We start from the raw sequence: 855,614 nt of genomic DNA, 5'->3' as shown, positions 1-855,614 counted from the left end.
AGATCAAGCCGATTTTGCGCCGGACACTCTTCACAACCCTCGTCCGGGAGAGCTTGCCAAAATGGGCATGAACATGCCGGAAGAAGACTTGCACTCATTTGTCCCGAATTATATTCGTTTGGCTGAAGCGGAGGCAAAATGGCTTGAAAAGCAAAAGGAACATGAAGAGGGCTGAAGATCAATGGAACGCATACAATATCGATTTATGAGAATCGAAGATATTGATGAAGTGATGGAGGTAGAACATTCGAGTTTCACCCTTCCTTGGACGAAAGAATCGTTTTATTATGAACTGGAACAAAACCATTTTGCCCATTATCTTGTGGTAGTGGTCAATGACAAGGTAGCCGGGTACTGTGGTTCTTGGATTATTTTGGATGAAGCTCATGTCACGAACATTGCCGTTTTGCCTCAATATCGAGGAAGAGGATTTGGCGAAGCTTTGCTGAGTAAAATGATGGAGTTGGCAAGGGAGCTTGGGGCGAAAACGATGACATTAGAGGTTAGGGTAAGCAATATGCCAGCTCAGTCTCTTTACAAAAAATTAGGGTTTCAAAAAGGAGGTATCCGTAAAGGGTACTATACGGATAATCAAGAAGATGCTTTGATAATGTGGGTGAACTTATAATGGAAAAGGATATGTACATTTTAGGAATTGAAACAAGCTGTGATGAAACGGCTGCTTCCGTTGTCAAAAATGGCAAGGAAATTCTCTCTAACAAAGTGGCGTCTCAAATAGAGAGTCATAAACGATTTGGGGGCGTTGTCCCGGAAATCGCATCACGCCATCATGTGGAACAAATCACGATTGTCATTGAAGAAGCGATGAAGGAAGCCGGTCTAGATTTTTCTCAATTAGACGCGATTGCGGTGACGAAAGGACCCGGTCTTGTCGGGGCGCTGCTCATTGGCGTCAATGCGGCAAAAGCGCTTGCCTTTGCTCATCAAATCCCTCTTGTCGGTGTGCATCATATTGCGGGCCATATTTATGCTAATCGGCTCGTAACGGATATGCGCTTTCCGTTGATAGCGCTGGTAGTTTCAGGCGGCCATACGGAATTAGTGCTGATGAGAGAGCACGGAACATTCGAAGTGATTGGGGAAACAAGAGATGACGCGGCCGGAGAGGCTTATGACAAGGTAGCCAGAACATTGAATCTAACCTATCCCGGAGGGCCGGTCATTGACCGTCTTGCGCATGAAGGAAAAGCATTGATCGATTTTCCGAGGGCTTGGCTGGAAGACGGATCCTATGATTTTAGTTTTAGCGGATTAAAATCAGCAGTCATTAATACTTTGCATAATGCGGAGCAAAGAGGGGAACAGTATCGCCCTGAAGATGTGGCTGCAAGTTTTCAGGCGAGTGTGGTAGAAGTATTGACTGAAAAAACAGTGAGAGCCGCCAAACAATTTCAAGTAAAACAAGTTTTACTTGCCGGGGGCGTGGCAGCAAATCGTGGATTGCGCAGCGAATTGCAAAAGAAAATGGAAGAATTGAAGGATGTAGAGTTAGTCATACCGCCTTTATCGCTATGTACGGATAATGCAGCCATGATTGCGGCTGCAGGGACCATTTTTTACGAAAAAGGAAAACGAGACGGCTATAACATGAACGCCTATCCCGGATTGGAACTGGATCACGTTTAATCTCATTCTTAGATGTGAAAAAAGGATTTTTCCGGGGATCCATCTTTAGAAAATAGTTCTGTTTCTAATCGAGATGAATAGTGACGTTTTTCGGCCGGCAGAAGGGCGCTGCCGGTTTTTTTGTCTTCCGGTGAGAATCGTGGAAGGGCTTTTTGGTGAAAAGCTGTGGAAAATAGAATCGTCAGGAATCACTATTGTTCATAACATGTGGATAATATGTGGAAAACAAAGTACGTTATGTTAAAAACTTTTTTTAAATGTGGATAAATTTCGAGGATAAATTTGGAATGTTGTCAATAAGTCTGTGGATAATGTGGAAAAATGTGACTTTTGCGGTTGTTTCAATGACAATAATGTGATTTATTTTGTGGATAATTAGGATGGCATCAATCCGTCTTGGCAGCGATTTTTTTGTTGATAAAATATCGGAAATAACGGTGTGGAAAAATCGTGTATAAGAGGATTTTCATTTATGGTGTAAAAATCTAAAGAGGCTGTAAGCAATGATGCTACAGCCTCTTTTTTCATAGAGAATACAGGATGTCCGAACAATGAGAACTATAAACTTTCCTGCAATTCCGTCCATTCCTCCATAAGCTGATCAATTTCTGCTTTCAGCTGTTCGATTTCCTGATTGATGGCATGTGCCTTTTCATAATCTTGAAATATGTCTGGCTGAACGAGCAGTGCTTCTTTTTCTGAAAGGAGCGTTTCTTTTTGTTCAATCGTTTGTTCAATTTCTTCAATTCGTCTTCTTTTTTTTCTCTCCGCTTTTTTCGCTTCTTTATCCAGTGCAAACGTGTTTTTCGAAGCGGTTGTGTCGTCATCAGAGGTACGGCGATTTTCTTGTTGTTCCAAAAGCGATAATTCCAGCTGTTCTTGTTTTTTGTTTACATAGTAATCGTAGTCTCCCAAATATTCAGTGGTTCCGTTAGGAGAAAGTTCAATCACTTTAGTGGCAATTCGGTTGATAAAATAGCGGTCATGGGATACGAACAATAATGTTCCCGGATAATCGATCAAAGCGTTTTCGAGTACTTCTCTGCTGTCAAGGTCAAGATGGTTCGTCGGCTCATCGAGAATTAAGAAATTGGCTTTCTTCATCATGAGTTTGGCAAGGGCCAGCCGCGCCTTTTCCCCGCCGCTTAAAGAGGAGACGGTTTTCAAAACGTGATCGCCTGAAAAGAGAAAATTCCCTAAAACGGTCCGAATTTCTTTTTCATTGTAATTAGGAAAATCATCCCACAGTTCATGAAGGACGGTTTTATTTGAAGTTAAATTGGCTTGTTCCTGATCATAATAGCCGATTTCGACATTGGTGCCGAATTGAACAGATCCTTTGATCGGCTGCAGAAGCCCAATAATCGTTTTTAATAGAGTGGTTTTTCCGACCCCGTTCGGTCCGACAAGCGCAATGCTTTCCCCGCGGGTTATGTTCAAATGGATATTTTCACTCACAGGACCGCGGCCGTATCCAATGGCTAAGTCTTTAACGCGCATCACTTCATTGCCGCTTTGCTTTGCAATTTCAAACGAAAATTGAGCCGATTTTTCATCCCCTGCAGGCTTTTCCATCAGCTCCATTTTTTCCAGTCGTTTTCTTCGACTCTGCGCTCTTTTTGTCGTCGAAGCGCGAGCGATATTTCTTTGGATGAAGTCTTGGAGCTTTTCAATCTCCTCTTGCTGCTTTTCGTATTGTTTCATTTCCCGTTCATATTGCTCTGCTTTTTGAATCAAGTAATCACTGTAGTTTCCATAATATTTTCTAGCCTTATGCCGGGAAATTTCGTATACTTGGGTCACTACTTTATCAAGAAAATAGCGGTCATGGGATACAATCAGAATGGCTCCCGGATAATTTTGCAAATATTGTTCCAGCCATGTTAAAGTTTCAATATCTAGATGGTTGGTCGGCTCGTCCAATATGAGAAGATCCGGTTTGGAGAGCAAAAGTTTCCCGAGGGCCAACCTTGTTTTTTGACCTCCGCTTAATGAGGAAATTTTGGTTTCATAATCATAGTCTTGAAAATGAAGACCGTGCAAAACGGAACGAATATCGGCTTCATACTGATAGCCGCCTTGTTCTTTAAATTGAATTTGCAATTGGTCATATTCTTTCACGATTTTCTTAAATTTTTCCGGATCGTTATAAACGGTCGGATCGGCCATTTGATTTTCCAAATCTCTCAGTTTCTTTTCCATCTCCCGCAGTGGGCCAAAAACGGACAGCATTTCATTCCAAATTGTCAAATCCGATTCCAAGCCGGTATCTTGAGCAAGATAGCCGATCGTCACATCCTTTGGCTTGATGATTTCGCCGGAATCATATGATAATTGGTCTGCGATGATTTTCAGAAGCGTAGATTTGCCTGCTCCGTTTCGCCCTACTAAAGCAATCCGGTCACGTGATTGTATTTCCAGTTTAATATTCGATAAAATAAGTTCAGAACCATAATATTTTGTGAGTTGAAGAACTTGCAGTAGAATCATTGTTTTATTCACCTCAATTGCTATAGTGTAAGTGTACCTTATAGCTCCTTAAATGGGCAATGGAAAGAAACAGAACGGGGGAAGTGTGAGACGGAAAGAACGGGAAATCGAAGCAATCTCTTCGGTCGTTAAGTCAAGCTGCCGGCAGGAAGCCACAACGAAGCATGAATTGACGACGATCTTCCATCCGCTGGACATACGTTTTAGATCGATGTCCACATTATACACAGACATTCGCAAAAAAATAGTGTATCATAATGGGGAGGCATTCATCGTGTCGAAATTTACTCATTTTAACGAACAGGGAAGGGCTAAAATGGTTGATGTCAGCCATAAACCAGAAACAGTCCGTACAGCCGCCGCCTGTTCAAGCATCCAAGTAAATGAAGAAATTTATGAAGCCATACAAAATGACCGGATTCAAAAAGGGGATGTGTTGGCCGTAGCACAAGTGGCCGGAATTATGGCGGCAAAGAAAACATGGGATATCATTCCAATGTGCCATCCCATTCCCATTAAGGGGATCGATATTTCCTTTTCGTGGGAGACATACAACGAGAAATTTACTTTGAAAATTTTGGCTAAAGTAAAGACCGTAGGAAATACAGGTGTAGAAATGGAAGCGTTGACAGCCGCTTCTGTTGCGGCTCTTACCGTTTATGACATGTGCAAAGCCGTAGATAAAGGGATGGTCATCGGACCGACCTACTTGCTCGAAAAAACGGGCGGTGTCTCCAGTCCGGACTATAACAGAGATCATCATTCATAGTTTTTGGAAGTTGTGGAGGAATGAGTATGAGTCAAGAAGCCATGAAAATTCCACAAGCGACGGCTAAACGTCTGCCTCTTTATTACCGATTTTTGCAGAATCTGTACGCCTCAGGGAAAGAACGAGTATCTTCAGCAGAATTAAGTGAGGCGGTCAAAGTGGATTCCGCCACGATCCGCCGTGATTTTTCCTATTTTGGCGCCTTAGGGAAAAAAGGCTACGGATATAATGTCAGCTATTTATTGTCGTTTTTCCGAAAAACGCTTGACCAAGATGAAGTGACAAGCGTCGCACTGATTGGCGTGGGGAATTTAGGCACAGCGTTTTTAAATTATAACTTTATGAAAAACAACAATACGAGAATCGAATGGGCGTTTGATATCGACAAAAATAAAATTGGCAAAAAAGTTGGCGATGTAGTGGTATATGATTTAGCTGAATTGGAGGAGCGATTGATGGGCGAGAATGTTCCGGTAGCCATTTTAACCGTTCCGGCTTCGGCCGCCCAAAGTATTACAGACCGTCTAATAAAAGTGAACATCAGTGGAATTTTAAATTTTACGCCGGCAAGAATATCCGTTCCTCCTTCCATTCGAGTCCACCATATCGATTTAGCAGTTGAATTGCAATCATTAGTATATTTTCTGAAAAATTATCCTGAAGAGGAAGAAGTGGAAGAGAAACTCGATAGAAAAAAGGATTTACATCATTTATGATAAAATGAAAGAGGTGGAATACATTGGGAATGGGACCGGGCAGCCTTATTTTGACTGCGATCGCAGCTTTATTAATCTTTGGACCGAAGAAACTCCCTCAGTTGGGGAAAGCAGCCGGGGATACATTGCGTGAATTTAAACAAGCAACTAAAGGCTTAGCAGACGATGAAAAAATGAAAAAGAACGACGACAAGTAATGATAGGATGAGCGATCATGAATCGAAAAGACATGACGGTACTGGAACATATCATGGAATTAAGAAAACGTCTCATCATTGTGATCGTTTTCTTTGTGATCGCTGTAATTGTGGGTCTATTTACAGCGGAGCCGATGATTAAATTTCTGCAGCATGCCGATCTGGCGAAAGAGTTGACGATGAATGCATTTCGCATTACGGATCCTATGAAAGTTTATTTTCAAATGTCCTTTGTGATCGCATGCATCTTAACTTCCCCAGTTCTTCTTTACCAGCTTTGGGCCTTTATCAGTCCCGGGTTATATGAAAAAGAGAGAAAAGTCACGTTAAGTTATATTCCGGCTACGGTATTGTTATTTCTTCTCGGCGTTGCTTTTTCCTATTTTGTTCTTTTTCCGTTTGTGCTTCGTTTTATGACAAACTTATCTGAAAAACTGGGGATTCATCAAGTCATTGGAATTAACGAATATTTTCACTTTTTGTTCCAACTCACTATTCCCTTTGGGATTTTGTTTGAATTGCCTATCGTGGTCATGTTTTTAACCCGGCTTGGCATCGTTACACCCAAGTTTTTGGCCAAAATACGTCGTTACGCCTATTTTGTCCTGCTTGTCATCGCGGGAATTATTACGCCGCCGGATGTGATGTCACAGCTCATTGTGACCATTCCTCTTTGTTTTTTATACGAAGTGAGCATTTGGATTTCGCGGATGTCCTATAAAAAAATGCAGAGATTAGAAAGGCAAAGAAGCGAAGAAATCGTGAATGAAAATTAATATCACGATCCGAGAGAAAGGCTGCTCGAGTTTCAGTGGAAGATATATCTCATATTGATTACGTGAAACGTTCAATAATCTGCTTGATAGTCTGTTCAAAAAACATATCCAGTATATACTAAAAGAATATACTAAGAGAAAAATAAAAACGAATCCTCTGCTCAAGCAGAGGATTTTAGTTTTGGCGCGAGGAGGGTGTTTACGAAAAAAATGAAAGCGATTTCTTTTTTGTGAAACAAAGAAGGCTTTCTAAACGAGAAGTGGTGACGAAAACCTAGCCGATTTCGGTTAGGTTTTTTTAAGAAAAAATTAAGAAAGGACCCGCATACTAGGCTTATCCAAATGACCAATGGATAAGAAAGGAGCAGGGATGTTGAAAAAATGGTGGATCCTTTTTGGGATTGTGATTGTCGTTATTGGAATAGGTGGATGGTTTTTTGCCAAAGGAAAAGAAAAGCCGACAATGGCACAGGTTCAAACCGCTTCTGTACAAAAAGGAAAATTGCAAGTGAAGGTGAGTGGTTCTGGGACTGTTCAACCTGTTACGAGTACGGATGTCAAAGCTGCTTCCAACAACGAAGTAGACGAAGTGCTTGTTTCTAAAGGAGAGAAAGTAAAGGAAGGACAAGAGTTGGCTACATTTACGGACGGCAGTGATATTACTGCACCGGCAGACGGAACCGTTACATCGATTGGCGTTTCGGATGGAGATCGTGTATCGAAAGGCCAAGTCATTGCTCACATTACCAATTATGATGATTTGCAAACAACGGTGCAAATTGATGAATTAGATATTCCAAAAGTAAAAGGGGGGCAAACGGCCAGTATAAAGGTCAATGCCTTCCCTGATACAACCTATACGGGGAAAGTGACAGCGGTTGCCAATGAAGGGACGGTATCCAATGGAGTCTCGACATTTGATGTGACGGTTCATATGAATAAACCAACGAATGTAAAAGTGGGAATGACAACCGAAGTCAGTATTTTAGTGCAAAGCAAAGACAATGCTCTCTATGTGCCGATTGAAGCAGTACACTCAATCAATAACGAAAAGTATGTAGTGGTTGAAAAGGGAGATGGCTCTGTCGCGCGGCAAACCGTGAAAACGGGAATAAGCAATGAAGATTATGTAGAAATCAAAGATGGTTTAACAGAAGGTGAGGTTGTCCAGCTGCCGAGAGTATCTGCATCGTCTTCGAGCAATGAACAAATGAGCGGCAGAAGAATGATGGGCGGAATGTCTGATATGGGTGGATTTGGCGGCATGAATCGCGGATTTAACAGAGGGAGATGATCGATGATGACTGAACCGATTATTCGAATGGAAAATATAACGAAATCATATTCGCTTGGGGGAGAAGTAGTTCATGCCCTGCGGGGGGTCTCTCTCCAAATTGGAAAAGGAGATTTTCTTGCGATTGTCGGTCCTTCCGGTTCCGGGAAATCAACATTGATGAATATCATTGGCTGCCTCGATCGTCCTGATGAAGGTCGTTATATCCTCGATGGAAAAGAAATAGATAAAATGATAGACAGTGAACTGGCAACTGTTCGAAATGAAAAGATAGGATTCGTTTTTCAAAATTTTCATTTACTGGCAAAATTAACGGCGTTAGAGAATGTAGAACTGCCTTTATTATATCGAGGAGTAAAGACAAAGGAACGACAAAAAATCGCTTATGAATACTTAGAGAAAGTGGGATTAAAAGATCGAGCCCGTCATTTGCCCAACCAGCTTTCTGGCGGACAGCAGCAACGGGTGGCCATTGCACGGGCTCTTGTCGGCACCCCGCCGATTTTGCTTGCCGACGAGCCGACAGGGGCTCTCGACAGCAAGACAAGCAAGGAAATCATTCAATTGATGAAACAATTAAATGAGCAAGGACATACGATTCTTCTCATTACACACGATTGGGAAGTGGCTAACGAAGCAAAGAGAATTGTTCGCATTCAAGACGGGCAGCTGTTTGAGGAAAGAGGTGATTTTGTTGGCAATTATTCCATCCATTAAAATGGCTTTCCGCAGCATTCAAGGCAATAAGCTTCGCTCCTTTTTAACGATGCTTGGCATTATTATCGGCGTCTCTTCTGTTATTGTTTTGATCTCAATAGGTCAAGGTTCGAGTAAAGAAGTGGCCAGTCAGATGAACCAGTTAGGGAGCAATTTATTAACAGTGAATGTGATGGATTCGGATCGTGTTCAATTGAAAATGGATGATATCGAAAAGTTTCGCGATATTACAGGCGTAAAAGAAATTGCTCCCGTTGTTTCCGGACGGGTCTATGTAAAAAATGGTACGACTTCGACACAAGTTTCTTTATTGGGAACGAGCTCTTCGTATCAAACCGTACGCAATGCACAAGTCAGCCAAGGTCGCTTTTTATCTGATATCGATGTAGAGTATCGGCAAAAAGTGGTGATTTTAGGATCTGACACAGCGCAAACATTATTTGGTTTTGATAATCCGGTCGGAAAATATATACAAGTGGAGGGCACATCGTTCAAAGTAATTGGAGTTCTGGCTTCAAAAGGCAGTTCGTTTGGACAAAGCGGTGATGATGTGATCATAATGCCGCTTTCGACAGCCCAGCGATTGGTTAAAAACACAAGTATTCAGACAGTATATGTTCAAGGAAAAGATGCAAGTGAAGTCCCGTTTGTTATGGCGCAATTAAAAAGAACATTAGCACGTCTATTCCCCAATGATCAAGATAGCTACAGCGTCTTTAACCAACAAGATTTAATGGAAACGATGAGTTCGGTTAACAATACGATGACGATGATGCTGGGCGGAATCGCAGGAATTTCCCTTTTAGTTGGTGGAATTGGGATTATGAATATTATGCTTGTGTCTGTTTCAGAGCGAACAAAAGAAATAGGAATTCGAAAAGCGATTGGAGCGAAGAGAAGAGATATTTTAATGCAGTTTTTGATTGAAGCTGTTGTGCTAAGCGCTCTAGGAGGTGCGATTGGAGTGGGATTTGGATTGGTCATTGGAAAGGGGCTTGCAGCTACGATCGGACTGTCTGTTTCTTATTCTGTCTCTGTTTGTATGGTTGCCTTTTTATTTTCTCTATTCATTGGAGTGGTGTTTGGCGTATTTCCTGCTAACAAAGCAGCAAAACTGGACCCGATTCAAGCTCTAAGATATGAGTAAAGTAAAAGTGCGCCATATGCTGCATACGGAATTGGGGAAACGCAAGTTTTAAGAACAATAGATATCTTAAAACCCGTGGTGCTAGATAAAACTCAGACAAGCATAAAAATAGCCCTTGCTGGCGGATCTCCAGTAGAATGAAAGTGTCACCCAACATTCGAAAGGAGAGATCCCCCATGCAAGAGCACTTTCATTTTACTACAGATCCAGCCAAACTTCAAAAACAATATGCCGCTATTTTCTGTTTTGTTTCTGCCCAACTGTCGTTGATTCAAATGTATCTTCATCGCCGCAACCGTCACTTGGTCAAGCAAGAAGACGAAGTGGTCATGGCGGTTCACCTTTTGGGGAAGCTGCTGGGCTTTTCTTCCGAACGAGCCTGGCATCGTTTTGTCACGGGAAATTTGTTCACAAACGGCTCGTTTCTTGAACGCTCCCGATACAACCGCCGCTGCCGGGCGCTTGGTTTCGCCATCAAATGGATCCGTCATGAGCTGGCGAAACGTGGCCAACACCATGCTTATGCGGTCGTCGACAGCTTGCCTCTTCCGTTGTGCCATCCCGCAAGAATGCAGCGCGTCAAGCGGTTTCGAGGGATCGCGGATATGGGGTATTGTGCTTCCAAAAAGCAATGGTACTACGGTTTCAAGCTGCATCTTCAAGTGACCAATCAAGGGCTGGCCATGGGCTATGTCGTGACGGAAGCGTCCTGCCACGACGTCAAAGCCGCTGAAACGGTGATGACTCAAATCCCTCATCCCTACAACTTTGGGGACAAAGGGTACATCAGCCACGCTCTTCGAGAAAAGCTGTACGAAGAACACCAAGCCGCGTTCTGGACACCGTCTCGACACAATCAAAAGCACGGCCCATCCAAGGCATGGGAAGAATGGATCAGGAAAAAACGCAAAGTCATCGAGACGGTGTTTTCGATTCTCGTAGACCAATACCGGATCACCGACATTCGAGCGAATTCCATGGCCGGGTTTGAAGTGGCACTCGATGGCATCTTGTTGGCTTATTCCTTGGTCACACTAGGGCTGGTTGAGCGCTGACACTCAACTAGCACCACGGGTATCTTAAAATCTCCTGCGAATGTTTTTTATTTGAAAAAGTGACTGGTCTTTTTAAGGGCAGATTCCATGGCGTAAGAAATTTGACAATCGAGCGGCAGAAAAAAATGAAAAAGAAATTCTAAAAAGCGATCGTTTTTGGCGACCGCTTTGTCTTATTATTAGAAGTAAGAGAAAGAAGGGAGATCCGTGAGATTATTAGTAGTTGAAGATCATGTAGATTTGTTGAAATCGATGATTGACATCTTATCGGATGAGTTTGAGATCGATAGTGCCACAGATGGCGAGGAAGGGTTATTTTTAGCTTTGCAAAATATTTATGATGCCATTATATTGGACGTCATGCTGCCGGGAATGGATGGTTTTGACATTGTGCAACGAATTCGGAAGGAAGAGATTGATACACCTGTTTTATTTTTAACGGCAAAAGATTCTCTCGAGGATCGGGTAAAGGGCTTGGATTTTGGCGGAGATGACTACTTAGTCAAACCGTTTTATGCTTCGGAGCTAAAAGCACGCATTCGAGCGTTATTACGGCGCAGTGGCAGTTTTACAACCAAACAGACTATTTGCTATCGAGGGATTGAGCTGTACGGAAAAGATAAGGATGTCATGGTAGATGGGCACCCTATTAAATTAACGGCGAAACAATATGAGCTATTAGAGTATCTTATCCATAATAAGGGAACCATTCTAACAAAAGAACAAATTTATGATCGGGTGTGGGGATTTGATTCGGATACAACGATTGCCATTGTCGAAGTATTCATTCATCATCTTCGCAAAAAGCTTGAACCGTTTGGCTATCACACAGATATTCAAACGGTTCGTGGCGTCGGATATAGGTTAACAGACCAGTAGGCAGGAGAGAAAACGATGTTTCAACGCACTCATCTTCGATTGACGCTGTTAAATTCTCTTGTTTTTTTCGTTTTAATTAGCTTATTAGGGACGGCCCTCTATTCATACATGCATGCTCGTTTATATAAAGACGTGGATGCATCGCTTATGCATATAGCGGAACGAGAAGCAGATAATGATAGACCGTGGGAAAAGGACGTTCCTTTTTTTCGGGATCCCCGTGTGTTTATCGTGTTTTGGAATAAAAAAGGAGAAATAATCGACTTAGGTCACGACGCAACCATTTTCACCCAAACGCCTATCGAGAAACCTAAACAATTGAACAAACTGTATGATATGAAGATTGAAAACTTTTATTTCCGAACGATTGCATTCCAAATGGATACGGAATTCGGAAAGATTACGGTACAAATTTTTCGAAGTGTCAATTCCGAAAAAGAGATTTTAGATAAGCTTTTATTGATCATTGTGGCAGGATGTGTGATCGGAGGACTGTGCGCCGTAGCAGCCGGATATTTTCTTGCGGGCCGAGCACTGGTGCCGATTCAAAGAGCATGGCAAAAACAGCAGCAATTTGTTTCGGACGCTTCTCATGAATTGCGGACGCCATTAGCAGTGATACAGACAAAAACGGATTTATTGTTCCATTCTCTTTCCTCGACCATTGAAGAAAAAATAATGGATATTTCCGTAATCGCGAAAGAATGTAGACGACTTTCCAAATTAGTCTCTAACTTGCTTATCTTGGCACGCTCAGATTCCAATCAAATAGAATTAAAAAAACAATCATTTCGATTGGATGAGTTGATTAGAGAGATTGCCGATACTTATTCAGAGATTGCTTCCTATCAACAGAAGGAAATAACGATAAACGTAGAATCCCCGATTTTATTTACTGCGGATAAAGAACGAATCCATCAATTACTGGTCATCCTATTGGATAATGCGATCAAATATACTAAAGAAGGGGGACGCATTTCCATCTCTTGCCGTCAAACTTCTTCTTCCATTACCCTTGAGGTGCAAGATAATGGAATCGGGATTGCCAAAGAAGAGATTCCGAAAATTTTTGATCGTTTTTATCAAAGCGATAAAGCACGGACGAAGTCAGATGGGGCAGGATTGGGACTTTCCATTGCCAAGTGGATTATTGAAAAACACAATGGAAAAGTAAAAGTGGACAGCCAATTAGGAGAGGGAACTCGCTTTGAAATGACCTTTCCAAAACAATCAAAAAGATGAAGGGACACCCGCATTTCTTGAAGTGACCCCTGTCAAGCAGACAGGAAATAAAAAAGGACACTTAAGCAGCCTGAGCCTTATATTCATAAGGGCTCAGGCTATTTTATGTGCGCCCGGCATGTACATGAACTATAGGGTGTAAGTCCCGAACCCCGAAGACAGAAGTAGAGGTTAGCCAAGAGCAAGGGTGTCCGTGGTGACGCGGAATCTGAAGGAAGCTGGAGGCAAAACACCGGTCCGAGGAACACGAACCTCATATAAGGCTAGGTATGATGGAGTGAGTTTGCATAACAAAACAAAGCTCTTTCTGTCGAAGGTCATATCGAGTAAATGAGGCGGATAGATGGTGTGAAAGTGCATGTACTTACCCGGGGAGGTCTGGCGGATAGGTGAAGTACTCTTCATAACCTACTTAGTGATAAGTAGCTGAACCGTCAGAAGTCAGCAGAGGTCATAGTATTAGTTGGTCTAGAACAACTAAGAAGGACCGAACAATTAAGAGAGAATAGCCCTTGGTATTCAGTGAGTCATGATGAACACAGAAAACGTAGTACCTCACTTGAGGGAGGAAGCGGTGAATCCCGTGGGAGACCTCTTGGAGGGTGGAGTGACCACTGGCATAAAGAGAACAGCTATTCACGGAAGTTATAAAGACTTGCGTCAATGATCTTAATTGAACCGCCGTATACGGAACCGTACGTACGGTGGTGTGAGAGGACGGGAGTTAATCGCTCCCTCCTACTCGATTTGTTTACTGATCATAAAGGGAAAGGAAATTTCCTGACTGATTAACAGTTTTTTTCGAGAAAAATAGTGAAAGCAATCCTACAATTAGAACACAAATACCGATAAAAAAGAGTTTGCTTCAATAAAAGTCCATAAGAATAAATAAATGCTAAAGACTAAGAAAAGCCATCCTATAATAGGATGTTCGAATATACTTTACGCATTAGATTCAATCTTTCTATCTAAATTTCTTTTTATTTCAAACTTTTATAAGTGAACATTATGGACATATTTTATTGACCGGTATTAAAGTCCAATAACCACATTCATATGGATATAAACTTTTAAATTAGAGCTTGTTTTAGTCTATTGATACCTTCTTTTATTTCCTCTATTGTTAGATTACCATATCCTAAAATGATTTTACTTTGATGCATTCCTTTGTGAATCGTATGAAGTTCTACTGGGTAAATTTTAACTTTATATTTTACCATTATTTCCTGTACCTTTTCATTTGAAAACTCTATATTTTGAAATTCAGCAATCAAATGCAGACCTGTTGAATCACCTGAAATTTTAACATTAGTACCAAACTGTTCTACTAAACATTTTTTTAAATGATCCCGACGTGTTTTATATATTTTTTTCATTTTTCTAATATGGCGTTCCAGATGTCTTTCATCTATGAAACGCGCAAGGGTAAGTTGTTCTAATGAGGGGGTGTGAAGGTCCGTAAACCATTTTAAATCTTTACAACGTTTTGTTAAAGAGAGAGGCAGAACTAAATACCCCAACCTTAGGGCAGGTGATAATATCTTGCTGAAAGTTCCAATATAAATCACCCTGTCTGGATCAAGCCCCTGAAGTGAATTAATTGGCGCTCCTTGATAACGAAATTCACTGTCATAATCGTCTTCTACAATAAAACAATCAACTTTTCTGGCAAATTGGATTAACTGAATTCGACGCTGAATAGGCAATGTTCCCCCAAGAGGAAACTGATGGGATGGAGTCACAAAAATAAATCTTGGTTTTTTATTTGGGGGGATTAAATCCGTTTTCATACCGTGTTCATCTACAGGTATAGGGTGGAGCATTGCCCCAGTGGAAGAAAAAATGGTTTGAATTTCGTGTGTAATAGGATCTTCAATCATTACTTCATCCCCTGGTGAAAGAAGTAGTTTTGCTATAAGGGATAAGGCTTGTGTTGCTCCAGATGTAATAACTAGCTGATCAGGATAACAATGTACCCCCCTTGTTCTCTTTAGATACCGAGACAGGATATGACGCAGTTCAATTCTACCTTCAGGGTATCCATAGCCAAATACGGAATGTGGAGTTTCTATACACACTCGTTTAGCGATTTGTCCCCATATATGCCTTGGAAACATGTCTAAAGCGGGGATACCGGAACGAAAATCTATAAAATCATTTCTTTCATCTTTCAAGTGCTGAATTTCAAAAAAAGATAAATAATCCGTTCTCTCTTGTTGACTTAAGTAGGCTCCTTCCGCAACATATGTTCCGGAACCTTGCCTTGCTTCAATGTATCCCTCTGCTAGCAATTGTTCATAAGCTTCTACAACCACATTCCGTGATATACCTAAATTGGAGGCTAGTTCACGGGTAGGTGGAAGACACTCTCCGGCTGCAAGTTCCCCATTTAATATTTGTGTACGAATTTGTTCGTAAACTTGTCGTGTTAAAGATATATCGAGTCTTCGATCAATAGTTATCAAAGCATTCTTATTCCCCTTTTATCTAAATTGGTACCATAAAAGTCAATAATAATTGGTCCTTATAACTACCATTTTATCATGCTAAATTATAAAAGGAAAGAACAATTACACATAATGGATATTCATGAAAAATAATCCTAATCGTTACGGGGGCGGGGGCAAAATGATCGTTGAAACCCAAGCAAAGGAGCAAAATCATCCCTTATTAAATTGGAATCAACACTTTTTATCATCCCTGGTATTTTTAGAACAACTTGAAATTGCTACTCTAGGCCCTTCTGGAACAAGTAGTGAGGCATCAGCTCAATACTTGCTTTCATCCTTAAAAAACAGTCATGGAAAGTATTCACTTTTCCCTACTTATGAAGAAGCTTATGAAAACTTAGTTTCAGGGACATCTAATATTCTTCTTGTAGCTAATGCCTACAAGGGAATAGATAAGTTTTACATGTCAAAAGATATCCAATTTTTATTTCCATTTGTCTTTGAAACACCTTTATACGGAGTTGCAAAAAGACCTTGTCAAGAATTGAATAGGAACCGTTCATTGGTTATTGCTACTCATCATGCTCCTTCTTGTCTTCTTCCTTGGTTCTTAGCCGATTTCGACATGAAATATGAGGTGTTATTTGTCAATTCAACAAGCGAAGCTGCTATCAAATTACAGAAAGGTGAAGTGGACCTTTGTTTAACAACTGTCAATGCAGCCCAAAAATATAACGTAGAATTCATTTCGCCGACCCGTACCATTTTAATGTTATGGTCCGTTTTTGGTAAAAAGTCAACAATCGTATCGTTCAAACTTTAACAATGGAGGAAAAAATCATGGAAATGAAATGTGTAATGGTTATTGATGCAGATTTACCTACAGGATTAATCTCAAATACTGCTGCGGTATTAGCCCTGACTTTGGGAAAGGAAATTGAGGGAATTATTGGTCCAACGGTAAAGGATGGAAGCGGTCATCCTCATGTAGGGATAACTACTACACCTATTCCTATTTTAAAAGGTGATTCCCTAAAAATTAAAGAGTTAAGGAACAAGTTATACGCAGAGGAATTTTCTGATTTATTTGTTGTAGATTTCACCAATGCGGCACAGACAACAAAAAGTTATGAGGAATATATCGAAAAAATTTCGACCTTATCAACAAACGATCTTGAGTATTTAGGATTGGCTTTATATGGAGACAAGAAAAAAGTGAATAAACTAACTGGAAGTATGGGGCTTCTCAGATAATAGGGGGAATCCAAGATGGGGAATCAAGTGAAAAATCAGTTAGACAATATGATTGTGATTCCAGGGGGGACTTTTCTTCGTGGCAGCAATGAATCGCCGGATGAACAACCAGTTAAATCCGTAACATTACACCCTTTTGCCATTGATAAAACACCAGTAACAAATAAACAATTTCGAGTATTTGTAGAAGCAGGCGGATATGAAAACCCTGTTTTCTGGCTTCCGAAAGGATGGGAGTATATCAAAACTAACAACATTAAATATCCAAATTATTGGTACGATGATCATTTTAATCAAGACGACCATCCTGTCACAGGAGTCAGTTGGTGGGAGGCAATGGCCTTTGCTACGTTTGTAGGCAAGACCTTACCGACCGAAGCGCAGTGGGAGTACGCATGCAAAGGAACGGATCAACGAAAATATCCGTGGGGAAATGAAGAACCAACTTCTGATCATGCAAACTTTGCTGTTGACTGCGATCCCGAAGAATTGAACCGTAGCTCAACCTCTGTTTATGCTTTTCCAAAGAATAAGTCCTTTTTCGGGTGTTTAGATATGGCGGGGAATTTTGCAGAATGGTGTTTGGATAATGTTTCTCTTAATTACGAATGGGATGAAACCAGAGTAAATCCATTATATCTTACGCAAGAAGAAGATTATCACATAGTTAGAGGTGGATGCGGACTACATAATGAAGATTTCATGAGATGTACAGCAAGAGACAACTATCCTGTTTCAGTTAGAGATAATTTAATTGGTTTTCGTTGTGTTATCAATACTATTTAAGGAGAGAGAAATGTGAATTACCCAATGCTTAAGACTCCAAATTTAGACCGAAAGCCATCTTCGCTTCGGTATTATCAAGAAGGTCCACCTAAATCTATTGATTTAGATACTTGGCATCTATCTGTTACTGGATTGGTAGAAAAAGAATTAACTTTTACCTATCAAGATTTATTAGAAATGCAACAAGTAGAGGAAAGTAGAAGAATGGTTTGTGTCTGTAATTGGAGTATTCGCCGTCCATGGAAGGGAATTTTGTTATCCAGCGTTATAGAAATGGCTGGAGTAACTAATCCTGAAAAATACTATTTAAAGCAAACTAGTATAGGAACTAAGGAAAAAGGTGTCTATGAATCAACTATTCCTTTAGGTGATGCTCTTTCCAGACGAGCATTGATTGTTCATACGGTTGATGGGGAACCTTTACCAATGGAACAAGGATATCCATTAAGATTATTCGATTTTGGGCTGTACGGATACAAAAATGTAAAAGGTTTAGCAAAATTGGAAGTAACAGAAGAATATCAAATTGGGGAATGGGAACGACGTGCGGGATACGATATCAATGGTATAGTTAGGCCTAAAAAATACTGGATTGCAGATTTGAAAAAATGGGGTTTTATAGAAAAACCAGGTGAAGTCACGGAATTTTAGTTTAATTGATGAAAAGGGGTATTTTTATGAGCCTAAAAAGAGATTTAGGGTGGAAAGAAGCTACTTCTCTAGGAACTGGAGCTATGGTAGGTGCTGGTATTTTTATTCTAAGTGGTGTAGCAACTGGAAAAGCAGGCCCAGCTGTGATGCTTGCTTTTGTCATTGCAGCAATCTTAGAGATTTTACTTGGATTATGTTATGCAGAACTAGCATCAAGATACCCTAGGGCAGGTGGTGCCTATGAATATGTTAGTCAAACAATGGGATCATTTGTTGGAACTCTAATTGGATGGTCATACTGGGGGCATGGCTTGCAGCAAGTAGTTTCGTTTCCCAAGGATTTGGGAATTATCTTCATTCTTTAACGGGTGCCCCTCCGTTACTGAGTGCGGTCATTCTTCTTCTTGTTTTAGGATTTCTAAATATGCTTGGAATAAAGTTTAGTGGTGTCGTTCAAGTGGGAATTGTAGTTGTTGAAATTATCGTACTTATTTTATTTTTTGCTCTAGGTTTTGGTCATGTGAATTATTCATTATATACACCGTTTGCCCCTAATGGCTATGAAGGAATACTTGCTGCCGCATTGGTTGGTTTTCTTTCCATGGTTGGCTGGGATGTAATTGTGGATGCTGGAGAGGAAATGAAAAATCCGAGTAAAACCATTCCAAAAGCCATTTTATCATCCATTATCATTGTACTTGTTCTGTACTCGGGACTATTATTTGTTTCAACAGGAGTTGTTCCTTGGCAGGAACTTGGTTTATCAAAAGTACCAGTCGCTTTAGCTAGCCAACAATTTTTAGGGGATTTTGGACCGACCTTAGTCAGTATAGTGATTGTTATAGCTTTACCAGCAACAGCCAATGCTTTTATCATATCGATTTCGAGAACTGCCTTTGCGATGGGTCGTAATGGATTATTACCGAAAAAATTTGGATTTATCCATCCTCGATTTCAGACTCCAGTTTTGGCAATATTGTTAGGGGTTAGCATACAAATTATGTTTACCCTTGTAAGTTCAATCAATATTGCTGTTAATGCAACTGGCTTTTTGTATCTCCTTACGTTTATTTTTACGATGATTGCCTTTTTTATTTCGAGGAGAAAAGTATCTGTTGAAGAAAGAGCAAATCAGTTTTCAGTCCCTATGTATCCTTTTTTACCAGCCCTTGCCTTAATTATTAGCATTTGTTTACTCGTTCCAGTTGGAGGGTCCGGTTTCTTTTCAGGATTGATATGGTTGTCAATCGGATTTGCTATCTATTTGTAAGCGTAAAATAATCCCCACCTTTTAATGATAGGGATTAAATACTATTATTGTGATAAGTTATTAAAAACCCGACAATTCAAAGGAATTGTTTTGGACCAAGGAAGTAGTTGATCAAGCTCATCCATATTGCTTATATCCATATTGGGAAGCTTTTCAAATAAGTAGCGAAGATAATAAAATGGATTTAATTTATTCTCTTTTGCTGTCTCCACAATACTGTAAATGATTGAGCTGGCCTTAGCTCCTTTCGGAGTATTGCTAAAAATCCAGTTCTTCCTACCGATCACAAATGGTTTAATGGATCGTTCACTTCGATTATTATCGATTTCTAAACGTCCATCCTCTAAAAATGCCACGAGTTTTTCCCATTGGTTGAGGCAGTATGTAATGGCTTGACCTAATAGACTCTTTGGTAAAACATTGCTTTTCTCTGTTTTTAGCCATGCTGAAAAAGCCTCCAACAATGGTTGGCTGTGTTTAAGTCGTTTTTTATATCGTTCTTCTGGTGTACATTCTTTCAAATCACGCTCGATGGCAAATAGCTGATTACAGAAATTGAGTCCTTCCCGAGCTGTGACTGCTGAATGACGTTTGGATTCAGGAAGTACGTTTAAAGCCTCATCGAACTTTCTGCGGGCATGAGCCCAACATCCAACTAATGTTACGCCGGATACCTTATGGTATCCTGCATATCCATCGACATGCAGGTATCCTTTAAACCCTTTTAGGAATTCTTTGGCATGTTCTCCTGCTCTAGTTTCCTGATAGTCATAAAGGACAAGTGGTGGATCCTCTCTTCCAGTCCGATAAAGCCACATGTAAGATTTCGATGTACTTGACCTTCCAGGTTCATGTAAAACCTGAACAGTTGTTTCATCCGCATGTAGAATGTCTTTAGAGAGGAGATGCTCTTTCATTCGTTGATAAATTGGCGCAAGCCATTTTTCGGCACCATAAAGCATCCAATTGGCCATGGTTTGCCTGGATAAGATCACACCTAATCGTTTGAACTGTTGTTCTTGGCGATATAGAGGTAGCCCCTCTACATATTTTTGATTCATAATATATGCCATGCTTGACGGTGAAGCTAAACTTTTTGGATACACAGATTTTGGGGCAGGTGCTGTAACGATTGGTGTCTCTATTTCATTACGCTCACAATGACGGCATCCATAGACATATCGAACGTGTTTTAAAACTTTGACTTGAGCCGGAATAATCACTAATTCTTGTCGTACTTCTGTGCTCATTTCGTGTGTTTTTTCACCGCAACACGAACAGACCTGCTCTTCTTCGGGTAAACGATATTCAATCGTTTCCATAGGCAGGTTTTCAAACGTAGCTTGACGTTGACCACGTTTCTTTTTACGACGATATGTAATTGTTTCAACAGTTGGCTCTTCGGCTTTTACATTAGACTCTACCTCTGCTTCATTGAATAAAGGTAGTTCTAATTGATTAGGATTTGTTTTTTCGCTTGAAGAGCCAAATTTTCGTTTTTGACTAAGACGATACTGTTCTTCATACCATCGTAATTTCGCCGTCAATTCAACGATTTGCTGTTGAAGTTTTTCAATTAATTCAAATGGGTTTTGGGTAGGATTCTTTAAATTTTTCATCATGTAGTAATAATTCGACGGTTTTAGCTATTTTCCTCCAAGGTTTTTGTTAAAAGTAAAAAATTCATATAACTGTTCTAGCCTTTACTTCTGGGTGTGCTTTCTTTTGCTCCATTGCAAGACCATCCAATAACCAGCGTAATTGCCGATAACTAATTTGTATCGTTCCAGTGTCATTTTCATTTGGCCATTGAAATTTTCCTTTTTCCAATCGACGATAATAAAGCCAAAAACCATTATAGTCCCAGTGAAGAATTTTTAATTTATCTCGCTTTCGATTACAGAACACAAAATAGCTTGATGAAAAGGGATCTAAATCAAATCCCTCTTTCACCAAAGCAGCTAATCCATCAATGGATTTTCTCAAATCAGTACTTCCTTTTGCCAAGTAAACTCGTTCAGCTCTTGTACCAACTAACATGTTGATTTCAACGTCCTAACCACTTCTGAAAGAAAGGCCGGATCGAAACCAGGTTTTACTTCAATTGAAATCCCACTAATTTCAATCCGTAATGAATTTTCAACTGTTTGTGAATGATCTTCTAGGGTAACGGATGCCCATTTTGTAGACTTTCCTTGATTTTTTATTGGATTTTCAATTTTTCTTAACCAGTATTTAAACTGGTGAATACTCCATTGATTTTCCTTGCACCAGTTTACTTGAGTTTGACCGCTTTTACGATAGTCAGCGATTCGTTGTTCCCAAACCTTTCGTAATTCAGGATTCTTAGGCATAAAAAAACCTCCTTCAATTTCATCTTGAGGAGATTATCTCATGAAATTAGCACATCAAGAAGGTGTCCAAGATTTGACGCTTACATCTATTTAATTCGTACTAAGTCAATTAAAGAAACTGATAGGATAAGAATAAAAGAGAATGAGGCTAAATTCTCTTCTGCGAAATGATATTGGATAAAACATTATTATAATTCTATAGGAGGTGTTTAATATGAAACCTAAAAAACAACTTTCGACAATAACACCCTATCATCCAGGAAAAACAATTGAAGAAGTTAAACGTACTTATGGTCTTAATCATGTAGTGAAACTTGCTTCCAATGAAAATCCATATGGTTGTTCTCATTACGTTCAAAAGTCAATTATGTCTGAGCTCAACAAACTATCCTTTTATCCAGACAGTCGGGCAGATAGATTAAGAGAAAAACTTGCTGATTCTATTGGAGTGAATGAAGATCAGTTTATATTTGGAAATGGAACTGATGAATTGATTCGGATGATATGTAGAGCTTACTTAGGATCGGATACAAACACAGTGATGTCAGATTTGACTTTTTCTCAATATAAACGAAATGCGATTATAGAGGGGGCAGAGGTCCGAGAGGTTCCCCATGTAAATGGTCGTCACAATATTATGGGAATGATCGATGCGACTGATAAAAAGACAACGGTCGTTTGGATTTGTAATCCTAATAATCCTACAGGTGAGTATGTTCGTAAAAATGAGCTCATAACACTTTTAGATGAGCTCAACAAAGACATCCTTGTAGTCTGTGATGAAGCGTATTACGAATACGTAGATGCAGACGATTTCCCGGATACAGTATCTTTAATGAATAAGTATCCTAATTTAATGATTTTGCGAACTTTTTCGAAAGCTTATGGTCTAGCAGCACTTCGTATTGGTTATGGTATTTGTAAAACGGAAGTAATTAATGTTTTAGAAACAGTGAGGGAAACATTTAATACTTCTCGTTTAGCCCAAGTGGCTGCTGTCGCAGCTTTTGAAGATCAATCCTTTATTAAAGAGTGTCACGAGAAAAATCGAAGGGAACTGCAACAATTCTATTCATTTTGTTGGAGATTTGGACTCTCTTATTTTCCAACCCAGACTAATTTTATATTTATTGATATGAAAAGAGACACAGATAGTTTAGCAAATCGTTTATTATCTAAAGGATTTATTATTCGTCCAGGTAGTGAGTTTGCATGCCCAACTAGTGTAAGAATTACGATAGGTAGCTCAGCACAAAACGATGATCTAATTGCACATTTGTCACAATTACTTCAGATGTCGGAAATGATTGAAAAATAGAGTTTTATATTGCGGCAGGAGGATAGAAGTATGCAAACAAACACGGATAAACATAAGATTAAAAAGGCAAAGTTCTCTGCAGAAATACGTTCAAGAACTAAGGAGCTACATAAGAGGAATAATTGGTATAATTTCTTTTCTATTGGCTATGATTGGGCTATTATTACATGTGCAATTGTCTTTGCTAAAACATTTCCTGACTGGTGGACCTATATCATTAGCATAGCTATTATAGGGAGTAGAATGAGAGCTTTCGACAACTTAATGCATGAAGCAAGCCATTTGTTGTTATTTAAAAATCGTATTTTGAATAAATGGATAGCTTGCCTGTTTGCTGCATTTCCTGTATTTACATCCTATACTACTTACTGCAATTCGCACTATTTACACCATAGGCACCTATGGGATATAGAAAATGATCCTGATACTAAAAGATATGCCCTAATTGGATTGGACAAACCACAAAATAATATAAACAGATTTATAATGAAACATATTATAAAACCACTTACATTAACACATGTTCCAAAATATATTTATGGCACAATTAAAGTAAATATCTTTTCAAAAGAAGAGCCTTGGTCAGAAAGAGTTGCTAAAGTTTTATATTGGTTGTCAATTATTACAATTAGTGTTACTTTCAACTTTTGGCAGGAATTAATTCTTTTCTGGTTTGTTCCTCTTCTATCCACATTTCAAATTATAAGATATTGGGCAGAAATGGCGGAGCATTCAGGTTTAAAAAATGAAAATGAACTATTCGCAAGTAGAAATACTTTTGGTAATCCAGTAGAAAAATTCTTTTTACATCCACATCATGACAACTATCACTTAGTACATCATTTGTTTCCAGCGATCCCCCATTATAATTTGAAAAAGGCTCATTTAATTTTAATGGAGGACCCAGCATATAAGGAAGCACACCATTGTACAGGCTTCTTTAGATCATTCCTACCTGGCTTTTATAGCGTGGTAGAAGATATATGTGGCCGTTACCTAGATAGACATAAAAAGAAAATAAGCTAATTGTTTAAGCGAAGGGGGAAAACATTATGTTAGCAGCACTAATTCACGGAATAGTATTAGCCTTTGGGCTAATACTTCCCCTTGGGGCACAGAATGTATTTGTATTCAATCAGGGGGCTTCTCAACCAAAATTTAGAGGAGCCATCCCAGTTGTAATTACAGCTTCACTTTGTGATACTTTACTCATTTTATTAGCAGTATTAGGGGTATCTGTTATCGTATTATCTGTTCCTGTTCTGCAAACAGTCATCTTTTCTATAGGGCTATTATTTCTTCTTTATATGGGGTGGTCTATTTGGAATAGTGATCCTGCAAACCTGAATCAACAAGAAGTAGCCATGTCGCCTAAGAAACAGATTTTGTTTGCTATGTCAGTGTCCCTTCTTAATCCCCATGCAATTCTTGATACGATTGGTGTGATTGGAACTAGTTCACTTAGCTATACGGGTACAGAAAAAGTAGGATTTACTGTCGCATGTATTGTCGTCTCTTGGCTTTGGTTTCTAGGTCTTGCAATAGCCGGAAAAGTAGTAGGTAACTTTGATACAGAAGGAAAGCTATTAAAACTGCTAAACAAAGTATCTGCAATAATTATATGGGGAGTAGCTTTATACATAGCTATTGAGTTGTACAATATGTTCTAGAAATACTAAAAGCTTTAAAGGGAATAACTCAGGATTTCCAACCTTAGCAGATTTTTTCGTCTTTTTGCTGGTAGGACGTAAACCTGTAGGCAGTGCCTTAGATGCCTTTGATAACCATATTTCTCCCTCAATTTCGAATCAATTTCGAATTGATTAAAAAACCTTATCATAAAAAATGATATATGGTTTATAATCGTTAATTAAGGGGGAAACTATTCATGACCACTACAGATAAATTAAATGATTCTCAGAAGAACCGGTTGAAAGACATATTATTAGACAAGCTTTCAACACTTCATAAAAAAAACTTCAGAAAAGCTTTGATTATCATCAATTCCATTCCCGAAAAGTGCCGTTTGGATCAAAAATCATACGACCATGCTGTTTTAAAAAAGGCAGATAAGAAAAAACTGCATCCAACGCGCCCTGTAAGAGGGGAGATTTATAATGTTCTCATCTCTGAAGATAACGTCGGGACTGAATTAAACGGGAATCACTTGTGTGTTATTATCTCGAATAAAAAGAAAAACCTATATTCTGAGAAAGTGAATGTGGTACCCATTGAGGGTGATGGTAAAAAAATCGATCCCAAAAACAATATCCAGTTAACAAACGCTGACCTTGAAGATGGAAATTTAGATAAAGACCCATCGAAAATCATCGGAGCTGATATTATGACGTTAGACAAGGCCAGGTTGGAACGAAGGATAGGCAAATTAAAAGATGACAAACTAGATGAAGTAATTGAAATGGTTAAAGCACAATTAGGTATTACCAACTAAAAGCTTGATTTTTTCTTGGTATTAGTGTATTATCAAGGTAAGAAATGAACGTTATCAAGCCCGATGGGCACCGGCTTAAATAAGCTTTTCAAGAAAGAGTCATTAGCATCTTTGTGATCTGGTGGCTCTTTCACCATTTATGTATCTAATTTTAACTTTTGCATATATTAGAATGTATAGTTTATCAAGCCTTTACGGCACCGGCTTCCTACGGAAGCTTTTTCAAGCTATACGCACAGAAGGTCCTAATTTTAATTAGGGCCTTTTTATTTTTGTAATGTGTTCATATTGAGTATAAGTGCCGATAGCAAAATGTTTTTCTCCTCGGTGTTAGGCAATTTATTGCTAGAAGCATGTATAAATTGTTGTAACCGTAAAATAGTTCCCACCTATTAACCAAAATGACTCTATGAGATAATCTCCTCAAATCAATATTTGAGGAGGTTTTTTGATGTCAAAAGCAGAATTGCGAAAAGAATGGGAACTTCGGATCGCCGATTTTAGGGCTAGTGGACAGACTCAATCCAAGTGGTGTGAAGACAATCATGTGAAGCTTCATCAGGAATGTTGGCCGTAAAAACCGTTCGTGTTTTTAAGGGGATTTGTCCTGGTATTCAGCACAGCTGCGTCCTGAAAAGTAACTAGAATCCGAACAAAAGTCTTATTTATTTACACACTTTCATCATTCATGATGGTATTAAGCATCTTTTAAGATGCTTTTTATGTGCGCCCGGCATGTACATGAACTATAGGGTGTAAGTCCCGAACCCCGAAGACAGAAGTAGAGGTTAGCCAAGAGCAAGGGTGTCCGTGGTGACGCGGAATCTGAAGGAAGCTGGAGGCAAAACACCGGTCCGAGGAACACGAACCTCATATAAGGCTAGGTATGATGGAGTGAGTTTGCATAACAAAACAAAGCTCTTTCTGTCGAAGGTCATATCGAGTAAATGAGGCGGATAGATGGTGTGAAAGTGCATGTACTTACCCGGGGAGGTCTGGCGGATAGGTGAAGTACTCTTCATAACCTACTTAGTGATAAGTAGCTGAACCGTCAGAAGTCAGCAGAGGTCATAGTATTAGTTGGTCTAGAACAACTAAGAAGGACCGAACAATTAAGAGAGAATAGCCCTTGGTATTCAGTGAGTCATGATGAACACAGAAAACGTAGTACCTCACTTGAGGGAGGAAGCGGTGAATCCCGTGGGAGACCTCTTGGAGGGTGGAGTGACCACTGGCATAAAGAGAACAGCTATTCACGGAAGTTATAAAGACTTGCGTCAATGATCTTAATTGAACCGCCGTATACGGAACCGTACGTACGGTGGTGTGAGAGGACGGGAGTTAATCGCTCCCTCCTACTCGATTTTTTTAGTAACGTTGGAGGTTATAAAAACGAATATATTTGTGTACGGCATCCTTGACCTCTTTGACTTTGCAAAAAGAGTGCAGAAGAAAGCACTCTGTCTTGAAATAGCTGAAGAAGTTCTCCATGCAGGCATTGTCCAAACTGTTTCTTTTCCTGGATATTCGGGTCCTTATGATCGACCGGGACGGCCTCTGGGAGAATGGCCATAACGTTCTTTATATTTTTCAAGCGCTTCCTGTCAAGTTAGAGCTTTGTTACAGAAAGGCTTGGTGTGCCCTTTTTACGATAAGTGTACGACTTCTTCCAGGGCCCGCGGAGAGGCTCAAAAAGGACGTCGATGAGGCGTCCCACGGATTTCATTCTAAAGGATCAAGTCCGTGGGATAAGAGATATTGGCTGCTTGCATATGTAGTATCCAGCATTCGTTTTCCCTCAATCTGGGGCAGATACGATATAACCGTGATCTTTTCCCGGGGATCCGAACCGGCTGGGGGTTGATCACCTTCATCATCGTTGGAAGAAACTTGAGCTTTCTGACGCTCTTGTTTCCCCTCCGCTGTCCGAGGTTTTCCCTTTCGTATCCGATTCCTGCCAATCTTTGCATACGTCGATCCAATCCTTGGCCTCAGAATAATTCCATAGATCTTCCGGACTCACTTCAATGGCGGAGTTGATGCTTCCGCATGCGGGAAAAACGGTTTTGAACCGCTTTAAGGACAGGTCCAAAAAGATGTCCAAATCATTGGCCAATCCAAAAGGGCAAACCCCTCCGACCGCATGGCCCGTTTGTTCGAGCACTTCCTCGGCGCTTAACATCCGCGCTTTAAAACCGAAAGTATGGCGGAATTTTTTGTTGTCGATTTTGGCGTCGCCGGCGGTCACGACCAACAGCGCACTGTCTCCTTTGCTCCGGAAGCATAAGGTTTTGGCGATGCGGGCCGGTTCTACGCCGATGGTCTGGGCGGCCTGTTCCACCGTGGCGCTTGAGGTATCGAAGACCATAATATCCTGATCCCGATTCCATTTTTTTAGATGGGCTCTAACACTTTCCAGGGACATCTGTCTTTCCTCCTTCATAGGTTCTATATGATTAATGTCTATCTTATCATAATAATTCGAATTTTGTGAGATTTGAGTCTTTTGGGGGCGTGATATTACGGAAGGACGCAAAAAGGACATCCTTGTATGCAGCCGCCGCAGATCGGATGTGATCTTATGGAAGGCATATATAAAGCCAGACCGGTGGCAATGTCCTGCTATCCCTTCGTGAACTTTCTTTTTTCTGTCCACTATAAGGGGATCATATCAACTTATAGGGTGTTTTCCTTTTTTAAGAAAAAGTTAAGCAAAGCTTGGCATAATGATGGCATCCTCAAATAAATGAAGAAAGGAGAGTCGCATATGAGAAGGGTACGTGCCCTTCATTTTTGGATCGGAGCAATAGCATCTTTGTTTTTGTTCATTGAATCAATAACAGGTCTCATTATGTATGTAACAGGAGAAGAGCGAGGAAAGGATGGTAGAATGGAACAGTTTCATGCAGTCAATACACAGCAAATGGCAACGAACTCTCAACAAAATGGACAATCAGGGCCTCCAGCTGCAGGAGAAATGAATGGGGGTTTTCCGAATAATGGGGGAGAGGGCCATTCATTACAAAGAGTGGTTCGTGAACTTCATACAGGCCCCATTGGTCTAGTGAGTTCGATCGGAATGATCATCATGACCGGGACTGGACTGGCTATTTCGATTCACATACTTCTAAGAAAACGAAGAAAGGCGAGACTTCGAAAATCTCTCGCTACATAAGATGAAGAAAGGGGGAGATTTTCCTTTTGACGCACTTCGTAAAAAAGGAATAAAGAGGTTGGCTTTCATAAATTAGCCGAGCCGTTGATAAAGGCCGCTGCCATGTTTGGTTTTATGTTTTGGTGAAAATGGGAAGATAAAGGGGGTGAGAAATCATCAATGGGCTGAAGAAAATCGAGGCTGTTAAATAATGTGAATCATTCTTTTTTTGCCGTATATGGGGAGCCTCGGCGAGGAGCGAAGATACGAACGAATGATCACATTATTACAGGGAAGCCTCCATTTTGCCCAAGCAGAAATAGAAAAAATTCGATTGTCAAAGAAAGATAGCATTCAATTGGCAGAACAATAAAATGAAGGTGAAAGGTAAGCAAATAGGATGGGTATATCGGTTCATGCTTACCTTTTTTCTTTTTGTGAAATTCGTGCCTTATTTTTTGTATCGGCTCTTCATACGGAAATAATAAAAAATGACTCGAATGCCGGATCCCACATCCAACGTCGCCAAAATAATGAGCAAGTACGTAAAAAAACCAAATCCATTGGAATTTACATTTTCAATAGCCATATAAGTAAAAAGGGAACCAAAAAGCAAATAAATGATTCCTGAGGATAGCAATGTTTGTTTCATTGAAAAAATCCTCCAATTAGTCCTTGAATGTGCTGAAGTTGGTCACGATAGAAAAGCTGTACGACGACCACAAGAGTATTCATGGCTACGTGGGCGAAAATAGGAACCAGAATTCTGCCTGTTCTTACATATAAAAAAGCGAATGTGAACCCCATCGCGCTATAAAGAAGAATATGTTCAAATTCCATATGCGCCATGGCGAAAATGACGGAACTGATCGTTGCGGCGATCCAAAAAGAAAAACGTTTGTATAAAGAGCCAAAAATGATTTTTCGAAAAACAATTTCTTCTAATATAGGTCCGAAAATGGATGAAACAAGCATGGAGGCCGGAAATGTTTTGATAATTTGAAGGATATTTTCCGTATTTTTCGAACCGGGATCCACACCGAAAAGGTTTGCTTCGATGTTGGCAGCGATGCCTTGGGCAAACAGTGCAAGAAATACTCCGGCGATCGCCCATACTATCGATTCTCCTGGAGAAGCCGGAGCTTTTCTCACCAATAAAGCATCAGTACGTGCTTTTCTTAAAATCAGCAAAATAATGATTAATGTAATGGAAAAACTGATGACAATCCAATATCCGGGGGCCGCTTGCCTCATAAAAACGGGGTCTTGTCCTGCCCTGATTCCGATTCGATAAACGAGCGGGACACCGATGAAACTGGATAGCTGCATAAGAATATAAGCAATTAAAATATAACCGTATTCTTTTTTCACTTTTTTATACTCCTTCTCTTATTCATTCATTATTTTCATTCTACTAGCAATTTACATCCCATTCAAATTCAAGAAATACAGGAATAAAACTAGTGGCCGGGGAGAAGATAACATCGGGCATTTTCCCCTCGCGCGGATAAGAGAATTCTGGCGAAAAATCTCGAATAAAATTTTTTGCATCATACTTGCAAAAGAAAGGGGTTTTATTTATTATTATTAATGTGTTAGCACTCAGGTGAATAGAGTGCTAACAATATAAATTACATATGAAAACAAGGAGGTTGTTTCACTTGTTAAAACCACTGGGTGATCGCGTCGTAATTGAATTAGTTGAAACGGAAGAAAAAACTGCAAGCGGCATTGTATTGCCAGATACGGCAAAAGAAAAGCCACAAGAAGGCAAAGTGATCGCAGTTGGAACAGGCCGCGTTCTTGACAGCGGTGAACGCGTTGCACCAGAAGTGTCTGTTGGCGACCGCATCATCTTTTCTAAATATGCTGGTACAGAAGTGAAATACCAAGGTACAGAATACTTAATCCTTCGCGAAAGCGATATTTTAGCAGTGATTGGAGAATAATAACGATTTTTATCATAATGACAATATTTTAACTAAGGGGGTTTTACAAAATGGCTAAAGATATTAAATTCAGCGAAGATGCTCGCCGTGCGATGCTCCGCGGTGTAGATAAACTAGCGGATGCAGTAAAGGTGACTCTTGGACCAAAAGGACGCAACGTGGTTCTTGAGAAAAAATTCGGATCTCCTTTAATTACAAACGATGGGGTTACCATTGCGAAAGAAATCGAATTGGAAGATCCATTCGAAAATATGGGAGCTAAATTAGTTGCTGAAGTAGCCAGCAAAACGAACGATATTGCTGGGGACGGTACTACGACTGCAACTGTACTTGCTCAAGCCATGATCCGTGAAGGATTGAAAAACGTAACAGCCGGTGCAAACCCTGTCGGCATCCGCAAAGGAATTGAAAAAGCGGTTCAAGTGGCTGTTGAAGAATTAAAAGCCATTTCAAAACCAATCAAAGGAAGAGAATCCATTGCTCAAGTTGCTGCTATTTCTTCTGCTGATGAAGAAGTTGGCGAATTGATCGCAGAAGCAATGGAACGCGTTGGCAACGACGGTGTTATCACGATTGAAGAATCCAAAGGTTTCACGACAGAATTAGATGTCGTAGAAGGTATGCAATTTGACCGTGGCTACGCTTCTCCATACATGGTAACAGATTCTGACAAAATGGAAGCTGTTCTGGAAAACCCATATATCTTAATCACTGATAAGAAAATCTCCAACATCCAAGAAATCCTTCCTGTTCTTGAACAAGTTGTACAACAAGGCAAACCGCTTCTTTTGATCGCTGAAGACGTTGAAGGGGAAGCTCTTGCAACACTTGTTGTCAACAAATTACGCGGTACATTCAACGCAGTTGCTGTAAAAGCTCCTGGATTTGGTGATCGTCGTAAAGCAATGCTTGAAGACATTGCTATTTTAACTGGCGGTGAAGTGATTACCGAAGATTTAGGATTAGATCTTAAATCTGCGACTATTGCTCAATTAGGTCGTGCCGGAAAAGTTGTAGTAACGAAAGAAAATACAACGATCGTAGAAGGAGCTGGCGAATCCAGCAAAATCGCTGCTCGCGTAAATCAAATCCGCGCTCAATTAGAAGAAACAACTTCTGAATTCGATCGTGAAAAACTTCAAGAACGTCTTGCTAAATTAGCAGGCGGAGTGGCTGTGATCAAAGTGGGTGCTGCCACTGAAACAGAATTAAAAGAACGCAAACTTCGCATTGAAGACGCTCTGAACGCTACTCGTGCAGCTGTAGAAGAAGGAATCGTTTCCGGCGGTGGTACTGCACTAGTGAACGTTTACAATAAAGTCGCTGCTATTGAAGCAGAAGGCGACGTAGCGACTGGTGTGAAAATCGTTCTTCGCGCATTAGAAGAACCAATCCGCCAAATCGCACAAAACGCTGGTCTTGAAGGATCTGTCATTGTAGAACGCCTGAAAAAAGAAGAAGTCGGAATCGGCTTCAACGCTGCTACTGGCGAATGGGTAAACATGATCGACGCTGGTATCGTAGACCCAACAAAAGTAACTCGTTCCGCACTTCAAAACGCAGCATCTGTTGCCGCTATGTTCTTAACAACAGAAGCTGTTGTAGCTGATATCCCGGAAGAAAACAAAGGCGGATCAATGCCTGACATGGGCGGAATGGGCGGAATGATGTAATAAACATCAAAAAACCCTTATATATCAAGGAAAGAAGGCTGTTTCGGCAGCCTTCTTTTTTTATAAAATCACAAATCACTCACATTTTTTGCGAATTTGTAATATTTAGGACGCTTCTGAAGTGGATTTTTATTTTTTCTGAAGCATTCTTTTTCATTTTTTCCGTAACGTGCATATAAATTTTCATGACTGTTTCCTTGTCATCATGTCCAACATGTTTCATGATTGTTGGAAGATCCACTCCGGCTTCGGCCAACACTGAAATATGTGTATATCTGAAAATGTGTGGAGTAGCATGTTTCTTAATATTTTATAAATCATTTTTTTCTGAAAAATCTTTTAAATGCATTTTGATAAACAATAAACTTAAGTTTATCCTTAAATAAAGGAGGTCAACTAAAGTTAATGTCTAAAATCGATTTAAGCTTATTAGTTACATTTTTAATCATTTTCCCTTTAGGGATGTATAAAGCTTTTTTTGAAAAAGGGGGTACTTTTTCGTTAATTTTTGGTATTTTGCTAATTGGCCTTTCTATATATCTAATATTTGAAATGAATAAGAAAAAATAATTAAATCAGAACATAACAATTTTGCTTTAATAAATTTGTTGTCCTTGATACCAAGAGATGGCGTTATATACTTGCAACAGTAGAGAAAATGGTAAAATCACTGAGAATTAACAACCGTGGTTGGTATTGGAGTATATTAGGGAAAATGATTAGTTGTGTTAGAAGTTATATTCTAATCAGGTGAATGCTGCTCGTATCGCAGAAGTTTTTTTAGTTCTCGACTAGCATTCAAAAAGATTGACGATCCTTGATATGCTTTTCAGCAGTGCTGGACAGAAATTGTAGAATCTCCTTATACCCATTGCAACAAACTATCAATTTTGGTGCCTTTTTGGTGCTGATTTATAAATTTTAGAGGTTTCTCGTAAGCCTCACCCTCACCAAACTTTTGGCAAACCTCTTTTTACGATCATCCTTAAGAGATAATTGGCGTCGCTGACCTGCTATTGGTTCAGGAGGAGTATTTGGTAGATACACAGATTCTTTATCACTTTTTTATTTTTGCGGGACTTACAGAGAAAAAAGAAAAGCCCCCGAGAGGGCTATCTCAATTTCTTTCACACGCATAATTGTCGTGATCTCTATCGAATTTAGGTTGATAAGCTGGATGACCAGCGGGAACTCCATCTGGATACACTTCTCTAAGCTCTGTACAATTTGCAAAATCTGTTTGGCCAGTACTTGGTGTTGTTGCAGAAGGAGCAGTTGGTTGTGTATTGGCGTTGTTATTAGAGCTAGAGCTTGATCCAACGCTTGTATGAGAACTTTGTGTTGAATGTGTTGAGTGTGATGTGTGTTGACTTGCGGTTTGATTAGCTGCACAACCATTGAATCCTTTATCCGTCACATAGCCTGGATCTGACCATATATTTAAGTGCTTGTTTTGAGCTGCTTTTTCATCATTTTCATATGTTGATAGATATTTGTACGGCGGGTCGTATATGTATGCAACACGGGCATATCCTTCTTTCAACAGTTCTTCTTGTACAGATTTACCGTCAACAAACACATATGCAAGTAGACGTCCGTATTTATCTCTTTCGCTGCCCTTGTCAAATTCAAGGTACAGATTGCCGCTATTTACTAATTCACGGTTTCTTTCTGCTGCAGCCTTAGCGTACGGTTGAACACATGTGCCAGGCTTTTTCGATTCTGGCGTATCAACAAGTAAATAGCGAACCGTTTCTTCTTTGCCTTTGTAGTTAACTTTGATGGTATCACCGTCTACAGTTTCAATGAGAGTAACTGGAATTAAGTTTTTATTCGTATCATCATAAGATGATGACTTTAATGACGGGGTAGAAACTGGTGTACGTTTTTCTTTGGAAGCATTATGTTCTTTAGTAGTTTTGCTATCATCTGATTTTTCTTTCGTCTCAGTAGAAGCAATTTCTGTTTTATTTGGATGTGATTTTTCATTCTCAAGATCTGGTGCATTTGACGCAAAAACTACAGATAGAACCAATAAAACAATTGATGCTAAGGAGAGTTGCTTCCAAGCCCGATTCCGTTTGATTCTCAAAATAATTGTGGCAATTAAAGCCGCAAGGAACGCAACTATAAAAAATACTGCTAATGTATTGAATGGTTCCTTTAGCGAAAACCATAAAAGCGTTAATAAAGAACCGAAAAGAAAAGTGGGCATCGAGATGGATTTTTTAGTTTTTTGGCTCATTAGGCCAATGCCTGCTATCATGGCCACAATCCCTATAACCCCAAAAATATTCATAAATATCCATTTAATGACTACTATTGCTAGAGATAATAATACCAGCAATAGTACGATTCCCAAGCAGCCTGCTATAATATTGGGCATTGAATAACACCCCTACTGAAAGATTTTGGATACAGAATTTATCTTTCACATGCGATAAAATCGTGATCCCTATCCAATTTTTTGTTCGCATCATATAAAGTTTGTGAAACATATGGCTTATAGCGCGTTTTTCCACCCTTGTTTTTTACACTTGCCGAACGGGCAACTCCACCTTTGTATACTTTGTTTAGTTCTGTGCAGTTTTTGAACGTTCTGGCTTTGACAGCTGCCTCTGTATCATGGCTGGAGTAAACAGAAAATCCTAAAATCAAACACCCAGAAGCTAAGATTCCAAACCATTTTTTCATGATGATTCCCCCTAAAGTAAATTTTGTATGTGAATTATAAAGGTTATCATAGCCGTTTCATTATTTACTTTTAAAGGGCAGGCTTCGAGAAAAGAGCTATCTTGGATAACACTCAAGCAAAGTTAATGAGTGTGTTAACAACATGATCTGAAAAAAGTACTTAATTAGCACGGTCGTTATTGGAAAGAAATAGCCTTTTCTCGTACATGAATTCATCACCAATAGACCTATGAATATAGTACTAGATAAAATGCAAAAAAATAAATCTTCAAGATAGGGTGCTTTTTAAGCTCTTCGAATACTAGTGGATCCGATCTTTTCCCAGTTACTATGTCTGCTCATTACGATGGAATGGAGGGCAGCACGCCTAGCAAGTTCTCTGTTATTCCAAATTATTATCCTAATTTTGTGATTTTTTCAATATAAAATTCCAATTTTACCATATTTTTATGATGAAAAGAATAAAATGGCTAATAAAGCAACTAGAGGGAAAGTTTTCTTTTCGATTTAACTAGTAATTTTCTTCAAAATGGGAATTAATTCTTGAAAGAAAGGCTTCACAATAAAGTCAGTGGCACCTAGCTTAAGAGCTTCCATGATCAAAGTTTTTTGTCCCATGGAGGAGCATATGACAACTTTGGCTTTCGGATTATGCTTTTTGATTTCATTTAAAGCGTCTAAGCCATTTTTATAAGGCATGATGATGTCGAGCAGTACAATATCAGGAAGAACTTTTTGATAGAGTGTAATGGCTTCACAACCGTTGGAAGCCTCAGCCACAACCTTGAAGTTGTCATTGGACAAAAGTTGTTTTAAATGATTCCTCATAAACTGAGAGTCATCAGCAATAAGGACAGTTGTAAACGTTTTTTTCAATTGAATTCAATCCTTTCCTAAAATTTAGGCAAATTTTTAAGAAAGGAATTTCAGTTTTGAACAAGATTTATCAAGAATAAATCTTGGCAGCCCGGCTACCATGACAATCTATAGATTGTTTTAGGCCCGTGGCTTTGCGTCTTTTACTTTCGTAAAATTTGCCCAATCGTATCATAACATATCGAATTTTGTCGATAAAGTTTTGTACTTTATAATAAAATGTTTACTTTTACGTCAAGAATAGCAAAGAGCAGATGGAAATGAAAAAGAGGAAATCGTATAAAACGTGATTGTAGCGGCAGCAAAAGCAGAAGAACATGAGAAAAGAGGAGTCGTGCCGCAGCGAGTAGCATTCAGAAGAGATATAATTTACAACACTTATGCTCATCATGTATAATAGTATTGAGTAATTCCATATGATAATAAAAAACGAAGGTGCGGCAACACCTTCGACTATACAATAGACGGTTCCCTTCAAGGGGGATCGACAAGGCAGAAAGAATCCATAATCCACCCGGTCTCGTTAACTCAAGGGTGGATTATTTTCTTTGGTGATATGACAGTATCGAAACAATGAGACTTGCGAAAGTGAGTGCAAACATCAATGCTTGAAATACCGTCATCGGCATCACCCCCTCTCTTTTAGGGGTAAAATGCCGACCACCCTTGAGCTTTTCCCGTAGCTATTGTGTTTCTATTATATCACGTGTTTATTTTTTTCATAGATTATTACGAACGTTTGTTCCTTTTTTACCAAGTTAATGATTTGATTTCGCGATTTTTGCATGTGATGAATCGCTTTTTTAATGATGGCAAGGGGGAGTTGTATTGGTAAAAAATAGATAGTACAAGGGAAGGCAGTGGAGAGTAAATATCTTTTGCTAAGTGAGATGGCTAGTCGCTTTTTCCTATTTCGATTGAAATATAAGCAAAGCATTTTGCTGGAATGTCGAGGGCTTTGTCACTGTTAATTCATAACAACACCCCTCTTCTTATTTAGTAGAAGAGGGGTGAGGGGATATTAGGCGTTGGTTTCTTCTTTTTCGTAAATCGGCACCCAGCCTTCAGTTGTGACAAAAATGCGTATGGCGACAACGCGACGATCTTCTTGCAGTGTAAAATAGTGGCGAGTATTTTCGGGAACGGAAATTAAATCGCTCGGCTCTAACTCGACGTCAAAAAACTTTCCGTCTTTTCCTTGAATCACAAAGATTCCGTGGCCGCTGACAATAAAGCGGACTTCGTCATCTGTGTGATGGTGTTCACGCTTGAAATTTGTGAGCAATTCATCCAAGTTCGGTGTATTTTCAGATAAAGAAATGACATCTTGCGCTTTATAGCCGCGACGTGCGGAAATATCCGCAATTTCCTCTTTAAACGTTTCTAAAATTTCATTTTTTTCTTCTTCCGTAAGCAAATATTTCTCACGCAAATGTTCCGGGAGTTTGGTAATATCCCATTTTTCGTAAATAACGCCTTGTTCGTCTAAAAATTGGATTACTTCTTCTTCCTTTGTAATTCTTTCATTTGTTTCATGTAAACGAATCGTTGCCATTTTTCTTCCTCCCTCAATAAAGTTTATTTTTCTCCCGAATACTCGCTTTTTCTCAAAATTTCATAGACACTTAATAGAATACACACCTCATTTAATGGATATATGTTGAATTTTTTTAAATAATTTACATGGTAGGGGGCATCCTATCAACCAAATTGTATTTATTTGGTAAAAATAAGGTATAACCGTGCTTCATCATCTCCACATCACTCACGGTCGCTAACCCTCCCACATCTCTCCGGATTGAATTCCATACATTCCTTCGTCCTGCGTATCCATGAGGTGGAGGTTGGATATGCTCCTTTGCTGGGTCACATGCCCGTATGGAATAAATAAGCTCCAACTCTGCACTATTGGTGTTTGTCATTTGAGATAATTACGGTATTCTGAAATGATTTCATGAACTTAATAAAGCCTTAAGCTGCCTGTAATGAATCGATTTGAGGCAAACCTCTCAATAACTTTGAACCATCAAATTCACACTGTTTTTGACCAATGACAAATAAGACACGTAGTAATTTACAACACAAGGCAATCAGTGACTGCTGTTTCTTCAAAGGTCGATCAGGACGCTTTGTGTAGTATTGATGCAGGGCTTTAAACGTTGGATTATGGGCAACGAGTGGACGAATGGCCAAGTATAAAGCTCTTCGCAATCGACTTCGTCCTCGTTTTGTGATCTTGGTTTGCCCCTTAAACTTCCCGGAACTATGTTCACGTAATGACAGCCCTGCCAGATTTACTAATTGCTGGGGATGACTATACTTTGTTATATCCCCGACCTCAGCGAAGAATAGCGCGACTGTTGTAGGACCTAAGCCTTGAATATTGATCATTTCCTTCGCTCCAGGTATCGTTACTACAAGTGCTTCCAGATCCTTATCTAACTGTCCTAATTGCTCTTTGTATAGCTCATATTGATCGAGTAAATAATCCAATTCACGTTTAGCAAACTTGATACCAATTTGGATACCAATGCTCTTTTTCGCTGCTTCTATTAACTTTGTAGCTCGTTTGATTCCTACACCACGGTTTACTTCTTGTTTCCATTTCGCAAGAACTTCTTCTGATGTCATTTCTTTAATCTGAGAGGGGAATGGAAAGTTTCTTAATGTACAAAGAGCTGCCTTTCCTTCCCAGTCTTTAAATACATCGAAAAACTCCGGAAAGTAACGCTGGATGTGATTTTGAATACGACCTTCTGTGATCATAAGCTGCTGGATGAGCTGATCTCTTAATTTGACGCCTTCTCTTAGCTCTGCATAGATGCCATCTAAGAGATTTGGTACGGAGTATCGCCCATCTTTAATCAGCTGTGCAATCACACGTGCATCTTTCGTATCGTTTTTAGTTGGAGAGTTATCATCCAGCTCTTTAGTTTTTTTGACATGCATAGGATTGACCAAGACAAAGTCATAACCTTTAGCAGTCAAGAAATAGGCTAGACTCAGCCAGAAATGACCGGTCGGCTCAACACCAAAAATGACATGTGTTTTTTGGTGTTCCTTTTGATGCCTCGAAACCCAATCAAGCAGTTTTTGATAGCCATGTATGCGATTTTCAAAGATCAGTCTTTTTCCAAATTCGATTCCTCGATCATCCTGAGCTCGAGCGACGTGTTTGTCTTTGGCGATATCAATGCCTACAATTAATGTTGATGGTGTAATTTGCGAGATTTTACGATTTTGCGTATAATTCATCTTGAGTCCTCCTTGGTAATTATTAATTCGGGGTCAATGCATTGACACCCTGTACTATACCAAGAGGGCTCTTTTTGTTTCAAACCTCAAATTTCTTCATTACAGGAATAGCTCCTTTATTTTTGCTTATCCCTTTTGTACTTTAAAGCGCAAGTGGGGTCAGGCACCTTAATTTGATATGATAACTGAATAAAAATTCATATGCTTCTAAATATTTTTTCGCTTCAAATGCGGTGCGTCCCCATACGGTAATGCCGTGATTGCGAATGAGGACGGCGCCTGCATCGTCATGCACATGCCGGGCGAATTCTTTCGCCAGCGTTGGAATATGGGCGTGATTTTTGATGATTGGAATGCGAATCACAGCGTCTTCTTCCCAAAGTCCGAACGCTTTAATAATTTCTTGATTGCTAAATTCCACTTCTCCAATGTCACCGTATAATTCAGAAATGACATTATTATCGATGGTATGGACATGGAGGCCGCAGCCTGCATTAGTTCTGTTATAAATTTCCACATGCAAAAGCGTTTCCGCTGAAGGTTTTAAATGGGTTTCTTCAGCCGGATAGCCAAGCGCATCTACGAGAAGGAAGTCTTCATCGGTTTGCTTTCGTTTATCTTTTCCGCTCGCGGTAACAAGAAAGTGGAGAGGATCATCGGAAACTTTAATCGATAAGTTCCCGCTTGTTGCAAAAAACCAATCGCGCTCGGCCAACTCCGCTTTCACATCGGCAAGTTCCTTCCATTTTTTCTCAAGTTCACTCATGCTCCCACCTCCAGCTTCTCAAGCACCTCCACTACATCAAAAAACGTGTTGAACGGTGAATGGGAAATGCCTAGTTTCTTGCACTTTTCCAGTAAAAAGTCGCGAGCAATGACATGGTCTGCTAATTTTGCCACTGCTAAATCCGTAATGGAATCTCCTATGACGATATGGAATCCATCCGGTTTTGAGTGCTTCCGCAGCAGCGACGGCTTGCAGCAGCCACAACCGTTTTGGCAATGCTCATCACACGAATAAGGCCAAACAATTTGAATGGTTTCATTGCTAAAGTCTGAGCCGTTGCAAAAAATGCGTTCTTTTTCGATAAGTCCTTCCAGAATCGGATAGACGAAAAAATCAATGCCGCCGCTCACTACATAGAGCGGAATGTCGTGTTGTCTTGTAAAATCGACAAATTCCCGAAAGCCGTCGCGAATACAGGCCGTTTGTAAAACGTAGTCCGTAATCTCTTCTTTCAATTCGGAAGAAAGGAGGGAAAACATGTTTCCGACACCTTCTTGAACGGTCAGCCGCTCCGCCAATATATCGTCTTTTAGCACTTCCCATTCCGGAGGAGCAAACTGTTTCATAATCGCAGCGATATTATCTTGGGTGGTAATGGTTCCGTCGAAATCGCAAAAAACGATTGGTTTTGTCATACTGCCACCTCGTGAGCGCCCCATAAATCAATAGCTTTTTTCAACTCTTCATGGTCTTTGGCAGCTTCTTCCAGGGTTTTTCCTGTCAGCACGGCCTCAATCGCCGCACGGAATGCTTTTCCGCCGCCTTCAGCTCCATCCGGATGGCCGTGTATTCCGCCGCCGGCATTAATGACGCTATCGATTCCAAAATCGCGAATTAAAAGCGGCACTAGACCTGGGTGGATACCCGCAGATGGAACCGGGAAAGATCGTTTCCAATGCTCATCTTCTTTCGTCAACTCGTCGGCAATGCCGAGCGCTTCCCTTCGATCAAGGGCGACGCTTCCATATGGCGATGGGAAAAGAGCAAAATCGGCTCCGGCTAATCGAAGCAATTTTCCAAGCAAGAGCGGGCTTTTGATGCCATAAAATTCGGATGGTGTAAGTGCACCGCTGACAGCTGGATGGGCCATAATCGGAATGGCAATGTCTTCATCTTCGCGCAAGCCTTGCAATACGTCTAATCCATAAGCGAACACGTTAAAAAGAATCACATCGGCACCGATTTCCGCCGCGCGTTTTGCTTTTTCTTTTAACTCGAATGTTTTGCCCGTTAAATTGACCGCATACAACGTTTTCTTTCCTGTTTTTTCGTATACGTCGTTCAGCACGGCTTTACCGTTGGCGATTCGCTTTTCAAACGGAGTTAAGTCATTTTCAAACAAAATTTCGTCGTCTTTCACGAGATCGACTCCGCCGAGGGCTTGTTGTTTTAACTGTTCCGACAAATAATCTAAATCACGCCCGATGACGCCTTTAAAAATGCTCATGAGAAGCGGGCGATGATCAGCGCCGACTTGTTGGCGAATTCCGTCTATTCCAAAGCGCGGACCGGGAAACTGTTTTTTTAATTCTTCAGAAAAAGAAAGATCGATCAGTTTCACTTCGCCATCGAGCGACAGCTTGCCGAATACGGTTGTTAAAATCGCTGGTAAATCGGCGCTGAAATTGAGGCTTGGATACGCAATGCGGACAAGTCCTCGCTTCACACGTTTGCCCAGATACTCATTGACTCGCTCGTCCTCTTCCAACGGTGTGACGCTCTCGACTTCTCCTTTATGCTTCTGCAATTGTTCTTTTTGCAGCTGCGGCAAATTGGTCCAAGAACCAACCGTGAGGCCAAGAGCAATTCCTTCTGCTTTTTTCTCCAAATCTTTCTCATCGTGAATAAGATAGGTGGCAATGACTTGGCTCATGTTCATCCCTCTTTCTAAGTTCAATAAAAAAACCTCTTCATAAGAAGAGGCTAGAGGTTCACACTCTTCTTATCTCTCAGCATATCGCTGCAAGAATTAGCACCGTGCTTAACGATTGTTAAGTCGGTTGCCGGGCTTCATAGGGCTCGTCCCTCCACCTGCTCTTGATAAGAATGCTTGAATCATGTATTGACTTTTCAAAATTTTCTTAGTATCGGTAAATTTGATTTGTATTATGACAGGAATTTTTATCGGTGTCAATCATTTTTTTGCGACATGGAAAAGACCAAGCTTCGCAATACGTTGGACAGCTTCTTCCAGCCGTTCTTCCCTCGTTAATAAACCGACGCGCACATACCCTTCTCCGTGTTTTCCAAATCCGATTCCGGGAGCAACCGCCACATGCGCTTTTTCAAGTAGAAAATCAGAAAATTGCTCTGATGTCCAGCCGTTCGGTACAGGAAGCCACGCAAAAAATGAGCCAGCAGGAGGCGTGACATCCCAACCGATTTGCGAAAGAGCACGAATAAACGTATTCCGTCTCGACTCGTATAGCGAAACAAGCTTTTTCACGCTCTCTTGTGAAGAAAGAAGCGCACAAGCCGCTGCCTCTTGAATCGCACCAAACAAGCTGACGTATAAATGGTCTTGAAGCAAGTTAATCGCTGCGATGACACTTTCATTTCCAACTGCGGCTCCCACTCGCCAGCCGGCCATATTAAAGGTTTTCGAGAACGTATATATTTCTATGCCGACGTCTTTAGCCCCTTCTGCTTGAAGGAAACTGACCGGTTTTTTGCCGTCAAATCCGATTGCCCCGTAGGCGAAATCATGCACGACGCAAATATCGTGTTTTGCGGCAAACGAAACGGTATCCATAAAAAATTCTTTTGACGCTACTGCTCCGGTGGGGTTATTTGGATAGTTTAAAAACATTAATTTTACTTTTTCCGCCACGTCATTTGAGACTTCGTTGTAATCCGGCAAAAAATGGTTTTGTGCGCGAAGCGGCATCATCGCCATTTCAGCTTGTGCCAAAGCGACACCCGACCAATAATCCGGATATCCCGGATCAGGAACGAGAACAAGATCACCCGGATTCAACAAACAGGTCGGAATTTCCACAAGTCCTGCTTTTCCTCCAAATAAAACCGCCACTTCTTTTTCCGGATCCAGTTTCACCCCATATTCACGTTCATAAAAGGCTGCGACCGCTTCTTTAAAAAACGAATAGCCGCGAAACGGCGAATATTTATGATAACGGGGATTGGCGACTGCCTTTTGCATCGCCTCCACAATATGGGATGGCGTCGGCTGATCCGGATTCCCTTGACCTAGGTTAATGACATCATGTCCTTGGGCTTTCACGTTTTCTACTTTTGAGACGAGAGACGCAAAAAACTGTTTTGGGAGTTTCTGCAGCAGTTCCGATTGTGCGAAATGTTTCATCGTTTACACCTACTCAAAATTTTCTTGAAATTCTAGTCAAACATCATATATCGTAAAAATCAAATTGTAAAGTCAAAATTTTTTGAGGTGAATGATTATGACATTCAAAATGGCTTGTCTTCAACTGGATATTGCTTTTGGCGCTCCGCTGGAAAATCGACAGCTTGTTCAAAACGAAGTAGAAAAAATAGCCGCTCAACACCCTGACATCATCGTTCTTCCGGAATTATGGACAACGGGCTATGATTTAACGCGTCTGGATGAAATTGCGGATAAGGAAGGCGAAGAAACAAAAGCATTCATTAGTGAGCTTGCGCGTCGTCATCGCATCCACATTGTCGCCGGTTCCATCGCCAAAAAAACAAATGATGGAACGACGAATACGATGTACGTGGCCGATCGAAACGGCGATATTGTAGGCGAATACAGCAAACTGCATCTTTTCCAACTGATGGATGAACATCTTTATTTGCGATCTGGAGATGCACCGGGACTGTTTACACTTGAAAATACATTATGTGCCGGTGTGATTTGCTACGACATTCGTTTTCCGGAATGGATTCGCGTACATGCCTTGCAAGGAGCAGAAGTGTTGTTTGTCGTTGCCGAATGGCCGTTGCCGCGTCTGTCTCATTGGCGTACGTTGCTTCAAGCGCGTGCCATTGAAAATCAATGTTATGTTGTCGCCTGTAATCGCGCCGGCCGTGACCCGAATAATACGTTCGCCGGACATTCGCTTATCATCGATCCGTGGGGGGAAATACTTGCGGAAGCAAAAGAAGATCCTTGCTCCCTCATATCCGAAATCGATTTGCAAAAAGTCAAAGAAGTACGTGAGCAAATCCCGATTTTTAGCGACCGTCGTCCAGGACATTACAGAACAAACGAAAAAATTTTTTAAAAAAGGATTGACAATCACTCGAACTTCGATGTATGATTTCACTCAAATGAGAATCCGCCGATAATTAAAGCAATAACGAAAATTCGAATAATAGCTGATCAATACTCTTATCAAGAGTTGGCTGAGGGAATTGGCCCAATGAAGCCCAGCAACCGACCGTAATACTATCGTGAGATAGGGCGCAGAAAAGCGCCGGAAGGAATCTTCCGCAAGGCACGGTGCTAAGTCCAACAGAGAGAGTCATTCTTTCTGAAAGATAAGAGGTGAGAAGAAGAATCTTCAAGCCTCTTTCGATAAACGAGAGAGGCTTTTTATGTGCGCCCGGCATGTACATGAACTATAGGGTGTAAGTCCCGAACCCCGAAGACAGAAGTAGAGGTTAGCCAAGAGCAAGGGTGTCCGTGGTGACGCGGAATCTGAAGGAAGCTGGAGGCAAAACACCGGTCCGAGGAACACGAACCTCATATAAGGCTAGGTATGATGGAGTGAGTTTGCATAACAAAACAAAGCTCTTTCTGTCGAAGGTCATATCGAGTAAATGAGGCGGATAGATGGTGTGAAAGTGCATGTACTTACCCGGGGAGGTCTGGCGGATAGGTGAAGTACTCTTCATAACCTACTTAGTGATAAGTAGCTGAACCGTCAGAAGTCAGCAGAGGTCATAGTATTAGTTGGTCTAGAACAACTAAGAAGGACCGAACAATGAAGAGAGAATAGCCCTTGGTATTCAGTGAGTCATGATGAACACAGAAAACGTAGTACCTCACTTGAGGGAGGAAGCGGTGAATCCCGTGGGAGACCTCTTGGAGGGTGGAGTGACCACTGGCATAAAGAGAACAGCTATTCACGGAAGTTATAAAGACTTGCGTCAATTATCTTAATTGAACCGCCGTATACGGAACCGTACGTACGGTGGTGTGAGAGGACGGGAGTTAATCGCTCCCTCCTACTCGATTTTTTTCCAAAGGAGGCGTTCCTACATGGCCGTTTCAAATCCATCCGCTTACGAACCATTAACAGAAAAAGACGCAATTTCTCTTGCCGTTCGCTTGCGCTTATTTTCAGAAGAAGCCCAGCTGGTATGCCGGGAAATTGGCGATGGAAATTTAAATCTCGTTTTCCGTATCGTTGACCAAAAAACAGGCAAAGGAGTGATTTTCAAACAAGCGCTGCCGTACGCGAAAGTCGTTGGTGAAAGCTGGCCTCTTACGTTAAAGCGTGCGACCATAGAAAGCAATGCGTTGCGTACATTTGCCGGCTTCGTTCCGGAATACGTTCCGGAAGTGTACCATTCCGACGAATCTCTTGCCATTACTGTCATGGAGGATTTATCTCATTTACAAATTGCTCGAAAAGGGCTTATAGAAGGAAAAACGTATCCGCTTTTGTCACGGCACATCGGTGAATACGTAGCCAAAACGTTATTTTATACGTCTGACTTCGGGATGAATCAACAAGAGAAAAAACAGCTGCTTCAAAGTTTTATCAACCCTGAACTATGCAAAATCACGGAAGATCTTGTCTTTACCGATCCGTTCTTTGATTATGATACAAACGATTTTGAAGAGGAGCTGCGCGAAGATGCAAAAGCGCTTTGGAACGATGATGAGCTTCATCTTGAAGTGGCAAAATTAAAGCGAAAGTTTTTAACAGAAGGGGATGCGCTGATTCACGGCGATTTACATACCGGCAGTATTTTTTGCAGCGATAAAGAGACAAAAGTGATTGATCCGGAATTCGCCTTTTACGGTCCTTTTGGTTTTGATCTCGGTCAGTTTATCGCTAATTTGCTGCTGAATGCGCTGTCCCGTCCGCAACAAGAACAAGAGTTTTTATTTGACCATATCGAAAACACTTGGAAAGTATTTGCAAGCGTATTTTCCGACCTTTGGGAGCAGCACAATGTCGAGCCTTACGCCAAGACATCGAAGTTATTGCAGGACGTTTTGCACCATACATTTGTCGATGCGATTGGATTTGCCGGATGCGAAGTGATTCGCCGCACCATCGGTTTAGCACATGTCGCTGACCTTGACGGTATTGAAGACAAAGAGGAACGCCTTCGTGCGAAACGCCGTGCCCTTCGTCTTGGACGCAGCCTTATTTTACAGCGACATTCGCTCAATGACATTCAAGAAGTTCGTCCGCTTTTCCTACAGGCATCATTGACACCGACTAACTAAACGAAAGGAAGACAGCTATGACTGAACGATTCATGATTCCGCGTTCGGTTGAATGGAACGATACGCATATTACGATTTTAAATCAGCAAAAGCTGCCGGAGGAGACTGAATATTTAGAATTAAAGGAAATTGAAGATGTATGGGATGCCATTTCGACCTTGAAAGTTCGAGGAGCTCCTGCGATCGGCATGACGGCTGCCTACGGGCTTGCTCTTGCCGCTCAACGTTACGAGGCAAGTTCGATGGCTGAATTTAAACAACAGCTTCACAAAGACATCGACTATTTAGCCAGCTCGCGGCCTACGGCGGTTAACTTGTTTTGGGCGCTGAACCGTCTTGCATCAAGCATTGGAGACGCCATTTCTGTCAATGAAGCGAAAACGATGCTCGTTCATGAAGCGATTCGCATCCAAGTGGAGGATGAAGACGTATGCCGCCGCATCGGGGAGCATGCACTGTCGCTTTTTAAAGACGGCGACCGCATCTTAACGATTTGCAACGCCGGTTCCCTTGCAACGGCTCGCTACGGTACGGCGCTTGCTCCGTTTTATCTAGCCAAAGAAAAAGGAGTTCATCTTCAAGTATTTGCCTCAGAAACGCGCCCGGTTTTGCAAGGAGCAAGACTCACCACGTGGGAGCTCATGCAAGCCGGTGTGGATGTTACGCTTATCACGGATAATATGGCGGCGCAGACGATTTACGCCAAAAACATTTCGGCCGTCATCGTCGGTGCGGACCGAATTGCCGCTAACGGAGATACCGCTAATAAAATCGGAACATTTGGACTGGCTTTATTGGCACAATCGTTCGGCATTCCATTTTACGTCGCGGCGCCATTATCCACGATTGATTTAGAAACCAAAACGGGAAGAGATATTCCGATTGAAGAACGGAATCCGGAAGAAGTTACCCATATCGCAGGCAAACGCATTGCTCCTGAAGGGGTGGAAGTGTACAATCCGGCTTTTGACGTCACCCCCCACGAACTGATTACAGCGATTATTACCGAAAATGGAATCATTGGCGAAAACTATGAAGCAGAATTGCCGGCATTATTTGAGAAGAGCGAACAAGTGGGATGAGGAGATTAAAAGAAGAAATGAAGTTTTGTGAAAGAACTTAATCATCACATGATAGAGAGAGTCCCTTTCCATCTCTGAAAAACAGGAGGGAGAGGGACTCCTTGCCGGTTTTACAAAGATAGCAGGTTGCTGCCTCTCGAAACGGAATGATTCATGATGTATGTTGTTGTTCTGAACGTTAATGGATGATTTATGTTCATTCGTCATTTTGACTGTCAAATAAGTGGATCAAAATTATTTTTGTAAAATATATTTCGACCTGATTTTTGACGATGTTGATTCTATCAGCATATCCTTATTTTTCTTCTATTTAATAGCGATTGTAATGAGAAAGCCTCAAAAGGAACGTACCCCATATGATATAATGCCGATAGAATAGGATCGATCCACAAAAATAAAAGCGACTTTTTTGATGGAAATATAGTAGCTAAGAAAGTCTAACAATAACCCTTCTTTATTATAAGAAGGTTAGATCCTTTTAGAAGAAATGGCCTTCGTTCTTTTCAAAAAATGTTTGAAAAAAGAAGCAAGGCTGCAATGAACGAATCAAAACGCTGAAAGAGAGCTTTCAGCGTTTTGATTCGTTATCGTTTTCTTCGCTGTCATCATGATGATGTTTATGATGCCAGTGGCCTTTTTCCGAGTGATTCCAATGAGGGGAAAAGCCGTTTTGCTGCAAGTGTTTGTAATGTTCTTCCAAATGGGAAATGATGTCATCTCCTTTTTCTTTAGAAATGATTCCGTATGCTACATATTGGCGAATTAATTCTTTTCTTTTTTCCAATAGTTCTTTGTGAAGTTTGTTCAGTTTGGCTTTTTGCTGTTCGGTCAGCTGGACAGGTTTTTCGTTGCTCTTTCCTTGATTTGTCTCTGCATGCACGGTTGAGGCAGCAAACATCGCAACGGACACGAAGATGATGGCCATGATTTTTTTGGGAAATGTAAACATAGGTCTATTCTTCCTTTCCTTTTTATTTGTAAGGTTCTGTTTTGAGAATGAGAGAAACGGTCAACCCATTTTAGCTTTCATCCACTTCATCGTAGGAAAGATGCGTGACTTCGGTAAATTCTCCTCTTTCTATTTCTTCTTCTGTTGCCCGCTGATCCAATTCTTCTTCATCGTCTATTCCGGGAGCAAAGGTCGGCTGCTGTTCTTTTTTCTTATTCAACATCTTGCTTCTTTCCTCCTTATGGCTGTTTTTTTTCTCGTTTCTTCTTTATAATGATCCTAAAAATAGATATTATACAAATAAAGCCATTTTTGAACGCTCTGTGAACAAAATAGGTAAACTTGTCTTATATTTGGATTTTTGGCGCACTTGATAGACATTATGAAACTTTAACAATGCTGAATAAGGTGTCTTGGATATATAATGAGAATCAAGAGTTTTGCAGTTTGATCACGTATAAAGTTCTTTTCCGGCTTTCATGTTCAACATATCACAGAGCCTCTCGAAGCAAACAGAAGGAAAAAGGAGACTTCGGCAATGGGGAAAAAAGCGTTGATCAATATCGATTACACTGTCGATTTTGTGGCGGATCATGGTGCTCTCACGTGTGGAAAGCCCGCTCAAATGATTGAGAATTTCATTACTTCTTTGACGGACACGTTTATTCAAAACGGCGATTTTGTAGTATTTGCAGTGGATATCCATAAGGAACAGGATCCGTATCATCCCGAAAGCCAATTATACCCGCCGCACAACATTGCCGGTTCGGAGGGAAGGAGGCTGTACGGTCAATTAGGGGAACTGTATGAGCGGATGAAAAACAAGGAAAATGTATATTATATGGACAAAACACGGTACAGCGCGTTTGCAGGTACAGACTTAGAGATTCAGCTGCGAGCTCGAGGCATAGATGAACTTCATTTATGCGGAGTTTGTACCGATATTTGTGTGCTTCATACCGCTGTAGACGCTTATAATAAAGGGTTTAAACTGGCTGTATACGAAAAGGGAACGGCAAGTTTTAACGAAGCAGGACATGATTGGGCGTTGAAGCACTTTCAACATGCACTCGGAGCAAAGGTAATTTCATGACGGAAACGGGGTTTGGACGATGAGAAAATATCAAGATGACAGTCTTGCTTTGCATACAGATTTATATCAAATTAATATGGCTAAAACGTACTGGGAAGACGGTGTCCATGAGAGAAAGGCGGTGTTTGATCTTTATTTCCGGAAAATGCCGTTTGGAAGCGGATACGCAATCTTTGCGGGGTTAGAAAGAATTGTTGAATTTTTAAAGAATTTTCGGTTCAGCGATAGCGATATCGCTTATTTGCGCGAAGTAGAAGGCTATGATGAAGATTTTCTTCAATACTTGTCGAATTTAACTTTTACAGGAAATGTACGGTCGATGAGGGAAGGAGAAGTGGTTTTTGAAAATGAACCAATTGTTACAATAGAGGCGCCTTTGATTCAAGCGCAGCTGATTGAAACGCCTTTATTAAATATAGTCAACTATCAAACGTTGATAGCCACGAAAGCCGCCCGCATCAAGCATGCCGTTGGGGAAGACTTGGTCATGGAATTCGGGACAAGAAGGGCTCAAGAAATGGATGCGGCCATTTGGGGAACTAGAGCGGCCTTTATCGGTGGATGCGGGGCTACCAGCAATGTCAGAGCCGGAAAGCTGTTTGGCATTCCGACAGCCGGAACACACGCTCATGCCATGGTACAAGCTTATCAAGACGAATATACGGCATTTCGCAAATACGCTGAATCCCATAAGGATTGCGTCTTTTTAGTGGATACATATGACACGCTTCGTTCCGGTGTACCGGCAGCGATTCGAGTCGCTAAAGAAATGGGGGATTCGATCAACTTTATTGGTATTCGTTTAGATAGCGGCGATTTGACCTATTTATCGAAAAAAGCGAGAGAAATGCTGGATGAAGCCGGATTTCACGATGCGAAAATTTTTGCTTCGAATGATTTGGATGAATACACCATTACGCATTTGAAAGCTCAAGGAGCCAAAATCGACGCTTGGGGGGTCGGGACGAATTTGATTACGGCGTACGACCAACCGGCGCTTGGAGCAGTCTATAAGTTAGCTTCGATAGAGAATGAGGCAGGGGAAATGATCGATACGGTCAAAATTTCCAGCAATGCCGAGAAAGTAACCACTCCGGGAAAGAAAAAAGTATATCGAATCATCAATAAAAGCAACCAAAAATCGGAAGGCGACTATATCACCCTTTATGACGAGAATCCCGCCGCAGAAGAAAGAATTAAAATGTTTCACCCTGTTCATACCTATGTCAGCAAATTCGTGACAAACTTTGAAGCGGTGGAATTGCAAAAAGATATTTTCATCAATGGCGAGCTAGTATATGAATTGCCATCGCTGGCAGAAATCCAATCTTTTGTCCAAAAAAATTTAGGCTATTTATGGGATGAATATAAACGAATTTTAAATCCGGAAGAATATCCGGTGGACTTAAGCGAAAAATGCTGGAATAATAAAATGAAAAAGATTCAAGAAGTGCGGGACAAAATTGTATCTAGTTTGTCAACCAAAACGAAAGGAGAAGGAGAAGATGACCGATTTACAAAAACGGATTATTGAGGAATTAAAAGTAAAACCGGTGATTGATCCAAAAGAAGAAATTCGCAAAAGCGTAGACTTTTTAAAAGCTTATTTAAAGAAATATCCGTTTATAAAAGGCTTCGTTCTAGGCATTTCGGGTGGACAAGACTCCACATTAACCGGGAAGCTGGCTCAAATGGCGATTAACGAAATTCGGGAAGAAACAGGAAAACAAGATTATCAGTTTACGGCGGTCAGATTGCCATATGGTACACAATTCGATGAAGAAGATTGCCAAGTGGCTTTAAACTTTATCCAGCCGGATGATGTCGTTACAGTGAACATTAAAGAAGCGGTAGATGCCAGTGAAAAGGCATTAAAGGATGCCGGCGTGGAAATTTCCGATTTTGAAAAAGGAAATCAAAAAGCTCGGGAACGGATGAAAATTCAATACAGCATCGCAGCAATGAGAAATGCAGTCGTACTGGGAACCGATCATGCAGCAGAAGCAGTCACAGGATTTTTTACAAAATACGGCGACGGCGGTGCGGATCTCGTTCCGATTTATCGTTTAAATAAACGCCAAGGAAAGATGCTGTTAAAAGAACTTGGGTGTCCGGAACGTTTATATAAAAAAGTGCCGACAGCCGATTTGGAAGAAAACCGTCCGCAGCTTCCGGATGAAGTCGCACTTGGTGTTACCTATGAAGAAATTGACGACTACCTGGAAGGCAAAACCGTTTCTGAAGAAGCGAGAAAAACGATCGAAGGATGGTTTTTAAAGACAGAGCATAAACGGCATCTACCCATCACGATTTTTGATGACTTTTGGAAATAATGGGTGCATTCTTCCTTTATATAGAAAAGACGGACAGAGAGCCTCGGTGAAGCTCCCTGTCTTTTTTGGTTAATGATAGCAGGAGAAGAGTTTTCTTCTTTATAACTTATTATCTGAATAATAAATCAATTGCAAGGCGGGTTGACCGTGGTTACAGATAGATATAAAATGATGACAAATTTGTTGCGTCTATGGTCTATCAGTATTACATCTACAATTCTTCGAAAAAATTGGATTGCTGCCGGATGGCTGCAATGAGATGGCAATAGTGGCAGCAAGAGAGACCTCCGTTGGTCTTCTTGAAAAGGCGGGTTTATAAAAGTCTATTAAGGACTTAATAGAGGGGGAAGGAATTCCCCCTGAATACTTTTTTGTGATCTCTTGGCTCTGTTACATGATTATTGGCTGGAGAAACTGTGCTGCATGGGAAATGCTTGCGTCATAGGAACAGAGCTTATTTTTTCATACATAGAGAGGTGGATATTGTGGAAAGAAAGAAGGAATGGGAAAACCAAGAGATGGTTGTCGTACTTGATTTCGGCAGCCAGTACAACCAACTGATTACGAGAAGAATTCGGGAACTTGGCGTCTATAGCGAACTTCATCCCCATACTTTGACGGCGGAAGAAATAAAAGCTATGAATCCAAAAGGGATTATTTTATCTGGGGGACCTAACAGTGTATATGCCGAAGATGCTTTTCGCTGCGACGAAGACATTTTTAATCTAGGAATCCCGGTGCTAGGAATTTGCTATGGAATGCAGCTGATGACAAAGCATTTCGGTGGAAAAGTGGAACCTGCCAGCAAACGGGAGTACGGAAAAGCGACCATCCGGGTACAAAACCAAAATCCTCTTTGGGATGGACTACCGGAAGAACAAGTGGTATGGATGAGCCATAGCGATTTAGTGATGGAAACTCCTGAAGGATTTACTGTAGATGCGGTAAGTTCATCATGTCCAATCGCGGCAATGAGTCATCAAGAACAACAATTATATGGGGTTCAATTCCATCCGGAAGTTCGCCACTCTGTCTACGGAAACGAGCTGCTTCGCAATTTTGTGTTCAACATTTGCGGCTGCCGGGGCGATTGGTCCATGCAAAATTTTATTGAAATGGAAATAGAAAATATTCGAAAAACCGTTGGCGATAAAAAGGTTCTTTGTGCCTTGAGCGGCGGAGTCGATTCTTCTGTTGTGGCTGTTCTTATACATAAAGCCATCGGAGATCAATTGACATGTATTTTTGTCGATCACGGTCTTTTGCGCAAAGGGGAAGCCGAAAGTGTAATGAAAACGTTCGCGGAAGGTTTTCACATGAACGTGATCAAAGTGGATGCAAAAGATCGCTTTTTGAACAAACTGAAGGGAGTTTCCGACCCTGAGAAAAAACGGAAAATTATCGGCAATGAGTTTATATATGTGTTTGATGACGAGGCGGCCAAACTGGAAGGAATTGAATTTTTAGCGCAAGGTACTCTGTATACGGATATTATTGAAAGCGGAACGGCCACAGCCCAAACGATTAAATCCCATCACAATGTGGGCGGGCTGCCGGAAGATATGGAATTTAAGCTGATTGAGCCGCTGAACACGTTGTTTAAAGATGAAGTGCGAAAATTGGGCACCGAATTAGGAATTCCGGATGAAATTGTTTGGCGTCAGCCATTCCCGGGACCGGGACTTGCCATTCGGGTTTTAGGAGAAGTAACGGAAGAAAAATTGGAAATCGTTCGGGAATCGGATGCTATTTTAAGAGAAGAAATTAAAAAAGCTGGTTTGGATCGCGACATTTGGCAATATTTCACCGTTCTTCCTAATATTCGCAGCGTCGGCGTAATGGGAGACGCGAGAACATATGATTATACTATCGGGATTCGTGCGGTTACTTCCATCGATGGAATGACCTCCGATTGGGCAAGAATTCCGTGGGATGTGCTGGAGACGATCTCGACACGCATCGTCAACGAAGTCAGCCATGTGAACCGTGTCGTTTACGATATTACCAGCAAACCGCCGGCCACTATTGAGTGGGAATAAAGACCCGCTATTCATCCGTGAGATACGGATGATCAGCGGAACGAATCGGGCATTTAAGGGCAGTCGGCCTCCAAAGGAACTCTTCAGTTTGCTGCCCTTAAGGCCGGATAAAACAAACGCGAATGATAATAAATGATTTTGAAATAATGTTCGTATTTTTATTGACATCGTCGTCATTTAGCACTACAATGTAGTTGAATTAAATAATTTGTCGCATTACGTCGTATAATTACGGGGATATGGCCCGGAAGTCTCTACCAAGCTGCCGTAAATAGCTTGACTACGAGGTAATGGAATGTAAACAGGATTGGATTCCCATCCTTTTATCTTTCTATCCTCAAGCCATACTCCGAACAAACGTTTGGAGTATTTTTTATTTTGCTCGGCGAAAAGCTTTAACACCCGAACGAAAATTTCGCTCGGCGGGCATCCCGTTGGCCAGTGTGGTTGCCTCGTGACGTATTTGTGATAATGGCGGAGGGGAATTATGAAAAATTATTTTCATTTTGATGAATTGGGGACGAATTACCGCAGGGAAATTATCGGTGGTATTACGACCTTTCTTGCTATGGCCTATATTTTGGTCGTGAATCCGCTCACTCTTTCGCTTGCATCAGTGAAGAATCTTCCGGATTCCATGCGAATGGACCACGGAGCGGTGTTTGTTGCGACGGCTTTATCTGCTGCTTTCGGTTCCTTGTTGATGGGATTATGGGCGAAATATCCGGTGGCTCTGGCGCCGGGATTGGGTTTGAACGCCTTTTTTGCTTATACGGTTGTTTTGAATTACGGCATTTCTTGGCAAGTTGCGTTGACAGGAGTATTTTTGGCAAGCCTCATATTTATTTTGCTCACGCTTACCGGAATTCGGGAAAAAATTATTAATGCTATCCCGGCTCAATTAAAACACGCAGTAGGAGCAGGAATTGGACTTTTTATTACTTTTATTGGTTTTCAAAATGCTGGAATCATCGTGAATAATGATGCGGTTTTAGTTGGGCTTGGCGATTTGACAAACGGCAATACGCTTTTGGCCATTTTCGGCATCATCATTACGGTCATTCTCATGACGAGAGGCATTAACAGCGCTGTGTTTATCGGAATGGTCATTACGGCTATTGTCGGGATGTTGACCGGTTTAATCCCTCTTCCGAAACATGTGATCGGCAGCATTCCAAGCATTAAACCGGTGTTTGGCGTTGCGGTGACTTCGATTTTCCATATGCCGGATCAAATTTTTACGATGCAAATGTTGATGGTGGTTTTGACCTTTTTATTTGTAGCCTTTTTTGATACGGCAGGGACTCTTTTGGCGGTTGCTCATCAAGCCGGATTGATGAAAAACAATCAATTGCCTCGAGCCGGAAAAGCGCTGTTTTCAGATGCTATGGCAGGAGCGATTGGTGCGGTGCTCGGAACGTCCACGACGACTTCTTTTGTGGAATCAACAGCGGGGGTAGCTGCCGGGGCCAGAACCGGATTTGCTGCTGTTGTCACAGGTGTGTTGTTTTTGCTGTCGCTCTTTTTCTACCCGTTGCTTTCGGTTATTACCTCACACGTAACGGCGCCTGCTTTGATTATTGTCGGTGTGTTGATGGTATCGTCTCTGGGGGAAATTGACTGGAAGAAATTCGAAATTGCTGTTCCGGCTTTCTTGACCGTTATTTGTATGCCTTTGACATACAGTATCGCGACAGGAATCGCGATCGGATTTATTTTCTATCCTATTACGATGATTGTAAAAGGAAGAGCCAAAGAAATTCATCCGCTTATGTATTTCTTGTTTGTTGTTTTCTTATTATATTTTATTTTCTTGAAATAGTAGGAAGGACGTCCTCCAAATGGGGGACGTTTTTTTGTAAAAAGGTTTTCATTGTATAAAGGCAAATCCTTGATTACAATATGGGTAGACTAATATAAGGAGGACGAAGCTGTTGCTTATTGCAGCGGTGAATCACAAGAGGAGATTTCAAATGGCTAAATATGTAGTGAAAAAAGTCCTTAATAATAATGTTTTGATCGCTGCTGATGACAAGAACAACGAAGTCGTACTGATTGGGAAAGGAATCGGTTTTCAAAGGAAAAAAGGAGATGTGATCCATCAAGATATTATCGAAAAAATATTTGTCCTCAAAAATGAAAATGAACAAGAACACTACAAAAAATTATTGCCCTACCTCGATGAAAAAACGCTGAATGTAATTATTTCCTCTTTAGAAATCATAAAAAAACGAACACGCGGCACTTTAAATGAGCATATCCACGTTGCGCTCACGGATCACCTGCTTTTCGCGATGAACAGGCTTATGAAAGGAATGGTTATTAAAAATCCTTTTCTAAATGAAACAAAAGCCATGTATCCTTTTGAATATGAAATCGCTGAAGAAGTAGTGGATTATATTCATGAAGCGGCCAACATCAAGCTGCCGGAAGGGGAAGTAGGCTTTATTGCTTTGCATATTCACAGTGCCTTAACAGATAAACAACTTTCGGAGATTAATCAATATTCCCAGTTATTGTCTACTCTTGTCCGCACAATGGAAGAAAATCTTGGAATGGAAATCGATAGAAATAGTGTGGAATATATGCGGCTCATCCGCCATCTTCGCTATACCATTGACAGGGTGCAAAAAGGGGAAACATTGGAAGAATCAAAAAAAATAAAAGAACTATTGAAAAAAGAATACCCTCTATGCTACAATCTTTCATGGAAGCTAATCAAAATTATGCAGCAGACGCTGAAGAAACCGGTTTATGAAGCGGAAGCCACTTATTTAACGATGCATTTGCAGCGTTTACGTGCGAAACAAAAGAATAGCAATTCTTTACGTGTTACTGATTCGATCAGGCATGAGTAAAGAAGTTGATAGAAACAAGAACGCAAGGGAACACTACCCTTTGTACTGCTTGTTTTTATTGCTTCTTCACTCATGCTTTTTTGTTTATGCAATAACAGAATGGAGGTAACGTATATGTTTAAGAAATTCTTCGGCGTTCTCCAAAAAGTGGGTAAAGCTTTGATGCTTCCAGTCGCCATTTTACCGGCTGCCGGAATTTTGCTTGCTCTTGGAAACGCTTTACAAAACCCGACGCTAGTCGATATTGCTCCGTTTCTGCATACCGGTTGGGTGGAAATGGTAGCAAAAGTAATGGAAGAAGCCGGTGGAATTATCTTTTCGAATCTAGCCCTTCTATTTGCCGTCGGGGTTGCCATTGGTTTGGCCGGAGGAGAAGGGGTAGCTGGACTTGCTGCAATCGTCGGCTTCCTGATCATGAATGTTACGATGGGAGTTGTGCTTGGTGTCACTCCTAAAATGGCTGCTCATGATCCTTCCTATGCAACCGTTCTCGGCATTCCTACGCTGCAAACCGGTGTATTCGGCGGGATTATTGTTGGTATATTAGCTTCAATTCTCTACAATAAATACTTTAATATTGAGCTTCCATCTTATTTAGGATTTTTTGCGGGAAAACGTTTTGTTCCGATTGTGACGGCTGTATCTTCTTTAATTCTTGGATTGATCATGATTGTTATTTGGCCGCCTATCCAATCAGGTTTAAATGCTTTCTCCAATAACTTGTTGAATGCAAACTTGACGTTGTCTGCCTTTATTTTCGGTGTCATTGAACGTTCGCTGATTCCATTTGGATTGCATCATATCTTCTATGCTCCGTTCTGGTTTGAGTTTGGACAATATACGAACAAAGCAGGAGAAGTGGTTCACGGAGACCAAGCGATATTTATGGCTCAAATTAAAGATGGAGTCAAGAATTTGACGGCTGGTACATTTATGACGGGTAAATATCCGTTCATGATGTTTGGTCTTCCTGCTGCTGCGCTGGCTATTTACCACGAAGCTAAACCTGAAAAGAAAAAAGTGGTTGGAGGTTTAATGGCTTCAGCGGCTTTGACTTCTTTCTTGACAGGGATTACAGAGCCGATTGAATTCTCCTTCTTATTCGTAGCACCTGTGTTGTTTGCGATTCACGCTGTTTTTGCCGGACTGTCATTTATGATTATGCATATTTTAAATGTCAAAATCGGGATGACATTCTCAGGGGGATTAATTGACTTTATTCTCTTTGGTGTTTTGAATCCACAAACTCATTGGTGGCTCGTGATACCGGTCGGATTAGTCTTTTCCGTCATCTATTATTTCGGTTTCCGATTTGCCATCCGCAAGTTCAATTTAAAAACGCCTGGTCGCGAAGATGATGAAGAATCGAACGATGGAAAAGAAACAGCAGATAGCGGATCTGGAGACCTTGCCTACAATATTTTGGAAGCAATGGGTGGACAAAGCAATATTGCTTCGCTGGATGCTTGTATCACTCGTCTGCGCGTTCAAGTAAATGATCCTAAAGAAGTGGATAAGGAACGTTTGAAAAAACTGGGCGCTTCCGGAGTATTGGAAGTTGGAAACAATATTCAAGCTATTTTCGGACCACGTTCCGACACCATTAAAACGCAAATGCAAGATATTATGAAAGGCAAAGCGCCGCGCAAAGCAACAACTCCTGATATGAATCAGGAAGTTAAACAGCAAGTAGAAGAAGTGAATCCAACGCCTCTTCAAAATGAAATTGACCGAAATGAAGCGATTATTTCTCCGTTAAAAGGGGAAATTAAGCCGCTTGCAGAAGTTCCTGATCCAGTCTTTGCAGAAAAAATGATGGGAGACGGCTTTGCTATATTGCCGGAAGAAGGAACTGTTGTATCGCCGGTTAACGGAAAAATTGTGAACCTGTTCCCGACTAAGCACGCAATCGGTATTTTGTCCGACGGCGGAAGAGAAATTTTGATTCACGTGGGTATTGATACAGTGAAACTGAATGGCGAAGGTTTTGAGGCGCTTGTAAACCAAGACGACCATGTTGAAGCCGGACAGCCATTGTTGAAAGTGGATCTTGACTTAGTGAAAAGCAAGGCTCCTTCTGTGATTACTCCAATTATCTTTACAAACCTTCAAGAAGGGGAACAAGTTGTAATTGAAAAGCAAGGTAAAGTCGATTTGAAAGAAGAAAACATCATTTCGATTCAAAAATAGCCCATCAGGATAGAGAGCGATGATTTCATCGTTTAACGTCCGCTGCATCGAAAAGGATGAAATATCCGGGTAAAGAAAGCCGTTCATGCTTTTGGCGTGAACGGCTTTCTTGTGTGCGCCCGGCATGGGTGTAATCTATAGGGTGAAAGTCCCGAGCTGCGAAGGCAGAAGTAGCAGTTAGCTTAACGCAAGGGTGTCCGTGGTGACGCGGAATCTGAAGGAAGCGGGCGGCAAACTTCCGATCTGAGGAACACGAACTTCATAGGAGGCTAGGTATCACTGGGTGAGTTTGCACAACAAAACAAAGCCCTTTCTGCCGAAGGTGATACAGAGTAAATGAAGCAGATGGATGGAAGGAAAGATTACACTCTTACCCGGGGAGGTCTGATGGATACGTGAAGTAGCCTTCATAACCTACTTAGTGATAAGTAGCTGAGCCATCAGAAGTCAGCAGAGGTCATAGTACGAATTGGTCTAGAACAATTCGGAAGGACTGAACAATTAAGAGAGAATAGCCCTTTGCATTCAGTGTGTCATGTTGAACACAGAAAACGTAGTACCTCACTTGAGGAAGGAAACGGTGAATCCCGTGGGGGACCTCTTGGAGGGTGGAGTGACCACTGGCATAAGAAGATAAGCTATTCACGGAAGGAAGAATAACAATGCTTTTGAATCAAATCCTGTCACGGGAGAATATGCTTTTAGCTTTACAAAGAGTAGAAAAGAACAAAGGTAGCCATGGAGTAGATATGATGCCCGTACAAAACCTACGTCAGCACATAGTCGAAAACTGGATATCCATTAAAGAGGCAATTCTCAAGGGTACCTATGAACCAATGCCTGTTCGAAGAGTCGAAATCCCGAAACCTGATGGCGGTGTTCGGTTACTAGGTATTCCAACCGTAACAGACCGTTTGATTCAACAAGCAATTGCCCAAGTATTATCGAGGATATATGACCCTATGTTCTCCGAACATAGTTATGGGTTTCGTTCAAATCGAAGTGCTCATGACGCAGTTAGGAAAGCAAAAGGCTATATCAGAGATGGTTATAGATGGGTAGTAGACATGGATTTAGAAAAGTTCTTCGATCGAGTGAATCATGACAGGCTGATGAGTACATTAGCCAAGACTATTAAAGAAAAGCCACTATTGAAGCTAATCCGCAAATATCTACAAGCTGGTGTCATGATTAATGGTGTGGTATCTAGGACAGAAGAAGGGACGCCGCAAGGTGGCCCCCTAAGCCCTTTACTTTCGAATATTGTACTAGATGAACTAGACAAAGAATTAGAGAAAAGAGGGCATAAATTTGTTCGTTATGCCGATGACTGTAATATTTACGTGAAGTCAAAACGGGCTGGTGAAAGAACCATGGCTAGTGTCAAACGATTTATTGAGGGAAAACTTCGTCTAAAAGTCAACGAGAAGAAATCTGCGGTTGACCGACCATGGAAACGAAAGTTTCTAGGATTTAGTTTTACACCTTCAAAAGAGCCAAAAGTTCGGATTGCCAAGCAAAGTCTAAAACGAATGAAGAAAAAGGTGCGAGAAATCACGTCAAGAAAAATACCATACCCAATGGAATATCGGATTAAGAAACTTAACCAATATCTACTTGGATGGTGTGGATATTTTGCATTAGCAGACACAAAGAGTATCTTTGAAGATTTGGATGGCTGGATTCGACGAAGACTCCGGATGTGTTTATGGAAAAACTGGAAGACCTCAAAGACCAGGATACGCAACCTCATAAAACTAGGAGTTCCTGAATGGAAAGCTTATGAATGGGGGAACAGTCGCAAAGGTTATTGGCGAATCTCAAAAAGTCCCATATTACACAGAACCCTTGGAAACTCCTATTGGAGTAACCAAGGGCTTAAAAGTCTACAGAAACGTTATGAATTCTTGCGTCATTTATCTTGATTGAACCGCCGTATACGGAACCGTACGTACGGTGGTGTGAGAGGACGGGGGTTAATCACCCCTCCTACTCGATTTCAAATCGTCAGGATCAAAAGGAGCTCAAATATTCTATAAACACAAATTGCCATTCGGTAAGAATTTAGAATAAGTAAAGGGAGGAAAGAAATCACACTTTAAACTTTGTTCATGGCCAGACGACTTTGTCATTTGGCCTGAAGGTCCTCTTTTATTATGCGGTTTTGGGTTAGGTTTTTATATTCATCCTGATGATAGTAGACGAATGATCTCCTTCCTTTTGGCTGTACAGGAAAGCTTTTTTACATCATGATCCTTTTAAGGGGGTATGAAGATGAAACTATGGACTATCCATCCTGTTGAAGTGTGGGAATGGTTGCAGCAACAAGGTTTTTATCGTGGTGCGAAGGAGCTTGTTTATGAAGATTTCCTCGATTCGTACGACTGGCTTATCATTGAAATGGAGAAACGATTGGGGCCAAGACCGGAAAAAGAATCGCACCCTGTGTAGGCATGGAAACAATGGAATGGCGTGCATATTCGTCCGGACCTCCGTTTTTCGGGTTTTCTGGAGAAAGGAACGAGAGGTGTACGTCTCGAAATAGACATACCTGATGAACAGGTTGTTTTGAGCGATTTTGATAAATGGCATTACGTACTGAATTATTGGTACCTCGAAGAAAATGAAGAAGACGGGGAATTATTCGACAAAGAAATAAAGAAAAGAGGGCTGGATTATTATCAGCAAAAGCCGCTTCCGGACCCTTATTATCATCAGAAAATTGTGGATAGCTGGAAACGTATTTTTGATATTGAGCCAAGGAATGAAGAGGAGAAAAGGAGCTTATCGATTCAAGCTACTTTCTGGGAGTTGAAATTGGAGCAGGTAAGGAAGGTGGATTTTTTTGTTGCAAGGTAGTGATTTTGTAAGGAGAGAGAAATTTTTTGCTTGATGGATTTCGAGAATGATTTTGTTGATTATTGCATCATAAGATCCAAAAATACCTGAGTACGGGAACCTCCTCGAAAGATGAATGACGTTTTCACGGATTAATCTGGAATATGACGGGTATTCGGCTCGGCGCATGATTTCTCTGACTTTTCCCGGTCCTTCTAAAATAATTTGTTGTAAAAATGTACTGTACGTCTCTTCTGTATTCCAAAATCCTGTTGACAATAAAGTAAATAATTATTTATTATTAACACGAGTGATAGAAAAAACATTATCTATTTTCATCAATATTTTAGGATAAAAAGTAAATATATATTTATTTCTTCATATAAATAGTAAATATATATTTACTATTTGCTTTATTCAATACAAGAAAAAGGAGCGTTTTTTATGCTTTCATCCGGGTGCAGTTTGGAATCTATCCGCTTAGTGTAGCCAGTACGCCTGCCGGTTTAGCTGTAGGACCTCAAGACAACTATGAGCAAATTCAAATGGCCTTAAAACGTCTACGAGGAGGAGAATCTAAATCGCTGTTGCCAAGAATTTATCTCGTTTATACAGGACCTGCTGATTCGGAAGAGAAGCTTTTGTCGATCGTGGAGAAATATGTTCGTTTGGGATTAATGGGGGACTTGGTAGTAGGTTCTTTGGCTCCAAACATAGAAATGAATCACTGGCTCGCGCTTTTTAGGAAAATCATTAGAGAGTATGGTTCTTATATTGATTCGCTGCAAATAACGAATGAACCTAATTTGAGCTTTATGGACGGATCAAACCCTAACATCCTGCCATTGTTGGTGCAGGGGGTTTTTGCAGCAAAAGAAGAAGCAGAAGCAGCGAACGTTCGTGTGGATATCGGATTTGGATCTGTGCTGGATAACGGTCCAAAAGTGGTTCCGCATTTCTGGGAAAACCTTGCTGAAATTGGCGGAGAGGTTTTCATAGATTCTTTGGATTATGTCGCGCATAATTTTTATGTAGATGTATTTGAACAGCCGCTCTCATTGGAAAAAGTCCCAGCTTCCGTTGAGGACTTGCTGCGGCGTTTTCGTGAAGTGAATCTGAAGACAGCCGGTATACCTGATTGCATCCCTATTCGCATTACCGAAAACGGATGGCCTACGGGCAAAAACCCTTTTGTAGGCAAAGACAGATCTTACGAACATCAATCTGAAGTACTAGAGACGATCATACGGACCGTTTATAATCTGCATCTAGAACTCAATATCACACATTATGAGCTTTTTGGTCTCAGGGATGCAGACAGTTCCAAAGATGATCTCTTTCACCAATTTGGCATCATGCGGGATGATTATACTCCGAAACCGGCGTTTTATACATTTCAGCATTTGATACAGGAGTTGGGAATTTGAAATGGTTCACAAAGCCGAGAGGCAGGTGCGGCAGATGATTATAAAGTTTTTACAAATCTATGTGGATCGGCTGTTACTGCTATAGGACAGAGAAGAACAAATCGTTATAGCATCTTGACAGAGAGGCTGTATGATTTAAAATAAAACGCAACAGTAAAAATACTCTATCCATAAATTGTACAGGTATCAATCGATATGGTCGAATGATGGAAAAAGGAAGCTGCTCTGATGAGTAAAAAGAAGATATTTGAGATGAAAGAAAATGAAACCATTGATCAACTACTGGCACGAATGTCCGAAGAAGGATATAAACCCGTTAGAAGAACGGAAGAACCTATCTTTCAAGAAAAGAACATAAACGGAAAAATAGAATATGTTCCTGTTGGGCGAATCATAAAGTTTGAAGGGAAAAAAGAAGGTTAAACCCGAACGTTTTCTATTAAGATTGTTTTTATTGTTCGAAAAATTTTGTTGACAATGGCTTGTTTTCATTGTTAAGATGGAGTTGTCAACTCAATAGCCCTCATATAATCACGAGAATATGGCTCGTAAGTCTCTACCCGATTACCGTAAATAATCGGACTATGAGGGAAAGTAGCTATCTGGAAAACTGTGAATGAAAGAGGCATCTTCAGGATGGCGATTGCACTATGTTCTGAAAGCCGTTCATTCCATGTGCAGCGCCATTGGAAGAAGAAATCTTTCTTCGATGAGTCCTGCCATAAAAGGCTTTTAATTGGTCTTTTCTTACCCGGATTCACTGCTTTCTCTCAAAGAAAGTATGTGAAGCCGGGTTTTTTGTTATATAAGACTGCATCATGTGGAGGGATGGAAATGCCGGCGGAAGTAGGAGTGATTATGGGAAGCGCATCGGATTGGGAAACGATGAAAAACGCCTGTGAAGTATTGGATGAATTAGAAATTGAATATGAGAAAAAAGTCGTTTCGGCACATCGCACTCCTGATTTGATGTTTGATTATGCCGAAAGTGCCAGAGATCGAGGGATCAAAGTGATTATCGCAGGAGCGGGTGGAGCCGCGCATTTGCCGGGGATGGTAGCGGCTAAAACGACTCTTCCCGTGATCGGAGTTCCGGTTCAATCCAAAGCATTAAATGGTTTAGATTCCCTGTTATCGATCGTACAAATGCCCGGCGGCATCCCGGTGGCTACAGTAGCGATTGGGCGTGCCGGCGCCACGAACGCCGGTTTGCTGGCAGCGCAAATATTATCGATTGAGAATCCCGACATTGCCCGCAAATTGGAAAACCGACGAATTGAGCTGAAAGAAAAAGTACTAGAAAGCAGTGATCAACTTGACTAATCCAGTCATTATGCCAGGAAAAACGATTGGAATTATTGGCGGCGGCCAGCTAGGCAGAATGATGGCACTGGCAGCAAAAGAAAAAGGGTTTCGAATCGCTGTATTAGATCCTGCGGAAGATTCTCCGTGCGGTCAAGTGGCTGATGTGGAAATTACGGCGGCCTACGATGACCAAAACGCTTTGGCGCGGCTTGCTCAAATAAGCGATGTGATCACGTACGAATTTGAAAACATCGATTATGAGTCATTGCGGTGGCTCGAGCAAAGAGCCTATCTTCCGCAAGGAGCCGAATTGATTCGCATTACTCAGGATCGGATTTTAGAGAAAGATGCGATCACAAAAGCGGGTGTGCCGGTGGCCCCTTATGAAGTGATTTACGAAGAAAACGAACTATATGATAAGATAAAAAAGCTTGGTTATCCTGCTGTTTTAAAAACCTCAAGAGGCGGTTATGACGGAAAAGGCCAGTATGTGATTCGCCGCGAAAGCGAGATCGAAAAGGCAGCCGAATTGCTGCAATCAGGTCCGTGTGTATTGGAAAAATGGATTCCATTTACGACGGAAATTTCAGTGATTGTATTTCGCAATCCGGATCGCGAAGTCAGCTTTTTGCCCGTTGGCGAAAATATTCATGTCGAGAATATTTTGCATCAAACCATTGTTCCGGCAAGAGTGGACGGGGATGTCAAACAAAAAGCGGTGAAATTGGCGCTCAAGATCGCCGACTATTTGGAACTGATCGGAACGCTGGCGGTGGAGATGTTCGTGTGCTCAAACGGTGAGATTTATATAAATGAACTGGCCCCCAGACCGCACAATTCCGGCCATTATTCGATCGAAGCTTGCGAGGCGTCTCAATTTGAACAGCATATACGAGCGATTTGCAATTGGCCTTTCCAGAAAACGGAGTTGTTAAAACCGGCTGTTATGGTCAATGTTCTAGGCAAGCATTTAGAGGGGGCGTTAAACGAATTCCATCGCCACCCGGACTGGTCGTTTCATTTATACGGAAAAAAAGAAGCGAAAGAGAAAAGAAAAATGGGGCATATCACCGTCTTGACCGACGATCTTGTGAAAACATTGCAAGAAATAGACGATAGCAGGATTTGGAGCGCAAAAGAAGAAAAGATCGGAGGCAGTATAAGATGATCGATCGTTACACCCGCCCGGAGATGGGGGCGATTTGGACGGAGGAAAACCGCTTCAACGCTTGGCTGGAAGTGGAAATTCTTGCTTGCGAGGCGTGGGCGGAACTGGGAGTCATCCCGAAAGAAGATGTGAAAAAAATCCGGGAGAATGCAGGCTTTGATATTCGCCGCATTAAAGAAATTGAAGAAGAAACTCGCCATGATGTAGTGGCCTTTACAAGAGCCGTATCGGAGACGCTTGGCGAAGAGCGAAAATGGGTTCATTATGGATTGACGTCTACTGACGTTGTCGATACAGCCCTATCGTACTTGCTTAAGCAGGCAAATGAGATTTTGCTAAAAGATTTGGAAAACTTTATTGAAATTCTTCGCCAAAAAGCGAAAGAACATAAATATACCGTGATGATGGGAAGAACTCATGGAGTCCATGCGGAACCAACTACTTTTGGGTTAAAGATGGCGCTTTGGCACGAAGAAATGAAGCGGAATTTGGAACGGTTCAAACGAGCGGCTGAAGGAGTGCAGTACGGAAAAATCTCCGGAGCCGTTGGCACTTATGCGAATATCGATCCATTTGTTGAACAATATGTATGCCAAAAATTAGGCCTCAAACCGGCGCCTATTTCCACTCAAACGCTTCAGCGCGACCGTCACGCATACTACATGAGCACGCTCGCTTTAATCGCGACGTCGATCGAAAAATTTGCCGTGGAAATTCGCGGACTTCAAAAGAGCGAAACGAGAGAAGTGGAGGAGTTTTTCGCGAAAGGCCAAAAAGGATCATCGGCCATGCCTCATAAACGGAATCCGATCGGATCGGAAAACATGACAGGAATGGCCCGTGTGGTAAGAGGGTATATGCAAACTGCATATGAAAACGTACCGCTATGGCACGAACGGGATATTTCCCATTCTTCTGCGGAACGCATTATTTTGCCTGATGCGACGATTGCCCTTAATTACATGCTCAATCGCTTCGGCAATATCGTGAAAAATTTGACCGTCTATCCGGAAAATATGAAACGAAATATGGAAAAGACGCTTGGTCTTATTTATTCACAACGCGTTTTGCTCGCCCTGATTGAAAAAGGCCTTACACGTGAAGAGGCATATGACACCGTTCAGCCGCGGGCCATGGAGGCTTGGGAAAAACAAGTGCCGTTCCGTCAACTAGTAGAAAGCGATGAAAAAATTACCTCGAAGTTGACAAAAGAAGAAATCGATGATTGCTTCGATTACCACTATCATTTAAAACATGTCGATACGATTTTTGATCGTCTCGGTTTGAACGACTAAGCAAAAGAGGCTGACTTTTAGGCTGTTTCTTGCGTTTGCAAAAAAGGCAAGAGGGCTTAAAGCGGTCGGCCTCTCTTAAAACCGCTGTATTCGGAAGATTATCAATATTCCAAAATGAGGTGGACAACTTGAAAAAAGGCGAGCTTTTGTATGAAGGAAAAGCGAAAAAGATTTATGCAACCGACCAAGAAGATATTCTATTCGTGGAATATAAAGATTCCGCGACCGCTTTTAACGGAGAGAAAAAAGCGGAAATTGCCGGAAAAGGAAGCCTCAACAACCAAATTAGCAGTTTTATTTTTACGAAAATGAAAGAAGAGTTGGATCTGCCGACTCATTTTATCCAACAAGTTTCAGATCATGAGCAGCTGATCAAACGAGTGAAGATTATCCCGCTTGAAGTCGTGGTTCGAAACGTTTCTGCAGGAAGCATGGCGAAAAGGCTGGGGATAGAAGAAGGGATCCCGTTAGAAGAGCCTATCATAGAATTCTACTTAAAGGACGACGAACTTGGGGATCCTTTGATCATAGAAGACCATATTCGCTTCTTAAAAATCGCTTCTTCTGAAGAAATGGAACAAATCAAAAAGATGGCGTTGAAAGTCAACCAGTTTTTAATTTCCTTATTTGATTCCTTAAATATTCGTTTGATCGATTTCAAATTGGAATTTGGCAAAGAGCCTCAAGGACAAATTTTGCTTGCGGATGAAATTTCGCCTGATACATGCAGGCTTTGGGAAAAAGAAACGAATCGGAAGCTGGATAAAGACGTGTTTCGCCGCAATCTTGGCAATTTAATCGATGCCTATACCGAAGTGCTTACGAGATTAGGAGGGAAAACACATGTATAAAGTGAAAGTTTTTGTGACACTCCGTGAAAGCGTATTGGATCCTCAAGGGGGTGCTGTCCAGCGTTCCCTTCACAGCCTTGGATTCGGACAGGTGGAGGATGTCCGTATAGGAAAATATATGGAGCTGACTGTGAAGGAGAGCGATCAAGACATCGATGTCGTGGTCAGAGAAATGTGTGAGAAATTATTGGCCAACCCGGTGATAGAGGAATTTCGTTATGAGATAGAGGAGGGTGTCATCCAGTGAAATTTGCGGTGATTGTCTTTCCCGGTTCCAATTGCGATGCCGATATGTACCACGCCGTCAAAGATGAATTGGGGGAAGAAGCGGAATTCGTTTGGCACGATGCTGATGATCTGAGCGGATATGACGGTATTTTGCTCCCGGGGGGCTTTTCATACGGCGATTATTTGCGGTCAGGCGCCATTGCCCGCTTTTCTAAAGTGATGGAAAAAGTGGTCGAAGCGGCAGAAGAAGGGAAACCGATTCTTGGCGTTTGCAATGGATTTCAGATTTTGCTGGAATCAGGGCTTTTACCTGGCGCCATGAGAAAAAACGATCAATTAAAGTTTATTTGCAAAACGGTAGAACTGACTGTAGAAAATAATGAAACGATGTTTACAAACGGTTATGAATTAGGGGAGACGATCCGAATCCCTATCGCTCATGGCGAAGGCAACTACTATTGCGATGACAAGACGATTGAAACGTTAAAGCTTAACAAGCGAATTGTCTTTACGTATCAGAACAATCCGAACGGTTCTGTTGCCGACATTGCCGGGATTATCAATGAAAAAGGGAATGTACTTGGGATGATGCCGCATCCTGAAAGAGCGGTGAACGAACTGCTGGGCAGCAGTGATGGCCTTAAGCTTTTCCAATCGATTGTCAAACAGTGGAGGGAATCGTATGCTACTACGCACTGAACCAAAACCGGATGAGATAAAAGAAAATAAATTGTATCGGCAAATGGGTCTTAGTGACCAAGAATTTGCGCAAATTGAATCGATTTTGGGAAGGCTTCCCAACTACACGGAAACCGGTCTTTTTTCTGTCATGTGGTCGGAACACTGCAGCTATAAAAATTCAAAAGTAGTGCTAAAAAAATTCCCCACAGAGGGAGAAGGAGTTTTGCAAGGACCGGGGGAAGGAGCCGGCATTGTCGATATCGGTGATGGCCAGGCAGTCGTTTTTAAAATCGAAAGCCATAACCACCCTTCTGCCATTGAACCGTATCAAGGTGCGGCAACCGGTGTGGGGGGAATTATCCGCGATGTGTTTTCCATGGGGGCAAGGCCGGTAGCTTTGTTGAATTCTTTAAGATTTGGAGAATTGGAGTCTTCCAGAGTCCGATATTTATTTCAAGAAGTAGTGGCAGGCATCGCCGGCTATGGAAATTGCATCGGCATTCCAACGGTTGGGGGCGAGGTGCAATTTGATCCTTCTTATGAAGGGAATCCGCTGGTGAACGCAATGTGTGTCGGCTTGATCGATCATCAAGATATTCAGAAAGGCCAAGCGGTAGGGGTAGGCAATTCCGTCATGTATGTCGGTGCGAAAACAGGACGCGACGGAATTCACGGGGCCACTTTTGCTTCGGAGGAATTAAGTGAGCAATCTGAAGAAAAGCGCCCGGCTGTTCAAGTGGGGGATCCCTTTATGGAAAAGCTGCTGCTAGAAGCCTGTCTTGAATTGGTGAAATCAGATGCACTTGTCGGAATTCAAGATATGGGAGCAGCCGGATTGACCAGTTCAGCGGCCGAAATGGCAAGCAAAGCCGGATCGGGAATCGAAATGAACCTCGATCTTGTGCCTCAACGGGAAACGGGCATGACTCCTTATGAAATGATGCTGTCCGAATCGCAGGAGAGAATGCTGATCGTTGTCAAAAAAGGAAGAGAGGAAGAAGTCGTTTCTCTTTTTCAAAAGTATGGATTGGAAGCAGTCGTCGTCGGAAAAGTAACGGATGATTCCATGTTGAGACTGACTCATCGCGGCGAAGTCGTAGCGGAAGTTCCGGTCGATGCATTGGCGGAAAATGCTCCGGTTTACCATAAACCTTCTAAAGAACCGGACTATTTCCGTGAATTTCAGCAAATCGATGCACCGGCACCTGAAGTGAAAGATTTTAAAGAAACGCTGATCAAACTGCTTTCGCAGCCGACCATTGCGAGCAAAGAATGGGTGTACCAGCAGTATGACTATCAAGTTCAAACGAATACAGTCGTAGCGCCTGGCTCAGATGCGGCGGTCATTCGAATCCGCGGGACGAAAAAAGCGCTGGCGATGACAACAGACTGCAATTCCCGCTATCTCTATCTTGACCCGGAAACAGGAGGAAAAATCGCAGTCGCTGAAGCCGCTCGCAATATTGTTTGCGCAGGCGGTAAACCTCTCGCTATTACGGACTGCTTGAATTTTGGCAGCCCGGAAAAGCCGGAAATCTTTTGGCAGCTGGAAAAAGCGGTGGATGGAATGAGCGAAGCCTGTAAGACGCTTCAAACTCCGGTCATCGGCGGGAACGTATCGCTTTACAATGAAACAAACGGTGCGGCAATATATCCGACTCCTGTCGTTGGCATGGTTGGACTGATTGAAGACGTGGCTCACATTACTAAACAAACGTTTGAACAAGCGGGCGATTATATTTACGTCGTGGGGAAAGCGAACAACGATTTCGGCGGCAGCGAACTTCAAAAAATGCTGGAAGGTCGTATTTTCGGTAAAGCGCCGGAAATCGATTTAGCGGTAGAACAAAAAAGGCAGCAAGCTATTCTGCAAGCTATTAAAAGGAAAACCGTACAATCTGCTCATGATATTTCCGAAGGGGGATTGGCTGTCGCGTTGTCAGAGTGTTTGTTTGGCACTGGCTTAGGAGCGGATATAAAAATTGAAGGCGAGGCCGTTTGCGAACTGTTTAGCGAAACGCAATCACGTTATGTGTTATCGGTGAAACCGGAACATCGCAGCCTTTTTGAAACGATTGTGACGGACGCGGTGTGCGTAGGCCGCGTTGTCGACGAACCGCTTTTAACGATTCGATCTGCTGAAAATGAATCGATTTTGCAGGCGCAAGTGAGTGAGCTTGAACAAGCCTGGAAAGGAGCTATCCCATGCTTGCTGAAATAAAAGGATTAAACGAAGAATGCGGAGTGTTTGGCGTTTGGGGACATGAAAATGCTGCTCAGATCACGTATTACGGCCTTCATAGTTTACAGCACCGCGGTCAAGAAGGAGCCGGAATTGTCGTAACGGACGGCTGCGAATTAAAGGGGTTAAAAGGGGAAGGGTTAGTGACAGAGATTTTCAGCCGTGAAGCCATCCACAATTTGCATGGATACGGTGCAATCGGCCATGTCCGTTACGCGACAGCAGGCGGAGGAGGGTACGAAAACGTTCAGCCCCTTCTCTTCCATTCCCAGACCGGGAGCTTGGCCCTCGCTCACAATGGCAATTTGGTCAATGCCACCATGCTCAAATATCAGCTGGAAGCTCAAGGAAGCATTTTTCAAACCAGTTCGGATACAGAAGTACTTGCTCATTTAATTAAAAGAAGTGGTTTTGTCCATTTGAAAGATCAGGTCAAAAACGCGTTAACCATGCTAAAAGGCGCATACGCATTTCTGATCATGACGGAAACGGAGTTGATGGTTGCCCTCGATCCGAACGGATTAAGACCGCTTTCCGTTGGACGGCTCGGGGATGCGGTGTGCATCGCTTCGGAAACATGTGCATTTGATGTTGTCGGTGCTCAATTCGTCCGGGAGGTGGAGCCGGGGGAATTGATCATCATCAACAATGAAGGAATGTATTCGGAGCCGTTTGCGTTAAAAAGCAATCAAGCCATTTGTACAATGGAATACGTTTATTTTTCCCGCCCTGACAGCAACCTTCACGGGATTAATGTGCATAGCGCCAGAAAGAGCATGGGGAAAAAATTAGCCGAAGAAGCGGGCATCGAAGCGGATGTCGTCACGGGAGTTCCGGATTCCAGCATTTCCGCTGCCATCGGCTATGCAGAAGCTTCCGGTATTCCATATGAACTGGGCCTCATCAAAAACCGCTACGTCGGACGCACGTTTATCCAGCCATCCCAGTCGCTGCGCGAACAAGGAGTGAAAATGAAGCTTTCTGCCGTTCGCGGTGTCGTCAATGGGAAAAGAGTGATTATGGTGGATGATTCGATTGTCCGTGGTACGACCAGCAAACGAATTGTTCAGCTTTTGAGAGAAGCAGGTGCCAAAGAAGTTCATGTTGCCATCAGTTCGCCCCCCATTACCCATCCGTGTTTCTATGGGATTGACACATCAACGAAAGAAGAATTAATTGCTTCTTCTCATTCTGTAGAAGAAATCAAACAATTGATTGGCGCGGATTCTTTAACTTTTTTAAGCCTTGAAGGAATGATCGAGGCCATTGGCCATGCAAAAGACGGAAATCATTGCGGGCAATGCTTAGCCTGTTTTACCGGAAAATATCCGACGGAGATATATCCCGCAGGAAAAGAACAGATGGTGACTTTATCTTAGTCGAAATGGTTTCCCAATACATTGTTAGAAGGACGCAAATGGAGGAGGACCGGGAATGGCAAAATCATATAAGTCGGCTGGAGTGGATATAGAAGCAGGGTATGAAGCAGTTGAACGAATCAAAAAACATGTCGAACGGACGAAAAGGCTTGGGGTGATGGGAGCACTTGGAAGTTTCGGCGGTTTGTTTGATTTATCCGTCCTCCAGCTTAAAGAACCTGTTCTCGTATCAGGTACAGATGGTGTGGGAACCAAATTAAAAATTGCTTTTATGATGGATAAGCACGATACGATCGGCATCGATTGCGTCGCCATGTGTGTCAATGACATCCTCGTTCAAGGAGCCAGTCCGATCTTTTTTCTCGATTATCTCGCTTGCGGGAAAAATGAGCCGGAGAAAATAGAACAAATTGTGAAAGGAATTGCTGACGGCTGCGAACAAGCAGGGTGCGCCTTAATCGGAGGAGAGACAGCAGAAATGCCGGGCATGTACGCTCCCGGGGAATATGATCTGGCCGGCTTTGCGGTAGGGGCGTGCGAAAAAAGCGAGCTCATTTCGGGAAGTGCAATTAGGCCAGGTGATGTTTTGATCGGTCTTCCATCAAGCGGAATTCATAGCAATGGCTATTCTTTGGTGAGAAAAATCTTCTTTGAAGAGCATCGATTGCACATCGACTCTCAATTGGACGGTTTGAAGGGGACACTGGGAGAAGCATTGATTGAACCGACACGAATTTATGTCAAGAAAATCCAAAGTATTCATAAAAAAGGTACAATTAAAGGGATGGCCCATATTACAGGCGGAGGCTTTATTGAAAATATACCTCGTGCTCTGCCGGCCGGATACGGTGCGGAAATTGCAGAAGGCACATGGGAAATACCAGCCATTTTCGAAGTGCTAAAAGAATATGGAAAACTGGATCGGAAAGAAATGTATAATATTTTTAACATGGGAATTGGGCTGGTCTTGATCGTCGCAGCAGCGGATGCGGAGTCTGTTTTAAATGATCTTGAACAAATAGGAGAAAAAGCGTTCAAAATCGGCCAGGTGGTTCCTCAAGAGGGAATCCGCATTTCCTGATTGGAGAGGTTGGATACTAATGAAAAAAGTGGCGATATTCGCGTCTGGAAACGGCAGCAATTTTCAGGCGCTGGCAGAAGCAAGTTTAAGAAAGGAACTAAACGCGGACATCTGCTTGCTTGTATGCGATCAGCCGGAAGCTTACGTAGTCAAACGGGCACGCCATTTGGGGATTCCTGTGTTTTCCTTTCGAGCAAAAGAGTATCCTTCCAAAGAGGCGTTTGAAAACGAAATTGCATCAGAGTTAGCCAAAAGGGGAGTCGAATGGATCATCCTTGCCGGCTACATGCGTTTGATCGGCTCTACACTCTTAAATCGTTATCGCAACCGTATCGTGAATATTCATCCTTCGCTTTTGCCGGCGTTTCCAGGAAAAGATGCCATTGGACAAGCTTTGGACGCTGGCGTAAAAGTGACGGGGGTTACCATCCATTTTGTCGATGAAGGAATGGATACCGGGCCGATCATCGCTCAACAAAGCGTCAACATTTTGGCTGAGGACACAAGAGAAACGCTTCAGAAAAAAATCCAGGCTGTTGAACATGAGTTATATCCGAAAACCATCAATGAATTATTGGATGAATAGAAAGGGAGATCAACTATGAAAAGACGGGCATTAATCAGTGTTTCCAATAAAGAAGGGATCGTGGAGTTTGCAAAAGGGCTAGTTTCTTTAGGATTTGAGATTCTTTCAACCGGCGGCACCAAAACGATCTTGGCGGAAAACGGAATCCCGGTCACAGCTGTCGAAGAAATAACTGGATTTCCGGAAATATTGGAAGGCCGTGTGAAGACTCTTCATCCTCTTATTCATGGCGGGCTGTTGGCGAAATGGGATCACGAACTGCATCAACGGCAAATGAACGAACAAGGAATTGAACCCATCGAAATCGTTTGCGTCAATTTGTATCCTTTCCAACAAACGATTGAAAAAGCGGATGTTACTCCGGAAGAAGCTATTGAAAATATTGATATCGGCGGGCCGACTATGCTTCGATCCGCAGCGAAAAACCATGAGTATGTCACGGTGCTGGTCGATGCGGCTGATTACGGAAAAGTGCTGGACGAGCTGAAAGAAAACGGGAAAGTCAGCAAAGAAACTAAGAGAAAACTGGCTGCCAAAGTATTTAGGCATACGGCTGCTTACGATGCTTTAATTTCGCAATATATGACCCGTCTTGCCGGCGAAGAGAATCCGGAGAGAGTCACTTATACATATGAATTGAAACAAACGCTTCGCTATGGTGAAAATCCGCACCAAAAGGCGGCTTTTTATCAAAAACCGCTCGGTTCGGATTTTTCCATTGCCAGAGCCAAGCAATTGCATGGCAAAGAACTTTCTTATAATAACATTCGCGATGCGGACGCTGCTTTGCAAATCATTAAAGATTTTCAAGAACCGGCTGCCGTTGCGGTCAAACATATGAATCCGTGCGGAGTGGGCATCGGGAATTCAATAGAAGAAGCCTACGCAAAAGCTTACGAAGCGGATCCAGTTTCTATTTTTGGAGGGATTGTGGCGCTTAATCGGCCGGTCGGAAAAGAGCTGGCGGAAAAACTGCATGAAATTTTCCTTGAGATTGTGGTGGCTCCTGAATTTTCAGAGGAAGCGCTGGACATTTTAACCAAGAAGAAAAATATTCGGCTGTTAGTCCTTCCGTTTACGGGCGAGAAGAAAAAAGAAGAAGTATTGACATCGGTTGAAGGCGGCCTCTTAGTCCAAGATCCGGATACGTTCTCGCTGGATGAAGCTGAGCTGAAGACGGTGACGAAGAGAGAGCCTACTGCAGAAGAATGGGAAGCTTTGAAGCTTGGATGGAAGGTAGTCAAGCATGTGAAGTCCAATGCCATCGTGGTGGCCAACAAAGAAAGAACGTTAGGAATCGGAGCAGGACAAATGAATCGCGTCGGCGCTGCCAAAATTGCTCTTGAACAAGCCGGCGACTTGGCAAAAGGAGCTTGCCTTGCTTCAGATGCCTTTTTCCCGATGGACGACACGGTAGAAGCTGCAGCCAAAGCAGGAATCACCGCTATTATCCAGCCGGGAGGATCGATCCGTGATGAGGATTCCATTAAAAAGGCGGATGAATACGGAATCGCAATGGTGTTTACAGGCGTTCGTCATTTTAAACATTAAACGGTTTGGGGAAGTATGAAAAGGCCCGACGATCGACAGTCTTGTTTTGACAGGGCTTTTTACCTCCCCTAATCTTTGAGGGCGAATGAGAATATGAGAAAAGAGGTGGCTGGTTTGAAGATCCTTGTGGTCGGCAGAGGCGGACGGGAGCATGCGATCTGCAAAAAGCTGAATGAAAGCGTGCTTGTTGAAAAAGTATTTTGTGCTCCAGGCAATGCCGGTATTGCTGAAGATGCGGAGTTAGTGAATATAGACGAAATGGATTTTGCCGGTTTAGCCGATTTTGCGGAAAGACAAGACATTGAATTAACGGTAATCGGTCCGGAAAATCCATTGGCTGTCGGAATTGTGGATTATTTTCAACAGCGTGGATTAGCGGTTTTCGGACCAAATCGAAAGGCAGCTCAGTTAGAAAGCAGCAAATCATTTGCAAAAGAATTGATGAAGAAGTATCAGATCCCTACAGCATCCTATGCCGTATTTGAAGAGTTCGAGGAAGCAAAAGCTTATATTGTCCAACACGGGGCTCCTATCGTGCTAAAAGCAGATGGGCTTGCAGCCGGAAAAGGGGTTACCGTGGCCATGACGTTGGAAGAAGCGTTATCGGCCCTTGAAGAAATGCTTTTGAATCAGAAATTTGGCGAAGCGTCGTCCAAATTGGTGATTGAAGAATATCTGCAAGGGGAAGAATATTCTCTGATGGCCTTTGTTCAAGGCGAAAAAGTATATCCCATGGTCGCTGCCCAAGACCATAAGCGGGCGTATGACGGCGATAAAGGACCGAACACAGGCGGGATGGGGGCTTATTCACCGGTCCCTCATTTGCCGGCTGACATCGTCGAACAATCCGTCCGCGAAATTTTGGAGCCATGTGCAAAGGCAATGGTGAAAGAAGGATGTCCGTTCACAGGGGTTATCTTTGCCGGCTTGATGATGACAAAACAAGGTCCAAAAACGATCGAATTTAATGCCCGTTTTGGAGACCCTGAAACTCAAGTCGTTTTGCCGCGATTGGAATCCGATTTGGCGCAGGTGTTTTTAGATGTGCTGGCTGGAAAAGATCCACAACTCAAATGGAAAGAGGAAGCGGTTCTTGGGGTTGTATTAGCTTCAGAAGGCTACCCGGGATCGTATCAAAAAGGAGTCCCCATCAAGGGATTAGATGAAATTGAGCAGGCGACGGTTTATCATGCGGGAACGATTCGAAGTGAGAAAGGAGCCATTTGTTCCGACGGCGGCCGCGTTCTGTTGGTTGCGGCTAGCGGTGCATCGGTAGAAGCAGCCCAGCAGCAAGTCTACCGGGAAATGAAAAAATTGGATCAGGCAGGATTTTTTTACCGAAAAGATATCGGTGCAAGGGCTATTGCTCGTTTCTCCTCTTAGACATGCGGAAAAAAATATAGATGAGAGCAGCAATACTTCCAATGAGAAGAATAAGTGCAAATGACGAGTGTGTGATATATTCCATAAACGTCCGATTGTACATTTTTCGTTCACTCCTTTTGGTCAGTTGAAATTGCCTTTCATAGTGCTTAATGCTTAACTCTTGTCATCAACCGCCTGATAGTTTCTTTTGAAACATTCAGGCGGCATTTCAAGATTGTTCAGGCTATTCGCTTTCTGTTTAAGTGCCTTCTTATTGGTAGACCGCGCCCTCCTATTTGAAAAAGACGTTCTGACGCAATTTAATGTTATTTAGACTGTCATCAATCTCGTGAAAGCTGATTTTGAAAAAAACTTCTCGAGGATTTAGATATTTATGACGGATTGTAAGGAATGTCGATGTCTTCCTTACGGTCCGCCTGATTTTGTTGATTCTGTTGGTTTTGCTGATTTTGACGGTTTTGGTTATTCTGCTGGTTCATGAAAGAACCGTTTTCCCATAGGTCGGTCAGCGGACAATATTGTAAAATTCCTTCTCCAACCCGCATGGCCCCTAGGAAAGCGATGAACAAATACGATTGTCGCCAAGGCTTTTTGGAAAGCTTAGCTGTCCCCCATGCAAGCATTGTGAGTCCGCAGGTTATTCGAATCAAAGCATTCAAAATGCCGATATTTTGTTTTACTTTCAAAGGGATCGCCTCTTTTCACTAAATTTTCAAACTTTACATTCTTTTTACCCTGAGTTTGTCGCCAAAATATGGTACTATTAAAATTACCATTTTTTCCTTGAATATCAGTAAACATCGCCACTGCAAAAAGCGGAAAAAGGATGATTCCGTTTTTGACATAGTACCGAATGAAACAGGCGGAATGTTTAGCTATTCACTTCATCTTTTCAGCAAAGGACAGTTTTTTCAATGACAGCTTTTTTTCATTCAGCAAAAGAGCTTTTTGTGTATGATTCATCCGTTCAGCATAAGCCCATATATTTAAAGAGGAGAACGGGAAGAATCCATAGTAGAAAGTTTTAATACAATTAGGAGGGCCCTTAATTATGTTAGAACAGCATTATCGGTGGAAAAACAGACAGCTCAGAGATCATGTGGCAGTGATTGACGGAGAAAAGCCTCCGAATATATTGCTGAAAAACGCGCGATTTTTGCATTCCACAATGCGAAGATGGATGGAAGCCAATATTTGGATCGCAAACGACCGCATCGTTTATGTCGGGGAGAAACTGCCGCAAAAGCTAGACGGATGTGAAGTAGTAAACTGTGAAAATTTTACGCTTGTGCCTGGTTACATTGAGCCGCATGTTCATCCTTTTCAACTTTATAATCCCCAGTCATTTGCCGAATATGCATCTCAATCAGGAACAACGAGTTTCGTCAGCGATAATCTTGTGTTGTTCTTGTTTTTAAAAAATAAGAAAGCGTTTTCTTTGATGAATGAGTTAAATAAGCTTCCGTTCTCTTTGTTTTGGTGGTGCCGGTATGATCCGATGACGGAACTGAATCAAGAGGATGAAAAATTTTCGCATAGAGATGTCAAATCATGGATTGAAAGCGGGTTTGTTATCCAAGGGGGAGAGCTGACTGGATGGCCAAAATTGTTGGACGGAGATGATATGATTCTTCACTGGATACAGGAAACAAAGAGGCTTGGAAAAAGAATTGAAGGTCATTTTCCGGGAGCTTCGGAGAAAACGCTTACGAAAATGACGCTTTTAGGAGCAGATGGCGACCATGAATCGATGACCGGAAAAGATGTGTACAAACGACTGATGCAAGGATATACGGTAGCTTTGCGCCATTCTTCCATACGTCCAGATTTAGAAATCCTTTTAAGAGAAATTCGGGAAATGGGTTTGGATCAGTATGATCAAATGACGTTTACAACGGATGGCTCTTTTCCCTCTTTCTATGAAGACGGGGTGATCGACCGTATGATCGCCAAAGCGTTGGAATTTGGCGTTCCGACGATGGATGCTTACCAAATGGCCAGCTATAATGTCGCAAAGCATTATCGAATCGATCATTATTACGGTATGATTGCTCCTGGACGAGTAGCCAATATTAATTTTCTGGAAAACGAAAACAATCCGACGCCTGTTTCCGTTTTGTCGAAAGGACAGTGGGTCAAAAAGAACGGAACGAAGGTGTATCATGGCCATCCGATCAAATGGGAAAATTGGGGCTTGAAACCAATATCGTTCCATTGGGATTTAAAAAAAGAAGATCTGCAGTTTTCAATGCCGTTTGGCATCCAGATGGTCAACGATGTTATTACGAAGCCGTATTCACTAACAAGGGATATTTCATTGGATCAACTTCCGGAGGATGATGAAAGCTTTTTGCTGTTATTGGACCGAAACGGACAATGGCGGGTGAGCACAGTGTTAAAAGGTTTTGACAATCGAGTGCAAGGTCTTGCTTCATCCTTTTCAAGCACTGGCGATATTGTATTGATCGGAAAACGCAAAGAAGAAATGCGTCGAGCTTTTCAAAGAATGAAAGAGATCGGGGGAGGAATTGTTCTTGCGGAAAACGGCAAAGTCATTCATGAAATCTCCCTTAAGCTTTCCGGCATGATGTCAGATCAGAGCATGGAAGAGTTGATCAAAGAAGAAAAAAGGATGAAAAAATTGTTAATCGACCGCGGCTATTCTTTTTCTGATCCTTTTTACACACTGCTTTTTCTGTCAGCTACCCATTTGCCGTATATTCGTGTTACTTCGCGCGGCATCTATGATGTCATGAAAAAAACTATACTCTTTCCCACTATAATGCGTTAAAATAATGAAATACAGACATATCAATTCCATTTTCAAAAATATCGGGAAAAGGAGTATGAATCGTTGATGCAAATTGATAAATTGCGCGGCAAAGAGTTGGATCAGCTTTTTCAGGCAGTTTTATCGTTAAAAGATTTAGAAGAATGCTATCGTTTTTTTGATGATTTGTGCACGGTTAATGAAATTCAATCTCTTGCGCAGCGCCTTGAAGTGGCCAGAATGCTCCAGGAAGGGAAAACGTACCACAAAATTGAGAATGAAACCGGCGCCAGCACCGCTACCATTTCCCGCGTGAAGCGCTGTTTGAATTATGGAAATGATGCTTATCGAATGGTATTAGATAGAATCAAAAATGAAAAAGAGCAAAGCGGCGAATGATGACGGGGGATTTTCCTCCGTTTTCTTGCTTCTAGCATGGCTTATTGGAGTTTGAAGCGATAAGGATTGCCCTTGAGTAGCCTTGCTACCAAGTATGAAGTTATTGAAAAAGAAAGACTTAATTATAAAAAATGAAGCGGGTGGCAATTATGTCAATCTTTCAATTAACGAATAGAAAATATAAGAAGATTGTGGAATGGGTTAGAGAACACAGTTACGGTATAGAATCCCTGGAAAAATGCGGGATTAATGATTTTGATTTTTTAGAAAATATATTAAAGGATAAGCAAATCGTTTGGTTGGGTGAAAATGGACATGGAATTGCAGAGCATAATCTTTTAAAATCCAAACTTATTGAATTCTTATATCACAAAATGGGATTCAAGGTAATAGCATTTGAAAGCGGCCTAAGTGAATGCTATAGCGCTAACTACTTTAAAGATGCTATTTCTGTAAATGAACTTATGGATAAATCAATATTTTCTTTATGGAAAACAGAAGAAACGCTACCTTTGTTTGAATTAATAAAAGGATCTGATTTGAATCTTATAGGATTTGATTTTCAACCTTCATCCAAACAAAACTTATTTGTAGATCTGTTGGACAAACTGGATATTGATTTACCCTTAAAATTCAAATTAAGTATAAAAGCTTTGGATAAAGCAACAATGGATTGGTATATGCGTATTGGTAAGTTAAAGGGAGAAGGGAAGAAAATACCAAAACATATTATGCAAGAGTATTTGGAAACCCAAAAAGAATTAACAGAATTGTTCTCCTCGCTACATAAGACATTAGAGGAGTTGGAAAAAGAGTTTATTAGCAAAGATATGCATATATATTTTCAATTAATTCAAAGAGTCATAGAAAATAGACGCCTTTTATTATCAAACCTTGCCACTGGACATCGTACTTATCAGAAAATTAGAGATCAAATTATGGCATACAATCTAGAATGGATTTGTGAAAAATTATACCCGAATGAAAAAATTATAGTATGGGCACACAACTCCCATATTTATAAAAATTATGAAAATTTAATCAAATACAAACCTATGGGATCATTAATGAGTCCAGAGATGGTTAGTAAATCCTATTATCTCGGACTGTTTATGTATGAAGGGAAGGCGGCCTTAAATAATAAAACAATATATGATTTAGTTAAACCTCCCAAAAAGAGTCTTGAAGATTATATGAACCATAATAAATCATCGATATCTTTCATTGATTTTTCAGATGTATCACCCAACGAATTGAACAAATGGATTTTTAACAAAACTCTTATATTAGAATCAGGAACAATGCAAAAATTAATTACTCCAGCGCAGCAGTTGGACGGTATTTTCTTTATAAAAAAAGTTTCACCACCTCATTATCTTTAAGATGACTTTCATTGTATGATCATCAGAAGTCTTCCTATAAATTGCCGTTTTTGGCTTTTAGCGGTCTATGGCTCATTTTGAAGCATTACAAATCAGTATGTTTGATGTCAAAGTGAACTTATATTTTTTCTTGTCTTGTAACGTACGTTGTTTAGTTGGATTACTTCTTTAGATATGCGTTTACTCTTTCTATCGCGGTGCAACATTTGTCTCTATACTACAATACATTTTTGACTTCTTTGATCTTTTGGACTTCTATTTCTCATGATCCTAGAGTATCAAACTCATCATCCAATTGAAGATTAAATCAGGAAAAGAGATTAACTTTTATACCCGAAATATTGACTCCAATCCACTTAAAAAGACAATCGGCTATATTGACAATTCAAGGCGTTGATTTTTACGCTAACAAATTCGTATTGGTACAAAGCGATTCCACCGCAATTTTTATATTCTGATATTTTTGAAAAAAATACTTTTATTATCCAATAAATGAGTATAAATCTTCAATATTTTTCGCTGTCCGGATAAGAAAAAGGCGTTCACAAATCAAAGGAGAATCGTTCGATGACCTGTGTGGGTGTTTTTGTCACCAAAAAGAAAACTGGTGTTTTATATTTTTGGGGATTTATGACAAAAAATAGAAACGCTTCATTTCCTTCTTTTCCGGTTTTAGCAGAGCAAAACAAATGCTATAATGGTTAGATGAAATCATGAAATGGAGGGCATTTGGATGTATGATGTGCGCGAGTGGCGCCATGTGTTCAAACTGGACCCAAATAAAGAAATAGATGATGATAGTTTAGAGAAAATTTGCGAATCAGGAACGGACGCGGTGATCGTCGGCGGCACGGATGGAGTCACACTCGACAAAGTGCTTCATTTAATGGCGAGAATCCGCCGCTACACGGTTCCTTGTGTATTGGAAGTTTCTACGCTTGAAGCGATCACGCCGGGGTTTGATCTTTATTTTATTCCCATGGTATTAAACAGCTCCAAAGTCGATTGGGTGCTGGGGCTTCATCATCAAGCGTTAAAAGAATACGGCGAATTAATGAATTGGGATGAAGTGCTCGCGGAAGGCTACTGCATTTTAAATGGCGATTCCAAAGCAGCGCAATTAACCGAGGCAAATACGGAATTAGATATAGAAGATGCTGTTGCTTATGCGCGTTTGGCGGAAAAGATGCTGCATTTGCCAATCTTTTATTTGGAATACAGCGGCACATATGGGGATCCCCAGCTTGTGAAAAAAGTAAAAGAAACATTGACCGATACGGTTGTTTTTTACGGCGGCGGCATACAATCTCCTGAAGAAGCAGCCGAGATGGGGGCGGTTGCCGATGTTATTGTAGTAGGAAACGTCCTTTATACCGATTTGGAAAGTGCTTTAAAAACCGTTGAAATGGTGAAAAAGATTCCGCGCCGGTAGAGAAAAATCGGTTATAATAAGAACAAATGTTCTAACGGTGGTGAAAACATGCAATTTTTAACGGAAAAGCTGTTAAGCGGATTGAATAAAGAGCAGCAGGAAGCGGTGAAAACAACGGAAGGGCCGCTTCTTATTATGGCCGGAGCAGGTTCCGGAAAAACGAGAGTACTGACCCACCGAATTGCCTATTTAATGGTGGAAAAAGCAGTCAATCCATATAATATTCTGGCGATTACTTTCACCAATAAGGCAGCGCGCGAAATGAAAGAACGTGTTGGCCAATTGATGGGCGGCGCGGCGGAAGAAGTATGGATCTCAACCTTCCACTCCATGTGCGTTCGCATTTTAAGAAGAGATATAGACCGGATTGGCTTTAACAGGAATTTTACGATTTTGGACACAACCGATCAGCAGTCCGTAATCAAAGGCATTTTAAAAGATAAAAATTTGGACCCTAAGAAATTTGATCCCAGAGCCATTCTCGGTACGATCAGTTCTTTAAAGAATGAATTGATCGATCCGGAATCTTACAGCAAACAAGCGGGCAGCTATTATGAACGGATTGTCAGCGAAGTATATGAAGAATATCAAAAACGATTGCGGAAAAATCAATCGCTCGACTTTGATGACCTCATTATGACGACGATTCATCTGTTCCAACGAGTGCCGGACGTTCTCGAGTATTATCAACGCAAATTTCAATATATACATGTGGATGAATATCAAGACACGAATAAAGCCCAATACTTGCTCGTAAAGCTTTTGGCATCGCGTTTTCAAAATTTATGCGTGGTCGGAGACAGCGATCAGTCGATTTATCGTTGGCGCGGGGCGGATATTTCCAACATTTTATCGTTCGAAAAAGACTATCCGAATGCCCGTGTCATCCTGCTTGAGCAAAATTATCGCTCCACTAAAAGAATTTTGCAGGCAGCGAATGAAGTGATTAAAAACAATTACAACCGCAAACCGAAAAAGCTGTGGACGGAAAATCCGGAAGGGAAGAAGATTGTCTACTTTCGGGCGGAAAATGAACAGGCGGAAGCTCAGTTTGTCGCCGGTAAAATCAAAGAGCTGGTCGAAAGCGGAAAAAGACGATTATCCGACTTTGCCATTTTGTATCGAACGAACGCACAGTCCCGTGTAGTCGAAGAAGTGCTGATGAAATCCAATATCGACTATACGATTGTCGGGGGCATTAAGTTCTATGACCGAAAAGAAATTAAAGATATATTGGCTTATTTAAGACTGATCGCCAATCCGGACGATGATATCAGTTTGCTTCGTGTCATCAATGTACCAAAGCGGGGAATCGGTTCCACTTCAATGGACAAAATCGCCCGCTATGCTCAAGAAAATGATCTTTCTCTATTTCAGGCATTGGAAGAAGCGGATTTTATCGGTTTAAGCCCGAAAATCACCAAAGCGGTACTTGAATTCCGTGATTTAATTAAGGGCTATACCCAAATGCAAGAATACTTGTCTGTCACGGAATTGGTGGAAGAAGTGTTGGACAAGTCCGGATACAGGGATATGCTGAAAGCGGAAAAAACGCTTGACGCTCAAAGCCGTTTGGAAAATATCGATGAATTTTTATCTGTTACAAAAGGATTCGAGGAAAACAGCGAAGATAAAAGCTTGATCGCCTTTTTAACGGATCTTGCCCTTGTGGCGGATATCGACCGATTAGATGAAGAGGACAACAATCAGCAAGCGGTTGTATTAATGACGCTCCATTCCGCGAAAGGGCTTGAGTTTCCGGTTGTCTTTTTAATCGGTATGGAAGAAGGCGTTTTTCCTCACAGCCGATCGCTTATGGATGAAGAAGAAATGGAAGAAGAGCGGAGGCTCGCTTACGTGGGGATTACAAGAGCGGAAGAGGAGCTGTATTTGACGAACGCTCAAATGAGAACGTTATACGGTAGAACCAATTTGAATCCTGTTTCCCGATTTATTCAAGAAATACCCGAAGATCTATTGGACGAAGTGGTGGTCGAGAAAAAACCTTTTACTCGTTTTCAATCCAATCTTTCAACTTCTTCTCAAAAAGCCTCTATTCGGCCAATGGCAGTTTCCACGGGAGGAGAAGAAATTCCATGGAAAGTCGGGGATAAAGCCGAACATAAAAAGTGGGGCATCGGAACCGTAGTCAGAGTAAAAGGCGAAAAGGAAAATATGGAACTCGATATTGCGTTTCCAAGCCCGACAGGAGTAAAGAGACTGTTGGCGAAATTCGCTCCCATTCAAAAAGTATGAATGGGGAATAATAGACTCATCTATCGTGAATATGAACATATGAAGCTTTTTTGAACTCTTTTCTTTTTGGAGGAAAAGAAAAGACTCACATGCGAAAGCGCATTTTCGTTGATGAATCATCGATTCGCCTTTGGCGAATCGATAAACGCTTGGTTTTGGATAAGTAGCAAAAGTAAGACAAAGAAAGGGCTGGCAAAATGGAGCGACATACGGCAGAAAAACGAGTAAGAGAACTCCATGAACGTTTAAATCAATACAGCTACGAATATTATGTGTTGGATCAGCCGACTGTTCCGGATGCGGAATATGATCGGCTCATGCAAGAATTGATCGAAATAGAAAATGCTTTTCCTGAATTGAGAACGCCTGATTCTCCGACTCAGCGCGTCGGCGGCCAGCCGTTGGAAGCTTTTCAAAAAGTTCGTCATGATATTCCGATGCTAAGCTTGGCGAATGCGTTTGGAGAAGGCGATTTGAGGGATTTCGATCGCAGAGTTCGGGAATCTTTAAACGAAGAATATTCGTACGTATGCGAGTTGAAAATCGACGGATTGGCTGTTTCCCTTACCTATGAAAACGGAGTGTTCATCCAAGGCTCTACTCGCGGCGATGGTGCAATCGGCGAAGACATTACGATGAACTTGCGAACCATCCATTCGATTCCTCTGAGGTTGAAAGAGCCGGTTTCAATCGAAGTTCGCGGCGAAGCGTTCATGCCTAAAAAATCGTTTGAAAAGCTGAATCGTGAACGGGAAGAGAGAGGGGAAACGCTGTTTGCCAATCCTCGCAATGCCGCTGCCGGATCGCTTCGGCAACTGGATCCCAAAATCGCCGCTTCCCGAAATTTAGATATTTTTCTTTACGGCATCGGCAACAGTGGAAATGTCAATATTCGATCCCATAGCGAAGGATTGGACTATTTGGACAGGCTCGGCTTTAAAACGAACAAAGAGCGGAGAAAATGCAAAGACATTGAAGAAGTCATCCAATATATCAAAGAATATACGGAAAAACGATCGACTCTTCCTTATGAGATCGACGGGATTGTAATCAAGGTCGATTCACTAGCCCAACAGGAAAAATTAGGGAGTACCGCCAAAAGCCCTCGCTGGGCCATTGCCTACAAATTTCCTGCAGAAGAGGTGGTCACCAAGCTTTTAGACATTGAATTAAGCGTAGGACGGACAGGCGTTGTGACACCGACTGCCGTTTTAGAACCGGTCCGTGTTGCCGGAACAACCGTGCAAAGAGCTTCCCTTCATAATGAAGATTATATTCGGGAAAAGGACATCAAAATTGGAGACGAAGTCGTCATCAAAAAAGCCGGTGACATCATCCCTGAAGTCGTGCGGCCGATCAAAGAGCGACGAAAAGGGGAGGAAAAAGAGTTTCACATGCCTGGCCATTGCCCGGAATGCGGCAGCGAACTGGTTCGTCTTGACGGGGAAGTAGCTCTTCGCTGCATCAATCCAAAATGTCCGGCGCAAATTCGTGAAGGACTGATCCATTTTGTCTCCCGAAATGCCATGAATATTGAGGGACTTGGTGAAAAAGTGATTGCTCAACTTTTCCGGGAGCAATTAGTGAAAGACGTGGCGGATATTTATCAATTGACGAAAGATCAACTGCTGCAATTGGATCGAATGGGTGAAAAATCTGTATCGAACTTATTAAAAGCCATTGAAGATTCGAAAGAAAACTCTTTGGAAAGATTATTGTTCGGCCTCGGCATTCGTCATGTGGGGGCCAAAGCGGCGAAAACGCTGGCTGTTCATTTTGAAACACTGGATCGATTAATGAAGGCAGACGTGGAGGAACTGACGGCGATTCCGGAAGTTGGGGAGAAGATGGCGGACGCCGTTGTCACGTATTTTCATCAACCGGAAGTACTGGGACTGATTCAGGAGCTTAAAGAAGCGGGAGTCAATATGGAGTATAAAGGGCCGAAGCCTGTTTCCGGAGATCAATCCAGTTCTTATTTTGCCGGAAAAACGATCGTACTGACAGGAAAACTGGAAGCTTTGACAAGAAATGAAGCGAAAGAAAAGATCGAGGCACTCGGAGGAAAAGTTTCCGGAAGTGTCAGCAAAAAGACGGATTTAGTCATTGCCGGTGCTGATGCTGGCTCGAAATTGGCTAAAGCTCGAGAATTCGATATTGAAGTCTGGGATGAAGAGAAACTGTTGGAAGAACTAAATAAATAAGAGGTGCGTTCGATGAAAAAGTGGTTAACGGTTGCCTTAGCGGCCTGCCTTTTGGCAAGTATAAGCGGCTGTGCACCGTCGTCCATTGATAAACAAAATCAGGTCGTTCAGAAAAAGAATGATAAAAAAGAAAAAGCGATCATTCCTAATTACCAAATTTCGGATCAATATTATAAAACGATTTTGCCTTTTAAACCAGGAAAAGCGCAAGGAATGGTCGTTCAAAATTTAAATACTCGCTATGACATCGATGAGTTTGAAACGGGATTAATGCGAATTGCAAAACAAGAGTTTTCGCCGGAAAAATATTTGTTCCAAGAAGGGCAATATTTGAGTAAAAAAACGATTGCTGCCTGGCTTGAGCGAAAATACACGAAGAAGCAGCTGAAAGAGCATGGACTTAAACCATCTGAAAATCTAGGATTAAACCCGATTGATGATGAAAAAGGTTCGATCGACGAACGGAATAAAAAAAGCCCCATTTATTTGGCACACATTTCGGAACAAGATTATTTAAAGCAAATGGATGATAACACGGTACAATTGGGAGGAGTCGTGATCGGTCTCGCTCTTAACTCGGTCCACTACTATCAGAAAGAAGAATACGGTGCTACGTATGACTTGAAAATTCCGCATAAACAAGTGGAAGAGCAAGGAAAGAAAATAGCGGATGAAGTAGCCAAACGAATTCGCAAAATAAAAGGCTTGGAAAATGTTCCGGTCGTCATCGCCCTTTTTGAACAAGCAAGCAAAGATTCTGTCGTGCCCGGACACTTCTTTGCCTACACTACGTTAGGAAAAGGAGAATCGACGATCAGCCATTGGGAAGGGCTTGATGAAAAGTATTATCTCTTCCCGTCAGACCAAGCAGATGCAGACCATCGCGATGACAATACCTACTTTTTGAATTTTAAAGAAGACGTCCAAAAATATTTTGACAATACGACAGGTATTGTCGGCCGTGCTTTTTATAAAGATGGCCAGCTGAACAATTTGCAAATTGACATCAGTATTCAATTTAATGGCGAAGCCGAAGCGATTGGTTTTACGCAATATGTTTCCGGCTTGATTCTCAACCATTTCCCGGATTATTACCCGATTGAAGTCAATATCAGTTCCGTAGAAGGCCCGGAAGCATTAATTGTGAAGAAAGCAAAAGCCAAAGAACCGTTCGTCCATATTTATGGGCAGTAAAGCCTTCCGAGAGCGTTGCTGCAGCTTTGCTTGATCCCCGCCTTTTATAAAGAGGCGGGGATTTTTTGATGTCCGGTAAAAGGGATGAACGAAAGAAACGGAGAAACTCAATTTTTTTCACGTGGGCTTTTTCAGTGTTGCTCAAGAGAAAAAAAGAGTCTGTTTTCGAGTTGGTAAGCTTGGAGGGAGGCTCTTTTCTTATGTCGAAAAATATCAGCCAAAAATTTATAAATAATTAGAAAATTTCACTTCCTTTCCCGGGTTATCTGTTATATAATACAAATAACAGTTTATAACTGTAATATAACAAAGAGGTGATAAAGAAGATGGCCACTCAAATAGCTGGGATTCAAGTAACTGGTCCGATGCGGCCCGGATATGAAGAAATTCTTACTCCGGATGCTTTGCAATTTATTGAACAGCTAGAAAGAAGATTTGGGCAGCGTCGAGTGGAACTTCTGAAAAAGAGAGAAGAACGTCAACGAGAGTTCGATCAAGGAAAATTTCCGACGTTCTTGAAAGAAACCGAATCTATTCGGAATAGTGATTGGGAAATTTCTCCCCTTCCTGAAGACTTGAAGGATCGCAGAGTGGAAATTACCGGGCCAGTTGATCGCAAAATGGTCATTAATGCGTTAAACTCTGGCGCCAAATGTTTTATGGCCTGTTTTGAAGATGCTACATCGCCCACTTGGGAAAATATCATCGAGGGACAGATCAATTTAAGGGACGCTGTAAACCGCACGATCACTTTCAAAAATCCTAACGGAAAGACATACGAATTGAAGGACAAAACCGCTGTATTAATTGTGCGCCCGCGCGGTTGGCATTTGGAAGAAAAGCATGTGTTGGTGGATGGACAACCTATCTCCGGGGCACTGTTTGATTTTGGGCTGTTTTTCTTTCATAATGCCGTGCGATTAGTGGAGAACGGTACAGGACCTTACTTCTACCTTCCGAAAATTGAAAGCCATTTGGAAGCAAGGCTTTGGAATGATGTCTTTGTTTATGCGCAAAAATATGTCGGCATCCCTAGAGGAACGATTAAAGCAACGGTTCTTATTGAAACGATCACGGCAGCTTTTGAAATGGATGAAATTTTATACGAATTGCGCGAACATTCCGCCGGTTTGAATTGCGGGCGTTGGGATTATATTTTCAGCTACATTAAAAAGTTCAGGAATCATAAAGATGTTATTTTGCCGGATCGTTCTACTGTCACCATGACCGTTCCGTTTATGCGCTCCTACTCGCTTTTGACGATCAAAACATGCCATCGCCGAAAAGCACCGGCCATTGGCGGGATGGCTGCGCAAATACCGGTCAAAGATGATGAAAAGAAAAATGAAGAAGCCTTTGCCAAAGTGCGGGCAGATAAAGAACGGGAAGCAAGAGACGGACACGATGGCACATGGGTGGCTCATCCGGGTCTTGTGCCGGTGGCAATGGAAGTGTTTGACCGGGAAATGAAAGAACCGAATCAAATTGAAAGCAAGAAATTGGAGGATGTCCATGTAACAGAACAAGATCTCGTCGAAGTTCCGGAAGGGAAAATCACCGAAGAAGGCGTCCGCATGAATATCAATGTCGGGATTCAATATATTGCTTCTTGGTTAAGCGGTCGGGGTGCTGCGCCGATTCACAATTTAATGGAAGATGCGGCGACGGCTGAAATTTCCCGCGCTCAGTTATGGCAATGGATCCGCCATCCAAAAGGAATTTTGGACGACGGGCGAAAGGTGACGAAAGAAATGTATGAACAATTTAAGCAAGAAGAGCTGGAAAAAATCAAGCAAGAAATCGGCGAAGAAGCCTATGCTTCCAGGAGATTCGATGAAGCCGTCGAATTGTTTGACAGACTGACGTTAAACGATGAATTTGAGGATTTCTTAACCATTCCTGGTTATCAAATTTTATAAATACGAATCTATGAAAATGGGAGGAATTGACAATGACAGATCCACGTGTACAAAAATTAAAAGAATCATGGGAAAATGATGAAAGATGGAAAGGGATTACTCGTCCGTATACAGCGGAAGAAGTGATCAAACTTCGCGGTTCGATTGATATTGAATATACACTGGCTCGCCGCGGTGCTGAAAAGCTTTGGAAACTGCTTCATACGGAAGACTATATCAATGCATTAGGAGCGTTGACCGGAAACCAAGCCGTGCAGCAAGTAAAAGCCGGATTGAAAGCCATCTATTTGAGCGGATGGCAAGTGGCAGCCGACGCCAACCTCGCCGGCCAAATGTATCCTGACCAAAGTTTGTACCCGGCCAACAGCGTACCGCATGTGGTCAAACGGATTAATCAAGCTTTGCAACGCGCCGACCAAATCCACCATTTAGAAGGAGACGACTCCATTGATTGGTTTGCTCCGATTGTGGCAGACGCAGAAGCCGGTTTCGGAGGACAATTGAATGTATTCGAATTAATGAAAGCGATGATCGAAGCAGGGGCTGCCGGTGTCCATTTCGAAGACCAGCTTTCTTCTGAGAAAAAATGCGGGCACTTAGGCGGAAAAGTGCTGCTGCCGACTCAAACAGCTGTACGCAATTTGATCGCTGCTCGTTTGGCGGCTGATGTAATGGGCGTACCAACTATTCTGGTAGGCAGAACGGATGCTCAAGCAGCTGATTTGATCACTAGCGATATTGACCCATATGATGCTCCATTTATTACAGGGGAACGCACGGAAGAAGGATTTTATCGCACGAAAAAAGGAATTGAACAAGCGATTGCTCGCGGACTTGCTTATGCGCCTTATGCTGACCTTATCTGGTGTGAAACTTCTGAACCGAACGTGGAAGAAGCTCGCCAATTTGCGGAAGCCATCCATGAGAAATTCCCAGGCAAGCTATTGGCATACAACTGCTCGCCATCGTTTAACTGGAAGGCAAAATTGGATGATAAAACGATTCTCAACTTCCAAAAAGAATTGGCTAAAATGGGCTATAAATTCCAATTTGTTACACTTGCCGGATTCCATACGCTTAACTACAGCATGTTCGAATTGGCAAGAGGCTATAAAGACCGTGGAATGGCTGCTTACTCTGAATTGCAGCAAAAAGAGTTTGCCAGCGAAAAATATGGATACACGGCTACTCGCCATCAACGCGAAGTCGGCACCGGCTATTTTGATGAAGTGTCCATGGTGGTTACAGGTGGAAATGCATCTACCGTTGCCCTTAAAGGCTCTACGGAAGTGGAACAATTCCAAACTCAACCTCAAAGATAATAAAGAAAAGAGCTTCGGATCTCATTCCGAAGCTCTTGTTCTTCATGTAGCCGTCACTTAATCTTCCGCTTCCAAGCCCCTTTACTCAACTAAAGGGGTCTGACCCCTTTTTTCAATTCTTTTGCCAACGTTTCTTCCATTAATTCAAACGTTTGTTCAACTTCTTTTTCCGGTTTGGCAGTCAGGAGGCTGACAATCCAGATTGCCAATGTGCTTAAGAAAAAGCCTGGAATCATTTCATACATAAAGTGTTTCAGGGCGGGGATGCTGATCCAGATGATCACCGTTACAGCTCCGACTATCATGCCTGCAAGCGCCCCCCATTTATTCATTCGTTTCCAATACAAGCTCAGCAATATCGCCGGACCGAAAGAGGCGCCAAATCCTGCCCAAGCGTTGCCTACTAAAGCTAAAATCGTATCGTTCGGCGAATACGATAAAATAATCGCGACAACGGCTACTAAAAGAACCGAAAGCCGTCCGATCAACACCAATTCCTTGTCAGAAACATTCCGCTTCACAAACGCTTTATAAACGTCTTCGGTCAAAGCGCTGGATGTGACCAAAAGCTGTGACGATATCGTGCTCATGATAGCCGCTAATATAGCCGCTAATAAAAAGCCGGTGATCAACGGGTGGAATAAGATCCTGGAGAACACGATAAAGATGGTTTCCGGATCGTGAAGAGGGTAATGTTTGACGAACATATAGGCAATCCCTGTAAGTCCGACAAGAACAGCGCCGCCGACCGTCATGATCATCCAGCCTATTCCGATCCGACGTGCCGTTTTCATTTCCTTGACAGAATGAATCGCCATAAAGCGGACAATGATGTGTGGCTGTCCAAAGTAGCCTAGCCCCCAAGCCAGAAAGGAGATAATGCCCATGATCGATGTACCCCTAAACATGTCCAGCAGTTTCGGATCCACCGAATGAATCACGCTGAAAACGGAGACGGGACCGCCCAAATCCAGAAAAACGACAAGCGGTACGAGAATAAGAGCAATAAACATGATCGTTCCTTGGACAAAATCGGTTAAACTGACAGCTAAAAATCCACCTAATAAAGTATAAAAAATGACGACTCCTGCTGTGAGAAAGGCCCCTAAATGATAGTTGAGGTGAAAGGCCGATTCAAACAGTTTTCCTCCTGAAACGATCCCGGCGGATGTATATAAGGTAAAGAAAATAATAATGACCAGCGAAGAAACAAGGCGCAGCAGCCTAGAACGGTCGATAAACCGATTTTCTAAGTAGTTTGGAATCGTAATGGAATCATTGGCGACATATGTGTACATTCGCAATCGCGGCGCCAAAAATAAATAATTGGAATACGCCCCGATGACCAGTCCGATGGCGATCCATGAACCGGAAATTCCGGTTGTGTACAAGGCGCCGGGAAGCCCCATCAATAGCCACCCGCTCATATCCGAGGCGCCAGCGGAAAGAGCGGTGACAGCAGGTCCGAGCGATCGGCCGCCAAGCATATAATCCGATAAATTCGACGTTTTCCTGTAAGAGTACCATCCGATAGCCAGCATGGCCAAAAAATAAATCGATATTGAAATATAAACGCCGCTCTCCATAAAATCCTCCTCTTGTAATATTTTTTTGAATTCTCAAATTTAAATCTTTCTATTATTTTATGAACCATAGAGCCGATTATACGGTGGCCAGCTTCTGTAGATCGGCCATTTCGTCCTTGAGAAAAAGGTCTTATAGAAAAATATTATATAATTTGGTATTTTGAGAAAACAAGTCATATAAAAAAGATTTTGGAAAAGAAATAGACGGAGATTTGTTCTCTACTCCGTCGACAATGTTCGTGGTACAATAAACATTGAGTGAGAAATTACGCTAATTTGTTGCTTTTCCATCTTTTATTTTGATATCATCAATATTATTGCAATGGCACGAGAATATTCTGGAGGTGAAGGAAATGTCACGAATTTCCATTGAACAAGTAAAGCACGTTGCTGATTTAGCGCGATTGGCGATTACGGAAGAAGAAGCTGAAAAATTCGCTACACAGCTGGATGCCATTATTTCGTTTGCGGAACAGCTGAATGAATTAGATACGACGAATGTAAAACCAACTTCGCACGTGCTGGAAATGAAAAACGTGCTGAGAGAAGATACTCCGGAAAAAGGGCTTCCTCGCGAAGAAGTTCTAAAGAATGCGCCTGACCACCAAGATGGGCAAATTCGTGTTCCGGCCATTATTGAGTAGAGGAGGGGTATGAATGGCACTGTTTGACCATAAGCTGACAGAATTGCACGATCTTTTACATAACAAAGAAGTAAGCGTCTCGGACTTAGTCGATGAAGCTTATAAAAGAATCAGTGAAACGGATGAAAAAATACAAGCTTTCTTAACTTTAGATGAAGAAAACGCTCGTAAAAAAGCGCAAAAACTGGACGAAAAGCTGGGCAGCGACGAAGAAAAAGGCCTTTTATTCGGAATGCCGATTGGAATTAAAGACAACATCGTTACAAAAGGTCTGCGCACAACTTGCGCCAGCAAAATATTAGAAAACTTCGATCCTATTTATGATGCGACCGTAATCGAAAAACTTCGGGAAGCAGAAGCCATTACGATCGGAAAATTGAATATGGATGAATTTGCTATGGGATCCTCCACTGAAAATTCCGGCTTCCAGCTGACTCGCAACCCATGGGATACAGAACGGGTTCCGGGCGGTTCTTCAGGAGGCTCGGCTGCGGCAGTGGCAGCGGGACAAGTTCCTTTTGCTTTAGGATCTGACACGGGTGGATCGATTCGCCAGCCTGCAGCCTTTTGCGGAGTCGTAGGATTAAAGCCGACTTATGGACGGGTTTCTCGTTTTGGATTAGTAGCTTTTGCTTCTTCTTTGGATCAAATCGGTCCCATTACACGCAATGTAGAAGATAACGCTTATCTTCTACAAGTGATCGCCGGATTGGATCCGCATGACTCTACATCAGCTAATGTAGAAGTGCCGAATTATGCGGCTGCACTAACCGGAGATGTGAAGGGATTAAAGATCGCCGTTCCAAAAGAGTATCTTGGCGAAGGAGTTCAAGAAGAAGTTCGACAATCCGTATTGAATGCTTTGAAAGTGCTCGAAAAACTAGGAGCCACTTGGGAAGAAGTATCGCTCCCGCATTCAAAATACGGAGTAGCTACGTACTATCTGTTGGCTTCTTCTGAAGCATCGTCCAATTTGGCTCGCTTTGACGGCATCCGCTACGGTTATCGGACGGAAAATGCCGAAAACTTGATTGAACTTTATAAGAAAACGAGAGCAGAAGGATTCGGCGACGAAGTAAAGCGCCGCATTATGCTTGGAACGTTTGCGTTAAGCTCCGGTTATTATGATGCTTATTACAAGAAGGCTCAACAAGTGCGTACGCTGATCAAAAAAGACTTTGAAGATATTTTTGAAACTTATGATGTCATCATCGGACCAACGACTCCGACACCAGCATTCAAAATCGGCGAAAATATAGACGATCCGTTGACGATGTATGCAAACGATATTTTAACGATCCCTGTGAATCTTGCAGGCGTACCGGGAATCTCTGTTCCATGCGGATTTTCTGCAGACGGATTGCCGTTAGGGCTTCAAATTATCGGAAAGCACTTTGACGAAAGCACCGTTTACCGCGTGGCGCATGCATTTGAACAGGCAACGGACTTCCATAAACAAAAACCGCAACTGTAAGGGGTGAAAAAGCGAATGAATTTTGAAACTGTGATCGGATTAGAAGTGCACGTAGAACTCAAAACGGAGTCGAAAATCTTTTCGCCTGCACCTGCTCATTTCGGAGCTGAACCGAACACCAATACGAACGTGATCGACCTTGGATATCCGGGTGTGCTGCCGGTGTTGAATAAACGGGCAGTAGAATTTGCGATGAAAGCGGCGATGGCGTTAAACTGCGAAATTGCGACTGAAACAAAGTTTGACCGCAAAAACTATTTTTATCCGGACAATCCGAAAGCCTATCAAATTTCTCAATATGATCAGCCGATTGGCCAAAATGGCTGGATTGAAATTGAAGTGAACGGCAAAAAGAAAAAAATCGGCATTACTCGCCTGCATTTAGAGGAAGATGCCGGGAAATTGACCCATGCCGGAAACGGTTATTCATTGGTTGACTTTAACCGTCAAGGGACACCTCTGATTGAAATCGTTTCTGAACCGGATATTCGCAGCCCGGAAGAAGCATATGCCTATCTGGAAAAATTGAAATCGATTATCCAATATACCGGTGTGTCGGATTGTAAAATGGAAGAAGGATCGCTTCGCTGCGATGCCAATATTTCACTCCGTCCTTACGGTCAAAAAGAATTTGGAACGAAAACGGAGCTTAAAAACTTGAACTCGTTCAACTTTGTTCGCAAAGGGCTGGAATTCGAACAAAAACGGCAAGAAAAGATCTTGTTGTCCGGCGGAGTCATTGAACAAGAAACTCGCCGTTTTGATGAAGCGACCGGACAAACGATCTTGATGCGCGTGAAAGAAGGATCGGATGATTACCGCTACTTCCCGGAACCGGACTTAGTAGAACTGTATATTGACGACGAATGGAAAGAACGGGTGCGCGCTGAAATCCCGGAACTTCCGGATCAAAGGCAAAAACGATATGTGGAAGAATGGGGTCTTCCAGCTTATGACGCCAAAGTTCTGACCCTTACAAAAGAAATGTCCGATTTCTTTGAAGCAACCGTAAAAGCCGGAGCCGATGCTAAGCTCGCTTCCAACTGGATGATGGGCGAAGTGTCCGCTTATTTAAATGCGCAAGGAAAAGAATTGCATGAAATCGCCTTAACGCCGGAAAGTTTGGCAGGTATGATTCGCTTGATTGAAAATGGCACTATTTCTTCTAAAATTGCCAAGAAAGTATTTAAAGAGTTGGTCGAAAAAGGCGGAGATCCGGAAAAAATCGTCAAAGAAAAAGGACTTGTCCAAATTTCTGATGAAAATGAACTGCGCAAATATGTACTGGAAGTGCTCGACGCCAATCCGCAATCGATCGAAGACTTTAAAAACGGAAAAGATCGGGCGCTTGGATTCCTTGTCGGTCAAATTATGAAAGCGACTAAAGGACAAGCTAATCCGCCGATGGTGAATAAATTATTGCTTGAAGAAATCAATAAACGTTAACATGCTTTATAATAAAAAGGAGGCGGCTCCGTTTAAGAGCCGGCCTCCTTTTTTGTGTGCGCCCGGCATGGGTGTAATCTATAGGGTGAAAGTCCCGAGCTGCGAAGGCAGAAGTAGCAGTTAGCTTAACGCAAGGGTGTCCGTGGTGACGCGGAATCTGAAGGAAGCGGGCGGCAAACTTCCGATCTGAGGAACACGAACTTCATAGGAGGCTAGGTATCACTGGGTGAGTTTGCACAACAAAACAAAGCCCTTTCTGCCGAAGGTGATACAGAGTAAATGAAGCAGATGGATGGAAGGAAAGATTACACTCTTACCCGGGGAGGTCTGATGGATACGTGAAGTAGCCTTCATAACCTACTTAGTGATAAGTAGCTGAGCCATCAGAAGTCAGCAGAGGTCATAGTACGAATTGGTCTAGAACAATTCGGAAGGACTGAACAATTAAGAGAGAATAGCCCTTTGCATTCAGTGTGTCATGTTGAACACAGAAAACGTAGTACCTCACTTGAGGAAGGAAACGGTGAATCCCGTGGGGGACCTCTTGGAGGGTGGAGTGACCACTGGCATAAGAAGATAAGCTATTCACGGAAGGAAGAATAACAATGCTTTTGAATCAAATCCTGTCACGGGAGAATATGCTTTTAGCTTTACAAAGAGTAGAAAAGAACAAAGGTAGCCATGGAGTAGATATGATGCCCGTACAAAACCTACGTCAGCACATAGTCGAAAACTGGATATCCATTAAAGAAGCAATTCTCAAGGGTACCTATGAACCAATGCCTGTTCGAAGAGTCGAAATCCCGAAACCTGATGGCGGTGTTCGGTTACTAGGTATTCCAACCGTAACAGACCGTTTGATTCAACAAGCAATTGCCCAAGTATTATCGAGGATATATGACCCTATGTTCTCCGAACATAGTTATGGGTTTCGTTCAAATCGAAGTGCTCATGACGCAGTTAGGAAAGCAAAAGGCTATATCAGAGATGGTTATAGATGGGTAGTAGACATGGATTTAGAAAAGTTCTTCGATCGAGTGAATCATGACAGGCTGATGAGTACATTAGCCAAGACTATTAAAGAAAAGCCACTATTGAAGCTAATCCGCAAATATCTACAAGCTGGTGTCATGATTAATGGTGTGGTATCTAGGACAGAAGAAGGGACGCCGCAAGGTGGCCCCCTAAGCCCTTTACTTTCGAATATTGTACTAGATGAACTATATAAGTTGAATTAAAGATTTACAACTGAACACACAAACGATCGATCGTTTGTTCTGGTTTCTGGTTGATTCGCTGAATAAAGGCTTGGACATTCTTTCTAATTTCTTGCACACTCGAATAGAACACGTTGTAAATCACGTCTGATTTCAGCCATTTCCATAGCCCTTCAATCAAGTTCAATTGCGGACTGTATGGTGGCAAAAAGACGAGCTCTAACCGATCTTCGTGTTCTTTTAAAAATGGCTGAATGAGTTTGGCATGGTGAATTCGAGCGTTATCTAAAATCATCACTATTTTGCCTGTGGGATAGCGTTCTAACACAAGTTGAAGAAATCGAAGAAATGTTTCCGCGTCATAGCATTCTTCTTCGATGCAAAACACTTCCCCTGTTTCGTAGTTCAACGTGCCAATCAGCTTCAGCCCTTGATGTTTTCCAAACGTCGGAATGATTCGTTGTTTTCCTTTGACAAACCATGTTTTTTGAATCGCTTGGTAATCACGAATCATCGACTCATCTTGAAAGAGGACATGGGCGATGTTCCCATCTACCAGTTTTTTTTTACTTCAGGGAAGGTGATTTCGACGAATTCTTTTTGTTTCTCTTCATCGGCATTGGCTAGTGTATAGGTCGGTTTCGTATAGCTTAGCCCTAACCGATGCAGAATGTCACTTGTTCCGCGAAGCGTGTATGTTGGCCCCCACTTTTGTTGAATGAGTTCAGCGATTATCGCAAGCGTCCAATTATATTTTGCTTCGAATCCCACATCTACGGGGAGCTGATGTTCAATGATCAAAGCCAGCTCTTTTTCCTGCTCAGGGGTCAATCGACGTGGGGCGCCAGGTGAGTATTTCATCTCCAGTCCATCAAGACCGCGCTGGGCGTAGGCATGAATATAGTTATAAATAGTTTTCTTGGATCGACCAATAATCGTTGCGATTTCTCCTTTGGTATATCCCTGCAAATGAAGATAAATCGCTTGGTAGCGTTCATATGCTCGTTTACTTTTTGCTTCTTTCATGGCAGTGGACAACTTTTCGATCTCGTCTTTGTGATTTGGCATCATATTTTCTCTCCGTTCCCCTATTTTCTCTTTGTATTTATTCGCCGTGGAACGGGAGAAAACCTTTATTTCAATTTATATAGACAAAGAATTAGAGAAAAGAGGGCATAAATTTGTTCGTTATGCCGATGACTGTAATATTTACGTGAAGTCAAAACGGGCTGGTGAAAGAACCATGGCTAGTGTCAAACGATTTATTGAGGGAAAACTTCGTCTAAAAGTCAACGAGAAGAAATCTGCGGTTGACCGACCATGGAAACGAAAGTTTCTAGGATTTAGTTTTACACCTTCAAAAGAGCCAAAAGTTCGGATTGCCAAGCAAAGTCTAAAACGAATGAAGAAAAAGGTGCGAGAAATCACGTCAAGAAAAATACCATACCCAATGGAATATCGGATTAAGAAACTTAACCAATATCTACTTGGATGGTGTGGATATTTTGCATTAGCAGACACAAAGAGTATCTTTGAAGATTTGGATGGCTGGATTCGACGAAGACTCCGGATGTGTTTATGGAAAAACTGGAAGACCTCAAAGACCAGGATACGCAACCTCATAAAACTAGGAGTTCCTGAATGGAAAGCTTATGAATGGGGGAACAGTCGTAAAGGTTATTGGCGAATCTCAAAAAGTCCCATATTACACAGAACCCTTGGAAACTCCTATTGGAGTAACCAAGGGCTTAAAAGTCTACAGAAACGTTATGAATTCTTGCGTCATTTATCTTGATTGAACCGCCGTATACGGAACCGTACGTACGGTGGTGTGAGAGGACGGGGGTTAATCACCATAGCCATCAAGTTAAGAATTTGATCTTTTTTCAGCGCCAAAAACATGGTATCCTTTCTAACGAAAATCATCGTTGGAAAGGATTATTTTTTGATGGCAAAAAAGATGAAGGCATGGATAAAAACGATTCGTCAACTCTTCTCCTATGAAGAACTGACTCGTCTGGCACGGAAAGTCGGATTCATTCAGCGGCAGCGTTCATTAACAGCGGAAGCCTTTCTGACGCTATGTGCTTGGGGAGACGGATCGCTCGCCTGTCAGTCGCTTCAGCGGTTGTGTGCCGATTTGGCGCTCTGGCATGATTGCTCTCTCTCGAATGAAGGACTGAATCAGCGGTTTACGCCTCGTGCCGTGGCGTTTTTAAAAGAGGTCTTTTTTACTCTCCTGATGCATCAACGTCCGGCACTCTCTTCCATCACCGAAACGTATCGCGCTTGTTTCACCCGTCTGCGGATCTTAGACTCTACCAGTTTTTTACTTCCGACCGACTATGGTGAGGACTATCAAGGTTCGGTTTCATCTGGCGCCAAAATCCAATTTGAGTATGAGCTGTTATCGGGAACCTGTCTTCAGCTGTGCGTCCAACAGGCCAATGATTCCGATGCCCGTTTTGCTTATCATACCCAGCACACGATTTTACCGAATGACCTTTGCATTCGGGATCTGGGGTTTTTTTCACTCGCCACGCTGGCGGAGATTGATGCTCGAGGTGCTTATTATATTACCCGGTTGCGTTCCGATATCAAAGTCTATATCAAGCAGGACGGGGAGTGGCACGAATGGGATTGGGAATCGATAGGAAATCGATTGGGCGAGGGGGAAGCCGTGGAAGTGGAACACGTGTATATCGGACACCAACGCCTGTATGTTCCGCGTCTGATTTTTCGCCGTCTCACGGCGGAAGAATGGGAAAAACGGCTGGCGTACGTGCGGAAAAAGGAAAAAAAGAAAGGGAAGGCGCTGTCACGCCAAACCCTTGAACAAAAGAAATATCACATCTTACTGACCAATTTACCACAAGAATCGTTTGATGCGCAACAAGTTTATGAGCTGTATTCGCTGCGCTGGCAAGTGGAGCTGTTATTTAAGGGCTGGAAATCCTTATTTGATCTTGACCGTGTCAAAAAGATGAAGAAGGAACGATTCGAATGCCACTTATATGGGACATTGATTGCCATTTTAGTCACGCAGACTCTTCTGTTCCAAGCCCGAAGGTATTGGCATCAACGGGAGGGAATCGAGATCAGTGAATGGAAAGCGCTTAATATCCTCCAATCGTATTGGCATCGGTTTCTTTTGCATCCCCAAGCGATGGAAACCGCCCTTCCATCTCTCCTGTCTCTGTTAAGGAAACACGCGAGGAAAGACCGAAGGAAAGGAGAGGAAACGGTATCGGATCTTTTAAAGAAATTGGGGATATGGTAGTGTGGGTCATGGATATAAATGCCAAATAACCCTCTTCTTGAGGGTTATTTGGCATGCCCAGCATTTGGTTTTCTCTTCATCCTTTGATTGATTTTTCGAACATGCGTATCATCCTAAAAAATTTTATACCGCTAACTTGACGGGTATGGGGTTAATCACCCCATAGCCATCAAGTTAAGAATTTGATCTTTTTTCAGCGCCAAAAACATGGTATCCTTTCTAACGAAAATCATCGTTGGAAAGGATTATTTTTTGATGGCAAAAAAGATGAAGGCATGGATAAAAACGATTCGTCAACTCTTCTCCTATGAAGAACTGACTCGTCTGGCACGGAAAGTCGGATTCATTCAGCGGCAGCGTTCATTAACAGCGGAAGCCTTTCTGACGCTATGTGCTTGGGGAGACGGATCGCTCGCCTGTCAGTCGCTTCAGCGGTTGTGTGCCGATTTGGCGCTCTGGCATGATTGCTCTCTCTCGAATGAAGGACTGAATCAGCGGTTTACGCCTCGTGCCGTGGCGTTTTTAAAAGAGGTCTTTTTTACTCTCCTGATGCATCAACGTCCGGCACTCTCTTCCATCACCGAAACGTATCGCGCTTGTTTCACCCGTCTGCGGATCTTAGACTCTACCAGTTTTTTACTTCCGACCGACTATGGTGAGGACTATCAAGGTTCGGTTTCATCTGGCGCCAAAATCCAATTTGAGTATGAGCTGTTATCGGGAACCTGTCTTCAGCTGTGCGTCCAACAGGCCAATGATTCCGATGCCCGTTTTGCTTATCATACCCAGCACACGATTTTACCGAATGACCTTTGCATTCGGGATCTGGGGTTTTTTTCACTCGCCACGCTGGCGGAGATTGATGCTCGAGGTGCTTATTATATTACCCGGTTGCGTTCCGATATCAAAGTCTATATCAAGCAGGACGGGGAGTGGCACGAATGGGATTGGGAATCGATAGGAAATCGATTGGGCGAGGGGGAAGCCGTGGAAGTGGAACACGTGTATATCGGACACCAACGCCTGTATGTTCCGCGTCTGATTTTTCGCCGTCTCACGGCGGAAGAATGGGAAAAACGGCTGGCGTACGTGCGGAAAAAGGAAAAAAAGAAAGGGAAGGCGCTGTCACGCCAAACCCTTGAACAAAAGAAATATCACATCTTACTGACCAATTTACCACAAGAATCGTTTGATGCGCAACAAGTTTATGAGCTGTATTCGCTGCGCTGGCAAGTGGAGCTGTTATTTAAGGGCTGGAAATCCTTATTTGATCTTGACCGTGTCAAAAAGATGAAGAAGGAACGATTCGAATGCCACTTATATGGGACATTGATTGCCATTTTAGTCACGCAGACTCTTCTGTTCCAAGCCCGAAGGTATTGGCATCAACGGGAGGGAATCGAGATCAGTGAATGGAAAGCGCTTAATATCCTCCAATCGTATTGGCATCGGTTTCTTTTGCATCCCCAAGCGATGGAAACCGCCCTTCCATCTCTCCTGTCTCTGTTAAGGAAACACGCGAGGAAAGACCGAAGGAAAGGAGAGGAAACGGTATCGGATCTTTTAAAGAAATTGGGGATATGGTAGTGTGGGTCATGGATATAAATGCCAAATAACCCTCTTCTTGAGGGTTATTTGGCATGCCCAGCATTTGGTTTTCTCTTCATCCTTTGATTGATTTTTCGAACATGCGTATCATCCTAAAAAATTTTATACCGCTAACTTGACGGGTATGGTTAATCACCCCCTCCTACTCGATTAAGCTTGAGGCGTTTATAATTCATCGAATCCGTTGTCAATCACATTGACTTTTGTATATTGACGCGACTTTTGTTCAAAGAAATCCGATTTTCCTAAGTCTACTTCTTCATACGCTTTAATCCACGGAAGCGGGTTGGTTTGATAGCCCGGAAACGGTTTTGAATCCGGGTATCCAAGCTGTTTGACGCGGAAGTTGGAATAAAACTTGACATAGGCTTCTACATCTTCAATGAAAATGCCATTTATTTTATTGCCGATCACTTCTCGTGCCCAATCAATCTCGAGTTCTGCCGCTTGTTTAAAAGTTTCTTTCACAAAGTGTTCCATTTCTTCATTATCATATTCCGGATATTCTTTTAATACTTCTTTAAAGATTTTCACAAACAAATCGACATGAATTTGTTCGTCCCGGTTAATGTAATTAATCATCGTGCTTGTCGCGACCATTTTTTGATGGCGAGCGAGATGGTAGAAGAAAGCGAACCCTGAATAAAAGAACAGTCCTTCCAAAATGACGTCAAACACGCAGGATTTCAATAAGTGCTCCACGGTAGGCTGTTCCACGAAATGTTTATACCCATCGGTGACAAACTCATTTCTCCGCTGCAAAGTAGGCTCGGTCCGCCAAAACTCAAAAACTTCATCTTGTTTTTGTTTCGGAACGAGGCTGGATAATATATAAGAATAAGAATGATTATGAATCACTTCCTGCTGAGCCAATATAATCATCAGCGCGTTTAAGCTGGAATCGGTCAAGTAATCGGCCACTTTTCCGGCATAATCGGTTTGGATGCTGTCAAGCAAAGCAAGAAGGCCGATGATTTTCAAAAAGCTGTCCTGTTCAGCAGGAGGCAGCTCAGGAAATTGTTTAATGTCTTGGGACATATTGATTTCAAATGGCGTCCAAAAATTAGCCAGCATTCTTTTATACTTCGGATAAGCCCAAGAAAAGCGGACATCATCCCAGTTTAAAATATTGGAGCTTTCACCGTTGACAATTTTCGTCGAACGGTTGGGAGCTTCACGATTGATTAGTTCTCTCTTTTTTAATCTTTCCATTTTCATATCCTCCTTGAAATCCAATGTCAGCTTGAGCACGATTCGCATTCTTCCATGATTTCCGACGAAGTGGACCGCAAATAATACGTAGATTTCAGTCCGGATTTCCATGCTTGCAAATGAAGATCCAGCAGCTGTTTCGCTTTAATCGTGTTTTGTACGTACATGTTAAAGGAAATCGATTGATCAATATGGCGCTGACGAACGGCGTTTTGACGGATGCTCCAATGTTGGTCGAGAAGATAGGCTGATTTATAATACCATGTCGTGTCGGCGTTCAAGTCGGGCGCTGTCACCGGTATCTTGTAATCTTTCTTTTCTTCGGCATAAAATTTTTGGAAAACCGGATCAATGCTCGGTGTGCTTCCGGCTATCAAGGAGGTGGATGAATTCGGAGCGATCGCCATTAAATAGCCGTTTCGAATTCCGTGTTCTTGAATGCTGCGGGCCAGCTGTTTCCATTTTTCATCTTTCAGATAGCCGCGTACTTCAAAATAGCGTCCGCTTTCCCAATCGGAGCCTTCAAAGTAAGGATAGGCTCCTTTTTCTTTCGCTAATTCCATGCTGGCTTGAATGGCATAGTAAGCGATAGTTTCATATAATTCATCCGCGTATTGAACGGCTTCATCACTTTCCCAGCGGATATGTTTCAAAGCGAGCAAATGATGCCAGCCGAACGTGCCTAATCCAACGGCTCGATATTTTTGGTTCGTGATTTGAGCCTGCAAAACAGGAAGATGGTTGATGTCGATCACATTGTCGAGCATTCGGACTTGAATTCGGATGAGACGTTCCAAGCATCCATCTTGAACGGCCCTTGCTAAATGGATGGACGACAAATTACAAACGACAAAATCTCCCGGAACTTTCTCCACATGAATGCGGCCGTCTTGGATATATTGTTGGGTCATGACGGTCGGGCTCATATTTTGGGCAATCTCGGTGCACAAATTTGTGGCGTAGATCATTCCTTTATGCTTGTTCGGATTCATGCGATTGGCCTCATCACGGTAGAACATAAACGGCGTTCCCGTTTCGAGCTGGCTTCTCATAATGGATTTCATAATTTCAATCGCAGGCACTTTTTCTTTGGAAAGCTGTGGATGGTTGACACATTCTTGATATTTTTCACGGAAGCTTCCCCGGCCTTTTTCTTCGTCATAATAATCTTCCAATGAGAAGCCCATGACGGTTCTGACCTCATGAGGATCAAACAAATACCAATCATCCCGGTTTTCGACGGCTTCCATAAAGAGATCGGGTATGCACACGCCCGTGAAGATATCATGGGTACGGAACCGTTCGTCGCCGTTATTCAGTTTCGCGTCTAGAAATGCAAAAATATCTTTATGCCAAACGTCCAGATAGACGGCAATCGCTCCTTTGCGTTGTCCGAGCTGATCGACGCTGACAGCGGTATTGTTCAATTGTTTCATCCATGGAATAACTCCTGATGAAGCGCCTTGATGGCCGCGAATGGCGCTGCCGCGGCTGCGGATTTTTCCAAGATACAAACCGATTCCGCCGCCATGTTTCGATAAATTGGCCGCATCGGTGTTGCTGTCGTAAATACCTTGAAGGCTGTCGTCTACTGTATCGATAAAGCAGCTGGATAATTGACCGTATTTTTTGCCGGCGTTGGCCAAAGTCGGAGTGGCTACCGTCATATAGAGATTGCTTAACGCCCAGTAGGCTTCTTTCACAAGCGTTAGACGTTTTTCTTTCGGTTCTTTTTGCATCAACGTCATGGCGATGATCATCCAACGTTCTTGCGGCAATTCCATCGTTCTTTTTTCATAATCTTTTGCTAAATACCGGTCATTTAATGTACGCAGCCCGATGTATGTAAATAGCTCGTCTTTTTTCGGATCAATAATAGATTCCAACTCTTCTATTTCTTGTTTGGTGTAGGTTTCAAGCAGAACAGAGTCGTAAATTCCAATCTCCGTCAAATGTTGAATCAACGGATAAAAAGGCCCGTAGCCTGTCTCGCCCGGATCATAGCCTCTGTTGGCTGCTGCTTCTGTATACAATAGTCCGGCAAACAGCTTGGCGGCTACAAACGTCCAATCAGGTTCTTCTACAGAGATAAAACCGAGACATTCCAAAATCAATTCCTCGGTTAACGCTTTGGTCGAAAGCCACGGTTTTTGCTCCGCCATCTGTTTGGCTTTTAAGGATAATATCGAAAAATCAAGCTGTGGATATTGGTGAGATAGTTTTTCAAATAAAAGCTGAAAAACTTGTTCTTTTGAATTGGTTGAGATCATGGTTTGGTCCTCCTTATCGTTTGAAAGAACAAAAAAAATCCGCCCGGAAATATGAGCGGATCAAACGATAGACAAAAAAGGCAGAGGTAACCTTTTTTCACTATCGTTTCATCTTCCCAAATCCCCGGAGAATTGAAACTTGACAAGGATGGCAGGTCTCCTGGCTTGTGGTCATCCTACTAGGGACCTTCCCATATCAGCACCGAACAGCAAACTGATACAGTGGTATTCCCGTTCGTCTCACTTACAGTTGCGGGGACAGCTCCGGAATTTCACCGGATTCCCTTTTAAGTCCAACGACACCATCGCTTGCAGCGAAACAATATATTGAAATCGTATGGAGTTGTCGATCTATATATTGTGATGATAAACTTTGCGCAAAGAATTGTCAAGAGGGCAGAACGCTTTATCGATAGTGATAAAGAAAGAAGAGAACCTTGAGTGAAGAAGTGCAAAAAAGAAATCCCCCTGTCATTTTCAAAGAGACAAGGGGAGAATGATGTGGAATATTCATTTACGATCCCAGAACTTTTGACAAGATGTTGACGGCTTTTTCGATTTCTGAATCTGAGACCGTTAATGGAGGAAGGAGGCGGAGGACATGAGATCCGGCTGTTAAAATCAGCAGTTTTTCTTTTCTTGCTTGAACGAGGAAAGGTTCTGCATTATCTGTAAGCTCTATACCGATCATTAACCCTTTTCCTCTAATAGATTTAACTACTTTTGCATCGGATAATTTCGTTTTCAACGAGTTTTGGAAATAAGCTCCTTTTCTCTCTACTTCATTTAGAAAATCGTTTTGGAAGATAATTTCCAATGTGGCTTTTGCGGCCCGGACAGAAACCGGATTGCCCCCAAAAGTGGAACCGTGAGAGCCCGGAGAAAAGGCTTGGCCTAGTTCTTTTTTGCCGATGATGGCACCTAAAGGCAGTCCGCTGGCGATTCCTTTTGCGACCGAGACAATGTCGGGATGCAGGCCATAATGTTGAAAAGCAAACGGTTTACCCGTCCGACCGATGCCGGTTTGAATTTCATCGATGATGAGGAGAGTTCCGTTTTCATGGCACAACGTTTCCAATGACTGTAAAAATTCCGGCGTGGCCGGATTTATGCCACCTTCTCCTTGGATAATTTCGGTCATCACCGCCGCCGTGTTTTCATCAAGCGCTGCTTTTAAAGCTTCGATATCGTTGAAAGGAACGTATTCAAATGTTTCCAGCATCGGGCCAAAGCCGACTTTGACTTTTTCCTGTCCGGTTGCGGCCATTCCGGCAAAAGTCCGACCGTGAAACGAATGTAAGAACGTGATGATTTTCGAGCGGCCGGTTGCCTTTCTGGCTAATTTGATCGCCGCTTCGTTTGCTTCCGCTCCGCTGTTGCAAAAGAATACAAGATCAAGACCGGATGCTTCCGCTAAAAGCTTGGCGGTTTCTTCTTGAAGTTTGCTTTGAAACAGATTGGAAGTGTGCCAAAACAGGTTGAGCTGGTCGATTACCTCTTCTTTAACAGTGGATGGTACATGTCCGAGATTGGTCACTCCGATACCGGCTGTAAAATCGAGATACTCATCGCCGTTTTGATCTGTCAGCCGCGATCCTTTCGCTTTTACGGGCTGCACTTCCCAGCGAGCGTATGTGGGAAATAAGTAACTCATATTGTCACCTTCTCTTTTGCAAATTGTGTTCCATGCCAATGGCCGCTTTTATAAAAACGCTTTTTCCCTGATACAATATGCACATGGCCCGTATTTTGGGAAGCCGCTTTTAATGCCGATTGGACTTTTGGAATCATTCCTCCTGTAATGACTCCGCTTTCCATAAGTTGATGGGCTTTTTCTTCTGTCAAACGGTCGATCAATCGGCCGGTTTGGTAGACCCCATCGACGTCCGTCACCATTAAAAAATGGTCCGCGTTGAGAGCCGCAGCCACCGCACAAGCCGCATGATCGGCATTGACATTTAAAATCCGGCCATCCGGACCGGAAGCAATCGGCGTTAAAACAGGCAAAAGTCCTTGTTCGGTGAGGCTGGACAGAAAATCGGCCTTGACGTTTGTTACATCTCCAACTAGTCCGTACTCTTCACGATTGATATAATCCGCCTCAAGCAAGTAAGCGTCGCTCGAATTTAAGCCGATCGCTTGGAAGCCGTGCTGCTGCAGCAGGTGGACCAATTTTCGATTGGTCTTGCCTGAAAGCACCAGCTCGGCTGTTTCCAGCACTTTTTCGTCGGTTATTCTTAAACCGTTTTTAAATTCAGATTTGATCTTGAACAGGTCGAGCATGGCGCTGATTTCCGGACCGCCGCCGTGCACGAATACAAGGCGGTAGCCGTCTTTTTCCATTTCTTTCATGCTTTGAAAAAAATCTTCTGATAAATGGTCCACCACACTTCCGCCGCATTTCACTACTGCCGTTTTCATTGGGATCCCCCTTTGTCATACCTTTCGTTATGTTCGATAACTGGCATTAATCTTCACGTAATCATAAGTTAAATCGCAGCCCCAGGCTGTTCCTGTCCCGTTTCCGACATTCAGACGGATCTGGATCACAACCGTTTCATTTTTTAAATACTCCGTGACGGCTTCTTCGCTGTAGGCTTGAACTTCGCTATTTTTCAGTATCCAATAAGGACCGATTGCAATGTCTATCTGATCCGGAAGAACGGTGGCTTCACTATAGCCGACAGCGCAAACCACTCTTCCCCAGTTCGCATCGTTGCCATAGACGGCGGTTTTCACCAAACTGGACCCAACTACCGTTTTGGCGATCTTTCTGGCTTCTTCGTCATTGGCTGCTCCTTCGACGTTGACTTCCACCAGTTTTGTTGCTCCTTCGCCATCGCGGGCAATTTTTTTCGCCAAATCTTCGCATACCATTTTGAATGCGGCTAAAAACTTCTGCCATTCCGGATGTTTTGGGGAAAGCGGGTTATTGCCTGCCAGTCCGTTGGCTAAGACAAGAACCATATCATTGGTGGAGGTATCGCCGTCTACGGTAATTTGGTTAAAAGTATCATCCGTAATTTCTTTCAGCGCCTGCTTCACATATCCGTCTTCAACAGCGGCATCAGTCGTGACAAAAGCGAGCATGGTGGCCATGTTCGGCTTGATCATGCCCGATCCTTTTGCCGCGCCTCCGATCGTGACTTTTTTTCCGTCAATGGTCGTTTCGACCCCGCAGCTTTTTGTGACAAGATCCGTCGTCAAAATAGACGTTTCAAACGAATTCGAATGCTGTTTAGAGGCAGCCGGTTTCAACATCTGAATTCCTTTTTTCATTTTTTCCATTTCTAAATATTCCCCAATGACGCCGGTGGACGCTACGGCCACATAATGATCGGGAATGCCGAATTTTTTGGCTACCCATTCTCGCGTTTGATAGGCATCCAACAGCCCTCTGTTTCCGGTGCATGCGTTAGCGCAGGCGCTGTTGACGAGAACGGCTTGCAGTTTATGTTCCTGGGCAAGGCTTTCCTGAGTAACCTTTAACGGAGCAGCTTGAAACACGTTCGTTGTGTAGACAGCTGCAGATTGGGCAGGCACTTCGCTAAAGATAATACCGAGGTCTTTTTTGGCATAACGCAGCCCGGCATGTACTCCGTCAGCGGCGAACCCTTTCGGGGAGATGATAGATCCGTTTTCCAGCTGATGGATATCGTACGGTTTTTTCAATGCTTGCATGTAAAACTCCTCCTGTTCATTTTCACGGGTATAAAGGAAAGCCTTTCAATCCGCTTGTTTCGTCAAATCCAAACATCAAATTTGCATTTTGAACCGCTTGACCCGCGGCTCCTTTCATTAAATTGTCAATAACCGAGACGATGGTGAGTCGGTTCGTTCGTTCATCCACGGCGACCCCGATGTCACAAAAGTTGGAACCAGCTGTTTCTTTCACACTTGGGAACGTACCAAGAGGACGAACGCGGACAAACCTTTCGTTCTTGTATGTTTCTTTGTACAATTCATATACTTGTTCGGATGTCGCTTCTTTGGCTAATGGAGCGTATATCGTGGCCATAATGCCTCTTGTAATCGGCAGCAAATGGGTTGAAAAGGTGATAGGTCCACTAGCCTTGTTCCAAAGTTCGAGCTGCTGTTCGATTTCAGGTATGTGTTGATGAGCATTGACTTTATAAATACGGAAGTTTTCATTCATTTCCGCGAAATGAACGTTCAAGGAAAGCCCTCTGCCCGCGCCGGAGACGCCGGATTTCGCGTCAACAATAATTTGCTGCACATCAATCCAATGTTCTTTGACGACGGGAGCAAGCCCCAGCAGTGTGGCGGTCGGATAACAGCCCGGATTGGATAAAAGTTTCGCCTTTTTGATGGCTTCTCGGTTCCATTCGGTCAATCCGTACACCGCTTGTTCCAAATAGAAAGAATCCGCCGGTGTTTTCTTATACCAATTTTTATAATCTTCAGGATTTTTCAAGCGCAAATCGCCCGATAAATCGACTATTTTTACATCATTCTTCAATAGTTCGGGGACCAGTTTTGCTGATGCTCCCGAAGGAACAGCTAAAAAGACAACGTCTGCTTCTTCTGCGATCTGGTCAGGATCTAATTTCGTAAGCTCTAGATCACATATATCAGATAAATGCGGATATTCTGCAGAAATCGGAACGTGGTCTTTGCTTGAAGAATACATTTTATTCAATTTCAAATGAGGATGATGGATTAATAAGCGTATCAACTCGGCTCCTCCATAGCCGGAAGCACCGACAACGGCAGCTTTCATCAGAAACCTCCTGAATTGTATTTTTATTTATAAAATCTCATAATTATAAGTAATTTTTTATAATTATAGAATTGTATGAAGCATAAATCAACTGTTTTTTTCTTGGATGAGAAAAATCAGGCGCATGACAAAAATAAAATTTCGGTTCATTTAATCAGCTAATACTCCAATCTTTTCTGTTTAAGACGTATTTTTTGCTTGATTGCACGGCCGACGCTTATTTCACCTTATGACTTGTTTTACGGATATGATTGTATATTTATTAATCATTTTGATAAAATATTCAGATTATTCCATCTTCTTCACAAGAGAAACTTATGAGTATCGCTTGAAGTTATGGTAAAATAAAGGAAAAGTCAATGTGCATCATTCATGTTTCCAGTTAGGGAAGAAACGGAGGAGTGTCGATGAATTTAGAGAAATGGTTTGAAAAAGGCATTACAGCAGAGCAATATGTCAAACAGATGGACGTCAACAAAGAAAACCTGCTTTTCATATACAACCAATTTACCATTCCGGAAGAGGAAGAGGATTTTATTAATGGTTTAAAAGAAAAAAAACTGCGCGTGATTGTGTTGACGGAAGACTGGTGCGGTGATTCGATGTTGAATGTTCCGATCTTGTTAAAGTTGGCGGAAGCCGCAGAGATGGACGTACGCTTTTTGTATCGGGATGAAAATCTTGAACTGATGGATCAATATTTAACAAACGGCACAACAAGGTCGATCCCCATTTTCATTTTTTTGAACCAAGATGGAGAAGAGGAAGCTGTTTGGGGACCTAGAGCGTCAGAAATTCAGCAGCTTGTGATCGAAAAACGTTCGGCGCTTCCGCCAATGGATCATCCAGACTTTGAGAAAAAGCATGAAGAAATGCACCAACAATTAAAAAACAGCTATTTGGAAACTGAAGAATATTGGTATGAAGTCTTTGACAGCCTGAAAACAAGGTTGGCTGAACGATTGTTTTAAAGCAGAAAAAAAGGACCGGTAAGAGAGCTAAGGGTTCTGTTTTCTTGACCATGCCGATACATGAAAGGGATTTCTTTGGCTTTTGAATCACCCGTCACTTGTCAGCATTTTTTTCGATCACGACGGCCGATGGAATTTCGTAGTCTTTATTCATGGGACGGGGCATTTTTATTTTGTATTCGCGCGGCAAAAGAATGGTATTGGAAATTTTCCCGTTTTGGACAAATATTAATAAATTAATATCGTCCCGGTTTGCTATACCAATATTTTGGATCTTTTTCCATTCCTGGCCGAGCACCTTTTTCTGTTCTTTTTCAACCGTATAAGGCGGGAAAAGAAAGACGTGGTCGAAATGCATATGTAAGTCTTTTTTAAAATCGACGTAAACGGAATTTTGATCTTTTTTTTCTATTAAAGAAAGCATAGTAGTTTCCGGACTTTCGTTGCTGGCTCGATCGCTTTGCGTATGTCCAAATAAGAGAAGCGAAAACAACAGCAAGTAAATAGGCAAAACGATCCGCTTGGCTCGTTTCTTCATATATGAAACTCCTTTCAACGGAAAGGTTTCCCCGAGCAAAGAAAGTAGAACCCTTCACCATAATACCATTGATCGTCACAGAATGTGTAACATTTTTGTAAAAAAGAAGAAATCCGTGCCATGCTGAACATTAGGCTCTATTATTCTTCCTTCAATCAATGAAGGAATAGAAAGAGAGTGAACGGTAAGATAGCCGGGCTTATGTAGGCATCTGTTTTGGAATCATCCCTTTTTTTGTCCCCAATGCAACCCTTTCAATCCATCACATGTTTTCTGTAGAATCCATCGTTTGTTTGATCCAACGGAAAATAGGAAGAGATTTATTTGTCACTCCTGTTGTCCTGTCTTAGCTGTTTTTCCTGAATGTTAGGCGAACGCCCTTTTTGGCATCGCATTTTTTGTGCCCCAACTCGTTTATCCTTTTATTTTTGTCCGCAGTGCCCCGTATTGGATATGCAGCTCAAACAAATGGTTTGAATGAAAAGATATACAGGCAGTTTATGCAGAGAGAGATGAAAGGATGAGCGAGTGCGGGCATATGTTAAAGAAAATCTATTTTTGTGAGAAGAATTTTTTGCGTTGCCAAGAGGAAGTGAAACGTTTCCAAAGAATCCTTCGATGTTTGAAGAAAGTGGATAAGCATTTGCACTTAGAGCTGCCAGTTGAAAGGGATGGGGGTGTAAATGAAGGGGGGTACAAAATTGATTCCTTCGTCCTGATAGGCTATGATGTTAGAGGGTAAATGCAAACACATACGACTTTAACAGATTAGGATGGGGAGTTATGAAAAGAGCGAGAATTATTTATAATCCGACATCAGGACGCGAATTGTTTAAAAAACATTTGCCGCAAGTCTTGCAGAAGTTGGAAAATGCCGGTTATGAAACATCCGCTCATGCGACCACCGGTGAAGGCGATGCGATCAGAGCTGCCAAAATCGCGGTGGAACGACGTTATGACATTGTGGTGGCCGCAGGAGGAGACGGGACACTCAATGAAGTCGTAAACGGGTTAGCAGAGCAGGAATATCGGCCAAAACTTGGAGTTATTCCCATGGGAACGACCAATGACTTTGCCAGAGCTCTTCAAATACCGCGTGATATTGAAAAAGCCGTCGATATCATTGTGAAAGGCGATACGCTTCCGGTTGATATCGGACGGATGAATGACCGCTATTTTATTAATATTGCCGGCGGGGGCCGGCTGACAGAACTGACATATGAAGTGCCCAGCAAACTAAAGACGATGATGGGCCAGCTTGCTTATTATATCAAAGGAATTGAAATGCTTCCGTCGATAAAGGCGACGGAATTGACGATTGAATATGATGGAAAATTGTTTGAAGGCGAAGCCATGCTGTTTTTAATTGCCCTGACCAACTCAGTCGGCGGCTTCGAAAAACTGGCTCCCGATGCGTCCATCAATGACGGTCTCTTTACTCTTTTAATTTTAAAGAAAACGAATTTAGCCGAATTTTTGCGAATTGCCACGCTGGCGCTGCGCGGAGAACATTTATCCGATGATCACGTCATTTATACAACGGCCAACCGGGTAAAAGTTCGTTCCTCTGAAAAAGTATTGATTAACTTGGATGGAGAACTGGGCGGAGAAGCACCGGCTGAATTTGAAAATCTTTATCGCCACTTGGACGTATTTGTACCCATTGAAAAAGTTCGTCCGCAAGATCGAGTGGATTGAGGTTGGCGAAAAGAATCTCATTTAAAAATGCGAATCCATTTTTAGATATTGGGGCAGGCTTAGGAAGCAAAGTCCGCCCTTTTGTTATGTGCACAAATCTAATCGGATATTGCGAATGGGAAATTGAGCTACTGATTTTATAGGAGATACCAAAGAAGGTGATAGGTTTGGCGAAAGTACAAGCACCGGTTCAATTAAATGAAAAGATCGAGGTTGTCTTCGATGATGTCACGCATGAAGGGCAAGGAGTGGCCAAGGTAGACAGCTATCCGTTGTTTGTTCCCGGAGCTCTGCAAGGAGAAAAGGGAATGATTCAAGTAACCAAAATCAATAAAAGCTACGGTTTTGGCAAAATCCTCGACATTTATGAAGAAAGCCCGGAACGCATGAATCCTCCGTGCCCGCTTTACCATGAATGCGGCGGCTGCCAGCTTCAGCATGTAAGCTATGAGGGGCAATTGAAAATAAAAGAAAAGCATGTGCAAGATTGCCTCGTGCGAATCGGAAAAATAACGGATGCGGAAGTCCTTCCGGCATTAGGAATGGAAACACCGTGGCATTACCGCAACAAGGCGCAAGTGCCGGTCGGTCAAAGAAACGGCAAGCTCATTGCCGGTTTTTACAAAAAACGCAGCCACGAGATCATGGAAATGGACGCTTGCATCATTCAGCAAAAGCAAACCGACGAAACGATTCAAGTCGTAAAAGACATTTGCGCCCGCTATCGCATTCGTCCTTACGATGAGAAACAGCATAAAGGCATACTCCGTCATATTATGGTCCGCTATGGCCGGACGAGCGGTGAGATCATGGTCGTCTTGATTACACGGACAAAAGACTTGCCGCATAAAAAGAAGATCGTACAAGAAATCAAAGCACGTGTGCCCGGGATCCGTTCGATTATTCAAAACGTCAACAGCAAGCGGACGAATGTCATTCTCGGCGACGAAACGATCGTTTTATGGGGACGGGATGTTATTTATGACTCGATCGGCGACGTTCAATTTGCCATTTCGGCCAAGTCCTTTTACCAAGTGAACCCTGAACAAACGAAAGTATTGTATGACAAGGCTTTGGAATATGCCGAATTAAAAGGCGATGAAACGGTCATCGACGCTTATTGCGGCATCGGCACCATTTCGTTGTTTCTAGCCAAAAAAGCGAAAAAAGTGTACGGCGTCGAAATCGTCCCCGAAGCGATTGAGGATGCGAAGAAAAATGCTGAACTCAACGGCATCACCAATGCCGAATTTGCGGCCGGAAAAGCGGAAGAAGTCATACCGGAATGGTACAAAAGAGGAGTCAAAGCCGACGTTCTAGTCGTCGATCCTCCTCGCAAAGGATGCGACCCGGCTCTATTGGACACCATCCTGCAAATGAAACCAAAAAAAGTCGTCTACGTCTCCTGCAACCCCGCCACACTCGCCCGCGACCTCCGCATCCTCGAAGACGGCGGATACAAAACAACCAAAGTCCAACCCGTCGACATGTTCCCGCAGACAGGGCATGTGGAAGCAGTGGCGCAGATAGTGTTGAGGGGGAATTAAGCAGAAGGAGCCGGAAATCAATCTTTAAAAGATTTTCGGCTCTCATCTGCTTTATTTCTTTTCCAGCTGTATAACCGGTCGCAATCACCACTTTTTTGGGATATTTCGACCAATCGACATCTTGTTCTAACGTATGACCTTGTTTTTTTCCTTCCGATCTCTTGGGACAGAAAGATCTTCCATACGACCATACTGCTTTGTCTAGTTTTTGAGAGTAATAGACGTTTCTCCTATTCGACGTTCCCTTTTGTTCCATTTCGAGGAAAGTCTGGATTTCTTCTTCATGATCCGCTCTAATTTTCCTTTACAAACTCACGAATAGCGTTTTCCAGTTGATTCATCCAATCAATATTCGATATCCTTTTAGATATAGGTAGGGTACTCCTTTCTCTAAATGATTGCTCAAATCAGAGAATAACTTACTTTTTTCTTTTGGTCTAACTAAATGCTTGCCATAAAATTTTTATACATCATCTCATCCATTCTCGTTAATGTTCATAATCCCTACTGATTTTAATTTAACATTCTTAATAAGTCCATAAGTGTTTTAGTCCTTTTTTCACTGTTTGACCATCTTTGATAAATGAGGTAAATCCTTCTCCGTTTCAAGCCCTATTCCGTGTTTTTTGACTAACTGCATGTTAGTTGAAACTATGTTATGACTTCTCCGTCTACTGATGAAACATCTGAATGCCATTTACATAAACAAAATCAACTTTTTTTATAAAAAAATCAATTTATACTTAGAATATAAAGTTAAAAATTTTTTCTATAAAATTGTACTGAAAATGGGGGCTTCATAAATGATTAAAACAATTTCCGATATTGCGAAGCTTTCTGGTGTAGCCAAAAGTACAGTATCAAGATATCTTAATGGCGGCTCTGTTAGTGAAGCAACAAAAAAAAAGATTGAACATGTGATTAAAGAGACTGGCTATATTCCAAATACATTTGCCCGAAGTTTAAAAGCAAAAAAGCCAAACATCATTGGGACCATTGTCCCTCGTCTTGATTCTTATGCGACATCACAAACATTGATTGGTATTGATGAACAACTTAGAAAATTGAATTATCAAATGTTAATATCCAATACAAGTCAAAATCTAAAACGTGAAATTGAAAATATCCATAGTATGGCTAGGCAAAAAGTGGCTGGAATTATCCTCTTAGCCACACAAATTACGGATACACATTTAAATACTTTTAATCAGTTGCAAATACCGGTGTTACTTGTTGGGCAACAACATAAAAATGTGTACAGTGTCATTCATAATGATTTTGAAGCAGCGTATGACTTAGGAAGGTATATATTATCAAAAGGGCATCGAAAAATAGCTTTTCTGGGAGTAACTGAAAAGGACGTTGCAGTAGGAGTAAAGCGAAAAGAAGGATTTAAGCGAGCAGTTCAAGAGGTTGAAGGTTGCGAAATAAAATTTTATGAAACAAGTTTTAAAATGGATGAAGCCATTCAAAAAGTTTCTTCGATTCTGGATGAATTTAATCCTACGATATTGGTATGTGCAACAGACAATATTGCCCTTGGCGCGATTAAGGCTGCCCATTTAAAAGGGATTAAAATACCGTCTGACTTGTCCGTAACAGGTTTTGGCGGGTATGATGTCACAGAAATTATTCATCCTGCTTTAACGACAGCTAAATTTTATTATAAAGAAGCTGGAGAAATGGCAGCACAAAGTATGGTAAAGCTTTTAAATGGAGAAAAAATTGCTCCTTTAATTTTGTCAAAGTATAAAATCATTGAGAGAGAGAGCGTTGACAATTTAATAAATCGTGATTTATAATCAAAATGAAACCGATTCCATTCGGAATCGTTTTATTCTTGCAGTGAATGGAACCGGTTCCGTCTTTTTCATTGTATTGGAACCGATACCAATCGAACTTATAATGAAAGGAGAATAAACATGGACTATAAGGAAAGTGCGGAAGCTATTTTACAGGCAATTGGGGGAAAAGAGAATGTTTCAGCGGCAACACACTGCGCAACACGACTCCGTATAGTACTGCATGATGAAAATAAAATTGACAAAGCTGCATTAGATCGTTTGGATCTTGTTAAAGGAACCTTTTCAACAGCTGGGCAATTTCAAATTATTTTAGGTTCTGGTATTGTAAATGAGGTCTATAAACCATTTATTAAACTTATAGGAATTAACGAAATGTCTACAAGTCAAGTAAAAAGCGCTGGAGTAAAAAAACAAAACCCGCTTCTCCGTCTTGTTAAACTGCTTTCTGATATTTTCGTCCCCATTATTCCAGCGATCGTAGCAGGTGGTTTATTAATGGGGCTAAACAACTTATTAACAGCAAAAGATTTATTTATACATGGCAAATCATTAATTGATGCAAACCCTGGAATTGCAGATTTAGCAGCCATGATCAATACATTTGCAAATGCTGCGTTTGTTTTCTTGCCAGTTTTGATCAGCTTTTCGGCTACAAAACGATTTGGTGGGAATCCATTTCTTGGAGCAGTCCTCGGAATGATTATGGTTCACCCGGACTTGTTAAATGCCAATGAATATGGAGCCGCATCATTAGCCCATAAGGTACCGGAGTGGCATATCCTTGGGTTTACGATAGAAAAAGTCGGTTATCAAGGAACGGTTTTACCTGTTCTTGTCTCATCTTTTATTTTAGCAAAAATTGAAATTTTCTTAAGAAAGATGATTCCATCTGCACTTGATAATCTATTAACACCATTGCTATCGATTCTAGTAACAGCAGTACTGACCTTTACTTTTGTAGGTCCATTAACTCGTACTGCTGGGAATCTTTTCACTGATGGGATTGTTTGGTTATATAGCTCAACAGGCTTTATTGGCGGTGGAATTTTTGGATTATTTTATGCTCCAATTGTTATTACGATGATGTATAAAAGTTTGTGTAAAGCATTTTGCTAGAACAAAAGAAAAAAGGTAGGGTATTCTCTGATTGGACGAAAAACATTCCAGAGAAAGGAGAACCCTACCTATGTCTAAAAGAAGTATACCGAATGTCGACTGGGCAAATCAACTGGAAAGTGTCATTCGTCAGTTTGTAAAGGAAAAATTAGAACTGATCATGCGGGAAGAAATCAAGAATTTCCTCGAAATAGAGCAGGCCGGAACATCGAATATGAGAAACGGCTACTATCAACGAAATCTAGATACGCAATATGGCCGGATTGAAGGTCTTTTGGTCCCTAGAGACCGAAACGGAGAATTTCAAACCCAATTGTTCGCTCCTTACCAACGCCATACGGGCTGGCTCGAGGAAGCCATCATCAAGATGTATCAAAGTGGTATGAGTACGCGTGAAATTGGCAAGTTTATTGAACGAATTTTAGGCAAGGCCTATTCTCCTTCAACGATCAGTCGTATGACCGATATCGTGAAAGAAGACATTGAGAAATGGCACAAACGTCCCCTGCACAAACGTTATTCTGTCTTATATTTAGACGGCTTGTATGTAAAACTTCGTCGCGATACCGTGGAGAAAGAAGTGGTTTATGTGGTGTTAGGGGTGAACGAAGAAGGATATCGCGAAATTCTTGATTTCTTTGTGGGAGGACAAGAAAGCGCCTATGTATGGCAGGAAATTCTTCAACACCTCTACCAAAGAGGCGTACAGGAAGTGCTTCTGGGCGTATTTGATGGCCTTCCGGGGCTAGAGGAAGCCTTTAAGGCTGTTTATCCGAAAGCCGATGTGCAGCGCTGTGTCGTTCACAAAGTCCGCAACACCCTAAATCGTGTTCGGAAAAAAGACCAATTCGAAGTGGCCGAGGATCTCAAGCTGATTTATCGTGCGCCGAATAAGGAGATGGCGTTACAAATGTTTCAACAGTTTGAGTCGAAATGGTCCAGCAAATATCCAAGAGAAGTTCAATCTTGGGCCAATGAGTTGGATGTCCTCCTTACATTTATGGATTATCCAAGCAGTATTCGAAGTGTGATTTACACGACCAATGCCATTGAACGAACGATCAAAGAGATTCGGAAACGTCTAAAGCCGATGAACAGTTTGAGTAGTTTAGAAGCCGCTGAAAAAATCGTGTATTTGACGATTCAAGATTTTAACGAGAAATGGGCAGGAAGAAAGTTACGAGGATTTGCCGAAGCGCATGAAGCTCTTCAACGAATGTTTGAAGAACGTTATTGTTAACCAAATATTGTAAATAAACAAAATAAGGGGATTCTCCCTTTCCACACAAGAGACTGAATATTCAGTCTCTTGTGTGGAGAAAATCAGTCCCCTATCAATTCAAATCCATTTCAGAGAAACCCTACCCCATTTACATTACACAAAATTCTTGACGGTACCGTTATTACTGGTATGCACCAAAGTTTTATTGCAATTGAAACCCAATTGTTAGCGGACATAGCGAAAACAGGCGGAACATTTATATTTCCAATCGCGTCAATGTCAAACGTAGCTCAAGGTGCTGCAACCCTTGCTGTTTTCTTTATTACAAAGGATAAAAAGTTAAAAGGTATTGGATCAGCTTCCGGAATTTCTGCTCTATTAGGGATTACTGAACCTGCTATGTTCGGAGTTAACTTAAAGTTAAAATATCCATTTATCGGTGCAATTATTGGTGCTGGAGTCGCTTCCGCATTTATTACATTTTTTAAGGTTAAGGCCATTGCACTTGGTGCTGCTGGTATTCTAGGTATTATTTCGATGAAGCCTTCTTCCATTCTTTATTTTGTAATTGGATTAGTCATTTCTTTTGTTACTTCATTTTCAGCGACTCTTGTTTTAGCAATACGAGAATCAAAAAAAGAGCAGTAGATGTTGAAAAGAAGGTACTATAAAGACAATAGAAGGAAAGGGGAATCAAATGTTCTCCTTTCGTTATTAAAGGAGTTTAAAGAACATGATATGGACAACAGAACAACGCTACCGTCGAATAGAGGAAGCGAGTGCGGAAGAACTTTCGGAATTGCGTGCAAAAGTAAAGGGCTGCAAATGGCGCCAAACCTTTCATATACAACCTGAAACAGGACTACTTAATGATCCAAATGGATTTTCTTATTTTAACGGGGAGTATCACTTGTTTTATCAGTGGTTTCCGCTTGGGCCTGTACATGGCTTGAAGTATTGGTATCATACGAAATCAAAGAATCTAGTTCATTGGGAAAATGTTGGGATTGGAATTGCGCCAACAAACGAGTATGATAGCCATGGCTGTTATTCGGGTAGTGCTATTGAACATGAAGGGAAATTGTATTTACTTTATACCGGAAACTCAAGAGATAGAAATTGGATAAGGCATTCTTATCAATGTCTTGCTATTATGGATCAAACAGGGAAGATAGAAAAACGAAAAGAACCAGTTATTCATCACATTCCGAATGGATATACAAATCATTTTCGTGATCCTAAAGTCTGGAAAGAAGGAAAAACGTTTTTTACTGTTATCGGTGCGCAAAGGGAAAATAAAACAGGGTGTGTCGTGTTATATAGCTCAAATGATTTAATAAATTGGAAATTTGAAGGAGAGATAAAAACGAATCTGGAGGCTTTTGGCTATATGTGGGAATGCCCTGATTACTTTGAACTTCAAGGTTATGGTGTTTTGATTTTTTCACCTCAAGGCATTGAACCATATGAAGATCACTATCAAAACCTTTATCAATCTGGTTATATTATCGGAGAAAAGCTGGATGTTGAGCGATTATCACTGTCGCATGCTCCTTTTCAAGAGATTGATAGGGGATTTGACTTTTATGCTCCTCAAACAATGGTGGATGGAAACGGCCGTCGAATTTTGATAGGCTGGATGGGAATGCCGGAAATTGAGTATCCAACTGATAAAAGCGGATGGGCCCATTGTTTAACCCTGCCAAGGGAGTTAACCATCAGTGATAACAAACTCATTCAAAAGCCGGTAAAAGAGCTTGAACTGCTTCGCAAGCAACAATATGAAATACAAGATGTTATTGATCAAGAAAAAAAAATGTACAACGGGTTTATTGGAACAACATTTGAAATGATTTGTGATTTTGAGAATTTTGATGCGAAAGAATTTGGTGTTGAGTTTAGGGTCGGAGATTGCGAGAAAACGATCATTAAGTATGATAGTATTCAGAAAAAGGTTATTTTAGATCGAACATTTTCTGGTCAACCAGTAGCAGAGGAATATGGGACGGTCCGAAAATGTTTTTTGGATGCAGCTAAAGTGAAGTTTCACCTTTTTGTGGACACTTCTTCTGTCGAGATTTTTATTAACGATGGAGAAGAAGTTTTTACGAGCCGGATTTTTCCACAAGAAGACAGTAAAGGAATTCGATTTTTTGCTGAGGGTGGAAAAGTATTACTTCATGCTACCAAATGGGATTTTGAGTAAGGGATAGGTGAAAAGGATGAGAAATTTCTATTCGATCGGGGAAGTATTAATAGATTTCATTCCACTTCAAAAGGGCAGAGCACTAAAGGATGTAGTGGGGTTTGAACGTCTTCCTGGAGGTGCTCCTGCCAATGTTGCTGTAGCCGTTGCGCGGTTTGGCGGCAAGGCATATATGATTACCAAATTAGGTATGGATGCTTTTGGTGATTTTCTTTTGGAACAATTACAACAAGCAGGCGTGAATACAGAAACAGTTAAACGAACAAATGAAGCAAACACAGGTCTAGCTTTTGTATCATTACGCCATGATGGTGAGCGTGATTTTTCTTTCTACCGCAATCCTTCGGCAGACCTTCTTCTTAGTGAAAAGGAGATTGAGGACGGTTGGTTTGAAGACGGAGATATTCTCCACTTTTGTTCTGTAGATTTAGTTGAAAGTCCGATGAAGAAGGCACATATAAAAGCGATTCATTTAGCAAAAGAAAAAGGAAGTATTATCAGCTTTGATCCTAATGTACGAATTCCTCTTTGGAATAACCCGGAAACATGTAGAAAAACAATTTTGGAATTTGTTCCAATGGCACATATATTAAAAATTTCAGAGGAAGAACTTGAATTCATAACAGGCATTTCCAATATAAATGAAGCCATTCAATCTTTATTTACCGGGGATGTTCGAGCAATTATTTATACTAAAGGTGCCGAGGGAGTAGAATTATATTTGAAAGGTGAAGTCTATCAATCACCCGGATATCGTGTAGAAGTACAAGATACCACTGGCGCGGGAGATGCCTTTATAGGTGGTTTCTTGTATCAATTGTTAGAAAAAGGGGTAAGACAAGAAACACTTGAAAAAATTCTGCGAGAGCATCATCAAGAAGTGCCATCTTTTGCCAATGCAAGCGGTGCCCTTACGACATCAGGAAAAGGAGCTATTCCATCCATTCCAACAAAAGACGAAATTAATTGTTTTCTCCAACATTCATAATTGATTCACCGTCATTAATGATTACCTTACTCAGTTTTTTTAAATACTAGGGACCAAATTGGAAGGAAACGCACATTTAGATTCGTTACGGTGAACCGTATCATAAATAGAGGCAAAAATTGTTGAAGATAAGGTGGAATTTTATTGTCGGAAGCGGGTATTGGCTGTGGATAATCAGTTTCATTATCCGCTTCACGATACAACATGTGGATAAGTACAAAGGTTTTAGAATGTTGACTTCTGTAAAATCGAATTCAAGTTCAATGTTTTTAATGGTTCTTGATTTTCCTGTTTGTTTAATTGTAATTTTATCGATCAATAACTGAAGTAATTGTTTTTGATTTTCTCTTGATGTCTGCTTATAAACGAATAGCTTTTCAAGTAACAATTCAATAAGCTCCGGTTGAATAACTTTTGAGTCAGAAGAACTCAAATGTAATGTAATCTCATTTTTCTTCTGTTCTAATTCTCTTTTTTCATTGGAAACCTTTTGTAATCTTTCTTGTAGGATATCTATCGGGAGTGTATTCTTTTCAAAAGCTTCCATATATTTGTCTTGCAATTGCTGGATTTCCAACAAGCGGTTTTCAATCTGTTCTAGTTCTTTATTCAGTTTGTTTAGAGAACTAGCAGAATTTGAATTTATTTCTTTTAATGTTTTATATAGCTTTTGTTTATTGCTAACGAGTTTTTTTAATTCTATTATTAACCTCGTCCTCTGCTTCATACGTTTTTACGGAATTCGCTTTACATGCTGCAGATCCTTTATTATGGAAATTACTACACACATAATATCGATGTTTTCGTTTCGTCCCATCCTTTCGTGTAGATGTCGTAATGGAAGGCTTAAACAGTTTTAAATAACTTATAAAAAGTTATAAAATTTTTATTTACTTTAATTTTTTCATGCTATATTTAATTTAAGGAGGAATATAGCATGAGATATTATAGCATTCATGAATTTTCCAAATTAATCAATCGAACGCCACAAACTTTAAGAAATTGGGACAAAAGTGGAAAATTAAAACCACATCATACTGGCTCAAACGGCTATAGATATTATTCTCACGATCAACTTAAAGAGGTACTTGGTATTAAAGAAACTAGTCAAAAAGTGGTTGGTTATTGCAGAGTTTCTTCTAATAAACAAAAAGATGATTTGCAAAGACAAGTTGAAAATATGAAAAAATATTTAGAATCGTTAAATGTTGAATATGAAATCATTCAAGACATTGGTAGTGGGATTAATTACAAGAAAAAAGGTTTGCGTCAACTAATCAAAATGATAAATAACAAAGAAGTAGATAAAATAGTAGTATTCCATAAAGATAGGCTTCTTAGATTTGGTTTTGAATTGGTTGAGTATATGGCAAACCTTAATGGGTGTGAGATTGAAGTTTTAGATAGCAATGAAAAAACAGATGAACAAGAACTTGTAGAAGATTTAATACAGATTGTTACAGTATTTAGTTGTAGATTACAAGGAAAACGTGCTAATAAAACTAGAAAGTTAGTAGATGAATTAATTGAGGAAAATGAGGAGTTGCTAAATGATAAAGTCAATAAAAGGGATGTTGAAACCAAATAATAAGCAAAAAACTAAATTATTTCTATATGCGAATACAGCTAGATTTGCTTATAATTGGACAATTGCAAAGCAACAAGAAAATTATCAAAATGGTGGTAAATTCATCAATGATTCAACTTTGAGAAAACAGTTTACTCAAATGAAAAAGCTTGATGAATTTAATTGGCTGAATAATGTAAGTAATAATGTAACGAAACAAGCTATTAAAGATGCTTGTGATGCTTACAAACGATTTTTTAAAGGACTATCAAAATATCCAAAATTTAAAAGGAAAAAGAAATCTATACCTAGTTTTTATCAGGATAATGTGAAAATCAAATTCACAAAAACACATGTTAAAGTAGAGGGATTTGCTTCAAGTAAAAAGTCGAATAAACAAAAGATAAATTGGATTCGATTAGCAGAAAAAGGACGTATTCCATTTGGTGAAAATGTTAAGTATATGAATCCTCGATTTACATTTGATGGTTTGAATTGGTGGGTATCTGTTGGAATAGAAACAGATAGTGATTATTCTCCTTCAAAAACAGAAGGGATAGGTATTGACTTAGGAATAAAAGATTTAGCTGTTTGTTCTGATGGTAAAGTTTATGGAAATATTAATAAAACAAAAAGAATTAGGCAATTAGAAAAGAAAAAGCGCAGGTTGCAACGTAAAATTTCAAGAAAATATGAAAAAGGAAGGGAGGGAAACCGTTACAGGAAAACCAACAACATTATAAAAAGTGAAAAGCAACTTTTAAAAGTTTCACGAAGACTAACGAATATTCGTCATAACTACATACATCAAATCACTTCTGAAATCGTAAACAGAAAACCAATGTTTATTGTTTTAGAAGATTTGAATGTAAAAGGTATGATGAAAAATAAACATTTAGCTGAATCTGTTCAACAACAGTGTTTCCATGAATTTAGAAGACAAATTGAATACAAGTCAAATTGGAATAATATTCGCTTCATTTTGGCGGATAGATGGTTTCCAAGTTCTAAGTTGTGTTCTTGTTGCGGAAAAGTTAAAAAAGACTTGAAGTTATCCGATAGAACTTTTGAATGCGAATGTGGAAATATTGTTGATCGAGATTATCAAGCGTCTATAAATCTTAAAAAATATGGTGAAAATGTTTTAGAATCTGCATCTTAACAATGCAAGTTAATGCAGACATGTACCGATTCGTTAGTCGGGAATTTACGACTTTGGAGTGTTACACCAAATGCAAGTAGCGATCTGTTTAATAGATAGACGTGAAAGCAGACACGATGAAGAAGTAATGAAACATAAAAGTTGTAGGAAATTATAACTTTTTATAAGTTTTCTGTAACGGGACCATTCCTTGACCGCAATCAGGGCAACGCAAAAGACTGCTAAGTAAAAAAGGTTCATTCGATTGGCGCTGTTTAAATGATTTGCTTTTTCTTCTTGCTTGAACTAAACTCCATAATTCATCTGAAATGATGGCTTCATGCTGCCCCTCAACAATGATAGGGTCAGGATTCTTTCCTTTTCTTCTCTTAGTGTCCCAATTTTCAATCTTTAACCAGCTAATTTTACCATTATAGATGACATTGTCTAAGATTGTTGCAATCCCATTTATAGAAAAATAACGGCCTTTTTTCGTTCGATACCCTGCTTTATTTAAGTAGTTTGCAATTGCCTTTAACCCCTTTCCGCTTGCATACATTTCAAAGACATTTTTACGATCTCTGCTTCTTTATGATTGATGACAAGTTGTTTTTCAACAGTATCGTAACCAAATACAGAACCACCATTCCATTGTCCCTCTAATGCTCTTTGTTTCATACCAAGTTTTACATTTTCCGATAACGTATTTCTTTCCATTTCCGCAATAGAAGCTATAGAACCTAAAAAAAGACCGAAATAAATCGGTCTTTTTTGTATGTCTTCTTCAACGAAACCCCCATTTGCACAATAAAAAAGGCGGCATCACTTATTGAAGCAGTGCCCCCGTTAGTTGTACAAGCGCCTATTCCAATGATTCAGAATAGTACGTACTATGTGTAAAACGACGAACTTCTCTTTTGTTTTCTTTGATTTTTTCGTGCAATCGCATTATTTGTCAACCGCAAAAACCATTTGAATTTGTCATACAGGGCTTGTCATCTTTATAACCTTTTGAAAGAAGGCGATTATAATCAGCAGGTTATAAAGGAGTGGAAATATGATTCTCTCTAAATTTGTAGATGAGCTCCCCGTTCCCCCTGTTTTAAAACCTCGATGGAAAGATCCGTTTCATACTTATTATGAAGTGAATATGACGGAATTTAAACAGTCGCTCCATAGCGAATTAAATGATACAACTGTATGGGGCTATGAAGGAAGTTATCCAGGACCTACAATTGAAGTAGAGAGCGGAGAAAAAGTGTTTATTAAATGGATGAACAATCTTCCAGATAAGCATCTTTTGCCGGTAGACCATACGGTGCATGGTGCCCATGTGGATGTACCGGAAGTACGAACGGTGGTACACGTACATGGCGCTAGTGTTGAATGGGAAAGCGATGGCTACCCGGAGGCTTGGTTTACACAAGGATTCAAACAAGTCGGTCCCTATTTTAGAAAGCAAATATATCAATATGATAATGACGATCGAGCTTGCACCCTCTGGTATCATGACCATGCGCTTGGTATCACGAGGCTCAATGTGTATGCTGGATTGGCAGGATTCTATCTTATCAGAGATCATCGGGAACGTTTATTGAATTTACCAAGTGGGAAATATGAGGTCCCTCTTATGATACAAGACAAGACTTTTCATAAAGATGGTTCTCTTTATTACCCGAAGCAGCCAGAAAAACCAGTCCCGGAATTAGAAACGTCGATCGTTCCTGAATTTTTTGGAGATACCATCTTGGTGAACGGAAAAGTATGGCCGTATCTAAAAGTGGAACCCCGTAAATATCGATTCAGGCTGTTAAATGCATCTAACACCCGTTTCTATAGGCTAAAGCTTGATTCGGGACAACTTTTTTATCAAATCGGGACGGATGGAGGATTCATGCAACACCCGATAGGCGTCAAAGAAATCACGTTGGCACCTGCAGAACGAGCAGATGTGATCATTGATTTTACCAATCTTGAAGGCAAGAATATGATCATGACAAATGATGCCCCCTCGCCATTTCCAACCGGAGATCCACCAAATGAAAATACAGGTACTGTGATGCAGTTTAGAGTGACTCTTCCACTGTCAAGTGTTGATACGAGTGTTATTCCGGCTTATATGATGCCTCTTCCCAAAATAAAAGAACAGTCCGCTTCAAAGAAACGATCCCTAACATTAAATGAGAATACGGATAAGTACGGGCGTAAAATCATGCTATTGGATAATAAACACTGGGATGCCCCTATAACAGAGAATCCTAAATTGGGATCAACCGAAATATGGTATCTTATTAACTTAACGGAGGATACACATCCTATTCATCTTCACTTAATTAATTTTCAAATATTAGACCGGAGGGAGTTCAATGTAGAAAAGTTTAAAAAGGAGAGAATGATCCATTATACTGGTCCTGCGTTGCCTCCCGAACCACAAGAACGAGGATGGAAAGATACAGTAAGAGCTAATCCTAACCAGGTCACTCGAATAATCATGAAGTTTGGTCCTTATACAGGGTTGTATGTATGGCACTGTCATATCTTGGAGCACGAGGATTATGATATGATGAGACCGTATATTGTTATCCGATAATAGACAGTTCTCCTTGAGTATGTACTTGAACTGTATCTATGCTCGTTAATATCCAATTAAACCGATGTTAATGTCTGGACAAATTGTTTTGTTAATTGAATTTAAATTTAGATTAAAGATAAGTGTCCCACGTACATCTCATTTTAATTAAATTTTCCTATCCTCAGTACTCATCCCATGTGAGTGCTGTGCGTTGATAGAGAGGATTAGAGAATAAGCAGATGGGTTCGAGAATCGGTAAAAGATTCTCGGACTCCCATTTGCTTTTATTTCGATTCGGTCAATGAACCTGGCGTTAGCTCTTTAAAGGACAAGAACTCTTAAAATTGTATTTTGATTATTTGTTGGCTAATCCATTCAACCAAATTTTGGTTAGAGATTGGTGTATGGAAAGAGGTTCCGTTCAAACTATATAGGATATTTCTTGATTGATTACGATTACTTTTTTCAATCAAATCGATCAACTCTTCTTTACTTAAATCAGCTTGATGAAAAAGAGAAAGAATTAAGGATTCATAGGACATGAATTGATACAATTGAATAAAGTCAAAAGTATTTTCGACATTAATTAATTCCATTAACCTCTCATTGTTTAAAAATGTCCTAAAGGGTCCATAAATTCCCTTTTCATCTTCACTGACGATATAAACAGGACCGAGATACAAGCTCAATAATACAAGGGAAAAAATAGTGATAAAACGTTCGCCGGCATTTTTTCCATTGGCCAAAATACAACCAATTAATGTTTCTAAAGCAGCTTCAGAATGAGAATCGATTTCTTTAATGGAATCACGTATTGTTTGATTTGTTCTTACAGTTTCTAAAGATATGTTTTTCAATATATTGAATGCGGCTTCTTTTGTGCCAATCATATCCCTTAATAATTCAAATATGATTTGTAAATCTGCTACGTATATTTCATGCTCTGTAGATAGAATTCGAAATAATTCATAATAGTATTTTTCAAATGCCTTTTCATCGGGTAAGTTTTTTGAGGCTTCTTCAAGAATGATGTCTGGAATGAGAATGATTTTAGATAGTTGAAATCCCTTTTGTATAATAAAAGGATTACACACAGCGTCCTTCCTTAGCTTTGACAGCATCATATTATCCATAATATACAGTGCTTGATTAGCGTATAAAGATTTTTTTAGGCTATCCATATGAAATTGGATAAAAGGTTTTATGGGACGGATCTTAGGATTTTCGATAACCTTCATTTTCACTTTCGCCCGCTAACTCTTTTCGCCAATCTAGCACTAAATGATATAATTTTTTATATTTATTGATGATGGATTGATAATCTTCTTCATTTAGGTTATTTTCCGCTTTTGATATCAAATTTTTATAATCGTCAATTTTAATTTTATTGCTAGCTGCAAATAAGGTTCGGTCTATTTCATCAGGCAGGTTATTTTTATAATCATAATCAATAATATCTTTAGCTTCATCAATGGTAATGAATTGATTTTGAGCAAGTTTTATTACGATTGCCTTATAAGGAACTTCAAAAACAGGAATTAAATGAACTGCAATGTCGGTTAAACTAAGACTGCTATCCTTTTTTAAAGATAGATATTTCCGATTTAAAATATGATCATTAATCAGAAGTTCACCTGCAAAAAGATTTGGCAGTCTCTCCTTTTCATCAAATATACTATCTATCTGAACCAAATTTTCTTCTTTTTTCTTCAACTTATCTTTATCAAAATAAAAGTGATAGAACTCATGCGCCCACATAAAGTTCTCATAAATTTTAGGTTGTGCTGTGTTGATTTGTATATAAAAATCCTGATTGTAATAAAAAACTAAACCGCCATAATCTGAATTTTTAATGGGAAATTCTAATACGCGTGCATTTTCATATAAATAAGTTTTAATGAATTCTAAAGGCTTAGAGGCAATAAGAGGATCACCGGAAGACTTTAACATCTCAATTTTTGATTTCACTTCAGGCAAATAATCTCGATTAAAATTGACTACTTTTTCTATATTCTCTTTATTGATCACGATATTCTCCTCCAAACATAACTGGTGGATGAGACAAAGGTTTGAGAACATCAATCAATTCGACGAATTCTCTAAAAACTTTCATCCCTTCTTTAAATGCTTCATTCACTTCTCCATTTAAAGAAAGTGCAGCAAAATCCATAAAATTTTGTTCTTCCATTTTTTCATTGACACCTTTAGGCAAATCCATTTCTTTACGATGAAAATAAAACGGATCTTTAATTCTAAACAGCTTTAACATTTTCTCCTCAAATTGATCCACATTTCCTTCACCTTTAAGAAATCTATAAAAAGCACCTTTGCTTATTCCTAATCGATCTATAACCCAGTTATGTTTAATACCTTTCGCATCTAAATATTTCCTTATATTTTCTCCAATTATTTTTTTGGCCTCGCTCATCATCACACCTCCAAGTCTTTTGGTATTCATTTTGTATACTTCTATATATTATTATATGCAATAAACGTAAAAAAGTACATTATCTTAGACGAAATAGTGCATGTTTTAAATACTATTATAAGATGAAGATGGGAACCATAAAAAGTCCGTACTTCAGCTAAAGCTTCTCCATTCTGAAGTTATGATTAACTTCTATCGGTAACAATATGAATTGTCTACACTCTCGGCGACGAAACGATCGTTTTATGGGGACGGGATGTCATTTATGACTCGATCGGCGACGTTCAATTTGCCATTTCGGCCAAGTCGTTTTACCAAGTCAACCCAGAACAAACGAAAGTATTGTATGACAAGGCTTTGGAATATGCCGAATTAAAAGGCGATGAAACGGTCATCGACGCTTATTGCGGCATTGGCACCATTTCGTTGTTTTTAGCGAAAAACGCGAAAAAAGTGTACGGCGTCGAAATCGTGCCGGAAGCGATTGACGCCGAACGAAACGGCATCACCAATGCCGAATTTGAGGCAGGAAAAGCAGAAGAAGTCATTCCAGAATGGTACAAAAGAGGAATCAAAGCCGACGTTCTAGTTGTCGATCCCCCTAGAAAAGGATGCGACCCAGTTCTATTAGAAACCATCCTGCAAATGAAACCAAAAAAAGTCGTCTACGTCTCCTGCAACCCCGCCACACTCGCCCGCGACCTCCGAATCCTCGAAGACGGCGGATACAAAACCCTCAAACTCCAACCCGTCGACAAGTTTCCGCAAACAAGGCATGTGGAGGCCGAGGCGGAGATAGTGTTGAGGGGAAATTAAGTAGAAGGAGCCGAAAATCAGTAAAAGATTTTCGGTGTTCCATCTGCTTTTATTTCGATTCGGTCGATGAACCGCGAGCGATAGCACTTTAAAGGATAAGAACTCTTCGAAGTTTTTCTTCAACTCTCAAAAAAGACAGAAGGCTAAGGCATTTCTCTATCTCTATCCATCTTCGACAAATTTTGAGGCGTGACAGGCACAGATCTCAGGACTAGGTTTGACACATTCGCCTTTACAATAAGGGCATTGTCATTTCACTACACGATCTTCCTCTAAGCTATATATCCCGATTTTTCGAGGGCTGTAAGTCGCATTGTAATGATGTTGGTCTTCCTCTGGTATTGGATCACCTTTTGAAGACAGGATTCGTAATGTGGACGGGTATTTCAAGTCATCAACCAAATTGACCACTACTTTACTCAAAAGGATTTAACAAAAGAATCAGAGAGTATAGTACATGAATCCATATTGAGAGGGAGATGAGCATATTTCAAAAAATGTCCGATTTTACCGGAAAATCTAATAGAATATACCGGTTATTTAAAACTTCAATGCAAACGAAAACCTTCCAACATTTATAAATATATTGCCGCATTAAAGGTATTCTTTGCATTTTTGCTTTCTAGAGGGATCATTAAAGACAATCCGATGGCACGTATCAAAATCGAAAAATTGGAATATGCTAATGGGGCTAATCAAATAAAATGGCTTACAAAAGAAGAACTAGACCGATTCATTGGTTATGTACAATTGGAGCCAAACGAATTCAAACGGCTGTGCAAATGCCATGATCGACTTAATGCTGGATGCAGGACTTCGGGTAAATGAGGTTGCTCCATTAGAAATAAACGACATCATATCTAAAGATAAAGGTGTTCAAGTGTGATCACTCGGGAAAGCAAGGGGAATAAGTTTGCCACTATATTACTGGTTCAAAAGCACGCCAGAAATTTACGTAAATGGCTGAAGTATCGAAAAAATTTAGAAATGTACATACATAAAGAATCCACACGGTTATTTGTATCCGAGCTAGGAATTCAAAAAATGCTGACTAAATACGCACGTCTTGCCAATATGGAGAACAATACTCCACACCGCTTTCGACATAGCTTCTGTAAGAACTTGGCCAATGCCGGAACGCCGATTGAAACTATTCGGAAATTTGCACGACATGAAAGATTCAAATAACAGTGATATATGTTGACTCATTATAGGAAGAACAGTTGGAGGCGTTGAGGAGGATATATTAATATTTGGTTTCAGTGAATAAAAATAATATATAATACTAAAGGACATAGCATAATAAGGGAATCAAAACTTTGACCCATTTCATTATGCCATGTCCGATATTTGCAATATTATCTTATTCAACATCTTATAAATTTATTCTTCATTTTAATACTATATTTTTTATCTGTATTTGTCAATGTAATTTTTTGTAGAAATTTATGGTATACTTTAAAAAAATCAATTAGATTGAGGGGAAAGAAGTGTCAGAAGAAAAGTTGTTAGGTGGTCAACGTTATTTTATTAGTAAGATCATGGAGTATTTTAATTATTCTAAATCCCAACAATCTCAAATGTTTACAAAAGCCTTACAGGAAAAGAGATATGATAGCATAACATTAATGTTTAGCGAATTTTTGGAAATTGAGCAAGATATTAGGGAAGGAACTAGTGATAAAACTAAATTAAAACATAGTTTAATCAGTTCAATGAAAAGTTTTTTATTTCATTGTAAACAGAATCCTTTATTAATAAAGGGAGAGTTAGCCAGGGATATAAGTTTTCTAGTTAAGAGAATTCAGGAATTTTTAAATGAAGGAGAAAAAGAAAAAGTAGATCAAGAGAAATTAAATACTATACGTATTTCAATTTCTAGTTTAGTAAAAAGATATGATTCTGAAAGTTTAATTGAAGAATATATTGATTTAATTTTAGAGGTTCCATTATCCTACAAAGAGATCGATTTAATAGTCCAGTATTTTATTAGTGAGTTATTAAATTTAGGATATTCGTTTAAATATCTGAGTGAATGGAAACAAAGTTACAAAGAATTATATCAATACATAAAAGATTTGGATAGAGAAGAATTGAGTAAGGCTCTATTAGCGTTTAAAGATTTGATTAAAGAACCTACTAAGTATTCTATAATTATAAATAGTTGGTTACCGGATGAATTAAAAAATGAGTTGGAAACGGAAGGATGTATTAATTTAAAATATAGGTATTGTAGACTGAATGAAAGTGAAGAGTATATCATTCGTGAAAGAAAAGATAAACTCCATTTTCGACAATCTGATAAATATCATAATTTAAAAGTCGAAGTTGTTGCTTATGATAAATATAAGGCTATAGAAAAAGTAGTTAAAAACTTAGAAAGTTATCTTGGAATGTATAAACATTATTATAATTTTGATAAAGTTGCGGTCAATGTACAATGTCTTTTATCAAATGGTTATAATGAATGGGTACAAATGAGAACTGATAATACTGACGCACAAATTTTTAATAATAGTATAAGTGCCAGAGAAAATGAAGACATTAAAGATTTTTTACTTTTAAGAGATAAAGTGAGAAAAGAAAATGGCCGTATTACAACTAGTATTAAGCAATTGAATAATTCACTTGAAATGCTAAAGAAGTCTATTGAAACATCACCAGAAAATCGATTACTCAATAATTGGTCCAGCCTTGAATATCTTTTAAATTCCTATGAGGGGAAAAGTATAATTAGTAAAATAATAGATATAGTGCCTAAAGTGATTAGTTTATATCTTGTAAAAGAGCGGCTTAATATATTTTGGGAGAGACTTTTAGCAAATAAGAGATTTCATGAAATAAATATAGTAAAAGAATTATTTTTTAAATGTTCTAAAGAAGAAGGAAAATACGATAAAAATAAGTTAGTAGATTTTTTAGGAGAAGAAGATAATATTAAAAGTTTATTTGAAAGTTTAGAAAAGGATGTAGTAATGCATAGAGAGATTGCTTTTATAAGAGAGGTTTTAACAGATTTAAGTAAACTTTTGAGAAATATCGAGAATTTACATGAACTGATTGAACATGATTTAACGCGCATATATAGAGTACGTAACAAATTAGTTCATTCTAATAACAACATCTTATTTAATAATATCGATATATTTACAATCCGTTTAAATAAATATATTAATTCTTTAATTGGAACTATTATACATTATCTAAAAAGACGTCCTGATCTACAAATATCTGAAGTATTAAATTCAATACATGAAACTTATGAATGGTATAAGAATTTTCTGAAAAGTGAGAGTGAAAAAACTAAAGCTATTAAGAAAGCAAAAGAGGAAGGCAAAGAAACGGGTAAGATAAGCATAGATATAAAAACAGCATCGTTTCCACCGTATTTATACATGTAGGTTGCAAATATAAAAACTTCAATTGATGGACAGTTCAATAAATTTTTAAACCAATACTATTTAGCGAGAAAGCAAATTATTTTTATGGAAAATGAAGAGTATGTAGCAAGATAAGTAATATAAATGAAAATTATTTGGAATAATTCGGAAAGCAAAGAGGTGAAGTTAATTGAACATGGTTAGAGTATTTGAAGAACAAGTTATTAAGATAACAGAACAAAAATTGAACGAAACATTAGAGAAGTTGAAGGGAGATAAGTTACTTCAGCGGAAATTCAGGGAATTGACTGATATTTCTGCAACATTAAAAAGGCTTGACGTAATTATAAAAGAAAGTTCAAGTTTGGATAGTAGGGGAAAATGGATAGAAAAAAGAGATAAACTTATGGAGAAACGTGATGAAATATACTTTAAGATAGAAAACGAAGGATTTGAACGTGAGTGGATAATAACAATTGTTAAGTATGAAAGTGAAAACTTAGAAAAAGTTCTAAATGATGCAAGGGAAAGTGCAAGAAAGAAATATTTTTGGGATGCAAGTTTTGATGATATTGATATATTTGATAAACGATGGGAGCTTGTAGAACAACAAATAAAACAAGCCAAAATGAATTATTTAGAAGGTGTATAGTAAGCAAAATGCAAGATTAGTCTTCTTACCTCCTAGTCTCTTTTTTTTCTCCTATGTAACCCCAAAATAAACAATTGCTAGTTAAAATAAACTCTAGCTATTCCGACTCTGATTTCGTTAAAAAAATCATTTGCGATTTCGGTTTTTTTCATGCCAATCCCTTGTCCCATCATTCTTTTCTCAATTTTCTCTTCTCTCCAAATATAAGCAAAACTATTTTTTAATGCGAAAAAAGAGGCGAAAAAACGGTCATTTTTGCATCAAAAATTGTCCGAAATTAGGTTTCTATAGCCAAACTGTATTTTAACTCGAACTTAAGAATGCGGGGTTGGGGCGGGGGACAACAACGATTGAAAATTCCCCAATTTCAACAAAATGAAATTCCCCATTTTGAACGTTTAATTCGATAACTAGGAAGGAAAAAGGCCTGCTTTTTTCTTTTCTCGGAGGCGGTAAGAATCGCCTTTGATGTTAAAGGTAATGGGGTGATGTAATAGACGATCTAAAATGGCTGTTGCTAATGATCGTCGCCGAATACTTTTCCCCATTTGAGATAGGATTTATTCGATGTAAGAATCATCGTTCCTTGTTCATATCATTTCGATTATGATTTAAAAAAACACATTCTCCGTTAGTTCATCAGAAGGGGATATCCTACCTCATCTATAAAGTATGTCTGGGCGACTCCAATGATTGACTAAACGTTCGAGAGTCCCTTTTTCGTTTGCCTTTCGGCGTTCTGCCACTAAATCGTCTAAAGCGGTGTATTCTTGAGTAATGGCTTCAATCGAAAAGGAAATGGCTAAATGTGTTTTTCCAACGCCCGGTGGTCCAAGAAAAATAGATTTTCTCCGTGGGCAAAACCGACATTTTGATAGTGTCATTGTGAAGAACGTTTATTTATTCAATGCGTACTATTCCTTTATATAGTTCATGTACACAGAAAAAACTTTTGGTTGTTGCTGCACATATAAAAGAAAACGATTGACGCGCTAGTCAAAAAGTCATATACTTTATTTAACACTGTTGTTAAATATTGAATTTGACATTTAAAAGGAGGTGCAATATGCAGCTCGGTGATATTGCCAAAATAAAGACGGGTCTTGTTTTAAGTAGGAAAAAAGCAGAAATGGAATATACGGCAAAGGCTACGTATAAACTGTTGTCCCTTAAAAATATAAGTGAAGATGGATTTATAGAAAATGATACATTTGAAGAGTTTATTAGTAATGATGAGTTAGAGGATCATTACTTTACCAAAGAAGGCGATGTATTAATGCGGTTAAGTCAGCCGTACACAGCAGTATGTATTGATAAAGAGTACAGCGGCTTGTTGATTCCATCCTACTTTGCCATTATCAAGGTGGATCGGTCAGAAGTTATGCCGCAATACATAGCTTGGTACCTTAACACGTTGAATGTGAAGAAAGAACTAGAGCGTTCTCAATCGGGTAGTCGGATACCGAGTACGAATCAACATGTTTTAAAAACCATTCCTATTATAGTAACATCGCTTTCAAAACAAAAAGCATTAATAGAACTATATCGGCTTCATCAAAAAGAAAAACGATTGTATAAGAAGCTGATTGAAGAAAAAGAGCTGCTATTTCAAGGAATTACTCAACAAATTTTAAATGATAAAAATTAGGAGGAAAAAGAATGGTTGAACAGACAACACAAGAGAAAATTAACCGCGTTTTATGGCAAGCTGCCGATACGTTTAGAGGAAAAATCGATTCATCAACTTATAAAGATTACATTTTAACCATGTTGTTTATTAAGTATCTGAGTGATACGTATAAAGAGAAATTAGAAGAATATACAAAGCGCTACAATGGAGATGAACAACGCATTCAACGTGCATTATCGAGAGAACGGTTTGTATTGGATGAAACATCCACCTTTGACTATTTATATAGTAAAAGAAATGATCCGGAAATCGGGGAGATCATCAACAAAGCGTTGGAACGAATTGAAAATGAAAACGCGGGGAAACTTCGCGGCGTCTTCCGCAATATTGATTTTAATTCAGAGGCGATTCTAGGAAAAGCAAAAGAGCGGAATGCCATGCTCCGGTCATTATTGGAAGATTTTAATCAATTATCTCTAAGGCCATCGCAATTAGGAGATGAAGATATTGTAGGGAATGCTTATCAGTATATGATTGGGCTTTTTGCCTCAGATGCAGGAAAAAAAGGTGGAGAGTTTTATACACCTGCCGAAGTATCAGAACTTTTGGCGCGACTAGTAAAACCACAAGAAAACGATCGTATTTATGACCCAACATGTGGTTCAGGTTCATTGCTGATTAAGGTGGCCAAACAAGTGCCAAGTAAAAAAGTGGCCATTTACGGCCAGGAACGGAATGGAGCTACTCACTCATTAGCATTAATGAATATGTATTTGCATGGCATTGATGATGCAAAAATTGAGTGGGGAGATACATTGGCGAATCCATTGCATTTGGAAGATGGCAAGTTAATGAAGTTCCAAGTCATTGTTGCGAATCCCCCATTTTCATTAGACAAATGGGCCATGGGATTTGCCGGTGAAGGAAATACAGATAAAAAATTTAAAATGGAAGCAAGCCTTGACCCATATAGAAGATTTGAATGGGGCATTCCGCCAAGTTCAAAAGGGGACTACGCTTTCGTTCAACATATGCTGTATTCATTAGCGGAAAACGGAAGAATGGCGACGATCCTGCCTCATGGTGTTCTTTTCAGAGGATCGAGTGAAGGAAAAATCCGTAAACAAATTATTGAGTTGAATCTGTTGGATGCTGTCATCGGGCTTCCGGAAGGTTTATTCTACGGTACCGGAATCCCAGCTTGTATCATGGTATTCCGAAAAGACCGTACACGAAAAGACGTGCTATTCATTGATGCTTCTGGTGAAGAACATTATGAAAAAGGGAAAAACCAAAACAAATTAAGAGAACAAGATATTGAAAAGATTGTGGAAACGTATGAGAAACGGGAAACGATTGATAAATACTCCTATGTTGCTACAATTGATGAAATTCGGGAAAACGACTATAACTTAAACATCCCTCGTTATGTTGATACATTTGAAGAAGAAGAACCTGTGGACATGGAAGCGGTGAAAGAAAATATCGCCAATATTAAGAAAGAGCTTAAAGAAGTAGAAGCACAAATGGAAAAGTATTTGAAAGAGTTGGGATTGTAGGTGGTATGCAAATGAGTGTTGGCAAGATATTATCCAGAAATGAAAATAAAATTGGTAAAATTACATTTCCCAATGATTGGTCTATATATAAATTGAGTGATATTTTAAAACTTGTAAAACGACCTATCAAAATGGAAGATCAAAAATTTTATAATTTGGTTACAATTAAAAGAAGATTTGGTGGAATGGTTAAACGAGAAAGGCTTCGAGGAAATCAAATACAAGTAAAGAGTCAATTTTCCGTTAAATCAGGAGACTTTGTAATCTCTAAAAGACAAATTTCTCATGGAGCATGTGCAATTGTACCTGAAAAATTGGATGGTTCTATTGTATCAAACCAGTAGCGTTGCATAAAAAAATTTAATGTTTGTCAAGCTCAACAAAAATTCCAGTTATTTCATGTAACTGAATATTCAGACATACAATCTTTCTAAGCAAGCTTAAAAGGACAATGACGTCTTAATCGGCAGTCCATTTCCACAATTTGGTAATATATTACAGAAACATTGGATCATAAACTAAATCGTCTAGGTGTTCCACCTCCCCTTCTTCAAATTGGTACACGATGGTTTCAAAATCTTTTTCCCAATGGTATTTTTTCCGACCGTTGGACGTTCGAATTGGCTTTTTAAAAAGGGAGCGAACAAAACAGTCAAAACCTTTAAAAAGCAGATTCTGTAAAGTTCGCTTGATCTCTAATAAAGGACCATCGTGATTCACTTTTAATTGGAGCATGGCCTGTAAGCAATAGGTGATTAGGGCGATCCAAATTTGATTGTAAACGGCATTTTGACTTTTTCCATAAAATCTTTTTATCTTAAGGTGCTGTTTCATCCATTTAAAGAAGGTCTCTATCTTCCAGCGATATCGGTATAAATCTGCAATCTCTTCCGCAGAAAGATCAAAGCAATTGGTTATGATGATCACGGGATTCCCTTCGCTGTCGACCGTTTCGATCAATCGGAGAGGATGAGTCATTTTGGTATGATTACGGTCATTTCCTAAAATGACAATCTGATCCCTATAAATCAAACGTTCTGGATTGGGAATCCGTTCCGATAAAACTTCAATCTCTGCGTTCTTTTTAAGCCGGGTAATGAATCGCACCCCTTCTCGGCATAAGCGGTCGAACTGTTTGTAATCGACATACCCTCGATCAAACAAGTAAATCGCATTTGGATCGATTTCAATGAGTTCGTCCATCTGTGTGCGATCGGCATGTTTCGCGGGTAAGATAATCCCTTGATCCGGAACAGTGATATCCTTCGTTACAACAACCTTTAAATGGAGTCGAACACCAGCCTTTGTCTTACGAAAAGTTGCCCATGGATATTGGCTCAAACTCATGCTCATCGTGGTAGAATCAATGACCAGAAGACGACCAATGTTTCGGATGATCGGGGCATTTTTCATTTGCCCTTGGATCTTTAAGACCAGATATTTAAATACTTTTTCAAACAGTTGAGGGGATAATTGGCCTAATTTGCGAGAAAGTTGCGAAGTACTAATTGCATCAAATTCCAGATATGTCTGCAACTCTTCCTTGTCTTTCAAATGTTTGGCCAATTTTGTTAAGCTTTCCAATTCATTTAACTGAGCGATGATACAAAGTTGTAAAAACTTATACACCGTTAATTTTTTAATGTATTTGTCAACGTCAATCACATTAATTAGTTTTGAAAAAGTTATTGGATCGATCTCTTTAAATAGTTCATTTATTGTGGATTCTGTGGTATTCTTATCCATAATGGTTTCTCCTTATTCTTAGGATTTGGATAGGACTGCCAATCCTAATTATAAGGAGTTTTTTTATATCCAAAAAGATGAAATTTAACATAAAATTGGGCTTGACAAATTAAAATTAACTTAATGCAATGCTACTGGTATCAAACGAATATAACATATTAAGAAATAAAGAAAATTTGGATTTGGAGTTTTTTAATTGGTACGTTCAACTTCCTTTTATGCAAAGGTACTTCTACCTTTCGAGTGACGGAGTTCATATCGAAAAATTGTTATTTAAACTTGAAGATTGGCTACAGCGAAAAGTATGTATACCAGAAGTAAAGGAACAAAAGAAAATAGCTAAAATTATTTCAACTTGGGACAAGGCAATTGAGCTAAAGGAAAAGCTAATCGAGCAGAAAAAACAGCAGAAAAAAGGGTTAATGCAGAAGTTGCTGACGGGTGAAGTGAGATTGCCTGGATATAGTGGGGAATGGAAAAAAGTTAAATTAGGAGAGATATTAAAAGAACGTAAGGAAACAGGTTACACTGAGTTGGAATTATTGGCAATTACCTCAAGTAAGGGTGTAGTTAAAAGAACTGAGGTGGATATAAAAGATAATTCTAGTGAGGATAAAAGTAAGTATAAAAGAATTTTACCCAATGATATTGGTTATAACACAATGAGAATGTGGCAAGGAGTTTCTGGAGTATCCAAATATGAGGGTATTGTAAGTCCAGCATATACAATTTTAAAACCAACTAATAAAGTAAATTCTAACTTTATAGGATACTTATTTAAGTTACCAAAAATAATAAACTTATTTAGAAGATATTCGCAAGGTTTGGTAAGTGATACATTAAATTTGAAGTATGAAAACTTAAAAGGGATTAAAGTAACAATTCCCCAAGATGTTGAAGAACAAAAAAAAATAGCAGAAATTTTACTAAGTATTGATAATGAGATAGAAATGCTCCAAGAATATGTTAATTATTTAAAACAACAGAAAAAAGGCCTTATGCAATTACTTCTTACGGGAAAAGTCCGAGTAAAGGTATAATCCCCTTTACTCTTCCCTTATTTTTTCAACAGGAGGCTTGAGGATGTCAAGGGAGAAGAGTTATGATGAGCGGTATATAAGCCAGGGTCCGGCCATTGAGGTGTTGCAAAAGTTAGGGTATCAATACCTATTACCGGAAGAAGCAGAAAGAATGAGGGGAAATCTGCATCATGTATTGTTGACAACCGTTTTAGAGGAAAAGCTAAAAGAATTGAATTCTTATGAGTATCAAAGTCAAATTTATCAATTTAGCGAATCCAATATTCGCCAAGCCATTCGTGATTTAGATGAGCCGCTGACCAATGGATTGGTGAAAACAAATGAAGTGATTTATGAGACCATCATGAACGGGAGAAGCTATACGGAGTTTTTGCCGGATGGATCGAAAAAATCGTTTACCATTCAATATATCGACTGGAACAACATCGAAAATAATGTCTTTCATGTAGTGGAAGAGTTTGAAGTGGAACGAATGGATGGGCGTGGAACTGTAAGGCCGGATATTGTGTTGTTTGTGAACGGGATTCCTTTTGCGGTCATTGAATGTAAAAAAGCGTCGATTTCTATGAATCAAGGAATCAGTCAAATGATTCGCAATCAGGGGAAAGATTACGCCCCACAATTATTTAAGTTTATTCAAATTGTGATGTCCACGAATAAAAATGAAACCAAATACGCAACATGCAATACTCCGAAAAAGTTTTGGTCTGTTTGGAAAGAAGAAAAAGAGGAATGGCTGCAGAACTGGCTGGATAAAACAGTGGAAGGCAGACTGCCAACCATGCAAGATAAGAACATCATTTCACTGTTTCACCCCGAGCGTTTGTTAGAGTTAACCCAGTTCTTTACCTTATTTGATAAAGACGTGAAAAAAGTAGCCCGTTATCAACAATACTTTGCCATTAAAGAAATTATAAAAACGATTGAAGAACGAGATGAAAACGGCAATCGTCAAAGCGGCGTGATTTGGCATACACAAGGTTCAGGTAAATCACTAACGATGGTGATGTTAGCCAAGTATATTTTATCTGAGCTGCGCGGTTACAATCCGAAAGTTATTGTCGTAACAGACCGAGTTGAATTGGATAAACAAATACATAAAACATTCAGCCATACAAGATTAAAAGCTAGTCGTGCAACTTCAGGAAGCCATTTGGTAGATTTAATAAATGATAACCATTCTGATATTGTTACTACCTTAGTTCATAAGTTTGATACTGCGTCTTCCAAACAAAAGCCAATTGAATCAAGGGATATCTTTGTTTTAGTCGACGAATCACATCGTACACAGTATGGCGAGCTTCATCTAAAAATGAAGAAAGTATTCCCAAATGCTTGTTATCTCGGCTTTACGGGGACACCATTAATGAAAAAAGAAAAGAACACATTGATCAAATTCGGCAAACTCATTCATAAATACACAATTGCCGATGGTGTTCGGGATAAAGCGATCGTTCCTCTTTTATATGAAGGAAAAATGGTGGAACAATCGGTGAATCAAAAGGCGATCGATCATCGTTTAGAAATGATTACACGCAATCTGAATGACAAGCAAAAAGAGGAAGTAAAGCAAAGATGGAGTAAATATGAAAAACTTGCTTCTTCGGAACAGAGAATTTATTTAATTGCGGAAGATATTAACAAACATTTTGTAGAAAACTATAAAACACAAGGAAGCCAATTCAAAGCGATGTTGGCCACCAATAGTAAAATTGAAGCGATACGCTATCTTGAGGCTTTCGAGGAACTTAGTGATTTGAATTGTGCCGTTGTCATATCCCCACCTGATCAACGGGAAGGACATGAAGTAGTAGATCAGGAATCGAAAGATAAAGTTCAGCGGTTTTGGAAGCGAATGATGGATCGCTACGGAACGCCTGAAAAATATGAGGATGCGATCAAAGATGAATTTGTAAACGGCGACGAACTGGATTTGCTGATTGTCGTGGACAAATTGCTGACAGGTTTCGATGCTCCTAGAGCAACGGTGCTTTATGTCGATAAGCCAATGAAAGAACATACTCTATTACAGGCGATTGCCCGGGTCAATCGTCTTTATGAAGGAAAAGATTATGGTTTAATCATTGATTACCGCGGTTTATTGGATAAACTGGATGAAGCCATGCAGATGTATTCCGGTGCAGGTTTGGAAAACTTTGATCCGGAAGATTTAAAAGGAGCCATTTACGATGTGATAAGCATAATCGGATCATTACGGCAATATTATTCCGATCTATGGCAAATTTTTGCACCAATTAAGAACAAGAACGATAGAGAAGAGTATGAAGTATGGTTGGAGGACGAGGAGCGCAGAGAAGAGTTTTATGGCGTTTTAAGCAATTTTGGCAGAAACCTTGGAATTGCGTTGGAGTCGGAAAAAATCTATAATACTTTACCACCTGAAGAACTTCAAAAATACAAAAAGGATTTCAAGTTTTTCCAAGATTTGCGGAAAAGCGTGAAGCTGCGTTATTCGGATACCATTGACCATAAAGAGTATGAAGCGAAAATGCAGAAATTAATGGATAACTATATCGCGGCAGAGGAAGTTATCCGCATTACCAATCCTGTAGATATTTTAAACGCAAAAGCTTTTGAAGAGGAATTGGAGCGTTTAGAGTCAAAGAGAGCCAAAGCGGATGCGATTCGTACTCGTTTAACGAAGAGCGTTCATGCAAAGTGGGATGAAAATCCATCCTACTATAAAAAGTTTTCTGAGCGCATACAAGAGGCTATTCAAGAATACAAAGATAAACGCATTTCGGAAGCAGAGTATTTAAACCGAATGAAGGAGATCATGAATGATTATCGTCGGGGTGAATCATCAGAAAGATATCCTGAAATAATAAAAGAAAACCGGAATGCACAGGCCTTTTACGGCGTAACGAAAGATATTTTGAGTGAAACAACAGAAACGGCCGCAAGTTATGACACGAATACTCTCGGAGATTTAGCCTTAAAAATAGATGAAATCATTCAAGAACACCAAAAAGTCGATTGGCATGATAATGTAGAAATCCACAATCGTATTGCCCAAGAGTTGGATGATCTCCTCTTTGATTTTAAAGAAAAGCATAATTTGGATATAGACTTTGATACGATTGACAAAATCATTGAGCAAATTAAAACGGTTGCTTTAAGACGTTACTAAGGGCGGGAACAGCATGGAAAAGCATCAAATCGAGTACGCCAATAAAGTCATTGATTTCGTCTTGAAGCGGAAAAAAGTGAAAAATGTGAATCTTAATATTAAACCAGATATGACAATTGAAGTCACTGCCAATGACAGAGTGCCGCTTGACTTTATTTGTGATTTTGTGAAAACAAAGGGTGCATGGATATTAAAGAATGTCAAGACGTTTCAAGATGTTCAGCCATATAGGCAAAGTGAAAGAGAATATGTTAGCGGCGAAACCTTTAAGTATTTAGGAAAGCAATATCGCTTACGGGTCATACAAGAAGAGGAAGAGAAGGTGAAATATTTTCGGGGGTTTATCTATCTTTACGTTAAAGACACAGAAAATGTCAATCGTAAAGCCAAACTAGTAAATGAATGGTATCGTGAAAAAGCTCAAAAAACATTCCATGAATCCCTTGATAAAATGTTTCCATTGGTTCAAAAATATGGAGTCGAAAAGCCAAATATGGATTTGCGTTCAATGAAAGCACGATGGGGCTCAGCTTTAACAGATAAAAAAACAATCTTATTAAACACTGAGCTGATAAAAGCACCAAAATACTGTATTGATTATGTTGTACTGCATGAGTTGATTCATTTTAAATACAACGACCATAGCGACAACTTTTATAAAATGCTATATTCTCTAATGCCCGATTGGGAAAAGAGAAAGGCAATATTAGATGAAGAAGTAGTTAAAGACTTATAGAAGTGAACTACTCGGTATAAAACAACTAGATAATAGCAACAGAAGGCAGTTCCATGACTCTTGAATTAGGAACTGCCTTTATACATTTCCAGTTGTTGGTTGTTTTCATTTTTAATGATGAATTATTTTCAAGAGGAGATTTTTATTATGGGGAAAAGAAAATCAAAACTTCAAAATCCTGACGATTATGCAAGATATGGCCCGATTAAAATTGCGAGATTTGGTAAAGAGGTTGTTTTGAGAAATAACATGACAGAAGAAGATTACCAAGATTATATCAGTAGTTTAGCAAAAGAATACCCTGAAATAAAAAGTAAAATAGATAATCTTGTCCATGAAATTCGTGATTTAGTAGTAAGTTATCATCCCTTGGAACTATTACATTATAGCTATGGGAATATGTTTATGTCTATGTTAGGTAAAGCATCCGAATTTCAATATGGCTTTGAAGAAATGGTTGCGGTACGAATGATTGACTATGTACAAAGTGTAATTGTTTCAAATCAACCAACAGAAAGTAAATATGAAAAAGTTGATATGGAAAAATGGCTCATTCTTTATGAAAAAGTATCTCAGCTTTACAGAAGTTTAAGTCAATATCATATTTATCATACAGCACATGTAATGAGCACAGATTTAAATTTCAATGAAGAGTACAATTCTTTATATGTACAAGCACAAGAATTAAGAACTAATGTAAGAGGTCATAGATACCCAGTGCATGAAATACAACATCATCATGATTTATTATCACCTCATGAGGAGGTTTTTCAAGAACTCTTTAATATTAGTATAAAAGAATTTCTTGATGGCCTTGAGAAAATACAAAATTCCTTGATGCGTGGATTAGATGATGTAATACATGATTTAGAATTTTTAATGGAAAAAACACTCCCTATTATGCAAAAGTTTGAGTTTCCAACTAATGAAAAAGAACTCAGTAAAGAAATGGAAAATTTATTAGAAGAAATGGGATTAATCGAAGTTAAAAATTCAATTATTGGTAGGTTTATGGGGTATGATCTCTTTGATGTCGAAAAAGTTTCCGGACTACCAAAGAATTTACTTAAGGAGTTGTCATGGAAAATTGGAGAAGAAGAGGAATTTTTCTCTGAGGGTGAATATGCAGGTTGGCCTCTAAGAAGATTGCCGACAGAACAACGCCCCTTTATTTGCGTAGAAGACAAAATCTATTGTTTTGATTTATATAGCCTTTTTGATAATTTATACAGAGTTATACAAAGGTTAATTTTAAGGCTTAAACCCGAATATAAAAATGAATGGAATAAGAAACAGAAAGAAGTATCAGAACAATTGCCCTTTAAACTATTTGAGAAAATACTTCATGGTGGAGAATCATATAAATCTATTTATTATCAAAGTAAAACAGGTAATAAGGGGAAAAAGCAGTGGTGCGAGTGTGATGGCATTATAATATTCGATGACCACTTAATTGTCATTGAGGTGAAGGCAGGATCGTTTACGTACACCCCACCTTCTACTGATTTCCAAGCCTTTATTAAATCAATAGAATCTCTTGCAATAAAACCATACGAACAAGCTAGTAGATTAATTGATACTCTTAAAACAGAAGGGAAGATTACTGTTTGTGATGAAAATCATAAACCACTAGTTGAATTAAGTTTACAGGATTTTAGACAGATAACACCTTGTAGTGTAACTATTGAAAATTTTAATGAATTTGCTGCTAGGATAAATAAGCTTTCTCCCATTGGGGTTGAACTTTCAGGAATTCCATCGTGGAATATCTCTATTGACGAATTACGTGTTTATGCTGATTATTTCGAATCACCTGGGATTTTTCTTCATTTTCTGGAACAACGTTTACGAGCAGCGACATCTAAAAATTTAGAACTTTACGATGAACTTGACCATTTAGGTTTATACATCGAACACAACGACTACATTAAAACAGCGGAGAAGAGAAATGGGAAATACGCTATTTGGCATGGCTATAGGGAGGAGTTAGATAATTATTTTTCTACTTTGATATTTCCAGATATATACAAACCAAAGAAGCCTCAACAAGAAATCCCAATTAGAATTAAAGAAATTATTGATGTGCTAGATAGACAGAGAAAAAAGGGGTTTACGAAAGTAGTTAGTACATTACTTGATTTAGATGGAGATTCCAGAATAGAAATAGATAAAAAGATTAATACATTGATGAAAAAACAGTTAGAAACGAAAAGGATTATGCCATTGAGTACTTTTGGGGAATCCAAAATTACTTTAATATGTAATCATGATGATGTTGCGGAATTTAGTGTTGAACAGGCTAAAGACTATATACTTGCAACATTATTAAAAGCAAATGATGATACTCGTTTAGGCATTTATTTAAAATATAATAGTAAAGGACAATTATATAATGTAGATTATGATTTTCTTTCAAAAGATGATATTCCTTCTGATAGGATTGACGAGATTAAAAAATTATCAGAACAATATGCTAAATCACGTATATCATCCTATATGAAACATAATGGAATAAAAAAAGTGGTACCGTCAAGAATTTTGTGTAATGTAAATGGGGTAGGGTTTCTCTGAAATGGATTTGAATTGATAGGGGACTGATTTTCTCCACACAAGAGACTGAATATTCAGTCTCTTGTGTGGAAAGGGAGAATCCCCTTATTTTGTTTATTTACAATATTTGGTTAACAATAACGTTCTTCAAACATTCGTTGAAGAGCTTCATGCGCTTCGGCAAATCCTCGTAACTTTCTTCCTGCCCATTTCTCGTTAAAATCTTGAATCGTCAAATACACGATTTTTTCAGCGGCTTCTAAACTACTCAAACTGTTCATCGGCTTTAGACGTTTCCGAATCTCTTTGATCGTTCGTTCAATGGCATTGGTCGTGTAAATCACACTTCGAATACTGCTTGGATAATCCATAAATGTAAGGAGGACATCCAACTCATTGGCCCAAGATTGAACTTCTCTTGGATATTTGCTGGACCATTTCGACTCAAACTGTTGAAACATTTGTAACGCCATCTCCTTATTCGGCGCACGATAAATCAGCTTGAGATCCTCGGCCACTTCGAATTGGTCTTTTTTCCGAACACGATTTAGGGTGTTGCGGACTTTGTGAACGACACAGCGCTGCACATCGGCTTTCGGATAAACAGCCTTAAAGGCTTCCTCTAGCCCCGGAAGGCCATCAAATACGCCCAGAAGCACTTCCTGTACGCCTCTTTGGTAGAGGTGTTGAAGAATTTCCTGCCATACATAGGCGCTTTCTTGTCCTCCCACAAAGAAATCAAGAATTTCGCGATATCCTTCTTCGTTCACCCCTAACACCACATAAACCACTTCTTTCTCCACGGTATCGCGACGAAGTTTTACATACAAGCCGTCTAAATATAAGACAGAATAACGTTTGTGCAGGGGACGTTTGTGCCATTTCTCAATGTCTTCTTTCACGATATCGGTCATACGACTGATCGTTGAAGGAGAATAGGCCTTGCCTAAAATTCGTTCAATAAACTTGCCAATTTCACGCGTACTCATACCACTTTGATACATCTTGATGATGGCTTCCTCGAGCCAGCCCGTATGGCGTTGGTAAGGAGCGAACAATTGGGTTTGAAATTCTCCGTTTCGGTCTCTAGGGACCAAAAGACCTTCAATCCGGCCATATTGCGTATCTAGATTTCGTTGATAGTAGCCGTTTCTCATATTCGATGTTCCGGCCTGCTCTATTTCGAGGAAATTCTTGATTTCTTCCCGCATGATCAGTTCTAATTTTTCCTTTACAAACTGACGAATGACACTTTCCAGTTGATTTGCCCAGTCGACATTCGGTATACTTCTTTTAGACATAGGTAGGGTTCTCCTTTCTCTGGAATGTTTTTCGTCCAATCAGAGAATACCCTACCTTTTTTCTTTTGTTCTAGCAAAATGCTTTACACAAACTTTTATACATCATCAAAAAAGTTGGTCGTAATGATAAGTGTCCCTGCGGAAGTGGAAAAAAGTATAAAAGATGTTGTGGAGCGTGAATTTTACGAAAAATAAAAAGTACAATGAAAACTTTGATAGCCATAATTGGGATCGGTGCCTGTCACTCCCTGAAATTGGTCGAATATTGATAGAGATAGAGAGTCGCTTTGGCTCTCTGTTTTTTGTCTCTTCGCTAATATGTTTGATTAGCATAGAATTCTGACAATACTATAGCTTAAGTAAGATATAAACCATCTCCTTCTTTATCTTTGAGATTCCGTGTCACGCGTCATCGCCCAAACTCCTTTATCAATCACAGGTATATGATCAAAAACTAACTTTTTCAAAAATACGGATACAGATCGATATATTTTTTGGTGATTATGGAAGTTAACCTTTTGAAGTGAGACATCAAATCCCTCTCATAGCAATTATCAGTAGAAAAATCTCTTAAACAAAGGACGCCCTCTCTTTGCCTATCAAAATGATATAATGAAAAGAAATGATGAATGAATCGGAGGCGCATGTTGAAGGGGCCTGACCCCAATGATGCTTTAAAGCGTTAAATTTTGACAATTTAAAGTTTGGCAAACGGAAAGGGCTGGCTGCATTCGAGCCTGAATGTTTGTGACCGTCAAGCATTCGTGCTATGATTTTGGGTAAACGACAGACAAGGAGGAATGGATGGCATGGTGACGAAAGTAGTGTTGAACGGTGTTGCTATTCAAGCAGAGGAGTTTGAAGAGGAAGTGATCCGTCAAAACGGCGTTCCTTTACATAAAATTCGTTTTGCTTTTAAGGTGAGAAGCGATGAATATCATGACATTGCGACGTTGCTGTATGAGAAAACGTTTGATGTTTCGGTTCCTGAAAAAGATTTGAATTTTAGGGGGACGATTCAAAATTATTCCACCTCAGTGACGAATTTGTATAAAGAAAATGAAGTTGCCGATTATCGATTAGAATTGGTGGAAACGAATTAAAAAGTGTTGCAGCTGCAAGATGGTGTTGGTAGGAACAGAGGGAGGCCGTATGTCGATTCAGGTAGAGCATTTGTACAAGCAATTTCGCGTCCATGTTCGGCAGCCGGGTTGGAAGGATGCGATACGCAGTTTGTTTAAACGGGAATATCGTACAGTGGAGGCGGTACAGGATATTTCCTTTACCATTCCTTCCGGAGAAATTGTCGGATTTTTAGGGCCGAATGGAGCGGGAAAAACAACGACGATTAAAATGCTGGCCGGGTTGCTTTATCCAACCGCCGGGCACGTTCAAGTGGCGGGATATGTTCCGTTTGAGCAGAAGCCGGAATTTAAGAAGATCATTAGTTTAGTGATGGGGCAGAAAAGCCAGCTCATATGGGATATTCCACCGATGGAGACATTTCTTGTCAATAAAGCGATCTATGAAATAGAAGACCGTGTGTTTCGACAAACGTTGCATGAACTTGTCGAGTTGTTGGAGTTGGAGCCGCTGTTAACGAAGCCGACCAGGAGTTTATCGCTCGGACAACGGATGAAATGCGAATTGGCCGCAGCGCTTTTGCATCGGCCGCAAGTTTTATTTCTCGACGAACCGACCATCGGTTTAGATGTCCATACGCAGGAAAAGGTTCGCCGTTTTATCGGCGAATATAATCGCGAGCACCGCACGACCGTATTGCTGACATCGCATTATATGGGCGATGTGACCGCGCTATGCAACCGGGTGCTGATTATCAATCATGGAAAGCTGTTGTATGATGGCGGACTGGATCGGTTGACGGAAAAATTGACGCCGTATAAATTGCTGGAAGTTCGTCTTGCGTCGATTCCGGATATTTCATGGGAGGCGTATGGCGAATTGGTCGAGGCCAAAGAGGGAAAAGTCACGCTTCGTGTAGCGAGAGAGCGCATTCCGGAGGTGTCCTCGCAATTTTTGCAGCGGTTTGACGTCCGCGATTTGAACATAGAAGACCCGCCGATGGAAGAAGTGATAACGCTCGCTTTTCAGGAGGGGTCTCATGTTTCGTAAATACGTCGTTCTTCTTCGGATGAAATATGTGGAGATGTTTGCTTATCGGCTGGCAACAATTGTCTGGATGACGGGAGCCATGGTTCAGCCGTTGATTACGATGATGGTATGGATGAATATCGATCCTCATCAGGAGAATGCGTTTATTTTTTACTTTGCGGCACTCATTTTCGTTGAGCGGATGACAAGCGCTTGGGATGTTTGGGAGATGGAGAGGGAAATTCGGGAGGGAACCTATTCTTATCAAATTGTCCGTCCCTTTCACCCCATTCATTGGGCGATTGCTGAGAATATTGTGTACAAAGCGTTATTTTTCGTGATTTTAGTTCCGGTATGGAGTATCCTGGCGATCTTTGTTCCGGCGCTGCGGCTGGGGCAAATAAACGGGACGCAATGGCTGCTCTTTTTTTGTGCGCTGTTATTGGGTGCGGTCATTCGATTTTTATTTAGTTATATGTTCGGTCTCTTAGGTTTTTGGATCACTAAAGTGACGGCCGTGTATGGCATGTTCGAAGCGGTGTCTCTCTTTTTATCGGGCCGCATTGCACCGCTGTCGCTGCTGCCGCCGTCTGTAAAAACGATCAGCTTGTATTTGCCGTTTCGATATATGGTCGGGTTTCCGATCGAAATATTGAATGGGGATATCCGAGGGCTGGATATCGTGTTCGGATTCGGATGGGCGGTTGCGTGGAGCCTGATTTTTATGCTCGCAGTAATGTTGCTTTGGAAGGCCGGACTCAGGAAAAACCAAGCGGTGGGGGGATAATGTGCGACGGTATTGGCGCGTTTTTCGCGAATTTTTTCGAACTTGTTTGGTAGAAGAACTTGAATATCGAAGCGAATTTATGGGAAATTTGCTGTCCAGTTTGTTTGGCATCGGGATGGCCATTTTGACGATCCAGGTGTTTTTTTACCAAACAGATCATCTCGGCGGTTGGGGATACGCGGATGTGTTGCTGCTTCTTGGTATCTTCAATGTGCTTCAAGGATTGATCGATTTTGCCTTGCGCCCGAACATGTCCCGTCTGCTGCAGCATATTCGCACAGGCACGTTTGATCATATATTGACAAAGCCGGTGGACAGCATGTTTTATGTCAGCTTCCGCCATTTAGTATTTTGGCGCTTGATCGATGTATTGCTCGGCATCGGTTTGATGATCTATGCGTTGATAGAGAAACATTATATGCCGTCCGTGTTGGATGCAGCGATGTTTATCGTAAGTATCGGGGCTGCTCTCGTCTTGATTTACGCGCTGTGGATGATGTTGATGACCACCTCTTTTTGGGTCATTCGCATCGATGATTTATCTTTTGTTTTTAATTCATTTTTTGAAACAACGAGATTTCCCATCAGCATGTATCGCAGCTGGCTCCGCATCGTGCTGACATACGTTTTGCCTGCCGCTTTTATTACCAGTACGCCGGCATTGTCTTTATTGGGAAAATGGAACGGGATGACCACCATTGCATCCATTATCCTTTCCGGACTGTTCTTATGGCTGTCTCGCCGGTTTTGGCGATACGCACTCCGGTCGTACACCAGTGCATAAAAGGGGCCTGACCCCTTTTGTGTTTTAAAGGGATAAAGTTTGCTTACGCCTATTGTCAAGAAGAAATAAATGATTTATGAAATCGCTAAGATTAGAAGCAGGATGGATGCGGTGTTCCAACAAAATAGAGTGCATGAAAAAAGAGGTAAAAGAAAAAGGCATGTTTTCCAATTGCGAAAACATGCCTTTTTTTGGAGAGAAATGTTATGAAAAATGGCTGGGATGGCGCGATTAGACCGTTTTTTAATTCAAAATGTTACGTTCTGCTTGCTCGGCGATGTTTCCACATCATGTATTGATAACGAATAAAGCAGCCGATGCAAAATCCCATTAGTGCAATACCTGCTGCCAAAACCACCATGATATTGAACACATAACCGGCAACATCCCAATGCAAATAATAGAATAAAAGCGATAAACCTAAGCATATCGTTGCAATCCATTGGTTAAAAATTTGCTGATCTTTATCTTCCTGAGGATATTGATTGAGAGGCTTCGATAAAAAACGTTTACTGAATACAATAATGGGATTTTGTTTTGTTGCGAGCGTATAGATCCCGATTAAAAATGGCAACAACAGCCACATATGAAAGAAAATCCCTAAAAGACCCGTCACGACAATAAACGTCTGATTGATTTGGACAAGCGGTTTCGGAATGCTCACCGCAATTCCCCCTTTCATTATAATTTATATTATACATAGTTTATTAGTCGGAATAAAGCCTCAGCCCTTACAGAAGGGGGAGGTCTGAATCCCCCGAAATGTATGAGACTGCAAAAAAGACCGTTAAGGGAAAAAAGAAAACCCGAAAGCAATCGAATAAAACAATGGCTGATTTTGTGTACGTTAAAAAATTTTTTCATTTTTTATGTAAGAGCATGAGCAATTTTTGTTGTCCGGCAAGGGTGAGAAACGGTAAAGACTCTGTTAAACGGATTAAAATGATCATATTAAAGCTAACTTATAATATGCATCAAGCTTTTGATTGCTTTGTAGCCAAAATTTATGCCAAAGCCTATTAAAACCAATCCCGCAATGACCGATAACCATTTTATGAAGTGTTGATTCGTAAATTTTCGCCCGAAATGGACGGATGCGGCAACGGTTATATCCCAAAGTGCAATTCCGATAAAAATAGCGCTGCTGTAAAGGAAAGACTGGCCTTGACTTACGGTATTAAGAGTAGTTGTCAGAACAGAACCATAAATGCCTATCCAAAAAATAATATTGAGCGGATTCGAAATAGCGATTAAAAATCCCGATAAAAATGACTTCGATATGCTTTCTTTTTGTATTTCGTCGGATATGTGGACTTCTTTAAAAGCCTCTCTTATGCTTTCGAATCCCAAGTATACCAGTATGATGAATCCGAAAATCCACATGATCAACTGAGCCATCGGTGTAGTCAAATAAGTCGATACACCAAAATAGATGAGAAACATTAATACGATATCTGCTGACATTCCGCCTAGACCAACCGCCCAAGAATGCCAAAATCCGTTTTTAATCCCCCTCTTAATCATTTCTATACTGATGGGACCAACGGGTATAGAAAGCGAAAGACCTAGAACGATGTAGCTGAAAATATTCACAATAAAAACACTCTCCCTGTCATTAAACGTCTTGCTGCACTTTTTTGGCAGTGTGTATAGATGGATTCCATTTCCATTTATTTTATCATAATTTTTTTATTATTCTTAAAAATTCTCCTTTCGCTTATCCTTCTAATTTCGTATCCGCTGTAAGATTGCAAGATGGTTGTCAAGTGCACGACGAGGAAGCATCTTTATTTCAAGGCCGAATACTCGGTAATTCTAAGGTCGAATATCTGATTTATGAAATTAAATGTTTTACACCTAAATACTAATCTAGGGAGCGCAACTCTTTCTATTGAAAATAAAGGGGAACATAAAAAGACCACCGAATTAGTAGCCTCATTCTTCAATGATTTAATCCAGAATTAGCATGTCTATGTTCTATCTCATTTTGAATGTTTGGCAATCAAAGTCTCCCAATCTTCAAATGACAATGTTTCGGTCAAATGTTTTAAATCATCTGGGACCTCTACGTAACACATTAATTCTAAGCTATTGCCATCGAGGTCATTGAAGTAAACCGAAGCATTCCCTTGATTGGGTCTTATAAAAGGCTTGTTAGTTGTTCGGCCGCCGTGAGGTACCGCTTCAATTTGCAGTGATTCGAGCCATTTTAAAGAATTCTTTAAATCCTCATAAGATACTCGGAAAGCAATATGCCTTAGTGATGGATGGTATGGAGTTCGGTATTCCTTTCCTTCCCACAGACCTAACCAGCTTTTTCCTTCTTCTATCCAGAAGAAAGCAATCTTTTCATAGCGCAAAGCTAATTTCAATCCTAATTTTTGATAAAATTCGATTGAAATGTCTAAGTTTTTTACAGGCAAATGCGCCTTATACAACCCTTTTATCATTTCTCCCACGCCTTTGTCATTGAATACACTCCCCATATCATTTTAACTAATAAGTATTCCGCCCCTCAAAAAATATTTACTTTATTGTATTATACAGGTAATCTGATTAATAAGATGATTGAGAAAATAAATATGAAGGGAGAACAATGAGAAATAAAAAATGGGTTTTCATTATTGGAATGTTGATTCTTATCGGAGGCGGCATTCTTACATACAAATTTTACTTTCAAAAAGCATTGACAGAAAAAGCAATCATGGACCACATAGAGGAAAAAGGATATACCGACAAGATTGAAAATAAAAAAATGGTTTACGACAGCAAACAAGGGGTTTATTACATGGTTGTTTACTACAAAGATGAAAAAGGAATCCGCTACGAATATTTTTGTAATGGCGGTTTGATTCCCGCTAATGTTTTCGTATTGGCATACGATCAAACCAATGCAGAAATAACGAAAAGCAAAGAGAAAGGAAAATATTTAGAGGAATGACTCATGTTGTATCAGGCAAATTCTTCACGCTCTTAAAAAGATGGTTGCTATTTAGTAATCCACTGCATTCATGCACAGCCTCCCTCGAACAAGTAGGAGTTCCAATTCAAATGCCGTGATTTTTACTGTTTTCAGAACGGATGGTTGGAGACCGCGCTCATTTCATTTTTTAACGGATTTCCGAAAGAAGTCTCCCATCCTCAAGGAATGTGCAGGGCGTAGCCCAATGAGTAGGTGGGAGATGAATTTCGGTTGGCTTTAGCCAAAGGTTTTGATATAATCAGTCTTATATATAAAAAAGGATTGATATATCAATGAAATTGGATAGTAATAATCATTCAGTGTTCCTATTACATTATCATCTTGTATTAGTTGTAAAGTATCGCAGAGAAGTGTTCACCGATAAAATATCTGATTTTGCAAAAGATATGTTCATTGAGATCGGAAAAAAATACAACATTACTTTGACAGAGTGGAATCATGATAAGGATCATATCCACATCCTATTCAAAGCACATCCTAATTCTGAATTATCGAAGTTCATCAATACTTATAAGAGTGCAAGTTCTCGACTGATAAAGAAAAACTTTCCTCATATCCGAAAAAGACTATGGAAAGAGATGTTTTGGTCAAGAAGCTTTTGTCTGCTTACAACAGGCGGTGCACCAATAGAAGTCATAAAAAAATACATTGAAAATCAAGGTCAGAAGTGAGGTGATTTGATATGGCCAAACAAAACAAAGCCTTCAAATTTCGTTTGTATCCGAATAAAGAACAGAAAATCCAATTAGCCAAAACATTTGGTTGTGTTCGCTTTGTCTACAATAAGATGCTGGAAGAACGTAAGGAAACGTATGAGAAATTCAAAAACGATAAAGAAACGCTTAAACAACAAGCATTCCCGACACCAGCGAAATACAAAGATGAATTTCCATTCCTAAAAGAAGTGGATTCTTTAGCTTTAGCAAACGCACAGATCAATTTGCAAAATGCTTATAAGAACTTTTTTGAAGGTCGTGCGGAGTTTCCTAAATTCAAAAGCAAGAAAAATAAACAATCTTACACAACCAATATGGTCAACGGCAATATTAAGCTAGAAAATGGTCATATCAAACTACCAAAAATCAAAAAGCCAATGAAAATGAACCGACATAGAGAAATACCTGCTGATTATAAAATCAAATCTTGTACTATTTCTAAAACAAAGACAGGTAAATATTATATTTCGATTTTGACAGAATACGAGAAAGATATTCAGTCAGTAAAGATTCAAAAAGTAGTTGGCTTAGATTTTGCTATGGACGGTCTATATGTCGAGAGTGAACAGGGTGAGAAAGCCAATTACCCACGGTACTATCGACAAGCATTAGACAAACTGGCAAAAGCACAACGAATTCTTTCTCGCAGAAAAAAAGGTTCTGCACGTTGGGAAAAACAACGTTTGAAAGTAGCAAAGTTACAAGAGAAAATTGCCAATCAACGCAAGAATTTTCTTCACCATAAATCAAAAGAATTAGCATCAACCTATGACGCAGTTATCATTGAGGACTTAGACATGAAAGGAATGTCTCAAGCCCTCAATTTTGGAAAAAGTGTTCATGATAATGGCTGGGGTATGTTCACTACTTTCTTAGAATACAAGCTAAAAGAACAAGGGAAACAACTTGTAAAAATCGATAAGTGGTTCCCTTCTACTAAGAAATGTTCTTGTTGTGGCAAGGAAAAAGAAATGCCATTATCTAAACGTGTATATGAATGTTCTTGCGGTTTTGTATTAGATCGTGATCACAATTCAGCAATCAATATCAAAAATGAAGGATTACGCATATTAGCATAAAGAATAATAACTTTCGGAACGAGAGGGTAAGCTCGGTCAATTTCTTATCGTTAGATAGGATTACCCGAGAAGCCCCCACTTCAAGCGACCCGCAAGGGTGGTAAGTGGAGGGTAGTTCACGAGAATCGCTGATAAATAAAGGGGGTGCCATCTTGGAGAATCCTCCATTTATAAAAACTCTTTTATGGTATTCTCAAAGTTGAATGTTTCAAGGATAGGATAATTCTTTTGAGATATGTTAATGCCGTATTCAGGAGTACTTTTTTGACCAGGCTTATCGTAATTCCTGTCTACAAACATTTCATTAGGCATTTCCCATGCTTTCGCAGGTATGAGAAAAATATCGGGCATTTTTCCTTCCTCAAAAATTAATAGAGTTAGATATAAATTTTTATTGGTGATGTCAAATTTGCTTTTGGGTACAAAAACATATCCTTTTCCTCTAAGAGATTTTACTTGAATCTCACAAAAGCGCCCCTTTTTATCTTTAACAATAAAATCTACACCATGGTCATCCACCTCGGTTGTGTAAACTTCTAATCCATATGATGCAAACTCCATTTTTGCAAAATACTCTGCATATCTCCCTAATTGTAAAGTACTAAGTTTGGTCCAATTGGTATTTGGCATATTTTTTCCTCCGTTGTAACTGTTTTTTCCTTTATGAGCAATTTCATCCCTCTGTTATTTTCCTAAGACCAAATCATAGCATAGAATAGTAGCGGATGAGTCCTGAAGAAATTCGATTATAAGTACTTGAATACACACAGCCTAATGCTCATTTTTTGAAACCATGTACGGAATTATCGAAGAATGGATTATACCGTTTGCATGATCGTTCTCTGTTCGCCAAAAGAGAAAATAGATTATTTTGCTAACCTAGATGAGATAATGTTTTTGGACGCATTAGTAGAAGGTTATGATGTTTTTGGTCATTTAGAACAGTATGTAGGGGATGAGTTCTTGGAATATCGGTTAAAGAGGCTAATAGAAAAAGGGGTTTTCGAGATGGAAGGCAGTCTAGAAGCCATGAGATGCTATAGTATTAAATTGAGATCGAAAAAATGAGATAGGGGTTCACACTGTTATTTTATTTATTATTCTTACAGGTTGAATGAAATTGGCTGAGTAGAATGAGGAAACCAACATTGATACGGAATAGAAGGGATCTAATAAAATGAAACAGGAGAAAAATACCTCCTGAATTTAAGTGGAATGGCCGTCTCCATATTGGATAGACAACCTTAATTTTTAAAGAACAATCATACAAGCTATTCTGGGAGTAGCAAAAGATAAACTTGGAATTTTGAAACGCGCACCAGAAATTCATTTCCCGCTGTCACTGGTGCTATCGCAACTTCAATGAATAGAAGAGGGGACCTCTATTGGAAGATTGTTAAAGAATAGACAAACCTTTTTAGTGGAAGACGATTATAATAGAAGTATATAAAATACTACTTTTATTTCATTCGTGGTCATTGTAAAGTGGACGGGATAAAACAAGAGAGCGGAATAAAAGACGGTGTCTGATTGGTTGGTGGTATGTTTTTCTCGCTTCGACACGTCTATGAACTTTCGCAGGAATCGAACAAGAGGAGTGAGAAGTGATGTCTTCTACTAAAAAATGGCTCATTCCAAAACAACATGGAGCGTGGGCGATGCTGACCATCCCCTTTTTTCTTGGAGCTTATGCGGGAGGGTTTACTTGGCTGCATATTCCGTTATTTATCGGTTGGCTGGCTCTGTATTTAGCCACCTACCCGTTATTAACAGCTATAAAATTAAAACGTAAGGAATACTTGCCGTGGTTTTATCGTTATAGTGTTGTTGCCGTCCTGATGTTTGTCATCCCCATCTATTATCAAGTAAAACTTCTTTATTTCGGTATTGCCATGGTTCCGTTCTTTATTATCAATATTTATTATGCGCGAAAGAAAAAAGAACGCGATTTTGTGAATGATGTTGCGGCCATTACAAATTTTTGCATCGGCGGTCTTGCCAGTTTTTATATGGGGAACGGCCAATTCACTATGACTGCGTTGGAATTGTTTATGTTTTGCTTTTTATTTTTTATCGGAAGCACTTTTTACGTAAAAACGATGATCCGTGAAAAAAATAATCCTGTCTATAAATGGCTTTCCTGGGGATATCATTTATTATTAATCATTGGATTAATCTATGCTCACTACCCGTTATTTGTACTTGCTTACATACCAAGTGTCATTCGAGCCTTTTATTTATATGGAAAGTCATTGCCTATAAAGAAAATAGGACTTTCAGAGTTTGCGAACGCCATTTACTTTTTTGCCGCTATGCTTCTACTGTTTCATGTTTAACGAAAAGCGGATTTCTTTGAATGCTGTTCTATTGCCAAGTAAATGAGAAGAGGGATGAAAGAGTCCCTCTTCAGGAAATAAAATCGCCAAAGAACCGGTGCGAACTTTTTGAAATTAGTTCTTTTTGAGACTTTCTCGCAATTGGTCAGCCGCTGATAATGCTTTTGGGTCTTGAAGAATATCCCCCGGTTGGTTTGTTTCCTTCGCCAAGAATATATCCTTTAAAAGCGATTCCCATAAAATCAAAGATATGCTGAAACTGCTGAACGAGCGGGAGTGCCTTCAAAGTTGGATGATCTCCCCCGACCGCAATGACATATGCTTCTTTTTCAGCCATTTTCGCTTTAAAGTCAGGATATTCAGGGTCTCTTAAGGTTTGTGACCAACGATCGATAAAATTTTTCATCGTTCCCGACATGCTGTACCAATAAACGGGGGTAGCAAAAATGAGAATGTCATGTGGTAAAACACGATCAAGAACCTTGTTGTAATCATCGTTTACTTTTGGAAATCCCTCATCTGCATGACGGCCATCTACAATCGGCCGAATGTCGTACTCATTTAAATAAATTCGTTCTGCTTCCAACCCTTCAATCGCCCGATTCGTCAGAATTTCGGTGTTGCCATTGGGGCGGGTTCTCCCGTAAATGACGGCGATGGACATGTTTTATACTCCTTTTTTTATCTTTAAAAAGCAATTCAATTATTTTGCCCTTATGATCAATGAATAGTGAAGCCTGACAGTCCTAGTATACTATGAGAAATGTATTCCTGTCGCATTTAGACCATTCGCCGAGTCAGTCAAGACTTTGTGGGAATTTTTTTGGTTCGCTGAAAATAGATGTAAGTCATAGGTTAGCGAACCATTTTTTTGAATTTCATCCGTAAGCGCTTTCGGACTCTCATCCCTTGCCATGACAGACGAATATGTATACCTTTTTTTACCATCCCTTGAATTCAGACAGGGCATGATAGATCGGAGTCCCGGACGATTGCTGTAAATATGGCACGTTATTCCGCGTTACCTCTGGAAGAAGACGGCGGATGCGTTGTTTCGCCTTGTTCACGATCGTCTGTTTGGTAGATGCCGTTTCCTCCGCCGGATGCGACGATTCTTCTCCTAAACGATGTCCGAAAAGACGAATCCCATCCATCCGGGCAATCATTGCCTTGAAAAACGCCCTGAGTCCCTTGTCTGTCCAACTGCGGCGGTATTTCACCCGATACGCCAGCTGGCTCATCACGCTTTCAGCCCTCCCCATCGGATACATGCCCGTTGTGTCCACTCCTTGCTCCTTCAGCCATTCCCGGTAATCACGGATGCATCCCGGCATCGATTCGATCCGGTGGATCAAGGCAGCCAGCTGTTGTTCTTTCGCTTCGTCCCCCAGCGTGCCGAGGGCGCTGTTCAGTTCCACAAGCAGCTTCTCTTCATCCTGCTTCGCCAGCTTTTGCCGAATCGCCTGCCACCGTGGATGGCCCGAGAGGCATTGGCGCAACTCACGCGCCACGTGGAATCGATCCAATTGGAAGCAGACCCGTCCTTTGAAATACTCCCGGCACGCGGTAATCCATGGAGCGCCGTCCCCGTTGATGACAAGAAGATCCCGACACGGATCATAGGCATATTCGTTCATCAAAAATTCCTCGAAGCCTTCCCACACCTCCCCCTTGCCTTCATGGACGTAATGGCGCTGATTCACGAATTCGATCCGTGAGCCGTTGCGCTTCCATCCTTCGTGAACGGTCAGGATTTTGTCTTCCTTGGCCCGTTTTCCCTTCCCTTGGAGAGAGACAAACAGTCCATCGGCCTCCACAAACAGCACCCGTCCATATCGCTGGTCAACCGGGCAGTGCAGCGGAACTTCAGCCTCGAGCACCAACTGGCGGATCGTCTCATGGCTCATCACCGGATACCCGACCATCTGGGCAAGCGTATGAGCCGCTTTGCGATAGGAAGAGCACTCCACAGCCAATCCCATCGCCGTTTCTTCTAGACAAGGGCTGATTGACTGCGATCCATCAAACGCTAAAAAGGAATCAAGCAAAAACGTGTAACGGTTTTGTTCTCGGTCTAAATAGTAGTTTCGCTCAAAGGTAACTTCGCCAAACAAGGTTTGAATCGTGGTGCGTCGTTTGTCTTTCAAGTGGTACCGGCGCTTGTCCCGGGTTTCCGCCAATTGTCGGTCGATGTCCTCCAACAGAGCCGTAAACAGCTCGGTGAAGGCGTTTTGCAAGGCTCGAAACAAATCAAGTTCGATCTCTTTCCATGTCAACGAATTTGTGGTAAGATGTTGTTGAATATTCATGGGACTCTCTCCTCCTGTTTGATGGTGTGAACAATGATCATCTTACCAGGGAGAGAGTCCTTTTTTCATGTTTCCTGCTTGGGATCCTACCGCGCTTTGCTTGGTGGCCCCGATGAGGGGGATTGCGAACCTACGTTCCCAACCCCTCATCGGTGAATTCTAAGAATTTCTCCCACAAACATTTTACTCACACCCATTCGCCCAATTTTAAATGAATTTCTTGACATTGCTATTTAGCCGTGGCGCGGCCTTTTTCCAGATTTTTTAGTCTATCGGAAATCAGAAAGCTTTGATATGGTATTGGCAAAACCAAATTCTTCTCTTCATAATGAAATGTTATATTATATAACGCGATAATGTTGCATTATTGACGATTATGTGAAATATGATATATTATATTATAAAAGCATATATGCGAAGCGTTTGAGGAAGTACTAAACGAAGTATTCAGGATATTTTAAATATTGAATAAGGTGGTGGGTTTTGGGGGGCAAACTAGTTCAACGTAATGCCGTTTCATTGATAAAAATACATTCTTTTTATTACAGAAAGCAGATTTTGCTGAAAAACTATTTACGCATAAAGAATAAGCTGTTGACACTTATTCATACTTTTTGGAGAGAGTAATGTTTTATAGGAATGATAGATTAAAAGCGATTAGCGAATAAAGAAAAACAGTCGAGCAGTACAAATCTTTTATCAAAAATATTCCGAAAAATAATATTTTTTTCAAATATTTTACTCCCGAAATCCTTGGGAATGATAGCCTTTACTTTATCTCTGATAAAAATAGAAGAGGGTGAAAGGATGCAGAAAAGTGTGGAGAATTTGAGACGGGAAATAGGGCTCTTCGCATTAACGTTGACGGGATTGGGCTCTATTATTGGTTCAGGTTGGTTGTTCGGTGCTTGGAAAGCGGCAAAAGTAGCTGGTCCTGCTTCGATCTTTTCATGGATTATCGGATGTCTGATCATCATTTGTATTGCCGTTTCTTATGCTGAGTTAGGAGGTATGTTTCCAGAGTCGGGAGGAATGGTGCGCTATCCTCAATATTCCCACGGCTCGTTTGTAGGGTTTATCGCTGGTTGGGCAAACTGGATTGCGATCGTATCTGTGATTCCGATCGAGGCAGAAGCTTCCGTACAATATATGAGCTCGTGGCCGTGGGCATGGGCGCAAAATATGTATGATGGCACCCATTTGACAACGTCAGGACTAGTCTTAGCGTTCTTTTTGGTCATCGGTTTTTTCTTGCTCAACTATTGGACGGTCGGATTGTTTGCGAAAGCCAACACCATTGTCACAGTGATCAAATTTGTCGTCCCGCTATTGACCGTTATCGGGATTTATGTCGTCGGATTTAAGACAACGAATTTTACGCATGTATCCGGTGGATTTATGCCGAACGGTTGGTCAGGCGTATTGACCGCGATTGCCACATCGGGTATCGTGTTTGCTTTTAATGGCTTTCAGACACCCATCAATCTTGCGGGAGAAGTGAAGAATCCGGGACGCAACGTTCCTCTTGCCGTCATTTTATCGCTGCTTACGGCGGGAGTGCTTTATTTCCTTCTTGAATTCGTGTTCATCGGCAGTGTTCCTTCCAGCATGTTGTCGCACGGATGGGCCGGACTAGAGATGAAGTCGCCGTTTGCTGATTTGGCGTTGGCTCTTGGAATCGGTTGGCTGGCGGTTGCGATGTTTGCTGATGCTGTGATCTCGCCTTCAGGTACAGGAACTGTCTACACTGCGACTACGGCAAGAATGATTTACGGGATGGAGAAGAACGGCTACTTTCCAAAGATTTTCGGAACCGTTCATCCATTATATAAGGTTCCGCGGCCTGCTATGTGGTTAAACTTAGCTGTGTCCTATTTGTTTATGTTTTTATTCCGTGGATGGGGAGAACTGGTGGAAGTCATATCGGTAGCGACTGTTGTCAGCTATATGGCAGGTCCGGTTACGGTCATGTCTTTGCGCAAGCTGGTTCCTGACTACCACCGTCCTTTGAAAACAAAAGGTTTAGCTGTCATTGCTCCGATTGCTTTTATCGTTTCTTCGCTGATTTTATATTGGTCCAGATGGCCATTAACCGGACAAGTTTTGTTCGTCATGCTCATAGGCCTTCCGATTTACTTTTATTATGAAGCGAAGCGAGGAAAGGAAACGTTTTTGAAAAATTTCAAGGCAGGGTTGTGGCTCGTTTGCTATCTTCTCTATATGATGCTCATTTCCTGTCTCGGCAGTAAACAATTTGGCGGATATAATATCATTCCGTACGGTTGGGATATGGTAGTCGTTGCGGTCAGTGCACTAGTGTTTTATGCGTGGGCGATTCGATCCGCTTACTTCACGGATCAATTGAAAGAAGCTAAAAGCCTCAATCAGCCAGTAGAATACGAAAACGAAAGCATAAAAAAAGTGGCTCAAAATTAAAAGTAGGAATGGCTTAGTTGGCTGAATAGAATCTAGGAATCGAAAAAATACCTTTATGGGATTGCACAAATGGCTTGAATCGACACAATAAAATAATGCAAGGAAAAAACACCTCCTGAATCGAATGGCCACTCCATTCGGTTGATAGGGGTGTTTTTTTGGGTGTCTATAAGGGCAAGAATGCATTGTTGGAATCCGAAGGTGAATTTTATGTCTGGTCAAAGTTCACGTTCCCTCCATACTTTCTAATGCCAATGAAATGTTTTTGCTGTCTCATCGCTGCTTTTTCAATAAAATAGACTAGCGATCGGGAAAAAATCGGTTCCCCTACATGGTATTTTCTTTTGAGTCAACTGTTACTGACCGAGGGCTGCCTGAAATCCAGCTTACAACCACTGTCGCCGCAGCATTTACGATCAACGCAATCATTCCGACGTTTAAATCTTGCATTGTCTGGGGCAAGGACGGGAACAAAGTACCAATGCCGCTGCCTGATAATGTCATATAAGCCGCCGTTGCAACCCCGGCTATAATACCAACAAACGCTCCTTGTTTCGTTACAAAATTGTTTTTCATCAAGCTGAGTACAAATGATGGGAACAGCTGCGTCACCAGACTATATCCCATGAGAAGCAAAGCAACGATCGTATTTCCTCCACGGAACGTAAAGTATAACGAAATCAAGGCAATGACAGGAACAAGATATTTCGCCAGTTTTGCAACTTGTTGGTCAGTGGCGGAAGGAGAAAATACTTTATAGACATTTTTCGATAGCAGCGTGGAAGCCGTCATTAATATCATCGAACCTGGAACCATGGCCGTCAACAGCCCGACGGCGCCGATCAGCCCGACGACCCAAGGATCAAATGTCTGAATGGACAAACGCAACAGCGCCAAGTCGGTATCCGATCCTTCTAAGTGCGGTATTTTTAAAATCGCCGCAAAGCCGACGAAAAAGACGAATAGAAGCAATAACTGATAAATGGGCAAAATAATGGCATTTTTCCGGAAAACATTGGCGCTCTTAGCTGAATAAATCGAACTGAACGTATGAGGCCACATATAAAAACCAAGAACCGTCAACAGTACGGTCGAAATGAACCATGATACGCTCATCCCCTTATTCGGCAAGGAGAGAAAACCTGGATTGGTTTTTTCGATCGCTTCAAACATCGGCCGAATTCCGCCATAGTAATGAAACGGCAGATAAAGACCTAAAAAGGCGATGACAATAAGAATCATGATGTCTTTCACTAGCGCTGTCCAAGCCGAACCGTGGATTCCTGAAATAATTACATATACTGTAACGGCAACAACGCCGATCCAAATAGCCGCCGTTTCTGAAATCGTACCATATGAAGCTTCAGAAACGATGATGCCCAATCCTTTTAGCTGCAGTACCAAATACGGAATAAGTGCCAGCACCCCAACCAGAGAAACCAGCACTCCTAACGCTTGGCTGTTGTATTTGCTGGCGAAAAAATCAGATTGGGACATAAGCTGATGTTCTTTCGCATATTTCCATACTTTTGGGAGCATCCAATACGACAGAACATATGCCAAGCAGCCGTACGCGATAATGTAAAACGCTGGCCCGCCTTTGCTGTATGCCCAGCCGCTGCCTCCTAAAAAGGTAAATGTCGTATAAATTTCGCCCGCCATGAGAAGAAAGACAAAAATGGTGCCAAACCCGCGGCCGCCGACTGTCCACTGTTCCAAATTCATATCTTTCCCTTTGCGCGCTTGCACCCCTAAGAAAAGGGAAAACAGCAGAAAAGCAAAAATCAACACCAACGATGTCTTCATGTTTAGTCTTCCTCCTTCACTTTCGGATCAAAACGATAAACAATCGCCATGATAATGGAAGTGATGATCACCCAGGCAACAATCCAAAAAAGAATAAACGGCAGGCCAAGTATATAGGGAGTCACTCTGTTGGCAAACGGGATACCGCCGAGAATGCCAAGAAAAGGGAGCAACATTAGCCAGCGGATTCCTTTCATTTTTATTTCCTCCTCTATTGGAATGATAGAAAACCTTTAGAACGCTTTCCTCACGGAGCTGGCGGATATTTCTATTCCTGATTCAAATTCGAGTATGTTATATAATATAACATAATTATCAGAATATTAAAATTATTTAATCGGATAAAAAATGACAAAGTCTGTTTGTTTTCTTCCAAAGCGCCTTTTTCATCAGCGGTATTCCGGTATTTAGGAGAATATCAGACAACAACAAGATTCTTTTTGTTATTTAGCTAAAACAACTACAGAGGACATTTTCTATATGCTCTAAATATCGATCTGCTGATGCAAGAAATGGCTAAAACCAGCTTCTAATAAAAGTGCAGCAGCAAGAGTGCTTTTTAAAAAGCATATTGATTTTTTTATAAAAAAAGAATGGAGAAATAGAGATTTCATTTCGACAAAAGATTGTTGAACCAGCATAAGGGGATATAGTGGAAAGGACCTTACATAGGTAGGAAATGTTTGTGTATTCAAAATGGTCCATCGTAAACAATGGATAAAGGCAGAATTTTACCATTTCCCTCTTTTAAAATCATAAACACCGTTCACATTTTTGAACGGTGTTTCATATGTGCGCCCGGCATGTACATGAACTATAGGGTGTAAGTCCCGAACCCCGAAGACAGAAGTAGAGGTTAGCCAAGAGCAAGGGTGTCCGTGGTGACGCGGAATCTGAAGGAAGCTGGAGGCAAAACACCGGTCCGAGGAACACGAACCTCATATAAGGCTAGGTATGATGGAGTGAGTTTGCATAACAAAACAAAGCTCTTTCTGTCGAAGGTCATATCGAGTAAATGAGGCGGATAGATGGTGTGAAAGTGCATGTACTTACCCGGGGAGGTCTGGCGGATAGGTGAAGTACTCTTCATAACCTACTTAGTGATAAGTAGCTGAACCGTCAGAAGTCAGCAGAGGTCATAGTATTAGTTGGTCTAGAACAACTAAGAAGGACCGAACAATGAAGAGAGAATAGCCCTTGGTATTCAGTGAGTCATGATGAACACAGAAAACGTAGTACCTCACTTGAGGGAGGAAGCGGTGAATCCCGTGGGAGACCTCTTGGAGGGTGGAGTGACCACTGGCATAAAGAGAACAGCTATTCACGGAAGTTATAAAGACTTGCGTCAATGATCTTAATTGAACCGCCGTATACGGAACCGTACGTACGGTGGTGTGAGAGGACGGGAGTTCATCGCTCCCTCCTACTCGATTGGCTCTCTTTTTATTAAATAAAGGAGTTGTTTAATCGATTTAATAAATCTTTGAATATTTCGCATTCTTCTTCCGTCCATTCTTCCAACCATTGATTGTATCTGGATAATCGTATTTTTTTGTCCATAGCAAGTTTCTCTTTTCCCGTTTCGGTAAGGTGAAAAAGAGTGGCTCGTCCATCGCTCGGATCTGCTAAACGTTCGATTAGTCCTTTGGATTCAAGTGAGGCCGCTTGTCTGCTGACGGTTGAAATATCAAGTTTCAGCACATCGGCCAGTGTCTTCAGCCGTGCGGATCCTAATTTATCGAGTTCTCTTAGCAGTAAATAAGTGGCCCGTTCAAAGATGCCTACTTTTTTATCTGTCTGTTCCACATAAGTGGCCATACGTATAAAGGTCGTCATTTCGTATTCGATTTGTTCAATGGCACGTTCTTTTTTTGACAATCTCATATTCCTCCTTAAATTGGCGCCGCTTTCAACTTCTAAATTCATTGACAATGAAAAATATTATTTTATAATACATATTATGTATGTAGTTGTATTATACAAGTATTTGAGTATTTTCTATTCCTATCATACATGATTACAACTCAAATTAAAGAGAGTGGGAGAAGGATTTTTGCGGATGAAGTGGATTCAAATTATTATTCAAATTTTTATTCTATACGGGTTTTCGTTTATTGGTGAAATGATTCACCGTGCTTTGCATTTATTGATTCCCGGAAATGTGCTGGGACTTTTATTATTGCTGCTTTGTTTATCTTTAAAACTATTTAAGCTGGATTGGATTGAACAAGGGGCTGGCTTCTTAATAGCATTTCTGCCTCTTCTTTTCGTTCCGTCCATGGTTGGTATTATGAATTACCCTACTTTGCTTTCCAAACAAGGAATATTATTGTTTATCATTATTGTTATCAGCACCGTTATCACCGCCACTGTGGCGGGCCATGCCAGTCAATTATTAGAAAAAGGGAAACGTAAAAGAAAGGATGAGCAACAAGCATGATGCAACAAGTTCTTGTCTCTATTTTCATGATCCTTATGACGATTGGAATTTATGTCGTGATGAGCCGGATATATTCCCGCTTTTCTTGGCCGCTGTTATTGCCTGTTTTGACCACGACCGTTGTGATCGTTGCCTTGCTGGTGAGTTGGCATATACCGTATAAAACGTATATGGAAGGCGGTAAGTGGATTAATTTTTTGCTTGGACCGAGCGTCGTGGCATTGGCCTATCCTTTGTATAAGCAGCGTTTTGTTTTGAAAAAATATGTTGTTCCTATTCTTGTAGGAGTTAGTGTCGGGTCGATGACCGGAATGTTGAGCGGCCTTTTCTTTGCCGAATTTTTTCATTTTGATCGTACTCTTATGTTATCAATCCTTCCAAAATCCATCACGACGCCGGTGGCCATTCAAATTACATCGAATATCGGCGGAATTTCCTCGATGACGATTGTATGTGTAATGGTGGCCGGTCTTACTGGTGCCATAGCAGGTCCTGCAATCTTAAAATGGATGCGGGTGAAAAGTGTACTTGGAAAAGGAATTGCACTCGGAAGCGCGTCCCATGTATTTGGCATTTCCAAAGCATCGGAATATGGTGAACTAGCCGTTTCCACAGGCTCCGTCGCCATGACCTTAAGTGCTTTAATAGGCTCCATTATCGCTCCGTATATCACCATGTTCTTTCATATTTAAAGGGGGACAGACCCCATACCCGTCAAGTTAGCGGTATAAAATTTTTTAGGATGATACGCATGTTCGAAAAATCAATCAAAGGATGAAGAGAAAACCAAATGCTGGGCATGCCAAATAACCCTCAAGAAGAGGGTTATTTGGCAATTATATCCATGACCCACACTACCATATCCCCAATTTCTTTAAAAGATCCGATACCGTTTCCTCTCCTTTCCTTCGGTCTTTCCTCGCGTGTTTCCTTAACAGAGACAGGAGAGATGGAAGGGCGGTTTCCATCGCTTGGGGATGCAAAAGAAACCGATGCCAATACGATTGGAGGATATTAAGCGCTTTCCATTCACTGATCTCGATTCCCTCCCGTTGATGCCAATACCTTCGGGCTTGGAACAGAAGAGTCTGCGTGACTAAAATGGCAATCAATGTCCCATATAAGTGGCATTCGAATCGTTCCTTCTTCATCTTTTTGACACGGTCAAGATCAAATAAGGATTTCCAGCCCTTAAATAACAGCTCCACTTGCCAGCGCAGCGAATACAGCTCATAAACTTGTTGCGCATCAAACGATTCTTGTGGTAAATTGGTCAGTAAGATGTGATATTTCTTTTGTTCAAGGGTTTGGCGTGACAGCGCCTTCCCTTTCTTTTTTTCCTTTTTCCGCACGTACGCCAGCCGTTTTTCCCATTCTTCCGCCGTGAGACGGCGAAAAATCAGACGCGGAACATACAGGCGTTGGTGTCCGATATACACGTGTTCCACTTCCACGGCTTCCCCCTCGCCCAATCGATTTCCTATCGATTCCCAATCCCATTCGTGCCACTCCCCGTCCTGCTTGATATAGACTTTGATATCGGAACGCAACCGGGTAATATAATAAGCACCTCGAGCATCAATCTCCGCCAGCGTGGCGAGTGAAAAAAACCCCAGATCCCGAATGCAAAGGTCATTCGGTAAAATCGTGTGCTGGGTATGATAAGCAAAACGGGCATCGGAATCATTGGCCTGTTGGACGCACAGCTGAAGACAGGTTCCCGATAACAGCTCATACTCAAATTGGATTTTGGCGCCAGATGAAACCGAACCTTGATAGTCCTCACCATAGTCGGTCGGAAGTAAAAAACTGGTAGAGTCTAAGATCCGCAGACGGGTGAAACAAGCGCGATACGTTTCGGTGATGGAAGAGAGTGCCGGACGTTGATGCATCAGGAGAGTAAAAAAGACCTCTTTTAAAAACGCCACGGCACGAGGCGTAAACCGCTGATTCAGTCCTTCATTCGAGAGAGAGCAATCATGCCAGAGCGCCAAATCGGCACACAACCGCTGAAGCGACTGACAGGCGAGCGATCCGTCTCCCCAAGCACATAGCGTCAGAAAGGCTTCCGCTGTTAATGAACGCTGCCGCTGAATGAATCCGACTTTCCGTGCCAGACGAGTCAGTTCTTCATAGGAGAAGAGTTGACGAATCGTTTTTATCCATGCCTTCATCTTTTTTTCCATCAAAAAATAATCCTTTCCAACGATGATTTTCGTTAGAAAGGATACCATGTTTTTGGCGCTGAAAAAAGATCAAATTCTTAACTTGATGGCTATGGGGACAGACCCCCATGCTGTTTTAAAGGATTAAAGTGGTAAATTATTGGGAATTAAATGCGATGGATTGTGTTTTTCAATTTGTTGTATGTGAAAAGGGGCAATGAAAGGGAAAAGAGGATCTCGAGCAGGATCATCTTACAGATTATGGATGTTAGGTCCTGTTTTTTCATGGAAAACAAAATTCCCATGAAAAATGTGCCATATAATCAGAAATCTGAGTTCTACATTTTATGAAACGGAGTCGTTAGTTGTTGGACGTTGGCTAACGGCTCTTATTTTTTTCTCATTAGATGAAAAAAGGGATAATTGTGGATTGACAATTGTTGTTTTCTTTATTTTTATTATTATCAATAATGATAATAATAAAAAGAGGTGAACGACGATTAAACAGTCAAAGGCAGATTTACTACTTCATCCGATCCGATTGCGTATTGTTCAAACTTTCACTGGGGGACGGCACCTAACTGCTCAACAATTAATCGAGTTGTTGCCGGATGTTCCGCAGGCTACATTATATCGACACCTTCATAAGTTGCATGAAGGCGGTATTATTCAAATTATTGATCAACGACAAGTCCGTGGAACGACAGAGAAAATTTACACGTTGGCAGAACAAGGAGCCAATTTGACAAAAGATGATTTGGCAAACTTCAGCCGAGAAGATCACATGCGGAATTTTTTGGCTTTTTTAGCTTCCATTCAATCTGACTTTCACAGATATTTGCAGCAAGAACACTTTGATCTGGAGGCGGATGGAGTCAGCTATCGAAAGGCTTCATTGTATTTAAGCGATGAGGAGTTTTCCCGATTGTTACAAGCAATTCGTTCTGTTGTTGAGCCGGCTCTTAAAAATCAACCGGCTCCTGGCAGGCGCCTTCGCACACTTTCAACGATCTTCATACCTCAGCCAGAACAAAAACCTTCAAACCATAAAGGAGAGGGGGAATAATCAATGCCGACACCTTTGAAAAACGAAAATACATTATCTGATCCATCCAATCAAAAAATGGCTCGTAGATTTATCCTTGCAATCCCTTTTTATTTAGCTGTTCCTATATCATTTGGGTTGTTTTTTTACCATGGTTTTAGCCCTATTCAATGGAAAGCATTTAGTTTGGGAGCTCTTGGCTGGGTGATTGCCCTTTTTCTACGCGGTCCAGTTACTGTATTGTTTAAGGGATTGTCTAAAGAAAAAGCCACACTTTTTGTTGGTTTATCTTCCGGGCCTTTGGAGGAAGGAGTTCGTTTGATTCTCTTGTTGCTTACTGGAACCTCTTTCTCCTGGGCGATTTCAGTTGGTCAAGGGTGGGCTGCGATAGAAGTATTATTTACGATCATCAACGGATTCGTTCTAATCCATATCATACAACGACAAGATGAAAAATCGATTCAAGTAAAAGAATTATTAGAATCAAAAGGACAACTTCGTTTAAGTCCATTGTGGGGTGTGGTGGAACGGATCTTTGCCAGTGCCTTTCATATTGGAGTCACACTACTTATAGCGAAAATCCCTTTGCTAACGTTCATTTTTGTTATTGTCCATAGCTTATTTAATTTAGTAGTTGTTTGGCTATCTCGTAAAAATATGTTGGCTGCACAATTATTCGTAGCCATTGTAGGGACAGCATTATTAGTAACGGGACTTATTGCATGGTAGTAGTAAAGAGTATGTTATCTATAAAGGGAAAAGGAGAAAAACGTATGTCTGCTAAACTATTCTGGAAGCAGTTTTGGGTTTTATTTACATTTAGTCTTTTAGGGGTGTTCATGATTATTCCGACCATTGAAATTACCCTTTCTCAAGTATTAAAAGATATTCCCAATAAACCTGATCTCCCTTTAGCTGTTTTAGCCGGATTATCTTTGATCAATCCGATTATTCTTTTAATCGTTGCGATTGTCATTGGCATTTTCCTCACGCCTCGGCTAGGTTTAAAATCGCATATCGTTGAAAACATGGCGAGAAAAACGAAATTATGGCCCTCCCTTCGATCAGACATAAATCAAGCTATCATGTTAGGAATGATGGTTACCGTCATCTACTACTTATTTGATTTGATCTTTCAACAGTGGCTTCCAAGCAGTTTTCATCTAAATACACAGTCCCGCAGCTTGGTCGTGACTTTGGGAGGTATTTTTTATGGAGGAATTAGCGAAGAAATAATGATGCGATGGGGACTCATGTCTTTCGTTGCATGGATGGGTTGGCGTTTCTTTCAACACGGAAAAAATCGGCCGAAACCGTGGATCATGTGGCTTTCCATTTTGATAAGTTCCCTTTTGTTTGGAGTAGCACATTTAGGGGCAAATACAGTTCTTGCACCACTGACATGGTTTATTTTCTGTCGTATGATGTTATTAAACGGGATAGCCGGAATCGTGTTTGGCTGGCTTTTCTGGAAGAGGAGTTTGGAAGCGGCCATGATGGCTCACGCAACGGTTCATATTGTAATCACTATGATGGTATGGTTAAAAGCAATGGTTTAACGGGTTCCTCAACCAAAATACTTCAATTCCATCCCAATCGTTTTTGTTTTTCCACCATTGAAGCATACTGCTAAAAATAAAGACTTTTAGAAAAAATGAGTTCCATGATCGGAGTAAATTGAATCTCCGTTTTTTTGTGTCTCATAGATATAGCTAGTCGAATCCTCACTCTGTCTTTCATTTTCCGCCGGAACCCCAAAAATGAATGAAATGACTTAAAAAAGAGAAGAGGCTCGTGGATCTGTTCTTTTTCTCGCACCAAATTTCCCCATTTTTAATAATGTCAACAATCAAATGGACAAATTTGATTTTTGTATTCATTGAACCTTGTAAATCCAACGATACAGGTATTTAGAATAAAAAAGCTATAGGCTACACGCCAATAGCTTTTTTAGAATCAGACCTACAAGAATTAAAATTTCAAAAGAATACATGACAACCCGGTACAGAATCCAAAGCAATCTCTTATTTGCTGTTATTGGATTCCATCTGTATTAACTCAGATCTTTCGCTGCTTGATAGATCAGTTCAAACAAATCTTCCAGCTGATCTTCTTCTACGCAGGAGAAAGCGATTCTTAAATCGGTTGAATTGATCGAAACCGTACCGACCCCATAGTTTTCCAACAAGTGGATGCGAAGTTTTTCGGCATCAACGTTTTTGAGTTTCAGGCACATAAAATAACCGGAATTAAAAGGATAGAAAGACCAAACTTCATTGTATTTCTCGTTATTCAATAAAATTTCTTTTACTTTATTGGCCCGTTTTTTCATAATTTGAAACTTGGCATTTTTTTGCTCAACAAATTGAGGGGATTGGATTGCTTTTAAAATAAAGGTTTGCGAAGGATGCGATGCACTGGAGATCGTCCCGCGAATGATTCCTTTTGTCTTTTCTTCCAGAACTTCCAACACCTTTGGACTGGAGCTTGCATAGGTGATAAAACCTACTCGAAATCCCCATACGAATTCTTCTTTAGTCGCTCCGTCAATTTTGATTGCCAAAACACGATCATGTAAGCCGGCCAGTTTAGCGAAGAGAGATTCTTTAATCGAGTCTTCATAGAACAATTGAAAATACGCATCGTCCGTCATGACGACAAGATTCATTCCTAGATTAGCGCATTCCTCGATCACTGACACAATGCTTTCTGCTTCTTGCTCGGTAGGAGTATACCCGGTTGGATTATTAGGGAAATTCAACAAAATAACCGCTTTGCCGTGATCTTTTTCTTTCAGAATGGCTTCTCGCAAGGCTTCTGCATGAAAGCGTTGGTTTTCATTAAATAACGGGTAAGTTTGTATTCTGGCTCCTCTTCTGATGCCAAATACGAATTTGTAATTGCCCCAGTATTTATCCGGTACAATGAGGGGATCATTTTGATCGACAAATAAATCCGCTACAATACTTAATCCATGGGTGAGAGCATTTGTAACGATGGGTTCCCCTATTGATTTCCCTTGTAAAGAAGGGTTTTCGCTGATCATTTTGTCTTTCCACGCAGATCGAAGCTCAGGCTTGCCTGCCGGTGGAGCGTATGTATATAAATCTTCAGGTTCATATGCGGAAAGAGTATCTTGAATTACCGGAAGATACATCGGTCTATTGCCTTCCGTTGCGATGCCAATGGTTGCATTATATCGATAAGCCTTTTTTTTGGCTTCAGCAGACTGGCTAAGGATTCCTTTAGGATAATATAAAGATTTGCCCAAGTCAGACAACATATCGTATACATGTTGATTTTCGGCAATAAGAGCGTTGTTTAACACGTTCGCAGCCTGATCCAATTCAACTCATCCCTTTCTTACTTTTCTCAATATTAACATATCGACCAACCAAATTCACTACTATTTATTTTACTTGTTGTTTTTCAAAAAATAAAATGGCGATCTTGTTAAAACTTTGTCAGCGAAATCGTTTATTAGGTCGATCACTGTAAGTACAAAACTCTTTATAGCCAAAAAGATTTTATTCAATGTGTTTTAAATATTCTGAATATATTATACGGCGATGGTAAACACGCTGCGAATGATCGCAGGCGCTATTGGAATGGCCTTCTTTGTCACGATTATGACGAATGAAGGAAAAGCGCATATACAAAATATTGTCGCTTCTCAACATATTTCTCCTGCCGATAAAGTGCATATGGCGATGGCGATTCACCAAGGAAGTGCGATGGGGATTCAAGATGCCTTCATGGTAGCTACCGGCTTGACCGTCATTGCTTTTGTCTTGTCCTTCTTTATTCGGCGGGTGGAACCAAAAGAAAATAGGATAACGAATCGTATAAGAACGAGAAAAAAACCAATTGCCGATGGAAATTTAGCTAAATAGTTCAGCTATTTATAATGAAAAAAGGCGGGAAATCACTTGCTAAAAGGATTCCCGTCTTTTTTTCGCACATTAATGGACAGCAAATTCTGAAATACAGGGCTGAAAGAAAAGATAAATCTTAAAAGCGCTAGGGATTGAATGGAAGTTTTATACTATTGCGCATGAATGAATGGAACAGTAATGGAAGAATAAAAGAGGCAGACGAAAAACTCTCGATTAGTTCCGGAATGTTGATGGCAATTAAGAGATGTAGTGTTTGGTAATTAAGAGTTTGCATAAAATAGTGCATATTCACCGCTTTACATGGAGTGACGGGTCTGATAGGCTAATCTGCCTATAAAAGCCATACGGACCGCCACTTTGCGATGAATTATACCCGCAGAGGCTCCATGTCAAGCGACTTTGCTTATGAAAATTTATACAGAGAGATGAATATAATTATTTGCCATTTGATGCATTTTTTGATTGCCAAAAACATCCGTAAAAAATCAGAATTTTCATATTTTATCTAAATGTTAGGAAGAGCGGCACCTAAATCATTTTCATGATGAAATTCAGGTTACTCTCACCATCATCAAAGAGAAAGGAAATACGATCTTTCTCCGCGGTTCTATCACCCTGTGATGAAACATAGTCGAAAATGGGTGGAAAGCGTTTCTCAAATGTTCATACTTAGGAGAAAAATCAGTAGCGTTGCATAAAAAAATTTAATGTTTGTCAAGCTCAACAAAAATTCCAGTTATTTCATGTAACTGAATATTCAGACATACAATCTTTCTAAGCAAGCTTAAAAGGACAATGACGTCTTAATCGGCAGTCCATTTCCACAATTTGGTAATATATTACAGAAACATTGGATCATAAACTAAATCGTCTAGGTGTTCCACCTCCCCTTCTTCAAATTGGTACACGATGGTTTCAAAATCTTTTTCCCAATGGTATTTTTTCCGACCGTTGGACGTTCGAATTGGCTTTTTAAAAAGGGAGCGAACAAAACAGTCAAAACCTTTAAAAAGCAGATTCTGTAAAGTTCGCTTGATCTCTAATAAAGGACCATCGTGATTCACTTTTAATTGGAGCATGGCCTGTAAGCAATAGGTGATTAGGGCGATCCAAATTTGATTGTAAACGGCATTTTGACTTTTTCCATAAAATCTTTTTATCTTAAGGTGCTGTTTCATCCATTTAAAGAAGGTCTCTATCTTCCAGCGATATCGGTATAAATCTGCAATCTCTTCCGCAGAAAGATCAAAGCAATTGGTTATGATGATCACGGGATTCCCTTCGCTGTCGACCGTTTCGATCAATCGGAGAGGATGAGTCATTTTGGTATGATTACGGTCATTTCCTAAAATGACAATCTGATCCCTATAAATCAAACGTTCTGGATTGGGAATCCGTTCCGATAAAACTTCAATCTCTGCGTTCTTTTTAAGCCGGGTAATGAATCGCACCCCTTCTCGGCATAAGCGGTCGAACTGTTTGTAATCGACATACCCTCGATCAAACAAGTAAATCGCATTTGGATCGATTTCAATGAGTTCGTCCATCTGTGTGCGATCGGCATGTTTCGCGGGTAAGATAATCCCTTGATCCGGAACAGTGATATCCTTCGTTACAACAACCTTTAAATGGAGTCGAACACCAGCCTTTGTCTTACGAAAAGTTGCCCATGGATATTGGCTCAAACTCATGCTCATCGTGGTAGAATCAATGACCAGAAGACGACCAATGTTTCGGATGATCGGGGCATTTTTCATTTGCCCTTGGATCTTTAAGACCAGATATTTAAATACTTTTTCAAACAGTTGAGGGGATAATTGGCCTAATTTGCGAGAAAGTTGCGAAGTACTAATTGCATCAAATTCCAGATATGTCTGCAACTCTTCCTTGTCTTTCAAATGTTTGGCCAATTTTGTTAAGCTTTCCAATTCATTTAACTGAGCGATGATACAAAGTTGTAAAAACTTATACACCGTTAATTTTTTAATGTATTTGTCAACGTCAATCACATTAATTAGTTTTGAAAAAGTTATTGGATCGATCTCTTTAAATAGTTCATTTATTGTGGATTCTGTGGTATTCTTATCCATAATGGTTTCTCCTTATTCTTAGGATTTGGATAGGACTGCCAATCCTAATTATAAGGAGTTTTTTTATATCCAAAAAGATGAAATTTAACATAAAATTGGGCTTGACAAATTAAAATTAACTTAATGCAATGCTACTGTAAAATGATAATTTAAGAGTTTTCTTTTCACATTTCTCATTAAGCTTCAAGATGTTGACGAAAGACTTCAGTAATATCTTCTTTTTTACTAGAGCTTCAACGATATCTGTTGTAAAATTATTCAATGGAAGACCTTCTTTCTTTGATTGGTGTGGTAACTTAATTCTACAAGAAAAGGTCTTCCTTTTTATTTAGACAAAATATTTTAAGCTCTCGCCTATAGTGTTTATATAGATGAAACAGTATAGAGAAATACAAATAGAAGGAGACTTTTAAAATGAAATGAAAACAGATAAAGTAAAAAATTCAAATAGCATTGCTAAAGGCATACTTATTACCAGTATTTTATTACTGCTTGTCATGGCTTTATTAAATGCAAAGGGAGTTTACGTGCAAATAGCCACTCCACCTAACGGAATCAGTCATAAAACTTTATCTACTTTACTAATAATTGCAATGGTCATTTCATTAGTTTATTTATTAAAAGATAAAGTAACTAGAGGAATTGTTATTGGAATAGGGGCATTTTTTATTTTAATAAATAGATTGCCGGAGTTATTAACAGGTGTAGAATATACGACTTTTTCTTCTCCTGATAATGAGCATAAATTTGTAGTCATTGAAAAAGGCATTGGTCAACTCTACCAATTATCGGATTCAGGGTTATTTCTGACTTATTTAGCAGACATTCATACTGACGATGGATATAAGCCATTCTCCAATGGAGCCTATAAATTAATATGGATTTCAGATGATAGATTAATAATACATTATGCTTTTGATTATATGGATGAGAATAATTATGATAACTATAGAAAAATTTCTGTTCAATATAAACGAGACTAGATTTTCTGAGCTAAAATGAAAAGGTTAATCTTAAGAATCGATTAACCTTTTAATTGATTTTATATTTTCATACCATTAAGGATTACTCTTCGTTGGTTTTTTGAATTAGAATATCTTTAAAAGCCTTTGCAACTTCTTTACCTTGTTCTTCTGTATAATAGGGAGTATTAAAGGCATTCTTAAAGAGTGATCTCATCTCAAAGATACCCAGTTCATTAGATGTTAATAAGTAAGTACTTTGAGCTTGTACTATATTTGGATCCCCTGAAAATCTATTTTCAAAATACAGACTAAATCACTGTTTATGTTTTCATAGCTTTTTTTTATTTGTCATAATTTTTAATTTACAGAGATATGATGATAAGAGCAGGCTATAAAAGGGGAGTGCGCTTGATGGCGGATTTTGAAAAAGCGGCGAAATTTGAACATGGTTTTTGGCTTCAAATATTGGGAGATCATGCTCGATTTATACACGATTCACTCGCTCCGCAAGAAAAAAAGGAAATCGAACGGGCCCATTATTTTATTAGCATCGATTTCTTTTGCACGTTCTTCTAAATTTTTCACGGCGATCATTATGCGGTGACACCGGGTACGTTTGAAGAATTTGTAGATGATGTAATTCCGATTTTACAAGATCGAGGTCTTGTGCGGAAGGAATATGAGGAAGGCACTTTTCGGAAAAACTTATTTGGATACGACCATTTGCCGGACCATCACCCGGGACGCCAGTATCGAAATCGTTTTTCTTTTCAAAGGAGTACATAAGGATTGTTTCACCAAAACTATTAGAGGGAGCGCAATCACTCCCTCTATAAAGAATATGCTTTATAATGGAAATTAATTCAGCGGCTAAAACCTCGACCCAAAACATAACGAAAGGGGCTCGATTCAATAGACTATGGACAGACGTTTGATCCTCTTTTTAATCTTCTGTTAAAGCAGGGAAATGAGGAAGGATGTATTCGCCTAGTTCTTCAATGACTTCTTCAATCGGGCGTCGTCCATATTTCAAATTGATGATGATATGATTGACTCCCACGTCGTTAAGTGCTTGCAAAAATTCAATCAGGAAGTTGCGTCCGATTCTAAATCCAAGATGGATCGGGATAGGTACATGATTCGGATCCTCTGTCAAATCAATATAAAGAGATTGAGTAAAAGGCTTAAATTCATCTGTTAGAGACCGCCAATTTTTAATCAGTTCCGCTTGGTAATGAAGTGGTCGCGGATAATAAATCCATCCATCGCTGTTTGCTGCAATCCATTCAGGAGATTGAGAACTATGACCGGTTACCATCACCGGAATGGAGGATAAATTCGGCTTTGGTAAAAGGTCTCCGTTCATTAGGTCGACTCGGGAAGTATGAATTCTAGGGAAATTTTTTGCCCATACTTCTCTCATGACCGCTATAGACTCTTGAAATAAAGTACCGCGATCATTTGCATCTACCGAAAAAGCCGGAAATTCAATAGGGCGGTCGCCTGTTGCCACACCGAGAATGAGTCGTTCACCGGAAAGCTTATCAACAGAAGCTGCCGCTTTTGCCACATGGAGCGGATGGCGCAATGTTAAAATAATGCTTGCGGTTCCAAGGGCAATTTTCTCTGTGTGGGCGGCTATAAATCCGAGATAAGTAAATGGATCATACATTTGTCCCACGTCGCCGAAATTAGGATCGCGTAAAGGAACGTCTCTGGCAAATACGGCGGCAAATTTTAGTTCTTCTGCTCTTTTGGCTAGTTTTATTTGCTTTTCTATATTCATTTCAGGGACGTCGCTCATATAGGATTCAATAGGGAAGAACAGCCCGAGAGTGAGTTTGTTCTCTTGATACATCCGTTTATATCCTCTATGATTTTGAAATTTTTCCATCATTAGACCTCAATACCTTTCTGTGTATTAGATAGAATATCATCATCATTTGATGAAGGATTGATGCTTCATTCGATCACTCATCCATGCCGATTGTCGGCTAAGGCGAGTGATCGTTCTGTCTATTCCAAGCCTCATGTTGTTCCAAAGAATATTTTTAAATTATTCATTTTGGTTGCTTTTCATTACGAATCATAAAGCTTGCCATGGATCAGCGAATATTAAGCGACAATAGAGTCAGAAGCACCCTCTTTTATCACCTTATCGATAATTCCGCTGCCAAGACAAACATCATTGTCATAAAATACAACGACTTGTCCCGGTGTCACCGCTTTTATCGGTTGTTCATATTCCACTAAAGCGGTTTTGTCCGGACGAACATGCACTTTTACTTTTTGGTCTTGTTGACGATATCTGAATTTGGCCGTACAAGAGAATGATCGTGGACTGTCATCTTCGCTGATAAAGTGTACGTCGGAAACGATGGCAGCATTTGAGAAAAGGGCAGGATGGTCTTTGCCTTGAGCGACGATTAACGTATTGTTATTTAAATCTTTATCTACGACAAACCAAGGTTCGCCGTTGCCTTTTGCTCCGATGCCGAGTCCTCTTCTTTGTCCGATCGTATAGTACATTAATCCTTCATGCCGTCCCAGCACTTCTCCATTGATCGAGCGAATGACTCCGGATTGTGCAGGAAGAAAATTCTTTAAAAAACTTTTGAAGTTTCTTTCTCCGATAAAACAAATACCGGTGCTATCTTTTTTATTGGCAGTAAAAAGGTTTAATTCCTTAGCGATTTTTCGCACTTCATCTTTCGTTAACTCTCCGAGCGGGAATAGAACTTTTGATAATTGTTCTTTCGTTAATTGGCTCAAAAAATAGCTTTGGTCTTTTTTCGAATCTTTTCCTCTTAATAAATGGATTTCGCCGTTTTCTCTATTGACTCTGGCATAATGTCCCGTCGCGATGTAATCTGCATCTAAAGACAGAGCAAAGTCTATAAAGGCTTTAAATTTGATTTCCGTATTACACAAAACATCTGGATTGGGGGTTCTTCCTAATTTCAGTTCTTCCAAAAAATAAGTGAAGACTCGATCCCAGTATTCTTTTTCAAAATTGACACTGTAGTAAGGGATTCCTAGTTGATTCGAAACTTTTTTTACATCTTCATAGTCTTCCGTAGCTGTGCAGACACCATCATCATTTTTGTCATCCCAATTCTTCATAAAAACGCCTATAACTTCATATCCTTCTTTTTTAAGAAGGTAGGCAGCAACGGAAGAATCGACTCCTCCTGACATTCCTACAACGACTCTTTTCTTTCGACTCATGATTACCACCTTAACTGAAATATTTTTTGTTACAGTTTTCGTTAAAAAAAAATTATCTTTTATTAATTTTATTTATAATATCTTGTATCGTAATCCCTTTTAAATAATTCATCAGATGTTTCTCGGCATCGTCAAAAATATTGATCAGTATGGAAGACAAATTTTTTCCTACAATACAGTTTTCATTTGCTTCGGGACATTTTGGTACCAGTGTGCCTTCGCTCGTAAGCATAAAGATTTTGTCTAATGTGATATTTTCCGCTTTTTCTTTTAAAGAAAATCCTCCTTTTGCTCCTTCTTTTGATAAGATAATTCCTTCTTTTCGAAGCAAACTTAAAATTTTTCTTAATCGCGCAGGATGAACAGTTACGCTGTGGGCAATGTCTTCGCTCGTTACAATCTGTTCAGATCTTGTGGCCAAATAAGTAACGCAGTGGACTGCAATAGAAAAATCACTATTCAATCGTATTACCTTCTTCCTAAATGTAATAATAAATATTACAGTTAACTATGTCAACCTATTAATTTTCATCCTTATCGTTGAAACGGTAAAATGGTAAACTTTTAAGATTAAAGTGATGAATCATGATGGTATTAATCTTGCGGATTGTTAAGAAAGGACGATACATTAAGCACCCACATTCATTTTATTAAATCCATCGTACGAGAGCAAGGACGTATCATGTATTAGCATACGGAGCACCGAGAAAAAGAGATATCATCGTACCATGATGTGGAATGTTTGAAGAATTAAGATATAAAAGAAAATTCCTGAATGCCGTGTATGATCTACAAATATACTGTATAAAAAACCATTTGATTTGAGGATGGAGAATCGATTCGTACGACCATAATGAACACTAGCTCTTTAAATGGCCAACAGAGAAAAAACGGACAGGTGATGTCTAATTATTTCCATCTATCTGCCTACACTTCATTCACCACAGTCATAAGAACCGTCCATCATTTTTCCATATCATCATTGTGTTTGGGAAATTCGGGAATAGATTCCAATCACAATCCAAAGGTGTGGTCATATGTCTTTTTCACCAAAAGCGATGATTCGCTTTAATAAAAAAACGAAAGAGTTTCACCTTCAAGGAAAAGATTTCAGCTACATTATCAAAATTTTGAAAAACAACCAGCTAGGGCAACTATATTTCGGAAAAAAAATACGCGATCGAAAGTCTTTTTCCCATCTATATCCAATTCGACCAAGACCCTTGGTTGCCTGTGTGTATGAGGGGGATTCGTTTTCCCTTGATACTTTAAAACAAGAGTATCCTTCTTATGGTACGACTGATTTTCGTGAGCCCGCGTTTCAAATTCTTCAGGAAAATGGAAGCCGTATTACGAATTTTGAATATCAACATCATAAAATTTATAAAGGAAAGCCGAAATTAGAGGGGCTGCCGGCAACGTATGTGGAAAAAGGCGAAGAGGCGATTACGCTTGAAATTTCGTTGTACGATAAACTGATCGACACCGAAATTCAATTGCTTTACACGGTTTTTAGCGAGTGGAACGCCTTGGCCCGAAGTGCGAGAGTGGTCAATCATGGCCAGCAAGCTTTAAACTTGACCAGAATAATGAGCGCCAGCATCGATTTCTTCGACTCACAATTTGAAATGGTTCACCTCTCCGGATCATGGGGGAGGGAGAGATATGTGAAAATGAGAAAATTACAACCTGGCATTCAGAGTATTTCGAGCACACGGGGGGCGAGCAGTTCACAGCACAATCCCTTTATCGCTTTGAAAAGACCGGATGCCACAGAACACCGAGGGGAAGTATATGGGTTTAGCCTCGTCTACAGCGGAAATTTTTTGGCACAGGTGGAGGTCGATCATTACGATGTCGCTCGTGTCACAATGGGCATCCATCCTTTTGATTTTAACTGGCTTTTAGGACAAGGAGAAAGTTTTCAAACGCCGGAAGTGGTGATGGTCTACTCTGATCAAGGACTGAATGGGATGAGCCAAACGTATCATCAGTTATATCGCACGAGATTAGCAAAAGGTTATTGGCGAGACAAAGAAAGACCGGTGCTTATTAATAACTGGGAAGCCACTTATTTTCATTTTGATGAAGAAAAACTCATTAAGATTGCTAAAACAGCGAAAGAGTTGGGCATTGAACTGTTTGTTTTGGATGACGGCTGGTTCGGAAAGCGAAATGACAGTAAAACCTCGCTCGGAGACTGGTTTGTGAATAATCGAAAGCTGCCTAGCGGAATCACGGGGCTGGCTCAAAAGATCAATGACTTAGGAATGAAGTTTGGACTTTGGTTTGAGCCTGAAATGGTTTCCAAAGATAGCCGATTATACGAACAACATCCGGATTGGGTGATCAAAGTGCCGGGGCGGAGGATGTCCCAAGGGAGAAATCAGTATGTATTGGATTTCTCAAGAAAAGAAGTGGTCGATCATATTTATGGAATGATGGCCCAAATTCTTCGGGAAGCACCGATTTCTTATGTGAAGTGGGACATGAATCGCTATATGACAGAAATTGGATCGGCTGATTTACCTCCTGAACGTCAAAGAGAAGTTCCCCATCGTTATATTTTAGGCGTGTATGACCTATACGAAAGATTGACGACGGAATTCCCACATGTCCTCTTTGAGTCTTGTGCCGCTGGCGGGGCCAGGTTTGATCCGGGTATGTTATATTATGCGCCGCAAACATGGACGAGTGACAACACAGATGCGATCGAACGTTTGAAAATTCAATACGGAACTTCTTTTCTCTATCCTTTAAGCGCAATCGGCGCCCATGTTACGTCTGTTCCGAATCATCAAGTCAAAAGGATCACGAGTCTTGAGGCAAGAGCACATGTGGCGTTCTTCGGAGTATTTGGCTACGAGCTGGATGTCACGAAGCTATCAGAGAAAGACAAACAAAAAGTCAAAGAACAGATTGCCTTTTATAAGAAAAATAGGAAATGGATCATGAATGGAACGTTCTATCGAATAAGAAGCCCTTTTGAAGACGATGGCAACATCGTAAGCTGGATGGTAGTTTCTGAAGATCAAAAAGAGGCGCTTGTTGGGTATTATCAAGTGTTGGGAACGGCTAATCCGGGATTTTCCCGTATTTTGTTAAAAGGTTTGCGAACAGATTATGAGTATGAAATCGAAGGAATAGACGGTACGTATTTTGGAGACGAACTGATGTACGTCGGCCTTCTGTTGGAAGATGCAAAAGGAAAAGGGGACTTCTACTCCAAAATTTATAAATTAAAAGCCATTCAAAGTGATGAAAAAGTGGGGATGAAAAATAGATGAAACGACAGATGGCCCACTTTGATGATTGAAAAAGGAAAACACTTTTTTAAAATAGAATGTGACGAAGCATAATGGGTTGATTTACGGTTGCTTTATTTGACAAAATGGCGCTTTTTCAACATGATTGTAGATGGAATATTTCGCTGAACGGGCTTGTGATCCCTTACCGGAATTCCTATTAGGATGCCCGACTGCACGTGAACGAGTTTTCTTTAAGCTAAGGGAATCACGATTCGAAAAAGCCCGGTTCGTTTCATAACCATCCAGGGAGTCCCTCGAATGGCGGGCGTCTCCCTAGATGGTGGATATTTCATTATATTTTATTTGGATAAAGGAGCTTTTTTTATGACGTCACGATCTATTTCCCCTGATTTTGACCCGTGGGAATCTTATATGGATATTGAACAGCACGGATCATATGTACTTTCTAACGTAGAGTTTACTACTACTTATCTTTGCAATATGCGATGCGCCCATTGTGCGGTAGGGTATACGCTGGCTGCGAAGGATCCGGACGCTTTGCCTGTAGAACTATTGATCCGGCGCTTGGAAGAAGTGCCGACTTTGCGCGCTATCAGCATTACAGGTGGAGAGCCGATGTTGTCGAAAAAATCGGTGGAAAACTATACATTGCCTCTATTGAAATATGCGAAAAGCAGAGGGCTTTACACACAAGTCAATTCCAACTTGACGCTGCCGGCAGAACGGTATGAACAGCTGGCGCCGTATATCGATGTTTTACATATTTCCCATAACTGGGGAACGATTGAAGAATTTAGCGAAACCGGTTTTGCGATGATGGATCGTAAACCGCCAATGAGTAAAAGAAAGGCCATGTTTGAGCGGATGATTGAAAATTCCCGTCTTCTTGCTGAACAAGGAGTCAAGATTTCTGCGGAAACGATGCTGAATAAAAAGACGCTTCCTTATTTAGAGAAGATACATCGCCAAGTGGTGGAGGAAATGAAAGCTTTTCGCCACGAGATACATCCGATGTACCCAAGCGATTTTGCTTCCAACCTTCACTTGCTCTCGTTAACGGAAATTCGAGAGGCCATCCATCACTTGCTCGATATCCGCAGCCAGGATGTTTGGATGTTGTTTGGCACGCTGCCGTTCTATCCATGCAGCCGCAATCCGGAAGATCTCCGCTTGCTCGAACGACTTTATCAGGAAAAAAATGTAACCGTCCGTAATGATCCGGATGGACGCTCTCGGTTAAACGTCAATATTTTTACAGGCGACGTTATTGTGACTGATTTTGGCGACACACCGCCTTTTGGCAATGTACAAACAGATACGCTTTCCGCGGCATTTGAACGCTGGCTTGATTCCAAATGGGCGAAAGAACTTCATTGCCATTGCCCGCAAGCCCGCTGTCTCGGTCCAAATGTACTTGTGAAAAATGCCTATTATCCAACGGTCTCTTTCCGAGATCGAAAAGCTCTTATTGCTCAATAAAAGAACATCCAATCGGGGTCTTTCCACAACTAGAAATAGTGTTGGGAGGACCTCTTTTGATTTCAGAAAAGGGGAGGCCAAAAAGAGCAAAAAGGGATTGAAGTTGAGCCATCCCATTGTTCAATATAAAGTTTTGTCGTTATTGCTCATTTTGATCGTTGTCATAAATGCGACGAACATTGTTGTCTTTTGTGTTTTTCAAGTTATTATTACTGAAGTTGTTATCAATCAGGTCGTTATTATTGAAATTGTTATTCGTTGGGTTGTTATTCGTTAAGTTATTGGGATTGAAATTGTTGTTCGTTAAGTTGTTGTTACTTATACTGTTGTGATCGTTGGAATGGATATTGCTGCTGTCAGCGTGATTGTCATGGCTATTTTGTGTACGGAAATCTTTCGTTGACACAATCTCATCTTCTTCGCCGAATTCGGAGCTAAAGGCTGGATTGTGGCGGGCTTCTCTGCCGTTGTTTTGGTCTTCATTGAACACACTTTTGTTTATATAGCGATGGAAGAATATTTCGGCAATCGCTAAAATCAAAGCAGACCAGAAGCTTGCCCAGCCAAGGGAAATGTTTTCATTTATAATACCGCTTCCGACGGCCCATATTAAAATGTACGCCAATACAAAATCGGAAATGGTAGCGGCTGTATTTCCGAAACGCGGAAGAATAAAAAGATCACTCAACATATAGGATACGACTGTCACAATTAAGCTTATGGTAAAATATTCACCGAAATCCACCCTGTAAAATAATCCAAGCACGAATGCTAATATGATCATGACCATGACAAACTTTACGATTAGTGCTCTTACGTGTTCCATCCATAATCCTCCTTTTTGAAGTCAATCTTAGGTTGGCTCCGAAAAAGGGGATTATTCATTCACCTCTCGTTTTCCAATCTTTCCCGTTGTCGAAAAATCTACACCTTTATTTTTCAACTGTTAAAAACGTAAAAAATGCAAAAAGAAGCAGTCTTGATTTCCAATTAAACCGGGGTTGGCAAGAAACGGTGCAGAAGGAATTCAACCATTCATTTAAAATGACAGATTCCTACTGGTTTACACGAATGAGGAAGAAAATTGATGCTTTTGAACAAATATTTCTGTCTAAATTTCCCGGGCAATTTCTGTTGTTGTCGAACAATAATGAAGCATACATCTGCTTTGATCTAGTTATGTAGGAAATATTTTAAATTGCGGAAGAAAGAATTCGACAAAGAAGCCCTTTTTGAAAGCGGAAGTCAGCTTTCCCGCCAGTGGAAAATGGATTAGGCCAAAATAATTAGTGAAGATAGATGTTTAACGTCTTTCCGAAAGAAGTCTCCCATCCTCTAGGAATGTGAAGGTGCGAATAGCACCAATGAGTAGGTGGGAGATGAATTTCGGTTGGCTTTAGCCAAAGTTATTTTTCCAATCCCTTTCTCAACAATTCTAAGATTGCGGCTGTTCTAGTTGGAATCCCATTTTCTTTTTGATATTGCTCCAATTTTTCTAATATCGTCTTAGGCATACGAATTTCTACACGTTCTTTCTCTTCTCTCATGATTATCACCTCATATTGATTGTACGGATTTTTTACGGTATAATCAATATATACGAAATTTTTCCGCACAAAGTGAGGTGAATTGATATGGCCAAGCAAAACAAAGCTTTCAAGTTTCGTTTGTTACCAAACAAAGAACAATCCGCATTATTAGCTAAGACATTTGGTTGTGTTCGCTTTGTCTACAATAAGATGTTAGCTGAACGCAAAGAAACGTATGAAAAGTTCAAGGATGATAAAGAATTGCTTAAAAAGCAAAAGTTTCCGACCCCTGCAAAATATAAAAGTGAATTTCCATTCCTAAAAGAAGTGGATTCTTTAGCTTTGGCAAATGCACAAATGAACTTACAGACTGCTTATAAGAATTTCTTTGAAGGAAATGCGGATTTTCCAAAGTTCAAAAATCGTAAAGCAAAACAATCCTATACAACTAATATGGTCAACGGAAATATTAAGCTAGAAAATGGTCATATCAAACTGCCAAAAATCAAAAAGCCAATAAAAATGAAACAGCATAGAGAGATACCTGCTGATTATAAAATCAAATCTTGCACTATTTCTAAAACAAAGACAGGCAAATACTACATTTCAATTTTGACAGAATATGAGAAAGATATTCGTCCAGTTAAAATACAGAAAGTTGTTGGTTTGGATTTTGCTATGGATGGTCTATATGTCGAGAGTGAACAGGGTAAGAAAGCCAATTACCCACGTTACTATCGGCAAGCCTTAGATAAATTAGCAAAAGCACAACGAATTCTTTCTCGAAGAAAGAAAGGTTCTGCAAGATGGGAAAAACAACACCTGAAAGTGGCTAAGCTACATGAAAAGACAGCGAATCAGCGCAGAAACTTTCTTCATCATAAGTCAAAAGAATTAGCAACAAACTATGACGCTGTGATTATTGAGGACTTAGACATGAAAGGCATGTCTCAAGCCCTCAACTTTGGAAAAAGCGTTCATGATAACGGCTGGGGGATGTTCACTACTTTCTTAGCGTATAAGCTAAAAGAACAGGGGAAACAACTTGTGAAAATTGATAAGTGGTTTCCCTCCACTAAGAAGTGTTCATGTTGCGGCAAGGAAAAAGAAATGCCATTATCTGAACGTGTATATAAATGTTCTTGCGGCTTTGTATTAGATCGCGATCACAATTCAGCAATCAATATCAAAAATGAGGGATTACGCTTATTAGCATAAAGAATAATAACTTTCGGAACGAGAGGGTTAGCTCGGTCAATTTTCTGTCATTAGACGGGATTACCCGAGAAGCCCCCACTTCAATCAAACCGTAAGGTGGATAAGTGGAGGGTAGTTCACTATATGGATTTTTTCCAAAAATGGATTTACAAGATAGACTTAAATGATAAGATTTTTGGACGCAATTGAAGTTTGTGGCGGTGTGAAAATGGAGAGGAGATTCTTGTGGATCCGTCATTTAGCCATTGCGGTCAAAATAAAAAAGGAGAGGCTATTAGCGGGAAAATAACAAGGACCGCAATGGAACATACGGAATTCATGTTATGTGTCTTGAATTTATGAAGCCATAAAATACTTTTTCAAAAACTTCGCCCATAAAGCGTGACCTTTCGTGTTCGGCAAGCCGTTGCTTTCATCGATGTAATCTTTCAGTTTGTCAGAGGAGTAGTCCGGCCAAACTTTCCAATGATCTATGTAGTTCAATCCTTCTGTTTTTGCGAATTCCTTAAGCGATTTGACTTGCTCCGGATAGTTGGATGCACCGTAAATCGGATTTGGCGGCTGGATCATCACGACTGCATGTTCGTTCTCCGCTTTGACGTCACGCACAAACGTCTGAATAACCGTATGGTTGTCTTCTACAGACACTTTGCCGTTGTCAGCCCATGTAAATGGCTCGAACAGAATCATATCCGGCTTGGAAGCGGCAATTTTCTCTATCTCCCCATTTTGAAGAAAGTCGAGTGATGTCCCTTCTTCTTCCCAAATCGATACTTTCAGTACCGGGCTGTAGGCGGTCTCCAGCGCTTTCTTCAATTGAACAGACCAGCTGTTATCCTCTTTTCCAAGTGCTTTAGAGCCGACAATGGCTACTTGAAATGGCTTTCCGTCATGGAATGATTTTGCCAGCTGTTTGCGAGCCTGATCCGGCCAATGACTCGACAAATCTTTCCAACTTTCGTTTGATCCGTTTCCGGAAACGGGTGTCACCACAGCGGTTGAATCGACGGTCGTTTTTTCTTTCCAATACCAATAGCTTGCCAGTAAAAAAAGGGCAACGACTACAGCGAATAACAACGTCATCAAATTTTTCATCCATAATCCTCCAAAACGATCACTATTTTCAAAAAGTTTTTCTAAAATCTTTCAAAAGGGTTTAAATTCAAGTACTAACGATAACATTTTTCAATAAGATTATGACAAGGTTTATCAAAATTAGCAACTATGATATAATTTTTCCTGTTTAATAGTATCTTAGAATCATATAGTATAAAGTCCTCGGACTTTGGACTTATTTATACTTACTAAGGGGTTTAAATTCAAGTACTAACGATAACATTTTTCAATAGGATTATGACAAGGTTTATCAAAATTAGCAACTATGATATAATTTTCCTGTTTAATAGTATCTTAGAATCATATAGTATAAAGTTCTCGGACTTTGGACTTATTTATACTTACTAAAGGAGGACATTATGGAAGAAACGATCAGCCTGCGAGATTTAATGGAAACTCTGAAAAAACGGCTGCGTCTGATTGTGTTGATTACGGTACTGGCAGCCCTGATAAGTGGATTAGTCAGCTTTTTTATTCTTACTCCGATTTACCAGGCTTCTACGCAGCTGCTTGTCAACCAGTCAAAAAACGATCAGCAAATGTACGATTTCAATCAAGTGCAGGCCAACTTGCAGCTTGTGAATACGTACAGCGTGATTATCAAAAGTCCGGCCGTTTTGGAAAAAGTTATTAAAGAATTGAAATTGGATATGACGACTGACACGTTGAACCAAAAAATAACCGTCGACAGCGAGCAGAACTCTCAAGTACTGAACGTATCGGTTCAAGACCCCGATCCTGACAAAGCAGTGTTAATTGCGAATAAAATAGCGGAAGTGTTTAAACAAGAAATTGTGAAAATTATGAATGTCGATAACGTTAGCATTTTATCTAAAGCCGATTTAGGAAAAGACATGACGCCGGTGAAACCGAAACCGCTCCTAAATATTGCGATCGCTGTAGTCGTCGGTTTAATGGCAGGTGTAGGGCTAGCCTTCTTACTGGAGTATTTAGATAATACAATCAAAAACGAACAAGATATTGAAAAACGATTGGAACTTCCGATTCTCGGCATGGTTACCACGATTTCAGAGGAAGATATCAAGCTAGCCACCCAACGTTCTTCACATCGAAAACAAGTAAGGGGTGAGACATTTGGCTCGTAAAACGAAAAAAATAGACAATAAACGAAAATTGATTGCAAAGTTGAACCCAAAATCGCCTATTTCAGAACAATACAGGACGATTCGTACTAATATTCAATTTGCATCTGCTGATAGCGAACTACGCTCCTTTATGGTGACATCTGCAAGCCCGGGAGAAGGAAAATCGACGACAGCTGCTAACTTAGCCATTGTTTTCGCCCAACAAGGAAAACGCGTCTTGCTTGTGGATAGTGATTTGCGAAAACCGACTATGCATTATACGTTTCGTGTAACCAATACGGTTGGATTGACCAATGTTCTTACGAGACAGGCATCGCTGGTAGAAGCGGTTCAAGCAACCGATGTTGAGAAGCTCGATCTTTTATCTTCGGGCCCGATTCCACCTAATCCAGCTGAGCTGTTAAGTTCGAGGATGATGGAACAAATGTTGGCGGAAGCATACAAACAGTATGATCTCGTCGTATTTGACTCGCCCCCTGTTTTGGCGGTCACTGATGCTCAAGTGCTGGCGAACCAATGCCAAGGTACGGTGCTGGTTGTCAAAAGCGGAGTAACGGAATTGGAAAATGCTCTTAAGGCGAAAGAATTGCTTCAAGCGGCGAAAGCAAAGTTGTTGGGCGCTGTTTTAAACAGCAAAACGATGAAAAGTTCAAGCTATTACTATTATTATGGAGAAAAATAGAATGGAAACCACTGAGAGATTCTATATTTTCTTACATAGTCTTTGAAAATATTTAAAATGGATTCCGTGCAACAATCTGTTCATTTCAGTAAAATAATCTTAAATCGGAAAGTAGGAAGAGACGATGATCGATATACACTGCCATATATTACCTGGGGTGGACGATGGGGCTCAAACTTTGACAGAAGCAGCTGCAATGGTCAAACAAGCAGAAAAAGAAGGAATTCATACGATCATCGCCACTCCCCACCATATGAACAGAAAATATATTAATCGTAAATCAGAGATTGTCGCAAAAGTAATGGAAGTAAATGCGCATTTGGAACGGGAAGGGATTAATGTAACGGTTCTCCCCGGACAAGAGGTGCGGATTTACGGAGAACTCCTTCAAGACTATGAAAATGGGGAAATCTCCACTCTTGGCGGGGATTCCTCTTATGTATTGGTGGAATTTCCGTCCGGTTATGTTCCAAAGTACGCGGAACAGCTCCTTTTTGACATGCAAATGAAGGGGCTAGTGCCTGTCATTGTTCATCCCGAACGAAACCAAGAACTAATCCAGGACCCGGACAAATTGTATAATCTAGTTAAGAGCGGAGCGGCAGCGCAAATTACCGCTGCCAGCCTCACCGGCTATTTCGGGAAAAAAATTCAGAAATTTACGGAACAGCTGATTGGCGCCAACTTAGCGCATTTTATTGCTTCGGATGCACACAATACAAACAAACGCCCGTTCAAAATGATGGAGACATTGGATCGACTTGAAAAAGAATTTGGAATCGATTATGTCTATTACTTTCAAGAAAATGCAGAATTGGCAGTCAGCGGTCAGAATATCATGAAAGAACCGCCGCAACAAATTAAAAAGAAAAAATTTCTCGGGCTATTTTAACAGAATATCGGGTTGGAGCCTTAGCCCGAATCAACAACAATGTTTGAATCGAACCTCTTTTCAACAAATCAACTGAACTATCCATAAAAAATAACCATTAGGTAGGGATTCTATGCCTGAGGGAGTGGCTCTTTCATAAAAGTCGGTCATCGAGAGAAACGTGAGAGATGGCTCGTGACCTAACTAATTTTACTTTGTTAAAATACAAACATAATCAACTGCATTTTGCGTATATTTTATAAAAATCCGTTATTCGAACAAAACCCATCGGCATTCTAAAAAATTCAAACGAAAGGAAGTATGCGGTTTGAAAAAGGTACGTAAAGCGATCATACCGGCTGCCGGGCTCGGCACTCGTTTTTTGCCCGCAACGAAAGCCATGCCGAAAGAAATGTTGCCGATTGTGGACAAGCCGACTATTCAATACATAGTGGAAGAGGCAGTAGCATCCGGGATCGAAGATATAATCATCGTTACTGGAAAAGGTAAACGAGCGATTGAAGACCATTTTGACAATGCCTGGGAGCTGGAGCATAATTTGGCGGACAAAGGGAAGCTCGATTTGTTGGAAAAAGTCAGGTATTCCTCCAATTTAGCTAACATCCACTATATACGCCAAAAACAACCCCTCGGTTTAGGCCACGCCGTATGGTGCGCCCGCAATTTTATCGGGGATGAACCGTTTGCCGTTCTATTAGGCGACGATATTGTTCAAAGCGATACGCCGTGTTTAAAGCAATTAATGGATCAATTCGAACAAACCCATTCTTCCATTATCGGGGTTCAGGAAGTTCCGGAAGAAGAAACACACCGCTACGGTATTATCGACCCGGCTGGAAGCCAAGGGCGCCGCTACCAAGTAGAAAATTTTGTGGAAAAGCCGGCACCGGGAACAGCTCCATCTAATTTGGCGATTATTGGCCGTTATATTTTAACGCCGGAAATCTTTTTGTTTTTAGAAAAACAAGAGCAAGGAGCCGGAGGAGAAATTCAACTGACGGATGCCATTCAAAAGTTGAATCAAATTCAGCGAGTATTTGCCTATCAATTTGAAGGCAAGCGATATGATGTGGGCGAGAAGCTGGGATTTATTCAAACCACGATTGAAATAGCATTACAAGATTCGGAATTAAAAGAGCCACTGTTGAAAATCATGGATAATATTTTAAAAGAAACCAATCTGAATAAAGTGAATATGTAAGAAAGAAAAAATGAAGAAAATTAGCTCGTTTAGCTATAGTCAATTTGTGAATAGTCACTTAACCCGATTCTTTTGTCGTTCTATACAACCTCAGAATCGTCATTTTGAAACAGTTGGGGAAAAGATCGTGATTTTACCAGCTGTTTCTTTTTATTCTTCCTTTGCTCGGGTGATCAAAAAAGTCAATGAATCGCATTCCTTTTAAGAAAGACGGTTGTTTACTGTATAAAAAAATAAAAACGAATACAAAGAACCGAAAAGTTTGACCCAGTTAAGATATGCTGTGATTTCGATGAATTATTTTAAAATAATGGTAGAGAATCTTTTTGCTAAGATGAAATATATAAGTTGAATTAAAGATTTACAACTGAACACACAAACGATCGATCGTTTGTTCTGGTTTCTGGTTGATTCGCTGAATAAAGGCTTGGACATTCTTTCTAATTTCTTGCACACTCGAATAGAACACGTTGTAAATCACGTCTGATTTCAGCCATTTCCATAGCCCTTCAATCAAGTTCAATTGCGGACTGTATGGTGGCAAAAAGACGAGCTCTAACCGATCTTCGTGTTCTTTTAAAAATGGCTGAATGAGTTTGGCATGGTGAATTCGAGCGTTATCTAAAATCATCACTATTTTGCCTGTGGGATAGCGTTCTAACACAAGTTGAAGAAATCGAAGAAATGTTTCCGCGTCATAGCATTCTTCTTCGATGCAAAACACTTCCCCTGTTTCGTAGTTCAACGTGCCAATCAGCTTCAGCCCTTGATGTTTTCCAAACGTCGGAATGATTCGTTGTTTTCCTTTGACAAACCATGTTTTTTGAATCGCTTGGTAATCACGAATCATCGACTCATCTTGAAAGAGGACATGGGCGATGTTCCCATCTACCAGTTTTTTTTTACTTCAGGGAAGGTGATTTCGACGAATTCTTTTTGTTTCTCTTCATCGGCATTGGCTAGTGTATAGGTCGGTTTCGTATAGCTTAGCCCTAACCGATGCAGAATGTCACTTGTTCCGCGAAGCGTGTATGTTGGCCCCCACTTTTGTTGAATGAGTTCAGCGATTATCGCAAGCGTCCAATTATATTTTGCTTCGAATCCCACATCTACGGGGAGCTGATGTTCAATGATCAAAGCCAGCTCTTTTTCCTGCTCAGGGGTCAATCGACGTGGGGCGCCAGGTGAGTATTTCATCTCCAGTCCATCAAGACCGCGCTGGGCGTAGGCATGAATATAGTTATAAATAGTTTTCTTGGATCGACCAATAATCGTTGCGATTTCTCCTTTGGTATATCCCTGCAAATGAAGATAAATCGCTTGGTAGCGTTCATATGCTCGTTTACTTTTTGCTTCTTTCATGGCAGTGGACAACTTTTCGATCTCGTCTTTGTGATTTGGCATCATATTTTCTCTCCGTTCCCCTATTTTCTCTTTGTATTTATTCGCCGTGGAACGGGAGAAAACCTTTATTTCAATTTATATAGAAATTTCGTTGGACTCAGGGAAATATGGATATAAGCATTCATTACTGAGTAGATATACTGCTTTTAACCATTAAAAGGATTTTTTTAAACGAAAGTTGAATCCTGCAAGTACAGCCATTCTCTATTTTTCTTTGTCATTCACTTGTTTTTTGAATGTATAAAATGGGACGCGAATAGAATGTAATATTCAACTGAACTTTTTTGTGATCGATTCCGTTTTTTCTTTTAGAGGTCATTATAAAAAGAGTTTGGATTCAGATTTGTACTTTTTTCGTTTTGCGTTTTTCATTAAGTTTGTAAGCAGAGTTTTACCGGCTCTCTCTGTAAAGAAAGAATTTTGCTATGCTTTTTTATCATGCAATCAAGAAGACTATGATTGAAAAGGAAAATGGGGTCTTCATGGTGAATTAAGAATTGTACTTCGGTGATTGGAAAATATTTCATATAAAAGGAAGCGTTGTCTAAAGCGCTGTCAGCCTACGAATAGTTTGATGACTAATCAGCGGTATACTTTTAATACAGGATGATCATTTTAGCTCGACTATGGTTAGTGGTGAGGAAAAGATCAGAATGTTCATGTATGCAGTATTTTAATGATTCTATTGGGGAGTTGGAGGGGAACAATATGACTTGGAAAACGATCTATGAAAAATGGACATCTTATCCAAATTTAGATCCAGTTTTAAAGAACCAGTTGGATGGTATCAAAGATAATGAAAAACTGTTGGAAGACAGCTTTTATAAGAGTCTTGAATTTGGGACAGGCGGCATGCGCGGGGAACTCGGACCTGGTACGAATCGAATGAATCTTTATACGGTTCGGAAAGCTTCAGAAGGGCTGGCGCAATACATAAAGTCTCAAGGTGAGGAAGCGGTGAAGCGCGGCGTGGCAATTGCCTACGATTCCCGCCGGAAATCGCCGGAGTTTGCTTTGGAAGTGGCGAAAACGGTGGGGAAACATGGAATTCGCGCCTTTTTGTTTGAAAGTTTGCGTCCGACTCCCGTATTGTCGTTTGCTGTCCGCCATTTACACACATTTGCGGGTGTTGTTATTACCGCTAGCCATAATCCTCCTGAATACAACGGTTACAAAGTATATGGACCGGACGGCGGACAATTGCCTCCTGCTATGGCGGACGAATTGATTCGCTACGTTCAAGCTGTCGAAAATGAGTTGACGGTGGAAGTGGCAGAAGAAAAAGACCTTGTCCATAACGGCCTTCTCACGTATATTGGGAGCGAAGTGGATCAAGCGTATCAACAACAATTACAGACGATCCGTCAGAACAAGGAAGTCGTATCTTCTGTGGCTGATTCGTTGAAAATTGTTTATACGCCGCTTCACGGTACGGGAAATATCCCTGTTCAGGAAGGATTAAAAAACTTTGGCTTTACGAACATCACCGTGGTGAAAGAGCAGGAGCAGCCTGACAGCCATTTTTCTACGGTTCAATCTCCCAATCCGGAAGAGCATAGCGCTTTTGAACTGGCGATCCGTTATGGGGAAAAAGAAGACGCCGATCTTTTGCTGGCCACGGATCCGGATGCTGACCGTTTAGGTGTGGCTGTGAAAAATGCACAAGGCGACTATCATGTGTTGACCGGAAATCAAACAGGAGCGCTTTTGCTTCATTATTTGTTGACGCAGAAGAAAGCCAACCACACGCTTCCTGAAAACGGCGTGGTGATCAAAACGATTGTGACATCGGAGCTAGGCAGGGAAATTGCCAAAAGCTTTGGCATTCCAACGATTGATACGTTGACTGGATTTAAATTTATCGGCGAAAAAATCAAAGAATTTGAACAGACAGGAGAACATAGCTTTTTATTTGGCTATGAAGAAAGCTATGGCTATTTGATCGGCGATTTCGTACGCGATAAGGATGCTGTTCAGGCAGCGGTGCTGGCAGCCGAAGTAGCAGCGTATTACAAAGCACAAGGAAAGAGTTTGTATGACGGTCTGATGGATATTTTTGAACAATACGGCTATTTCCGTGAATCACTGCGGTCGCTGACTTTGAAAGGAAAAGACGGATCGGAGACCATTGCCGCCCTGATGGATAAATTTCGCGAGTCTTTTCCTGCCCAAGCGGCCGGATCCCCGATCGTCGCAGTGGAAGATTACCTAAAAGGTGTACACATGGATCTTACAGAGTTAAGTCACAGAAAGATCTCGTTGCCGTCTTCCAATGTTCTGAAATATTATCTTCAAGACGGATCTTGGTTTTGCATTCGCCCGTCCGGAACGGAGCCGAAAGCCAAGTTTTATTTCGGCGTGAAAGGAACGTCCTTGCAAAACAGTGCCGAACGATTGGCACGACTGGAAGAAGACGTTATGCGATGGGTGGAAAATGAACTAAATCAAATCACTGTTTACTAAGACAAAAGGGAGATGTCAGCAATGATTTTAGTTGTTGGCGGCGCCGGATATATCGGCAGCCATCTTGTGAAGGAACTTGTAGAAACAAATGAAGTCGTCGTTCTTGATAATTTATCGACGGGGCACCGTTCGCTGGTGGATCGCCGTGCACACTTTGTTGAAGGAGATCTTGGCGATAAAGCGGTACTCGATAAATTATTTTCAAATTATCCGATTGAAGCGGTGATGCACTTTGCTGCCAATAGTTTGGTGGGGGAATCAGTGCAGCATCCTTATAAATATTACCAAAACAATGTGGCGAATACTTTGACGTTATTGCATTCGATGATCGACCACGGTGTAAAGAACTTTATCTTTTCGTCGACGGCGGCCACTTATGGGATCCCGAATGTGGAACTGATCGATGAACAGCAGCCGACCCAACCGATCAATCCTTATGGTCGTTCGAAGCTGATGGTAGAACAGATTTTGTCCGATTTTGCCGATGCGTACGATTTGCATTATGTCGTTCTTCGCTATTTTAATGCAGCAGGCGCACATGAATCGGCAGAAATTGGGGAAGCGCATGATCCGGAAACGCACTTAATCCCGATTATTTTGCAGCATTTGCTTGGCCAGCGTCCGAAAATCTCTGTCTTTGGCACTGACTACGATACGCCGGACGGAACGTGCATCCGCGATTATATTCATGTTACCGATCTCGCTCGAGCCCATATTTTGGCGCTGAATGCCTTGTTGTCGGGCGAAAAGAAATCAGCAACTTATAATTTAGGAAATGGAAAAGGCTATTCCGTAAAAGAAGTGATCGATACGTGCGAACGCGTCACCGGACGTAAAGCTGTCATTGAATATACAGATCGCCGTCCTGGTGACCCGGCTAGACTCGTCGCCACTTCTGAAAAAATTTACCACGAACTAGGTTGGAAAGCGGAATACGGCTTGGAGGAAATCATCGCCTCCGCATGGAAGTGGCATAAAAAGGGATTTATCGGCAAATAGGAAAGGAATAGTGAAAGGGACATTGCCAAAAACGGATGTTTTGAGCAATGTCCTTTTTCTTTTCCGGAGTCGTTTCTCGAAAAATGAAAGAATAATCGTTTTGTTTAGCATCATTCATCCGGATGTAATAAACTTCTAATGGATTTTATGAACAAATTTTTATTTAATCGCCTTTGAAACGATCCTTCAACAATTTCCAGCGTCGGTGCAATTTTGAAGCGATTTGTTTAGAATGGGAGCAATTTGATTTGAATGATCATCGGCTGGCTTTCTTAACGACATTTTGCCGATCACGCTGAAACGTGTATAAGTAAAGAGTATGTATCCTGAGCGGCTGGAAAACATTTTATGTAAAGCTTTCAGACGTTTAACCAAAGGAAAAAGAAACCAAAAAATTGAAAACAATTTCCTGATTTACCTTGACTTGTATACCAGGTTCGGGTATACAATCAAATTAAGAATTCATTATTTAATGAAAATTTTTATTATGACGTGGTTTTGTTTGTCATTTAGCAACGGGAAAGGAAACAGATTACGTGGACACACATTGAGCGTGTACATATTGTATAAGGATTAGAATGTAGCGGAACGATGCTGAAGGTACGAGAATGTTTTTTGGCGTGAAGTAATTTTTGGTTTCAACTTGGTCATAGAGTGTCTTTAAAAAGATGGATGGAGATGTGTCCATAAGAGGGAACAGGAGAAATTCAATAGGAAGGGAGAGAGCGCATTCAGAGTCAAAAGGCCATTTAATCGGTCCGCTGCAGTGGTGTTCACGATTTAAACGAGGAAAGCGCTTTTTTAGGTGGAAACGGTTCGTTTGTATATAGGAAAGGATCATAAGTTTTGAAGAATGTCATAACCGCGGCTCAAGATCGGAGTGATCGGTTTTTCTTTTTGGTTACTAAATAGTCGTTAAGAACTACATAATGGCAAAAACGCAAAGAGATTGATGGGTAATAAGACCTAAAAAAGCGGTGAAGCTTCTACTTTTATCCCGTTCTAAACAATCTTTTGATACACACAGCTAGACTCGTTTTACTTTAAGTAGTTTGTCAAAGGGTGAATCTCAAAAACTATTAATGAAAGAGGTATGAAAAGTGAAGATAAAACTATTCAGCGGATTGAGATCAAAACTCATCGTTTCTTTTGCTGTTATTTTACTGCTTCCTTCGATTGTTGTAGGATCATTGGCATACAATTCGGCTAAAGATCAAATTCAAAATCAAATTTTCACAAGCGTTAATGAAAATGTGAAGCTAGTGAACACACTTATTGACAACAGCATCAAACCAAAAGTAAATGATATCGATTACTTTTCGAAAACCGTCTCATCTCGTCTGTATAAAGGCGATGACAGTCCCAAACTTCGCAGAATTTTTAAAGAATATGTAGATTTGCATCCGGAAGTAGTGAGTATTTTTGTCGGCACTAAAAATGGATTATATGTTCAAATGCCAAGATTTAAGATGCCTTCCGGCTATGATCCGAGACAGAGATATTGGTATTCGGAAGCTATGAATCATAAAGGGCAAGTAGTAGTGACGGATCCTGAAAAAACGGCCTCTACTGGTGAAACTGTGGTCACCATATGCAAAACAACCAATGATGGTTCTGGCGTCGTGGCGATTAATATAAGATTAAACAAGATTAAAGATTTAGTGGAAAAAGTGAAGGTGGGAAAAGAAGGGTATGCGTTCCTGATCGATCGTAATAAGAAGATCGTTGCCCATCCTAATCTAAAATCCGGATCAAAAGCAGACAGCAGCTTTTATGATAAATTATTTGCTAGTAATACAGGGGAATTTCATTATACTTTGAATGGCAAAGAGAAATTATACAGTTATACGACGAATCCGTTAACGGGATGGAAAGTAGTAGGAAATATGTCGATCTCCGAAGTGGATGATGCCGTTGCGCCTATTCTCCATAAAACGTTGCTCGTGATCATCATTTCTTCTGTTCTTGGGGCGATAATCGTCTACTTTATTATCTATTCCATTCTTGCCCGTCTTAGAGTATTAAAAAATAAAGCGATTACCATCAGCAGAGGCAACCTCACTGAACAAATTGAAATAAAAGTAAACGACGAGATCGGTCAATTAGGCCATGCTTTTAATCAAATGCAAGAAAATCTACGTACATTAATTCAAAAAATAGAACTCAGTGCGGAACAAGTCGCTTCGTCCGCTGAGGAATTAACAGCGAGCGCTGAACAAACAAGTTTAGTTACTGAACAGGTCGCATCTTCCATTCAAGAGGTGGCAAGCAATGCGGAAACGCAGACAAACGGTATTGATAAAAATGCTCAGTCTTTAAATACAATCTCATCAGGAATTACAAAGATTGCCGAAAATTCCATGAATGTAGCGGAGCTTTCTAAACAATCCACATTGCAGGCGGAAGAAGGAGAAAAGGCTGTTCAGAAGACGGTCGATCAAATGAATTCCATTCATGAATCCGTTCAAGTGTCAGAAGAGGCTATCCAATCTTTAGCAGAGCGTTCAAAGCAAATTGGAAAAATATTGGATGTTATTACCGGAATCGCAGACCAGACAAATCTTCTGGCTCTTAACGCCGCCATTGAAGCAGCTAGAGCTGGCGAAGAAGGTAGAGGTTTTGCGGTCGTAGCGGAAGAAGTCCGAAAATTAGCCGAGCAATCGCAAGAGTCGGCGAAGCAAATTTTTGAATTAATTCAAGGAATACAACAAGATACAGGCAATACGGTACAAATTATGTCTAAAACGACAGAAGATGTAGAAGAAGGGTTAAAAATCACCAATGAAGCCTTTGAAAAGTTTGAGGGAATTTTACATAGTATGAGAGAGGTTGCTCCTAAAATCCAGGATATTTCCTCAACGGCGCAAAAAATATCCGCCGAAGTCCAAGAGGTTGCGGCAATGGCCAATGAATTGGCCAATATAGCGCAAAACAACGCAGCCACATCCGAAGAAGTAGCGTCTTCAACGGAAGAACAATTAGCTTCCATGGAAGAAATCTCAGCATCAGCAAAATTGCTTTCTTCTATGGCGGAAGAGCTCAAAGAGGTAATTTCTAATTTTAAATATTAACCCATTTGCATGTTCGCAGAATAGTACAATGAAGAATGAAAACTGAAGGTTCAAGAAAGGACATCGCCGTAGGGCCATGTCCTTTCTTCGTGTGCGCCCGGCATGGGTGTAATCTATAGGGTGAAAGTCCCGAGCTGCGAAGGCAGAAGTAGCAGTTAGCTTAACGCAAGGGTGTCCGTGGTGACGCGGAATCTGAAGGAAGCGGGCGACAAACTTCCGATCTGAGGAACACGAACTTCATATGAGGCTAGGTATCACTGGGTGAGTTTGCACAACAAAACAAAGCCCTTTCTGCCGAAGGTGATACAGAGTAAATGAAGCAGATGGATGGAAGGAAAGATTACACTCTTACCCGGGGAGGTCTGGCGGATATGTGAAGTACTCTTCATAACCTACTTAGTGATAAGTAGCTGAACCGTCAGGAGTCAGCAGAGGTCATAGTATTAGTTGGTCTAGAACAACTAAGAAGGACCGAACAATTAAGAGAGAATAGCCCTTGGTATTCAGTGAGTCATGATGAACACAGAAAACGTAGTACCTCACTTGAGGGAGGAAGCGGTGAATCCCGTGGGAGACCTCTTGGAGGGTGGAGTGACCACTGGCATAAAGAGAACAGCTATTCACGGAAGCTATTCACGGAAGTTATAAAGACTTGCGTCAATTATCTTAATTGAACCGCCGTATACGGAACCGTACGTACGGTGGTGTGAGAGGACGGGAGTTAATCGCTCCCTCCTACTCGATTCCATGTATAAGGATAAATGTTGTTTTTTCGTCTTGGGCAGGTTGTTTGAGATGATGTCTGTCAGATGGCATTCATGTTTATTCGCTTTGTAAATTTTCCTTTAGCATATGTGTCACTTTTGCTTTTTCTTCGTCAGGAACAATCAAATAATAAATGCCGTTGATCTTTTGGCCTGTTCCTTTGATTTCATAATTTTCTACGTTGGATAGACAGCTGCGGTAATTGGCTCGAATATTCATCATATCCTGAAAAGTTAGATTCGTTTTTACGTTGTTGCCTAGCGTATTCAAAATATCTTGATAATGAGTCACAGAGGATATACTGGTAGCTTTGTGCAGAATGGCTGTTATGACTTGCCGTTCACGCTGATTTCGGCCAAAATCCCCGTTTGGATCCAAATGGCGCATTCTGACATAACCTAGTGCTTTTGGTCCGTCAAGTTCAATCTTCCCTTTTTTGTAATGATAGCCTTTTTTGTAATATCCTTCATCGTACCAATCCAGATGATTATCAACGGTAATACCGCCGACGGCATCGACTAAACCACTTAGCGCTTCCATATTAATGCGGATAAAATAGTCAATAGGGATACCTGTAAACTGTTCAACGGTATTGATTGCCATCTTTGTTCCACCGAATGCGTATGCATGATTTATTTTATCCATGGTTCCTTTTCCGACGATTTTTGCTCGCGTATCCCTAGGAATGCTGACCATTTGCATTTTCTCTTTTTGCGGATTAAGCGTCATGACAATCAAAGTGTCGGAGCGGCCTCTGTCATTTTTACGCTCGTCCACTCCCATAAGAAGAATGGAAATAGGTTCGCTTTTTTTCGTTTTATCCGACTGGCCGCGGCCATTATCGAAAGGAATGTTTTGATGCATTTTATCAGCCGCTTCTTTGGCGGAATGATACAAATAATAGGCATAGCCACCCCCGCCCAAGACGATTAAGACCACTATAATGGACAGGATTTTCAACAGTTTTTTCAACATATGGGATTCCTCAACTTTCACCTTAGAACTATGGTTGAATTATACCATATTCATAGGGGGCCTGACCCCATACCCGTCAAGTTAGCGGTATAAAATTTTTTAGGATGATACGCATGTTCGAAAAATCAATCAAAGGATGAAGAGAAAACCAAATGCTGGGCATGCCAAATAACCCTCAAGAAGAGGGTTATTTGGCAATTATATCCATGACCCACACTACCATATCCCCAATTTCTTTAAAAGATCCGATACCGTTTCCTCTCCTTTCCTTCGGTCTTTCCTCGCGTGTTTCCTTAACAGAGACAGGAGAGATGGAAGGGCGGTTTCCATCGCTTGGGGATGCAAAAGAAACCGATGCCAATACGATTGGAGGATATTAAGCGCTTTCCATTCACTGATCTCGATTCCCTCCCGTTGATGCCAATACCTTCGGGCTTGGAACAGAAGAGTCTGCGTGACTAAAATGGCAATCAATGTCCCATATAAGTGGCATTCGAATCGTTCCTTCTTCATCTTTTTGACACGGTCAAGATCAAATAAGGATTTCCAGCCCTTAAATAACAGCTCCACTTGCCAGCGCAGCGAATACAGCTCATAAACTTGTTGCGCATCAAACGATTCTTGTGGTAAATTGGTCAGTAAGATGTGATATTTCTTTTGTTCAAGGGTTTGGCGTGACAGCGCCTTCCCTTTCTTTTTTTCCTTTTTCCGCACGTACGCCAGCCGTTTTTCCCATTCTTCCGCCGTGAGACGGCGAAAAATCAGACGCGGAACATACAGGCGTTGGTGTCCGATATACACGTGTTCCACTTCCACGGCTTCCCCCTCGCCCAATCGATTTCCTATCGATTCCCAATCCCATTCGTGCCACTCCCCGTCCTGCTTGATATAGACTTTGATATCGGAACGCAACCGGGTAATATAATAAGCACCTCGAGCATCAATCTCCGCCAGCGTGGCGAGTGAAAAAAACCCCAGATCCCGAATGCAAAGGTCATTCGGTAAAATCGTGTGCTGGGTATGATAAGCAAAACGGGCATCGGAATCATTGGCCTGTTGGACGCACAGCTGAAGACAGGTTCCCGATAACAGCTCATACTCAAATTGGATTTTGGCGCCAGATGAAACCGAACCTTGATAGTCCTCACCATAGTCGGTCGGAAGTAAAAAACTGGTAGAGTCTAAGATCCGCAGACGGGTGAAACAAGCGCGATACGTTTCGGTGATGGAAGAGAGTGCCGGACGTTGATGCATCAGGAGAGTAAAAAAGACCTCTTTTAAAAACGCCACGGCACGAGGCGTAAACCGCTGATTCAGTCCTTCATTCGAGAGAGAGCAATCATGCCAGAGCGCCAAATCGGCACACAACCGCTGAAGCGACTGACAGGCGAGCGATCCGTCTCCCCAAGCACATAGCGTCAGAAAGGCTTCCGCTGTTAATGAACGCTGCCGCTGAATGAATCCGACTTTCCGTGCCAGACGAGTCAGTTCTTCATAGGAGAAGAGTTGACGAATCGTTTTTATCCATGCCTTCATCTTTTTTTCCATCAAAAAATAATCCTTTCCAACGATGATTTTCGTTAGAAAGGATACCATGTTTTTGGCGCTGAAAAAAGATCAAATTCTTAACTTGATGGCTATGGGGCCTGACCCCCTTAATGCTTTAAAGTATTAAGGGGGTCAGGCCCTGTCATCTTCGATTAGATCTTTTATTGGTACTTGTGTTCTTTCTTCCAATAGTGGGTTTCTGGCATGGACGGTGGCCAATTTTGTGTTTTCGTCCACTCCGTCAATCCAAACGGAAGTTCCTTCATATAAAACTTTAATATCGGCAGGTGAAGAAAGTATTTGTTTTACACGTTTTAATTCCATTGTTCGGGCCTCCAACTTTTAAAGAGTTATTTTCAGTTTTTGCGGCATGGACGTTTTTATTCATTTTTGATGATGAAAGGGGGGCGTTTAGATGCATGCAGCGAATGTAAGGATGTCGCAAGGAATTTTTAAAAAGTCTGGATGTCGATATTTTTCGTGTTGGCCATTCGATTAGGAAAAAGATGAGCAACAAGAAAAAAGACGGTTCCTTTAGGACCACCGTCCTTTCTACACTGTATTGCAGATGTTGTTCTTTTCATTTATTTTCAAAAGAGCAATCATCTCCATTTTCTTTTTTAATAAGGCTGCCATTTGAGTTTCTTTGCCTCAGCAAATCTTTTTTCCACATTCGGCCAATACACTACATTCCACCATTGATCTACATATTTTCCTCTGTCGTTTTTATATTGTAAATAATAAGCATGTTCCCAAACATCGAGAACGAGAAGAGGAATGGTATCCCATTGAGTTAAAAATTGATGCCGTTCTGCTTGCAAAATTTCCAGTCTTCGCGATCGGGGCGACCAAACTAAAATGGCCCATCCCACTCCTTCGACTTTTTTGGCTGCTTCTGAAAAATGCTTTTTAAATAACTCGTAACTGCCGAAATCTTTTTCGATTTGAGCAAGCAGCTCTCCCTTCGGATTTCCACCACCTCTAGGATTCATGATTTCCCAAAAGATCGTATGCAAATAATGACCCGATCCGTGAAAAGCTGCTTCCCGTTCCCAATGTTTGATTAAATCGAACTGATTTCTTCTTCTTGCTTCTCTCATTTTTTCTTCTGCTGTATTTAGCCCGTCTACATAGCTTTGATGATGTTTTGTATGGTGAAGTCTCATAATTTCTTCGCTAATATACGGTTCCAAGGCATTATATGCATATGGCAATGGCGGAAGCACGTGTTTTCCGATCGGCACAGATTCACGAATTCTTATTTGATTTCTTTCAAAAAGTTGAACGACACGATGGTTCATTTGCCGGACAGTACGTTGAAGTTCGGACACAACCGGCTCACTTATGTTTTCTTCCTGAAGTTGATGTTTCACGTCATGATAGACACGATCAATCTCAACCAACATATTTGGATCAACTTCCATCTCTTGTTCATCAAGAAAATTTCGTATGTTTTGCAGCCAGCTTTGCACTTCGACTAAATATTGTTGCGCTTTTTCTTCAAAATCCATCCTTCTCCCCCTCAAACGTCTTTTCTTTTTCTGTTTGTTCCAAGATAAAACCCATTTTTAGGTAAATAACGCTTTATCCTTAATGTATTAATGAGAAATAGGAAGGTGACACTTAGGACCGATATAAAAAATTCCTTCAATGATGAACAGAAGGTTTGGTTCATAGAACTAGACAACAAGGTAATAAATAGCAGCCACTAACGAAAAAAATTTGATAAAATGCAAACGCAAAGTATAAAACAAATCGGGAGGAAAGCAATGATAAGAAAAATATCGACAGTCGCAGTGTATGTGGAAGATCAACAAAAAGCAAAAGAGTTTTGGACGAAAAAAGTCGGATTTGAGGTAATGGCAGAGCATCCAATGGGGCCCAATGCTTTTTGGCTGGAAGTGGCTCCGGCCGGTTCTGAATCTCATTTAGTAATTTATCCTAAATCCATGATGGAAGGCTGGGAAAACAGGAAAGCCTCATTGTATTTGAATGTGAAGATATAATGGGAACATATGAAACGATGAAGAAAAACGGCGTTGAATTTTTAGGAGAGCCGAAAAAGATGCAATGGGGCACCTATGTCCAATTTAAGGACAAAGACGGCAATGAATTTTTGTTAAAGGGCTGAGAGTGATTTTCATCAGAAACTCAAGGGATCATACGGTAAAAGCGGCAAAGGTCAGCTTCCTCTAGAGAGGACTGGCCTTTGCCTATATATATCTTTGAGCGAATCCACTACAGTATTTCTGATTCAGAGAGAGCTTTATGCCTTTGCAGATGGATGCACACTCAGCTGCCGTTTTAACGCTTTACGAAGTTTTGGAACAAGGGCAAGCGACAAAGTGGTGACGATGAGATCAAGAGGCAAGTAGGCGGCCATCCAAGACCATGCCACAGCATAACTGAATCCCTTCGGTGCATCAAGCCAAAACGTAAGGGCAAAGTACATAAAATTAGTGCCAATCATGTAGTTCAAGAAAAGACTCGACAGACCGGCGCATATGTAAGCCCATTTCGAGGGCTTTTCTTTTTGCAAGCATTTGCCCACGGCATACGCCACAAAGATAAAAGAAATCACAAAGCCGAAAGTCGAGCTGAATATGCTTGAAAGTCCTCCTTTAAATTCAGCGAAAACAGGAATGCCCATCAAACCGACAAAGACATAAGCAGTCATGGCCAAGGCTCCTAATCGCCTTCCGAGAATTCCTCCAGCTAAAATGGCAAACATCAGTTGTAGTGTGACCGGAACGCCGCCGATGGTCAGATAAGGCGATACATTGGCGCCAACGGCCATTAAAGCAACAAACATTCCGCACAGCACCATTTCTTTAGGTTTCATAGAAAATCCTCCTCATTCTCAAAATTTCAATAATTGTGTATTTTTCTTTTATATGTTAACATTTTTTTTAAAAGGTTTACAAATAAAGGGGGATTATGATGTCAGCTATTTTTTTAACAGGAACGGATACGGATATAGGAAAAACCGTTATCACAACATTGCTTGTTCACTTTTTTCAAAAAAGGAACATTCCCATTTTTTCTTTTAAGCCCATTCAAACAGGGGCCATTCAGCGCAATGGGGAATGGTATGCACCCGACCCTGTAGTGTATGAAAAGGTAACGAAACCGACATCTCACAATGAGTTTTATGGAATTCTATTAAAAAAAGCCAGTTCACCTCATTTGGCTGCCCACCTGGAAGGGGTTCAAATTCCTCTTCAGGAAATCAAAAAACAGATCGCTTCTTTAGAAACGAAATACGAACATCTCATTCTTGAAGGAGCGGGCGGTTTATATGTGCCCATCACAGATGAAGGATATTGCATGATTGATTTTATGCAAGAATTGTCTTATCCTGTCATCCTAGTGGCAAGAGCCGGGCTTGGAACGATTAATCATACCGTTTTATCGATAGAGGCATTGAAAAAACGGAATATTCCGATTGCGGGCATTATTTTTAACCAATTAAATGTGGATGACCATGAAATTGAAGAAGATAACCGTATAATGGTCCAAAAATTAACGGATGTGCCAGTTATTGGATCTGTTCCTTATCTGGACAACCTGATCGAGCATTTGAAAGAGGAAGAGGTAAGGGATCAATTGATTTCGAATTGGGATGAAAAGCGTTTGAAAGGGGTGCTTTTAAATGACGCCGGATCAGCTATTAAGTAAAAGCAAACAGTATCTATGGCTGCCTTTTACTCAAATGAAAGATTATGAACACGATCCTCTGATTATTGAAAGCGGAGATGGGGTGCGGCTAAAAGATATTTATGGAAATGTTTATTTAGACGGCAATTCTTCGCTTTGGCTTAACATTCATGGTCATCGTAAAAAAGAACTCGATGAAGCCATTAAAGAACAGTTAGATAAAATCGCGCATTCTACTTTGCTTGGAGCGGCGAATGTGCCTTCCATCATTCTGGCGGAAAAATTAATTCAAATTTCACCGCAGCGGTTGAAAAGGGTATTTTATTCGGACAGTGGGGCAGAGGCGGTGGAAATCGCGATTAAAATGGCCTACCAATATTGGCAAAACAAAGGAATCAAAGAAAAAACCAAGTTTGTAACGTTAGGGAACGGCTATCATGGCGATACAGTCGGAACGATGAGCGTCGGGTCCATTGATCTTTATCATAAAGTGTATACATCATTACTGTTTGATGCTTTTGTTGCGCCGTTTCCTTCCGCTTATCATCATCCGTCAGGCGATGAAAAAACGGCTAAAGAGGAAGCGTTACATAGTTTGCGGCAATTATTTTCCAACCACCATCATGAAATTGCAGGCATGACAGTGGAATCGATGGTTCAAGGAGCAGGCGGCATGAATGTAATGCCGAAGGGGTATTTGAAAGAAGTCGAAAACTTATGCCGCGAGTTTGACATTTTGTTCATTGTGGATGAAGTGGCGACAGGATTTGGTCGTACGGGAAAAATGTTTGCCGTCGAGCATGAAGGAGTCCAGCCGGATATTATGACGGTGGCGAAAGGACTGACAGGAGGATATTTGCCAGTGGCCGCTACACTAACCTCTGAAGAAGTGTATGAAGCCTTTTATGGCGAGTATGAAGAGTTAAAAACGCTGTTTCATGGACACTCTTATACAGGAAACCAGCTAGGTTGTGCCGCTGCCATTGCCAATTTGGAGCTGTATGAGAAAGAAAATATTGTTCAACAAGTACAAGAGAAAAGCGAATATGTGTCTCAACTTTTAGAAAAAGTATCCTTGCTTGAACATGTTGGCGATGTTCGTCAGCTCGGACTTATTTGCGGGATTGAGCTTGTTCAAAATAAACAGACGAAAGAGCCCTATCCATGGGAGAAGCGTGTTGGATACCAAGCTACATTAAAAATGAGAGAATTGGGCATGATTACAAGGCCGCTTGGGGATGTGGTCGTCTTTATGCCTCCTCTTGCTGCCTCATATGAAGACTTAAAGCAAATGGTGGATATATTGTATCAAGGCATTCTTTGGGCAACGACTGAATATGCGATAGAACACGCATGATCGCAACAAAAGGGCGTCTTATAAGGGCGCCCTTTTATCAATTCTTCTTTGTATTCCATCCATGCAAAAGAAAAAACAGCTCCGGATGGGAACTGTTTTTGTTTCTTTTGCTGAAAAGCCGCTTTTGCCGTAATTCTAATTAAGAAAGTTTTAAACCACACTCCTCCAAGTGGGTGCTCGCAAAAACGTTCCTGTCTTCCTTCTTGTCTAAAGACAAAGGCCTGACATTCCGGTTTCGATATAAAACTCCCTTTTTCAGCTTAAAGGTTAAAACTTTATTAACATTACGTACAACGCAGCTTGTATTCCTATATTAAATGAAAAAGAATAAGAAGGCAACAGAAACGCATGTCCTTACTTATACTATTTTCATTGCTTGAAAGTTGGCGAGAACATTTTGCAAGGATGTTTTTCTATATGGTGTATGATAGAAAATTTTTGGAACATGACTGAAAAACGGTGACTGTTATAAAAGAATATTCAAAAAGTACTTTTCAGAAAGACGATATTTTAGGTATGTCTTTCGAGGCGCAAGCATAGAAAAGAAATAGGACCGAGAGAATAGTTGTGTCCTAGATCAAAGGCAGAGTATGAAGGCCTTAAAGGAGGGGAGAAATTTTGAATAAGAATGACAGGCAGCTTCAAGCGGAAATGGAGAATATAGTAGCGGATGAAGGGGTGGTTACGCGCTTTAGGCTTTATTCCGGTCCTATGGCTAAAATTGTCGTGGCCATCGCCGTCATATGGGCGCTTTTCCAAATTTATGTGTCCAGTTTCGGGATCATGGACGCTGTAAAGGCACGTGCATGGTTTTTCGGATTTTTGGCTGTTTTGATTTTTTTATGGATTCCGGCAAGGAAAAACGAAGGAAAAACGCGTCGGCTTCCCACCGTTTGGGATTGGATTTGCGTTGTCGCGACCATCATGGCTATTGGATTTTTATTGTTTAATTATGATGACTATGTCGAAACCGGTGTTCATATCCAAGCGGATTATTGGTTTGGCGGGCTTGGGATTTTGATCGCTTTCGAAGCAGCTAGGCGTGCTGCAGGGAATGTGATGACGATTTTGGCTGCTCTTTTTTTGCTGTATAACTTTTTCGGTCAGTATCTTCCCGGAACTTTTGGAATTGGAAATCTAGGGTATGAACGTGTGGTAGACACCATGTGGTGGGGGGCCCAAGGGATATTTGGAACGGTCATTGGAGTGGCGGCCACTTATATTTTTTTATTTATTTTATTTGGCGCTTTTTTAAGGCGCAGTGGTTTTATTGATTTTATCAACGATTTGGCTCTGGCAGTCGCCGGCCGTTCTGCTGGTGGTCCGGCGAAAGTGGCCGTGATCGGAAGCGGGTTTATGGGAATGATTAACGGCAGCGGGGTGGCCAACGCTTCATCGGTTGGAACTGTGACGATCCCCCTTATGAAAAAGGCCGGTTTTAAGCCTCATTTTGCCGGTGCAGTCGAGGCGGTGGCCGGAACGGGAGGGGTAATCGCGCCGCCTATTATGGGGGCTGCCAGTTTTGTGATGGCCGAGTCGTTGGGAGTTCCGTATCGAACGATTATGCTAGCCGCTGTGATTCCAGCTATTTTTTATTTTTTTATGTGTTTTCTGTCGGTGCACTTTGAGGCGAAAAAATTAGGAATAGAAGGAATGCCTAAAAATCGGCTGCCCAATATATGGTTGGTATTGAAACAACGAGGGCACTTGTTGATCCCGGTTGTTGTCATTGTTGCATTTCTTGTCAGTGGAACAACGCCATTGTATGCGGCGGTGTGGGCAATGCTATCCATTGTTGTCGTCAGTTGGTTCAGAAAAGAGACGAGAATGGGTTTGAGGGAAATATTGGAAGCGCTTGCGGAAGGGGCGAAAGGTGTTTTAACGGTCGGAGCGGCTTGTGCGATTGTCGGGGTCATTATCGGTACCATTTCATTAACCAGCATTGGTTTGACATTTGGCAATAACATTTTGGAATTGGCAGGCAATCATCTTTTTCTTATAGCATTCTTTACAATGATCATTTGCATTATTTTGGGAATGGGAGTTCCGGTAACGGCTTCTTACGTAATAACGGCAACGATTGCCGCTCCTTTATTGGCCAAAATGGGCGTTCCGCTATTAGTGGCTCATATGTTTGCTTTTTTCTTTGCTGCCTTATCCGATATTACTCCTCCGGTCGCACTTGCTGCGATGGCATCCGCGGGAATTGCAAAGGCGCCGTTTTTTAAAGTCGCGTTAACGGCTGTGAAGCTCGGAGCCATTGGCTTCATCATCCCTTATTTCTTTCTATACAATCCGCTTTTATTGTTTATGGGTGGAAGCATGATGAACACCATTATTGCTGCCATTATCGGCCTGATTGGAGTTGTGGCTCTTTCCGCTGGGTTTGCCAATTGGCTTTTGATCAAAACGAATATAGTCCAGCGGCTGATGCTAATAGCAGCAGGCTTATTGATGATTGATCCTCATTATGTGACAGATTTGATTGGGTTTGTTCTTCTTGTAAGCGTGTACATTTGGCAAAAGAAAAAGAGAAATAATGAAGATCAGTCGACTGGTCTTGAATCGAACTCTTTTACGGCACTTACTAAGAATTCGAGGGAGGATGGAAGATGAAAAGAAAAGGTTTTCTACTTGTATCAGTTTTCCTTTTCTTGTTTGCGTTAGTGGGATGCAATAGAGGAGAAATGCAATCTTCAGTCAGCCAAAAACAAAGCTCATCCGATGGGAAGCTGGTCATTAATTTTGGCACCGGAACGACTACGGGGGTTTATTATCCTTTAGGAGCTACATTGGCGAAAATATGGAACCAACAAGTACCGGGTGTAAAAGTATCATCCCAAGCTACGGACGCTAGCGTGCAAAATTTGAATTTGATGATGCAAGGAAAACTGAATATGGGGATTACTACATTTGGTGTTTTACATGATGCCTACACCGGAAAAGGCGCTTTTAAAGGACGTGCCTATAAAGATGTTCGCGTATTAGCAGCACTTTACCCGAATATCGGACATATTGTCACCCGTCAAGGTGATATTCATTCTGTCGCTGATTTGAAAAACAAAGGGTTTGTTCCGGGGGCTCCAGGAAGTTCAACAAAGGTAGTAGCCGGGCAAATTTTATCTGCCTATAAAATGACATTTGACGACGTAAAAGCTCAATATGTCGGATTTACCGAAGTGACTGATTTAATGCGGAATAAACAAATTGATGGTGCTTTTATTGAGGCGGGAGTTCCGAATTCTGCAGTTGTTGAAATTTTGACCACAGCTAATGGAAAATTATTAAGTATTGGAGATAAAGAAATTCAATTTATTACGAAACATTATCCTGGTTTTTACAAATATACCATTCAGGCAGGCACTTATGAAGGGCAAGCGCAAGATGTCCATACGATAGCCGAGGGGAATTTGATTGTGGTTCCAAAAGATCTTCCTCAAGAAAAGGTGTATGAATTGACCAAGACATTATGGGAAAACGTGGACACGATCACGAAAAACATTTCTGCAGCGAAAGAAATGAAATTGGAAACCGCTACAAAAGGACTTTCCAACATCCCGCTTCATAAAGGGGCAGAAAAATATTACAAAGAAAAGGGGATTCTCCACTAAACAGATCGGAACGATTTTTAATTAATAAGAAGGAAACGAGAGATGGTTTCCTTCTATTTTTCTCGGGGCGCCCTTTTCCCCTTAAGCGGCTACGGGGCGTGGCCATGTGATCCATCATGCTTCATAGATTGTCATTTTAAAAAGATTTTTTCTATTCTGGTCCGCATGAAAAATCATCAACTTGATAACCTCGCACGACCTCCATGCAAAATCAAAAGAGGAAAAGCCAAAAAGGCACCGAATAGCGGAGAACTACAGCACTTGGTGGAATCACCGTTCTTTTTTTAGTTTTCGGTGCACTCGGCTTTTTGGCAAGTCCTTCGATCATGATCGATGGGGGATAGCCCCATCTCCGACAAAAGATAAACCTGTTAGTTTCATATTTGACGCTTTTGCCGAAAAAGAAATAGATATCTATTTTTTTAGGATGAACGAGACCTATCCTCCGATATATTTTTGGTAAAGCGACCTAGCGTGTTTTTGGTCGGATTCACCATGGATGATGGCCCTGCCGTCTCGAAATAGAACGACTCTTTTTCCTTCCAACTGTAGAACAATTAAATAAGGGTTTTCGTTTACGATTTCAAATCTTTCCTTCAATGCCGGCAAGTTGATTTTATGCCGTTGTCCGGGCCGGATTTGAACAGCGTCGCGGCCGCACAGTACTTCCGCTTTTCCCCAGTTTTCATATTTTAAAAACGGGTAGCTGGGACGAATTCCGCAAGACGGGCATTCCGTTTTTTTCAGTGAACGAACGTTGATTTGTGAAAATTCATTTTTCCAAAGATCAAAGGAAATGAGTGTTTTCCGTACATGCTGTTTCTGTCCGGACAAAATTTTTAGCGCTTCTGCGACTTGATAAGTGCTGACCATTTGGACGGCGGGTGAAATAATTCCAACGGTATCACAATTTTCTCCGTTTAACGGTATTTCTTCCATCAAACAATGAAGACAAGGCGTTTCACCGGGAAGAATGGAAAGCGATACGCCGTATGAGGCGACACAGGCGCCGTATATCCATGGGATCTGATGTTTTTGTGCAAAGTCATTGATCATCATGCGAGTCTCGAAGTTGTCGAGCCCGTCGATGATGACATCTACGGGCAAAAGCGATTCTAATGTGTTTGGATTAGCTTCTTCAAGTTTCGCATCAATGACTACATCGCGATTGATAGCCTCTAATCGTTTTTTGGCTGCCATTACTTTCGGCAAATTTTCTTCTGCATCTTTTTCAGTGTAGAGCTGCTGGCGATGGAGGTTGCTTAGCTCAACGTAGTCTCGGTCTACGATTGTCAGCTTGCCGACTCCGGCTCGAACTAACATTTCTGCGCTGGCGCTGCCCAAAGCCCCCATGCCGATAATCGCAGCATGGCTGTTTTGAATACGTTTTTGCCCCTCTTGACCGATTCCTTGGAAGAGAATCTGACGGGAATAGCGCATGTCGCTCACAACCGGATCAATCCTTCCATTGGACTGCTGGCTTCGGCATAGTATTTTTTGCTGATTCGGCCAGCCTCAAAACCAAGCCTTCCGGCGATTACGGCATATTTCATTGCTTCGGCCATTTTGACAGGATCTTTTGCCCCGGAAACGGCAGAGTTTAATAAGACGGCATCGGCTCCCAGTTCCATCGCGTAAGCCACATCTTTCGGGCTGCCAATTCCCGCATCTACAATCACCGGCACATTAGCTTGCTCTATAATATGAGATAGATTGAAAGGATTGATAATTCCTAATCCAGTACCGATTGGCGCTGCCCCCGGCATAATAGCGTGGGCTCCTAATTCTTGGAGGCGTTTGGCCAGCACCACATCATCGGACGTGTAGGGAAGAACCGTAAAGCCTTCTTCCAGCAATTTTTCTGTCGCTTTCAACGTTTCGACTGGATCGGGAAGCAGTGTTTTATCACAGCCGATCACTTCTACTTTAATCATATCGCACATTCCGGCTGCTTTAGCGAGTTTTGCAATCCGAACGGCTTCTTCCGCCGTTTTGGCACCGGCGGTGTTGGGCAGAAGCGTAAACTTGGAAAGGTCGATATTTTCCAAAAAATTAGGCTGTTCAGGATCAAAAATATTCATTCTTCTTACGGCAAACGTTAATACTTCCGTCTCGGATTTTTGAATGGCTTCTTTTTGAATGACTGCACTTGGGAATTTTCCGGTTCCTAAAAATAAGCGAGAATGAAAAGTGTAGGACCCAATTTTCAACATGATGTTATCCTCCTCCGACAAAATGAACGATTTCTAATACATCTCCTGATTTCAATCGAAATTGCCCGTGCTGATCTTTGTTCAAAATCTCACCGTTCATTTCGACTACCAGTTTTTTGTCTTGAACTTGCAAATGCTCTAATAAACGCTCGACTGTACGGATATTTTCCGGTATTTCTTTTTTTACACCGTTGATCGTTACGATCATGGAATCACTCCTTTTTGTGAGTGGCGTCCGGGATCAAAGGCGTCTTTCCACTCTAAATGGCCCGCTTTCCCCTCTATTTGATCCGCCATCCAGACACCGGTTAACGCTGACAACAATATGCCGTTGCGGAAATGTCCGGCTGCCAGCCACAGTCCTTTGAAGTCAGGATGGGGTCCCAGATAGGGAAGACCGTCTATCGTTTGCGGACGGACTCCTGCCCAAGCTCTTAACCATTCTGCAGAATGGAGTGCTGGTACGATGCGGCATGCTTCATCTGACAATCGACGAATGGCTTCAAATGAGACTTTCTTATCGTAGGTACCTGCACGTTCCGTTGCACCAATAAATATTTCTCCATTGGCTTTTGGGACGATGTAAACAGTTGATGAATAAATAGTCGATGTGATAATCGGCTTTTCCGGTCTGACAGCAAGGATCTCTCCTTTAACTGGAGTAAACATCGGCAACGAAACTCCGTCTGGAAGGGAGAGATGGGGAGTAAAGGCACCCGCTGCGATCACGATATGTTCGGCATAAAAACGGCCGGAAGTTGTTTCTACTCCTGTTATTTTTCCGTTTTGTTCCAATAATTCTTTGACCCATGTAAATTCATAAATATCTGCTCCTAAATTGGAAGCTCCTTTGAAAAAAGCTTTTGTGAGCTGAGCTGGCATGACTTGTCCATCCTTTGGAAAAGAAGCGGCACCGACTATTTCAGCTTTCAATTCTGGTTCCATTTGATATACTTGATCGGCTGAAAGCCATTCTGCCGGCTCGTCTTGTTCACGATGCCATGCAATTCTTTCTTTCAACATGTTTGCTTCTTTCTCGCTAAATGCGATCCGTAACATACCATTTTTAAGAAACTCAACAGGCTGGTCGGAAACTTGTTCAATCTCAGGAACTAATTGATCAAAATAATCACGGCTTTTGCGGGCGAAATCAAAAAAGGCTCCGTCTATTCTCGGTTCTACTTGTGCTCCCAGCATTCCGGCTGCCGCGCTTGATGCTTCAGAAGCAATTCGTTCTTTTTCCAGTACAGCAACGCGATAGTTGCGTTTTGACAACTGATAGGCGATCGAGCCGCCATTGATGCCGCCGCCTATAATAATGACATCATATTTCTGCATGGTGACGCCCCTCTCACAATGATTGTTTGTAAGCTTTAGCCGCTTGTTCAGGAAACTCGGCTTCATACACTCCGGAAAGAACCGCAACTCCCGACGCTCCGGCTGCCAGACACTCGGGAACGCGTTGAGGAGTAATGCCGCCAATGGCAATAACGGGGATTTGGACTGCTGAAGAAACGGCTTTCAAAGCAGCTAATCCTCTCGGAGGGAGACCTGGTTTGCTTTTAGTGGGATAAATATGTCCAAAAATGAGGTATTGAGCGCCTCTCTTTTGTTTATCCATGGCTGATTCGACGCTATGTACGGAATACCCCTTTGTTAAGAAACAATCATGATCTCTTTCCTCGTGAGACTTTTCCGGAAAGTGCACACCAAGAACACCAAGCTGTAAAGCTAAATCAGGTTGATTGTTCAGAATGATTTTCGTTAACGGAACTCCATGTTTTTCTAAATCTGCAACTCCTTTTTTGATCATCTCTGTACTCCAACTGCGCTCTCGAATATGAATAAAATCCACCCATGGTTGAATTCGCACGGTGATCGAAAGCCAATCTTCAAAACTCTGTTTTCCTGTGGAAATGACGTGCAGCGCTTTTTTCATCGTCATTTTCTCCTTGATGAAAGTTGAATGGAAAAACTTTTAACCAATTCTGTGCAGTAAAAAACCCGCTTTCCAATGTTGGAAAGTGGGCTAAGAGCTCTCAAAGTATAATGGAATTATACTCCACTTTCCTACGCTGGTATCAACCAGATCAGGTTCGAAGGGTTTTAAAGTAACACTTTAATCTCAGCCGATCACTATCGGCACCCCTAGTGGCTGTTATTTGCTTATGATGATTGTTTTACGATCCCAATGAAAAAATTTAAAATAATAAGGAATATTTTTCTTTATCAAAATCTTAAATCTATATTGAAAGGTTGTCAATAGTCGTTTCAAAGTTTCTGGACGATAGGTGAAAGAAGGTGGCGAAATGTTGTGTCGTTGAAAAAGGGAATGGGGAAAAAATAAAGAAGGCGCCCCGGAAGTGTAGCGGGAGGCCTTCTAAAGAGATGATGTCCATCTTTTAGAATAAGCAATTATTTTGCTTTCTTCAGGCTTTCGGGGATCTTAGGTGCATGTGCGAGCGGGCTGGAAGCTTGCACAAACACTTTTGCCATTACGCGGGTAGTGTTAGACAGAACTTTAGCTGCTTTTTTCACAATACTCACCTCCTTTCATGGTGAAATTGTTTAATTTATGGATAAACTTGATGCCTGCCGGTGTCAGCAAAAGGGCTTGCAGCAATGCGCCGAACACGAAACCGGGCGCGGAAAAAATATAGTAGATGACAAAGGTAAAGATAACCCACAATATGGCAGCACGTTTCTTTTTTTGTTCCCACTGCTTTGAATGTTTGATTTGATGCGGTTCATAGTAAGGAGCAAATCTTGCGATCAACAAGAGACTGACAACAAAGTAGCAAAAAAGTAAAATAGGCGATACAGGGAGCCAAACGAACGTCAGAACAAGAAGCGAGCTTGTAATCGAACAGGCGATAGAGCGATCTAAATGGGCGCCGCCCGTCAATATCCGAAGAATCATAAAAGACAACGTCACTTCAACAGTCAACAGCGGCACTCCGATGATCCAGCCAACAATCAGCAAAAGAAGAAACGTAAAAAGAAGATTGAATAGAATCGTAAACCCGAATACGAGCACGTCATGAGGTTCTGTTTCTTCAGGATTTATTTTTTTGATTTGGTCTGCCAATGCAACTGCCCATTTTTCAAACATACGACTTCCTCCTTTATAATGACGGGCAGCGGATGGATAGCCGGACTGGTTTTAGCTCGGTTTCAACCACTGCTTGATCTTGCTTAAAGTGTTGAAGAGCATCAAACAATTTCAAGTTTGTCTGAAGGCGATCCAGTACAAGTTGGCTGGATATCAAATAGGTAATATCTTGAGTTCCTATATGAACATGAAAATAGATTTTTTTTCTACGCTGGAAGGAGACTGGTAAAGCGCTAGAATTAAATCGTCCATGATCATGCTCAGATAGCGGACTTGCCTTAATGTTGCAGCCACATTTCCTTGAATTTCGGCCGTTGCGACAATGGCAACTTCCAACAGTTCAGCTAGTTTTCGTTTATTTACTAGAAACGCATAGAGCAATTCATCTAAGTTCTCTAAACCGGCGCGAAAATCAGACTCAACAAGCCAAGAAGCGGCTTTTTTTCGAAGCAGCCGATTGTTTTCCAAATATTCTTTAATAAGAAGCGTAGAAGATTCTCTCTCACAAAGTTTTAAGATGGCATGGAAATGGTCTTCATAATCCGTTTTTAATTTTTCAACAATAATGGCGGTTTGTTCTTCTTGGTCCAAATAAAATTTTTTGGCCTCTATGATATGCTTCACTTGAAATTGAGTGTGCAAAATCAAATAAATGGATAAAATAATAAACAAAATAATCACACAATACAGCACAAACGAAAATTTAGAATTCATTTGTTCTGTCAACATGGCAAAAACAGACAGGCAAATAAATAGAAATGTCAGCAGGGAATTAATGATAACGATCGCCCTAAACTGATGGTTTTGATTGTGCGTTTTTAAAAAGTGACGAAAGTCAGTCAAATGATACTGATATCTTTTTAATAGATAGCTAATAGCCATGACGAATAAAAATGTAATCGTTCGAAGCAGAAACGGCAAATTAGAGAATGAAAATAAAATTTTAAAGTAGTTAACAGTAGATATGGATTTTACCACTTCCGTTATTAATAGTTGAATGAAGGAATAAAACCCGTATCCGATGCTTGAAATGACAATCGTTTCAAGCGAGTTTACTTTATACAACCATTTCACCAAGCAAAGCAATAATAAAATTTGAACGGCGATAACAAAAACGGTCGCTAAAGGTGTGAATCTTAATAAAAGTGATGCGACGCTCATAATGATGGATAGAAAAAGAATCGGTTTTATATAAATGCGATAAGGATACCCTAAAAACACAACGGGGAACGTCAAAAGAGCAATCCATTCAAATAATGAGATAACAAATGTGAATAAGTAATCCATCGCGATGGCTCCTAACCGCAAGAATATTAGAATAATAATTTTAACTTTTGTGATATATTTGCTGGCTTTGTGGAATTTTGACTGTGACTTGGGCCCCTTTCGTTGGATGATTTTGGATATCCAAAGTTCCATTCAGCGTTTCAATAATCGTTTTGCAGATTGGCAATCCGATGCCGGTTCCTTCATCCTTTGTTGTGTAAAATGGATAAAAAATCTGTTCGAGATGTTCGGGTGAAATTCCCGGACCGCTGTCAATGATGAAGATCATCACGAATTTGTTTTCTTTTTTGGTGATAATCTCGATGGTGCCGTTTTCTTGTATTGCTTCCACTGCATTTTGGATCAAATTGATCAGCGCTCTCTCAAATCGGCTGGCATTTCCGGTTATATACGTTTCATCCGCTAAATGAGAATGGAACTGGATATTCGAAGGAGCAGTTTGCAAGGAAAAAATATGGACTATTTTTTCAATGCTATGTTTGACATCAATAATGGAAAGATTGTCTTGGTGCAAATAAGACTTTGACAGGCTAAGAAGCTCTTGAATAAGAGACTCCATTCGCAGCGCTTCTTCTTTAATGATCGATGTATAGTGTACGGTAAACGGGTCTGACTTGATGATTGGATTTTCTTCTAAAAACTGGGCAAAACCAATAATCGATGTCAGTGGATTGCGTATTTCATGAGCAAAAAAAGCTGCCATACGTCCAATCGTTGCATGATCGTCTTCTGATTTCTTGGATACTTCGTCATTTGATTCTTTAGGATCTTTTTCGACCTCGACAGGAATGTGAGAGTCCTTTTTTTTCAGCCATTTTTGGATTAAATTGTTCATATATGAAGTAACACTCCTAAAAAGGCCCATCTATTTTCCTAAATCAACGTTAGGAAAATACAGGAATTTTATTCTTTGAATTCTACATGATTTGTCATGATTCCTTCTTTTCGATGAAAAAAATGGATCGCTGTCAAAATATTTTTCAGCCAATATTTTTCAGCATAAAATGACATCTTTTTATGGCTTTTCAAATTGAAGGAAGCAGATTCCGGTTGCATGTGAACGCTCTTCCTGAAAATAATTTTTGCGCCATCGAACTTCTTTTGGTTTGAAAGGCATAAGCGTTCCAGAGGCAAATTAAATCTCCCATGGCGTTTTCTGTTCAATCGAAGCCTTTTTGGGCGAAATAAGCAATTGCTTGCAAAAGTAAAGGGTCTACTCCTATATTCCTTTTTATGGAAATAGAGAGCAGACCCTTATCATGCAAGCCATGAAAAAATATTTATGGCTGCATGCGTCTTGTTAAAAATTTATAAAGCGGAATTCCCGCTAAAGCGACGAGAATGGACAAGAAAGAATCTATCGGCTTGTCGACTAGTGTACTGCCGACAATATAAAGAGTTCCAACGATCGCCACGATAGGCGTCAGTGGATATAATGGTACTTTATACAAGCTGTTTTGTCGTCCGTCTTCTTTTTTCCGAATCAGAAAAACCGCATAAAAAGCTAATCCGTAAAACAAGAAGACAACGAATATAGCGATATCGGACAGCCTGTCAGGATTGCCCACCAGCATAAATAAGATAGCTAAGACCGTTTCAAACAAGGAGGCATATAAAGGAGTTTGGAATTTAGGATGGACTTTGGACAACCATTTTGCGCCAGGAAATAATCGATCTTCTGCCATAGCAAAAGGGATGCGTGGAAAAGTCATGATCTTTCCGTTCAGACAGCCAAAAATGGAAATCAATATTCCAATCGCAATTAATTTACCGCCGATATCTCCAAACAAAATCGAAGCGGCAGTATGGGCAGAGTTCGGCCCTAACTCAACGATCTTGCTTGCCGGGAGAACGTGAAGGAGAGCGACATTCACTGAAAGATAAGCTATCATCACGACGGCGATTCCCGTAATAATCGCTTTCGGAAGCGTTTTGGACGGATTTTTCATTTCACCGGCCATAAAACCGACATTCATCCAGCCGTCATAAGCCCAAAGGGTAGCTAAAACGGCCGCCCCCATACTGATCGATTGGCTGTTTCCGCTGCTCATTCCTGTAATATGACTATCTCCATGCCAAATTCCAAAAACGGCAATCATGGCGATAGGAACAAGCTTAGCTACTGTGAGGAGACTTTGAATGAAGCCGCCTAGATTCGTTCCTATTACGTTAAGGATAAATAAAAATAGAACGGAAGAAACGCCGACGAAAAGTTTGCCGGTTTCCGACCAGCCGACCAGATCTGCCACAAGTGAACCGAAATATAATCCGAGAGCTCCAATAACCGCCGGCCCATAGATAATGGTTTGCATCCAACCGCATAAAAATCCCCAAAATTTTCCGTACACTTCTTCCAAATAAGCGTACAAGCCGCCAGTCTTAGGAATTTTTACACTGACTTCCGCAATCGTTAATCCACTTGCCAACGTAATGATACCGCCGATGATCCAAGCCCAAAGCGCCATTGTAGATCCGCCTGAAGAGGCAAGGACAATTCCCGGCTTCATAAAAATTCCTGAACCAATAACTGTTCCGATCACGATAGACGTTGCAACCACAAAACCGATATTTCTTTTTAATTGAGTATTTTCCACGATGTTCACCACACAAGGACAAATGTATTTTGATGACGGTTTTTGTTGATTATACCACGAAATAATATGAATTCCTTTTATTTGAAAATTTAAATTTTTATATGTAATACACAATATTTAATGAATTGGACATTTTGGAAATATAGTATCATTCGATTTTCTCGATGGTTGATTATTAAACGAAAGACCAATTGGTTTAGGGATTTGAGAAGTCAGGAAAGATAAAACAAATCGTGGAAACATCATGTCAGTGAAAGGTTTTCACTATTTTATGGCGGGGTCTATCAGCGAATGATTGAAAGAGGATCGACTGCTATTTTGTTATCTGTCAAACAAAATAGCAGTTGTTGATCCATTTGGCTGATTACGGTTTTAATCCTAGAGCAGCTCCAAACCATTGAGAAGCGATCGTAAAGCAAATGTATGCGCATAGTTCACTGATTTGTTGCTCCGTAAAGGTAATTTTCAACAATTGAACAGTAGAATTTCCGGGCGAACCGTTCGTTTTCAACATGACTTCCGCGAAAGCGGCAGCAAGACTTGTAGATTCATCCAACTTTGATAAATCGGGCTTTCCTTTCGCTTTGCAATATTCGCATTGGTTTTGCTGCGCCAATGATCTTCTGATTTGTTCCTTTAAATCAGCTGAAAGTAATGAATCTTCCGAAAGCACATTGCTTAGTGCGTTCCATTTTTCTAATATTTCCTTATTGTGTCCTAACAGCTGTTGAAAGGGGGTTTCCCCATTTTTTGAAAATGAAATTCTAGCTTCCATATTCTCACTCCTTTTCTTTTATTATAAAATGTGGATATTGAATTACCATTTCAAATATAATGAAAATAAAAATAATATGTTTTATATGAAATGAATTTTAAAAGGATGGTTTGTAAATGAAAATAGATGAAATCGATATACGAATTTTGCAGGAATTGAAGAAAAATGCACGGTTGTCGATGAGAGAACTAGGCAAAAAAATAAACCTTTCCCCTCCGTCCGTAGCAGAGCGGGTAAGACGATTGGAAGATCAAGGTGTCATTGAAGGATATACGGTTTCCATTAATCGAAAAAAATTAGGGTTTGCGATCGATTGTTTGATGGAAGTATCGATTAAAAATGGCGAATATCAACGATTTCAGCAATATATTGAGAGTCATCCTCGGATGGTGTTTTGTTATCGAATTACTGGGGAATCTTGTTATATGGTCAAGCTGTCTGTCGTGAGTTTAAAGGAAATAGAGGATTTTATTAATGAGGTATGTACTTTTGCTAAAACCGTTTCCCATATCGTGATTTCGGAAGTGAAGCCCCAACCTGATGCAGAGTGGCAGCTGCCTATTTTACAAAATGAAAAATAGAAAGGCGGGGATTTGGCTTTATTTTGAATCATTTTTGCCTTGGGGAAAAGGGGAATGCTTGCTGTCAATTTTTTAATAAACAGAATTATCGAATAAATATGCCTGTTGTTATTTTAAAGATATTTAGAAATAATTTTTATTTAGTATAATGAAATAGGATAGGACAATATTCAAGCTGAATCAGGGGTGTTAATGTGATACAAGCTATGAAAAATCAGAGTAATCTGCGCCCCTGTCTTTATATTGGTTCATCAGTGTCGAGATAAAGACCACGTTAATTTCTTATTTTTAAAAGAAGGGTGCAACGATGATGGATGCAGTTTTTACTCCACTTGGAGATTCAGCCGTGACGATTGATTTCGGAGAAGGAATCTCATTAGAGAAAAACCGAAAAATTTTGAATCTGGCAAACGCCATAAATGAGAAGCCGTTTCATGGATTTTTAGAGGCCGTTCCTGCATATACAACTTTAACGGTTTTTTACAATCCAGTTGAAGTGGGCGGGAATGATCCGTATGAACAGGTTTGCCAACAATTGAAGGAGCGAATGAATCATGGGATCCAGTATAAGATTCCGGAAAGAAAAGTGTGCATTCCCGTTTGTTATGATGAGGAATTTGGTCTTGATTTAGAAGAAGTGGCCAAATCAAACGGCTTATCAGTCGAAAAAGTGATTGAAATTCATTCATCCGCCAGCTATCACGTTTATTTTCTTGGCTTTGCCCCAGGGTTTCCTTTTTTGGGAGGAATGGATCCATCCATCGCGACTCCAAGAAAAAAATCACCCCGACTGAAAGTTCCGGCAGGTTCGGTTGGAATTGCCGGATATCAAACAGGGATTTATCCGATAGAAACACCTGGAGGCTGGCAGATAATAGGCAGAACTCCAATTTCTTTATTTCATCCTGATCGAAATCCGCCCACCTTTTTGCTTCCGGGTGATGAGATTCGATTTGTTCCGATTACAAAAGACGTTTATGAAAATTGGGAGGATCAAACATGGGAATTCACGTCACAAAAGGAGGAATGTTAACGGTTGTTCAGGATTTGGGGCGATTCGGATACCAGTCCTACGGTTTTATTGTAAGCGGCGCTATGGATGCTTTTGCCATGAAAATAGCGAATATCACGGTAGGGAATCCTGAAAACGAAGCGGTATTAGAAATGAATTTCGTCGGACCGACATTGCTGTTTGAGGAAAATATGGTGATCAGCTTATTTGGTGCGGATATGTTGCCTGAAAAAAATGGAGAGGCGATTGCACACGGTAAACCGATCTCTGTGAAAAAAGGAGATGTTCTTCGGTTCCATGCGGCGGTGAAAGGAAGCCGCTGCTATTTAGCCGTAAAAGGAGGGTTTGATCTTCCCTCAGTCTTAAACAGCAAAAGTACTCATTTAAGCGCAAAAATTGGCGGGTTTCATGGAAGAAAACTCGAGTCCGGGGACAGGATTCCGATTCGACAGCCCAGCCGGATCCTTCCTGTTTCTTGGGGAATTGGAAACAGCTATCACCATTATATAGGGACGGAAGACCATACGATTCGATTTACGAAAGGGCGCCAATATGATTGGTTTACGGAAGAAGCGATTTCCCGATTTCAATCCGAGACGTTTCGAATTACTCCTCAGTCGGATCGAATGGGATATCGTTTAGAAGGACCTTCCTTAAGTTTGAAGAAAAACAAGGAATTAATCACAGAGGGAGCAACATTCGGCTCCATACAAGTGCCTCCGAACGGTCAGCCCATTATCTTGATGGCCGACAGACAACCAACGGGCGGCTATCCAAAGATTGGCCAGGTGATTCAGGCGGATTTGCCGAAACTGAGTCAAATGCGGCCCGGAGATACGATCCAATTTCAGGAGATTAGCTTGAAAGAAGCGCAGCAAATACTGATCCAAGTCCATCGAGAGATTGCGTATTTAAAAGCGGCTGTCACATTAAAATGGAAGGATGTTGCCTATGTTTAAAGTGGATCTCAATTGTGATATGGGAGAAAGTTTTGGTCGGTATACTCTTGGCAATGACAAAGAAATGATGGCTTATATCTCCTCGGCCAACATTGCATGCGGTTTTCATGCAGGCGATCCGAACATCATGGATCAAACCGTAAAGCTGGCATTAGAGCACGACGTAAGTATTGGCGCCCATCCCGGTTTATTGGATTTACAAGGCTTCGGCCGAAGAAATATCCAGATTACCCCTGAAGAGGCTTATCAGCTGGTAGTCTATCAAGTGGGTGCATTGCAAGGATTCGTTCAAGCGAATGGTGGAAAACTCCATCATGTGAAACCGCATGGTGCGCTCTATAATATGGCCGCCGTCCATAAAGAACTGGCGGATGCTATTGCCTTGGCCGTTTACCGAATCGATCCTGAAATCGTACTGTATGGACTTTCAAACAGTGAATTGACGAAAGCAGGTGAAGCGATCGGTCTTAAAGTCGCTCATGAAGTGTTTGCTGATCGCACTTATCAAAAGGATGGAACATTAACGCCGAGAAACATGCCGAATGCTTTGATTACGAGTGAAGAAGCCGCCACTCGACAAGTTGTGAAAATGGTAAAAGAACAAAAAGTGGTCACAGCCGATCATCATGAAATCAGTATTCAAGCAGATACGATTTGCCTCCATGGAGACGGAAGGACTGCTCTTTTATTTGCCAAGCGTATTCATGAAATATTTCAAGCAGAAGGAATTAAAATCGAGACCGTCTAGAATTCGATAAAGGAAGAAAAGAGAATGGGCCTTTACTGGGACAAGAAACCAAGGATTGATTGTTTCCGCTTTTTAGCCCGTTTGTGATAGAAGAATCAATAGCGACACTGTACCGAATCCTTTGTTAAACTTTCAGGCTGGTCCCACTGTTGTACCGGTGGACCAGCCTGGTGAATTCAAGAGTTTACCAGCGGTGTGCTTTCGCGTTTCTTCTTAAAATAAAATTGGTTTTTGACATTTCGGTATGCCCATTCACTTGTGATTTGGAGCGTTTTGGTCTTGTCCAATTGTGGTGAAAAAGTTCTGAGTGTGGATCGAGCTGATCTTTATAACTCATCTTATCACCTCTTTGAAAGGATAGGCGATATTCAACGAGGAATATCATATATAGTTTTTGTAACATCGAAAGAAATATTCTTTCGATGAAGCATTGGTGCTTTTCTAATTTTCCCAAAATAAAATAAGAGGGAGGAAAAGCGTACTGTTTGCCGATAGCGCCGTTTTTGAGACAGATCAAAAGATACTCGGCGGCTAAAGCCATTGATAAGGAATGAAAAACTTGTAAGATTTTGTGACATGTAATACAATAAAGAAAACAATAAAAATTCTAATAATTAAAACTAAATAAAAAAAGGGGGATTTGTCGAGAATGATGAATTATGGCGATAATTGGAAAGTTTTTTCAATAACATAGGTGTTTTCATTTCAAAGATCGAGGAAAGGCAAGTAGAGGGGCTTTCGCCGGATATTTCTGTTTTATATTTAAGGAATTTTCAGATTCTTTTCAAAATGGTTCTGGTTTTGTTGAATTTTATTGTATAATAGTAAGAAATAGCATGAGTGGTGGAGTGAAGGAAGAGTGTGAAACAGGAAAGTCTTCCTAAAACTCTTTTTTTGTTTGCTGAAAATAATTTTTCGACGGACAAGCTCCCTTATTTGCATATCATTTGTTCTCTTGCCATTCTGTCCAATCGGCAGTGTAGCTGAGGCGAAAAACGTTCTTTAAGGAACAGGAAAAACAAAACTTTCCATTACACGGAAGCAGTGCGTATGAAAAGAAAGGATGAAACAAATGTCAGATAACAGATCTTTGCAGCGTGGTTTAAAGAACCGGCATATTCAGCTAATTGCTATTGGGGGGGCAATCGGCGTAGGGCTGTTCTTGGGTTCAGGAAAATCGATCCATTTTGCCGGGCCTTCTATTATGCTCGTTTATTTGATTACGGGGATTATGCTCTTTTTCATGATGCGCGCATTGGGAGAATTGCTGCTTTATCGGCCGACGACAGGTTCGTTTACGGATTTTGCTGAAACGTTTATCGGACCGTGGGCAGCGTTTATTACAGGTTGGACCTATTGGTTTTGTTGGATTGTGACCGGAATAGCCGAAATCACAGCCGTAGGTTTGTATGTGAAATTCTGGTTCCCCGACTTGCCTCAATGGATCCCTGCGCTTATATGTGTTCTTGTATTGTTTGCGATCAATATGGCAACAGTAAAAGCGTTCGGAGAGATGGAATTTTGGTTTGCGATTATTAAGGTTGTGACGATTGTAGCCTTAATAGTCATTGGATTGATTTTGGTTTTTACCGGATATAAAAGCCACGACACCCATGCTACGTTTTCTAATCTTTGGAGCCACGGCGGGATTTTTCCGAATGGAGTTTCCGGATTTCTGCTGGCTTTCCAAATGGTCGTGTTCGCCTATGTTGGAATTGAACTTGTGGGGGTGACAGCCGGTGAAGCGGAAAACCCGGAAGTTACTTTGCCAAAAGCGATTAACAATATACCCATTCGCATTTTGATTTTTTACATCGGCGCTTTACTTGTCATTATGTCGATTTATCCGTGGAATGGGGTCGATCCGAACAGCAGTCCATTTGTGAAAGTGTTTTCGCTTATCGGCATTCCTGCTGCTGCAGGTATTATTAATTTTGTCGTGCTGACTTCAGCAGCTTCTTCCTGCAACAGTGGTATTTTTAGCACTAGCCGAATGCTTTATACGCTGGCAAACGAAGGAAAAGCGCCGAAGAAGCTGAAAGAGCTGAATGATCAAAGCGTTCCTGCACCTGCTCTTATCACTTCAACGCTTGTGCTTTTGATCGGTGTTTTATTAAACTATTGGCTGCCGGATCAAGTGTTCACGTTGGTGACGAGCATTTCAACCATTTGCTTTATATGGGTATGGGGCGTTATATTAATCGCTCATTTGCGATTCCGGAAATTGAAACCGGAAGAGGCTGAGAAAATTTCATTTAAAATGCCGTTTGCTCCTGTTTCAAACTGGATTGTGCTAGCCTTCTTTGTATTTATTCTTGTCGTGCTCGGACTGGCCGATGATACGCGGGTAGCTTTGTTTGTCACCCCGGTATGGTTTATTCTTCTGGCCATTGCGTATGGAATTACGAAGAGAAAACAAAAAGGCGCGTTGTAAAATTTCAGTCCTTTAGATGCAAGAACCCCGTTCCGAATTTGGAACGGGGTTCTTTTCGGGCATCGGCGGCCGAAATATCTACGGATGTCGTGAGATTAATATTGCCGATACACATAAGGATCTTTCGGTTTTGGTATTTCTTCCCATTTGGTTACTTTTAAATAAGGAATATTTTCTTTAAATGGCTGATAATAAGTGGTTTCCAGCGTTCCTTCTACTTGCAGCCATTCATCTTTGTGTATTTGGGACTTCACGTCTTTTGGAAACTCGACAAGCATTCCATATACTCCGGCATCGGCAATGCAATGGATAATCCCGAAGCGGAGAACAAATAATTGATTGTTTTCAATGTCATCTGTTCGATATGCGAATCCTTTTAAAACAACTTTTTTGTCAATAAAATTGCCCGGATGGTTATAAATGGATTCCAACGCTCGAAAATAATGTTTATCGTCCAGAACGATCCGGTTTTCGGATCCATATTTTTTCAAATCATTTTTGTCCATTTGTTTATAGGCAATTTTGTCGTAATAAGGGCTGGCATCTGGACGTAAGATCTGATGGTTGGCATATTGATCGGTATCGTTGTCGATAAAAGAAAAGTGAAAACCTTTCGCTTTTACGATTGTGGAGTCCAATGTTGCTGCCGGCAAAAAAATGCCCGTTATGATAGGAATCAGCATCATAGTATAAGTGAATACTTTTTTTAAAATCGTATCTTCGTCATGGGAATGATCGTGGCCATGGTCGTGATCGTGATTGTGATCTTTACGTTTATCGCCTCTTGCCCATTGAATCAATTGATACAACGTTAAAAAGCCCATCAAAAAGATCATGCTGAAGGAAAGATACGAATATTTCATATTAATATATTTGCTGATATCTCCTTTGGCGTGAAGCATCATAAAAAAATACGTGAAGCCGAATAAAATGATAATCCTGAGCATGATAAACACCTCCTATACAAAGTCCTCCGTCAATCGCTTGAAAAGGTAATTCCGAAAAAGCCTATGTTTTTTTGATGTCTCCTGGCTAGATCATTAATGCTCCGACAAAAACACATACAGCTATCAGTGAAACAAGCACAAACACAAACCGTTTTTGAAAAGCATCAAGCATCATGAATAAATTTTTGATATCCACCATCGCTCCAAACACTAAAAAAGCAATAATCGGACCTGTTCCGAAAAGCCCGGAAAAAGAAGAGGCGATAAATGCATCGGCTTCTGAACAAATCGACAGGATAAAAGCCAGCGCCATCATGACCAAAACGGCCGTTACTTTCGAATGACCGAATTCAAGCAAAGCGCTCGTTTTGAAAAAGGTTTGCATGGCAGATGAAATCAGCGCCCCAAAAATTAAAAATTTCCCAACAGAGAAAAATTCGTCAATGGCATGGTCGATGGTTCCAACTATTTTCGAGCGAAGGCTCATTTTATGAGATCCATGTGAGTGATTGTGAGAAAGATGATCCATCACCTTTCTTAATTGTTGGTCATTAAATAAATAAGAAATGGCAATGCTTACGACTATGGAAACTCCAATGGCTAAGCTGCAGCGATACAGTGCCATTTTCCAACTGTCCCCGAAAGCGACGAAAGTTGAAAATATGACAATAGGATTTATAATCGGGCCGCTCAACATAAAAGCAATGGCGGCATGGAGAGGAACATTTTTTTGTACAAGTCGTCGTGTAATGGGAACGATGCCGCATTCGCAGCCAGGAAACAACGATCCAATACAAGAGCCAAGAGCGGCGGAAGCAAAACGATTGGCTGGGATCATTTTGGCAATCATTTCCTCTGTTACAAACATTTGAATCAACGCTGACAAAAATACGCCAATGACAACAAACGGCAAAGCTTCAATGATGATACTGATGAAAATGGTATTCATTTGCAATAAAGTTTGACTCATTGATTTCCACCTCGAATATTCTGGTGTAAGTCTAGACGAACACAGGCTAGAAATACACTCAAGCACAACAAACAAAAGCTTAAAAGAAAGAGTATAAAGGATTCCGTCATGAATCTGAAAGAACTCTGCTTCAAATCCTTCGTATGATCCAATAATATTATCAGATGTTTTTATCAAATCACTATCCATATCAACAGTCAAGCAATCTGTTAATCTAGCGGAATTTCTCAATGGTCCATAGGAAATATGAGAGTCATTCTTGACGATGACGATACATATCCACAAAGTAAAGAATGCCATATGTCATCATATCAAAATGGATCGATTCATACGAGTGGAAAATAGTAGACATTTAAACAAACTTTTAAATATCCTGGTTAAAAGAAAATGGTCAACGAAATGAGAGGAGAAGCGTAAAGCGAGACTTAGAATTTGGACCGATATTATGGAGATTAGCTGAAAGAAATGGGCTTCAATGAACAAAGCCCGCGATAAGATTTCTTATCGTGGGCTCCTGCTCAATCGATTATTTATTGATTGATATTGTAAAAGGCTTTCTTCACGTCGATCTTTTCTTTGATCACCTTATTTTTGTAAAGCCAATCGTTAACATGTTCCCAAACTTCTTGGTCTTGATAGCCAAATGGCTTGTCTTTGCTGTTCATTAAAGGAAGCAGGATATTCAAACTTTTTGTTTCTACTTGTTTATCAAGAGGGAAACTGTCGTTTTCATGGTCAAGCAGAATCTTTAAACCGGCTTGAGGGTTTTTAGTAACTTCTGATTGCCCTTTTGCAACAGCTTTCCAGAACTTTTTATACACATCCTTCTTTTCTTGAAGTCCTTTTTCGCTTGCAACCAAAACAAGCTCATAATAATCAGGAACGCCATATTGAGCCGGGTTAAATATCCGAACAGGATGTCCTTCTTTTTCTAAAAGGATGCGTTCATGATTGATATAGCCGCCAATAATGCCATCTACTTTCTTGGAGGTGATCGCCGGAATTAAATCAAAGCCGACATCCGTCATTTTGACTTTTTTTGGATTGCCGCCGTCTGTTTGGATCATCGTATTTAATATGGCTTGTTCTATATCGATAGATGAATAGCCGATATTTTTTCCTTCCAAATCTTTAGGACGGTGGATTGAGCTGTTAGTTGGAACCATTATACAATCAAGTGGATGTCTGACAATGGCCGCTAAAGATACAACCGGAATTCCCTCAGCACGGGAAACGATTAATTGCGGCTGGTAGCTAATCGCTAAGTCGACTTTTCCTGCCGCGACAAGTTTCAACGGATCGTTGGTTTCAGCTGGCATTTTAATGTCAACATCAAGCCCTTCTTTGGCAAAATACCCTTTTTCTTTCGCTGTATAAATGGCGGAATGGACAGCATTTGGATACCAATCCAGCATGATCGTTACCTTTTGCTTTCCATCCTTAGTCTTTGCTGTATCTTGTTGTGAGGAACAACCCGCTGCAATCAATACGAACAACAAACTTACACCAATCAATCGGATGATTTTTTTCATGATTCAACACCCATTTCTATGATTTTCTATTCCATTTTAAAAAGCTTTTTTCAATGAAAGTGGCTATACTAAATAAAACCAATCCTAGAACCGTTAATAAAGAAACGGCTGCAAATACCCCTTCGGCATTTAAATTTCCCGACATTCTTCTCGTGTAATATCCAAGTCCTTCGCTGGCTCCAAGCCATTCACCGATGGTAGCGCCAACGATGGAATAGATAACCGCCATCTTGATGCCAGAAAAAAGAGAAGGCATGGCGAAGGGAACTTCTACTTTTATAAATATTTTCCATTTGGACGCGCCCATGGACCGTAACAGATCCACATAATCTTGATCGATATTTTTGAATCCATCATAGCAGCTGATCACGATAGGGAAAAAAGCAACCAGCACCGTTACAGCGATTTTGCTCCAAATGTCGTATCCAAACCAAAGGACAAAGATGGGCGAGAGGGCAATGACAGGAATCGTTTGAGAAAACAAGACAAAAGGATAAAGCATTTTTTCTACCAGCTTGGAAAAGTGCATGGCGAGTGCGATGGTGATCCCGCCTGCGAAAGAAAAAGCAAAACCGATCAAAGCTTCTTTCAACGTTGCCGGTGTATGTACCCATAACAAAGCCTGTTTCTGTTCGTAAAGCATTTCTAACACTTTGGAAGGAGCAGGAATGATAAAAGATGGGACTTTTCCGGTTCTTGCCGCCCACTCCCACAGAGAAACGACAATGATGACCAAGAGCCCGAATGCTCCATAATCTGCTAACAATCTCTTTAACTTACTCATTGGCAATCTTCTTTTCTATTGTTTTTCGATAGGTTTGTACTTCTGGCCAATAAACCATGTCGACACTCCTAGGTCTAGGCAAATCCACGATGATTTCTTCCACTTTATGGTCAGCGTGTAACAGCAAAATTTTATCGCTTAACAAAATGGCTTCTTCTAAGTCATGTGTGATAAATAAGATGGTGTTGTCCAATTCCTTCCAAATCGATAACAGCCAATCGTGCATTTCTCTCTTTGTCAAAGCGTCAAGAGCAGCGAAAGGTTCATCGAGGAGCAAAACTTCGCTTCCCATAAAAAGTGTTCGCAGAAATGCCACCCTTTGTCTCATGCCTCCGGAAAGCTGTTTTGGCAAAGCGTTCTTCCAACGGATCAAGCCAATGCGTTTCAGCCATTCTTCAGTATCGGCTTTCGTCAAGTTTCGCTTATTTTGAACTTCCAAAGGGAGCATGATGTTGTCTATCACGGTACGCCACGGAAGTAGTAAATCTCGTTGGGGCATATAACCAACACTACCGGGGCCCGGTGTTTTTCCGTTGACGGAAATGATCCCTTCCTCACATGGAAACAAGCCGGCAATCAGTTTTAATAGTGTACTTTTTCCTGTCCCGCTTTTTCCGATTAATGAAACAAATTCTCCTTTTTCGATATGAGCGGAAAAGTTAAAGATGACCGGTTTTGTTTCACCGGGATAGGTATAGGAAACATTTTCTAAACACACAGACATTTTTCGTGTTCCTCCTTTCCTCTTGAGTTTTCCTTTTCTCTTTGAGGTGGGAATGATGAAAAAAACCCGCTCTTCAGCCTAAAGAGCGGGTTCATCTTCAATGTCCATTTCAAAAAGACTCCACCACTTCCCTACGCTGGCATTACCCATCTCAGGTTCAAAGGGTTTAGAACGAACGTTCAATCTCAGCCTTGTCGGCTCCCCTAGTGTGTTGTAAGCAACTATTAAATTCTTATAGTCTATCGTAGCAAAATCATTCAGAAAAGTAAAACGTAATCGAAACATTTTGTTATAAAAAACTTTTTCATTCAGTATAAATGAAAGGTTTGTTTTAAAATATGAAAAATTTATAAACATTATATAAATTCAGATAATTATTATCCGTTATGGAGTATAATGGTTAAAAATTGGAAAGGGGAGAATCTCTTTGAAAAAAGTGGTAAATTTAATTACTAAAAAAACGATGGCAATCGCTCCGGCTTATGATCTTGAACATGAATCCATCATTTATGAAGTGGACCGCACGTTTTTCAGCAAAAAACGTCCGCTGGAAATTTTGGATGATGCCTGCATTTGTCGTTGTTCCACTTATGAGGGAAGAATTCGTGCTGTCCGAAGAAAATTAGGTCACTATAAAAAAACTCCTCTGATGATTTCTCCGGATGAAATGCTCTACGCCTTTCCTACTAAATCACCTGAACGATATGATTGTATATGGGTTTTTCCGCGTCATGTGAAAGATTGGAGAGAGGCAGGGGAGAATGCGTTGATGGTTCGATTTTTTAACGGATTGGAAATTACCGTCAATTGTTCCTCTTACACTTTCAAGCGTCAAAAAGAAAAAACAGCGGACTGCTTAATGCACTTTTCTGATCCTCCGTTTGTACATATTAAAGGGTTTTCAGCAATCAAAAAGGAAACGGAGAAGATTTAAAATTTACTTTTCATTTGCCATAAGGGAATCCTATTTTTAGGATCAGCTCTTTTGGAGCGATTCTTTCTTCATCAGTTTTTCTGATTTGTTTTTGCACAATTTTGCAAACGATTTCTTTTTGTGGGGTTGATGTACTGAAAGGCTGATTCACTAGAGCTGTTTTTCTTTTAGAAAGGATTTTGCTGTGAATCAGCTTTTTTTATTTTACCGAATCGTGTATGGAAATTCTTTAATAGTGCCAAAACAAGATGAAGATTGAATTGGGTCAAAAGTTCTAAAATCTAGTGGGCGATCATAAATGAGAAAATATGATGATGCACCGATAACAAGAAAGAATAATAGAATTTTTGGAGGAAATGGAATCAATGATCGTAAAAACGAAATAATTAGTAGTTGCATTATTTTTCGTTATTATTCTATAATTTTTAGTGTGATAATTGAATAACGAGTTAAATCCTCATCAATTGATGAGGTAGAGGTCGCGGCTTTTATGAGTAATTCGGACGAGATGCTGAGAACATTGACGACTCCGAACGAAAGGAAAAGCCGCCGAAGTCCGTCCTGTTCTCAGAAGGCGCGGGCTGGGGCTGTTTCCGAATAGGAACAGAACTGTCACGCTTTTCACCCGCAAAGCGTGGAGCACTACTGAAGAAGCATGATGAGGGGTATTTTTATATTTGCGCCATCGAACCTTCTTCGGTGGCGCTTTTATTATGTGCGCCCGGCATGTACATGAACTATAGGGTGTAAGTCCCGAACCCGAAGACAGAAGTAGAGGTTAGCCAAGAGCAAGGGTGTCCGTGGTGACGCGGAATCTGAAGGAAGCTGGAGGCAAAACACCGGTCCGAGGAACACGAACCTCATATAAGGCTAGGTATGATTGAGTGAGTTTGCATAACAAAACAAAGCTCTTTCTGTCGAAGGTCATATCGAGTAAATGAGGCGGATAGATGGTGTGAAAGTGCATGTACTTACCCGGGGAGGTCTGGCGGATATGTGAAGTACTCTTCATAACCTACTTAGTGATAAGTAGCTGAACCGTCAGAAGTCAGCAGAGGTCATAGTATTAGTTGGTCTAGAACAACTAAGAAGGACCGAACAATTAAGAGAGAATAGCCCTTGGTATTCAGTGAGTCATGATGAACACAGAAAACGTAGTACCTCACTTGAGGGAGGAAGCGGTGAATCCCGTGGGAGACCTCTTGGAGGGTGGAGTGACCACTGGCATAAAGAGAACAGCTATTCACGGAAGTTATTCACGGAAGTTATAAAGACTTGCGTCAATTATCTTAATTGAACCGCCGTATACGGAACCGTACGTACGGTGGTGTGAGAGGACGGGAGTTAATCGCTCCCTCCTACTCGATTTAAAGCTATAGGGATCAACGAGTTTTAAAAAACAAATTGTTCAGGCAGTCATCACCGCTTTTTATCTGCAGCAGAATGATGGCAAAGGAGTGTTTAGTTGAATGGTGAAAGTACAAGACAGTAGAAATGCGACGGAGACGGGCAAGTTAAAAAGAGGACTTCGATCGCGTCATTTAACAATGATTTCTCTTGGGGGCACAATCGGTACGGGATTGTTTCTGGCCAGCGGCGGAGCGATCCATACGGCAGGACCAGGAGGAGCGTTGTTGTCTTATTTGATTATTGGAATTATGGTGTACTTTTTGATGACGAGTTTAGCGGAAATGGCTGCCTATATGCCGATTACAGGAAGTTTTAGTACGTATGCGACTGAATTTGTTGATCCTGCTTTAGGATTTGCCCTCGGCTGGAACTATTGGTATAACTGGGCCATTACCATCGCCGCAGAATTATCTGCTGTTACCATGATTATGAAATTTTGGTTTCCGCATAGCCCCTCATTGCTTTGGAGCGGACTTTTCCTATTGATTATGTTTATATTGAATTATTTAGCAGTAAGAGGTTTTGGGGAAGCAGAATATTGGTTTTCCCTTATTAAAGTAGTGACGGTCATTGTCTTTATCGTCATGGGCACTTTAATGATTTTCGGAATTATTGGCGGAGAAGCCGTTGGATTTAAGAATTTTACGATCGGCGATGCTCCTTTCCACGGTGGATTTATGGCGATGCTTGGTATTTTTATGGCGGCCGGATTTTCTTTTCAAGGTACTGAGCTTCTTGGGATTACGGCCGGTGAAACCGATGATCCGGAAAAAAATATTCCAAAAGCGGTCCGACAAGTATTTTGGCGTATTCTCTTATTCTATGTATTAGCTATTTTAGTCATTAGCCTTTTGATTCCTTATACGAATCCGAACCTTGCGAACGACGACGTATCTGTCAGTCCGTTTACGCTTGTCTTTCAAAAAGCAGGGGTTGCTTTTGCGGCATCTGTCATGAATGCCATAATTTTGACGGCGGTTTTATCTGCCGGAAACTCTGGAATGTACGCTTCGACAAGAATGTTGTGGAATTTGGCTATGGAAGGGAAGGCACCTAAATTTTTAGCCAAATTGGACAAACGAGGAGTTCCTGTTAATTCCTTGATTGTCACTGCGCTTGTCGGCTGTCTTGCCTTTTTGGCTTCCCTTTTTGGTGATGGGGTTGTGTATACATGGCTGCTAAACGCTTCCGGCATGACGGGATTTATCGCATGGCTTGGTATTGCTGTCAGCCATTACCGGTTCCGCAAAGCTTACGTTGCCCAAGGCTACAAGTTGGAAGATCTTCCTTACAGAGCGAAGCTTTTCCCGTTTGGTCCTATTTTTGCTTTTGTACTCTGCACAATCGTTATTTTAGGGCAAAATTACTCTGCCTTTATCGGCGATAAAATTGATTGGCACGGCATATTAGTTTCCTATATTGGCATTCCTGTTTTTCTCGTATTTTGGTTTGGCTATAAGATTGTAAAGAAAACAAAAGTGATTTCATTAAAGGATGTTCAATTCAAAAAAGTTTCATAAAAATTGTTTCTCCCCGCATATTCATCCTTGCGGGGATTTTTCTTGATTACAGGATCTATTTTAGTTTATGTCGTTTTTTGTACTGGTAGGCTACGCAAAAAAGGAGAACAGGTACCTATAGGCAGTAGCACTGGGATTCTATTCCGTAAAGTTAGACCTAACTGACGATTGAAAGGAAAGAGTGAAAATCGTATACAATCATAAAGAAGAATTATCGGTAATTCGGACACCCAAAAATGGTGCTGTATCCATTTCAATTGGAATTTCGACAATATACAATAAATGAAAGGCAAAGAGCGTAAAAAAAGAACCTTTGAAATATCAAAGGTTCCATTCGTTTATTGATCGGGAAGACAGGATTTGAACCTGCGACCCCTACGTCCCGAACGTAGTGCTCTACCAAGCTGAGCTACTTCCCGGTATTTTTTCGACATTGATTATTATATACCTTATCACTGATTTTGTGAACTGCCTAAAAGTTATTTTTATTTTCGAAATTTTTTGTAACAGATTGATCGTTATAATAGTAAAAATAAAGAGCACCGACGGAAAATCGGTGCTCAATAGGTAGGTGTGGTAGACCTCGTGGTTTACCAACCAAAACCTTATCGCAATTGAAAGAATATCAGATTATGTCGAACTTTGTCGATGAAAAAATAATGGTTATACTTCCGATTTGTGGGAATTGTTGTTTGCGAAGTTATGAAACATGGTGTGGATATGTGGATTACCTTTAAATTCACATCTGCGAAATAAACTATGAACTTGTTCTTCCGCTATATCTATGTCGATGAGGTGTAATTCCTTCTATGTTGGTTACCCCCTCAAATTTGTGATAATGACCGCCTTCAGAAAGTGGAATAGCCGGACCAGTAACCCCGCGGATCATATGTCGATGTCCATCATTAAAAGAAGTAAAAGCAAAATATCTATGTGTATGTTGAGATGTGTTTAGGGCGGGTTCAGTAATTCCGATAAATCTATGGTTATGCCCCGCGTTATAAGAGGTAGCTCCTCTAAAGCTGTGGACATGGAGAGAGATAAGCCTTCCGTCCCATGAGTTGACGTAAAGTGGATGGGAATGAACGGGGGCAGAATCATTCGAATGATACGTGTATCCGGAAACGGGTATCTCCATCAGCAAAACTCCTTTTCATTTTTTTATATTGTATGGGAAAAAGTCTAAAAAAGAGTGGGGATTTGCCTGAAGTGGATAGAACGATAGTTTGGCGGAATGATAGTGGTGGGTGAGCACCATCATTCGCACATCCACACTTATGTTCGACAATCAAACAGACATTCGAACAGATGGTGTAATATCGTTGGATAAAATGGCATTCATAAACTGGAACGACCCAAAGTTCCAAACGGAAATGAAACGATTCCGAATAAAGGTTTAATGAAGGTGCGATGGGGCTAAGCAGAGAGCCGAGACCTTCATTAAATACGAAACGGGCATGAGAGCTGGATTTGAATACATCCTTGGCATCGTTAAATAGACGGCTTGGAATGTTTAAGAGTTTGGCTGCAAAGAATGGAAAGATGAACGAGAAACAAAATTTCTGGTTGTGCCTTTAAAAAATTTACAGATTGTTTCGGAACGATAATAAGGTTGTTTTCAGTGACGCATAGCTTCCTATAGCGGCATAGCCATAGAACCATCCCATAAAAATGCCCGCGATCAAGTGGTGGCGATGGCTGATGAACACAGAGAACAGCAATCCAATGATGACCGCTACCGCCGGTACATATTTTTTAGGGACTTTCAAAAAAATCTTTATAACTTGAGTTAGAATGAATACAACAGGTACAGCGATGAAAGCATCCCAGACATTTGTTTGTATGACAGGAAAATGGAAATTCATTCATTTCATCCCTTTCTTTCGTATGAGTAGTATTTGTTTATTTGTCAGGAAATAAACCATTTAGGTGCTAGTAGACCCGGATATTGAAGTTTGGGACATCCATACAGGAATGCAGCCTGTCTTGCAGAATATTTTCGGCAGAATATTTTCTAAAAGGCTTTTAACGTCTTTCCGAAAGAAGTCTCCCATCCTCTAGGAATGTGAAGGTGCGAATAGCACCAATGAGTAGGTGGGAGATGAATTTCGGTTGGCTTTAGCCAAAGTTATTTTTCCAATCCCTTTCTCAACAATTCTAAGATTGCGGCTGTTCTAGTTGGAATCCCATTTTCTTTTTGATATTGCTCCAATTTTTCTAATATCGTCTTAGGCATACGAATTTCTACACGTTCTTTCTCTTCTCTCATGATTATCACCTCATATTGATTGTACGGATTTTTTACGGTATAATCAATATATACGAAATTTTTCCGCACAAAGTGAGGTGAATTGATATGGCCAAGCAAAACAAAGCTTTCAAGTTTCGTTTGTTACCAAACAAAGAACAATCCGCATTATTAGCTAAGACATTTGGTTGTGTTCGCTTTGTCTACAATAAGATGTTAGCTGAACGCAAAGAAACGTATGAAAAGTTCAAGGATGATAAAGAATTGCTTAAAAAGCAAAAGTTTCCGACCCCTGCAAAATATAAAAGTGAATTTCCATTCCTAAAAGAAGTGGATTCTTTAGCTTTGGCAAATGCACAAATGAACTTACAGACTGCTTATAAGAATTTCTTTGAAGGAAATGCGGATTTTCCAAAGTTCAAAAATCGTAAAGCAAAACAATCCTATACAACTAATATGGTCAACGGAAATATTAAGCTAGAAAATGGTCATATCAAACTGCCAAAAATCAAAAAGCCAATAAAAATGAAACAGCATAGAGAGATACCTGCTGATTATAAAATCAAATCTTGCACTATTTCTAAAACAAAGACAGGCAAATACTACATTTCAATTTTGACAGAATATGAGAAAGATATTCGTCCAGTTAAAATACAGAAAGTTGTTGGTTTGGATTTTGCTATGGATGGTCTATATGTCGAGAGTGAACAGGGTAAGAAAGCCAATTACCCACGTTACTATCGGCAAGCCTTAGATAAATTAGCAAAAGCACAACGAATTCTTTCTCGAAGAAAGAAAGGTTCTGCAAGATGGGAAAAACAACACCTGAAAGTGGCTAAGCTACATGAAAAGACAGCGAATCAGCGCAGAAACTTTCTTCATCATAAGTCAAAAGAATTAGCAACAAACTATGACGCTGTGATTATTGAGGACTTAGACATGAAAGGCATGTCTCAAGCCCTCAACTTTGGAAAAAGCGTTCATGATAACGGCTGGGGGATGTTCACTACTTTCTTAGCGTATAAGCTAAAAGAACAGGGGAAACAACTTGTGAAAATTGATAAGTGGTTTCCCTCCACTAAGAAGTGTTCATGTTGCGGCAAGGAAAAAGAAATGCCATTATCTGAACGTGTATATAAATGTTCTTGCGGCTTTGTATTAGATCGCGATCACAATTCAGCAATCAATATCAAAAATGAGGGATTACGCTTATTAGCATAAAGAATAATAACTTTCGGAACGAGAGGGTTAGCTCGGTCAATTTTCTGTCATTAGACGGGATTACCCGAGAAGCCCCCACTTCAATCAAACCGTAAGGTTGATAAGTGGAGGGTAGTTCACCGACAAACAGTCTTCTTGATTCTTCACTTTCCTTGAATCCATTTCATTCATTTGCTATAATGAGTGACATTCTAACTATAAAATTTTTAGCTATATATCTTGATTTCGAAATATTAGAGAGCAGAATATATTCGAATGAAGAGGAAGTCTGATGTCGAAAACATTGAATTGGGGCTCACCATGAAATGTTCCAAAATGTGATGAACCACCCGGCCTTCCTCGGAACTTGTAGAAAATGGATGCTTTCAAAATAATTGGAGCCCAGAAAAGAAGAGGAATCGTGCTGTTTGTCTTATAATTCGGAAAAAGAAGGAGGGAGAAATCTTTGTTAACGATCGATCCATTATCTTTGCCGGAAAAGGAAAATTATAAGTTTTTAACGGGAGGAATTATTCCCCGCCCCATTGCGTTTGTTACCTCTTTATCTAAGGAGGGTGTATTGAATGGCGGGCCGTTTAGTTACTTTAATATCGTGGCCGCTAATCCACCGCTTTTGTCCATTTCGGTGCAAAGAAACAATGGAATGAAAAAGGATACGGCGAGAAACATTTTAGAAACGGGTGAATTTGTTGTTCATATTGTGGATGAAAGCAATGTGGAAAAAGTCAATCTGACGGCTGCTACCCTTCCGCCGGATGAAAGTGAAATTGAGTTGGCCGGACTGACCCCTGTTGAAAGCACAAAAATTTCTGTTCCGGGAGTCAAAGAGGCGAAAATTCGAATGGAATGTGTGTTGGAACATTTGCTCGAACTTGGCGGCAACGGAGAAAACGCTGCTTGTGATTTGATTATAGGAAAGATCGTTCAATACCATATTGACGAAAATCTTTATCATAAGGGAAGAATAGATGCCCGCCAATTGAAAGCTGTCAGCCGATTAGCCGGAAGCGATTATGCAAAACTTGGAGACTTTTTCTCTATCGAACGGCCGAAATGAGAAGAGGAAACCGAAGGAGATTTCATTTTTGGCGTTAAGGCTATTATCCCTGGTTTCCAACGGCAGAATTTGTAAGAGTATCTTTTGAAGGAATGGCGCAATGATTCGGATGAAAAATCGCCATGGATAAAGCGGGAAAGGTCATCATCGAGGGAATGGCGGCCAAACACAAGTGTGATATCATGATTCCACGGAAATAGAAAGATGCAAAACGATAAATACCGGAATAGCGATGTTATTCATTGGAAAAACACAGCCCCTCTTCACCCTAAAGAGGGGCTAAATGGAAACAGAGGAATAAAATTACTTATAAGTGAATCAGTTCATCTTTCAGAGTAAAGTCCGTTTTATTCTTTTTTTAGAAGCATTTTTTCAATTTGCTCACTCTTTAAAGGTTTGCTAAATAAGTACCCTTGTCCAAGGTCACATCCGTATTGCGCAAGGATTTGAAGCTGATCTTCGGTTTCGATTCCTTCGGCCACTACACGTAAATTTAAATTATGGGCAAGGGAAATAATAGAATGTACAAGAGAAGCATTTTTTTGATTCGTTAATTCTTCGACAAATGATTTGTCTAGTTTTAAAACGTCGACTTGCAATTTCATTAAATACGACAAAGAAGAAAAACCGGTTCCAAAATCGTCAATGGCAATTTGGACTCCCATTTGCTTCAGCTTTTGGATCGTTTGAATTGTCGTATCGAAATCTTGAATCATCGTGCTTTCTGTCATTTCTAATATAAGATATTGAGGTTCGATCTCTGCTTTTTTTATTAAGTTTAATATGTCTTCGACTAACGTTCCTTTTTCAAAATGCTGAGGCGAAATGTTGACGGAAACGGGAACCTTATGAAAACCAAGCAATTGCCATTTCTTCATTTGCTTCCCAACTTGTTCAAGAACCCAATGTGTAATGGGAACAATTAAATCTAATTCCTCCGCACGAGAAATAAATTCACTCGGGGCGATCATTCCTTTTTGAGGATGGTTCCAACGAATTAAGGCTTCTAAAGATTCAATCCGTTTCGTTAATAGATTAAATTTCGGCTGATAGACTAAATAAAATTCGTTATTAAGGATGGCTCTTTGAATATCACTTTCGAATGAATCGTTGAAATCCGTTAGCTTGCCGCAAAATTGATAATTGTTCTTCCCGAATTGTTTCGCTTTGTGAAGAGCTTGATTTGCATGTTTTAATAATGTGGAGATATCTCCGCCGCAATTTGGATAGATGCCAATTCCAATAGAAGAAGTCGTCTTAAATTCATGGTTTTTGATTTTCCATGGCTCTTGCAGTGCCGATAAAATTCGTTTTGCCAGATTGCCCACATCTTCGATCGAAATTCCTGTAAGCAAGATCGCAAATTCGTCTCCGCTCAATCGCGCCAATGTATCTTCTTTACGAATGCATGCTTTCACCCGTTTCACAAACTGGATCAATAACTCGTCTCCTACGTCATGGCCTAACGTATTATTCACCCATCTAAACTGGTCTAAATCCAAAAACATGACAAAAAACGGTTCTTGACGGCTTTTAGCTTGATTCATCGTATGGTGGAGGCGTTCCATAAATAAGCGGCGATTGTAGGAACCGGTTAGATAATCATGGAAAGCCATGTTTTCTAATTCTGCTTCATATTGTTTTCGTTCTGTCACTTCTTTTGAAACGCAAAGAATGTGATGAAGCTCCTGGTTCTCGCCATACACGGGTGTCATCTTTGTTTCTAGCCAAATAAAAGAACCCTCTTTATGTTTAAAACGGAATTCCACCGAACTATGCTCTTTTGTTTTTAAAACGTTTTGAAAACACCTAACCACTCGTTCGATGTCTTCTTTGTGAACAAGTTTATAAGGGAATTCGCTTCCTTCATTTAGAACGATTCCTAAAACGGTACGATGTGAAGGAGAAGAATATAAAATATTCATATCAGCGTCAAGAAGAGAAACGAGGTCGGTCGTGTTTTCCGCAATTAATCGATACTTCGCTTCATATTCCTGTAATTTTCTTTCCTCTTTCACAATAAAATTTTGTAAAAACGCTATTATATAGGCCGTTTTCACTTGCTCATTATCGATAAGCGAGAGATTATTATCCACATCTGTTAAATTTTCATCATTACGGCCAAAAATCGTGTCAACCAGTTCGGACGTTCCGTCTAACTCGATCTGGAATGACTTTTTCAATGACGTCTTATTTTCAGGAATATCCACAGAAAGATTTTTCCAAAGCACTTCATTTTCTGAATAATCGTATGTCGATTTTTGATTTATTTTTTGGAGATTGACAATCGATTCGATTATATTAGAAAAAGGGTCTGGAATTTCTTTTGCACGAATTCGTTCATTTTGGCTGCTCTTTTGTTCAGTCATGTTTTGGGCAATCCCCAATACACCGGTTACAGTATTGTTCACAATAATCGGAATATTGGTTAGTTTAAGCAATACACGCTCTTTTTTCTGATTATAAATGGAACATTGGTAGTGTCTGATTTCTCCTTGCAAGACAGCATGGAAATGTTCCATTGCAGACGCCAGACTATCAGGTGTTATTAAGGAAGCAAATGAACAGTTCATAAGATCTTTCCATCTATATCCGGTCACTTGTTCAACCGAGTGATTGGCCTTTAAAATACGACCCTTCAAATCCAATTGGAAGATAAGAACGGGATGGTTTTTTGCTGCAGATTGATGATACTGTTGGCTTTCTTTGAACTGATGCTCTTTTTCCGTTTGTTCCGATATCTCTTTAAAAATCCCCATAAAGCCTATGATTTCTCCGTTTTTATTTTTTATGGAGGAATACAAAGTGTTCACATGAAGCAGTCTGCCATCTTTTCGTTTCCATGTTGTTCGATGAAAAAGGAAATGATTTTCTTTTTGCAATAGGGTGGTCCGATTGTGGCATTCTTCCTCAAAATGACCCGGCGTGAGCTTTAAATGATGAATAGGGAGCCCAACGACATCTTCTTCTTTCCAACCAAATAACGAGGTAAAGGAAGGGTTGGCGCGGATGATGTTCCAATTGGAATCCATTATCAATATCCCATCCGATGTCGCGGCGAAAAAAGATTCAAAAATGGAACGCAAAGGAATGAAGTCTTCCTCGATTTTTTTTCGTTTGTTTCCAACTCTTCCGATCACTATCATATGAGTACATTTTCCTTGGGAATTGAAAATAGGGGTGATCGCCAATTCACTTACATTCTGACCGATGATAGACTGAATTCCGTTATTATACTCTAAGCAGCGGGCTGAAATGAACGCTTTGTTTAATGCATCATGGAGGTTTGACGCATACGGGTCGGGAAGCACTTCTTCCGCAAATTTTCCGTATTTTTCTTTGTTGATACCGACTTTAAAAGCTGTTTCATTTGCTGTCAGCAATTGAAACTTTCCATCTATGACTTCAAAAAGGAGGGAAAAATCTGTCATTTGATGAAAAGCTTTCTCAATCATTTCTAATAAAGTAGAATTTGACATATTGAAACCCCTTTTAGTATAATATCAAATTCATCTATCTTATTTTCTTTATGTTGATAATTTTTTAACTTTTTCACGAAAAAATACACATCTATTTTATCTATAAGAGTGTGTATAAAAGGTTTGTAGAAACTTTCTTATTATACTTTTTTTACATATTAATACAAAATACTACAAATGACAACTGACAAAGGCTGATTGAGTCGAGTTTTTTCAAATTTTCGTTTTTTTGCATGAAATTAGGACATTATAAAAATTTTATTGAAAGCGTTATAGCAATCAAAAAATGATTTTCTTATGGATTTTTTGCGCAACTTACCTGTGGATATTTCTTTTTCGTTTTTTACTATGAAAAAGCGATTGGAAATCATAAAATCTGAGAGGTTTGGAAAGGATAGGTACTTTTTGTATTAATTGAATTTGAAGAAAGTATGCAAATCATTTTATATTGTAAGAAGTGATGCGTTCAGGAAGCGCTTGAACGAATTGGGATGAATAGACTATACATCGAGGTAGACGTATGCAACCGAATTTATCCCGTACCGAACCAAAATCGGAGCGATTCTATATTAGTGTAAAAAGGAAGTTTTGGATAAGCCATGCTGTTTCCATTGGATGGATGTTTTTTTCTATTTATCTTTCTCTCCCTTGGTTGAAAGATCTTTCTTCCATTCTTTCTTTTCCTTTGGCACTCCTCGTGATTGGCGGAATTGCTTATATTCCCGGTTACATGAATGCTTTTTTGGTCATCAGTTTATTGCTTGATAGACAACCAGCTTTTAAGAATGAATTTCCTTCTGATCCAGTGACTTTGCTTATCGCAGCTTATAATGAAGAAAAAACCATTTATAACACGCTGCGATACGTGGCCGCTCAGGACTATGGTGGAAAAATGAGCATAATCGTTGTTAATAACCATTCAACAGATCACACGGATCAAGAAATTTTGCGAGCTAAACAAGAATTCGATTTGGACATGACCATTTTACACGAAGAAAAGCCGGGAAAGTTTCATGCCTTGAATAAGGGATTATGGTATGTGACGACACCTTATGTGATCACTTTAGATGCCGATACATTGCTTCATCCATCTGCTGTTCGCTATTTAGTTGCCAGAATCAAAAGCAGTCCTCTGGATGTCTGTGCGGTCGCTGGTTCGGTGCTTGTTCGAAACAGCCGCGAAACGATTTGGACGAAAATACAAGAGTGGGATTACTTTCTGAGTATTGCTTCAATTAAAAGATTACAAGGATTATATCAAGGTACATTGGTCGCGCAAGGTGCTTTTAGTTTATTCAAGACTGACTGTATACGCGAAGTACAAGGATGGCCGGATGCTATTGGAGAAGACATAGTTTTAACGTGGAGACTTTTACGTAATGATTGGAATGTGTATTATGAACCTCTGGCTGTTGCCTTTACAGATGTCCCCACTACCTTTAGCCGCTTTGCGAAACAACGTTCTAGATGGGCTAGAGGAATGATTGAAGGATTAAGTGAAGTCAAACCATGGAGACAGCCGAAATTATATTGGAAGTACTTAACCGGAATTAACTTCTTGATGCCTTATCTGGATGTTGTTTACACTTTTTGTTGGATTCCGGGATTCGTATTGGCTTTTTTGGGCGTTTACTGGATTGCAGGCCCCATGACGCTAACGGTTTTGCCTTTAAGCATTGCTAGTTATGCCTTGCTTTATCACTATCAAAAACATTACGTATTTCGAAATCTTCATCTAAAGGTAAGAAAAAATAAATTAGGCTTTGTTTTATTTCTTCTTTGTTATCAAATGGTGATGTCGCCGGTTTCTGTGATGGGTTACTTGCAAGAGTTTTTCAAATGGAAACGTGTTTGGAAGTAAAGACTTTTTCTATTTAGTGTACTCTCTAATAGAAGAGAGTTCTTTTTTTACTATCTGACGCATCTTCCGTGAAATCTCGGTACCGTCAAGAATTTTGTGTTATGTAAGATAGATAGGGTATCTCTGAAATGGATTTGGAATGGATAGGGGTTCGATTTCCTCCACACAGGAGACTGAATATTCAGTCTCCTGTGTGGAAAGGGAGAATCCCTTTATTTTGTTCGTTTACAATATTTGGTTAGTTATAACGTTTTTCAAACATTTGTTGAAGGGTTTCATAGGCTTCAGCAAATCCTCGTAATTTTCGTCCTGCCCATTTCTCATTAAAATCTTGGATGGTCAAATACACGACTTTTTCAGCGGCTTCTAAACTACTCAAACTGTTCATCGGCTTTAGACGTTTCCGAATCTCTTTGATCGTTCGTTCAATGGCATTGGTCGTGTAAATCACACTTCGAATACTGCTTGGATAATCCATAAATGTAAGGAGGACATCCAACTCATTGGCCCAAGATTGAACTTCTCTCGGATACTTGTTCGACCATTTCGACTCAAACTGTTGAAACATCTGTAACGCAATCTCCTTATTCGGTGCGCGATAAATCAGTTTGAGATCCTCTGCCACTTCAAATTGATCTTTTTTCCGAACACGATTTAGGGTGTTGCGGACTTTGTGAACGACACAGCGCTGCACATCGGCTTTCGGATACACCGCCTTAAAGGCTTCCTCCAGCCCCGGTAGTCCATCGAATACGCCCAGAAGCACTTCCTTGACGCCTCTTTTGTAGAGCTGTTGGAGAATCTCCCGCCATCCATAGGCGCTTTCTTGTCCTCCCACGAAGAAATCCAGAATTTCTCGATACCCTTCTTCATTCACTCCTAACACCACATAAATGACTTCTTTCTCTACCGTATCGCGGCGAAGTTTCACGTACAAGCCGTCCAAATATAAGACAGAATAACGTTTGGATAGTGGACGATGGTGCCATTTCTCGATGTCTTCCTTCACTACATCGGTCATACGGCTGATCGTTGCAGGAGAATAGGCATTGCCTAAAATTCGTTCAATAAACTTGCCAATTTCACGCGTACTCATGCCACTTTGATACATCCTGATGATGGCTTCCTCGAGCCAGCCCGTATGGCGTTGGTAAGGGGCAAACAGCTGCGTTTGAAATTCCCCGTTTCGGTCTCTTGGAACAGAAAGTCCTTCGATACGACCATACTGCGTGTCTAGGTTTCGATGGTAATAGCCGTTTCTTCTATTCGACGTTCCCTCTTGTTCCATTTCGAGGAAAGTCTGGATTTCTTCCTTCATGATCAGCTCTAATTTTTCCTTTACAAACTCACGAATAACGTTTTCCAGTTGATTCATCCAATCTATATTCGATATACTTTTAGACATAGGTAGGGTACTCCTTTCTCTAAGATTTTTGCCAAATAAGAGAATACCCTACCTTTTTCTTTTGGTCTAACTAAATGCTTGACACAAAATTTTATACATCATCGAAATCTCTATGGGGAAAAGTCTCCTTCTGTTTCCTGCGATATTTTTGCATCTAAAAATAGTTGTTTTATTCAAAAATGAAGTGGATAAAGGATGGAAAAAGAGACGCCGATTCAAGCCATGTGATATGATAGAAAAAAATGGACGATTTTGATGTAGAAAGGAAATCATGAAATGTATATAGCGGTAAAAGAAATTGAACTATCCTATGCTGACACGGATATGATGGGCGTCATCTATCATGCGAATTATATTAAATGGCTTGAATTGGGAAGGGAAAAGCTCATAAAGGATGTCGGCTTTGACTATTTGGACATGGAAAAAGCGGGGTATTATGCTCCGGTATACAATCTGAATATTACTTATAGAAAATCATTAAAGCTCGGAGATAAAGTGTTTGTTAAGACGTGGGTTGAAAAAAATCAAGGCTTAAAGACAGAATACGGTTTTCAAATCGTAAACGGAGATGGGGAAGTATGTGCGGAAGGAAGTACGACGCACATCGTGGTTCGCAAAGATGAAAAAGGCGAATTCAAGCCTGTTCAATTTAAAAAAGCATTTCCTGATTGGTTTCAAAAATATGAAGAAATAAGGAAAAAATAATAGACAAGCTCTTAAAACACGAAGATTTTTTCTTCTTGCCGGCAAAACGTCGGCCGGCCTGTCCTGCTTCAAAGTATGATATAGTAAGAATGCGGGAAAATTAGAAAAAATAACAGGATTGAATATGGCGATTTCATCGTTGTCCAGTAAAGGTGGGAAAAAAATGAAATGCGTGATTTTGGTTGGCAGCCCGCTGCGGCCCAGCCGATCTGATTCGATCGCCGATTTTTTAAAAAACCGTTTAGAATCGATCGGACATCAAGCGGAAGTGATATCCATTCGGGACTTGCCGGCTGAGGATGTTTATTATGCTGATTTTCATAGTACGGCTATCCAACAATATAAGCAAAAAATCGAAGAAGCGGATGGATTCATCGTGATATCCCCGGTTTACAAAGCATCCATACCGGGCGCATTAAAGGCGTTTATCGATTTGCTGCCAATGGATATTTTAAAGGGAAAATCAGTGTTTCCGATCATGGTAGGAGGAACGATGTCGCACTTGCTGACGATTGAATATGTTCTAAATCCGCTTCTTTCAGTCATCGGGGCCACTCAAATTGCCCGCGGCGTTTACATTCACGACTCGCATGTGCAGATGAAGGAAAATGGAGAAGTCGTCATCGATTTGGATATTCAGGATAGACTGAACAACAGTTTGGCTGATTTTATCAGATTTTCTCCATCATAACCGAAACCTGCCGATATAGGCGGGTTTCTTTTCAAGCAAATACAGAAAAATGAGTGTGGGGGATGGGAACATGACAGATCATTGGAATGTCCAGCTGTATGATAGCCAACATTCTTTTGTCTCGCAATATGGGACAGAGTTGATAGACTTGTTGGCTCCGCAAAATGGGGAGCGCATTTTGGATTTGGGGTGTGGAACTGGAGATTTGGCCAATCAGCTGCATATGTTAGGGGTGGATGTAGTTGGAATAGATTCATCCGGAAACATGATCGAACAAGCACGAAAAAAGTATCCTCATCTTGAATTTCAGCAAGCGAATGCGCTTGATCTTCCTTTTAAGGATGAGTTTGATGCCGTGTTCTCCAACGCCGTTCTTCATTGGATTAAACCGCCGGAACAAGCGCTTGAAGGCATTTACAAAGCGCTGAAAAAAGGAGGCCGATTTGTGGCAGAGTTCGGTGGAAAAGGGAATGTCCAAATGATTGTCAATGCTGCGATTGAAATATTCAGAAAAATGGGAATAAAAAATACTGATGCGCGCATTCCGTGGTATTATCCAAGTGTCGGCGAGTACACTTTTTTGATGGAGCGATATGGTTTTCGGGTGGCCGCAGCGTTTCATTTTGACAGACCTACTCCATTATTGGGCAAGGAAGGTTTGCGGAATTGGCTTAAAATGTTTGGAAATCCGATGTTTCAAGATCTGGACGATGAAACAAAAGAAGAGATTATTTTAGATATAGAAGCGCTTTTGAAAGAAAAAATGTTCAAAAACGGTCAATGGATGGCTGATTATAAAAGGATTCGGGTCGTAGGTCTTAAGGAATAGAAGGTTCGTTTTAGGAAGAGTACTAGGTCTTGGAATAGAGGCTATAATCTACAAAAGCCTTTCGTTCTTTAGCAGTGTGAAAAGGAGGAGAGGCTTTTTTTATCAAGAAAAATGTCGTTCTTTCTTCCTGAAAGAAATCGTCGATCTTGTGAATAATTTTGATTAAAAATGAAAGAATTTGATAGAAATTTATTGATGTTTGTAATCGGTTCCATTACAATATAAGTGTAGAGAAAAAGAAAGAAAGGATTCAGAGGTGGTTTTGTGCTGACGGAAGAGAGACACCGACTGATTTTGCAAGCGCTTAAAGAAAAAGAAATAGTAAAAATAAGCGAACTTACAGCTTTAACGGATGCTTCCGAGTCTACGATTAGAAGAGATTTGACGTGGCTGGAAGAGAAAAAGTTTTTAAAGCGCATTCATGGGGGCGCGGCTCGACTTCAAGGAAAGTTGACGGAGTTAAGCGTTCCTGAAAAATCATCCAAAAACATTCAAGAAAAAAAGCAAATCGCTCAATATGCGGCAAGCATTGTGGAAGATGGCGATTGTATTTACTTGGATGCCGGCACAACGACGATGCAAATGATTGAATGGTTAGAAGGGAAAGATATTGTTGTTGTGACCAATGGTTAAAATCTTGTCGAACTTCTTTTGAAGAAAGGCATCCGAACCTATTTAATTGGAGGATTTGTCAAGCCGAAGACAAATGCTATGGTTGGCAGAGGGGCCATTGAATCGATTCGACAATATCGTTTTGACAAGGCGTTTATTGGTACGAACGGTGTCCATCCCCAATACGGTCTCACCACACCTGATCCTGAAGAAGCCCAAGTGAAGAAACAGGCAATCGACTTGTCAAGGGAGGCGTATGTACTGGCGGATGAAGAAAAATTTGGCGAAATTTCTTTTTCAAAAATTGCGGAGATAGATGAAGTCATCATCATCACAAATTCTCTTGAGGACGATCAAAAAGTAAGTTTTGCGAATCAAACGATGATAAAGGTTGTGACAACATGATTTATACCATTACATTAAATCCTTCCATAGATTATATCCTGGCAATGGATCGCCTCGAACCGGGGAGTTTGAACCGATCCACTCACGAAACCGTTCTCCCGGGAGGCAAAGGAATCAACGTATCGAGAGTGTTGAAGCGATTAGATATAGACAGTACGGTTTTAGGTTTTGGCGGCGGATTTACAGGACGCTATATTGAGGAATATCTTCGGAAAGAAGGCATTTCTTCCCGCTTGGTTCCTGTAGACGGATTGAGCCGCATTAATGTAAAAATTATGGCTGATCAAGAAACGGAGATCAACGCGAACGGTCCGGATATTCAAAGAGCTGATTTAGAAAAACTTTTACAGACAGTAGCTGGTTTAACAAGCGGCGATGTACTAGTTTTGGCAGGAAGCATTCCGGCTTCCATTCCGAAAACCTTTTATCAAACGATTGCAGAAACGATTCGAGGAAAAGACGTTCGGCTTGTTGTCGATGCTGAGAAAAACTTGTTGGAACCGGTGCTCGATTATCGTCCGTTTCTCATTAAACCGAATCATCATGAACTTGGACAAATATTTCAAGCCACGATCAAGACGGTGGAAGAAGCTGTCTATTATGGAAAGAAGCTGCTTGAGAGAGGCGTGCAGAATGTGATCGTTTCTATGGCTGAACAAGGGTCCGTCCTCTTAAATGAACAAGGCGTTTGGCAGGCGACTGTACCTAAAGGCGAGCTGAAAAGTTCGGTTGGGGCCGGAGATTCTACGGTCGCCGGATTTTTAGCTGGCATAGAGCGCGGCTACAGTCTTGAAAAATCTTTTCAGCTTGCCAATGCTGCAGGAAGCGCGACTGCTTTTTCCATCGGGCTTTGCACGAAAGATCAAGTAGAACAACTTTTTGATCAAGTCAAGGTCAAAAAGATCATGTAGGGGGAATAGGTGATGAAAATAACAGAATTGTTGACAAAAGATACAATTCAACTAAATTTAAAAGCCCATTCCAAAGAAGCCGTGATCGATGAATTAATTGACGTTCTCGATAAAGCTGGAAAATTAAACGATAAGAAGGCTTTTAAACAAGGCATTTTAAAAAGAGAAGAAGAAAGCACAACGGGGATCGGTGAAGGAATTGCCATTCCCCACGCCAAAACGGCCGCGGTAAAAACACCCGCGATTGTGTTCGGGAAATCAGAAAACGGTGTGGACTATGAGTCGCTTGACGGCCAGCCAGCCTATTTATTTTTCATGATTGCCGCGACGGAAGGTGCCAATCAAACCCATTTAGAAGCATTGAGCCGACTGTCCGGCATGTTGATGCATCCTGAGGTGAGGGAAGGGCTGATGCAAGCCAAATCAGCAGACGAGGTCCTCTCTCTTATTGAATCGTTCGACCGTGAAGATGAAGAAGAGCAACAAAAAACAGCTTCTTCTTCCGCTTCGAAAGGGAAAATATTGGCCGTTACCGCTTGTCCGACGGGTATTGCCCATACGTATATGGCGGCAGATGCTTTAAAATTGAAAGCAAAAGAAATGGGCATTGATATAAAAGTAGAAACAAACGGATCTGGCGGAGCAAAAAATGTATTGACTCCGGAAGAAATTGCAGAAGCGCCTGCGATCATTGTTGCGGCGGATACAAAAGTGGACATGGACCGTTTTGACGGAAAGCCGGTGATTGAAGTTCCGGTTGCGGATGGAATTCGTCGTCCTGAAGAGTTGATTGAAAAAGCCATCAAAAAAGATGCGCCGATTTATCACGCAAAAAACAGAAAAAATGACGGTTCGGATTCCGGAAAAAATAGCTCAAAGGGATGGGCAGGTTTTTACAAGCATTTGATGAATGGCGTTTCCAACATGCTTCCATTCGTAGTCGGCGGCGGTATTTTGATTGCGATCTCCTTTATGTTTGGCATTCATTCCGCTGATCCGAAAAGTCCGGAATACAATAAATTTGCCGAAATCATCAATACAATCGGCGGTCAAAACGCGTTTATGTTAATCGTGCCTGTGTTGGCTGGTTTTATTGCGATGAGCATTGCCGATCGTCCTGGATTTGCGCCTGGTATGGTTGGGGGATTGATGGCTTATAACGGGCATGCCGGATTTTTGGGCGGCTTGATTGCCGGATTTTTGGCTGGTTATATCGTTGTAGGCATTAAATATGTATTTAGAAATTTACCGCAGGTGTTTGATGGATTGAAACCTGTCTTGATCTACCCGCTCTTGGGGGTCTTCTTGACGGGGCTGATTATGTACTTTTTAGTGGAACCGTTAAGCGACGTCAACACCGGATTGCAGCATTGGCTGAACGGATTGGGAACAGGCAACTTAATTATTCTGGGACTGATCCTAGGCGCTATGATGGCCATTGACATGGGAGGTCCGATCAACAAAGCGGCTTATACATTTGGACTTGCAATGATTGAAGCGGGAAACTTCTATCCGCATGCAGCCATTATGGCCGGCGGTATGGTGCCTCCGCTCGGGCTTGCCCTTGCAACGACTTTCTTCCGAAACAAATTCACGGATCAAGAAAGAAAAGCTGGTTTTACTTGCTATTTCATGGGAATTTCCTTTATTACAGAAGGTGCCATTCCGTTTGCGGCATCGGATCCGCTGCGGGTCATCCCGGCAACGGCGATCGGTTCCGCAGTAGCCGGAGCGCTGACTATGGCTTTTCATATTGGGCTTCCGGCTCCGCATGGCGGAATTTTCGTCTTCCCGGTTGTTCAAGGAAACGTCTTCTTGTATATTCTTGCGATTCTCATCGGTTCGATTGTGACGGCTTTGATTGTGGGATTCTTAAAAAAACCGGTCAAATCGCAAACGAAATAAAACATGTAGTCCCCGTGCTGTTAAGGCACGGGGCTTCATTTTCTTTAAACACTTTTCCGATGTGCGGGATTCAGAATCCGCCCAAGTCAGTCCATCAAAGGTTTGATGCTAAAAAAGAAGGTGCTGAACTGGAAGACTGCACTATGTAATGATGGCAAGGGGCTGTTGCCGAAAGGAGCAATCTCGTTTTTCAGAAATGGGTGAGAGGCGGATAAAAATTCAGATATACGATTGCCATAAAGCATTGGATAGGAGGACTTTCGTAAAATCTTGCTTCATTGTCGCCATGCTTGTTTGGTGGTATGATACATATACTATATCACTTTGACCGCAAGAAAGGATGCAATTCATGAAAACCTTGGTATTAGCAGAAAAGCCTTCGGTAGCGAGGGACATTGCGAAGGTTCTTAACTGTAAGAAAAAAGGAAACGGTTTTTTGGAAGGCAGCCATTATGTCGTCACTTGGGCTTTAGGTCATTTAGTGACGCTGGCTGATCCGGAAGTTTACCATCACCAATATAAAACATGGAGATTAGAAGATTTGCCAATTATGCCTGAAACATTGAAATTGGTCGTGATCAAAAAAACGGGCAAACAGTTTCAAACAGTGAAAACGCAGATGAATCGAAAAGATATAAAAGAGATTGTCATCGCAACGGACGCCGGTCGTGAAGGAGAGTTAGTCGCCCGATGGATTATTGAAAAAGCTCGAGTAAAAAAGCCGATAAAACGTTTATGGATTTCTTCTGTCACCGATAAAGCGATCAAAGAGGGGTTCCGGCATTTGCGGAACGGAAAAGATTATGAAAACTTATATGCTTCCGCTGTAGCTCGGGCAGAAGCGGATTGGCTTGTCGGAATCAATGCTACTAGAGCACTGTCGACAAAATTTAATGCCCAGCTTTCTTGCGGACGTGTTCAAACACCGACGCTTGCCATGATTGCCCGCCGAGAAGAAGAAATCAAGTCATTCGTTCCAGAGCGATTTTTTGGCATCAAAGCGGTTACGGACCATTTTGCGTTGACATGGCAAGACTCTCGATCAAAAGATCAAAAGACGTTTTCCAAAGAAAAACGCGATGCCATTTTGGCGAAATTAGCCCGGAAAAAGGCAGAAATCATTTCTGTGAAAAAAACACATAAAAAAAGTTATCCGCCTGCATTGTATGATTTAACGGAATTGCAGCGCGACGCCCATAATAGATTCGGATTTTCAGCAAAAGAAACTCTTTCCGTTTTGCAGCGGCTTTACGAACACTATAAACTGGTCACTTATCCACGGACGGATTCACGGTATTTATCAAGCGATATTGTGGGAACGTTGAAAGAGCGTGTGGATGCGGTCAGCGTCAGACCTTACTCCACTTTTACAGCCCGGTTATTAGTTCGTCCGATCAAAGGCAACGCTTCTTTTGTAAACGACCAAAAGGTATCTGACCACCATGCTTTAATTCCGACAGAAGAAATGCCCAATTTGGATCAGCTAAGCGACAAAGAGCGGAAAATTTATGATTTGATTGTCAAACGCTTTTTGGCGGTCCTGTACCCGCCGTTTGAATATGAACAAACATCGATTCAAGCACGTATTGGCGATGAGATCTTTACAGCCAAAGGGAAAAGAGTGCTTTCGATAGGCTGGAAAGAAATATATGGAAAAGAAATAGATGACGAAGAAGACGGAGATCAGCTGCTTCTGGAACTCCGTGAGGGAGAGTGGATTCCTGTCATCAATCTTCAGCCAACGGAAGGAGAAACCAAACCGCCTGCTCCGTTTAATGAAGGCACGCTTTTATCAGCGATGGAAAATCCGGCTAAATATATGGAAAACAAAAGCAAAGATTTGATTCAAACTCTTGGGAAGACAGGTGGATTAGGGACGGTTGCGACACGAGCGGATATTATTGAAAAGCTGTTTCATACTTTTTTAATTGAAAAGAAAGGAAAAGATATTCATATCACTTCAAAAGGAAAACAGCTTTTGGATCTTGTCCCTGACAAATTAAAATCGCCAGCCTTAACCGCCGAATGGGAGCAGAAACTAGAGGCGATTTCTAAAGGAAAGCTGTCGAAGCAAGCCTTTTTGCGTGAAATCCGCACCTATGCCAAAGGCGTGACGTTAGAAATTAAACAGAGCGATAAGAAATTTAAACATGATAACCTGACAGGAAAAAAATGTCCAGAGTGCGGGAAGCTTCTTTTGGAAGTGAACGGGAAAAAAGGGAAAATGCTCGTTTGTCAGGACAGAACATGCGGATATCGAAAACAAATCTCCAAATTAACCAATGCCCGCTGTCCGCAATGCCATAAGCGACTAGAGCTCCGCGGAGAGGGCGAAGGGCAGCTCTTTGTGTGTACGAATTGCGGATTTAAAGAAAAATGGGCGGCCTTTAACGAAAGAAGAAAAAAAGAAAAACAAAATCAAGCTTCGAAAAAAGACGTGGCGCGTTATTTAAAAAATCAAGCAAAAGAAGAACCTGTAAATACGGCACTCGCGGATGCGTTAAAGAAGCTAAAACTGAAATGAAATAATGTGAAACGTGATTTCTCTTCTCAGATGGCTTTTTACGGAGAGATCACGTTTCATTTCGGGTTTCGGCATACTCTTTTGTTCGGCTATCGGGAGGAAAAGATCGTGGATCTCCTATGAGTCGAAAAAATCCTTTTCTTTCCCGTTTGGCTTTCTTGTATTATAATTTAGTGAAAGTACTCGAAACAGGAGGGTGTGCCGATTGCCTATTAATATTCCAAAAGAATTGCCAGCAAGAGAGATTTTAGAGAAAGAGAATATTTTTGTAATGGATGACGAAAGGGCTCGTACTCAAGATATACGGCCTCTTAATATTGTGATTCTGAACTTGATGCCGGAAAAAGAGAAGGCAGAGACACAGCTTCTGAGACTTCTGGGAAATACGCCGATTCAAGTCAATATTACCTTCTTACATACGGCCACACATAAATCCAAAAATGTAAGTAAGCATCATTTGGACCAGTTTTACACAACTTTTTCGAAAATTGAAAATCGTCGTTATGATGGGATGATTATTACAGGGGCCCCGGTAGAAACGATGGAATTCGAAGAGGTGAATTATTGGGAAGAATTAACGGAAATTATGGAATGGTCCAAAACCAATGTTACATCTTCACTGCACATCTGCTGGGGAGCACAGGCGGCTCTGTATTACCATTATGGTATTGAAAAGTTTGAATTACCCGAAAAATGCTTGGGTATTTATGAACATACCATACATTATCCGACTGTCAAACTTGTCCGCGGGTTTGACGATGTGTTTTCAGCTCCCCATTCCCGCTACACGGACGTTGAAAAACAGCAAATCTTAGAACATCCTGACTTGCTTCTGCTGGCGTCATCAGAAGAAGCCGGACCTCTTCTCATTATTTCGAAGGATGCGAAGCATATTATGATTACCGGACATCTGGAATATGAAACTGAAACGCTGGCGGAAGAGTATAAACGCGATATACAAAGAGGGATTGATATTCATATTCCGGAACATTATTTTCCTAATGACAATCCTAATAAACAGCCGCGCAATACTTGGCGTTCTCACGCTCATCTGCTTTTCTCCAATTGGCTGAACTATTATGTGTACCAAGAGACGCCGTATATTTGGGAATAAAAAGAAATGTTCAAACGGTATGGCTTTTGTATCAATAACAGTAGAACTCCTGTTTATTGACAGCCATACCTTTTTATTTGGGTACGGATTTCGGCCATTATCATTGATTTAAGAATATGATCCATGATCGGTTGGAAATAACTTTCATCTACTGAAAGGTTAGCACGTTTCGCCCTTTATAAAATATCACCGAAATGGATTGGAACGTCTATCCTTTATTCGTCACCAAAAAGTATAAAAACCAAACCGCATGATTTTGTTCATCAGCAGCTGCACGTCGAAACACTTCTTTTATATACGGATCCATACTTTTTTCCATTATATCCAGGTAAAAATCGACTGTATTTTGTTCATCTTCCAAAGCATATTTTAATCCTTCCACATAGGTATTCGGACATTCTTCCGGCTTTTTTAGACTGGGCTGTTTGCCGGTCAGATGGATATATAACTGTGTAAATCGTTGATAATGTCTGACTTCATCGCTGCGAATTTCCAAAATTTTAGCTTTTTCCTTTTTTGTCGGAGCCATGTTGGCTAACTTGGCATAACATTGAATGGCGCTATATTGTCCATTTATGGCTTTTTCAATTTTTTGTACGAATTTGTCCACTTGTCTGTAAAGTCTGGTGGATGGATCGTTATTTGTGTCCATATAGACTACCTCCCCAACGTTTACTCCCTTTATACTATGGCGAATGTAAAAATGAGGTGAGTGTTTATATAAAATGTCTTTAAATGAAAAGCTGCCGGAAAGCATGACGATGGTACAGATAAACACTTTTTTAGAAAGTTTGAAATGGTGGGGAAGATGATGCGTTCAGTGGCTCTCCGCCGTTTAAATCGGGAATGGTCATGTAAGTCCTTTTGGTTTGGCGCGCTGAACGATGACCGTTATTCAATATTAATAGAATGGAATTGATAGGAAAAAATCCTTACACGTTGCTGTTTTAAAAACGGATTTTTTTAGTCAGCAAATGCTGTTGTTTCTATTTGTTTGAATGATTAAGATGAAATCAATACCAAGTTTTCTTGGCATACGAAAAAAATGATGAATGGAAAAGAATACTTGGAAAGTCTGAGAGACAACAGAGTGGTTTATTTAAACGGAGAAAAAATTGATGATGTAACGGAACATCCTGCATACCAAAATTCAGCCCGATCGATCGCGCGGATGTATGATGCTCTTCATGACGAAAAACAGCAGCCGATATTGACGACGGTAACCGAAGAAGGAATCAGAACCCATAAATTTTTTAAAGAACCGAAAGATGCCGATGATTTAATTGGAGCAAGGGATGCAATCGCAGAGTGGTCTAAACTGAATTATGGATTTATGGGCCGAACACCGGACTATAAAGCCTCTTTTACTGCCAATTTACGAGCGTTTGCCTACTACTATGAAGGATTTGAAGATAGCGCCCGCCACTGGTACGAAAAAACCATAAAAGAAGTTCCGTTTATTAATCATACCATTGTGAATCCTCAAGTCGATCGTTCCAAACCTCTTCATGAAAATAAGGATGTATTGAATGTTGAATATGAAATCATTCAAGACATTGGTAGTGGGATTAATTACAAGAAAAAAGGTTTGCGTCAACTAATCAAAATGATAAATAACAAAGAAGTAGATAAAATAGTAGTATTCCATAAAGATAGGCTTCTTAGATTTGGTTTTGAATTGGTTGAGTATATGGCAAACCTTAATGGGTGTGAGATTGAAGTTTTAGATAGCACTGAAAAAACAGATGAACAAGAACTTGTAGAAGATTTAATACAGATTGTTACAGTATTTAGTTGTAGATTACAAGGAAAACGTGCTAATAAAACTAGAAAGTTAGTAGATGAATTAATTGAGGAAAATGAGGAGTTGCTAAATGATAAAGTCAATAAAAGGGATGTTGAAACCAAATAATAAGCAAAAAACTAAATTATTTCTATATGCGAATACAGCTAGATTTGCTTATAATTGGACAATTGCAAAGCAACAAGAAAATTATCAAAATGGTGGTAAATTCATCAATGATTCAACTTTGAGAAAACAGTTTACTCAAATGAAAAATCTTGATGAATTTAATTGGCTGAATAATGTAAGTAATAATGTAACGAAACAAGCTATTAAAGATGCTTGTGATGCTTACAAACGATTTTTTAAAGGACTATCAAAATATCCAAAATTTAAAAGGAAAAAGAAATCTATACCTAGTTTTTATCAGGATAATGTGAAAATCAAATTCACAAAAACACATGTTAAAGTAGAGGGATTTGCTTCAAGTAAAAAGTCGAATAAACAAAAGATAAATTGGATTCGATTAGCAGAAAAAGGACGTATTCCATTTGGTGAAAATGTTAAGTATATGAATCCTCGATTTACATTTGATGGTTTGAATTGGTGGGTATCTGTTGGAATAGAAACAGATAGTGATTATTCTCCTTCAAAAACAGAAGGGATAGGTATTGACTTAGGAATAAAAGATTTAGCTGTTTGTTCTGATGGTAAAGTTTATGGAAATATTAATAAAACAAAAAGAATTAGGCAATTAGAAAAGAAAAAGCGCAGGTTGCAACGTAAAATTTCAAGAAAATATGAAAAAGGAAGGGAGGGAAACCGTTACAGGAAAACCAACAACATTATAAAAAGTGAAAAGCAACTTTTAAAAGTTTCACGAAGACTAACGAATATTCGTCATAACTACATACATCAAATCACTTCTGAAATCGTAAACAGAAAACCAATGTTTATTGTTTTAGAAGATTTGAATGTAAAAGGTATGATGAAAAATAAACATTTAGCTGAATCTGTTCAACAACAGTGTTTCCATGAATTTAGAAGACAAATTGAATACAAGTCAAATTGGAATAATATTCGCTTCATTTTGGCGGATAGATGGTTTCCAAGTTCTAAGTTGTGTTCTTGTTGCGGAAAAGTTAAAAAAGACTTGAAGTTATCCGATAGAACTTTTGAATGCGAATGTGGAAATATTGTTGATCGAGATTATCAAGCGTCTATAAATCTTAAAAAATATGGTGAAAATGTTTTAGAATCTGCATCTTAACAATGCAAGTTAATGCAGACATGTACCGATTCGTTAGTCGGGAATTTACGACTTTGGAGTGTTACACCAAATGCAAGTAGCGATCTGTTTAATAGATAGACGTGAAAGCAGACACGATGAAGAAGTAATGAAACATAAAAGTTGTAGGAAATTATAACTTTTTATAAGTTTTCTGTAACGGGGAATTTGGAACAAACGGCTGCTGATTTATCTTTATCCGTTAGCGGTTTAAGATACCGCATTCATAAAATTGAAACATTGCTTGATCAAGAACTTCGCGATCCCGTCGGCAATTTTCATCTTTTATTGGCCATTCAAGCTCTTATGATCATGGGAGAATTAGAGATTTAATGTTTTTCTTGCTGATTGGCTTTTATTTTTTTTGTCCATAAAAGGAATTTTCTTAAAAATGTCGAATTATAAAGAATATTACATAATTTTAGGGGTGAAGGAAATGACATTTAAAACAGCCGATCTTTGGGATGAGTTCAATGAAGAGCTGCAAGCATGCAAATTGGCCTTTCATTCTTATGGCAAAAAAAAGCGTTTTTCAGGCCCGATCGCAACGGTAAAGGTGTTTGAGGATAATGTTTTAGTGAAGGAAGCACTTCAATCCGTTCCGAAAGGGAGTGTACTCGTAGTGGACGGGGGTGGCTCTAGGAACTGTGCTTTGTTGGGAGACCGCTTAGGTGAAATTGCCCAAAATCGTGAGCTTGCGGGTGTGATCATTAATGGCTGCGCGCGGGATACCGCCGATCTTGCCGAACTAGAAATTGGGGTTTTTGCAATAGGAAGCATTCCGGTGAAAAGTAAAAAAGAAGGAAAAGGGGAACGGGATATTGTTCTTCATTTCGGGGAAGTAGAATGGGTTCCAGGTCATTATGTGTATGCTGACGAAGATGGAGTAGTATTGTCTCCACGTCCGCTTGTATAAGGCTTCTTTTGGCGGTCACTCTTTTTCCGGTCGGTCATAAACTAAGATAACAGCCTATGGAATGGGGGATTGATGATGATGTACGGACATCCCTATGATCGCCAACTATTCAGTCCAGAAACGGATTGGAGAAGGAATAAGGGTGAAATATTCGGTATTCCACCACAGCATCAGCCGATTCAGCCCGGCGTCGAATTATAGAGGAAGCGGGGAATTAAAGAATAAGACGGTGGTTATCCCCGGAGGCGACAGCGGAATCGGAGCGGCTGCGGCCATTGCGTTTGGAAAAGAAGGAGCGGATGTAGTCATCGCCTATTATGCTGAATATGAAAACGAAGACGCATTTCGTACAAAAAGAAAAATCGAAGAGTCCGGACGTCGCTGTCTTTTGATTCCGGGAGATTTGAAAAATGAAAGGCATTGCCGCGAAGTAATCGGTAAAGCGATTGATGCGTTTGGAAAACGTGATATTTTAGTCAATAACCATGCTGTTCAATTTCCGCAGAATAGCCTTCTTGATATAACGTCGGAACAATGGGATTTGACGTTTAAAACAAATATTTATTCTTTTTTTTATTTAACAAAAGCGGCGCTGTATTATTTGAAAAGAGGAAGCTCCATTATCAATACAGCCTCTGTGGTTGCGTATGAAGGAAACGATCTTTTGCTGGATTACACAGCTTCAAAAGGAGCGATTGTAGGATTTACACGCGCCCTTGCCAAAAATTTAGTTCGAAAAGGGATTAGAGTGAATGCGGTTGCTCCGGGGCCGATTTGGACACCGCTGATCCCTTCCAGCTACTCGGCGGAATATGTGGCGACGAAATTTGGAAAAGACTCGACGATGGGGCGTCCTGGACAGCCATTTGAATTAGCGCCCGCTTACGTCTTTTTGGCATCCGATGATTCCAGTTATGTGACAGGTCAAGTGGTCCATGTCAATGGCGGTATTATAACGGGATCATAATTCTTTACTGTGAAACAAAACTGGAAAAAGTGTGGGAAGTCCGCTGAAATGCGGGCTTTCTTTTTTGTGTATTAGACATCAGGAAGATTATCCGTTTGTTTTTTATACACTTTCACACCAAAGAGTAGCAGTTGGTTCAAAAATAGAACCATTTGTGAATATTCGATTTCATATGTATTAAAAGCAAAAGGGGCCACTACACAACTTTCTTCGGATCATAGATTGATAGATTTTGGACAGCTGTTCTTTTTTTCTATTTGCGGTCATATGTTCAATAGTGGACAGGGGTTAGAGAAGGAGAGGACGTATGACTTCATTTTTTAAAGGAACATTGATCCTGGCAGTGACAGCATTTTTTGGGGAAACGCTTGAATTTTTAACGAATATGGTGTTGACAAAAGAACTTGGTGAAATTGGGATGGGGAAATACATGGCGATTTTGCCTTCCGTATTTCTTTTTGTCGTAATTGCCAGCTTAGAACTGCCTGTTTCTGTTTCCAAATATATTGCGGAACTACAGAGGGAGTATCATAGGAGTACTCTCCAGCATGCCATGAGACTGGCGACGGTTACCACCAGTGTTTTAATGCTGTCCGCTGTGATTGTTTTTACGTTTTTTCCCGTTTTTCACGGTTACCATCCGATGATTCGTTGGCTGACGCTTATTCTCATTCCCGTTATTTCCTTTACTTCTGTTGCAAGAGGATATTTCATGGGAATACAGCAAATGAGAAAGATTGCGTTCGCCAATTTTGTGCGAAAGTTTTTTCAGCTGCTATTGCTGGTCGTTGTATACCGCTTTTTTGATTTTGATCGGGAAACATCAATATTAGTAGCGTTGGGAACATTGATAGCCAGTGAAATAGTGGTGTTTTTATATCTTATGCGTGCCTATGTTCTCTACATGAGGCAGATGAAAAATATTCCTTATAAAGAAATGGCGAGAAAAACCGTTACCAAAAAGTTATTGGGAATTTCATTGCCGACTACGGGGATGCGCATTTTTAATTCGGTGATTAATGCCATTCAGCCTTTTCTCATTTCATATGCTTTAATGTTGGGAGGTGTTGAAGAGAAAACGGCTACGGCACAATTCGGTATGGTGGCTGGAGTTGCGTCGACGATCGGTTTTTTTCCCGCTTTTATCGCTCATTCTTTGCTCGTCATGCTCGTTCCGACTGTTTCCGAAGCATATACTAGAGGGGAAATCGGCAAATTGCAAGGACTATTGAAACATGTTATTGTCATCACTATGCTGTACGGATTGGCTGTATCGTTTGTTTTGTATTTTTACGGCGGAGCGTTAACGAAACTATTTGGCACTTCTTTGCTGGCTTATTACTACTTGCAGTTGATGATCCCTTATTTTTTATTTTTTTATTTGGCGATCCCTATGCAGGCTTTTTTAATTGGCATGAATTTAGTGAAAGACGCATTTTATCATTCGGTATGGTCAACACTCATTTCCAATTTATTTATTTTTTGGCTTGGATCAAACAGTCACTTGCAGATGGCCGGAGTCATTATCGGCATGAATATTGAAGCAGTATTGCTTGCTTTTCTTCATTACACCACCATATATAAAAAGCTGCACATTTCTTTTTCAAAAAAGCAAAGTTCTCTTTCCGAAATGAACTGGGGCAACAGAAGAGCCTAGCTGTTTGTTGGGCAAAAAGTTGAAATCGATTTGGTTCTGGAAAACAAGAACAAGGAAAGCCGAGTTTGGTATTAATAAAAATGAAATCGGCTTCCCGTATAGTTTCTTCACATACTCTTTATGTTTCTTGATGATTCAGGAATTTTATCTATGCGTGAAGCATCACTGGAATTGAGCACTTGGCGGAGTTCATGGAACAGAAAGCTGCCGAAAAAGCCGATGAAAATGACGATAAAGCCAATGACCGTAAACCACATAAACGCCATGCCGCGTCGCTCCTTTCGAAAGATAATGAGGGGATATCTAACGTTATTTTACATGAATTTCCTGCCGGTTTGGGATTGAAAATTATTTTCGATTAGTTACTAACTCAACTTTCGCAGTGAAAAATTTATGAATAATCCTTGATTTGATAGGTTTCTTTGGGTATCTCATATTCACTTGACACTGAAAAAATTCGTCTAAAAAACAAAAAGACACCTCTTTCTTTTGGTAAACTATTGGTGACCAAACCAAAAACCAAAGAAAGAAAGGTGTCACCATTATGATAACGAAAAAAGAGTATTTTGCGCAATTACCAAAAGAAATAAAAGACGGATTTTCTGAATTACAAATTGGTAATCATTTAAGAAAAGCAGGAATTATCAAGGCTTGTGGTTATTCTTGTTTATCGATTTTTCAACTATTATTTCTTCTTGTTTTTCAATACAGAAACTGGTACCACGCCTTACAAAGCAAAAAGGCTGCCGATTTACCAGGAAAAGATACCATTTATCGTTTTTTGAACTCGTCTACGTATAACTGGAGAACCTTTTTACTATCTCTGAGCTCCGAAGTGATTCGTCGTGTGAAACAAACGATTTCGAAGCGCCGTGTTACCGTGTTTATTGTAGACGATTCGATTTATTCTCGTAACCGTAGTAAATCGGTTGAGCTTCTAGCTAAAGTATTCGATCATTCCACTCGTCAGTTTGTCAATGGTTTTCAACTATTAACGCTCGGATGGTCCGATGGCTTTACATTTGTACCTATCGATTTCGCTCTTTTGAGTTCAGCGAACCAAAAGAATCGCTTGAACGAAATCCATTCGTCCATTGATAAACGAACCACAGGCTACAAACGACGGCTCGAGGCATTGGAAGCAAAACCAAACATGGTGTTGAAATTAGTAGAACATGCATTGGATAAAGGAATTTTCGCTGATTATGTGCTCATGGATACATGGTTTACTCATGCCCCGTTGGTGGAGAAGATTCACTCCAAAGGCCTTTTTGTCATTGGTATGGTCAAACAGCTGAAACAACGGTATCTTTTCAACGGAGAACGTTTAACCTTGGAACAACTGTATCGAAAAGCGAAACGAGACATTGGCAAAAAAGAAACACTCGGCTCGATTCACGCAACCCTTCATACGGGTTTACCAGTGAAAATCGTGTTTGTGCGGAATCGAAACAACCAAAGTGAATGGCTAGCCATTTTGAGTACAGATACCACGCTGTCTAATGAAGAAATCGTTCGAATCTATGGGATGCGTTGGGACATTGAAACCTTTTTTAAATTCAGTAAATCGTTTTTACATTTAGCCAAAGAGTTTCAAGGTCGTTCCTATGACATGATGATTAGCCATACTACCATTGTCTTCACTCGGTATATCTTGATTGCTTGGCAACTTCGGAAAGAAGAGGATCCGAAGACCATGGGCAACTTATTCTTGTTTCTATGTGACGAAGTAAAGGAGATGGACTTTAAAACGGCTTTACTACAATTGATTTCTCTTTTCCAAACTTTGGCTGAAGCTAAGGTTTATTTGAGTATGGACATTTTTCAGTGTCAACTGTCCAATTGGATTACTTCTTTACCTCGTTATATCAAGGACTGTCTTCATATTTCTGTGTGCGAAAGTTGAGTTACTAAAAAATAAAAAGAATGTTTTCAAAGCACTCATTTTGGATCCAGCTTGGGTAACAAGAAAAGCATTTGAAAAAGGAATGATAAATATCTAGGAGAAACGTCAACCTATAGCGGATGGTTCTTTTGTAGAAAAGTCCTATTAAACGTTCTTAATGGTTAGGGCAATAAAACGGCGATTCGAAATACTACCGGCATGAAGAGATGGGGGAGGTTTATTTAAGCGTCTCCTTTAGAGGGTCTTTCGCAAACGTCGCCATGGCAAAGCGAATCTGGGACGATTTTTCTTTTTTTGGCGATCTTTTTGTATGCCCATTCGCCTAATCCGCTAGCCTTCAGAATATAGAAGAATGGAAGAAATAACCATAAAGATGGAGTTCTTTTGGCCATTAGCCAAAATGCGTCAAACCCTTTTACATATCGAAAATCGTTTTTCAGCCGAGCATGCATTTCTGTCGCCAGTTTATCAAGCGCAATACGTTCCTTTTGATAATGATCGCGAAAGGACCGAAATTCGATTAACGAGAACCAATCAAGTTTGGACCATTTATCGGCAACACCAGTGCAAAGTCCGCACCAGCCGTCGTACAATACGACGATTTTCCAGCGGTCTTTTAAAACCATGAGGATCGCTCTCCTTCATTTCATAACTGTCTGGAATGGATTTCCATCAGTGATGTCTTCAAACATGGAGCTGATTGATTTTGACTTCTCCTTGCGCTTCTTTCTCTTAAGGATAACATATTTTGGTGAACAAATGGATCGAAATGGTTGATCTGTAAGAGAGCAGCTTGAATCCTAAACAGCCGGAGAAAGATCCCCGACTGCCAACGATTTATTTTGAAAAACGCTGAGGCAAATGGTTATTCGAATAAAAGAGCTGCTTCTGTTCAAACATTTTCGTAGCCGTTAATAATCAAATCTAGTTTTCCTGTCGATGGATCAATGGCTAGTCCGTGAACAGGAATATCATTTGCAAACAACGGGTGCCGTTTAATCATATGTACGCTTTCCGATACGCTTTTTTCTACGCTTTCAAACCCGTTCAACCAGTGATCAAGATCGATTCCAGCGTGTTTTAATGTCGAGAACGTTTCTTCTTTAATGCCGCGTTCTTTCATATCCGCCAAGATGGTTTTGCTTTTTAATGCACCCATTCCACAATCGTAATGGCCGATCACGAATACTTCATCCGCTTGCAGTTCGTAAACAGCTACTAGTAAGCTTTTCATGACCATTCCGAAAGGTTCGTCTACAAGAGCGCCGGCACTGCGCACCATTTTGACATCGCCGTTTTTTATGTTCAGCGCTTTCGGAAGCAGTTCTACTAAACGTGTATCCATACAAGTTAAAATGACGCACCGCTTATTTGGAAATTTGGATGTTTCGTATTTTTTGTATTCTTTATTTTCAACAAACTTCTCGTTAAATGATAGAATGTCATCCAATAATGACATAATGAACCCCTCCCGGTTATGATTTGATACTCTTTTATTTTAACGGAAATAACTAGGAATGAACAGTTTTTGTAAATGAATGGGAAGAAAAAAGGAATGCAACTTAATTCAGGAAATGGAAGGAGAATGCGGCGACGAAAAACCATCTCGGAAGGGTAAAATCCGCTTTTGAAAAGAAGCTTTAGGTTTGTGAAAAAGAAAGACGAATATGCGGCCATGTTCATTAAGAAAACAGCTCCGGAAACTACCGGAAGCTGTTTCTTTTACAAATTTTCATTTTGCTGGCCGATTTCTGATCTGCCGATTAGTTCATTGGCAGCTTCTTGATCCGAATGCTCATTGACGGAGTCTCCCGGAGCGTATTCATTAATATCAGAATGGATGCCATATGCCGGCTGTTTAGGGATAAGAGGATGATCCTTGCGCTTGCCTTTCGCCATTTATTCCTAACTCCTTTTCTTTTTAATATGGAGAAAAGAGGCAGGAAATATTCATGATTCTACATTAAAGTAGCGGGCATCCGGATGGGCAAAAACAATCGCAGACACGGAAGCTTCCGGTTCCATCATATAGCCGTCGGTTAAATGTATTCCTATTTCTTCCGGTTGAAGAAGGCGAAATAATTTCTTTTGATCTTCTAAATTAGGACAGGCCGGATAACCAAAAGAATAACGTTGTCCTTGATATTTGGCCGCAAATCTGTCTCTCATAGTAAAATCAGTTGGATCCGGAAATCCCCAGAAATCACGCATTTCTTGGTGAAGGCGTTCGGCAAACGCTTCTGCCAGTTCCAACGCTGTCGCCTGCAGCGCATGGCTTGCTAAAAATTTTCCTTTTGCTTTCCATTCATTCGCTTTATCACGAACACCAAATCCGGCGCTGACGACGAACAAACCGACATAATCCATCAATCCGCTTTCTTTTGGTTTTAAATAATCGGCAAGACAAAGATATGGTTCTTTCTTTTGACGAGGGAAGGAAAAACGTTCTATCACCGTCTTTTGATCGGCGGGATCATAAATGATCACATCATTTCCATCCGATTGGGCCGGGAAAAACTGATACATTCCCTTTGGTTTTAAAATACCTGAGAAAAGAAACTCATCGATCATTTCCATTAACGCCGTTGCTTTTTCGTCGCCTTGCGCAAGCATTTTGTCTACTTTCCCTTTCAAACCAAGATGGTGTCCGATCAATGTTTGCAAGTTAATGTAAGGCTTCAAATACGCAATGGGATAATCAACGAAAAGATGTTTTTTCGTGTCTCTTGGCACAAATACCGGTACATCTTGACGCACAGTTTTACTTGTCTTTTCCATGACCGCAACAGCGGCTGATTGAATGGATGTTTTTTTCCGTTCCGTTTCTGCTCTTTTGACTTGCTGGGCTTCAAGCTCCAGTAAAAGATCTTGCTTTTCTTCTTCATTTTGCAGACGGTTGGCAAGAGAAAGACCTTCCATGGCATCTTTCGCGTACAAAACAGGTCCTTCGTATTCAGGCGATATTTTCGTTTCGGTAAAACGTCTGGAAAGTGCTGCACCGCCGACTAGCACCGGTACGTTGATTCCAGCTTGCTTCATATCTTGAACGGTCATCACCATTTGTTGGGCAGATTTTACGAGCAAACCGGAAAGACCGACAATGTCGGGTTGTTCTTTTTGAACTGCTTGAATAAGTTCAGAAGGAGCTACTTTAATACCTAAGTCGATGACTTTGAAACCGTTGTTGCTTAAGATGATGTCGACTAAATTTTTGCCGATGTCATGGACATCGCCTTTAACGGTGGCCAGCAAGACTTTTCCTTTTCCGCTGTCATTGTCTGATTTCTCCATGAACGGTTCTAAAAAGGCAACGGCTGCTTTCATTACTTCAGCGCTTTGCAATACTTCAGCGACAATCAACTGGTTGTCATTAAAAAGACGGCCGACTTCCGCCATTCCGTCCATCAATGGTCCGTTGATGATGTCCAGAGGCGTTTCAAATATTTCAAGTGCTTTTTGTAAATCAGGAATAAGACCTTCCTTTGTACCTTCGACTATATAATAGCGAAGACGTTCTTCTACTGTTTTCGGAAGTTCTTGAACTTTATGTTCCTTCTTTTTGTCACGGTAAAATGCGGTAAAAGCAGCCAGTGTGTCATCATTGGTTTCAAACAGCAGTTTTTCGGCCAGATGTCTTTCATCTTCCGGAATAGATGCATAGCGCTCCAGCTTTTCGGTATTGACGATGGCGTAATCTAACCCCGCCTGGGTGCAATGGTAGAGAAAAACGGCGTTTAATACTTCTCGTCCGACGGGAGGGAGGCCGAAAGAGACGTTGCTGATGCCAAGAACGGTCAAGCAGCGCGGCAGTTTTTCTTTTATTAGCCTGATTCCTTCAATCGTTTCCTGTGCTGATCCGATATATTGTTCATCCCCGGTTCCCACGGGAAAAACTAACGGGTCAAAAATGAGATCTTCCGGTTGAAGTCCCCATTTATGAACTAATAAATCATAAGATCGTTCAGCGATTTCTAATTTTCGTTCTCTTGTCACGGCCATTCCTTTTTCGTCAATGGTGCCGACCACCACCGCTGCACCGTATTTTTTGATCAGGGGAACGACTTTTTCAAATCGTTCTTCGCCGTCTTCCAAATTGATCGAGTTGATGATCGCTTTGCCTTGTGAATAGGTAAGGGCTTTTTCGATGACTTTTTCATCGGTGGAATCGATGACAAGCGGGACTTTTACTTTTTTAACTACTTCTTTTATAAAATTTTCCATATCGCTTAGTTCGTCTCGATCCGGATTGGCGAGACAGATATCGATTACGTGGGCCCCGCCTTTGACTTGAGCGCGGGCAATTTCGGACGCTTCTTCATATTTTCCTTTGATAATCAGCCGCTTGAACTTTCTAGAACCAATGACATTCGTTCTTTCACCGATAAAAAGAGGCCTCATCGAATCATCATAAATAAGTGGTTCGATGCCTGATACGGCATGGCCGTGGGGCTGATTCGGCCGTTTTCGGGGCGGGTACGGTTTGACGGCTTCGCTGATCGCTCGAATATGCTCTGGTGTCGTTCCACAGCAGCCGCCCACTAGATTTAGCCATCCTTTCTCAGCAAACCCGGCAATTTTTTTGGATAAGGATTCTGGAGTTTCGTGATATTTTCCTTCTTCATCCGGCAATCCCGCATTTGGATAACAGCTGACAAATGATTGAGCCAGCCCCGAGAGTGAACGGATATGGTCCGTCATAAATTCCGGTCCTGTTGCACAGTTCAATCCAACAGACAAAGGGTTCATATGCTCTAAAGAGAGATAAAAAGCTTCGATGTTTTGGCCGGCCAATGTAGTCCCCATTGGTTCAATCGTGCCTGAAATCATCAAAGGAAGAGTTTTCCCCGTTGCTTTAAAAGCTCTTTGTATGCCTAGAAAACCGGCTTTAACGTTGAGCATATCTTGGCCGGTTTCAAGAAGGAGCAGGTCGCAGCCGCCGTCAATCAGACCTCTTGCTTGGATTTCAAAATGCTTGCTGAGCGATTCAAAATCGATGCCGCCGGTTACAGATAACGTTTTGGTCGTAGGCCCCATAGCACCAGCCACAAAACGCGGCTTTTCGGGTGTTGAAAATTCGGCAGCAGCTTTTTTGGCGATTTCGGCTGCTCGGCGGTTAATTTCATAAGCTCTATCGCCGAGATTGTATTCATTCAGAACAAGCGGTGTTCCGCCAAATGAGTTGGTTTCAATAACATCGGCACCGGCTTCCAAATAAGAGCGGTGAATCCATTCGACCACATGAGGGGCTGTGATGTTTAAAAATTCATTACAGCCATCATACTGCTCGCCTCCGAAATCGTTCGATGTAAGGCCGGCTTGCTGAATCATGGTTCCCATTGCTCCATCGATGATGAGGATTCGTTTTTCTAGTTCGTGTTCAATTGGATGTTGTAATTTCGGCATGGACAGTCTCTCCCTTTTTTGCATCTTGTTCCCGAATATAGCGAGCCAAATCGGCTGTCATTTCATAACGAAGGAAAGGAGTAATGAGATAAATTCCGTTAAAATACCGAAGAGCAGTATCGATTAATTCTTTGGCGATCTCAATTCCCGTTTGCTGGGATTTTTCTTTATCTCCGTCGAATGCTCTCATTCGCTCTATAATTTCATCGGATAATTTTATGCCTGGCACTTCATTATGCAAAAATTCTGCGTTTTTGAGGCTTGTTAATGGCATAATTCCGATGAAAATAGGGACATTTAAGTGTTTCGTTGCTTCGTAAATTTCTTTTATTTTTTCCTTTGTAAAAACCGGCTGTGTGATAAACGAATCGGCTCCGCATTCTATTTTTCTTTCCATCCGTTTGACTGCTTTTTCCAGTACGCGGACATTCGGATTAAAAGCAGCGGAAACGGAAAAATGAGTTTTTTGTTTTAATGGTTTCCCGGAAAAAGAAATCCCGTTGTTCAATTGCTTAATTAATGAAATCAGTTCCAAACTGGAAACGTCGTATACGCTTGTGGCACCGGGAAAGTCACCCACTTTTGTCGGATCGCCTGTAATGACAAGAATATCATGAATACCTAGGGTGCGGAGGCCCATCAAATGCGATTGCAGTCCTATTAAATTGCGATCTCGGCAGGTTATATGTACGAGCGGGCGAATATGCTGGTTGGCCTTTACTAAAGCCGCCATTGCCATGTTGCTGATCCGCGGTGAAGCCAACGAATTATCGGCCATTGTAAGCGCGTCGATTCCGACTTCTTTAAGTACTTGAGTCCCTTTAAAATATTGAAAAGTATCCAAATGTTTCGGAGTATCCAATTCTACGATAATCGTCCGTTTTTTCTTCGCTAGTTCGTGAAGAGGGGGATCGAGCGGTGCCGGTGGTTCTTTTACAATGATCGGTTTTTCAGGTTTCACCGATTTTTGATGAATGGGAGAAAGGCCTGATAATGCTTTTTTGACGGCTTCAATATGTTTCGGCGTTGTGCCGCAGCATCCCCCGATAAGACGGACTCCTTGATTGCGCAATTTTACCGCCGCTCTTCCGAAATACTCGGCTTCCGATTCATAGATCACTCGACCGTCTTTCACATCCAGCAGGCTGGCGTTAGGATAAGCGGAAAGATACGCTTTTTTGGGCAATGTAGCTTTTTCAAGTGCTTGTATCATATGGTAAGGTCCAAGTCGACAGTTCACACCCACCAGATCTGCCCCGTGATCTTCCAAACGGTGGAGAGCTTCATTCAGAGATAGACCGTTTTGAAGGACACCGGGTTCATGCATGGACACTTGAGCGATAATTGGAATGTTTGTTAATTTTCGAGCTATTTTTAAGACGGTTGTCAATTCTTCAAAGTCATAGTAAGTTTCGAGAAGCAGTCCGTCTGGATTTTCATTCAATAAACTTTCTGCTTGTTCTAGGAAGGCCTCTTTTATATCAGCCAGTGAGCAGGTATCTTTACGGAAGCCGCGAATGCCCCCAATTGTACCGAAAACAAACGTTCCATGATCAGCTGCAGCTTTTTTGGCAAGACGGACAGCCGCTTTATTTATTTGTTTGACATTTTCCTCCAGTCCGTAACGACGCAGTTTTACAGCGTTGGCACTGTAAGTATTGGTTTGGATGACATCGGCCCCGGCAAGAATATACTCTTCATGTATTTTGGAAATGATTTCTGGCTTGGTAATATTCAATTCTTCATAACAATAGTCAATTCCATATGAATAGAGGAGCGTGCCCATTGCGCCATCGGCTGTTAAAATCTCTGTTTTCAATCGATCCAAAAATCCCATGCGTGTTCCTCCTCTCATTACGGATAAAATGAAAAAAGCCTTCCGTAAGAAGGCTTTTGATGGATGATGTCCAAAAAGATCCTTCTTATCTTCCAAACTCGAAAGTTTGCTGGATTTAGCACCTGGCCAATTCGGCTGGTTGCTGAGGATTCATCGGGCCAGTCCCTCCACCTCTCTTGATAAGAAATCTATGAAATTTTTTTCGTATTTTCAGATTTATTAAATTAATAATAGCTTTTCTTCAGGCAGCGGTCAAGAGAATTTTTGGCAGATCGCATGTTCAAAAGCTAGCTGAAATCATTCATTCTGAAGAAAAGAAATCAGAAAAGTCTTATCTACGGCGTTCTAAAGAAGGTTTATATGAGGGGCTTAATAAGATCGAAAAAAAGTCTGTCTCCGAAAAGCAGGAGGGATGAGGACCTGCTTTTTTTAATCGGAGAGACAGACTTCTTTAACAAGCGTTAATTTTTTACTTTTTTTAACTGAGGGATGACATGCAAAGACCGGCCTGTACCAATGGCGACTGATTCGAGCGGACTTGGTGCGAGGTTTACGGGGACAATCATCTGGCTTGCCAACCATTCTTTTAAACCGTTCAGCAGGGAAGCTCCTCCTGTTAAAATAATTCCTCTGTCAACAATGTCACCGCTAAGTTCCGGTGGTGAATTTTCCAGCGTAGCACGAACTGTTTCTAATATTTGTAAAACGGTTTCCTTTATCGCTTTCTGAATTTCTAAGGAAGTAATAGTAATCGTTTCGGGGAGTCCCGTTACTAAATCCCTTCCGCGAATCTCCATTTCTTGGATATCATGATCGATGGGCGCATATCCAATTTCTTTTTTCAGCATTTCTGCGGTCGGTTCGCCGATTAGCAGGTTGTACTCTTTCCGTACATATTGAATGATATCTTCGTCCATTTTGTCTCCGCCAATTCGAATCGAATTGCTGCACACCACTCCGCCATAGGAAATAATGGCCGCTTCAGTAGTGCCTCCACCGATGTCGACAATCATATTAGCAATCGGTTCATCTACCGCCAAATCTGCTCCGATGGCCGCTGCAATCGGTTCTTCAATCAAATGGACGGTTTTCGCTCCGCAGCTTCGAATAGAGTCTTCAATCGCTCTTTTTTCGACTGTTGTCGCTCCAGATGGGGCGCAGATCACGACATTCGGCTTTCGCAAGGTGATTCCAAGCGCTTTGTTCACTTTTTTCATGATGCTTTTTAGCATTTCCGTTGTCACTTCAAAATCAGCAATAACACCATTTTTTAATGGACGAATAACGGAAATGTTGGCGGGGGTTTTTCCGATCATTTTTTTTGCTTCTGAACCTATTGCCAATAATTGTTTCGTATGTATATCAATCGCTGCTACAGAGGGTTCGTTTATAATAATTCCTTTATTTTTACTATATACAAGGGTATTGGCCGTGCCTAAGTCAATTCCAATATCTTGAGAAAGCACCTTTTATACCTCCATTTCGAATAAGCCAAACAAATTTGACGCATGTTCAGAAGAATCATATCGTCTTTATCCTATAAAAGTATACAAGTTTTTTTGTTGAAAAGTATATGGGTTTTATTGTCAAAATATGTTGTTACAAATGTAGAAGATTTGTAACAATGGCGGGATGAACGAATCTATCAGCATTTTCGACATAAGGAGAGGGGGGAATGTGCTTGCTGTTGTTTATAAAACTTAATCTTTGTAACTTTATGTAAAAGAATGTCGCAGCAGAATTTCGCCATTCAAGTTTTCTTCAGGACGTGTTTACGTTAATAGAGGCATTTATCATTTTGAAATGCCATTTTTAAAGAATGAAAATCGGACTATTCTATAAATCTAATGAGCTTATTCCGACTTAGGAGGATTGTAGGACTATGTTTCACGGTTTTGGAGGAGCCGAAAAAAAAAGGAAAGGGCCGGAGTTCCTCGTAGAAATGTGAGCGGAGAGCAAGTGTAGTATAGTATCAAGATTGAAGGATTGGAGAACTCCGGCCTTTTGAAAAATTACTTATTCCATTTTGGAGAAAAATTCAGCTAGTTCTTGGCTGTGAAGTTTCCGTGCTTTCCGATGTTCTGCCCGATTGAGAGCTGTTTCATTCAGCCATTTTTCTTCTTCAGATTCCGGAACCACTTCAGGCACTTCTGTCGGTTTTCCGTTTTCATCAAGGGCAACAAAAGTTAAGAAAGAGAGAGCCGCAACTGCTTTTTCACCCGTTAATAAATTTTCGGATGTTACTTTTACGAATACTTCCATGCTTGTCCGACCAGTATATGTGATTCGAGCTTCTAATGTCACAGAGTCACCGCTGTTAATTGGTTTAAGGAAATCTACGGAGTCCGTTGAAGCAGTTACAACCGGTCTTCTTGCAAATTTAGTTGCGGTTATAGTGGCGATATCGTCTATGTATGCCATCAACTTTCCGCCGAATAAAGTACCATGTTGGTTTGTATCCGGTGGAAGGACAAAACTTGTTTTGACTGTTAGAGTATCACGCATTGGTATTTTCTTTTTCATGAATCTTTCACCTCGTGGACTATTGAGTTGCTAATAAAATGTTACGTTCACTTATAATCTTAACATGAAACTTACGAACAATGCATTTTGATTTTATTATCTATATAAATTGAAATAAAGGTTTTCTCCCGTTCCACGGCGAATAAATACAAAGAGAAAATAGGGGAACGGAGAGAAAATATGATGCCAAATCACAAAGACGAGATCGAAAAGTTGTCCACTGCCATGAAAGAAGCAAAAAGTAAACGAGCATATGAACGCTACCAAGCGATTTATCTTCATTTGCAGGGATATACCAAAGGAGAAATCGCAACGATTATTGGTCGATCCAAGAAAACTATTTATAACTATATTCATGCCTACGCCCAGCGCGGTCTTGATGGACTGGAGATGAAATACTCACCTGGCGCCCCACGTCGATTGACCCCTGAGCAGGAAAAAGAGCTGGCTTTGATCATTGAACATCAGCTCCCCGTAGATGTGGGATTCGAAGCAAAATATAATTGGACGCTTGCGATAATCGCTGAACTCATTCAACAAAAGTGGGGGCCAACATACACGCTTCGCGGAACAAGTGACATTCTGCATCGGTTAGGGCTAAGCTATACGAAACCGACCTATACACTAGCCAATGCCGATGAAGAGAAACAAAAAGAATTCGTCGAAATCACCTTCCCTGAAGTAAAAAAAAACTGGTAGATGGGAACATCGCCCATGTCCTCTTTCAAGATGAGTCGATGATTCGTGATTACCAAGCGATTCAAAAAACATGGTTTGTCAAAGGAAAACAACGAATCATTCCGACGTTTGGAAAACATCAAGGGCTGAAGCTGATTGGCACGTTGAACTACGAAACAGGGGAAGTGTTTTGCATCGAAGAAGAATGCTATGACGCGGAAACATTTCTTCGATTTCTTCAACTTGTGTTAGAACGCTATCCCACAGGCAAAATAGTGATGATTTTAGATAACGCTCGAATTCACCATGCCAAACTCATTCAGCCATTTTTAAAAGAACACGAAGATCGGTTAGAGCTCGTCTTTTTGCCACCATACAGTCCGCAATTGAACTTGATTGAAGGGCTATGGAAATGGCTGAAATCAGACGTGATTTACAACGTGTTCTATTCGAGTGTGCAAGAAATTAGAAAGAATGTCCAAGCCTTTATTCAGCGAATCAACCAGAAACCAGAACAAACGATCGATCGTTTGTGTGTTCAGTTGTAAATCTTTAATTCAACTTATATAAATAAATTTTTTGCAATACGATATTTAGGATTGTATTTTCATTCTTTATTGTGTATAAATATTAATTATAAAGGTTTTTATTTTACGAAAGTTTTTAATATTGACATGATCAATTAAAAAAACGTTCAAAAAAGGATAGTACATTGGAAAGGGAGTGTTTATAAATGGCAATCGTTCATACGGTGACAGCCGAACAATTGAAAGGAAAAGATTTACTGACTCTTGCTGATTTTACTCCGAATGAAATTTCTTATTTTATAGAATTAGCAGCTGATATGAAAAAAAATCCTTCCGCTTATTCTGAAAGTTTAAAAGGGAAAATTCTCGGGATGATTTTTGAAAAAAATTCGACTCGTACGAGAGTCTCTTTTGAAGCTGCCATGATCCAGCTCGGGGGGCATGGAATGTTTTTGGATTCGCAGCATACTCAAATAGGACGAGGAGAAACAATCGAGGATACAGGAAAAGTATTGTCGAGATATCTGGATGGGATCATGATCCGGACGTTCGGACATGACAAAATCGAGGCGCTGGCGAAAGCAGCCGACATTCCTGTCATCAACGGATTGACGGATTTATCACATCCTTGTCAAGCGCTTGCAGATTTGTTGACGATTTACGAATGGAAAGGAGGGTGGAAAGGGGTCAAGTTAGTATATGTAGGAGATGGAAACAATGTTGCCCACTCTTTAATGATAGGGGCGGCTTTGACAGGAATGGAATGTGTTGTGGCGACTCCGAAAGGATTCGAGCCTGACCCGCAAGTCATGAAAAAAGCACAAGCATTGGCAGAAAAAACGGGGGCTTGTATTACCTACTTAGAAAATCCGAAAGAAGCAGTGAAAGAAGCAGATTTTATTTACACAGATGTGTGGGTCAGCATGGGACAGGAAAAAGAACAGGAAGAACGAAGGAAGATATTTATTCCTTATCAGGTAAATCAAGGACTTTTCCAATATGCTAAGCCGGACTGTAAATTTATGCACTGCTTACCGGCTCACAGAGGAGAGGAAGTGTCCGCGGACATTATGGATGGGCCGTCATCCATCGTTTTCCAAGAAGCGGAAAATCGTTTGCATGCTCAGAAAGCTGTTCTCTATAGTTTATTGCAAGATTAAAAAGTACAAAAAAAGAGGCGAACTTAAAGGTCGGCCTCTTTTTTGTGCGTATTTCAGGTTATGGCAAAAAAGTCTCTCCCATTAAATAACGGTCGATTTCTCGAGCTGCTTCACGGCCTTCGTGAATGGCCCAAACGACCAAACTTTGCCCGCGGCGCATATCTCCGGCAGCGAACACGCCCTCCACGTTCGTTGTATATTGGCCGTATTTTGCTTTCGCAGTATTCCGGCTTGTTTTTTCTACTTGAAAGGCATCAAGAAGTTTTGGTTCAGTTCCGGTGAATCCAATGGCAATTAATACTAGTTGAGCCGGCCATACTTTTTCCGTTCCCGGAATTTCTTTCATTGTATAGGTTCCGTCTTCATGATAGGTTTTTTCCATTTGAACCGTATGCAATTCTTTCACATGGCCATTTTCATCAGCCACAAATTTTTTCGTTTGAATTAAATATTCGCGTGGGTCTTCTCCGAAAACCGCAGCGGCTTCTTCATAGGCATAATCTAATTTAAAAGTATTCGGATATTCCGGCCATGGATTGCGTTCCAATCGTGAATCAGGCATTTTTTCATGCTTTCCAAATTGGACGACGCTTTTGGCTCCTTGACGCAAAGCCGTTGCTACACAGTCAGCTCCCGTATCTCCGCCGCCGATGACAATAACATCTTTTCCTTCCGCGGAAATCACTTCTGTTCCGTCCAACAATCCTTTAATGCTTTTCGTTAAATAATCCATGGCAAAATAAATGCCTTTTGATTCACGGCCCTCTATTAATATGTCGCGATGTTTTTGAGAGCCGGCGCATAAAAGGACTGCGTCAAACGATTCCTTTAGTTCTTCGGCGCTGATATCTTTTCCGATTTCCGTGTTTGTCACAAACGTAATGCCTTCTTGTTTCAGTAAATTCACGCGTCTGTCTACGGTAGATTTTTCAAGCTTCATGGAAGGAATCCCGTATGTCAGCAATCCTCCGACACGATCGTCTTTTTCAAATACGGTAACCGTATGACCAGCTTTATTCAGCTGATCGGCAGCCGCAAGACCGGCAGGACCTGATCCGACTACGGCCACTTTTTTCCCCGTACGCACTTTGGGAGGGTTTGGCTTAATCCATCCTTCCTGGAATCCTTTGTCAATGATCGCTTTTTCAATAGATTTGATTGCCACCGGATCATCGGAAAGGGCGACAGTACATGATCCTTCGCAAGGTGCAGGACAAACGCGTCCGGTAAATTCAGGGAAGTTGTTTGTTTTCAAAAGCCGTTCTAATGCTTCCTGCCAACGGTTTTGATATACCAAATCATTCCATTCGGGGATTAAGTTATAAAGAGGGCAGCCGGAAGGCATCCCTCTTAATTCCATTCCCGTATGACAGAAGGGGGTTCCGCAATCCATGCAGCGGGCGGCTTGAATCTTTAATTCGTTCTCGGAGAAAGGGAGCTGATACTCATTCCAGTCCTTGATGCGAACTTTTGGATCACGTTCCGGTGCTTTTTTTCTTTTATATTCCAAAAAACCTGTTGCTTTTCCCATGCTTCTAACCCCTTTCTCTACTAATTGATGGCTTCTATCATTCGCTGATTGTCAGATATGGTCTTTTTTTCGACAGTACTTTCAAGAAAAGCGGCGTATTCAGCTTCAGACTGCGTCTTTCCTTCCAAAATGAAATGTTGGATTTTTTGTTTCATTTCTTTATATTCTTTAGGAATTATTTTTATAAAGCGGCCGGATGTTTTGCTCCAATTGTCGAGAATTCGTTTGGCCAACGGGCTGTTTGTGTAGTCAACGTGTTTTTTTATAAGAGATTTCACTAAGTCTTCATCTTCTTTTGACAACGATTCAAACAGAAGAGATGATTCTCGGCATTGACGTTTCGTCAATCCAGGCGTTTTTTCATAGATATATACGACGCCGCCGGACATTCCGGCTGCAAAGTTTTTCCCAACATCGCCGAGTATGACGACATTGCCGCCGGTCATATATTCACAGCCATGGTCTCCTACACCTTCGACCACTACGTCGACTCCGGAATTTCGAACGGCAAAACGGGCTCCGGCTTTTCCGTTGATATAAGCTTCACCGCCGGTCGCTCCATACAGGCAAACATTTCCTGCGATAGTCTGTTCTTCCGGAACTAGGCTGAAAGATGAATCAGGGCGAACAATCAGTTTTCCTCCCGATAAGCCTTTTCCAAAGTAATCGTTGGCATCTCCGTCTACCGCTAATGTCAACCCTTTAGGAGCAAAAGCACCGAAACTTTGTCCGGCCGAACCTTTGAATGTAAATTGGATCGTATCTTCAGGAAGACCTTCAGCTCCGTATTTTTGGGTAATCAAAGATCCCAAAATGGTTCCGGTAGCCCGATTGATATTGCGAATTGGAAAACTTCCTTTTACAGGTTTTTTCCATTCGATTGCAGGTTGAGCAGCGGGAACCAACTTTTGAAGATCAAGCGTTTTTTCAAGTTGATGATTTTGGTTCTGCGTTTTGTGCTGGGATTGATGCTTTGCTTCTTCCGGTACATACAGAAGCGGCGACAAATCTAGATATTTGGCTTTCCAATGACGTTTGGCCCGTTCATGAACTTTTAAGAATTGTTTTTGTCCAATCATTTCGTCCATCGTCCGGAATCCCAATTGTGCCATAATTTCGCGGATTTCCTGGGCGACAAAGTGCATGTAATTCACGATATGATCAGGCGAACCGGAAAATCGCTTTCGCAGTTCTGGATTTTGGGTTGCCACTCCTACAGGACAAGTATCCATATGGCAAACCCGCATCATAATGCACCCAAGCACGACAAGAGGTGCAGTGGCAAATCCGTACTCTTCAGCGCCTAAAAGAGCAGCGATGACGACATCTCGGCCTGTCATCATTTTGCCGTCTGTTTCAAGGGTTACGCGATCACGGAGACCGTTCATCAGCAAGGTTTGATGTGTTTCGGCAAGACCGATTTCCCAAGGAATTCCGGCATTTTTAATGCTTGATTTCGGCGATGCGCCTGTGCCGCCTTCATATCCGCTAATCAAAATGACATCGGCAAGCCCCTTGGCCACGCCGGTTGCGATTGTTCCTACACCGCTCTTGGAAACTAATTTCACGTTGATGCGAGCTTTCGGATTTGCATTTTTTAAATCGTAAATCAATTGGGCTAAATCTTCGATAGAATAAATATCATGGTGAGGAGGAGGAGAAATAAGTCCGACTCCGGGTGTGGCACCACGAACGTCCCCAATCCAAGGGTATACTTTTTTTCCCGGCAAATGACCTCCTTCACCCGGTTTAGCGCCTTGTGCCATTTTGATTTGAATTTCTTCGGCGTTCACTAAATAATGACTCGTTACGCCAAATCGTCCCGATGCCACTTGTTTGATGGCACTCCGGCGCAAATCTCCGTTTTCATCCGGCGTGTAACGAGAAGGGTCTTCGCCGCCCTCGCCGCTGTTGCTTTTACCTCCAATGCGGTTCATCGCAATCGCCAGCGTTTCGTGAGCTTCTTTACTGATGGAACCGTACGACATGGCACCGCTTTTAAAGCGTTTGAGAATGGATTCGACAGGTTCCACTTCGTCTAAAGGAACTGCGGGTCTTTTGCCAAAGTTGAAATCGAGAAGACCCCTAAGGAAAAATGTTTGTTCTTCTGAAATCATTTTTGAGTATTTTTTATATAGTTCATAGCTATTTTGCCGTGCTGCTTGTTGTAAAGTATGAATGGTTTTCGGATTAAAAGCATGAGCTTCTCCCGTTCTTCTCCATTGAAATTCTCCGCCGGAATCAAGGGAAGTATCCTGGAATTCACTTTTATGAAATGCTTGGCGGTGGCGGAGCAGGGTTTCTTCGGCAATCACATGAAGCGTAATCCCGCTTAATGGAGAAACGGTACCGGTAAAATAGCGGTCCACTACTTCTTTTCCGATGCCAACCGCTTCAAAAATCTGGGCGCCTCTATAGCTTTGTACAGTGGAGATACCCATTTTCGACATGATTTTGACAACCCCGTCGATGCTCGCTTGCAAATAGTTGCTGATGGCTTGTTCAGCGTTTATTTCTTTAATAATGCCTTTTTCCACCATGTCTTCAATAGACGAAATGGCAAGGTATGGATGAACTGCATCTGCTCCGTATCCGATTAAACAAGCAAAGTGATGAGTGTCTCTGGCTTCAGCCGTTTCCACAATAAGGCTTACTTTCGTTCTAAGCCCTTTTCGCACTAAGTGATGATGAAGACCGCTGACTGCGAGCAAAGCAGGGATGGCAGCGAAATCTTCGTTCACTCCATGATCGGATAAAATTAACAACGAATACCCTTCCTCAATTGCTTCTTCCGCTTCTTGGAACAGCCTGTCTAAAGCCGGTTCAAGGGCTTGAGGGGAAGAAGCGTCAAATAAAATAGACAGAGTTTTCGCACGAAATTCTTTAAACCGATTGCCGATTAAAGCAGCTAAATCTTTTTCAGAAAGAATAGGTGATTCAAGCCGAATTCTCCGGCAGCTCTGTTCGGAAGGCTCGAGAAGATTTCCTTCTCTGCCAAGGAGCGTCATGGTTGAAGTCACAATATCTTCTCGAATGGCATCAATCGGAGGGTTCGTCACTTGTGCAAACAGTTGTTTAAAATAATTGTAGAGAAGCTGAGGACGTTCCGACAAAACGGCGAGCGGGGCATCATATCCCATGGATCCGATCGGGTCCTTTTTTTCCGTCGCCATTGATTTAAGATTTTTCGTCAGTTCCTCATACGTGTAGCCAAAGGCTTTTTGCCATTTTACAATTTTTTCGGATTCTAAACGCGTTTCCACCGGTTCGAAATCATTTAGATCGGATAGGTGGACAAGATTTTCGTCGAGCCATTTGCGGTAAGGTTTTTCAAAAGCAATTTTTGCTTTGATCTCTTCGTCGGAAATGATGCGGCCTTCTTCAAGATCAATCAAAAGCATTTTCCCCGCGTCTAAGCTTTGTTTGGAAATGATTTTTTCCTCTTCGACAGGTACGACTCCTGTTTCAGAAGAATAGATGATTAAATCGTCTTCCGTTATATAATAGCGGGCAGGACGCAGTCCATTGCGGTCCAAAATGGTTCCGATTTTTCGACCGTCCGTAAAGGAGATCGAAGTAGGCCCATCCCAAGGCTCCATTAGGCAACTGTGGTATTCATAGAAAGCAAGCTTTGGATCTTCCATTTGCCTATCATGATCCCATGGTTCCGGAATCAGCATCATCGCAGCGTGAGGAAGCGAACGGCCCGATAATGTCAAGAATTCAAGTGTATTATCCAACATGGCGGAATCGCTACCGCTTTCGTCGATAATAGGCAAAATCTTTTCGTAGTTGTCCCCGAACACTTTAGAGTAACTTGCCTTTTCGCGGGCACGCATCCAGTTCACATTTCCTCTCAGGGTATTGATTTCTCCATTATGAATTAAATAACGGTATGGATGAGCACGCTCCCAGCTGGGGAATGTGTTGGTGCTGAATCGAGAATGAACAAGGGAGAAAGCAGAAGTATAGGCTTCGTCGGAAAGATCCAGATAGTATTGATCGATCTGCTCCGGAAGAAGCATTCCTTTATATATGATCGTTCTTGTCGACAGGCTCGGAACATAAAAGCTGCCGTTAATTGCCGGATCCTCTGCGATCGCTCGTTCAATACGTTTTCGAATGATGTATAGTTTTAATTCAAAATCTCGTTCCGATTGGATCTCTTCGTTTTGCCCGATAAACAATTGCATGATGAAAGGCTCCGTTTTTAAAGCGCCTTCGCCAATGACGGAAGAATCGGTTGGAACTTCACGCCATCCGAGCAGCGACTGTCCTTCTTCGCCAACAATCCGTTCAATGTGCGATTTAGCGCGTTCCCGTTCGGATTGGTTTTGTGGCATAAATAACATTCCTACTGCATACTTATGCATTTCTGGTAAATGAATATTAAGCTTTTCGCATTCTTTTCTAAAGAATGAATCCGAGATTTGAAGCATAATTCCCGCTCCATCTCCCGTTTTTTCATTCACGTGGCCACCGCGGTGTTCCAATTGGCACAGCATGTATATACCCTGCTTTACAATGGAATGAGCAGGTTTTCCTTTTATATTTGCTATAAATCCGATTCCGCAAGCGTCATGTTCGTTTTGCGGATTGTACAGACCTTGTTCTTTTGGATAGCCATAGTGTTTCATCGGCTGCACCCCCATTTTGTGAAAAGATTTACTGAGCAGGTCTTAAAAAATTTCCATCGGTGGGCTTATGCGGATGATTTTTAAAAGTTGATTTTTTCGTCACCCGCGGATTTTGAGCTTTGAAGGTGGAAATTTTGCGGACGGTTAAAAGCAGGTAAATTTAAATTGTTTCTATTTTTCAGATAACAGTACTTATATTGTATATTTCTTTATTAATGCTAACAATATATAATTAAGAATAAAACAATCTAATTTTGATATTAATATAGTTTTTGCTTGATAGACGGGAATTTTACGACAGATCATGAAAAAAAGAAAAGGGGAGAAGAAGATTGGAACTGCGCCAAATTAAATATTTTATAGAAGTGGCCAAGCAAGAACATGTGACTGAGGCAGCCAATCAGCTTCATGTTGCTCAGTCGGCGGTGAGCAGACAGATCGCTCGGCTGGAAGATGAGCTCGGAGTCGTTTTGTTTGCCAGAGATGGTCGAAATGTCAAGTTAACTCATATAGGCAAAATTTTTTTAGAACATATTGAAAATGCAATGGAGGAGATCGACAAATCGGTTAAAGCAGTCAAAGACTACTTAAATCCAAAACAGGGAATGATCCGAATTGGTTTTCCTAATTCATTGGCCGCTAAAACGCTGCCGAGAGTAATATCCGCATTTAGAAAACAATATCCGGAGATTGGATTTAAATTTTGGCAAGGATCCAATAAGGAATTGCGAGGACTGGTGGAAAACGGGGAAATTGATTTGGCGTTTGTTTCACCGGTTCCGACGGATTCCAAAATAAACACCCATATTTTCTTTTCTGAAAGGATGAGAGCTCTACTCCCGTTTCATCATCCTTTGGCCCAAAAAAAAGAAATTCGGCTTTACGAATTGAGAAAAGAGCCATTCGTACTGTTTCAAACAGGTTACGATATGAGAAAAATGGTGATGGACGCTTGTCGGCAAGTAGGATTTGAGCCTGATGTCGCATTCGAAAGCGAAGATATCTATACGATAAAAGGCTTAGTGGAAGCGGGGCTTGGGATTAGTCTTCTACCGGAGTCAACGCTTGATGAACAATCCAGCCCTGAAACCGTGAGCATCACGGTGAGCGATCCGATCATAACCAGGACAGTAGGGGTTATTTACCCGAAAAGCCGAGATCTTCCGCCAACGGAAAAACTCTTTTTTGATTTTCTCAAACAATATTATGAACGGTTGAATCAATTTAGTTTTTAGGATGAAGGGGGAAAAAGAGAAAGGCTCTGTTCTTGGTTCCTTTTAATCAAGCGCCTTTCTGAAAGGCTGATCGCCGATTTGTTTAGGAAGGACGAAAATTTTGGATTCGAACAGAGCCTTTTAAATCCTATTAAAGTGGAGCAAGTTCATTCCATTAGATTCAGATTGAATGGAATCAAAGTTATTTTTAATAATGGAACGTTCCAATAAAGGAATTTTTTTAAAATGCCCAATTTCCATTGCGGAAAATCGGTTCGGTCTTTCCGTCTTTGGTGATGCCGTCAATATCCATGGATTCTGATCCGATCATAAAGTCCACGTGGGTGATGCTTGTATTCAGTCCGTTTTCTTCCAATTCCTCTTTCGACATTTGCTTCCCGCCTTCGATGCAAAAAGCATAAGCGCTTCCGATCGCGAGGTGGTTGGAGGCATTTTCGTCAAATAATGTATTGTAAAAAAGAATTCCCGATTCAGAGATAGGTGAGTGGTGGGGTACAAGCGCTACTTCTCCTAAATAATGAGATCCTTCATCTGTTTCTACCAGTTTCTTTAGTATTTCTTCTCCTTCTTTCGCTTTCACATCGACAATTCTTCCGTTTTTGAATGTAATGGTAAATCCATCGATAATATTTCCTCCATAGCTCAACGGCTTGGTATTAGATACATATCCATTGACTCCCGTTTTTTTGGGCGCTGTAAATACTTCTTCCGTCGGCATATTGGCCATAAATGCCACACCGTTTTCATTGATGCTTCCAGCTCCCACCCAAATATGGTTTTCAGGGAGCTCAATGGTCAAATCGGTGCCGGGTGCTTTGTAATGAAGCTTATGAAACCTTTTTTGATTTAAATATTCAACTTTTTCATGAAGAATCTTATCATGTTTTTGCCAAGCCGCAATGGGATCCGCTTGTCCAATTCTTACTGCATCAAAAATGGCTTCCCATAATTTTTCCACAGGTTTTTCTTCGTTTGGAAAAACTTTTTTGGCCCATGCTTGTGAAGCGGCAGCGATGACCGTCCAACTGACTTTGTCCGATTGAATGTATTGCCGGAACTTTGCCAGAGCTTGGCCGGCGGCTTTTTGAAAGCGGCTGATGCGATCAGGATCGACTCCTTTTAAAAGGTCGGGACTGGAAGAAAGTACGGAAATAAACGCCGCTCCTTGTTCAGCCAGTTCTTCTTTTTCTTTTGCCCGCCAAATCGGATAATCGTCGAACGCTTCATCTGGCGCCAGCTCATATTTCATTCGGGAGATGGCGTCATCGTGCCAATCGACATAGACATGTTTGGCGCCGGCTTCATAAGCTTTTTTGGTAATAAGCCGTACGAAGTCAGCCGCTTCTAGACCAGCATTAATGACGAGTGTTTGTCCTTTTTGAATATTGACGCCAACCTTTACTGCCAATTCTGCATATTTTTCTAATTTTGTTTGAAATAGTTCCATCTAATCCCCTTCTTTGCTAAAGTGTCCTCTTTATTGTATCAAGACTTTCAGTTGAATCAAAGCAACCCTCGTTTCCCGCTTTCGGTTGAGAAGAAACTGTGCCATAATGCCAATGGAAAGGGGGAATATTTTTGTTTCAATTGAAACGTGTTTACGAAGTGGCTTCAAAACAAGATGGGAAAAGAATATTGATTGACCGGCTGTGGCCGCGAGGGTTATCAAAGGAGAAAGCACAAATCGATGAATGGATGAAGGAAGTAGCACCAAGCCATGAATTAAGGAAATGGTTTCATCAACATCGAAGCAAATTTTTGGATTTTAAAGAAATGTATTGGAAAGAACTTCAAAGCGAAGATCGGCAAAACTCGATTTTAAAACTCGTGAAAATGGGTGAAAATAATACTGTCACATTATTATACGCTGCAAAAGAACCGGTTCGCAATCATGCAGTTGTACTGAAAGAGTTTTTGGAAAAACAGAGCGAAACGTAATTACGTTTCGCCCTGTTTCATAAAGTGTATTCGATAGCTTTTAGGGTCAGCGACCAAATCGGCCAGTGTATACTGATCTAAAACGTGAAGATAGGCGGCCAGGGCTTCGTGCAATATGTGCCGCAAAGTACAGACAGGGGATATCACACAAACATTATGGTCGGAATCAAAACATTCAACAATACGAAAATCTTCTTCTGTTTGTCTCACAACGGCTCCGATATTAATATCCTTTGGTTCCTTTGCAAGCCGTATTCCGCCATTTCGTCCGCGGATCGTTTTGATAATCCCCATTTTCCCTAGTCCGTAAATGATTTTCATTAAATGATTTTTGGAAATTCCATATACTTCGGAAATTTCTCGAATGCTGGACAGTTCATCATTGCCTTTGGCTGCTAAAAATATCAGAACTCTTAATGCGTAATCTGTATAAGAAGTAAGTCTCAATGACATCACCTAAACATTTTCATTTCTAAATTCCCTATTTCAAGGCAACTCTTAGTATCACTATATTATACCCCATTTGAATAAAAAACACTAAATGTGAACGTTTTATTAAAGATGTATTTTTGATATTGCTTTCAGCACTAATTCCCTCTATTTTAAAGATGCAAATAAAATACTTCTTTTCAGGAGATGAAAAATATGTTATCTCAAGAAACAATTGACATTGTGAAATCCACTGTCCCGATTTTGGAAAAAAGAGGAACAGAGATTACTTCTCATTTTTACAAAAGAATGTTTTCCAACCATCCGGAGCTGCTCAATATTTTCAATCATGCGAATCAACAGAAAGGCCGGCAGCAAACCGCGCTGGCGAATGCGGTACTTGCCGCTGCCAAGCATATTGACGAATTGGAAGCGATACTTCCGGCCGTGAAGCTGATTGCTCATAAACACCGCAGCTTGGGGATCAAACCGGAGCAATATCCGATTGTAGGCGAAAACTTGTTGGCAGCGATAAAGGAAGTGCTGGGGGACGCTGCAACCGATGAAATTTTGTCTGCCTGGGAAGAGGCATATCAAGAAATTGCGAATGTCTTTATAAAAGTAGAGAAGGAACTTTATGAAGAAGCAGAAAATCAAAAAGGCGGTTTTAGAGATTTCAAAGAATTTGAAATTATAAAAAAGGTGCCGGAAAGTTCTCTTATTACTTCTTTTTATTTAAAACCGAAAGATGGTTCGCCCGTTCCGTCCTATTTGCCGGGACAATATATTACGATTCGTTTGAGAATTCCGGGAGAAAAGTATTTGTTTAATCGCCAATACAGTTTATCTTGCGGTCCTTTTCATGATTATTTCCGCATTTCCGTGAAAAAGGAAGCTGATCATGAACCGTATGGAAAAGTATCCGTTTATTTGCATGAACAGGCCAAAGAAGGCGATGTGATCGAAGTGAGTGCTCCCGCAGGAGAATTTGTATTAAATAAGGAAGAAACGAATCCGGTTGCCATGATAAGCGGCGGCGTTGGCATTACTCCGATGATGAGCATGCTGGAAACGTTGGCGAGAGAAAACAGCAAACGAGAAGTAACGTTTATTCATGCTGCACGCAACGAAAAGGCCCGGGCTTTTTCAGACGAAGTCGATCGTCATATAAGCCGACTCAAGAACGGGAAATCTTATATCGCTTATTCATCGAAAGAAAATGAAAGCACTGTATGCGATCACCTTGGACATATCGACAAAGAGTTTTTGCAAAGAGTGCTTCCAAAAAACAGTATCTGTTACGTATGCGGTCCGGTTCCATTTATGCAGTCCGTTATTCAGCATTTAGCGGATATCGGGATTTCTGCGGAAAACGTCCGTTATGAATTTTTCGGTCCGGCGCTTCAGCTGGAAGTAAAAGCTATGTAACGTCTTCCCTGAACAGGCTTTGAGAAAAAGCCATTAAACGGAGTATACGCAGAAAAAAAGCGGAGTTCTTGCGTGGACTCCGCTTCTTGCCTTGATTGGGCATCCCGCTAGATGTTAGTGGACCCCTCTTTTTTTAAATTGTCCGCCTTTTACTTCCGCCACTTCACCGATGGCGAGAAAGGCGTTCGGATCAATTCGGTCGACGATTGATTTTAATTGCGCCTCTTCCAAGCGGTTGATGACGCAAAAGATGACTTTTTTGCCCGTTCCTTTATATCCGCCTTCCCCGTTCAAGTAGGTGACGCCTCGTCCTAAATTGGTTAAGAGCGCTTCTCCAATTTCGGTATCACGATCACTGATGATCCAGACAGAACGTGATTGCTCCAATCCTTCCACCACGATATCGATCATTTTGAATGCGATAAAGTAAGCAATAAGGGAATACATGGCATGATCCCAGCCGAAAACAAATCCGGCGCTTCCAAGGATAAAAATATTAAAGAACAAGACAATTTGTCCGACAGATAATGCCGATTTGCTGCTGATTAAAATCGCTAATATTTCTGTTCCATCGAGGGCGCCCCCGAACCGGATGACAAGACCGACCCCTACTCCGATCGTAATTCCCCCAAAAACGGCTGCTAAAAGGATATCGTCAGTAATACCGGCAACAGGAGTAAGCAGCGAAGTAAAAACGGATAGAACGATAATCCCGTATAATATGGAAATCGTAAACCTTTTTCCTAATTGTTTGTACCCGATGATAAAAAAAGGAATATTGAGAACAAACAGGAAAATACCCAGTTTTACATCTAATAGGTGGGACAAAATAATGGAAATGCCTGTAATGCCGCCGTCGATGATGTGATTAGGAACTAAAAAGATTTCCAATCCCACTGCCATTAAAATGGCGCCTAATGTAATAAAAATGCCGTTAATCAAAATAGATTTTTTGGATAACTTTTGGTATTCCACATTCTCCATTCGCATCTTTCCTTTCTATAACATTTATTTTTATAGGTTGTTTTGAAACTTTATTCATGCACGTCACCAATATATTGGAACGTTGCTTCGAATCAAGAATCATCTCCGAAATAGGCAGACAGCAGAGAAAAGCGGGAATAAAGGAAGTTTGAATGAACACCGAAATCATTCGGTAGGACAGAAGATTTTTAATGGGGAAACAGTATCCTTTTCTATAAAAGGGACAACTTTTCCATCATGCTGCCACTATATATACAAAAATGATGATTTGATCGTCTTCCAAGTGCTGCTCATTCTAAATGTGATAAATTAAAAGTGAAAAATATGAAACCTTTTTTTCATGAGGAAAATAAATGTGCAAAACTTGTGGACAATGATAGGGATCGAACAGATAAAACATGAATTACGTGCTCGTTAACATAAGTATACCATATTGATCCCCTATATTTAAAAAATTTGGACTTTCGACGAGTTTATTTTATTTTTAAAACTTTTATGCAACATGCAAGAATGCAGATGGAGGGGATTGGGCGATGTTTTTCGTTATGACGTGTAATCAATGGCAGTAAAAGACCTATTTCATAGATAGTGAGGGAAGTGATTTGACAACGGCAGTAGGTATTACATTATTAGTAGTAGGAATTGCTCTTTTACCGTTTGGAGTGATTTATTTTAAAGATAGCTGGAAGGAAATAAAAGAGTTATCTCCAAGCGCCAAAAAAACCGCAATATTTTTGGAAATACTGGATTTATTCACTGCACCCATTGGTGGTTCAACTTCTCTGCTTTTTCTTTCCTTAATATTTATTATCGGAGGTATAGGCTTGGTTTTTTTGGAATTTCTTTAATGGTAAAAAAGGATATTGCTGTGACAGAGCTCGTTCTTCGGAATGGAAAATATAGTACAAATTTAACACGGGGGAGTTTTAGTGGATTATTTTACTTTACTGGCGGAAGAAAAAATCAAGGCAGCTTACGAAAAAGGAGAGTTCGATGATCTTTCGGGGAAAGGGAAGCCGTTGAAAATGGACAGCATGGTGGAAATTCCGGAAGACTTGAGAATGGCTTATCGAATCATGAAAAACGCAGGATATATGGAGGAAGAAAAGGAGATTCGAAAAGAGTTTTTGACAATCGAAGAACTGATCCGGCAATGCCATGATGAACAGGAAAGAAAAAGACTGGAAAAACAATGGTCCCAGCGGCTCATTCAATACAATCAACTGCTTTCTAAAAGAAAAATAAAAACGAATTCGTCTCTATTTAAAAGATATGAGCAGAAGATCGAAAAAAGGATCATCGGATCAAACGGTAATTCTTGATGTAAAGAAGTCATAACTTTGGTTTAAACGTAGGAAAAAACCATCGTGATTTCAATGAATTGTCCTTTTTGCGTTAAGGTTTGTCAAATTTAGTCGATATTAAAAATAGCAGTACGTTCATTGGCGGTCCATGACAATAGAAATAGAAATTTAGTAAATAGGGTGAGAATGATGGATAAGACAACAATTATTGGAGTAATACTCGGAATTATTGCCATCGGAGTCGGTATGGTGCTTAAGGGGGTCAACGTTTCGGTATTAGCGAATCCTGCCGCTTTTTTGATCATTATTGCAGGGACTATAGCTGCTGTGACCATCGCTTTTCCAACGAACGAAATAAAAAAAGTTCCAAAATTGTTTGCGATTATTTTTAAAGAGCAAAAATTAATGAGTCGGCTTGAGGTGATTCGTTTGTTTTCGGAGTGGGCGGAAATTGCCCGCAGAGAAGGTCTTCTTGCCTTGGAAGCAAGACTGGACGAGATAGAAGACCCTTTTTTGAAAAACGGTTTGAGTCTGGCCGTCGACGGCCAAAATGCCGACTATATCCGCGATGTCTTAACAGAAGAGATTGAAGCAATGGAGGAACGCCACAAAGTTGGAATTTCCATTTTTTTGCAGGCGGGTACATATGCTCCTTCGCTTGGGGTGCTTGGAGCGGTAATCGGATTAATAGCTGCCCTCGGAAATATGTCGGATACGGATGCATTAGGGCATGCCATTTCGGCAGCATTCGTGGCTACCATGTTAGGGATTTTTACCGGATATGTATTGTGGAATCCATTTGCCAATAAATTAAGACGAAAATCGCAGCAAGAAGTTCAATTAAAAGAAATGATGATAGAAGGAATTTTATCGATCATCGAAGGAGAGGCCCCTCGCACTATTGAACAAAAATTGTCTTCTTTTTTGCCTCAAGAGGAACGAAAGAATATGATGATGGAAGCGGAAGGTGTCGGTCAAAATGGCGAAGCGTAAAAAAAAGAATGACGATGAGCATATGAGCGAATCTTGGCTGCTTCCTTATTCGGACTTATTAACTTTGCTTTTGGCGCTATTTATTGTCCTTTTTTCCATGAGCGCGGTCGATGCGAAAAAGTTTCAAAAATTTGCTCAGACTTTTAATGATATATTTCAAGGCAGCACAGGGGTCATGGATTTTTCCGATACGATTCAAACTCCGGTTCCGTCCCCCGACGGTAAGGCGAATAAAGATGACATTCTGAACAAAAAAGATGAAAAAGAATTAAAACAAGTAGAGGGAAGAATCAATCAATATATCGAAAAAAAACATTTGACGAATAAAATTACCACGTCCTTGACAAGCGAGGGACTTTTGTTGAGAATTCGAGATAATGTATTATTCGACTCCGGAAAAGCGACCATTCGGAAAGAGGACGTTCAAATGGCTAGAGAACTGTCAAATTTACTTGTCATGAATCCTCCTCATCAAATCATTATCAGCGGACACACCGATAACGTTCCGATTAAAACGGCTTCATTTGAATCCAACTGGGAATTAAGCGCTATGAGGGCCATCAATTTTATGAAAATTCTTTTGGAAAATCCGAAATTGGACCCGCGCCAATTTAGTGCCAAAGGATACGGCGAATACCAGCCGGTTGCAGACAACTCTACCCCGGAAGGAAGGGCTAAAAACCGACGCGTCGAAGTACTCATTATGCCGATCAATCAACAGAAGAACGTACAGCAATAAGCATAATGTTTGTTTAATAAACAAAAGAAGGGGTACAATAAATATCGGATAAAGTCGTAAAGGAGGAGAACAAACGATGGGTAAAAAAATTGCCGTATTGGTAACAGATATGGTGGAAGACTCTGAGTACACTGAACCTGTAAAAGCCTATAAAGAAGCAGGCCATGAAATTGTCAATATTGAAAAAGAAAAAGGGAAAACGGTAAAAGGCAAACATGGCGACGCTGTTATTACGATCGATGAAAGCATCGATAACGCGAAAGTGGAAAATTACGATGCTTTGTTGATCCCGGGAGGATTTTCACCAGACATATTACGTGCCGATGACCGGTTTGTTCAATTTGTTAAAGATTTTATGGATTCTAAAAAACCGGTATTTGCGATTTGCCATGGTCCACAGCTCCTCATCACGGCGAAAGCTCTGGAAGGAAAAACGGCTACTGGCTATAAATCCATTCGTGTTGATATGGAATACGCCGGCGCTCATTATAAAGATGAAGAAGTGGTTGTAAGCGACAACCAATTAGTAACGAGCCGGACACCAGACGATATTCCGGCGTTTAATCGCGAATCCTTGAAACTTTTGCAATAGAACATTTTTACGACATGAAGAAGGCATTAGTCAAGGGTTTGACTTGCTGACACGACGAGAAATGATTGTGTCAGCGAGTCAAACCCTCCATTTTTTTTGTAAAAGTAAAGAAAAAAAACATATAATAAACATAGAATATTGAAACATATCATTGTGCGTTTCCTTAAACTTGAGAAATGAAACGGAGCAAAAAAGAAAGGTAGGATTTTCATGATCGTATTGAAATCTCCACGTGAGATTGAAAAAATGCATGAAGCGGGAAAGCTTCTTGCTTCCACCCATAAAGAAATAGCTAAACTGATTAAGCCGGGAGTGACAACTTGGGACATTGAAGTTTTCGTGGACGAATATTTGAAAAAACACGGAGCGACACCGGAACAAAAAGGATATCGTGGCTACGAATATGCAACTTGCGCGAGCGTCAACGATGAAGTATGTCATGGATTTCCCCGGAAACAAGCGTTAAAAGAAGGAGATATTGTCACGATTGATATGGTGGTCCGGTTAAACGGCGGGCTGGCAGATTCGGCTTGGTCTTATGCTGTTGGAGAAGTCGATCCACAAACCCAAAAATTATTAGATGTAACGAAGACAGCGTTATATAAAGGAATCGAACAGGTGAAAATAGGAAATAGAATTGGAGATATTGGCCACGCTATTCAAACTTATGTGGAGGCGGAAGGTTTTTCTGTCGTTCGAGATTTTATCGGCCATGGAATAGGTGCGGTCATTCATGAGAAACCGGATGTTCCTCATTTCGGCTTCCCTGGAAAAGGTCCGCGCATAAAAGAAGGGATGGTCTTTACGATTGAACCGATGGTGAACATAGGCCATTGGGCAACGAAAATGGACGCTAATGGCTGGACGGCTAGAACAATGGATGGATCGCTGTCTGCTCAATATGAGCATACGATCGCTGTTACAAAGGACGGAATTCTCATACTAACCGATCAAGAGGAAGAAAAAACTGCCGGCTCCCACTAAACCGGCAGTTTTTCCTTACTTTCTCAAATATCCGAGTTCTTCCACAATCGCTTGCATCTCATTAGGGCTGAAATGATTTTTTCTCTGTACTAGTTCATAAATTTCTTTTAGTTCTTCATATTTGTCGGAACTAAAATTAGTAGATTTTAAAGCATCACCGTTGACCATTTTTAGCTTTTCTTTAATCTTTTCCACCATAAACTCAATATTTTCTAATGTGTTTTTTGAGAGATCCACTTGATCCATCCTTTCCCTTTTCGGCTAGTACTTATTCATATATTTTCATGTTTTTTCATTCCTGTCAAACCGAGCGAGAAGAGACAGGATCTATGGTTTGAAAGCCGAAAGGTCGCTTTCGATCGTGTTCTATGAACAATGACAAAGAAATACCACTATTTCTTTGTCGTTTTTCAATGAAAAATTTTGTAGAATAATGATAATACCATTTGCTTTAAAGAAAGGAAGGGTTGGATTGATTCACGTCTTGTTTGTCTGCTTAGGAAATATTTGTCGTTCTCCCATGGCTGAGGCGATGTTTCGCGACATGGTAAAACGAGAAAAGTTAGATCAAAAAATTGCGGTTGACTCAGCCGGCATCGGCGGCTGGCATATCGGAGAATCTCCTCATCATGGAACGTTGTCCATATTAAAAAAATATCAAATTAACCATGAAGGGCTTGTCGCCCGCCAAGTACAGCGAGAAGACTTAAACAAATTCGATTATATTGTGGCGATGGATCAAAGCAACGTGGATGATTTACATAAGCTTGCTGGAGATGCTTCCACTACACACATCATTCGTTTGCTTGACTTAGTGGAAGAATCTGAGCAAAAGGATGTGCCTGATCCTTATTTCACCGGTAATTTTGAAGAGGTTTATGAGTTGATCAAAAAAGGCTGCGACCGTCTGCTTGCGCTAATTAAAAAGGAACATAACCTTTAAGGGGGTAAAAAAATGGGGAGAAATAAATTCTTTGTAGGAATGTTTATCGGTGCTGCCGCAGGGGCTGCTGTCAGTTTATTGGACAAGTCCACACGCTCTAAAATGTCTAAAGTGTGCCAATATGTTGTCCAAATCGCAAAAGATCCAAATCGCATCATTTCTTCCACTAAGGAGATAGTAGAAAAAGCTAAAGAAACGGTCAAACAAGTGAATGAAGATGTTGGCTTTATCCGTGAAAAAGTGGAGGATCTTCGTGATTTAACACCGCAAGTGAAGGAATTGCTGACGGAAGCAAAAGATACGTTTTTGCCTGAAAAAAAGGATGCATCCTATCAAGACATCCATAACGAAAAGGAAACGACGGAAAGCGGAAAGTAGTGGACTATGGTTGGGATCGGTGCGCTGAAGGGTATCTGGATGAAAAGGTCATGAAAGGCTCTTGAACGGTCAAAAAGATAACAGAGAGCAATAAGCGAACAGAATGATAAAGCCGGAGCTGCTGAACCTGAAAATCCGCTTGATCGATTCCATAACTTCAATACGTTTTATGCAGCAACTCATAAAAAAAGGGGAGCGTTTTGGCCGCTCCCCTTTTCGATTTCTCGTTTTTTAATAAGCTTTTAATTCTTGTGCTTCGAACGCTTTTTCTTTTGGAGATTTCAAAAGCCGAAGCCCGTTTAAAATCACTAAGATCGTGCTTCCTTCGTGACCGATCACTCCGAAAGGAAGATCGAGAATTTGAAGGAAGTTGGAGCAAATTAACAACATAATGACTGCGATCGAAAAGACGATATTTTGTTTTACGATTTTATTCATTCTTTTGGAAAGCTGAATCGCATTGGCAATTTTGGCTAAATCATTTTTCATCAAAATAATATCAGCCGTTTCAAGCGCTGCGTCTGTTCCTTCTCCCATGGCAATTCCAACGTTTGCGGTTGCTAAGGCAGGGGCGTCATTAATGCCGTCGCCAACCATTGCGACCGTCCCGTATTTTTCCATAATTTTTTTCACATAGTCCGCTTTGTGCTGGGGCAGGCATTCGGCAATATAACCGTCTAAGTGAGCTTCTTTCCCGATGGTGTACGCTGTTTTATCGCTATCTCCGGTCAACATAATCGTATAAATTCCTTCTTGGCGCAGAAGATCAATGGCTTTTTTGGCATCGGGCCGAATGCTGTCTTTCAAAGCTAAGAGAGCAGCAATTCCGTTCGAATCGCGGACAAAAACGACGGTTTTTCCTTCTGACGCCAACTCTTTTGCTTTTCCATTTGCGAAAGAAAGCGCCTCATCCTTACCGACGAATTCCGCTTTGCCGATTTTCCATTCTTCGCCTCCCATCGCTGCCTTTACACCAGAACCGGCCACGTCTTCCAATTGGTCTACTTCTAAAAGCGGAATTTCCTTGTCTTCGGCAAATTTTACGATAGCCTGTGCAAGCGGATGATTCGATTGATTTTCAATTGAAGCGGCCATTTGAATAAGACGCGCTTCTTCTAAGCCGTTCCGGACAATGATGTCTGTTACTTCCGGTTTTCCTTTTGTCAGCGTACCGGTCTTGTCAAATGCGATTGCTTTTAAATGGCTTAAATTTTCTAAGTGAACACCGCCTTTTACCAAGATTCCGTTCCGGGCGCCATTAGAAATAGCCGCAAGAGTAGCGGGCATAATGGATGCGACTAGGGCGCACGGAGAAGCGACAACTAAAAGAACCATTGCGCGATAGAACGTTTCATTCCAACTCCATCCAAACAAATAATGAGGTAGAAACATCATCAGCAAGACAACCGCCAACACGACTTTGACATAGTGCCCTTCGAATTTTTCAATAAAAAGCTGTGAAGGTGATTTTTCGCTTTGAGCAGATTGGACAAGCTCAATGATTTTTTGGAATAGAGTTTCATTCGATCGTTTCGTAATTTCAACAGTAATGGAGCCATTGATATTGACGGTTCCGGCAAAAACTTCTTCACCCAGTTGTTTCGTTACGGGCATGGATTCCCCAGTAATCGCCGATTCATCTACAGAAGAGCTTCCCTTTACGATCCGGCCGTCAGAAGGGATACGTTCACCCGGTTTCACGATAATCAAGTCGCCGATATTAAGACTGGAAACGGGAACTCTTTCTAAATTTCCGTTGGTGATTCGCCACGCTTCTTCTGGCTGCAGATCCATTAAGGAAGAGATTTCTTTTTGGCTTTTATTCATGGTATACGTTTCTAAAGCTCCGCTGACAGAAAAAATAAAAATTAAAACAGCTCCTTCTGTCCAGTATCCGATGCTCGCTGATCCGATGGCTGCAACAATCATTAATATTTCTACATTTAATTCTTTATTTTTTATGGTTTCTTCAATGCCTTCTTTTGCTTTGGCAAACCCGCCGATAGCAAACGCCAGCAGGTAGAGCACACTTGGAACCAGTCCGGCATGATTATTTTCCGTTATCCAAGCTGCTAAAATAAGCAAACCGCTTAATAAAGCTGCCATTAATTCAAGATGCGGTTTCAGTTTCTCCAACTTCGCCATTTTCGTTTGAACGATTTTTTTATTTGTCAAAGCATTCGCATCTGCGCTCATCGTGACCCTCCTTGTTTAATTGAAAATAAACTCTTTTTAATTGAGAATAATAATCACCTTCATTATATTGATAATAGCATTAAAATAAGTAATATAAGGTGATTAATATATTTTTTAAATTAAAATTATTATAATGTAGCTATATATTAACATATATTGTTTCAGATGTGAAGAATAAAAACCAGAAAGATTTCTTATATTGAAAAAGCGGGATAGAACTCATTCCAGAAAAAGAACTTTCGATTCGGAAAAAGGGGTTGCATCTTCTTTACAAGCAATGAAATTGAAAATAATGAATAGTGATAAAAAGGCAAGACAAAAAAATTTGATGTATAATGTATAAAAATGGTATATTCAAAAATGTTATGAAAAAGGGACTAAAAGCTTAACGGCTTTCATAAGAAGTGAAAAAATTTATAATAGAAACTTGGAAAAACATCTGACAAGCCTTTTTAGCGTTTTGCTTAAGACCAACCTTCTTGGAAAAATTCAATACCGGATTCCTGTACTCGTGAAATTATTTAGAAAGAAATGAGGTTTGTTTATGAATAAGATTTTTGCCATTATGGTATTTGCCGGGGTTCCTTTGTCCGTTATAGGGGCTCTGCTTCATTGGCCAGCTGTCATGATGTTTGTCGTTTATTGTTTCACCATTATTGCATTGGCCAGTTATATGGGCAGAGCGACAGAAAGTTTGGCCATTATTGCCGGGCCCAGAATTGGCGGACTTTTAAATGCGACATTTGGAAATGCCGTTGAATTAATTATTTCTATTTTTTCTTTAAAAGCGGGTCTTGTTGAAGTTGTATTGGCTTCTTTGACTGGTTCGGTTTTAGGAAATCTGCTTTTAGTTGCCGGGCTTTCCTTTTTTTTAGGGGGACTGAAATTTAAAAGGCAAAAGTTTAATGTGTATGACGCCAGACATAATTCCGGGCTGTTAATGTTTGCTGTCATTGTGGCCTTTGTTATCCCGGAAATTTTTTCATTAAAGATGACTGGAGACAAAACTTTTTCATTAAGCATTGGGATTGCAGTAATCATGATTCTCTTGTACTTGGCTGCCTTGTTCTTTAAATTGGTTACTCATCGCGGAGTGTATCATTCCACACAAGAAAGTCAAGAAGAGCATGAAGAGCCGGAATGGAAAAAAGGGAAAGCCATGGTTATATTGGCGTTGGCGACGATTGCAGTGGCTTACGTTTCTGAAAATCTGGTACATACATTTGAAGTTGTGGCGGACAAATTCGGCTGGAGTGAATTGTTTATCGGGGTCATTATAGTCGCCATAGTCGGAAATGCAGCGGAGCATGCTTCTGCCGTTCTTATGTCCATGAAAAATAAAATGGATATCGCAGTGGAAATTGCCATCGGCTCTACACTCCAAGTAGCTATGTTTGTAGCGCCGATATTGGTGCTTGCATCGATGTTTTTTGAACATTCTATGCCGTTAATCTTTACGTTGCCAGAATTAATTTCCATGGTCACGGCCGTCTTGTTGACGATTGTCATCCAAAACGACGGAGAGTCGAACTGGTTTGAAGGGCTGACATTAATAGCCGCCTATTTCATAATGGGAATAGGATTTTATTTGCTGTAGCGAACAAAATCTGGTATGGAAGAATAAGCAGTGATTAAAAATTCTATTTTTATGAAAGAGATTGGTCTATTCTCAAACGCTGACAATTAGTCAGCGTTTTTCATTTTCATAAGCTTTTTTACCTATAATAGCCGTTCTCTTTTTTCTTGAAAAAGGGATAGGAAAAAGAATATGGGAAACTCTATAAAAAAGTAGACATCGAAGAGAAGGGAGTAAAGCATTCATGAAAGTGTACCGCATTGTCCTGATAACTTTCTTTCTATCCCTGTTCACCGTAACGGCTGCGGAGGCGGCCAAAAAAAGCGATAATCGGCATTATCAAATGCCTTCATCTGTGATGAATATAGCGAAAGAAAACACCTATCCGAACCCGACGCAAGATCTCCCATCTTTGCAGCCAAGCGAATTTACGAAGGATTTGCTGAGTACATCTAAAGTGAAAATTGAAAATCCCGATTTAATTCGAATGTTGAATGAAACATCCATTAACAAAACACCCTTTGCTATCGGATTGAGAGCCACTATTTATTTGGGGGAATGGCCTCTGAATTATGAATCGAGCGAAACGGTTCCCAATTGGGAATATCAAAAAATCAATACGAATTATTTTGATAACCGCGGCGGTAATGCCAATTACAAAATCCATTATGTACAGGAAATGCAAAAACAGATCAAAGGCGGTTTAACCGCTAAAATTCCTCATGCAGATGATGTTCAAAAAATGATGATGCTGACTGCGGCACAAAAAACAAAACTTCCACTTTCATTTTCAACAACTATTGGAGCCGGTACGAAAAAAAGCCAGGTTTATAATATCCCGGCACAAAGGCTTGGCTATTTATATGCATACGCACCCGCGGTGAATGAAAAAGGAAAAGTTACGTATGGAGAAGTATTTATTGTACTGAAAGGAATGAAAAGATCGATTGTTGTCAAGAATGTAACCTCACAAGGAATTGGAGCGTGGATTCCCATTCAGGACCATGTGACGTTTGCCTTCGTCACATCGAGCGAACCTAAATAGAAAGAATAATGAAGGCCAGAACCAAAGCAGGAGGATGAACCATTATCATCCGCTTGTGTTAGGTGTCTGGTCTTTTGTTGGAAACAGGGTTTCTTGCGATGCAAATTGCTTTTTTGAAAAAGCTTGATTATGATAAAAAAGAAGGGAGAGAAAATAGTGGGGAAAACAATTTATGATACAAATAAACAGCTGAGCTATTTAAAAGAGAGACTGAACATGTTTTTGACGGTATTGGATTCATTGGAACCAGAATCAACGGATATTGAAGATATCGATCGATTAATTCAAATCGTCGAGGAAATAGAAGAAAAATACAAGCAGTTTCGTGACAGATAGCAGCCGTTTTTTTTTTTCGGCTGCTTGATTTATTTTAAGGGATAGGTTCTTTTTTCCACTTATGAACGTTTCACCCATTTAGTGCTGCATGAAAAAAGAAGAGCTTTGCAAGGCATCTTTCGTGACTGCAAGCACGGCGTTTCCATAAACTTTTTTGTAACCGATTCCATATTTGTCTTTTCAACCTTCAGCTCACAAAGTATAATGATAGGGGGAATTTTTTGTCTATTTTGTCAATACATATTTTTTGCAGTAAAAGGGAGAGGGGAAAACATGGATTTCGAAAAGTTTAAAGAGAGTATGTACCAATTGATTGTAGAGACTTCCACTAATTTGCCAAAAGATGTCCGCCGAGCCATTTTGGCTGCTAAAAGGAAAGAAAATGCCGGTACAAGAGCGGCTATGAGCTTAGCTACTATTACCCAAAATATTCAAATGGCCGATGACAATGTTTCGCCTATTTGCCAAGATACGGGACTGCCTACTTTTAAAATCAAAACACCAGTCGGAGTGAACCAAATCAAGTTAAAACAGGCGATTTATGAGGCGATCGAACAGGCGACAAAAGATGGGAAATTGCGTCCTAATTCGGTCGATTCCTTAACGGGCAAGAACTCCGGAAATAATATTGGAGCCGGGACGCCTGTCATTAAATTCGAGCAGTGGGAAGAAGATTATATAGATGTCCGTTTGATTTTAAAAGGCGGCGGATGCGAAAATAAAAACATTCAATACAGCCTGCCTTGTGAATTAGAAGGATTGGGAAGAGCGGGACGTGATTTGGACGGTATTCGTAAATGTATTTTGCATGCCGTTTATCAAGCTCAAGGACAAGGCTGCAGCGCCGGATTTATTGGAGTCGGAATCGGAGGAGATCGTTCATCCGGATATGATTTAGCGAAAGAACAATTATTCAGACCGGTGGATGATGTCAATCCGAATGAAGATTTGCGCAAGCTGGAAGAGTATATTATGGAAAATGCTAACAAGCTAGGAATCGGAACGATGGGATTTGGAGGAGAAACGACTCTCCTTGGCTGCAAAATTGGCGTCATGAACCGAATTCCTGCCAGCTTCTTTGTTTCCGTGGCTTATAACTGCTGGGCATTCCGCCGTCTCGGCGTTAAGATTGATCCGAATACTGGAGCCATTTCCGAATGGTTGTATCAAGATGGAGAAAAAGTCACTTTTGAACTATCGGAAGCAGAAAAAGAAACGGCAGCATCTAATGAAGATTCATCGAAAAGAAAAGTCGTCACTTTAGAAGCGCCGATTACGGAAGAACAAATACGCCAGCTGAAAGTAGGGGACGTTGTTCAAATTAACGGTATGATGTATACAGGCCGTGATGCCATACACAAATACTTAATGGATCATGATGCACCAGTTGATCTAAACGGTCAAATCATTTATCACTGCGGTCCGGTCATGCTGAAAGATGACGAAGGAAATTGGCATGTCAAAGCGGCTGGTCCGACTACTTCGATTCGCGAAGAGCCTTATCAAGGAGACATTATGAAAAAATTTGGCATCCGTGCCGTGATCGGAAAAGGTGGCATGGGACCGAAAACGTTGGCGGCGTTAAAAGAACATGGCGGCGTATATTTGAATGCTATTGGCGGTGCTGCGCAATATTATGCGGATTGCATTCAATCAGTAGAAGGCGTGGATTTAATGGAATTTGGCATTCCTGAAGCCATGTGGCATTTAAGAGTGAAAGGATTTACAGCCGTTGTCACGATGGATTCCCACGGAAATAGCTTGCATGAAGATGTGGAGAAATCTTCATTGGAAAAATTGGCGCAATTGAAAGAACCAGTATTTCAATAATCCTAGTCGGGAGGGTGGCTTTTCGTCATCCTCTTTTTTTATTTTACAACTTACAGAAAAAGGAATGGAAAAGTCGGCATGAATCCTTTTTTTTCACAAAAAATAGGCAAGACAGATCCTATATTTCATGGCAGGAAAGCAACAAGAAATACGTTGTAAAGGAAGGATAACATGCGAAGACGTACGCTGATAGTATGGATAAGCGCGCTTTTGCTGGCATGTTTCATGGCGACGCCTGCATCGGCGCTTTCTAATCAACCCATTCACTGGGGATTTAAAAAAGCTCAAAACGGAAAACCGGCAGAAGCGGGACAGGAATATGACGAGCTGTTGGCCAAGTACGGCAGTTATTATAAAGGGCCAAGCAACAAAAAAATTCTTTATTTAACGTTTGATAATGGATATGAAAATGGCTATACAGCTCAAATTCTAGACGTGCTCAAAAAAGAACATGTGCCGGCCGCCTTTTTTGTAACAGGCCACTATTTAAAAACAGCCCCCGAACTGGTGCAAAGAATGGTGAAAGAAGGGCATATCGTTGGAAATCATTCTTGGAGCCACCCTGACTTAACGCAAGTGAGCGACGAAAAACTAAAGCTGGAATTAAAGAAAGTAAAAGAGGAAACAGCCAAATTGACGAAGCAAAAAGAGATGAACTATATGCGTCCACCGCGGGGGATTTTAAGTGAGAGAACATTGGCTTTGGCGAAAGAGGAAGGATATACCCATGTTCTTTGGTCGCTTGCATTTGTCGACTGGCAGACCAATAATCAAAAAGGGTGGAAATACGCCTATCAAAACATCATGGCTCAGGCTCATCCGGGCGCGATTTTATTGCTTCATACTGTATCGAAAGACAACGCAGAAGCTTTAGAAAAAGTCATCCAAGATTTAAAAAAAGAAGGCTATCAATTTAAAAGCTTGGATTATTTAACAAAAAGCCAAAACAAAAAGAAGTGATCCCATAACCCCCACCAGCAGCGGACTATGATCGGGATTGAGTTGGCTCTCGCAAACCATATTTTTGGGGAGGTGTCGTCCATAAATTTGGATAGAAGGACTGGTTGAAATAACCACCCTATAAATATGGTAAGTGTTGGAAATGCCTAAACTGTTTAGAAATGATCTCGGTATTGAACCGGGGTCATTTTTAAATTCCTTTTGACAACAACCATGATGATGCTTTTGACTGCTTTAATGCTTACAGTTTCACATCTTTTAGATTTTACTTCACCCTTTAAATAGCAGAATAAGAATTCAGTTGAGCATTATCCCGACCATTTCCTTTCTAAATATTTGATGAATCCCCTCATTTATTACTTTATATTGAAAAAAGGGATAATTGTAATGGAACCCTTTTTTTGAATGAAGGAACGCTTCAGGGCAAATTGATTTGAATATAGCTTCTTTAAGTTTTTCTAAGGTTCTAAAAACAATATCTATCTATAAAGAAGCGGATAAATAATGGGTAAGTATCTCATTTGTACTTCCATTGAATACAGGATAAATAGTCTGTTTGACCATATGCATATATAGATAAGACATTTTTTATCAAAGGGTTCGCCTCATAGGTAAATCGCCAACGATCTAAGCATTATTAACAGTTTTTTATTTTGAATACATAGAAAAACCCGAATAAGGAGCACAGTTTTCATTCTTGTCCAATATTCGGGTTATGGTTCATCAATCAACACCTTTTTTTATTTAATAAACAGTTTATTCAATTAACTGAAGGGGATAGGTTAATGTTTTCTACATTTTTTTCTTAAAAATTCGCAATGAAATAAAGAAAATGATAACGCCTACGCACAAAATGATAAATTGTATTCCTGGTTCTCCCTTAGTTATGACATCATAAAAAGTCCATATTAATAGAGCTAAGGAATAGAAATAGGATAAAATTTTTGTCGATTTATCAGCTTGATATCGTTCCATTTCATCCGCTTTCCTCATTTTATTTTTCCCTCCCATATAAAAATAACTCATCTACAGTGGTATTGAGGACTTTGGATAACTTAAATGCTAACTCTAAAGTTGGATCATACTTGTCATTTTCAATGGCATTTATAGTTTGCCTTGTTACATTACATTGTTCAGCTAATTGGGCTTGAGATAGCATTTTTTGTTCTCGAAGCAATCGAATTCGATTCTCCATCACGTTAACCGTCCTTTTTTTATAATACTTAATACTTGTTATGTCAAAAGTTTTTGACATATTTATTATATAATTTTCAGACAAAAGTGTCAAAAGTTTTTTGCATGATTGAACGAAAGGCTTGGGTTAGGATGTCCTCTTTCATATATATCAATACTTAGTTTTTTCTTTACATGGGTAAGATAAAGAGGAAGTCGAAAAAGAAATACAGAACGTTTGCGCAGCCATTGATGTATCTCTAAGTAAGTAGGAGACGATATAACAACATAAGGTTAATTATGAACAACTAAACTACACACGAGTCGATGTTTGATAAGGTCGATTGTTACATTAAAGCTTTGCCACCGAGGCAACCATTTTTAAATAATAACTTTCATTCTTTCTTCGAGAGGCCACATTTCTTTTTCTTTCTACCGTCAGTTGGATCTTATCCGCCCTTTAAGCATCCAGTGATGACCTTTTTGATAAAATCACCTACAAGGCGATTCCGGTAAGTGCTTGAAGACTTTTCACAAATTTTTTGCCATAACTCCAATATGTTACGGATTTTCTCTGAATAGGTAGACCTGCATTTTTACTAAATATTTCAATTAGATTAGACGTTTGGACAAAGATTTCTAGTGCTATCAACTCACAGAGGAAAACATAACAGCATTTATGTAAAAAACTTTTTACTTAATGTATTTTTTTATATATAATGAATGTAAAGAATTTTTTACCTTCCCATTATTTTTCATTAGATTTTCTAATAAACTAGTAAATTAACAATTGCAGATGTTTATTGCTTACGAAATTTTATAATTGCCCAGTCTTAACAAAAAGTGATTGAGAATAAACAGTTCTCTTATCAACTTTTTGTTTTTTATGGCTCTATGTCAATTGTTGGGGTACACTTATCGAAGTGCCCCTTTTTTTGTAGTTGACTAGATGAGTGAACATAAAGCTTTATTTCTTAGTCTCTTAAAGTTCCGAATGCCATATGACATTCGTTTGATGACTTTTATCTTGTTGTTGATCCCCTCAATAAATCCATTCGTGTAAGGGAAGAGAAAGGAATTTAAGATCTCCTTTTCCCAGTTTTTGAATGTTCTTTTCATGTATTGATATTCTTCGAGTCCCGATTCCTCTATGACCTTATAGAGGTGCTCAAGGTTTCTTTTGGCGTTTGTTTTGTCACTTTCCTTCAGCCACTTATGGAAGGTCTCTTTTACGATATAGGCCTTCTTTAAGTCAGGGGCCAGTGAAAAGAAATAGTTCAGCTGTTCCATTTCATCTGCATTCAAATGGGCATGTGGCTTATGAAGCAGATAACGCAACTTCTTCATGGATTTACGATCCTTCTCTTGAAAGTTTTTCTGGACTCTCTTCCTTACCCGTTCCAATGCCCAGACATTATGCCGAACATAATGGAATCGATCGACCACCAGAATCGGTTTATCAAAACTTTTCAAAGCGAGCGTCTTGTAGGGCTGCCACATATCCATGACCACCATCTGTATTTTCTCCCTTGGAAGTGTACGGAAGTATTCCTTTAGGGTGGATAGATTCCTGTTAGGAATGATATCGTAAACCCTTCGGTTTACAGGATCGCCAATGATACATTGGTACTTGCCCGTTTCAGAAGTCCCTTTCAATTCATCAATGGCCAGAACTTTCGGGAGGGCCTTATTGTCATAGGAATAGTACTTGTCAAAGAGCCGAATGACGGTGGAATGCCCAAGTCCTGTTTCCTTGGCAACCTGCTTAAAGTTATACTCCCTCACTTTAACCAAAAGAGCTTGGAGGAGTCGTTTCGTGTGGCGCTGGTAACGTTCTAGAAAAGAATAGGGTTCGTAGAACCGTTTTCCACAGGACTTACATCTGTATCGTCGCTTTCTCAAGATGAGAAAGCAATATTTTTCAAAGACCTTTACATCACGAATCTTTTGAATCCGATCATCATGGACAGAGGAAGTTTCCTTCTGACAGCAGGGGCTTTTTTGAACTTTTACAGGCGTTTGAATATGGATTTCAAAGTGAGTGATTTGGTCCACTACATGAGTGATTTCAACATCTTCTAACCCAAGCAGTTTTGTGATAAAATGAGAATGCATTTACGAAATCTCCCTTTCTATGTAGTCGGCCAACTATCATTTTAAAGGGAGATCTTCGTAAGTGCTTTTATTTTGTCTGAAAAGTCTCTTAACCCCAACATTTAGTATAGAACCTAAAAAATTTCTATCCAAAATTTTGTGTTTTTATAGTTAAAACTAACAATTTTATGAAATTTTATAAATAATCTGTAAAAATATTGTAAAATAGATGGTTGTTTGGTAATATTTTCTATGATTTGTTAGAGATTTTGTGTGATAAAAAGGGGGGATCTTTTTAAATTTTTTTCCGTTTTTTAAAAGTTTAATGGAAGGAGGCATAGTCCATAAATAAGGGCGTAATATTATGGAATTGGAACGGACAGAAAAAGTAAATACAAAAAAGAAATGGATCGTGGCCGGGATTGCTGTTTTAATCCTCTTGGTGGTCGCGATAAATGTGATTTTTATGGAAAAAAGAAAGAACGAGACAAAGTCCGTTCAGCTGATGAGTGTCACAAAAAGACCAATTAGTAATACGAAACTGATTTCCGGCCAAGTTGTGCCAGGAAAAGTAGAAACAATTTATCTCGATCCTTCCAAAGGGAAGATAAAGGAAATCTATGTAAAAGAAGGCCAAGAGGTAGAAAAAGGCCAAAAGCTGTTCACTTATGAAAATGATGACTTAAATCTACAATTAAAACAAGCAAGCATTGATAAAAAAATAACGATGTTGAATTACAATCAAGTGAACGACAAAATCAAAGCTTTGGAAAAAGAAAAAAAGGCTGCAAGCGACAATTCATCATTAGAATCTCAATTAGAGGAGCTGGAAAGTCAGAAAAAAACCATTGAGTTAGAAATGGAAAAAAATCAATTGCAAGAAGAAGAATTACAAACCAAATTAAATCAATTAACGATACATAGTCCTATAAATGGTTATGTGAAAAATTTGCATCAAGATTTAGAAGAAAGTACTGGGATTACAGATGAAGGAACTTCTTCAGAAACGATGGGTCTTCAAGGAACGCCTATCATGAATATTGTCTCGAAAGAACCATTTCAAATTCAAGGAACTTTAACGGAATTGCAAAAAGCACAAATACAAGCTAATCAGCCGATTAAAGTAACTGCTAATGCTGTACCCAATAAATCTTGGAATGGGAAGATTGTAGAGGTAAGCGAGTTCCCTGCAGCAACTAATCCAGGAACTGGACAGTTTTCCGGAGAAGCAGGACAATCGACGTCCAATCTTTCTTATTATACCTTTAAAGCAAAACTTCATTCTCAAGAGGGATTATCTCCAGGGTATCATGTAGCCATTCAGGTCGTCTTGTCCTCTAAAAAAGTATTGACCGTTCCGCAAAACAGTGTTCAGGAAAAAGGTGGTTCTACCTTTGTATATGTCATGTCAAAAGGAAAAGTGCAAAAGCGGAACATTACTACTGGGATTAGCACGGGAGAATGGACGGAAGTAGTAGATGGTTTAAAAGAAGGAGAAAAAGTGGTGAAAAATCCTTCTCACACGATGGATTCGGGCATGGAAGTGGAGATTAAATGATTAGCTTAAAAAATATTCAAAAGAACTACTCACAAGGATCTTTAGAAGTTTCTGCTCTTCAAAATATCAACCTGGAGATTGAACAAGGGGAATTCGTTTCCATCATGGGGCCATCCGGTTCAGGAAAATCGACACTTATGAATATTATCGGTTGTTTAGATCGTCCCACTAGTGGAAGCTATATCCTTAATCATATCGATGTTTTGAAGGCAGAAGAATCCAAAATGGCTCTTATTCGAAATCAATATATCGGATTCGTATTTCAACAATTTCACTTGCTGCCTCGTTTATCAGCTTTAGCCAATGTCGAACTCCCTCTTCTCTATGGCGGAATGAGAAAAAAAGAAAGACAAAGACGTTCGATAGAAGCCTTAGAAAAAGTGGGATTGGCTGATCGTATGAATCATTTACCTAATCAACTATCGGGAGGACAAAAACAGCGTGTGGCGATTGCTCGAGCGATTGCGACCAAACCAACGTTAATTTTGGCCGATGAACCGACAGGAGCTTTAGATTCTACCGCTAGTGAGCAAATCATGAACATTTTTACTCAATTAAACAAAGAAGGAATCACCATTATCATTGTCACACATGAAAAAGAGGTAGCTGCTTATACTTCACGCCATATCCATATTAAAGACGGAAAAATCATACAAGACGAGAGGTATAGTCTATGAATTTGTTAGATAGCATTAAAATAGCGCTCACTTCTATTCTCTCTCACAAAATGCGTTCTATTTTAACCATGTTGGGAATCATTATTGGGGTTGGTTCCATTATTGCGGTAGTAGCGATCGGACAGGGAGGCTCTGAAGCATTAAAATCCCAATTGGCGGGTTCGGGCAATAATACGTTAGAAATTCAATTTCAACCGGATGAGGACGAACTATCGGATCTATCTATAAATGACGCTCCTACTTTTACACAAGAGGACTTATTTCAATTAAGGAAGATACCTGAGATTTCTCACGTTATTCCTACTAATACAAGCATGGATTCGATTATGATTGGAGATAAACCAATCAATGCCAGTGTAACAGGAATTATTCATGACTATTTTGCGGTTCATTCGGTACAAGTAACAAAAGGACGCATGTTGTCTGAACATGATTTTTCTCAATCGAATAATGTTGTGATGATCAATGAGAAAGCAGAACAAGAATTTTTTAAAAGAGATCGTTCTGTCGGTTCCATTATTACGATCAAGGGGCAGCCGTTTCAGGTTGTAGGCGTTTATAAGACGGGAAATCCATCATTTGGATTGGATTCACCAGAAGTGCTTTTACCGATATCCATTTGGCCTGCGCTATTCGGAACCGATGAAATTCAATCCGTTACCATTCAAACCAAGAATGTGAATCAATTAGAGCTTGCCGGTAAAAAAGCAGTCAATATGCTCAATCATACGAAATCAGCTGATCTAAAAGGGAAATATGTCATATTTAATCTGGAAACGTTAAAACAAGGGATTTCAAAAATAACGAATATTATGACCATGATTATCGCCGGGATTGCGAGCATTTCTTTGCTTGTTGGCGGAATAGGTGTGATGAATATTATGTTAGTATCCGTCACAGAGAGGACAAGGGAGATTGGGATCCGAAAAGCGTTAGGAGCATCAAGAGGAAAGATTTTATTACAGTTTTTGATTGAATCGATGATGCTGACCCTTTTAGGCGGAATAATTGGCATCGGTTTAGGAGTAGGGGGAGCTTACATCATATCCGCCTTTGCCCATTGGCCTCCCCTCGTATCGCCTCAAGTGGTCATAGGAGGAGTATTATTCTCCATGGTTTTAGGCATTATTTTTGGATTAATTCCGGCCAATAAAGCGGCTAAAATGGAACCCATTGAAGCTTTACGCTATGAATAATGGAAAGGAAGAGATCAGATGGAAACAAAAGTTGAAGTGAATCAAGAGATCATGAAAAAACCTTCTTTAAGCGGCATGATTTTTTCTCCAGTTGTTCAGTTTGAAAGAATGAAAACAAACGCGCCAATAGGGCTCCCTCTTTTTTATATGATGGTGTTGTTTGCGATTGCTGGAGGGATTGGCGGATATATAGGTTTAAACAGTACCGCTTTAAAGGAGTTGGATATTCACGTTCCGGCCGCTTTTACGATTGGAACAGCTGTTATAGGAAGCATGTTTTCAGGTATCATCGGTTTTTTATTAACAGCTCTATTTTACAAAATCTGCATGATGTTGATGGGGAATGATACAAAGTATAAAAAACTATTTGCCATTATAGTGTATGCAAGCGTGATTTCTGTCATAGGCGGTATTATAAATGAAATCATTAACCTCGCAGTAGGTGCAGACAAAGTCACTTCCTTTACAAGTCTTGCCCCTCTCGTTACGGGAAATAAAACGTTGCATGCCATAGCTCAAAACTTCGATATTTTTCGCATTTGGTACTATGTCGTTCTAGGGATAGGTTTGCATGTAGCAGCAGGATTAAGCAAAAATAAAGTGGTGATTCTTCTCGTTATTTTATTCGTCATCGTGGCCGGCATTAGCAGTTTAGGAGCATTCCTACCTGGTCAGTAAACACTGTATTAGTGATTTTTAGGAAAGTAGCAATTTCATATGAATTTTATTTAATTATATGGATGATTCTCTTCAAGTAAAAAGGTACCGTCAAGAATTTTGTGTAAGAGAGTATTCTCAGATACGTTTTTTTAATCTTGGAGGAGGTGTTTAGTTGTCTTATATGAGACTGAATATTCAGTCTCATATAAGACAACTTAGTCTCCCTAGACTCTGTTCTTCATGAATAAAATTTGGTCTTTCAGTATCTTTCTTCAAACATATCTTGAAGTGCCTTGTATGCCGTAGAAAACCCTTTAAGTTTTCTAGTGGACCATTTTTCATTCAAGTCCTGTACCGTTAAGAACGTGATTTTTTCTGCTGCTTTAATACTGGTTAAGCTGTTCATCGTTTTGAGTCGTTTACGTATATCTTTAATCGTTCGTTCAATCGCATTGGTCGTGTAGATGACACTACGAATACTGGTCGGATATTTTATGAATGTTAGGAGGACATCTAAATCCTGTTCCCAAGATTGGACTTCTCTAGGATACTTTTTAGACCACTTGTCTTTAAACTCATGAAAGGCTTGAATGGCTACGTCTCTTGTTATCGAACGATAGATCAGCTTTAGGTCTTCAGCCACTTCAAATTGGTCTTTTTTCTTTACCTTGTTTAACGTATTTCTTACTTTGTGGACCACACATCGTTGAACATCGGCTTTCGGATAGACGGCTTTAAAGGCTTCTTCAAGACTTGGGAGTCCATCAAAAACACCAAGTAAGACTTCATGAGCACCGCGTGTATAAAGGTCTAGGAGAATCTCTTGCCAGCCATGCGCGCTTTCTTGTCTCCAACGTAAAAGCCAAGAATTTCACGATAACCTTCTTCATTGACACCAAGAACAACGTAAATGACTTCTTTGGCATACGTATCAAGAATTATAGCTCTCATTGGTGTTTTTAGTATCATTTTCACGGGGGTGGCTTTTGCTTCCAGTGACAGCTACAATGGTTATTTTACTACCGCCGTTATGACAGCTGGTTCATTGAATGTAACGGATGGAAGTATTTCTGTTAAACACTCTCAAGAGTATACTTTAGGAAGAACTGTTTCTATACAGGCTTTCCGTAAAGGTTTGCTTGGCTAAAGTTATCAGAAGACTGTTGGTACAGTATCTTCAGATGTAACAGGTAAATCGTTAAGCACTAGTGGTCTTTCAGATGGTACCTACAAGTTAAAGTTTGTCGAAATAAGTGGCAAATGCATAGGATGTAGAGAAATCCATGTTTGGGGCAGTTGGAGCAATTAATATAGACGATTAATAAATCTATTTTTTTGTATAATTAAGATACCGTAATGAATTGAGGTGGATGAAGTGCTAACAAAAAATACACAGATGAATCGTGATCAAATAGAAATGATAGCTTTAGACCAACTTGTACCTGCAGATCATTTGGTTCGTAAAATCGACGCTGCGATTGATTTTTCATTTATCTATTCGCTTGTTCAAGACATGTATTCATCGGAAAGAGGTCGACCAAGTATTGATCCAGTTGTATTGATTAAAATGGCTTTCATCCAATATACCTTCGGTATTCGTTCCATGCGAAAAACTATAGAGGAAATCGAAACGAATCTGGCTTACCGTTGGTTTCTTGGATTTGGTTTTTATGATAAGGTACCTCACTTTTCAACGTTTGGGAAAAACTACGAGCGACGCTTTAAGGATACAGACTTATTTGAACAGATATTCTATCGCATTTTGAAAGAAGCTGCAGATAAGAAGCTGATAAGCAGTGAGCATGTCTTTATTGATTCTACTCATGTCAAAGCGAGTGCGAATAAGCATAAATTTGAGAAGAAAGTGGTTCGAAAAGAAACGAAAGCCTATCAAGCACGTCTACAAGATGAGATAAATGCTGATCGAGAAGCACATGGAAAAAAGCCATTTCCTCCAGATAAATTTGGGAAAGAAGAATATAAAGAAATAAAAGAAAGTACCACTGATCCGGAAAGTGGTTACTACGTAAAAGACGAGCGAACAAAACAGTTTGCTTACTCATTCCATGCTGCTGCGGATCGAAATGGCTTTGTTTTGGGGGCTATTGTAACGCCAGGGAATATTCATGACAGTTCCGTATTGGAGCCGCTTCTTGAAAAAGTCATAGAAAAACATGGAAAACCGGTTGTAGTTGCTGCTGACGCTGGATATAAAACTCCCGCCGTTGCCCAATACATATTTGAAAATGATATGACCCCTGCTTTACCTTATACTCGCCCTCGTACAAAGGATGGTTATTTCAAAAAACATGAGTATGTTTACGATGAATACTACGATTGTTATCTTTGTCCGCAAGGACAAGTGTTAAAATATGCAACTACGACGAAGGAAGGCTATCGTCAATATTTTTCTGATCCAGTCCAGTGTAAAGATTGTCCATTCCTCTCGAAGTGCACCCAAAGTAAGGAGCATAAAAAACTAATTCAGCGACATGTATGGGAATTTTATTTAGAGGAAGCTGATCATCTTCGGCATACACAAGAGAATAAGAGCATTTATGCAAGACGGAAAGAAACTATTGAACGTGTTTTTGCTGATGCAAAGGAAAAGCATGGTATGCGTTGGACAACCTTAAGAGGTCTAAAAAAATTGTCCATGCAGGCGATGCTAACTTTTGCTGCAATGAATTTGAAAAAGATGGCTTGCTGGACATGGAAAAGTCCAGCAATAACATAAAATAGACCCCTCTAGGGGTCTATTCCAAACATTTGAAAGCATAAAAGTGACAAAAGGCATCCGAATACACACATTCGGATGCCTTTTGTCTACACTCTGAAAAGAGATAGTTCTTTCTATCTCTTTTTTTTCTTAGACGGAATAAATAACGATGATGTATAAAATTTTGTGTCAATCATTTAGTTAGACCAAAAGAAAAAGGTAGGGTATTCTCTGATTTGGCAAAAATCTTAGAGAAAGGAGTACCCTACCTATGTCTAAAAGTATATCGAATATAGATTGGATGAATCAACTGGAAAACGTTATTCGTGAGTTTGTAAAGGAAAAATTAGAGCTGATCATGAAGGAAGAAATCCAGACTTTCCTCGAAATGGAACAAGAGGGAACGTCGAATAGAAGAAACGGCTATTACCATCGAAACCTAGACACGCAGTATGGTCGTATCGAAGGACTTTCTGTTCCAAGAGACCGAAACGGGGAATTTCAAACGCAGCTGTTTGCCCCTTACCAACGCCATACGGGCTGGCTCGAGGAAGCCATCATCAAGATGTATCAAAGTGGTATGAGTACGCGTGAAATTGGCAAGTTTATTGAACGAATTTTAGGCAAGGCCTATTCTCCTTCAACGATCAGTCGTATGACCGATATCGTGAAAGAAGACATTGAGAAATGGCACAAACGTCCCCTGAACAAACGTTATTCTGTCTTATATTTAGACGGATTGTATGTAAAACTTCGTCGCGATACCGTGGAGAAAGAAGTGATTTATGTGGTGTTGGGGGTCAACGAAGAAGGATATCGCGAAATTCTTGATTTTTTCGTAGGAGGACAGGAGAGTGCCTATGGATGGCAAGAGATTCTTCAACAGCTCTACAAAAGAGGCGTACAGGAAGTGCTTCTGGGCGTATTTGATGGCCTTCCGGGGCTAGAGGAAGCCTTTAAGGCTGTTTATCCGAAAGCCGATGTGCTGCGCTGTGTCGTTCACAAAGTACGTAATACCTTAAATCGTGTTCGGAAAAAAGATCAATTTGAAGTGGCAGAGGATCTCAAACTGATTTATCGCGCACCGAATAAGGAGATTGCGTTACAGATGTTTCAACAGTTTGAGTCGAAATGGTCGAACAAGTATCCGAGAGAAGTTCAATCTTGGGCCAATGAGTTGGATGTCCTCCTTACATTTATGGATTATCCAAGCAGTATTCGAAGTGTGATTTACACGACCAATGCCATTGAACGAACGATCAAAGAGATTCGGAAACGTCTAAAGCCGATGAACAGTTTGAGTAGTTTAGAAGCCGCTGAAAAAGTCGTGTATTTGACCATCCAAGATTTTAATGAGAAATGGGCAGGACGAAAATTACGAGGATTTGCTGAAGCCTATGAAGCCCTTCAACAAATGTTTGAAAAACGTTATAACTAACCAAATATTGTAAATGAACAAAATAAAGGGATTCTCCCTTTCCACACAGGAGACTGAATATTCAGTCTCCTGTGTGGAGGAAATCGAACCCCTATCCATTCCAAATCCATTTCAGAGATACCCTATCTATCTTGCATAACACAAAATTCTTGACGGTACCTAAATAACACTAACATTAAATTTAGGTTATAATAGACCTGAATTTTATTTAAGTTGGTGATTATTTATGCGTACCAAAAATAGATTAAATCCAATCGAATCAAAATACTTTAGACCCGAGATAACTAATTGTCCAGAATGTGGTAATAAATTAGTATACTGTCACCCTGTTTGGAGAAAAACAATTTCTACCCTAAAAGGTGAATTTAAAATCATAAATCTAGGATACCGATGTGAGAATAACTCCTGTTCTAATGACACCGTATATCGTTCAGCTGAAGCCGAACAATTAAGTATGAAGCACATTACTTATGGAATGGATGTCATCGCATATATCGGATATTTACGGTTTAAAGAACATAAGACTCGATCTGAGATAGCTACTATCTTATCGGAAAAAGAAGTAAAAATTTCTGAGAGGCAAGTACAGAAACTTTATGAAAGATATGCGTTATTACTGCGGGCAAGCGTTAAAGAAAATATGAAAGAGACATTAGAAAATATTGTGAAAGAACATGGAGGACTTGTCTTATCTATTGATGGTGTCCAACCCGAAAAAGGTAACGAAACATTGTATGTCATCCGTGAAGTTCTTAGTGGTACTATTTTAGCTGCACATAATTTAAAAAGCAGTGCTTCTCAAGAACTGATAGGTATTATTCAACCCATTTTAGACTGGGGTTATCCAATCCAAGGTTTTATCAGTGATGGGCAACAATCCATTCGTTTAGCAATTGAACAAATAGTTCCAGATATTCCGTATCAATATTGTCAGTTTCATTACTTTAAAGACATAGCCAAACCATTAGTTGAAAAAGATAGAAAACTAAAAACGAATATCAAAAAGAAGCTAAGGGGAATAAGGGAAGTTGAAAGAAAAATTGAAAATTCTCCATCTAAAAACATAGAAGAAGAGGTAGCAAGTGACTATATTGCGGCTATTCGATCCGTTCTTCTAGAAGATGGTAAGCCACCATTCGAATTACCAGGCACTTGTGTTTTTGAACGAACGAATGCGATTAAAGATTCGATTGAAAAATGCCTGGATAAAAAAGGGGACTCCTCTACTTGAAAATTTGTTCAGAATAGTCAGAAATGTGGATAACTATAAGGAAGATTATCAACTCGTAAAACGTTGGGATACACGATTTAAAAGGATTGCCACCATTATGGAACCTTCTGAGAATAAAACAAGTTTTTGGGTCGAAAACAGATTGAAGCAATATTTAAACCAAATGGAAAAAGAGCTTAATCGGAAAGAAGATCAACCGTTTGTAGAGAACCTATTAAAGTATAGTAAAGGATTTTGGAAAGGACTTTTCACCTTTTATGATTATCCACTTATACCGAGAACGAATAATGATTTAGAACTCTTTTTTAGAAGAATAAAGCAAAAACACCGAAGAATCACAGGTAGTCGGACTTGGAATCGATATATTATCCGACACGGTGAAAACATTGTATTTGTAGAAAATGTCTCTAATGAACAGGAAGGGCTACAAATGATAAAAAATGTTAATTATTCAGCATATAAAACTGAAGCGAATAAATGGGAACAACGTATTGGCGAGCATATAAAACAAAGAAGATTCAAAAAAGAACCAAATGAATATTTAAACACTATTGAAGAGAAATGGAAAAGGCACAACTAATTTATTGTGTTGGTTGTGCCGTCTAAGTTTTTTTTGAAGAGGTGAAGATAATGACTGTTAAAATATTAAAACAAATCGGTATTTTTTTAGTGTGTTTGATTGCTTCCCAATTTATCATGTATTACTTTGTAGATGATTATATTATTAATGTTGTTTCAAGTGCCATTATTTTTATTTCAGGTAGATTAATATTAGCCGTTGTATTATGGGTTGTTGTGAATCTACTATTTGGATCTAGAAAATCAAACTTTAGTATAAAAAACTATCGGACGCAGTTCGTTTCTTTTTATATTATTTATTTAGTATTTTTAGTATCGATTGTGTTTTTTAAGGATGGGGTTTACCATCGACAATATAACTTCATTCCATTATTAAATCTTTTTAAACACCAAAATGTGAATAATAACATTTTCATTATCAATATCATTTCTAATATATTCATGTTTATTCCGCTAGGGATCGTTGCTTTGCTATTTACCAAAAATAAGATATTTAATTCTTTACAAGTGTTTTTATATACAAGCTTATTTATTGAGTTAATACAGTTTATTTTCAAAAGAGGAGTATTTGATATTGATGATATCATTCTAAATACCATAGGGGGATTCATTGGTGTTTATTTGACCTATAAATTTTTATCAAAAGCGAAAAATCAATCTAAAAACCAATCACCATATAAAAGCTAGTCAAAACATAAACCAGAACTGTTGGATTGTCTGAGAAGATATGAGTTTTGACGAAACAAACTGTTATTGGAATAAATCTTTTTTTGATTCATTTTACATCTAATTTCAAACAACCAACTTCGTATGAATGTTTTTGGCAATTAAAAAATGAATCAAATGGCAAATAATTATATTCATCTTCCTGTATAAAGTTTCATAAGCAAAGTCCCTTGACATGGAGCCTCTGCGGGTATAATTCATCGAAAAGGGGCGGGCCGTATGGCTTTGCTAGGCAGATTAGACTATCAGACCCGCCACTCCATGTAAAGCGGTGAATATGCACTAGTTTATGCAAACTCTTAATTGCCATCAACAGTATGAAGCTGGTTGTTTTTTATTAAAATTGATTGTTGATTTTATATATAATTTTTTGGCTAGTTGTATAATCAAATGCAACAAGCATAAAAAATGAAAAACCATAGATAAACCACGTATGATTAAGTCGACTAAAACAATATCGATACGGAGGATTTATCTATGGCAATTACTAATTCTACCATAGGAGCTCGGCATTTCAAACACTTAACGGCTTATGACCGTGGGAAAATTGCGGCCTTACACGCTGCTGGTAAGACTCAACAGGAGATTGCAGATTATGTTGGTTGTCACAAAAGCACCATCTCCCGTGAGTTAAGAAGAGGTACAGTGCCACAAAGAAAAAGCAACGGGAAAATTGTTCATGTCTATTTTCCAGACACAGGTCAACTTCTCTATGAGAGAAACAGGAAAGCCTGTGGCCGCAAGCTAAAACTAGACGATGCCATCGAGTTTATTAAGTATGCCGAAACTCAGATCCTTGATAAGAAATGGTCTCCTGATGCGGTATGTGGGAGAGCCAAACGTGATGGGAAATTCAAAGACAAAATGGTTTGCACCAAGACCCTTTATAACTATATTGATCTAGGACTTATAGGCGTTAAAAACATTGACCTACCTATGAAAATTACCCTGAACACCAAGAAAAAACGTAACCGGAAGAATAAGAAGATCTTAGGACGCAGTATCGATGAGCGACCAATTGAAGTCAATGAACGCCAAGAGTTTGGTCACTGGGAAATTGATACGGTTATAGGCAAGAAGACTAAAGATCAGGCCTTATTGACTCTTACTGAGCGCAAAACCCGTAAAGAAATAATTTTGAGAGTGACAGCCAAGGATAGTCTATCCGTTTCAGAAGTCATATCTCAGTTGAAAGTGTCTTATGGTAATCGGTTCTCTAAAGTGTTTAAAACCATTACGGCTGATAACGGTTCTGAATTTGCTGACCTCGGCCTTAGTGTTGAAAAAGATCTAACAGAGGTTTATTTTACACACCCTTACACATCCTGTGAACGAGGAACCAACGAGCGTCATAATGGCCTTATTAGGCGCTTCATACCAAAGGGGAGACCCATTTCCTCTGTGGCAGACGAAACCATTACCTATGTTGAAAATTGGTGTAACCATCTTCCAAGGAAGATCCTCAATTATCGTACACCTGAGGAGTGTTTCCAAATAGAGTTAGCTGGCTTAGCTTCTTAACCTTAAGCCAGCTAACCCAAAGGGTTGGTTTTTAGCAACTTGACAAAGAGCCTCTGCGGGCATGGCTACCAGCCATGAAGCCAGGTATACGGTACTGGCTGGGCCAACCAGGCTACCATGCCCACCACTCCACGTCAAGTCGCGCAGAGTGTCCCGATTCTACTTAATCATGGGTTATCTGGTCTTTCAATACTTGTTGCATTTAATATTGCAATTTAAGTATATAATTTTTTATTCTTAAATTGCAATATTAAATGCAACACCTGATGATGACCCTAATAAACTGTTGTCGAACATGAAAATTAACTGATATAGGACTCACTCCGCGCAATTTTATATGGAGCGGTAGGCATGATCGCCTCCTTAGATGATGCCGATGTTGGAACTCTGGCTTCTCGACAGGAGAATCATGCCTGCGGAGGCTCCATGTCATGTTAGTTGCCTAAACACTCAACAAACTGACCCGTGCTGATGAGTTTAAGAGGCCAACAGGGCCAGCTCCTCCTTGAAGAATCCATCCGGTGTCCTCTATCCTAGGATCCTCCTTTAAAGGCGGTTGCACCAGTTTTTCGCATAGGCGATGGTCTGGTCGAAATGGATTCCCCTTAGGGATGAAGCGCCGTATTAACCCATTTTGGCGCTCATTGGTCTCCCGTTCACTGGAGGTATATGGGTGGGTGAAATAGACTTCAGTTCTTTTTTTAAGCACTGTGGCAAGGTGGCAAATTCTGACCCGTTGTCAGCAGTGATGTTTTTGAAGACTTTCGGGAATTGCTCACCATAGTCCTTCTTCAAGCACGAAATAGCATCACTGATGGACGGTGCATCCTTTGCATCGACCCTTATAATGATCTCCTTGCGTGTCTTCCCGTTCAGTAATGGTCAACAAGGTCTGGTCGTTCGACTTTTTGCCAATGACGGTATCGATCTCCAAGCGGTCGAATTCCTGTCGGTCGTTGACTTCGGCCGGTCGTTCTTCAATACTCCGACCCAGGACCCTTTTATTTTGGTAGGACTGCTTCTTCCTGGTGTTGAGTCGAACTTTCATTGGTAGCAATACCAATAAGCCCTATGTCTATATAGTTATAGAGTGTCTTGGTAGGAATAAGGGCACCTTCAAATAGGCCGTGGCGCTTTTGGCATAACACAGACTTCATCAGGTGACCAACATCTCTTAGGATTTTGGCTTCTGCAAACTGGATGAATTTCATTTCGTCATCCAACTTAAATTTGGCATCACAGGCTTTCCGGTTTTTTTCGTATACCAGTTTGTCCGTATCCGGAAAATAAGCTTCAAATAGCTTTCCATTTGTCTTCATCTGAGTCACGGTGCTTCGTTTTAACTCCCGGGAAATGGTGCTTTTATGGCAGCCCACCGCATCAGCGATGGCTTGAAGTGATTGTCCCTCACTATTTTCCCGCTATCAAAGGGTGTAAGCTGTTTAAATAGGCGTTTTTTTGGTGGTATACTGTGTTTGAGCCATAAATAAAAACTCCGTATCGATTTTTGTTTTGGTCGACTAGAGCATACACGGTTTATCTATGGCTTTTCACGTTTTAAGACTTGTAGCTAGCCTCTTTATACTATTTTTTATGTAAATATGTTGTCATTAGAACAAAAGATGATCCATAATGAAGACCGTAATATTGGCTGCATGCGCTTTAAGAACAGAAAGCGAGTGAAGAAACGTGAGTTCCAATCAACAAGTGAAAATTAAAAAACACCAGACTTTTCCGCTTACGATTAAAAGACTTGGAATCAATGGAGAAGGAGTTGGATATTTTAAACGGCAAGTTGTATTTGTTCCCGGCGCGCTGCCGGGAGAAGAAGTAGTGGTGGAAGCGACAAATGTGCATCCCAATTTTACGGAAGGGCGAATCAAAAAAATCAGAAAGAAATCCCCTTTTCGTGTAAAACCCCCATGTTCCGTTTATGAGATATGCGGAGGCTGCCAGCTGCAGCATTTGTCCTACGAACGTCAATTGGTCGAAAAGCGGGATATCTTAATTCAAGCTCTTGAACGCCATACCCAGTTTGATATAACACAAATCGAAATTCGGCCAACCATCGGCATGGAAGACCCGTGGCACTACCGGAATAAAAGCCAATTTCAGCTTGGAAAGCAAAAGGAGCGGGTGATTTCAGGGCTTTATCAATTGAATTCTCATAAGCTGGTCGATATTTCAACATGTATCGTTCAGCATCCAGAAACGGATAAAGCGACGCAGATTATTCGAGAAATCTTGTCCGACTTGCACATTCCTATTTTTGACGGACGCACCAAAACTCCTGCTGTTAGAACCATCGTCACTCGAATTGGGACAAAAACCGGCCAAATTCAAGTGGTTCTCATTACTACTCATAAAGAACTTCCGAAAAAACAACTCATTGTGGATGAAATCAAAAAAAGACTGCCAAACGTTGTCTCCATTATGCAAAATGTGAATCCAAAAAAGACATCGCTGATATTCGGAGAGAAAACGTATTTGTTGTATGGAGAGCCTTCCATTACAGAGCAATTGGAAGAATTCAGTTATGAACTGTCCGCGCGTGCATTTTTCCAATTAAACCCTGAACAAACGATCAAGCTTTACAACGAAGTGAAAAAAGCAGCTTCGCTCACCGGAAAGGAAAAAGTGTTAGATGCTTATTGCGGGGTTGGAACGATCGGACTGTGGCTTGGAAAAGACGCTAAAGAAGTACGTGGTATGGATGTCATCCCGGAAGCAATAGAAGATGCCCGTAAAAATGCCGAAAAGCATGGCATGTCGCATTTTGTGTATGAAACTGGAACAGCTGAAGAGTGGCTGCCAAAATGGAAAAAACAAGGTTGGATACCGGATGTTGTGGTTGTTGACCCGCCTAGATCCGGGTGCGACCGGGAATTTTTGAAAACCATCATGAACATAAAGCCTAAGAGAATGGTGTATGTTTCCTGCAACCCTTCCACGTTAGCCAAAGATTTGCAGACGCTAAGCCCATTGTACAAAATCCATCACATCCAACCCGTCGATATGTTCCCAATGACCGCACATGTTGAATCCGTCACACAGTTGGAATTAAAGTGTAAGGAATAAATAAAGTCCTGCCATATAAAATAAAGTCGTAGCAAAATCAAAATAAAGTTGTGCAAAAGGGCAGGAGCAAGGCAGGGGAAAGGAAAGAGGGAAAAGGGAAAATCCTTTATCCTCAAGCCTTTTCCCCTATTTTCTATCACGACTTTATTTTCAAACATAATAAAGTTCTGCCAGAAAAAATCGAAGCAAAAATCGAGAAAATGAGCGATTCGTGAACGACTTTATTATGAATGGAAAAATATAGGAGGCGTAGGAATGCGGGTTGAAGGGGTGGAGAGTAGCAGGAGTTTATTATGACTGAACATAGTTAGGATGAAAAAAGAGAAAAAATTGCATGGGAAATGGGGTGAACCATGTTTCTCTTTTTTCATTTAGGGAATAGGGGACAGGAAAAGAATAATTCCAAAAAACATGTGGAAATCAAACATGTTAAGATGCAATATTGGCTTACATGAAAAACTTTAAGCAGAGAGTAAAACCAATCCCCTTACTATTTTTTAAGTTCATAACATGAAGGAAACATTTTCTAAATTTCTTTATATGGTATAATAACTCCAAAAGGAGGGGGAGCATGGAAAAAAGACCTTTTGAACGTTGTCCATTTTGTAATGTTGATTTAGTCGTAGAGTTCCAAGAAAAGAATGAAGTGAAATATGGTAGCAAGAAAATTGGCATTTATAACAGAGAACTCGATAGGGTAACCCACTTTCAATGCCCTGTTTGTAAAGGGATATGGGAGAGAAAATAATGAAATAGGGAAGAAGATAATGTTAGAAGGGGAAGGAAAACGTTGTTTCAAAACGGAAACCGATTAAACGGAAATTTTTTTTGGCGATGAATACAAACATAAATTCTTTATTGATTATTTTTATTTTGTATTAGACCAACTTTATCTGATTTATGAAAAAGAATGAAGTTTTTTTATGATTAATAGTACAATATCTTTTAACGAATCAACCATATTCGCTTTGCAAGTTGTTTTAGAAACTTTAACTAATATTGGGTATCTCTCTTCATTGGTTCTTCGTATGAGGAAGGTGTTGGCATAGGAACTTTTACTCGTTTTAGGGTCTTTTTCACTTTGGGCAAGTTTTTTCTCTTAGTGTTATCTGTTTTCCTCTTTATCTAAATAAGAAATCGCTTTATTCATTTTATCGATGATTTCCTTCACGCCCCAATCGTGAACGGATGTACGAGGCTGTAAATGATTTATCTTCCTCGTTCGTTTTAATCCTCTTGTGTTCGAACGACTTTGTTTCTCACTACTTTCTAATAAAGTTTTTAATTCACTTATCGTTTCTTTTGGTAAGTGTCGAAGAAATGTTTCTAATCCTACATTATACAAAAGTAGCAGCAACAATTCGATACGTTCCTGTTCACTCCACAACAAATTCCCTTTTATTAATTCCAATTTTCCAGAGATGTACCGTTCGTATTGTGAATAGGTAATGGTTTGTGGATTTTTGGAAGGAATCAACTTCATTTTCCCATCTCCTTACTGTCCTGTTTATCTATATCTTATTTTGTTATTGCTCTTTTTTTGTTGTACATAGGTTTTCACTTCATCAGAAAGATTGGTATTCATTTGGAGTTCTTTTGCAACCACATGTAGCATCTTCTCCACATCTTCTAACCGATAACGGTCAAGACGAGTAAGCGAGTGAGAAACGATTTCTTTGGCAACCTCTCGTTTCAAAAATGGAGCAACTGCCCCGACTTTATTTGCTACTTCTAACGAGAGCTCTGCTGTTTTTTGGCGATAGCTCTCGTTCCACCCTGTTGTTGAAATCTCCACTCTTTTTGCAATTCATGAAGGAATTCTGCGAAAGATACGACTTGCTCTTTTCCCATCCCTTCGTTCATCGTGAATACCTCTTTTCTGTTAAGTTTGTTTGTATCTTATCTTAATTATAGTACCTTCTTCTTTAAAATGTTAAACAAAATAAATAAAGGTGTGGTTACTGCGTGAATAACATGTGGCTAAAATACGGTGGAAAAGGAGAAATTTATATTTCTCCGGCCTTTTCCCTGTTTTTATAGCACGATTTTATTTTTATAATAATAAAATTGTGACAGAAATAAATTGAATCAAAAATCGAGTGAGTTTATTTTTTCGGAACACAGTTACAGGGTAAAAAGAGGTAATAGACAATGACCTCTGTTTCTCTTTTTTTAGGAATAAGGATATATGGGGGAAGCCTTGTTTATTTTACTTGATATCATTCAGAAAAATGTTTATGGTTAATTTAAGGTAACCACATTTATTAGAAACAAGGATGGGAAACAACATTACATGAAGACTTTTTGTATTCATAACAAAAGTCCATATTTCATACAGTAAACGCTCAGTCATACGACTGGGCGTTTTTAATTGTGTTTATTTCCTAACCGTATTGAAAGGGGAGATTAGGCTGAAGCTCAAAAAATGATATCGAACTTATAGCTTTCTTTAAAAATGAAAATCTAATTCAAAAGGAGAGGTTATTGATGAATGAAAAACTTGCTGTATAGATTGTTCGAGCAATTATTCGCGATATTTATGGGAGATATGGTATGGAGCAATATTTCAGGAGTACAGAACCGAGAATGTTAGTTAATATTTATGAGAAATGGATACACGTTGTTTCCATTGAACTTAAAAAAGCTGGAGTGATAAATGAAATCTATGAACCCTTAAACACAGAGGAAATGAGTTTTGCGGATATTGTCTATCGAGTGGATTATTACTTGATAGACGAGGAGAGGGAAAGTGGAGAGTAAGCGTCAAATCTTGGACACCTTCTTGATGTGCTAATTTCATGAGATAATCTCCTCAAGATGAAATTGAAGGAGGTTTTTTTATGCCTAAGAATCCTGAATTACGAAAGGTTTGGGAACAACGAATCGCTGACTATCGTAAAAGCGGTCAAACTCAAGTAAACTGGTGCAAGGAAAATCAATGGAGTATTCACCAGTTTAAATACTGGTTAAGAAAAATTGAAAATCCAATAAAAAATCAAGGAAAGTCTACAAAATGGGCATCCGTTACCCTAGAAGATCATTCACAAACAGTTGAAAATTCATTACGGATTGAAATTAGTGGGATTTCAATTGAAGTAAAACCTGGTTTCGATCCGGCCTTTCTTTCAGAAGTGGTTAGGACGTTGAAATCAACATGTTAGTTGGTACAAGAGCTGAACGAGTTTACTTGGCAAAAGGAAGTACTGATTTGAGAAAATCCATTGATGGATTAGCTGCTTTGGTGAAAGAGGGATTTGATTTAGATCCCTTTTCATCAAGCTATTTTGTGTTCTGTAATCGAAAGCGAGATAAATTAAAAATTCTTCACTGGGACTATAATGGTTTTTGGCTTTATTATCGTCGATTGGAAAAAGGAAAATTTCAATGGCCAAATGAAAATGACACTGGAACGATACAAATTAGTTATCGGCAATTACGCTGGTTATTGGATGGTCTTGCAATGGAGCAAAAGAAAGCACACCCAGAAGTAAAGGCTAGAACAGTTATATGAATTTTTTACTTTTAACAAAAACCTTGGAGGAAAATAGCTAAAACCGTCGAATTATTACTACATGATGAAAAATTTAAAGAATCCTACCCAAAACCCATTTGAATTAATTGAAAAACTTCAACAGCAAATCGTTGAATTGACGGCGAAATTACGATGGTATGAAGAACAGTATCGTCTTAGTCAAAAACGAAAATTTGGCTCTTCAAGCGAAAAAACAAATCCTAATCAATTAGAACTACCTTTATTCAATGAAGCAGAGGTAGAGTCTAATGTAAAAGCCGAAGAGCCAACTGTTGAAACAATTACATATCGTCGTAAAAAGAAACGTGGTCAACGTCAAGCTACGTTTGAAAACCTGCCTATGGAAACGATTGAATATCGTTTACCCGAAGAAGAGCAGGTCTGTTCGTGTTGCGGTGAAAAAACACACGAAATGAGCACAGAAGTACGACAAGAATTAGTGATTATTCCGGCTCAAGTCAAAGTTTTAAAACACGTTCGATATGTCTATGGATGCCGTCATTGTGAGCGTAATGAAATAGAGACACCAATCGTTACAGCACCTGCCCCAAAATCTGTGTATCCAAAAAGTTTAGCTTCACCGTCAAGCATGGCATATATTATGAATCAAAAATATGTAGAGGGGCTACCTCTATATCGCCAAGAACAACAGTTCAAACGATTAGGTGTGATCTTATCCAGGCAAACCATGGCCAATTGGATGCTTTATGGTGCCGAAAAATGGCTTGCGCCAATTTATCAACGAATGAAAGAGCATCTCCTCTCTAAAGACATTCTACATGCGGATGAAACAACTGTTCAGGTTTTACATGAACCTGGAAGGTCAAGTACATCGAAATCTTACATGTGGCTTTATCGGACTGGAAGAGAGGATCCACCACTTGTCCTTTATGACTATCAGGAAACTAGAGCAGGAGAACATGCCAAAGAATTCCTAAAAGGGTTTAAAGGATACCTGCATGTCGATGGATATGCAGGATACCATAAGGTATCCGGCGTAACATTAGTTGGATGTTGGGCTCATGCCCGCAGAAAGTTCGATGAGGCTTTAAACGTACTTCCTGAATCCAAACGTCATTCAGCAGTCACAGCTCGGGAAGGACTCAATTTCTGTAATCAGCTATTTGCCATCGAGCGTGATTTGAAAGAATGTACACCAGAAGAACGATATAAAAAACGACTTAAACACAGCCAACCATTGTTGGAGGCTTTTTCAGCATGGCTAAAAACAGAGAAAAGCAATGTTTTACCAAAGAGTCTATTAGGTCAAGCCATTACATACTGCCTCAACCAATGGGAAAAACTCGTGGCATTTTTAGAGGATGGACGTTTAGAAATCGATAATAATCGAAGTGAACGATCCATTAAACCATTTGTGATCGGTAGGAAGAACTGGATTTTTAGCAATACTCCGAAAGGAGCTAAGGCCAGCTCAATCATTTACAGTATTGTGGAGACAGCAAAAGAGAATAAATTAAATCCATTTTATTATCTTCGCTACTTATTTGAAAAGCTTCCCAATATGGATATAAGCAATATGGATGAGCTTGATCAACTACTTCCTTGGTCCAAAACAATTCCTTTGAATTGTCGGGTTTTTAATAACTTATCACAATAATAGTATTTAATCCCTATCATTAAAAGGTGGGGATTATTTTACGCTTACAGTGGAGAGGAATAAGGAGGAAAAGAAAATGAACAAACTATTCGAGCGTGAAGAAGGTACAATCGATAAAAATGTTTTTTATGGTGAAATATCCGAATGGCTAAGAGTATCATCTGTACATTCTAAATTATGCGAATTACTTTTGGATGAAGCGGATAGAGAGGAAGCATTTTTAGCAAAGGAAAACGAAATATCTGAATACCTAATGGAGAGGTAAAGGCAGGATAAAATAAGTAAATCAAGGGGGAACAAACATGTCAAACTTAATTCCAAGAACTGAGGGGCAAAAAATAACGTATAAAGATTTGGAACAGTTTCCAGAAAAGATAGAGCTGTTCAACGGAGACTTTGGGTTTACAGAAAGTGAAAAGAAGATTTTGTTACTGGCGTGTATCACAAATTTCGGTTTGAAGTTCTTGATAGATACTCTTCCGAATGAATCTTTAAAGGAACTTAAAGACTTGTTAGATAAAAAATCATGAGAGCGATTAGACATAAATTTTATATCGGACAATTAAGGTGAAACGGAAATATAGAAAGGAGATAAAAATGAAAAGATGGATGAATGAATTCAGTGACAAAGAGTGGATTCAAGAAAGGCTGGTGGAAGTTATTGGTGACTTGTTGATGCTTGGGATAGGGCTTGTAGGAGCGTACTATATACAAGTGTTTATCATGTAAAGAGGGGACATTTTTTTCATTATCTCATCTACCAACTCAGCCAAATCATGAAAAGTGATATCGAATGGTCGCTTAATGACATTGAAACGCTTTTTCGTCTACTTCTTTTGGTTACTGTTACTTTTTCTTTGTTTCATCTATATAAATTGAAATAAAGGTTTTCTCCCATTCCACGGCGAATAAATACAAAGAGAAAATAGGGGAACGGAGAGAAAATATGATGCCAAATCACAAAGACGAGATCGAAAAGTTGTCCACTGCCATGAAAGAAGCAAAAAGTAAACGAGCATATGAACGCTACCAAGCGATTTATCTTCATTTGCAGGGATATACCAAAGGAGAAATCGCAACGATTATTGGTCGATCCAAGAAAACTATTTATAACTATATTCATGCCTACGCCCAGCGCGGTCTTGATGGACTGGAGATGAAATACTCACCTGGCGCCCCACGTCGATTGACCCCTGAGCAGGAAAAAGAGCTGGCTTTGATCATTGAACATCAGCTCCCCGTAGATGTGGGATTCGAAGCAAAATATAATTGGACGCTTGCGATAATCGCTGAACTCATTCAACAAAAGTGGGGGCCAACATACACGCTTCGCGGAACAAGTGACATTCTGCATCGGTTAGGGCTAAGCTATACGAAACCGACCTATACACTAGCCAATGCCGATGAAGAGAAACAAAAAGAATTCGTCGAAATCACCTTCCCTGAAGTAAAAAAAAACTGGTAGATGGGAACATCGCCCATGTCCTCTTTCAAGATGAGTCGATGATTCGTGATTACCAAGCGATTCAAAAAACATGGTTTGTCAAAGGAAAACAACGAATCATTCCGACGTTTGGAAAACATCAAGGGCTGAAGCTGATTGGCACGTTGAACTACGAAACAGGGGAAGTGTTTTGCATCGAAGAAGAATGCTATGACGCGGAAACATTTCTTCGATTTCTTCAACTTGTGTTAGAACGCTATCCCACAGGCAAAATAGTGATGATTTTAGATAACGCTCGAATTCACCATGCCAAACTCATTCAGCCATTTTTAAAAGAACACGAAGATCGGTTAGAGCTCGTCTTTTTGCCACCATACAGTCCGCAATTGAACTTGATTGAAGGGCTATGGAAATGGCTGAAATCAGACGTGATTTACAACGTGTTCTATTCGAGTGTGCAAGAAATTAGAAAGAATGTCCAAGCCTTTATTCAGCGAATCAACCAGAAACCAGAACAAACGATCGATCGTTTGTGTGTTCAGTTGTAAATCTTTAATTCAACTTATATATTTAATTTTAAAATACATGTAACGAAACCCTGTCGGTTTGGTTTATTTAAAAGGATTATTTATGAGAACAACTACCTTCTTGCATTGACCAAGCTTTGGGTGGTTGTTTTTTTGTTTTCTGATTACTTGGTTATGTGAAACATTTTTTATGAGAAAAAGAGCGAAAAAGGTAATAAAATATAGAAAAACCATTTTTCAACTTCTTTTCCAGTAACGAATAATAGCTTAAAATAGAGTTATATGTTAGAAAATTTTGATTTATTTATGTTAATTATTTTTTTGTCAGAATTTTATATGGAGTGGGATAAAAATGGAAAACAATAAAATTATTTTTTTGTCATATAGCTGGGCTAATGATAAATGTGCGGATTTATTAGATGAGAATTTAAGTTCGTTTGAAGGAATCGAGATTAAAAGAGATAGAAGAGAAATAGATTATTCTCAAGACATTGAAGAATTTATGAAAACTATTAGGAAAACTGACCACGCTATTTTACTAATTAGTGATGATTATTTGAAATCGACAAATTGTATGTTTGAAGTATCTCAAATCATTAAAGATGATGAATATATTAATAAAATCACACCAATTATTATTGGAGATACATCAATTTATCGAGTAGAGGATAGACTCAAGTATGCAAAATATTGGAACGATAAATATAACTTTTTGAACAAAGAAATAAGGGATTTAAATATTGAAGATAACATATCGCTAATTCAAGAACTTAAAAAGGTTAAAATAATTTGTTCGGCAATTGATGAAATACTAAGTGTTTTGAATAGAAAACAATACTATAATTTTGAAAAACATTTTCAAAACGAATTCAATGACATCTTCAAATCTTTAAATTTAGAAAAAGCCCCAAGAAAGAAGGCTTATGCAGTTGTGGAAAATAAAGAAGAAAGTTTTGATTATACTATTTATAAATTAAAGGATTTGAGTACAGCAGGAGCAAAGAGGTATTCAGCTTCAATCATCTTGAATGAAAAATATACAAAAGAGCAAATTAAGAAACTAATATCATTTGTTACAAAGGAAGTTAAAAACGAGAAATATCAAAGAAATAACAAAGTCAAAAATAGACATTCCAATAAGGTAGCAGATGTGGTTTGGTTATTTATTGCTAATGATTTATTTGATGTGCAAACTACAAATTGGATTTGTAGAACCTCTTGGATTTCCGATACTTTAGATGTGCAGTTTAAACCACTACCTTTAAGAGGAAATGACATTATTGAAGATATTCAAATAGAATGGAATGAATCTTATGAAAGCCTCAAATCTTTTTATAAAAATAATCAAGGAAATAAGGGTGAACTATTAGAAACCTTAGATAAGCTGTCATCTGAAATGCAGAATTATGGAGAAAAAGTAATAAACAACTTTGAAAAATATAAAAATTCAAAGATAACTGAAGAGGAATTTATAAATCGGATGCAAAGTATGGAAAGGGATGTTAAAGAGCTATATTTTGAGTTTAATAATATTCCGTTGCCTACAGAAGATATAAGAAATTTTAAAAGTCTTTGCGGTGAATTATTTTCAGTCATTGATAATATGTTTTTATTTTATTCAAAAAAAGGAATTGATACTTGGGATTCAAAGAGTAGAGAGTGGCAGATATCAAAGTCTATCGAAGAATTTAATAAATTAGTGCCCGTTGTTAAATATGAGAGAGATAAAATAAATTGATTTGTTATTAGAAACTTTAGCTTTACGCTCAATGCCCTTTTCCGATTAAATCAAACAGATATTTACTGAAGAAATTATAAATAACTCAAAGGATGGAGTTTGAATGGAATAATTAGGGATAATTGCGCCTTGCCAATTCTAGACAAGGCTTTTTGTGTGCAAAACTGCTGAATCATGTTCTAATCCTGCTCTACCAATGAATATTTAAGTCTCGCAAATCTATAATGTAAAAATCCTTAATTAAACAGGATTTCTATTTTAGAAAAATCAAACAGGATGCTCTAATCGAAATGATTAGACAAATTTAAATGGAGGAGAAATGATATGAGTAAAAATGGTAGAGCAGTTAGTAACAATTTTGGGTCGACTTTAAGGTACTGGCGTGAAAAACGGGGCTACTCTTTACAACAACTTTATGAAAAAACGGGGGTTAGCACTGGCTACCTTAATAGGCTTGAGAAGGGGGAAAGAAAAGCACCATCTGTTCCGATTGCTTCTAAAATTTCCAAGGCCCTTGGAATCCCGCTATCTTTATTGTTGGATATTTCAACAACAGAAACTTCAGTACAAGAAGCTCCTATGATAACAGAGTTAATCTTGTACAATGACTGTAAAATTGACGAACATAATTTGATTAGTAAAGATGCGAAAGAAGCTCTTGTAAAGATTATTGAGTTCATAATTGAAATATCTTGGGATGAGGATAGTAAAATTAAGCAATTATTTGACCTTTCGGAGCTGATTGATGACTTTAAACAGGTAAGTAAATAGATTTTGAAGCAGGGGACCCTTTTATTTGGGTCTCTTTTTTTCAAGAATTACTTTGTCTCTTTGAGCGATAGACGGAACATGGCGTTCGTAGAATTGCGGTTTAGCGAGAATAACAGCACAATATACAACGCTATTAAAGAAAAAGAGGCCCTTATTAAAGAAAGAATAAGGGAAAAAGTAGTATTTAAGGATAACTCGATTTTGGTAAAAGCGTTTAAGGATACGGTAGAAGAACTGGTAGATATTTTTGAGAAAATGATTATTGCTTTCTCGAATTACACTTATTATTTCTATGAGGAGCACATGTGGCAGTACCATAGTGAAGGAGTATAAGAGAGGAAATAGGCATTGGAAAAACCAGTGCCTTTTTATGTTATGCAAAGGGGTTTTTGTTTTAGTAAGGATAGAAAAGAACGCTAAAAATGCGTTTGTTACATAAATATATTGCAACAATGCTGAAAGAAGTAATAAACAGTTTATGATATGTTCATACGATTTTAGCAACTCTTCGAAGCAATTACATAAGAAATAAGGAACAATTATGTCAGACTATGATTTATTGTTAAAAACTTATCACAAATATTAGAAATAATAATTTTTTACCAAGGATAGTTTTGGGCGGTTTAACTACAATGGAAGAATCGTTGGTTTTATGCTTCTATATTTTCTCTTGTTGAAAGCGAGAGAATAATCCAATTAAATGCCTTGAAAAAATGGATTTTTTCCATTTAATTAATTATTTGTTATAATTTTGACTATAGTATATTGGTTAGTATCGAAATTCCGTTATCCCATAGACCAATTGAGTGTTGAATTTGTAGGAAATACTGAGTGTTAAGACTTCATTATGGGGGATTTAGCTATGATAAACAATTGGCAAATTCCACGCAATAAGCGGAAATTATATCCAGTAGTTGATATACTTTCACTTTTTACCATACAAACTTTAGGGGAAAATTGGAGCAGCAACTTGAAACGGCAATTGGATTTTGAAGCTGAATTAGAGCGCTATGGTCTTAAAAGACCAGGACAAAGGCGTGACAGACGGGCAGGTGGAGCACGAACATATGAATCTTGGCTATATAATTTAGGGCTTATCTTTAAGGAAACAGATAGTGGAATTATCAGAACAACATTAGCAGGAGAGGCGCTCTTAGCCGGACAGCCTCCTGTGCCTATTATTACAAATCAACTAATGAAATTGCAATATCCCTCCCCGTACTCTATTAGAAGCAGAGTCAATATTCATTACCGTTTTCAGATTAGACCATTTAGATTTTTGCTGCGACTACTTGCAGATAATAGAATTCAGATGTTGTCCAAAGAGGAAATTGGACGCTTTGTAATTACAGAAGGGGAGAACGAATCAAGGAGTTGTTTTGAACATGTAGTGCAAAGGATAATTAGCTACCGTTCATATGGGGATGCAGTTTTACCTCCCGACTTTGAAGAGCGGTATCAAAGTAGTACAACAGGTTTGCGTACAAGAGAACAGACATTGTCTTATTTGGAGGACATAGCAAATACATTCATAAACTATTTAGAGTACACACAACTTATTAAAAGAAACTCAAATGGTAGTATTTATATACCACAAGAAAGAATCAGCGATGTTGAAGCAATTTTAAACGATGGTACAAGTCTAAGAAGGCTTGATACCAATCATCCTTACGGAATAGAAAACTTTCAAAGAAATTTTGGATTGGCTCCTGGACAGAATCGAGACAACAGAAACTTTGGTGGACAAACGGTTACCGACACTCTATATAGAGAGAGACGAATTAGGAGTGATTTGTTGCACATTGCTGGAACGAGACCAGTTACCAGCATTACAACGTCTTTAGTTCGTGAAATTGCTGATTCTACTGGATACACTGTTCGGGAAGTAGAAGATGCATTGGAGGGCTTCCGTCCAGATACTTTCAGTCAATTTGAGGCGAGTTATTTAAACATGGCAATAAGCGGACCGGAACTTGCTACTGAATTTGAAATTGCAACTCGTGGAATCTTTGAACAATTAGGATTTCGTGCTGAACATGTCGGTAATCATGCCTTACATCCTGACGTATTTGTAGAGTCGCCATTAAATTACTCTGGAATAATAGATACTAAAGCGTACCGAAGTTATGTAATCAATAATGACCATAGAAATAGAATGGTCAACAATTATATACCGACATATCAAAACCAGTATGGCAATATCGAGTTTTTTATGTATGTTGCTGACGGATTTGGTAGCAACATAGATTCTCAGATTCAAAATATTGCAAACAGGACAAATGTAAATGGCAGTGTAATTACTGCCCGTAACGTTATCAGACTGCTTCAACGTAACTACACTAATCCAATTGACCATAATACATTAAGGACTCTGTTTACGAAAAACTCACGTATTTTGATGGCAGATATAGACTCTTTATAGACTCCCTATTTAGGGGGTCTTTTTTAGACAAGACTTGTCAATTCTCAACCAAGCATTTATAGTGTATAATTTAATCTACCGAACAAAAGTACGAACATTTGGAGTTGACATGAATGATATTCAAAAAAGGAGAGCTGTTTTGTGGTCCTGGCGGTTTAACGCTTGGTGCAAAAATGGCACAAGTTGAGAAGGATGGAGTAATCTACAAAGTTGAACATGAATGGGCAAATGACTATGATGAAGATACCTGCGAAACTTACCGCTACAATATATGCCCTGGCAAGCCAGAAACAGTTATGTGCGAAGATGTACGCAAATTAGATATCACCAAACTCCCGAAGATAGATGTCTTGGCATTCGGTTTTCCTTGCAACGATTTTTCCATTGTAGGGGAGACAAAGGGATTAGATGGAGAATATGGACCATTATATACCTACGGAATAAAAGTTCTAAAATATCATAAGCCTCAATGGTTCATAGCGGAAAATGTAGGCGGTTTAGAGTCTGCAAACGAGGGACAGGCATTTATCAAAATACTCCAAGAGATGGAGGATGCTGGATATAATATTACTCCCCATCTTTACAAATTTGAGGAATATGGAGTGCCACAAGCACGTCATCGGATAATCATTGTAGGCATCCGCAAAGATTTTGGCTGGTCATTTAAAGTTCCGAAAGCTCCCTATAAAAACCCTGCAAATTGGAAAACATCCCGCCAAGCATTAGAAGAACCGCCTATTCCAGAAGATGCCTTTAACCATGAATTTACAAAGCATCAAAGTAAAGTAGTAGAAATGCTGAAACATATTCCGCCTGGAGAAAATGCTTGGTATGAAGGAATACCTGAACACCTAAGATTGAATGTGAAGGGGGCTAAACTATCGAATATCTATAAGCGGTTAGACCCTAATGCACCTGCTTATACAGTCACGGGTAGTGGAGGTGGTGGTACACATATGTACCATTATGATGAACCGAGGGCTTTAACTAATCGTGAAAGGGCAAGGTTGCAGACGTTTCCAGATTGGTATAAATTTATAGGCGGTAAGGAGAGCGTAAGAAGACAAATTGGAATGGCAGTTCCACCAGAAGGAGCAAAGGTAATTATTGAAGCTGTTTTAAAATCCTTTGCTGGAATCCCATATGAAACCGAATCTTCTAAGTGGGAAGACGAGCTTCGCGAGATGTTATCAGCAGGGAAAACACAAAAAAGCAGAAAAAGTTCACCAACAAAACAAAAAGCAAAAAAGCAAAGTAGTGTCGAAGCCCCTAACGAAGAACAGATTGCGTTTTCAATATAGCATTTATTCAGCCTTGACTAACTGCCTTATAGTCAAGGCTTTTTATCTTGGTTTTTAACCTTATCTATAAAATTTGAGATGTCATCGACTACAGCATCTAAATCCTTCTTTATTTCATGTTCCCAAATTCTTTTTACATGCCAACCATTCTTTTTATAATAATCATTTACTTCTTTATCCCTTTGTTGATTGCGTAAAAGCTTCTTATCCCAATATTCTTGATTGCTTTTTGGTTTTTTGCCATGTATGGGACATACATGCCAAAAACAGGAGTCTATAAAGATGGCTATTTTATATTTCTTTAAGGAAATATCAGGTTTGCCGAAAAGGGTTTTATCATTTTTTCTAAATCGATATCCCCTCCTCCATAGTTCTTTTGTAAGGCGATTCTCCAACGTTGACTGAGAACGGATAGCTTTCATAGTTTTTGTTCTATTTTCTTTGGACATATTATCTGCCATAAAGTTTCTCCCTTCATTCATCCCTCTACTTAAGTACCGATTTTACAAAATAAAATTAGTTATAATAAGATTAGTCAATAATATTTGAAAAGTAAATCTATTTTAAGTTACAATAAAGGGAACATATGTTTTTGTTTGGGTGGATGGTAGATTTCTTTCAAATGTTATATAGATACAGATTAATTTTCCAACATATAAATAAAAAATTTGGGACGTTCTTTTATCTATCACAAACGTCTTACTTATGTCAGCTTTTCAATTTATATTTATATATATAAATTGAAATAAAGGTTTTCTCCCGTTCCACGGCGAATAAATACAAAGAGAAAATAGGGGAACGGAGAGAAAATATGATGCCAAATCACAAAGACGAGATCGAAAAGTTGTCCACTGCCATGAAAGAAGCAAAAAGTAAACGAGCATATGAACGCTACCAAGCGATTTATCTTCATTTGCAGGGATATACCAAAGGAGAAATCGCAACGATTATTGGTCGATCCAAGAAAACTATTTATAACTATATTCATGCCTACGCCCAGCGCGGTCTTGATGGACTGGAGATGAAATACTCACCTGGCGCCCCACGTCGATTGACCCCTGAGCAGGAAAAAGAGCTGGCTTTGATCATTGAACATCAGCTCCCCGTAGATGTGGGATTCGAAGCAAAATATAATTGGACGCTTGCGATAATCGCTGAACTCATTCAACAAAAGTGGGGGCCAACATACACGCTTCGCGGAACAAGTGACATTCTGCATCGGTTAGGGCTAAGCTATACGAAACCGACCTATACACTAGCCAATGCCGATGAAGAGAAACAAAAAGAATTCGTCGAAATCACCTTCCCTGAAGTAAAAAAAAACTGGTAGATGGGAACATCGCCCATGTCCTCTTTCAAGATGAGTCGATGATTCGTGATTACCAAGCGATTCAAAAAACATGGTTTGTCAAAGGAAAACAACGAATCATTCCGACGTTTGGAAAACATCAAGGGCTGAAGCTGATTGGCACGTTGAACTACGAAACAGGGGAAGTGTTTTGCATCGAAGAAGAATGCTATGACGCGGAAACATTTCTTCGATTTCTTCAACTTGTGTTAGAACGCTATCCCACAGGCAAAATAGTGATGATTTTAGATAACGCTCGAATTCACCATGCCAAACTCATTCAGCCATTTTTAAAAGAACACGAAGATCGGTTAGAGCTCGTCTTTTTGCCACCATACAGTCCGCAATTGAACTTGATTGAAGGGCTATGGAAATGGCTGAAATCAGACGTGATTTACAACGTGTTCTATTCGAGTGTGCAAGAAATTAGAAAGAATGTCCAAGCCTTTATTCAGCGAATCAACCAGAAACCAGAACAAACGATCGATCGTTTGTGTGTTCAGTTGTAAATCTTTAATTCAACTTATATAGAAAAGGGGGAAGGTTAATTATGTGGGCTGATAATGCTTCAAGAATAGACATGTTGGCTTATGAACCCTATGCAAATCTCATTTGTGAAATTGCAACAAACGAACGAATGAATCCGTTGACAATAGGTTTATTTGGCAACTGGGGAAGTGGCAAATCTACTTTACTGCATTTAATTGAACAAACAACAAAAACAATAGGCGTTCATATTTAGAAGGGGTTAGAAAAAGCTCTCGACTATAAGAAAGCCTTAATGATGGATAACACTTGGGTATGGCATGAATGTCTCGAAGTAGCAAAGAATGATGAAGTAAAAGAAATTCTTCTTAATATTCACGAGAAAATGAAGGATGTAGTGCAAATTTCCATTTTAGTTGATGTTCCAGAATCAAATAAACAGTTAAACTATAAACTTCAAGATGGTCTGTTTATAAATAAAGCTACACAAGAAGCAGAGGATATTAAACTTATTCAAGATTAGATTAACAGCTTTCCACTAATAGAATGGTTTTGGGTGGACTTTTACTTAACTTTACTTTTAAGAAATTAAGTGAACCGTCAAGACAAGATAAATTAACTGCCTTTGAAATAGTGAGAGACTTATTAGAACCGTTCGAGTATCGGATTAAATAGTGTTGCAAATGAAACAAAAAAGTTAGTAAATCTTGAAAGTGGTGAATTATCATGGATGCTTTTGAGCATTTAAGAAAATGGCAGAATATGATGAATAATATAAACAGTAGTCAAAGAATGATAAATCAAATGACAAGGACCAGTGAATTAGCCAGTAAACTAATAGTCAGCTATCCTATGGGGCAAGAAAGAACTGTAATAAAAGCCAGTAGTTTAGTCAGTGAAATGAGAAATAGTGGTCTCATAGCCAGTTACCATGCGGAAAATGTAAATGCCATAGGAAAAGTTAGTACATTAGCTCGTGAAATGGCAAAAAGCAGTGCAATGGCCCGTTATTCTACGGAGCAACAAAGAGCCTTAATCAAAGCAAGTAGATTAGTAAGTGAATTAGCTAAAACTAAAAGTGGTCTAATAGCTTATTTTTCTAATAATTCAGTAAGATTAATGGCAAACATTCCGCGCCATGACTTTTCTAAAATAGCAAAAGCAATAACTCTTTTAAACACTCATAAGGTTGGTTTTTCAAACACTCATAAGTTTTCTTCTTTTTTCAATCATCTATCTTCTAATATAAATGACTCTTTCGTTGAGAAATTAAATGAATACGTTCAGGATAAGAAAGAGGATGAGTTTGAGGAAATTGAAGGATTGCAAGAGAATTTGCAAGTGGATATTAAACAACCAGAATTTTTCAACTTAGCTCTTAAAACCAACATTATCCTTGATTTAACAGATGCTGATGTTCAGGAAGGCAAGTTAGACGAAGAAGACGTGAGTGCTTGGAAAAAGGTCTTAACTCCAATTTTAACAGTTCTCGGTCAGCTATTTCTTGCTTGGGCATTTAGCGATACACCAATTCAAGAAACAAATATCTATAAAAGCATTGAAAGTATTATTCAATATGTCGAAAAGATGAATATAGATATAGGTGACCAAGAACAACAACAGAAACTCCCAGAGAAAGAGTCGCAGTAAATCTAAGTATTGCAAGAAATTTTGAAGAAATGCTAGGGGCTTAACTCATAAACTTCCTAAAAGTCATAAGCCAGAACCAAAGCTATTATTGATAAAGCCACATGCTCTTTGGATTTCATTCAATTCTACTTTGAGTTCCTCGCTTTGAGATTTGTAATCACCATTGAGTTCGGGTTTTTTGTTAGTTAGGAGCAACAAGTCAAATCTAACCCTTAGGGAGCATCTCTTAAGTCGTCACTTCGACACTTAACAACTGATATTGTCCACTTTTAATCTTGAGTATAGCTCCGTATTTAAGCAGTCTATTAATTCTTTTTGATATGTTTTAAGGGGTTTATCTAACCTGTTTGAAAGCTTTTTTTGTGAGATGTTAGCTACTTCATTTTCATCTTTAAATTTATTAAGTATATTAGTCAAAGACAAGTCTGTTTCCATCATTTTTTTGAAGACTTTATAAAATCATCCACTATAAAGCACTATCCTACTTAAAGTAAGTTGTTTCTTATAAAATCCCTTGACTTCAATAAATCACTAAACTGCTTGTTACAAGGGAATAAATTTGTTCTATAAGGTTTGAGTGAGCACAACGAAAAGAGCCATTCATAATGATGGCTCTAAAATAATTGATTAATTAAATCTATATCCTCTTCAGAAAGTTTTTCGGCTACATCGTTAGTTTTCCAAGAGATGTTTTCTAATAAGTTTTTGTTTTGAAGGAGCTTGTACACAATTTCCTCCACTTTAGCCTCTAAATCTGAAGAATTCTGTTGATTGTACATGTCAGCTTCAATTAACTTGCATAAATAGCTGCTGATATTATCTTTTGTTTTAAGATATTCGTAGAGGTGGAGTGAGTTTTGCTTGAAACTTATCGACACTTTATATTTAGACAAGTTTCTTCACTTCCAAAATTTTATAGAAGCTAAGAACATTGGAAAACTGGCCGTCTTGTTCAATTATTGCTGAAGGATATTGTTTTATAATTTCTTCCTTTAGTAAAAGAGAGCCTCCTCCACAAAATACAACGGTAGTATTGTTAAAACTAAGCCCTCTTGATTTGGCATAGTTTAATAGTTCAGTTACATGAGCAGTGATTAGGCCTTCAATAATTTCTTTGCTGTCTTCCTGTTTAGTACCGTTGGCATATAGATAACAACCATCTTTTAAAATCTGTTCCACATCCTCATCTGAAACAGATATACCATATCGGGATGTCAATTTCTCTGCAATTTTTGAGCGTAGGATATTGATTCCACTATTGCTGATGACCATTGTGTCCAATAATGGAACAAGTCCGTTGAACGAGCAATAGTTTACGTTTAGGCCGCCAATATCGACAATTAAGCTACGCTTTGTTTTGAAATCTCCTATTCTTGTATAAATCGGACCAGTACCTTCTGGCAACAAAATCACTTTTTCAATTCTAAATATAAACGCTCTGCCATTAACTCTAAGGCTTATGGCTCTTTGCTGATTTTGGATAAATTGTTCATAATCATCTTTAAGAATAGCGTTTTTGTAAATATTGAGAGGAACATTCACTGCAAGACGTATATTCGGTATGCCAATATTCTTTGTATTGGCTTTTTCAATGAACTTTGTAATTGCCAGGTAGATACACAGCAAATGTTCCATTGAATGTTTAGTAATATCATAACTTGTTTTATTTTCGGCTACCATATCACCTATAAGATAGGTGTTTCCTTCAAATTCAATGATATAGCTATTCGCTGTGATGTCTATCCCTAAATTCTGAATCTCCTGTATCTTTGTTCTAAACTGTATTTTGTGTAGAGTTCCGTTAATTGAGCAAACACTTTTTGTTGTGTGTTTTCCACTATCAACGGCAATTGCTAAATAATTAATCATATATTTCAATTCCTCCTTTAAAATTTTTGTTTTTATATCATAAGCAGATTAAAGGAGAAAATTCCGAAATGGAGGACTATCCTTGTCGTATAAGGTGCGAAGAGGGCGGATATAGCCGAGGACAGGAATTACTTAGTAATAGTCCGTCCGTAACGGTTAAGAATTTCGGAGTAAAAATTGCTGAATTTTTTAATGTTTGTAATTGTGATGACTAATGGGAACAAAACTTTTAAGAGGCCATACAAGGTTTTAGAGTCGTTTTCGGTAATTAGGATGGCTCAAGTGGTAAGGAGCAAAGTATAAATACGTTGACTTAGAGGATACTGTTTGATTTGGATAATAAATTTTAATAGTGTTTGAATCATATCAACTTTTTAATGAGTTTTATATGTTGTTATAGTTACAAAAATGAAAAGTGATTTTTATTGTTAAAAGAGGAGTTAAACCCAGATTTATCAAGGTTTTACGCCCTATTGCAACTTTTGGAAAACATAAACCTATATATTAGACGCAAAAACATATAAAATCTATTTCAAAAGACTAAAGTACATTAAAATGTTTTTGCGGATAAACACAAAAGGTAAACACAAAAGTAAATAGCAAATGTCGTATTACTTTTTAAGAACTCTATATGCAAAAATGTCGCCATAAATTTCAAAATCCCAAGGGACTATAACAAAGTCATGGCACGATACTGCCATACTACGAAAAATCTAAAATAAACTTGAAAGGAAAATCAAACTATAACATAAACGTGTAACGGTACTTTCACTTTTAAATACGACATTTGCGGAAGTAATATTTAAAAAGACATATTAGAGCAAAAACATCATTTCCAAAAACTATAATCGCTATTCTTGTACTAAGCAAAACCAGATGAAAGCAGAAAACCTCCGAATACCAAAAAAAGTTATTAAAAGTAATTCTTTTTTCTTAAAACTTCATAGAAATTTAAGCATTAGTTAATAAAAATGTATGAACTTTTATACATAATCTATGAAACAGTTATAAAAAGTAAATATACCAACTGCTAATTGTAAAATATTAGGGTAAGACGTTGTTCGACAGATAATCTATAGGGAAAATTATCAATCCAATTTATACTCTTCTACAATAGACAGTACTTAGTAGAGGAGGAAGTATAAATTGGAGAAATCATTAAAAACGCCTAATTTTGAAGAGTTGCGATTACAAATTTTTGACATTAGCAGATGGAATGATAAGATGTTTTTTGTTTTTGGTTATGAGGCAGGATTGGGGAAAAGTAGGAAAGTACAGCAATTCTTAGCTGAAGTAGAATATAAGTCATTATACGTGCAAAAGTTCGAAAAAGACGGGGAATTAGATGCTACTGTTGAGAGAGTAAATTTATTGGCTGGGAAGAGAGTAGCAGAGAGATTTGCAGGGGATGATACTAAATCTAAAAAGGCAAGAAAAAAGGCAATTGAGGCGAAGGTTCTTTGTATTACTCACAAAATGTACTCGCAAATTTGTAGGGGACTGCACAAGGACTTGATAGAGGGGCGTAAAATTTTGTGTATAGACGAATATCCAGATTTATTAGTTCCGATAACAGTAGCAAATCAGGAAATTGGGCAGTTATGGACAGATATCTATGAATATGGATTTACTGAAACTGATGAACTCGCCAGTCAGTTGAGAGCGATGTTAAATCAATACTCAAATGATTATAAGGTCTTGAAAGATAATGAGATGGTATTTATCGACTTTGGGGCGGAGAAATTCGACAAGTATAAAGAAATAGTTGGAAATTTATTAAAAAAGGTAAAGAAGAAAGAACATAAAGAATTATTATTTAAGTTTCAGCAAATTCTTAATAATGGCTGTTACTACTATGAAAATGCCTTCCACACATTCGATTCCTCAGCCAAGTTTGTTATGCTTGAGTGCAATATCATATTGGATGCGAATGCAGAGTATGATTTTAGATACTCTTTATCCAATAAATTTTCAGTAAAGAAACAGCCCAAATTTTATGATTACTCGCAAGCAGAATTTTTCCATTATGAGCTGGATACGAGTAAAAAAGCATTAACAAAATATATTAATCTTCAGTAGCATTGCATTAAGTTAATTTTAATTTGTCAAGCCCAATTTTATGTTAAATTTCATCTTTTTGGATATAAAAAAACTCCTTATAATTAGGATTGGCAGTCCTATCCAAATCCTAAGAATAAGGAGAAACCATTATGGATAAGAATACCACAGAATCCACAATAAATGAACTATTTAAAGAGATCGATCCAATAACTTTTTCAAAACTAATTAATGTGATTGACGTTGACAAATACATTAAAAAATTAACGGTGTATAAGTTTTTACAACTTTGTATCATCGCTCAGTTAAATGAATTGGAAAGCTTAACAAAATTGGCCAAACATTTGAAAGACAAGGAAGAGTTGCAGACATATCTGGAATTTGATGCAATTAGTACTTCGCAACTTTCTCGCAAATTAGGCCAATTATCCCCTCAACTGTTTGAAAAAGTATTTAAATATCTGGTCTTAAAGATCCAAGGGCAAATGAAAAATGCCCCGATCATCCGAAACATTGGTCGTCTTCTGGTCATTGATTCTACCACGATGAGCATGAGTTTGAGCCAATATCCATGGGCAACTTTTCGTAAGACAAAGGCTGGTGTTCGACTCCATTTAAAGGTTGTTGTAACGAAGGATATCACTGTTCCGGATCAAGGGATTATCTTACCCGCGAAACATGCCGATCGCACACAGATGGACGAACTCATTGAAATCGATCCAAATGCGATTTACTTGTTTGATCGAGGGTATGTCGATTACAAACAGTTCGACCGCTTATGCCGAGAAGGGGTGCGATTCATTACCCGGCTTAAAAAGAACGCAGAGATTGAAGTTTTATCGGAACGGATTCCCAATCCAGAACGTTTGATTTATAGGGATCAGATTGTCATTTTAGGAAATGACCGTAATCATACCAAAATGACTCATCCTCTCCGATTGATCGAAACGGTCGACAGCGAAGGGAATCCCGTGATCATCATAACCAATTGCTTTGATCTTTCTGCGGAAGAGATTGCAGATTTATACCGATATCGCTGGAAGATAGAGACCTTCTTTAAATGGATGAAACAGCACCTTAAGATAAAAAGATTTTATGGAAAAAGTCAAAATGCCGTTTACAATCAAATTTGGATCGCCCTAATCACCTATTGCTTACAGGCCATGCTCCAATTAAAAGTGAATCACGATGGTCCTTTATTAGAGATCAAGCGAACTTTACAGAATCTGCTTTTTAAAGGTTTTGACTGTTTTGTTCGCTCCCTTTTTAAAAAGCCAATTCGAACGTCCAACGGTCGGAAAAAATACCATTGGGAAAAAGATTTTGAAACCATCGTGTACCAATTTGAAGAAGGGGAGGTGGAACACCTAGACGATTTAGTTTATGATCCAATGTTTCTGTAATATATTACCAAATTGTGGAAATGGACTGCCGATTAAGACGTCATTGTCCTTTTAAGCTTGCTTAGAAAGATTGTATGTCTGAATATTCAGTTACATGAAATAACTGGAATTTTTGTTGAGCTTGACAAACATTAAATTTTTTTATGCAACGCTACTGATTAATCTTACAGAAAATGTTTTAAAAGAGATATCACTGGAAGGAAGAAGAGGTGTATTGTTCATAACAGATAAAGGAAATAAGGAGCAAGTAGAACAAGCAATTGAGGATTATTTTAATAATAATTTGGAAGAGACTAAAGAGACGTCTGTGTTTTCTGTTTCAACGGATTATTTTGGAAATTTGGTTGGAAAAAATTGTTACAGAACGTTGGATACAGTTATTGTGCTGAAGACCCCCAATTTTAATTATTTAACTCAACTTTCGCACACAGAAATATGGAGACAGTCCTTGATATAACGAGGTAAAGAAGTAATCCAATTGGACAGTTGACACTGAAAAATGTCCATACTCAAATAAACCTTAGCTTCAGCCAAAGTTTGGAAAAGAGAAATCAATTGTAGTAAAGCCGTTTTAAAGTCCATCTCCTTTACTTCGTCACATAGAAACAAGAATAAGTTGCCCATGGTCTTCGGATCCTCTTCTTTCCGAAGTTGCCAAGCAATCAAGATATACCGAGTGAAGACAATGGTAGTATGGCTAATCATCATGTCATAGGAACGACCTTGAAACTCTTTGGCTAAATGTAAAAACGATTTACTGAATTTAAAAAAGGTTTCAATGTCCCAACGCATCCCATAGATTCGAACGATTTCTTCATTAGACAGCGTGGTATCTGTACTCAAAATGGCTAGCCATTCACTTTGGTTGTTTCGATTCCGCACAAACACGATTTTCACTGGTAAACCCGTATGAAGGGTTGCGTGAATCGAGCCGAGTGTTTCTTTTTTGCCAATGTCTCGTTTCGCTTTTCGATACAGTTGTTCCAAGGTTAAACGTTCTCCGTTGAAAAGATACCGTTGTTTCAGCTGTTTGACCATACCAATGACAAAAAGGCCTTTGGAGTGAATCTTCTCCACCAACGGGGCATGAGTAAACCATGTATCCATGAGCACATAATCAGCGAAAATTCCTTTATCCAATGCATGTTCTACTAATTTCAACACCATGTTTGGTTTTGCTTCCAATGCCTCGAGCCGTCGTTTGTAGCCTGTGGTTCGTTTATCAATGGACGAATGGATTTCGTTCAAGCGATTCTTTTGGTTCGCTGAACTCAAAAGAGCGAAATCGATAGGTACAAATGTAAAGCCATCGGACCATCCGAGCGTTAATAGTTGAAAACCATTGACAAACTGACGAGTGGAATGATCGAATACTTTAGCTAGAAGCTCAACCGATTTACTACGGTTACGAGAATAAATCGAATCGTCTACAATAAACACGGTAACACGGCGCTTCGAAATCGTTTGTTTCACACGACGAATCACTTCGGAGCTCAGAGATAGTAAAAAGGTTCTCCAGTTATACGTAGACGAGTTCAAAAAACGATAAATGGTATCTTTTCCTGGTAAATCGGCAGCCTTTTTGCTTTGTAAGGCGTGGTACCAGTTTCTGTATTGAAAAACAAGAAGAAATAATAGTTGAAAAATCGATAAACAAGAATAACCACAAGCCTTGATAATTCCTGCTTTTCTTAAATGATTACCAATTTGTAATTCAGAAAATCCGTCTTTTATTTCTTTTGGTAATTGCGCAAAATACTCTTTTTTCGTTATCATAATGGTGACACCTTTCTTTCTTTGGTTTTTTGGTTTGGTCACCAATAGTTTACCAAAAGAAAGAGGTGTCTTTTTGTTTTTTAGACGAATTTTTTCAGTGTCAAGTGAATATGAGATACCCAAAGAAACCTATCAAATCAAGGATTATTCATAAATTTTTCACTGCGAAAGTTGAGTTATTTAACTTATGCCCTCACTAATTTTTTTTACAAATTCCATGACAACCTTCCAGTTGGTACTATCTCTATTTTTAAAGATGAAGATGTGGAACGAATCAGAAACTCCACAATTGCAGGAGAGATTTATCAAGGAATCAGAAGAATTTCACGAGAAAATCCTGCAGACGCAAAGATATATGTATTTTCAAATAACCAAAAAGTAATCGAAACCGTTTTAGAGCAATTACCAAAGATTAAATATAATAAATGTCAAATTAATGTTGAGAAGAGAGAAAAGGAACAGTCAAATAAAACACAAAAAAAACTAACTGAATTTGAAAAGAAGATTGCAGAGGTTAAATCTATTATTATTAAAGCTAAACAGTCCGGAATAACATGTATGAAGAAAAAAGAACTTAGAAATCAAGTTGATATTTCAGATAAGTCAAATTTCTCAAAGATATTAAAAGCACTTCAGCCATTTCTAACAATAAATAAAATTGAAAGCAAAGGTCAAAAACTTGTTTTTAAATAAATATGCACAGTTTTTATGAAGGATGTCTTTTATAGGCATCCATTTTTTTATGTAATCATGAATAGTTGTAAAATCCGTTCGTTGTTTAACAGAGAAATAATCAGATTTATTTGAACTGTAGGCATCTTTTTTCTCTTAAGGATACATGGTACAAAAAACACTGTGGGTATATTTCATTTATATCTGAATCTTGTTAAAGATTTTGTTTTATCCAAACACTGCATGTATTTAAATAAAAATGATGATAACAAAGCAAAATTGTCATAAACAAACAAGACCTTTGTTTTTTTGAATAATTAAAAATTGTATCAAATGGCAACTAAGGATTTTCATTTGAATGTATAAATTTTTAAACCTTAAGTCGCTTGATATGGAGCCTCTGCGGGCATATTGCAAAGGAACAAGCCGTAGGACTTTGCAAGGCACACGAGCTTATCATATTTGCTACTCCTTTTAAAGCGGTGAATATGCACTAATCGATGCATACTCTTAATTGCCAAACACTGCATTTCTTAAATGCTATCAACAACTTTGGAAAAAATGTCGTTGTTATTATCCATTTGTTTTAAATTACAAAGGTCTTCGTTATAAAGAACTGCGGGTTTTTAATGTGTACACAGATTCAATATCTTTGTAGATGATTTAATGTATAAGCTTTTTGTTATCAGCTATGGTGTAGTACGAGAACATGTTTATAATTTTTTCTTTCAAGTTTTTTGGTATCAAAAGAATTTTTTTAAGTAATTACGACATGTAATAGCGAAGGCGTTAGTTATAGTTCCTACGCCTTTGGTATCTTATAAAAGACATTTGGTTCTTACTATTGCAGGTACATGTACATACTGTCATATTATAGTGATTATTTGGCAATTTGGTTTTTTATCAAAGAAATTTTGAGATTATGAGGAAAACATCAAAAAAGTTGTATAAAAATGTTACCTTCCTCTATAGAAGATATAATTCAAAAACAACTTTTTTGAAAGTATTGAAACATAATTCTTCTCATTTCTTAAATCAAGCGAACAAGCAATACCACTTCATTGTACTAAAGCTAAAACATGGTTGAACTGCTAAGCTACTTGTAACACTGAACAATTTAGGTAAGATGAGTTTGAAAGCAAAAAGTTTTATTGGAGGTGGTAAGTTGACAGTTGCACAAATCAAACAACAAATAAAAAAATTGAAAAAGAAATTTTTACTTACTCTATAAATAGAAATAAAGAAGCTGACGAGCTATGGAGATGGAAAATAAAGTGGAGAATTTGAAAGAGGTGTTCTTGGAGAGTTCTTTCATTGATAGCAGTGTAAAGGAACTGGAAGATATTCGCTTTAGATTATTAGAAATGGGAATTCATCTTGAAATCAGTATTAAAAAAGATTTGAGTGAGAATGTATTAACCGAAATAAAGAAACACAACTGATTTCGGCAGCTTCATTATCAAGTTCAACAAACTTTCGCTCGTCAATATTGCAGAGCCGTATCGCAAGTTCCAACCAGCTTCTAACCTCATCCAAAGAACATTTTGCATTATCATAAAAACTAACTTCTTTTTTCGGAAAGATAGTTCCGTTCCCTTCGGCTAAATTGCCCGAAACCGAAGCGACCGCCCTCAATAGCTGAGATTTCAAATTATACTCCTCGAACTTCGGAAAATTTTTTGCATTCCATAAAGCGAAACAGCTAAATTTACTGCTCTCTCCCAAACTTTTAATTGTTTGAAATCTTTTATAACGATTTCATCTTTTTAGCAACGTGTTTCACTGCATTCTCTCCCTATTTTTATGCAATTTCATATAACTTAAAATTATAATCGAATTAATGAGGAAAATCTTAAAAGAAAGTACTTAAGCCCTAAACTATAAAATTATTTTGCTCTTGAGTCTGATAAATTCTATTCGGTCAATTTCGTTCAGAGAACAATAAAAGTTTCGATGCCATGATTGATAAGTTGTTTGCCTCCAGGAATGGAGACAGCAGGCGATGACAAGAACAGAAGATATATTGGATGATTAATTATACAGGGCAATTGAGAAGATTACTAACTAAGGATTGGCAGAATGTATTAAATTTGAGCAAGTAGTATTAAAATGGTTAGAACGAACTGGATGGAAACGAGAAGTGCACAAACAGATTTTGAATGAATTAAGGATGGTTTCAAAAGATATGGAAAGAGATATAGTAGGAATGGTCAGGAAATAGTTTAGTAGAATAAAATCATATTTTCTCATATTTTCTCTAAAAAATATTAATATAATTATTGACTTATTCATAGAGATATGATAGATTAATACCATAAGTTATTTATATGTAATTATTTCCTATAGTCTATAATTTTTCAATATATTTTATTTATTTAACTTTTTTTAATTTTATATAATAATAAGTAACCAGATAAAAGGCTGGATTACTTGAGTGTATTGTTTATATATAAAGTTTAATGTCTATAACTGCGATTCAAAAGGGGTAAGTATATCCTTTTAAATGTAGTATAGGGGTTTGTTTACCCTTTGGTTATTGATATAATCTATTTAACTTAAACACACTCAAGTAATTCAGTCTTTTTTTGTTGTTCCTGGTCCTTGAAAACCTTATATTTTTACTCTTCACTATTTCATTTTTATATAAGGAAGATGATTATAATTTCTCAATCATCCTACTTATAAATTTTTCATAAAACTGGAGGAAAACATTATGAACAACTTTCATGAGGAACAATGTATTACTGTTTCTTTAGACAAAAGGTTGGTAAAATGTTTGCTCATTTCCTGATGGGGTTTTGCGTATTGGTGAACAAACAAGAGAAAGTGAGTAAATATAAAGTTTATTATGTACAACCTAATGACATCTGTGGCTACAAGAGCTGAGTTGAAAAGAATTTAAGGTACTTTTTGATGAGGTTCTGCGTTCAATTAATTAGGAACATTATGAGTTTGAGGATAATGAAGAAAAAAATGTAATTGAACAGAATAAAAGTATTGTTGATGCACTCATGGCACTTAAGAGAGTAAGTTTTAGACATTATAAATTGAGAAACTTTATTGTATTTAAAACAGTAAAACTAATCAAATTTTTAAAAACTTTAAATTTGAAGAAGATATAGAGATAAAAATTGAAGAAAGAAGGGGTAGAACATGTTGAATAAAAATGATTATTTGTGGCAATTGGATTTTATGGTGTTGTTAGATGTTGGAGAATTATTAAATAGTAGTAGAAGTGATAGGAGTTTATTTGCAAGAAGAACCATTCAATTGAAAGACGGAAGTATTCGTAATGCCATTACAGGCAATGCTATTAAGCACGTTTATGTGTCGTATCTTCATGAATTAATCACACCAAAGGAAAAATGTGATAAATGTAAACTTCTATCACCTATGAAAAATGGAAAAATTAAAAGTCCAGATAAACGCTTTAGTGCCAGTGGAAATCGAGTCAAAGAATGTTCGATTTGTGACATTTCAGGGTTTATGAATGCGGAAAAAGACAACAAATTGGAAAAACGAAAAACCGTTGCTTCTTTTTTTTGGGCGATTGCCAAAACAGATACTCGGCAGGAAGATGTCCTTCCGATTCGCTCTTCGGAATATGCAATGATGATAGAGTTAGACCTTCATCGTATTGGATTTGATGATGAAAAACAAGTGTATGTCTTAGATAAAGAAGAAATCAAAAAACGTATTAGGATAGCGTTAAAAGGTGTAGAAAATTTACTCATTCGCTTTGGTGGTACACAAACGAATGCGAACCATCTGCATATTCGTGGGATTTCAGGAATTGTGACCGAAAAAACACATCGAATGCAACGTATGACTAAGTTTAGTCCGTTAAATGATAATTTTGTGGAAGAAAACCAAAAGTGCTCTGATGTTTCTTATCCAATTAGTGGGATAGAAGACCTTCACCAATTAATTAATAAATTGACAGATGAAGAATACTTGGATGCTATGGTGGAGCGAAATATGGAATTTGTAAGAGAACACTTTGCATAATAGATTTATAATGTAGCTCAAATTGGGGTATTAATAATTTGCAGAATAATTAAGAAGATGCTAGTTAAAATGAGAACAATAAATAAAAGTGATAATCAATAGATATGATAGAATTGCAAGAATGTTAGCGACTAAAAAACTTGACCACATTTCCTCAATTATTAAGCTTTAGTTTGGAATTGAGTTCGATTGGGTCTTAATCCAAATGAAGATGAATTTACAATTTATCTTGAAGGGGGGCGAGGAGATTTATTTCCATCATACTTATTCGATGATTGAATTGATTAATTGTGATGCCACTGACAAGCATAATTTTCTTGGTAAGAAAGCCCAAGTTGATTTTTAAAAAAGGTTTTTTATAAACTTCAGGCTTTTCTTTTTTTATTGTTGACTAAAAGTATGAGGAGAAAGGCGAATTTCGTTAAATTAGGAGAAGACAAGAGAACTTGAAAGAATAGATTGAAGCAAATTAATCTATAGTAAATCAAGATGATAAAAAAGGGGGGCATATAAATGGTACCGTCAAGAATTTTGTGTTATGTAAGATAGATAGGGTATCTCTGAAATGGATTTGGAATGGATAGGGGTTCGATTTCCTCCACACAGGAGACTGAATATTCAGTCTCCTGTGTGGAAAGGGAGAATCCCTTTATTTTGTTCGTTTACAATATTTGGTTAGTTATAACGTTTTTCAAACATTTGTTGAAGGGTTTCATAGGCTTCAGCAAATCCTCGTAATTTTCGTCCTGCCCATTTCTCATTAAAATCTTGGATGGTCAAATACACGACTTTTTCAGCGGCTTCTAAACTACTCAAACTGTTCATCGGCTTTAGACGTTTCCGAATCTCTTTGATCGTTCGTTCAATGGCATTGGTCGTGTAAATCACACTTCGAATACTGCTTGGATAATCCATAAATGTAAGGAGGACATCCAACTCATTGGCCCAAGATTGAACTTCTCTTGGATATTTGCTGGACCATTTCGACTCAAACTGTTGAAACATTTGTAACGCCATCTCCTTATTCGGCGCACGATAAATCAGCTTGAGATCCTCGGCCACTTCGAATTGGTCTTTTTTCCGAACACGATTTAGGGTGTTGCGGACTTTGTGAACGACACAGCGCTGCACATCGGCTTTCGGATACACCGCCTTAAAGGCTTCCTCCAGCCCCGGTAGTCCATCGAATACGCCCAGAAGCACTTCCTTGACGCCTCTTTTGTAGAGCTGTTGGAGAATCTCCCGCCATCCATAGGCGCTTTCTTGTCCTCCCACGAAGAAATCCAGAATTTCTCGATACCCTTCTTCATTCACTCCTAACACCACATAAATGACTTCTTTCTCTACCGTATCGCGGCGAAGTTTCACGTACAAGCCGTCCAAATATAAGACAGAATAACGTTTGGATAGTGGACGATGGTGCCATTTCTCGATGTCTTCCTTCACTACATCGGTCATACGGCTGATCGTTGCAGGAGAATAGGCATTGCCTAAAATTCGTTCAATAAACTTGCCAATTTCACGCGTACTCATGCCACTTTGATACATCCTGATGATGGCTTCCTCGAGCCAGCCCGTATGGCGTTGGTAAGGGGCAAACAGCTGCGTTTGAAATTCCCCGTTTCGGTCTCTTGGAACAGAAAGTCCTTCGATACGACCATACTGCGTGTCTAGGTTTCGATGGTAATAGCCGTTTCTTCTATTCGACGTTCCCTCTTGTTCCATTTCGAGGAAAGTCTGGATTTCTTCCTTCATGATCAGCTCTAATTTTTCCTTTACAAACTCACGAATAACGTTTTCCAGTTGATTCATCCAATCTATATTCGATATACTTTTAGACATAGGTAGGGTACTCCTTTCTCTAAGATTTTTGCCAAATCAGAGAATACCCTACCTTTTTCTTTTGGTCTAACTAAATGCTTGACACAAAATTTTATACATCATCATATAAATGAATGCTAAATATGGATGGAATAATTTTGCGAACGAAAGGATGGATGATGACAATAAAAAGCTAAAAAAATTAAAGAGTTATCGAACCCAATTAGTTGTTCTAATCGTTCTTACGATGGTTATTGACATTAAGGATTTTATGGCTAAAGAGACTTCATTTTGGAGTGGGGTACTTACGGGGATAGTTTTAGTCTTTTGTACAGTCGCATTTAGTATTAGTTACAAACTAAGTAAAAGCATTAGAAATAGAATGGAAATTGAGAAGAGACAACGTTAGAATTGATTTTGTGTTTCGGATAACAACGTAAGATTAGACGCTTTTAGAATGGAATAAATATAACAGTAGAGAACGCTCCATCAATAAAAGGTGTACTCATTTATGTATTATTAAAGGTGCATCTGTTTACGCTTTCCTTGTAGATAAAATGTAATGGACACAAGATAGTAGCACTCTTGTTGGCTATAATTTTCTTGAACAATCAATTGTTGTAGACGGAGGAAATAATAAAAATAAAAGCTTATATAAATGAACTTTCAGCTTGTCGGTCAAAGTCGACAAGCTAAAAGCTGTAAGTCAAATAAGATTTACAGGTTTTTTATTTTTAAAGGATTGATTACTAACGAAGAAAAAAGAAAGCTCTTATTTCGTATTACTCACTGTCTTAGTATGCGTTGAATATGCATGCACACGTTTGTTCAAAGCCTCTGTTTTATCATCCACATATTCAAGGATTTTCCCACTAAGTCGCTTTTGGCCTTTTTTAGTTAAGTTCAAATATAATTCTTTTGCTCTTGTTTCAAGCTATTTAATCGCCGACTTACTTTTTGCAGCTTCATGAGAATTTGATTTAGTGTGTCTTCCGTATTCAATTCTCCCTATTAAATTCATTCAATTATACTATATTCTAAATGTAAAAAATCAAAATTCCGTTCTGAACGGTCTTTTTTTAAGTGTTTCAAAATTTCCGTTCTGAGGGGTCACTTTCTATAAAGTGTTCCAAAATTTCCGTTCTGAGGGGTCACTTTCTATAAAGTGTTCCAAAATTTCCGTTCTGAGGGGTCACTTTCTATAAATAAAAACAACAATCGAGATTTTCCGAATTAGGTCTCTGATTGCTTTCATGCTATATAATTCAGACCTTTTCAGTTTTTCAGTCATTGACATATCTGAATTCAACAAACTCTAAATGTCAAGAGCGAAATGTTTCTTATTATGAACTTTACAAAATCGGGTTGTGTAAAGTAAAGAATCCTATAAAATCAATTTTCTTGAATGTGTACCTTTTTTGTTTAGCTTTGTACTTTACAAAAATTTCATGTTATAATGTTTTTGTAAAGTTGTGGAAGGTAGGGGATTTCCCATAAACGTAGTCAATCCTATACGCGATAGGAAGAAATTGGGAGCCGTGAAAGCGTATTTAAGAGGAAAAAACAAAAGAGATTATTTATTGTTTATGGTTGGCATTTCTTCGGCTCTACGAATAAGCGATATATTAAACTTAAAAGTGAAAGATGTATGGACTGGAAAGAAACCTGTAGAATATATTGATTTGAATGAAAAGAAAACAGGGAAGTACAAACGGTTTCCAGTTACCCCAAATTTAAGCAAAGCAATAAAAGAGTATATGGCTGAGTATAATGGTAAACCTGATGATTATTTATTTGTAAGCCGCGTTGGCCAGAATAAGCCAATTACCCGTCAATATGCCAATTTAATGCTAAATAATGCTTGCGATATGGTTGGAATAACTGAACCATTCGGAACACATGGCATGAGAAAAACATGGGGATATTGGGCGTTTAAACAAGGGATTTCTTTGGATTACATATCTATTGCTCTTAACCATCGCTCAATTGCTGAAACGAAAAGATATCTTGGTCTGTTGCAAGAAGATTTGGATAATATATACCTTCAAGTAAACTTATGACCAGTTTCTTCTTTAATAATATAGAGACATCAAATATCAAAGTGCGTTTGTATTTAGGCTATGCCGTTTAAAAAAAAACGGAGGGTTGCCTAAAGTACAAATGCACTTTTTTGTTGACTAATTTAACTGTTTTATCGGGGGGAAAATCATGACAAGAAGCAATGGAATTTGGAGCAGAGAAAAATTAAATAGATATATCAAAGAAGGAAGAGGACAATCAGCAACTGGGAAAGATTATCGACCTTGGGTCATGGTACACGAGTTCCCCTCAGTTGGAAGGGCCTCTCGTATTCTGGGTATTAAGACCGGGCGAATCCATCATTTACATTCTGATAATCAGCTAAGAGCATTTTTTATATTTGAGTTTTCAGATAAGGTAGTTGATATTCGGGAAAGCTACCCTCTCTTGGATGTCATGGAGGTCATTGATGATAAAGAAAATTTACGCTTCGATAAGTTTTGTTCTAAAGAGACAGGTGAGCAATTAGTGATTTGTACAAATTTTGTTTTAACTCTAGAGATTCTGACGGAAATGAAAGACATGTCGCAAGAACAATAAAAAATACTTCTGAACTGAATAAAAAAATTACATTCGAGAAGCTGGAGATAGAGCGAAGATATTGGGAAGCTAAGGGAGTAGATTGGAAGATAATTACCGATAAACAATTGCCAAGACAAGTTGCCAAAAATATTGAATGGGTCAGAGAAACTTTGCTGGAGGATAGTGAGGTCGATAAAGAACTACTATCAAAGATTTTGCTTAATTTTCTTTTAAGAAATCTTGAAACGCCTTTAAAGGAGTTGCTAAAAAATTTCGACAAGTCGGAAGGAGTTAATACTGGAACAGGGTTATATCTCTTTCGATATTTAATTGCAAAGAAAGAAATCAAAGTGAATATGATTGAAAAAATCAATCTTGCTCTTAAGGTAAAAGATTTAATTTTGTAGTAAAAAAGGGGTGTAGAGTTTTGAAACTGGCAGAGAATATGTTGCTCAAATACAGTAGTGGTAAAGTGATAAGAGTCTTATATATCAATCAGATTACTTCTATTGTATATGTGATTGATATGGACAGCAACAAATGGCCATACCCCATGGAAAAAGAAACGTTCCTAACCCTTCATAAAAATAAAGAAATTATTGCGATGGATGAAGACGTTTATAGCAGAGTGGTTCTTGAAGAAGAGCTAAGTGAAATTGAAATATTGAAAAGAGACTATTCATGGGATGTTGTTATGTACTTTAAGAACACATTGGCAGATGAAGAACGCATGTATATCAGCAAATATCGGCAAAAGGCAATGAAAGAAACGATGGCTACTTTTGGTATAAGTTACAACGGATTAAAGAATTATATAATCAGATATTTTAAGGGTGGAAGGACTAAAAGCAGTTTGATACCCAACTTCTTTAGATGCGGTGCGAAAGGGAAGGAGCGAAAGGTTGGAGAGAAAAAACGTGGTCGCCCCCGATTAAACAATAAAAATGGCGGAGTGAATATTGACGATAGGATGAAGAAAATATTTAGAGTGGGTTTGAATCGCTATTACTACAATGAAAGGAAAAACTCCCTTAAAACAGCCTATGAATTAACTTTGAGGGATTTTTTTGCAACTGAATCAATGCAGGAAAATGGGGTTAAGATACCGATATTGCCTAATGCAGAAAACTTGCCAACCTACAACCAATTTCTATATTGGTTTAAGCGCATGAACAATAGTAAGAAAGAAATTATCAGAAGAAGCGGTACAAGAGTATATCAACAAAATTACAGAAGTATAATTGGGGATTCGACTCAGGATGCTGGAATAGGTCCTGGAACGCTTTGGCAAATTGATAGCACTGTATTCGATATATATTTAGTTTCATCCTTTAATCGGGACATAATTGTCGGTAGACCTATTTTGTTTCTGGTAGTAGACGTGTATTCTCGTGTCATTTTAGGATTCAATATAAGTTTTGAATCACTTAACTCATACACTGGTGCAATGGTAGCACTTGCTAATAGTATGACATCGAAAAAGGATTTGTGCAGAAAGTTCGGTATTGATATTACTGATGAAGAGTTTCCGTACTGTGTGCCTCAACGAATTTTGGCAGACCGAGGTGAGCTTGTTGGTCGGCAAATAGAAAATGCAATCGAGAATTTAGGGATAACTATACAACAAACTCCTCCTTATCACGCAGATTATAAAGCGATTATAGAATCCGCCTTTAATTTGCTGAATCTAAAGGTCAAGCCCTTTGCGGATGGAGTAGTTATTGATGGGAATAAAAAAGGTAAAGAGCGTGGAGAGCAGGATTACCGACTTAAGGCTACTCTAACAATTGAGGAATTCACAAAAATTATCATCAAGTGCATTTTATTTCATAATACCCACCACGTTTTGAATGATTATGTCTTAGACGAAACGATGTTGGAAGAAAAAGTAGAGAAAATCCCTATCAAGATATGGGAGCATGGATTGAAACATAAAAAAGGTCAATTACGAATTCTTCCAGAGGAAGTCATCAAAACGTATCTCTTTCCGTCAGATTATGCAACTGTAACTGCAAGGGGTGTATCCTATCGAAAATTATTATACGCATCGGATAATGCCTTGCAGAATGGTTGGTTCCAAAAAGCAAGAATCAATGGTAGTTGGCGTGTAAAGATTTGTTATAACCCCTCTGATTTATCGTCTATTTATATTTTTAATGAGGGTGGTGAGGGTCTACGTAAGTTCGACCTATTAGACCACCTTTCTATGTACACAAATAAAGGGTTAGATGAAATAGAACAACTAAAAAAGCATGAGCAAGAAATGGATAATAAGAATAAAGAAAAGGAGCTGCAAGAAAAACTCAAACTTTATAGCGATATAGAGAACATTGTAAAAGAAGCCAGAGAAAAAACAGAATCTGAAAGAGACTATAGCAAAAGCAATTCTCAAAGAATTAAAGGTATTAAAGAAAATCAAAAAAATGAGAGATTATTACAACGCGAGAAAGCAAAAGAAGAATTAGCAATGAAAGAGATTGTCGATGAATTCACCGATGAAGTAGACGAGTTTGCCTTGTTTAGAGAATTATCAGGTGGATATTGGGAGGAAAGTGACGATGGCCGATAAAATTTTTTTGGATAATGGAATGGAAGCCTACATGGCTTCCTACAATGAATTTCCCCTGGAGGAATATAACAACAATCCATTTATACAGGCACTTCCTCCATTACTGGACAAACAAACGATTATCAAGAAATTAATGTTACCCACCTCTTTTAAACCAGAAGAAAGAGACTTGGACAGTTCGTATAGACTTCATATGGTACACAGACTGTATAAATTATTTCAGCCTTTGCCGATTCACGTAGATATTTGGAATATGATTTTTTCATTATTATATCAAGGGTACATAGCGAGAAACCCCTTTGACAAGGATTACAGAAGATATATCACTCAAACGGGCAAGCAAATTATAAACAGGACTTACGACATAAACAGCAGAGCAAATTTTAGAACCACTGCAAGTTGTGCAACGCTTATCGGGTATTCAGGCATGGGAAAAACAACAACAGTAAATAGGATTCTAAGCAACATCCCGCAAATCATCGTACACAATTATTACAATGGGCAACATTTCAATCAAATTCAGCTATCCCATTTAACTTTGCAGACTCCACATAATTCCAGCCTTAAAGCGTTAACACTGCAATTTTTTATGAAGGTAGATGAACTCCTTGGAACTAATACTTTCCAGAAACATGTTTCACGTAATCTGTCTACCGATGCAATGTTGCCTTTGATGGGGCAAGTTGCCCACAACGTAGGCTTAGGAATGCTGGTAATCGATGAGATTCAGCATCTTCAAAATCGAGGAGTACAGCAGATGATGAACTATTTTGTAACTCTCATGAATTCGTTTGGTGTTCCTGTGCTCTTTATAGGTACACCAGCTTCTTATTCTATTTTTCAAAATGAGTTTAGAATTGCAAGACGAGTTTCGGGAAATGGAGAAATTATTTGGAATAACATGGAGAATGATAAAGAATTTCGATTCTTATTAGAGTCCATTTGGAAGTATCAGTGGAATTGTAAATTTACACCACTTACTGAGGAAATGATAAATGTTTTCTACGAAGAAACTCAAGGAGTATCAGACTTAATCATCAAGCTTTTTACAAATGTTCAATCATTGGCGATTAAGAGTGGGAAAGAGGAATTTACGCTTAGTATGGTGAAGAAGGTCGCAAAAGAACAGTTCAAGTTGATGAAGCCGATGATTGAAGCCATTAAATCGAAAAATCCCTATAAAATGGCCCAATTTGAGGATTTAAGAAAAATGGAGATTTCTGATGTTGCTACTCGAAAGAAAGAAAAAGCTATTCAAAGTCCATTAAAAATCACCAAAGTCGAAAACGAAGTAAATCAAAATCATAGTCCCCAAAAAACAATAGTTCCTAAAGAACAAAAAATGAAAAAGGTTGATGATTATGACGAAGGTGATTTAAGGAATCTGTTCAAACAAGCAAGTAAACGTGAGAAGTCTTCTTATCAGCTTTTATTAGAGAATGGATTTATAGATGATATGGGTTTTTGGAAAGAAGGTATCGTAAAATGATAAATTTCTTGCCTTTGATATATCAGGATGAGTTATTTTTTAGTGTTATTTGCAGGTATAAGCAAATGTGCGGTATGGTAAGTAAACGTGCTTTAGAATTGGACTTATTCCAAATACATAATAGGATGGGGAGGAAATCTGTTCTATTCCCACAAAACCTAATTACATTCGTGGCTAATCTGCCTCCCAATTCTAAGCTATCTGCTCAAGAAATCATTTTGAATCACACAATGTATCCATTTTATACAGCCTTTTTATCAAATGAAAAATCCGATTCAATATTTAAAAGTATGGCAGAAGGGCTTGGGAAATCTATTGAAAATATGGTTGGAATGTCTGGAAGCAAAGTTAAGTCAAATAATTACTTGAAGTATTGTCCTCTTTGCTTTAAAGAAGATATGGAACAGTTAGGAGAAAGTTATTGGCGTAGACTGCCGCAAGTTCCTTGTGCTTTTTACTGTCCGAAACATCATGTTCTTTATAAAAATAGCAATGTATTGATAACAGACAGTCGAGTTGATTATTTGTGTGCGGATGAGGATACTTGCAATACCGACTTAGCAGTAGACGTTTATCCAAATCAATTTAAGGAACTTAATTTGAAGTACATAGAAAATGCTTCATACTTATTGTTTCATAATCAAAAGAGGAGGGACCCCTCATTTATTATCAAATTCTACATTGATAAATTAAGAGAAAGGGGATTAGCCTCTATGGGAGGTTCATTATATATAAATAAATTGTTAGAGGCTTTTTTGCGCTTTTATCCATCAAACTATTTAGAGCTTATGCAAAGTAGTATAGATATTGAAAAAGAAGGAAATTGGCTAAGGCTATTTGTTAGGAACAATAACAAAAATAGAAGTCCATTACGACATCTTCTCTTTCTGCAATTTTTGAATGTTGGTGTTGAAGAACTGTTTGAGAGCAATAAAGTAATTGGGAAGCAAACCATTGTTGTAAATCGTACCCCTTCTTATTCAATTGAAGAAAGAAGAAAAGAATGGCTAAAACTAATTGAGGAGAATCCAGGAGCTAATCGCAGTGAATTAAAAAGAATAGGAAAAGGGCTTCATACATGGATTTATACCCACGACAGACGCTGGTATGATGAAGTAACCCCAATTGCTAAAACAAGAAAGAAAAAAGCTGAAACGGTAGATTGGGGGAAACGGGATGATGAGTGTTTAGCACTTGCAAAAAAAGCTGTTAAAAGGCTCTTACATAAAGAAGGGAAACCAATTCGTATTATTCCAAGCAATATAAGAAGAGAGATTGGTGCAAAGCGATGGTTTTATAGTGAGAAACTTGTGAAAACTCAACAGTATCTAAAAGAAGTAACAGAAGATATAGAAAGTTATCGAGTGCGGAAGATTAAATGGGCGATTGATGAGATGGTAAAGCGTGGTGAAAAATTAACAGTTTACAAAGTTCAGTTGTATGCAGGATTTAGTGGAGGAATCAAGGAAGTAAGAAGTTTAATAGAGCAAGAACTTGCAAGGTATTATTAAATAGTGAGATATTATGCTTTATCAGAATCTCTATAATTTTATCTCTGTTATCGTTAACTGTTGATTTTCAATCAAATGGAAAGCTACCTTATGATGATAAGGTAGCATTTTTTGTACTTATCTTACGCACTATCCTTTTCATCAATTGGAAATGTCGTATTTTTAAAGAACTGTTATAACATATATCTTATATACAAGCACATATATGGTTCATGTAATACCCCATATGTAAATTCAAAACCTAACTTTTTATAAATGATATTACTCTTTCTGTATCCTGTGAAATTAAAGTTTCATTTTTTAATTCCTTGTCAACTTTATCCCACTCAAATGGATACGGAAATAATAGTATGAAATCTACTAAAATATATCTCTAATGGCTAATGTGCCATACCCATTACCTCTAAATTCTTTATCAATTTAAAATCCTATCAAGATATGCTACTCTTCCGTATACAGTTGTTGTTTGAGGATGATAGGCTTTGAAATACTCTTCATCAAGTGAATTTATATATCTTATTGATTTAAAAGATTCCGATTGCCTATCGTCATATCCTTCTTTAATTTCAAAATCAATTACCTCTTCATCAATAATAAAAATATTTGCCCAACCAATATCTATGGTATTTTCTTTCTCGTCGAATCCATTTATTTTTATATTTAAGTTTAATGGCTCTATTTCCATAATATTACTTTCCGAAAATGGAGAATTTATCTCAATACTGCAATACCTACCGATATCCATTCAAAAACCCCCTATATTTGTATTTGCTATAAAGCACATTACTATACATGAATGCTAAATATCACTTTCCTTCAGCAACTATCCTATTCAGTTGCTTGAAAAAAGAACTACATCCCCTTATTAAAGTAAAGCACCCGTTAGCCGACCATGAAGCCAGTTTTACTACAGATGATGGAAGCTAATCCATCCTGCTGTGGGAGTTAAACAAGCAGAATATCGTTCTCATTAAACTAAAACTTTTTAACTCCTGCATAAGCTATTTTTAACTATTCTCGCAGTTGCTCATTTTCATCCTCTAACTTTTGATTTTCCATTTCAGTAATTCAATAAAAGCGCCTTTTTCTTTTATTTTTAATGAAAACCCATTATTGTAATAAGAAATGACGTGCCAAAATTGTTATCAGTTTGTATGTTATTTCTTATTGGGATTAGAGGGACCAGTTAATCATTTAAAAAGATGGTGTATAATGATATTGGTTTATTTTACCACAAAAAAGTGAGGGGGTATTGTTGTGTATATTGCCAGATTATATATTAAGAATTTTAAGTGTTTTAGCGAATTTGAGATAGAATTTAATGAAGGTTTAAATGTTATTATCGGTAGCAACAATGTGGGAAAAACAACCATTATAAAAGCAATTGAATACATTTTCAACAGAGCTGTATCGGAGCCACTATCTATTGATGATTTTAATAAAGAACTTAACGATTTAGATAATCCCCCTGAAATTATAATATCTGCCACCTTACGCTCTTCACACAATGACACCTTAGCAGATAAAGCGATAGTAGCAAGCTGGCTTACAAAATTAGAATCACCTTGGGAAGCAACTCTTACTTATAAATACTTTCTACCAGAATCGAATTGGAAGGAATATAAAGATGCTATAAAAAAGACACAAAATCATAAAGAAAGATGGGGTGTACTTGAGAATTTTTTAAAGAAGTACGTATCCAGAATATATGGAGGAAAAATTGAAAATAAAGTAAGGGCTGAAACAGAGTATTTAGAAAAAATTCATTGCGAGACCTTAGATGCACTGAGAGATGTAGAGAGCAAGATGTTTACAGGAAGAAATACTCTTCTTAAACAGCTATTAACACATTTTAAAGATAATGAACCAAACAATCAAAAAAATTCCGATTTCCTACTAAATTCTCAACAAGAGTTTAAAGAGTATTCTGGTAAAATTGTTAGAAATATAGTCAATCGTCTGAACAGAAAAGAAATTCTTCGCTTTGCTCAAAATACTGGTGCATCAATTGGGGGAGAACCAGATATCGATGGTCGATTAGAAGAATCAGATGTACTTTCAATTCTACGGCTAATTATCCGAAATGAAACGGGGATTGAAATTCCTATCATTAACAACGGTCTGGGTTATAATAACCTAATTTATATGTCATTAATTTTGGCGAAATTCAAAATGATTACATCTGAGGAATATGGCGAAAACGCAAAAATATTTCCAATATTGTTAATAGAAGAGCCAGAAGCACATCTGCATCCCGCCTTACAATATAATTTTCTAAAGTTCTTAAAAGAAGAAACCGATAAACAGACGTTAAGTCGTCAAATTTTTATTACTACTCATTCAACACAAATAACATCAGCAGTCGGATTAGATTCAATTATTTGTCTTGAGAGAGAGAATGAACAAAGAGTGCAAGCAAAATATCCGAGTAAAGTGTTTTCAGATAGTCCAAGCGACCAAAAATCTAAAGGATATATAGAACGTTTTCTTGACGCCACCAAATCGGCTATGTTGTTTGCAAGGTCTGTTTTACTTGTTGAAGGTATGGCAGAGCTGATTTTGTTTCCTGTATTAGCAGAATCGGCGGGATATGATTTAGAAAGGAATCATGTTGCCATTGTTCGTGCAGATGCTTTGACATTTTCTCATTTCATAAAAATGTTTGGTGCAGGAATTAGTCCAGAGAATAAGAAATATGCGTTAAAAAAGAGAATAGCCTGTGTAATCGATACTGACCCATGTAGAAAGCCAAAGAAGGTGGAGAAAGGTAAGAAAAGAACTTGGAAGTCGTGTTATCCCTTTGAATTACATCAAGACCATGACAATTATGAATACAAGATTTTTTCTGATGCTCTTAATAATCTTAAAAAAATTGCAGAAGATTGTGTTAATGTTGAGATTTTTTATAACGTGACAGGTAGAGGAAAGACATTTGAATATGATTTAGCTTGGGAAAACGTAAGCGTCAAATCTTGGACACCTTCTTGATGTGCTAATTTCATGAGATAATCTCCTCAAGATGAAATTGAAGGAGGTTTTTTTATGCCTAAGAATCCTGAATTACGAAAGGTTTGGGAACAACGAATCGCTGACTATCGTAAAAGCGGTCAAACTCAAGTAAACTGGTGCAAGGAAAATCAATGGAGTATTCACCAGTTTAAATACTGGTTAAGAAAAATTGAAAATCCAATAAAAAATCAAGGAAAGTCTACAAAATGGGCATCCGTTACCCTAGAAGATCATTCACAAACAGTTGAAAATTCATTACGGATTGAAATTAGTGGGATTTCAATTGAAGTAAAACCTGGTTTCGATCCGGCCTTTCTTTCAGAAGTGGTTAGGACGTTGAAATCAACATGTTAGTTGGTACAAGAGCTGAACGAGTTTACTTGGCAAAAGGAAGTACTGATTTGAGAAAATCCATTGATGGATTAGCTGCTTTGGTGAAAGAGGGATTTGATTTAGATCCCTTTTCATCAAGCTATTTTGTGTTCTGTAATCGAAAGCGAGATAAATTAAAAATTCTTCACTGGGACTATAATGGTTTTTGGCTTTATTATCGTCGATTGGAAAAAGGAAAATTTCAATGGCCAAATGAAAATGACACTGGAACGATACAAATTAGTTATCGGCAATTACGCTGGTTATTGGATGGTCTTGCAATGGAGCAAAAGAAAGCACACCCAGAAGTAAAGGCTAGAACAGTTATATGAATTTTTTACTTTTAACAAAAACCTTGGAGGAAAATAGCTAAAACCGTCGAATTATTACTACATGATGAAAAATTTAAAGAATCCTACCCAAAACCCATTTGAATTAATTGAAAAACTTCAACAGCAAATCGTTGAATTGACGGCGAAATTACGATGGTATGAAGAACAGTATCGTCTTAGTCAAAAACGAAAATTTGGCTCTTCAAGCGAAAAAACAAATCCTAATCAATTAGAACTACCTTTATTCAATGAAGCAGAGGTAGAGTCTAATGTAAAAGCCGAAGAGCCAACTGTTGAAACAATTACATATCGTCGTAAAAAGAAACGTGGTCAACGTCAAGCTACGTTTGAAAACCTGCCTATGGAAACGATTGAATATCGTTTACCCGAAGAAGAGCAGGTCTGTTCGTGTTGCGGTGAAAAAACACACGAAATGAGCACAGAAGTACGACAAGAATTAGTGATTATTCCGGCTCAAGTCAAAGTTTTAAAACACGTTCGATATGTCTATGGATGCCGTCATTGTGAGCGTAATGAAATAGAGACACCAATCGTTACAGCACCTGCCCCAAAATCTGTGTATCCAAAAAGTTTAGCTTCACCGTCAAGCATGGCATATATTATGAATCAAAAATATGTAGAGGGGCTACCTCTATATCGCCAAGAACAACAGTTCAAACGATTAGGTGTGATCTTATCCAGGCAAACCATGGCCAATTGGATGCTTTATGGTGCCGAAAAATGGCTTGCGCCAATTTATCAACGAATGAAAGAGCATCTCCTCTCTAAAGACATTCTACATGCGGATGAAACAACTGTTCAGGTTTTACATGAACCTGGAAGGTCAAGTACATCGAAATCTTACATGTGGCTTTATCGGACTGGAAGAGAGGATCCACCACTTGTCCTTTATGACTATCAGGAAACTAGAGCAGGAGAACATGCCAAAGAATTCCTAAAAGGGTTTAAAGGATACCTGCATGTCGATGGATATGCAGGATACCATAAGGTATCCGGCGTAACATTAGTTGGATGTTGGGCTCATGCCCGCAGAAAGTTCGATGAGGCTTTAAACGTACTTCCTGAATCCAAACGTCATTCAGCAGTCACAGCTCGGGAAGGACTCAATTTCTGTAATCAGCTATTTGCCATCGAGCGTGATTTGAAAGAATGTACACCAGAAGAACGATATAAAAAACGACTTAAACACAGCCAACCATTGTTGGAGGCTTTTTCAGCATGGCTAAAAACAGAGAAAAGCAATGTTTTACCAAAGAGTCTATTAGGTCAAGCCATTACATACTGCCTCAACCAATGGGAAAAACTCGTGGCATTTTTAGAGGATGGACGTTTAGAAATCGATAATAATCGAAGTGAACGATCCATTAAACCATTTGTGATCGGTAGGAAGAACTGGATTTTTAGCAATACTCCGAAAGGAGCTAAGGCCAGCTCAATCATTTACAGTATTGTGGAGACAGCAAAAGAGAATAAATTAAATCCATTTTATTATCTTCGCTACTTATTTGAAAAGCTTCCCAATATGGATATAAGCAATATGGATGAGCTTGATCAACTACTTCCTTGGTCCAAAACAATTCCTTTGAATTGTCGGGTTTTTAATAACTTATCACAATAATAGTATTTAATCCCTATCATTAAAAGGTGGGGATTATTTTACGCTTACGGGAAAACTATTCCAATTCGATTTTGTTTGATGATATTAAGTTGGAAGATTTTGATTCTTTAAAGAGCAGTGATTGGTCATCAGAAGAAAAAGAGAGAGCAAGATATGCCGCATCATATTTAAAGTATGCGGATAGAAGGAAAGGTGAGTTAGCACTTGAAATTGCTCATAGATTGAAAAATGATAAATCGGCTAAGTTAATTCTGCCAAATCATATTGAGGCTGCTTTTAATTGGGTATGTTATAAGGAATGAGGGGATTACTATGCTTCAAAGTGATGATACTATTATCATTGATTCTGAATTTTTAATGGACAAGGAGGACTTACATAAACATTTTAAGGTAATTGCAGGTCCAGGAGCAGGGAAGACTCATTGGCTTATAAAACATATTAGAAACGTTTTGCAAAATTCTGAGCGACTTGGAAAGGTGTCAAAAATTGCATGTATTACATATACTACGGTTGGTACTGAAGAGATTATCGAGCGATTAGGGACAGATATTCAAAGAGTTGAGGTTTCAACTATTCATAGCTTTTTGTATAAAAATGGTAAGCGTAAAATAATCCCCACCTTTTAATGATAGGGATTAAATACTATTATTGTGATAAGTTATTAAAAACCCGACAATTCAAAGGAATTGTTTTGGACCAAGGAAGTAGTTGATCAAGCTCATCCATATTGCTTATATCCATATTGGGAAGCTTTTCAAATAAGTAGCGAAGATAATAAAATGGATTTAATTTATTCTCTTTTGCTGTCTCCACAATACTGTAAATGATTGAGCTGGCCTTAGCTCCTTTCGGAGTATTGCTAAAAATCCAGTTCTTCCTACCGATCACAAATGGTTTAATGGATCGTTCACTTCGATTATTATCGATTTCTAAACGTCCATCCTCTAAAAATGCCACGAGTTTTTCCCATTGGTTGAGGCAGTATGTAATGGCTTGACCTAATAGACTCTTTGGTAAAACATTGCTTTTCTCTGTTTTTAGCCATGCTGAAAAAGCCTCCAACAATGGTTGGCTGTGTTTAAGTCGTTTTTTATATCGTTCTTCTGGTGTACATTCTTTCAAATCACGCTCGATGGCAAATAGCTGATTACAGAAATTGAGTCCTTCCCGAGCTGTGACTGCTGAATGACGTTTGGATTCAGGAAGTACGTTTAAAGCCTCATCGAACTTTCTGCGGGCATGAGCCCAACATCCAACTAATGTTACGCCGGATACCTTATGGTATCCTGCATATCCATCGACATGCAGGTATCCTTTAAACCCTTTTAGGAATTCTTTGGCATGTTCTCCTGCTCTAGTTTCCTGATAGTCATAAAGGACAAGTGGTGGATCCTCTCTTCCAGTCCGATAAAGCCACATGTAAGATTTCGATGTACTTGACCTTCCAGGTTCATGTAAAACCTGAACAGTTGTTTCATCCGCATGTAGAATGTCTTTAGAGAGGAGATGCTCTTTCATTCGTTGATAAATTGGCGCAAGCCATTTTTCGGCACCATAAAGCATCCAATTGGCCATGGTTTGCCTGGATAAGATCACACCTAATCGTTTGAACTGTTGTTCTTGGCGATATAGAGGTAGCCCCTCTACATATTTTTGATTCATAATATATGCCATGCTTGACGGTGAAGCTAAACTTTTTGGATACACAGATTTTGGGGCAGGTGCTGTAACGATTGGTGTCTCTATTTCATTACGCTCACAATGACGGCATCCATAGACATATCGAACGTGTTTTAAAACTTTGACTTGAGCCGGAATAATCACTAATTCTTGTCGTACTTCTGTGCTCATTTCGTGTGTTTTTTCACCGCAACACGAACAGACCTGCTCTTCTTCGGGTAAACGATATTCAATCGTTTCCATAGGCAGGTTTTCAAACGTAGCTTGACGTTGACCACGTTTCTTTTTACGACGATATGTAATTGTTTCAACAGTTGGCTCTTCGGCTTTTACATTAGACTCTACCTCTGCTTCATTGAATAAAGGTAGTTCTAATTGATTAGGATTTGTTTTTTCGCTTGAAGAGCCAAATTTTCGTTTTTGACTAAGACGATACTGTTCTTCATACCATCGTAATTTCGCCGTCAATTCAACGATTTGCTGTTGAAGTTTTTCAATTAATTCAAATGGGTTTTGGGTAGGATTCTTTAAATTTTTCATCATGTAGTAATAATTCGACGGTTTTAGCTATATAAGTTGAATTAAAGATTTACAACTGAACACACAAACGATCGATCGTTTGTTCTGGTTTCTGGTTGATTCGCTGAATAAAGGCTTGGACATTCTTTCTAATTTCTTGCACACTCGAATAGAACACGTTGTAAATCACGTCTGATTTCAGCCATTTCCATAGCCCTTCAATCAAGTTCAATTGCGGACTGTATGGTGGCAAAAAGACGAGCTCTAACCGATCTTCGTGTTCTTTTAAAAATGGCTGAATGAGTTTGGCATGGTGAATTCGAGCGTTATCTAAAATCATCACTATTTTGCCTGTGGGATAGCGTTCTAACACAAGTTGAAGAAATCGAAGAAATGTTTCCGCGTCATAGCATTCTTCTTCGATGCAAAACACTTCCCCTGTTTCGTAGTTCAACGTGCCAATCAGCTTCAGCCCTTGATGTTTTCCAAACGTCGGAATGATTCGTTGTTTTCCTTTGACAAACCATGTTTTTTGAATCGCTTGGTAATCACGAATCATCGACTCATCTTGAAAGAGGACATGGGCGATGTTCCCATCTACCAGTTTTTTTTTACTTCAGGGAAGGTGATTTCGACGAATTCTTTTTGTTTCTCTTCATCGGCATTGGCTAGTGTATAGGTCGGTTTCGTATAGCTTAGCCCTAACCGATGCAGAATGTCACTTGTTCCGCGAAGCGTGTATGTTGGCCCCCACTTTTGTTGAATGAGTTCAGCGATTATCGCAAGCGTCCAATTATATTTTGCTTCGAATCCCACATCTACGGGGAGCTGATGTTCAATGATCAAAGCCAGCTCTTTTTCCTGCTCAGGGGTCAATCGACGTGGGGCGCCAGGTGAGTATTTCATCTCCAGTCCATCAAGACCGCGCTGGGCGTAGGCATGAATATAGTTATAAATAGTTTTCTTGGATCGACCAATAATCGTTGCGATTTCTCCTTTGGTATATCCCTGCAAATGAAGATAAATCGCTTGGTAGCGTTCATATGCTCGTTTACTTTTTGCTTCTTTCATGGCAGTGGACAACTTTTCGATCTCGTCTTTGTGATTTGGCATCATATTTTCTCTCCGTTCCCCTATTTTCTCTTTGTATTTATTCGCCGTGGAACGGGAGAAAACCTTTATTTTAATTTATATATTTTCCTCCAAGGTTTTTGTTAAAAGTAAAAAATTCATATAACTGTTCTAGCCTTTACTTCTGGGTGTGCTTTCTTTTGCTCCATTGCAAGACCATCCAATAACCAGCGTAATTGCCGATAACTAATTTGTATCGTTCCAGTGTCATTTTCATTTGGCCATTGAAATTTTCCTTTTTCCAATCGACGATAATAAAGCCAAAAACCATTATAGTCCCAGTGAAGAATTTTTAATTTATCTCGCTTTCGATTACAGAACACAAAATAGCTTGATGAAAAGGGATCTAAATCAAATCCCTCTTTCACCAAAGCAGCTAATCCATCAATGGATTTTCTCAAATCAGTACTTCCTTTTGCCAAGTAAACTCGTTCAGCTCTTGTACCAACTAACATGTTGATTTCAACGTCCTAACCACTTCTGAAAGAAAGGCCGGATCGAAACCAGGTTTTACTTCAATTGAAATCCCACTAATTTCAATCCGTAATGAATTTTCAACTGTTTGTGAATGATCTTCTAGGGTAACGGATGCCCATTTTGTAGACTTTCCTTGATTTTTTATTGGATTTTCAATTTTTCTTAACCAGTATTTAAACTGGTGAATACTCCATTGATTTTCCTTGCACCAGTTTACTTGAGTTTGACCGCTTTTACGATAGTCAGCGATTCGTTGTTCCCAAACCTTTCGTAATTCAGGATTCTTAGGCATAAAAAAACCTCCTTCAATTTCATCTTGAGGAGATTATCTCATGAAATTAGCACATCAAGAAGGTGTCCAAGATTTGACGCTTACTAAAAATGTCGTAAAACCCTACTGCTACTTATTACGTAATTTAGACGGGACTATATTAGTAAATATAGATGAAATGGATGGACATGAGGAAAATAAAGTATCTAATGGAATGCTAATGAAATGGAAAAGGGCTAATAACTTGAACTATATGAAAGATAACAACAAAATTAGGGAATGTTTAGAGGCATTGGAATGGTATTTAGAGGACGGTGAACTTAGATTACGAGTTCGCAGAAATGTTAATAAAAAGATAGATGGGTATTATATTAGAAACGAGTATTTACTTTCTTATAAACAGTTATCTTGGCAGAAGGGAATAATACATCACGAAGATGTTCTCTATTTTTCTTTTAAAATATTGAAAGAGTTCCCCATCTTATTAGATTGTTTATCAGCTAAATATCCGTTCATATTCTTGGATGAATTTCAGGATACCAATCCGATTCAAACGGAGATTATTAAGTGGTTAGCGGATAAAGGTTCTGTGGTAGGAGTAATAGGAGATTCAGCCCAATCAATATTTGAATTCCAAGGTGCATCCAGAAAAGATTTTATGGCGTTTTCTCTTCCTAACCAACTAAACTTTAAAATAACGCAAAATAGAAGAAGTAGCCCAAGTATCGTTAAAATACTTAACTTTATACGAAAAAATGATTCTTTAGAACAAATGCCCATTAGGGAAGGGAAAAATTATCCCGTTATGTTCATGGAGTATAATGATGACGATATTACGGAGTTAATAGAAATTTTTCATAGAGAAAGAGAAAACAAAAACCTCAACAATGATTATTGTGTGTTAGCCAGATATAATGATACGGTAAAAATCCTAAAAAATGCAAAAATATTGAATGTATGGAACACTTTTTTTGAAACAGATTCGTCAAAAAGAGATAAGTTCATTAGAAATATTATATTGGCAAGACAGTTTGGAAAAGAAGGACGTTATGAAGTGGCTGTAAAACAAATGATGAAAGTTTTTACAACTGGTCGAAATAAATTATTGAAATCCCCTTTCCGTCAGGGACAAACCATAACGTCTATGCAAAAAAGAAGCCTGGCTGTCAGTTTATTGGAGTATATAATGAATTATCCAAATAGCATTGAAAATATCTCACTGTATAACTATTATAATGATTTATCCTTATTTTTAAGTAAAGCAGGTTTTAAAATAATGAATTATGGAAGAGGAAAGGCTAAAGACTTTGCTGAAACAACAATGATGTCAGATTTAATTAATGACCTTAAAATGCCTGAAGAAAAATCAAGCAAAATTAGAACCATGCATAAGGCAAAAGGAGCAGAGTTTGAGTCAGTTCTTGTATTCTTAGACAAAATAGAGTTATTAGAGTTATTACTTAGTCCAGATATTAATAGTAATGAGGATGAAATAAGAATATTGTATGTTGCTTTAAGTCGTGCCAAGGACTTTTTATTTATTGCTACCCCACCTTTAACAGCAAACCAAAGGAATCGACTTGAAGAATTAGGAATGAAATTGGTATCAAAGCGGTAGGTGAAGAACAGTTGATTTAGAGGACAAGCTCTGACTGACATAGTGGAGATATAAGGGGAATTTTTTATCTTTTTTGAGGATTGAAGGAGAAGGGGAGTTTATAACGTTCAAAAAAATCGGATAGAGGACTGAGGTAGACGAGTTAAGTTTTATATTACTTCAGTTTTTTATCATTTGGGCAAAGAGTTCATATTTTAGAAATGGTGCTTTCATTTGAGGAACTATACTGCTCGAAGAAAAAGAGAAGACGGTAGCAATGAATTTGATAAGGAATCAAGAATTAATAACTTGTAACATGTGTGGGATATGTTTTTGAGTTTTTTAATCGGTATTTAGATATTACAAAAGTGGAAGAGCAGACAGCATTTAAATAATGAAAGGCTCGAAAAATATAGAAAGCGGTTACGTCTATATGATACAGATATTCAAGAATGGTTAGTCAACATTTATTCAGATTACGATAAACAAATTAATCGTTCTATCATTCATTTCCTAAAAAAGAGGAGCTTTTCCTCCACTATACCACTGACTAAGAGTTTAGAAGTGCGTTGGACGAATGTTATCCTAATCTTATAAAGCAATGTTCTTTTTTGAAAATCAAACGGAAATGTTATTTTTGTTTATCCAAGGTGATGGCTACTTTAGCATAAATGCACAAATTGTATAGGTTTTTCTGTCTAAAAAAGGTTTAAAATCTTAATACATGTTTCCTCATAAATAATTATTGAAAAATCGGTCTAATACTACTTTAATTCATTGGTTTAATAATTAATACATTAGAGGGAGAGAGGCCCGTGGGAAGAAAGGTAATATTAAGCAGAAAAGGTTTTGACGGGACAACGGGAGGAAAAGCAAGTCTAATAATAGATGGTAAATTGGTTTCGTTACCGATTCCAAGGGCTGATTCAGGTGATTTTTACAAAAATTTGATATTCTCTCCAACTGAGAGTTATTTAAAGGTTATGAAGGATTTAGGGATAAAGCTATATTCAGAAGCCCATGTGGACCCTGATATAAGAAAGTCCATTATACCACATCGACCAGAGAAATGGCGGGGATTGTTTGGACAAAGTGGAACTTCACAAGGGACATTACGTAATAGGCAAGTTGGAAAAGGGGATATTTTCTTATTTTTTGGTTGGTTTAAAGAGGTAAGACGAATTAATGATGTTTATCAATATTGTCCTGATGCTCCTGATATACATGCTATTTTTGGGTACTTAGAAGTAGATTGTGTATTTGACATACAAGCAGGAGCTTCTGTTCCTGACTGGATGAAATATCACCCACATATAAGGGAAAGAGAAGAGTACGGAACTCAAAGAAATGCAATTTACATGGCAACGAAAAGTTTTTCAAAATTTCCTCAGAAACAAGGGTGGGGATGTTTTAGATATGACAAACGACTTGTTCTGACAAAAGAAGGAGCTAAAAAGCGGTCTCTTTGGGAACTCCCACCTTGCTTTCAGGGAGAACATGAGAATTTTACTTGTGGTATAAAAAAGTGGAAAATTCTTCAGAATGGGGATGTAGAAATGCAAACAAATGGAAGAGGTGACCAAGAGCTTTATATCAGCGATAAACCTGAAGTGGTTGCGTGGGCGGAAAATTTAATCTCATCTTGTGCAGTATATGAATAGTGGCGAGAACAGGATAAGGATAAAGATTTAATCTTGTTTAGAGTAAAGAAAATCATTGCAATTTACAATATGTGAAAGGTAGTTATCATAATGTTAGGAAAATAAATCGAAAATGAGTTTATTGTAACCTTACCGAATGAAAAGGTAAAACTTATAGTATTTCTCTTCTTCATTGTTCTTGTTGCTTGTAATCACTCACCATTAGATAAAATCAGAGAACACGACATTAAAAATGGTGGACTCTATTATGAACAAAAGAAATTAGACAGCTTAGGTATTAAAGGAATTAACAAGGACAAGGACGGTAATATCCATTTTTATGTTGAAGAAATTAAACCAGATACGAGGAAAAAAATTGAACAGAAATTACTTGAGATTTTTGGTCAAAAAATCGACTTTATCCTTCACGACACTGATGAAATAACCGAGCCATCCCATTAAATAGCTACAAAGAAATTGCCTCTGGCTTCGTTGCCAGAGGCAATCACAAATTAACATAATCTCAATTTTGTTGTATCAGTGAGTTTAGTCTTGCTGAATCTTACTGTCCCATTAGCCAACCATGAAACGAGCTTCACTACAGATGACGGGAGGTAATTCGCTCTTCCATGAGAGTTGAACAAGAAATCAACAACAAACAATAACCGAGTCCTAATAAAGAATTTTCATTATATACGTAGTTGTAGGTGCCTTATTTAGTCAGTGTCTTCATATAGTTTTTTATTTGGTGGAACTTGATTAATGAATGCTTTATCAGTTCCTAATCTTATAGCAATTTTCCCATTATGTTCAAAAAACACGATATCTTCTTCATCAGAAGAAGGGAGTGGAATATGGATTGCTTCTTCATATTCCATCTTTTTATATCTCAATTTAGACAAATCCAACTTTTTATATTGTTTCATTTCATGTAAAATACTGTGTGCATCTTGAAAGGTTCGGATGAAGTCATCATCATAAAGTAAAAACATTTTCACGATATCAACGAATTTGTTTTTTTCTGGTATCCAAAGTAATGTTTCCTTATTAAAAGCTATCGTAATTTGGTACTGTCCTGTGTTGAAATCCTTATAAAAATTAATTGCAACATCACGCATCATTTCAATCCTGTCTTTATCATAGGTAAAAGCCTTTGCTTTATTTATAGGTTCTGGAGCGAAACTTAAATTACTGATTAAACAGTTAAACCCGTCATTATCGTGATGTTCTACTATGAATCCATTCTCTGTTGATTGCTTCAGTATATCTTCTCCGTACCAATGTGCCATAATAAATCTATGTAAGTACATTTTTAATTGTGGAGAATAAATGTATTCACCGTTAATAACCCATTTGACTGCATTAATCTTTTCCCACAGTTCCTCTGTGTAATCGGTATAGCCGAGCTTGTTTCTTTTGTCACTTTTAAAAACTATCCTATCTCCTTCACGAAATATTTTCATGAATATTCACCCCGAAAAGAGAGAGTTATGTTATTTAAACCTGTCTTGATAATAGACTATATTTATCATTATAAAATAGATGGTATATGCAGAAATATGTTTATTATAGTATCAAGTTAAATAATTTTAATAATCTTGTCAGAAAAAAATTAATTGAAGAGACTATATACGTATGTCGATTGGAGATGGCTGTTTTGAGTATAAGTGAGGTTAAGCAGTTTATTGAACAAAGAGTGGAAAGTTCTTCTGTTTGGATTAATGGAGAGCTTTATCCCTTATTCAACGATAATGTAACAATGAGTCGTGAAAACTTCATAAATCAAATCGTATTTGAAGTGTACTATGATGCATATTTGAAACTTGCCCCTTCCATGACTTTGAGGGAGTTTGCTAAACAAAATAGCTTTAAAGGGCGTTTTGACAGCTTTGAAAGCTATTATAAGAAAGTGCAACGTGATTACCAATCGTTTCAGAAACACAAAGATAACCAATACTTAGAAATTTGTAGATATTTCGGATTTTTTGATAATATTCAGCTATACGATAATATTCAATATCAAAAGCTTTCGGAGATAAAAGCAAGAATAGAGGGACATAAACTAAAGAAGTATCAGATATTTCAGTTGTTGAGAGTAATGGACTATGATGTATTTGAAAGTATTAAAACAGGGGCGATATGCAACAGTAAAAAGAAGGCGAGTGCCGAGGTCATTAAATTATTAAACAGTATCAATGATGTTTATGATGAAATTAGATACTCCAAAGATATGACATACTTTGAAAAAGGGGTTCAGTTTTTTCAATTAGAGAATTCAATTCGATATGAATTTTTTTATCGAATAATAAAATTGCTGAGAAAAATTGAAGTACCTCAGAAGGGCAAAGGAGTAATCAGGCAAAATCTAAAGAAATTGATTGCTGTAACAAATGGGTATGCCTTATATGAAACCGTTTTATATTAGGAAACCATGATTACTTTAATAAACTTGAAGAAGTAGCAACAACAGAAAATTATTTATTGAAGGTTGTTCACGAAATCTACCAAGAAATTTTCAATCTTAGTGAGATTAAGTACGAAGTAAAACAGGATGTCAAAAATAAATTTAATTTCAACAATAACTCTTTTGAAAATGACGATGTAGAAGAATTTATGGAAAACTATATTGGAAAGGGACAACATATAATCAATAATAAAACTATTGATAAAAATGATGTAAAGCATTTTCGGGATTTATACAAGAGTGAATTATGATAAAATCCCGTTTTTTGTCCTTAATACACTTCCCTGCATTATTTTATATTAAATATACAGCATAATACAGGGAGGTTAAGTTTATGTTAATTCTTGAAGATAAAGAAGGTAGACAAATAAAGGCTTATAAGACAAAAGAAATGTCCACTGAAAGTTATGATTATTCAATTCACCGTACCAAGAAGGATTCTATTGACGGCAAATCATATCGATTCCATTATTACAATTATGGAAGTAACTTTTACTTTTATTATCCAGAAAGCCGTAGATGGTATAAAATAACTTACTTTGACGAGGAGAATCTAAATTTTAAAATTGTGGGGAAGGTAAGGGAATAGAATGATAAATCTCTCTTTCCCTAATCCCTATATCCTGTTACTATGTAAGGAATAAATAAAGTCCTGCCATATAAAATAAAGTCGTAGCAAAATCAAAATAAAGTTGTGCAAAAGGGCAGGAGCAAGGCAGGGGAAAGGAAAGAGGGAAAAGGGAAAATCCTTTATCCTCAAGCCTTTTCCCCTATTTTCTATCACGACTTTATTTTCAAACATAATAAAGTTCTGCCAGAAAAAATCGAAGCAAAAATCGAGAAAATGAGCGATTCGTGAACGACTTTATTATGAATGGAAAAATATAGGAGGCGTAGGAATGCGGGTTGAAGGGGTGGAGAGTAGCAGGAGTTTATTATGACTGAACATAAAGTTTTAGAACTTAAATAAACTCTTGCCATTCACGATAAACTCCTGCCAAAATGAAAACAAAGTTGTGCAAATGTGTTGGAAAAGGCTTGAAGGAGAAATCCTTCTCCTTCAAGCCTTTTGCCTATCTTCTGTCATGTTAGGTTGCGAAAAATGTTGCTGACAGGAAAAAGAATTTCTCTGCGGACACCTACGCAAGATGATCTGCCAATTCTGTATAACCTGATATATGGTGTTGAGAATCCAGAATGGAAAAAGTACAACGCTCCTTATTATCCGCTTGAATTTTGCACTTTTGAAAAGTTTTCTAAGAGAATGGAAGAAAGAATGAATGTTACGGATGTACCAAGTCAAATGATAATAGAATGTCAAAATCAAATTATAGGTATGGTTAGCTATTATTGGGAGGATAAGCGTACACGATGGCTTGAAATGGGAATCGTCATATATTCTCCTGAACATTGGAATGGTGGATTTGGAACCGAAGCATTATCTTTATGGATTGACTATCTCTTTGAAAATTTAACCATCGAGAGAGTGGGTCTGACGACTTGGTCCGGAAATCCACGAATGATAAGATGTGCGGAAAAATTAGGAATGCAATTAGAAGGGAGAATGAGAAAATGCCGCTACTATAATGGCGAATACTATGATTCTATTCGGATGGGCATTCTTCGAGAGGAATGGAATGGTTTTAAAAAGAATAATCCCTTATTCGATTCCCATGAAAGAACGAGTTAATGTTTATATCTGCGATGAAGGTTTGCTTCATGGTTAATGGCAGGAGAGTTGAAGTAATATATGGAGAGGAGGAATTATTAGTGACCGAAACAGTTGTGACCATTACAACAGATCATTTGGATCAATGTATTGAACCTTGGAATGAAAGTTGGCCGTATGAAACTGCTAAATAAAGGCTTACGAATTTGTTACATACTCCTAAATTTACGGGATTATTTTGGAAAAGTAATGATAACCTGAATCCGTGATGAATTGAAATCGACTTTGATTTTGTTGTAATTTTGATGGATTGATAATCCATAAAACCCTTTTTATGCTTATGACCTATGTCATCTCTATTTCCGAAAATGGAACAAATCTCTTTTTTAGGTATACGAACCAAAAAAATAGACAAAAAAGCACAGGGAGTGACGTTGGACATTAGTGCCCGAACATTCGTTCGTTATCTTACCTCTCTCCATTTCTGATAGACGTTCAGTAGGGGCTCGCTATAGCCACTCCTTCGCGTCAGTTTCATCCAGGTCTGTCGTGATCGACGGACGAGTCGCCCTGCCATCGTGATCACCGTCTGAATAATCGTCTTGATGCGGCGGCGTTTCACTTTGTGGTGCAACGGATGTCTCGGATCGCTTAATAGATCTTGTCCAATCAGACGAAGAAGATTGTAAACGAAGGCTCCCATGACCAACACGAGCGCATTCGTTTTCATCTTCCCAGATGGAAGCCGCTCTAAATCTAAGTCGCTCTTCAGTTCGCTATGAAACTGTTCGCATGTCGCATGGTCATGATACAACGCGAGCACATCGCTCATTCGAACATGCTCGTATCCTTTGAGCCGCACCCAATAGCTTTCCACTTCATAATCAGGAACGAGCATCAGCTGTCCATTGCGTTCCATCGTCCGTTCCGTCACTTGGGTGACTTGAACGTACGTATACGTGTTTCCATCGATCGCTGCCTTCTGTGGAAGGCATAGCTCATAGGTTTGTACTCCTTCGCTTTGTCCATCATCGACACGTTTGCCCTTTTGCGAAGCGATCTGGAACCAAAGCGCTTTCGATTCTCGGCGTAAGTTTCGCTTGATGACAAAGTCCACGTCTTCCTTTAGGCATACGTGCACATTCGCTTCTGCATCGTTTCCTGCATCCATGCGAACAAGCAGACGAGATGAAGTCAGTTGACGAGCTCGACGGATAGCGGTGACTAAAAACGAGGGCATGTTGTCTTGCACATGTTGTTTCCCTGGACGCAACTCGGCATGAACGAGATACCCTTCCTTCCCTGCATACGCAAACAACGGTGTAAAACCGTCAAATCCTTTATACGTTCGACTGACTCCTTCTTTTTTCGTATCGGAGTTGTCAAATGGGGAACCATCTATATCAAGGGGAAGCCATGTCGTCTTTCCTTTGGTCCAACAAGGGGACAAAGTGGCATGTCGTTGAATCAACAGACGTATGGACTCCTCCCAAAGAATCGTTTCGGTCATCGGAAGACAAGCGAGCTGATCGAGTCGTTGTCGCAAGGTTGGAGAGGAAGGCACGTGCTGAATCCCCATCGATGCCGAAAAGATATCGTCCTGACGATACGCTTCGATATGATCGAAATCCGTTTTTCCTGTGGCAAGCAAGCCAATCATCGAGCGAATGACATCGCTATGGGAAATGTGCACTTCTCGACGAACCGTTGGAAGCCGAAGTGCGTTTACCCGTTTATCCAGTTTCGTTCGATGGAGTAAGTAGCCAACGAGAGCAAGCCCAGCACTTGGGGTAATCGCTTCATCTGTCAATACAAACCGAATCGGGAAATCTTTCATCACATCACCTACTTGATGAAGAATCGTCAACGTCGTTTTTCCTTATCGTATCAACGGTTTGCGACCATTGTAAAGATGTTTTGTCACGGATTCAGGGATAAAACTACAATTGGTTTTATAGCAGGAAACAGCAAAACAACTTATCAAGGACTTTTTATTTAGCAGAATTATGTATCAATCATGAAATACAAGGAAAAGGTTGTGGCTCTAAACTTCTCCAATTTTTAGAGAAAGAATTGCAGAAAAAACATTCAAGGCATTTATCTTTTAACTTCCAATGGGATGACTGGCAGATCATTCATGTTTAAAATCAAGCATCATTTATGGTCCTATTCTTTTAATATATTGACACTTTCCTTTCCCTATCGTTTAAAGTACTTTCCCTTCTCTAACTTTAAATTCCCCTTTCATTCTAAATTAGTTAGACAATACGGCGAGTTTCGCCCATTTTTTTTGAAATGCAAAGTTATTTGATACGATTAGATTTTGCTGAAGTGAGTGTGAGCGCTCGCAAGGAACATTTTTTTCTGTTGCCAACCGTTAAGACAAAATCAGGACAAAAATCTTTTATATAGAATGCTCCCTTCATTCATACACCTTTTTGCACTTAAAGTGAAAAACTATGTATTAATTTTCTATTAAAAAAATATATTATAAATCTGAAAAGAAAAATGATTGCGTTTTCAAAGTTGTGATTGAAACGGGGGGCAATGTGATGATGAGATCATGGCTGGAATTGGAAGGAAAGGTAGCAATAGTGACAGGAGGAGCATCAGGTATTGGACTTCATATTGCAAATCAACTCGTTCATAACGGTGCTCAAGTGGTTGTTTGTGATGTAAATGTTGAAACAGGTAAACAAGAAAATGGAATTTATCACATTCAATGTGATGTCACAAACAAACAAAGTGTTCAAGCAATGGTTTTAAAGACGATTGAAATGTTTGGAAAGATAGACATTTTGGTTAATAATGCAGGAGGGAATTTACCGCGCCTCTTAGTGGATTATCGTGGAGAAAACAGTAAGTATGAATTAAGCGAAAAAGATTTTGATTTTATGGTAGCTGTTAACCAAAAAGGCCCTTTTCTCTGTGCACAGGCAGTTGTAAGGGAGATGTTGAAGCACAATAAAGGGGTTATAATTAACATTTCATCCGAAGCGGGCATGGAAGGTTCGGCCGGCCAGAGCTGTTATTCGGCAACAAAAGGTGCTTTAAATGGTTTTACTCGTTCTTGGGCAAAAGAATTAGGAAAATTTAATATCCGAGTCGTTGGTGTCGCACCTGGTATTAACGAAAAGACGGGTTTAACCAATTTTGAATATAATCAGGCGCTCGCATACACTCGCGGAGTGACCGTGGATGATCTAGAAACAGACTATGCCAAATCTATTCCGCTTGGTCGAGTTGGTAAACTAGATGAAATAGCTGACTTAGTGTGTTTCCTTGCTTCAGATCGAGCAAGCTACATTACTGGGACGACCATAAACATTACTGGAGGCAAGTCCCGGGGATAGATCGTTTTATTTGCGATGACTTTTGATTCCACTTATCAAAGGTGGGATGTAATGGTGGATTGTTATGCGGAAGACAAGATATATCAAATCCTCTGTTTAGGAGTGAAAAAACAATATTACTCACTTGATTCTTTGGCACAAAAGCTTGGAGTAAGTACGAGGACTGTTCGAAACTATATTAAACAAATAAATAAAGATTTAAAAGGGATTGCTTATTTCAAGAACATGAGAGGAAAAGGGTTCTATTTATATATAGAAGATCACGCAAAATTTGAAGAGAGATTCAAAAAAATTTCTCAACAATTATACATCATGGATACACTTCAAAAACGCCTAGCTTTTATTATCCAGCATTTAATGACAGAAGATAGCAACAACACGATTGATGAATTAGCGTTCAAAATGAATATTGGCAGAACGACATTGATTAATGATCTGAAAAAAGCTGCTGCGGTATTGAATCCATATCAATTAAAAATTATTGGAAAGCAAAATAAAGGTTTGTATTTAAGTGGTGAAGAACTGAATTTACGGCTTTTTGTTATAGAAAATATTTACGACTATTTGTACAGTGATTATCCTCTTGATAAAGAGATCAAGGAGATTGTTTTACAAACATCTCAGAGTTATGCGATCGAATCTTCTTCGCAGGAAATGATTTTAAAATTCGTTACGTTGATGTTAGATCGGTTATTAACCGAACATCCACTGGATCACATTAATGAGAAGTATTACAAATTATTAGAGACAAAAGAGTTTAAGATAGCCAAAAAAATGGCTGACTTAATAGAGGCAGAGCTGAACATTGCTATACCTGTACCGGAAATTATTTTTATCACATTACCAATAGTGGGTAGAAGAACACCGGCGAATACCAAGTCTATGGCAGAGATCACCATTACTGAGGAAATTAAAGCATTAATGAGTTTCATTATTGAGAGACTTGATTCAGAGCTGAATATTAAGCTAAATAATCAGACTTTGATGAAAGATATCGAATATCACTTGACGTTCATGATAAACCGTTTGATATTCGACATTCGCTTAAAAAATCCTTTGTTGGGAGATATCAAAAGGAAATATCCGGTTGCCTATAAAATGGCCGAAGTGGCGGGGAAAGTGATTGAAGAAAAGTATGATATTTCAGTTTCAGAGGATGAACTTGGGTATTTAGCTTTATATTTTGGAGTATTCATAGGAGAAAACGAAAATAGAGAAAAGTACTTGCGGAAAGTAGCGGTGGTTTGCGGTACTGGAAGAGGAACGGCACGTATAGTTGTTATTCAATTACAGAGAGTGATTGGAAATCATGTATCGATTGATTTATTTTCAGATAATGAAATAACGAAAGAAATTTTATCTGATTATGATCTAGTGTTTTCCACAGTTAATATACCATTTCCATTAGAGCAGCCTTTAATTCAAGTAAGTGAAATTTTTGATGAAGCTTTTGTGGCAAAGGAAGTGGAGAAAGTCGCTCTTTATAAAAAATATAATCTGCCTCGGGTTAAGTTACAACATTCAATACTTAGTGCACTCATGGATGAAGATCGATTTTTTATACTAGATCACAATAAGGATTACTGGGAAAATATTTGCGTTATAGTTGACAGCTTATATGAAAAAGGCTACGTGGATGTGGAATTTAAAAAACGCCTTAAAGAACGGGAGGAAAAGGGAACAACTATATTTGATAGTTATATCGCACTCCCTCACACTCTGAATTATGCAACGGAGGAGATCATTTTATCATTAGGGGTCTTTGGCTATCCTTTGAAAACGGTTTCTGGTAAAGAGATTAAATTAATTTTTTTACTTGGGGTACCTCAACATATGAAACAAGATTCAAGTTTATTAGTCAAAGTCTATGATGAAATTATTGCTATTGCGGGTGATCAAAAATTAATAAATGGACTGGCGATGTCAAAAAGCTATACGGAAATATCCCGATTACTTGAGCATAACGTAAGGGGATGGTAAAGAAGTGTTTATCATAATGTTGTTCATGGCAACTGCATTTTTGATCCAGTTGGTACTTGGATATTTTCAAATTCGAAATTTTGCAAAGACATATGTAGAATTACGGCGCAAAGGAAAGGTAGCGATTGGAAGAAGACCAGGAAAATTTAGAGCAGGTACGATTGTTTTATTTGCGGTTAACAATAAGGGAGATATCCTTGATGTGAAAAAATTGCAAGGTATCACCGTATTTGCTAAATTCAAAAAATTGCAAGGATTTGAGAATGAAAATATTTTATCTATCAATAGCAGTGATTTAAATCATTTTAATAAATTAGTACGTGTTGCTATTGAAGATGCCATCAAAAATTACAAAATCATCATGAATGGGGGAGAAATACCAGAAAAGATGAACGCTTACAGACGAATCATTACAAAAGCGGAAAATCTCTTGATGGAAAAAAATAATGTGGGGTGAATCAAATGGAGTTTTTAGTTAAATTTGCTGAAGGATTTATGAATCTTTTTAAAACAGGTGCGCAAACTTTTACTTCATGGATGACCAATATCATTCCTGTCGTCTTGCTTTTATTAGTAGCTATGAATACATTAATTCGTTTAATTGGTGAAGAAAGAGTAAATTGGTTGGCGAAAAAATCCGGAAAGAATCCTATAACTCGTTATATGGTACTTCCATTCTTTGGGACTTTTATGTTAGGAAATCCAATGTCATTGTCACTTGGTCGTTTTCTGCCTGAGAAATATAAACCAAGTTATTACGCATCCGCTGCTTATTTTAATCATACTAACAACGGTTTGTTCCCTCATATAAATCCGGGTGAACTATTTGTTTACTTAGGTATTGCAGCCGGCATCGAGAAATTAGGATTAAGTACAACGGAATTAGCTGTTCGCTATTTATTGGTAGGTTTAGTTGCCAATTTTATATCTGGTTGGGTAACGGATTTTACAACTGCATGGGTATCCAAGCAGCAAAATATGAAATTAAGCGATGAAATCAAACTACAATGAATAAAACGTATGAAAAAAGGAGAGGGTTTTCCCATGGCCGATTATCAGTCAACAGAAAAGCATCCATCTCATAAAAAATATAGATCGATTAAAGTGGTAAGAGGAAATGGCGGATTTGGCGGGCCGCTTATTATCACACCAACTGAAACTAGAAATAAAATTGTTTATATTACAGGCGGAGGGACTAAACCAGACATTGTAGATAAAATCGCTGAGTTAACAGGCGCAGAACCGGTTAATGGTTTTAATACCACTGTTCCAGAAGAAGAAATGGCTGTAGTCATCATTGATTGCGGCGGCACACTTCGTTGTGGAATTTATCCACAAAAAAGGATCCCAACAATTAATATTATGCCAACAGGCAAAAGTGGACCTTTAGCAAAATATATTACGGAAGACATTTATGTATCGGCAGTTGGACTAAAAGAAATCCAGCCTGTCGAGGAGAAGATGAAAGAGCTTCCGCAGGAACAATTAGAACAGCCAGAAGAGAAAAAATACAAATATAGTACGGATAAGAAAATTTCGGAAACAAAAGCATTGGAAGAAAATAAAAGTTTGTTAACCAAAATTGGATTAGGGGTAGGTAGAGTTATTAATACTTTTTATCAGGCGGGTCGTGATGCCGTTCAAACACTCATTACCTCTATCATTCCATTTATGGCGTTTGTATCTCTGTTAATTGGCATTATCCAAGGATCAGGGGTTGGCAATTGGTTTGCAAACATGATGTCTCCTCTGGCAGGTAATATCTGGGGGCTTATCATTATCGGTTTTATTTGTTCTCTACCGTTTTTGTCGCCTTTACTTGGTCCTGGAGCAGTTATCGCACAAGTTATCGGTACATTGATTGGTGTAGAAATTGCCAAAGGCAATATTCCGCCAAATTTAGCACTGCCGGCTTTATTTGCCATTAACACACAGAACGCTTGCGATTTTATTCCCGTAGGACTAGGGTTAGCTGAAGCAGAACCGGAAACAGTAGAGGTAGGGGTGCCCTCAGTACTGTACTCTCGATTTTTAACAGGAGTACCGCGTGTATTTTTAGCCTGGCTAGCAAGTTTTGGTTTGTATTCTTAATCCTTAATCATTTTTCCATTGATGAGCTAGTATATGGAATAATTTTTAAAGAAATATAAAAGAAAGATATAGGAGGTTGGCGGCACGGATTAATGCTAGTGCCGGATCGTATGAAAAAAATTTACGAAAACACCATTAAAAGTGTTGGTCCAATGGCGAAAGAATTTTTTTCAGAAAAAATGTTGATCTTGTTTGGTGACAGTGCACCGGATGAACTTAAAGATTATTGTTTTGTCATTGATGTTGTGGAAGTAAAAGAAGAAATTCAAGCGGGGGACGTACTGTATATTGATGATGAAAAATTCACCATTACGTCTGTAGGCGATGTAGTCTGTCAAAACCTTAGTAGGTTAGGTCACATTACTTTAAAGTTTGATGGTTCTACAAATCCTCAATTGTTGGGAACATTACATTTAGAACAAAAAGAATTACCCAAAATCGAAGCAGGTACTAAACTTAAAATAATGAAAGAATAATAAGAGTTGGTTGAAAGTGATGATATTAATAACTTTGTTTGGCTGTTAGTAATCTCCTAATCTAGTTCATATTTATTGAGGATGTGGTTCCAAGTTTATGCGAATATTTTTTGATTGCGGTTGTTGCTACTAATCCGTCAATGATGGGCAAAGAGAATCAATCTTATTTAGATTTTCGTTCAACTCTTTAAGGATATCTCGATATAAAAAGAGTGAAAAACTTTATATGTTGTGATTGTTTAATCAAAACGAAAACGTTTTAAATGATTGATTACAAGTTTGCTGGAAGTGTGGATCGAATTCATAAAACCAGAATATCTGCTGTTCCAGTGATTGTTTCCATCCCTTGGAGATCTATTTTAGGTATTTCCGAGGTGATGGATTTTTTTATGTATGAATGTATGGATTAAGTGTTTTACAACATGTTCTTTATAAGTTAGAGATTCTCTTTTGGAATAAATAATTTTCTCATAAGAATGCATCTGACAGGACGATTTTTGCCGGATAGCATTGGAAAATGACCTTTTAGCTTTATTATGAAGACAGCCATTGAAAGGACGAATACAATTTAAGTAGCAAGAAATGTATGTATAGAAGGAGGATGGGGGAATGAAAGTGTCTTTAGATATTGACAATGACTACGATGAGACGACCGTGACCATTCACTGTAAAGAAGTCGATGACACAATTAAAGAAATTCTTGATTTCTTAAAAGGAATGGAAACGGAATTTATCGTGGGTAAGAATGGGGATATGAATTATATTTTAAAGCCAAATGAAGTTCATTTTTTTCGTACAGAAGGAGATTTTGTTCAGGCTGTCACAGCTAAAGGAACATTTAAATTGAAGGAAAAGCTGTATGAGCTCGAAAAATTGCTTCCCTCTAACAAATTTGTTCGCATTTCTAAGTCCGTTATTGCCAATCTCCATGAGTTGAGTCGATTTGAAGCATCGTTCAACGGCACTCTATGCGTTTATTTTAAATCAGGAGAGAAAGAGTATGTTTCGCGGCATTATGTCCAAGCAATTAAAAAAGCATTAAAAATGAACAGGGGGAAAAAAGAATGAAAGCTTTTTTATACAGAAGCATCATTGGAATATTGATCGGTTCCTTTGTGTCCGTCATGGTCACCGGCTGTATCATTTATTTCGGTCATATACAAGTTATTGATGGTGAAATTTTTATTAAAAACTCGCTGGGCTCCATATTTTGTGGATGGTTTTTTACCGTATCTCCGCTTTATTTTGAAATAAAATCACTCCGTCTTTCGCAGCAAACGGCTTTGCATTTTATTACCATCATCGTGCTGTATTTTAGCTTGTCCTTAGGAATTGGATGGCTCCCCTTTGATATAAAAAGCATCTTGATTTCAGCAGCTATTTTTATAGCCATCTATATAGTCATTTGGGTCAGCTACTATTTATATTACAAAAACTTGGCAAAACGAATGAATGAAGATTTAAAGAAAATATAATAAAACATTCCCTTCAAAAGCGGTTTTGAAGGGAATGTTTCTTTTATTGAATACATTATTTTTAGGTGGAGATGGATCGATTGCTTCAAGTGTCAATTTTGCACCGGAATTATCGCTAGGCATTTATCAAGCGTTTCAAAATGGAGAAATGGAAACGGCCTTAAAGCTCCACCAGCGCTTGGCTTACTTGCCTCTTTTGTATAAACTGGATTCGCCGTTTGTCAATGTAGTGAAAGAGGCGATTGCACTGAGAGGCATCAATGTTTCAACGTATGTTTTGCCGCCTGCCCGACCACTTGATCCGCTTAAAAAGGAAGAACTGAAAAAAATATTGCAAAAAGCTGGAGTTTTATCATCGTCATAATCAAGAACGGCCCGATCTGTTCATCGACAGATACGGGCCGTTGAAGTTTTCGTGTTGAACGTTTGCTTTCTATCAGGGGGTATTATTTTGCCAAGTTTTTTTCGAATTGGATAAGAAATGAAATTTTCAACAAGAGATTGTACCAATGCAGTGCAGAATAAAAAGCTGCAGCTGGAAACAAGAGAAGGTTACATAGGTAATGGATTCAAAATGCGGATGATCCATCATGATGGATTCTCATTCCGGGGATGAATGTTTTTCTGGATTGGTTGCATACTACGGAAAGAAGAAAGGAGTGGAAGGGATGCTATCACAAGACCAAATTACCGATTTTCGGGGGCGGCTGTTAGATGCAAAAAAGGATTTAGAAAAAAGGTTACAAATGAACGATCGTTATAATCTAGAAAGCGGGCATCCTCACAGTTCGGTGGGCGAACTGTCCAGCTATGATAACCACCCTGGGGATGAAGGTACAGAGCTTTTTGAAAGGGAAAAAGATTTGGCGCTGGACGAGCATTCCCGACTCGAATGGCGGAATATTCGTCGCGCGCTTGATGCCATAGAGAATGGAACGTATGGAATATGTGAGAAATGCGGAAAAGAGATACCGTATGAACGACTGGATGCACTCATAACCGCAACCACATGTAAAGAACATTCACCGGATCAGGAAATATCACGTTCTCGTCCGGTGGAAGAAGAAGTATTAACGCCTCCATTCGGGAAATTTGATGGTGACGATCGAGATGAATCGGTTGCTTTTGATTCGGAAGATTCTTGGCAAGCAGTGGCGGAATGGGGAACTTCAGAAACGCCGTCGGATTTTATTGAATCTCCGCTTCATTATAATGATATGTATATTGAGTCGGAAGAAAATGTTGGATATGTAGAAGATTATGAGAATTTTATCGGAAATAATATTGTTGGAAAAGGGATCAAGGTGTACCCAAATGATCAACATGAGATATTCGAAGAAGCTCTTGACGAGGAAGGAATCATGACTACTTTCGGCGATCTCCATCCTTTTGAACGAGAACCTTATGTCGAAGATAAAAAAAGAAAACGAACCCGTGACGAATAAGAGCGGATTTTTCGTTGTGGTGGATCGCTCCATTATTTTGGCTGCTTTTGAAAAAAGGAAAGCAGCTGTTGATGTTTGTTGAGACAAAACCGTTCAGCATATTTCGTTCAAAAAAGGAAAAAATAAAAAAGGGGGGAATGATCATATGGGAAAAACAAAGGCCGGAAATGCCAACGCGCAGCGCAACAACCAGGCAAAGCAAAAAAACGGTTATCCTAAAATCACTAATTATGCTCAAATGGAAGCAGAAATCATGCGTGAAAAAAAGCGGGATTAAAGGAATTGGAGATGTCTTGTTTTACCAGTTGAATAATTTTAATATAAAGAAAATTATGAATATCCACAATATACACAATCATATTGTGGATATTATTTTGAAGAGCACCAGTCGGGATGGACTGGTGCTTTTTGTGTGCGCCCGGCATGGGTGTAATCTATAGGGTGAAAGTCCCGAGCTGCGAAGGCAGAAGTAGCAGTTAGCTTAACGCAAGGGTGTCCGTGGTGACGCAGAATCTGAAGGAAGCGGGCGGCAAACTTCCGATCTGAGGAACACGAACTTCATATGAGGCTAGGTATCACTGGGTGAGTTTGCACAACAAAACAAAGCCCTTTCTGCCGAAGGTGATACAGAGTAAATGAAGCAGATGGATGGAAGGAAAGATTACACTCTTACCCGGGGAGGTCTGATGGATACGTGAAGTAGCCTTCATAACCTACTTAGTGATAAGTAGCTGAGCCATCAGAAGTCAGCAGAGGTCATAGTACGAATTGGTCTAGAACAATTCGGAAGGACTGAACAATTAAGAGAGAATAGCCCTTTGCATTCAGTGTGTCATGTTGAACACAGAAAACGTAGTACCTCACTTGAGGAAGGAAACGGTGAATCCCGTGGGGGACCTCTTGGAGGGTGGAGTGACCACTGGCATAAGAAGATAAGCTATTCACGGAAGGAAGAATAACAATGCTTTTGAATCAAATCCTGTCACGGGAGAATATGCTTTTAGCTTTACAAAGAGTAGAAAAGAACAAAGGTAGCCATGGAGTAGATATGATGCCCGTACAAAACCTACGTCAGCACATAGTCGAAAACTGGATATCCATTAAAGAAGCAATTCTCAAGGGTACCTATGAACCAATGCCTGTTCGAAGAGTCGAAATCCCGAAACCTGATGGCGGTGTTCGGTTACTAGGTATTCCAACCGTAACAGACCGTTTGATTCAACAAGCAATTGCCCAAGTATTATCGAGGATATATGACCCTATGTTCTCCGAACATAGTTATGGGTTTCGTTCAAATCGAAGTGCTCATGACGCAGTTAGGAAAGCAAAAGGCTATATCAGAGATGGTTATAGATGGGTAGTAGACATGGATTTAGAAAAGTTCTTCGATCGAGTGAATCATGACAGGCTGATGAGTACATTAGCCAAGACTATTAAAGAAAAGCCACTATTGAAGCTAATCCGCAAATATCTACAAGCTGGTGTCATGATTAATGGTGTGGTATCTAGGACAGAAGAAGGGACGCCGCAAGGTGGCCCCCTAAGCCCTTTACTTTCGAATATTGTACTATATAAATTGAAATAAAGGTTTTCTCCCGTTCCACGGCGAATAAATACAAAGAGAAAATAGGGGAACGGAGAGAAAATATGATGCCAAATCACAAAGACGAGATCGAAAAGTTGTCCACTGCCATGAAAGAAGCAAAAAGTAAACGAGCATATGAACGCTACCAAGCGATTTATCTTCATTTGCAGGGATATACCAAAGGAGAAATCGCAACGATTATTGGTCGATCCAAGAAAACTATTTATAACTATATTCATGCCTACGCCCAGCGCGGTCTTGATGGACTGGAGATGAAATACTCACCTGGCGCCCCACGTCGATTGACCCCTGAGCAGGAAAAAGAGCTGGCTTTGATCATTGAACATCAGCTCCCCGTAGATGTGGGATTCGAAGCAAAATATAATTGGACGCTTGCGATAATCGCTGAACTCATTCAACAAAAGTGGGGGCCAACATACACGCTTCGCGGAACAAGTGACATTCTGCATCGGTTAGGGCTAAGCTATACGAAACCGACCTATACACTAGCCAATGCCGATGAAGAGAAACAAAAAGAATTCGTCGAAATCACCTTCCCTGAAGTAAAAAAAAACTGGTAGATGGGAACATCGCCCATGTCCTCTTTCAAGATGAGTCGATGATTCGTGATTACCAAGCGATTCAAAAAACATGGTTTGTCAAAGGAAAACAACGAATCATTCCGACGTTTGGAAAACATCAAGGGCTGAAGCTGATTGGCACGTTGAACTACGAAACAGGGGAAGTGTTTTGCATCGAAGAAGAATGCTATGACGCGGAAACATTTCTTCGATTTCTTCAACTTGTGTTAGAACGCTATCCCACAGGCAAAATAGTGATGATTTTAGATAACGCTCGAATTCACCATGCCAAACTCATTCAGCCATTTTTAAAAGAACACGAAGATCGGTTAGAGCTCGTCTTTTTGCCACCATACAGTCCGCAATTGAACTTGATTGAAGGGCTATGGAAATGGCTGAAATCAGACGTGATTTACAACGTGTTCTATTCGAGTGTGCAAGAAATTAGAAAGAATGTCCAAGCCTTTATTCAGCGAATCAACCAGAAACCAGAACAAACGATCGATCGTTTGTGTGTTCAGTTGTAAATCTTTAATTCAACTTATATACTGTAGTTGAGCAATTTTAATTACAATAATTACCATGTAAAAGAGACAAACAGGGTACCCCTTATGCCACGTGGAGCTGTTTTTTCACGGTATCAATGGGAATATTTTGTTTCGCTGCACGGTAAATGAACTCCACGAGGCTATGTCCTTTTCTCTTGCGCAGAAGATCGAGCCCATCAGAAAAATCGCTGTTCGACTCGAACATGCTGTACACGTAAGCAAGCTGCACCAAGATCCAGTAGCGTTTCACCGCCCGACGTCCGCGAACGCGGTATCCATCGAGTTTCAGCTGGTCTTTCGCTTGACGGAAAAAACATTCGATCGACCAACGCTGGGCATAGTAGCGCAAGATCTCTTCATCGCTTAGATCCCGGTCGGTGCTCAAGACGCAGTGAAGATGTTCCGATGTCATCGGCTGATCGGCTTTCCAAGCGAGCAGCACCACGGCATCATCGAGACCTTTGAGAGAGCCTTCGTAGCGATAAACCCGATAACACTCTTCTCCCACCGTGACGAGGTGAGTGTCTTTCGGTTCGATGTAGCGGGCAAACTCCCTCACCTGAACCGCAATGCCTTTTGGATAAAGAAGCCGATTGGCCTTGAGCATTGCGATTACGTGGAATCCCTTTTTCAGACAAGCTTCCACGAGCGTTTGCGATGGATACCAAGAGTCCATCAGCACATAAACAGGACGGTGTACATCCAAAGAAGAAAGCATCTCGATCGCGAGTTCCCCCTTGCTTTTCCCAGCCGCCTTGTCGTAGAGGCGGAACGCAAAGGGAAAAGCCTGGGTCATCGTATGAACCATGAGCCAAACGAGAGAATGTCCCCAGATCGACTTTTTCTCTGTGTGAGAATAGTGCCAATCACACCCTTGAATGGCGTGCGTTGCCTGTGACGAAGGCTTGGTTTTTTGGCAAATCGTATCATCGATCGAAACAAAAAGGGGTTGATTCTCCTGTTTGGCGATGCGTTCGACACGACGAAGCATCCACTGTTGAAGTTTGCGAAGCAGCGTCTCTTCATCCCAAGGGCTTTTCGTGAAAAAATGGCTGAGTGTCGTGCGGTGGTTCGGATGAAAGCTCCAATGATGAAGATCGGTCAATGTTCCCGCAAATCCTTTGGTGGTCAGCGCATCCACGATATGAACGAGATGCTTCATGACAGGTTTTGAAAAATAAAGTGCCAACCCCAACATCGTGAAAAACTTGTGGATTCCTTGATGATGTGCTAATCTATTCATGAGACATGAACCTCCTTGTGAATAGTTTTGGTGACACATCTATTCTAATCAAGGAATCGGGTTCATGTCTCTTTTTTTGTTTGGTTGTAAATTTATGTTAGCGAATTTGCTCATCTACAGTTATATAGATGAACTAGACAAAGAATTAGAGAAAAGAGGGCATAAATTTGTTCGTTATGCCGATGACTGTAATATTTACGTGAAGTCAAAACGGGCTGGTGAAAGAACCATGGCTAGTGTCAAACGATTTATTGAGGGAAAACTTCGTCTAAAAGTCAACGAGAAGAAATCTGCGGTTGACCGACCATGGAAACGAAAGTTTCTAGGATTTAGTTTTACACCTTCAAAAGAGCCAAAAGTTCGGATTGCCAAGCAAAGTCTAAAACGAATGAAGAAAAAGGTGCGAGAAATCACGTCAAGAAAAATACCATACCCAATGGAATATCGGATTAAGAAACTTAACCAATATCTACTTGGATGGTGTGGATATTTTGCATTAGCAGACACAAAGAGTATCTTTGAAGATTTGGATGGCTGGATTCGACGAAGACTCCGGATGTGTTTATGGAAAAACTGGAAGACCTCAAAGACCAGGATACGCAACCTCATAAAACTAGGAGTTCCTGAATGGAAAGCTTATGAATGGGGGAACAGTCGCAAAGGTTATTGGCGAATCTCAAAAAGTCCCATATTACACAGAACCCTTGGAAACTCCTATTGGAGTAACCAAGGGCTTAAAAGTCTACAGAAACGTTATGAATTCTTGCGTCATTTATCTTGATTGAACCGCCGTATACGGAACCGTACGTACGGTGGTGTGAGAGGACGGGGGTTAATCACCATAGCCATCAAGTTAAGAATTTGATCTTTTTTCAGCGCCAAAAACATGGTATCCTTTCTAACGAAAATCATCGTTGGAAAGGATTATTTTTTGATGGCAAAAAAGATGAAGGCATGGATAAAAACGATTCGTCAACTCTTCTCCTATGAAGAACTGACTCGTCTGGCACGGAAAGTCGGATTCATTCAGCGGCAGCGTTCATTAACAGCGGAAGCCTTTCTGACGCTATGTGCTTGGGGAGACGGATCGCTCGCCTGTCAGTCGCTTCAGCGGTTGTGTGCCGATTTGGCGCTCTGGCATGATTGCTCTCTCTCGAATGAAGGACTGAATCAGCGGTTTACGCCTCGTGCCGTGGCGTTTTTAAAAGAGGTCTTTTTTACTCTCCTGATGCATCAACGTCCGGCACTCTCTTCCATCACCGAAACGTATCGCGCTTGTTTCACCCGTCTGCGGATCTTAGACTCTACCAGTTTTTTACTTCCGACCGACTATGGTGAGGACTATCAAGGTTCGGTTTCATCTGGCGCCAAAATCCAATTTGAGTATGAGCTGTTATCGGGAACCTGTCTTCAGCTGTGCGTCCAACAGGCCAATGATTCCGATGCCCGTTTTGCTTATCATACCCAGCACACGATTTTACCGAATGACCTTTGCATTCGGGATCTGGGGTTTTTTTCACTCGCCACGCTGGCGGAGATTGATGCTCGAGGTGCTTATTATATTACCCGGTTGCGTTCCGATATCAAAGTCTATATCAAGCAGGACGGGGAGTGGCACGAATGGGATTGGGAATCGATAGGAAATCGATTGGGCGAGGGGGAAGCCGTGGAAGTGGAACACGTGTATATCGGACACCAACGCCTGTATGTTCCGCGTCTGATTTTTCGCCGTCTCACGGCGGAAGAATGGGAAAAACGGCTGGCGTACGTGCGGAAAAAGGAAAAAAAGAAAGGGAAGGCGCTGTCACGCCAAACCCTTGAACAAAAGAAATATCACATCTTACTGACCAATTTACCACAAGAATCGTTTGATGCGCAACAAGTTTATGAGCTGTATTCGCTGCGCTGGCAAGTGGAGCTGTTATTTAAGGGCTGGAAATCCTTATTTGATCTTGACCGTGTCAAAAAGATGAAGAAGGAACGATTCGAATGCCACTTATATGGGACATTGATTGCCATTTTAGTCACGCAGACTCTTCTGTTCCAAGCCCGAAGGTATTGGCATCAACGGGAGGGAATCGAGATCAGTGAATGGAAAGCGCTTAATATCCTCCAATCGTATTGGCATCGGTTTCTTTTGCATCCCCAAGCGATGGAAACCGCCCTTCCATCTCTCCTGTCTCTGTTAAGGAAACACGCGAGGAAAGACCGAAGGAAAGGAGAGGAAACGGTATCGGATCTTTTAAAGAAATTGGGGATATGGTAGTGTGGGTCATGGATATAAATGCCAAATAACCCTCTTCTTGAGGGTTATTTGGCATGCCCAGCATTTGGTTTTCTCTTCATCCTTTGATTGATTTTTCGAACATGCGTATCATCCTAAAAAATTTTATACCGCTAACTTGACGGGTATGGGGTTAATCACCCCCTCCTACTCGATTATAATTTCCGCTTTTGTGAGTTTACCCTTTGATCAGCGGCTTCGGATCGTGACTGTGCTTCCAAGTCAGCGTGATCCGCCAATTCTTGTGAATACTCCACATCTCTGCCATCTGTTTTCAAGTTTTTCGGAACTTGAGGAAGCTTTTGTTTATTTTTGTCTCTTGTTTTTTGACTATGTGCGCGGCCCATTTCGAAAACCCCTTTCGTAAAAGTGGCGGCAATAAGCTCCGCATTTATACTTTTTCCGAATGGGTTCTTTTTATCCAGGTGTCCCCTTTAGCTTTTAAGTAGAAAGGAAATTTGCCGCAATGCCCGATTGTTTTTGCCAAGTTTCATTTTTTAGCAATAAATATTATCGCTCTTTTTTCGTAAATCCGCCGGCGCGGTCTGCCATTTTAAAATCGCGTGCATAGGAAATTTCTTGAGCGCGTGAAAGTGTGCTTTTTATTTTATTTTGCTTTCTCTTATCCAAATCGGATCATCCTTTCGTGGAAAATATTGTTTATTCTTATGTTTTCCTTTTTCTTGAGAGTCATACCAAGGGTTTTTACAACAAAGCAAAAAATTTATAATGTTATACAGAGGCGTAAAGAGGTGAAATCAGAGTGAAGGTGATTACGAAAATATCCGTCCAGCAAAATAACAAAGAGCGGTACAATATTTTTATCAATGAAGCCTTTGCCTTTAGTGTGGATGAGGCCGTTTTGGCACGTTTCCGACTAAAAAAAGGGATGGAGCTAGAGGAAGAGGACGTTGCTGAAATTTTGCATGCGGATGAGGTTCGAAAAGGCTACAAAGATTCGGTCTATTATTTGGCAAAAAGAATGAGAACCGAGAAAGAAATTCGAGAATTTTTGCGAAAAAAAGAATACAACGACGAGGTCATTGATCTCGTGGTCCAAAAGCTGTATGTACAACATTATCTTGATGATCGCGATTTTGCCAAGGCCTATGTCCAAACTCAAATGAAGACAACAGATAAAGGGCCGATTGTGGTGGCGGGGGAACTGGCGCAAAAAGGCGTGGATCAGAGTATTGTGGAACAAGTGCTGGAGCTATATGGAAAAGAGGAGCAAGTAAACAAAGCAACAAAACTGATCGGAAAAGTATTTCAACGGAATTCTAATGAAGCTTTTCTTCAAAAAAAGCAAAAAGCGATTCAGCTTTTAAGGCGTAAAGGATTTTCCAGTGAGGTCATTTCCGAAGCGATCGCTGACAATATACAAAAAGACGAGGAAAACGAAAAAGAAGCGCTGTTTTACCAGACGGAAAAGGCATTTAGACGCTATCGGAGCGAAAGCGGGAACGAGCGTTTTCGAAAAGTTCAGCAATATTTGTATCGAAAAGGATTTTCAATGGAAGACATTCAGCAAGCGGTCGAGCAGTTCAAGGAAAAGAATGATTTTATTTGAAAATTGTTCCGCTTCTTTGCTTGCTGGAACGTCCATTTTTAGACAAAGAATACCAAGCTGAGCCAATCTTTTTTATCCTTGAATCCATTCTTGAGAAAAATACTAGCACCACGGCAATTGACATTTTCTTATAATTGGACACGTTATTTTCTTTTATCTTTTTTCATCATTAGCGATTCAAGACAAAGGTGCGGTAAAATGAAAAAGAATTATTGAAAGGGCTATTTGAGGCTGCTTTGAAAATGGTTCTTTCTTTTATGAGTGTTGGTGTATGAACCTATGAGCAAAAAAGTATGGGAGAAGGTGGACAATGGTGGAAAAACGCTACAGCGAAATGAGCGAATATGAATTAAAACAGGAAATCTCTCGTTTAAAAGAAAAAGCCCGCAAGGCCGAACAATTGGGAATGGTGAATGAATTGGCTGTGATGGAGAGGAAGGCGGCCATGGCTGAAGCTTACCTTCTCAATCCGGATGATTTTAAACCGGGTGAAGTATATGAGATTGCAGAAGATCCGGGGAACTATTTTAAAATCGACTATTTAAAAGGAGTTTTCGCTTGGGGGCACCGTCTGAATGGGAGCGGCCAGGAAGAAGCTTTGCCAATTTCGCTTTTAAGACGCAAGTCGGATGCATAATTGAGTAGGAGGGAGCGATTAACTCCCGTCCTCTCACACCACCGTACGTACGGTTCCGTATACGGCGGTTCAATTAAGATAATTGACGCAAGTCTTTATAACTTCCGTGAATAGCTGTTCTCTTTATGCCAGTGGTCACTCCACCCTCCAAGAGGTCTCCCACGGGATTCACCGCTTCCTCCCTCAAGTGAGGTACTACGTTTTCTGTGTTCATCATGACTCACTGAATACCAAGGGCTATTCTCTCTTCATTGTTCGGTCCTTCTTAGTTGTTCTAGACCAACTAATACTATGACCTCTGCTGACTTCTGACGGTTCAGCTACTTATCACTAAGTAGGTTATGAAGAGTACTTCACCTATCCGCCAGACCTCCCCGGGTAAGTACATGCACTTTCACACCATCTATCCGCCTCATTTACTCGATATGACCTTCGACAGAAAGAGCTTTGTTTTGTTATGCAAACTCACTCCATCATACCTAGCCTTATATGAGGTTCGTGTTCCTCGGACCGGTGTTTTGCCTCCAGCTTCCTTCAGATTCCGCGTCACCACGGACACCCTTGCTCTTGGCTAACCTCTACTTCTGTCTTCGGGGTTCGGGACTTACACCCTATAGTTCATGTACATGCCGGGCGCACATAAAGACTCCCATCCCAATAGTAAGGGATGGGAGTCGCAGGATTTCATGAAAGAAACGGATTGTAATTGGAAATCGTGCTAAGGCTCATTAGACCATTCTCTTTGGCCTGAAGCTTGCATACGTTCTTGAGGATGCGTGTTGGTTGTTCCGTCCGCCCGCTTTGAAGCGTATTCCGCCTTTGCTCGAGGCTCGCCCTCGAATTTATGGCTGTTTAGGTTCGGGAAATTTTTAGCTTTGTTCCGCATCGCCGTAGCCTCCTTTTTACAAAGAGATCATCCTCTCTTTGCTTTTTTAGTATCGGTAAAATATGAACAAATTATGATAAAATCACGGCGACGTCAACTATCTAAGAAGCAGGGAGCGCTTTTTTTCTTTTGTATGAAGAATGTACGTATTTAATGGGAATTCGGGATGAAATCCAATTTTTTTCGCAGTTTTTCTTCGCTGAATACCCATCCGGTATAGGATCCGATGATGTTATAATCTAGATCAAGCTGCACAACGGCGACAAAAGGATAGTGCCCATTGTTTCGATAACGCAAATCGATAAATTTAATTTCATAACAGTCATCATATTTGGACAATTCCCAGCGGTAAACGGGTGAAAAGTTTAGAAAAGCCGATAAGTTTTTATCTTTTTTCGCGGCCTCTAAGAGTGGAGTATCAGGTATAGGCGTTCTTTTGAATTTATCCAAAATGGTAATCGAACGGCGATATCCTCTTGCCACATAGAAATAGTCAGGTGTTTTCACGGCAATCCGCCATATAAAAAAACGGATCGTCGGAGCAATGATAATTTCTTCTGCATCCGGTATCAATTGCCTGACTGCTGAACGGATAGTCTGTTGGACTATAAATCTTACTATATAATAGAATGGGATCAGTACATATATGGTTAAAAACGTGATGCCGGGGTTGAATCCGTTGATCCATAGAATAATCCCGACCACATGAACCGCGAAAATAAAAGGATCAAAAGTATTGATCGTTCCAAGCGCCAGCCATTTGGTGGAAAACGGCCTCAGTGCCTGTGTGCCATATGCGTTAAAAATATCGACTAAAACATGGAGAAAGACTGCTAATTGGGTCCACATCCATAAATGAAATAAATTGACTTCCGGAAAAAGAGGCCCCAATACAGCACAAATCAATAAAGGCCACAATAGAACAGCGGGGATCGAATGGGTAATTCCGCGGTGATTTAGAATATAGACGGCATTGTTCTTTAATTTTAAAATGGTATCGATATCAGGAATTTGTGATCCGACGATAACTGATGCTAAAACAACGTTTGACGAAACGGTGCTATGGGAAATGACAGGATCCAGTGTGGATAAACCCCCTAGCGCAATTCCCATCACGAAGTGTGTTCCAGTATCCAAAAGGATTTCCTCCTTTGACATCCATCCTTGTTAAAAAAATGATAATGGGAATAAAAACGGATTGCAATGCAAGATATTGCCATTTGAGAAAATTTCAAAAGCCGATGGCGGCCGATTTTGCTTCTTTTCTACAAGCTAATTGAACAACTACCGTTAATGTACTGAACGAAAAGATATTTTGATTCCACGATTGTCTGAGAACGTCTCAATTTAATTTTTTTCATAGTATTCCCATTTTGTCTCAATATTAACATCACGGAGGTAAGCAGTGAAGGGCATGGATTTAAAAGAGATTGATACGGAAAAATTTCAACATGACTTACTGGAATGGTATAAACGTGAAAAAAGGAATCTTCCTTGGAGAAAAGAGTGTGATCCTTATAAAATATGGGTTTCAGAAGTCATGCTTCAGCAGACAAGAGTAGAAACCGTGATTCCTTATTTTGAACGGTTTATGGAAAAATTCCCAACTTTAGAAGCCTTGTCGGAAGCGGAGGAAGAACAAGTTTTAAAAGCCTGGGAGGGTTTAGGGTACTATTCAAGAATTCGAAACCTTCATTCAGCAGTAAAAGAAGTAAAGGAAAAATATGGAGGGAAAGTCCCGGATACATTGGAAGAGATGACTTCTTTGAAAGGTGTAGGCCCGTATACAGCGGGGGCTGTCTTAAGCATTGCATATGGTAAACCTTATCCTGCCGTTGATGGAAATGTCATGAGAGTCGCGTCTAGAATTTTATCGATTTGGGAAGACATTGCTAAACCGGCTTCTCGAAAGATATTTGAAGAAGCCATACATCGTCTTATGTATACGGAAGATCCTTCTTCGTTTAATCAAGCATTAATGGAATTGGGCGCTTTAATTTGTACTCCGACATCTCCGTCTTGTTTATTATGTCCGGTTCAAGAACATTGCCATGCATTTGAAGAAGGGGTTCAAGAAGAACTCCCTGTCAAAACGAGAAAGAAAAGCATGAAGCTTGTTCATATCGGAGCGGTTGTTTTGAAAAACAAAGAAGGTAAATTCTTGATCCATAAGCGGGAAGCAACCGGATTACTTGCAAATCTTTGGGAATTCCCTAATTTTGAAATGACCTCATTTTTAGATCCTGAAACGCGACTCCGTAAATTATTGGAAGAAACATACAAAATAGACTCTTTGATCCATAACGGCACATTTGCAAAAATCCAACATGTTTTTTCTCATTTGACTTGGGACATTGATGTTTACGCCGGCGAGATACAAAATGAGATACCGGAAGACGAAAGAGTGAAGCTGGTCAAACCCGAAGAGATTCAGGATTTTGCATTTCCGGTATCCCATCAAAAGATTTGGAAAGAATACAAAAGAACGATACGAGAATGAGAATCACCCCAAGCGTAAGCCTTGGGGTGACTTGAATTCTCTTATTTGACGGTATTTTATTAATCAGAAAATCACAAGAAGCCGTGTTTATTCTAATCCGGATTCCGCACCTTTTGTGAGACCGCCGCGCCTCATGATTTCTTCCGTAATTTCACGATGAAGCGTCTGTCCTTCTGCATTTAAATAAGGCATGATTTGTTGGAGAGCGTGATGAAAATAAGAAAGCTCCTCTGTTTTCCATTTGTTTTTTGGCGTCATCGATAATTCTGTCATATCATGACCGGTATACATTGTACTACCTCCGTTTCCATAAGTACTGTTAGTTTTCAATGAAACAGCTTTTTTTATACGAATGTGGGCATCTAAAAAGAGTTGTCCGACTTTCCAAGAAAAAGTAAAATAGAGGGGATATTCCATGCTGCAAAAACAGGGGATATTCCATGCTGCAAAAACGGTCCATCACATCCTCTTCAAGAGTAATGATAAACGGATAACAACACATTTGACTGACTTTAAGCAGAGAAGAATTTAGAATCTTCATCCGAAGGCAATGATACATAGGCTAACTTGTTTTATAAAAAATGGGAATAGGGAAGAAAGGATGAAAAAAATGAGCAATAAAGTTGCATTAGTAACGGGAAGCAGCCGAGGAATCGGGAAAGCGATTGCGATAGAATTAGCGAGAAAAGGCTATGATGTAGTGGTAAATTATGCTCGCAGCAAATCAAAAGCTTTGGAAACAGCAGAAGAAATTGAAAAACTGGGCCGAAAAGCGCTGGTTGTAAAAGCCAACGTGGGGGATGTCGAAAAAATACGTGATATGTTTCAGCAAATTCAAGAAGAATTTGGCCGTTTGGATGTATTTATTAACAATGCGGCCTCCGGTGTTCAGCGGCCGTTGATGGAGTTGGAAGAGAAGCATTGGGACTGGACCATGGATATTAACAGCAAGGCGCTCCTTTTTTGTGCACAAGAAGCGGCGAAATTGATGGAAATCAATGGAGGAGGAAGCATCGTCAGCATCAGCTCTCTCGGTTCCATTCGCTACTTGGAAAATTATACCGCTGTGGGCGTTTCAAAAGCGGCGGTTGAAGCTTTGACGAGATATCTTGCAGTGGAACTTTCGAAAAAGAATATTGTGGTCAATGCGGTATCAGGCGGCGCCGTTGATACGGAAGCATTAAAGCATTTTCCGAATAGAGAAGAAATGCTGGAGGATGCGAAAAAGAATACACCTGCCGGAAGAATGGTGGAAATTGAAGATATTGTGAATACGGTTATGTTTCTGATTTCGAAAGAAGCCTCGATGATTCGCGGGCAAACCATTATTGTCGACGGAGGCAGATCACTGCTCGTATAAAAATATTTTTAACTTTGTTTGGATATTTTTCACCTCGATGGACAAATTAATAACCGTGGAGGTGATAATGATGGCAAAACAAAACCAATTCACATCTAACACAAACGCGGAAAAAGTAAAACAACAAAACGCTGCATCTGCTCAAGGATCTAAATTTGGAACAGAATTCGCTTCTGAAACAGATGCACAGCAAGTAAGACAACAAAATGCTGCGTCTGCGAAAAACCAATCTCAATCTCAACAATCTTCTTTTGCGACTGAGTTTGGTTCTGAAACAGATGTGCAAAAAGTGAAACAACAAAATCAACAAGCAGAAAGTCGCAAAGCGCAAAATTCAAGCGGCTCAAATCAACAAAATCAATAAGTACACAAGGGAAGAGATACATAGTAGTATGTGTCTCTTCTTTTTTTAGTTGGAAAAGATGGAATCAATCATCATTATATGAAATCATCCTGCGAATGAAAAGTTAAAATTTTCGATGAAAATGTTGAAGAACCGACAGAAAAAGAGAAAGGAAAAAGGGCGGCTGGGAAGAAGTTAATAGAGGAGGATGTGACCGTTTGAGGGGTGATGATGATGTTAGATCGTTTTAATGTATTAGTAAAGGAACAAATGAAAACGATGGAGAAACTGTTGTTATTGCAACAGGAAATAGAGCGGTGCCAGCAAATGGAGAAAGAATTAAAAGAACTTCAGGATATTGCCGGAATGGAAAACCTTGAAAGTGAAATGGACGAGATGAGAAAAAAATTAAAGGAAATACAAAAGGTCTTTGAAGCCCAAACGGACGAAGTGATTCGTACTTATCAAGAGCAAACAGGCGTGAAATTATGAGCGGCGGCGAAAACCGTGGCTCTCTTTTGTTTTAATTTTAATGGTGAATCGTTATAATATGAAAGTAGAATTGTTTTTTCCTCCTCTTAGGGAAAAGACTGGTGAAATTTCTTTGATACGAAAGTAGGGGACAATCATGGTATTTCCCGCTGAAGGAGAAACCATACAAATTCATAGTTATAAACATGATGGCCATATTCATCGGATTTGGGAAGAAACGTTGGTTTTAAAAGCGACAGAACGTCTTGTCATTGGAGGCAATGACCGAACCATCGTTACGGAGTCCGACGGCAGAACATGGATGACAAGAGAGCCGGCCATTTGTTATTTTCATGCTGAGCATTGGTTCAATATTATTTGTATGATAAGAGAAGATGGGATCTATTACTACTGCAATTTAAGTTCTCCGTTTGTTTATGACTATGAAGCGTTAAAGTATATTGATTATGATCTCGACATTAAAGTGTTTCCCGATATGACCTACTCCCTCCTGGATGAAGATGAATACGCTGAACATCGAAAGCAAATGGGTTATCCTGATGTGATTGACCATATTTTAAAGCGGAATGTGGACAAGCTAATCAAATGGATTGAACAGCGCAAAGGTCCATTTGCACCTGATTTTGTAGACATATGGTACGATAAATATCTTTTCTTAAATAAAAGAAGGTATGGGGTCTGATCCTAAAGATGAGTCAGCCCCTTTTTCCATGGAAAAATAAAGAAGAATATTGATTTTTTGATGTAAGGAGGGGGAAATTTGGGAAGCATACGTAGATATATGAATTTTGTAAAACCATACAGGCGAGAAATTATCTCAACTTTGTTTATCGGGGCCATCAAATTTGCCATACCGCTCCTCATTCCGATTTTCATTAAATATGTGATTGATGATATCATAGGAAATCGTGAATTATCCACCGATATCAAAATCCATAAGCTTCTTTTTGTACTGGGAGTCATGTTTTTTATTTTTGTCGTATTGCGGCCGCCTGTTGAATATTTTCGACAATATTTAGCCCAAAGCACTGGAAATAGAGTGTTGTATGATATTCGAGACCGACTCTTTGAGCACATTCAAAAGTTAAGCTTTAAATATTATTCTAATCATCGGGCGGGCGAAGTGATTTCCCGGGTAATTAATGATGTAGAACAGACGAAGGATTTTGTGATTACAGGATTGATGAATATTTGGCTCGATTTGGCAACCATTTTCATCGCTGTTGGACTCATGCTGTCGATGGATGTCAAATTGACCATTGTTTCGCTTTTAGTATTTCCTCTTTATGCTTTTTCCGTCAAATATTTTTTTGGAAATTTAAGAAGACTGACAAGAGTGCGTTCGCAGGCGCTGGCAGAAATGCAAGGTTTTCTGCATGAACGAGTGCAGGGAATGCCTGTTATTAAAAGTTTTGCCATCGAGGACTTTGCCCAAGATCAATTCAAAGACCAAAATTCAAATTTTTTGGATAAAGCCCTCTATCAAACGAATTGGACAGCCAAATCATTTGCAGTCGTGAATACCATTACCGATTTAGCTCCTTTGATTGTCATTGCTTATGCCGGGTTTCAAGTGATTCACGGCCATTTATCAGTCGGAACGATGGCCGCATTTATTTCTTATGTAGATCGTTTATACGATCCTTTAAGAAGGCTTGTCAATTCATCTACCACCTTAACTCAGGCCATAGCTTCCATGGACAGAGTGTTTGAGCTGATCGATGAGAAATATGATATTACGGATCGTCCTGATGCCATTGAATGCAAGGATGTAAAAGGAAATATTGTATTTGATCATGTAAGTTTTGCTTACGATGAAAATGAACCGGAAGTGTTGAAAGATATCGACCTTGAGATTAAAGCGGGTGAGACGGTTGCTCTTGTCGGAATGAGCGGAGGGGGCAAATCTTCGCTAGTAAGCTTGATTTCGCGTTTTTACGATGTGACAAAAGGAAGAATTTTATTGGACGGTGTAGACATTCGCGATTTTAAAGTTCGGAGTTTACGTGATCATATCGGAATGGTGCTTCAAGATAATATTTTGTTCAGCGATTCTGTTAAAAACAATATCCTTCTCGGACGTCCGGATGCAAGTGAAGAAGAAGTGATCGCTGCAGCTAAAGCCGCAAACGCTCATGACTTTATTATGAATTTAGTCGATGGATATGACACGAAAGTGGGCGAAAGAGGGGTAAAGCTTTCAGGCGGGCAAAAACAAAGAGTCGCAATTGCCCGAGTGTTTCTGAAAAATCCTCCCATCTTGATATTGGATGAGGCTACTTCAGCGCTTGATTTAGAAAGCGAACATTTAATTCAAGAGGCACTGGAAAAGTTGGCAAAGGATCGGACCACTTTTATTGTTGCTCATCGGCTTTCTACTATAACTCATGCGGATCGAATTATTTTGATTGAAAATGGCCAAGTCGTTGAATCGGGCACTCACGAAGAACTTATGGCAAAACAAGGGAGCTACTATAAACTCTTTCAAGTGCAACAGCTGAATTAGAACGTAATCATGGGATACAGAAGGACTTTTTGAAACAAAAAAAGAAAAAGTCAGGAGAGAATATTTCGTTTCTTCCTGACTTTTACTCGTTTTCTTCTTTTATTTTCACTTCATTTTCCGACTTATGAAAACTTTGGAAGCTGTGAATCAGCATATCCAGATGCTCCACTTGTTCGCCATACTCTAAGATGGAGGTGACGATGTAGAGCAAATGGAAGGATTGGGTATCCTTGCTTCCGGAGTACTCTTCAATAATTTCGTCTAAAAATGCATCCATAAATTCCTTGCGGTTTAAATACACATCATGGACTTCTTCCAGCTCCGTTTTTTTCTTCGCTTTTCCAACAAACTTCAATAATATTTGCTCATGGTAGCTGATTAACGCATCGAGCATTTCTTGAATTCTTTTTTGAAGTTCCTCTGGAAGCTGCTGGATTTCATTTTCATAATGGTGAAGCCGTTTTAAAATCTCAAAGCTTTTTTTGACAGCAATGATCATTTGCCTGTAAATCACAAGTCGGCGATTTTTCGCAGTATGGCTGATTTTAAATGTATTTCTGTCTTCTTTGTACAATTTATATAACTCGTCCGTTTTGTATAATCGCTCGCTAATCTTGGATATGTCGAGTTTCAACAGTTGATAGTCAGAGGCATTTCGAGTGCTCAAGCGAATCCATTTCAAAATGTCCTCTGTCACGTTGTTTATATGCAAAAAAAGTTTCGTCTCATATTTAGGCGGCATAAAAATTAAATTGACGACAAAAGCGGCTAAAATTCCAAGCATAATGGTTCCAAAACGGAGGAGAGCAAATTGGATAAACTGTTCGTTTTGAACTTCCATAATCGCGATAATGGTCACTAGTGCCAAACCGACCGTATTATCAAGTTTTAATTTTAAAATAATGAGAATCGCGACAATAGAAGCCAGACCGACAAATACGATATGGTTGCCGAAGAAAACGACAGTTAGAATGGCAATGGCAGCACCAATCGCATTTCCTTGAACTTGTTCGACAATGGTTTTATAAGATCGATAAATAGTTGGCTGTATAGCAAAAACGGCTTGTATTCCGGCAAAAACAGGAGATGGCAATTGAAGAGCGCGAGCAATGGCCAATGCCAGGACAATCGCAATTCCTGTTTTTAATATGCGGGCACCAAGCTTCATAGCGCATTTTTCCTTTCTTAAGTTTTTACATGTAATGAAAATTGCTTTTCAAAAACGTCAAACGCTGACCTGGGAATGATATTATCTCCCTTTTTATATGATGTTTGATTTTCTCTATTTATCCCTACTTTGAATGTCCTTTTTTGTGATGGATCGTCTGAAACATTATTGTACTATACAATGGAAAAATAAGAATATCAAGAGATGTAGCCTTTTTTTGAAAAATAAAATTTTATCCAGTTTTTGCTTTTCATGAATTGGTCATTCTTGTTTTTGAAAGGTAAGTAAAACGAAGCGAAAAACGGCGAGATGATTAAAAGGAACGGTCAAGACAGGAGCAGAAGATTTTTTTGAACCTTAATGGAGTAAATGGAATTAGCGTCTATTTAAAACTGAATAAATTTACTGGCGATTTGCCCTTGACCTCCGTTGGCAAATAGCCGAGAATACCGTTTTTTTACGGGGGATAAGAAAAAGCGCCCTGTCAAAGGACGCTTGCAAACATGATAGCCGTTTCAACATGAAACTACCAGTTGGATATTATTTTATTTCTTGAGACATTTTTTCAAAAGCTCGCTCTACTGCTTGGATGGTTGTCCGGATATCTTCTTCCGTATGAGCGAGAGTAATAAACCAAGCTTCATATTTGGAAGGAGCCAGGTTAATGCCTTGATGAAGCATCAGTTTGAAAAAGCGGGCAAACCGTTCGCCGTCGCTTGCTTGCGCTTGAGTATAGTTTTCGACCTTTTCATCCGTAAAGTATACCGTAAGCGCACCTTTTAAACGGTTAATCGTAATCGGGATTTGATACGTTTGTGCTGCTTTTAAGATTCCTTCTTCCAACATAGCTCCAAGCCGATCGAGGTATTCATAGACACCGTCTTGCTTTAATACTTCCAAGCAGGCAATTCCCGCCAAAATAGAAGCTGGATTTCCGGCCATCGTTCCTGCTTGATAAGCTGGACCGAGAGGAGCTACTTTTTCCATGATATCCACTCTTCCGCCGTAAGCGCCAATTGGAAGGCCTCCGCCGATAATTTTTCCCATGGCTGTTAAATCAGGAATGACTCCGAGCAAATCTTGAGCTCCCCCGTACATAAAGCGGAATGCCGTAATGACTTCATCGAATATAAGCAGAGCGCCTGCTTTGTGCGTTAATTCTTTCACTTGTTCTAAAAATCCCGGCTTCGGCTCTACGATACCAAAGTTTCCGACAATCGGTTCAACTAATACAGCTGCTACTTCATTGCCCCATTTATCAATGGCTTCACGGAACGATTCGACATCGTTGTATGGAACGGTAATGACTTCTTTTGCGATGCTTTCCGGAACGCCCGCTGAATCAGGTGTTCCTAAAGTAGAAGGCCCTGATCCTGCCGCTACTAGCACTAAATCAGAATGTCCGTGATAACATCCTTCGAACTTTATAATTTTGGTTCTTCCGGTGTAGGCTCTTGCGACGCGGATCGTGGTCATCACAGCTTCGGTTCCGCTGTTGACAAAACGAACTTTTTCCAGCGAAGGTATGGCTTCTTTTAACATTTTGGCAAATTTCACTTCAAAAGGAGTCGGCGTTCCGTATAAAACCCCATTTTCCGCTGCTTTTTGAATCGCTTCGGTAATATGGGGGTGGGCATGTCCTGTAATGATAGGACCGTAGGCTGCCAAATAATCAATATATTTATTGCCGTCAACATCCCAAAAATAAGCGCCTTTTGCTTTTTCCATCGCAACAGGTGCTCCACCGCCAACTGCTTTATAGGAGCGGGACGGACTGTTAACGCCGCCGACGATATGTTCCAGCGCTTCTTTATGTAAACGTTCTGAATGGGTAAAGTCCATAAAAGTATTCCTCCTGCCGTGTCATAACTAATATTAAGTGTTTCATATATATTATTACATATTTCCTACCCATTTTCATAAAAATGAAATTTTCAGCGGCAAGCGTTTCAGGATCACTCTTTATCTTCTTCTTTTCGTTTTAATAACATTCTATCGGTCGGTGAAAGGTAACAGGAGGGTTATCGGATGCCGTATTTATTAATGGCCGCAGTGATTATTTGTATGACACTAAGTTTGCGCGAATTGTTTGTTCCTTCTAGATGGAAGTATAAAAAATTGTCTTTTGAAAACTTTCTCTTATTGGGATTATTATATGTGACGATCATGATCGGTTTTGGCCTTCTTTATTTGCTTTTAGAAATGCAAGGTTATGCCATTTTGACCGGAAAAGGAACGTACAGCGAAAGTTTTTTCGAAAAGCTCCATACCTCTCTTTATTTCAGCGGTATTACGTTGTTCACAGTCGGTTACGGAGATTTAGTTCCAAACGGTGTAGGGCGCTGGATTGCGCTAGTGGAGGCATGGCTGGGTTATACCATTCCGGCAGCTTTTGTCGTGAAAACTTTCATTGATTGGGAGAAATAATGTGAAACTTCCATCAGCCGAGCGGATAGTAAATAGAACCAAATGGATAAATAGGAGACGTTTCCCCCGTCAAGAAAGGAGATTTGCGGGATAAATTCAATTGCAAATTGTTTTAAAATTGGATACGCTAAGTTCAAAACGAATGGAGGGATTACATATGACATTGGCAATAGGTGAAGCGGCTCCTGATTTTGAACTTCCGGCCAGCAATGGCGAAAAGGTAAAATTATCGAATTTCAAAGGGAAAAATGTGGTGCTGTATTTTTATCCGAAAGATATGACTCCCGGCTGCACGACAGAAGCGTGTGACTTTCGGGATTATCATGATGAATTTTCCAAATTGAATGCCGTGATTCTGGGAATTAGCACGGATTCTTTGGACAAACATAAAAAATTTATTGAAAAGTACGATTTGCCTTTTTTGCTGTTGGCCGATGAAGACCATCAAGTATGCGAACTTTATGGCGTTTGGAAGTTAAAAAAGAATTTCGGAAAAGAATATATGGGAATCGAGCGTTCGACATTTGTCATCGATCAACAAGGAAGACTTGCAAAAGAATGGAGAAAAGTAAAAGTAAAAGGACATGTTGAAGAAGCTCTGGAATTTATTAAAAATGAGCTCTCGTAGCCTATTTTTAGAATGAGAAGGCAATTGTCCATGCATTATGTAGATTAAAACATACTGTAAAGTAAGGGCATACCTCCTCATGAAATAAATGTTTAGGGCCGGATCCACCGGTCCATTTTTCTTTGAACAAAAATATCGGGAGAAAGCAGCTATTCTTACAAATTTGCTTCAGCGCTTTTCTTATTTGTATTTTCTTCCAGTAAATCATGGTAAAATGGGCGTGGAGGCCAATTAACGATAAGAAATCTAAAATTTCCATAACGGAATAGACAAAATCAAGTGGAGAGGAGCAAAAAAAGTGGAAGTTGTTTTTTCATTTTTTCCGCCGGCTGATTTAAGAGAACAATTAATCAATGAATTTCCCGATTGTCATTTTCAATTTTATCGAAAAATTTCTGAAGCGGAATGGAAAAATGCTGAAGTCATCGTCACATACGGCGAAGATTTGTCAGAAAAAATCATTCATTCATCGCCGCGTCTACGATGGATTATGGTTTGTTCGGCAGGCCTTGAAAAAATGCCGTTTCAAGCTATCAAAGCAAAGAATATCCTCGTGACAAATGCCAGGGGAATTCATAAAATCCCAATGGCTGAATTCACATTAGGTCTCATGCTCCAACATGTTAAAAGATACCCTGAGCTCGCTGATTTCGAAAAACAAAAATTTTGGAATAAAAAACTGCCTTTGCAAGAATTGGCGGAAAAAGAAGTGCTTGTATTGGGGACGGGTGCCATCGGAAGCGAAATTGGCAGGCTTTCCAAAGCATTTCGAATGAAAACAAGCGGAGTTAATCGAAGCGGGAAACCAGTGGACTATTTTGATCGCATCTATACGTTTCAAGATTGGAACATTGCGCTTGGCACGGCCGATTTCATTGTCTCTGTTCTTCCAAGCACGACGGAAACCCGTTATCTTTTAAGGGAAAATCACTTTCAAAGCATGAAAGACACAGCTGTCTTTATCAATATCGGGCGGGGAGACCTTGTAGAAGAAAAAGTGTTGTTAAATGCTGCAAAACAGAATCAAGTGGCCCATATTTATTTGGACGTTTTTGAAAAAGAACCCCTTCCCCCGGAACATGAATTTTGGACATTGAATAATATTACGGTAACGCCGCATATATCCGCGATGTCGAAAAATTACTTGCCAAGAGCGTTTGAAATATTAAAACACAACTTATCTACATATATTACAGGAAGAAAAGATTTTTGGAATGTGGTCGATCTGGACAGGGGGTACTAGCGTTGAAAATTTATACGAAGACAGGAGATAAAGGAACAACTTCGCTTATCTACGGGCAAAGAGTTTCAAAAACCGATGCCCGCGTAGAAGCATATGGGACATGCGATGAGGCGAATACGCTCATTGGTTTATCGCTTAGCTATTTCGTGCATGAATCATTTGACGGAAAAGAAGAAGTAGCAAATGTTTTACAGCAAATTCAAACAGAACTTTTTTACGTTGGTGCAGAATTGGCTACTCCTCCCGAAAAAGAAGTGAAGTGGAAATTAAAAGAAAATAATATCCAATTTCTCGAAAAGATGATTGATCAATGGGATGGGAAATTGGAACCATTAAATAATTTTATTTTGCCCGGGGGCCATCCCGCGGGAGCCGCGCTTCATGCAGCCCGTTCTGTTGTCAGAAGAGCGGAACGAAAAGCGGTAAAAGTAGAAAAGGTAAATCCTCTTGTTCTGGCTTATTTAAATCGACTTTCCGATCTATTGTTTGTCGCAGCAAGATATATAAACGCTAAACTTGGGCAAAAAGAGAAGAAACTTTCTATAGAATCATGAGAATTTTGGATTGAAAACATTGACAAAATCACTATTTCATTAGTACACTTATTATAAAGATTACAAATTGAGAACGATTTTTATGTTAAAGTGAGGTGCATGACGGTGGCGCAGGAACATCTTAAAGAAGCTTTAGAAACGTTAAAAGATTCTGGAGTACGTATAACTCCTCAGCGTCATGCAATACTTGAATACCTGGTCCAATCCATGTCACACCCAACTGCGGATGAAATTTATAAAGCGTTAGAAGGTAAATTTCCCAATATGAGTGTGGCAACCGTTTATAATAATTTGCGAGTATTTCGTGAAGTTGGATTAGTGAAAGAGCTGACCTATGGCGATTCATCCAGCAGATTTGATTTTGTAACAACCGACCATTACCATGTCATTTGTGAAGAGTGCGGCAAAATTGTCGATTTTCACTATCCCGGACTGGACGAGGTTGAACAATTTGCTTCGCATGTTACTGGTTTTAAAGTTAGTCACCATCGGATGGAGATTTACGGGATTTGTCCGGAATGCAGTGCCAAAAAAGAAGTTCATTAAAAAGAATTGTTCTAAAAAGGAACAATTCTTTTTTTGCTATTTATTTCGTTTTTTTCGATTGTACTCCTCATTAAACTCTTTGCCCTCCAAAGAAGGATCGAGCGTAAGGGGCTCTCGGCAATACATGCACATATCTACTCTGCCAAGCATTTTTGTTTGTTTTCCACAGTTTGGACAAACCACCACAACCGCCCTTGTCGAAAGCATTCCAATCCAAAAATACACAACGACACTCGCCATGATGCTTAAAAATCCCAGCATCATAAAAATCGTCATGATCAATGGATGATTTCGAAAAAATAAACCTATATAAATTGAAATAAAGGTTTTCTCCCGTTCCACGGCGAATAAATACAAAGAGAAAATAAGGGAACGGAGAGAAAATATGATGCCAAATCACAAAGACGAGATCGAAAAGTTGTCCACTGCCATGAAAGAAGCAAAAAGTAAACGAGCATATGAACGCTACCAAGCGATTTATCTTCATTTGCAGGGATATACCAAAGGAGAAATCGCAACGATTATTGGTCGATCCAAGAAAACTATTTATAACTATATTCATGCCTACGCCCAGCGCGGTCTTGATGGACTGGAGATGAAATACTCACCTGGCGCCCCACGTCGATTGACCCCTGAGCAGGAAAAAGAGCTGGCTTTGATCATTGAACATCAGCTCCCCGTAGATGTGGGATTCGAAGCAAAATATAATTGGACGCTTGCGATAATCGCTGAACTCATTCAACAAAAGTGGGGGCCAACATACACGCTTCGCGGAACAAGTGACATTCTGCATCGGTTAGGGCTAAGCTATACGAAACCGACCTATACACTAGCCAATGCCGATGAAGAGAAACAAAAAGAATTCGTCGAAATCACCTTCCCTGAAGTAAAAAAAAACTGGTAGATGGGAACATCGCCCATGTCCTCTTTCAAGATGAGTCGATGATTCGTGATTACCAAGCGATTCAAAAAACATGGTTTGTCAAAGGAAAACAACGAATCATTCCGACGTTTGGAAAACATCAAGGGCTGAAGCTGATTGGCACGTTGAACTACGAAACAGGGGAAGTGTTTTGCATCGAAGAAGAATGCTATGACGCGGAAACATTTCTTCGATTTCTTCAACTTGTGTTAGAACGCTATCCCACAGGCAAAATAGTGATGATTTTAGATAACGCTCGAATTCACCATGCCAAACTCATTCAGCCATTTTTAAAAGAACACGAAGATCGGTTAGAGCTCGTCTTTTTGCCACCATACAGTCCGCAATTGAACTTGATTGAAGGGCTATGGAAATGGCTGAAATCAGACGTGATTTACAACGTGTTCTATTCGAGTGTGCAAGAAATTAGAAAGAATGTCCAAGCCTTTATTCAGCGAATCAACCAGAAACCAGAACAAACGATCGATCGTTTGTGTGTTCAGTTGTAAATCTTTAATTCAACTTATATATGTACATTATCAAAAAACCGATAAAAATTAACGAAAGTGCAAAAGTACGAATACGGTTAATCTTACTTTTATAATTTTTGGCCATCCCATCCCCTCCTAACGTAACTATATCATACTTTACGCTTTGAAGTCGGTTAATGTTTTAAAAGGAATAGAAGGAAAATCAGCAGTTTTTGTCGAAATTAGTAGAATGAAAAAATTTAATGGAGGAATTTTTTATGGAGGATATCCTTCGGCCCATTTATCAAGAGAGAGCGAGCTCAAAAAATACGCTTGGCATTTTATCCATCGAAAAAAGAGAAGGATGGAATTATCGAGAAGAAACATTTGACAACATTTTATTAGTAATTGCAAAAGAAGTCGAAAAAAATTTGCTGGTTAAACATTATGCATATCAAGATAAGAAAGCCGCTCTCTATATTGTGGACGAAGAGCAGTTGAAGGAATGGCTTCTTTTAGGAACGAATCGAAAAATATTGAACTGGCTTTCCGATGGGAAAATTGTGTTTGACCGGAATGACTATGTTCATCGATTGAAAAATGAGTTACGAGAACCTTCTGCCAATGAAAGAAATTTGAAAATGGCGATTGAATTTTCAAAGATTATCAAGTCCTACACAGATGGAAAAGCATTTTTTCATAATGGTCATTACATGGATGCATATCATCATATTTCCCGCTCTCTTTATCATTTAGCATGCTTGGCGATCATCGAAAAAGGATTTCAACCGGAGCAGACAATGTGGGATCAAGTGAAACAATTGAATCCTGAAATTTACAAACTATACGAAGAACTGCTGACCAGCAACGAAAATATAGAAAAACGGTTGGAACTTCTTTTCTTGGCGAGTGAATTTCTTATTCATTCGCATACGGAATCCGGTGTTTCTCATTTTCTAAATGTTTTAAGAAAAAAAGACTACTGGTCTATTGATGATTTGATAAACCATCCGGAAGTAAAATATTACGCTATCGATTTGGAAACCCTCTTGGAGTATTTAATTCATCAAAATTATGTGCGGATTGTTCAGGCAGAAACGAAAGGAATTCATATTTATCATCGCTTCTATAAAATTTTTCTTAAAATTTTTGGCTAGTTGTATAATCAAATGCAACAAGCATAAAAAATGAAAAACCATAGATAAACCACGTATGATTAAGTCGACTAAAACAATATCGATACGGAGGATTTATCTATGGCAATTACTAATTCTACCATAGGAGCTCGGCATTTCAAACACTTAACGGCTTATGACCGTGGGAAAATTGCGGCCTTACACGCTGCTGGTAAGACTCAACAGGAGATTGCAGATTATGTTGGTTGTCACAAAAGCACCATCTCCCGTGAGTTAAGAAGAGGTACAGTGCCACAAAGAAAAAGCAACGGGAAAATTGTTCATGTCTATTTTCCAGACACAGGTCAACTTCTCTATGAGAGAAACAGGAAAGCCTGTGGCCGCAAGCTAAAACTAGACGATGCCATCGAGTTTATTAAGTATGCCGAAACTCAGATCCTTGATAAGAAATGGTCTCCTGATGCGGTATGTGGGAGAGCCAAACGTGATGGGAAATTCAAAGACAAAATGGTTTGCACCAAGACCCTTTATAACTATATTGATCTAGGACTTATAGGCGTTAAAAACATTGACCTACCTATGAAAATTACCCTGAACACCAAGAAAAAACGTAACCGGAAGAATAAGAAGATCTTAGGACGCAGTATCGATGAGCGACCAATTGAAGTCAATGAACGCCAAGAGTTTGGTCACTGGGAAATTGATACGGTTATAGGCAAGAAGACTAAAGATCAGGCCTTATTGACTCTTACTGAGCGCAAAACCCGTAAAGAAATAATTTTGAGAGTGACAGCCAAGGATAGTCTATCCGTTTCAGAAGTCATATCTCAGTTGAAAGTGTCTTATGGTAATCGGTTCTCTAAAGTGTTTAAAACCATTACGGCTGATAACGGTTCTGAATTTGCTGACCTCGGCCTTAGTGTTGAAAAAGATCTAACAGAGGTTTATTTTACACACCCTTACACATCCTGTGAACGAGGAACCAACGAGCGTCATAATGGCCTTATTAGGCGCTTCATACCAAAGGGGAGACCCATTTCCTCTGTGGCAGACGAAACCATTACCTATGTTGAAAATTGGTGTAACCATCTTCCAAGGAAGATCCTCAATTATCGTACACCTGAGGAGTGTTTCCAAATAGAGTTAGCTGGCTTAGCTTCTTAACCTTAAGCCAGCTAACCCAAAGGGTTGGTTTTTAGCAACTTGACAAAGAGCCTCTGCGGGCATGGCTACCAGCCATGAAGCCAGGTATACGGTACTGGCTGGGCCAACCAGGCTACCATGCCCACCACTCCACGTCAAGTCGCGCAGAGTGTCCCGATTCTACTTAATCATGGGTTATCTGGTCTTTCAATACTTGTTGCATTTAATATTGCAATTTAAGTCTTAAAATTTTTTCATAAAAACGAAAAAAAGTGATTGACGTAATTATGTTTTCTTGTTATAGTAATAAACGTCGCTGCTGGATGTGATTGAAAACAGCAACGGCTCAAAAAAATATTGACAGTGACTTTAGTTGTATGATATTATTGAAAAGTCGCTATCATTAGATGGATCCTTGAAAACTGAACAAAACGAAGCGTAAACCAATGTTTCAATCGAAACAAGCCAAGTCAAATTTCTTTTGGAGAGTTTGATCCTGGCTCAGGACGAACGCTGGCGGCGTGCCTAATACATGCAAGTCGAGCGGACTTTCAAGAAGCTTGCTTTTTGAAAGTTAGCGGCGGACGGGTGAGTAACACGTGGGCAACCTGCCTGCAAGACGGGGATAACTCCGGGAAACCGGGGCTAATACCGGATAATATCTTCCTTCGCATGAAGGAAGGTTGAAAGGCGGCGCAAGCTGCCGCTTGCAGATGGGCCCGCGGCGCATTAGCTAGTTGGTGAGGTAACGGCTCACCAAGGCGACGATGCGTAGCCGACCTGAGAGGGTGATCGGCCACACTGGGACTGAGACACGGCCCAGACTCCTACGGGAGGCAGCAGTAGGGAATCTTCCGCAATGGACGAAAGTCTGACGGAGCAACGCCGCGTGAGCGAAGAAGGTCTTCGGATCGTAAAGCTCTGTTGTCAGGGAAGAACAAGTACCGTTCGAACAGGGCGGTACCTTGACGGTACCTGACCAGAAAGCCACGGCTAACTACGTGCCAGCAGCCGCGGTAATACGTAGGTGGCAAGCGTTGTCCGGAATTATTGGGCGTAAAGCGCGCGCAGGCGGTCTCTTAAGTCTGATGTGAAAGCCCACGGCTCAACCGTGGAGGGTCATTGGAAACTGGGAGACTTGAGTGCAGAAGAGGAGAGCGGAATTCCACGTGTAGCGGTGAAATGCGTAGAGATGTGGAGGAACACCAGTGGCGAAGGCGGCTCTCTGGTCTGTAACTGACGCTGAGGCGCGAAAGCGTGGGGAGCGAACAGGATTAGATACCCTGGTAGTCCACGCCGTAAACGATGAGTGCTAAGTGTTAGAGGGCTTCCACCCTTTAGTGCTGCAGCTAACGCATTAAGCACTCCGCCTGGGGAGTACGGCCGCAAGGCTGAAACTCAAAGGAATTGACGGGGGCCCGCACAAGCGGTGGAGCATGTGGTTTAATTCGAAGCAACGCGAAGAACCTTACCAGGTCTTGACATCCTTCGCTACCTCTAGAGATAGAGGGTTCCCCTTCGGGGGACGGAGTGACAGGTGGTGCATGGTTGTCGTCAGCTCGTGTCGTGAGATGTTGGGTTAAGTCCCGCAACGAGCGCAACCCTTGACCTTAGTTGCCAGCATTCAGTTGGGCACTCTAAGGTGACTGCCGGTGACAAACCGGAGGAAGGTGGGGATGACGTCAAATCATCATGCCCCTTATGACCTGGGCTACACACGTGCTACAATGGATGGTACAAAGGGTCGCGAAACCGCGAGGTGGAGCCAATCCCAAAAAACCATTCTCAGTTCGGATTGCAGGCTGCAACTCGCCTGCATGAAGCCGGAATCGCTAGTAATCGCGGATCAGCATGCCGCGGTGAATACGTTCCCGGGCCTTGTACACACCGCCCGTCACACCACGAGAGTTTGCAACACCCGAAGTCGGTGAGGTAACCCTTACGGGAGCCAGCCGCCGAAGGTGGGGCAGATGATTGGGGTGAAGTCGTAACAAGGTAGCCGTATCGGAAGGTGCGGCTGGATCACCTCCTTTCTAAGGAAGAAGAAAAGCAGAGGCGACTGTTCAGGTGCGACAAGCACAAGACAGCTTGCGAGGAGGTAGTATTTCAACCACCGCAGCAAGATGGATTGTGACCTCGAGCACCTAGGAGCCGGAGCTGGACAGATATGAAGGAGCGCTTTCGTTTTGTTCAGTTTTGAAGGATTTCATCCTTCCAAGTTGTTCCTTGAAAACTAGATAGAAGAAAGAAGCAGCATAAACCGAGTATCGCCATCTAGGATAAAACCAACATGGTTAAGTTAGAAAGGGCGCACGGTGGATGCCTTGGCACTAGGAGCCGATGAAGGACGGGACTAACTCCGAAAAGCTCCGGGGAGCTGTACGTAAGCGTTGATCCGGAGATTTCCGAATGGGGAAACCCGCTGCCCGTAATGGGGCAGCATCCTTGCCTGAATCCATAGGGTAAGGAAGGCAACCCGGGGAACTGAAACATCTAAGTACCCGGAGGAAGAGAAAGCAACAGCGATTCCCTGAGTAGCGGCGAGCGAAACGGGAACAGCCCAAACCAGAAGGCTTGCCTTCTGGGGTTGTAGGACACCAATGGTGGAGTCACAAAGGAACGAGGTAGACGAAGAGGTCTGGAAAGGCCCGTCAGAGAAGGTAACAACCCTGTAGTCGAAACTTCGTTCCCTCCCTGGTGGATCCTGAGTACGGCGGGACACGAGGAATCCCGTCGGAAGCTGGGAGGACCATCTCCCAAGGCTAAATACTCCCTAGTGACCGATAGTGAACCAGTACCGTGAGGGAAAGGTGAAAAGCACCCCGGGAGGGGAGTGAAAGAGAACCTGAAACCGTGTGCCTACAAGTAGTCAGAGCCCGTTTACGGGTGATGGCGTGCCTTTTGTAGAATGAACCGGCGAGTTGCGATCTCATGCGAGGTTAAGTCGAAAAGACGGAGCCGCAGCGAAAGCGAGTCTGAACAGGGCGCATGAGTATGGGGTCGCAGACCCGAAACCAGGTGATCTACCCATGTCCAGGGTGAAGGTGAGGTAACACTTACTGGAGGCCCGAACCCACGCACGTTGAAAAGTGCGGGGATGAGGTGTGGGTAGGGGTGAAATTCCAATCGAACTTGGAGATAGCTGGTTCTCTCCGAAATAGCTTTAGGGCTAGCCTCAAGGGAAGAGTCTTGGAGGTAGAGCACTGTTTGGACTAGGGGCCCTCATCGGGTTACCGAATTCAGACAAACTCCGAATGCCAGTGACTTATCCTTGGGAGTCAGACTGCGAGTGATAAGATCCGTGGTCAAAAGGGAAACAGCCCAGACCGCCAGCTAAGGTCCCAAAGTATACGTTAAGTGGAAAAGGATGTGGAATTGCTTAGACAACCAGGATGTTGGCTTAGAAGCAGCCACCATTTAAAGAGTGCGTAATAGCTCACTGGTCGAGTGATTCTGCGCCGAAAATGTACCGGGGCTAAACGTATCACCGAAGCTGCGGGTGGACACCTTCGGGTGTCCGCGGTAGGAGAGCGTTCTAAGGGCAGAGAAGCCAGACCGGAAGGACTGGTGGAGCGCTTAGAAGTGAGAATGCCGGTATGAGTAGCGAAAGAAGGGTGAGAATCCCTTCCACCGAATGCCTAAGGTTTCCTGAGGAAGGCTCGTCCTCTCAGGGTTAGTCGGGACCTAAGCCGAGGCCGACAGGCGTAGGCGATGGACAACAGGTTGATATTCCTGTACCACCTCTTTTCCGTTTGAGCGATGGGGGGACGCAGGAGGATAGGGTAAGCGCACTGTTGGATGTGCGTCCAAGCAGTGAGAGGGGCAGCGAGGCAAATCCCGTTGCCACTAACCTCAAGCTGTGACGGCGAGGGAATGATAGTACCGAAGTTCCTGATTCCACACTGCCAAGAAAAGCCTCTAGCGAGGAAAAAGGTGCCCGTACCGCAAACCGACACAGGTAGGCGAGGAGAGAATCCTAAGGTGTGCGAGAGAACTCTCGTTAAGGAACTCGGCAAAATGACCCCGTAACTTCGGGAGAAGGGGTGCTTTTTGGGGTGCATAGCCCCGAGAAGCCGCAGTGAATAGGCCCAGGCGACTGTTTAGCAAAAACACAGGTCTCTGCGAAGCCGTAAGGCGAAGTATAGGGGCTGACGCCTGCCCGGTGCTGGAAGGTTAAGGGGAGCGCTTAAAGCTTTGCTTGAAGGTGCGAACCGAAGCCCCAGTAAACGGCGGCCGTAACTATAACGGTCCTAAGGTAGCGAAATTCCTTGTCAGGTAAGTTCTGACCCGCACGAAAGGCGTAACGATCTGGGCACTGTCTCAACGAGAGACTCGGTGAAATTATAGTACCTGTGAAGATGCAGGTTACCCGCGACAGGACGGAAAGACCCCGTGGAGCTTTACTGCAGCCTGATATTGAATTTTGGTACAGCTTGTACAGGATAGGTAGGAGCCTTAGAAACCGGAGCGCCAGCTTCGGTGGAGGCGCCGGTGGGATACTACCCTGGCTGTACTGAAATTCTAACCCGCACCCCTGATCGGGGTGGGAGACAGTGTCAGGTGGGCAGTTTGACTGGGGCGGTCGCCTCCTAAAAGGTAACGGAGGCGCCCAAAGGTTCCCTCAGAATGGTTGGAAATCATTCGCAGAGTGCAAAGGCAGAAGGGAGCTTGACTGCGAGACCTACAAGTCGAGCAGGGACGAAAGTCGGGCTTAGTGATCCGGTGGTTCCGTATGGAAGGGCCATCGCTCAACGGATAAAAGCTACCCCGGGGATAACAGGCTTATCTCCCCCAAGAGTCCACATCGACGGGGAGGTTTGGCACCTCGATGTCGGCTCATCGCATCCTGGGGCTGTAGTCGGTCCCAAGGGTTGGGCTGTTCGCCCATTAAAGCGGTACGCGAGCTGGGTTCAGAACGTCGTGAGACAGTTCGGTCCCTATCCGTCGCGGGCGCAGGAAATTTGAGAGGAGCTGTCCTTAGTACGAGAGGACCGGGATGGACGCACCGCTGGTGTACCAGTTGTCTCGCCAGGGGCACCGCTGGGTAGCTATGTGCGGAAGGGATAAGTGCTGAAAGCATCTAAGCATGAAGCCCCCCTCAAGATGAGATTTCCCATTTCTTCGGAAAGTAAGATCCCTGAAAGATGATCAGGTAGATAGGTCCGAGGTGGAAGCGTGGTGACACGTGGAGCTGACGGATACTAATCGATCGAGGACTTAACCAAATGAAAGAGCGAGATCGGTAAAACTGCTTCTTCTATCTATTTTTGAAGGAAGATATCTTGATAACGCTTTATAAAAAGACCTATAAATTCTTTAAAATTCCTATTGAAAATTAAATAAAATTCGCTTAAGATAGTAAATGGTGTTTGTCCGGTGATAATGGCGAAGAGGTCACACCCGTTCCCATCCCGAACACGGAAGTTAAGCTCTTCAGCGCTGATGGTAGTGAGGGGATTCCCCTTGCGAGAGTAGGACGTTGCCGGACGATATTATTCCGCAGTAGCTCAGTGGTAGAGCAATCGGCTGTTAACCGATCGGTCGTAGGTTCGAATCCTACCTGCGGAGCCATATGGAGAGCTGTCCGAGTGGTCGAAGGAGCACGATTGGAAATCGTGTAGACGGTTAACGCTGTCTCAAGGGTTCGAATCCCTTGCTCTCCGCCATTATAAGTTGGCCCGTTGGTCAAGTGGTTAAGACACCGCCCTTTCACGGCGGTAACACGGGTTCGAATCCCGTACGGGTCATCCTCAATGGAGGTTTAGCTCAGCTGGGAGAGCACTTGCCTTACAAGCAAGGGGTCGGCGGTTCGATCCCGTCAACCTCCACCATCTATATCGTCGCGGGGTGGAGCAGTCTGGTAGCTCGTCGGGCTCATAACCCGAAGGTCGCAGGTTCAAATCCTGCCCCCGCAATTGAATGACATAGTATTTCTTTCATACATACTCAACGTGTCAGCATATCTTAAAACAAAGGTCCCGTAGTGTAGCGGTTATCACGCCTGCCTGTCACGCAGGAGATCGCGGGTTCGATTCCCGTCGGAACCGCCATAAAATCATCGGCTCGGTAGCTCAGTCGGTAGAGCAAAGGACTGAAAATCCTTGTGTCGGCGGTTCGATTCCGTCCCGAGCCACCATGTTGCCGGCTTAGCTCAATTGGTAGAGCAACTGACTTGTAATCAGTAGGTTGTGGGTTCAAGTCCTACAGCCGGCATCAGTGGAGGGGTAGCGAAGTGGCTAAACGCGGCGGACTGTAAATCCGCTCCCTCAGGGTTCGGCGGTTCGAATCCGTCCCCCTCCACCATTCATAGGGGCATAGTTTAACGGTAGAACAGAGGTCTCCAAAACCTCCGGTGTGGGTTCGATTCCTACTGCCCCTGCCATATTATAATGGCGGCTATGGCGAAGTGGTTAACGCATCGGATTGTGGCTCCGACATTCGTGGGTTCGATTCCCACTAGTCGCCCCATATTAAAAGGAATCATTGGGCTATAGCCAAGCGGTAAGGCAACGGACTTTGACTCCGTCATGCGCTGGTTCGAATCCAGCTAGCCCAGTACGCGGAAGTAGTTCAGTGGTAGAACACCACCTTGCCAAGGTGGGGGTCGCGGGTTCGAGTCCCGTCTTCCGCTCCAATGAAGGCGGCATAGCCAAGTGGTAAGGCAGAGGTCTGCAAAACCTTTATCACCGGTTCGAATCCGGTTGCCGCCTCCATATAATAAGCCGATGTGGCGGAATTGGCAGACGCGCACGACTCAAAATCGTGTTCCCTTGCGGGAGTGTGGGTTCGACTCCCACCATCGGCATGGAATATTGAGATAAGGGGTTCCACTGTGTGGAACCCCTTGTTTTTATATTTGGCTCTATGTCAATTGTTGGGGTACACTTATCGAAGTGCCCCCTTTTGTAGTTGACTAGATGAGTGAACATAAGGCTTTATTTCTTAGTCTCTTAAAATTTCGGTTCTATACTAAATGTTGGGGTTGAATCTTTTCAGCCACGAAATGAAATTCCCTAATATGAACGTTCATTCGATGACAGATTGGATAAAGGCCTGTTTTTTCTTTTGCAGAGGGCGGTAAAAATCGCTTTTGTAATCGCATGAGGGTTTATTTCTCCTAAAATATACATTTAAGCTCAATTGATGAGGATTTTAAGCTTTTTGGTGAAACGGATATCAGCAAAACATCGGTTCTCGTAATCAAAAAAAGAGCAAAGAGTCAAAGGCGTATGTATTAAAGGGGAAGGTACTTTTATAGGTTGGAATAAAGCACGATCTCTTACGGTTCAATTAACTGAATTCACTTTATTTATGAAATTTTTTAAAATATACTTTACTAATCGGAATAATATGATTAAAATAAAAAAACAAAATAACGTAGAATTGACGTTCAATAACTCCTGATGCATCTATGTTCGGGAGCTTTTTATTTTTTATTAAAAAAGGGGTGGAGAAGATGAACATTGATCATATTGAAGCTTTTATGTATGTCGTCCATTTTAACAGCATTCATAAAGCAGCGAACGCTTTGTTTTTATCACAGCCAACGGTTACGGCGCGGATCAAAGCATTGGAACGAGAATTGGATACAGAACTGTTTGAACGGGAGGGTAGAGGCATCAAGCTGACGGAAAAGGGGGAAATGTTTATTCCGTATGCTGAGCAGATTATCCGCACTTTTCAGCAAGGAAAAAAACTATTGAAAAAAAGAGCGGATCAGGAAGAGGTAGTCATTGGGGCCAATATCATTACATCTCAATATTTTATCCCCATTGCACTGCCGCTTTGGAAAAAAGCACATCCGGAACTCCGGTTTAAATTTATTTCAGCGTCTAACGAGGTGCTAGTAGATAAGCTGCTCCAAAAGCAGATTGATGTGGCGTTCATGAAAGAAGTGTCGCATCAAGCATTGCAGCATCAACCGCTTCTTGACAATTCAATACGGCTTGTCGTAAAGCCGGGACATCCTTTTCAGTTTCAGTCAAAGTTATCCGCACAGCAATTGGCTCTTGAACCAATGGTCTTTTTTGAATGCGGAGCGTTCGACTGGAATCGTGTACACAAAATTTTTGAAGTGGCGAACGTGGAACCGCGAATTGAATTTCACGTGGATCATCTTGAAGTGGCAAAATCACTCATTCAAAGCGGCAACGGGTTCGGATTTCTGCCATATTTATGCGTTAAACATGAACTGGAAACAGGCCAGCTGGTGGAAGTCAATGTCGATCATTTGATGATGCTGAAACAGCATATTCATGGAACATATTATGGACCGGAGCTTCCTTTTTTATGGAATGACATTCTTTTGTCGATTGAACAATTTGAAAAGAATGCTGTTTCATCATTCTCTCAAACAAATTGATAAATTTTATTAATGAATCGCTTAAATCTTTCTATCGCTTGAAGTATTGCTTTTTCGCTATTTCCGATGATAGGATAAATACCAACAAATAAAACAAATTAATCACACCTGTAAACTGAGAATAAAAACAGGAGGAAAATGGATATGAGTTATCAGCTTGGATTGTTAGATCAAAGCCCGATCCTTGAAGGCTTTTCAGCTGTTGAAGCCTTGCAGCAAACCGTTCGCTTGGCCCAAAAAGCAGAAGAATGGGGTTACTCGCGCTTCTGGGTGTCGGAGCATCATCATTCGGAACAGGTAGCGGGGTCGTCTCCGGAAGTTTTAATGTCATATTTGCTTGCCAAAACGAAGTCGATTCGCATCGGATCAGGAGGAGTCATGCTTCAACATTATAGTCCTTTTAAAGTTGCGGAAAATTTTCATGTTTTGTCTACTCTTGCTCCCGGAAGAGTCGATCTTGGGATCGGGAAGGCTCCGGGCGGCCTGCCGTTATCGACAAAGGCGTTGCAGTTTGGCACCGTGAATGACGGACAAGATTTTGAAGAAAGGTTTCTTTTTTTGAAAAAATTAATTGAAAATTCAGTGGATGAAGATCATCCGCTCGCCGGTATTGAAGCGACACCTATACCGCCGGAAAAACCCAACCTTTTTTTACTCGGGGCCAGTCGCAGAAGCGCTCAGCTGGCAGCTGACCTTCAAGTTCCTTTTGTATTCGCCTTGTTTATTAATGGCGACGTAAAGGTGCTTGAAGAATCGGCGCACGTTTATCGCAACGGCTATCCGGACGGACGTTTTCTGCTATCCCTTGCAGCAGTCGCTGCCGATTCGCAAAAAGAGGCCGAAGAACTGGCGAAAGATCAAAAAATGTATAAAGTCCATCTGCAAAGCGGACGTATTGTCACGGTCTCTACATTGGAACAAGCACATGCTTTCGGCAAACAAGCGGAGCAATCTTATGAAGTAGAGGAACAAGCGAGCTATATCATTGCCGGAACCTCCGTCTATGTAAAAAAAATCTTAAATAAATTCCATGCATCCTATCAAGTGGATGAATTTATTTTGCATTCCCCTGTTCAAAAGGTAGAAGAACGGATTCGGTCTTTTCAGCTGTTAAGTCCAAACGGCTCGAATGACAACTCTTTAACCGAAGAAGAGGGTGAAACTTATGTCTCATAAAAAACAGATTCAATTTGGGATTATGTTGCACGGCCCGGGAAGTCATATGAACGCCTGGAAAGATCCAAGTGTTCCAAAAGATGCCAGTGTTAACTTTCAGTATTACAAGTCTATTACTCGACAAGCTGAAGAAGCCGGATTTTCTTTCGCTTTTGTTGCAGATGGACTATATATAAATGAAAAATCCATTCCTCATTTCTTGAATCGGTTTGAACCCATCACCATCTTATCTTCTCTCGCGTCAGTAACATCGAGAATAGGGCTGGTCGGTACGATATCAACCACTTACAGTGAGCCATTTACGGTTGCCCGCCAGTTAGCATCGCTGGATAAAATCAGCGAGGGACGTGCTGGATGGAATGTTGTCACTTCTCCTTTAGAGGGATCTGCAAAGAACTACAATAAAGGTGAACATCCATCGCATTCTCTACGATATGAGATAGCGGCAGAATTTTTACAAGTAGTAAAAGGATTGTGGGATTCATGGGAAGACGATGCTTTTATACGAAATCGGCAAACCGGACAGTTTTTTGATCGAAATAAGGTTCATGTATTGAATCATAAAGGTCGTTTCTTTTCTGTCGAAGGACCGTTAAATATTGAACGTTCGAGTCAAGGGCAGCCCGTCATATTTCAAGCAGGTTCTTCTGAAGCCGGTAAAAATTTGGCTGCAAAAGAGGCGGATGCTGTTTTTACCAATGCAGAAACGCTCGAACAGGCCCAAGCTTTTTATAAGGATGTAAAACTGCGGGCAGAAGCAAACGGACGGAGCAGAGACGAGATTCTCATTTTCCCGGGGATTCATCCGATTGTCGGTGCAACTATAGAAGAAGCGGAAGAAAAATACGAAGCGATTCAAAACCTTGTGTCGATTGAAGAAGCTCTCGATTATTTAGGACGATACTTTGATCACTTCGATTTCAGTGTATTTCCGCTTGATGAGCCGTTTCCTGATATAGGCGATGTCGGGAAAAATAGCTTCCGGTCGTCAACCGATCAAATTAAGCAAAATGCCCGCGAAAAGAACTTAACGCTTCGAGAAGTGGCCTTGCAAGTTACGACACCGAAAAGCGTTTTTTTCGGTACGTATGAGCAAGTAGCCGATCAATTGATTGCCTGGGTGGAAGGAAATGGAGCGGATGGATTTATTTTTGCCCCGCCTGTTCTCGGCAGCGGCTTAACCGATTTTATCCGGCACGTCATTCCGATTTTGGAAGAACGCGGCTACTACAGCAGGGAGTACAGAAGTGAAACATTAAGAGGAAACTTAGGACTGCCGTTTAAAGAAAATCGCTATGTAAACAAAAAAGAAAATCATTTTATTAACTAGGGAGGAACGATAAATGGGAGAGAAAGCGTTATCAGTAGTGGTTTGGGCAAAAGAAGGATGTCGTTATTGTGAAGAAGTAAAACAATTTTTAGAAGAAAAAGGTATTCGTTATCAAACGGTGGATGTAACCAATCATGATGAACTCCGTGATATTTTAGAAATTAAATATGGTATCTGGCATGTACCAATTGTTGAAATCGGTCGTGGAGACGTGTACGAAGGTATCACGAAAATCGGGATCACAAATCTTGAAAAAGCATTGAGTACTCATTAGTAATCATATGTTTCATTTTTGATTTAAAACCGACTAAATGAATTTGTTTAATGATGATTAATAAAAGTTCGCCTGTCTTTGCGATAAAGCTTTATAAGCGTGCCGGCATATTCATGAGTACAATATAAATTTTTTATATCAAACTAGCTTACTATAGTTGGCAATCTATTACTTTTTGATTGCTATTTGTTGAAAAAGGATGTGTGTTCTTTCATCAAGTGTTTTCCGTTTTTTACAACAAACGATACGAGAAAATGAGCTAACACTGCCCTTTTCGGCAAAAATTATTAAGAACCGATTGTGAGCAGAAATGGTGAGTGGAGGAAAGAGGATGAAGAAAAAGATATGGTTTATTGTGACATTGCTATTTACATTTTTTCTGGGAGCTTGCTCGCCAAAAGAAGGAGCAGTTTCATCAACTGATGCCAATGCAGATTCGAGTTCCAAAGATACAAAAAAAGGGGTACAAACCATCATCGTTGGTACCGGAACACAGTTTCCTAATATATGCTTCCTTGATAAAAACGGAAAATTGACTGGATATGATGTAGAGCTCGTTCGTGAAATTGACAAAAAACTTCCTGAATATCAGTTTAAATTTAAAACGATGGAATTTTCTAATCTATTATTAAGTCTTGAAACAAGAAAAATTGATTTTATTGCCCATGAAATGGAAGTAAATAAAGAGAGGAAAGCCAAGTTCCTGTTTAACAAAGTTCCTTACAATGTTTTCCCTCTAAAAGTAGTGGTTCATAAAGATAATAACGATATTAAATCGATTAAAGATTTAAGAGGTAAAAAAGTCGTCGTAAGTGCCACAAGCAATGCGGCCGTTTTTCTAGAAAAATACAATAAAGATCATAATGCAGGCATTAATATAGTGTATTCTGGCCAGGGATCAGATGATACAGTCAACCAAATACGTACAGGAAGGGCAGATGCGACCATTTCAACACCATTTGCCGTTGATTTCTTGAACAAATCAGCTGATGCACAAGAAAAAGTAGTGGGCAATACCCTTTCCGACTCGAAAGTGTATTTCTTATTTAGAAAGGATGAAACGAAACTTCAAAAACGTGTTGATGAAGCTCTTCGAGAACTGAAGAAGGAAGGCGTTGTGAAAAAATTGAGCCAAAAATGGCTGGGAGCGGATTACTCAGTTGGGTTTTAATTTGAACGATGAAATAAAAGGAGGGATTTAAGGATTGGGTAAAGCATTTGACATTACATTAGTCGGTGATTTTATACCACAGCTTATTCAATATTTGGGTGTCACTCTTCAAATTTTAGCCGTTTCTATTGTACTTGGAATCATTATAGGAATCATAGCCGCTATCTTGCGGCTTTTCCGCATTCCAATTTTGTCGCAGCTGGTGGTCGTCTATGTTTCTTTTATTCGTGGCACACCGATATTAATTCAGCTATTTTTGATTTTTTACGGTATCCCTTCATTATTTCAATTAATCAATATCGATTTGTCAAAAGTGGATCCTTTATATTCTGTCATTGTTGCTTATGCATTCAATAATGGCGCCGTTTTTTCCGAAATATTTAGAGGAGCCGTGCAAGCCGTTGATTATGGACAAACGGAAGCTGCGTATTCTGTCGGGATGAGTGAGTCGCAAAATTTTTTCCGCATCATTGTTCCTCAAGCCGTTGGTATTGCATTCCCGAATATTGCCAACACCGTTATTAGTTCGCTGAAAGATACATCTTTAGCCTTTACGATCGGTGTGATGGATATGGTTGGTCGAGGAGAAACATTGATTGCTTCCACAACTCACGCACTGGAAGTATATATTTCACTTTCAGTTATTTATTACATTGTGGTTGTCCTTCTTGAAAAAATATTCTGTTGGTTTGAAAAACGGGTAAATCGACATAAGTCCGGGGAAGTTTCTTCGGTATAGCCAAAACGGTGTAAAGGAGGGATGGAATTGGTCATTGATATTCCTTTTATATGGACGGCATTGAAGGAAATTATTAAAGCACTTCCGCTAACTTTGATGCTGACAGTCATACCACTTATTGTTGGATTTTTCATTGGACTGGTTGTAGCTCTTATTCGCGTGTATGAAGTAAAGGGGTTGTCTGCTGTTGCAAATGGATATGTTTCGTTTTTACGAGGAACTCCAATTATTATGCATATAATGCTCATTTATTTTGGGCTGCCGATGCTCCTCCAAGCGGCAGCTCCGAAATTAGCCATTTCATCTATTCCCGTTAGTGTATTTGTACTGACAGCTCTTTCATTAAGTGCCGGCGCCTACTTATCTGAAGTCATTCGCTCAGGCATTATTTCTATTCCGAAAGGCCAGGCTGAAGCAGCGTATTCAGTTGGTATGAGCACGTTTCAAATGATGGTTCGCATTATTCTTCCACAGGCTTTGTCGCAATCCATTCCTAATTTTACTAATATTTTTATCGGTTTTTTGCACACAACCTCTATTGCCTTTATAGTTTCAGAAAAAGAATTGACGGGAGCAGCAAAAATTGTTGCATCAAATAATTTAAAGTTCCTCGAAGCATACATCGCAGCGGGAATCATTTATTGGGTGGTTACAATTCTAGTTGAATCGATTTCATTGTTATTGGAGAAAAAAGCCACATTCTATGCTAGGGGAGGGGTTCGATGATTTATTTACACGGTATAAAAAAAGCATTTGGGAATCATGAAGTTTTAAAAGGGATAAATTTGACTATCGAAAAAGGAAAAGTCGTTACAATTCTAGGTCCAAGCGGTTCCGGGAAAACGACTCTGTTAAGGTGCATAAATTTTCTTGAAAAACCGGATGAAGGAATCGTTCAGGTAGGTGATGTAAAGGTTGAAGCAGCCAAAGCAAACAAAAAAGAAATTCTTTCATTAAGAAAACAATCAGCGATGGTTTTTCAACATTATAATTTATTCGCTCATAAAACAGTCCTTGGAAATGTAATGGAAGGACTGATTGTGGCTAAAAAAATGAATAAAAAGGAGGCGAGGGAACGGAGCGAACAGGTGCTTGAAAAAGTCGGATTATTGGATAAATTAAATTATTTTCCAAGTCAACTTTCGGGAGGTCAGCAGCAACGTGTCGGCATTGCTCGTGCTCTTGCGTTAAATCCGGAAGTGATTCTTTTCGATGAACCGACTTCGGCGCTTGATCCCGAGCTTGTCGGAGAAGTACTGGCTGTCATTAAAAATATTGCCGATGAAGGGATTACCATGCTTATTGTGACACATGAAATGAATTTCGCCCGCGATGTATCGGATCAAGTGTTGTTTATGGATGGCGGATTGATTATAGAAAAAGGCTCGCCCTATGAGATTTTTACAAAGCCAAAAGAAGAACGGACACGAAAATTTTTAAAGCGGATTTCAGGGGAACCGTCTGTCAGCTGGCTTCAGGAAACAGCACATTAAATAAGAAGGGAAGGATTGTAAACGTGATCCATAATGTACAGATACGTGACATGTTGGTTGAGGAAAAAGAAGTAGTTCGTCAGCTTCTAATTGACAGCTATCGCCAGTATGAGTCTGAATATCAAGATCCCGATGTTTGGACCGAATATTTAGACCATATTGCGTTTTCTGTGGATAATCCGGATGTGGATCGGATTTTGGTGGCGAGAAGCGGGCGGGATATTCTCGGGACGCTGCAGCTGTTCGAGTCCTCGGAAAAGGCGTATGACCGGCCGGAACTGAACATCTTTTCTCCGATCGTACGGCTGTTGGCGGTTCATCCGAAGGCAAGAGGACATGGAATTGCACAAAAATTGTTAAAAGAGAGTATTCGATATGCGCAATCAAAAGGAGCGGCAAATTTGTATTTGCACTCAAGCGATAAAATGCAAAAAGCCATACAGTTGTATGAATGGCTCGGATTTAAACGAGATAAGTCCAAGGACTTTCAAAACCATGATATTTTAGTTAAGTGCTTTCGATTTGATATTAAAAAGGAGGCATCCGTTTATGAGTCCATCTAGTCTGGAAGACCGCTTAATTGCGATCCGACGCCATTTGCATCAATATCCGGAGTTGTCAAAAGAGGAGTTTGAAACGACAAAATCGATCGAGAAGTGGCTTCGTGAAGAGGATATTGACATCAGAGAAACTTCGCTAAAAACGGGTGTTTTTGCGGACATAAAAGGGAAAACACTCGGGCCTACGATTGCCGTACGCGCGGATATCGATGCACTTCCAATTGAAGAAAAGACAGGTTTGCCCTTTTCGTCCAAAATAAAAGGAAAAATGCATGCGTGTGGCCATGATTTTCATACTGCGGCTGCCATTGGTGCCGCTTATTTATTAAAAAAGCATCAGTCCGAATTAAATGGAACAATCCGTCTTCTCTTTCAGCCGGCTGAGGAATCAGGTGCAGGTGCAGATAAGGTAATCAAAGACGGTCAGCTTGAAAACGTCGATGCAATCATTGGTCTTCATAACAAACCGGATTTGCCGGTGGGGACGGTCGGGCTCAAAAATGGTCCATTGATGGCAGCGGTTGATCGATTTCAAGTGGTCATTCGCGGAACAGGATCTCATGCAGCCTTGCCGCATAAAGGAAGAGATCCCATTATCGCGTCCGCACAGCTTATTACCGCTCTGCAAACGATTGTCAGTCGGAACGTATCACCTTTTCAAAGTGCAGTGGTCAGTGTAACAAAATAGAAGGTGGAAGCACATGGAATGTCATTCCGGAGGATGTAACGCTTGATGGCACAATCCGGACATTTGATTCCGTCATTCGTGAAGAAGTGAAAGAGCGCTTTTATACAGTGGTGGAGCATATTGCGAAGGTTTATGCACAGGAATTTGTGATTCGCTGGTTTGCTGGACCGCCTCCGCTCATCAATGATGAAAAGGTGACTGAAACGGCACGCCGATCAGCGCAAAATCTATCCCTTCATGTCATTGATCCGGAACCGTCAACAGCCGGAGAAGATTTCTCTTACTACTTACAGCAAATTCCCGGAACATTTGCCTTTTTCGGGTCAAACGGAAACGAAGATTGGCATCATCCATCATTTACTGTTGATGAAAAGGCCATTATCAAAGCTGCTTATTTTTTATATGAAACAGCTAAAAACCTGCTTATTGAATACAGCCAAGTTAAGGAGAAACAAAAGAGCCATTCAACTTTCTGAAATGGACCGAATCCCCCGACGTAGACTGATAACAAAAAGACATTTTTCATGTTCTTAAGAGTCTGCATAGAGGGGGATTCTTTATAAAAAAAGGGCCATTCTAAAAAATGATATGTCTTTAAAACACTTTTATATTTGTAAAAAAAGATATGGACATTTTATATAAAATGTATTAAGATAGTACTTGTCTGAAAAACAACTATAAAAACATTAGGCCGATGTGGCGGAATTGGCAGACGCGCACGACTCAAAATCGTGTTCCCTTGTGGAGTGTGGGTTCGACTCCCACCATCGGCATCATACTTAACGAAAAGCCTGTAAAGTCAATGCTTTGAGTCGTTCAGAGCATTGACTTTTTTGTGTGCGCCCGGCATGGGTGTAATCTATAGGGTGAAAGTCCCGAGCTGCGAAGGCAGAAGTAGCAGTTAGCTTAACGCAAGGGTGTCCGTGGTGACGCGGAATCTGAAGGAAGCGGGCGGCAAACTTCCGATCTGAGGAACACGAACTTCATATGAGGCTAGGTATCACTGGGTGAGTTTGCACAACAAAACAAAGCCCTTTCTGCCGAAGGTGATACAGAGTAAATGAAGCAGATGGATGGAAGGAAAGATTACACTCTTACCCGGGGAGGTCTGATGGATACGTGAAGTAGCCTTCATAACCTACTTAGTGATAAGTAGCTGAGCCATCAGAAGTCAGCAGAGGTCATAGTACGAATTGGTCTAGAACAATTCGGAAGGACTGAACAATTAAGAGAGAATAGCCCTTTGCATTCAGTGTGTCATGTTGAACACAGAAAACGTAGTACCTCACTTGAGGAAGGAAACGGTGAATCCCGTGGGGGACCTCTTGGAGGGTGGAGTGACCACTGGCATAAGAAGATAAGCTATTCACGGAAGGAAGAATAACAATGCTTTTGAATCAAATCCTGTCACGGGAGAATATGCTTTTAGCTTTACAAAGAGTAGAAAAGAACAAAGGTAGCCATGGAGTAGATATGATGCCCGTACAAAACCTACGTCAGCACATAGTCGAAAACTGGATATCCATTAAAGAAGCAATTCTCAAGGGTACCTATGAACCAATGCCTGTTCGAAGAGTCGAAATCCCGAAACCTGATGGCGGTGTTCGGTTACTAGGTATTCCAACCGTAACAGACCGTTTGATTCAACAAGCAATTGCCCAAGTATTATCGAGGATATATGACCCTATGTTCTCCGAACATAGTTATGGGTTTCGTTCAAATCGAAGTGCTCATGACGCAGTTAGGAAAGCAAAAGGCTATATCAGAGATGGTTATAGATGGGTAGTAGACATGGATTTAGAAAAGTTCTTCGATCGAGTGAATCATGACAGGCTGATGAGTACATTAGCCAAGACTATTAAAGAAAAGCCACTATTGAAGCTAATCCGCAAATATCTACAAGCTGGTGTCATGATTAATGGTGTGGTATCTAGGACAGAAGAAGGGACGCCGCAAGGTGGCCCCCTAAGCCCTTTACTTTCGAATATTGTACTAGATGAACTAGACAAAGAATTAGAGAAAAGAGGGCATAAATTTGTTCGTTATGCCGATGACTGTAATATTTACGTGAAGTCAAAACGGGCTGGTGAAAGAACCATGGCTAGTGTCAAACGATTTATTGAGGGAAAACTTCGTCTAAAAGTCAACGAGAAGAAATCTGCGGTTGACCGACCATGGAAACGAAAGTTTCTAGGATTTAGTTTTACACCTTCAAAAGAGCCAAAAGTTCGGATTGCCAAGCAAAGTCTAAAACGAATGAAGAAAAAGGTGCGAGAAATCACGTCAAGAAAAATACCATACCCAATGGAATATCGGATTAAGAAACTTAACCAATATCTACTTGGATGGTGTGGATATTTTGCATTAGCAGACACAAAGAGTATCTTTGAAGATTTGGATGGCTGGATTCGACGAAGACTCCGGATGTGTTTATGGAAAAACTGGAAGACCTCAAAGACCAGGATACGCAACCTCATAAAACTAGGAGTTCCTGAATGGAAAGCTTATGAATGGGGGAACAGTCGCAAAGGTTATTGGCGAATCTCAAAAAGTCCCATATTACACAGAACCCTTGGAAACTCCTATTGGAGTAACCAAGGGCTTAAAAGTCTACAGAAACGTTATGAATTCTTGCGTCATTTATCTTGATTGAACCGCCGTATACGGAACCGTACGTACGGTGGTGTGAGAGGACGGGGGTTAATCACCATAGCCATCAAGTTAAGAATTTGATCTTTTTTCAGCGCCAAAAACATGGTATCCTTTCTAACGAAAATCATCGTTGGAAAGGATTATTTTTTGATGGAAAAAAAGATGAAGGCATGGATAAAAACGATTCGTCAACTCTTCTCCTATGAAGAACTGACTCGTCTGGCACGGAAAGTCGGATTCATTCAGCGGCAGCGTTCATTAACAGCGGAAGCCTTTCTGACGCTATGTGCTTGGGGAGACGGATCGCTCGCCTGTCAGTCGCTTCAGCGGTTGTGTGCCGATTTGGCGCTCTGGCATGATTGCTCTCTCTCGAATGAAGGACTGAATCAGCGGTTTACGCCTCGTGCCGTGGCGTTTTTAAAAGAGGTCTTTTTTACTCTCCTGATGCATCAACGTCCGGCACTCTCTTCCATCACCGAAACGTATCGCGCTTGTTTCACCCGTCTGCGGATCTTAGACTCTACCAGTTTTTTACTTCCGACCGACTATGGTGAGGACTATCAAGGTTCGGTTTCATCTGGCGCCAAAATCCAATTTGAGTATGAGCTGTTATCGGGAACCTGTCTTCAGCTGTGCGTCCAACAGGCCAATGATTCCGATGCCCGTTTTGCTTATCATACCCAGCACACGATTTTACCGAATGACCTTTGCATTCGGGATCTGGGGTTTTTTTCACTCGCCACGCTGGCGGAGATTGATGCTCGAGGTGCTTATTATATTACCCGGTTGCGTTCCGATATCAAAGTCTATATCAAGCAGGACGGGGAGTGGCACGAATGGGATTGGGAATCGATAGGAAATCGATTGGGCGAGGGGGAAGCCGTGGAAGTGGAACACGTGTATATCGGACACCAACGCCTGTATGTTCCGCGTCTGATTTTTCGCCGTCTCACGGCGGAAGAATGGGAAAAACGGCTGGCGTACGTGCGGAAAAAGGAAAAAAAGAAAGGGAAGGCGCTGTCACGCCAAACCCTTGAACAAAAGAAATATCACATCTTACTGACCAATTTACCACAAGAATCGTTTGATGCGCAACAAGTTTATGAGCTGTATTCGCTGCGCTGGCAAGTGGAGCTGTTATTTAAGGGCTGGAAATCCTTATTTGATCTTGACCGTGTCAAAAAGATGAAGAAGGAACGATTCGAATGCCACTTATATGGGACATTGATTGCCATTTTAGTCACGCAGACTCTTCTGTTCCAAGCCCGAAGGTATTGGCATCAACGGGAGGGAATCGAGATCAGTGAATGGAAAGCGCTTAATATCCTCCAATCGTATTGGCATCGGTTTCTTTTGCATCCCCAAGCGATGGAAACCGCCCTTCCATCTCTCCTGTCTCTGTTAAGGAAACACGCGAGGAAAGACCGAAGGAAAGGAGAGGAAACGGTATCGGATCTTTTAAAGAAATTGGGGATATGGTAGTGTGGGTCATGGATATAATTGCCAAATAACCCTCTTCTTGAGGGTTATTTGGCATGCCCAGCATTTGGTTTTCTCTTCATCCTTTGATTGATTTTTCGAACATGCGTATCATCCTAAAAAATTTTATACCGCTAACTTGACGGGTATGGGGTTAATCACCCCCTCCTACTCGATTCTAGTCGATGAATGACATAAACGGATGAAGAGTGACAACGTCCACGTCATCCAATTGCTGCTAGCTGACCAAAAAAGTTTGTGCTTAAAAAGAGAGGGGTTTGTCGTTCAAATGAGATGTTGTCATTTTTTCATTCAATGAACCGTAAGATAGAAACAACTGCCAGACCATTTTTTAGTATTCGCGTATTGGCGGGAGTCAAGATGACGCCATCGTTTCTATAAGAGAAGAATCGCAGAAGGAGGAGTCCGGAAAGAACATGAAAACGATATTTAATAGTTTTGAAGAGGCGATTCAAGATATTCAAGACGGCATGACTATTATGGTGGGCGGTTTCGGTCTCGTAGGGATTCCTGAAAATTTGATTAAAGCGCTCGCCGAATCGGGTGTAAAAGATTTAACAGTGATTTCTAATAACTGTGGTGTAGATGATTGGGGATTGGGGCTGCTTTTAAGAAATAAACAGATCAAAAAAATCATCGGTTCTTATGTTGGGGAAAATAAAGAATTTGAAAGACAAGTTTTATCGGGAGAAGTGGAAGTGGAACTGATTCCGCAGGGAACATTGGCGGAAAGAATTAGAGCAGGAGGAGCTGGAATTCCTGCATTCTATACTCCTGCTGGTGTAGGCACCCCCATTGCGGAAGGACGTGAAGTCAGAACCTTCCAAAACAAGAAATATTTATTGGAATACGGGATGACGGCCGATTTTAGCTTGGTTAGGGCTGCAAAAGGAGACAAAATGGGAAATCTTATTTACAACAAGACGGCTAGAAACTTCAATCCTATGATGGCAGCAGCCGGAAAAGTAACGATTGCGGAAGTAGAAGAATTATACGAAATCGGTGAACTCGATCCGGATCAAATTCATACGCCGGGAATTTATGTTCAACATCTTGTAGTCGGAAAACAAGAAAAACGAATAGAACGATTAACCGTCAGCCGTTAAGAAGTGATGGATTTACCTAAAGAGGAGGGATGCAAAACATGGTGGTGAAAGAAGATAAAACGAAAATACGTGAAAGAATTGCTCGCAGGGCGGAAAAGGAAATCCAAGACGGATATTACGTGAATTTAGGGATAGGGATGCCGACGTTGGTCGCGAACTATGTTTCCGAACATAAACAGATCGTATTGCAGTCAGAGAACGGTTTACTAGGAATAGGTCCTTATCCCAAGAAAGAAGAAGTAGATCCGGATCTCATTAATGCGGGAAAAGAAACCGTGACGGCTATAAAGGGGGCATCTTATTTTAGCAGTGCAGAATCTTTTGCCATGATTCGAGGCGGGCATCTTGATTTAGCGATTCTCGGGGGCATGGAAGTTTCTGAAACAGGAGATTTGGCTAACTGGATGATACCCGGAAAAATGATTAAAGGGATGGGGGGAGCCATGGATTTGGTCCATGGTGCCAAGCGGATTGTCGTGATTATGGAACATACGAATAAATATGGTGAACCGAAAATTCTAAAAAAATGCTCCTTGCCATTAACAGGACAAGGTGTCGTCAACCGGATTATTACGGACCGAGCCGTAATCGATGTCACAAAAGAAGGATTAAAGCTAGTGGAAGTCGCAAAAGGATATACAGTTGAGGAAATCATTGAATCTACTGAACCAAATTTAATCGTTCCTGACGATATTTTGCTAAACGCTTTTTAATTGATTGAGGGGTAAAAGGATTCAAAATCGTAAAAATCGAAGAAATGCACGACTGGAACCATTTTCATAAGCCTTCCTTTCTACAGGAAAATGGCAGACGAGGACGATTTAAAGTCATCTTCCCTTTTTGGTGTGCAAGTTGACTCTAAACACCGGCAATCCTATTCCATTCTTTTTTCAAGAGACTTCTACCATTGCAGAAGTCTTTTTTTGTGCGCTTGATATGGGTACAGTAACAGTCTATGGAATTGGAAGGAAAATTTATGATCTCGAGAACCGAAAGTTTTATAAACGGCTAGGTAAATTGAATGGGACTGCATAATAAGGTGTACTGCCGGAGACGTATTTTGCTTTTATAATGATAGAAGTATACGTTTGATGGGAGGGGATGAAGGGTGATGATTCAAAATGAGAAAGAGATCATTCAACTGATAAAAGAAGATGAGTGGATGATGGATATATTAAGAGCAGTAAAATCATTGCATTTACCTGATTGGTGGGTCTGTGCCGGATTTGTTCGTTCGAAAATATGGGATGTGTTACACGGCTTTAAAGAAAGAACGCCTATTTCAGATATCGATGTCATCTATTTTGATGATGGCAATACGGACGAATTAGAAGAAAAGAAGTTAGAAATGAGATTAAGAAATATATCCTCCCTGACATTCCTTGGTCAGTGAAAAATGAGGCAAGGATGCACGTTATCAATAGTATTCTTCCATCGATGCGATATCCAAGTTTCCAGAAACAGCAACCTCTTTAGGAGTAAAATTGGATGAAAAAGAGGACAGCCTCTTGGATGCTCCTTGGGGAATAAATGACGTGGTGAAATTGGAAGTAAAGCCGACTCCCTATTTTAAAGAGTTAAAAGAACTAGCAAAGGTTTACGAAGAACGGATAACGAAAAAGAATTGGAAAGCTATTTGGCATAAAGTGAAAGTTTATCATATTGAAAATTCGAACTAAAGTCTTTAAAAGAACTGAATTTTGAGGTGCGAAGCGATGTATAGGCGGCTATAGCGAAAACAGATCTGATAGAATTATTTTTGCATTTATATTTACCTGTGTGTATAATTATTAAAAATTATGGAGGGAAATTGGAATGTACATACCAACAGCTTTTAGGGTCAATGATCAATCAAGATTAGTAGATTTTATTAAAGGTAACAGTTTTGGAATTTTATTTTCTCAGGAAGAAAGCGGGCCGTCAGCAACGCATTTGCCTTTTTTCCTGGATGAAAAAACGGGGGATAAAGGTGTGTTGATTAGCCATATGGCGAAACAGAATCCTCATTGGAAAAAATTAAACGGCAAAGAGGTTCTTGTCGTCTTTCAAGGTCCCCACGCTTATATCTCCGCTTCTTGGTATAAAGATCCTAACACGGTGCCTACTTGGAATTATGTAGCAGTCCATGTATATGGGACCGTTCAAATCATAGAGAAAAAAGAAGAAATGGTGGAACGGATGGAAAAGACGGTTCATTTTTATGAATCATCTATGCCCGACCCTTGGGACACTCCATTTGATGATGAATTTATAGATGGCTTACTGAATGGGATAGTTGTATTTGAAATCTTAATAAACAAGATGGAAGGAAAATGGAAATTGAGCCAGAATCACTCAATAGAAAGGCAAAAAAATGTTATAAATGGCTTAAAAACAAGCGGCCAATATCAGTCAGCAGAATTGGCAAAAATAATGGAACGGAATATGAAACTGCAAAGATAATATATCAACAAATTGAAGCGTTTGTATAAGTTTTACATACTTTGTTACTCTTAGAACTTGTTTTGGCGGCGAACCAAAAGGTTTTGTTTCTCATCGCTTTCATTGACATTCTAGCGGGGAGATAAAGTTAATGGAAAAGAAGGTGTGCGAATGTTTGGAATAACTGGTTACGGTATTTATTTGCTTACGTCCTTATTATTAAACGTAACTCCCGGGACTGACACCATGTACATTATCAGCCGAAGTACATCACAAGGCAGAAAAGCAGGCTATTACTCTGTCCTTGGAATTTCAACGGGTGCTTTCATCCATACTTTATTAGCCGCTTTTGGTCTATCGATTATTTTGGCAAAATCTATTGTGCTATTCACAGCCATAAAATTAATTGGTGCTGCTTACTTGATTTATCTTGGCATAAGAATGTTGCGTCAAAAATCACCGATGAATTTTGAATCTTCAGCATTACAGAACATGGAATTAAAAAAGATATACATGCAGGGAGTTTTAACCAATGTTACAAATCCAAAAGTAGCGCTATTCTTTATTTCTTTTCTTCCGCAATTTATTCGTCCTGATAATCCTTATGGCCCCGTTCCTTTTATTCTTTTAGGAATTTCGTTTATCATGACAGGCACTATTTGGTGTTTTATCATTGCTTATTTTGCTTCATTCGCGACTAAAAAACTAAGAGAAAATGCAAAGATAGCAGACTTATTAAACAAATTAACGGGGATTGTTTTTATAGGGTTAGGCATCAAACTCTTTCAAACAAAAGCGTCACGATCATGATGATTCCCTTATTCAGCTTCTTTTCATTATTTTAATAAGGTTATCCCAACATAGCGGACATTTCATGAATTTTATTGATGACAATAGTTGAGATAGAAAAAGAAAACTTTCTGCTTAAAAAACGAAATTTTATGAAAAGTACTTATCTTTTTTGTTTCAAACCATAAATAATATTCAGTAAAATGGGGCATTTTGTGTAGAAATGATAATTTACCAAATGCCCTTTTCTTTTAGAGATTTTATGTGTATCATGACTGTTGTTTGTGCAAGTCTTAAAAGTCATATATCTTAAACACAATAAAACAGGAGTGAGTACTTTGTCACAACAGGAGCTAAAAAAAGAAATTGGTTTCTTGGCTGCTTTAACTACAGTTATTGGCACTGTAATTGGAGCCGGTGTTTTTTTTAAGCCAACTGCAGTATATGGTGCCACCGGGACAGCAAGTTTAGGGCTGCTTGCATGGCTGATTGGAGGAGTGTTAACTATTTGTGCAGGATTAACGGCAGCTGAATTATCGGCAGCCATTCCGGAAACAGGCGGCATGATGGCCTATTTAAAGCGTACATATGGCAATTTAACGGCATTTTTATTGGGGTGGGCACAAACGATTATTTACTTTCCAGCCAACATTGCTGCACTTGCGATTATTTTCGGAACCCAAACGGTTAGTCTGTTTGGATTAAATGCGAATGAACATAGAATGATGATTGTGGGAATAGCGATTCTAACAGCCACCTTTATCACCCTTATGAACTTTTTAGGTGCTAAAGCTGCTGGGAGCATTCAGACTGTTTTTACTATATGTAAATTACTTCCTTTAGCTCTTATTTCTATTTTTGGATTGCTGCACGAAGGGAATGTAACTTTTCAACTGTTCCCGATTGAAGCAGGACAAGATAAAGCTTTTATATCGGCCCTTGGATCTGGATTGCTGGCAACCATGTTTGCTTATGATGGATGGATTCATGTAGGGAATATCGCTGGAGAAATGAAAAATCCAAAGAAAGATTTGCCTAAAGCAATTATAGTAGGGCTGTCGAGTGTCATGGTCGTTTATTTATTAATTAATATTGCATTCCTCTTAGTTATGCCGGCAACAGCTCTTGCAGGGACTGATACACCTGCGTCTAATGTAGCAAACGTTCTTTTTGGTACGATGGGTGGAAAATTGGTTAGTATCGGTATCTTAATTTCGGTATTTGGCAGCATTAATGGATATACAATGACCGGAATGCGAATCCCTTATGCAATGGCATTAGAAGATCAATTGCCTTTTAGCAAATGGTTTGCTACGTTATCAAATAAAACGCGAATCCCGTATAATTCCGGAATATTCATCTTGCTGGTTGCGATCATGATGATGCTAATAGGTGGATTTAATACGTTAACGGATATGTTAGTGTTTGTGATATGGATATTCTATACGATGACTTTTCTTGCCGTCATCATTTTGCGCAAAAAAGAACCGAATCTTGTGCGGCCTTACAAGGTGCCGTTATATCCTGTCATCCCTATCATAGCGATTATTGGCGGGTTATTTATCGTGATCAACACCTTATTCACACAAACGATCCTAGCGTTATGTGGTCTCGGTTTAACTGCTTTAGGTCTTCCAATTTATATGCGTAATAATCATTAAACAAAATTAAAAAATTAAAAATAATTAAGTATATAACAGACGCAAGAAATGAATATCTTTTGAAAAAACTTCTTAGCCCTCGATGACTTCAGTAGGAATTGTCGAGGGTTTTGTGTTAAAATGGCGTGCAATGAGCCGATGTTTCTCGCGTGCCGGTCCGCTCTGTTTTTTGATCTAAAAATTGAATGGAACCTTTAAAAAAGGGCTTCACTGATGAATGGTTTGTGAGTTAAACAGTGAATATCTTAATAACTTAAAAGTGAAAGTTATTTCTGCCAAATTTTTTTAAATAACTTAGTATATGTTAATGCAAGTACGGATTGCAAAATCAGGAATAAAGATAAACAAAATATTTGTACATTATGGTCTAATACACTTAATATTGCCATAATCAAGCCGACTAAGATAAAATGACCACTTAGGAAAGGCATCACTTTCATTAATATTTCGAATTTTTTGTCCATTCAACCCATTCCCTTTTGTATTTTCCATTTCTTTTAGTCCGAATTTAACCTTGTACTTACCGAAACGCATAACTTGTTTAGAACCACGGTGTACACAAGTATAGCCATCTTTATTTTTGCATACAGTTCGTTTTTGAAAAACAGGTTCACTTGCTGAAAATGACATAAGAGAATGGTTAAAGAACCCTTTTTAACGATGTTGTTCAGACGAATTCAATTTTTAAATTTTGCTATTATAAAACATCCAAATAAATGTTTTATCTTATACCATGTAACGTTAGCTGGTTTATCAAAAATCAACAGAGTTATTCCATAGCCTTTGTTTTAATAAATACATCGGCAGTTCAAGGCTTATCCGTTTTCAATTCTTTGCGCTTATTCGGTGTTTCTGCCAAGGTGGCGTGGATAAGATCAGAGATTTCAATCGTTTCGTTTTATTTATATGATTCTCTAAATGGACCAATATTCCTTTTATATATTAGTGTATCATCTTTTGACCAGTGTCTGAAATGGTTGCTTTACATATTGAGTTTAGCGGTTATTTTGAGAAAATCTATTGCGCTATAAACGGCTAAGCCTTGATGCGTCATGGAGTGACTCTTTTCCCAAGAATGATTAAATCTTTTTCAACGCCGTCTAATTCTGCGACGTTTGGCAGGTGGGCCCATTTTTCAAATTCAAAATGTGAAAAAAGTTGAAGGCTCGGCTTGTTATGTCCAAATATAAACGCAAGCAAGGTTTTTATTTGAAGTCTTGGGCAAGCATCTATTGCTTTTTGGAGCATATATTTTCCAAGTCCTTTTCCTCTGAAATCCGGGTGAAGATAAATGCTGATTTCTGCTGTCGAGTGATAAGCCGGTCTTCCATAAAACGATTGAAAGCTCAACCATCCGACTATTTTTCCTTGATGGTCTATTACCCATAAAGGTCTGGAAGAAGGAGAGTGCTCTTTAAACCACTGTGTTTTGCTTTGAACAGAAACAGGTTCTAAATCAGCCGTTACCATTCTGCTTGGAATGGTAGAGTTGTATATCTCTACAATGGCAGGCAAATCGCTGAATTCGGCATCTCTCACGGCAATATCTGATAACATGAACAACACTCCCACATTACGGACAAATTGATTTATTAGGACAATCTTAGTCACTTGTATTTTATGCTAGAGGATGATATACAGAAAATCAATATGAAACTTGAGCGAGTCAAATGAAATCACGATAAACTCTTTCATACATAGTCCGGGAGTTCAGAAAAATTCTAGTTTGAAAGCAGATATTTTTATTCACAAGGACCTTTCATATTGATATTTCAAAAGAACTCACTCTAATATTTCTGCAACGACTCCACAATCATGATTACGATTTTATTAACGTTCCTTGATGGAAAAACATTTGCCATCTTCCATCACGAAATTTCCAAATCGAGCTGCGTAAAGTATCTTGCATTCTTGTATCATCTTTTACACGAAATGTCGGTAACACGGCATTTTCTGATAAAGGATTTATCTCAAAATCATAAAGAGTCATTTTCCTTATACTAAGTCCGCCCTCATCGACACAATCCTTTTTATGCCAAATATTCCCTGGATTTCCGGATTCAAAAAAATCGTCAGTTGAACGAATTTCCGGTTTTAACAACATTTGTTCTAATTGACATAAATGCTTTTTTAAAGCGGATTTGTTTTCTATTTTTATCCTCCTTTGGATTGATTATTGCATCTCATTATACTTTGTCCGTAATGGGGGTGAAAAAGAAAATCAACGAAAAAGAAAAAAAACGAAAAAAATATTTGCAAAATCTTGTCGGATCATGTACAATAATTATTGTTCGATAGCAATTGCGGGTGTAGTTTAGTGGTAAAACCACAGCCTTCCAAGCTGTTGTCGTGGGTTCGATTCCCATCACCCGCTCCATATACATATTGTGATCAACGCAGTATTTTGTTTGTAAGAAACAAAGTATTGCGTTTTTTTGTTATATGGTTAAAATATAGCCGACTCTCTTTTTCGACTGAAAGGTGATCCGTGATGGATTATAATCAATTAAAACAGGACATTATTGCCTATAGCAAACAGATAGGCATCGATAAAATAGGTTTTGCTTCTGCAGAGCCTTTTACCGAATTGAAAAATCGTCTGATCCGTCAGCAGGAGCTTCAATTCCAATCGGGATTTGAGGAGCCTGATATCGATAAACGCACTAATCCCGCCTTGATATTTGACCAGCCACGATCCATTATCGCGATTGCGTTGGCTTATCCATCAAAAATGAAAGAAACGCCAAAAGGAAAAAAGGGGCTTCGACGTGGAACTTTTTGTAAAGCCTCTTGGGGATTGGACTATCATGTGATTTTAAGAAATCGCCTCGAACAATTGGAGGAATTTATCCGTTCCAAAGTTCCAGAAGCCAGGATGAAATCGATGGTCGATACGGGCGAATTATCCGATCGTGCTGTAGCGGAAAGAGCGGGCATCGGCTGGAGCGGGAAAAATTGTTCGATTATCACCCCGGAATTTGGTTCTTACGTTTATTTGGGAGAGATGATTACCAATTTGCCTTTTGAGCCGGATCAGCCGTTGGAAAGCCGCTGCGGTACATGTACAAAATGTTTGGACGCTTGTCCGACGGGGGCTTTGGTTCAAGGAGGACAGTTAAACGCTAAAAAGTGTATCGCTTTTCTTACACAAACAAAGGATTTTCTTCCGGATGAATATCGAGATAAAATCGGCAACCGCTTATACGGCTGTGATACATGTCAAACCGTCTGCCCTGAAAATAAAGGGATTGATTTTCATTTGCACGAAGAAATGGAACCGGATCCTGAAACAGCAAAACCATTGCTTGAACCGTTGCTTGACATCAGCAATAAAGAATTTAAAGAGAAATTTGGCATGGTTTCCGGCTCGTGGAGAGGAAAAAAGCCAATCCAGCGGAATGCCATCATTGCCATTGCCCATTTTAAAGAAGAAACTGCCATTCCTTCTTTAGTGGAAGTTTTGCAAAAAGATGTTCGTCCTGTGATACGGGGGACCGCAGCTTGGGCGATTGGAAAAATAGGCGGCGATCAAGCAAAGTCAGCGCTTTTGGAAGCGAAACAAACGGAAACGGATCCCGATGTTTTGAAAGAAATCGAGAAAGGGCTGCAATATTTTTCTTCCTAATTAGAGATTTTAGTGGATTCTTCCCTGATATCGCCACATAGGCTTTAACGGGGAGGGATTTTTTTATGGAATCACAGCTTCAAAAACTTTTGCAAAATCGATTGGAACAAGTTGTTGAAAATGAACAGAGGAATGTTTCCGATGAAAAATGGGAAAGAAAGCGAAAGCTTTTGGAACGACGAAACGCGAAAATCTTAAAGGCGAAAGGAAAAGGAAACATTATCCATAAAACAGATCGTGAAGTGTTTTACACTCTTCATTTACAATATTTGATTAAACAAAATCGTTTTTTTTATATGGAAGAAGAAATAGAACATCGAAAAGCTATTTTTTGGGAACAAACGGTGATCAAGGACGAAGAAATCATTCCCTCCTGGGAAACCGAAAGATATTCGATTGAGTCGATGGAAGAATGGGAAGACACAGCAGAGCGGGCGGGATTTGAATATAATCGGCTAAAAGCGGTTCAATATGCGGAAAGATGGTGGAATAGCTATAATCCCGCTTACAAAAAGTTTCATGTCAATTGTACTAATTTTATTTCGCAATGTTTAAAAGCCGGCGGCGCACCGATGAGAGGATATCCGAATCGGGGCCAAGGCTGGTGGATGCAAAACGGTTCGTGGAGTTACAGTTGGTCGGTCGCCCATTCGTTTCGAATGTATTTAGGCCGATCCAAGACGGGGCTAAAAGCGAATGAAGTCCGCAATGCCGCTGAATTGCAGCTGGGAGACGTGATTTGCTACGATTTTCAAGGAGATGGACGGTTTGATCATACGACCATTGTCACCGCTAAAGACGACTATGGAATGCCTTTAGTCAATGCTCATACTTCCAATAGCCGCATGAGATATTGGAGCTATGAAGATTCAACGGCTTACACTCCCAACATTCAATATAAGTTTTTTGCCATAAACGATCAAAGTTGACGGGGAATCGTATATGCTATAATAATGGCAGACTTTATTTTAGAGGTGAAAGCATTGTGGCAAATCATGTAGTATTGTATCAACCAGAGATTCCTGCGAATACAGGAAATATTTCTAGAACTTGCGCGGCTACGGATACAACACTCCATTTAATCCGCCCGCTTGGTTTTTCAACGGAAGACAAAATGTTAAAAAGGGCCGGACTTGATTATTGGAAATATGTCAATATCATTTATTATGATTCACTCGATGAATTTTTTGAGAAAAATCCGGATGGAGAATATTATTATATAACGAAATTCGGCGAGCGATATTATAATTCGTTTGATTTTAGCGATACGAGCAAAAATCATTATTTTATCTTTGGAAAAGAAACGACCGGTTTACCGAAAGAATTGCTGGCAGCCAACAAAGAGCGTTGCTTGAGGATTCCTATGAACGATAAAGTAAGAGCTCTCAATTTATCGAATACGGCGGCTATTTTAGTATATGAAGCGTTAAGACAACAGCAATTTCCTCATTTAACATAAGAAACCGGGCATGTCCCTGTTTCTTTTTTCTGTTTTAAATCATTTGAAATTTTTCCGATAAGGGTTATAGTAATACATAAAGCTGGATAAGGTATGCTCCATTTGATTTCGGGAGGTGAATGGGGATTTGGCTTTTTTTGGTTCGTTATCACAACCAAATGAGAATGGCAAAGATTTCATTCATTCTCCCTTTGTCTCGTGACATTTTGATCGTCCGGTAATCACGAGATTCAACAACAGATTGAAAGAATATGTCCTCTTTGATCGGAAGGATTTTCTTGATTGCGCCGTTTTTTTAAAAACGAGGTTCTGAAAGTGATGTAGCTTTTCATGACTGCAGGAGAGAATCATTTAGGAAAAAGTTTCTATTTTATCTTTAGAGAGGGGATGTAGCAGCGTTGAATACCACTATTGAAACGATCTTGGCTCATCGGTCTGTAAGAAAGTTTAAGAAGCAGCCGCTCACTACGGAACAGATCGAAACGATTGTCCGTTGCGCTCAGTCAGCTTCTACTTCCAGTTTTATTCAGGCGTATACGATTATTGGTGTTACAGACACGGATAAAAAACAAAAGTTGGCCGAACTGTCTGGAAATCAGCCTTATGTAGCGGAAAATGGCCATTTTTTTGTATTTTGCGCCGATCTTTATCGCCATGAGGTTATTGGTGAAATCGAAGGCAGAGACGTCATTCCTTCGCTTGAAAGCACAGAGAAATTTATGGTCAGTTTAATAGACACGGCATTAGCGGCGCAAAACGCTGTGATTGCCGCAGAATCAATGGGCTTAGGCATTTGTTATATCGGCGGACTCCGCAACCGTCTCGAAGAAGTGAAAGCGCTTTTGCAAATTCCTGAAAGGGTGATACCGTTATTTGGATTGGCCGTTGGCTATCCGGATCAGGAAACGGATAAAAAGCCGCGTCTTCCGCTTCATCACGTTTATCAAGAAAATCTTTATAACAGCGATAAAGAAAAGATCCAAAAAGATTTAGAAGAATATAACAAAGTAGTCGCCAACTATTATAAAGAAAGAACGGGAGGGGTTCGAGAAGATACTTGGACGGGCCAAATGTCCAATATGCTTTCCAGAAGAGTCAGAATGTATATGAAAGAATTTGTGGAAAAACAAAAAATGGATTTGCGCTAGGAAAGTTCCCCATTCTGTTGGATGATTATCTTGCCTTTCGGCGCAACTTATATCAGGGTGCCGTATTGATTGTGAAACGGCACCCTTAGTTCAATGATCACCAAAAAATACCGATTAATACGATAGCTCCTAGAACAAAACCGCCGATTTGACCGATGATAGCAGGATTAAGAACGGGTTTGTCTTGATTTTCCCTCAATACAGCAACCTCTTTTTGAAGTTGCTCCACTTGTTCTGAGAGCTTTTGAACAGTATGGTTCAAATCATCGATGATTTGCTCAAGGTTTTTTTGTTCTTCAGTCATCATATTCCCTCCCTCAATAAAGTTTATTTTTCTCCCGAATACTCGCTTTTTCTCAAAATTTCATAGACACTTAATAGAATACACACCTCATTTAATGGATATATGTTGAATTTTTTTAAATAATTTACATGGTAGGGGGCATCCTATCAACCAAATTGTATTTATTTGGTAAAAATAAGGTATAACCGTGCTTCATCATCTCCACATCACTCACGGTCGCTAACCCTCCCACATCTCTCCGGATTGAATTCCATACATTCCTTCGTCCTGCGTATCCATGAGGTGGAGGTTGGATATGCTCCTTTGCTGGGTCACATGCCCGTATGGAATAAATAAGCTCCAACTCTGCACTATTGGTGTTTGTCATTTGAGATAATTACGGTATTCTGAAATGATTTCATGAACTTAATAAAGCCTTAAGCTGCCTGTAATGAATCGATTTGAGGCAAACCTCTCAATAACTTTGAACCATCAAATTCACACTGTTTTTGACCAATGACAAATAAGACACGTAGTAATTTACAACACAAGGCAATCAGTGACTGCTGTTTCTTCAAAGGTCGATCAGGACGCTTTGTGTAGTATTGATGCAGGGCTTTAAACGTTGGATTATGGGCAACGAGTGGACGAATGGCCAAGTATAAAGCTCTTCGCAATCGACTTCGTCCTCGTTTTGTGATCTTGGTTTGCCCCTTAAACTTCCCGGAACTATGTTCACGTAATGACAGCCCTGCCAGATTTACTAATTGCTGGGGATGACTATACTTTGTTATATCCCCGACCTCAGCGAAGAATAGCGCGACTGTTGTAGGACCTAAGCCTTGAATATTGATCATTTCCTTCGCTCCAGGTATCGTTACTACAAGTGCTTCCAGATCCTTATCTAACTGTCCTAATTGCTCTTTGTATAGCTCATATTGATCGAGTAAATAATCCAATTCACGTTTAGCAAACTTGATACCAATTTGGATACCAATGCTCTTTTTCGCTGCTTCTATTAACTTTGTAGCTCGTTTGATTCCTACACCACGGTTTACTTCTTGTTTCCATTTCGCAAGAACTTCTTCTGATGTCATTTCTTTAATCTGAGAGGGGAATGGAAAGTTTCTTAATGTACAAAGAGCTGCCTTTCCTTCCCAGTCTTTAAATACATCGAAAAACTCCGGAAAGTAACGCTGGATGTGATTTTGAATACGACCTTCTGTGATCATAAGCTGCTGGATGAGCTGATCTCTTAATTTGACGCCTTCTCTTAGCTCTGCATAGATGCCATCTAAGAGATTTGGTACGGAGTATCGCCCATCTTTAATCAGCTGTGCAATCACACGTGCATCTTTCGTATCGTTTTTAGTTGGAGAGTTATCATCCAGCTCTTTAGTTTTTTTGACATGCATAGGATTGACCAAGACAAAGTCATAACCTTTAGCAGTCAAGAAATAGGCTAGACTCAGCCAGAAATGACCGGTCGGCTCAACACCAAAAATGACATGTGTTTTTTGGTGTTCCTTTTGATGCCTCGAAACCCAATCAAGCAGTTTTTGATAGCCATGTATGCGATTTTCAAAGATCAGTCTTTTTCCAAATTCGATTCCTCGATCATCCTGAGCTCGAGCGACGTGTTTGTCTTTGGCGATATCAATGCCTACAATTAATGTTGATGGTGTAATTTGCGAGATTTTACGATTTTGCGTATAATTCATCTTGAGTCCTCCTTGGTAATTATTAATTCGGGGTCAATGCATTGACACCCTGTACTATACCAAGAGGGCTCTTTTTGTTTCAAACCTCAAATTTCTTCATTACAGGAATAGCTCCTTTATTAAAAAAATATTCGGAATAATTATTGGTGAAAAAAGCTGAGCGTACAAACCGCCCAGCCACTTGTTCTGCCACGTTTCTAGTTGTATGTAAGAGATCAAAACTCCATGATTACTTTTTGTTTACCCCTGGCTTGTCATTGTAGCCGGCAGTAAAAATAGCGGTAAGAAACGAGAGGATAACCACCATAATAAGCAGAAATTTCATAAAATTATAACTCCTCCTTTATTAACGTTCTGACGATTTATCGATATTATATCGTAAAGAATTGGAAAAGTGAATGCGCTTAAAAAATAAGAGAGAGAAATTCGGCAGAGAGACGGGAAACATCATTTGAAACGACAGCGATTTTGTGTTTTGGGCATGTTTAAATATCCGATGGCATAGATTATATTAATCGTTCTCTCAATAAGGACAGGGGGATGTTTATATTGGATATTTTAAAAAAGGTTGAGCAGTATCGGGAGAAAGAAGAAAAGCTAAGATGGGAAGGCACATTTGCTGAGTATTTAGAGATTGTGAAGGAAAAGCCGTGGGTCGCTCAGTCAGCCCATTCAAGAGTGTATAACATGATAAAAGATGCGGGGTTTGAAGAGGTTGGGGGAAGAAAGAGATATAAATTTTTCAGCAATGAATTATTTGGACTGGAGGAAGCGCTGGAAAGATTAGTGGAAGAATATTTTCATCCGGCGGCGAAAAGGCTTGATGTCCGGAAACGGATATTGTTGTTGATGGGGCCGGTCAGCGGGGGGAAATCGACGCTTGTCACAATGTTGAAAAGGGGTTTGGAAGCCTATTCCCGTACTGAAAGGGGCGCGATTTACGCGATTAAAGGATGCCCCATGCATGAAGATCCTCTACACCTTATTCCTCAACATCTTAGAGAAGATTTTTATAAGGAATACGGAATTCGGATTGAGGGGAACCTATCTCCTCTGAATATGATGAGATTGGAAGAAGAATACGGTGGAAGAATAGAAGATGTATTGGTAGAAAGAATCTTTTTTTCAGAAGACAAACGCGTCGGAATCGGCACATTCAGCCCGTCAGATCCGAAATCTCAAGATATCGCCGATTTGACAGGAAGTATTGATTTCTCGACGATAGCCGAATATGGCTCAGAGTCTGATCCCCGAGCTTATCGGTTTGACGGCGAACTGAATAAAGCAAACCGTGGTCTGATGGAATTTCAAGAAATGTTGAAATGCGATGAAAAGTTTTTATGGCATTTGCTTTCTTTGACGCAAGAAGGCAACTTTAAAGCAGGACGTTTCGCTTTGATTTCGGCAGATGAATTAATAGTGGCACATACGAATGAAACCGAATACCGTTCTTTTATTTCCAATAAGAAAAATGAGGCGCTGCATTCACGGATTATCGTCATGCCGATTCCATACAATCTAAAAGTGTCCGAAGAAGAAAAGATCTATGAAAAAATGATCCGCGAAAGCGATGTCGCCGATGTCCATATAGCCCCGCATACGTTAAAAGTCGCAGCGATGTTTACGATTTTAACTCGATTGAAAGAACCGAAAAGGGGAGATATTGATTTAATCAAAAAAATGCGTCTATATGATGGAGAGAATGTAGAAGGCTTTAATGCGGCAGATGTAGACGAATTAAAGAAAGAATATCAAGATGAAGGAATGAGCGGAATTGACCCGCGTTATGTCATTAACCGGATTTCATCCACCATCATTCGGAAAGAAGTGCCATCTATTAATGCGCTTGACGTGCTGCGGTCTTTAAAGGAAGGATTAGATCAGCATCCTTCCATCACGAACGAACTACGGGAAAAATATTTGAATTTTATCTCTTTAGCCCGTAAAGAATATGATGAAATCGCCAAGAAAGAAGTGCAAAAAGCTTTTGTTTACTCATATGAAGAATCCGCTAAAACCTTGATGGATAATTATTTGGATAATGTAGAAGCGTATTGCAATAAAACGAAACTCCGTGATCCGCTTACAGGAGAAGAAATTAATCCGGATGAAAAATTAATGCGCTCTATTGAAGAACAGATCGGCATTTCTGAAAATGCGAAAAAAGCATTTCGAGAAGAAATTCTGATCCGCATTTCGGCTTATGCAAGAAAAGGTAAACGGTTTGATTACAATTCGCATGATCGCTTGCGTGAAGCCATTCAAAAGAAATTATTTTCTGATTTAAAGGATGTTGTGAAAATTACAACTTCCACCAAGACGCCGGATGAGCAGCAGCTCAAGAAAATTAACGAAGTGGTTGCAAGGCTGATTGACGACTACGGTTATAATTCAACTTCAGCCAATGAACTTCTGCGCTATGTAGGCAGCTTGCTAAACCGTTAAACATTTGCGGTTAAATTGGTTATGAGCCTCAATATTTTTTGAAAAAGAATAAAAGATCTGGCCGGACCTTTCAAAGATTTGGAAGGTCCGGCTTTTTTAATGAATAAAGTAAAGTACTGTCTTTCTTTAGGAAAAAGAGTTTTCAAATGTACAAAAGCCCGGCTTTTTTAAATTACTGCAACTCCCTCCAAAGAGGTTGTCAGAAAATATTGTGCAAATAGAAAGATAACTGTCTATACCATAGATTTATTTTCTCAATATGATACGTATAGACCAAAACAGAAGGAGATGTATTTATGAAAATATTGCTTGCTACGTACTGGGCCGTTCCGCACGTAGGGGGAGTATGGGGCTATATGAAGCAGCTTAAAGAAAAGCTTGTGTCTTTAGGACATGAAGTGGATTTGCTAGGTTACAGTGAGAATAATGAGTATGTTTACATTGTGAATGAAGATCGAAGGTTAGAAAAGGATAAGGTGCTTCCTTTGCTTAACGCAAAACTAAACGAACAAGTTTATCCGGCTATTCATATCAATCCATTGATAAAATATACGGAATTTCAACGTTACTTTTTTGAATTAGCTGCTGCCTATTTAGGTTTGGACAAATATGATGTGATCCATACACAAGATGTCATTTCCACTGCAAGTATTCAGAGGGTAGACCTAAAGGACCTGCATTAGTCGCTACCCTGCATGGTTGTGTGGCTCATGAGATTAGACACCAATTAACCACCATTCATAAATCACCGACTTCTCACATGGCTCGGGCATATTTTGATGAGCTCGAACGTACTGGAGCGTCATCTGCTGAATTTACGATTGTAGCCAATAATTGGTTAAAGAATATTTTAACGAATGAGTTTCTTGTTCCTGATGAACAAATCAAAGTATACCACTATGGATACGATGTAGAGAATTTTATAAAACGAATGAAGGAGAAATCTCCTGTAAAACGTCCGGATGACAAAAAAGTGATCATTTTTACAGGGCGGCTTGTGGAACTGAAAGGGGTTCACCATCTCATATCCGCTCTTGGCCAATTGAAAGAAAGTCGAAATGATTGGGTTTGTTGGATTGTGGGAGACGGAGACAAGAAAGCAGAGTTACGAGTCCAAACTAAAGCCTTAGGTTTAGAAGAAGACGTATTGTTTTTTGGAAGTCGAGATGATATTCCTGCTTTATTGGCTAATTCAGATATTTATGTTCTTCCAAGCCTCTTGGAAAACCAACCTTTATCAGTAGTCGAAGCTCAAATTGCCGGAATGCCTGTGATTGTTAGTGATGCAGGGGGATTGCCGGAAATAGTGGAGCATCAAGTGACAGGATTGATATCACCTGCGGGAGACAGTGAAGCTTTATACCAAAATTTAAATTTATTACTAGACGACGAAAAGTTAAGGAAAACTTTAGGGAATAATGCCAGCAAATGGGGAAGGAACCATTGGGCTTTAGATAAAGGGGTTAGCAACGTACTAGATGTTTACCATAGCGCTATATCTAAATTGAGAAAGGACGAAGAGAATGTCTCGGCTAATAGACTTCATTAAACGTTCTTTGCTCACCTTGCTTCCTAAGGAACTTCAGTCGTTTCTTCCAAAGAAATTTCAGGCATGGCTTCAAAGGACTGAGGACAGTACGGAAGAGAAATCAATGGTAGGTTCTTTGCCGCAAGGGTCTGCATCGCCTAGCCTCGTCGCAAAGGATGCCATCCCAAAAATGAGCGGAGAATCTTATAACTCTTTATTTCCAACTCCGAAAATATTTGTGGATCATCGGATTTGGGAAATCATTAAAAATTCTTTGCCGGAAGACTATGTGCTTCCTAACCCAGTGATAAAAGCAATTTTTGAGCCGATGAGCGGAGATTCCTATAACTCATTGTTTTCGACTTCGTTGTCCACTCCGGATGTGTTTGTGGACGATCGTGTTTGGAAGCACATTAAACATTCATTGCCGGAAAACTATGTGCTTCCCAACCCGGTGACAAAAGAAATTTTTGGACCAATGAGCGGAGATTTTTACAATTCATTGTTTTCGACTCCGTTGTCCACTCCAGATGTGTTTGTGGACGATCGAGTTTGGAAGCACATTAAAAATTCATTGCCGGAAAACTATGTGCTTCCCAACCCGGTGACAAAAGAAATGTTTGAACCGATGAGAGCAGATTCTTATAACTCATTGTTTTCGACTTTGCTTTCCACTCCGAACATGTTTGTGGATGATCGTGTTTGGAAGCACATTAAAAATTCATTGCCGGAAAACTATGTACTGCCTAATCCAGTGATAAAAGAAATGTTTAAACCGATGAGCGGGGATTTTTATAATTCATTATTTTCGACTCCGTTGTCCACTCCTGAAGTCTTTGTGGATCACGAAGTTTGGGAATCAATAAAAGCTTCTCTACCCCCAGACTATGAACTCCCTAACTCTGTGATGAGGGACGTCCATTAATTCCATTCGTACTAGTTCTTCATTGGGCTGCTCAAAAAACTTAGGTGAGAAAAGTTTCAAAAAGGATCTTTTCAAGTACGGATTTAAAATCACCAAAAAAGCCCCGCCTCACTTTTATCGTGAGAGCGGGACTTTTTGTATGAAGGATCATCAGTCCCCCAAATGTTAGGAAACTTTTATTGGAGCCAGAAATAAAAATAAGTCTGTTATTGCGCAAGTGTTGGATTGCTTCCGGAGATTTCGTAGTCTGTTTGGTTTTTCGTGATCGTAATCATGCTGTTTATATTCAGAAGATCGTCAAGTTCACTTTCTTTTTCAATGACGAATTGAGTTTTGCTATAAAGGTCTCCTTCGAAAATGGTAAATAATAAAATCCCGTTTAGCAAAGAGTTTATATCATTTCCATAGGTAATGACCTCTGTTTCACCGGGATCAAGTATAAAGGAAACGGTCCCATCTTGGTTTAATGGTTCATCTCCTTCACGAATAAAGAGAGTAATCTGCAAAGTAGCCGGGCTATCATTCACAAATGTCTTTGTACCTGCCATAAATTTATTACCCTTTTTTCCATCATCTTATTCTCACAACAAGGATTTGCAAGGGTAGATATAATAGTTGGATTGATCATTTCAATTCAAGTTGATAGAGGTAGTAGATAATGGCAGGCCAAGCCGTTTAACTAACACAAAAAAGAGAATACTATGGAGAAAAATTCTACTACTGTTTGACTTTGAGAATCTATTGATTTTAAGAGATAGGATCGATACCTTAAGGTAAATCCAATCGGGAAACGGCTATAGAGTTTGCCGATCAGTCCTTATAGAGGGTGTGATCCATTGCAGATAATAGAGATGAAATAAGACTTATGCTAGATTATAAATTTCTCCATTTAGACAATTCTGTAATGTCTTTAGCAGCAAAACGGTTTTCTAAAAAGTCTTTCCTCCATCGCTATCCTTCTTTTTTTTCGATTCCATCCGATTTGTTTGATGGGACTTGTTTTACGCTTTGTACCCCTTTCTTATTCCAAACTATTTTTCTGTACATTAGGCATACTCCTTGTACCCCTTTCTTTAAAGCTTCATACGATGATAAAAAAGTTATAAGGAGCATAAATCATGAAGGCTGTTGTAACCGGTGGGGCCGGCTTTATCGGTTCTCATCTCGTTGAAGAACTGCTTCTTCAAGGTGCGAAGGTGCATGTATTGGACAACTTAGTATCTGGACAATTGAAAAATGTACATCCGCTTGCCGTCATGCATATCGAAGATATACGCAGTCAAGGGGCCAAACAAATCATTATGAGAGAAAAACCGGATGTCGTATTCCATCTGGCGGCTCAGGCAGATGTAGGGCAGTCAATTCGTGAACCAAAATATGATGCTGACATGAATATCAATGGAACCATCAATATCTTGGAAGCTTGTCGTGAGGCTTCTGTGAAAAAAGTAATTTTTGCCTCTACCTCTGGGGTTTACGGGAATTTACAAAAAGATTTGATTTCAGAAAAGGACTTGACAATGCCTATTTCTTACCACGGTTTATCGAAATTGACAGCCGAGTCATATATCCGCTTATTTCATCAGCTTTATGGACTATCCTACACCATTCTCCGTTATGGCAACGTATATGGCCCTAGACAATCCGCAAAAGGAGAAGGAGGAGTCATTGCGATCTTTTTAGACAGAATCAAAAAAGGAATGCCTTTAATGATACACGGTGACGGTGAACAAACACGAGATTTTGTTTATGTAAAAGATATTGTTCGTGCAAATATCGCTGCTGTGGAGAAAGGGGATCAGGAAACGATTCAAGTCAGCACCGGAAAAAGCATCTCCATCAATCACTTAGTGAAAATGCTGACGCAAATTTACGGCTCCCCAATTGAGACGATCTACACACATGCAAGAACGGGCGATATTAAACATAGCTGTCTCGATAATAAAAAAGCGCGTCAATTGTTGCAGTGGAATCCACAGGTTGATATTTTCAACGGATTAACAGAAACTTATACCTTTTCATGATGATGAAAATCGTCAGTCAAACACTTTTGAAAGATAAACATTTTTTGTTTTGCTATAAAAGTTTGCACATAATGTTCATACAAAATAGGATGATGGACGACCATTAGAAATGATTTTTTATAAAATCTCGTATTCCTCCCTGTTACGGATTAGTCGAATATGGAAAATTTGTTCTATTTCTCATTGAAACCTGGATTAAATACACATTTTTCTATCGTTCGAGTTTCTGCCCTCTCATTTTTTCATGATGCGGAATTAACTATGGATAGGATATTAGAAAAATATTCGTCTTTTCTGGATTTAAGTTGGATAAGCTTTCATTCGTTTTTGGGGAATTGAGGAAATAAAAGATGAGCTATGCAATGCATAACGGGACCTCACATTGGAAATACGTTTTTCATTTTTTTAAGGAGATGGGAATATGAGTTTAGAAGATATTAAAGGTACTTATGACTCTGTATTTAGTTTAGGAGATCTTTGTTTGACATCCATTCAGCTTAAGAAAAATAATTTGAGACCTTTTTCGGGAGTGTTGGATTGGATGGCATCTCCTTCTTTATAAAATGTCAACCGTCTTTTGAAAAACCGATTTGTCGGTTTTATGGACCTGCCTAATTTAAGAATTATAGGTTATGCTTCTGATCAGCTAATTTGTGTATCGGATGACGGCTATCAAATAGTTTCCAATCATGATTTTGAAGTTGGAAAAAATACACTTTCACATTTGGGCGGTTACCCTGAAGTTAGAGAAAAGTTTGATAGACGGATAAAGCGCTTTTTAGAGAAAATGGAGACCAGCAAACGGATCCTTTTTGTTCGAACAGAAGGCACGTTTGAAGAGGTCTTAGAGCTTGAGTCCATTTTATCCAAAATGGTGAAACATGATTTTCGAATACTCATCGTCAATCATACCGATGTCAGCGGCCTGACCGAAAAAAATTGGCCTATTGAAAGAGTCAGCGTGGTTGAACTTCCGAATCGGGACATTTGGAATGCGAATGATCATTTTTGGAAAATGATGTTCGACGGAGTTCAACTGAGCGGAAAATAAAGGACTAAATACTGGACAATTCTACCGTAACAAGAATGGAAGATTCCTAAACGGAACAGTCGCCTGAAACAACAGGTGTTTCATCTAGAATGAATCTATCAGGAGGTCAAGTAGATGTTTCAAAATAAAGTGATTTTGGTGACCGACGGGACAGGCTCATGGGGGCATGAGCTCATAAACCAGTTATTATCGCTAAACCCTAAAAAAATCATTATTCTTTCCAGAAACGAAGCCAGTCAAGTACAGATGAGTAGAGCGATTGAAGACCCTCGATTGTGCTTTTGCATTGGTGACATTCGAGACAGGGAAGCGTTAGTCAAAGCTTTTGAAGGTGTCGATTATGTGTTTCATTTAGCTGCTTTAAAACACGTCCCCGTCTGTGAAGAACAACCTCTCGAGGCATTGAAAACAAACGTGCTAGGTACACAAAACGTAATTGAAGCTGCATTAGAAAATAGAGTAAAGAAGGTCATCAACGTATCGACCGATAAAGCGGCAGACCCCATTAACTTCTATGGGATGACAAAAGCCATCGGTGAAAAATTAGTGGTATATGCGAATCAGATCAGTTCGGATACCCAGTTTATATTCTAGGAAGTAATGGAAGTGTGCTTCAATTATTTATGAATCAAATCAAAAAGAAAGAGATCAAAATTACGGATAAAAGAATGACACGTTTCTTCTTAACCAGGGAAAATGGTACCGTCAAGAATTTTGTGTTATGTAAGATAGATAGGGTATCTCTGAAATGGATTTGGAATGGATAGGGGTTCGATTTCCTCCACACAGGAGACTGAATATTCAGTCTCCTGTGTGGAAAGGGAGAATCCCTTTATTTTGTTCGTTTACAATATTTGGTTAGTTATAACGTTTTTCAAACATTTGTTGAAGGGTTTCATAGGCTTCAGCAAATCCTCGTAATTTTCGTCCTGCCCATTTCTCATTAAAATCTTGGATGGTCAAATACACGACTTTTTCAGCGGCTTCTAAACTACTCAAACTGTTCATCGGCTTTAGACGTTTCCGAATCTCTTTGATCGTTCGTTCAATGGCATTGGTCGTGTAAATCACACTTCGAATACTGCTTGGATAATCCATAAATGTAAGGAGGACATCCAACTCATTGGCCCAAGATTGAACTTCTCTCGGATACTTGTTCGACCATTTCGACTCAAACTGTTGAAACATCTGTAACGCAATCTCCTTATTCGGTGCGCGATAAATCAGTTTGAGATCCTCTGCCACTTCAAATTGATCTTTTTTCCGAACACGATTTAGGGTGTTGCGGACTTTGTGAACGACACAGCGCTGCACATCGGCTTTCGGATACACCGCCTTAAAGGCTTCCTCCAGCCCCGGTAGTCCATCGAATACGCCCAGAAGCACTTCCTTGACGCCTCTTTTGTAGAGCTGTTGGAGAATCTCCCGCCATCCATAGGCGCTTTCTTGTCCTCCCACGAAGAAATCCAGAATTTCTCGATACCCTTCTTCATTCACTCCTAACACCACATAAATGACTTCTTTCTCTACCGTATCGCGGCGAAGTTTCACGTACAAGCCGTCCAAATATAAGACAGAATAACGTTTGGATAGTGGACGATGGTGCCATTTCTCGATGTCTTCCTTCACTACATCGGTCATACGGCTGATCGTTGCAGGAGAATAGGCATTGCCTAAAATTCGTTCAATAAACTTGCCAATTTCACGCGTACTCATGCCACTTTGATACATCCTGATGATGGCTTCCTCGAGCCAGCCCGTATGGCGTTGGTAAGGGGCAAACAGCTGCGTTTGAAATTCCCCGTTTCGGTCTCTTGGAACAGAAAGTCCTTCGATACGACCATACTGCGTGTCTAGGTTTCGATGGTAATAGCCGTTTCTTCTATTCGACGTTCCCTCTTGTTCCATTTCGAGGAAAGTCTGGATTTCTTCCTTCATGATCAGCTCTAATTTTTCCTTTACAAACTCACGAATAACGTTTTCCAGTTGATTCATCCAATCTATATTCGATATACTTTTAGACATAGGTAGGGTACTCCTTTCTCTAAGATTTTTGCCAAATCAGAGAATACCCTACCTTTTTCTTTTGGTCTAACTAAATGCTTGACACAAAATTTTATACATCATCGGGAAAATGCAATCAAGTTGTTAATAAAAGCTGCAACAATAGGAAAAGGCGGAGAGATTTTTGTCATGAAATCATCCGCATGGAGAATTCTGGATTTGGCTGAAGTGTTGATAGAAGAGTCCGGGGAGAGAGATGTCAAAGTTGTCGAATTTGGAGCTAGACCGGGAGAAAGATTCCATGAAGTTCTGATTTCTGAACATGAAAGCCAAAATACAGTCGTCTATGATGAAGACTTCTTAATTGTTCTTCCTACGATCAACATTCCTGGGTTAAAACAGTTTTATGCTGATTGTTTACCTGTAAAAGGAAATTATTCTTCCAAAGAATTTTTGATGACAAAAGAAGAAATCAAACAAATGTTGGTGGAAGGCGGATTTTTAAAATAAAGGCATTGGTGCTATTCAAAAAGGGTAGCACCGTTTGCCTTTCTCATTTAGAACGAATAAGGTATCTGTGTACCAAAACAATGCAAAGTAAGGAATAAGAACGATTAACAATAGTCAGCTTATTCTACGGAAAACCAATACGATTTGTTCCCTTGAATCTGCGTTTATTCGCAGAATCTTTTTTATCAAGCAAGTTGGCTAATGGTCATTTTGTAAGAATGAGGGGCAAAGACCACTGTACTGACAACATCATAAGATTAATGGAATTCAAATGTGTTGCTCTATATCAGATAAACCAGAAAAAGAGCTGATCATGAAAGGAGCAGCCCATTCCGTCATATTCGATCTGCTTGTCCAACCTGGATTTTCTCCTTTTGGATGATCTTTTTGTCAACTCTTTGTGTTTCTTGCATAGGATAAAGTAATCAACCTGTAGGATCAAAGTGTATTGATTATGACAGTCATCATATTGTATGAAAAATTATGAAAAAAGTGAAAACCATTTTAGGAGGGGAGGAAAAGAATCAAATGGATAACCATCAGTTTGCGATTTCAAAAGAAGATTGGTCCCTCCATCGCAAAGGGTATGAAGATCAACAGCGACATAAAGAGAAAGTGCAAGAAGCTATTCGAAACAACTTGCCCGATTTAATTACGGAAGAAAGCATCATTTTATCCAATGGCAGGGATGTAGTGAAGATTCCGATACGTTCATTAGACGAGTATAAAATCCGTTATAATTACGATAAGAACAAGCACGTCGGCCAAGGAAACGGAGACAGTAAAGTCGGAGATGTCATTGCAAGGGATGGCAGCAGCGAACGAGGAGCTGGAAAAGGCCAAGGTGCAGGGGATAAACCGGGAGAAGATTATTATGAAGCGGAAGTTTCTATGGCTGATTTAGAAGAGGCATTTTTTGCGCAGCTGGAACTTCCTAATTTAAAGCAAAAGGAACAAGAAGATCATACTGTTGAGAAAATTGAATTCAACGATATCCGCAAAACGGGATTGATGGGGAATATTGATAAGAAAAAAACGATGCTCACCGCTTTTAAAAGAAATGCATTAAAGGGTGAGCCAAGATTCCATCCGATTATTCCGGAAGACTTGAAATTTAGAACTTGGAACGAAGTGCAAAAGCCCCATTCCAAAGCAGTGGTGCTGGCCATGATGGACACGAGTGGATCTATGGGGATATGGGAAAAGTTCATGGCTAGGAGTTTTTTCTTTTGGATGACCCGATTTTTACGAACGAAATATGAAACGGTAGAGATTGAGTTTATCGCCCATCATACGGATGCAAGAGTAGTCACGGAAGAAGAGTTTTTTTCCAAGGGCGAAAGCGGGGGGACGATTTGTTCTTCTGCCTATCGAAAATCGCTGGAACTAATTGAGAAAAAATACCAACCTTCTCGGTATAATATTTATCCTTTCCATTTTTCTGATGGGGACAACTTGACTTCCGATAATGCAAGGTGCATCAAACTCGTCAAAGAAATCATGGCTGTGTCGAATATGTTTGGTTACGGAGAAGTCAATCAGTACAGTCGCCATTCCACCTTAATGTCCGCCTATAAAAACATCAAAGACGAAAAATTCCGTTATTTCATTTTAAAACAGAAAGAAGATGTATTCCACGCCATGAAAAGCTTTTTTCATAACGATGATCAGTCCAAAGTGTTGGCTTAAGTCTCATAAACAAAATAAGCTTTGGGTGCATCGGAGAGATGGCATCGGAGCTTTCTTAATAACCTGTTAAAATAATGGAAACCCACAGAAATTTTAAATGAATTCTGTGGGTTTTTTTAGTGATTAGGCTTTCTTGAATCCGGAAGAAAATAGTCTAACTCCATTTTTCAGATGGGGACAACTTGACTTCCGATAACGCAAGGTGCATCAAACTCGTCAAAGAAATCTGGCTGTGTCGAATATGTTCGGCTACGGAGAAGTCCATTAGTACAGCTGCCGTTCCACCTTAATGTTCGCTTATAAAATCATCAAAGACGAAAAATTCCGTTATTTCATTTTAAAGCAGAAAGAAGATGTATTCCAATTTTATTGAAAATAGCGTTTTTCACTCCCGTCAGACCGATTCTTTTTTAGCTTTTGATTTCGTTTCTTCTTAAATAAAAATTTAAAGTATCTGGCATCTCCTTTGTTGAGCCGAGTCCACTTGCGGCTATTTTCAAAAAGGATCCATTTGAAGCTTTCATTTATTTTTTTGGTATTAAGAAGTATTGTCCAAGTAAATGTGTGCCGCCATTATTTTTACAGAAAAATATCATATTTTTATCAAAATTTGTAAAAAATCTACACAAAATATTTTTCCTTTACTATAATGGTTAGGTGGGAAGCTCACGATATTTGCATCACTTTGGAGGAAACGCCCATTTTACATCGTACGGTTTATTTTGAAGTTAATTGTTTGAATATTAATAAATATCTTAAATAATGTTTATGAGAAACAGAAATTGGTGATAAAGAGGATTGTTTTTTGGCGCAAACTGTTTCATTGTACATTTTTCTAGAATTCGACAGAAAGGAGGAGATTATGACTGGGATGATAAAGGAACCAACACAACAAATTTCGCCGAAGGCTGTGAAGATGTGGCGAATAAGTGACGCCATCACGTATTTCATTGCACTTTGCATCCTATTAATCCTTCTGTATCTTCAGCAATATTATGGGTGGAAAAGTTGGATAGGTCTTATTCTCTATGTTCTTTTAATACTCCTCATTATTTCCTCCATCGTTGAAATCGTGATTGTACCTATTTATCGACAGCGAACTTGGCGCTACGAAGTCGACGAGAAATACATACAATTGAAGTATGGAGGAGTATTAAAGAAAACTCATTTAATCATACCTATGACGAAAGTGTTATACGTCAATACGAATCAAGGTCCGCTCTTGCGAAAATTTGATTTGTCGACGATAAAGATAGGGACGATGGCTTCCGTGCATGAAATACCGGCTGTTCCTGAAAAGAAAGCAGCGGAATTACGGGAAAAGATTGCTGTTTTAGCGGGAATTAGTGAATCAAATGAATAGGGGGTCCTATTCCTCCATGAACAGGGAAACAACAAATAATAAAGCTCATCGAATACATCCGCTATGGATCGTCTATTCGATTGGCAAGTCCGTAAAGGAATTGGTTTTTTTTGTTATTGGTCTTATGATTTATATACGTTCAGATTCAGATTCTATTTTCTTCAAATTGGGAGTTTTAGCCGGAATTCTCTATTTGATTTATAAAGTCGTTTCTGTATTGTTAGAATGGTTCCATTTCAAGTATTTATTTACGGACACGGAATTGTGCATTCATGAAGGACGATTGATCCTGGAAAGCCGTTATATTCCATTGGAGCGGATTCAAGGCATCAGTCGGAATACACCTTTGTTTCATCGTTTGTTCGGACTCACCTCTCTCTTGCTGGATACAGGTGCAGTCGGCAATAAATCCTCCGTCAAACTTGAAATGATCACCTGCAAAGAAGCCGAACGAATACAAAAATATTTTAGTCATGCCGATTATTTGGAACGAGACGTGAGTAAATATAACGAGGGGACATTAAAAGCGAACCTGCCGGAACATTCCTCAAGGAAGAAGCATTATGAAATGACTTCTAAAGAAATATTTGTGGCTTCCGTTACGTCGCTTCATTTACTTATTTTGATTTCGCTGCTTTATACCTGTTATTCGAATTTAAATGATTTTTTGTCCATAGACCCATATATAGAGGCTGTTCTCTCCTTCTTTCAAAAATCTTGGTTATTAACGGCCGTTGGTATTCTTGCTCTGTTGGTATTATCAATGGCTTATGGTTGGGGAAGGACTTTCATTCGGTATAGAAATTTTGAGGTTACTTCTGATCAGCAGCGAATTTTTATTAAAAAAGGTTTGTTTCATCAGACTGAATTTTCCATTCCAAAGGAAAAAGTTGAAGCCATCATTTTAAATACAAAATTTCTTCAAAAAATCTTGGGAATTGTGGAGGTGGGAATTGTAAGCACAGCTGAAGAGGATGATGAAGAGATGAAAACGGCCAATATACTTTTTCCTTTTATTCATAAAAACAAAGCTTTACTACTGATATCTGAGATTTTGCCTACATTTAAAGTGGAAACGGACATGGTGAATCTTCCTCGGTCAGCTATTTTTGTAAAATTAGTGCGGACTAGCTATATTTGGATCGCAGCAGGAGCGATATTCTACTTCTGGCCAAGACTCTGGTATGTTCCGCTTGCTTTTCTAGTTCTTACTCATATTTCCCAACTATTAAGTGGTTTATCTAATGGCTACAAGCTTAGTGGCCCTTTTATCCAACTTCAAAGTGGATCTTTTTCCACAAAATTATTTATCACAACCCGAATGAAAATTGAAGAGTTAAAAGTAACAGAATCAGTACTACAGCGTAAGTTTGGCCTCGCTTCTCTTGAAATTTTTACACGTTCTAAATCCGTTCAAGTGTCGAAAATTTCGGATATTCCGAAAGATGTGGCAATTAGCTGCTATCAATGGTATGGAAAGAACGGAGGAAACAAGGGATAATATAAGGTTTCATGTATTGAATAAAATTTAGGATTAATACAATTTAAAGAATTGGTTATATAAAAGAGATAAAATTTCATCATGGGGTGTTATTTTTACATAACCGTGAAAAATGAAAAGGAGAGAGTTTTTTGAAATCTATACTACCACCACTAATTTTCGGGCTCATTTTATCCATAGTCTGGGGGTATTTCTCGGATTTAAGGCAAGGAGAAACACGAACGTTCATTATTAGGATTATTGTTGTGCCTTTGATTCTAATACTATTTAGCAAGATGCGCGAAGCTAAAAAAAAGTAAGTATTTTTAAACTCCCTTCTACGGTCTAAGAATTTTGTTTTGATTTTTAATGGTACCAAATCCTTTTGCATTTCATCATCATGGACTGAAGAAATTATCTTTTGACAGCAGGGCATTTTGGACTTTTGCTGGCGAAAGGATTTTAAAGTTTTTCAACCAAGCAATTTTATGATAAAAGGAGATTTCATATACGAAATCTTCTTTTCGATGTCGTTGTCGACGATCCTTTTAAAGGAGAATCTTCGTAACAGCATTTATTTTTCAAGAAAAATCTCTTACCCCCAAGATTTAGTATAGAATCAAAAAGAAAAACGGTGAAAAAGCTGTTTAGAAACGCTAAACAGCTTTTCTCGTTTTTTACGGAATTAAATATCTCCACAGCTTTTCGCTCTATTCCTTATCTTCTTTCTTTGGCATTCTCATTTTTTGTACCAAAAGAAGAACTTGTGTTTGGCTATTCATGATCATCCATCGTTTTCCTGTCTTGATAGGCGAATTTTATCTGCGTTGTCAGGATGCTGCCTTCAAATTAGATTCTTTGCCTGTTTTCGTTTTTTTGAATCCATTGCGTTGCCTTTCAGGGAGTTTAAACGGGTTGAACTAAGTTATATAGGATATGAAAGGAATTTAACCCACTATGGATCTTTACAGATGGATAAAATTAGAAATCATAAAAAAAGATCTTTTTTATCATTCTAAAAGTGTAACTTAAATTAAAGGAGGAATCACCCATGACTATCATCAGTCAAGTGAAACAAACTCTAGCCGGATTAAAAAGTGCACAAGCGAGCTTCGAAACCTTTGCACTAGGAACCGATAATCAACAAGCTAAACAACTTTATCAAGATGCTGCCAAACAAACACAGCAACTAGTTGACAGCCTTTCTGCTCGTGTTCAACAAATTGAACAAGAAGAACCTCAATACAAACAACAATAATGTACAAATTAGATAAAAAGGTTGGTTGGATCAACCAACCTTTTTTACACCTTTAAACGAAACGTGATGAGTACATGTATCTAAACGGCAAAACAACAATTGATATAGTTTAGGATATACCGAATATCTGAATCAGATAAAAAGACCAGTACTGAAAAACTGTAATGAAGCTTGCCTTATCGGGCAGGCTATTCCAATGTTTATGATCATGATTCTTAATAAAGCGAGGTGGTTTTTGATGTTGACGGGGCATCGTACTTGGGTTTTCGATCAAAAGCCCGCCATTATTTCTACTGGTACAGTTGGTGGACCTTTTGAAGCGAACGGAATGCTGGCGTTAGATTTTGATCTGCTCCATTCCGATTTATGGCTAGGTCAAGATTCTTATGAAAAAGCCCACAAGATCCTTTTAGAAGAAGCCTGTCAAAAAGCCATCGAAAAAGCCGGTCTTCAAAAAGAGCAAATTCAGTTTTTCCTGGGGGGAGACTTGATTAATCAGCTTACCCCTACCAGTTTTGCTATGCGCACGCTAGGAGTGCCTTTTCTCGGTTTGTTCGGAGCCTGTTCAACATCGATGGAGGGACTGGCTCTTGGTGCTTATATTGTTAATAACAAAGGAGCCGACTATTTGTTAACAGGTGCTTCTAGTCATAATGCAGCGGTTGAAAAGCAGTTCCGTTATCCAACGGAATACGGTGGACAAAAACCGCCCACTGCACAATGGACGGTAACGGGTGCTGGAGCTGCTTTGTTAAGCAGTGCTGGTGACGGTCCTAGGGTTACGTCTGCTACGATTGGTCGTGTTATTGATATGGGGATGACCGATCCGCTGAATATGGGAGGGGCAATGGCTCCGGCAGCTGTGGATACGATAGAAGCACATTTAAAAGAACGAAATGTTGACCCCTCTTACTATGATTTAATAGTGACAGGAGACCTTGGTCAAATTGGACATGATATTTCACTTGAACTATTTCATAAACACGGCACCCCTATTCGTGAAGAACAGTATCAAGATTGCGGGCTCATGATCTACCGGGAAGATCAGCCGGTCTTATCTGGAGCGAGTGGTGCAGGATGTTCCGCGACCGTCGTTTACGGCCATTTGTTAAACCGAATGAAAAAAGGGGAGTTAAAACGAATGCTAGTGGTCGCAACGGGTGCTTTGTTATCGCCCTTATCCTTTCAGCAAAACGAAACCATCCCTTGTATCGCACATGCGGTGTCGATTGAATACGAAAACGGGCCATAAATGGCATTTTTCTTATCTGAAGAAGCTTTTTTGTTAATTGACTTCTTTTTGGAGAAAAAAAGCTGTCAATAAACGGCTGCGACACCAAAATCTCAATTTTTGTATGGGAAATCATTTTTCGGTTTTTAGAAAATTTTCTCTGTTCATATGTAAATAGGAGATGCCTAAAACTAAAAGGTGTAAGGAGAGGATACGATGACCATTGCATCGGAAGTGAAACAATGTATGGCCAGCCTTAAAGGGGTAGAAGCTAGCCTGTCCAGTTTAGCATTGCGCACCCAAGATGACGAATCAAAACGTACATTACATGAAACGATGATGATCGTCCATGAAGTGGTGGAAGATATCAAAAACCGTGTTGGAGAGTTGGAACGAGAAGAAACTCAGTACAAAGGGTTTTAAGATCACCTATTCTTTTGATGGAGGTGTTGCGTTGTGCCCAATTGGTTAGATGTTGTGATACGGTCCATATTGTTTATGATTATTCTTTTTTTAATCACAAAATGGCTGGGGAAAAAACAAATATCTCAACTTTCTTTTTTTGAATATGTAAATGGTATCACCATCGGGAGTATAGGAGCAGAGGTTGTGACTGGACTTGAGCAAAAAATCTCATTGGGGATCATAGCGATCATCACTTGTGCGGCTATCCCTTTTTTGGCGGGCCTGTTATCGTTAAAGAGCAAAGGGTTCCGCGGCTTTATTGAAGGAAAAGGGTCGATTTTTATCAAAGATGGAAAAATCATGGAAGACAATTTAAAAAAGGAAAGATACTCGACAGATGAGTTGTTGGAATTGCTTAGAAAGAAAAACGTTTTTCAGGTGTCGGATGTGGAATTTGCCGTTTTAGAGCCAACGGGAGATTTATCTGTCTTATTGAAGAAAGAAAATCAACCTTTGACGGCAAAAGATTTGAATATGTCGGTTGCTACGGTGAAGGAGCCTCAGACGGTTATTATGGACGGAAAAATACTGGATGAGCCGCTCACCACGATTGGCCGAAGCAGGAGATGGCTAATCACGGAACTGGAAAAACTGGGAGTGACTATCGATAATGTTTTTCTTGGACAGGTCAATTCCTATGGCGAATTAACGGTCGATCTTTATGATGATAAGCTTAAAGTTCCATCTCCGCAAGAAAGACCATTGATTCTCGCCACTATGAAAAAATGCCAGGCCGATTTAGAGTCATTTGCCCTTGGAACCGAAAATAAAGAAGCTAAGGAACTATACAGGAAAAATAGCGAAAAATTGCAAAAAGCAATTGAGAAAGTATCCCCTATATTAAGAAATTAGAACGTGTGTATGAAGAATCGTTTATTTTGGCTGATTCAATCCGATGCCCTTATGGATAAAGAAAAAATATCGACGAATACAGCAAGAAGCCTGACTGGAAGAGCTGATAACGACCGCTGGATGGTGAATTTCAGTAAATACCGAAGAAGGACTTTTTATCTCGATCAGGATCATCCGTAAGAAAACCATCTTGCCACAACAAAAATACTCTGACAAAGAAATGATTCCATCAACTTTTTGAAATACAGGATTTTCTATACGATGTATTATTTAAAGCAAGCCTCCATTCACAAAAGGATACAAAACATCTGCAATTTAAGAGAAGTACATTAGCCTGGCAAAGACGGGTATCTCCAATAAACACTACGACCTCCGTATCATCGTCATCTCGTTTTTTGAAAGTCAGTATGATTGATATGGTTTTTGTCATTTTTTATGTTCACGACAATTTCTTTTTTGAAACGGATCATTTTATTTAACATTTGAATACTAAGGAAGTTTTCTCATTATATTTAAAGGTGTAAGCAAACTTTATAAAGAGAGAGAAAAAATAGACATTCATCTTTTTGTCCAGTCGACGATCTCAGATGTGTTTTCCTAAAAAACAAAACCGCCAAGCGATCAGCCGGCGGTTTTGTTTACATACGTTTTTTATTTTCTGATGAAACGTTCGATTCGTTAATCCATCATTTTCGTCAACTTATTAGACAATGTCAGTAAGACTAATCCTAGTAGAATAGCAATTCCTCCGATAAGACTAAATACTTCCAAGTACCCTAGAGAGTCTGTATAAGTGGCGAGTTTTCCAGCTAAAATGTTAGCAAATCCGCTGGCAGAGAGCCAAACCCCCATCAATAAGGAAGCCAGTTTGACCGGAGCGATTCGGCTCACGACTGAGAGACCAACTGGTGATAGGAACAGTTCGCCAACCGTATGGAATAAGTACGTAAACACAATAAATAACAAATTGGCTTTATGTTGAATATTATTCGGATCGCTGCCCGTTTTCATCACGGCTAAGACAAGCACAAAAAATCCCAATCCAAGCAGCATCATGCCGACCGCCATTTTCGTCGGGATCTTCCAATCGCCGCGTTTGGATTTGTTTAACTTCATCCAAAAGGCAGAAACAACTGGAGCTAAAAGGACGATAAACAGAGGGTTTACAGATTGAAACCAAGATACAGGAATCGTCCATCCGAATATTTCCCGATCAATAAATTTTTGAGTGTACAGTGTCATAGAACTTCCGGCTTGTTCAAATCCTGCCCAGAAGAAAACGACAAACGCAGCAAGGATAAAGATCACCGCTGTTCTTTCTTTTTCTTTCTTCGTAAGCGGTTGAGATTGTTTGATTCCTTTATTGCTCTTTTTCGGCTTACCAGTCGGTTTTTTACCGATATCGCCTAAAAATCGATTGCCAAGCGCATTGAAGATAATTTGTCCAATGATCATCCCAATGGCCGATACAAGGAATCCATACTTATAACCGTATTGGATAAAACCATTCATCGTTTTAGCAAACAAATCTTCTGACACATAACCAACAATGAGCGGAGAGAAGAAGGCCCCAACATTAATACCCATATAAAAAATGGTAAACGCAGCATCACGGCGGGGATCGTTTTCGGAGTAGAGGTCACCGACAATAGTAGAAATATTCGGTTTGAAGAATCCATTTCCTATAATTAGAAGGGCTAAACCTGTATAAAGAAAGGTGTGGTTTTGATGGGCAAATAAGGCCAAATTCCCAAGCGCCATTGTCAGTCCACCAATTGTAATGGCCAGCCTTCGACCTAGAAAACGGTCTGATAAATATCCACCGAGCAGCGGCATAAAATAGACGGCCCCAGTAAAGAAACCATAGATGAGCATGGCCGATTGTTCTTTCATCCCTAAACCGCCGGCTGCAACAGATGCAGTTAAATATAAAACAAGGATGGCTCTCATTCCATAATAGCTGAAGCGTTCCCACATTTCCGTCATGAATAGCAAATACAATCCAGGGGGATGTTTCGACTTTTTCTTTGGCCCAGGAATGTTATAATCTTGTTGTTGTACAATGGTTCCCATAGACGTCCTCCTATAAATATTTAAATTGTCTAAACTATGTGCAATATATTAATTTAATAATATTTAATAATCAATATATGTAGAAAAAGAAATAATTTTATAAATCAATAAAAAAATAGGAAAATTAAAATAAAAATTGGAAGAATTGCGTAAAATCAATGTTTTCAATAATTTTACATGGACAGATATGGAAAAAGAAAATAAAAGTAAAACTATTTTTATTATTCTTTTTATTTTCTGATAGAAAAGAAACAGAGGTTTGTTGTTTATATTTTCTTAACGGGTATAGTTTGTGAAGGCAATTGATCCCCTTCCCGAAAATGGAGAGGGGATCGTGGGAAATCCTATGTCATGCGATTTTTTCAAGAAAGGACTTAATGGGATGTAAATGCCAGCTGACAGAAAAATAATACGGCAAACAAGTACATCAAAGGATGTACGGCGCGCCATTTTCCTTGAATGACTTTTAACAAAGGATAAGAGATAAATCCGAAAGCAATTCCCGTTGAAATACTGGATGTAAGGGGCATGCTTAAAATAATGAAAAAGGCCGGAAATGCTTCATCCAGTTCGTTCCAATTGATTTTAGATATATTTTTCATCATCAGGCTGCCTACAATGATTAAAGCCGGTGCAGTAATAGCGGAAATTTCGGAAACGGCGCTTACTAATGGGCCAAAAAATGCTGCAATCGCAAACAAAACGGCGGTAACAACTGATGTTAAACCCGTTCTTCCTCCAGCTGCAACGCCTGTCGATGATTCGATATAAGCGCTTGAAGGGCTGGTACCGAACACGGCCCCAACAGTCGTTGCGATGGAATCAGACAATAATGCTTGTCTGGCGCGCGGCAAGGTATGTCCCTTCATTAATCCCGCTTGATGTGCGACTCCTATAATGGTTCCCGTTGTATCAAAAATGGTCACAAGCAGAAATGAAAACACAACGGAATACAAGCTGTAATGGATCACATCACCAAAGGCAGCAATCGGATTACTGATGGCAAGCTTTTCGGGAAACGATGGCATGGAAACGATTCCTTCATGAAAATTTAGCTGACCGGTAAAATAAGCAACGATTCCGGTGAGAATCATTCCGATAAACAAAGCGCCACGCACATTCAACACCATTAACATAATGGTGACGGCCAAACCGAAAAGAGCCAAGAGCGATGAAGGGCTGTGAAGATCGCCTAAGCCTACTAAATTTTCTTTATTATCCGCAATGATTCCCGTCATCCGTAAACCCAGAAAAGCGATAAATAGTCCGATGCCTGCTGTTATTCCATGTTTCAAGTTATCAGGAATCATTTCAATCAATTTTTCACGGAATGAGGTTAATGATAAAATGACAAATAAAATTCCAGAAACAAATACTGCCGAAAAAGCGGTCATGTAAGTAATATCATGATGAGAGCCAACGACAGAATACGCAAAATAAGCATTTAACCCCATTCCAGGAGCGACTGCAATAGGATAATTGGCCATGAGCCCCATCCATAAAGTACCGACAATGACGGCAATAATGGTAGCAATAAAAACTTGATTAAAAGGCACGCCGGCATTATGAAGAATGACAGGATTCACGACCACGATATAGACCATCGTTAAAAATGTCGTAAGTCCTGAGATTACTTCTGTTTTAACGTCTGTGCCGTTTTCTTTTAGTTGAAACATCGTTGTGAAATCCTCCAATTAGTATACTTTCATCCATCTGTTCGTAGTCCTTCCAATGATCAGGATTAAATGCGAACAATTTAAACACACAAATATTATAATATTCGTTTTTATTGGGTAAAGCAATAGGGAAACCTTGAAAAATTTTTTATCGATATAGTTTTTTGCTTTTGTTGCGATCCAAACTCTATTATTTGAAAAAGCTTTTAAACGAAAACGATTGAGATTTCCTATTGAAAAAAGTGTACGGACATTGGATATCATAAAAAATAAAAGAGGTGTTTGAATATGCCGGGAGATAAAGCCGAAAAGGTGCTTGTCATGATCATGATGATCATAGCGTTTCTTTTGTTGATTACCATTTTGCGAAGATACGTGTTTTCTTAACTGTTTGGGAGGAATTCTTAAGAAAGGCAGGTTTGAAAACGAATTTCAAACATATTAGGAAGATTCTTTGAAAGGCCAAAACCTCTCCCTTTCTTCGGCGTTCGCCTAAAAAAGAGAGAGGTTTTTAAGGTTATGTTAAAAAAACGAATTTAAAATAAAGAAAATGATGGCGGCAAGGGTAGCTGAAACGGGCATTGTAATCACCCAAGTAATGACCATTCTTTGGGCCGTATCCCATTTTACTCCGCGAATTCTATGAGCAGACCCTACTCCCAAAATAGAAGAGGAAATAACATGTGTGGTGCTGACGGGTAAGTGTATATAAGTTGCCCCGAAAATAATCAGCGCAGAACTTAGATCAGCAGATACACCGTTGACCGGCTTAATTTTCATTATTTTTCCGCCGACGGTTTTGATGATCTTCCAACCGCCGATGGATGTTCCAAGCCCCATTGCGGCTGCACAGCTGATCTGTACCCAAAGGGGAATATCGGTTGTAGTGTGGTAATGGTTCGTGATTAAAGCCATAGTGATGATCCCCATTGCTTTCTGGGCATCATTGGCACCATGTGTATAGGCTTGAATCGCCGCAGTTACCACTTGAATGAGACGAAATCGTTTATTCGTTTTCGCTAAATTATTTTCTTTGAAAATCACTTTGAAAATGCTGTAAATGATATAACCCACAGTAAATGCAATGATTGGCGAGAAGATTAAGGCTTGAAGTATTTTTAAAAATCCCGAATATTTTATGGCTGTAAAACCCGATGCCGCAATGGCTGCACCTGCAACAGCACCAATAATAGCATGGGAGGAGCTGCTAGGGATTCCAAAATACCAAGTAATCAAATTCCATAAAATAGCAGCGAATAAAGCTGAAATAATGACAACAGATCCGTTATTCAATGTAAAAGGGTCAACAATATCTTTTGTGATAGTTTGAGCGACACCGGTAAAAGTCATCGCTCCCAAGAAGTTCATGATAGCCGCTAAAAAAATAGCTTGACGTGGCTTCAACGCTTTTGTAGAGACTGAGGTTGCAATGGCATTTGCCGTATCATGAAAACCATTGATAAAATCGAATAATAATGAAGCAATGACAATCAAGATTGTTGTAACTAATATATAGTCCATTTAATTGAAACGCTCCTTATGCATTTTTCATTATGATTTGTTCAAGAGTATTGGCAACGTTTTGGCAATGGTCAGCAATATTTTCAAACCCTTGGTAAATATCTTTTAATTTAATCAGTTTAATGGGGTCTTTTTCAACATCGAATAAGTTTTTGGTGGATTTTCGCCAAATACCGTCGCAAAATGTTTCATATTCTTTGATTTTAATGGCGTGTTGGCGGATTTCCGGCAAAGTTTTAGTAGAAAGGAGGCCGACCGCTTTATCGATTTCAACTGCACAATTGCGAAGAGCGTCTATAAATTTCATCATATATTCATCAAAATGAGTAATGGAATACATTTCAAAAAGTCCGGCGGTTTCTTCGTAGCCGTCAAGAACGTCATCCATAGTCATCGCAAGAGCTAAAATATCTTCTCTCTCAATTGGAGTGATGAATACGTGGTTTAATTCGGTAATCACTTGATGAACAAATGTATCACCTTTCGTTTCAAATCTTTTCATCTCTTCCGAAAAAGCTTTCAAATCTTGTTCATTATTCAATTTATAGTCTGCAAAATAATTGGCACTTTCCAGCAAATTGCTTGAAATATTGGCCAAAAGTACATTAAACTTGTCTTTTTTACCTTTAAACATTGTTGGGAACCTCCTATAGATTAAAAAAGTACTGAACATGCATTATTTTAGCTTAAAAAGGAGAAAGAGAAAAGTTAATGTCGAAACTTGTTCGAAAATATTTTTAAGGGGCCTGACCCCTTTTCTACTTTAAAGTACCAAGGGGGTCAGGCACCTGTGTTAAAATAAAGTAAAAAATGAAAGTGGGGGTTCTATATGGTAAGCAGTTTACAGGATCATGTGACATTACATAATGGAGTAAAAATGCCTTATGTTGGTCTTGGCGTATATAAGATGACTGACAATGACGAAACGATAAACGCTGTCAAAGCAGCGCTTGATTATGGATATCGAATGATCGATACGGCAGCTTTTTATCAAAATGAGGATGCTGTTGGAAAAGCGGTGAAAGAATCCGGTCTATCTCGGGAAGAAATATTTATTACTTCAAAAGTATGGAACAGCGACCAAGGATATGATTCAACGTTAAAGGCATTTGAGCGTTCTTTAAAAGAATTAGATATGGATTATTTGGATCTTTACTTAATCCATTGGCCGGTAAAAGAAAAATATTTGGAAACATGGAGAGCAATGGAACGTTTATATAATGAAGGAGTTGTAAAGGCAATCGGTGTCAGCAATTTCCAAATCCATCATCTTGAAGATTTAATGGCGAACAGCCAAGAAAAACCGGTGGTCAACCAAGTGGAGCTCCACCCACATTTGAGCCAGGAACCTTTGCGTACATTCTGCCGTGATCATGAAATCGCAGTGGAAGCTTGGTCTCCGTTAGCTAGAGCACGGATACTTGATCAAGAACCGATCCTTAAAGAAATAGCGAAAAATCATGGGAAAACGGAAGCTCAAGTGATCCTGCGCTGGCATCTGCAAAACGAAGTGGTGATTATTCCTAAATCAGTGCATCCGGAACGAATTAAAGAAAACGCTGAGTTATTTGATTTTCAACTTTCCCAAGAGGAAATGGCGCAGATTAACAGCTTGAATAAAAATCATCGCTACGGGGCTGATCCTGACAATTTTGATTTTTAAAGTGAAAAAGAGAGTCGGAAATCGACTCTCTTTATGTGCGCCCGGCATGTACATGAACTATAGGGTGTAAGTCCCGAACCCCGAAGACAGAAGTAGAGGTTAGCCAAGAGCAAAGGTGTCCGTGGTGACGCGGAATCTGAAGGAAGCTGGAGGCAAAACACCGGACCGAGGAACACGAACCTCATATAAGGCTAGGTATGATGGAGTGAGTTTGCATAACAAAACAAAGCTCTTTCTGTCGAAGGTCATATCGAGTAAATGAGGCGGATAGATGGTGTGAAAGTGCATGTACTTACCCGGGGAGGTCTGGCGGATAGGTGAAGTACTCTTCATAACCAACTTAGTGATAAGTAGCTGAACCGTCAGAAGTCAGCAGAGGTCATAGTATTAGTTGGTCTAGAACAACTAAGAAGGACCGAACAATTAAGAGAGAATAGCCCTTGGTATTCAGTGAGTCATGATGAACACAGAAAACGTAGTACCTCACTTGAGGGAGGAAGCGGTGAATCCCGTGGGAGACCTCTTGGAGGGTGGAGTGACCACTGGCATAAAGAGAACAGCTATTCACGGAAGTTATAAAGACTTGCGTCAATTATCTTAATTGAACCGCCGTATACGGAACCGTACGTACGGTGGTGTGAGAGGACGGGGGTTCATCGCTCCCTCCTACTCGATTCGATGATGGGAAAACCGTCAAACACGTTATCCAACGGAGATGCATGACATTGAATGGCTTCGTCTGTAAAAGGGTGAATAAATTCCATTTTTTCCGAGTGCAAAGCAGGCCGATGGAAGACCGGTTTACCGCCGTAGAGAATATCGCCGGCAAGCGGATGCCCAATGGAACTGAAATGAACTCTGATTTGATGAGTTCTGCCTGTTTCAAGCCGGCATCGGATCAAGGTTAATTTTTGTTTTCGATCGACTTCCAAAACTTCATAATGAGTAACCGCTGACTGGCCGGATGGGGAAATCCTTCTTCGTGTTGGGTGATGGCGATCCTTTCCGATCGGCTTGTTGATCGTCCCCTTCGTTTGAAAAAGAATTCCGTGAACGATGGCCACATATGTCCGCTTGATTTCTTTTTTTTCGAGCAAATAAGATAAAGTCGAATAGCTGAGAGGATGTTTTGCAAATAAAATAGCTCCGGTTGTATCTTTGTCCAATCGGTGCACATGTCGTACAAACCCTATATCTCCGTTCACGCACAAGTGCCCTGCCACCATATGTAACAACGTATCAGCATCTTCAGGTGAATTGGGATGAGTGGTGATCCCGGCTGGTTTATTCACAATGATGAGATGATCATCCTCCATTAGAACTTCAATGGGCTGAAAGGAAGGGGGAACGGGCAAGGGGCTTTGATTAAATAAAGGCAGCTGAATGCGGTCTTTTTCTTGTAGTACCACGGACAGTGATACAGGTTTTCCATTTAAAGAAATGGATTGGTTCATACGCCATTCATGAAGCAATTTTTTGGGTATTCTCCATTTTTGCTGTAAAAATTCAGCAATTGTAAGACCGGAGAAGCTTTTAGGGATGGTGATTTCTCCAATTTCCCCTTTTCTGATTGTTTTCATTCTATGGGATCGTCCTTTCTGGTGTGAATTACCGCCCTTAATGATTCAATAATCCCTAGGTATAAAACCTAGGGATCTTGAATTTTATTTTTTGATTGTTTGTTCTAAAAAGCTCCGTAATTTTTCTTTTGGTTGTTCTCCGACAAGACGAGATTTTTCTTTTCCTTTTTCATAGTACACAATGGTTGGGGTATATTGAATATGATAGTCATCCCATCCTTGATCAAACTCGAGCAAATTATATTGATAAACGTGTACGTTCATGTTTTTTGCTAAAGGCATTAAAATCGGCGTCGTTTTTTTGCAATGAGGGCATGTTGGACTGTAAAAGTAAACGACCAAACTTTCTTTTTGATCCAGTTTCTTTTTTAGTTCATCAGGCAAAATCAAATTTTGATAATTCGAGTCATGCAATTGGTCAATGGTTTCAGGATGGAGATCGGTCTTGCCATATGGATTGTTTTTGGCTTCTTCATTTTGCTGATATTTGGTGATAAAAAAGATGGCCGCAAATAACACGATCACAATAGCCAGAAATATGATTACCTTTTTCAATGTACTTCCTCCTTCCATTTTTTATATACAATGACGCTTGAAACAAAAATAATGATAAAGGCTACAAGCGCCAAAAAAGGAATGGTGATAAACCCAAACCAATCTATGTATTCCGCCGTGCAGGGGATTCGCCCGCAAGCAGGTGCATGATCAGAGAAAAATGATATTTTTTGTAAAGAATAATGGTATAAAGAAATGGACCCGCCAATGGCAGATAAGACAGAAGAATAGATTGCCATACGATAATCTTTTCTTACAACGGCCATCCCTAAAAATACAGTGAGCGGATACATACAAATTCTTTGATACCAGCAAAGTTCGCATGGTTCATAACCCCTGATTTCAGAAAAGTATAAACTTCCCATCATGGCGATGACAGAAGCTCCCCAAGCGAGAAATAATAGATTTTCTTTCAAATTTTTCATAATATCCTCCCCAGATAAGCTCTTCTCAAAATTATAGTATTGATTGAAGAAAAAGAAAACGTACAAAACATAAAATAATCAAAAGTAACCGCATGTTCACTTTTTTATAACAGGAAATAGTTGAAAAGTATTGGATTGCTTGCGCTGTAGTTCTTTCAAAAGATTTTCTTGTTCATACCAAAGGACTGTAAAACGGGAGCAATAGGTTCTTAAAAATAATGAGGAAAAGCAAGGACCAATTTCCAAACCTGCAATATTTTTGTTGCCAATTTGGAAAAGATAGAGCTGTGAAAGAAATAGAAACGGCCGACAACTCAAGAATATAATCCTATATGGCTGAATGAGCAAAATAAAAATATATGTAAGAAAATGGATGACAGAAAGGCTTACCTTAAGAGGCAAGCCTTTGGTTTGGTGGAATTCTCAGGACTAAAAAAATGCTTCTTCAAAGGGATGTGTGACGCTAAACGTGTTGTTCGCATGCTCAATATAGTGAAGCAATGCATATAAACGACGCTCTATCACAAAATAATCATGGGAAAAGTAATTCGCATGCAAGAAATGTTCAATTTTTTTAGCTAAAAAATGGTCTTTTGTGCGCACCATTAAAATTAGCAAATTATCCCATTTTGACCGGTGGATATAGAATAAAGCACGATCGTAATCGACTTTGTCCAAGCGGCTTTCCCTCCTTGTATAGGAGTTGTTATTAGTGTATGTGATTTTCGTCAACATCCACAAAGCAAATGTTGGTCGGTCTGTAAAACAAATTGGATATGCAATCGGCTTTTGTTGACTAGATGCTTTTTTATGGCGACTATCAAAAGAAGCGACATTGTTGCTGTCTCATTTACATGAGCTGTTCAAATTGATTCGCTTCACCTTTTGCGCCCTTCACATTTTGTTTTTTGGAAAAGGCGTGAAGGCAGCGATTCAAGATGAAATTGGAATGGACGTAAATGGCTGGCTTCGCCACTTTCTTATTCTATTTTCATCAAACCTCCTTTGTTCTCATAAATTGTTATAAGAACAAAGGGGGGAAAGCGAATGCTGGAAAATGAACAAAAACAGTTGGAATACGCCATCGAGGAAATTACGGAAATCGCCAGCGGTTTTGGACTGGACTTTTACCCGATGAGGTACGAGATCTGCCCTGCTGAAATTATTTATACATTTGGTGCATATGGGATGCCGACTAGATTTTCTCATTGGAGTTTTGGAAAGCAATTTTTTAAAATGAAGCTTCATTATGATTTAGGTTTAAGCAAAATTTATGAGCTTGTCATCAATTCCAATCCCTGTTACGCGTTTTTGCTTGATACCAATTCTCTTATTCAAAATAAATTAATCGTTGCCCATGTATTGGCACACTGCGATTTTTTCAAAAACAATGTTCGTTTTCAAAACACTAATCGAGATATGGTCGAAAGTATGGCGGCGACCGCAGAGAGGATCCGTCATTATGAAATTCAGTACGGAAAAAAGGAAGTGGAGAGATTTATTGATGCCGTTTTGGCGATAGAAGAACATATTGATCCGTCTCTCATGAGACCTCAACTGGCGTGGAGTATAGAAGATTTAGAGGAGTGGGAGGAGGAAGAAGATTCAAAACCGGCCTCTCCATACGATGACTTATGGTCGCTGGATGAGAAAAAGCCGGTAAGGAAAGATGGCGAAAAAAAGAAGAAAAAATTTCCTCCTCAACCTGAAAAGGATTTAGTGTTGTTTATTGAACAGTACAGCCGGGAATTAACAGAATGGCAGCGAGATATTATGACGATGATCAGAGAAGAAATGCTATATTTTTGGCCGCAGCTGGAAACGAAGATTATGAACGAAGGTTGGGCTTCGTATTGGCATCAACGAATTATCCGGGAATTAGATTTAACTTCAGATGAAGCCATTGAATTTGCCAAATTAAATGCCAGTGTCGTTCAGCCATCTCGAACAAGCATTAATCCGTATTACCTCGGTTTGAAGATTTTTGAAGACATTGAAGAACGTTGGAACCATCCTAGTGATGAAATGAAAAAACACGGGGTTGTTCCTGGTTCCGGCCGTGATAAGATATTTGAAGTTCGAGAAATTGAATCGGATATTTCATTTTTGCGCAATTACTTAACAAAGGATTTGGTGATGCGCGAAGACATGTTTCTTTTCCAAAAACAAGGCCATGATTACAAGATTGTGGATAAAGAGTGGAAAAATGTTCGCGATCAGCTGGTGAATATGCGGGTAAATGGCGGATTTCCCTATATAACCGTCAACGATGGCGACTATTTAAAAAATGGGGAATTGTATTTAAAGCACTGGTATGAAGGGATTGAACTTGACTTGAATTATTTAGAAAAAGTGCTTCCTTATATTTATCAATTATGGGGCCGCCCCGTTCACATGGAAACAGTCGTAGAAGAACGGACCATGCTGTTTACCTACAACGGCCGAAGCATTCAAAGAAAATATTTATAGGGGCCTGACCCCCTTGATGCTTTAAAGTATAAAAGAGGTTAACAAGATAGGTTCAAAATAAAGAATTTGTGCAACATAAATGGTATGACGTGTGTTGATTGGCGTTATACCTTTTTTACTGTGAATTTCTAAAAAGGATAAAATAAATTTTTGAAGATAAGGTGAAAAATATCGTAAGATGGAATTGAATTCAATATTTTTTAAAAATGTATTAAAGTGGGATTGAGAAATGATGGAGAACGCAGGCAATCCAATAATTACAGAGGTTGAATTGAAAAACGTCCATAAAACTTTTATGAATCATAATGAGGCGATCCATGTATTAAAGGGAATAAGCGGGAAAGTTCCAAAAGGATCTATTTTAACGATTATAGGACCTTCAGGATCAGGAAAAAAGCACGATTTTATCATTATGCAATTTGCTTATCACTCCTGATGAAGGGGAGGTTCATATTCAGGGGAAAGAAGTGCGGAAGTGGGAAGTCCAAGAACTTAGGCGTCGAGTGGGTATTGCCTTTCAAAGCGCACCTATGCTGACAGGGACGTCATTAGAAAACCTTACACTGCCTGCTCGTTTGCAAGGTCGAACTTTGAACAATCCTGAAAAATATATGGAATACGTTGGATTATCGAAAGATCTTTTAACAAGGGAAGCAAAAGAGCTTTCAGGCGGACAGCGGCAAAGATTGTCATTAGCTAGAACATTGGTCAACAATCCTTCCGTTTTATTGCTTGATGAAGTCACTTCCGCACTTGATTCCATCTCTGGACATGAGATTGAAGAACTCATTTTAAGACTGAATCGTGAACCTTTCTAAATATGGGTAACGATGACGATCAAGGCTTAAGATAATTGAAAGCGCTATCATAACAGCTAGCAACTTGTTCGGTAGATGAACGAGAGGAGTGATATTATTTTATCATATAATTTTTGAATATTAAATAAATTTAAAATTTTCATCTTTGTTTCGCATAGAAGAACAACCAAGTTGTTGGCGTTTCCCCCATTTTCTACCCTTATGTTAAAGCAACTGATTTTCAGCAAATAAACAGGGGGTATGAATGATGGCATCCGTATCAGCCGAAACAAAAACGATGGATTGTTTGCATTTTATCAATGGAAAGTATTGTTCTTCTGTGGATCATAAAACGTTTGAAAATATTAATCCAGCAACAGAGGAAGTGATCGGGACGGTGGCGGAAGGCGGAAAAAAAGAAATTGATCTTGCCGTCGCCGCCGCAAGAAAAGCATTAAATGGACCCTGGAAGGAAATATCCACACAAGAAAGATCGAAAATCATCCGCAGAATTGGCGATATTATTTTGAAAAGAATCGATGAACTAGCCATATTGGAAACGTTGGATACCGGCAAACCGCTTTGGTTGGCTAAACAACTGGATATCCCGAGAGCCGCTTATAATTTCCATTTCTTTGCCGACTATATGATTTCAGTGGGTACGGAAGCCTATGAACAAGACAATATAGCGATCAATTATGCCGTTCGCCGTCCGGTAGGAGTTGTTGGATTGATTAATCCTTGGAATCTGCCGTTGTTATTGCTGACTTGGAAATTAGCTCCTTGTTTGGCTGCCGGAAATACAGCTGTTATGAAACCGGCAGAATGGACGCCGATGACAGCGACTTTATTGGGGGAAATTTGTAAAGAAGCAGGCGTTCCGGATGGAGTCGTGAATATAGTGCATGGTTTTGGTCCCGATTCAGCAGGCGCAGCTCTTTCCGAACATCCGGATGTAGATGCCATCAGTTTTACCGGTGAAACGTCAACGGGGACCGTCATTATGCAATCAGCTGCCAAAACGTTGAAAAAATTGTCTTATGAACTGGGCGGGAAAAACCCCAATATTATTTTTGCAGACTCGGATTTGGATGAAGTCATTGAAACAACCATCAAATCCAGTTTTATCAATCAAGGTGAAGTTTGTTTGTTTGGCTCTCGCATTTATGTCGAACGTCCGGTTTTGGATGCATTTATGGAGAAGTTTGTTCAAAAAACAAAAGAACTTATGGTCGGTGATCCTTTAGATCCTAACAGCAAAGTGGGAGCATTGATTTCGAAAGAACATTATGAAAGAGTATCGAGCTATCTTAAAATTGCCCAAGAAGAAAGCGGAAACATTGTGATAGGCGGAAAACGTCCGGCGGGATTGGACAAAGGTTATTATTTAGAGCCAACTATTTTCGCTGGATTGGATCGGAATTCCCGCTGTGTCAAAGAGGAAATTTTCGGTCCGGTTGTCACCGTTCTCCCCTTTGACAAAGAAGAGGAAGTGATTGAACAGGCGAATGATACCCACTATGGATTAAGCGCAACCATTTGGACGAATGATCTGCGCCGTGCCCACCGGGTGGCCAGGCAAATAGAAGCAGGAATCATCTGGGTCAACACCTGGTTTTTGCGCGATTTACGCACACCTTTTGGAGGCATGAAAAGAAGCGGAATCGGCAGGGAAGGCGGAATGCACAGCTTTGAGTTTTACACTGAATTATCCAATATTTGTATAAAATTATAAGGGTGATAAGATGGCACAAAATCAGATTCAACTGCTGTCACAGCAATTGTTGGATGCAGAGAAAACAAGGAAAGGGATCGAGCCGTTCACCAAGACATATCCACAACTGACGGAAGAAGAAGCTTATCAGATTCAGCTGCTGAACATACAAAAAAAGCTCAATGCCGGCGAGAAGATTGTTGGGAAAAAAATTGGGTTGACGTCTCTTGCTATGCAAACGTTATTGGGGGTCAACGAACCTGATTATGGGCATTTGCTGGATGGAATGATTTTAGAAAACCATGGGATACTTTCATGGCAAAAAGTTTGCCAGCCGAAAGTCGAGGCAGAAATTGCTTTTGTGCTAAAGAAAGACTTAACAGGACCAAATGTGACGGAAGTAGACGTTTTGCTGGCCACTGATTATATAGTGCCGGCATTAAAAATTGTCGATAGTCGAATTCGCGATTGGGATATTCAATTAGTAGATACAGTAGCAGACAACGCTTCCTCCGGGTTTTTTGTGCTTGGTGGAAGCCCGACTTCCATAGCAGATCTTGATTTAACAATCATTGGGATGGCTCTGTATAAAAATGGCGAATTGATAAATACAGGTGCAGGTGCAGCTGCCATGGGCCATCCGGCAAAATGCGTTGCCTGGCTTGCCAACAAATTGCATGATTATGGCATTTCATTAAAAGCAGGCGAAGTGATTTTATCGGGAGCTTTGTCCGCAGCGGTAGCGGCTGAGCCTGGAGATTATTTTCACGCCAAACTGGTCCACATAGGCGAGGTTAGTATGAAATTTGGTGATTAAAAAACAAAGGGGGCTTTCAAGTGAACAAAGTGAAGGTTGGAATTATTGGCTCCGGTAATATTGGCACTGACTTAATGTATAAGATCGAAAAAAGCGATGTTCTCGAAATGTCCACTATGATAGGAATAGATCCGGATTCAGAGGGATTGAAACGAGCCAAAACACGCGGTTACACCGCTTTTAGCAATGGAATTGAAGGGTTTTTGCAGCATCCAGAATTGGCGGATATTCTTTTTGATGCTACAACGGCTAAAGCTCACGATTACCATAATCAAGTATTAGGGAAGCTTGGAAAACAGGTGATTGATCTAACCCCTGCTGCTATAGGTCCGTTTGCTGTTCCTGCCGTGAATTTAACCGAGCATTTAGATCAGCCGAATGTCAATATGATTACATGCGGAGGACAGGCAACCATTCCTATTGTCCATGCCATTTGCCGCGTTGTTTCTGTAGAATACGCAGAAATTGTCGCGACGATCGCCAGCAAAAGTGCGGGTCCGGGAACACGAGCCAATATTGATGTGTTTACGAGAACCACGGCAAGAGGAATCGAAGTGATTGGTGGAGCGAAAAAAGGCAAGGCGATTATTATCTTAAATCCGGCAGAACCGCCGATCATGATGCGCGATGCCATTCATGCATTGGTAGAGGAAGAAGGAAAAGAAAAAGAAATCACTGAATCGATAAAAAAATTGGTAACCAAAGTTCAAGAGTATGTCCCGGGTTATAGACTGAGAACCGAACCGATATTTAAAGGCAAACGAGTATCTGTATTTATTGAGGTGGAAGGAGCGGGAGACTTCTTTCCTCCGTATTCAGGGAATTTGGATATAATGACGGCATCTGCCCGGAAAGTGGCGGAAGAATTTTCCAGAAAAAACTGTCGCATTTGCAGAAACAGTGAAGGGGGATTGAAAATGGCACATTTAACGGTTGTGGATGTGACGTTAAGGGACGGAAGCCACTCTATGAAACATGCTTTTACCGAAAAACAAGTGCGGTCGACAGCTCGTGCACTGGATGAAGCGGGAGTCCCATATTTTGAAGTATCCCATGGGGATGGTCTTGGCGGATCTTCTTTGCAATACGGATTTTCAAAAGTGAACGAAATGAAATTAATTGCAGCAGCAAAAGAAGAATGTCAGCAATCGAAAATTTCTGTTTTGCTTTTGCCGGGAATTGGCATTAAAGAAGATTTAAAAGAAGCGGTCCAAGCAGGAGCAGATATGGTTCGTGTGGCGACACATGTGACAGAAGCCGATGTTGCCAAGCAACATATTGAATTAGGGAGGAATCTTGGTTTAAAAACAGTTGGTTTTTTGATGATGGCTCATTCGGCGTCTACTTCCAAACTGGTGGAACAGGCGAAATTGTTTGAAAGCTATGGAGCTGAAGTCGTTTATGTAACAGATTCGGCGGGGGCATTGCTGCCTCACGAGGTAAAAGAGAAAATTGCCGCGTTGCGAAGCGAGCTGGGAGTGGACATTGGTTTTCACGGACATAATAATTTGTCGTTGGCTATGGCGAATACATTAGCCGCTATAGAAGAAGGAGCGACATATATTGACGGCAGTCTGAGGGCGTTGGGAGCGGGAAGCGGAAACACACAAACAGAAGTAATGATCGCAGTGCTAAATCGACTGGGTCATCAAACCGGCATTGATCTGTATAAGATTATGGACGCAGCGAATATTGTGGCAGACTATATGCCTCGTCCTCAAGAAATTACCGGAGCCAGTTTAATTTTAGGTTATGCCGGGGTATACTCCAGCTTTTTATTGCATGCTAAGGAAGCAGCAGAGCGTTTTCAAGTAGACGAAAGAGACATTTTGGTGGAGCTGGGCAAAAGAAAAGTGGTTGGGGGACAAGAAGATATGATTCTACAAGTGGCTTCGGAACTAGCATCAAAAGTGAAAACATTCATCTAGGGGGAAAGGAATTTGGATAGGAAAAAATACTGGGAATTATCGGAATTTTTAATCAATGCTGAAAAAGAAAAAAGAGAAGTCGTCCGGCTGACTTCTGAAATTCCAGACTTGACGCCTGAGCAAGCGTATCGAATTCAGGAAGAGCTGGTTAATTTGAAATTAGCAAACGGACATCGGATAATCGGGCCCAAAATGGGGCTAACGAGCTTTGCTAAAATGCAGCAAATGAAAGTCAATGAGCCGATTTATGGCTATGTTTTGGATGATATGTTGATTGAAAGCGGAGAAACCGTCTCTTTTTCCGAATTCATCCATCCAAAAGTGGAAATCGAAATCGCCTTTTTCCTTGGAGAGGATATAGAAGGCCCTAGCGTCACAAGTGCTCAAGTGATGTCGGCAACGGCTTATGTCGCACCGGCTCTTGAAATTATAGACAGCAGATATAAAAATTTTCAATTTACACTTCCTGATGTCATTGCCGATAATGCATCCGCTTCCCGTGTGGTCATTGGAAATAAGTTGACGCCTGTTTCTTCCTTGAAAACGGACTTGGAGCTGACCGGGGCTGTATTGTACATTAATGGGGAATTAAAAGCGAATGGTGCGGGTGCCGCGATATTAAATCATCCGGCCAATTCCATCGCTGCCCTTGCCAATATGCTGGCCCGCTCCGGCAAAAAGCTTCAAGCAGGAGATATCATTTTGGCAGGAGCGATCACAGAGGCGATTATGCTTGCAAACGGAGATGTTGTCCATGGAAAGTTGGATCAATTAGGGGACGTTTCCTTCGCAGTCCGCGACTAATTTTGAGGAGGATTTCAAATGCCATTTATTCAGATTCATTTACTTGAAGGCAGATCAGAAGAGAAAATCAAAGACGTGATTAAAAATGTCACAGACTGTGTCGCTGATACTTTAGATGCGCCGCTGGAAAGTATACGTGTCGTTGTGACGGAGATCCCTCCCACACATTGGGGCACAGCAGGCAAAACCAAAGCGGAAAGCAAATAAAGAACCGCAAGAGAAAGTATTCTTTTGTTCCATATCATAAAGACCCTATTGTCTTATTCAGATAAAAATGGATCGTTTTCTTTTTTAAAAGGGGGACTTTACAGTTTCTTTCTTAAGCTGCTGATTTGTAGTGAATATCAATTTCATGATGATAACCATCTGCTGCCAGTATTTATTAAGCGGTTGCATGTAATTAAAAGATCATGTTTTAACCAATATACGAATCAATAAAAAGAACGAATCGGGAATCTTGCTGAGAAAAAGCAATAATGGAAAACGACGATGAGAAGACGAGGTAACAATGAATGGATTTCTAGAAAAAGTTGACAAAGCGGAAAAATGTCAGTTTCTAACCATGTTTTTCCGCTTTTTTCATGTATTCTGAAGTTTTTTCGAAAATGGAATTTGAAAAAAGTGTCTTCACTGCTTTCATGAATTCTGTAGGATCATTGAATTTAACCAGTTTTTTCCGTCCTGTTTTGGAAAAGCGGACTCTCATCTGTTTATCCGTGACGGAAAGAGTTTGATCGCTAAAACATTGGGCGATTAATGGAGAACTATTAAACGGGGATTTTTCATGAAACGTAATTTGTTCTTTGATATCCGTTAATTTTTTCCAAGGGAGCTCCTTCAACGAAAATGCATATTTGATGATCCAGTGTTCTTCCGATTTCATTTCGAGCACGTGTGTACCCTTTGGAGTTTGTAAACGGCGAGCTCGAAAACTTCCTGCTGCCGAGGATACAGCCATCCCGTCAATCTGAATGGGGGATAGAGCAAGTTGATTGCCAAATCCGGCATCTACCAACCATAAAGAATCTCCGAGATCGAGAAGAATTAAAACATGAGTGCCATCAAGGGCCCAATGGTTTCCGTTCGAAATGGTGCCGGAAACTAATTTTACATTGTATCCTTCTTCCTTCAGTTGCAAATAAAGATATGGGTTTAGCTCATAGCACAACCCGCCCCGATATTGGGAAAATTTTTGAAAAAGAAAAGTTTCTGTGATTGGCATCGTATTTTGAGTGACGACATCAAGATTTTCGAAAGGATATTGGCTGGCGAATTGTCTCAGTGTACAGCTTATTTTCTCAACAGTGCTGTTGTTTTCAGCCCCCGGTTTTGCTGTTGCCATGTGGATCACCCCTGAACTTATTGTAGTCTTTTCAGTTTTAAACCTGCAACCATTTCACTGTTTCGTTGTTCAGACATTATTTGAAGACATGTCATCATGGTCAAAGTAGTGCAAAGATGTGAGTGGTATTGTATAATAAAAATAAATGAAAATTAATAAAAATTGTGTCACATAACAACTTCATTAGGTCCCCTCTTCAAGGGGATCATGAGGCAAAGGGGAGTCATACATGAACCTGGGATTTGGTGAGATTGCTCTTATTGTTATTGTTGCGTTGTTGATTTTTGGACCTGCTAAACTCCCTCAATTAGGAAAAGCCGCCGGACAAACCCTTCATGAATTTAAAAAAGGCATGAAAGGTATTTTGGATGATGAGGAGGAAGGAAAAGAAAAAGAAAATGCAGTCGTGAAAAATGAAAAGTCCCGATAAATCGGGATTTTTTTCTGGATGGAAAGGATGAGAATGAGGATGAGGATGAAAAGAATTTTTAGTCTCTTAACTATAGCTGTACTGCTGATTGTAGCAGGTTGTTCCGGAAAGTCGTCAGGAGGAGCGCAGGATACGGCGGGAACACAAGATAAAGCAGAAACGAAGAACATTACCGTCTCAGCGGCGGCCAGTTTGCAACCCGTTCTTGATGAGCTCATTGCCGAGTTTGAAAAAAAACATAAGGATTTTCATGTTACTGTAAACTACGGTGGTTCTGGAGCGTTAGCGCAGCAGATTTCTCAAGGAGCTCCGGTAGACTTGTTTTTATCGGCATCCGCAGATAACGTTGATCAATTAAAGGAAAAGAACCTTGTCAGCAAGGACGTTTTGTTATTAAAAAATGAACTTGTTGTAGTTGTGCCAAAAGAGGGAGCGCAATCGATTTCTGATATTAAAGACTTGGCGAGCAAAAATGTGAAAAAGATCGCCCTTGGAACTCCGGAGACTGTTCCCGCTGGCAAATACGCTGAACAAACGTTGAAATCTTTAAAATTATGGGATGATTTAGACGATAAAATCGTTTATACGAAGGATGTCAGACAGGCTCTGAATTATGTGGAAACCGGCAGCGTTGATGCAGCGTTTGTTTATAAAACAGATGCTCTGTCTTCCAAAAAAGTGAAAACGGCTATAGTAGCAGATCCAAAACTGCATGATCCTATTGATTATGAAATGGCGGTTATTAAACATAAACATGAACAATGGGCGAAAGATTTTGCTAGCTTCTTACAGGACAAGCATTGCCAAGACGTGTTTAAAAAATACGGTTATTTAATCCCTTCCAAGGAGCATTCATAAATGGCAAGTTCTTTATGGGAACCGATTTTTTTATCCCTAAAGCTCGCTTTTGGAGCAACGATTATCGTGCTTATTTTCGGTCTGGCGGCGGCAAAATGGATGACTGCCTATTCTTTTAAAGGAAAGTTGCTGGTCGAGCTATTGTTTCTTTTACCGATTGTTTTACCGCCGACAGTTGTAGGGTTTATATTAATCGTATTGCTTGGCGGAGATTCTATACTTGGGCGGGCGGTTGAGTCGATTTTCGGCCAACCGCTTATGTTTTCGCAGTGGGCTGCTCTAATTTCTGCTACGGTTGTATCTTTTCCGCTCATGTACCAATCGCTAAGCATCGGATTTCAAGAAATTAATCAAGAAATCATTCAAGCTGCCCGATTAGACCGTGCATCTTGGCTGCAAATATTAATCTATATTGAACTGCCGCTTATATGGAAAGCGGTAATGGCGGGAGTCTTTTTAAGCTTTGCAAGGGCATTGGGCGAATTTGGCGCTACGCTTATGTTCGCAGGAAATATCCCTGGAAAAACTCAAACCACCGCCATCGCCATTTATATGGCGATGGAAAGCGGGGATATGAAAACAGCGTGGACGTTGGTTATCGTGTTGATGTCGATTTCATTTGTATTACTGTTTGTCGTCCAGATGCTGAAGAAGAAATCATCTTAATATAATAGGAGAATCCTAGGTTGAATGATTCTTGTTCCTTACTGAGTTTCCGCTTCCCCCCTCGTTCCCCTGAGATTTTGCTTTCGGCTTTTCCCTTTCTTTTTTACAAGTTTCTTGGCAGAAGTTTGATTTTTCCACACGGAATGGGACATAATCATCAAGACAAAAAAACAGCAACAAGAGTAAAATCAATGAGACATTAGTCTCCAAACGGGCCGTTAAGGAGAGGAAAATCATGTAGTAATGGAAGTTTTTACTTTCAAAAGAACAACTTTTGTTGAAATTCATTATGTTATAATGTTTTTCAGCGTAAGGTGCTTTCATTGCTCCATGGACTTTTGTTTACGGCTGTAAAAATAGCCTTGAGCAAATGAAATCCGTTTGGCAGAAACATGTCACTAAAAAGAAATGGAATCAAGTAATCAAAGCTGATTTTAAAATCCTTTATGGACTAGTGTAAACAACAGGGGGAACCAAAAAAGACATGGGAACATCTTTAGATACAATGAAGAACATTTGGAGAAAATTCCATCTAACCCAAGTGTTTATTTTGCTTCTTTCTATTTGCGTTCTTTTATTACTGGGATTTGTGATCTATTTTATGAAATCAGCAGATGTCGAGTCTTTAAAAAAAGGTCTATCCCAGCAAACGATTATTTATGACAAAGACGGAGACGTTGCCAGTAAATTATCAGCTAATCGCTCAGATAGTGTGCCGATCAAGAAAATACCGGATTCTTTGCAAGACGCTGTGGTTGCGATTGAAGACCATCAATTTTACAACCATAACGGATTTTATTTAAAAGGAATGCTGAGAGCGTTTGTGCAAGATATACTGCATGGAGGAGCAGTCCAAGGCGGAAGCACGATTACGCAGCAGCTGACGAAAAACGCGCTGCTTTCACCGGAAAAAACGTTAAAGCGAAAAATTGAAGAACTTTTTCTTGCGATCCAAATCGAAAAAGTGTACAAGAAAAAAGAAATACTGGAAATGTACTTAAACACCATTTACTTTGGGCAAGGTGCATGGGGAGTACAAAATGCATCGGAAAAGTATTTTGGAAAAAATGTGCAAGATTTGAATTTGAGTGAATCAGCTTTGCTTGCCGGTCTCATTAAGGCTCCGTCCGCCCTTGATCCGTACAATCATTACGAAGCGGCCATCAAACGCCGCAACGTCGTACTGGACCAAATGGTGAAATATGGGTACATCACACAAGAAGAAGCGAATAAAGCCAAAAGTACGACCATTGTATTGAAAGACGGAAGCAAGGACCCGCTAAAAGAAAAATACCCTTATTTTGGCGATGCTGTTATTGAAGAAGCTGTCAATCGCTATGGCCTTTCTCAAAAAGATCTTTTGGAGAAAGGATATAAAATTTACACTACGATGGATCAAAATATCCAATCTCAATTGGAAAAAGTGTATAAGGAGGATTGGCTTTTTCCAAAAGGTGTACATGGCGGGGATGTTCAAAGCGCGGTCGTTATGTTAGATCCACATAATGGAGGGGTTTTAGGGGTTGTAGGAAGCCGTGGAGAACATGTATTCCGTGGTTTCAGCTATGCTACGCAAATGAAAACTTCTCCTGGATCTACGATTAAGCCTCTCGCTGTTTATACACCGGCTTTAGAAGAAGGATATCAACCAACGAGCATGCTGAAAGATGAAAAAATGAAATTTGGCGATTATGAGCCTTCCAACTATGACGGAGTGTACAAAGGAGAAGTTCCAATGTACGAAGCGGTCGAAAAATCGCTGAATGTACCGGCTGTTTGGCTTTTAAACGAGATTGGATTGGATAAAGGCGTGGATGCTTTAAAACGTTTCGGAATCCCTCTTGAAAAAGAAGACCGGAACTTGAGCATCGCTCTTGGCGGAATGTATAAAGGGGTCTCGCCATTGCAAATGGCGTCCGCCTATTCGACGTTTGCCAATGGTGGGGTTCGCCAAGAAGGACATTTTATCAGAAAAATTGTGGACCCTGACGGCAAGGTGGTAGCAGAGTGGAAAGGCGAAGGAAAGCGCGTTACAAGTAAAAAAGTAGTTGATGAAATGAATTCTATGCTGTTGAACGTAGTCGCAGAAGGAACTGGAAGAAAAGCATCGATTCCAGGGTATAAGATTGCCGGAAAGACAGGCTCTACTCAGGTGCCGATTGAAGGCGTGGATGGAACAAAGGACCAATGGTTTATTGGGTATACGCCAAACGTGGTGGGAGCTGTCTGGCTTGGCTTTGACAACAACAACGATTATTTGACCAGCAACAGTTCTGATGGAGTAGTCCCAGTATTTCGGGAGGTCATGGAAAAAACGCTGCCGTATATAAAAAATGAGTCATTTGATGTAACTCCTATTCAAAAACAAGTAGAGAAAAAGAAGAAAAAAGATTGGAAAGAAAAACTTATCGAAGAATGGAAGAAGCTTTTTTAAAGGCCCTAAAGGCCTCTTTTGAACAAAAAATCCGACGAGATAAAACCTTTCTCTCGTCGGGTTTTCTCTGTTTTCGGGAGTTTCATTTTGAAGCGGGCGGATTGTTAGGGTTGGCGCTTGCTAATGGAAAAGACGTTTTTTTGCTTTTGTCTGATTGGGATGATCGCGGAATGGGAGAGGCTTCTGCAGGAAAAGCAAGCCGAGCGAGACACCGCAGCGAGGTTCAAGCAAGCGAGGTCGTGTATCGCCTGGGTAAAACGAGTGAATTTCACGATCACCAGCTTGTTCGATATAAAGATTTACATGAAAACAGGGATGCTCCTAGGTCATTTTGACTTTTGAGACGGCAAAAAAGAAATAGTCACGGAAATTACTTTTTTTCACGATGTAGGGAAGTGATTGGTTGGGATCGTTCGTTTTGAAAGGAGAGAGAAAAGCGGATTTATCTGTCATCCCAATGGAAAGTTGAAATTTTTTAAAATGGTTTTTCCAGCTGTCCGGCAGTTTTGGTGGAGTGCTCTTTTAAAAGAACGGTGATAGAGAGAGGGATGATAGAAAAAATTTAAAAACGAGTGAAAACAAGAGAATAGCGCATTTGTAAGCGGTAACAAAATAAATGTATGATTCAAAAAAGTCAAAAAATTAACCATAAAGGTATTGACCAGAACGAAAAACAGCTGTATTATTTACCTCAATTAAACAATATTCTGATACGGCAGACCAATAAAATTATTCAAAAATTTTTCCGCCATTTAATTTCTATTTTTTAACTATCAAGGAGTGAACAAAAGTGAGTGAGCAATGGATCTATTTAAACGGCAAATTGGTAAAAAAAGAAGATGCGGTCATTTCAGTGTACGACCACGGCTTTTTGTACGGAGATGGCGTATTTGAAGGCATCCGGATGTATAAGGGAGTGGTATTTCGATTAAAAGAACATATTGATCGGCTTTACGACTCCGCCAAATCCATTATGTTGAATATCCCTAAAACAAAGGAAGAAATGACTCAAATCATTGTGGATACGCTAAAAAAGAATGAGTTGGAAGATGCGTATATTCGGGTGGGCGTTTCGAGAGGGGTCGGTGACTTGGGTCTGGATCCGAACAACTGTAAAGGACCTCAAATTATTGTCATAGCTGAGCCTCTTGCTCTTTATCCTAAAGAATTATATGAAACTGGAATTGAAATTGTGACGGTAGCAAGTCGACGAAATCGTTCGGATGTGCTTCCACCACAAGTGAAATCTTTAAACTATCTAAATAATATTCTTGTTAAAATTGAAGCACAGTTGGCTAACGCCAGTGAAGCGTTGATGTTAAACGATCAAGGTTATGTGGCGGAAGGTTCGGGAGATAATATTTTTATCGTAAAGAACGGAGTCGTAAAAACACCTCCTGCTTACGTCGGTGCACTGGAAGGAATTACAAGAAATACAATTATTGAAATTGGAAGAAAATTGGGATTTGATGTCAGGGAAGAAACGATGACGCGTCACGACGTGTATTCGGCGGATGAAGTCTTTTTAACAGGTACGGCAGCGGAAATCATTTCGGTAGTGAAAGTGGACGGAAGAGTGATTGGGGACGGAAAACCTGGTGAATATACGAAGAAATTGTTGGATGCATTCCGTGAATATGTGACAACGGACGGAGTAAAAGTGTATTCAGAAACAAGCGTTCATGCTGGTTGAGGCTTCGGAGGAGATATGGATGCGCAGTGACATGATAAAAAAAGGGATTGACCGAGCCCCTCATCGCAGCCTTTTATACGCGGCAGGGGTCAAAACAGAAGATTTAAACAAACCGTTTATCGGTGTGTGCAATTCGTATATCGATATTATTCCGGGACATGTCCATTTAAAAGAATTTGCAGAAGTGGTCAAAGATGCCATAAGAGAGGCTGGCGGTGTCCCGTTTGAATTTAATACGATCGGGGTAGACGATGGAATCGCCATGGGGCATATCGGAATGCGGTACTCCTTGCCCAGCAGGGAATTGATCGCCGATTCGGCAGAGACTGTCATCAATGCCCACTGGTTTGATGGAGTATTCTTTATTCCCAATTGCGATAAAATAACGCCCGGTATGCTAATGGCGGCGGTTCGGACCAATGTTCCTTCCGTTTTCGTATCCGGAGGGCCGATGGAAGCGGGCAGAACAAGAGCAGGAAAACCGCTGTCGCTTTCCTCGGTGTTTGAAGGAGTCGGAGCACGATTATCCGGAAGAATTTCGGAAGAAGAATTTGAGGAAATTGAAAGAAATGCTTGTCCGTCTTGTGGTTCTTGTTCGGGGATGTTTACTGCTAACTCAATGAATTCATTGATGGAAGTGCTTGGCATGACGCCTCCGGGCAATGCAACGATTGTCGCCACTTCTTCGGAGCGGCGCAGGCTTATTAAGGAAGCCGTCCAATATTTAATGGAGTTGATCGAAAAAGACATCCGACCGCGAGACATTATTACACCTGAAGCTATTGATGATGCTTTTGCCCTTGATATGGCAATGGGCGGTTCCACTAATACGGTTCTTCATACGTTGGCCATCGCAAATGAGGCCGAAATTGAGTACGATTTAAAGCGAATCAACGAGATTGCCAAGAAAGTTCCTTATTTAGCCAAAATCAGTCCTGCCTCGGACTATTCGATGCAGGATGTTCACAGGGCAGGGGGCATTAGCGCAATCATTAAAGAATTGTGTGAAATGGATGGAGTAATCCATAAAGATAGAATCACGATTACCGGAAAAACTTTGTATGAAAATGTAAAAGATGCCGAAATATTGGATGATCAAGTCATCAGAAGAAAGGAAAATCCATACAGTGCTGTCGGCGGACTTTCCATCTTGTATGGAAATATTGCTCCGGATGGAGCCGTCATTAAGGTAGGGGCTGTAGATCCTTCCATCAAGACTTTCCTTGGAGAAGCGATCGTGTTCGATTCGCAGGATGAAGCGTTGAAAGGAATTCACAGTGGATTGGTCCGAGAAGGGCACGTTGTTGTCATTCGATATGAAGGACCTAAAGGCGGACCGGGGATGCCGGAAATGCTTGCTCCTACTTCAGAGATTGCCGGAAGAGGGCTCGATAAAAAAGTGGCTCTCATAACAGATGGAAGATTTTCAGGTGCTTCCCGTGGCATTTCTATAGGTCATATATCCCCTGAAGCTGCTGAAGGCGGTCCGATTGCTTTCATTGAAAATGGAGATCAAATCTTGATCGATCTGGAAAATCGAACGATCAATGTGTTGCTGACAGAAGAAGAAATGACAGAACGAAAGAGACGTTGGGTTCAGCCTGAACCGAAAATTAAAAAAGGTTATTTGGCGAGATATTCCAAACTTGTCACTTCCGCCAGCACAGGCGGGATCATGAAAATTTAATCGATGCAAATCGATGACGAGGTAAAAGTTGCAGGAATTCCGTATTCACAGAGAGCCGGTTGTTGCTGAGAGCCGGTAATACTACCTGCAGCGACATCCCCTCTGAGTGCCGATCTGAACGGAAACTATTAGGATTGGCCGAGTATTATATACTCGTTATCAAAAAGAACAATGTGTCAGTCATTGTTCATGAGGTGGCATTCGTGAGAATGTCATGAATCAGGGTGGTACCGTGGAAAGAATACAGCCTTTTCACCCCTGCGCTATAGGATTAGTAGGCGCAAGGAGTGAAAAGGCTTTTCTTTTTGAGTCAAAAAGTCTAAAGGATGAAACCAACCAGTTGGAGGGAGAATCAATGAGGGCTAATGCAAAAGCGGAAACGGAATCTGTAACGGGGACAATGACAGGTGCAGAAATTCTGATTGAATCATTAAAAAGAGAAAACGTGGAAATCATTTTTGGATATCCTGGTGGAGCTGTATTGCCAATATATGATGCGTTATATAAAAATCCGATTCGCCATATACTGGCAAAACATGAGCAGGGAGCCATTCATGCCGCTGAAGGATACGCGAGAGTATCAGGTAAACCAGGAGTTGTCATCGCTACATCGGGACCTGGTGCAACCAATTTAATTACGGGAATTACAGATGCCATGATGGATTCGTTGCCGCTTGTTATTTTTACAGGTCAAGTCGCCACAAATGTAATCGGCTCAGATGCCTTTCAAGAAGCAGATATTATCGGCATCACGATGCCAATTACTAAGCACAATTATCAAGTTCGTAACTTGAATGACTTGCCGAAAATCGTAAAAGAAGCCTTCCATATTGCGACCACTGGCCGACCGGGGCCTGTATTGATCGATATTCCAAAAGATATCGCCAACAATGAAACACGTCCTTCTTTTGATCATACAGTGGAGTTGCCGGGATATCAGCCTACAATCGTTCCGAATATTTTGCAAATCAGAAAATTGACGGAAGCGATTGCAACGTCGCAAAAACCAGTGATTTTGGCAGGGGCTGGTGTGCTTCATGCTCAAGCTTCCGATGAACTGTTGGCATTTGCTGAGGAAACCAATATACCGGTTGTCAATACACTGCTTGGTTTAGGATCATTTCCGGCCGATCATCCTTTGTTTCTTGGAATGGGAGGGATGCACGGAACCTATACGGCCAATATGGCCATGTATGAATGTGACTTGCTCATTAATTTTGGCGCAAGATTTGATGACCGCTTAACGGGAAATTTAAAGCATTTTGCTCCAAAAGCGAAAGTGACGCACATTGATATTGATCCAGCAGAAATCGGAAAAAATGTCGAAACGCATATCCCGATAGTAGGCGATGTAAAAGAAGCCTTGAGCCAATTGTTGAAAGAGGATAAGGAAATTCCGGAAATCAATGAATGGCTTCTTCACTTGGAAAAATACAAACGTGATTTTCCGCTTTGGCTTTCAGACGCTGAGGAGGGAATTTCACCACAGCGTTTAGTGAAAATGATCCATAAGTTTTCGAAAGGTGAAGCGATTGTTTCAACAGATGTGGGCCAGCATCAAATGTGGGTTGCCCAGCATTATGGATTTGTCCGTCCGAACCGTTGGATCACGTCTGGAGGACTGGGAACGATGGGATTTGGTCTTCCGGCAGCCATTGGAGCGCAGTTTGCTGAAGAGGAAGAAACGGTGGTGGCGATCGTTGGAGATGCCGGATTTCAAATGACGCTTCAAGAATTAGCGGTCATAAAAGAATTCGATTTGCCTATAAAAATTTTCATTTTTAACAATCAGGCGTTAGGAATGGTTCGGCAATGGCAAGAAGCCTTTTATGAAGAACGTTATTCCCAATCCTTAACTCCTGTGCAGCCTGACTATGTGAAGCTTGCTGATTCATATGGCATTCGCGGATTTAAGGTTTCAACCGAAAAAGAAGCGGAAGAAGTCATTCGCGAGACATTCAATGATCGCCAACCGGTATTAGTCGACTGTCGAATCAAGCCGATGGAAAAAGTATTTCCTATGATAGCACCGGGAAAAGGACTACATGAAATGATTGGGGTGAAACCATGAGGCGAATTGTGACCGTATCAGTGTTAAATCAAAGCGGAGTTTTGAATCGAATCACCGGTCTTTTTACAAGAAGACAATTTAATATTGAGAGTATTACGGTTGGACCGACAGAGGCGGAAGGAATTTCAAAAATGACTTTTGTCGTGAATGTAGAAGATGACAGGAAAATGGAGCAATTGACTAAACAGCTGAATAAACAGATTGATGTTTTGAAAGTTTCCGATATCACTGATCAAGCGATCGTCATTCGAGAACTGGCATTAATCAAGGTTATCAGCACTCCTCAAACACGAGGAGAAATCAAAGGAATTATTGAACCTTTCCGGGCAACGATCGTCGATGTAGCAAAAGACAGTGTTACCGTACAAATTGCTGGAAATTTTGAAAAAGTAGAAACGATCATTGATTTGCTTCGCCCATATGGGATTAAAGAAATATCCAGGACCGGGATCACGGCATTGCCGAGAGGTTCACAAAAATCAGTCACTGATTTCAAGCAATATACCATCTTAAATTAAACAGGAGGATGAAAAAAATGGTAAAAGTATATTATAACGGAGACATTCAAGAATCAGTTTTAAATGGAAAGAAAATTGCTGTCATTGGATATGGTTCCCAAGGCCATGCTCACGCTCAAAATCTTCGAGACAGCGGCTATCAAGTGGTGATCGGACTTCGTCCAGGTAAATCATGGAAACAAGCGGAACAAGATGGTTTTGACGTAAAAACGGTGAGAGCCGCAAGTGAAGAAGCCGATCTTATTATGATTTTACTTCCTGATGAGCGCCAGCCGGAAGTATACAAAAATGAAATTGAACCGGCTCTGTCTGCTGGAAAATCGCTTGTATTTGCTCATGGATTCAATATTCACTTTCGTCAAATTGTACCGCCGAAAGATGTAGATGTCTTTTTGGTTGCGCCAAAAGGGCCCGGACATTTAGTGAGAAGGACATATGAAGAAGGCGCTGGTGTTCCGGCTTTGATCGGCGTTCACCAAGACGTAACAGGGGATGCTAAAAATTTAGCGCTTGCCTACGCAAAAGGAATTGGTGCGGCTCGTGCCGGGGTTTTGGAAACTTCCTTTAAAGAAGAAACAGAAACAGACCTTTTTGGAGAACAAGCAGTATTATGCGGGGGAATGACTTCATTAGTGAAAGCTGGATTTGAAACGCTTGTAGAAGCTGGATATCAGCCGGAAATTGCTTATTTTGAGTGTTTGCATGAATTGAAGCTCATTGTGGATTTAATGTATGAAGGCGGATTGGAAAATATGAGGTACTCCATTTCGGATACGGCACAGTGGGGGGATTTTGTCTCCGGACCACGAGTCATCAATGAAGAAACGAAGAAACGGATGAAAGAAGTATTGAGCGACATTCAAACCGGGAAGTTTGCGAAAGGATGGATTTTGGAAAATCAATTGAACCGTCCTGAATTCAATGCCATTAACGAACGGGAAAACAATCATCTGATTGAAGTAGTGGGCAGAGAACTTCGAGAAATGATGCCATTTGTCAAAAAACCATCAAAGAAGGAAGTGGGAGCCGGTGCGAAAAATTGAAATCTTTGATACGACATTAAGAGATGGCGAGCAATCAGCTGGAGTGAATTTGAACACATTAGAAAAAATAGAAATCGCTAAACAATTGGAAAAGCTGGGAGTCGACTGCATTGAGGCAGGCTTCCCGGCTGCTTCTAAAGGAGACCTGGAAGCAGTAAAATTGATTGCCGATACGATCCGCGACAGTTCCGTTACCGGATTGGCTCGATCTACAGAAAGTGATATCGATGCTGCTTGGGAAGCCCTCAAGGATTCTGAAGAACCTCGCATCCATATTTTTATTGCCACTTCACCCATTCATATGAAGTATAAACTGAAAATGTCTCAAGACGAAGTAGTGGAAAGAGCGGTTCGGGCTGTTTCCTATGCGAAGAAAAAATTCCCGAAAGTTCAATTTTCGGCAGAGGATGCCTGTCGCTCAGACCGCGAGTTTTTAGTCCGTATTCTCAATGAGGTTATTCAAGCCGGGGCGGAGATCATTAACATTCCAGATACGGTTGGCTACATTACGCCGCAGCAGTATGGAGAATTGTTCCAATTTTTAAGGAATAATTTACGGAATATTGACAAAATTACTTTATCTGCTCATTGCCATGACGATCTCGGAATGGCCACGGCTAATTCGCTTGCCGCGATTGAAAACGGAGCTAGTCAAATCGAAGGAACGATCAACGGCATCGGGGAACGAGCCGGTAATGCTTCACTTGAAGAAGTAGCTGTGGCTCTTCATATACGGAGCGACTATTATCAAGCGAAAACGGGTCTTGTTTTAAATGAAATAAAGCGAACGAGCGATCTTGTCAGCAAATTGACCGGAATGATCGTGCCGGCCAATAAAGCGGTAGTGGGTGATAATGCCTTTGCTCATGAATCAGGCATTCATCAAGACGGGGTATTAAAAGAAAAAACAACGTATGAAATCATTACTCCTGAACTTATTGGCGTGAATTCAAACCGATTAGTTCTGGGCAAACATTCCGGCCGCCATGCTTTCAGAAATAAAGCCATTGAATTGGGCTTTGAATTGACCGATGAAAAATTGAATGAAGCCTTTACAGTATTTAAAGATTTGGCGGACAAAAAGAAAGAAATTACAGATGCTGATTTATTCGCCATTCTTACGGATAAACAAACGGAAACGGAAATGAAATATACATTGAACCGCGTACAAGTTCAATACGGCACTGACAATATTCCAACAGCGACGATTGCTGTCACGCTGGCGGACGGTTCACAAGTGAGCGAAGCCTCTACAGGATCGGGAAGTGTGGAAGCGATCTATAACACGATTGAACGGATTTTCGGCCGGTCAGTAAAGCTATTAGACTATAAGATCAACTCGGTTGGAGGGGGACGCGATGCTCTTGCCGATGTCTATGTCCGAATTTCTTGCGATGGACTGGAAACAAGCGGAAGGGGAACAGCACAAGATGTGTTGGAAGCCTCAGCCCGTGCATACTTAAATGCCGTCAATAGAATTCTTTCGCTTGAAAGTTTAAAAGCGATCCAAAAAGCAAATGTGTCGATTTAATTTACTGGAGGGGTTGAAATGAAAAAGAAAATTGCGGTTCTGCCGGGTGATGGAATCGGCCGAGAAGTGGCAAAAGGAGCAGTCGAAGTGTTAAAAGCGGTTGGCGGTCGGTTTGGACATGAATTTGAAATGGAATTTGCCAACATCGGAGGGGCTGCAATTGATCAAGAACAAACACCTCTTTCGGAAAAAACGATTGATCTCTGTAAACAAAGTGACGCCGTATTGCTGGGAGCGGTGGGAGGTCCTAAATGGGACTCCCTCCCCGGCCATCTGCGACCGGAAAAAGGACTGTTAAAGATTCGGAAAGAACTTGGTCTATTTGCTAATTTACGCCCGGTAAAAGCCTTTCAAAGCCTTCTTTCTTCTTCTCCTCTGAAAAAGGAAATTGTTGAGGATGTCGATTTAATGATTGTCCGGGAACTGACAGGCGGATTGTATTTCGGAAAACCGAGCGAGCGGCGGGGAGAAAATCAAGAAGTGGCTGTTGATACTTTGCTTTATACAAAAGACGAAATAAAAAGAATTGTAGACAAAGCGTTTCAAATCGCTAAAGTAAGAAGGAAAAAAGTTGCATCCGTTGATAAAGCAAATGTGTTGGAATCAAGCCGAATGTGGAGGGAAGTAGTGGAAGAAACAGCTGTCCGCTATTCGGAGGTGGAATATGAACACATGTATGTTGATGCAGCCGCTATGAAGCTTATTCATAACCCGAAAGACTTCGATGTAGTGGTCACGGAAAATATGTTTGGAGATATTTTAAGCGATGAAGCGTCTATGATTACCGGCTCTTTAGGCATGCTGCCGTCGGCCAGTCTAAGGGAAGACGGATTCGGGCTTTATGAACCGGTTCATGGATCAGCACCTGATATTGCAGGACAGGATAAAGCCAATCCGTTGGCGATGATTTTATCTACTGCTATGATGCTGAAATATACTTTTGGATTCAATCATGAAGCAGAAGCAATAGAACAAGCGGTGGACGATGTATTAAAGGATGGATATCGAACGTTTGATTTACGCCATACGGGAAGCCGTGTAGTGGGAACGGAAAAAATGATTGATCTGGTTGTGAAGCGAGTTCAAGAAGATCGTGCGATTGCTTCTACCATGGCTTAACAGATTATGAATCGATAGCAATTGTCCATGTACATAGAGACTGTGGAAAGAAGCGTTTATTTGACCTAGTTTCCATACCAATTCATAGAGGAGGGACAGCCATTGCAGCCGAAGACAATTATTGAAAAAATATGGGAACAGCATGTGGTGCATCGTGAGGAAGGAAAACCGGACTTATTATATATTGATTTGCACTTAGTACATGAAGTCACATCTCCTCAAGCTTTTGAAGGACTCCGCATGAAAAATCGAAAAGTGAGACGGCCCGATCTGACATACGCTACGATGGATCATAACGTTCCTACGATGAACAGACATATTGTAAACGATCCTATTTCAAAAACGCAGATGGAAAAATTATATGAAAACTGTAAGGAGTTTGGCATTGAATTGGCGGATATCAACCATCCGGATCAAGGAATAGTCCATGTGATCGGTCCTGAGCTTGGGTTGACGCAGCCGGGGAAAACCATCGTATGCGGTGACAGCCATACTTCTACTCATGGAGCATTTGGCGCTCTCGCATTTGGAATCGGGACAAGCGAGGTCGAACATGTATTGGCGACTCAAACTCTTTGGCAAGCAAAACCAAAGACGCTGCAAATCAAAGTGAACGGGAAACTGGGATTTGGCGTGACGGCCAAAGATTTGATTTTGGGCATCATATCCAAATTTGGAATTGATGCCGGAACCGGCTATATTATCGAGTATACGGGTGAAGCCATTCGCAAACTTTCCATGGAAGAACGGATGACTGTTTGCAATATGTCCATTGAAGCAGGAGCCCGTGCCGGTCTCGTTAGTCCGGATGAAGTGACATTTAATTATTTAAAAGGTAGAAAGTATGTTCCAAAAGGCGAGGAATTTGAAAAATTAGTGGAATATTGGAAGACATTGGCGACGGATGAAGGAGCTGTTTTCGACAAAACGCTCGAAATTGATGCTTCAGAAATTGAACCACAAGTGACGTGGGGAACAAATCCTTCGATGGGTACAGGAATAAGTGGAATTGTTCCTTTTCCTGAAAAATTCGAAAGAGCACAAGACCGTGAAGCGGCGGCAAGAGCGATCGAATATATGGGGTTAAAGCCGGGAACGAGAATGGAAGACATTCCGATTGACTATGTTTTTATCGGATCCTGTACTAATTCCAGGCTGAGCGACTTGCGGTCAGCAGCAGAGGTTGTCAAAGGGCGGAAAGTCCATAATGGCGTGAAAGCGATTGTTGTACCTGGTTCTCAGTCTGTCAAAAAAGCAGCTGAAGAAGAAGGGTTAGATCGAATTTTTACAGAAGCAGGATTTGAATGGCGTGAATCCGGATGCAGCATGTGTTTGGCGATGAATGAGGACATTGTTCCAGCAGGAAAGCGTTGTGCTTCCACTTCTAACCGAAATTTTGAAGGGCGCCAAGGAAATGGTTCTAGAACCCATCTGGTCAGCCCTCCTATGGCAGCGGCTGCAGCCATAGCGGGAAGATTTATGGATGTTCGCAAACTAACTGGAATTTATCAATAGGAGATGTAGCCATATGGAACCAATCAATAAGTTTAATGGGATTGTTTGTCCTCTGAATAGAACGAATGTCGATACGGACCAAATTATACCGAAACAGTTTTTAAAGCGAATTGAGCGTAAAGGCTTTGGCCAGTTTTTATTTTATCATTGGCGTTTTGACGACGACGGCAATGTGAGGGAAGATTTTATTTTAAACGATCCTCAATATAAAGACGCCAGTATTTTAGTGGCAGGAGAAAACTTTGGTTGCGGTTCTTCCCGTGAACACGCTCCGTGGGCTTTAATGGATTATGGCTTTAAAATCATTATTGCCCCCAGCTTTGCTGATATTTTCTATAATAATTGTTTGAAGAACGGACTATTGCCGATAAAATTAACGGCAGAAGAGGTGTCTCTGCTGTTGGAAAAAGCATCAGAACCTGGCTACCGTCTCTTTGTGGATTTGAAAAACCAGCATGTGACGGATCGAAAAGGATTTTTGGCTACGTTTATGATGGATCCTTATTGGAAGGAAATGCTGTTAAACGGATGGGATGAAATTGCCGTCACTCTTAATTTAGAAGATGAAATTCGAGCTTATGAGGAGAGAAGGGAAAAAACAGTACAGGCGAAATAGGCCTAATCTTCATCATCGAAGTGATGACAAAAAAAGCTGCCGGGGGTTGGCCCCGGCAGCTTTTTCGTTTATGTGCGCCCGGCATGGGTGTAATCTATAGGGTGAAAGTCCCGAGCTGCGAAGGCAGAAGTAGCAGTTAGCTTAACGCAAGGGTGTCCGTGGTGACGCGGAATCTGAAGGAAGCGGGCGGCAAACTTCCGATCTGAGGAACACGAACTTCATATGAGGCTAGGTATCACTGGGTGAGTTTGCACAACAAAACAAAGCCCTTTCTGCCGAAGGTGATACAGAGTAAATGAAGCAGATGGATGGAAGGAAAGATTACACTCTTACCCGGGGAGGTCTGATGGATACGTGAAGTAGCCTTCATAACCTACTTAGTGATAAGTAGCTGAGCCATCAGAAGTCAGCAGAGGTCATAGTACGAATTGGTCTAGAACAATTCGGAAGGACTGAACAATTAAGAGAGAATAGCCCTTTGCATTCAGTGTGTCATGTTGAACACAGAAAACGTAGTACCTCACTTGAGGAAGGAAACGGTGAATCCCGTGGGGGACCTCTTGGAGGGTGGAGTGACCACTGGCATAAGAAGATAAGCTATTCACGGAAGGAAGAATAACAATGCTTTTGAATCAAATCCTGTCACGGGAGAATATGCTTTTAGCTTTACAAAGAGTAGAAAAGAACAAAGGTAGCCATGGAGTAGATATGATGCCCGTACAAAACCTACGTCAGCACATAGTCGAAAACTGGATATCCATTAAAGAGGCAATTCTCAAGGGTACCTATGAACCAATGCCTGTTCGAAGAGTCGAAATCCCGAAACCTGATGGCGGTGTTCGGTTACTAGGTATTCCAACCGTAACAGACCGTTTGATTCAACAAGCAATGGCCCAAGTATTATCGAGGATATATGACCCTATGTTCTCCGAACATAGTTATGGGTTTCGTTCAAATCGAAGTGCTCATGACGCAGTTAGGAAAGCAAAAGGCTATATCAGAGATGGTTATAGATGGGTAGTAGACATGGATTTAGAAAAGTTCTTCGATCGAGTGAATCATGACAGGCTGATGAGTACATTAGCCAAGACTATTAAAGAAAAGCCACTATTGAAGCTAATCCGCAAATATCTACAAGCTGGTGTCATGATTAATGGTGTGGTATCTAGGACAGAAGAAGGGACGCCGCAAGGTGGCCCCCTAAGCCCTTTACTTTCGAATATTGTACTAGATGAACTAGACAAAGAATTAGAGAAAAGAGGGCATAAATTTGTTCGTTATGCCGATGACTGTAATATTTACGTGAAGTCAAAACGGGCTGGTGAAAGAACCATGGCTAGTGTCAAACGATTTATTGAGGGAAAACTTCGTCTAAAAGTCAACGAGAAGAAATCTGCGGTTGACCGACCATGGAAACGAAAGTTTCTAGGATTTAGTTTTACACCTTCAAAAGAGCCAAAAGTTCGGATTGCCAAGCAAAGTCTAAAACGAATGAAGAAAAAGGTGCGAGAAATCACGTCAAGAAAAATACCATACCCAATGGAATATTGGATTAAGAAACTTAACCAATATCTACTTGGATGGTATGGATATTTTGCATTAGCAGACACAAAGAGTATCTTTGAAGATTTGGATGGCTGGATTCGACGAAGACTCCGGATGTGTTTATGGAAAAACTGGAAGACCTCAAAGACCAGGATACGCAACCTCATAAAACTAGGAGTTCCTGAATGGAAAGCTTATGAATGGGGGAACAGTCGTAAAGGTTATTGGCGAATCTCAAAAAGTCCCATATTACACAGAACCCTTGGAAACTCCTATTGGAGTAACCAAGGGCTTAAAAGTCTACAGAAACGTTATGAATTCTTGCGTCATTTATCTTGATTGAACCGCCGTATACGGAACCGTACGTACGGTGGTGTGAGAGGACGGGGGTTAATCACCCCATACCCGTCAAGTTAGCGGTATAAAATTTTTTAGGATGATACGCATGTTCGAAAAATCAATCAAAGGATGAAGAGAAAACCAAATGCTGGGCATGCCAAATAACCCTCAAGAAGAGGGTTATTTGGCATTTATATCCATGACCCACACTACCATATCCCCAATTTCTTTAAAAGATCCGATACCGTTTCCTCTCCTTTCCTTCGGTCTTTCCTCGCGTGTTTCCTTAACAGAGACAGGAGAGATGGAAGGGCGGTTTCCATCGCTTGGGGATGCAAAAGAAACCGATGCCAATACGATTGGAGGATATTAAGCGCTTTCCATTCACTGATCTCGATTCCCTCCCGTTGATGCCAATACCTTCGGGCTTGGAACAGAAGAGTCTGCGTGACTAAAATGGCAATCAATGTCCCATATAAGTGGCATTCGAATCGTTCCTTCTTCATCTTTTTGACACGGTCAAGATCAAATAAGGATTTCCAGCCCTTAAATAACAGCTCCACTTGCCAGCGCAGCGAATACAGCTCATAAACTTGTTGCGCATCAAACGATTCTTGTGGTAAATTGGTCAGTAAGATGTGATATTTCTTTTGTTCAAGGGTTTGGCGTGACAGCGCCTTCCCTTTCTTTTTTTCCTTTTTCCGCACGTACGCCAGCCGTTTTTCCCATTCTTCCGCCGTGAGACGGCGAAAAATCAGACGCGGAACATACAGGCGTTGGTGTCCGATATACACGTGTTCCACTTCCACGGCTTCCCCCTCGCCCAATCGATTTCCTATCGATTCCCAATCCCATTCGTGCCACTCCCCGTCCTGCTTGATATAGACTTTGATATCGGAACGCAACCGGGTAATATAATAAGCACCTCGAGCATCAATCTCCGCCAGCGTGGCGAGTGAAAAAAACCCCAGATCCCGAATGCAAAGGTCATTCGGTAAAATCGTGTGCTGGGTATGATAAGCAAAACGGGCATCGGAATCATTGGCCTGTTGGACGCACAGCTGAAGACAGGTTCCCGATAACAGCTCATACTCAAATTGGATTTTGGCGCCAGATGAAACCGAACCTTGATAGTCCTCACCATAGTCGGTCGGAAGTAAAAAACTGGTAGAGTCTAAGATCCGCAGACGGGTGAAACAAGCGCGATACGTTTCGGTGATGGAAGAGAGTGCCGGACGTTGATGCATCAGGAGAGTAAAAAAGACCTCTTTTAAAAACGCCACGGCACGAGGCGTAAACCGCTGATTCAGTCCTTCATTCGAGAGAGAGCAATCATGCCAGAGCGCCAAATCGGCACACAACCGCTGAAGCGACTGACAGGCGAGCGATCCGTCTCCCCAAGCACATAGCGTCAGAAAGGCTTCCGCTGTTAATGAACGCTGCCGCTGAATGAATCCGACTTTCCGTGCCAGACGAGTCAGTTCTTCATAGGAGAAGAGTTGACGAATCGTTTTTATCCATGCCTTCATCTTTTTTGCCATCAAAAAATAATCCTTTCCAACGATGATTTTCGTTAGAAAGGATACCATGTTTTTGGCGCTGAAAAAAGATCAAATTCTTAACTTGATGGCTATGGTTAATCACCCCCTCCTACTCGATTTATTCCATGAGAAAATAGGATTCTTTCTTAAATCATGATGAGCCTTTTTTCAATGGTTATCCTATTTGCATGTATAATAAATGGAACAAGGGTTCTTTTTATGTGAAAGAGGCCGAATGCAAAACAGAAAGAAGGTTGCAAACGAATGAAATTGTTTTATGACACGATCCCTTATTCAAAGGAACGGTTTTTTCGGAAATTTTGCCGATTAGTAAAGGCAAAGTCGCATTATGCTTTGCTGGAAAGTGGATGATCCGGCCGATACAGCATCGCTGGAATTGAACCTTTTGCCGTGATTGAAGGGCAACAAAATGGGATTCAGGTGACAATGAATGGCCGCGATAAATGGATGGAAGGTCAACCGCTTCGAATGATTGAACAATGGCTGCGACCTTATAAACTGGATCCGGCTCCGGGACTGCCTGAATTTCAAGGCGGATTAATAGGCTTTATAAGCTATGATTATGCTCGCCTTATTGAAAAATTGCCCCATTTAGCGCAAGATGATCTGGACCTTCCGCTTATATATTTTTATTTTTTTCGAGAATGGGTCGTTTTTGATCATGAAACGAATTGTCTGTGGGTGATGACATTAGCTGAATCTGAGGATAGTCGTTATGGTTTGGATACGTGGAAGGAAATGTGGCAATCCGAACTGAAGGAAAGCGAAGAGATCGAATCACCTGTTCCTGCTATTTCGGGAAAAGATCTTGAAGTGTCGCTGTCGGAAAAAGAATTTATTCATGCAGTGGAAAAAATTCAAGAATACATTGCCAGCGGGGATGTCTTTCAAGTCAATTTGTCCGTTCGCCAAGCGAAAATGCTGCATGTCCCGGCTCTTGAAGTGTACAAAACATTACGCAGCATCAATCCTTCTCCGTATATGGGATATATACACTCCAACGATTTTCAAATAGTATGCGGATCTCCGGAGTTGTTGGTGAAAAAGACCGGACAAAGGGTAAAAACGCGTCCGATTGCCGGCACCCGTTCTCGAGGAAAGAACGAGGAGGAAGATCAGATTTTGGCGAATGAATTGCTCGGAAACGTGAAGGAACGAGCGGAACATGTCATGCTGGTGGACTTGGAACGAAACGATTTAGGACGGGTATGTCAGTACGGCACTGTTCGGGTCAATGAATTGATGACGATCGAAAAATATTCCCATGTCATACATCTAGTATCTGAAGTCGAAGGGATATTGGCAGAAGAAAAAAATGCTTTTGACGTGATTGATGCCGTTTTTCCGGGAGGGACGATCACAGGTGCACCGAAAGTTCGGACGATGGAAATCATAGAAGAATTGGAGAATGTTCGCCGAGGAGTTTATACAGGATCGATCGGCTGGATCGGGTTGAATGGCGATATGGATCTTAATATTGTGATCCGGACGATGATTGCCAAAAATGGAAAAGCCTATGTGCAGGCTGGGGCAGGTATTGTTCTGGATTCCCGACCTCAATATGAATACAAAGAATCATTGAAAAAAGCGGCGGCACTATGGAAGGCAAAAGAAATGGCAGAAAAAAAGGAGGCGCTCACATGATTTTAATGATCGATAATTATGATTCCTTTACTTATAATCTCGTTCAATACATAGGGGAGTTAGGAGAAGAGATCATTGTAAAAAGAAACGATTGTCTCTCGATTGGCGATATAGAAAACCTTTCTCCTGATTTTTTAATGATTTCACCTGGGCCCTGCACGCCAAATGAAGCAGGGATAAGTTTGGAGGCTATCCGCTATTTTGCAGGCCGTATTCCCATTTTTGGAGTTTGTCTCGGACATCAAGCGATAGCGCAGGCTTTTGGCGGAAACATTATTCGGGCAGAAAAACAAATGCACGGAAAAACATCTGCCATTTTTCACGACGGCCGCACTATCTTTGACGATGTTCCTAATCCGTTTCGAGCCACTAGATACCATTCGCTTATAGTGGATAAAGACTTTCTTCCGGACTGTTTTGAAATCTCGGCATGGACGGAGGAAGGGGAGATTATGGCGATACGTCATCGATCCTATTCGATAGAAGGTGTCCAATTTCATCCAGAATCGATTTTAACGGAATTCGGTAAGCAGCTTCTGTCCAATTTTTTCAATACTTATCGAAAGCAGGAAGCGAACGGGGGACTGACAAGATGATCGTCTATCTCAATGGTCAGTTTATAGAAAAAGAAAAAGCGATGATCTCGCCGTTTGATCATGGATATTTATATGGTCTCGGCGTTTTTGAGACCATTCCTACATATTCTGGTCATCCTTTTCTTTTAGATGACCATCTTGAACGCCTTAATGAAGGATTAAAAGAATTGCGTATTCGTGCATCGATTACGCGGAAAAAAGCGTTGGACATTATTCAGGAACTTTGCCGACGCAATGGGCTGCCGGATTCGTCGGTGCGTTTGAATGTTTCGGCGGGACTCGGAGAGATGGGAATGCAAATCGAACCATATCATCGACCTACTATTTTCGTTTTCCAGCGGCCCTTCAAGCGTCTCCATGCCATGAAAGAAAAAGAAGCAGTCTTATTAACATTGCCGAGAAACACGCCGGAAACGGGAAAACGATTAAAATCTCACCACTTTCTGAATAATGTGGCCGCAAAATGGGAAATGGGAAGCAATGGAGAACAAGAAGGCATTTTTTTGACGAAAGAAGGGCATTTAGCGGAAGGCATTGTATCCAATTTTTTTTGGGTAAAAGAGGGAACGATTTTTACTCCTTGTTTACAAACAGGAATTTTAGATGGTGTCACGAGACGATTCATTATGAAATTGGCTGAGCGACTTCATATTCCGGTGCAAGAGGGATATTTTTTCCCGGAAGAATTGGATCATGCAGAAGAAATCTTTTTAACCAATTCCATTATTGAAATTGCTCCAGTTCGAAAAATGGGAGATCGTTTTTATCCGGGAATCCGAGGAAAATACGTGCGTACACTTTGGGAGGAATACCAGCGTTATTCCTCTTATTTATGGTCAGCAAAAGCATTATCCGTTTAAGTAGTAGAATAATCTTTTTCGACATTTGAACACAAGGCTAGGGAAAAGAAAGATCGGGTTTTGGAAGCTGTGTTTAAGAATAGCGTATCTTGAAAGATCTGATAGAAAATTTGCAATTGCATAAAGGGAGCCAAAAACAGAATTTGATGAAATTTTTTAAAACCAAAAAATTGACAGAATTCTTATGATAAGACTATGATAAAAATGGTTTAACAGTTAAAAAGAACGGTCATGTTAGGAGGATGGGAAATGGAGTATCGTATTGAAAAGGACACCCTTGGCGAAGTGAAGGTTCCGAAAGACAAATATTGGGGTGCGCAAACAGAAAGAAGTCGAAATAACTTTAAAATTAGTATAGAAAAAATGCCTCTTGATCTCATTTATGCTTATGCTCATTTAAAGAAAGCAGCGGCTGTTGTGAATCATGAGTTAGGAAAATTAAGCGCTGCCAAAAAAGAAGCTATTGTGCAAGTATGCGATGAGATTTTAGAAGGAAAATGGGATGAACATTTTCCGTTGTCTGTTTGGCAAACAGGAAGCGGCACTCAGACGAACATGAATGTCAATGAAGTTATTTCTCATCGCGGGAATGAACTGTTGCATAATGAAGAAACGATTCATCCAAACGACGATGTCAACATGTCTCAAAGTTCAAATGACACATTTCCTACAGCCATGCATATTGCCGTGTACAATGCCTTTCAAAAACGGCTTGTCCCTGCGTTGCAGCAATTAAAGGCCACACTGAAAGAAAAAGAAGTTCAATACATGAAATTGATCAAAATCGGAAGAACTCACTTACAGGATGCTACACCATTAACGTTAGGGCAAGAAATTTCAGGTTGGCGGACCATGTTGGAGCGGACGGAACAAATGCTGAAAGATTCCTGTGCCTACATTCTAAATCTGGCTATTGGGGGAACCGCCGTTGGAACAGGAATCAACGCCGACCCCACATTTGGCCCCAAAGTGGCAAAAGAACTGGAGAAACAGACAGGATATCCGTTCCGATCTTCTGATAATAAATTTCATGCTTTGACAAGCCATGATGAAATCGTTCACTTCCACGGTGCATTGAAAGCGTTGGCGGCGGATTTAATGAAGATCGCCAATGATATTCGTTGGCTTGCAAGCGGGCCGAGAAGCGGACTGGGAGAATTGACGATTCCGGCTAATGAACCGGGAAGTTCGATTATGCCAGGAAAGGTAAATCCTACTCAATGCGAAGCAATTACCATGATAGCGGCTCAAGTTTTTGGCAATGATGCTACAATTGGATTTGCCGCCAGTCAGGGAAATTTTGAATTAAATGTTTTTAAACCGGTTATTATATATAATGTTCTCCAATCCATCCGATTATTGGCAGACGGAATGGTTTCTTTTGAAGAGAAATGTGTCCGTGGTATAGAAGCCAATCAAGAAGTGATCGATAAATTAATGAATCAATCTTTAATGTTGGTCACGGCCTTAAACCCATATATCGGTTATGAAAAAGCAGCCGAAATTGCAAAATTGGCGTTTAAAGAGGGGACTACATTAAAAGAAGCCGCATTAAAAACTGGATATGTAACAGAAGAACAGTTCGATGAATGGGTGGACCCATCCAGAATGATTCATTTGTAGGCGAAAGCCTTAAGCTAGTTATGTTCTTTTTTTAAAAGAAGGTCTATGATTTAGTGAAAGGTTACTTAGTTGACTTTAATCGTTAATGGAAGAAGGAGAGGCATCAGAAAAGATGCCTCTCCACAGCCATATCCTATTCAGTTATTGTTGTTGACCTTGGTAACCGCTGATTTGTTGTTGAGCTAAAGAAACCAAACGTTTTGTAATTTCTCCCCCTACAGAACCGTTAGCGCGGGAAGTCGTATCTGCTCCAAGATTGACTCCAAATTCTTGAGCGATTTCGTATTTCATTTGGTCGATAGCTTGTTGAGCGCCTGGTACTACTAATTGGTTGCTGCTATTGCTTCTATTTGTTGCCATTTTAAGTTCATCTCCTTATTGTATTTTTGGGTTAGGCTGGAATTGCACCAGACTAAAGGAATCAATTTTCCTTTCCGCTTGGCTAACCCGAGATGTTGTGAATGAATGTTATGATTGGCTGGCTGTACTAGTATTATGTTTCGGTTTTTTTGTATTATTCGAAGATCGGCAAGGTAGTTATTTCCTTTTAAAAAAGGAGAAACCCGCTTCTTTATCAAAACGTGCCGACTCCTGAAACGAAGATCCCTCCTACAATTGAGTTGCCGACGACTCGTCTATTGCGGCGGGATCTTCTTTGTTAAAATTATTGGTTCGGAGGTTCTTCTTCTACGAATGGATGGGCTTCTTCGATATTCGCCCTATTTCCATGCAAATGAACTGATCCTCCGGAAAGCCCTTCATTAATCATGCGATCCACATCCAAAAATAATTCATCTTTTCCTTCAAAGTTGGTATCCGGCAAAAAGGATGCTTCCTGTTTTTTTATTCCCATTTTCATCTCCTCCTTAGTTTTTATTTTTCCGAAGAAGAAGGAAGAATATTCTTTTGACCAGACAAACCTATTTTTTTCCGGTACTTCGATCTTCATGTTTCGCGCATAATCAGCTGTTGGCTGCAGCGATCTATATGAACGCAGAAAATAGAAATAAGGCACTTTTCAACAGATAAAGTGCCTTAATAAATGGAAGATGCGTTTTTTCTTATCGTGGGAAAAAACTTCAATCATCCTTTTGCGCCTTCAAAATTTGTTTTTTCGAAAAATAATTGCGTTATATGTTCTAATCGTTTCTTTTCAATTTCGATTTCGTCAAAACTCATCGGTTTTGCATTGACTTCAAATAATACTAATTCTCCTGTCTTTTTTTTGCCGATATCCATTGAAAATTCCCCGAAAAAATCAAACTCTTTAGAAAGTTGATGGCCGCAGGCGTTGGCCAGATTTGAAATTTGTTTTTCTAATGCCGGGGAGGCAAGATGTTGAAAGGGTATTCGTTTTCCGCCGTTTGTCGTATGTGTGGTAATCTGCTGCTTGGTTGATACTCTGACTCCGATACCAGTAACGATGTAGTTTTTGTTTTGATAGTGGACAAGAACGCGAAAATCGTATTTATTTCCATTTATTTTTTCTGTTTCCACCGCTTCTTGAAGAATATATTGTCCTGTCCATTCCTCTTTTCTGTCAGCATAGCACGATTCAATGGAAGGATATTGACGTTTTTGATGTACATTTTGGCAAGTGACGGCTCCGTTTTCCCCAAGTATTAACAAATCAATTCCATTTCCTTGAGAAAGGGATCGATGTTTTGCGTACAACCGTTTTTTTTTCTGACAAAAAGGATTGAAACGAGTCCAAATTTTGAAAGGGACGGGTTTCTGGTAAATAGTCGGATAAAAATTTATCTTTCTTAAAGGCCTGGTATACTTCCCATTTATTAAGATAAGAAGGATTAAAAAAAGGAATGCCTTTATTTCCCAGAATGCGAACGAAATTTTGAAAGGAGCGACTTTTTTCTTTTGCTCTGCTCGGCATTCGATTGTAGACTAAATCGGGAAAGGGGAACCTGGCATCGACCCAAGTTTCTGATTCTATGTGATAAATGGAGCCGTCGATAAAATTATCGTTGATTCCATCGAGGCAAAAAATAAAAGAAAGCCCCCCTTTTGCCTGCAGTGCCATTTGTATGTTTTTAAAAAGCGGGATGTTTCCATAATAAGTGCCGTCCGCTGCACAACCGGTTAAAATTCCAACCAATGGCCCGATTTTTCCTTTTTTTGGAGTAACGGTAAACTCTTTTTCCGTTTTATTGCCATTTTTAAGAGGATGCAACTCGTCGGAACCAAAAATAAAAAAGGTGTGATCGGAATTATTGTGGTGCCATTTTTGATGATCGGCATCATAATAAATGTTCATAGGAAAGCTCCTCTTCATCCAAAATGGATTTTTCCATCAAGTAAACACTAAACAGTAAAGACATTTTGCGAGTTAATTGCTCGAATTTTTTTAAATCTGGATGAATAAAAATGGATCTTCCAGGTTTGGAATTGACTTCAAAAAACCATACTCGTCCTTCTCGATCAATTCCAAAGTCGAATCCGATTTCGGCTACGATTCCGTCTATTTGAGTGTCCACCGCTTGAGAAAGCGTTAGGGCGGCCTGTTCTAATTTTGACTGGTAAGTTTCCAATAAAGCTGGTTCCGGAAAAATTTCTTCTAAGCTTTTTACTTCTCCGCCGTTTTTTAAATGGGTTGTCACGCTTCCTTTTCCGGCTACTTTGGCGGCCATTGCGGTCACTTTCCATTGTCCGTCCAAATCCTTATTGGTGTGGACGCGAAAATCAAGCGGTCTATTGTCATGGCGTAAAAGAGAAATTCCTTGCTGTAAAAGCATTTGCGGGAAAGTCCGTTTCGAAAAACGAGAAGAAACAAATTCATGCAAATTCTTGACTTTTAGCAAATGGTTGCCTTTTTGGTCATGAAAGCGGCAGTAATAAACTTGGTCCTTATCCTGTATAAATTGGTAGATCCCTTTTCCTGAACTGCCGTTCATTGGCTTCAAATAAATATTTTTCCAACGATTTAGCATGGCTTTTAATTGGTCTATGGATGTGAAAACTTCTGTTTCCGGCAGATATGGCTTGGCATCCTTATTTTGTTTCAAATATTCAAAGATTTCGTGTTTATTGAAGAACCCCGGGTTATACCAAGGAATTAAATAATCCGTTTGCAGTTTTTTCTTGGCTTTTCGGTAAGAAGGATTTTTTTCGCTTCTACGGTTCGGCAGCCGGTCATAGATGACGTTTGGAAAGGGAAATTGGTTGATCTTCCATTTATTTTCCGAAAAGTAATAGCCGAAAATGATCCCGCTGTCCCAGTCGATTTGCTGTTCCCCGAAAACATACGTAATCACACCCAAGGAGTCTTGCAAGGAGAGCAGTTTTGCAAAAAACTCTGTTCTCTTGCCTATTGGCCTAAGAGGGAAAGGGGTGAATCCAGATGAAAAAATGCCGATTAAAGGACCAATGATATACGTATCTCCGGATATAAATAAGTGACACGATTTTGCTTGAGATGGGACCAACAGTTTTTCTGCAAGAGCAGAACTAATGGATAGGATATTCCGTCTGTTCATATGGATGTTGGACAAATTTTCTTCTACTTTCGTACCAAAACAAATTCTGATTTTTTCAGACGGAGGTTTTTGCAAATCTTTTGGGAGATAAATAAATTCTTTCTCATCTTCTACGATTTCGAGACGATAGAATTTTTTCATTAGACCACCTCATGAAGAATTTTTCGTATAACGAACGAAAGTTTGCTTCAGTCATTTCATTCATCACGGTTCTGTTCATCAAATTCCATTCTTTCTCTCCACTTTTTTCCGGAAATGTAAAAAATAGACATCGCGGACGGGCGAAAAGTGTTCGTATGAATGGCTTCTTTTTTGGACGGTTTTGAATTCACCTCAATGAGCCAAATTTTCCCCTTTTGATCGATTCCGATATCTACTCCCAATTCGAAAAAGTTTCCATCTGAACGCTGATGTACAGCTTGCGCCACCTTTACAGCAAGTTGTATCATCGTTTGATATATATGAAAAAAATCGGTCGGGAAAAATTTCTTTAAGATGGTTTTTGGTTTTTCCAAATGCCCTCCTTGAGAAATATTGGAAACAATTGCTTTGTTTTTCCCGGTTCGAGCGACAATGGATGTTACTTTCCAGCCATGATCGCCTTGCCAATGGCAAAGCAATCGAAAATCCAGCAAGCAATCTTGTGGCGTAAGAAGGTCAATTTTTTTTGAATGAGAAACGAAGAGGGGTCTAACGAGTGGAATAGTTTTGTTAGAAAAGGTTGGATTTCCATGGTTTCATCCATATCAAGCATTTCTCCGGTTGATCGGATGAACATTTTTCCATCTTTTTGTTCAGCATAAATAATGTCTTTACCTTGGCTTCCTTCGATCGGTTTTATATAAACCGGTGAATTTGCCAGCATTTGCAAAAGAGAATCTTTCGTTAAAAGTTTTGTTTCTGGCAGATAAGGACGGATATCGTCACTCTCTTGAAGAAGCTCAAAAACTTTCCACTTATCCAAAAATGATTCGTTAAAAAAGCAAATGTGGTGATTCTTTACTACTCTCTTAACGTTTCGAAACGCACGAGAAGTTTCTTTTTTTCGCGAGTGTATTCGGTTGTAGATGACATCCGGAATCGGAAGGGTTTCTTTTTTCCATTCATGTTTTTCTTGATAATAGCCTTTTTCTTTATAAAAGTCGTTCAAGTTGGCAACATACATAAAGCCGCCTTTTTTTCGGAATATTTGATCCACTTCTTTGCAAAACTCTTCAATAGAAGGAAATTGTATGTTTCCTTTTGAGCCTTTTATTTCCGTTAAGATGGCAATCACCGGACCTAAAAAAAGCGTGGCCGAATCCGCCGCAAAGTAGCCTTGCCATTTTCGCTCTAAAAAGATTAAATTTCTTTTACCGTCGTTTTTCATTTGAAACCAACTCTCATTGGTCCGTTCCGCATCTTGTTTTTTAAGATCGAACTTCCAATGGCCTACACATAATTTCAATGGATTTATGTTTAAGGCTTCAGTTGGAATAAACGAAATTTGGACGGATTTTTCATCTTGCCATTGTTCTATTTTTACATGCAAGTCGAAAAACATACGCGATTCCCCGTTTGCACTTTTTCCGTGTGAAATTTTATAATGAAGCAATGGGCAATTGCTGATGTTTTCATCGTATGAAGGAAGAGCGTAAAAGGTTCATATGTCGAAAACTCGGGAAGGAGATACGAAATGTCAGGTTCTTTACTTGTATTATTTATGGTCATAATCGGAGCCGTTATTGGCGGAATTACGAACGCCATTGCCATTTTAATGCTGTTTCGCCCTTATCGCAGTCTGTATATCGGGAAATGGCATATTCCCTTTACACCCGGATTGATTCCGAAACGGCGAAAAGAAATTGCTTTTCAGCTTGGGAAAATGGTATCCGATCATTTAGTTACGCCACAAAGCATTCAAAAGAAATTTCAAGATCCGCAATTTCTTCAAGATATGACCTCGCTCGTTCAACAGGAAGCAAAACGATTGTTCACTTCAGAAAAAACAATCAAAGAATGGATGGAATTGGCCGGGGTGCAAGATCTGGAAAAGCGATTGGAAAGATATCTGAAAAAGAAAATGGAAAAAACGATTGTGGAAATGGGGAATTCTTATTCAAGCCAGACTATTAAAGATGTCCTTTCGCCTGAAACGATTCGAAAGTTGGAAGAAAAACTCCCGGATGTGAGCGCCTATATTTTACAACATGCAATGAACTACTTTTCAAGTTCGGATGGTAAACAAAGAGTGAAAAAAATGCTGGATGACTTTTTGGCGGAACGAGGCATGATGGGAAGTATGCTTCAAATGCTTTTGGGCAATTCCTCGATTGTCGATAAAATACTGCCTGAAATGATGAAATTTTTACGCAATCCAGGGACGAATGAAATACTTCTTTCTATCATAAGGGCTGAGTTTGAAAAAATGTTGGAATGGAAATGGGAGCGTATTTTGTCGGAATGGCTGGATAAGAACACGGTAGAGAAAGGAACGGAATTTATCGTTCATCAGTTCAACACAGAAACATTTTTTCAAAAAACACTCTCTGATCTGCTGAATTCTTATGAAGAAGAAATTTTAAAGCAATATATCCCAAGGCTAGTTGAAAAAGCAGCCCCATTTTTTTCGAATCGTATCCAAACCATTATAGAAAAATTACGGATCGCGGATATTGTCCGTGAAGAGGTAGAGTCTTTTTCCCTCGAGCGTATTGAAAAAATGGTGATTGAAATAGCTAATAAAGAATTAAGGGCTATTACTTATTTAGGTGCATTGTTGGGAGGAGTCATCGGCTTGCTGCAAGGGTTTGTGACGTTGCTGGTTCCATAAGAAATCAAAGTTGTCAGGAACATTCTCGCTTTCTAGTTCATAATTTGCTATAGTTGAGTGGCAGTTTTAGTGAAAGAAAATATAGAAAAAACGGCTGATGGCAATATTGTTGTCCTATTTACGGGTGGATGGCATAGCCAAACAGGAGGAGGGTCCTGCATGGAAAATCTTTATGAGAATGCTCGAGGCTTGGAAAAAGCTTTGCGTCAAAGCGACGAATATGTGAATTTAAAAAAATTATTTTATGCAGTGAATAATGATGAATCAGCAAGAAATTTATTTGAGAACTTCCGCAATATTCAAATGCGTTTGCAGGAAAAACAAATGATGGGGCAAAACATTTCAGAAGAAGAAGTGATTCAAGCACAAAAAGCGGCAGCTCTTGTTCAGCAGAACGGAAAAATTGCACAATTAATGGACGCAGAACAGCGGATGAGTACGGTTATTAATGAACTGAACAAAATTATAATGAAACCGCTCGACGAATTATACGGACCGTTCAACGGATAAAGAAAAGAGCGGCTGATGGTTTTCGCATAGAAATATCGATAGTGGGGGATTTTTTATCCTCCACTATTGTGATTTGTTCTTTTTATATGACGAATCAAAAAGAGAAACCTTATGGGATTGTCATTGTCTTCATGTAGTTTCAATGAAAAAAAGTAAAAAAATTATTGACTTATTATAATATAGGTGCTATTATTCTATATGTCACTTCGATGGTAAGTGAAAGTTCAATAGAATTTAGCGATTGAACAATGATTGCCATACTATGAAAGATACGATGCGATGATCCTTGAAAACTGAACAAAACGAAGCGTAAACCAATGTTTCAATAGAAACAAGCCTAGTCAAATTTCTTTTTGGAGAGTTTGATCCTGGCTCAGGACGAACGCTGGCGGCGTGCCTAATACATGCAAGTCGAGCGGACTTTCAAGAAGCTTGCTTTTTGAAAGTTAGCGGCGGACGGGTGAGTAACACGTGGGCAACCTGCCTGCAAGACGGGGATAACTCCGGGAAACCGGGGCTAATACCGGATAATACCTTCCTTCGCATGAAGGAAGGTTGAAAGGCGGCGCAAGCTGCCGCTTGCAGATGGGCCCGCGGCGCATTAGCTAGTTGGTGAGGTAACGGCTCACCAAGGCGACGATGCGTAGCCGACCTGAGAGGGTGATCGGCCACACTGGGACTGAGACACGGCCCAGACTCCTACGGGAGGCAGCAGTAGGGAATCTTCCGCAATGGACGAAAGTCTGACGGAGCAACGCCGCGTGAGCGAAGAAGGTCTTCGGATCGTAAAGCTCTGTTGTCAGGGAAGAACAAGTACCGTTCGAACAGGGCGGTACCTTGACGGTACCTGACCAGAAAGCCACGGCTAACTACGTGCCAGCAGCCGCGGTAATACGTAGGTGGCAAGCGTTGTCCGGAATTATTGGGCGTAAAGCGCGCGCAGGCGGTCTCTTAAGTCTGATGTGAAAGCCCACGGCTCAACCGTGGAGGGTCATTGGAAACTGGGAGACTTGAGTGCAGAAGAGGAGAGCGGAATTCCACGTGTAGCGGTGAAATGCGTAGAGATGTGGAGGAACACCAGTGGCGAAGGCGGCTCTCTGGTCTGTAACTGACGCTGAGGCGCGAAAGCGTGGGGAGCGAACAGGATTAGATACCCTGGTAGTCCACGCCGTAAACGATGAGTGCTAAGTGTTAGAGGGCTTCCACCCTTTAGTGCTGCAGCTAACGCATTAAGCACTCCGCCTGGGGAGTACGGCCGCAAGGCTGAAACTCAAAGGAATTGACGGGGGCCCGCACAAGCGGTGGAGCATGTGGTTTAATTCGAAGCAACGCGAAGAACCTTACCAGGTCTTGACATCCTTCGCTACCTCTAGAGATAGAGGGTTCCCCTTCGGGGGACGGAGTGACAGGTGGTGCATGGTTGTCGTCAGCTCGTGTCGTGAGATGTTGGGTTAAGTCCCGCAACGAGCGCAACCCTTGACCTTAGTTGCCAGCATTCAGTTGGGCACTCTAAGGTGACTGCCGGTGACAAACCGGAGGAAGGTGGGGATGACGTCAAATCATCATGCCCCTTATGACCTGGGCTACACACGTGCTACAATGGATGGTACAAAGGGTCGCGAAACCGCGAGGTGGAGCCAATCCCAAAAAACCATTCTCAGTTCGGATTGCAGGCTGCAACTCGCCTGCATGAAGCCGGAATCGCTAGTAATCGCGGATCAGCATGCCGCGGTGAATACGTTCCCGGGCCTTGTACACACCGCCCGTCACACCACGAGAGTTTGCAACACCCGAAGTCGGTGAGGTAACCCTTACGGGAGCCAGCCGCCGAAGGTGGGGCAGATGATTGGGGTGAAGTCGTAACAAGGTAGCCGTATCGGAAGGTGCGGCTGGATCACCTCCTTTCTAAGGAAGAAGAAAAGCAGAGGCGACTGTTCAGGTGCGACAAGCACAAGACAGCTTGCGAGGAGGTAGTATTTCAACCACCGCAGCAAGATGGATTGTGACCTCGAGCACCTAGGAGCCGGAGCTGGACAGATATCAATTGTACGCTTTCGTTTTGTTCAGTTTTGAAGGATTTCATCCTTCGCACTTGTTCCTTGAAAACTAGATAGAAGAAAGAAGCAGCATAAACCGAGTATCGCCATCTAGGATAGAACCAACATGGTTAAGTTAGAAAGGGCGCACGGTGGATGCCTTGGCACTAGGAGCCGATGAAGGACGGGACTAACTCCGAAAAGCTCCGGGGAGCTGTACGTAAGCGTTGATCCGGAGATTTCCGAATGGGGAAACCCGCTGCCCGTAATGGGGCAGCATCCTTGCCTGAATCCATAGGGTAAGGAAGGCAACCCGGGGAACTGAAACATCTAAGTACCCGGAGGAAGAGAAAGCAACAGCGATTCCCTGAGTAGCGGCGAGCGAAACGGGAACAGCCCAAACCAGAAGGCTTGCCTTCTGGGGTTGTAGGACACCAATGGTGGAGTCACAAAGGAACGAGGTAGACGAAGAGGTCTGGAAAGGCCCGTCAGAGAAGGTAACAACCCTGTAGTCGAAACTTCGTTCCCTCCCTGGTGGATCCTGAGTACGGCGGGACACGAGGAATCCCGTCGGAAGCTGGGAGGACCATCTCCCAAGGCTAAATACTCCCTAGTGACCGATAGTGAACCAGTACCGTGAGGGAAAGGTGAAAAGCACCCCGGGAGGGGAGTGAAAGAGAACCTGAAACCGTGTGCCTACAAGTAGTCAGAGCCCGTTTACGGGTGATGGCGTGCCTTTTGTAGAATGAACCGGCGAGTTGCGATCTCATGCGAGGTTAAGTCGAAAAGACGGAGCCGCAGCGAAAGCGAGTCTGAACAGGGCGCATGAGTATGGGGTCGCAGACCCGAAACCAGGTGATCTACCCATGTCCAGGGTGAAGGTGAGGTAACACTTACTGGAGGCCCGAACCCACGCACGTTGAAAAGTGCGGGGATGAGGTGTGGGTAGGGGTGAAATTCCAATCGAACTTGGAGATAGCTGGTTCTCTCCGAAATAGCTTTAGGGCTAGCCTCAAGGGAAGAGTCTTGGAGGTAGAGCACTGTTTGGACTAGGGGCCCTCATCGGGTTACCGAATTCAGACAAACTCCGAATGCCAGTGACTTATCCTTGGGAGTCAGACTGCGAGTGATAAGATCCGTGGTCAAAAGGGAAACAGCCCAGACCGCCAGCTAAGGTCCCAAAGTATACGTTAAGTGGAAAAGGATGTGGAATTGCTTAGACAACCAGGATGTTGGCTTAGAAGCAGCCACCATTTAAAGAGTGCGTAATAGCTCACTGGTCGAGTGATTCTGCGCCGAAAATGTACCGGGGCTAAACGTATCACCGAAGCTGCGGGTGGACACCTTCGGGTGTCCGCGGTAGGAGAGCGTTCTAAGGGCAGAGAAGCCAGACCGGAAGGACTGGTGGAGCGCTTAGAAGTGAGAATGCCGGTATGAGTAGCGAAAGAAGGGTGAGAATCCCTTCCACCGAATGCCTAAGGTTTCCTGAGGAAGGCTCGTCCTCTCAGGGTTAGTCGGGACCTAAGCCGAGGCCGACAGGCGTAGGCGATGGACAACAGGTTGATATTCCTGTACCACCTCTTTTCCGTTTGAGCGATGGGGGGACGCAGGAGGATAGGGTAAGCGCACGGTTGGATGTGCGTCCAAGCAGTGAGAGGGGCAGCGAGGCAAATCCCGTTGCCACTCACCTCAAGCTGTGACGGCGAGGGAAATATAGTACCGAAGTTCCTGATTCCACACTGCCAAGAAAAGCCTCTAGCGAGGAAAAAGGTGCCCGTACCGCAAACCGACACAGGTAGGCGAGGAGAGAATCCTAAGGTGTGCGAGAGAACTCTCGTTAAGGAACTCGGCAAAATGACCCCGTAACTTCGGGAGAAGGGGTGCTTTTTGGGGTGCATAGCCCCGAGAAGCCGCAGTGAATAGGCCCAGGCGACTGTTTAGCAAAAACACAGGTCTCTGCGAAGCCGTAAGGCGAAGTATAGGGGCTGACGCCTGCCCGGTGCTGGAAGGTTAAGGGGAGCGCTTAAAGCTTTGCTTGAAGGTGCGAACCGAAGCCCCAGTAAACGGCGGCCGTAACTATAACGGTCCTAAGGTAGCGAAATTCCTTGTCAGGTAAGTTCTGACCCGCACGAAAGGCGTAACGATCTGGGCACTGTCTCAACGAGAGACTCGGTGAAATTATAGTACCTGTGAAGATGCAGGTTACCCGCGACAGGACGGAAAGACCCCGTGGAGCTTTACTGCAGCCTGATATTGAATTTTGGTACAGCTTGTACAGGATAGGTAGGAGCCTTAGAAACCGGAGCGCCAGCTTCGGTGGAGGCGCCGGTGGGATACTACCCTGGCTGTACTGAAATTCTAACCCGCACCCCTGATCGGGGTGGGAGACAGTGTCAGGTGGGCAGTTTGACTGGGGCGGTCGCCTCCTAAAAGGTAACGGAGGCGCCCAAAGGTTCCCTCAGAATGGTTGGAAATCATTCGCAGAGTGCAAAGGCAGAAGGGAGCTTGACTGCGAGACCTACAAGTCGAGCAGGGACGAAAGTCGGGCTTAGTGATCCGGTGGTTCCGTATGGAAGGGCCATCGCTCAACGGATAAAAGCTACCCCGGGGATAACAGGCTTATCTCCCCCAAGAGTCCACATCGACGGGGAGGTTTGGCACCTCGATGTCGGCTCATCGCATCCTGGGGCTGTAGTCGGTCCCAAGGGTTGGGCTGTTCGCCCATTAAAGCGGTACGCGAGCTGGGTTCAGAACGTCGTGAGACAGTTCGGTCCCTATCCGTCGCGGGCGCAGGAAATTTGAGAGGAGCTGTCCTTAGTACGAGAGGACCGGGATGGACGCACCGCTGGTGTACCAGTTGTCTCGCCAGAGGCATCGCTGGGTAGCTATGTGCGGAAGGGATAAGTGCTGAAAGCATCTAAGCATGAAGCCCCCCTCAAGATGAGATTTCCCATTTCTTCGGAAAGTAAGATCCCTGAAAGATGATCAGGTAGATAGGTCCGAGGTGGAAGCGTGGTGACACGTGGAGCTGACGGATACTAATCAATCGAGGACTTAACCAAATGAAAGAGCGAGATCGGTGAAACTGCTTCTTCTATCTAGTTTTGAAGGAACAACAATCGTTCCGACAACTTCATACCGTCTGGTGGCGATGGCGAAGAGGTCACACCCGTTCCCATCCCGAACACGGAAGTTAAGCTCTTCAGCGCCGATGGTAGTGAGGGGTTTCCCCTTGCGAGAGTAGGACGCTGCCAGGCAAACAATAACCCGACGAGAAAAAATATTTTATCTCGTCGGGTTTTCTCTATGTGCGCCCGGCATGTACATGAACTATAGGGTGTAAGTCCCGAACCCCGAAGACAGAAGTAGAGGTTAGCCAAGAGCAAGGGTGTCCGTGGTGACGCGGAATCTGAAGGAAGCTGGAGGCAAAACACCGGACCGAGGAACACGAACCTCATATAAGGCTAGGTATGATGGAGTGAGTTTGCATAACAAAACAAAGCTCTTTCTGTCGAAGGTCATATCGAGTAAATGAGGCGGATAGATGGTGTGAAAGTGCATGTACTTACCCGGGGAGGTCTGGCGGATAGGTGAAGTACTCTTCATAACCTACTTAGTGATAAGTAGCTGAACCGTCAGAAGTCAGCAGAGGTCATAGTATTAGTTGGTCTAGAACAACTAAGAAGGACCGAACAATTAAGAGAGAATAGCCCTTGGTATTCAGTGAGTCATGATGAACACAGAAAACGTAGTACCTCACTTGAGGGAGGAAGCGGTGAATCCCGTGGGAGACCTCTTGGAGGGTGGAGTGACCACTGGCATAAAGAGAACAGCTATTCACGGAAGTTATAAAGACTTGCGTCAATTATCTTAATTGAACCGCCGTATACGGAACCGTACGTACGGTGGTGTGAGAGGACGGGAGTTAATCGCTCCCTCCTACTCGATTTTGGGACCTTCTTTCTAAAGCAAGCGGTTCTTTTACGCTTGTTTCAGAAAGTTATGGGAGATGGCAGCCAGCCCCATATTCGATGTTCACTTTGGTCAGCCCATGCAAAATCTCGGAACGACCGATTAGCTTTGATGAATGAAGTATCCAAGATTGAATAGGTTTTCTGTCCCGATCTGAACAATTGTAACCGGCTTCAGCAGTCCGTTTTTCATATGATCTTCTTTCATCCGCATAAATGGAAAAGGTGATTTTTTTGCATTTGTCTAAGTTACATTTTACTGCGATGATCGCGAAATTGGCGAGACTCCTGCGAGAAAAGCGAGCCAGGCGAGACCCCGCAGCGAGGAACGAGCGAGGAGGCTCGCGGATCGCCCGCGGAAAGCGAGTGAATTTCGCGATCATCAAAAAGGCGGTGCCCCTGGGTCATTTTGCCTTGGCTGCCAGTCTGTTCATTCATAGCGAGCGGGAATAAGTTCTAATTCTGCTTGTTCCTTCATAAAAGTATAAAGAGACGGTTCGATAATAAGGGGGAACATCGATGGTCTATCGTTTACTGGCGGTAAACATAGATGGAACAATACTTCAGGACAATGGCCGTTTAAATAAGATGACGAAAGAAGCAATTGAATATGCGCAAGAAAAAGGAATTTATATTTGTTTAGTATCGGGAAGACATTATCCTTCCGTAAAAAAAGTCGCTAAATCGCTGAAAGTAGACAGCTGTTTAATTGCTCATCAAGGAGCTTTTGTAGCAAAGCAACTCGATAAACCAATCTTATTGAAACGAATTCAAGAAGATATTACGTATGAACTCACCCGTTTTTTAGAATCCTTTCATTGTCGTATTTGCTTATCACATGAAAAATTTTCTGTCAGCAATAAAATGGATTTGCCCGATTCTCTAGTTGGAAGAACGGTTTGGCAGCGCACGAATAATCGTATGCTATACCCTCAATACTTTGTGGAGTCTGTAAGCAACTATTTGGAAAAAGAGCCGGTCTCTCCTCCTAAAATGGAAATCATTTTTCAGAATCCTAGAGATTTGGAAGATGCAAAAAAAGCGATAGAAGGCATGTATGATGAAGTGGCTGTCATCCGCACGGATCAAAACCGTTTCGATATTGTCCCAAGCGGGGTGTCGAAGTTTCAAGGACTGGTGTACTTATGCGAAAGAATAAATGTTTCGCTAAAAGAAGTGGTCATGATTGGGTCTGGCATCGACGATTTGCCTCTCTTGCACAATGCAGGTCTTGGGGTTGCCATGGGCAATGCTCCTGATCATGTAAAAGAAGCTGCTGATTGGGTGACAAGATCCAATCAGGAAAATGGGGTATCTTATGTCGTGAAAGAGTTATTTAGGAGACAGCGGCCGATCCGATTTTTAGAAAAAATGGATCACTTAAAATAAGTCGCATCTTTCATCGCCCTTGTTTCGACAAAGGGCGTTTTTTTATGGCTAATAGTATATGGGAATTATTCGAGATTTTTCAAATGAGGAAATATGGATTTGTTCTGTTTTATCTGTAGGCTTTTAGGTGAACAAATGGATGGATCCTTGACCGATGGACGATTCATTCAGTAAACTAAAAAATAGTTTACATATTGAAAGGTGATACGATTGAATATTCTTGTGACAGGCACAGTAGATGAACGTTTGCATAGACCTCTTCAACTAATTGCCAATTTATTTTTTGAAGAGACCGATATTCTTTTGGAAGAGGAGAATCTTCCCGACGAGATCCTCAAAGTGAAATTGGATATCCAAGCCAATTCAGTCATAAAAGTAAAAATGGCTTTATCGGCGCCAGACTCCGCGAAGATCTATCAATCTTCAGTAGAAAAAGCGGCGGATCCAACCCAAACGGAAAAAGAATATTTTAAGCAAGTTAAAAAGGCTGTATCGCACGCATTTCTTGAAGTGCTGCAACAATATACCGGAATCCGGCAGCAGTGGGGATTTTTAACCGGCATTCGTCCAACAAAGCTGCTCCATAAAAAATTGCGGAGCGGGATTTCTAAAGAAGAGGCTCATGAACAATTAAAAAAAGAGTATTTAATTACGGATGAAAAGATTCAATTAATGGAGAAAATTGTGGATCGACAACTAACGATTGTCCCTGATCTTTATCATTTGCAAAATGAAGTGAGCATTTATATTGGCATACCGTTTTGCCCAACGAAGTGCGCTTACTGTACTTTTCCTGCTTTTGCAATCCAGGGAAAACAAGGGAGAGTGGCTTCGTTCTTAGGCGGTCTTCATTATGAAATGGAGAAAATCGGCCAATTTTTAAAAGATAACGGTATAAAAATCACAACGATTTATTATGGAGGAGGCACGCCAACTTCGATCACCGCAGAGGAAATGGATCTTTTATATGAACAAATGTATCGATCATTTCCGGGGGTTGAGAACGTAAGAGAAATTACCGTTGAAGCAGGCAGACCCGATACGATTACGCCAGAAAAACTTGAAGTGCTAAAAAAATGGAATATTGACCGGATCAGCATCAATCCGCAATCTTACATTCAAGAAACGTTGAAAGCCATTGGCCGCCACCATACAGTGGAGGAAACGATTGAAAAATTTCACTTGGCTCGAAGCATGGGAATGAATAATATCAACATGGATTTGATTATCGGTCTACCTGGTGAAGGAGTGCGGGAATTTCAATATTCATTAGATAAAACAGAAAAACTAATGCCAGAATCTCTGACGATTCATACCCTATCGTTTAAACGTGCATCGGTCATGACCCAAAATAAAGACAAATATCCGGTGGCAAGCCGGGAAGAAGCAGAAGAAATGATGAAATTGGCCCAAGACTGGACCGCAGCGCACAACTATGTTCCTTATTATTTGTACCGGCAAAAAAACATTTTAGGGAACCTTGAAAATGTCGGATATGCCTTACCGGGGCGAGAAAGCATCTATAACATTTTGATCATGGAAGAAGTGCAGACTATCATTGGATTAGGATGCGGGGCAGCAAGCAAATTTATCGATCCGGAAACTGGAAAAATTGAACGTTTTGCTAATCCGAAAGACCCGAAATCGTATAATGAACGTTACGAAGAATATACAGAAAAAAAGCTTCAGATTTTACAGCAGCTTTTCTGCAAAAAACAGCCTGCTTGATAAGGCTGTTTTTTGATTTGCATGGAAAAACATGATGGAGACTTGCGGGAGAGAACTATTAACATCAAGGCAGATTGATGAAAGAATCGATAGAAAGTCATGCTGAATTTCAAAGTTGAAGAAGTTTAGCCTTCTCATAGAGTTTCTTTTTTATGAGTGAAACAGCAAAAGTTTTCCTGCTGACGATGTGCATCGGTGCGTGTAATCGGAAAAGCCTTTTTCCTTTAGAATTTGGCTGCCTTTTTCTTTAGCCTCATGGTCGTTGGCTGCTTCAAACGTATCATCTAATAACTTTTCACCATTTTTTTGGAAGACAGTCAGCGTATATTCTTTCACGGCAGAAACCTCCCAATATTCACCTAATTAAAAATAAGAATATTTAAAATATTTTGTTTAAACATTGTAAACGATTCTCGCTTATTTTTCAATGGATAAGTTTTTGAATATATAAATTGAAATAAAGGTTTTCTCCCGTTCCACGGCGAATAAATACAAAGAGAAAATAGGGGAACGGAGAGAAAATATGATGCCAAATCACAAAGACGAGATCGAAAAGTTGTCCACTGCCATGAAAGAAGCAAAAAGTAAACGAGCATATGAACGCTACCAAGCGATTTATCTTCATTTGCAGGGATATACCAAAGGAGAAATCGCAACGATTATTGGTCGATCCAAGAAAACTATTTATAACTATATTCATGCCTACGCCCAGCGCGGTCTTGATGGACTGGAGATGAAATACTCACCTGGCGCCCCACGTCGATTGACCCCTGAGCAGGAAAAAGAGCTGGCTTTGATCATTGAACATCAGCTCCCCGTAGATGTGGGATTCGAAGCAAAATATAATTGGACGCTTGCGATAATCGCTGAACTCATTCAACAAAAGTGGGGGCCAACATACACGCTTCGCGGAACAAGTGACATTCTGCATCGGTTAGGGCTAAGCTATACGAAACCGACCTATACACTAGCCAATGCCGATGAAGAGAAACAAAAAGAATTCGTCGAAATCACCTTCCCTGAAGTAAAAAAAAACTGGTAGATGGGAACATCGCCCATGTCCTCTTTCAAGATGAGTCGATGATTCGTGATTACCAAGCGATTCAAAAAACATGGTTTGTCAAAGGAAAACAACGAATCATTCCGACGTTTGGAAAACATCAAGGGCTGAAGCTGATTGGCACGTTGAACTACGAAACAGGGGAAGTGTTTTGCATCGAAGAAGAATGCTATGACGCGGAAACATTTCTTCGATTTCTTCAACTTGTGTTAGAACGCTATCCCACAGGCAAAATAGTGATGATTTTAGATAACGCTCGAATTCACCATGCCAAACTCATTCAGCCATTTTTAAAAGAACACGAAGATCGGTTAGAGCTCGTCTTTTTGCCACCATACAGTCCGCAATTGAACTTGATTGAAGGGCTATGGAAATGGCTGAAATCAGACGTGATTTACAACGTGTTCTATTCGAGTGTGCAAGAAATTAGAAAGAATGTCCAAGCCTTTATTCAGCGAATCAACCAGAAACCAGAACAAACGATCGATCGTTTGTGTGTTCAGTTGTAAATCTTTAATTCAACTTATATAGATTGTCGGATAATCTGTCTCCTTTGCAAATTGGCCAAAATATCTTTCAGTTTTCACTGTGATGAGGCTAGATTTCAATAGAAAATCTTTCATAATAAAAGTATAATGAAAGAACATACATTCGATTTTTGGCTTGGAGGGAATGCCATCGTGAAACAAATTCGATTTATTCATACGGCGGATCTGCATTTGGATAGTCCGTTTATCGGTTTGGAACAGCGCCTGCCTCCGGAGTTATTTGCAAGAATACGAGAAAGTACTTTTCGTTCTTTTCATAGAATCATAGATGAAGCCATCAAAAGAGAAGTGGATTTTGTTCTTGTATCGGGTGATCTATTCGACGGTGAAGACAGAAGCATTAAAGCACAGGCTCGGCTGCAAGCAGAAATGAATCGATTAAAACAGCATGGCATTTCTGTATATATTCTTCACGGAAATCATGATCATTTAAACGGCCAATGGGTGTCGCTGAAATTGCCATCCAATGTTCATGTTTTTTCTTCTCAAGTAGAAGCTATTCGCCATCAGACAAAAGCGGGAGCGATTGTTCACTTGTATGGATTCAGTTATGATAAACGCCATGTATGGGAGCGGAAAATAAACGAGTACCAAAAGCAAGACGGAGCGGATTTTCATATCGGTTTGCTTCACGGTTATGAGGAAAGCGGAAAATCAAGCCATCAACCTTACGCCCCATTTTCAGTCAATGATCTGCTGGAAAAACAATTTGATTATTGGGCGCTTGGACATATTCATCAAACAAAGATTTTACACAAAGATCCTTATATTCTCTATCCCGGGAACATTCAAGGACGTCATCGAAAAGAAATTGGAGCGAAAGGCTGTTATCTCGTTGAATTGGATCAAACCGGAACGCGCCTTGAATTTATTGAAACGGCTGATATTCAATGGAAAAAAGAAGTCTTGAAGCTATCGGAAGAGGAAAGTTTTCATTCTTTTTTCATGCGTTTGAAGCAGATGATGGAGGATAACCGTCAAACGAATCAAGGTGTCATGCTGGAAATTCAGTTGGAAAATGTGTCTAATCGAGAAATAAGAGATAAAATCACGAGCGGAGAATTATTGGAAACTCTGCAAGACGGCGAAGATCTAAATGAGTTGTTTGTTTGGGTACATCGGTTTATCATCGATCCGCAGCATCCTCTGAAATTCAAAGAAAATCATCCATTTTATCGGGAATTTGAAAAGCAGACGGCGTCTTTAACAAAAGAAGATTGGGAAGAGGCGCTTTCCTCCCTTTATTTTCATTATAAAACGAGCCGCTTCTTAACTGATCTGACGGAGGAAGAAAAAGAGGAAATGTTAGAAGAAGCGAAACGCTTGATTCAAGAAGGATTGGCAGAGGAAGGAGCAATGAGCGGTGAGAATTTCTGATCTTCATATATACGGCTTTGGAAAATTGGAAAATTTTTATTTAAAGGACTTGAAATCATTGCAGCTCATTTACGGGGAAAATGAAGCGGGAAAATCGACCATTATGGCGTTTATCCATGCCGTTTTATTCGGATTTCCTACCAGACAAGCAAAGAATTATGAACCGAAAACCCATTCCAAATATGGTGGGAAATTGACGCTTGAAACCGTGAATATGGGCAAAGCAGTCATTGAAAGAGTGAAAGGAACATCCTCCAGTTCGGTGACAGTAAGGCTCGACGATGGAACGATAGGCGGTGAAGATCTTCTACGTCGACTGTTAAATGGAATGGATGAGAACTTTTACCGTTCTATTTTTTCATTTGACGTCCATGGTCTGCAAAAACTTCACCAATTAAAAGAGGAAGATATCGGCCGCTTTTTATTTTCCGCCGGAACCGTCGGGACAGATTCCTTATACCGGCTGGAGAAAAAACTGCAGAAAGAAATGGAAAAGCTTTATAAGCCAAACGGACGAAATCCGGTTATTAATCAAGAATTACAGACATTGAAGGAACTGGAGGCAGATGTTAAAAAAGGGAAAAAGAAAAATGACCAATATCTTCATGTTTTAGTAGAAATCGAGAATCACAAACAGCATTTATCAAAGCTGTCCGTCGAAGAAGGGAAATGTCAAGCATATTTGGAAAGACTGGCAAGAGAAGAAACCATTAGACCGCTGCTTATGGAAAAACAGCGGTTGGAAGAAGAAATGAAAGCCATCGGAGAAGTGGCATTTCCGGTGGATGGCATTTCCCGGCTTGAAAAGCATTTGGATCGGCTCCATCATTTAGAAGGGATGATTTCTGCTTTACAAGAAAAGATCGATTGGAAAGAAAAGCAAATCCGGCGATGGCAAAACGACCTTTTATCCCTGGAGGAAGAGGCGGCCATTGAGGCAAGTGCGAATCAAAGTGCCGAGTATAAAAAGTGGCAAGAAGATTGGCAAAATGATCAAATGAAAATCTCAGAATTAAACAGTCAATTGGAAGAGCTCAAGACGTATCTTCATTTTGAACATTTCACGGACGAAGAAATTTATCAGATTGATACGAGTATGGATGTAAAACGACGAATTAAGGAGGAAATTCAAAAGCTTATTCGTCTCATTTCGCAAAAAGAGCACATCGAAAAAGCTTTGCAAACTAACCGCAGCGAGCTTCAAACGGCGGAAAAGGAATGTGAGAAGATTGAGGAGCTGTTATTGCCGGAGCAAGAATTTCGAACGCTGCAAAAAAAAGCGGAAAACCAAACTGAAAAAGAATCTTTGGCAAAGGAAATTCGTTGGCTTGAACTACAACTACAAAAAATCGAGACAGAAAAACAGGCAAAAAAGAGGAATAAGCAGCCTCTTGCCGCCGGTTTCGTTTTTGTTTTTTCAATCGTTTTAGCTCTATGGCTTGTCATTCAACACGAGTGGCTTCTGCTTTCAGTACCTTTTTTTGGATTTGTTGCCGCCTTTTTATTATGGACGAAAAAAACTCCGGATCTTTTGGAAGAACAAGAAAAAGAGCTAAAAAAGGAAATCAATCAACGTAAGAAAGAAATTCAGGAAATGGGGTATCTTCTGACAAAAGAAGAGGCCTCTATGTATCGAAAACAAACCGAACTGCGGGACAGATGGAAACAATCGATTATGAGACTGGAACAATTGGAGCAGCAAAAGAGTAAGCTGATTTCGGACAAAAAGGAATGGGAGCGGGAATTTTCTGAAAACTTGTTGAGAGTTCAAAGAATTCAGCACAAGCTTTGTTTTCCGAAAACAATGGAATGGAATATTTTGGATGAGGCGTTTGAAAAACTTTTAAGTATGAAAGACATCATTCGTCAGAAAAAAATATGCCAAGAAAGAATGAAAGAAATGGAAGAGTCTATTCAAAGATGGAAAGATCAATTGCATCGATGGACAAAGACTCTTGGTTTACCGGACCACGATATAGAATATGTGCTGTTTCAATTAAAAGAACAGTTGAAAAGAAATAAAGAGAAAGCCTTGCAAATAAAGGAAACGAGCAAACAAGCAGAGCAGTATAAAGAGGAGCTTCAGGCAGTGATAAAGGAAAAAGCTGAATTTGAAAGGGAAATTCAGAAACTGTTTGCGTCCGCTAATACGGAAACAGAAGAAGATTTTCGGAAAAATGGGACTCAATGGAAAAAACTTGAACAGTTGAAAGAACGTTTAGCACTCATCCATCGTCAGGTGCCTGACAGCCCGGACCTTCTATTTCCGCTCGATCAGCCCGCAAAATGGAAAAAAGCCAAACTAGAAGTCGAAGAAAAGTTGAAAGAACTAGGACAGGAGAAAAAAAGAGTACAGGCAGATCTAGCGAAATGGGAGTATGAGAAAAAGGTTTTAGAAGAGGGCGGGACTTACGCAGAACGGCTTCATCTTTTCCATCTTCAGCGGTCGGTAGTAAACGAAAAAGCAAAAAAATGGGCGCAGCTAGCGATTGCAAAACATATCTTTGCTAAAACGGTGAAGCATTTTAAAGATCAAAAACTTCCACTTGCTTTGCAAAAAGCAGAAGAACTTTTAAGCATGTTGACAAATGGACGGTATATTCACCTTTATACGAATGAAGAAGGAAAGTTTTATGTAAAACGAAAAGATGGGATGTTTTTTGAACCGCAAGAATTAAGCCAGGCCACCGGTGAACAGGTGTATGTGTCCCTTCGTCTTGCTCTCGCTTCCGTCTTGCAGGAAGAATATCCATTTCCGCTCATCATTGATGACGCCTTTGTCCATTTTGATCATAAACGAATGTCCGCAGTGGCAGAAGTATTAAAAGAGGTTAGCCGCCATACACAAATATTGATTTTTACATGCCATCAACATGTTAAAATGTATTTTCCGGAAACTTCTATTATTCATTTAGAAGAACCTGACTGGGCGAACGTAACAAAATGATCAAAATAAATGAGCTGGCTGCAGAATCGCCGTCTGCCTATCCATATATTTGTTTGCCGATTGGGTGAAACGGAATTTTTATATAAAGTTTTAAAAAATATTTGGGAACCATTTTTGAACGAATGGCTGCCCATGAGTTTTCTTTTACATTCGCTTCCTTCAGGATGAATAATCAAATACTGTTTATGTGATATAATGGTGTCGATTAAATCCATTGCCGGTGTACAGGAGGAAAAACTGAATGGTTCAGGGAATTATCCATTATGAGGCAGGACAGTCTGTCGATTGTTATTTATTGATTAAATCCATGACGAAAAGCACAGCCGTCAATGGAAAACCGTATTTAAACTTGATTCTTCAAGACAAAAGCGGTGAAATTGAAGCGAAACTATGGGATGCGACAGAACAGGATGAAAAACAATATCGGGCGGAAACGATTGTAAAAGTGCTCGGAGATATTCAAAATTACCGCGGGCGAAATCAACTAAGAATTCGGCAAATCCGACCGGCCTCCGAAAATGAAGGAGTCAAAATTCAAGACTTTGTTATGTCGGCCCCGATGCATTCGGATGAGATGGCAGAAATCATCACTCAGTTTATTTTTGAATTGAAAAATCCTAATATCCAAAGGATCACTCGTTACTTGCTGAAAAAATATTCTGAGCCTTTTTATCAATATCCGGCAGCTACTAAAAACCATCATGAATTTGTATCCGGATTAGCTTATCATGTCGTTTCCATGTTAAAACTGGCAAAGGCCATTGCGGATTTATATCCTTCTTTAAATCGGGATTTGCTCTATGCCGGTGTGATTCTTCATGATCTGGGCAAAGTCATTGAGTTGTCGGGCCCCGTTGCGACTACCTATACGGCTGAAGGAAATTTGTTGGGGCATATCACGATCATGATCAATGAAATTGCCAAGGCGGCCGAAGAGCTGGGCATCGAAGGAGAAGAGGTGTTTATTCTCCAGCATATTGTTTTAAGCCACCACGGAAAGCCGGAATGGGGGAGCCCGAAGCCGCCGTTAATCAAAGAAGCGGAAATTCTTCATTACATTGATAATATTGATGCGAAGATGAATATGCTGGATCGAGCTTTAGAAAAAACGAAACCGGGAGAATTTTCCGAGCGAATTTTCGCTATGGATAACCGCTCTTTTTATAAGCCAAAGTTTTAATTAGTATATTCGATTTCATTCCTATTTCACTTTTATGCTTTCAAATGTTTGGAATAGACCCCTAGAGGGGTCTATTTTATGTGTGCGCCCGGCATGGGTGTAATCTATAGGGTGAAAGTCCCGAGCTGCGAAGGCAGAAGTAGCAGTTAGCTTAACGCAAGGGTGTCCGTGGTGACGCGGAATCTGAAGGAAGCGGGCGGCAAACTTTAAGGTCTCTCGGAACACGAACTTCATATGAGGCTAGGTATCACTGGGTGAGTTTGCACAACAAAACAAAGCCCTTTCTGCCGAAGGTGATACAGAGTAAATGAAGCAGATGGATGGAAGGAAAGATTACACTCTTACCCGGGGAGGTCTGATGGATACGTGAAGTAGCCTTCATAACCTACTTAGTGATAAGTAGCTGAGCCATCAGAAGTCAGCAGAGGTCATAGTACGAATTGGTCTAGAACAATTCGGAAGGACTGAACAATTAAGAGAGAATAGCCCTTTGCATTCAGTGTGTCATGTTGAACACAGAAAACGTAGTACCTCACTTGAGGAAGGAAACGGTGAATCCCGTGGGGGACCTCTTGGAGGGTGGAGTGACCACTGGCATAAGAAGATAAGCTATTCACGGAAGTTATAAAGACTTGCGTCAATTATCTTAATTGAACCGCCGTATACGGAACCGTACGTACGGTGGTGTGAGAGGACGGGAGTTAATCGCTCCCTCCTACTCGATTATTGCTGGACTTTTCCATGTCCAGCAAGCCATCTTTTTCAAATTCATTGCAGCAAAAGTTAGCATCGCCTGCATGGACAATTTTTTTACACCTCTTAAAGTTGTCCAACGCATACCATGCTTTTCCTTTGCATCAGCAAAAACACGTTCAATAGTTTCTTTCCGTCTTGCATAAATGCTCTTATTCTCTTGTGTATGCCGAAGATGATCAGCTTCCTCTAAATAAAATTCCCATACATGTCGCTGAATTAGTTTTTTATGCTCCTTACTTTGGGTGCATTTCGAGAGGAATGGACAATCTTTACACTGGACTGGATCAGAAAAATATTGACGATAGCCTTCCTTCGTCGTAGTTGCATATTTTAACACTTGTCCTTGCGGACAAAGATAACAATCGTAGTATTCATCGTAAACATACTCATGTTTTTTGAAATAACCATCCTTTGTACGAGGGCGAGTATAAGGTAAAGCAGGGGTCATATCATTTTCAAATATGTATTGGGCAACGGCGGGAGTTTTATATCCAGCGTCAGCAGCAACTACAACCGGTTTTCCATGTTTTTCTATGACTTTTTCAAGAAGCGGCTCCAATACGGAACTGTCATGAATATTCCCTGGCGTTACAATAGCCCCCAAAACAAAGCCATTTCGATCCGCAGCAGCATGGAATGAGTAAGCAAACTGTTTTGTTCGCTCGTCTTTTACGTAGTAACCACTTTCCGGATCAGTGGTACTTTCTTTTATTTCTTTATATTCTTCTTTCCCAAATTTATCTGGAGGAAATGGCTTTTTTCCATGTGCTTCTCGATCAGCATTTATCTCATCTTGTAGACGTGCTTGATAGGCTTTCGTTTCTTTTCGAACCACTTTCTTCACAAAGCTTATTCGCACTCGCTTTGACATGAGTAGAATCAATAAAGACATGCTCACTGCTTATCAGCTTCTTATCTGCAGCTTCTTTCAAAATGCGATAGAATATCTGTTCAAATAAGTCTGTATCCTTAAAGCGTCGCTCGTAGTTTTTCCCAAACGTTGAAAAGTGAGGTACCTTATCATAAAAACCAAATCCAAGAAACCAACGGTAAGCCAGATTCGTTTCGATTTCCTCTATAGTTTTTCGCATGGAACGAATACCGAAGGTATATTGGATGAAAGCCATTTTAATCAATACAACTGGATCAATACTTGGTCGACCTCTTTCCGATGAATACATGTCTTGAACAAGCGAATAGATAAATGAAAAATCAATCGCAGCGTCGATTTTACGAACCAAATGATCTGCAGGTACAAGTTGGTCTAAAGCTATCATTTCTATTTGATCACGATTCATCTGTGTATTTTTTGTTAGCACTTCATCCACCTTAATTCATTACGGTATCTTAATTATACAAAAAAAGACTGTCGGCAAATCCGGTTTTTTCGGATTTGTCGACAGTCTGAGACCTCTTTTTAGAGGTCTTTTTTTAAGGGAAGAATTCCTTTTGAAAGTGGAAAAGATAGATCGTGCGGCTCTCTTTCTCCCCATTCCATTCTGATATTTTTCTTTATCATGACGTTTCGTTGCGGGAGACCTGAATGACGTCTAGTTGGCGGTAACAGAGGATAATGGAAAAAATTATAGGAATAGGCAACGTTTCCGTCTCATAAGATGTAGTAAATGCGGACAAGTTAGGAGAGGTGGAAAATGACGGTACCGTTTTGGATGTATTTCGTTGTGGCAGGAATATTTATTAGTGCATTTATGGTGATTAAAACGGCGAGAGAAGATCGGAAGGCAGACCAGGAATGGATCGAAAAAGAAGGCGAAGTATTTATAAAGAGGATGCAAGAAGAGAAAAAAAAGAAACAGAAACAAGATCAGGAACAACAAGGAGCATAAACGTAAAAGGCGCTTCAAAAGAATTCTTCTTTTGGAGCGCCTTTTTATATGGCTAGTCCGAATCGTGGAAAAAAGGCGAATGAAAAATTGATTGCGAGAAGAAGAAAAGGCATGCTGCACTTGTTCGCTTTCAAAAAAATGCTGCCTTTCTGAAACGAAAGGCGTTCCGTTTCAAAAAAGCAGCACACATTATTATTTCACATTATTATTTATTGGAGGTTGCTTCGGAAAACAAACCATTAAAGTCTTTGTCTTCGACTTTTACATTAGCATCTTTCAGCACTTCGTTAAGTTTTTTCTGCATCTTAGTTTGATCGACTTTCGAGAGTTTCAGTTCTTCTTTCAATTGATCTTTTACTTCGTTAAACGGTTTTTTCTTTTTCTTATCTGTAATTTGGATAATATGGTAGCCGTATTCTGTTTTAATCGGTTTGCTTATTTCTTTGACTTTCAAAGTATCAAGCGCTTTAGTGAATTCAGGAACAAATTGCTTGCGGCCTTGGTAATCGATCCATCCTAAATCTCCTCCATTGTTGGCGGAAGCTGTGTCTTTGGAGTATTTTTTGGCAAGATCCTCGAATTTGGCCCCTTTATCCAGCTGCGCTTTTATTTCATTTGCCGTTTTTTCATCATCGACTAATATATGGCGGACTTTGATTTCCGGCCGCCATTTTTTATAATAATTTTTCAATTCTTGATCGCTGATTTTAATATCGGCCGTTGCCGCTTTTTGCTCTAATAGTTCCAATTTTAAGTAGTCTTTAAATCCCTTTTCGTCCATGCCGTATTGGGCGAGGAACGCTTCATATTGTGAACCAAGTTGGTCTTTTATTTTTTGAAGCTTGTCATTCAGCTCTTTATCCGAAACTTTATATTTTTCAGATAAAACTTTTTTGTACACCAATTCTTGCAACGCTTGTTGTGTTTGTTGAGGATATTTTTCTTTCATAGCGTTGTACAGATCTTCTTTTGTAATATTTCCTTCATTCGTTTTTACAACGGTATCATCTCCGCCGTTTCCGCATGCAGCAAGAACAATCATCCCGGCTGACAACGACAAAGAGAGAATCCATTTTTTCATTCGTTCAACAACTCCTACACTTAATTTCATTTTTATATTCTTTATCCACATAGACATACTATATCACAATTATGCGGAATTACCAAAGTTTTTCTTTTTTATGACCGACAAGAAAATAGGCGTTTGCTTCAGTCAAAATATACCGGGTTACATACGATACAAATAACAGAAAAGGAGGTATGGCGGGAATGAAAAGTTTTCCGCTGAAAGAGTAGGTCCTAATAGGGTTAGTCAGTTGAAAAATCCGGATTAGAATTTGGCAGAAAACAAGAATGTTTGGAAACTTCTGTTGTCGAAGCCATATTGTTAAATCCTTTCTAATCAGGTTTAATCATCTGATGACCTATACAGTCGTCTTCAAGCGGGAAAAAGGCCTAAACCAAAAATAAAACAAATGAATAGTATGATATAGACCAATGTGTAAGGAGGTGATCGGTATTGGGTGCAGCTTATGGCGGAGGGTTTGCATTAATTGTGGTGCTCTTCATCCTTCTCATCATTGTTGGTGCAGCATGGCTATATTAACAAATGAAAAATGTGAAAATAAAGGAGGAACTCGGATATGTCTGGAGCATATGGCGGAGGATTCGCACTTGTCGTTGTGTTGTTCATTTTGCTTATTATCATCGGTGCATCTTGGATTTACTAGATATTGGAATAAAAGCCAGGCGATGCCTGGCTTTTATTCCACTTATGTATAGAGAATTTCGATATAAGAAGAAATGAGCAGAATAGTGATTAAAATGTTAATCGTTCTAAACACTTTCGGCTGGCGATCTTCCGGTATGTCTTTTTGCATACATAGCGTGTTGGTAAGTCTATTGATATTGTATAAAATGAAAATAGAAAATAATATGAACACGAAGATTACTGACATGATGCTCCCTCCTTTTTCATAACCTTATTCATCAGGGTGATAAATAGAATATTTAGGCACCTCACAATTAAAAAGATAACGATTAGGCATGTTGAGGCTAATTCATGTGCATGATTTCGAATGAAAATGGTTTTGTATACCGAGGAATTAAACGAAATTTTCAATAAATAGAAATTTTTGTTATGTCAGATGTCAAAACGGATCAATAAACCTAAAAATGATTGCGAAAAGGATGCTACCATACTTTACGACGAAATAAGCAAAAAATCAATAGAAAATAAATGATTTGGATGGCCGTTGAGCAAGCTTTTTTGGATCAGCGTTCTTTTAACGTCTTTCCGAAAGAAGTCTCCCATCCTCTAGGAATGTGAAGGTGTGAATAGCACCAATGAGTAGGTGGGAGATGAATTTCGGTTGGCTTTAGCCAAAGTTATTTTTCCAATCCTTTTCTCAACAATTCTAAGATTGCGGCTGTTCTAGTTGGAATCCCATTTTCTTTTTGATATTGCTCCAATTTTTCTAATATCGTCTTAGGCATACGAATTTCTACACGTTCTTTCTCTTCTCTCATGATTATCATGCACAAATGAACTTACAGACTGCTTATAAGAATTTCTTTGAAGGAAATGCGGATTTTCCAAAGTTCAAAAATCGTAAAGCAAAACAATCCTATACAACTAATATGGTCAACGGAAATATTAAGCTAGAAAATGGTCATATCAAACTGCCAAAAATCAAAAAGCCAATAAAAATGAAACAGCATAGAGAGATACCTGCTGATTATAAAATCAAATCTTGCACTATTTCTAAAACAAAGACAGGCAAATACTACATTTCAATTTTGACAGAATATGAGAAAGATATTCGTCCAGTTAAAATACAGAAAGTTGTTGGTTTGGATTTTGCTATGGATGGTCTATATGTCGAGAGTGAACAGGGTAAGAAAGCCAATTACCCACGTTACTATCGGCAAGCCTTAGATAAATTAGCAAAAGCACAACGAATTCTTTCTCGAAGAAAGAAAGGTTCTGCAAGATGGGAAAAACAACACCTGAAAGTGGCTAAGCTACATGAAAAGACAGCGAATCAGCGCAGAAACTTTCTTCATCATAAGTCAAAAGAATTAGCAACAAACTATGACGCTGTGATTATTGAGGACTTAGACATGAAAGGCATGTCTCAAGCCCTCAACTTTGGAAAAAGCGTTCATGATAACGGCTGGGGGATGTTCACTACTTTCTTAGCGTATAAGCTAAAAGAACAGGGGAAACAACTTGTGAAAATTGATAAGTGGTTTCCCTCCACTAAGAAGTGTTCATGTTGCGGCAAGGAAAAAGAAATGCCATTATCTGAACGTGTATATAAATGTTCTTGCGGCTTTGTATTAGATCGCGATCACAATTCAGCAATCAATATCAAAAATGAGGGATTACGCTTATTAGCATAAAGAATAATAACTTTCGGAACGAGAGGGTTAGCTCGGTCAATTTTCTGTCATTAGACGGGATTACCCGAGAAGCCCCCACTTCAATCAAACCGTAAGGTTGATAAGTGGAGGGTAATTCACTTTTGGCCTATATGATTCTGTCCTTTTTCCTTCATTATTTTTCCAAGCGAAAAAAGCAATCATAACATTTCTCCAGCGGTTTGCCTGCCGCTGGATTTTTTTATTGTTTTTTGCTATTTTGCATTGCAAAGTAGTTCGTTTTTTGATAAACTAACTTGCATAACAAAGTAGTTGAAATGGGGGTGGAGGGATGTCCATTCGAAGCCAGTTACTGAAAGGCATTTTAGACGGCTGTGTGCTGGCTGTGATTGAAAAAGAACCGGTTTATGGCTACATTCTTTCAAAAAAACTTCAGCAAATAGGCCTCCAGGAAATTAGCGAGGGGACGCTTTACCCGGTTCTGTTGCGCCTGCAAAAGAACGGCTGGATCCATGGAGAGATGCGACCATCCGATTCCGGGCCAAGCCGCAAGTATTATGAATTAACGGAGAAAGGAAAATCCGCGTTAGATGAGATTACAAAAGAGTGGCAGCAAATCGCAGCCCCTGTTCAACTTTTATTGAAAGGAAGAAGTGAGGATGCTTAGTGTAAAACAGTTGATTGAGGAAAACAACCGTAAACGGCAGAAACTGGCACCTGAGAACAAAAAATTTTACGACGATCTGCTTGTCTACCTTCGCCTGCAAACCGTTTTGTCCGAGCAGCAAACAGAAGAAGTGCTGATGGAACTGCTTGACCATCTGCTCGAAGGCCAAAAAGAAAACAAGACAGCTGTGCAAATGTTCGGCGGTGACCCGAAAGCATTTGCCGACGAAATCATCAGGCAACTGCCGAAAGAAAACAAACGCAATATGGTTTCTTTTACAATCAGGATAATGATCTTGCTTTTGGGGATTGATTTGGTCATTAATGGCATTACTGCTTTTGTTGTTGAACGGTTCTTTTCCAGACCTTTGCCGCCGTTTTATCCTGTACCCGCGGCCCTGAACTTTTTTATTGCCGGGCTATACGTGATCTTTGCCATTTGGTATATCTTTCGTATCTTGAAAAAGAGTTTGTTTAAGGAAAAAACAAAAAAGGAGCAAATCCTAACTTTTTTGAAAACAGATGCCGTAATCTCTGTTTTTCTGGGCGGCGTTATGTTGCTGGATAAATTCATGCCAAAAATCGGCCCGTCCTTTTCTTATCCGTGGTGGTTGCCGCTCGTTTTAGGTGTGGTGAGTTTAGGGGTTTACTATAGCTGGGAGAAAGCAGCAAAGTCCCGGGGGATATAGTTCTAGCGTGCAATAAATCTGTTGTTCAAAAGCCCGTGTGCGGTTTCGCCACGGGTTTTGCATGCGCCAGCTATGCTGCACGCAATTGCAAAAAAAAACAGCGGGGATCGTGAAAGGTTCTTCATCAGATTGATGAAAGACAAAACGGGCGGCCAGTATTCTCGAACTGTCCCTCATTGAATTGATGAAGGACAAAAAGGGCCTTCAAATTTCCCTCCGGGGTCAATTGATGATCTCATACACGTGCTCCTTTCTGTATACAATTGTATACGAATTGTCGAGAAAAAATTGATAACAAACAGAAATGATAGATAGTAGGAAAAGCAATCTTTGTGATATACTATTTGAAAAAGGAAGGAGGTAAAATAATGGATGAGATTTTGCAGCAAATTCTTCATGAATTGAGAGATTTAAAAAGTGATGTGTCCGGTTTAAAGAGCGATGTTTCCAGCTTAAAAGCAGGGCAGGAACGCATTGAAACGAAAGTAGACAACCTTGCTTTGGAACTGCGAAGCAATTTTAAATTCACAAACGATAAACTGGAAGAACATAAAAGCATTTTTACAGTTGTTTCAAATGAAATCAAAGGCATTAAGGGCGATATTGAGTTTCTTAGCGGGAAATCCGGCAAGCATGACACAGAAATTAACCATATTATGAATATGTTAAGAGGTTAATGTACATGCACCCAACCCGGGGGCTTTTTGTTTCTACAAGTAGGGCTTGCTGAACGAATCAAATTTGGCTTGTATCTGACCAAATTTGATTCGTTCAGCAAGCCCTAAATAGAGCACGGGGGGATGTAGTGAAAAAATTAACCGAAGAAAAATTTTTGCTCATTTTAAATGCTGATGCGAGAAGCCGGTTGCTGACATTTTCCGATCTGCGGAAATTTTTATGCGCATTGTTTGTTTATTCTTTGGTGATGATCGGAGTCGCATACAAAGTTGTAAATGGCGGAAATATCGGATGGGAAAACTTGTCTCCTTTTTGGCAACGGGTATTTCGCCTTGAAATCCTGTTGTTTATCGTGCATGTACTTTCAATCCTTTTATCTACTCCGAGCCGTCCTTTCAGCTGGAGGTTCCCAAGTATTGCCGCCGTTATTTTTATGTACAAGGCTGCGTTTGACGCATTTGTTGCATTTATGATGTTAGCAAAAGACAAGCATATTGATGATGTTTACGTCTGGACGGCGCTGTACAGTATAGCGGCTTGTGTGCTTTTTCATCTTTTCTTTCTTTATTTTTGGATCAGAAAAAGGATCCATCTGCAGGAGATCGGCAATCTAGAGGTAAAAACGTACAACAAGCAGTCATTCCGACCCTTTACCGTTATCAATTGTATGCGGTGAACAACCGCGTGAAAAACTTGGCTATATATCCACATACGGATTGGGAAAAGGTGAGTGTCACATCCGAAAAAGCGGACACCCAGGAATAATCCATAAAGGCCCTGTCTTTGGCAGGGCCTTTTCCTTTCCGGCTTGCCGGGATCGGGAGAGCAGAGCGTCTTTTTAACGGCTTTCCGAAAGAAGTCTCCCATCCTCAAGGAATGTGAAGGTGCGAATCGCACCAATGAGTAGGTGGGAGATGAATTTCGGTTGGCTTTAGCCAAAGTTATTTTTCCAATCCCTTTCTCAACAATTCTAAGATTGCGGCTGTTCTAGTTGGAATCCCATTTTCTTTTTGATATTGCTCCAATTTTTCTAATATCGTCTTAGGCATACGAATTTCTACACGTTCTTTCTCTTCTCTCATGATTATCACCTCATATTGATTGTACGGATTTTTTACGGTATAATCAATATATACGAAATTTTTCCGCACAAAGTGAGGTGAATTGATATGGCCAAGCAAAACAAAGCTTTCAAGTTTCGTTTGTTACCAAACAAAGAACAATCCGCATTATTAGCTAAGACATTTGGTTGTGTTCGCTTTGTCTACAATAAGATGTTAGCTGAACGCAAAGAAACGTATGAAAAGTTCAAGGATGATAAAGAATTGCTTAAAAAGCAAAAGTTTCCGACCCCTGCAAAATATAAAAGTGAATTTCCATTCCTAAAAGAAGTGGATTCTTTAGCTTTGGCAAATGCACAAATGAACTTACAGACTGCTTATAAGAATTTCTTTGAAGGAAATGCGGATTTTCCAAAGTTCAAAAATCGTAAAGCAAAACAATCCTATACAACTAATATGGTCAACGGAAATATTAAGCTAGAAAATGGTCATATCAAACTGCCAAAAATCAAAAAGCCAATAAAAATGAAACAGCATAGAGAGATACCTGCTGATTATAAAATCAAATCTTGCACTATTTCTAAAACAAAGACAGGCAAATACTACATTTCAATTTTGACAGAATATGAGAAAGATATTCGTCCAGTTAAAATACAGAAAGTTGTTGGTTTGGATTTTGCTATGGATGGTCTATATGTCGAGAGTGAACAGGGTAAGAAAGCCAATTACCCACGTTACTATCGGCAAGCCTTAGATAAATTAGCAAAAGCACAACGAATTCTTTCTCGAAGAAAGAAAGGTTCTGCAAGATGGGAAAAACAACACCTGAAAGTGGCTAAGCTACATGAAAAGACAGCGAATCAGCGCAGAAACTTTCTTCATCATAAGTCAAAAGAATTAGCAACAAACTATGACGCTGTGATTATTGAGGACTTAGACATGAAAGGCATGTCTCAAGCCCTCAACTTTGGAAAAAGCGTTCATGATAACGGCTGGGGGATGTTCACTACTTTCTTAGCGTATAAGCTAAAAGAACAGGGGAAACAACTTGTGAAAATTGATAAGTGGTTTCCCTCCACTAAGAAGTGTTCATGTTGCGGCAAGGAAAAAGAAATGCCATTATCTGAACGTGTATATAAATGTTCTTGCGGCTTTGTATTAGATCGCGATCACAATTCAGCAATCAATATCAAAAATGAGGGATTACGCTTATTAGCATAAAGAATAATAACTTTCGGAACGAGAGGGTTAACTCGGTCAATTTTCTGTCATTAGACGGGATTACCCGAGAAGCCCCCACTTCAATCAAACCGTAAGGTTGATAAGTGGAGGGTAGTTCACAAGCACCAAACGTACCGTTCATCTTGTCTTTTAGGAATAGCTTAAATTCAAGTTTTACTGTAAGATAATATTGAATGGCCCGGTAAGTATGATTGACTGTTCGAAATAGAGCGTCTATTTGTGGTATGGTGAAATGACATGGAGGATATTATAAAACGATTGGAAATGTTGGAATACCATCAACAACTGTTGATTCAGATGGTCGATAAGAACCGACATGAATTTGATTGGCTGATTATAAAAAATCGGCTCACAAAAGAGGAAACGGCCGAATTTTTTGAACTTTGTGAGGAGTTGAACAAGAAATATCAAGAGCAAAAAGCGGACGGATTTGTTTTTCATGTTCCGCTTTTTCAAGAATTTGAAAAAAGGCTTCATTCCAAGTTGGATTGTAAAGAGGTCATCGCTGCATGCATAAAACAAGGGCTCTATAAAGAATTAATGATTCAGCTGTACAAAAATCTTTCCAACTAACTCGTTATTTTTTCGGTGGGTTCGTTCGTGGAAATGAAGGTATCTTCCTTCTGAAAGTTTTCGTCTATGTTTTGAAGGGAGGTTTCGATAATTTCCATGAAATCGTCCCCGTACAAATTTTTAATGATCACACTGAGTTCTAAAAAATCAGGAAATTTACCAAACAGTTTATTTAGGGGCAGTGCCGCTTGCACGACGGAATTGGCTTCCGGATTAAATTTTTCCATTAGGTCATGAAGGATCGTTTCCCCTTCATTTGTCAACTCAACATACGTATTTCGCTTGTCCGATTCTTTCTTGGAAAATTTTAAATAGCCTTGTTCTTCTAGTTTCTTTGAAAAGTTAAAGGCAGTGGAAACGTGCATGACGCCAAACTTAGCGATATCAGAAATAGAGGCTCCTTTTAAATGATAGGCGATCCATAAGATATGGTGTTCATTAATGTTAAGGTTATACGGTTTGATCCATTGCTGCCAATCTTTTTCAACCGCTTTCCAAAGGGCCTTGCTTAACTGTGCTACTCTTTGGGAAAATAGCATTACCTCATGTATGGAAACTTCTTGCTTTTTCACTTTCTATCACCTTCTTTTTAAAATTGAACAGGTTTTTCTGAAAGTATTCTCTAACAATATTATGCCAATAAAATAAAAATTAATAAAGATATAAATTTACTAAATTTTCAAAAAGTGGACAATCCAATAAACAAGATTGTCCACTTTCATAAGTTTCGCATGCTGTTATAAGAAAATACCTTGTTTTCCTGAAAAAACTTATGATGTATTCCGAATGTGGCAGGGCTTACGCTTCACCTGCCATAAGGACGACAAGTGCTAGTCAAAAAGCCCTGTATACTTCACGCTTGGGGAATGGATTCTATGAGGATTTGGGTGTTATCCATTCTTTTTCGTTGTCTCCTCCAGGTTTTGGATCGAAATTTGGACGTTGTGAATTCCTTCTTCAATTGCCTTTTTATTTGGTTGAATGCTTTTTTGCCATAATTCGATGCTTTCTTTTATTTCTTTAGAGATCTGAGGGAAAGCCGTTTTTCCTTCTTGTATAAAATGAGTGACCGCTTGTTTTACCTGTTCGGTATTGCTTATGAATTCCTTCGCTGTTTCTTTCATAAAATCCTTTGTTTTTAACATATTTTTTTTGACGTCTTTTCCAGAAGAAGGAGTGGTAAGGAGCGTTGTAATGGCGCCTGCAACCCCTCCGACTAAAAAGCCCGCCAACCAATTCGATCGTTTCATAATCATTCACCTCTGGCTGATATTTCGTATTTTGAGATTGAAAGTCCCTCATTTCATATCTTCAGTTGCAGTTGAATAGGATAGAATATTCATTAAATTCGAATCCCTTAAGAAGAGTATACAGACTTCTTTTGAAGAAAATCAACATTCTATGTCCGGAAGATCAGTCAGCGGGCTGGTGAAGGAGGAATTTACATGAGAGGGGTTTTGTTCTTTGCGGTTATTCTCGATTTTCTTTTGTTTCTTGGTCTGTGTCGCTCGCTTCTATTATTGTCCAGGCCGGGTATATATCCCCCGAAAAAGATGGTGAAAAAACGTGTCGGCGCACTTGGAGCCGGAACTGTTTTCGTATTTGTGATCATCATTCTCCTTTATGTAACATGAAAAGAATTGGTAAACAGGGGATAAGTGAGGGAAAAACGATGGTGGCTGGAGACTGGATCGAATATGGTTTTTCGGCCATAATACACAAAAATGCCTGGCCGCCTCCGTAGACTTAGAAGCATGACGGAAGGTTAGGAAGTGGCCAGGCATTATTCATTAAATCGATGCTTTTAAGCTTGATGCCCAACGTTTGAGCGTTTCATTATCGATTGGGCAATAGGATAAATAATAAACATGGCAACGGCATTTAAGGCCATAGCAGGCAGAACGACGGTTCCGAATAAAGCGGTAAAAGGTCCGGGCAGACCGACAATCAAATAGGCTGAAGTCAAAAAGACTGTTCCGGAGACAATAGTGCCGACAGCCGTCAATATGGCTGCTCCGAGTGTGTTTTTGCTGTACTTTGCCGTAAGGGCAAGCAATCCGTAAAAAATGAACGCCGTAACCGGTTTATCGATTAGATTCGGAAGGAATCCTCCAGGAAATGCCGTGGTCAATCCGGAAATGACCCCAGTTGCTAAACCAATCAGCAAAACGTTTTTGGCGTTTGAAAATAATAGAATGCCGAGAAACATCATCGTAAGCATCATATCTGGCTTCATACCTAAGAAAAAAGCAGGGATGATTGCATGAAGAACTGCTCCCATACCCACTAAAATGGCTAAACTAACAAGTGTTTTCGTATTCAATTCTCTTCTCTCCTCTGCTAAACTAATCTCTACACTAAAACTCGATTTTAGTGGTTCGAATTCATTTTACCACAAATTCTTTGCTTTGCTCTCAAATAAGAATTCTCGTTTCATTTGCTATTTTATGTGCTGATGAATGGTCGATGCGATGTCTTGAAGTTCGTCGAAAGTATAGTCGTTTTGATGCGATTTCCATACAGCCCCGAATCCATCTCCTTTTCCGTAACGAGGAAGCAAATGGATGTGGAAATGAAAGACTGATTGTCCGGCCGCTTCTCCATTATTGTTTAATAAATTTAGTCCGATCGGTTGATAGGCTTCTTGAATAGCATTCGCTATTTTCGGCACAGCTTGGAAAAGCGATCCAGCAATTTCTGGAGTTAGCTCAAAGAGATTCTTTTTATGTATTTTTGGTATGACCAGTGTATGCCCTTTTGTTACTTGGCTGATATCCAAGAAAGCAAATACATTTTCATCTTCATAAACTTTTGCTGACGGGATTTCTCCGTTCATAATTTTACAAAAAATACAATCACTCATATTCACTCATCCTTTCTTTCATTTCATGATAAATGGCATGTATGCCGCTCTTTGCTGAATGGATCAAATCTTATGGACACACGTCGAGTCAAAAAATCACTGGCTTTTTTGGATTTTTTCGATGAAATGGCATGGATTTGAATGTATTTTATCATAAAAGCAGGGGGATCTAAATAGGGAACCGTGCATTCGAAATGGGAGCCATGAAAAATGCTCCGGTTAGCTTTGGACTGAGGGGATATTTTGCCGCCAATAAAAAGCAGCGCAGTTAGAAAACGATCTTGAATCATGAAAAGAACCTTTTCTTTTAGTGCCAACTCCAAAGCATTTTCTATAAAAGAATGGCTCAAAGCGGAGCGGACCGGAATGTTTTAAACGTAAGATCATGGCTGTTTTATTTTCTGATCTGATAGGGTTCAAATGGATGATTTTTATGTTGAGGACATAAAAGAAGACAGGATGCTTATGCATCCTGTCCCTTGAAGGGGATTGGTCATTGCTGATCTGCAGTGCAAAAGTCGTTTTTCGTGTTCAAGCTAATCATCCCCTTGCTGGAATGTTTCTTGCTTTGACACTGTTTAGATCTAACACAAACCCGTTTTTGGCAAATTCGTGAATGAAGACTTTATGGTCTTTCATACTTATTTGCATTGGAGTTTGTGGATCGTGCGACTTTACTGTCTGCCGTAATCACCTCATTTTATTGAAGGCGAATCAATTGACCATAAGATAGGAAAATGCGGTACTGGTCTTTCACAACCACCCCGTTTTACTATTTGGTTAACCCCTTCGAATATTAGAATGCACAGAAATTTTTTCTTCATACATACAAGTGATGAAATTTTGTCTGAAAAATTGTCAAGAATCATTTATCAAGTCTAAAATAGGTTAGGGTAGACTTGAAATAGCTGTTTTTGCGAAATGTTTGTTAAAATAAGATGAACTTAGAAACAAAATACTGCATGTTTTTGTTAAATGGTTTAATAAGTGTGTCTTCTTTAAAGTGATCTGAATGTCACCATAACGAAATGAATGGAACACAAATTTTCTTCTATTGGAGGAGGATGGAGAGTTTTCAAACGAATTTTTGGGCAATCAAAAACAGAAAGGATGTGGAAGAATGTCGCTATTGAAAGTCGACCAATTGACTGGCGGTTATACAAGAAAGCCTGTGTTAAAAGATGTGTCTTTTACTATTGAAAAAAATGAAATCGTTGGTTTGATTGGTTTAAACGGCGCCGGAAAAAGTACGATTATTAAGCATATTATCGGCTTAATGGAACCGAGGCAAGGAGAGATTACCATCAATGGACTATCTTTGAAAGACAGCCCGGAGCAATATCGCAGACAGTTTTCTTATATACCGGAAATGCCGGTGTTGTATGAAGAATTAACGTTGGAAGAGCATTTGAAAATGACGGCGATGGCTTACGGATTAACAGAACAAGAATACAAAGAGAGGATCGATCCGCTTTTAAAGGAATTTCGAATGCAAAAAAAGCTTCATTGGTTTCCTGCTCATTTTTCCAAAGGAATGAAACAGAAAGTAATGATTATGAGCGCCTTTTTAACGGAACCTCATTTATATATTATTGACGAACCGTTTTTAGGGCTTGATCCGCTCGGAATTCAATCGTTATTGGAGTGGATGGAAAAAATGAAGAAACGAGGGGCGGGCATATTAATGTCCACTCATATTTTAGCAACAGCCGAAAAGTATTGCGATTCGTTTATCATATTACATAACGGGGAAATCCGCGCAAAAGGAACCATTCAGGACTTGCGGGAACAGTTTGGCATGCAGGGAGCTTCTCTCGATGATCTCTATATTCAACTGACAAAGGAAGAAGAAAAATGAAAACTGTTCAGCAATTATGGAAAGAGCGATTAAACGGCTATTTATCCGAGATGCGCAAATATTTGCGCTATATATTCAATGATCATCTGCTATTTGTGCTGATTTTTGGGGTCGGAGCCGGTGTCTACTATTACAGTCAATGGGTAAAAACGTTGGATCCTCATTTTCCAGCCCCGTTTATCATGGCGCTGTTATTGGGGGCTATTCTGGCGTGGTCTCCGATTTACACGTACTTAATGCGAGCGGATATCGTCTTTCTGCTTCCGATGGAGGAACGATTAAAAGGCTATTTTCAAAAAGCCATTGTATCTAGTTTTGTCTTTCAAAGTTATTGGCTGATTTTATTTCTTGCTGCTTTAATGCCCATGTATGTAAAAGTCAAAGGAGTCAGCTATGCATCGTTCTTTTTGTGGCTTGTGATCTTATTCATTTTGAAGTTTTGGAATTTGTTTGTCCGTTGGAATGTGCAGAAGTTTCAAGAGAAAAATATACGTCTTGTTGATCTGATCGTTCGTTTTGTTCTCAATGCAGTTTTTTTATATCCGCTGTTCAGCCGGACAAACTGGCTTCTTTTCGTCATTGGAGCGTTTCTTTTGATCGTTTATGCCGGCGTTATTCAAAACAAGAGCAGGGAGCATATTTTAAAATGGGAAATGCTTGTGGAACTAGAAGAAAAAAGAATGATGGCTTTTTATCGCTTTGCCAACTTGTTTACGACGGTCCCTAATCTGCAAGGAGACGTAAAAAGAAGAAAATGGCTGGACTTTCTGTTTAAAAAGATTCCATATGGCTCCCATCATGTTTATACGTATTTGTTGTCACGTACTTTTGTTCGTGTAAATGAATACATTGGATTGTTTGTTCGCTTGACGCTCATTGGTTTTCTTTTGATCAGTTTTAGCCATTCATTACTATTCAAAGTCATCATGGCGCTCTTGTTTATTTATTTAACAGGATTCCAGCTTTTTCCTCTTATCCGTCACCACGATGAAAAAATTTGGATGATGTTGTATCCTGTTTCGAAAGAAAGAAAAAAAACAGCTTTTATGCTGCTTTTGAGGCAGTGTCTTGGATTGCAGGCCTTTTTGTTTGCGGGGGCGGCGGGTTTTCGTTCATGGTTTGAAAGTGGAATCATACTTGGAGCAGCCGTCTTATTCGTCTTTTTGTTTACCGAAATATACACTCCCCGCAAGCTAGCTAAAATGGAAAACTTGTAAGACCGTTTTCTGGCATCTGGTTTAGATTTTGTAAGTACTTGAAAAAAGGGAATTCATTCGTGATGCAGCAATGTTTTTTCGTGGATACTGCTTCTTAGATGGCGGTCATAGCTTAAGGGCATGCCGTCTGCTGAAAATCATAATAGGAATACTGCGACAATGGTTGTCACCAAGAGGCCGAAGCATACAGGAATTAAATTTCTTCGTGCCAGTTCAAAAGGATCGACATCGCATATGGCCGCAGCAGGAATCAAAGCCCAAGGAATTAAAGTGCCTCCTCCAACCCAAATCGCTGCTACTTGGCCGAGAGCCGTTAATATGGCTGTTCCGCCTGACAGAGAGTGGGAAAAAATTTTAGCGATTGATCCGGCAAGAGAAATGCCGGAGAATCCTGAACCATCTAGGCCGGTAATGGCCCCGATGACGGTCATAGTCACGGCCCCCATTTCTTTCGTCAAGGGGACAAGGGAAGCGAGAGAAGCGCCAAGGTCGTTGACAATGCCATTGGATGTATGAGGAAGGTAGTCGCCGATTATTTTCGAAAAACCGGCATCGCCTAGATAAAAGAAAGCGGCAATGGGAATAACAGGTGAGAATACTTTAAAACCAAATTGGAATCCTTCCATTAAAAATTGGGTGGTTTTTTCTAACCCTTTCCCTTTATAGCTGATCAACGCGATCAGGAAGAGAATAATAATGGCGGTTCCCCCGATAAGTGCTGTTGCGTCTCCGCCTTGTAAGTGATAAAAAAACAGGAAAAATATATCAATGGCAAAAAAGAGTGGTATCAGGATCGCAAATATTTGCTTTGTTCTGAAGGAAAGGGAGGTGTCAATTTTATTCTCTTGACGGTTGGTGGAAACGAGGCTGCTGCTCGAAAGCTTTCCTTTTTTCATATCGATTTTTAGCTGAATGAAAGCCACTAGTGTGGTGGAGATTCCCATAACGGCTACGAGAGGGAGGCTGGCATGAATCACATCTTGGACGGCAATTCCTGCTGCGTCGGCCGTTAATTTAGGAGCTGCCTGAATGACGAAATCGCCGGAAAGGGCGATTCCATGGCCGAATAAATTCATGGCCATTGCCGCGCCGATGGCAGGCAACCCTGCTCGTATCGCAACCGGAACAAGTACAGCTCCTAATAAAGCAACTGCCGGTGTCGGCCAAAAAAACCAGGAAATTAACAACATTAGTAATCCGATGATCCAGAATCCTGTGTCAGGAGAACGGATGAATTTTGTAAATGGAGCAATGATGACTTCGTTGATTCCAGTTTTCATTAAGCTGTTGCTCATGGCGACAATCATGGAAATGATGAGAATGGTCGGCAACAGCTCCGAGATTGCGTATACGAAACTGGTAAATATACTGATGATCGACGCGGTGACTGATCCGGTAGCTGTAAAAGCGATGAAAAAGATGCCGATAATACATAAGATCGTCGTATCTTTGCGGAGAATCATGAAAAGGATCACGAGTGCGATAAAAAGAACGTACACCCAATGAATCAACGTTAAGTCGATTGGCATGTTGTATCTACTCCTTTATTCACAGACTTCGCTAGGCGTTTATCACACTATTTTGTTTCAAAGTATGAATCATCCTTAGAAGTTGTGAATGAAAGGAGCGTCGAATGAAGAAATGATTGAAAGAAAAAAGAAAGACGTTATTTCCTTGAAAATGTGAAATTTTAGCAGCCCGACAGCGTAGTTTAAATAATCACTTTGGTGCTTGATCTAAGACTGTAGTAAAAAGTTTAGTTGTAGCGACCATCACGACGTGGATTACGATTGTTCTTCTTTCGGTATTAAATAGGTTTTGACGTAAGAAGGACGAGGGAAAATGGTGATTTTACTCTTCGTTCCTTTTTCAGTTTCTTGTTTAGAGTGGGCTTTTTCGAACGCTTGGGATTTTTTCCAGTTTTGAAAAGACTGTTCGTCTTTCCAGCAAGTCAATACAATATATGTATCTGATTTCAAAGGGCGAAGGAGTCTAAAGGCTTTATAGCCCGGCATTTTTTCAAGATTGCCCGCTCTGTTTTTGAATCGGTATTCAAAAACAGGGCGGCCTTCATCCGTAACGGGAATATGGTTCATGACAAAAAAGCCGCTTTTTTTGTCTAAAAGGCCAGATGAATCAATCACTTCATACGATCTGGGGGATTGGAATACGGATTTTTTCTCGGTTTCGTGAAGGAGTAAAGCGCTTTCTTCGTTTTCCATAAGGATCATCGTTTCGTGTTCATATTTTTGGAGAATCGTTTGTAAATAATCGAACGTCCCGGTGGTCATGTAAATATTCATCTTTTCACCCCATTTTCTTTTTTGAAAAGGACTTTTGTGAACTGCGCAATTGGAAAGGACATGGAATCCGCCTTTAGTCCATCGTTCTCATTGGCATTTTGCCCATATATCAGAATAAAAGGGCTATCTGCTTTTATGAACTTTCCAATATTTAGTTTAAAATTTCCATACTGTGAGTTCAATGAAACATTATAAACAAAATCGGCGGTTTTATGACATTTCACTCGCTTGCCTATACAATTTACTCAAAAAGCACTATAGTGTAAAGCATGTAATAGATCGTGAGAATGAAGGATCGCCGGTTGCAACGACCTATATTTATTTAAATGTAAAAATGTGATTTCTCTTGAAAATCATTCATAGCTTTTTCATTTTGAATACGACTTTACTCATATGAAAGGTGGAAGATAAATACATGAGAGTGGTAAATGATACTTTAATCAAGGCTGCTAAAGGAGAGCCGACAGACTATGTGCCGGTTTGGTATATGAGGCAAGCAGGCCGTTCGCAGCCTGAGTATCGGGCGTTAAAAGAAAAATATTCATTGTTTGAAATTACACATCAACCGGAATTATGCGCCTATGTGACAAGATTGCCTGTTGAACAATACAATGTGGATGCAGCCATCCTTTATAAAGATATTATGTCGCCTCTGCCGGCGATTGGAGTGAAAGTAGACATTCGATCGGGAGTAGGTCCGGTTATTGACAATCCGATTCGTTCTCTTACGGATGTGGAAAAACTTGGCCAAATCCATCCGGAACAGGATGTGCCATATGTACTGGAAACCATTCGAATTTTAACGAAAGAGCAGCTGACGGTTCCATTGATCGGATTCGCCGGTGCACCTTTTACGTTGGCCAGTTATATGATTGAAGGAGGTCCATCCAAACATTACAACAAAACTAAAGCGTTTATGTATGCGGAACCTGTCGCTTGGCACGCTTTGATGGACAAGCTGGCCGATATGACTATCGCTTATGTTCGGGCGCAGATCAATGCGGGAGTAAGCGCCGTTCAAATCTTTGATTCTTGGGTAGGAGCTGTAAATGAAGAAGATTACCGTGTATACGTGAAGCCAGCTATGCAAAAAATTTTTAGTGAACTAAAAAATGAGCATGTTCCGCTTATCATGTTCGGAGTTGGTGCAACTCATTTAGTAAAAGAATGGAACGACCTTCCTTTAGACGTCATTGGTCTTGATTGGAGAATGGAGATTCGCAAAGCAAGAGAATTGGGAGTGACAAAATCGCTTCAAGGCAATTTAGACCCGGCAGTGCTGCTTGCTCCTTGGAAAGTGATAGAAGAAAAAGTGAAACGGATTTTAGATCAAGGTTTGGAAACACCGGGATTCATTTTCAATCTTGGTCATGGAGTTTTTCCTGAAGTTCAGCCGGATACTTTGAAAAAGCTAACCGAATTTATTCATGATTACAGTTCAAAAAGAGTTTAAAAATAAAAGAAACTTATTTTTTGTAAATTTCCTTTCATTTTGACAAAATAATTAATTGAGGTGGCTCTTATGGAAAGGAAAAAGATAGGATTACTTGTTATGGCATACGGCACTCCAAACAATGAAGAGGATATTGAACGGTATTATACGCATATTCGACATGGAAGAAAACCATCGGAGGATATGCTGGAGGATTTAAGAAGACGTTATAAGGCGATTGGGGGAATTTCCCCGCTTGCAAAAATTACGAATGAACAAGCTGAAAAACTAACGGCTCGATTAAATGAACTTCAAGATCAATTGGAATTTCGATTATATATTGGGTTGAAGCATATCGAACCATTTATTGAAGATGCCGTAAAGCAAATGCATGAAGACGGTATAGAAGAAGCCGTTTCGATTGTACTTGCTCCGCATTTCTCTTCTTTCAGCGTGAAATCGTATAACGAAAGGGCAAAATCGGAGGCAGAAAAGCTTGGCGGACCAAGGATCAGCTCGATTGAAAGTTGGTATCGTGAGCCGAAATTCATCGATTACTGGGTGAATCAAATCAAAAAAGTTTACGAACAAATGCCGGATGAGGAGCGCAAATCTTCTGTCCTGATTTTTTCTGCTCACAGTCTTCCAGAAAAAATATTGCAATTTAACGATCCTTATCCAGAACAACTGAAAGAAACAGCTCAATTGATCGCTGATAAGGTGGGGGTCAAAGATTATGCCATCGGATGGCAAAGTGCCGGAAATACCCCTGAACCATGGCTTGGACCGGATGTCCAAGATTTGACAAGAGATTTGCATCAGAAAAAAGGATATAAAGCGTATGTCTATGTGCCAGTCGGATTTGTTGCCGATCATTTGGAAGTATTATATGACAACGATTATGAATGTAAAGTAGTCACACAAGAGATCGGTGCTTCCTATTATCGGCCGGAAATGCCTAATGCAAAGCCGGAATTTATTGATGCTTTAGCAACGGTTGTTTTAAAACACATAAATAAATAAGAAGTTTTAGAAGAAGGCGATGTATGGTGAGTGAATCAAAAAAAGTGACGGTCATAGGCGGAGGAATTACCGGATTAACAGCCGCTTATTATTTGCAAAAAGCGGCTCAAGAAAAAAAACTTCCATTGGAAGTCACATTAATTGAATCCTCCCCTAGACTCGGAGGAAAAATCCAAACGATCCGCAAAGATGGATTTATAATTGAAAGAGGGCCTGATTCTTATCTGGCTCGAAAAAAAAGTGCAACTAGACTGGCAGAAAATGTGGGGATTGCGGATCAATTGGTCAGCAATGCGACCGGTCAATCTTATGTGCTAGTAAATGAAAGGCTTTATCCCATTCCCGGCGGTTCTGTTATGGGAATTCCAACACAAGTATTCCCTTTTGTTGTAACCGGATTATTCTCTTTTACCGGCAAACTAAGAGCCGCTTTCGATTTTCTTTTGCCTCGTTCCAAACCGCAAAAAGATCAAGCTTTGGGACCATTTCTTAGAAGGAGATTCGGGGATGAAGTGGTGGAAAATTTGGTTGAACCCCTTTTATCCGGAATTTATGCAGGGGATATCGACCAAATGAGTTTAATGGCTACTTTTCCACAATTTTACACAATAGAACAAAAATATCGCAGTTTAATCTTAGGAATGAAAAAAACGACGCCAAACTCCTCCCAAAAGCCAGCGGGCGGGCAAAAAAAAGGCGGATTTCTCACTTTCCGTCACGGATTGGAAATGTTAGTGGAATCTGTAGAAAGTCAGTTGATAAAAAGTTCAGTGTTAAAAGGAACACGTGTGGTGAAAATTGAAAAAGAGGAAGACCAATATCGTTTGCTTTTGCATAACGGTGAAGCACTTCGCACAGATAGCGTAGTTCTTGCCACACCTCATGGAGTTGTTCCGGATATGCTTCCACAATACGATTTCTATTCTCCATTGAAAGATATGAAATCCACTTCGGTCGCAACCATCGCGATGGCTTTCCCCTCGGAAGCGATTGAACAAGACATAGACGGAACAGGATTTGTGGTATCGAGAAACAGCGATTTCACTATTACGGCCTGTACGTGGACTCATAAAAAATGGCCTCACACGACTCCAAAGGGAAAAGTATTGCTGCGCTGCTATGTAGGGCGTGCCGGTGACGAAACGGTAGTGGACTTATCAGATTCGGAACTTGAAAAAATTGTATTGGAAGATTTAAATAAGACGATGAATATTTCCATGAAACCGGATTTCACGATTGTCACCCGTTGGAAAAACGCCATGCCGCAATATGCGGTAGGACATATAGAACGGATGGAAAAGATTAAGCAAAGTACGCAAAAGGAATTGCCGGGTCTTTTTTGGGCAGGAAGCTCGTATGAGGGACTCGGTGTTCCGGATTGCATCGACCAAGGCGAAGAAGCTGTGGAAAAAGTATTGGCTTTTTTAGGGATGAATGGGAAATAGGCCGCTGATTGGCGGTCTATTTTTTTGTCTTTTTGATGGAAAAATTTGGAAAAAAGCAGTATTTTGACGTATCGATATCATTGCAAAGAATGATCAAGTGTGATATAGTATTTTTCGTTGAAACTAAATGACTAAATTATTATTTTGGTCATTTTGCGAGGTGATAAAGTGTCTGTCGATCGAAAAAAGCAGATTCTGGATGCGGCGGCCAAGTCGTTTTCATTATTTGGATACAAGGCCACTACGATGGATCAAGTAGCAAAGCTTGCGAATGTTGGAAAAGGGACTATTTATAATTTTTTTAAAAATAAAGAAGACTTATTTCACGAAATTGTTTCTTCATTAATTGCAGAAATGAAAGAAGCGGCAGAACAATCATTTGATGAAGAAGATTCATTCGTTGAAAAAGTTCATCGTGCTTTGTATCAGGTGCTCGATTTTCGGAGAGAACATCAACTCACCATCAAGCTCTTTCAAGAGGCGAGAGAAATGGGGACACCGGCCGTTTTAGAGGTAATGGATAAAATCGAACGTTCCATTTTAGATTACATCCGAGATAAAATCGAAATGGGAATAAAACACGGAGAAATTAAGAATTGCAATCCTGAAGTGACAGCTTTTGTCATTCTAAAAACGTATATTTCGTTTATTTTTGATTGGGAGAGGGATCATGAACCCCTTGAAAAAGATGAAATCGCTCGATTGTTTGACTTGTATTTTTTTCAAGGACTGTCCAAATAGGAAAATCTTTCTCTTTTTCTCGGTGATGACGAAATGAAAAATGAAAAATTGGGAAGGGGATTGTCGTGAACCGTTTATTGATTGTGGCTGAGTTGAAAGAGATTTTCCGAGATCGAAAAAATTTGTTGATCCCGATTTTTGCCATTTTATTTATCCCAATCCTTTATGCAGGAATTTATTTATGGGCGTTTTGGGACCCCTATGGACATTTGGAACGACTTCCCGTCGTCGTAGTAAATCGCGATAAAGGCGCCGGTTTTTCCGGAGAAAAGCTGCAATTAGGCGACGAAGTAGTAAAAAAATTAAAAAAGAGCGATGATTTTGATTTTCATTTTGACAATAACCGGGAAAGGGCTTATAGAGATTTAAAACATCAAAAATATTATTTATTGGTGGAGATTCCGAAAGATTTTTCAAAAGATGCTACGACTCTGTTAGAAGATCATCCCCAAAAAATGAGTTTGAAATATGTTCCGAATGAAGGTTATAACTTTTTATCGGCGCAAATGGGAAGAACAGCCATGAAAGAAATACGCGCATCGATTCAAAAAAATGTGACAAAAACTTATGCCGATACGATGTTTCGAAAAATTCGCGAGGCTGGAAAAGGGATGGACGAAGCCAGCAAAGGCGCTGGAAAATTGAATAAAGGCGCTGTCCAGCTTGCAGGCGGAGCAAAGCAGATGAAAGGCAATTTGGAGAAACTGGCAGAAAAGTCGTTAGAATTTAATAAAGGCATCCTTTCTGCCGATAAAGGATCGCAAAATCTCGAAAACGGCGCTGAACAATTATCTTCCGCATTGAATCAGCTTGCCTTTGGCCACGACAAACTGTACCAGGGCGCTAAGGATGTCCAAAAGGGAACGGAACAATTAGCCGGAGGAATCGGTCAGTTGTCTCAAGGCTTAAATACGGTTGATGGCAAAATGAGCCAGCTGTTAAATGGAACGAGACAAGCTCAATCGAGTGTTGAGCAATTTTCAGGTCAAATGCCGAAACTGCAAAGCAGCGTTAAGGATTTGGCTGCTGGAGCTGAGCAGTTAAATTCGGGTGTAGACAGCTTCCAGCAACAATTAGTGAGCCAACTAAACAGCGCTTTGGATGATTCTGCTCAAAAACAAGAGCAGGCAACGCAGCAAATGATCGGTCAGTTAAAGCAGACTCTCTTGGCGCAAGGTTTACCGGCTGATCAAGTCAATTCTATTATTCAACAATTTCAACAACAGCTTCCGGATCCAACACAATCGGTCAATCAGCAAAAGCAGAGGATCCAGCAGCAAGTAGCCAGCGGTTTCAGCCAATTAAAATCTGGAAGCAAGGAATTGGCGACTGGTGCTCAATCTCTTAACAGCGCCATCAACAGCCAACTTGCTCCCAATATTCAGAAACTGAATGGTGGGTTAAAACAAATCACTGCCGGCCAAGAAAGCCTTCAATCGGGCATTCATCAGCTGGCGAATGGTTCCAACGAATTAAATGCGGGGAGTCAAAAGCTTTTAGCAGGTGAAAGCCAACTAATCTCTAACATGGGGATTTTTAATGAAAAAATGGGCGAGTCAGCAGCCGGCTCTGCCAAACTGACGAACGGCGCCCATCAATTAAATACAGGCCTTTCTCAGTTGTCATCAGGCTCACAAAAAATCTCTGACGGCACTAAACAATTGGCAGCAGGGGCCGATGCGCTCGCAAAAGGTTCCGGTCAATTAGAAAATGGTACAAAAGAAATGCACGATAAGTTAAGCGACGCTTCCAAACAAGCCAATTCTATGAAAGCGGGAAAAAACCAATCCAATATGATGGCAGAACCTGTAAACGTCAAAGAAAAACCGATTAATAAAGTACCTACCTACGGCACTGGTTTGGCTCCGTATTTTATCTCACTCGGACTTTATGTCGGGGCATTAATGATGACCATTGTTTATCCTGTTCGAACACCTCTTGGCAAACCTAAAAATGGTGTATCCTGGTTTTTTAGCAAATTTGCCATGATGGGGCTTATCGGAGTACTGCAGGCACTGATTACCGCGGCCATACTGCTTCTTGGCTTAAAGTTAAAAGTTCAAAGCGTACCGTTGTTTATTGCTACTACGATTTTAACCAGCTTAGTCTTTATAGCGATCGTTCAAATGTTAGTAACGATTGGTGATAACCCTGGCCGTTATGTTGCTGTTTTAATCTTAATCGGCCAATTAACGACAAGTGCCGGTACTTTCCCGTTGGAGTTAGTTCCAAAATGGTTTCAAATGGTTCACGCCTTTTTGCCGATGACCTATAGCGTCAATGCATTCAAGGCGGTCATTTCAAGCGGAGATTTTGCTTATATGTGGCACAATCATGTTATTCTCTTGTTATTTATGGCGTTATTCATGGCCATTACACTTCTCTTTATGATGATCGTGTTTAAGCGTCAATATGCTGATCATTTGCAAACAGCGGAAGAAGCATCATGATTGAGTGTGTTCATTCCTTGGGCTGTCGGCAATGCCGACAGCCTTTTTTAACGCGATAAAGATTCAGAATTTTTATAGATTTTTCCGAGGAAGAATCAAAATTGGTTTACAATAGAGTGGAAGGACATGTTTTGTCTTTGGTATAGTGAAAGGACTATTGAAGTGTTGGATTTTTTTGCTTTTTATCGAGTGAAAGCACTGCAGCTATCAGAGCAATATAAGCAGTATGCCTTTTACACAGATCATAAAGGACAGGAAGAGGTCAAAGTGCAGCAAACTTTCCCTTAATGTCCATTTGATTAATGCGGGGATCACGCTGACAGAAGTTTTACTAATGGAAGAGGTGATTGAAAACATGAAATTGACGATCATCGGCCCGTGGGGCGGATATCCAAAAGCGAATGAAGCGAGTTCAGGTTATTTATTGCAGCAAAACGGATTCAATCTTTTAATCGATTGCGGAAGCGGCGTCCTATCTTTTTTACAAAACTATATAGAGCCAGAAAATTTGGATGCCGTGCTGATTTCCCATTATCATGCTGACCATGTAGCGGATATCGGTGTACTGCAGCATGCTTTACTTATTAGGAAATACTTCAATAAAGAAATCAAGACGCTTCCTATCTATGGCCATCATGAAAGTGAAGACTATCGATCATTAACGTATAAAAACATCACAAAAGGTTCGGTGATTGACGAAAACACTGAACTTTCCATCGGCCCTTTTTCCGTAAGTTTTTTAAAAACACGTCACCCTGTTCCTTGTTATGCGATGAAAATAGCATCAGATGAAGGCACATTGGTTTATACGGCTGATTCCGCTTATCAAGAAGCATTTGTGGACTTTGCGAAAGATTGCGATTTGCTATTATGTGAAAGTAATTTGTTTAGCGGAATGAACGGAAATCAGGCCGGACATATGACAAGTACAGAAGCAGGGAGGTTGGCAGCACGATCGGGGGCGAAAAAACTAGTGTTGACCCACTTGCCTCAGTACGGCAGTTTGCATCAGTTAAAAGAAGAGGCTGAAAGTGAATTTAATGGGCCGGTCATATTGGCAGAAAAAGATTTGCAAATAATGGTTAAAAAGTGACAAAATCCAGTTCGCCCAGTCTTGTTTCTGAAAATTTTACGTTGATTTTGATCTATTTTTGATCATTTTAGGGAATGAAAAACATATGAAAGAATGAGAAGGAGTATATTGATAAAAAAGTTTTTCTGATCAGTTTTAAAACCGTGCGGAATTTGAATTTTGTGATGAGTCGTGATGGCAAAGTTTCAAACTCTTGCTGAGCGTTTGTAATTGTTGTTCTTCCTTCATGTTTGACGCTTGTTTTCACCTGTGATGTGGCGAGCGGATGATACGAGTTCAGGAAAAAGAAAATGTGAGCTGTACGGATAAGAATGGTTTAGGAAAAAACTTGCAAGGATGATGATGTGTTTTTTTCATACTATAAAGAATGAAGAGGTGCTGATTTCATTTTAAATGGAAGGAAGGGCTTTTCCATGACTTATGACTGCATTATTATTGGCGGAGGCATTGCTGGTCTGCAGGCGGCCATTCAACTAGGACGCTATCAACATCGTGTGTTGGTCATTGACGCTGATCAAGGCCGCTCCGTATTATGCCGCAGCTTTCATAACCTTTTAGGCTGGCCCGATGGTGTCAGCGGACGGACATTGCGAACCATTGGAAGAAATCAAGCGGAAAAATTAGGAATCGAATTTCGGAACGGATGGGTAGTCGATGCCCGTTCTGAGTCGGATGAATTTCTGTTGTTTTGTGATGATGGTTCGTCTTTTCGAGCCAAAAGGCTTCTTTTTGCTACCGGTGTCATGGATCGTCTTCCTCCGTTTCCTAATATCATTCCTTGTTTAGGAATCAGCGCTTATATATGCCCTGACTGCGATGGTTTTGAAGTAAAAGGGCAGCGAGTGATTGTGATGGGGTCAGGAGATGCCGGAGCCAACTTAGCGTTGGCGCTTACTTATTTTACCACTGATATTTTCTACGTTGACCATGAACAGGCAGGCATCAGCCAACGTGTGATGGAAAAGCTAAGACATAAGAATATCCATTATGTGCCGGTGCCGATAAAAGAGGTATTGGCCGATGGTTCCCAATTTAAAGGTGTTCATCTTGTGAATGGAGGATGGATTCCGGCGGGACGGTGCTTTCTTGGATTCGGCGGAAATGAAGTTCGTTCAGCCTTAGCGGAAAAATTAGGGGTAAAACTTCATAAAAATCGGCATATTCTCACTGATCCGCGCACAAAAATGACTAATGTCAAATATGTTTGGGCAGCAGGCGATGTAACGGTTCATTCCGAGCAAACCGCCATTGCGATGGGAGACGGGATCCAAGCAGCCATTTGGATTCATAAAAGCTTGATTTCAAATGTGCTGGAGAATATGCATTAAATACAGATGATTTCGTATTATTTGTTTGAAATATTGCGGTGTAATGGGTTTATAAAACTTCCCCTCTGTTTGGAGGATGCTTTCAGTCGTTCGCACAGCAGAGAAGTACGAGGATCGAATCATGACTTTCGATTGGGAGACTATTTAGGGAGGTTTGACCTCCGTTTCTATCTTGATTTTTACCAAAAAAAGAACATAATGGATAAGAATGCGGTTCTATTTCATTGATTCTAATTTGACATCGACTTGTTGTGGATTATTCGTGGGATTGATCATTCATTATTTGAATCGAGATGCACGGCTACTTTCCAATATCCGAAAAAAAGGCTTTTGCTTTGCTTTTTTTCTGTTTGGGGCTTTTTTGCAAGAATGCAGGCAAGAAAGTTCATGAAAAAACTTTTGGTGCACATATGTTGTATGGAAGAGCCGGTGATAACAGCTGGGATTCTGTTTTTTTCTTGCTCTATAGAAAATAATGGTCCACACTTTTCATGAGAACCTTTTTTCCGATAAAATAAAAATGGTACTGGAAAAAGAAAAATCAAAGAAAGATAGATTGTGTAGGTTCTAGAATTGGAGGCGAATCAGATGGATTTCGTTAAATACGAGCAAGAAGGCTCCATTGCGTACATTACTTTTAATCGTCCCGAAGAATCCAATTCCTTAAATGAAGAGATGTTGAAGGATTTGGAGCAATATTTGGATGAAATTCGTGTGCGTACCGATATTTCCATCGTGGTTTTACAAGGAGAAGGTGAGCAAGCTTTTTGTACAGGAGTCGATTGGGGCGAAGAAGCTCTTTATTCAGATGAACAGAAAAGAAAATTTCAAAATAAAATCCGAGAAGTGCTGTTGAAGGTGGAGGAACTTCCTCAGCCAACTATTGCGGCCATTAACGGAGCGGCTTTTGATGAAGGTTTTGATTTGATTCTCGCATGTGATTTCCGTTTTGCTTCAAGACATGCCGAAATTGGCTTTAATCAAAAGAACCCTGGAACGATTCCTTATGCAGGAGCTGTCCGCAGGCTTCCTAAACTGATTGGGGAAGGCAAGGCTTTAGAACTGATTTTAACAACTAAAATTTTAAATGCCCATGATGCTTATGCATATGGATTATTGACAAGGGTATCACCCCCTGAAAAGCTTTTCGAACGGGTGAAGGACTTCGCAGAAGAACTTTCCATTTTCAAGGCGGACGAGCTTCGGAAAATTAAGGCGGCTGTGAAAAACGGTGGTCACCCGAATCTTTTTTAAAATATCGTCCATTCTTTTATTAAACTGGTAAAATCGCATACTTGCGGTTTTACCTTTTTCTTATAGGTCTGAAACGGCGCCGTCATGGAACCTATCCAGTGTTTGGGGCGGTAATGGGCATGTGCTTTTTGTTTTATGAAAGGCAAGAAAGTGATTATTTGTTTGACCATTATCCCATGAATAGATCATGGGGGATTTTTCTTGAAAGAGCCATGCTTCTTTCCGTTAAGAGGAACGGTAAAATGTTTTTGTCCTATTTTACAATGAAAATTTGGGAAGAGTTGTGCAAAGAAATTGCTTGTTCTATTTTGAATGAATCCAAACTACACATAATAGTAAGGGACAAAGATAGGAAAGGGGGATGGGAGAGTTGAAAAAATGGGGTCTGTGGGCAATAGCTGCCTATCTATTGTTTGGCTTATGCATATATTATTACTTGTTTGTATTTGCCAACAGCAGTGTACCGGATATATATAAAGGAACGAGCGCCGATCCGGCGACATTTTTAAAATCTCGTGAATTAGTTCTAAGCGAGGAATATTCAAAAATTCGGGATTTGTTGTTCTTTTTGTCCACACCTTATGAATGGCTTCTTTATTTGTTTATTCTCATCTTTGGAGTTTCAACTGTTTTTGAAAAATGGGCCAATCAAGCATCCCGATTTCAGTTCGTTCGGAATGCTGTTTATTTATTCTGGTTATCTCTCCTCACATTTGTATTAATGTTTCCTATTCGATATTTGTCGTATCATTTTTCGAAAACCTATCATATCTCAGCTCAAGAATTCGGCGGATGGATGAAAGACAACGTGATCGATTTTTGGGTCAATTATTTGATCATGTTGGTATTAGTGACGATTTTGTATGCGCTCATGAAGCAGTTTCCAAAAAAATGGTGGCTTGCTTCTTGGATCTTATTTGTTCCGTTTACCTTTTTTTTAATGTACGTACAGCCGGTATGGATTGATCCTTTGTATAACCACTTTTATCCGATGAAAGACAAACAATTGGAATCTAAAATTTTGTCATTGGCTGATAAAGCCCATATTCCGGCGAATCATGTGTATGAAGTGGATATGTCGGAGAAAACTCATGCTTTAAATGCTTATGTGACGGGAGTAGGTTCTCATTCTCGGATTGTTTTATGGGATACGACTCTTCAAAAGCTGAATGACAATGAAATTTTGTTTATCATGGCTCATGAGATGTGCCATTATGTTGAAAAGCATATTTATTTTGGCATTGCCGGCTATTTGCTTCTCGCGTTCGTCGGTTTTTGGATTACAGCCAAATGGATGGCGCGATGGATTGATCGCCATGGCCAAAAGCTCCATATCCAATCGATCTCTCAATTAAGAACATTGCCGCTCTTCTTGTTGATTATTTCCATATTGGTGTTTGCATCCAGTCCTATTTCCAATCTGGCTTCCAGGTATGAAGAAACGCGTGCGGACCGCTATGCAATCGAAATGACGAAAAATAAGGAAGCAGCCATAGAATCATTTCAGGAATTGACAAAATCGGGACTGAGCCAAGTGAATCCGCCGCTTCTGGTGAAAATTTTTCGTTATACCCATCCTACGATGCTTGAACGGATTCATATGGTGGAAACTTATCCAATAAAACAGAAATAATTTGGAACAGCCGAAAAAATGGCAGTTCATGATCAAAAAAGTAGAAGGTAGAATGTCATTCTTATTCGGAAAGAAAGAATTTCATAGACAAAGCGCTAATCCCTTGGGTTTTGTTGTTGGTTCCCAAGGGATTACATTTTTTCCGGATTTATTGTTTCTCTTTCTATAAAAACGAATGGCTAATGACTCGTTTCCATGCATGTATCCATTCATGAACACTTGCATTCTTATTCGCAATGATTGTGGAATGTCGGTTTTTTACAAAAACAAGTGGGGGAAATGCTCAAAAAGGTTCCCGTATCTGTTAAGGATACGGGATATTTACCGTTTGTCCGGGGAAATCCTTATGATGATTATGAGTTGGTTTTACGTGAGGATTAATGTAGAGAAGTATCTTTTTAAATACCAAAGCGTTTTTCTAATTCAATCAATTTGGCGGAAAGTTCAAGGAAGGATTCTCGATCTCTTGCATCCAATGTTTTGTCGATTTCTTCCATCAGCTGTTTCTTTTCCTTGTTCAACAAGATTTCATTCAAAAGCATATCGATGTAAACATCAATCATATTCTCGTGGCTGAGTGGCGCTCCATTCGACTTCATCATCTCGGTATAAGATCTTTTATTTTCCATTTCGCTCACCTCGAATGCCTTTTTTTTATTATATGGAATTTGAGACAAATATTCAACTGAAATTTTATAATTTTTTGAAAAATTTTACCTGAAAAATGAAAAATCGGTGTTTTTTGAAAAGGAATGAGACATTCATTTGAAAAGATGGTATGATAATCAAAAAATAGAAAAAGAAGAAAGGAGAAAAATGGCTATGGAAAAGGAAAAGAAAAACAAAATGATGTTAGAATACGAGATCAATCCCTTAACTATGATCATCCTTCCGGCAGAATATGGACAAAAAGTGTATTCCAAAATTATGGAAGTAGAGGATGAATATATTTCACCGATGAAGCCTTTCGATGTCGTCAAAAGAAGCTGCAAGTACTATGGAGCGTCTTATTCAGGCAGGAGAGAAGGGACCCGACAATTAATCGGCATTACCCATAAAGCTCCGATCATTGTGGACCCGTTTCATGCGATTTATTTGTTTCCTACATTGTCTCCTGCAAAAAGCGACTGCATATGGATCAACCACGAACATGTGGCGGCTTATGACCGAGCTGATGCCTATGAAACATCCGTCACCTTCAGCAATGGAAAATCACTTCGTCTCCCCATCTCCCGAAGCTCCTTTGAATCACAGTTTATGCGTACTGCCATGCTGAGAATTCGTTTTGAACAAAGAATGCAACATATTGAAAAAAAATATGGGATGAATGCAGACAAAAGAATGGCGTTAGAAGGCTATCACCCTTATCATTTCAGGTAAAAGAAGTCCAGAGTGGAACACTTTGTTCTTTGCTCCATTAAAAGTAAAAGGCATGTGCTGACGGAAAGGTTTATTCCTCAAAGTTGGACGAGTGATCCATTGCGAAATGTAAAGGAATGGGCCTTTCTTGCCAGCATGATCTTTCTTAAACACGGATCTTCCCTTTATGCGAAATAAGAGTTTGTTTTTATCCGTTTGATGGATTGGCTGAATGAGAGGGGTTATGATATCGTTCGAACAAGTAATATTTCATTAACTCTTCTACTTTATTGCGAAGTCTCGGATTAAAGTAATTATGATACTCTTCATAGCCGTTATATAAAAATACATACATCGTAAATAAATCATCTGATCGGACTTTTTCCGCTTTCATGCGGCGGTCCCGCATATATTTGCGGGTGTTCGCCAAATCTTTTTGTACCTCTTTTATCGTTTGGGCGATCCAATCTATATAAGGATTTCTCAGCTTAAAAGGGCTTTTTTCCACCACTTTTAGATCTTTATTTAAAACGGTTAAAAGCATAGGCAAATAAATAGCTTGTTCTAAAACATCACGGTCATCAGGAGGAATCCTTGTCATCTTTACTCTCCCCTAAAAGAACATTTGTTCGTATATATTTTACTGAGATGAAGCCATCATTTCAAGTATTCACGCCATGACTCTTTTCCATGCTTTTTAGGTGTAAATGTTTAAAATAAATGATCTCGTTATGATAAAATAATAAAGTCATCTTCTTTTTGTCCGGAAAATCTGCCGGATTTTTGATAATGAATGTGGAAAAATGATAGTGATAGGGGTTAACAGAGGATTGAATGAGAGGAAAAGGAATTAAATGGATTTTGAGACTCTGACAAATGGGTTTACACTTGAACACGTAATGGACTTAATCCGAAAATATCGTTCATTTGGGCCGATACCAGGAATTTTGCTTCCCATGATGGAGGCGTTTTTTCCGTTTTTGCCTCTGTTTTTATTTGTAATGGCCAACGCCAACGCTTTTGGTCTCTGGTTAGGATTTTTGTTTTCCTGGGTTGGAGCTGTTGCCGGCGCTTTGCTTGTTTTTGGATTGATCAGGAAATTCGGGCAAAGAAGAATGCTTCGCTTTCTGAAAAATCATCCGAAGGTAAGCAAATTGATGAACTGGCTGGAAAGACATGGGTTTGGCCCGCTCTTTTTATTGATGTGCTTTCCGTTTACGCCGTCTGCTCTCATCAATATAGTGGCCGGGCTTTCCAATATAAAAAAATACCAGTATTTCATAGCTGTAGTGGCTGGTAAAATGGTGATGATATTCACGATCAGCTTCATTGGCCATGATGTCGTTTCCCTTATTAAAAAGCCGCTTCGGACCGTGATCGTGGTGATCGTGATTTTTATCCTTTGGCTTGCAGGGAAATGGCTGGAATTGCGATTGAATGAAAAAGAACACAAAAAGGGAAAGCAACCTGGTACATAAAAAAGAAAAAAGGACTGTTCTCCTGCTTGAAAACGGACTTCAGTGGAGGACGGTCCTTTTCGTCATTGCATAAATCGTGTTGGAAAAACCAAACTAATTCCTGATATTTGCTACATATCAGGAGGGATGCAGGTGGGGCAAATAAAGCTGACAATGCCGGAAAAAATAAGCCTGATTCTCAAAATGGTGATTGGATCAGCCGTTTCATGGGAATCGGCCATTTTATTTGGTTCAAAATATCCTTATTTAGGACCGATTTCACTCATTCTTTGTTTACAAACGACGATCATGAAAACGATCCAATTTGGAATCGCTCGAATCGTCGGAACGATCATCGGGGCAGCGTCTGTTTTCATTCTCTCATCTTCTTTGCATGCGAATGCCTGGTCATTGGCTATTGTCATGCTGGTCAGTCTTGTCATCCCTCTCCTTTTAGGGGCTGATGGCATTATGCTGCACCAAATTGCACTAAGCGTACTGCTCGTTTTTGCATTTGAGCATAAGCTTGAGGGATATGGATTGGATCGAATCAGAGATTCCATCATTGGGGTAGCCGTGGCTCTGTTGCTGCAACAATTCTTCCATCCGCCTAATTTAACAAAAAAAGCAATGAAAGAAGTGGAAGAATTGCCTGAAATATTAGCGGATAAACTGAAATCCTTGGCAGTCTGGCTTGACGCAGGAGCCCTTTTCTTGTTGGAGTCTTCCCTCCGCAATTGGAATGACGGAAAAACAATAGCAAATATTGCATTTCATAAGAATTATGAGAACCCTGAATCCGTGACAAAACATCTTTACAATGGTCGCAAACCGTTGATACGATAAGGAAAAACGACGTTGACGATTCTTCATCAAGTAGGTGATGTGATGAAAGATTTCCCGATTCGGTTTGTATTGACAGATGAAGCGATTACCCCAAGTGCTGGGCTTGCTCTCGTTGGCTACTTACTCCATCGAACGAAACTGGATAAACGGGTAAACGCACTTCGGCTTCCAACGGTTCGTCGAGAAGTGCACATTTCCCATAGCGATGTCATTCGCTCGATGATTGGCTTGCTTGCCACAGGAAAAACGGATTTCGATCATATCGAAGCGTATCGTCAGGACGATATCTTTTCGGCATCGATGGGGATTCAGCACGTGCCTTCCTCTCCAACCTTGCGACAACGACTCGATCAGCTCGCTTGTCTTCCGATGACCGAAACGATTCTTTGGGAGGAGTCCATACGTCTGTTGATTCAACGACATGCCACTTTGTCCCCTTGTTGGACCAAAGGAAAGACGACATGGCTTCCCCTTGATATAGATGGTTCCCCATTTGACAACTCCGATACGAAAAAAGAAGGAGTCAGTCGAACGTATAAAGGATTTGACGGTTTTACACCGTTGTTTGCGTATGCAGGGAAGGAAGGGTATCTCGTTCATGCCGAGTTGCGTCCAGGGAAACAACATGTGCAAGACAACATGCCCTCGTTTTTAGTCACCGCTATCCGTCGAGCTCGTCAACTGACTTCATCTCGTCTGCTTGTTCGCATGGATGCAGGAAACGATGCAGAAGCGAATGTGCACGTATGCCTAAAGGAAGACGTGGACTTTGTCATCAAGCGAAACTTACGCCGAGAATCGAAAGCGCTTTGGTTCCAGATCGCTTCGCAAAAGGGCAAACGTGTCGATGATGGACAAAGCGAAGGAGTACAAACCTATGAGCTATGCCTTCCACAGAAGGCAGCGATCGATGGAAACACGTATACGTACGTTCAAGTCACCCAAGTGACGGAACGGACGATGGAACGCAATGGACAGCTGATGCTCGTTCCTGATTATGAAGTGGAAAGCTATTGGGTGCGGCTCAAAGGATACGAGCATGTTCGAATGAGCGATGTGCTCGCGTTGTATCATGACCATGCGACATGCGAACAGTTTCATAGCGAACTGAAGAGCGACTTAGATTTAGAGCGGCTTCCATCTGGGAAGATGAAAACGAATGCGCTCGTGTTGGTCATGGGAGCCTTCGTTTACAATCTTCTTCGTCTGATTGGACAAGATCTATTAAGCGATCCGAGACATCCGTTGCACCACAAAGTGAAACGCCGCCGCATCAAGACGATTATTCAGACGGTGATCACGATGGCAGGGCGACTCGTCCGTCGATCACGACAGATCTGGATGAAACTGACGCGAAGGAGTGGCTATAGCGAGCCCCTACTGAACGTCTATCAGAAATGGAGAGAGGTAAGATAACGAACGAATGTTCGGGCACTGATGTCCAACGTCACTCCCTGTGCTTTTTTGTCTATTTTTTTGGTTCGTATACCTAAAAAAGAGATTTGTTCCATTTTCGGAAATAGGAGATGACATAGGTCATAAGCATAAAAAGGGTTTTATGGATTATCAATCCATCAAAATTACAACAAAATCAAAGTCGATTTCAATTCATCACGGATTCAGGGAGAACCTTTCAAATGAAAAATTTTACTTTCCGGCTATGTGGCATGCACAGCATCTACTCTCTGTTCTAAAACAACACCCGCTTGCCGCCGCTCTTTGAATCGGCTGGATACATGCTTTGACAACAGCTTTAATTTCTCAGTAAGGTTTAGCTTAAACTGCTGTTTCATGACGGTGGATCAGCATTTGATCATAATCCGGAGTATAAAATCTATGTTGGTAGGAACAGAGAGCAAAAATGCATTGATTTCGTTTGGCTATTTCATTATCACCCCTTCGTGATTCCTTCTTCCATCCACGATTTTAGTCGTCCGTAAAACCTCAGGATCCTGCAGTCTCCGTTTTTTTTGCAACCTCTTTTTGTACCAGTCATGCTGCAATATTCCCAGCAGCGCAAAAAATAACAAATAGTATGCGTATAGGAACTGTTCTGTTTTTCCGCTCACAATAGGATCGGTTAGAGAGATCACTTTTGCAAAGGTGATAGATAAATCTGCCATATTCAGCTGCGGTTCCCCTTTAATAAACTTTCCTTTTTGTCAAACTGGATAATTCTTTAAAAGTGAAATTTACGTGTTGAACAAGATTGTATTTGACAATACGAACATATGTTTGTTATTCTGGTAACAATAGATGTTGGTTCGAATGACAGGAATCAATGGCCGTCGGACAAAACAAAGAATTAGGTCATTTCAAAAAGGATACGGCGTTTTTTTATGTATTATAATGGGTATGACAGTCAAGGTACCATGAAACCGAAGAGGTGATCGCATGTCTGTTCGTTTTATTTTAGGACGTTCCGGAACCGGAAAAACGAAGTTCATATTAGATGAAATTACTCACCAATTAATCGAAAATCCATCTGGAAAGCCGATTGTTTATATAGTCCCTGATCAAATGACTTTTTTATCTGAATACACGCTTGTGAATACCCCGGGATTGAACGGCATGATGCGTGCTCAAGTTTATAGTTTTTCTCGTCTTGCATGGAAAGTTCTTCAAGAAACGGGAGGATTCGCTCGGATTCACTTGTCTTCAGCCGGTTTAAATATGCTGATTCGAAAAATCATCGAAGAAAGGAAAGAGAATCTGCGGCTTTTTGCTAAAATAGCGGACAAATCGGGGTTTATTCAGCATGTGGAAAAAGCGCTTATTGAACTGAAACGCTATTGTGTTGGCACTGATGAACTTGCGGCCAGGAGAACGGAGTTTGAGGAAAATGGAGAGGCCCATCTTTTGATTGATAAATTGCACGATCTCCACTTGATTTACGAAGAGTTTGAAAATCATCTCGTTGACCGCTATATAGCATCGGAGGATTATTTTCAATTATTGGCGGAGTCCATCCAAAAGTCGGAGTATTTGCAAGGCGCTCAAATTTATATCGATGGATTCCACAGTTTTACTCCCCAAGAATACTTGGTGATCTACGAATTGATGAAAGCTGCATCTCAAGTTTCGATTGCGCTGACGCTGGATCGTCCTTATTCAGAAGAACTTCCGCGAGAAACGGATTTGTTCCGGATGACTGGCGAAACTTATGCTTCCTTGTGGGAAATGGCCCGCGATTCCGGGATATCGACAGAAAATATCATGATGACGGAGTTTGTTCGCAGCAAGGAACAGAGTCTTATTCATTTGGAACGCTTTTTTGACAAAAGACCGGCCAAGCCGTTTATTGGAGAAGGCGCGCCCGTTGTTTTCGAGGCGGCGAACAGGAGAGCAGAGATTGAAGGAGTGGCAAGAGAAATCCGAAGACTTGTTCGTGAACATCATCATCGCTATAAAGAGATAGCAGTGTTGGTCAGAAACGGACAAGATTATCAGGAACTGATTGAAACTATTTTTTATGACTACGAGATTCCGTTTTTTATTGATCAAAAACGAACCATGTTAAATCATCCTTTTATTGAATTGATTCGTTCCAGTCTTGAAATTTTAACTAGCTTTTGGCGTTATGAACCGGTTTTTCGCGCTGTCAAAACAGAGCTTCTTTATCCTTTCAAGATGAAAGCAGAGCAGATAAGGGAAAAAATAGACCGGTTTGAAAACTATTGTTTGGCTCACGGAGTGAAAGGGGAACTGTGGACAACAAAAAAACGCTGGGTTTACAGAAGATACAGAGGACTTGAGCTGACGGACGCACCGCAAACGGACGAGGAGCGGGCGATGGAGGAAGAAATAAACGAATTGCGGGATATGATTCGAACGCCTGTTTTACGGCTCGATCGACGGTTTCGTCAAGCGAAAAACGGAAGAGATTTTTGCGAGGCGCTTTATAAGTATTTTGAGGAACTGGATATTCCGGCGAAACTGGAAAGACTCAGTATGGAAGCTGAAGAAAACGGGGATTTACTGGCAGCTCGTGATCATGAACAAGCGTGGAATGCTATCATTGGATTGCTGGACGAGTTTGTAGAGATGCTTGGCGACCAGCCTTTTACGCTGAAGAAATTCGCAACGATCCTCGAAGCGGGCATTGAATCGATGCGATTTACCAATGTTCCACCATCTGCCGATCAAGTCATCATCGCCGATTTGGAATTGTCACGTCTTTCGGATATCAAGACCGCATTTATCGTCGGAGTGAACGATGGAGTTTTGCCGGCCAAAATGGCAGAGGAAGGGATTTTGACGGATGAAGAGAGGGAACGGATGGCTTCATTAGGGATGAAGCTTGCACCAACGAGCAAAACCAGGTTGCTGAATGAAGAGTTTATTGCTTACAAAGCGTTTACAACTCCATCTGAACAACTTTATCTATCTTACCCGATCGCTAATGAAGAAGGGAAAGCTTTGCTTCCTTCCCTCTACATCAAAAGAATGAAGGAAATATATCCGAATATAAAAGAACAGCTATTGTTGAACGATCCTTCCGAACTGGAGGAGCAGGATCAACTGTCTTACATTTCCCATCCGGGGACGGCTATTTCGTATTTAACGTCTCAAATTCAGCTTAAATTACGGAATTATCCAATGTATTCCATTTGGTGGGATGTCTACAATTTTTATATGAGCCACCAAGATTGGAAGTGGAAGGCAAGGAGAATTTTGTCCAGTTTGTTTTATCGAAATGAAGCGAAGAATTTAACAGAGGAAACAAGCAAAGAGCTTTACGGAGACCATATTTTGGCTAGCGTTTCGAGAATGGAGCTTTTCCATGGCTGTCCGTTTTCCCATTTTGCTCGATTCGGGCTCGGTCTTCGAGAACGAGAGGTGTTCCGTTTAGAAGCTCCCGATATCGGTGAGCTGTTCCACGGAGCGTTAAAATGGATGGCCGATGAAGTGAAAAAAAGAGGTCTCGGCTGGAAGACATTGACGAAAGATCAGTGTGCGCAATTGGCAAGAGAATCGATTCAATATTTGGCGCCAAAGCTGCAAAATCAAATTTTATTGAGTTCGAACCGCTATCATTATATTAAGAAAAAGCTTGAATCTATTATCAGCAAGGCTTCTTACATTTTAAGCGAACATTCACGGGCAAGCGGGTTTGAGCCAATCGGGCTGGAATTAGGATTTGGACCAAAAGCAGAACTTCCGCCTTTTACGTTCACTTTGAAAAACGGCATCAAAATGGAGCTGGCAGGAAGAATCGATCGTGTTGATAAAGCGGAAGAAAACAGTAGTGTATTTTTAAGGGTGATTGATTATAAATCCAGCAGCAAGGATCTTGATTTAACAGAAGTTTATTATGGTCTTGCTCTTCAAATGTTGACGTATTTAGATATTGTGTTGGCGAATTCGGAACAGTTGATAGGAACCCCTGCATTGCCTGCCGGAGTGTTGTATTTCCATGTCCATAATCCGATGCTGAAAACGAATAAAATGCTGACGATGGACGAGGTGGAAGAAGAAATTTTTAAACAATACAAAATGAAAGGACTTGTGCTAAGCGATCCGAACGTGGTCCGATTGATGGATCAAACTTTGGAAACGGGGGATTCGGCCATCATTTCCGCCGGACTGAAAAAAGACGGAACGCTTAACGCGCGTTCAAAAGCAGCTTCTGATAATGATTTTGAATCGCTGAGAAAATATGTACGGAAGTTCTATGAAAAGACCGGCAATGATATTGTCTCCGGGAAAATCGATATTGCCCCATACAAATATAAAAAGAAAACACCTTGCGAATTTTGTTCTTTCCGTTCACTGTGCCAGTTTGACCCAAGTTTTGAGGAAAATCGATATCGAATCATCATACCTCTAAAAGATGAAGATGTATTAAAGTTGATACGCGAAAGGGGCGAGCAATGATGGGTAAACATCCAATTCCGTTAAAACCGGATCATGTAAGTTGGACAGACGATCAATGGAAAGCGATCATGGCGGACGGACAAGATATATTAGTGGCCGCAGCGGCAGGCTCTGGAAAAACGGCTGTCTTGGTGGAACGGATTATCCAAAAAATCACCAGTCGCAAAAATCCGGTGGATGTGGATGAATTATTGGTGGTCACATTTACAAATGCTTCTGCTGCAGAAATGAAACATCGAATTGGACAGGCTTTAGAAGAAGCCGCCAATCAGCAGCCAAATTCAGAGCATTTGCGTAAACAATTAGGCCTTCTGAACCGAGCGTCCATTTCCACTCTTCATTCTTTTTGCTTAGAAGTGATTCAAAAATTTTACTATTTGATCGATATCGATCCGGCGTTTCGGATTGTTGAGAATATGGAAGGAACGCTTCTTCGAGAGGAAGCGCTCGATGAACTTTTTGAAGAAGAATACGGAAAAGAAGGAAACGATCGCTTTTACCAATTGGTTGAAACTTTTTCCAACGACCGTAGCGATGCAGAACTTCAGGATTTAGTGAATAAGTTGTATTTTTTTTCACAATCTCATCCGAATCCGGAATTATGGTTGGAACAGTTAGCCGATATGTATGATGTGAATGAAGAGGATTCCATAGATGAATTACCGTTTTTAGGGGCACTGAAATTTGAAATTGGACTGCAGTTGGAAATTGCCTTCCAGCTCCTTCGCGAGGGATTAGAGCTGACGAAGAGGCCGGGTGGTCCGGCTCCTCGGGCGGAAAACTTTTTGATTGATCTGGAGATGGTCGAAAGCCTTTTAGCCGCAAAGGATTCTTGGCAAGATTTATACGAAAAGTTTCAAAACGTGACTTTTGATAGATTAAAAAGCTGCCGAGGATCAGAGTACGACAAAACCCTCGTGGATGAATCAAAAAACATACGGGATCAGGCGAAGAAAATCATACAAAAGATAAAAGACGACTATTTTTCAAGAAATCCTCGCTACTATTTACGGGATTTGAAAGAGATGAAAGACGTTGTCGAAACATTGGCTTATTTAGTAAAAGCGTTTATGAACCGCTACCAAGAAAAAAAGAGAGAAAAAGGGCTGGTCGATTTCTCCGACCTGGAACATTATTGCTTGGCGATTTTGACGGAATCGGAATCTAATGGCGAGCGAGTACCTTCGGAAGCCGCTTTGTATTATCAACATCGATTCAAAGAAGTATTGGTGGATGAATATCAAGATACGAATCTAGTTCAAGAAGCCATTCTTCAACTCGTTTCCAAGAGACCGGGGACAGACGGAAATTTGTTTATGGTTGGAGATGTGAAGCAGTCTATTTATCGTTTCCGACTGGCAGAACCAAATCTGTTCTTAGAGAAATACCGCCGGTTTACGGCAGACGGGGAAGGAAGCGGGCTAAAAATCGACCTTTCGAAAAATTTTCGCAGCCGGTATGAAGTCCTTGCAGGAACGAATTTTCTTTTTAAACAGATCATGGGTGCTAAAGTGGGAGAAATTGAATACGATGAACAGGCGGAACTTGTTAAAGGTTCATCTTATCCTGAAGAGGAAGAATATCCGGTAGAAGTGGTCTTGATGGACCAAGGAGAAAAACAGGAACGCGCTGTTTCGACCGAGGAATATGCGGATCAAGCTTTATTCGACGAAGAAGATTTGGAGCAATCGCAAATCGAGTCGCGATGGATGGCGGGGAAAATCCGGGAATTAATTTCGGAACGAAAACCTATTTTTGATCCGAAAACGCAAACTCATCGCCCGATCCAATACCGGGATATCGTTATTTTATTGCGGTCCATGACGTGGGCGCCAGAGATCATGGAAGAATTTAAAAAGGCCGGAATACCCGTTTATGCCGATTTGTCTACTGGATATTTCAATGCGACGGAAATCGCTATTATGATGTCTCTTTTAAAAGTCATCGACAATCCTTATCAAGATATACCTCTTGCTTCCGTTCTTCGCTCGCCGATCGTAAACTGTTCAGAAGATGAATTGGCAAAAATCCGCCTTCATTCTAAAAAAGGAAGCTATTATGATGCACTAAAAGCCTTTATTCAAGCGGTTCCGAAACCGTCTGAAGAAGAACTCCATGAAAAAGTGAGTTTATTTGCAAAAGAGCTTCCTAAATGGAGATCGAAGGCACGTACGGGAAGTCTTTCAGAACTGATCTGGCAGCTATATCGTGATACAGGATTTTATGAATTTGTGGGCGGGCTCCCTGGAGGCAAACAGCGGCAAGCCAATTTAAGGGCATTATACGATCGCGCTCGCCAATATGAAAGCACATCATTTCGAGGGCTGTTCCGGTTTTTGCGCTTTATTGAACGGATGAATGAACGCGGGGACGATTTAGGAGCTGCACGAGCTCTTAGCGAACAAGAAGATGTCGTTCGACTTATGACGATACATGCAAGCAAAGGACTGGAATTTCCTGTCGTCTTTGTGGCCGGTCTTGGCAAACGGTTTAACTTCGAGGATCTTAAAAAATCGTATTTAATGGACAAAGAGTACGGATTTGCCAGCAGCTATGTAAGTGTTGAAAAAAGAATCAGTTATCCAACGATTATTCAAATGGCCTTTAAAAGAAAAAAAAGGTTGGAATCAATAGCTGAGGAAATGCGGGTGCTATATGTTGCCTTAACCCGTGCGAAAGAAAAGTTATATTTAATAGGAACGTTAAAAAATGCCGAAAAGGCCATATCTTCTTGGAAAAAGGCACTAAGCCGGTCGGACTGGTTATTGAGCGAATACGACAGGGCCAATGCCAATTGTTATTTGGATTGGATCGGTCCGGCGCTTGTCCGTCATAGAGACGCATGTTTACTTCATGAAGATGAAACGGACTCTCCTTCGGAAATACAAGAAATTTGGCAGCATCCTTCAAAATGGTTGGTCCATCTTTACCATAAAGATGAGTTTAAAGAAACAGTAATGAACGAGAGTCAAGAAGAAAACGGATGGGCTGAACTGGTGGAAAAAGGAAAAATCGTTCCGTTTGAATCTTCATTTCAAAAAGAGATTACAAAGCAATTGGAGTGGAAATATCCATTTGCTGATTCAGTGCGGCTTCGTTCTAAACAATCGGTTTCCGAACTGAAAAGATTATTTGAAATGCCTGACGAATCAGCTGGTACCGATCTTATTCGCCGACATGAAAAACCTATTTTTGAGCGGCCGAAGTTTATGCAAGAAAAAAAATTAACACCCGCTGAAATAGGAACGGCCATGCATGCTGTCATGCAGCATATTCCGCTAAGCGTTTTTCCAACGAAGGAATCGATCATTGAATTGGTTGCTCAGTTGCAACAGAAAGAATTGATTACCGCTGAACAAGCGGAAGCGATTCATATTGAAGAAATTCTAGGTTTCTTTGAAACTTCTGTCGGAAAACGCCTTATCCGCGCTGATCGAATTTGGCGAGAGGTGCCATTTAGTATGGCGATAGAAGCGAAGGAATTGAACGAAAAATGGAAGGATGTAGCGGATTCCGTTTTAGTTCAAGGCATCATTGATTGCTTATTCGAGGAGAATGGTCAGCTTGTTTTGTTGGATTATAAAACAGGTCGAATGGACCGATTCGTAAAAGGCGGGAAGGATGTTGTTCAAGTATTGGAAAATCGCTATCGTATTCAAATAGCTTTATATACAAGAGCGGTGGAGCAAATTTTAAAGCGGCCGCTTTCTGAAGCCTATTTATACTTTTTTGACGGTGGCCGTCTTATAGAGATAAACGAGCGATTATGAAAGGAACCACATCCGCTTCACGGATCATCAATAAGCCGGCTGAAAGCCGTAAAAAGAAGGGGCTTTTAGCCGGCTGTATCTTTATGATCAATTATTTCCAGCAAGAGGCTGGTCGAAGACACTTGTTGTTATAGTTGGATTCGTGCTGAGCCCTGAATAGGTCACGATAAATGGTCCGGTATTAAAACCGCCGGCGCCTGCCGACGTTCTTGAGGCTGATTTTGGCGAAATAAAAGCGGTATCGCCAAATTGCACCACTCCGTTGCTCACGTGTATGAATTGGGCAGATCCGATTACAGACGGCATATCAAACATCCTTTGGCATAAGATTTTTCGTCTCCATGTTTTTAACGTTTTCAATGTTTTCAATATGACGAATATGTTTTACTCTTGAATCAAAAACACCGTTAACTAGCGAACCAATTTGAATCACTGCAGACGCAGATGTTCCGATGATGGAAAGATTTCCAACATGGATGACGGGGTTTACATGGAACATTTGGACTGAGTGTCCCGGTTCTCCAAGCTGAAAATGAAGAGGTTCCGAAAAAATCGGAAAAGATAAAAAAGGATATTCATCTAAAAAGAAAAATTGCTTTGTATGCTGAACGGCCAATACATTGGCTCTTGATGCGATATTTTCGACATCGCCGATATTGAAAACCGAACTGAAGAGAAGAGTCGTTAAATGAATATTGTCTACTACAGAAGACCGGACTGGCATAATACGATTACCCCCTAGGTGAAAATGGAACAAAAGGTCCCACGATCAAAGCTTCCGGAGGGGTATCGAAAGCGGAAAACAGTTGGATTTGGTTCGCATCTCCAATTAATACAAGCGAAGAACTGGATACACCAGTAATTTTAATATTGGCAACTTTTAATTCATGGTTGCTGACTTGGAGGTTCATTGAATGTTCCACCTTTCTGGTCAGGCATGGCAGTTAAAAAGCGGGCAATAGCTTGTTGAATATCCAATTTTGTTTTTTCGAGCACCTCTTGTTGTATGAGAGAAGAGTCTTTATGACGGTGAGCGAGCTGTTGAATATAAAATTGTATACGTTCCGGCAATTGTTTAGCAAGATCGGTTTTGATGACTGAGTAAACGGAAGGCTCTACTTTTCGTTTTTGAAGAACTTCCTGATGGCGGAGCCAGTCCGGCAGTTCATTATTAATATATTCATTCATGGCAGCATACGTGTTTAAAAGCAGTTGGGCGTACTCAAGCGGAGGCATGGCTGATTGGTCAGAAAAGGGAAGAGCCATATCAGCCATTTCTGCCGTATCTGCGGGATTCATACCAATATTCAACGTCCCTTCTAACGTATCGACTTTCAACTGATCAAATCGATATTCCATTTTTTCCACGTTCATAACCGGTTGCTTTTTCATGTCTTGCAATTGATCTTTAATAGATTGTATTTCCCGTTTCAGCACTTCAATTTTTTGATGCTGCTCTCCGATATATTGATATAATTGATGGAAAATAGAAGAGTAATTATACATTTTATCACCTCAACATTACGCAGTAGGCGGCTGCAGCGGGACAAGTATGGGCATTGTGGAATATTGCTTGTTGAGAATGTTTTGTGACAATTCGGGAGCCGGTTCTGTAAATCCGCCGGTATTATATAAATTGGCAATAGACCGACTGGAGCCGAGCGTACCGATTTGAAGTACGGAAGAATTGGTCATGCTGCCGATTTTGATCATACGAATTTGAATTGATTGTTGGACGTAAATATTCATAAAAAATCCCTCTTTAAAGGTTAAAGTTTATGCCTTGGTCGATTCCATCGTTGTCCAATGTGTTAGTGGCTGAATATTGGTTATAAATGGCCAAGCCATCTCCGGTATTGAATGATCCGGCGCCGGAAAAGGTTTTCGTATTGGAAATGGGGCGAATTTGTATGACATCCCCGATATGAAAGACGCCACTCGAGCTGACATTTATCACTTGAACGGCACCCACATAAGCTGGCATCGCCGTTCACATCCTTTTTTGAGAGTCTTGATTCTGATCATAAGTTCACCGTTTGATTATCAATAGACTATTCGAATTTGATGGCTGTTATTGTCTGAATCCAGGATTCAGCATCTGGCTAAGCCGTGCGTTCTGCTTTATTATATGTGGGGGTCGGGAAGATGTGATACTAAGCCTATAGAAAAAATAACTGGTCGGATTGCCTGGATGTTTGAAAATGATGATTTGGAGGAATGGTAATGGGCGAGGAAAATAGAACGCCGCTTCATCCCAATAAACGGATATTGTCGCTGGATGTCATGAGAGGGATATCGCTGCTTGGCATTTTCTTAGTCAACATGATTTCTTTTCATTCTCCTTATCTTTATTATGATCCTTATCATTGGTGGAATAGTCCGAGCGATTATGCCCATTATGCGTGGATCGATGTTTTGGCCCAAGCGAGTTTTTATCCGTTGTTTGCCATGCTGTTCGGATACAGCATGTCTTTGCAGCAAGAAAGATTGAAACAGAACTTTTTTTTGCTGGAGTCAAAACGTCTGTTGGTGCTGATGGTGGCAGGAATTCTTCATATCGTATTTATTTGGTCTGGAGATATCTTATTGAATTATTCGGTATGCGGCTTTCTTTTGCTTTTGTTTATGAAAGGACGAGGACGTACCTTAATCATATTTGGCAGCGTATTATATCTTATTCCGCATTTATTCTTAAGCATTCTATTGATTATGACATCGATCATAAATCCTGAAAGCACTGCTTTTTGGTCGGATATGAACGGCATTCAACATTCTATTCAAGCATACAGTACCGGTTCTTTTTGGAGTATTACGAAGCAGCGTCTCGTTGATTGGTATTCTGTCAACGGCTCGACTCATTTTTTTTCGGTGCTTTTGTCTATTTTTCCTATGTTTTTGATAGGGGCGGGGGCCGGAAAACTTCATTTGGTTGAATCAATTGAAAAGCATAAAAAGCTCAATCTTACTTTGCTGCTTATGTTCATGGCAGCAGGAATCTTCTTGAAATTGCTTCCATTCTTTTTTGGTCAGAACATGGCTTATCAATATGTGCAAGATTCACTTGGCGGACCGTTGCTTTCCGTTGCTTATGCATTTGCTGTCATGATCATTGTCCGCAATCCATACGGCCAGAAATACAGCAAATGGATCGCACAGGCGGGAAGAATGTCGTTGACGAATTATTTATTTCAATCTTTGATAGGGTCTTTGCTTTTTTACCATTATGGATTAGCTTTATATGGTAAAATAGATTTAATCACCGGCTCGTGGCTGGCATTTACCCTTTATCTCATCCAATTGATTTTATCGGAAATGTGGCTCTCCAAATTTCAACAAGGGCCTTTGGAAAACGTGTGGAAAATGCTGGTCTACGGCAGAAAAACAGCATGACGGGGAAAATAGATGGGGGTGAAGGACATGAAATGGGTCAGTTTCCGTACGGGGAAATATGATGGCTATGGCGTTTACGATGAACAAAAACAATTGATTTTGGACGTAAAAAAAATGGATGAACAAAGAAACGGCTATTCCGATCTTCCTGAACAGCTTGTAGAGGCGTTAGGATTAGGAGATCTCTTCTTGCAAAAAGTACATACTCTATTAAACTGGGAGCAGGGTCAACGTAACCGTCCGTGGGCGTTCAAATGGGAAGATGTGGAACTGTTGGCCCCCATTCCGCGGCCATTAAAAAATGTGATTTGCATTGGAAAAAACTATCGAGATCATGCGGTGGAATTGGGTGGAAAAGATGGGGTGCCTGAACATCTGATCGTTTTTTCGAAAGCACCGACAACCGTCACTGGTCATCTGCATCCGATTCCTGCTTATACGGATGTGACGGAAGCCCTTGATTATGAAGGTGAATTGGCCGTTATTATTGGTAAAAAAGGAAAAGGAATTCAAAAAGAAGAAGCTTTAGATTATGTCTTCGGGTATACCATCATTAATGACGTGACGGCAAGGGATTTGCAAAAGCGTCATGTACAATATTTTCTGGGAAAAAGCCTTGACTGTTCATGCCCGATGGGACCTTGGATTGTCACGAAAGACGAGGTGCCGGATCCAGGCAATTTGGGCATAGAAACAAGAGTGAATGGAGAAGTGAGGCAAAAGTCTAATACCCGACATTTTATTTTCTCGATTGAAGAAATAATAGAGACCCTTTCTAAAGGGATGACATTGGAACCCGGAGATGTGATCGCAACGGGAACTCCTGCTGGTGTTGGCCTCGGTTTTCAACCTCCAAAACTCTTAAAGGCCGGCGACGTTGTTGAAATTACCATTGAAGGCATCGGAACACTGAAAAACCAAGTGCAGTAATAGGGAATTTGAATCAGCCGACGAACATTGAACGGCGACGGTGATTAGGAAAAGTCTGTTTTGGCAAATGGTGTTGCCGACGAATTCCACCGGGTGAACGGTTTTTAAGCTTCTAAAATCCATATGAATGGAAAAAACGTTTTGAAAATGATTAGCCTTTTAAGGATGAAAGAAAAAGAGGGAGGAAACATCTTCATGGAAAGTGTTCTTTTTTATAATACCCATTTGCATATTACGACGTGGGTCATCGCCATTATATTGTTTCTCGTTGCTCTTGGACTGTCGAGAGGTCAAAACAAAAAAAGTTTGAATATAACGCATATGATCTTGCGCTTATTTTATGTATTTGTCTTTCTGACGGGTTTGTTCCTGTTTATGAAGAATCATGCCATCAATGAAATGCTGTACGGAATAAAACTGTTGGTTGGATTGATCGTGATTGGTATGATGGAAATGACATTGGTTCGTTTAAAAAAAGGAAAGAGTGCAACGGTTTATTGGATCATTCTGATTTTGGCTTTGATTGCCGTATTTTATATTGGATTTAAGCTTCCGCTTGGCTTTCATTTCTTCTCTTAAAAAAGAGCGGATGGATTTTTTCAAACGATGTCCAGCCACTTTTGGAAAAGGAAAATATTTGCTTTTTGATAGTTTCCGTCAAAGAGATCCAATTTTGAAATTACGACATCTATGTTGTAAAGATGGAGATGGACAAGTTAAGGCGAAGTTTCCATCTCTTTTTTAGCGTATGTAAACGGAATAACGAAGTTTGAAAGAAAAAAATCCCGTTTTCGTAATGATTCCGGGATTTTTTTATTCCAGTTTTTCTAAAATAATTCTTTTTCCGGTATTGATTGTCAGTTCAAACCGGTCGCTTCTTTTCTCCATATAGCTGAAATGATGGTGTACGGAGCATATTTGGTCACCGTTATCGAAAATGATAAAATTCGTTCCCTGACGAATGTCATTCCGATTTAAAAAGGCCAAGTGATTATAGCAATAAATACAGTCATAAATGGAAAACTGCATGCTGTTCAATCCGGAAAGGAAGTGCAAAAAGGCGTCATCGTTTAATTCATCCAACAGCAATTCCAACGAATATATAAATTAAAATAAAGGTTTTCTCCCGTTCCACGGCGAATAAATACAAAGAGAAAATAGGGGAACGGAGAGAAAATATGATGCCAAATCACAAAGACGAGATCGAAAAGTTGTCCACTGCCATGAAAGAAGCAAAAAGTAAACGAGCATATGAACGCTACCAAGCGATTTATCTTCATTTGCAGGGATATACCAAAGGAGAAATCGCAACGATTATTGGTCGATCCAAGAAAACTATTTATAACTATATTCATGCCTACGCCCAGCGCGGTCTTGATGGACTGGAGATGAAATACTCACCTGGCGCCCCACGTCGATTGACCCCTGAGCAGGAAAAAGAGCTGGCTTTGATCATTGAACATCAGCTCCCCGTAGATGTGGGATTCGAAGCAAAATATAATTGGACGCTTGCGATAATCGCTGAACTCATTCAACAAAAGTGGGGGCCAACATACACGCTTCGCGGAACAAGTGACATTCTGCATCGGTTAGGGCTAAGCTATACGAAACCGACCTATACACTAGCCAATGCCGATGAAGAGAAACAAAAAGAATTCGTCGAAATCACCTTCCCTGAAGTAAAAAAAAACTGGTAGATGGGAACATCGCCCATGTCCTCTTTCAAGATGAGTCGATGATTCGTGATTACCAAGCGATTCAAAAAACATGGTTTGTCAAAGGAAAACAACGAATCATTCCGACGTTTGGAAAACATCAAGGGCTGAAGCTGATTGGCACGTTGAACTACGAAACAGGGGAAGTGTTTTGCATCGAAGAAGAATGCTATGACGCGGAAACATTTCTTCGATTTCTTCAACTTGTGTTAGAACGCTATCCCACAGGCAAAATAGTGATGATTTTAGATAACGCTCGAATTCACCATGCCAAACTCATTCAGCCATTTTTAAAAGAACACGAAGATCGGTTAGAGCTCGTCTTTTTGCCACCATACAGTCCGCAATTGAACTTGATTGAAGGGCTATGGAAATGGCTGAAATCAGACGTGATTTACAACGTGTTCTATTCGAGTGTGCAAGAAATTAGAAAGAATGTCCAAGCCTTTATTCAGCGAATCAACCAGAAACCAGAACAAACGATCGATCGTTTGTGTGTTCAGTTGTAAATCTTTAATTCAACTTATATAGACTAGACTTTTTTTTATCCTCAGCTGATCGGAATCATGCAACATAATCAGCTTCGATTCAGTTTGAACGGCACCGTCAGCGGTAAGAATTCCATGGATCCATTGGTGTTGGCGGTAAAGCTGTACTTCTTTTTGTTCAAACAATTCTAAATTGATGGCTTCATCACTTTCGTCATCAAAAAAGATCCATTCTTGACGTATATATTCCACCACTCCTTGTTGATAAGACCGGATTTGTTGTTCCAACAACTGATTCCTGTCCCACTTTCCCATTGATGATTCTCCTGTCGTATTAAACGGATATTTTCATTTATTGACAATTTCCTACCTTTTCATTCATGGAAAAGGACAATGAACATATAACGGGTCCTTTGAATAGAATGATTAGGCAAATATCCATTCTATTTTTTCAAAGGAGGCACTCAACTATGTGCGGGATAACAGGATGGGCAGATTTCAAAAAAAATTTAAGGCCTTTTACGGAACAAATCGTGAATATGACAGAAACATTGCAAAATCGCGGACCTGATCAGACGAATTATTTTCAGCAGGATCATCTATTGTTTGGCCATAAACGGTTGATTGTGGTGGATCCTGATGGTGGCAGGCAGCCCATGACGAAAACACACAACGAAAGAACGTACACGATCATCTACAATGGCGAGTTATATAATACGGAAGATATCAGAAAAGTTCTTTTATCAAAAGGATATGCATTTCAAGGTCACTCTGACACAGAGGTATTACTTACTTCTTTCGTAGAATGGAAAGAAGATTGTTTGGAATACTTAAATGGGATTTTTGCTTTTGCCATATGGGATCATGAGAAGGAGAAGCTGTTTCTTGCGAGGGATCGTGTCGGTGTTAAGCCGCTCTTTTATACTTTAATCGGATCAAGCTTCGTTTTTGGTTCGGAGATCAAAGCGATTTTAGCCCATTCGGATACGAGAGCGGAAATTGACAGAGAAGGATTGGCGGAAGTGATGGGTCTTGGTCCTGCACGAATTCCCGGGTCAGGTGTCTTCCGAAACATAAAAGAATTAAAGCCGGGGCACGCTTTGGCTTTCTCAAAAGAAGGGCTGAACATTTGGCGATATTGGAACGTGAAAAGCGACATTCACCAAGATTCAATGGAAGAAACGATTGAAAAAGTACGCTTCCTCGTTCAAGATGCGGTCACTCGCCAACTCGTATCGGACGTACCGCTTTGTACGTTTTTATCAGGGGGAGTCGATTCCAGCGCCATCACGGCCATTGCTTCACGCTCGTTTAAGGAAAAACGGAAAGGCACTCTTCACACTTATTCCATCGATTATGAAGAGAATGACCAATTTTTTCAAGCCAATGATTTTCAGCCTAATGCAGACGGTCCATGGATTAAACTAGTTTCCGACCATTTAGGGACGATTCACCATAATTGCGTCATCTCACAGGAAACGTTGAAAAATTATTTGCCGGCTGCCGTTCATGCTAGAGATCTTCCGGGAATGGCAGATGTTGATTCTTCTTTGTTATGGTTTTCACAAGAAATTAAAAAAAGTTTTGTCGTCGGGTTATCAGGGGAATGCGCGGACGAAATTTTCGGAGGATATCCTTGGTTTCATCGATCGGACGATTTTAATCGCGAAGGTTTCCCGTGGATGAGAGCAACAAATGAAAGAGAACAGCTGTTAAATGATGAATGGAGGAAAAAATTAAACTTAAAAGAATTTGTGCTCCATCAATATCGAGAAGCGGTGAAAGAGGTTCCCGTTTTAGAAGGGGAAAATTCGATTGATGCGAGAAGAAGGGAATTGTTTTATTTGAATTTGACTTGGTTTATGCCGGTGCTTTTGGACAGAAAAGACCGGATGAGTATGGGAGCCAGTCTGGAAGTAAGGGTTCCATACGCTGATCATCGCTTGGTGGAATATGTTTGGAATATTCCGTGGGAAATGAAAATGTACGGCAACAGGGAAAAAGGATTGCTTCGTAAAGCGTTGGAAGGGATTCTACCTGAAGAAGTGCTTTATCGTAAAAAGAGTCCGTATCCTAAAACCCATCATCCCGGTTATACAAAAATTGTAAAAGAATGGGTTTCTCAGCTGTTGGAGGACCGGTCGAGTATTTTGCATGAACTGTTGGATAAAAAAACATTGGAAGAACTGGTTGAAACAGAAGGAAGGGCTTTTCAAGTGCCATGGTACGGCCAATTAATGACAGGGCCTCAGCTTTTGGCGCATCTCGGTCAAATTCATGTTTGGTTTCAAGATTATCATATTCAAATTGTAGATCGATAACAAAAAGTAGAGGGGGCCCGGCTCAGGCAGGCTCCCTTCAATATATTTTGCATCCAAAATAGGAAAGGTTCTATACGAAGATCGGTATGATGAATTAAAGCTTTCGACTAGTGCTCTCTAAATTAAAAAATTCAGTTTCTGCTGCAAATGATATTGGAGCGAAATCCTTTGGCAACAACGGGTGAAAGAGATTCCTGATTCATGCGGTATTCATTCATTTTTTGGCATCGTTTTTTAGAACGATGTTCAATGGATCAGATGGCTTTGTTTGACTTTTTGAACAAAGACTTTGCTTAATCGGTTTAGCGGAGCTTTCAATGTCATTCCGAATACGAGCATCATCAAACCGTAAATGGACAAGATGAAGAGATCCTTTCTTACAATATCCGGCAGCATCCCGCCAACAGATTCCCGCAATAAGCTGATAGCATAAGTAAAAGGCAAAAATGGATGGATCTTTTGAAAAAAAGGCGGGGCAACTTGAATGGGGAATGTTCCGCCTGATGCAGAAATTTGAAAAACAAGCAATATGATTCCCAGCGCTTTCCCGACATTGCCAAACATTGAGACCAATGTATAGACGATGAAAATAAAAATCGAGGCGATGAATACGCTGAACAGTAAGAACATCGCTTTTTCTTTCGCAAAAACGTGGAGAATATATAAATCTCCGATTGATACAACGAGGGACTGCAGCAAGGCAATCGTCCAAAAGGTCAGCAAGCGGCCAAAATACACGTGCCAGCTTTTATAGTTTTCGCTGCCAGGAACATCAACGGATAATAACGATATTAACAGCATGGCCCCTACCCAAAATGATAACACTGTATAAAAGGGGGACATGCCGGATCCGTAATTAGGAATCGGAAAGAGTGGATGTTCTTCAAGCAACACCGGTTTTTTGAAAAAATCACTTTCTTTTTCCACATCATTTTTTAACAGCTGAATGATTTGATAGATATTATGTTTTTGCTCAAAATCCCGTATTCTGTTTGCCATTTCTCTTATCTTTCGTTCAGACTCGGGCAAGTGTGTTTGGGCGAAGGAGATCTCTTCTATCCCAAAATGAATCCCCTTCGAAGCATCGGCTACTATTTTATAGGCATCCGGCAAGCTTGCGTTGGCTTCTTTCAATAACTGGCCGGCATATTGATTGTCCCTGATCGCACGAGAAATAGCGTTTCGAACAGCGGGAACTACGACAGAATCATAGTTCGCCATTAAGTTGGATAAAGTATCAGAAGACTGTTGAGAGAGCTCATCAAGACGCGATAACAGATCAGATCCAGGATTTTCTCCTCTTTTGACTAGATCCAACGCTTCATTGCTTAGACGAATTTCGGTTTGAAACTGACTCTTGACTTGTTGGAGTTTATTGATTATTGGATTCAGTTCTTGCGAATGGCCAAGGTGATTCATGTTTTCCATTACATTTGTCAAACTGTCGATTAAATCGATGCCTCGTTCTAAACGATGCTGTAATTGATCGGCATCCGACTGCAACTTTGAAAGGGAAATGGGCTGGTTTTGAAGTGTGTCGTAAACATCATGCAACGTCATAGCTGTTTGCTCTAGCGTGATCAAATCCTGCTTTATGGTTGGTTCCGATTTCTTTAAAGTGTTTCTAGTAGTTATGAGAAAGGTTGACAGTCCGTTAGAAAACTGCATTCCATCTTTGGTCAACACGGAAACAACCGGCAATGCATTTTGAGCTTTTCGGACAATCGATTGTGCTTTTATGGCATCTTCATAAGCTGTATCCACCGCTTGATGAATTTCCGGAAGCTTTGCTTCTAAGAAAAAAAGAAAATGCTTTAAATGTTCTATTGTACCTAATTCTCTCTCCAATTCTATTCCTAATTGATTAAAAACGGTGAAAAGGGCTTTGCTGGATGTTTTGATAAATTCTTCATTTATATTTTCGACGATCGTGCTTGCTCCCGTTTTCGTCATTTTCGGGGCAATAGCATTCAATTTTTCATTGACCGTAAACTTGATCACGGGTTTTTCGGGTGTTTCCTTTAAAATCGACGTGAGTTTATCGGAAAAATCTTGAGGAATGATAAGGCTGGCATAATAATGGCCTGTTTTTACCCCTTGTAAAGCTTCCTCTTCATCGACAAATCTCCATCCTAAAGCTTGATTTTTTTTCAGTGATTGGACTACTTCATTTCCAACGTTCAAATAGCGACCTTGTAATGTGGTGCCTTTGTCATTATTGGTTACCGCAACCGCAATCCCTTTTGTATGGCCATACGGATCCCAAGACGCCTTAATATTGAACCAAGCATAAAAAGAAGGAAGAATGATAAGAGCCAAAATGATCACAGAAGCAGCCCAGTTTTTCACAATATTTTTAATATCCATGCTGTATATTTGTATGACTTTATTCATCTAACTTCACCAACTGAGAAGGAATATGAACCATCTTTTTTATGTAGGATGGCTGATCGGGGGAATACTTATGCATTAAACGGCTGAATTTCTTTTAATTATTAAATCCTATTTTTCAAAAACAGAGGAAGAGATAAAAATTTTAAAGTATTTCATCGACACATGAACGACATTTATCGATTTTATGTGAGATTATCTGACAAATCACTCGTGAGTTTACATAAAAATTGCTTTTATACACAAACCGTTGAACAGATTACGATTTGGAACGGAAATAAAAATAATTCAATTGAAAATTGATCGTTATATTCTGATTTTATATAATATTAACAATATTCATTGAAATGTTTTGAAAAGGTGAGATTGTCTAATGGATATGCAGTCCGAAATACTTGATGCGATTGTAAAAAAATCAAAAGATAATATTGTGATTACAGACGGAAATGGCGTTGTGCTGCGCGCCAGCCCCAATAGCTACGCCATTTATGGAAGCAGCACTGATGATTTAATTGGAAAGTCTGTTTATCAACTTGAAGAAGATCATATTTTTTCTCCTTCCGTTACGATAAAAGTTTTAAACGAGAGGAAAGAAGTGCGCGTCATGCAAAATACAAAAACCGGGCGTTCTGTTATGGCTATCGGTCTTCCCATTTTTGATCGATCGAATGAAATTATTCGGGTAATCAGCTTTTCACATGATTTAACGGAAATCGAACAATTAAAAGAGGAATTTAAACAATTACAAAAAAAGATTGAAAGATATGAAACGGAAATTCAAGAACTTCGAGACAATGAACAAATCGAAGGCAATACTATTCTGAAAAGCAAAGCCATCCAGCAAATCTGGCAGCTCATTAAGCGTGTTGCCAAAACAGATGCTTCGGTTGTTTTTTTAGGTGAATCCGGTGTTGGAAAAACTCACTTTGCTCGTGCACTTCATCAAGCGAGTGAAAGAGCAAATGAAGCTTTTATCGATGTAAACTGCAGTGCGATTCCCGAATCTTTATTTGAGTCTGAGATGTTTGGATATGAACCTGGTTCTTTTACAGGAGCCAGTAAAAAGGGCAAGACGGGGTTAATCGAACTAGCTGATCAAGGGACATTATTTCTTGATGAAATCGGTGAAATTCCTTTATCTATGCAGTCAAAATTGTTAAAAGTGATTCAAGATAAAGAAGTCATTCGAATTGGAGGAGTAAGACCGAAAAAAGTCGATTTCCGTTTAATTACTTCAACCAATCAAAATTTATCGGAAATGATAAAACATGGCTCGTTTCGACAAGATCTTTTTTACAGATTAAGTGTCATCTCGATCACCATACCTCCTTTAAGGGAACGGAAAGAGGATATTGCAATGCTGGCCTATTACTACTTGCAAAAATTCAATGAAAAGTATCGTATGAGAAAATCTCTTCATCCTGCAACGATTGATAAGCTTATTCATTACCACTGGCCGGGAAATGTGCGGGAACTTCAAAATATGATGGAACGCCTTGTGATTACTTCGGAAACCAATATCATCCATCCAGACAATCTACCCTCGGACATTCAAATGGATCGTACACAGAAAACGGATTCTTTATTATTGAAAAACATGAAAGGGAAAACTTTACGAGAAGCAATGGAAGAAGTAGAAATTTTGTGGCTAAGACGTGCCGTTAAGCAATGTAAAACAACATACGAAATGGCGGAATTCTTAGGAATCAGCCAATCCAATGTTGTCAGGAAGCTAAAAAAATATCGAATTAAGTTAAAACCATATCAACATTTATAATTCTTTCTTTCGATTGTAAGCAACTGCCACATTAATGGAACTTTATCCGAGAACTTTTTCATTTTGATTTCTACGAAAATTTATTGTTCATATAACAAGTTAAATCGGTTCGTATTTATCGGCATCAAACCTGTGTAATCGGCGCGACAAAATATATCTGTGGGGATGAAAAAAATTTGCACAAAAGAATAGGATCAGAACTAAAAAATTCCCAATCAAACGATTGGGAATAAATAATCTGATTCTTATAACCGGCATATGCTGAAAACGTGATGATGGATGTTTCGCCTTCACCGGAAGTTGACAAATTGGACATCGATCGGAAGATCCGCTTCACGGATGGCAGCGATGATTTTTTGCAGGTCATCTTTGTTTTTACCCGTGATACGGATTTGATCTTCTTGAATTTGTGATTTTACTTTTAGACCTGAATTTTTTACAATTGTGTTTATTTTTTTGGCGTTTTCTTTATCGATCCCTTGTATCAATTTTGCCCGTTGGCGTACCGTACCACCGGAAGCTCCTTCGATTTTGCCATAATCGATATTTTTAATGGGTACGCCTCGTTTAATTAATTTGCTTAAAAGAACGTCTTTTAATTGATTGAGTTTAAACTCGTCATCTGAGACTAGTACCAGCTCATCTTTTTCAAGCGAAATATCGCTTTTGCTACCTTTAAAATCATAGCGGTTTTGGATTTCTTTTAGTGCAATGTTGATTGCGTTTGTAACTTCCGAAAAATCCACTTTTGATACAATGTCAAACGAATTCTCTTTTGCCATGAAACAACCTCCGACTATAAACGATTTCTTCCATTATAGTAAACAAATTGCAAAATCACAATCAATAAAGGGGTCACATCCAGGTGAGAAAAACGCTGGATGCGGCCCCTTTTTAGCAATCACGACGGTGTGTAAAGACATAATAAGAGAAAGGTCGATCATAAATGATCGGTTTTTTTCGAGTATTGGTTTTTCCCTGCTTCTCGGTTTTTCTCTTCTAAAATGTTCTTTTCTTCACGAGATGCTTGCCGATCTCTTGCTTTTTTGTCATTGTCGGATGTTCTTGGCATGATTTTTCTCCTTCCTTCACATTTTCAGGGATAGTATCACCCAAAAAGTTGATAATATGTGTAACAGGAACGGAGAATGGAATATGTTCAATCTTTTGTGCTGCTGTAATTTAAGTGCATATTAAAAGTCGCTTTTTCTAAGTTCGTTCAAAAAGAAAATAGCCAAAGTACCAGGACCGGCGTGGGAACCGATGGCCCCTCCGGTTGAGTGAATGAAAAAATGTCGGCATCCAAAGCGCTCTTCGATCATTTGTTTTACTTCGAGCGCGGTTTGTTCGTCGTCGCCGTGACTGATTCCAATCATTTGGGATGAAAGATCCGCTCCGCGCTCTTCCATTAAATCCAGCATCCGCTTAAACAGTTTTTTTCGGCCTCGGATTTTTTCGATCGGCACTAATTTTCCGTCCTCCACATGCAGAAGCGGCTTGATATTTAGGAGACCACCTAAGAAAGCGGAGGCCCGGGATAATCTTCCGCCTCTTGCCAGAAAATCTAAATCTTCTACCGTAAAAAGATGCTCCATATGCCGGCAGCGGAATGTGATCTCTTCGACAATGGATTCTTTTGAGGCGCCGCTTTCTAACATTTTAGCGGCTTCGATCACTGCCAGCCCTTGGCCGAGAGACGCACATTTAGAGTCAATAATGGTGAGATCAAGGGATGGGTAAGTTTCTTTCACTTGATCCCGGATCATGACCGCCGTTTGATAGGTACCGGATAATTCGGAGGAAAAAGCAATATAAATCCCTGAATCTCCGCTTTCAGCCAGCTCTGTAAAATGCTTCATAAAAACCTCGGGAGAAGGCTGTGAGGTACTGGGAGATGCTCCATTCCGAATCGCATCATGAATGGTTTTGGGATCAATTGAAAGGATATCTTCATATGCCTTGTTTTCTAATTGAACGTTCAACGGTATTAACGTAACGGAATGCTCCTGAAAAAAAGAAAGCGGAAGATCACTGCCGCTGTCGGTAAATAAACGAATTGCCATATATAATCACCTACCAATCAAAAGTTGTTAACCTTAGTGTATCTATTCTTTTGCCCCTTGACAATGCTTATGGAAAGAGCATAAGGTGAATAAGTACATCAGGCAAGATCAATCAGGAGGAAACAAAATGGATACCATCAAAATAGGAAATGAGGCAAAAAAAATCGTAATTGTCGTATTCGGTGCTTTTTTAAACGCACTGGCAATGAATTTATTTTTAATTCCAGCAAACGTATATTCTAGCGGTTTTACCGGTATTGCGCAATTATTGTCCAATCTATTGCAGGAATTTACGAAGATTCACATTTCGGCAGGTATCTTTTTATTGATTTTAAATATTCCTGTGGCCATTTTGGGTTGGAAAAAAGTTGGAAAATCTTTCACCTGTTACAGCTTTCTTTCTGTGGTGTTGATGTCTTTTTTTCTTCAGTTTCTCCCGGTTAAAGCGTTGTCTCATGATATTTTACTGAATGCTGTTTTTGGAGGCGTAATAGCGGCTGTCGGAATCGGTTTGACACTTAAATACGGGGCCTCCACTGGAGGTCTTGATATTATCGCGATGGTCCTTTCCCGCATGAAAGATAAGCCGGTTGGCACTTATTTTTTTCTGATGAATGGGGCTATTGTTTTGACCGCGGGATACGTATTTGGATGGGAAAAAGCGCTTTATACGATTGTTTCTTTATACGTTTCCACCCGAATCATTGATGCGATCCATACTCGATACGCAAAATTGACAGCCATGATTGTCACGGACAAGCCGGAAGAAATGAAACAAGCGATTTACAGAAAACTGGTCAGAGGAATAACGGTTGTTCCGGCGAGAGGGGCTTTTTCCAATAAAGAGAAACAAATGATGATGATCGTGATCACACGCTATGAATTGTACGATTTGAAAAAAATCATTCAAAGTGTCGACCCCAAGGCTTTTACCAATATTGTGGAAACAGCGGAAGTGGTCGGCTTCTTCCGAAAAGACTAAACATCAAGCTGAATTCCAGACAGTGGAATCTAGATGGATCGCCGTTCGCATTATAAACAGCAGCAAATCTTTTCCATAAAATTGGATGAGGAAGAGTCTGGGCCCGTTCAAGCAGGACTGTGATATGAGCCGCTCAAGCAGGCTCCGTCCTGTATGAATGACGGGCCCCTTGCGCGGCTTGAAGGCTGGTATTAAGAAAGGGTGTACTTCGTTAGACAAGTATTGTATTTCCTTGACGTTTTTTAGTTCAGCCGAAAGTTCGTGATGATATCATAGCTAAATTTCTTCTATGTCACTTCGGGAACTGTTCATTTTTGCGGCTTCTGCTTCGGCATATGTCATATGGTAGGGAATTTTCAACGCATGTTGTTGAACGGAGTTTTTCCCGTCATGGATAAATCGTTTTGATTTATTCCGTTTGCCCATTCGATCCACCCCTTTTTATTGATGAACGAAAATTCGTTCTTTTACATTGTTCCTCATCATCTAGTGCTCCACACACGTACTTTCTCCCTGCCTTTCCAGCTCCTGCATCGTTCGTTCATGGGGGCGAGAATGTTTTTTTGGTCATCATCGATCGGCCTGAGGAATCGCATTTTATGTCATGAATCATTTGCAAAAGTCCCTTTTTTTTACCCACCAATCTGTCAGATTAGGTTGTTTTTAATCTATTCATAAAATTGATTCAACATGACGAACGAAGAAATAAGAAAAATGAAAAAAGTATAGGAAATTTTTGGACTATCGATTATGATACATAAAGAAAGGAAAGGGAGGATTCGTCAAAATGATGATCGTTCAAAAAGAATATGTGAACAATATTCCGGTCTTGCATGTAGTGAAACAATCATTGTTGGATCAAAAAATACCGTTCATCATATTCATCCATGGTTTTCAAAGTGCAAAAGAACATAATCTTCATTACGCTTATTATCTAAGCGAAAAAGGATATCGGGTTGTTTTGCCGGAAGCCTCTTTTCATGGAGAGCGGGAAGAATCCATATCGGAAAGGGAGCTAACGTATCGATTTTGGGACATTGTGGTAAACACCATCCAAGAAATAGAAGCGATTAAAAATCATTATGAACAAAGGATAGATGAGGGCCGGATCGGCGTTGCCGGCACATCTATGGGAGGAATTGTGACTTTAGGAGCTTTAACGCAATATTCTTGGATTAAGGCGGCTGTCAGTTTGATGGGGTCCCCGGTGTATGAGGATTATGCCCGCCGGCAAATCAGCGAAATTCAAAAGCGTGGATACCATATTCCTTTTACGGAAAAGGAACTGGAAAAAACCTTTAATAGGCTGCGGACCTACGATTTAAGCCAGCAGCCGGAAAAACTAAAAGGGCGTCCTTTGATGTTTTGGCACGGAAAAAATGATCCGATCGTTCCTTTTCAAAATGCCTATGATTTTTATTTGTCCAACCGGGATCAATATGAAAATCATCCCGAAGACCTCTTTTTTATGCTGGACGAACAAAGCGGCCATAAAGTGTCTCGTTCCGGAGTATTAAAAACAGTGGAATGGTTTTCCGAAAAACTGTAATCAGAATGAATGATTTGATTACTACCGTAGGTTATGATTAAAATAGTGTTAAATAACGAAAAAGGAGTGAGGGAAGTGGATGAGGCTTTAAAAGAGAATATTCTCGGTGCACTTGAACAGGTCATCGATCCGGAAATCGGCATTGATATTGTGAATCTTGGCCTAGTTTATGGTATAGATATGGACGAAGAAGGAAAAGCAACGATCACGATGACTTTGACGGCAATGGGATGTCCGCTTGCTTCCACCATTGTGGATCAAGTGAAATATGCGTTGAGCGATATTCCTGAAATTAAGGATGTCGATGTGAATATCGTTTGGAATCCACCGTGGACAAAAGATCGAATGTCTCGCTACGCTAAAATCGCATTAGGAATTCCTGATTAATCAATAAATCTGTGTATAGTTCCAAAGAAAATCGTTTATAGAAGTGGAACTGATGAGTAAGAAAAACCACCTGCGCATTGGTGCGCAGGTGGTTTTTCTGTAAATGAACCATCCGACAAATCCATTATTGCCGTCCTGGCAAAAATATTTGCTCCTTCTATCTAAATGTCGGGCACCTTTTATATTCATTTTCTCGCATGTGTTTTTTATTAGAAACAACGGAGTAATGATAATGGTTGGAATGGATGACGGAAATAACCGTGTATAGATAATAGCGGGAGGCAAATTCTATGTACAGGCGCAAATATGCGTCAAAAAACAACGTCGTTTATGCGGAGGGGCATGCGTTGGGACAAAAAAGGCAATTTCATCCCGGAGAAAAAGCGCCGAATAACGGAATTTATGTAGAAGTAGGGGATACTGGAAGCAATGTGGTGAATCCAAAGCAAATCAAATTGGCAAAAGGCGACCGATTCCCGGAAAACTCAAATGACGAACGAATATGGACGTATAAACGGAAACCGTAATGTATGACAAGCAAGCCATCCGGAGACGGATGGCTTTACAGTTAAATCGGAAAAGTGAATAATGAATGTTGGAAAAAGGAATGAAAAACGGATGGAGGGACCCATATGGATATCCAGCGGATGACGTATGCGCTTCAGGAAGGAATGGCGGAAGCTCAAAAATTGGCAGAGCAACAACAAAATACAGAAATGGACTTACCTCATCTGTTTTATGCGTTATTGAACAAAAGCGATAGTTTAATGGCCCATATTTTTGAGCGGGTCGGGTTGTCTAAAGAAGAAATTATCCATTATTTTCAAAAGCGGTTGGACGAATGCCCAAAAGTCAGCGGAGAAGGCGTCCAGTACGGCGCCTATCTTTCTAATCATCTGCAGATGCTTTTTCAAAAAGCAGACAAGGTGCGGGAGCAATGGAAGGATGATTATCTTTCGGTAGAACATGTGGTTTTGGCAAGCATGGATTTACCGGATCACGACTGGAAACAGTTTTTACATAAACATCAAGTGTCAAAGTCGCAGTTGGCTGCTGTTATTAAAGAGATAAGGGGGAATGAAAAAGTGGCAACCCAAAATCCGGAAGCCGTCTATGAAGCATTGAAAAAATACGGACGGGATCTTGTCGAGGAAGCGAGACAAGGAAAAATGGATCCTGTCATTGGCAGGGACAGCGAAATTCGCCATGTGATCCGGATTCTGTCTCGGAAAACGAAGAATAATCCGGTTTTAATCGGTGAACCGGGTGTTGGGAAGACCGCGATTGTGGAAGGCCTTGCCCAAAGGATTGTCCGCAAAGATGTCCCTGAAGGATTGAAAGATAAAACCATTTTTGCTTTGGATATGAGCGCGCTGATCGCTGGAGCCAAATTTCGGGGCGAGTTTGAAGAAAGGTTAAAAGCGGTTTTAAATGCGGTTAAGAAAAGCGAAGGGAAAATATTGTTGTTTATTGATGAACTGCATACGATTGTGGGCGCCGGAAAAACAGAGGGAGCCATGGATGCAGGGAATATGTTGAAACCGATGCTGGCGAGAGGCGAACTCCATTGTATTGGGGCCACAACATTGGATGAATACCGTCAATATATTGAAAAAGATCCGGCGCTTGAACGTCGTTTCCAGCAAGTTCTCGTTCAAGAACCGACAGTGGAAGATACGATTTCGATTTTACGGGGCTTAAAGGAACGGTTTGAAATTCACCACGGCGTTAATATCCATGATAGGGCTCTTGTAGCCGCCGCAACGCTTTCTAACCGTTATATTTCCGATCGGTTTCTTCCTGATAAGGCGATTGACTTGGTTGATGAAGCGTGCGCTTTGATCAGGACGGAAATCGATTCGATGCCGACAGAATTGGACGAAGTGACGAGAAGAGTGATGCAGCTTGAAATTGAAGAAGCTGCCTTAATGAAGGAGACGGATGATGCCAGCAAAGCACGCCTTGAGATATTGAGAAAAGAATTGGCGGATTTAAGAGAAACAGCGAATGAAATGCGGGCAAGATGGCAGAAAGAGAAAGAGGCTATTCAAAAAGTTCAGGAAAAACGCGAACTGTTGGAAAGACTTCGCAGGGAGCTGGAATTGGCGGAGAACCAATATGACTTAAATAAAGCAGCTGAATTGCGCCATGGAAGAATTCCCCAAGTAGAAAAAGAACTGAAGGAACTGGAAAACGAAGCCGCAACGAAACAGGACGAGAATCGGCTTCTTCGGGAAGAGGTGACAGAAGAAGAAATTGCGGGGATCGTTTCCCGGTGGACAGGCATACCCGTTACCAAGCTTGTGGAAGGAGAAAGAGAGAAATTACTGCGATTAGAACAAATTCTCCAAAACAGAGTAATCGGCCAAGAAGAAGCAGTGAAGCTGGTGAGTGATGCTGTACTGAGGGCAAGAGCGGGAATCAAAGACCCAAATCGTCCGATCGGATCGTTTTTATTTCTTGGTCCGACAGGCGTCGGAAAAACAGAGCTGGCAAAGACACTCGCAGAGGCATTATTCGATAGCGAAGAGCAAATGATTCGGATCGATATGTCCGAGTATATGGAAAAATTTTCTGTTTCGCGTTTAATCGGTGCTCCTCCTGGATATGTCGGCTATGAAGAAGGGGGCCAACTTACGGAAGCCATTCGCCGTAAACCTTATTCGGTTGTTTTATTGGATGAAATAGAAAAAGCGCACCCGGAAGTATTTAATATTTTGCTGCAAATGCTAGATGACGGTCGAATCACGGATTCACAAGGAAGAACGGTTGATTGCAAAAATACGGTTGTCATTATGACTTCCAACTTAGGCTCTTCCTACTTGTTAGATCGAAAAGAAGAAGGAGACATTCAACCGGAGACAAAAGAAAAAGTATTGAACGAATTAAAGCATCACTTTCGCCCGGAATTTTTAAACCGTGTGGATGATATTATTTTGTTTAAACCGTTGACGATGGAGAACGTAGAAGCCATTGTGGAAAAATTGCTCAGTGAACTAAAACAAAGACTGAAAGATCAGGAATTGGATCTTAGAGTCACGGAAAACGCTAAGAAGCTCATTGCGAAAGAGGGATTCGATCCGGTATATGGAGCCCGGCCATTGAAACGGTTCATTCAACATCAAGTAGAGACTAAGCTGGCAAGGGCGATTATTGCCGGAGATATTTTGCCAAATAAAGAAGCGGTGATTGATGAAGAAAACGGAGAGCTCATTGTCCGTTCTTCCTAAATAGACGGGGAGATCTGTTCGCTCACACCTTCATAGCTGAAGTATCCATTTTGGACATTGATGAAGGATGCCACAAGCCAAAAGGGGCGACCTCATCGGCCGCCCCTTTTGGACTCAATGTTTTTCAACCGGTTCGTCCGGAATCAGCGAGCTTAACAAAAAGATCAGAATCGCAAAGACAAACGTTAAAAGAAGGCTGAGACTGAAATTAAACGCTGCTCCGGCCATGGCTCCCACAACATATACGAGCATTAAAGACAAAAGGAATGCCCATACCAGTGTCATAATGAAACGCATCGGTTATTCACCTCGTTTTATAAATCAGTATGTACCTATTATACCTCTATCTTACCACACTTCCGTTCGATGATGAAATCTTTCTTACACATTTGAAACTCCTCCGTTTTGAATAGGCTGATTCCTTATCGAAAAATCTGTTGACTTCATACAATATTAAGACTCACTATGCAAAAGGAGAAGTTGATCATGCAGCAAAAGATATTTCAGCATGATAGAGAGTGGTGCATTGTTCATTATCCAGTAAAGCCGAACGGTTTTGCCGTTATGATTCTAGGAGATCAAAACCATTATGTCACAGAAAAAGGGAGTTTTTGGATGGAAAACGAAACTAGGAGGGATTGGATTGACCAGTTGACGAAATCCGGCTATCTGGTATTTTATTCCAGCGAAAAGGCTGTGGAATCTGCATTGAACTTATACCACTATATAAAAAGACAGGAGATTATCAATCAGCGTATTCATATTCTAGCTGAGGGAACCGGAGCGCTTTTACTAAAAAACATGTTAACGGGTATTCAGTCCAATTTGCGCTGTGCAGTCGTCATCACTCCGTGCATTTCCCTACGATTGCATAATGAGCAAGAAAGAAAACAGAAGTTCTTCTTGAAAAAGTTCAGGAAGGAAATTTCTGTGGCTTATCAGGTCGAAGAAAAGGAATGGGAAAAAGTGATCCAAAAGGATACGGTCATCCCGCTGATCAAAACGAAAAATCCCCTTTATTTTATAGAAATCATTGGACACCCATCGTATAAAGGACAATTGGAAATCGTCCAATCCGTTTGTAAAGAACGGATGAGGAACCATTTGCCGGTAAAACTCGAATTCTTTTTGCCGGAGAAGCGGCCGCTTATTATTCGAAAATGTTTGCGATATTTTCGCGAGCATGAAAAAGAATTATAAACCGGAAACGAACGGTTCATAAAAAAAGAAGGATCCTCACAAAAAAAGGTCGCATATGCTCTACCAAAAGAAGCTTAAATGAAAGAGTTTCCTCGCTTAAGTTCATTTTTTACTAAAGATCCTTTAACAGCTAAGATTGGGAAGCATAAAATAGCCATATGGGGAATAAGGGGGATGCCTGTGAATGATGCAGTTGTGTTTTCCGGTAATTCGTTTATTGGATTTGAATTGTGCCGAGTCTTTTTAGAGGAAGGAATGACGGTCCTTGGCTGCGATGAAGATGAGCTGGATGAGGATCGTTTGTTGGAGATAGGGAGAAATGCTAATTTTCAATATCAAAAATTTCATCATATTCAAAGACCTGAGCACATACCATCCCCATCTTATCTCGTTTTTTCTTTTTATGATGGTTATTACCACCGAAAAGAAAACGCTTGGAAGGCGATCAAGCCCGTTGTTGAAAAAAGTTTGGATTGGAAAAAACATCATTTTATCTTTCTGTATCCATCTATTTGGTTGAAAAGAAAAGAAAAACATGATTTATACGTGAAGGCGGAGGAACTCCGAAAACAAGCTGAAAAAGAAAAAGCGCCCGTAACTGTTTTTTATTTACCGACCGTTTTCGGCCCTCGCCAGCCCAATTCTTTTTTATTGGCGGAAGCGATGACCAATCCTGCTTTTCAATGGGAACAAGCTTGCATTGATGAGGATTTTGAGGATGCTTTATACGTAGAGGATGCCGTCGACGTCATCAACAGGCAAAAAGAAAAGTCTAATACTTTTATCCTGGTAAATGCCAATCCGTCGAGCTGGGAAGCGGTTATGAGCCGTGTGATCCATGACGAAGAACAAATAAACGCTTTAAAAAAACGCTGTAAAGATCAATCACGAAATGCCTATCCTTTTGAAACCTTGCAGGTTGAAAACAAATTACCTATAGACGAAGCAGTACAAAAGCAAATTATTCATATAAAAAAACGAGAGATTTGTGATTTCCCCTTTTTTAAGTTTTAGAAGAAGTGTAGAATAAAGACGGGTTCAAATCGGGTACTTTTTCCTAGTGAAGAAATGGGAAAGATTCGTAAATCTCATTTTTCTTTTAAAAGAGTTGGAGGGGGCGTGCTTTATGGATTTTTCTCTTTTTATACACGTACTCCCTTTAACATGTTAGAGCATCAACGCATATTTTGTGCTTTAACAGCTTTTACCTGAAGTGAGGGTTTGGAAAGAGGGAGTTCTCGAAATGGCAAAAAAAGTCGCAGTTGTAATTATAGTGATGATCTTATTTGCTTTGCTATCTTCTTGCAAGAAAGAAGATGATAAAGGACATCTTCAAAAAGTTGGAATACTGGTACCGGAAACCATAAATGATCAAGTATGGGGTACAAAGGGATACAGTGGTATGCTTCGCATTCAAAACCGTTTCGGTGTGGATGTTTATTACAAAGAATGGATGAACTCAAAAGTGCTGACGGAAAAAGCAGTAGAGGAATTTTCGCATAAAGGGGTTAATTTAATTTTTGGACATGGGAGTGAATATGCAGAAGACTTTAATCAAATAGCCTCTAAATTTCCAAATATCCATTTTGTCAGTTTTAATGGGAATGCCAAGTGCAAAAATACGACAAGCCTCAAGTTTGAAGGTTATGCTATGGGATTTTTTGGAGGAATGACGGCCGCCCATGAAACGAAAACAAAAAAGATCGCTGTTCTTGCTACCTATAAATGGCAGCCGGAGATCAAAGGGTTTGTGGATGGCGCCACATATGAAAATCCTGACGTTCAAGTGTTTAAACAATATGTCGGAAATTGGGATGACACAGATCAGGCGCTTCATTTGCTGGATGGGCTGATTGACAAAGGGGCGGATGTCGTGTATCCGGCCGGCGACCGCTACAGTGTCCCGGTTATTCAAAAATTGAAAGAAAAAGGATTATATGCCATTGGCTATGTGTCTGACCAATCGGATTTAGGAAAGTATACGGTGCTTACAAGTACTGTACAGCATGTTGATAAACTTTATGAAGTAGCCGCCGCGCGTTTTGCAGAAGGAAAGCTTCCTCCTGGAAATTTGTATTTTGATTTTCAAGACGGTGTCATTACGATGGGTAAATGGAGTCCCGTGGTTGATAAACCATTCCGAGACCGGTTGAATCGCGATATCGCCATTTATACCAAAACAGGAAAGCTGCCAAGCAAAAGTGATAAGGGAGGCATTTAAATGAATGAACAAAAAAATATGGAATTCGTGCAAATGGCCATGAAATACTTACCTGAGGCGCAAGAAAAATTAAAGGAAGCGGGAATCAAACTTTCCATGGAGTTGATTCAGCCTTTTATGGATCTGTTTTTGAAAGTGATGAACGAAGCATATGAACTAGGGAAAAAAGAAGCCTTAAAAGAATAGGAATGGAAAAGGGGGGAATCCTATGATAATAGGGTTCTCCCCTAAATCATAGACCGCTTTTTTGCCGCAAGTATTGAAAGTCCATCCATTTCATCTTCCTGTTGGACGAATGAAAAGTTTTTTTATTTTTTGATCCATTTTTCCAATAACGGCGTGACTTTATTCAAAAGCGGTTTAAAATGCCCAAAAGAGGACATCAATATATCTATTTGATTCATCAATTCCATAAATTCAACGTTTTCCAGATCCGTCTCATCTTTTTTGTTCTCCGATTTTTTTTCGCCATTGCGTTCATGTCGGCCAAACATCAGTTTGTCAAAAGGGTGTATATTGGTTTTTTGCTTCTCTTCCTCTTCCGTGCTCATAAGTCAGCTACCCCCTTTCCTTCTACCTTTTAGTTTATGTGTCTCAATCAAAATGGAATGGATAGAGTCCTATAGATATAGTGGGTTGAGGAAAAAAGTTTGCAAGACAAAAGTATTTTTGTTAAGATTAGTACCAGGTAATAATATGTGCTTATACCACTTTCTATAAGTCAATAGGCACTCAAAGCGTATTTTTCGCAATGAGCGCTCGTTGAACAAAGTTTTAAGAAGGAAGGGAAGCGTGTTGAACGCAGGAATTATTGGAGTTGGTCGCTACGTACCAGAAAAGGTTGTAAAAAATACAGATTTAGAAAAAATCATGGATACGTCTGATGAATGGATCCGTACGAGAACGGGAATTGAAGAACGGAGAATTGCCGGAGACGATATGGATACATCCGATATGGCGTTTGAAGCTGCGAAAAACGCCATTGAACATGCCGGAATTTCTCCAAAAGAAATAGACTTAATTTTAGTGGCTACTGTCACTCCGGATCAGCCCTTTCCAACGGTCGCATGCATGCTCCAAGATCGATTGGGGGCAACCAATGCGGCGGCGATGGATATTAGTGCTGCTTGTGCTGGTTTTATGTACGGGCTGGCAACCGCCCAACAATTTATCGTTTCAGGTACTTACCGTTACGTGTTAGTGGTGGGGGTTGAAAAACTTTCGAAAATCACTGACTGGAGCGATCGGAATACAGCTGTACTATTTGGCGATGGAGCTGGGGCAGCCGTAGTAGGACCTGTTTCTGAAGGAAGAGGAATTCTCGCTTTTGATCTCGGTGCGGATGGATCCGGCGGGAAATATTTGTACCAAGACCGATATATTCATATGAACGGTCGGGAAGTGTTCAAGTTTGCGGTTCGACAAATGGGAGAATCCTGTATTCGTGTGATAGAAAAAGCGGGACTTTCTAAAGAAGATGTCGATTTTCTAATTCCTCATCAAGCCAATATCCGGATTATGGAATCTGCTCGCCAACGCTTGGAGCTTCCTGTTGAAAAAATGTCGAAAACCGTTCATAAATACGGAAATACTTCTGCTGCCTCTATTCCAATTTCGCTTGTGGAAGAACTGGAAGCTGGTAAAATAAAAGATGATCAGGTTATCGTGATGGTAGGATTTGGAGGTGGTCTGACATGGGGAGCTGTTCTTCTAAGATGGGGACGGTAAAAATAAATCTTCTTGAACTCGTAAAGGAGATGGGGTAATGGAGAAAAGACGTGTTGTTGTAACCGGGCTTGGTGCGGTTACACCTGTTGGATTAAATGTTGAAACTTCTTGGGAAAATATCATAAACGGAGTAAGCGGGATTAAGCCTCTGACAAGAGTGAATCCTGATGAATTTCCTGCTAAAGTAGCAGCTGAAATAAACGATTTTAATCCGGAAGACTATTTAGAACGAAAAGAAGCAAGAAAAATGGACCGCTTTACTCAGTATGCCGTAGCTGCTGCCATTCAAGCTGTAAAAGATGCTGATCTAGTCATTGATGAATCAAATGCAGAACGAGTGGGAGTGTGGATCGGCTCCGGCATCGGCGGCATGGAAACATTTGAACAGCAGTTTGAAACATTCCAAAAAAGAGGTTACCGCCGAGTCAGCCCGTTCTTTGTTCCGATGATGATTCCTGATATGGCAGCCGGCCAAGTTTCTATTCTACTTGGTGCCAAAGGAATTAATTCCTGTACGGTGACAGCTTGTGCAACCGGCACAAACTCTATCGGTGACGCTTTTAAAGCGATTCAGCGCGGAGATGCCGATGTGATGGTGACGGGCGGTACAGAAGCTCCTATCACTCGTATGAGTATTGCTGGTTTCAGCGCCAATACTGCTCTTTCTACAAATCCGGATCCAAAAACGGCCAGCCGCCCCTTTGATGCAAATCGCGATGGTTTTGTCATAGGGGAAGGTGCAGGAATTATTGTTTTGGAGGAACTGGAACATGCATTAAAAAGAGGAGCGCGAATTTATGCTGAAATCGTTGGTTATGGCATGACAGGCGACGCTTATCATATTACAGCTCCTGCTCCGGGAGGAGAAGGAGGAGCGCGGGCTATGAAAAAGGCGCTCCAGGATGCCGGTTTAAAACCGGAAGATATTGATTACATTAATGCCCATGGAACAAGCACGCCGTACAATGATAAATTTGAAACGGCGGCCATTAAAACGGTTTTTGGTGAACATGCATACCGTCTAGCTGTTAGCTCCACTAAGTCCATGACAGGGCATTTGCTTGGTGCGGCCGGGGGCGTGGAAGCTATCATCACCGTCCTTTCAATAAAAAATGATATCATGCCGCCGACTATCAATTTGGAAACAAAAGATCCGGATTGCGATCTCGACTACGTTCCACATGAAGCAAGAAAACAAACGGTTCGCGCAGCCATCAGTAATTCATTCGGATTTGGCGGACATAATGCCACGATTGTTTTTAAAAAATATGAACAGTAATGGGTTTATGTCTTAAACGATTCATTTTGAATGTGTAGGATAAGATGATGGAAACCCTCCAAAAGGACAGAACGTGTTTTTCCGTTCTGTCCTTTTTTAATTTAGCCAATAACTGAAACCAAAATGAGACGATTTCGTTTTCGCTAACCTTGTGAAGAAAAACATAGATAAGAGAGCGATCCTCCCTGAATCATTTTGGAAAGCAAGGGCTTAGTGGCCTTGCTTTTTTGTGTCTTTTGAATGGTTTTGAACATAAATATAAATACATAAAAAGGGAGGATGCCTTTCATGGGTGTATACAATACGAAAGAATGGCTAATGAGTCATTGGGACGAGACACTCGAATGGACGAGCAAGATCGACGGAATCTCAGAACGGGAAGCGATTTCGTTTTATCGCTATTTACAGCAGCACGGCATGTTTGCGCCTTCCAAACGAACAAGATCCACTTTTGAGGGTCTTGTACAGAAAAAAGCTTGGAAGGAAATGGAACGTCTTTTTTTAAAATATAAACAGCTTTGGAATGGTCCCGATATCGGCATTTATTTGTTTCCTGTTCAATCTAATTTTTCCCTTTTTGGAGACAGACCGAACAAATCGGGTCTGGCTCTAGGCGACAAGATGTTTTTGTTTTTATCTCCCGACATTGACAAAGAACAATGGGAAGCCGTGTTTGTTCATGAATATCATCATTGTGCTCGTATGGAAAAATTGGAAAAAAGAGAGGAAGAGTATCGACTTTTAGATTCCATTTTGTTTGAAGGACTGGCGGAGTTTGCCGTGAAGGAATATGTAGGAGAAAAATGGAATCCCTCTTGGTGCAAACAATATACGTCGGCTGATATAAAAAAATGGTGGCGTTCTTATGTACAAGATCACCTCATGCTGTCCAAACAAAATCCTGTTCATGATCGAATTTTATATGGGAAAGGCATGCTGCCGTCTATGCTTGGGTATGCGACGGGATTTGCCATTGTTGAGGAATGTGCAAAAAAATGGAAGAAAGGGACAAAGGAAATGCTTGCTCTGCCTGCCGAAACTTTTTTGAAAGAATGGAATCAATGATCACCTGTTTCCATCTCCCCATATAAAGGGGGATTTTTTGTTTTCAGTAAGGTTGAAAAATGTCTAAACGGTTTTAACGCAACGGAAATTCGTTGATCACATTTATGAATGTGAAAATTTGATTTTGAAAAAAGAAAGCATGTCGAGGGAATATCGCTTTCGCATAATAACGGGATTTCAGGAATATACATGAATCAAAAACGTTGGACAAGCCAACAGAGAGAAAATGGCGGCGAGGATGGAAAAAGGTGGGGAGAATCTTTTTTTGGCTTTTCGGATTCGGATTATCGGTGGCCGGCGGGGTCAGCATAATCTTGTATGTGAATTTAATGGCTGCAGGGCTGACGTTTGTTGAATACGTGAAATTTCTTGCGAAAAAAGGGAATTGTTATTTGTTTGTACTCGGATTGATCATCATCAGTCTTTCCATTTACTATCCACAGCCAAAGAAGAAAAAATAAGAACACATTCAAAAACATCCCCCTACAGGAATAATTTAACTTTCTTTTGCCCATACTGTGTGACAAATGAAGAAGATGTAAGGGGGACTCTACATGTTGTACTTGCATGATGTCTGGGTAAATTGGTTTGAAGGTGAGGAAAACGGATATAATGTCTGTCCGTTTCATGAATGGAGGAAAGAGGACGCTATTGAATTATTAGACCAGGTGCCTCTTTTGAAAGTAAATAAGCTATTATACCACTTTATTGAAAATGATATGTCTGATTTGCCGAAAGACTTATTAAATGAAGTCTATCAAAAAGCCTATTTAAGAAAAAACCATGAACGCATCCAGTTGGATTATGCATTCGTTGTAACAGACGGAGCCGGTATTTTGGCTGTTGATACTATGGGCTACACCATCCCGATTCGAAAAAGCCGTTTGATTCCCCGTCAGGAACAATTAGTATACGAAATGATTGAAAATGAAGAAGAAGCAAACTTCGAATGGGAATTAGCTCATAAAGAGAAAGAACATCATATTCTTTCTCCTCTTCCGGATCAAATGTTCGGACTGACCAGGAAAGAAAGACAGCTGAAACAACTTTTGTTTATGGCTCTTGATCAACTTCAGTCTTCCAAAAATACAGCGGAAATTCGCTATTGGTATACAGAATGGGCGCCGGAAAAATATGCGCAAATTCAAGAAATGAATTTCGATGAAGCATGGAACGCTCTCTATGAAGAAACGAAAGTAGGCTGGACCGAAAAACATATGCAGCTTTGCGAAAATATTATTCGGGGACAAGCCTTTTTTGAAAAACTGTGGGAAATGGAAAATCGTTCTTCGAAAGTGAATTAAACGACGAGGCTTTGCAGGAGCAAAAGGTTATTCCAGACGGAAGATGAGTGCCATCTTTCTGCTATTTTTTTGAATCTTTCATGAAAAACACCGGCCGCGGGATGAGTCCCGCGGCCGGATTTTTTATCTTCTTCTTTTTCTTCCGAGTCCCATGGCATTTTTCATTTTTTGCAGCATTTTATTGGCCACATAGTTTGCTTTTTCTGCACCGCGGTCGAGAATTTCATCCAGTTCTTCAGAATCGATGAGTTCAGCATAACGTTGTTGAATCGGCTTTAGCTCTTCGATAATTAATTCCGCCAAATCTTGTTTAAATTCTCCATACCCTTTACCGGCGTATTTTTCTTCCAACTCTTTGATGGAAATATTTCCGAGAACGGAATAAATCGACAACAGATTGGAAACTCCGGGCTTGGCCTCCCGATCATAGCGGATAACCCCTTCGGAATCGGTAACGGCGCTTTTGATTTTTTTCTCGATGAGTTTTGGTTCGTCAAGCAATGTGATAAACGCTTTTGAATTCGGATCGGATTTGCTCATTTTTTTCGTAGGATCTTGGAGAGACATGACACGTGCTCCGGCTTTCGGCAAGCGGATTTCCGGAATGGTAAAAATATCGTTGTACTTTTTATTAAATCGTTCCGCCAAATCTCGCGTTAATTCGATATGTTGTTTTTGATCTTCTCCCACAGGCACTAAATCGGTATTATACAATAAAATGTCGGCTGCCATTAATGGAGGGTATGTGAGAAGACCGGCGGAAACCGCTTCTTTGCCGGCTGATTTATCCTTAAATTGTGTCATACGCTCCAATTCGCCGATATAAGAAATACATTGAAGAATCCAACCGGCTTCCGTATGGGCAGGAACTTCGGATTGAATGAAAAGAGTCACCTTTTCCGGATCAAGACCGACCGCCAAGTACAATGCCGCTAAACTGCGGATGTTTTTGCGAAGCTCAAGACGATCTTGCGGAACAGTAATGGCATGCTCATCCACTATGCAAAAATAACAGTTGTACTCGTCTTGCAGTTCAACAAATTGCTTCATTGCCCCAATATAGTTTCCCAGCGTAATCGTTCCGCTAGGCTGAATACCCGAAAAAATTGTTTTCATCATTTTCTACCTCCATCATACATCCTAAAATTTTTTGATCCATAAAAAAACCATTCGTCCGTAAAGATTAGGGACGAATGGTTGTTCCGCGGTGCCACCCTAAGTTGCTCGCATGGAGCCACTTTGTTTCCATTCACATGGAATCCTTTTAACGCAACGGAATGCGCCTCTTCACTACTAAGCTTGAAGCCGTTCGCAAAGGGAGCTCGAAAGTCCATTCCAGCCGTCCAATTGTTTGTTTCCACCGACCACAAACTCTCTGGAAAACCGGTTATCGGCTGTACTCTTCTTTCTCATCGCTTCAATTATGTGTGTTCCTGATTATAACGAATTTTTAACAAGGATTCAAGCGGCTCAAGGGGAAAAGAGAAAGGCAATCATCAAATCTAAAACCACAAAAAAACTGCCTGTGATGATCAATGGATTCGTGAAACGAATTTTTCTTTTGCCAGCATCTAAACGTGAAACTACCGTTTGATCGACTGGGTCAAATTGTGAAACATACTGGCCTTCTTTGGACATTTTTCTTATTTGTTTAAAGCTATTCATGATTCCGTCAAAAAAACCTCCACCATAAACGAAAAGAAAGAGACCGATCGTCAAGAAAAAGAGACCGATCAAAAACGTGGCGTTGACAAAGCTAGTAAAAAAAGATTGCGGATCTATCAAAGAATACAAGGCAGAAATCAATATGTTAACAAAGAATAAAATAAAAACCGTCTTCATGAACAACGCTCCCTATGATATCGTAACAATCTTTTGCAGGTTGCAATCGCCGTTTCTACCTTTAAGTATACTTGTGATGAAAACGACAGACAATGATCGGTCCACTTTAAAATCCATTATTTTCATGAAATGATCCTCATATTATTTTAGAAAAATACATCCATATCATGAATAGAAAATCAATTTAAAAGTTTAAACTAAGGAAACATATTAAAGCGTTACCATTTTAATTTAAAGAAGGAATTCTGTTTAATCATTATTTAATTAATATACTGTAGTTGAGCAATTTTAATTACAATAATTACCATGTAAAAGAGACAAACAGGGTACCCCTTATGCCACGTGGAGCTGTTTTTTCACGGTATCAATGGGAATATTTTGTTTCGCTGCACGGTAAATGAACTCCACGAGGCTATGTCCTTTTCTCTTGCGCAGAAGATCGAGCCCATCAGAAAAATCGCTGTTCGACTCGAACATGCTGTACACGTAAGCAAGCTGCACCAAGATCCAGTAGCGTTTCACCGCCCGACGTCCGCGAACGCGGTATCCATCGAGTTTCAGCTGGTCTTTCGCTTGACGGAAAAAACATTCGATCGACCAACGCTGGGCATAGTAGCGCAAGATCTCTTCATCGCTTAGATCCCGGTCGGTGCTCAAGACGCAGTGAAGATGTTCCGATGTCATCGGCTGATCGGCTTTCCAAGCGAGCAGCACCACGGCATCATCGAGACCTTTGAGAGAGCCTTCGTAGCGATAAACCCGATAACGCTCTTCTCCCACCGTGACGAGGTGAGTGTCTTTCGGTTCGATGTAGCGGGCAAACTCCCTCACCTGAACCGCAATGCCTTTTGGATAAAGAAGCCGATTGGCCTTGAGCATTGCGATTACGTGGAATCCCTTTTTCAGACAAGCTTCCACGAGCGTTTGCGATGGATACCAAGAGTCCATCAGCACATAAACAGGACGGTGTACATCCAAAGAAGAAAGCATCTCGATCGCGAGTTCCCCCTTGCTTTTCCCAGCCGCCTTGTCGTAGAGGCGGAACGCAAAGGGAAAAGCCTGGGTCATCGTATGAACCATGAGCCAAACGAGAGAATGTCCCCAGATCGACTTTTTCTCTGTGTGAGAATAGTGCCAATCACACCCTTGAATGGCGTGCGTTGCCTGTGACGAAGGCGTGGTTTTTTGGCAAATCGTATCATCGATCGAAACAAAAAGGGGTTGATTCTCCTGTTTGGCGATGCGTTCGACACGACGAAGCATCCACTGTTGAAGTTTGCGAAGCAGCGTCTCTTCATCCCAAGGGCTTTTCGTGAAAAAATGGCTGAGTGTCGTGCGGTGGTTCGGATGAAAGCTCCAATGATGAAGATCGGTCAATGTTCCCGCAAATCCTTTGGTGGTCAGCGCATCCACGATATGAACGAGATGCTTCATGACAGGTTTTGAAAAATAAAGTGCCAACCCCAACATCGTGAAAAACTTGTGGATTCCTTGATGATGTGCTAATCTATTCATGAGACATGAACCTCCTTGTGAATAGTTTTGGTGACACATCTATTCTAATCAAGGAATCGGGTTCATGTCTCTTTTTTTGTTTGGTTGTAAATTTATGTTAGCGAATTTGCTCATCTACAGTAATATACTAATAAGATTGTGTATCGAAATATAAAAAAATTAGTTATTGCAAAAAAGTTAAAATAGATTATAATAATTATCAAATCTTTCGAAAAAATAGGAAGATACTATCATAAAAGGAGGTCAAATTCCCTATGAAAAAGAAGTTCTCTCTTTTTCTCGTTCTCTTGCTTGCTCTTGGCACGGTGTTGACTGCATGCAGCGGCAGTAAATCCGGCGATGGCGGCAAAAACGGGGACAATGCCAAAAAAGATCAAGTATTAAATCTGGTTGAAACGCAGGAAATACCGACGATGGATTCTGCGTTAGCAACTGATGTTGTTTCCTTTACTGCTTTAAATAATGTAATGGAAGGGCTTTATCGTTTAGGAAAAAACGATGAACCTGTAGAAGGAATAGCGGAAGGGGAACCGCAAGTCAGCAAAGATGGAAAAACATGGACATTTAAACTACGCGATGCGAAATGGTCCAATGGAGACCCGGTAACAGCCGGCGATTTCGTATATGCATGGAGAAAAGTAGTGGATCCGAAGACTGCCTCTCAATATGCATACATAATGTATGACATCAAAAATGCACAAGCGATCAATGAAGGAAAAATGAAGCCGGAACAATTGGGAGTAAAAGCGCTGGATGATAAAACGCTTCAAGTGCAGCTTGAGACGCCAATACCATACTTTAAAAATCTTCTAACGTTTGGAACATTCTTGCCTCAAGACGAAAAATTTGTCAAAGAACAAGGCAAGAACTACGGTTTAGAAGCTGATACCACTGTTTACAACGGCCCGTTTGTTCTGTCTTCTTGGAAGCATGACGACAAATGGCAAATGAAGAAAAATCCGAATTATTGGGATAAAGATTCTGTAAAACTGAAAGAAGTTAATGTGAAAGTCATCAAAGATACGCAAACTGGAGTGAACTTGTATGAAAGCAATGCCACTGACCGCGTCAATCTCGATTCTGAATTTGTTGATAAGTATAAAAATGACAAAGATTTGAAATATGAAAAAGAAGCAACTGTTTTCTTCCTGCGCTTCAATGAACAAAATCCTGTATTGAAAAATGTGGATGCCCGCAAGGCCATCAGCATGGCTTTTGATAAAAATCAATTTACCAAAGTCGTTTTAAATAACGGATCTATCCCTGCTGATTATTTTGTTCCGGCAGAATTTGTCAAGGGGCCAAACGGAAAATATTTCCGAGATGAGAATGGAAACTTTAATACGTACAACGTAAAAGAAGCGAAAAAATATTGGGCAAAAGCGAAAAAAGCGTTGGGCAAAGACAAAATCACTTTAGAACTGTTAAATTATGACGATGACTTGTCCAGAAAAGCAGGCGAATATTTAAAAGAACAGCTGGAAAAGAACTTAAAAGGATTAACGGTTAATATTAAACAACAGCCGTTCAAACAAAAACTTGACCTTGAAGCCAAAATGAATTATGATTTCTCGCTTGCCGGCTGGGGACCAGACTATGCCGATCCGATGACGTTCATCGATATGTTTGTAACCGACGGCGGAAACAATGAAATGCATTATTCTAATCCTGAATATGACAAGCTTGTCCAAGAAGCCAAAACGACTTATGCTCTGCAGCCGGAAAAACGTTGGGAAGCGATGCTAAAAGCAGAAAAAATCCTTTTGGATCAAGATGCAGCCATCGCTCCTGTTTATCAAAGAGGAAGAGCAGTATTGCAGCGTCCGTATGTAAAAGGATTGTTGAAACATAAAGTAGGACCTGAACTATCTTACAAGTGGGTATCGATTCAGTAGAGGAATGAAGCTGGCCTTGAAAAAGGAGGGTGTGTGCTTAAGAGCATATGCTCTCCTTTTTCCCTAGTGGAGAAAATTGTTCTGAATATAATAAATTGACAAAAAATTGTTGAGTTTTGTCGTAACGAAAAGAGAATGGAGGTTATCGGATGTTAAGATATACCATCAGGCGTATTGTTTATATGCTTGTGACGATGTTTGTGATTGCAACGGTCACGTTTTTTCTTATGAAGCTTCTGCCTGGCTCTCCGTTGCATAATCAAGAAAAACTTTCACCGGACCAACAAAAAATCATTCTGGAAAAATATGGATTAAATGATCCGCTCCCCGTTCAATACGTTCGCTATATGGGGAACTTAGTAAAAGGAGATTTAGGAGTGTCATTCCAATATAATAACCGTCCGGTGTCGACGATGATTGCAGAACGGATTGGTCCTTCCGCCGTTTTAGGGTTTCAGGCTGTCGTGTTTGGCACCATTGTCGGCATTTTGCTTGGAATCATCGCAGCCTTAAAGTATAACACGATCGTGGATTATGGAGCTACCACTATTGCCGTTCTGGGGATTTCCATTCCTTCTTTTGTTTTTGCGGGATTTCTCCAATACTTTTTGGCGGTGAAGTTTCCGATCTTTCCGGTAGCGGATTGGGGCGGGTTCAAGTACACGGTGTTGCCGTCGCTTGCTCTGTCCGTACCCGTTATTGCCACCGTAGCCCGTTTTATGAGAACGGAGCTTTTGGAGATTTTATCATCAGATTATATTATGCTTGCCCGCGCAAAAGGGGTTGGAAAGCGGGATATTATTTTGAAGCATGCGCTGCGAAACGCGCTTATCCCCATTATCACGTTGCTTGGTCCAATGATTGTGAACATTATAACCGGATCTTTAGTTATTGAAAATATTTTCGGAATTCCTGGTCTTGGGGATCAATTTGTCCGTTCGATTATGACGAATGACTTCGGCATGATTATGGGGACTACCTTGTTTTACAGCGCTCTGTTTATTTTTATGGTTTTTGTTGTGGATATTTTGTACGGAGTGATTGATCCGCGTATCCGTTTGACAGGAGGGAAGAAATCATGAATGCTGATCGTTTGCCGGACTTGAATCATCTCTCAGACGAACTGTTTGTTCCTGTTGAAAGAAAAGAGGAACAATTAGAAACTATCGAACGTCCAAGCTTGAATAATTGGCAAGATGCCTGGATTCGACTGAAAGGAAATAAAGGAGCTGTTGTCGGTTTAATTTTGATCATTTTGATTTCAGTGATGGCGATCATTGGGCCTAGCCTGTCCGGACACACGTATAAAGAACAAAATGTCGCTCATGCGAAACTTCCGCCTAAAATTCCTGGATTGGAAAAAATTTCGTGGCTGCCGTTCAACGGAAAGGATCAAGACGGATTTGATATGTACAAAGCCAAAAATGTAAAAGAATATTATTGGTTCGGTACGGATGAACTGGGACGGGATTTATGGACAAGAACTTGGTATGGAACCCGCATTTCGATTTACATCGGTATTTTAGCTGCGGCCATCGATTTGCTGATTGGCGTTTTATATGGAGGCATCTCTGGTTTTTATGGAGGAAAAGTGGATGATATTATGCAGCGGATCAGCGAAGTGTTGATGGGAATTCCGCAATTAATTATTGTCATTCTCTTTATCCTCGTGATCCAGCCGGGAATTATGTCGATCACATTGGCGATGGTCATTACCGGCTGGGTGAATATGGCGAGAATTGTCCGCGGACAAATATTGAAATTGAAAAACCAAGAATTTGTTCTCGCTTCCCGAACGCTGGGTGCTTCCAATAAGAGATTGATAATCAAACACTTGATTCCCAACATCGTGGGCCAAATTGTTATTACCACTATGTTTACGGTTCCGAATGCCATTTTCACCGAGGCGTTTTTAAGTTTTATCGGCTTGGGGATTCGGCCGCCGGAAGCTTCACTCGGCTCATTGGTGAACGACGGATTCAAATCCTTGCAAACGAATCCTTATATGCTCATCATTCCATCTGTCATCATCAGCTTGTTGATCTTAAGCTTTAACTTATTGGCAGATGGATTGCGTGATGCGTTAGACCCGAAGATGCGTAAGTAAGAAGAAAGAGGAGAATCGAAATGGAAAATATACTCGAAGTTAAAAATTTACATGTTTCCTTCGATACGCATGCAGGAGAGGTTCAGGCTGTTCGGGGGGTGGATTTTGAATTAAAAAAAGGAGAAACGCTGGCCATCGTGGGAGAATCCGGGTCGGGAAAATCGGTGACCACTAAGGCCATTATGCGTTTAATTCCCAGCTCGTCTGGTTCGATTAAAGAAGGAGAAATTTTATTCGCCGGAAAAGATCTGACGAAATTATCGGATTCGGAAATGGACCAAATCAGGGGAAAAGAAATTTCGATGATTTTTCAAGATCCGATGACATCGCTGAATCCGACGATGACCATCGGAAAACAAATTATGGAACCTTTAAGAAAACATCGAAAACTGTCAAAAGTAGAAGCGAAAAAAAAGGCGATTGAGCTTCTGCATTTGGTTGGTTTGCCTCAACCGGAAGCGCGCTTTAAGCAATACCCTCATCAATTTTCAGGCGGACAAAGACAGCGAATTGTGATTGCCATTGCGCTTGCATGCAATCCGAAAATTCTCATTGCCGATGAACCAACGACGGCTTTAGATGTGACCATCCAGGCACAAATTTTAGAATTGATGAAAGATTTACAACAAAAAATGGAGACTTCCATCATTTTCATTACCCATGATTTAGGAGTGGTCGCCAATGTAGCGGATCGTGTCGCGGTCATGTACGGCGGGCAAATTGTCGAAATTGGAACAGTGGACGAAATATTTTATGATCCAAGACATCCGTATACATGGGGGCTTCTTGCTTCGATGCCGAGCATGGAGATCGATCAGAATGAGGAATTAAAAGCGATCCCCGGTACTCCCCCGGACTTGCTTCGTCCACCTAAAGGCGATGCTTTCGCTTTAAGAAGCGAATATGCTTTGAAAATTGATTTTGAATATGAACCGCCTGTTTATAAGGTTTCGGATACCCATCTAGTGAAATCGTGGCTGCTTCATCCGGAAGCACCGAAAGTGGAGCCGCCTGAAATCGTGAAACAGCGTATCCGCTTGATGCCAGGCAATTATAAGGAACCGTTGCTCGTGAAGGGGGTGTAGGAAGATGACAGAAAAATTATTGGAAATCCAAAACTTGAAACTTTATTTTAACGAAGGTAAACCGAACATGGTAAAAGCGGTAGATGATATATCGTTCGATATCTATAAAGGAGAAACGCTTGGCCTTGTTGGAGAGTCGGGATGCGGAAAATCAACGACAGGAAGAACGATCATTCGTCTATATGAAGCGACAGGCGGTAAGGTTTTATTTCAAGGAAAAGATGTACACGGCAGAAAATCGAAAAAGGAATTAAAAGAATTCAATCGGAAAATGCAAATGATTTTCCAAGATCCTTATGCATCCCTGAATCCACGGATGAAAGTCGCTGATATCATCGCGGAAGGCATCGATATTCACGGATTAGCGAAATCCAAAGAAGAACGAATGGAAAAAGTATATAAATTACTGGAAACAGTTGGATTAAAAAAAGATCATGCAGACCGATATCCTCATGAATTTTCAGGCGGACAGCGGCAAAGAATTGGAATTGCACGCGCTCTTGCAGTGGAACCGGAATTTATTATTGCGGATGAACCGATTTCTGCGTTGGATGTTTCCATTCAAGCACAAGTAGTCAACTTACTAAAAAAATTGCAAAAAGAAAAAGGGCTGACGTATTTATTCATCGCTCATGATTTGTCCATGGTGAAATATATCAGCGATCGAATTGGTGTGATGTATTTTGGCAAATTAGTGGAACTGGCACCAAGCGAGGAACTGTATCGGAATCCTCTTCATCCTTACACCCAATCCCTTCTCTCAGCCATCCCGCCGCCGGATCCTGAAAGTGAACGTTCGCGAAAAAGAATTTTGTATGATCCGAGCGTCCACCAATACGGACCTGATGATCAATTGGAAATGCGGGAAGTGACTCCCGGACATTTTGTCTATTGTTCAGAAAAAGAGTGGCATCAGTATAAAAACAGTCTAAACGAGTAATTTTGCATTCAAAAGACTGGAATGGTACATCGTAAGAACGTTTGCGAAAAGCGATATTCTTTATATGAGGAAACACGATCCTTTTTCAGGGGATCGTGTTTTATTTGCACACATGTATAAGTCTAAAGTTCCAATTAAGAAGGCAGCAGTCCGAGATAGCCTAACGGAAGTGCGTACATTGAGGCGAAATCCTACGGAAGAGGACGGCAAACTTCTGATTGAAAGAATACGGATTACCCGTTTTTCATCATCGTATACATTATCAGCGGGGAATAAAAGGACATTACACTTCATCCTGATTATGTTTGTACCTAATGTACAAGCGCACGTTTTAAATTCGTAGCTCCTGTTGTCCAAGATCCATTTATCTGTTTCCATATTGGTTCATTTCATTTTTTGAGAATCATTCTTTTGTGGGAGCAGGCTCTTTCGGCATCCCGATGGTTTGGATTCTTTCTTGATGTCTGTCAAAATAAAAATCAACATCACTTGGCTCCGAGCAATTTGGAGCTTTTTATCTTTGAGCTATGTTATATTACAGGACATAGTCGGATTATCTCGAAATCCGTCGCTTTTCCTTCTTATTTCAGTATGAAAAATGAACAGAGTAATTTTTTTTAAAAAGTTTTATTGCAGCTATTTCCGAATATGTTTGAACAAATAGACATAATAAAGCGATTTCAATAAACAGATAAATCTAAATTAAAGAAATATTGATATTATTTTAATAAATTGATATACTCTAAAATAGAGTAGTGCAATGTTCTTAAATGATGGAAGACTTCATCGAGAAAGGAATACAACAAAGGAGGTGTTGATGTGATCTCGTTCCGACATGTGAACAAATATTACGGAAATTTTCATGTTTTAAAAGATATTAATCTTGAAATCAATGAAGGAGAAGTTGTCGTGGTGATCGGTCCTTCCGGATCGGGGAAAAGCACGATGCTCCGCTGCATCAATCGTTTGGAAGAGATTACGGATGGCGAACTTCTCGTTAGAAATCTTAAAGTAAATGACAAAAAAACTGACATCAACGAATTGCGAAAAAATATCGGCATGGTCTTCCAACATTTCAATTTGTATCCGCATAAAACAGTTTTGCAAAATATTACTCTTGCGCCGATTAAAGTGCTCGGCATGGGCAAAGAGGAAGCAGAGAAAAGGGCTATGCATTACCTGGAAAGAGTGGGCATCCCGGATAAAGCGAATTCGTACCCATCGCAATTATCGGGCGGCCAGCAGCAGCGTGTGGCCATTGCCCGCGGGCTGGCGATGGAGCCGAGCATTATGCTGTTTGACGAACCGACTTCCGCGCTTGACCCGGAAATGATCGGGGAAGTGCTCGATGTTATGAAGTCGTTGGCAAAAGACGGCATGACAATGGTGGTCGTCACGCATGAAATGGGATTCGCCCGTGAAGTAGCAGACCGCGTCATCTTCATGGACCAGGGGAGGATCATCGAAGACAACACGCCGGAAGAATTTTTCAAAAACCCGCGTGCGGAACGGGCGCGCACCTTTTTGAACCGTGTTCTCAATCATTAAATATATATAGAGGGGGATTAGAATGAGAAAGATGAAAAAATGGTTTACAGTGGGCTTGATTTTTGTTTTAGCGGCCGCTTTGATGGCGGGCTGCGGCAAGTCAAAAACGACGAGCGGCAGCAGCGATGATCCGATCCAGCAAATCAAAGACAAGGGGAAAGTGGTTGTCGGAGTCAAATATGATACATATTTATTTGGCTACAAAGATCCGAAAACCGGAAAAGTGGAAGGTTTTGATATTGATATTGCTAAAGCGATTTCTAAGAAAATTTTCGGCGATAAGGTAAAAGTGGAACTCAAGGAAGTCACGTCCAAAACACGGATTCCGATGTTGCAAAACGGTGATGTAGATATGGTCGTCGCCACTATGACGATCACGCCGGACCGCAAAAAAGTCGTCGATTTCTCGGATGTCTACTTTGACGCCGGTCAATCGCTCCTTGTGAAAAAAGGCAGCAAGATTCATAGCGTCAAAGATTTGAAAAAAGGGACAAAAGTATTGACGGTAAAAGGTGCGACGTCCGGAGACAACGTCAAGAAAGCCGCACCGGATACGCAAGTGCTCGAGTTTGAAAACTACCAGGAAGCATTCACAGCTTTGAAATCCGGAAAAGGCGATGCGCTGACAACCGACAATTCGATTCTTTATGGCATGGCTGCTCAAGATCCGGATTATCAGGTCGTTGGCGGTACATTTACGAATGAGCCGTATGGCATTGCGATGAAAAAAGGGAATACGAAACTCGTGAAAGCTGTAAACAAGGCTTTAAAAGAACTGAAAGACAGCGGAGAATATGACAAAATCAAAAATAAATGGATCAAAGAACAATAATCCAGAAAGGGGTGGGCAAATTCGCCCATCCCTTTCCACTGATGTGCGCCCGGCATGTACATGAACTATAGGGTGTAAGTCCCGAACCCCGAAGACAGAAGTAGAGGTTAGCCAAGAGCAAGGGTGTCCGTGGTGACGCGGAATCTGAAGGAAGCTGGAGGCAAAACACCGGTCCGAGGAACACGAACCTCATATAAGGCTAGGTATGATTGAGTGAGTTTGCATAACAAAACAAAGCTCTTTCTGTCGAAGGTCATATCGAGTAAATGAGGCGGATAGATGGTGTGAAAGTGCATGTACTTACCCGGGGAGGTCTGGCGGATATGTGAAGTACTCTTCATAACCTACTTAGTGATAAGTAGCTGAACCGTCAGAAGTCAGCAGAGGTCATAGTATTAGTTGGTCTAGAACAACTAAGAAGGACCGAACAATTAAGAGAGAATAGCCCTTGGTATTCAGTGAGTCATGATGAACACAGAAAACGTAGTACCTCACTTGAGGGAGGAAGCGGTGAATCCCGTGGGAGACCTCTTGGAGGGTGGAGTGACCACTGGCATAAAGAGAACAGCTATTCACGGAAGTTATAAAGACTTGCGTCAATTATCTTAATTGAACCGCCGTATACGGAACCGTACGTACGGTGGTGTGAGAGGACGGGAGTTAATCGCTCCCTCCTACTCGATTGAACCGTAAAGGAGTGAAACAGGTATGCTCGATTTTTCGATCCTCACCGACTATCTCGATTTATACATGCAGGGCTTCGTCAATACGATTAAAATCAGCATTATCGGCCTGATTGCCAGTTTCATTCTTGGCAACATCATTGCCGTTTTCCGGCTGGCCCCTGTCAAGCTGCTGAATTTTATCGGCGCCTTCTACGTGGAAGTAGTCCGCAACATTCCGTTAATTCTGATCGGTTTCTTTTTCTACAACGGGCTCAGTTATTTCCATATTAACTTAAGCGGATTTATCGCAGGGACCATTGCGCTTTCCATCTACACAGCCGCCTTTATTGCAGAAGCCGTGCGTGCCGGCATCCAATCGGTCGATAGGGGACAGCTTGAAGCTGCGCGTTCCACAGGCCTGACTTACATCCAGGCGATGCGTTATATTATTTTGCCTCAAGCGATCAAAATCGTAATCCCGCCGATCGGCAACCAATTCCTGAACTTGGTTAAAAACTCTTCCATTCTTGGGGTTTTTGCAGGGCTCGACCTTATGTACTACGCCGATATCATCCACGAAAAAACGTGGATTACGTTTGATACGTATATTTTTGTCGGCATGTTTTATCTGGTCCTGACCATTCCGCTCAGCTTGCTGGTCAACTACCTGGAACGCCGGTTGGCAAGAAGCGAATAACGACGCATAAACAAATCATTTGGAACGATACAAGGAGGGGAACGTTATGGACTTTGCCGGAGCTTATTCAGGCGAAAATTTGGCTTATTTACTGCAAGGCTTTGCGGTGACATTGAAAGTTGCCGTTGTGTCCATTATTTTAAGCTTCATCTTCGGCTGCGTACTCGGCATTTTGCGTTACACAAAAATTCCGGTTTTATCGAGTGTGGTTGCGCTTATAGTGGAAGTCATCCGGAACTTGCCGCTGATTTTGATTATTTTCTTTACATATTTTGCTTTGCCGGAAGTCGGCATCAAAATGAGTGTTACGATGGCGGCGATTGCAGCCTTGACAGTGTTCGAATCGGCCATGATTGCCGAAATTGTGCGCGGCGGCTTGAACTCGATTCCAAAAGGGCAGATTGAAGCCGCCCGTTCATCAGGCCTTAATTATATCCAAACGCTGTGGCATATCATCCTGCCGCAAGCTTTGAAAAAAATGATCCCGCCGCTTGTGAGCCAGTTCATCTCGCTGTTAAAAGATACTTCTCTTGCGATTATCATTTCGCTGCCGGAACTTTTGCACAACGCAAAAGGCGTCTACAGCGGGGAAAGCGGCGCAAAATACATTATCCCGATTCTGCTTCTTTCCGCATTTATGTATTTCATCGTCAACTATTTGCTGTCCATCTTGGCCAGAAAACTTGAAAAACGCCTTGATCCGGATCGCTCCACCGCCAAGCAGCTCGCCAACACGACTGAAAACATGATTTAAAAGCGGAAAAAAGGTATCCCAAAGCGATTGGGATACTTCTTTTTATAGTAAGATTTGTTTTAAGCTTTAGATGGATTTTGCTGGATTTCTGCCAAATGTAAAAGAGTAAACGCCAGTGATGGACGAAATCAACTAGGACCGCGCCACCTTCTCCTACTCGATTGGAAAATGTGACTGGCTGAAGTAAAGAGGAATCGAATTCTGTCTGTCATCCGTATATCTTACTGGACAATAATGAATGAGGAAGGAAAGAAAAAGAATATTTTAGAGAATTTTAGGAAATCTATATCAAAAATATTGAATATGGTGTATAATACATAATGTATCTTCGCTCCAAAATTATTTTATCTTTAAAATATTCATTTATTGATATTCCTCAAGATGAAGCAAGTATTATTAAAATTTAAGGAGTGTGATTGAGGAATGGTAACAATATACACTTCACCAAGTTGTACATCTTGCCGAAAAGCAAAAGCATGGTTGGAAAAGCATGATATTCCATATACGGAACGAAATATTTTTTCCGAACCTCTCACCATTGAAGAAATTAAAAGTATTTTAAGAATGACGGAAGATGGAACGGATGAGATCATCTCTACCCGTTCGAAAATATTCCAAAAATTAAACGTTGATTTGGATGCTCTTCCGCTTCAAGATTTGTTTGAATTGATCCAGGCTAACCCTGGTCTGTTAAGAAGACCGATTATTATGGATGAAAAGCGCCTTCAAGTGGGATACAACGAAGATGAAATTCGACGCTTTTTACCTAGAAAAGTACGGACATTCCAATTGTTGGAAGCTCAAAAAATGGTGAACTAAGCTTTTGCTTCGATAGACGGTTTTCGATAGGGCTGGTTTTCTTTAAGAAAATCAGCCCTATTTTTGTGAGCTTTTCCATATCCTAGTGACATGTGACTCCAAGAATTATACAATGAATGGTAATCATAAATGGATAAGGTGGTCAAGATGAAGAATCATTTTTCTTTCGATCCCATTATAATAGACAAAAAGAACAAGAAAAAGAGGCAATTTTCATTGGACAAAGGAGAAAGACATCCACATGAATAAACTTTGGCTTAGAATCTTCTTAACCTTTTTTGCGCTTTTGTTGGCCGTTCTCCTTGGGATTGGGTTTGTCATTGCGGACATCATGAAAAATACTTACATGGATATGATCCGAAACCAATTGTCCCAGACCGCTGATATCATTGTCAAAACGGTTGACACCAAGTCCATGTTTCAACATTCAAATGAGCTTCAAAACTATATTCACCACTATTATTCTTATCACGATCCGCGGATCACGATTATTAGAGCAGATGGGAAAGTGCTTGCAGACTCCGACCGTGATCCTCGCAAAATGGAAAATCATTCAAACCGTCCCGAATTTCGTGAAGTGATTCGCGAACATCGTTCATATGGGGAATCTATTCGCCGCAGCCCGACGCTTGGCTATAGCATGATTTACATAGCGAAACCGATCCAAAAAGACGGAAAGTCCATTGGCGTTGTACGGATTTCCGTTACTTTAAAAAAAATTGAACACACGCTCGATCAACTATGGATCAGTCTCGGTTTGGCCATGGTGATGACCTTAACGGTTTCCGGATTCATCGGATTCAGAATGGCTAAACGGTTTACACGGCCGATTGAAGCGAGCATTCAAGTTGCGAATCGCCTAATTGAAAAAGATTATGACAGCAGAGTGAAAACAAAGGCGAGCGGCGAGTTGAAACAGCTCGTGAATGCGATCAATGACTTAGCCATCAGTTTAAAGCAGCAGATGGAAGAAATCCGTGAAAACCAGCAGCGGCTGACTGGGGTATTGGCTAATATGGTAAGCGGCGTCATGCTCATTAACCCTGCTGGAAGAATTACTCTTGTCAACAGGGCGATGGAAAAAATTATCGGTGCTTCTTCTGAAAATTTAATTGGAAAGCTTCATATCGAAGCGGGGAAAAACTTTGGTCTTAGCCAGCTGATAGACCGTTCATTAAAAGAAGGAGTGCACATTCATGAAGAAGTGCATATTTATTATCCGAAAGAAAGGATACTGGATGCGCATATTGCCCCATATGTGGGCGATCATGAAGAAGTAAAAGGAGTCATAACCGTTCTTCATGATATTACCGATATTCGCCGGCTCGAAAAAATCCGCAGCGAGTTCGTAGCCAATGTTTCCCATGAATTAAAAACACCGGTGACTTCATTAAAAGGATTTGCGGAAACTTTGTTAGACGGGGCCATGTATGATGAAGAAACTTGCCGTTCTTTTTTAAAAATTATTTACGAAGAAAGCGACCGGCTGCATCGCTTAATTTCAGACATTCTGGATTTATCCAAAATTGAGCAGCAACGATTGCCTTTAAAGCCTGAGCCTCTCAACGTATCACAGGTTATTAACGAGACGGCGGAGACCATCCAAGAGACGATTCATAAAAAACAGCTTCATCTGAGTCTTCCGGATCATAAAGAAGTCGTGATCGAAGCGGAAAAAGATCGTCTGCAGCAAATCATATTAAATCTTTTAACGAATGCCGCGGCTTACACACCTGAAGGCGGGTACATCGATATAGAACTGCATGAAAGAGAAAAAGAAGTGGACATTGTCATAAGAGATACGGGAATCGGCATTTCCAAGCAAGATTTGCCTAGGATCTTTGAACGTTTTTACCGCGTGGATAAAGCAAGATCCCGTCAGTCTGGAGGAACAGGTCTTGGTCTCGCCATTGTAAAGCATTTAGTGGAGTCCCATCATGGCACTATTCAAGTAGAAAGCGAGGAAGGAAAAGGGACGGCATTCACCATTACTTTGCCGAAAAAGCAAATAAAATCGTAACTATGAACCGCACCCATCTCATTCATGGTGCGGTTTTTTCATTTCTATTTAATCGCTGTTGATCTTACTTAGACAAGAGCTTTGTTTTTACAGCTTCACAACAGTAAGAAACAATAAAAATGACCGTCTTTACAATTTCTTAACATTCTATTAATACAGGCTTAATACCGCCCCATTATCTTAAAACTTGTAAGAGAGAACAGAACCTTATTAATTCATAGGGGGAAAAAAAATGAGAAAAAGATTTATCGCATTGTTTACAATGGTACTGCTATTTGCCTTCGCGGCAGCAGGATGCGGCAACAATTCAAATAAGGATGCCGGCACTCCTAGCAAAACCGACAATAACAATGGAACAGCTCAATCTGGTTCCATTACGGCGGTAGGATCTACTGCGTTACAACCTCTTGTACAAGAAGCAGCTACTGATTATATGAATAAAAACTCCGGTACAACGATCAATGTACAAGGCGGAGGGAGCGGAACAGGCTTAAGCAAAGTGCAAGAAGGTGCTGTCGATATTGGGAACTCCGACGTGTTTGCTGAAGAAAAAGACGGTATTGACGCCAGCAAACTAGTTGATCATAAAGTCGCTGTTGTAGGAATGGGACCCGTTGCCAATAAAGATGTGGGTGTAGATAATCTGACGAAAAAACAATTAATCGACATCTTTACTGGAAAAGTGAAAAACTGGAAAGAAGTTGGCGGTAAAGATCAAAAAATCGTTGTCATCAACCGTGCAGAAGGATCTGGAACAAGAGCTGTGTTTGAAAAAACGGCATTGGATGGAGCAACACCGATTAAATCCCAAGAACAAGATTCTTCCGGAACGGTTCAAAAAATCGTTAGCGAAACTCCAGGAGCAATTAGTTATTTAGCATTTTCTTACTTCAACGATCAAATGACTGCTTTAAAAGTGGACGGGGTTGAACCGACGGAACAAAATGTAGAATCAGGAAAATGGAAAATCTGGGCATATGAACATATGTATACAAATGGCGAACCAACCGGATTAACAAAAGATTTTCTTGATTATATGATGTCCGATGATGTTCAAAACAGCCTTGTTAAAAAATTAGGTTATATACCGGTATCCGGAATGAAAGTTGAACGTGATGCAAAGGGAACGATCACCCAAAAATAATTTTTGGGGGGTCTCTCCCCATAGCCATCAAGTTAAGAATTTGATCTTTTTTCAGCGCCAAAAACATGGTATCCTTTCTAACGAAAATCATCGTTGGAAAGGATTATTTTTTGATGGAAAAAAAGATGAAGGCATGGATAAAAACGATTCGTCAACTCTTCTCCTATGAAGAACTGACTCGTCTGGCACGGAAAGTCGGATTCATTCAGCGGCAGCGTTCATTAACAGCGGAAGCCTTTCTGACGCTATGTGCTTGGGGAGACGGATCGCTCGCCTGTCAGTCGCTTCAGCGGTTGTGTGCCGATTTGGCGCTCTGGCATGATTGCTCTCTCTCGAATGAAGGACTGAATCAGCGGTTTACGCCTCGTGCCGTGGCGTTTTTAAAAGAGGTCTTTTTTACTCTCCTGATGCATCAACGTCCGGCACTCTCTTCCATCACCGAAACGTATCGCGCTTGTTTCACCCGTCTGCGGATCTTAGACTCTACCAGTTTTTTACTTCCGACCGACTATGGTGAGGACTATCAAGGTTCGGTTTCATCTGGCGCCAAAATCCAATTTGAGTATGAGCTGTTATCGGGAACCTGTCTTCAGCTGTGCGTCCAACAGGCCAATGATTCCGATGCCCGTTTTGCTTATCATACCCAGCACACGATTTTACCGAATGACCTTTGCATTCGGGATCTGGGGTTTTTTTCACTCGCCACGCTGGCGGAGATTGATGCTCGAGGTGCTTATTATATTACCCGGTTGCGTTCCGATATCAAAGTCTATATCAAGCAGGACGGGGAGTGGCACGAATGGGATTGGGAATCGATAGGAAATCGATTGGGCGAGGGGGAAGCCGTGGAAGTGGAACACGTGTATATCGGACACCAACGCCTGTATGTTCCGCGTCTGATTTTTCGCCGTCTCACGGCGGAAGAATGGGAAAAACGGCTGGCGTACGTGCGGAAAAAGGAAAAAAAGAAAGGGAAGGCGCTGTCACGCCAAACCCTTGAACAAAAGAAATATCACATCTTACTGACCAATTTACCACAAGAATCGTTTGATGCGCAACAAGTTTATGAGCTGTATTCGCTGCGCTGGCAAGTGGAGCTGTTATTTAAGGGCTGGAAATCCTTATTTGATCTTGACCGTGTCAAAAAGATGAAGAAGGAACGATTCGAATGCCACTTATATGGGACATTGATTGCCATTTTAGTCACGCAGACTCTTCTGTTCCAAGCCCGAAGGTATTGGCATCAACGGGAGGGAATCGAGATCAGTGAATGGAAAGCGCTTAATATCCTCCAATCGTATTGGCATCGGTTTCTTTTGCATCCCCAAGCGATGGAAACCGCCCTTCCATCTCTCCTGTCTCTGTTAAGGAAACACGCGAGGAAAGACCGAAGGAAAGGAGAGGAAACGGTATCGGATCTTTTAAAGAAATTGGGGATATGGTAGTGTGGGTCATGGATATAATTGCCAAATAACCCTCTTCTTGAGGGTTATTTGGCATGCCCAGCATTTGGTTTTCTCTTCATCCTTTGATTGATTTTTCGAACATGCGTATCATCCTAAAAAATTTTATACCGCTAACTTGACGGGTATGGGGTCTCTCCCTTTTTCTTACTTGTATTGGAAAGGGGAAACCGAATTGAGCGACAGAGTAGTTGAGTGGACAAAAATGAAGAGTGCTCGTGCGAAATCAAAAATATGGATTGAGCGGCGCGGGAGAATGGTGACACTTTTATGCGTCGCCTTTATGGTTTTTGTGGCGGCCTCTATTTTGTATTTTGTGACATCAAAAGGATTGAGCACGTTTGTCATCAATAAAGCAAGCATTACCGACTTTCTTTTTGGAAAAGATTGGGATCCGGGGAAGCTGGATAAGGAAGGGAAACCGGTAGTCGGCGCATTGCCGATGATTGCAGGATCGTTTGCCGTCACGCTGTTTTCTGCTTTAATTTGCGCTCCATTTGCTATTGGCGGGGCTGTGTTTATGACGGAAATTTCCCCGAAATTTGGGAAAAGAATTTTGCAGCCAGTCATTGAATTATTGGTCGGTATTCCTTCCGTTGTTTATGGATTTACTGGCTTAAGCTTGGTAGTACCTTTTTTAAGAGATCATTTTTCAGGCAGTGGATTTGGTATTGCCGCGGCGACGATCGTATTGACCGTCATGATTTTGCCGACGATGATGAGTTTATCGGTGGATGCCATTCTGGCGGTTCCGGCTTCGTTAAGGGAAGCATCGCTCGCATTGGGGGCCACAAGATGGCAAACCATTTATAAGGTAGTACTCAGGACAGCGCGCCCTGGCATTTTGACGGCTATGATTTTTGGAATGGCTCGAGCGTTTGGAGAAGCTTTGGCTGTTCAAATGGTCATCGGAAACTCGGCCGTGATTCCAAAATCGTTGATGGAACCAGCTTCCACCTTGACGAGTATTTTGACAATGGGTATGGGAAATACCGTTATGGGCCAAGTGGAGAATAATGCATTGTGGACTTTGGCGCTTATCTTATTATTGATGTCTTTAATTTTTATTATGATTGTAAGGATTTTGGGACGCAGGAGGACTTTTGAATGAAAGCGAAAATAGCTGATCGTGTAGCAACGGTTGTATTTTATATCATCGCGCTATTGCTCGTGCTTCTGTTGGCAGGGCTTCTTGGTTATATATTGCTAAAAGGTCTTTCGCATATTTCCTGGCATTTTATTACATCGCCTCCGGAAAGTTTTCAAGCGGGCGGCGGAATTGGACCTCAGTTGTTTAACTCACTTTATCTACTGGTGTTGACGATGCTCATTAGTATCCCTCTGTCACTTGGTGCCGGAATTTACATGGCGGAATATGCGAAAAAAAATATATGGACGAATATTTTGAGAACGGTCATCGAAGTACTATCGTCTTTACCGTCCATCGTAGTAGGATTGTTTGGTTTTCTCTTTTTTGTTATTTCGATGGGCTGGGGATTTTCCATCTTATCCGGTGCATTAGCATTAACATTGTTTAATTTGCCTCTTATGGTGCGGGTAGTGGAAGATTCGATAAGGGGAGTTCCATCTTCACAAAGAGAAGCAGGTCTAGCCCTCGGCGTTTCCAAATGGGAAACGATTAAACACGTCTTGCTGCCGGCTGCACTGCCTGGAATCATTACCGGTATTATTTTGGCATCAGGAAGAGTTTTCGGTGAAGCGGCCGCTCTCATTTATACCGCAGGAATGAGTTCTCCTAATCTGGATTTTACCAATTGGAATCCATTCAGCCCAACCTCTCCGTTAAATCCGCTGCGTCCTGCTGAAACTCTGGCTGTCCATATTTGGAAAGTAAACGGCGAAGCGGTGATACCGGATGTTAATGCCGTATCTAGCGGGGCTTCTGCTGTACTTGTGTTATTTATATTAGTCTTTAATGTCAGCGCCCGTTGGATTGGAAAAAGAATTTATCGGCGGATGACATCAAGCTAAGGGAGGAAGAACAGAATGGCGACGACAACACTGATGAAAGAAAATAAAGCGAGCAGCAACGTTCGCTCAGGAGTTATGAAAATGACAGTCCCCGACAGCAGTTCTGAAAATCAATTAAAGAGTGAAAACGTCGTTTTAAAAACGAATAGTTTACGTGTTTTTTACGGAAACCATCTGGCGATCAAGAATGTCAGCGCCTCTTTTATGGAAAATCGGGTAACGGCTCTTATCGGTCCATCCGGATGCGGCAAATCCACCTATTTGCGAAGTTTAAACCGTATGAATGATGAAATTCCCGGATGCAGAATAGAAGGAGAAATTTTATACAGAGGCATCGATTTAAATCATCCGCAAGCGAATGTATTTGATATCCGGAAAAGGATTGGAATGGTATTTCAACGGCCTAATCCTTTTGCTAAATCCATTTTTGAGAATGTGGCTTTCGGACCGAAGCACCATGGCGTCAAAAATAAACAGCTGTTAGAGGAAATCGTTGAAAAAAGCTTACGGAAAGCAGCATTGTGGGATGAAGTGAAGGACCGGCTTCATCGTTCCGCGTTGGCTTTATCAGGAGGCCAGCAGCAACGGTTATGCATAGCAAGAGCTTTAGCAATGGAGCCAGACGTTTTATTGCTGGATGAACCGGCTTCGGCACTTGATCCTGTTTCAACGGGCAAGGTAGAAGAATTAATCGAAGAATTGAAAAAAGATTACACGGTGATCATTGTGACGCACAATATGCAGCAAGCCGCACGGATTTCCGATTATACGGCCTTCTTTTATATGGGGGAACTCGTTGAATTCGGGGAAACAACAGAACTTTTTACAAACCCGAAAAAGAAGCAAACGGAAGACTATATTACTGGAAATTTCGGTTAAAGTTTCAATCGGAGGAGAGAAGAAGATGGCCATTGCGACCCAACAACAATCCATTATTCAGGCCCGAAATGTCAATGTTTATTATGGTGACTTCCATGCGTTGAAAAACATTCATTTTGAAGTGAAAAAACATCATATTACTGCACTGATTGGTCCATCCGGATGCGGCAAATCCACTTTTTTGCGTACTTTGAACCGTATGAACGATCAAATAGCCGGATTTCGCGTCGAAGGGGATATCATCATTGAAGGCAAACCAATATACAGCCCTAAAACTGATGTCGTTCAATTAAGGAAACGTGTCGGCATGGTATTCCAACGGCCCAATCCGTTTCCTATGTCCATTTATGACAATGTTGCCTATGGACCGAAGATCCATGGAATAAAAAAGACTCGCGACTTAGATGAAATAGTGGAAAAAAGTCTTCGATATGCTGCTTTATGGGATGAGGTTAAAGACCGTCTTCATACTTCAGCTATGGGGCTTTCAGGTGGACAACAGCAGCGTTTGGTGATAGCGAGGGTGCTTGCGGTCGAACCGGAGATCATTTTAATGGATGAACCAGCTTCCGCGTTGGACCCTATTTCTACTGCTAAAATAGAAGAATTGATTTTAGAGTTGAAAAAGTCCTACACCATCGTGATAGTGACGCACAATATGCAACAGGCGGCGCGTGTTTCGGACGAAACGGCCTTTTTCCTAAATGGTCAAGTTGTTGAATTTAACGATACGGAAACGATTTTTACTAATCCACAAAGAAAAGAGACAGAAGACTATATTTCCGGTCGTTTTGGATGATTTATTTTTCAGACAGGACAAAAGCGGTCGAGAAAAAGGATAGGGGGTTCGGCTAAAGTGCCTAGAAAATTATTTGAAATTCGTTTGCAGGAGCTGCATGAGACGTTGTTAAAAATGGGACTTCTGGTGGAAGAAGCGATTTTTAAAAGCGTGCATTCGCTGGTCGAAAAAGATTCGGAGCAAGCAACAAATGTCATCCATAACGATCCGAAGATCAATGATTATGAAATTGAAATTGAAAAGAAATGCTTTGAGTTGATCGCAACGCAGCAGCCGGTTGGCACTGATTTAAGGAAGATTGCGACCATGTTGAAAGTGGCAACCGATTTGGAACGGATGGCTGACCATGCAGTGAGCATTGCAAAAATCACCATCCGTTTGGAAAATGAAATTTATTTAAAACCGCTCATTAAAATCCCCCAAATGGCAGAATGTGTGAAAGAAATGGTTCACGAAGTGCTTGAAGCCTATATTTCCTTAAACGAGCTGACGGCGGTGAAAGTGTCCGAAAGGGACGACATGGTAGACCGTTATTTTTCACAGATTGTATTAGATTTAGTGGAAGACATGAAACAAAATCAATCACAAATTCATCAAGCGTCGCATCTCCTGCTTGCTGCTCAGCATTTGGAACGAATCGGAGATTATGTGACAAATATTTGCGAATGGATTGTGTATTTGAAGACAGGTACCATCGTTGAATTAAATAAATAGAACCATTATGAAACAATCATTTTTTAAAGCATGCTGATAAAAAGGCGTGCTTTTTTTATGTGCGCCCGGCATGTACATGAACTATAGGGTGTAAGTCCCGAACCCCGAAGACAGAAGTAGAGGTTAGCCAAGAGCAAGGGTGTCCGTGGTGACGCGGAATCTGAAGGAAGCTGGAGGCAAAACACCGGTCCGAGGAACACGAACCTCATATAAGGCTAGGTATGATTGAGTGAGTTTGCATAACAAAACAAAGCTCTTTCTGTCGAAGGTCATATCGAGTAAATGAGGCGGATAGATGGTGTGAAAGTGCATGTACTTACCCGGGGAGGTCTGGCGGATATGTGAAGTACTCTTCATAACCTACTTAGTGATAAGTAGCTGAACCGTCAGAAGTCAGCAGAGGTCATAGTATTAGTTGGTCTAGAACAACTAAGAAGGACCGAACAATTAAGAGAGAATAGCCCTTGGTATTCAGTGAGTCATGATGAACACAGAAAACGTAGTACCTCACTTGAGGGAGGAAGCGGTGAATCCCGTGGGAGACCTCTTGGAGGGTGGAGTGACCACTGGCATAAAGAGAACAGCTATTCACGGAAGTTATAAAGACTTGCGTCAATTATCTTAATTGAACCGCCGTATACGGAACCGTACGTACGGTGGTGTGAGAGGACGGGAGTTAATCGCTCCCTCCTACTCGATTTTGGAAAACTCAAGATTCGAAAGAGAAAAATAAAAGGATCTAACAGCTGATTTTTTTAAGGAGAATGAATGATGGTTGATTGAAACAAAAAGTTATGTGAAAATATGTTAGAAAATAAAAAAATTTCATCATTTTTTCACATATTTTTGATCATACATATTGAAACGTGGGGAAAAGAAAGCTACCTTTGAAAAGGAAGGAGGAATTGTATGATTCCGGTTGAAAGACAGCGGCAAATTGTAAAATGGCTTGAGACGGAAGAATTTTTAAGTGTAGCGGAAATAAGCAAGAGGTTAAACGTTTCAGAAATGACTGTTTATAGGGACATCAATGCATTAATGGATCAGAAAAAGATTGTGAAAACTTCGAGAGGGATTACAATACGAAAAGAGACGCAACCGTCTCACAACATCTGTTCTTATTGTCATAAAACATCCACTAGCCGGCATAGCGTCCAAATTATCAGGGTGGACCAGCGTATTGAAGAAACTTGCTGTCCACATTGCGGACTGTTGAGATATGACGATATCGAAGAAGACGTTTCGCAAATTCTTTGCAAGGATTTTCTCAACGATACAACTATCAGCGCTAAAACAGCTTACTATTTAATGGATGCCGATATTGATATGCATTGCTGCTATCCTCAAGTCCTTGTTTTTCAATCACTGAAACAAATTAGACAATTTCAAACTGGTTTTGGCGGGCAAATTTATACCTTTGACGAAGCCATCCAAAATATTCAACGAAAAATGAAAGGTTTCAGCTCAAGCTGCTGCGATTAAGGCATGATCACATTGGGAGTTGGAGACTTTGAAAAGTATAAAAGTCGGTTTAGCGATATTCATTATTTTTATGCTGTGTGTTTTTCATCCTTCGTTGTCGCAGGCTCATGCCTATATCATTCAATCTTCCCCGTCAGAGAATGAGGTATTGGATAAGGGACCAGCTAATGTAAAAATTACGTTTAATGAAGCCGTACAGCCCGTTTTTCATTCATTGAAAGTATTGGATGAGAAAGGAAAAAGAGTCGACAGGGGGGACGGACATGTTGAGAAAAACCATCCTTCTATATTGACAGCCAGCTTAAAAAAGAATCTACCAAAAGGTACATACGTGATCCGTTGGAAAGTGATTTCCGGCGATGGGCATCCTGTGGAGGGGACGATTCCATTCCGGATCGGAGACGGAAGCCAAAGCAATGCACCGTTGGCAAACGAAACAAAAGGATACTTTCCAAAAGCGGATATGATTTTAATTCGATGGCTGCAGTATGTGAGTTATGCTCTATTGATCGGGGTGATCTTTTTTCAGTTATGTATTTTGCCCCCTCAAAAAAATAGCCTCGAATCATTTCTCAGCCGCAGGAATTTGCTAGTTTGGATATCGGCTGTCGGAATAACTGTCAGCATCCTCCTTTCCTTGCCGTTGCAGGCAAAATTGGCCGCCGATGTAAGCTGGTTGAACGCTTTTCAGTTTTCATATGTCAAAAATACACTATTTTATACGAATTTCGGACCTGTTTTTTTAGCGCAATGGATCCTTTTAATCTTTCTGTATCTTTTTCTGATAAAGGCTTTGCGCCATGACCGCAGCGGCTGGCTGATCGCTTCTTGGATGGTGGGGTTCGGACTGCTTTTAACAAAGGCATTCATTGGACATGCGGCCACAGCTGAACATCGATTGTTGGCGTTAATGGCTGACTTTCTCCATTTAGCCGCAGCATCGATTTGGCTCGGATCGTTGTTGTCCATATGTTTTCTGTTGCCGGCCAGTTTGTCTCAACAGGATCAAGAAGATCATAAGTCTTCTTATTGGAAGGCCATTCATCGCTTTTCCGTTTGGGGTATGGTCATTTCAGCGATTATTCTTGCAACGGGACTTTACAGCGGCTCGATTCATATTCCTAACTGGCATTCAGTCATTTCAACGACATATGGCCGCTTTTTTCTGGCGAAAGTCTTTTTATTTCTAGTGATGATGGCGTTTGCTGCTTATCATTGGGTTCGAGGCAGAAAAAAAGAAAAAATATTAGGGCGAACGGTTTGGATAGAATTCTCCGTCGGAATTTTGACGTTAGCTGTTGCCGCCATGTTGGCCAATATGCCTACTGCCTTCGAGGCAAATGGAGCTTTTCATGAAACGAAGAAAACAGAAAACGGCTATGTAGTTTCTTTGAAAGTAGACCCAGCTGACGTTGGGAAAAATTCATTTTATATCAATATTGTTAATAATCAAGGGAAATCCGTTCAAGGGCTTCAGCAAGTGGTGATGACATTGAATTCATTAGATATGGATATGGGAAATACAACGATTCAAGTACCAACCAAATCCATGGGATCCGGCTATGTAACTGGAACGATCCCTATGGAAGGGGATTGGAAAATACACATTCATGGTTTGACCCAAACGTTTGATTCGATTGATGCTGATTTTCAACTTTATATAAGCGATAAAAAATAAAAAGGAGTGGTTAAGATGAAACAATGGATTCGTAAGATCAGTAAAACGGCTTTGTTGCTTGCGGCAACCTTTTTCTTTTTCAACGGCATGGCCAGCGCCCATGTGACAGTGAATCCAAAAGTATCCACACCGGGAGGATGGGAAACGTATACGATCAAAATTCCGGTTGAAAAAAATGTTCCTACAACGAAAGTGGTTTTAAAAATACCGGCAGGAGTGGAGTTTGAGTCTTATCAGCCGGATCCAAACTGGAATATAAAAACAGAAAAAGATTCTTCCGGAAAAGTCAATACGGTGACTTGGGAAGCGAAAGGCAATGGAATATTGCCGGGACAATTTGAGCAATTTCAATTTATCGCCAAGAATCCGGATAAGGAAACGAAAGTGGCGTGGAATGCGTATCAATACTATAAGGATGGAAGCATTGTGGAGTGGACAGGAGCGGAAAACACAGATACACCGCATTCTGTAACAGAAATTACAGCATCGCCGCAAAAAACGGTGCAATCCGATGAGCAAGGTCACGACCATGATTCACCTGTTACATCTCTTTCTGATGAGAAAAAACAAACAGATCACAATGGGTCGTCCGCAGAAACGGTTTCTGTCGTGCTGTCGATCGCTGCTGTTGTTCTTTCTTTGATAGCCTTGATAGTGGCAAGTCGAAAAAAACGCTCATAACAAGTATTTTTTAAAAGGGACAGGGGATGCCTGTCCCTTTTTGAATATAAAGAAGGGAAGAGATTGGATCATTCTTTTTTAAAGCGTGTGGAACGAACGGTTTTTTTGCTAATTTGTTGTTCTTTCTAAAAAAGAAAATTCATTTAGGTCAAATCAATCATTTCCACTTGAATATTTTAAAAATTTTAGATAGAATGACAAAACACAGTTCATTATGTTTTAGGCAAAGCAAGGAATTTTCGTATTGGGAGGGATTTTTATTTCCCTTTCCTGATGTTTTATCATAAAATAGAAGTACAAGGTAAAAATAATTGTAATGCAATCACCAACGAACAGAGCAGTGCTCGGGGGTGCAGTCCCTTCATCACCTTATATCCAGAAGGGAGAGGTAATCAATGGACATAGAACGTATAAATGAAAATACAGTCAAGTTTTACATTTCGTATGTTGATATAGAAGAAAGAGGTTTTGACCGCGAAGAAATCTGGTATAACCGGGAACGCAGTGAAGAACTCTTTTGGGAAGTAATGGATGAAGTGCATGAGGAAGAAGATTTCGCTGTGGAAGGACCGCTCTGGATCCAAGTGCAAGCTTTGGAAAAAGGGCTTGAAATCTTAGTGACGAAAGCGCAAATCTCCAAAGACGGTCAACGTTTAGAATTGCCCATTCCAGAAGAGAAACTACGAGAATTCCCGATGGATGAGCGTTTTGAAGAGCTTTTAGACCAGCATTTCCACATTCGACCGTTAGACAGTGATGAAGAAGATTCTTTAGAATTTTTGCTGGTATTTAATGATTTTGAAGACTTGATCGGACTTGCTGCCCAGCCAGGTCTGGACGATTTGCAAACAAAGCTTTTTGCCTATGACGATAAATATTATGTATATGTCGAATTTCCTGAGGAATTGTTTACGGAAGAAGATATCGATAATTATTTAAGCATTTTGCTTGAATTTGGGAAAGAAACCAATACGACGATCCATGTTCTGGAGGAATACGGAAAAGTCATTATAGAAAACGATGTATTCCGTACACTGCAAAAGTATTTCTCTTAACCGTATGTCCAAAATGATGCCGATTTCATACGAAATCGGTTTTTTTGTACGGTTTTTCGGTTTTTTAAACGGCGCAGGGATTTGAAGCATGAATGTCGTAATCTAAAGGTTAGGAGGTGAAGAGGTGTTTACTGCCTATGATGAAAAAGGTACAGCCGTTCATTTATTGTCTTGCCGTGATAAGGAGGCATTAAAGCGATGGAAAAAGGAAAAACGTTTTTATTGCCCTTGTTGCCGCTCTCCGCTCACATTAAAAATCGGTTCAACGAAGATCCCTCATTTTGCTCATATTTCCAACCAAAAATGTCCTGCTTCTTCTGAGCGGGAATCGGAACGGCATTTATCGAGCAAACTTCTTCTTTATAAATGGCTTCGAAATCAACGACTCGATGTCCAATTAGAAGCTTATTTACCCTCCATTCAGCAGCGCCCCGATTTGCTTTTGAAAAATCCGCCTTTGGCAATTGAAATCCAGTGTTCTCCCCTTTCTGTCTCTCTTTTTCAAAAACGAACGGACTTTTATCGAAAACACGGCTTAAAGCCGCTTTGGATTTACGGAGGTCAGACCGTTTCACAAGATCGTTTTCGTCTTTTTTCTTTTACTTCTTTTCAACAAATGTTTTTTCAATACTCACCGCACTGGGGGTATTGGTTTCCTGCCTTCCAACCAGAAATGAAAATGTTTCATTTTTATCTTTTCCTCTTTCCATTTTCGCCGGTCAAATTTTTCGGCGTACAAGTGAGCTTATTGATGGATCAGCTTGCTTTTCCGTTCTCTCTACGTAAACCGAGTGTCTCGCGCTGTTTTACCATGGCTCAGTGGCTTGAGGAAAAACGACGGTGGATCAGCCGTAAAATTCGTTATTCCAAAGCTTTCCGTGATCCGTTTTTGAAAACCGTTTATTTCAACGGCCAAAATCCTCAACTTCTTCATTCTTGCATAGGACTTCCCGTCAAACATAGCATCTGGATTCGAAGCCATCCCGTCGAATGGCAATATTATTTATGGTCCGATTTGCTTTACCGTGTCAAGATCGGTCAAACCGTTCATATTAAACAAGGATTAGTAGTTTTACTAAGACGTGTAAAAAAAGGGGAGTTGGTGATTCGCGAGTTTCCCCTTATTGAACCGATAACACTAGAAAAGACGGTATTTCAATATTTTCAATTACTTGCAAGCATGGATATTTTACTGAATATAGGGGGAGGAAAATTTAAAGTGCAAAAGAAAGCAATCGACGCTTCCACGGTGGACAAGCAGTATCAAGAGGAGAGGCTATTGCTGAACAAATATAAAGAGATTATATTAAATTCACTCCAAATTTGAGCACTCAAGCAGGATAATTTCGGCAATAAGTGTAAAATATATAGTGAAACTCTCATGCGAAGAGATGAACAAAAAGTATGGAATGCTGACGTTTTCGATGGAGGGATATTGATGACAGAAACACAGGCAAAGACGTTGCCTTCTCGCAATGAAGTGCCGGAAGAGCTGAAATGGAGGCTGGAAGATATATTTGCCTCCGATGAAGAATGGGAAAAAGAATTCGAAGCCGTTAAAGAATTGGCGAAAAAAGCAGCTACCTTTAAGGGAAAGTTGGGAGAAAGTGCAGATCAATTGTATGAACTCCTGACTTTTCAAGATGAATTGCTGCTGAGGATGGGAAAATTATATGCCTATTCTCATATGAGATATGATGAAGATACGACAAATTCATTTTATCAAGGGCTGGATGCGCGTGCGAAAAGCTTGTATTCACAAGTAGCCAGCAGCCTTTCTTTTGTCGTTCCGGAAATATTGAGCATCGATGAAAGCAAACTTGAAAAGTTCTTAGAAGAAAAAGAAGAATTAAAACTGTATCGCCACGCCATTGAAGAAATCAACCGCGAGCGCCCTCACGTTCTTGATGCCGATCAAGAAGCGCTGCTGGCCCAAGCTTCAGAGGTAATGAGTGCTTCCAGCAATACGTTCGGCGTTTTAAATAATGCCGATTTGGAGTTTCCGGCCATTGAAGACGAGAATGGGGAAAAAGTACAAATCACCCATGGCCGCTTTATTCAATTTTTGGAATCAAAAGATCGCAGAGTGCGCCGCGAAGCTTTTAAAGCGGTTTATGAAACATATGGAAAGTTTCAAAACACATTTGCCAGCACACTGAACGGCCAAGTAAAACGAGATAATTTTTATGCAAGGGTTCGAAATTATGAAAGTGCCCGCCAAGCGGCTCTGTCTTCTAACAACATCCCGGAGAAGGTGTACGATAATTTAGTGGAGACAGTGAATAAACATCTTCACTTGCTTCATCGCTATGTGGATTTGCGCAAAAAAGTGTTACAACTCGATGATCTTCACATGTACGACCTATATACACCACTCGTACAAGATGTCGATATGAATGTAACTTACGAGGAAGCCAAAGACTATGTATTGAAAGGTTTAGCTCCTCTTGGAGACGATTATTTGAATGTCTTGAAAAAAGGCTTTGAGAATCGTTGGGTGGATGTTGTAGAAAATAAAGGGAAGAGAAGCGGAGCCTATTCTTCTGGATCCTATGGAACGAATCCTTATATTCTTTTGAACTGGCAAGACAATGTGAACAATCTGTTTACGCTTGCACATGAATTCGGTCATAGCGTTCACAGCTACTATACGAGAAAAAATCAGCCGTTTGTGTATGGCGATTATTCCATCTTTGTGGCGGAAGTTGCTTCGACATGCAATGAGGCGCTTTTAAATGAGTATTTATTGAAAACGTTGAAAGACGAAAAAGAGCGGATGTATATTTTGAATCATTATTTGGAAGGATTCCGAGGCACAGTCTTCCGTCAAACCATGTTTGCTGAATTTGAACATATCATCCATCAGAAGGAACAAAACGGCGAAGCATTGACATCTGAGCTATTGACTAAGGAATATTATGAATTGAACAAGAAGTATTTTGGCACGGGGATGACCATCGATAAAGAAATCGGTTTAGAATGGGCGCGGATTCCGCATTTCTACTACAATTATTACGTATATCAATACGCAACTGGATTCAGTGCAGCCCAAGCTCTAAGTTCACAAATATTAACCGAAGGGAAACCGGCAGTTGATCGTTACATCAATCATTTCTTAAAAGCGGGCAGTTCCGATTATCCAATTGAAGTGCTGAAAAAAGCAGGGGTTGATATGACGACACCTGAACCAATTGAACAGGCTTTGAAAGTATTTGAAGAAAAGCTGTCCGAACTCGAATCATTATTAGAGCAATAACAAAGGAGAAATAGCGGCCATCAGTGGGGATTTCTCTCCTCTGATGGTTATTTTCGCTTAACAGGGATGGTGAACGTTCCATTGAGCATTGGGAAAACATTACTTCTTTCCTTGAAATTCTCCATCATTTCCCCGCAGAAATTCATAGTTTTTAACGAAATCCTTTAAAACGTTTTCGATCGTTCAGATAACTAATAAATAGAAAAATCACAATAAATAAAATGGGGGAAGTAATGTAAAGGGGTACTAACTTCATAAGTCCAAGCAAATTGATCAATAATGTCAATAGAAGCAGAATGGTAAGAAATAGAATGGGAAGTTTTTTCAATCGAAACAGCCTCCTTCGCTGTTTTTTGCTCTATTTCATTATTATGAAAAGGGCATCCCATTCATTCGAATAAGGGGAAGAGCCCATCTTGATGTGCTCTTTTTCTAACATTCATTCGGAATTTGACAAATCTGTGAAAATTCGAGCAAACTCTTGAAAACTAAAAAAATAATTGATATATTAAAAACGTGAAGTTGATCACAAGCAAACATATACCCCTTTGTTTGACCGTGAAAAATTTCTCCCATCCCCTTTGTTCGAGAAAAGGCCTTGCAGTTTGTCACTGCAAGGCCTTTTCTCTTTGTGATGGACATTGACGAAAATCTAATAAAATAGTGTTCATTTCATCTTATGGTCATTTTAATCCTACTTTTTGGGGGCAACAAAGCTCCGGTGAATGGCTGTTGTTTAATGAATGAATGTTTGTTTTTGGACGGAAGAATAGAAAGTACTAATAGGCTGGAGAACAGGTAAGTCGAATAGATTTTTAGATGAGGGGAGTCGATAGGAGGGGAGAAAGGCGGTATTAGGAAGATCGGACATAGACTGTTTTAGGCTTTATTTTTAAAAGGAGCTATCCGAGAGAACATTCTTCGTTGATATGGTGGAAATGCTATGTCCATTCGTTCAATGAAAGGCTGATTTTGTATCTACCTTGCACGTAAAGGTTTCCATTCATAAAAAAGTGGGGAAGATGTTTCCCCACTTCTAATTTTTTCACTTTAAATTCAGCAGCTTTTGTTTTAGTTCGTTTTCCATTGTGGAAAGCTCTTGCTCGACTTGGTAACGTTTGGCGCGGCCTTCTTGTTGTATGCGCAACACTTCTTCTAATGTCGAGATCAAGTTTTCTTGAGTTTTTTTCAGTGTTTCAATATCGACGAGGCCTCTTTCGTTTTCTTGAGCCGTTTCGATGGTGTTTGCTTTTAGCATTTCAGCATTTTTCAGCAATAATTCATTCGTTGTTTTGCTGACTTGTTTTTGAGCTTCTACTGCATGACGTTGGCGAATCAGCGTTAACGCAATCGCGATTTGATTTTTCCACAACGGAATCGCCGTCATAATCGAGGATTGAATTTTTTCAGCTAATGTTTGGTTTGTATTTTGAATTAATCGAATTTGTGGTGCGCTTTGGATCGTAATTTGACGGCTTAATTTTAAATCGTGCAGACGTTTTTCCAGTCGATCAGCGAACTGCACCATATCATTTACTTCTTGATAAGCCATTTGGTCGCCGGATGTTTCCGCTTTTTTCCTCAGTTCCGGAATGATCTTCGTATGAAGTTCCTCTAATTTTAACTCGCCTGCCGCAATATAAATATTCAAAGCATGGAAATAGTCTTTGTTTTTCTCATACAATTGTTCTAACAATTGGATATCACGAAGCAATGTTTGTTTGGCAAGATCGAGTTTCACGCTAATGCGTTCGATTTGAGCGCTCGTTTTTTGATATTTGGATAATATTTCGTGAACCGAATGAGAAATTTTCCCAAACATCCGCAGGAAAAAGTTTTTCTTTTCCGGCTGCAGCTCTTCAGGGTTTACTTGTTCGAGCTTTTGCATCAATTCGCTTAAAATATCGCCGATTTCGCCAATGTCTTTATTTTGTACATGTTCAAGCATCGTTTGCGAGAAATGGAGTAATTTAGATTGCGCTTGCGTTCCGTATAAAATGATGGCTTGATGATCGGTGGGATCAATTTGTTTGCTCAGTTCATATGCTTTTTGACGATGCTCTTCAGGCAAAATGTCGACTAAACGGTTAGAATCGGCTTTATGGCCGACTTCCGTTTGATTCTCTTTTTGATCCAATATAAATTCGTTGCTTCCAAAAGGGTTGGCAAGTAAATCATCGATTCCATCACTGGAATGTTCAGGGGTTAACGATTTTTTTTCATCTGTCATTTTGTGCTGTTTCTCCTTTCATGACGTGAGAGCGGGTGTTTATGTCTGAGGGAGCGTTTTGCATATTCCAGTTCAAATTGGAGTTCATCCATATCGTTTGAAAGCAGTTGATATAAATCTTTCTCCACTTCATGATGCAATTCCTGTAAAGTGCGCTTCGTTTCTTGAACGCTTTGTATCATTTCTTTATTTTGAACGGGCTGTGTATTTAATAAGGCGTATTTTTCAATGAGTTCTACCATTGAATCCAGATGAACATAAAAAAATGACTCTGCCTGATAAAATCGCTTCGGTTCTTTTTTTATGAGACTATATATTTTTCTGACTAATTTGTACATGTCATAAAACAGTCTGAACGTATCGATTTGGCGAACACTTAGAAAAGCTTTTTGAAGACGTTTCATTTTTAGCTTCGCTTCTTTTAAATTTTTGCGGATAAAGCGATATTCTTTTCTTGATAAACCTTGCTGTTTCAAAAACTTTCCAGTCATCATCCATTTTAGCCATTGGTAGATCACGAAGCCGGCAAAAATGGAAACTGCCGATGATAACCAAAATAAATGATGAAACAGAAAATATACGAGCGCCCAAATGAAGATCATCGACGGTATGGTAATGAGAATCCGAATCAAGAGATCTAAAATCCATTTCACTTTTCGGCAACTCCTGTCTATATTTGTCGTTCTTCTATTGTATACGATTCAAATGAAAAAAAGGATTCATCACTACTATATCAAAGATTAACAAAATGTTCATAATGATGAGAAACAAAAAATCCAAAAGAGGGTGGGCTTCATTGGGAGAGAGGAAAGCACGGTAGGATTCTGTGCAGGGTGGAATGGAAACGTTGTAAAGTAAAAGAAGATCGTTCATTCACAATGCTTTGCAACGTGTACATACACTGCTTCAAAATGCATTTTGAAAAATTTCTCCATAAAAAATAAAAAGCAAGTGATCCTTTTGTAAAAGAACACTTGCTTTTTAACCGATATATTTCCAAAAAACCCCGTGCTTTGCAGGTATTTTTTCCACTTTTCTTTGAAGCATAAGCTTCTTAAGCTCTTTTTCAGCATCGGCCGTCTCCCAATCATAGACAACAGCCACTTCTTTAGTGGCCACGAATTGATAATGTTTCAAAAATACTTCGAGCGGGGGTGGAGATAAAGGCTCAGGCGTTTCCGGCAGCATCTCTTGGATAATTTGAACATAAATTTCATATGGATAAGTTCCAGTAACTTTAATTCCTTCATCTTCGATATTCTCATTAAAAAACACCAAAGTTGGAATTTCATCTACTTCCATTTCCGAGGTGATTTTTAAATCGCATTGAAAAGCTTTTACTGCCGGATCGGCATGCAAATCGTTTTTAAATTCTTCTACATCGAGATTCGCTTCTTCTGCACTTTGTACAAGAACATCCATCTTCGTCACATTTTGTTTTTCTAAAAACAATCGTTCTTGCACCTTTCTTAAAAATCGGCTTCCGGCTTTTCTGCCTTGCAATTCGGCTGCTTTAATGGCTACAGAAACGATATAAGGAGAGGAAATAGGATTTTCCAGCCAGAGAGTTCCGTCACAGGACATCCCCGTCCGGCTTGCTGTTCTTTCCCAATATTGGGCCATGTTTTCATGCCTTTTTTTGCCGATATTTAATGCTGTCAATTTTCCCGTTAATATGTGTCTAAGACGAAAATACTGTCCATATTCAATGTGCAGTTTCTTTAAAATCGGTTCCAACGCCCAACATTGAGGACACAACGGATCAATAAAAAAGTAGATTTCCAGCGGTTTCTTTTCTTTGCTGCAGCAATTTTGGAAAAAAAATATTTGTTCCACTATACTTCACCTTGTTCTTCGGGTGTGTTGATCATATGATGGGCCGTCAGCGTCAGTCGCATTAAGAGAAATTCACGAAATTCCCCCGCCAGTCCCACTTTATCCATTGCCCTTTTCATGCAGTTGAGCCAAGCTTCTGCACGTTTCGGTGTAACCGGAAAATTCATGTGCCGCGCTCTTAACATGGGGTGTCCATGTTCTTGAGAGTATAAAGGAGGCCCACCTAAAAATTGGGTCAAAAATTGTTTTTGTTTTCTGGCTGTTTCGGTTAGGTCATCAGGGAAAATAGGGGATAAATCAGGGTCTTTAGCCACATTGGCATAAAAAGCGTCTACTAAATCGGAAAGTTTCTTTTCACCGATGACATCATAAGGCGTTACCGCATTTTCAACCATTATTCAGGCTCCTTCAATCCTTAGTGTTAGTATTTTAAGCTTATTGTATCAGTGATAGAAAGAGAACTCAAACAAATAGCTTTTAACGGTGGGTTCGGTGCCCTCATCAACGTTAGCGTTCAAAATGCACCTAAGTTTCGCCGCAACGTATTTGCACATAAAAGCACATGCAAATTGCAAAAAGATAAACATTTTTCAAAAATAGTATATCACATTTGGTGAAAAAGCGGAAAAAAGACCGGCGATAGATTTCAGCTCCCAGCTTCTGAAATAAGGTCGAATAGATGCTCAATCTCTTTCATATCCTGTTCAAGAAGATGGAAACTGTCATGCCGGATTTATATTATATATTATGCATAAAAATGTTGAGCAATATTGCGTACATAATTTTCCGTTTCTTGAAACGGCGGGATGCCTCCGTATTTTTCTACGTTTCCGGGACCGGCGTTATAAGCGGCTAGGGCAAGCTCAATATTATTGTCAAAGCGATCGAGAAGCTGCCGCAAATATTTGGTCCCCCCAAAAATATTTTCTTCGGGATCCATTGGATTGCTGACTCCAAGCGATCTTGCTGTTGCGGGCATCAACTGCATCAATCCTATTGCGCCGGCGGGGCTGACGGCGTTTGGATTGAAATTAGACTCTTGTCTGATGACGGCTTGAATCAGTTTTTTCGGAACGTGGTACGTTTCAGCCGCTTTCGTTATGTATTCATCAAAATCCGTTTTTACAGAAGAATCGTCTGTAGAAGCGATCATATCTGCGCCGGGCTTAGTGATCAAAGGAGGAGCCGAATGATGGTTCTCATAATCTTCTATGATTTCTAAGCCTTCTTTTAACGCTTCCTGGAAAATGACGCCAAATGAATTCAGCGGTTCCTCTTGAAAAAGTGTTTGTGACGACATGGATTGAACGGGAGAAGAGGCGATATTGCCAAGAGCGTTCAATTGCGTGATAAGCCCCAACCAATTGTTATTGACCATAATCCTTCCTCCTTGCTTCGTTATTTCGACATCAGTGCGTTATAAAAACGTTTGATTTTATTTTCCGTTTTTCTGACCGGGATACCGTATTGCTGCAATAGTGATAAGAATGTTTCTTTTCCGACATCATAATTTTCTACTTCATATTCTAGCTCAAAATCTTGAGTATTTAAATACCAACTCTTGTCCAATACGAGAATGCCATCTTTGTAAGGAATTTCAGCACGGCAAGTAGTCAGAGTGCCGAAGCATTTTAATTCTGAAAGGGGAACAGAAGATTGAATCAATGCCGACTTCACTTCTCCATCGGGGATCATGCCGGAAGTCAGCATCATGGTCGCTTCTTCCGAATTTAAAGTTTGATTGGTTTCAAGAAGGCCTTTTTCGTAAGGCTGTTTTAATGTAAGTTCAAAATGGTTGTTAGTTTCGCGAATTCTTAAAGCCATTTTATTTTCTTTCAATAAAAAAGAAGGTGTATCAAAATAATGGTTTTTATGCGAAAAAAAGTCGTTTTGGCTGACGCGGAAACGGTCGGTCAAACGATGGAATTCCTCTTCGGTCAACAGATTTTTAAACTCAATTTCTAGCTGCTTAGGCATGAAACATTCCTCTTTTCCGTTAAAAAATGATAATATAATTATGTCTTGAATCATGAAAAACATCAATGATTGCATCAAAAGTCCTGGAAGGGAGACAAAAGATGAGAAAGAAAATTCACTTTACAAAGTCCGAATGGGATGGGAAAAATCTCATTCTGAAAACGGATCAAAAGGAGACTTTTCCTGCTTTGAAAGCAAGCGGACAAATGATCGTCGATTCCGATCAATTCGCTTTTATTTATTTGGCGGAAGATAAAGACGAATATATATATCTTTACATACACGAGCCTGTTTGGGCGGATTTACATAAGGTGCTGCAAACGGACGCAGCAGTGAAAGCCGATATTGAAGGAGAAATATTGGAATTAACTCAATTTTCTGATGAACTTTCCTATTTAATCCACAACATAGAAGGAAACAGCAATTATGGAGAAGAAATGGTGGCAAAAGTAGAATCTGTTTTTTTCGAAAAGTAACGGCCGGTTATATAGAATAGGGGAAAAGAATATTTTCCTCTTGTGAGGTGAAGAAAGTGAATCACTGGGATCAATTTTTAGCGCCTTATAAGCAAGCTGTAGATGAGCTGAAGGTGAAACTGAAAGGGCTGCGGTCACAATTTGAATTGATGAACATTCCTTCTCCTATTGAGTTTGTTACCGGGCGGGTGAAACCGATCGCCAGCATCTTGGATAAAGCCAATCAAAAAGGGATTCCGCTGGATCAATTGGAAACACAAATGCAGGATATAGCTGGCTTGCGGATGATGTGCCAATTTGTGGACGATATTATGAAAGTGGTAGAACTTTTGCGGATGCGAAAAGATTTTACGATTGTAGAAGAAAAAGATTATATTTCAAATAAAAAACCAAGCGGCTACCGTTCTTATCATGTGATCATCGAATATCCCGTCCAAACGATTTATGGAGAGAAAAAGATTTTAGCCGAGATTCAAATTCGTACGTTGGCCATGAATTTCTGGGCTACGATCGAGCATTCTTTGAATTATAAATATAAAGGGCGTTTTCCGAAAGAAATCGAAATGAGGCTGCAGAGAGCGGCAGAAGCAGCCTTTCAGTTGGATGAGGAAATGTCGCAAATTCGAGAAGAAATTCAAGAAGCGCAGGCTTTTTTTACAAAGAAGAAAGAAGCGAAAAAGGATCACAATGACAAAATATCGGATCAAAAAGGGGGGACAGAAAAATGAAATTTGCGATCACGTCCAAAGGAGATGCGAAATCCAATGCGCTTATGCACAAAATCCGAACGTATTTGCAGGATTTTGATTTAACCTATGACGATAACCAGCCTGATATTGTCATTTCAGTAGGGGGAGACGGCACGCTGCTGTATGCTTTTCATCGCTACAGTTCAAGGCTTTCCAAAACGGCTTTTGTCGGAATACATACGGGACATTTGGGATTTTATGCCGATTGGGTTCCCGAAGAAATCGAAAAACTGGTCATTGCGATCGCAAGAACCCCCTTTCAAGTGGTCGAATATCCCCTTCTTGAAATCATTATTCGCTACCAGCACGGAGGAAAAGAAACGAGATACTTGGCTTTGAATGAATCGACGGTGAAAAGCGTGGACGGTACTTTAGTGATGGATGTGGAAATCAGAGGATCCCATTTTGAACGCTTTCGGGGAGACGGACTCTGCGTCTCGACCCCTTCGGGAAGCACCGCGTATAACAAAGCGCTTGGCGGAGCCATTATCCATCCTTCTATTAGGGCGATTCAAATTGCAGAAATGGCTTCCATTAATAATCGGGTATTCCGGACAGTCGGCTCTCCGCTGATTTTGCCTTCTCATCATACGTGTATGCTAAAGCCGGTTAATAAAATGGATTTTTTGATTACCATTGATCATTTAACACTTCTCCACAAGGATGTTAAATCGATTCAATATCGGGTAGCGAATGAAACGATCCGTTTTGCCCGTTTCCGCCCTTTTCCGTTTTGGAAGCGGGTGCGTGATTCTTTTATTTCCGAAGATTAACAACGGTGAGGAGCAATATGAAAACCTTTATGCCTTTTCAGCTTGAGTGGGTCATCCATGAAGATGCCGATGGTCTTCTCATTAGAGAATTTTTAGGAAAACAGCATATTTCCAAGCGAGCTTTAACCGCAATCAAATTTTCGGGTGGAAAAATAATGGTTGATGGCAAGGAGCAAAATGTCCGCTATCGCCTGAAGAAAGGGGAGCGACTGACTGTCGTGTTTCCCCCGGAGATGCCATCTGAAAGTTTGCAGGCGGAAAATATTCCGCTTTCGATTGTGTATGAGGATCCATACTTACTCGTGATTTCCAAACCTGCAGGAATGAATACAATTCCTTCCCGGGAGCATCCTTCGGGAAGCCTTGCAAACGCACTATTGGGTTATTATGAAAAGAAAGGGATTCAGGCGGCTCCCCATATTGTGACAAGGCTTGATCGTCACACGTCAGGTTTGGTGCTGGCGGTGAAAAGCCGCCATATTCATCATCTTTTCAGCGAAATGCAAAAAAGGCGCGGTGTGAAAAGAACGTATCAAGCCCTTGCGGAAGGAATTTTTTTAAACCATCAAGGAACGATCGAACAGCCCATTGGAAGAAAAGAGTCGAGCATTATTGAACGCACTGTAAGAGAAGATGGCCAGTATGCCTGTACACATTACGAAGTGCTTAGGCAATACGACCAATTTGCCCATGTCCAGCTGACATTGGACACCGGACGGACGCATCAAATTCGCGTCCACCTGTCTTTTATCGGACATCCGCTGTTGGGAGATGATCTTTACGGCGGGAATACGAGCTTCATTTCAAGACAGGCCCTCCACTGCGCTAATCTTCAATTTTACCATCCTGTATTCCAAAGGGATATGGAGTTTAGTGAACCGTTGCCGTTGGATATGAAACAAATTCTTGCTTTCCATACTAAGATCGACCTCTAGTCCCAGTGGAATCTCAAGAGTTAATCCCATGTTTCTCGAAATTTTTCGGGGACGAAGGGCATCGTGGAAGGAACGCTCACCGTTTCGAGTTCGGGCCAACGAAAAGCGGTGAGGGCTCCGCCAAATACAGCCCCTGTATCGATATTGGCAGTTCGGTTAAGAATTCGTGGTTCTTTTACAGGAGTGTGTCCGTAAACAATCCAGGCTTTTCCTCGATAATATTTGGCCCAGTCTCTGCGAACAGGAGTTCCGTCCGCATGTTTTTCACCGGTAATGTCGCCGTACAAGACGAAAGTTTTGACGCGTTGATTGTATATTCCGATATCTTGTTCACGAATGCCGGCATGCGCGACAATCAATCGGCTTTCATCTAGAATTTGATAAAGAGGAGCATTTTCATAGAGTTCCATGAACATGCGCCGATAATGGGCGGCATTTTTTTCGGGGAGAGCCTTCAGTTCGGCTACAGTCGTTTCCAACCCATGGGAAATTTGAACACGATTTCCGAGAAAGTAGCGGTACAGCTTGTTGCAGTGGTTGCCTGGCGAATAATAACCAAGTTTTTGTTTCCAAAGCAGGTAGACTGTTTCTATCACTTTCAGAGACTGAGGCCCCCTGTCCGTCAAATCTCCAACAAATGAAAGCACCCTTCCCTTTGGATGGACAGGAATGTCTTTTTTCCAGTCGTATCCAAGTTTTTCGGTCAGCTCTACCAATTCTTGAAAGCACCCATGAATGTCTCCAATAATATCGATGTTCATTTTCAATTCCCCCAAGTCGTCGTGTTTCTTTTTATTCTTTCCTTTTTGTCCATTGAGAAGTACATATTTCGTCTTTTTTCATTATTCAAAATAAAACATAATACGTGGAAAAAGAAATGAATTAAAAAAAGCAATAAGGAAAACGGATAGAACGCAGTGTTTTTTGATTCCCTTGCAGAATCCGGAAGCCCTTTTTATCAGGGCTTTTTTTCTGTATGGAAACATGCTAAACTTTTTATCAGGTTCTAATAACTTGTATTAGGAGGAAACGGAACATGGATCTTTTAAAAGGAAAAACGTTTGTGGTGATGGGGGTCGCGAATAAGCGGAGCATCGCATGGGGCATTGCTCGTTCCCTTCATCAAGCTGGGGCGCGTCTTATTTTTACATACGCAGGAGAACGTCTGGAAAAAAGCGTGAAGGAACTAGCAGAATCTTTAAACGAGGACTCGCTTGTTTTGCCGTGTGATGTCACCAATGACGAAGATATTAAAAAATGTTTCGCGGAAATAAAAAATCGCGTCGGGGTCATTCATGGTCTTGCGCATTGCATTGCCTTTGCCAATAAAGAGGATTTAAGCGGAGAATATGTGGACACTTCCAGAGATGGATATCTTCTCGCTCAAAATATCTCTTCCTATTCATTAACCGCCGTCGCCAGAGAAGCGAAAGAGCTGATGACAGAAGGTGGAAGCATCGTCACAATGACGTATTTAGGCGGTGAACGAGTGGTAACCAACTATAATGTGATGGGTGTGGCTAAAGCAGCTTTGGAGGCAAGCGTGAGATATTTGGCTGCGGATTTAGGGAAATATGGAATCCGTGTCAATTCGATTTCGGCAGGACCTATTCGTACACTATCGGCAAAAGGGATCAGCGACTTTAACTCGATCTTAAAAGTTATTGAAGAACGCTCGCCGCTTAGAAGAACTACTACACAAGAAGAAGTTGGCGACACGGCTGTATTTTTATTCAGCGACATGTCACGTGGAATCACCGGCGAAAATATACATGTGGATTCTGGTTTTCATATTACGGCGCTTTAATCGAGTCGATAGGCTGGCTTGGAAAGGATGCTCTTTTCAAGCCAGCTTTTTTCTATTTATCAACAAATGGGCGGTCGCAGCATACAATGAGGAAGGTTCGATCAGAATGGAGGGTTGAGAATGGAACAAAGCCAAAGAACCAAACAGTCGAGACCGCCTTTATTGTATATCAATCAGCCTAAATTTCCCCTGCCGAACACTCCGATGCAAAAGCAGTACACGATGGAAATACAGAGGAACGAGACTGTTGCAGAACCACCTATCTTGAACGCGGCAAAAGAACAGGACAATACCTTCCGCTAAAGCGGACAAATTGGATGACCATAAAGACGATTCTAATCATCATAGCGGATGATGCCACATAGACATCAAACGAAAGTAATCAAAATGAGGAATCGTCCAATGGAGCAGATAGCCTACTTAAAAATTTTCAGTCAGCATTCATTCATTGAAAATAGTAGAATCCTTTACCGGAGCACTCTATTAAAAAAGGATCGAAAGTATCAAGATAAATTGAAATAAAAACCTGTCTGTTTGGATCCCCTCAAGGTAGACAGAAAAAGAAAACAAATGATTCTGTTTACGATTGAGGAGGCTTTTTTATGGAGAAATAAGGAAAAACATATGAAGCGGCATGCAAGAAAAAATCTACTGGCTTATATCTTAAGAATGGGAGATTTGAGGCGCAGCAAAAAATAAGGAATCGATCATGCGATGATTCGCCGCCGGGTGAATCTTTTTTATTTGAGAAATTAAAAGGTTTTGAAGATAAGTCTGAATAGGCAGAAACGGAGAATTCGTTAACAGAACTCTAAAAACATAAAAAGAATAAGAAAAAGCATACATAGTAGTTTCGTTTTTATCTCCTATTCGTTTTTTTGCTTTATAATAAAATGACGATATTATTTTATTTTGGAATAAAAGGATATTGAAGAGCAAAAAAATGAAGGGCCTTATGCTCGTCCTTCTCATCCTGATCGGAGGAGGTTTTCTAACGGACAAGTTTTACTTTCAAAAAGCTGCAGCACAAAAAGCCACAATGGATCATATCGGAGGAAAAAGGATATGCCGACCGGATAGAATCTAAAAAGATGGTTTATGACAGTAAAAAGGGGACTTATTATATGGCTGTTTACTAAAAAGATGAAAAAGGCGTTCGTTATGAATATTTTTGTAATGGCGGTTTATTCCCTACTAAAGTTTTTGTAGCAGCATATGATCATCATGATTCAATTGAAAAAGGCACGAAAGGAAAAGGGAAATATTTAGAGGAATAATAAGCAAGCAGAAAATGGAGAGAAGGATAATGGATAAAAAGATAAAAGAAAGCAAACTTTTAAAAAAATACGACGAATTTAACATAGGGATTGTGTGCGCGCTTATTCTTTTCATTTGTGGGCTTTTAAGAGTCAGTATCTCTATTCAACTATTTTTATTGTCGCTAGTGGCGCTGGTAGACTTAATGGTGGCGGTGATAACGAACAAAAAGAAAGAGATGATCATGGATATTTGTGCCACCGTCCTTTTATGGATTGGCGCTGTGTTTTTAAAATAAAAAGAAAGGGGGAATCATGAAGGAGAAAAGAAATCATGATTTACTGAAGTATGGTTAGAGATTATTTTTGGGTAATGGGATCATTTAGTTTGATACGACTTTTGAACGTAATGCGGCTTTTTGCCGAAGCGTTTATTTGAATATTCGAAAAATAATGTTGCTATCAGTCTATCATTTCGACAAGAACTTTTGTGTTTAATGCAAATTTGAACCTAACTATCTTTTTGTATCTGAAGAAAGCTGTTTGAATTTGAAAGAATGAATTCTTTCTCTTTAACCAAATGGTTTAATATAGGTGTGATATCTGTTATATTTAACTAATTGGTTAACCATAATAAAGATGATCATTTAAATGAAAGTTTTATGCATTAGCTGTTTCTGAAAGTAGGACAGCTACTAGCGAAACCGTTTGATCTGTTTTTGGCTTCTATTTCAAAACAAGTGAAGATTTTAGAGCGAGCGAATTAGTCCATAAGATTGTAAATGGAAAAACTCACACGTGTTACTTAAATACCGCATCATTATTTCAAGCTACAGAATGGCTGCTTTTTTTGAGAAATTTTGGAGTAAACGTTTTGATCTTCTTGAGAGTGAATTATAAAAAAACAATAAAAAGAATATTAAATCACCCGTGGTACTAGATAAAATGAGATCAGCATAAAAATAGCCCTGCATGAAGGATCTCCTTTAAAATGAAAGTGCTACCAAACATTCAATAAGAAGGCAGTGTCAACAAAATCGTCTATAATATATAGATTGTTTCCAATAACTCAAGGGATTATTTTGGCAGTGTTGAAAAAGAGGTTGAAGAGCAGCATACTGTTGCCCTGGCAACCTCATTATTCAACGTTTAAAATGAGCAAAAGAAATTTTTCCTTCTGATTTTGAGCGGTAGATCCCCGAATCTGTCCCCAAAAATGAAGCGGAATTTTTGCATTTAGCAAGTCATTTATACACATAACGAAAGAAAATCCCGCTTGTGTTCCTCATTTAAGACACATATTTGTTAAATTTTTGAATGTCGATTCACAATCAGTTCGGTCTTCTTATTTTTATTTCCGTTTTTTGGAAAACAAACGTGAAAAAAAACCTTTTTGTTTCTCTTTTTCTGCCATGGCGGCTTCGATTCTAGCTTTCCTGATTTCTAAAGCTTGATTCAATGATTTCATGAGTTGTCGATCACGTTTCTCCAATGACTCTTTGATGAATATTTCTTGTTCTTGAAATCGTTCCGTTAATTGTCTATTGAGCTCATTGAGTTCTCGAAGCTCTTTTACAATATCTTCCATCATGTTGAGTCCAATTGATTCATTAACTCATTGAATCGGTTATCATATTGTGTTATATCGCTTGATTCTTGTTGATTTGACTGGACTTGTTTAAGTGTTTTGCCTTCCGCTTCACTTTGTATTTTTTGTTTCTGATTGATTACGATCATTTTCGCCATACGTTCCACTGGCACAGCACTTTTTTTAGATAAACTCTTTACTTCTTTGAAAACAAACACATCGTTATCCGTATAGATCCTGGATCCATTCTCGGTTTTCCTGAATCTATAACCTGCTTTTTCCAATGCTTGTGCATATTTTCTTACCGTCGATTCCGCTATATTGACCATATTCGCTATATCTTTAGTACTGTATTCTTTCCCTACATTATCGCTATTCATGTCCCAATCCCCTCGGATACACATATTTCAACACGGGCCATATCGTGTCCTTCAAAATCATCACACAATCTCGTTTCAACCTTTATCCAACTCATTTGTAATCTATACAATTCATGTTTTAATTGTGTGTTTTTCTCGCCTAGAACGAAAACAGTTTTTTCTTTGTTCACTATAAAATTAAGTAGCTCATCCTTTTTAATGAATTTAGCCATTGAGTTATCCATTATTTAATGAGCTAGGATCCAATCATGGATTTTGTCATGTAAGTGAACTGAATTCAAAACCATTTTTTATGATCAATTAGATTATTTGAACAACCACAGTGCACTCATTGTTAGTCGCGATAGGAGAACATGGCTTTTACCAGATGCGGATCTTATAGTTGTTAACCATTTCCATTATAAAATAACGGGTTTGGAAAAAAATAAGACTTAGTTAACAAGCAATGTTGAGGAGATGACGTTATGAACATCGTAAAAGGAATTATGGCCATATTTGTTCTTTTCCTTTGTCTTTCCGGATGCGGCGGCATGGGCAGCAATCACACAAAAGACAGTCAATTGGCGTTGATGAAAACGACGGATCCCGAACCGATAAAATTATCCGACTCTTCCTCTAAGAAAGTAGCTGCCATTAAAAAAGAAGTCAGCCGGATGAATGAAATTTATGATGTTTCTGTGGTGGAAGGGAAAAAGGATATACTGGTTGCTTATAAAGTAAGGCATTTGTCGAGATTTAAAATGAAAACCATCGAAAAGAATTTAAAAGAGAGACTTGAGAAACAATATCCACACGATCATTTCGTTGTCTCAAGCGACTATAAAATATTTTTGGAATCCGTTAGATTGAAGGAAGATTTAGATGCAGGAAAAATATCCAAAAAAGAAGCCAACAAGCGTTTTCGGAAAATAATAAAACTGTCAAAAGAACTTACATAAAGGAAGGAGTATTCAAATGCCGAAACAGCAAAAAACCATGGTTCAACAGGAATATGAAGAAATTGAAAAAAAATATGAAACGAAAAGACCAGTGTTAAAAAATTGCCTGCGGGCTTTTTTCGTAGGAGGGCTGATATGCGCCATCGGACAAGCGATCACGTATTTTTATATTTACTTCTTCGATTTTACAGAACAAACAGCGGGAAATCCGACTGTTGCTACCCTTGTATTCCTGTCGATGCTCCTGACGGGATTTGGGGTTTATGATAGAATCGGTCAATTTTCAGGCGCAGGCAGCGCAGTTCCGGTTACAGGATTTGGAAATTCAGTTATTTCTGCAGCCATTGAGCACCGAACTGAAGGATTCGTTCTAGGAGTAGGCGGCAATATGTTTAAATTGGCCGGATCGGTCATTGTGTTCGGTGTTTTTTCAGCCTTTGTGATTGCTTTAATTAAAACACTTTTGTTCAAATTCGGCGTTTTGTAATAAGGATGAAACATTCAAGTTCGATAGATCTGCCTATTTTTAGGCGCCTTTACACCGCAAAAATAAAGATGAACCATACGATTTCATTGTTCGCAAATGCTGTAAGAGGCGTTGGTCGATGAAAGCGACATAACAAATTGAACAGAAAAGGAGTGATCCATATGATCGCCATGTACTTTTGGGCTTTTGTCGTCGGTGGAGCGATTTGTGTTCTCGGTCAGCTTCTTTTTGACGTTGCAAAATTATCACCGGGCCATACGATGTGTTTATTGGTTGTTTTAGGTGCTATTGTGTCCGGATTTGGACTGTATGAACCGTTGATCGATTTTGCCGGTGCGGGTGCCACTACTCCGATTACCAATTTTGGCAATTCACTTGTACAAGGAGCGATGCAAGAGGCAAGACGTCACGGCATTGTAGGGGTATTAACAGGAATGTTTGAAGTAACGAGTTCAGGAATTTCCGCCGCCATCATTTTTGGATTTATCGGTGCACTGCTATTTAAACCAAAGGGATAATCAAACTTTCATGGCAAAAGCCTATACAAGAACGTACACCTCGACATATGTTATTAATGAAATCACAAAGTGAGGTGACGATCATGGGCTTCGGATTTGGAGGATACGGTGGCTACGGCGGCTTTGGTGGCTGCGGTTGTGGCGGCTACGGCGGCTATGGCTACGGTGGTTTTTATGGCGGCTCTACGTTTGTGCTAATCGTCGTGCTTTTCATCTTATTAATCATAGTTGGCGCAAGTTTCTGCTAATTAATGTGTTCACCTATATGGAAAGGCAGAGGGCAACTGGCTCTCTGCTTTTTCAATTGTTGAGGAATTCAGGCTTTCTTTTGGTGCACGAAACGCTAAGGATTGAATATGATAGCAGTAGCCAAAAGGAGGTCGGTAGAGAAAATGGATAATCAATTTTTTAAGAATATCGAAAAGAAAACAGGCGTCAATATGAAGGATGTCTTTGAATTGGCAAATTCTCTACAAAATGCTGATTTTCGAGATGAAAAAACCGTTCGCCACGTCATCCGCCGAGTTTCACAAATCGCGAACAAACCTGTTTCCAAAGAAATGGAGGATAAAATTGTTCGAACGATTATAAAAGATGGGAAAAAATTAGATTTCAATACAATTTCCCAAATGATGAACAAAAAGTCAGGGAAATAACTTGCTGACTGCCACTAAGTGATGAAAACATTGAAAAATGATTGAATTTTTTGGAATATTATATATAAACAGTGATCGAACATAGACGGGGGCAACATCCCCCGTTCTATGGATTTGCGGCACCTACTATAGAAAAGGAAGTGAATGATTGTGGGCTATATCAATCCTAATCTTTCGTTTCATACTATCCAGTATCATGAACGGATTAAAAATCAAATGGCACGGCCTTATCAAATTCAAAGCATTCATCCTATAAAAATGAAATCCCCGTTTCAGAAGATGCTTGATAAAAAACTACCGTTGCCAAAAAAGAAAAAACATTCTAGTACCATGACGGAAAAAGAACAAGATATGAGAAAAAAGATCGATTTACGTTGGTAAAATGCCGGACATCCATGACGTTCATTAACCATCATACATAAACTAGGCAACCGTTTAGAGGGCGCTGCACATAATGGGAGGTGGATACTATGGTTAGTATTCACTTTTTGTGCGTTGAAATGAAGAAGGAAGCGAGCACAGTGCTCACATAGGGAGTTTGACAAAACTTTTCAGGTCATAATTCTTTCATCATTGTTTTATGAGGGATTCCGGCATCCATAAACTCTTCGGAGACAACTTTATATCCAAGCTTTTCGTAAAAAGGGATGGCATGGACTTGGGCATTAAGCTTTAATGCCGGAACGTTTTGGCTTCTAGCGTATTCCTCGATGGCTTCCATAATCGCTTTGCCGGCACCTGATCCGCGCGCTTCAGGAAGAACGCAAATCCGCTCTGCTTTTCCTTTGCCATCCACTATCCTGAACCTTCCGGCGCCTGCCGGATCTCCATGATGAAGAAGGAGAAAATGGACTGCTTCCTTTTCGTATTGGTCGATTTCCTCTTCTATTGGTACATGTTGTTCTTCCACAAATACTTTTTTTCTAATTTGAAAGACTTGTTCAAGCTCATGTTTTGTTTCAACGACTTTCACTTGCATGGGCTTATTCCTTTCCTAATAAGAATGTTTCATACACTGTCCACTGTCCGTTTTCCAATTGATACAGTAAATGGAATCGGTCTACTGTTTCTGTATGATCAATGCCAAGCATTCTAAGCGATCCATAAACATCGGAATGCTCATCATTCGATAAATCTTGCGCGATCGTAATGTGGGGCACAAAAGCGTATTTCGTATCATCGTCAGGAAATTGTTCATGAATATCTTGATACAGTTTTTCTAATTCTTCCGTCGGTTTTACTTTAAAATATACGACGTTGTTAACCGGTTGGAAAGAGCTTACCTTGAAGACATGCAACGTTAGGGGCTTCGATTTTTTGGCAATCCCGCTTAGTTTTTGTGCGATTTCGCTAATTTTGGCTTCATCCGCTTCAAATGGATCTTTTAAAGTCAGATGCGGAGGGATTAACGAATAGTGGGAATCATATCTTTTTCGATAGGAATTGGCCAAATCTTGGAGTTTTTTCGACGGGAATATCACAATTCCATATTTCATATTTTCATCCTCCTCACTATGCCTTCATTAGACATATGTAGTTTATTATAACAAATTTTCAAATGATTCAAAACTTATAGTTTGAAAATTCAAATGGCAAACATTTTCCGAAGAGCTCTTTTTAAATCAGGCTGCCAATATTTCCAAGAATGGTGCCCATCGAACTCATCATAAAATGGATTTAATCCCTTGCTTTCCATCAGCAAATGGAGCTCCCGATTCGGGCTTAAGAAATCCTTTACCTGTCCGTTTGTCATTTTCACCGCTGTTTCTTGTTGGCCGATGATATGATAAATATCCAAAAGATGCATTTGGTCGTTGTTCTCAACGGCTTTCAAAACTTTTTCGTCCACATATGGAGAATAAAGGATGATTTTTCCAAAAATATTCGGATACTGAAGCGCTGTCATTAAAGAAACCGTTGCCCCTAAAGAATCTCCGGCTAAACAGCGGCTCATGCCCATTTGGTAAGTGGGGTAAGCATCGTCGAGGAAAGGTACCAATTCATGGGCAAGGAAGCGGATGTAAGCCGCATTCTGTTCCCCATCCGGATGGTATTTCCTCCGACGATCCTGAACATTTCTATAAGGAATACCCGCGATAATAATGTTTTCAATTTCTTTTTTCCCAAGCAGCTCATCGGCTAAACGAGGAATTCTTCCTAATTGAAAATAATCTTTGCCATCTTGTGTGATCAGCAAAGAATATTTGGAAAGCGGCGAAAAAGAGGGGGGCAAATAGACAAGAACAGGGATTTCTTCGTTCAATTCTTTTGAAAAAATAGTATGTTCTGTAACCGTTCCGCGTTGTTGAGACATTTGTCAACCCTCCAGTAAATAAAGTCAAGCATTTTTTTCGGGGCATTCCTTTTATTCCGGTATTTGTTTGAGTCATCTGGAACAATGGCGACCAGATGAGGGAAGATAGCGAAAATAACTATTGGATGAACATTTGCCTATCTAGTTTACCATAAAAATGCAAAATTTTCTTATAAGTTTTATTCCTCCAGATGGGAAAAAAGAAAAGTTTCTTCTAGTTCATTTTATCGTCAACGAATTTTTGTCAGAAAAGGGGATGATCTGGTTCAGCCGGCTGACCGTCTTTTTGAACGTTTCATTTGGTGAAAGCGGCTTGGAAACGCGGACAGTATGTGGTCGATGGAAAATCTTCGCAAGTCTTGGCGCATAAAGCAGTAGGCGAGGATGGAGTGTTCATTTAGGTTGAGGACAAGAATGGTTCGCTGAGAAAATTTTCCGTGTTTGGATTCGTAAATGATCGTAATGGGGAACCGCTCCCGCATGCTTCTTCTGAAAAGAGATTCCATTTGGTCGCACCTCCTTGTCGTGAATTATATAGAACGTTTGTTCGGTTGTCAATGAAGCGTGAGGTTGTATTTTTTTCCAAAGGACTTTTAAAAAAGATTGCAATTCATAGAACTCCCATGATTCCTGGGCGGAAAATTATCATGCAGCAAACGGACGAGTTTTTGTCTTGTTCGAATAAACCTGTCAATTGGCCAGTAAAATGGAATAAAAGCGTTTTAAAAAGAGGGGGATCAGGGGAATGGGCATTCAAACAGTAACAGGAGAGCTGGCTCCTGAACAGTTGGGAAAAACGTTGATGCATGAACAATTCTTTTTTGATTACGCGGGATTTCAAGGAGACCGGACGTTGGCGGGAAGATCAAAAGAAACGCTGTTGGAAGAAGCGTCCCAAGCGGCAGCGATTATGAAAAAACACGGCGTGAAGACGGTAATTGACCCGACACCTAGTGATTGCGGACGTGATGCGACAATTTTGAAAGCGTTATCAGAAAGAACCGGCATTCACATTATTTGTGCATCAGGCTATTACTATGAAGAGGAAGGCGGTCCGGCGTATTTTAAATTCCGCCAAGCGCTTGGCACAGCCGAACAAGAAATTTACGACTTGCTGAAAACCGAAGTGACGGAAGGAATTGAAGGGACGGGCATAAAAGCAGGGGTGATCAAACTTGCCTCCAGCAAGGATCGAATCACACCTTATGAACGAATGTTCTTTGTAGCAGCGGCGCAAGTTCAAAAAGAAATCGGCGTCCCGATTGTCACCCATACACAAGAGGGCACAATGGGACCGGAGCAAGCCAAACTTCTAGTCGAAAACGGCGGCATTCCGGAAAAAATTATCATCGGACACATGTGTGGGAACAACGATATCGATTACCAACTTCGGACGCTGGATTATGGAGTCAACGTTGCCTTTGACCGCTTTGGACTGCAAAATTTGGTTGGAGCTCCAACGGATGACCGCCGCATTGGAACGTTTATGGGATTGATTGCGCTCGGATTTGAAGACCGTTTGTTCCTCTCTCATGACACAGTCAACGTTTGGCTGGGACGACCGCCGCAAATGCCTCCGGAAATGAAAGAAGCTCTGAAAAACTGGCAGCCCGGACATCTTTTCGAAAATATCCTTCCGAAAATGAAGCAAGGCGGATTAACCGATGAACAAATCGATAAAATTTTTGTACGAAATATTCAAAGAGTATTCTCCTAAACCATAAATATCACTTCTTAAAAAGAGGTTGTTGTCATTGGGCAATTCATTATATTCATCCTTTTTCATAGAGAATGGCTCCTGTAATGGTGGTTTCATCCCCATTTAGCAGTTCGAATGGAGTCATTCTCTTTTATATGGAAATGGATAGGTCTTTCCTAATATAAACCCTGTTTCATCGGTGCACGATGAAAATGACAAAATTCAATTCTAGTATTTTTGAACTATTTTTGAAATTTATTGAATAGATAAAAATAAAAGGAGTTTTGATGATACAATGAACGTGTAAAGAAAATAAAGAGGGGGAATCCTCATGAAAGGTGCAAGATGGCATAACGTTCGCGACATTCGAGTGGAGGAAGTGGAAGAACCGAAAGTAGAAAAAGGAAAAGTAAAAATCCAAGTGGAATGGGCAGGAATCTGCGGCAGTGATTTGCATGAATACGTTGCCGGTCCTATTTTTATTCCTGTCAAAGAACCTCATCCTATCAGTAAAGATGTAGCTCCTATCATTATGGGACACGAATTTTCGGGACGAGTAGTGGAAGTGGGCGAAGGAGTTACGAAAGTAAAAGTAGGAGATCCTGTCGTTGTAGAACCCATTCTTCGCTGTGGAAAATGTCCTGCATGTAAACAAGGAAAATACAATCTCTGCGAAAATTTAGGATTCCACGGTTTAGCCGGAGGAGGCGGTGGATTCTCTGAATATACTGTAGTAGATGAATACATGGTTCATAAAATGCCAGAAGGCCTTTCTTTCGAACAAGGGGCACTTGTGGAACCGGCAGCTGTAGCTTTACACGCCGTAAGATCGAGCAAAATTAAGGCCGGTGATAAAGCGGCTGTCTTTGGAACAGGTCCAATCGGGCTTCTTGTCATTGAAGCTTTAAAAGCAGCCGGTGCTTCCGAAATATATGCCGTAGAAGTTTCAGAAGAACGTCTTCAAAAAGCGTTGGAACTCGGCGCAACTGCTGTCATCAATCCGAAAAATGAAGATCCCGTCCAAAAGCTTCTCGAACTGACCGATGGAGGCGTCGATGTTTCCTTTGAAGTAACAGGAGTGCCGGCTGTTTTACAACAAGCCGTTGACAGTACGGCGTTCGAAGGAGAAACAGTGATCGTTAGTATTTGGGAAAAAGAAGCGAACCTTTTGCCCAATAACATCGTTTTAAAAGAAAGAAACGTAAAGGGAGTCATTGCATACCGCGATATCTTCCCGGCAGTCATGAATTTAATGAAACAAGGTTATTTCCCAGCTGAAAAGCTTGTAACGAAAAAAATTAAACTGGATCAAATTGTAGAAGAAGGATTTGAAAAACTCATCAAAGAAAAAGATCAAGTGAAAATTTTAGTCAAACCAGAATAAATTCTGAAACTTGCAGCAATATCCCCTTAGAAAGCAGTTATCTTGCGCTACCCTTTGATCAGACGTTTTCGTGAGAGGTGTCAGACCTCTGATGCTCCCAACATCGGAGGCCGCGCGCCTTTCTTTTTTTATATTTTATCATTCTACTTATTTTAATATGTTCTTGCAATCAGTAAAAATACGGGAAGAAGCTCCTCGAATCATTTGATTTACTGGATAGGAGCTGCAAAAATCCAATTAGTACGCATTTAAAGGTATGAAAATTCTATCATTTTAAAAAATTCCTCATAAGTTCAAGTGTCTACATCATGATAAACGCGCTAAATTTCGTTATAAACGTACAATCATTAATGTAATGGACGGATTTTTTGTGACCGCATGCCTCTCGAAAAGACGTCTGGAAATTCTGTGAATTTTATGGGTTTCAGACTTGCGCACAGAAAAAACTTTGGGGGTCTGATACGAAAGCAACATTGTTGATTCAATGGAAATTATTATGGAACAATGTAAGTATAAGCAGAAGTTTTTTATATTTCGCTTTTAATCTTTTCGAGTACTTTCGCTAAATCTCGGTGAATCATCCGGCCGCTAAACCGCATCACTTTCCAGCCGTTTTTCCGCAGATAAGCGTTTTTACGTCGATCATGTGCTTTTTGTTCAGGTGTTGAATGATACGCTTTACCGTCGCATTCAATAGCGATTTTATACGTTGGCAGCGCAAGATCGATCCGGTATTTACCACATGGCACTTGCGATTTTACATAATAGCCGTTTAGGGACAGCGCATCGTAAAGTCGCAATTCGATAGGACTTTCGCATTTTTGACGATCAAGATCGCCGATGACCGAATAATCTTTTTCGAGTTTTAAGGCGAGGATATAAAAGACAAGACCAACGCTTATAAGGCCGAAAAATACGATGTAATCTACCATGTTAATCACCTCAATGTATTAGTATGTCCATTTTTATCTTTCCGGAAACAGGCAATTTATACGCGGGTTCTTTTTAAAATCTTTGAAGGTTTTTCGAGAACTATATAGAAAACAAACTGGGAAGATAACTACTAATAAGGAGGGAAGATATCATGTCGCAAGAATTTAACGTGACATTGAAAGAAGCAACACAATAAATTTTACAATAATTGGTATGTAAGAAAAATTTGGTAATTATGAGAAAATATATAGGCCTTGATTAGATAAAGTAAACAAGGGTGAAATTCAGTCCATAAAAAGAGGATATAGAAAAAATTTCATTAATTTGTGAGAAAAATCGAATAGTATCACGAGTAATTTCGTTAATTGATCGTGGAATTCCGCATTTATCTAAATACTCGGTAAAACACGAATAGTTGTCGCGGTATTTTTTTAGAGTGTTAGGCGCTTGATCTTCCGCCTTTTTGATTGCAAAGAACGTTTCGGAAAGATCGTCTAGGTTGATCGCGGTTTTCCTCACGACATGTTCGTTCATTGTTTCGCATGAAAAAACACGCTCCTTTTCGAAGCGTGCAACATACCGGGTTAAGTAGGGTGAAACCTTTCGGACGAGTCTGCGCTTATGTCAACGTAAACAAAAAAGCGTCAAACCATTGAAAGTCACGGCTTGACGCTCGTTCAATGATTCCGACTGGTCTCGAACCAGCGACCTCCACCCTGTCAAGGTGGCGCTCTCCCAGCTGAGCTACGGAATCGACAATCAGTATTCGTTTAACTGACATGTATTATTTTATTGGATGCATAAAAAATAGTCAATACTTTTTATCCTATTTTTTTGCATTCGTATTTTTCCTTAAATTGCAATATTAAATGCAACAAGTATTGAAAGACCAGATAACCCATGATTAAGTAGAATCGGGACACTCTGCGCGACTTGACGTGGAGTGGTGGGCATGGTAGCCTGGTTGGCCCAGCCAGTACCGTATACCTGGCTTCATGGCTGGTAGCCATGCCCGCAGAGGCTCTTTGTCAAGTTGCTAAAAACCAACCCTTTGGGTTAGCTGGCTTAAGGTTAAGAAGCTAAGCCAGCTAACTCTATTTGGAAACACTCCTCAGGTGTACGATAATTGAGGATCTTCCTTGGAAGATGGTTACACCAATTTTCAACATAGGTAATGGTTTCGTCTGCCACAGAGGAAATGGGTCTCCCCTTTGGTATGAAGCGCCTAATAAGGCCATTATGACGCTCGTTGGTTCCTCGTTCACAGGATGTGTAAGGGTGTGTAAAATAAACCTCTGTTAGATCTTTTTCAACACTAAGGCCGAGGTCAGCAAATTCAGAACCGTTATCAGCCGTAATGGTTTTAAACACTTTAGAGAACCGATTACCATAAGACACTTTCAACTGAGATATGACTTCTGAAACGGATAGACTATCCTTGGCTGTCACTCTCAAAATTATTTCTTTACGGGTTTTGCGCTCAGTAAGAGTCAATAAGGCCTGATCTTTAGTCTTCTTGCCTATAACCGTATCAATTTCCCAGTGACCAAACTCTTGGCGTTCATTGACTTCAATTGGTCGCTCATCGATACTGCGTCCTAAGATCTTCTTATTCTTCCGGTTACGTTTTTTCTTGGTGTTCAGGGTAATTTTCATAGGTAGGTCAATGTTTTTAACGCCTATAAGTCCTAGATCAATATAGTTATAAAGGGTCTTGGTGCAAACCATTTTGTCTTTGAATTTCCCATCACGTTTGGCTCTCCCACATACCGCATCAGGAGACCATTTCTTATCAAGGATCTGAGTTTCGGCATACTTAATAAACTCGATGGCATCGTCTAGTTTTAGCTTGCGGCCACAGGCTTTCCTGTTTCTCTCATAGAGAAGTTGACCTGTGTCTGGAAAATAGACATGAACAATTTTCCCGTTGCTTTTTCTTTGTGGCACTGTACCTCTTCTTAACTCACGGGAGATGGTGCTTTTGTGACAACCAACATAATCTGCAATCTCCTGTTGAGTCTTACCAGCAGCGTGTAAGGCCGCAATTTTCCCACGGTCATAAGCCGTTAAGTGTTTGAAATGCCGAGCTCCTATGGTAGAATTAGTAATTGCCATAGATAAATCCTCCGTATCGATATTGTTTTAGTCGACTTAATCATACGTGGTTTATCTATGGTTTTTCATTTTTTATGCTTGTTGCATTTGATTATACAACTAGCCCATTCGTATTTTTTCGTATTTTTTTATCTGTAAAATCAAAGGTTTTCCATTTTATGCATGAAAAGCACTTATTTAATGATAACCCGTGGTGCTAGTTGAGTGTCAGCGCTCAACCAGCCCTAGTGTGACCAAGGAATAAGCCAACAAGATGCCATCGAGTGCCACTTCAAACCCGGCCATGGAATTCGCTCGAATGTCGGTGATCCGGTATTGGTCTACGAGAATCGAAAACACCGTCTCGATGACTTTGCGTTTTTTCCTGATCCATTCTTCCCATGCCTTGGATGGGCCGTGCTTTTGATTGTGTCGAGACGGTGTCCAGAACGCGGCTTGGTGTTCTTCGTACAGCTTTTCTCGAAGAGCGTGGCTGATGTACCCTTTGTCCCCAAAGTTGTAGGGATGAGGGATTTGAGTCATCACCGTTTCAGCGGCTTTGACGTCGTGGCAGGACGCTTCCGTCACGACATAGCCCATGGCCAGCCCTTGATTGGTCACTTGAAGATGCAGCTTGAAACCGTAGTACCATTGCTTTTTGGAAGCACAATACCCCATATCCGCGATCCCTCGAAACCGCTTGACGCGCTGCATTCTTGCGGGATGGCACAACGGAAGAGGCAAGCTGTCGACGACCGCATAAGCATGGTGTTGGCCACGTTTCGCCAGCTCATGACGGATCCATTTGATGGCGAAACCAAGCGCCCGGCAGCGGCGGTTGTATCGGGAGCGTTCAAGAAACGAGCCGTTTGTGAACAAATTTCCCGTGACAAAACGATGCCAGGCTCGTTCGGAAGAAAAGCCCAGCAGCTTCCCCAAAAGGTGAACCGCCATGACCACTTCGTCTTCTTGCTTGACCAAGTGACGGTTGCGGCGATGAAGATACATTTGAATCAACGACAGTTGGGCAGAAACAAAACAGAAAATAGCGGCATATTGTTTTTGAAGTTTGGCTGGATCTGTAGTAAAATGAAAGTGCTCTTGCATGGGGGATCTCTCCTTTCGAATGTTGGGTGACACTTTCATTCTACTGGAGATCCGCCAGCAAGGGCTATTTTTATGCTTGTCTGAGTTTTATCTAGCACCACGGGTTAATGATAGGGTTTTGCTGTCTTATGTTCCCTTTACTCTTCTAATAATTTCTGAACGTCTTGCTCGAAATCAACCGGTTCTTCCCATGGTTCATATCTATCCACGACTTGACCGTTTTTGTTAATTAAATATTTGGTGAAATTCCATTTAATATCATCGCCGACCAGCCATTCAGGATAGTCATTTGCCAATTTTATTTTTAATAGCTTTTCTGTCATATTCGATTCATCAAATCCTTGGAACGGCGCCTCTTGTTTTAAATAATGGAACAAAGGATGAGCGTCTTTTCCGTTTACATCGATTTTTGCAAACATTGGAAACGTGACGCCGTATTTTAATTGGCAAAAAGAAGCCGCTTGGTCGCTTGTTCCAGGCTCTTGTTGATCAAACTGGTTGCATGGAAATCCCAGTATTTCGAAACCTTTCTTTTGATATTTTTCATACAGCTTTTGCAATTCCTCAAATTGGTATGTAAAGCGGCATTTACTAGCCGTATTCACTACTAAGAGCACTTTTCCTTTAAATTCTTCTAAAGAAACTTTATCACCGTATGCATTCTCTACTTCAAATTGATAAATGGACATGGGGAACACCTCTTTCATCTATTATTATTTAATAATTATTATAATATAAAAATGCAGATAGGCAAAAAAATTGCTCACAATGGCATGTTTGGAAATGCCTGCCCATAAATCAAAACATTTGAAAGAGAGTGCCTGCCTATTTTTTTAATTGGAAGCATTTATTTCCTTTTTAGATCAGCAAGATTGCGATCGGCTTGGTGAAATGTCTTCTTATTGTGAAATTGTACATTTTATTCTCCACTTTCGTTGCAGTATGAATGTTCCTATATAAAAAAATTCATAAAAATGTTCTGAATTAAATTAATTTTAATTTAAATGTATTAATATATAAAAAGAGCATTCCTGTTTTATCTATCTAATTATGAAGAGTGTTTTCTCCTTAATAAATGACGATCGAAATAAAAAGGATTGCTGCTGACTGGGTATGTTTCAATTATCTTAGTTTTTGGAGTGACTTTAAGCAATACCGGTCGTATTTTTATTGTTTCCCTCTGTTTTTGCCAGCAATAGTTGGAACTTTTTTTCTCTAATATCCATCCCGATCCTGACGATATTCATTTGGTATCTGCTAAACAAGCAAGAAGGTGGTTTTTTTGAATGAAATGCAATTAGATAACGGGGTTTATTATTTATGTCCTTCTAGATGTTAATTGTTTATTTGGTTACAAGAGAGAAAGAATCAATAAAAGGGAGCATTGATTTTTATGAATATATGCTGATTCTTCAATGGAATTCTTTGGATATTATCCCCGCGACAATACGGATTGCGGTTATTTTTTCAGACCCTGATGCTCGAGAAGGATCAGTTCTCCTAATAGGAATGCAATAAATTGGAAAATGATGAACTGATGATTGAACCGCTTTGTACGGTTCGGTTTCCAATGGACGGGGTTGATGGTAAAATATTTTTGGAAAATAAGCGATTTTTTTCTTTGCACCTGTTAGAAGAAAAACTCTGTCAACCCCAATAAAGGCTGGATTAAAACGGATTCATAATTTACAAAGATGTTGATGGCGCAGCTATAAAGATATGAAATAGAAGAAATATTATATTGATGGAATTGCTGCTTCAAAAAACATATCGGACGGACCAAGAAGACGTTGGTTTCAATATACGGCAAGCAGCATGTTCCTTTGTGGCGTACGGTGTTAAAGTGGATGCCACGTAGCTTTTTCGGCGATAATGCTTATTTATGAAAGCGGGTACAAAACGTGACGAAAAAAGAACATCTCGTTGGAAGAATACAAGAAACACTCTAAATAAGGTTTTAATCGCATCGGATTGCGAAAGGGCAGTTCCTTGTTCTCCTCGAAAAGCTACAAATCGTTCGAAAGATTTATAAATTGATATCGAAAAATCTGCTGCCGGAAAAGAGATCATTTTTCATGTGCAAAATAAACTAGTACAGCGCAATTAAGGAACTACAAGAATGGCGGTTCAATGGTAAAAGCGCACCACAACTCAACCTATAAAAAAGCTGATTTAAAGCCTTGGTTTTTGTGTTTCCCGGGGTCTTGCTTATTACTTCTTAACTGCAACAGTATTTCACCATTGAAATTTACCAGCTTTTAAATAGGATATAACTAATCATATAATTGTAAATAAATATTTTAATCTTTTGATAATAGTGATACACTATAATTGGTTATATTTGATCCAGAAAAGATGTGTGACAAGGTTGCTCTATGGCTTGTTGTGAGCGCATACATCTTTTCTGTAAATCTTAGGGTATAAGGACGGGACTTTAAATATGAGTAACAGACATACTACAACAGACGTTATCTTAATTGGTGCCGGCATCATGAGTGCGACGTTGGGAACGCTGCTGAAAGAATTGGCACCGGATTGGGAAATTACAGTTTTTGAGAAGCTCGACAAGGCAGGTGAGGAAAGCTCTAACGAATGGAATAATGCGGGAACAGGACATTCTGCATTGTGCGAGTTGAACTACACTGTCGAAAAACCGGATGGATCCATAGATATCAGCAAGGCTATCAGAATTAATGAGCAGTTTCAGGTTTCAAAACAATTTTGGTCTTATCTTGTAAAAAACAATCTGATACGTAATCCTCAGGACTTCATCCGGCCATTGCCCCATATCAGTTTCGTACAAGGGGAACAAAACGTACAGTTTTTGAAAAAACGTTTTGAAGCATTGTCCGACAATCCTCTGTTTCAAGGGATGGAATTTTCCGATGATCCGGGAAAACTGAAGGAATGGATTCCACTTATGATGAAAGACCGGACAATCAATAAACCGATAGCGGCAACAAGAATCGAATCCGGAACTGACGTCAACTTTGGCGCATTAACGCGCATGTTGTTTGACCACTTAAAGAATCAAGGCGTCGATATCCACTACAAACATAAAGTCCAAGATATTAAACGTACCAGCGACGGATTATGGGAATTGAAAGTAAAAAATCTCGATAGCGGTACTGTCGAACTCCATACTGCAAAATTCCTCTTTATCGGCGCCGGCGGCGGAAGTCTGCCTTTACTGCAAAAAACCGGCATTCCTGAAAGTAAACATATTGGAGGATTTCCGGTAAGCGGATTATTCCTGGTATGTAACAATCCGGAGGTTGTAGCGCAGCATCATGCAAAAGTATACGGCAAAGCTGCAATTGGTGCTCCTCCAATGTCTGTTCCGCATCTTGATACACGATTTATCGACAACAAAAAATCATTGCTCTTTGGACCGTTTGCCGGCTTTTCGCCAAAATTCTTAAAAACCGGTTCAAATCTGGATTTATTTGCTTCCGTAAAACCGCATAATCTCGTAACGATGTTGGCGTCAGGCATCAAAAATATGTCATTGGTAAAATACCTGATCCAACAACTTATGTTATCGAAAGAAAAGCGTATTCAAGAGTTGCGAGAGTTTGTCCCGAACGCTAAAAGCGAAGATTGGGATATTGTAGTAGCGGGTCAACGTGTACAAGTAATCAAAGATACGGAGACCGGCGGCAAAGGAACGCTTCAATTTGGTACAGAAGTTGTTAGCGCCGCTGATGGTTCGGTCGCTGCATTGCTCGGTGCTTCTCCGGGTGCTTCTACTGCCGTTCACGTCATGCTTGAGGTTATCAAAAGATGCTTCCCGCAACATCTAAATGCGTGGGAACCGAAAATAAAAGAAATGATTCCTTCTTACGGCGTGTCACTATTGCAAAACCCAGAACTTATTCATGAAATTCATGCATATACTGCGCGGACGCTTGCATTAGAGGAAAAAAAACAAGCAAATCCGGCGTAACCGAAAAAACCGTATATGAAAGGAAGCATCATTTGCCGTTTTAGCAATGGATGCTTCCTTTCGTTTTTTCAAGTACCTTGATTGGTTTAGTCGACAGAAGTCAATTGATGACAGAAGAAGGGGTTAATAGGTGACTTAACGATGTAACTAGTGGGCAAGAAAAGGATTTTGCAATCAGTATTGATCGCAGCTTGAAGAAAATAATACAACAAAAGAAAGGTATAATGAAAAATCGGCGTGATTCTAACTGCTTGAATATTTCGTATAATGCTGTCTAAGGGGGTATATTTAAATGGAAATAGTTTATAAATACAATGAACCGGTAAAAGCGGAAGACGTTATACAAGTATTTAGGAATAGTGGCATTACTCGCCCGATTGGTCAAAAAGAGCGGATTCAGAAGATGTTGGATCATGCCAATCTTATTCTGACGGCTTGGGACCATAATAGATTGGTTGGAATAGCCCGCGCATTAACGGATTTCAGTTATTGTTGCTACCTCTCTGACTTGGCTGTCGATCAAGATTATCAAAAAAGAGGGATTGGCAAGGAACTCATAGAGAGGATAAGGGAAATTATCGGTGAAGAGGTCGCCCTTATCCTGTTATCGGCACCAAGTGCAATGGATTATTATCCAAAAGTTGGTTTTGATAAGGTTGATAATGGTTTTATTATTCGCCGTAAGCGTTGATGGCTGTGATTTTGTTTGTAAAAATCCACAAGATCATTTAATACGGCTTTATCAAAAATAAAAGCTGATTTATTCAGCCCGACAGCCCGAAGCTGCACCTTGAAAAGCTTTATGTCATCCAGTCAACTACAAAAAAGAGGGCGCTCGATAGTTCACCCCAACGGATTGACATAGAGCATTTCATTCATTCAATATGATCTATATTAAAAGTGCTCTAAATTTTTAAATTACTTTTTTTATTAGGTAACTGGTAAACAAAGAAGTATAGTATTTCCACTATTATCCCAAGTACGAATAAGAATATGGCTATGTACAAGACGCCTAGATTGCTAGCTGACAACTTATCGGAGAACTTTGTGTAAATAGTGGCAAATAACCAACATAAAGTGAATGTGAAAGCATATTTAACAACTGTAGATAAGAACTTATTTTTAATTTCATTTAAGTTTTTAGACAATAGTTCTGCAACGAGAAAAAAAGCGGTCACATAACCGATAAAATTCAGGGTGAACCATAAATTTTCTATGAACCTTCCATTTTCAATGTTCACTTCAGGAAGGGAATTTAAAAATTTCAAAACAAAGAAAAAGATTGAAACCGGTATTGATAAAATGACTAGACAAAGGATTGCGACAAGTATAAGGGCAATTATGGCATCGCTATAGTATTATCTCTTTTTGCTCATTTTAGGATCCCTATCCTACAAATAGTTACAGTATTGTAATGATTATACATTTGATCTATGTTAAAACAAAAGTATATTCCATCTTTCAGCATTGACGAGATTGTTGACGAAAATAGTCAGCAATCTTCATTTTTGCACAGAAACTACGAATTTCAAAAAATGGAAAAAGCAACTTTTAATACTATTATCGATCGTAGATTGTCAGCCTTGACAGGATAGGGGGCGCTGTTTTGAGACCAAACGGAATGGCGAACTGTCAGACCGTTATGGCCCCAACGATTCTGGCGCTTTCCTTTGTGTTGATATTGTCCAAAAGGTAGCGTTTTTTATAAAATGTGATCCGCATTCTTTTCTCATTTATATAAATTGAAATAAAGGTTTTCTCCCGTTCCACGGCGAATAAATACAAAGAGAAAATAGGGGAACGGAGAGAAAATATGATGCCAAATCACAAAGACGAGATCGAAAAGTTGTCCACTGCCATGAAAGAAGCAAAAAGTAAACGAGCATATGAACGCTACCAAGCGATTTATCTTCATTTGCAGGGATATACCAAAGGAGAAATCGCAACGATTATTGGTCGATCCAAGAAAACTATTTATAACTATATTCATGCCTACGCCCAGCGCGGTCTTGATGGACTGGAGATGAAATACTCACCTGGCGCCCCACGTCGATTGACCCCTGAGCAGGAAAAAGAGCTGGCTTTGATCATTGAACATCAGCTCCCCGTAGATGTGGGATTCGAAGCAAAATATAATTGGACGCTTGCGATAATCGCTGAACTCATTCAACAAAAGTGGGGGCCAACATACACGCTTCGCGGAACAAGTGACATTCTGCATCGGTTAGGGCTAAGCTATACGAAACCGACCTATACACTAGCCAATGCCGATGAAGAGAAACAAAAAGAATTCGTCGAAATCACCTTCCCTGAAGTAAAAAAAAACTGGTAGATGGGAACATCGCCCATGTCCTCTTTCAAGATGAGTCGATGATTCGTGATTACCAAGCGATTCAAAAAACATGGTTTGTCAAAGGAAAACAACGAATCATTCCGACGTTTGGAAAACATCAAGGGCTGAAGCTGATTGGCACGTTGAACTACGAAACAGGGGAAGTGTTTTGCATCGAAGAAGAATGCTATGACGCGGAAACATTTCTTCGATTTCTTCAACTTGTGTTAGAACGCTATCCCACAGGCAAAATAGTGATGATTTTAGATAACGCTCGAATTCACCATGCCAAACTCATTCAGCCATTTTTAAAAGAACACGAAGATCGGTTAGAGCTCGTCTTTTTGCCACCATACAGTCCGCAATTGAACTTGATTGAAGGGCTATGGAAATGGCTGAAATCAGACGTGATTTACAACGTGTTCTATTCGAGTGTGCAAGAAATTAGAAAGAATGTCCAAGCCTTTATTCAGCGAATCAACCAGAAACCAGAACAAACGATCGATCGTTTGTGTGTTCAGTTGTAAATCTTTAATTCAACTTATATAGATGGTATTTTTTAGTGTGAAGTACGGAATCAAAGTGAAGGGGCTTTTTTGGAAATGTTTATTGTTCATAATGAAAAATTTATCTTTATATGAATAAACCAATTAATTGACACAATCGACATGTTGTATTTATAATGGTTACAACGACGATGGAGGGACAATCATGAAGAGAATCAGCAGCCGGTTTTCAGTGGCGGTGCACATCTTGTTGTTGGTGCATCGGTATCCTATGCTTACTTCTGAAGAAATTGCGGGCAGTGTGAATACAAATCCAGCTTTCATCCGAAAAATCCAATCGAAATTAAAAAAAGCGGGATTGATTGATGTGCGGCCCGGTGTGGGTGGCACTTATCTTTTAAAGGATGTCGATGACATTACGTTGCTGGATGTTTATCATGCTGTTGAGGTAGTAGAACAGAATGAACTGTTTCATTTTCACGAACATCCTAATCCGAATTGTGAAGTCGGAGCGCATGTGGAATCGGTTTTTCGTTCCCATGTAAGGAAAGCCCAATTAGCCATGGAAAAAGAACTGGCACGAACCACTTTAAAGGAATTAACGGAAGAACTGGGGAAAAAAATTAGCGCTGATTCATGCTAATTTTTTTAATTAAGTTGTATCCAAATTGTTTACATCTAAAGTTTGACCTTCATCGTTGGAATAAAGAAAAACAAAAAAACGACTTGAAAGGAGAAAATATAATGAAAATTGGTATTATTGGGTCAGCTGGAAAAGCAGGGAACCTTATTTTGAAAGAAGCTTTAAATCGAGGCCATGATGTGACAGCCATTGTTAGAAATGCATCGAAAGTAAAAGAAAATGTGAAAATCATTGAAAAAGATCTTTTTGATCTTACTACAGACGATTTGAAAGCATATGATGTCGTTGTCAATGCATTTGCTGCACCCATTGGACAAGAACATCTTTATATTGATGCAACCAACGCTTTGATTGAAGTTTTGAAAAACGCTCCGAATACAAGATTAATAGTGATCGGCGGCGCAGGCAGCTTATATGTAGATGAAGAAAAAACCACTCCATTATACAAAACTCCTGATTTCCCGGACTTTATTTATCCTACTGCTGAAAACGCAGCGAAAAGTTTGGAAATTTTGCAGCAAACGGATTCTATTAAATGGACGTTTATCAGCCCGGCTGCTGAATTTGACTATGAAGGGAAAAGAACAGGCAGCTATCAAAAAGGAAAAGATCATTTGATTTTCAATTCCAAAGGAAAAAGTTATGTAAGTTATGCTGATTTTGCCATTGCGCTTGTAGATGAAATTGAAAATCCGCAACATATCAATGAAAGATTTACGGTAGTTTCGGAATCTGAATAATCAGGGTTAATGTTTGCATTTGAAATAAGAAGTTTGGAAATAGACAATCGATCATCATTAAAGAGTCTGTCCCAACAAAGGACAGGCGCCTATTTGCATTTCTTCCCTCGATGCTCATCAATCAAGCTCAGCACCAATTCTTCAAGAGAAGCATACAAATGCAAAAAATAGGTGGAAGAATGGGCAGACCACAAGCAAATGACAATGGACAGTGAATGAAAGCGGGAGAATGGCCGCAAATGGCGACTGGTGGTGCTATTACTGTTTTGTTTTTTAATCCCGATCAAGAAAGTCCGCTGTGATGATTCTTCATTGTCTTAAATAGGTTCCCCTATTCATTGCAAGTGCCCTTGTCATTCAGACCACTCCAATTCCAATCTCGATGATGTTGATTTGATCAAAAATTTGAAATAGGCGCTCTTTCGAAAAAGATTCATGACAATTTCATACATGCGGACCATACGAATGTCGAAAAATAATAGCAACTGGTTTTCGTGAATGGGGGAACAGCAAAAAATTTGTCGTTTAATCTACCTGTTAGAAGGGTATAGAAAAAGGGGAGGTGTTGTTGTTGATTGTATTTAAGAATGTGACAAAGAAGTATGAGGACGGTTTTGTCGCCATTAAAAACCTTAACTTGACCGTTCATGACCACGAATTGTTTGTGTTGATTGGTCCTAGCGGCGGCGGGAAAACGACGACGATGAAAATGATGAATCGTTTGATTGAGCCTACAAGCGGTGAGATTTTCATCAATGGCGAAAACATTGCAAAGAAAAATCCGGTGAAGCTGAGGAGAAATATTGGCTATGTCATTCAGCAAATCGGATTAATGCCGCATATGACCATTCGCGAAAATGTAGCTCTCGTTCCAAAGCTAAAAAAATGGGACGAAAAACGCTACATGAAAAAAGTGGATGAATTAATTGAAATGGTTGGTTTAGATCCTAAGGAAGTGGGGGACCGTTATCCGGATGAATTATCGGGCGGGCAGCAACAAAGAATTGGTGTAATACGGGCATTGGCTGCCGATCCTGAAGTGATTTTAATGGATGAACCGTTCAGCGCCCTCGATCCAATCAGTCGTGAACAATTGCAAGAGGAGCTGACCAGACTTCAGCAAGAATTAAAAAAAACGATTGTCTTTGTGACTCACGACATGGATGAAGCGATCAAAATCGGGGATCGCATCTGTCTCATGAAAGATGGAGAAATTGTTCAATTAGATCGGCCGGAGGTCATTTTACGCCACCCTGCCAATGAATTTGTCCGCCAATTTATTGGAGAGGAACGTTTGCAAGATGCCTCTAATATACCTGATTTAGAAGAATTGATGATTCCGCCCATTACAGCTTATCCGACAAGAGGATTAGCGGAAGCGTTAAAATATATGCGCAACAAACGGGTAGACCATTTGGTGATAGTCGATCGATACAATCAATATTACGGCGTCGTGAATATTTGGGATATGAGAAAAGCTTATAAAGATGAACAATTGCATCTTATTGATATCGTTCAGAAGGACTTTCCTACTTTGAAAACCAGCGATTCTCCAGAAAAAGCACTGCAAATGGTGAACGAATCCAAAACGGGATTTGTGCCTGTTTTAGATGAAAAAAATAAAGTGAAAGGGATCATAAATCGCTCAAGCATTGTCAGTTATGTTGTCAGTCAATTGGCGATGGATAAAGGAGAGTGATTTACATTTATAATCTATGGAAAGAAACAGTCAATGTATTTTCGAATAAATGGAATGAGATTGGAAAACTGTTGTTTGAGCATATCTATTTGTCGTTTGTGGCGATTGCGATTGCCATTGTCATAGCGGTACCGCTTGGGATTTATTTAACGAGACACAAGAAATTAGCAGATCCCATTATTGGCATAGCTTCAGCCGTTCAAACCATACCAAGTCTAGCTTTGTTAGTATTTTTAGTTCCTTTTATTGGAACGGGAAAGCTGCCCGCCATTGTGGCATTAACGATATATGGGCTTCTTCCCATTCTTCGCAATACGTATTTAGGAATATTAGGTGTAGATCGCAGCACCGTTGAAGCTGGTATTGGTATGGGAATGACCAATAGACAAGTATTATGGATCGTGGAATTGCCGTTAGCACTGAATGTCATTATGGGAGGAATCCGTACAGCGTCCGTATTGGTTATCGGAGTGGCAACGATGGCCGGTTTAATTGGTGCTGGTGGATTAGGCGATTTCATCTTTAGAGGACTGCAAACCTATAATTCAGCCCTTATTTTGGCAGGTGCCATTCCTTCAGCTATTCTTGCGATTGTTTTTGACCAAATTTTGAAGCGAATTGAAAATTGGGCGAAACCGGGAACAAGAAGAAAAAAATGGCCCAGAAGTGTTCAGATTTCTTTACTTTCCGCTATAATCCTTGCGATAGCAGGCATTTCAGGATATGGAATTTATCAATCAAAACAGAGAGAAAATACGATTGTCATTACGGGGAAAAGCTTCACAGAACAAGAAATTTTAGTCCATATATATGGTAAATTAATTGAAGATCGTACGAAACTACATGTTCAGTACCAATCTTTTCTTAGCGGAACGGTGCCGGTATTTGAAGGAATGCGAAAGGGCGATTATGATTTAGCTGTTGAATACACTGGAACTGGTTTGATGAACATCCTAAAAGAAAAAATCCATACAACAGATCCAAATGAAGTCTATCATCATGTAAAACAACAGTATGAGAAAAAGTATCATTTAATCTGGTTAAAACCAATTGGATTTAATAATACGTATTCACTTACCATTCGCAATGAGGATGCGAAAAAATGGAATGTAAAAACCATTTCGGATCTTGCGAAAAAAGCACCCCAATTAACTCTTGCTTCCGATCCTGAATTTTTAGAACGAAAAGATGGATATCCTGGTTTACAAAAGAAATATGGAATTCATTTTAAGAAAACGTCGACGATGGATCCGGGAATTATGTATAGTGCATTAAAAAATCATAAAGTAGATGTGATTGATGCCTATACAACAGACGGACGCATACCAGCTTTCCATTTATATGTGCTAAAAGACGATAAGCATCAATTTCCTCCTTATAATGCAGCACCGGTTATACGCGAAGAAGTGCTGAAAAAACATCCGGAATTGGAAAAAGTGATTAATTTACTTGCAGGAAAGATCACAAATGAAAAAATGCAGCAGTTAAATGCAGAAGTCGATTTGAAAAAGAAAGATTATGATGACGTGGCTGAACAATTTTTAAAGGAGGAGGGGTTAATTCAAAAGTAATCCTCTTAATGAGAAAAAATGTAGAGAGGAATGAAAATGGGGCCCTCTCATAAGTCGGTTAAACCGGCTTATGAGAGGGCCTTTTAAGTTGATTCACAACTGGATAAAAAATGCTATAAAATTAGAGACTAAATTGTATTGGGAAGCTTTTCACGCCAAATACAAATGGACTTTGAATGGGTTCAAGTTCTGTATGTTTTGCTAGTTCTAGTTTAGAGAAAGTGGTTAATAATACTGAAAGAGCAACTTTTGCTTCCAGTCGAGCTAAAGGAGCGCCTAAACAAAAATGGATGCCATATCCAAAACCTAAATGTGGATTTGGGTGGCGTTCCAGCATAAAACGATCCGGTTGTTCAAACTTTTGCTCATCCCGATTAGCTGCCGCTACCCAGCTAATCACTTGAGATCCCTTGCGAATCGTATGGCCTCCAATTTCGACATCTGCCGTCGCAGTACGTCCAATTGCTTGGATTGGAGGATAGAATCGAAGAGTTTCTTCAATTAAGTTGGGAACCAAAGAAAGATTTTTTTCGGACTGTTTCTTGAGTATTTGTATCTTCTACCATATATCGAACAGCATTCACAATGAGATTCGTTGTCGTTTCATTACCCGCGACTAATAATAAAATACAGAATCCGAGCAACTCTTCTTCCTTTAGTCTTTCTCCGTCCACTTCTGCTGCCAATAATAAAGAAATTAAATCATCTTTTGGGCTTCTTTGTCGCTCCTGTATGATTTCTTTAAAATAGTCATTCAGAAACTTGGCTCCTTCACGTCTTCTTTTCATCATCATATTGAAGGCCTCGTTCGAATCATCCTCGGCTCCAGACACAAGAATATCAGAATAGTTTTTAAAAAGTTCCCTATCTTTTGCCGGAACTCCCAATAATTCCGCAATGATAATGACGGGAAGCGGAGCGGCAAAATCATGAATCATTTCCAATGTTTCTTTTTCCTTTGCTTGGTCCAACAGGGAGGTTGTAACGTCCTGAATTCGTTGAGAGAGCTCGTTGACAGCTTTGGGAGTAAACGTTTTATTAATAAGATTTCTCATTTTTGTATGTTTGGGAGGATCCATTATCAATATACTGTTTCTTTTGTCGCCGATCCCACGATTAGATGAAAATAATGTTGGATTTTTTAAGATGAAAAGAACATCTTCGTATCGAAATACATCCCAACATTCTCGAATGGGGTCATATCTTACCGGTGTTTTTTTTTTTCGCAAAGTGTTATAAATAGTAAAAGGAAACAACTGATCTTGTACAGATTGAATCTCTTTCATAGGAATCAGATTTGCGTAACGTTTTGTTTCGTAGGAGTTTTTTTTGCAGTGGCTATGATTTCATCTCCTTTAATTTTTATCGGGAATATTCGCTAGTAATGTTTTCCTTTTTTTACCATAACATTCTAAAAAATTACTATCAACAGAAATATTATGCAAAAAATGTCAATCAATCAAAATGCCTAAAAATTTGATTTTGATCCATATCTCCTATTGGTTTTTTTGAATACCATGGTGGAGGTTGGTTCCATTTGCATAACGTTTATGGCGCTTTTTTGCGTTCCAACTAAAATCTATCAAGTTGAACTACTATAAATATAGTTAGTACATATGACAGCCAATAAAGGAAGGAAAAAGAGGATTTACTTGAAATGTAATATAGAAGTTGAGGGATTTTAAAAACGAAAGATATATAATGGAACTTTTATTCAGCGGTATGAAGGAATGAATATAATCTCATCTTAATCGTCGTAGTTTTACTTACGTGCTTCTTGGTTTCTTCAATTGGAAACATTGGTATCAGGAACGCGGGCAAGAATGATCATGCCAATGATGAAGAGAATAACAAGGCTAAACACACCTGCATTGGTGTTTCCTGTGAGCTGTGCTGTGAAACTGACTAATAATGGACCTAAAATAGAAGCAAACTTTCCGAAGATGTTATAAAATCCGAAAAATTCATTGGCGTTCTTTTTGGGAACAAGCTTCGCAAAATATGAGCGACTTAACGATTGAATGCCTCCTTGAGAGCTCGCAACAAGCATCGCTAATATCCAGAAGTCCAACGTTGTTTTTAAGAAGTAGGCATAGATGCAAACGATGATATAGACGAAAATGCCTGCATAAAGCATCTTTTTCTCTGTGAATTTTTCGGCCAATCTCCCGAACAGAATGGCAAACGGAGCAGCAACGACTTGGGTGACAAACAAAATCACTAACAGATCGGAAGAACGGATGCCTAAATCCGTTCCATACGCTGTGGACATCGTAATGACGGTACCGACACCGTCAATATAGAAAAAATACGCGAGTAAGAATAAAAACAGAGTGCGGTACTTTTTGATTTCTTTTAGTGTTTTCAGAAGCCGTTTAAAGCTCTCTGCAATGGGATTCGCTTCACGTTGAATATAAAAGCGCTGCCGGACGTTTCGAAACATCGGTATGGTGAATAATCCCCACCAGATGGCGGTCATAAGGAAGGCTATTTTGCTTGCAGATGCGGTGGAAAGCGGAATTATTTTACTTTGAGCTAAAATAATGATCGCGATGCTTACGATAAACGGGATTGTGCTGCCGATATAGCCAAAGCTAAAGCCGCGAGCAGATACACGATTCATGCGTTTATCTGTGGTTACGTCGACAAGAAAAGCATCATAAAACACAGTGGCCCCGTTCGATCCGATGGCAGACATGGTATAAATGATTAACAAGATAAGCCATTGATCACTTGGGATAAAAGCCAATAAAGCCGTAAAGGATACACCTAGGGCAAAAAAGAACGCAAAAAACCGTTTCTTCAATCCTTGATAATCGGCAATGGTCCCTAAAATAGGCCCTAACATGGCTAAAATAAAGGTGAAAATGGAGATGGTATAGCCTAAGTAAGCCGTAGAATCAGCAGCGCTGACCCCGGCATTTTGGGCAGCCGCTTTATAATATAAAGGAAAGACAGCTGTCGTAATGATAAGAGAATAAGCAGAGCTTGCCCAATCATAGAAAACCCAGCTGTTCTCTTCTGTTGTAAACTTTTTCATCATTTTGCCCCCCAAGTAAGCCCTACCTATCTCACATTTTACTTAAAAATTCGTTTGAAAAGACATAAGATTTAAAATTTAACATTCTTTACAAAAAAATAAATTTTTTAAGTTGGGATTCTCCTGTGTTGCTGACAAAATGTAAAAAAAACTCCAATGTAAATGTTATCAATGGAATATAATTCTAACCTTTGAGATGTGATTATTGCCTTAAAGTGTGGAGATGTCAATGTTGTTCCAGGAATATACAGTAAAAAAACAGATTTCTCTAAAACATACTTATTTAATGGAGCTATCTACCTCCAGAATGAAAAAGAGAATGTGCCGAAAGTAGTTATGTTATGGCGGTAAGAAAAAGAAATACGGAACTCTTAAATTTTTTGAATGATATGATATTAAAATTTCGAGAAACAGGTAAGATTCAAAAAAATATCTAGGAAACCGAAACTATATAAATTGAAATAAAGGTTTTCTCCCGTTCCACGGCGAATAAATACAAAGAGAAAATAGGGGAACGGAGAGAAAATATGATGCCAAATCACAAAGACGAGATCGAAAAGTTGTCCACTGCCATGAAAGAAGCAAAAAGTAAACGAGCATATGAACGCTACCAAGCGATTTATCTTCATTTGCAGGGATATACCAAAGGAGAAATCGCAACGATTATTGGTCGATCCAAGAAAACTATTTATAACTATATTCATGCCTACGCCCAGCGCGGTCTTGATGGACTGGAGATGAAATACTCACCTGGCGCCCCACGTCGATTGACCCCTGAGCAGGAAAAAGAGCTGGCTTTGATCATTGAACATCAGCTCCCCGTAGATGTGGGATTCGAAGCAAAATATAATTGGACGCTTGCGATAATCGCTGAACTCATTCAACAAAAGTGGGGGCCAACATACACGCTTCGCGGAACAAGTGACATTCTGCATCGGTTAGGGCTAAGCTATACGAAACCGACCTATACACTAGCCAATGCCGATGAAGAGAAACAAAAAGAATTCGTCGAAATCACCTTCCCTGAAGTAAAAAAAAACTGGTAGATGGGAACATCGCCCATGTCCTCTTTCAAGATGAGTCGATGATTCGTGATTACCAAGCGATTCAAAAAACATGGTTTGTCAAAGGAAAACAACGAATCATTCCGACGTTTGGAAAACATCAAGGGCTGAAGCTGATTGGCACGTTGAACTACGAAACAGGGGAAGTGTTTTGCATCGAAGAAGAATGCTATGACGCGGAAACATTTCTTCGATTTCTTCAACTTGTGTTAGAACGCTATCCCACAGGCAAAATAGTGATGATTTTAGATAACGCTCGAATTCACCATGCCAAACTCATTCAGCCATTTTTAAAAGAACACGAAGATCGGTTAGAGCTCGTCTTTTTGCCACCATACAGTCCGCAATTGAACTTGATTGAAGGGCTATGGAAATGGCTGAAATCAGACGTGATTTACAACGTGTTCTATTCGAGTGTGCAAGAAATTAGAAAGAATGTCCAAGCCTTTATTCAGCGAATCAACCAGAAACCAGAACAAACGATCGATCGTTTGTGTGTTCAGTTGTAAATCTTTAATTCAACTTATATAGAACTAATAACCCATAAAAATAGAAAAATTTAAACTTTATTATTGAATTTTCCAATTAAATGATTTACTATGAAATTAAGATCATATCACAGCAATGATCTTAGGGTTACTATGATAAGGGCTTTCTACTTTAGGGGTAGAGATGTCCCGCGGCGTTGGGGATCGCCTATTGCCCTTAAAGGGCACTCCCCATTTTAATTTCTATGCAAACCTAGACCTTAGCGAAAGTGCTGAGGTCTTTTTTATTTCATCATTTTAAAGGGAGAGGGAATTTCTATGAATTATAAAATGGGTCTAGACATTGGGATCGCATCCGTCGGCTGGGCAGTGATTAACCTTGACCTGAAAAGAATTGAAGATTTAGGAGTTCGTATTTTCGATAAAGCTGAGCACCCTCAAAATGGGGAATCATTAGCGCTCCCTCGCCGTATTGCCCGTTCTGCAAGACGGCGCCTTCGCCGTAGAAAACATCGGCTCGAGCGCATTCGCCGCCTGCTCGTTAGCGAAAACGTTTTAACAAAAGAAGAGATGAATTTACTATTTAAACAAAAAAAGCAAATAGATGTATGGCAGTTACGCGTCGATGCATTGGAACGAAAACTAAATAATGATGAACTTGCACGCGTGCTCCTGCACTTAGCGAAACGAAGAGGATTTAAATCCAATCGAAAAAGTGAGCGCAACAGTAAAGAAAGCAGTGAATTTCTTAAAAATATAGAAGAAAATCAGAGCATTTTGGCACAATATCGCTCAGTAGGTGAAATGATTGTGAAAGACAGCAAATTTGCTTATCATAAACGCAACAAGTTGGATAGTTATTCAAATATGATTGCTAGAGATGACCTTGAACGGGAAATCAAACTCATTTTTGAAAAACAGCGGGAATTTAACAATCCTGTTTGCACTGAAAGATTGGAGGAAAAGTATTTAAACATATGGTCGTCGCAAAGACCTTTTGCTTCTAAAGAGGATATTGAAAAGAAAGTGGGATTTTGTACATTTGAACCAAAAGAAAAGCGTGCTCCAAAAGCAACGTATACATTCCAATCTTTTATTGTTTGGGAACATATCAACAAATTGCGTTTAGTTTCTCCAGACGAAACAAGAGCTTTGACAGAAATAGAGCGCAACCTTTTGTATAAACAGGCCTTTTCGAAAAATAAAATGACTTACTATGATATCCGTAAGTTGCTGAATCTATCTGACGATATACATTTTAAAGGACTTCTTTACGATCCGAAGAGTTCTTTAAAGCAAATTGAAAACATTCGTTTTTTAGAGCTGGATTCTTATCATAAAATTCGTAAATGTATTGAGAATGTTTACGGGAAAGATGGCATACGGATGTTTAACGAAACCGATATTGATACATTTGGTTATGCGCTCACAATCTTTAAAGATGACGAAGATATTGTTGCATACTTACAAAACGAATATATAACAAAAAATGGGAAAAGAGTGAGCAATCTTGCTAATAAAGTATATGATAAGTCGCTAATTGATGAACTTCTTAATTTATCTTTTTCAAAATTTGCTCACCTTTCCATGAAAGCAATTCGAAACATACTGCCTTACATGGAACAAGGGGAAATTTATTCAAAAGCATGTGAATTAGCAGGATACAATTTCACTGGACCTAAGAAAAAAGAAAAGGCTTTATTATTACCTGTTATTCCAAACATTGCAAACCCTGTCGTAATGAGAGCTTTGACACAATCACGTAAAGTTGTTAATGCGATCATTAAAAAATATGGTTCACCTGTGTCGATTCATATTGAACTGGCCAGAGATTTGTCTCATTCGTTCGATGAGAGAAAAAAGATACAAAAAGATCAAACGGAAAATCGAAAGAAAAACGAAACAGCAATTAAACAACTTATAGAATACGAATTAACAAAAAATCCGACTGGTTTAGATATTGTCAAATTTAAACTTTGGAGCGAACAGCAAGGAAGAAGTATGTATTCACTTAACCCCATTGAACTTGAGCGTTTGTTAGAACCGGGCTATGTTGAAGTTGATCATATTTTACCATACAGCCGAAGTTTAGATGACAGTTACGCTAATAAAGTGCTTGTTCTAACAAAAGAAAATCGTGAAAAAGGAAATCACACCCCTGTTGAGTATTTGGGGCTAGGATCAGAACGGTGGATTAAATTTGAAACGTTTGTTTTGACCAATAACCAATTTTCTAAAAGGAAGAAACAAAATTTGCTACGTCTACGATATGAAGAAACGGAAGAAAAAGAGTTCAAAGAGCGAAATTTAAATGATACAAGATACATCTCTAAATTTTTTGCCAACTTTATTAAAGAGCATTTAAAGTTTGCTGATGGGGATGGTGGACAAAAAGTATATACAATAAATGGGAAAATTACAGCGCACCTGCGCAGCCGCTGGGACTTTAACAAAAATCGTGAAGAGTCGGATTTGCACCATGCTGTTGATGCTGTTATCGTTGCTTGCGCTACTCAAGGGATGATTAAAAAAATAACGGAATTTTATAAAGCTAGAGAACAAAATAAGGAGAGCGCAAAGAAAAAAGAGCCTATCTTCCCGCAACCTTGGCCGCATTTTGCTGATGAATTAAAAGCGAGACTATCAAAATTTCCGCAAGAAAGTATAGAAGCTTTTGCACTTGGAAATTATGATAGAAAGAAACTCGAATCGTTGCGTCCGGTTTTTGTATCACGAATGCCAAAAAGAAGTGTAACTGGAGCAGCTCACCAGGAAACGTTACGTAGATGTGTGGGTATTGATGAACAGAGCGGCAAGATTCAGACAGCTGTCAAAACAAAATTATCTGATATTAAGCTCGATAAAGATGGCCATTTCCCTATGTATCAAAAGGAAAGCGATCCACGCACTTACGAGGCAATTCGTCAGCGGCTTCTTGAACACAACAACGATCCGAAAAAAGCATTTCAAGAACCATTGTATAAGCCAAAGAAGAACGGGGAGCCTGGTCCGGTAATTCGAACCGTGAAAATTATTGATACGAAAAACAAAGTCGTTCATCTAAATGGAAGCAAAACGGTTGCCTACAACAGCAACATCGTTCGTACGGATGTATTTGAAAAAGACGGAAAATATTACTGCGTCCCAGTTTATACAATGGATATTATGAAAGGCACTCTTCCCAACAAGGCTATTGAAGCAAATAAACCTTATTCCGAATGGAAAGAAATGACCGAAGAGTACACATTTCAGTTTAGTCTTTTTCCAAACGATCTAGTAAGAATCGTACTTCCAAGAGAAAAAACGATCAAAACCTCGACCAACGAGGAAATAATCATCAAAGACATTTTCGCTTACTATAAAACAATAGATTCCGCAACTGGAGGATTAGAATTAATCAGCCACGATAGAAATTTTTCTTTAAGAGGCGTCGGTTCAAAAACCCTCAAACGATTCGAGAAATATCAAGTGGATGTACTTGGAAACATCCATAAGGTGAAAGGGGAAAAGAGGGTTGGGTTGGCGGCACCTACTAATCAGAAGAAAGGGAAAACTGTCGATTCGTTACAATCAGTTAGTGATTGAGCAAGAAGAAAAAGTGGCGATTCCGTTAGAGGATATATGCTCGATTATGATTGAAGAACCTGCGGTAACTATTACATCCGTCGCATTAAGTAAAATGGCTGAATACAACATTGCTTTAATTACATGTGACAAAAAACGCCTGCCGAACGGGGTATTACAACCGTTTCAAAAACATTCTAGACAGTTAAGCGTGTTGCATATGCAGTACGCTTATTCCAAACCATTCAAAAAACGCATATGGCAACAAATCGTTATTCAAAAATTGGTCAACCAAGGAAAATGCCTAGAATTGCTAAACAAAGAGGGAGCAGAAGAACTGTACCGCATCAGTAAGACCGTCGATTCAGGAGATATGAATAACCGCGAAGCATATGGAGCCAAAAAGTATTTTCACTACTTATTTGGCGATCAATTTACCCGCAGAAGCGATAATACGATCAATACTGCATTAAATTACGGATATGCGATCATGCGGGGAATCGTCGCAAGATCGCTGGTCAATTACGGTTTCTTTCCCTGCTTAGGGATTTACCATGATAATGATTTAAATAAGTTTAACCTTGCAGATGATTTTATGGAAGTTCTGCGTCCTCTTGTCGATCTATATGTTGCACAAAAAATCAATATTGATGACGAATTTTCTCCGGAAATTAGAGCAGACTTATATAATTTAGCAAATGCGGATATATTAATAAATAACGAAAAACTTACGGTAGTCAATGCTGTGGAAGAAATGGCCAAAAGCTTTGTCACGGCCAGTAAAAGTCAAAATCCTTCATTTTTAAAACTTCCTGAACTGCTCCCTATTCAATTACACGTGTATGAGTAAATTCATGAGATTGCTCGTGTTTTTTGATTTACCAGTTGTTACGAATAGGGAGAAGCGTGAATATAGACGCTTTCGTACATTTTTGTTAAATGAAGGATACGACATGTTACAGTATTCCGTGTACAGCCGCATTTGCAACGGACATGAAGCAGCCGACAAACACTTGGCAAGATTGAAAAGAAACCTACCTCATCAAGGATCTATACGGGCAATGATGATAACAGAAAAACAATATGCAAAAATGCAATTACTATTAGGAGGACCTACTCAAAAAGAAAAAGTATTGGCTTCAACACAGCTTACACTTTTTTAAAAAAAGAAATACATTTACCCAATTATTGACCTTTACTCCTTATTTTTTTCGAATGAAAAAAGCCTGTAGTCCTTGAGATTACAGGCTTTTTCGATCACGTATCATATCACAGCAATAATCTTAGGGGAACTATGACGTCCATTCTGTGTGAATTTTATTTTGTTTTATCATATCACAGCAATAATCTTAGGGGAACTATGACTTTAAGATATAATCATTTGATGTGCTTTGAATCATATCACAGCAATAATCTTAGGGGAACTATGACAATTGTGAGACACATCATGACAGGGATTTGATCATATCACAGCAATAATCTTAGGGGAACTATGACTTTTTTGGCGGGAAAAAACCAACGATTTTTATCATATCACAGCAATAATCTTAGGGGAACTATGACTCAGTATACACAGTTTAACACGAAAAGAGAATCATATCACAGCAATAATCTTAGGGGAACTATGACTATCCGGTAAGAGTAACTGTGGTAAACGGAATCATATCACAGCAATAATCTTAGGGGAACTATGACTTTCACGATCATTTTCCATGGTCACTTCTGATCATATCACAGCAATAATCTTAGGGGAACTATGACAGGATTTGTGATATATAAAATCGTCAAAATATCATATCACAGCAATAATCTTAGGGGAACTATGACTTTTGTGAAGGTTTCACTATCCTTAAATTGATCATATCACAGCAATAATCTTAGGGGAACTATGACCAATAAATGCACTTGCAAGAACATCTTTAGATCATATCACAGCAATAATCTTAGGGGAACTATGACATATTCAGTGACCCAAGGTGAGCAGCCAAAATCATATCACAGCAATAATCTTAGGGGAACTATGACTGATCAAGTTGGGTAAAGCCACACGAATTAATCATATCACAGCAATAATCTTAGGGGAACTATGACTATCTACACGATTGCCACAGGATTTACTTAATCATATCACAGCAATAATCTTAGGGGAACTATGACGGAATCGGAACATGAATAAAAAAGAAGTGTATCATATCACAGCAATAATCTTAGGGGAACTATGACGTTTTGGCGACAGATGTCTTTTAATTCAGAATCATATCACAGCAATAATCTTAGGGGAACTATGACGTATCCGTTGTTTCTACTCGAACATCTATGATCATATCACAGCAATAATCTTAGGGGAACTATGACCGTTATTAAGTGAATAAATGTATAATGTTTATCATATCACAGCAATAATCTTAGGGGAACTATGACATTACTGTGACAGAAGGTTAAACGGAATGAATCATATCACAGCAATAATCTTAGGGGAACTATGACTTATCTGTTGCTTTATGAAAGTTTACCTTAATCATATCACAGCAATAATCTTAGGGGAACTATGACGTCCATTCTGTGTGAATTTTATTTTGTTTTATCATATCACAGCAATAATCTTAGGGGAACTATGACTTTAAGATATAATCATTTGATGTGCTTTGAATCATATCACAGCAATAATCTTAGGGGAACTATGACAATTGTGAGACACATCATGACAGGGATTTGATCATATCACAGCAATAATCTTAGGGGAACTATGACTTTTTTGGCGGGAAAAAACCAACGATTTTTATCATATCACAGCAATAATCTTAGGGGAACTATGACTTTTTTGGCGGGAAAAAACCAACGATTTTTATCATATCACAGCAATAATCTTAGGGGAACTATGACACTAGAACCGTCAATAAACTCATGGAAAAATCATATCACAGCAATAATCTTAGGGGAACTATGACATAAACGTGTGGATTTATACAGTGGCTCTTATCATATCACAGCAATAATCTTAGGGGAACTATGACGTACTCATTGAAATGAGCATTTTGCATATTTTTTGACCCAAGAGCCATAAGGATTTCAAAGACACAAAAAAGGACTTCACCCCTAAAATGTAGAATTTTTGAAGTGACGAAAGCACAAAAATTCAAAAGGAGGAAGTCACTTTGTATATTCTACAAGAAAGCCTATTTTCCTTTGAAGAACTGCAAAAATTAGAGTCAAAAGAGAAATTACCTATCTTTTTTAGCTCGCTTGATTTACGCCCTTATGCTAAACAGTTGAGAAGTTCTTCACCCCGAGGGGCTGACGGTCATTCCAGAGAAGGGATTCTAAGGGCTCTCATCGCTGCCCCACTCGAAGGCATCGACACCTTTACCGCCCTTCATCATCGATTGGATAAAGACCTTCGTTTCCGTTATCAATGCGGTTTATCGATTGATCGCCCCGCACCGTCTATCTCCACTCTCAGCCGGGTTTTTGCGGCACTTACCAAAAAAAAGCTGGCTGAAAAGATCTTCCTTGACTTGGTACAGTTAGCTCAGGAGGAAGGAATAATTGACGGCAGCCACCAGGCCATCGACAGTGCCGCCATTGATGCCTATGAAAAGAAACAGCCCAAAAAGCGTAGTGAACAAACGGGTAATGCCAATTGGGGCGCAAAATATGATTCCTTCGGCAATAAAATTACCTGGTTTGGCTATAAGATGCATCTTTCAGTCGATACCGCAAGCGAACTGCCAATGGCCATAAAAGTAACCCCTGCCCATGTGAACGATGGAGAAGTCGCACCAGAATGAATAGAGCAAGTGGCAGAGCGTACCAAATCCAAAATTGAATTTCTGATCATGGATGGCGGATATGACCAACTAAAAAACTATGAATCAGCCAAAAACATTGGAGCGCAAGCCATTATCCCGCTCAATTTGCGCAACGAAAAAGAGCCTCCTGAAGGGATTTCTTCCAATGGAACTCCGCGTTGTTCCATGGGTTATGAAATGACTTATTGGGGAGCTGATAAGGACCAGCTCAAGTTCAGATGTCCTCACGCAACCGGCAAAGTGGATTGCCCATTAGGAATGGCAGCCTGTTCATCTTCCAACTATGGAATGGTGGTAAAAGTCGACATCAAAAAGGATGTGCGCCGATATTCCAATCCGCACCGTGATACAAAACGTTGGAAAGAGCTTTACAACGAGAGGACAAGTGTAGAACGCTGTAATTCAAGAATGAAAAGCTACCTTACGGCGAACTCCCTACATGTATGGGGAATTGAAAAAGTAAAGACCCATATTTACCTGAACGCTATTGTATTACTTGTTTCAGCGCTAGCGATGGCAAAGGAAAATAAAGGGAAGAAAGCCGCTTAAAAAAATTCAATGTGAAAAATTCTGTAGGTATGCCCGAAAACAAGATTATTGTAATATTTTGTAAAATAACATGCTGGTAGCTATTTGTCGAGTGCTTTATTTTTTATACTTTTATCCAAAAAATCTAATTTTGCAAAATGCTCAAATAAATACGACGTTTTCCATCATATCACAGCAATAATCTTAGGGGAACTATGACTGTAGATGTTCATCAATATCCCGCCTCCTGATCATATCACAGCAATAATCTTAGGGGAACTATGACTTATGGTTTAAATTACGTTGCAAGTTTAGTATCATATCACAGCAATAATCTTAGGGGAACTATGACTTGGACGGAAGCCTGGCGAGTTTAAAGTTGATCATATCACAGCAATAATCTTAGGGGAACTATGACTTTACCTTATGCTTATCAGCTGCCAGAAGAATCATATCACAGCAATAATCTTAGGGGAACTATGACTGCAGGGCTGCATAGTAAAGCTGAGCGCATATCATATCACAGCAATAATCTTAACCTTATGTTAACAGTCCGGCTTATATGGCAGGTAAAGTCTCGGTTTTTACGGATGAAAGGGAGAATCGATGCAATGTGATTTCCGGCCTGCTTCCAATCCGGAGATTTACTCCTGTTTGGCCAAGTCCTTCATTGATATAAAAAGGTTTTCCTTCATATAGGTGTAAGCCTTTTATCATGTTCATCCTGGCCAATTTCCCCATTTTCAATAGATGATAGGCTTTAGGATAACAGATTTGTCCGCCATGGAAATGGCCGGCCAATAAATAGTCAAAATGGAATTTTTTCATATGAAGGACAATATTGGGGTCATGAGTTAACACCAGGTTTATTCCGTCAGGCAAGTTTGTATAAGAAGAGACCAGATTGCTGCGTCTGGTACAGAAATCATCAATCCCAATAATATTGACCGTTTTTCCGTTTACGATGATCTGTTTGTGATCGTTTTGAAGAACGATGACGTCGTATTGTTCAAGAGTATGGACAAGCTGCTGTAAATCATTTTCCTTCAAAATATAATCGTGATTCCCCAACACAGCGTACATTCCGTATTTTGCCTTTAATTGACGAAGGGATTCTAAATATGGACCAAGCTTTGGGATGGTTCGCTTGCGGTCGAGGAAATCTCCCGTTAATGCAATCAGGTCGATTTTTTCATCCTTTAACGTTTCATATAGCTCATCTGGGGGAATGGAGATATTTTCAAGATGAAGATCTGAAAGCTGCAAGATATTTAAAACTTGTGAATCTCCATAATCATGTTTTTCGCCGATCACAATTTTATTAAACACAACATCTTTCGTATTTTTATATGCCCGCTGAATCAACCAATAGAGAAAAAAAACTATTCCGAAAAAAATAAATTTCAAAATTGTCACCCCCGCTCTTTCATTATACAGAGAAATAACTTCATTTCTCATGGGTAATTGATGGAACAATTGACATGGAGGTTTTTAACAAAAAACAGGAAAAGAAAAAAGCAGGTATATTATGAGACTATTAGAGGTGTGATATGGAACGACGGAAAAAATCTTGTTTTTGCCATTTTTGCAAATTCCATCAGGTCATTATCAAGCTGCTAAAGCATTGATTGAAGGGATGGAAGAAAAACAGCCTCCTATCCATTTTGAGGTAGCCGATATTCTTTCTTACAGCTACGGGAAAATAGAATGTCTAGTTTCCGGAACATATCTGAAATGGATTAAAGCCTTCCCTGATCTTTACGGCAGGATATACCGCAACAATGTGTATAACAACCTATCCGAAAACCAACGCTTCCGACTTTACGAACGATTATTTTTAAAACAAATGAGAAGACTTTTAGTGGAAAAACAGCCTGATCTCATAGTCTGCACCCATGCTCTTCCGTCTTATCTGTTAAATTCTTTAAAAGAAAAAGGAGAAATATCGATCCCTATTATTAATGTTTATACAGATTATTTTATTCATCATGTTTGGGGAATACGGCATATTGACTATCACTTTGCACCTACATACGAAACTAAAGAATTTTTGAAGCAAAAAGGAGTAAAAGAAAACCGGATTTTTCTCACAGGCATTCCCACACATCCTAAAATTTTAAAACCACGAGAACAAAAAAGCTTTGAACCACCGTTACGTTTATCCATTCTCATTACAGGCGGAAGTTTGGGCGTCGGACCAATAGAAGATTTAATTTCCAAGATTAAAGGTGACAACAAATTTCATTTTTATATATTGTGCGGTACAAATAAACGATTGTTTCAAAAAATCCAAAAGCTGCGTAAAAACAACATTACCCCCTTAGAGTATATTCAATCCAGAGAGCAAATGAACGATTTGTACGACAAAGCGGATGCCATTATCACGAAACCCGGCGGTGTAACGGTGAGTGAATGCCTTTTGAACCATCAGTGAAGGACGAAAATAAACCTTCACTGATGGAAGTTTCCCTTCAAAGCATCTACATCAATGTCTTCAGTGCTTTCGCAAACTGCTGAATTCCTTCTGTAATGGAATCTGTATTGACACGACCGTAAGTGAACCTTATATATCTACGATGAGAGCCTAGTGTATTTCCAGGGTGAAAACCATTCCGTTTTTCACGGCTTGTTGAAATAATACTTTTTCATCTATTTGTTCATTTTGTATTTTGCACCATAAATGAATGCCTCTCTTTGGAATGAGAAAATAGATGTTGTCGTTTAATTCTTTCTGCAATGACTCAATGGTTAAATCTCTTTTTTTCTTCAATTCTATCTTCAAGTTCTCAATATGTTCATTGAAATGCTCAGATCGTAATAGATTAGCGGCAATCCATTGCGGTAAATTCGGCTGTCCAAAATCCATTTGTTGTTTAACGTCCGTTAGTCGGTTAATGACATTTTGCGGCCCTAAAATCCATCCAATTCGAAGTCCTGATGCGACGATTTTGGCTAAAGAACTAACATAAAGAACGAGGCCTTCTTGATCCATGGATTTCAATGTAGGTGCGGGAGGTTGATGATAGCCGAGAAGGCTGTATGGATCATCTTCGACAATGGCGATTCCATATTTCGTGCATATATCCATCACTTTCTTCCTTTTATCGAGGTCTAAGGAAACACCAGTCGGATTGTGATAAGTAGGATTTAAAAATAACATTTTGAGACGATGCTTTTTGTGTATAGCAATGATCTGTTCAGGATCGATTCCATTCTTATGAACTGGAATAAAATGGGTGTTGAGCCCTTTAGAATGAAAAATAGGTAATGAATAAGCATAGGAAGGATCTTCGATTGCCACCGAATCTCCGGGATGGAGCAGTCCGCGGATAATAAGATGAATGGCTTGCTGAGCTCCTGATGTAATTAGAATGGAAGAAGGGGTGGATTCAATTTGACGGTATGGTTTCAGATGATCGGAAATGGCTTCGCGCAGTTGGAGATTTCCCTGAACATTTTCATAGCCTAAAAAATCGTTTTTGAACAGGGTGTCAGAAATGCTCTGCATCAATTTTGCAGGCCATAAATCGGCGCTTAATTCTCCGATCGCAAAATTGATCAGTCGATCATCGGAACCTATATAGCGGTAAATTTGCTGGTTTAAAGGATTATTTGGTTGATCAAAACCTTCTTTTACATATTGATCCCAATTTGGCACTCGACCGTGCCCGTTTTTCCATACTTTTTTATTCACAACTGTTCCGTATCCTACAATACGCTTGACAAGACCGGTCGAACGCAGCTCTTCAAAAGCAGCATTCACGGTGCTTCTGTTCACATTGAGTTGATGTGCTAATTCTCGTTCAGAAGGCAATCGGCTGTCCGGTGGAAACTCTCCGTTGATAATTCTGGATTCTAAATAATTGGCAATTTGCTTATACAATGGCAGTTTGTTTAATTTATTCGGTCTCCATGCCATTGCAAAACCTCCTGTTACAAGCCATTCTGTTTTTGTGTAATATTATTTAACATTATAAACCGAGAAAAAAGCAACTTTCCCCTTGAAAAAAATTCGTTGATTCATAGAAAAAACTAGGTGATACCAAGGGTTTGAGAGTGGATAAAAAATGGTCGGCAGGCGTAGAACCGATTGTTCAAATCAATTTACGTGATCGCAATCGCTTGGGAATTCAAAGTGATTTGCTTGGCCTTGCCGCTTTAGGAATTCGCAACATTACTATTTTAGGAGGATATCCTGCCAAAGTCGGCACTGAACCGGATGCTAAGGAAGTGTACGATCTTCCGACGATGGAATTGGTGAAATATGTGAATCGATTCATTCAAGAAGGAAAGCTTTTTGACGGCACTGTCATGGAGGAGCCTCCTCAAATGACGATTGGAACAGTGGAAAATATTGTGGGAAAACCTGTGAAAGAATTAATCGACCGTCTCGAAGCAAAAGTGGAAGCGGGTGCCCAATTTGTACGGACACAGCTCGTTTTCGACTTGGATATATTGGAAGAATGGATGGAGGAAGCCCGTCGTCGCGATCTGCATAACCGAATCACCATCATGGCTAGCATTATGCCGTTACGTGACCTTGCTCACGTCGAGAAAGCGTTAAAAATACCGGGGGTTGCCGTACCTGACTGGGTGAAACAACGATTGGCTGCCCACAATGACAGGGAGGAAGGACTCAAGATCGCCACGGATATTATGAAGAAAGTACGTGAGATTGAAGGAATTCGCGGCATCCACATTCGTCCGCTTGGAGGAGGAGAAGAAAGCATTGGAACCATTATTGAAAATGCAGGTTTCACTTCTTTAAAAACAGCTGTTTCGTGAAAAGAGAGAGTAAGTGTAAGAAATGCTTGAAAAGATGTCGCCATATTCTTCTTGCAGTAAAATTTTTCGAATAGGCAAGCGGTTCGGCAGTTATCACCGTTTTACACCAGTGAATAATGGAAACAACCTCAATCTTAAGGACAATCGTATTCATCATGTCGTATGAATACGGACAATTGAATACGATTATACCGACAAAAAGAAGGGACGACTTCCCTTCTTTTTGACAAAGTCTTTTTTTCAGTAAATGGAGTTTTTGATCTCTAATCAATGATCAAGATCACTCACTTCTGATACTGAATGATTCGCTATCGTCTGTTAATGGAACCTGGAAGCAGAAAAGAAATTCGGAGCGCCATATGAATACGCACATGTATCGAAGAATAGTTTTTACAAAAGGATGATACAAAATGACCCAATTCCAAAGGCTTATGAGCAAGTTGCAAAATACTGCTGTGCTGCAACGCAAAAAAGCGATTTATCCCCCATTGTCCGTATTTAAAGATGTATGGAATTTTCATTTCGTGCTTGATCCCATAGGGGATGATGCGGCGATTTTGACAACCGATGATGGATATCTTCTCTTTTCTTGTGATGGCATCCTGCCGCAGCTAGTCAAAGAAGAGCCTTTTTGGGCAGGATATTGCGCGGTGCTTGTCAGTGTAAGCGATATTTACGCAATGGGCGGCAGGCCGATGGCCATTGTGAATCTGCTTAGTGCTCCTGATGAAGACTTGTCCGTTTTAATTGCGGAGGGTATGGCAGAAGGGTGCCGCAAACTTGGAGTGCCAATGGTGGGAGGACACTTTTTCCCGGAGGAAGCACCCGGAGTGGCAACAGCCATTATCGGGAAAGCCAATCAAGTGCTGAGAGCAACACAAGGAAAACCGGGACAATCCATCATCATTGCCATTGATATAAACGGAAACCCGTATAAACACTATTTACAGTGGAACAGCACTAGTATGCTGGAGCCTCGGGAGTTGCAGAGAAAATTGGAAGTAATGCCGAAGTTGGCCGAATCTGGGCTTATTTATGCGGCAAGAGATATTAGCAATTCCGGCGTACTCGGAACTGTAGCGATGCTGGCGGAAAATTCAGGATGCGGGGCGGTTATCAACCTAGAGGCCATTCCCATTCCTCCTTCAGTAGAAATGGAAACATGGCTGCAAATGTATCCTGGTTATGGGTTTGTTTTAACGGTCAATGAAGAGGATGAGGAAAAAGTGATCCGTTGTTTCCAGGATGAAGGCATTGCCGCCGGCGTGGTCGGGCAATTGAAATCCAACTTGAATATTGTGGTGACGTCAGGAGAAGAAAGCGCCGTTTATATTGATTTGTCTAAAGAAGCATTGGTGGTGGGGAAAAATGGAATATGATGTTCGAGTGAAGGTGGCTGCCGTTCAATTTGAACCTGAACAAGGACAATTGGATGAAAATCGGCGCCAAATGTTTGAAAAGGCCGTAGCAGCTGCCAAACAAGGAGCAAAGCTCATCGTGTTTCCGGAAATGGCAACGAGCGGGTACGTGTGGGAAAACAGAGAAGAAATTAGCCCCTTTGTTGAATCGATTCCGGGAGAGACAACAGATATGCTTTCCGCCGTTGCGTCACAGTATGATTGTTACATTGTTACTGGAATTCCGGAGAAGGATCATAATACAGGAGTCTTTTATAATTCCGCTGTTTTAATCGGTCCGGAAGGAGTTGTCGGGAGTTATCGAAAAACCCATTTGTTTTCGGCAGACCCTAGGTGGGCGCGAGAAGGAAAAAATGACATTCCTATTTTTGATACACCGATCGGCAGAATCGCCATCCTCATTTGCATGGATGCGATGTATTTTGAGCCGGCTAGGCTGGCTGCTTTAAAAGGGGCCGATATCATGGCTTTTCCGACTAATTGGGTTGGCCGAGGAAACAAGCCGCCAAGTAAAACGTGGCGATTAAGAGCTAAAGAAAACGGATTATATTGGATTGCGGCCAATCGTTGGGGAACTGAGCGTGGTGCTCGATTCACCGGGGGAAGTGCGGTCATTGATCATTCGGGAGAAGTGATTGATTCGCTTATTTCGGGAGATGGCATCGTATTTGGAGAAATTAAACTACCTGTCCATCAACAGAAACAGATTTTGAAAAATCGAAAACCGAAAGCTTATCAAGATATTCTGCTCAATACTTATCTTTGGGAAGAGGGAGAAACAAGAATTTCGCCTAAACGGGAGCCTTTTGATATTCTCACTATTTCTTTGGAGTATCAACAGTCCATTTCTTTTATCGAAGACCAACTTCGTCATATGATACAAACGTTTACATTTACGAGCTCTCATCGCCTCATTATTCTTCCGGAAATCACCCTTTTTGAAAAAGAGATACAATTTCATGATTATCAGCATGTATTGGAAAAGATCGCTTCCGAATTTAGCGTTTATATAGTCGCTTCCATGAAAATGGAAAATCGTCGAGCTAATAGTCTGCTTGTCGGTCCTTCCGGTTGTCTTGGGAAATATTCGCAGGTTCATAGTGATCAAGAAGACGATTCAGTGAAGTCCTCTTTTTCGACCGTTGAGCTGCCGTTTGCAAGGGTTGGGCTTCTTACAGGAGAGGATATGCTATTCCCTGAATCTTACCGCGTTCTTGCCAAACAAGGAGCGGATATTATTGCGGCTTCTTCCGACGGAAATGAACATTATGATATTTGGATGCAGCGAATCTGGGCATATGAAAATGATGCCATATTGGCAGCGGCCGCACCTCCTTCGTCCGAAAAAAGCATGATATTCTTGCACAGTCAAGTTTCGCTCGATTTAAAAGAAGGGGAGTCGCAAATTTTATTTCAGCGTTTTACCCCAGATATGACCGCTAAAGTGAGAAGACGCCCATTTCTTAGACGACTGAATCATCATTTGTATGATGGCATTGTACGCAATCCTATTTATACGAAAGCAGGTGCAAATCGTTGAAACTATTAGGAATATCAGGAACGATTATAGGAGCGAAGACAGCTTCTCTTGTTCATCAAGTACTTGAGGAAGCCAAAAAAGTCGACCATGAATTGGATACAGAGCTATTGGATTTAAGACAGTATCAATTGGAATTTTGCAATGGGAAGCCGTTGACAGAATACAACCATGATACGCAAAAAGCTATAAATGCCATTGCTTCGGCTGATTGCTATATCATCGGGACACCGATTTTTCAGGCTTCTTTATCCGGTGCATTAAAAAATTTATTGGACTTAGCACCGGTAACAGCTTTTCGGAACAAAGTCATCGGCTTTGTGGCAACGGGCGGTACTTACCAACATTTTCTAGTGATTGAAAATCAATTAAAGCCGATCGCAGGGTACTTTCGAGCTTATACTGCACCTGAGTATGTTTATGCCCATAGGGAACATTTCAACGAAAGAAATGTCATCATCGATGGAGAAGTGAGGGAACGAATCCAGAGATTAGCAAAGCAGGTCGTGATTATGTCAAAAGCCCTATCCCCGGTTTCTATTTAGATGATCAATAATGTTTCCTTGATTGTTGTTAAAATCATTATTGTATAAAAGCAGGTCCTTGCCATTCGGGGCAGGACCTTTTGTTTGTATATATGCAAGATGCATGAAAAAGTTTTCGGCTAAAAAGTGGCAGACATGTATAAAAAGTTGTAAAGTTTCATTAAATACTGCCGATAATGAAGTATGTCTACTTGAAAACACGGATTATTCTTTTCCAAATAAAAATGGTAGACAAAAAAATAAAAGTACGGTATTATAATCTCGAATTAAAGATATTTAATTTAGAGACAATTTCATTGGTATGAAATTGCTGTTATTAAGACAACAATAAAATATCTTTAATTTAATATAAATGAAGAAAGGTGGAACAAAAATGGCAAAAGTTTTATACATCACAGCACATCCGCTTGATGAAACACAATCTTACAGCATGGCTGTAGGTAAAGCGTTTATCGACACATATAAAGAAGTCAATCCGAATGATGAAGTCATTCATATTGACCTTTACAAAGAAAATATCCCACAAATTGACGCCGATGTATTCAGCGGATGGGGAAAACTTCAATCCGGAAAAGGATTTGAAGAACTGACTGCAGAAGAAAAAGCAAAAGTAGGACGTCTTGCTGAATTAAGCGATCAATTTGTAGCTGCAGATAAATATGTATTCGTTACTCCAATGTGGAATTTTTCATTCCCGCCTGTAATGAAAGCATATATTGATGCAGTGGCGGTAGCAGGAAAAACATTTAAATACACTGAACAAGGATCCGTTGGATTGCTAACCGATAAAAAAGCGTTACATATCCAAGCTAGCGGAGGTATTTATTCAGAAGGTCCTGCAGCTGAAATGGAAATGGGTCATCGCTATTTACAAGCGATTATGAATTTCTTTGGCGTTCCTTCTTTTGAAGGATTGTTTGTTGAAGGACAAAATGCTATGCCTGATAAAGCACAAGAAATCAAAGAAAAAGCGATTGCTCGTGCAAAAGATTTAGCTCATACATTCTAATTTCAACCATCAGGCATTTGCTTCCACACCCGATAGATGAAAAAACAGGCTGGTTCAATACTCTTTAGCGATGTTGAACTGCCCCCTGTCAAGTAGACAGTAGAAATAATAAAAATATACCTAAACGGCTTTAGCTCTATATTCCATGGGGCTAAGGCCGTTTAATCTTTTTTGATACCTTTCATAATTATAAAAATGGATGTACTCATCAATCGCAAGAGATAATTCTTCAAATGTCTGATACTTATATAAATAATACTTCTCGCATTTGAGCGTTCCCCAAAAAGATTCCATTGGTCCATTATCAATACATCTGCCTATTCGTGACATACTTTGCGTCATCCCTGCTTGGTCTATCCTACGTTTAAAACCATGAGAGGTATATTGGAACCCACGGTCACTATGAATAAGTGGATGCTCTCCATTTAAAAGTGCGGTGGCTTGATCCAACGTTTTGAAAACAAGATGATTATTATTGAAATGTCCTAAAACATAGCTAACAATGGATCCATCATATAGATCAAGAATGGCTCGTTGTCATTTCGATTCCTCCATCGTTTGCTCATCCTGATGGATCCATCATATAGATCAAGAATGGCACTTAAATAGGCTTTCTTGGATGAACCATATTTTAATTCTGTGACATCCGTTACCCATTTTTCATTTGGCTTTTCCGCTGTGAATTCACGATTCAATCTATTTTCTGCAACATGTTGAGGGGTAGAACGCTTATAAGATTTCTTCTTTTTTCGAATAACCGATTGTATACCGGCAACTTTCATCAGTCTATAAATACGTTTGTGATTGAAGATCTGACCAAACTTTCGATTTATATTCAAAGCCATTCGACGGTAACCATAGATGCCATCTACTTTCTCATGGAGAACTTTCATCTCTTTTACGATTTCTTTATTCTGAAGTTCTCGGGAAGAAGGCGAACGTTTCAACCACTTATAGTAAGCAGCTCGTGAAATACCAGCGATTTCACATAATAAGAGAATGCTTAGGTGTTCTTTCTCATGAAGTTCCCGGATGGCGACATACTTGTCTTCAAATCGGATTTGGTTTATTTTCGCCTCCTTTCGATTTCCTCTAACTTTTTTATCGAACCTTAAGCCTTTTAAGCACGGATAGGCCGACTGAAAGAATAGACAGTTTATAACGGCTTTAGAACAAAACAGAAACGAAGATTCGTAATCATCATTTAAATTTGAAAAAAGGGGTATATTAAATGAGTTTAACTGTAAATCCAGTCGAACAGCTATACAATGAAGTAAAAGAATTTCGAAAAGCTGAGCATTCCGTTAATCCTTTATTTTTAAATCGCTGGTCTCCTCGCGCATTTTCCGATCGGAAAGTTTCTGATGAAGATTTGTATAGTGTACTTGAAGCAGCTCATTGGGCTCCTTCTTCCTATAATGACCAGCCTTGGCGTTTTATTGTGGCGAAAACATCTGAGCAATTAACAACTTTCCACCAATTTCTTCATCCTTTTAATCGAACTTGGGCAGAAAAAGCTCCCGTTCTTGTTCTAGTTGCTTCAAACAAACAAAGAGAGAATGGTGATCCTAATGGTGCACATGCGTTCGACACTGGCGCTGCTTGGGGATATTTAGCAATTCAGGCCACTTTGCTCGGTCTTGTAACACATGCCATTGGAGGATTTGATCAAGAAGAGGCTCGCAGATTGTTAAATATTCCGCAAAATTTTGATCTACATGCCGTGATTGCTATTGGTTATCAAGGCGAAAAAAAAATACTTGATGAAAACTTGCAGAAGCGTGAAAATCCAAATACGAGAAAACCTTTAAAAGAATTGGTTTTTGAAGGGAAAGTGAGCTCGTAAAATTCTTAAGATGAAGGGTTTCTATAATCCATTTCAGTGTGGATTTCATTCTAAATCAGAGTAGAGTTTGCTTATTGGAAAAATCTTGAGGCTGCTAGGTCATACGAATCCTCCTGTGCAATTGAACAAGTAGTCTTGATATGTTAAAATGAACAAAAATAGTCATTATTACGATTTTCGGGAAAATTTTTATAAAATCGAATCGTTATACACCACTAGGGGTGCTTTTGAAAAGCTGAGAGAGGCATAATGGCCTTAACCCTTATCACCTGAACTAGGTAATACTAGCGTAGGGAAGCGGTGTTGTCGTCATCTTTTTCGAAAGACATGCTTTGTTTTTCGATTGGATGATGCCGTCGCCACTTCTTTGAACAAGAAGTGGTTTTTTTATGCATATAAGGGGGAGAGTATTCGGTGAGCCAAAATTTACATCGGATTGTTGAACAAGTCGATCAACGAAAACAAGAATTGATTGATCTATTGAAAAAGCTTATTTCTTTTAGAACTCCTGCCCCGCCGGCCAGAAATACAAAAGAAGCGCAATCATTTGTGGCAGAATTCTTGAAGAACCTAGGTTTTAAGATTGATATGTGGGATGTTTATCCCGGTGATCCTAATATGGTGGGAGTTTTAAAAGGAAAGAACTCCCAAAATTATAAGAGTCTGATTGTAAATGGTCATATTGACGTCGCAGAAGTGGATGAAAATGAGGACTGGGAAGTGAATCCTTTTAAACCAGTAGTGAAAGACGGAGTAGTAGTGGGGCGTGGTGCTGCAGATATGAAGGGCGGGCTAGCCGGAGCACTGTTTGCTATTCAATTGCTTCGTGAAGCAGAGATTGAATTGCCAGGGGATCTCATCTTTCAATCGGTTATTGGGGAGGAAGTAGGCGAAGCAGGAACGCTGCAATGCTGTAAACGCGGGTACAAGGCTGATTTTGCAGTTGTTGTAGATACAAGCGACTTACATATTCAAGGACAAGGCGGTGTTATTACCGGCTGGATCACTGTTAAAAGTAAAGAAACGTTTCACGATGCAATGAGAAGAAACATGATCCATGCCGGTGGGAGATTGTTTGGCGCAAACGCGATTGAAAAAATGATGAAAGTAATAGAGGGGTTACAGGAGCTGGAACGTCATTGGGCTGTAACGAAAAGTTATCCGGGATTCCCTCCGGGATCCAATACCATTAACCCGGCAGTGATTGAGGGCGGAAGACATGCCGCTTTTATTGCGGATGAATGCCGATTAAGGATCACGGTCCATTATTATCCGAATGAATCTTATGAAGAGGTTGCAAAAGAAATCGAGGAGCATCTAAAAATGGTAGCTCAAGGAGATGTGTGGTTAAGAGAAAATCCCCCCACTTTTAAATGGGGGGGCACTTCCATGATTGAAGATCGCGGTGAAATTTTTCCATCGCTGGAAGTGGATCCTACGCATCCCGGAGTACAATTGTTAGCCTGTTCGCACCGAGAAGTTTGTAAAACCGATCCTATCATAGATGTGTCCCAAACAGTCACTGACGGTGGATGGCTAGGTGAAGCCGGTATTTCTACAGCGATTTATGGACCGGGTGATTTGCACAACGCTCATGCTGTGAATGAACATCTATCGATTGATCAATTGGTCGATTATACGAAAGTCATGTTGACCTTTATTTATCAATGGTGTCATACGAAATCCGATGGACAAAAGGAGTGGCTATGATGAAATTTAGTAAAAGATTATACGAAAAAATACAACCTATTTGGAGAAAGAATCATTCTCATCCCTTTGTACAGGAAATGGGGGATGGCTCTCTTGATCCAAGAAAATTTCGATTTTATATGATTCAAGATTACCTATACTTGATTCAATATTCCAAATTATTTGCATTGGGTGCTGTTAAGGCTGATGATGTAGAAACAATGGGGAAATTTTCAGCGCTTTTGCACTCCACCATCAATGAGGAGATGTCTCTTCATCGCCAATATGCGAAACGATTTGACATTAGCGAAGAGGAGCTTGAAAAAGCCAAACCTTCTTCCACTACGCTGGCATATACGCATTATATGCTGCATGTCGGCCAAAATGGTACGCTTGCGGAACTTGTATCCGCTATACTTCCTTGTATGTGGAGCTATTGGGAGATTGGAAAAGAATTAAGCCGTTTGCCGGGGGCAAGTGATCATGAACTTTATGGGGAATGGATTCAAATGTACAGCTCGGAGGAATTTGGAGAACTCGCTCAATGGTGTATCCATCTTCTCGATGATCTTGCAGCAGGAAAACAAGAATCAGAACTTGCGAGACTGGAAGAAATTTTCTTGAACACGACTCGATTTGAATACATGTTTTGGGAGATGGCTTACAACGAGGAAATGTGGCCAACTGAACGGGAATGATAAAGTACTGACGACTTGCCGGAATATCATAAAACCCTCACGCTGTGCGATGAGTACTATTTTATATATGAAATAGATGGTGTAAAAAATTTTATGGATTATGCCGAAAATGATAGCAGAAATGACAGCTATAGATATCCCGAACGATGATTGGTGTTGATGAAAGTTGACGTTTCAAAGGATTTTTTCGTTTTAGAACGCATTCAGCAAACCATTTCCAGCCTCCCGGGAAAAGCGGGAGGTTTATAGGTAAAGAAAAGTTTTAAATATGAAGGAGATCTTCAATACAGTGGCGAATATGTTGGATAGGCTTAGAGGAACCTTACCCAAGTCATTTTTCATGCGTATAATGACATTGAATCCTCCTCATCATCAAAATGATAAAGCATTTATTAAACTCTTTTTATAGGCATCTGCTTAAAATGGAAGGTTACATACATACAAGTCCTGTACGGGCAATTTTGTGTCGTGTTTGGACATTCTTGCTGCGTTCTTGTTATAAAATGAATGGAAGGAGCTTCTGTTCGCGGGATGATTGAAATAAGCTATGAAAATGGTCAGATAAATCGTGATTGGGTGAAAAAATACTATTTTCAAAAAATACGTAGGGAGAGAAACTATGTCTTATAAAATCGTCTTTTTCGATATTGACGGCACATTAGTCAATAAAGATTCGACCATACCTCTTGACACAAAAGAGGCCATTCGAAAGCTGAAAGAGCGAAACATTGAAGTGTCTTTTGCGACTGGTAGAGCCCCATTTCATTTTCGTCATATTGCTGAAGAATTAGGAATTGATTCTTTTGTAAGCTTTAACGGTTCGTATGTTGTATATAAAGGGAAAGTCATCTTTGAAAAACCGATTCATCCCGCCAGTTTGGAACAATTGGAGCAATATTCCCATCGATTCAACCATCCCATCGTTTATTTGAGCCATAAAGAATGCTATGCGAACAAAAAACAGCATCCCCATGTAGTCGAAAGTTTTCAATTTCTCAAGCTGGAGTCGCCTGGTTTCCAACCGTATTATTGGAAGTATACTAGTATCTATCAAGCATTGCTCTATTGCCAAGAACATGAAGAGACTCATTACCTTGAGAAATTTAACGATCTTTCTTTTATTCGTTGGCATCCGTTGTCGATGGATGTGCTTCCTTCCGATTTATCGAAGGCAAAAGGGATTGCAGCTATGCTGCAACACTTGAAACTATCCCCTGATGACGCGGTAGCATTCGGAGACGGTTTAAACGATAAAGAAATGCTTTCTTATGTTGGAATGGGCATTGCGATGGGAAACGCCCATGAAGAGGTAAAGCCTTTTGCTGATTTCACGACCAAGCACGTGAATGATGGGGGTATTCGATACGGGCTGGAGTATTTAGAGCTGATTTAACGGTACGATGAGTTCAATCGGTGTGTATTTCTTACCATTTTATAGGGGAATATTGAACGGTTTTTTGTAAGACGCTATACATTGCCCTCAAAAGAAGCAATTTTTTTCAGAAGAAAAGGGTTCAAACTAAAAAATACTTACAGTTTAAAGCAGAATTCGATCTAGTTTTTAAAATGACGGCTTGTCGACAAAGTCAAAATTGCTTGACAGTCTGCAAGCCTTTTATTATTGGTTAATTCACAATGAATAAAAGTTTTATCTTAAACGTGTCATTGCTTCTTTATAAGAATCATGATGTTGTTTTCCATTAGGCTATTCAATAGACAAGACGTTTCAATAATAAGAGGGAAGACATTTTTTCTATTGTCTTTACGTTTGTATGCGTCTTAAATTGCAATATTAAATGCAACAAGTATTGAAAGACCAGATAACCCATGATTAAGTAGAATCGGGACACTCTGCGCGACTTGACGTGGAGTGGTGGGCATGGTAGCCTGGTTGGCCCAGCCAGTACCGTATACCTGGCTTCATGGCTGGTAGCCATGCCCGCAGAGGCTCTTTGTCAAGTTGCTAAAAACCAACCCTTTGGGTTAGCTGGCTTAAGGTTAAGAAGCTAAGCCAGCTAACTCTATTTGGAAACACTCCTCAGGTGTACGATAATTGAGGATCTTCCTTGGAAGATGGTTACACCAATTTTCAACATAGGTAATGGTTTCGTCTGCCACAGAGGAAATGGGTCTCCCCTTTGGTATGAAGCGCCTAATAAGGCCATTATGACGCTCGTTGGTTCCTCGTTCACAGGATGTGTAAGGGTGTGTAAAATAAACCTCTGTTAGATCTTTTTCAACACTAAGGCCGAGGTCAGCAAATTCAGAACCGTTATCAGCCGTAATGGTTTTAAACACTTTAGAGAACCGATTACCATAAGACACTTTCAACTGAGATATGACTTCTGAAACGGATAGACTATCCTTGGCTGTCACTCTCAAAATTATTTCTTTACGGGTTTTGCGCTCAGTAAGAGTCAATAAGGCCTGATCTTTAGTCTTCTTGCCTATAACCGTATCAATTTCCCAGTGACCAAACTCTTGGCGTTCATTGACTTCAATTGGTCGCTCATCGATACTGCGTCCTAAGATCTTCTTATTCTTCCGGTTACGTTTTTTCTTGGTGTTCAGGGTAATTTTCATAGGTAGGTCAATGTTTTTAACGCCTATAAGTCCTAGATCAATATAGTTATAAAGGGTCTTGGTGCAAACCATTTTGTCTTTGAATTTCCCATCACGTTTGGCTCTCCCACATACCGCATCAGGAGACCATTTCTTATCAAGGATCTGAGTTTCGGCATACTTAATAAACTCGATGGCATCGTCTAGTTTTAGCTTGCGGCCACAGGCTTTCCTGTTTCTCTCATAGAGAAGTTGACCTGTGTCTGGAAAATAGACATGAACAATTTTCCCGTTGCTTTTTCTTTGTGGCACTGTACCTCTTCTTAACTCACGGGAGATGGTGCTTTTGTGACAACCAACATAATCTGCAATCTCCTGTTGAGTCTTACCAGCAGCGTGTAAGGCCGCAATTTTCCCACGGTCATAAGCCGTTAAGTGTTTGAAATGCCGAGCTCCTATGGTAGAATTAGTAATTGCCATAGATAAATCCTCCGTATCGATATTGTTTTAGTCGACTTAATCATACGTGGTTTATCTATGGTTTTTCATTTTTTATGCTTGTTGCATTTGATTATACAACTAGCCCGTTTGTATGCGTAAAAATCTTTCTTGAGAATATATTGTAATGGCAGCAAAGTTCGTTTATAATACGTTATAAATCGTAATCATTACGATTTATAACGAATCTAGTATATCGTAATGATTATAATTATCAATTGATGAATGTTGGATGATGAAAAGACTTATTTTTAAAAGGATGAAAAAAATGGCTAAAAAATCAAAGATCGTAAAAGAAAAAAAACGTCAAGAAATGGTTGAGAAATATGCCGCCTTGCGCAAGGAATTAAAGGAAAAAGGAGATTATGAGGCATTGCGAAAGTTACCGCGTGATTCATCTCCAACGCGATTGAGAAATCGATGCGAAATAACTGGGCGGCCACGTGGATACTTAAGAAAATTTAAAATGTCACGCATTGCTTTTCGTGAGTATGCTCATAAAGGTCAGATTCCGGGCGTGAAAAAATCAAGCTGGTAATTTTCTTTGATTCAATGGACTAAGATTTAGAAGTGAAATCATTTTTGCAATCATTTTTGCAATGAATAATCGTGTTCTTTTCTTTTTCAAGAAAGTAAAAGAATAAAGAATAGAACTTTTACTTGACTACACTGTAATTCTAATAGTATTATTCTAACACGACAAAATCGTAATCATTTTGATTTGCGAATATCCATTCCATTTAGATAAATCGATAAAAAAGGAGAAAAGAGGATGAAACGCTTCCGATTCAAGGTTTTCTTGGCATTGCTGATGTGTTCATTAGCGATTGCAGGATGTAGCAACGATGAAAGCCAATCTAATTCGAAAGATTCTAAGCTACATATTGCGACTACATTCTACCCTATGTATGAATTTACGAAAAACATTACAAAAGACAAAGCGCAAGTAGATCTTTTAATTCCTGCCAATGTTGAGCCGCATGATTGGGACCCATCTCCTAAAGATATCGAAAAAATTCAAAAATCAGACCTGCTGATTTATAACAGCCCTGAGCTGGAAACATGGGCTCCTGATCTCCAAAAAAGTATAAATAATGTAAAATTTGTGAATGCTAGTAAAGGGATTTCTTTGATAAAAGGGGCTAAAGAGGAAGAAGAAGGAGATAAAGGATCTCATTTAGATCCTCACGTATGGCTGGATCCGGTATTAGCTCAAAAAGAAGTGGAAAACATTACGAAAGCCATTATGGCAAAAGATCCTGAACATAAAGCCTATTACGAAAAAAACAGTCAAGAATACATTCAGCAACTGAAACAACTTGATCATTTATACCGCACGACACTTGAAAAAGCACCAAAAAAGGAATTTATTACACAACATACTGCTTTTAGTTATTTAGCTAAAGAGTACGGGTTGAAACAAGTTCCCATTTCGGGACTTACTCCTGAACAAGAGCCTAGTCCGGCACGATTAGCGGAACTCAAAAAATTTGCCAAGAAGCATCAGGTGAAAATCATTTATTTTGAAGAGATTGCTTCACCTAAAGTAGCTCAGACTTTGGCGAATGAGGTAGGTGCGAAAACGGAGGTATTAAGTCCTTTAGAAGGTTTAACCAAAGAAGAGCAAGATAAAGGTCTTAATTATGTGAAAATCATGAAAAGAAATCTAGACTCTTTGAAAAAATCATTAATGAATCCATAATTTTGTGCAGAAGTCATTAATTTTATAAGTGTGCGTCTTTGAAAAATAGGCGCCCACTTTTTATTTGTTCTATAGGAAAGGGGGAGAAGCTGTTGAAATTAGTATCTTTAGATCATGTTGTTTTTGGATATTCGCATACTCCCATTTTAAACGGAGTGTCCTTTGAGATTCATAGCGGGGAATTTGTAGGAATTACAGGACCAAATGGAGCTTCTAAATCAACGATGCTGCGTGTGATGCTAGGTTTGCTAAAGCCTTGGGAAGGAACGGTTACCATCAGCAAACAAAATATTCAAGGAAAACGATTAACCATCGGATATGTGCCTCAACAAATCGCCTCTTTTAATGTTGGTTTTCCAAGCACCGTATTAGAGTTAGTTCAATCGGGAAGGTTTCGACGTGGGAAGTGGTTAAAGAAATTGAGTCAAACCGATCATAAAAAAGTAGAAAATGCGTTAAAAATGGTGGGAATGTGGGAATTTCGCCATCATAAAATCGGGGATTTATCAGGTGGTCAAAAACAAAAAATTTGTATTGCACGAGTATTGGCGTCTGATCCGGATTTACTCGTATTGGATGAACCTACAACAGGAATGGACTATGAAAGCCGGCAAGGTTTTTATAAATTTATGCATCACCAAGTCAAACAACATCATCGCACGGTCATTATGGTGACTCATGAGCAGAATGAAGTAGAACCGTATTTAGATAAAATCATCCATTTAGAAAGGGGAGAGCAAGGCGGATGGAAATGTTTAACCTGGAATTCATGCAACGGGCGTTTTGGGCTGGCGGATTAATTGCCATTATCGCTCCAATGCTCGGAGTTTTCCTTGTTTTAAGGAGACAAGCTTTAATGGCTGATACATTATCTCATATTTCTCTAGCCGGGGTAGCCATTGGATATTTCATCCATTCGCCTATTATACTGTCCAGTATTTTAGTCGTTATCGCAGGAGCCATTGGAATTGAATATATGAGGAGGGCGTATCGAACCTACTCAGAAGTATCCATCGCTATTTTAATGGCAGCAGGTTTGTCATTCGCTTTGTTCCTGTTAAGCTTGACAGAAGGCGGAATGACCACAAATATTGAACAATATTTGTTTGGCTCGATTGTGACCATTACGGATCGGCAGTTATATGAAATGATAGGAGTCACAATACTCTTGTTGCTTTATTTTCTTTTTTTAAGAAGGCCTTTATATTTGCTTACATTCGATGAAGATACTGCTTTCACCAGTGGGGTGAATACGAACCTTTTATCGCTGTCTTTTAGCGTCATGACAGGATTGTGCATTTCAATTATTATCCCCATGGTTGGAGTGCTTCTAGTCTCAGCACTATTGGTTCTGCCCGCTGCTTTTGCTATCAGAATGGCAAAGGGATTTAAAATGGTGTTCATCACAGCGATTGCAGTAGCAGGAATCAGCATCTTTTCCGGACTTATTTCATCCTATAAGCTGGGGACTCCACCCGGGGCGACGATTACATTATTGCTTGTTGTCATTTTATTGGTTGGATTTGTGATTCAAAAATTATTATTACAAATAAAGAGATTCATAACACATCAACCTAAAAATATGGATTCCTGATATTCCTAGAACAAAATGAATTCATTAGGCTCTTTCCAACTTTTTCTGTTCAAATATTTGAAAGATCAAGTATGGTATGTGTCAAGGAGCTTAAGCAAGAACTCTTGCTTAAGCTTTTATACTTTATGCTCGCATTCTGCCTGGCTATCTCTTTTGAAAGATATTAGTTATAAAGATGCAGATAACAAAACCTCCGTTTGATTAGAAAGATGGAAGAAGCCCGATAGGTTTAACTTAATCTTGTTTAATATTTTCTGAAAAAACAAAATATTTTATAGAGCATTTTGCAAAATTAGATTTTTTGGATAAAAGTACTGTAGATGAGCAAATTCGCTAACATAAATTTACAACCAAACAAAAAAGAAGACATGAACCCGATTCCTTGGTTAGAATAGATGTGCCACAACTACTCACAAGGGGGTTCATGTCTCATGAATAGATTAGCACATCACCTAGGAATCCACAAGTTTTTGACGATGTTGGGGTTGGCACTTTATTTCTCAAAACCTGTCATGAAGCATCTCGTTCATATCGTGGATGCGATGATTACAAAGGGCTTTTCGGGAACACTGACCGATCTACATCACGGGAGTTTTCATCCGAACCATCGCACGACACTCAGCCATTTTTTCACGAAAAGCCCATGGGAAGAAGAGACGTTGCTTCGCAAACTCCAGCAGTGGGTGCTTCATCGTGTCGAACGCAGCTCGAAACGAGAGAATCAACCCATTTTTGTTTCGATCGATGATACGATTTGCCAAAAAACGAAGCCCTCGTCACGGGCAACACACGCCATTCAAGGGTGTGATTGGCACTATTCTCACGCAGAGAAAAAGTCGATCTGGGGACATTCTCTCGTTTGGCTCATGGTTCATACGATGACCCAAGCGTTTCCTTTTGCCTTTCGCCTCTACGACAAGACGGCGGGGAAAAGCAAAGGGGAACTCGCGATCGAGATGCTTTCTTCGTTGGATGTGAGTCGACCCGTTTATGTGCTCATGGACTCTTGGTATCCATCGAAAACCCTCGTGGGAGCCTGCTTGAAAAAAGGGTTCCACGTCATCGCGATGCTCAAGACGAATCGGATTCTCTATCCAAAAGGGACGGCCATTCAAGCAAAGGAATTTGCCAAATCTATGGAGCCACGGGATACCCGCCTCGTCACGGTGGGAAAAGAGCGTTATCGGGTGTATCGCTACGAAGGTGCTCTGAACGGTCTCAAGGATGCCGTGGTGCTGCTCGCATGGAAAGCCGATCAGCCGATGACACCGAAACATCTTCATTGCGTCTTGAGCACCGATCGCGAGCTAAGCGATGAAGACATCTTGTGCTACTATGCCGAGCGTTGGTCGATCGAATGTTTTTTCCGTCAAGCGAAAGACCAGCTGAAACTCGATGGATACCGCGTTCGCGGGCGTCGGGCGGTGAAACGGTATTGGATCTTGGTGCAACTTGCGTATGTGTACAGCATGTTCGAGTCGAACAGTGATGTTTCGGATGGGCTCGATCTCCTGCGCAAGAGAAAAGGACATAGCCTCGTGGAGTTCATTTATCGTGCAGCAAAACAAAATATTCCCATTGATGCCGTGAAAAAACAGCTCCACGTGGCATAAGGGGTACCCCGTTTGTCTCTTTTTCGTATGGTAATCATTGTTAATAAAAATGCTCATCTACAGTAAAAGTATAAAAAATAAAGCACTCGACAAATAGCTACCAGCATGTTATTTTACAAAATATTACAATAATCTTGTTTTCGGGCATACCTACAGAATTTTTCACATTGAATTTTTTTAAGCGGCTTTCTTCCCTTTATTTTCCTTTGCCATCGCTAGCGCTGAAACAAGTAATACAATAGCGTTCAGGTAAATATGGGTCTTTACTTTTTCAATTCCCCATACATGTAGGGAGTTCGCCGTAAGGTAGCTTTTCATTCTTGAATTACAGCGTTCTACACTTGTCCTCTCGTTGTAAAGCTCTTTCCAACGTTTTGTATCACGGTGCGGATTGGAATATCGGCGCACATCCTTTTTGATGTCGACTTTTACCACCATTCCATAGTTGGAAGATGAACAGGCTGCCATTCCTAATGGGCAATCCACTTTGCCGGTTGCGTGAGGACATCTGAACTTGAGCTGGTCCTTATCAGCTCCCCAATAAGTCATTTCATAACCCATGGAACAACGCGGAGTTCCATTGGAAGAAATCCCTTCAGGAGGCTCTTTTTCGTTGCGCAAATTGAGCGGGATAATGGCTTGCGCTCCAATGTTTTTGGCTGATTCATAGTTTTTTAGTTGGTCATATCCGCCATCCATGATCAGAAATTCAATTTTGGATTTGGTACGCTCTGCCACTTGCTCTATTCATTCTGGTGCGACTTCTCCATCGTTCACATGGGCAGGGGTTACTTTTATGGCCATTGGCAGTTCGCTTGCGGTATCGACTGAAAGATGCATCTTATAGCCAAACCAGGTAATTTTATTGCCGAAGGAATCATATTTTGCGCCCCAATTGGCATTACCCGTTTGTTCACTACGCTTTTTGGGCTGTTTCTTTTCATAGGCATCAATGGCGGCACTGTCGATGGCCTGGTGGCTGCCGTCAATTATTCCTTCCTCCTGAGCTAACTGTACCAAGTCAAGGAAGATCTTTTCAGCCAGCTTTTTTTTGGTAAGTGCCGCAAAAACCCGGCTGAGAGTGGAGATAGACGGTGCGGGGCGATCAATCGATAAACCGCATTGATAACGGAAACGAAGGTCTTTATCCAATCGATGATGAAGGGCGGTAAAGGTGTCGATGCCTTCGAGTGGGGCAGCGATGAGAGCCCTTAGAATCCCTTCTCTGGAATGACCGTCAGCCCCTCGGGGTGAAGAACTTCTCAACTGTTTAGCATAAGGGCGTAAATCAAGCGAGCTAAAAAAGATAGGTAATTTCTCTTTTGACTCTAATTTTTGCAGTTCTTCAAAGGAAAATAGGCTTTCTTGTAGAATATACAAAGTGACTTCCTCCTTTTGAATTTTTGTGGTTTCGTCACTTCAAAAATTCTACATTTTAGGGGTGAAGTCCTTTTTTGTGTCTTTGAAATCCTTATGGCTCTTGAGTCAAAAAATATGCAAAATGCTCATATAGAAATGGCTTTCTTCATTCAATCTTTACATTGTTTTTCATTGATTATTTTCGTTCTGTCAGCCGCAAAAAAGAATATATATAGTAATAGGTTTGGTAAATAGTAATCATTCCGATTTAAAACTGCTTTGGTGAAGACTTTTTCAGTTTAAGAAAGTATTGCGATCAACATCTAATCTAAATGCGATTTAAATCTTTATTGGAAAAGGAGCAGCAAAATGAAAAAACCCGTTTATATCATGAGTGGATTTTTAGGAAGCGGAAAGACTACAGTTCTTCTGAATCTAATGGAAGCATGCAAAAAAAGAAATCAAAAACCGGCTATCATTCTGAACGAACTGGGGTCGGTCAATGTCGAAAGCCATTTATTCGAAGATCAGCGTGTCATTGAAATATTAGACGGATGTATTTGTTGTACCATTCAATCCAATTTTAAAGAAACATTAGATCAGCTAATGAAAGAACGGGAAACGTTTGATGTTTTATTCATTGAAGGAACAGGAGTAGCAAATCCGATTGAATTAATGGAAGTTCTGTTACAGCCAACATATAGTAAAGTATTTGACATTTTCTCCATTATTAGCGTCATTGATGCAGGAAACTTTTTATCCCATCTTAGCATTTTCTCCTCGTCTTCAGAGTTAATTCAGCTTCTGAAAGATCAAGTTCAATGTGCAACTTATATTGTTATGAATAAATTAGACCAAGTGTCTAAAAATAAACTTCATAAAATCGAAGAAAATCTTCATCAATTGGTGTCAGAAGAAGTTCCAATTCACTTTACTACTTTTGGAAAAATTCCTATTAATGAAGTATTTATGAAGCGTTTTACGATCAATCATTTGTCTCATGACAGAAAAGGTGATGTTCATGAACACGTTCATCATCATGCATTCATTGAAGCAGTGAGAATTGAAAATGTGTCTGCTGCATCTAAAAAAACGTTGGTGAAATGGCTGAACTCTCTTCCCGATGAGTTGTATCGCGCCAAAGGAATTGTCAGATTAGAGGGGAAAGAAGATTTCTATCAAGTACAATATTCACCAAAAAACGTGAGAATGTACCCTATTCGTACAAGAAATCAAAATATGATTCCGAGTATGATTTTCATTGGAGAACATTTCGCTATTCAAAAAATAAAAGAACAGTTTGAACATGAGTTCTCTTCATGACCATAACTTTTTGTCATATAGGAAGAGAAGCTATTTGGAGGTTTCTTTTGCCTGAAAAGGTTTTCTTCTAAATGTCGACAAACTCATCTTCTCAAGTTGGGTTTGTCTTTTTTGAGAGGTGGCAAGGGAAACATTTCCATACACCAATATATAAAATTTAAAGGGGTTTTTCCGTCCGTTGAAATGGGTTGATCGTTTTGCGTCTTTTGCTCTATTCCTTGGGGAAAAGCTATGTTTGATTTGATAGGGAATCTTCTATTAGTTTCTGTCATTTTTTATCCGATTTTTCATAGACTATTAAAAAAGTGATCAAGATTGGCGGAGGAAAAACAATGATCGTTTCCTATTTGTACACTTTCGTAAGAAATATTATTGGTTTTTTGTTATTTATTTGTCTGATCTATTTGTTTATTCATGACCCATCCAAAATCGACATTGCCTTGCCGGATTCTATCAAAAATCAAATGACAATTTTTCTGAGTATTTTGTTGGAATCCTTTCCTTTTATTCTTATAGGCGTCTGTTTTTCCGCTTTGATACAAATTTTTATTCCTGAAAAGGTCATCCAAAGGATATTTCATAAACGAGGACTTTTCATGTTATTGCCGGCTGCACTATTAGGTCTAGTATTTCCAATATGCGAATGTGCCATCATCCCGGTCATTCGGCGATTCATTCAGAAGGGGATGCCGCCGTATATCGGAGTCACGATTTTAACGGCAGTTCCTATTATAAATCCGATTGTTTTCTTTTCTACCTATTATGCTTTTCAAGGTCAACGAGAAATCGTATACCTACGAATGGGACTGGCTTTTTTCATTTCCATTGTCCTTGGCATTTTGATGTTTATCTGTTTTCGCCGCTACAACCCTATAAGAAATAGGAGAGAGGTAGTCGTACAAGGGGAGGAAAAGATAGAGGATTATCCTAATAAAGGAAAACAGTTTTTATATCATGCAATAGATGAGTTTTTTGAAACAAGCAAATATGTGATCATTGGATCTTTATGCGTCGTCATTTTTCAATCTTTCGTGAAAAGAGATTGGCTGTTATCGTTGAGCCACCATGATCATGCGTCTCCTATTATCATGATGGGAATGGCCTATCTTCTCTCTATTTGTTCAGAGTCTGATGCCTTTGTAGCCAAAACGTTTGTGAATACATTTTCTTATAGTTCGATTCTGGCCTTTTTAGTATTTGGACCGATGTTAGATTTGAAGAATACTCTGATGTTATTTTCTTACTTTAAAACACCGTTTGTTTTGACTCTCATTCTGTTTATGGTTGCAGTGGTTTATCTTTCCGTTCTTTATTTACAAACAGCGTATTTATAGGGGAGAGAAGGAGCTTGAAAAACGTTTTTAGCGAAAGATTTCATGCTTATCTTCGAGGACTGATTTTAATAGGATTTGCTTTGTTATGGCTGAAATTGTTATTAACCGATCAAATATTGAATTATATTTCTCCGAGGATGTTACCTTTAATCTCATGTTCCATCTTATTATTTTTAATTTTAGGCATTATTCAAATTGTACGAAGCACTTCTGATGAAGAGACAAATTATCATTGCCAGTGTGGTATAGATCATCAAGAAAATTCTTCGTTTGCCCAAAATATCGGTCTGTATTCCATGATGTTTTTTCCTCTTCTTATAGGATTTATTTTTTCAAACCATGTTATGGAAAGCTCCGCTGTGAAGAATAAAGGCATCCAATATAGCTTGGTGAAGCAAAAAGATGATTCAAAAAATCTTTCCGGCAGCAGCAGTGCCCATTCTGCAAAGAACGAGAGTGGGGATATAAACGGTTCAAACGATGGATCAGCAGGAAAAAGGACAATCGTTGTAAATGATGCCCATTATGTTGACACCCTCAGTATGATCGATGAGAACCTAGATCATATGATAGGGAGAAAAGTGGAAATAACAGGATTTGTGTATCGCGAAGAACAATTTCGTCCCAATCAATTAGTGGTTGCCCGGTTTGTTGTTTCTTGCTGCATAGCCGATGCTTCTGTCTATGGATTATTGGTAGAGGGAGACAATCTGGCCAACTATAAAAAAGATACATGGGTCAAAGTAACCGGTATTTTATCTAAAGTGAATTATCAAAATAATATACTGCCTAAGTTAAAGTTAGAAGATATTCACGTTGTTCCCCGACCGAAAAATCCTTATGTTTACGAAACATATAAGCAAATTGAATAATTTTTCCATGTTATGGTGGTTTTAGGTTCAAATTCTAATCCATGTTATACATCATGATAAGACCATTCAGGAGTTGGTATGGGCAATAGGTGCTCTGCAGCGAATTTGCTTCCCCATTGTTTTGTCTTATTTTGTTCAGTACTTTAGCCTCATCGTAAAATCAATCCGCTTTTTCATGGAATTTTGAATTTTGATATAATGAATCACATCATTCCATCTTTTCGATGAGTCCGTAAGCACTATTTGTATGAAAAGCGGAAATGAAAGTATATCCACCGAAATTTGTCATTCTATCAAAATGACTGGACCATCTTTTAATCAGGGAAGAGTCATGTAAAAATCGTACCGCACGCAACCCCATTCTTTATTGCTTGCTTCAGGTCGATTCAAGTATAGAGAAAAGAAGAGGGTTGCGTGTTTTCTTTTTACCGAGATATAGATCCGTTTGAAAATAGATTTTCCGAAAGCAAAGGAAGAAATGCCGCAAAACGGGAACAGCTTCTGGTGACGGATTGATGACTTTCCTATAGATGAAAGAAAATTATTTTAAGCCTGTATTGGCTTTGACCGTCACTTCAGCGAATTTTTTGTCATCTCGTTTTGGCGACAAAACGGTACCTAAATAAGCTCCTAAAAATCCGATTGGCACGGATATGATGGCAGGATTGGTTAATGAAATAAGCGGTTTTCCGACTATAATCGCGGCGCCTGGTTCCGGAGCGATCACGTTTGGACTTATGATGACGAGTATAAGGGATGAAGCCAGACCGGAAAGCATTCCTGTAATGGCTCCTGCCGTATTAAACTTTTTCCAGTAAATCGTAAATAGAATGACGGGCAAGTTGGCGCTGGCTGCCACACAAAATGCTAATGAAACGAGAAAGGCCACATTCATTTTTTGGGCAAATAAAGCTAAAATGATGGATAATGCAGCGACGGAAATACAAGAATAACGAGCAGCTGACACTTGTTGTTTTTCCGTTATGTTTCCTTTTTTGATAATCTGCCCGTAAATATCATGTGCAAAAGCGGAAGCCCCCGATAAAACGAGCCCGGCTACAACCGCTAAAATCGTTGCAAAAGCGACGGCAGATACGAAAGACATGAGGAAGTCTCCGCCCAACACTTGCGCCAGCAACGGAGCGGCCATATTCCCTGCTGCGTTCGCTTGAATGATTTTTTCGGACCCGACAAAGGCAGCGGCGCCGAAGCCCAGAAAGATGGTCAAAATGTAAAACAATCCCACGACCCAAGTGGCCACAGCGACAGAACTGCGGGCCGTTTTTGCGTCCTTTACGGTGAAGAAGCGCATTAAAATATGAGGAAGGCCTGCTGTTCCAAGTACTAATGCCAGCGTAATCGAAATCGTATCGATCGGATCTTTATATTTAATTCCCGGATGCAAAAAGTTTTCGCCATGAGGTGTAGCGTTTTTTACTTCAGTAAACATATTGAATAGGTTAAAATGAAATTTCATTAAAACTAAGAAAGAAATAATGACCGTTCCAAGCATTAACAAGGCGGCTTTAATGATTTGCACCCAGCTTGTGGCGGTCATTCCGCCGAACAGTACGTAAATTGTCATCATGATGCCGACAATTAAAACGGCGATCCAATAATCAATGCCGAGCAATAATTGGATGAGTGCTCCCGCCCCGACAAGTTGGGCGATCATATAAAAGATCACGATGGCAATAGTGTTGATGGCGGCAACCGCGCGGATTTTCTTTTGGTTGAACCTAGCGGTAATCATGTCTGCCAAAGTATATTTTCCAAGGTTTCTCAATGGCTCCGCCACGATGTACAGAACAACTAAATAGGCAACAAGATAGCCAATACTGTAGAAAAACCCGTCAAATCCGTTTAAGGCAATCGCTCCGGCAATTCCCAAAAAGGATGCGGCAGACAAGTAGTCGCCCGCAATCGCCAAACCGTTTTGCCAGCCGTTGAGTCCGCCGCCGGCTGTATAAAACTCGCTAGCCGTTTTGGTTCTCTTCGCTGCCCAGTACGTAATCACAAGGGTAATGCCTACAATAATAACAAATAAAATAAATGCCGTTATACTCATACGTTACTCCCCTTGTTTTTATATTCTTCCAAAATGTTTCCTGCCATATCATCGAATTTGTTTGCCTTTTTGACATATACCGTACAAAGCGTCCAAGTCATGATAAATTGGGCAAAGGCGAAAATCCAAGCCCAAGAAATATCGCCGATGGCATAGTGGTTTAACATTTTAGTAAATGAGGTTAGAAAAGGAAGCGCAAAGTAAAAAACGAGAAAGAATACTGTGAGTGGTACAAGAAATTTTCTTTTTGATTTAACAAGATGTTGAAATGGTTCGCTGGCAGCGATTTTTTCGTAGTCGATCGTTGTGCTTTCCAACGGGGATGATGATTGCAACTCTTTGTTTTCCATATTCGTCACTCCTTTATAAATGATTCAGTTCTGAAATCGTTTACATATATCAGAACCATGAGTTTATTTTAAAAAAACAATGGTCCATACGCAATATATTTTTAGAAAATTTTGATAATTTAAGTGGGTATTATCATTCTCAGCCGCTATGCTTTAAATTTTCTGGGGCAAGGAGTACTTTAGTAAACCAACTCATGGATTGGAGAAAAACTCAACGAGGCCTTTTATATGATAAGGAAACCTTTTTGACATTTCTTGTATGCATCACAAAATAATGAGGACAAAAAATAAGTATCGATAACCGAAAAACGGCGAATCATAACCATTAGGGAGGGATACTAATATGGCTCAAGATGTTCTTTGTGAAGTTCATAATTGTATATATTGGAGCAATGGAAACAAATGCAGTGCAGATACTATTTATGTGGTCAGTCACAAAGGAAAACAGGCATCGAGTACTGAAGAAACAGATTGTAAAACATTTAGACCAGAAGCTTAATTCGCTAAGGGGTAGCCAATATTTGGTTACCCTTTATTGTTTTTAGATGATTTACATTCGAATTTGAATCATTCATTTCTTATTTTATGGCTTTTATCCCAAGCATATGGGATTCATTTGTAGGTACTTTGTCATTCGTTCTATTAATGGATGACGGGTCAGTTTTTTGTTTTGAATTTGATCTTGAAAACAGCAAAAACTGGGGAAAAATTTTAAGGGTTGAAAACCTTTTTAAAGGGTGTGGGGAGAGTTATACCGTTTTTTCTAATTTAGGAAAAAATTATCATTTTTTCAAAAAGATATTGACTATGATAATCATTATCAATTAAGATAATACTTGCAATCGATAATGAAAATCATTCTCAATATATGAATTGAAACCCCCTCTTTCTGTTATGAATGGAGAATGAGAAAAATAAAGGAGTGGTGAAGGATGAAAGCACCTGTTTTTGCACATATAGGAAATCAAGACCTATTGGCGATGCAAGAAAAAAGAGAATCGAATGCCAGGTCATATCCAAGAAGGCTCCCTCTTGCGATTAAAAGAGCTGAAGGCATTTATATAACAGATATGAATGGCAAGCAGTACATTGATTGTTTGGCAGGTGCGGGTACGCTGGCATTGGGTCACAATCATGAAGTGATACGAGAAGCCATTGAAAAAGTCCTGCAAGCGTATGTGCCATTGCATACGCTTGACCTAACCACACCAATTAAAGAAGCCTTTATTGATGAACTATTTGCTTCTTTACCTTCTTCGTTTGCTGAAAAGTCAAAAATCCATTTTTGTGGACCAACGGGAGCTGATGCAGTCGAAGCTGCTTTGAAACTGGTGAAAACAGCAACGGGAAATCGAACGATATTATCATTTCAAGGAGGGTATCACGGTTCGACTCATGGAACGTTAAGCATCTCCGGAACGACAAACCCGAAAAAGAGGATTCACGCGCTTGTTCCTGATACCCATTTTCTTCCTTATCCGTATGCCTATCGCTGCCCGTTTGGTATAGGAGCAGAAGGACACCGTATCAGCAGCACATACATTGAATATTTATTAGACGATCCAGAAAGTGGAATCGTTTCTCCGGCAGGAATTATTGTGGAAGTGGTTCAAGGAGAGGGAGGTTCGATTCCAGCCCCGATCGAATGGCTCAGAGAACTTCGGCGAATCACTAAAGAACGTAATATTCCTCTTATCATCGATGAAGTGCAAACGGGGATCGGTCGAACAGGAAAAATGTTTGCTTTTGAACATGCAGGAATCGAACCGGACGTTCTTGTTTTATCCAAAGCCATCGGAGGAAGTTTGCCTTTATCCGTCGTTCTTTATGACAGAAGTCTTGATCAATGGGAGCCGGGAGCCCATATTGGAACGTTTCGCGGAAACCAAATGGCAATGGCAACGGGAAAAGCCACTATACAGTTTGTGAAAGAACATCACTTGCCAGAGCATGCTCATGAATTAGGACAATATGCCATGGGGCAATTAAAACAAATGCAAAAACAAGTTTCTTCCATCGGTGATGTAAGAGGCAGGGGTCTTATGATCGGGATTGAAATCATTGATCCGACCAAACAGCCAAATGCGATCGGAAGTTACCCTGCCCATCCAGAGCTTGCCAAGAAGATTCAGCAAGAATGTTTTAACCGCGGGTTGATTTTGGAAGTTGGGGGTCGTTTCAGCTCCGTCATTCGACTGTTGCCGCCGTTAATTATTTCAAAAGAACAAATCGGTGATGTGTTGCAGCGGTTTTATGAAGCCGTAATAAATGCTGAATCTTATTTTGGATTGCGCTAGAAGGTGATGGGCATGAATTCCAATTTTCAAAAATGGTTTCTTCATCCTGACGGTAAAAGCGAGAAAACCTATCGCTTACTCATGGATGAGATCATGACATTAATATGTGAACAAACGAAAAAGGCGAAAAAGCCGTTTTCCGGGACAAGCTGTTTGGAGATAGAGGAAAAAGTGAAGGAGGCGCTCCACATTCCAATCGCCGGCCAAGAAGTAGCGAAAGTGATGGCGGAAATTCAAGACGTTATTGTGGGAGATTCGTTATGGATTTCCCATCCTTCCGCTATGGCCCACCTGCATTGTCCCCCTTTGCTTCCATCGATTGCGGCAGAAACGATGATTGGAGCGTTAAATCAGTCGATGGATTCATGGGATCAAAGCCCCTCTGCCACCTACGTGGAAGAGGCGCTTGTGAAATTCTTTGCTCGAAAAATTGGCTATTCTCATGAAGCTGATGGTGTGTTTACAAGCGGGGGCACTCAATCTAATTATATGGGATTGCTGCTTGCTCGGAATAAAGCATGTGAAACGTACTTCAAGGTGAATGCCCATCAAAAAGGTTTGCCATATGAAGCAAACAAGTTGCGCATCCTTTGCTCGGAGCATGCTCATTTTACTGTGCAGCAGTCGGCCGCACAGCTTGGATTGGGAGCGAATGCCGTAGTGACAGTATCGACAGATGATCAGCAGAAGCTGTTCATAGATGATGCGATGGACAAACTGAAAAAGCTTCGTCGAGAAGGATTGATTCCTTTTATGATAGTAGCGACAGCAGGGACAACAGATTTTGGAAGCATTGATAGTATAAGTGAGACGGCACGATTGGCAAAGGACGAAGGATTATGGCTTCATGTCGATGCCGCCTATGGCGGAGCGCTTCTCTTTTCTCATCAATATCGGTCTTTATTAGATGGATTGCATTTGGCTGATTCGATCACCATCGATTTTCATAAGTTATACTATCAATCCATCAGCTGCGGTGCTTTTTTTGTGAAAAATAATCAAAATTTTCACCGTATTGCTTATCATGCGGATTATTTGAATCCTGAGGAAGATCAGGAAAAAGGGATGATCCACCTTGTTGAAAAAAGTGTTCAGACAACGAGGCGTTTCGACGCTTTGAAATTATGGATGACTTTCAAATTATTAGGGACCGATCTCTTGGGGCAGATGATTGATTATACGATTGATTTAGCGAAAGAAACGGCATCGCTCATGAAAAAAGATCCTTGTTTTGAAGTGCCGGTATATCCGGAAATGAATGCGATTCTGTTCCGCTATTTACCGTCACGTACGGAAGACCGAAAGTATGTGGATGAAATGAACCGTAAGATGCAGCAAGCCCTTTACGAAAACGGCGAGTTCATTATAGCCAAAACAAGACAGGATGGAAAAGTATATTTAAAATGCACGATGCTTAATCCGCTTAATACGATCGATCATATGAAGAAACATATAGAACGGATGAAGAGATTGGGAGAAAAAATAGAGAAAGAGCAAGGAGAGAAAAGGCATGAATATTCCATTCATTACGAGCCACATTACGATGCAAAACTTAATTAATTGTTATGTAAAAGAGACGGGAAGAGGGGAATGGAAGCATCCGGATGACATTCCTGTTCAAGTCCAAATACCAGATGTTCCCTATGTATTAGTACTTTCTTTTGATCAGCAGTCTGTTACAGTATATGTTCCTGTTCAGTATAAGTCGCCAACAGGCCGCCACCTCTATTCATCTCCTATTTATTATCAATTGATAGATGGGGAAATGGAAGAACTCGACTATGTCACATTGGCTTTGTTGATTCAAAAAGAATGCAGACTCGAATCGGACAAGCTCATTCATTCAGACGAACTGATCCTTCGTATCCTTTTAAGCTATCAGAATATGAAAACCATTCTTGCAGAAAGAAAGGAGGATATAGAAGAATGCTATCAAAAAGAAAAAAACTACCTCCAATCGGAACAGTCATTGATCGTCGGACACCAGCTCCATCCGACGCCGAAAAGCCGACAAGGAATCGATGAAGATGAAGAGCATATCTTTGCTCCTGAACGAAAAGGAGCTTTTCAGCTTCATTATTTTCGAATTGTGAATGAACTGGTAGAAGAAGATTCTGTGTTGGCAAAAAAGGCATCCACTCTTATTAAAGAAGAACTGTTGTATGATCCTTTGGTTTCAAAAGCTTTTAAAGAAAAATATTGTCAGAAAGATGGTTTTTCTCTTATACCAGTTCACCCGCTTCAGGCAAGGAAGCTTTTGGGGAATGAATATGTGTGTGACCTGATCCAATCAGGGAAAATGGCTTATCTTGGACCTCATGGAAGAAAATATTATCCAACTTCTTCCGTACGGACTGTATACCACCCAGAGGCAAAGTTCATGTATAAATTTTCGATTCCGGTGAAAATCACCAATTCGTTGCGTGTTAATAAGCGAAAAGAGCTGCATCGCGGGGTGGAAGTGAGTCGTTTGCTTCACGGAGAGATTCGTGAACAATTACAAGAACAGCACCCTTCATTTCGCATTATTGAAGATCCTGCTTATATTTCGTTAAAATCCGATTCTTATGAAACTGGATTTGAAGTCGTCATTCGTGATAATCCATTTCAAGAAGGAAATGAACTTCGGACTACTTTATTAGCGGCGTTATGTCAAGACCATATTACAGGAGGACGTTCCCATCTAACCAACATCATTTTGGACATTGCACACCGAGAAGGGACTTCCGTTGCGGAAGTGAGCGAGGAGTGGTTTGCTCGTTATTTAGAGATCAGTTTGCGGCCTCTTTACTGGTTATACGAAACGTATGGGATTGCCTTAGAAGCCCATCAGCAAAACTCCATCGTCAATCTGGACGAAGAAGGTTATCCATCCACTTTCTATTATCGCGATAACCAAGGCTATTATTTTATGAGATCAAAAGCGGAAGCTCTTAAAGAACTGGTTGGCACTTTAAACGAAAAAAGCGACACAGTATGCGACGATGCTATTGCAAAGGAGCGTTTTTGCTACTACGTATTGTTTAATCATTTATTTGGTTTAATCAACGCGTTCGGAGTGAACCGTTTAATAGATGAAAACCGTTTGTTGATCATGGTTAAAGAAGAGTTGAATCAATTAAAAGCTCAACTGGGTGATCGTACGAATTTGATAGAATCTCTGCTAACGGAAAGAGAGCTGCCGAGCAAGGGGAACTTACTGACAAGAGTGCATGATATGGACGAGCTTGTAGGGTCTCTTGCATCGCAATCCGTTTATGTTCGAGTACCTAATCCAATCGTTGCTGCGGTGGGTGAATGGCATGAAGTGTAATATCATGGCTCAACAGAGCTATCCATTTGAAAGGTACGATCCCGTCATTCAAAAAAAGATTACATTTCGGCCGGTTCGTTTAGAAGAAGATGTGAGTCGGCTTCATTCATGGATGCATGAGCCGCATGTCATTCCCTTTTGGAACTTAAATATCCCTTTTACCGAGTATAAAGCACATTTACAGAAATTTCTGCATGACGATCATCAAATACTTCTCATTGGAGAAATGGACGGGATTCCAATGAGCTATTGGGAGTCCTACTGGGTGAAGGATGATATTATCGGGAAATATTATCAATTTGATGAATATGATCAAGGCATTCATTTATTGATAGGACCAAAGGAGTTTTTAGGAAAAGGCTACATTTATCCGTTATTGTTAACCATTTTGCATAAAAAATTTCAAGTTCAAGAAACGACTCGCATTGTGGCCGAGCCCGATGTGAGAAATGAAAAAATGATTCATATATTCCAAAAATGCGGTTTTCAGCCCATTAAGGAGGTGGATCTCCCTGATAAAACAGGATTATTTATGATTTGTGAGAGGAAAGGATTTGAAAAAAGATGGACAGATTGGCAAGAGAACAGATTTTAGATGTAATTGGCGTCGGAATCGGTCCTTTTAATCTTGGATTGGCTGCTTTACTGGAAAAAACAGATTGTCGTTCCATATTTTTTGATCGAAAAGATCAATTTGACTGGCATCCGGGAATGTTGTTGGAGGGAACGACTCTGCAGGTACCTTTTATGGCAGATGCCGTAACGATGGTCGATCCAACAAGCCGTTTCAGCTTTCTCAACTATTTACATGAGCATAACAGGTTGTATCGTTTTTACTTTTTTGAAAAATTCCTAATCCCACGTACAGAATACAATCACTATTGTCAATGGGTGGCCAGCCAGCTTCCACAGCTTCAGTTTGGATGTGAAGTAGAGAACATTGAGCAAACAGAAGAAGGATATTATCGAGTGACCGTTTATTGCCAGAAAGAAAAGGAAAGAAAAACGTATCACACGAAACATGTAGTAGTAGGCGTAGGAACGAGACCGTACGTTCCCGATAAGTTTCAAAACGTTCTTGGTGATCGAGTTTTTCATTCTGGTCAGTATTTGACCAAGCGAGATAATATTTTGAACGCGAATTCGATTACGGTGATTGGATCCGGACAGAGTGCAGCGGAGATTTTCCACGACTTATTGTTAAAGCAGCCGGAACATGATTACCAGTTGAATTGGTTTACAAGATCCAAAGGATTTTATCCGATGGAATATTCCAAACTTGGTCTCGAGCATTTTTCGCCAGATTATACACGATATTTCTATAGGCTGCCGAAAGAAAAGAAAAAAGAAGTTTTGAGCAAACAAGCGCTGCTATACAAAGGGATCAGCTTTAAGACCATTGCCGACATTTACGAGTTATTGTATGAACGGACAGTGGGAAATAAAGTGCTGAATGTTCATCTGCAAGCATTAACCGAATTAGTGTCTATAGAAGAGTGGGATCATCTATATCGTTTAACGCTGTACCAACATGAACAAGAAAAGAGTCACCAATTGAATAGTGATGTTGTGATCCTGGCAACGGGATATCATCCTTATATCCCGGATTGTTTGCAAGGAATCAAGCATATCGTGGATTGGGATGAGGACGAACAACTTGTCATTCAGGAAAATTATAAAGTGAAGTTGAACAAGGAAGGGCAAAACCGCATATTCGTTCAAAACGGCGAACTTCATACTCACGGTGTAGGTGCACCTGATTTGGGACTAGGCGCCTTTCGAAATGCAACGATTATCAATCAGTTGGCAGGTAAAGAAATTTACCAAACCTATGAAAAAAATGTGTTTCAACAATTCGGGCTGTAGAAAAAAAGAAATGACGAACAGGGAAAAAGGATTTATTTACAGTTGTCTACTGTTTACGTTGATATCAGAAATGCTGTTATCCCCGTTTTATCCGCAGCTATTTTCCGACTATTTTCAAGTGGATGGGGTGCAAGCGACGAGCTTCTTTATCATTTGCTGTCGCCTTGTTGTGATTGTGATGACACCACTGTGGGCGATGATTTGGAAATTAAGAGATTTTCAGAAATGTATACCGATCTTGTTGACAGCTATGGGAGGGTGCAAAATCCTCCTCCCTATGGGCCATACGTTTCCTTATTTTTTAATCGTTTCACTTATTTTGCTCTGTTTCCAAAGCGGAATTTATTTGTTATATCCGACGCTCGTGGCTGCAAGCAAAAATGAGGAAGAAAAAGTAAGAGCTACGACGACTTATTTATGGATCTTTCATGGGAGTGTGGTCGTATCGGGAATGGCTGGAAGCTTTATGGTGAACCAGCCGTTCCAGTTCGACAGCTATTACGTTTTTGCATTCATAGATTTCGTTTTTGCGATCGCAAGTGGCTTTGTTTTCTCTCGCAATGAAGCGATGAGAAAAAGGGGGTGTGTAAAAAAGAAAGAAGATTCCGTTAAAAGAAAAAGTAGAAGGTGGTCGGTGGAATTTTTAGGATATTTGCTCACTGTCTTTCTCTTTTATATTGGACATAATGCCATACGTCCCTACTTTACGGTTATTCTTGACGACAGATTTGGCCTAACCAAACAAGTATCAAGCTTGTTATATGTATTACCAAGTATTGTGGCGATTGTACTGCAATTTTTATTGCCGAAGCGTTGTCTAAAAACGCATATGAAAGCCATCTTCATTAGCTTAACGGGTATAACCGGGGGATTGCTTATTATCCAATGCTGCCAGAAGCATATGGTTGTTTGTTTTCATTCGAATCTTGTATGGTATGTGTTTTTTTGTAAGTCTGGCGGCATTAGATCTTTTATTTTTCCAAATGGGAATCGGAAAAAAAGCGCCATTGTCTTATAGTATTGTCTCGTCGATGCAAAATGTTTCCCTGCTTTTATCGCCGATGGCTGCTTTGATGATGGTGCAGCATAACGGCTTGGAAGCACCTTTTCTCCTGTGTGGTTTTCTTTTATTGGGTTCGACACTGAGCATAATCTTGAGTTCTATCCATATGGATCCATCATCTTCAAATTCAATGAAAAGGAGAGTTGAACGTCGTGAAAATTTGTGAAACTCCTGTCCATATGATAACAGAAAAAGCTTTTCAAGAAGCCGATCAACGACTTTTAGCCAAAATGATTCAAGAGTTCATGTATGAGGAAATTATAATACCTAAGGTATTCAGTGAGGATGAGTCAGAAGGCATTCGGTATTGCGAATGGAAAGATCAAAAAGGAAATGTTTACTATTTCCAGGCAAAACCTCGCCTATTTGACAGTTATTATGTTTTACCAGAGAGCATCAAAGTGGTAACGAATGAAAAAAGCGATATACCACAGTCTCTTGCTTTTTTGTTAAGTATAAAAGAGGAAGGAAACATGTCAAGTTCTACGGCGGGACATTTAGTAAAAGAGTATTTACATACATTAGTAGCGGATACTCATTTGAAAGAAAGATCCAAGTTATCGCAAGACCTGATTTTATTAGATTATTCGGAATTGGAAGGAGAAATGACGGGGCATCCTTGGATCACATACAATAAAGGCCGTATTGGATTCGGGTATGATGACTATGTCAAATACGCACCGGAGCAAAAGAAAAAGGTCCAGCTGTCATGGATTGCCGTTCATCGAAATATTGGCACTTTTCATTCGGTAGACGGTTTAACTTATCAGCATGTGATCGAACAAGAACTTGGTGAAAAAACCTATCAGCTTTTTCTGAAAAAGCTGGAAGAAGCAGGAGTCAAAGCGAAGGATTATTATTTCATGCCCATACATGCCTGGCAATGGAACAATGTGATTGTGTCTATGTTTGCTGCTGAAATAGCAAGAAAAGAGTTGATTCCGTTAGGAGAAGGAGAAGATGAATATCTGCCTCAACAGTCGATTCGCACTTTTGTGAATGTAACAAGCAAGGAAAAGTTTCATGTGAAGCTGCCGATGAGCATTTTTAATACACTTGTATACAGGGGATTGCCGAGCGAGAGAACGGTGATCGCTCCCAAAGTAACGACGTATATGAAAAATATTCTGGAAAACGATTGGTTTTTAAAGGAAGAATGCCGCCTTGGTCTGTTGGGAGAAGTGGCGACCATCAATGTCGATCACCGCACGTATACGAACTTAAAAGGAGCTCCTTATCAATATCTTGAAATGCTTGGTGTGGTGTGGAGAGAAAGCGTCTATAAGGAACTGAAAGAAGGTGAGCGAGCGATTACACTTGCAGCATTGCTGCATGTAGACCATGAAGGAACTCCGTTCGTATCCAAATTAGTGGAACGATCCGGTCTTACGGTAGAACAATGGGTGAAAAAGCTTGCAAAAGCGATTCTGCCACCGTTGCTTCATTATTTATATCAGTACGGTACCGTGTTTTCACCGCATGGCCAAAATACGGTGCTTGTGTTAAAAGATTACAAGCCAGAGCGCATCATTATGAAAGATTTTGTCGATGATGTCAATATTAGCGACCAGCCTCTTCCGGAACTTGAGGTGTTGTCTCCCGAGTTGAAAAAAGTATTGCGCAGCGAGCCGCCTGAAGGATTGACACAATTTATTTTAACCGGATTATTTATTTGCCATTTCCGGTATTTAAGCAACATTTTACAGGAAAAAGAACAATTTTCTGAGTATCGTTTTTGGGGCATTGTTCGTGAAGAAATCCTATCATATCAAAGAAAATTTTCGCATTTACAAGACCGATTCAAGCTCTTTGATTTGTTGCGTCCAACGTTTACAAAGTTGGCACTGAATCGAAATCGCATGTTCGATTATGGTTATGCAGACGGAGAGGATCGTCCGCATGCCAGCGAGTATGGAGAAGTGTCGAATGCACTGTATGAAGTAGCCATTCAGACTAGCAAGAAGAAGTAATTATCGTTTTTGCGTTAAAAACGTTTATGATCCCACCCCCTATCATATAAATTCTCAATATTAAAGGGCGAACTTCAATGAATGAACCATTCATTGAAGTTCTTTTACATCTTGTAAAAGAGAAACCATGGAAGTATTAATTAGTCTTAAACAAGGAGCAGTTCTCTGCCAATCTTCAAATAAGATCTGCCTGTTGTGAATGGATGATTTCATGTTTTTTATTAGCCGTTATAAAGATTAGCAGAACACCTGAAAATGATGAATCTAAATGAAACAGATAGCCGACCAGTTGTACAAAAAATGAGTAGAATAAAGTAGAAAGGATTCATTCGATTCATATGATCATTTTTCATTGCAAATAAGCCGGTCGTTTTATAAAAAGGCTCTTTTCTAAAAAATTGTTGCTAATAACCTCAATAAATGTTTACCAAATTTTTTCAAAAATAATGGTATAATAAATCTGGGAGTGATGATTATGTTAAGGTTAATATCGGTAATCATAACGATACCCTTAGTAGCCATTCATTTCGCCATTCTATACTTTTGGGTTTTCGATTGGCGAAAATTGGTTACACAAGTGGGCTTAATAAGTTGGATTTTCTCAATTATATTGGGTATTTTCGTCTATTTTGCTTATCGAAAGTTCATTAGAAACCAAAAATTTACTGTTGTCAGTAGAAAAGTATTATTCAGTTCAACTTTAATGACCATCGTTTTAGGTGTTCTTACGTTAGTCATTGAAGTAATTACAAGGTCAATGCCTTAGGAGGGGATTAATTTATGCACTCCTTCTAATTGTTTCAACAGTTGTAAAATTTACTTGTTGGCAAGAGGCAAGGAACATTTCTTTCGCTTGTTCTTTTTTCGGTATCTTCTTATTCAATTCAAGAAAACGATGCCAGAATAAGTAGTTATCAAGGTATTTCGTTGCTACACCTTGAAACCTATCCATCCACTTTTTCAAACAAGTATGATACCCGTTGACGTGTTGAATATGGTAAATTCCTTTCTTTGTATAGACACCTTTGCGAACATTAATGGCTTCGTGTTGTAATCCCTTCATCGTAGCGAATTTTTTATAGTTGGTTGCTGTATCTGTGCATAGCAAAGCAGAGGTGTCAATATGTTTTCCTAACACCTCATCAATTTCCATAGCCGTAACACGACCTCTTCCTACCATTTGGGAAAGGATTTGTCCGTTTCTATCGTGTGCAACTACCACACAAATTTGTTCTTTAGAAATGCCACGTTTTTTGGCTACACCGCCACGTTTACGAGCCTTTCTGTGAGCGATGAACTTTTTGCCTTTTTCACTTTCTAAAAAGTAAGTTTCATCGCTTTCCACGATTCCCTTTAGTGTTGGATGACCAAGAGAACGAATCGCATATAGAATTTTGTGTCGCCAATAAAAGGCAGTTGAAATGTGAATATGAAGTTCTTCCGCTATCTTTGGCAATGTGTAGCCTTTCACCATCATCTCAAAGTATTTCAGCCATTTATGAGGGTATCTTGTTCCTGACAATGGGCTACCTGTCATATCGTTGAATGACTTCCCACAATCTTTACATAGATACCGTTGGCGAGAACGATATCTCCCATTACGTTTAACGGACATACTTCCACAGTGAACACACGCTAATCCTTTAGAAAAGCGAGTTTCACGAACCTCTCTGACCATTTTTGAAATGTCGGATTTTGGCTCTGGAAACAAGTCCTTTTTAATGGCTCTAAATAATTCCAACTGTTCTTTCTTTGGAAGTGTATAGAAGTCTTGGTAAACATCGTGCCAAGCCATTGCCATACGGAACACCCTTTCTACCTTTTATGACTCTATTGTACATAATGTCCTATATAGCAACAATCTATACGAAAATAGCCTATAAAAAACAGCATGTTTGTTTGTTATTTCGTTTTCTTGATTAGTAGTCCGCCGCTCGTAGTGTTGGGCCGGCTTTTTGTACAATCCGGCGTCCTTTTCCGTGGGGAAGACACATCGGTGTGCCGAAAATAGGGTCAACCGCAATTTGGCAATCGATTTGAAAGACATCTTTGACAAGTTCGCATGTTACCACTTCTTCAGGTTTTCCTTGATCATATACCTTTTTATCATGAATGGCGACCAAATGATGAGCATAGCGACACGCTAAATTTAAATCGTGCAGCACCATTACAATCGTGCGTTTTTTTGTTTCATTTAATTCAAACAGCAAATCTAAAATTTCAATTTGATGAGCCATATCTAAATACGTAGTAGGTTCGTCTAATAAAATCGTGTCAGTGTCTTGGGCCAGCGTCATGGCAATCCACGCTCTTTGCCGCTGGCCACCTGAAAGGGAATCCACAGGACGATCTGCCAGCGTCTCCATTCCTGTCAGTTTTAATGCTTCTAGAACTTTATTTTCGTCTTCCTCTGACCATTGTTGAAACCACCTTTGATGGGGGTAGCGTCCTTGTTTAACCAACTGCAATACGGTAATCCCTTCCGGTGCAATAGGGCCTTGAGGGAGAATGGCAAGCTGTTTTGCCACTTCTTTTGTTGGCAGTTTCAAAATCTGCTTTCCATCTAATAGGATCGTCCCGTTAGCCGGTTTAAGCAATCGAGCTAAAGATTGTAACAATGTGGATTTGCCACATCCATTACTGCCAATAAACACCGTAATTTCCCCTTTAGGGATTTGTAAGTCCAACTCTTCAATAATGACGTTGTCTCCATATGATAAAGTCAATGATTTTGTTTCAATGGCTTCCATGTCATTCTCTCCTTTCCAAGCAATTACTGATTCCTTTGTTTCAATAAAAGATAGACAAAATAGGGGGCTCCAATAGACGCCGTAAAAACACCAGCCGGAACTTCAATGGGTAAAAACAGCGTTCTTCCGACCAGATCAGCCAGTAAAACTAAAAGAGCTCCCATGATAGCAGATGAAGGAAGCAGATACCCAAAGGAAGATCCGACTAATCTCCGACTGATATGAGGGGCCAGCAAGCCAACAAAACCAATCGTTCCTCCAAAAGCAACTGCGCTGCCGATTAAACCTGTGCAAATCAATAAAAACAGGAAACGATATGTATGGACACGATTTCCAGCACTTTTGGCAATTGGTTCGCCTAATTCTTGAATGTTTATGTCCCGAATGATGAGGAAACTGATCAACATTAATACAGTCGTAATCGGCAATAGTATGTTTACATCTTGCCAGTCAGATCCATAGACAGTTCCCGTAATCCAAATATTGGCTTGACTCGCACGGTAAATAGGACTAGTAATCATAAAGAGTGTCGTAGCGGCCTTCATGAAAGCAGATAAACCGATTCCAATTAACACTAAACGAATAGGGGAAAGATTCCTGCCGTGGTTGGCTAAGATATATAAAAGCAGTGCAACGGCGGTGGCTCCCACGAATGCGCTCAAAGGCAACCATTGAATGCTGACGGTCAAATTATTATCTTTGTCACTAAAGAAAGTCAAAAAGAGCACAACCGCAGTAGCGGCTCCTCCTGTAATCCCCATAATGTCAGGAGAAGCTAGAGGATTGCGCGTCATTCCTTGTAGAATGGCGCCAGCTACAGCCAAACTGCTTCCCACTAAAATAGCAATGAGAATCCGAGGAAGTCGAAAATGAGTCACCACTAATTGTTCAAATGCATTTCCTTTTCCGACTAATACCTCGATCACATGAAATGGGTTGATAAACGTTTCTCCCAAGCTTGCGCTGATTGTAAAACAAACGAGCAAAAGGATAAAAAGAAACAGAATAAGAAATAAAGACTTTTTACTGATTAAAAAAGAAAAGTACTTGGTTCGCAAAGTCAGATGATTTTTCATAACGCTTCTCCTTTCTTGCGCGCTATGTAAATGAAAAAGGGAACCCCTATGAAAGCCGTCAACACGCCGACGGGTACTTCTTCAGGCATTAAAATATATCTGGCTCCAATATCCGCGATAATCAAAAAAATTCCACCTAAAACAGCGCAATAAGGGAGAACCCAACGATGGTCATTTCCCACCAGCCAACGGGCAACATGCGGAACCATGACACCCACAAAACTGATCGGACCGGCAACCGCAACGGCTCCTCCGGCCAAGAGTACGACCATTAAAGACATAAGGAGTTTGACCATCCCTGTTCGTTGGCCCAATCCTTTCGCCAATTTCTCACCCATGACTAAAATATTGATTTGCTTTCCTAATAAAAAGGAACAGGCAAAAGCAAAAATCATATAGGGAAGTACTGCAAAAAGAATCTCAAGCTTTCGTCCTTGAACAGATCCCGCCAGCCAAAATAAAACTTGATCTAAAGAAGATTCGTTGATAACAAGCAGCCCTTGGGTCAATGAGCCGAACATAGCGGCAATCGCAGCACCCGCCAATGTCATTTTCATCGGTGTAAGACCATCTTTACCTAGTGATCCAAGGCAGTAGACAATAAAAGAGGCAATGGCAGCTCCTAGAAAAGCGATCCATGTAAAGGAATGGAGCGAACTAACAGAAAAAAAGATAACAGCGACTACTATAAAGAGGCCGGCACCAGCATTTACTCCCATAATGTCAGGAGAAGCAAGAGGATTTTTGGTAAGTGCTTGCATAAGAGCTCCCGCTACAGCTAAACAACCACCTACCGATGCGCCAATCAAAGCTCGTGGCAAACGAACATTTTTAATGACAAGTTGAGTATTTGAGCCGCTAAAATCTTGAAAAGTATCTATCACTGCTCGTACGTTTGTATCGGTGTATCCTAAGATGATGCTCAAGCCAATACAAATCGTTAGAACGATGATTCCTCCGATTAATCCAACCAATCGTGTCGTAAAGCTGCTTAACATAAGGTCTTTCTCCTTGTCTATTTAATCGATTTCAACATCCCTGTTCATTAATAGTCTAGAAAATTAATAATAAACAGTCAATGACTATGATAATCATTTTCAATTAATCATTGACAACCGGATCTATCACTCATAATATGGTATTTGAGAATGAAAATTACTATCAATTATCTCGGGAGGGAATAATATGCAAATGGTTTCTACCAAACTAACTACTTTTTTACTCATTCTTGTTGCTGTCTTTGCTCTGGGAGCTTGTAGCAGCAGCGGAGATACATCTTCGAAGAAAACCACCGCTTCTCCGAGCACCAGCTATACGGTCAAACATGCCATGGGTACTACAAAGATTAAAGGGACACCGAAACGTGTTGTAATTTTAACCAATGAAGGGACAGAAGCTTTGCTTGCGATGGGTGTGAAACCGGTTGGAGCTGTTCAATCATGGGAAGGGAATCCTTGGTATGATCATATTAAAGATCAGATGAAAGGCGTCAAAGTAGTAGGTACAGAAGACCAACCAAATTTAGAAGAAATCGCTTCATTGAAACCGGATTTGATTATTGGGAATAAAATGCGCCAAGAAAAAATTTATAAACAATTAAGCGCTATTGCGCCTACTGTTTTTTCTGATGTACTACGAGGAGATTGGAAAGAAAATTTCAAACTTTATGCGAAAGCTTTACATAAAGAAAAAGAAGGCAATGAAGTCATTGCAAAATTTGATAATCGTGTAAAGGAATTAAAGCAAAAGCTAGGGGACAAAACAAAGATGAAAGTTTCTGTCGTTCGATTTGTTCCAGGAGATGTTCGGATTTATCATAAAGACACCTTTTCTGGAGTGATTTTAGACCAACTAGGATTTGCTCGCCCTGCCTCACAAGATAAAAACGACTTTGCGGAACAACACGTAACAAAAGAGCGTGCGTCTGCTATGGATGGCGACATTCTTTTCTATTTCACTTATGATACCGGTGACAATAAAGGAAATGAATTAGAAAAGGATTGGATTTCTGATCCGATTTTCAAAAATTTATCCGTTTCGAAGAATCATAAAGTTTATAAAGTGGACGATGCTATTTGGAATACGGCAGGCGGTGTCATCGCTGCTAATTTAATGTTGGATGATATTGAAAAATATTTTCTTAATGATCAGCAATCTTAAGAAGAATGTTGTTGTGAATGTTTTTTTGTTGTTGAAACTTGGATTCATACACGTTTTTCATAAAAAGATTGATGTCATCATATCGTATTATGACTGAATTTTCACTCGATTGATTTTACTCAAACGTTTTTGTAAAAAAAGCCCAGGCTGACTCAATATGTTATGGAGTCAGCCTGCATGTACGCTGCGAGTTCCTTTTTAGTCAAAAGCTTTCTTACTTTTTTGCAATAGGTGTGGAATTTCTTTTTAACGCTGATTTGAAGAATATAAAATCAGATATTTCGATATCCTTATATCCTGTTTCGGCTTTGCATTTTATCTTTTTCTGAAAAAGGATTTTCTCCGCTTTCGCTTTATTGATTTTTTTCGTAGGATCACACAAATGATGTAAGGGACTAAGCTGTGTTTCTTAAGAAATAATCTTGACACTAGCGATTTCAAGTTTATAATTGATAATGATTATCATTATAAAAGTTGGTTTTCATGACATAAAAGCGATTTCGCGGATAAAACCAAACAATACAGGCGGAGATCGGGTCATTTTAAAAGAAAGGAGGATCGCAATGCCTTACTTAGCTACTGAAAATCTTGATATTTCATATGGGGAAAGGAAAATCGTTGAGGATCTGAATTTGAAAATCCCTAAAGGGAAAATGACCATTATTATAGGTCCTAATGGCTGTGGAAAATCCACTACGTTAAAAACGTTGGCGCGCATCATGCAACCAAAGAAAGGCACTGTTTATTTGGACGGCAAAGCCATTCATAAACAATCGACGAAGGAGATTGCCAAGAAGATGGCTATTTTGCCGCAGGCACCGGATGCGCCATCAGGGCTGACGGTTTTTGAACTGGTCACATATGGCCGTTTTCCTCATCAAAGCGGTTTTGGAAGAATAACAGCGAAAGACAAAAAAATCATTCATTGGGCGTTAACTGTCACAGGAACATTACCATTTAAAGATCGTCCGGTTGATGCTTTATCTGGCGGGCAAAGACAGCGTGTCTGGATTGCCATGGCACTTGCCCAACAAACGGACTCCATCTTACTAGATGAACCTACCACGTATTTGGATTTAGCGCATCAACTGGAAGTACTCGAGCTTCTCAAGGAATTAAATAAAAAAGAAGATCGAACAGTTGTCATGGTTTTGCACGATTTGAATCATGCAGCGAGATTTGCCGATTATATGGTTGCTATGTGCGATGGGCGAATCGTATGTGAAGGGGAGCCAGAGAAAGTGATGACGACTGAAATATTAAAGAAGGTCTTTCAGATTGACGCAGAAATTGTGCAAGATCCGAGAACCAAAAGGCCTGTGTGTCTGACTTACGATTTGCTGAAAGATGAGCAACTTGACATTGGAAAAGCGGCGGGGATCTGATATAAGGAGAAGGTGGAGCTTATGGAGATGCTAAAACCGGAATCTGCCATCGAATCGGTCATTGTGTCAAGAAGAACGATTCGAGTAACAAAAGAAATTCCCATTCCTATGCAAGAAGTGGAACACTTGTTGGAAATGGCTGCTTATGCACCCTTTCACAGCAAAGTAGAACCTTGGTCTGTCACCATCGTATCTACTGAGGATGAGAAAAAGTATTTTTTGAATTGTGTGATGAAAAGTTACGAAAGAACCGGAGTGTTGGCTGCTTATTCTGAAGAGCGTGTGAAAAAGATAAGAGAGGCGTATGAGCAGTATTTTTCATCAACTCCTATTACGTTAATTGTAGCAACGGATCTCTTTGGAGATGAACAAAAAGACTTTGAATCCATAGGAGCTACTTGTGCGTTTATTCAAAACCTTCAATTATTATGTTGGGAGAAAAATATAGGGGTTGTGTGGCGGACTAATCCTTATATTCATGATCCGATATTTGCAAAAGAGTTAGGGATCCCTTCTTCTAAAAAAATCATAGGTTCTGTTCATTTAGGATACATAGATGAAGAGAAAATACCGAAAGCAAAACCGAGAAGAGCATTGCAGGAGTGGGTTCATTCTCTTTCACTTTCCGTCGATACAAAACTCTAGCAAATGTTCAAAAAGCCCATTTATATAACAGCATCAATTAGTCATTTTAAGAAATGTAGGAGGAAACACCATGAAGAACAAAATGTCTTTAGCGCTTATCGTCGCATTATTTTTAACACTTACTATATTTTCTGGGTGCTCTAATAAAAAAGAAGAAGCCAAAGAGGATAATAAAACTAGAGTGGTCAGCACACTGAAAGGCGATGTGAAAATTCCGGCGAATCCGAAACGCATTGCGGATATTTCCGGTGCCAGCGAAGACTTGCTCATCTTAGGTCATACGCCGGTGGCGACCGCCAACAGTGATGCCTATAACATAAAAGAGTTCCCAAGCTATTTGAAAGACAAAATGAAAAATGCGAAAATTGTAGGCTACAACATGAACGATACGATGGATGTAGAAGCGATATTGGATACGAATCCTGATTTGATTATCATGAGCGAAAGACAAGAAAAAATTTATGATCAATTGAAAAAGATTGCACCCGTTGTTGTAATGAAGGATTATGGAAATGACTGGAGAGCAAGAATGATGGATGTTGCCAAGTTATTTGGCCAAGAAAAAGATGCAAAAAAATGGCTGAGCGCTTATGACCAAAAGGCGAAAGAAGATGGAAAAGAAATTACAGCTAAAAATGGGGATCAAACGTATTTATCCGTATTAGCGAGCGGCGGCCAATTCTTTGTATTAGCCGATGCCGGTGTGGGTTCCATTCTTTATGATGACATGAAGTTGAAAAAACCAGCTAATCTGCCAAAACAAAAAGGAATTACATTGCCTGTAGTGACGATTGAAGGATTATCCAAAATTGATGCCGATCACATCATTATGATTGCCACCGATGCAGATAAGAAGAATTTAGAAAGCAATCCTGTGTGGAAATCGATGAGAGCTGTGAAAGAAGGGAATGTAACATTCCTTAATAGCTCCCCTTACTTTACTCAATGTTATCAACCAATCGGAAAAGAACTTCTGCTAGATGACATAAAAGAAAAAGTAACAAAGAAATAGGATAGTAAGCAGGGTTGACGAAAGGAATAATCCTACCTTTTGTCAGCCCGTATTGCTTTTTCAGGAGGAGCAAATACACAATGGATGAAATATCACAAGTATATCATCAAAAATTGACGTCTCGGCGAGTCATCATGACGATTTCTCTCTTGATAGTTGGGTTGATACTGTTGGTTTTTGGTATTGGACTTTCCATCTCTCTAGGAGCGAAAGACATCAGTTTTTCGACCGTCATGAACAGTATCTTTACGGGAAAACATGCTTTAGACTCTCAAATTGTGAGAGATGTGAGATTGCCTAGAGCAGTCGCAGCGGCTCTGGTTGGAGCATTCCTGGCCGTATCAGGCGCCGTTATGCAAGGAATGACAAGGAATCCGATTGCAGAACCCTCCGTTTTAGGCATCACTCAAGGCGCCACTCTCACGATATCCATTGCTTTTGCCATGCAAGCGAAAATAGGTGGCGCAGGCCTTATGTTTATTGCGTTTGTAGGTGCAAGTTTGAGTGGATTACTAGTATATTTTCTCAGCTCCAGGTCGAAAAATGGTGTGGATCCCGCTAAGCTGGCTTTAGCCGGAACAGCGCTCGGGACTTTGTTTATATCAGTAGCGGTGGCCATTGCCATGTACCACAATTTATCACAGCAATTGAGTTTTTGGATTGTAGGTGGATTGACAACGGCAAAATGGGAAGGGGTTCAGTTGCTCTTTTTCGCAGGGATTTGGGGAGTCATTGCGGCCATCATCCTTTCACCGAGCATTACCATCTTAAGCTTAGGGGAAGAAGTGGCGATTGGTCTAGGGAAAAAGACAAATACTGTAAGAATAATGGGAATCATCATCGTTATTTTGTTAAGTGGTAGTTCCGTAGCAGTGGCGGGAAATATTGCTTTTGTAGGGCTTATAGTGCCTCAGATAGTAAGAAGTTTGGTTGGGCCGGATTATCGATTGATCATACCTTGTTCATTTGTGTTGGGGGCTACTTTGCTAGTGTTTAGCGATATCATCGCAAGAATGATCAATCAGCCTTACGAAACTCCCGTAGGTTCCATAACAGCTCTATTAGGAGTGCCGTTTTTTCTGTATCTTGTAAGAAAGGGTGCTAGAGTGTCATGATCACATATGGTAAACGGAAAAGAGTGATTTGGATTACAACGGTTTTTATAATTCTTATTCTATTCACGATTCTGATTAGTTTACAATTAGGCTCTTTTTCGATCAAACCATGGGAAGTCGTTCAAACCTTTCTTGGACAAGGTACTAGAAAACAAGAAATCGTTCTCTTTAGTATGAGACTCCCCAGAATTGTGATGGCGATACTGGTAGGTACCGCTTTAGCCGTATCTGGCGCCATTCTTCAAAGCATCACCAAAAACGATTTAGCGGATCCTGGCATCATGGGAATTAGTTCGGGAGCGGCGTTAGCCGTCGTGATGTACATATATTTTATGAACGGGAATGTTTACGACGGGGTAAGTAATTTAACTATATGGACGATGCCTGTTGTAGCTTTCTTTGGATCGATATTGGGGGCCGTGCTCATCTACTTGTTTGCCTGGAAAAAAGGGATCAATCCTACAAGATTGATTTTAATCGGGATCGGAATAAACTCTGCTTTTCAAGCTCTCATGATTATCTTTCAACTTCGATTTACCACACAGGAATTTAATAGAGTAATGGTTTGGATTTCAGGCAGCATATGGGGGACTAGTTGGATATATGTCATCACCATATTACCATGGATCATAGTCTTTCTGTTTTTCGCAATTTATAAGGCAAGATTTTTAGATGTTTTCCTTTTAGGCGATCACTTGTCCATCGGATTAGGCGTTCAAGTGGAAAAAGCACGACGGATACTGATTCTTTTTGCGGTTGCATTGGCCGGAGTCGCTACTTCTGTCGCAGGAACGATCTCTTTTTTAGGTCTGATTTCTTCGCATATTGCCAGAAAATTAGTAGGTCCGAAACATAAGTTGTTATTGCCCGTGTCAGCCTTAGTAGGGACGCTCCTTTTGTTAATATCCGATACGATCGCAAGAAATATTGTAGCACCCGCAGAGATACCGGTTGGAATCGTTGTGTCGATCATTGGAGTTCCATACTTTCTTTATTTAATGGTAAAAGAATAATGTTTAATGATCATGTAAGAGCTCCTTTTTTGCACTTGCTGTATATACATATATTTCTTAGAAAAGATTGTACTAAAAGAACATAAAATTTTTTCGAACTTTCTAATAAGGAGAAAGAAGCGTTTTTTGGAAAAAGAAAACCATATTCTTTCGATAAGAATATGGTTTTCTTTTTTAGTCTTGCTAAATTTAGAACATCATCTCATCCAATTGTCCCGTAAAAGAGCTTTAGACATTGTTACTTTGTTGAGTTTAGTTTGGGATCTGGATCGTTTGTAAAACTTCTTCCAGTTCTAAAATAGACGGGCATATATACACTTTTGAATGATAAGAAGGGTCTGGCAAAGTGGAAGAAGGATGGATCCATACAGCTTTAAGACCGGCTTTCACCGAACCTTCTATATCATTTAACCAAGAATCTCCAACGTAGATAGCCTCTTCACGATTCTTATTTAATTTATCTAAAACATAATAAAATGCTTTAGGATCGGGTTTTTCAAAACCGATCTCCTCTGAAATAAAAATATGGGTAGGTTTAATGATTTGATCCAGTCCCATTCTCTTTATTTTTTCTTTTTGCTCTGATTTTTTCCCGTTTGTTAAAATTGCAAGTTCATAATGGCTTTTTATGGACGTCAACAGATGATGTAGCGTAAAGTCCGGGGCAATCCTATCTAATAAATTCTGAAAAAACTCTTGAAAATACTGCTGAGATTCTTCGACCGTAATATCCATTTGAAAATCGTTTAACGTTTTTATTAATCTTTGTTGGCGCAATTCATCTAAAGATATGACATTTTGGGAATGGAGGTTCCATAATTCTTTATCATATCTTTTAAATAAAGAGAGAAATTTATGATAATCAAGGTTTTTCGTTAAATGAGAAGAGTGGAAAACATCCTTATTTGCTTCTTCCCAATACGATTGAAAGGGCAATAATGTATTATCTAAATCCATTAAGACTAGTTTAACGTCTTTCCGAAAGAAGTCTCCCATCCTCTAGGAATGTGAAGGTGCGAATAGCACCAATGAGTAGGTGGGAGATGAATTTCGGTTGGCTTTAGCCAAAGTTATTTTTCCAATCCCTTTCTCAACAATTCTAAGATTGCGGCTGTTCTAGTTGGAATCCCATTTTCTTTTTGATATTGCTCCAATTTTTCTAATATCGTCTTAGGCATACGAATTTCTACACGTTCTTGTCCGATTTACCGTTGACACTTCCCCATAATTTGCCCTCTCCCGGCGGAAAAGAAAGAGGACTCCCATAATCATAATATAGGAGTCCTCTCCAGGAGCGCTTATTAGCGCTAAAGGCTTCTTGCTTCCGTAAAATTAACCAAATTTACCTTTTTCCTTGCCTACACGAAAAACAAATACACCCCAAGCAATAACAACTAGCAAATTATAAGCTTTAAGCAAACGAGGTCTAGGATCAAGTATCATATTAATAATGAAACCCAGCACAGATAAAAATAAAAGTATAGCTAAAAAAATTTGATTTTTTTTACTCATCACCTATCAATCCCTTATTTAGAAAACGACCAAAACAAAAGCTTTAGAAACATATTTAGCAACTGTTTTATTAAAACCATGTTTAACAAGATAACTTGTCAATGCACCCTCTATGGTATCACCAGAGTTTGCAGCAAAATCTAAGAATTTATTGATAGACTCCCAGTGAAAAACAACTAGTTCAGTCCCGGTCATTGACTCTACTTTGCTGATCATTTTATTCCAAGCCTTTTTACCAACTTTGTTCATTGTTGCTTTAATAATTTTTGCACCAGCTTTAGCACTATAAGTAATTTTACCTCTTGGCTGTATACCGGTTGTTGTTTCTTGAGTAGTCAATAATTGCGAAGCAACACTTGGATCAACAAATTCAGACTGAGTATCTAATACTGCAGTTTTCCAGTAACTGTAAAATTCTTCCTCATTAAAGTTTGAAAAGTATTTTTCCATTGCTTGAATTTCTTTATCAGTAAAAACAACTTCCTTGGTTTCTGTTGCCTCACTTGGTGTTACTGTTATTTCTTGAGTACTTTCATTTTCACTTGCAAAAGCACTTTGAGCCGGGACACCAACAGCACCTACTAATAACAAACCGCTAATAACCCCTGATGTTAGCTTGACTCCCATTCTTTTCATCAAAATCCCCCTATCCGAAAAATGTATCACAACAATTTTACAATAATATGGAATTGTTTGTCCAAATAATTGTTTCTAATAGGGCTTATTCGCCCTATATTCGCCCATATGGCGATTTTTATAGACTACTAGACTTTTTTTTTATAAGGGGTAAGCCTTAAAAAGGCCTAGAAGCCAAAATAAAGGCTTCTACGGTTTTGCCTTTCCCCTCGTTTTGAGGTGGGAGGCTGGCTGGGGGTGTGGGGGCTAGCCCGGGCTAGCCCCCACGGTCTTTCTGCGTGTTTAAATATGGCGTAAGAATACCCATCACGGACGGATGAGCTGGGCGGTTCGGCGGGTACAATGGACGGAGCAAGCTGACCTCCGAAAATCCTCGTTTTGAGTCTGGTCGGCTTGGCGACAGGCCAGCACCCGCCGAATTTCGGAATGCAAGGGTTTAGGGTGGAGATTTTTTCGGCGTAGCGAACCCGAAGGGCGAAAAAATACTACCCGTCCAAAATATAAAAGTGAATTTCCATTCCTAAAAGAAGTGGATTCTTTAGCTTTGGCAAATGCACAAATGAACTTACAGACTGCTTATAAGAATTTCTTTGAAGGAAATGCGGATTTTCCAAAGTTCAAAAATCGTAAAGCAAAACAATCCTATACAACTAATATGGTTAACGGAAATATTAAGCTAGAAAATGGTCATATCAAACTGCCAAAAATCAAAAAGCCAATAAAAATGAAACAGCATAGAGAGATACCTGCTGATTATAAAATCAAATCTTGCACTATTTCTAAAACAAAGACAGGCAAATACTACATTTCAATTTTGACAGAATATGAGAAAGATATTCGTCCAGTTAAAATACAGAAAGTTGTTGGGTTGGATTTTGCTATGGATGGTCTATATGTCGAGAGTGAACAGGGTAAGAAAGCCAATTACCCACGTTACTATCGGCAAGCCTTAGATAAATTAGCAAAAGCACAACGAATTCTTTCTCGAAGAAAGAAAGGTTCTGCAAGATGGGAAAAACAACACCTGAAAGTGGCTAAGCTACATGAAAAGACAGCGAATCAGCGCAGAAACTTTCTTCATCATAAGTCAAAAGAATTAGCAACAAACTATGACGCTGTGATTATTGAGGACTTAGACATGAAAGGCATGTCTCAAGCCCTCAACTTTGGAAAAAGCGTTCATGATAACGGCTGGGGGATGTTCACTACTTTCTTAGCGTATAAGCTAAAAGAACAGGGGAAACAACTTGTGAAAATTGATAAGTGGTTTCCCTCCACTAAGAAGTGTTCATGTTGCGGCAAGGAAAAAGAAATGCCATTATCTGAACGTGTATATAAATGTTCTTGCGGCTTTGTATTAGATCGCGATCACAATTCAGCAATCAATATCAAAAATGAGGGATTACGCTTATTAGCATAAAGAATAATAACTTTCGGAACGAGAGGGTTAGCTCGGTCAATTTTCTGTCATTAGACGGGATTACCCGAGAAGCCCCCACTTCAATCAAACCGTAAGGTTGATAAGTGGAGGGTAGTTCACTTCTTGAATGATAAAAAATCTGTAATGGAAAAAAATGAAAATTAGAATACATCTATATATTAGTAACCCGTGGTGCTAGATAAAACTCAGACAAGCATAAAAATAGCCCTTGCTGGCGGATCTCCAGTAGAATGAAAGTGTCACCCAACATTCGAAAGGAGAGATCCCCCATGCAAGAGCACTTTCATTTTACTACAGATCCAGCCAAACTTCAAAAACAATATGCCGCTATTTTCTGTTTTGTTTCTGCCCAACTGTCGTTGATTCAAATGTATCTTCATCGCCGCAACCGTCACTTGGTCAAGCAAGAAGACGAAGTGGTCATGGCGGTTCACCTTTTGGGGAAGCCGCCGGGCTTTTCTTCCGAACGAGCCTGGCATCGTTTTGTCACGGGAAATTTGTTCACAAACGGCTCGTTTCTTGAACGCTCCCGATACAACCGCCGCCGCCGGGCGCTTGGTTTCGCCATCAAATGGATCCGTCATGAGCTGGCGAAACGTGGCCAACACCATGCTTATGCGGTCGTCGACAGCTTGCCTCTTCCGTTGTGCCATCCCGCAAGAGTGCGGCGCGTCAAGCGGTTTCGAGGGATCGCGGATATGGGGTATTGTGCTTCCAAAAAGCAATGGTACTACGGTTTCAAGTCCATCTTCAAGTGACCAATCAAGGGCTGGCCATGGGCTATGTCGTGACGGAAGCGTCCTGCCACGACGTCAAAGCCGCTGAAACGGTGATGACTCAAATCCCTCATCCCTACAACTTTGGGGACAAAGGGTACATCAGCCACGCTCTTCGAGAAAAGCTGTACGAAGAACACCAAGCCGCGTTCTGGACACCGTCTCGACACAATCAAAAGCACGGCCCATCCAAGGCATGGGAAGAATGGATCAGGAAAAAACGCAAAGTCATCGAGACGGTGTTTTCGATTCTCGTAGACCAATACCGGATCACCGACATTCGAGCGAATTCCATGGCCGGGTTTGAAGTGGCACTCGATGGCATCTTGTTGGCTTATTCCTTGGTCACACTAGGGCTGGTTGAGCGCTGACACTCAACTAGCACCACGGGTATTAGTATTAAAAAGTGCATTTTCGCAATGAAAATTGATAAAAATCAAAAAATTTTAACTAATATAACATGTGAGATCCATAATTCACTCTTCTGTCTAAGGAAGCTACCTTTGGCGGGTCTAAGTCGCAAGAACCTATAAGAGATCCGCATCACTTTACTGTGGAGTAAAGACTTTTCCAAACCCTCATAATGAATGTCCCTTAACAAGGAGCCTTTGGGATTCAGGAATAAGATGGGATTATCTTCTTTAGAAGATTTGTGAGATTTTTCAAATGGATCATCCTAGGCCGAGAAGAAAAATAGCTGAAAAAACATTCCGTTCAAAATACTATACGAAAAGACATATATTTAAGCAAATGAATATAAAAACTATTCAAATAATAAAATAGAATGATATTTTTAGATGATGTATAAAATTTTGTGTCAAGCATTTAGTTAGACCAAAAGAAAAAGGTAGGGTATTCTCTGATTTGGCAAAAATCTTAGAGAAAGGAGTACCCTACCTATGTCTAAAAGTATATCGAATATAGATTGGATGAATCAACTGGAAAACGTTATTCGTGAGTTTGTAAAGGAAAAATTAGAGCTGATCATGAAGGAAGAAATCCAGACTTTCCTCGAAATGGAACAAGAGGGAACGTCGAATAGAAGAAACGGCTATTACCATCGAAACCTAGACACGCAGTATGGTCGTATCGAAGGACTTTCTGTTCCAAGAGACCGAAACGGGGAATTTCAAACGCGCGCTGTTTGCCCCTTACCAACGCCATACGGGCTGGCTCGAGGAAGCCATCATCAGGATGTATCAAAGTGGCATGAGTACGCGTGAAATTGGCAGTTTATTGAACGAATTTTAGGCAATGCCTATTCTCCTGCAACGATCAGCCGTATGACCGATGTAGTGAAGGAAGACATCGAGAAATGGCACCATCGTCCACTATCCAAACGTTATTCTGTCTTATATTTGGACGGCTTGTACGTGAAACTTCGCCGCGATACGGTAGAGAAAGAAGTCATTTATGTGGTGTTAGGAGTGAATGAAGAAGGGTATCGAGAAATTCTGGATTTCTTCGTGGGAGGACAAGAAAGCGCCTATGGATGGCGGGAGATTCTCCAACAGCTCTACAAAAGAGGCGTCAAGGAAGTGCTTCTGGGCGTATTCGATGGACTACCGGGGCTGGAGGAAGCCTTTAAGGCGGTGTATCCGAAAGCCGATGTGCGCTGCTGTGTCGTTCACAAAGTCCGCAACACCCTAAATCGTGTTCGGAAAAAAGATCAATTTGAAGTGGCAGAGGATCTCAAACTGATTTATCGCGCACCGAATAAGGAGATTGCGTTACAGATGTTTCAACAGTTTGAGTCGAAATGGTCGAACAAGTATCCGAGAGAAGTTCAATCTTGGGCCAATGAGTTGGATGTCCTCCTTACATTTATGGATTATCCAAGCAGTATTCGAAGTGTGATTTACACGACCAATGCCATTGAACGAACGATCAAAGAGATTCGGAAACGTCTAAAGCCGATGAACAGTTTGAGTAGTTTAGAAGCCGCTGAAAAAGTCGTGTATTTGACCATCCAAGATTTTAATGAGAAATGGGCAGGACGAAAATTACGAGGATTTGCTGAAGCCTATGAAACCCTTCAACAAATGTTTGAAAAACGTTATAACTAACCAAATATTGTAAACGAACAAAATAAAGGGATTCTCCCTTTCCACACAGGAGACTGAATATTCAGTCTCCTGTGTGGAGGAAATCGAACCCCTATCCATTCCAAATCCATTTCAGAGATACCCTATCTATCTTACATAACACAAAATTCTTGACGGTACCTATTTTTACTATTATATTGACAATTTGTTGGTATAATATACTAGAACACCTATCATCATAAAAATTGCTACAAGGATGTTTACCAGTATTCTTTTCATTACTTTTAACTTTCATCTTTTTGTGGAAACATCCATTGTCTCTTTAGAAGCAAATGAAAAGAGCTTATGCGTCAATCACCACTTCATTTTCATAGATCTATTCATAGGGATGACGTTATTTCACATGGATATATAAGTTGAATTAAAGATTTACAACTGAACACACAAACGATCGATCGTTTGTTCTGGTTTCTGGTTGATTCGCTGAATAAAGGCTTGGACATTCTTTCTAATTTCTTGCACACTCGAATAGAACACGTTGTAAATCACGTCTGATTTCAGCCATTTCCATAGCCCTTCAATCAAGTTCAATTGCGGACTGTATGGTGGCAAAAAGACGAGCTCTAACCGATCTTCGTGTTCTTTTAAAAATGGCTGAATGAGTTTGGCATGGTGAATTCGAGCGTTATCTAAAATCATCACTATTTTGCCTGTGGGATAGCGTTCTAACACAAGTTGAAGAAATCGAAGAAATGTTTCCGCGTCATAGCATTCTTCTTCGATGCAAAACACTTCCCCTGTTTCGTAGTTCAACGTGCCAATCAGCTTCAGCCCTTGATGTTTTCCAAACGTCGGAATGATTCGTTGTTTTCCTTTGACAAACCATGTTTTTTGAATCGCTTGGTAATCACGAATCATCGACTCATCTTGAAAGAGGACATGGGTGATGTTCCCATCTACCAGTTTTTTTACTTCAGGGAAGGTGATTTCGACGAATTCTTTTTGTTTCTCTTCATCGGCATTGGCTAGTGTATAGGTCGGTTTCGTATAGCTTAGCCCTAACCGATGCAGAATGTCACTTGTTCCGCGAAGCGTGTATGTTGGCCCCCACTTTTGTTGAATGAGTTCAGCGATTATCGCAAGCGTCCAATTATATTTTGCTTCGAATCCCACATCTACGGGGAGCTGATGTTCAATGATCAAAGCCAGCTCTTTTTCCTGCTCAGGGGTCAATCGACGTGGGGCGCCAGGTGAGTATTTCATCTCCAGTCCATCAAGACCGCGCTGGGCGTAGGCATGAATATAGTTATAAATAGTTTTCTTGGATCGACCAATAATCGTTGCGATTTCTCCTTTGGTATATCCCTGCAAATGAAGATAAATCGCTTGGTAGCGTTCATATGCTCGTTTACTTTTTGCTTCTTTCATGGCAGTGGACAACTTTTCGATCTCGTCTTTGTGATTTGGCATCATATTTTCTCTCCGTTCCCCTATTTTCTCTTTGTATTTATTCGCCGTGGAACGGGAGAAAACCTTTATTTCAATTTATATAGATTAAAGTATTCCTTGCCTAAGTATATTTTTTTTCATTTCAGCTGTTTTTCTCAAAGTCTTTAACAGGTACGGCTAGCTTCTGAATGGGAATGTCCAACCGTTATCTGGGTTGCCGGCTGGGTTGTCCATGGCACTTCTCAACAAGATGCGTGGAATTATAGTTTGCAAGGTTTAATGGATGTAGCCAATTTCGACAAAAAACATGGGGTGACGATGGTAGTAGAACCTACTCCTGCGGACAGCAATTTAATTGAAACAGCCGATGATGCCTTGCTTTTAAGGGAACAAACAGGCTTATCCAATGTGAAAGTAATGTTTGACACTTTCCATGCTTTATACAGAAATGAAGTGCCAAGCGATTATGCTTATCGAATGGGAGAATACCTTCACCACGTCCACATTTCTGATCATGACCGACTTCCGCCCGGACAAGGAAGAGGCGATTTTCCATCTTTATTAAAAGCGTTAAAAGATATTCATTATGACGGTTATTTGTCAATGGAAGTAGGATTTCATACGAGACAATCAGAACCTGATTGGTATGCAAGAACGTCAATCGAATATTTAAAAGCGAAATTAGCAGAATTGGATTAATGGAAAAAAGAGAGTTCAACTGTTTTCGAGAAGAACTTGCCGGGTCCGAAAGGTTGTGTCCACTATAGGGCACAACCTTTTTTAGCATTGAAAAGAAAAATTCCTGTTATTTGGGTGTTGATTCGGCAGGAAGAAACAGCTTTTATTCGAATACAATGTGAACTATCAAAATAAAATTCAAAGGAAACCAATGTTTAATGGAGGTTTTGATCGATCTCATAATTCTTCTATCACCATATACTTTATGACAAATGCTTTATTTGAGCCTGCCATCACTCTCATTTTTATTTTGTTCTTTCCTTTTGCGGATTGAACAAAAAATACCATTCAATAAAATTTTCCAATCTAAAACATAAGAGTTGACAAATGATTGGATGTGCGTTACTATTATCTCGAATTCAAGATATTTGAATTTAAGATAACAAGGTGGAAGAAAATGAATATAAGGGGGTGTTGGGAAAATAACAAGATGATGATGTCTGTTGGTTTTAGACAGGATGGAATAGTGGAACGTTTCCTTAGCATGAATAAGGAAAGCGGCATCCTAAGCACGGGGTGAGAATGGGCCCCTTCAATATAGATCAAAATAAATTTTTTAAAGGAGAAATGATGATGAGTATTGGTTTGTTAATTATTCGTTTAGTGATTGGATTGTCGTTTGTCGGCCATGGAGCTCAAAAATTGTTTGGCTGGTTTGGAGGCTATGGAATAAAGGGCACCGGTCAATGGATGGAATCGATTGGCATTAAACCAGGTGCAACGATGGCTTTTCTGGCCGGTTTAGCAGAATTTGCAGGAGGACTGTTATTCGCTCTAGGATTACTGACACCTCTTGCGGGTATCATGATTGCTGCCACCATGATCGTTGCGATTGCAAAAGTTCACGGACCGAATGGATTTTGGGCGACACAAAATGGTTATGAATTGAATCTTATATTAATTGCAGTTGCCATTGGGATTGCTCTTACAGGTCCTGGCCAATATGCATTGGATGCCGTTCTTTTCTAACATGATTTTATGCAAAATGAGGGAATAAAAATATTTAGAAAATAAGCATTGAGGGGCAATAGAGTGAATCAGCCATTATAGAAAAATTTGCCCCTTCTTTTTTAACATGCAAAAGCGAGGAAGATACTTGTATTTTTAGAAAATGATCCATACTTGCTTCATCAGGAAAGGAATCAATCTATTGAAGGAGAGAAGAATGATGGGGAAGAAAACAAAAGGGATTCATCACATTACAGCCATTGTGGGGAATCCGCAGGAAAATGTCGACTTTTACGCTGGTGTGCTGGGATTGCGATTGGTGAAAAAAACGATTAATTTCGATGATCCGGGCACTTACCACTTTTATTTTGGCAATGAAGCCGGAAAACCGGGCACGATTATCACCTTTTTCCCATGGCCAGATGGGCGCAGAGGGAAAATCGGCGACGGACAAGTGGGAGTGACAACATATGTTGTTCCAAAAGGCGCTATGCTGTTTTGGGAACAAAGGCTCGAGAAATTCCACGTTCCGTTTTCCAAACAAGAACGATTTGGCGAACAATATTTACGTTTGAGCGATCCTCATGGGTTGGAAATAGAATTGGTGGAGAGAGAAGAAGGAGACAACAGCCAATGGAGTTTTGGCGGCGTGACCTCTGATGTCGCCATTAAAGGTTTTGGAGGAGCCGTTCTTTTCTCTGCCGATCCTGAAAAAACAGCTGAATTGCTCGAAAACGTACTGGGGCTTGAACAAGCAGGGGAGGAAGGAGAATATATCCGTTTTCGGTCGACAAGCGACATTGGAAATGTGGTGGATTTGAAAACATCTCCAACCGGCCGCGGTCAAGTAGGGATCGGAACGGTCCATCATATCGCTTGGCGTACAGAGAATGACGAGGATCAGTTGGATTGGAAAGAACGCATCGAGAAACACGGATATCAAGTAACGCCTGTACAGGACAGAAATTATTTTCACTCTATTTACTTCAGAGAATATGGGAAAATTTTATTTGAAATGGCCACAGACCCACCGGGATTTGCTATTGATGAAGAACCGGAAAAATTAGGAGAAAATTTAATGCTGCCTGAGTGGTATGAACCGTACAGAAGCAAATTGGAACAAATGTTGCCGTCTATTCAAGTAAGAGAATTGGACAAAACTCAGAAGTAAAAATTTCTTTTTAAAAGCAGGACTAGATGATTGGGATTCGATCATCGATCCAATCCATAAGAAAATCGGAAATTGAATGAGCTGTCTTCCTTGTCATGAGGTATGAAAGGAGAAAAATCATGAGACATCTATTTCAACAAGGCCGCGAGCCGGCGAAGCCCACTTTTCTTTTGCTTCATGGAACAGGGGGCAATGAATCGGACCTATTGCCTCTTGCCGGTATGATCGACCCGGATGCTTCCGTTTTAAGCGTACGCGGAAATGTGCTGGAAAACGGAATGCCTCGTTTCTTTAGAAGATTGGCGGAAGACGTATTCGATGAAAAAGATCTTGTGTTCCGTACGAAAGAATTATATGAGTTTCTAGACGAAGCATCAAAGAAGTATTCATTCGATCGAAATAATATAGTGGCTATTGGATATTCCAACGGAGCTAATATCGCCGCAAGCTTACTGTTTCATTATCAAGATGCGTTGAAAGGAGCCATTCTCTTTCATCCGATGGTTCCAAGAAGAGGGATTAATTTGCCGGATCTGTCAGAGACAAAGGTATTCATCGCAGCGGGCACAAATGATCCCATCTGTTCTCCGCAGGAATTATCGGAACTTCAACTTTTATTAGCACAAGCACATGCGAAGGTTGACATTCATTGGGAGAATAAAGGCCATCAATTAACATTGGATGAAATTCAAGCCGCTGCTAAATGGTATCAAGAAATGTTTTGATATCTAAAAACCATGTATTCTGATATTTTGTGCGAATTTTGAAAAAGATGATGATGCGAAATGGAGCAGCTTTGTGGACAATAAGCAAATGAGAAATGTTTGGCTGAATTGAACAATGAGGAAAACATAGCAGCAACATTAACAATCGGAAAATGGAAGCGGGTTGAATGGAATCATTTTTGAACGTTGTCTGTTTTGGCTTTAAAGAATAAAAACATTCTATCACACGGCAAGGCATGAATGACCTCATTCATGTATTTTTCAATATATTTTTCATGAACAATATTGTTACTTTACAGTTTTTTGTTACAATTATAAAATTACTTACGTAAAGTAACTACATGAAAACTGCTTTTTTACAGCTGAAGGCAAGAAAATGAATTTCATTATTTATTCGAAGAGAGGGAATCAATATGGAATTTCATCGCCCGCCCCATACGTTTGTGGGACAAGTGGACTTAAAAGTGGCCAATTTAGAACGTTCTCTTGCGTTTTACCAAAACGTGATAGGTTTTCAAATACTGGAACAATCAAAAAAGAAGGCGGTCCTTACAGCGGATGGAAAAACGCCTCTGGTAACCATTGAGCAACCGGAAAATGTGATACTGAAACAGCCGCATAGAACCGGTTTGTACCATTTTGCCATTCTACTGCCTACACGTTCGGACTTGGCGAAAGTATTGCTGCATTTTATTCAAATTCGCTATCCATTGCAAGGGGGATCGGATCACCTTGTAAGTGAAGCGCTCTATTTAGCGGATCCTGACGGAAACGGAATTGAGATTTATGCAGATCGTCCATCATCTACATGGAATTGGAACAATGGGGAAGTGGTCATGTCAACAGAGCCGCTGGATGTAGAAAATTTGCTTGCAGAAGGAAGAGATGGATCGTGGAAAGGGCTTCCTTCCGATACAGTTATTGGACATATTCATTTGCACGTTTCCGAATTGCAAAAAACGGAGCAATTTTATCATGAAGGGCTTGGATTTGATATTGTAAGCCGATATGGTCGACAGGCGTTATTTATCTCGACAGGCGGCTATCATCATCATATTGGATTAAATACTTGGAACGGGGTGGGAATACCTGCGCCTTCAGAAAATAGCGTCGGATTGAAAAAGTTTTCTCTTGTCCTCCCGAGCGATGAAGCTCGAAATCAAATCATCGACCGGTTGCGGAAAATCAATGCTTCCGTGACAGAAGAAAACGATATATACATGACAAAAGATCCTTCAGACAATCAGATTCAGCTTTTGGTGTAAGTTTGAATCATTTTCCAAGATTTTCAGCGGAACTCCAATGCTTTTTGAGAAGTTGATTTTTAAAACCAATAAACGTTCTTGCAGCACTCTTCCTTAAATCGGGTGAAAGAGTGCTGTTTTTTTATAACGGGCCTATGCATGTCTCTTTCATTCTATACGTGAAATGATTTTAGAAAGGAGAAATGAAAACATTTTATATTTTGTCATAATAGATAAGTCCTGAACGGAGCATTGTTGATAGAATAATTCTTTCTATATAAGTTGAATTAAAGATTTACAACTGAACACACAAACGATCGATCGTTTGTTCTGGTTTCTGGTTGATTCGCTGAATAAAGGCTTGGACATTCTTTCTAATTTCTTGCACACTCGAATAGAACACGTTGTAAATCACGTCTGATTTCAGCCATTTCCATAGCCCTTCAATCAAGTTCAATTGCGGACTGTATGGTGGCAAAAAGACGAGCTCTAACCGATCTTCGTGTTCTTTTAAAAATGGCTGAATGAGTTTGGCATGGTGAATTCGAGCGTTATCTAAAATCATCACTATTTTGCCTGTGGGATAGCGTTCTAACACAAGTTGAAGAAATCGAAGAAATGTTTCCGCGTCATAGCATTCTTCTTCGATGCAAAACACTTCCCCTGTTTCGTAGTTCAACGTGCCAATCAGCTTCAGCCCTTGATGTTTTCCAAACGTCGGAATGATTCGTTGTTTTCCTTTGACAAACCATGTTTTTTGAATCGCTTGGTAATCACGAATCATCGACTCATCTTGAAAGAGGACATGGGCGATGTTCCCATCTACCAGTTTTTTTTTACTTCAGGGAAGGTGATTTCGACGAATTCTTTTTGTTTCTCTTCATCGGCATTGGCTAGTGTATAGGTCGGTTTCGTATAGCTTAGCCCTAACCGATGCAGAATGTCACTTGTTCCGCGAAGCGTGTATGTTGGCCCCCACTTTTGTTGAATGAGTTCAGCGATTATCGCAAGCGTCCAATTATATTTTGCTTCGAATCCCACATCTACGGGGAGCTGATGTTCAATGATCAAAGCCAGCTCTTTTTCCTGCTCAGGGGTCAATCGACGTGGGGCGCCAGGTGAGTATTTCATCTCCAGTCCATCAAGACCGCGCTGGGCGTAGGCATGAATATAGTTATAAATAGTTTTCTTGGATCGACCAATAATCGTTGCGATTTCTCCTTTGGTATATCCCTGCAAATGAAGATAAATCGCTTGGTAGCGTTCATATGCTCGTTTACTTTTTGCTTCTTTCATGGCAGTGGACAACTTTTCGATCTCGTCTTTGTGATTTGGCATCATATTTTCTCTCCGTTCCCCTATTTTCTCTTTGTATTTATTCGCCGTGGAACGGGAGAAAACCTTTATTTCAATTTATATAGCACAAAATATGGACTGAATATGGAGGCTTCCCATAATGGTGAATGGATTAAGATGTATGGATGTATCTCACCAGGCTATGCGAGTAAGAATTAGTGCAAAATAATTTACATTTTCGCATGAATGATTTAAGATGAAAACAATTATTTTTTCCTTAAGTAAACTTTTTTGTAGATGCATTACTTTTAGGTGTTTATGCAAAAATGAGAGGATCATTCGTAATGAACAATCATGATAAAAATAAACAAATTATTTATACAGCCCAGGCGGTTTTAGAGGGCAAAATCAAAGGATGGAAAGGCATTTTTCCTTTCTTGGGTCCGGCGTTTATTGCTTCTGTCGCCTATATGGATCCGGGCAACTTTGCAACCAATATCACAGCGGGATCTAAATATGGCTATGCGTTGTTATGGGTGATTGCGGCATCCAATTTAATGGCGGTGCTGATTCAATCTTTATCCGCTAAATTAGGAATTGCAACAGGCCGTAACTTGCCTGAGGTAGCAAGGGGATATTTTCCAAAACCTGTTTCCGTCTTTTTATGGATTCAAAGTGAATTAGTGATCATCGCAACGGATTTGGCTGAGTTTATTGGTTCATCATTAGGGCTTCACTTGCTTTTCGGGGTGCCTATGGTTCCTGCCGCTCTTATCACCGCTATTGCATCTTTTGTGATTTTGGAATGTCAGCGCCGTGGTTTTCGTTCATTGGAAACCGTGATTGTCGTCATGATTTCCATGGTGGTTTTATCGTTTGCGGTCCAAACGGTTCTGGCAAAACCTGATGTGGGAGCCGTTGCCGAAGGCTTGTTGACGCCGAAGTTTATAGGAGCAGACAGTATTCTGCTCGCTTCCGGCATTCTCGGGGCGACGGTCATGCCTCATGCTATTTACCTTCATTCTTCTTTGACTCAAAATCGTATAGTGGGAAAAGGCGAGTTAGAGAAAAAGAAAATATTTCAATTTGAGTTTTTGGACATCCTTTTTGCGATGTTAATATCGGGTGCCATCAATATGGCCATGTTGATTGTAGCCGCGGCCTTATTCCATAAAAATGGTTATGTTGTAGAAGATTTGGACAAAGCCTTTTACCTTTTCCATCATTTATCCAGTACTGCAGCTGCCACTTTTTTTGGTCTTGGTTTGTTAATTGCTGGCTTGTCGAGCTCTTCCGTCGGGACGATGGCCGGTGATGTGGTCATGCAAGGATTTATCAACAAAAAAATACCTATTTATGTCCGGCGATTCATTACAATGGTGCCGCCGTTGGCCATTATTATAAGCGGCATTAATCCTACAAAAGCGTTGGTCGTCAGCCAAGTTGTTTTATCTTTTGGCATTGCTTTCGCTTTAATTCCGCTCATTATTTTTACAAGCAAGCGAAAAATTATGGGGATTCTTGTGAATCATCGCATGACAACCGTCATTAGCTGGATTGTCGCAACGCTAGTCATTTTACTAAATCTTTTTATCCTTTTTCATACTTTTGTTGGATAGATTGAAAAACTTAAAAAAATAAAATTGTGTTCATCCATCAGATGCACTGTCATAAAATCATGAATGAGTAAAACCTTTACGAATTTCAGCATAAAATGAGGATTCGTAAAGGTTTTTTTATGAATAAGATGTAATAGTGAGCATGTTCTAGATTCATTCTTCCACTGGCGTTCTCTATTGTCAAAAGACGGTTTTTTCATTAACCTGTATAAGGACTCTTTTTCAATTTCCTTTCCAGCCTTTGCCGGGATTACTGCTTTTTCGTCTTGAAACTGGGATTATAATAAAACGTGGAATGGATGAAGGGGGAAATGGTTACAATGCCGATCTTTCGGGAGCTTGGAGAAGTCGTGCGATCTATTCTATTATTTTCAAAGAATGGGTTTGAGAAATTATCTATATTGTAATAATGGATAGAAAATAAAAAATTCCGGCAGAACTTTTAATGGTATAGATAGGTCTTTTAGAATGTCATCATCATGATGACATCTCATTTTGATCGTACGGTCGATGGAGAGGACGAGTGAATGGACTGTATCCATGATCGCCTAACTTTCAAACTCATAATGGATTCTTCCCGAAAATAAACAAAGGCTAAATTCTTTTTTCTTGAGAAATAGGATTTTTAGAAGATATGAGTTTTTCTACCGTTGAACGAATGGTGAAAATGATAAAAAGACCAATTTTTCATCCAAGGGAGAGTGCAACATCATGAAATCAGTAAAAAAAGCGATCATCCCGGCTGCCGGGTTGGGAACACGTTTTTTGCCTGCAACAAAAGCGATGCCAAAAGAAATGCTTCCCATTGTTGATAAGCCTACCATTCAATATATTGTGGAAGAAGCCATTCATTCTGGGATTGAGGATATTATCATCGTGACCGGCAAAGGAAAACGCGCGAGAGAAGACCATTTTGATCATGCATTTGAATTAGAAAAAAACCTTTATGACACAGGAAAGCTGGATTTGTTGGAAAAGGTTCAACAATCATCGAACATGGTTGATATCCATTATATTCGTCAAAAAGAACCGTTGGGTTTGGGCCATGCGGTTTGGTGTGCTCGTAAATTTATTGGAGACGAGCCTTTTGCCGTGTTATTAGGGGATGATATTGTGGAATCGGAAACTCCTTGCATCAAGCAGCTAATGAATGTATATGAAAAAACGGGGCATCCGTCATTGGAGTTCAGCCTGTTCCTTTGGAAGAAAGTCATCGTTATGGAATGATTGACCCGATGGCTCAGAATGGCCGACTGTATGAAATCAAAAATTTAGTGGAAAAACCGAAAAGAGGACAAGCCCCTTCTAATTTAGCGATCATGGATCGTTATATTCTGACGCCAGAAATCTTTTCTTACCTGGAAAAACAAGAAAGAGGGGCAGGGGGAGAAATTCAGCTTACCGACGCCATTCAAAAATTGAGCAAGACTCAAAAAGTGTTTGGCTACTGCTTTGAAGGGAAACGATATGATGTCGGAGAAAAATTGGGCTTTATTTTGACGACTATTGAGTTTGCCTTAAAAAATGAAGAATTAAGAGAGCCTATACTAGAAAAATTGAAACAACTGATAAAACAAGAAGAGAGAATGGTTTAAAACAAATAGATGGGGTGCGTGTATACGGAATGATGGCAAAATTAGCTTCGAATTGGACGAAAGAACAAAAATGGATTATTATTGCTTTTGCATTAATTGGGGTATATCTCCTTCCTATGTATGTATTAGGGGAAAATTCACATATTCGGGTTCATGATAATATGGACTCGAACATTGCTTGGTATCGGGTGTTAAAACGAAGCGGGGAATTATTCGGACCTATTAATGCTACCATTCCACAAGTAATCAATGGGTTGCCGCGTAATGCATACGGTACGGAGTTTAGTGGGATCGAATGGCTGCATCATTTGTTTCCTCCAATGTTAGCTTACGCATTAAGCCAAACGATCACACGGATATTCGCTTTTATAGGCATGTATTTGCTTTTAAAAAGACATTTTGTTAAAGCGGACGATGCTTATCTAATTCGAGTGGGAGTGTCGCTTGCTTTTGCGCTGACTCCTTTTTGGCCTTCCGGCATGTTAAGCACGCTTGGACAGCCGCTTGCTTTATGGGCATTTTTGAATATAAGAGAACGAAAAGCGACTTGGAAAGAATGGCTGACGATTACTTTGCTTCCTTTCTATTCAAGCTTCGTTTTAGGGTTTTTCTTTTTTCTGGTAGCCATGGGGCTCCTTTGGCTGCGCGATGTGATGGTCAAACGTGATTGGAATCTCAAGTTTTTTGGCAGCATCGCGTATATGACTTTCCTTTTTTTGGCAATTGAATATCGGCTGGTTTATTCGCTGGTGTTTCCGACAGAACCGACGAGCCGAAATGAATTTGTCAGTTCCAAATTAGGATTTTGGCATTCTGTTCGTCTTGTGTTTAAGAACTATTTCTTAGGGCATACGCACGTAATGACCCTGCACACTTTTGTGATTGTTCCGCTTTCTTTTATCGTCATGGCGATCATTATTCAGAAGAAACAATGGAATCAAGAAAGAAACTATGTTCGTTTGTTTATCCTTAACTTCGTATTATCGGTCTGGTATGCCTTCTGGTTTTATAAAGGATGGGAGCCATTAAAAGAAAGGTATCAATTGTTAAATACGTTTAATTTTGCTCGTTTCCATTTTTTACGGCCAATGATCATTTATATGATGTTCGCGGTAGGTGCTTATATTCTCTGGAAAAAAGGGGTTCATTGGAAAAGATTTGTGAAGGTATGTTTAGTGCTGCAGCTTCTTATACTTTTTGCAGCCAATCCAGAGATTTATTATCGTGCCAATCACTCGCCGTCGTTTAAACAGTTTTATGCCACTCATCAGTTTGAAGAAATAGCGAAATATATCGGAAAACCAAAATCTTCTTATCGGGTGGCGAGCATAGGGCTTCACCCTGCCATTGCCCAGTATAACGGGTTTTACACATTGGATACCTATAATAATTTTTATCCTTTGTCGTACAAGCACCAATTTAGGAAAATCATTGCGAAAGAACTGGAGAAAAATAAGCAGTTGGAGACATACTTTGATCAATGGGGCGGCAGATGCTATATTTTTGTAAGTGAATTAGGAAAGCATTATGACTTCCGAAAAAATAGCAAGAAAAAAATTCATCATCTTCAATTGAACATTGATCAATTTAAGAAAATGGGTGGACAGTATATATTTTCATCCGTGCCCATTATGAATGCGGAGGAGGACGGCCTTCACTTTTTAAAGGCTTTCGACGATCCGGATTCAGCGTGGAGAATTTACTTATACAAAGCAAAATAAAGAATTCTGAGGAGGAATTTCTTTGAATTACCCAGTTTTAACCATCGTCGTTCCTTGTTATAACGAAGAAGAAGTTTTTCAAGAAACGTCTAAACAATTAACACAGGTGATCAAAGAATTAATCGATGAACATTTAATTTCAAAAGAAAGCAATATTTTATTTGTGGATGATGGCAGTCGAGACCGTACTTGGGATTTGATTGAAGCAGAAACGAATCAAAATATTTATGTAAAAGGTTTAAAGCTTGCTCGAAATGTCGGGCACCAAAATGCCTTGTTGGCAGGATTAGCAACCGCCAGCAAACAAGCCGACTGCGTGATTTCCATTGATGCGGATTTGCAAGATGATATTCGTGCCATCCGTACGTTTGTAGAAAAATATTGGGAAGGTTACGACATTGTATATGGAGTACGAAATAAACGAGATACCGATACGTTTTTTAAACGGACAACCGCTGTCGCGTTTTATCGGCTCATGAACAAAATGGGCATTAACCTTATTTTTAATCATGCAGATTTTCGCCTTATGAGTAAAAGAGCTTTGGAAGAATTACTAAAATATAAAGAAGTGAACCTTTTCCTTAGAGGGATTGTGCCGTTAATCGGCTTCCCATCTACTAAAGTGATGTATGATCGAAAGGAACGTTTCGCCGGGGAATCTAAATATCCTTTGAAAAAAATGCTGGCATTTGCTTTTGATGGAATTACATCGTTTAGTGTAGCTCCCATTCGATTTGTGACGTTATTAGGGTTTCTTTCTATTCTTTTAAGTATTTTGATTGGTGGATATGCTCTTATTCAAGAATGGCGGCACCATACCGTATCAGGATGGACTTCTCTCATGCTCTCCATTTGGTTGATTGGGGGCTTGCAATTATTGGGGATTGGACTGATTGGAGAATACATTGGAAAAATCTTTAAAGAAGTAAAAAAACGTCCTCGATACGCAATCGAAACGGACTTGTATACAAAAGAAGCAAAACAGTCATCTCCTGCTCCTAAAACATCCGAGAATTGATCAGCGAGGAGGTCCAGCTCCCAATCAGGCCTCCTCGAATTTTGGTGAAATCCTGACAGCGTTCGAATGACGTGACAGGCTATGATTTTTGCCTTCCGGTCAAAAGACGAAGGAGGTATCTTTATGTGGGATCATCTAAAAGAAAAAATGGGAATGCTTCTGAAGTTTTGTACGGTAGGAGTTGGAAATACACTTATTGATTTTATCGTCTTTTTTGTCCTCACCGGTTTACATGTCCATTACTTATGGGCACAAGGATGTTCTTATCTTGCCGGTATGATCAATAGCTACATATGGAACAGGAATTGGACTTTTAAAGCAGAAGAAAAAGCGAACATTCAAGAGCTGCTTCGATTTCTAACCATTAATTTGGCTGCCTATGCGACTACTCTTCTTTTACTTTCTTTATTTAAGCAAAAGTTTGAATGGCCGTTGGCTGTAAGTAAGATTTTTGCAACATTGTGTGGGATGGCCATTACTTTTATGGGCAGCCGACTTTGGGTATTTAAAAGCGGTTTGTCTAAAGGCCAAAGCTAAAGAAGGGTATTCCATATTTACCTTTAAAAAATCGCTCTTTCTGAATGATCATTGAATGCTAGTTTTCCATTTTCTTTTTTCATGCGAAAAAGAGGCTCGGAACATTGGGGCGTTTGACCATTGTGACGAGCCTTTTTTATAAAAACTTAAAAGCGGATTCATTGTGTATAAGCTTTGAAGCATATGATCGAGATATTGGGGTTATTTGATTGCTTGAATGCAAATCCTTGCCTAAAGATTAGTGGTATTTCAGGAAGAAAAGAAAGAAGCAGTTTCACCCATAAAACAGTCCTAAGCATCAACTTTGCTTAGGACCGGAATTGATTTTCTTACCTCAATGAATAGAAAGCGACAGCATCTTCTTGCTTATCTTACAAACAACCCTACCACCATCGCAGTTAAAAAGGAGACCAAAATACCTGAAACGAGCAGACGCCAAATATTTTTGGCGATTAGTTTTGTTTTCTCCTCATTGAATAATGATTTCACGCTTCCCAAAATAATTCCTACAGTAGAAAAGTTACAAAAAGAAACAAGAAACGTGGAGATGACAGCCTCTGTGTGTGGATTCAGTTTATTCAGTATAGGGTGTAGTTTCCCCATTGCTACAAATTCATTCGTCGCTAATTTTTCACCCATAAATTGAGAAACGGTAAATACTTGGGAATGTGTAACTCCCATTAAATAGGCAAAAGGCGAAAAAAGTACGGCAAAAATATTTTCCAGTGAAAGGTTTTTATGGATCAATCCTAAAACGCTATCGCTGGCAGTAATTAATGCTGTAAATCCGATCAGCATGGTGGCGATGATTAAAGCTAGTTTTCCTCCAGTCAGCATACTGTCTGCCAACATATCGAAGAAGTTTCTTCTCTCTCCGGATTTTGCAGGGTTGTAAACGACGTCTTCTTCTTTCGACACTTTATATGGATTTAAGAATGATGTAATGATTAATGCTCCAACGGCATTTAATGGAATGGCAACTAATACATATTTAGGATCGATGAGCTGCATATATCCACCGAGAACTCCAACGCTGACACAAGACATTCCTACCATACAGGCGGTCAGCAGCCGTTTATCATCCATTTTGTTCAGTTGTTGTCTCGTTACCGCCAACGCTTCATTGTTTCCTAAAAACATGACTTGAGTAGCGAAAAAACTTTCAAAGCGGGGAGCACGCGTCAATTTAGAAAGCACAAAACCGATGCCGTTGATTAAAGCTGGAAGGATGCCGAAATAAGTTAAGATATCGAAGAAGGCAACAATAAAAATAATCGGCATTAATACGCTCATGAAAAAGGACGGTGTACCATTTAAAGATACTAGGTCACCAAAGACGAAATTGATACCGGACATAGAGCAATGGATAAGCCATAAGAAAAACTTTGAAACGATTTGGATGAATTGTCCACCTATTTTAGTGGTTAACATAAACCAAGTAATAACCAATTGAATAACAAACATCAAAAGGATAGAGACAAAATCTATGCCTTTACGATTGATAGAGCATAAATAGGCAATAGCAAAAACAACGATAATTCCAATGATGTTAATGATAAAAGACAATGAAATTCCTCCCTGAACCTACGCACGTTTCAAATAAAATTCTAAAAATAATAAATAGTCGTTTCAAATTAAATTTTAAATGCAGGGTGGGGAATATGCAAGATAAAATAAGTGTAAAAAATGTGCATTTTCAAGGGGATTATTGACAGTTCAAAAAAGAGTTTTTGATTTTTAAAATTTTAAAATTATAGTGAACATAGAAAAAACTAAAGTAGAATCTATAGAATGTCAAAAAATGCCGGTTTCATTTATTCAATCAATGTATTATTTCTTCATACATGGAACCATTTCGGCGTCCAGAAAAACGATGCGGAAATGCAACTAAAATTCGAATAATAACGATCGTTTTGATTAAATCGAGTTTGAATACCCCTTGCCCTCTCAAATGAGTTTTTGCATGGTTTTGTCTTCTCAGAATCATGGTTTATGATAGAACGAAACTGGAAATAAACTTCTGCAGCTCGCCAAAAGACAGGGCATATATAAAGGGAGCGGAATAAGCATTTCACTTAAAACGCTCCCTTTGTATGGTCGTTTAAGAAAGTACTTTATTCATCGTTTCTTTCAAAACAGCAGCTGAGTGGTTGAATTTTTCTTTTTCTTCTTCATTTAATTTCATTTCGATGATTTCACGAACCCCATTTCGGTTAACGACAGCAGGTGCACCGATGTAAAGATCTTCTTGACCGTATTCTCCTTCAAGCAGAACGGATACAGTCAGAATGCTGTTTTCATTATGAAGGATCGCTTTAGTGATGCGGACAAGAGACATTCCGATTCCGTAATAGGTGGCTCCTTTTCTTTCGATGATATGGTATGCAGCATCCCGTACGTTTACAAAGATCTCATCCAGATCTGCTCTAGTGATTTCACCCTTTTTGATGAAGTAATCGAGTGGTTCAATACCAATAGTAGCATGGCTCCAAACCGGAAGTTCTGTATCGCCGTGTTCACCAATAACAGCTGCGTGAACATTTCTTGGATCGATATTTAAACGTTCTCCAAGTTGAAAGCGCAGCCGGGCTGAGTCGAGTACAGTGCCGGAACCGATGACACGTTCTTTAGGAAGTCCTGATTCTTTCCAGGTCACATAAGTAAGGATGTCGACTGGATTTGTAGCAACTAGGAAAATTCCGTCAAATCCGCTGTTCATAATATTTCGAATTATCTCTTTGAAAATCTTAGTGTTTTTTTCGACTAATTGCAGACGGGTTTCTCCCGGTTTTTGTGCTAATCCGGCTGTTATGACAACTAAATCAGCTTGTCTACAATCTTTATAATCTCCGTTCCAAATTTTTGCAGGAGAAGGGGCGAACGGTATTCCGTGATTAAGGTCCATGGCTTCGCCTTCCGCTTTTGCTTTGTTGACATCTATCAATACTATTTCTTCAGCTACACCTTGATTGATTAGGGAGTAAGCATAGCTGCAACCTACTGCACCAGTTCCAACGATAACAACACGATTTACTTTTTCTTTTTTCATGATAAGAAACTCCTTTCATCATTTCTGGTTGATGTGAAATGTGTGAGAATCTAACCAAACCCATATGTAAAAAATGGTTTACATAGGGTAAGTCTACAAGTTTATGTACTATTAGAATATAATTTCTTGTTAGCAGTAAATGTTATGCCAACATTCATTTAAAAGATGCTGCAGCCAAAGACACACGTGAAAGGGTACGGTTCTTCATAAAACGTTGATAATTTAGAAGGAAAAGGAATGGCTGCAGCGATTTACAAGTTCATTATACAACACTAAATGTGAATTTATTCACAATACAAATGAATAATTTGTGAACTTTTTCACACACTGATTTATTTTATTTTTGGATGAAACCATTTTTTTATAGAAACAGGATGAATCGGCGTTTTCTTGCTAAAAAACGGGCGAATGGGAAATAGGGCCAACATGTTTTAAAGTCCATACAAAAACCCCCTATAGTCATTTAGGTATCATTCGTTTCTTTCATTTCCATTGCCTATAGGGGATCTAATCAAATGACCAATTTATTCTTTTTTATCGTTAAAATCATGATCTTCCGAAAACTCGGCGTTATATGCCAGTTTATGATTGGCTCTCATTTTTGTCCGCCTGTTCGTTTGAACGTCCGGAAAACGATTCAGAATAAATTGATGAATAAACGCTTCTGCTATTGTGATGATAACGGCTGAAATAATGCTTCCCCAAGCAATCTGCATATAGTTATTAAGAAGAATACTGCCAAAAATCCAAACGCTCGTATAGGCAAGAAGAAAATCAACTATTGATGCTGACGTATTTCCAAAATAGGGAAGAATCAACCGATCTCCTATTAAAAAAGACATAATCGTCGTCAGTAAGCTGAAAGAAAAAATATCCAAATAGGTAGCATCAAAAAATAGATCGAGACCTACTGCAAATGCGATTAGGCAAGCAATAAATTTTATAAGTAATATGCCAGCGTATTTCATCATTCAATCCTCCTTTGTCCATATTTTGAATCAAAAATCAGAATTTTATACTTGTGTCAAATAATTTTGTGAAAAACCATTAGGACATTTCACGCGATCGAATTCAGAAAAGGATTCGTTTATTGAAATCTTCTCTATAATCGTGATGAAAAAGGGGAAAAGAAAAAAAGAAAGCCTTAAAACTTCCTAGTCAATGGGCTGAATTAGATCGGGCGAGTTATTTTTCGGTGAATTGACCAATTGAGAAACTTCGTACGCTTCCATCCATTGCTCATCATAAGGCTTTAATAAATTCTTTAATTTTTGAGGGTCGCTAATATTGGGTCCAACCATAACGGTTCATCCTGCGGTTTTAATATCACTGGCATTCTGTCATGAATAGACGCCATGAGAGGATTAGGTTTGGTTGTAATGATGGTGCAAGAAAATATCGAGTCGCCATTCGGCGATTTCCATTGTTCCCATAATCCAGCCATCGAAAATAACTCGTGGGATTTTAATAAAATTCTCATCGGAATCTTTTGATTGTTCACTCGTTTCCATTCGTAAAAGGAGTCGGCTACAATAAGGCAGCGTTTTTTTTGAAACGCATGCCGATAACTAGGTTTTTCAGTAAGAGTCTCAGCTCTGGCATTCACTAATTTATGGCCGATGGACACATCTTTTGCCCAAGGCGGAATTAATCCCCATCTTAGAAAGCCCATTCGGTTGGTTTGACCATCATTGATGACGGCTAGAACCGATTGGGAAGGGGCTATATTGTAGCTTGAGGAATAATCTTCATCCTTAAATGAATATTCAGCGCTAAAACGTTCAGCAATTTCTGCAATGGAAGCCGTTAGTGTAAATCGTCCACACATACCATTCACCTCGTAAAAGTATTATATATTGTAGCAGTTACATGTAGTAGAGATAGGATGAAAATGGTTTTGAGCATCCAATAGACGTTCATTCTTATTGAATGTTCAGCAATTACAAGAAAATACGATGTAAGATGCGTCAAAAGCCTCATGCTTCATAATAAATCAATCTACTTGACTAAACACCCCATAGGGTATACTATCCATTGTGAGTATAGAATATACGAGATATGGGGGATGCTTATGGTTGGATTGCTGATATTATTCATCATTTTTATTTGCTTAAAAGAACTTTATAAACGTTACTATCCGGTTAAAGGCATTCCGTGTATAGATCAAAGGAAACAGCGCCAAGATGGCCAAATTACGTTCTTGGATATCAGGGACTATAATGAAGTCATGAAAACGGACGGTCATACCTCTTTGAATATTCCATATGCATACTTAAAACGTTTTTATAAAGACATTCCGAAAAACAACATTCATTTGATTGCGCAAGATCCACTGGAATTGAATCTAGGTCTTCGGTTTTTAGCGAGAAAAGGGTTTAAAGTTAAAAGTTATTCATTATCGAACTGTTCGTGTGATCAAAAAAGGATAAAGGGGATAGCCGGGAATGGAGTATAGTAAAGATATTAAAAACCGCTTAAAGCGAATCGAAGGACAAGTTCGCGGAGTACTTCGTATGCTGGACCAAGAGGAAGATTGTAAAGAAGTAATTACCCAATTAAGTGCAGCGAGAAGTGCTTTGGATCGGGCGATTGCACTAATAGTGGCGACAAACTTAGAAAAATGCATTCGTGAACAAATGGAAGAGGGAGAAGATCAAGCTCGTTCTGAGGTCATTAAAGAAGCGGTGCAGCTTCTCGTAAAAAGCAGATAAATCGATTAACTGGCTGGCATTTGGCATTTAAAGCAAAGTGTCCATGAATTTGGATGGCTATTCGAAAGTGTAATAAGAGGCGGTTCTCTGCATTTCAAAAAAGGGAATATCAGCAAGGCAGTTTGAAGGTCATAGAATATGGATTGGACCTTTAATAACGATTTTAAGGTTCATCAAACCGAAGCATATCTTTTGTTTTATCGGGAAAGAATCATTATAGTAAATTCGGAAACGTCATGAGACTCAATTAAAGGAGGTACATCAAATGGCGAACAATAAACGTATTCTCATGGTTGTGACGAACCATACAACGATTACGGATGATCACAAGACGGGACTTTGGCTGGAAGAGTTTGCGGTGCCTTATTTGACCTTTAAGGAAAAAGGATATGATGTCAAAGTAACGAGCATTAACGGCGGAGAAGTTCCTCTTGATCCAAATAGCATAAAAGAAAAAAATCCGGATTGGGTTGAAGCGGAAAAAGAATTAAAAAACACGGCGAAATTAAGCAAAGAAGATGCCGCTGGATTTGATGCAGTGTTCCTCCCTGGAGGGCATGGCACCATGTTTGATTTTCCGGATAATGAAACGTTGCAATATGTATTGCAGCAATTCGCCGAAGATGGAAGAGTCATTGGCGCTGTTTGCCATGGTCCGGCGGGGCTTGTCAACGTCACCTATAAAGACGGTACTCCATTAGTGAAAGAGAAAAAAGTAGCCGCTTTTACGAATGAGGAAGAAAGGGAAACGCAGCTGGACAGACATATGCCATTTTTACTGGAATCCAAGCTGCGTGAAAAAGGGGCGAACTTTGTTTCAGGTGAAAAGTGGTCCGATTTCTCTGTCCGCGACGGAAATTTGGTAACAGGACAAAATCCACAATCCAGCAAAAGCACGGCTGAAAAAGTGATTGAAGCGATTGAAAATCCGGAATAACAGACCTGAAACTGTTCTAAATAGAAGTTGAATTTACGATTTTTCACACCGTTCGTTTTGTTGGAACGGTGTGTTTTCTTTGTGAATGGAAAAAAAGACAAATAATTGAATGAATCCTGATGGTAGTCGAATTTATAAAAATATGCTATAGTAAACAATCAGAATGATGAATGATCATTTGAACAACTCCATAAGAAATCCGTGCATAACGCACGGGAGAGGTTCGCGAACTCCCTCTATAAAAAACTAAGGAGACATCCAGCCAGGAAACAATGTCCGGGCTGCCGTTTTTGCATGTCTGTTAAAGCACGTTTCCCTTTAGTTCGTACGAAATGGAAAGATGCTTTTTATTTGATTTGATTTTAAAAGCGGCAGTCAGCTGTTTGTTTCTTTGCTGATGGATGGGGGAGGTTGCGTCATTTTTCTGCGCAATCTTTTTTATTATGTTGACGATTGCTCAATAATGGACTTCGTGGACCCGGAAGGCCTTGTTCGAATGGAGAAAGAATTCAATAATGACAATTTATATAAGAAAAGGTGAAGATCATGTTGAATGAGGAAAAAGCGGTTGTGGTATTCAGCGGAGGACAAGATAGCACAACATGCTTATTTTGGGCTTTGAAAAATTTTCAAGAAGTTCAAGCGGTGACTTTTGATTACGGACAACGTCACCGAAAAGAGATAGAAGTGGCAAAAACGATTGCTCATGATCTTGGAGTGAAGCACACAGTGCTGGATATGTCTTTATTGAATCAGCTCGCTCCTAATGCACTGACTCGTAAAGAGATTGAGATTGAGCAAAAAGAGGGGGAACTCCCAACCACTTTTGTGGACGGCCGAAATTTATTATTTCTATCATTTGCAGCGGTACTGGCAAAGCAATCGGGGGCTCGCCATATTATCACAGGGGTTTGTGAAACGGATTTTTCCGGCTATCCTGATTGCCGGGACGTTTTTATCAAATCCTTAAATGTGACGCTTAACTTAGCAATGGACTACGAATTTGTCATTCACACCCCGCTGATGTGGCTGAATAAAGCACAAACTTGGGAACTTGCCGATCAGTTGGGAGCGCTCGAATATGTCCGTGAAAATACGTTAACTTGCTATAACGGTATTATGGCTGACGGATGCGGCCATTGCCCGGCCTGCAAACTACGGAAGCGGGGATTGGACGAATATTTATCCAAAAAGAACGGGGGTAGTAAGTAATGCTCCAACAAATTTATCCGCAAGTGCAGCATGATTATACGTATGAATTAAACAAAGATCTACAATTTGCAGCCGCTCATTTCATTCCTCATCCAGATGCAGGACCGTGCCGCAATGTACACGGCCATACGTATTTTGTCAATATAACGGTTGCAGGCGAGGAGTTGGATGATTCCGGATTTTTGGTGAACTTTCAAGCGTTGAAAAAAATTGTTTCGGATCCATTTGACCATACACTTTTGAATGATCACCAAATGTTCAGTGAAAAACAGCCTGAAAACTTTCCTTCCACCGAAGTAGTGGCACGAAAAATATACGAAATGATACAAGCTTATTTGGACACATTGCCGAACAAGCCAAAATGCTTGCAGGTGTTCTTGCGCGAAACACCGACCAGTTATGTAGTTTATCGGCCGAAGAGAGGGAAGTAATATGGCTAAGAAGGTGCCTGTATTAGAAATATTCGGCCCGACCATTCAAGGAGAAGGCAGCGTAATCGGTCAAAAAACAATGTTTGTCCGAACGGCCGGCTGCGACTATTCATGCAGTTGGTGCGATTCTGCTTTTACGTGGGACGGATCGGCAAAAGCAGACATTCGACAAATGACGGCGGAGGAAATATGGAAGGAACTCAAACAACTGGGCGGTGATTGTTTCAGTCATGTGACGATTTCCGGAGGCAACCCGGCGCTCATCTCTGGCCTTTCAGAATTCATTGATTTGCTGAAAGAGGAAGGAATCCGTATAGGTCTTGAAACGCAAGGGAGCCGCTGGCAAGATTGGTTTTGGCAAATCGATGATTTAACGATTTCACCGAAGCCTCCTAGTTCAGGGATGAAAACCAATTTTTTCGTGCTGGATGACATCGTGAAAAAGCTTCAAGCGAAAAACCACCAAACTTTTAGTTTAAAAGTGGTCATATTTGATGATCGTGATTTTGATTATGCTGTCTCCGTCCATCAACGCTACCCCTCTGTTCCTTTTTTTGTCCAAGTAGGAAATGACGATCCAGCTACGACCGATGATGATCAGTTGATTAAGCATTTATTAACAAAAATGAAATGGCTTGTAGAAAAAATTTCTGCATCGGCTGAAATGAATGATGTTCGGGCACTGCCGCAGCTCCATACTCTTTTATGGGGAAATAAACGAGGGGTTTAAACAAAAAAAGTAGAAAAGGAGGAAGCCGAAATGGCAGGAAGAAATGAGGAAGAATTGCAAGGAGTCACGTTGTTAGGCAATCAAGGAACAAAATATATATTCGACTACGCGCCAGAGGTTCTCGAAGTATTTGACAACAAACATCCGAACCGTGATTATTTTGTAAAATTCAATTGCCCGGAATTCACAAGCTTGTGTCCAAAAACGGGCCAGCCGGATTTTGCCACAATCTATATTAGTTATATTCCTGACAAAAAAATGGTCGAAAGCAAATCGTTGAAGCTCTATTTATTTAGTTTTCGTAATCACGGAGATTTTCATGAGGATTGCGTGAATATCATTATGAACGATTTAATCGATGTCATGGATCCGCGTTATATTGAGGTTTGGGGAAAATTCACTCCGCGAGGCGGAATCTCGATCGATCCGTATGTCAATTACGGACGTCCCGGTACAAAATATGAAAAAATGGCTGAATATCGTTTAATGAATCACGATTTATATCCTGAAAAAATCGACAATCGCTAATATTTCGCTCTCTGCGGAAGCTCCGCAGAGGGTTTTTTAATGAATTCCGCTGTGATGCGGCTGCTTTTTTATCATAAAATTTCAAATAGTGGTTTTGAATTTCAGAATATTAAGTTTATTATTTTTTAAAGGGGGGAGAAAAAATGTCAAAATCCATAAAAGCATTTGTATTTGATGTATATGGCACTCTTTTTGATGTACATTCTGTAAAAGAAGCAACGGAAACTTTATATCCTGGAAAAGGTGAGGCTATTAGCCAGGCTTGGCGGAAAAAGCAAGTCGAATACTCGTTTTTACATCAACTCATGGGAACATATCGCTCTTTTTGGAAAATAACAAAAGATGCTCTTCGCTATGCCCTGAAAGAAAATGAACAGAGCATATCGTCTGAAATTGAGGAATTTTTAATGGAAGCTTATTTGCATCTTACTCCTTTTCCCGAAGTCCATGAAGTTTTGCTTCAATTACGGAACAAGACTCTGGCTGTGTTTTCAAATGGGTCGCATGATATGCTAGATCCATTGATCGATCATTCTCTATTTGGCGAACTTTTTGATGATGTCGTCAACGTTGATGAAGTAAAACAATATAAACCAACTCCAGCCGCCTATGATCATGCATTACATACGCTAAAAGTTTCACGAGAAGAAGTATTGTTCATTTCCTCAAATGGTTGGGATATCTCCGGTGCAAAAAACTTTGGTTTTCATACCGCTTGGATAAATCGGAACAAATTGCCGATAGAAGAACTGGAATTATATCCGGATGCAATATATGAAGATTTAACCGGTATTTTGGAATGGATATAAAGAATAGTAGGCACCTTTTTTTAAATGTGTTCTTTTTAAAACTGGCTTTTTTGAAAAATCCCAATAGAATCCATTGCGCCCTTTTTAAAAAAGGGCTATTTTGTTTTCACTCTTTGACCAGCTTGTACATATGATGAACTGAAGACAATAAAAATCTGTCTTTCTTAATAAGCAGTTGGTATTTTTATCTAATTTATGAGTAATATATTTGATCAATTAAGCAAGAAAGGGAAATAAGATGGCAGGTACAAAAACATTTGTAAATACAAGCCTAGCCACTTTACAAGTCACTCTCTTTATTCGTGAAGGAAATGACCCGGTAAGTCAAGATGGGACGGTTTCTTTTGTACTTGATCCGGGAGAAACAGAGGTCGTTGCCTTTGGGAACGCTCAAAACTCTTTTCTGAACGGAATTTCTTTGTTTACTATTTTTGCAGGAGATCTTTATAGCAAAATTCAATTTGTAACCGTAGTTGGAAGTGAACTTGATAGTCTTCTTAATACTAATGATGTGATTACAATCACAAAGGAACTAACCGATTACGTCTTATCTGGGAGCAACAGCAGTCTAGAGGCAGTAAATAATGCTCTAACAGTGGCTGAGATGCGGGCTGCTCTTGAAAATCCACAATTGGGACTTGATCTTACAGCATACAACAACCTAACAGAGGCACAAAAAGATCAAGCAGCCGAAACAGTGTTAATGAATCGACCCGTTTCAGGATATCCTACCGTGGCAAGTGTACAAGAAGCTCTTAATCAGGCAATAGATCAAATTGTAGATTCAAACAATATATTTGTTCTTGCAGGCTCAGTTGATGGAAATGGAAGCAGAGCGAATCCATTTGGTAGCATTGCAGAAGGGATTGCAGCCGTAAATCCAGGAGGAACGGTCCATATACTACGTGGGACATACCCTATCACCACTCAAATTGCCGTCAATAAGGAAGGAATTACTTTAAAAGGCGAGTCAGAAACACTGCTTGTATTGCAGGCTGATCTTATTCCGTTGTTAATTTTATCGAATAATACGACGATTGATGGTTTAACCATAACGAGTGATATTCCTTACCAGAAAGAATTCATCCAAGTTGCCGGCACGAATACAAGGTTGATGAATAACACAATATTCGGTCCCCCACAAGCATTGCCAATGTCTGACTGGGTAGTGAATCGAGCAGTAGTGCCTCAGGTCAGTGTAACGAATTTGATAGTTGAAAATAATACGTTTTATTCGCTGCGGACAGGTATTTATATCAATCCAAATGTAACGGGTGCTATGAATAATAACGTGGTTTATAGTACAAAAGGTGGTTTTTTGGTGGATCGGGCGTTCATGACATTTAATGGTAATTCATGGGGTATCCCGGCAAATGAGTTTGATATTGTATTGCTAGCTGGAACCACAACAGGACCACCATACGATGATTTGGCTGCCTTAAGTGCCGAAAATAATCATGCAACCATTTCGGACCAAAGATCACAATAAAGTTTAAAAAACTGCAAGGCATTATTTCATAATTAGAATTCGGGTTAAGTGGTAGTAAGTAGAACTTTTTTTTGTCCGGAATGAATAGTTACGGTTTCTTGATAAGACTTTATTTTTTCACAGTTCGTACGCTGGACGGTGTTTTTGTTTTGTGATCATGAAGATTTTTTTGTTCATAATTAAGATTCTCACATATCATTAAGAAAAAACGGGGCCATACATTTGCAAGTTACATCCCCCTATCATTAAACTAATGATAGGAAGAAAGAATATTCAAGTGGATGAAGAAAAAGGCGATTAAGTTGAAAAGCAAGGAGACGATGCAAAGGATGTTAGAAACAAAAACAAACCATAAAGAAGCAGATCTACATGACTATTGTTCCATCGTAGCCAAGACCAATGGAATTGATCCAATCGGTTCAGCTCCGGTTCATCAGCGCTATATTTTGGTGGAAACGCCATTTCCATGGACAAAAAAAGTAGAACAGTCCCCAAAAATGAATGAAAAATTGTTGGAGGTATTAAAAGAGGCGGAAGAGCAAGAAAAAAGTTTCCGGTTTTTAGCGTTTCATTCGGATACTCTCCCTTCTCCTGATGGGTATTCGCGCGTCTTTTTGTTTGAACGACCGGACTCTTTTTTGGCTCATTATGAAAAACGGGAATATTTGCTTCCGAGTCAAAAAGTTCACGAGTTGGTGCGAGGTTTTTTAGCCAATCCTGCTTCTTTAGAGAAATTTGATGAGTACTTGCAGCCTTCATCCCATATTAGAGAGCTGTTTTTATGTACACAAGGCAGCCGCGATCGGTGCTGTGGAAAGTTTGGCTACGAACTGTATAAGGAAATTCAGGAACGTCTTTCATTAAATCCTGATTCTCGTTTACGCGTATGGCGTTCCAGTCATTTGGGAGGCCATCGCTATGCGCCGACATTGCTGGACTTGCCGGAAGGACGCTACTGGGGCCATTTGAATCCAAATCAACTGGATGCTCTATTGTTCCGGAAAGGTGCATTTTCTGATCTAGCCGGTTCTTACCGAGGCTGGGGAGTTATTTCTCCATTTGAACAAGCAGCAGAGCGGGAAGCCTTTTTGAAAATGGGCTGGGATTGGATAGAAATGATGAAACAGTCGAAGATCGTTGAAAAAAGCGAGAATACGGCTCGGGTACGAATTGATTATCATTCACCAGACGGCCAACAGCAAGGAACTTATGAAGCTGATGTAAAAATTGAAAGAACGATCAAAGTTTGGGGATGCGGGGCAGAACCGAGCGATGTGAAACAATATAGAACGACTCGATTGGATAAAATGAATCATTAATCCGTTTCAATAGGAGCCGTGGAGAGCACGGTTCATTTGCGGTCCTACATTGATTGCGACGATTCCGTTTGTTCCGTAATCGATGTAGGGCCTTTTTTTGGCAGAAAAAGAATATTTTATGGATAAGTGAATGTTTTTTCTTTTTTTGGAGAAACTAAATAAAGAATGAATTTATATGTTGGAGGTTTTAATATGGAACGAGGCACTGTTAAATGGTTTAATGCTGAAAAAGGATACGGATTTATCGAATCTGATAGTGGATCCGATGTATTTGTTCATTACAGCGCCATTCAAGGAGAAGGATATAAGACGTTGGAAGAAGGACAACAAGTGGAGTTTGAAGTGGTTCAAGGAAATCGTGGACCTCAGGCAGAACATGTCGTCAAACTATAATGAGAATGAATCAGGGGGTGACTTCGTTATAGTCACCCCCTTTTCAATGAAAAGGATTTATAGCCTGAATGAAAAACCGATTCTTTCGCCGTTTAGCATCAACCAAACCACTCTGAAGTGATCATCTAACCGTAACAAAATGAGGTCAACCTGATTCTTTTCCGTTTAAATCAATGTCCACATCTCATCCAAAGTCATGAGTTTGATCGACCGCTTGCCATCCATTCGAAATTTTGGCCGGGAACCCAACTCCTTTCCGAAATCAACAATGAAGAGTTTTGGACAGTTGTAATAAAAAATTATAAAAGATAAGTTTTCGAACCTATTTTAGAAATGATTAGATTGGAAAAAAGGCTGGAATGCTGGTGCACGTGGTGATGATCACGATTTATTTTTGGTTTGTAAGGAAGTAAAGACCGAAAATTCAGGCGAGTGATTTGATTGGTTAAAAAAGCGGATTGATTGGGATTTTGCTTTCTTTTAGTATTTAACGTCTTTCCGAAAGAAGTCTCCCATCCTCTAGGAATGTGAAGGTGCGAATAGCACCAATGAGTAGGTGGGAGATGAATTTCGGTTGGCTTTAGCCAAAGTTATTTTTCCAATCCCTTTCTCAACAATTCTAAGATTGCGGCTGTTCTAGTTGGAATCCCATTTTCTTTTTGATATTGCTCCAATTTTTCTAATATCGTCTTAGGCATACGAATTTCTACACGTTCTTTCTCTTCTCTCATGATTATCACCTCATATTGATTGTACGGATTTTTTACGGTATAATCAATATATACGAAATTTTTCCGCACAAAGTGAGGTGAATTGATATGGCCAAGCAAAACAAAGCTTTCAAGTTTCGTTTGTTACCAAACAAAGAACAATCCGCATTATTAGCTAAGACATTTGGTTGTGTTCGCTTTGTCTACAATAAGATGTTAGCTGAACGCAAAGAAACGTATGAAAAGTTCAAGGATGATAAAGAATTGCTTAAAAAGCAAAAGTTTCCGACCCCTGCAAAATATAAAAGTGAATTTCCATTCCTAAAAGAAGTGGATTCTTTAGCTTTGGCAAATGCACAAATGAACTTACAGACTGCTTATAAGAATTTCTTTGAAGGAAATGCGGATTTTCCAAAGTTCAAAAATCGTAAAGCAAAACAATCCTATACAACTAATATGGTCAACGGAAATATTAAGCTAGAAAATGGTCATATCAAACTGCCAAAAATCAAAAAGCCAATAAAAATGAAACAGCATAGAGAGATACCTGCTGATTATAAAATCAAATCTTGCACTATTTCTAAAACAAAGACAGGCAAATACTACATTTCAATTTTGACAGAATATGAGAAAGATATTCGTCCAGTTAAAATACAGAAAGTTGTTGGTTTGGATTTTGCTATGGATGGTCTATATGTCGAGAGTGAACAGGGTAAGAAAGCCAATTACCCACGTTACTATCGGCAAGCCTTAGATAAATTAGCAAAAGCACAACGAATTCTTTCTCGAAGAAAGAAAGGTTCTGCAAGATGGGAAAAACAACACCTGAAAGTGGCTAAGCTACATGAAAAGACAGCGAATCAGCGCAGAAACTTTCTTCATCATAAGTCAAAAGAATTAGCAACAAACTATGACGCTGTGATTATTGAGGACTTAGACATGAAAGGCATGTCTCAAGCCCTCAACTTTGGAAAAAGCGTTCATGATAACGGCTGGGGGATGTTCACTACTTTCTTAGCGTATAAGCTAAAAGAACAGGGGAAACAACTTGTGAAAATTGATAAGTGGTTTCCCTCCACTAAGAAGTGTTCATGTTGCGGCAAGGAAAAAGAAATGCCATTATCTGAACGTGTATATAAATGTTCTTGCGGCTTTGTATTAGATCGCGATCACAATTCAGCAATCAATATCAAAAATGAGGGATTACGCTTATTAGCATAAAGAATAATAACTTTCGGAACGAGAGGGTTAGCTCGGTCAATTTTCTGTCATTAGACGGGATTACCCGAGAAGCCCCCACTTCAATCAAACCGTAAGGTTGATAAGTGGAGGGTAGTTCACTATATCAATGATTCTTTGCCTGGTTGTAATCCCGATTCCATGTGCATAATAGAGACGTTCATCCAATACGATCGCATTTTCTCCTTGCCATTCCGGAGTATTAGGATCATGATCAGGATTGATAAAATAAACGCAATCTCCGGGTAAAAAATCCGTTCCTTTATGACTGCGGAGATCAAGATCTTGGTCATATTGCCAATCGTATAGATAAAGATTTGAAAAAAGGAGATTAAACTGTTCTTTATCAATGATTTCCAAAACTGCTTTATAAAAGACGATCACCATGGCTGTAGCACATTCAAAAGCATACTTTCTGCCGTTACGGAAGATGTCTTCAATCGCAGTTTGGGGCAAAACATTAGGTTTGAGGGCAAAAGCGCCTTTTTCGGTAAGCGTCCAATATTTTTCGTTGCATTTAGATGTACTAAAAGTGGCAAAATGGACACCGCTTTTATACAACCGTTTAGCCGCTTGAATGATTTGAAGTCTAATCGCAAGTTCAAATTCAAGTTGCTCCTTTGTTTCATACTCATAAACCGTACTGTGTTTCCCCATTAATTGAAGGATTGTAGATGCTTCATTGGATAAAGTCCCCAGATCCATTTGGCTGAAATCTTCTAATTTTTGATTAATAATGATCAATCATAACCTCTCCTCGTTTTAGAGAATCGGAAAATCGCTATACTGCATATATATAGTTTAATTATTTATATGAATGATCGAAGAATAATGATAAAATTTGTTTCGGTGGAAAAGTTTTAATAAATCTGAAAATAACCTTAAAATGTTGATATATCGGGGCACTATCTTTTAAAAAGGATGTGTAACAATATTTAATGCTCGTTTTCAAATGATTTAGGCAGAATGACGAAAGGATGATTTTGAAAATTGGAAAAATTTGATTTCTAATACATTCAATCAAGCAAAAGAGATCGTTTGGAAAATCCGAAAGGCTAGGATGACGAATGAATTCATCAATAGGTGAAAAACGAAAGAAATAATTGATTCCAACCTGAACAAGGTTCTGAGTGAAGAAGCTCTTTGAAAAAAATCCGTTTCCTATTTTGGGAAAATTCAAAAATTTTCTTGTACATAGAATTAAAGAAGCTGTATGAGAAGAATAAATCTTGATGGACCATAAGATAAAAGAAAACAGGAAATCATGGATTTTCGGCGCTGGAAAAGACGCATAATAGTTTGTTTTTATAAAAAATCGTTTGTGCACTCGCATTCTAAACAAAGTATCGGGAGAAAAACATATAGATACGTTTTAAAATCGGATGGATGCTTAAATGATAAAATGATGATTCGCATAGGGAGAAGGTGTGGACGTGAAAAAAGAATTGGAGGTTTTAAAGCCTGTTGTTCACCAGCTGTTTGACTATTTCCATCATCATCCGGAAAAAAGCTGGCATGAGTTTGGAACGACACGCTTTATTGCTGAACAGCTGAAAACATTCGGCTATCAACCAAAAACGTTTACGGATTGTACAGGAGTTGTGGTAGAATTCGGCCAAGGGAAAAACGAAATATGTGTCGGGGTCAGAAGCGATATGGATGCTTTATGGCAAGAAAAAGACGGAATATGGCAAGCCAATCATTCATGCGGCCATGATGCCCATATGGCCATTGTTCTTGGCGTGATGCTTTTGTTCAAAAAAATAAACTATAGTCCTCCCGGAAAGTTGATGTTTCTCTTTCAGCCTGCAGAAGAAAAAGGTACCGGGGCGCTGAAAATGATTGAAAAAGGCGTTATTGATAGCTTGAACTATTTATACGGCATTCATTTGCGGCCTATTCAAGAACTTCGCTTTGGTCAGGCTTCACCAAGTATCAAACATGGCGCATCAGCATTTCTTCAAGGCAAGATTCACGGAGAAGATGCTCATGCCGCCAGGCCTCATTTAGGGCAAAATGCCATTGAAGTTGGAGCCGCTTTGGTTAACGCTTTGAATCAAATTCATTTCGATCCCAGAATCCCTTATTCTGTGAAGTTAACAAGTTTTCATGCCGGCGGGGAAGCGGCAAACCTCATTCCAGGAAAAGCTTCTTTTCGAATGGATATTAGAGCACAAACGAACGAGGCTATGCAGCAGCTAATGGAACGTGTATCGAAAATATTCCAATCATTAGAAATTCAATTTGGCGTTAAGATCCACGCTAAAATGGAAGCCGATGTGAAAGCTGCTTCCATCCATCCGGAAGCAGAAAGAATCATGTCCAAAGCGATTGTCCAAACATTGGGAGAAGAAGCGCTGGCTCCTGGCATGCTGACAACGGGGGGCGAGGATTTTCATCATTATACTTTCCATAAACCAGATTTAAAAGCTACGATGCTCGGACTTGGCTGCGATCTGCGTCCGGGGCTTCATCATCCAAACATGACCTTTCAAACGGAAGCAATCTTTACCGGTATCGAAATATTGGCTAATGCAGTGATGCGCACGTTCGAACTGTCGGATAAGGACAAGGCCGGATGAATGGTATAATGAAAATCGATCGTTTCTAATAAACTCACAATCCGACAACGGGCCCAAAATAGTGATGAAAGCTTATTCATCAACGGAATATCGGTATACCTGTCAAACTTTTTGAATGGACGTGTTTTTCAGTATCTTTAATGTGGCAACGAAATAGGACCGTTTCTGTTTTTTCCTGGGAAATAATTGATAGGATTTTACGATGATGGTTGGATCTCTGTTTATTCACCTAACCATTACAATTTGCTATATCGAGCGATCCTAAGCGGTCATGAGCTGAAGAAAATCATTGGTGCAGAAATTGTCATCAAACAAGACTTGTTAATTTAATTATGTTCAGTCGGGAATGGTTGTAATGAAATTTGTAAGAATGGCAAAAGAATCAGTTCAATTTACCTGCTGGTTCCGAATGTGCAACGATATAGAAGGGGATGACTTGTATGATTATTGAAAAAATAAGCATGCGCCATATGAAAATGAAAATGAAACTTCCTTTTGTCACCAGTTTTGGCACCATCCAAATGAAAGATTTCATTTTAGTTGAGGTGCAAGATGAGAGCGGGAATATAGGCTGGGGGGAATCCGTTGCCTTTAGCGCACCTACCTATACTGAAGAAACGTTCCAAACCAACTGGCACATTTTGGAAGATTTTTTAATCCCCCTGATAAAGGGGCGGGAGATTTCTCATCCACATGAAGTAAATTCGATATTTCAGCCGATTCGCGGGAATTATATGGCAAAATCCGCTATTGAAACGGCCATTTGGGATTTATATGCAAAGCGCTTAAACAAACCGCTTTACCAAGTGATTGGGGGGAAAAAGCGACAAATAGAGGTTGGTATCAGCCTTGGCATTCAAAAATCCATCGATGATTTGCTGGAAATGATCAAAAACTATGTGGAACAAGGATATAAAAGAGTGAAAGTGAAAATCAAACCTGGCTGGGATGTAGAAGTGATCAGACAAATCCGTCATTATTTTCCGCAGCTCCCTTTGATGGCCGATGCCAACTCTGCTTATCGTTTGGAAGATGTTCCGTTATTGAAACAATTGGATGACTTTCATTTAATGATGATAGAGCAGCCGTTGGCCCACGATGATATCGTCGATCATGCGTTGGTTCAAAAGGAACTGAAAACGCCGATATGTTTGGACGAAAGCATTCATAGTCTTGAAGATGTAAGAAAAGCTGTTGAACTTGGAAGTTGTCAAATTATTAATCTGAAAATCGGCCGCGTTGGCGGATTAGGAGAGTCTATCAAAATTCACGATTTTTGCAAAGAACATCACATTCCGCTTTGGTGTGGAGGAATGCTTGAAGCAGGAATCGGCCGCGCCCATAACGTTGCCATCACTACTCTAGATCAATTTACTTTGCCAGGGGATACGGCTGCCTCATCTCATTATTGGGAACGTGATATCATTCAACCGGAGGTGACCGTCGAGAATGGATGGATTCATGTCCCTGAAAAACCTGGGATTGGCTATGAGCCAGATTTCGAAGCGATTGATTCTTTTACTTGCCACCAAAAAGTTTTTTAATGGATGTTAGAAAAAATGATTTTTTGGCAAACCATTTTGTCATTTTTGTCCGTTTGACAGTTTACACTTTGATTGGCTATGATAAATTCAAATACAATTAGTTAATAGGAAAATAGGTTGGCAAAAGCCGTGCTGTCGAGCTCTTGCCATGAAAAGGGAAGTCCGGTGAAAATCCGGCGCGGTCCCGCCACTGTGAATGGGAGCTTTCTAAATGGTTTGCCACTGTTTGCTGTTTTGCAGATGGGAAGGCTTTAGAAAGCGATGATCATGAGCCAGGAGATCTGCCTATTTTTTCTTGCGACGTTATACCTACGAGGATAGGGTGCGTCAGTTTGTTGCTGGCTATTTTTGTTTTTTTTTGGCACCCTATCTCGTTAGGTGTGCCTTTTTCTTTTGGTTATTTTTTATTATTACATATCGTTGAGGAGGGGGACTTGTGTTTTCTATTAAAAAGATAGCTGTCACGGCTTTAATGTCTATTTTCATAATAGGCCAATTGGCATTTGGTTTTACTGCTTTCGCGTCGGAGCCGTCAAATAGCAGTATAACGGCTGAACAGCAGCAATCAGAAGTAGGAGTGACCATCATCGGGGACAATGGTCCGATCTTGCAAACAACGGCGGTCGATGTCCCTTCTGGAAGTACGATTTTGGACGTTTTGCAAAAAGCAGCCCTTGAAAACCATCTTTCGGTCGAAACGAAGGGAAGCGGTGAAAACGTTTATGTAGACGGTATCAATGGTTTACATGGAGGCGACCGCGGACCGGCTAGCGGCTGGATGGTGTATGTCAATGGGCTTTCAGTTCCTGTCAGTGCCGCTGTATATCAAGTGACCAACCATGATCACATTCAGTGGGAATACACGACTGATTATACGAAAAATCAGAAAGTAGATGCCCGTTTAACGATCATCGGGAAAGATGGAAAACCTATTGTTTCGAATGTAAAAAGAACAACCGAAGGCCATGCGACGGCTTACGATTTGTTAAAATCGATTGCGGATGATCAAAAGATTCCTCTTGATGTTGCTTATAGTAAAGACTTTGGTTTTTACGTTCAAAACATCGGAACAGAACCGCTTGAATCTCATGATACATGGGGGCAATATTGGGCATTTTATGTCAATGGCCAAATGGCTTCCGTCGGTGCATCGTCCTATGTACTGCAACCGGATGACAATATTACTTTTAAAGTCGAAACGTGGGGAACGAACGAAAATAACGGAAACAACGGGAATAATGAAAACAACGGAAATAGTGGAAATACCGGAAATGAAGGCAGCGGCAATGGTCAAAATGGATCAAATGGGTCCAATACATCGCCGGTAAACGAACCGAATAAGGTCAGTGAAAACGAAATAAATGACATTTTGAAAACGACGGTGAACCATATTCTTCAATCCGGAGTCGACAGTCCGTGGGAGGCTGTTGCCGTTCATCAAGCCGGAATGAAAGTTCCAGCATCTTATTTGAATGACATAAAGCAACAAGTGATAGAGACAAAAGGAGAGTACCGGAATATTACCGATTATGAAAGAGATGTTATTGGTATAACGGCTGCAGGAGGAGATCCTCGCGATATAGCAGGATATAATTTGGTGGAGAAAATCTACAACAGTGACTATTGCGAAAAAAACGAAAGCTGCCCAATGACTCGCCAAGGCACAAACGGAATCTTGTATGCCTTAATTGCTTTGGACAGCGGAAATTATCCAGTTCCATCAAACGCTAATTGGACGAGAGAAAAATTAAAGAAACGCATTTTAGAATTACAGGAAGCGGATGGCAAGTGGACGCTATATAACGGCCAAGGTTCACCCGTCGATATGACCGGAATCGCAATCGCTGCTCTGGCTCCTTATAAGGATGAACCGGAAGTGGCTGCCGCTATTAAACGAGGTGTCGATTGGCTGTCTGCTGAACAGAAGGAAAATGGTGGTTTTGCAGATCCTCAACTAGGGGAAACAAGTGAAGCAGCATCCGCAGCCATTATAGGTTTAACAGCAGCAGGAGTTGATCCTCAAGGTGCTGCATTTACGAAAAAAGACGGCAATTTGTTGAGCTATTTGATCCGTTTTTATAATGGTGCCGGACAATTTCGCCACACGGCAACGGGTGATGCAGATGAAGTGGCAACCGAGCAAGGTGCCGAGGCGATGGTCGCTTATCAACTTTTTGCTGATGGAAAAGGTTCCGTTTATCGGATGGCACAAAATCCAAATCCGGCGAAAGAAGGGACCGATAATACCCAAATGAGCAACAATCCTAATACAGAATCAAAAAATGAGAACAGCGGTCTCGTAACGAACAATTCAAAAGAAAAAAATGATCACGATCAATCCGGATCCAAAACTTCACACGCGTCTTTGGGCGGCAAATTGCCGAATACTACAACGAATATCTATAATCTTCTTTTGGCAGGAATCATTCTGATCATAGCGGGTGTTCTGTTATATGTTTATAACCGGAAATACCGGGAGAGAGGCCATGATTAAAAAGATCTCCCTTTTATTCATTGCTGGGGGCTTTCTTTTCATTGCCTGCGCTGGATGGCAGAAGCTGAAAATGGATGCGGATCAAAAAGATGCGCTTCGGAAAGCGGAAAAAGTTGTGCATTCTGAACATAAACAAGGATCTTTTCATCCTGTGCGCGGAGAAGTCGTGGGTACTTTAGAGATACCAGCCTTAAAACGGAAGCTGCCGATTGTCGAAGGAGCATCTCCGGAAGATTTAGAAAAAGGGGTCGGCCATTATTCAGCTTCTGCCTATCCGAAACAACATAATCAAATTGTTCTTTCCGGCCACCGGGATACGGTGTTTCGACAAATAGGAACGCTGAAAAAAGGCGATCAGTTGATCATTCGATTGTCGTACGGATCCTTTTCTTATACCATTCGCCGCATGAAAATTGTGGACAAGGACGATCGTTCTGTCATTCATTCCACCGCGCCGACTGAGGAGTTAGTTTTAACGACATGCTACCCATTTCGTTATGTGGGAAATGCACCGAAACGTTATATCATCTATGCTTATCCGGAACATTCCCAAAGGGGTGACGGTAAATGAGAAAATGGAAAAATGCGTTCTTACTACTATTCTCTTTTTTGTTGATCTTGTTTACGGCAGGCTGTCAAAAGGATGAAGTCGTGCCTCATTCCAATAACGACCATCATAACGCAGCGGCTGTTCAGTCATCTTCGGACAAAACATCTTCAGACGGAAAAGAAAAGGAGATAAAAACTTCCAAAGAAGATCATAATCAAAATAAAGATCAAACTGCAGATGCGGAAAAGTCGTCCCATTCGGCCGCAGATTCGTCCAAAACCAGCAATGAAAAAGAAACAAAGTCGAAATCGACTGATTCAGCTGCAAAGTCAAAAAACGGATCGTCCAATGCCAATGCGGAGAAAGAGAATAGCAAAGGGAACAGCGAACAAAAATCAACGGCTGAAAAGAGCAATGCGACGACAATCCATACTCCACAAGCACCAAAGAGTCAATCGACTGTGAAACCGGAGCCGGCCAAAAAACCATCTTCGAAACCAGCCGCAACGCCTGTTCCAAAACCGGCCCCAAAACCGGCCCCAAAACCGGCCCCAAAACCGGCCCCAAAATCGGCCTCAAAACCGGTTAACAAACAAACGGTAACGGTATCGATTCGTGGAGATTCACAAACGGGAACCATCCTTTCCCCCACTAAAGTACCGTTGCAAAATGGGGATACGGCGTTGGAAGTGACATTGCGAATCGCCAAGCAAAAGGGCATTCCGGTCAGTATACGCGGCAGTCATTCCACGGCTTATGTGGAAGGAATTTCGAATCTTTATGAATTTGATCATGGTCCGTTAAGTGGTTGGACGATAAAAGTCAACAATAAGTACGTTTCTCGTAGTGCAGGTGCTGTCGCCGTCAAGGCGGGGGATGTGATTCAATGGATTTACACGAATGACTATACAAAGGATACACAACCATGAAAAAAGGAATTCATTCTTACCATCCATTCGTTTGCTTTCTTTATTTTGCCGGGGCGATGGTGTCTGCCATGCTTTATCAGCACCCAGTCTTTTTAGCGGCGGGTGCTGTGCTCTTTCTCATATTGAATATTTTGTTGGACTCCGGTAAGACGGTGCGTAAATGGCAGGGGATGATGATCACCATTCCCGTATTTTTTTTGATACTCAATCCATTGACGAATCACTGCGGCAGTCATATTTTCTTTTATTTCGGCGCAAATCCCGTCACGTTGGAATCGTTTTTGCAAGGATTGATGCTTGCGCTTACTTTATTTAATTTAATGGCGGCTTTTGCCGCTTACAACCAAGTGATTACGGCGGAAAAATTTTTATTTTTATTTGCGAAATGGCTCCCGCAATGGGCCCTGTTGGCTATGCTGGCCATGCGGTTTGTTCCGCTCTTACGAAGAAGGCTTTATGAAATTGAAATGGTCCAAAGAGGAAAGGGACAATCTGTCACAGAAGGCACCTTCATACAAAGAGTAAGAAATGGTCTGGAATTCGTGCAAATATTGTTAACTTGGTCGCTTGAAGAGACAATTCAAACCGCCGATTCCATGGCAGCAAGGGGTTATGGGATTCAGAAACGGAGCCGTTATATTCCTTTTCGGATGATGGGAAAAGATTGGTTTGCGATGGTTTATTTGCTTGTTTTCGGAACGGCAGTGGCTTTTGGATGGTGGCTTGGGGACGGCGTGCTGGCAGTCTATCCGATTTTGGAACCACTATTATTGCAAGGCAGAGAGTGGTTTTTCCTGCTCATGTTCGTTATGTATGTAGGGTTTCCAATAGGAATTCAAGTAAGGGAGGCACTGCTATGGCGTTATTGGAAGCGAAAAATTTAACTTTTACGTACCCGGATGCACCAGAACCTGCTCTATCTGATATCACTTTTACAGTAGAGCCGGGAGAATTTATTCTCCTTTGCGGCCCTTCCGGTAGCGGAAAGTCCACTCTTCTGCGTTTGTTAAAGCGAGAAGTCCGTCCGCATGGAAAGATAGAAGGGGAGTTGTTTTTGGACGGATGTTCTTTTATGGAAGTGCCGGCCAAACAAATGGCACAAGAGATTGGCATGGTTTTTCAAGATCCGGAAAATCAAATCGTTATGGACCGGGTGATGGAGGAGTTGGTTTTTGGTCTTGAAAATTTGGGATATTCAACGGAGGACATGCGAAAGCGTATAGCCGAAATGGTTCATTTTTTTGGCTTGGAAGGATGGTTGGAGCGAAAGACATTTGAATTGTCAGGCGGCCAGAAACAATTGGTCAATCTTGCTGCTGTTTTGTTGTTGCATCCGCGTATTCTTCTTTTAGACGAACCCACTGCTCAGCTTGATCCGGTGGCTGCAAGTGAATTTATGACCATGCTCCGGAGAATGAATGAAGAATTTGGGCTTACCGTCATCATCGCGGAACATCGTTTGGAGGAATTGTTTTCACTTGCAGACCGCGTAATGGTTTTGGAAAAGGGCAAAAAGATTTATGATGCCCCATCGCGTGAAGTCGTTTCTCAATTGGCAAAACATCCTTCTTCTCAGATCTATCCCTATCTTCCCAGCCCGGCCCGCCTATATTTAGAACATAGTCAAAAGCCTGCCTCAGAAAGCATTCCGCTGACAGTAAAAGAAGGAAGAAAATGGATTTCGACCCTGAAAGGGACCTCCGTTCCCACCCAGCCGTTTCAAGAGGATATTACAAATAAAAAACCTTTGTTGGCTTTAAAAGGAATTAATTTTCAATATGAAAAGGAGACTAGACCAATACTGGATCAATTGTCGCTTTCCGTGTATGAAGGGGAGTGGCTGTCGGTAGTTGGAGCGAATGGATCGGGAAAATCTACGTTGCTGAAAGTCATGGCCGGTCTCCAAAACCCGCAGCGTGGTGCCGTTATCTTTAATGGAAAGAAACTGAAAAAGCCAATTCCATCAGAAATTGCTTTTTTACCGCAAAATCCGAAACTTTTCTTCCTGCAGGATACAGTGGAAACGGAGTTAGAGGCCATCATCGATAAGCACCAAATTCAACATGGAAGAGAAAAGATGGAACAATTAATGGAGATGTTTCAATTGATGCCTATTAAAGACCGTCATCCTTATGATTTAAGCGGAGGAGAAATGCAAAAGGCGGCTCTTGCCGGTGTGATGCTGATGAATCCGCGACTTCTGCTTATAGATGAACCGACAAAAGGATTGGATCCGGAAGCAAAACTTCAGTTTGGGAAACTGTTAAAAAATTTAAGGGCTAATGGGGTTACGATTGTAATGGTTACTCATGATATTGAGTTTGCTGCTCAATACTCGACTCGCTGCGCCATGCTGTTCCAAGGAGAAGTAACGATTACCGCTCCTACTAAAACGTTTTTTCAAGGAAATACGTTTTACACGACTGTTGCCAATCGGATTTCCAGGGGCGGACGTGTCCCGGAAGTGTTAACGGTAGAGGAGGCTAGAGAAAAATGGCGCTTTCTAGAATGATTCTCATCCTGTTAGCGGTTATTTTATTTGTGATTCTAGCCTTTTTGCCTTTATCGGTACATCGCCATTTTTTATGGATCAGCGTGATTTTTATGATCGGCACGTTTCTTCCTTTTGTCATTCGCTTTGAGAGGCGGAAAGCAGCCGGACGAGAGCTGGTGTTGTTGGCGGTTTTAGGAGCGATTGCCGCAGTAAGTCGGGTTCCGTTTGCTCCTCTTCCAAGCGTTCAGCCTACCACGTTCGTCGTGATTGTCACCGGGCTCGCGTTTGGACCAGAAAGCGGGTTTGTGGTCGGCGCACTCGCAGCACTCGTTTCCAATATGTTTTTAGGCCAAGGCCCCTGGACGCCTTGGCAAATGTATGCTTGGGGTATGATCGGGTTAACGGCAGGTTTGATGCGACGAACAAGGCTGATGAAAAATACGGTTGGCCGCTGTGCTTATGGATTCGTGGTGGGCATTCTATTTGGATGGGGTATGAATCTCATGTATGTCGTCTCTGTTATGAACCACATCACTTGGCCACAAATAGTAGCGTATTACAGCGCCAGTTTTCCATTTGATTTGGCTCACGGGCTTTCCAATGTCTTTTTTCTGGCTTTATTTGCAAAAAGCTGGATCAAAGTTCTACAACGTTTTCAAAAAAAATACGGCTTATTGGAACAATAAACCAATAAGCCGCTGGGATCACGACGAAGGGAATTCAATAAAGATTTTTCTTTCATACGGATCCCGTCAATCGTTTTTTGCTTCCAGTCAAGAAGAAGATTTCCTACCGTTATAGAACATAACAGGCTGAAAGAAAAAAGAAGGGATGATCTACCTCCATTGGATTTTATCCATTACGGAGGTTGGCCATCCCTTTTTCTTTATAGTTCTTCAGGATCCAATGTCATTTTTCGATCATTTGCACAGTCTTTGCATACATCTAAAATATCATATTCCCATTGTTCATCTTCCACTTCTTCTTTTCTTCCGCATATTTCGCAAATTCTAGGCATCAAGGCATCCTCCTTACTGATGAACATTTTTACAGTGATCTCATTGAATATGGTCGGGAATGTCAGGCGGCTGATGTTCCATCATCTGACATTCAAATCCGTTATCGATCATGGCTTGTCGAAAATCTTCCAAAGTGGCTGCATTTTCATCGAATGAGATTGCAACGGTTTTTTTCTCGGCATTCATTTGAATATTTCGTACTCCCCACACATCGTGAAGCACTCTGCTTACCGTATCCTTATCTGATTCTGTCATATTTGGAATGGAAATCATGCGTGTAATCAATCTTCTCACCATCCATGGCCAAAGTTTTTCAGCTTTCTTTCAATTGCTTCTGACTTTCCAATCCCTTACCAACGCCATGCAAGAAATGGAGCATCATGGAAAGGGCCGAGTTGATATATGGGTCTCGCACTGCTTTCATCATGCCCCAGAGGCTTAGCGATTGTTGCTTTTTTGAAGGTTGGTCCAATTGTTCAATCCCTTTTTTCATAGCGTTAAAAATAGTTTCCAATTGTTCTGATTCGAGTGTAGCCAATAATTGAAAGCTGTTTTTAATCACATGATGATATTTGGGCTGATTGATTTGTTCGATCATCACCGCGCCCACTTTTTCACGTGACTTTAAGAGGCCGTATAGAATGTCCAATACACCCGATTTTTGCATCTCTTGAAGTATATCCAGTGTTTTTAAAACAGCTTCTCGACTGTTCGCTATTTTTTCCCCGATTTCTGCTAAAGCTTCTGATGTTTCTTCAAGGGGATCGGGATGTTGTTTTTCAATTGCACTAATGGGCTTGGCCATCGATGATTCCCTCCCTATTGATTTCCTCCGGTATCGGCGTAAAGTCAGAACGTTTCCATTTTCGTTCTACTTCTGCTCCTATATGCGGCTGTGGATTTCCAAACCTGTAATTTACTTTTGGCAACGGGCTTTCTCCTTTTGGTTCAAGAACTTCCATTTTCACTTGCATTTCTTTGTAGTTAGGGGTATGAGTCACCCGATCATGATAACTGCTTGTTAGTTTATTAACGGCATTATATTCTTTGTTCCCGTTCATCGGAAAATACAATTCGTGTCCTTTGACCCGATCGGTGACCAAAACTCGGACTTTTGTTTCTCCATATGGTGACGTCAGACGGACAAGAGCTCCGGTTTCGATATTTCGTTCTTTCGCTAGCTCCGGAGAAATTTCCAGCCACGTATCCGGCACTTTATGAGTAATGCCTTTTGAGCGATAAGTCATATTTCCTTCATGGAAATGTTCTAACAAACGGCCATTGTTCAAATGGAGATCATAGCCATCGCCTGCTTCAAAAGGTGGTGTCCAATCAACCGGAAACAATCTTGCTTTTCCGTCGGGAAATACAAATCGGTCTTTAAATAAGAGCGGCGAATCTGTTCCATCTCGATCAACAGGCCATAAGAGACTTTCCCATCCTTCCAGTCGATCGTAACGGACACCGGCAAAAACAGGAGCCAACTTAGCCGCTTCATCCATAATTTCAGACGGGTGTGTATAGCGCCAATCGGCACCTAGACGATTAGCGAGATCGCAGAAAATTTCCCAATCCGGTTTGCAATCGCCAAGTGGTTCCATCACTCGGTAAAAGCGCTGGATTCTTCGTTCTGTATTCGTGAACGTTCCTTCTTTTTCCAGACTAGGCGCAGCCGGAAGCACCACATCCGCATATTGGGCCGTTTTGGAAAAGAAAATGTCTTGAACGACGAAAAACTCCAATTTTTCAAATCCAGCGTTCACGTGATTAATATTGGAATCCACTAAAGCCATTTCTTCACCGAACAAATACATTCCTTTCACTTTTCCATCATGAATGGCTTCTACTATTTGATGGTTGTTCAGTCCTGGTTTTTCCGGCAGTTTCACGCCCCATGCTTTTTCATATCGTGCGCGTACTTCGTCGTTTTCAACAGGCTCGTATCCCGGAAACCATGCAGGCATTGTTCCAAAGTCGCTTGCTCCTTGAACATTGTTGTGTCCGCGAAGTGGGTAGGCACCTGCTCCATGTTTTCCAAAATTTCCTGTCACTAGAAGCAAATTGGCGATCGCGGTGCTTGTATCGGTTCCGCCCAAATGTTGCGTAACTCCCATCGCCCAAAGAATGCAGGTGCCTTTTGCTTCGTGGATCATAGTGGCTATCTTGACAAGAGTGTCTTTGGATAAACCGGTTTTTTCTTCTGCATAATCCAATGTGAATTTTTCCAGCGAGCGAATATATTCCTCGACATTATTCACTCGGTTTTGTAAAAATGTTTTATCTTCCCAGCCTTGATCCAGAATGTATTTTGTTACGGCAGACAACCAGACGAGATCGGTTCCGGGCTTCGGATGAATAAAGAGATCAGCTCGTTCGGCCAGTTCATTTACTCTCAGGTCTGCTACTATTAATTTTTGTCCATGCAGTTTGTGGGCTCGTTTGATTCTCGTTGCTAAAACAGGGTGGGATTCCGCAGGGTTGGCTCCAATCACGATGACTAAATCGGCACTAGCAATATCTTGAATAGTGCCGGAATCGCCGCCGATTCCAACCGTTCTCATCAAACCGGTGGAAGCAGGGGTTTGACAATAACGAGAGCAGTTGTCGACATTATTCGTACCGAAAACAGCTCGCGCCAGTTTTTGAAATAAATAATTTTCCTCGTTGCTGCATTTAGAGGACGAAATAAATCCAAGAGAGTCGGGACCGTATTTTTCTTTTATAGATTGGAATTTTTCTACGATTAAATTCAGTGCTTCATCCCACGTTGCTTCGACAAAATGATCGCCTTTTCGGATAAGCGGTTTAGTCAGTCGTTCTTCGCTGTTCACAAAGTCCCAGCCGAATTTTCCTTTGACACAGGTGGAAATCCCGTTCACCGGCGCTTCTGGCTCAGGCTGAACCTTTAATATTTTTCGGCCTTTTGTCCATATTTCAAAGCTGCAGCCGACGCCGCAATAAGTGCATACCGTTTTGGTTCTTTTGATCCGAGCTTCTCTCATGCTTGATTCCATATTGGAAATAGCGAAAATCTCTTGATAACCTGGTTCCACTTCTTTCGTAAAATCAATCATTGGTTCTAAAATATTTTTCGGAATACCTGTTAAGTAGCCGGCTTCGCCCAACATGGACTTTTCCATTAAAGCATTGCAAGGACAGACAGTTACGCAGTGTCCGCACGAAACACAGGATGATTGATCGATTGGAACATCATTGTCCCAAATGACACGAGGTCGTTCTCTGTCCCAAGCAATGCTGAGAACTTCACTTACCTGTAGGTCTTGGCATGCTTCGACGCATAGACCGCAAAGAATGCACTGATCCGGCTCATAGCGATAAAAAGGGTGGGAATGATCGGGTGGATAAGGCTTTGGCGTAAATTCATACTTTTGATGTTCGATTTGCAAGTATTCGGCGGTATTATGGACTTCACAGTTGCCATTATTGTTGTCGCAGACTGTGCAATAGAGTTCGTGGTTGGCCAATATCCGTGACATTCCTTCCAATTGTGCTGCCTTCGCCTTGTCTGATAAAGAGTTTACCCGCATGCCAGGCTTGGCTTTCGTTGCACAAGCCCGCTGCAGTTCCCCGTCTATTTCAACATAACAAGTGTCACAAGTTTGCAGCACACCAACGCCGAGATCCGGCTGATACGAGCAAATTCCGGGGATATATTGGTTATGATCCCGCGCCGCTTCAAAAACCGACTGATCTTCTCTTGCTTCGATTTCAACGCCATTTACAAAAATGGTAAAGGTCTTATTTTCCATCTGCATATCACCTGTTTATTTAAAAGTTACCATCCGATAAAAAGTATGGGCAAATGAAGTGGTGAATATACATGAGAAACTGCAAAGGAAATTTACTGTAGATGTATCTTTGTTTGAAGTTTTTGCGGATTTGACTTTTTCATTTTTAGAGAACATGAATGAAAGGGTTTTCCCACAATTTTTAAATGGAGTAGAACGATTTTTATTGTCTATCGCTTTTCAAAAGGTCAAAACGTATCTTTTTATAATGAACGGTTGAGGAACATTGTTGCGGGAAGATACATGAACAGGAGAGTAAACGTAGCGATGGCTATAGTCCAATTTTTTCAATGGCGATAAAGGCCAAAATGAGAAAAGCGAATAAAGAGTTCTTATAAGTGAAAAATAGGGATAAACGATTTGGAAAGGGGAAGACAAATGGCAGCCCAAAAACGACAAAATAGTGAAAATTCAGCAGGAAGATATTTTCATCCCGAAGATAATCAAGATTCATCAGAAGTGGCTTCTGGTTTGGCCAAAACGCATGAACAAGTCAACGATACGGTGACGGAAGGAACCATTGACGAGAAAATAGAACAATTGGATGGTGAAGATCGTTCTCTTTCCAGTAGAGGTTATGAAGAGGGGTCAAAGGAATAAGGCTTCAAGTTATGTATGTGTGTTATAGTGATCAGTTCTGGGATGGGTCTAAAAATAGTTTCTTCTTACACTTTTTTTAAAAAGGTGCTGAAACAAGGGGTGAATGTCCTTTGTGTGCTTGTCGGAGAAAAAGGGAAGGAAAAGTGTAAAAAAAATATCATGCTTGTAGGCATTAAGATCTTAACCTGCAACAGAAATACATGCTGGTAAATCGAGTAGGAGGGAGCGATGAACTCCCGTCCTCTCACACCACCGTACGTACGGTTCCGTATACGGCGGTTCAATTAAGATCATTGACGCAAGTCTTTATAACTTCCGTGAATAGCTGTTCTCTTTATGCCAGTGGTCACTCCACCCTCCAAGAGGTCTCCCACGGGATTCACCGCTTCCTCCCTCAAGTGAGGTACTACGTTTTCTGTGTTCATCATGACTCACTGAATACCAAGGGCTATTCTCTCTTAATTGTTCGGTCCTTCTTAGTTGTTCTAGACCAACTAATACTATGACCTCTGCTGACTTCTGACGGTTCAGCTACTTATCACTAAGTAGGTTATGAAGAGTACTTCACATATCCGCCAGACCTCCCCGGGTAAGTACATGCACTTTCACACCATCTATCCGCCTCATTTACTCGATATGACCTTCGACAGAAAGAGCTTTGTTTTGTTATGCAAACTCACTCCATCATACCTAGCCTTATATGAGGTTTGTTCCTCGGACCGGTGTTTTGCCTCCAGCTTCCTTCAGATTCCGCGTCACCACGGACACCCTTGCTCTTGGCTAATCTCTACTTCTGTCTTCGGGGTTCGGGACTTACACCCTATAGTTCATGTACATGCCGGGCGCACATAAAAAAGGGATATTCCGATGCGAATATCCCTTTTCATTTTATATATATAAATGTTAGCTGCTCTTTTACATAGACATACGTTGTATTAAAAATTGTTTTTTGAGCGGGGAATCATGAGTTGTGGACATAACAAATCGAAAGGAAAGTCTAGGTTTATCGAAAACTCGAAAAAAATAATTTAAAATTATTATAATTTGGAGTTGACTTTCATTATCAATTATATAAAATAAAAAGTGTATTAGATAATAATAATTTTAAAATAAAAATAATGATTAATAAAGGAGCGGAGAGAATGAAGAAAAAGTTAACCACGAACCAGGGAGCGCCAGTAGGAGATAATCAAAATTCTCGCACAGCCGGGGTGAATGGGCCAACCTTGCTGGAAGATTATCAATTAATTGAAAAACTGGCTCATTTTGATAGAGAACGTGTTCCTGAACGGGTTGTTCATGCTCGGGGAGCAGGGGCTCATGGAGTGTTTGTGACCAAAAACAGCATGAGCAAATATACGACAGCAAAATTTCTTCAAGAACCCGGAACGGAAACACCTGTTTTTGCAAGGTTTTCCACGGTGATTAATGGAAATCATTCTCCGGAAACATTGCGAGATCCACGAGGTTTTGCGGTGAAATTTTATACAGAAGAAGGAAATTATGATTTTGTTGGAAATAATCTTCCCGTTTTCTTTATTAGAGATGCCATTAAATTTCCAGATATGATCCATGCCTTTAAACCAGATCCAAGAACAAACTTGCAATCGAAAGACCGTTTTTGGGATTTCTGCTCGCTTTCTCCGGAATCAACCAATATGCTTCTTCATATTTTTACGGATGAAGGGATTCCAGCGACATATCGTCATATGAGAGGATCCAGCGTCCACGCTTTTAAATGGATCAATGCTGAAGGAAAGACGGTGTACGTAAAACTTCGCTGGGTTCCAAAACAAGGAATCAAAAATTTAAGCATAGAAGAAGCGGCTAAAATTCAAGCTCATGAACACAGCCATGCAACAAAGGATTTATATGAAGCGATTGAAAATGGAGATTATCCTCAATGGGATTTGTATGTTCAAGTGCTCGATCCGAAAGATTTTGACAAATTTGATTTTAATCCGCTTGATGCAACGAAAGATTGGTTCGAGGAAGATATTCCGTATGAATTTGTCGGGACGATGACGTTAAATCGCAATCCAAAAAATTATTTTGCGGAAACTGAATCAGTAGGGTTTAATCCGGGCGTGTTAGTTCCAGGAATGTTGCCATCTGAAGACAGATTGCTTCAAGGGCGTTTATTCTCCTACTCGGATACTCAACGGCATCGGATCGGACCGAATTATTTGCAACTTCCGATTAATTCCCCGCGTGTAGAAGTTCATAATTATCAACGTGATGGCTATATGCCGTTTAAACAGCAAGAAAGCCCGATCAATTATGAACCGAACAGCTATGAAAATGAGCCGAAAGAAGACCGGTCTTATGTTGAGGAACCGCAGCCGATAAATGGAGTTGCTGCTAAACAAGCTTTCTATAAACCAAACAATTTTGGTCAAGCCGGACAAGTGTGGAGAAAATATTCAAAAGAAGTACAAGATACAGTGATTAAAAACTTAACGGATGATTTAAGCCAAGTAAAAGATCAAAAGATTACGATTCGTTCGATTATGAATTTTTATCAAGCAGATCAAGGGCTGGGACAACGATTGGCAGACAGTTTAAAAATCGACATCACACCTTATGTGAAGGAACTGGCCAAATAAAAAGACCATCCGTTAGAATCGCCTTCTGGTTGAATTCCGGAGGCGGTTTTTTATGGATAAAAGGGGATACCTATTTTTGAAGAATGCACTAAATCCCGCATAATAGACTGTAAAATCCCGGTTTTGGAAGGATGACTGATGGGCTTTGAGCAAGAAAAGAAAGAAGAAATGATTACGTGATTTTAACTGGTGGGAAAAACAATGGAGTACTTGTTTTGGCGTTAGAAATGAGAGAATCTTAGGCAGAACGGTTGTTGGAAACGTAAAAATAAAAAAATCCTTCCCATCATGATTTAAAAGATAGGAAGGATCTATGAAAGTGGATGAAAGGGGTTATGTTAATAATTGCAGAAATTGCTTCGTCCGTTGTTCTTTAGGACGTGTAAAGATTTCTTCAGGTTTACCTCTTTCCACAATCACACCTTGGTCCATAAAGACGACTTCATCTGCCACTTCTTTTGCGAATCGCATTTCATGGGTGACAACGACCATCGTCATTCCTTCATTGGCGAGTTCTTTCATAACATTTAACACTTCACCGACGAGTTCGGGATCTAAAGCGGAAGTTGGTTCATCAAACAGCATTAATTCCGGTTCCATGGCTAAGGCGCGTGCAATTCCAACCCGTTGTTGCTGCCCTCCGGACAGTTGGAACGGGTATTCATCTTTTTTATCAAGCAAGCCCACTTTCTGCAAGAGTTTTTCTGCTTTTTGAATGGCTTCATTTTTCGGCAGTTTCTTTACGATAATGGGTCCTTCCGTTACGTTTTCCAAAACCGTCTTATGCGGAAAAAGATTATACTGTTGAAAGACCATCCCGGATTCTTTGCGTAAAGCGGCAATTTCTTTTTTGGAAACAGGTTGTGAAAAATCTATTTTTACATCTCCGATTTGAATCGTCCCGCTTGTTGGAATTTCAAGGGCATTCAGGCAGCGCAGAAAAGTGGTTTTTCCGGAGCCGGATGGACCGATAATCACTATGACTTTTCCTTTTTCGATGCTCATGTTGATCCCTTTTAAAACTTCAAGTTGATCAAATTGTTTTCGTAGATCATGAATTTTAATCATGCCGATGCTCAATACTCCTTTATAAAAGGCTTGTTATTGTACAAAAGCTTTTTTAATGGCTTACATACTTGTCGAAACGACCTTCCAATTTCTGTTGAATGATGGAGAGAATGAAACAAATAATCCAATAGATTAAAGCCGCTTCTGAATAGAGAAGTAAAAATTCATATGTGGTTGCGGCAATTTCTTGGGCTTTTCTAAACATTTCTGTAACCAAAATCAGTGATGCAAGAGAAGTATCTTTCACCAAACTAATAAAAGTGTTGGATAAAGGCGGGATCGATACTCTCACCGCTTGTGGCAAAATGATCCGTCTTAATATTTGCGAATAGTTCATATTAATAGAGTATCCCGCTTCCCATTGACCTTTTGGAATCGATAAAATCGCTGCACGTATGATTTCTGACGCATAAGCTCCTACATTAAGAGAAAAACCGATCACGGCAGCCGGGAATGGATTGATGGTGATATGAATGGATGGCAGACCATAGAAAATAATATATAATTGCACAAGCAACGGAGTACCACGGATAATCGATACGTAAAAACGCGCTATCCACTGAAGCGGTTTAATGCTTGAAATTCTTGCGAGTGCTGTTAAAAGAGCAAGAATCAAGCCAATAGAAAACGTAATCAGAGTTAATGGCAATGTATAATACAAAGCTCCCTTCAACATAGGGAGAAGGGAACTTTGTGCAATTTGCATATAATGATTAGGATCTTGTAATTGGATACTATTTAGATACATCTTCACCAAACCATTTCTTAGAGATTTTGGCTAGAGTGCCGTCTTTTCTCATGTCATCCAATGCTTGGTTTACTTTATCTACTAATTGTCCTGAACCTTTACGGAACATGAAAGCACTTTGAGAAGCATCATCGCTTTTAGCTACCACTTTAATCGGAGCATTTGGTTTTTGTTTTTTATAATCAAGATAAGACAATGAATCGTTTATCGTGGCATCTACCCGATTGGATGTTAATAATTGAATCGCTTGTTCAAATCCGTCTACGCCCACGATGTTTGCGCCGTTCTTCTTTGCAAGATCTGCGAAGTTGCTTGTAAGTGATTGTGCGGATTTTTTCCCTTTCAGATCTGCGAATGAATGAATATTTTTGTTGTTTTTATTCACAATCACTACTGCTTTAGAGACCGTGTACGGTTTGGAGAAATCGTATTTCTTTTCACGGTCAGGGCGAATTCCTACTTGGTTTGCAATCATATCAAAACGTTTAGAGTTTAAACCTGCAAACATGGAATCCCATTGCGTTTCTTTATATTCTGTTTTGAGTCCAAGGCGTTTTGCCACTTCGTTCGCTACATCGATATCATATCCTGTTAGTTTTCCGCTTTTATCATGGAAAGTAAACGGAGCATATGTACCTTCTGTACCGATGACGAGAACGCCTTTATCTTTGACTTGACGATAAAGATCGGAGTCGTTGGATTGAGAAGTCTTATTCTTGTCTGTTGATTGACCGTTGCCGCATGCTGCTAAAACGAGCATAAGCGTAGCAACAGCAAACCACTTAAAGTATTTTTTCATGCTGTAAACCTCCAATGTGTATAGAGTTACTTTGATATGGATAAAAATAGGTACTTAGACCTTTCTATCACCCAACCAAGCAGTATGTATTTTAACCCAAAGACCACAAATAATCCAACAATAAATTTTTAAAGCATTAAAGGGGCCAGGCCCCTTTAATGATTTAAATAAAGTATGCGATGACGATGATTCCGATGATGATTCGATAGATTGCGAACGGAATGAGTTTGACTTTGGATAAAATTTTCAAAAAGAAGACAATGGCTAGCATGGCAACAATAAAGGCGGTAATGAAGCCTGCAGCAAAGTAGTTCAAATCATGAATCGATAAGTATTGATAGCTCTTTAACAAGTCAAGTCCGCTGGCAGCGACCATCATGGGGACAGCTAGCAAAAAGGAATATTCAGCAGCGGTTTTATGGTTAGCCCCGGCAAGGAGTCCTCCTGAGATGGTCGATCCTGCTCTTGAAAAACCAGGCCATAGGGACAGGCATTGATACAAACCGATAATGAAAGCCTGTTTATACGATAAGTGATCCAAATCTTGGGTTGATTCGGTTTTGCTCTTTTTTTCCGCATAGATCATTAAAAAAGCTCCCAAAAATAAACCGATACCGACGGTGAAGGGAGAGAAAAGTACGTTTTTAATGACATCATGAAAGAGAAAACCTAATACAGAGGCTGGAATCATCCCGATAATAATATGTAGAAGGTTTAAACCGGATCGCTTTTTGAAGTTAAACAGGGAAAGGAACCGTTTGAAATAAAGAACGACCACGGCAAGTATCGAACCCAATTGGATAACAATTTCAAAAGTTTTTGCTTTGTCGCCTGTAAATGAAAGAAAATGACCCACAAGAATTAAATGTCCTGTGGAAGAAATCGGAAGAAATTCGGTCAGCCCTTCCACGCATCCTAGCACAATCGCTTTGATGACTTCTAGCACAATCCCACATCCTTTTCACAAAATATGCTTAATTATACCATATGGGAGAAAAACAGGACATGAGAAATATAGACTCATAAATGACAAGATTCGATGAAGGATTTTGCTGAAAATGGGAAAATATTCACAAGTGAACGGCGTTTTGATCGAACCGTTTTGGCAGATGTGAAACAAAAGAGGAAATGGATGAAAGGCTGTCATCTTTTCAACCTTTCCATAACGATGATAAAAAATCATTGCTTTTTTTTACCTGATCGGTTACATTTAATTAAAAGATGGAAAAATTCGAATAATTTCGTTCTTATCGAGAGAGGTGGAGGGACTGGCCCTGTGAAACCTCAGCAACCTGCTGCAATCCACGATTGCTGTCAAGGTGCTAAATCCAGCGGATTTATCCGGAAGATAAGAAGAGGACTGTCATAAAAAAGCCTTCTTCTTAGAAGGCTTTTTTATTTGAAACTGTTCATGAACAGTGTTAGGAAATCGACTTGATTTGTAAAAATTTCTTTTTTCCATCATGTCGTCCTATCAAAACCATTTCAAGAGGAGATGCATGCAATGGAACGTTATCATTTGCAAACCAAACTTGCCCAAATAGGCAACCGGAGCGAGGAATCCACCGGCGCGATCAATCCTCCCATTTATTTATCGAGCGCTTACCGACATAAAGGGATAGGTCAATCGACTGGATATGATTATATAAGAACAGGAAATCCGACGCGAAAAATCGTTGAAAAAGCCATTGCCGACTTGGAAGGAGGCGATGCGGGTTTTGCATTCAGTTCTGGAATGGCAGCGATTCAAACGGTTTTGAGTTTGTTTCAATCCGGTGATGAACTGATTGTTTCCAAAGATTTATACGGCGGCACTTATCGTTTGTTTGAAAGAAATTGGAAAAAGTTTGGTTTAACGTTTATATATGACGATTTTCAAGATATCGCCAAAGTAAGAGAAAAAATCACGGACCGGACAGCAGCGATTTTTCTTGAAACGCCGACCAATCCCCTAATGCAAGAAGCAGACATAGAGCAAACAGCAAAATTAGCAAAAGAATACGGGCTTTTATTGATTGTGGATAATACGTTTTATACCCCCATTCTGCAGCAGCCGCTTCTTCAAGGGGCCGATATTGTCGTCCATAGCGCTACGAAATATCTTGGCGGACATAATGACGTCCTTGCAGGACTTGTCGCTACAAAAGGAGAAGAATTATCCCAAAAAATCGGCGAATATCAAAATGCGATCGGAGCGGTCTTATCTCCATTTGATTCATGGCTATTGATTCGAGGGATGAAAACGCTCGGATTAAGAATGAAGCAGCATGAAGAAAATGCCCGGAAAATCAGTGAATTTTTGCGATGTTGTAGCGAGGTGATCGATGTTTTATATCCCGGAAGAGGAGGAATGCTATCTTTCCGATTGCAAAAAGAGGAATGGGTCAACCCTTTTTTACAAAGCTTGCAGTTAATTTCTTTTGCTGAGAGTTTAGGAGGAGTCGAAAGCTTTATTACGTATCCGGCTACGCAAACACATATGGATATTCCGGAAGAAATTCGCATTAAAAACGGGATTGACAATCGGCTGCTGCGTTTTTCCATCGGCATTGAAAATGTGGAAGATTTGTTAGCCGACTTAAAACAAGCGTTTCAAAATATGAAAGGGTGATCCGCATGAGTAATAAAAAATTGATCGATCGAAAATTTTCCATTCAAACAGAGTTGCTCCATAATTCCCATAAATTCGATCCGGTTACGGGGGCAGTGAGTGTTCCCATTCAATTAGCTTCCACTTTTCACCAAACTAGTTTTGATGAATTCGGAAAATATGATTACAGTCGTTCAGGAAATCCAACACGCGAGGCTCTTGAGTCAGTGATTGCCCAGCTTGAGGGCGGTTCGAGAGGTTTTGCTTTTTCATCGGGAATGGCGGCGATTTCAACAGCTTTTTTGTTATTGTCCCAAGGCGACCACGTATTGGTGACAGAGGATGTCTATGGCGGAACCTATCGCATGGTTACAACTGTATTAAACAGATTCGGCATTGAACATACGTTTGTAGATATGACGGACTTGGATGCCGTCGCGAGAAATATAAAAGAGAATACGAAGGTCATTTATGTAGAAACACCTTCCAATCCATTATTAAAAATTACAGATTTAAAAGAAATTGTAAAATTGGCAAAAGCGAATCGATGTCTTACTTTCGTTGATAATACGTTTATGACGCCTGCCTTGCAGCGACCTTTAGACTTTGGGGTTGATATTGTTCTTCATAGTGCGACAAAATTTTTAGCCGGTCATAGTGATGTGTTGGCCGGGCTGGCTGTTGTAAAAAAGAAAGAATTGGCGGACAGACTGTATGCCTTGCAAAATGCATTTGGCGCTGTATTAGGGGCGCACGATTCTTGGTTAGTCATGAGAGGATTAAAAACTTTGCATGTGAGGTTGACGCAATCTTCCCATTCGGCTTTGAAAATTGCTGAGTTTTTGGCTCAACATCCAAAAGTCGAACATGTTTACTATCCGGGATTGAAATTCCATGAAGGACATTTGATCCATGAAAGCCAATCTGAAGGTGCGGGAGCCGTTTTGTCCTTTGCGTTGAAAGACGAAGAAGCGGTTCGAACTTTTGTGCAACACGCAGAAATCCCCGTGTTTGCAGTGAGTCTGGGAGCGGTGGAATCTATTTTGTCATATCCAGCTAAAATGTCTCACGCGGCAATGCCCAAAGAAGAACGAGAAAAAAGAGGAATTACAGACGGGCTGTTACGTTTATCCGATGGCCTTGAAAACCCGGACGATTTGATTCGGGATTTGGACCATGCCTTGAAATACGTATAATGCTTTCATCGAGAAAAAGGTCCTTTACGTCTGGAATAACCAGAGTCAACGGTTTTGTTCATATAGTTTTGAAAGCTGGCCTATAAACAGTGAATAGGAAAACAAGCCTCTCTAACTCACCAAGGATGGAGATAGTTAGAGAGGCCTTGATCATAAGTGAAATGGCTTTTGGACAGGGTATATATGTAAAGGGCAGAAAAATTCCTTTTTAGAATGAAAAAAGGAAATTGAACTGCCCGCAAAGTGTTCATATAAACAAAGTGGAGGGTTGGTTTGCGATCAGAAGTACTGATTAAGTTCTGGCTGCTCTTAAAATCAAGCCAACAATAAAAACAAGAATAATGGATCCTATTAAGGCTGGAATGATCGCGATACCGCTAATATCAGGTCCCCAATGTCCCAATATCAAACCGCCAAGCCAAGCCCCAATAATCCCAGCAATAATATTTCCAATGATTCCCCCGGGAATGTCTTTCCCTAAGATAAGACCGGCTAACCAGCCGATAATTCCTCCAACAATTAAATATAGAATAAACGATAACATCTTCATCATCCTCCTTTATTTGAAGTATTCCCCAACCACGGTGATTTTAAATACTGGAATAAAGTTGCATGTTTGACAACTTGTTATCGCTTTTCCAGGTTTATTAAAATACATATTGTATAATCGATATCGATGGAAAGGAGTATGTGGGATGGAAGATGTCAATGAAACGATGAAATTGATTCAAGAGCTTGTATCGATTCCCAGTCCGACAGGATATACAGAAAATATTATTCGTTATGTGGAGTCTTTGTTGAAAGATACAACGTTCGAAACCAAGAAAACCCGAAAAGGCGGTTTATTGGTGACGGTGCCGGGAAAAGATTCATCCAAACACCGGTTTGTAACTGCCCATGTTGATACGTTAGGAGCGATGGTTAAAGAAATCAAAAAAGACGGACGGCTGAAATTAACGATGATCGGCGGATTTCGCTGGAATTCCGTTGAAGGCGAATATTGCTGTATTCATACCGATTCCGGCAGCGTGTATACTGGAACGATACTGATGCACCAACAGTCTGTTCATGTTTATAAAGAAGCGGGAGAGGCAAAAAGAAATGATGAAAATATCGAGGTGCGCATCGATGAAGAGGTAAAATCTGCAAACGATGTTCAATCGCTGGGAATTCAAGTTGGTGATTTTGTTTCATTTGACCCGAGGGTTGAAATGACAGCGTCGGGTTTTATAAAATCGCGCCATCTTGATGATAAAGCAGGTGCGGCGATTTTAATTCAAACTTTGAGGAGGATTCAAAAAGAAGAACGTATATTGCCATATACGACTCATTTTTTGTTTTCTAATAATGAAGAAATCGGTTATGGTGGAAATTCCAATATTCCGGAAGAGACAGTGGAATATTTGGCGGTCGATATGGGGGCAATCGGGGACGGACAGTCTTCAGATGAGTATTCTGTGTCAATCTGTGCGAAAGATTCTAGCGGACCTTATCATTACGGACTAAGAAAGCATTTAGTTCAGCTGGCAAAAGAACATCAAATTCAATATAAAATCGATATTTATCCTTTCTACGGCTCGGATGCTTCAGCGGCTATGAGAGCGGGACGCGATCTTATCCACGGTCTGATCGGCCCGGGAATCGATTCTTCCCACGCATTCGAACGAACTCATCAAAAGGCAATCGAAAATACGGAAAAGTTGCTGTATGTCTATTTATATTCGCCAATGGTAGAAGAAGTGTGACTTTAAACAGAAATGACTGCCTTTATCGACAGCGTGTCCTGCTCAAAAATAAAAACGATGCTTATTTATACGAAGAAAGTGCAGCATCCAATGTTATTGAAATGACTGCATTTTTATAGGAAGGGGAAAACAAAATGAAAATTCGTAAAACAGAAATAAACGGAAATGAAACGAATATCTTTATTTACGAAAATAAAAAAGAGGATTACTTCGTCGTTTCTATTCCTGAAATAGAATGGTCCATCTTTTTTACATACGAAGAGGAAAGGGAACCGCTTTTAAGGAAAATGAGTGATTCTTTGTCAAAGGCATTGTCAAAAAACGAATCAGATGAAGTGGCAAAGCGGATTTATCAATGGACAAGAGAGATGTAGGGATGTGAGGTGCCGCTCAATGGAAAGAAAGGGACCCCTTATGAAAGAACGGACAGTGGAAACCGCTGTTGCGTCACTACAATGGTTTATTTTTTTACTTGCCAATTCCATTGTACTTCCTATTGTCGTTGGACAAGTCTACCACTTGTCCGTCGATCAGATTGCCGAACTTTTGCAGCGGACTTTTTTGGTTGTTGGCATATCTTCCCTGCTTTCCGGCTGGATTGGTCACCGATTGCCGATTGCCGATGGGCCGGCGGGAATTTGGCTTGGCATCTTCGTGTTGATGGGGGAAATGGCAGCCGCGGGGCATTCTCATCCATTCCAAGTTTTACAATTGCTTGAAGGCGGAATGTTAGTTGCGGGAGGGGTATTGCTTGTCATCGGAGCCATGGGGCTGATGAATTATATGCTTGAGTTGTTTACGCCTCTTGTGACAGGAGTCTATTTAATTCTTTTATCCCTCCAACTTTCCGGTGTGTTTTTAAAAGGTATGATCGGTGTTGGCGATTCCGGAGGAGAAATAAAAGCAGGCCATGTGCTCGTTTCTTTTATCGTCTTTATATTAGTATTTATTTTGTCTGTATGGGGAAGGGGATTTTTCAAAAGTTACGCTGTCCTCATAGGGATTCTTCTCGGCTGGTTAACCTTTATAATGCTAAATGGATTTGAACAAAAGGCTCCGGCTGTCTCTTCAGTTGTCTCATTTCCTAAGTTTTTCGCTTGGGGATGGCCAAAATTGGACGCAGGCATGGCGGTTTCCGCTGTATTAGTTGCTTTTGTATTAATCAGCAATATTATTGCCAGTGTGGCGGCCATGCAGCAAGTAGTTGATCGGCAAGAGGAAAGCGGGAGACTGAACCGAGCCGGAATCATCAGCGGGGTTAACAATCTGTTGTCTTCCTTATTTTCTTCTGTTGGGGTTGTCCCATTGTCCATTTCGGCGGGTTTTGTCCGTATGACGGGCCAAAGCCGTATGAAGCCTTATATGATCGGTTGTGTACTTTTGATTGTCAGTTCATTTTTACCGGCTGTCTATCAAGCGTTGTCGCTTTTGCCGGGTCCGATTGCATACGCGGCCATGTTAGTAACATTTACTCAAATGTTGGGAATTGGATTGAATTCTATTTTGAAATCCCCTCTGGATGAAAGACGCTTGACGATTGTCGGCATGTCTCTTTCGCTAGGAACGGCCATTATGTTTTTACCTCAATCTGTGTTTCAAGGGTTGCCAGCCATTGTGCAGTATGTGGTCAGCAACGGTATCATGATTGGAATGCTTCTGGCTTTATTGTTGGAACATATTTGGCGACCAGAAGGGAAACAATTTAGCAGGAAAGAAAAAAAGCCGTTTTTCCGTTAGACATGCCGAGATCCTGATTTCAAAGTCTTTTTTATGATGAAATCACATTGAAATTCTGATTTTGAAAGAATATGATAGAAAAGGTAACGATCTTAAGGCCAGTCTCGGGCCATTTAAGTTGAATTTTGGAAAGGAAATTGATTCTATATGGCATCATTACAGGAAGAAGTCCGTTCGCGAAGAACGTTTGCAATTATTTCTCACCCGGATGCGGGAAAAACCACTCTTACGGAAAAGCTGCTTCTTTTTGGGGGCGCCATTCGGGCAGCAGGAACGGTAAAAGGAAAGAAAACCGGAAAATATGCTACTTCCGATTGGATGGAAATAGAAAAACAAAGAGGAATATCGGTCACTTCGTCCGTTATGCAATTTGAGTATAACGGCTATCGGGTCAATATTTTAGACACACCGGGCCACCAAGATTTTAGCGAAGACACATACCGTACACTCATGGCCGTTGACAGTGCCGTCATGATTATCGATGCGGCGAAAGGGATCGAAGCTCAAACGATTAAATTGTTCAAAGTATGCCGCATGCGGGGTATTCCGATTTTCACTTTTATTAATAAGCTTGATCGGCAGGGGAAACCACCGCTTGAACTGTTGTCTGAATTAGAAGAGGTTTTGGGAATCGACTCTTACCCGATGAATTGGCCTATTGGCATGGGTAAAGAGTTCTTTGGAATTTATGACCGTTTTTATCACCGCGTTGAACAATTTCGAGTAGAGGAAGAAGAACGGTTCCTTTCTCTGGATGAAAATGGAGAAATCATCGGCGACCATCCCATAAAAGAATCCGATTTATATACACAAACTTTGGAAGATATTTTGCTGTTGGATGAAGCGGGAAATGAATTCTCAGAAGAGCGTGTCAGAGAAGGAACATTGACTCCGGTCTTTTTTGGAAGTGCATTGACCAATTTCGGCGTACAAACCTTTTTAGAGACGTATTTGCAATTTGCCCCCGAACCTCAGCCTCGGCTATCTGATCAAGGGGAAATAGATCCTTGCAGTGATCTTTTTTCAGGATTTGTTTTTAAAATCCAGGCCAATATGAATCCCGCTCATCGTGATCGAATTGCGTTTGTTCGAATTTGTTCCGGAAAATTCAATAGAGGGATGTCAGTGACCTTATCCAGAACGGGGAAAAGCATGAAGCTTAGTCAATCTACGCAGTTCTTGGCCGATGATCGCAGTACTGTGGACGAAGCAGTCAGCGGCGATATTATCGGATTATATGATACCGGGACCTATCAAATCGGAGACACGATTGTAGAGGGCAAAAAATTATTTCATTTTGAAAAACTGCCGCAGTTTACACCGGAGCTGTTTGTAAAAGTGTCTCCAAAAAATGTGATGAAACAAAAAAGTTTCCATAAAGGGATACAGCAGTTAGTTCAAGAAGGAGCCATTCAGTTGTTTAGAACTTATCGCACTGAAGAGTATATTCTCGGAGCTGTCGGACAATTGCAATTTGAAGTATTTGAACATCGTATGAAAAACGAATATAACTCAGAAGTATTAATGGAGCCGATGGGGTCCAAAATCGCACGTTGGATTGAAAATGAAGACGCCGTGAATGATTCTTTATCCAGCAGCCGCAGTTTGTTGGTGAAGGATCGCTTTGACAGAAAGGTCTTTTTATTCGAAAATGATTTCGCACTTCGCTGGTTTCAAGAAAAAAATCCCGATATTCATTTATATAATCCAATGGACTAAAGGACGAATCTTTTATTGTTGCTAAACTTTAAATACTTTTTTGAAGCAAGGGGCCGTCAATGGATGGGCCCCTTTTAAGCGAGAGCGAAAAAAGATCATTCGAATTTGTATGGATGGTCATGAATTCGACAGCGGAAAATCTTTTTGCAGCAAAAGGAAAATCCGTCTTGCAAAGTGAAATGAACCTTACGCTGATGTTTAATTTGCTTTAAAACGAATAAACTATGGATAAGCAGAAATCAGGAGGCAGGTTCTATGAGCAGCGGAATTTTTCAACTTCAAGAAGATCAACTGGCTGCCAACCGGCGAAAGAAAATATGAAAAGGCTAACAAAGTTGGAGGCAGTGCTTTGGAGCATCGCGTTTCCCGGCTTTCCTCAGCTTTTAGCAGGTGAATGGGTAAAAGGGATTTTATTGGTTGTATTGGAAATTTGCGTTAACCTTCTTAGTCGTTTTAATGAAGGTATTATACTTAGTTTTTTAGGAAAAACGAAAAAAGCAGCTGAAATTGTCGATTATCAGTGGCTTATGTTTTATCCGTGTTTGTATATGTTTTCGATGTGGGATGCCTATAAAATGGCTTCGAATGAGAAAGAAAAATATGCGTATTTTCCATTTGTTTTTTCAGCTTATACCGTCACACTAGGCTTGATTTACTCGCCGAAAGTCTATGTTGGCTCTGCATTTTTAGGTCCAATATTTACTCCGATGCTCTTTTTGCTTCTTGGCGTGGTCGCCGGTATACTGATGAGAATCTTTTTGTTGCATTTTCAGAAAAATAATGTTTACAATTTCTGTTTCGAAACATATAATGTTAATAACAATATGAATACCTTGGCTTTTAAGTCAAAGGGGAGTAGCATTGGGCTGATTCAGCCTACAACAAAGTCGTCAATTCATGGAGCTTTCCATCGGCTTTGTTGGCATGAACATTGGATCATGCATCGCAAGACCTTTGCCTGTACGATAACGGGCAAAGGTCTTTTTTTGTGAAACTTTTGTAAATCAAGGGAGGAGGAGAAAAATGGATATTGCATTGCTGATGGAATATGGATGGGTTTTGTTGATTCTGGTCGTATTGGAGGGAATTTTGGCAGCTGATAATGCGGTTGTTATGGCTGTGATGGTCAAGCATTTGCCAAAAGAAGATCAAAAGAAGGCGCTGTTTTACGGTTTGGCCGGGGCGTTTCTTTTCCGCTTTTTAGCTTTGTTTTTAATTTCCTATTTAGTGAATGTCTGGCAAGTTCAAGCCGTCGGAGGATTGTATTTACTGTATATCATGATCAATCATTTAATCAAAAAATGGAAACGTGAGGAGAAAAAATCGGAAAGTCCAAAAAATTTGGAAGGAACCTCTTTTTGGTTGACGGTTCTAAAAGTCGAAATAGCGGATATTGCCTTTGCAATCGATTCGATGTTGGCAGCTGTGGCGATGGCCATCACATTAAGTCCTATCGGCTCGTTCCAAATAGGTGGAATTGACGGCGGACAATTTATCGTCATGTTTCTTGGCGGTATGATTGGGTTAGTGTTAATACGATTTGCCGCTTCTTGGTTCGTCCAGCTGCTAGAAAAATATCCAACATTGGAAACAGCGGCCTTTTTAATTGTGGGGTGGGTTGGTGTAAAATTGATTGTTTTCACGCTTGCTCATCCTAAAATTCATATTCTAGATGAGCATTTTCCGGAATCTATCGGCTGGAAATCCGTTTTCTGGGGTGTTTTGATTGCCATCGCCGTTATTGGTTATGTGGTGTCGCGAAAAAAAGAAATGGTTAAAGAGAATTTTGGTAGACAATAAGAAGAATGAAGACAAGCATTACAAAAGAGGCGGACTTATTCATATTCGATATGGTCTAGCCTCTTTTGTTATGGTTTTATAGGTTCTGAAAAATGTTTTGAAAGCGACTTTTCAAAACCTTCTCGAGTGAAGGTCTTATTAGTTGAACGTCATGATTCTTGATTTTGTGATCCAGCTAGTTCGGATTGGGCATGCTTCACAAGTCGTTTTGTTATTTCTCCACCGACAGACCCGTTGGAGCGGGAAGCAGTGTTGGAGCCTAGCTGTACGCCGAATTCTTCGGCAATTTCATATTTGATAGAATCAAGATATTGTTCAATTCCTGGTATTAATAATTTATTTCGACTGCCTGCCATTGGTGCATCCTCCTTTAAAAACTTTAATATTAGACCATTCGTGTTCAATGGTCCATTCAATTTTATTTTTTCCCCATGACGGCAAATCATGAAACAAAAATTTGGAATAAGCATTTCTTCATGAACTGTTCGATCTGTTTATTCGTGTGTAGGTCAGGATAATCGTTTTTATTTTGGTCATGATAGAAAATAACCGAATGGAAGGGAGGTACTTTTATTGCCGAAGCGAAAAGCGGAAAAGAATGCGGTGGAAAAATACAGCAAAACACCGAAAGAAAATGTGAAGGAAACGGATTTTTCCGTTGAGTTTGCCAATGGCGAAGAAGCAATCAAACATGCCAACCGCAATTCCAAACAGGGAAGAAAGGGTAGAGGATAATGAAAAAAAAGAAACCTTCATTGCAAGTAGAGTATGGCCTTGAATTTGGAGATGTGAACGCCTCTAAATTATATGATATCACCCATAAAGAAGCGAAAAAAAAGCAAAATAAAAAGAAGGAATGCTGAGCGCTCAGCATTCCTTTTCATGTAAGAAAAAAGAAACAGGTTCACCTGTAGCGGGCTGATAATAGACAAGAAGATAGCTTGGCGAATCGACAATGTTTCCTGTTTGAAAATAATGCTCTATATCGAAAGGAATTTTTTCTAAAATTGTGTGTTTGTACAAATCTTTTTCATCCAGATTGAGACTTGCAAAGTTTTTGCCTAATAATGTCGGTTCTTCTAATAAGCGGGCATATACCGCTGCCCGTTCTTTTTTATCCAAAACAGTGTTCCACCATGGTTTTCGCGGCTTGTAGCGAGCGTTAGTCAAAAAGTCGTATTTCATGAATCCTTCAATCAAAGGCCATTGTTCTACTCGTTCATTTTGCAGAAATTCTTTAAGCCGTAAGAAAAGGTCTTCTCGTTGATGGCCTATTCTTGACCATTTTCGCTCTTCCCAATAGCTGCCAAACGATTGAAAAAAATCGAATGGAGAAGGAAAAACGTGGGAGACGAGAAATTCTACCGTTTGATCCATTCGATGATCGTTCCAATATTTTTCAAGTACATCTTCCACTTGCTTGATTTTGACAATATCTTCAAAATCCAGAACATGATTTTGCAAAATTTCATACGGAGCATGATCCATATAAATATATCCGTATTTACGGGCGTTGATTCTCAAACCGGTTCCCCGGAGCATTTTTAAAAAACCAAGTTGGAGTTCTTCCGGTCTAAGTGCAAATACGTCGTTGAACGTTTTCCGGAACGATTGGTCATCTTCTTCCGGAAGGCCGGCAATTAAATCTAAATGCTGGTCAATTTTCCCGCCTTCTTTTATCATCGTGACGGTCCGTGTCAGTTTTGCAAAATTTTGTTTTCTTTTCACCAGTTCGTTCGTTAAATCATTGGTCGATTGAACGCCGATTTCAAACCGAAATAATCCAGGGGGTGCTTCACGGTTCAAAAATTCAATCACTTCCGGCCTCATAATGTCTGCGGTGATTTCAAATTGAAACACGGTGCCCGGGAGATGTTCTTCAATTAAAAATTGAAACATATCCATGGCGTAGCTTCGGCTAATATTAAATGTTCGGTCTACAAATTTGATGGTCTTCGCTCCATTCTTCATCAGGTAACGGATATCATCTTTTATTTTTTCACGGTTAAAGTAACGAACTCCCACTTCAATCGAGGAAAGGCAAAACTGGCATTGAAAAGGACATCCACGGCTCGTTTCAATATATACGATCCGGTATATCCTCTTCGAATCGAAACGGCGACGGCATTTCCCTTAAATCAAGCTTGTTTGCAGGGGGATTGATCTGGACTTTACCTTCCTTGATAAATCCGATTCCGGGAACTGTGCTGAAATCTTGATTCCCGTTGATTTCATCAAGCAGCTGTTCAAACGTTTTTTCCCCTTCGCCCATCACAATAAAATCTGCTTCCGGAATTCTTTTGAGCCAATAAGGGACATCGTAAGAAACTTCAGGACCGCCAAGGACAATGATTACATTTGGCATAATTTTTTTGACTAATTTGATTACTTTAATCGTTTCTTCGATATTCCAAATATAGCAGCTAAATCCTAATACATCGGGTTTTCGGTTGAACAAATCGGTCGCAATATTCATGACGGGATCTTTAATGGTATACTCCGCAATTTCCACATTGTATTTTGATTGAACATACGCTTTTAAATAGCGTATCGCCAAGTTCATATGTATAACTGTAGATGAGCAAATTCGCTAACATAAATTTACAACCAAACAAAAAAAGAGACATGAACCCGATTCCTTGATTAGAATAGATGTGTCACCAAAACTATTCACAAGGAGGTTCATGTCTCATGAATAGATTAGCACATCATCAAGGAATCCACAAGTTTTTCACGATGTTGGGGTTGGCACTTTATTTTTCAAAACCTGTCATGAAGCATCTCGTTCATATCGTGGATGCGCTGACCACCAAAGGATTTGCGGGAACATTGACCGATCTTCATCATTGGAGCTTTCATCCGAACCACCGCACGACACTCAGCCATTTTTTCACGAAAAGCCCTTGGGATGAAGAGACGCTGCTTCGCAAACTTCAACAGTGGATGCTTCGTCGTGTCGAACGCATCGCCAAACAGGAGAATCAACCCCTTTTTGTTTCGATCGATGATACGATTTGCCAAAAAACCAAGCCTTCGTCACAGGCAACGCACGCCATTCAAGGGTGTGATTGGCACTATTCTCACACAGAGAAAAAGTCGATCTGGGGACATTCTCTCGTTTGGCTCATGGTTCATACGATGACCCAGGCTTTTCCCTTTGCGTTCCGCCTCTACGACAAGGCGGCTGGGAAAAGCAAGGGGGAACTCGCGATCGAGATGCTTTCTTCTTTGGATGTACACCGTCCTGTTTATGTGCTGATGGACTCTTGGTATCCATCGCAAACGCTCGTGGAAGCTTGTCTGAAAAAGGGATTCCACGTAATCGCAATGCTCAAGGCCAATCGGCTTCTTTATCCAAAAGGCATTGCGGTTCAGGTGAGGGAGTTTGCCCGCTACATCGAACCGAAAGACACTCACCTCGTCACGGTGGGAGAAGAGTGTTATCGGGTTTATCGCTACGAAGGCTCTCTCAAAGGTCTCGATGATGCCGTGGTGCTGCTCGCTTGGAAAGCCGATCAGCCGATGACATCGGAACATCTTCACTGCGTCTTGAGCACCGACCGGGATCTAAGCGATGAAGAGATCTTGCGCTACTATGCCCAGCGTTGGTCGATCGAATGTTTTTTCCGTCAAGCGAAAGACCAGCTGAAACTCGATGGATACCGCGTTCGCGGACGTCGGGCGGTGAAACGCTACTGGATCTTGGTGCAGCTTGCTTACGTGTACAGCATGTTCGAGTCGAACAGCGATTTTTCTGATGGGCTCGATCTTCTGCGCAAGAGAAAAGGACATAGCCTCGTGGAGTTCATTTACCGTGCAGCGAAACAAAATATTCCCATTGATACCGTGAAAAAACAGCTCCACGTGGCATAAGGGGTACCCTGTTTGTCTCTTTTACATGGTAATTATTGTAATTAAAATTGCTCAACTACAGTGTATAAATTTAGCATTCAATGTACTGACAATTATGCGCATCGATGTTACTCCTTTTTCTATTCGATTTCAATATTTTTTCATTTGTTCAAACGTGCGAAAATCACTAAATCTATTTTATAAAAGTACGGGAAAAAAGGACAACATATAGAAAAGTTTCCATAATAAATCTCCCTTCCAACATCGGGAAAATTTTTCGTCGTTTGGAAGGGAGACGGTTTTTCGGTATCGTCCAGCTAGTAAAACAAAAAACAATGGTCTTTTTTATTCTTTAGCAGGAAATGTCCATTTTTTTCCGAATACTATTTTATGTACGAAAACGATGCTAGCTTTCCATGTATTTCGATGATTTTTTCAAATGGAGGATCATCTTTTTTAATTTTCCCCACTTCATCTCAATAATTGGTTGTGCGACGGCTGTCATGTAAGAGCTGGACAAAAAGACAGTCAGCAAAAACGATACGATCAGCAAAAGAATGACAGACTCCACCGAATTTTTCATGTCGCTTTCACGAAAAGTTTTGACAAAAAAGCCGTGCAGAAGATACACATATAACGTATTTTTCCCCCAATGAGTAAAGAAAAATTTTCGTTGGGGAACAAAAGCGAAAAAGCAGCAAACCATTAAAATATTAATGGCGTATATGCCAATTCGTAAAACCATCCCGGTAAAGTTATCAGAATGGAGCTGCGCATAAGACTTGGACCCTAAAAGCCAATTTTCATTTAAGTTCGGATGAAAATAAACCGACACCAGGACGGTCAACAAAACCATTAGAAAAAGGATTCTTGCTTTTGTCGTAATGATAGACGAAAAATGTTCTTTCTTTAAATAAAATCCGAGCAAGAAAAACGGAAAGAACACAAACGTCCGTGAAAAACTGAGAACATCCAAATGATCTTCAAAACATCCAACCACAAGGCCCAAAATCAAAGAAATAAAAAGAGAAAGACTTTCTTTTAATTGAAAGATTTTCACGAACAAAATCAGCAGCACATTCCAGAAAAATAAACTGAGCAAAAACCACAAGGACCATTGTGGAACGAACGGCTCGATTTGAAAAGTATGTTCTTGGTAAAGGAAATAGTAAAAAATGGTATATATCATTTGGAAGATCAAATAAGGAATCAATAATTTTTTCGCCAATTTTTTTACATATCCTTTTTTGTAAAACCCTTTAGCGAAATAGCCGGAAACGAGTGTAAACGCCGGCATATGGAACGTATAAATGGTCATGTACAAGGCTGTAATCACGGAATTGTCATGAATATAAGACTGTATGATATGACCGAAAACAACGAAAAAGATGAGTATAAATTTTGCGTTGTCAAAGTAGAAATCTCTTTTTGACATTCGAATGATCACCTTCATTATGAAGTATCCATCATGGCGCAAAGGCCAAAAACATTTATAGTTATACCCTAACAACCACTCATATAAACTCGATTGCTTAAGGAATGAACGTTTAGTGTTTTCAAAACTTAGGAGGCGAAGGAATGGAAAAGAAGGAGAAACGGCAAAAGGTCGCAGAACGGCTGTCCGATGAGAACACTTTACAATTCTATCAAAAGATACTGGAAGGCTCAAGGGAAGCTATCATTGTCACTACTATGGACTCAAAAATCATATATGCCAATCAAGCGGCTGCTGATTTGGTGCATTTGACGAAACGTGAATTGATGGAGCATGAATGGAAGGTTTTTTTTCCGGCTGTTCCAGAGGAAATTTTGGTTTATTTTAAAGAGGAGCTGCATGAACACGGTAAACTGGAAGATGAAACGGTCCTTCATTTAAAAGATGGCACGATGAAATTTGTGCAAATCACGATTCAACGCGATGAAAATCTCCAGATGGTTATATACTATTTGCGTGACATCACCTACTTAAAAGAAAAAGATCGCTTTGCTGTTACGACTTCCATGATGTTGAGAAATATTTACAGACACGCATCGAATGCTATTCTTCTGTTTGACTGCCAAGGCAACATATTGGATGTGAATCCTGCGTTCTGCCGAGAAATGTCTGTTACCATGTCGGAAGCAAAAACGAGAACGGTTGCTTCTTTTGTTCCAAAAGAATATCAAAACCAATTTGAAGAGATTCAAGAGATGATTCAGCTGGGGAGAAAAACAGTCGGAGAAATCCCGATGATCCATGCCAACGGTATGACGATTTTCGATTATATTGTGATTCCCGTCAAAGACTTAGGGATCAATTTGGCGATCATGCAAGGTATGAACGAACATGAGCAGATGGAAATCAGATTAAAAAAAAGCGAAAAAATGTTTGAGGAATTGTTTAATGAAGCTGTAGATGCGATCGTGTTTTGGAACCGGGATGGTTCGATCATTAAAGCGAACCGCTTAGCGCTGAAGGTGTTTGAATGCACTTTAGAAGAACTGCTCAACAGAAACCTTATTGATTTTATTGATAACATAGATGACTACGAGAAAGTGATTAAGCAGCTGAACCGAGATGGACAAGCCAGGGAAGAAATGCTTTTTCAAATGCCTAATGGACAAAAGAAGCATCTGGAATTTACAGTGAAAATGCCATCCGATGGACAATATCATCTTAGTATTTTCCGAAATGTCAGTGACCGTTATCGGATGGAAAAAGAATTGAGAGAGAGTGAAGAGCGTTTTCGCAAAGTTTTTGAAGAATCGATGGACGGCATGATTTTATGGGACGAACATTATGTGATTAAAGATATTAATCATGTGGCTTGCCGCTTGTTAAAAGCGGAAAAAGAAACGTTCCTGAATCAGGACGTAAGGGACGTTATGAAATCTTATGCCAGTAGAGAAGAAGAGAGAAATTACTTTTGTCAGGTAAAAAAACATGGACAGGCGAAATTGCTTTTAACGAAAAAATGCGGTGAGGAGACGAAATATTTTGAGCTGGCTTCCAAACTGAATTTAACGGTGATTCGGGACGTGACGGAACAAATCAAAATACAGGAGCAGTTGAGAAAATCGGATACGTTGAATGTGGTCGGCGAGCTGGCGGCAGGCATCGCCCATGAAATCCGGAATCCCTTGACGGCGATGAAAGGGTTTATCCAACTGTTGGAGCATAACTTAAATGGTCAATATGCAATGTATTTTGAAGTCATTAAAACAGAATTGGAAAGAATTGAATCGATCATTACCGAGTTTTTAATATTGGCCAAGCCTCAAGCGGTTCAATTCCAAAAAGTCGATATTGGAAACGTCATCAGACATACAGTTGACCTCCTTACGCCACAGGCCTTAATGACCAATGTTCAGCTTATTATGGAAATGGATCAAAACTTGCCGGCTGTTTATGCGGAATCCAATCAATTAAAACAAGTATTTATCAATATTATTAAAAATGCCATTGAAGTGATGCCAAAAGGCGGGAATGTCTTGATTCAAAGCAAAGTGGAAAAAGAGTATATTTGTATTATGATATCGGATGAAGGGACGGGCATTCCGGAAGAAAAGATCAAGAAGCTAGGCGAGCCGTTTTACACGACAAAAGAACGGGGGACGGGGCTTGGTTTAATGGTCAGCTTCAAAATCATTAAAGAACATAATGGAAAAGTGGAAGTAAAAAGTAGTGTTGGCAAGGGAACAACATTTTATATTTATTTGCCTGTTAAAAAGGAGTAAGAGAGAAAGATGAAATTATTTTTAACGATGAACAGTCCGATCGGAAATTTGACGATCGTATCGAGCAGAGAACGAATCATCGGACTGGAATTTGGTGAAAAAGCGGAAAATGAAGAGATAAAGAAAACGGAAAAAGACGCCTTATTAATGGAGGCCAGAGGACAGCTTTTGGAGTATTTTGACGGAAAAAGAAAGGTTTTTCAGCTTCCAATTTTTCTGAAAGGAACGGAATTTCAGCTTAAAGTATGGAACGAACTTCTTCATATTCCTTATGGAGAAACGAGAAGCTATCAAGAGATTGCGGCAGCGATTGGCAATAAGAATGCCGTCAGAGCGGTAGGACAAGCGAATAAAGCCAATCCGATACCGATCATTATCCCTTGTCATCGAGTGATCGGGAAAAACAATCAGTTGATTGGTTATGCCGGAAAACAAATTGATAAAAAAGCCATTCTTTTAGAACTCGAGAAAACGAGTCTGTTTATGATGGTGTGACAGTTTTATGGAGATGTATACATGTTTGTGATTTCAAACGTATGAGAGAGTTTTTCTTCCAAATGGGATGAAAGATTAAGGCGGATCAATCGAAATATGTCAAAATATGATCAGTAATGCCATTTTATGTCTTATTTTTCCGAATCTATTTACATTTTCGAAAAATCTTGAGATAATCCTACGGTAAAATACTTATGAAATGCGAGAAATGAGAGAATTTAGCGGATCTCGAAGCGTTTATGATACGGCTGTGTTGGAAAAAAGAATAATCTGGGGGAAGTAAAGTGAGTGATTGTTTTTGGTATGATCAGGCGTATTTGATGGAAAAAATTCAGGAAAAACGAGAAGAGATGATTCGGCTTGGCAGTTTAATGGGACTTGATGCTAAAGAAACCATTCAATGCAGCCAAGAATTGGATCAGCTTTTGAATCGTTATCAATACTTCTACGACAAAACGCAAACCAATACGATCAAAAGATACCGGTCCGGAAAAAAAGTGGCAGTCCGTATTCGAAAAGCGACACTTTCTTCTTGTATGGCCAGTATGGTCTGACACTGTGGATAGCTAAGCCAGGCAGGAGAAGATTTCCTTCCTGGCTTTTTTGTGTGCGCCCGGCATGGGTGTAATCTATAGGGTGAAAGTCCCGAGCTGCGAAGGCAGAAGTAGCAGTTAGCTTAACGCAAGGGTGTCCGTGGTGACGCGGAATCTGAAGGAAGCGGGCGGCAAACTTTAAGGTCTCTCGGAACACGAACTTCATAGGAGGCTAGGTATCACTGGGTGAGTTTGCACAACAAAACAAAGCCCTTTCTGCCGAAGGTGATACAGAGTAAATGAAGCAGATGGATGGAAGGAAAGATTACACTCTTACCCGGGGAGGTCTGATGGATACGTGAAGTAGCCTTCATAACCTACTTAGTGATAAGTAGCTGAGCCATCAGAAGTCAGCAGAGGTCATAGTACGAATTGGTCTAGAACAATTCGGAAGGACTGAACAATTAAGAGAGAATAGCCCTTTGCATTCAGTGTGTCATGTTGAACACAGAAAACGTAGTACCTCACTTGAGGAAGGAAACGGTGAATCCCGTGGGGGACCTCTTGGAGGGTGGAGTGACCACTGGCATAAGAAGATAAGCTATTCACGGAAGGAAGAATAACAATGCTTTTGAATCAAATCCTGTCACGGGAGAATATGCTTTTAGCTTTACAAAGAGTAGAAAAGAACAAAGGTAGCCATGGAGTAGATATGATGCCCGTACAAAACCTACGTCAGCACATAGTCGAAAACTGGATATCCATTAAAGAAGCAATTCTCAAGGGTACCTATGAACCAATGCCTGTTCGAAGAGTCGAAATCCCGAAACCTGATGGCGGTGTTCGGTTACTAGGTATTCCAACCGTAACAGACCGTTTGATTCAACAAGCAATTGCCCAAGTATTATCGAGGATATATGACCCTATGTTCTCCGAACATAGTTATGGGTTTCGTTCAAATCGAAGTGCTCATGACGCAGTTAGGAAAGCAAAAGGCTATATCAGAGATGGTTATAGATGGGTAGTAGACATGGATTTAGAAAAGTTCTTCGATCGAGTGAATCATGACAGGCTGATGAGTACATTAGCCAAGACTATTAAAGAAAAGCCACTATTGAAGCTAATCCGCAAATATCTACAAGCTGGTGTCATGATTAATGGTGTGGTATCTAGGACAGAAGAAGGGACGCCGCAAGGTGGCCCCCTAAGCCCTTTACTTTCGAATATTGTACTAGATGAACTAGACAAAGAATTAGAGAAAAGAGGGCATAAATTTGTTCGTTATGCCGATGACTGTAATATTTACGTGAAGTCAAAACGGGCTGGTGAAAGAACCATGGCTAGTGTCAAACGATTTATTGAGGGAAAACTTCGTCTAAAAGTCAACGAGAAGAAATCTGCGGTTGACCGACCATGGAAACGAAAGTTTCTAGGATTTAGTTTTACACCTTCAAAAGAGCCAAAAGTTCGGATTGCCAAGCAAAGTCTAAAACGAATGAAGAAAAAGGTGCGAGAAATCACGTCAAGAAAAATACCATACCCAATGGAATATCGGATTAAGAAACTTAACCAATATCTACTTGGATGGTGTGGATATTTTGCATTAGCAGACACAAAGAGTATCTTTGAAGATTTGGATGGCTGGATTCGACGAAGACTCCGGATGTGTTTATGGAAAAACTGGAAGACCTCAAAGACCAGGATACGCAACCTCATAAAACTAGGAGTTCCTGAATGGAAAGCTTATGAATGGGGGAACAGTCGCAAAGGTTATTGGCGAATCTCAAAAAGTCCCATATTACACAGAACCCTTGGAAACTCCTATTGGAGTAACCAAGGGCTTAAAAGTCTACAGAAACGTTATGAATTCTTGCGTCATTTATCTTGATTGAACCGCCGTATACGGAACCGTACGTACGGTGGTGTGAGAGGACGGGGGTTAATCACCATAGCCATCAAGTTAAGAATTTGATCTTTTTTCAGCGCCAAAAACATGGTATCCTTTCTAACGAAAATCATCGTTGGAAAGGATTATTTTTTGATGGAAAAAAAGATGAAGGCATGGATAAAAACGATTCGTCAACTCTTCTCCTATGAAGAACTGACTCGTCTGGCACGGAAAGTCGGATTCATTCAGCGGCAGCGTTCATTAACAGCGGAAGCCTTTCTGACGCTATGTGCTTGGGGAGACGGATCGCTCGCCTGTCAGTCGCTTCAGCGGTTGTGTGCCGATTTGGCGCTCTGGCATGATTGCTCTCTCTCGAATGAAGGACTGAATCAGCGGTTTACGCCTCGTGCCGTGGCGTTTTTAAAAGAGGTCTTTTTTACTCTCCTGATGCATCAACGTCCGGCACTCTCTTCCATCACCGAAACGTATCGCGCTTGTTTCACCCGTCTGCGGATCTTAGACTCTACCAGTTTTTTACTTCCGACCGACTATGGTGAGGACTATCAAGGTTCGGTTTCATCTGGCGCCAAAATCCAATTTGAGTATGAGCTGTTATCGGGAACCTGTCTTCAGCTGTGCGTCCAACAGGCCAATGATTCCGATGCCCGTTTTGCTTATCATACCCAGCACACGATTTTACCGAATGACCTTTGCATTCGGGATCTGGGGTTTTTTTCACTCGCCACGCTGGCGGAGATTGATGCTCGAGGTGCTTATTATATTACCCGGTTGCGTTCCGATATCAAAGTCTATATCAAGCAGGACGGGGAGTGGCACGAATGGGATTGGGAATCGATAGGAAATCGATTGGGCGAGGGGGAAGCCGTGGAAGTGGAACACGTGTATATCGGACACCAACGCCTGTATGTTCCGCGTCTGATTTTTCGCCGTCTCACGGCGGAAGAATGGGAAAAACGGCTGGCGTACGTGCGGAAAAAGGAAAAAAAGAAAGGGAAGGCGCTGTCACGCCAAACCCTTGAACAAAAGAAATATCACATCTTACTGACCAATTTACCACAAGAATCGTTTGATGCGCAACAAGTTTATGAGCTGTATTCGCTGCGCTGGCAAGTGGAGCTGTTATTTAAGGGCTGGAAATCCTTATTTGATCTTGACCGTGTCAAAAAGATGAAGAAGGAACGATTCGAATGCCACTTATATGGGACATTGATTGCCATTTTAGTCACGCAGACTCTTCTGTTCCAAGCCCGAAGGTATTGGCATCAACGGGAGGGAATCGAGATCAGTGAATGGAAAGCGCTTAATATCCTCCAATCGTATTGGCATCGGTTTCTTTTGCATCCCCAAGCGATGGAAACCGCCCTTCCATCTCTCCTGTCTCTGTTAAGGAAACACGCGAGGAAAGACCGAAGGAAAGGAGAGGAAACGGTATCGGATCTTTTAAAGAAATTGGGGATATGGTAGTGTGGGTCATGGATATAATTGCCAAATAACCCTCTTCTTGAGGGTTATTTGGCATGCCCAGCATTTGGTTTTCTCTTCATCCTTTGATTGATTTTTCGAACATGCGTATCATCCTAAAAAATTTTATACCGCTAACTTGACGGGTATGGGGTTAATCACCCCCTCCTACTCGATTATTTCGTTATATCATCCCTTGTATCTTCTTTTAGCGGCAAAGTAATCCGAACTTGGGTGCCTATTTTGAGCTTGCTTTCAATCGCAATTTCTCCGCCAAAAGATTCAATGATACGTTTACATACGACCAGGCCGAGCCCTGTTCCATTTTCTTTCGATGTAAAAAAAGGGGTAAAAATCTTTTCCAAGTTTTCTTGAGAGATCCCCTCTCCGTTATCGGCGATCGTAATCAAACAAGAACGGCTTGCTTTCGTGACGGTTAATTGGAGAATTCCCCCATCTTTCATCGCCTCAAGAGCATTTTTGGTTAAATTTAAGAGCACTTGCTTCATCTGATCCACCGTGCAGTATAGAATCGCAGGCTCATCTGGAAGTGAATACTCATATTGAACGTTGTATAAGTTTGCTTCTGAATAAATCAATGGATTCAAATCAACAATAATGTCACGAATATCGGTGTACGACATTTTTTGAACCGTCGGCTTTCCTAAAATAAGAAATTCGCTGACAATTTGATTGATGCGGGCAATTTCTTTATTAATAACCGAAAAATAAAAACGATCCGTTTGATCTTGATATTTCTCGCTTAAAAGCTGAACAAGCCCTTTAATTCCAGTTAAAGGATTTCGAATTTCATGAGCAATGCCGGCTGCAAGCGTTCCTATCAATTCCAGTTTTTGAGCCTCGATTTGAACCCGTTCCAGTTTCGTTTGTCTTTTGAGCATAAAATATTTAAAGACAAGGAAAAGAATATGAAAAAAATAAACGGAATGATAGCAAATAAGATGGTTGAACGAATCACATCCCGATAATAACGGTTGTCTGCCGTAAGAACAATATTCCAAGGCAATTGCTCAAGCGGATAACGAATCTTATTTTCTGTATCGTTATTTTTCGGTGGTTTGTTGACAGTAAAAATGGTCTTTCCTTTTGAATTCTCAAATGATATAGCCTGATCGGGAGTCAATTGTTTCATGATATTTCTTATATAATCGACTTGTATATGGGCTACCAGCACCGCTATGACTTTATTATTCGACAAAATGGGAGAAGCGGCTGCAATAACATGCTGATTATCAATCTTTTCTTGATGATCGGATACGACCGTATGTTTGGTTAAAAGAACTTCTCGAAAGTAGTCCATATATCTAAAATTATAGTGTTTTAACAAGTCGTTTGTTCCGGTGACCACGTTGCCTTTTAAATCTAGAATATACATTCCTCCATAACGCGGATCCTGGTTTTGAGTCTTTTTTAAGATCATTTTGACCGAATCCAAATCATTCAGCATCGGATCCAGACTATAAGCTAAAATGTTTAATCCCGTGATCGTTTCCCCTATAAATTGATCGATTTGGTTTTGATGAATGGAGGCGATCCATTCAATATGTTGACGATAATTGTCTCTTTCATTGTCTAATAAAATACGGTAGAACAGCATGATGGTTAGAATACTTGGTACCACTACAACCCAAAAATAAATCCATTTTTGTTTTTTCTTGTTTTTTCGCATCAAAATTCGCCCTTACTATTATGGTTCCCGCAGATTCGTGATTCAATGTTTCTGCGATGTTGAAATCTACTTTATTATATCAGAAACTTTGAAATGAGAAGTGCTAGAAAAAAACCTTTGGGAAAAAGTCAAAATGAGAGAAAATCAATCGTTTAATGTTGTTTTCCCTTTAAAATGATCGAAAAAAAGTAATTTGAATATAAACATCTTTTAATAGGAGCAAACGTTTAAAATTGACAAGGGTGAAATCATTCTTATGGGATAAGTATAAAACTGAAGGAGTGGTCGTGTTTTTACAAGATTTCTGCATGAATTTGATGAGACCTTTTGACAGACGAAAGATTGGAAAGCGGCTTATATTTTAAAAAGCAGAAGAGAACCGGAAATGGTTTGCGAGCATTCATGGACGATTTTATTTGCCAGAGAAGACGTCAAAAATGGCGCTTTCAACGGTCTGCAGTGATTTTCTGATTGAAAAATAAAAAATTGGCATGACCACTTTGTTTATTCATCCAAAGTCTAAGTAATATAATGTTGATATGCAGGAAGGAATTTTGATCAATATTGCGAAACCTCATGGCCAAAGAATGGAAAGATTATGTTACAATGAGGAAAAAGTCTTGTCTGGACAAATGTTGCAAACGTTAATAGGTGATGGTGCGGTGGCATTGGTGAAAATCTGTTTTGTATAAAAGAAAAACAGATGATATCAGCAATGGGGACATGGCCGAAATTCAACAAGTACAAATAGACCAAGCTGCTGGCCATCATGATGATTGGACAGTGATTGAGCCGCAAAGAATGCAGAATTTATGAATAGAAGGAACTGATTGAGAAAATGGAAGAAAAAAACATACAAATGTCCTTGAAACTATTTGTTGTACTGTCAAGAGCATATAAAGTCGTCAATGAAGAAACGAATGAATGGATTTATCAAAATGGGTTAAATCCTACGGAATTTGGCGTATTGGAATTGTTGTATCATAAAGGCCCGCAACCGTTGCAGCAAATTGGAAGCAAAATTTTGCTGGCGAGCGGCAGTATTACTTATGTAGTAGACAAATTAGAAAAAAAGGGGTTGGTAGAGCGGGTTGCATGCCCTACCGATCGCAGGGTGACATATGCTGCCATTACGGAAAAAGGAAGGGCCGTTATTGAAGAGATATTTCCGAAACATGCTGAAAACATTCATTCACTGATGAGCGTTCTGGACGACGAGGAGAAAGAAACGGCTATCCGTTTATTAAAAAAAATTGGACTTGCCGTGAAGGATTTATCCACATAGAACCCATATTTTCTATAGGAAAATTCTTCATTCCGTCTGTTCGCTCTTTCATTCGCATCAAAAAGACTTTTATGCGATTCTATGATCCTTCTGGCTTGCTGTAAAGTAAAAAAAGAGGCTGACACGGAGAATACGGCTTTGTGGGGTTAAATCTATTTAATAGACCGTATCCTCTTTTAGTGTCTGCCTCTTTTCATTCAAGGCCAATATCAGTTTGCAGTAATGACGATGTGATCATTTTCCAGCATGGCTTTTAAATGTTTTACATCCGGATGGTCCAACATATAATCGGCAATCGGATCTTCTAAATGTTCTTGAATGACTCGGCGCAACGGACGGGCGCCAAACTCTGGATGATAGCCGAGTTCAGCTAGTTTCATTTTTGCTTCAGGCGTTACTTCGATCGTCATTTCTTGTTCTTTTAATGATTCGTTTAATTCCGCCAACATCAAATCGACAATCTTCTTCAATTCTTCTTTTTCTAAAGGTTTAAACTCAATAATGCTGTCAAAACGATTGAGGAATTCTGGTTTAAAGTAATTTTTCAACGAATCCAGCACGGAACTTTCGCTTTTGTCATTTCTTTTTTCAAATCCAACCGTAATCGTTTTAACCGATTGTCCTGCGTTGCTTGTTGCGATAATAACGGTGTCTTTAAAGCTTACAGTTCGTCCTTGACTATCTGTCAAGCGACCATCTTCTAAAATTTGCAAGAACATATGTTGAACGTCTGGATGGGCTTTTTCGATTTCGTCCAACAAAATGATGCTGTATGGATTACGACGAACTTTTTCTGTTAATTGACCAGCTTCTTCATGACCTACATAGCCAGGAGGAGAACCGATCAATTTTGACACGCTGTGTTTTTCCATATATTCACTCATATCGAGACGAATCATGGCATCTTTTGAACCGAACAATTCTTCGGCAAGCGTTTTGCTTAATTCCGTTTTCCCAACTCCGGTAGGACCGACGAACAAGAAAGAGCCAATAGGTCGATTTTTCGCTTTAAGGCCGGCGCGGCTTCTTTTGATGGCTTTCGCCACTTTTTTGACTGCTTCATCTTGGCCGATGACTTTTTTCGCTAAGTTTTCTTCTAAATGTTTCATTTTTTCTTGTTCATCTTGCTGTAATTTGCCGACCGGAATTCCCGTTTTCTTTTCAATAATCTCTTGTATATGAGCGACAGTGACGACCGGACGAATGTTTGAATCCGCCTCGCTGTTCAGTTGTTTTTCAAGGCTGGCTTCTTCGTCTCTTAATTTAGCAGCCAGTTCATAGCGTTCTTCTTGTAAAGCTTTTTCTTTTTCTTTCACTATTTGGTTCAACCGCGCTTGAATGGCGTCTTTATCGTTTGTCGTAATGGTTAAGTTCAATTTGGAACCAGCTTCGTCCATTAAATCAATGGCTTTGTCTGGCAAGAATCGGTCTTGGATATAACGATGTGATAAATGGACGCAGGCTGCTAACGCATCATCCGTGTATTGGACGCCATGGTAATCCTCATAACGTTTCTTCAAACCTTTCAGTATTTCCAAAGCTTTTTCCGGTGCTGGTTCATCCACTTGAACCGGTTGGAAGCGGCGTTCCAAAGCAGCATCCTTTTCAATTTGTCGATATTCTTTCAATGTGGTGGCACCGATCACTTGCAATTCTCCACGTGCGAGCGCCGGTTTCAAAATATTTCCGGCATCCATAGACCCTTCAGCGGATCCGGCTCCCACTAAAAGATGAATTTCGTCGATGAAGAGTATAATATTTTTTCTTTTTTGCAGTTCTGCAATTAATTGTTTCATTCTTTGCTCAAATTGTCCGCGAATTCCTGTATTCGCGACGAGTGAAGCGACATCCAGCAAATATACTTCTTTATTTTTCAATTTGGAAGGAACGGAGCCTTCGGCGATTTTCAGAGCCAACCCTTCGGCGATTGCCGTTTTTCCGACACCTGGTTCACCGATCAGAACCGGATTGTTTTTATTTCTTCTATTTAAAATTTCAATCACACGGTTGATTTCTTCGTCGCGGCCAATAACAGGATCGATGATGCCGGCTCTTGCTGCATTTGTTAAGTTGCGGCCAAACTGGTCAAGAAAACTGTTGCCGTTTCCGGCTTGTTTTGGCTGTGCTTGGTATGGAAAAGCGTTTAGCGTTCCGTTTTCAAATGGAGGTTGTTCCCCGAAGCCTTTAAAGAAATCGTCGAACGGAAATCCACCAAAATTCATGAACATAGGCATCCCTCCTTGCAATTGAGCGATCGATTGTTTTTCTTTCTCATAACATTCTTCGCAAAAATGGTAATCTTTCGATTGTCCATTGATTTGCAAATGAAGGCTTATATTGGCAGGTTTTTGATGGCATTTTTCACAGAGCATTTATTTCAACCTCCTTAAAAGGTTTTGACTTTGACTAACTTTGACTTTTAAGGTGCTCGTAAACAGCAGATGAATTTAAAAGGATCATCTGTTAGTGTCAACTGATTTTCGTCAAAGATCATCGAGAAAGTTTGACTAACTTTGACCTTTCGCTTTTATTATAGTCTGACCATTTTTGACTTTCAAGTGTTTTGATGAAATTTTTTTGTTCTTTTTTAAAAAATTTTTTTCTCACCCTCACGAAGTGATTTTCTTAAAATAAAATTTTTTGCTTTCCGCTTATGAAAGGGGATGGTTTCACATACATATGGACAGAGGGGAAAGAATTGGGGGAGTATTCGTGAAGGCTTTTTATGGCGCTCTTCAAATTGCGTTTGTTTACGTAGGAACAGTGATTGGAGCGGGATTTGCAACGGGAAAGGAAATCGTGGAGTTTTTTACTCAGTTTGGATTCATTGGGTTCCTCGGAATCATGGTAAGCGGCTATTTGTTTATTGTTATGGGAACGAAGACGATGAGAGTATCGATCAAGTTAAAAGCTCAATCTTATGAAGAATTAAATGAATATTTATTTGGCAAAAAACTTGCTTTCTTTTTTAATATGGCCATGCTGTTCATGTTAATCTGTGTATCCGGCGTTATGCTAGCTGGGGCTGGAGCGCTTTTTGAGGAACAATTAGGATTATCGAAGCAATTGGGGATTTGGTTGACGATTTTTGGAGGGGTTATTGTGATCATCAATGGAACGAAAGGACTATTGGCTGTCAATTCATTTGTTGTTCCGCTGATGATCACTTTTAACCTTATTGTGTTTTTGGTTTCATCCCAAACACCGGAATTTTTTTCTTCTCTTTTTTCGTCAGCTTCTTCCGATATTAGTATTCAATCCATAGTAAGTCCTTTCGCTTATACGGCTTTTAATTTGGCTCTTGCTCAAGCAGTATTAGTTCCTGTTGCCGCAGAGATCAATGACGAAAGAACCATCCGATGGGGGGGAATCATTGGAGGATTATTTTTGACGATCATTCTCCTTTCCAGCCACTTTGTTTTGTTGCAGCTTCCTGACGTAACTAGCTTGGAAATACCGATGGCAAGCGTTATGAATAACGTCGCCTATGGAATTTCAGGCATTTATTTATGTATTATTTATGGAGAAATTTTTACTTCGATTATCGGAAATATATATGGATTGGAAAGACAATTGAGTCATTACTGGCCAATTCAGCCTATTCTTCTTTATATCAGCGTTTTTTTGATTGCTTTTTGCTTAAGCCAGCTTCATTACGGGCGATTGTTATCCTTTCTTTATCCATTATTCGGATACTTTAGTTTTTTGTTCTTCTTTCTTCTTTGGGTAAAGCCTATCAAATAATGGGAGCGGGATTTCTCTGCTATGGGATAAAACGTCGAAAGAAAAAGATTAAATGGTGATAAATGAAATGAGAGAGGGGAGAGGCAGAGGGAAGGGAAGCGATGATCAGCTTCCCTAAAGAAAGTTATTTCACTTGAATGGTATCCGCCATTTTTAAAAAGGCATCTGAATATGAGCTGTCTTTGTCATCATAAATGGTAATCTTTATCGGCTGGGTGCTCGATGGTATCACATAAGCAGTGACCACTGCATCTTGAGTGCTAGTCCGATAGGCGGTAGCATTTTTAAACGTGCTTGTATTTGGCGGCGAAATCGTTTTTACCTCATCATTAATAGCTTTCAACTGATCGAAAGCCGATTGTTTAAATGTATCCCAATTTTGGGTTTTTTGCATTAATTCAATTCGCATAAACAGCTGGTCTTTGTCTTTAAAGTACACAACGTCTTTGTATGGTTCTTCGGCTGTTAGTTCATAGTGGGGAAGAACATACATGGAAAACCCTTGGTTGTCGCTTTCTTCCAATACAGCTGTATCGGTTTTGTTTTGTCCGCCTATGGAATATTGAATTTTTTTCTCGAATGGGCGGACGGTTCCAGATTGTGTACTGTCTTTGGATTGTGAGCTATCCTTAGGTTGAACGCTGTCATTGGTTGAAACCTTTTTTTCAGTCTGATTGTTTGAGGAATCGTTTGCTTTCGCTGATTCCTGTTCACTTTGCTTGTTTTCTGAGCTGGCGGTATTTTGATTTTCGCTTTCTTGATTGGATTCGTTTGATTGAACGGCTTGTTTTGCAGTGTCCTTATGCTCTTTTGTTTCGACAGTATTAGATGATGCCTGGTTTTCGTTTTCAGATGTTTTTTCATTCGTTCCGCATCCGGCTAAACTGAGAGTTGACAATAATGCCAATGCAAGAACAGTGTTGGTCCAACTTTTCATGCCATTTCCTCCTCTTTCCTTTTGTTGTATAACCGGCAATGCATTGAGATTGGCATCAGGGAATAAGCATTGAGAACAGGAAATCTCAATGAATATACATTGCCTGTTTCTGCTTCTGATTCTATTTTAAAGGAAATCTGCTTCAAATGATTTACAATTTCTTTTCAAATTCGGTTCAAAATCCTTTTTTTGTAAAGCCGAAACTGAAAAAAGATATACTGGGCTTTCTCCGAGTAGAAGTTTCTATAGATGTCAAACCTTCGATGTGAGAGCATGGACCTATTTTTGTACGATCGTATAATTTTTATGGTTGACCACTGTTTTTTCTTCTAAATCCAACTCTCTGAAGTTTTCCATATAAGTTAAATCCACAATCACCGAATTTTCGTTCACCTTCTCGACGATCCCCCTCAATCCGCCTTTAAACTCAATGATATTTCCTACTTCTGCTTTGATCATAACCCTCTCTCCTTTGAATTATAGTCCGAAATAAGTCACTCATAGGACGGAGTACAAATTTTGCATAAGACGCGATTAAACAACAGCAAGCCCGCATTCCTGCTTGCAAGATGTGGAAAATAATTAATAATAGTTTGCCCTATAAGAATCAAAAGGTAAAGTCTTTTTACATAAAAATGTATAATTTTTCAATAATCTTTTTTATAGCATTTTGAAAGCAATAGTCTTATAATAATTTTTGTTTGAAAATCGCTATTTTCGAAGGAGATCTTTCTTTTTCTCAAAACATGGAAACATCGTCGGCTGGCTTGGATAATGAATTCCAAAAATGAAAAGTTCACTCTAAAATCATCATGACTACGAACGTATAGCTGTACTGTGCGCATTGATGATTTTGCTGTCTTGGTGTTTTTTTGAACTTTAAAAGATGATCGAACCTATTGCGCTCGCTTTCTAGCTTAAAGACCATATTCGGATTTGGCAGATAAGCACGAATAGGGGGGAATCTCTTGAAAGAAGAAGAAATACAATCCATTTTGGACAAATTGAAAAACGAGGAAATTCACGAGTTTTTAGTGAAAAAAGAGGATTTTATGCAGTTTCGCTCCCATCTTGTTAAGCGGCCGGATTTCAAACATTTTCGTGGAGTGGCCCAAAGAGGGGGAGATGTGCTGTTTTATTATGATAAAGAACCTCGAAAGTAAATGTCTTTAAAAATATTTAATAAGGAGTATACGATCATCCGGTTCTCCTTTTTGGGCTGCCATTTGACCGGCGATTTTCCACAAAAAGCCCCTGCCTTTAAGGATGGAAGCACCGAAGAATGTCCCACGTTGGTAACTTTTCCTATCATTTGATTCGAACAAGTTGTTAGAAAGCCATCGTTAATAAAAGTTTCATATAATTATCAAATATTGTAAAAACATATATAAATTCACAATGTCATTGATTGTAAAATTATCAATAATATAGTAATCTATTGTAGATGAAAGACTTCGATTTTTCTGGGGATAAAATTCGAAATGTGGTGACGAAATGTGAATACTAACCGTTCCCCGGCTATACTCATCCAGTTAATTGAAGAAAAAAGAATCGCGATGATTGCGGTCGGGATTGAAAAAGGGTTAAACAGTGAAGAGACAATAAAATTAAGCAAAGAACTTGATCTGTTATTAAATGAATACGATAAACAATTTGCGATTTCAAAATCCTAGACTTCTTTCATAGGGTCTATTTTTTTTATATTCTTTGAAAGAAAAATGAAGAGAAGTCTTCTTTGATGACGGCACTTGCAAAAAGAGAGAAAGCGCTAAGTTAACCCTTTAAATCCAATGTGATTTGCATAACAGAATGAAATAGTCCGAATTCTTTACAGAAATCCAAAAGAAATAAGATTTCTTTCTTTAAGATATAATAGAAATGACACACTTTCTTTATTGTCACTATCCGGTTTTCCATGATATTCTTTCATGGGGGAATTGCATTGAGTTTTCATGTGGTATAGACCAGTATTGACGAATGAAGAAAGATTCGTTAATGTATTGATGACGAAAAAGTAAAGGAGACGATGATAAATGGTGCAAAAACAATTTACCGTTATTGATGAAACAGGAATCCATGCTCGTCCAGCAACTAAATTAGTACAAACTGCAAGCAAATTTTCTAGCGATGTTCAGCTTGAATATAATGGCAAAAAAGTGAACTTGAAATCCATCATGGGTGTTATGGCGCTAGGAATCGGAAAAGGCGCCCAAATAACGATTTCCGCTGAAGGAAGCGATGAAGCGGATGCGTTGAAAACGATTGAAGAAACTATGAAAAAAGAAGGTTTGGCAGAATAATGTCGACGATTTTAAAAGGAATCGCAGCATCAAACGGGATTGCAATTGCGAAAGCATACCGTTTAGTGGAACCCGACTTAAAAGTAGAAAGAAAAGACATTCAGAATTCTGAAGAAGAAACCAAACGTTTTGAAGAAGCAATCCGTCAATCTCAAAGCGAGCTTGAAACGATTCGGGATCATGCCAAAAAAGAATTGGGCGAAGAAAAAGCAGCCATTTTTGAAGCTCATCTTCTTGTATTAAGCGATCCTGAGATGACAGGTTCTATTAAAGATAAAATCAAAAATGAAAAAGTCAATGCTGAATTTGCTTTAAAAGAAACAGCTGATATGTTTGTTTCCATGTTTGAAAACATGGATAACGAATATATGAAAGAACGGGCAGCTGACATTAGAGATGTAACGAAGCGTGTTCTTGCTCATTTATTAGGAGTGGAACTTCCGAATCCTAGCTTGATTGCGGAAGAAGTAATCATAGTAGCAGAAGATTTAACTCCTTCTGATACTGCTCAATTGAACCGACAATTTGTTAAAGGTTTTACGACCGATGTAGGGGGAAGAACTTCTCACTCCGCTATCATGTCGCGTTCAATGGAAATTCCTGCTGTTGTGGGGACAAAGGAAGCGACAAAAGAAATCCAAAATGGCGATTTAGTGATCGTTGACGGCATCAATGGAGAGGTTCATGTCAATCCTGTTCCTGAAGTCATTGAATCCTATAAAGACAAAGCGGAACAATTTGCTAAGGAAAAAGCAGAATGGGCCAAATTGAAGAATGAAAAAACATACTCCAGCGATGGCCATCAAGTCGAACTGGTCGCCAATATTGGAACGCCGAAAGATATAGAAGGCGTTATCAATAATGGAGGAGAAGGAGTTGGCTTGTTCCGTACTGAATTTCTGTATATGGGACGAGATCAACTGCCGTCCGAAGACGAACAATTCGAAGCTTATAAAACGGTATTGGAAGGCTTAAACGGAAAGCCAGTCGTTGTCCGCACACTTGATATTGGCGGAGATAAAGAACTTCCATATTTAAATCTTCCAAAAGAAATGAACCCGTTCCTAGGTTTCCGGGCTATTCGCTTATGCTTGGAAGATCAAGATCTGTTCCGCACACAGCTTCGGGCATTGTTGCGCGCCAGCGTTTACGGTAATCTGAAAATTATGTTCCCTATGATTGCAACCATTAATGAGTTTCGTGAAGCAAAAGCTATTTTAGAAGAAGAAAAAGAAAAATTGATTCAGGATGGAACGAAAGTTTCGGATTCAATTGAAGTCGGCATTATGGTGGAAATTCCGTCCACGGCTGTAATGGCAGATCAATTTGCAAAAGAAGTGGACTTTTTCAGCATAGGAACGAACGATTTAATTCAATATACGCTGGCAGCAGACCGTATGAATGAACGCATATCCTATTTGTATCAACCATACAATCCGGCGATTTTACGGCTTGTGAAAATGGTCATCGATGCCGCTCATAAAGAAGGTAAATGGGCAGGAATGTGTGGAGAAATGGCAGGAGATGAGACGGCCATTCCGCTCTTGCTCGGTCTTGGTCTTGATGAATTCTCCATGAGTGCCACATCCATTCTAAAAGCTCGATCTCTTATTAAAAAGTTAAATCGATCCGAAATGGAACAATTGGCTTCTGAAGCATTGAATAAAAGAACTACTGCTGAAGTAGTAGAACTTGTTGAAAAAGCAGTGTCTTCTCAATATAGCCATTAAGATGTATAAATTCTTAATCAGGGGTAAAAATGTTAAATGCCACACGAATACTCAACTTAGATCTTTATTCTCATTTCCCCCTTTATGGAGGCTGGAGTTTTAAAAAGTTCCAGCCTCTTTTTTGGTGGTTGGAGGGAATAAACGTTTGGTGTTGTTCTGCCAATTTCATGGCATTTCGGATCGACTTTGTGATTAGACGGTAATGAAGCGAAAAAAATGCAAGAAAATTTTGCATGTTTTATAATAAAAGTACTTTGGTTAAAGGAGCATTCCTGTAATGAGGAAATTTGAGGTTTGATAAAAAAAAGTCCCCTTGGTATAGTACAGGGTGTCAATGCGCGTTGACCCCGAATTTCAATAAACCAAGGAGGACTCAAAATGAATTATACACAAAATCAAAAAATCTCTCAAATTACACCATCAACTCTCATTGTAGGTATTGATGTAGCTAAAGAAAAGCACGTTGCCCGTTTTCAAGATGACCGAGGCTTAGAATTTGGCAAGAGATTGATCTTTGAAAATCGTATACACGGCTTTCAAACCTTATTAGATTGGGTTAATCATATTCAAAAAGAAAATCATAAGGACCACGTGATTTTTGGAATGGAGCCAACAGGTCATTATTGGCTAAATCTTGCTTACTTTCTTAAGGCAAAAGGATATGATGTAGTGCTAGTGAATCCCATGCACGTCAAAAAAAGTAAAGAGCTTGATGACAATTCGCCTACAAAAAACGATACAAAAGATGCTCGTGTCATTGCACAGTTAATGAAAGATGGGCGATACTCCGTACCGAACCTATTAGAGGGCGTATACGCTGAACTAAGGGAAGGCGTCAAATTACGAGATCAGCTCATCAAACAGCTTATGATCATTGAAGGGCGGATTGAAAACGTCATTCAGCGCTTTTTCCCAGAGTTTTTCGATGTGTTTGGAGATTGGAAAGGTAAAGCAGCCTTTTATACCTTGCGCATGTTTCCATTTCCCTCTCATATTCAAAAGTTGTCACCAGAAGAAGTGCTGCAAAAATGGAAACCGTATGTACAGCGTGGGGTTGGGCTGAAACGAGCAACCCGACTCGTAGAAGTAGCGAAAAAGAGCGTTGGGATTGAGACAGGAATCCAGTTCGCAAAAAGAGAATTGGATTGCCTATTGGATCAATATGAGCTTTACAAGAAACAGTTAGCACAACTAGATGAAGAACTAGAAGGTGTTGTTGAAAGCATACCAGGTGCGAAACAAATGACCAATATCCCGGGACTTAGTTACACTACCATTGCTTTGTTCTTTGCGGAAGTAGGAGATTTAACCAAGTACAATCATCCGCAACAATTAGTCAATCTGGCAGGGCTTTCTTTAAGAGAACACAGTTCAGGAAAGTATAAAGGGCAAACACGCATAACCAAAAGGGGTCGAAGACGTTTACGAAAAGCATTATACCTGGCCATTCGACCATTGGTTGCCCATAATCCTGTATTTAAAGCCTTGCATCATTACTATACCAATCGGCCAGACAGGCCGTTAAAAAAACAACAGTCTCTGATTGCCTTGTGTTGTAAATTATTACGTGTGTTATTTGCCATTGGTAAGAAACAGTGTGAGTTTGATGGATTAAAGCTATTAAAGGGATTACCTCAAATAAAAGCATTACAGGCTGCATAAAAGCTTTCAAACGACTTGTTATTCTGACAAACACCAATAGTGCAGAGTTGGAGTATATTTTCACCATTCGGGCATTAGACCCTGTAAAGGAGCATATCCAACCTCCACCTCATGGGTACGCAGGACGAAGGAATGTGTGGATCTTAAAATCCAGTGATACATGGGAGGGTGAGCGACCATGAGAAGTGTGGAGACTTCTTGCACGGTCATACATGATATTACAGATATTGTAAATCTGTATTATAGGATGCACCTTACCATGTAAATATATTGAATAAATACAAGTAATATCCACTCATTTGAGGTAAAGAAGCTATTATGTGTTAGCGAAATTTAAAGAAAACGCGAGAATTTTGAAGAAAATTAAAGTTTATAGAGGGAGGGATTCTGCTTGAAGTTAGGTTTAGAAGGAAAAAAGGCAATCGTTGCCGCTTCTAGTCAAGGGTTGGGAAAAGCTATTGCGGAGGAACTCGCGGCTAACGGAGCCAATGTCATGATTTCCAGCAGAAGCGAACAAAAGCTGAAAGATCTAAAACAAAAATGGGACAAGACATTGCCCGGCCGGATAGAATGGACAACTTGCGATGTGACAAAACTTGCTGATATTCAACATCTGGTCGAACGAACAGTAGACGTTTATGGCGGAGTCGATATTTTGGTCAACAATGCAGGAGGACCGCCGTCCGGAACGTTTGAAGAAATAACGGATGAAATGTGGCAAAAAGCGTTTGAATTGAATCTGCTTTCCTATATACGAATGATTCGAACCGCTTTGCCTTATTTAAAACAAAATGGCGGAAAGATTATCAATATTGCTTCTTCTTCTATTAAAGAGCCAATTCCAGGTTTAATCTTATCGAATACATTCCGAACAGGGATAGTAGGACTTTCTAAAACACTGGCTACGGAACTTGCTCCGTACAATATTTTAGTGAACACAGTGGCTCCAGGGCGCATCGCAACTGATAGAATTATCGAGCTGGATAAAATTGGCGCCGAAAAACAAGGAATCTCCATAGAAGAAATGTCAGAAATCATGAAAAGTAAGATTCCTCTCGGAAGATACGGAAAACCGGAGGAATTTGCGAATGTGGTAGCGTTTTTAGCTTCGGAAGCCAATACATATATGACAGGCAGCACTTTCTTAGTCGACGGAGGCATGGTCCGTTCCATTTAATATTTTCAAAGACCGTTCGACGAATCGAAAAAACATCAAATATATGATATTGAAAACAACAGGCACATGTTTTGTAAAAACATGTTTAAAAAAGAAAATGGGGGGAATTCTAATGATGAAAGAGGAATTTTAAAGATTCTCACTCACAACCCCCCTTTTCTTTTAAAGACCTGTTGAAACAGGTCTTCTTTTTTTCGGTATATTAAGATCGTTCATTTTATTATGGAAAGGTTCAGCTCGTTTTACAATAAACGGAGGAGGTGAACAACTGATTGCAAAATCCAATTATATAAACGGGTATTCGAATAGCAGAAGGAATATTCTGTATTTTTGAATGATTACATCAGACTTACGGTGTAAAGGTCTGGGGAGATGTGAAATCTCTTCTGATGGGAGTTCGCCCGTTTATACGGATTTTGGCAATCAGGAGGAGGATGACGAAACCGGTTGTCGGGTTTATTGGAACAGGAGTAATGGGGAAAAGTATGGCCGGACATATTTTAGCGGCCGGTTATCCGCTGGTGGTGTATAATCGGACAAAAGAAAAAGCGAATGAGCTATTAAAGAATGGAGCAAAATGGGCGAACAGTCCGAAAGAATTAGTGAAACAGGCGGACATCGTTTTTACGATAGTCGGTATGCCAAGTGATGTGGAAGAAGTTTATTTATCTGAAAACGGACTGATTGAAAACGGCCGAAGTGGACAGATTTTTATCGATATGACCACTTCCAAGCCGTCATTGGCTGTACACATTTATCAAACAGCCCAATCGAAAGGAATCTATACATTAGATGCCCCTGTTTCAGGAGGAGATATCGGCGCTAGAAACGGGACGCTTGCCATCATGGTCGGAGGGGATAAAGAAATTTTTGATCGGGTTCAAGATCTTTTAAACGTTTTAGGAAATAATATTGTTTACCAAGGGAAAGCCGGCTCCGGACAACATACAAAAATGTGCAATCAGATTGCTATTGCTACTAATATGATCGGTGTGTGCGAATCGCTTATTTATGCGAAAAAAGCGGGATTGGATCCGGAAATGGTGCTAAAAAGCATTTCCACAGGAGCAGCCGGGAGCTGGTCGTTGTCTCATTTAGCTCCACGTATTTTAAAAGAAGACTTTGAACCGGGTTTTTACATTAAACACTTTATAAAAGATATGAAGATTGCTCTTGAAGAAGCCGAAAAAATGAATCTTTCACTTCCGGGACTTTCGCTGGCTAAACAAATGTATGAGGAACTGTCGGCAAAAGGAGAAGAATCAAGTGGGACGCAAGCCCTTATCAAATATTGGGCTGAATAAAAAAAAGAAGCAAAAACTGGTCCACAAAAGGACCAGTTTTTTACCGTTTTTGAAAGCCAACATTTTTACGATATTATCGAAGCAAGCAGAATGATTACAGGATATGTTTGCTTTTTAGAAAATTCTCCAGTCTGTTCAGCCCTTCCTCAAGCTCTTTCATCGAGGCAGCATACGACAGCCTAAAGTATCCTTCTCCATAGTGGGAAAAGGCACTCCCGGGAACCAAGGCCACTTTTTGTTCCCGCGCTAATTGAAGGCAAAAATCAAAAGAATCCAGTTTTATCGCATCAGGTATTTTTACAAAGAAATAAAATGCCCCGTCCGGGCGGACCACTTCCAAGCCGAAACTTTCGAGACGCTCATATACATAAGCGCGGCGCTTTTTGTATTCTTCCCTCATAGCCGCGGAGGCTTCTTCTCCATTTGTATAAGCTTCCAATGCAGCCATTTGAGAAATAGAAGAAGCGCAAGACACGTTATATTGATGAACTTTTAGTAAATGTTGGGCGATGTTTTCCAGCGCCATTAAAAAGCCAATCCGCCATCCAGTCATGGAATGCGATTTCGACAAGCCGTTGATGACTATTGTCTGTTCTCTTAAAAAACGGCCGATGGAGACATGAGGACGATCGTAAAGAAGTTCGCTGTAGATTTCGTCAGCAATCACGAAAATAGGTTTATCTTTAAGAAATAGAGCGATTTCTTTTAACTCGTCTTCTGTTAAACTTACTCCTGTTGGATTGGACGGATAAGGCAAAATAACGCATTTCGTGTTGGCGGTGACATATTTTTCAAGAACGTCTTTTGTTAATTTAAATTGGTTGTCCCTAGTATCGGCAAAAACAGGGACCCCTTGGCACATCCGAATGATCGGTTCATAGCCGGGATAGACGGGACCTGGAAGGATGACTTCATCTCCCGGGCATAAAATGGTTCTTAAGGCAACGTCAATCGCTTCGCTCGCTCCTATCGTGACAATGATTTCGCTTTCCGGCGAATAGGTTAAATTATATTTTTTATGTACATAATGGCTAATGGCTTGGCGAAGCGGCAAATATCCTGCGTTATGTGTATAAACGGTAAAATTTTTTTGAATGGCATTCATTCCCGCTTTTTTTATATGATCCGGTGTAGGAAAATCCGGTTGGCCAATGGTTAAGGAGATCATCCCTTCTATTCCGCTCACCATATTAAAAAACTTTCTAATTCCAGAGATTTGAATATTTTTGACGTTTTCGTTCAGATATTGTTCCAATGTTTTTCACTAACCTTTCTTTCCTTTTGTTATCATTATAATGTCTATAGAGTCTCTTAAAAAGGAAAGAATCAAAAAACTTCATCATTTAAAGGCGGTTGAATGAGAGATTATGATCAGAACATGCGCTGTTGATAAAGATAACCAAATCGTATATGATGTTCCGCTTCGTGATCTTAACAATGAACATACGGTTTGGTATTGGGTGGATTTTTCGGAGCCATCCGACGAGGAAAATTCCCTTTTACGTGATTTTTTTCATTTCCATCCATTGGCTGTGGAGGACTGTTTAGACGAATTGATTGAAAGGCCCAAAGTGGATTTCTACAAAAATTATTTATTTTTTCTTTTGCACTCCATCCAGCAAACAACTTTGGCTACAGACGAAGTAGAAGTGTTTATGAACAGCCATATGCTTGTCACCTATCATAAACAGCCGAACAGGGCCATTAATAACTCGTGGGTGCGTATAAAAAAAGAAGAAGGTTTGAAAAAGGGTCCGATTTTTGTTCTCCACAGTATTATTGACCAGATCGTAGACGATTATTTTCAGCCTGTCTTCCATATTGAAGATGCCCTCAACCAAATCGAAGAAAACAGCGATAGAGAGGCTGTTAATGAATTGCTGGATAAAATATTTGATATCCGCCACGACATGTCCAAGCTCCGGCGCTCCATTTTGCCGATGAGAGATCTTCTTTACAGGCTTTTAAATTCAGAAAATGTCTCATTTATTGAAGATCAGCGATTTTATTTTCATGATATTTATGACCATTTGTTGAAGTTATCAGAAATGCTGGAATCCTATCGGGAATTTTCTGCCGATATCCGTGATAACTATATGTCTTTTAATTCCAATAAGACCAATAACATTATGATGACGCTGACGATTATTACGACGATTTTTATGCCGTTAACCTTTATCGTAGGAATATATGGAATGAATTTTGATTATATGCCGGAACTTCATATTAAATACGCTTATTATATGGTGTTAATAGGGATGGCATGTATAGCATTCTTTATGTTTTTGGTTTTTGTCAAAATTGGATGGCTGAAAATCGGGAATAAAAAAAATCGACGGAATCGTCATAGTTCAAAATAGATAGTCTTTTTTGCCTATCATTTTCATGGTATAGTTAAGGTAATTGGGAGGGGTTGCCACTATGGACAAAAATACGACAGTTCTGTTAGAAAGTGGGACAAATGAACTGGAAATCGTAGAGTTTGAAGTGAACGGAAACAAATACGGCATTAATGTGATAAAAGTGAGAGAAATTATATTGCCGGTTCCCGTCACGTTTATACCTCATTCACATCCTCATGTTGAAGGAATTATCGAATTGCGCGGGGAAATACTGCCGGTAATCGACATGATGAGAGTGCTAGGGTTTGAAAACTCTCGGCCGAAAGAGAATGATAAATTCATCGTAACGGAGTTTAACCGCCAAAAAGCTGTTTTCCGTGTCAACAACGTTTCTAAAATCCACCGGATTTCATGGCAAAGCATTGAAAAGCCTTCCGAAATTTATCAAGGGAAAAGCAGTGAAATCATCGGCGTCATTAAAATGAACAGAGAAATGCTTTTGCTTTTGGATTTTGAAAAAATAATGGTCGATATTAACCCGACTTCCGGTATTCAAGTCGAACAAGTGAAAAAACTTGGTAAACGGGAGAGATCGAACAAGAAAATAATCGTGGCGGAAGATTCGCCGCTGTTGAGAAAATTATTGGAAGAGACGTTGGGAGAAGCGGGATATGTAAATATTGATTTCTTTGAAAATGGACAAGAGGCTCTTTCCTACTTGGAATCTCTCATAGAAGAAGAATCTGATATTGCAGAAAAAGTACAATTGGTGATTACCGATATCGAGATGCCGCAAATGGACGGACATCATTTGACCAAGCGGATAAAAGATAATCCAAGTCTGAAAAAGCTGCCTGTCATTATTTTTTCCTCATTGATCACCAATGAATTACGGCACAAAGGAGAAATGGTGGGAGCTGATGAACAAGTCAGCAAACCAGAAATCAATGAATTGATCAAAAAAATTGACGAGTATATTTTATAGCGATAAGGCACCGAGTGAGGTGCTTTTTTGTTATTCCGGACCAGTAGCATTGCATTAAGTTAATTTTAATTTGTCAAGCCCAATTTTATGTTAAATTTCATCTTTTTGGATATAAAAAAACTCCTTATAATTAGGATTGGCAGTCCTATCCAAATCCTAAGAATAAGGAGAAACCATTATGGATAAGAATACCACAGAATCCACAATAAATGAACTATTTAAAGAGATCGATCCAATAACTTTTTCAAAACTAATTAATGTGATTGACGTTGACAAATACATTAAAAAATTAACGGTGTATAAGTTTTTACAACTTTGTATCATCGCTCAGTTAAATGAATTGGAAAGCTTAACAAAATTGGCCAAACATTTGAAAGACAAGGAAGAGTTGCAGACATATCTGGAATTTGATGCAATTAGTACTTCGCAACTTTCTCGCAAATTAGGCCAATTATCCCCTCAACTGTTTGAAAAAGTATTTAAATATCTGGTCTTAAAGATCCAAGGGCAAATGAAAAATGCCCCGATCATCCGAAACATTGGTCGTCTTCTGGTCATTGATTCTACCACGATGAGCATGAGTTTGAGCCAATATCCATGGGCAACTTTTCGTAAGACAAAGGCTGGTGTTCGACTCCATTTAAAGGTTGTTGTAACGAAGGATATCACTGTTCCGGATCAAGGGATTATCTTACCCGCGAAACATGCCGATCGCACACAGATGGACGAACTCATTGAAATCGATCCAAATGCGATTTACTTGTTTGATCGAGGGTATGTCGATTACAAACAGTTCGACCGCTTATGCCGAGAAGGGGTGCGATTCATTACCCGGCTTAAAAAGAACGCAGAGATTGAAGTTTTATCGGAACGGATTCCCAATCCAGAACGTTTGATTTATAGGGATCAGATTGTCATTTTAGGAAATGACCGTAATCATACCAAAATGACTCATCCTCTCCGATTGATCGAAACGGTCGACAGCGAAGGGAATCCCGTGATCATCATAACCAATTGCTTTGATCTTTCTGCGGAAGAGATTGCAGATTTATACCGATATCGCTGGAAGATAGAGACCTTCTTTAAATGGATGAAACAGCACCTTAAGATAAAAAGATTTTATGGAAAAAGTCAAAATGCCGTTTACAATCAAATTTGGATCGCCCTAATCACCTATTGCTTACAGGCCATGCTCCAATTAAAAGTGAATCACGATGGTCCTTTATTAGAGATCAAGCGAACTTTACAGAATCTGCTTTTTAAAGGTTTTGACTGTTTTGTTCGCTCCCTTTTTAAAAAGCCAATTCGAACGTCCAACGGTCGGAAAAAATACCATTGGGAAAAAGATTTTGAAACCATCGTGTACCAATTTGAAGAAGGGGAGGTGGAACACCTAGACGATTTAGTTTATGATCCAATGTTTCTGTAATATATTACCAAATTGTGGAAATGGACTGCCGATTAAGACGTCATTGTCCTTTTAAGCTTGCTTAGAAAGATTGTATGTCTGAATATTCAGTTACATGAAATAACTGGAATTTTTGTTGAGCTTGACAAACATTAAATTTTTTTATGCAACGCTACTGATTCCGGACATAAAAATGTGTAACGGATCGCCGATTCACTTTTACGGTGAAACTTTAGAGAGTGCTTTCAATAAAAAGGAATCGTCTCAATCGAATGAATTTGAACGGTATGGCAAAAGGGGTGAGAATATCGGTCCATAAAGTGCCGTGATTGGAATGAAAGGGTGGATGGGAGGCTCACAAACAATGCAGTAATTTATGTGAACTATTTGATGGCGTAAAACTCCAGCCGACAATCGTACGTTAAGCGGCTGGAGCGTGCGAACCCGCAAAACGGGTCAAAGGTCCAACCTCTTTAGTTGATGTGGCCATTAGGAAAAAAATGACTCTCCTAGAGGTTTAAAAACGGGTTTTCGATATTTTTTTCGTCCGCTTGACGGACGTGTTTCATTTTCTTCAAAACCAGTATAATTCTGAAGCAATTTTTTCGCTTGGAACAGGCTCATATGACATTTTGGATTATGAGTATGCTGGTCAAGATGACCTAAATGCGGCAAAAGTTGAAAATCATCTTTAGAGGCAGGTATATGAAATGAGTATTCTCCACATGTTACGAGCACATCAGACTGTTGCTGACTGTATCTAGGATTTTGAGAAAAGTGCAGCCCTACTTTTTTAGCTTTTCCTTCTTGAATCATTTTCAGCAACGCTTTCTTTTTCAGTGAATATAAGTATTTTGGATTGGTGGCTGTTTTAGCATGGCGATTCACCGTAAATATTGCTTTTGAGAGGTTCGTAGTTGTAGGAGGAAGCGAGGGCAATTCATTTTGGCTGTTCAACGTGATAACTCCTTTCGAAGCATTTTTACCATATTATATCCTTTTTTAGGCCTGATGGAAAGGGGAAGGAAAAAGATAAAGAAAGTTTTTTCATAAAAATGGAATAAAAACTCTCTTATGGGAGTTCAATTTTATATTTTTTAATTTTTCTGAAATGGCTAAACCGATAAAACTAAAAAAAGGATATCCATTTTTTCTCTGTATATTCCAAATATTATAAACTCCTTTTTGTTCGATGAGAAGATTGGTTTTTAACTCATCATACATGCTCCAATCTCTGTTCTTTATCAACGTAAGGACCAGGCATTGCCGCTTGCCACGAAAGAAGATCGTTTTTAGATTGTCTAAAATTTTCCGTTATGATACGATTCTCTCAAAAATGTTAACTTATTATAAAATTAGTTAACAAAAGAGGTGAGATGATTTTCATGTACTTATGGGAGAAACAAATGAAAGAGGAACTGCGGCATATAGAGGATAAAAAGCAAAAACGCCATTTGTATTCTATTGATTTTTTGAAGAACTCGTACGTTTTGAAAGATGGTCGCAGGCTTCTTAATTTTTCATCGAACAATTATCTTGGATTGGCTGGCGATGATCGGCTCATTCAAGCAAGCGTGCGCGCTGCCCAGCAATACGGTGCCGGATCGACAGCTTCTCGATTAATGGTTGGCAACTATTCACTTTATGAAAAAGTCGAATCGGAATTAGCGAAGTGGAAAGGGACAAAAGCCGCACTTATTTTCAACAGCGGGTATACAGCCAATGTTGGCATTATTTCTGCACTCGTCGGTCGCCATGATATCGTCTTCAGCGATAAATGGAATCACGCCAGCATCATCGATGGAACGATTCTTAGCCGAGCGGAAATGAAACGGTATCAACATCAAGATCTTGATCATTTAGAATCTCTTTTAAAAAAAGCGCCCGTTCATAAGAAAAAACTAATCGTTACGGATTCTGTATTCAGTATGGATGGGGATATTGCTCCATTAAAAGGGCTCGTTGAATTAAAGGAAAAATACGGGGCTATTTTGATGGTCGATGAAGCTCATAGCAGTGGTATTTATGGAGAAAGAGGAGAAGGTCCATACCCGTCAAGTTAGCGGTATAAAATTTTTTAGGATGATACGCATGTTCGAAAAATCAATCAAAGGATGAAGAGAAAACCAAATGCTGGGCATGCCAAATAACCCTCAAGAAGAGGGTTATTTGGCAATTATATCCATGACCCACACTACCATATCCCCAATTTCTTTAAAAGATCCGATACCGTTTCCTCTCCTTTCCTTCGGTCTTTCCTCGCGTGTTTCCTTAACAGAGACAGGAGAGATGGAAGGGCGGTTTCCATCGCTTGGGGATGCAAAAGAAACCGATGCCAATACGATTGGAGGATATTAAGCGCTTTCCATTCACTGATCTCGATTCCCTCCCGTTGATGCCAATACCTTCGGGCTTGGAACAGAAGAGTCTGCGTGACTAAAATGGCAATCAATGTCCCATATAAGTGGCATTCGAATCGTTCCTTCTTCATCTTTTTGACACGGTCAAGATCAAATAAGGATTTCCAGCCCTTAAATAACAGCTCCACTTGCCAGCGCAGCGAATACAGCTCATAAACTTGTTGCGCATCAAACGATTCTTGTGGTAAATTGGTCAGTAAGATGTGATATTTCTTTTGTTCAAGGGTTTGGCGTGACAGCGCCTTCCCTTTCTTTTTTTCCTTTTTCCGCACGTACGCCAGCCGTTTTTCCCATTCTTCCGCCGTGAGACGGCGAAAAATCAGACGCGGAACATACAGGCGTTGGTGTCCGATATACACGTGTTCCACTTCCACGGCTTCCCCCTCGCCCAATCGATTTCCTATCGATTCCCAATCCCATTCGTGCCACTCCCCGTCCTGCTTGATATAGACTTTGATATCGGAACGCAACCGGGTAATATAATAAGCACCTCGAGCATCAATCTCCGCCAGCGTGGCGAGTGAAAAAAACCCCAGATCCCGAATGCAAAGGTCATTCGGTAAAATCGTGTGCTGGGTATGATAAGCAAAACGGGCATCGGAATCATTGGCCTGTTGGACGCACAGCTGAAGACAGGTTCCCGATAACAGCTCATACTCAAATTGGATTTTGGCGCCAGATGAAACCGAACCTTGATAGTCCTCACCATAGTCGGTCGGAAGTAAAAAACTGGTAGAGTCTAAGATCCGCAGACGGGTGAAACAAGCGCGATACGTTTCGGTGATGGAAGAGAGTGCCGGACGTTGATGCATCAGGAGAGTAAAAAAGACCTCTTTTAAAAACGCCACGGCACGAGGCGTAAACCGCTGATTCAGTCCTTCATTCGAGAGAGAGCAATCATGCCAGAGCGCCAAATCGGCACACAACCGCTGAAGCGACTGACAGGCGAGCGATCCGTCTCCCCAAGCACATAGCGTCAGAAAGGCTTCCGCTGTTAATGAACGCTGCCGCTGAATGAATCCGACTTTCCGTGCCAGACGAGTCAGTTCTTCATAGGAGAAGAGTTGACGAATCGTTTTTATCCATGCCTTCATCTTTTTTTCCATCAAAAAATAATCCTTTCCAACGATGATTTTCGTTAGAAAGGATACCATGTTTTTGGCGCTGAAAAAAGATCAAATTCTTAACTTGATGGCTATGAGGAGAAGGTCTCCTTCATTTATTAGGTATTGAACAGCAAGTAGATGTTCAAATGGGGACTTTCAGCAAAGCTCTGGGGTCTTTTGGAGCTTACGCAACCGGAAAACAATGGATCATCGACTATTTCATCAATAAAGTGAGAAGCTTTATTTTTACCACCGCATTGCCGCCTGCTGCATTGGGATCGATCCTTGCAGCGATTTCCATTGTCCAGCAAGAGACGATACGCCGGAAAAAGTTGCAAGAGAATAGTTATTATTTTCGAAAAAAACTATATGAAATAGGTTTTGATATCGGTACAAGCGAGACACAAATCGTTCCGATCATGATCGGTTCCAATGAGTTAACGGTTCTCTTTAGTAAGAAATTGGAAGAGAAAGGTATTGCTGCTGTCGCCATTCGGCCTCCTACGGTTCCGGAGGGGACAGCACGAATCCGTTTCTCCCTTATGTCGACATTCGCAAAAGAGGAACTAGATTGGACGCTTGAGCAAGTGGCCGCCGTTGGAAAAGAATTGGGGGTGATTTCGTGAAACATCAACATTCTCTAGTCTTCCTTCCGGGATGGGGAATGAAAGGAACGATTTGGGGTCCTCTTGAAGAAAGGCTAAAATCGACTTTTGCCATCTATAAAGTGGAATGGGATGGGATTGATAAAGCAGCTGATTTTAAACGAAAAGCGCTTCAGTTCATAGAGGAAAAAGGGCTTTCTTCTTTTGTTCCCGTGGGCTGGTCGCTTGGAGCGTTGATCGCTCTTGAACTTGCTTTTTCTGTTCCCGAAAAAATCGAGCGCATAGTTCTCATCAGCGGTACGAGTCGATTTATTCAAGGAGATCGTTATCACGCTGGATGGAATAGACGGATAGTGGAACGAATGAAAAGGCAATTGATTCGTAATCGCGCACAAACGATTTCTACTTTTATAAACTCGTTGCTTTATGAAGACGAAAAAGGGAAGGAGATCGATTTCATCGATCACTTTCATTGTGATAAACCAAATAGTTTAGAAGCAGGCCTTGACTATTTAATGTCAGCAGATGTTCGTTTTGCTGTGAGAGATATCTCGGCTCCATTATTACTCATTCATGGGGAAAAAGATGCAATATGCCCGCTATCCGCTGCAGAAGACATTGTGGAACAGACAAGTGGCAAGGCGCTTCTCTATAAATTGCCGAAAACCGGACATGCTCCTTTTTTAACGAAAACGGACGAATGTGCACAGTTGATTCAATTATTTGCAGGGGGAGAACAATGATCGATAAACCGTTGCTGAAAAAACGATTTAGTGACCATGCCAAAACGTATGATCAATTTGCAAGCGTGCAGAAAAAAATGGGGACTCAGTTATTGAAGCGGATGGATGGGAAAGAAAGTGAATTCGCTCCGATCCATATTCTGGAGATTGGCTGTGGTACAGGATATTTGACGAAGAAACTGTCGCAACAATTGACCGAAGCAACGATAACCGCAATTGACTTTGCACCGGGAATGATCGAAATCGCGAAACAGCGGATCAACGATGAACGGGTACATTTTCTCTGCGGTGATATTGAGGAAATGGGGCTAAAAGAACGGTATGATCTTATCATCTCCAATGCAACCTTTCAATGGCTGAATGATATGGAGAATACTCTGATTCGTCTTAGCCATTCGTTAAAGAATAATGGAAGGATTCTTTTTTCAACATTTGGAGCCGAAACATTCCATGAACTTCACACTTCTTTTTTTCGAGCGTTGAAAAAATGGCAAATCTATACGAATGCCAGACTCGGGCAGCCGTTTTACTCATTAAAGGATTTATTAGAATTATGCGATCGTACGATTCGATTGGTTCATCCACATTCGACCATCGTCGGAATAGAGACCATTGAAAAAGAACGATTCCTCTCTGTGAGAGACTTTTTCACTTCTTTGAAAAAAATAGGGGCCACGAATAGCAATCAAGGGCCATTTTTCCAACGACCTTCGATATTAAAAGAAATGATAAAAATCTATGAGCGTGATTTTCAAGAAAATGGCTTTATAACAGCTACTTATCATTGCTTATTCATAGAAGTTGCGTTAAAACGATGATTTGATAGAAGGGAAAGAGGTTTAAAATCACATAATCAGATCCTTTATCTCTGTCATTTTTGTTCTGTTTTCATTCTATCTGATGGCTTTATCGAAAACAAACACCTCCTGCCGCTTATACGGACAGGAGGTGACCCTTACTTTGTTATACTTTGATAAATTTCGGCGATATATTATTTCCGATAATTTCACCGTAATGAAAGAATTCATTTTCATTATTTTGTTGTTCTAAAGGCAACAATGGAAATAACAATTCAGCCACCCGATACGCTTCTTCCAAATGGGGGTATCCGGATAATATAAAACGATTAAATCCTGCTTGTTGATATTCCAATATTCTTTTTGCAACTGTTTCGGGATCCCCTACTAAGGCTGTGCCGGCGCCTCCTCTTACTAATCCGATCCCCGCCCAAAGATTAGGGCTTATTTCTAATGATTGTCTGCTTTTGTTTGCCCCGCGATGCAAAACACTCATTCGTTTCTGTCCGACCGAGTCATACCGGGAAAGGACTTGATCTGCTGTTTGAACGGCTTTTTCATCGACATAGTGTATCAGTTTGTCTGCCGCTTCCCATGCTTCTTTATCCGTTTCCCGCACAATTACATGCAATCGGATGCCAAACTCAACTGTTCTGCCTTGTTCTTCTGCCAACTTCTTGACTTCTTCGATTTTCTTGGCCGCTTGCTCTGGTGGTTCTCCCCACGTTAAATATACATCGGCGTGTTTAGCCGCCACTTTTTTTCCGGCTTCAGACGATCCACCAAAAAAGACAGGCGGATATGGTTTTTGTACGGGTGGAAAAAGAAGTTCGCCACTATCAATCTTTAGATGTTGTCCGTCAAACGTGACCGTTTCGCCTTTTAATAATTTTTCCCAGATCGTTAAAAATTCATCTGTCGCTTCGTATCTTTGATCATGACTTATGAACAGCCCGTCTCCCGCTAATTCTACCGGATCGCCTCCGGCTACGACGTTTATCAATAATCGACCTTTGGAAATTCGATCAAGCGTAGCCGTCATTCTGGCCGCGAGTGTTGGGGACATTAATCCCGGCCTTACGGCAACAAGAAATTTCAATCGTTCGGTTTCGACGGCCAGCGATGAAGCCAACAACCAAGGATCTTCGCATGATTTACCCGTCGGAATCAGCACTCCTTTATATCCCAGCTGGTCGGCAGCTTGAGCAATTTGTTTGAAATAATGATAAGTTCCTGCACGTCCGCCTTTTGTCGTTCCCAAATACCTTCCATCGCCGTGAGAAGGAATAAACCAGAATATTTCCATGTTTTTCACTCCTTTAAATGAACGATTATGGATGATTCATCTTAAATAAACCCATTTCAACTTATACTTCACCTTTGTAAGTGTCTTGCCATTTTAGAAAATGCTTTTCCATCAGCCTGACCAATGAATCTGTTAATTTTCCGACAATGGCAAAAATGATGATGCCGACAAATACGATATCCGTGTTGCTAAATTGTCTGGCGTCCATCATCATATAGCCAAGGCCCGACGTAGAACCCATCAGTTCCGCTACGACTAGAGAGAGCCAAGCGGCTCCTAGCGATAAACGGATTCCCAACAATATATTGGGAAGAGCGGAAGGCACGATCAGCAGCTTGATTTGCTTCCATTTGCTGAATTCAAGTATGCGCGCTACTTCAAAAAGCTTTGCGTCCACTTTACGAATGCCTAAAAAGGTATTGACGTATAGCGGAAAAAATGCGCCTAATCCGATTAATAAAATTTTCGATTCCTCTCCCAAGCCAAACCACAGAATGAATAGCGGGGTAATCGCCAAATGCGGAATAGTCCGCACCATTTGTAAAGTTGGATCTAATAAACTTTCGGATTTTGCCGATAGTCCTACCAGAGTTCCCAAAGCCAATCCCAATCCGCCGCCAATGACAAATCCGCATGAGGCTCGAATAATGCTCACTTTCATATTGTGAACAAAACCCCTGAGACGGCTAAATTTTTAGCCGCCAAAATAATTTCCCACGGTGTCGGCAATACGGTTTTCGTCACCCATCCGAGAGACCCTATTAATTGCCAAATGATAATGATGATAACAGGGAGTATAAATCCGGAAAGTAATCTATACCTTCTTCTTTTTCCGGAAGATTGCGAAATAGATTTCCATTTCTTCTCAGATTGACGTGGCGTGGAGACCGGTATTTCAGCTGTCATTCCTGCTTTGCTCATTTTTTATTCACCTACTTTTTGTTTGATAGTGCTTGATTGATATATTGATTATCTACTACTTTGCTTGTATCGATTTTTTTCTGGATGATATGTTTCTTGTATTGAAAATCAGCCGTTTCTTGCTGAGCATGAATAATCTTGCTAGAGATCGGCAGGTTGGTGGATGGATTGTTTTTCAATGCGCTGGCCACAACCTTTTTATCTAAATTCTTCGCCTTGGCATAGATCGCAACGGCTTCGTTGAAATGCTGTTTTTCCCAAAGCCGTGCCTGTTCATACACTTTCAAGAACTTCACTGTTAAATCCGGATGTTCTTCTGCAAATTGGGAACGTACGAGCATAAAACTCGGCGAAAAACTGTTTAATTGCTTTTCGGTCGTTAAAATCCTAGCATTATGTTTTAATGTTTCATAAGATGAGCATTTTGCATATTTTTTGACCCAAGAGCCATAAGGATTTCAAAGACACAAAACATTCATGATCGTCTCTCTCCCAACCCGTGCATGAAAATAGTTCCTTCCCGTCCATATTGGTAAAGACACAAACAGTTCATTATACGTGGCTTTTTTTGGTGGTTCGACCCTGAACACAAAACTGTTTGAGTGAATTTGGTGTTCAACCCTTTGTTAGCTCTTTCCAAATGGAAGGATGACTACGTACAGAAAAATGCTTATTTTCAAATTCACTCACTGTTTGTGATCCTATCTTTATGGAGTGATTGGATGGAAGTATTTATTGAAAGATGTGCAGGATTGGATGTTCATTCAGAAACCATAGTGGCTTGTGTTCTGATTGGTTCAAAGGATGATGAACTAATTAAGGAAACAGAAACCTTTCCGACTTTGACCAAAGATTTATTCCGGTTGTTACAATGGCTCGAAGACCATGATGTGACCCACATTGCGATGGAAAGTACGGGAGTCTACTGGAAACCCGTGTTCAATATCTTAGAGGACTTCTTCGATATAACCCTGGCGAACGCCCAGAGGATTAAAAACGTACCTGGAAGGAAGACGGATGTTTCTGACGCTGAATGGATTGCAAAATTATTGCGCCATGGATTAATTGAAAAGAGTTTTGTCCCTCCGGTAGATATTCGGGAGCTGCGTGATTTAACAAGGCTGAGAAAGAAATGGATTGGCCACGTAACTTCTGAGAAGAACAGGATTCAGAAAGTATTGGAAGCCTCAAATGTTAAATTAA

At 40.1% G+C, this 855,614-nt stretch carries 741 protein-coding genes, 19 tRNA genes, 6 rRNA genes, 1 other RNA gene, 50 pseudogenes, 2 CRISPR repeat arrays, 14 riboswitches and 1 other annotated feature (2 of these 834 only partly in view); of the genes and pseudogenes, 556 read left to right on the top strand and 261 right to left on the bottom strand.

Going from position 1 to position 855,614, the window contains the following annotated elements:
* The 3 genes in view from tsaB to tsaD are tightly spaced (at most 6 nt apart) and all read left to right on the top strand, a layout consistent with a single transcriptional unit that may run on beyond the window.
* Positions 1 to 175 carry the end of a tRNA (adenosine(37)-N6)-threonylcarbamoyltransferase complex dimerization subunit type 1 TsaB gene (gene tsaB / locus N1I86_RS07015; RefSeq protein ID WP_003354023.1) on the top strand. Its footprint begins 530 nt before the window's first position, so the window shows 175 of its 705 coding nt (coding positions 531-705); the start codon falls outside the window, past its left edge; it ends in the stop codon at positions 173 to 175.
* A 6-nt stretch (positions 176 to 181) separates the two neighbouring features.
* On the top strand, positions 182 to 628 hold the full coding sequence (gene rimI / locus N1I86_RS07010) for a ribosomal protein S18-alanine N-acetyltransferase (protein WP_003354024.1): 447 nt from the start codon (positions 182 to 184) through the stop codon (positions 626 to 628).
* On the top strand, positions 628 to 1,647 hold the full coding sequence (gene tsaD, locus N1I86_RS07005) for a tRNA (adenosine(37)-N6)-threonylcarbamoyltransferase complex transferase subunit TsaD (RefSeq protein ID WP_341095665.1): 1,020 nt from the start codon (positions 628 to 630) through the stop codon (positions 1,645 to 1,647). Before rimI ends, tsaD begins: the two co-directional genes overlap by 1 nt.
* Before the next feature lie 558 nt (positions 1,648 to 2,205).
* On the opposite strand, the gene N1I86_RS07000 is transcribed toward tsaD, so the two are convergent.
* The gene (locus tag N1I86_RS07000; RefSeq protein WP_341095663.1) at positions 2,206 to 4,137 is read right to left on the bottom strand and encodes an ABC-F family ATP-binding cassette domain-containing protein; all 1,932 of its coding nucleotides are present in this window, start codon (positions 4,135 to 4,137) and stop codon (positions 2,206 to 2,208) included.
* Between the two features lie 274 nt (positions 4,138 to 4,411).
* On the opposite strand from N1I86_RS07000, the gene moaC reads away from it, so the two are divergent.
* The 10 genes from moaC (at position 4,412) to N1I86_RS06950 (ending at position 12,929) form a co-directional block, all read left to right on the top strand.
* Positions 4,412 to 4,906: a cyclic pyranopterin monophosphate synthase MoaC gene (gene moaC / locus N1I86_RS06995; RefSeq protein WP_048624143.1), complete on the top strand. Its 495-nt coding sequence runs from the start codon at positions 4,412 to 4,414 to the stop codon at positions 4,904 to 4,906.
* A gap of 26 nt (positions 4,907 to 4,932) precedes the next feature.
* Complete coding sequence (locus tag N1I86_RS06990; protein ID WP_003354029.1) at positions 4,933 to 5,622, top strand: redox-sensing transcriptional repressor Rex; 690 nt, start codon at positions 4,933 to 4,935, stop codon at positions 5,620 to 5,622.
* Positions 5,623 to 5,645: 23 nt separating this feature from the next.
* Complete coding sequence (locus tag N1I86_RS06985; protein WP_048624142.1) at positions 5,646 to 5,819, top strand: twin-arginine translocase TatA/TatE family subunit; 174 nt, start codon at positions 5,646 to 5,648, stop codon at positions 5,817 to 5,819.
* 17 nt (positions 5,820 to 5,836) lie between these two features.
* The gene (tatC, locus tag N1I86_RS06980) at positions 5,837 to 6,595 is read left to right on the top strand and encodes a twin-arginine translocase subunit TatC (protein ID WP_003354031.1); all 759 of its coding nucleotides are present in this window, start codon (positions 5,837 to 5,839) and stop codon (positions 6,593 to 6,595) included.
* Between the two features lie 370 nt (positions 6,596 to 6,965).
* The gene (locus N1I86_RS06975; protein WP_341095658.1) at positions 6,966 to 7,889 is read left to right on the top strand and encodes an efflux RND transporter periplasmic adaptor subunit; all 924 of its coding nucleotides are present in this window, start codon (positions 6,966 to 6,968) and stop codon (positions 7,887 to 7,889) included.
* A 6-nt stretch (positions 7,890 to 7,895) separates the two neighbouring features.
* A complete protein-coding gene (locus N1I86_RS06970; protein WP_003354033.1) occupies positions 7,896 to 8,606 on the top strand; it encodes an ABC transporter ATP-binding protein in 711 nt (236 codons plus the stop codon).
* Positions 8,584 to 9,753: an ABC transporter permease gene (locus tag N1I86_RS06965; RefSeq protein WP_341095656.1), complete on the top strand. Its 1,170-nt coding sequence runs from the start codon at positions 8,584 to 8,586 to the stop codon at positions 9,751 to 9,753. The genes N1I86_RS06970 and N1I86_RS06965 overlap by 23 nt, the downstream gene beginning before the upstream one ends.
* A 176-nt stretch (positions 9,754 to 9,929) precedes the next feature.
* On the top strand, positions 9,930 to 10,808 hold the full coding sequence (locus N1I86_RS06960) for an IS982-like element ISGsp1 family transposase (RefSeq protein WP_004439648.1): 879 nt from the start codon (positions 9,930 to 9,932) through the stop codon (positions 10,806 to 10,808).
* A 207-nt stretch (positions 10,809 to 11,015) separates the two neighbouring features.
* Complete coding sequence (locus N1I86_RS06955) at positions 11,016 to 11,687, top strand: response regulator transcription factor (protein WP_341095653.1); 672 nt, start codon at positions 11,016 to 11,018, stop codon at positions 11,685 to 11,687.
* A gap of 15 nt (positions 11,688 to 11,702) precedes the next feature.
* Complete coding sequence (locus N1I86_RS06950; protein ID WP_341095650.1) at positions 11,703 to 12,929, top strand: sensor histidine kinase; 1,227 nt, start codon at positions 11,703 to 11,705, stop codon at positions 12,927 to 12,929.
* Between the two features lie 1,070 nt (positions 12,930 to 13,999).
* On the opposite strand, the gene pdxR (N1I86_RS06945) is transcribed toward N1I86_RS06950, so the two are convergent.
* Complete coding sequence (gene pdxR, locus N1I86_RS06945; RefSeq protein WP_341095648.1) at positions 14,000 to 15,394, bottom strand: MocR-like pyridoxine biosynthesis transcription factor PdxR; 1,395 nt, start codon at positions 15,392 to 15,394, stop codon at positions 14,000 to 14,002.
* 163 nt (positions 15,395 to 15,557) lie between these two features.
* Here pdxR (N1I86_RS06945) and N1I86_RS06940 point away from each other — a divergent pair, with 163 nt between their 5' ends.
* From N1I86_RS06940 to N1I86_RS16720, 6 genes and pseudogenes are all read left to right on the top strand, one after another.
* Positions 15,558 to 16,202 (top strand): bacilysin biosynthesis protein BacA, encoded by a 645-nt coding sequence (locus N1I86_RS06940; protein WP_341095646.1) that lies wholly within the window; start codon positions 15,558 to 15,560, stop codon positions 16,200 to 16,202.
* A gap of 17 nt (positions 16,203 to 16,219) precedes the next feature.
* Positions 16,220 to 16,633, top strand: a complete 414-nt coding sequence (locus N1I86_RS06935) for a DUF2000 domain-containing protein (RefSeq protein WP_003353594.1) — start codon at positions 16,220 to 16,222, stop codon at positions 16,631 to 16,633.
* 15 nt (positions 16,634 to 16,648) lie between these two features.
* Complete coding sequence (locus tag N1I86_RS06930) at positions 16,649 to 17,419, top strand: formylglycine-generating enzyme family protein (RefSeq protein ID WP_341095644.1); 771 nt, start codon at positions 16,649 to 16,651, stop codon at positions 17,417 to 17,419.
* 12 nt (positions 17,420 to 17,431) lie between these two features.
* Positions 17,432 to 18,070 carry a molybdopterin-dependent oxidoreductase gene (locus tag N1I86_RS06925; RefSeq protein WP_235831252.1) on the top strand — a complete coding sequence of 213 codons (639 nt, stop codon included), beginning with the start codon at positions 17,432 to 17,434 and terminating at the stop codon, positions 18,068 to 18,070.
* 8 nt (positions 18,071 to 18,078) lie between these two features.
* Positions 18,079 to 19,211: pseudogene (locus tag N1I86_RS06915) on the top strand (APC family permease); the annotation flags it as partial.
* A 6-nt stretch (positions 19,212 to 19,217) separates the two neighbouring features.
* Positions 19,218 to 19,340, top strand: coding sequence for an amino acid permease C-terminal domain-containing protein (locus N1I86_RS16720; RefSeq protein ID WP_445662274.1), 123 nt, complete (start codon positions 19,218 to 19,220; stop codon positions 19,338 to 19,340).
* A 44-nt stretch (positions 19,341 to 19,384) separates the two neighbouring features.
* Here N1I86_RS16720 and tnpC (N1I86_RS06910) read toward each other — a convergent pair whose 3' ends face one another.
* From tnpC (N1I86_RS06910) to tnpA (N1I86_RS06900), 3 genes are all read right to left on the bottom strand, one after another.
* Positions 19,385 to 20,962, bottom strand: coding sequence for an IS66 family transposase (gene tnpC, locus N1I86_RS06910; protein ID WP_341095296.1), 1,578 nt, complete (start codon positions 20,960 to 20,962; stop codon positions 19,385 to 19,387).
* A 61-nt stretch (positions 20,963 to 21,023) separates the two neighbouring features.
* Entirely contained in the window at positions 21,024 to 21,380 is a 357-nt protein-coding gene (gene tnpB / locus N1I86_RS06905) for an IS66 family insertion sequence element accessory protein TnpB (protein ID WP_003352857.1), read from the bottom strand.
* A complete protein-coding gene (tnpA, locus tag N1I86_RS06900; protein ID WP_003352856.1) occupies positions 21,374 to 21,694 on the bottom strand; it encodes an IS66 family insertion sequence element accessory protein TnpA in 321 nt (106 codons plus the stop codon). Before tnpA (N1I86_RS06900) ends, tnpB (N1I86_RS06905) begins: the two co-directional genes overlap by 7 nt.
* 214 nt (positions 21,695 to 21,908) lie before the next feature.
* Between tnpA (N1I86_RS06900) and hisC the strand changes: the two genes are divergently transcribed.
* From hisC to tnpA (N1I86_RS06875), 5 genes are all read left to right on the top strand, one after another.
* Positions 21,909 to 23,012, top strand: coding sequence for a histidinol-phosphate transaminase (hisC, locus tag N1I86_RS06895; RefSeq protein WP_061794351.1), 1,104 nt, complete (start codon positions 21,909 to 21,911; stop codon positions 23,010 to 23,012).
* A gap of 30 nt (positions 23,013 to 23,042) precedes the next feature.
* Positions 23,043 to 24,038: a fatty acid desaturase family protein gene (locus N1I86_RS06890; RefSeq protein ID WP_160549441.1), complete on the top strand. Its 996-nt coding sequence runs from the start codon at positions 23,043 to 23,045 to the stop codon at positions 24,036 to 24,038.
* Between the two features lie 26 nt (positions 24,039 to 24,064).
* Positions 24,065 to 24,682 (top strand): LysE/ArgO family amino acid transporter, encoded by a 618-nt coding sequence (locus N1I86_RS06885; RefSeq protein ID WP_061794395.1) that lies wholly within the window; start codon positions 24,065 to 24,067, stop codon positions 24,680 to 24,682.
* Between the two features lie 218 nt (positions 24,683 to 24,900).
* Positions 24,901 to 25,464: a type II toxin-antitoxin system PemK/MazF family toxin gene (locus N1I86_RS06880; RefSeq protein WP_174752414.1), complete on the top strand. Its 564-nt coding sequence runs from the start codon at positions 24,901 to 24,903 to the stop codon at positions 25,462 to 25,464.
* A 451-nt stretch (positions 25,465 to 25,915) separates the two neighbouring features.
* The gene (tnpA, locus tag N1I86_RS06875) at positions 25,916 to 26,041 is read left to right on the top strand and encodes an IS66 family insertion sequence element accessory protein TnpA (RefSeq protein WP_341095633.1); all 126 of its coding nucleotides are present in this window, start codon (positions 25,916 to 25,918) and stop codon (positions 26,039 to 26,041) included.
* Positions 26,042 to 26,832: 791 nt separating this feature from the next.
* On the opposite strand, the gene N1I86_RS16715 is transcribed toward tnpA (N1I86_RS06875), so the two are convergent.
* Positions 26,833 to 26,991 (bottom strand): IS3 family transposase, encoded by a 159-nt coding sequence (locus tag N1I86_RS16715; RefSeq protein ID WP_429738523.1) that lies wholly within the window; start codon positions 26,989 to 26,991, stop codon positions 26,833 to 26,835.
* 346 nt (positions 26,992 to 27,337) lie between these two features.
* Entirely contained in the window at positions 27,338 to 27,889 is a 552-nt protein-coding gene (locus N1I86_RS06870; RefSeq protein ID WP_341095631.1) for a YbaK/EbsC family protein, read from the bottom strand.
* A 342-nt stretch (positions 27,890 to 28,231) separates the two neighbouring features.
* Here N1I86_RS06870 and N1I86_RS06865 point away from each other — a divergent pair, with 342 nt between their 5' ends.
* Entirely contained in the window at positions 28,232 to 28,639 is a 408-nt protein-coding gene (locus tag N1I86_RS06865; protein WP_270584399.1) for a hypothetical protein, read from the top strand.
* Between the two features lie 430 nt (positions 28,640 to 29,069).
* Here the strand turns inward: N1I86_RS06865 and N1I86_RS06860 are convergent, their stop codons facing one another.
* Together N1I86_RS06860 and N1I86_RS06855 are read right to left on the bottom strand one after the other, a co-directional pair.
* Positions 29,070 to 29,270: a YdiK family protein gene (locus tag N1I86_RS06860; RefSeq protein ID WP_003354040.1), complete on the bottom strand. Its 201-nt coding sequence runs from the start codon at positions 29,268 to 29,270 to the stop codon at positions 29,070 to 29,072.
* Entirely contained in the window at positions 29,267 to 29,989 is a 723-nt protein-coding gene (locus N1I86_RS06855) for a CPBP family intramembrane glutamic endopeptidase (protein WP_048624135.1), read from the bottom strand. Before N1I86_RS06855 ends, N1I86_RS06860 begins: the two co-directional genes overlap by 4 nt.
* A 290-nt stretch (positions 29,990 to 30,279) precedes the next feature.
* On the opposite strand from N1I86_RS06855, the gene groES reads away from it, so the two are divergent.
* On the top strand, positions 30,280 to 30,567 hold the full coding sequence (gene groES, locus N1I86_RS06850; RefSeq protein ID WP_003354042.1) for a co-chaperone GroES: 288 nt from the start codon (positions 30,280 to 30,282) through the stop codon (positions 30,565 to 30,567).
* 50 nt (positions 30,568 to 30,617) lie between these two features.
* Positions 30,618 to 32,240: a chaperonin GroEL gene (gene groL / locus N1I86_RS06845; RefSeq protein WP_003354043.1), complete on the top strand. Its 1,623-nt coding sequence runs from the start codon at positions 30,618 to 30,620 to the stop codon at positions 32,238 to 32,240.
* A 79-nt stretch (positions 32,241 to 32,319) separates the two neighbouring features.
* Here the strand turns inward: groL and N1I86_RS06840 are convergent, their stop codons facing one another.
* Entirely contained in the window at positions 32,320 to 32,547 is a 228-nt protein-coding gene (locus tag N1I86_RS06840; RefSeq protein ID WP_082142352.1) for a tyrosine-type recombinase/integrase, read from the bottom strand.
* A 98-nt stretch (positions 32,548 to 32,645) separates the two neighbouring features.
* On the opposite strand from N1I86_RS06840, the gene N1I86_RS06835 reads away from it, so the two are divergent.
* On the top strand, positions 32,646 to 32,810 hold the full coding sequence (locus tag N1I86_RS06835) for a hypothetical protein (protein WP_003354044.1): 165 nt from the start codon (positions 32,646 to 32,648) through the stop codon (positions 32,808 to 32,810).
* Between the two features lie 547 nt (positions 32,811 to 33,357).
* Here the strand turns inward: N1I86_RS06835 and N1I86_RS06830 are convergent.
* The 9 genes from N1I86_RS06830 to N1I86_RS06790 all read right to left on the bottom strand — a co-directional run bounded on the left by N1I86_RS06830 (position 33,358) and on the right by N1I86_RS06790 (position 43,174).
* Positions 33,358 to 34,626, bottom strand: a complete 1,269-nt coding sequence (locus N1I86_RS06830; RefSeq protein ID WP_270584398.1) for a thermonuclease family protein — start codon at positions 34,624 to 34,626, stop codon at positions 33,358 to 33,360.
* 38 nt (positions 34,627 to 34,664) lie between these two features.
* Positions 34,665 to 34,934 carry an excalibur calcium-binding domain-containing protein gene (locus tag N1I86_RS06825; protein WP_270584397.1) on the bottom strand — a complete coding sequence of 90 codons (270 nt, stop codon included), beginning with the start codon at positions 34,932 to 34,934 and terminating at the stop codon, positions 34,665 to 34,667.
* A 507-nt stretch (positions 34,935 to 35,441) separates the two neighbouring features.
* Complete coding sequence (locus N1I86_RS06820; RefSeq protein ID WP_270584396.1) at positions 35,442 to 35,810, bottom strand: response regulator; 369 nt, start codon at positions 35,808 to 35,810, stop codon at positions 35,442 to 35,444.
* Positions 35,811 to 35,892: 82 nt separating this feature from the next.
* A riboswitch (cyclic di-GMP riboswitch) is annotated at positions 35,893 to 35,983 on the bottom strand.
* A gap of 848 nt (positions 35,984 to 36,831) precedes the next feature.
* A complete protein-coding gene (locus N1I86_RS06815) occupies positions 36,832 to 37,365 on the bottom strand; it encodes a 1,2-dihydroxy-3-keto-5-methylthiopentene dioxygenase (RefSeq protein WP_327824949.1) in 534 nt (177 codons plus the stop codon).
* A 416-nt stretch (positions 37,366 to 37,781) separates the two neighbouring features.
* Positions 37,782 to 39,065 carry an IS110 family transposase gene (locus N1I86_RS06810; protein ID WP_270584767.1) on the bottom strand — a complete coding sequence of 428 codons (1,284 nt, stop codon included), beginning with the start codon at positions 39,063 to 39,065 and terminating at the stop codon, positions 37,782 to 37,784.
* A 142-nt stretch (positions 39,066 to 39,207) separates the two neighbouring features.
* Entirely contained in the window at positions 39,208 to 39,831 is a 624-nt protein-coding gene (locus tag N1I86_RS06805) for a methylthioribulose 1-phosphate dehydratase (RefSeq protein WP_003354050.1), read from the bottom strand.
* Entirely contained in the window at positions 39,828 to 40,487 is a 660-nt protein-coding gene (gene mtnX, locus N1I86_RS06800) for a 2-hydroxy-3-keto-5-methylthiopentenyl-1-phosphate phosphatase (RefSeq protein ID WP_328204131.1), read from the bottom strand. Before mtnX ends, N1I86_RS06805 begins: the two co-directional genes overlap by 4 nt.
* Complete coding sequence (mtnW, locus tag N1I86_RS06795) at positions 40,484 to 41,725, bottom strand: 2,3-diketo-5-methylthiopentyl-1-phosphate enolase (protein WP_341095619.1); 1,242 nt, start codon at positions 41,723 to 41,725, stop codon at positions 40,484 to 40,486. Before mtnW ends, mtnX begins: the two co-directional genes overlap by 4 nt.
* A gap of 66 nt (positions 41,726 to 41,791) precedes the next feature.
* A riboswitch (SAM riboswitch) is annotated at positions 41,792 to 41,899 on the bottom strand.
* An 87-nt stretch (positions 41,900 to 41,986) separates the two neighbouring features.
* A complete protein-coding gene (locus N1I86_RS06790) occupies positions 41,987 to 43,174 on the bottom strand; it encodes a pyridoxal phosphate-dependent aminotransferase (protein WP_341095617.1) in 1,188 nt (395 codons plus the stop codon).
* 97 nt (positions 43,175 to 43,271) lie between these two features.
* Here N1I86_RS06790 and N1I86_RS06785 point away from each other — a divergent pair, with 97 nt between their 5' ends.
* The 3 genes from N1I86_RS06785 (at position 43,272) to mtnA (ending at position 47,340) form a co-directional block, all read left to right on the top strand.
* Complete coding sequence (locus N1I86_RS06785) at positions 43,272 to 44,075, top strand: carbon-nitrogen family hydrolase (RefSeq protein ID WP_341095615.1); 804 nt, start codon at positions 43,272 to 43,274, stop codon at positions 44,073 to 44,075.
* 104 nt (positions 44,076 to 44,179) lie between these two features.
* A riboswitch (SAM riboswitch) is annotated at positions 44,180 to 44,338 on the top strand.
* 717 nt (positions 44,339 to 45,055) lie between these two features.
* Positions 45,056 to 46,258, top strand: a complete 1,203-nt coding sequence (gene mtnK, locus N1I86_RS06780; protein ID WP_341095612.1) for an S-methyl-5-thioribose kinase — start codon at positions 45,056 to 45,058, stop codon at positions 46,256 to 46,258.
* A gap of 17 nt (positions 46,259 to 46,275) precedes the next feature.
* Complete coding sequence (mtnA, locus tag N1I86_RS06775) at positions 46,276 to 47,340, top strand: S-methyl-5-thioribose-1-phosphate isomerase (protein ID WP_327797178.1); 1,065 nt, start codon at positions 46,276 to 46,278, stop codon at positions 47,338 to 47,340.
* 568 nt (positions 47,341 to 47,908) lie between these two features.
* On the opposite strand, the gene N1I86_RS06770 is transcribed toward mtnA, so the two are convergent.
* Positions 47,909 to 48,289 carry a YckD family protein gene (locus N1I86_RS06770; protein ID WP_341095609.1) on the bottom strand — a complete coding sequence of 127 codons (381 nt, stop codon included), beginning with the start codon at positions 48,287 to 48,289 and terminating at the stop codon, positions 47,909 to 47,911.
* A gap of 70 nt (positions 48,290 to 48,359) precedes the next feature.
* On the bottom strand, positions 48,360 to 48,512 hold the full coding sequence (locus N1I86_RS06765; protein ID WP_270584149.1) for a hypothetical protein: 153 nt from the start codon (positions 48,510 to 48,512) through the stop codon (positions 48,360 to 48,362).
* Between the two features lie 315 nt (positions 48,513 to 48,827).
* Here N1I86_RS06765 and N1I86_RS06760 point away from each other — a divergent pair, with 315 nt between their 5' ends.
* From N1I86_RS06760 to purD, 24 genes are all read left to right on the top strand, one after another.
* Positions 48,828 to 49,382, top strand: a complete 555-nt coding sequence (locus tag N1I86_RS06760; protein ID WP_003354063.1) for a cysteine hydrolase family protein — start codon at positions 48,828 to 48,830, stop codon at positions 49,380 to 49,382.
* A 19-nt stretch (positions 49,383 to 49,401) separates the two neighbouring features.
* The gene (locus N1I86_RS06755; RefSeq protein WP_003354064.1) at positions 49,402 to 50,916 is read left to right on the top strand and encodes a nicotinate phosphoribosyltransferase; all 1,515 of its coding nucleotides are present in this window, start codon (positions 49,402 to 49,404) and stop codon (positions 50,914 to 50,916) included.
* Positions 50,888 to 51,715 (top strand): ammonia-dependent NAD(+) synthetase, encoded by an 828-nt coding sequence (nadE, locus tag N1I86_RS06750; protein ID WP_003354065.1) that lies wholly within the window; start codon positions 50,888 to 50,890, stop codon positions 51,713 to 51,715. The genes N1I86_RS06755 and nadE overlap by 29 nt, the downstream gene beginning before the upstream one ends.
* Positions 51,716 to 52,233: 518 nt before the next feature.
* Positions 52,234 to 53,754, top strand: a complete 1,521-nt coding sequence (guaA, locus tag N1I86_RS06745) for a glutamine-hydrolyzing GMP synthase (RefSeq protein WP_340397571.1) — start codon at positions 52,234 to 52,236, stop codon at positions 53,752 to 53,754.
* 201 nt (positions 53,755 to 53,955) lie between these two features.
* Positions 53,956 to 54,057: riboswitch (purine riboswitch) on the top strand.
* Positions 54,058 to 54,241: 184 nt separating this feature from the next.
* Positions 54,242 to 55,576, top strand: a complete 1,335-nt coding sequence (locus N1I86_RS06740) for an NCS2 family permease (protein WP_048624120.1) — start codon at positions 54,242 to 54,244, stop codon at positions 55,574 to 55,576.
* Positions 55,577 to 55,727: 151 nt separating this feature from the next.
* Complete coding sequence (glcT, locus tag N1I86_RS06735; protein ID WP_341095606.1) at positions 55,728 to 56,612, top strand: glucose PTS transporter transcription antiterminator GlcT; 885 nt, start codon at positions 55,728 to 55,730, stop codon at positions 56,610 to 56,612.
* A 114-nt stretch (positions 56,613 to 56,726) separates the two neighbouring features.
* Positions 56,727 to 58,802, top strand: coding sequence for a glucose-specific PTS transporter subunit IIBC (gene ptsG / locus N1I86_RS06730; protein WP_003354069.1), 2,076 nt, complete (start codon positions 56,727 to 56,729; stop codon positions 58,800 to 58,802).
* 662 nt (positions 58,803 to 59,464) lie between these two features.
* A complete protein-coding gene (gene ltrA / locus N1I86_RS06725; RefSeq protein WP_003354109.1) occupies positions 59,465 to 60,727 on the top strand; it encodes a group II intron reverse transcriptase/maturase in 1,263 nt (420 codons plus the stop codon).
* Positions 60,728 to 61,076: 349 nt separating this feature from the next.
* Entirely contained in the window at positions 61,077 to 61,253 is a 177-nt protein-coding gene (locus N1I86_RS06720) for a hypothetical protein (RefSeq protein WP_341095603.1), read from the top strand.
* Between the two features lie 21 nt (positions 61,254 to 61,274).
* Positions 61,275 to 61,661: a DUF3841 domain-containing protein gene (locus N1I86_RS06715; protein WP_341095601.1), complete on the top strand. Its 387-nt coding sequence runs from the start codon at positions 61,275 to 61,277 to the stop codon at positions 61,659 to 61,661.
* Between the two features lie 437 nt (positions 61,662 to 62,098).
* Positions 62,099 to 63,067, top strand: a complete 969-nt coding sequence (locus tag N1I86_RS06710) for a hypothetical protein (protein WP_341095599.1) — start codon at positions 62,099 to 62,101, stop codon at positions 63,065 to 63,067.
* Between the two features lie 228 nt (positions 63,068 to 63,295).
* Positions 63,296 to 63,490: an NETI motif-containing protein gene (locus N1I86_RS06705; RefSeq protein ID WP_048624115.1), complete on the top strand. Its 195-nt coding sequence runs from the start codon at positions 63,296 to 63,298 to the stop codon at positions 63,488 to 63,490.
* Positions 63,491 to 63,570: 80 nt separating this feature from the next.
* Positions 63,571 to 63,672: riboswitch (purine riboswitch) on the top strand.
* Positions 63,673 to 63,901: 229 nt separating this feature from the next.
* Entirely contained in the window at positions 63,902 to 64,390 is a 489-nt protein-coding gene (gene purE / locus N1I86_RS06700) for a 5-(carboxyamino)imidazole ribonucleotide mutase (protein WP_040341288.1), read from the top strand.
* Complete coding sequence (gene purK / locus N1I86_RS06695; protein WP_341095596.1) at positions 64,383 to 65,540, top strand: 5-(carboxyamino)imidazole ribonucleotide synthase; 1,158 nt, start codon at positions 64,383 to 64,385, stop codon at positions 65,538 to 65,540. Before purE ends, purK begins: the two co-directional genes overlap by 8 nt.
* Positions 65,537 to 66,835, top strand: coding sequence for an adenylosuccinate lyase (purB, locus tag N1I86_RS06690; protein ID WP_003354077.1), 1,299 nt, complete (start codon positions 65,537 to 65,539; stop codon positions 66,833 to 66,835). The genes purK and purB overlap by 4 nt, the downstream gene beginning before the upstream one ends.
* A gap of 128 nt (positions 66,836 to 66,963) precedes the next feature.
* Entirely contained in the window at positions 66,964 to 67,686 is a 723-nt protein-coding gene (purC, locus tag N1I86_RS06685; protein ID WP_341095592.1) for a phosphoribosylaminoimidazolesuccinocarboxamide synthase, read from the top strand.
* Complete coding sequence (gene purS, locus N1I86_RS06680) at positions 67,679 to 67,933, top strand: phosphoribosylformylglycinamidine synthase subunit PurS (protein ID WP_003354079.1); 255 nt, start codon at positions 67,679 to 67,681, stop codon at positions 67,931 to 67,933. The genes purC and purS overlap by 8 nt, the downstream gene beginning before the upstream one ends.
* Positions 67,930 to 68,613, top strand: coding sequence for a phosphoribosylformylglycinamidine synthase subunit PurQ (gene purQ / locus N1I86_RS06675; RefSeq protein ID WP_341095590.1), 684 nt, complete (start codon positions 67,930 to 67,932; stop codon positions 68,611 to 68,613). Before purS ends, purQ begins: the two co-directional genes overlap by 4 nt.
* Positions 68,597 to 70,816, top strand: coding sequence for a phosphoribosylformylglycinamidine synthase subunit PurL (purL, locus tag N1I86_RS06670; protein ID WP_341095588.1), 2,220 nt, complete (start codon positions 68,597 to 68,599; stop codon positions 70,814 to 70,816). Before purQ ends, purL begins: the two co-directional genes overlap by 17 nt.
* Positions 70,801 to 72,216 carry an amidophosphoribosyltransferase gene (gene purF / locus N1I86_RS06665; RefSeq protein ID WP_341095586.1) on the top strand — a complete coding sequence of 472 codons (1,416 nt, stop codon included), beginning with the start codon at positions 70,801 to 70,803 and terminating at the stop codon, positions 72,214 to 72,216. The genes purL and purF overlap by 16 nt, the downstream gene beginning before the upstream one ends.
* A 55-nt stretch (positions 72,217 to 72,271) precedes the next feature.
* The gene (purM, locus tag N1I86_RS06660; protein WP_341095584.1) at positions 72,272 to 73,297 is read left to right on the top strand and encodes a phosphoribosylformylglycinamidine cyclo-ligase; all 1,026 of its coding nucleotides are present in this window, start codon (positions 72,272 to 72,274) and stop codon (positions 73,295 to 73,297) included.
* Positions 73,298 to 73,316: 19 nt separating this feature from the next.
* The gene (purN, locus tag N1I86_RS06655; protein ID WP_327797160.1) at positions 73,317 to 73,883 is read left to right on the top strand and encodes a phosphoribosylglycinamide formyltransferase; all 567 of its coding nucleotides are present in this window, start codon (positions 73,317 to 73,319) and stop codon (positions 73,881 to 73,883) included.
* Positions 73,884 to 73,898: 15 nt separating this feature from the next.
* Positions 73,899 to 75,434 carry a bifunctional phosphoribosylaminoimidazolecarboxamide formyltransferase/IMP cyclohydrolase gene (gene purH / locus N1I86_RS06650; protein ID WP_341095581.1) on the top strand — a complete coding sequence of 512 codons (1,536 nt, stop codon included), beginning with the start codon at positions 73,899 to 73,901 and terminating at the stop codon, positions 75,432 to 75,434.
* A 114-nt stretch (positions 75,435 to 75,548) separates the two neighbouring features.
* Complete coding sequence (gene purD / locus N1I86_RS06645) at positions 75,549 to 76,817, top strand: phosphoribosylamine--glycine ligase (RefSeq protein ID WP_341095579.1); 1,269 nt, start codon at positions 75,549 to 75,551, stop codon at positions 76,815 to 76,817.
* Here the strand turns inward: purD and N1I86_RS16710 are convergent.
* Positions 76,795 to 76,902, bottom strand: a complete 108-nt coding sequence (locus tag N1I86_RS16710) for an EYxxD motif small membrane protein (RefSeq protein WP_412677267.1) — start codon at positions 76,900 to 76,902, stop codon at positions 76,795 to 76,797. The two genes, purD and N1I86_RS16710, sit on opposite strands and share 23 nt — an antisense overlap.
* Before the next feature lie 289 nt (positions 76,903 to 77,191).
* Positions 77,192 to 77,506: a YgaP family membrane protein gene (locus N1I86_RS06640; RefSeq protein ID WP_270583405.1), complete on the bottom strand. Its 315-nt coding sequence runs from the start codon at positions 77,504 to 77,506 to the stop codon at positions 77,192 to 77,194.
* A gap of 365 nt (positions 77,507 to 77,871) precedes the next feature.
* On the opposite strand from N1I86_RS06640, the gene N1I86_RS06635 reads away from it, so the two are divergent.
* From N1I86_RS06635 to aceA, 9 genes are all read left to right on the top strand, one after another.
* Positions 77,872 to 79,611 (top strand): adenine deaminase C-terminal domain-containing protein, encoded by a 1,740-nt coding sequence (locus N1I86_RS06635; protein ID WP_341095577.1) that lies wholly within the window; start codon positions 77,872 to 77,874, stop codon positions 79,609 to 79,611.
* Between the two features lie 66 nt (positions 79,612 to 79,677).
* Complete coding sequence (locus tag N1I86_RS06630) at positions 79,678 to 79,989, top strand: YerC/YecD family TrpR-related protein (RefSeq protein WP_003354092.1); 312 nt, start codon at positions 79,678 to 79,680, stop codon at positions 79,987 to 79,989.
* Between the two features lie 149 nt (positions 79,990 to 80,138).
* Complete coding sequence (locus tag N1I86_RS06625; protein WP_341095574.1) at positions 80,139 to 81,371, top strand: erythromycin esterase family protein; 1,233 nt, start codon at positions 80,139 to 80,141, stop codon at positions 81,369 to 81,371.
* Between the two features lie 733 nt (positions 81,372 to 82,104).
* A complete protein-coding gene (locus N1I86_RS06620) occupies positions 82,105 to 82,803 on the top strand; it encodes a heptaprenylglyceryl phosphate synthase (RefSeq protein ID WP_327824964.1) in 699 nt (232 codons plus the stop codon).
* 48 nt (positions 82,804 to 82,851) lie between these two features.
* Entirely contained in the window at positions 82,852 to 85,059 is a 2,208-nt protein-coding gene (gene pcrA / locus N1I86_RS06615) for a DNA helicase PcrA (RefSeq protein WP_341095571.1), read from the top strand.
* A gap of 197 nt (positions 85,060 to 85,256) precedes the next feature.
* Complete coding sequence (gene ligA, locus N1I86_RS06610; RefSeq protein ID WP_341095569.1) at positions 85,257 to 87,263, top strand: NAD-dependent DNA ligase LigA; 2,007 nt, start codon at positions 85,257 to 85,259, stop codon at positions 87,261 to 87,263.
* A 12-nt stretch (positions 87,264 to 87,275) separates the two neighbouring features.
* Complete coding sequence (locus N1I86_RS06605) at positions 87,276 to 88,457, top strand: CamS family sex pheromone protein (protein WP_003354101.1); 1,182 nt, start codon at positions 87,276 to 87,278, stop codon at positions 88,455 to 88,457.
* 326 nt (positions 88,458 to 88,783) lie between these two features.
* Positions 88,784 to 90,376: a malate synthase A gene (gene aceB / locus N1I86_RS06600; RefSeq protein ID WP_341095565.1), complete on the top strand. Its 1,593-nt coding sequence runs from the start codon at positions 88,784 to 88,786 to the stop codon at positions 90,374 to 90,376.
* A gap of 32 nt (positions 90,377 to 90,408) precedes the next feature.
* On the top strand, positions 90,409 to 91,698 hold the full coding sequence (gene aceA, locus N1I86_RS06595) for an isocitrate lyase (protein ID WP_327804632.1): 1,290 nt from the start codon (positions 90,409 to 90,411) through the stop codon (positions 91,696 to 91,698).
* Positions 91,699 to 91,787: 89 nt separating this feature from the next.
* Here aceA and putP read toward each other — a convergent pair whose 3' ends face one another.
* A complete protein-coding gene (gene putP, locus N1I86_RS06590; RefSeq protein WP_341095563.1) occupies positions 91,788 to 93,284 on the bottom strand; it encodes a sodium/proline symporter PutP in 1,497 nt (498 codons plus the stop codon).
* Positions 93,285 to 93,637: 353 nt separating this feature from the next.
* Here putP and gatC point away from each other — a divergent pair, with 353 nt between their 5' ends.
* From gatC to N1I86_RS06570, 4 genes and pseudogenes are all read left to right on the top strand, one after another.
* The gene (gene gatC / locus N1I86_RS06585; protein WP_003354105.1) at positions 93,638 to 93,928 is read left to right on the top strand and encodes an Asp-tRNA(Asn)/Glu-tRNA(Gln) amidotransferase subunit GatC; all 291 of its coding nucleotides are present in this window, start codon (positions 93,638 to 93,640) and stop codon (positions 93,926 to 93,928) included.
* Positions 93,929 to 93,941: 13 nt separating this feature from the next.
* Positions 93,942 to 95,402 (top strand): Asp-tRNA(Asn)/Glu-tRNA(Gln) amidotransferase subunit GatA, encoded by a 1,461-nt coding sequence (gene gatA, locus N1I86_RS06580; protein WP_003354106.1) that lies wholly within the window; start codon positions 93,942 to 93,944, stop codon positions 95,400 to 95,402.
* A 15-nt stretch (positions 95,403 to 95,417) separates the two neighbouring features.
* Positions 95,418 to 96,848 carry an Asp-tRNA(Asn)/Glu-tRNA(Gln) amidotransferase subunit GatB gene (gene gatB, locus N1I86_RS06575; RefSeq protein ID WP_270583414.1) on the top strand — a complete coding sequence of 477 codons (1,431 nt, stop codon included), beginning with the start codon at positions 95,418 to 95,420 and terminating at the stop codon, positions 96,846 to 96,848.
* Positions 96,849 to 97,453: 605 nt separating this feature from the next.
* Positions 97,454 to 98,077: pseudogene (locus tag N1I86_RS06570) on the top strand (reverse transcriptase domain-containing protein); the annotation flags it as partial.
* A gap of 13 nt (positions 98,078 to 98,090) precedes the next feature.
* Here N1I86_RS06570 and N1I86_RS06565 read toward each other — a convergent pair.
* Positions 98,091 to 99,136 (bottom strand): IS630-like element ISBs2 family transposase gene (locus N1I86_RS06565; RefSeq protein ID WP_076611651.1). Its coding sequence is split into 2 segments (ribosomal slippage): positions 98,091 to 98,630 and positions 98,633 to 99,136, totalling 1,044 coding nucleotides; the frame shifts between segments, so codons are not numbered across the junction.
* A 76-nt stretch (positions 99,137 to 99,212) separates the two neighbouring features.
* Here N1I86_RS06565 and N1I86_RS06560 point away from each other — a divergent pair.
* From N1I86_RS06560 to N1I86_RS06550, 3 genes and pseudogenes are all read left to right on the top strand, one after another.
* Positions 99,213 to 99,860: pseudogene (locus tag N1I86_RS06560) on the top strand (group II intron maturase-specific domain-containing protein); the annotation flags it as partial.
* Between the two features lie 153 nt (positions 99,861 to 100,013).
* Positions 100,014 to 101,345, top strand: a complete 1,332-nt coding sequence (locus tag N1I86_RS06555; RefSeq protein ID WP_003354357.1) for an IS4 family transposase — start codon at positions 100,014 to 100,016, stop codon at positions 101,343 to 101,345.
* Between the two features lie 255 nt (positions 101,346 to 101,600).
* The gene (locus N1I86_RS06550; protein WP_003354357.1) at positions 101,601 to 102,932 is read left to right on the top strand and encodes an IS4 family transposase; all 1,332 of its coding nucleotides are present in this window, start codon (positions 101,601 to 101,603) and stop codon (positions 102,930 to 102,932) included.
* 186 nt (positions 102,933 to 103,118) lie between these two features.
* Here the strand turns inward: N1I86_RS06550 and N1I86_RS06545 are convergent, their stop codons facing one another.
* From N1I86_RS06545 to argC, 6 genes are all read right to left on the bottom strand, one after another.
* Positions 103,119 to 104,165 carry a ribonucleotide-diphosphate reductase subunit beta gene (locus N1I86_RS06545; protein WP_003354124.1) on the bottom strand — a complete coding sequence of 349 codons (1,047 nt, stop codon included), beginning with the start codon at positions 104,163 to 104,165 and terminating at the stop codon, positions 103,119 to 103,121.
* 26 nt (positions 104,166 to 104,191) lie between these two features.
* Complete coding sequence (locus N1I86_RS06540) at positions 104,192 to 106,435, bottom strand: ribonucleoside-diphosphate reductase subunit alpha (protein WP_003354125.1); 2,244 nt, start codon at positions 106,433 to 106,435, stop codon at positions 104,192 to 104,194.
* Positions 106,436 to 106,568: 133 nt separating this feature from the next.
* Positions 106,569 to 106,757, bottom strand: a riboswitch (cobalamin riboswitch).
* 192 nt (positions 106,758 to 106,949) lie between these two features.
* Entirely contained in the window at positions 106,950 to 108,089 is a 1,140-nt protein-coding gene (locus tag N1I86_RS06535; RefSeq protein ID WP_327797149.1) for an acetylornithine transaminase, read from the bottom strand.
* Positions 108,086 to 108,856 carry an acetylglutamate kinase gene (argB, locus tag N1I86_RS06530; RefSeq protein ID WP_341095559.1) on the bottom strand — a complete coding sequence of 257 codons (771 nt, stop codon included), beginning with the start codon at positions 108,854 to 108,856 and terminating at the stop codon, positions 108,086 to 108,088. Before argB ends, N1I86_RS06535 begins: the two co-directional genes overlap by 4 nt.
* A 27-nt stretch (positions 108,857 to 108,883) precedes the next feature.
* Positions 108,884 to 110,116, bottom strand: coding sequence for a bifunctional glutamate N-acetyltransferase/amino-acid acetyltransferase ArgJ (gene argJ / locus N1I86_RS06525; RefSeq protein WP_003354128.1), 1,233 nt, complete (start codon positions 110,114 to 110,116; stop codon positions 108,884 to 108,886).
* Between the two features lie 22 nt (positions 110,117 to 110,138).
* Positions 110,139 to 111,176, bottom strand: a complete 1,038-nt coding sequence (argC, locus tag N1I86_RS06520; RefSeq protein WP_327804642.1) for an N-acetyl-gamma-glutamyl-phosphate reductase — start codon at positions 111,174 to 111,176, stop codon at positions 110,139 to 110,141.
* Positions 111,177 to 111,583: 407 nt separating this feature from the next.
* Between argC and N1I86_RS06515 the strand changes: the two genes are divergently transcribed.
* Entirely contained in the window at positions 111,584 to 112,147 is a 564-nt protein-coding gene (locus N1I86_RS06515; RefSeq protein ID WP_341095557.1) for a thioredoxin family protein, read from the top strand.
* A 94-nt stretch (positions 112,148 to 112,241) separates the two neighbouring features.
* Here the strand turns inward: N1I86_RS06515 and N1I86_RS06510 are convergent, their stop codons facing one another.
* The gene (locus tag N1I86_RS06510) at positions 112,242 to 112,685 is read right to left on the bottom strand and encodes a hypothetical protein (RefSeq protein WP_040341334.1); all 444 of its coding nucleotides are present in this window, start codon (positions 112,683 to 112,685) and stop codon (positions 112,242 to 112,244) included.
* A 783-nt stretch (positions 112,686 to 113,468) separates the two neighbouring features.
* Here N1I86_RS06510 and N1I86_RS06505 point away from each other — a divergent pair.
* Together N1I86_RS06505 and rlmD (N1I86_RS06500) are read left to right on the top strand one after the other, a co-directional pair.
* Positions 113,469 to 114,383 carry a diacylglycerol kinase gene (locus tag N1I86_RS06505; RefSeq protein ID WP_003354134.1) on the top strand — a complete coding sequence of 305 codons (915 nt, stop codon included), beginning with the start codon at positions 113,469 to 113,471 and terminating at the stop codon, positions 114,381 to 114,383.
* 158 nt (positions 114,384 to 114,541) lie between these two features.
* Complete coding sequence (gene rlmD, locus N1I86_RS06500; protein ID WP_341095552.1) at positions 114,542 to 115,930, top strand: 23S rRNA (uracil(1939)-C(5))-methyltransferase RlmD; 1,389 nt, start codon at positions 114,542 to 114,544, stop codon at positions 115,928 to 115,930.
* Positions 115,931 to 116,083: 153 nt separating this feature from the next.
* Here the strand turns inward: rlmD (N1I86_RS06500) and N1I86_RS06495 are convergent.
* Positions 116,084 to 116,301, bottom strand: a pseudogene (locus N1I86_RS06495) (IS256 family transposase); the annotation flags it as partial.
* A 432-nt stretch (positions 116,302 to 116,733) separates the two neighbouring features.
* Between N1I86_RS06495 and N1I86_RS06490 the strand changes: the two are divergent.
* From N1I86_RS06490 to N1I86_RS06465, 6 genes and pseudogenes are all read left to right on the top strand, one after another.
* Positions 116,734 to 117,732 carry a LacI family DNA-binding transcriptional regulator gene (locus N1I86_RS06490; RefSeq protein WP_341095551.1) on the top strand — a complete coding sequence of 333 codons (999 nt, stop codon included), beginning with the start codon at positions 116,734 to 116,736 and terminating at the stop codon, positions 117,730 to 117,732.
* A gap of 120 nt (positions 117,733 to 117,852) precedes the next feature.
* A pseudogene (locus N1I86_RS06485) lies at positions 117,853 to 118,830 on the top strand (PTS transporter subunit EIIC); the annotation flags it as partial.
* A gap of 91 nt (positions 118,831 to 118,921) precedes the next feature.
* A complete protein-coding gene (locus tag N1I86_RS06480; RefSeq protein WP_341095507.1) occupies positions 118,922 to 120,091 on the top strand; it encodes an IS256 family transposase in 1,170 nt (389 codons plus the stop codon).
* Between the two features lie 159 nt (positions 120,092 to 120,250).
* A pseudogene (locus N1I86_RS06475) lies at positions 120,251 to 120,721 on the top strand (PTS transporter subunit EIIC); the annotation flags it as partial.
* Between the two features lie 85 nt (positions 120,722 to 120,806).
* The gene (locus N1I86_RS06470) at positions 120,807 to 122,279 is read left to right on the top strand and encodes a glycoside hydrolase family 32 protein (protein WP_341095549.1); all 1,473 of its coding nucleotides are present in this window, start codon (positions 120,807 to 120,809) and stop codon (positions 122,277 to 122,279) included.
* Between the two features lie 16 nt (positions 122,280 to 122,295).
* Positions 122,296 to 123,267, top strand: coding sequence for a carbohydrate kinase family protein (locus N1I86_RS06465; protein WP_341095547.1), 972 nt, complete (start codon positions 122,296 to 122,298; stop codon positions 123,265 to 123,267).
* 100 nt (positions 123,268 to 123,367) lie between these two features.
* Here N1I86_RS06465 and N1I86_RS06460 read toward each other — a convergent pair whose 3' ends face one another.
* Together N1I86_RS06460 and N1I86_RS06455 are read right to left on the bottom strand one after the other, a co-directional pair.
* Complete coding sequence (locus N1I86_RS06460; protein WP_341095545.1) at positions 123,368 to 123,829, bottom strand: hypothetical protein; 462 nt, start codon at positions 123,827 to 123,829, stop codon at positions 123,368 to 123,370.
* Between the two features lie 118 nt (positions 123,830 to 123,947).
* Positions 123,948 to 124,106, bottom strand: coding sequence for a recombinase zinc beta ribbon domain-containing protein (locus tag N1I86_RS06455; protein WP_445662273.1), 159 nt, complete (start codon positions 124,104 to 124,106; stop codon positions 123,948 to 123,950).
* A 98-nt stretch (positions 124,107 to 124,204) separates the two neighbouring features.
* Between N1I86_RS06455 and N1I86_RS06450 the strand changes: the two genes are divergently transcribed.
* Positions 124,205 to 124,855, top strand: coding sequence for an IS607 family transposase (locus N1I86_RS06450; RefSeq protein WP_341095540.1), 651 nt, complete (start codon positions 124,205 to 124,207; stop codon positions 124,853 to 124,855).
* Complete coding sequence (locus N1I86_RS06445) at positions 124,818 to 125,996, top strand: RNA-guided endonuclease InsQ/TnpB family protein (RefSeq protein WP_003353565.1); 1,179 nt, start codon at positions 124,818 to 124,820, stop codon at positions 125,994 to 125,996. Before N1I86_RS06450 ends, N1I86_RS06445 begins: the two co-directional genes overlap by 38 nt.
* Positions 125,997 to 126,147: 151 nt before the next feature.
* On the opposite strand, the gene N1I86_RS06440 is transcribed toward N1I86_RS06445, so the two are convergent.
* Both N1I86_RS06440 and N1I86_RS06435 read right to left on the bottom strand, forming a co-directional pair.
* Positions 126,148 to 126,534 (bottom strand): recombinase family protein, encoded by a 387-nt coding sequence (locus N1I86_RS06440; protein WP_341095538.1) that lies wholly within the window; start codon positions 126,532 to 126,534, stop codon positions 126,148 to 126,150.
* Positions 126,510 to 126,692 carry a hypothetical protein gene (locus tag N1I86_RS06435; RefSeq protein WP_234395461.1) on the bottom strand — a complete coding sequence of 61 codons (183 nt, stop codon included), beginning with the start codon at positions 126,690 to 126,692 and terminating at the stop codon, positions 126,510 to 126,512. Before N1I86_RS06435 ends, N1I86_RS06440 begins: the two co-directional genes overlap by 25 nt.
* Before the next feature lie 340 nt (positions 126,693 to 127,032).
* On the opposite strand from N1I86_RS06435, the gene N1I86_RS06430 reads away from it, so the two are divergent.
* Complete coding sequence (locus tag N1I86_RS06430) at positions 127,033 to 128,565, top strand: multicopper oxidase family protein (protein WP_341095535.1); 1,533 nt, start codon at positions 127,033 to 127,035, stop codon at positions 128,563 to 128,565.
* Positions 128,566 to 128,885: 320 nt separating this feature from the next.
* Here N1I86_RS06430 and N1I86_RS06425 read toward each other — a convergent pair whose 3' ends face one another.
* Genes N1I86_RS06425 through N1I86_RS06415 form a run of 3 tightly spaced genes read right to left on the bottom strand, consistent with a single transcriptional unit; the run spans position 128,886 to position 130,975 of the window.
* Positions 128,886 to 129,785, bottom strand: a complete 900-nt coding sequence (locus tag N1I86_RS06425) for a hypothetical protein (RefSeq protein WP_341095533.1) — start codon at positions 129,783 to 129,785, stop codon at positions 128,886 to 128,888.
* A complete protein-coding gene (locus tag N1I86_RS06420) occupies positions 129,763 to 130,575 on the bottom strand; it encodes an ImmA/IrrE family metallo-endopeptidase (protein ID WP_341095530.1) in 813 nt (270 codons plus the stop codon). Before N1I86_RS06420 ends, N1I86_RS06425 begins: the two co-directional genes overlap by 23 nt.
* Positions 130,565 to 130,975, bottom strand: a complete 411-nt coding sequence (locus N1I86_RS06415) for a hypothetical protein (protein WP_341095528.1) — start codon at positions 130,973 to 130,975, stop codon at positions 130,565 to 130,567. The genes N1I86_RS06420 and N1I86_RS06415 overlap by 11 nt, the downstream gene beginning before the upstream one ends.
* A gap of 225 nt (positions 130,976 to 131,200) precedes the next feature.
* Here N1I86_RS06415 and rlmD (N1I86_RS06410) point away from each other — a divergent pair.
* From rlmD (N1I86_RS06410) to N1I86_RS06390, 5 genes and pseudogenes are all read left to right on the top strand, one after another.
* Positions 131,201 to 131,791 (top strand): annotated as a pseudogene (gene rlmD, locus N1I86_RS06410) (23S rRNA (uracil(1939)-C(5))-methyltransferase RlmD); the annotation flags it as partial.
* Between the two features lie 742 nt (positions 131,792 to 132,533).
* Positions 132,534 to 132,677, top strand: a complete 144-nt coding sequence (locus tag N1I86_RS06405) for a hypothetical protein (protein WP_327804658.1) — start codon at positions 132,534 to 132,536, stop codon at positions 132,675 to 132,677.
* A complete protein-coding gene (locus tag N1I86_RS06400) occupies positions 132,674 to 132,979 on the top strand; it encodes a tyrosine-type recombinase/integrase (protein WP_341095526.1) in 306 nt (101 codons plus the stop codon). The genes N1I86_RS06405 and N1I86_RS06400 overlap by 4 nt, the downstream gene beginning before the upstream one ends.
* A gap of 302 nt (positions 132,980 to 133,281) precedes the next feature.
* Positions 133,282 to 135,192 (top strand): hypothetical protein, encoded by a 1,911-nt coding sequence (locus N1I86_RS06395; protein WP_341095524.1) that lies wholly within the window; start codon positions 133,282 to 133,284, stop codon positions 135,190 to 135,192.
* Positions 135,193 to 135,361: 169 nt separating this feature from the next.
* On the top strand, positions 135,362 to 135,823 hold the full coding sequence (locus tag N1I86_RS06390; protein WP_048624081.1) for a hypothetical protein: 462 nt from the start codon (positions 135,362 to 135,364) through the stop codon (positions 135,821 to 135,823).
* Between the two features lie 410 nt (positions 135,824 to 136,233).
* On the opposite strand, the pseudogene N1I86_RS16705 reads toward N1I86_RS06390, so the two are convergent.
* A pseudogene (locus N1I86_RS16705) lies at positions 136,234 to 136,707 on the bottom strand (ATP-binding protein).
* A gap of 182 nt (positions 136,708 to 136,889) precedes the next feature.
* Between N1I86_RS16705 and N1I86_RS06385 the strand changes: the two are divergent.
* The 3 genes from N1I86_RS06385 to N1I86_RS06375 are packed head-to-tail and all read left to right on the top strand — an operon-like array spanning position 136,890 to position 139,356.
* Positions 136,890 to 137,471, top strand: coding sequence for a restriction endonuclease subunit S (locus N1I86_RS06385; protein WP_341095522.1), 582 nt, complete (start codon positions 136,890 to 136,892; stop codon positions 137,469 to 137,471).
* Between the two features lie 11 nt (positions 137,472 to 137,482).
* Complete coding sequence (locus N1I86_RS06380) at positions 137,483 to 139,012, top strand: type I restriction-modification system subunit M (RefSeq protein WP_341095520.1); 1,530 nt, start codon at positions 137,483 to 137,485, stop codon at positions 139,010 to 139,012.
* Positions 139,013 to 139,023: 11 nt separating this feature from the next.
* Positions 139,024 to 139,356 (top strand): hypothetical protein, encoded by a 333-nt coding sequence (locus N1I86_RS06375; RefSeq protein WP_341095518.1) that lies wholly within the window; start codon positions 139,024 to 139,026, stop codon positions 139,354 to 139,356.
* A gap of 151 nt (positions 139,357 to 139,507) precedes the next feature.
* On the opposite strand, the gene N1I86_RS06370 is transcribed toward N1I86_RS06375, so the two are convergent.
* Entirely contained in the window at positions 139,508 to 140,758 is a 1,251-nt protein-coding gene (locus N1I86_RS06370) for an IS4 family transposase (RefSeq protein ID WP_094244900.1), read from the bottom strand.
* A 176-nt stretch (positions 140,759 to 140,934) separates the two neighbouring features.
* Between N1I86_RS06370 and N1I86_RS06365 the strand changes: the two genes are divergently transcribed.
* The 4 genes from N1I86_RS06365 to N1I86_RS06350 all read left to right on the top strand — a co-directional run bounded on the left by N1I86_RS06365 (position 140,935) and on the right by N1I86_RS06350 (position 148,256).
* Positions 140,935 to 141,798, top strand: a complete 864-nt coding sequence (locus N1I86_RS06365; RefSeq protein ID WP_341095515.1) for a restriction endonuclease subunit S — start codon at positions 140,935 to 140,937, stop codon at positions 141,796 to 141,798.
* Between the two features lie 43 nt (positions 141,799 to 141,841).
* Positions 141,842 to 144,949, top strand: a complete 3,108-nt coding sequence (locus N1I86_RS06360) for a type I restriction endonuclease subunit R (protein ID WP_341095513.1) — start codon at positions 141,842 to 141,844, stop codon at positions 144,947 to 144,949.
* Between the two features lie 13 nt (positions 144,950 to 144,962).
* Entirely contained in the window at positions 144,963 to 145,685 is a 723-nt protein-coding gene (locus N1I86_RS06355; protein ID WP_341095511.1) for a M48 family metallopeptidase, read from the top strand.
* Positions 145,686 to 145,832: 147 nt separating this feature from the next.
* Positions 145,833 to 148,256 carry a hypothetical protein gene (locus N1I86_RS06350; RefSeq protein ID WP_341095508.1) on the top strand — a complete coding sequence of 808 codons (2,424 nt, stop codon included), beginning with the start codon at positions 145,833 to 145,835 and terminating at the stop codon, positions 148,254 to 148,256.
* Positions 148,257 to 148,366: 110 nt separating this feature from the next.
* Here N1I86_RS06350 and N1I86_RS06345 read toward each other — a convergent pair whose 3' ends face one another.
* Positions 148,367 to 149,536, bottom strand: coding sequence for an IS256 family transposase (locus N1I86_RS06345; protein WP_341095507.1), 1,170 nt, complete (start codon positions 149,534 to 149,536; stop codon positions 148,367 to 148,369).
* Positions 149,537 to 149,637: 101 nt separating this feature from the next.
* Between N1I86_RS06345 and N1I86_RS06340 the strand changes: the two genes are divergently transcribed.
* The 5 genes from N1I86_RS06340 to N1I86_RS06320 all read left to right on the top strand — a co-directional run bounded on the left by N1I86_RS06340 (position 149,638) and on the right by N1I86_RS06320 (position 153,219).
* A complete protein-coding gene (locus N1I86_RS06340) occupies positions 149,638 to 149,715 on the top strand; it encodes an SEC-C metal-binding domain-containing protein (protein ID WP_341097271.1) in 78 nt (25 codons plus the stop codon).
* Between the two features lie 630 nt (positions 149,716 to 150,345).
* The gene (locus tag N1I86_RS06335) at positions 150,346 to 150,639 is read left to right on the top strand and encodes a DUF3219 family protein (protein ID WP_327797126.1); all 294 of its coding nucleotides are present in this window, start codon (positions 150,346 to 150,348) and stop codon (positions 150,637 to 150,639) included.
* Positions 150,640 to 150,688: 49 nt separating this feature from the next.
* A complete protein-coding gene (locus tag N1I86_RS06330; RefSeq protein ID WP_341095503.1) occupies positions 150,689 to 151,669 on the top strand; it encodes an ABC transporter ATP-binding protein in 981 nt (326 codons plus the stop codon).
* Entirely contained in the window at positions 151,659 to 152,435 is a 777-nt protein-coding gene (locus tag N1I86_RS06325; protein ID WP_341095502.1) for an ABC transporter permease, read from the top strand. Before N1I86_RS06330 ends, N1I86_RS06325 begins: the two co-directional genes overlap by 11 nt.
* A 1-nt stretch (position 152,436) precedes the next feature.
* The gene (locus N1I86_RS06320; RefSeq protein WP_341095500.1) at positions 152,437 to 153,219 is read left to right on the top strand and encodes an ABC transporter permease; all 783 of its coding nucleotides are present in this window, start codon (positions 152,437 to 152,439) and stop codon (positions 153,217 to 153,219) included.
* A 256-nt stretch (positions 153,220 to 153,475) separates the two neighbouring features.
* On the opposite strand, the gene N1I86_RS06315 is transcribed toward N1I86_RS06320, so the two are convergent.
* The 3 genes from N1I86_RS06315 to N1I86_RS06305 all read right to left on the bottom strand — a co-directional run bounded on the left by N1I86_RS06315 (position 153,476) and on the right by N1I86_RS06305 (position 155,669).
* A complete protein-coding gene (locus N1I86_RS06315) occupies positions 153,476 to 153,883 on the bottom strand; it encodes a DUF4395 domain-containing protein (RefSeq protein ID WP_341095498.1) in 408 nt (135 codons plus the stop codon).
* A 293-nt stretch (positions 153,884 to 154,176) separates the two neighbouring features.
* Positions 154,177 to 154,812, bottom strand: a complete 636-nt coding sequence (locus N1I86_RS06310) for a LysE family translocator (protein ID WP_341095496.1) — start codon at positions 154,810 to 154,812, stop codon at positions 154,177 to 154,179.
* 389 nt (positions 154,813 to 155,201) lie between these two features.
* A complete protein-coding gene (locus N1I86_RS06305) occupies positions 155,202 to 155,669 on the bottom strand; it encodes a VOC family protein (RefSeq protein ID WP_341095494.1) in 468 nt (155 codons plus the stop codon).
* A gap of 146 nt (positions 155,670 to 155,815) precedes the next feature.
* On the opposite strand from N1I86_RS06305, the gene N1I86_RS06300 reads away from it, so the two are divergent.
* The 3 genes from N1I86_RS06300 (at position 155,816) to N1I86_RS06290 (ending at position 157,997) form a co-directional block, all read left to right on the top strand.
* A complete protein-coding gene (locus N1I86_RS06300; RefSeq protein ID WP_003354182.1) occupies positions 155,816 to 156,160 on the top strand; it encodes a DUF3139 domain-containing protein in 345 nt (114 codons plus the stop codon).
* Between the two features lie 314 nt (positions 156,161 to 156,474).
* Positions 156,475 to 156,873, top strand: coding sequence for an IS200/IS605 family transposase (tnpA, locus tag N1I86_RS06295; protein ID WP_003352529.1), 399 nt, complete (start codon positions 156,475 to 156,477; stop codon positions 156,871 to 156,873).
* A gap of 11 nt (positions 156,874 to 156,884) precedes the next feature.
* Positions 156,885 to 157,997 carry an RNA-guided endonuclease InsQ/TnpB family protein gene (locus N1I86_RS06290; RefSeq protein WP_003353586.1) on the top strand — a complete coding sequence of 371 codons (1,113 nt, stop codon included), beginning with the start codon at positions 156,885 to 156,887 and terminating at the stop codon, positions 157,995 to 157,997.
* A gap of 168 nt (positions 157,998 to 158,165) precedes the next feature.
* Here the strand turns inward: N1I86_RS06290 and N1I86_RS06285 are convergent, their stop codons facing one another.
* A complete protein-coding gene (locus N1I86_RS06285) occupies positions 158,166 to 158,627 on the bottom strand; it encodes a DUF4365 domain-containing protein (protein WP_341095491.1) in 462 nt (153 codons plus the stop codon).
* Between the two features lie 183 nt (positions 158,628 to 158,810).
* Here N1I86_RS06285 and N1I86_RS16700 point away from each other — a divergent pair, with 183 nt between their 5' ends.
* Both N1I86_RS16700 and N1I86_RS06275 read left to right on the top strand, forming a co-directional pair.
* The gene (locus N1I86_RS16700; protein ID WP_445662258.1) at positions 158,811 to 159,065 is read left to right on the top strand and encodes a DUF3658 domain-containing protein; all 255 of its coding nucleotides are present in this window, start codon (positions 158,811 to 158,813) and stop codon (positions 159,063 to 159,065) included.
* A gap of 539 nt (positions 159,066 to 159,604) precedes the next feature.
* Positions 159,605 to 160,333 carry a YwiC-like family protein gene (locus tag N1I86_RS06275; protein WP_341095489.1) on the top strand — a complete coding sequence of 243 codons (729 nt, stop codon included), beginning with the start codon at positions 159,605 to 159,607 and terminating at the stop codon, positions 160,331 to 160,333.
* 114 nt (positions 160,334 to 160,447) lie between these two features.
* Here N1I86_RS06275 and N1I86_RS06270 read toward each other — a convergent pair.
* Both N1I86_RS06270 and N1I86_RS06265 read right to left on the bottom strand, forming a co-directional pair.
* Positions 160,448 to 160,997: pseudogene (locus tag N1I86_RS06270) on the bottom strand (flavodoxin family protein).
* A 277-nt stretch (positions 160,998 to 161,274) separates the two neighbouring features.
* Positions 161,275 to 162,642 (bottom strand): ISLre2 family transposase, encoded by a 1,368-nt coding sequence (locus N1I86_RS06265; RefSeq protein WP_003355652.1) that lies wholly within the window; start codon positions 162,640 to 162,642, stop codon positions 161,275 to 161,277.
* Between the two features lie 819 nt (positions 162,643 to 163,461).
* Between N1I86_RS06265 and N1I86_RS06260 the strand changes: the two genes are divergently transcribed.
* The gene (locus N1I86_RS06260; RefSeq protein WP_270584639.1) at positions 163,462 to 165,078 is read left to right on the top strand and encodes an APC family permease; all 1,617 of its coding nucleotides are present in this window, start codon (positions 163,462 to 163,464) and stop codon (positions 165,076 to 165,078) included.
* A 327-nt stretch (positions 165,079 to 165,405) separates the two neighbouring features.
* Here N1I86_RS06260 and N1I86_RS06255 read toward each other — a convergent pair whose 3' ends face one another.
* The 3 genes from N1I86_RS06255 to N1I86_RS06245 form a co-directional block, all read right to left on the bottom strand.
* On the bottom strand, positions 165,406 to 166,884 hold the full coding sequence (locus tag N1I86_RS06255; protein WP_003353578.1) for a sodium:solute symporter family protein: 1,479 nt from the start codon (positions 166,882 to 166,884) through the stop codon (positions 165,406 to 165,408).
* 2 nt (positions 166,885 to 166,886) lie between these two features.
* Positions 166,887 to 167,081, bottom strand: a complete 195-nt coding sequence (locus N1I86_RS06250) for a DUF3311 domain-containing protein (RefSeq protein WP_003353577.1) — start codon at positions 167,079 to 167,081, stop codon at positions 166,887 to 166,889.
* Positions 167,082 to 168,330: 1,249 nt separating this feature from the next.
* Positions 168,331 to 168,768 (bottom strand): MarR family winged helix-turn-helix transcriptional regulator, encoded by a 438-nt coding sequence (locus N1I86_RS06245; RefSeq protein ID WP_341095485.1) that lies wholly within the window; start codon positions 168,766 to 168,768, stop codon positions 168,331 to 168,333.
* 175 nt (positions 168,769 to 168,943) lie between these two features.
* Between N1I86_RS06245 and N1I86_RS06240 the strand changes: the two genes are divergently transcribed.
* Both N1I86_RS06240 and N1I86_RS06235 read left to right on the top strand, forming a co-directional pair.
* A complete protein-coding gene (locus tag N1I86_RS06240) occupies positions 168,944 to 169,324 on the top strand; it encodes a CidA/LrgA family holin-like protein (protein WP_341095483.1) in 381 nt (126 codons plus the stop codon).
* Complete coding sequence (locus N1I86_RS06235; protein ID WP_040340866.1) at positions 169,324 to 170,016, top strand: LrgB family protein; 693 nt, start codon at positions 169,324 to 169,326, stop codon at positions 170,014 to 170,016. The genes N1I86_RS06240 and N1I86_RS06235 overlap by 1 nt, the downstream gene beginning before the upstream one ends.
* A gap of 162 nt (positions 170,017 to 170,178) precedes the next feature.
* Here N1I86_RS06235 and N1I86_RS06230 read toward each other — a convergent pair whose 3' ends face one another.
* Positions 170,179 to 171,510 carry an IS4 family transposase gene (locus N1I86_RS06230; protein ID WP_341094487.1) on the bottom strand — a complete coding sequence of 444 codons (1,332 nt, stop codon included), beginning with the start codon at positions 171,508 to 171,510 and terminating at the stop codon, positions 170,179 to 170,181.
* Between the two features lie 478 nt (positions 171,511 to 171,988).
* Between N1I86_RS06230 and N1I86_RS06225 the strand changes: the two genes are divergently transcribed.
* From N1I86_RS06225 to N1I86_RS06215, 3 genes are read left to right on the top strand one after another with little or no spacing between them, the layout of a single operon-like run.
* Positions 171,989 to 172,555: a helix-turn-helix domain-containing protein gene (locus N1I86_RS06225; RefSeq protein WP_040340828.1), complete on the top strand. Its 567-nt coding sequence runs from the start codon at positions 171,989 to 171,991 to the stop codon at positions 172,553 to 172,555.
* A 3-nt stretch (positions 172,556 to 172,558) separates the two neighbouring features.
* A complete protein-coding gene (locus tag N1I86_RS06220; RefSeq protein WP_003352674.1) occupies positions 172,559 to 173,263 on the top strand; it encodes a YhfC family intramembrane metalloprotease in 705 nt (234 codons plus the stop codon).
* A gap of 44 nt (positions 173,264 to 173,307) precedes the next feature.
* Positions 173,308 to 174,093: a CPBP family intramembrane glutamic endopeptidase gene (locus N1I86_RS06215; RefSeq protein WP_341095481.1), complete on the top strand. Its 786-nt coding sequence runs from the start codon at positions 173,308 to 173,310 to the stop codon at positions 174,091 to 174,093.
* A 494-nt stretch (positions 174,094 to 174,587) separates the two neighbouring features.
* Here the strand turns inward: N1I86_RS06215 and N1I86_RS06210 are convergent, their stop codons facing one another.
* Positions 174,588 to 175,880 (bottom strand): aminotransferase class I/II-fold pyridoxal phosphate-dependent enzyme, encoded by a 1,293-nt coding sequence (locus N1I86_RS06210; RefSeq protein ID WP_341095480.1) that lies wholly within the window; start codon positions 175,878 to 175,880, stop codon positions 174,588 to 174,590.
* 223 nt (positions 175,881 to 176,103) lie between these two features.
* Here N1I86_RS06210 and N1I86_RS06205 point away from each other — a divergent pair, with 223 nt between their 5' ends.
* The gene (locus tag N1I86_RS06205; RefSeq protein ID WP_003352670.1) at positions 176,104 to 176,427 is read left to right on the top strand and encodes a hypothetical protein; all 324 of its coding nucleotides are present in this window, start codon (positions 176,104 to 176,106) and stop codon (positions 176,425 to 176,427) included.
* Between the two features lie 842 nt (positions 176,428 to 177,269).
* Here N1I86_RS06205 and N1I86_RS06200 read toward each other — a convergent pair.
* Positions 177,270 to 178,520 (bottom strand): IS4 family transposase, encoded by a 1,251-nt coding sequence (locus tag N1I86_RS06200; protein WP_094244900.1) that lies wholly within the window; start codon positions 178,518 to 178,520, stop codon positions 177,270 to 177,272.
* Positions 178,521 to 178,939: 419 nt separating this feature from the next.
* Here N1I86_RS06200 and N1I86_RS06195 point away from each other — a divergent pair, with 419 nt between their 5' ends.
* The 3 genes and pseudogenes from N1I86_RS06195 (at position 178,940) to N1I86_RS06185 (ending at position 180,271) form a co-directional block, all read left to right on the top strand.
* Positions 178,940 to 179,503 (top strand): hypothetical protein, encoded by a 564-nt coding sequence (locus N1I86_RS06195; protein WP_341095478.1) that lies wholly within the window; start codon positions 178,940 to 178,942, stop codon positions 179,501 to 179,503.
* A gap of 393 nt (positions 179,504 to 179,896) precedes the next feature.
* Positions 179,897 to 180,031: pseudogene (locus N1I86_RS06190) on the top strand (DUF2935 domain-containing protein); the annotation flags it as partial.
* A 54-nt stretch (positions 180,032 to 180,085) separates the two neighbouring features.
* Entirely contained in the window at positions 180,086 to 180,271 is a 186-nt protein-coding gene (locus tag N1I86_RS06185) for a hypothetical protein (protein ID WP_341095477.1), read from the top strand.
* 157 nt (positions 180,272 to 180,428) lie between these two features.
* Here the strand turns inward: N1I86_RS06185 and N1I86_RS06180 are convergent, their stop codons facing one another.
* The 3 genes from N1I86_RS06180 to N1I86_RS06170 all read right to left on the bottom strand — a co-directional run bounded on the left by N1I86_RS06180 (position 180,429) and on the right by N1I86_RS06170 (position 183,176).
* Positions 180,429 to 181,379: an LLM class oxidoreductase gene (locus tag N1I86_RS06180; protein WP_341095475.1), complete on the bottom strand. Its 951-nt coding sequence runs from the start codon at positions 181,377 to 181,379 to the stop codon at positions 180,429 to 180,431.
* A gap of 221 nt (positions 181,380 to 181,600) precedes the next feature.
* Positions 181,601 to 182,713: a tRNA 2-thiouridine(34) synthase MnmA gene (gene mnmA, locus N1I86_RS06175; RefSeq protein WP_341095473.1), complete on the bottom strand. Its 1,113-nt coding sequence runs from the start codon at positions 182,711 to 182,713 to the stop codon at positions 181,601 to 181,603.
* A gap of 52 nt (positions 182,714 to 182,765) precedes the next feature.
* Entirely contained in the window at positions 182,766 to 183,176 is a 411-nt protein-coding gene (locus tag N1I86_RS06170) for an RrF2 family transcriptional regulator (protein ID WP_048622653.1), read from the bottom strand.
* 574 nt (positions 183,177 to 183,750) lie between these two features.
* On the opposite strand from N1I86_RS06170, the gene N1I86_RS06165 reads away from it, so the two are divergent.
* Both N1I86_RS06165 and yfkAB read left to right on the top strand, forming a co-directional pair.
* A complete protein-coding gene (locus N1I86_RS06165; protein WP_341095471.1) occupies positions 183,751 to 186,000 on the top strand; it encodes an alpha-galactosidase in 2,250 nt (749 codons plus the stop codon).
* A gap of 345 nt (positions 186,001 to 186,345) precedes the next feature.
* A complete protein-coding gene (gene yfkAB / locus N1I86_RS06160; RefSeq protein ID WP_341097265.1) occupies positions 186,346 to 187,461 on the top strand; it encodes a radical SAM/CxCxxxxC motif protein YfkAB in 1,116 nt (371 codons plus the stop codon).
* Between the two features lie 139 nt (positions 187,462 to 187,600).
* Here the strand turns inward: yfkAB and N1I86_RS06155 are convergent, their stop codons facing one another.
* Positions 187,601 to 188,287 carry a YndM family protein gene (locus N1I86_RS06155; protein ID WP_341095470.1) on the bottom strand — a complete coding sequence of 229 codons (687 nt, stop codon included), beginning with the start codon at positions 188,285 to 188,287 and terminating at the stop codon, positions 187,601 to 187,603.
* Between the two features lie 580 nt (positions 188,288 to 188,867).
* Positions 188,868 to 189,008 carry a ribbon-helix-helix protein, CopG family gene (locus tag N1I86_RS06150; protein ID WP_003352379.1) on the bottom strand — a complete coding sequence of 47 codons (141 nt, stop codon included), beginning with the start codon at positions 189,006 to 189,008 and terminating at the stop codon, positions 188,868 to 188,870.
* 87 nt (positions 189,009 to 189,095) lie between these two features.
* Between N1I86_RS06150 and N1I86_RS06145 the strand changes: the two genes are divergently transcribed.
* Complete coding sequence (locus tag N1I86_RS06145) at positions 189,096 to 190,208, top strand: RNA-guided endonuclease TnpB family protein (protein WP_003353982.1); 1,113 nt, start codon at positions 189,096 to 189,098, stop codon at positions 190,206 to 190,208.
* A 336-nt stretch (positions 190,209 to 190,544) separates the two neighbouring features.
* On the opposite strand, the gene N1I86_RS06140 is transcribed toward N1I86_RS06145, so the two are convergent.
* Positions 190,545 to 191,303 carry an SGNH/GDSL hydrolase family protein gene (locus N1I86_RS06140; RefSeq protein ID WP_003353934.1) on the bottom strand — a complete coding sequence of 253 codons (759 nt, stop codon included), beginning with the start codon at positions 191,301 to 191,303 and terminating at the stop codon, positions 190,545 to 190,547.
* Between the two features lie 380 nt (positions 191,304 to 191,683).
* On the opposite strand from N1I86_RS06140, the gene N1I86_RS06135 reads away from it, so the two are divergent.
* The 4 genes from N1I86_RS06135 (at position 191,684) to galU (N1I86_RS06120) (ending at position 195,205) form a co-directional block, all read left to right on the top strand.
* Positions 191,684 to 192,430: a YveK family protein gene (locus N1I86_RS06135; protein WP_003353933.1), complete on the top strand. Its 747-nt coding sequence runs from the start codon at positions 191,684 to 191,686 to the stop codon at positions 192,428 to 192,430.
* Entirely contained in the window at positions 192,420 to 193,112 is a 693-nt protein-coding gene (locus N1I86_RS06130) for a CpsD/CapB family tyrosine-protein kinase (RefSeq protein WP_327803546.1), read from the top strand. Before N1I86_RS06135 ends, N1I86_RS06130 begins: the two co-directional genes overlap by 11 nt.
* 124 nt (positions 193,113 to 193,236) lie before the next feature.
* The gene (locus N1I86_RS06125) at positions 193,237 to 194,004 is read left to right on the top strand and encodes a tyrosine-protein phosphatase (protein ID WP_341095466.1); all 768 of its coding nucleotides are present in this window, start codon (positions 193,237 to 193,239) and stop codon (positions 194,002 to 194,004) included.
* Between the two features lie 307 nt (positions 194,005 to 194,311).
* Complete coding sequence (galU, locus tag N1I86_RS06120) at positions 194,312 to 195,205, top strand: UTP--glucose-1-phosphate uridylyltransferase GalU (RefSeq protein ID WP_327796846.1); 894 nt, start codon at positions 194,312 to 194,314, stop codon at positions 195,203 to 195,205.
* A gap of 361 nt (positions 195,206 to 195,566) precedes the next feature.
* On the opposite strand, the gene N1I86_RS06115 is transcribed toward galU (N1I86_RS06120), so the two are convergent.
* Positions 195,567 to 196,612 (bottom strand): IS630-like element ISBs2 family transposase gene (locus tag N1I86_RS06115; protein ID WP_076611651.1). Its coding sequence is split into 2 segments (ribosomal slippage): positions 195,567 to 196,106 and positions 196,109 to 196,612, totalling 1,044 coding nucleotides; the frame shifts between segments, so codons are not numbered across the junction.
* A 705-nt stretch (positions 196,613 to 197,317) separates the two neighbouring features.
* On the opposite strand from N1I86_RS06115, the gene N1I86_RS06110 reads away from it, so the two are divergent.
* From N1I86_RS06110 to N1I86_RS06100, 3 genes are all read left to right on the top strand, one after another.
* Positions 197,318 to 199,072, top strand: a complete 1,755-nt coding sequence (locus tag N1I86_RS06110) for a phospho-sugar mutase (RefSeq protein ID WP_341095464.1) — start codon at positions 197,318 to 197,320, stop codon at positions 199,070 to 199,072.
* Positions 199,073 to 199,093: 21 nt separating this feature from the next.
* Complete coding sequence (galE, locus tag N1I86_RS06105; protein ID WP_341095462.1) at positions 199,094 to 200,071, top strand: UDP-glucose 4-epimerase GalE; 978 nt, start codon at positions 199,094 to 199,096, stop codon at positions 200,069 to 200,071.
* Positions 200,072 to 201,171: 1,100 nt separating this feature from the next.
* On the top strand, positions 201,172 to 203,142 hold the full coding sequence (locus N1I86_RS06100) for a methyl-accepting chemotaxis protein (RefSeq protein WP_341095460.1): 1,971 nt from the start codon (positions 201,172 to 201,174) through the stop codon (positions 203,140 to 203,142).
* Positions 203,143 to 203,964: 822 nt separating this feature from the next.
* Here the strand turns inward: N1I86_RS06100 and N1I86_RS06095 are convergent.
* The 4 genes from N1I86_RS06095 to N1I86_RS06080 form a co-directional block, all read right to left on the bottom strand.
* The gene (locus N1I86_RS06095; protein ID WP_341095458.1) at positions 203,965 to 204,882 is read right to left on the bottom strand and encodes an LCP family glycopolymer transferase; all 918 of its coding nucleotides are present in this window, start codon (positions 204,880 to 204,882) and stop codon (positions 203,965 to 203,967) included.
* Positions 204,883 to 205,098: 216 nt separating this feature from the next.
* Positions 205,099 to 206,430 carry an IS4 family transposase gene (locus tag N1I86_RS06090; protein ID WP_341094487.1) on the bottom strand — a complete coding sequence of 444 codons (1,332 nt, stop codon included), beginning with the start codon at positions 206,428 to 206,430 and terminating at the stop codon, positions 205,099 to 205,101.
* Between the two features lie 132 nt (positions 206,431 to 206,562).
* On the bottom strand, positions 206,563 to 206,754 hold the full coding sequence (locus N1I86_RS06085; RefSeq protein WP_270584575.1) for an H-type small acid-soluble spore protein: 192 nt from the start codon (positions 206,752 to 206,754) through the stop codon (positions 206,563 to 206,565).
* A gap of 296 nt (positions 206,755 to 207,050) precedes the next feature.
* The gene (locus N1I86_RS06080; protein WP_341095456.1) at positions 207,051 to 207,941 is read right to left on the bottom strand and encodes a superoxide dismutase; all 891 of its coding nucleotides are present in this window, start codon (positions 207,939 to 207,941) and stop codon (positions 207,051 to 207,053) included.
* Positions 207,942 to 208,199: 258 nt separating this feature from the next.
* On the opposite strand from N1I86_RS06080, the pseudogene N1I86_RS06075 reads away from it, so the two are divergent.
* Positions 208,200 to 208,561 (top strand): annotated as a pseudogene (locus N1I86_RS06075) (VOC family protein).
* Between the two features lie 135 nt (positions 208,562 to 208,696).
* On the opposite strand, the gene N1I86_RS06070 reads toward N1I86_RS06075, so the two are convergent.
* Positions 208,697 to 209,272 carry a biotin transporter BioY gene (locus N1I86_RS06070; protein WP_341095453.1) on the bottom strand — a complete coding sequence of 192 codons (576 nt, stop codon included), beginning with the start codon at positions 209,270 to 209,272 and terminating at the stop codon, positions 208,697 to 208,699.
* Between the two features lie 98 nt (positions 209,273 to 209,370).
* On the opposite strand from N1I86_RS06070, the gene bioD reads away from it, so the two are divergent.
* Positions 209,371 to 210,108, top strand: a complete 738-nt coding sequence (bioD, locus tag N1I86_RS06065; protein ID WP_341095452.1) for a dethiobiotin synthase — start codon at positions 209,371 to 209,373, stop codon at positions 210,106 to 210,108.
* Positions 210,083 to 211,444 (top strand): adenosylmethionine--8-amino-7-oxononanoate transaminase, encoded by a 1,362-nt coding sequence (bioA, locus tag N1I86_RS06060; RefSeq protein ID WP_341095450.1) that lies wholly within the window; start codon positions 210,083 to 210,085, stop codon positions 211,442 to 211,444. Before bioD ends, bioA begins: the two co-directional genes overlap by 26 nt.
* 111 nt (positions 211,445 to 211,555) lie before the next feature.
* Here bioA and ssrS read toward each other — a convergent pair.
* Positions 211,556 to 211,749: non-coding RNA, 6S RNA (gene ssrS, locus N1I86_RS06055), on the bottom strand.
* 313 nt (positions 211,750 to 212,062) lie between these two features.
* Between ssrS and N1I86_RS06050 the strand changes: the two genes are divergently transcribed.
* Both N1I86_RS06050 and N1I86_RS06045 read left to right on the top strand, forming a co-directional pair.
* Complete coding sequence (locus N1I86_RS06050; RefSeq protein ID WP_341095448.1) at positions 212,063 to 214,060, top strand: TRAP transporter permease; 1,998 nt, start codon at positions 212,063 to 212,065, stop codon at positions 214,058 to 214,060.
* Positions 214,057 to 215,055: a TAXI family TRAP transporter solute-binding subunit gene (locus N1I86_RS06045; protein WP_341095447.1), complete on the top strand. Its 999-nt coding sequence runs from the start codon at positions 214,057 to 214,059 to the stop codon at positions 215,053 to 215,055. The genes N1I86_RS06050 and N1I86_RS06045 overlap by 4 nt, the downstream gene beginning before the upstream one ends.
* A 438-nt stretch (positions 215,056 to 215,493) precedes the next feature.
* Here N1I86_RS06045 and N1I86_RS06040 read toward each other — a convergent pair whose 3' ends face one another.
* From N1I86_RS06040 to N1I86_RS05985, 12 genes are all read right to left on the bottom strand, one after another.
* Positions 215,494 to 216,495: a ThiF family adenylyltransferase gene (locus N1I86_RS06040; protein ID WP_340396322.1), complete on the bottom strand. Its 1,002-nt coding sequence runs from the start codon at positions 216,493 to 216,495 to the stop codon at positions 215,494 to 215,496.
* 5 nt (positions 216,496 to 216,500) lie between these two features.
* Complete coding sequence (locus tag N1I86_RS06035) at positions 216,501 to 217,268, bottom strand: thiazole synthase (RefSeq protein ID WP_341095445.1); 768 nt, start codon at positions 217,266 to 217,268, stop codon at positions 216,501 to 216,503.
* Positions 217,269 to 217,272: 4 nt separating this feature from the next.
* Positions 217,273 to 217,476: a sulfur carrier protein ThiS gene (gene thiS / locus N1I86_RS06030; RefSeq protein ID WP_270583726.1), complete on the bottom strand. Its 204-nt coding sequence runs from the start codon at positions 217,474 to 217,476 to the stop codon at positions 217,273 to 217,275.
* Positions 217,473 to 218,606: a glycine oxidase ThiO gene (gene thiO / locus N1I86_RS06025; RefSeq protein ID WP_341095444.1), complete on the bottom strand. Its 1,134-nt coding sequence runs from the start codon at positions 218,604 to 218,606 to the stop codon at positions 217,473 to 217,475. Before thiO ends, thiS begins: the two co-directional genes overlap by 4 nt.
* Positions 218,607 to 218,619: 13 nt before the next feature.
* Complete coding sequence (locus tag N1I86_RS06020; protein ID WP_270583724.1) at positions 218,620 to 219,207, bottom strand: DUF561 domain-containing protein; 588 nt, start codon at positions 219,205 to 219,207, stop codon at positions 218,620 to 218,622.
* Between the two features lie 111 nt (positions 219,208 to 219,318).
* Positions 219,319 to 219,428: riboswitch (TPP riboswitch) on the bottom strand.
* A 255-nt stretch (positions 219,429 to 219,683) separates the two neighbouring features.
* Entirely contained in the window at positions 219,684 to 219,806 is a 123-nt protein-coding gene (locus N1I86_RS06015) for an AgrD family cyclic lactone autoinducer peptide (protein ID WP_003353907.1), read from the bottom strand.
* A complete protein-coding gene (locus N1I86_RS06010) occupies positions 219,790 to 220,380 on the bottom strand; it encodes an accessory gene regulator ArgB-like protein (RefSeq protein WP_003353906.1) in 591 nt (196 codons plus the stop codon). The genes N1I86_RS06015 and N1I86_RS06010 overlap by 17 nt, the downstream gene beginning before the upstream one ends.
* 177 nt (positions 220,381 to 220,557) lie before the next feature.
* The gene (locus N1I86_RS06005; RefSeq protein ID WP_341095442.1) at positions 220,558 to 221,667 is read right to left on the bottom strand and encodes a hypothetical protein; all 1,110 of its coding nucleotides are present in this window, start codon (positions 221,665 to 221,667) and stop codon (positions 220,558 to 220,560) included.
* Between the two features lie 40 nt (positions 221,668 to 221,707).
* Entirely contained in the window at positions 221,708 to 222,502 is a 795-nt protein-coding gene (locus N1I86_RS06000; protein WP_270583721.1) for a sensor histidine kinase, read from the bottom strand.
* 68 nt (positions 222,503 to 222,570) lie between these two features.
* Positions 222,571 to 222,723 carry a hypothetical protein gene (locus tag N1I86_RS05995; protein WP_341095440.1) on the bottom strand — a complete coding sequence of 51 codons (153 nt, stop codon included), beginning with the start codon at positions 222,721 to 222,723 and terminating at the stop codon, positions 222,571 to 222,573.
* A gap of 224 nt (positions 222,724 to 222,947) precedes the next feature.
* On the bottom strand, positions 222,948 to 224,261 hold the full coding sequence (locus N1I86_RS05990; protein ID WP_341095438.1) for an APC family permease: 1,314 nt from the start codon (positions 224,259 to 224,261) through the stop codon (positions 222,948 to 222,950).
* A gap of 364 nt (positions 224,262 to 224,625) precedes the next feature.
* A complete protein-coding gene (locus N1I86_RS05985; RefSeq protein WP_270583719.1) occupies positions 224,626 to 225,036 on the bottom strand; it encodes a carboxymuconolactone decarboxylase family protein in 411 nt (136 codons plus the stop codon).
* Positions 225,037 to 225,152: 116 nt separating this feature from the next.
* On the opposite strand from N1I86_RS05985, the gene N1I86_RS05980 reads away from it, so the two are divergent.
* From N1I86_RS05980 to N1I86_RS05965, 4 genes are all read left to right on the top strand, one after another.
* The gene (locus N1I86_RS05980) at positions 225,153 to 225,617 is read left to right on the top strand and encodes an Lrp/AsnC family transcriptional regulator (RefSeq protein ID WP_270583718.1); all 465 of its coding nucleotides are present in this window, start codon (positions 225,153 to 225,155) and stop codon (positions 225,615 to 225,617) included.
* A gap of 307 nt (positions 225,618 to 225,924) precedes the next feature.
* On the top strand, positions 225,925 to 226,650 hold the full coding sequence (gene pxpB, locus N1I86_RS05975; RefSeq protein WP_341028470.1) for a 5-oxoprolinase subunit PxpB: 726 nt from the start codon (positions 225,925 to 225,927) through the stop codon (positions 226,648 to 226,650).
* Positions 226,617 to 227,588, top strand: a complete 972-nt coding sequence (locus N1I86_RS05970; RefSeq protein ID WP_341095436.1) for a 5-oxoprolinase subunit C family protein — start codon at positions 226,617 to 226,619, stop codon at positions 227,586 to 227,588. The genes pxpB and N1I86_RS05970 overlap by 34 nt, the downstream gene beginning before the upstream one ends.
* Entirely contained in the window at positions 227,581 to 228,336 is a 756-nt protein-coding gene (locus N1I86_RS05965) for a LamB/YcsF family protein (protein ID WP_341095434.1), read from the top strand. Before N1I86_RS05970 ends, N1I86_RS05965 begins: the two co-directional genes overlap by 8 nt.
* Positions 228,337 to 228,520: 184 nt before the next feature.
* Here N1I86_RS05965 and N1I86_RS05960 read toward each other — a convergent pair whose 3' ends face one another.
* The gene (locus N1I86_RS05960) at positions 228,521 to 228,673 is read right to left on the bottom strand and encodes a YpzG family protein (RefSeq protein ID WP_081473049.1); all 153 of its coding nucleotides are present in this window, start codon (positions 228,671 to 228,673) and stop codon (positions 228,521 to 228,523) included.
* 735 nt (positions 228,674 to 229,408) lie between these two features.
* Here N1I86_RS05960 and N1I86_RS05955 point away from each other — a divergent pair.
* Entirely contained in the window at positions 229,409 to 230,770 is a 1,362-nt protein-coding gene (locus N1I86_RS05955; RefSeq protein WP_341095432.1) for an amino acid permease, read from the top strand.
* 95 nt (positions 230,771 to 230,865) lie between these two features.
* Here N1I86_RS05955 and N1I86_RS05950 read toward each other — a convergent pair whose 3' ends face one another.
* The 5 genes from N1I86_RS05950 to N1I86_RS05930 form a co-directional block, all read right to left on the bottom strand.
* Positions 230,866 to 231,717, bottom strand: a complete 852-nt coding sequence (locus N1I86_RS05950) for a TIGR03943 family putative permease subunit (RefSeq protein WP_270583713.1) — start codon at positions 231,715 to 231,717, stop codon at positions 230,866 to 230,868.
* Positions 231,718 to 231,802: 85 nt separating this feature from the next.
* Positions 231,803 to 232,687 carry a permease gene (locus N1I86_RS05945; protein ID WP_270583712.1) on the bottom strand — a complete coding sequence of 295 codons (885 nt, stop codon included), beginning with the start codon at positions 232,685 to 232,687 and terminating at the stop codon, positions 231,803 to 231,805.
* A 530-nt stretch (positions 232,688 to 233,217) separates the two neighbouring features.
* A complete protein-coding gene (locus N1I86_RS05940) occupies positions 233,218 to 234,219 on the bottom strand; it encodes an ABC transporter substrate-binding protein (protein WP_270583711.1) in 1,002 nt (333 codons plus the stop codon).
* Positions 234,220 to 234,235: 16 nt separating this feature from the next.
* The gene (locus tag N1I86_RS05935; RefSeq protein WP_341095428.1) at positions 234,236 to 235,003 is read right to left on the bottom strand and encodes an ABC transporter permease; all 768 of its coding nucleotides are present in this window, start codon (positions 235,001 to 235,003) and stop codon (positions 234,236 to 234,238) included.
* Positions 234,996 to 235,727, bottom strand: coding sequence for an ABC transporter ATP-binding protein (locus N1I86_RS05930; RefSeq protein WP_341095426.1), 732 nt, complete (start codon positions 235,725 to 235,727; stop codon positions 234,996 to 234,998). Before N1I86_RS05930 ends, N1I86_RS05935 begins: the two co-directional genes overlap by 8 nt.
* A 111-nt stretch (positions 235,728 to 235,838) precedes the next feature.
* A riboswitch (TPP riboswitch) is annotated at positions 235,839 to 235,942 on the bottom strand.
* Positions 235,943 to 236,163: 221 nt separating this feature from the next.
* Here N1I86_RS05930 and N1I86_RS05925 point away from each other — a divergent pair.
* Both N1I86_RS05925 and N1I86_RS05920 read left to right on the top strand, forming a co-directional pair.
* Entirely contained in the window at positions 236,164 to 236,661 is a 498-nt protein-coding gene (locus N1I86_RS05925) for a competence protein ComK (protein ID WP_234395458.1), read from the top strand.
* A 465-nt stretch (positions 236,662 to 237,126) separates the two neighbouring features.
* A riboswitch (Lysine riboswitch) is annotated at positions 237,127 to 237,314 on the top strand.
* Positions 237,315 to 238,130: 816 nt separating this feature from the next.
* Positions 238,131 to 239,591 (top strand): amino acid permease, encoded by a 1,461-nt coding sequence (locus tag N1I86_RS05920; protein ID WP_341095424.1) that lies wholly within the window; start codon positions 238,131 to 238,133, stop codon positions 239,589 to 239,591.
* 345 nt (positions 239,592 to 239,936) lie between these two features.
* On the opposite strand, the gene N1I86_RS05915 is transcribed toward N1I86_RS05920, so the two are convergent.
* The 4 genes from N1I86_RS05915 to N1I86_RS05900 form a co-directional block, all read right to left on the bottom strand.
* Positions 239,937 to 240,010, bottom strand: a tRNA-Pro gene (locus N1I86_RS05915).
* A 338-nt stretch (positions 240,011 to 240,348) separates the two neighbouring features.
* Positions 240,349 to 240,729 (bottom strand): YmaF family protein, encoded by a 381-nt coding sequence (locus N1I86_RS05910; protein WP_270584571.1) that lies wholly within the window; start codon positions 240,727 to 240,729, stop codon positions 240,349 to 240,351.
* Between the two features lie 445 nt (positions 240,730 to 241,174).
* Positions 241,175 to 241,456: a hypothetical protein gene (locus tag N1I86_RS05905; protein WP_048622683.1), complete on the bottom strand. Its 282-nt coding sequence runs from the start codon at positions 241,454 to 241,456 to the stop codon at positions 241,175 to 241,177.
* A gap of 263 nt (positions 241,457 to 241,719) precedes the next feature.
* A complete protein-coding gene (locus N1I86_RS05900; RefSeq protein WP_003352379.1) occupies positions 241,720 to 241,860 on the bottom strand; it encodes a ribbon-helix-helix protein, CopG family in 141 nt (46 codons plus the stop codon).
* Between the two features lie 87 nt (positions 241,861 to 241,947).
* On the opposite strand from N1I86_RS05900, the gene N1I86_RS05895 reads away from it, so the two are divergent.
* Positions 241,948 to 243,060 carry an RNA-guided endonuclease TnpB family protein gene (locus N1I86_RS05895; protein ID WP_003353982.1) on the top strand — a complete coding sequence of 371 codons (1,113 nt, stop codon included), beginning with the start codon at positions 241,948 to 241,950 and terminating at the stop codon, positions 243,058 to 243,060.
* A 445-nt stretch (positions 243,061 to 243,505) separates the two neighbouring features.
* Complete coding sequence (locus N1I86_RS05890) at positions 243,506 to 244,117, top strand: flavin reductase family protein (RefSeq protein ID WP_341095423.1); 612 nt, start codon at positions 243,506 to 243,508, stop codon at positions 244,115 to 244,117.
* A gap of 347 nt (positions 244,118 to 244,464) precedes the next feature.
* Here the strand turns inward: N1I86_RS05890 and N1I86_RS05885 are convergent, their stop codons facing one another.
* A complete protein-coding gene (locus tag N1I86_RS05885) occupies positions 244,465 to 247,596 on the bottom strand; it encodes a sensor domain-containing protein (RefSeq protein WP_341095419.1) in 3,132 nt (1,043 codons plus the stop codon).
* A gap of 520 nt (positions 247,597 to 248,116) precedes the next feature.
* Here N1I86_RS05885 and N1I86_RS05880 point away from each other — a divergent pair.
* Positions 248,117 to 249,457 (top strand): glycosyltransferase family 2 protein, encoded by a 1,341-nt coding sequence (locus N1I86_RS05880; protein ID WP_341095417.1) that lies wholly within the window; start codon positions 248,117 to 248,119, stop codon positions 249,455 to 249,457.
* 238 nt (positions 249,458 to 249,695) lie between these two features.
* On the opposite strand, the gene N1I86_RS05875 is transcribed toward N1I86_RS05880, so the two are convergent.
* A complete protein-coding gene (locus tag N1I86_RS05875; protein ID WP_341095220.1) occupies positions 249,696 to 250,862 on the bottom strand; it encodes an IS256 family transposase in 1,167 nt (388 codons plus the stop codon).
* Between the two features lie 276 nt (positions 250,863 to 251,138).
* Here N1I86_RS05875 and N1I86_RS05870 point away from each other — a divergent pair, with 276 nt between their 5' ends.
* From N1I86_RS05870 to metA, 8 genes and pseudogenes are all read left to right on the top strand, one after another.
* Complete coding sequence (locus N1I86_RS05870; RefSeq protein WP_341095415.1) at positions 251,139 to 251,567, top strand: acyl-CoA thioesterase; 429 nt, start codon at positions 251,139 to 251,141, stop codon at positions 251,565 to 251,567.
* A 163-nt stretch (positions 251,568 to 251,730) separates the two neighbouring features.
* Positions 251,731 to 252,258 carry an NADPH-dependent FMN reductase gene (gene ssuE, locus N1I86_RS05865; protein ID WP_327803504.1) on the top strand — a complete coding sequence of 176 codons (528 nt, stop codon included), beginning with the start codon at positions 251,731 to 251,733 and terminating at the stop codon, positions 252,256 to 252,258.
* Positions 252,259 to 252,328: 70 nt separating this feature from the next.
* Positions 252,329 to 253,087: a class I SAM-dependent methyltransferase gene (locus tag N1I86_RS05860; RefSeq protein WP_341095413.1), complete on the top strand. Its 759-nt coding sequence runs from the start codon at positions 252,329 to 252,331 to the stop codon at positions 253,085 to 253,087.
* Between the two features lie 264 nt (positions 253,088 to 253,351).
* Positions 253,352 to 254,104, top strand: a pseudogene (locus N1I86_RS05855) (DeoR/GlpR family DNA-binding transcription regulator).
* A complete protein-coding gene (pfkB, locus tag N1I86_RS05850; protein ID WP_341095411.1) occupies positions 254,101 to 255,015 on the top strand; it encodes a 1-phosphofructokinase in 915 nt (304 codons plus the stop codon). The pseudogene N1I86_RS05855 and the gene pfkB overlap by 4 nt, the downstream one beginning before the upstream one ends.
* Before the next feature lie 12 nt (positions 255,016 to 255,027).
* Positions 255,028 to 256,920, top strand: a complete 1,893-nt coding sequence (locus tag N1I86_RS05845; RefSeq protein ID WP_003353866.1) for a PTS fructose transporter subunit IIABC — start codon at positions 255,028 to 255,030, stop codon at positions 256,918 to 256,920.
* 349 nt (positions 256,921 to 257,269) lie between these two features.
* Entirely contained in the window at positions 257,270 to 259,444 is a 2,175-nt protein-coding gene (locus N1I86_RS05840; RefSeq protein WP_341095409.1) for a DNA topoisomerase III, read from the top strand.
* A 205-nt stretch (positions 259,445 to 259,649) separates the two neighbouring features.
* Complete coding sequence (gene metA, locus N1I86_RS05835; RefSeq protein WP_341095407.1) at positions 259,650 to 260,558, top strand: homoserine O-acetyltransferase MetA; 909 nt, start codon at positions 259,650 to 259,652, stop codon at positions 260,556 to 260,558.
* Between the two features lie 208 nt (positions 260,559 to 260,766).
* On the opposite strand, the gene N1I86_RS05830 is transcribed toward metA, so the two are convergent.
* The gene (locus N1I86_RS05830) at positions 260,767 to 261,210 is read right to left on the bottom strand and encodes a ferritin-like domain-containing protein (RefSeq protein ID WP_003353862.1); all 444 of its coding nucleotides are present in this window, start codon (positions 261,208 to 261,210) and stop codon (positions 260,767 to 260,769) included.
* Between the two features lie 393 nt (positions 261,211 to 261,603).
* Here N1I86_RS05830 and N1I86_RS05825 point away from each other — a divergent pair.
* From N1I86_RS05825 to N1I86_RS05785, 9 genes and pseudogenes are all read left to right on the top strand, one after another.
* A pseudogene (locus N1I86_RS05825) lies at positions 261,604 to 262,068 on the top strand (4-hydroxyphenylacetate 3-hydroxylase N-terminal domain-containing protein); the annotation flags it as partial.
* 24 nt (positions 262,069 to 262,092) lie between these two features.
* Positions 262,093 to 262,470, top strand: a pseudogene (locus N1I86_RS05820) (IS607 family transposase); the annotation flags it as partial.
* Entirely contained in the window at positions 262,433 to 263,611 is a 1,179-nt protein-coding gene (locus N1I86_RS05815) for an RNA-guided endonuclease InsQ/TnpB family protein (RefSeq protein ID WP_341095405.1), read from the top strand. The pseudogene N1I86_RS05820 and the gene N1I86_RS05815, both read left to right, overlap by 38 nt.
* Positions 263,612 to 263,797: 186 nt before the next feature.
* Entirely contained in the window at positions 263,798 to 263,962 is a 165-nt protein-coding gene (locus N1I86_RS05810; protein ID WP_234395441.1) for a helix-turn-helix domain-containing protein, read from the top strand.
* Between the two features lie 103 nt (positions 263,963 to 264,065).
* Positions 264,066 to 264,545 (top strand): ribonuclease E activity regulator RraA, encoded by a 480-nt coding sequence (gene rraA, locus N1I86_RS05805; protein ID WP_341095402.1) that lies wholly within the window; start codon positions 264,066 to 264,068, stop codon positions 264,543 to 264,545.
* A 75-nt stretch (positions 264,546 to 264,620) separates the two neighbouring features.
* A pseudogene (locus N1I86_RS05800) lies at positions 264,621 to 265,512 on the top strand (SDR family oxidoreductase).
* A 307-nt stretch (positions 265,513 to 265,819) separates the two neighbouring features.
* On the top strand, positions 265,820 to 267,169 hold the full coding sequence (locus N1I86_RS05795) for an oligosaccharide flippase family protein (protein ID WP_003353856.1): 1,350 nt from the start codon (positions 265,820 to 265,822) through the stop codon (positions 267,167 to 267,169).
* Positions 267,170 to 267,360: 191 nt separating this feature from the next.
* A complete protein-coding gene (locus N1I86_RS05790; protein WP_003353855.1) occupies positions 267,361 to 267,531 on the top strand; it encodes a hypothetical protein in 171 nt (56 codons plus the stop codon).
* Between the two features lie 182 nt (positions 267,532 to 267,713).
* Entirely contained in the window at positions 267,714 to 269,075 is a 1,362-nt protein-coding gene (locus N1I86_RS05785; RefSeq protein ID WP_003353499.1) for an IS4 family transposase, read from the top strand.
* Positions 269,076 to 269,296: 221 nt separating this feature from the next.
* Here the strand turns inward: N1I86_RS05785 and N1I86_RS05780 are convergent, their stop codons facing one another.
* The 7 genes from N1I86_RS05780 to N1I86_RS05750 form a co-directional block, all read right to left on the bottom strand.
* A complete protein-coding gene (locus tag N1I86_RS05780; RefSeq protein ID WP_341095397.1) occupies positions 269,297 to 269,701 on the bottom strand; it encodes a thiol-disulfide oxidoreductase DCC family protein in 405 nt (134 codons plus the stop codon).
* 266 nt (positions 269,702 to 269,967) lie between these two features.
* Positions 269,968 to 270,534 carry a beta-class carbonic anhydrase gene (locus N1I86_RS05775; protein WP_048622703.1) on the bottom strand — a complete coding sequence of 189 codons (567 nt, stop codon included), beginning with the start codon at positions 270,532 to 270,534 and terminating at the stop codon, positions 269,968 to 269,970.
* Positions 270,535 to 270,797: 263 nt separating this feature from the next.
* A complete protein-coding gene (locus tag N1I86_RS05770; RefSeq protein WP_003353850.1) occupies positions 270,798 to 270,974 on the bottom strand; it encodes a hypothetical protein in 177 nt (58 codons plus the stop codon).
* 51 nt (positions 270,975 to 271,025) lie between these two features.
* Positions 271,026 to 274,478: a methionine synthase gene (gene metH / locus N1I86_RS05765; protein ID WP_341095395.1), complete on the bottom strand. Its 3,453-nt coding sequence runs from the start codon at positions 274,476 to 274,478 to the stop codon at positions 271,026 to 271,028.
* Positions 274,453 to 276,315 (bottom strand): bifunctional homocysteine S-methyltransferase/methylenetetrahydrofolate reductase, encoded by a 1,863-nt coding sequence (locus tag N1I86_RS05760; RefSeq protein ID WP_341095392.1) that lies wholly within the window; start codon positions 276,313 to 276,315, stop codon positions 274,453 to 274,455. Before N1I86_RS05760 ends, metH begins: the two co-directional genes overlap by 26 nt.
* A gap of 82 nt (positions 276,316 to 276,397) precedes the next feature.
* Positions 276,398 to 276,501, bottom strand: a riboswitch (SAM riboswitch).
* A gap of 275 nt (positions 276,502 to 276,776) precedes the next feature.
* A complete protein-coding gene (gene mreBH / locus N1I86_RS05755; RefSeq protein WP_003353847.1) occupies positions 276,777 to 277,781 on the bottom strand; it encodes a rod-share determining protein MreBH in 1,005 nt (334 codons plus the stop codon).
* Positions 277,782 to 278,331: 550 nt separating this feature from the next.
* A complete protein-coding gene (locus tag N1I86_RS05750; RefSeq protein ID WP_003353846.1) occupies positions 278,332 to 278,838 on the bottom strand; it encodes an acyl-CoA thioesterase in 507 nt (168 codons plus the stop codon).
* 180 nt (positions 278,839 to 279,018) lie between these two features.
* Between N1I86_RS05750 and N1I86_RS05745 the strand changes: the two genes are divergently transcribed.
* Both N1I86_RS05745 and argF read left to right on the top strand, forming a co-directional pair.
* A protein-coding gene (locus N1I86_RS05745; RefSeq protein WP_076611651.1) for an IS630-like element ISBs2 family transposase occupies positions 279,019 to 280,064 on the top strand; the annotation gives its coding sequence in 2 pieces (ribosomal slippage) (positions 279,019 to 279,522 and positions 279,525 to 280,064; 1,044 coding nt in all).
* A gap of 185 nt (positions 280,065 to 280,249) precedes the next feature.
* Positions 280,250 to 281,203, top strand: a complete 954-nt coding sequence (gene argF, locus N1I86_RS05740; RefSeq protein WP_270583037.1) for an ornithine carbamoyltransferase — start codon at positions 280,250 to 280,252, stop codon at positions 281,201 to 281,203.
* A gap of 58 nt (positions 281,204 to 281,261) precedes the next feature.
* On the opposite strand, the gene N1I86_RS05735 is transcribed toward argF, so the two are convergent.
* Positions 281,262 to 282,734, bottom strand: coding sequence for a glutamate synthase subunit beta (locus N1I86_RS05735; RefSeq protein WP_270583038.1), 1,473 nt, complete (start codon positions 282,732 to 282,734; stop codon positions 281,262 to 281,264).
* Positions 282,735 to 282,754: 20 nt separating this feature from the next.
* The gene (gltB, locus tag N1I86_RS05730) at positions 282,755 to 287,371 is read right to left on the bottom strand and encodes a glutamate synthase large subunit (RefSeq protein ID WP_341095387.1); all 4,617 of its coding nucleotides are present in this window, start codon (positions 287,369 to 287,371) and stop codon (positions 282,755 to 282,757) included.
* A 332-nt stretch (positions 287,372 to 287,703) separates the two neighbouring features.
* On the opposite strand from gltB, the gene N1I86_RS05725 reads away from it, so the two are divergent.
* Positions 287,704 to 288,606 (top strand): LysR family transcriptional regulator, encoded by a 903-nt coding sequence (locus tag N1I86_RS05725; RefSeq protein ID WP_048622711.1) that lies wholly within the window; start codon positions 287,704 to 287,706, stop codon positions 288,604 to 288,606.
* Positions 288,607 to 288,826: 220 nt separating this feature from the next.
* On the opposite strand, the gene N1I86_RS05720 is transcribed toward N1I86_RS05725, so the two are convergent.
* The gene (locus N1I86_RS05720; RefSeq protein WP_341095385.1) at positions 288,827 to 290,053 is read right to left on the bottom strand and encodes an aminopeptidase; all 1,227 of its coding nucleotides are present in this window, start codon (positions 290,051 to 290,053) and stop codon (positions 288,827 to 288,829) included.
* Between the two features lie 131 nt (positions 290,054 to 290,184).
* Here N1I86_RS05720 and N1I86_RS05715 point away from each other — a divergent pair, with 131 nt between their 5' ends.
* Entirely contained in the window at positions 290,185 to 290,544 is a 360-nt protein-coding gene (locus N1I86_RS05715; protein ID WP_341095383.1) for a DUF488 domain-containing protein, read from the top strand.
* Here the strand turns inward: N1I86_RS05715 and N1I86_RS05710 are convergent, their stop codons facing one another.
* A complete protein-coding gene (locus tag N1I86_RS05710; RefSeq protein ID WP_341095381.1) occupies positions 290,545 to 290,991 on the bottom strand; it encodes an RrF2 family transcriptional regulator in 447 nt (148 codons plus the stop codon).
* A gap of 198 nt (positions 290,992 to 291,189) precedes the next feature.
* On the opposite strand from N1I86_RS05710, the gene hmpA reads away from it, so the two are divergent.
* Complete coding sequence (gene hmpA / locus N1I86_RS05705; protein ID WP_341095379.1) at positions 291,190 to 292,401, top strand: NO-inducible flavohemoprotein; 1,212 nt, start codon at positions 291,190 to 291,192, stop codon at positions 292,399 to 292,401.
* Positions 292,402 to 292,515: 114 nt separating this feature from the next.
* Here hmpA and N1I86_RS05700 read toward each other — a convergent pair whose 3' ends face one another.
* A complete protein-coding gene (locus N1I86_RS05700) occupies positions 292,516 to 293,385 on the bottom strand; it encodes a YitT family protein (protein ID WP_048622715.1) in 870 nt (289 codons plus the stop codon).
* A 602-nt stretch (positions 293,386 to 293,987) separates the two neighbouring features.
* Between N1I86_RS05700 and N1I86_RS05695 the strand changes: the two genes are divergently transcribed.
* The 6 genes from N1I86_RS05695 to map all read left to right on the top strand — a co-directional run bounded on the left by N1I86_RS05695 (position 293,988) and on the right by map (position 297,997).
* On the top strand, positions 293,988 to 294,233 hold the full coding sequence (locus N1I86_RS05695; protein WP_270583044.1) for a hypothetical protein: 246 nt from the start codon (positions 293,988 to 293,990) through the stop codon (positions 294,231 to 294,233).
* A gap of 81 nt (positions 294,234 to 294,314) precedes the next feature.
* Complete coding sequence (locus N1I86_RS05690; protein WP_270583045.1) at positions 294,315 to 294,707, top strand: DnaJ family domain-containing protein; 393 nt, start codon at positions 294,315 to 294,317, stop codon at positions 294,705 to 294,707.
* 171 nt (positions 294,708 to 294,878) lie between these two features.
* A complete protein-coding gene (gene motA, locus N1I86_RS05685) occupies positions 294,879 to 295,682 on the top strand; it encodes a flagellar motor stator protein MotA (protein ID WP_003354685.1) in 804 nt (267 codons plus the stop codon).
* On the top strand, positions 295,669 to 296,421 hold the full coding sequence (gene motB / locus N1I86_RS05680; protein ID WP_270583047.1) for a flagellar motor protein MotB: 753 nt from the start codon (positions 295,669 to 295,671) through the stop codon (positions 296,419 to 296,421). Before motA ends, motB begins: the two co-directional genes overlap by 14 nt.
* Positions 296,422 to 296,497: 76 nt before the next feature.
* Positions 296,498 to 297,013: a type 1 glutamine amidotransferase domain-containing protein gene (locus N1I86_RS05675; RefSeq protein WP_003354688.1), complete on the top strand. Its 516-nt coding sequence runs from the start codon at positions 296,498 to 296,500 to the stop codon at positions 297,011 to 297,013.
* Between the two features lie 210 nt (positions 297,014 to 297,223).
* Positions 297,224 to 297,997, top strand: coding sequence for a type I methionyl aminopeptidase (gene map, locus N1I86_RS05670; RefSeq protein WP_003354689.1), 774 nt, complete (start codon positions 297,224 to 297,226; stop codon positions 297,995 to 297,997).
* A 15-nt stretch (positions 297,998 to 298,012) separates the two neighbouring features.
* Here the strand turns inward: map and N1I86_RS05665 are convergent, their stop codons facing one another.
* Positions 298,013 to 298,234: a DUF1128 domain-containing protein gene (locus N1I86_RS05665; RefSeq protein WP_040341556.1), complete on the bottom strand. Its 222-nt coding sequence runs from the start codon at positions 298,232 to 298,234 to the stop codon at positions 298,013 to 298,015.
* 235 nt (positions 298,235 to 298,469) lie between these two features.
* Between N1I86_RS05665 and N1I86_RS05660 the strand changes: the two genes are divergently transcribed.
* Complete coding sequence (locus N1I86_RS05660; RefSeq protein WP_003354691.1) at positions 298,470 to 298,940, top strand: low molecular weight protein-tyrosine-phosphatase; 471 nt, start codon at positions 298,470 to 298,472, stop codon at positions 298,938 to 298,940.
* 12 nt (positions 298,941 to 298,952) lie between these two features.
* Positions 298,953 to 299,318 carry a hypothetical protein gene (locus N1I86_RS05655; RefSeq protein WP_003354692.1) on the top strand — a complete coding sequence of 122 codons (366 nt, stop codon included), beginning with the start codon at positions 298,953 to 298,955 and terminating at the stop codon, positions 299,316 to 299,318.
* 231 nt (positions 299,319 to 299,549) lie between these two features.
* Here the strand turns inward: N1I86_RS05655 and N1I86_RS05650 are convergent, their stop codons facing one another.
* A complete protein-coding gene (locus N1I86_RS05650; protein WP_341095376.1) occupies positions 299,550 to 301,514 on the bottom strand; it encodes a heavy metal translocating P-type ATPase in 1,965 nt (654 codons plus the stop codon).
* A 544-nt stretch (positions 301,515 to 302,058) separates the two neighbouring features.
* Between N1I86_RS05650 and cax the strand changes: the two genes are divergently transcribed.
* The 5 genes from cax to pdaA all read left to right on the top strand — a co-directional run bounded on the left by cax (position 302,059) and on the right by pdaA (position 307,261).
* Positions 302,059 to 303,111 (top strand): calcium/proton exchanger, encoded by a 1,053-nt coding sequence (gene cax, locus N1I86_RS05645; protein ID WP_003354694.1) that lies wholly within the window; start codon positions 302,059 to 302,061, stop codon positions 303,109 to 303,111.
* A gap of 223 nt (positions 303,112 to 303,334) precedes the next feature.
* Positions 303,335 to 304,135 carry a YfkD famly protein gene (locus N1I86_RS05640; protein ID WP_003354696.1) on the top strand — a complete coding sequence of 267 codons (801 nt, stop codon included), beginning with the start codon at positions 303,335 to 303,337 and terminating at the stop codon, positions 304,133 to 304,135.
* A gap of 156 nt (positions 304,136 to 304,291) precedes the next feature.
* Positions 304,292 to 304,471 carry an SE1561 family protein gene (locus N1I86_RS05635; RefSeq protein WP_003354697.1) on the top strand — a complete coding sequence of 60 codons (180 nt, stop codon included), beginning with the start codon at positions 304,292 to 304,294 and terminating at the stop codon, positions 304,469 to 304,471.
* Between the two features lie 273 nt (positions 304,472 to 304,744).
* Positions 304,745 to 306,301, top strand: coding sequence for a fumarate hydratase (locus tag N1I86_RS05630; RefSeq protein ID WP_341095373.1), 1,557 nt, complete (start codon positions 304,745 to 304,747; stop codon positions 306,299 to 306,301).
* A 171-nt stretch (positions 306,302 to 306,472) separates the two neighbouring features.
* On the top strand, positions 306,473 to 307,261 hold the full coding sequence (gene pdaA, locus N1I86_RS05625; protein ID WP_003354699.1) for a delta-lactam-biosynthetic de-N-acetylase: 789 nt from the start codon (positions 306,473 to 306,475) through the stop codon (positions 307,259 to 307,261).
* Positions 307,262 to 308,255: 994 nt separating this feature from the next.
* Here pdaA and N1I86_RS05620 read toward each other — a convergent pair.
* Together N1I86_RS05620 and N1I86_RS05615 are read right to left on the bottom strand one after the other, a co-directional pair.
* Positions 308,256 to 308,456 carry a helix-turn-helix transcriptional regulator gene (locus tag N1I86_RS05620; RefSeq protein ID WP_003354701.1) on the bottom strand — a complete coding sequence of 67 codons (201 nt, stop codon included), beginning with the start codon at positions 308,454 to 308,456 and terminating at the stop codon, positions 308,256 to 308,258.
* 923 nt (positions 308,457 to 309,379) lie between these two features.
* Positions 309,380 to 310,549, bottom strand: coding sequence for an ISL3 family transposase (locus N1I86_RS05615; RefSeq protein ID WP_341095371.1), 1,170 nt, complete (start codon positions 310,547 to 310,549; stop codon positions 309,380 to 309,382).
* 343 nt (positions 310,550 to 310,892) lie between these two features.
* Here N1I86_RS05615 and N1I86_RS05610 point away from each other — a divergent pair, with 343 nt between their 5' ends.
* The 4 genes from N1I86_RS05610 to N1I86_RS05595 are packed head-to-tail and all read left to right on the top strand — an operon-like array spanning position 310,893 to position 314,637.
* The gene (locus N1I86_RS05610; RefSeq protein WP_341095369.1) at positions 310,893 to 312,086 is read left to right on the top strand and encodes an efflux RND transporter periplasmic adaptor subunit; all 1,194 of its coding nucleotides are present in this window, start codon (positions 310,893 to 310,895) and stop codon (positions 312,084 to 312,086) included.
* Positions 312,083 to 312,763 carry an ABC transporter ATP-binding protein gene (locus tag N1I86_RS05605; RefSeq protein ID WP_003354705.1) on the top strand — a complete coding sequence of 227 codons (681 nt, stop codon included), beginning with the start codon at positions 312,083 to 312,085 and terminating at the stop codon, positions 312,761 to 312,763. Before N1I86_RS05610 ends, N1I86_RS05605 begins: the two co-directional genes overlap by 4 nt.
* Positions 312,760 to 313,959 (top strand): ABC transporter permease, encoded by a 1,200-nt coding sequence (locus N1I86_RS05600; protein ID WP_340395994.1) that lies wholly within the window; start codon positions 312,760 to 312,762, stop codon positions 313,957 to 313,959. The genes N1I86_RS05605 and N1I86_RS05600 overlap by 4 nt, the downstream gene beginning before the upstream one ends.
* A gap of 18 nt (positions 313,960 to 313,977) precedes the next feature.
* A complete protein-coding gene (locus N1I86_RS05595; protein WP_341095365.1) occupies positions 313,978 to 314,637 on the top strand; it encodes a Yip1 family protein in 660 nt (219 codons plus the stop codon).
* Positions 314,638 to 314,878: 241 nt separating this feature from the next.
* Here the strand turns inward: N1I86_RS05595 and N1I86_RS05590 are convergent.
* Positions 314,879 to 315,552, bottom strand: a pseudogene (locus tag N1I86_RS05590) (IS256 family transposase); the annotation flags it as partial.
* Between N1I86_RS05590 and N1I86_RS05585 the strand changes: the two are divergent.
* The 7 genes from N1I86_RS05585 (at position 315,530) to N1I86_RS05555 (ending at position 322,833) form a co-directional block, all read left to right on the top strand.
* Positions 315,530 to 315,766, top strand: a complete 237-nt coding sequence (locus N1I86_RS05585) for a hypothetical protein (RefSeq protein ID WP_341097405.1) — start codon at positions 315,530 to 315,532, stop codon at positions 315,764 to 315,766. The pseudogene N1I86_RS05590 and the gene N1I86_RS05585 sit on opposite strands and share 23 nt — an antisense overlap.
* 228 nt (positions 315,767 to 315,994) lie before the next feature.
* On the top strand, positions 315,995 to 317,356 hold the full coding sequence (locus tag N1I86_RS05580; RefSeq protein ID WP_048622333.1) for an IS1182 family transposase: 1,362 nt from the start codon (positions 315,995 to 315,997) through the stop codon (positions 317,354 to 317,356).
* A gap of 253 nt (positions 317,357 to 317,609) precedes the next feature.
* On the top strand, positions 317,610 to 318,776 hold the full coding sequence (locus N1I86_RS05575; RefSeq protein ID WP_341095363.1) for an IS256 family transposase: 1,167 nt from the start codon (positions 317,610 to 317,612) through the stop codon (positions 318,774 to 318,776).
* A gap of 226 nt (positions 318,777 to 319,002) precedes the next feature.
* Positions 319,003 to 320,007, top strand: a complete 1,005-nt coding sequence (locus tag N1I86_RS05570; RefSeq protein WP_156179197.1) for a transposase — start codon at positions 319,003 to 319,005, stop codon at positions 320,005 to 320,007.
* A gap of 25 nt (positions 320,008 to 320,032) precedes the next feature.
* Entirely contained in the window at positions 320,033 to 320,587 is a 555-nt protein-coding gene (locus N1I86_RS05565; RefSeq protein WP_157404848.1) for a hypothetical protein, read from the top strand.
* Positions 320,588 to 320,637: 50 nt separating this feature from the next.
* The gene (locus N1I86_RS05560) at positions 320,638 to 321,273 is read left to right on the top strand and encodes a VanZ family protein (RefSeq protein WP_327796799.1); all 636 of its coding nucleotides are present in this window, start codon (positions 320,638 to 320,640) and stop codon (positions 321,271 to 321,273) included.
* A gap of 516 nt (positions 321,274 to 321,789) precedes the next feature.
* Positions 321,790 to 322,833 carry an IS30 family transposase gene (locus N1I86_RS05555; protein WP_048622401.1) on the top strand — a complete coding sequence of 348 codons (1,044 nt, stop codon included), beginning with the start codon at positions 321,790 to 321,792 and terminating at the stop codon, positions 322,831 to 322,833.
* Positions 322,834 to 323,361: 528 nt separating this feature from the next.
* On the opposite strand, the pseudogene N1I86_RS05550 reads toward N1I86_RS05555, so the two are convergent.
* A pseudogene (locus N1I86_RS05550) lies at positions 323,362 to 324,317 on the bottom strand (IS30 family transposase).
* A gap of 205 nt (positions 324,318 to 324,522) precedes the next feature.
* Between N1I86_RS05550 and rlmD (N1I86_RS05545) the strand changes: the two are divergent.
* Together rlmD (N1I86_RS05545) and N1I86_RS05540 are read left to right on the top strand one after the other, a co-directional pair.
* Entirely contained in the window at positions 324,523 to 325,911 is a 1,389-nt protein-coding gene (rlmD, locus tag N1I86_RS05545; protein ID WP_341095358.1) for a 23S rRNA (uracil(1939)-C(5))-methyltransferase RlmD, read from the top strand.
* A 571-nt stretch (positions 325,912 to 326,482) separates the two neighbouring features.
* On the top strand, positions 326,483 to 326,659 hold the full coding sequence (locus N1I86_RS05540; protein ID WP_327824531.1) for a hypothetical protein: 177 nt from the start codon (positions 326,483 to 326,485) through the stop codon (positions 326,657 to 326,659).
* Between the two features lie 357 nt (positions 326,660 to 327,016).
* Here the strand turns inward: N1I86_RS05540 and N1I86_RS05535 are convergent, their stop codons facing one another.
* Complete coding sequence (locus N1I86_RS05535) at positions 327,017 to 327,394, bottom strand: hypothetical protein (protein ID WP_341095356.1); 378 nt, start codon at positions 327,392 to 327,394, stop codon at positions 327,017 to 327,019.
* 24 nt (positions 327,395 to 327,418) lie between these two features.
* Positions 327,419 to 327,706, bottom strand: a complete 288-nt coding sequence (locus tag N1I86_RS05530; RefSeq protein WP_341095355.1) for a hypothetical protein — start codon at positions 327,704 to 327,706, stop codon at positions 327,419 to 327,421.
* Positions 327,707 to 328,464: 758 nt separating this feature from the next.
* Between N1I86_RS05530 and N1I86_RS05525 the strand changes: the two genes are divergently transcribed.
* The 13 genes from N1I86_RS05525 to N1I86_RS05465 all read left to right on the top strand — a co-directional run bounded on the left by N1I86_RS05525 (position 328,465) and on the right by N1I86_RS05465 (position 339,264).
* Complete coding sequence (locus N1I86_RS05525; protein ID WP_341095353.1) at positions 328,465 to 328,671, top strand: hypothetical protein; 207 nt, start codon at positions 328,465 to 328,467, stop codon at positions 328,669 to 328,671.
* 80 nt (positions 328,672 to 328,751) lie between these two features.
* Positions 328,752 to 329,072, top strand: a complete 321-nt coding sequence (gene tnpA / locus N1I86_RS05520) for an IS66 family insertion sequence element accessory protein TnpA (protein ID WP_003352856.1) — start codon at positions 328,752 to 328,754, stop codon at positions 329,070 to 329,072.
* Entirely contained in the window at positions 329,066 to 329,422 is a 357-nt protein-coding gene (gene tnpB / locus N1I86_RS05515; RefSeq protein WP_003352857.1) for an IS66 family insertion sequence element accessory protein TnpB, read from the top strand. Before tnpA (N1I86_RS05520) ends, tnpB (N1I86_RS05515) begins: the two co-directional genes overlap by 7 nt.
* 61 nt (positions 329,423 to 329,483) lie before the next feature.
* A complete protein-coding gene (tnpC, locus tag N1I86_RS05510) occupies positions 329,484 to 331,061 on the top strand; it encodes an IS66 family transposase (RefSeq protein ID WP_341095296.1) in 1,578 nt (525 codons plus the stop codon).
* A gap of 76 nt (positions 331,062 to 331,137) precedes the next feature.
* The gene (locus N1I86_RS05505) at positions 331,138 to 331,326 is read left to right on the top strand and encodes a hypothetical protein (RefSeq protein ID WP_341095351.1); all 189 of its coding nucleotides are present in this window, start codon (positions 331,138 to 331,140) and stop codon (positions 331,324 to 331,326) included.
* Between the two features lie 37 nt (positions 331,327 to 331,363).
* Complete coding sequence (locus N1I86_RS05500) at positions 331,364 to 331,591, top strand: hypothetical protein (RefSeq protein WP_341095350.1); 228 nt, start codon at positions 331,364 to 331,366, stop codon at positions 331,589 to 331,591.
* A 67-nt stretch (positions 331,592 to 331,658) separates the two neighbouring features.
* Positions 331,659 to 331,790 carry a hypothetical protein gene (locus N1I86_RS05495; RefSeq protein ID WP_341095348.1) on the top strand — a complete coding sequence of 44 codons (132 nt, stop codon included), beginning with the start codon at positions 331,659 to 331,661 and terminating at the stop codon, positions 331,788 to 331,790.
* A 217-nt stretch (positions 331,791 to 332,007) separates the two neighbouring features.
* Positions 332,008 to 333,053, top strand: a protein-coding gene (locus N1I86_RS05490) for an IS630-like element ISBs2 family transposase (RefSeq protein WP_076611651.1) whose coding sequence is annotated in 2 segments (ribosomal slippage) — positions 332,008 to 332,511 and positions 332,514 to 333,053 — 1,044 coding nt in all. Because the reading frame shifts where the segments join, the coding sequence is not laid out codon by codon here.
* A gap of 331 nt (positions 333,054 to 333,384) precedes the next feature.
* Positions 333,385 to 334,770, top strand: coding sequence for a toll/interleukin-1 receptor domain-containing protein (locus tag N1I86_RS05485; RefSeq protein WP_341095346.1), 1,386 nt, complete (start codon positions 333,385 to 333,387; stop codon positions 334,768 to 334,770).
* A gap of 324 nt (positions 334,771 to 335,094) precedes the next feature.
* On the top strand, positions 335,095 to 335,541 hold the full coding sequence (locus tag N1I86_RS05480) for a helix-turn-helix domain-containing protein (RefSeq protein ID WP_341095344.1): 447 nt from the start codon (positions 335,095 to 335,097) through the stop codon (positions 335,539 to 335,541).
* A 78-nt stretch (positions 335,542 to 335,619) separates the two neighbouring features.
* Complete coding sequence (locus N1I86_RS05475; protein WP_341095342.1) at positions 335,620 to 335,874, top strand: hypothetical protein; 255 nt, start codon at positions 335,620 to 335,622, stop codon at positions 335,872 to 335,874.
* 529 nt (positions 335,875 to 336,403) lie between these two features.
* Complete coding sequence (locus N1I86_RS05470) at positions 336,404 to 337,963, top strand: restriction endonuclease FokI C-terminal domain-containing protein (protein ID WP_341095340.1); 1,560 nt, start codon at positions 336,404 to 336,406, stop codon at positions 337,961 to 337,963.
* A 113-nt stretch (positions 337,964 to 338,076) separates the two neighbouring features.
* Positions 338,077 to 339,264, top strand: a complete 1,188-nt coding sequence (locus N1I86_RS05465; RefSeq protein WP_341095338.1) for a DNA cytosine methyltransferase — start codon at positions 338,077 to 338,079, stop codon at positions 339,262 to 339,264.
* 32 nt (positions 339,265 to 339,296) lie between these two features.
* On the opposite strand, the gene N1I86_RS05460 is transcribed toward N1I86_RS05465, so the two are convergent.
* Complete coding sequence (locus N1I86_RS05460) at positions 339,297 to 339,725, bottom strand: very short patch repair endonuclease (protein WP_341095336.1); 429 nt, start codon at positions 339,723 to 339,725, stop codon at positions 339,297 to 339,299.
* A gap of 350 nt (positions 339,726 to 340,075) precedes the next feature.
* Between N1I86_RS05460 and N1I86_RS05455 the strand changes: the two genes are divergently transcribed.
* From N1I86_RS05455 to N1I86_RS05440, 4 genes are all read left to right on the top strand, one after another.
* A protein-coding gene (locus N1I86_RS05455) for an IS630-like element ISBs2 family transposase (protein ID WP_076611651.1) occupies positions 340,076 to 341,121 on the top strand; the annotation gives its coding sequence in 2 pieces (ribosomal slippage) (positions 340,076 to 340,579 and positions 340,582 to 341,121; 1,044 coding nt in all).
* A gap of 41 nt (positions 341,122 to 341,162) precedes the next feature.
* Positions 341,163 to 341,354, top strand: coding sequence for a P-loop NTPase fold protein (locus tag N1I86_RS05450; RefSeq protein WP_341095334.1), 192 nt, complete (start codon positions 341,163 to 341,165; stop codon positions 341,352 to 341,354).
* Positions 341,355 to 341,396: 42 nt separating this feature from the next.
* The gene (locus N1I86_RS05445) at positions 341,397 to 341,621 is read left to right on the top strand and encodes a hypothetical protein (RefSeq protein WP_341095332.1); all 225 of its coding nucleotides are present in this window, start codon (positions 341,397 to 341,399) and stop codon (positions 341,619 to 341,621) included.
* A 203-nt stretch (positions 341,622 to 341,824) separates the two neighbouring features.
* Positions 341,825 to 342,748: a hypothetical protein gene (locus tag N1I86_RS05440; protein WP_341095330.1), complete on the top strand. Its 924-nt coding sequence runs from the start codon at positions 341,825 to 341,827 to the stop codon at positions 342,746 to 342,748.
* 614 nt (positions 342,749 to 343,362) lie between these two features.
* Here the strand turns inward: N1I86_RS05440 and N1I86_RS05435 are convergent.
* Positions 343,363 to 343,641: a hypothetical protein gene (locus N1I86_RS05435; protein WP_341095328.1), complete on the bottom strand. Its 279-nt coding sequence runs from the start codon at positions 343,639 to 343,641 to the stop codon at positions 343,363 to 343,365.
* On the bottom strand, positions 343,634 to 344,617 hold the full coding sequence (locus N1I86_RS05430; RefSeq protein WP_341095326.1) for a ParM/StbA family protein: 984 nt from the start codon (positions 344,615 to 344,617) through the stop codon (positions 343,634 to 343,636). Before N1I86_RS05430 ends, N1I86_RS05435 begins: the two co-directional genes overlap by 8 nt.
* Positions 344,618 to 345,763: 1,146 nt before the next feature.
* Between N1I86_RS05430 and N1I86_RS05425 the strand changes: the two genes are divergently transcribed.
* The gene (locus N1I86_RS05425) at positions 345,764 to 346,696 is read left to right on the top strand and encodes a hypothetical protein (RefSeq protein ID WP_341095324.1); all 933 of its coding nucleotides are present in this window, start codon (positions 345,764 to 345,766) and stop codon (positions 346,694 to 346,696) included.
* Positions 346,697 to 346,827: 131 nt separating this feature from the next.
* On the top strand, positions 346,828 to 348,078 hold the full coding sequence (locus N1I86_RS05420; RefSeq protein WP_094244900.1) for an IS4 family transposase: 1,251 nt from the start codon (positions 346,828 to 346,830) through the stop codon (positions 348,076 to 348,078).
* A gap of 414 nt (positions 348,079 to 348,492) precedes the next feature.
* Here the strand turns inward: N1I86_RS05420 and N1I86_RS05415 are convergent, their stop codons facing one another.
* Positions 348,493 to 349,854, bottom strand: coding sequence for an IS4 family transposase (locus N1I86_RS05415; RefSeq protein WP_003353499.1), 1,362 nt, complete (start codon positions 349,852 to 349,854; stop codon positions 348,493 to 348,495).
* 264 nt (positions 349,855 to 350,118) lie between these two features.
* On the opposite strand from N1I86_RS05415, the gene N1I86_RS05410 reads away from it, so the two are divergent.
* Both N1I86_RS05410 and N1I86_RS05405 read left to right on the top strand, forming a co-directional pair.
* A complete protein-coding gene (locus tag N1I86_RS05410) occupies positions 350,119 to 350,547 on the top strand; it encodes a hypothetical protein (protein ID WP_341095322.1) in 429 nt (142 codons plus the stop codon).
* Between the two features lie 1,235 nt (positions 350,548 to 351,782).
* Positions 351,783 to 351,968 carry a hypothetical protein gene (locus tag N1I86_RS05405; protein ID WP_341095320.1) on the top strand — a complete coding sequence of 62 codons (186 nt, stop codon included), beginning with the start codon at positions 351,783 to 351,785 and terminating at the stop codon, positions 351,966 to 351,968.
* Here N1I86_RS05405 and N1I86_RS16695 read toward each other — a convergent pair.
* Positions 351,916 to 352,161, bottom strand: a complete 246-nt coding sequence (locus N1I86_RS16695) for a four helix bundle protein (protein WP_445662272.1) — start codon at positions 352,159 to 352,161, stop codon at positions 351,916 to 351,918. The two genes, N1I86_RS05405 and N1I86_RS16695, sit on opposite strands and share 53 nt — an antisense overlap.
* Positions 352,162 to 353,682: 1,521 nt before the next feature.
* Between N1I86_RS16695 and N1I86_RS05400 the strand changes: the two genes are divergently transcribed.
* Positions 353,683 to 354,534 carry a hypothetical protein gene (locus N1I86_RS05400; RefSeq protein WP_341095318.1) on the top strand — a complete coding sequence of 284 codons (852 nt, stop codon included), beginning with the start codon at positions 353,683 to 353,685 and terminating at the stop codon, positions 354,532 to 354,534.
* A 675-nt stretch (positions 354,535 to 355,209) separates the two neighbouring features.
* Here N1I86_RS05400 and N1I86_RS05395 read toward each other — a convergent pair.
* Complete coding sequence (locus N1I86_RS05395; protein WP_341094467.1) at positions 355,210 to 356,376, bottom strand: IS256 family transposase; 1,167 nt, start codon at positions 356,374 to 356,376, stop codon at positions 355,210 to 355,212.
* Positions 356,377 to 357,893: 1,517 nt separating this feature from the next.
* Between N1I86_RS05395 and N1I86_RS05390 the strand changes: the two genes are divergently transcribed.
* The 6 genes from N1I86_RS05390 to N1I86_RS05365 all read left to right on the top strand — a co-directional run bounded on the left by N1I86_RS05390 (position 357,894) and on the right by N1I86_RS05365 (position 364,525).
* Positions 357,894 to 358,415 carry a tyrosine-type recombinase/integrase gene (locus tag N1I86_RS05390; RefSeq protein WP_341095316.1) on the top strand — a complete coding sequence of 174 codons (522 nt, stop codon included), beginning with the start codon at positions 357,894 to 357,896 and terminating at the stop codon, positions 358,413 to 358,415.
* A gap of 148 nt (positions 358,416 to 358,563) precedes the next feature.
* Positions 358,564 to 358,974, top strand: coding sequence for a transposase (locus N1I86_RS05385; protein WP_341095314.1), 411 nt, complete (start codon positions 358,564 to 358,566; stop codon positions 358,972 to 358,974).
* Positions 358,908 to 359,363, top strand: a complete 456-nt coding sequence (locus N1I86_RS05380; protein WP_341095312.1) for a TnsA endonuclease C-terminal domain-containing protein — start codon at positions 358,908 to 358,910, stop codon at positions 359,361 to 359,363. Before N1I86_RS05385 ends, N1I86_RS05380 begins: the two co-directional genes overlap by 67 nt.
* 20 nt (positions 359,364 to 359,383) lie before the next feature.
* On the top strand, positions 359,384 to 361,525 hold the full coding sequence (locus N1I86_RS05375) for a Mu transposase C-terminal domain-containing protein (RefSeq protein ID WP_341095310.1): 2,142 nt from the start codon (positions 359,384 to 359,386) through the stop codon (positions 361,523 to 361,525).
* Positions 361,515 to 363,014, top strand: coding sequence for an ATP-binding protein (locus N1I86_RS05370; RefSeq protein ID WP_341095308.1), 1,500 nt, complete (start codon positions 361,515 to 361,517; stop codon positions 363,012 to 363,014). The genes N1I86_RS05375 and N1I86_RS05370 overlap by 11 nt, the downstream gene beginning before the upstream one ends.
* Positions 363,011 to 364,525 (top strand): TnsD family Tn7-like transposition protein, encoded by a 1,515-nt coding sequence (locus N1I86_RS05365; protein ID WP_341095306.1) that lies wholly within the window; start codon positions 363,011 to 363,013, stop codon positions 364,523 to 364,525. The genes N1I86_RS05370 and N1I86_RS05365 overlap by 4 nt, the downstream gene beginning before the upstream one ends.
* A 415-nt stretch (positions 364,526 to 364,940) precedes the next feature.
* On the opposite strand, the gene N1I86_RS05360 is transcribed toward N1I86_RS05365, so the two are convergent.
* On the bottom strand, positions 364,941 to 365,270 hold the full coding sequence (locus N1I86_RS05360; RefSeq protein WP_341095304.1) for a hypothetical protein: 330 nt from the start codon (positions 365,268 to 365,270) through the stop codon (positions 364,941 to 364,943).
* 512 nt (positions 365,271 to 365,782) lie between these two features.
* On the opposite strand from N1I86_RS05360, the gene N1I86_RS05355 reads away from it, so the two are divergent.
* The 6 genes from N1I86_RS05355 (at position 365,783) to N1I86_RS05330 (ending at position 370,504) form a co-directional block, all read left to right on the top strand.
* Entirely contained in the window at positions 365,783 to 367,513 is a 1,731-nt protein-coding gene (locus N1I86_RS05355; RefSeq protein ID WP_341095301.1) for an ATP-dependent nuclease, read from the top strand.
* A 54-nt stretch (positions 367,514 to 367,567) separates the two neighbouring features.
* Positions 367,568 to 367,888 (top strand): IS66 family insertion sequence element accessory protein TnpA, encoded by a 321-nt coding sequence (gene tnpA / locus N1I86_RS05350; RefSeq protein WP_003352856.1) that lies wholly within the window; start codon positions 367,568 to 367,570, stop codon positions 367,886 to 367,888.
* The gene (gene tnpB / locus N1I86_RS05345) at positions 367,882 to 368,238 is read left to right on the top strand and encodes an IS66 family insertion sequence element accessory protein TnpB (protein ID WP_003352857.1); all 357 of its coding nucleotides are present in this window, start codon (positions 367,882 to 367,884) and stop codon (positions 368,236 to 368,238) included. Before tnpA (N1I86_RS05350) ends, tnpB (N1I86_RS05345) begins: the two co-directional genes overlap by 7 nt.
* Positions 368,239 to 368,299: 61 nt before the next feature.
* Positions 368,300 to 369,877, top strand: a complete 1,578-nt coding sequence (gene tnpC / locus N1I86_RS05340; RefSeq protein ID WP_341095296.1) for an IS66 family transposase — start codon at positions 368,300 to 368,302, stop codon at positions 369,875 to 369,877.
* A gap of 89 nt (positions 369,878 to 369,966) precedes the next feature.
* A complete protein-coding gene (locus N1I86_RS05335) occupies positions 369,967 to 370,179 on the top strand; it encodes a hypothetical protein (protein ID WP_341095299.1) in 213 nt (70 codons plus the stop codon).
* 10 nt (positions 370,180 to 370,189) lie between these two features.
* A complete protein-coding gene (locus N1I86_RS05330) occupies positions 370,190 to 370,504 on the top strand; it encodes a UvrD-helicase domain-containing protein (RefSeq protein ID WP_341095298.1) in 315 nt (104 codons plus the stop codon).
* 19 nt (positions 370,505 to 370,523) lie between these two features.
* On the opposite strand, the gene tnpC (N1I86_RS05325) is transcribed toward N1I86_RS05330, so the two are convergent.
* The 4 genes from tnpC (N1I86_RS05325) to tnpA (N1I86_RS05310) all read right to left on the bottom strand — a co-directional run bounded on the left by tnpC (N1I86_RS05325) (position 370,524) and on the right by tnpA (N1I86_RS05310) (position 373,977).
* Entirely contained in the window at positions 370,524 to 372,101 is a 1,578-nt protein-coding gene (gene tnpC, locus N1I86_RS05325) for an IS66 family transposase (RefSeq protein WP_341095296.1), read from the bottom strand.
* 46 nt (positions 372,102 to 372,147) lie between these two features.
* A protein-coding gene (locus N1I86_RS05320) for an IS630-like element ISBs2 family transposase (protein ID WP_076611651.1) occupies positions 372,148 to 373,193 on the bottom strand; the annotation gives its coding sequence in 2 pieces (ribosomal slippage) (positions 372,148 to 372,687 and positions 372,690 to 373,193; 1,044 coding nt in all).
* Between the two features lie 113 nt (positions 373,194 to 373,306).
* Positions 373,307 to 373,663 (bottom strand): IS66 family insertion sequence element accessory protein TnpB, encoded by a 357-nt coding sequence (tnpB, locus tag N1I86_RS05315; protein WP_003352857.1) that lies wholly within the window; start codon positions 373,661 to 373,663, stop codon positions 373,307 to 373,309.
* Positions 373,657 to 373,977 (bottom strand): IS66 family insertion sequence element accessory protein TnpA, encoded by a 321-nt coding sequence (tnpA, locus tag N1I86_RS05310; RefSeq protein ID WP_003352856.1) that lies wholly within the window; start codon positions 373,975 to 373,977, stop codon positions 373,657 to 373,659. The genes tnpB (N1I86_RS05315) and tnpA (N1I86_RS05310) overlap by 7 nt, the downstream gene beginning before the upstream one ends.
* Positions 373,978 to 374,017: 40 nt before the next feature.
* On the opposite strand from tnpA (N1I86_RS05310), the gene N1I86_RS05305 reads away from it, so the two are divergent.
* The gene (locus N1I86_RS05305) at positions 374,018 to 375,574 is read left to right on the top strand and encodes an ATP-dependent helicase (protein WP_341095294.1); all 1,557 of its coding nucleotides are present in this window, start codon (positions 374,018 to 374,020) and stop codon (positions 375,572 to 375,574) included.
* 794 nt (positions 375,575 to 376,368) lie between these two features.
* On the top strand, positions 376,369 to 377,214 hold the full coding sequence (locus N1I86_RS05300) for an Nmad3 family putative nucleotide modification protein (RefSeq protein WP_341095291.1): 846 nt from the start codon (positions 376,369 to 376,371) through the stop codon (positions 377,212 to 377,214).
* A 695-nt stretch (positions 377,215 to 377,909) separates the two neighbouring features.
* Here N1I86_RS05300 and N1I86_RS05295 read toward each other — a convergent pair.
* Entirely contained in the window at positions 377,910 to 378,656 is a 747-nt protein-coding gene (locus N1I86_RS05295; RefSeq protein ID WP_341095288.1) for a hypothetical protein, read from the bottom strand.
* 194 nt (positions 378,657 to 378,850) lie between these two features.
* On the opposite strand from N1I86_RS05295, the gene N1I86_RS05290 reads away from it, so the two are divergent.
* The 3 genes from N1I86_RS05290 to N1I86_RS05280 all read left to right on the top strand — a co-directional run bounded on the left by N1I86_RS05290 (position 378,851) and on the right by N1I86_RS05280 (position 381,347).
* On the top strand, positions 378,851 to 379,618 hold the full coding sequence (locus tag N1I86_RS05290; protein ID WP_341095286.1) for a hypothetical protein: 768 nt from the start codon (positions 378,851 to 378,853) through the stop codon (positions 379,616 to 379,618).
* 373 nt (positions 379,619 to 379,991) lie between these two features.
* Positions 379,992 to 380,246, top strand: a complete 255-nt coding sequence (locus N1I86_RS05285) for a hypothetical protein (protein ID WP_341095284.1) — start codon at positions 379,992 to 379,994, stop codon at positions 380,244 to 380,246.
* A 513-nt stretch (positions 380,247 to 380,759) separates the two neighbouring features.
* Entirely contained in the window at positions 380,760 to 381,347 is a 588-nt protein-coding gene (locus N1I86_RS05280) for a GNAT family N-acetyltransferase (RefSeq protein ID WP_270584342.1), read from the top strand.
* Positions 381,348 to 381,789: 442 nt separating this feature from the next.
* Here N1I86_RS05280 and N1I86_RS05275 read toward each other — a convergent pair whose 3' ends face one another.
* Positions 381,790 to 383,163 carry an IS1380 family transposase gene (locus tag N1I86_RS05275; RefSeq protein ID WP_341097263.1) on the bottom strand — a complete coding sequence of 458 codons (1,374 nt, stop codon included), beginning with the start codon at positions 383,161 to 383,163 and terminating at the stop codon, positions 381,790 to 381,792.
* Positions 383,164 to 383,318: 155 nt separating this feature from the next.
* Here N1I86_RS05275 and N1I86_RS16690 point away from each other — a divergent pair.
* The 14 genes and pseudogenes from N1I86_RS16690 to N1I86_RS05210 all read left to right on the top strand — a co-directional run.
* Positions 383,319 to 383,471: pseudogene (locus N1I86_RS16690) on the top strand (GNAT family N-acetyltransferase); the annotation flags it as partial.
* A gap of 407 nt (positions 383,472 to 383,878) precedes the next feature.
* Positions 383,879 to 384,679, top strand: a complete 801-nt coding sequence (locus tag N1I86_RS05270; RefSeq protein ID WP_147542799.1) for an SDR family oxidoreductase — start codon at positions 383,879 to 383,881, stop codon at positions 384,677 to 384,679.
* A 51-nt stretch (positions 384,680 to 384,730) separates the two neighbouring features.
* Positions 384,731 to 386,659, top strand: coding sequence for a BglG family transcription antiterminator (locus N1I86_RS05265; protein WP_341095277.1), 1,929 nt, complete (start codon positions 384,731 to 384,733; stop codon positions 386,657 to 386,659).
* A 4-nt stretch (positions 386,660 to 386,663) separates the two neighbouring features.
* Positions 386,664 to 387,116: a transcriptional regulator GutM gene (locus N1I86_RS05260; protein ID WP_341095274.1), complete on the top strand. Its 453-nt coding sequence runs from the start codon at positions 386,664 to 386,666 to the stop codon at positions 387,114 to 387,116.
* A gap of 5 nt (positions 387,117 to 387,121) precedes the next feature.
* Positions 387,122 to 387,670 carry a PTS glucitol/sorbitol transporter subunit IIC gene (gene srlA, locus N1I86_RS05255; protein ID WP_341095272.1) on the top strand — a complete coding sequence of 183 codons (549 nt, stop codon included), beginning with the start codon at positions 387,122 to 387,124 and terminating at the stop codon, positions 387,668 to 387,670.
* Positions 387,671 to 387,703: 33 nt separating this feature from the next.
* Positions 387,704 to 388,750 carry a PTS glucitol/sorbitol transporter subunit IIB gene (srlE, locus tag N1I86_RS05250; protein ID WP_003354720.1) on the top strand — a complete coding sequence of 349 codons (1,047 nt, stop codon included), beginning with the start codon at positions 387,704 to 387,706 and terminating at the stop codon, positions 388,748 to 388,750.
* A 110-nt stretch (positions 388,751 to 388,860) separates the two neighbouring features.
* A complete protein-coding gene (locus N1I86_RS05245) occupies positions 388,861 to 389,226 on the top strand; it encodes a PTS glucitol/sorbitol transporter subunit IIA (RefSeq protein ID WP_040341561.1) in 366 nt (121 codons plus the stop codon).
* A gap of 609 nt (positions 389,227 to 389,835) precedes the next feature.
* Positions 389,836 to 390,294 carry a LytTR family DNA-binding domain-containing protein gene (locus N1I86_RS05240; protein ID WP_003354722.1) on the top strand — a complete coding sequence of 153 codons (459 nt, stop codon included), beginning with the start codon at positions 389,836 to 389,838 and terminating at the stop codon, positions 390,292 to 390,294.
* Positions 390,291 to 390,701 carry a DUF3021 domain-containing protein gene (locus N1I86_RS05235; RefSeq protein ID WP_341095267.1) on the top strand — a complete coding sequence of 137 codons (411 nt, stop codon included), beginning with the start codon at positions 390,291 to 390,293 and terminating at the stop codon, positions 390,699 to 390,701. The genes N1I86_RS05240 and N1I86_RS05235 overlap by 4 nt, the downstream gene beginning before the upstream one ends.
* A gap of 46 nt (positions 390,702 to 390,747) precedes the next feature.
* On the top strand, positions 390,748 to 391,065 hold the full coding sequence (locus N1I86_RS05230) for a dihydrodipicolinate synthase family protein (protein WP_327805880.1): 318 nt from the start codon (positions 390,748 to 390,750) through the stop codon (positions 391,063 to 391,065).
* A 304-nt stretch (positions 391,066 to 391,369) separates the two neighbouring features.
* Positions 391,370 to 392,146, top strand: coding sequence for a yteA family sporulation protein (locus N1I86_RS05225; protein ID WP_040341562.1), 777 nt, complete (start codon positions 391,370 to 391,372; stop codon positions 392,144 to 392,146).
* A 145-nt stretch (positions 392,147 to 392,291) separates the two neighbouring features.
* Positions 392,292 to 392,423: a hypothetical protein gene (locus N1I86_RS05220; RefSeq protein ID WP_255288016.1), complete on the top strand. Its 132-nt coding sequence runs from the start codon at positions 392,292 to 392,294 to the stop codon at positions 392,421 to 392,423.
* A 684-nt stretch (positions 392,424 to 393,107) separates the two neighbouring features.
* Positions 393,108 to 393,725: pseudogene (locus N1I86_RS05215) on the top strand (reverse transcriptase domain-containing protein); the annotation flags it as partial.
* A 68-nt stretch (positions 393,726 to 393,793) separates the two neighbouring features.
* Positions 393,794 to 394,839, top strand: a protein-coding gene (locus N1I86_RS05210; RefSeq protein WP_076611651.1) for an IS630-like element ISBs2 family transposase whose coding sequence is annotated in 2 segments (ribosomal slippage) — positions 393,794 to 394,297 and positions 394,300 to 394,839 — 1,044 coding nt in all. Because the reading frame shifts where the segments join, the coding sequence is not laid out codon by codon here.
* 82 nt (positions 394,840 to 394,921) lie between these two features.
* Here the strand turns inward: N1I86_RS05210 and N1I86_RS05205 are convergent.
* The gene (locus N1I86_RS05205) at positions 394,922 to 396,103 is read right to left on the bottom strand and encodes an IS701 family transposase (RefSeq protein WP_340397586.1); all 1,182 of its coding nucleotides are present in this window, start codon (positions 396,101 to 396,103) and stop codon (positions 394,922 to 394,924) included.
* A 97-nt stretch (positions 396,104 to 396,200) separates the two neighbouring features.
* On the opposite strand from N1I86_RS05205, the pseudogene N1I86_RS05200 reads away from it, so the two are divergent.
* Positions 396,201 to 396,884 (top strand): annotated as a pseudogene (locus N1I86_RS05200) (group II intron maturase-specific domain-containing protein); the annotation flags it as partial.
* A gap of 153 nt (positions 396,885 to 397,037) precedes the next feature.
* Entirely contained in the window at positions 397,038 to 398,369 is a 1,332-nt protein-coding gene (locus tag N1I86_RS05195; RefSeq protein ID WP_003354357.1) for an IS4 family transposase, read from the top strand.
* A gap of 173 nt (positions 398,370 to 398,542) precedes the next feature.
* Here N1I86_RS05195 and N1I86_RS05190 read toward each other — a convergent pair whose 3' ends face one another.
* Complete coding sequence (locus N1I86_RS05190; protein ID WP_270584758.1) at positions 398,543 to 398,734, bottom strand: YfhD family protein; 192 nt, start codon at positions 398,732 to 398,734, stop codon at positions 398,543 to 398,545.
* 163 nt (positions 398,735 to 398,897) lie between these two features.
* Entirely contained in the window at positions 398,898 to 399,017 is a 120-nt protein-coding gene (locus tag N1I86_RS05185; protein WP_082142242.1) for a YfhE family protein, read from the bottom strand.
* Positions 399,018 to 399,150: 133 nt separating this feature from the next.
* Between N1I86_RS05185 and recX the strand changes: the two genes are divergently transcribed.
* Positions 399,151 to 399,957 carry a recombination regulator RecX gene (gene recX, locus N1I86_RS05180; protein ID WP_341095261.1) on the top strand — a complete coding sequence of 269 codons (807 nt, stop codon included), beginning with the start codon at positions 399,151 to 399,153 and terminating at the stop codon, positions 399,955 to 399,957.
* 310 nt (positions 399,958 to 400,267) lie between these two features.
* On the top strand, positions 400,268 to 400,594 hold the full coding sequence (locus tag N1I86_RS05175; RefSeq protein WP_003353800.1) for a YfhH family protein: 327 nt from the start codon (positions 400,268 to 400,270) through the stop codon (positions 400,592 to 400,594).
* Positions 400,595 to 401,312: 718 nt separating this feature from the next.
* Here the strand turns inward: N1I86_RS05175 and N1I86_RS05170 are convergent.
* Positions 401,313 to 401,480, bottom strand: a complete 168-nt coding sequence (locus N1I86_RS05170; RefSeq protein WP_048622738.1) for a small, acid-soluble spore protein K — start codon at positions 401,478 to 401,480, stop codon at positions 401,313 to 401,315.
* A 150-nt stretch (positions 401,481 to 401,630) separates the two neighbouring features.
* Positions 401,631 to 402,617 carry a metal-dependent hydrolase gene (locus N1I86_RS05165; RefSeq protein WP_341095260.1) on the bottom strand — a complete coding sequence of 329 codons (987 nt, stop codon included), beginning with the start codon at positions 402,615 to 402,617 and terminating at the stop codon, positions 401,631 to 401,633.
* Between the two features lie 277 nt (positions 402,618 to 402,894).
* On the opposite strand from N1I86_RS05165, the gene mutY reads away from it, so the two are divergent.
* Entirely contained in the window at positions 402,895 to 403,980 is a 1,086-nt protein-coding gene (gene mutY, locus N1I86_RS05160) for an A/G-specific adenine glycosylase (RefSeq protein ID WP_341097258.1), read from the top strand.
* Between the two features lie 87 nt (positions 403,981 to 404,067).
* Here mutY and N1I86_RS05155 read toward each other — a convergent pair whose 3' ends face one another.
* Positions 404,068 to 404,271: a cytosolic protein gene (locus N1I86_RS05155; RefSeq protein WP_341095259.1), complete on the bottom strand. Its 204-nt coding sequence runs from the start codon at positions 404,269 to 404,271 to the stop codon at positions 404,068 to 404,070.
* Positions 404,272 to 404,590: 319 nt separating this feature from the next.
* Between N1I86_RS05155 and fabL the strand changes: the two genes are divergently transcribed.
* From fabL to N1I86_RS05130, 5 genes are all read left to right on the top strand, one after another.
* Complete coding sequence (gene fabL / locus N1I86_RS05150; protein ID WP_270584441.1) at positions 404,591 to 405,340, top strand: enoyl-[acyl-carrier-protein] reductase FabL; 750 nt, start codon at positions 404,591 to 404,593, stop codon at positions 405,338 to 405,340.
* 70 nt (positions 405,341 to 405,410) lie between these two features.
* Positions 405,411 to 405,704: a gamma-type small acid-soluble spore protein gene (locus N1I86_RS05145; RefSeq protein ID WP_040341207.1), complete on the top strand. Its 294-nt coding sequence runs from the start codon at positions 405,411 to 405,413 to the stop codon at positions 405,702 to 405,704.
* 210 nt (positions 405,705 to 405,914) lie between these two features.
* Positions 405,915 to 406,175, top strand: coding sequence for a YgaB family protein (locus N1I86_RS05140; RefSeq protein WP_003353808.1), 261 nt, complete (start codon positions 405,915 to 405,917; stop codon positions 406,173 to 406,175).
* A gap of 136 nt (positions 406,176 to 406,311) precedes the next feature.
* The gene (gene ntdP / locus N1I86_RS05135) at positions 406,312 to 406,857 is read left to right on the top strand and encodes a nucleoside tri-diphosphate phosphatase (RefSeq protein ID WP_003353809.1); all 546 of its coding nucleotides are present in this window, start codon (positions 406,312 to 406,314) and stop codon (positions 406,855 to 406,857) included.
* Between the two features lie 78 nt (positions 406,858 to 406,935).
* Positions 406,936 to 408,681 (top strand): ABC transporter ATP-binding protein, encoded by a 1,746-nt coding sequence (locus tag N1I86_RS05130; protein ID WP_003353810.1) that lies wholly within the window; start codon positions 406,936 to 406,938, stop codon positions 408,679 to 408,681.
* A gap of 82 nt (positions 408,682 to 408,763) precedes the next feature.
* On the opposite strand, the gene N1I86_RS05125 is transcribed toward N1I86_RS05130, so the two are convergent.
* Together N1I86_RS05125 and N1I86_RS05120 are read right to left on the bottom strand one after the other, a co-directional pair.
* Positions 408,764 to 409,849 (bottom strand): FUSC family protein, encoded by a 1,086-nt coding sequence (locus N1I86_RS05125; RefSeq protein ID WP_003353812.1) that lies wholly within the window; start codon positions 409,847 to 409,849, stop codon positions 408,764 to 408,766.
* Positions 409,850 to 410,389: 540 nt separating this feature from the next.
* A complete protein-coding gene (locus tag N1I86_RS05120; RefSeq protein ID WP_270584512.1) occupies positions 410,390 to 411,691 on the bottom strand; it encodes a glutamate-1-semialdehyde 2,1-aminomutase in 1,302 nt (433 codons plus the stop codon).
* A gap of 186 nt (positions 411,692 to 411,877) precedes the next feature.
* Between N1I86_RS05120 and N1I86_RS05115 the strand changes: the two genes are divergently transcribed.
* The 5 genes from N1I86_RS05115 (at position 411,878) to perR (ending at position 415,247) form a co-directional block, all read left to right on the top strand.
* Complete coding sequence (locus tag N1I86_RS05115; protein ID WP_003353814.1) at positions 411,878 to 412,276, top strand: potassium channel family protein; 399 nt, start codon at positions 411,878 to 411,880, stop codon at positions 412,274 to 412,276.
* Positions 412,277 to 412,433: 157 nt separating this feature from the next.
* The gene (bcp, locus tag N1I86_RS05110) at positions 412,434 to 412,904 is read left to right on the top strand and encodes a thioredoxin-dependent thiol peroxidase (RefSeq protein ID WP_003353815.1); all 471 of its coding nucleotides are present in this window, start codon (positions 412,434 to 412,436) and stop codon (positions 412,902 to 412,904) included.
* Positions 412,905 to 413,202: 298 nt separating this feature from the next.
* Positions 413,203 to 414,147, top strand: a complete 945-nt coding sequence (locus tag N1I86_RS05105; protein WP_341095256.1) for a D-2-hydroxyacid dehydrogenase — start codon at positions 413,203 to 413,205, stop codon at positions 414,145 to 414,147.
* 2 nt (positions 414,148 to 414,149) lie between these two features.
* Positions 414,150 to 414,701 carry a cob(I)yrinic acid a,c-diamide adenosyltransferase gene (locus N1I86_RS05100; RefSeq protein ID WP_003353817.1) on the top strand — a complete coding sequence of 184 codons (552 nt, stop codon included), beginning with the start codon at positions 414,150 to 414,152 and terminating at the stop codon, positions 414,699 to 414,701.
* A 105-nt stretch (positions 414,702 to 414,806) separates the two neighbouring features.
* On the top strand, positions 414,807 to 415,247 hold the full coding sequence (gene perR, locus N1I86_RS05095) for a peroxide-responsive transcriptional repressor PerR (protein WP_003353818.1): 441 nt from the start codon (positions 414,807 to 414,809) through the stop codon (positions 415,245 to 415,247).
* 36 nt (positions 415,248 to 415,283) lie between these two features.
* On the opposite strand, the gene N1I86_RS05090 is transcribed toward perR, so the two are convergent.
* Entirely contained in the window at positions 415,284 to 415,613 is a 330-nt protein-coding gene (locus tag N1I86_RS05090; RefSeq protein WP_445662271.1) for a DUF2614 family zinc ribbon-containing protein, read from the bottom strand.
* 19 nt (positions 415,614 to 415,632) lie between these two features.
* Here N1I86_RS05090 and N1I86_RS05085 point away from each other — a divergent pair.
* Positions 415,633 to 416,678, top strand: a protein-coding gene (locus tag N1I86_RS05085; protein WP_076611651.1) for an IS630-like element ISBs2 family transposase whose coding sequence is annotated in 2 segments (ribosomal slippage) — positions 415,633 to 416,136 and positions 416,139 to 416,678 — 1,044 coding nt in all. Because the reading frame shifts where the segments join, the coding sequence is not laid out codon by codon here.
* A gap of 19 nt (positions 416,679 to 416,697) precedes the next feature.
* Here the strand turns inward: N1I86_RS05085 and N1I86_RS05080 are convergent.
* Positions 416,698 to 416,784, bottom strand: a pseudogene (locus N1I86_RS05080) (DUF2614 family zinc ribbon-containing protein); the annotation flags it as partial.
* Positions 416,785 to 416,917: 133 nt separating this feature from the next.
* On the opposite strand from N1I86_RS05080, the gene N1I86_RS05075 reads away from it, so the two are divergent.
* The 39 genes and pseudogenes from N1I86_RS05075 to N1I86_RS04885 all read left to right on the top strand — a co-directional run bounded on the left by N1I86_RS05075 (position 416,918) and on the right by N1I86_RS04885 (position 444,840).
* Positions 416,918 to 417,796, top strand: coding sequence for a nucleotidyltransferase-like protein (locus N1I86_RS05075; protein WP_341095254.1), 879 nt, complete (start codon positions 416,918 to 416,920; stop codon positions 417,794 to 417,796).
* A gap of 99 nt (positions 417,797 to 417,895) precedes the next feature.
* Complete coding sequence (locus N1I86_RS05070; RefSeq protein WP_048622401.1) at positions 417,896 to 418,939, top strand: IS30 family transposase; 1,044 nt, start codon at positions 417,896 to 417,898, stop codon at positions 418,937 to 418,939.
* A 457-nt stretch (positions 418,940 to 419,396) separates the two neighbouring features.
* A 16S ribosomal RNA gene (locus N1I86_RS05065) occupies positions 419,397 to 420,951 on the top strand.
* Positions 420,952 to 421,210: 259 nt separating this feature from the next.
* A 23S ribosomal RNA gene (locus N1I86_RS05060) occupies positions 421,211 to 424,143 on the top strand.
* A 147-nt stretch (positions 424,144 to 424,290) separates the two neighbouring features.
* Positions 424,291 to 424,406, top strand: a 5S ribosomal RNA gene (gene rrf, locus N1I86_RS05055).
* The 16S, 23S and 5S rRNA genes sit together here with 15 tRNA genes alongside, the layout of an rRNA operon.
* 8 nt (positions 424,407 to 424,414) lie before the next feature.
* Positions 424,415 to 424,489 (top strand) — tRNA-Asn (locus tag N1I86_RS05050).
* A 3-nt stretch (positions 424,490 to 424,492) separates the two neighbouring features.
* Positions 424,493 to 424,584 (top strand) — tRNA-Ser (locus N1I86_RS05045).
* 9 nt (positions 424,585 to 424,593) lie between these two features.
* Positions 424,594 to 424,665: transfer RNA gene (locus N1I86_RS05040), tRNA-Glu, on the top strand.
* An 8-nt stretch (positions 424,666 to 424,673) separates the two neighbouring features.
* Positions 424,674 to 424,749, top strand: a tRNA-Val gene (locus N1I86_RS05035).
* Between the two features lie 10 nt (positions 424,750 to 424,759).
* A tRNA-Met gene (locus tag N1I86_RS05030) sits at positions 424,760 to 424,833 on the top strand.
* 59 nt (positions 424,834 to 424,892) lie between these two features.
* Positions 424,893 to 424,968 (top strand) — tRNA-Asp (locus N1I86_RS05025).
* Positions 424,969 to 424,978: 10 nt separating this feature from the next.
* Positions 424,979 to 425,054 (top strand) — tRNA-Phe (locus N1I86_RS05020).
* 4 nt (positions 425,055 to 425,058) lie between these two features.
* Positions 425,059 to 425,131: transfer RNA gene (locus N1I86_RS05015), tRNA-Thr, on the top strand.
* 5 nt (positions 425,132 to 425,136) lie between these two features.
* Positions 425,137 to 425,221, top strand: a tRNA-Tyr gene (locus N1I86_RS05010).
* Between the two features lie 5 nt (positions 425,222 to 425,226).
* Positions 425,227 to 425,300 (top strand) — tRNA-Trp (locus tag N1I86_RS05005).
* A gap of 10 nt (positions 425,301 to 425,310) precedes the next feature.
* Positions 425,311 to 425,386: transfer RNA gene (locus N1I86_RS05000), tRNA-His, on the top strand.
* 16 nt (positions 425,387 to 425,402) lie between these two features.
* Positions 425,403 to 425,474, top strand: a tRNA-Gln gene (locus N1I86_RS04995).
* A gap of 3 nt (positions 425,475 to 425,477) precedes the next feature.
* A tRNA-Gly gene (locus tag N1I86_RS04990) sits at positions 425,478 to 425,552 on the top strand.
* Positions 425,553 to 425,557: 5 nt separating this feature from the next.
* Positions 425,558 to 425,631: transfer RNA gene (locus tag N1I86_RS04985), tRNA-Cys, on the top strand.
* Positions 425,632 to 425,639: 8 nt separating this feature from the next.
* Positions 425,640 to 425,723 (top strand) — tRNA-Leu (locus N1I86_RS04980).
* Between the two features lie 651 nt (positions 425,724 to 426,374).
* Complete coding sequence (locus N1I86_RS04975) at positions 426,375 to 427,280, top strand: LysR family transcriptional regulator (RefSeq protein ID WP_341095252.1); 906 nt, start codon at positions 426,375 to 426,377, stop codon at positions 427,278 to 427,280.
* Between the two features lie 144 nt (positions 427,281 to 427,424).
* A complete protein-coding gene (locus N1I86_RS04970; RefSeq protein ID WP_341095250.1) occupies positions 427,425 to 428,456 on the top strand; it encodes an LLM class flavin-dependent oxidoreductase in 1,032 nt (343 codons plus the stop codon).
* Positions 428,446 to 429,786, top strand: a complete 1,341-nt coding sequence (locus N1I86_RS04965; RefSeq protein ID WP_341095248.1) for an LLM class flavin-dependent oxidoreductase — start codon at positions 428,446 to 428,448, stop codon at positions 429,784 to 429,786. The genes N1I86_RS04970 and N1I86_RS04965 overlap by 11 nt, the downstream gene beginning before the upstream one ends.
* A 13-nt stretch (positions 429,787 to 429,799) precedes the next feature.
* The gene (locus N1I86_RS04960) at positions 429,800 to 430,060 is read left to right on the top strand and encodes a glutaredoxin family protein (RefSeq protein ID WP_341095246.1); all 261 of its coding nucleotides are present in this window, start codon (positions 429,800 to 429,802) and stop codon (positions 430,058 to 430,060) included.
* A gap of 331 nt (positions 430,061 to 430,391) precedes the next feature.
* The gene (locus tag N1I86_RS04955; protein WP_048622751.1) at positions 430,392 to 431,231 is read left to right on the top strand and encodes an amino acid ABC transporter substrate-binding protein; all 840 of its coding nucleotides are present in this window, start codon (positions 430,392 to 430,394) and stop codon (positions 431,229 to 431,231) included.
* Between the two features lie 34 nt (positions 431,232 to 431,265).
* Entirely contained in the window at positions 431,266 to 431,970 is a 705-nt protein-coding gene (locus tag N1I86_RS04950) for an amino acid ABC transporter permease (protein ID WP_327803577.1), read from the top strand.
* Positions 431,971 to 431,997: 27 nt separating this feature from the next.
* On the top strand, positions 431,998 to 432,696 hold the full coding sequence (locus N1I86_RS04945) for an amino acid ABC transporter permease (RefSeq protein WP_341097252.1): 699 nt from the start codon (positions 431,998 to 432,000) through the stop codon (positions 432,694 to 432,696).
* The gene (locus N1I86_RS04940; protein ID WP_341095243.1) at positions 432,693 to 433,463 is read left to right on the top strand and encodes an amino acid ABC transporter ATP-binding protein; all 771 of its coding nucleotides are present in this window, start codon (positions 432,693 to 432,695) and stop codon (positions 433,461 to 433,463) included. Before N1I86_RS04945 ends, N1I86_RS04940 begins: the two co-directional genes overlap by 4 nt.
* 23 nt (positions 433,464 to 433,486) lie before the next feature.
* Complete coding sequence (locus N1I86_RS04935; protein WP_327803580.1) at positions 433,487 to 434,026, top strand: GNAT family N-acetyltransferase; 540 nt, start codon at positions 433,487 to 433,489, stop codon at positions 434,024 to 434,026.
* Positions 434,013 to 435,187 (top strand): annotated as a pseudogene (locus N1I86_RS04930) (amidohydrolase). The gene N1I86_RS04935 and the pseudogene N1I86_RS04930 overlap by 14 nt, the downstream one beginning before the upstream one ends.
* Before the next feature lie 214 nt (positions 435,188 to 435,401).
* Positions 435,402 to 435,484 (top strand) — tRNA-Leu (locus tag N1I86_RS04925).
* A 613-nt stretch (positions 435,485 to 436,097) separates the two neighbouring features.
* Positions 436,098 to 437,360, top strand: a complete 1,263-nt coding sequence (gene ltrA / locus N1I86_RS04920) for a group II intron reverse transcriptase/maturase (RefSeq protein WP_003354109.1) — start codon at positions 436,098 to 436,100, stop codon at positions 437,358 to 437,360.
* Positions 437,361 to 437,513: 153 nt separating this feature from the next.
* Complete coding sequence (locus tag N1I86_RS04915) at positions 437,514 to 438,845, top strand: IS4 family transposase (RefSeq protein ID WP_341094487.1); 1,332 nt, start codon at positions 437,514 to 437,516, stop codon at positions 438,843 to 438,845.
* A 434-nt stretch (positions 438,846 to 439,279) separates the two neighbouring features.
* Positions 439,280 to 439,969 (top strand): CoA transferase subunit A, encoded by a 690-nt coding sequence (locus N1I86_RS04910; protein ID WP_341095240.1) that lies wholly within the window; start codon positions 439,280 to 439,282, stop codon positions 439,967 to 439,969.
* Between the two features lie 38 nt (positions 439,970 to 440,007).
* Positions 440,008 to 440,682, top strand: coding sequence for a CoA transferase subunit B (locus N1I86_RS04905; RefSeq protein ID WP_341097250.1), 675 nt, complete (start codon positions 440,008 to 440,010; stop codon positions 440,680 to 440,682).
* A gap of 395 nt (positions 440,683 to 441,077) precedes the next feature.
* Positions 441,078 to 441,648 (top strand): annotated as a pseudogene (locus N1I86_RS04900) (nucleotidyltransferase family protein).
* A gap of 136 nt (positions 441,649 to 441,784) precedes the next feature.
* Entirely contained in the window at positions 441,785 to 442,411 is a 627-nt protein-coding gene (locus N1I86_RS04895; protein ID WP_341095239.1) for an FMN-binding negative transcriptional regulator, read from the top strand.
* Between the two features lie 150 nt (positions 442,412 to 442,561).
* Positions 442,562 to 443,200 (top strand): LysE family translocator, encoded by a 639-nt coding sequence (locus N1I86_RS04890; protein ID WP_341095238.1) that lies wholly within the window; start codon positions 442,562 to 442,564, stop codon positions 443,198 to 443,200.
* Positions 443,201 to 443,517: 317 nt separating this feature from the next.
* On the top strand, positions 443,518 to 444,840 hold the full coding sequence (locus tag N1I86_RS04885; protein WP_341095237.1) for an APC family permease: 1,323 nt from the start codon (positions 443,518 to 443,520) through the stop codon (positions 444,838 to 444,840).
* 266 nt (positions 444,841 to 445,106) lie between these two features.
* Here the strand turns inward: N1I86_RS04885 and N1I86_RS04880 are convergent, their stop codons facing one another.
* The 4 genes and pseudogenes from N1I86_RS04880 to N1I86_RS04865 form a co-directional block, all read right to left on the bottom strand.
* Positions 445,107 to 445,304 (bottom strand): hypothetical protein, encoded by a 198-nt coding sequence (locus tag N1I86_RS04880; RefSeq protein ID WP_341095235.1) that lies wholly within the window; start codon positions 445,302 to 445,304, stop codon positions 445,107 to 445,109.
* Positions 445,305 to 445,317: 13 nt separating this feature from the next.
* Positions 445,318 to 445,521: pseudogene (locus N1I86_RS04875) on the bottom strand (IS1595 family transposase); the annotation flags it as partial.
* Positions 445,522 to 445,890: 369 nt separating this feature from the next.
* Positions 445,891 to 446,397 (bottom strand): GNAT family N-acetyltransferase, encoded by a 507-nt coding sequence (locus N1I86_RS04870; RefSeq protein WP_341095233.1) that lies wholly within the window; start codon positions 446,395 to 446,397, stop codon positions 445,891 to 445,893.
* Between the two features lie 262 nt (positions 446,398 to 446,659).
* On the bottom strand, positions 446,660 to 446,992 hold the full coding sequence (locus N1I86_RS04865) for a nuclear transport factor 2 family protein (protein ID WP_340397129.1): 333 nt from the start codon (positions 446,990 to 446,992) through the stop codon (positions 446,660 to 446,662).
* A gap of 151 nt (positions 446,993 to 447,143) precedes the next feature.
* Between N1I86_RS04865 and N1I86_RS04860 the strand changes: the two genes are divergently transcribed.
* From N1I86_RS04860 to nfsA, 5 genes are all read left to right on the top strand, one after another.
* A tRNA-Gly gene (locus N1I86_RS04860) sits at positions 447,144 to 447,217 on the top strand.
* Between the two features lie 114 nt (positions 447,218 to 447,331).
* Positions 447,332 to 448,465 carry a tRNA epoxyqueuosine(34) reductase QueG gene (gene queG / locus N1I86_RS04855; RefSeq protein WP_341095231.1) on the top strand — a complete coding sequence of 378 codons (1,134 nt, stop codon included), beginning with the start codon at positions 447,332 to 447,334 and terminating at the stop codon, positions 448,463 to 448,465.
* A gap of 65 nt (positions 448,466 to 448,530) precedes the next feature.
* Positions 448,531 to 449,394, top strand: coding sequence for an amidase domain-containing protein (locus tag N1I86_RS04850; protein ID WP_341095229.1), 864 nt, complete (start codon positions 448,531 to 448,533; stop codon positions 449,392 to 449,394).
* Between the two features lie 56 nt (positions 449,395 to 449,450).
* The gene (trmL, locus tag N1I86_RS04845) at positions 449,451 to 449,924 is read left to right on the top strand and encodes a tRNA (uridine(34)/cytosine(34)/5-carboxymethylaminomethyluridine(34)-2'-O)-methyltransferase TrmL (RefSeq protein ID WP_327824899.1); all 474 of its coding nucleotides are present in this window, start codon (positions 449,451 to 449,453) and stop codon (positions 449,922 to 449,924) included.
* 398 nt (positions 449,925 to 450,322) lie between these two features.
* Entirely contained in the window at positions 450,323 to 451,072 is a 750-nt protein-coding gene (gene nfsA / locus N1I86_RS04840) for an oxygen-insensitive NADPH nitroreductase (protein ID WP_341095227.1), read from the top strand.
* Between the two features lie 97 nt (positions 451,073 to 451,169).
* Here nfsA and N1I86_RS04835 read toward each other — a convergent pair whose 3' ends face one another.
* Positions 451,170 to 451,376 (bottom strand): hypothetical protein, encoded by a 207-nt coding sequence (locus N1I86_RS04835; RefSeq protein ID WP_412677288.1) that lies wholly within the window; start codon positions 451,374 to 451,376, stop codon positions 451,170 to 451,172.
* Between the two features lie 416 nt (positions 451,377 to 451,792).
* On the bottom strand, positions 451,793 to 453,076 hold the full coding sequence (locus N1I86_RS04830; RefSeq protein ID WP_270584767.1) for an IS110 family transposase: 1,284 nt from the start codon (positions 453,074 to 453,076) through the stop codon (positions 451,793 to 451,795).
* A gap of 549 nt (positions 453,077 to 453,625) precedes the next feature.
* On the opposite strand from N1I86_RS04830, the gene N1I86_RS04825 reads away from it, so the two are divergent.
* The 3 genes and pseudogenes from N1I86_RS04825 to N1I86_RS04815 all read left to right on the top strand — a co-directional run bounded on the left by N1I86_RS04825 (position 453,626) and on the right by N1I86_RS04815 (position 457,974).
* A complete protein-coding gene (locus tag N1I86_RS04825) occupies positions 453,626 to 455,521 on the top strand; it encodes a PrkA family serine protein kinase (RefSeq protein WP_048622773.1) in 1,896 nt (631 codons plus the stop codon).
* Between the two features lie 296 nt (positions 455,522 to 455,817).
* Positions 455,818 to 457,070, top strand: a pseudogene (locus N1I86_RS04820) (glycosyltransferase family 4 protein).
* Positions 457,045 to 457,974: a hypothetical protein gene (locus N1I86_RS04815; protein WP_341095225.1), complete on the top strand. Its 930-nt coding sequence runs from the start codon at positions 457,045 to 457,047 to the stop codon at positions 457,972 to 457,974. Before N1I86_RS04820 ends, N1I86_RS04815 begins: the two are co-directional and overlap by 26 nt.
* Before the next feature lie 206 nt (positions 457,975 to 458,180).
* Here the strand turns inward: N1I86_RS04815 and N1I86_RS04810 are convergent, their stop codons facing one another.
* On the bottom strand, positions 458,181 to 458,522 hold the full coding sequence (locus tag N1I86_RS04810) for a hypothetical protein (protein WP_341095223.1): 342 nt from the start codon (positions 458,520 to 458,522) through the stop codon (positions 458,181 to 458,183).
* Positions 458,523 to 459,092: 570 nt separating this feature from the next.
* Between N1I86_RS04810 and N1I86_RS04805 the strand changes: the two genes are divergently transcribed.
* The 3 genes and pseudogenes from N1I86_RS04805 to N1I86_RS04795 all read left to right on the top strand — a co-directional run.
* Entirely contained in the window at positions 459,093 to 459,998 is a 906-nt protein-coding gene (locus tag N1I86_RS04805) for an NAD-dependent epimerase/dehydratase family protein (RefSeq protein ID WP_341095222.1), read from the top strand.
* Between the two features lie 421 nt (positions 459,999 to 460,419).
* Positions 460,420 to 461,049, top strand: a pseudogene (locus N1I86_RS04800) (DUF1796 family putative cysteine peptidase).
* Between the two features lie 114 nt (positions 461,050 to 461,163).
* Positions 461,164 to 461,738 (top strand): annotated as a pseudogene (locus N1I86_RS04795) (polysaccharide biosynthesis protein); the annotation flags it as partial.
* A gap of 169 nt (positions 461,739 to 461,907) precedes the next feature.
* On the opposite strand, the gene N1I86_RS04790 reads toward N1I86_RS04795, so the two are convergent.
* Positions 461,908 to 463,074 (bottom strand): IS256 family transposase, encoded by a 1,167-nt coding sequence (locus tag N1I86_RS04790; RefSeq protein WP_341095220.1) that lies wholly within the window; start codon positions 463,072 to 463,074, stop codon positions 461,908 to 461,910.
* A gap of 78 nt (positions 463,075 to 463,152) precedes the next feature.
* Between N1I86_RS04790 and N1I86_RS04785 the strand changes: the two genes are divergently transcribed.
* The 9 genes and pseudogenes from N1I86_RS04785 (at position 463,153) to N1I86_RS04745 (ending at position 471,901) form a co-directional block, all read left to right on the top strand.
* Positions 463,153 to 463,563, top strand: a complete 411-nt coding sequence (locus N1I86_RS04785; RefSeq protein ID WP_341095218.1) for a polysaccharide biosynthesis protein — start codon at positions 463,153 to 463,155, stop codon at positions 463,561 to 463,563.
* Positions 463,564 to 464,091: 528 nt separating this feature from the next.
* Entirely contained in the window at positions 464,092 to 465,252 is a 1,161-nt protein-coding gene (gene yhbH, locus N1I86_RS04780; RefSeq protein WP_341095215.1) for a sporulation protein YhbH, read from the top strand.
* Positions 465,253 to 465,413: 161 nt separating this feature from the next.
* A pseudogene (locus N1I86_RS04775) lies at positions 465,414 to 465,625 on the top strand (DUF444 family protein); the annotation flags it as partial.
* Positions 465,626 to 466,114: 489 nt separating this feature from the next.
* Positions 466,115 to 466,615, top strand: a complete 501-nt coding sequence (locus N1I86_RS04770) for a PH domain-containing protein (RefSeq protein WP_003353243.1) — start codon at positions 466,115 to 466,117, stop codon at positions 466,613 to 466,615.
* Positions 466,616 to 466,631: 16 nt separating this feature from the next.
* Positions 466,632 to 468,116 (top strand): PH domain-containing protein, encoded by a 1,485-nt coding sequence (locus N1I86_RS04765; protein WP_341095213.1) that lies wholly within the window; start codon positions 466,632 to 466,634, stop codon positions 468,114 to 468,116.
* 1,030 nt (positions 468,117 to 469,146) lie between these two features.
* Entirely contained in the window at positions 469,147 to 469,353 is a 207-nt protein-coding gene (locus N1I86_RS04760; RefSeq protein WP_003353240.1) for a DUF1657 domain-containing protein, read from the top strand.
* 238 nt (positions 469,354 to 469,591) lie between these two features.
* Positions 469,592 to 470,605: a stage V sporulation protein AD gene (gene spoVAD / locus N1I86_RS04755; RefSeq protein ID WP_003353239.1), complete on the top strand. Its 1,014-nt coding sequence runs from the start codon at positions 469,592 to 469,594 to the stop codon at positions 470,603 to 470,605.
* A 195-nt stretch (positions 470,606 to 470,800) separates the two neighbouring features.
* A complete protein-coding gene (locus N1I86_RS04750) occupies positions 470,801 to 471,007 on the top strand; it encodes a DUF1657 domain-containing protein (protein ID WP_003353238.1) in 207 nt (68 codons plus the stop codon).
* A gap of 33 nt (positions 471,008 to 471,040) precedes the next feature.
* On the top strand, positions 471,041 to 471,901 hold the full coding sequence (locus tag N1I86_RS04745; protein WP_003353237.1) for a DUF421 domain-containing protein: 861 nt from the start codon (positions 471,041 to 471,043) through the stop codon (positions 471,899 to 471,901).
* 678 nt (positions 471,902 to 472,579) lie between these two features.
* Here the strand turns inward: N1I86_RS04745 and N1I86_RS04740 are convergent.
* The 4 genes from N1I86_RS04740 to N1I86_RS04725 all read right to left on the bottom strand — a co-directional run bounded on the left by N1I86_RS04740 (position 472,580) and on the right by N1I86_RS04725 (position 477,805).
* Positions 472,580 to 473,974 carry a peptide MFS transporter gene (locus tag N1I86_RS04740; protein WP_341095209.1) on the bottom strand — a complete coding sequence of 465 codons (1,395 nt, stop codon included), beginning with the start codon at positions 473,972 to 473,974 and terminating at the stop codon, positions 472,580 to 472,582.
* A 374-nt stretch (positions 473,975 to 474,348) separates the two neighbouring features.
* Positions 474,349 to 475,650, bottom strand: a complete 1,302-nt coding sequence (locus N1I86_RS04735; RefSeq protein ID WP_048622787.1) for an NCS2 family permease — start codon at positions 475,648 to 475,650, stop codon at positions 474,349 to 474,351.
* Between the two features lie 522 nt (positions 475,651 to 476,172).
* Positions 476,173 to 477,171: an inorganic phosphate transporter gene (locus tag N1I86_RS04730; RefSeq protein ID WP_341095202.1), complete on the bottom strand. Its 999-nt coding sequence runs from the start codon at positions 477,169 to 477,171 to the stop codon at positions 476,173 to 476,175.
* A gap of 16 nt (positions 477,172 to 477,187) precedes the next feature.
* Positions 477,188 to 477,805 (bottom strand): DUF47 domain-containing protein, encoded by a 618-nt coding sequence (locus tag N1I86_RS04725; RefSeq protein ID WP_003353229.1) that lies wholly within the window; start codon positions 477,803 to 477,805, stop codon positions 477,188 to 477,190.
* Between the two features lie 195 nt (positions 477,806 to 478,000).
* Here N1I86_RS04725 and N1I86_RS04720 point away from each other — a divergent pair, with 195 nt between their 5' ends.
* Positions 478,001 to 478,834 carry an aldo/keto reductase gene (locus N1I86_RS04720; protein ID WP_341095200.1) on the top strand — a complete coding sequence of 278 codons (834 nt, stop codon included), beginning with the start codon at positions 478,001 to 478,003 and terminating at the stop codon, positions 478,832 to 478,834.
* Between the two features lie 653 nt (positions 478,835 to 479,487).
* On the opposite strand, the gene N1I86_RS04715 is transcribed toward N1I86_RS04720, so the two are convergent.
* From N1I86_RS04715 to N1I86_RS04700, 4 genes are all read right to left on the bottom strand, one after another.
* Positions 479,488 to 480,414, bottom strand: coding sequence for an RluA family pseudouridine synthase (locus N1I86_RS04715; protein WP_341095198.1), 927 nt, complete (start codon positions 480,412 to 480,414; stop codon positions 479,488 to 479,490).
* 84 nt (positions 480,415 to 480,498) lie between these two features.
* The gene (locus N1I86_RS04710; RefSeq protein ID WP_003353226.1) at positions 480,499 to 480,969 is read right to left on the bottom strand and encodes a thioredoxin family protein; all 471 of its coding nucleotides are present in this window, start codon (positions 480,967 to 480,969) and stop codon (positions 480,499 to 480,501) included.
* The gene (locus N1I86_RS04705; protein WP_341095196.1) at positions 480,966 to 481,394 is read right to left on the bottom strand and encodes a disulfide oxidoreductase; all 429 of its coding nucleotides are present in this window, start codon (positions 481,392 to 481,394) and stop codon (positions 480,966 to 480,968) included. The genes N1I86_RS04710 and N1I86_RS04705 overlap by 4 nt, the downstream gene beginning before the upstream one ends.
* A gap of 429 nt (positions 481,395 to 481,823) precedes the next feature.
* The gene (locus N1I86_RS04700) at positions 481,824 to 482,072 is read right to left on the bottom strand and encodes a YhdB family protein (protein ID WP_341095194.1); all 249 of its coding nucleotides are present in this window, start codon (positions 482,070 to 482,072) and stop codon (positions 481,824 to 481,826) included.
* A 369-nt stretch (positions 482,073 to 482,441) separates the two neighbouring features.
* On the opposite strand from N1I86_RS04700, the gene N1I86_RS04695 reads away from it, so the two are divergent.
* From N1I86_RS04695 to N1I86_RS04660, 9 genes and pseudogenes are all read left to right on the top strand, one after another.
* The gene (locus N1I86_RS04695) at positions 482,442 to 483,863 is read left to right on the top strand and encodes a SpoVR family protein (protein WP_341095192.1); all 1,422 of its coding nucleotides are present in this window, start codon (positions 482,442 to 482,444) and stop codon (positions 483,861 to 483,863) included.
* Between the two features lie 229 nt (positions 483,864 to 484,092).
* On the top strand, positions 484,093 to 484,299 hold the full coding sequence (locus N1I86_RS16685; protein ID WP_445662257.1) for a hypothetical protein: 207 nt from the start codon (positions 484,093 to 484,095) through the stop codon (positions 484,297 to 484,299).
* Positions 484,283 to 484,681: an ATP-binding cassette domain-containing protein gene (locus N1I86_RS04690; RefSeq protein WP_445662256.1), complete on the top strand. Its 399-nt coding sequence runs from the start codon at positions 484,283 to 484,285 to the stop codon at positions 484,679 to 484,681. The genes N1I86_RS16685 and N1I86_RS04690 overlap by 17 nt, the downstream gene beginning before the upstream one ends.
* Positions 484,682 to 484,925: 244 nt before the next feature.
* The gene (locus N1I86_RS04685) at positions 484,926 to 486,395 is read left to right on the top strand and encodes an aldehyde dehydrogenase (protein WP_341095190.1); all 1,470 of its coding nucleotides are present in this window, start codon (positions 484,926 to 484,928) and stop codon (positions 486,393 to 486,395) included.
* 10 nt (positions 486,396 to 486,405) lie between these two features.
* On the top strand, positions 486,406 to 487,191 hold the full coding sequence (locus N1I86_RS04680; RefSeq protein ID WP_341095189.1) for a 2-keto-4-pentenoate hydratase: 786 nt from the start codon (positions 486,406 to 486,408) through the stop codon (positions 487,189 to 487,191).
* A 20-nt stretch (positions 487,192 to 487,211) separates the two neighbouring features.
* A pseudogene (locus tag N1I86_RS04675) lies at positions 487,212 to 488,066 on the top strand (acetaldehyde dehydrogenase (acetylating)); the annotation flags it as partial.
* A 42-nt stretch (positions 488,067 to 488,108) separates the two neighbouring features.
* Positions 488,109 to 489,119 carry a 4-hydroxy-2-oxovalerate aldolase gene (gene dmpG / locus N1I86_RS04670; RefSeq protein WP_040341017.1) on the top strand — a complete coding sequence of 337 codons (1,011 nt, stop codon included), beginning with the start codon at positions 488,109 to 488,111 and terminating at the stop codon, positions 489,117 to 489,119.
* Between the two features lie 12 nt (positions 489,120 to 489,131).
* A complete protein-coding gene (locus N1I86_RS04665) occupies positions 489,132 to 489,923 on the top strand; it encodes a 2-keto-4-pentenoate hydratase (protein WP_341095186.1) in 792 nt (263 codons plus the stop codon).
* 18 nt (positions 489,924 to 489,941) lie between these two features.
* Complete coding sequence (locus N1I86_RS04660) at positions 489,942 to 490,130, top strand: 4-oxalocrotonate tautomerase (protein WP_003353210.1); 189 nt, start codon at positions 489,942 to 489,944, stop codon at positions 490,128 to 490,130.
* 349 nt (positions 490,131 to 490,479) lie between these two features.
* On the opposite strand, the gene N1I86_RS04655 is transcribed toward N1I86_RS04660, so the two are convergent.
* Entirely contained in the window at positions 490,480 to 491,265 is a 786-nt protein-coding gene (locus N1I86_RS04655; protein WP_341095184.1) for an arylamine N-acetyltransferase family protein, read from the bottom strand.
* Positions 491,266 to 491,494: 229 nt separating this feature from the next.
* On the opposite strand from N1I86_RS04655, the gene N1I86_RS04650 reads away from it, so the two are divergent.
* From N1I86_RS04650 to ltrA (N1I86_RS04580), 15 genes are all read left to right on the top strand, one after another.
* Positions 491,495 to 491,695: a twin-arginine translocase TatA/TatE family subunit gene (locus N1I86_RS04650; protein ID WP_327798203.1), complete on the top strand. Its 201-nt coding sequence runs from the start codon at positions 491,495 to 491,497 to the stop codon at positions 491,693 to 491,695.
* Between the two features lie 45 nt (positions 491,696 to 491,740).
* Complete coding sequence (modA, locus tag N1I86_RS04645; protein ID WP_003353207.1) at positions 491,741 to 492,553, top strand: molybdate ABC transporter substrate-binding protein; 813 nt, start codon at positions 491,741 to 491,743, stop codon at positions 492,551 to 492,553.
* Positions 492,554 to 493,219, top strand: a complete 666-nt coding sequence (modB, locus tag N1I86_RS04640) for a molybdate ABC transporter permease subunit (protein ID WP_327805068.1) — start codon at positions 492,554 to 492,556, stop codon at positions 493,217 to 493,219.
* Between the two features lie 484 nt (positions 493,220 to 493,703).
* The gene (locus N1I86_RS04635; protein WP_003353205.1) at positions 493,704 to 495,653 is read left to right on the top strand and encodes a transglycosylase domain-containing protein; all 1,950 of its coding nucleotides are present in this window, start codon (positions 493,704 to 493,706) and stop codon (positions 495,651 to 495,653) included.
* On the top strand, positions 495,611 to 495,988 hold the full coding sequence (locus N1I86_RS04630; protein WP_341095180.1) for a hypothetical protein: 378 nt from the start codon (positions 495,611 to 495,613) through the stop codon (positions 495,986 to 495,988). Before N1I86_RS04635 ends, N1I86_RS04630 begins: the two co-directional genes overlap by 43 nt.
* A 455-nt stretch (positions 495,989 to 496,443) precedes the next feature.
* Entirely contained in the window at positions 496,444 to 497,346 is a 903-nt protein-coding gene (ilvE, locus tag N1I86_RS04625; protein WP_341095178.1) for a branched-chain-amino-acid transaminase, read from the top strand.
* 19 nt (positions 497,347 to 497,365) lie between these two features.
* Positions 497,366 to 499,033: a dihydroxy-acid dehydratase gene (gene ilvD, locus N1I86_RS04620; RefSeq protein WP_003353202.1), complete on the top strand. Its 1,668-nt coding sequence runs from the start codon at positions 497,366 to 497,368 to the stop codon at positions 499,031 to 499,033.
* Between the two features lie 355 nt (positions 499,034 to 499,388).
* Positions 499,389 to 501,104: an acetolactate synthase large subunit gene (gene ilvB / locus N1I86_RS04615; protein WP_341095176.1), complete on the top strand. Its 1,716-nt coding sequence runs from the start codon at positions 499,389 to 499,391 to the stop codon at positions 501,102 to 501,104.
* Positions 501,101 to 501,622 (top strand): acetolactate synthase small subunit, encoded by a 522-nt coding sequence (gene ilvN, locus N1I86_RS04610; protein WP_040340999.1) that lies wholly within the window; start codon positions 501,101 to 501,103, stop codon positions 501,620 to 501,622. The genes ilvB and ilvN overlap by 4 nt, the downstream gene beginning before the upstream one ends.
* Positions 501,623 to 501,639: 17 nt before the next feature.
* Positions 501,640 to 502,665 carry a ketol-acid reductoisomerase gene (gene ilvC, locus N1I86_RS04605; protein ID WP_003353197.1) on the top strand — a complete coding sequence of 342 codons (1,026 nt, stop codon included), beginning with the start codon at positions 501,640 to 501,642 and terminating at the stop codon, positions 502,663 to 502,665.
* Complete coding sequence (locus N1I86_RS04600; protein WP_003353196.1) at positions 502,652 to 504,196, top strand: 2-isopropylmalate synthase; 1,545 nt, start codon at positions 502,652 to 502,654, stop codon at positions 504,194 to 504,196. The genes ilvC and N1I86_RS04600 overlap by 14 nt, the downstream gene beginning before the upstream one ends.
* 18 nt (positions 504,197 to 504,214) lie before the next feature.
* Positions 504,215 to 505,315 (top strand): 3-isopropylmalate dehydrogenase, encoded by a 1,101-nt coding sequence (gene leuB / locus N1I86_RS04595; protein WP_003353195.1) that lies wholly within the window; start codon positions 504,215 to 504,217, stop codon positions 505,313 to 505,315.
* Positions 505,316 to 505,417: 102 nt separating this feature from the next.
* Positions 505,418 to 506,830, top strand: a complete 1,413-nt coding sequence (gene leuC / locus N1I86_RS04590; protein WP_003353194.1) for a 3-isopropylmalate dehydratase large subunit — start codon at positions 505,418 to 505,420, stop codon at positions 506,828 to 506,830.
* Between the two features lie 13 nt (positions 506,831 to 506,843).
* Positions 506,844 to 507,446, top strand: a complete 603-nt coding sequence (gene leuD, locus N1I86_RS04585) for a 3-isopropylmalate dehydratase small subunit (RefSeq protein WP_341095175.1) — start codon at positions 506,844 to 506,846, stop codon at positions 507,444 to 507,446.
* Between the two features lie 621 nt (positions 507,447 to 508,067).
* Positions 508,068 to 509,330, top strand: coding sequence for a group II intron reverse transcriptase/maturase (gene ltrA, locus N1I86_RS04580; protein ID WP_341095173.1), 1,263 nt, complete (start codon positions 508,068 to 508,070; stop codon positions 509,328 to 509,330).
* Positions 509,331 to 509,539: 209 nt separating this feature from the next.
* Here ltrA (N1I86_RS04580) and N1I86_RS04575 read toward each other — a convergent pair whose 3' ends face one another.
* Positions 509,540 to 510,871, bottom strand: a complete 1,332-nt coding sequence (locus tag N1I86_RS04575; protein ID WP_003354357.1) for an IS4 family transposase — start codon at positions 510,869 to 510,871, stop codon at positions 509,540 to 509,542.
* Positions 510,872 to 511,135: 264 nt separating this feature from the next.
* Between N1I86_RS04575 and N1I86_RS04570 the strand changes: the two are divergent.
* The 4 genes and pseudogenes from N1I86_RS04570 to fumC all read left to right on the top strand — a co-directional run bounded on the left by N1I86_RS04570 (position 511,136) and on the right by fumC (position 515,615).
* Positions 511,136 to 512,536, top strand: a pseudogene (locus N1I86_RS04570) (anthranilate synthase component I family protein).
* Entirely contained in the window at positions 512,533 to 513,132 is a 600-nt protein-coding gene (gene pabA / locus N1I86_RS04565; protein ID WP_003353188.1) for an aminodeoxychorismate/anthranilate synthase component II, read from the top strand. The pseudogene N1I86_RS04570 and the gene pabA overlap by 4 nt, the downstream one beginning before the upstream one ends.
* Entirely contained in the window at positions 513,129 to 513,992 is an 864-nt protein-coding gene (gene pabC, locus N1I86_RS04560; RefSeq protein ID WP_341095169.1) for an aminodeoxychorismate lyase, read from the top strand. The genes pabA and pabC overlap by 4 nt, the downstream gene beginning before the upstream one ends.
* Positions 513,993 to 514,241: 249 nt before the next feature.
* Positions 514,242 to 515,615, top strand: coding sequence for a class II fumarate hydratase (fumC, locus tag N1I86_RS04555; RefSeq protein ID WP_341095167.1), 1,374 nt, complete (start codon positions 514,242 to 514,244; stop codon positions 515,613 to 515,615).
* A 141-nt stretch (positions 515,616 to 515,756) separates the two neighbouring features.
* Here the strand turns inward: fumC and N1I86_RS04550 are convergent, their stop codons facing one another.
* The 6 genes and pseudogenes from N1I86_RS04550 to N1I86_RS04525 form a co-directional block, all read right to left on the bottom strand.
* Positions 515,757 to 515,975 carry an alpha/beta-type small acid-soluble spore protein gene (locus N1I86_RS04550; protein WP_003353184.1) on the bottom strand — a complete coding sequence of 73 codons (219 nt, stop codon included), beginning with the start codon at positions 515,973 to 515,975 and terminating at the stop codon, positions 515,757 to 515,759.
* 304 nt (positions 515,976 to 516,279) lie between these two features.
* A complete protein-coding gene (locus N1I86_RS04545; RefSeq protein WP_003353182.1) occupies positions 516,280 to 516,468 on the bottom strand; it encodes a hypothetical protein in 189 nt (62 codons plus the stop codon).
* 230 nt (positions 516,469 to 516,698) lie between these two features.
* Entirely contained in the window at positions 516,699 to 517,289 is a 591-nt protein-coding gene (locus tag N1I86_RS04540) for a YheC/YheD family protein (RefSeq protein ID WP_341095163.1), read from the bottom strand.
* Positions 517,246 to 517,887: a YheC/YheD family protein gene (locus N1I86_RS04535; RefSeq protein ID WP_341095161.1), complete on the bottom strand. Its 642-nt coding sequence runs from the start codon at positions 517,885 to 517,887 to the stop codon at positions 517,246 to 517,248. The genes N1I86_RS04540 and N1I86_RS04535 overlap by 44 nt, the downstream gene beginning before the upstream one ends.
* Complete coding sequence (locus N1I86_RS04530; protein WP_341095159.1) at positions 517,871 to 519,247, bottom strand: YheC/YheD family endospore coat-associated protein; 1,377 nt, start codon at positions 519,245 to 519,247, stop codon at positions 517,871 to 517,873. The genes N1I86_RS04535 and N1I86_RS04530 overlap by 17 nt, the downstream gene beginning before the upstream one ends.
* 56 nt (positions 519,248 to 519,303) lie before the next feature.
* Positions 519,304 to 520,271 (bottom strand): annotated as a pseudogene (locus tag N1I86_RS04525) (YheC/YheD family endospore coat-associated protein).
* 510 nt (positions 520,272 to 520,781) lie between these two features.
* Here N1I86_RS04525 and N1I86_RS04520 point away from each other — a divergent pair.
* The 7 genes from N1I86_RS04520 to N1I86_RS04490 all read left to right on the top strand — a co-directional run bounded on the left by N1I86_RS04520 (position 520,782) and on the right by N1I86_RS04490 (position 531,552).
* Positions 520,782 to 521,918: a DUF445 domain-containing protein gene (locus N1I86_RS04520; RefSeq protein ID WP_341095157.1), complete on the top strand. Its 1,137-nt coding sequence runs from the start codon at positions 520,782 to 520,784 to the stop codon at positions 521,916 to 521,918.
* Positions 521,919 to 522,077: 159 nt separating this feature from the next.
* Entirely contained in the window at positions 522,078 to 522,428 is a 351-nt protein-coding gene (locus N1I86_RS04515) for a YlbF family regulator (RefSeq protein ID WP_003353176.1), read from the top strand.
* A gap of 350 nt (positions 522,429 to 522,778) precedes the next feature.
* Positions 522,779 to 524,333 (top strand): 16S ribosomal RNA (locus tag N1I86_RS04510).
* A gap of 260 nt (positions 524,334 to 524,593) precedes the next feature.
* Positions 524,594 to 527,526: ribosomal RNA gene (locus N1I86_RS04505) — 23S ribosomal RNA — on the top strand.
* A 79-nt stretch (positions 527,527 to 527,605) separates the two neighbouring features.
* A 5S ribosomal RNA gene (rrf, locus tag N1I86_RS04500) occupies positions 527,606 to 527,721 on the top strand.
* Positions 527,722 to 528,954: 1,233 nt separating this feature from the next.
* A complete protein-coding gene (locus N1I86_RS04495) occupies positions 528,955 to 529,824 on the top strand; it encodes a Cof-type HAD-IIB family hydrolase (RefSeq protein ID WP_270584231.1) in 870 nt (289 codons plus the stop codon).
* 210 nt (positions 529,825 to 530,034) lie between these two features.
* The gene (locus N1I86_RS04490) at positions 530,035 to 531,552 is read left to right on the top strand and encodes a coproporphyrinogen III oxidase (protein ID WP_003353782.1); all 1,518 of its coding nucleotides are present in this window, start codon (positions 530,035 to 530,037) and stop codon (positions 531,550 to 531,552) included.
* A gap of 150 nt (positions 531,553 to 531,702) precedes the next feature.
* Here N1I86_RS04490 and N1I86_RS04485 read toward each other — a convergent pair whose 3' ends face one another.
* Positions 531,703 to 531,888 carry a YhzD family protein gene (locus N1I86_RS04485; RefSeq protein ID WP_003353781.1) on the bottom strand — a complete coding sequence of 62 codons (186 nt, stop codon included), beginning with the start codon at positions 531,886 to 531,888 and terminating at the stop codon, positions 531,703 to 531,705.
* 187 nt (positions 531,889 to 532,075) lie between these two features.
* Between N1I86_RS04485 and N1I86_RS04480 the strand changes: the two genes are divergently transcribed.
* The 4 genes from N1I86_RS04480 to yhaM all read left to right on the top strand — a co-directional run bounded on the left by N1I86_RS04480 (position 532,076) and on the right by yhaM (position 538,664).
* A protein-coding gene (locus N1I86_RS04480; RefSeq protein WP_076611651.1) for an IS630-like element ISBs2 family transposase occupies positions 532,076 to 533,121 on the top strand; the annotation gives its coding sequence in 2 pieces (ribosomal slippage) (positions 532,076 to 532,579 and positions 532,582 to 533,121; 1,044 coding nt in all).
* 171 nt (positions 533,122 to 533,292) lie between these two features.
* On the top strand, positions 533,293 to 534,537 hold the full coding sequence (locus N1I86_RS04475) for a metallophosphoesterase family protein (RefSeq protein ID WP_341095154.1): 1,245 nt from the start codon (positions 533,293 to 533,295) through the stop codon (positions 534,535 to 534,537).
* Entirely contained in the window at positions 534,524 to 537,484 is a 2,961-nt protein-coding gene (locus tag N1I86_RS04470) for an ATP-binding protein (RefSeq protein ID WP_341095152.1), read from the top strand. Before N1I86_RS04475 ends, N1I86_RS04470 begins: the two co-directional genes overlap by 14 nt.
* Positions 537,485 to 537,725: 241 nt before the next feature.
* Positions 537,726 to 538,664 carry a 3'-5' exoribonuclease YhaM gene (gene yhaM / locus N1I86_RS04465; RefSeq protein WP_003353778.1) on the top strand — a complete coding sequence of 313 codons (939 nt, stop codon included), beginning with the start codon at positions 537,726 to 537,728 and terminating at the stop codon, positions 538,662 to 538,664.
* A 715-nt stretch (positions 538,665 to 539,379) separates the two neighbouring features.
* On the opposite strand, the pseudogene N1I86_RS04460 reads toward yhaM, so the two are convergent.
* Positions 539,380 to 540,739 (bottom strand): annotated as a pseudogene (locus tag N1I86_RS04460) (IS1182 family transposase).
* 333 nt (positions 540,740 to 541,072) lie between these two features.
* On the opposite strand from N1I86_RS04460, the gene N1I86_RS04455 reads away from it, so the two are divergent.
* Positions 541,073 to 541,267, top strand: a complete 195-nt coding sequence (locus tag N1I86_RS04455; protein ID WP_003353772.1) for a sporulation YhaL family protein — start codon at positions 541,073 to 541,075, stop codon at positions 541,265 to 541,267.
* A 205-nt stretch (positions 541,268 to 541,472) separates the two neighbouring features.
* Here N1I86_RS04455 and N1I86_RS04450 read toward each other — a convergent pair whose 3' ends face one another.
* On the bottom strand, positions 541,473 to 542,348 hold the full coding sequence (locus N1I86_RS04450) for a peptidylprolyl isomerase (protein WP_341095150.1): 876 nt from the start codon (positions 542,346 to 542,348) through the stop codon (positions 541,473 to 541,475).
* Positions 542,349 to 542,786: 438 nt separating this feature from the next.
* Here N1I86_RS04450 and N1I86_RS04445 point away from each other — a divergent pair, with 438 nt between their 5' ends.
* Together N1I86_RS04445 and N1I86_RS04440 are read left to right on the top strand one after the other, a co-directional pair.
* Entirely contained in the window at positions 542,787 to 542,873 is an 87-nt protein-coding gene (locus tag N1I86_RS04445; RefSeq protein ID WP_061778555.1) for a YjcZ family sporulation protein, read from the top strand.
* A gap of 37 nt (positions 542,874 to 542,910) precedes the next feature.
* A complete protein-coding gene (locus N1I86_RS04440) occupies positions 542,911 to 542,997 on the top strand; it encodes a YjcZ family sporulation protein (protein ID WP_040341153.1) in 87 nt (28 codons plus the stop codon).
* 42 nt (positions 542,998 to 543,039) lie between these two features.
* Here N1I86_RS04440 and N1I86_RS04435 read toward each other — a convergent pair whose 3' ends face one another.
* Positions 543,040 to 543,225 (bottom strand): hypothetical protein, encoded by a 186-nt coding sequence (locus tag N1I86_RS04435; protein ID WP_003353770.1) that lies wholly within the window; start codon positions 543,223 to 543,225, stop codon positions 543,040 to 543,042.
* Between the two features lie 430 nt (positions 543,226 to 543,655).
* Positions 543,656 to 543,796, bottom strand: coding sequence for a ribbon-helix-helix protein, CopG family (locus N1I86_RS04430; RefSeq protein ID WP_003352379.1), 141 nt, complete (start codon positions 543,794 to 543,796; stop codon positions 543,656 to 543,658).
* A gap of 6 nt (positions 543,797 to 543,802) precedes the next feature.
* On the opposite strand from N1I86_RS04430, the pseudogene N1I86_RS04425 reads away from it, so the two are divergent.
* The 5 genes and pseudogenes from N1I86_RS04425 to N1I86_RS04405 all read left to right on the top strand — a co-directional run.
* Positions 543,803 to 544,672, top strand: a pseudogene (locus N1I86_RS04425) (RNA-guided endonuclease InsQ/TnpB family protein); the annotation flags it as partial.
* 310 nt (positions 544,673 to 544,982) lie between these two features.
* Positions 544,983 to 545,318: a PadR family transcriptional regulator gene (locus N1I86_RS04420; RefSeq protein ID WP_341095148.1), complete on the top strand. Its 336-nt coding sequence runs from the start codon at positions 544,983 to 544,985 to the stop codon at positions 545,316 to 545,318.
* A 10-nt stretch (positions 545,319 to 545,328) separates the two neighbouring features.
* Positions 545,329 to 546,006 (top strand): DUF1129 family protein, encoded by a 678-nt coding sequence (locus tag N1I86_RS04415; RefSeq protein WP_341095146.1) that lies wholly within the window; start codon positions 545,329 to 545,331, stop codon positions 546,004 to 546,006.
* A gap of 368 nt (positions 546,007 to 546,374) precedes the next feature.
* A complete protein-coding gene (locus tag N1I86_RS04410) occupies positions 546,375 to 546,683 on the top strand; it encodes a hypothetical protein (RefSeq protein ID WP_003353765.1) in 309 nt (102 codons plus the stop codon).
* 128 nt (positions 546,684 to 546,811) lie between these two features.
* A complete protein-coding gene (locus N1I86_RS04405) occupies positions 546,812 to 547,360 on the top strand; it encodes a hypothetical protein (protein WP_003353763.1) in 549 nt (182 codons plus the stop codon).
* A 265-nt stretch (positions 547,361 to 547,625) separates the two neighbouring features.
* Here the strand turns inward: N1I86_RS04405 and N1I86_RS04400 are convergent, their stop codons facing one another.
* Complete coding sequence (locus tag N1I86_RS04400) at positions 547,626 to 547,766, bottom strand: ribbon-helix-helix protein, CopG family (RefSeq protein WP_003352379.1); 141 nt, start codon at positions 547,764 to 547,766, stop codon at positions 547,626 to 547,628.
* 87 nt (positions 547,767 to 547,853) lie between these two features.
* On the opposite strand from N1I86_RS04400, the gene N1I86_RS04395 reads away from it, so the two are divergent.
* Both N1I86_RS04395 and N1I86_RS04390 read left to right on the top strand, forming a co-directional pair.
* Positions 547,854 to 548,966, top strand: a complete 1,113-nt coding sequence (locus N1I86_RS04395) for an RNA-guided endonuclease TnpB family protein (protein ID WP_003353982.1) — start codon at positions 547,854 to 547,856, stop codon at positions 548,964 to 548,966.
* Positions 548,967 to 549,224: 258 nt separating this feature from the next.
* Positions 549,225 to 549,560: a DUF1878 family protein gene (locus N1I86_RS04390; RefSeq protein ID WP_003353760.1), complete on the top strand. Its 336-nt coding sequence runs from the start codon at positions 549,225 to 549,227 to the stop codon at positions 549,558 to 549,560.
* Here N1I86_RS04390 and N1I86_RS04385 read toward each other — a convergent pair.
* A complete protein-coding gene (locus N1I86_RS04385) occupies positions 549,557 to 550,132 on the bottom strand; it encodes an HTH-type transcriptional regulator Hpr (protein ID WP_003353759.1) in 576 nt (191 codons plus the stop codon). The genes N1I86_RS04390 and N1I86_RS04385 overlap by 4 nt on opposite strands.
* A gap of 318 nt (positions 550,133 to 550,450) precedes the next feature.
* Positions 550,451 to 550,810 (bottom strand): YtxH domain-containing protein, encoded by a 360-nt coding sequence (locus tag N1I86_RS04380; protein WP_003353758.1) that lies wholly within the window; start codon positions 550,808 to 550,810, stop codon positions 550,451 to 550,453.
* 195 nt (positions 550,811 to 551,005) lie between these two features.
* Between N1I86_RS04380 and N1I86_RS04375 the strand changes: the two genes are divergently transcribed.
* Complete coding sequence (locus N1I86_RS04375; RefSeq protein ID WP_003353757.1) at positions 551,006 to 551,194, top strand: hypothetical protein; 189 nt, start codon at positions 551,006 to 551,008, stop codon at positions 551,192 to 551,194.
* Positions 551,195 to 551,364: 170 nt separating this feature from the next.
* Here the strand turns inward: N1I86_RS04375 and N1I86_RS04370 are convergent, their stop codons facing one another.
* Together N1I86_RS04370 and N1I86_RS04365 are read right to left on the bottom strand one after the other, a co-directional pair.
* Positions 551,365 to 551,883 (bottom strand): tryptophan transporter, encoded by a 519-nt coding sequence (locus N1I86_RS04370; RefSeq protein WP_048622834.1) that lies wholly within the window; start codon positions 551,881 to 551,883, stop codon positions 551,365 to 551,367.
* Between the two features lie 117 nt (positions 551,884 to 552,000).
* Complete coding sequence (locus N1I86_RS04365) at positions 552,001 to 552,423, bottom strand: HIT family protein (RefSeq protein WP_003353755.1); 423 nt, start codon at positions 552,421 to 552,423, stop codon at positions 552,001 to 552,003.
* Between the two features lie 1,120 nt (positions 552,424 to 553,543).
* On the opposite strand from N1I86_RS04365, the gene N1I86_RS04360 reads away from it, so the two are divergent.
* Together N1I86_RS04360 and N1I86_RS04355 are read left to right on the top strand one after the other, a co-directional pair.
* On the top strand, positions 553,544 to 554,281 hold the full coding sequence (locus tag N1I86_RS04360; RefSeq protein WP_341095143.1) for an ABC transporter ATP-binding protein: 738 nt from the start codon (positions 553,544 to 553,546) through the stop codon (positions 554,279 to 554,281).
* Positions 554,278 to 555,498, top strand: a complete 1,221-nt coding sequence (locus N1I86_RS04355) for an ABC transporter permease (protein ID WP_341095141.1) — start codon at positions 554,278 to 554,280, stop codon at positions 555,496 to 555,498. Before N1I86_RS04360 ends, N1I86_RS04355 begins: the two co-directional genes overlap by 4 nt.
* 137 nt (positions 555,499 to 555,635) lie before the next feature.
* Here N1I86_RS04355 and N1I86_RS04350 read toward each other — a convergent pair whose 3' ends face one another.
* Both N1I86_RS04350 and N1I86_RS04345 read right to left on the bottom strand, forming a co-directional pair.
* Positions 555,636 to 557,027 carry a hypothetical protein gene (locus N1I86_RS04350; RefSeq protein WP_341095139.1) on the bottom strand — a complete coding sequence of 464 codons (1,392 nt, stop codon included), beginning with the start codon at positions 557,025 to 557,027 and terminating at the stop codon, positions 555,636 to 555,638.
* Between the two features lie 255 nt (positions 557,028 to 557,282).
* The gene (locus tag N1I86_RS04345; RefSeq protein ID WP_270583074.1) at positions 557,283 to 557,801 is read right to left on the bottom strand and encodes an antibiotic biosynthesis monooxygenase family protein; all 519 of its coding nucleotides are present in this window, start codon (positions 557,799 to 557,801) and stop codon (positions 557,283 to 557,285) included.
* Between the two features lie 415 nt (positions 557,802 to 558,216).
* Here N1I86_RS04345 and hemE point away from each other — a divergent pair, with 415 nt between their 5' ends.
* The 9 genes from hemE (at position 558,217) to N1I86_RS04300 (ending at position 570,200) form a co-directional block, all read left to right on the top strand.
* The gene (gene hemE / locus N1I86_RS04340) at positions 558,217 to 559,254 is read left to right on the top strand and encodes a uroporphyrinogen decarboxylase (RefSeq protein WP_003353746.1); all 1,038 of its coding nucleotides are present in this window, start codon (positions 558,217 to 558,219) and stop codon (positions 559,252 to 559,254) included.
* A 69-nt stretch (positions 559,255 to 559,323) separates the two neighbouring features.
* On the top strand, positions 559,324 to 560,256 hold the full coding sequence (gene hemH / locus N1I86_RS04335) for a ferrochelatase (RefSeq protein WP_003353745.1): 933 nt from the start codon (positions 559,324 to 559,326) through the stop codon (positions 560,254 to 560,256).
* Between the two features lie 23 nt (positions 560,257 to 560,279).
* A complete protein-coding gene (gene hemY, locus N1I86_RS04330) occupies positions 560,280 to 561,701 on the top strand; it encodes a protoporphyrinogen oxidase (protein WP_341095133.1) in 1,422 nt (473 codons plus the stop codon).
* Between the two features lie 168 nt (positions 561,702 to 561,869).
* The gene (locus N1I86_RS04325; protein WP_341095131.1) at positions 561,870 to 562,442 is read left to right on the top strand and encodes a TetR/AcrR family transcriptional regulator; all 573 of its coding nucleotides are present in this window, start codon (positions 561,870 to 561,872) and stop codon (positions 562,440 to 562,442) included.
* A gap of 65 nt (positions 562,443 to 562,507) precedes the next feature.
* Positions 562,508 to 564,892 (top strand): YhgE/Pip domain-containing protein, encoded by a 2,385-nt coding sequence (locus tag N1I86_RS04320; RefSeq protein WP_341095128.1) that lies wholly within the window; start codon positions 562,508 to 562,510, stop codon positions 564,890 to 564,892.
* 355 nt (positions 564,893 to 565,247) lie between these two features.
* The gene (locus N1I86_RS04315; protein WP_003353739.1) at positions 565,248 to 565,985 is read left to right on the top strand and encodes an MBL fold metallo-hydrolase; all 738 of its coding nucleotides are present in this window, start codon (positions 565,248 to 565,250) and stop codon (positions 565,983 to 565,985) included.
* Between the two features lie 413 nt (positions 565,986 to 566,398).
* The gene (locus N1I86_RS04310; RefSeq protein WP_341095127.1) at positions 566,399 to 567,313 is read left to right on the top strand and encodes an NAD(P)/FAD-dependent oxidoreductase; all 915 of its coding nucleotides are present in this window, start codon (positions 566,399 to 566,401) and stop codon (positions 567,311 to 567,313) included.
* Between the two features lie 588 nt (positions 567,314 to 567,901).
* A complete protein-coding gene (locus N1I86_RS04305; RefSeq protein ID WP_048622844.1) occupies positions 567,902 to 568,567 on the top strand; it encodes an enoyl-CoA hydratase-related protein in 666 nt (221 codons plus the stop codon).
* Positions 568,568 to 568,928: 361 nt separating this feature from the next.
* Positions 568,929 to 570,200 (top strand): M48 family metallopeptidase, encoded by a 1,272-nt coding sequence (locus N1I86_RS04300; protein WP_445662255.1) that lies wholly within the window; start codon positions 568,929 to 568,931, stop codon positions 570,198 to 570,200.
* 398 nt (positions 570,201 to 570,598) lie between these two features.
* Here N1I86_RS04300 and N1I86_RS04295 read toward each other — a convergent pair whose 3' ends face one another.
* Positions 570,599 to 570,829, bottom strand: a complete 231-nt coding sequence (locus tag N1I86_RS04295) for an IDEAL domain-containing protein (RefSeq protein ID WP_327797979.1) — start codon at positions 570,827 to 570,829, stop codon at positions 570,599 to 570,601.
* Between the two features lie 136 nt (positions 570,830 to 570,965).
* Between N1I86_RS04295 and N1I86_RS04290 the strand changes: the two genes are divergently transcribed.
* Positions 570,966 to 571,580 carry a competence protein ComK gene (locus tag N1I86_RS04290; RefSeq protein ID WP_270583067.1) on the top strand — a complete coding sequence of 205 codons (615 nt, stop codon included), beginning with the start codon at positions 570,966 to 570,968 and terminating at the stop codon, positions 571,578 to 571,580.
* A 187-nt stretch (positions 571,581 to 571,767) separates the two neighbouring features.
* Here the strand turns inward: N1I86_RS04290 and N1I86_RS04285 are convergent, their stop codons facing one another.
* Positions 571,768 to 572,160: a hypothetical protein gene (locus N1I86_RS04285; protein WP_341095119.1), complete on the bottom strand. Its 393-nt coding sequence runs from the start codon at positions 572,158 to 572,160 to the stop codon at positions 571,768 to 571,770.
* Positions 572,161 to 572,413: 253 nt separating this feature from the next.
* Here N1I86_RS04285 and N1I86_RS04280 point away from each other — a divergent pair, with 253 nt between their 5' ends.
* From N1I86_RS04280 to N1I86_RS04270, 3 genes are all read left to right on the top strand, one after another.
* Positions 572,414 to 573,037: a TVP38/TMEM64 family protein gene (locus N1I86_RS04280; RefSeq protein WP_003353731.1), complete on the top strand. Its 624-nt coding sequence runs from the start codon at positions 572,414 to 572,416 to the stop codon at positions 573,035 to 573,037.
* 132 nt (positions 573,038 to 573,169) lie between these two features.
* Positions 573,170 to 573,862, top strand: coding sequence for an FUSC family protein (locus tag N1I86_RS04275; RefSeq protein ID WP_341095114.1), 693 nt, complete (start codon positions 573,170 to 573,172; stop codon positions 573,860 to 573,862).
* 42 nt (positions 573,863 to 573,904) lie between these two features.
* Positions 573,905 to 575,278: an IS1380-like element ISGsp2 family transposase gene (locus tag N1I86_RS04270; RefSeq protein WP_339195758.1), complete on the top strand. Its 1,374-nt coding sequence runs from the start codon at positions 573,905 to 573,907 to the stop codon at positions 575,276 to 575,278.
* A 464-nt stretch (positions 575,279 to 575,742) separates the two neighbouring features.
* On the opposite strand, the gene N1I86_RS04265 is transcribed toward N1I86_RS04270, so the two are convergent.
* Positions 575,743 to 575,985, bottom strand: a complete 243-nt coding sequence (locus N1I86_RS04265) for a hypothetical protein (RefSeq protein WP_341095112.1) — start codon at positions 575,983 to 575,985, stop codon at positions 575,743 to 575,745.
* Positions 575,986 to 576,256: 271 nt separating this feature from the next.
* On the opposite strand from N1I86_RS04265, the gene addB reads away from it, so the two are divergent.
* A complete protein-coding gene (gene addB, locus N1I86_RS04260) occupies positions 576,257 to 579,739 on the top strand; it encodes a helicase-exonuclease AddAB subunit AddB (RefSeq protein ID WP_341095109.1) in 3,483 nt (1,160 codons plus the stop codon).
* On the top strand, positions 579,739 to 583,509 hold the full coding sequence (gene addA, locus N1I86_RS04255; protein WP_341095107.1) for a helicase-exonuclease AddAB subunit AddA: 3,771 nt from the start codon (positions 579,739 to 579,741) through the stop codon (positions 583,507 to 583,509). Before addB ends, addA begins: the two co-directional genes overlap by 1 nt.
* Before the next feature lie 87 nt (positions 583,510 to 583,596).
* On the opposite strand, the gene N1I86_RS04250 is transcribed toward addA, so the two are convergent.
* From N1I86_RS04250 to N1I86_RS04225, 6 genes are read right to left on the bottom strand one after another with little or no spacing between them, the layout of a single operon-like run.
* Positions 583,597 to 583,815, bottom strand: a complete 219-nt coding sequence (locus N1I86_RS04250) for a spore germination protein (RefSeq protein WP_003353726.1) — start codon at positions 583,813 to 583,815, stop codon at positions 583,597 to 583,599.
* Between the two features lies 1 nt (position 583,816).
* Complete coding sequence (locus N1I86_RS04245; RefSeq protein WP_341095105.1) at positions 583,817 to 584,233, bottom strand: spore germination protein GerPE; 417 nt, start codon at positions 584,231 to 584,233, stop codon at positions 583,817 to 583,819.
* Between the two features lie 7 nt (positions 584,234 to 584,240).
* Positions 584,241 to 584,420 carry a hypothetical protein gene (locus N1I86_RS04240; RefSeq protein ID WP_003353724.1) on the bottom strand — a complete coding sequence of 60 codons (180 nt, stop codon included), beginning with the start codon at positions 584,418 to 584,420 and terminating at the stop codon, positions 584,241 to 584,243.
* Positions 584,395 to 585,015 carry a spore germination protein GerPC gene (gene gerPC, locus N1I86_RS04235; RefSeq protein ID WP_003353722.1) on the bottom strand — a complete coding sequence of 207 codons (621 nt, stop codon included), beginning with the start codon at positions 585,013 to 585,015 and terminating at the stop codon, positions 584,395 to 584,397. The genes N1I86_RS04240 and gerPC overlap by 26 nt, the downstream gene beginning before the upstream one ends.
* A 15-nt stretch (positions 585,016 to 585,030) precedes the next feature.
* The gene (locus N1I86_RS04230; RefSeq protein WP_003353721.1) at positions 585,031 to 585,258 is read right to left on the bottom strand and encodes a spore germination protein GerPB; all 228 of its coding nucleotides are present in this window, start codon (positions 585,256 to 585,258) and stop codon (positions 585,031 to 585,033) included.
* Between the two features lie 13 nt (positions 585,259 to 585,271).
* The gene (locus tag N1I86_RS04225) at positions 585,272 to 585,493 is read right to left on the bottom strand and encodes a spore germination protein (RefSeq protein WP_003353720.1); all 222 of its coding nucleotides are present in this window, start codon (positions 585,491 to 585,493) and stop codon (positions 585,272 to 585,274) included.
* A 239-nt stretch (positions 585,494 to 585,732) separates the two neighbouring features.
* Here N1I86_RS04225 and N1I86_RS04220 point away from each other — a divergent pair, with 239 nt between their 5' ends.
* The 3 genes from N1I86_RS04220 (at position 585,733) to N1I86_RS04210 (ending at position 588,408) form a co-directional block, all read left to right on the top strand.
* Positions 585,733 to 586,899, top strand: a complete 1,167-nt coding sequence (locus N1I86_RS04220) for a DUF418 domain-containing protein (RefSeq protein WP_341095102.1) — start codon at positions 585,733 to 585,735, stop codon at positions 586,897 to 586,899.
* A 27-nt stretch (positions 586,900 to 586,926) separates the two neighbouring features.
* Entirely contained in the window at positions 586,927 to 587,829 is a 903-nt protein-coding gene (locus tag N1I86_RS04215; RefSeq protein WP_003353718.1) for a fumarylacetoacetate hydrolase family protein, read from the top strand.
* A gap of 195 nt (positions 587,830 to 588,024) precedes the next feature.
* A complete protein-coding gene (locus N1I86_RS04210) occupies positions 588,025 to 588,408 on the top strand; it encodes a YisL family protein (protein WP_003353717.1) in 384 nt (127 codons plus the stop codon).
* Positions 588,409 to 588,642: 234 nt separating this feature from the next.
* Here N1I86_RS04210 and N1I86_RS04205 read toward each other — a convergent pair.
* Positions 588,643 to 588,933: pseudogene (locus N1I86_RS04205) on the bottom strand (DUF2777 family protein); the annotation flags it as partial.
* 74 nt (positions 588,934 to 589,007) lie between these two features.
* Between N1I86_RS04205 and N1I86_RS04200 the strand changes: the two are divergent.
* Positions 589,008 to 590,053, top strand: a protein-coding gene (locus tag N1I86_RS04200) for an IS630-like element ISBs2 family transposase (RefSeq protein WP_076611651.1) whose coding sequence is annotated in 2 segments (ribosomal slippage) — positions 589,008 to 589,511 and positions 589,514 to 590,053 — 1,044 coding nt in all. Because the reading frame shifts where the segments join, the coding sequence is not laid out codon by codon here.
* A 9-nt stretch (positions 590,054 to 590,062) separates the two neighbouring features.
* Here N1I86_RS04200 and N1I86_RS04195 read toward each other — a convergent pair.
* Complete coding sequence (locus N1I86_RS04195) at positions 590,063 to 590,347, bottom strand: DUF2777 family protein (protein WP_341095100.1); 285 nt, start codon at positions 590,345 to 590,347, stop codon at positions 590,063 to 590,065.
* Between the two features lie 155 nt (positions 590,348 to 590,502).
* Here N1I86_RS04195 and asnB point away from each other — a divergent pair, with 155 nt between their 5' ends.
* On the top strand, positions 590,503 to 592,353 hold the full coding sequence (gene asnB, locus N1I86_RS04190; RefSeq protein WP_003353715.1) for an asparagine synthase (glutamine-hydrolyzing): 1,851 nt from the start codon (positions 590,503 to 590,505) through the stop codon (positions 592,351 to 592,353).
* A 246-nt stretch (positions 592,354 to 592,599) separates the two neighbouring features.
* On the opposite strand, the gene N1I86_RS04185 is transcribed toward asnB, so the two are convergent.
* A complete protein-coding gene (locus tag N1I86_RS04185; protein ID WP_003353714.1) occupies positions 592,600 to 594,747 on the bottom strand; it encodes a YhgE/Pip domain-containing protein in 2,148 nt (715 codons plus the stop codon).
* A gap of 370 nt (positions 594,748 to 595,117) precedes the next feature.
* Here N1I86_RS04185 and N1I86_RS04180 point away from each other — a divergent pair, with 370 nt between their 5' ends.
* A complete protein-coding gene (locus N1I86_RS04180; RefSeq protein WP_341095097.1) occupies positions 595,118 to 596,521 on the top strand; it encodes a sigma-54 interaction domain-containing protein in 1,404 nt (467 codons plus the stop codon).
* A 290-nt stretch (positions 596,522 to 596,811) separates the two neighbouring features.
* Here the strand turns inward: N1I86_RS04180 and N1I86_RS04175 are convergent, their stop codons facing one another.
* The 3 genes from N1I86_RS04175 to N1I86_RS04165 all read right to left on the bottom strand — a co-directional run bounded on the left by N1I86_RS04175 (position 596,812) and on the right by N1I86_RS04165 (position 598,584).
* Complete coding sequence (locus N1I86_RS04175; RefSeq protein ID WP_003353710.1) at positions 596,812 to 597,303, bottom strand: YajQ family cyclic di-GMP-binding protein; 492 nt, start codon at positions 597,301 to 597,303, stop codon at positions 596,812 to 596,814.
* Between the two features lie 158 nt (positions 597,304 to 597,461).
* Positions 597,462 to 597,593, bottom strand: coding sequence for a DUF3941 domain-containing protein (locus tag N1I86_RS04170; protein ID WP_003353709.1), 132 nt, complete (start codon positions 597,591 to 597,593; stop codon positions 597,462 to 597,464).
* 121 nt (positions 597,594 to 597,714) lie between these two features.
* Positions 597,715 to 598,584, bottom strand: a complete 870-nt coding sequence (locus tag N1I86_RS04165) for a DegV family protein (RefSeq protein WP_341095095.1) — start codon at positions 598,582 to 598,584, stop codon at positions 597,715 to 597,717.
* Between the two features lie 127 nt (positions 598,585 to 598,711).
* Here N1I86_RS04165 and N1I86_RS04160 point away from each other — a divergent pair, with 127 nt between their 5' ends.
* Positions 598,712 to 599,566 (top strand): YitT family protein, encoded by an 855-nt coding sequence (locus tag N1I86_RS04160; RefSeq protein WP_341095093.1) that lies wholly within the window; start codon positions 598,712 to 598,714, stop codon positions 599,564 to 599,566.
* A 276-nt stretch (positions 599,567 to 599,842) separates the two neighbouring features.
* Here N1I86_RS04160 and N1I86_RS04155 read toward each other — a convergent pair whose 3' ends face one another.
* Complete coding sequence (locus tag N1I86_RS04155) at positions 599,843 to 599,992, bottom strand: hypothetical protein (RefSeq protein ID WP_003353706.1); 150 nt, start codon at positions 599,990 to 599,992, stop codon at positions 599,843 to 599,845.
* Positions 599,993 to 600,353: 361 nt separating this feature from the next.
* Between N1I86_RS04155 and N1I86_RS04150 the strand changes: the two genes are divergently transcribed.
* The 4 genes from N1I86_RS04150 (at position 600,354) to clpB (ending at position 604,732) form a co-directional block, all read left to right on the top strand.
* The gene (locus tag N1I86_RS04150) at positions 600,354 to 601,115 is read left to right on the top strand and encodes an alpha/beta fold hydrolase (RefSeq protein ID WP_003353705.1); all 762 of its coding nucleotides are present in this window, start codon (positions 600,354 to 600,356) and stop codon (positions 601,113 to 601,115) included.
* 75 nt (positions 601,116 to 601,190) lie between these two features.
* A complete protein-coding gene (locus tag N1I86_RS04145) occupies positions 601,191 to 601,502 on the top strand; it encodes a metal-sulfur cluster assembly factor (protein WP_003353704.1) in 312 nt (103 codons plus the stop codon).
* A 347-nt stretch (positions 601,503 to 601,849) separates the two neighbouring features.
* Positions 601,850 to 602,029 (top strand): YjzC family protein, encoded by a 180-nt coding sequence (locus N1I86_RS04140; protein WP_040341183.1) that lies wholly within the window; start codon positions 601,850 to 601,852, stop codon positions 602,027 to 602,029.
* Between the two features lie 105 nt (positions 602,030 to 602,134).
* A complete protein-coding gene (gene clpB, locus N1I86_RS04135) occupies positions 602,135 to 604,732 on the top strand; it encodes an ATP-dependent chaperone ClpB (RefSeq protein WP_003353702.1) in 2,598 nt (865 codons plus the stop codon).
* Between the two features lie 114 nt (positions 604,733 to 604,846).
* On the opposite strand, the gene N1I86_RS04130 is transcribed toward clpB, so the two are convergent.
* The gene (locus tag N1I86_RS04130; protein ID WP_003353700.1) at positions 604,847 to 605,029 is read right to left on the bottom strand and encodes a YjzD family protein; all 183 of its coding nucleotides are present in this window, start codon (positions 605,027 to 605,029) and stop codon (positions 604,847 to 604,849) included.
* A gap of 189 nt (positions 605,030 to 605,218) precedes the next feature.
* On the opposite strand from N1I86_RS04130, the gene N1I86_RS04125 reads away from it, so the two are divergent.
* The 4 genes from N1I86_RS04125 to N1I86_RS04110 all read left to right on the top strand — a co-directional run bounded on the left by N1I86_RS04125 (position 605,219) and on the right by N1I86_RS04110 (position 608,339).
* Positions 605,219 to 605,932, top strand: a complete 714-nt coding sequence (locus N1I86_RS04125) for a hypothetical protein (protein ID WP_341095090.1) — start codon at positions 605,219 to 605,221, stop codon at positions 605,930 to 605,932.
* A 180-nt stretch (positions 605,933 to 606,112) separates the two neighbouring features.
* Complete coding sequence (locus N1I86_RS04120; RefSeq protein WP_003353698.1) at positions 606,113 to 606,946, top strand: hypothetical protein; 834 nt, start codon at positions 606,113 to 606,115, stop codon at positions 606,944 to 606,946.
* A gap of 229 nt (positions 606,947 to 607,175) precedes the next feature.
* Positions 607,176 to 608,153 carry a BMP family ABC transporter substrate-binding protein gene (locus N1I86_RS04115; RefSeq protein WP_003353697.1) on the top strand — a complete coding sequence of 326 codons (978 nt, stop codon included), beginning with the start codon at positions 607,176 to 607,178 and terminating at the stop codon, positions 608,151 to 608,153.
* Entirely contained in the window at positions 608,154 to 608,339 is a 186-nt protein-coding gene (locus N1I86_RS04110) for a ComZ family protein (protein ID WP_003353696.1), read from the top strand.
* A 122-nt stretch (positions 608,340 to 608,461) separates the two neighbouring features.
* Here the strand turns inward: N1I86_RS04110 and N1I86_RS04105 are convergent, their stop codons facing one another.
* Positions 608,462 to 608,704 carry a hypothetical protein gene (locus tag N1I86_RS04105; protein WP_003353695.1) on the bottom strand — a complete coding sequence of 81 codons (243 nt, stop codon included), beginning with the start codon at positions 608,702 to 608,704 and terminating at the stop codon, positions 608,462 to 608,464.
* Positions 608,705 to 608,948: 244 nt separating this feature from the next.
* Between N1I86_RS04105 and N1I86_RS04100 the strand changes: the two genes are divergently transcribed.
* The 5 genes from N1I86_RS04100 to N1I86_RS04080 all read left to right on the top strand — a co-directional run bounded on the left by N1I86_RS04100 (position 608,949) and on the right by N1I86_RS04080 (position 613,529).
* Complete coding sequence (locus N1I86_RS04100; protein WP_040341178.1) at positions 608,949 to 609,881, top strand: beta-ketoacyl-ACP synthase III; 933 nt, start codon at positions 608,949 to 608,951, stop codon at positions 609,879 to 609,881.
* A 37-nt stretch (positions 609,882 to 609,918) separates the two neighbouring features.
* On the top strand, positions 609,919 to 611,160 hold the full coding sequence (gene fabF, locus N1I86_RS04095) for a beta-ketoacyl-ACP synthase II (protein ID WP_003353693.1): 1,242 nt from the start codon (positions 609,919 to 609,921) through the stop codon (positions 611,158 to 611,160).
* A gap of 288 nt (positions 611,161 to 611,448) precedes the next feature.
* Positions 611,449 to 612,225, top strand: a complete 777-nt coding sequence (locus N1I86_RS04090) for a DUF2268 domain-containing protein (protein WP_341095085.1) — start codon at positions 611,449 to 611,451, stop codon at positions 612,223 to 612,225.
* Positions 612,226 to 612,473: 248 nt separating this feature from the next.
* A complete protein-coding gene (locus N1I86_RS04085) occupies positions 612,474 to 612,686 on the top strand; it encodes a hypothetical protein (protein ID WP_003353688.1) in 213 nt (70 codons plus the stop codon).
* Positions 612,687 to 612,779: 93 nt separating this feature from the next.
* Positions 612,780 to 613,529, top strand: a complete 750-nt coding sequence (locus N1I86_RS04080; RefSeq protein WP_341095083.1) for a YjbA family protein — start codon at positions 612,780 to 612,782, stop codon at positions 613,527 to 613,529.
* A 123-nt stretch (positions 613,530 to 613,652) separates the two neighbouring features.
* On the opposite strand, the gene trpS is transcribed toward N1I86_RS04080, so the two are convergent.
* The 3 genes from trpS to N1I86_RS04065 all read right to left on the bottom strand — a co-directional run bounded on the left by trpS (position 613,653) and on the right by N1I86_RS04065 (position 616,886).
* Positions 613,653 to 614,648: a tryptophan--tRNA ligase gene (gene trpS, locus N1I86_RS04075; protein WP_156179217.1), complete on the bottom strand. Its 996-nt coding sequence runs from the start codon at positions 614,646 to 614,648 to the stop codon at positions 613,653 to 613,655.
* A gap of 63 nt (positions 614,649 to 614,711) precedes the next feature.
* Positions 614,712 to 614,951: a binding site (T-box leader), on the bottom strand.
* 48 nt (positions 614,952 to 614,999) lie between these two features.
* Positions 615,000 to 615,371: a DUF3899 domain-containing protein gene (locus tag N1I86_RS04070; RefSeq protein WP_003353685.1), complete on the bottom strand. Its 372-nt coding sequence runs from the start codon at positions 615,369 to 615,371 to the stop codon at positions 615,000 to 615,002.
* Positions 615,372 to 615,704: 333 nt separating this feature from the next.
* On the bottom strand, positions 615,705 to 616,886 hold the full coding sequence (locus N1I86_RS04065) for an IS701 family transposase (protein ID WP_341094502.1): 1,182 nt from the start codon (positions 616,884 to 616,886) through the stop codon (positions 615,705 to 615,707).
* A 254-nt stretch (positions 616,887 to 617,140) separates the two neighbouring features.
* Between N1I86_RS04065 and N1I86_RS04060 the strand changes: the two genes are divergently transcribed.
* The 24 genes from N1I86_RS04060 to pepF all read left to right on the top strand — a co-directional run bounded on the left by N1I86_RS04060 (position 617,141) and on the right by pepF (position 645,391).
* Positions 617,141 to 618,781, top strand: a complete 1,641-nt coding sequence (locus tag N1I86_RS04060) for a peptide ABC transporter substrate-binding protein (RefSeq protein ID WP_003353684.1) — start codon at positions 617,141 to 617,143, stop codon at positions 618,779 to 618,781.
* 149 nt (positions 618,782 to 618,930) lie between these two features.
* Positions 618,931 to 619,863 (top strand): oligopeptide ABC transporter permease, encoded by a 933-nt coding sequence (gene opp3b / locus N1I86_RS04055; RefSeq protein ID WP_003353683.1) that lies wholly within the window; start codon positions 618,931 to 618,933, stop codon positions 619,861 to 619,863.
* Positions 619,860 to 620,888, top strand: a complete 1,029-nt coding sequence (gene opp3C, locus N1I86_RS04050) for an oligopeptide ABC transporter permease (RefSeq protein WP_340396373.1) — start codon at positions 619,860 to 619,862, stop codon at positions 620,886 to 620,888. The genes opp3b and opp3C overlap by 4 nt, the downstream gene beginning before the upstream one ends.
* A 20-nt stretch (positions 620,889 to 620,908) precedes the next feature.
* The gene (locus N1I86_RS04045) at positions 620,909 to 621,973 is read left to right on the top strand and encodes an ABC transporter ATP-binding protein (RefSeq protein ID WP_341095079.1); all 1,065 of its coding nucleotides are present in this window, start codon (positions 620,909 to 620,911) and stop codon (positions 621,971 to 621,973) included.
* A 4-nt stretch (positions 621,974 to 621,977) separates the two neighbouring features.
* Entirely contained in the window at positions 621,978 to 622,913 is a 936-nt protein-coding gene (locus N1I86_RS04040) for an ABC transporter ATP-binding protein (RefSeq protein WP_341095077.1), read from the top strand.
* A gap of 819 nt (positions 622,914 to 623,732) precedes the next feature.
* Complete coding sequence (locus N1I86_RS04035) at positions 623,733 to 624,461, top strand: amino acid ABC transporter ATP-binding protein (RefSeq protein WP_003353677.1); 729 nt, start codon at positions 623,733 to 623,735, stop codon at positions 624,459 to 624,461.
* A 22-nt stretch (positions 624,462 to 624,483) separates the two neighbouring features.
* Positions 624,484 to 625,293, top strand: coding sequence for a glutamate ABC transporter substrate-binding protein (locus N1I86_RS04030; protein ID WP_270584590.1), 810 nt, complete (start codon positions 624,484 to 624,486; stop codon positions 625,291 to 625,293).
* 708 nt (positions 625,294 to 626,001) lie between these two features.
* The gene (locus tag N1I86_RS04025) at positions 626,002 to 626,655 is read left to right on the top strand and encodes an amino acid ABC transporter permease (RefSeq protein WP_003353675.1); all 654 of its coding nucleotides are present in this window, start codon (positions 626,002 to 626,004) and stop codon (positions 626,653 to 626,655) included.
* Positions 626,656 to 626,701: 46 nt separating this feature from the next.
* Positions 626,702 to 627,409, top strand: coding sequence for an amino acid ABC transporter permease (locus N1I86_RS04020; protein ID WP_270584388.1), 708 nt, complete (start codon positions 626,702 to 626,704; stop codon positions 627,407 to 627,409).
* 423 nt (positions 627,410 to 627,832) lie between these two features.
* On the top strand, positions 627,833 to 628,228 hold the full coding sequence (spxA, locus tag N1I86_RS04015; protein ID WP_003353672.1) for a transcriptional regulator SpxA: 396 nt from the start codon (positions 627,833 to 627,835) through the stop codon (positions 628,226 to 628,228).
* A gap of 241 nt (positions 628,229 to 628,469) precedes the next feature.
* On the top strand, positions 628,470 to 630,248 hold the full coding sequence (gene pnpS / locus N1I86_RS04010; RefSeq protein ID WP_341095074.1) for a two-component system histidine kinase PnpS: 1,779 nt from the start codon (positions 628,470 to 628,472) through the stop codon (positions 630,246 to 630,248).
* A 232-nt stretch (positions 630,249 to 630,480) separates the two neighbouring features.
* Positions 630,481 to 631,392, top strand: coding sequence for a phosphate ABC transporter substrate-binding protein PstS family protein (locus tag N1I86_RS04005; protein ID WP_270584390.1), 912 nt, complete (start codon positions 630,481 to 630,483; stop codon positions 631,390 to 631,392).
* 113 nt (positions 631,393 to 631,505) lie between these two features.
* The gene (locus N1I86_RS04000; RefSeq protein ID WP_341094487.1) at positions 631,506 to 632,837 is read left to right on the top strand and encodes an IS4 family transposase; all 1,332 of its coding nucleotides are present in this window, start codon (positions 631,506 to 631,508) and stop codon (positions 632,835 to 632,837) included.
* A gap of 223 nt (positions 632,838 to 633,060) precedes the next feature.
* Positions 633,061 to 633,966 carry a phosphate ABC transporter permease subunit PstC gene (pstC, locus tag N1I86_RS03995; RefSeq protein ID WP_327803843.1) on the top strand — a complete coding sequence of 302 codons (906 nt, stop codon included), beginning with the start codon at positions 633,061 to 633,063 and terminating at the stop codon, positions 633,964 to 633,966.
* Positions 633,963 to 634,847: a phosphate ABC transporter permease PstA gene (gene pstA, locus N1I86_RS03990; protein ID WP_270584391.1), complete on the top strand. Its 885-nt coding sequence runs from the start codon at positions 633,963 to 633,965 to the stop codon at positions 634,845 to 634,847. Before pstC ends, pstA begins: the two co-directional genes overlap by 4 nt.
* Positions 634,848 to 634,922: 75 nt before the next feature.
* Positions 634,923 to 635,726: a phosphate ABC transporter ATP-binding protein PstB gene (gene pstB / locus N1I86_RS03985; RefSeq protein ID WP_340404574.1), complete on the top strand. Its 804-nt coding sequence runs from the start codon at positions 634,923 to 634,925 to the stop codon at positions 635,724 to 635,726.
* Positions 635,727 to 635,751: 25 nt separating this feature from the next.
* The gene (gene pstB, locus N1I86_RS03980; RefSeq protein WP_341095072.1) at positions 635,752 to 636,525 is read left to right on the top strand and encodes a phosphate ABC transporter ATP-binding protein PstB; all 774 of its coding nucleotides are present in this window, start codon (positions 635,752 to 635,754) and stop codon (positions 636,523 to 636,525) included.
* Between the two features lie 57 nt (positions 636,526 to 636,582).
* Complete coding sequence (phoU, locus tag N1I86_RS03975; RefSeq protein ID WP_003353664.1) at positions 636,583 to 637,239, top strand: phosphate signaling complex protein PhoU; 657 nt, start codon at positions 636,583 to 636,585, stop codon at positions 637,237 to 637,239.
* Positions 637,240 to 638,148: 909 nt separating this feature from the next.
* Positions 638,149 to 638,721: a DeoR family transcriptional regulator gene (locus N1I86_RS03970; RefSeq protein WP_327797940.1), complete on the top strand. Its 573-nt coding sequence runs from the start codon at positions 638,149 to 638,151 to the stop codon at positions 638,719 to 638,721.
* A gap of 28 nt (positions 638,722 to 638,749) precedes the next feature.
* Positions 638,750 to 640,399, top strand: coding sequence for a copper resistance CopC/CopD family protein (locus N1I86_RS03965; RefSeq protein ID WP_341095069.1), 1,650 nt, complete (start codon positions 638,750 to 638,752; stop codon positions 640,397 to 640,399).
* A 15-nt stretch (positions 640,400 to 640,414) separates the two neighbouring features.
* A complete protein-coding gene (locus N1I86_RS03960; protein ID WP_270584463.1) occupies positions 640,415 to 641,080 on the top strand; it encodes a YcnI family copper-binding membrane protein in 666 nt (221 codons plus the stop codon).
* 395 nt (positions 641,081 to 641,475) lie between these two features.
* Positions 641,476 to 642,135 carry an adaptor protein MecA gene (mecA, locus tag N1I86_RS03955; protein ID WP_270584462.1) on the top strand — a complete coding sequence of 220 codons (660 nt, stop codon included), beginning with the start codon at positions 641,476 to 641,478 and terminating at the stop codon, positions 642,133 to 642,135.
* Positions 642,136 to 642,259: 124 nt separating this feature from the next.
* Complete coding sequence (locus tag N1I86_RS03950; RefSeq protein ID WP_341095067.1) at positions 642,260 to 643,462, top strand: competence protein CoiA; 1,203 nt, start codon at positions 642,260 to 642,262, stop codon at positions 643,460 to 643,462.
* 111 nt (positions 643,463 to 643,573) lie between these two features.
* A complete protein-coding gene (pepF, locus tag N1I86_RS03945) occupies positions 643,574 to 645,391 on the top strand; it encodes an oligoendopeptidase F (protein WP_341095065.1) in 1,818 nt (605 codons plus the stop codon).
* 151 nt (positions 645,392 to 645,542) lie between these two features.
* Here the strand turns inward: pepF and N1I86_RS03940 are convergent, their stop codons facing one another.
* The 7 genes from N1I86_RS03940 to N1I86_RS03910 all read right to left on the bottom strand — a co-directional run bounded on the left by N1I86_RS03940 (position 645,543) and on the right by N1I86_RS03910 (position 651,434).
* Positions 645,543 to 645,719, bottom strand: a complete 177-nt coding sequence (locus N1I86_RS03940; RefSeq protein WP_003353655.1) for a hypothetical protein — start codon at positions 645,717 to 645,719, stop codon at positions 645,543 to 645,545.
* A gap of 717 nt (positions 645,720 to 646,436) precedes the next feature.
* The gene (locus N1I86_RS03935) at positions 646,437 to 647,621 is read right to left on the bottom strand and encodes a toxic anion resistance protein (protein ID WP_003353654.1); all 1,185 of its coding nucleotides are present in this window, start codon (positions 647,619 to 647,621) and stop codon (positions 646,437 to 646,439) included.
* Positions 647,618 to 648,274, bottom strand: a complete 657-nt coding sequence (locus tag N1I86_RS03930; protein WP_003353653.1) for a 5-bromo-4-chloroindolyl phosphate hydrolysis family protein — start codon at positions 648,272 to 648,274, stop codon at positions 647,618 to 647,620. Before N1I86_RS03930 ends, N1I86_RS03935 begins: the two co-directional genes overlap by 4 nt.
* 328 nt (positions 648,275 to 648,602) lie before the next feature.
* A complete protein-coding gene (locus N1I86_RS03925; RefSeq protein WP_003353652.1) occupies positions 648,603 to 649,457 on the bottom strand; it encodes a ClpXP adapter SpxH family protein in 855 nt (284 codons plus the stop codon).
* Complete coding sequence (locus N1I86_RS03920; RefSeq protein ID WP_003353650.1) at positions 649,457 to 649,852, bottom strand: globin domain-containing protein; 396 nt, start codon at positions 649,850 to 649,852, stop codon at positions 649,457 to 649,459. Before N1I86_RS03920 ends, N1I86_RS03925 begins: the two co-directional genes overlap by 1 nt.
* Before the next feature lie 350 nt (positions 649,853 to 650,202).
* Positions 650,203 to 650,835 carry a lytic transglycosylase domain-containing protein gene (locus N1I86_RS03915; protein WP_341095062.1) on the bottom strand — a complete coding sequence of 211 codons (633 nt, stop codon included), beginning with the start codon at positions 650,833 to 650,835 and terminating at the stop codon, positions 650,203 to 650,205.
* 20 nt (positions 650,836 to 650,855) lie between these two features.
* Positions 650,856 to 651,434: a CYTH domain-containing protein gene (locus N1I86_RS03910; RefSeq protein ID WP_270584310.1), complete on the bottom strand. Its 579-nt coding sequence runs from the start codon at positions 651,432 to 651,434 to the stop codon at positions 650,856 to 650,858.
* A 101-nt stretch (positions 651,435 to 651,535) separates the two neighbouring features.
* On the opposite strand from N1I86_RS03910, the gene N1I86_RS03905 reads away from it, so the two are divergent.
* The 4 genes from N1I86_RS03905 to N1I86_RS03890 are packed head-to-tail and all read left to right on the top strand — an operon-like array spanning position 651,536 to position 654,367.
* Positions 651,536 to 651,910 (top strand): UPF0738 family protein, encoded by a 375-nt coding sequence (locus N1I86_RS03905; protein WP_003353647.1) that lies wholly within the window; start codon positions 651,536 to 651,538, stop codon positions 651,908 to 651,910.
* A 56-nt stretch (positions 651,911 to 651,966) separates the two neighbouring features.
* The gene (locus N1I86_RS03900) at positions 651,967 to 652,638 is read left to right on the top strand and encodes a GTP pyrophosphokinase (protein WP_003353646.1); all 672 of its coding nucleotides are present in this window, start codon (positions 651,967 to 651,969) and stop codon (positions 652,636 to 652,638) included.
* The gene (locus N1I86_RS03895; RefSeq protein WP_003353645.1) at positions 652,635 to 653,432 is read left to right on the top strand and encodes an NAD kinase; all 798 of its coding nucleotides are present in this window, start codon (positions 652,635 to 652,637) and stop codon (positions 653,430 to 653,432) included. The genes N1I86_RS03900 and N1I86_RS03895 overlap by 4 nt, the downstream gene beginning before the upstream one ends.
* A gap of 17 nt (positions 653,433 to 653,449) precedes the next feature.
* Complete coding sequence (locus tag N1I86_RS03890; RefSeq protein WP_270584311.1) at positions 653,450 to 654,367, top strand: RluA family pseudouridine synthase; 918 nt, start codon at positions 653,450 to 653,452, stop codon at positions 654,365 to 654,367.
* A gap of 20 nt (positions 654,368 to 654,387) precedes the next feature.
* Here N1I86_RS03890 and prpE read toward each other — a convergent pair whose 3' ends face one another.
* On the bottom strand, positions 654,388 to 655,128 hold the full coding sequence (gene prpE / locus N1I86_RS03885) for a bis(5'-nucleosyl)-tetraphosphatase PrpE (protein WP_341095061.1): 741 nt from the start codon (positions 655,126 to 655,128) through the stop codon (positions 654,388 to 654,390).
* A gap of 275 nt (positions 655,129 to 655,403) precedes the next feature.
* Between prpE and fabI the strand changes: the two genes are divergently transcribed.
* From fabI to N1I86_RS03870, 3 genes are all read left to right on the top strand, one after another.
* On the top strand, positions 655,404 to 656,174 hold the full coding sequence (gene fabI / locus N1I86_RS03880; RefSeq protein ID WP_003353642.1) for an enoyl-ACP reductase FabI: 771 nt from the start codon (positions 655,404 to 655,406) through the stop codon (positions 656,172 to 656,174).
* Positions 656,175 to 656,294: 120 nt separating this feature from the next.
* Complete coding sequence (locus N1I86_RS03875) at positions 656,295 to 656,477, top strand: hypothetical protein (RefSeq protein WP_003353640.1); 183 nt, start codon at positions 656,295 to 656,297, stop codon at positions 656,475 to 656,477.
* Between the two features lie 1,003 nt (positions 656,478 to 657,480).
* Complete coding sequence (locus N1I86_RS03870; RefSeq protein ID WP_327803808.1) at positions 657,481 to 657,729, top strand: hypothetical protein; 249 nt, start codon at positions 657,481 to 657,483, stop codon at positions 657,727 to 657,729.
* A 1,052-nt stretch (positions 657,730 to 658,781) separates the two neighbouring features.
* On the opposite strand, the gene N1I86_RS03865 is transcribed toward N1I86_RS03870, so the two are convergent.
* Genes N1I86_RS03865 through N1I86_RS03855 form a run of 3 tightly spaced genes read right to left on the bottom strand, consistent with a single transcriptional unit; the run spans position 658,782 to position 659,610 of the window.
* Complete coding sequence (locus N1I86_RS03865; RefSeq protein ID WP_341095054.1) at positions 658,782 to 659,018, bottom strand: hypothetical protein; 237 nt, start codon at positions 659,016 to 659,018, stop codon at positions 658,782 to 658,784.
* Positions 659,018 to 659,398 (bottom strand): winged helix-turn-helix transcriptional regulator, encoded by a 381-nt coding sequence (locus tag N1I86_RS03860; protein WP_341095051.1) that lies wholly within the window; start codon positions 659,396 to 659,398, stop codon positions 659,018 to 659,020. The genes N1I86_RS03865 and N1I86_RS03860 overlap by 1 nt, the downstream gene beginning before the upstream one ends.
* On the bottom strand, positions 659,395 to 659,610 hold the full coding sequence (locus N1I86_RS03855) for a hypothetical protein (protein WP_341095049.1): 216 nt from the start codon (positions 659,608 to 659,610) through the stop codon (positions 659,395 to 659,397). The genes N1I86_RS03860 and N1I86_RS03855 overlap by 4 nt, the downstream gene beginning before the upstream one ends.
* A gap of 252 nt (positions 659,611 to 659,862) precedes the next feature.
* Between N1I86_RS03855 and N1I86_RS03850 the strand changes: the two genes are divergently transcribed.
* The 5 genes from N1I86_RS03850 (at position 659,863) to N1I86_RS03830 (ending at position 661,997) form a co-directional block, all read left to right on the top strand.
* The gene (locus N1I86_RS03850; RefSeq protein ID WP_270584208.1) at positions 659,863 to 660,336 is read left to right on the top strand and encodes a YhcN/YlaJ family sporulation lipoprotein; all 474 of its coding nucleotides are present in this window, start codon (positions 659,863 to 659,865) and stop codon (positions 660,334 to 660,336) included.
* 16 nt (positions 660,337 to 660,352) lie between these two features.
* Entirely contained in the window at positions 660,353 to 660,823 is a 471-nt protein-coding gene (gene spoVAC, locus N1I86_RS03845) for a stage V sporulation protein AC (protein WP_270584207.1), read from the top strand.
* A 161-nt stretch (positions 660,824 to 660,984) separates the two neighbouring features.
* Positions 660,985 to 661,341, top strand: coding sequence for a stage V sporulation protein AE (gene spoVAE / locus N1I86_RS03840; RefSeq protein ID WP_341095047.1), 357 nt, complete (start codon positions 660,985 to 660,987; stop codon positions 661,339 to 661,341).
* A gap of 83 nt (positions 661,342 to 661,424) precedes the next feature.
* A complete protein-coding gene (locus tag N1I86_RS03835) occupies positions 661,425 to 661,589 on the top strand; it encodes a YjcZ family sporulation protein (RefSeq protein WP_270584206.1) in 165 nt (54 codons plus the stop codon).
* A 144-nt stretch (positions 661,590 to 661,733) separates the two neighbouring features.
* Entirely contained in the window at positions 661,734 to 661,997 is a 264-nt protein-coding gene (locus N1I86_RS03830; protein WP_003353626.1) for a stage VI sporulation protein F, read from the top strand.
* A 556-nt stretch (positions 661,998 to 662,553) separates the two neighbouring features.
* Here N1I86_RS03830 and N1I86_RS03825 read toward each other — a convergent pair.
* The 4 genes from N1I86_RS03825 to N1I86_RS03810 all read right to left on the bottom strand — a co-directional run bounded on the left by N1I86_RS03825 (position 662,554) and on the right by N1I86_RS03810 (position 664,817).
* Positions 662,554 to 662,976, bottom strand: coding sequence for a GNAT family N-acetyltransferase (locus N1I86_RS03825; RefSeq protein WP_270584205.1), 423 nt, complete (start codon positions 662,974 to 662,976; stop codon positions 662,554 to 662,556).
* A gap of 4 nt (positions 662,977 to 662,980) precedes the next feature.
* The gene (locus tag N1I86_RS03820; protein ID WP_003353623.1) at positions 662,981 to 663,493 is read right to left on the bottom strand and encodes a YjcG family protein; all 513 of its coding nucleotides are present in this window, start codon (positions 663,491 to 663,493) and stop codon (positions 662,981 to 662,983) included.
* Positions 663,494 to 663,582: 89 nt separating this feature from the next.
* Positions 663,583 to 664,311 carry an alpha/beta hydrolase gene (locus N1I86_RS03815; RefSeq protein WP_270584204.1) on the bottom strand — a complete coding sequence of 243 codons (729 nt, stop codon included), beginning with the start codon at positions 664,309 to 664,311 and terminating at the stop codon, positions 663,583 to 663,585.
* Positions 664,312 to 664,577: 266 nt separating this feature from the next.
* Positions 664,578 to 664,817, bottom strand: a complete 240-nt coding sequence (locus N1I86_RS03810) for a hypothetical protein (protein WP_003353621.1) — start codon at positions 664,815 to 664,817, stop codon at positions 664,578 to 664,580.
* Between the two features lie 239 nt (positions 664,818 to 665,056).
* On the opposite strand from N1I86_RS03810, the gene N1I86_RS03805 reads away from it, so the two are divergent.
* Positions 665,057 to 666,028: a phosphotriesterase family protein gene (locus N1I86_RS03805; protein ID WP_270584203.1), complete on the top strand. Its 972-nt coding sequence runs from the start codon at positions 665,057 to 665,059 to the stop codon at positions 666,026 to 666,028.
* A gap of 313 nt (positions 666,029 to 666,341) precedes the next feature.
* A complete protein-coding gene (locus N1I86_RS03800; RefSeq protein ID WP_270584202.1) occupies positions 666,342 to 667,394 on the top strand; it encodes a 2,3-butanediol dehydrogenase in 1,053 nt (350 codons plus the stop codon).
* A gap of 527 nt (positions 667,395 to 667,921) precedes the next feature.
* Here the strand turns inward: N1I86_RS03800 and N1I86_RS03795 are convergent.
* The 5 genes from N1I86_RS03795 to N1I86_RS03775 all read right to left on the bottom strand — a co-directional run bounded on the left by N1I86_RS03795 (position 667,922) and on the right by N1I86_RS03775 (position 672,217).
* Positions 667,922 to 668,326, bottom strand: coding sequence for an endonuclease domain-containing protein (locus N1I86_RS03795; RefSeq protein WP_270584201.1), 405 nt, complete (start codon positions 668,324 to 668,326; stop codon positions 667,922 to 667,924).
* A 682-nt stretch (positions 668,327 to 669,008) separates the two neighbouring features.
* Positions 669,009 to 669,081: transfer RNA gene (locus tag N1I86_RS03790), tRNA-Val, on the bottom strand.
* A gap of 317 nt (positions 669,082 to 669,398) precedes the next feature.
* The gene (locus tag N1I86_RS03785; RefSeq protein ID WP_048622401.1) at positions 669,399 to 670,442 is read right to left on the bottom strand and encodes an IS30 family transposase; all 1,044 of its coding nucleotides are present in this window, start codon (positions 670,440 to 670,442) and stop codon (positions 669,399 to 669,401) included.
* A gap of 207 nt (positions 670,443 to 670,649) precedes the next feature.
* Positions 670,650 to 671,528: an IS982-like element ISGsp1 family transposase gene (locus N1I86_RS03780; protein WP_004439648.1), complete on the bottom strand. Its 879-nt coding sequence runs from the start codon at positions 671,526 to 671,528 to the stop codon at positions 670,650 to 670,652.
* 137 nt (positions 671,529 to 671,665) lie between these two features.
* Positions 671,666 to 672,217 carry a glutathione peroxidase gene (locus N1I86_RS03775; RefSeq protein ID WP_270583589.1) on the bottom strand — a complete coding sequence of 184 codons (552 nt, stop codon included), beginning with the start codon at positions 672,215 to 672,217 and terminating at the stop codon, positions 671,666 to 671,668.
* A gap of 1,751 nt (positions 672,218 to 673,968) precedes the next feature.
* Here N1I86_RS03775 and N1I86_RS03770 point away from each other — a divergent pair.
* From N1I86_RS03770 to N1I86_RS03740, 7 genes are all read left to right on the top strand, one after another.
* The gene (locus N1I86_RS03770; protein ID WP_003353587.1) at positions 673,969 to 675,474 is read left to right on the top strand and encodes a malate:quinone oxidoreductase; all 1,506 of its coding nucleotides are present in this window, start codon (positions 673,969 to 673,971) and stop codon (positions 675,472 to 675,474) included.
* Between the two features lie 292 nt (positions 675,475 to 675,766).
* Positions 675,767 to 676,165 (top strand): GNAT family N-acetyltransferase, encoded by a 399-nt coding sequence (locus tag N1I86_RS03765; protein ID WP_341095040.1) that lies wholly within the window; start codon positions 675,767 to 675,769, stop codon positions 676,163 to 676,165.
* 1,122 nt (positions 676,166 to 677,287) lie between these two features.
* A protein-coding gene (locus tag N1I86_RS03760) for an IS630-like element ISBs2 family transposase (RefSeq protein ID WP_076611651.1) occupies positions 677,288 to 678,333 on the top strand; the annotation gives its coding sequence in 2 pieces (ribosomal slippage) (positions 677,288 to 677,791 and positions 677,794 to 678,333; 1,044 coding nt in all).
* A gap of 184 nt (positions 678,334 to 678,517) precedes the next feature.
* On the top strand, positions 678,518 to 678,955 hold the full coding sequence (locus tag N1I86_RS03755; RefSeq protein ID WP_048622943.1) for an Rrf2 family transcriptional regulator: 438 nt from the start codon (positions 678,518 to 678,520) through the stop codon (positions 678,953 to 678,955).
* A 101-nt stretch (positions 678,956 to 679,056) separates the two neighbouring features.
* A complete protein-coding gene (locus N1I86_RS03750; RefSeq protein WP_341095037.1) occupies positions 679,057 to 679,695 on the top strand; it encodes an NAD(P)-dependent oxidoreductase in 639 nt (212 codons plus the stop codon).
* Between the two features lie 571 nt (positions 679,696 to 680,266).
* A complete protein-coding gene (locus tag N1I86_RS03745) occupies positions 680,267 to 681,394 on the top strand; it encodes an ABC transporter ATP-binding protein (protein ID WP_341095036.1) in 1,128 nt (375 codons plus the stop codon).
* Positions 681,391 to 682,965 carry a glycine betaine ABC transporter substrate-binding protein gene (locus N1I86_RS03740; RefSeq protein WP_341095034.1) on the top strand — a complete coding sequence of 525 codons (1,575 nt, stop codon included), beginning with the start codon at positions 681,391 to 681,393 and terminating at the stop codon, positions 682,963 to 682,965. The genes N1I86_RS03745 and N1I86_RS03740 overlap by 4 nt, the downstream gene beginning before the upstream one ends.
* Positions 682,966 to 683,086: 121 nt before the next feature.
* Here N1I86_RS03740 and N1I86_RS03735 read toward each other — a convergent pair.
* Both N1I86_RS03735 and N1I86_RS03730 read right to left on the bottom strand, forming a co-directional pair.
* Positions 683,087 to 684,251: pseudogene (locus N1I86_RS03735) on the bottom strand (cytochrome P450).
* A gap of 500 nt (positions 684,252 to 684,751) precedes the next feature.
* Entirely contained in the window at positions 684,752 to 686,008 is a 1,257-nt protein-coding gene (locus N1I86_RS03730; RefSeq protein ID WP_341095032.1) for an MFS transporter, read from the bottom strand.
* 524 nt (positions 686,009 to 686,532) lie between these two features.
* On the opposite strand from N1I86_RS03730, the gene N1I86_RS03725 reads away from it, so the two are divergent.
* From N1I86_RS03725 to N1I86_RS03705, 5 genes and pseudogenes are all read left to right on the top strand, one after another.
* Positions 686,533 to 687,578, top strand: a protein-coding gene (locus tag N1I86_RS03725; protein WP_076611651.1) for an IS630-like element ISBs2 family transposase whose coding sequence is annotated in 2 segments (ribosomal slippage) — positions 686,533 to 687,036 and positions 687,039 to 687,578 — 1,044 coding nt in all. Because the reading frame shifts where the segments join, the coding sequence is not laid out codon by codon here.
* Between the two features lie 297 nt (positions 687,579 to 687,875).
* Positions 687,876 to 691,142 carry a type II CRISPR RNA-guided endonuclease Cas9 gene (cas9, locus tag N1I86_RS03720; protein ID WP_341095030.1) on the top strand — a complete coding sequence of 1,089 codons (3,267 nt, stop codon included), beginning with the start codon at positions 687,876 to 687,878 and terminating at the stop codon, positions 691,140 to 691,142.
* Complete coding sequence (gene cas1, locus N1I86_RS03715; protein WP_341095027.1) at positions 691,072 to 691,971, top strand: type II CRISPR-associated endonuclease Cas1; 900 nt, start codon at positions 691,072 to 691,074, stop codon at positions 691,969 to 691,971. Before cas9 ends, cas1 begins: the two co-directional genes overlap by 71 nt.
* Positions 691,964 to 692,284 carry a CRISPR-associated endonuclease Cas2 gene (cas2, locus tag N1I86_RS03710; RefSeq protein ID WP_341095025.1) on the top strand — a complete coding sequence of 107 codons (321 nt, stop codon included), beginning with the start codon at positions 691,964 to 691,966 and terminating at the stop codon, positions 692,282 to 692,284. The genes cas1 and cas2 overlap by 8 nt, the downstream gene beginning before the upstream one ends.
* A gap of 100 nt (positions 692,285 to 692,384) precedes the next feature.
* Positions 692,385 to 694,135: a CRISPR direct-repeat array (repeat unit 36 nt; unit sequence ATCATATCACAGCAATAATCTTAGGGGAACTATGAC).
* Positions 694,136 to 694,276: 141 nt separating this feature from the next.
* Positions 694,277 to 695,479: pseudogene (locus N1I86_RS03705) on the top strand (transposase).
* A gap of 163 nt (positions 695,480 to 695,642) precedes the next feature.
* Positions 695,643 to 695,943: direct repeats of the CRISPR family, unit length 37 nt; unit sequence ATCATATCACAGCAATAATCTTAGGGGAACTATGACT.
* A 73-nt stretch (positions 695,944 to 696,016) separates the two neighbouring features.
* Here the strand turns inward: N1I86_RS03705 and N1I86_RS03700 are convergent.
* Positions 696,017 to 696,865: a metallophosphoesterase gene (locus N1I86_RS03700; RefSeq protein ID WP_341095024.1), complete on the bottom strand. Its 849-nt coding sequence runs from the start codon at positions 696,863 to 696,865 to the stop codon at positions 696,017 to 696,019.
* 163 nt (positions 696,866 to 697,028) lie between these two features.
* Here N1I86_RS03700 and N1I86_RS03695 point away from each other — a divergent pair, with 163 nt between their 5' ends.
* Positions 697,029 to 697,892: an MGDG synthase family glycosyltransferase gene (locus N1I86_RS03695; RefSeq protein ID WP_341095022.1), complete on the top strand. Its 864-nt coding sequence runs from the start codon at positions 697,029 to 697,031 to the stop codon at positions 697,890 to 697,892.
* 46 nt (positions 697,893 to 697,938) lie between these two features.
* On the opposite strand, the pseudogene pdxR (N1I86_RS03690) reads toward N1I86_RS03695, so the two are convergent.
* Positions 697,939 to 699,377 (bottom strand): annotated as a pseudogene (gene pdxR, locus N1I86_RS03690) (MocR-like pyridoxine biosynthesis transcription factor PdxR).
* Between the two features lie 137 nt (positions 699,378 to 699,514).
* Here pdxR (N1I86_RS03690) and N1I86_RS03685 point away from each other — a divergent pair.
* The 5 genes from N1I86_RS03685 to N1I86_RS03665 all read left to right on the top strand — a co-directional run bounded on the left by N1I86_RS03685 (position 699,515) and on the right by N1I86_RS03665 (position 704,752).
* A complete protein-coding gene (locus N1I86_RS03685) occupies positions 699,515 to 700,243 on the top strand; it encodes a methylenetetrahydrofolate reductase (protein WP_341097246.1) in 729 nt (242 codons plus the stop codon).
* Between the two features lie 410 nt (positions 700,244 to 700,653).
* Positions 700,654 to 701,622, top strand: a complete 969-nt coding sequence (locus N1I86_RS03680) for an AIR synthase related protein (RefSeq protein WP_341095020.1) — start codon at positions 700,654 to 700,656, stop codon at positions 701,620 to 701,622.
* A complete protein-coding gene (locus N1I86_RS03675) occupies positions 701,612 to 703,201 on the top strand; it encodes a nitrilase-related carbon-nitrogen hydrolase (protein ID WP_341095018.1) in 1,590 nt (529 codons plus the stop codon). The genes N1I86_RS03680 and N1I86_RS03675 overlap by 11 nt, the downstream gene beginning before the upstream one ends.
* Positions 703,198 to 703,743 (top strand): NADPH-dependent FMN reductase, encoded by a 546-nt coding sequence (locus N1I86_RS03670; protein WP_327824303.1) that lies wholly within the window; start codon positions 703,198 to 703,200, stop codon positions 703,741 to 703,743. Before N1I86_RS03675 ends, N1I86_RS03670 begins: the two co-directional genes overlap by 4 nt.
* A gap of 373 nt (positions 703,744 to 704,116) precedes the next feature.
* Positions 704,117 to 704,752: an FMN-dependent NADH-azoreductase gene (locus N1I86_RS03665; RefSeq protein WP_270583340.1), complete on the top strand. Its 636-nt coding sequence runs from the start codon at positions 704,117 to 704,119 to the stop codon at positions 704,750 to 704,752.
* Between the two features lie 120 nt (positions 704,753 to 704,872).
* Here N1I86_RS03665 and N1I86_RS03660 read toward each other — a convergent pair.
* Positions 704,873 to 705,861 (bottom strand): annotated as a pseudogene (locus N1I86_RS03660) (IS3 family transposase); the annotation flags it as partial.
* Positions 705,862 to 705,983: 122 nt separating this feature from the next.
* Between N1I86_RS03660 and N1I86_RS03655 the strand changes: the two are divergent.
* From N1I86_RS03655 to N1I86_RS03640, 4 genes are all read left to right on the top strand, one after another.
* Positions 705,984 to 706,598 carry a nitroreductase family protein gene (locus N1I86_RS03655; RefSeq protein WP_341095014.1) on the top strand — a complete coding sequence of 205 codons (615 nt, stop codon included), beginning with the start codon at positions 705,984 to 705,986 and terminating at the stop codon, positions 706,596 to 706,598.
* 207 nt (positions 706,599 to 706,805) lie between these two features.
* A riboswitch (TPP riboswitch) is annotated at positions 706,806 to 706,911 on the top strand.
* Between the two features lie 101 nt (positions 706,912 to 707,012).
* Entirely contained in the window at positions 707,013 to 708,308 is a 1,296-nt protein-coding gene (locus N1I86_RS03650) for an acetylornithine deacetylase (protein ID WP_341095013.1), read from the top strand.
* Positions 708,308 to 708,985, top strand: a complete 678-nt coding sequence (tenA, locus tag N1I86_RS03645) for a thiaminase II (protein ID WP_341095010.1) — start codon at positions 708,308 to 708,310, stop codon at positions 708,983 to 708,985. Before N1I86_RS03650 ends, tenA begins: the two co-directional genes overlap by 1 nt.
* 619 nt (positions 708,986 to 709,604) lie before the next feature.
* Complete coding sequence (locus N1I86_RS03640; protein WP_341095008.1) at positions 709,605 to 710,378, top strand: Cof-type HAD-IIB family hydrolase; 774 nt, start codon at positions 709,605 to 709,607, stop codon at positions 710,376 to 710,378.
* A 605-nt stretch (positions 710,379 to 710,983) separates the two neighbouring features.
* Here the strand turns inward: N1I86_RS03640 and N1I86_RS03635 are convergent.
* Positions 710,984 to 712,027 carry an IS30 family transposase gene (locus N1I86_RS03635; protein ID WP_048622401.1) on the bottom strand — a complete coding sequence of 348 codons (1,044 nt, stop codon included), beginning with the start codon at positions 712,025 to 712,027 and terminating at the stop codon, positions 710,984 to 710,986.
* A gap of 286 nt (positions 712,028 to 712,313) precedes the next feature.
* Here N1I86_RS03635 and rpsN point away from each other — a divergent pair, with 286 nt between their 5' ends.
* From rpsN to N1I86_RS03610, 5 genes are all read left to right on the top strand, one after another.
* Positions 712,314 to 712,583 (top strand): 30S ribosomal protein S14, encoded by a 270-nt coding sequence (gene rpsN / locus N1I86_RS03630; RefSeq protein WP_048622964.1) that lies wholly within the window; start codon positions 712,314 to 712,316, stop codon positions 712,581 to 712,583.
* A gap of 234 nt (positions 712,584 to 712,817) precedes the next feature.
* Positions 712,818 to 713,747, top strand: coding sequence for a metal ABC transporter substrate-binding protein (locus tag N1I86_RS03625; protein ID WP_341095005.1), 930 nt, complete (start codon positions 712,818 to 712,820; stop codon positions 713,745 to 713,747).
* 92 nt (positions 713,748 to 713,839) lie between these two features.
* Positions 713,840 to 714,547: a metal ABC transporter ATP-binding protein gene (locus tag N1I86_RS03620; protein ID WP_341095003.1), complete on the top strand. Its 708-nt coding sequence runs from the start codon at positions 713,840 to 713,842 to the stop codon at positions 714,545 to 714,547.
* Positions 714,493 to 715,341: an iron chelate uptake ABC transporter family permease subunit gene (locus N1I86_RS03615; RefSeq protein WP_040341361.1), complete on the top strand. Its 849-nt coding sequence runs from the start codon at positions 714,493 to 714,495 to the stop codon at positions 715,339 to 715,341. Before N1I86_RS03620 ends, N1I86_RS03615 begins: the two co-directional genes overlap by 55 nt.
* 431 nt (positions 715,342 to 715,772) lie before the next feature.
* A complete protein-coding gene (locus N1I86_RS03610) occupies positions 715,773 to 716,954 on the top strand; it encodes an IS701 family transposase (protein ID WP_003353085.1) in 1,182 nt (393 codons plus the stop codon).
* Positions 716,955 to 717,131: 177 nt separating this feature from the next.
* Here the strand turns inward: N1I86_RS03610 and N1I86_RS03605 are convergent.
* A pseudogene (locus N1I86_RS03605) lies at positions 717,132 to 718,334 on the bottom strand (transposase).
* A gap of 348 nt (positions 718,335 to 718,682) precedes the next feature.
* On the opposite strand from N1I86_RS03605, the gene N1I86_RS03600 reads away from it, so the two are divergent.
* The 3 genes from N1I86_RS03600 (at position 718,683) to N1I86_RS03590 (ending at position 721,842) form a co-directional block, all read left to right on the top strand.
* Positions 718,683 to 719,636: a CobW family GTP-binding protein gene (locus N1I86_RS03600; protein ID WP_341095001.1), complete on the top strand. Its 954-nt coding sequence runs from the start codon at positions 718,683 to 718,685 to the stop codon at positions 719,634 to 719,636.
* A gap of 332 nt (positions 719,637 to 719,968) precedes the next feature.
* On the top strand, positions 719,969 to 720,970 hold the full coding sequence (locus N1I86_RS03595; RefSeq protein ID WP_048622967.1) for a permease: 1,002 nt from the start codon (positions 719,969 to 719,971) through the stop codon (positions 720,968 to 720,970).
* Between the two features lie 14 nt (positions 720,971 to 720,984).
* Positions 720,985 to 721,842 carry a TIGR03943 family putative permease subunit gene (locus N1I86_RS03590; RefSeq protein ID WP_341094998.1) on the top strand — a complete coding sequence of 286 codons (858 nt, stop codon included), beginning with the start codon at positions 720,985 to 720,987 and terminating at the stop codon, positions 721,840 to 721,842.
* A 541-nt stretch (positions 721,843 to 722,383) separates the two neighbouring features.
* Here the strand turns inward: N1I86_RS03590 and N1I86_RS03585 are convergent.
* Both N1I86_RS03585 and N1I86_RS03580 read right to left on the bottom strand, forming a co-directional pair.
* The gene (locus N1I86_RS03585; protein ID WP_341094996.1) at positions 722,384 to 723,910 is read right to left on the bottom strand and encodes a solute symporter family protein; all 1,527 of its coding nucleotides are present in this window, start codon (positions 723,908 to 723,910) and stop codon (positions 722,384 to 722,386) included.
* The gene (locus N1I86_RS03580; protein WP_003354225.1) at positions 723,907 to 724,260 is read right to left on the bottom strand and encodes a DUF485 domain-containing protein; all 354 of its coding nucleotides are present in this window, start codon (positions 724,258 to 724,260) and stop codon (positions 723,907 to 723,909) included. Before N1I86_RS03580 ends, N1I86_RS03585 begins: the two co-directional genes overlap by 4 nt.
* Positions 724,261 to 724,603: 343 nt before the next feature.
* On the opposite strand from N1I86_RS03580, the gene N1I86_RS03575 reads away from it, so the two are divergent.
* The 8 genes from N1I86_RS03575 to N1I86_RS03540 all read left to right on the top strand — a co-directional run bounded on the left by N1I86_RS03575 (position 724,604) and on the right by N1I86_RS03540 (position 734,769).
* Positions 724,604 to 724,759, top strand: a complete 156-nt coding sequence (locus tag N1I86_RS03575) for a DUF1540 domain-containing protein (RefSeq protein ID WP_003354226.1) — start codon at positions 724,604 to 724,606, stop codon at positions 724,757 to 724,759.
* Between the two features lie 433 nt (positions 724,760 to 725,192).
* Complete coding sequence (locus tag N1I86_RS03570) at positions 725,193 to 726,557, top strand: aspartate aminotransferase family protein (protein WP_003354227.1); 1,365 nt, start codon at positions 725,193 to 725,195, stop codon at positions 726,555 to 726,557.
* Between the two features lie 12 nt (positions 726,558 to 726,569).
* Positions 726,570 to 728,117: a pyridoxal phosphate-dependent decarboxylase family protein gene (locus N1I86_RS03565; RefSeq protein ID WP_341094991.1), complete on the top strand. Its 1,548-nt coding sequence runs from the start codon at positions 726,570 to 726,572 to the stop codon at positions 728,115 to 728,117.
* Positions 728,068 to 729,870, top strand: a complete 1,803-nt coding sequence (locus N1I86_RS03560) for an IucA/IucC family protein (RefSeq protein ID WP_341094989.1) — start codon at positions 728,068 to 728,070, stop codon at positions 729,868 to 729,870. The genes N1I86_RS03565 and N1I86_RS03560 overlap by 50 nt, the downstream gene beginning before the upstream one ends.
* Before the next feature lie 4 nt (positions 729,871 to 729,874).
* Positions 729,875 to 730,465, top strand: coding sequence for a GNAT family N-acetyltransferase (locus N1I86_RS03555; protein ID WP_234395464.1), 591 nt, complete (start codon positions 729,875 to 729,877; stop codon positions 730,463 to 730,465).
* Positions 730,435 to 731,736, top strand: a complete 1,302-nt coding sequence (locus tag N1I86_RS03550; protein ID WP_341094984.1) for a lysine N(6)-hydroxylase/L-ornithine N(5)-oxygenase family protein — start codon at positions 730,435 to 730,437, stop codon at positions 731,734 to 731,736. Before N1I86_RS03555 ends, N1I86_RS03550 begins: the two co-directional genes overlap by 31 nt.
* A gap of 10 nt (positions 731,737 to 731,746) precedes the next feature.
* Positions 731,747 to 732,754, top strand: a complete 1,008-nt coding sequence (locus N1I86_RS03545; RefSeq protein WP_341094981.1) for an MFS transporter — start codon at positions 731,747 to 731,749, stop codon at positions 732,752 to 732,754.
* 197 nt (positions 732,755 to 732,951) lie between these two features.
* Entirely contained in the window at positions 732,952 to 734,769 is a 1,818-nt protein-coding gene (locus N1I86_RS03540) for an IucA/IucC family protein (RefSeq protein ID WP_341094979.1), read from the top strand.
* A gap of 778 nt (positions 734,770 to 735,547) precedes the next feature.
* Here N1I86_RS03540 and N1I86_RS03535 read toward each other — a convergent pair.
* The 4 genes from N1I86_RS03535 to N1I86_RS03520 all read right to left on the bottom strand — a co-directional run bounded on the left by N1I86_RS03535 (position 735,548) and on the right by N1I86_RS03520 (position 739,593).
* Positions 735,548 to 736,570, bottom strand: coding sequence for an IS1595-like element ISBsm2 family transposase (locus N1I86_RS03535; protein ID WP_341094977.1), 1,023 nt, complete (start codon positions 736,568 to 736,570; stop codon positions 735,548 to 735,550).
* 118 nt (positions 736,571 to 736,688) lie between these two features.
* Positions 736,689 to 737,519: an ABC transporter ATP-binding protein gene (locus tag N1I86_RS03530; RefSeq protein ID WP_327797605.1), complete on the bottom strand. Its 831-nt coding sequence runs from the start codon at positions 737,517 to 737,519 to the stop codon at positions 736,689 to 736,691.
* Positions 737,520 to 737,542: 23 nt separating this feature from the next.
* Positions 737,543 to 738,595 carry a FecCD family ABC transporter permease gene (locus tag N1I86_RS03525; protein WP_341094974.1) on the bottom strand — a complete coding sequence of 351 codons (1,053 nt, stop codon included), beginning with the start codon at positions 738,593 to 738,595 and terminating at the stop codon, positions 737,543 to 737,545.
* A complete protein-coding gene (locus tag N1I86_RS03520; RefSeq protein ID WP_341094972.1) occupies positions 738,592 to 739,593 on the bottom strand; it encodes a FecCD family ABC transporter permease in 1,002 nt (333 codons plus the stop codon). The genes N1I86_RS03525 and N1I86_RS03520 overlap by 4 nt, the downstream gene beginning before the upstream one ends.
* A 193-nt stretch (positions 739,594 to 739,786) precedes the next feature.
* On the opposite strand from N1I86_RS03520, the gene N1I86_RS03515 reads away from it, so the two are divergent.
* The 6 genes from N1I86_RS03515 (at position 739,787) to N1I86_RS03490 (ending at position 745,925) form a co-directional block, all read left to right on the top strand.
* A complete protein-coding gene (locus N1I86_RS03515) occupies positions 739,787 to 740,755 on the top strand; it encodes an ABC transporter substrate-binding protein (RefSeq protein WP_040341383.1) in 969 nt (322 codons plus the stop codon).
* Between the two features lie 563 nt (positions 740,756 to 741,318).
* On the top strand, positions 741,319 to 742,140 hold the full coding sequence (locus tag N1I86_RS03510; RefSeq protein WP_341094970.1) for an ABC transporter ATP-binding protein: 822 nt from the start codon (positions 741,319 to 741,321) through the stop codon (positions 742,138 to 742,140).
* Positions 742,141 to 742,161: 21 nt separating this feature from the next.
* Entirely contained in the window at positions 742,162 to 742,785 is a 624-nt protein-coding gene (locus N1I86_RS03505) for a nitroreductase family protein (protein WP_003354244.1), read from the top strand.
* Between the two features lie 70 nt (positions 742,786 to 742,855).
* Positions 742,856 to 743,797 (top strand): ABC transporter substrate-binding protein, encoded by a 942-nt coding sequence (locus N1I86_RS03500; RefSeq protein ID WP_327797608.1) that lies wholly within the window; start codon positions 742,856 to 742,858, stop codon positions 743,795 to 743,797.
* An 80-nt stretch (positions 743,798 to 743,877) separates the two neighbouring features.
* On the top strand, positions 743,878 to 744,912 hold the full coding sequence (locus tag N1I86_RS03495) for a FecCD family ABC transporter permease (protein ID WP_327797609.1): 1,035 nt from the start codon (positions 743,878 to 743,880) through the stop codon (positions 744,910 to 744,912).
* On the top strand, positions 744,909 to 745,925 hold the full coding sequence (locus tag N1I86_RS03490; RefSeq protein WP_341094968.1) for a FecCD family ABC transporter permease: 1,017 nt from the start codon (positions 744,909 to 744,911) through the stop codon (positions 745,923 to 745,925). The genes N1I86_RS03495 and N1I86_RS03490 overlap by 4 nt, the downstream gene beginning before the upstream one ends.
* A 252-nt stretch (positions 745,926 to 746,177) precedes the next feature.
* On the opposite strand, the gene N1I86_RS03485 is transcribed toward N1I86_RS03490, so the two are convergent.
* From N1I86_RS03485 to N1I86_RS03475, 3 genes are all read right to left on the bottom strand, one after another.
* Positions 746,178 to 746,921, bottom strand: a complete 744-nt coding sequence (locus N1I86_RS03485) for an HAD family hydrolase (RefSeq protein ID WP_341094965.1) — start codon at positions 746,919 to 746,921, stop codon at positions 746,178 to 746,180.
* Between the two features lie 336 nt (positions 746,922 to 747,257).
* On the bottom strand, positions 747,258 to 747,437 hold the full coding sequence (locus N1I86_RS03480; RefSeq protein ID WP_004439447.1) for a hypothetical protein: 180 nt from the start codon (positions 747,435 to 747,437) through the stop codon (positions 747,258 to 747,260).
* An 18-nt stretch (positions 747,438 to 747,455) separates the two neighbouring features.
* Complete coding sequence (locus tag N1I86_RS03475) at positions 747,456 to 748,073, bottom strand: hypothetical protein (RefSeq protein WP_004439450.1); 618 nt, start codon at positions 748,071 to 748,073, stop codon at positions 747,456 to 747,458.
* A 487-nt stretch (positions 748,074 to 748,560) separates the two neighbouring features.
* On the opposite strand from N1I86_RS03475, the pseudogene N1I86_RS03470 reads away from it, so the two are divergent.
* The 3 pseudogenes from N1I86_RS03470 to N1I86_RS03460 all read left to right on the top strand — a co-directional run.
* Positions 748,561 to 749,493: pseudogene (locus N1I86_RS03470) on the top strand (RNA-guided endonuclease InsQ/TnpB family protein); the annotation flags it as partial.
* 290 nt (positions 749,494 to 749,783) lie between these two features.
* Positions 749,784 to 750,661 (top strand): annotated as a pseudogene (locus N1I86_RS03465) (IS982 family transposase).
* 528 nt (positions 750,662 to 751,189) lie between these two features.
* Positions 751,190 to 752,356, top strand: a pseudogene (locus N1I86_RS03460) (IS256 family transposase).
* Positions 752,357 to 752,764: 408 nt separating this feature from the next.
* On the opposite strand, the gene N1I86_RS03455 reads toward N1I86_RS03460, so the two are convergent.
* Positions 752,765 to 753,808: an IS630-like element ISBs2 family transposase gene (locus N1I86_RS03455; protein ID WP_341094963.1), complete on the bottom strand. Its 1,044-nt coding sequence runs from the start codon at positions 753,806 to 753,808 to the stop codon at positions 752,765 to 752,767.
* A 159-nt stretch (positions 753,809 to 753,967) separates the two neighbouring features.
* Here N1I86_RS03455 and N1I86_RS03450 point away from each other — a divergent pair.
* The 5 genes and pseudogenes from N1I86_RS03450 to N1I86_RS03430 all read left to right on the top strand — a co-directional run.
* Positions 753,968 to 754,483 (top strand): annotated as a pseudogene (locus tag N1I86_RS03450) (sugar phosphate isomerase/epimerase family protein); the annotation flags it as partial.
* Between the two features lie 609 nt (positions 754,484 to 755,092).
* Complete coding sequence (locus N1I86_RS03445) at positions 755,093 to 755,491, top strand: DoxX family protein (protein WP_040341371.1); 399 nt, start codon at positions 755,093 to 755,095, stop codon at positions 755,489 to 755,491.
* A gap of 199 nt (positions 755,492 to 755,690) precedes the next feature.
* Positions 755,691 to 756,641 carry a ring-cleaving dioxygenase gene (locus N1I86_RS03440; protein ID WP_341094961.1) on the top strand — a complete coding sequence of 317 codons (951 nt, stop codon included), beginning with the start codon at positions 755,691 to 755,693 and terminating at the stop codon, positions 756,639 to 756,641.
* A gap of 119 nt (positions 756,642 to 756,760) precedes the next feature.
* Positions 756,761 to 757,366 (top strand): alpha/beta hydrolase, encoded by a 606-nt coding sequence (locus N1I86_RS03435; RefSeq protein ID WP_341094958.1) that lies wholly within the window; start codon positions 756,761 to 756,763, stop codon positions 757,364 to 757,366.
* A gap of 413 nt (positions 757,367 to 757,779) precedes the next feature.
* A complete protein-coding gene (locus N1I86_RS03430; protein WP_341094956.1) occupies positions 757,780 to 758,631 on the top strand; it encodes a VOC family protein in 852 nt (283 codons plus the stop codon).
* A 274-nt stretch (positions 758,632 to 758,905) separates the two neighbouring features.
* Here the strand turns inward: N1I86_RS03430 and N1I86_RS03425 are convergent.
* Positions 758,906 to 759,951, bottom strand: a protein-coding gene (locus N1I86_RS03425) for an IS630-like element ISBs2 family transposase (protein ID WP_076611651.1) whose coding sequence is annotated in 2 segments (ribosomal slippage) — positions 758,906 to 759,445 and positions 759,448 to 759,951 — 1,044 coding nt in all. Because the reading frame shifts where the segments join, the coding sequence is not laid out codon by codon here.
* A 299-nt stretch (positions 759,952 to 760,250) separates the two neighbouring features.
* On the opposite strand from N1I86_RS03425, the gene N1I86_RS03420 reads away from it, so the two are divergent.
* The 5 genes and pseudogenes from N1I86_RS03420 (at position 760,251) to N1I86_RS03400 (ending at position 766,396) form a co-directional block, all read left to right on the top strand.
* Positions 760,251 to 761,525, top strand: coding sequence for an Nramp family divalent metal transporter (locus tag N1I86_RS03420; RefSeq protein ID WP_341094955.1), 1,275 nt, complete (start codon positions 760,251 to 760,253; stop codon positions 761,523 to 761,525).
* 711 nt (positions 761,526 to 762,236) lie between these two features.
* Positions 762,237 to 763,120, top strand: a pseudogene (gene galU / locus N1I86_RS03415) (UTP--glucose-1-phosphate uridylyltransferase GalU).
* Between the two features lie 29 nt (positions 763,121 to 763,149).
* Positions 763,150 to 764,841 (top strand): DUF6044 family protein, encoded by a 1,692-nt coding sequence (locus N1I86_RS03410; RefSeq protein WP_341094954.1) that lies wholly within the window; start codon positions 763,150 to 763,152, stop codon positions 764,839 to 764,841.
* 22 nt (positions 764,842 to 764,863) lie between these two features.
* Positions 764,864 to 765,859 carry a glycosyltransferase family 2 protein gene (locus N1I86_RS03405; protein WP_003354261.1) on the top strand — a complete coding sequence of 332 codons (996 nt, stop codon included), beginning with the start codon at positions 764,864 to 764,866 and terminating at the stop codon, positions 765,857 to 765,859.
* A gap of 123 nt (positions 765,860 to 765,982) precedes the next feature.
* Complete coding sequence (locus N1I86_RS03400) at positions 765,983 to 766,396, top strand: GtrA family protein (RefSeq protein ID WP_048622997.1); 414 nt, start codon at positions 765,983 to 765,985, stop codon at positions 766,394 to 766,396.
* A gap of 366 nt (positions 766,397 to 766,762) precedes the next feature.
* Here N1I86_RS03400 and N1I86_RS03395 read toward each other — a convergent pair whose 3' ends face one another.
* The 4 genes and pseudogenes from N1I86_RS03395 to N1I86_RS03380 form a co-directional block, all read right to left on the bottom strand.
* Positions 766,763 to 767,962, bottom strand: a complete 1,200-nt coding sequence (locus N1I86_RS03395) for a NupC/NupG family nucleoside CNT transporter (RefSeq protein WP_003354264.1) — start codon at positions 767,960 to 767,962, stop codon at positions 766,763 to 766,765.
* Between the two features lie 535 nt (positions 767,963 to 768,497).
* Positions 768,498 to 769,445: an L-lactate dehydrogenase gene (locus tag N1I86_RS03390; protein ID WP_341094950.1), complete on the bottom strand. Its 948-nt coding sequence runs from the start codon at positions 769,443 to 769,445 to the stop codon at positions 768,498 to 768,500.
* Between the two features lie 524 nt (positions 769,446 to 769,969).
* A complete protein-coding gene (locus N1I86_RS03385; protein WP_040341375.1) occupies positions 769,970 to 770,413 on the bottom strand; it encodes a YndM family protein in 444 nt (147 codons plus the stop codon).
* Between the two features lie 186 nt (positions 770,414 to 770,599).
* Positions 770,600 to 771,273 (bottom strand): annotated as a pseudogene (locus N1I86_RS03380) (SOS response-associated peptidase).
* Positions 771,274 to 771,516: 243 nt separating this feature from the next.
* Here N1I86_RS03380 and N1I86_RS03375 point away from each other — a divergent pair.
* The 11 genes from N1I86_RS03375 to N1I86_RS03325 all read left to right on the top strand — a co-directional run bounded on the left by N1I86_RS03375 (position 771,517) and on the right by N1I86_RS03325 (position 780,004).
* Positions 771,517 to 771,900 carry a hypothetical protein gene (locus N1I86_RS03375; protein ID WP_003354268.1) on the top strand — a complete coding sequence of 128 codons (384 nt, stop codon included), beginning with the start codon at positions 771,517 to 771,519 and terminating at the stop codon, positions 771,898 to 771,900.
* Positions 771,890 to 772,156, top strand: a complete 267-nt coding sequence (locus tag N1I86_RS03370) for a metal-sensitive transcriptional regulator (RefSeq protein ID WP_003354269.1) — start codon at positions 771,890 to 771,892, stop codon at positions 772,154 to 772,156. Before N1I86_RS03375 ends, N1I86_RS03370 begins: the two co-directional genes overlap by 11 nt.
* A gap of 265 nt (positions 772,157 to 772,421) precedes the next feature.
* Positions 772,422 to 773,093 carry a type 1 glutamine amidotransferase domain-containing protein gene (locus tag N1I86_RS03365; protein WP_341094946.1) on the top strand — a complete coding sequence of 224 codons (672 nt, stop codon included), beginning with the start codon at positions 772,422 to 772,424 and terminating at the stop codon, positions 773,091 to 773,093.
* Between the two features lie 212 nt (positions 773,094 to 773,305).
* Positions 773,306 to 773,349: riboswitch (PreQ1 riboswitch) on the top strand.
* Positions 773,350 to 773,639: 290 nt separating this feature from the next.
* A complete protein-coding gene (gene queC, locus N1I86_RS03360; RefSeq protein WP_003354272.1) occupies positions 773,640 to 774,305 on the top strand; it encodes a 7-cyano-7-deazaguanine synthase QueC in 666 nt (221 codons plus the stop codon).
* Complete coding sequence (gene queD, locus N1I86_RS03355; RefSeq protein WP_341094943.1) at positions 774,305 to 774,736, top strand: 6-carboxytetrahydropterin synthase QueD; 432 nt, start codon at positions 774,305 to 774,307, stop codon at positions 774,734 to 774,736. Before queC ends, queD begins: the two co-directional genes overlap by 1 nt.
* Position 774,737: 1 nt before the next feature.
* Positions 774,738 to 775,466 carry a 7-carboxy-7-deazaguanine synthase QueE gene (queE, locus tag N1I86_RS03350; RefSeq protein ID WP_327797637.1) on the top strand — a complete coding sequence of 243 codons (729 nt, stop codon included), beginning with the start codon at positions 774,738 to 774,740 and terminating at the stop codon, positions 775,464 to 775,466.
* 30 nt (positions 775,467 to 775,496) lie between these two features.
* Entirely contained in the window at positions 775,497 to 775,994 is a 498-nt protein-coding gene (gene queF, locus N1I86_RS03345) for a preQ(1) synthase (RefSeq protein ID WP_003354275.1), read from the top strand.
* A 143-nt stretch (positions 775,995 to 776,137) separates the two neighbouring features.
* Positions 776,138 to 776,803 (top strand): haloacid dehalogenase type II, encoded by a 666-nt coding sequence (locus tag N1I86_RS03340; protein WP_341094940.1) that lies wholly within the window; start codon positions 776,138 to 776,140, stop codon positions 776,801 to 776,803.
* Positions 776,804 to 777,041: 238 nt separating this feature from the next.
* Positions 777,042 to 778,292, top strand: coding sequence for a right-handed parallel beta-helix repeat-containing protein (locus N1I86_RS03335; protein WP_341094938.1), 1,251 nt, complete (start codon positions 777,042 to 777,044; stop codon positions 778,290 to 778,292).
* Positions 778,293 to 778,621: 329 nt separating this feature from the next.
* Positions 778,622 to 779,611: a sucrase ferredoxin gene (locus N1I86_RS03330; protein WP_341094936.1), complete on the top strand. Its 990-nt coding sequence runs from the start codon at positions 778,622 to 778,624 to the stop codon at positions 779,609 to 779,611.
* Positions 779,612 to 779,803: 192 nt separating this feature from the next.
* Complete coding sequence (locus N1I86_RS03325; protein WP_003355029.1) at positions 779,804 to 780,004, top strand: cold-shock protein; 201 nt, start codon at positions 779,804 to 779,806, stop codon at positions 780,002 to 780,004.
* A 590-nt stretch (positions 780,005 to 780,594) separates the two neighbouring features.
* On the opposite strand, the gene N1I86_RS03320 is transcribed toward N1I86_RS03325, so the two are convergent.
* Positions 780,595 to 780,735 (bottom strand): ribbon-helix-helix protein, CopG family, encoded by a 141-nt coding sequence (locus tag N1I86_RS03320; RefSeq protein WP_003352379.1) that lies wholly within the window; start codon positions 780,733 to 780,735, stop codon positions 780,595 to 780,597.
* Between the two features lie 87 nt (positions 780,736 to 780,822).
* On the opposite strand from N1I86_RS03320, the gene N1I86_RS03315 reads away from it, so the two are divergent.
* The gene (locus tag N1I86_RS03315) at positions 780,823 to 781,935 is read left to right on the top strand and encodes an RNA-guided endonuclease TnpB family protein (RefSeq protein WP_003353982.1); all 1,113 of its coding nucleotides are present in this window, start codon (positions 780,823 to 780,825) and stop codon (positions 781,933 to 781,935) included.
* An 84-nt stretch (positions 781,936 to 782,019) separates the two neighbouring features.
* Here N1I86_RS03315 and N1I86_RS03310 read toward each other — a convergent pair whose 3' ends face one another.
* On the bottom strand, positions 782,020 to 782,697 hold the full coding sequence (locus N1I86_RS03310) for a protein-glutamine gamma-glutamyltransferase (protein WP_341094932.1): 678 nt from the start codon (positions 782,695 to 782,697) through the stop codon (positions 782,020 to 782,022).
* Positions 782,698 to 783,386: 689 nt separating this feature from the next.
* Here N1I86_RS03310 and N1I86_RS03305 point away from each other — a divergent pair.
* The 9 genes from N1I86_RS03305 to N1I86_RS03265 all read left to right on the top strand — a co-directional run bounded on the left by N1I86_RS03305 (position 783,387) and on the right by N1I86_RS03265 (position 793,232).
* The gene (locus N1I86_RS03305; protein WP_341094930.1) at positions 783,387 to 784,535 is read left to right on the top strand and encodes a M20 peptidase aminoacylase family protein; all 1,149 of its coding nucleotides are present in this window, start codon (positions 783,387 to 783,389) and stop codon (positions 784,533 to 784,535) included.
* A gap of 186 nt (positions 784,536 to 784,721) precedes the next feature.
* Complete coding sequence (locus N1I86_RS03300) at positions 784,722 to 784,865, top strand: hypothetical protein (RefSeq protein ID WP_341094928.1); 144 nt, start codon at positions 784,722 to 784,724, stop codon at positions 784,863 to 784,865.
* A 110-nt stretch (positions 784,866 to 784,975) separates the two neighbouring features.
* Entirely contained in the window at positions 784,976 to 786,079 is a 1,104-nt protein-coding gene (gene menC / locus N1I86_RS03295) for an o-succinylbenzoate synthase (RefSeq protein ID WP_003355026.1), read from the top strand.
* Between the two features lie 97 nt (positions 786,080 to 786,176).
* Positions 786,177 to 786,382, top strand: a riboswitch (cobalamin riboswitch).
* Positions 786,383 to 786,515: 133 nt separating this feature from the next.
* Positions 786,516 to 788,573: a DUF4430 domain-containing protein gene (locus N1I86_RS03290; RefSeq protein ID WP_003355022.1), complete on the top strand. Its 2,058-nt coding sequence runs from the start codon at positions 786,516 to 786,518 to the stop codon at positions 788,571 to 788,573.
* The gene (locus N1I86_RS03285) at positions 788,566 to 789,144 is read left to right on the top strand and encodes a class D sortase (RefSeq protein ID WP_003355021.1); all 579 of its coding nucleotides are present in this window, start codon (positions 788,566 to 788,568) and stop codon (positions 789,142 to 789,144) included. The genes N1I86_RS03290 and N1I86_RS03285 overlap by 8 nt, the downstream gene beginning before the upstream one ends.
* Positions 789,141 to 790,052: a DUF4430 domain-containing protein gene (locus N1I86_RS03280; protein ID WP_341094923.1), complete on the top strand. Its 912-nt coding sequence runs from the start codon at positions 789,141 to 789,143 to the stop codon at positions 790,050 to 790,052. The genes N1I86_RS03285 and N1I86_RS03280 overlap by 4 nt, the downstream gene beginning before the upstream one ends.
* Positions 790,049 to 790,936: an energy-coupling factor transporter transmembrane component T gene (locus N1I86_RS03275; protein WP_341094921.1), complete on the top strand. Its 888-nt coding sequence runs from the start codon at positions 790,049 to 790,051 to the stop codon at positions 790,934 to 790,936. The genes N1I86_RS03280 and N1I86_RS03275 overlap by 4 nt, the downstream gene beginning before the upstream one ends.
* On the top strand, positions 790,909 to 792,564 hold the full coding sequence (locus N1I86_RS03270; protein ID WP_341094919.1) for an ABC transporter ATP-binding protein: 1,656 nt from the start codon (positions 790,909 to 790,911) through the stop codon (positions 792,562 to 792,564). The genes N1I86_RS03275 and N1I86_RS03270 overlap by 28 nt, the downstream gene beginning before the upstream one ends.
* Complete coding sequence (locus N1I86_RS03265) at positions 792,546 to 793,232, top strand: ECF transporter S component (RefSeq protein WP_328201860.1); 687 nt, start codon at positions 792,546 to 792,548, stop codon at positions 793,230 to 793,232. The genes N1I86_RS03270 and N1I86_RS03265 overlap by 19 nt, the downstream gene beginning before the upstream one ends.
* 200 nt (positions 793,233 to 793,432) lie before the next feature.
* Here N1I86_RS03265 and N1I86_RS03260 read toward each other — a convergent pair whose 3' ends face one another.
* The 4 genes from N1I86_RS03260 to fdhF are packed head-to-tail and all read right to left on the bottom strand — an operon-like array spanning position 793,433 to position 797,335.
* Positions 793,433 to 793,564: a hypothetical protein gene (locus N1I86_RS03260; RefSeq protein ID WP_255287989.1), complete on the bottom strand. Its 132-nt coding sequence runs from the start codon at positions 793,562 to 793,564 to the stop codon at positions 793,433 to 793,435.
* 40 nt (positions 793,565 to 793,604) lie between these two features.
* Positions 793,605 to 793,850 carry a heavy-metal-associated domain-containing protein gene (locus N1I86_RS03255; protein WP_003355015.1) on the bottom strand — a complete coding sequence of 82 codons (246 nt, stop codon included), beginning with the start codon at positions 793,848 to 793,850 and terminating at the stop codon, positions 793,605 to 793,607.
* A gap of 28 nt (positions 793,851 to 793,878) precedes the next feature.
* On the bottom strand, positions 793,879 to 794,370 hold the full coding sequence (locus tag N1I86_RS03250) for a DUF1641 domain-containing protein (RefSeq protein WP_341094916.1): 492 nt from the start codon (positions 794,368 to 794,370) through the stop codon (positions 793,879 to 793,881).
* Positions 794,354 to 797,335 (bottom strand): formate dehydrogenase subunit alpha, encoded by a 2,982-nt coding sequence (gene fdhF / locus N1I86_RS03245; RefSeq protein WP_341094914.1) that lies wholly within the window; start codon positions 797,333 to 797,335, stop codon positions 794,354 to 794,356. The genes N1I86_RS03250 and fdhF overlap by 17 nt, the downstream gene beginning before the upstream one ends.
* A 417-nt stretch (positions 797,336 to 797,752) precedes the next feature.
* Between fdhF and N1I86_RS03240 the strand changes: the two genes are divergently transcribed.
* Both N1I86_RS03240 and N1I86_RS03235 read left to right on the top strand, forming a co-directional pair.
* On the top strand, positions 797,753 to 797,974 hold the full coding sequence (locus tag N1I86_RS03240; RefSeq protein WP_003355011.1) for a YozQ family protein: 222 nt from the start codon (positions 797,753 to 797,755) through the stop codon (positions 797,972 to 797,974).
* 1,142 nt (positions 797,975 to 799,116) lie between these two features.
* Positions 799,117 to 800,580, top strand: coding sequence for a catalase (locus tag N1I86_RS03235; RefSeq protein WP_341094912.1), 1,464 nt, complete (start codon positions 799,117 to 799,119; stop codon positions 800,578 to 800,580).
* Between the two features lie 333 nt (positions 800,581 to 800,913).
* Here the strand turns inward: N1I86_RS03235 and N1I86_RS03230 are convergent, their stop codons facing one another.
* From N1I86_RS03230 to bacA, 4 genes are all read right to left on the bottom strand, one after another.
* A complete protein-coding gene (locus N1I86_RS03230; protein ID WP_327797652.1) occupies positions 800,914 to 801,648 on the bottom strand; it encodes an amino acid ABC transporter ATP-binding protein in 735 nt (244 codons plus the stop codon).
* Between the two features lie 52 nt (positions 801,649 to 801,700).
* Positions 801,701 to 802,396, bottom strand: a complete 696-nt coding sequence (locus N1I86_RS03225; RefSeq protein ID WP_048623020.1) for an ABC transporter permease subunit — start codon at positions 802,394 to 802,396, stop codon at positions 801,701 to 801,703.
* Positions 802,383 to 803,195 carry an amino acid ABC transporter substrate-binding protein gene (locus N1I86_RS03220; protein WP_327804325.1) on the bottom strand — a complete coding sequence of 271 codons (813 nt, stop codon included), beginning with the start codon at positions 803,193 to 803,195 and terminating at the stop codon, positions 802,383 to 802,385. The genes N1I86_RS03225 and N1I86_RS03220 overlap by 14 nt, the downstream gene beginning before the upstream one ends.
* A gap of 163 nt (positions 803,196 to 803,358) precedes the next feature.
* Positions 803,359 to 804,141, bottom strand: a complete 783-nt coding sequence (gene bacA / locus N1I86_RS03215; protein WP_048623022.1) for an undecaprenyl-diphosphate phosphatase — start codon at positions 804,139 to 804,141, stop codon at positions 803,359 to 803,361.
* Positions 804,142 to 804,439: 298 nt separating this feature from the next.
* Positions 804,440 to 804,550, top strand: a riboswitch (SAM riboswitch).
* A 149-nt stretch (positions 804,551 to 804,699) separates the two neighbouring features.
* Here bacA and N1I86_RS03210 point away from each other — a divergent pair.
* A complete protein-coding gene (locus N1I86_RS03210) occupies positions 804,700 to 805,806 on the top strand; it encodes a methionine biosynthesis PLP-dependent protein (RefSeq protein ID WP_003355005.1) in 1,107 nt (368 codons plus the stop codon).
* A 5-nt stretch (positions 805,807 to 805,811) separates the two neighbouring features.
* Positions 805,812 to 806,981 carry a cystathionine beta-lyase gene (gene metC / locus N1I86_RS03205; protein WP_445662254.1) on the top strand — a complete coding sequence of 390 codons (1,170 nt, stop codon included), beginning with the start codon at positions 805,812 to 805,814 and terminating at the stop codon, positions 806,979 to 806,981.
* A gap of 292 nt (positions 806,982 to 807,273) precedes the next feature.
* On the opposite strand, the gene N1I86_RS03200 is transcribed toward metC, so the two are convergent.
* Entirely contained in the window at positions 807,274 to 807,525 is a 252-nt protein-coding gene (locus N1I86_RS03200) for a GlsB/YeaQ/YmgE family stress response membrane protein (protein WP_003355003.1), read from the bottom strand.
* Between the two features lie 151 nt (positions 807,526 to 807,676).
* On the opposite strand from N1I86_RS03200, the gene N1I86_RS03195 reads away from it, so the two are divergent.
* The 6 genes from N1I86_RS03195 (at position 807,677) to N1I86_RS03170 (ending at position 813,982) form a co-directional block, all read left to right on the top strand.
* Positions 807,677 to 808,726 carry a M42 family metallopeptidase gene (locus N1I86_RS03195; RefSeq protein ID WP_341094908.1) on the top strand — a complete coding sequence of 350 codons (1,050 nt, stop codon included), beginning with the start codon at positions 807,677 to 807,679 and terminating at the stop codon, positions 808,724 to 808,726.
* 134 nt (positions 808,727 to 808,860) lie between these two features.
* Positions 808,861 to 809,100 (top strand): YueH family protein, encoded by a 240-nt coding sequence (locus N1I86_RS03190; protein WP_341094906.1) that lies wholly within the window; start codon positions 808,861 to 808,863, stop codon positions 809,098 to 809,100.
* Between the two features lie 40 nt (positions 809,101 to 809,140).
* On the top strand, positions 809,141 to 810,463 hold the full coding sequence (locus tag N1I86_RS03185; protein ID WP_341094904.1) for a purine/pyrimidine permease: 1,323 nt from the start codon (positions 809,141 to 809,143) through the stop codon (positions 810,461 to 810,463).
* A gap of 147 nt (positions 810,464 to 810,610) precedes the next feature.
* Positions 810,611 to 812,182 (top strand): peptide chain release factor 3, encoded by a 1,572-nt coding sequence (locus tag N1I86_RS03180; RefSeq protein ID WP_003354998.1) that lies wholly within the window; start codon positions 810,611 to 810,613, stop codon positions 812,180 to 812,182.
* Positions 812,183 to 812,499: 317 nt separating this feature from the next.
* On the top strand, positions 812,500 to 813,174 hold the full coding sequence (locus N1I86_RS03175) for a hypothetical protein (protein WP_341094902.1): 675 nt from the start codon (positions 812,500 to 812,502) through the stop codon (positions 813,172 to 813,174).
* A 31-nt stretch (positions 813,175 to 813,205) separates the two neighbouring features.
* Positions 813,206 to 813,982, top strand: coding sequence for a TerC family protein (locus N1I86_RS03170; protein ID WP_003354996.1), 777 nt, complete (start codon positions 813,206 to 813,208; stop codon positions 813,980 to 813,982).
* A gap of 149 nt (positions 813,983 to 814,131) precedes the next feature.
* Here the strand turns inward: N1I86_RS03170 and N1I86_RS03165 are convergent, their stop codons facing one another.
* Positions 814,132 to 814,338 (bottom strand): alpha/beta-type small acid-soluble spore protein, encoded by a 207-nt coding sequence (locus tag N1I86_RS03165; protein ID WP_003354995.1) that lies wholly within the window; start codon positions 814,336 to 814,338, stop codon positions 814,132 to 814,134.
* Positions 814,339 to 814,555: 217 nt separating this feature from the next.
* Here N1I86_RS03165 and N1I86_RS03160 point away from each other — a divergent pair, with 217 nt between their 5' ends.
* Both N1I86_RS03160 and N1I86_RS03155 read left to right on the top strand, forming a co-directional pair.
* Positions 814,556 to 814,717 (top strand): hypothetical protein, encoded by a 162-nt coding sequence (locus N1I86_RS03160; RefSeq protein ID WP_003354994.1) that lies wholly within the window; start codon positions 814,556 to 814,558, stop codon positions 814,715 to 814,717.
* Positions 814,717 to 814,845, top strand: coding sequence for a hypothetical protein (locus N1I86_RS03155; RefSeq protein ID WP_003354993.1), 129 nt, complete (start codon positions 814,717 to 814,719; stop codon positions 814,843 to 814,845). The genes N1I86_RS03160 and N1I86_RS03155 overlap by 1 nt, the downstream gene beginning before the upstream one ends.
* A gap of 4 nt (positions 814,846 to 814,849) precedes the next feature.
* On the opposite strand, the pseudogene N1I86_RS03150 reads toward N1I86_RS03155, so the two are convergent.
* Positions 814,850 to 816,545 (bottom strand): annotated as a pseudogene (locus tag N1I86_RS03150) (B12-binding domain-containing radical SAM protein).
* Between the two features lie 128 nt (positions 816,546 to 816,673).
* On the opposite strand from N1I86_RS03150, the gene N1I86_RS03145 reads away from it, so the two are divergent.
* Positions 816,674 to 817,855: an IS701 family transposase gene (locus N1I86_RS03145; RefSeq protein WP_340397586.1), complete on the top strand. Its 1,182-nt coding sequence runs from the start codon at positions 816,674 to 816,676 to the stop codon at positions 817,853 to 817,855.
* A gap of 385 nt (positions 817,856 to 818,240) precedes the next feature.
* On the opposite strand, the gene N1I86_RS03140 is transcribed toward N1I86_RS03145, so the two are convergent.
* Positions 818,241 to 819,269, bottom strand: a complete 1,029-nt coding sequence (locus N1I86_RS03140; RefSeq protein WP_040340829.1) for an acyltransferase family protein — start codon at positions 819,267 to 819,269, stop codon at positions 818,241 to 818,243.
* A gap of 143 nt (positions 819,270 to 819,412) precedes the next feature.
* Here N1I86_RS03140 and N1I86_RS03135 point away from each other — a divergent pair, with 143 nt between their 5' ends.
* From N1I86_RS03135 to N1I86_RS03115, 5 genes are all read left to right on the top strand, one after another.
* Complete coding sequence (locus tag N1I86_RS03135; RefSeq protein WP_341094898.1) at positions 819,413 to 821,551, top strand: PAS domain S-box protein; 2,139 nt, start codon at positions 819,413 to 819,415, stop codon at positions 821,549 to 821,551.
* A 9-nt stretch (positions 821,552 to 821,560) separates the two neighbouring features.
* On the top strand, positions 821,561 to 822,046 hold the full coding sequence (locus N1I86_RS03130; protein WP_270583950.1) for a methylated-DNA--[protein]-cysteine S-methyltransferase: 486 nt from the start codon (positions 821,561 to 821,563) through the stop codon (positions 822,044 to 822,046).
* 284 nt (positions 822,047 to 822,330) lie between these two features.
* Positions 822,331 to 822,600: an aspartyl-phosphate phosphatase Spo0E family protein gene (locus tag N1I86_RS03125; RefSeq protein WP_341094895.1), complete on the top strand. Its 270-nt coding sequence runs from the start codon at positions 822,331 to 822,333 to the stop codon at positions 822,598 to 822,600.
* 604 nt (positions 822,601 to 823,204) lie between these two features.
* Positions 823,205 to 824,467: a group II intron reverse transcriptase/maturase gene (gene ltrA / locus N1I86_RS03120; protein ID WP_003354109.1), complete on the top strand. Its 1,263-nt coding sequence runs from the start codon at positions 823,205 to 823,207 to the stop codon at positions 824,465 to 824,467.
* 153 nt (positions 824,468 to 824,620) lie between these two features.
* Entirely contained in the window at positions 824,621 to 825,952 is a 1,332-nt protein-coding gene (locus tag N1I86_RS03115) for an IS4 family transposase (RefSeq protein WP_341094487.1), read from the top strand.
* A gap of 173 nt (positions 825,953 to 826,125) precedes the next feature.
* Here the strand turns inward: N1I86_RS03115 and N1I86_RS03110 are convergent.
* A pseudogene (locus tag N1I86_RS03110) lies at positions 826,126 to 826,881 on the bottom strand (ATP-binding protein); the annotation flags it as partial.
* The gene (locus N1I86_RS03105) at positions 826,791 to 827,567 is read right to left on the bottom strand and encodes a cache domain-containing protein (RefSeq protein ID WP_445662270.1); all 777 of its coding nucleotides are present in this window, start codon (positions 827,565 to 827,567) and stop codon (positions 826,791 to 826,793) included. The pseudogene N1I86_RS03110 and the gene N1I86_RS03105, both read right to left, overlap by 91 nt.
* 756 nt (positions 827,568 to 828,323) lie before the next feature.
* Here N1I86_RS03105 and N1I86_RS03100 point away from each other — a divergent pair.
* Entirely contained in the window at positions 828,324 to 828,455 is a 132-nt protein-coding gene (locus tag N1I86_RS03100) for a hypothetical protein (protein ID WP_261794228.1), read from the top strand.
* A gap of 22 nt (positions 828,456 to 828,477) precedes the next feature.
* The gene (locus tag N1I86_RS03095; RefSeq protein ID WP_003354359.1) at positions 828,478 to 828,924 is read left to right on the top strand and encodes a MarR family winged helix-turn-helix transcriptional regulator; all 447 of its coding nucleotides are present in this window, start codon (positions 828,478 to 828,480) and stop codon (positions 828,922 to 828,924) included.
* A gap of 209 nt (positions 828,925 to 829,133) precedes the next feature.
* Here N1I86_RS03095 and N1I86_RS03090 read toward each other — a convergent pair whose 3' ends face one another.
* Positions 829,134 to 831,296, bottom strand: a complete 2,163-nt coding sequence (locus tag N1I86_RS03090) for an ATP-dependent Clp protease ATP-binding subunit (protein WP_341094889.1) — start codon at positions 831,294 to 831,296, stop codon at positions 829,134 to 829,136.
* 340 nt (positions 831,297 to 831,636) lie between these two features.
* Between N1I86_RS03090 and N1I86_RS03085 the strand changes: the two genes are divergently transcribed.
* Entirely contained in the window at positions 831,637 to 832,668 is a 1,032-nt protein-coding gene (locus N1I86_RS03085; RefSeq protein WP_048624413.1) for a YkvI family membrane protein, read from the top strand.
* A 124-nt stretch (positions 832,669 to 832,792) separates the two neighbouring features.
* Here the strand turns inward: N1I86_RS03085 and N1I86_RS03080 are convergent, their stop codons facing one another.
* Both N1I86_RS03080 and N1I86_RS03075 read right to left on the bottom strand, forming a co-directional pair.
* Positions 832,793 to 833,605: a hypothetical protein gene (locus N1I86_RS03080; RefSeq protein ID WP_341094885.1), complete on the bottom strand. Its 813-nt coding sequence runs from the start codon at positions 833,603 to 833,605 to the stop codon at positions 832,793 to 832,795.
* Positions 833,606 to 833,884: 279 nt separating this feature from the next.
* Positions 833,885 to 834,064 (bottom strand): YkvS family protein, encoded by a 180-nt coding sequence (locus N1I86_RS03075; protein WP_003354364.1) that lies wholly within the window; start codon positions 834,062 to 834,064, stop codon positions 833,885 to 833,887.
* 509 nt (positions 834,065 to 834,573) lie between these two features.
* On the opposite strand from N1I86_RS03075, the gene N1I86_RS03070 reads away from it, so the two are divergent.
* The 7 genes from N1I86_RS03070 (at position 834,574) to N1I86_RS03040 (ending at position 841,778) form a co-directional block, all read left to right on the top strand.
* Positions 834,574 to 834,768, top strand: coding sequence for a hypothetical protein (locus tag N1I86_RS03070; protein ID WP_003354365.1), 195 nt, complete (start codon positions 834,574 to 834,576; stop codon positions 834,766 to 834,768).
* Between the two features lie 333 nt (positions 834,769 to 835,101).
* Complete coding sequence (locus N1I86_RS03065) at positions 835,102 to 835,278, top strand: aspartyl-phosphate phosphatase Spo0E family protein (protein WP_234395482.1); 177 nt, start codon at positions 835,102 to 835,104, stop codon at positions 835,276 to 835,278.
* Between the two features lie 360 nt (positions 835,279 to 835,638).
* Positions 835,639 to 835,905, top strand: coding sequence for a phosphocarrier protein HPr (locus tag N1I86_RS03060; protein ID WP_003354366.1), 267 nt, complete (start codon positions 835,639 to 835,641; stop codon positions 835,903 to 835,905).
* Positions 835,905 to 837,635, top strand: a complete 1,731-nt coding sequence (ptsP, locus tag N1I86_RS03055; RefSeq protein WP_270583467.1) for a phosphoenolpyruvate--protein phosphotransferase — start codon at positions 835,905 to 835,907, stop codon at positions 837,633 to 837,635. The genes N1I86_RS03060 and ptsP overlap by 1 nt, the downstream gene beginning before the upstream one ends.
* Before the next feature lie 378 nt (positions 837,636 to 838,013).
* Positions 838,014 to 839,297 (top strand): IS110 family transposase, encoded by a 1,284-nt coding sequence (locus N1I86_RS03050; protein ID WP_048622726.1) that lies wholly within the window; start codon positions 838,014 to 838,016, stop codon positions 839,295 to 839,297.
* A 391-nt stretch (positions 839,298 to 839,688) separates the two neighbouring features.
* Positions 839,689 to 840,474: an SDR family oxidoreductase gene (locus N1I86_RS03045; RefSeq protein WP_003354369.1), complete on the top strand. Its 786-nt coding sequence runs from the start codon at positions 839,689 to 839,691 to the stop codon at positions 840,472 to 840,474.
* Between the two features lie 434 nt (positions 840,475 to 840,908).
* Positions 840,909 to 841,778 carry an NAD(P)-dependent oxidoreductase gene (locus N1I86_RS03040; RefSeq protein ID WP_341094882.1) on the top strand — a complete coding sequence of 290 codons (870 nt, stop codon included), beginning with the start codon at positions 840,909 to 840,911 and terminating at the stop codon, positions 841,776 to 841,778.
* 94 nt (positions 841,779 to 841,872) lie between these two features.
* Here N1I86_RS03040 and N1I86_RS03035 read toward each other — a convergent pair whose 3' ends face one another.
* The gene (locus N1I86_RS03035; protein WP_341094880.1) at positions 841,873 to 843,033 is read right to left on the bottom strand and encodes an aminotransferase A; all 1,161 of its coding nucleotides are present in this window, start codon (positions 843,031 to 843,033) and stop codon (positions 841,873 to 841,875) included.
* Between the two features lie 112 nt (positions 843,034 to 843,145).
* Here N1I86_RS03035 and corA point away from each other — a divergent pair, with 112 nt between their 5' ends.
* The 3 genes from corA to N1I86_RS03020 all read left to right on the top strand — a co-directional run bounded on the left by corA (position 843,146) and on the right by N1I86_RS03020 (position 846,534).
* On the top strand, positions 843,146 to 844,138 hold the full coding sequence (gene corA / locus N1I86_RS03030; RefSeq protein WP_341094878.1) for a magnesium/cobalt transporter CorA: 993 nt from the start codon (positions 843,146 to 843,148) through the stop codon (positions 844,136 to 844,138).
* 61 nt (positions 844,139 to 844,199) lie between these two features.
* Positions 844,200 to 845,105 carry a chemotaxis protein gene (locus N1I86_RS03025; RefSeq protein ID WP_341094876.1) on the top strand — a complete coding sequence of 302 codons (906 nt, stop codon included), beginning with the start codon at positions 844,200 to 844,202 and terminating at the stop codon, positions 845,103 to 845,105.
* Between the two features lie 178 nt (positions 845,106 to 845,283).
* Positions 845,284 to 846,534, top strand: a complete 1,251-nt coding sequence (locus N1I86_RS03020) for an IS4 family transposase (RefSeq protein WP_094244900.1) — start codon at positions 845,284 to 845,286, stop codon at positions 846,532 to 846,534.
* A gap of 468 nt (positions 846,535 to 847,002) precedes the next feature.
* Here the strand turns inward: N1I86_RS03020 and N1I86_RS03015 are convergent, their stop codons facing one another.
* Positions 847,003 to 847,470: a YkyB family protein gene (locus N1I86_RS03015; RefSeq protein WP_341094874.1), complete on the bottom strand. Its 468-nt coding sequence runs from the start codon at positions 847,468 to 847,470 to the stop codon at positions 847,003 to 847,005.
* 90 nt (positions 847,471 to 847,560) lie between these two features.
* Positions 847,561 to 847,737: a hypothetical protein gene (locus tag N1I86_RS03010; protein ID WP_341094871.1), complete on the bottom strand. Its 177-nt coding sequence runs from the start codon at positions 847,735 to 847,737 to the stop codon at positions 847,561 to 847,563.
* Between the two features lie 161 nt (positions 847,738 to 847,898).
* On the opposite strand from N1I86_RS03010, the pseudogene N1I86_RS03005 reads away from it, so the two are divergent.
* Positions 847,899 to 848,558, top strand: a pseudogene (locus N1I86_RS03005) (aminotransferase class I/II-fold pyridoxal phosphate-dependent enzyme); the annotation flags it as partial.
* A gap of 149 nt (positions 848,559 to 848,707) precedes the next feature.
* On the opposite strand, the gene N1I86_RS03000 reads toward N1I86_RS03005, so the two are convergent.
* Positions 848,708 to 850,039 (bottom strand): IS4 family transposase, encoded by a 1,332-nt coding sequence (locus N1I86_RS03000; protein WP_341094487.1) that lies wholly within the window; start codon positions 850,037 to 850,039, stop codon positions 848,708 to 848,710.
* A 95-nt stretch (positions 850,040 to 850,134) separates the two neighbouring features.
* Here N1I86_RS03000 and N1I86_RS02995 point away from each other — a divergent pair.
* The 3 genes and pseudogenes from N1I86_RS02995 to bioC all read left to right on the top strand — a co-directional run.
* A pseudogene (locus N1I86_RS02995) lies at positions 850,135 to 850,665 on the top strand (aminotransferase class I/II-fold pyridoxal phosphate-dependent enzyme); the annotation flags it as partial.
* Complete coding sequence (locus N1I86_RS02990; protein ID WP_341094867.1) at positions 850,662 to 851,387, top strand: alpha/beta fold hydrolase; 726 nt, start codon at positions 850,662 to 850,664, stop codon at positions 851,385 to 851,387. The pseudogene N1I86_RS02995 and the gene N1I86_RS02990, both read left to right, overlap by 4 nt.
* Entirely contained in the window at positions 851,384 to 852,205 is an 822-nt protein-coding gene (gene bioC, locus N1I86_RS02985; RefSeq protein ID WP_341094865.1) for a malonyl-ACP O-methyltransferase BioC, read from the top strand. Before N1I86_RS02990 ends, bioC begins: the two co-directional genes overlap by 4 nt.
* Before the next feature lie 145 nt (positions 852,206 to 852,350).
* On the opposite strand, the gene ssuD is transcribed toward bioC, so the two are convergent.
* From ssuD to N1I86_RS02970, 3 genes and pseudogenes are all read right to left on the bottom strand, one after another.
* Positions 852,351 to 853,490 carry an FMNH2-dependent alkanesulfonate monooxygenase gene (gene ssuD, locus N1I86_RS02980; RefSeq protein WP_327824352.1) on the bottom strand — a complete coding sequence of 380 codons (1,140 nt, stop codon included), beginning with the start codon at positions 853,488 to 853,490 and terminating at the stop codon, positions 852,351 to 852,353.
* 61 nt (positions 853,491 to 853,551) lie between these two features.
* A pseudogene (locus N1I86_RS02975) lies at positions 853,552 to 854,411 on the bottom strand (ABC transporter permease).
* An 11-nt stretch (positions 854,412 to 854,422) separates the two neighbouring features.
* The gene (locus tag N1I86_RS02970; protein ID WP_341094863.1) at positions 854,423 to 854,692 is read right to left on the bottom strand and encodes a hypothetical protein; all 270 of its coding nucleotides are present in this window, start codon (positions 854,690 to 854,692) and stop codon (positions 854,423 to 854,425) included.
* Positions 854,693 to 855,133: 441 nt separating this feature from the next.
* Between N1I86_RS02970 and N1I86_RS02965 the strand changes: the two genes are divergently transcribed.
* Positions 855,134 to 855,614: the 5' portion of an IS110 family transposase gene (locus N1I86_RS02965; RefSeq protein ID WP_341097190.1), read on the top strand. Its footprint extends 659 nt past the window's final position; only the first 481 of its 1,140 coding nucleotides appear in the window; its start codon is at positions 855,134 to 855,136; its stop codon lies off the right edge, out of view.

It is taken from the genome of Bacillus sp. FSL W8-0116 (assembly GCF_038003825.1).
Taxonomy (GTDB): domain Bacteria; phylum Bacillota; class Bacilli; order Bacillales; family DSM-4216; genus Bacillus_O; species Bacillus_O smithii.
This window is presented reverse-complemented; position numbering and strand designations above follow the sequence as displayed.

Bases quoted from the DNA above. Each gene is read 5' to 3' on its own strand.
- ssuE (WP_327803504.1), top strand. From the start codon at position 251,731: ATGAAATGCGTGATTTTGGTTGGCAGCCCGCTGCGGCCCAGCCGATCT.
- N1I86_RS03780 (WP_004439648.1), bottom strand. From the start codon at position 671,528: ATGCAAGAGCACTTTCATTTTACTACAGATCCAGCCAAACTTCAAAAA.
- N1I86_RS03920 (WP_003353650.1), bottom strand. From the start codon at position 649,852: ATGGTTGAAAATGCGGTAACGCCTTATGATGTCATCGGTGAAAAGAAA.
- N1I86_RS04175 (WP_003353710.1), bottom strand. From the start codon at position 597,303: ATGGCAAAAGAGAATTCGTTTGACATTGTATCAAAAGTGGATTTTTCG.
- N1I86_RS04025 (WP_003353675.1), top strand. From the start codon at position 626,002: ATGCTCGATTTTTCGATCCTCACCGACTATCTCGATTTATACATGCAG.
- N1I86_RS03775 (WP_270583589.1), bottom strand. From the start codon at position 672,217: ATGTCCATTTATCAATTTGAAGTAGAGAATGCATACGGTGATAAAGTT.
- N1I86_RS03800 (WP_270584202.1), top strand. From the start codon at position 666,342: ATGAAAGGTGCAAGATGGCATAACGTTCGCGACATTCGAGTGGAGGAA.
- N1I86_RS04495 (WP_270584231.1), top strand. From the start codon at position 528,955: ATGGTCTATCGTTTACTGGCGGTAAACATAGATGGAACAATACTTCAG.
- N1I86_RS06235 (WP_040340866.1), top strand. From the start codon at position 169,324: ATGCAACAAGTTCTTGTCTCTATTTTCATGATCCTTATGACGATTGGA.
- N1I86_RS03330 (WP_341094936.1), top strand. From the start codon at position 778,622: ATGTTAGAAACAAAAACAAACCATAAAGAAGCAGATCTACATGACTAT.
- N1I86_RS03285 (WP_003355021.1), top strand. From the start codon at position 788,566: ATGATTAAAAAGATCTCCCTTTTATTCATTGCTGGGGGCTTTCTTTTC.
- N1I86_RS06705 (WP_048624115.1), top strand. From the start codon at position 63,296: ATGAGTAAAAAGAAGATATTTGAGATGAAAGAAAATGAAACCATTGAT.
- cax (WP_003354694.1), top strand. From the start codon at position 302,059: ATGAATAAGATTTTTGCCATTATGGTATTTGCCGGGGTTCCTTTGTCC.
- N1I86_RS04680 (WP_341095189.1), top strand. From the start codon at position 486,406: ATGGCACAAAATCAGATTCAACTGCTGTCACAGCAATTGTTGGATGCA.
- N1I86_RS03530 (WP_327797605.1), bottom strand. From the start codon at position 737,519: ATGGAAGCCATTGAAACAAAATCATTGACTTTATCATATGGAGACAAC.
- N1I86_RS06145 (WP_003353982.1), top strand. From the start codon at position 189,096: ATGGCCAAGCAAAACAAAGCTTTCAAGTTTCGTTTGTTACCAAACAAA.
- N1I86_RS05495 (WP_341095348.1), top strand. From the start codon at position 331,659: ATGAAAAGATGGATGAATGAATTCAGTGACAAAGAGTGGATTCAAGAA.
- N1I86_RS03585 (WP_341094996.1), bottom strand. From the start codon at position 723,910: ATGAGTATAACGGCATTTATTTTATTTGTTATTATTGTAGGCATTACC.
- yhbH (WP_341095215.1), top strand. From the start codon at position 464,092: ATGGATAACCATCAGTTTGCGATTTCAAAAGAAGATTGGTCCCTCCAT.
- N1I86_RS06380 (WP_341095520.1), top strand. From the start codon at position 137,483: ATGGTTGAACAGACAACACAAGAGAAAATTAACCGCGTTTTATGGCAA.
- N1I86_RS03665 (WP_270583340.1), top strand. From the start codon at position 704,117: ATGGCAAAAGTTTTATACATCACAGCACATCCGCTTGATGAAACACAA.
- hemH (WP_003353745.1), top strand. From the start codon at position 559,324: ATGGAAAGGAAAAAGATAGGATTACTTGTTATGGCATACGGCACTCCA.
- N1I86_RS06515 (WP_341095557.1), top strand. From the start codon at position 111,584: ATGAATTTAGAGAAATGGTTTGAAAAAGGCATTACAGCAGAGCAATAT.
- thiO (WP_341095444.1), bottom strand. From the start codon at position 218,606: ATGCAGAAATATGATGTCATTATTATAGGCGGCGGCATCAATGGCGGC.
- N1I86_RS03870 (WP_327803808.1), top strand. From the start codon at position 657,481: ATGGATAAAAAGATAAAAGAAAGCAAACTTTTAAAAAAATACGACGAA.
- ptsP (WP_270583467.1), top strand. From the start codon at position 835,905: ATGTCGACGATTTTAAAAGGAATCGCAGCATCAAACGGGATTGCAATT.
- N1I86_RS04000 (WP_341094487.1), top strand. From the start codon at position 631,506: ATGGAAAAAAAGATGAAGGCATGGATAAAAACGATTCGTCAACTCTTC.
- N1I86_RS04185 (WP_003353714.1), bottom strand. From the start codon at position 594,747: ATGAATAAAGTCATACAAATATACAGCATGGATATTAAAAATATTGTG.
- N1I86_RS05655 (WP_003354692.1), top strand. From the start codon at position 298,953: ATGGGGAGAAATAAATTCTTTGTAGGAATGTTTATCGGTGCTGCCGCA.
- N1I86_RS05415 (WP_003353499.1), bottom strand. From the start codon at position 349,854: ATGATAACGAAAAAAGAGTATTTTGCGCAATTACCAAAAGAAATAAAA.
- N1I86_RS04380 (WP_003353758.1), bottom strand. From the start codon at position 550,810: ATGAAACGATCGAATTGGTTGGCGGGCTTTTTAGTCGGAGGGGTTGCA.
- N1I86_RS03210 (WP_003355005.1), top strand. From the start codon at position 804,700: ATGGAACGTTATCATTTGCAAACCAAACTTGCCCAAATAGGCAACCGG.
- N1I86_RS05500 (WP_341095350.1), top strand. From the start codon at position 331,364: ATGTCAAACTTAATTCCAAGAACTGAGGGGCAAAAAATAACGTATAAA.
- N1I86_RS03475 (WP_004439450.1), bottom strand. From the start codon at position 748,073: ATGAAAAGAATGGGAGTCAAGCTAACATCAGGGGTTATTAGCGGTTTG.
- N1I86_RS06135 (WP_003353933.1), top strand. From the start codon at position 191,684: ATGGAAGAAACGATCAGCCTGCGAGATTTAATGGAAACTCTGAAAAAA.
- tnpB (WP_003352857.1), top strand. From the start codon at position 329,066: ATGTTAGTTGGTACAAGAGCTGAACGAGTTTACTTGGCAAAAGGAAGT.
- N1I86_RS05830 (WP_003353862.1), bottom strand. From the start codon at position 261,210: ATGGACACAAATAACGATCCATCCACCAGACTTTACAGACAAGTGGAC.
- N1I86_RS04020 (WP_270584388.1), top strand. From the start codon at position 626,702: ATGGACTTTGCCGGAGCTTATTCAGGCGAAAATTTGGCTTATTTACTG.
- gltB (WP_341095387.1), bottom strand. From the start codon at position 287,371: ATGAAACACTATGGCTATCCAAAAGAACAAGGTCTGTACAATCCGCAA.
- N1I86_RS04150 (WP_003353705.1), top strand. From the start codon at position 600,354: ATGATGATCGTTCAAAAAGAATATGTGAACAATATTCCGGTCTTGCAT.
- N1I86_RS04660 (WP_003353210.1), top strand. From the start codon at position 489,942: ATGCCATTTATTCAGATTCATTTACTTGAAGGCAGATCAGAAGAGAAA.
- N1I86_RS03340 (WP_341094940.1), top strand. From the start codon at position 776,138: ATGTCAAAATCCATAAAAGCATTTGTATTTGATGTATATGGCACTCTT.
- opp3C (WP_340396373.1), top strand. From the start codon at position 619,860: ATGAATGCTGATCGTTTGCCGGACTTGAATCATCTCTCAGACGAACTG.
- yfkAB (WP_341097265.1), top strand. From the start codon at position 186,346: ATGACGTCACGATCTATTTCCCCTGATTTTGACCCGTGGGAATCTTAT.
- N1I86_RS03220 (WP_327804325.1), bottom strand. From the start codon at position 803,195: ATGAAAAAATACTTTAAGTGGTTTGCTGTTGCTACGCTTATGCTCGTT.
- N1I86_RS04810 (WP_341095223.1), bottom strand. From the start codon at position 458,522: ATGGCAGGTACAAAGACATTTGTGAATGATAGCCCGGCTACTTTGCAG.
- N1I86_RS04970 (WP_341095250.1), top strand. From the start codon at position 427,425: ATGAGTTATCAGCTTGGATTGTTAGATCAAAGCCCGATCCTTGAAGGC.
- N1I86_RS03040 (WP_341094882.1), top strand. From the start codon at position 840,909: ATGACGAAACCGGTTGTCGGGTTTATTGGAACAGGAGTAATGGGGAAA.
- N1I86_RS03365 (WP_341094946.1), top strand. From the start codon at position 772,422: ATGGCGAACAATAAACGTATTCTCATGGTTGTGACGAACCATACAACG.
- bcp (WP_003353815.1), top strand. From the start codon at position 412,434: ATGACATTGGCAATAGGTGAAGCGGCTCCTGATTTTGAACTTCCGGCC.
- N1I86_RS04195 (WP_341095100.1), bottom strand. From the start codon at position 590,347: ATGGGAAAGTGGGACAGGAATCAGTTGTTGGAACAACAAATCCGGTCT.
- N1I86_RS04390 (WP_003353760.1), top strand. From the start codon at position 549,225: ATGGAGGATATTATAAAACGATTGGAAATGTTGGAATACCATCAACAA.
- ilvD (WP_003353202.1), top strand. From the start codon at position 497,366: ATGCGCAGTGACATGATAAAAAAAGGGATTGACCGAGCCCCTCATCGC.
- N1I86_RS05760 (WP_341095392.1), bottom strand. From the start codon at position 276,315: ATGGGATTTTTGGATCGATTGAAAACAGAGATTTTAACAGCCGATGGC.
- cas2 (WP_341095025.1), top strand. From the start codon at position 691,964: ATGAGTAAATTCATGAGATTGCTCGTGTTTTTTGATTTACCAGTTGTT.
- N1I86_RS05570 (WP_156179197.1), top strand. From the start codon at position 319,003: ATGCGTACCAAAAATAGATTAAATCCAATCGAATCAAAATACTTTAGA.
- N1I86_RS03230 (WP_327797652.1), bottom strand. From the start codon at position 801,648: ATGATTAAAATTCATGATCTACGAAAACAATTTGATCAACTTGAAGTT.
- N1I86_RS06020 (WP_270583724.1), bottom strand. From the start codon at position 219,207: ATGAAAAAAGCGCTGCACGTCATTTCCACAGGAAAACAGAGTTTTGAA.
- N1I86_RS03195 (WP_341094908.1), top strand. From the start codon at position 807,677: ATGGAAGATGTCAATGAAACGATGAAATTGATTCAAGAGCTTGTATCG.
- N1I86_RS03635 (WP_048622401.1), bottom strand. From the start codon at position 712,027: ATGGCAATTACTAATTCTACCATAGGAGCTCGGCATTTCAAACACTTA.
- N1I86_RS03240 (WP_003355011.1), top strand. From the start codon at position 797,753: ATGGCAGCCCAAAAACGACAAAATAGTGAAAATTCAGCAGGAAGATAT.
- pdaA (WP_003354699.1), top strand. From the start codon at position 306,473: ATGCGAAGACGTACGCTGATAGTATGGATAAGCGCGCTTTTGCTGGCA.
- N1I86_RS06465 (WP_341095547.1), top strand. From the start codon at position 122,296: ATGAGAAATTTCTATTCGATCGGGGAAGTATTAATAGATTTCATTCCA.
- N1I86_RS05620 (WP_003354701.1), bottom strand. From the start codon at position 308,456: ATGGAGAATCGAATTCGATTGCTTCGAGAACAAAAAATGCTATCTCAA.
- ilvB (WP_341095176.1), top strand. From the start codon at position 499,389: ATGAGGGCTAATGCAAAAGCGGAAACGGAATCTGTAACGGGGACAATG.
- N1I86_RS03145 (WP_340397586.1), top strand. From the start codon at position 816,674: ATGAATAGATTAGCACATCATCAAGGAATCCACAAGTTTTTCACGATG.
- pepF (WP_341095065.1), top strand. From the start codon at position 643,574: ATGACAGAAACACAGGCAAAGACGTTGCCTTCTCGCAATGAAGTGCCG.
- N1I86_RS03155 (WP_003354993.1), top strand. From the start codon at position 814,717: ATGAAAAAAAAGAAACCTTCATTGCAAGTAGAGTATGGCCTTGAATTT.
- N1I86_RS03915 (WP_341095062.1), bottom strand. From the start codon at position 650,835: ATGGTCAATAACAATTGGTTGGGGCTTATCACGCAATTGAACGCTCTT.
- N1I86_RS05980 (WP_270583718.1), top strand. From the start codon at position 225,153: ATGAAAATAGATGAAATCGATATACGAATTTTGCAGGAATTGAAGAAA.
- N1I86_RS06625 (WP_341095574.1), top strand. From the start codon at position 80,139: ATGTCAATCTTTCAATTAACGAATAGAAAATATAAGAAGATTGTGGAA.
- tnpC (WP_341095296.1), bottom strand. From the start codon at position 372,101: ATGATGAAAAATTTAAAGAATCCTACCCAAAACCCATTTGAATTAATT.
- N1I86_RS04575 (WP_003354357.1), bottom strand. From the start codon at position 510,871: ATGGCAAAAAAGATGAAGGCATGGATAAAAACGATTCGTCAACTCTTC.
- N1I86_RS03860 (WP_341095051.1), bottom strand. From the start codon at position 659,398: ATGAATAGCGATAATGTAGGGAAAGAATACAGTACTAAAGATATAGCG.
- addA (WP_341095107.1), top strand. From the start codon at position 579,739: ATGGGTAAACATCCAATTCCGTTAAAACCGGATCATGTAAGTTGGACA.
- N1I86_RS05540 (WP_327824531.1), top strand. From the start codon at position 326,483: ATGGAAAAAAGACCTTTTGAACGTTGTCCATTTTGTAATGTTGATTTA.
- N1I86_RS06620 (WP_327824964.1), top strand. From the start codon at position 82,105: ATGTATGATGTGCGCGAGTGGCGCCATGTGTTCAAACTGGACCCAAAT.
- asnB (WP_003353715.1), top strand. From the start codon at position 590,503: ATGTGCGGGATAACAGGATGGGCAGATTTCAAAAAAAATTTAAGGCCT.
- N1I86_RS05245 (WP_040341561.1), top strand. From the start codon at position 388,861: ATGAAAAAAATTTACGAAAACACCATTAAAAGTGTTGGTCCAATGGCG.
- fumC (WP_341095167.1), top strand. From the start codon at position 514,242: ATGGAGTATCGTATTGAAAAGGACACCCTTGGCGAAGTGAAGGTTCCG.
- N1I86_RS03060 (WP_003354366.1), top strand. From the start codon at position 835,639: ATGGTGCAAAAACAATTTACCGTTATTGATGAAACAGGAATCCATGCT.
- N1I86_RS05720 (WP_341095385.1), bottom strand. From the start codon at position 290,053: ATGGAACTATTTCAAACAAAATTAGAAAAATATGCAGAATTGGCAGTA.
- N1I86_RS06445 (WP_003353565.1), top strand. From the start codon at position 124,818: ATGATAAAGTCAATAAAAGGGATGTTGAAACCAAATAATAAGCAAAAA.
- galE (WP_341095462.1), top strand. From the start codon at position 199,094: ATGATTTTAGTTGTTGGCGGCGCCGGATATATCGGCAGCCATCTTGTG.
- N1I86_RS05900 (WP_003352379.1), bottom strand. From the start codon at position 241,860: ATGAGAGAAGAGAAAGAACGTGTAGAAATTCGTATGCCTAAGACGATA.
- N1I86_RS05995 (WP_341095440.1), bottom strand. From the start codon at position 222,723: ATGCAACCGGAATCTGCTTCCTTCAATTTGAAAAGCCATAAAAAGATG.
- N1I86_RS06545 (WP_003354124.1), bottom strand. From the start codon at position 104,165: ATGGAAAGATTAAAAAAGAGAGAACTAATCAATCGTGAAGCTCCCAAC.
- N1I86_RS03490 (WP_341094968.1), top strand. From the start codon at position 744,909: ATGATCACATATGGTAAACGGAAAAGAGTGATTTGGATTACAACGGTT.
- N1I86_RS04180 (WP_341095097.1), top strand. From the start codon at position 595,118: ATGGATATGCAGTCCGAAATACTTGATGCGATTGTAAAAAAATCAAAA.
- N1I86_RS03795 (WP_270584201.1), bottom strand. From the start codon at position 668,326: ATGGTAGATTACATCGTATTTTTCGGCCTTATAAGCGTTGGTCTTGTC.
- N1I86_RS03270 (WP_341094919.1), top strand. From the start codon at position 790,909: ATGGCGTTATTGGAAGCGAAAAATTTAACTTTTACGTACCCGGATGCA.
- N1I86_RS05735 (WP_270583038.1), bottom strand. From the start codon at position 282,734: ATGGGAAAAGCAACAGGTTTTTTGGAATATAAAAGAAAAAAAGCACCG.
- N1I86_RS03850 (WP_270584208.1), top strand. From the start codon at position 659,863: ATGAACATCGTAAAAGGAATTATGGCCATATTTGTTCTTTTCCTTTGT.
- N1I86_RS06765 (WP_270584149.1), bottom strand. From the start codon at position 48,512: ATGTTGAATAAGAAAAAAGAACAGCAGCCGACCTTTGCTCCCGGAATA.
- ptsG (WP_003354069.1), top strand. From the start codon at position 56,727: ATGTTTAAGAAATTCTTCGGCGTTCTCCAAAAAGTGGGTAAAGCTTTG.
- ltrA (WP_003354109.1), top strand. From the start codon at position 436,098: ATGCTTTTGAATCAAATCCTGTCACGGGAGAATATGCTTTTAGCTTTA.
- mtnX (WP_328204131.1), bottom strand. From the start codon at position 40,487: ATGACAAAACCAATCGTTTTTTGCGATTTCGACGGAACCATTACCACC.
- N1I86_RS06940 (WP_341095646.1), top strand. From the start codon at position 15,558: ATGATCGTTGAAACCCAAGCAAAGGAGCAAAATCATCCCTTATTAAAT.
- N1I86_RS05770 (WP_003353850.1), bottom strand. From the start codon at position 270,974: ATGGCGAAAGGCAAGCGCAAGGATCATCCTCTTATCCCTAAACAGCCG.
- ligA (WP_341095569.1), top strand. From the start codon at position 85,257: ATGGAGCGACATACGGCAGAAAAACGAGTAAGAGAACTCCATGAACGT.
- N1I86_RS03335 (WP_341094938.1), top strand. From the start codon at position 777,042: ATGGCAGGTACAAAAACATTTGTAAATACAAGCCTAGCCACTTTACAA.
- tnpB (WP_003352857.1), bottom strand. From the start codon at position 373,663: ATGTTAGTTGGTACAAGAGCTGAACGAGTTTACTTGGCAAAAGGAAGT.
- N1I86_RS03805 (WP_270584203.1), top strand. From the start codon at position 665,057: ATGGGCATTCAAACAGTAACAGGAGAGCTGGCTCCTGAACAGTTGGGA.
- leuB (WP_003353195.1), top strand. From the start codon at position 504,215: ATGAAAAAGAAAATTGCGGTTCTGCCGGGTGATGGAATCGGCCGAGAA.
- pnpS (WP_341095074.1), top strand. From the start codon at position 628,470: ATGAATAAACTTTGGCTTAGAATCTTCTTAACCTTTTTTGCGCTTTTG.
- N1I86_RS06240 (WP_341095483.1), top strand. From the start codon at position 168,944: ATGAAGTGGATTCAAATTATTATTCAAATTTTTATTCTATACGGGTTT.
- N1I86_RS03440 (WP_341094961.1), top strand. From the start codon at position 755,691: ATGGGGAAGAAAACAAAAGGGATTCATCACATTACAGCCATTGTGGGG.
- N1I86_RS06250 (WP_003353577.1), bottom strand. From the start codon at position 167,081: ATGAAAGGAATCCGCTGGCTAATGTTGCTCCCTTTTCTTGGCATTCTC.
- N1I86_RS03810 (WP_003353621.1), bottom strand. From the start codon at position 664,817: ATGGAATCTCTTTTCAGAAGAAGCATGCGGGAGCGGTTCCCCATTACG.
- spxA (WP_003353672.1), top strand. From the start codon at position 627,833: ATGGTAACAATATACACTTCACCAAGTTGTACATCTTGCCGAAAAGCA.
- N1I86_RS06790 (WP_341095617.1), bottom strand. From the start codon at position 43,174: ATGAAACATTTCGCACAATCGGAACTGCTGCAGAAACTCCCAAAACAG.
- N1I86_RS03010 (WP_341094871.1), bottom strand. From the start codon at position 847,737: ATGTATGATGAGTTAAAAACCAATCTTCTCATCGAACAAAAAGGAGTT.
- N1I86_RS05585 (WP_341097405.1), top strand. From the start codon at position 315,530: ATGACTTCTTTGGCATACGTATCAAGAATTATAGCTCTCATTGGTGTT.
- N1I86_RS03115 (WP_341094487.1), top strand. From the start codon at position 824,621: ATGGAAAAAAAGATGAAGGCATGGATAAAAACGATTCGTCAACTCTTC.
- N1I86_RS03510 (WP_341094970.1), top strand. From the start codon at position 741,319: ATGCCTTACTTAGCTACTGAAAATCTTGATATTTCATATGGGGAAAGG.
- fdhF (WP_341094914.1), bottom strand. From the start codon at position 797,335: ATGGAAAATAAGACCTTTACCATTTTTGTAAATGGCGTTGAAATCGAA.
- N1I86_RS03180 (WP_003354998.1), top strand. From the start codon at position 810,611: ATGGCATCATTACAGGAAGAAGTCCGTTCGCGAAGAACGTTTGCAATT.
- N1I86_RS05640 (WP_003354696.1), top strand. From the start codon at position 303,335: ATGAAAGTGTACCGCATTGTCCTGATAACTTTCTTTCTATCCCTGTTC.
- queE (WP_327797637.1), top strand. From the start codon at position 774,738: ATGGCTAAGAAGGTGCCTGTATTAGAAATATTCGGCCCGACCATTCAA.
- mutY (WP_341097258.1), top strand. From the start codon at position 402,895: ATGGATTTAAAAGAGATTGATACGGAAAAATTTCAACATGACTTACTG.
- N1I86_RS03485 (WP_341094965.1), bottom strand. From the start codon at position 746,921: ATGGGAGACTTCTTTCGGAAAGACGTTAAACTAGTCTTAATGGATTTA.
- mnmA (WP_341095473.1), bottom strand. From the start codon at position 182,713: ATGAGTCGAAAGAAAAGAGTCGTTGTAGGAATGTCAGGAGGAGTCGAT.
- N1I86_RS03420 (WP_341094955.1), top strand. From the start codon at position 760,251: ATGAACAATCATGATAAAAATAAACAAATTATTTATACAGCCCAGGCG.
- N1I86_RS06360 (WP_341095513.1), top strand. From the start codon at position 141,842: ATGTCAAGGGAGAAGAGTTATGATGAGCGGTATATAAGCCAGGGTCCG.
- N1I86_RS04955 (WP_048622751.1), top strand. From the start codon at position 430,392: ATGAAGAAAAAGATATGGTTTATTGTGACATTGCTATTTACATTTTTT.
- N1I86_RS06165 (WP_341095471.1), top strand. From the start codon at position 183,751: ATGTCTTTTTCACCAAAAGCGATGATTCGCTTTAATAAAAAAACGAAA.
- tatC (WP_003354031.1), top strand. From the start codon at position 5,837: ATGAATCGAAAAGACATGACGGTACTGGAACATATCATGGAATTAAGA.
- menC (WP_003355026.1), top strand. From the start codon at position 784,976: ATGATTATTGAAAAAATAAGCATGCGCCATATGAAAATGAAAATGAAA.
- N1I86_RS03560 (WP_341094989.1), top strand. From the start codon at position 728,068: ATGAATATTCCATTCATTACGAGCCACATTACGATGCAAAACTTAATT.
- N1I86_RS03935 (WP_003353654.1), bottom strand. From the start codon at position 647,621: ATGACAGATGAAAAAAAATCGTTAACCCCTGAACATTCCAGTGATGGA.
- N1I86_RS05115 (WP_003353814.1), top strand. From the start codon at position 411,878: ATGCCGTATTTATTAATGGCCGCAGTGATTATTTGTATGACACTAAGT.
- N1I86_RS03835 (WP_270584206.1), top strand. From the start codon at position 661,425: ATGGGCTTCGGATTTGGAGGATACGGTGGCTACGGCGGCTTTGGTGGC.
- N1I86_RS03130 (WP_270583950.1), top strand. From the start codon at position 821,561: ATGAAATTATTTTTAACGATGAACAGTCCGATCGGAAATTTGACGATC.
- N1I86_RS04915 (WP_341094487.1), top strand. From the start codon at position 437,514: ATGGAAAAAAAGATGAAGGCATGGATAAAAACGATTCGTCAACTCTTC.
- N1I86_RS05070 (WP_048622401.1), top strand. From the start codon at position 417,896: ATGGCAATTACTAATTCTACCATAGGAGCTCGGCATTTCAAACACTTA.
- N1I86_RS04725 (WP_003353229.1), bottom strand. From the start codon at position 477,805: ATGTTTAAAGGTAAAAAAGACAAGTTTAATGTACTTTTGGCCAATATT.
- gatA (WP_003354106.1), top strand. From the start codon at position 93,942: ATGGCACTGTTTGACCATAAGCTGACAGAATTGCACGATCTTTTACAT.
- N1I86_RS05605 (WP_003354705.1), top strand. From the start codon at position 312,083: ATGATTAGCTTAAAAAATATTCAAAAGAACTACTCACAAGGATCTTTA.
- glcT (WP_341095606.1), top strand. From the start codon at position 55,728: ATGGCTAAATATGTAGTGAAAAAAGTCCTTAATAATAATGTTTTGATC.
- N1I86_RS04285 (WP_341095119.1), bottom strand. From the start codon at position 572,160: ATGACAAGGATTCCTCCTGATGACCGTGATGTTTTAGAACAAGCTATT.
- rimI (WP_003354024.1), top strand. From the start codon at position 182: ATGGAACGCATACAATATCGATTTATGAGAATCGAAGATATTGATGAA.
- N1I86_RS04835 (WP_412677288.1), bottom strand. From the start codon at position 451,376: ATGACTGAAGAACAAAAAAACCTTGAGCAAATCATCGATGATTTGAAC.
- N1I86_RS04080 (WP_341095083.1), top strand. From the start codon at position 612,780: ATGTTGTACTTGCATGATGTCTGGGTAAATTGGTTTGAAGGTGAGGAA.
- N1I86_RS03875 (WP_003353640.1), top strand. From the start codon at position 656,295: ATGGAACAAAGCCAAAGAACCAAACAGTCGAGACCGCCTTTATTGTAT.
- N1I86_RS05985 (WP_270583719.1), bottom strand. From the start codon at position 225,036: ATGGAAGCTAGAATTTCATTTTCAAAAAATGGGGAAACCCCCTTTCAA.
- N1I86_RS03430 (WP_341094956.1), top strand. From the start codon at position 757,780: ATGGAATTTCATCGCCCGCCCCATACGTTTGTGGGACAAGTGGACTTA.
- N1I86_RS03410 (WP_341094954.1), top strand. From the start codon at position 763,150: ATGATGGCAAAATTAGCTTCGAATTGGACGAAAGAACAAAAATGGATT.
- N1I86_RS03515 (WP_040341383.1), top strand. From the start codon at position 739,787: ATGGTTTCTACCAAACTAACTACTTTTTTACTCATTCTTGTTGCTGTC.
- N1I86_RS03225 (WP_048623020.1), bottom strand. From the start codon at position 802,396: ATGTATCTAAATAGTATCCAATTACAAGATCCTAATCATTATATGCAA.
- tnpA (WP_003352856.1), top strand. From the start codon at position 367,568: ATGCCTAAGAATCCTGAATTACGAAAGGTTTGGGAACAACGAATCGCT.
- purB (WP_003354077.1), top strand. From the start codon at position 65,537: ATGATCGATCGTTACACCCGCCCGGAGATGGGGGCGATTTGGACGGAG.
- N1I86_RS05885 (WP_341095419.1), bottom strand. From the start codon at position 247,596: ATGTCAAATTCTACTTTATTAGAAATGATTGAGAAAGCTTTTCATCAA.
- N1I86_RS04905 (WP_341097250.1), top strand. From the start codon at position 440,008: ATGGTGGTGAAAGAAGATAAAACGAAAATACGTGAAAGAATTGCTCGC.
- N1I86_RS06220 (WP_003352674.1), top strand. From the start codon at position 172,559: ATGCCGACACCTTTGAAAAACGAAAATACATTATCTGATCCATCCAAT.
- N1I86_RS06605 (WP_003354101.1), top strand. From the start codon at position 87,276: ATGAAAAAGTGGTTAACGGTTGCCTTAGCGGCCTGCCTTTTGGCAAGT.
- N1I86_RS04030 (WP_270584590.1), top strand. From the start codon at position 624,484: ATGAGAAAGATGAAAAAATGGTTTACAGTGGGCTTGATTTTTGTTTTA.
- N1I86_RS04065 (WP_341094502.1), bottom strand. From the start codon at position 616,886: ATGAATAGATTAGCACATCATCAAGGAATCCACAAGTTTTTCACGATG.
- N1I86_RS04455 (WP_003353772.1), top strand. From the start codon at position 541,073: ATGACGGTACCGTTTTGGATGTATTTCGTTGTGGCAGGAATATTTATT.
- N1I86_RS06450 (WP_341095540.1), top strand. From the start codon at position 124,205: ATGAGATATTATAGCATTCATGAATTTTCCAAATTAATCAATCGAACG.
- N1I86_RS05295 (WP_341095288.1), bottom strand. From the start codon at position 378,656: ATGAAAATATTTCGTGAAGGAGATAGGATAGTTTTTAAAAGTGACAAA.
- N1I86_RS03750 (WP_341095037.1), top strand. From the start codon at position 679,057: ATGAAAATTGGTATTATTGGGTCAGCTGGAAAAGCAGGGAACCTTATT.
- N1I86_RS03075 (WP_003354364.1), bottom strand. From the start codon at position 834,064: ATGATCAAAGCAGAAGTAGGAAATATCATTGAGTTTAAAGGCGGATTG.
- N1I86_RS05875 (WP_341095220.1), bottom strand. From the start codon at position 250,862: ATGTCTAAAAGTATATCGAATATAGATTGGATGAATCAACTGGAAAAC.
- N1I86_RS03755 (WP_048622943.1), top strand. From the start codon at position 678,518: ATGAAGAGAATCAGCAGCCGGTTTTCAGTGGCGGTGCACATCTTGTTG.
- N1I86_RS04740 (WP_341095209.1), bottom strand. From the start codon at position 473,974: ATGGGAACCATTGTACAACAACAAGATTATAACATTCCTGGGCCAAAG.
- N1I86_RS05935 (WP_341095428.1), bottom strand. From the start codon at position 235,003: ATGAGTAAGTTAAAGAGATTGTTAGCAGATTATGGAGCATTCGGGCTC.
- N1I86_RS05910 (WP_270584571.1), bottom strand. From the start codon at position 240,729: ATGGAGATACCCGTTTCCGGATACACGTATCATTCGAATGATTCTGCC.
- N1I86_RS04240 (WP_003353724.1), bottom strand. From the start codon at position 584,420: ATGAACCTCCAAGTCAGCAACCATGAATTAAAAGTTGCCAATATTAAA.
- mecA (WP_270584462.1), top strand. From the start codon at position 641,476: ATGGACATAGAACGTATAAATGAAAATACAGTCAAGTTTTACATTTCG.
- N1I86_RS06880 (WP_174752414.1), top strand. From the start codon at position 24,901: ATGACCACTACAGATAAATTAAATGATTCTCAGAAGAACCGGTTGAAA.
- N1I86_RS16685 (WP_445662257.1), top strand. From the start codon at position 484,093: ATGATGGAGAACGCAGGCAATCCAATAATTACAGAGGTTGAATTGAAA.
- N1I86_RS05220 (WP_255288016.1), top strand. From the start codon at position 392,292: ATGGGAAAAACAAAGGCCGGAAATGCCAACGCGCAGCGCAACAACCAG.
- N1I86_RS04105 (WP_003353695.1), bottom strand. From the start codon at position 608,704: ATGAGCACGGAAGAGGAAGAGAAGCAAAAAACCAATATACACCCTTTT.
- queG (WP_341095231.1), top strand. From the start codon at position 447,332: ATGGATTATAATCAATTAAAACAGGACATTATTGCCTATAGCAAACAG.
- N1I86_RS03895 (WP_003353645.1), top strand. From the start codon at position 652,635: ATGAAATTTGCGATCACGTCCAAAGGAGATGCGAAATCCAATGCGCTT.
- N1I86_RS03785 (WP_048622401.1), bottom strand. From the start codon at position 670,442: ATGGCAATTACTAATTCTACCATAGGAGCTCGGCATTTCAAACACTTA.
- N1I86_RS04870 (WP_341095233.1), bottom strand. From the start codon at position 446,397: ATGTTATCAGATATTGCCGTGAGAGATGCCGAATTCAGCGATTTGCCT.
- N1I86_RS06010 (WP_003353906.1), bottom strand. From the start codon at position 220,380: ATGTTTGAAAAATGGGCAGTTGCATTGGCAGACCAAATCAAAAAAATA.
- N1I86_RS03455 (WP_341094963.1), bottom strand. From the start codon at position 753,808: ATGATGCCAAATCACAAAGACGAGATCGAAAAGTTGTCCACTGCCATG.
- N1I86_RS04245 (WP_341095105.1), bottom strand. From the start codon at position 584,233: ATGCCAGTCCGGTCTTCTGTAGTAGACAATATTCATTTAACGACTCTT.
- N1I86_RS05750 (WP_003353846.1), bottom strand. From the start codon at position 278,838: ATGAAAAAGAAAATACCAATGCGTGATACTCTAACAGTCAAAACAAGT.
- N1I86_RS06535 (WP_327797149.1), bottom strand. From the start codon at position 108,089: ATGAGTTACTTATTTCCCACATACGCTCGCTGGGAAGTGCAGCCCGTA.
- N1I86_RS05845 (WP_003353866.1), top strand. From the start codon at position 255,028: ATGAAAATAACAGAATTGTTGACAAAAGATACAATTCAACTAAATTTA.
- ltrA (WP_003354109.1), top strand. From the start codon at position 59,465: ATGCTTTTGAATCAAATCCTGTCACGGGAGAATATGCTTTTAGCTTTA.
- N1I86_RS04115 (WP_003353697.1), top strand. From the start codon at position 607,176: ATGGCAAAAAAAGTCGCAGTTGTAATTATAGTGATGATCTTATTTGCT.
- N1I86_RS05195 (WP_003354357.1), top strand. From the start codon at position 397,038: ATGGCAAAAAAGATGAAGGCATGGATAAAAACGATTCGTCAACTCTTC.
- metC (WP_445662254.1), top strand. From the start codon at position 805,812: ATGAGTAATAAAAAATTGATCGATCGAAAATTTTCCATTCAAACAGAG.
- ltrA (WP_003354109.1), top strand. From the start codon at position 823,205: ATGCTTTTGAATCAAATCCTGTCACGGGAGAATATGCTTTTAGCTTTA.
- N1I86_RS05075 (WP_341095254.1), top strand. From the start codon at position 416,918: ATGGAGGATATCCTTCGGCCCATTTATCAAGAGAGAGCGAGCTCAAAA.
- N1I86_RS05955 (WP_341095432.1), top strand. From the start codon at position 229,409: ATGTCAGATAACAGATCTTTGCAGCGTGGTTTAAAGAACCGGCATATT.
- N1I86_RS06960 (WP_004439648.1), top strand. From the start codon at position 9,930: ATGCAAGAGCACTTTCATTTTACTACAGATCCAGCCAAACTTCAAAAA.
- N1I86_RS04045 (WP_341095079.1), top strand. From the start codon at position 620,909: ATGGAAAATATACTCGAAGTTAAAAATTTACATGTTTCCTTCGATACG.
- N1I86_RS04520 (WP_341095157.1), top strand. From the start codon at position 520,782: ATGTCAGGTTCTTTACTTGTATTATTTATGGTCATAATCGGAGCCGTT.
- N1I86_RS03505 (WP_003354244.1), top strand. From the start codon at position 742,162: ATGGAGATGCTAAAACCGGAATCTGCCATCGAATCGGTCATTGTGTCA.
- purF (WP_341095586.1), top strand. From the start codon at position 70,801: ATGCTTGCTGAAATAAAAGGATTAAACGAAGAATGCGGAGTGTTTGGC.
- N1I86_RS05365 (WP_341095306.1), top strand. From the start codon at position 363,011: ATGATAAATTTCTTGCCTTTGATATATCAGGATGAGTTATTTTTTAGT.
- nadE (WP_003354065.1), top strand. From the start codon at position 50,888: ATGACCGATTTACAAAAACGGATTATTGAGGAATTAAAAGTAAAACCG.
- N1I86_RS03825 (WP_270584205.1), bottom strand. From the start codon at position 662,976: ATGCAAGTGAAAGTCGTTGAAACAAAACATGAGCTTGAACAAGTCTTT.
- N1I86_RS06635 (WP_341095577.1), top strand. From the start codon at position 77,872: ATGTTAGAACAGCATTATCGGTGGAAAAACAGACAGCTCAGAGATCAT.
- corA (WP_341094878.1), top strand. From the start codon at position 843,146: ATGATCAGAACATGCGCTGTTGATAAAGATAACCAAATCGTATATGAT.
- N1I86_RS03815 (WP_270584204.1), bottom strand. From the start codon at position 664,311: ATGTCTCAACAACGCGGAACGGTTACAGAACATACTATTTTTTCAAAA.
- N1I86_RS05775 (WP_048622703.1), bottom strand. From the start codon at position 270,534: ATGTCATTATTGGATGACATTCTATCATTTAACGAGAAGTTTGTTGAA.
- N1I86_RS06990 (WP_003354029.1), top strand. From the start codon at position 4,933: ATGAGTCAAGAAGCCATGAAAATTCCACAAGCGACGGCTAAACGTCTG.
- guaA (WP_340397571.1), top strand. From the start codon at position 52,234: ATGGTTGTCGTACTTGATTTCGGCAGCCAGTACAACCAACTGATTACG.
- N1I86_RS03385 (WP_040341375.1), bottom strand. From the start codon at position 770,413: ATGAAATACGCTGGCATATTACTTATAAAATTTATTGCTTGCCTAATC.
- N1I86_RS04220 (WP_341095102.1), top strand. From the start codon at position 585,733: ATGGGCGAGGAAAATAGAACGCCGCTTCATCCCAATAAACGGATATTG.
- N1I86_RS03265 (WP_328201860.1), top strand. From the start codon at position 792,546: ATGGCGCTTTCTAGAATGATTCTCATCCTGTTAGCGGTTATTTTATTT.
- N1I86_RS06810 (WP_270584767.1), bottom strand. From the start codon at position 39,065: ATGAATTATACGCAAAATCGTAAAATCTCGCAAATTACACCATCAACA.
- N1I86_RS06510 (WP_040341334.1), bottom strand. From the start codon at position 112,685: ATGAAGAAACGAGCCAAGCGGATCGTTTTGCCTATTTACTTGCTGTTG.
- N1I86_RS03565 (WP_341094991.1), top strand. From the start codon at position 726,570: ATGAATTCCAATTTTCAAAAATGGTTTCTTCATCCTGACGGTAAAAGC.
- N1I86_RS05205 (WP_340397586.1), bottom strand. From the start codon at position 396,103: ATGAATAGATTAGCACATCATCAAGGAATCCACAAGTTTTTCACGATG.
- argC (WP_327804642.1), bottom strand. From the start codon at position 111,176: ATGAAAGCTGCCGTTGTCGGTGCTTCCGGCTATGGAGGAGCCGAGTTG.
- N1I86_RS06785 (WP_341095615.1), top strand. From the start codon at position 43,272: ATGACATTCAAAATGGCTTGTCTTCAACTGGATATTGCTTTTGGCGCT.
- N1I86_RS05480 (WP_341095344.1), top strand. From the start codon at position 335,095: ATGAGTAAAAATGGTAGAGCAGTTAGTAACAATTTTGGGTCGACTTTA.
- N1I86_RS03165 (WP_003354995.1), bottom strand. From the start codon at position 814,338: ATGGCAGGCAGTCGAAATAAATTATTAATACCAGGAATTGAACAATAT.
- N1I86_RS03625 (WP_341095005.1), top strand. From the start codon at position 712,818: ATGAAACGCTTCCGATTCAAGGTTTTCTTGGCATTGCTGATGTGTTCA.
- pxpB (WP_341028470.1), top strand. From the start codon at position 225,925: ATGATGGATGCAGTTTTTACTCCACTTGGAGATTCAGCCGTGACGATT.
- N1I86_RS06970 (WP_003354033.1), top strand. From the start codon at position 7,896: ATGACTGAACCGATTATTCGAATGGAAAATATAACGAAATCATATTCG.
- N1I86_RS06000 (WP_270583721.1), bottom strand. From the start codon at position 222,502: ATGAACAATTTAATCCAAAAATGGCTGAAAAAAAAGGACTCTCACATT.
- mtnA (WP_327797178.1), top strand. From the start codon at position 46,276: ATGACTGAACGATTCATGATTCCGCGTTCGGTTGAATGGAACGATACG.
- N1I86_RS05370 (WP_341095308.1), top strand. From the start codon at position 361,515: ATGGCCGATAAAATTTTTTTGGATAATGGAATGGAAGCCTACATGGCT.
- N1I86_RS05485 (WP_341095346.1), top strand. From the start codon at position 333,385: ATGGAAAACAATAAAATTATTTTTTTGTCATATAGCTGGGCTAATGAT.
- pstB (WP_341095072.1), top strand. From the start codon at position 635,752: ATGGCCATTGCGACCCAACAACAATCCATTATTCAGGCCCGAAATGTC.
- N1I86_RS05445 (WP_341095332.1), top strand. From the start codon at position 341,397: ATGGATAACACTTGGGTATGGCATGAATGTCTCGAAGTAGCAAAGAAT.
- bioD (WP_341095452.1), top strand. From the start codon at position 209,371: ATGTCAGCTATTTTTTTAACAGGAACGGATACGGATATAGGAAAAACC.
- N1I86_RS04910 (WP_341095240.1), top strand. From the start codon at position 439,280: ATGAAAACGATATTTAATAGTTTTGAAGAGGCGATTCAAGATATTCAA.
- N1I86_RS03595 (WP_048622967.1), top strand. From the start codon at position 719,969: ATGATCGTTTCCTATTTGTACACTTTCGTAAGAAATATTATTGGTTTT.
- N1I86_RS05615 (WP_341095371.1), bottom strand. From the start codon at position 310,549: ATGCATTCTCATTTTATCACAAAACTGCTTGGGTTAGAAGATGTTGAA.
- N1I86_RS04550 (WP_003353184.1), bottom strand. From the start codon at position 515,975: ATGGCAACAAATAGAAGCAATAGCAGCAACCAATTAGTAGTACCAGGC.
- N1I86_RS04515 (WP_003353176.1), top strand. From the start codon at position 522,078: ATGGAAAATCTTTATGAGAATGCTCGAGGCTTGGAAAAAGCTTTGCGT.
- N1I86_RS06405 (WP_327804658.1), top strand. From the start codon at position 132,534: ATGTACAATTGGAGCCAAACGAATTCAAACGGCTGTGCAAATGCCATG.
- N1I86_RS06835 (WP_003354044.1), top strand. From the start codon at position 32,646: ATGTCTAAAATCGATTTAAGCTTATTAGTTACATTTTTAATCATTTTC.
- N1I86_RS05560 (WP_327796799.1), top strand. From the start codon at position 320,638: ATGACTGTTAAAATATTAAAACAAATCGGTATTTTTTTAGTGTGTTTG.
- ltrA (WP_341095173.1), top strand. From the start codon at position 508,068: ATGCTTTTGAATCAAATCCTGTCACGGGAGAATATGCTTTTAGCTTTA.
- N1I86_RS05785 (WP_003353499.1), top strand. From the start codon at position 267,714: ATGATAACGAAAAAAGAGTATTTTGCGCAATTACCAAAAGAAATAAAA.
- N1I86_RS05145 (WP_040341207.1), top strand. From the start codon at position 405,411: ATGGCAAAACAAAACCAATTCACATCTAACACAAACGCGGAAAAAGTA.
- N1I86_RS03830 (WP_003353626.1), top strand. From the start codon at position 661,734: ATGGATAATCAATTTTTTAAGAATATCGAAAAGAAAACAGGCGTCAAT.
- yhaM (WP_003353778.1), top strand. From the start codon at position 537,726: ATGGTTCAGGGAATTATCCATTATGAGGCAGGACAGTCTGTCGATTGT.
- N1I86_RS03730 (WP_341095032.1), bottom strand. From the start codon at position 686,008: ATGATGAAAAAGTTTACAACAGAAGAGAACAGCTGGGTTTTCTATGAT.
- N1I86_RS05600 (WP_340395994.1), top strand. From the start codon at position 312,760: ATGAATTTGTTAGATAGCATTAAAATAGCGCTCACTTCTATTCTCTCT.
- N1I86_RS07000 (WP_341095663.1), bottom strand. From the start codon at position 4,137: ATGATTCTACTGCAAGTTCTTCAACTCACAAAATATTATGGTTCTGAA.
- N1I86_RS04815 (WP_341095225.1), top strand. From the start codon at position 457,045: ATGTCTCGGCTAATAGACTTCATTAAACGTTCTTTGCTCACCTTGCTT.
- hmpA (WP_341095379.1), top strand. From the start codon at position 291,190: ATGTTATCTCAAGAAACAATTGACATTGTGAAATCCACTGTCCCGATT.
- N1I86_RS06150 (WP_003352379.1), bottom strand. From the start codon at position 189,008: ATGAGAGAAGAGAAAGAACGTGTAGAAATTCGTATGCCTAAGACGATA.
- rraA (WP_341095402.1), top strand. From the start codon at position 264,066: ATGACATTTAAAACAGCCGATCTTTGGGATGAGTTCAATGAAGAGCTG.
- N1I86_RS04705 (WP_341095196.1), bottom strand. From the start codon at position 481,394: ATGAAAAATTTGAAAGAAAATCTATTATTTCTCGCTTGGGGAGCTTCT.
- N1I86_RS04880 (WP_341095235.1), bottom strand. From the start codon at position 445,304: ATGGACAAAAAATTCGAAATATTAATGAAAGTGATGCCTTTCCTAAGT.
- N1I86_RS03170 (WP_003354996.1), top strand. From the start codon at position 813,206: ATGGATATTGCATTGCTGATGGAATATGGATGGGTTTTGTTGATTCTG.
- N1I86_RS04450 (WP_341095150.1), bottom strand. From the start codon at position 542,348: ATGAAAAAATGGATTCTCTCTTTGTCGTTGTCAGCCGGGATGATTGTT.
- N1I86_RS04805 (WP_341095222.1), top strand. From the start codon at position 459,093: ATGAAGGCTGTTGTAACCGGTGGGGCCGGCTTTATCGGTTCTCATCTC.
- N1I86_RS06805 (WP_003354050.1), bottom strand. From the start codon at position 39,831: ATGAGTGAACTTGAGAAAAAATGGAAGGAACTTGCCGATGTGAAAGCG.
- N1I86_RS06350 (WP_341095508.1), top strand. From the start codon at position 145,833: ATGGGGAAAAGAAAATCAAAACTTCAAAATCCTGACGATTATGCAAGA.
- N1I86_RS05815 (WP_341095405.1), top strand. From the start codon at position 262,433: ATGATAAAGTCAATAAAAGGGATGTTGAAACCAAATAATAAGCAAAAA.
- N1I86_RS04350 (WP_341095139.1), bottom strand. From the start codon at position 557,027: ATGCCAATCGACTTAACGTTGATTCATTGGGTGTACGTTCTTTTTATC.
- N1I86_RS04125 (WP_341095090.1), top strand. From the start codon at position 605,219: ATGCAGCAAAAGATATTTCAGCATGATAGAGAGTGGTGCATTGTTCAT.
- motA (WP_003354685.1), top strand. From the start codon at position 294,879: ATGGATAAGACAACAATTATTGGAGTAATACTCGGAATTATTGCCATC.
- hemE (WP_003353746.1), top strand. From the start codon at position 558,217: ATGAGAGTGGTAAATGATACTTTAATCAAGGCTGCTAAAGGAGAGCCG.
- N1I86_RS03575 (WP_003354226.1), top strand. From the start codon at position 724,604: ATGGCTCAAGATGTTCTTTGTGAAGTTCATAATTGTATATATTGGAGC.
- N1I86_RS06155 (WP_341095470.1), bottom strand. From the start codon at position 188,287: ATGGAACACGTAAGAGCACTAATCGTAAAGTTTGTCATGGTCATGATC.
- modB (WP_327805068.1), top strand. From the start codon at position 492,554: ATGGCAAGTTCTTTATGGGAACCGATTTTTTTATCCCTAAAGCTCGCT.
- N1I86_RS04295 (WP_327797979.1), bottom strand. From the start codon at position 570,829: ATGGAAAATAAAAGATCTTATACCGAGATGATGAAGTCGAATGGAGCG.
- N1I86_RS03025 (WP_341094876.1), top strand. From the start codon at position 844,200: ATGGACAAAAATACGACAGTTCTGTTAGAAAGTGGGACAAATGAACTG.
- N1I86_RS06245 (WP_341095485.1), bottom strand. From the start codon at position 168,768: ATGAGATTGTCAAAAAAAGAACGTGCCATTGAACAAATCGAATACGAA.
- N1I86_RS04230 (WP_003353721.1), bottom strand. From the start codon at position 585,258: ATGAATATTTACGTCCAACAATCAATTCAAATTCGTATGATCAAAATC.
- groL (WP_003354043.1), top strand. From the start codon at position 30,618: ATGGCTAAAGATATTAAATTCAGCGAAGATGCTCGCCGTGCGATGCTC.
- N1I86_RS06205 (WP_003352670.1), top strand. From the start codon at position 176,104: ATGGTAAACACGCTGCGAATGATCGCAGGCGCTATTGGAATGGCCTTC.
- N1I86_RS03855 (WP_341095049.1), bottom strand. From the start codon at position 659,610: ATGGCTAAATTCATTAAAAAGGATGAGCTACTTAATTTTATAGTGAAC.
- pstB (WP_340404574.1), top strand. From the start codon at position 634,923: ATGAAAATGACAGTCCCCGACAGCAGTTCTGAAAATCAATTAAAGAGT.
- N1I86_RS04770 (WP_003353243.1), top strand. From the start codon at position 466,115: ATGACTGGGATGATAAAGGAACCAACACAACAAATTTCGCCGAAGGCT.
- bioA (WP_341095450.1), top strand. From the start codon at position 210,083: ATGACGCCGGATCAGCTATTAAGTAAAAGCAAACAGTATCTATGGCTG.
- N1I86_RS06830 (WP_270584398.1), bottom strand. From the start codon at position 34,626: ATGCCCAATATTATAGCAGGCTGCTTGGGAATCGTACTATTGCTGGTA.
- N1I86_RS04420 (WP_341095148.1), top strand. From the start codon at position 544,983: ATGTCCATTCGAAGCCAGTTACTGAAAGGCATTTTAGACGGCTGTGTG.
- N1I86_RS03960 (WP_270584463.1), top strand. From the start codon at position 640,415: ATGAAACAATGGATTCGTAAGATCAGTAAAACGGCTTTGTTGCTTGCG.
- spoVAD (WP_003353239.1), top strand. From the start codon at position 469,592: ATGTTGACGGGGCATCGTACTTGGGTTTTCGATCAAAAGCCCGCCATT.
- N1I86_RS06110 (WP_341095464.1), top strand. From the start codon at position 197,318: ATGACTTGGAAAACGATCTATGAAAAATGGACATCTTATCCAAATTTA.
- N1I86_RS06035 (WP_341095445.1), bottom strand. From the start codon at position 217,268: ATGTTGAAAATTGGGTCCTACACTTTTCATTCTCGCTTATTTTTAGGA.
- N1I86_RS04730 (WP_341095202.1), bottom strand. From the start codon at position 477,171: ATGGACTATATATTAGTTACAACAATCTTGATTGTCATTGCTTCATTA.
- argJ (WP_003354128.1), bottom strand. From the start codon at position 110,116: ATGCAAGCATTGAAAAAACCGTACGATATCCATCAGCTGGAAAACGGA.
- N1I86_RS03480 (WP_004439447.1), bottom strand. From the start codon at position 747,437: ATGAGTAAAAAAAATCAAATTTTTTTAGCTATACTTTTATTTTTATCT.
- N1I86_RS03640 (WP_341095008.1), top strand. From the start codon at position 709,605: ATGTCTTATAAAATCGTCTTTTTCGATATTGACGGCACATTAGTCAAT.
- N1I86_RS03600 (WP_341095001.1), top strand. From the start codon at position 718,683: ATGAAAAAACCCGTTTATATCATGAGTGGATTTTTAGGAAGCGGAAAG.
- N1I86_RS04355 (WP_341095141.1), top strand. From the start codon at position 554,278: ATGAAAACTGTTCAGCAATTATGGAAAGAGCGATTAAACGGCTATTTA.
- N1I86_RS04685 (WP_341095190.1), top strand. From the start codon at position 484,926: ATGATGGCATCCGTATCAGCCGAAACAAAAACGATGGATTGTTTGCAT.
- N1I86_RS03200 (WP_003355003.1), bottom strand. From the start codon at position 807,525: ATGTTATCGTTTATTCTATATTTAATTGTTGGAGGAATTATCGGCTGG.
- N1I86_RS03320 (WP_003352379.1), bottom strand. From the start codon at position 780,735: ATGAGAGAAGAGAAAGAACGTGTAGAAATTCGTATGCCTAAGACGATA.
- N1I86_RS05930 (WP_341095426.1), bottom strand. From the start codon at position 235,727: ATGTCTGTGTGTTTAGAAAATGTTTCCTATACCTATCCCGGTGAAACA.
- N1I86_RS05190 (WP_270584758.1), bottom strand. From the start codon at position 398,734: ATGGGCCGCGCACATAGTCAAAAAACAAGAGACAAAAATAAACAAAAG.
- N1I86_RS04535 (WP_341095161.1), bottom strand. From the start codon at position 517,887: ATGAACATTTATTATGATGCCGATCATCAAAAATGGCACCACAATAAT.
- N1I86_RS03970 (WP_327797940.1), top strand. From the start codon at position 638,149: ATGATTCCGGTTGAAAGACAGCGGCAAATTGTAAAATGGCTTGAGACG.
- N1I86_RS03865 (WP_341095054.1), bottom strand. From the start codon at position 659,018: ATGGAAGATATTGTAAAAGAGCTTCGAGAACTCAATGAGCTCAATAGA.
- N1I86_RS04060 (WP_003353684.1), top strand. From the start codon at position 617,141: ATGAAAAAGAAGTTCTCTCTTTTTCTCGTTCTCTTGCTTGCTCTTGGC.
- queD (WP_341094943.1), top strand. From the start codon at position 774,305: ATGCTCCAACAAATTTATCCGCAAGTGCAGCATGATTATACGTATGAA.
- N1I86_RS04750 (WP_003353238.1), top strand. From the start codon at position 470,801: ATGACCATTGCATCGGAAGTGAAACAATGTATGGCCAGCCTTAAAGGG.
- N1I86_RS04215 (WP_003353718.1), top strand. From the start codon at position 586,927: ATGAAATGGGTCAGTTTCCGTACGGGGAAATATGATGGCTATGGCGTT.
- N1I86_RS06230 (WP_341094487.1), bottom strand. From the start codon at position 171,510: ATGGAAAAAAAGATGAAGGCATGGATAAAAACGATTCGTCAACTCTTC.
- pabC (WP_341095169.1), top strand. From the start codon at position 513,129: ATGATCGTCTATCTCAATGGTCAGTTTATAGAAAAAGAAAAAGCGATG.
- fabL (WP_270584441.1), top strand. From the start codon at position 404,591: ATGAGCAATAAAGTTGCATTAGTAACGGGAAGCAGCCGAGGAATCGGG.
- N1I86_RS03680 (WP_341095020.1), top strand. From the start codon at position 700,654: ATGACCCAATTCCAAAGGCTTATGAGCAAGTTGCAAAATACTGCTGTG.
- N1I86_RS06375 (WP_341095518.1), top strand. From the start codon at position 139,024: ATGAGTGTTGGCAAGATATTATCCAGAAATGAAAATAAAATTGGTAAA.
- N1I86_RS05440 (WP_341095330.1), top strand. From the start codon at position 341,825: ATGGATGCTTTTGAGCATTTAAGAAAATGGCAGAATATGATGAATAAT.
- N1I86_RS03175 (WP_341094902.1), top strand. From the start codon at position 812,500: ATGAAAAGGCTAACAAAGTTGGAGGCAGTGCTTTGGAGCATCGCGTTT.
- argB (WP_341095559.1), bottom strand. From the start codon at position 108,856: ATGAAAACGGCAGTAGTGAAATGCGGCGGAAGTGTGGTGGACCATTTA.
- N1I86_RS03090 (WP_341094889.1), bottom strand. From the start codon at position 831,296: ATGCTCTGTGAAAAATGCCATCAAAAACCTGCCAATATAAGCCTTCAT.
- N1I86_RS05240 (WP_003354722.1), top strand. From the start codon at position 389,836: ATGAAAGTGTCTTTAGATATTGACAATGACTACGATGAGACGACCGTG.
- N1I86_RS04975 (WP_341095252.1), top strand. From the start codon at position 426,375: ATGAACATTGATCATATTGAAGCTTTTATGTATGTCGTCCATTTTAAC.
- N1I86_RS06430 (WP_341095535.1), top strand. From the start codon at position 127,033: ATGATTCTCTCTAAATTTGTAGATGAGCTCCCCGTTCCCCCTGTTTTA.
- N1I86_RS03325 (WP_003355029.1), top strand. From the start codon at position 779,804: ATGGAACGAGGCACTGTTAAATGGTTTAATGCTGAAAAAGGATACGGA.
- N1I86_RS03580 (WP_003354225.1), bottom strand. From the start codon at position 724,260: ATGGAAAACAAAGAGTTGCAATCATCATCCCCGTTGGAAAGCACAACG.
- N1I86_RS03550 (WP_341094984.1), top strand. From the start codon at position 730,435: ATGGACAGATTGGCAAGAGAACAGATTTTAGATGTAATTGGCGTCGGA.
- N1I86_RS06440 (WP_341095538.1), bottom strand. From the start codon at position 126,534: ATGTATGCAAGCGGAAAGGGGTTAAAGGCAATTGCAAACTACTTAAAT.
- pcrA (WP_341095571.1), top strand. From the start codon at position 82,852: ATGCAATTTTTAACGGAAAAGCTGTTAAGCGGATTGAATAAAGAGCAG.
- N1I86_RS03655 (WP_341095014.1), top strand. From the start codon at position 705,984: ATGAGTTTAACTGTAAATCCAGTCGAACAGCTATACAATGAAGTAAAA.
- N1I86_RS04165 (WP_341095095.1), bottom strand. From the start codon at position 598,584: ATGGCAATTCGTTTATTTACCGACAGCGGCAGTGATCTTCCGCTTTCT.
- hemY (WP_341095133.1), top strand. From the start codon at position 560,280: ATGGTGAGTGAATCAAAAAAAGTGACGGTCATAGGCGGAGGAATTACC.
- purL (WP_341095588.1), top strand. From the start codon at position 68,597: ATGCTACTACGCACTGAACCAAAACCGGATGAGATAAAAGAAAATAAA.
- N1I86_RS05265 (WP_341095277.1), top strand. From the start codon at position 384,731: ATGGTGGATTGTTATGCGGAAGACAAGATATATCAAATCCTCTGTTTA.
- N1I86_RS06355 (WP_341095511.1), top strand. From the start codon at position 144,963: ATGGAAAAGCATCAAATCGAGTACGCCAATAAAGTCATTGATTTCGTC.
- N1I86_RS03435 (WP_341094958.1), top strand. From the start codon at position 756,761: ATGAGACATCTATTTCAACAAGGCCGCGAGCCGGCGAAGCCCACTTTT.
- N1I86_RS06255 (WP_003353578.1), bottom strand. From the start codon at position 166,884: ATGAAGACATCGTTGGTGTTGATTTTTGCTTTTCTGCTGTTTTCCCTT.
- N1I86_RS05895 (WP_003353982.1), top strand. From the start codon at position 241,948: ATGGCCAAGCAAAACAAAGCTTTCAAGTTTCGTTTGTTACCAAACAAA.
- N1I86_RS03495 (WP_327797609.1), top strand. From the start codon at position 743,878: ATGGATGAAATATCACAAGTATATCATCAAAAATTGACGTCTCGGCGA.
- N1I86_RS04400 (WP_003352379.1), bottom strand. From the start codon at position 547,766: ATGAGAGAAGAGAAAGAACGTGTAGAAATTCGTATGCCTAAGACGATA.
- N1I86_RS05280 (WP_270584342.1), top strand. From the start codon at position 380,760: ATGTTGCTGACAGGAAAAAGAATTTCTCTGCGGACACCTACGCAAGAT.
- purE (WP_040341288.1), top strand. From the start codon at position 63,902: ATGCCGGCGGAAGTAGGAGTGATTATGGGAAGCGCATCGGATTGGGAA.
- tnpA (WP_003352856.1), top strand. From the start codon at position 328,752: ATGCCTAAGAATCCTGAATTACGAAAGGTTTGGGAACAACGAATCGCT.
- pstA (WP_270584391.1), top strand. From the start codon at position 633,963: ATGAAAGCGAAAATAGCTGATCGTGTAGCAACGGTTGTATTTTATATC.
- pabA (WP_003353188.1), top strand. From the start codon at position 512,533: ATGATTTTAATGATCGATAATTATGATTCCTTTACTTATAATCTCGTT.
- N1I86_RS06720 (WP_341095603.1), top strand. From the start codon at position 61,077: ATGAAACTATGGACTATCCATCCTGTTGAAGTGTGGGAATGGTTGCAG.
- N1I86_RS06125 (WP_341095466.1), top strand. From the start codon at position 193,237: ATGATCGATATACACTGCCATATATTACCTGGGGTGGACGATGGGGCT.
- N1I86_RS06095 (WP_341095458.1), bottom strand. From the start codon at position 204,882: ATGTTGAAAAAACTGTTGAAAATCCTGTCCATTATAGTGGTCTTAATC.
- N1I86_RS03500 (WP_327797608.1), top strand. From the start codon at position 742,856: ATGAAGAACAAAATGTCTTTAGCGCTTATCGTCGCATTATTTTTAACA.
- N1I86_RS03770 (WP_003353587.1), top strand. From the start codon at position 673,969: ATGAGTAACAGACATACTACAACAGACGTTATCTTAATTGGTGCCGGC.
- N1I86_RS06290 (WP_003353586.1), top strand. From the start codon at position 156,885: ATGGCCAAACAAAACAAAGCCTTCAAATTTCGTTTGTATCCGAATAAA.
- N1I86_RS04070 (WP_003353685.1), bottom strand. From the start codon at position 615,371: ATGAAGACGGTTTTTATTTTATTCTTTGTTAACATATTGATTTCTGCC.
- N1I86_RS06180 (WP_341095475.1), bottom strand. From the start codon at position 181,379: ATGGAAAAATTTCAAAATCATAGAGGATATAAACGGATGTATCAAGAG.
- N1I86_RS06740 (WP_048624120.1), top strand. From the start codon at position 54,242: ATGAAAAATTATTTTCATTTTGATGAATTGGGGACGAATTACCGCAGG.
- N1I86_RS03820 (WP_003353623.1), bottom strand. From the start codon at position 663,493: ATGAAATATGGAATTGTGATATTCCCGTCGAAAAAACTCCAAGATTTG.
- N1I86_RS06630 (WP_003354092.1), top strand. From the start codon at position 79,678: ATGCAAATTGATAAATTGCGCGGCAAAGAGTTGGATCAGCTTTTTCAG.
- N1I86_RS04310 (WP_341095127.1), top strand. From the start codon at position 566,399: ATGACTTATGACTGCATTATTATTGGCGGAGGCATTGCTGGTCTGCAG.
- srlA (WP_341095272.1), top strand. From the start codon at position 387,122: ATGGAGTTTTTAGTTAAATTTGCTGAAGGATTTATGAATCTTTTTAAA.
- N1I86_RS04225 (WP_003353720.1), bottom strand. From the start codon at position 585,493: ATGCCAGCTTATGTGGGTGCCGTTCAAGTGATAAATGTCAGCTCGAGT.
- N1I86_RS06975 (WP_341095658.1), top strand. From the start codon at position 6,966: ATGTTGAAAAAATGGTGGATCCTTTTTGGGATTGTGATTGTCGTTATT.
- clpB (WP_003353702.1), top strand. From the start codon at position 602,135: ATGGATATCCAGCGGATGACGTATGCGCTTCAGGAAGGAATGGCGGAA.
- N1I86_RS05225 (WP_040341562.1), top strand. From the start codon at position 391,370: ATGCTATCACAAGACCAAATTACCGATTTTCGGGGGCGGCTGTTAGAT.
- N1I86_RS03260 (WP_255287989.1), bottom strand. From the start codon at position 793,564: ATGCCTAGAATTTGCGAAATATGCGGAAGAAAAGAAGAAGTGGAAGAT.
- motB (WP_270583047.1), top strand. From the start codon at position 295,669: ATGGCGAAGCGTAAAAAAAAGAATGACGATGAGCATATGAGCGAATCT.
- fabF (WP_003353693.1), top strand. From the start codon at position 609,919: ATGGAGAAAAGACGTGTTGTTGTAACCGGGCTTGGTGCGGTTACACCT.
- N1I86_RS03555 (WP_234395464.1), top strand. From the start codon at position 729,875: ATGGCTCAACAGAGCTATCCATTTGAAAGGTACGATCCCGTCATTCAA.
- N1I86_RS04300 (WP_445662255.1), top strand. From the start codon at position 568,929: ATGGGAGAGTTGAAAAAATGGGGTCTGTGGGCAATAGCTGCCTATCTA.
- N1I86_RS06505 (WP_003354134.1), top strand. From the start codon at position 113,469: ATGAAAAGAGCGAGAATTATTTATAATCCGACATCAGGACGCGAATTG.
- bioC (WP_341094865.1), top strand. From the start codon at position 851,384: ATGATCGATAAACCGTTGCTGAAAAAACGATTTAGTGACCATGCCAAA.
- N1I86_RS04265 (WP_341095112.1), bottom strand. From the start codon at position 575,985: ATGGCAGATTTATCTATCACCTTTGCAAAAGTGATCTCTCTAACCGAT.
- N1I86_RS06755 (WP_003354064.1), top strand. From the start codon at position 49,402: ATGAGAAAATATCAAGATGACAGTCTTGCTTTGCATACAGATTTATAT.
- cas9 (WP_341095030.1), top strand. From the start codon at position 687,876: ATGAATTATAAAATGGGTCTAGACATTGGGATCGCATCCGTCGGCTGG.
- N1I86_RS03275 (WP_341094921.1), top strand. From the start codon at position 790,049: ATGAAAAAAGGAATTCATTCTTACCATCCATTCGTTTGCTTTCTTTAT.
- N1I86_RS03105 (WP_445662270.1), bottom strand. From the start codon at position 827,567: ATGCTGTTCTACCGTATTTTATTAGACAATGAAAGAGACAATTATCGT.
- ilvC (WP_003353197.1), top strand. From the start codon at position 501,640: ATGGTAAAAGTATATTATAACGGAGACATTCAAGAATCAGTTTTAAAT.
- mtnW (WP_341095619.1), bottom strand. From the start codon at position 41,725: ATGAGCCAAGTCATTGCCACCTATCTTATTCACGATGAGAAAGATTTG.
- thiS (WP_270583726.1), bottom strand. From the start codon at position 217,476: ATGATCGTAACGATCAACGGTGTAAAAAAAGAAATACCGGAAAATATC.
- N1I86_RS05465 (WP_341095338.1), top strand. From the start codon at position 338,077: ATGATATTCAAAAAAGGAGAGCTGTTTTGTGGTCCTGGCGGTTTAACG.
- gerPC (WP_003353722.1), bottom strand. From the start codon at position 585,015: ATGTATAATTACTCTTCTATTTTCCATCAATTATATCAATATATCGGA.
- N1I86_RS05275 (WP_341097263.1), bottom strand. From the start codon at position 383,163: ATGAAAGATTTCCCGATTCGGTTTGTATTGACAGATGAAGCGATTACC.
- N1I86_RS05860 (WP_341095413.1), top strand. From the start codon at position 252,329: ATGACAGATCATTGGAATGTCCAGCTGTATGATAGCCAACATTCTTTT.
- N1I86_RS04715 (WP_341095198.1), bottom strand. From the start codon at position 480,414: ATGAAAACAATCAGAAAAGGGGAAATTGGAGAAATCACCATCCCTAAA.
- N1I86_RS06085 (WP_270584575.1), bottom strand. From the start codon at position 206,754: ATGGAATTAAAACGTGTAAAACAAATACTTTCTTCACCTGCCGATATT.
- N1I86_RS06045 (WP_341095447.1), top strand. From the start codon at position 214,057: ATGAAAAGAAAAGGTTTTCTACTTGTATCAGTTTTCCTTTTCTTGTTT.
- N1I86_RS06345 (WP_341095507.1), bottom strand. From the start codon at position 149,536: ATGTCTAAAAGAAGTATACCGAATGTCGACTGGGCAAATCAACTGGAA.
- N1I86_RS16710 (WP_412677267.1), bottom strand. From the start codon at position 76,902: ATGGAATATATCACACACTCGTCATTTGCACTTATTCTTCTCATTGGA.
- N1I86_RS04530 (WP_341095159.1), bottom strand. From the start codon at position 519,247: ATGAAAAAATTCTATCGTCTCGAAATCGTAGAAGATGAGAAAGAATTT.
- N1I86_RS03250 (WP_341094916.1), bottom strand. From the start codon at position 794,370: ATGGCCAAGCCCATTAGTGCAATTGAAAAACAACATCCCGATCCCCTT.
- N1I86_RS05385 (WP_341095314.1), top strand. From the start codon at position 358,564: ATGACAAGAAGCAATGGAATTTGGAGCAGAGAAAAATTAAATAGATAT.
- hisC (WP_061794351.1), top strand. From the start codon at position 21,909: ATGAAACCTAAAAAACAACTTTCGACAATAACACCCTATCATCCAGGA.
- N1I86_RS05305 (WP_341095294.1), top strand. From the start codon at position 374,018: ATGAAATTAGCACATCAAGAAGGTGTCCAAGATTTGACGCTTACTAAA.
- N1I86_RS05940 (WP_270583711.1), bottom strand. From the start codon at position 234,219: ATGAAAAAAATCATCCGATTGATTGGTGTAAGTTTGTTGTTCGTATTG.
- N1I86_RS05630 (WP_341095373.1), top strand. From the start codon at position 304,745: ATGGATTTCGAAAAGTTTAAAGAGAGTATGTACCAATTGATTGTAGAG.
- N1I86_RS04965 (WP_341095248.1), top strand. From the start codon at position 428,446: ATGTCTCATAAAAAACAGATTCAATTTGGGATTATGTTGCACGGCCCG.
- N1I86_RS05880 (WP_341095417.1), top strand. From the start codon at position 248,117: ATGCAACCGAATTTATCCCGTACCGAACCAAAATCGGAGCGATTCTAT.
- N1I86_RS04735 (WP_048622787.1), bottom strand. From the start codon at position 475,650: ATGTTTCAACTAAAAGAAAACGGCACAGACGTTAAAACAGAAGTAATC.
- N1I86_RS06470 (WP_341095549.1), top strand. From the start codon at position 120,807: ATGATATGGACAACAGAACAACGCTACCGTCGAATAGAGGAAGCGAGT.
- N1I86_RS04345 (WP_270583074.1), bottom strand. From the start codon at position 557,801: ATGAATATTTACATGACCACCGGGACGTTCGATTATTTACAAACGATT.
- N1I86_RS05905 (WP_048622683.1), bottom strand. From the start codon at position 241,456: ATGAATTTCCATTTTCCTGTCATACAAACAAATGTCTGGGATGCTTTC.
- rpsN (WP_048622964.1), top strand. From the start codon at position 712,314: ATGGCTAAAAAATCAAAGATCGTAAAAGAAAAAAAACGTCAAGAAATG.
- N1I86_RS04790 (WP_341095220.1), bottom strand. From the start codon at position 463,074: ATGTCTAAAAGTATATCGAATATAGATTGGATGAATCAACTGGAAAAC.
- N1I86_RS04435 (WP_003353770.1), bottom strand. From the start codon at position 543,225: ATGTCAGTAATCTTCGTGTTCATATTATTTTCTATTTTCATTTTATAC.
- N1I86_RS05395 (WP_341094467.1), bottom strand. From the start codon at position 356,376: ATGTCTAAAAGTATATCGAATATAGATTGGATGAATCAACTGGAAAAC.
- N1I86_RS05470 (WP_341095340.1), top strand. From the start codon at position 336,404: ATGATAAACAATTGGCAAATTCCACGCAATAAGCGGAAATTATATCCA.
- queC (WP_003354272.1), top strand. From the start codon at position 773,640: ATGTTGAATGAGGAAAAAGCGGTTGTGGTATTCAGCGGAGGACAAGAT.
- N1I86_RS05960 (WP_081473049.1), bottom strand. From the start codon at position 228,673: ATGAGTTATAAAGATCAGCTCGATCCACACTCAGAACTTTTTCACCAC.
- N1I86_RS05950 (WP_270583713.1), bottom strand. From the start codon at position 231,717: ATGCTCAGGATTATCATTTTATTCGGCTTCACGTATTTTTTTATGATG.
- N1I86_RS05840 (WP_341095409.1), top strand. From the start codon at position 257,270: ATGAAAACCTTGGTATTAGCAGAAAAGCCTTCGGTAGCGAGGGACATT.
- N1I86_RS05575 (WP_341095363.1), top strand. From the start codon at position 317,610: ATGTCTAAAAGTATATCGAATATAGATTGGATGAATCAACTGGAAAAC.
- N1I86_RS03525 (WP_341094974.1), bottom strand. From the start codon at position 738,595: ATGAAAAATCATCTGACTTTGCGAACCAAGTACTTTTCTTTTTTAATC.
- N1I86_RS05405 (WP_341095320.1), top strand. From the start codon at position 351,783: ATGGAGATGGAAAATAAAGTGGAGAATTTGAAAGAGGTGTTCTTGGAG.
- N1I86_RS06860 (WP_003354040.1), bottom strand. From the start codon at position 29,270: ATGAAACAAACATTGCTATCCTCAGGAATCATTTATTTGCTTTTTGGT.
- N1I86_RS06005 (WP_341095442.1), bottom strand. From the start codon at position 221,667: ATGGATTACTTATTCACATTTGTTATCTCATTATTTGAATGGATTGCT.
- N1I86_RS05430 (WP_341095326.1), bottom strand. From the start codon at position 344,617: ATGATTAATTATTTAGCAATTGCCGTTGATAGTGGAAAACACACAACA.
- N1I86_RS03910 (WP_270584310.1), bottom strand. From the start codon at position 651,434: ATGCCTAAGCAGCTAGAAATTGAGTTTAAAAATCTGTTGACCGAAGAG.
- N1I86_RS06935 (WP_003353594.1), top strand. From the start codon at position 16,220: ATGGAAATGAAATGTGTAATGGTTATTGATGCAGATTTACCTACAGGA.
- N1I86_RS04130 (WP_003353700.1), bottom strand. From the start codon at position 605,029: ATGCGTTTCATTATGACACTGGTATGGGCATTCCTTTTGTCTTTAATG.
- N1I86_RS06865 (WP_270584399.1), top strand. From the start codon at position 28,232: ATGAGAAGGGTACGTGCCCTTCATTTTTGGATCGGAGCAATAGCATCT.
- prpE (WP_341095061.1), bottom strand. From the start codon at position 655,128: ATGAACATCGATATTATTGGAGACATTCATGGGTGCTTTCAAGAATTG.
- N1I86_RS06550 (WP_003354357.1), top strand. From the start codon at position 101,601: ATGGCAAAAAAGATGAAGGCATGGATAAAAACGATTCGTCAACTCTTC.
- N1I86_RS04315 (WP_003353739.1), top strand. From the start codon at position 565,248: ATGAAATTGACGATCATCGGCCCGTGGGGCGGATATCCAAAAGCGAAT.
- spoVAE (WP_341095047.1), top strand. From the start codon at position 660,985: ATGATCGCCATGTACTTTTGGGCTTTTGTCGTCGGTGGAGCGATTTGT.
- N1I86_RS06335 (WP_327797126.1), top strand. From the start codon at position 150,346: ATGGTGACGAAAGTAGTGTTGAACGGTGTTGCTATTCAAGCAGAGGAG.
- N1I86_RS03370 (WP_003354269.1), top strand. From the start codon at position 771,890: ATGGAGTATAGTAAAGATATTAAAAACCGCTTAAAGCGAATCGAAGGA.
- N1I86_RS04155 (WP_003353706.1), bottom strand. From the start codon at position 599,992: ATGGGCAAACGGAATAAATCAAAACGATTTATCCATGACGGGAAAAAC.
- N1I86_RS06385 (WP_341095522.1), top strand. From the start codon at position 136,890: ATGCAGCTCGGTGATATTGCCAAAATAAAGACGGGTCTTGTTTTAAGT.
- tnpB (WP_003352857.1), top strand. From the start codon at position 367,882: ATGTTAGTTGGTACAAGAGCTGAACGAGTTTACTTGGCAAAAGGAAGT.
- N1I86_RS04360 (WP_341095143.1), top strand. From the start codon at position 553,544: ATGTCGCTATTGAAAGTCGACCAATTGACTGGCGGTTATACAAGAAAG.
- N1I86_RS03080 (WP_341094885.1), bottom strand. From the start codon at position 833,605: ATGAAAAGTTGGACCAACACTGTTCTTGCATTGGCATTATTGTCAACT.
- N1I86_RS03610 (WP_003353085.1), top strand. From the start codon at position 715,773: ATGAATAGATTAGCACATCACCTAGGAATCCACAAGTTTTTGACGATG.
- N1I86_RS04410 (WP_003353765.1), top strand. From the start codon at position 546,375: ATGGATGAGATTTTGCAGCAAATTCTTCATGAATTGAGAGATTTAAAA.
- N1I86_RS05525 (WP_341095353.1), top strand. From the start codon at position 328,465: ATGGAGCAATATTTCAGGAGTACAGAACCGAGAATGTTAGTTAATATT.
- purH (WP_341095581.1), top strand. From the start codon at position 73,899: ATGAAAAGACGGGCATTAATCAGTGTTTCCAATAAAGAAGGGATCGTG.
- N1I86_RS03400 (WP_048622997.1), top strand. From the start codon at position 765,983: ATGTGGGATCATCTAAAAGAAAAAATGGGAATGCTTCTGAAGTTTTGT.
- ssuD (WP_327824352.1), bottom strand. From the start codon at position 853,490: ATGGAAATATTCTGGTTTATTCCTTCTCACGGCGATGGAAGGTATTTG.
- purS (WP_003354079.1), top strand. From the start codon at position 67,679: ATGTATAAAGTGAAAGTTTTTGTGACACTCCGTGAAAGCGTATTGGAT.
- N1I86_RS03280 (WP_341094923.1), top strand. From the start codon at position 789,141: ATGAGAAAATGGAAAAATGCGTTCTTACTACTATTCTCTTTTTTGTTG.
- N1I86_RS06330 (WP_341095503.1), top strand. From the start codon at position 150,689: ATGTCGATTCAGGTAGAGCATTTGTACAAGCAATTTCGCGTCCATGTT.
- N1I86_RS04170 (WP_003353709.1), bottom strand. From the start codon at position 597,593: ATGCCAAGAACATCCGACAATGACAAAAAAGCAAGAGATCGGCAAGCA.
- N1I86_RS04720 (WP_341095200.1), top strand. From the start codon at position 478,001: ATGGTAAGCAGTTTACAGGATCATGTGACATTACATAATGGAGTAAAA.
- tnpC (WP_341095296.1), top strand. From the start codon at position 329,484: ATGATGAAAAATTTAAAGAATCCTACCCAAAACCCATTTGAATTAATT.
- tsaD (WP_341095665.1), top strand. From the start codon at position 628: ATGGAAAAGGATATGTACATTTTAGGAATTGAAACAAGCTGTGATGAA.
- N1I86_RS05140 (WP_003353808.1), top strand. From the start codon at position 405,915: ATGATGTTAGATCGTTTTAATGTATTAGTAAAGGAACAAATGAAAACG.
- N1I86_RS06885 (WP_061794395.1), top strand. From the start codon at position 24,065: ATGTTAGCAGCACTAATTCACGGAATAGTATTAGCCTTTGGGCTAATA.
- map (WP_003354689.1), top strand. From the start codon at position 297,224: ATGATCGTATTGAAATCTCCACGTGAGATTGAAAAAATGCATGAAGCG.
- N1I86_RS04695 (WP_341095192.1), top strand. From the start codon at position 482,442: ATGCTGGAAAATGAACAAAAACAGTTGGAATACGCCATCGAGGAAATT.
- addB (WP_341095109.1), top strand. From the start codon at position 576,257: ATGTCTGTTCGTTTTATTTTAGGACGTTCCGGAACCGGAAAAACGAAG.
- N1I86_RS03905 (WP_003353647.1), top strand. From the start codon at position 651,536: ATGAGAAAGAAAATTCACTTTACAAAGTCCGAATGGGATGGGAAAAAT.
- tnpA (WP_003352856.1), bottom strand. From the start codon at position 373,977: ATGCCTAAGAATCCTGAATTACGAAAGGTTTGGGAACAACGAATCGCT.
- pfkB (WP_341095411.1), top strand. From the start codon at position 254,101: ATGATTTATACCATTACATTAAATCCTTCCATAGATTATATCCTGGCA.
- N1I86_RS06555 (WP_003354357.1), top strand. From the start codon at position 100,014: ATGGCAAAAAAGATGAAGGCATGGATAAAAACGATTCGTCAACTCTTC.
- N1I86_RS03390 (WP_341094950.1), bottom strand. From the start codon at position 769,445: ATGAAAAAAGAAAAAGTAAATCGTGTTGTTATCGTTGGAACTGGTGCA.
- N1I86_RS05595 (WP_341095365.1), top strand. From the start codon at position 313,978: ATGGAAACAAAAGTTGAAGTGAATCAAGAGATCATGAAAAAACCTTCT.
- tnpB (WP_003352857.1), bottom strand. From the start codon at position 21,380: ATGTTAGTTGGTACAAGAGCTGAACGAGTTTACTTGGCAAAAGGAAGT.
- N1I86_RS04650 (WP_327798203.1), top strand. From the start codon at position 491,495: ATGAACCTGGGATTTGGTGAGATTGCTCTTATTGTTATTGTTGCGTTG.
- N1I86_RS05610 (WP_341095369.1), top strand. From the start codon at position 310,893: ATGGAATTGGAACGGACAGAAAAAGTAAATACAAAAAAGAAATGGATC.
- aceA (WP_327804632.1), top strand. From the start codon at position 90,409: ATGACAGATCCACGTGTACAAAAATTAAAAGAATCATGGGAAAATGAT.
- N1I86_RS04375 (WP_003353757.1), top strand. From the start codon at position 551,006: ATGAGAGGGGTTTTGTTCTTTGCGGTTATTCTCGATTTTCTTTTGTTT.
- N1I86_RS05120 (WP_270584512.1), bottom strand. From the start codon at position 411,691: ATGGACTTTACCCATTCAGAACGTTTACATAAAGAAGCGCTGGAACAT.
- dmpG (WP_040341017.1), top strand. From the start codon at position 488,109: ATGGCACATTTAACGGTTGTGGATGTGACGTTAAGGGACGGAAGCCAC.
- N1I86_RS04005 (WP_270584390.1), top strand. From the start codon at position 630,481: ATGAGAAAAAGATTTATCGCATTGTTTACAATGGTACTGCTATTTGCC.
- putP (WP_341095563.1), bottom strand. From the start codon at position 93,284: ATGGAGAGCGGCGTTTATATTTCAATATCGATTTATTTTTTGGCCATG.
- N1I86_RS04655 (WP_341095184.1), bottom strand. From the start codon at position 491,265: ATGGCAACAGCAAAACCGGGGGCTGAAAACAACAGCACTGTTGAGAAA.
- N1I86_RS06215 (WP_341095481.1), top strand. From the start codon at position 173,308: ATGTCTGCTAAACTATTCTGGAAGCAGTTTTGGGTTTTATTTACATTT.
- N1I86_RS16720 (WP_445662274.1), top strand. From the start codon at position 19,218: ATGTATCCTTTTTTACCAGCCCTTGCCTTAATTATTAGCATTTGTTTA.
- N1I86_RS05780 (WP_341095397.1), bottom strand. From the start codon at position 269,701: ATGGTTTTAAAAGACCGCTGGAAAATCGTCGTATTGTACGACGGCTGG.
- N1I86_RS04365 (WP_003353755.1), bottom strand. From the start codon at position 552,423: ATGAGTGATTGTATTTTTTGTAAAATTATGAACGGAGAAATCCCGTCA.
- N1I86_RS05945 (WP_270583712.1), bottom strand. From the start codon at position 232,687: ATGAGTCAAACTTTATTGCAAATGAATACCATTTTCATCAGTATCATC.
- tnpA (WP_003352856.1), bottom strand. From the start codon at position 21,694: ATGCCTAAGAATCCTGAATTACGAAAGGTTTGGGAACAACGAATCGCT.
- N1I86_RS05330 (WP_341095298.1), top strand. From the start codon at position 370,190: ATGCTTCAAAGTGATGATACTATTATCATTGATTCTGAATTTTTAATG.
- N1I86_RS06040 (WP_340396322.1), bottom strand. From the start codon at position 216,495: ATGCGCTATTCCCGTCAGATTCTCTTCCAAGGAATCGGTCAAGAGGGG.
- N1I86_RS06540 (WP_003354125.1), bottom strand. From the start codon at position 106,435: ATGATCTCAACCAATTCAAAAGAACAAGTTTTTCAGCTTTTATTTGAA.
- N1I86_RS16700 (WP_445662258.1), top strand. From the start codon at position 158,811: ATGGATTATACCGTTTGCATGATCGTTCTCTGTTCGCCAAAAGAGAAA.
- N1I86_RS06090 (WP_341094487.1), bottom strand. From the start codon at position 206,430: ATGGAAAAAAAGATGAAGGCATGGATAAAAACGATTCGTCAACTCTTC.
- N1I86_RS03050 (WP_048622726.1), top strand. From the start codon at position 838,014: ATGAATTATACACAAAATCAAAAAATCTCTCAAATTACACCATCAACT.
- aceB (WP_341095565.1), top strand. From the start codon at position 88,784: ATGGCCACTCAAATAGCTGGGATTCAAGTAACTGGTCCGATGCGGCCC.
- purN (WP_327797160.1), top strand. From the start codon at position 73,317: ATGAAAAAAGTGGCGATATTCGCGTCTGGAAACGGCAGCAATTTTCAG.
- N1I86_RS03190 (WP_341094906.1), top strand. From the start codon at position 808,861: ATGAAAATTCGTAAAACAGAAATAAACGGAAATGAAACGAATATCTTT.
- modA (WP_003353207.1), top strand. From the start codon at position 491,741: ATGAAAAGAATTTTTAGTCTCTTAACTATAGCTGTACTGCTGATTGTA.
- N1I86_RS04430 (WP_003352379.1), bottom strand. From the start codon at position 543,796: ATGAGAGAAGAGAAAGAACGTGTAGAAATTCGTATGCCTAAGACGATA.
- N1I86_RS04895 (WP_341095239.1), top strand. From the start codon at position 441,785: ATGTACATACCAACAGCTTTTAGGGTCAATGATCAATCAAGATTAGTA.
- mtnK (WP_341095612.1), top strand. From the start codon at position 45,056: ATGGCCGTTTCAAATCCATCCGCTTACGAACCATTAACAGAAAAAGAC.
- tnpC (WP_341095296.1), top strand. From the start codon at position 368,300: ATGATGAAAAATTTAAAGAATCCTACCCAAAACCCATTTGAATTAATT.
- N1I86_RS05155 (WP_341095259.1), bottom strand. From the start codon at position 404,271: ATGTATACCGGTCATGATATGACAGAATTATCGATGACGCCAAAAAAC.
- metH (WP_341095395.1), bottom strand. From the start codon at position 274,478: ATGCCGAAATTACAACATCCAATTGAACACGAACTAGAAAAACGAATC.
- N1I86_RS04545 (WP_003353182.1), bottom strand. From the start codon at position 516,468: ATGGGAATAAAAAAACAGGAAGCATCCTTTTTGCCGGATACCAACTTT.
- N1I86_RS05125 (WP_003353812.1), bottom strand. From the start codon at position 409,849: ATGAAGCTTGGTGCCCGCATATTAAAAACAGGAATTGCGATTGTCCTG.
- N1I86_RS05970 (WP_341095436.1), top strand. From the start codon at position 226,617: ATGGGAATTCACGTCACAAAAGGAGGAATGTTAACGGTTGTTCAGGAT.
- N1I86_RS06195 (WP_341095478.1), top strand. From the start codon at position 178,940: ATGAAAACAGATAAAGTAAAAAATTCAAATAGCATTGCTAAAGGCATA.
- gatB (WP_270583414.1), top strand. From the start codon at position 95,418: ATGAATTTTGAAACTGTGATCGGATTAGAAGTGCACGTAGAACTCAAA.
- N1I86_RS03375 (WP_003354268.1), top strand. From the start codon at position 771,517: ATGGTTGGATTGCTGATATTATTCATCATTTTTATTTGCTTAAAAGAA.
- N1I86_RS04090 (WP_341095085.1), top strand. From the start codon at position 611,449: ATGGGTGTATACAATACGAAAGAATGGCTAATGAGTCATTGGGACGAG.
- N1I86_RS05460 (WP_341095336.1), bottom strand. From the start codon at position 339,725: ATGGCAGATAATATGTCCAAAGAAAATAGAACAAAAACTATGAAAGCT.
- N1I86_RS04210 (WP_003353717.1), top strand. From the start codon at position 588,025: ATGGAAAGTGTTCTTTTTTATAATACCCATTTGCATATTACGACGTGG.
- N1I86_RS04765 (WP_341095213.1), top strand. From the start codon at position 466,632: ATGAACAGGGAAACAACAAATAATAAAGCTCATCGAATACATCCGCTA.
- N1I86_RS05175 (WP_003353800.1), top strand. From the start codon at position 400,268: ATGGTGGAAAAACGCTACAGCGAAATGAGCGAATATGAATTAAAACAG.
- N1I86_RS05285 (WP_341095284.1), top strand. From the start codon at position 379,992: ATGTTAATTCTTGAAGATAAAGAAGGTAGACAAATAAAGGCTTATAAG.
- N1I86_RS05650 (WP_341095376.1), bottom strand. From the start codon at position 301,514: ATGAGCGCAGATGCGAATGCTTTGACAAATAAAAAAATCGTTCAAACG.
- N1I86_RS05675 (WP_003354688.1), top strand. From the start codon at position 296,498: ATGGGTAAAAAAATTGCCGTATTGGTAACAGATATGGTGGAAGACTCT.
- N1I86_RS04305 (WP_048622844.1), top strand. From the start codon at position 567,902: ATGGATTTCGTTAAATACGAGCAAGAAGGCTCCATTGCGTACATTACT.
- N1I86_RS05270 (WP_147542799.1), top strand. From the start codon at position 383,879: ATGATGAGATCATGGCTGGAATTGGAAGGAAAGGTAGCAATAGTGACA.
- N1I86_RS05170 (WP_048622738.1), bottom strand. From the start codon at position 401,480: ATGCGGAACAAAGCTAAAAATTTCCCGAACCTAAACAGCCATAAATTC.
- N1I86_RS06770 (WP_341095609.1), bottom strand. From the start codon at position 48,289: ATGTTTACATTTCCCAAAAAAATCATGGCCATCATCTTCGTGTCCGTT.
- N1I86_RS06415 (WP_341095528.1), bottom strand. From the start codon at position 130,975: ATGAGCGAGGCCAAAAAAATAATTGGAGAAAATATAAGGAAATATTTA.
- N1I86_RS03020 (WP_094244900.1), top strand. From the start codon at position 845,284: ATGGATAAGAATACCACAGAATCCACAATAAATGAACTATTTAAAGAG.
- N1I86_RS06425 (WP_341095533.1), bottom strand. From the start codon at position 129,785: ATGAAGGTTATCGAAAATCCTAAGATCCGTCCCATAAAACCTTTTATC.
- N1I86_RS04280 (WP_003353731.1), top strand. From the start codon at position 572,414: ATGGATTTTGAGACTCTGACAAATGGGTTTACACTTGAACACGTAATG.
- N1I86_RS05555 (WP_048622401.1), top strand. From the start codon at position 321,790: ATGGCAATTACTAATTCTACCATAGGAGCTCGGCATTTCAAACACTTA.
- N1I86_RS06265 (WP_003355652.1), bottom strand. From the start codon at position 162,642: ATGAATATTCAACAACATCTTACCACAAATTCGTTGACATGGAAAGAG.
- N1I86_RS05535 (WP_341095356.1), bottom strand. From the start codon at position 327,394: ATGAAGTTGATTCCTTCCAAAAATCCACAAACCATTACCTATTCACAA.
- srlE (WP_003354720.1), top strand. From the start codon at position 387,704: ATGGCCGATTATCAGTCAACAGAAAAGCATCCATCTCATAAAAAATAT.
- pstC (WP_327803843.1), top strand. From the start codon at position 633,061: ATGAAGAGTGCTCGTGCGAAATCAAAAATATGGATTGAGCGGCGCGGG.
- N1I86_RS06490 (WP_341095551.1), top strand. From the start codon at position 116,734: ATGATTAAAACAATTTCCGATATTGCGAAGCTTTCTGGTGTAGCCAAA.
- N1I86_RS03545 (WP_341094981.1), top strand. From the start codon at position 731,747: ATGACGAACAGGGAAAAAGGATTTATTTACAGTTGTCTACTGTTTACG.
- N1I86_RS03675 (WP_341095018.1), top strand. From the start codon at position 701,612: ATGGAATATGATGTTCGAGTGAAGGTGGCTGCCGTTCAATTTGAACCT.
- N1I86_RS06140 (WP_003353934.1), bottom strand. From the start codon at position 191,303: ATGAAAAATTTGATGACGTTGTTATTCGCTGTAGTCGTTGCCCTTTTT.
- N1I86_RS06815 (WP_327824949.1), bottom strand. From the start codon at position 37,365: ATGGCAACGATTCGTTTACATGAAACAAATGAAAGAATTACAAAGGAA.
- N1I86_RS06950 (WP_341095650.1), top strand. From the start codon at position 11,703: ATGTTTCAACGCACTCATCTTCGATTGACGCTGTTAAATTCTCTTGTT.
- N1I86_RS05505 (WP_341095351.1), top strand. From the start codon at position 331,138: ATGAACAAACTATTCGAGCGTGAAGAAGGTACAATCGATAAAAATGTT.
- N1I86_RS03445 (WP_040341371.1), top strand. From the start codon at position 755,093: ATGATGAGTATTGGTTTGTTAATTATTCGTTTAGTGATTGGATTGTCG.
- N1I86_RS06760 (WP_003354063.1), top strand. From the start codon at position 48,828: ATGGGGAAAAAAGCGTTGATCAATATCGATTACACTGTCGATTTTGTG.
- N1I86_RS03140 (WP_040340829.1), bottom strand. From the start codon at position 819,269: ATGTCAAAAAGAGATTTCTACTTTGACAACGCAAAATTTATACTCATC.
- N1I86_RS06305 (WP_341095494.1), bottom strand. From the start codon at position 155,669: ATGATAAAAGGGTTGTATAAGGCGCATTTGCCTGTAAAAAACTTAGAC.
- ilvN (WP_040340999.1), top strand. From the start codon at position 501,101: ATGAGGCGAATTGTGACCGTATCAGTGTTAAATCAAAGCGGAGTTTTG.
- queF (WP_003354275.1), top strand. From the start codon at position 775,497: ATGGCAGGAAGAAATGAGGAAGAATTGCAAGGAGTCACGTTGTTAGGC.
- N1I86_RS03520 (WP_341094972.1), bottom strand. From the start codon at position 739,593: ATGTTAAGCAGCTTTACGACACGATTGGTTGGATTAATCGGAGGAATC.
- tnpA (WP_003352529.1), top strand. From the start codon at position 156,475: ATGAAATTGGATAGTAATAATCATTCAGTGTTCCTATTACATTATCAT.
- N1I86_RS03095 (WP_003354359.1), top strand. From the start codon at position 828,478: ATGGAAGAAAAAAACATACAAATGTCCTTGAAACTATTTGTTGTACTG.
- gatC (WP_003354105.1), top strand. From the start codon at position 93,638: ATGTCACGAATTTCCATTGAACAAGTAAAGCACGTTGCTGATTTAGCG.
- N1I86_RS04160 (WP_341095093.1), top strand. From the start codon at position 598,712: ATGGATACCATCAAAATAGGAAATGAGGCAAAAAAAATCGTAATTGTC.
- N1I86_RS03615 (WP_040341361.1), top strand. From the start codon at position 714,493: ATGGAAATGTTTAACCTGGAATTCATGCAACGGGCGTTTTGGGCTGGC.
- N1I86_RS06370 (WP_094244900.1), bottom strand. From the start codon at position 140,758: ATGGATAAGAATACCACAGAATCCACAATAAATGAACTATTTAAAGAG.
- N1I86_RS04250 (WP_003353726.1), bottom strand. From the start codon at position 583,815: ATGCCGTCTGTAATCGGATCTGCCCAATTCATACACGTGAGCAACGGA.
- N1I86_RS05475 (WP_341095342.1), top strand. From the start codon at position 335,620: ATGGCGTTCGTAGAATTGCGGTTTAGCGAGAATAACAGCACAATATAC.
- N1I86_RS04830 (WP_270584767.1), bottom strand. From the start codon at position 453,076: ATGAATTATACGCAAAATCGTAAAATCTCGCAAATTACACCATCAACA.
- trpS (WP_156179217.1), bottom strand. From the start codon at position 614,648: ATGATGAAAACAATTTTTTCGGGTATTCAGCCTAGCGGAACGATTACG.
- N1I86_RS05965 (WP_341095434.1), top strand. From the start codon at position 227,581: ATGTTTAAAGTGGATCTCAATTGTGATATGGGAGAAAGTTTTGGTCGG.
- N1I86_RS06870 (WP_341095631.1), bottom strand. From the start codon at position 27,889: ATGTCCCTGGAAAGTGTTAGAGCCCATCTAAAAAAATGGAATCGGGAT.
- N1I86_RS04850 (WP_341095229.1), top strand. From the start codon at position 448,531: ATGGAATCACAGCTTCAAAAACTTTTGCAAAATCGATTGGAACAAGTT.
- N1I86_RS03135 (WP_341094898.1), top strand. From the start codon at position 819,413: ATGGAAAAGAAGGAGAAACGGCAAAAGGTCGCAGAACGGCTGTCCGAT.
- N1I86_RS05790 (WP_003353855.1), top strand. From the start codon at position 267,361: ATGGAACAGAAAGCTGCCGAAAAAGCCGATGAAAATGACGATAAAGCC.
- N1I86_RS05870 (WP_341095415.1), top strand. From the start codon at position 251,139: ATGTATATAGCGGTAAAAGAAATTGAACTATCCTATGCTGACACGGAT.
- N1I86_RS03535 (WP_341094977.1), bottom strand. From the start codon at position 736,570: ATGGCAATGGCTTGGCACGATGTTTACCAAGACTTCTATACACTTCCA.
- tenA (WP_341095010.1), top strand. From the start codon at position 708,308: ATGAAATTTAGTAAAAGATTATACGAAAAAATACAACCTATTTGGAGA.
- N1I86_RS06070 (WP_341095453.1), bottom strand. From the start codon at position 209,272: ATGAAACCTAAAGAAATGGTGCTGTGCGGAATGTTTGTTGCTTTAATG.
- N1I86_RS04635 (WP_003353205.1), top strand. From the start codon at position 493,704: ATGGGAACATCTTTAGATACAATGAAGAACATTTGGAGAAAATTCCAT.
- N1I86_RS06300 (WP_003354182.1), top strand. From the start codon at position 155,816: ATGAGAAATAAAAAATGGGTTTTCATTATTGGAATGTTGATTCTTATC.
- N1I86_RS03000 (WP_341094487.1), bottom strand. From the start codon at position 850,039: ATGGAAAAAAAGATGAAGGCATGGATAAAAACGATTCGTCAACTCTTC.
- N1I86_RS03570 (WP_003354227.1), top strand. From the start codon at position 725,193: ATGAAAGCACCTGTTTTTGCACATATAGGAAATCAAGACCTATTGGCG.
- N1I86_RS04270 (WP_339195758.1), top strand. From the start codon at position 573,905: ATGAAAGATTTCCCGATTCGGTTTGTATTGACAGATGAAGCGATTACC.
- N1I86_RS03235 (WP_341094912.1), top strand. From the start codon at position 799,117: ATGAAGAAAAAGTTAACCACGAACCAGGGAGCGCCAGTAGGAGATAAT.
- N1I86_RS04890 (WP_341095238.1), top strand. From the start codon at position 442,562: ATGTTTGGAATAACTGGTTACGGTATTTATTTGCTTACGTCCTTATTA.
- N1I86_RS03185 (WP_341094904.1), top strand. From the start codon at position 809,141: ATGAAAGAACGGACAGTGGAAACCGCTGTTGCGTCACTACAATGGTTT.
- opp3b (WP_003353683.1), top strand. From the start codon at position 618,931: ATGTTAAGATATACCATCAGGCGTATTGTTTATATGCTTGTGACGATG.
- purM (WP_341095584.1), top strand. From the start codon at position 72,272: ATGGCAAAATCATATAAGTCGGCTGGAGTGGATATAGAAGCAGGGTAT.
- tnpA (WP_341095633.1), top strand. From the start codon at position 25,916: ATGTCAAAAGCAGAATTGCGAAAAGAATGGGAACTTCGGATCGCCGAT.
- N1I86_RS06890 (WP_160549441.1), top strand. From the start codon at position 23,043: ATGCAAACAAACACGGATAAACATAAGATTAAAAAGGCAAAGTTCTCT.
- ntdP (WP_003353809.1), top strand. From the start codon at position 406,312: ATGGTATTTCCCGCTGAAGGAGAAACCATACAAATTCATAGTTATAAA.
- N1I86_RS05450 (WP_341095334.1), top strand. From the start codon at position 341,163: ATGTGGGCTGATAATGCTTCAAGAATAGACATGTTGGCTTATGAACCC.
- N1I86_RS05920 (WP_341095424.1), top strand. From the start codon at position 238,131: ATGGTGAAAGTACAAGACAGTAGAAATGCGACGGAGACGGGCAAGTTA.
- N1I86_RS04040 (WP_341095077.1), top strand. From the start codon at position 621,978: ATGACAGAAAAATTATTGGAAATCCAAAACTTGAAACTTTATTTTAAC.
- N1I86_RS05420 (WP_094244900.1), top strand. From the start codon at position 346,828: ATGGATAAGAATACCACAGAATCCACAATAAATGAACTATTTAAAGAG.
- N1I86_RS06930 (WP_341095644.1), top strand. From the start codon at position 16,649: ATGGGGAATCAAGTGAAAAATCAGTTAGACAATATGATTGTGATTCCA.
- N1I86_RS06275 (WP_341095489.1), top strand. From the start codon at position 159,605: ATGTCTTCTACTAAAAAATGGCTCATTCCAAAACAACATGGAGCGTGG.
- N1I86_RS04940 (WP_341095243.1), top strand. From the start codon at position 432,693: ATGATTTATTTACACGGTATAAAAAAAGCATTTGGGAATCATGAAGTT.
- N1I86_RS06200 (WP_094244900.1), bottom strand. From the start codon at position 178,520: ATGGATAAGAATACCACAGAATCCACAATAAATGAACTATTTAAAGAG.
- N1I86_RS03765 (WP_341095040.1), top strand. From the start codon at position 675,767: ATGGAAATAGTTTATAAATACAATGAACCGGTAAAAGCGGAAGACGTT.
- N1I86_RS06825 (WP_270584397.1), bottom strand. From the start codon at position 34,934: ATGAAAAAATGGTTTGGAATCTTAGCTTCTGGGTGTTTGATTTTAGGA.
- N1I86_RS05360 (WP_341095304.1), bottom strand. From the start codon at position 365,270: ATGGATATCGGTAGGTATTGCAGTATTGAGATAAATTCTCCATTTTCG.
- N1I86_RS04110 (WP_003353696.1), top strand. From the start codon at position 608,154: ATGAATGAACAAAAAAATATGGAATTCGTGCAAATGGCCATGAAATAC.
- N1I86_RS04440 (WP_040341153.1), top strand. From the start codon at position 542,911: ATGTCTGGAGCATATGGCGGAGGATTCGCACTTGTCGTTGTGTTGTTC.
- N1I86_RS05795 (WP_003353856.1), top strand. From the start codon at position 265,820: ATGACTTCATTTTTTAAAGGAACATTGATCCTGGCAGTGACAGCATTT.
- spoVAC (WP_270584207.1), top strand. From the start codon at position 660,353: ATGCCGAAACAGCAAAAAACCATGGTTCAACAGGAATATGAAGAAATT.
- N1I86_RS05700 (WP_048622715.1), bottom strand. From the start codon at position 293,385: ATGGAGAATGTGGAATACCAAAAGTTATCCAAAAAATCTATTTTGATT.
- leuD (WP_341095175.1), top strand. From the start codon at position 506,844: ATGGAACCAATCAATAAGTTTAATGGGATTGTTTGTCCTCTGAATAGA.
- N1I86_RS06325 (WP_341095502.1), top strand. From the start codon at position 151,659: ATGTTTCGTAAATACGTCGTTCTTCTTCGGATGAAATATGTGGAGATG.
- N1I86_RS03890 (WP_270584311.1), top strand. From the start codon at position 653,450: ATGAAAACCTTTATGCCTTTTCAGCTTGAGTGGGTCATCCATGAAGAT.
- N1I86_RS04760 (WP_003353240.1), top strand. From the start codon at position 469,147: ATGACTATCATCAGTCAAGTGAAACAAACTCTAGCCGGATTAAAAAGT.
- argF (WP_270583037.1), top strand. From the start codon at position 280,250: ATGGCAATCGTTCATACGGTGACAGCCGAACAATTGAAAGGAAAAGAT.
- N1I86_RS06480 (WP_341095507.1), top strand. From the start codon at position 118,922: ATGTCTAAAAGAAGTATACCGAATGTCGACTGGGCAAATCAACTGGAA.
- N1I86_RS06435 (WP_234395461.1), bottom strand. From the start codon at position 126,692: ATGGAAAGAAATACGTTATCGGAAAATGTAAAACTTGGTATGAAACAA.
- N1I86_RS04960 (WP_341095246.1), top strand. From the start codon at position 429,800: ATGGGAGAGAAAGCGTTATCAGTAGTGGTTTGGGCAAAAGAAGGATGT.
- N1I86_RS03315 (WP_003353982.1), top strand. From the start codon at position 780,823: ATGGCCAAGCAAAACAAAGCTTTCAAGTTTCGTTTGTTACCAAACAAA.
- N1I86_RS06285 (WP_341095491.1), bottom strand. From the start codon at position 158,627: ATGCCAAATACCAATTGGACCAAACTTAGTACTTTACAATTAGGGAGA.
- N1I86_RS04395 (WP_003353982.1), top strand. From the start codon at position 547,854: ATGGCCAAGCAAAACAAAGCTTTCAAGTTTCGTTTGTTACCAAACAAA.
- N1I86_RS05235 (WP_341095267.1), top strand. From the start codon at position 390,291: ATGAAAGCTTTTTTATACAGAAGCATCATTGGAATATTGATCGGTTCC.
- tnpC (WP_341095296.1), bottom strand. From the start codon at position 20,962: ATGATGAAAAATTTAAAGAATCCTACCCAAAACCCATTTGAATTAATT.
- fabI (WP_003353642.1), top strand. From the start codon at position 655,404: ATGGATCTTTTAAAAGGAAAAACGTTTGTGGTGATGGGGGTCGCGAAT.
- N1I86_RS06080 (WP_341095456.1), bottom strand. From the start codon at position 207,941: ATGGATTTTGAAGAAAAAGCGCAACAATATTTAGTCGAAGTGCAAAGC.